This window comes from Pedobacter sp. SG908 (genome assembly GCF_011759615.1).
GTDB classification, from domain to species: domain Bacteria; phylum Bacteroidota; class Bacteroidia; order Sphingobacteriales; family Sphingobacteriaceae; genus Pedobacter; species Pedobacter riviphilus.
Map to the genome: position 1 here is coordinate 807400 of NZ_JAAOYY010000001.1, position 735658 is coordinate 1543057.

The 735658-nt window shown below is 38.7% G+C and carries 595 protein-coding genes, 11 tRNA genes, 2 pseudogenes and 2 riboswitches (1 of these 610 cut by a window edge); of the genes and pseudogenes, 391 read left to right on the plus strand and 217 right to left on the minus strand.

The window, feature by feature from the left end; translation table 11 throughout:
* The 9 genes from FHT21_RS03300 to FHT21_RS03340 all read left to right on the plus strand — a co-directional run.
* On the plus strand, positions 1–140 hold the 3' end of the coding sequence (locus FHT21_RS03300; RefSeq protein WP_167293345.1) for a hypothetical protein. The gene continues 343 nt to the left of window position 1, outside the view; 140 of the gene's 483 nt are visible here — the last part of the coding sequence; its start codon lies beyond the left edge, outside the window; the stop codon is at positions 138–140.
* Positions 141–364: 224 nt separating this feature from the next.
* Positions 365–886 (plus strand): hypothetical protein, encoded by a 522-nt coding sequence (locus tag FHT21_RS03305; RefSeq protein ID WP_167293346.1) that lies wholly within the window; start codon positions 365–367, stop codon positions 884–886.
* Between the two features lie 184 nt (positions 887–1070).
* The gene (locus FHT21_RS03310; protein ID WP_167293347.1) at positions 1071–1727 is read left to right on the plus strand and encodes a porin family protein; all 657 of its coding nucleotides are present in this window, start codon (positions 1071–1073) and stop codon (positions 1725–1727) included.
* Between the two features lie 175 nt (positions 1728–1902).
* Positions 1903–2628: a gliding motility-associated ABC transporter permease subunit GldF gene (gene gldF, locus FHT21_RS03315; protein ID WP_167293348.1), complete on the plus strand. Its 726-nt coding sequence runs from the start codon at positions 1903–1905 to the stop codon at positions 2626–2628.
* Entirely contained in the window at positions 2628–4313 is a 1686-nt protein-coding gene (gene gldG, locus FHT21_RS03320; RefSeq protein WP_167293349.1) for a gliding motility-associated ABC transporter substrate-binding protein GldG, read from the plus strand. The genes gldF and gldG overlap by 1 nt, the downstream gene beginning before the upstream one ends.
* Before the next feature lie 33 nt (positions 4314–4346).
* The gene (dnaN, locus tag FHT21_RS03325) at positions 4347–5471 is read left to right on the plus strand and encodes a DNA polymerase III subunit beta (protein WP_086545224.1); all 1125 of its coding nucleotides are present in this window, start codon (positions 4347–4349) and stop codon (positions 5469–5471) included.
* An 81-nt stretch (positions 5472–5552) separates the two neighbouring features.
* The gene (locus FHT21_RS03330; protein ID WP_167293350.1) at positions 5553–6233 is read left to right on the plus strand and encodes a DUF4397 domain-containing protein; all 681 of its coding nucleotides are present in this window, start codon (positions 5553–5555) and stop codon (positions 6231–6233) included.
* Positions 6234–6292: 59 nt separating this feature from the next.
* The gene (locus FHT21_RS03335) at positions 6293–7009 is read left to right on the plus strand and encodes a DUF4397 domain-containing protein (RefSeq protein WP_167293351.1); all 717 of its coding nucleotides are present in this window, start codon (positions 6293–6295) and stop codon (positions 7007–7009) included.
* 64 nt (positions 7010–7073) lie between these two features.
* Positions 7074–7760, plus strand: a complete 687-nt coding sequence (locus tag FHT21_RS03340) for a DedA family protein (RefSeq protein WP_167293352.1) — start codon at positions 7074–7076, stop codon at positions 7758–7760.
* Here the strand turns inward: FHT21_RS03340 and FHT21_RS03345 are convergent, their stop codons facing one another.
* From FHT21_RS03345 to FHT21_RS03360, 4 genes are all read right to left on the minus strand, one after another.
* Positions 7761–8717, minus strand: coding sequence for a zinc dependent phospholipase C family protein (locus FHT21_RS03345; protein ID WP_167293353.1), 957 nt, complete (start codon positions 8715–8717; stop codon positions 7761–7763).
* Positions 8718–8770: 53 nt separating this feature from the next.
* On the minus strand, positions 8771–9196 hold the full coding sequence (locus FHT21_RS03350; protein WP_167293354.1) for a VOC family protein: 426 nt from the start codon (positions 9194–9196) through the stop codon (positions 8771–8773).
* A gap of 113 nt (positions 9197–9309) precedes the next feature.
* Positions 9310–9762, minus strand: a complete 453-nt coding sequence (locus tag FHT21_RS03355; RefSeq protein ID WP_167293355.1) for a DUF1569 domain-containing protein — start codon at positions 9760–9762, stop codon at positions 9310–9312.
* 90 nt (positions 9763–9852) lie between these two features.
* A complete protein-coding gene (locus tag FHT21_RS03360; protein ID WP_167293356.1) occupies positions 9853–10488 on the minus strand; it encodes a hypothetical protein in 636 nt (211 codons plus the stop codon).
* Positions 10489–10749: 261 nt separating this feature from the next.
* Between FHT21_RS03360 and FHT21_RS03365 the strand changes: the two genes are divergently transcribed.
* Positions 10750–11193, plus strand: coding sequence for a DUF4395 domain-containing protein (locus tag FHT21_RS03365; RefSeq protein ID WP_167293357.1), 444 nt, complete (start codon positions 10750–10752; stop codon positions 11191–11193).
* A 1-nt stretch (position 11194) separates the two neighbouring features.
* Here the strand turns inward: FHT21_RS03365 and FHT21_RS03370 are convergent, their stop codons facing one another.
* Both FHT21_RS03370 and dnaK read right to left on the minus strand, forming a co-directional pair.
* Positions 11195–12226 carry an Atu2307/SP_0267 family LLM class monooxygenase gene (locus FHT21_RS03370; RefSeq protein WP_167293358.1) on the minus strand — a complete coding sequence of 344 codons (1032 nt, stop codon included), beginning with the start codon at positions 12224–12226 and terminating at the stop codon, positions 11195–11197.
* A 423-nt stretch (positions 12227–12649) separates the two neighbouring features.
* Entirely contained in the window at positions 12650–14506 is a 1857-nt protein-coding gene (gene dnaK, locus FHT21_RS03375) for a molecular chaperone DnaK (RefSeq protein ID WP_167293359.1), read from the minus strand.
* A gap of 311 nt (positions 14507–14817) precedes the next feature.
* Here dnaK and FHT21_RS03380 point away from each other — a divergent pair, with 311 nt between their 5' ends.
* Positions 14818–17553 carry a TonB-dependent receptor gene (locus FHT21_RS03380; protein ID WP_167293360.1) on the plus strand — a complete coding sequence of 912 codons (2736 nt, stop codon included), beginning with the start codon at positions 14818–14820 and terminating at the stop codon, positions 17551–17553.
* A gap of 84 nt (positions 17554–17637) precedes the next feature.
* Here the strand turns inward: FHT21_RS03380 and FHT21_RS03385 are convergent, their stop codons facing one another.
* The gene (locus tag FHT21_RS03385; protein ID WP_167293361.1) at positions 17638–18873 is read right to left on the minus strand and encodes a glycosyltransferase; all 1236 of its coding nucleotides are present in this window, start codon (positions 18871–18873) and stop codon (positions 17638–17640) included.
* Positions 18874–19026: 153 nt separating this feature from the next.
* On the opposite strand from FHT21_RS03385, the gene FHT21_RS03390 reads away from it, so the two are divergent.
* The gene (locus tag FHT21_RS03390) at positions 19027–19608 is read left to right on the plus strand and encodes a tRNA-(ms[2]io[6]A)-hydroxylase (RefSeq protein ID WP_108200728.1); all 582 of its coding nucleotides are present in this window, start codon (positions 19027–19029) and stop codon (positions 19606–19608) included.
* A gap of 40 nt (positions 19609–19648) precedes the next feature.
* Here the strand turns inward: FHT21_RS03390 and FHT21_RS03395 are convergent, their stop codons facing one another.
* Genes FHT21_RS03395 through FHT21_RS03405 form a run of 3 tightly spaced genes read right to left on the minus strand, consistent with a single transcriptional unit; the run spans position 19649 to position 22486 of the window.
* The gene (locus tag FHT21_RS03395; protein ID WP_167293362.1) at positions 19649–20725 is read right to left on the minus strand and encodes a DUF3810 domain-containing protein; all 1077 of its coding nucleotides are present in this window, start codon (positions 20723–20725) and stop codon (positions 19649–19651) included.
* Between the two features lie 5 nt (positions 20726–20730).
* Positions 20731–21105 (minus strand): hypothetical protein, encoded by a 375-nt coding sequence (locus FHT21_RS03400; protein WP_167293363.1) that lies wholly within the window; start codon positions 21103–21105, stop codon positions 20731–20733.
* Between the two features lie 46 nt (positions 21106–21151).
* The gene (locus tag FHT21_RS03405; protein WP_167293364.1) at positions 21152–22486 is read right to left on the minus strand and encodes a dihydroorotase; all 1335 of its coding nucleotides are present in this window, start codon (positions 22484–22486) and stop codon (positions 21152–21154) included.
* Between the two features lie 292 nt (positions 22487–22778).
* Here FHT21_RS03405 and FHT21_RS03410 point away from each other — a divergent pair, with 292 nt between their 5' ends.
* From FHT21_RS03410 to FHT21_RS03425, 4 genes are all read left to right on the plus strand, one after another.
* Complete coding sequence (locus FHT21_RS03410; RefSeq protein WP_167293365.1) at positions 22779–24125, plus strand: DEAD/DEAH box helicase; 1347 nt, start codon at positions 22779–22781, stop codon at positions 24123–24125.
* On the plus strand, positions 24125–24397 hold the full coding sequence (locus FHT21_RS03415; protein WP_167293366.1) for a hypothetical protein: 273 nt from the start codon (positions 24125–24127) through the stop codon (positions 24395–24397). Before FHT21_RS03410 ends, FHT21_RS03415 begins: the two co-directional genes overlap by 1 nt.
* Positions 24398–24515: 118 nt before the next feature.
* Positions 24516–24851, plus strand: a complete 336-nt coding sequence (gene gldC / locus FHT21_RS03420) for a gliding motility protein GldC (protein ID WP_029275370.1) — start codon at positions 24516–24518, stop codon at positions 24849–24851.
* Positions 24852–25028: 177 nt separating this feature from the next.
* Positions 25029–25427, plus strand: coding sequence for a hypothetical protein (locus tag FHT21_RS03425; RefSeq protein ID WP_167293367.1), 399 nt, complete (start codon positions 25029–25031; stop codon positions 25425–25427).
* Positions 25428–25653: 226 nt separating this feature from the next.
* Here the strand turns inward: FHT21_RS03425 and FHT21_RS03430 are convergent, their stop codons facing one another.
* Genes FHT21_RS03430 through FHT21_RS03470 form a run of 9 tightly spaced genes read right to left on the minus strand, consistent with a single transcriptional unit; the run spans position 25654 to position 32886 of the window.
* On the minus strand, positions 25654–26718 hold the full coding sequence (locus FHT21_RS03430; protein WP_167293368.1) for a hypothetical protein: 1065 nt from the start codon (positions 26716–26718) through the stop codon (positions 25654–25656).
* Complete coding sequence (locus tag FHT21_RS03435) at positions 26705–28360, minus strand: FAD/NAD(P)-binding protein (RefSeq protein WP_167293369.1); 1656 nt, start codon at positions 28358–28360, stop codon at positions 26705–26707. The genes FHT21_RS03430 and FHT21_RS03435 overlap by 14 nt, the downstream gene beginning before the upstream one ends.
* A complete protein-coding gene (locus tag FHT21_RS03440) occupies positions 28338–29849 on the minus strand; it encodes a polyamine aminopropyltransferase (RefSeq protein ID WP_167293370.1) in 1512 nt (503 codons plus the stop codon). Before FHT21_RS03440 ends, FHT21_RS03435 begins: the two co-directional genes overlap by 23 nt.
* Position 29850: 1 nt before the next feature.
* Positions 29851–30075 carry a DUF350 domain-containing protein gene (locus tag FHT21_RS03445; RefSeq protein WP_108200717.1) on the minus strand — a complete coding sequence of 75 codons (225 nt, stop codon included), beginning with the start codon at positions 30073–30075 and terminating at the stop codon, positions 29851–29853.
* Positions 30076–30082: 7 nt separating this feature from the next.
* Entirely contained in the window at positions 30083–30256 is a 174-nt protein-coding gene (locus tag FHT21_RS03450) for a hypothetical protein (RefSeq protein WP_167293371.1), read from the minus strand.
* A complete protein-coding gene (locus FHT21_RS03455) occupies positions 30257–31570 on the minus strand; it encodes a DUF4178 domain-containing protein (RefSeq protein WP_167293372.1) in 1314 nt (437 codons plus the stop codon).
* Positions 31570–31944 carry an S-adenosylmethionine decarboxylase gene (locus FHT21_RS03460; RefSeq protein WP_243853846.1) on the minus strand — a complete coding sequence of 125 codons (375 nt, stop codon included), beginning with the start codon at positions 31942–31944 and terminating at the stop codon, positions 31570–31572. Before FHT21_RS03460 ends, FHT21_RS03455 begins: the two co-directional genes overlap by 1 nt.
* Before the next feature lie 44 nt (positions 31945–31988).
* Entirely contained in the window at positions 31989–32387 is a 399-nt protein-coding gene (locus tag FHT21_RS03465) for a hypothetical protein (RefSeq protein ID WP_167293373.1), read from the minus strand.
* A gap of 19 nt (positions 32388–32406) precedes the next feature.
* Positions 32407–32886, minus strand: coding sequence for a methylated-DNA--[protein]-cysteine S-methyltransferase (locus FHT21_RS03470; RefSeq protein WP_167293374.1), 480 nt, complete (start codon positions 32884–32886; stop codon positions 32407–32409).
* 124 nt (positions 32887–33010) lie between these two features.
* Between FHT21_RS03470 and FHT21_RS03475 the strand changes: the two genes are divergently transcribed.
* The 4 genes from FHT21_RS03475 to FHT21_RS03490 all read left to right on the plus strand — a co-directional run bounded on the left by FHT21_RS03475 (position 33011) and on the right by FHT21_RS03490 (position 36862).
* Positions 33011–33676, plus strand: a complete 666-nt coding sequence (locus tag FHT21_RS03475; protein ID WP_108200712.1) for a heme exporter protein CcmB — start codon at positions 33011–33013, stop codon at positions 33674–33676.
* A 142-nt stretch (positions 33677–33818) separates the two neighbouring features.
* Positions 33819–34568 (plus strand): cytochrome c biogenesis protein CcsA, encoded by a 750-nt coding sequence (gene ccsA, locus FHT21_RS03480; protein ID WP_243853848.1) that lies wholly within the window; start codon positions 33819–33821, stop codon positions 34566–34568.
* A 1-nt stretch (position 34569) separates the two neighbouring features.
* Positions 34570–34788 carry a CcmD family protein gene (locus FHT21_RS03485; RefSeq protein WP_029275364.1) on the plus strand — a complete coding sequence of 73 codons (219 nt, stop codon included), beginning with the start codon at positions 34570–34572 and terminating at the stop codon, positions 34786–34788.
* A gap of 652 nt (positions 34789–35440) precedes the next feature.
* Complete coding sequence (locus FHT21_RS03490; protein ID WP_167293375.1) at positions 35441–36862, plus strand: Glu/Leu/Phe/Val dehydrogenase; 1422 nt, start codon at positions 35441–35443, stop codon at positions 36860–36862.
* 341 nt (positions 36863–37203) lie between these two features.
* Here the strand turns inward: FHT21_RS03490 and FHT21_RS03495 are convergent, their stop codons facing one another.
* The 3 genes from FHT21_RS03495 to FHT21_RS03505 form a co-directional block, all read right to left on the minus strand.
* The gene (locus FHT21_RS03495) at positions 37204–38553 is read right to left on the minus strand and encodes a hypothetical protein (protein ID WP_167293376.1); all 1350 of its coding nucleotides are present in this window, start codon (positions 38551–38553) and stop codon (positions 37204–37206) included.
* 49 nt (positions 38554–38602) lie between these two features.
* Positions 38603–40624, minus strand: coding sequence for a hypothetical protein (locus FHT21_RS03500; protein WP_167293377.1), 2022 nt, complete (start codon positions 40622–40624; stop codon positions 38603–38605).
* 147 nt (positions 40625–40771) lie between these two features.
* Complete coding sequence (locus FHT21_RS03505) at positions 40772–41452, minus strand: hypothetical protein (protein ID WP_167293378.1); 681 nt, start codon at positions 41450–41452, stop codon at positions 40772–40774.
* Between the two features lie 256 nt (positions 41453–41708).
* On the opposite strand from FHT21_RS03505, the gene FHT21_RS03510 reads away from it, so the two are divergent.
* The 10 genes from FHT21_RS03510 (at position 41709) to FHT21_RS03555 (ending at position 49761) form a co-directional block, all read left to right on the plus strand.
* The gene (locus FHT21_RS03510) at positions 41709–42143 is read left to right on the plus strand and encodes a cytochrome c maturation protein CcmE (protein ID WP_167293379.1); all 435 of its coding nucleotides are present in this window, start codon (positions 41709–41711) and stop codon (positions 42141–42143) included.
* Between the two features lie 5 nt (positions 42144–42148).
* Positions 42149–44614 (plus strand): cytochrome c biogenesis protein CcsA, encoded by a 2466-nt coding sequence (ccsA, locus tag FHT21_RS03515; RefSeq protein ID WP_167293380.1) that lies wholly within the window; start codon positions 42149–42151, stop codon positions 44612–44614.
* Positions 44615–44618: 4 nt separating this feature from the next.
* Complete coding sequence (locus FHT21_RS03520; RefSeq protein ID WP_167293381.1) at positions 44619–45383, plus strand: Rossmann-like and DUF2520 domain-containing protein; 765 nt, start codon at positions 44619–44621, stop codon at positions 45381–45383.
* 40 nt (positions 45384–45423) lie between these two features.
* Complete coding sequence (locus FHT21_RS03525) at positions 45424–45756, plus strand: 2Fe-2S iron-sulfur cluster-binding protein (protein ID WP_029275355.1); 333 nt, start codon at positions 45424–45426, stop codon at positions 45754–45756.
* A 95-nt stretch (positions 45757–45851) separates the two neighbouring features.
* Complete coding sequence (iscX, locus tag FHT21_RS03530) at positions 45852–46094, plus strand: Fe-S cluster assembly protein IscX (protein ID WP_167293382.1); 243 nt, start codon at positions 45852–45854, stop codon at positions 46092–46094.
* 71 nt (positions 46095–46165) lie between these two features.
* Positions 46166–46693, plus strand: a complete 528-nt coding sequence (locus FHT21_RS03535) for an HAD hydrolase family protein (protein ID WP_167293383.1) — start codon at positions 46166–46168, stop codon at positions 46691–46693.
* A 379-nt stretch (positions 46694–47072) separates the two neighbouring features.
* The gene (locus FHT21_RS03540; RefSeq protein ID WP_167293384.1) at positions 47073–47903 is read left to right on the plus strand and encodes a universal stress protein; all 831 of its coding nucleotides are present in this window, start codon (positions 47073–47075) and stop codon (positions 47901–47903) included.
* Positions 47904–48006: 103 nt separating this feature from the next.
* Entirely contained in the window at positions 48007–48396 is a 390-nt protein-coding gene (locus tag FHT21_RS03545) for a Spy/CpxP family protein refolding chaperone (RefSeq protein WP_167293385.1), read from the plus strand.
* A gap of 69 nt (positions 48397–48465) precedes the next feature.
* Entirely contained in the window at positions 48466–49032 is a 567-nt protein-coding gene (locus FHT21_RS03550; RefSeq protein WP_167293386.1) for a Maf family protein, read from the plus strand.
* A 48-nt stretch (positions 49033–49080) separates the two neighbouring features.
* Entirely contained in the window at positions 49081–49761 is a 681-nt protein-coding gene (locus tag FHT21_RS03555; RefSeq protein ID WP_167293387.1) for a carboxypeptidase-like regulatory domain-containing protein, read from the plus strand.
* Positions 49762–49816: 55 nt separating this feature from the next.
* On the opposite strand, the gene FHT21_RS03560 is transcribed toward FHT21_RS03555, so the two are convergent.
* From FHT21_RS03560 to FHT21_RS03615, 12 genes are all read right to left on the minus strand, one after another.
* Complete coding sequence (locus tag FHT21_RS03560; RefSeq protein ID WP_167293388.1) at positions 49817–50731, minus strand: exopolyphosphatase; 915 nt, start codon at positions 50729–50731, stop codon at positions 49817–49819.
* Between the two features lie 240 nt (positions 50732–50971).
* Positions 50972–51688 (minus strand): DUF72 domain-containing protein, encoded by a 717-nt coding sequence (locus FHT21_RS03565; protein WP_167293389.1) that lies wholly within the window; start codon positions 51686–51688, stop codon positions 50972–50974.
* 219 nt (positions 51689–51907) lie between these two features.
* Entirely contained in the window at positions 51908–53065 is a 1158-nt protein-coding gene (gene dnaJ / locus FHT21_RS03570; protein ID WP_167293390.1) for a molecular chaperone DnaJ, read from the minus strand.
* Between the two features lie 89 nt (positions 53066–53154).
* On the minus strand, positions 53155–53736 hold the full coding sequence (locus FHT21_RS03575) for a nucleotide exchange factor GrpE (RefSeq protein WP_029278681.1): 582 nt from the start codon (positions 53734–53736) through the stop codon (positions 53155–53157).
* A gap of 128 nt (positions 53737–53864) precedes the next feature.
* Positions 53865–54548 (minus strand): ATP-binding cassette domain-containing protein, encoded by a 684-nt coding sequence (locus FHT21_RS03580; protein ID WP_167293391.1) that lies wholly within the window; start codon positions 54546–54548, stop codon positions 53865–53867.
* A 1-nt stretch (position 54549) separates the two neighbouring features.
* Positions 54550–54753 carry a fructose-6-phosphate aldolase gene (locus FHT21_RS03585; protein ID WP_167293392.1) on the minus strand — a complete coding sequence of 68 codons (204 nt, stop codon included), beginning with the start codon at positions 54751–54753 and terminating at the stop codon, positions 54550–54552.
* A gap of 51 nt (positions 54754–54804) precedes the next feature.
* Positions 54805–56751 (minus strand): gliding motility-associated C-terminal domain-containing protein, encoded by a 1947-nt coding sequence (locus FHT21_RS03590; protein ID WP_167293393.1) that lies wholly within the window; start codon positions 56749–56751, stop codon positions 54805–54807.
* A 78-nt stretch (positions 56752–56829) separates the two neighbouring features.
* A complete protein-coding gene (locus tag FHT21_RS03595) occupies positions 56830–57846 on the minus strand; it encodes an acyl-CoA reductase (RefSeq protein WP_167293394.1) in 1017 nt (338 codons plus the stop codon).
* A 133-nt stretch (positions 57847–57979) separates the two neighbouring features.
* Positions 57980–58393: a helix-turn-helix transcriptional regulator gene (locus tag FHT21_RS03600; RefSeq protein WP_167293395.1), complete on the minus strand. Its 414-nt coding sequence runs from the start codon at positions 58391–58393 to the stop codon at positions 57980–57982.
* Between the two features lie 71 nt (positions 58394–58464).
* On the minus strand, positions 58465–58884 hold the full coding sequence (locus FHT21_RS03605) for a hypothetical protein (RefSeq protein ID WP_167293396.1): 420 nt from the start codon (positions 58882–58884) through the stop codon (positions 58465–58467).
* A gap of 17 nt (positions 58885–58901) precedes the next feature.
* Positions 58902–59477, minus strand: a complete 576-nt coding sequence (locus FHT21_RS03610; RefSeq protein WP_167293397.1) for a DUF4468 domain-containing protein — start codon at positions 59475–59477, stop codon at positions 58902–58904.
* Between the two features lies 1 nt (position 59478).
* Positions 59479–60258, minus strand: a complete 780-nt coding sequence (locus tag FHT21_RS03615; protein ID WP_167293398.1) for a hypothetical protein — start codon at positions 60256–60258, stop codon at positions 59479–59481.
* Positions 60259–60391: 133 nt separating this feature from the next.
* Here FHT21_RS03615 and FHT21_RS03620 point away from each other — a divergent pair, with 133 nt between their 5' ends.
* The 20 genes and pseudogenes from FHT21_RS03620 (at position 60392) to FHT21_RS03715 (ending at position 77204) form a co-directional block, all read left to right on the plus strand.
* Positions 60392–60628, plus strand: coding sequence for a helix-turn-helix transcriptional regulator (locus FHT21_RS03620; protein WP_167293399.1), 237 nt, complete (start codon positions 60392–60394; stop codon positions 60626–60628).
* A 345-nt stretch (positions 60629–60973) separates the two neighbouring features.
* The gene (locus FHT21_RS03625; RefSeq protein WP_167293400.1) at positions 60974–61267 is read left to right on the plus strand and encodes a helix-turn-helix domain-containing protein; all 294 of its coding nucleotides are present in this window, start codon (positions 60974–60976) and stop codon (positions 61265–61267) included.
* A gap of 326 nt (positions 61268–61593) precedes the next feature.
* The gene (locus FHT21_RS03630; RefSeq protein WP_167293401.1) at positions 61594–62592 is read left to right on the plus strand and encodes an AAA family ATPase; all 999 of its coding nucleotides are present in this window, start codon (positions 61594–61596) and stop codon (positions 62590–62592) included.
* A 2-nt stretch (positions 62593–62594) separates the two neighbouring features.
* Positions 62595–63434 (plus strand): hypothetical protein, encoded by an 840-nt coding sequence (locus FHT21_RS03635; protein ID WP_167293402.1) that lies wholly within the window; start codon positions 62595–62597, stop codon positions 63432–63434.
* Positions 63435–63554: 120 nt separating this feature from the next.
* Positions 63555–63734, plus strand: a complete 180-nt coding sequence (locus FHT21_RS03640; protein ID WP_167293403.1) for a hypothetical protein — start codon at positions 63555–63557, stop codon at positions 63732–63734.
* 68 nt (positions 63735–63802) lie between these two features.
* Complete coding sequence (locus FHT21_RS03645) at positions 63803–64177, plus strand: DUF3127 domain-containing protein (RefSeq protein ID WP_167293404.1); 375 nt, start codon at positions 63803–63805, stop codon at positions 64175–64177.
* 72 nt (positions 64178–64249) lie between these two features.
* Positions 64250–65317 (plus strand): phosphoadenosine phosphosulfate reductase family protein, encoded by a 1068-nt coding sequence (locus FHT21_RS03650; protein WP_167293405.1) that lies wholly within the window; start codon positions 64250–64252, stop codon positions 65315–65317.
* Between the two features lie 85 nt (positions 65318–65402).
* The gene (locus FHT21_RS03655; RefSeq protein WP_167293406.1) at positions 65403–65777 is read left to right on the plus strand and encodes a PcfK-like family protein; all 375 of its coding nucleotides are present in this window, start codon (positions 65403–65405) and stop codon (positions 65775–65777) included.
* A 2-nt stretch (positions 65778–65779) separates the two neighbouring features.
* Entirely contained in the window at positions 65780–67117 is a 1338-nt protein-coding gene (locus FHT21_RS03660) for a PcfJ domain-containing protein (RefSeq protein ID WP_167293407.1), read from the plus strand.
* Positions 67114–67503 (plus strand): hypothetical protein, encoded by a 390-nt coding sequence (locus tag FHT21_RS03665; protein ID WP_167293408.1) that lies wholly within the window; start codon positions 67114–67116, stop codon positions 67501–67503. The genes FHT21_RS03660 and FHT21_RS03665 overlap by 4 nt, the downstream gene beginning before the upstream one ends.
* Before the next feature lie 12 nt (positions 67504–67515).
* Positions 67516–67794: pseudogene (locus FHT21_RS03670) on the plus strand (hypothetical protein); the annotation flags it as partial.
* Complete coding sequence (locus FHT21_RS03675; RefSeq protein ID WP_167293410.1) at positions 67781–68026, plus strand: hypothetical protein; 246 nt, start codon at positions 67781–67783, stop codon at positions 68024–68026. The pseudogene FHT21_RS03670 and the gene FHT21_RS03675, both read left to right, overlap by 14 nt.
* A gap of 545 nt (positions 68027–68571) precedes the next feature.
* Positions 68572–69747, plus strand: coding sequence for an AAA family ATPase (locus tag FHT21_RS03680; protein WP_167293411.1), 1176 nt, complete (start codon positions 68572–68574; stop codon positions 69745–69747).
* A 25-nt stretch (positions 69748–69772) separates the two neighbouring features.
* Entirely contained in the window at positions 69773–70105 is a 333-nt protein-coding gene (locus FHT21_RS03685; RefSeq protein ID WP_167293412.1) for a hypothetical protein, read from the plus strand.
* Between the two features lie 2 nt (positions 70106–70107).
* Entirely contained in the window at positions 70108–71601 is a 1494-nt protein-coding gene (locus FHT21_RS03690) for a DEAD/DEAH box helicase family protein (RefSeq protein WP_167293413.1), read from the plus strand.
* 2 nt (positions 71602–71603) lie between these two features.
* Positions 71604–73817: a VapE domain-containing protein gene (locus tag FHT21_RS03695; protein ID WP_167293414.1), complete on the plus strand. Its 2214-nt coding sequence runs from the start codon at positions 71604–71606 to the stop codon at positions 73815–73817.
* A 252-nt stretch (positions 73818–74069) separates the two neighbouring features.
* Entirely contained in the window at positions 74070–74417 is a 348-nt protein-coding gene (locus tag FHT21_RS03700) for a hypothetical protein (RefSeq protein WP_167293415.1), read from the plus strand.
* Positions 74418–74789: 372 nt separating this feature from the next.
* Positions 74790–75239: a hypothetical protein gene (locus FHT21_RS03705; protein WP_167293416.1), complete on the plus strand. Its 450-nt coding sequence runs from the start codon at positions 74790–74792 to the stop codon at positions 75237–75239.
* A 2-nt stretch (positions 75240–75241) separates the two neighbouring features.
* Positions 75242–75760 carry a terminase small subunit gene (locus FHT21_RS03710; RefSeq protein ID WP_167293417.1) on the plus strand — a complete coding sequence of 173 codons (519 nt, stop codon included), beginning with the start codon at positions 75242–75244 and terminating at the stop codon, positions 75758–75760.
* Positions 75750–77204, plus strand: a complete 1455-nt coding sequence (locus tag FHT21_RS03715) for a terminase family protein (protein ID WP_167293418.1) — start codon at positions 75750–75752, stop codon at positions 77202–77204. The genes FHT21_RS03710 and FHT21_RS03715 overlap by 11 nt, the downstream gene beginning before the upstream one ends.
* On the opposite strand, the gene FHT21_RS03720 is transcribed toward FHT21_RS03715, so the two are convergent.
* Positions 77201–77425, minus strand: a complete 225-nt coding sequence (locus FHT21_RS03720; protein WP_167293419.1) for a hypothetical protein — start codon at positions 77423–77425, stop codon at positions 77201–77203. The genes FHT21_RS03715 and FHT21_RS03720 overlap by 4 nt on opposite strands.
* A gap of 115 nt (positions 77426–77540) precedes the next feature.
* Here FHT21_RS03720 and FHT21_RS03725 point away from each other — a divergent pair, with 115 nt between their 5' ends.
* The 34 genes from FHT21_RS03725 (at position 77541) to FHT21_RS03890 (ending at position 94330) form a co-directional block, all read left to right on the plus strand.
* Positions 77541–77747, plus strand: a complete 207-nt coding sequence (locus FHT21_RS03725) for a hypothetical protein (protein WP_167293420.1) — start codon at positions 77541–77543, stop codon at positions 77745–77747.
* Between the two features lie 80 nt (positions 77748–77827).
* Positions 77828–77992 (plus strand): hypothetical protein, encoded by a 165-nt coding sequence (locus FHT21_RS03730; protein ID WP_167293421.1) that lies wholly within the window; start codon positions 77828–77830, stop codon positions 77990–77992.
* The gene (locus tag FHT21_RS03735) at positions 77982–78188 is read left to right on the plus strand and encodes a hypothetical protein (protein ID WP_167293422.1); all 207 of its coding nucleotides are present in this window, start codon (positions 77982–77984) and stop codon (positions 78186–78188) included. Before FHT21_RS03730 ends, FHT21_RS03735 begins: the two co-directional genes overlap by 11 nt.
* Positions 78189–78351: 163 nt before the next feature.
* On the plus strand, positions 78352–78531 hold the full coding sequence (locus FHT21_RS03740) for a hypothetical protein (protein WP_167293423.1): 180 nt from the start codon (positions 78352–78354) through the stop codon (positions 78529–78531).
* Positions 78532–79301: 770 nt separating this feature from the next.
* Positions 79302–79520, plus strand: coding sequence for a hypothetical protein (locus tag FHT21_RS03745; RefSeq protein ID WP_167293424.1), 219 nt, complete (start codon positions 79302–79304; stop codon positions 79518–79520).
* 4 nt (positions 79521–79524) lie between these two features.
* Positions 79525–80514, plus strand: a complete 990-nt coding sequence (locus FHT21_RS03750) for a site-specific DNA-methyltransferase (protein WP_167293425.1) — start codon at positions 79525–79527, stop codon at positions 80512–80514.
* Positions 80515–80906: 392 nt separating this feature from the next.
* Positions 80907–81149: a hypothetical protein gene (locus FHT21_RS03755; RefSeq protein WP_167293426.1), complete on the plus strand. Its 243-nt coding sequence runs from the start codon at positions 80907–80909 to the stop codon at positions 81147–81149.
* Positions 81149–81517 (plus strand): hypothetical protein, encoded by a 369-nt coding sequence (locus tag FHT21_RS03760; RefSeq protein ID WP_167293427.1) that lies wholly within the window; start codon positions 81149–81151, stop codon positions 81515–81517. The genes FHT21_RS03755 and FHT21_RS03760 overlap by 1 nt, the downstream gene beginning before the upstream one ends.
* Positions 81517–81717, plus strand: coding sequence for a hypothetical protein (locus FHT21_RS03765; RefSeq protein ID WP_167293428.1), 201 nt, complete (start codon positions 81517–81519; stop codon positions 81715–81717). Before FHT21_RS03760 ends, FHT21_RS03765 begins: the two co-directional genes overlap by 1 nt.
* Before the next feature lie 168 nt (positions 81718–81885).
* The gene (locus FHT21_RS03770; protein WP_167293429.1) at positions 81886–82053 is read left to right on the plus strand and encodes a hypothetical protein; all 168 of its coding nucleotides are present in this window, start codon (positions 81886–81888) and stop codon (positions 82051–82053) included.
* A 3-nt stretch (positions 82054–82056) separates the two neighbouring features.
* Entirely contained in the window at positions 82057–82374 is a 318-nt protein-coding gene (locus FHT21_RS03775) for a hypothetical protein (protein ID WP_167293430.1), read from the plus strand.
* A 92-nt stretch (positions 82375–82466) separates the two neighbouring features.
* Positions 82467–83912, plus strand: a complete 1446-nt coding sequence (locus FHT21_RS03780; protein WP_167293431.1) for a phage portal protein — start codon at positions 82467–82469, stop codon at positions 83910–83912.
* A gap of 200 nt (positions 83913–84112) precedes the next feature.
* Positions 84113–84403, plus strand: coding sequence for a hypothetical protein (locus FHT21_RS03785; protein ID WP_167293432.1), 291 nt, complete (start codon positions 84113–84115; stop codon positions 84401–84403).
* On the plus strand, positions 84397–84585 hold the full coding sequence (locus tag FHT21_RS03790; RefSeq protein WP_167293433.1) for a hypothetical protein: 189 nt from the start codon (positions 84397–84399) through the stop codon (positions 84583–84585). The genes FHT21_RS03785 and FHT21_RS03790 overlap by 7 nt, the downstream gene beginning before the upstream one ends.
* A 108-nt stretch (positions 84586–84693) precedes the next feature.
* Complete coding sequence (locus tag FHT21_RS03795; protein ID WP_167293434.1) at positions 84694–85482, plus strand: phosphoadenosine phosphosulfate reductase family protein; 789 nt, start codon at positions 84694–84696, stop codon at positions 85480–85482.
* A gap of 155 nt (positions 85483–85637) precedes the next feature.
* Positions 85638–86069 carry a hypothetical protein gene (locus tag FHT21_RS03800; protein WP_167293435.1) on the plus strand — a complete coding sequence of 144 codons (432 nt, stop codon included), beginning with the start codon at positions 85638–85640 and terminating at the stop codon, positions 86067–86069.
* A gap of 70 nt (positions 86070–86139) precedes the next feature.
* Positions 86140–86286, plus strand: coding sequence for a hypothetical protein (locus FHT21_RS03805; protein ID WP_167293436.1), 147 nt, complete (start codon positions 86140–86142; stop codon positions 86284–86286).
* Between the two features lie 17 nt (positions 86287–86303).
* Positions 86304–86564, plus strand: coding sequence for a hypothetical protein (locus tag FHT21_RS03810; protein ID WP_167293437.1), 261 nt, complete (start codon positions 86304–86306; stop codon positions 86562–86564).
* Between the two features lie 68 nt (positions 86565–86632).
* Positions 86633–86860 carry a hypothetical protein gene (locus tag FHT21_RS03815; RefSeq protein WP_167293438.1) on the plus strand — a complete coding sequence of 76 codons (228 nt, stop codon included), beginning with the start codon at positions 86633–86635 and terminating at the stop codon, positions 86858–86860.
* 145 nt (positions 86861–87005) lie between these two features.
* Positions 87006–87437 carry a hypothetical protein gene (locus FHT21_RS03820; protein ID WP_167293439.1) on the plus strand — a complete coding sequence of 144 codons (432 nt, stop codon included), beginning with the start codon at positions 87006–87008 and terminating at the stop codon, positions 87435–87437.
* 366 nt (positions 87438–87803) lie between these two features.
* Positions 87804–88145 (plus strand): hypothetical protein, encoded by a 342-nt coding sequence (locus FHT21_RS03825; protein ID WP_167293440.1) that lies wholly within the window; start codon positions 87804–87806, stop codon positions 88143–88145.
* Between the two features lie 39 nt (positions 88146–88184).
* Positions 88185–88391, plus strand: a complete 207-nt coding sequence (locus tag FHT21_RS03830) for a hypothetical protein (RefSeq protein ID WP_167293441.1) — start codon at positions 88185–88187, stop codon at positions 88389–88391.
* Between the two features lie 53 nt (positions 88392–88444).
* A complete protein-coding gene (locus FHT21_RS03835) occupies positions 88445–88597 on the plus strand; it encodes a hypothetical protein (RefSeq protein ID WP_167293442.1) in 153 nt (50 codons plus the stop codon).
* A gap of 48 nt (positions 88598–88645) precedes the next feature.
* Positions 88646–89335: a hypothetical protein gene (locus tag FHT21_RS03840; protein WP_167293443.1), complete on the plus strand. Its 690-nt coding sequence runs from the start codon at positions 88646–88648 to the stop codon at positions 89333–89335.
* Between the two features lie 5 nt (positions 89336–89340).
* Complete coding sequence (locus FHT21_RS03845; protein ID WP_167293444.1) at positions 89341–89751, plus strand: hypothetical protein; 411 nt, start codon at positions 89341–89343, stop codon at positions 89749–89751.
* Complete coding sequence (locus FHT21_RS03850) at positions 89751–90833, plus strand: major capsid protein (RefSeq protein WP_167293445.1); 1083 nt, start codon at positions 89751–89753, stop codon at positions 90831–90833. Before FHT21_RS03845 ends, FHT21_RS03850 begins: the two co-directional genes overlap by 1 nt.
* Positions 90833–91159, plus strand: coding sequence for a hypothetical protein (locus tag FHT21_RS03855; protein ID WP_167293446.1), 327 nt, complete (start codon positions 90833–90835; stop codon positions 91157–91159). Before FHT21_RS03850 ends, FHT21_RS03855 begins: the two co-directional genes overlap by 1 nt.
* A gap of 3 nt (positions 91160–91162) precedes the next feature.
* Positions 91163–91486 (plus strand): DUF6706 family protein, encoded by a 324-nt coding sequence (locus tag FHT21_RS03860; protein WP_169502014.1) that lies wholly within the window; start codon positions 91163–91165, stop codon positions 91484–91486.
* Entirely contained in the window at positions 91486–92097 is a 612-nt protein-coding gene (locus FHT21_RS03865) for a hypothetical protein (RefSeq protein WP_167293448.1), read from the plus strand. The genes FHT21_RS03860 and FHT21_RS03865 overlap by 1 nt, the downstream gene beginning before the upstream one ends.
* Complete coding sequence (locus tag FHT21_RS03870) at positions 92094–92525, plus strand: hypothetical protein (protein WP_167293449.1); 432 nt, start codon at positions 92094–92096, stop codon at positions 92523–92525. Before FHT21_RS03865 ends, FHT21_RS03870 begins: the two co-directional genes overlap by 4 nt.
* On the plus strand, positions 92525–92962 hold the full coding sequence (locus FHT21_RS03875) for a hypothetical protein (RefSeq protein ID WP_167293450.1): 438 nt from the start codon (positions 92525–92527) through the stop codon (positions 92960–92962). Before FHT21_RS03870 ends, FHT21_RS03875 begins: the two co-directional genes overlap by 1 nt.
* A 29-nt stretch (positions 92963–92991) precedes the next feature.
* Entirely contained in the window at positions 92992–93558 is a 567-nt protein-coding gene (locus tag FHT21_RS03880) for a hypothetical protein (RefSeq protein ID WP_167293451.1), read from the plus strand.
* A 2-nt stretch (positions 93559–93560) separates the two neighbouring features.
* Positions 93561–93740, plus strand: a complete 180-nt coding sequence (locus FHT21_RS03885; protein ID WP_167293452.1) for a hypothetical protein — start codon at positions 93561–93563, stop codon at positions 93738–93740.
* Between the two features lie 47 nt (positions 93741–93787).
* The gene (locus FHT21_RS03890; protein WP_167293453.1) at positions 93788–94330 is read left to right on the plus strand and encodes a hypothetical protein; all 543 of its coding nucleotides are present in this window, start codon (positions 93788–93790) and stop codon (positions 94328–94330) included.
* A 202-nt stretch (positions 94331–94532) separates the two neighbouring features.
* Here FHT21_RS03890 and FHT21_RS03895 read toward each other — a convergent pair whose 3' ends face one another.
* The gene (locus tag FHT21_RS03895) at positions 94533–94925 is read right to left on the minus strand and encodes an XRE family transcriptional regulator (RefSeq protein ID WP_167293454.1); all 393 of its coding nucleotides are present in this window, start codon (positions 94923–94925) and stop codon (positions 94533–94535) included.
* A 467-nt stretch (positions 94926–95392) separates the two neighbouring features.
* On the opposite strand from FHT21_RS03895, the gene FHT21_RS03905 reads away from it, so the two are divergent.
* The 14 genes from FHT21_RS03905 (at position 95393) to FHT21_RS03970 (ending at position 109436) form a co-directional block, all read left to right on the plus strand.
* Positions 95393–99691 carry a phage tail tape measure protein gene (locus FHT21_RS03905; protein WP_167293456.1) on the plus strand — a complete coding sequence of 1433 codons (4299 nt, stop codon included), beginning with the start codon at positions 95393–95395 and terminating at the stop codon, positions 99689–99691.
* Entirely contained in the window at positions 99691–100674 is a 984-nt protein-coding gene (locus tag FHT21_RS03910) for a hypothetical protein (RefSeq protein ID WP_167293457.1), read from the plus strand. Before FHT21_RS03905 ends, FHT21_RS03910 begins: the two co-directional genes overlap by 1 nt.
* Positions 100674–102890, plus strand: coding sequence for a hypothetical protein (locus FHT21_RS03915; RefSeq protein WP_167293458.1), 2217 nt, complete (start codon positions 100674–100676; stop codon positions 102888–102890). The genes FHT21_RS03910 and FHT21_RS03915 overlap by 1 nt, the downstream gene beginning before the upstream one ends.
* Position 102891: 1 nt before the next feature.
* Complete coding sequence (locus FHT21_RS03920) at positions 102892–104994, plus strand: hypothetical protein (RefSeq protein ID WP_167293459.1); 2103 nt, start codon at positions 102892–102894, stop codon at positions 104992–104994.
* A gap of 68 nt (positions 104995–105062) precedes the next feature.
* The gene (locus FHT21_RS03925; protein ID WP_167293460.1) at positions 105063–105350 is read left to right on the plus strand and encodes a hypothetical protein; all 288 of its coding nucleotides are present in this window, start codon (positions 105063–105065) and stop codon (positions 105348–105350) included.
* 66 nt (positions 105351–105416) lie between these two features.
* Positions 105417–105971 (plus strand): TIGR02594 family protein, encoded by a 555-nt coding sequence (locus FHT21_RS03930; RefSeq protein WP_167293461.1) that lies wholly within the window; start codon positions 105417–105419, stop codon positions 105969–105971.
* Positions 105972–106049: 78 nt separating this feature from the next.
* Positions 106050–106409, plus strand: coding sequence for a hypothetical protein (locus FHT21_RS03935; protein ID WP_167293462.1), 360 nt, complete (start codon positions 106050–106052; stop codon positions 106407–106409).
* A complete protein-coding gene (locus FHT21_RS03940) occupies positions 106406–106582 on the plus strand; it encodes a hypothetical protein (protein ID WP_167293463.1) in 177 nt (58 codons plus the stop codon). The genes FHT21_RS03935 and FHT21_RS03940 overlap by 4 nt, the downstream gene beginning before the upstream one ends.
* Positions 106579–107127 carry a hypothetical protein gene (locus FHT21_RS03945; protein WP_167293464.1) on the plus strand — a complete coding sequence of 183 codons (549 nt, stop codon included), beginning with the start codon at positions 106579–106581 and terminating at the stop codon, positions 107125–107127. The genes FHT21_RS03940 and FHT21_RS03945 overlap by 4 nt, the downstream gene beginning before the upstream one ends.
* Positions 107128–107280: 153 nt before the next feature.
* Positions 107281–107634 (plus strand): hypothetical protein, encoded by a 354-nt coding sequence (locus FHT21_RS03950; RefSeq protein WP_167293465.1) that lies wholly within the window; start codon positions 107281–107283, stop codon positions 107632–107634.
* Positions 107631–107960 carry a hypothetical protein gene (locus tag FHT21_RS03955; RefSeq protein WP_167293466.1) on the plus strand — a complete coding sequence of 110 codons (330 nt, stop codon included), beginning with the start codon at positions 107631–107633 and terminating at the stop codon, positions 107958–107960. Before FHT21_RS03950 ends, FHT21_RS03955 begins: the two co-directional genes overlap by 4 nt.
* A 62-nt stretch (positions 107961–108022) precedes the next feature.
* Positions 108023–108427, plus strand: coding sequence for a hypothetical protein (locus FHT21_RS03960; RefSeq protein WP_167293467.1), 405 nt, complete (start codon positions 108023–108025; stop codon positions 108425–108427).
* Between the two features lie 4 nt (positions 108428–108431).
* A complete protein-coding gene (locus FHT21_RS03965) occupies positions 108432–108716 on the plus strand; it encodes a hypothetical protein (RefSeq protein WP_167293468.1) in 285 nt (94 codons plus the stop codon).
* 3 nt (positions 108717–108719) lie between these two features.
* Entirely contained in the window at positions 108720–109436 is a 717-nt protein-coding gene (locus FHT21_RS03970) for an SOS response-associated peptidase (protein WP_167293469.1), read from the plus strand.
* Positions 109437–109648: 212 nt separating this feature from the next.
* On the opposite strand, the gene FHT21_RS03980 is transcribed toward FHT21_RS03970, so the two are convergent.
* Both FHT21_RS03980 and FHT21_RS03985 read right to left on the minus strand, forming a co-directional pair.
* On the minus strand, positions 109649–109858 hold the full coding sequence (locus FHT21_RS03980) for a hypothetical protein (protein ID WP_167293471.1): 210 nt from the start codon (positions 109856–109858) through the stop codon (positions 109649–109651).
* 3 nt (positions 109859–109861) lie between these two features.
* Positions 109862–110995, minus strand: a complete 1134-nt coding sequence (locus FHT21_RS03985; RefSeq protein ID WP_167293472.1) for a site-specific integrase — start codon at positions 110993–110995, stop codon at positions 109862–109864.
* 178 nt (positions 110996–111173) lie between these two features.
* Between FHT21_RS03985 and FHT21_RS03990 the strand changes: the two genes are divergently transcribed.
* A complete protein-coding gene (locus FHT21_RS03990) occupies positions 111174–111524 on the plus strand; it encodes a 4Fe-4S dicluster domain-containing protein (protein ID WP_025143125.1) in 351 nt (116 codons plus the stop codon).
* 3 nt (positions 111525–111527) lie between these two features.
* Here the strand turns inward: FHT21_RS03990 and FHT21_RS03995 are convergent, their stop codons facing one another.
* Together FHT21_RS03995 and FHT21_RS04000 are read right to left on the minus strand one after the other, a co-directional pair.
* Positions 111528–112118, minus strand: a complete 591-nt coding sequence (locus tag FHT21_RS03995) for an adenylate kinase (protein ID WP_167293473.1) — start codon at positions 112116–112118, stop codon at positions 111528–111530.
* Positions 112119–112141: 23 nt separating this feature from the next.
* On the minus strand, positions 112142–112591 hold the full coding sequence (locus FHT21_RS04000; protein ID WP_057932517.1) for a universal stress protein: 450 nt from the start codon (positions 112589–112591) through the stop codon (positions 112142–112144).
* A gap of 110 nt (positions 112592–112701) precedes the next feature.
* On the opposite strand from FHT21_RS04000, the gene FHT21_RS04005 reads away from it, so the two are divergent.
* Positions 112702–113487 (plus strand): C40 family peptidase, encoded by a 786-nt coding sequence (locus tag FHT21_RS04005; RefSeq protein WP_167293474.1) that lies wholly within the window; start codon positions 112702–112704, stop codon positions 113485–113487.
* Between the two features lie 38 nt (positions 113488–113525).
* A complete protein-coding gene (locus FHT21_RS04010; RefSeq protein WP_167293475.1) occupies positions 113526–114248 on the plus strand; it encodes a carboxypeptidase-like regulatory domain-containing protein in 723 nt (240 codons plus the stop codon).
* Between the two features lie 7 nt (positions 114249–114255).
* On the opposite strand, the gene FHT21_RS04015 is transcribed toward FHT21_RS04010, so the two are convergent.
* The 10 genes from FHT21_RS04015 to hisG all read right to left on the minus strand — a co-directional run bounded on the left by FHT21_RS04015 (position 114256) and on the right by hisG (position 123334).
* Positions 114256–115152, minus strand: a complete 897-nt coding sequence (locus FHT21_RS04015; protein WP_167293476.1) for a WD40 repeat domain-containing protein — start codon at positions 115150–115152, stop codon at positions 114256–114258.
* Positions 115153–115169: 17 nt separating this feature from the next.
* A complete protein-coding gene (locus FHT21_RS04020) occupies positions 115170–115532 on the minus strand; it encodes a hypothetical protein (protein ID WP_167293477.1) in 363 nt (120 codons plus the stop codon).
* Between the two features lie 13 nt (positions 115533–115545).
* Entirely contained in the window at positions 115546–116148 is a 603-nt protein-coding gene (gene hisIE, locus FHT21_RS04025) for a bifunctional phosphoribosyl-AMP cyclohydrolase/phosphoribosyl-ATP diphosphatase HisIE (protein WP_167293478.1), read from the minus strand.
* Between the two features lie 107 nt (positions 116149–116255).
* Entirely contained in the window at positions 116256–117011 is a 756-nt protein-coding gene (gene hisF, locus FHT21_RS04030) for an imidazole glycerol phosphate synthase subunit HisF (RefSeq protein WP_167293479.1), read from the minus strand.
* A 304-nt stretch (positions 117012–117315) separates the two neighbouring features.
* Positions 117316–118065 (minus strand): 1-(5-phosphoribosyl)-5-[(5-phosphoribosylamino)methylideneamino]imidazole-4-carboxamide isomerase, encoded by a 750-nt coding sequence (gene hisA, locus FHT21_RS04035; RefSeq protein ID WP_167293480.1) that lies wholly within the window; start codon positions 118063–118065, stop codon positions 117316–117318.
* A 1-nt stretch (position 118066) separates the two neighbouring features.
* On the minus strand, positions 118067–118660 hold the full coding sequence (hisH, locus tag FHT21_RS04040; RefSeq protein WP_167293481.1) for an imidazole glycerol phosphate synthase subunit HisH: 594 nt from the start codon (positions 118658–118660) through the stop codon (positions 118067–118069).
* Between the two features lie 199 nt (positions 118661–118859).
* Positions 118860–119993 (minus strand): bifunctional histidinol-phosphatase/imidazoleglycerol-phosphate dehydratase HisB, encoded by a 1134-nt coding sequence (hisB, locus tag FHT21_RS04045; protein WP_167293482.1) that lies wholly within the window; start codon positions 119991–119993, stop codon positions 118860–118862.
* A 1-nt stretch (position 119994) separates the two neighbouring features.
* Positions 119995–121035, minus strand: a complete 1041-nt coding sequence (gene hisC / locus FHT21_RS04050; protein WP_167293483.1) for a histidinol-phosphate transaminase — start codon at positions 121033–121035, stop codon at positions 119995–119997.
* Between the two features lie 117 nt (positions 121036–121152).
* Positions 121153–122433: a histidinol dehydrogenase gene (gene hisD, locus FHT21_RS04055; protein WP_167293484.1), complete on the minus strand. Its 1281-nt coding sequence runs from the start codon at positions 122431–122433 to the stop codon at positions 121153–121155.
* A 49-nt stretch (positions 122434–122482) separates the two neighbouring features.
* Complete coding sequence (gene hisG / locus FHT21_RS04060) at positions 122483–123334, minus strand: ATP phosphoribosyltransferase (RefSeq protein ID WP_167293485.1); 852 nt, start codon at positions 123332–123334, stop codon at positions 122483–122485.
* A gap of 275 nt (positions 123335–123609) precedes the next feature.
* On the opposite strand from hisG, the gene FHT21_RS04065 reads away from it, so the two are divergent.
* From FHT21_RS04065 to FHT21_RS04135, 15 genes are all read left to right on the plus strand, one after another.
* Positions 123610–125172, plus strand: a complete 1563-nt coding sequence (locus FHT21_RS04065; RefSeq protein ID WP_167293486.1) for a L,D-transpeptidase family protein — start codon at positions 123610–123612, stop codon at positions 125170–125172.
* Positions 125173–125192: 20 nt separating this feature from the next.
* Positions 125193–125597, plus strand: coding sequence for a hypothetical protein (locus FHT21_RS04070; protein WP_167293487.1), 405 nt, complete (start codon positions 125193–125195; stop codon positions 125595–125597).
* A 60-nt stretch (positions 125598–125657) separates the two neighbouring features.
* Positions 125658–127700, plus strand: coding sequence for a BatA domain-containing protein (locus FHT21_RS04075; RefSeq protein WP_167293488.1), 2043 nt, complete (start codon positions 125658–125660; stop codon positions 127698–127700).
* Positions 127697–128953 carry a dihydroorotase gene (locus FHT21_RS04080; protein ID WP_167293489.1) on the plus strand — a complete coding sequence of 419 codons (1257 nt, stop codon included), beginning with the start codon at positions 127697–127699 and terminating at the stop codon, positions 128951–128953. Before FHT21_RS04075 ends, FHT21_RS04080 begins: the two co-directional genes overlap by 4 nt.
* Positions 128954–129051: 98 nt before the next feature.
* The gene (locus FHT21_RS04085; protein WP_167293490.1) at positions 129052–129720 is read left to right on the plus strand and encodes a hypothetical protein; all 669 of its coding nucleotides are present in this window, start codon (positions 129052–129054) and stop codon (positions 129718–129720) included.
* 16 nt (positions 129721–129736) lie between these two features.
* Positions 129737–130306, plus strand: a complete 570-nt coding sequence (locus FHT21_RS04090) for a DUF4199 domain-containing protein (protein ID WP_167293491.1) — start codon at positions 129737–129739, stop codon at positions 130304–130306.
* 171 nt (positions 130307–130477) lie between these two features.
* Positions 130478–131428 (plus strand): glycosyltransferase family 2 protein, encoded by a 951-nt coding sequence (locus FHT21_RS04095; protein ID WP_167293492.1) that lies wholly within the window; start codon positions 130478–130480, stop codon positions 131426–131428.
* Positions 131429–131496: 68 nt separating this feature from the next.
* On the plus strand, positions 131497–132465 hold the full coding sequence (locus FHT21_RS04100) for a glycosyltransferase (RefSeq protein WP_167293493.1): 969 nt from the start codon (positions 131497–131499) through the stop codon (positions 132463–132465).
* The gene (locus FHT21_RS04105) at positions 132462–133250 is read left to right on the plus strand and encodes a hypothetical protein (protein ID WP_167293494.1); all 789 of its coding nucleotides are present in this window, start codon (positions 132462–132464) and stop codon (positions 133248–133250) included. The genes FHT21_RS04100 and FHT21_RS04105 overlap by 4 nt, the downstream gene beginning before the upstream one ends.
* A 45-nt stretch (positions 133251–133295) precedes the next feature.
* Positions 133296–134795, plus strand: a complete 1500-nt coding sequence (locus FHT21_RS04110; protein WP_167293495.1) for a GH3 auxin-responsive promoter family protein — start codon at positions 133296–133298, stop codon at positions 134793–134795.
* Positions 134796–134904: 109 nt separating this feature from the next.
* On the plus strand, positions 134905–136065 hold the full coding sequence (locus FHT21_RS04115; RefSeq protein ID WP_190328018.1) for a 1-deoxy-D-xylulose-5-phosphate reductoisomerase: 1161 nt from the start codon (positions 134905–134907) through the stop codon (positions 136063–136065).
* A gap of 29 nt (positions 136066–136094) precedes the next feature.
* The gene (rseP, locus tag FHT21_RS04120; protein WP_167293496.1) at positions 136095–137492 is read left to right on the plus strand and encodes an RIP metalloprotease RseP; all 1398 of its coding nucleotides are present in this window, start codon (positions 136095–136097) and stop codon (positions 137490–137492) included.
* 82 nt (positions 137493–137574) lie between these two features.
* Positions 137575–138114: a Fe-S protein assembly co-chaperone HscB gene (hscB, locus tag FHT21_RS04125; RefSeq protein ID WP_167293497.1), complete on the plus strand. Its 540-nt coding sequence runs from the start codon at positions 137575–137577 to the stop codon at positions 138112–138114.
* A 204-nt stretch (positions 138115–138318) separates the two neighbouring features.
* Positions 138319–138630, plus strand: a complete 312-nt coding sequence (locus FHT21_RS04130; RefSeq protein ID WP_167293498.1) for a DUF3817 domain-containing protein — start codon at positions 138319–138321, stop codon at positions 138628–138630.
* 79 nt (positions 138631–138709) lie between these two features.
* Positions 138710–138789 (plus strand) — tRNA-Leu (locus FHT21_RS04135).
* Positions 138790–139074: 285 nt separating this feature from the next.
* Here the strand turns inward: FHT21_RS04135 and FHT21_RS04140 are convergent.
* Together FHT21_RS04140 and FHT21_RS04145 are read right to left on the minus strand one after the other, a co-directional pair.
* Entirely contained in the window at positions 139075–139581 is a 507-nt protein-coding gene (locus FHT21_RS04140; protein WP_167293499.1) for a transposase, read from the minus strand.
* Position 139582: 1 nt separating this feature from the next.
* On the minus strand, positions 139583–140059 hold the full coding sequence (locus FHT21_RS04145) for a MarR family transcriptional regulator (RefSeq protein WP_167293500.1): 477 nt from the start codon (positions 140057–140059) through the stop codon (positions 139583–139585).
* A 271-nt stretch (positions 140060–140330) separates the two neighbouring features.
* Here FHT21_RS04145 and FHT21_RS04150 point away from each other — a divergent pair, with 271 nt between their 5' ends.
* Positions 140331–142304 carry a PAS domain S-box protein gene (locus FHT21_RS04150; RefSeq protein ID WP_167293501.1) on the plus strand — a complete coding sequence of 658 codons (1974 nt, stop codon included), beginning with the start codon at positions 140331–140333 and terminating at the stop codon, positions 142302–142304.
* Positions 142305–142416: 112 nt separating this feature from the next.
* Here FHT21_RS04150 and FHT21_RS04155 read toward each other — a convergent pair whose 3' ends face one another.
* The 3 genes from FHT21_RS04155 to FHT21_RS04165 all read right to left on the minus strand — a co-directional run bounded on the left by FHT21_RS04155 (position 142417) and on the right by FHT21_RS04165 (position 148453).
* The gene (locus FHT21_RS04155; RefSeq protein ID WP_167293502.1) at positions 142417–144012 is read right to left on the minus strand and encodes a RagB/SusD family nutrient uptake outer membrane protein; all 1596 of its coding nucleotides are present in this window, start codon (positions 144010–144012) and stop codon (positions 142417–142419) included.
* Between the two features lie 26 nt (positions 144013–144038).
* Positions 144039–147218 carry a TonB-dependent receptor gene (locus FHT21_RS04160; RefSeq protein ID WP_167293503.1) on the minus strand — a complete coding sequence of 1060 codons (3180 nt, stop codon included), beginning with the start codon at positions 147216–147218 and terminating at the stop codon, positions 144039–144041.
* A gap of 347 nt (positions 147219–147565) precedes the next feature.
* The gene (locus tag FHT21_RS04165) at positions 147566–148453 is read right to left on the minus strand and encodes an AraC family transcriptional regulator (protein WP_167293504.1); all 888 of its coding nucleotides are present in this window, start codon (positions 148451–148453) and stop codon (positions 147566–147568) included.
* Between the two features lie 218 nt (positions 148454–148671).
* On the opposite strand from FHT21_RS04165, the gene FHT21_RS04170 reads away from it, so the two are divergent.
* The 21 genes from FHT21_RS04170 (at position 148672) to FHT21_RS04275 (ending at position 190276) form a co-directional block, all read left to right on the plus strand.
* Positions 148672–150189, plus strand: a complete 1518-nt coding sequence (locus tag FHT21_RS04170; protein ID WP_167293505.1) for an alpha-L-fucosidase — start codon at positions 148672–148674, stop codon at positions 150187–150189.
* Between the two features lie 24 nt (positions 150190–150213).
* On the plus strand, positions 150214–151482 hold the full coding sequence (gene fucP, locus FHT21_RS04175; RefSeq protein WP_317169939.1) for an L-fucose:H+ symporter permease: 1269 nt from the start codon (positions 150214–150216) through the stop codon (positions 151480–151482).
* A gap of 6 nt (positions 151483–151488) precedes the next feature.
* On the plus strand, positions 151489–151824 hold the full coding sequence (locus FHT21_RS04180) for an L-rhamnose mutarotase (RefSeq protein ID WP_167293507.1): 336 nt from the start codon (positions 151489–151491) through the stop codon (positions 151822–151824).
* Positions 151817–152848: an aldo/keto reductase gene (locus FHT21_RS04185; RefSeq protein WP_167293508.1), complete on the plus strand. Its 1032-nt coding sequence runs from the start codon at positions 151817–151819 to the stop codon at positions 152846–152848. The genes FHT21_RS04180 and FHT21_RS04185 overlap by 8 nt, the downstream gene beginning before the upstream one ends.
* 2 nt (positions 152849–152850) lie before the next feature.
* Positions 152851–153870: a zinc-binding alcohol dehydrogenase family protein gene (locus tag FHT21_RS04190; protein WP_167293509.1), complete on the plus strand. Its 1020-nt coding sequence runs from the start codon at positions 152851–152853 to the stop codon at positions 153868–153870.
* Positions 153871–153928: 58 nt separating this feature from the next.
* Positions 153929–155866, plus strand: coding sequence for a glycoside hydrolase family 97 protein (locus FHT21_RS04195; RefSeq protein WP_167293510.1), 1938 nt, complete (start codon positions 153929–153931; stop codon positions 155864–155866).
* 982 nt (positions 155867–156848) lie between these two features.
* Positions 156849–160037 (plus strand): TonB-dependent receptor, encoded by a 3189-nt coding sequence (locus tag FHT21_RS04200; protein ID WP_167293511.1) that lies wholly within the window; start codon positions 156849–156851, stop codon positions 160035–160037.
* Positions 160038–160067: 30 nt separating this feature from the next.
* On the plus strand, positions 160068–161663 hold the full coding sequence (locus FHT21_RS04205) for a RagB/SusD family nutrient uptake outer membrane protein (protein ID WP_167293512.1): 1596 nt from the start codon (positions 160068–160070) through the stop codon (positions 161661–161663).
* Between the two features lie 23 nt (positions 161664–161686).
* Positions 161687–163135 (plus strand): glycan-binding surface protein, encoded by a 1449-nt coding sequence (locus FHT21_RS04210; protein ID WP_167293513.1) that lies wholly within the window; start codon positions 161687–161689, stop codon positions 163133–163135.
* A gap of 194 nt (positions 163136–163329) precedes the next feature.
* Complete coding sequence (locus tag FHT21_RS04215) at positions 163330–164847, plus strand: cellulase family glycosylhydrolase (protein WP_167293514.1); 1518 nt, start codon at positions 163330–163332, stop codon at positions 164845–164847.
* A 188-nt stretch (positions 164848–165035) separates the two neighbouring features.
* Positions 165036–166514 (plus strand): cellulase family glycosylhydrolase, encoded by a 1479-nt coding sequence (locus FHT21_RS04220; protein WP_243853850.1) that lies wholly within the window; start codon positions 165036–165038, stop codon positions 166512–166514.
* Between the two features lie 167 nt (positions 166515–166681).
* Positions 166682–168274: a glycoside hydrolase gene (locus FHT21_RS04225; protein WP_167293515.1), complete on the plus strand. Its 1593-nt coding sequence runs from the start codon at positions 166682–166684 to the stop codon at positions 168272–168274.
* Between the two features lie 41 nt (positions 168275–168315).
* Complete coding sequence (locus tag FHT21_RS04230) at positions 168316–170295, plus strand: sialate O-acetylesterase (RefSeq protein WP_208398859.1); 1980 nt, start codon at positions 168316–168318, stop codon at positions 170293–170295.
* A 64-nt stretch (positions 170296–170359) separates the two neighbouring features.
* On the plus strand, positions 170360–172816 hold the full coding sequence (locus FHT21_RS04235) for a glycoside hydrolase family 2 TIM barrel-domain containing protein (protein ID WP_243853852.1): 2457 nt from the start codon (positions 170360–170362) through the stop codon (positions 172814–172816).
* Positions 172817–172895: 79 nt separating this feature from the next.
* Entirely contained in the window at positions 172896–174881 is a 1986-nt protein-coding gene (locus tag FHT21_RS04240; protein WP_167293516.1) for a glycoside hydrolase family 97 protein, read from the plus strand.
* 180 nt (positions 174882–175061) lie between these two features.
* The gene (locus FHT21_RS04245; protein WP_167293517.1) at positions 175062–176630 is read left to right on the plus strand and encodes a glycoside hydrolase family 43 protein; all 1569 of its coding nucleotides are present in this window, start codon (positions 175062–175064) and stop codon (positions 176628–176630) included.
* A 111-nt stretch (positions 176631–176741) separates the two neighbouring features.
* Entirely contained in the window at positions 176742–178526 is a 1785-nt protein-coding gene (locus FHT21_RS24835; protein ID WP_208398860.1) for an alpha/beta hydrolase-fold protein, read from the plus strand.
* A 62-nt stretch (positions 178527–178588) separates the two neighbouring features.
* Positions 178589–180673, plus strand: coding sequence for a beta-galactosidase (locus FHT21_RS04260; RefSeq protein WP_208398861.1), 2085 nt, complete (start codon positions 178589–178591; stop codon positions 180671–180673).
* A 136-nt stretch (positions 180674–180809) separates the two neighbouring features.
* The gene (locus FHT21_RS04265) at positions 180810–184982 is read left to right on the plus strand and encodes a hybrid sensor histidine kinase/response regulator transcription factor (RefSeq protein ID WP_167293518.1); all 4173 of its coding nucleotides are present in this window, start codon (positions 180810–180812) and stop codon (positions 184980–184982) included.
* Between the two features lie 226 nt (positions 184983–185208).
* Positions 185209–188025, plus strand: coding sequence for a TIM-barrel domain-containing protein (locus FHT21_RS04270; RefSeq protein ID WP_167293519.1), 2817 nt, complete (start codon positions 185209–185211; stop codon positions 188023–188025).
* Positions 188026–188077: 52 nt separating this feature from the next.
* Positions 188078–190276, plus strand: a complete 2199-nt coding sequence (locus FHT21_RS04275) for a glycoside hydrolase family 3 C-terminal domain-containing protein (RefSeq protein WP_167293520.1) — start codon at positions 188078–188080, stop codon at positions 190274–190276.
* A gap of 328 nt (positions 190277–190604) precedes the next feature.
* Here FHT21_RS04275 and FHT21_RS04280 read toward each other — a convergent pair whose 3' ends face one another.
* Positions 190605–191498: a winged helix-turn-helix domain-containing protein gene (locus FHT21_RS04280; RefSeq protein WP_167293521.1), complete on the minus strand. Its 894-nt coding sequence runs from the start codon at positions 191496–191498 to the stop codon at positions 190605–190607.
* 180 nt (positions 191499–191678) lie between these two features.
* On the opposite strand from FHT21_RS04280, the gene FHT21_RS04285 reads away from it, so the two are divergent.
* Positions 191679–192218 carry a hypothetical protein gene (locus tag FHT21_RS04285; RefSeq protein WP_167293522.1) on the plus strand — a complete coding sequence of 180 codons (540 nt, stop codon included), beginning with the start codon at positions 191679–191681 and terminating at the stop codon, positions 192216–192218.
* A 157-nt stretch (positions 192219–192375) separates the two neighbouring features.
* Here the strand turns inward: FHT21_RS04285 and FHT21_RS04290 are convergent, their stop codons facing one another.
* Positions 192376–192999 (minus strand): TetR/AcrR family transcriptional regulator, encoded by a 624-nt coding sequence (locus FHT21_RS04290; protein WP_167293523.1) that lies wholly within the window; start codon positions 192997–192999, stop codon positions 192376–192378.
* Between the two features lie 336 nt (positions 193000–193335).
* Here FHT21_RS04290 and FHT21_RS04295 point away from each other — a divergent pair, with 336 nt between their 5' ends.
* The 4 genes from FHT21_RS04295 (at position 193336) to FHT21_RS04310 (ending at position 196514) form a co-directional block, all read left to right on the plus strand.
* Positions 193336–194178, plus strand: coding sequence for a helix-turn-helix transcriptional regulator (locus tag FHT21_RS04295; RefSeq protein ID WP_167293524.1), 843 nt, complete (start codon positions 193336–193338; stop codon positions 194176–194178).
* A gap of 134 nt (positions 194179–194312) precedes the next feature.
* Positions 194313–195638: an amidohydrolase gene (locus FHT21_RS04300; protein WP_167293525.1), complete on the plus strand. Its 1326-nt coding sequence runs from the start codon at positions 194313–194315 to the stop codon at positions 195636–195638.
* 43 nt (positions 195639–195681) lie between these two features.
* Positions 195682–196149, plus strand: a complete 468-nt coding sequence (locus FHT21_RS04305) for a ribosomal protein L7/L12 (RefSeq protein WP_167293526.1) — start codon at positions 195682–195684, stop codon at positions 196147–196149.
* An 89-nt stretch (positions 196150–196238) separates the two neighbouring features.
* Positions 196239–196514, plus strand: coding sequence for a hypothetical protein (locus FHT21_RS04310; RefSeq protein ID WP_167293527.1), 276 nt, complete (start codon positions 196239–196241; stop codon positions 196512–196514).
* Between the two features lie 147 nt (positions 196515–196661).
* On the opposite strand, the gene FHT21_RS04315 is transcribed toward FHT21_RS04310, so the two are convergent.
* From FHT21_RS04315 to FHT21_RS04325, 3 genes are all read right to left on the minus strand, one after another.
* Positions 196662–197243: a DUF4833 domain-containing protein gene (locus tag FHT21_RS04315; protein ID WP_167293528.1), complete on the minus strand. Its 582-nt coding sequence runs from the start codon at positions 197241–197243 to the stop codon at positions 196662–196664.
* 47 nt (positions 197244–197290) lie between these two features.
* Entirely contained in the window at positions 197291–197470 is a 180-nt protein-coding gene (locus tag FHT21_RS04320; RefSeq protein ID WP_167293529.1) for a hypothetical protein, read from the minus strand.
* A 78-nt stretch (positions 197471–197548) separates the two neighbouring features.
* Positions 197549–197648, minus strand: a riboswitch (SAM riboswitch).
* Between the two features lie 4 nt (positions 197649–197652).
* Positions 197653–197723, minus strand: a tRNA-Cys gene (locus FHT21_RS04325).
* Between the two features lie 910 nt (positions 197724–198633).
* Positions 198634–198731: riboswitch (SAM riboswitch) on the plus strand.
* 161 nt (positions 198732–198892) lie between these two features.
* Between FHT21_RS04325 and FHT21_RS04330 the strand changes: the two genes are divergently transcribed.
* From FHT21_RS04330 to FHT21_RS04355, 6 genes are all read left to right on the plus strand, one after another.
* Positions 198893–200194, plus strand: coding sequence for a TlpA disulfide reductase family protein (locus tag FHT21_RS04330; protein WP_208398862.1), 1302 nt, complete (start codon positions 198893–198895; stop codon positions 200192–200194).
* Between the two features lie 79 nt (positions 200195–200273).
* A complete protein-coding gene (locus FHT21_RS04335; protein WP_208398863.1) occupies positions 200274–201593 on the plus strand; it encodes a TlpA disulfide reductase family protein in 1320 nt (439 codons plus the stop codon).
* 32 nt (positions 201594–201625) lie between these two features.
* Positions 201626–202267, plus strand: coding sequence for a YceI family protein (locus FHT21_RS04340; protein ID WP_167293530.1), 642 nt, complete (start codon positions 201626–201628; stop codon positions 202265–202267).
* A 200-nt stretch (positions 202268–202467) separates the two neighbouring features.
* Positions 202468–203427 (plus strand): cytochrome c peroxidase, encoded by a 960-nt coding sequence (locus FHT21_RS04345; RefSeq protein ID WP_167293531.1) that lies wholly within the window; start codon positions 202468–202470, stop codon positions 203425–203427.
* A gap of 106 nt (positions 203428–203533) precedes the next feature.
* Positions 203534–206302: a TonB-dependent receptor gene (locus FHT21_RS04350; protein ID WP_167293532.1), complete on the plus strand. Its 2769-nt coding sequence runs from the start codon at positions 203534–203536 to the stop codon at positions 206300–206302.
* A gap of 10 nt (positions 206303–206312) precedes the next feature.
* Positions 206313–207176, plus strand: a complete 864-nt coding sequence (locus FHT21_RS04355; RefSeq protein ID WP_167293533.1) for a DUF4397 domain-containing protein — start codon at positions 206313–206315, stop codon at positions 207174–207176.
* Between the two features lie 240 nt (positions 207177–207416).
* On the opposite strand, the gene FHT21_RS04360 is transcribed toward FHT21_RS04355, so the two are convergent.
* The 8 genes from FHT21_RS04360 to FHT21_RS04395 all read right to left on the minus strand — a co-directional run bounded on the left by FHT21_RS04360 (position 207417) and on the right by FHT21_RS04395 (position 219649).
* The gene (locus FHT21_RS04360; protein WP_167293534.1) at positions 207417–209057 is read right to left on the minus strand and encodes a TldD/PmbA family protein; all 1641 of its coding nucleotides are present in this window, start codon (positions 209055–209057) and stop codon (positions 207417–207419) included.
* A 139-nt stretch (positions 209058–209196) separates the two neighbouring features.
* On the minus strand, positions 209197–210513 hold the full coding sequence (locus tag FHT21_RS04365; protein WP_167293535.1) for a TldD/PmbA family protein: 1317 nt from the start codon (positions 210511–210513) through the stop codon (positions 209197–209199).
* A 2-nt stretch (positions 210514–210515) separates the two neighbouring features.
* Positions 210516–212150, minus strand: coding sequence for a TldD/PmbA family protein (locus FHT21_RS04370; RefSeq protein ID WP_167293536.1), 1635 nt, complete (start codon positions 212148–212150; stop codon positions 210516–210518).
* Positions 212151–212441: 291 nt separating this feature from the next.
* Positions 212442–214220: a hypothetical protein gene (locus tag FHT21_RS04375; protein ID WP_167293537.1), complete on the minus strand. Its 1779-nt coding sequence runs from the start codon at positions 214218–214220 to the stop codon at positions 212442–212444.
* A 2-nt stretch (positions 214221–214222) separates the two neighbouring features.
* A complete protein-coding gene (locus tag FHT21_RS04380) occupies positions 214223–216355 on the minus strand; it encodes a DUF4175 family protein (RefSeq protein ID WP_167293538.1) in 2133 nt (710 codons plus the stop codon).
* Positions 216342–217712, minus strand: coding sequence for a BatA domain-containing protein (locus tag FHT21_RS04385; RefSeq protein ID WP_167293539.1), 1371 nt, complete (start codon positions 217710–217712; stop codon positions 216342–216344). Before FHT21_RS04385 ends, FHT21_RS04380 begins: the two co-directional genes overlap by 14 nt.
* A gap of 3 nt (positions 217713–217715) precedes the next feature.
* Complete coding sequence (locus tag FHT21_RS04390) at positions 217716–218603, minus strand: DUF58 domain-containing protein (protein WP_243853855.1); 888 nt, start codon at positions 218601–218603, stop codon at positions 217716–217718.
* Entirely contained in the window at positions 218603–219649 is a 1047-nt protein-coding gene (locus FHT21_RS04395; protein ID WP_167293540.1) for a MoxR family ATPase, read from the minus strand. The genes FHT21_RS04390 and FHT21_RS04395 overlap by 1 nt, the downstream gene beginning before the upstream one ends.
* 102 nt (positions 219650–219751) lie before the next feature.
* Between FHT21_RS04395 and FHT21_RS04400 the strand changes: the two genes are divergently transcribed.
* Positions 219752–220381, plus strand: coding sequence for a DUF4159 domain-containing protein (locus FHT21_RS04400; protein ID WP_167293541.1), 630 nt, complete (start codon positions 219752–219754; stop codon positions 220379–220381).
* Positions 220382–220442: 61 nt separating this feature from the next.
* Here FHT21_RS04400 and FHT21_RS04405 read toward each other — a convergent pair whose 3' ends face one another.
* Entirely contained in the window at positions 220443–220688 is a 246-nt protein-coding gene (locus tag FHT21_RS04405; protein ID WP_167293542.1) for a hypothetical protein, read from the minus strand.
* Positions 220689–220803: 115 nt separating this feature from the next.
* Here FHT21_RS04405 and FHT21_RS04410 point away from each other — a divergent pair, with 115 nt between their 5' ends.
* From FHT21_RS04410 to FHT21_RS04420, 3 genes are read left to right on the plus strand one after another with little or no spacing between them, the layout of a single operon-like run.
* Positions 220804–221349, plus strand: coding sequence for a TetR/AcrR family transcriptional regulator (locus FHT21_RS04410; protein ID WP_167293543.1), 546 nt, complete (start codon positions 220804–220806; stop codon positions 221347–221349).
* 2 nt (positions 221350–221351) lie between these two features.
* Positions 221352–221681 carry a multidrug efflux SMR transporter gene (locus FHT21_RS04415; RefSeq protein ID WP_057932835.1) on the plus strand — a complete coding sequence of 110 codons (330 nt, stop codon included), beginning with the start codon at positions 221352–221354 and terminating at the stop codon, positions 221679–221681.
* Between the two features lie 18 nt (positions 221682–221699).
* Complete coding sequence (locus FHT21_RS04420; RefSeq protein ID WP_167293544.1) at positions 221700–222287, plus strand: pentapeptide repeat-containing protein; 588 nt, start codon at positions 221700–221702, stop codon at positions 222285–222287.
* Positions 222288–222323: 36 nt separating this feature from the next.
* On the opposite strand, the gene FHT21_RS04425 is transcribed toward FHT21_RS04420, so the two are convergent.
* Complete coding sequence (locus FHT21_RS04425) at positions 222324–222791, minus strand: Lrp/AsnC family transcriptional regulator (RefSeq protein WP_167293545.1); 468 nt, start codon at positions 222789–222791, stop codon at positions 222324–222326.
* Positions 222792–223114: 323 nt separating this feature from the next.
* Here FHT21_RS04425 and serC point away from each other — a divergent pair, with 323 nt between their 5' ends.
* The 4 genes from serC to FHT21_RS04445 all read left to right on the plus strand — a co-directional run bounded on the left by serC (position 223115) and on the right by FHT21_RS04445 (position 226454).
* On the plus strand, positions 223115–224212 hold the full coding sequence (gene serC / locus FHT21_RS04430) for a 3-phosphoserine/phosphohydroxythreonine transaminase (protein ID WP_167293546.1): 1098 nt from the start codon (positions 223115–223117) through the stop codon (positions 224210–224212).
* Positions 224213–224223: 11 nt separating this feature from the next.
* On the plus strand, positions 224224–225345 hold the full coding sequence (locus tag FHT21_RS04435; RefSeq protein ID WP_167293547.1) for a DUF1015 family protein: 1122 nt from the start codon (positions 224224–224226) through the stop codon (positions 225343–225345).
* A gap of 25 nt (positions 225346–225370) precedes the next feature.
* The gene (locus FHT21_RS04440) at positions 225371–225517 is read left to right on the plus strand and encodes a hypothetical protein (protein ID WP_167293548.1); all 147 of its coding nucleotides are present in this window, start codon (positions 225371–225373) and stop codon (positions 225515–225517) included.
* A 145-nt stretch (positions 225518–225662) separates the two neighbouring features.
* On the plus strand, positions 225663–226454 hold the full coding sequence (locus tag FHT21_RS04445; protein ID WP_243853857.1) for a lacto-N-biose phosphorylase central domain-containing protein: 792 nt from the start codon (positions 225663–225665) through the stop codon (positions 226452–226454).
* On the opposite strand, the gene FHT21_RS04450 is transcribed toward FHT21_RS04445, so the two are convergent.
* Positions 226455–227018, minus strand: coding sequence for a DUF1543 domain-containing protein (locus tag FHT21_RS04450; RefSeq protein ID WP_167293549.1), 564 nt, complete (start codon positions 227016–227018; stop codon positions 226455–226457).
* 272 nt (positions 227019–227290) lie between these two features.
* Here FHT21_RS04450 and FHT21_RS04455 point away from each other — a divergent pair, with 272 nt between their 5' ends.
* From FHT21_RS04455 to FHT21_RS04530, 16 genes are all read left to right on the plus strand, one after another.
* On the plus strand, positions 227291–228994 hold the full coding sequence (locus tag FHT21_RS04455; RefSeq protein ID WP_167293550.1) for an FAD/NAD(P)-binding protein: 1704 nt from the start codon (positions 227291–227293) through the stop codon (positions 228992–228994).
* A 1016-nt stretch (positions 228995–230010) separates the two neighbouring features.
* Positions 230011–233013 carry a SusC/RagA family TonB-linked outer membrane protein gene (locus tag FHT21_RS04460; RefSeq protein WP_167293551.1) on the plus strand — a complete coding sequence of 1001 codons (3003 nt, stop codon included), beginning with the start codon at positions 230011–230013 and terminating at the stop codon, positions 233011–233013.
* 17 nt (positions 233014–233030) lie between these two features.
* Positions 233031–234629, plus strand: coding sequence for a RagB/SusD family nutrient uptake outer membrane protein (locus tag FHT21_RS04465; RefSeq protein WP_167293552.1), 1599 nt, complete (start codon positions 233031–233033; stop codon positions 234627–234629).
* Between the two features lie 14 nt (positions 234630–234643).
* Positions 234644–235318, plus strand: a complete 675-nt coding sequence (locus FHT21_RS04470; protein ID WP_167293553.1) for a hypothetical protein — start codon at positions 234644–234646, stop codon at positions 235316–235318.
* 10 nt (positions 235319–235328) lie between these two features.
* Positions 235329–236369: a DUF5007 domain-containing protein gene (locus tag FHT21_RS04475; protein WP_167293554.1), complete on the plus strand. Its 1041-nt coding sequence runs from the start codon at positions 235329–235331 to the stop codon at positions 236367–236369.
* Between the two features lie 35 nt (positions 236370–236404).
* Positions 236405–239560 carry a SusC/RagA family TonB-linked outer membrane protein gene (locus FHT21_RS04480; protein ID WP_167293555.1) on the plus strand — a complete coding sequence of 1052 codons (3156 nt, stop codon included), beginning with the start codon at positions 236405–236407 and terminating at the stop codon, positions 239558–239560.
* An 11-nt stretch (positions 239561–239571) separates the two neighbouring features.
* Positions 239572–241113 carry a RagB/SusD family nutrient uptake outer membrane protein gene (locus FHT21_RS04485; protein WP_167293556.1) on the plus strand — a complete coding sequence of 514 codons (1542 nt, stop codon included), beginning with the start codon at positions 239572–239574 and terminating at the stop codon, positions 241111–241113.
* Positions 241104–241868: a fasciclin domain-containing protein gene (locus FHT21_RS04490; RefSeq protein ID WP_223833581.1), complete on the plus strand. Its 765-nt coding sequence runs from the start codon at positions 241104–241106 to the stop codon at positions 241866–241868. Before FHT21_RS04485 ends, FHT21_RS04490 begins: the two co-directional genes overlap by 10 nt.
* Positions 241869–241898: 30 nt before the next feature.
* Positions 241899–243584 (plus strand): DUF5008 domain-containing protein, encoded by a 1686-nt coding sequence (locus tag FHT21_RS04495; RefSeq protein WP_167293557.1) that lies wholly within the window; start codon positions 241899–241901, stop codon positions 243582–243584.
* A 26-nt stretch (positions 243585–243610) separates the two neighbouring features.
* Positions 243611–245344: a LamG-like jellyroll fold domain-containing protein gene (locus FHT21_RS04500; protein ID WP_167293558.1), complete on the plus strand. Its 1734-nt coding sequence runs from the start codon at positions 243611–243613 to the stop codon at positions 245342–245344.
* A 17-nt stretch (positions 245345–245361) separates the two neighbouring features.
* Positions 245362–247320 (plus strand): M60 family metallopeptidase, encoded by a 1959-nt coding sequence (locus FHT21_RS04505; RefSeq protein ID WP_167293559.1) that lies wholly within the window; start codon positions 245362–245364, stop codon positions 247318–247320.
* Between the two features lie 11 nt (positions 247321–247331).
* Positions 247332–249035, plus strand: coding sequence for a DUF4983 domain-containing protein (locus FHT21_RS04510; RefSeq protein ID WP_167293560.1), 1704 nt, complete (start codon positions 247332–247334; stop codon positions 249033–249035).
* Positions 249036–249304: 269 nt separating this feature from the next.
* Entirely contained in the window at positions 249305–252469 is a 3165-nt protein-coding gene (locus FHT21_RS04515) for a glycoside hydrolase family 2 TIM barrel-domain containing protein (protein WP_167293561.1), read from the plus strand.
* Between the two features lie 142 nt (positions 252470–252611).
* Positions 252612–253814: a glycoside hydrolase family 27 protein gene (locus FHT21_RS04520; RefSeq protein ID WP_167293562.1), complete on the plus strand. Its 1203-nt coding sequence runs from the start codon at positions 252612–252614 to the stop codon at positions 253812–253814.
* A gap of 32 nt (positions 253815–253846) precedes the next feature.
* Positions 253847–255355: a M60 family metallopeptidase gene (locus tag FHT21_RS04525; RefSeq protein ID WP_167293563.1), complete on the plus strand. Its 1509-nt coding sequence runs from the start codon at positions 253847–253849 to the stop codon at positions 255353–255355.
* Positions 255356–255472: 117 nt separating this feature from the next.
* Positions 255473–255865: a hypothetical protein gene (locus FHT21_RS04530; RefSeq protein ID WP_167293564.1), complete on the plus strand. Its 393-nt coding sequence runs from the start codon at positions 255473–255475 to the stop codon at positions 255863–255865.
* A 118-nt stretch (positions 255866–255983) separates the two neighbouring features.
* On the opposite strand, the gene FHT21_RS04535 is transcribed toward FHT21_RS04530, so the two are convergent.
* The 5 genes from FHT21_RS04535 to FHT21_RS04555 all read right to left on the minus strand — a co-directional run bounded on the left by FHT21_RS04535 (position 255984) and on the right by FHT21_RS04555 (position 264062).
* Positions 255984–256610: a M23 family metallopeptidase gene (locus tag FHT21_RS04535; protein ID WP_167293565.1), complete on the minus strand. Its 627-nt coding sequence runs from the start codon at positions 256608–256610 to the stop codon at positions 255984–255986.
* Between the two features lie 217 nt (positions 256611–256827).
* Positions 256828–258639, minus strand: a complete 1812-nt coding sequence (locus FHT21_RS04540; protein ID WP_167293566.1) for an IucA/IucC family siderophore biosynthesis protein — start codon at positions 258637–258639, stop codon at positions 256828–256830.
* Between the two features lie 139 nt (positions 258640–258778).
* Entirely contained in the window at positions 258779–260116 is a 1338-nt protein-coding gene (locus FHT21_RS04545; RefSeq protein ID WP_167293567.1) for a SidA/IucD/PvdA family monooxygenase, read from the minus strand.
* Positions 260117–262576 (minus strand): GNAT family N-acetyltransferase, encoded by a 2460-nt coding sequence (locus FHT21_RS04550; RefSeq protein ID WP_167293568.1) that lies wholly within the window; start codon positions 262574–262576, stop codon positions 260117–260119.
* Positions 262521–264062 carry an aspartate aminotransferase family protein gene (locus FHT21_RS04555; RefSeq protein WP_167293569.1) on the minus strand — a complete coding sequence of 514 codons (1542 nt, stop codon included), beginning with the start codon at positions 264060–264062 and terminating at the stop codon, positions 262521–262523. The genes FHT21_RS04550 and FHT21_RS04555 overlap by 56 nt, the downstream gene beginning before the upstream one ends.
* A gap of 312 nt (positions 264063–264374) precedes the next feature.
* Here FHT21_RS04555 and FHT21_RS04560 point away from each other — a divergent pair, with 312 nt between their 5' ends.
* The gene (locus FHT21_RS04560) at positions 264375–266810 is read left to right on the plus strand and encodes a TonB-dependent receptor (protein WP_167293570.1); all 2436 of its coding nucleotides are present in this window, start codon (positions 264375–264377) and stop codon (positions 266808–266810) included.
* Between the two features lie 160 nt (positions 266811–266970).
* On the opposite strand, the gene FHT21_RS04565 is transcribed toward FHT21_RS04560, so the two are convergent.
* A complete protein-coding gene (locus FHT21_RS04565; protein ID WP_167293571.1) occupies positions 266971–268191 on the minus strand; it encodes a metallophosphoesterase in 1221 nt (406 codons plus the stop codon).
* A 213-nt stretch (positions 268192–268404) separates the two neighbouring features.
* Between FHT21_RS04565 and FHT21_RS04570 the strand changes: the two genes are divergently transcribed.
* From FHT21_RS04570 to FHT21_RS04630, 13 genes are all read left to right on the plus strand, one after another.
* Positions 268405–268851, plus strand: a complete 447-nt coding sequence (locus FHT21_RS04570) for an Rrf2 family transcriptional regulator (RefSeq protein WP_029275042.1) — start codon at positions 268405–268407, stop codon at positions 268849–268851.
* A gap of 733 nt (positions 268852–269584) precedes the next feature.
* On the plus strand, positions 269585–271675 hold the full coding sequence (locus FHT21_RS04575; RefSeq protein WP_167293572.1) for a HEPN domain-containing protein: 2091 nt from the start codon (positions 269585–269587) through the stop codon (positions 271673–271675).
* A gap of 100 nt (positions 271676–271775) precedes the next feature.
* Positions 271776–272546, plus strand: coding sequence for a uroporphyrinogen-III C-methyltransferase (gene cobA, locus FHT21_RS04580; RefSeq protein ID WP_167293573.1), 771 nt, complete (start codon positions 271776–271778; stop codon positions 272544–272546).
* Entirely contained in the window at positions 272530–274041 is a 1512-nt protein-coding gene (locus FHT21_RS04585; protein ID WP_167293574.1) for a TSUP family transporter, read from the plus strand. The genes cobA (FHT21_RS04580) and FHT21_RS04585 overlap by 17 nt, the downstream gene beginning before the upstream one ends.
* 2 nt (positions 274042–274043) lie before the next feature.
* Positions 274044–274742 (plus strand): phosphoadenylyl-sulfate reductase, encoded by a 699-nt coding sequence (locus FHT21_RS04590; protein WP_167293575.1) that lies wholly within the window; start codon positions 274044–274046, stop codon positions 274740–274742.
* Positions 274743–274935: 193 nt separating this feature from the next.
* Positions 274936–275841, plus strand: a complete 906-nt coding sequence (gene cysD / locus FHT21_RS04595) for a sulfate adenylyltransferase subunit CysD (protein ID WP_167293576.1) — start codon at positions 274936–274938, stop codon at positions 275839–275841.
* Positions 275842–275984: 143 nt separating this feature from the next.
* A complete protein-coding gene (locus tag FHT21_RS04600) occupies positions 275985–277235 on the plus strand; it encodes a GTP-binding protein (protein WP_167293577.1) in 1251 nt (416 codons plus the stop codon).
* 263 nt (positions 277236–277498) lie between these two features.
* Positions 277499–278509 carry a bestrophin family ion channel gene (locus tag FHT21_RS04605; RefSeq protein ID WP_167293578.1) on the plus strand — a complete coding sequence of 337 codons (1011 nt, stop codon included), beginning with the start codon at positions 277499–277501 and terminating at the stop codon, positions 278507–278509.
* A 75-nt stretch (positions 278510–278584) separates the two neighbouring features.
* Entirely contained in the window at positions 278585–279055 is a 471-nt protein-coding gene (locus FHT21_RS04610; protein ID WP_167293579.1) for a hypothetical protein, read from the plus strand.
* 585 nt (positions 279056–279640) lie between these two features.
* Positions 279641–280435 carry a uroporphyrinogen-III C-methyltransferase gene (gene cobA, locus FHT21_RS04615; RefSeq protein WP_167293580.1) on the plus strand — a complete coding sequence of 265 codons (795 nt, stop codon included), beginning with the start codon at positions 279641–279643 and terminating at the stop codon, positions 280433–280435.
* 356 nt (positions 280436–280791) lie between these two features.
* The gene (locus FHT21_RS04620) at positions 280792–282204 is read left to right on the plus strand and encodes a glycogen synthase (protein WP_167293581.1); all 1413 of its coding nucleotides are present in this window, start codon (positions 280792–280794) and stop codon (positions 282202–282204) included.
* 8 nt (positions 282205–282212) lie between these two features.
* Positions 282213–283481 (plus strand): glucose-1-phosphate adenylyltransferase, encoded by a 1269-nt coding sequence (locus FHT21_RS04625; protein WP_167293582.1) that lies wholly within the window; start codon positions 282213–282215, stop codon positions 283479–283481.
* A 274-nt stretch (positions 283482–283755) separates the two neighbouring features.
* A complete protein-coding gene (locus tag FHT21_RS04630; RefSeq protein WP_167293583.1) occupies positions 283756–285540 on the plus strand; it encodes a glycoside hydrolase family 15 protein in 1785 nt (594 codons plus the stop codon).
* A 190-nt stretch (positions 285541–285730) separates the two neighbouring features.
* Here FHT21_RS04630 and FHT21_RS04635 read toward each other — a convergent pair whose 3' ends face one another.
* The 3 genes from FHT21_RS04635 to FHT21_RS04645 form a co-directional block, all read right to left on the minus strand.
* Positions 285731–287920, minus strand: coding sequence for a bifunctional alpha,alpha-trehalose-phosphate synthase (UDP-forming)/trehalose-phosphatase (locus tag FHT21_RS04635; protein WP_167293584.1), 2190 nt, complete (start codon positions 287918–287920; stop codon positions 285731–285733).
* 84 nt (positions 287921–288004) lie between these two features.
* Positions 288005–289360: an ATP-binding protein gene (locus FHT21_RS04640; protein WP_167293585.1), complete on the minus strand. Its 1356-nt coding sequence runs from the start codon at positions 289358–289360 to the stop codon at positions 288005–288007.
* Positions 289361–289427: 67 nt separating this feature from the next.
* Positions 289428–290798: a sigma-54 dependent transcriptional regulator gene (locus tag FHT21_RS04645; RefSeq protein WP_167293586.1), complete on the minus strand. Its 1371-nt coding sequence runs from the start codon at positions 290796–290798 to the stop codon at positions 289428–289430.
* A 182-nt stretch (positions 290799–290980) separates the two neighbouring features.
* Here FHT21_RS04645 and FHT21_RS04650 point away from each other — a divergent pair, with 182 nt between their 5' ends.
* From FHT21_RS04650 to FHT21_RS04690, 9 genes are all read left to right on the plus strand, one after another.
* Entirely contained in the window at positions 290981–292225 is a 1245-nt protein-coding gene (locus FHT21_RS04650; RefSeq protein WP_167293587.1) for an HlyD family efflux transporter periplasmic adaptor subunit, read from the plus strand.
* A 128-nt stretch (positions 292226–292353) separates the two neighbouring features.
* Entirely contained in the window at positions 292354–293052 is a 699-nt protein-coding gene (locus FHT21_RS04655; protein ID WP_167293588.1) for an ABC transporter ATP-binding protein, read from the plus strand.
* 195 nt (positions 293053–293247) lie between these two features.
* The gene (locus FHT21_RS04660) at positions 293248–295617 is read left to right on the plus strand and encodes an ABC transporter permease (protein WP_167293589.1); all 2370 of its coding nucleotides are present in this window, start codon (positions 293248–293250) and stop codon (positions 295615–295617) included.
* A gap of 77 nt (positions 295618–295694) precedes the next feature.
* Positions 295695–298055: an ABC transporter permease gene (locus tag FHT21_RS04665; protein ID WP_167293590.1), complete on the plus strand. Its 2361-nt coding sequence runs from the start codon at positions 295695–295697 to the stop codon at positions 298053–298055.
* A 73-nt stretch (positions 298056–298128) separates the two neighbouring features.
* Positions 298129–300501, plus strand: a complete 2373-nt coding sequence (locus FHT21_RS04670; protein ID WP_167293591.1) for an ABC transporter permease — start codon at positions 298129–298131, stop codon at positions 300499–300501.
* 83 nt (positions 300502–300584) lie between these two features.
* The gene (locus FHT21_RS04675) at positions 300585–302966 is read left to right on the plus strand and encodes an ABC transporter permease (RefSeq protein ID WP_167293592.1); all 2382 of its coding nucleotides are present in this window, start codon (positions 300585–300587) and stop codon (positions 302964–302966) included.
* Positions 302967–303040: 74 nt separating this feature from the next.
* Positions 303041–305413, plus strand: coding sequence for an FtsX-like permease family protein (locus tag FHT21_RS04680; protein WP_167293593.1), 2373 nt, complete (start codon positions 303041–303043; stop codon positions 305411–305413).
* A gap of 75 nt (positions 305414–305488) precedes the next feature.
* The gene (locus FHT21_RS04685; protein WP_167293594.1) at positions 305489–307912 is read left to right on the plus strand and encodes an ABC transporter permease; all 2424 of its coding nucleotides are present in this window, start codon (positions 305489–305491) and stop codon (positions 307910–307912) included.
* Between the two features lie 79 nt (positions 307913–307991).
* Positions 307992–308672, plus strand: coding sequence for an ABC transporter ATP-binding protein (locus FHT21_RS04690; RefSeq protein WP_167293595.1), 681 nt, complete (start codon positions 307992–307994; stop codon positions 308670–308672).
* A 126-nt stretch (positions 308673–308798) separates the two neighbouring features.
* Here the strand turns inward: FHT21_RS04690 and FHT21_RS04695 are convergent, their stop codons facing one another.
* Genes FHT21_RS04695 through FHT21_RS04715 form a run of 5 tightly spaced genes read right to left on the minus strand, consistent with a single transcriptional unit; the run spans position 308799 to position 314254 of the window.
* Entirely contained in the window at positions 308799–309248 is a 450-nt protein-coding gene (locus FHT21_RS04695; RefSeq protein ID WP_243853859.1) for an L-rhamnose mutarotase, read from the minus strand.
* Positions 309249–309271: 23 nt separating this feature from the next.
* On the minus strand, positions 309272–310570 hold the full coding sequence (locus tag FHT21_RS04700; RefSeq protein WP_167293596.1) for an alpha-L-fucosidase: 1299 nt from the start codon (positions 310568–310570) through the stop codon (positions 309272–309274).
* Between the two features lie 13 nt (positions 310571–310583).
* Positions 310584–312236: a sodium:solute symporter gene (locus FHT21_RS04705; protein WP_167293597.1), complete on the minus strand. Its 1653-nt coding sequence runs from the start codon at positions 312234–312236 to the stop codon at positions 310584–310586.
* A gap of 18 nt (positions 312237–312254) precedes the next feature.
* A complete protein-coding gene (locus FHT21_RS04710; protein ID WP_167293598.1) occupies positions 312255–313475 on the minus strand; it encodes an enolase C-terminal domain-like protein in 1221 nt (406 codons plus the stop codon).
* Positions 313476–313489: 14 nt separating this feature from the next.
* Positions 313490–314254, minus strand: coding sequence for an SDR family oxidoreductase (locus tag FHT21_RS04715; RefSeq protein ID WP_167293599.1), 765 nt, complete (start codon positions 314252–314254; stop codon positions 313490–313492).
* 217 nt (positions 314255–314471) lie between these two features.
* Between FHT21_RS04715 and FHT21_RS04720 the strand changes: the two genes are divergently transcribed.
* The 10 genes from FHT21_RS04720 (at position 314472) to FHT21_RS04765 (ending at position 322181) form a co-directional block, all read left to right on the plus strand.
* Complete coding sequence (locus tag FHT21_RS04720) at positions 314472–315350, plus strand: AraC family transcriptional regulator (protein ID WP_167293600.1); 879 nt, start codon at positions 314472–314474, stop codon at positions 315348–315350.
* Between the two features lie 87 nt (positions 315351–315437).
* Positions 315438–316241 (plus strand): helical backbone metal receptor, encoded by an 804-nt coding sequence (locus FHT21_RS04725; RefSeq protein ID WP_167293601.1) that lies wholly within the window; start codon positions 315438–315440, stop codon positions 316239–316241.
* Positions 316242–316323: 82 nt separating this feature from the next.
* Complete coding sequence (locus FHT21_RS04730) at positions 316324–316626, plus strand: hypothetical protein (protein WP_167293602.1); 303 nt, start codon at positions 316324–316326, stop codon at positions 316624–316626.
* A 200-nt stretch (positions 316627–316826) separates the two neighbouring features.
* Positions 316827–316908, plus strand: a tRNA-Leu gene (locus tag FHT21_RS04735).
* Positions 316909–317122: 214 nt separating this feature from the next.
* Positions 317123–317204 (plus strand) — tRNA-Leu (locus tag FHT21_RS04740).
* A 174-nt stretch (positions 317205–317378) separates the two neighbouring features.
* A complete protein-coding gene (gene tig / locus FHT21_RS04745) occupies positions 317379–318734 on the plus strand; it encodes a trigger factor (protein ID WP_167293603.1) in 1356 nt (451 codons plus the stop codon).
* Between the two features lie 45 nt (positions 318735–318779).
* Positions 318780–319157 (plus strand): four helix bundle protein, encoded by a 378-nt coding sequence (locus FHT21_RS04750; protein WP_167293604.1) that lies wholly within the window; start codon positions 318780–318782, stop codon positions 319155–319157.
* A gap of 136 nt (positions 319158–319293) precedes the next feature.
* Positions 319294–320001, plus strand: a complete 708-nt coding sequence (clpP, locus tag FHT21_RS04755; RefSeq protein ID WP_057932889.1) for an ATP-dependent Clp endopeptidase proteolytic subunit ClpP — start codon at positions 319294–319296, stop codon at positions 319999–320001.
* The gene (clpX, locus tag FHT21_RS04760; protein ID WP_167293605.1) at positions 319985–321223 is read left to right on the plus strand and encodes an ATP-dependent Clp protease ATP-binding subunit ClpX; all 1239 of its coding nucleotides are present in this window, start codon (positions 319985–319987) and stop codon (positions 321221–321223) included. Before clpP ends, clpX begins: the two co-directional genes overlap by 17 nt.
* A 94-nt stretch (positions 321224–321317) precedes the next feature.
* Positions 321318–322181 carry an AMP nucleosidase gene (locus FHT21_RS04765; RefSeq protein WP_190328094.1) on the plus strand — a complete coding sequence of 288 codons (864 nt, stop codon included), beginning with the start codon at positions 321318–321320 and terminating at the stop codon, positions 322179–322181.
* A gap of 222 nt (positions 322182–322403) precedes the next feature.
* Here FHT21_RS04765 and FHT21_RS04770 read toward each other — a convergent pair whose 3' ends face one another.
* The gene (locus FHT21_RS04770) at positions 322404–323264 is read right to left on the minus strand and encodes an RNA polymerase sigma factor RpoD/SigA (RefSeq protein WP_010601359.1); all 861 of its coding nucleotides are present in this window, start codon (positions 323262–323264) and stop codon (positions 322404–322406) included.
* Positions 323265–323717: 453 nt separating this feature from the next.
* On the opposite strand from FHT21_RS04770, the gene FHT21_RS04775 reads away from it, so the two are divergent.
* The 3 genes from FHT21_RS04775 to FHT21_RS04785 are packed head-to-tail and all read left to right on the plus strand — an operon-like array spanning position 323718 to position 324980.
* The gene (locus FHT21_RS04775; RefSeq protein ID WP_167293606.1) at positions 323718–324275 is read left to right on the plus strand and encodes a DUF2975 domain-containing protein; all 558 of its coding nucleotides are present in this window, start codon (positions 323718–323720) and stop codon (positions 324273–324275) included.
* A 2-nt stretch (positions 324276–324277) separates the two neighbouring features.
* Positions 324278–324769: a DUF2975 domain-containing protein gene (locus FHT21_RS04780; RefSeq protein WP_167293607.1), complete on the plus strand. Its 492-nt coding sequence runs from the start codon at positions 324278–324280 to the stop codon at positions 324767–324769.
* 4 nt (positions 324770–324773) lie between these two features.
* Positions 324774–324980 (plus strand): helix-turn-helix transcriptional regulator, encoded by a 207-nt coding sequence (locus FHT21_RS04785; protein ID WP_167293608.1) that lies wholly within the window; start codon positions 324774–324776, stop codon positions 324978–324980.
* A 480-nt stretch (positions 324981–325460) separates the two neighbouring features.
* Here the strand turns inward: FHT21_RS04785 and sucC are convergent, their stop codons facing one another.
* From sucC to FHT21_RS04820, 7 genes are all read right to left on the minus strand, one after another.
* Positions 325461–326660, minus strand: a complete 1200-nt coding sequence (gene sucC / locus FHT21_RS04790) for an ADP-forming succinate--CoA ligase subunit beta (RefSeq protein WP_167293609.1) — start codon at positions 326658–326660, stop codon at positions 325461–325463.
* 437 nt (positions 326661–327097) lie between these two features.
* Positions 327098–327406, minus strand: a complete 309-nt coding sequence (locus tag FHT21_RS04795; RefSeq protein ID WP_167293610.1) for a hypothetical protein — start codon at positions 327404–327406, stop codon at positions 327098–327100.
* 118 nt (positions 327407–327524) lie between these two features.
* Positions 327525–328298: a ferritin-like domain-containing protein gene (locus FHT21_RS04800; protein WP_167293611.1), complete on the minus strand. Its 774-nt coding sequence runs from the start codon at positions 328296–328298 to the stop codon at positions 327525–327527.
* 141 nt (positions 328299–328439) lie between these two features.
* The gene (locus tag FHT21_RS04805) at positions 328440–329999 is read right to left on the minus strand and encodes a DUF4173 domain-containing protein (RefSeq protein ID WP_167293612.1); all 1560 of its coding nucleotides are present in this window, start codon (positions 329997–329999) and stop codon (positions 328440–328442) included.
* A gap of 25 nt (positions 330000–330024) precedes the next feature.
* Positions 330025–330318, minus strand: a complete 294-nt coding sequence (locus FHT21_RS04810) for a hypothetical protein (RefSeq protein ID WP_167293613.1) — start codon at positions 330316–330318, stop codon at positions 330025–330027.
* A gap of 47 nt (positions 330319–330365) precedes the next feature.
* Positions 330366–330662 carry a transcriptional regulator gene (locus tag FHT21_RS04815; RefSeq protein ID WP_167293614.1) on the minus strand — a complete coding sequence of 99 codons (297 nt, stop codon included), beginning with the start codon at positions 330660–330662 and terminating at the stop codon, positions 330366–330368.
* Between the two features lie 2 nt (positions 330663–330664).
* Positions 330665–331378: a hypothetical protein gene (locus tag FHT21_RS04820; protein ID WP_208398864.1), complete on the minus strand. Its 714-nt coding sequence runs from the start codon at positions 331376–331378 to the stop codon at positions 330665–330667.
* A 110-nt stretch (positions 331379–331488) separates the two neighbouring features.
* Between FHT21_RS04820 and FHT21_RS04825 the strand changes: the two genes are divergently transcribed.
* From FHT21_RS04825 to FHT21_RS04855, 7 genes are all read left to right on the plus strand, one after another.
* Positions 331489–332139, plus strand: coding sequence for an ABC transporter ATP-binding protein (locus FHT21_RS04825; protein ID WP_167293615.1), 651 nt, complete (start codon positions 331489–331491; stop codon positions 332137–332139).
* Positions 332140–332247: 108 nt separating this feature from the next.
* The gene (locus tag FHT21_RS04830) at positions 332248–332727 is read left to right on the plus strand and encodes a hypothetical protein (RefSeq protein WP_167293616.1); all 480 of its coding nucleotides are present in this window, start codon (positions 332248–332250) and stop codon (positions 332725–332727) included.
* A gap of 1 nt (position 332728) precedes the next feature.
* The gene (locus FHT21_RS04835) at positions 332729–333337 is read left to right on the plus strand and encodes an HAD hydrolase-like protein (RefSeq protein WP_167293617.1); all 609 of its coding nucleotides are present in this window, start codon (positions 332729–332731) and stop codon (positions 333335–333337) included.
* 2 nt (positions 333338–333339) lie between these two features.
* Entirely contained in the window at positions 333340–334848 is a 1509-nt protein-coding gene (locus tag FHT21_RS04840; RefSeq protein WP_167293618.1) for a S41 family peptidase, read from the plus strand.
* 147 nt (positions 334849–334995) lie between these two features.
* Entirely contained in the window at positions 334996–335262 is a 267-nt protein-coding gene (locus FHT21_RS04845; RefSeq protein WP_167293619.1) for a hypothetical protein, read from the plus strand.
* Positions 335263–335313: 51 nt separating this feature from the next.
* On the plus strand, positions 335314–336408 hold the full coding sequence (gene dprA / locus FHT21_RS04850) for a DNA-processing protein DprA (protein WP_167295471.1): 1095 nt from the start codon (positions 335314–335316) through the stop codon (positions 336406–336408).
* 157 nt (positions 336409–336565) lie between these two features.
* The gene (locus FHT21_RS04855) at positions 336566–337927 is read left to right on the plus strand and encodes a pyridoxal-phosphate dependent enzyme (RefSeq protein ID WP_167293620.1); all 1362 of its coding nucleotides are present in this window, start codon (positions 336566–336568) and stop codon (positions 337925–337927) included.
* A gap of 138 nt (positions 337928–338065) precedes the next feature.
* Here the strand turns inward: FHT21_RS04855 and murA are convergent, their stop codons facing one another.
* From murA to FHT21_RS04885, 6 genes are all read right to left on the minus strand, one after another.
* Positions 338066–339391 (minus strand): UDP-N-acetylglucosamine 1-carboxyvinyltransferase, encoded by a 1326-nt coding sequence (gene murA / locus FHT21_RS04860; RefSeq protein WP_167295472.1) that lies wholly within the window; start codon positions 339389–339391, stop codon positions 338066–338068.
* A 93-nt stretch (positions 339392–339484) separates the two neighbouring features.
* Positions 339485–340174 carry a DUF4290 domain-containing protein gene (locus FHT21_RS04865; protein ID WP_167293621.1) on the minus strand — a complete coding sequence of 230 codons (690 nt, stop codon included), beginning with the start codon at positions 340172–340174 and terminating at the stop codon, positions 339485–339487.
* A 425-nt stretch (positions 340175–340599) separates the two neighbouring features.
* Positions 340600–341097: a histidine phosphatase family protein gene (locus FHT21_RS04870; RefSeq protein WP_167293622.1), complete on the minus strand. Its 498-nt coding sequence runs from the start codon at positions 341095–341097 to the stop codon at positions 340600–340602.
* Positions 341090–342121 (minus strand): glycosyltransferase family 9 protein, encoded by a 1032-nt coding sequence (locus FHT21_RS04875; protein ID WP_167293623.1) that lies wholly within the window; start codon positions 342119–342121, stop codon positions 341090–341092. The genes FHT21_RS04870 and FHT21_RS04875 overlap by 8 nt, the downstream gene beginning before the upstream one ends.
* 108 nt (positions 342122–342229) lie before the next feature.
* Positions 342230–342832: a DUF4254 domain-containing protein gene (locus FHT21_RS04880; protein ID WP_167293624.1), complete on the minus strand. Its 603-nt coding sequence runs from the start codon at positions 342830–342832 to the stop codon at positions 342230–342232.
* A 121-nt stretch (positions 342833–342953) separates the two neighbouring features.
* Complete coding sequence (locus FHT21_RS04885) at positions 342954–344630, minus strand: DNA polymerase/3'-5' exonuclease PolX (RefSeq protein WP_167293625.1); 1677 nt, start codon at positions 344628–344630, stop codon at positions 342954–342956.
* A gap of 89 nt (positions 344631–344719) precedes the next feature.
* On the opposite strand from FHT21_RS04885, the gene FHT21_RS04890 reads away from it, so the two are divergent.
* Positions 344720–345349, plus strand: a complete 630-nt coding sequence (locus FHT21_RS04890) for a hypothetical protein (protein WP_167293626.1) — start codon at positions 344720–344722, stop codon at positions 345347–345349.
* Between the two features lie 79 nt (positions 345350–345428).
* On the opposite strand, the gene sppA is transcribed toward FHT21_RS04890, so the two are convergent.
* Positions 345429–347195 (minus strand): signal peptide peptidase SppA, encoded by a 1767-nt coding sequence (sppA, locus tag FHT21_RS04895; RefSeq protein ID WP_167293627.1) that lies wholly within the window; start codon positions 347193–347195, stop codon positions 345429–345431.
* Positions 347196–347235: 40 nt separating this feature from the next.
* On the opposite strand from sppA, the gene folK reads away from it, so the two are divergent.
* A complete protein-coding gene (gene folK / locus FHT21_RS04900) occupies positions 347236–347742 on the plus strand; it encodes a 2-amino-4-hydroxy-6-hydroxymethyldihydropteridine diphosphokinase (RefSeq protein ID WP_167293628.1) in 507 nt (168 codons plus the stop codon).
* Positions 347743–347980: 238 nt separating this feature from the next.
* On the opposite strand, the gene pssA is transcribed toward folK, so the two are convergent.
* Complete coding sequence (pssA, locus tag FHT21_RS04905) at positions 347981–348676, minus strand: CDP-diacylglycerol--serine O-phosphatidyltransferase (RefSeq protein WP_167293629.1); 696 nt, start codon at positions 348674–348676, stop codon at positions 347981–347983.
* 65 nt (positions 348677–348741) lie between these two features.
* Positions 348742–350472 (minus strand): transcription termination factor Rho, encoded by a 1731-nt coding sequence (gene rho / locus FHT21_RS04910; protein ID WP_167293630.1) that lies wholly within the window; start codon positions 350470–350472, stop codon positions 348742–348744.
* Positions 350473–350898: 426 nt separating this feature from the next.
* Here rho and pyrF point away from each other — a divergent pair, with 426 nt between their 5' ends.
* The 6 genes from pyrF (at position 350899) to FHT21_RS04940 (ending at position 354575) form a co-directional block, all read left to right on the plus strand.
* Positions 350899–351729, plus strand: a complete 831-nt coding sequence (pyrF, locus tag FHT21_RS04915) for an orotidine-5'-phosphate decarboxylase (protein ID WP_167293631.1) — start codon at positions 350899–350901, stop codon at positions 351727–351729.
* A 339-nt stretch (positions 351730–352068) separates the two neighbouring features.
* Positions 352069–352323 (plus strand): hypothetical protein, encoded by a 255-nt coding sequence (locus tag FHT21_RS04920; RefSeq protein ID WP_167293632.1) that lies wholly within the window; start codon positions 352069–352071, stop codon positions 352321–352323.
* Positions 352314–352637 carry a hypothetical protein gene (locus FHT21_RS04925; protein WP_167293633.1) on the plus strand — a complete coding sequence of 108 codons (324 nt, stop codon included), beginning with the start codon at positions 352314–352316 and terminating at the stop codon, positions 352635–352637. Before FHT21_RS04920 ends, FHT21_RS04925 begins: the two co-directional genes overlap by 10 nt.
* A 37-nt stretch (positions 352638–352674) precedes the next feature.
* Positions 352675–353958 (plus strand): DUF2851 family protein, encoded by a 1284-nt coding sequence (locus tag FHT21_RS04930; protein WP_167293634.1) that lies wholly within the window; start codon positions 352675–352677, stop codon positions 353956–353958.
* 52 nt (positions 353959–354010) lie between these two features.
* Positions 354011–354226, plus strand: a complete 216-nt coding sequence (locus FHT21_RS04935; RefSeq protein WP_167293635.1) for a hypothetical protein — start codon at positions 354011–354013, stop codon at positions 354224–354226.
* Between the two features lie 130 nt (positions 354227–354356).
* Positions 354357–354575: a PspC family transcriptional regulator gene (locus FHT21_RS04940; protein WP_167293636.1), complete on the plus strand. Its 219-nt coding sequence runs from the start codon at positions 354357–354359 to the stop codon at positions 354573–354575.
* 148 nt (positions 354576–354723) lie between these two features.
* Here FHT21_RS04940 and FHT21_RS04945 read toward each other — a convergent pair whose 3' ends face one another.
* Positions 354724–355380 carry an ankyrin repeat domain-containing protein gene (locus FHT21_RS04945; RefSeq protein WP_167293637.1) on the minus strand — a complete coding sequence of 219 codons (657 nt, stop codon included), beginning with the start codon at positions 355378–355380 and terminating at the stop codon, positions 354724–354726.
* A gap of 1227 nt (positions 355381–356607) precedes the next feature.
* Here FHT21_RS04945 and FHT21_RS04950 point away from each other — a divergent pair.
* From FHT21_RS04950 to FHT21_RS04970, 5 genes are all read left to right on the plus strand, one after another.
* Positions 356608–359202 carry a DNA translocase FtsK gene (locus tag FHT21_RS04950; RefSeq protein WP_167293638.1) on the plus strand — a complete coding sequence of 865 codons (2595 nt, stop codon included), beginning with the start codon at positions 356608–356610 and terminating at the stop codon, positions 359200–359202.
* 61 nt (positions 359203–359263) lie between these two features.
* Complete coding sequence (locus FHT21_RS04955; protein ID WP_167293639.1) at positions 359264–359914, plus strand: outer membrane lipoprotein carrier protein LolA; 651 nt, start codon at positions 359264–359266, stop codon at positions 359912–359914.
* Positions 359915–360154: 240 nt separating this feature from the next.
* Positions 360155–361057, plus strand: coding sequence for a right-handed parallel beta-helix repeat-containing protein (locus FHT21_RS04960; RefSeq protein ID WP_243853861.1), 903 nt, complete (start codon positions 360155–360157; stop codon positions 361055–361057).
* 766 nt (positions 361058–361823) lie between these two features.
* Entirely contained in the window at positions 361824–362096 is a 273-nt protein-coding gene (locus FHT21_RS04965; protein ID WP_167293640.1) for a hypothetical protein, read from the plus strand.
* Positions 362097–362145: 49 nt separating this feature from the next.
* Positions 362146–362910 (plus strand): MBL fold metallo-hydrolase, encoded by a 765-nt coding sequence (locus FHT21_RS04970; RefSeq protein WP_167293641.1) that lies wholly within the window; start codon positions 362146–362148, stop codon positions 362908–362910.
* Between the two features lie 34 nt (positions 362911–362944).
* Here FHT21_RS04970 and FHT21_RS04975 read toward each other — a convergent pair whose 3' ends face one another.
* Positions 362945–363571 (minus strand): DUF6266 family protein, encoded by a 627-nt coding sequence (locus FHT21_RS04975; RefSeq protein WP_167293642.1) that lies wholly within the window; start codon positions 363569–363571, stop codon positions 362945–362947.
* Positions 363572–363891: 320 nt separating this feature from the next.
* Between FHT21_RS04975 and FHT21_RS04980 the strand changes: the two genes are divergently transcribed.
* From FHT21_RS04980 to FHT21_RS04990, 3 genes are all read left to right on the plus strand, one after another.
* A tRNA-Leu gene (locus tag FHT21_RS04980) sits at positions 363892–363975 on the plus strand.
* Between the two features lie 348 nt (positions 363976–364323).
* Complete coding sequence (locus FHT21_RS04985; RefSeq protein WP_167293643.1) at positions 364324–367998, plus strand: T9SS type A sorting domain-containing protein; 3675 nt, start codon at positions 364324–364326, stop codon at positions 367996–367998.
* Positions 367999–368706 carry a hypothetical protein gene (locus FHT21_RS04990; RefSeq protein ID WP_167293644.1) on the plus strand — a complete coding sequence of 236 codons (708 nt, stop codon included), beginning with the start codon at positions 367999–368001 and terminating at the stop codon, positions 368704–368706. It begins immediately after the preceding gene.
* Positions 368707–369427: 721 nt separating this feature from the next.
* Here the strand turns inward: FHT21_RS04990 and FHT21_RS04995 are convergent.
* Both FHT21_RS04995 and FHT21_RS05000 read right to left on the minus strand, forming a co-directional pair.
* Positions 369428–370990 (minus strand): serine hydrolase, encoded by a 1563-nt coding sequence (locus FHT21_RS04995; protein WP_167293645.1) that lies wholly within the window; start codon positions 370988–370990, stop codon positions 369428–369430.
* Positions 370991–371106: 116 nt separating this feature from the next.
* Complete coding sequence (locus FHT21_RS05000) at positions 371107–371916, minus strand: helix-turn-helix domain-containing protein (RefSeq protein ID WP_167293646.1); 810 nt, start codon at positions 371914–371916, stop codon at positions 371107–371109.
* A 644-nt stretch (positions 371917–372560) separates the two neighbouring features.
* Between FHT21_RS05000 and FHT21_RS05005 the strand changes: the two genes are divergently transcribed.
* The 11 genes from FHT21_RS05005 to FHT21_RS05055 all read left to right on the plus strand — a co-directional run bounded on the left by FHT21_RS05005 (position 372561) and on the right by FHT21_RS05055 (position 387569).
* Positions 372561–373121, plus strand: coding sequence for an RNA polymerase sigma-70 factor (locus FHT21_RS05005; RefSeq protein WP_167293647.1), 561 nt, complete (start codon positions 372561–372563; stop codon positions 373119–373121).
* A gap of 67 nt (positions 373122–373188) precedes the next feature.
* Positions 373189–374352: a FecR family protein gene (locus tag FHT21_RS05010; RefSeq protein WP_167293648.1), complete on the plus strand. Its 1164-nt coding sequence runs from the start codon at positions 373189–373191 to the stop codon at positions 374350–374352.
* 165 nt (positions 374353–374517) lie between these two features.
* A complete protein-coding gene (locus FHT21_RS05015) occupies positions 374518–377955 on the plus strand; it encodes a TonB-dependent receptor (RefSeq protein ID WP_208398866.1) in 3438 nt (1145 codons plus the stop codon).
* Positions 377956–377969: 14 nt separating this feature from the next.
* A complete protein-coding gene (locus FHT21_RS05020; protein ID WP_243853863.1) occupies positions 377970–379847 on the plus strand; it encodes a RagB/SusD family nutrient uptake outer membrane protein in 1878 nt (625 codons plus the stop codon).
* A 139-nt stretch (positions 379848–379986) separates the two neighbouring features.
* Complete coding sequence (locus tag FHT21_RS05025) at positions 379987–381483, plus strand: alpha-L-fucosidase (protein WP_167293649.1); 1497 nt, start codon at positions 379987–379989, stop codon at positions 381481–381483.
* A 337-nt stretch (positions 381484–381820) separates the two neighbouring features.
* Positions 381821–382687, plus strand: a complete 867-nt coding sequence (locus tag FHT21_RS05030; protein WP_167293650.1) for a helix-turn-helix transcriptional regulator — start codon at positions 381821–381823, stop codon at positions 382685–382687.
* Between the two features lie 106 nt (positions 382688–382793).
* Complete coding sequence (locus FHT21_RS05035) at positions 382794–383813, plus strand: hypothetical protein (protein WP_208398867.1); 1020 nt, start codon at positions 382794–382796, stop codon at positions 383811–383813.
* 257 nt (positions 383814–384070) lie between these two features.
* A complete protein-coding gene (locus FHT21_RS05040; RefSeq protein ID WP_167293652.1) occupies positions 384071–385240 on the plus strand; it encodes a helix-turn-helix domain-containing protein in 1170 nt (389 codons plus the stop codon).
* Positions 385241–385703: 463 nt separating this feature from the next.
* The gene (locus tag FHT21_RS05045; RefSeq protein WP_167293653.1) at positions 385704–386192 is read left to right on the plus strand and encodes a hypothetical protein; all 489 of its coding nucleotides are present in this window, start codon (positions 385704–385706) and stop codon (positions 386190–386192) included.
* A gap of 244 nt (positions 386193–386436) precedes the next feature.
* A complete protein-coding gene (locus FHT21_RS05050) occupies positions 386437–387201 on the plus strand; it encodes a hypothetical protein (RefSeq protein ID WP_167293654.1) in 765 nt (254 codons plus the stop codon).
* Between the two features lie 62 nt (positions 387202–387263).
* Positions 387264–387569, plus strand: a complete 306-nt coding sequence (locus tag FHT21_RS05055) for a hypothetical protein (protein WP_167293655.1) — start codon at positions 387264–387266, stop codon at positions 387567–387569.
* A 27-nt stretch (positions 387570–387596) separates the two neighbouring features.
* Here FHT21_RS05055 and FHT21_RS05060 read toward each other — a convergent pair whose 3' ends face one another.
* From FHT21_RS05060 to FHT21_RS05075, 4 genes are all read right to left on the minus strand, one after another.
* A complete protein-coding gene (locus FHT21_RS05060) occupies positions 387597–388607 on the minus strand; it encodes an NAD-dependent epimerase/dehydratase family protein (protein ID WP_167293656.1) in 1011 nt (336 codons plus the stop codon).
* 64 nt (positions 388608–388671) lie between these two features.
* Positions 388672–389247 (minus strand): Crp/Fnr family transcriptional regulator, encoded by a 576-nt coding sequence (locus FHT21_RS05065; protein WP_167293657.1) that lies wholly within the window; start codon positions 389245–389247, stop codon positions 388672–388674.
* A gap of 140 nt (positions 389248–389387) precedes the next feature.
* Positions 389388–390290, minus strand: coding sequence for a DMT family transporter (locus FHT21_RS05070; RefSeq protein ID WP_167293658.1), 903 nt, complete (start codon positions 390288–390290; stop codon positions 389388–389390).
* Positions 390290–390835: a GNAT family N-acetyltransferase gene (locus FHT21_RS05075; RefSeq protein ID WP_167293659.1), complete on the minus strand. Its 546-nt coding sequence runs from the start codon at positions 390833–390835 to the stop codon at positions 390290–390292. Before FHT21_RS05075 ends, FHT21_RS05070 begins: the two co-directional genes overlap by 1 nt.
* Positions 390836–390907: 72 nt before the next feature.
* On the opposite strand from FHT21_RS05075, the gene FHT21_RS05080 reads away from it, so the two are divergent.
* Entirely contained in the window at positions 390908–391774 is an 867-nt protein-coding gene (locus tag FHT21_RS05080) for a LysR family transcriptional regulator (protein WP_167293660.1), read from the plus strand.
* Between the two features lie 148 nt (positions 391775–391922).
* On the opposite strand, the gene FHT21_RS05085 is transcribed toward FHT21_RS05080, so the two are convergent.
* The gene (locus FHT21_RS05085; protein WP_167293661.1) at positions 391923–392351 is read right to left on the minus strand and encodes a hypothetical protein; all 429 of its coding nucleotides are present in this window, start codon (positions 392349–392351) and stop codon (positions 391923–391925) included.
* 182 nt (positions 392352–392533) lie between these two features.
* On the opposite strand from FHT21_RS05085, the gene FHT21_RS05090 reads away from it, so the two are divergent.
* The 11 genes from FHT21_RS05090 (at position 392534) to FHT21_RS05140 (ending at position 402598) form a co-directional block, all read left to right on the plus strand.
* Positions 392534–393058, plus strand: coding sequence for a Crp/Fnr family transcriptional regulator (locus FHT21_RS05090; protein WP_167293662.1), 525 nt, complete (start codon positions 392534–392536; stop codon positions 393056–393058).
* 50 nt (positions 393059–393108) lie between these two features.
* Entirely contained in the window at positions 393109–393534 is a 426-nt protein-coding gene (locus tag FHT21_RS05095) for a DUF4345 domain-containing protein (protein ID WP_167293663.1), read from the plus strand.
* Positions 393535–393610: 76 nt separating this feature from the next.
* Positions 393611–394522 carry an AraC family transcriptional regulator gene (locus FHT21_RS05100; RefSeq protein ID WP_167293664.1) on the plus strand — a complete coding sequence of 304 codons (912 nt, stop codon included), beginning with the start codon at positions 393611–393613 and terminating at the stop codon, positions 394520–394522.
* A 73-nt stretch (positions 394523–394595) separates the two neighbouring features.
* Entirely contained in the window at positions 394596–395504 is a 909-nt protein-coding gene (locus tag FHT21_RS05105) for an alpha/beta hydrolase (protein ID WP_167293665.1), read from the plus strand.
* A gap of 209 nt (positions 395505–395713) precedes the next feature.
* Complete coding sequence (locus tag FHT21_RS05110) at positions 395714–396094, plus strand: transmembrane 220 family protein (RefSeq protein ID WP_167293666.1); 381 nt, start codon at positions 395714–395716, stop codon at positions 396092–396094.
* Positions 396095–396114: 20 nt separating this feature from the next.
* Positions 396115–396972: an EboA domain-containing protein gene (locus tag FHT21_RS05115; protein WP_167293667.1), complete on the plus strand. Its 858-nt coding sequence runs from the start codon at positions 396115–396117 to the stop codon at positions 396970–396972.
* Between the two features lie 26 nt (positions 396973–396998).
* The gene (locus FHT21_RS05120) at positions 396999–397985 is read left to right on the plus strand and encodes a TatD family hydrolase (RefSeq protein ID WP_167293668.1); all 987 of its coding nucleotides are present in this window, start codon (positions 396999–397001) and stop codon (positions 397983–397985) included.
* A gap of 5 nt (positions 397986–397990) precedes the next feature.
* Positions 397991–398878: a UbiA-like protein EboC gene (gene eboC, locus FHT21_RS05125; protein WP_243853865.1), complete on the plus strand. Its 888-nt coding sequence runs from the start codon at positions 397991–397993 to the stop codon at positions 398876–398878.
* 21 nt (positions 398879–398899) lie between these two features.
* Complete coding sequence (locus FHT21_RS05130) at positions 398900–400069, plus strand: 3-dehydroquinate synthase (RefSeq protein ID WP_317169956.1); 1170 nt, start codon at positions 398900–398902, stop codon at positions 400067–400069.
* Positions 400070–400072: 3 nt separating this feature from the next.
* Positions 400073–401245 carry a metabolite traffic protein EboE gene (gene eboE, locus FHT21_RS05135; protein ID WP_167293670.1) on the plus strand — a complete coding sequence of 391 codons (1173 nt, stop codon included), beginning with the start codon at positions 400073–400075 and terminating at the stop codon, positions 401243–401245.
* A 3-nt stretch (positions 401246–401248) separates the two neighbouring features.
* Positions 401249–402598: a nucleotide pyrophosphatase/phosphodiesterase family protein gene (locus FHT21_RS05140; protein WP_167293671.1), complete on the plus strand. Its 1350-nt coding sequence runs from the start codon at positions 401249–401251 to the stop codon at positions 402596–402598.
* 364 nt (positions 402599–402962) lie between these two features.
* On the opposite strand, the gene FHT21_RS05145 is transcribed toward FHT21_RS05140, so the two are convergent.
* The 12 genes and pseudogenes from FHT21_RS05145 to FHT21_RS25110 all read right to left on the minus strand — a co-directional run.
* Complete coding sequence (locus FHT21_RS05145; protein ID WP_167293672.1) at positions 402963–403361, minus strand: hypothetical protein; 399 nt, start codon at positions 403359–403361, stop codon at positions 402963–402965.
* Positions 403362–403422: 61 nt separating this feature from the next.
* Positions 403423–404346: a helix-turn-helix transcriptional regulator gene (locus FHT21_RS05150; RefSeq protein ID WP_167293673.1), complete on the minus strand. Its 924-nt coding sequence runs from the start codon at positions 404344–404346 to the stop codon at positions 403423–403425.
* A gap of 65 nt (positions 404347–404411) precedes the next feature.
* Positions 404412–405272 carry an SDR family NAD(P)-dependent oxidoreductase gene (locus tag FHT21_RS05155; protein WP_167293674.1) on the minus strand — a complete coding sequence of 287 codons (861 nt, stop codon included), beginning with the start codon at positions 405270–405272 and terminating at the stop codon, positions 404412–404414.
* A gap of 98 nt (positions 405273–405370) precedes the next feature.
* Positions 405371–408514 carry a CusA/CzcA family heavy metal efflux RND transporter gene (locus tag FHT21_RS05160; RefSeq protein WP_167293675.1) on the minus strand — a complete coding sequence of 1048 codons (3144 nt, stop codon included), beginning with the start codon at positions 408512–408514 and terminating at the stop codon, positions 405371–405373.
* 28 nt (positions 408515–408542) lie between these two features.
* The gene (locus FHT21_RS05165; RefSeq protein ID WP_167293676.1) at positions 408543–409631 is read right to left on the minus strand and encodes an efflux RND transporter periplasmic adaptor subunit; all 1089 of its coding nucleotides are present in this window, start codon (positions 409629–409631) and stop codon (positions 408543–408545) included.
* 5 nt (positions 409632–409636) lie between these two features.
* Positions 409637–410902 (minus strand): TolC family protein, encoded by a 1266-nt coding sequence (locus tag FHT21_RS05170; RefSeq protein WP_167293677.1) that lies wholly within the window; start codon positions 410900–410902, stop codon positions 409637–409639.
* Between the two features lie 204 nt (positions 410903–411106).
* Positions 411107–412459, minus strand: a complete 1353-nt coding sequence (locus FHT21_RS05175; RefSeq protein ID WP_167293678.1) for a HAMP domain-containing sensor histidine kinase — start codon at positions 412457–412459, stop codon at positions 411107–411109.
* Complete coding sequence (locus FHT21_RS05180) at positions 412460–413137, minus strand: response regulator transcription factor (protein ID WP_167293679.1); 678 nt, start codon at positions 413135–413137, stop codon at positions 412460–412462. It lies immediately after the preceding gene.
* A 311-nt stretch (positions 413138–413448) separates the two neighbouring features.
* Positions 413449–414231, minus strand: a complete 783-nt coding sequence (locus FHT21_RS05185) for an SDR family oxidoreductase (protein WP_167293680.1) — start codon at positions 414229–414231, stop codon at positions 413449–413451.
* Positions 414232–414333: 102 nt separating this feature from the next.
* A complete protein-coding gene (locus FHT21_RS05190) occupies positions 414334–415971 on the minus strand; it encodes an altronate dehydratase family protein (protein WP_167293681.1) in 1638 nt (545 codons plus the stop codon).
* Between the two features lie 7 nt (positions 415972–415978).
* Positions 415979–417289 (minus strand): L-fucose:H+ symporter permease, encoded by a 1311-nt coding sequence (gene fucP / locus FHT21_RS05195; RefSeq protein ID WP_167293682.1) that lies wholly within the window; start codon positions 417287–417289, stop codon positions 415979–415981.
* 21 nt (positions 417290–417310) lie between these two features.
* Positions 417311–417418: pseudogene (locus tag FHT21_RS25110) on the minus strand (lactate utilization protein B/C); the annotation flags it as partial.
* Between the two features lie 219 nt (positions 417419–417637).
* Between FHT21_RS25110 and FHT21_RS05200 the strand changes: the two are divergent.
* The gene (locus FHT21_RS05200; protein ID WP_167293683.1) at positions 417638–418507 is read left to right on the plus strand and encodes a helix-turn-helix domain-containing protein; all 870 of its coding nucleotides are present in this window, start codon (positions 417638–417640) and stop codon (positions 418505–418507) included.
* Between the two features lie 217 nt (positions 418508–418724).
* Here FHT21_RS05200 and FHT21_RS05205 read toward each other — a convergent pair whose 3' ends face one another.
* Positions 418725–419684, minus strand: a complete 960-nt coding sequence (locus FHT21_RS05205; RefSeq protein ID WP_167293684.1) for a helix-turn-helix domain-containing protein — start codon at positions 419682–419684, stop codon at positions 418725–418727.
* Positions 419685–419818: 134 nt separating this feature from the next.
* Here FHT21_RS05205 and FHT21_RS05210 point away from each other — a divergent pair, with 134 nt between their 5' ends.
* The 9 genes from FHT21_RS05210 to FHT21_RS05250 all read left to right on the plus strand — a co-directional run bounded on the left by FHT21_RS05210 (position 419819) and on the right by FHT21_RS05250 (position 425076).
* On the plus strand, positions 419819–420313 hold the full coding sequence (locus tag FHT21_RS05210; RefSeq protein ID WP_167293685.1) for a DinB family protein: 495 nt from the start codon (positions 419819–419821) through the stop codon (positions 420311–420313).
* Positions 420314–420316: 3 nt separating this feature from the next.
* The gene (locus FHT21_RS05215; RefSeq protein WP_167293686.1) at positions 420317–420823 is read left to right on the plus strand and encodes a DinB family protein; all 507 of its coding nucleotides are present in this window, start codon (positions 420317–420319) and stop codon (positions 420821–420823) included.
* A gap of 14 nt (positions 420824–420837) precedes the next feature.
* Positions 420838–421251 carry a hypothetical protein gene (locus tag FHT21_RS05220; protein WP_167293687.1) on the plus strand — a complete coding sequence of 138 codons (414 nt, stop codon included), beginning with the start codon at positions 420838–420840 and terminating at the stop codon, positions 421249–421251.
* A 132-nt stretch (positions 421252–421383) separates the two neighbouring features.
* The gene (locus FHT21_RS05225) at positions 421384–421806 is read left to right on the plus strand and encodes a VOC family protein (protein ID WP_167293688.1); all 423 of its coding nucleotides are present in this window, start codon (positions 421384–421386) and stop codon (positions 421804–421806) included.
* A 151-nt stretch (positions 421807–421957) separates the two neighbouring features.
* The gene (locus FHT21_RS05230; RefSeq protein WP_167293689.1) at positions 421958–422338 is read left to right on the plus strand and encodes a DoxX family membrane protein; all 381 of its coding nucleotides are present in this window, start codon (positions 421958–421960) and stop codon (positions 422336–422338) included.
* Positions 422339–422438: 100 nt separating this feature from the next.
* Positions 422439–422870 (plus strand): DUF2147 domain-containing protein, encoded by a 432-nt coding sequence (locus FHT21_RS05235; protein ID WP_167293690.1) that lies wholly within the window; start codon positions 422439–422441, stop codon positions 422868–422870.
* A gap of 8 nt (positions 422871–422878) precedes the next feature.
* Entirely contained in the window at positions 422879–423898 is a 1020-nt protein-coding gene (locus FHT21_RS05240) for a YCF48-related protein (RefSeq protein ID WP_167293691.1), read from the plus strand.
* A 151-nt stretch (positions 423899–424049) separates the two neighbouring features.
* On the plus strand, positions 424050–424865 hold the full coding sequence (locus FHT21_RS05245) for a DUF475 domain-containing protein (RefSeq protein WP_167293692.1): 816 nt from the start codon (positions 424050–424052) through the stop codon (positions 424863–424865).
* Positions 424837–425076, plus strand: coding sequence for a hypothetical protein (locus FHT21_RS05250; RefSeq protein WP_190328153.1), 240 nt, complete (start codon positions 424837–424839; stop codon positions 425074–425076). Before FHT21_RS05245 ends, FHT21_RS05250 begins: the two co-directional genes overlap by 29 nt.
* Before the next feature lie 558 nt (positions 425077–425634).
* On the opposite strand, the gene FHT21_RS05255 is transcribed toward FHT21_RS05250, so the two are convergent.
* From FHT21_RS05255 to FHT21_RS05265, 3 genes are all read right to left on the minus strand, one after another.
* The gene (locus FHT21_RS05255) at positions 425635–426498 is read right to left on the minus strand and encodes a dienelactone hydrolase family protein (RefSeq protein WP_167293693.1); all 864 of its coding nucleotides are present in this window, start codon (positions 426496–426498) and stop codon (positions 425635–425637) included.
* 62 nt (positions 426499–426560) lie between these two features.
* Entirely contained in the window at positions 426561–427562 is a 1002-nt protein-coding gene (locus FHT21_RS05260) for a phosphotransferase (RefSeq protein WP_167293694.1), read from the minus strand.
* Positions 427562–428314: a TlpA disulfide reductase family protein gene (locus FHT21_RS05265; protein WP_167293695.1), complete on the minus strand. Its 753-nt coding sequence runs from the start codon at positions 428312–428314 to the stop codon at positions 427562–427564. Before FHT21_RS05265 ends, FHT21_RS05260 begins: the two co-directional genes overlap by 1 nt.
* Positions 428315–428420: 106 nt before the next feature.
* Here FHT21_RS05265 and FHT21_RS05270 point away from each other — a divergent pair, with 106 nt between their 5' ends.
* Positions 428421–429014 (plus strand): 2OG-Fe(II) oxygenase, encoded by a 594-nt coding sequence (locus FHT21_RS05270; RefSeq protein ID WP_167293696.1) that lies wholly within the window; start codon positions 428421–428423, stop codon positions 429012–429014.
* 3 nt (positions 429015–429017) lie between these two features.
* Here FHT21_RS05270 and FHT21_RS05275 read toward each other — a convergent pair whose 3' ends face one another.
* Together FHT21_RS05275 and FHT21_RS05280 are read right to left on the minus strand one after the other, a co-directional pair.
* Positions 429018–429743 carry a LytTR family DNA-binding domain-containing protein gene (locus FHT21_RS05275; protein WP_167293697.1) on the minus strand — a complete coding sequence of 242 codons (726 nt, stop codon included), beginning with the start codon at positions 429741–429743 and terminating at the stop codon, positions 429018–429020.
* On the minus strand, positions 429740–431236 hold the full coding sequence (locus tag FHT21_RS05280; protein WP_167293698.1) for a histidine kinase: 1497 nt from the start codon (positions 431234–431236) through the stop codon (positions 429740–429742). Before FHT21_RS05280 ends, FHT21_RS05275 begins: the two co-directional genes overlap by 4 nt.
* A gap of 342 nt (positions 431237–431578) precedes the next feature.
* Here FHT21_RS05280 and FHT21_RS05285 point away from each other — a divergent pair, with 342 nt between their 5' ends.
* Positions 431579–432478, plus strand: a complete 900-nt coding sequence (locus tag FHT21_RS05285) for an ABC transporter ATP-binding protein (RefSeq protein ID WP_167293699.1) — start codon at positions 431579–431581, stop codon at positions 432476–432478.
* Positions 432475–435993 (plus strand): M1 family aminopeptidase, encoded by a 3519-nt coding sequence (locus FHT21_RS05290; protein WP_167293700.1) that lies wholly within the window; start codon positions 432475–432477, stop codon positions 435991–435993. The genes FHT21_RS05285 and FHT21_RS05290 overlap by 4 nt, the downstream gene beginning before the upstream one ends.
* Before the next feature lie 231 nt (positions 435994–436224).
* Here FHT21_RS05290 and FHT21_RS05295 read toward each other — a convergent pair whose 3' ends face one another.
* The 6 genes from FHT21_RS05295 to FHT21_RS05320 form a co-directional block, all read right to left on the minus strand.
* Positions 436225–437166, minus strand: a complete 942-nt coding sequence (locus FHT21_RS05295; RefSeq protein WP_167293701.1) for a helix-turn-helix transcriptional regulator — start codon at positions 437164–437166, stop codon at positions 436225–436227.
* Between the two features lie 23 nt (positions 437167–437189).
* Complete coding sequence (locus FHT21_RS05300; protein ID WP_167293702.1) at positions 437190–438290, minus strand: efflux RND transporter periplasmic adaptor subunit; 1101 nt, start codon at positions 438288–438290, stop codon at positions 437190–437192.
* Between the two features lie 13 nt (positions 438291–438303).
* Complete coding sequence (locus FHT21_RS05305; protein WP_167293703.1) at positions 438304–441588, minus strand: efflux RND transporter permease subunit; 3285 nt, start codon at positions 441586–441588, stop codon at positions 438304–438306.
* A 13-nt stretch (positions 441589–441601) separates the two neighbouring features.
* Positions 441602–442993, minus strand: coding sequence for a TolC family protein (locus FHT21_RS05310; RefSeq protein ID WP_167293704.1), 1392 nt, complete (start codon positions 442991–442993; stop codon positions 441602–441604).
* A 236-nt stretch (positions 442994–443229) separates the two neighbouring features.
* A complete protein-coding gene (locus tag FHT21_RS05315) occupies positions 443230–443649 on the minus strand; it encodes an SRPBCC family protein (protein WP_167293705.1) in 420 nt (139 codons plus the stop codon).
* A 232-nt stretch (positions 443650–443881) separates the two neighbouring features.
* A complete protein-coding gene (locus FHT21_RS05320) occupies positions 443882–444133 on the minus strand; it encodes a CPCC family cysteine-rich protein (protein ID WP_167293706.1) in 252 nt (83 codons plus the stop codon).
* Positions 444134–444693: 560 nt separating this feature from the next.
* On the opposite strand from FHT21_RS05320, the gene FHT21_RS05325 reads away from it, so the two are divergent.
* From FHT21_RS05325 to FHT21_RS05350, 6 genes are all read left to right on the plus strand, one after another.
* Positions 444694–445512: an alpha/beta hydrolase family protein gene (locus FHT21_RS05325; protein ID WP_167293707.1), complete on the plus strand. Its 819-nt coding sequence runs from the start codon at positions 444694–444696 to the stop codon at positions 445510–445512.
* Between the two features lie 247 nt (positions 445513–445759).
* Positions 445760–446014 (plus strand): hypothetical protein, encoded by a 255-nt coding sequence (locus FHT21_RS05330; protein WP_167293708.1) that lies wholly within the window; start codon positions 445760–445762, stop codon positions 446012–446014.
* Between the two features lie 729 nt (positions 446015–446743).
* Positions 446744–449956, plus strand: a complete 3213-nt coding sequence (locus FHT21_RS05335) for a TonB-dependent receptor (RefSeq protein WP_208398868.1) — start codon at positions 446744–446746, stop codon at positions 449954–449956.
* Between the two features lie 17 nt (positions 449957–449973).
* Positions 449974–451920: a RagB/SusD family nutrient uptake outer membrane protein gene (locus tag FHT21_RS05340; RefSeq protein WP_167293709.1), complete on the plus strand. Its 1947-nt coding sequence runs from the start codon at positions 449974–449976 to the stop codon at positions 451918–451920.
* 23 nt (positions 451921–451943) lie between these two features.
* Positions 451944–453146: a DUF4959 domain-containing protein gene (locus FHT21_RS05345; RefSeq protein ID WP_167293710.1), complete on the plus strand. Its 1203-nt coding sequence runs from the start codon at positions 451944–451946 to the stop codon at positions 453144–453146.
* A gap of 31 nt (positions 453147–453177) precedes the next feature.
* Positions 453178–454401, plus strand: a complete 1224-nt coding sequence (locus FHT21_RS05350) for a DUF4998 domain-containing protein (protein ID WP_167293711.1) — start codon at positions 453178–453180, stop codon at positions 454399–454401.
* A gap of 476 nt (positions 454402–454877) precedes the next feature.
* On the opposite strand, the gene FHT21_RS05355 is transcribed toward FHT21_RS05350, so the two are convergent.
* The 10 genes from FHT21_RS05355 to FHT21_RS05400 all read right to left on the minus strand — a co-directional run bounded on the left by FHT21_RS05355 (position 454878) and on the right by FHT21_RS05400 (position 466946).
* Entirely contained in the window at positions 454878–455783 is a 906-nt protein-coding gene (locus tag FHT21_RS05355) for a serine protease (RefSeq protein WP_167293712.1), read from the minus strand.
* A gap of 24 nt (positions 455784–455807) precedes the next feature.
* Entirely contained in the window at positions 455808–456914 is a 1107-nt protein-coding gene (locus tag FHT21_RS05360) for a thioredoxin family protein (RefSeq protein ID WP_167293713.1), read from the minus strand.
* Positions 456911–458281, minus strand: a complete 1371-nt coding sequence (locus FHT21_RS05365; RefSeq protein ID WP_167293714.1) for a TlpA disulfide reductase family protein — start codon at positions 458279–458281, stop codon at positions 456911–456913. Before FHT21_RS05365 ends, FHT21_RS05360 begins: the two co-directional genes overlap by 4 nt.
* 74 nt (positions 458282–458355) lie before the next feature.
* Entirely contained in the window at positions 458356–459270 is a 915-nt protein-coding gene (locus FHT21_RS05370) for a hypothetical protein (RefSeq protein WP_167293715.1), read from the minus strand.
* Between the two features lie 10 nt (positions 459271–459280).
* Positions 459281–460864, minus strand: coding sequence for a RagB/SusD family nutrient uptake outer membrane protein (locus tag FHT21_RS05375; protein ID WP_167293716.1), 1584 nt, complete (start codon positions 460862–460864; stop codon positions 459281–459283).
* A gap of 12 nt (positions 460865–460876) precedes the next feature.
* On the minus strand, positions 460877–464545 hold the full coding sequence (locus tag FHT21_RS05380; protein ID WP_167293717.1) for a SusC/RagA family TonB-linked outer membrane protein: 3669 nt from the start codon (positions 464543–464545) through the stop codon (positions 460877–460879).
* Between the two features lie 100 nt (positions 464546–464645).
* Complete coding sequence (locus FHT21_RS05385) at positions 464646–465800, minus strand: FecR family protein (RefSeq protein ID WP_167293718.1); 1155 nt, start codon at positions 465798–465800, stop codon at positions 464646–464648.
* A gap of 74 nt (positions 465801–465874) precedes the next feature.
* Positions 465875–466465: a sigma-70 family RNA polymerase sigma factor gene (locus FHT21_RS05390; RefSeq protein WP_167293719.1), complete on the minus strand. Its 591-nt coding sequence runs from the start codon at positions 466463–466465 to the stop codon at positions 465875–465877.
* A 254-nt stretch (positions 466466–466719) separates the two neighbouring features.
* A tRNA-Leu gene (locus tag FHT21_RS05395) sits at positions 466720–466803 on the minus strand.
* Between the two features lie 67 nt (positions 466804–466870).
* A tRNA-Gly gene (locus FHT21_RS05400) sits at positions 466871–466946 on the minus strand.
* Between the two features lie 429 nt (positions 466947–467375).
* Between FHT21_RS05400 and FHT21_RS05405 the strand changes: the two genes are divergently transcribed.
* Together FHT21_RS05405 and FHT21_RS05410 are read left to right on the plus strand one after the other, a co-directional pair.
* Positions 467376–468749, plus strand: coding sequence for an alpha-L-fucosidase (locus FHT21_RS05405; RefSeq protein WP_208398869.1), 1374 nt, complete (start codon positions 467376–467378; stop codon positions 468747–468749).
* 5 nt (positions 468750–468754) lie between these two features.
* Positions 468755–469780, plus strand: a complete 1026-nt coding sequence (locus FHT21_RS05410) for a glycoside hydrolase family 43 protein (RefSeq protein ID WP_167293720.1) — start codon at positions 468755–468757, stop codon at positions 469778–469780.
* A 153-nt stretch (positions 469781–469933) separates the two neighbouring features.
* Here the strand turns inward: FHT21_RS05410 and FHT21_RS05415 are convergent, their stop codons facing one another.
* Positions 469934–471316, minus strand: a complete 1383-nt coding sequence (locus FHT21_RS05415; protein ID WP_167293721.1) for a family 43 glycosylhydrolase — start codon at positions 471314–471316, stop codon at positions 469934–469936.
* A gap of 1077 nt (positions 471317–472393) precedes the next feature.
* Between FHT21_RS05415 and FHT21_RS05420 the strand changes: the two genes are divergently transcribed.
* Complete coding sequence (locus tag FHT21_RS05420) at positions 472394–474937, plus strand: heavy metal translocating P-type ATPase (protein ID WP_167293722.1); 2544 nt, start codon at positions 472394–472396, stop codon at positions 474935–474937.
* A 148-nt stretch (positions 474938–475085) separates the two neighbouring features.
* Here the strand turns inward: FHT21_RS05420 and FHT21_RS05425 are convergent.
* The 3 genes from FHT21_RS05425 to FHT21_RS05435 form a co-directional block, all read right to left on the minus strand.
* Positions 475086–475169, minus strand: a tRNA-Leu gene (locus FHT21_RS05425).
* Between the two features lie 75 nt (positions 475170–475244).
* Positions 475245–475317 (minus strand) — tRNA-Gly (locus FHT21_RS05430).
* A 94-nt stretch (positions 475318–475411) separates the two neighbouring features.
* Positions 475412–475900: a regulatory protein RecX gene (locus tag FHT21_RS05435; RefSeq protein ID WP_167293723.1), complete on the minus strand. Its 489-nt coding sequence runs from the start codon at positions 475898–475900 to the stop codon at positions 475412–475414.
* A 61-nt stretch (positions 475901–475961) separates the two neighbouring features.
* Here FHT21_RS05435 and FHT21_RS05440 point away from each other — a divergent pair, with 61 nt between their 5' ends.
* The 3 genes from FHT21_RS05440 to arsC all read left to right on the plus strand — a co-directional run bounded on the left by FHT21_RS05440 (position 475962) and on the right by arsC (position 479507).
* Positions 475962–478421 carry a bifunctional UDP-N-acetylmuramoyl-tripeptide:D-alanyl-D-alanine ligase/alanine racemase gene (locus tag FHT21_RS05440; RefSeq protein ID WP_167293724.1) on the plus strand — a complete coding sequence of 820 codons (2460 nt, stop codon included), beginning with the start codon at positions 475962–475964 and terminating at the stop codon, positions 478419–478421.
* Between the two features lie 140 nt (positions 478422–478561).
* Positions 478562–479152, plus strand: a complete 591-nt coding sequence (locus FHT21_RS05445; protein WP_190328173.1) for a DUF502 domain-containing protein — start codon at positions 478562–478564, stop codon at positions 479150–479152.
* Between the two features lie 10 nt (positions 479153–479162).
* Positions 479163–479507, plus strand: a complete 345-nt coding sequence (gene arsC, locus FHT21_RS05450; RefSeq protein ID WP_167293725.1) for an arsenate reductase (glutaredoxin) — start codon at positions 479163–479165, stop codon at positions 479505–479507.
* A 54-nt stretch (positions 479508–479561) separates the two neighbouring features.
* Here arsC and FHT21_RS05455 read toward each other — a convergent pair whose 3' ends face one another.
* The 4 genes from FHT21_RS05455 to FHT21_RS05470 form a co-directional block, all read right to left on the minus strand.
* On the minus strand, positions 479562–480056 hold the full coding sequence (locus FHT21_RS05455) for a hypothetical protein (protein ID WP_167293726.1): 495 nt from the start codon (positions 480054–480056) through the stop codon (positions 479562–479564).
* Positions 480057–480082: 26 nt separating this feature from the next.
* Positions 480083–480583, minus strand: coding sequence for a hypothetical protein (locus tag FHT21_RS05460; RefSeq protein ID WP_167293727.1), 501 nt, complete (start codon positions 480581–480583; stop codon positions 480083–480085).
* A gap of 167 nt (positions 480584–480750) precedes the next feature.
* Entirely contained in the window at positions 480751–481458 is a 708-nt protein-coding gene (locus FHT21_RS05465; protein ID WP_029278019.1) for a TIGR00730 family Rossman fold protein, read from the minus strand.
* Between the two features lie 17 nt (positions 481459–481475).
* Complete coding sequence (locus tag FHT21_RS05470) at positions 481476–482984, minus strand: sodium:solute symporter (RefSeq protein WP_167293728.1); 1509 nt, start codon at positions 482982–482984, stop codon at positions 481476–481478.
* A 279-nt stretch (positions 482985–483263) separates the two neighbouring features.
* Between FHT21_RS05470 and recR the strand changes: the two genes are divergently transcribed.
* A complete protein-coding gene (recR, locus tag FHT21_RS05475; protein ID WP_167293729.1) occupies positions 483264–483881 on the plus strand; it encodes a recombination mediator RecR in 618 nt (205 codons plus the stop codon).
* Between the two features lie 91 nt (positions 483882–483972).
* On the plus strand, positions 483973–484791 hold the full coding sequence (locus FHT21_RS05480) for an SDR family oxidoreductase (protein WP_167293730.1): 819 nt from the start codon (positions 483973–483975) through the stop codon (positions 484789–484791).
* Between the two features lie 844 nt (positions 484792–485635).
* Here the strand turns inward: FHT21_RS05480 and FHT21_RS05485 are convergent.
* Complete coding sequence (locus FHT21_RS05485; RefSeq protein ID WP_167293731.1) at positions 485636–486577, minus strand: ion channel; 942 nt, start codon at positions 486575–486577, stop codon at positions 485636–485638.
* Between the two features lie 303 nt (positions 486578–486880).
* Here FHT21_RS05485 and trpD point away from each other — a divergent pair, with 303 nt between their 5' ends.
* From trpD to FHT21_RS05510, 5 genes are all read left to right on the plus strand, one after another.
* Positions 486881–487870, plus strand: a complete 990-nt coding sequence (trpD, locus tag FHT21_RS05490) for an anthranilate phosphoribosyltransferase (RefSeq protein WP_167293732.1) — start codon at positions 486881–486883, stop codon at positions 487868–487870.
* Positions 487864–488496: a phosphoribosylanthranilate isomerase gene (locus tag FHT21_RS05495; RefSeq protein ID WP_243853867.1), complete on the plus strand. Its 633-nt coding sequence runs from the start codon at positions 487864–487866 to the stop codon at positions 488494–488496. Before trpD ends, FHT21_RS05495 begins: the two co-directional genes overlap by 7 nt.
* Before the next feature lie 79 nt (positions 488497–488575).
* On the plus strand, positions 488576–489757 hold the full coding sequence (gene trpB / locus FHT21_RS05500; RefSeq protein ID WP_190328181.1) for a tryptophan synthase subunit beta: 1182 nt from the start codon (positions 488576–488578) through the stop codon (positions 489755–489757).
* Between the two features lie 48 nt (positions 489758–489805).
* Positions 489806–490573 (plus strand): tryptophan synthase subunit alpha, encoded by a 768-nt coding sequence (gene trpA, locus FHT21_RS05505; RefSeq protein WP_167293733.1) that lies wholly within the window; start codon positions 489806–489808, stop codon positions 490571–490573.
* Positions 490574–491049: 476 nt separating this feature from the next.
* Positions 491050–491691, plus strand: a complete 642-nt coding sequence (locus FHT21_RS05510) for an NAD(P)H-binding protein (protein ID WP_167293734.1) — start codon at positions 491050–491052, stop codon at positions 491689–491691.
* Positions 491692–491804: 113 nt separating this feature from the next.
* Here FHT21_RS05510 and FHT21_RS05515 read toward each other — a convergent pair whose 3' ends face one another.
* Positions 491805–493274, minus strand: a complete 1470-nt coding sequence (locus FHT21_RS05515) for a rhomboid family intramembrane serine protease (protein WP_167293735.1) — start codon at positions 493272–493274, stop codon at positions 491805–491807.
* A 151-nt stretch (positions 493275–493425) separates the two neighbouring features.
* The gene (locus FHT21_RS05520; protein ID WP_167293736.1) at positions 493426–493902 is read right to left on the minus strand and encodes a GNAT family N-acetyltransferase; all 477 of its coding nucleotides are present in this window, start codon (positions 493900–493902) and stop codon (positions 493426–493428) included.
* 181 nt (positions 493903–494083) lie between these two features.
* Between FHT21_RS05520 and FHT21_RS05525 the strand changes: the two genes are divergently transcribed.
* From FHT21_RS05525 to FHT21_RS05545, 5 genes are all read left to right on the plus strand, one after another.
* Positions 494084–494689, plus strand: coding sequence for a TetR/AcrR family transcriptional regulator (locus tag FHT21_RS05525; RefSeq protein ID WP_167293737.1), 606 nt, complete (start codon positions 494084–494086; stop codon positions 494687–494689).
* Between the two features lie 69 nt (positions 494690–494758).
* Entirely contained in the window at positions 494759–495961 is a 1203-nt protein-coding gene (locus FHT21_RS05530; protein WP_167293738.1) for an efflux RND transporter periplasmic adaptor subunit, read from the plus strand.
* Between the two features lie 23 nt (positions 495962–495984).
* On the plus strand, positions 495985–499185 hold the full coding sequence (locus FHT21_RS05535) for an efflux RND transporter permease subunit (protein ID WP_167293739.1): 3201 nt from the start codon (positions 495985–495987) through the stop codon (positions 499183–499185).
* Positions 499172–500578, plus strand: coding sequence for a TolC family protein (locus FHT21_RS05540; protein ID WP_167293740.1), 1407 nt, complete (start codon positions 499172–499174; stop codon positions 500576–500578). Before FHT21_RS05535 ends, FHT21_RS05540 begins: the two co-directional genes overlap by 14 nt.
* 779 nt (positions 500579–501357) lie before the next feature.
* Positions 501358–501663, plus strand: a complete 306-nt coding sequence (locus tag FHT21_RS05545) for a hypothetical protein (protein ID WP_167293741.1) — start codon at positions 501358–501360, stop codon at positions 501661–501663.
* A 196-nt stretch (positions 501664–501859) separates the two neighbouring features.
* Here the strand turns inward: FHT21_RS05545 and FHT21_RS05550 are convergent, their stop codons facing one another.
* Positions 501860–502606 carry a hypothetical protein gene (locus FHT21_RS05550; RefSeq protein ID WP_167293742.1) on the minus strand — a complete coding sequence of 249 codons (747 nt, stop codon included), beginning with the start codon at positions 502604–502606 and terminating at the stop codon, positions 501860–501862.
* A 170-nt stretch (positions 502607–502776) separates the two neighbouring features.
* On the opposite strand from FHT21_RS05550, the gene FHT21_RS05555 reads away from it, so the two are divergent.
* From FHT21_RS05555 to FHT21_RS05565, 3 genes are all read left to right on the plus strand, one after another.
* Entirely contained in the window at positions 502777–503064 is a 288-nt protein-coding gene (locus FHT21_RS05555) for a DUF3892 domain-containing protein (RefSeq protein ID WP_167293743.1), read from the plus strand.
* Between the two features lie 119 nt (positions 503065–503183).
* On the plus strand, positions 503184–504767 hold the full coding sequence (locus tag FHT21_RS05560; protein WP_167293744.1) for a type I restriction-modification system subunit M: 1584 nt from the start codon (positions 503184–503186) through the stop codon (positions 504765–504767).
* A gap of 42 nt (positions 504768–504809) precedes the next feature.
* Complete coding sequence (locus FHT21_RS05565; RefSeq protein WP_167293745.1) at positions 504810–506015, plus strand: restriction endonuclease subunit S; 1206 nt, start codon at positions 504810–504812, stop codon at positions 506013–506015.
* On the opposite strand, the gene FHT21_RS05570 is transcribed toward FHT21_RS05565, so the two are convergent.
* Positions 506008–507210 carry a restriction endonuclease subunit S gene (locus FHT21_RS05570; RefSeq protein WP_167293746.1) on the minus strand — a complete coding sequence of 401 codons (1203 nt, stop codon included), beginning with the start codon at positions 507208–507210 and terminating at the stop codon, positions 506008–506010. The genes FHT21_RS05565 and FHT21_RS05570 overlap by 8 nt on opposite strands.
* Before the next feature lie 113 nt (positions 507211–507323).
* On the opposite strand from FHT21_RS05570, the gene FHT21_RS05575 reads away from it, so the two are divergent.
* The 4 genes from FHT21_RS05575 (at position 507324) to FHT21_RS05590 (ending at position 513143) form a co-directional block, all read left to right on the plus strand.
* A complete protein-coding gene (locus FHT21_RS05575) occupies positions 507324–508250 on the plus strand; it encodes a site-specific integrase (protein ID WP_167293747.1) in 927 nt (308 codons plus the stop codon).
* A gap of 409 nt (positions 508251–508659) precedes the next feature.
* The gene (locus FHT21_RS05580; protein WP_208398870.1) at positions 508660–509559 is read left to right on the plus strand and encodes an Abi family protein; all 900 of its coding nucleotides are present in this window, start codon (positions 508660–508662) and stop codon (positions 509557–509559) included.
* Entirely contained in the window at positions 509560–512445 is a 2886-nt protein-coding gene (locus tag FHT21_RS05585) for a type I restriction endonuclease subunit R (RefSeq protein WP_167293748.1), read from the plus strand.
* Between the two features lie 41 nt (positions 512446–512486).
* Positions 512487–513143: a tetratricopeptide repeat protein gene (locus FHT21_RS05590; protein ID WP_167293749.1), complete on the plus strand. Its 657-nt coding sequence runs from the start codon at positions 512487–512489 to the stop codon at positions 513141–513143.
* 245 nt (positions 513144–513388) lie between these two features.
* On the opposite strand, the gene FHT21_RS05595 is transcribed toward FHT21_RS05590, so the two are convergent.
* The gene (locus tag FHT21_RS05595; protein ID WP_167293750.1) at positions 513389–513670 is read right to left on the minus strand and encodes a helix-turn-helix transcriptional regulator; all 282 of its coding nucleotides are present in this window, start codon (positions 513668–513670) and stop codon (positions 513389–513391) included.
* A gap of 347 nt (positions 513671–514017) precedes the next feature.
* Between FHT21_RS05595 and FHT21_RS05600 the strand changes: the two genes are divergently transcribed.
* Both FHT21_RS05600 and FHT21_RS05605 read left to right on the plus strand, forming a co-directional pair.
* Positions 514018–515310 (plus strand): hypothetical protein, encoded by a 1293-nt coding sequence (locus FHT21_RS05600; protein WP_167293751.1) that lies wholly within the window; start codon positions 514018–514020, stop codon positions 515308–515310.
* Between the two features lie 1196 nt (positions 515311–516506).
* On the plus strand, positions 516507–517613 hold the full coding sequence (locus FHT21_RS05605) for a Gfo/Idh/MocA family oxidoreductase (protein WP_167293752.1): 1107 nt from the start codon (positions 516507–516509) through the stop codon (positions 517611–517613).
* 387 nt (positions 517614–518000) lie between these two features.
* Here the strand turns inward: FHT21_RS05605 and FHT21_RS05610 are convergent, their stop codons facing one another.
* A complete protein-coding gene (locus FHT21_RS05610) occupies positions 518001–518531 on the minus strand; it encodes an NAD(P)H-dependent oxidoreductase (protein WP_167293753.1) in 531 nt (176 codons plus the stop codon).
* A 99-nt stretch (positions 518532–518630) separates the two neighbouring features.
* On the opposite strand from FHT21_RS05610, the gene FHT21_RS05615 reads away from it, so the two are divergent.
* Positions 518631–518993, plus strand: a complete 363-nt coding sequence (locus tag FHT21_RS05615) for a helix-turn-helix domain-containing protein (RefSeq protein ID WP_167293754.1) — start codon at positions 518631–518633, stop codon at positions 518991–518993.
* A 676-nt stretch (positions 518994–519669) separates the two neighbouring features.
* On the opposite strand, the gene nhaA is transcribed toward FHT21_RS05615, so the two are convergent.
* The 4 genes from nhaA to FHT21_RS05635 all read right to left on the minus strand — a co-directional run bounded on the left by nhaA (position 519670) and on the right by FHT21_RS05635 (position 530937).
* A complete protein-coding gene (gene nhaA / locus FHT21_RS05620) occupies positions 519670–520824 on the minus strand; it encodes a Na+/H+ antiporter NhaA (protein WP_167293755.1) in 1155 nt (384 codons plus the stop codon).
* A 1163-nt stretch (positions 520825–521987) separates the two neighbouring features.
* Complete coding sequence (locus FHT21_RS05625; RefSeq protein WP_167293756.1) at positions 521988–522878, minus strand: type IX secretion system membrane protein PorP/SprF; 891 nt, start codon at positions 522876–522878, stop codon at positions 521988–521990.
* A 38-nt stretch (positions 522879–522916) separates the two neighbouring features.
* The gene (locus FHT21_RS05630) at positions 522917–528145 is read right to left on the minus strand and encodes a CehA/McbA family metallohydrolase (protein ID WP_167293757.1); all 5229 of its coding nucleotides are present in this window, start codon (positions 528143–528145) and stop codon (positions 522917–522919) included.
* A 2171-nt stretch (positions 528146–530316) separates the two neighbouring features.
* Positions 530317–530937 (minus strand): L-threonylcarbamoyladenylate synthase, encoded by a 621-nt coding sequence (locus FHT21_RS05635; RefSeq protein WP_167293758.1) that lies wholly within the window; start codon positions 530935–530937, stop codon positions 530317–530319.
* An 83-nt stretch (positions 530938–531020) separates the two neighbouring features.
* Between FHT21_RS05635 and FHT21_RS05640 the strand changes: the two genes are divergently transcribed.
* Both FHT21_RS05640 and FHT21_RS05645 read left to right on the plus strand, forming a co-directional pair.
* Entirely contained in the window at positions 531021–532682 is a 1662-nt protein-coding gene (locus FHT21_RS05640; protein ID WP_167293759.1) for an FMN-binding glutamate synthase family protein, read from the plus strand.
* 463 nt (positions 532683–533145) lie between these two features.
* Positions 533146–534132 (plus strand): BtrH N-terminal domain-containing protein, encoded by a 987-nt coding sequence (locus FHT21_RS05645; protein ID WP_167293760.1) that lies wholly within the window; start codon positions 533146–533148, stop codon positions 534130–534132.
* 147 nt (positions 534133–534279) lie between these two features.
* Here the strand turns inward: FHT21_RS05645 and asnS are convergent, their stop codons facing one another.
* From asnS to lpdA, 9 genes are all read right to left on the minus strand, one after another.
* On the minus strand, positions 534280–535728 hold the full coding sequence (gene asnS, locus FHT21_RS05650; RefSeq protein WP_167293761.1) for an asparagine--tRNA ligase: 1449 nt from the start codon (positions 535726–535728) through the stop codon (positions 534280–534282).
* A gap of 129 nt (positions 535729–535857) precedes the next feature.
* A complete protein-coding gene (locus FHT21_RS05655; protein ID WP_167293762.1) occupies positions 535858–536850 on the minus strand; it encodes a transglutaminase family protein in 993 nt (330 codons plus the stop codon).
* Positions 536851–536955: 105 nt separating this feature from the next.
* Positions 536956–537891 (minus strand): alpha-E domain-containing protein, encoded by a 936-nt coding sequence (locus tag FHT21_RS05660; RefSeq protein ID WP_167293763.1) that lies wholly within the window; start codon positions 537889–537891, stop codon positions 536956–536958.
* A gap of 10 nt (positions 537892–537901) precedes the next feature.
* Complete coding sequence (locus tag FHT21_RS05665; protein WP_167293764.1) at positions 537902–539350, minus strand: circularly permuted type 2 ATP-grasp protein; 1449 nt, start codon at positions 539348–539350, stop codon at positions 537902–537904.
* Positions 539351–539972: 622 nt separating this feature from the next.
* The gene (locus tag FHT21_RS05670) at positions 539973–540500 is read right to left on the minus strand and encodes a ferritin (RefSeq protein WP_167293765.1); all 528 of its coding nucleotides are present in this window, start codon (positions 540498–540500) and stop codon (positions 539973–539975) included.
* A 518-nt stretch (positions 540501–541018) separates the two neighbouring features.
* Complete coding sequence (locus FHT21_RS05675; RefSeq protein WP_167293766.1) at positions 541019–541378, minus strand: hypothetical protein; 360 nt, start codon at positions 541376–541378, stop codon at positions 541019–541021.
* Positions 541379–541491: 113 nt separating this feature from the next.
* Positions 541492–542052 carry a GNAT family N-acetyltransferase gene (locus FHT21_RS05680; RefSeq protein ID WP_167293767.1) on the minus strand — a complete coding sequence of 187 codons (561 nt, stop codon included), beginning with the start codon at positions 542050–542052 and terminating at the stop codon, positions 541492–541494.
* On the minus strand, positions 542053–542892 hold the full coding sequence (locus FHT21_RS05685; RefSeq protein ID WP_167293768.1) for an MBL fold metallo-hydrolase: 840 nt from the start codon (positions 542890–542892) through the stop codon (positions 542053–542055).
* Positions 542893–543037: 145 nt separating this feature from the next.
* The gene (lpdA, locus tag FHT21_RS05690) at positions 543038–544426 is read right to left on the minus strand and encodes a dihydrolipoyl dehydrogenase (RefSeq protein WP_167293769.1); all 1389 of its coding nucleotides are present in this window, start codon (positions 544424–544426) and stop codon (positions 543038–543040) included.
* A 615-nt stretch (positions 544427–545041) separates the two neighbouring features.
* Here lpdA and FHT21_RS05695 point away from each other — a divergent pair.
* The gene (locus FHT21_RS05695) at positions 545042–548434 is read left to right on the plus strand and encodes a TonB-dependent receptor (protein WP_167293770.1); all 3393 of its coding nucleotides are present in this window, start codon (positions 545042–545044) and stop codon (positions 548432–548434) included.
* Positions 548435–548535: 101 nt separating this feature from the next.
* Here FHT21_RS05695 and FHT21_RS05700 read toward each other — a convergent pair whose 3' ends face one another.
* The 3 genes from FHT21_RS05700 to FHT21_RS05710 form a co-directional block, all read right to left on the minus strand.
* A complete protein-coding gene (locus FHT21_RS05700; RefSeq protein ID WP_167293771.1) occupies positions 548536–549171 on the minus strand; it encodes an acetyltransferase in 636 nt (211 codons plus the stop codon).
* A gap of 161 nt (positions 549172–549332) precedes the next feature.
* A complete protein-coding gene (locus FHT21_RS05705; protein WP_167293772.1) occupies positions 549333–550514 on the minus strand; it encodes an AIR synthase-related protein in 1182 nt (393 codons plus the stop codon).
* Between the two features lie 1349 nt (positions 550515–551863).
* Positions 551864–554038, minus strand: a complete 2175-nt coding sequence (locus FHT21_RS05710; RefSeq protein WP_167293773.1) for a glutamine synthetase III — start codon at positions 554036–554038, stop codon at positions 551864–551866.
* A gap of 202 nt (positions 554039–554240) precedes the next feature.
* On the opposite strand from FHT21_RS05710, the gene FHT21_RS05715 reads away from it, so the two are divergent.
* Positions 554241–555089: an energy transducer TonB gene (locus FHT21_RS05715; RefSeq protein WP_167293774.1), complete on the plus strand. Its 849-nt coding sequence runs from the start codon at positions 554241–554243 to the stop codon at positions 555087–555089.
* Between the two features lie 10 nt (positions 555090–555099).
* Entirely contained in the window at positions 555100–555450 is a 351-nt protein-coding gene (locus FHT21_RS05720) for a hypothetical protein (protein WP_167293775.1), read from the plus strand.
* Between the two features lie 669 nt (positions 555451–556119).
* Here FHT21_RS05720 and FHT21_RS05725 read toward each other — a convergent pair.
* Together FHT21_RS05725 and purL are read right to left on the minus strand one after the other, a co-directional pair.
* Positions 556120–556737, minus strand: coding sequence for a hypothetical protein (locus tag FHT21_RS05725; protein WP_167293776.1), 618 nt, complete (start codon positions 556735–556737; stop codon positions 556120–556122).
* A gap of 102 nt (positions 556738–556839) precedes the next feature.
* Entirely contained in the window at positions 556840–560541 is a 3702-nt protein-coding gene (purL, locus tag FHT21_RS05730; RefSeq protein WP_347878498.1) for a phosphoribosylformylglycinamidine synthase, read from the minus strand.
* 193 nt (positions 560542–560734) lie between these two features.
* Between purL and FHT21_RS05735 the strand changes: the two genes are divergently transcribed.
* From FHT21_RS05735 to fbp, 5 genes are all read left to right on the plus strand, one after another.
* Positions 560735–561115: a VOC family protein gene (locus FHT21_RS05735; protein ID WP_167293778.1), complete on the plus strand. Its 381-nt coding sequence runs from the start codon at positions 560735–560737 to the stop codon at positions 561113–561115.
* Position 561116: 1 nt separating this feature from the next.
* Positions 561117–561818, plus strand: a complete 702-nt coding sequence (locus FHT21_RS05740; RefSeq protein ID WP_167293779.1) for a methyltransferase — start codon at positions 561117–561119, stop codon at positions 561816–561818.
* An 86-nt stretch (positions 561819–561904) separates the two neighbouring features.
* Complete coding sequence (locus tag FHT21_RS05745) at positions 561905–563716, plus strand: serine hydrolase (protein WP_167293780.1); 1812 nt, start codon at positions 561905–561907, stop codon at positions 563714–563716.
* Between the two features lie 247 nt (positions 563717–563963).
* Entirely contained in the window at positions 563964–564455 is a 492-nt protein-coding gene (locus FHT21_RS05750; protein WP_167293781.1) for a metallophosphoesterase family protein, read from the plus strand.
* Positions 564456–564474: 19 nt separating this feature from the next.
* Positions 564475–565554 (plus strand): class 1 fructose-bisphosphatase, encoded by a 1080-nt coding sequence (fbp, locus tag FHT21_RS05755; protein ID WP_167293782.1) that lies wholly within the window; start codon positions 564475–564477, stop codon positions 565552–565554.
* Here fbp and rnhA read toward each other — a convergent pair.
* Positions 565551–566018 (minus strand): ribonuclease HI, encoded by a 468-nt coding sequence (rnhA, locus tag FHT21_RS05760; protein ID WP_167293783.1) that lies wholly within the window; start codon positions 566016–566018, stop codon positions 565551–565553. The two genes, fbp and rnhA, sit on opposite strands and share 4 nt — an antisense overlap.
* A gap of 174 nt (positions 566019–566192) precedes the next feature.
* On the opposite strand from rnhA, the gene FHT21_RS05765 reads away from it, so the two are divergent.
* A tRNA-His gene (locus tag FHT21_RS05765) sits at positions 566193–566266 on the plus strand.
* A 737-nt stretch (positions 566267–567003) separates the two neighbouring features.
* On the opposite strand, the gene FHT21_RS05770 is transcribed toward FHT21_RS05765, so the two are convergent.
* From FHT21_RS05770 to FHT21_RS05825, 12 genes are all read right to left on the minus strand, one after another.
* Positions 567004–567417, minus strand: a complete 414-nt coding sequence (locus tag FHT21_RS05770; RefSeq protein ID WP_167293784.1) for a DUF6691 family protein — start codon at positions 567415–567417, stop codon at positions 567004–567006.
* An 11-nt stretch (positions 567418–567428) separates the two neighbouring features.
* Entirely contained in the window at positions 567429–567986 is a 558-nt protein-coding gene (locus FHT21_RS05775; protein WP_167293785.1) for a YeeE/YedE thiosulfate transporter family protein, read from the minus strand.
* Between the two features lie 132 nt (positions 567987–568118).
* Positions 568119–568748, minus strand: a complete 630-nt coding sequence (locus FHT21_RS05780) for a class I SAM-dependent methyltransferase (protein ID WP_167293786.1) — start codon at positions 568746–568748, stop codon at positions 568119–568121.
* A 7-nt stretch (positions 568749–568755) separates the two neighbouring features.
* The gene (locus FHT21_RS05785; protein ID WP_167293787.1) at positions 568756–570174 is read right to left on the minus strand and encodes an MBL fold metallo-hydrolase; all 1419 of its coding nucleotides are present in this window, start codon (positions 570172–570174) and stop codon (positions 568756–568758) included.
* Positions 570175–570249: 75 nt separating this feature from the next.
* On the minus strand, positions 570250–571044 hold the full coding sequence (locus FHT21_RS05790; protein WP_167293788.1) for a sulfite exporter TauE/SafE family protein: 795 nt from the start codon (positions 571042–571044) through the stop codon (positions 570250–570252).
* Positions 571045–571177: 133 nt separating this feature from the next.
* Positions 571178–571810, minus strand: a complete 633-nt coding sequence (locus FHT21_RS05795; protein WP_208398871.1) for a Crp/Fnr family transcriptional regulator — start codon at positions 571808–571810, stop codon at positions 571178–571180.
* Positions 571811–572589: 779 nt separating this feature from the next.
* The gene (locus FHT21_RS05800; RefSeq protein ID WP_167293789.1) at positions 572590–574098 is read right to left on the minus strand and encodes a RagB/SusD family nutrient uptake outer membrane protein; all 1509 of its coding nucleotides are present in this window, start codon (positions 574096–574098) and stop codon (positions 572590–572592) included.
* A 17-nt stretch (positions 574099–574115) separates the two neighbouring features.
* The gene (locus FHT21_RS05805; protein ID WP_243853872.1) at positions 574116–577160 is read right to left on the minus strand and encodes a SusC/RagA family TonB-linked outer membrane protein; all 3045 of its coding nucleotides are present in this window, start codon (positions 577158–577160) and stop codon (positions 574116–574118) included.
* Positions 577161–577288: 128 nt separating this feature from the next.
* A complete protein-coding gene (locus FHT21_RS05810; RefSeq protein ID WP_167293790.1) occupies positions 577289–578224 on the minus strand; it encodes a PfkB family carbohydrate kinase in 936 nt (311 codons plus the stop codon).
* A gap of 1 nt (position 578225) precedes the next feature.
* Positions 578226–579410 (minus strand): glycoside hydrolase 100 family protein, encoded by a 1185-nt coding sequence (locus tag FHT21_RS05815; RefSeq protein WP_167293791.1) that lies wholly within the window; start codon positions 579408–579410, stop codon positions 578226–578228.
* Positions 579411–579413: 3 nt separating this feature from the next.
* On the minus strand, positions 579414–580757 hold the full coding sequence (locus FHT21_RS05820; RefSeq protein ID WP_167293792.1) for an MFS transporter: 1344 nt from the start codon (positions 580755–580757) through the stop codon (positions 579414–579416).
* Between the two features lie 15 nt (positions 580758–580772).
* A complete protein-coding gene (locus tag FHT21_RS05825) occupies positions 580773–582512 on the minus strand; it encodes an alpha-glucosidase (protein WP_317169940.1) in 1740 nt (579 codons plus the stop codon).
* Positions 582513–582875: 363 nt separating this feature from the next.
* Between FHT21_RS05825 and FHT21_RS05830 the strand changes: the two genes are divergently transcribed.
* Complete coding sequence (locus FHT21_RS05830) at positions 582876–583874, plus strand: LacI family DNA-binding transcriptional regulator (RefSeq protein WP_167293794.1); 999 nt, start codon at positions 582876–582878, stop codon at positions 583872–583874.
* A gap of 341 nt (positions 583875–584215) precedes the next feature.
* On the opposite strand, the gene FHT21_RS05835 is transcribed toward FHT21_RS05830, so the two are convergent.
* Positions 584216–584872, minus strand: a complete 657-nt coding sequence (locus tag FHT21_RS05835; RefSeq protein WP_167293795.1) for a hypothetical protein — start codon at positions 584870–584872, stop codon at positions 584216–584218.
* A gap of 490 nt (positions 584873–585362) precedes the next feature.
* Between FHT21_RS05835 and FHT21_RS05840 the strand changes: the two genes are divergently transcribed.
* From FHT21_RS05840 to FHT21_RS05865, 6 genes are all read left to right on the plus strand, one after another.
* A complete protein-coding gene (locus tag FHT21_RS05840) occupies positions 585363–585917 on the plus strand; it encodes a sigma-70 family RNA polymerase sigma factor (RefSeq protein WP_167293796.1) in 555 nt (184 codons plus the stop codon).
* A 64-nt stretch (positions 585918–585981) separates the two neighbouring features.
* Positions 585982–587040, plus strand: coding sequence for a FecR family protein (locus tag FHT21_RS05845; RefSeq protein WP_167293797.1), 1059 nt, complete (start codon positions 585982–585984; stop codon positions 587038–587040).
* 65 nt (positions 587041–587105) lie between these two features.
* Positions 587106–590315, plus strand: a complete 3210-nt coding sequence (locus FHT21_RS05850; RefSeq protein ID WP_167293798.1) for a SusC/RagA family TonB-linked outer membrane protein — start codon at positions 587106–587108, stop codon at positions 590313–590315.
* 94 nt (positions 590316–590409) lie between these two features.
* Entirely contained in the window at positions 590410–592170 is a 1761-nt protein-coding gene (locus FHT21_RS05855; protein ID WP_167293799.1) for a RagB/SusD family nutrient uptake outer membrane protein, read from the plus strand.
* A gap of 5 nt (positions 592171–592175) precedes the next feature.
* Entirely contained in the window at positions 592176–593186 is a 1011-nt protein-coding gene (locus FHT21_RS05860; RefSeq protein WP_167293800.1) for a metallophosphoesterase, read from the plus strand.
* Positions 593187–593235: 49 nt separating this feature from the next.
* Positions 593236–594516, plus strand: a complete 1281-nt coding sequence (locus FHT21_RS05865) for an RICIN domain-containing protein (RefSeq protein WP_167293801.1) — start codon at positions 593236–593238, stop codon at positions 594514–594516.
* A gap of 565 nt (positions 594517–595081) precedes the next feature.
* On the opposite strand, the gene FHT21_RS05870 is transcribed toward FHT21_RS05865, so the two are convergent.
* From FHT21_RS05870 to FHT21_RS05885, 4 genes are all read right to left on the minus strand, one after another.
* Positions 595082–595642, minus strand: coding sequence for a dihydrofolate reductase family protein (locus FHT21_RS05870; RefSeq protein ID WP_167293802.1), 561 nt, complete (start codon positions 595640–595642; stop codon positions 595082–595084).
* 115 nt (positions 595643–595757) lie between these two features.
* A complete protein-coding gene (locus FHT21_RS05875) occupies positions 595758–596288 on the minus strand; it encodes a hypothetical protein (protein WP_167293803.1) in 531 nt (176 codons plus the stop codon).
* A gap of 41 nt (positions 596289–596329) precedes the next feature.
* The gene (locus FHT21_RS05880) at positions 596330–596758 is read right to left on the minus strand and encodes an ester cyclase (protein WP_167293804.1); all 429 of its coding nucleotides are present in this window, start codon (positions 596756–596758) and stop codon (positions 596330–596332) included.
* A gap of 219 nt (positions 596759–596977) precedes the next feature.
* Positions 596978–597667 carry an AraC family transcriptional regulator gene (locus tag FHT21_RS05885; RefSeq protein ID WP_167293805.1) on the minus strand — a complete coding sequence of 230 codons (690 nt, stop codon included), beginning with the start codon at positions 597665–597667 and terminating at the stop codon, positions 596978–596980.
* Positions 597668–597865: 198 nt separating this feature from the next.
* Here FHT21_RS05885 and FHT21_RS05890 point away from each other — a divergent pair, with 198 nt between their 5' ends.
* The 3 genes from FHT21_RS05890 (at position 597866) to FHT21_RS05900 (ending at position 600576) form a co-directional block, all read left to right on the plus strand.
* Positions 597866–598264 carry a hypothetical protein gene (locus FHT21_RS05890; RefSeq protein WP_167293806.1) on the plus strand — a complete coding sequence of 133 codons (399 nt, stop codon included), beginning with the start codon at positions 597866–597868 and terminating at the stop codon, positions 598262–598264.
* Between the two features lie 492 nt (positions 598265–598756).
* Complete coding sequence (locus FHT21_RS05895; protein WP_243853874.1) at positions 598757–600139, plus strand: MFS transporter; 1383 nt, start codon at positions 598757–598759, stop codon at positions 600137–600139.
* A 125-nt stretch (positions 600140–600264) separates the two neighbouring features.
* Positions 600265–600576, plus strand: a complete 312-nt coding sequence (locus FHT21_RS05900; RefSeq protein WP_167293808.1) for a hypothetical protein — start codon at positions 600265–600267, stop codon at positions 600574–600576.
* On the opposite strand, the gene FHT21_RS05905 is transcribed toward FHT21_RS05900, so the two are convergent.
* Positions 600569–601450: an alpha/beta hydrolase gene (locus tag FHT21_RS05905; RefSeq protein ID WP_167293809.1), complete on the minus strand. Its 882-nt coding sequence runs from the start codon at positions 601448–601450 to the stop codon at positions 600569–600571. The two genes, FHT21_RS05900 and FHT21_RS05905, sit on opposite strands and share 8 nt — an antisense overlap.
* Before the next feature lie 108 nt (positions 601451–601558).
* On the opposite strand from FHT21_RS05905, the gene FHT21_RS05910 reads away from it, so the two are divergent.
* Both FHT21_RS05910 and FHT21_RS05915 read left to right on the plus strand, forming a co-directional pair.
* The gene (locus FHT21_RS05910; RefSeq protein ID WP_167293810.1) at positions 601559–602008 is read left to right on the plus strand and encodes an Lrp/AsnC family transcriptional regulator; all 450 of its coding nucleotides are present in this window, start codon (positions 601559–601561) and stop codon (positions 602006–602008) included.
* A complete protein-coding gene (locus FHT21_RS05915; protein ID WP_167293811.1) occupies positions 601971–602273 on the plus strand; it encodes a hypothetical protein in 303 nt (100 codons plus the stop codon). Before FHT21_RS05910 ends, FHT21_RS05915 begins: the two co-directional genes overlap by 38 nt.
* A 132-nt stretch (positions 602274–602405) precedes the next feature.
* On the opposite strand, the gene FHT21_RS05920 is transcribed toward FHT21_RS05915, so the two are convergent.
* Genes FHT21_RS05920 through FHT21_RS05930 form a run of 3 tightly spaced genes read right to left on the minus strand, consistent with a single transcriptional unit; the run spans position 602406 to position 605003 of the window.
* A complete protein-coding gene (locus FHT21_RS05920) occupies positions 602406–603218 on the minus strand; it encodes an AraC family transcriptional regulator (RefSeq protein WP_167293812.1) in 813 nt (270 codons plus the stop codon).
* 34 nt (positions 603219–603252) lie between these two features.
* Positions 603253–603981: an SDR family oxidoreductase gene (locus tag FHT21_RS05925; protein WP_167293813.1), complete on the minus strand. Its 729-nt coding sequence runs from the start codon at positions 603979–603981 to the stop codon at positions 603253–603255.
* Positions 603978–605003, minus strand: a complete 1026-nt coding sequence (locus FHT21_RS05930; RefSeq protein WP_167293814.1) for an SDR family NAD(P)-dependent oxidoreductase — start codon at positions 605001–605003, stop codon at positions 603978–603980. The genes FHT21_RS05925 and FHT21_RS05930 overlap by 4 nt, the downstream gene beginning before the upstream one ends.
* A gap of 1064 nt (positions 605004–606067) precedes the next feature.
* On the opposite strand from FHT21_RS05930, the gene FHT21_RS05935 reads away from it, so the two are divergent.
* The 7 genes from FHT21_RS05935 to FHT21_RS05965 all read left to right on the plus strand — a co-directional run bounded on the left by FHT21_RS05935 (position 606068) and on the right by FHT21_RS05965 (position 616433).
* Positions 606068–606607 (plus strand): RNA polymerase sigma-70 factor, encoded by a 540-nt coding sequence (locus FHT21_RS05935; protein WP_223833606.1) that lies wholly within the window; start codon positions 606068–606070, stop codon positions 606605–606607.
* Positions 606608–606694: 87 nt separating this feature from the next.
* The gene (locus FHT21_RS05940) at positions 606695–607834 is read left to right on the plus strand and encodes a FecR family protein (protein ID WP_167293816.1); all 1140 of its coding nucleotides are present in this window, start codon (positions 606695–606697) and stop codon (positions 607832–607834) included.
* Positions 607835–608125: 291 nt separating this feature from the next.
* Entirely contained in the window at positions 608126–611473 is a 3348-nt protein-coding gene (locus FHT21_RS05945; protein ID WP_167293817.1) for a TonB-dependent receptor, read from the plus strand.
* A 10-nt stretch (positions 611474–611483) separates the two neighbouring features.
* The gene (locus FHT21_RS05950) at positions 611484–613259 is read left to right on the plus strand and encodes a RagB/SusD family nutrient uptake outer membrane protein (RefSeq protein WP_167293818.1); all 1776 of its coding nucleotides are present in this window, start codon (positions 611484–611486) and stop codon (positions 613257–613259) included.
* A 24-nt stretch (positions 613260–613283) separates the two neighbouring features.
* A complete protein-coding gene (locus FHT21_RS05955; protein WP_167293819.1) occupies positions 613284–613979 on the plus strand; it encodes a DUF3823 domain-containing protein in 696 nt (231 codons plus the stop codon).
* A gap of 394 nt (positions 613980–614373) precedes the next feature.
* Positions 614374–616008, plus strand: coding sequence for an ABC-F family ATP-binding cassette domain-containing protein (locus FHT21_RS05960; protein ID WP_167293820.1), 1635 nt, complete (start codon positions 614374–614376; stop codon positions 616006–616008).
* Between the two features lie 113 nt (positions 616009–616121).
* Entirely contained in the window at positions 616122–616433 is a 312-nt protein-coding gene (locus tag FHT21_RS05965) for a hypothetical protein (protein ID WP_167293821.1), read from the plus strand.
* 151 nt (positions 616434–616584) lie between these two features.
* Here the strand turns inward: FHT21_RS05965 and FHT21_RS05970 are convergent, their stop codons facing one another.
* Both FHT21_RS05970 and FHT21_RS05975 read right to left on the minus strand, forming a co-directional pair.
* Complete coding sequence (locus tag FHT21_RS05970; protein ID WP_167293822.1) at positions 616585–617193, minus strand: hypothetical protein; 609 nt, start codon at positions 617191–617193, stop codon at positions 616585–616587.
* Positions 617194–617329: 136 nt separating this feature from the next.
* Positions 617330–617938 carry a DUF2807 domain-containing protein gene (locus tag FHT21_RS05975; protein WP_167293823.1) on the minus strand — a complete coding sequence of 203 codons (609 nt, stop codon included), beginning with the start codon at positions 617936–617938 and terminating at the stop codon, positions 617330–617332.
* A gap of 345 nt (positions 617939–618283) precedes the next feature.
* Between FHT21_RS05975 and FHT21_RS05980 the strand changes: the two genes are divergently transcribed.
* From FHT21_RS05980 to FHT21_RS06015, 8 genes are all read left to right on the plus strand, one after another.
* On the plus strand, positions 618284–619324 hold the full coding sequence (locus FHT21_RS05980) for an adenylate/guanylate cyclase domain-containing protein (RefSeq protein WP_208398872.1): 1041 nt from the start codon (positions 618284–618286) through the stop codon (positions 619322–619324).
* 428 nt (positions 619325–619752) lie between these two features.
* Complete coding sequence (locus FHT21_RS05985; RefSeq protein ID WP_167293824.1) at positions 619753–621978, plus strand: fasciclin domain-containing protein; 2226 nt, start codon at positions 619753–619755, stop codon at positions 621976–621978.
* A gap of 6 nt (positions 621979–621984) precedes the next feature.
* Complete coding sequence (locus FHT21_RS05990; protein ID WP_167293825.1) at positions 621985–625260, plus strand: SusC/RagA family TonB-linked outer membrane protein; 3276 nt, start codon at positions 621985–621987, stop codon at positions 625258–625260.
* 10 nt (positions 625261–625270) lie between these two features.
* A complete protein-coding gene (locus tag FHT21_RS05995) occupies positions 625271–626734 on the plus strand; it encodes a RagB/SusD family nutrient uptake outer membrane protein (RefSeq protein WP_167293826.1) in 1464 nt (487 codons plus the stop codon).
* A gap of 10 nt (positions 626735–626744) precedes the next feature.
* On the plus strand, positions 626745–628559 hold the full coding sequence (locus tag FHT21_RS06000; protein WP_167293827.1) for a fasciclin domain-containing protein: 1815 nt from the start codon (positions 626745–626747) through the stop codon (positions 628557–628559).
* 32 nt (positions 628560–628591) lie between these two features.
* Entirely contained in the window at positions 628592–630025 is a 1434-nt protein-coding gene (locus FHT21_RS06005) for a fasciclin domain-containing protein (RefSeq protein WP_167293828.1), read from the plus strand.
* Positions 630026–630054: 29 nt separating this feature from the next.
* Positions 630055–633288, plus strand: a complete 3234-nt coding sequence (locus FHT21_RS06010; RefSeq protein ID WP_167293829.1) for a SusC/RagA family TonB-linked outer membrane protein — start codon at positions 630055–630057, stop codon at positions 633286–633288.
* A gap of 16 nt (positions 633289–633304) precedes the next feature.
* Positions 633305–635038, plus strand: coding sequence for a RagB/SusD family nutrient uptake outer membrane protein (locus FHT21_RS06015; protein WP_167293830.1), 1734 nt, complete (start codon positions 633305–633307; stop codon positions 635036–635038).
* A 48-nt stretch (positions 635039–635086) separates the two neighbouring features.
* On the opposite strand, the gene FHT21_RS06020 is transcribed toward FHT21_RS06015, so the two are convergent.
* On the minus strand, positions 635087–635842 hold the full coding sequence (locus FHT21_RS06020; protein WP_208398873.1) for an oxygenase MpaB family protein: 756 nt from the start codon (positions 635840–635842) through the stop codon (positions 635087–635089).
* A complete protein-coding gene (locus FHT21_RS06025) occupies positions 635830–636336 on the minus strand; it encodes a hypothetical protein (RefSeq protein WP_167293831.1) in 507 nt (168 codons plus the stop codon). The genes FHT21_RS06020 and FHT21_RS06025 overlap by 13 nt, the downstream gene beginning before the upstream one ends.
* 556 nt (positions 636337–636892) lie before the next feature.
* On the opposite strand from FHT21_RS06025, the gene FHT21_RS06030 reads away from it, so the two are divergent.
* From FHT21_RS06030 to FHT21_RS06040, 3 genes are all read left to right on the plus strand, one after another.
* Positions 636893–637363: an Lrp/AsnC family transcriptional regulator gene (locus tag FHT21_RS06030; protein ID WP_167293832.1), complete on the plus strand. Its 471-nt coding sequence runs from the start codon at positions 636893–636895 to the stop codon at positions 637361–637363.
* 373 nt (positions 637364–637736) lie between these two features.
* Positions 637737–639107 (plus strand): putative sulfate exporter family transporter, encoded by a 1371-nt coding sequence (locus tag FHT21_RS06035; protein ID WP_167293833.1) that lies wholly within the window; start codon positions 637737–637739, stop codon positions 639105–639107.
* A 248-nt stretch (positions 639108–639355) separates the two neighbouring features.
* Entirely contained in the window at positions 639356–640243 is an 888-nt protein-coding gene (locus tag FHT21_RS06040; RefSeq protein ID WP_167293834.1) for a sugar phosphate isomerase/epimerase family protein, read from the plus strand.
* Positions 640244–640278: 35 nt separating this feature from the next.
* Here the strand turns inward: FHT21_RS06040 and FHT21_RS06045 are convergent, their stop codons facing one another.
* Positions 640279–640905 carry a hypothetical protein gene (locus FHT21_RS06045; protein ID WP_167293835.1) on the minus strand — a complete coding sequence of 209 codons (627 nt, stop codon included), beginning with the start codon at positions 640903–640905 and terminating at the stop codon, positions 640279–640281.
* 317 nt (positions 640906–641222) lie between these two features.
* On the opposite strand from FHT21_RS06045, the gene FHT21_RS06050 reads away from it, so the two are divergent.
* Positions 641223–641666, plus strand: coding sequence for a hypothetical protein (locus FHT21_RS06050; protein WP_167293836.1), 444 nt, complete (start codon positions 641223–641225; stop codon positions 641664–641666).
* A gap of 249 nt (positions 641667–641915) precedes the next feature.
* Here FHT21_RS06050 and FHT21_RS06055 read toward each other — a convergent pair whose 3' ends face one another.
* The 3 genes from FHT21_RS06055 to FHT21_RS06065 form a co-directional block, all read right to left on the minus strand.
* The gene (locus FHT21_RS06055) at positions 641916–642128 is read right to left on the minus strand and encodes a hypothetical protein (protein ID WP_167293837.1); all 213 of its coding nucleotides are present in this window, start codon (positions 642126–642128) and stop codon (positions 641916–641918) included.
* A gap of 181 nt (positions 642129–642309) precedes the next feature.
* Positions 642310–643449 carry a histidine kinase gene (locus tag FHT21_RS06060; RefSeq protein ID WP_167293838.1) on the minus strand — a complete coding sequence of 380 codons (1140 nt, stop codon included), beginning with the start codon at positions 643447–643449 and terminating at the stop codon, positions 642310–642312.
* 235 nt (positions 643450–643684) lie between these two features.
* On the minus strand, positions 643685–644410 hold the full coding sequence (locus FHT21_RS06065; RefSeq protein ID WP_167293839.1) for a LytTR family DNA-binding domain-containing protein: 726 nt from the start codon (positions 644408–644410) through the stop codon (positions 643685–643687).
* A 452-nt stretch (positions 644411–644862) separates the two neighbouring features.
* On the opposite strand from FHT21_RS06065, the gene FHT21_RS06070 reads away from it, so the two are divergent.
* The 10 genes from FHT21_RS06070 to FHT21_RS06115 all read left to right on the plus strand — a co-directional run bounded on the left by FHT21_RS06070 (position 644863) and on the right by FHT21_RS06115 (position 660806).
* Entirely contained in the window at positions 644863–645867 is a 1005-nt protein-coding gene (locus FHT21_RS06070; protein WP_167293840.1) for an LLM class flavin-dependent oxidoreductase, read from the plus strand.
* Between the two features lie 313 nt (positions 645868–646180).
* Positions 646181–646744 carry an RNA polymerase sigma-70 factor gene (locus FHT21_RS06075; protein WP_167293841.1) on the plus strand — a complete coding sequence of 188 codons (564 nt, stop codon included), beginning with the start codon at positions 646181–646183 and terminating at the stop codon, positions 646742–646744.
* A 63-nt stretch (positions 646745–646807) separates the two neighbouring features.
* Positions 646808–647752 (plus strand): FecR domain-containing protein, encoded by a 945-nt coding sequence (locus FHT21_RS06080; RefSeq protein WP_167293842.1) that lies wholly within the window; start codon positions 646808–646810, stop codon positions 647750–647752.
* Between the two features lie 238 nt (positions 647753–647990).
* On the plus strand, positions 647991–651224 hold the full coding sequence (locus FHT21_RS06085) for a TonB-dependent receptor (protein WP_243853876.1): 3234 nt from the start codon (positions 647991–647993) through the stop codon (positions 651222–651224).
* 11 nt (positions 651225–651235) lie between these two features.
* Positions 651236–652759 carry a RagB/SusD family nutrient uptake outer membrane protein gene (locus tag FHT21_RS06090; protein WP_167293843.1) on the plus strand — a complete coding sequence of 508 codons (1524 nt, stop codon included), beginning with the start codon at positions 651236–651238 and terminating at the stop codon, positions 652757–652759.
* A complete protein-coding gene (locus FHT21_RS06095) occupies positions 652753–654615 on the plus strand; it encodes an alkaline phosphatase (RefSeq protein WP_243853878.1) in 1863 nt (620 codons plus the stop codon). The genes FHT21_RS06090 and FHT21_RS06095 overlap by 7 nt, the downstream gene beginning before the upstream one ends.
* 236 nt (positions 654616–654851) lie before the next feature.
* Positions 654852–655232 carry a response regulator gene (locus FHT21_RS06100; RefSeq protein ID WP_167293844.1) on the plus strand — a complete coding sequence of 127 codons (381 nt, stop codon included), beginning with the start codon at positions 654852–654854 and terminating at the stop codon, positions 655230–655232.
* Between the two features lie 9 nt (positions 655233–655241).
* A complete protein-coding gene (locus FHT21_RS06105) occupies positions 655242–655709 on the plus strand; it encodes a hypothetical protein (protein WP_167293845.1) in 468 nt (155 codons plus the stop codon).
* A 148-nt stretch (positions 655710–655857) separates the two neighbouring features.
* Complete coding sequence (locus FHT21_RS06110; RefSeq protein ID WP_167293846.1) at positions 655858–657633, plus strand: aminopeptidase P family protein; 1776 nt, start codon at positions 655858–655860, stop codon at positions 657631–657633.
* 407 nt (positions 657634–658040) lie between these two features.
* Positions 658041–660806 (plus strand): DUF5695 domain-containing protein, encoded by a 2766-nt coding sequence (locus FHT21_RS06115; RefSeq protein WP_167293847.1) that lies wholly within the window; start codon positions 658041–658043, stop codon positions 660804–660806.
* Between the two features lie 591 nt (positions 660807–661397).
* Here FHT21_RS06115 and FHT21_RS06120 read toward each other — a convergent pair.
* Entirely contained in the window at positions 661398–663764 is a 2367-nt protein-coding gene (locus FHT21_RS06120; RefSeq protein ID WP_167293848.1) for a glycoside hydrolase family 127 protein, read from the minus strand.
* Positions 663765–664012: 248 nt separating this feature from the next.
* Here FHT21_RS06120 and FHT21_RS06125 point away from each other — a divergent pair, with 248 nt between their 5' ends.
* The 11 genes from FHT21_RS06125 (at position 664013) to FHT21_RS06175 (ending at position 680703) form a co-directional block, all read left to right on the plus strand.
* The gene (locus FHT21_RS06125; protein ID WP_167293849.1) at positions 664013–665410 is read left to right on the plus strand and encodes an aminopeptidase P family protein; all 1398 of its coding nucleotides are present in this window, start codon (positions 664013–664015) and stop codon (positions 665408–665410) included.
* Positions 665411–666016: 606 nt separating this feature from the next.
* Positions 666017–667693 carry a M1 family metallopeptidase gene (locus tag FHT21_RS06130; protein ID WP_167293850.1) on the plus strand — a complete coding sequence of 559 codons (1677 nt, stop codon included), beginning with the start codon at positions 666017–666019 and terminating at the stop codon, positions 667691–667693.
* Positions 667694–668030: 337 nt separating this feature from the next.
* A complete protein-coding gene (locus FHT21_RS06135) occupies positions 668031–668948 on the plus strand; it encodes a dihydrodipicolinate synthase family protein (protein WP_167293851.1) in 918 nt (305 codons plus the stop codon).
* 14 nt (positions 668949–668962) lie between these two features.
* Positions 668963–670549, plus strand: coding sequence for an aldehyde dehydrogenase (NADP(+)) (locus FHT21_RS06140; protein WP_167293852.1), 1587 nt, complete (start codon positions 668963–668965; stop codon positions 670547–670549).
* On the plus strand, positions 670542–671543 hold the full coding sequence (locus tag FHT21_RS06145; RefSeq protein ID WP_167293853.1) for a 4-hydroxyproline epimerase: 1002 nt from the start codon (positions 670542–670544) through the stop codon (positions 671541–671543). Before FHT21_RS06140 ends, FHT21_RS06145 begins: the two co-directional genes overlap by 8 nt.
* 40 nt (positions 671544–671583) lie before the next feature.
* Positions 671584–672825: an FAD-dependent oxidoreductase gene (locus FHT21_RS06150; RefSeq protein ID WP_167293854.1), complete on the plus strand. Its 1242-nt coding sequence runs from the start codon at positions 671584–671586 to the stop codon at positions 672823–672825.
* 289 nt (positions 672826–673114) lie between these two features.
* A complete protein-coding gene (locus tag FHT21_RS06155; RefSeq protein ID WP_167293855.1) occupies positions 673115–674017 on the plus strand; it encodes an AraC family transcriptional regulator in 903 nt (300 codons plus the stop codon).
* An 85-nt stretch (positions 674018–674102) separates the two neighbouring features.
* Positions 674103–675881, plus strand: a complete 1779-nt coding sequence (locus FHT21_RS06160) for a DUF885 family protein (RefSeq protein ID WP_167293856.1) — start codon at positions 674103–674105, stop codon at positions 675879–675881.
* Positions 675882–675923: 42 nt separating this feature from the next.
* Positions 675924–677372, plus strand: coding sequence for an amino acid permease (locus FHT21_RS06165; protein WP_167293857.1), 1449 nt, complete (start codon positions 675924–675926; stop codon positions 677370–677372).
* Positions 677373–677448: 76 nt separating this feature from the next.
* On the plus strand, positions 677449–679743 hold the full coding sequence (locus FHT21_RS06170; protein WP_167293858.1) for a S9 family peptidase: 2295 nt from the start codon (positions 677449–677451) through the stop codon (positions 679741–679743).
* A gap of 99 nt (positions 679744–679842) precedes the next feature.
* Complete coding sequence (locus tag FHT21_RS06175; protein WP_243853880.1) at positions 679843–680703, plus strand: NIPSNAP family protein; 861 nt, start codon at positions 679843–679845, stop codon at positions 680701–680703.
* 186 nt (positions 680704–680889) lie between these two features.
* On the opposite strand, the gene FHT21_RS06180 is transcribed toward FHT21_RS06175, so the two are convergent.
* The gene (locus FHT21_RS06180) at positions 680890–681273 is read right to left on the minus strand and encodes a response regulator (protein ID WP_167293859.1); all 384 of its coding nucleotides are present in this window, start codon (positions 681271–681273) and stop codon (positions 680890–680892) included.
* Positions 681274–681814: 541 nt separating this feature from the next.
* Here FHT21_RS06180 and FHT21_RS06185 point away from each other — a divergent pair.
* The 8 genes from FHT21_RS06185 to FHT21_RS06220 all read left to right on the plus strand — a co-directional run bounded on the left by FHT21_RS06185 (position 681815) and on the right by FHT21_RS06220 (position 700617).
* Positions 681815–685624 carry a TIM-barrel domain-containing protein gene (locus FHT21_RS06185; RefSeq protein ID WP_208398876.1) on the plus strand — a complete coding sequence of 1270 codons (3810 nt, stop codon included), beginning with the start codon at positions 681815–681817 and terminating at the stop codon, positions 685622–685624.
* A 198-nt stretch (positions 685625–685822) separates the two neighbouring features.
* Positions 685823–689947: a two-component regulator propeller domain-containing protein gene (locus tag FHT21_RS06190; RefSeq protein WP_167293861.1), complete on the plus strand. Its 4125-nt coding sequence runs from the start codon at positions 685823–685825 to the stop codon at positions 689945–689947.
* A gap of 229 nt (positions 689948–690176) precedes the next feature.
* Complete coding sequence (locus tag FHT21_RS06195) at positions 690177–693362, plus strand: TonB-dependent receptor (RefSeq protein ID WP_167293862.1); 3186 nt, start codon at positions 690177–690179, stop codon at positions 693360–693362.
* A 5-nt stretch (positions 693363–693367) separates the two neighbouring features.
* Complete coding sequence (locus tag FHT21_RS06200; protein ID WP_167293863.1) at positions 693368–695071, plus strand: RagB/SusD family nutrient uptake outer membrane protein; 1704 nt, start codon at positions 693368–693370, stop codon at positions 695069–695071.
* A 22-nt stretch (positions 695072–695093) separates the two neighbouring features.
* Positions 695094–696617: a glycoside hydrolase gene (locus FHT21_RS06205; RefSeq protein WP_167293864.1), complete on the plus strand. Its 1524-nt coding sequence runs from the start codon at positions 695094–695096 to the stop codon at positions 696615–696617.
* Between the two features lie 131 nt (positions 696618–696748).
* The gene (locus FHT21_RS06210) at positions 696749–698590 is read left to right on the plus strand and encodes a beta-galactosidase family protein (RefSeq protein ID WP_243853882.1); all 1842 of its coding nucleotides are present in this window, start codon (positions 696749–696751) and stop codon (positions 698588–698590) included.
* A gap of 520 nt (positions 698591–699110) precedes the next feature.
* Positions 699111–699183: transfer RNA gene (locus FHT21_RS06215), tRNA-Lys, on the plus strand.
* A 357-nt stretch (positions 699184–699540) separates the two neighbouring features.
* Positions 699541–700617 carry a serine hydrolase domain-containing protein gene (locus FHT21_RS06220; protein ID WP_167293865.1) on the plus strand — a complete coding sequence of 359 codons (1077 nt, stop codon included), beginning with the start codon at positions 699541–699543 and terminating at the stop codon, positions 700615–700617.
* Positions 700618–700701: 84 nt separating this feature from the next.
* Here the strand turns inward: FHT21_RS06220 and FHT21_RS06225 are convergent, their stop codons facing one another.
* Both FHT21_RS06225 and FHT21_RS06230 read right to left on the minus strand, forming a co-directional pair.
* Positions 700702–701403 carry a LytTR family DNA-binding domain-containing protein gene (locus FHT21_RS06225; RefSeq protein ID WP_208398877.1) on the minus strand — a complete coding sequence of 234 codons (702 nt, stop codon included), beginning with the start codon at positions 701401–701403 and terminating at the stop codon, positions 700702–700704.
* Positions 701400–702023 carry a sensor histidine kinase gene (locus FHT21_RS06230; RefSeq protein ID WP_167293866.1) on the minus strand — a complete coding sequence of 208 codons (624 nt, stop codon included), beginning with the start codon at positions 702021–702023 and terminating at the stop codon, positions 701400–701402. Before FHT21_RS06230 ends, FHT21_RS06225 begins: the two co-directional genes overlap by 4 nt.
* Before the next feature lie 702 nt (positions 702024–702725).
* On the opposite strand from FHT21_RS06230, the gene FHT21_RS06235 reads away from it, so the two are divergent.
* Positions 702726–703517 (plus strand): type II CAAX endopeptidase family protein, encoded by a 792-nt coding sequence (locus FHT21_RS06235; RefSeq protein WP_167293867.1) that lies wholly within the window; start codon positions 702726–702728, stop codon positions 703515–703517.
* A 175-nt stretch (positions 703518–703692) separates the two neighbouring features.
* Here FHT21_RS06235 and FHT21_RS06240 read toward each other — a convergent pair whose 3' ends face one another.
* Complete coding sequence (locus FHT21_RS06240) at positions 703693–705630, minus strand: LTA synthase family protein (protein ID WP_167293868.1); 1938 nt, start codon at positions 705628–705630, stop codon at positions 703693–703695.
* A 170-nt stretch (positions 705631–705800) separates the two neighbouring features.
* Positions 705801–706508, minus strand: a complete 708-nt coding sequence (locus FHT21_RS06245) for a hypothetical protein (protein WP_167293869.1) — start codon at positions 706506–706508, stop codon at positions 705801–705803.
* 286 nt (positions 706509–706794) lie between these two features.
* Here FHT21_RS06245 and FHT21_RS06250 point away from each other — a divergent pair, with 286 nt between their 5' ends.
* The 17 genes from FHT21_RS06250 to FHT21_RS06330 all read left to right on the plus strand — a co-directional run bounded on the left by FHT21_RS06250 (position 706795) and on the right by FHT21_RS06330 (position 732528).
* On the plus strand, positions 706795–707388 hold the full coding sequence (locus tag FHT21_RS06250; RefSeq protein ID WP_167293870.1) for an HD domain-containing protein: 594 nt from the start codon (positions 706795–706797) through the stop codon (positions 707386–707388).
* 69 nt (positions 707389–707457) lie between these two features.
* Entirely contained in the window at positions 707458–708135 is a 678-nt protein-coding gene (locus FHT21_RS06255) for a response regulator transcription factor (protein ID WP_167293871.1), read from the plus strand.
* Positions 708132–709385, plus strand: a complete 1254-nt coding sequence (locus FHT21_RS06260) for a HAMP domain-containing sensor histidine kinase (protein ID WP_167293872.1) — start codon at positions 708132–708134, stop codon at positions 709383–709385. The genes FHT21_RS06255 and FHT21_RS06260 overlap by 4 nt, the downstream gene beginning before the upstream one ends.
* A gap of 180 nt (positions 709386–709565) precedes the next feature.
* The gene (locus FHT21_RS06265; protein WP_167293873.1) at positions 709566–709973 is read left to right on the plus strand and encodes a PepSY-like domain-containing protein; all 408 of its coding nucleotides are present in this window, start codon (positions 709566–709568) and stop codon (positions 709971–709973) included.
* 2 nt (positions 709974–709975) lie between these two features.
* Positions 709976–710767, plus strand: a complete 792-nt coding sequence (locus FHT21_RS06270; protein WP_167293874.1) for a phosphatase PAP2 family protein — start codon at positions 709976–709978, stop codon at positions 710765–710767.
* A gap of 12 nt (positions 710768–710779) precedes the next feature.
* Positions 710780–712027, plus strand: a complete 1248-nt coding sequence (locus FHT21_RS06275; protein ID WP_167293875.1) for a TolC family protein — start codon at positions 710780–710782, stop codon at positions 712025–712027.
* Between the two features lie 2 nt (positions 712028–712029).
* A complete protein-coding gene (locus FHT21_RS06280; RefSeq protein WP_167293876.1) occupies positions 712030–712956 on the plus strand; it encodes an HlyD family efflux transporter periplasmic adaptor subunit in 927 nt (308 codons plus the stop codon).
* Between the two features lie 2 nt (positions 712957–712958).
* A complete protein-coding gene (locus tag FHT21_RS06285; RefSeq protein WP_167293877.1) occupies positions 712959–716003 on the plus strand; it encodes an efflux RND transporter permease subunit in 3045 nt (1014 codons plus the stop codon).
* A gap of 53 nt (positions 716004–716056) precedes the next feature.
* The gene (locus FHT21_RS06290) at positions 716057–717064 is read left to right on the plus strand and encodes a YncE family protein (protein ID WP_167293878.1); all 1008 of its coding nucleotides are present in this window, start codon (positions 716057–716059) and stop codon (positions 717062–717064) included.
* A gap of 406 nt (positions 717065–717470) precedes the next feature.
* Positions 717471–718628 (plus strand): formylglycine-generating enzyme family protein, encoded by a 1158-nt coding sequence (locus FHT21_RS06295; RefSeq protein WP_167293879.1) that lies wholly within the window; start codon positions 717471–717473, stop codon positions 718626–718628.
* Positions 718629–718788: 160 nt separating this feature from the next.
* On the plus strand, positions 718789–721941 hold the full coding sequence (locus FHT21_RS06300) for a TonB-dependent receptor (RefSeq protein WP_208398878.1): 3153 nt from the start codon (positions 718789–718791) through the stop codon (positions 721939–721941).
* A gap of 15 nt (positions 721942–721956) precedes the next feature.
* Positions 721957–723432, plus strand: a complete 1476-nt coding sequence (locus FHT21_RS06305; protein WP_167293880.1) for a RagB/SusD family nutrient uptake outer membrane protein — start codon at positions 721957–721959, stop codon at positions 723430–723432.
* A gap of 25 nt (positions 723433–723457) precedes the next feature.
* Positions 723458–725113, plus strand: coding sequence for an arylsulfatase (locus FHT21_RS06310; RefSeq protein ID WP_167293881.1), 1656 nt, complete (start codon positions 723458–723460; stop codon positions 725111–725113).
* A 17-nt stretch (positions 725114–725130) separates the two neighbouring features.
* Positions 725131–726780 (plus strand): arylsulfatase, encoded by a 1650-nt coding sequence (locus FHT21_RS06315; RefSeq protein WP_167293882.1) that lies wholly within the window; start codon positions 725131–725133, stop codon positions 726778–726780.
* A gap of 734 nt (positions 726781–727514) precedes the next feature.
* Positions 727515–729842 (plus strand): beta-galactosidase, encoded by a 2328-nt coding sequence (locus FHT21_RS06320; RefSeq protein ID WP_167293883.1) that lies wholly within the window; start codon positions 727515–727517, stop codon positions 729840–729842.
* A 126-nt stretch (positions 729843–729968) separates the two neighbouring features.
* Positions 729969–731321 carry a Gfo/Idh/MocA family oxidoreductase gene (locus tag FHT21_RS06325; protein WP_167293884.1) on the plus strand — a complete coding sequence of 451 codons (1353 nt, stop codon included), beginning with the start codon at positions 729969–729971 and terminating at the stop codon, positions 731319–731321.
* A 115-nt stretch (positions 731322–731436) separates the two neighbouring features.
* Positions 731437–732528 (plus strand): aminoglycoside phosphotransferase family protein, encoded by a 1092-nt coding sequence (locus tag FHT21_RS06330; protein WP_167293885.1) that lies wholly within the window; start codon positions 731437–731439, stop codon positions 732526–732528.
* A gap of 194 nt (positions 732529–732722) precedes the next feature.
* Here the strand turns inward: FHT21_RS06330 and FHT21_RS06335 are convergent, their stop codons facing one another.
* The 3 genes from FHT21_RS06335 to FHT21_RS06345 all read right to left on the minus strand — a co-directional run bounded on the left by FHT21_RS06335 (position 732723) and on the right by FHT21_RS06345 (position 734843).
* Positions 732723–733193, minus strand: a complete 471-nt coding sequence (locus FHT21_RS06335; protein ID WP_167293886.1) for a GtrA family protein — start codon at positions 733191–733193, stop codon at positions 732723–732725.
* Complete coding sequence (locus tag FHT21_RS06340; protein ID WP_208398879.1) at positions 733190–733879, minus strand: CDP-alcohol phosphatidyltransferase family protein; 690 nt, start codon at positions 733877–733879, stop codon at positions 733190–733192. Before FHT21_RS06340 ends, FHT21_RS06335 begins: the two co-directional genes overlap by 4 nt.
* Positions 733880–734036: 157 nt before the next feature.
* The gene (locus FHT21_RS06345; RefSeq protein WP_167293887.1) at positions 734037–734843 is read right to left on the minus strand and encodes a phytanoyl-CoA dioxygenase family protein; all 807 of its coding nucleotides are present in this window, start codon (positions 734841–734843) and stop codon (positions 734037–734039) included.
* Positions 734844–735658: the final 815 nt, after the last annotated feature.

Here is a 735658-nt window from a genome sequence, read left to right on the forward strand (position 1 = left end):
TTAAGCTATCTGGCGAAAATAAACTCGATTTAGGGATAAGATATGAAGCATGGACGGGTAAAAATGAGTTTTCTGATTTAAATAAAGCAAATACCAAAGGTTTTGTTGGAATCAGGTTTGCCTATGTATTCGGGCTGTGAAACAATTATGAACAATAATTGTTTAATTTATTAGTCAAAAAAAATACAATAAGTCCAATTCTTACAACTTAATACAACGTTTTGGAATAAAATATTTTTAATTTAATGCTCAGTTAATCAGCTTTTTACTGTCCTTGTTTTCTGTTTTTCATTTTGTTTGTAACGTTTTGGCATCATGCTTGTCTAAAAAGACGAAATAATTAACGAACAATAATAAAAAAACAATGAAAAAAGTATTACTATCTTTATTAATGGTTGCTGGCTTAGGCTTTGCAGCTTCAGCTCAAACAGAAGGAGCAGTTAACAAAATTAGCGTAGGACCAGATTTCTTATTGCCAGTAGGTGATAATACGAATGGACTAAGCCTAGGTTATGGAGGTTCAGTAATGGGTGAATTTAATGTTGCCAAATCATTGAACTTAACTGCATCAGCAGGTTATATTTCTATAGCTCCTGAAAAAGCTTGGAAAGACCTTGGTGTCACTAATTCAGGAGTTATTCCTTTAAAAGCAGGCGCTAAATATTATTTTGGTGGTAACTTTTACGGAGCTGGTGAACTAGGTGCTGCAATTTTTACCGAAAATAACGGTGGTACAGCATTTTCTTATGCTCCAACTTTAGGCGCTTCATTTTCAGTGTCTGATAAATCAAGTATTGACTTAGGAATACGCTATGAAGGCTGGTCGAAAAATAGCACAACCTTATCATTTGTTGGTATCCGTGCTGCATTTGCATTCGGTTTGTAATATTAAACCCTAATTTATTCAAAAGCCTCCAAGAAATTGGGGGCTTTTTAGTTTACATAAATTTATTCCTTCAAATATTTTAACTATCAAATTAGTTTATCTATCATTGTGGCGCCTGTTTGTAAATCAAGCGGGTAAACGGAAAATTAAAAACAATTCTAACAAACAATCTCAAAAAAATCAGATGAAAAAATTAGTATTATCTTTATTAACAGTTGCAGCGCTGAGTACTGCGGCTTTAGCTCAAAGTAGTAAACCGGTTAAATTTGGCTTAAAAGCAGGCGTTGCTTTTCCAAATATGACTTTCTCAGCAGGTAATGCATCATTTAGTTATGACACAAAAACCTCTTATTATGTAGGTGGAACGGTAGAATTTGAATTATCTGATCTGGTTTCTATTCAACCTGGATTGACCTTTATCGATAAAGGAACAAAAATTAACAGCAGTGGCTTTGGTTTTGATAACGATGACTTTTTTACCGATGTTGATGCCACTTTAAATTTCAAATATCTTGAATTACCAGTTAATGCACTTGTAAATTTTAAAATGGCCAATGCAGGTAAATTATTTGTAGGCGCAGGCCCTTACTTTGCTTATGCCTTAAGTGCCAATGCTAAAATGGGCTCAGAAAAAGAGAAAATCGAATTCAAAGATTCGGGGCTTAACCGTAGCGATTACGGGTTAAATTTTTTAGCTGGCTTTCAGTTAAATAATGGCTTAAATATTCATGCTGGCTATGGCTTGGGCTTAGGCAATCTGGCAAACAATGAAGAAGCACAAGATTTTGATACTTCAATCAAAAACAAAGTGTTTACAGTTGGATTGGGCTTTTCTTTTTAACGAATCTAAAATAACCCTAAGCCTCCGATGAAAATCGGGGGCTTTTTTGTATACTGCTTTTAACAATCAGTCCATTAACTTTAAAACTATCAAGCACCAGCCATCTTCAATTTTACCGTTAACTGGGTAAAGCCAACGAAAAAATATTTCTTAACTTCGGCATTTAAATTTAACTATGTACGCAGTTTTTAAACGCGAGTTATTCAGTTTCTTAAGTTCGATGGTTGCCTATATTACCATTGGCATTTTTCTGTTGGTTTCTGGCCTGTTACTTTGGTTTTTTCCAGACACCTCGATACTTGATTATGGTTATGCCGAACTCGATGGTTTTTTCAGTTTGGTACCCTATCTTTTCATGTTTCTTATTCCAGCCATTACCATGCGTTCTTTTGCCGAAGAACGGAGAGAGGGGACCTATGAACTTTTAATTACCAGGCCCATCCAAATCTGGCAGATTATTGTGGCAAAATATTTAGCGAGTTTGGTTTTGGTATTATTTGCCTTAATTCCAACGTTGATTTATTACTATAGCATTTCAAAGCTGGGCTTCCCTGAAGGAAATATCGATTCAGGATCGGTTATTGGCTCTTATATCGGTTTATTTTTATTGGGTGCAGCCTTTACATCTATTGGTGTTTTCTCCTCTGCATTGACTAAAAATCAGGTAATTGCTTTTGTGATCAGTGCTGCTTTATGTGCATTTGCTTTTTTAGGCTTCGATTATAGTAGTCAGCTTGCTGCATTTCAAAGTATCGGGAATATCATTAGTAATTTAGGAATAAATCAACATTATATTTCGGTAAGCCGTGGTGTTTTAGATACCAGGGATCTGATTTACTTTATTACTTTTTTAGTGCTGTTTTTGTTTGTCACTAAGTTAATAATGGGAGGGAAACGGTAATGAAGCTGAAGAATAAATGGGTTAATTTCGCTGTCGTAATAATAACACTGGTTATTTTAAATATTTTGGGCCAGAATGTTTTTTATCGTTTTGATTTTACTGCCGATAAACGTTTTACACTGAGCGAAAAAACAAAAACCTTGCTGCAGAAAAATGAAAAGCCAGTAATCGTAACTGTATTCTTAGCTGGGGAATTACCACCTGCTTTTAAAAGGTTGCAGGCTGCGGTGTCGGATATTTTAGCTGATTATCAGGCCTATGCTAAAGCTGAAGTTAAAGTGGTTTTCGTTGATCCGATAGCTGGACTTAATCAGGCCGATCAAGATACAGTGATCAATAATTTATACGAAAGGGGTATAGAGGCAACCAATTTAAGTGTTAAAACGGAAAGTGGATTAACACAGAAACTCGTATTTCCGATGGCTATGATGGAAAGCGGGGGTAAAGAATTGCCTATTAAACTCTTTCAGAATTTAGATACCAGGGGGAATTACGAAGACAATATAAACCGCTCTATTGAAAGTTTGGAGTATATCTTTACATCGGGTTTAAAGAAAGTGCTTTCAGGTGATAATCCTCGGATTGGCTTTTCAGAATCAAATGGTGAACTTTCCGATTTACAATTGGCCGATGCCATTCATACACTATCGAACAGTTATTTGGTTGGCCGTATTGATTTGAATAGTATTGATAAAGCAGGGCTTGATAAATTGAAAATGTTGATTATCGCCAAGCCTAAGAAACCTTTTACAGAAACTGAGAAATACAAAATCAACTATTTTGTAATGAACGGGGGGAGAGTACTCTGGAGTATTGATCAGGTAAATGCAGAATTGGATAGTTTGCGGGGGAAAAGTGGGCAGATGGCTGTTAACAGTAATTTGAACCTGGATGACATGCTTTTTATGTACGGGGCAAGGGTTAATTATAATATTATTGCCGATCCGGCAAATAGTGCTGAAATTCCAGTTTCAACGGGAGTTGTAGGCGGGCAGAACCAAATGCAATTGGTGCCCTGGATTTATTATCCTATTTTATTACCTGATACGGCTGAAAGTGTGGTGAGAAAATTGGATGGTGTAAAATCTGAATTTCCAAGTACGGTAGATACTATTGGTGTTAAAGGCGTAAAGAAATCGTATATTTTAGCTACATCTCCCTATAATAAGGTTTATAATGTGCCGAAATTGTTTAGCTTGCAAATGTTAAGCGAGCAGTTAGATCCTCGGTCTTTCCAAAGTAAACCACAACATGCTGGTTTAATGTTAGAAGGTAATTTTCCATCGGTTTTTGCCGGGCGACCCTTACCTGCTACCATTGCACAGCCTTATACCTTGGAGAGCACAAGTAAACCTGCTAAAATGATTGTGATAGGAGATGGCGATATTTTTAAAAACCAGGTATCGGAGCAAAATGGAACTCCCTTTCCATTAGGTTTCGATCGTTATTCGCAGCGCACTTTTGGCAATAAGGCTTTATTGCTCAATATTGTTGATTATTTTACCGATAACGACAACATAATTGCGTTGCGGAATAAGGAAGTAAAAATTAGATTGTTGGATAAAGCCAAAATTAAACTCGAAAAAACTAAATGGCAATTTATAAATGTTGTAGCGCCCTTGCTATTGTTAATATTCTTTGCGATTTTTCAACATTATTACCGCAAATACAAGTACGCTAAATAATTTTTATATTTTTGAAGAAGACTAAATAATATCATGAGATTTATTGTATCCACATCAACTCTATTAAAACACTTACAAACCGTAAATGGTGCATCAAGCAGCAGTACGGTTTTGCCTATATTAGAAAATTTTCTCTTCGAAATTAAAGATGGAAACTTAACTATCTCTGCTACCGATCTGCAAACCAGTATGACAACTGCTCTGGCTGTAGAATCAAAGGAAGAAGGTAAAGTTGCCGTTCCGTCTAAAATTTTATTAGATACGCTTAAAACATTACCAGATCAACCGATTGCATTTAATATCGATGATAGTACTTTTGCGATCGAGATCAGTGCTGGAGATGGTAAATATAAATTGAGTGGTGAAAATGGCGATGATTTTCCGAAGATTCCGGTAGTAGAAAATGCGTCTTCTGTAAATTTGCCTGCCTCAGTTTTAACTGAAGCCATTACAAAAACTATTTTTGCTGTAAGTAACGATGAGTTGCGCCCGGCTATGACAGGTGTATTCTGTCAGTTATCTCCTCAGCACATCACCTTTGTAGCTACCGATGCACATAAATTGGTGAGATATCGCCGTATGGATAGTAAAGCAGATAAAGCAACATCTTTTATTCTTCCTAAAAAGGCTTTAACACTTTTAAAAGCTGCTTTACCTTCAACTGATATTAATGTATCGGTAGATTATAATGCAACAAGCGCTTTCTTTAAGTTCGAAAATATCAATTTAGTGTGTCGTTTAATAGACGAACGCTATCCAGATTATGAGGCGGTAATTCCAACCAATAATCCTAACAAACTAATTATCGACAGAAGTTTATTCTTAAATACACTTCGCAGGGTTGTAATTTTTGCCAATAAAACAACACATCAGGTAAGGTTGAAAATTAGCGGAAGCGAATTAAATATCTCTTCTGAGGATTTGGATTTTGCTAACGAAGCACATGAGCGGTTAAGCTGCCAATATGACGGCGAAGACCTCGAAATAGGCTTTAATGCACGCTTTTTGATCGAAATGTTAAGTAATTTAAGTGGTGATGAAGTGACTTTAGAACTTTCGACACCAAATAGAGCAGGGCTTTTAATTCCGCAAACCAATGACGAAAATGAAGACGTTTTAATGTTGGTGATGCCTGTGATGCTAAATAATAGTTATTAAAAAAAACTAATTTATTAGTTTTAACAAGAAAATGGCTTGGTTTTTGACCGAGCCATTTTTGTTTTAACCAACTAACAACCAATGAAAATCTATAACAATCTCTCGAAATCGATAATTTTGCTCACCTGCTTATGTAGTAGTATAGGCTTGTCATCCTGTAAAAAGGATAATCCAGATGAAGTAGTAAAAGGCCAGGCCAAGGTAAAAATGGTTAATGCATCGCAGGCCAACGAGAACCAGGATGTTTATCTCGATAACGAAAAACTAACCACTGTAGCTTTAGCTTTTGGCGAAACCAGCGATTACGTAAGAATACCTTCTGGTAATAGAAGCATTTCTTATACCGGCACAAATAACACCACTACTGATACTTCTTTTAACTTTACACCGTCTATTACCTACACAACTTTTCTGGTAACCAATAAAAAAGGAGAAATGGAAATAGTAAGTTATGAAGATAACTTAAGTAATACCGAAGTAGGTAAAGCTAAAATTAAACTGATTAACCTGACGCCTAATTTTGCTACCGGCATAAATGTGATGGTTGAAGGCGGTACCCAGTTTGTGAATGGACTGGCTTTTAAAGAAGCATCTAACTATTTTACTGTAGATACAGGGTTCAATTTAAGATATACAGTAGTAGGTTCTGGTAATGTTAAAACCATCCAAAGTACGGCTTTAGAAGCAGGGAAGATATATACCATTTGGTTTAGCGGTACTACTGCAGCAACGTTAGGAGCGCATATCATTACCGATAATTAATTTCAAAGTTTAATATGCTTTCTGCTATCTTTACGTTTTATTAGCATCAGCAATTAATTATGAAAAACAAAGTATTGTTTCTAAAAATATTTCTTCTTTTTGCACTTGCCGTTTTAATTAGCTCATGCATTAAAAACAATAATCTAATTGAAGGCGATGCTAAAGTTAGGTATTTCCAGTCTGCAGTAACGGATACGACGCAGAACTTTTTCTTAAATGGTATCCAATCAGGTGCTTCAACAACTTATGGATCAAATAGTAATTATGTTGTTGTTGCCGGAGACTCAACTTATACCATCACTTCTAAAAATATAAATACTGGGACAGATGTAGCAAGTACAAGCTCTAAGTTTGAAATTGGTGCTAATTATTCGGTTTTTTATACCCGTACAACAGCTACAAGCCCGCCGGTATTAAAGGTTTATAAAGATGATGTAAAACAGGATCTTAATGTAGTAACGTTGAATTTTTTAAACTTGGGCTATACTTTAGGATCAGATGTGATTATTAAGGATGATGGTGGTAGTTTTACTGAATTCGTTGCTAAATATGGCGAAAAATCGACTCATAAAGTTGTTTTAAGTAAAGCAACACATATTTCTTTTGCCCTTCAAACCCCAATTGCAACCCAACCGCTAGTTTTAACTTTAGATTCTCTTCCTCCTACTACTAGTCCAGCCACATCAGTAGCCATTTCAAAAGGATTGGTTTATTATGTGTTGTTGGACGGATCAAAAAAAGGAGAGCTTCAGATGCGCTTAGTTTCTTCCAACTAATTTTATTGCAATATACTAGCATTTAATCCCTTCACTATTCATACTTTTGCCCAAAATTAGATAAATGGAACTACTACAACAGCTTATAGATTTTATTCTTCATATAGACGTACATTTAGCTGAAATTGTTAACGAATATCGCACCTGGACATATCTCATTTTATTCCTGATCATTTTTGCCGAAACTGGTTTTGTGGTAACACCATTCCTTCCTGGCGATTCGTTGCTTTTTGCAATGGGTGCTTTAATTGCAGGCGAACATGAAACCGGTTTAAATATCTGGATCATGCTCATTATATTAATTGTAGCAGCAATTTTAGGAAATACAGTTAATTATAAACTGGGGAGTGTTTTAGGCGCGGGGGTATTTAAAGAAAAGAACAAAATTTTGAAGCTTAAATATTATCATCAATCTCACGAATTTTTTGAGAAACACGGTGGTAAGGCCATTATGTTAAGCAGGTTTCTTCCAATTTTCAGAACCATAGCGCCATTTGTAGCGGGAATAGCCAAAATGCCTTTTGGTCGTTTTACTTACTATAATATTATTGGTGGTGTAGCTTGGATATTTGCGTTGTTGATGGGAGGGTATCTGTTAGGACAAATCCCGGTAATTAAAAATAATTTTGAACTGGTTATTATTTTTATTGCTGTGGTAACTTTTGTCCCTGCCATCTGGGCAGCTATCAGAAGCCGTTTACAACCTAAAAAGATTGAAGCAATTATCGAAGCAGAGGATACCAAGTTATAATTAAAATTCCCTACCAATTAGGGGCCCATTTTTATAATTCTTTTCTACCGCTTCACTTTCTATTTTCTCATCAGCTAATAATGCTGTTTTAATCAGATTTTTAAGCACAGGCTGACCTGCATCAACCCAGGCAGAATACCAATATGAGCCTGTTTTTAATATGGCAGCACGCATTTGTTTTTCTACCATATTATTCATTTTAGTATGGTAGGCTTTTGAATAGGCTGTAGAATATTGTTTTAGCACAGTATTATTCCTTTCAGAAAAGCTATATTTTTTGTCGGAAGGAAATGATGCACTCAGTTCAGCTTCGAAAGTTAGCACGGTATCAACCAGACTGTGCGTATGTTTAATTATTTTCCATACTTCTTGTAATGGGTTTTCAATATAATCCGCATGGCCTACAACAAAATTGTAATGAGTTGAAAACAACTCGGGTAAACGGCTTTCCCAAAAGGCGTGGATACCAACCTGATTGGTGAGTTGCCCGTTATGGTTGGCGGTAGTGTGTAAAGGAACATGTGCATCGCCAATATAATGGCCCAGATCAGCAGAATATTTTAAGATTTTTACCGAATCACGCATTTTAAAGGCTTTAACTAAACCATAATAACTGCGTTGTATTTGCCAAGGGATAATGCCATCGGTGTTCAGTTTTTTTAGGCCATATTTTGCCAGGGCATCATCCCATTTTTCGGGAATACTATCAATATTTTTCTCATAGTTCTCCACATCGAGGTAATGCCGTGGTGCTTCGAGCGTATCAGCATACCTGCGTTTATCTGGATCAACAGCATGTTCGGTAATGTATTTGATATTCTTTTTATAGAAACCAATCATTTCAGCAGGCAAAGTGAACACAGCAAGGTTGTTTATTCTTTGATGTGCAAAGAAACCCCAAGAGGTGCAAAGAAATATAGGGATGATTAACGCGGTTAAAATCGTTAATCTTTTCATATACCCGAAGATAAAAAATTTTCTTTGTAAAACCAGGGGGTTAGAAGCAGAAATTATGCGTTTTCCATTTTTTTCATATCAAGCTTTTTCATCTGCATAACGGCATCCATTACTCTTTTTGCTCTTTCGGGCTCTGCCATTAGCTCACCAATGTTTGATGGGACAATTTGCCACGAAAGTCCGAATTTATCTTTTAACCATCCACAAACGCTCTCTGTACCACCGTCATTTATAAAAGTGTCCCAGTAATAGTCTATTTCATCCTGGTTATCGCAATTTACCATAAGAGAAATCGCTTCATCGAACTTAAATTGCGGACCTCCATTGAGTCCCATAAATTTATTTCCGTTTAATTCAAAAGTAACTACCATGGGCGTAACCTGGGTAATTTTAGAATCTTTAAATACGGTACAATAGTATTTTGCTGCAGCTTCGGCTTGTCCGTCAAACCAAAGGCATGTTACAAGTGGTTTTGCCATTTTATATCCTTTTTTGTTACCACAAGTTAGACAAGTTTTTTGGCCTGTGTAAGGTTTAAAAGTGACGATTTAAGGGGGTGATTTGGACAATAATTTGTTCTTACGCATCTAAACTAAACACCAAATTGTGCTAAATGATGATCCAGGTGTTTATAGAACATATTGTTCCATTCGGTTTTTGCTAATGGGCCAAATGAATGCGATTCTTTACCGTCGAAATAAGCTTCGCCAAGCTGCTGGGTTTGGTTAATATAGTCGATTAAACGGGTTTTCTCTTTTTCGAAATCCTTTTCATCTTTAATAATAAACTGTGGTGCCGTCTGATTGTTTTTAGGGTAAGGTTTCTCGTTTACTACTTTGCTTTTTACTAGTTTTTTCAAAATAAATTTCATAATCGGCCCTGGCTTTGGATGAATATCATCGTAAACCATTTCGTAAGTTACATTGCAATGTGCCAACATTTGTGCAACATTCATTTTGCCCCAAAGTTGAGTAGTAGTAGGGGTAAGCTTGTTAATTCTTTCAATAATTTCGCTAGTTACTGCGGGTTGGAAAATGTTCTTCATGGTTTGTTTATATCTGGAGTGTGTATTTATTTTACTAAATATAAGAACGAATACACAGGTTAAGAATCAATTTTTCGGAATTAAAACCAGCTAATTTTTTATTGGCTCTATTTTTCCCGTTTTCGGATTTGCGTACCAGGCTTTAATAATGCGCATCTTTCTGCTAACATCAACAACCTCAAAAGGATCTTTGCCTGCTTTTTTATGTTTTGCAATTGCGCTGTCAACATGTGCTTTGAACGAATCCTGACCTGTAGTTATCACTGCAATGATCGAGTTTTTTTCAATGCCTTTTGTCTCAATTCCAATTAACTCATCTTTATGCAAAACACCAACCGATGTACCTTTATCGGGTATATCTTTTGCAAAATCACTATAATTATAGAGTGTATCGAGTATTATATGTTTAATCCGATTGCCTTCATGAAAAACTTCGTTAAAAACAACAATATTATCGTCATTATCATATACATCAAGCAATTCGAAGTAACGGTGGTTTAAACTATCCAACGTTTTGGATTGAAATATTGAATATTTTGCCGCTGTCCATGCAGGATTATCTTCTTGCAAATCGTTGGTATAATAAAAGGTTTTGGGCGTAAACAAACTTAAATGTTGCTTTTTTAAATCTGTGGCATTTTTTTCTTCAAGATTGACTGCTTTTTGGTCGGTATTTGTACATCCGTAAAAAACTAGTAAACAGATTATTATAATGTATGCTTTCATTTTTCACTGGTATAGGTTTTGCCAAATTAATAAAATTGTTTTATAAGTAATTTAAAATGATTGGAAAAGTATTTTCCAGAACATTTATGGTACTTTTGCTGACTTTTCGTTATGTTTTTGTAAAAAACAGAAAGATGCTCCTGCATTGCAATTGAATTGTGGTGGAATGGCCGCTATTTTTCGCCTCTGGTGGCAAAACATTCAAGTACGGCGCTTTGCATGTTAACCAAAATTAAATAAATTTACATCAAAATCATGTCCATGGAATTATCTTGCCCGATATCAGCAGAAAGAATAAATGAAAATGTAGTTAGGATTATTGCCTTTATGGTTGCGGTGATTGCAATAGCTTGTGTTGTGTTTTCAAATTATTGGGCAATTGTTTTCTTGCTATTTGATTTTGCTTTAAGGGCATTTACAACAGGTAAATTTAGTGTGTTGAAATTTATCGCGATTAAAATATCTGACGGACTTTCTCTATCTCCGAAAATGAAAGATTTAGCACCAAAAAAGTTTGCGGCAACCTTGGGCTTTGCTTTCTGCCTTTTGATTACCGCGGTATTTCTATTTGATTTTTATAATGCAGCGCTGATTTTTACCTCCATCATGATCGTTTTCGCTTTGTTAGAGAGCTTATTCGCTATTTGTGTAGGTTGTTATATCTATTCTTTTTTGCAGATTTTCACAAAAAAGAGCGAGGCTTAGTCTATTTCTTTAAAGCTTCACGTACTTTAGGTGCAATTTTGCTTCCGAATAACTCTATTGATTTCATTAAAGCTGCATGAGATGGACCGCCTACATCCATGTGCGCGGAGAAGCGTGTTAAGCCAAAGATTTCTTCCATGGCTAAAATCTTCTCTACAGATTCGTTTACATCGCCAATAATTAAAGCACCACTGCTGCTTCGGCCAGCGTCGAACTGATTGCGTTGATAAGGTGGCCAACCACGTGATTTACCGATCCTGTTCATCTGAGCAGAATAAAGTGGGTAGTAATAATCTGCAACTTCGTTACTGTTTTCGCCAAATAAAGCGTGCATATGTACGCCTACTTCAAATTTACTCATATCGTGCCCATATGCTTCGTAAACTCTTTTATAGTAATCGAAAAGTGGCTTAAACTGTATGGGCTGACCGCCAATGATGGCAAACATTACTGGTAAACCTAATCTGCCAGCACGTTCTACTGATTCTGGTGTTCCACCAACAGCGACCCAAATTTTTAAATTGTCGTTTACAGCCCTTGGCAATACTTCCTGGTTATTTAACTCTGGTCTAAATTTACCTTTCCATGTAATTTTTGGCGCCGCATTTATTTTAAGGAGTAGTTCTAGCTTTTCTTCATAAAGTTCGTCGTAATCTTGTAGGTTATAACCAAACAGTGGAAACGATTCGATAAAACTTCCACGACCGGCCATTAATTCGGCCCTACCATTCGAAATTAAATCTATTGTGGCAAAATTTTGGTACAATTTAACGGGATCAGATGAACTTAAAACCGAAACTGCGCTGCTTAGTTTAATGTTTTTGGTCACTATAGCTGCTGCTGCCAATATAATTTCGGGGCTCGATACAGCATAATCAGGGCGGTGGTGTTCGCCAATCCCATAGAAATCTAAACCAACTTCGTCCATTAGTTTTATTTCTGCTATAATTTCCTGAAGTCTTTGCTGAGCGGGTTGAATTTCTCCTTTTGCATTAATCTGCAAATCGCCAAACATACCGATACCTAATTCCATAATGTTAAAATAATTTTAACAAAGTTAATGGATAAGGTGATAGCGGTTTTTGATGTATGATAAGAAAAATTAAACATTAGTCATGCACCCTGCAACCTGAGTTTTTTATACAGGACTAAGTTAGCTAAACCCGATTGGCGTGGATGCCGATTCTTCATCGGCAGAAGCAAAAGCGGGAGTATCGGCACCGATAAGCATTGCCTTTGCTTTCCAAAAAGGAAATAAACGTATAAGTCTTAATTGCTGGATAGATTCTGAAACAAGTTCAGAATGACGATCTCAGCCAAATTGAACCATATATAAGGTGATTCATACTAAATGGTTAAGGCAAGAAAGATTTTGAAAAAGTCCAGGATGACGCAACTAGTTTAAAATTGGCAACTATTAATTAAAAACTGAGAACTGCTAATTGCCAACTGAAAACTACTCTATCTTCTTACCTTTCATTGCAGTAGAAATCGCTGCATCCATCACGCGTTCTGCAAAAGGACGGGTAAATTCATTCAGCTCATCTGCTTTCTTCAAAATAGTATCTTTTTCTTGAGTAGCTAAAGCCGTTCTAAGCGCTTCGATATGTACCTTGGTTTCTGAAATTTCACCCTCTGTTAAATGCTCAGCATGTTTTTCGATAAAACGTTCGGCAGTGTAGAGCAATTGTTCACCCTCGCTTCTTGCTTCAATGAGCATACGTTGTTCCACATCACTTTTGGCGTGTTCTATACTGTCGAGGAGCATTTTCTCTACTGTATCATCACTTAAGCCATAACTTGGCGTAATTTCGATCTCTTGTTTAACGCCCGAACGTAACTCTATGGCCTGAACGGTTAAAATTCCATCTGCATTCAGTAAAAAATTGATGTCTACTTTTGGCAAACCAGCTGGCATTGCAGGAATTCCCTTTAAGTCGAACTCAGCCAATTTTCTGTTTTCTTTTACTAAATCGCGCTCACCCTGATAAACAGAAATTTTCATGTTTACCTGCCCATCTATCGAAGTGGTGTATTGGCGACCGGCTTTGGTAGGCACTTTGCTGTTGCGGGCAATAATTACATCCATTAAACCGCCCATAGTTTCGATACCTAATGAAAGTGGCGTTACATCCAGCAATAAAATATCAGAGCGGTTTCCTGCCAAAACATCAGCCTGAATGGCTGCACCAAGAGCTACTACTTCATCAGGATTGATATTATCCTGTGGTTTTTTACCGAAGAAATTTTCTACAGCCTGTTTTACATATGGTGTACGGGTAGAACCCCCTACTAAAATTACCTCGTCGATATCGGCGGCGGTTAAATCGGCATCTTTCAATGCATTCTTACAAGCAGTAATGGTTTCTTCGACCTTTGCTGAAATTAACTGCTCAAAAGTTTGTTTATCAAGTGTGCACCAGATCTCACCAACCTGTTCGTTATATAAATTTTGGCTAGATAGGGCTTTTTTAGCAGCCTCAGCTTGTAGACGTAAGGTTTGCATTAAAATATTATCCTGAGCAACAACTGCTACATCAAGGTTGTTTTTCTCTAACCAATAGTTTAAAATGGCACGGTCAAAATCATCACCACCTAAATAAGTATTGCCGTTTGTAGCCAATACCTCGAAAATTCCATTCTGGATCTGTAGAATAGAAACATCAAATGTTCCTCCTCCCAAGTCGTAAACCGCAATGGTTTTTTGTTGCGACGGGTCTAAACCGATTCCATAAGCTAAACTAGCTGCAGTAGGTTCGTTTACAATGCGCATTACATCTAAACCAGCCAACTTTCCGGCATCTCTGGTGGCCTGACGCTGACTATCGTTAAAATATGCCGGAACAGTGATCACAGCTCTGTTGACCGGAGTTTTTAAGGCGTGTTCTGCTCTTGCTTTAAGCTCTTTCAAAATTTCTCCCGATAATTCTATCGGTGTGTAGAAACGGTCGCCGGCATGGATTTTTACCAAAGCATCGCTATCATCGTCGATAATTTTGTAAGAGAAAATGTCTTTGTGTTCGGCTACATCTTTGTAAGAACGGCCTAGTAATCTTTTTACTGAAAAAATGGTGTTTGAAGGATCTGTAGTTAAATATTCTTTAGCCTCATTACCTACAACGGCTTCATTCTGGCCATTAAAGTATACCACCGATGGTACCAATATTCCTTTACCTGCATCGTTAATTACCTGCGGATTCTTATCTGGATTGATAAACGCCACCAAACTATTGGTTGTACCTAAATCTATTCCGACTATAATTTCTTCCTTTTGAAACGAACCTGTAGCAAGGTTAATTGATATTTTTGCCATAGGAGCAAAAATATGCTTTTTAAATAAAGGTTATGTCATTCATTTGTTAGCAAGAAAATATAAACCCGAACAATTTATAACTGAAAAGGGAGTATCGTTTATTTCTAACAGCGGATAAGAATAAGGGACTGTTTTTAAAATGTTTAAATTTTTCTTTAATATTTAATTGAATTTTATTGAAATCTATTTGTTAGTCTGATTTTTTTGTTGTATTTGCTTATATTTTTAAGTGTGCTTTGTGTTTTGTGGTGTTTGTGTGTGTGAAATACCTTTGTATTATTTATATTGCTCATACATTTATCAAAACAAATATGAAAAAACAGTTATTTTATGTATTAATTGGGTTTTATTTACTCCCAATAGCCTCTTTTGCGCAAAATATTGTAAAAGGTAAGGTTACAACACTGAAAGGAGAAGGGATTATAGCCGCTTCTGTTAAAGAGAAAGGGACGAGCAAGGGCACTGTTACCGATCAGAATGGAGATTTTCAGCTTTCTGTTTCTGGTAAAGGAACCATAATTGTTAGTGCTATTGGATATGAAACCAGAGAAGTAGTAGCAACAACCGGACCTTTAACAATTATTTTATCTGAAAGTGCACAAAATCTCGGCGATTTCGTGGTGGTTGGAACCCGTGGTAAAGGCCGCTCTTCTATTCTTACGCCTGTTCCCGTTGATGTGATCAAGATTAATCAGGTTAACATGCCTACTGCAAAAATGGATTTAACTTCCATTTTAAATGCTGCCTCACCGTCTTTTAACTTTAACAAACAAAGCGGATCAGATGGTGCCGATCAAATAGATTTGGCTACGCTTAGAGGTTTGGGCCCAGATCAAACATTGGTTTTGGTTAATGGTAAACGCCGGCATCAAACAGCCTTTGTTGCAGTATTCGGAACCAGGGGAAGGGGAAATTCAGGTACAGATTTAAATGCGATTCCAGAATCGTCGATAGACCGTGTTGAAATTTTACGCGATGGTGCGTCGGCACAATATGGATCGGACGCGATTGCAGGGGTAATTAACTTAATATTGAAAAAGGATATTGGTGTTTTAAGTGTTAATACTGGGTATTCAGGCTATTATGATCCACGAAACAATACTCACTATGGTAAAGAGCTGGGACAGTATCGGCAGGGTGGTGCAATTGATGGGAATGCATTTTCTTTAGGTGCTAATTATGGTGTTGGGCTAGGTAAACATAATGGTTTTATTAATTTCTCAGGAAACTTTTTTGCTAATGGTAAAACATTCAGGCAAAATCTGAATACAGATTTAAGTTCGAAAGATGGTTTACCAATTAATAAGGTTAGAAGATCTACGGGTGATGGATCGGTAACTTCTGGTGGTTTAATGTATAATATGGAACTGCCGATTGCAAATACAAAAACAGTAATTTATTCATTCGGCGGAGGTAATATAAAAGCTTCGGATGCTTATGCCTATACCAGAAATTTATCTGAGCGTCCAGAGCGTTTTCCGGATGGAGTTGCAGGGAATTCTATTTTACAAACCACGGCTGATGGGGAAACTTATTATGATCCGATCATCCAGACTAAAATCCAGGATTTATCTTTTGCAGCAGGTGTAAAAGGCATATGGGGCAAAGACTGGAACTGGGATTTAAGTAATACACTGGGCCGTAACAATTTTCATTTTTATGGTGATCAAACATTTAATGCTTCTCTTGGTGCCGGTAAAACCCATTTTGATGATGGGGGTTTTTCCTTTTTGCAAAATACAGTCAACTTTAATCTGAGTAAGGCAATTCCAACTGTTGCATCGGGATTGAATTTGGCTTTTGGTTTAGAGCATAGGTATGAAAACTATAAAATTTACGCAGGAGAAAAAGATTCATATTCAAACTATAACCCAAACAAGGCTACAGGTGCTCAAGGTTTTCCAGGTTATCAGCCAGGCGATGAAGTTAACGCGGGCCGATCTAACGTTGCAGCTTATATTGATGCAGAACTGGATGCTACCAATAAGTGGCTTATTGGTGTTGCCGTTAGGGCAGAAAATTATAATGATTTTGGCTTTACAAGTAATTACAAATTTGCGACCCGTTATAAACTAACAAACAATTTTAATGTTCGTGGATCGATAAGTACAGGTTTTCGTGCACCATCATTACAACAAATTAATTTCAGCAATACATTTACAAACGTGCAGGGAGGCAATGTTTTCGAAGTTAAAATCGCGCCGAACTACAGTCCAATTACAAGAGCAGCCGGAATTCCTGACCTGAAACAAGAAAAATCCATTAATGCAAGTTTAGGCCTTTCGTGGAAACCAGTTTCTGAAATTACAGTAACCTTAGATGGTTATCGCATTAATATTAAGGATAGGGTGGTATTATCGGGTCAATTTGATGAAAGTATACCCGCTTTAAAACCAATTTTGAATCAATTAAATGTTGCACAGGCACAGTTTTTTGCAAATGCAGTTAATACCACAAATTATGGTTTGGATTTAGTTGTCGATTATACTAAACGATTTGATAATAAAAGCATTAAAGTCTTGTTTACGGGAAACTTAAATCATCTAAATATTGATAAAATTAATATCCCGAATGCTTTAGATGGTTCTTATAAAAACCAGCAGGCATTTTTTAGCGACAGAGAGCAAGCATATATTAAAGCATCTGCTCCTCCTGTAAAACTGGGATTAAACTTAGATTATGGGTTTGGTAATTGGATGGTTGGCACGCATTTTCTATACTATGGCAAAATTTCGATTTTAGGCTATGGTTATGCAAACACTTATCCACCATTGGTTGCATTGGATGATGATCCAAACAAAACAGTTTTAGAGCAATTTAATTATTCAGGTAAAATGGTTACCGATATTTATGGCTCTTACAAAATTTCGAAAAAAGTGACTGTATTTTTTGGTGCTGATAATGTATTTAATATTCACCCTGATTATGGTTACGTACAAGGTGCAAAGCTTTCTGCCTATGATGGTGAAACAGGTGGTGCATGGGATGCCGTTCAAATGGGTTTTAATGGACGGAGGTTATTTACTAAACTTGCTTTTAATTTCTAAAATATTATACAAAAGAGGTTTTGATTTGTTCAATACCTCTTTTGTATTTTTAATACACTATATCTTCGGACTAAGGACTCTGAACTATTTCCTATTCTTCTCTTCAATCCACAAACTCATATATTTTGTACTCTGCGCGGTGTGGTGATTTAATATTTGTCCGAAAAAGTTATTTTGCCTGTGTGCAGTTAAATCTGAAATTAATCTCTCAAGTTCTAGTATGAATGAACCAGTAAAATATTTAGTAGAATATCTTTTGTTAATGATCTGTACGCCATTTTGTTGTGCCACTTGCCAGGCATTTTTATCCTGATAGAGTTTTACAGCTTCATCTATAAATAGCGCTAAATTATCTTCAATGCTACCGTTCCAATCTAAATTGCCTTTCATGGCCTCAGCACCAACTGATGTGGTAACAGATGGGGTACCTACATGCATGGCATCAATAAATTTGCCTTTTACACCCGCACCAAACTGAATAGGAGCAAGTAATATTCGGTGTTTAGCAATGGTTTCTTTAGCATCTACAGCTCTTCCTTTAATTAAGAACTTTTCGTTTTTGTTATCTAGTTGCAGCACCTTTTGCGATGCGTAAGACCCAAATATATTCAAACTTGCACCGGGAAGCCTTTTTCTGAGCACAGGCCAGACTTTGGTTTTTAAAAACTGCACGGTGTTCCAGTTGGGTTCGTGAAGGAAATTGCCAATGAAAACAAAATCAGCTCGTTCTTCATAAGAAATCCAGTTCGCAATATCTTTTTGGGTGATTTCTTTTTCTAAAAATGGTAAATAATAAATTAATGAAGCATCGATCTTAAACTGTGTTTTCAGCATATCCATTTCCACTTCAGAAATGATTAAAGATAAATCGCAGCGTAAAATTGAAGCAATTTCTCTTTTGGCCGTATCCGAAAATAAGTCTAAAACTTGTTTTTTCTTATCGCTTTGCTGCCGGGCACTTCTCAGGCAATGCAGATCTTCGGTATCTAAAACCTTAAGTGCATTAGGGCATTCCTGTTGAACGCGCCAGCCATATTGTTCTTCTACCATAAAACGGTCGAAAAGCACTAAATCTGGATTTAATTTTTTCAGAAATACGTTGAAACTTTCGTCGTTCAGTTTGATTTGCTGTTCAAAAACGTTCGTCTTACTAAAATCGTAACTGAAATCGCTTTTTGATGCTGCTGATGCAAAAACGATCTGATAACCTTTCGAAAGAAATAAATCAATCAACTGGATCATCCTTGTACCTGCTGCCGATGAAGTGGGTTCGGGCCAGACCAATCCAATTATCAATAATTTCTTTGTACTTGTATTCATTTGCCTGCAAAAATAAGTTCTTTTTTTTGGCTCCCGCAGATAAATGTGATTTTAGCGAGGTAAGGTGTAAGCTGCATAATCTTTTAAATCTGTGGGAGATATTAAACGTATCTTAAATATTCCTAATTTTGCAGCTCAATTACAAAGCACTACATGTTAGGATTAAAATTATTGACAGACCCACGTTGGGCAAATATTGCAGAATCGAATTTAGAAGAAATTTTATCTGACCATGCCTGGTGCGAACAAAAGGCTGCAACCAACGCGATTACATTAATCACTCAAAATTCTGAACATCAGGACTTGGTAGATGAATTAACAGCAATTGCCATCGAAGAAATGCAACATTTTCAGATGGTAATTGAAATTATAAAAAAACGGGGTTATACTTTAAGTCGTGAGCGGAAAGATGACTATGTTGGTCGTTTGGTGAAATTTAGTAAAAAAGACGGAAGCCGGAATATGGCTTTTATTGACAGGTTATTGTTTGCAGCAATGATTGAAGCCAGAAGCTGCGAACGTTTCAGGGTACTTTCGTTAAATATAAAAGATCAGGAGTTGGCAAAGTTTTATCATGAGTTAATGGTTTCGGAAGCAGGACATTATACCACATTTTTAAATTTTGCACGTAAATACAGTACCGATGTGGATGTAGATAAACGCTGGAAAGAATGGTTAGATTTTGAAGGAGAGCTGATTCAGAGTTTCGGGACCAAAGAAGCGATTCACGGTTAATTCAGTTTACAGTTTTTATTGTTACTGTTAATTGAAACTGCTAATTGGCAACTGACAACTGCTTTTTATGTATATTCCATAGCCAAATTACAATATCTTGGTAGCTATCGATTCCTTTTTTCTGGTTGTTCAATTTTAAGAAGCTATCGAATGCGGCATCCATATAACCGAACATATCGCCATTGTATTTTCGCCAGAATTCTTTTTCGGTTTTGAAATCGGCTAAAACCTGCGGTAGGAGCTTTGCGTGAAGTGTTTTATAATCGTCAGGTGATTTCATTCTGATCTCAAACAAAATATAGCGTAACATTTCATAATTGGCAGAATATTGGTAATTTACATCAGGGCTATTGCTTGCAGTTAAATAACCCAATAGGTTAGCTTCATCCTCATAAGCGACGCCCAATTGATGGCCTATTTCGTGGCAGCTTACATAGGGTTTTACAAAGTTGGGCAGATTCATATTCATGTTGGCTTCGCCAGAAAGCGGTGCATAATAGCCTTCGATGCCAATTTTACTGATCATCCATGAGTTTAAAACCGATTTTAAGCAAGGGTTTGGGTAATGGAACAACTGATTTTTTTGTGCCATCAACGCATAAGCTGCTGCTGATTTTATTTCTAGTTCTTTGACCGTGTAAGATGGGATTTTGCCTTGCTTCACTTTTAGTGCATTGGTTTTTTTGATGAAATAATCCCCAAGAACAACCAATTCTTTAACACTATATTTTTCATTCCCAATGCCCAATTCTTCGCTTATACTTGGTCGACTGTAGTTTAAACCCCAAACTATTTTGAAAATGATATAAAGAATTAAAAAGAAGTTTAAAATCTGTAAGGGTATAATAATTCTATCCTGCTTTTTTAGTGATTTACGACGGCTGTAGAATCTAACGATTTTATAAAGTACAAAACCAATAAGTAAAACGTAAATAACATCGCCAATAGCAAAAGGAAACAGAGCAGAAATAAACCTTAGCGTTGAGGAGATGTAAGGATAAAAACCTGTTGAATAATATTTTTGGACAAGGGTGGGGAAGAAACCAAAAAGGTAGATAAGTATAGCAATAAGTAAAATCGCAATAAATTTTGAGTAGATAGATTTATTTTTTTGCATTTATATTATAAGCTAAGAATAACGATTATCATAATCATCACCAATATGAATATTGGCCTTAGCCATTGTTGTTGGTCTGCTTTTCTAAGGTATCCATCTTTCCTTAATTCCCAGGAAACTATAACTTCTATAAAAGTACTTGGCTCAAAGATAAAGTCGAAAAAGGAATAAGATTCTTTCGCTCTTTTTAGATCTTCTAATCTAACCTTTTGTTTGGACTGGTGTTTTGCTTGTTTGATCTCTGATTCATCAACATTTCTTAAGGTTAACTCTAGTTGGGCCTGTTCTATAGCGGATTCATCCCATTCATTTGGAGAGCCTACAATTAATAGCAGTTGTTTTGTTGTTCTATCTTCTATAGGAGGATTGAATGTAAGCATTATTTACCGATGATATTAATTGGATACTTCGATAAATATAACAAATCTATCTTGCAAAAGTTAATCGCTTTCCGATCTGATCTGTCGTGAATTTGCCATTTTGGTAAGCCAAATTACCTGAAACAAAGGTATGTGTAATACTTGCCTGGAAAGTATCACCATCAAAAGGGCTCCACCCACATTTGTAGAAATTGTTAAGCTTGGTTACTTTCCAGGAATCTTTTAAGTCTACCAACACTAAGTCTGCCCAATACCCTTCACGAATGAAACCGCGTTTTTCGATATCAAAACAGATGGCCAGGTTATGCGCTGTTTTTTCTACGATTTTCTCTAAAGATATTTTGCCCTGTAAATGCATCTCTAACAAGGCCGGTAATGCATGCTGTACCAATGGACCACCAGATGGGGCTTGAGCGTAAGGCTGCTGCTTTTCTGCCAGCGTGTGTGGGGCGTGATCTGTTGCAATTACATCAATATAGTCTTCAAGAATGCCGTTAAGCACACCTTTTTGATCATCTTCCGTTTTTACTGCAGGATTCCATTTAATAAAATTTCCTTTTGAAGCGTAATCTTTATCATTAAACCAAAGGTGGTGTACACAAGCTTCGGCCGTAATTTTTTTATCCTTTAAAGGTGTAATATTATCAAACAGTGCGATTTCTTTTGCTGTTGATATATGTAGGATATGCAAACGGGTTTTGTAGGCTTTCGCCAGTTCCACGGCCAACGACGATGATTTATAACAAGCCTCGGCACTGCGGATCAAAGGATGCATATCTATAGTAAGCCCTTCGCCATATTTGGCTTTAAATTCGGCCAGGTTATGGCGGATGGTTGCTTCATCTTCGCAATGCGTAGCTACCAATATTGGCGCTTTGCTAAAAATATTTTCCAGGGTTTTTTCATTATCCACCAGCATATTTCCGGTAGATGAACCCATAAAAACCTTAATTCCGCAAACATTTTTCGGATCGGTTTTTAAAACCTCTTCAATATTATCATTACTGGCGCCCATGTAAAATGAGTAATTGGCCAATGAGGTTTGAGCAGCAATTTCGTATTTATCAGCTAATAAATCCTGTGTTAAAGTATTGGGTACGGTGTTGGGCATTTCCATAAAAGAGGTAATCCCTCCGGCTACGGCAGCCATACTTTCGGTAAAAATATCGGCCTTATGGGTTAAGCCTGGTTCGCGGAAATGGACCTGATCGTCAATCATCCCTGGTAAAAGGTATTGTCCTTCTGCGTTAATTTCTTGGGCATCAGGTGCAGATAGATTTTGGGCGATTTTGGCTATTAATCCATCTTTTATCAATACATCGGCAATAATTTTTTGTCCTTCGTTTACAATTGTGGCGGCTTTTATCAGGTAAGAATTCATGGTTTCAAAGGTAGTAATTTAGTGTTAAGTAGCTAGTATTAAGTATCAAGATTTTGATGCTGTGGATAGGGGGAATTGAGTTTTATGTTACTGTTTTTGGTTAAATAAACCTGATAGCATTGGACACGGAGTGTAACGAAGTAAAACGGATAGCAGGACTACAGGAACCGAAAAATTACTGAAATTGCTTTACTCCTAATTCTGATAAAAAGAAGCTTAGATTCTGCATTGGATTGAAACCTTCTGCCTTACACCTTCAAACCCTCAACCTTAATTACTATCTTTGTGCGCTATGGCAAAATCGTTCGAAGAATTTAAGTTAAACAGGCAAATTTTAAATGCAGTTGCCGATGCAGGTTACACCGTTGCCACGCCGATACAGGAAAAAGCAATTGCACCAGTATTATCTGGACAGGATATTTTTGGTATCGCCGAAACGGGCACAGGAAAAACCGCTGCTTTTGTTTTGCCAATTTTAATGCAATTGAAATACGCGCAAGGCGATAATCCAAGAGCGCTGATTTTATCTCCAACGCGTGAACTGGCCATGCAGATTGCTGAGCAGGTAAAGTTGTTTTCTACTTATACCGATTTACGTTCTTTAGTAATTTTCGGCGGAATTGGTCCGAAAACACAGAAAGAGCAGATCGCAAAAGGAGTTGATATCCTGATTGCCACCCCCGGAAGATTCCTGGATTTATATTTAGCAGGTGATATCAACACACAAAGCCTAAAGTTTTTGGTGCTTGATGAGGCTGATAAAATGATGGATATGGGGTTTATTGGCTCTATTCACCGGATTTTAGAAATAGTTCCACGTAAACGCCAGAATTTGTTATTCTCTGCAACGATGAGCGATTTGGTGCAGAAAATTGCGGGCGATTTCCTAAATAATCCGCTTGTAATTGAGGCATCTGCACAAGCAACCCCTGCAGCAAACGTAACACAGGCTTTATACTACGTTCCTAATTTTAAAACGAAAATTAATTTACTGCAGCATTTGCTGAAAAATGATGAGGCATTTAACCGCCTGATTATTTTCTGTAAAACAAAAACCGTTGCCGATAATATTTACAGTTTTATTGAACGCAGGTATGGTGCTGAGAATGTTCGTGTAATCCATGCCAATAAAGGGCAAAATACCAGGATTAACTCCATAAATAGTTTCAAAGAGGGTAATATCAGGGTTCTAGTGGCTACGGATGTAGCAAGTAGGGGTATTGATGTGAGTGATGTAAGTCATGTAATCAATTTCGATGTGCCGATTATTATTGAAGATTATGTACACCGTATTGGCCGTACCGGAAGGGCTTTTGCCAAAGGTGATGCGATTACCTTTGCAACGGATGCCGAAAAATATTATATCCGCAAGATCGAAAAATTAATCCGCCAATATATTCCAGTGGCTGAAATTCCGGAGGGTGTTTTCATTGATGAAACGCCTTACGAAGAGCGCCAACATATTGCGAAGGAAATCGATATGCAGAAACGCAAGGAAGATCCTGACTTTAAAGGGGCTTTCCATGAGAAAAAACATGCTGTGGCGATAGAGAAAAAGGTAAGAGAAAAAGCCAAAGCAAAAGCTGGTAAGCAAGTAAAGAGTTTTAAAAAAGGTAAAAAATTCGATAAGAAAAAGTAATGAAGCTTAGGATTACGCCTTTAAATATTGTAAGCGCCATTGGTTTGGGACTAGTGGCCATAAATTTAGTTTCAGAGAAAAGCACAGCACCACGTCATGTGGATATGAGCGGCTTTTATCTCCTGATTTTAGGTTGCCTTATCCTTGTAACCTTTATTACAGATATGATTTTCCGATTCACCTTAAAAGATATTAAAAGGATCTGGGTGGTAGAATTAATCTTTATCTTCATTGCCGCAATCTTGATGTTAATATTACAAAAAGTAGTGTAAGGCTACGATGAAGTAAAACTAATATTAAGCATCTTTGCATCCGGAAAAATAAACTGATATCCTAAGAATCCCTTTATCGGTGTAATCCTTTAATCGGTGTAATCATATTTAAAAAAAAATGAAAAAAGCAGAAATAAAAATAACCGTTGAGTTAGATGAAGGCAATAACCCAGATAATATACTTTGGGAAAGTACAGATTCTGGAAACGCTGATAAAGTGCCTGCAAAGGCTATGTTTTTATCGGTTTGGGACCACAATTATAAAAACACATTAAAGATAGATCTTTGGACAAAAGATATGCCTGTTGATGAGATGAAACGTTTCTTCTACGAAACTTTACAAACCATGGGCGATAGCTTTTTAAAAGCCACAAACGAAACTTTGATTGTTGAAGATTTACGCGATTACTGTGCCCATTTTGCTGATAAGATGGGGATTATTGAGGGGCAGTAGTTTTAGTCATTAGTCATTAGTCATTAGTCATTAGTCATTAGTCATTAGTCATTAGTCATTAGTCATTAGTCATTAGTCATTAAAAAATGCCAGACAAGTTAGCGATTAAACTATTAATCATCGACTTCTGTCATAAACTATTAACCAATTTATACCGTTAACCGATTAACCAAAAATATGTTAGTATTAAATAAATTCAGGGCTTGGTTAGGCATTTTGTTATGCGTTATTGCAGGTTTTTGCCCAATGTTAAAAGTGCCCATTAAAGGCAATTGGAACTTGTATCAATCAGATGCCCGTTTGTTTTTGATCACCTATGCCATTATCGCCATTTCGGTATTGTTTCTGTTTATCAGAAAAGTTGGTGCCTTTAAGTTTATGAGTTTCGTAATGGCTATCTGGTATGTCTTAGCGGTAGTTGCTGTTTATTTTACTGCAAATAATTATACTAAATATGGCTTCGCCAATAAACTTATCGGTAAAGTTGTTCATTTCCAGTGGGGCTGGATTGTACTTTTGGTAGGTGTTATATTTATGCTTTTCAGTGTTAAACGAGGCGAAAAAATTACAGTTTAAACTTTTTCGCACAACTGCGAGCTTAATTTACCTACCTCACACCCTTTAGCTTTATATTAGGCTACAATTTCATCATGAGTTTTCTTCAGCATAGCCTGATTACAGCTCATGATGAAGAAAAAGTTATCACCGAGATAACTTACCACAATTTAAGAATAATCGTCTGCAAGTTCGATAATCCAGCAGTCAACATTTATTCTACGAAACTGACAAACGGACAGATTCTTTAGAATTTATTTTTTGCTTTCCAGATAAAGCCGTCGAGTACATAATGCGTAGCCTGTGGTAAGGCTAAAAGCGGAACCAGCAGCGATAGTAACTCGCTATTGGTAACCTGTGGTAAGCTTGAAAATGGTTTGAACACCGATTGATGTTCTTTCCATACCAAACCATCCCAGAGGCCTTCCTCCAAGTAAGCAAATAATACCAGAATCAATAAGAAATAAAATATTCCAAATTTTCCAAAACAGAGATCCATGATTTTATTCTTAACGGGTTTATCTCCCATTTTTTTCTTTTCAAAGAACCAGATAAGCGCCATATACGGGATGCCGTGCGAAATTACATTTAAGGTAGTAAAGGCCATATCGCCGTTAAAATAAACGATGCCGGAATACCAGGATAAAAATGTTCCGATTACGATTAAGTTGCGCGGAATGTTAATCCATCGTTTTTTGATAACCAAGAAAATTTCTTTAACAATGTAAATGGCGATAATTAAGATGTACACGATGTTGGAATATCTTAATAGCATATCATTCTTAAAAGTGAAAAAATCACCTTCTACAAACCAATTGAAATTTCGGCCGCTGCTTAAATGCCAAAAAAGCAAAGGATATAAAGTTGCGGTATAAATGGCAATTTTATCAATTGTACTTAACAGTTTAATTGGATTTTCGTTACGGGAATACAGGCGCATAAAGCCATATTGCTGTCTGATAAAATGGTAAACTGCTAAATAAGCCAATATTCTCCAAAACCATAAACCATCGAACCGGTAAAGTATAACACTTATTACATAACAGGTCAATGGAATAGAAATGAGCAATGTATACTGCCTTTTGAAATTACCTGGACTAAAATAGGTTCGGTATAGTGTGCTATAAACATGCGCAACATCTATAAAAACAATTAAAAATACCCAATAAGCCAATGGAATACCTGATGAGTTTTGAAACTGGCCAGGGAAAAGTAAAACCAGTAATAAAGAGAAAAATGCAGGTGATATAATGAAAATAACATCACTCCATGCAGTATTAAGCCAGGGCTGGGTTTGTTTATGAGGTAACATTTAAAACCTGTTTTGCTGCGTTAATACCCTGGTGAAAAGCCTCCTCAAAAATAGATACCCCACTCAAATCACTGTGGGCAAAGAAAATCTGATTATCGATAGGAGCTTTCGCTTTTTCCAAATTTTCAGTCCAAATAAAATCTCTGGTAGGTGCTATCATTCCATGCCCCCAAACCCAGAAATCGATATTTTCAATAGCATCTGTAATTCCCGGATGTATCATTTCCAATTCAGGAACAACAATGTCAAGCCATTGTTCGTAACTTCTCGCATATGCTGCTAGCCGTGCAATTGCGGGTTCAAAATCGCACAGCGGCAGGTAATAAGTAATTACTTTTTTATCCTCCGAGAGTTTTAAATGTTGCTGCGCCGAATTTACATAACCAACAGAGGGCGTATTATAGGCCACATTGTCCCAGCAAAGATTTATCCCTTTCGATTCTGGTAATTCGTTGATGGTAATATTGGCAATCAGCCATGGCGAATAGTTAAAAGCTTTATAGTCAATATTTCGGTTAAAACTTTCGAGTAAGCGGTTGTTTACAAATTGTGGCGTACATAAAATAATCTTTTCGGCTGTTATTTCCTCCGTGATGTTGGTATGTGTATTGAATATGGAGGCCGTTATATCGCCATTTCCCATCGATTTTAATCCATAACATAGGATTGATGTTTTGATATGATCTTTTAGCTGCTTGGCAAGCTGCTTCATAATCCAGCCGTTACCTTCGGGCCAGGTTAGTATGGCATTCTGTTCTGCATTTGCCGCTTTTCCTCTGCGCGAAGCGAAATAATGTAAACCCGCCCAAGCGGATATTTTATCTGTCTTTTGCCCATAATCATCTTTACACGCATAATTTAAATACCACACTAGGTATTTAGAATCGTATCCTTTTTCTTCGAGGTATGAACGGAAAGAAATCTTATCCAGTTTTCTATAGCCAGGATCGCTCGACGATGAACTTATTGGAATATTGAACAAAAATTTTCCGTCGTTTCCTTTGGCATTTTTTAATCGATCTACGTCTTGTAAAAAGTGCTTGATCTGTTCTTTATCGGTTGTTGGTACGCCAAAATCGGGTATTAAACCTTCCTGCCATTCGCCATTGATCAATAATCTTTCCTCAGGATCAAAAGTGAGGTAATAATCGTTGTAATAGGGGAGTTCTTTTTCGAAATGGGTAATTACATTAATTTCCTGCAAAAAATCGATTAGCAGGTTATCATCATTGTTTGCAATGGTAATATAATGTGCACCTAATGGATATGAGGATACCTTATTAGCGCCAAAATAAGAGTTCCCTCCGGTGTGATTTTCCAGTTCCAGGATTTCAAAATCTGTCTCACCATTCTTTTTTAACCATCTGCCAGCCGATAAGCCTGAAATTCCGCTGCCGATAATCAGTGTTTTTACCTTTTTTGTTTTACTTGGGACCGGTAATTTTATCTTATCGCGCAAAATATGACCGGCTTTTGCATTTGGCCCCTGTAGAGTCCCTTTGATGTTGTATTTAGTTGATCTGATTTTTTTATAACAGCTGTTCAAAAAAATGCCGCCTGTTATCAATCCAATCCTCAAAAGAAAAGAACGCCGTTTTAAATATGCCGATAAATCATCTTTATAAAACGTTTGCCCACTCATCTTCGAAATATTTCACTAAAATCTGGTTGTTTAACTTATTTACATCAGTTTCTACCTTGGCCATATCTTTTGGGAAGAAAAGCATCAGATCTAAACTTTCTTTCGAAACGAACCTTAAACCAGGCAAATATTGCTGAGGTTTTTTGTAGATATTATTTGGAGCGGTTGCCATAATGTATCCCCACTCGCCAAAAGAAGGTACATAATTATGATATGGAATGGTTTTTAAACCCACACTTTCGAGGGTTTTGTTAACCGTCCAAAAAGATTTTGGTGCAACGTAAGGTGAAGTTGATTGGACAACCATTAAACCTTTTGGTGCAAGTATGCCCTTAACCAGGCTGTAAAAAGCATTGGTATAGAGTTTGCCTACAGCATAATTTGAGGGGTCTGGAAAATCGATGACAATGAAATCAAATTTTTTATGCTGCGCTTTGATCCAGCTAAAAGCATCGGCATTAATTACTTTTACCTTTGGCGATAAGAGTGCGTTTTTGTTTAAACCTAAAAGGATCTTATTCGATTGAAAAAGACTTGTCATTCCTTTATCTAAATCTACCAGTGTTACCGAATCGATATTCGGATATTTTAGAATTTCCCTTACAGCAAGACCATCTCCACCGCCCATTACGAGCACATGTTTAGCAAAAGGCAATGCCTGCAGGCCAGGATGTACCAGTGCTTCATGGTATCGATACTCATCATCAGAGCTAAATTGGAGGTTTCCGTTTAAAAAAAGCCGTAAAACTTTATTTTTTTTAGTCAGGATAATCCGTTGATAAGGTGTGCTTTTTGAATAAATAATGGTATCGCTATAGGTCTGACTTTCGGAGAAACTGGTGATTTTATCTGCGTAAACAAAACCTGCAAGCAATAAAATAATACTTATCATAGATGCGCTCTGCAGATATTTGGAAGCCCTAATTTCTTTTTTGAAATTCAGGCATACAATTAAAGCTACCGCAACGTTGAGCATGCCAAACATATAAGCTGTTTTTACCAATCCTAAATGCGGGATAAGCAATAGCGGGAAAATGAGTGAGGCCAGTAATGCGCCAATGTAATCGAATGTAAAAACCTTCGAAACCAGATCTTTAAATTCGTAGCGGTCTTTAAGGATGCGCATCAGCAACGGAATTTCTAAACCTACAAGAATACCCGTTAAGCTCACAAAACCATATAACACAATCCTGAATGAAGCAATACTTTCAAAAACGAGGAATAAAAACGTTGAACTAAAACCCCCAACTAAGCCGACTAAAATTTCGATCTGAATAAACCACGAAAGGATATTTTTTTCGAAATACTTAGATACCCAGGAGCCTATACCCATAGAAAAGAGATAAACGCCGATTATTGTAGAGAACTGGGTAACCGAATCGCCAAGTAAATAACTGGCAAGTGTTCCTGCAATCAACTCGTAAATAAGACCACAGGTGGCAACAACGAAAACAGAAATTAATAAAAGTGCCGGGAGCTTTTTGTTCATGCTAACTATGGATGGCTGAACTTATAATAATTGCTATTGCAATAATAAAAGCAGCAAAAACAATTGCTAAAGCCAGGTTTTGTTTTTCTAGTATCTCTTTCCAAAGGTTTTCAGGTGTCATTTTTTCAATAATCCAAAAAGCTATAAAGAGAACAATTATGCCCAATACGGAATAAACCAATGATGCAATAATGTACTTGATGTTAATTAATTCATTTAAGCTCATAATGTTTTTATTTATGGTAAAATCTATTTACATGACCAGAATGACTTTTATTGCCATTAAATTCTGTGTTTTTTTCTACTTTATCTGGAAAGTAAGTACGCCCTTTTAAACCACTGTAGCCATAAAAACCTATAAGGGCCAGCAATACAATAAGGTAATATTTTATTGGTTTCAGATTCATTTATTCTCCATTTACAAAAGGTGAAAAATCGCTGTTATTCCATCTTCTTTTTTCATAATCGCGCATTAAAAGCCAGCAGATGGCCGGAAAAATACAAAGTAATAATATAGTGGTTATCGTATTGCCCCACATGGTTACATTACTCACCGCTTTTATGTAAAGGTTATTTCTAAACATGTCTCCTGATGATGGATACACGTTCAAATGGTATTTTCCTTGAGGTATTTCAGATAGCATAATCGATTCTTTTGTAGAACCTTCCGACCAGCTTTCGCCATCTTCAGTACCATGATAATATTCAATTCCTTTACTTACTTCCCATGTCTTGTTATCGCTTTCGTTTACCAGTACAATTGTGGTTTCCAGCCAGTTATTGTCAACTGATGAAGCAATCTCAAATTCGATATTTGATGATGAATCATCAAGCGTAAAAGATGGCGTAATAAATGACTTGAAAGCATCAGGGGCGCCTTTAGTATCGTAAACAATTAAAAAATCATCGTTTATTAGCTCCTTTTCAGGTTTTATCGTATTGAACAGTATATGGAAAAGCAACACTAAGATAATGGCTACACCTGTTATCTTTAACGAGGCTGTCCATCTATCAAAAGCCTTTGATGGTTGGTTTGCACCAATCCCAATCTGCTGGGGTAAGTCGTTTTTATCAATGTTGAATGCATTGGCAATTACTTCAGCATCAAGGTATTCGCCAATATAATAGTTGGTTTGGTGACTGGCTTTATCAACCTCCTTCACAACCATAAAAGGTGGTGCAATGTATTCGGCAGCTTTAATCCTTTCGTTAACCACATCCCAATCTACTTCACCAAGCATAGCTGTAACTATTGGTGTATACCTGTTAAAAAGTTTGTATTCAACATCTTTATAACCAATGCTTAATCCGTAAGATATAGGCGCCTTATAATCAGGAAGAAAATCTTCACCGGCGATAAAATTCCAATGGCCATCGAATTCGGATAAGGTAACATAACCTTTATCGGGGCTGGTTAATATATATTCGCGCCAGGCATAGCTGGTGTTGGCTTCTTTTTTTTCGAGATAGGCAATTACCTTGAATTCAGTACCGTGAATATTTGCTGTTGAGCCCAGTTTTAATACCAAAACTTTTTCTGGTTGATCTAATTTCTTATTCAACCTGCATTCGGTGATGCTAATAACATGTAAATAGGAATAACATGAAGGGCAAACGGTGTATTTGCTTTTTGCTGCCTCGTATAGTACAATATTTTGCTTACATATTGAGCAGGCAATAGTTTCGGATAGTTTGAAAAATGATTTTGTAGGAACTTCCATTAGCGAACAACTTCAGTTTTCTGTATTTCTATACCTTCAAAAAAATGGAGTACAGCTTCATAAATATCTTTAACCTTTTGGGTATTGTTTTTTTTATAATTTGATAAAAAAATATCAAAAGTTGCCAATTTAAATTCAGGCCATGTATGGATAGACAGGTGAGATTCTGTTAAACAGATTACCGCCGTAAACCCCCCATTTGGAAAATCGTGATAAACCTCGCCAACTTTTTCCAGCCCATTTGTCTTAATTAAGCTGTTAAAAAGTGCTCTGCAATCGTGAAACGAAGAAAGTTGTTCAGTTTTTTCAGACGAGAACTCTGATAAAATATGTAAGCCAGGATTGTAGTTCATTGAGCGTTTGGTATCTTTCAAAAATATGAATTATTTTAAATGTAAGAAGACTTTAGGAGCAGAATTTAAAACGAAGTATCTGCCTTAAAATAATCATCTGTATCACCTTCCAAAGGAATATAGATTCTTTCCCATTCATTGCCTTCCATAACTTCCCAGGTGTGTCCTTCTCCAGCTGTATCATTGGCGATGAGTATAACCCCTGGCTCTATAATAAAAGTTTCGCCACTGCTTACTGTAAACTGAAGTTTACCCTTAAGCGTAATTACGTATTGACGTCTTGGGGCAGGGTGGGGGATTTTCTCTAAAGTGGATACATCGGTTTGTGCGAAAAAATAACTCGCATTAATATGCTGACGGATAGGGATTGTGCCCGTTTCAAAAGCACATTTGTTATCTTCAATATTAATTAAACGGATGGCTTTTATATCATTTTTAGCTGTTTCGGCTTGACCTGTGTTCATCTGCAAAAAAAGTATGGTTTTAAAATTTTAATTCGGTTTGTCCTTTTTGGGCAACTTCACGTTCGTGTTGCAGCAGCCATTGTTTGCGCCATAAGCCACCTGCGTAACCTACAAGCTTGCCGTTACTGCCAATTACCCTATGGCAAGGTACTACAATGGCAATATTATTTTTTCCATTTGCTGCGGCAATAGCCCGTATCGCTAATGGATTGTGTGCAGAAAATTTGGCATATGAGGTGGTTTCGCCAAAAGGTATGGTCAGTAAATTCTGCCAGACTTCCTGTTGAAATTCAGTCCCTTTTTGCTTTATAGGGAAATCGAAATCCTTTAAATCACCTTTAAAATAATCATTTAACTGATTGGATACCTTTACCGTAAGTGCATTTTCTGATAATCCTGTAATATCCTTTTCAGCAAAAGTAATTATATGTACAAATTCGTCATCGGCTAAGATGGTTACTGAGCCAACAGGCGATGTTATAACTGATGCGTAGTTCATATTTATTTTTCCGTGACTTCAGTGTTTCTGTGGCTAATTTCCTTTGCGCTTATTCTTGAACAAAATTACAACAATACAACAATTTAAACGTGCAATATTTATCAATAAAAGTATCTTTGCGGTTATGCAATTGGCCAAAGAGGTTAAATATTTAATTCACAAAGAAGTATTGTTAGAGTGGCGCTCCAAATATACCATTAACGGTGTATTGCTCTATGTGGTTTCTACCATTTTTACTTGTTATCTCTCTTTTGTTAGCCTCGGTGATAAATTAACATGGAATGCTTTGTTTTGGATCATCATGCTTTTTGCTTCAATAAATGGTGTATCTAAAAGTTTTTTGCAGGAAACCAAAGGTCAGCAGTTGTATAGTTATATTTTGGCAAGCCCAGCAGCGGTTTTAATCTCTAAAACGGTTTATAATACACTCCTCATGTTGGTGCTTACTACAATTGCTTTAGGTTTTTATACGCTGGTTTTCGATTCTTTTACCCCACCCGATTTAGTGATGTATTACGTAGCCGTGGTATTGGGTAGTATCAGTTTTTCTACTGTATTTACAATGGTTTCGGCAATCGCAAGTAAAGCGGGAAATGGTGGAATGCTGATGGCTATTTTAAGCTTTCCAATCATTATTCCGGTATTGATCTTGTTAATTAAACTGGCCAAAAATGCAGTTGACGGCTTGCCTTGGGAGAATAGTTACGATGAAATAGCAATGTTACTGGTGGTGAATGTACTGATGGTGGCAACGTCTTTATTGTTATTTCCTTACCTTTGGAGGGATTAAAAAATGATTGAATGAGAGAATGATTGAATTATAAAAATGAGAAATTCGAAAGTATTAAATCCTTGATGCCTTATTATTATTAAAGGCATAAGAAAAGAACATCCGCTCATTCATAATTCAACATTCAAAATTAAATATACGCATGAATAAAACTTGGTGGAAAATTTTAGGTTCGGTTTTGGTAATTTATACTGCAATAGCAGGCTTATTACTTGGTGTACCGCATCTGGCTATTTTGAACGAAACAATCCGTAATCTGTATTTCCATGTTCCGATGTGGTTTGCCATGATTGTGCTCTTTTCGATCTCTGTTTTTTACAGTATAAAATCATTGAGTACCAAGAGTGAAATTGATGATATTAAAGCGGTAGAAAGCGTAAACGCAGGGATAGTTTTTGGCGTTTTAGGTTTAGTAACAGGTGCCATTTGGGCTAAATATACCTGGGGACAGTTTTGGAGTTTCGATCCTAAACAGAATTTCGCTGCCATTTCAATCTTGCTCTATTTTGCCTACCTCATTCTTCGCAATGCGATAGACGAAGAACAGAAAAGAGCCAAGATTTCTGCCATTTACAATATTTTCGCCTTCCCAATGATGGTGGTATTACTTTTTGTTTTACCCCGTTTAAAAGATTCATTGCACCCGGGCAATGGCGGTAACCCTGGCTTTAACAGTTACGATTTGGATAGTCGCATGCGCATGGTATTTTACCCAGCGTGTTTGGGCTGGATATTAATCGGTTACTGGGTTTATACCATCCGTTTCAGAATACGTTCAATAGAAACCATCACGAATACACCTGATTACGGTGAAATGAAAGGTGTTCGTGATAGCTTCGTTACAGATGAAAATCAATCAACAACAAACGAAAACAAACAACAACATAACTAAGATGAAGAAGATATTTTTCTCCCTGATATTAATGATGGCCACTATGCAGTTATTTGCGCAGGATAATGGCGTAGAAATGGCCGATAGCCTTCGCAGCAATGGAAAGATATATGTTGTGGTAATATGTATCGTAATTATTCTTGTAGGTTTGCTGGCCTATCTGTTTTCGATCGATAAAAGATTAAAGAAAATAGAAAAAGAAAACCAAACTGATAAATAATAGCGCAAATACGAATCCTGGTTAAAACCATATTTTGCTTTAATAGCCTGTAAATAGGTGTATTTTAAGATTAAAATCATCAAATTTTTGTATTTATCTTGTTGTAAAAGAGGTTTTTGGTGATTTTAAAGCTCTAATTAAAAATACAGAGCAGTAACCAAATAAAATACCTACATCACAGTATTGTTTTTTGGTAATTTATTGATCAAGTTTGATTAGATATAAATTAAATCAACGGGACGATTTAGATTAAATTAAGAAGTGATCAACACAATTGGTCACTTTTTTTTATGTCCGGTTTTTTATAGGTATTTGCAATATTCGTAATATTGATCTGTTTTTTAGCTTCTATTTGTTGAGTGTTGCAACAAAAGGCTATTTTGAATATTTTTTTTATAATTTTTTTTAGATCAAATAACCTATGCTAAAACTTATAAAAATAATCGTTTTTATGGTGTGAGCTGACTAAGATATCTGCGTTTAAATGTGTTTGGGTATAGTTTTTAAACAGTTTTCTCCAACGGGTATAAAAGCTGTTGTTAGGCTAAAATAGAATGGTGTTTGCTTTACACTAAGTCTTTTTGCATTTGGATATGTGCGGTTTTTTTAGGCAATTTTGCATTGAAAACTTATTCAATATAAAAAATAAATAATGGCTAATCTAGCAGACGAGAACAAGTTCTTTGCAGATGTTTGTAAGAACTTTGACAGTGCGGCTCAATTCACCAATCATCCAGAAGGTTTATTGAACCAGATTAAAACATGTAATAGTGTGTATCGTTTCCAATTCCCAATCCGCCGCGGAAACGGTTTTGAAGTAATTGATGCTTGGCGTGTAGAGCACTCTCACCACATGAGCCCTACCAAAGGTGGTATCCGTTACAGTGAAATGGTAAACGAAGATGAGGTTATGGCACTCGCTGCCTTAATGACTTACAAGTGTGCCATTGTTAATGTTCCATTTGGTGGTGCAAAAGGTGGTATAAAAATTAACACTAAACAATACAGTGTTGCCGAGTTAGAAACCATTACCCGCCGTTATACTACAGAATTAATTAAGAAAAACTTTATTGGCCCTGGTATCGATGTTCCTGCTCCTGATTATGGATCTGGCGAGCGCGAAATGAGCTGGATTGCCGATACTTATATGACCATGAATCCTGGCCAGTTAGATGCGCTAGGTTGCGTAACTGGTAAACCAATTGCGTTACACGGTATCCGTGGCCGTAAGGAAGCTACAGGACGTGGTGTTGCTTATGCCGTACGTGAATGTGTAGAAGTGGCAGAAGATATGGCTAAATTAGGCTTTAAAGCTGGTTTAGGCGATAAAAGGGTAATTGTTCAGGGTTTAGGTAATGTGGGCTACCACTCGGCTAAATTCTTAGCAGAATTTGGTGCTACCATTGTAGGTTTATGCGAGTTTGAAGGCGCTATTTACAATCCTAATGGCTTAAATGTAGATGAGGTTTTTGCACACCGTAAAAACACAGGTTCAATTTTAGGTTTCCCTGGCGCTAAAGACTTTAAAAACTCAATGGAAGGTTTAGAGCAAGATTGCGATATCATTGTTCCGGCGGCTTTAGAAAACCAATTTACCGAGCTTAATATCCGCAATATCAAGGCAAAAATTATTGCTGAAGGTGCAAATGGTCCAACTACACCAGAGGCCGAAACAATATTTACAGAAATGGGTGGTATCATTATTCCTGATATGTATTGCAATGCAGGTGGTGTTACGGTTTCTTACTTCGAGTGGTTGAAAAATCTTTCTCACGTGGCTTTTGGTCGTATGGAGAACCGTTATGCTGCTAATTCAAATGCCAATCTGATCAATACTTTAGAAAATTTAACGGGTAAAACCATCCTTCCGGAACACCGTTTAATGATTGTTAAAGGCGCATCAGAAATGGAATTGGTAAACTCTGGTTTAGAAGATACCATGATCCATTCTTACCACGAAATCCGCGAAACATTAATGAACAAACCAGCAACTCAAACATTGAGAACAGCTGCTTTTGTAAATTCGATCGATAAAATTGCGGTTTCTTACATGAATTTGGGCGTTTGGCCATAATCAACTAATCGTCATTGCGAATCCCGATCCTTTATCGGGGTCTGGTAATCTTATTATGAAGCCTTGCAGGGTTAAAACTGCAGGGCTTTTTTGTGCCTAAGTTCGTTATCACAGATTCCGATTTGAATATTTAGCAGACTGTGTAAGCCATTTTTAGCTTTTTTTATTTTGGAAATGATAGGTCTGTGTTTCATGGGAGTGGGTTAGTCCTGCTGTACCTCCTGCCAATTGAAGGAATTGGCATCCGTCCCATCAGGTTTAGGTACAATGGACAGTTATCTGTGTAAATCACCTTGAATCTGCGACAAAAATATAACAGAACCTACCTCTATTACTTTTTGTTATAAACTTTTTAAAATCTGGTAAAGTGAATTAATATTTTCGTCTTTCAATTTAAGTTTACCATCGATCTTAACCCTTTTACCATCCAATAACTTTCCTTTAACTTCTAAATTTTTCAGCGCTTTAAAATAGCTGGTCATGAACGGAGCTTCTAATTGTTTACCCAGTTTGATCAGATCAACATTTAGATAAAGAAAATCTGTTGAAACAATATTTGAAGTTGAGGTATTCTGATTTTTAACTGTCGCGAAGTTTAAGTTTTCATTGCTGCTGTTCACAAATACTTTATAAAGCGGGAAAGCATTTTTATTTACCAAGTTGCTATCTAAATTAATCAACCCCTGATTTGCCAGGTAATTTTTTAGTCCGTTGCCTTTCGAGCCGACATTAATCGAAATGGAAGGGATATTGCGTTTTCGTAAACCAACTTTTTCAACCTTTTCAAAATCATCATTGTATTCATAGGTAATAATAGAATCAGTTTGTGTGATGGAATTTGTCCATTCGAAATTTAAATTGCCATTATAATATTTTAATAAGCTATCCTGCTCGAAACTAAAATTCTTAAACTTATAAATTTTGTCTTTGTCGGGTTTTATGCTAACATTTAACCAAAAGGAAGCCGTACTACTTGGGTTCAAATGATGATGTAAAGGTTTGTTTGAGGCTAAAATATCCCCAGACAGAAACAGATCGTTTAAATTAATCACGCCATTCTCAAAATCGATCGATCCCTGATGCTGCGCGGTTTCAAAGGCAATATGCGCCAGCGATTTTGTTGAATATTTAAATTTGCTATCGTTTATTTTTATAAAATTTTTCTGGTTTAATATATCCATTAAAGGATCATCCAAATTTTCTGCCTTAACAGATAATGAAACTGCAGCACTTTTACTGTTATAGTAAATAACCACATTGCCTAGTTTCGATCTGGCTATATTAGTGCCTTCTGTTCTTTTTATAATATCCAAGTGCATTAAGTGCCTCAAAGAATTTTCAAAATCGTTTATGTTTTCTATTTCAAAACGCGAAAAGTAAATCTGAGGTTTTCTTTCAATGGTATAAAAATAAATGCTTGCTGGTATTTTTAAACCGTTATTAAATTTATCGGGTGAATTTAAATTTGTAGTGTCATTTTTTAAATCAGATTTAAAATAATAACCCAGGTTACTTAGCATATTCGAAGCAAGCGTTCTACCTAACTCATCAACATTGATTTTGACAATCCCCGTAACATTTTTTGGAATCAATGTGCGTTCTGACTGATATCTCCGGTATTTTATAACACCGGCAAAAAAAATAAGCAGCAATAAAACTATTGCTGCTGTTATTTTTAAAAATTTCTTCATAGAATATGGTTAACTGTTTTAATCGGTTAACTGTAAACCGCCAACTAAACTACTTAGCTGCATTTTCAATTAAAGAAAAAAGATATTTCAAAGCGTTTTCATGTCCGTTCGGAATTTCTGCGCTAATATCTGCTGAAACCAATCTGCCCTTAATCGGGTTCGATTTCATATATACATTGCCCATTTTCTCTAAAGTACTGTTAAATTTCTTAGCAGTTTCTTCGCCACCAATTTCCGAATCTGGTACTTTGCCCACCAGGTTTTTGGCATTAAACAGAAAGCTGAAATTGTTTTTGGTCAATAGTTGTTTGTGCAGTTTACTTAACTTACTGTTGTTGTATTGATTGTTGCTAATACCTTGCATTTCTGCTAACGAATTGCCGAAAAATACAATACCATCTTTAATCATAAAGTAAATATCAATAGGACTTTTCTTTTCCAATATTTTATAAATGTTGTTCTCAACAGATACGTAGTTTTTGTTTACACCGTATTTAATCAATTTGTTGATCAACCTGGTGTCTTCAGAAGAAAACATGAAAAGGAAATCAGGCAAAGTTTCTTTTTTGGTTTTAATTACTTCTTTCTGCTTGTAATCATCATCATATTCGTAAGTGGTATAAGTAACATCTTTGGTGTTTAGTCCATTAATTACAAATAGGGCATCGCCCTTAATTACTTTGCTTACTGCTTCTTCATCTAATAAAAGAGAGAACAGTTCAGCACCTAGGTCTATTTCTTGATCCATTTTAGCACCCAAAAAAGAACCATAGGTCTGTTTTAATAATTTAGGGAATTCTTCCAGATAAGCTTTGGTATCAATAGAATAGCTCATAAAACCAAGCGCTTTTTCACTGTTTACATATTTCAAAAAGTTTTTGTTTAACTTTCTGTTCAAGATTTTTTTATAGGAATCGGCTTGTTCCTGAGACAATTCTAAACCTGTTGAGATGCGGAAACTCTTATTGTCCATAAAAAGCTTTGCATTTAAGCTGCCATAACCTTTCATTAATCCTGCTTTACCATAAGCACCGAATTCTGGAGAAATTGCATTGTAAACATCTTGAAGGCTCGATACCCAAAGTTCTGCAATGGCTTTATTATCCAAACTCGCCGTGTATGATTTATTGTTTTCGATAGACTCGTAACTGCCATTAAAAATCTGATCCGCCTGGGCAGTCATCCAGGTAAATGCCAATCTCTTTTTCTTGGCATCTTGTTCTGCACGTTCTTGTTGGTAAGCATCATATCGTTCATCAACAATGCCATGAACTGGAGTCATAGCGCTTGCAGTATCAACTGCGAATTCTCTTGGTTCTCGGGATTCATCAAAATCTGAATCTATTTTGGTGACTTTTTTAGATTTTTTAGCCGTTTTCTTTTTGCCAGTTTTTTTTATTCCAGTAGTTTTTTTAGCAGTCGATTTTTTCTGAACTTTTATTTTTACAACAGGCGGGGCGGGTACTTCTTCAACCATCGGTTCTTCAACTGCTACAGAATCTACAGCTACTGCAGCAGTACTATCAATAGCTATTGCATCATCATTTTGAAATCTGATGTCTTTAATTCCATAATGGGCAGATTTAGCAGAATCGGCAAAAAAAGAACTGCTAATGCTTCCGGTTACAAAGTACATCATGTTATTGTTCCACTTAATAATGCTTGTACTATCAGGCAAAATCATAGTTCGAACGTCGCCGTCCCTTTTAAATTTATTCTCTTTGTTGTTAATTAGGCTTTCGAACTTAGTCGCATCTTTAATCGGTATGAGAAAGCAATTATAAGTAATACTATCACTCAACTGATTGAAGTAATACATGTTTTTCTCTAGGTTAATGCCGAAATCTTCTATGCTGGTAAAGCTTTTATCAAGTGATTTTGAAGTTTCGGTTAGTAATTTCTTGCCCAGAAAAGATTCGTTAAAATCTTTTACAAACATTAACTTAAAAATATTATCACCTTTAATAGTGGCAACTGTAAAAGCATTTGCAGGTATTTTCTTAACCAGATCCTGAGCCTTGGCCAGGTTAAATGATAAGAAAAGAGAGATAGCAATTAGAATTTTTTTCATTGGATATAATTTGTTTTTTAGCGGTTATGAAGCTATCATGAGCATATTTATCTCGGTTTGTGAACGGTATGCTCCTGATGGTTTCATTGGATATAATTTGTTTTCAGTGGAGATGAAACTATTACGGATTAGGCGATGGTTTCATTTTTATTTAGATAGTTGTATAGAATTAGATACGTTAATTTTTCCGTTAATTAAATCTGTGATGCTGCTTTTTAACATCACGGCTTTTTTAGATTTCGATACATTTGATGCTGGATTGGTACTACTTGTTACAACAGATTCGAAACGGTAGATACTGGTGTAGGTTGCGCCGTTAAAAACTGCCTTGTCTTTTGCTTTTAATTTATTGAATTCTGTTTTAGCCGTACCTATTGCCTGATATTTTCGGCTAAAGGTTTTGGTGGCCTTGTTATAAGTATACGAGGAGGTGTTAGTGGCCTTAATTTTTTGCTGGGCGAGAATGTTTTTGGTGATGTTATTGATATTTGAAACATCTTTAAAAGAAAAACTAATGCTTGCGATGTAATTGTTAAAATCGCTTGTGCTTTTTACATTAGAAATCCCTTCCGATTTTTTTAAATAAGCCACTGCTTCATTTAATTCTTGTTGAATTTTTTGTTTACTGGGTACTTTGTAGCCTTGAACGCTATCCAAAAGCATTACCGAAGCTACTTTGGTTTTGCTCTGGCTAAGATTTATCGTGAGTACCACATCGCCCGTTCCATCGTTTTTCATGGCAATTTCTTCAATTACCTCAAAACAAGAGCTTAAAAAGGGCATTAAAACTATAAATAACAAAAGCTTATAAAACTGCTTTAATTTCATGTTAATCCGGTTTATGTTTTACTGTGGGATGTTAAAAAAGGAATGATTATCTGACAGGCCAAACTTAATAATTTCAGCCCGAACTTTTAAACGATTTAGGATATTACTTAAGATCGGTTATAAATAGTAGCTTTTGAAAAATATTTTTACTTCAAAAATCAGATAATTGTCAATATAAAGACAAGAAAAATGTAAAAGAATGCTGGCTAAGCCGATTTTTCTATCTTTGTTGCCAGCTTTTACAACAAGTATAACCATGAAGAAAAGTGCAATCATTGGATTGATTACCATCGCAATTTCCGTAGGGATTTTATTTAGCTTAAACGCAAATACCGACACCTACTCTAATTTCAAACAGGCAGCCCTTTCTGAGAAAGAAGAGCATGTGATGGGCTATTGGGTAAAATCTATGGGTACTTACTACGACGCCGTAAAAGATGCTAACCATTTTTCATTCCATATGAAAGATGAAAAGGGGGAAGTGAGAGAGGTAATTTACGCAGGTACCAAACCGCAGGATTTCGAAAAATCTGAAAAATTAGTGCTTATCGGTAAAATGGATAAGGACAAATTCTACGCATCGAAAATTTTAATGAAATGCCCATCTAAATATAACGACAACCTTGTTGAAATTAATAAAGACGGTAAGGTTGATACGGTAGGTAAGTACGGCGAGAAAAAATATAACTAATTTTAATGGATATTCAATTTGTAGGCGAAAACCTGCTACCGGGTAAAATCGGGCAGTTTTTTATTGTGCTGGCGTTTAGTGCATCATTACTTTCAACAATCGCATACTTTTATGCCAGTCGCGATAAAAATTTAGAAGATAAATCTTGGCGGAACTTAGGTCGGATTGGATTCTTGGTTAATTTTGCCTGTATAATTGGTATTGGAGCAATCTTATTCTATCTGGTACTGGGGCATTACAATGAATACAGTTACATTTATTGGCACTCCTCAAAACAGCTTCCAATTTATTATATTATTTCGGCTTTTTGGGAAGGACAGGAAGGTAGTTTCTTACTTTGGGCTTTCTGGCAATCGTTTCTAGGTACATTATTAATCTGGAAAGCTAAAACCTGGGAGCGTCCTGTAATGACAGTTGTAGCCTTCTCCCAAGTATTTTTAACCTCAATGCTTTTGGGTGTAGAGATTTTTGGTGAGCGCATTGGAAGTTCTCCGTTTATTCTATTAAGAGATTCTCTTGATTTAAAATCAATGGCTCCTGTCGTTTTCGCAAATCCTGAAAACTACGCTAATTATTTAAAATTTATTACCGATGGTAGAGGATTAAATCCATTGTTGCAAAACTATTGGATGGTCATCCACCCGCCAACCTTGTTTTTAGGTTTTGCCAGTATGATTGTGCCTTTTGCTTATGGAATTGCGGCTTTATGGCAAAAAAGATATAAAGAATGGATTAAACCGGCTATGCCCTGGGCGCTTTTTGCGGTAATGGTTCTAGGTACAGGTATTATTATGGGCTCTTTCTGGGCTTACGAAGCGCTAAACTTTGGCGGTTTCTGGGCTTGGGATCCTGTAGAAAATGCCTCTTTAATTCCGTGGTTAACCTTAATTGGTGCTGTACACGTAATGATAGCGTATAAAAATACTGGGCATGCTTATTTTACCGCAATTGCTTTAGTGTTTTTGAGTTTCTTATTGGTACTTTATGCCTCTTTTTTAACCCGAAGCGGGATTTTAGGCGATACATCGGTTCACTCTTTTACCGATATGGGGATGTTTGGCCACTTGATCTTATACAATGTTGTATTCGCTGTTTTAGCAATTGTGCTCATTGTTGTAAGATGGAAAGAATTGCCAATTACCACCAAGGACGAAGAGACCTATTCGCGCGAATTCTGGATGTTTATTGGGGCTTTAGTCGTAACTATTGCTTGTATCCAGGTTATATTCTCCACTTCAGTTCCTGTATTTAATAAAGCATTCGGTACCAAATTTACGCCACCAATTGATGCTGTAAAATATTACAATCAATGGCAGGCGCCATTTGCAGTATTAATTACCTTAATTTCGGGATTTTCTCAATACTTAAAATACAAACGAACAGATCCTCGGAAATTTTATAGCAGTTTAATCTCTGCGATTTTGTTTTCTATTGTATTAACGGCAGGTTTGGTATATGTGGCCGAGATTTATACCAATACCATGTACATCCTGATTACTTTCAGCTGTTTATTTGCTGTACTTTCCAATGCGACAATATTGTATCAGGCTTTTGGTGGTAAGGCAAAATTAGCAGGTTCTGCAATTGCACACATTGGTTTTGCACTCTTAGTTTTAGGTGCATTAATTTCTGCGGCTACCAACAGGCCTTTATCAATTAATACTACTAAATTCATTCCGGTAAAAGATTTCGAAAAAGTAGAAAAACCGGGTGAGAACATTATGTTATACAAAAACGAACCCAAGAAAATGGGTAAGTATACCGTAACCTATGTTGCCGATACCACTGTAGCACCGAATACCATTTATACCCTTAATTTTAAGGTTTTAGATAAAGAAGGTAAGGTTAAAGAAGATTTTAACTTACATCCACACGTACAGGAGAACGAAAAAATGGGCTTAATTGCCTCTCCGGATACTAAACATTACCTTACATACGATGTGTATACACACATTACCAGTGCAGCAGTTAAACAATCATCTCATGAGGATCATGAAGGGCATTCGGATGATGAAAATTATAAGGCGCCACGTATTGTAAAGGTTTCGGTAGGAGATACCATACATACCTCAAGCGGTGTGGTTACGGTTAAAGATTTAAACAGAAAACCTACCGCAAAAGATTTAGTTTTAGGCCAGGGCGATTATGCTGTTGGTTTACCATTAGAGGTTAATGCTGCTGGCAAAATTTATAACACGGAGCCTATTTTTTTAATCAAAGGAAATAACACTTTCGATTTCGCGCGTAAGGTAGATGAATTGGATCTAAAATTCCGTTTTTCAAGAGTATTGCCAGATGAGAAAAAAGTTGAGCTTCAGATTTTTGAGAAACCGCAACAGGCTAAAGATTGGGTAGTTTTCAAAGCAATTGATTTTCCTTTTATCAATTTGTATTGGGCCGGTACCATTGTAATGGTTGTTGGTTTCTTACTATCAATTTTTAGAAGAAGAAAAGAGGCCAAAGCCGTATAAAATCATGAAGATCGTTTTATTGGGTTCAGGAAATGTTGCCACACACTTGGCTAAAGCTTTAAAGGCTAAAGGCGAAGATCTGGTACAGGTATACAGCCCAAACTTAAGTCATGCAGAATCTTTGGCTGTTGCAATTGGAGCTGAAGGGCTAAACGATCTTACGGAAATTGAACAAAACGCTGATTTATACATTATCTCAATAAAAGACGATGCCATTGAAAGCGTTGCCAAATCATTAAAAAATGTAACTGGCTTGGTGGTACACACCTCCGGAACTACAGATATTAATATTTTATCTTCACAGGTAAAAAAAGCAGGTGTTTTTTATCCTTTGCAAACTTTTTCGAAAGGTAAAGAGCTTTCATTTGAAAATATACCGCTGTGTATCGAAGCGAACGACGAAAGTCAATTGGTGATTTTAAGCAATCTGGCAGCTAAAATTAGCCGTCAGGTGTACGAGTTGGGTGGCGAGAAAAGAAAAGTATTACATCTTGCAGCGGTTTTTGCCTGTAATTTTCCGAATCACCTGTACGCTTTGGCCAATAAAATTTTAAGCCAGAACGGTTTGGATTTCGAAATCATTAGGCCGTTAATTGCCGAAACAGCCGATAAGGTAATGAGTAATCTACCTGAAAATGTGCAGACTGGGCCAGCAGTACGAGCAGATGAAAACACTTTAAATAAGCATTTGAGCATGTTAACTGATATGCCCGAATTGCAGAACATTTATCAAACATTGAGCGATAGCATAAAATTAACGCTGAAATAGCATAATTACGGCTTTTGCTTCTTACTTTTGCAAAATAATTATGAGCATTTTTAAACTAAAAATAAATTTTGAAGAAGCAGATCACGAATCTATTGAATTACCAATAGCAGCGGGAGAATCTGTTTTAGATGTTTGTCTGGATAATGGAATCGAATTACAGCACAACTGTGGTGGTGTTTGTGGTTGCAGTACCTGCCATGTGTACGTAACTAAGGGCATGGATAATATCGAAGAGATTTCTGACAAAGAAGAAGACTTTATTGATAGGGCTGTTCGTCCGAAAATTACTTCCCGCCTGGGCTGCCAGTGTGTGGTGATTAATGGTGATATCGAAGTGACCATTCCAGATCAATCAGATTTTATGGGACACTAGTTAGTCCGAAGTCTTCAGTCGGGAGTCGATTAACCCTATATAACAGTTAACCGATTAACCAATTCAAACAATTAACCGAAACAACAACGAACAACATGAATAACGATAAATTTGCTTTACCTTTTTACTGGAACGACTATGAAGATATTGCAATGTCTTTATATGAGAAATTTGGTGATGATTTTACAGAAGCCAAAATCTACCGCATCCGCTTTACCGAGCTTTTAGACTGGGTTTTATCATTACCCAACTTTAAAGGAACCCGTGAAGAAAGCAATGAAGGCCATTTAGAGCAAATCCAATCTGCTTGGGTTTACGAGTGGAGAGATAATCAATAATTAGTCCTGAGTTCGGAGTCCTCAGCCCAGAGTCAGCACCGAGCGCTTAACCCTAAACGCCAAACGCGCGAATGTTTCTGCAAAAACTAAAAGAGATCACCACTTTCATTTTTGATGTAGATGGTGTGCTTACCGATGGAACTGTTCAGGTTACTGATAATGGCCAGTCGTTGCGCACTTTTAACATTAAAGATGGTTACGCTATGCAATTGGCCGTTAAAAGAGGGTATAACATCTGTATTATATCTGGTGGAGATGGTATTGCCATGGGAAAGCGTTTTTTCAATCTGGGGGTAACCGATGTTTTCCTCGGAACAGGAGATAAGGTGGCCATTTTTAATCAATACCTTCAGGATAAAAAGATTGCTGCCGGAGAAGTGCTTTATATGGGAGATGATATCCCTGATTTAAAAGTAATGAAACTCGTAGGGCTTCCAACCTGCCCAGCTGATGCCGTTGAAGAAATAAAGGCGATATCTACATTTATTTCTCCTTACAATGGAGGCAAAACCGCTGTCCGCGATATTATCGAAAAAGTAATGAAAGTACAGGGCAGATGGCATGATGAAAATCCAAATGCTGCCGATTCGGGTATATAAATTGGTGCAATTGTCATTGGTAATTGCAAACTGCCAACTGGAATCTGCTTATTGTAAATTGAATATTGGTCATTGCTGTTTCTCACAATTATCCTCCCTCTCGATTGTCATCCTGAGCGGAGTCGAAGGATCTTTTGCGATCCGTCACCCTGAACTTGTTTCAGGGGCTTTATCAACCAGATAATTTAGGCCCTCCTAAAACAATATTATTCTGCATGTAAGATTCTGAAACAAGTTCACAATGATGGTAAGGCCTAATAAGATTATAAATCTCAGACATTAAAATTTGCAATAAATCAGATTATATGCGAAATTTACACTTACAAGTTAATCAATCGATTGATTAACTTGTAAGTGTAAAAACATTAATTTTAATTATATGAGTACATACCTTGTACCGGTCGATTTTTCTAAAACAGCTGATCACGCTGCGAAATATGCGGCCAGGTTGAGTTTCGCAATGACGGACTCAAAAATTATACTGCTTAACGCATACTATGTTTCAGAATATGAAAGCATCTTGCCAACTCCCGATTTGATTGTTACTACGGATGTTCATATCGCTGATGAAATTACGCGAAGGATGGAAGCACTAGAAAAACTGAAGTCAAAAATGTTGGAGATTAACCCCGAGGCTGACATAGAGGTTTCTTTAACAAGGGAAACTTTATTAAGATCTATCATCGATCGGGTAAATAGAGAAGAGATCGGACTTATTATTATTGGCAGCAACGGTAAAAGAGCGAAAGACGAAAGTGATATCGGTTCTAATGCGATCAAAATTTCTAAATCAAGCCCGGTTCCGGTTTTGGTTGTTCCGCCTAAAGCCGATTATCAATCGATCCGTAAAGCCATTTTAGCTTGCGATTTTAAAAAGGTTAAAGAGGTGATTCCCATGCATGCGCTTAAAAATATTTTAAGCAAACATGCCTTAGAACTTTTGGTGCTTAATATCAATTCTGGTCATCCTGTTAATATGCAAGAAGAACACATTTTGCACGAAATGCTTAAAGATTTTTCTCCAGCTTATCACTATGCCGATCATCCTGATATGATTAAAGGAATCGTAAAATTTGCTAAAAGTGAAGAAGCCCAGCTGATTATTGCATTGCCCAAAAAATATAGTTTTTTCGAAAGTCTGCTTCACGAAAGTGTATCCCAAAAACTGACTATTAAATCACATGTACCTGTACTATTGTTAAAAGATTAACTGTGTTTTAATCTGCAACAGCTAAGTTACATTTACAGATTAAACTTTCATCTTTTTGCACACTCCAACATGCTCAATTTTCAACCAAAACAACAAAAACGACATGAAAAAATTAATGATGATTTGCGGATTGATGCTAGGAATAGCTGGTTTCGCTAACGCGCAGCAAGGTGGTGGACAAGGCAGAATGATGATGAAGCCTGAAGAACGTGTAAAACAGTTAGACGAAAAATTAAAATTATCTGATGATCAGAAAACAAAGTTAACTGCTGTTTTTACTGAGCAGGCAGAAACCATGAAAAAAATGCGCGAAGAAATGCAAGGCGGTGGCGATAGAGATGCAATGAGAGAGAAAATGCAAAAAATGCGTGCCGAAAACGATGCAAAAGTTACTGCTGTATTAACCGACGATCAGAAAAAAACATACGAAGCTTGGCAAAAAGAGCAACGTGCAGAAATGCAGAAACGTATGCAAGGTGGTGGAAATAATTAAATCCAGTTAAAATATTAAATAAGAAAGCGGCTTTATGTCGCTTTTCTTATTTTAGCAGAAAAATAAAATATGCCTGTCAATTTTCCTCCTATAATTTTAGCCTCTAAATCGCCACGTAGACAAGAACTTTTAACACTTATGGGCTTAAACTTTAAAGTCGAACTAAAAGATGTAGATGAAAGCTACCCATCGGGTTTAAGTCCTGCAGAAATTGCCGTTTACATTTCAGAACAGAAGGCTAAGGCCTTTACTGCTAATGGTGAAATAGTAATTACAGCTGATACCATTGTGGCCTTAAACGGAGAAATTTTAGGCAAACCTGAAGATAGGACACATGCACAAGAAATGTTAAAAAAACTATCTGGAAGCAGGCATGAAGTTTTTACGGGAGTAACGCTTGTTAAAGGCGATAAAATCCATTCGTTTTACGATAGGACAGAAGTTTACTGTAAATCTGTTACAGCTGATGAAATTGATTTCTACATTGATAATTATAAACCCTTTGATAAGGCTGGGAGTTACGGTGTGCAAGATTGGTGGGGTATTGTTGTAGTAGAACGTATAGAAGGCTCTTATACAAACGTAATGGGCTTGCCAACGGAAAAGCTATATAATGAACTGTTGAAGTTTATTTAAAACCTCTTGTGGAATCCGCCTGAAAGTTTCATCATCTATAAAATTAGCATGATGAAAACGAGAATTAACGAAGTTACCATAGCCGAGCCATGTTTACAGAACTGGGATGAAATGGATAAAGGAGAAGGCTTTAATTTCTGTAAAGCCTGTAGCAAAAATGTAATTGATTTTTCGAGCTATACCAATGCCGAAATCATTAGCGTATTGGCCGGAGCCAGTTCTTCTGTATGCGGCCGCTTAAGCCAAAGCCAATTAAACCAGCTTAACCTTCACCTGTCAATTGTGCCAACTATCAATAGAAACTGGATGAAGTACCTTGGTGTACTGGCTATTGGCATGAGTATTTTTATAATGGATGCCCGGGCAGAAAATTTGAAAACGCCGATCGAAATAACAAATGGCATAAATAACAAAATAGACGATAAAAAAACAGTTGTACCGAAAAGAATATATGGCTATGTTAATGGCGTAGATAATAAGCCTGTAGCTGGAATAAGGTTATCTATTCTCGATACCAAATACACAGCCTTGACCGATAAAAATGGTCGTTACGAGATTGTTTTAGATAATAATTTCGATGTAAAAAAGAACCAATTGACGGTAGAAAGTATCCAATACGCAGCTCTGCTAATACTTGATTTTTCTAAAGAAAAACAAAATAATCTCAGGCTTAAAAAAGCCGAATCCATGATTATGGGCAAGATAATGATTGCGCCAAAAAAGGAATAACCTAAATTAATATTCTCTAAACTCCCGATGATCCATAACTTGTATGGATCATTTTTTACATCAGGCCGGCCAAAACACCCATCTTTAAATCGTAGGTAGAAAGCATTAATCTATTTATTTTGCAACGCCCTAAAACATAGTTTGTGATTAAAGCAGCGATCACAATCATATCTATCCTTAAAGGGATCATTCCGGGCATTTCTGCTCTTTCGTTATGCGTAGCATTCAATAGTTTAATAGAAGTTTCGATGTAGTTGTCAAAATTGAACGCGAAGGTTTTGGCAGTTTTAATATCAGCTTTCAAGTTGTTTTTTCTAATAATAAGCTCAGCAAATGTTTCAAACGCTCCGGCAGATCCGATCAAAATTTCAGGATGGTATTTTTCACAGATTTCGAAAAGATCAGCCAATTGATTTTGAATGTGAAATAAAATGGCGTTTTTCTCCTCGTCGGCTATGGGATCTGATTTGAAGAACTGTTGCATTAAACGCGCTGCCCCAATGTTATAACTTTTTTTCCAGATCAGTTCTTCGGGATCACACAGGATAAATTCTACACTGCCGCCGCCGATATCCATAATCAAAGATACCTCAGTAATTGCTCCGCTCAGTTTTACACCTTGATAAATTAATTCAGCTTCTTCATCGCCGCTAATCGTTTCGATGCTTATTCCGGTTCTTTCCTTTACTGCATGTACAAAATCTTGTCCGTTTTCTGCGCTTCTAACCGCCGAAGTTGCCGTAGCCCTCACCTCATTAACCTGGTATTCGGCAATTGTATGGTTAAAAGCTTCAAGGCAGTTCACACCTCTTTCAAAGGCTTCCGGAATAATAATATTGTCGTTAATTCTTCCTTCGCCCAATTTAACAGGTACATTGGTTTTGTATAAAATTTCCGGCTGATTTCCTGTTATTTCAGCAATAAGTAAGTGGAAAGTATTGGTTCCAAGGTCAATAACGGCGACGCGCATATTTTTTGTTTTATTTTTTTGGAAAGCAGAAGCAGTACTTTATCGGGAGCTGCAGTCCTGCTATCTATTAAATTTCGTTAATGTTGGTGCTAAATTAAAGCTAGTTCGTCGAAATATCATTGCTATCAGGTTTATTTTTTCACGTTAGTAGCTTTTGGCAAAATAGCGAACGGCCAAAAAACTGTGGTGTTAGATGTTAGCATCTAACTGCACTTATACAGTTGGTTGCACTAAATGAGCCTATTTCGTTAAATTTTGCAATTGTTTCGCGTTATGTAATGCTCCAACGCCCCAGGTATTATTAAAATATACAAAAATTTCATTAACATCATCTTTAATCTGATTTTTGAAGCCCTTAATCGCATTTATATCATATTCTGATTTATACAATACGGGCTTTCCGTGAAAACGGTAATACACAGCCTCTGTATTCTGAATTGCATTATCAGGTAGCGAAGAAGGATAGCTTTGTCCGCTAAAAATGATGTTGTTTTTAGCCAGTTTTTTATAGATTTCTTCATCAAACCAACTGATATGACGAAACTCTACTACATTTTTAAAATCAGGTCTTAAATTTTCGGTCAATAGGTTTAACCGTTCCGCACTATAATCGAACTTTGGTGGAAACTGAAACAGTACACATCCCAATTTCTCTTTTAGTCCGATCTGAATAGCCTCGTAAAAATCGTTGATAAGTTGCCCGCATTCATTGAGCTGTTTATAATGTGTAATCAGCCGAGGTGCCTTAATCGTAAACAAAAAATCATCTGGACTTTCATCATACCATTTATCGAACGATTTTTGAGCTGGCATTTTATAAAAAGTAGAATTAATCTCTATCGTATTAAAATGTTCGCAATAATACTTGAACCAGTCTTTTTGTGCTAAACCTTTAGGATAGAAAACCAATTTCCATTCGCGATAATAGAAACCTGAACAACCAATTCTCCATTTCATGTATAGAAAACAGGTTATAAAGAGAAAGGTTTAAAAGTTGCATTGTTATTTAGATATCAAATAGAAAGTTCGTCATGCTGTAAAGATTGCCTGAATGCTGCAGGCGGGTTTCCTCGGCTGAAAAACCTTTTCGCAAGACGACACTTAGAAGAGATTTATCTATTTTAAACAAGAAAACCGATGCTTGCGACATCGGTTTTTCAATTTATATTTAATTAATTACTCGAAGTATTCTTTCATTCTTTCGAAGAAACTCTTATCGTTTTTACCCGGTTGTGGCTTAAAGTTTGGCGATTCACGTAATTTTTCTAAAGCATTACGTTCGTCGCTACTTAAAGCTTTTGGGGTCCAGATGTTGATGTGGATAATCTCATCACCTCTATGGTAAGAATTCACTTCTGGCAAACCTTTACCTTTTAAGCGCAATAATTTTCCGCTTTGGGTACCTGGTTCAATTTTTATTTTTGCTTTACCATCAATAGTTGGTACTTCTATACTCATCCCTAAAGCAGCATCAACAAAACTTAAATGTAAATCGTATACAATATTGTTGCCTTCACGTTTAAGCGTTTCGTGTGGCGTTTCTTCAATTAAGATAATTAAATCGCCAGGGATGCCACCATTAGGTGCTGCATTTCCTTTTCCACTCATGCTTAATTGCATACCTTCACTTACACCTGCAGGAATATTGATGGTAATGGTTTCTTCGCCACGTACAACACCGTCTCCATGACAAACTGAACACTTAGCCGTAATTTGCTGACCGCTACCATTACAGGTAGGGCAGGTAGATGCTGTTTGCATCTGGCCTAAAATGGTATTGGTTACTCTACGCACCTGGCCGCTACCACCGCAGGTACCACAGGTGCTTACCGATGATTTATCCTTTGCACCAGAGCCGTCGCAGGTTTTACAAACAATTAGTTTATTAACCTTGATTTTCTTTTCTGCACCATGTGCAATTTCCTCTAGTGTTAATTTAACTTTTATACGTAGGTTAGAGCCTTTTGCTACACGACGACCGCCACGTTGCTGGCCGCCACCACCACCAAAAAAGCTTTCGAAAGGATTGTGACCCCCAAATACATCGCCGAAATTGCTAAAAATATCGTCCATGTTCATGCCGCCACCGTAACCACCGCCACTTGCGCCTCCAACACCTGCATGACCGTATTGGTCATAACGTTGTTTTTTATCCGGACTGCTTAAAACTTCGTAAGCTTCGGCAGCTTCCTTAAATTTATCTTCAGCAGCTTTATCTCCTGGATTTTTATCTGGATGATATTTAATCGCCATCTTGCGATAAGCTTTCTTTATCTCATCAGTGGCTGCGCCCCTAGTTACGCCTAATACGTCGTAATAATCTCTTTTACTCATCTTCTTTATAAAATGATTAAATGATTGAGTGATGGAATGAGAGAATGTTAATTCAGTCATTCAAAATTCAATCATTCAATAATTATTTCTTACGCTCCAACTACAACTTTAGCAAAGCGGATTACATTATCATTTAAGGTATAACCTTTTTCAACTTCGTCAATCACTTTCCCTTTAAGATCATCGCTAGGAGCAGGGATATTGGTAATTGCTTCGTGGAAATCGGTATTGAAAGGTTGACTGATGCTTTCTACATCTTTCAATCCTTTTTGTGCTAAGGTGTTTTTTAGCTTTGTGCTTACCAATAAAATGCCTTCTTTAACCGGGGCAACGTCAGCAGCAGTTTCCATTGCTTTTAATGCACGGTCGAAATCATCTAAAACAGGTAAAAGTGAAACAATTACATCTTTACCAGCCGTTTGCAATAATTCTACGCGTTCTTTTTGTGTACGACGTTTATAATTATCGAACTCAGCGTATAAACGTAAATATTTGTCGTTAAGTTGTTGAACTTCCGCTTGCAATTTTTCTTCTGCAGATAATTCGGGTGCCTGCTCAGTTTCAGCGATAGGAGCATCAGTATTCTCTACATTCTCAGCAGTATTTTCTGATGTATTTTCAGGATTCATTATATTTTCTTCTTTATCGTTATTTTTCTTCTTATTAAACATAATACTGGGCTGAATTTTTTTGTGTTAATCTCAACTATTTTGCCATAAACGGAAATCAGCCAAGCTGTCAGATTTATTTGTATTTATCTGAACAGATTGGCTGATTAGCTGACGGATGTCAGAATTTTTTATACAATTTGTGCATCTTCGTGCACAATTCCATTCTCACATTTAATAATGCGCGAAGGGAAAGTGCGGATGATATGGTAATCGTGTGTGGCCATTAATACAGCAGTTCCGGCCTGGCTAATCTGTTTTAAAAGGGTTACAATTTCTTCTGATGTTTCCGGATCTAAATTCCCGGTTGGCTCATCAGCTAAGATTATCTCTGGATCATTTAATAAAGCCCTGGCAATAACAATACGCTGCTGCTCACCACCAGAAATTTCGTGTGGCATTTTTTTGATTTTAGAACGCAAACCAACTTTGTCTAAAACATCTTTAATGCGTTCGTTAATTAGTTTTTCATCTTTCCAGCCTGTTGCTTTAAGCACAAATTCGAGATTTTTTTCAATAGTTCTATCGGTAAGCAATTGAAAATCCTGAAAAACTACACCCAGTTTACGGCGTAAAAACGGCACCTGATTTTCTTTTAGGTTTTTAAGGTCGAAACCAGCAATATTGCCTTCGCCATTGCCAATGTGTAAGTCGCCATATAATATCTTAAGCAAACTGCTCTTACCTGAACCTGTTTGCCCGATAAGGAATACAAATTCATCTTTTTCGATATGTAAATTTACGTTTGAGAGGACTAGATGTTTCTGCTGAAAAACATCAACATTGCTTAAATGAATTACTGAATTGCCTGCCATTTTATATTTCTAATTTTGCAATCTGCCCGAAAGGCAAATCTTTAACCATTTCCATAATGTATTCTTGCCTGTCTCCAAGTCCGAGTTTTTCCAGCGATTTATCAGGCCTATCAACCCTAAAATAAGCTAAAAGTGTAAACTTGTCATCTCTTAACTGTACGTAATCTGGAATTTTGGCTATGCCTTTAACTTTAACGATATACATTGTGTCCAAAAATAGCATTTCCAAATGATAAGCGAAAGAATGAAGTCCTTTTTATCTCATCAGCATTACCCAGCCGGTATAGCTTTTAAAATCTTTGTTTAAATAAATGCTATAATAATATATTGCTGGGGGAAGATCTTTCCCATTCATTTTTCCATCCCAGGCTTTAAAAGTTCCGATGCTCTGGTAAACGAGCTGGCCATATCGGTTGGTTACTTTCACAATTGAATTAGGGAAAGATGTAATAGCTGGAATGTTCCAGGTATCGTTTACATTATCACCATTTGGCGTAAAGGTATTGGGGATTACCACTTTTGGATAAACCTTGATGAAAACTTCATCACTGCTGCTGTTACAGCCTAAATTTGAGCTGGCATGTAAAGTATAGGTAATGTCTTCAGTTGGTGTAGCAATTGGATTGAGTTTGGTAGGATCGTCGAGATAATCTGATGGTGTCCAGAAATAGGTAAAATCATCTCCACTCACTTTACCGTTTAAAATGGTTGATTGTCCGGTAACGATCGTTTGATCCGCACCTGCATCGGCCATTACATTTTTATTCACATTGACGGTGATTTCTGCATCTGCTGAACATCTTCCATTAGAAACCTGGACAGTATATGTCGTGGTTTCAGTTGGTGAGGCGATTGGGTTAGCGATTTGAGGATCTGACAGACCTTTTGATGGGCGCCAAAGATAGGTAGAGCCACCCGATGCTTCTAATTGAACCGATTTACCTTCACAAATGGTTGCGCTTTGGATATTGGTTATCGGAATTATTGGATCTAAAATCTCAATTGTTGTTGTTGCAGGGAATGTACATCCATTTGCAGTCACCTGAACGGTATAAGTACCTTCCATCGCTTTGGTAGCATTGGGGATAGATGGACTTTTATCTGTTGAACTAAATTGATTCGGGCCCGTCCAGTTGTAACTTGTTCCGCCAGATGCATTTAACTGAATGTTATTACCAATACAAACTGGTCCAGAATTTTCTGCCGAAGCTGTTGGCAATGGATTTACAGTAACCTTTATTGGCTCCGATACTGCCCTGCAGTAAGTTCTATCGATATTGCCATTCATAGCCGTAATTAACCGATATTGATAAGTGCCAGCTACGCGATTTGAAAAATCTATAGCAGCTTGTTTCGTTGTTTTGCCGGCAATGTCAGTCCAGCCGCTACCTGTATTTTCCTGCCATTGGTAAACTGCGTTTGTATAGCCTGCAGTAATATTTGCATCTAAAACGAAATTGCTGGTATTACCCTCACACATGTTTAATAAAGGCGCATTCGTGTTGAAAAACGGAGCAATAGCTGGTCCGCAGGCTTGTACGGTAATATCATCTAAAGCAAAATCATTACCACTATTTGTTGGTGTGTTATTAACCAATTGTAAGATTACCGTTGAGCTATTGCTATTACTAAATTCAACGGAATATTGATGCCATGTTCCATCTGCGGGTACATTTTCGGTTGGTTTTTCGCCTAATATATTATTATTAGGATCAGTGATGCGCAAGATCATGTTTGGGGTTTGGGCATTGGCAGCAGGCGAATTTGCATTTAATACCCAAATGGATAAACGTAAAATGGTATTTGGGCATAGATTATCCATTCGCTGCTCAAAAAATACAGTTCGAGTTGCTATACCATCAATTAAAAGCATCAAACCATTAGGATCTCCAGTATGATCAGTGTGTGGTTGCCAGTAAATGGGAAGGGGATTGCCTGGTGTAGCTGGCGTTTTAACCAAACCCGATTGATTAGCCGTTAAATTACGTGGGCTTACTCCCGGAGGACCAACAAAAGTTGTATAAGTAGAGGCGCCTGGTGCATACTGCGCCAATGGGCCATACCAATTATCTGTACTATTTCCCTGTCCAAAGGTTTGACTAATGAGTGGTTGTCCGAAAGTTCCACTACAAAGTTGTGCTTTTGCTAAATTTGCAAACAAGAAGATAGAAAGAAAAAATAACGCTTTTAATAGAGAGTGCATTTACTGGCTCAGGTTTATGCAATATTAAATAAATTTAGAATCTAAATTGCTATGAATGAGCAAAGTTACTGGCCAATATTAGTTTAACCCATTCAAAAACTCTACAGTATTTACATTATCTGCATAATCCCAAAGTTTGGGATGCTGGCTTTGGCCAAAGCTGAAAGTGTTGAAACTTAAAGGCGATTTGGTAATGATACACTGAATGTTTTCTGAATTTTCCCTTAATTTATCTTCTACTTCTTGGAGCTTATTATATTCTTCGTAAAAGAGGACAGCCAAAGGCGATGTAAAGCTTTCATCCTCCTTTAGTAACAAAAAGCCGTTGTCGAAATGTTTGGCCGCATTAACCAGATAGATAGATTTATTGTAATCGTAATTGTTATTGTATTTAAAGTGGTTGATAATAGGCTGAAAACTTTCTATACCTTCATAAAAATTCGCAATATCATATCCTTTTGGGAAATATATTTTAGATACATTTCTACAGCCTAAGCCAAAATAATCAAAAATATCGTTACCCAGGTTTTGAATATCCTCGAAACTTTCCGAACCATCTAAAACTGCTACACTATTTCTGTTTTTCCTGATAATGTTGGGTACCTTGCTAAAATAGTAGTCAAAATAGCGTGATGAATTGTTGCTTCCTGTTGCAATAACGGCGTCAAAATCTTTTAAACGCTCAACATACTCTATTTTATCATCAAAAGCAGGTTCTATTTTAATCAGTTCGGCAATTACGGCTTTAATTAATTTATCATCAGCCGAAGAAAGTTTGATTAAAGCAATATTACCGGTGGCCAATACACATAAAACATCATGTAAACCCACCAGTGGTATGTTTCCTGCCAGGATTAAACCAACCTTTTTAGGTGATGTACTAAACTTAACCGATTCGAACCAAATGGCCAAATCAGCCTCATTTAACATTTCAGCAAAAGATAAAATAGATTTTTTTATGTTTTCTGCAGTAAACCATGCATTAGCACTTTCGGCACTATAAAATGCATTTCCTAGTATGTCAGTAGGGTTTGTAAGCAATTTACCTAGTTTGTTGAACGCGATTATTGCTTTTTCTTGAGTTAATGCTGACATATTTAGAATTATTATTAAGTGATTATATATTATATTTGCAGCGCAAATATTTATAATTTTATATAAAGTGTTATAAGTTAATTGTTTATAATGTATTTAATTATGTATGGTGTAAGCATGGTGTAAGTGACCGTTAAATTCCAGCCTTATCCAATCGTTTCTCCAGTGCATCCAGGAGGTTGAATGTTTTGATTTGATTTATCTCAAATACTTTAATCTTTTTCTCTAAAACGCTAATTTCGGCACGTAGTTCAGTGATCGTATCAATGGTATTTCTTTTCTTTGGGTCCTTCAATACCTCGGGTCCTGTCCCGTTCCTGAACCATTCCGAGTTCATGTTATATTTTGTGTAAATTTTCTCTAAAAGAGATAGGCTGATCTGCCTTTCGCCATTCTCTACATAAGACAAGGTTGATTGAGGTGTGTCCAATAGTTTCGCTGCCTTGTTCTGGCTAGGAGAAATGTACTTGGTTCTGAAATGTATCAATCTCTTAATTCTTTGCTGCTCCGCCGGATCTGATGCTATTTTATTTTTAATTCCTGACATTTTTTATAAATTATATTACAAAGGTAATTTGCTGGCGCTGTTCGCGCAATACCAAATAACTACTAGCTGATTTATTGGATGGTGTACTTATAATCCAGGTAACCGCATAGCTCATCGCCATTTCTAATTAACCAAAGGTCATTCTCTTGCTCAGGGTATTCCATGGTAAAGTGAATATTATCGTAAACCGCATCACCAAATATTAAAAGCATTTGATTGGTTTGATCTACTATTCGCTGTTCGCTGGTATTCCAGTTGTTAAACCTTACCTTATACATAGCCGGTTCAGCCTGTGCAATAATGTAAATGTTTATCGTGTCGTATTTATAAATGCCATTCTCATCAAGATCTGGCCAAGCACCAGCCTTAAATCCATTAACTGGCCAAAGGTCTGTTCCATAAATATGGCTTTCCTCCAGGATATGCATCACTGCAGAAAATACCCGGTTGATAATTCCCAATCTAATAGCCGACTGCTCCTTTTTGGTCATTATTAGAATTTATTGTTTTACCAATCATTCTTTTTTAACTCTCTATCCAAATTAAATACAAATGAATTAATCCAATTATCTATTGAATTTTTAATAGATTTTTTATAAAGGAAATATCCTTTGCGGCCCTCATTTTTGATAAAAATTGCATCTATTTCTACTGGCTTAGGCGAGTCACTTGATTTCAAGTAAATTTGATTCACTGTTTTTATAGTGTTATCCTCAGTTAACCGTTTTATATATGGTTCTATTTTTACTCTTCCATCTTTAAATTGTATAACTATATTATAGTCGATTTGATAAATATACCAAGTTAGTTTGTCGTCTTTTATCGAAGATACGTCTATTGCGTTAATAATAATAGATTCACCATCTATTTTAGTCAAAACTTTATCTGGATTATTATAAATAGACGATAGGTAAATCAACGCTTTTTTATACAAAGTTTCTTTTTTGGCATTGCTATAGGTATACACATTATATTTTAGTGTTGTATCCGAGCCTACAAACCCATTTTCTGTCAGATTGAATTGAGATTGACCAAAGCTTAGAAAAGGAATAAATGTTAGTAATGTTAAAATAGATTTTTTCATTTTATCTTGGTATTGAAACGTTTACGATATTGAATATTTGCTTTACATCATCAAGTTGAATATTAAAATCTGGATAAGTGTCTTTATCTGGATTAAGCGAGTGACATGTAATGAATCCGCTTTCAACATCATGTTTTATGATACGTTTATTTAATATTCCTTCAGTTTTATGTACAATTATATAATCTTTAAATCTGTGAGTATGAAATGGACTCCTCCAAAGATGTCTTTGTATCTCCCTACCGGTAGCAATACTCCCGTCTGGTATGCTTTCCTTAGATCCGTCATCCATTGAGTCTCCAACTATCTCAAAAGCTCTATAGTTGCCCCTATGCTGCTTTGTTACTATTATAGTATGTTTAGATAGTTCTTCAATATACTCAGGGTCAGCGTAGCCAGATAAATACCCTGCGTACGCATATTCATTAACTAAAGGCATTACCATTAAATATTGTCCATCTCCAAGCTCAATAAATGGGGTTTCTCCTTGTTCAATTGGGTAATTTAATTCTCCAATTAATCTTCCATTTGAAATGTCGACAGGGAGTATCATTTCTCCTTCGTTATTCTCAAACCATCGCCTAGAAACTCTTAGGTTATCTTCTAGCTTTTGGCCCATAGTCTTAGGTATTTTTCTTGAAGATTTAATTTCTGAAAAGTAAGATTTTGAAGTTTTGATCGCTTTTGCGAACTCCGAATCGTTCTTAAAATCGAAATGCTCTCGAATTTGGTTTAATTTTACGAACTTTTGTGCAAAATTATCTAGCTTTAAATCAGTCATTTACATATTTATGTTCGTTTTTACGAATTAATTATTTGTATAGTTCGTAAACACGAACTATATTTGTATCACATAACAATAACACAAAGGTAATTATAAACATTTAAAACGCATATCGCAAATAACTACTACTATGAACTCACTAGCTAATAATTGGGGTATTAACCTGGAAGTTGAGGTTGGCATATTGACGAAGCGGGAGATAGAGATTGTTCAGGGCTCGATTCTGCCGGATAAGGAATTGGCTTATAATCTAAATATGAGCTACTTCACATTGCTTTCGCATTTGAAAAACATTAGAAACAAGACTGGATTACAGGGTGGAAAAGAGCTTGTTTACTTCGGAATGAAAAAAGGACTAATTAATTAACTACAGGCCATGTATTATAAAAATCCAAACAGGTTTTATCCCTTAATTAAGGGTCAGATTTCTGACAGAGATTATAAATCAATATTGAAAAACACAATTACTGGAATCACCTATTGTAATGTGGTTTACGAAAAAATACCATTAAAATAATAATAATATGGAATTAGCACAAACAACTCCGGCAATTGGGGTTATGACAATCCTTAAGTCGCTCCCAGAAGGGAAGGAAGCTCCGTTCTTAATCAGTCGTGAAGGCTATATACGCAATCAGGCAAGTTTGGCTAACGAGCGTTTCCCAGACCGTGAATATAGTGTTAACCGAAAAGGCAAAACAGTAGTTGCGAGTTGGAAAAGGAGAGAACCATGCAAGGAGTAACATTAGTCGAAACTGAAGAATGGATTGGGCTAAAGCAGGATATCACAGATTTAAAAGCGCTGGTTGTTCAGCTTGCTAATAACGTCTTGAAAAAAGATCCATTATATGATCTTAACCAGGCAGCAGAAATACTGGGTAAAAGTTACCCATGGATATTTCAGAATAAACATAAGATAGGTTGCAGCAAGGTTGGAGGGGAATGGAAAATAAAGCAATCAACAATTGACAGTTATCTAAATCAATCATTTCATAAAGACCAATAAAAAATGACAGCTTTCGACCGACTATTACAAGAGTATCAGCGCCGTGTGGACATGGCATCTGCTGCTGAAATGATTACCCTTACAAATGAAATGCTAAACATCATCAACTATGGTAGGTAATCCAACAAAAGTGCAGGCAGTCTACGATAAGATTGCGCACCAGCACGCCCAATACAGGGAAGCCAAAAAAGCAGCAGTTAGAAGAGCAGCTAAAGCAACTTGGAAACACATGAGCGCTGATACGGCCTTTATAGTGTCGGTAGTAGCTTTTGTCATAGCAATAGTTTATACAGTAGTAACAATATTCACACATTAATATAATAGTCATGGAATTAAAAAAGGCATCCAGAAAACAGGTTAAGTTAAGGCTTAACATTTCTGCACCATCAGGAGCTGGTAAAACTTATTCGGCTTTAAGAATGGCAAAAGGTCTGGTAGGGGATTGGAACAAAATCGCAGTTATTGATACTGAAAATGGATCGGCGTCACTTTATTCGCATTTGGGCGAATTTAACACTATCGATATTAGCGCACCATTTACTCCAGAAAAATACATAGAAGCTATTGATGTATGCCTAGCCGCCGGAATGGAGGTAATCATTATGGATAGCACCACACATGAATGGACTACTCTGTTGGAAGAAAACGAAACATTGGCGCAAGCAAAGTTTCGTGGCAATACTTGGAGTGCATGGTCGCAAACAACGCCTCGTCACGATCGATTTGTAAATAAAGTGCTTCAATGTCCTGCACACGTAATTACCTGTACCCGTTCTAAAACTGAAACGGTAATGGGTGAAGATAAAAAGGTTAAAAAGGTTGGCATGAAAGATCAGCAACGTGAAGGGTGGGAATATGAATTAACTGTTTCATTAAACATTGATCGCGATACTCACCTTGCTATACCATCCAAAGATAGAACCAATTTATTTGAAGGTAAAAACCCATTCTTAATCACAGAGGAAATTGGTGAGCAAATTAAAGAATGGTGTGAAAGTGGTGTTGCAGAAAAACCTGCATCTGACAAACTACGTGAAGCAACTACTTTGGCAGAATTAGCTAACGTTTATAAATCTTTACCTCGTCATGAGCAAGAAGCTAATATTTGCTTGAAAGACCAACTCAAAGCTAAACTAACTCCCTCTACAACTCCAGAGCCTAAAGTACCAGTATTAATGCCTGATGCAGAATATAAGGCATTTATTGCCAAGCTTAAAAAGAAAGGTGAACCAGAATTAGTTGCTAAACGCGAATTCTTCGACTTCACCCCTGAGCAGGAAACAGAGATTGCAAACATTTTGGCATCATTAACAAATGCAGCTTAATTATGAACCTGCCATTATTTAAAATAAGAGCAAGTGCCGCCAGCGAAATTTTAGGCGGCACTATGGGATTAACTGACGTTCAGAACGCTAAGTTACTTGAACTAATTACAAGAAAAGAGCAGTCGGCTTTGGGTAGCGCTAAACCCTTAACTGAAAAGATGGAAGTTGAACTAGCTAACCTCATTTACAAGTTCGAAAATCCTGAATTACCGGAAGGCGCAAAAACATATTGCCAAAAATGGGTTAAAGAGCAGCTTTACAACAGGCGCAAGCACTTTAGCAATCTTTATCTTGAAAAGGGAATTCGGTGTGAAGATGGTGCCATTGAATTTGCATCAGAATACCACGGATGGGAAGGTGCTAAGAAGAACGATGAATGGTTTGAAGATGATTTCATGCAGGGAACCCCTGATATAATTTTGGAAGATCAAAGTCATGTAATTGATATTAAAAATTCTTATGACGCATTCAGCTTTCCGCTTTTTGAAACTGAGATTCCTACCAAAGGTTACGAAACTCAATTACAGGTTTATCTGCATTTAACGGGCCATCAATATGCAACTCTTTGCTATTGCCTAATGGATGCACCTTTGGACATCATGAAAGAGGAAATGCGAAGAATGAGCTGGAAAGAAGGTAGCATGGGGGCTATAAGTCACGAGTTGTATAATAAGGTTAAGGCTGAAATGACCTACTCAAACCTAATCCCTGAGTTACGTTTAAAAACTTTCACAGTCACCAAAGATCAATCGGTTATAGATGAATTGATATTCCGTGTCGAAAAGTGCCGAGAATACATCGAACAATTAATGAATTCAAAATTTCTAATCCAATCCGCTTAATCAACACATCACATATCTGCCCAATTTCGATGCTGATATCTTTGAAGATACTACTGGAGTAAGGGTGTAAATATATTTTTTGCTTAAAAACTATCACAATTTGATATTAAAAGTATTGATATGAAAAAGAAAATCGATCTTTCATCATTACCCATGCATATTATCAAAAAGAATGCAAAGTGGTTCCAAAATTCTAAAACAGGCGAGTGGATCTCTGCTGAAAAGATAAGCGATCACCTCCCAATGTCAGCTCCAAAAGCTGAGGCAATACTAGCTAAAAGATGGGATTTAAATTATTAATTAACCGCCAATGTTGGCAAAGCCGGCCAGGTGTATGGCGAATAAGTAAACAATTTAATACGTAAACAATGCAATTAACAGGACAATTAATCCAAACGACAGGTGTTGAGCAGATCTCGGAAACCTTCAAAAAAACAAATGTCATCATCCGAACGGAGTTTGACAGCCAGTACCCGCAGGAAATCAGCGTGGAGTGCCACAACGACAACATTGCGAAGCTAAAAGATTGCGGAGCTGCTGCAGGTGATGTAGTAACGCTTGACTGCAATCTACGAGGCAAGAAGTACACCAAGGATGGGGTAGACCGATGGTTTAACAGTATCGTTATGTGGAAGATCAGTAAGGTTGGATCAGCAGCGCCATCGCAACAAACAGCGCCATCGACTGCCACTACAACGGCAGCAAGCGCTACGCCTGATCCGGATGATGATTTCCCGTTCTAGGTAGCAAAAGCCCGCCTATCGCCCTGCCTGGTTCGCCATGCGGGGCTTTGGGGGTACAAAACCTTACGTTTTATGAAAGTCACACCACAGGAATTAGCAATAAGATTAGCATGGCCATTGGAACTGAAAAGAAAATGGGCAGTTAACCGGATTGCTGAGTTTGTCATTGAAATGGATGGGGAGGTTTATAATACTTTCTCCGGCGGGAAAGACTCCAGAACAGTTAAGGATTTGATTGATGGAATTTGGGACGGAAGATTTAAAGATGACTTACCGATACATATTTGGAGAAAGGTTGTCAGCTACGCTAAGCCATGCGATTCGTTTTGCAATACCGGATTAGAATTTCCCGAGATTGTTGAGTACGTAAAAACATTTGACAATGTTACTGAACTTAAGCCAAAAATGGGGTTTACTAGGGTTATCAAGGAAATTGGTGTAGCTGTTGGTAGTAAAAAAATAGCCATGATGATTAGGAGATTAAAAGGATATATTTCAAATCCCTCACCCACGAATGCGGCAACAAAAAATCTCTATCTACATGGAATTAAAAGTGATGGTTCAATATCAAAAGGATCTATGCTGCCAAAAATGTGGCGCAAGCTATTAGATGCTCCATTTAAAGTTTCAGATAAATGTTGTGATATTTTCAAAAAACAGCCATTTAAGTTATTTGAAGTAAAAACAGGTCTTAAACCTATAATAGGAACAACTGTAAATGAATCGGCCCAGAGAAAAGTGTCTTACTACATAACCGGATGCAACTCATTTGAAGAGGGCCACGAAAAATGCCGACCAATAAGTATTTGGACTGAAAAGGATATATGGGAATATAGTGAATTGTACGGAATACGCCATTGTGAGATTTACTATGATAGATGGCGTTGGGTTGAGCAGTTAGATGGTACTAAGGTTTGGACTTTTCTAACTGGTGAGAAATCTACCGGGTGCACATTCTGTTTATTTGGACTCCATTTAGATGATAAAACAAAAAATAACAGAATTCAACGCCTTGCTGTAACTCATCCTAAATACTGGCACATAGTCGTAATAAAATGTGGCTTAGGAGAAGTCCTTAAGTTTTGCGGTATTCCATTTATGCCGATGGCCGAAGTAGGAAAACAAACAGAATTATTATAAACCGGCAATATTGCCACCCAATCCCCCTCAACTTTTAAAACGGACTTAGTCTACCCGTGAGTTGAGGTATTAAACTTAAACGACCATGTCAAAAGGAACTGAAGCATTTAAAAAAATCATCAATGATCATTTACAGCACCGAGCTGTTAATGATCCACTATTTGCCGCGACTTTGGCAAAAGAAAATAAATCACTAGATGAATGTATCAATTACATATTTAGTGAAGTTAAAAAATCAGGGTGTGCTGGCTTTGCAGATGAAGAAGTATTTAATATGGCTGTACATTACTTTGATGAGGATAGCATTAAAGATGTGAAAAGTATTAATGGGAATGTAGTTGTTAATCATTCTATGCCTTCAAATAGCAAAGTAGATAAATCTGCAATACCGATGGCTAATCCATCACTGCCTATCAAGAAAGCTAAACCAGTTATATCTAATCAATCTTCACTATTCTGATTATGAAGCCAAGAACTAAACTCGATCATGAGATATATGCTTTAAGTCAAAAGCTGCCTGATATCAACCAAGCGCAGGAAAAATGGGGATATAAGAATTGCCTTAGACATGTTGCCTATCGTACAAAAAGTAAAGTTTTCTGTTTGGACTGTGGTAATATTTGGGATGGGCCAAGGACAGGGGAAAAATGCAAATGCCCGACTTGCGGCACTACATTAACTATTGAGGATACCAAAAAGAAAAAATTTAGTCAAACGAGTCAAAAGCTAGCGATTGTTGATGTATTGGGTGGATTTCAAGTTTTACGACACTTTGAGATCTGGTCGCATCACAGGGTGGGCGAAAAACCGACACAATACACTTTCGAGATCGTCCAACAGTGGTTTAAACCAGAAACTGATGTTACCATTATAGGCAGAGTTCAGTTTATGGGCAATCAATCTTATAGTGGCGATATGGAAATAAGAGGTGGTGGCCGAAGTTACAGGGGTGCTGATTATTATCCTTGGTCTACAGCCGTATATCCGAAATTCAACTGTCTGCCGATCTATAAACGTAACGGTTTTACTTCAAAGGTGAGGGATATCGGGTTGTTTGATCTATTCAAGAACTTACTTCATGATAGCATATCTGAAACTTTGATCAAAGCTAAACAGTACGATTTATTGTCATGCCGGATTGGTAATAGATCTCATGAGGTTCGGGAAGTATGGTCATCCATTAAAATTGCTATTCGCAATAACTTTAAGATTGATGACGGCATCACCTGGTTAGATTATTTGAAGTTGCTTAAAAAAGATGGTAAAGATCTGCAAAGTCCAAAATATGTGTGCGCTAAAAATTATAAGCAGATCCATAATAAGTATGTTCAAAAGCAACAGGAAATTAGGAGAATACAGGATGAAATCAGAAATGCTGAAGATGCTGAAAAGCAACGGATCAAAGCCGAAATGGATAGTTCGACATACATCAAAGATAAAGGCATTTTCTTTGGGATAAGGTTGAGCTATGGCAGCTTATCTATCAAGGTTTTAGAAAGTGTCAAGGAGTTTTTTGAAGAAGGCAAGGCACATGGCCATTGCGTTTTCACAAACAACTATTTTTCAAAAACCGATTCCCTCGTTTTATCAGCAAAAGTCGATGGGGTGCCAACTGAAACTGTTGAAGTTTCATTAAAATATTTTCGCATACTCCAGTCGCGTGGACTTGATAATAAGCCAACTAAACATCATCAATCTATAGTGGACTTGGTTAATAAAAATATGTATCGAATAAAACGCGCAATGAAGCCTATGAAAGCCAGAAAAGTTGTGCAGGATAAAGTAGGGGCGGTGGCATGAGAAAATTTACCCCAGAAGAGGATAAGTATCTAAGAGATAACTACCTCAGCATTCCTGCAAAGAGAATGTCTAAAAACTTGGGCAGATCTGAGAGTAGTGCCAGACAAAGGATGGCGCTGTTGGGAATCGTTGTGCCTGTTCATATCACCGAAAAGTTCAAACTTGAAAGCCGCATTAAACCTGGAAATATTCCACCAAACAAAGGTAAAAAACAAACTGATTATATGAGCGCTGAAGCTATTGAACGCACAAAAGCAACGCGGTTTAATAAAGGTAATGAACCTCACAATACTAAACATGATGGTTACGAGCGCATATCTAAAGATGGATATGTTCAGATCAGGGTAACTAAAGGTAAGTTCAGGTTGAAACACCGGGTAGAATAGGAAAAAGTTAATGGATACATTCCGCAAGGACATATATTGGTATCACTTACTGATGATATTACTAATTGCGATCCTTCAAATTGGGAACTAATCACAATGCAAGAAAACATGCTTCGCAATAATGATTTAGATAACCCAAGTGATAATAAGATAGCATCTTATTTGGCTACCAAATCAAAAAAGATGCATAAGGAACTAAAACTGGAATATTTAAAACATCCTGAATTAATACAAGCGAAGAAAACACAATTTTTAATTAATAGAAAAATCAAAAAACATGGCCAGAAATAAAATAGCAGATCTTAATGATCATTTATTTGCTCAACTCGAAAGATTAAATGACGAAGATTTAAGTAAAGAAGATCTTGATAAAGAGATCGATCGAGCCAAGGCAATGAGCGGTATTGCTAACCAAATCATAAATGCTAATAAATTAACACTTGAAGCTGTAAAGCTTGTGTCTCGTGGTGAAATAGGTAAGACTGAAATACCGGATAATTTTGGAGTAAAGGCAATTGGGTAAGCTATCCACTTAAATCTAGTAGTATATTATTATGACCCATCAAGAAAAAAAGGCCTTCATATCTAAAAACTGGCATCACATGGATGATAAGCAACTGGGTAATCTTACTAACCTCAGTGAGCGATCCGTGCAGCGATACAGAATGGAGCTAAATCTGCAAAAGTCACGATTCAGTATAAAGGATAAGGCAGGTATCGCTCTGGTCATTGAACTGTTCGCAAACGGAAGTACAGTTGCCCAGATTGCCAGGTTAACGGGATGTTACGGTCAGCTGATCTCAAATCTGATCGAAAGACACTGGCTTTTTAAGAAGCGAGAGTTAACGACAATAACATTAGTATTAGAAAGCAAGATTAATTTTTTTTGTGACTAAAAGTTATCACAATTTGATATTAAAAAGATTAATTTGTATATTTGTTATGCGGCCGTCACCGAACCTTAAGACATTAACAAATTCCACCCCTGTACATACTCCAATAGCCATATTGGAATGCTTGACGGCCATTTTTGTATAGGGGTGGGGTTTAAATAAAACGAAACTAATAATGAGTTTATCGACCAAACAATCCGATTTCTTGGGCGCTGTTCTCGCGGGCCAAAATGTATTTCTTACCGGTAAAGCTGGGACAGGAAAAACCTTTGTGGTAAAAAAGGCCATTGAAGAATTGCGCATACTAGGAAAAAAGGTTGTGGCGCTTGCTCCTACAGGAATAGCGGCAAACAATGTTGGTGGTCAAACGATTCATTCGATGTTTAATCTAAATCCATTCGGTGTAACATCATTCGAAAACTGCAATTTTCTTAAAGGTGAAAAACGCAGGATGTTGGATGCTATTGATGTTCTTCTGATTGATGAGATATCAATGCTTCGACCTGATATTTTGGATGGGATAAACTGGACATTATTAAAAAATGGATGTGCACCGCTTTCTACTAAACAGGTTATTTTTATTGGAGATCTAAAGCAGTTGCCTTCTCCACTCGATGACAATACGAGATCCGTTCTATATCAAACTTATGATGGTGAAGAATTTTTCAATGCTAAGATTTATCCAAAACTAAATGTTACCAATATTGAACTTGATGAGGTTCTACGCCAAAGCAATCCAGATTTTATTGAAGCGTTAAATATTATTCGTGAAGGTGGTAAAGCCGAATATTTCAGAAAGTTCGTAGGCACCGAGCCAAAAGGAGTAATACTGGCCCCTCATAATGCTACCGTTCAAAAGTATAATAAACTTGGCATTGATGCTGTCAACGGAGATTTGTTCGAATACCATGCTGAAATAACCGGAAATTTAAAAGCCGACGATTTCAACCTAGAAACAGTTGTTCGGGTTAAAAATGGCTGCAAGATTATGTATTTGGTTAATAGCAAAAACAATGACTTGGTTAATGGTACCATAGGCACATTCGTATCCCATGCCGGTTGCCAATACATTCGAGTTGGAGAGGTGGATCACGCATTGAATGAGGTTGAGTTTACTAAAAAAGAATATGTTCTTAATGATGCAAAGGATGCACTTGAATTAAAAGTAATCGGCACCATAAAGCAGTATCCAATCAAACTGGCATACGCTCTTTCTATTCATAAATCACAGGGCCTAACCTTTAGCGAAGTTACTGTGGATCTAACTAGACCTTGTTTCCAACGCGGCCAAATGTATGTAGCACTATCCAGAGTTACAACACCAGAAGGATTAAGAATTATAACAAATTAATTCACGATTACATAATATTTAGTATATGAGCAATAATATAAGTGATTTGGCTAACGTCATTATTGAAACAAAAAGATTCATAGAAAATCTTTCATCCATAGAAGATTCCGGATCTTGTAATTTGGATACTGTAATTGTTGATTTTACAGGGTGGAAGCAAAAAGAAGTTGATTTAGTAGCTTCAGAATGTGGTTTGCAAATTGGGGAGAAGATGAATGGTTGGCATAAAGGATATCGATTCATCTTCTTCAAAACAAATTATCAGGCATCAGGAAGAACGAAGTTGGTAGAATCAGCAGCATTAAAACTGAAGGATCTAGGAGTATCATCTGCTAGTGTATGGTATAAAACTGATTGATTATGCAGCTAAGAACATACCAATCAGAAAGCATATTTCATCTTAGGGAAGGATTTGCGAATAAACATCAAAGACAGGTATTGACGCTCCCAACCGGCGCAGGCAAAACTGTCGTTTTTTGTGAAATGGCAAGGATGGCGCATAGCAAAGGTACCGTAACATTAATACTTACTGACAGAACAGAGTTATTTAAACAAACCATAAAGTCACTAAATAGAGTTGGCATTACTGTTGAAGAAATTTCACCAAATAAAAAACACATTTACGAAGGAGCAACTGTATACCTAGGTATGGTAGAAACGCTTAAGAGAAGGAAAAACCTTTCCATTGAGCCTAATCTGATAATCATAGACGAAAGTCATAAAGGAAACTTCACCAGCATACTCGAAAAATATCCGAACGCAAAAGTAATTGGTGCTACAGCAACCCCGGTTGGTAATCACTTTTTCAAATACTACCAAAACATAGTGCAAGTTATTGATGTTCCTGAGCTCGTATCTAGAGGATATCTAGTTAAATGTAAAGCTTATCAAATGCAGGATGATTTTTCGGATTTGGAAACAAAATCTGGAGAATATACTGATTATTCATTGCTTTCTCATTTCGATAAAGCTGTTCTTTACGATGGAGTAATTGATTGGTGGAAGAAGTATGCGATGGGATTAAAAACAATTTGTTTTAATGTCAACATTGAACATACTATCAAAACTCACCAAGCTTTTGTTGCTGCTGGAATTTCAAGTGAATACGTTACAAGTAAAACTACTAAGGAAGAAAGAGATCGTATTCTGGCAGCGTTCACTGCAGGTCATTTTCAAGTTTTGAATAATTGTGGAATACTTACGACTGGATATGATGAACCAACTATAAGTTGTGTTATAATGAACCGTGCAACTAAATCATTGCCCTTGTTCTTGCAGTGTGTTGGCCGAGGTTCTAGAGCATTGCCAGGAGTCTTAGATGGACTATCCACTGATGAAGAACGTTTGGCAGCAATTGCATCATCTGCTAAACCACATTTCATTTTACTTGATTTCGGTATGAACCATGATAGACATGGAATGTGGAATGAACCAAGACTTTGGAAGTTGAAAGAGCCAAAGGAAAAGCAGGAAACATCTGCACCAGTTAAAAAATGTGGAAATGAAGAATGCGAATGTTTGGTCCCGATATCTGCAAGGGAATGTAACTTCTGTGGATATGTTTTCCATATCGCTGAAGCAGCAACGAAAGAGGGAGTGATGGTAGAGGTTACACCGAAAGTTCCGTCTGGGTTGATTGGTAGACGAATAAGTGATTTAACTATTGATCAATTGATTGAATTAGAAAAAAGCAAATCATATAAATCTACATTCATTTGGCGGGTTGTTAGGTCAATGGGTAAAGATACGATACTATACTATGCCAACATCAAAGGCTACAAAAAAGGGTGGATCGAAAGGCAGATGGATGGAATGGATGATTGTGAATATACGGATTATAAATTGATAGGTTAATTATGGGGAAAATTTCATTTTTTAAATCATTTCCAAGGAAGGGACAGCCCCATGTATCGGATGAGATTACAACTGTAATTGATTTCCTTAATCAAGTTAAATATGGTAAATGGAAAGATCAGGTTGAAAAAATTCGAATTGAACAGGAAAAAACAATCCGTGATAGGCTCAAAACCGGATTGCCATCAGTTACTATTTCAGGCACTTTCGTAGAAAGGAAAGAGGAAAATATAATAGAGCATAGTGGATTCATTTGTATAGACATCGACTATTTTACCGATAAGTCAGCCCTATTGGATGACCCATACACTTTTGCTTTATTTAAATCTGCTAGTGGTGGTGGTCTTGCCGTTTTCGTCCGTATCAATCCAGAGAAACATAAAGAGTCATATAATTGGTTGAGAAACTATTATTTTCAATCATTCGGTATAGTTGTTGATAGAGCTCCTAGTAATCCCGCATCTTTGCGTTTTGCATCTTATGACCCAGAATTGTTCCTGAATGAAAAATCCAGAATAGGAAAATTTGTTACTGCTAAGCCGAAGAAAATTCATTCACTTCCAATTGTTATTCCAGGAGATACTGTTGGCGAAATGATAACAGAATGCGTTAACCTTGGTCATAATATTGCCCCTGATTATGACTCATATTATAAGCTTGCCTTTGCTTTAGCAGATGGATTTGGAGACAACGGCAGGCAATGGTTCCATTCGTTGTGCTCAGTGTCCGAGAAATATGATAGCAGGCATGCTGAGAAGCAGTATGATATTGCATTAAAAGGAAATAAGCAAGGAATAACTGTTGGGACACTGTATTGGATGTTGAAGCAGGTTGGTATTCACGCACCAGTTACCGATAACAAACCTCTGCAAATAGCCGCAATGGCTAAAAAATCGGGTAGGAATAAAGAAGCGGTAAAGCAGCAGTTGACCGAAATAAATGGCCTTGATCCTGTTCAGGCTGAAAACTTGGTTGATGAAGTATTCAAACGTGATGATATATCGATAAAGTCTGCTTCTGGAGATACGGATGAACTTATTCAGGCTTTTTTTGAGTGGATGCAGCAAAATCATCCAATGAGAGTAAATAGCATCACCAGGGTAATTGATGAAGCTGGAAAGGAGGTTAAAAGGGAAAGAATAAATAGCATTTATCTTCGTGCGAGAATGTTTTTTAATACAAAAGATATCACAAAGGACCTTTGTGAGAGTTATATTTTCTCCGACTTTATAAGTGAATTTAACCCAATTACCGAATATATTGAAAAAAACATACATCGTAGATCTGTAGGAAATATTGCATCCCTTGCCAAATGTATCCGTTCCGAAACTAAAATGAAAGAAATTTTTGTTAGAAAATGGTTCATTTCACTGATAGCGGCATACAATGGTCATCCAGTTCGGTCTGTACTTGCTCTTTGTGGAGGACAAAACACTGGTAAAACAGAATGGTTCCGCAGGCTATTGCCTCGGGGATTGCAGAAGTATTATGCTGAATCTAAGTTAGATGCAGGTAAGGATGATGACATGTTAATGTGTCAGAAACTTATAGTAATGGATGACGAGATGGGAGGCAAGAGTAAGCAGGATGAAAAAAGATTCAAAGAACTAACGAGTAAATCCATATTCTCGCTCCGCGCACCGTACGGACGAAACAACGAAGATTTTAAGAGGCTTGCTGTGCTTTGTGGAACCAGTAACGATCATGAAGTTATAAATGATCCTACAGGTAACACAAGGATATTGCCAATAAATGTTATTTCACTTGATCATGAGCTGTATAATTCAATTGATAAAGATGAGCTTTTTATGGAAGCATATAGGGCTTATGAGGATGGAGAAATGTGGCAGCTAACAACAGAGGAATTGGCGGAGCTGAATGCAATGTCTAAAGATTTTGAGGGGGTACCATTCGAGCGCGAATTACTTATGGAGTTTTTTTCGCCGCCTACTCCAGGTAAATATTCAGAATGGCTAACTAACTCTCAAATTAAGGATATAATAGAAACTAATACAAAGCAAAAAATTACCAATATTAAAAAATTTGGAATGGAGTGCCGAAGGCTTTTTGGTGATCCAAAATCAAAAAAGATAAATGGATCTGACCTGAAAAGATACGAATTAGTTCGATTTTCTAATAAGGTAGTTACCGGAGGTAACGAAAATGAATTATTTACACCTTCGCAAGGTGCTGATGATGAGGTAATTCCATTTTAGGCGGTAAGAAGGTATGGATAAATTATTTTATTAGATGATTTGATTCTATATCGTGTTTGAAAAATTGACAGTATTGCTAATAATGTTCTGAACAATACTAACATTAATATATACTTACCTCCTTACCTTTTTATAATAATAAGAACAATAAACAACCTCAAAATATATTTAAAAGCAATTTTTGGGGCGGTAAGTAGAAAAATAGATTACTTACCGATTAATTACCTCCTTACCTTTTTAAATATTAAGAATATGGAATTTAGAGATCAATCAGAAGTAGCAATTCAAAGCAAGGCTTATGTTAATCTATGGAACAATCGGCCAGACCTTCGCGGAAGGGTCTTCGCGATAAACAACAACAGTCAGAACTCAATAAAAGGAGCATTAAACAAATCAATGGGAGTTTTACCAGGTGTAGCGGACATGGCATTCATACTAAATAACGGAGGAATACTATGGATAGAATGGAAAACACCAACTGGATCGCAAAGTAAACAGCAGATAGAATGGGAGAAAACCATCACACAGCTGGGGCATACTTACGTTATCGTTCATTCAGAACAAGAGTTTTTATTAGTAATCGACCAATACAATGCCTAAATCAAACGAAATACGGGAATTAAAACCATACGACTGGTATAAGGATGCGAAAGGAAGAGTGTGGTGTGTAGTGCGTATTTGGCCTACTGGAAAACCAGAAGAATGCACCATAGATATTCTTGAGCTAGGCAAACAAAATCCAATTAATCAACCAGAATCATTATTAATCAATCTCATAAGAAATGGACACTTCCAAAAATACAGCAGATAAATCAAAAGAATGCCAATGCGATAAGCCTTTTTCGACATGCCCATTCGCAACTGAAACACCACATGGAGATAAGTGGTATTGCGAAAAAAAATTGAACAGCCGGGATAATAAAAAAAATTTTCGTTAATCTTATAACAATTTGATATAAAAAATATAACTTTGTGAAACAACACGAGATTATGCCACAGGAGGGATTGATTATTAGCAGGGTATTGGCACATCGCAACTATGCGCTTTATGCAGCCCTACAAGAAGAGGTAACGCCAATGCTTACCGATTTGCACTACATCAAGGAAGTGCAGGAGGTAGTCAACAGCATGTTCCCTGACCTGGATGCTAGGGATAAGCAGATTTACTTTGCATCTTGTGTTTATTACTTCTATTGCCCTGCATCATTTGTGGGTACCAAAGTTCAAAAGCTACCAATCGGAATCCGTGATGAAGCCGCAAAAGTTCTTGGATACACCAATCCAGAAAACATTAACGCCCTTCGTACCATCGGAGAAGTATACATGAAAAACCCAACCAAACGCGCCAGGATTGAACAAGTGAAAGAATATTTTAAGAAGTATTCTGTAAGGGATATGGATTGGGAACTTAATCTTGTGTAGTTATGGCGGCACCAAAAGGAAATGCTTTCTGGAAACAACGTAGCAAACATGGCAGGGATAAATTATTTGAATCCTCAACAAAGCTATGGAACGCTGCATGCGAATATTTTGCCTGGTGTGATGAAAACCCTTGGATGAAAGTTGAACAGCTTAAAAAGCCTGTAGTAGTTGAGGATAACGAAGGAAATGAAGTAGTTGAATCTTTAGCCCATCTGCCAACAGCAAGACCATACTCACTCGGAGCACTTTGTTTATACCTTAACTGCAATACTGCATTCTTTAGGCAATTTAAAAAGTCTCTTAAAAAGACTGACAAAGATTTTTCTACGGTCATTTCGCGTATAGAAGATATCATATCAACACAACAGTGGGAGGGTGCAACAGTTGGCGCTTACAATTCAAATATAATTTCCAGAACACTTGGCTTAGCTGACAATCAAAACATCAAACATGATGGTATTCCTGAAACACCTGCAGCTAAACAGGTAATGATTTTTAACGGACAAAAAATTGAGTTTTAGTTTTGAATCGGATGAGGATATTCTTCCTGAGGAAATAACGCTTTTTGAATCGTTTCCAAAACAGGGTGAGTTCTTTACTGCTGTTACGGGTGGTGAATTTTCTTTTGTTCTTTATGGCGGTGCAATCCGTGGTGGTAAAACGTTTGTGCTTCTTGCTATCTTCTGTTTGTTATGTAAAGTATTCCCTGGATCCAGATGGGCTGTAGTTCGTAAGAATTTACCGACAATTAAGAAAAACCTTTATCCATCATGGAATAAAATAAAACCGGATACATTCATTGAGAAGATGAACAATGAAACCCATACGGTGACATTTAAAAACGGTAGCCAGATTATATTTTTCCCTGAAAACTATAACCAGGATAAGGAGCTGGATAGATGGAAAGGTTTAGAGGTTAATGGCTTTGGCTTTGAGGAAATAAACGAGTGTCAGCAGATGAGTTTGTTTAAAGCTTTTGAGCGGGCCGGATCCTACATTATACCAAAGCTTACTATCCAGCCTAAGCCAATTGTAATGGCGACATGCAATCCAACTCAAGGGTGGGTAAAAGAATTGATTTATACACCGTGGAAGAAAGGAACACTTAAACCAACATGGCATTACATTCAGTCTCGAATCCATGATAATTTACCTCTTTTAGCTGCACAGCCGCATTATCTTCCTTCGCTAAGGGAAAACCTTAACCATTACGAATATGAGGTTTATGTTGAGGGGAATTGGGATGTTCAATTAAAAACAGGTGGAGAGTTCCTGCGTAAGTTTGAATTAAGTGATCACGTTCGGCCATTGGATTGGGATATATCCAACATGATGCATGTATCCATTGACAATAACGTTTACCCTTACATCGCCGTTTCTATTTGGCAGCTGGTTAAGACGGGTAACGGATGGATCATTCGCCAGGTGCATGAGCTTCCGGCTGAGGATCCAATCAATACAGCGACAAAAGCCGGTAAAAATGTTGGGCAATGGCTGAAGGATATCGGCTATGTTGGCCGGGTGATGATTTATGGTGATAAGTCAACCAAGTCTCGGAATACCATATCTGATGATAAAAAAAGTTTCTTCCAGCTGTTTACAGAGGGAATGAGTAATGAGGGCTTTAAGTTTGATGATAAGATGCTTAATAATGCGCCAGTAGTGTCAACTATTGCCGATTTTGTTAACGCAATATTTGCCGGGGAAATACCGGGTTTATCGTTTGAAATAGCAGAGCATTGCCGTAAATCAATCAATGATTATATTGAGACCAAGACTGATAAAGATGGATCTATGTTAAAGGTTAGAACTAAGCATGCCAGTATCGAGGGACTTACCTATGAAAAAAACGGCCACTTAACCGACACATTAAAGGATTTTATAGTGAGTGCTTTCCATACCGAATATTTATCATTCATCAACAAGAAAAAAGGATTGGGTGTGCGTGCGCTTAGCGGGGTTTAGAGCCTGTCTGTTATTGCTTTGGCCAAGTCTTGTAGGATGGCTGATGCCTTGGCAAGATCATCATCTGTTAATCGCTGATGTCCGTTACCAGACTTTCTATTTGCGACCTTATCATTTAGCCTAGACCTGGACGTCGGCTTATCGCCATATAGTTTTTTAGCAATACCAGTAGCATTGATTTCCGGCATAGCCAGTATCTCTTTTAAATTATCCTCAGTCATAATGCAAAGATAGGCTAAAAAAACAAAGTAAAGAACATTTGTACTATATGACAATTCGATGACAAATAGAATAAATAAGTAATGTACATTTGTTCTATACAAAAACGAAAAGATTATGTTACTAACCGAAAAACACAAACAAGCTTTAATAAAGGAGCTTGAAGAAGCTAATGAATGCCTACAAGAGGCTCAAAAAGACATTGACACAAAAAACTGGACTAGCGAAGATTCAAAAGCCTCATTAGAGGTTTGGAGAGAAGTGATCTGGCAAAGAGTAAAGTTTATCAGAGAAAATCTAGAAAGACTTGACGTTTACGGATAAACAAAAACACACCCCGCCCTGAAAGAAAGGCGGGGATTTGGCAGTAAACAGCAATAGGGTTGTTTGTTAAATTGCAGATTATGAAAAAAGGAGACTATGTATATGGCTATCATTATGAAATTGGTACCATCCCTGGCAAAGTAGTACGTGTGAATAATAAAACTATAACATTTAATGACGGTTTTAAAAATTACACCCTAAGTAAATCAAATGTTAAACTTCAATCTGAACATTATGGCAATTAGTCCTAAACAAATAGAGGTTGGGGAATGGCTTTATTATGGGTGTTTTATTCAAAAACAAGTCAATATAATTTTACCGCCTTTTGTAGTTTTCAAGAATAATAAAGCACAAACACATATTGGTACTTGCTACACTTTTACAGAAGCTAAAAAGCTATGTATTTTAAACGAGGTTAAAGAACAGTATTTAGAGTTTTAATATTAGAAAATTATTAATAAAAAAATAAGCCACCCTTACTGCAATTGCGGTAATTCGCCCGCCACGCCTCCTTAGTTGGTTGCTGGGATTTTGGGTGCCAAGCAATACATACGGCAAACCGTAAACTATCAACATCAAAACATCACATATTAACCAAAGTAAAATGAAAACAAGAAAAATTGAGTTTACGGAATCAGAGCTTAACGATTTATTCCATGTATTGAGAACTGAGGTACAGCGCATCGATAATACTGATTGGTCAAAAGAATATCCTGCAAGGATGCAAAGGGAAAAATCTAATGCAGATAAGTATGAAAAGTTAATGGAGAAAGTTAGGCCGTAGAAGGGTAAAATCTTTTTTTTAATTATTTTCTATAACAATTTGTTATTAAAAAGATAAGTAGTATATTTGAATAAGCAAACGGGAAACCAAGCGAGCCGCGATCTGAAACAAGTCGTGGCTTTGGCATCACTAGCACTTGCTAATGCATTAACACATAAACATGAATGATTATGTAATCACAAATAAGGACTAGCCTCCCAGATCGATGACGATTGATCAACGGCTCTTGAGATAGATGAAACCCACCGACTGTATTTATTTACGGGGTGGGTCTTTTAGGTGAGAGCGTTACGTGTCGGGCAATTTAGTCCGGCGCGTTTGCTTAAAGATATTGGCCGCACACGCGACCTGATACCTTAACAATCTCCGCAAGGAGTGATGTAATCAAAAACAAAGAAGGGCAGTTAAATCCTACTGCATGGGCGCCAAAACATCGTCCTGTTTACCCTGGGTTGTTAAGGTTTATATATAATATACAGCTTGGTGTTTGGTGTTCGGAACACCTAAACTGATAGACGTATCAGTGACATAAGAATTGGGTTCGAATCCCAGCCCGGCGCATGGACTGGACGAGTACATTTATAAACGTGAGATCACGGGAAATGGTTAATCGGGTGCCAATAGTCCGCACCATTAAAGTCCTGCACCAATGGGTATCCAGTCGGTAGCAGGCAACACATTCGCCCAGTTGGGCATGGTTAGGTTTGGTTTAGTAGCAGGGTGGTTCCTGCTACTTTTTTTAGACACAAATTGCCAAAAGGCGTAAGAATATGAGCAACAAAATTAAGTTCGGTGAAATAAATAAAGTCAAAATTGATCACACCAAAATAAAAACTATTGATGATGTGGCTTTAATATTTAAATACATGAAAGTTGAATTAGTATGCGTAAGTGAGAACGGAGCTTACCAGGAGCTAAAGCACCTATTGTGTAATGATGTGACCCATATGTCGGATCAAGAAGTTGATGCAATGAGGGATAAAATATAGGGTTATGGAGCTTAACAGGATACATCATTTAAATTTCTTAGAGAACACATTACCTGATAAATGTGTTCAGCTTATTATTGCTGATCCTCCTTATTTTGAAGTGAAGGGAAAATTCGACTTTATATGGAAATCATTCGATGATTACTTAAAAGATGTTGAAAAATGGGCTATTGAATGCAAAAGGTTACTTGCAGATAATGGTACGTTACTATGGTACGGACACGCCAAGAAAATTGCTTATGCTCAAGTAATAATTGACAGGTATTTTAATCTTGAAAATAATTTAGTTTGGAATAAAACCGACTGTCAAACAATAAAGGGAATAAAAGACTACCATTGCTTTGCTCCAGTTACTGAAAGAATATTAATGTACTCTAACGAGATTGATATGAGATACATTAATAAAATGTATTATACACCTTCTCTTTTCAAAAGTGTGATTGATAAATTAAATAAAAACATAACTGACAGGCAACAAGCTTTTGATCTTTTAAGAAAAGATGGAAGATATTCGTCTGAACAATCGTTGAAAACGCAAACAAAATACAAGTTTGGATGGGGTTCTAGGTTTGATATGATGGATGAAAAAATTTACAATTTATGTAAGCAAGAATTAAAGTTCGAGTTTTCTTATGAGGAAATAAAAAATGAATTTGATTTAATAGTGAGAAATCACTTGAGTAAAGGCAGATTTTTTAAAAACACATTATATACTGATGTTTTATGTTTTTCTCAAGAAGCCCATATAACAAGAAAATATAATCATGATACAGTAAAGCCAGAAACTCTATCTAGGGTACTGATAAAAACCTGTAGTCGACCAAATGATTTAATACTAGTTCCGTTTGCGGGATCAGGTACCGAATGTGCTATGTCTATAAAAGAAGGTAGAAATTTCATTGGTTTTGATATTGAAAAAAAATATGTTGACATGGGAAACAAAAGGGTGAAAAGCGTTACTGAGCAACCATCAATGTTTCAAATTGCAAGCTAATGATCCAATCCAACACCACCCTAACAAACACAAAGCATATCCTTTGGTGGGTGTGCATGGCAGCGATAAGCGCATACACTTATTTCACTAACAATTAACAATATGAGAATTTTTAAAAAAGTATTAGCGATTTCGCTATTGGTTTTATTGGGTCTATTTGTCTCAACATGTTTGGGCATCAGAATGACAGGACAATTAAACTGGATGACTCTGGCATACGGAATTCCTGTTTTTCTTTTGCTTGGAATAATTGCTTACGCCATTACATGGGCTATAAGTGTACTGTCATGACCATCAAACAAACAACCTGGCTCGCGATCATAGTGATCAGCGCATGCATTTGGACAGCCATAGTTTTGGCGATTTACACAGTAATTAGATAAACAAACAATATGAAATTCGGATTTAGAAATCTTATGGCCGCCATGATGGGGGTGGCATTAATGGGGCAGGCAGGACAATCTGCGGCCAAATCAACACAGGAATTGGAGAAATCATTGAGATTGGCGACGCCCTCATCAGATTATACATGGAAGCACCCTCGAAGTAAACGCCCGACCACGAAACGCGTTAAAAAGCAGAACAAACTTCGCCTTTCCCACAACGCAAAATTAAAGAGAAGGAGGACGAAGTAATGCAGCAACTAACAAAACTACAATTATGGACAGAAAACGTTGGTGTATTGCAGAACCATATCTATCAACAAAACGTTGAAGCTGGTTGGCATTCAAAACCTCGTGAAGTTGGTACATGCCTTATGCTTATCGTCAGCGAGGTAGCCGAAGCTATGGAAGGCGACAGGAAAGGTTTAATGGACGATCATTTGCCCGACAGACCAATGCTTGAAGTTGAATTGGCTGATGCAATCATCCGCATCCTTGATCTGGGTGGTCGCGAAGGTTTAGATATCGCAGGTGCCATTCACGATAAATTAATTTATAATCAAAACCGAGCTGATCATAAGCTTGAAAATCGGAACAAAGAAGGAGGAAAGAAATACTAATGACACAAACAGCAATTTTAGAGAGAGAGAATAAGCGCTTGCGTGGTTTGCTCCACGAGGGCGCAGAAATAGCAAAAGCATTTCAAAAGGAAACGGGTATGGTCTGGGGTGAGCGCATCGGTTTGTTTCTGAAAGATGTTGAAGGCACGCCCTTTAGCGTTAAAGATTACCATTACGAAAAGCCAACTGGAGAGCAGTAGGATGAAAAGAAAATACAAAATTTCGCTTGATAGTATCGGTTATTATAACGTTTATTATCGTTATTGGTGGCTTCCTATATGGCTTAAATCAAATAGCTGGATTCATAGCTTTAGAACTATTTCGGAGGCAAAAGAATATATCAATAAAAAAGAAAATCCTGTTTACTTATGAAACTATACAAAGCAACATCGTCCCGTGATACATTTATGGGGCCAGTAATCGACATAACTTACATTATAGCCGATAATATTGCCGAGGCAGCAGATCAAGCACCAGAGTCAAGCAAGATTGAATTTATATCAGATAAATTGATTGTAAAACAAAAGGAGAAATAAACCATGTGCAACTGTATAAACATTGAAGCTGGAAGTTATGGGAACCAGGTTTCCCTATCCCGCCCTAATCATATGATTGGGCAAACACAAGGATCTGCAGGCGATACGATTTGTGTCGATGCCTGCCTATCTGCCGAAATACAATCGCTTTGGGATTTAGGTATATCAACTACAGGATGTTGTTGTGGGCATAATTACCTGCCGCCATTTATTGGAGTAATCGATGAAGATATTCCAAAAATGAAAGGGTTAGGCTATGTGGTTGCACCAAATGAAACCGACCTATCCAGGGAAGATGGTTTTAAGCCTAAGTCATGTTAATCCTTACCAACCCGCGCAAATAAAACCACCACCAAAATACCCTGCTTTATGTGGGGTATTTTTGCTTTTAGGCAAAGCCTACGATAAGAGATATGGAGAAAGAGGAATTAGAGGCGTTATTGGATGATCCTAAGAAACTGGTGGATGCGGTTACCGATTTGGCGCCTGAGATACCGGATGATGCGGAGAATTTCGAGCCTGAGCAGCACCGTGTTGTAACAGATAAGCAGTACAGGCCGGATAGGCAAGTTGATGTTGCTACAGGACAAAAGGACCCTGCAGGTAACGAAATCTACCGCAAGGAAACTAAAGCCGTTCACCGTATTCCATCTGCTACCCAAAAGCTTATTATCGATTGGAGTGTAGACCTCGCATTGTCGGCAGGCATAGGCATTGATTGTACGCCAAGAGAAGGTAATGCAACAGATGAAATTATGCTTGCCATGGTTAAGAAAACTTTGGAAGATAATAAGTTTGACTACCTGGCAATGGAAATCGAACGGATTAAGCAGCGATTTCTTACAGTACTTTTGGTTTGGTATAGCGTACCTGCAGAGCCAGGTTATTGGGATGATATTATCCCAGGTGGCAGCAGTCGATTTAAAATGCGATGTACCATAATGAGCCCAGAAGATGGTGATGTTATTATCCCGCTTCGTGATCAGTATAAAGATATGATAGGAGCAGCTCGGAAATACATTGTAAAGATTGATGGGCAGAAGGTAAATAAGATGGATCTATTCCTATCTGATAAATACATGACTTTTATCGAATCAGAAACCGGTTGGGCATTGGAAAAATCAACGCCAATCCCCTACGGAAAGGCCAATTTCATTTTAGATGAGCAGAAGCGTACAGAGTGGGCCGATGTAGCTGCAAAGATCGAACGTATTGAAAAGATAGATTCAGATAGCGCAGATGAAAACGAGATTAGCGCATTCCCTATACTTGTTGCTACAGGTGAAATAGTGGCCGCTTCGGGTGGTGGCGCTTCAAACACCCGTAAAACATTTCAGATGGCAGGAGAAAAGGCTGACCTGAAGTATGTAGAGTCTAAAGGAGGGCAAGAATCAGCAAGTAACGAACGCAAGAACATCAGAACCGATATTTTTACCGAAACAGCAACTCCTGACCTTAAATTTGAAGATATATCAGGTGATTTACCCGGCGTAACCATTGAAATGATGCTTTTACCATCAACAAACAAGGCCAAACGCAAGCATAAAGGCTCTATAGGTATGTTTCATCAGCGAAATTTCAATTTCTTGAAGTCTGCTATGTCAATAATCAATGTAAATGTTAAGCCGTCACTTAGCCTGGTGATTAAGCCTAAGTTTTCAATAGATCTACCTAAAAATAGAACTGAAGATTTTGACAATGCAGTAAAATTATACGAAGCTAGACTTATTTCCATGAAAACAGCTATAAATATGCTTGGCACAGTAACTGATATTGATGCTGAGATAAAAGCCATAGAAGAAGAAGTGGCTAAAAGAGCAGCATTGGCACCGAAGCCGGTAGCGCCAGTAGCCCAATAAAATAAATTTTCATTTTTTTCTTATAACAATTTGATATTAAAAAGATAATAATTATCTTTACATCGTAGTTCAGCGGAAGGCCTTTGTGATGTTGTTATGGACTGACTGATTAGGTGTAGAATGAATAGAAATATGATTACTCGTTATGGGTGATCATATTTTTTTGGCTTTTAGTTATCACAATTTGATATTAAAAAGATATGAAAAAATACCTCAAACCATCACTGATTGAGCTTAACGGAACTAAGGTTGAGTTCACCACAAACCGAGGCATGATCGCTATTCCTGTTAGGGCGCTTACTGTGCAGGCTCCAACAGTTTCAGATCACGTTGGCAATCGTCCTTTCGGCTCTTTATCTCCATTCGATACAGATTATATTGAATATCATGATGCAGATCTGCTTGCCTGGCTACTGGATTGCCCGGAAGAAGAATTTCAGGCAGCAATGATAGGTTTCTGGAAAACCAGAAAGGAGGCATTCGTATGCTAAGTAATCAAGAACGTAATGAACAGGCTTATTTGTCGATCTGTAGCACTCTTGCCATGTATACAGGCAGCGAAAACCCAGCAAGTTATCAATCAGGTGTAGAAATGGGTTTAAAAATAGCCAAAGCCGCTATGGAAAGCTTGGGATGTATAGCGCCAAAGGAAAAGGAGGCTGCAGATGTGTAATTGGGTATTAGCCGACAGGGTGGTATATGTCGTGATGTTTGCTGTTGGGGTATTAGGAGCAATAATTATTTAACCGACAGCTACCAACTGTCTTAAACAACCAAGAGAATGAATTTACATGATTACGATAGGATCGTTTTAAATAGCAGCGCTGGAAAGGATTCGCTTATTGCAATCTATGAAGTATGTCGTCTGGCTAATGAGCAAAATTACCCAAAGAAAAATATAATTGTTAGCCATCAAGATTTAGGCGAAATGGAATGGAAAGGCACAAAAGAGTTAGTTAAAACACAAGCTGATCACTTTGGGTTAAAAACATTTTACTCTAAGCGTCGTGATAAGAATGGTTACGAAGAAACTTTGTTGGAATATGTTGAACGTCGTGGTAAATGGCCTGATAATGTTAATAGATATTGCACCAGTGATTTTAAACGCGGTCCTGGGGGTAGAATAGTTACTCAAATAACCAGAGGATTAGGTCAGTGTAAAGTGCTGCATGTTTTTGGATTTAGAAAAGATGAAAGCCCGGCCAGAGCAAAAAAGGAAGTTTTAAAAATTAACAAGCCTCTAACTACAAAAACCAGAACTGTTATTGACTGGCTACCAGTTCATGACTGGAGCTTAGATAAGGTTTGGTCAACTATCAGAGAAAATGATCTTCCATATCATCCAGCTTACGATCTAGGCATGCCGCGTTTATCCTGCTGCTTCTGCATTTTCAGCCCATTTGATGCGCTTGTAATTGCTGGGCAACATAATCCTGATTTACTCGAAAGATATGTGAATGCCGAGCGTAAAATAGGCCACACTTTTAGAAATGGTTTCGCTATTGAATCGGTTAAAACAGCAATAGAAAATAATTATCAACCGACCAGTGTAAATGACTGGGTAATGTAACAAAACATGAACTACAACGATACAGATGGTAAACTCATCAATAACACAAAGAATTGGATAGAAACAATATTCAATAGAAATACTGGAATAGCTTTAATCATTTTGGCTGCTTCTGGTTACGTTCACTTAATTATTTACATAATAGATAACTGGTAATGGAAACACTAACACTTGCGCATTTAGCGCCTTATATGCCTTATGAACTACAGGTGCATTCCGCAAACACCCGACTATATTCAAGTAGTAATATTTGGACATTAGAAGGGATTGTAAGAGGTAATGTTTACCTGTCAGAACTTACTTATCCTGCTGATATTTTCGCTGTTAAGCCAATACTTAGGCCAATGTTTACTATTTCTGATCATCCATTAGCTGATGAATTAGTAACCGATAATGAATGGTTAACGGGGGTTACTAAGGAATCTGAGATCGATCAATTAGCAGGCGTAAACCTTGATGGATTTTTAGATTTTAACTTTTCTTACCATGCCTGGCAAAAATTATTCGAACACCACTTCGACGTTTTCGGCCTAATAGAAAAAGGCTTGGCAATATCTATTCACGATGTAAAGCAGGTAAAGCCATGAATAACGAACAAGCAAAGCAGGAAGCGATTAGAAACTTAACACAGCGGGATTGATATTATAAACAAAAAATATGGCATGGTATAAAATTGAAGTTTACAACTACGATAAATATTTAGGTAGTTTTTACACAGATACATTAAATGAATATAAATTATCAAAAGAAATTGATGCCGAGTATGGGTCAGGTAAATGGAGCAGATACAATTTAGGAAATTAACAATTTTATAAAGTTATATGAAAATCGGAAAAAGAATAATTCAAAACAGAAATATAAACGTTAATACAAAACACACTTTTGATGCGAATTATAAGGGATTACATATTTATGTTAGTGACGATCATGGACATGGGTTAGCTAAAGAAAAAGGATTAATCAGATACTGGATGGAAGTGTGGAATTGGGGAAACGGAATTTGTGATTGTCAAACATGGGAAGATTGCAAAGATATAAACCACGCGATTTACAAAGCTTTTGAGGGAGCTTGTTTACTTTAACCAATTTATAAAGATAGGGTTTAATGAGGCGACAAACCAATTAAACAAGAATTAAAACCGATATACTGATGAAAACAGCAGAGGAGATATTATCGAATAACGGCCTTGCTTGTGAATATGGATATAATGTTAAAGTTGTTCCATTGGAAGATGCTATAAAGGCCATGAAGCTTTACGCAAACCAAAAGCTAGATGAAGCGGCTGAGAAAGTAACTCATTATGACGGATTCAGTGAAGATAACATGGATCACTGGATTGATGAAAAATCAATCCTTTCACTTAAAGATAAGGTGTAATGCAACCAGCACTAAAAACCATTAACGATTAAATTATGAATGAATCAATGAGAGGGTACGCAAAAATTAGATATAAGCGCAATCAACCAACCGGAACGGTTAGACCAATGACTGAGGAAGAAATTAAACAGAAAGGGTGGGTAAAATGCAAGTAGAACATAAAACAGAAAAGGGAGAAATCTTATTTGTAGATGTACCGGATGGTGTGAATTTTTATGAATTTAATGGAAAATTCTATTTCTTAGAATCGGGACAAGAAGTAAAGATTCCTCAAGGCTTTGAACTAATCGGCCTTACAAGCGAGGTTACAGAGGTGGATGTGAAAAAGATTTTAACATATCAAGAGGTAATATCATGGTGTAATCTTGGGGTTTCTATTGACTGTTTAGGTAACGAAATTCATGATAACACTTATGTTAATTACCTATACGCTTTCAAATCCCTAATGCAGCATTTAAAGCTGTATGAGGTTAATCCTTATAAACAGAAACCGTGTGAAGGCTGCGATGACTATGAGGTATTTACAGAAGCCCAGGCAAGAACCTCCAAACGAGTAGTATTATTTAAACCAAACTAACCCATGAGCCGATTAGCTTATTTATTCGGCTCAATCATTCGGGTCTCATACATTGCAGAAACACAAGATGGGCAGGTTTTGATTATCAGATCGGCATCTCTCTTACTTAAGCGTTTTGGATTATTTGGTAATATAAGATTTGCTATGCTAACGAATATGTACACGAATATCTGTACAGCAATAATTATAATAACAACTTGCTTAAACGTAAACATAAATGCAATATAGTAAAACAAAGAAGATTTACAGTTACTTAGCCAGGATAAAGTGAACGAAATAGCACAAACCCTTGAAATAATGGCCGAGTTTATCGTGTTTGAAGTAGTAGGCAGCGCGGAGTTGGTAACAATTTAATATATTTGGGATATGGGACCACTTGGACAAATACCTCGCCTAAGCGATAGTGATCGATCTAGGGTTGATGAAATGATAAATTATAAGCAATCCCCTGAAGATAAAACCCGAATGGACAATTTGATGGCGTCATTGTATGATGATACCAAGAAAGTTCTTGATATACATTATGCCAATGTAGATAGAATGGTAATTGAAGTTGTCAAACACCGCAATTGCAGACGAAAGAAAATTAGAGGTAAGATCAAGAAAGGAAAACTCGAAAAAATGGGATATAAGTTAATTATTCAAGAATCAGTTGGCACTTACGTTACATATAAAGGAAAAATTATTTCCAGGATAGTAAATTATTGATCAAAGTATATTTTATTGAGTATTTAATATATTTTAAATATGAATAAATCATTTGCAGACCAGTTAGAAGATAATGCCAGGCTTGACTTCAAGTTGTTCGAAGCAGAAAAGAATTTACAAGATATGATCGCGAAAGTTGAAGCTTATGATGTATCTGACGAAGTTAGGCAAAAACTATTTAATTGGATAAATGAAGTAAGACCTAATCTGATGAATGCAATAGCATTTAAAGAAATACACAAGTAATCACCGGTTAGTTAAAGGAAAGAAGGCCACCCATAGTGGAGGCAAACGCGTGAATGAAAGGTAGCGCACTGGGTAAAGCCATACAGAAATGTGTGGCTTTTTTTGTGGGCAATTTCGGACTGCTTTACCAACCCATGCAAGTAAGCCCGTTTACTTTATCACCCCATGCCTTACAGGTAATTTTGGGTTCAATCAGCAAGGTGTAGAACGAGTAATTAACGGATGCAACTTAGCTAAAACCCAAAACACATTTTATGACACTTAAAGAAAGAATCACAGCACGACTGAAAGCGAAAGCAGCAGGCGAAAAAGCAAATCTATCGCAGAAAAGATTGGATGCCATTGTGCTCCGTGCAGAGAAGGGATTAACGGACGAATCGGACGACACCGCTATCGATGCAAACATTGACGCCATCAACGAACTAACTCCTTTCAAAGAGATAGCCGCAATGGATGATCATCAACGGGCAAAAGAAGCAAAAGAAAAAGCTGAGAAGGAAAAAACTGAAAAAGAAGCTGCTGAAAAGGCTGCAAAAGAAGGAAAGGTTGAATTGCCTGATGATGCACCAGCATGGATGAAAACATTCATGGAAGCTCAAGCAGCCCAAACAAAAGCATTAACCGATCAGATTGCGGCATTTAGTGGCGAAAAAGTGGCAACAACCCGCAGGGAACAATACGCTAAAACATTGGAAGGTACTTCTGAGGCTTACAAAACTGAAGCGCTGAAAGACTTTGACAGATTATCATTTAAAGATGATGCAGATTATCAAGAATGGGCAACTGGTAAAGCCGAAAGTGTGAAAGCTTTTATCCAGGATGAAGCAAACAATGGTCTAGGTATAGACAGGCCAGCGGGCGGTGCAGGTGGCAGTAATGCCAGCACAAAAAAAGAAGCAACAGAGGCGGAAGTCGATGCTGCATTTGCAAACATTAGAATCTAAAGAAAATGGCAGTACAAGTCAATTTAGTAGATGAAACTGTAAACATCGATAATTCAAAGGACAGCATTGTCATTATCGAAAATCAGTTTTCAATCCCAGGCGGCAAGTCATTAGATACAACCGGCTATACGCTTGATGTTATCAATGCTGGTCATATCATCATTAAAGAAACAGCAACAGGTAATTATAAACCAATGCCATTAACAACAGGCAATACAGTTTATGATGCTTTACCGGCTGGCCACACTTATGTAGGCGTAAACGTTGCAACAATCTTGACCAAAAGACCTTTCGCAGGTGTAATGATCGAGGGTTATGTTAACGAAAATGCTTCTCCATTCTCCGTGGTATCAATTAAAGCAGCCTTTATGACTGCAACGTTAAACGAAATTAAATTTAGAGGAGACCTTTCATAATGGCAGAACAATCACAATTTGTAAAGTACATTCAAAAATACTTTACCGGTTTTGTGGCAAAGGTCACTAAAACCTTAAATGGAGAAGATAAAGCCCCGCTTTATTTGCACAAGTCAATGCTAACTCCAAAACAATCCATGGATGGGAAATGGACTTCTATCACGGCAGACAATCAGAATGTAGTTGCCGATGTTGTAGCAATGGATAGTCCATTACCATTGAAATTACGTCCTGCAATTTCAACTGCTTCAGGAGATATTCCTAAGCTTGGTATGGAAATGAAGATGAACGAAAATCAGTTAGACCAATTGGATACAATGGTCGCCAAAAACGCTGATATTTCCGAAATCGTAGTAGAATTATTTGATGATGCAAAACGTGCCTTAGTTGGTATCGAAGAGCAAAAAGAATATTTATTTTTACGCGGTTTGTCTTCAGGGGTAGCTCTAACTGATAGCGATAACGTTGGTTCTGGCATTAGGGTTGATTATGGTTATTTAACCTCAAACAAGGCAGGTGTACCTGTAGTTTGGACCAGCGCTTCAACAGCAACTCCGATTACGGATATGCAAGAAATGATTTCTACTGCTAATGCTGCAGGGAAGACTATTTCTTATATCATGTTGGATAAGGTTACCTATAATTTAGCCCGCAAGACGACTGAAGCAGCCAATCTTTATGCAACAAGCATCGGTAATTTTGGAACTACCAAGCCAATACCAAGCTACGCAGCTTTTCAAGAGTATTTAGAGACAGAGTTAGGCGTTCAAATAATCATTATCGATCGCTCTGTTAAGTTCGAAAAGGACGGCGTTAAGAAAACTGTTAAAGCTTGGGATGAAGGTAAAGTAATTCTATTGACTGACAATAACGTTGGCAACCTGGTTTGGAAAAAAGTAGTTGAAGATAGTCACCGTTCAAAAGCAATCGAATATCGTAATGGTGAATTCGGAACGCTATTGAGTAAGTACGTTACACACAAGCCATTTGGCGAATGGACTGACGTACAGGCTCGTCAACTGCCCGTAATTACTGGTGTTGATCAAATATACCAGTTAGACACAAAAGTAGTTCAAGCGTAATGGAAAATTTCAATAAAAACTCACTAAAAGCGGCCGTTGCAAAATACGGCTCGCTTCATTCAGACGGTAAGACCGAAGCTGAAGTGAAAGCTGAAGTGGCTAAAGATGAAAAAGGTTATTCTGCTGATCAGGTGGATGCTATTTATGATGCTATCATTTTCGTGCCGGAAGAAACTGAACCAGCTACATATAAAGTAGTTGAGGGTAAGTCTTTCCGTGATAAAGATGATTTCTCGAAAGAGTACGATCACGAAAGCGATATCAGCCATTTATCTCAGGATAGAATTGATCATTTATTAAGCATTGGATACATTGAAGAGGCATAAGTCATGACCATAAAAGAGGCCCTAATATCTACAGTCAATTTCGCTATACCTGATAACAGGGTGGAGAAGGCGCTTATTGATGCATCGTTGAATGGTAATGCCATTTATGCGAAAGATGCGGAGAAAGCAATTGATTTGTGTATGGCGGGGCTTCTTCTTACGTTGATGACTACGGCTGATGTGACAGAGGATGATGTTTCGATTAAGATACCAGACCGGGCGCAACTATTGAAGGTGTATAAGGCGTTGCTAGGCAAATGGGGAGAAGTTGATCCAACAATTACACCAGAGGTTAAACCAACGGTAACTCAGCGTTTGTTATGGTAATGACTAAGCCCGCACTGGATGTGCAATACACGACAGCTCAGCTTAATGGAAGCACAGATATTACTGATCCCACCACCGTACTGGCGATTGCTTTTTTGCTTAGTAAAACAGACGACTTCACTACCACAACAAGGATTAACATTCCATTCGATTACGGTAATGTAAGTAAGTTGGTGCTTGGTCTGGAAGACAACCAGGTTTACTTTTTTGAGTTGCAGGTTATCTATATAGGCGGAGAGGTTGAAAAGGGCGGAGTTTTATCATTCCAAACATTAGTAATCAGCACTGGAGGCCTTGAAACTAGACCGCATGTAATGACATTCGTTATTCCCGGCGCACCTGGTGGCCAGGATCCCGATACAGGCTATCCTTTACCAGATGATCCAGGACAATCCATTGAGGTGCCGTGTAGGTTTCATTTAGCCTCAAATGGCGCTATGAAAACCTTTAAAAACGAGGATAGCACGATAATTAATCAGGTAGGCACAATCAGGGTGGATGCGGGACAAACAATTCCAGAAGTAAATATGATAGTAAACGTTGAGGGGCATTTTAAAGGGCCTGTTCGTGCGATCTACAGAGGGCAACTTTCGCATAGAATTGAAGTATGATAAGTATTACTGCAGATTTTAATTTTAATGACCTTGATAAGGTAATCGAGTATGAAACTCAGAAATGGTTTGATGCCTTAGTTGATGACTACAGGCAGACAGGTATTCGGTTCGTTGAAAGAGCAGTTGCAAAAGCCTCATTCAATAATATCACATGGAATTTACGATCGTCAATCGGATACCTGATCATTTGGAATGGAGAGGTGCTAGAAAGCTACTTTAAGGATTTAAAAGATGGTACCGAAGGACAGGAGGTTGGCCGAGATTACGCCCTATTCGTAGCTAAGTTAATTGACGAGGGGGAAGGATTGGCAATGGCATTGGTAGCCGGTGAGGAATATGCAGCCTTTGTAGAAAGCAAGGGCAAAGATGTAATTAGTGGCTCATCTGCATACTTTGAAACCGAAATTAAAGCATTATTAAAATAATGAGCGATTACAAAGATGTCTTCGATATGGTTACGGATGTCAGGAAGCTGATAAATATTCCCGCTATAGTTACCCTTTTGGGAGCAGGTGCAAAGGTTGAACCTAGTATTAAGTCAACCGAACCATCAGTTAAAGGTATTGTAGTGAACGGAATTTCCATCAGTAATACATCTGATCAGATTGGATTCGGCAATGTGAATTGCTATGCGCCAGCCATTATATCAACCGCGAATGGTAAGGCCGTTTCGTTGCCCGACCAAGCGACCTTAAGTAATTTAGCGAAAGCAGTTAAGCCTCTGATTGATGGAGTTTTTAAGCCAACATTCAGGGTTTGGGTAGAAAGCCTACCAACTATTATCCAGGATACAGACGGTAGCTATTTTGCTAACATGACTTTTAGGTACCAGAGTATTCAAAACAATTATAATAATATTTAAACCGCCCTGTGGGGCATAAACAATTTAGTATGGCAACGAATATAGTAGGTGGTGTGGAGATGATTGAAGTTGCTCCAGCAGTTACCACAGAGGCTGGCATCACAGGCGCTACGTTTGTGAGGCTTGAAAACATTGCTCCGGATAGTGTTATCTACACTAAAAACAGCGATACAGAAACAGATCTTATTCCAGAGGATAAGGATGTGGCATTATTAACCTTTTATACGCCAGGTGAAGCAGATACCATTGCTATTGGTGTTCTGGAACAAAAACCAGAGGTTTTGGCATTATTGTTCAATCAGGAGTATACCGAGGCAACAACACGTATTGTTACTTTGGCGAAAAGAAAAGTGGCCAACCTCATGATCAGAATCACAACCAGGTCAATGAAGGATGACCGTAAACAAGTTATAGTGCTCCCTAATGTTGCGGTAACAACTACCTATACAAATAACCTGAATAAAACATCAGTTCAGCAATTATTACTTACAGGTAAAGTTGGATCATTCAAAACAACAACTAGTAACAAAGATGCTATCTCTGTTAAGACTTGGGTAACTGATGCTGGCGCTCCAATCGACTCTACCACTCCATAACCATGAAGTGGGTAAAGTTTAAAAGTGATTTACTCGTGGAAGCCACTGGTAAGCTCTATAAGAAAGGAGAAGTTTCTGAGGAAAATGAAGAATTCGCAAAACGACACGGTAAGGACGGCACAGGTATAGTTGAAGAAACGACTAAACCTAAAGTACAAGACAAAGAACTGGTTGAACAATAAAGAAAATCCCCTTGCAAAATGTAGGGGGATTTTTTATGCCAAATGAAATGGAAGAAAAAGACATACTACAAAATATAACCGATACATTGATTGAGAAATCAGTATATACGTTAAAAGTGCCAATAAAACATCCTATGCCTGTACCTAAACGGGCCATCATTGATAAGATATTGCGTAAGCCAATTGTAGTACCGGAAACGGTACGAGAGTTTAATATAACTCCTTGCATAGTTGGCAATATGTACCGGATTGCTGGTCGAGCTGTAAAGTTACCAGGTGAGATTTTGGAAGGATCGATGGCCGGTTCTTTATTGCCAATCATTAACGAACATCTTTCAGATTTGGTTTACATTGTCGCTGCCGGTATTCAGAATACAAAGTTCGAGCCTGAACCAGATTTGATCGAGTTTATTGAAGACAACTTTGAGGCAGAAGATTTATATCAGGCGTTGTTACCTATATTAGAAAACTTGGGTATGCAGTCTTTTTTGAATTCTATTGCCTTGGCGAAAGGGACAGTGAAGATTCTGAAGCCAAACGTAAGTCCGATCGACGGGAGCGAGTTGATAGCCTCCCACACTCTGGAATAGGTAGCGCATTGCGGTACTTCAAAGGTGCATATACTGCAAATAGCCTTCTTTGGGAAACCAGCTGGAAAAATTATATGCTTTATCTCGGCGCTATTCAATCTGAGGAAGATGAAAAGCCAAAAGAAAAAATAGAGGTAAAGGATTCCGACGATATATTCTAAATAAAAAGCCCCTACAATCGTAAGGGCTTTTATCATGATAATTAAGAAATGGATAAATTTAGCGTGGATAATTCATGTCCTAGTTGCCTAATGCCGGACAGTATGCGATCAACTTGTTTTGGCCCGGGTTTTTTGTGGCCATTGGCATATTGTGAGATCAAAGTTTTATCCATGCCTATTTTAGCACCCAGGGCACTTGCATTGATGATCTTGTAATAATCGAAGAACTGTTTTACATCCAGGGTGATTAATACATCATCAATAGTGACTTGATCAAGATCCTTAATTTCTGCATACGAGTTGTATGCATCTAAAATATTGGTTTTTAATTCGGTTACATCGTCTCCAGAAGTCCCAATTGGAAGGGATTCATCCGATGCATATGCAGAGAAACCAGTATTGGTTTTTTCTACAATAAATTCAATTTTTGACATTTCGTACAGTGGTGTTTAGTGGTATTAACTGCATTCACATATCGCTGTGTAACGCTCCAATTTAAGGCGTTGGAGTACCATATAAAGCAGGGCTATTTTAACCCTGCTTGTTTTAGTAACTTGTTTGCTAGACCTGTACCGACTTCTTTCGAATTGTGGCTAGTGAGAATCATTTCACTATTTGGTCTCTCGGGGTGGTGCCAAACCTCGTGGCTACCTTTCGCTTCTCTTAAGAACTCGAACCCCTCTTTTTTCAATTTTCGTTTAAGTTCGCTCCATTTCATTTCCTTTAATTATCATACGATAAAGGTAAACAATAGTTTACTTATTTGCAAATAAAAAGTAAACTTTTTTATACTTGGTTACAATATTTTATAACTAGATCTTGATCCATGTTGCGAATTTACCAACCTCTGTAAGTAACTCCATTGCCTAAATACCCCCAATAGTACAGGGTATTTTTGCGTATGGGTATAGATGTGAGTGGGAATAGGGGGTTGAATTTTACTGCAACCCTGAGCATTACAGAGGCTAAAAGAAACGCGCAAGAACTTAAGCGGGTATTGGCGGATTTGGGGATAAATACCGTCACTCAAAGCCAGAAAATTTTTAATCAATCTCAGATTGAATTTCAAAATCAGCTACGTAAAGCTAGAATTGAGCTGCTTGCTTTAAAAAAGGAAGAACAAGAACTTAAGAATACAAACCTTCAAACTGGTGCTGCTACCGCTGAATTAACGAATAAGATAGCAGCCAATCGATTAGCACAGCAGGAATTAACCAAAGCAGCTAAAGCAGCCAAGGAAGCGCAGAAGGCCACCGCTGGCTCATATAAAGAGGCAACAGAACGGTTAAAAGTCCTTGGCGCTGAAATACGAAATACTACTGGTGGATTCAACAAGATGACGCCGGAGTTAAAGGCGAAGGTTCGTGAATACAATGAACTCAATAGCAGATTAAAGGCCTTTGATGAAACGATGGGTATTCATACCCGTAAGGTTGGTAATTATAAGTCGGCATTGGATGGGCTTAAAGGGGTTCTTTCGACTTACATCAGCGTTACAGCAGTTTTAAGCGGAATTAAGGCAGTAGTTAACAATAACGCTGAACTCTCGGATAGCCTTTCAGATGTTAGGCGTACCGCTGGCTTAACGTCCATAGAAGCTGATAATCTTGCGGAACAATTAAAAAAGATCGATACCAGGACTTCTCTAAAAGGTTTGTTGGATATCGCTATTATCGGGGGTCAGCTCGGTATTGCTAAAGATCAATTGGCTGGGTTTACTACGGCAGTTGATCAACTGGCCGTTTCCCTTGGCGGTGAGCTACAAGGCGGCGCCCAAGGTATTGCTAAATCGCTTGGGGTATTAGATAATGTATTTGGGATAACCAAATCAAATGCAGGAGACGTTGAGAAATCATTCAACCAAATTGGGTCAGCTATTTTGGGCCTTGGCCAATCAGGGTTGGCTACTGGTGATTTCTTGGCGGATTTTGGAGAACGGGTTGGAGGACTTGCTAAACAGGCGGGATTATCATTACCTGTCATACTTTCTTATGGAGCTGTACTCCAAGAAAACGGTGTAAGCGCTGAGGTTGCAGGGTCGGCATTCAAAAGATTGCTGTCAGCTCTTACCGTTAATCGATCTAAGTTTTTTGCGGTAGCCCAGTTGGCCGATGCGAATCTAACGTTAAATGATTTTACCAATATCATAAATACTGATGCTAAAAAAGCATTGGACTTATTCTTTGCTGGACTTGCAAAAGGAGGAACAACAACAAGTTCATTTAATGATATTTTAAAATCTCTAAAGTTAACCGGGGCAGGTGTATCTCAGGCAGTTGCTGCCTTGGCGAATGGACAGGACGCGCTTAATGGTCACATTAAAGATGCTACCAATGATTTTAACGAAGCAACCTTGTCTGCTGAGCAATATGCGATTAAAAACGATAATCTAGCAGGAAGTATTCAGAAGCTAGGAAACACATTTGATAAAATTACAACTTCTGGATCTATATCAAGATTTTTCAAGGCAATTGTTGACGGCTCTAACTATGCCCTGCAAGCGGTTGATGATTTGTTTAACAAAATTACACAGAATGGACGGACTAATGCGCTTAAGAATTATAATAGAACTGGAAAAACAGGAAGTATTTTCTTCAGCGAGGAAGATGCAAAATTCCTTCAGCAAGAAGCAAAGGCAGCGGCTCAAAAAGGATATGTTGAAGGTTTAAATGATCAGGGTAGGGCTTTTGCAAAAACACTGGCTGAAAGGGCAAATGGTGAGAAGGAGTTGAATAATACCATTACCGCACAAACAGCAAAATTGAATAGTTTGGAGCGAGAACGGAACAAACTACTTAAAAATAGAGCTGATTTTAATGGTATTCTAGCTGTTCAGGAAAAGCAATTGTTAAATCAAACTTCAGCAAATTATGGACGCCAAAAAGCTGTTGTTCAGGAACTGTTAAAAACAAGAGACAAGCTTTATCCCGGAGCTAAACCTGAGTCTCCTAATGTGGTTATAGACAACAAATCACAATTAGCAGAAGCCAGAAAACTAGAGAACGCATTAAAAGCCCAACGTGCACTGCAGGCTGAAATTGATGCCTTAACAAAAAAAGGAAGCGATAAGCGCCAGGATGATGATGCTAGGGAATTGGCAGAGGTAGATGCTAAATACAAAAAGCTGCGTGAAAAAGCCATTGCCTTTAATAATGATTCTAGGAATAAGGCTAAAGGCCTGCGTGTGGACTCAAGTGGATTACTGCGCGCCCAGTCGGATGAAGAAGATGCGCTTCGGGATAAGCAAAATGCATCCAATTTAAAAACAACCATAGATAAAGAGAAAAAATACTATGAAGATTTTGAAAAGTTTAAATCAGATTTCGGTTTAGAAAAGGCAAGGGAGAGGTATGGTAAGCTTATCAACGTCGATCAGACCTACCTAGAAAACTTAAAAGCAAAGCAAGCAGCATTATTAGGCGATGATAAAGCTAAGGGCGGAGATGCCGGTGGTGGTGAATTTGTAGCCAAACAACAAAAGGTTTTGGAGGATGCCACTGCAGAGGCATTACAGGAAGAACAAAAACGTACTGATGCTTTGCTTAAAGAGTTCATGAGCTATGCTGATAAGCGTAAAAACCTAACCGAGCAGTATAATGCTGACATCAAGGCCCTGGAAGCTAATCCCGGCGCTCAGGCTGAACGTAAAAAACGCTATGAAAAAGATATTAAAGAGCTTGATGCAGCCAATGCCACTCAACTAGAATCCTATGAAAAACTTTTTGAAGGAATTGAAAAACTATCTGTAAAGTCCGCTTTGCAACTGGTTAAAACAGCTAGAAAGCAATTAGCTGATCAGATAAAATCAGGAACCATTGTAGACCCTGAGCAAATAAAATTGATCAATAAGCTTTTTGATACGACTGAGCAGACGATACGTGAAAAAAACGGACAAGCATTAAAAGACCTTGCAGGAGAAGTAAACAACGTTGCCTCGGAGGTAGGTGCATTGAATGCAGAATTTGGGAAGGTGCTTGGAACCGTAGGAAGTGTGATAGGTAAAATAGGAGAGATTAAAGGATTCAAAGAAATTCTTAAAAAGGACAGCAGCTCAGACGCACAAAGACAAATTGCAGGTCTCGGTATTTTAGGGGCTGGGTTTTCTATTTTTCAAAGTGTAATTGGTTTTTTCACCAAGTCTGAACAAAGAGAGCAACAGGCTTCATATGCCCGTGATCTTCAAAACAAACAGACCGAAGCGCTAAATAAGGCACTTGAAAGACAAGTCGCATTACTGAATGATGTTTATGGAACCGATAGAATTAAAGATTATTCATCTGCCATAAACCAAGCAAGAGAGAATCAGGCTAAGTACGCTAGCGAACTTGTTGGCAGGTATCAGTTAACCGGGGATTCTCAACTGGATGAATTTATCACTAAGCTCAACAATGGTGAAAAAATCGATCCAACTTATAATGGGATGGTGGCCAAGGCGAAAAAAGCCTCGTCCTTATTACCTTCCGACATCAACACCCTGCAACGGTTACTTGATGAGGGTAAGCTTGACGCAAATACTGCAACTATCGTTACCAACTTGATCAAGGCCAAAGAAACCGCTGAACAATTGGTTAATAATCTCCGTGCAGAGACAGTTGGTACAACCCTAGACCAGATAGCAGATGACTTTATTACAACGCTTACTGACGGTACGCAGGATTTTGGAAAGACTTTCGAGCAGACTATTCAGAAGTCGATTCTTAATGGATTCAAGGGTGAGCTGATTCGTAAGCAATTGCAAACATTCTATACTCAGTTTGCTGCGCTAAGTGAAGGTGGACTAACCTCTGATGAGATAGAAACTTTGCGCAAGGCCTACATAGAAGCTAGTGCCAAAGCTAAAAAGGATATTGAAGATTTGAGTAAGGCTACAGGTATTGATTTAACCAGTAAAGGAGGTTCAGACAATAGCAGTGTTGGCGTCATACAAAAAAACGTCACCGAGTCAACTGCAACCGAATGGATAGGATTAATAAGGGCCCAATATGATAATCAAAAGAGGCAATTGGATGTACTAACGCCTGTTGGTAAAACCATTGGCGATATGTACCAGATAGCAAAGAGTAATTTTGATGTGCAGGTTAAAATTGAGGCCAATACGTACAGAACAGCCAATAATACGGATTTACTCAACACTAAGTTGGACAACATTGAACGGGCTATAAAGGGCAGCGGAAGCACCAGCTATGATAGAGGTAAATAATGGGAAACTATAAGTTAAATAATGTATCGATTGAAAGTTATGGGATTATTCCCATACAATCTGGTGATACAAATTTGGCGATTACCGGGGCTTGGGATATGCCAGCGCGTATAGGTAAGACTTTCCATGATTGGGGCAATGATCAGGATGGAATTGAGCCTTATGTATTAGCTAGTGAAATTAGATTTGGGGGAATAGATATTTCCTTGGATTGCGTGGTTCGTGGACTAAGCAAGAATGATGCCTTACGTAAATGCTACGCCTTGTTTACTGCGATCGATGCATATAATGGGCTGGTTGTCCTGCAATGTGATTGGGGCACATGGAATGTATTAGTGAATGGGGAAATTAAAGGAGAGTATTTACAGGACGGTATAACCATGCTAACTATACCATTCAGATGCCCGATAGTACCTATGCCAACAGCATTGCCAATAAACGCTTTGCAATACAATCCGCTTACAGATCAGGACGGCATAATCATACTGGTCAACAATGAACCTATATATGGGGGCAGCATTAAATATGATGGATATGGAATTGATGGGGTAATGTTTGCGGCACTAGGCCTGATAATAACATCCATTACTGATCGGTTCAGCAGACCCGTGCCAAAGTCAGGTCAGGTTACCTCATATAGAAATGAAGGCTACCGAAATACAACCACTAAGGAGAGGGAGATAACTATCAATGCCGCCATTGTTCAGCCATCATACGCCGATTTTGTTGGCGTTGTTGATAGACTCAAAGCATTATTCAGTAAACCAGGTTTACGGTACCTGACTAGAGAGCAGGATGCTTTGCGCGATTTTTTTGTAAAGGATGGGTTTAAAATTACTGGATTGCGCGTGAATGATGGGCAAGTAGTTGCGTTCATCGCAATCAAACTAACCGAGGTGTCTGCACATTTGGATTGGAACATCCTCACAACACCATCAGGCAATATAATTGAAACAGAAATAGGAAATATAATTATAACATAATGGCTACTACAGAACAAAGGTTATCGGCTCTTGAAGCCATATTTAGTAATCAGACTCCACAAAGGTTTTGGCAGGGAATGAGCAAGGCAACAGCTTTGGATTTGCTGGATAAGATTATGGTTGGCAAGAACAATGATGGGTCTGCAAAGTATGCAGATATAAATCAGATTGTTAATCTTGCAAGTATTATAGGCGGATCAGGATTCAAAGCTAATGTAACTCCGGCTTCGTCACCAATAGTCTCAGCCACACCCGTATATTATATTGGTACTCCAGGCGCATACCCTAATTTTGGTGGCGTTGAAATTACCGGAGCTGCTGGTATTATTGGGCAGATTGGAACTGATTTTACGGTTACTAATATTAATGTTGATTTAAGTGGCTATGCCGAAAAGCAGGAATTACTCCCTGATTATTTATCTGATAAAATGGAGTTATATTCAAGCCAGGAACTTCAGATTATTGGTGCTATAAAAAAACTATCAATTCAACCTATTGCTGATGAAGTCGATGATGAATGGATAATTCTTTTGGTTACAACTATGCCAACCACGGCAGATCTTATTGGCGATTATAATTACAGTATTGTGATAAGGAATAAATCCGCAGGGGCCAATTGGGATATTGTAAAGCATACATCTAATCTAACTGATATAGCAGGAGTGAAATATTATAGCGGAGAGATTTACTATCCTTACGCAAACGGCGTATTAAAGTACAGCGCGGCTGTTGATTGGAATAAATTACCTTCTGTTTTCGAATTTAACTCAAATTCCTCAAAAATAGCTATTAAACCCGGTGTCCAAGATGATTATGCAGATTTATTGAATGTTTTATCACTAGATAAAGTTCCATCATATATAAAAGATAAAAGCTTTCCTTATTATTCTGCTGATGCTCTTAAAGTTATAGACGCAATAAGTGTATTTGATATAAAAGTCCCTAATGATCAAAAAGGTCATGACTGGAGAATATCATTGGTAGCGACTGGTATCGTGCCGCCGCTTGACAGCACCTATAATTTTACTATTCAAGTTAGGAATATCACCACCAGTGATATTTATAACGTAGTTCAGTACATACAACCTGCTATTGTTTATGGCAACATTCAAGGTAAAAGTGGTTATCAAAATAGGAAATGGACGGCAGATGGTTTAAAATTTATTGATTTTAATATAATAATAGACTGGACTAAATTGGGTGCTATTTTTCAGTACTATCCTACCACATCAGAGTTAAAAATAAATGTTGGAAATTCAGATGTGAATTCGGCTTTTGTTGCTGGGTCTTATGATAACGACATTAGGTTTCCAGGATCAAAACTTAACAAGAAGGATATAGTTTTTTTTGGTAATTCTATTCTTAGCCTAAGTTATGATCTTCCCGCTGCAATATTGAAAAATGGAGGCTTCTATAAAAAGGAAGCAATATCTAGTAGTTGTGCAAGATCAGGGACGTCAAAGATATCCTTGACTAATAAAATTCCATGGCCAGTTATGCTGAGGGCTATGGGAGATGCTGTTGCAGATAAAGTTTATATTCTAGAGCATTGGGATGACACATTTAGGCAATATTGTACTCTTGACCCACCAATGAGATCTTATTTTGACGGGCAACATGAAGTTGAAGCTATTCAAATGGGTATTACTGATGCAGAGTTTTATATATTATGCAGTTATGAAAATGTTTTGGTTCCCTATCTTAATGGAACCAAAACAATGCCAAGCCTGTTTATTTTTAATCATGCTTATAATGATGCCAAGCCGTGGGAAACTTATGAAACTGTAGAAGAATTTACAACACAGCCAGTTATAAGAAATGATAAATCTACATATTTGGGGGCAATGAACTTCTATATAGATTTAATATTAAAGGCAAATCCCTATTCAAGGATAGCAATATTAGGGCATTATGAGAATCAATTAAGACCCAGAATTTCTTTGTCACAGGAAGAACTATCTAGGTATTGGCAATTACCAATCCTAAAAACATGGGAAAAAACAGGATGGAGCCAAAACAGAATTCCAGATACTCAGCATCTTTGGGTTGATGATGCCGGTCGGGCGGCTTACGCAGGATCAGATGGTACTGACCCAACAAAAGACTTTACAGTTCTTAATTGGTGGCTGCCAGATAATATTCATCCAGCAACATCATCGCAAGCTCAAAATCTTCTTTTGGATATTTATGCCCAATGGCTAAGTACTTTATATTAACATGCCTCAATTCCAACTAGAAATAAAACGCGTAGGTGTAACCAAAGCCACCGTTGAGATCGACGAAAGTACGATCTACAACGGTGAGTTTATGGGTATGGATAAGATTACTACCTCATTCATCACAACAGCACCTATCCCTATCCAATTGGATGACTACATCGAGTATGATGCCGGTAAAGGATTGATGCCATATAAGATCAAATCGGCCATTGGTTTGGAGGAAATCGATAGCAAAACTTATAAATACGATATCACATTCTTTTCGCCAACGTACGATATGTACGATGAGATAATGATCCATTTGGGCCGTACCAAATTTTCATACACTGGAACACCATTGGAATTGCTGGGATTGATTGTTGATTGCATGAATATCGATAATCCTGGATGGAGTATTGGAGATTGCTCATTGATATCAGAACCAATCGCATTTGCCTTTGATGAACAATCGCCCCGTATAGCATTAACTCAGGTTGCAGAGGCTTTCAAGCTGGAATATAAGATTGTTGGTAAAGAAATCAGTTTGATTGAAAAGGTTGGTACGTTGCAGAACATTACATTGAGGTATGGACGTGGTCAAGGCCTAACAAATTCAGCAAGGCAATCAGTAGATGAAAGCTTTGCTACCGTATGGCGCGGATATGGTGGCACTCAGAATATATTGCCTAGCTATAGGGATGGAATGGATAGACTTGCTCTTGATGCTCCCTTTGAAATAAATGTAGATAAGTATGGCCGTAAAAAGGGTAGTGTTACTTTTGAGGACATTTATCCACGTAGGACCAGCACGCTTACAAGTGTTGCAGGTTTGTTGGAATTTAGCGATGACACCATAGATTTTGATCTGAATGCCCAAACCAAAACAGATGGCGGTGCGAAAATTGTATTTAAGTCCGGAGAATTGGCTGGAGGTGAATATGTAATATCTTCATACAATGCAATTACAAAAACCATGCGCATCCGGGCCAATAAGGATGATGCTGGAAATCCAATACCTAACGCAACCTTTTCTCCAGCTGTCGGTGATAAATATACATTGATTGGGATTACCATGCCTGAAAGTTATTTTGTATCTGCTCATGCCGAATTGCAAGCGGCTTTGGAGAACCATGCTAAAAGCCATTCATTCCCTCCGGTAGCTTTTCCATTAAATATTGATGAGAAATATATTAGGGAAATGGGGTTGACCCGAAAATTAGTGCCTGGTGATAGCTTAACCGTGGTCAGTGAAAGCCTTGGAGTGAACACACCGTTACGTTTACAATCTGTTTCATGGCCGCTGGTTAACCCTGATCTGATTACAGGAGTCATAAGCGATGTAATTCAATATAGCACCCAGGAGCGATTGATAAATGATGTAAAGGATGGGAAAAAAGAAATTGCCAAATCGGTAGCTGTTGCGCTGAATACCCGCCAAATTGCCGATGAAATATCCAACAATGCCATATTGGATCAGTTCCGTAAAACATATGTCGGTGATCGTGTTGTAATGACAGGTGCATTTGTTGCCGGAAACCCTGAAATCGGAGAAGTTGCCGGAATAAACGGTGCTGATGATGATTTGAATGCTATCAGGTTTTGGGCTGGATCTTCTTATGCCGACAAGGAAACGGCACCTTTTAGGGTTAATCAGCGTGGCGACATGGTTTCCACGTCCGGTAAAATTGCTGGATTCGATATAAACGAAGAGGGGCTTACGAATGAGCAAAGCAATGCGTTTATTGCGCTTAAAAAGATTATTGGTACCATGCAGATCGGCGGCGCATTTGGTATTGGAGTGCCATCTGATTTTTTTGGTAGCGATACTGTAAGCGCTAAATCAGTGCTTAAAATTGTCAATACTATTGATGAAATACCAGGTGAAGATAATCCAAACATTGGTATTCAGTTAGACGTTGCCAATGGCAATACAAATTTAGCTATTGATATTATACGGGGTTTATTCTCATTAAGAAAGGGATCTAATATAATAGTACAAAAAGACGATGATTCATTAGCTCTTGGTATTGGCGACTTTGAAGCAGATGTAAGGGTAGGTGGTTCTGGTTTCGTTAAAATGAGGTGGGTCAAAGGTATACTTATATCAGCAGTCCCGGTATAGTAAATATTTACTATATGGAATGCCAATTAATCGACGTAAATTTGAATTATAATTAATCGCCAACTCGCATGAAGAAAATTTTACTTATAATAATTATAACCTTTTCACTTGCATCCTGCAAAAAAGATAATAAGCCTACTTTATTGGGAACCTGGTTATCTTCTGATAAAGGTACGCAATTTACTATTGACAACCTTGAAGGTAAAGGTAAAGAAAGCTTTATTTTAAAAGGTGATACTCTTATCTGGACTACAGATTTTATGGGCGAAACGAAATATAAGGTTGTCTACATTCATGAACAAACCATTACTTTAAGCGAAAAAGGAAACGACATTCAGTTTATCCGAATAAGATAACTTACGCACCTACGGTAATAAATACGATTACCCAATCCGCAATAGCAGGTTGGGTAATTTTGTTTTATGGGAAAGCCACTTACAGGTATTGATGCTTGGCTAAATAATGAGCCTAATTTACCGAAAGAATTACAGGAAGCTTTGAGGCATAATGGCCTAATGGAGATTAAGGGCAAAGAGAACAATGTCGATATCATGCGGTGGGCGAAAGAACTTGGTGTATCTGGCTGGTACCCTAATGATGAAGTGCCTTGGTGTGGATTGGGAAAGGGGATATGCGCCTATCGTGCTGGCTGGCTAAAACTTCCGGCGCCTAATATTTTATCAGCTGCTTGGTGGAGAAATTGGGGGAATAAAGTTGAAGTCAAAGATGCAATGGTTGGAGACACGGCTATTAAGAATAGAGTAGGTGGTGCGCACGTGACATACATCGTGGGAGAAAACGATAAATATTTTAGATGCTATGGGGCAAACCAATCAAACAGTTGGTGCTGCACCTGGATACCAAAATCTGAAATAACCGATGTGCGTAGGGCTCCATTCACTGTGCAACCACTCGGTGTAAAAAAACACTACTACAAAAATCTTGATGGAACACCGGCAAAAGCAAGTGAAGCTTAATTAATTGCTAATGGTAAGATTGTCATGCCAACAATAACAACAAAATAATCATTATAAATATAACATCCAGAATAAAAAATGTCAGAAAATGAAGATGTGATTGATAGAAAAGGAGCATGGATTGAAAGGATGTTTGATAGATTGTATTCGGCTGTCACTCAAAACCCCTGGGCTACACTATTGGTCCTTTCAGTTGGATTAAACTTTATGTTAATTTCTATGAATAGCGACTTGCAGCAAGCAAGGCTTGACGATGAGAAGAAATCCAATCAGGAAATGATTGATGAGGTAAGAAGGAGCGTTCAAAGGGAAACTACAAAGCAGATTGCACCAATTAAGGCTCAACAGGATAGTATTGTTAAAAATGTTGATACCTCATTGATAAATATTAATGGCACGGTAGAATCAGTAAAGAAATATTTTAATAAGAAAAAATGAAAAAGATCTTAATTATTCCAGTGTTTCTGGTCTGTCTGACTGGGGCATCATCAAGAAGGGTAGATCCCGTGAAGCCATCAACAAATAAAATAAATGCTGTTCCGATTAATAAAAAGGTAGACAGTTTGGATATCAAGCTGCAGGAGCTTGAAAGTTTATTAAGGAAATCATGAGGCGGCTGTTATTTTTATGCATGATAATGTGTCTGTCAAGTTGTAGCTTATTTAAAAAGAACACGAAGAATAAACTTGTTGATAATACGGAAACAACCATTAGTAGTCATTCAAAAACCGCTGAGATCATCGCCGATAAAAGCAAAATCACCATAACTGAAAAAGCTGATACTTCAGCTTATACAAAGCCACAGCAGACAACTGGCACTAATAAGATTGGTCTTCATATTGACAGCTTGGTTAATGGACTAACCGCTATCAGCAATGATTTGCTTGATGTTAAGATGGTATTGGATAGTAACGGAGTATTGACAACAACTGCTTTCATTAAGCCTCAAATAGTAGCACTTAAATTCGACAGGAATACTCAAATCGATAAAGACGTGACTGGAAGTAAATACGCACATGTAGATCAGCAAGTCACAGAAAAGAAAGATGTTAAGGTTGTAGATTCAGCCAGTGAGCCATCTGGACTTGGGATGATGGGATGGATATGTGTTGTTGGCATAGTTTGTTTTTTTTTATGGATAGGATTCAAGAGATAGCATTGCTGATACTCGCCGTCCTCATCCTCGCATTTGGCCTTTACAAATTATATTTTGGTGATTGAAGCCTTTCAGAAGTGAGAGGCTTTTTTTATGTTGTAAGATTTATTTTGAATTACTAAAAATATTAGCAAACTTTGTACAGTTATAGTTATGGAATTAAATTTTGGAAGATATAAACCCGCGCTTGAACGCCAGATACAAAGCTGGTTCTGGCTTAACGACTATATGAGGCCATGGATATTGAGTTTAGATAAATTGGTTGAGGTTCAAGGAGCTGATATTGTAATAGATTTAGTTGGATTTAACGAATTATATACGGATAGGTATTTCAAAGGAAAGGTAAAAGATATGGCACCCAAGTTAATCGAACAAATTTTGATTCCTAACCTTGGAATTTTTTTAAAAAAAATTGGATACAGAGGATATTCTTTTGGAATAGTAGTAAGAGGTAGGGGCGAATTATATAAAAATACTTTTAACGTTAAAAATCCAGACTGGGAATGAGTTCATGGGGACCACAGCCAGATCCTGGCCGCGATTATCGGGCACATCTGGCACTAAAAGCAAAAGCAAATAATCAATGGATATATAGCAAAACAACAAAAAAGTGGTATACTCCAGAAGAATTTGCATTTTCAGACGAAGATATAAAAGTTCACAGAAATCAAGCTTCTGCCCCTCAGCTGATATTAATGGACCCAAGGCAAGGACTTGATATAGCAAATGAAACTATTTTACGGGCATCCAAATTTATTCAACAACACACGAAAAAGATGTGGGAATATTATGACTTAAAACTAAAGCCAAGTAAGAATGTTAACTTTAAATAACCAAAATATAAACTATGCACACTAGCACTTTCACATACACACCCAATAAAGTTGGGGAACCAATGTTGATCCGAATTGATCAGGATGATGAAATTTATAATGTTACTATCGGTGATACCTATCTAGGAACCATGGTTAAAGATGACAACGCTGAATACGGATGGCAAACTGAAGATCAAATGTTAAAGGATGAGCTTCCAGATCTTTCATTGGCACTTAAAGAACAGGAAGCGATTTATAATCTGCCTTTTGCTTTAAAGGATCTATACACTGAAAATATTGTTGATTGGGATTGGAGCGAAGACGATAGCCTTAATATTATTGTACACCCAGATGTAGATTTACAGGAGTTTGCAAACACTATCCGCGACCAGGTATATGATGTTGTTTTGTTCGATAAAGACCTGATTATCCATCTTCACCAGGAAGGAAACAATGAAGTTGAAGAAATACATATAAACTGTTAATAAAATGGAAAATTTAAGCGTAAAAGAAGCTGAGGCATTAATCAGCTATTTCAAAGAAAACGTTATTTCTCAGGAATTTAACGATGATGACACAATTTTAAATGCTATTATAAAAAATGATGCTGATTTTGATAAAGCGTTAAAAGGCTTAGAAATATCCTGGTATGATTTTGGAGAATATCCCGAGCCGTTTACAGGAGTGGTAACAACAGAAGATGGAAGCAAAAGCGGTTCATTTGAGTATAAGCCAGGTAGTAGGTATTATTTTGATCAATTTTCTTTAAATTAGATCATGTGTTATAGAGCCACCCAAACTTCAAAAACATACGAGTATGCAGATTACTATGCTGCTCCAGTATTAAACGAAAAGGATTTAGAGGATCAGATTTATTATCACGCAAATGGTTTTGCTCATCCTAACCTGGTAGCAATATCTGCTAAGGATGGTGCACGGCAAACTGAGCGTATGCAATGGGGACTAATGCCTAATTGGAAAAAGCCTTTGCCTGACATGATAAAGCTGAGCAACAACACCCTAAATGCCAAGTCTGAGACGATATTCGATTTAGCATCGTTTAAAGGCTCAATCATGACAAAGCGGTGCATTGTGCCGGTTAATGGTTTTTTTGAGTACAAGGAGGTTGAAAAGGATAAATTACCATACTTTATCCACCCTAAAGAACATCCGTTTTTTAATCTGGCTTGTATTTATGCTTTCTATCAGAATCCAGACAATCAGGAATGGATTAAATCATTTAGCATTGTTACCGGGCCGGCTAATGAATTGATGGCCGATATCCATAACGTTAAGAAAAGACAGCCGATAATTATTTCAAACGATCAGATTAATGCCTGGTTAGACCCAACCACAAGTAAAGAAGAGGTAATTCATTTAATGAACCCATGCGATGATTCAAATATGGCAGCATACCGAGTGGATAGGGAATTGATTAAAATCGGGAATAAACCAGAGGCTTTGGACGAAGTTCCGGAAACAACTTTATTTTGATATGGCAACCGATGAAGAACTTTTAAAACGGATTACGATCATACCTGGTCTAATGGGTGGCAAGCCAACTATAAGGGGTATTAGGTTCATGGTCATGGACATAATCGAAATGATTGAATCCGGCATGACTCATAAACAAATATTAAAAGAGCATCGGATATTAGAGCCTGACGATATACCTGCAGCAATTCTTTATCACGAATTGAATAACACTACAGATTAGATTCTATTAGCAATTTTAAAGCTTTCAGTCGATGCCAAACCGGAACGTTAGCCTTACTGTCAGGATTTGCTTTTAAAGCCGCGAAATGAACCTCTAAGAACTTATCTAAGTCAGATATTACTGTGCCAGGAAAAAGCATTATAGGAGCCTTTGGTAATTCAACACTTTTAAACCAATCTTCTAACTCTTGTACGTTCATTCTTTAATTTATATTTATAATTTTATCAATTACCTGATTTGCATAAGAATCCATTACAATGTCGTCTGAAATATCACTAATATATCCCTCGTGAATAGCCAGGCTTTGGTGACCAATAAGATCTTTAGTGATGCTTGTATTCTTAATAACCTCGTTTGCAAACTTCGAAAATGTATGCCTTGCAGTATGAGGAGAAATGTTTTTTTGTATATCAACGCTTTTTGCTATCTGCTTAATATACCCACCAAGTTTAGCAATTGCATTTCGCATACCTGCTTTAAAAAGAAACTTGTCATTTCCATTCTGCACCTGAAGAAAGCTAAAAATATAACCTAATTTGTTTTTACCAGACCATCTTTTAAATATTTCACTTAGTTCTGCGCTAAGGCCTACATTATGTTGTGCTCCTGTTTTTAATTCCTTGTAATGAACCCTTCCGTCAATTATATCAGAATCTTTTAAATGTAGTAAGTCACCTATTCTTATTCCTCTTAAGTAAATACAAGCCATAAAAATATCCCGGGCTTCTTCATGCTTGCCAGTGAGTTTGGCGTCAAGCAGTTTTTTTATTTCAAGTGTTGTTAATTTACTTTTTACTGTTTTGGCTTTTGCAAATTGGAGATCTTCAAATGGATTATCAATAATCAGTTTTTGCTTTTTTGCCAGTCTCATAATTGCACCAAATACATTCATCTTCTCTTTGATGGTATTTGGATTGTTCCCTATATCTTCTGAGAGATATGCAGCAAATTTATAAATAAACCTTTCTGTAATATCTTCAAAATCAACATTCGGATAAAAAGTTAACAACTGTGCCAGGACCGTTTGATTTACATCATGCCTGGATGCCTGTTGCCTTGTTTTATAATTTTCAATCTGACTCTCAAAAAGGCTTTTTAGCGTAAAAGATTTAGATAATCCATAATTTCTTAAAGCTACTTCTATATCATTATTTATCCTTGGCGCCTCAATATTCCTTGTAGAAACCCTGTTTTTTGATGTAAGCCAATCTTTTTCACTACATTTGCCTATCACTTTTCTAATCGCTTTTCCATTTTTTATCACTTGTAAAATGATTGGATGTTGATTATCGCTGTATTTTTTGTGTTTGTAAAGAATAATTTTAGGTGTAGGCATGGTGTAAGTATAGTGTAAGTGGCAAGTATAAAAACATATAAATGCTAACAAATTTAGCAAAATGAATTAATAAAACAATCATATATTACACCTATAATATTTATAAACTTTTATTATCGTTTATATTTATTAATTTTGCAGCGCAAAGGTAAACTAAGCAAAAGAATTAGACGAAAACATGGCGATTAAAATAACAGATGAGTGTATAAATTGTGGGGCTTGCGAACCAGAATGTCCTAATAACGCAATTTACGATGCCGGTACTGCATGGCGTTTTTCTGATGGTACAAATTTAAATGGTATCATTGATTTTGGTAATCAACAAATTGAAGCTGATGCGGCTCAAGAAGCGGTTTCGGATGAAGTTTATTATATTGTATCCGATAAGTGTACAGAGTGTAAGGGTTTTCATGACGAACCACAGTGCGCAGCAGTGTGTCCGGTAGATTGTTGTGTGGATGACGAAGATATTCGCGAAACCGAAGAAGAATTATTAGCTAAGAAAGCTTGGTTACATCAGGAAGGATAAGCTTTATGAAATATTTACAGTATTAAAGGCACCATTGGTGCCTTTTTTCGTTTCTAGATAGTCTGTAATTTTTTTTATTCTTTCTTCAACAGTAAAATCACCTCTAATCTGTAAAATTTCTTTGTTTAAATTTTTAATCCAGTCCTCATGTACTTTTAACGATCTGCCTGTAAAGCCAGATTTAATCGGATCAATATCATAATTAGTTGCCCATTCTATAAAATCCTGATACTTTTTTATTCTTTCAGGGGCCTGATAAATTACAGATCCATAACGTTCAAATTCTCTTTTTTTTAATCTGTTCAACCTCACTTCTGGTGGAAGCCAAAGAAATACAATCAAATCAAATTCTGGAAAAATACCATCGCCCCAACTCACACTTGAGCCACCAAAAACCCAATGATCACTTTCTGTTAAAGCCATTTTGATGAGGTCATTTCTTTCCTTAGGATTTCGTTTTGTTGTAAATGGTGGATCAGTGGGTATCCAGAAATATTGATCACTGTCAAAATAAGGGATGTTTAATTTTTTTGCCAAGGCTTTGCCCAACGTGGTTACACCTGAACCAGAAGCTCCGAATATGTGAATTTTCATTTGGGATGAACCGAAATTTTAGCTCAAACATCGCATTTATTAGGGATAATTAAAACAGGACATGCCGACTTCCTTGCTACGTGTTCGGCAACGCTGCCCATTAAAAAGTGGTATAATCCTGTGCGGCCGTAAGTACCTATTACAATTAAATCAGATCCCCACTCGTCCGATTGTTGGATAATACCATGGGCAGCGGTATCAACAACACTTAAATAAGTGGTTTTTGCACCTTTGCTATATTTCGTCTCCATTTCTTTGAGCAAAATGTGGCTGTTCTCTTCGCTGTTATCGTAAGTTTCTAGAAATACGGGTGCCAATGTTAAATCGGGATTTACATTGGCTGGGATAGGCTCGATAATATTAACCAATGCTACTTCTGCTCCAAATTTTTCAGCCATGTCGTAACCGGCTTTTGCCGCTTTTTCTGAGCAGGTACTATTATCAACGGCAATTAATATCTTTTTAAAATTCATGGCGAGCTTATTTAAAAGGTAATCATCATAAAAATAACAAATTTGTAGGCAAAATGTTAGGCAATGGATGTATTTTATTAGTTTTACAATAGTTTCACGAGCACATTTAAATGGAAAATCAATACGGTATTTGTAGGGTTGCTGTAGCACCCTTAAGAGCAGATGCATCAGATAGAGCAGAAATTGTTTCGCAACTTTTATTCGGCGATCATGTTGAAGTTATTCAGAAGGAAGACCGCTGGTGGCTCATTCAAAATGGATATGATGGGTATGAAGGTTGGATGGATTTCAGGCAGTTGGCCCCGATTACTCAAAACCAGTTTGCAGAAATGCACGATTGTAAATTGCTTGCTCCATTAAGCTTCAATAATGTACTAACAGCAGCCGATGGAAGTTTATATCATTTAAGTCCGGCGAGTAACCTTCCTTTTTTAAAAGATGGTTTTTGTTACGCAGGTGAAGAAAAGTTTAAGTTAAATTTCGAAGCATACGATAATAGTACTGTAGATTTTACCGATAAAGTTACTGAAACTGCAAAATTTTTTCAAAATATCCCGTACCTATGGGGTGGAAGGCATTTATTTGGCTTCGATTGCTCTGGTTTTGTACAAACCGTATTTAAAATGTTAGGCATTAAGTTAAATCGTGATGCTTCACAACAGGCCGAACAAGGTGAACTGGTTGGTTTTTTAGCTGAATGTAGGGCTGGTGACGTTGCTTTTTTTGATAACGATGAAGGCAAAATTACCCATGTAGGCATTATGTTGAGCCCTAATGAAATTATCCATTCATCAGCCAAAGTAAAAATTGACCCGATTGATGATCAGGGAATTTTTAATAAAGAATTGGGGAAATATTCGCACAAGCTGAGAATTATCAAACGTTTTGTGGAATAATAGCTGAAAATGTATCCTATATAAAAGATACATTTTTTATGCCATCTAAATTTAAAATTCAAATCTCAAATCCTTGCCATGAGGAGTGGGCGGGAATGCAAGCTGATCCTAACGGGAAATTTTGCAGTTCCTGCCGGAAATCTGTAATAGACTTTACGAGCTTTACTGATACTGAACTGAAACGTTGGTTTAACCAAAATCAAGGGGCTAGTTGTGGAAGATTTAAGCCTGATCAGCTTGATCGATTAATCAGTGCGAAAGAGAATTATACCCTAAGTAGATTTAAACCAAACCTGATTGCCGCTTCTTTATTAGCTTTTTTGAGCTTTCCAAAATTGGCTAATGCAAATATTTCTTCCTCGTATCCAACCTTTCAGACAGATAATAAAAAATCTTTAAAGGAGACTGTTTTAGAAGGAAATTCTGAAGATGAATTTGTTACAGTACAGGGCAAGGTTATTGATGGAGATGGTAAACTCCCAATTATTGGTGCAACTATAATGATTAAAGGCTCGAAAATTAGAACAGTTACAGATCGAAATGGAAAATTCGAGTTTAGGCTTAACAGAAAGGAATTTAAGAATAAGGTTTTTCTAGATTTAAGGTATATTGGATACGAGACCAAATATGTAAAAGTAAAGCTAGGGAGAGATGACGTTATTTTTATAAAAATGAAGATGGATAGTTATGTTTTAGGAGGATTGGCTATTATTAAGCAACCTACATTTTTAGAGCGAATGAGTCAGTTGCTAAATGGCTAGGTTAAACCTATTCCATTTCCCAGACCATCACCTGCCTGTCATCTCCTGTAGAAATGAGGTATTTACCATCAAGGCTCCATGTAATCTTATTGATGGAGTGGGTATGGCCGGTACCTGCTTTTTCTAAACTTAAGATTTTATATAATTTGAAGTTCTCCGCATCCCAGAGTTTGATACTTTTATCCTGACTGCTTGTAGCGAAATAAGGAAGGCTAGGGTGAAAGGCTATATCGTAAACGGTAAACATATGTGCCGGAACGGTTTCCCTAAGTTCATAGTTTGGCAGATCCCATATTTTTAGCTGCGCATCCCTGCTGCCCGAAATGAGGTATTTGCCTGTGGGATGATATGCCAAAGAGGTAACAGGTAATGAATGTCCTTCGAGAGATTGTTTGAGGCCATAATCAGCAAGGTTATAAATCCTGATTAAGTGATCTTTACAACCAAAGGCCACTTCACTTTCGTTAGGCGCAATTGCAATGGCCCTAACCGTATCGTAAGCTACCTGAAAACGATAAATCTCTGTAAAATCTACTAACGACCAAACCGCAACCGTTCCATCTTCGCCAGTGGTTAGAAGTTCATTTTTACCCTTTACGGTTTGTATATTGAAAATGGGTTTAGTATGGGCATTGATCCTTGTAATTACTTTCTGATCATTAAAATCGTAAACGCTAAACGCACCACTGCGTTCACCGATAAATAGTTGTTTATTGTAATAGTGTAAACAATATACCGAGCTCTGTACCGGCATTTTAACCTTTACAAAAGCCATCGTATGTAACGACCATTCTACAACGCCTTTATCGTTTCCTGCGCTAAAAAATATACCATCCTCATCCGAATTGGATAATGCATATATAGGGTTTTGGTGACCAGGAAGGGTTTGTAGGTGTTTGAGCATAAACTAAAAATAGTTTTTTATGGCCATCTTTCAATAATAAAATCAGCAATTTGATGCCTTAATAAATAACAAAATGAAATAATTACGGCCGTTAATACATAGGATTTTGCTTGTTGTAGATTTGATTTATACCAATTTATTGAAAATAAAGCCAGACAAGAAAATAATACTAAAATCAAAGCTAACCATTCTCCTAGGAACACGTTAAATGGCAAGCTGGCAATTCTGTCCGATTCTGCACTTTCTCCTAAAACCATCCAAAAAATTATTGGAATTGCAAGTAAATAGAGAAAAGAACAGCTTAAAAATGTAGCTATAAATACAATCAAAAAGTGCCATATTGAAATTTTAGCTTTTGTGATTTCCGAGAATCTAGACATGATTTTCAATGTCTTATTTATGTCTAGTTTCTAAATTCTTCGCAATATCCTGAATCGATAAACCTTTTTCTTTCAGTAAAAACAATAGGTGGAAAACAAGATCAGAAGCTTCTCCAATGAGCTCCTCTTCCGATTCGGCAAGTGCTGCGATTACGGTTTCTACACCTTCTTCACCAACTTTTTGGGCTATTTTGTTTAAACCTTTGCCACGCATTTTGTTGATGTAAGAGCCCTCAACCGGGTTTTCATACCGATCATTAATGATATTTTCCAGCTCGAAAATGAAATTCTGATTGAAGTCTGTTTTAAAACAGCTACGACTACCGGTATGGCAGGTTGGACCAACGGCATCCGCTTTGATTAGAATGGTGTCGTTATCACAGTCTACAAAAAGTTCTTTAACAAACAAAAAGTTATTGCTGGTTTCACCTTTTGTCCAAAGACGGTTTTTAGAACGCGAAAAGAAAGTTACTTTGCCTTCGGCCTGCGTTTTCTCGAGTGCTTCAGCATTCATATAACCTAGCATTAAAACCTCTAAAGTTTTGTAATCCTGAATAATTACAGGGAGTAAGCCTGCTGTTTTATCCCAATCAAGGGTTGATATATCGATATTCATTTTTTATCATGTTTTCGTCATTGCGAGGCACGAAGCAATCTTATTGTGCAGGCTTTCGAACCCATAGCTTTAGGATTGCTTCGTGCCTCGCAATGACGAGTGTATTATTATATCCTAACAGGAATATTGTTTCTTTTCAATTCCTGTTTTAAATCTGGTATCAAAATTTCACCGTAATGAAATACCGAAGCTGCAAGTGCGGCATCAACATTGGCTTTTTGAAAAACCTCAGTAAAATGCGCCATACTACCTGCTCCACCTGATGCTATAATTGGAATATTGATCATTTGGTTTACTTTACTGAGCAACCCACAATCAAAACCTGCTTTGGTGCCATCGTGGTCCATCGAAGTTAACAAAATCTCTCCTGCGCCTAAATCTTCTGCCTGTTTAATCCAGTTTTCGGTTTCCAATTCGGTAATCAACCTGCCGCCATTTAGGTGGACCATGTTTTTACCATTTACATGTTTAGTATCGACAGCTAAAACCACAAATTGTACCCCAAAGGTTTCAGCCAGATCTTCTATTAATTTAGGGTTCCGAACTGCTGCCGAATTGATGCTGATTTTATCCGCACCTGCGTTTAATAACGCTTCGGCATCGGCAATTTCAGTTATTCCACCACCAATGGTAAAAGGGATATTTAATTGACGAGCAACCGATTTAACCATTTCAATCATCGTTTTACGACGCTCGTGTGTAGCTGTAATATCCAGGAAAACCAATTCGTCGGCACCTTGCTGCGCATATTGTGCCGCTAATTCAACAGGATCACCAGCATCACGTAAGTCAACAAAGTTTACGCCCTTTACCGTGCGGCCGTCTTTTACATCTAAACAAGGAATTATTCTTTTTGAAAGCATTTGTTTGTCTGAGTTTCGCCATTGCACGAAGCAATCCTACAATGATACTAAAGCATTAAGATTGTTTCGTAGCTCGTAATGACGGGTATTATTTTTATCTTTTTACTAATCCAATTATTGTGAGAACTATTCCAATTAAGAAAACAGGAATGCAAAATAGAAACGAATATTCTCCAGTTATGGACATTAATTCCGTAACATCACCTCTATAAGTGAACATATGCACGCCCCACAGCAACATTCCTATTCCTAGTAAAGTTATAACTACTCCCGCAATAAATGTTTTCTTTGATTCCAACTGATTTTAAATTGAACTCAATGCCTTCAAATTCCACTCTTTAATTTCTTCGATGGTAATGCGGTCTTCGTAAATCGCTTTTCCAACCACCACACTTCTAATTGGATATTTAGCTAGGTCATAAATATCCTGCATCGAACTTACACCACCTGAAGCAATCAGTTTGATCATAGGAGAGTGTTCAAGCAGTTTTTGGTATAAATCTATTGCTGCACCACCTAATTTTCCATCTTTGCTGATATCGGTACATAAGAAGCGGAAAAAGCCTAACGAAAGACATTTGTCAACGTAATCCATCAGTTTAATCGGTGAACTTTCCATCCAGCCAGAATATTTAATTACTTCATCCAAAACATCGATTGCAATTACAATGCGGTTAGCGTAATCGTCTTTTTTAGCGAAAGCTTCGCTTAATTGAGGTAAGAAATCAGGATTGGTAATGGCCTGTGTACCTACAATTACGCGGTGGATGCCGGCATCAAGCAAATTGGTAACCTGCTCAATGGTTCTGATACCCCCACCGTACTGCACTTTCATTTCGGTTTTTTTAATAATCTCAAAAAGTGCTTTTTGATTACTAAAATCACCTTTGGCTCCGTTTAAATCAATAATATGAATGAAATCTGTACCATTTGAACGGTATTTTTCTATCATTTCGGGGATTGAAACGTCATATTCCGTTTTTTGGTTGTAATCGCCTTCACGAAGACGGACAACTTTTCCGTCCAAAATATCAATAGCAGGTATTATGTACATTTTATAAGCTTAAGTTTGAAAAATTTTTTAATACTAGTTCGCCGGCTTTTCCCGATTTTTCGGGGTGGAACTGAACGCCGTAAAAATTATCTTTTTGTACCGCTGCCGAAAACTTTAAACCATAATCAGCAGATGCGATGTCAAAAGTAGGGTTATATTCAATAAAGTACGAATGCACAAAGTAAAATTGTGTATTATCTTCAACACCTTCAAATAGCGAATTGTTTTTCGGGTTCACTGCATTCCATCCCATGTGTGGTATTTTGATATTCAGAGACTTATCGAATTTTTTGGTTTTAACCGGAACGATATTTAAAAGCGCTGCATCGCCCTCTTCCGAATGTTCGGTAATGAGCTGCATGCCCACACAGATGCCAAGAACGGGTTTTGTTAGTTTTTTAATGGCTTCAACTAACCCTGTTCCTTTTAGTTTTTCCATGGCGGCACCTGCATGGCCAACACCAGGAATGATGATGTGGCTATATTTTTCGAGGTCATTTTCGGAGTTTACCATGCCGTAGGTTACGTTTAAGCGGTCTAATGCTGCGGTAAGGGAGAAAATATTGCCTGCTCCGTAATTTACTATTCCAATCATAATTAATAACGCTGATTCTTTTATTTAATAAGGGTTTGAAAATGAATGCCAGTTTTTCAAAGGTGCTGTAGTCCCGCTATCGCTTATAGTCCTCTCCCGATGAAGAATCGGGATGCGGGCTATTCCGCTCTATCGGGTTTATTAACAGCGGATGGACGTTAAAACCCTCCGCCTTAAACCTTTCAGCCTTCCAATTTTCTTACAATAGCCCCTTTGTGCTTGGCAAAACCATTTTCTCGGCATCGCGTTTGATTGCCATTTTAATTGCTTTTGCAAATGCTTTAAAAATAGCTTCAATTTTATGGTGTTCGTTATCACCTTCTGCTTTTACGTTCAAATTGCATTTTGCGGCATCACTGAACGATTTAAAGAAGTGGTAAAACATTTCTGTAGGCATATCACCAACTTTTTCACGTTTAAATTCAGCATCCCAAACAATCCAGTTTCTTCCTCCAAAATCGATAGCAACCTGTGCCAAACAATCATCCATTGGTAAGCAAAAACCATACCTTTCAATGCCTAGTTTATTGCCTAATCCTTTGGCAAAGGCTTCGCCTAAGGCAATACCGGTATCTTCTATCGTGTGGTGCTCGTCTATATGTAAGTCGCCTTTTGCAATTACCTCTAAATCTACACTTCCATGTCTGGCAATCTGATCAAGCATATGATCAAAGAAGTTTAATCCTGTTTCGATTTTGGCTTTTCCGGTTCCATCCAGATCAAGGTTAATGGTAATGTCGGTTTCGTTGGTTTTGCGTTCGTGGTGGATTTTTCTGCTTCCTGCTTTAAGCAAGTTATAGATATCTTCCCATTTCTTGGTTTCCAGAATAATCACATCCAACAAAGTTTCGTGTTTATCCAATGCTTCGGTCGAACCCAAGGCATCATTCTGACGAAGAAAAATTGCTTTGGCACCTAAATTTTTAGCCAAAACCACATCGTTTAAACGATCGCCGATTACGAAAGAGTTTTTCAGGTCATAATCCTTGCTGAAGTACTTTGTTAATAAAGCAGTGCCGGGTTTACGGGTAGGGGCATTGTCTTTTGCAAAAGTTCTATCAATTACAATTTCACTAAAATGAACACCTTCGCCTTCAAAAGTATCCAGCATAAAATTGTGGATCGGCCAGAAATTTTCTTCAGGATTTGAAGGTGTCCCCAAGCCGTCCTGATTGGTAACCATTACCAGTTCGTAATCCAGTTCAGCTGCAATTTTCGATAAATAATATAATGAGCGTGGATAAAATTTAAGCTTTGCAAAACTATCTACCTGTTCATCATCCGGCTCGATATTTAACGTTCCATCGCGGTCTATAAACAATACTTTTTTCATCTTAAAAATTTTCTAGAACAGTTAATAGTTTGTCGTTTTCTTCTTTTGTGCCCACTGTAATCCTTAAACATCCTTCGCACAAAGTTACTTTAGAACGGTCGCGGACAATGATGCCCTGATCAACCAAAGTATCGTAAATTTTCAAAGCATCGGTAACTTCTGTCAGGATAAAATTAGCATCAGAGGGATACACTTTTTTAACAATATTTAATGCAGTTAAAGCCTTGCTTAAACGGTCTCTTTCTGCAACAGATTCTTTAATCCAATCGTTAACCTGCGCGATATTTTTTAAGGCTTCAAATGCTAAATCCTGAGTCGCCTGATTGATGTTGTAAGGTGGCTTAATTTTGTTCAAAACATCGATCACTTTTGTTGAAGAAAATGCCATGCCCAATCGTAAAGCGGCAAGCCCCCAGGCCTTCGAAAAAGTTTGCAAAACCACCAGGTTTCCGTACTCGGTTAGCTCCTGAATAAAGGTCTTCTGGCGGGCGTAATTAATATAGGCTTCATCCACTACAACGATGCCATTAAAGTTGGCTAAAATGGTTTCAATATCTTCACGGTTTATTGAATTTCCGGTCGGATTATTTGGCGAACAGATGAAGATTAATTTCGTGTTTTTATCAATCGTTTCTGCGATCTTTTCCATATCCAATTGGAAGTTCGGAAGCAGGTTAACTTTGCGTATTTCTACATCATTTATATTCGCCGAAACTTCATACATGCCATAGGTTGGTGGCAGCACAATTACGTTGTCTTTTCCAGGATTACAGAATGCGCGAAATAATAAATCAATCGCTTCATCGCTACCGTTTCCTAAAAAAGTATTCTCAATCGGTACACCTTTTATTTTACTGATTGCATCTTTTAAATCGAGTTGCAATGGATCAGGATAACGGTTATAATTTGCCGGCAATGGCGAGCCATAACTGTTCTCATTTGCATCCAAAAAAACAGATGCCTGACCTTTAAATTCGTCCCTTGCAGTAGAGTAGGGGCGAAGGTTTTTTATATTTTCTCTTACTAAATCGTTAATGTCCATTTTAATATTTTTATTCGTCACCCTGATCCGATAGCTATCGGATCAGGGTCTTTTTTTATTATGTAGATGCTGAAATGAATTCAGCATGACAGATCTCATTATAGATGTTATCTAAATTTAATTCTTCAATCTAATGCTTACCGCATTCTTATGCGCTTCCAGGCCTTCTGCTTCAGCAAGGATCTCAACTGTTGCACCAATGTTATTTAATCCTTCGCGGGATAAATGCTGAAAAGTGATTTTTTTCAAAAAAGCATCAGTTGATACGCCTGAATAAGCTTTTGCGAAGCCACTGGTTGGTAAAGTATGGTTGGTTCCAGAGGCATAATCGCCAACACTTTCTGGTGTAAGGTTGCCTAAAAACACTGATCCAGCATTGATAATCAATGGAATAAGGCTTTTAGTATGCTCAGTAGCCAATATGAGGTGCTCAGGCGCATATTCGTTTGAAAATTGCATGGCCTCATTCAGGTTTTCAGCTAAAACTGCATAAGAATTGGCTATTGCTTTAGCCGCAATCTCCTTGCGTGGCAGGATAGAAAGCTGATTTTCAATTTCTTTTAACGTATCAGCAATGATCTGATTTGAAGTAGCCACTAAAATAGCCTGACTATCAGTACCATGTTCTGCCTGTGCAAGTAGGTCTGCAGCAATAAATGACGGATTGGCAGTCTCATCAGCGATGACCAATACCTCTGATGGGCCTGCGGGCATATCAATCGAAACGTTGTTCTGAACCATTGTTTTTGCTGTAGTTACATAACGGTTGCCAGGGCCAAAGATCTTATACACCTGTGGTACACTTTCCGTTCCGAAAGCCATTGCAGCAACAGCTTGTGCGCCTCCAATCAAGAATATTTTTTCGATACCCAGCAGTACTGCACAGTAAGCTAAATAACAATTGGTTTTACCATCACTTTGTGGAGGTGAACATACCACAATTTCTTTACAGCCGGCAATCATTGCAGGAGTGGCAAGCATTAAAAAAGTGCTTGGTAAGACGGCAGTTCCGCCGGGGATATAAAGCCCTACTTTTTCAATTGCCCTCGATTCCCGCCAGCAAACAACACCTGGCATCGTTTCGATTTTATCTTCAGTTTTTAACTGCGACTGGTGAAAAGTCTTGATGTTTTGGTAAGCCGTATCAATCGCTTTTTTTGCTTCGGCAGGGATGGTTGATGCAATTGCTTTTAATTCTTCTGCATCTAAAAACAGCTTCTCCAAATCAACTTTATCAAATGTTTTTGCGAAGTTGAAAAGAGCCTGATCGCCATCTTTTTTTACGGTGCTGATGATGCCGGTTACCCGTTCTTCAACCAGTTTATCGTCTTCAATTTGCCTCGAACAAAGTTCTTCAATTTTTGATTTAGATAAATCTGTATAATTGTAGATTTTCAATGTTTTATAATTTTAAATTAACTAATAGTTAATATGAATTTAAACGATTTTACTTGATTATTTTCTCGATTGGCATTACCAAAATGTCTTCGGCGCCTGCTGCTTTTAAACTGTTTATTTTATCCCAGAAATCTTCCTCGGCAATTACAGAGTGAACAGCCACCCAGTCCGGTTCGAAGAGCGGAACCACGGTTGGACTTTTTACTCCTGGAAGTAAATCGACTACTTTTTGAAGGTTATCTTTTGATACATTTAGTACCACGTATTTGTTAGATTTTGCGCTGAGTACTGAGCGGATGCGTTGAAGCAATTCTGCAACTTCTGGATTATCAGCTATCGATTTGTTTCCGATTAAAACAGCTTCAGATTGCATTACATCAGCGAATGGTTTTAGTCCATTGCTCTTTAATGTTCCACCTGTTGATACGATATCAAAAATGGCATCACTTAAACCTAAACCCGGACCAATTTCTACCGATCCGGAAATGGTTCTGATATCAGATTTTATACCTTTTTCCTGTAAGAATTTTTCGAGGATTACCGGGTAAGAAGTAGCAATCGCTTTGCCATTTAACTCTTCCAGTTTTTGGATATTACTGGTAGCCTGAACAGCGATTTTTAAGGTGCATTTCCCGAAGCCTAATTTTTGAAGATAATCTACCTCGGCCTTGGTTTCTACAATTACGTTTTCTCCAACAATACCCAAATCGGCAATGCCATCCTGCACATATTCAGGAATATCATCATCCCGAAGGAAAAGAATTTCTAAAGGAAAATTGGTAACGGTTGAGATGAGAGAGCTTTTGTAGTTTTCGAATGATAAACCACAGTTTTTAAGTATTTCTACAGATTTTTCGTTTAACCTACCCGATTTCTGGATAGCGATTTTAAGTGTTTTCAAAGTATTGAATATAGAGTGAACAAGAAATTATTTTACGGAAAAAAGTTTTGAAGTACAAAACAAACATATCATATCGCCTATCGGCGATGGTGTAAATGTAAGTGATGGTTCAAAGTTAAATTCATAAATTATTTCTGCCAGTATCAATGCTTTAGCTGATAAGCGCTGGCAAATATAGTGTTTGAAATGGGAAAACAAAAAATAATGGCACTTAATTTGCCATTAAGCTGTTTTTATTGCCAATAACCCTTATTTTGTATTAAAATTTTATTCTTTTGAAAAAGTTTCGCTTTCTAATTCTGCCCTTTATTTTGTTCATTTCTGCCTGTGGATGGTTTAAAAGCCCACCGGAGATCGGAAAAGTATTGTCTGAACATTTCAAGAACAAAATCTACAAAGATTTCGACACTGTAGCTTATGATAGCGTTTTTGTGAAAACAATGGACAGTCTTTCGGGCAAGTTCGTTAATCCTAAAACCATAAAAGCTTTTTATTTAAATCATTCTGCTGAACCTAAATTAGTTACGCAGTTTTATATTAATGGGGAATTAGACTCGCTGGTGAGCTATTTAGAGCAAAGTAAGGTGCATGGCTTCAATCCAAAGATTTTTAAAGGCGATGAGATCAAAAGCTTGTTAGCAGAATTAACGGACAATAAGTTTAAAAAGGTGGAGGAAAGCTATCCTTTAATTGCCAAATTGGAGCTGTTATCTGCAAATGCTTATCTGAATTATAATAATTACCTCAAATATGGGGTGGTAAATCCACGCACTATTTTTTCGCGTTATTACATTAAAGTCAAACGCCCTGATAGCTCGGGGATGATCAATCTTTTAAATAGTAAAAGTCTGGTTGATACATTAAGATCTGTTCAGCCGAAATCGGCACAATACAAGGCTTTACAAACCGCGTATTTAAATACAGATGCAGAAGATGAAAAGCGGATTTTGCTGTTAAACATGGAGCGCTTCCGTTGGAAAATGCCAGAGACAGGAGACAACTATGTGCAGGTAAATATTCCTGATTTTAAGTTAACCTGGTTTGATAAATCTGATACTGTAATTACGATGAAAGTTTGTGTTGGTGGGAAGCGTGAAAACGGTTACGAAGAGAAGTTAAAAGCCTTTGCAAAATCGGGCAATCTGGATGATAAACCAAAGAACCACGAGACGCCTTTATTGTTCAGTAAAATCAATTCCATTCAGGCCAATCCAATCTGGAATATTCCGGTAAGTATTGCACAAAGTGAGATCTATTGGATGGCCAGAAAAGATCCATATTATTTATCGAACAGTAACATCAAAGTTTACTATAAAGACAAACTAATTGGTGAGCCCGATACCATCAATTGGAACAAGTATTCGAGGGATAAATTGCCTTTTAAATTTAAACAAGGATCTGGCGGAGGAAACGCTTTAGGGAAATTCAAATTCATCTTCGATAATAGCTCGAGTATTTACCTGCATGATACCAATAACAAGAACGGATTTAACCTAACTAATAGGGCGATTAGTCATGGTTGTGTACGTATCGAAAAACCTCTTCAATTTGCCGAACTTTTAGTGAACGATTCTTACACTTATGACAAATTAAGGGCAGAAGTAGATTTACCACCGATAGACAGTACGCACGTGAAATGGTATAAAAAACGCATGGCGCAAAAGGCAGATACCACCAAAGCATTCCAATTAAAACCAGCTTGGTTTGGGCCAAAGAAATCTGTTCCCTTAATTATTACCTACATTACGGCCTGGTCGCAAAACGATAAGATTGAATACAGGCCTGATGTTTATGGCATGGATGAAAAACTTTGGGCTGCGATGAAGAAGTTTAGGTAACTTAGTGCTAAGTTTGCAAAATGCAGAACACCCCCACATTTAACCATCAGGCTGATATCGTAAATGGTGCCATTAGATTTATAAACGCATGGTTTAAACAATCGAAGGCTATTACCGATGAACTGAATGATTTTTTTATTCTCCCAGGTAATAAAGTTATTGGTAAGGATGTTATTATTGGTCGGTTAAAAGGTATTTTCGGTCGGTCTGATGAATATGTAGGTGGCAGATACGATATTATAGATGTTAATTTTGAATTAATGAACGAGGGTAAGGGCATGGGCTTTGTTGAAGGGGTTGCAGGTTATAGAGATGTTATTCAAAAACAATCGAAAATAGTAAGCGGGCCTTTTAAACTGTACTTTGCATTGCACAATGATGGCTGGAAAATTGTAAATATCGAATTTCCGGGCTTTAGTTATTAAAACGACTTTATTACAATAGTAGTTCGCCACTTTCCATAATTTTTCTATCTTTGGTTTTTAATGAATTTCCTTTATCCGGGCTTTCTTTTTGCACTAATATCGGTTGCTATCCCGGTTATCATTCATTTATTTAATTTCAGGAAGTTTAAAAAGGTTTATTTCTCTAATGTTCAGCTTTTAAAAGAAGTAGAACAACAAAATTCTTCTAAAGAAAAACTTAAAAACCTGCTTATTCTGTTGTCGCGGATTTTGGCGATCATTTTTTTGGTGCTGGCATTTGCTCAACCCTACATTCCTGCTAACAACCAAAAAAGTACTGCTTTAAAAAATGTAGTCAGCATTTATATCGATAATTCTTACAGTATGGTAGCCATTAATAAAGATGGCAACCTACTCGATGAAGCCAAGCGGAGGGCAAAAGAACTGGTTAAAGGTTTTGGTATCAACGACCGTTTTCAGCTTTTAACTAACGATTTCGAAGGCAAACATCAACGTTTGTTAAACGAAGAAGCGTTTTTGAAAGCATTAGAAGATGTTAAAATCTCGGCTTCAAACCGAAACCTTCAACAGGTATTAAACAGGCAAGGCAATGTTTTAACAGGTTCCGGAAATAATAAATATAGCTTTTTGATCTCAGATTTTCAAAAAAATAGCTCGTCCACAAAAAAACTCGAAACCAAAGCCGATATTCAGTATTCATTTTTGAAATTGAATGCCAATACTTTGCCCAATGTGGCCGTTGATAGCGTTTGGATGCTTTCTCCAAATCATCAGCCCGGTGCTAATGAACGTTTAGTGGTACAACTAAAAAATTATTCAGAAGAAGAAGCAAAGAATATTCCGTTAAAATTAAGCATCAACAACCAGCAAAAAGGATTGGGAGCTGTAACCATCCCTGCAGGTAAAACAGTTAAGGATACCCTGAATTTCTCAGGACTTAATGCAGGTTGGCAAAAAGGTATTGTGAGCATTAAAGATTTTCCGGTAACATTTGATGATACACTGTCGTTCAGTTTTAAAGTTGATGAAAGTTTTCCGGTTTTAAGTATTAATGGTGCTAATGCAGGGAATTACATTAAAGCGTTGTTTGCTGCCGATAGCTACTACAAGCTTGCAGAAAATGCAGAAAGCAATGTGAACTACAGTAATTTTGCCAATTACGGTTTAATCGTATTGAATGGATTGAAAAATCCTTCAACAGGATTGGCACAACAGTTAAAAAACTATCTGAATGCAGGTGGTACAGTGGTACTTTTTCCTGATTTGGATGCCAATATTCAAACTTATAATTCATTTTTAAGCGGATTGTCGCTTCCTATCGTTCAAGCTTTAAATACAACAGCAAATAAAGTTGACCAGATTGATTTGCAAAACCCCATTTTCAGGACAGTTTTTGAGGAAATCCCCAAAAATCTGGATTTGCCAACTGTTTCCCGTTATTATTCTTTTGTAGAGAAAAATAGCTCCAACAAAGAAGATATTATGTTGCTGCCTGGTAGAAAGCCCTTTTTCTCCAAATATGGGGTTGGGAACGGCCAGGTTTATTTATCAGCTTCTGGATTAAATACCAGTGATGGAAATCTGGCACGTCATCCGGTTTTTGTGCCGTTAATTTATCGCTTGGCCCTGAGTGGGGGAAATGAAGTGCCTTTATATTATAATATTGGCAATGACAATATATTGGCCAGTAAAAAAATCAGCTTGGGTAAAAACCAGAGCTTAAAAATCACAGCCGATCATTTTGAAGCGATTCCTGAAATACGCCAATCAGATGGGAAAACGCTGATTTACATTGCCGATCAGATAAAAAATGCAGGCTTTTATAACCTAAAACTTGCAGATTCGCTGCTCGCTGTTTATAGTTTTAACAATGGCAGAACAGAATCTGATATGCACTATCTAAGCAAAACAGAACTTGAACAATTAGCAGATAAAAGTAATCTTAAGATATTTGATACTGATAAAGATGCCGTTAAATTAATTGCCGGCGGCAATAAAATCGGGCAAACTTTATGGAAACTTTGCCTAATTTTGTCGCTGATTTTTATCGCAGCAGAAATTTTGCTCATCCGATTTTTTAACAACACAAAAAAAACAATATGAATCTCCTGGTTAAAAATGTAACCATTACCGATCCGCAAAGTAAATTTAACAATCAACAATGTGATATCAGGGTAGAAAATGGTAAAATTAAAAACATAGGTAAATTAACTGCCGATAAAAGCGAAACCATTTTTGATGCTCAGGGTGCTTTTTTAACGCCGGGCTTTTTCGATTTAAACTGCGCTGCCGGCGACCCCGGTTTCGAAACTAAGGAAGATATTCAAACATTAACCGCAACCGCAAAAGCTGGTGGTTTTACCGGATTAGCTTTATTGCCGCAAACCAATCCGGTTGTACAGTCAAAATCCCAGGTAGAATACATTATCAATAAGGCCAAAAACAATTTGGTTGATGTTTTGCCAGTTGGTTCTATTAGCCAGAATCGCGAAGCAAAAGAACTTGCCGAACTGTTCGATATGCAACAGGCCGGGGCAATAGCTTTTTCTGATGGAGATAGGGCCTTGCAGGATGATGGTTTTATGAGCCGTGCGTTACAATATGCAAAAGGCTTCGATGCACTATTAATGGTTTATCCCGAAAATAAATCTATCGCAGGTAAATCTCAGATCAACGAGAGCAAAAACTCTGTGCTTTTGGGTATGAAAGGCTTACCTGCATTGGCCGAAGAAATGCACATTGCCCGCGATATCTTTCTGGCTTCTTACAATGAAACCAAAATCCACATCAGCAATATTTCAACTGCAGGGGCTGTCGCTTTAATCCGTAAGGCGAAGAAAGATGGTGTTCAGGTTTCATGTGATGTAACGGCACATCACCTGGTGTTTACAGAAGAACTTTTAAGCGATTTTGATAGTAATTATAAGGTTAAGCCACCATTGCGCGGAAAAGCTGATGTAAAAGCGCTAATTGCTGGTTTAAAAGATGGAACCATCGATGCCATTACTTCTCAGCATCGCCCAGAGGAAATTGAATTTAAAAATGTAGAGTTCGAGATTGCCCACTACGGCATTATTGCTTTGCAAACTGTATTGCCATTGTTACTAAAAGCCGGGTTGGATATTGCTTTAATTGCAGAGAAGTTGGCTATTAATCCACGTAAATTGTTAAATTTAACTGTTCCGGTAATGGAAGAAGGCGCCGAAGCCAACTTTACGGTATTAAATACAACAGAAAAATGGATATATAATGCAGCTAGTAACCATTCAAGATCGGCAAACAGTCCGTTATTGGGTACTGAACTTACCGGCAAAGTAAAACTGGTTTATAATAATAATCAGTACTGGGAGAGTTAGTTAAAAATAACTTATGACATATAGATGCTGAAATAAATTCAGCATGACGGATCGATGTAATGATCTTAAAATCCTATAATCTTAAAAATCTTAATCCTATGGATAATAGAGTAAAAAAAGCGCTAAGTGCCACCATCAATAAATATGCAGAGGTTTCGGCTATTAATGTCGAAGGTTTCGAAACAGAATTACTGGCTGCTTTTGAGCTTGATGTTAACTTTTTAGATAAAGCTGAGGCTTTTGATGCCGTTTTCGATAGTCATCCGAAATTTGAAGAACTGCGTGAAATATTTTTCGATTTATTAATGGTGAATTTCTTTAGCAGTGATGTGCAGAAATTGGAAGACGATTATTTGGAAAGTGAAGAATGGGCAAATATTGAAGAAGAAACTATTGATAGGGGAACCGAACTCTTAAATCTTTTGCTTTACATTAAAGAGTGTAAGGATGAAGATTTAGACCCTGAATTGGGTGATTTCCTGAAAGAATTTTTGTTGGTAGAAGACGATGAGTTCCAGGATGAGTTTGAAATTTATGAAGAGCTGATCAGCAATCAGCAGCTGGCTGAAAGCAGCGTAGAGGATATCTGCAAAGCAGCAGGTAAGTTAAACATCAGCGAAGAGATGCAGGAACTGTTTGTACCATTTATGGTTTTCTTCCTGGATGTAGAAGGAAGTAAAGAAACTGAAAAAGAATTAATTCAGTTTAGCAGTAACAAAGCTTTCGATGCGGCATCTTATACATTGATCACAACAATCAATAACTAACTAAAATTTAAAAAAAATGGACAAGAGTGCTCTTATTTCCAAACTGGCTTTAAAAAATGGATTAATGCTGGCTGCAGTTTCAATCATTTTATCATTAACGCTACATTTTATTGATCCTGTATTAATTTACACCAGCTTTGTGGCGCAGATAGCGATATTTGTTTTGTTTATTGCTTTATTGGTAGTGGTAGGGATTAACATTCGTAAAGAAATTGGTGGTTTTTGGACATTTGGAGAAGCTTTTAAAGCTTTTTTAATTGTTTCATTAATCCTGGCACTAACTGCGACACTTTACAACGTTGTACTGATGAAAATTATCGATCCTGATCTTCCGGCCAAAGCTGCAGCTGCCATCGAAACAGCACAAAGGGCGATGATGGAGAAATTCGGAATGGCTAGCGAACAAATTGATGAAGCTATGGCAAAAGCAGGTAATATGCGGGAAAAACTTGAGCCAACTTTTAAAAATATATTTACCAGTTTTGGTGTTTCACTTGCATTGTATGGAGTGCTTTCGCTAATATTGGCTGCCATTTTAAAAAGAAAAGAACCAGTTACATTTAACTCTTTTCCGAAAGAAGACTAATTTCCTTTATAAAATTTTGAACGTGCAGGTTTTATCATTTAATTTGATGAAATTTGCACGTTTTTAATAATGCGTCATTGCGAACGAAGCATAGGAAATGCGTAGGGGGTGTGGCAATCTTATAATAGATTGCTCCGTCGTTCCTTCACGCAATGACGATAATACTCAAAAATGGATATATCAGTTGTAGTACCCTTATTTAATGAAGATGAATCTTTGCCAGAATTAACGGCATGGATTGATAAAGTGATGATTGCCAATAATTTCAGCTATGAAATTATTTTGGTTGATGATGGTAGTACCGATAGATCCTGGGAGGTGATTGAAGAATTAAGATCTCAAAACCCTGCCATAAAAGGGATCAAATTCAGAAGGAACTATGGTAAATCTGCAGCCTTGAACGTTGGTTTCGAAGCCACGCAAGGCCATGTAGTGATTACGATGGATGCCGATTTACAGGATAGTCCGGATGAAATCCCTGAATTGTACCGACGCATTCAGGAAGAAAAGCTTGATATTATTTCGGGCTGGAAAAAGAAGCGTTACGATCCTATTACAAAAACGATACCTACTAAACTTTTTAATGCCGCCACCCGCAAAATGAGCGGTATAGAACTGAACGATTTTAACTGTGGCTTAAAAGCTTACCGTAGCGATGTGATTAAAACCATAGAGGTTTACGGCGAGATGCACCGTTACATCCCCGTAATTGCCAAATGGGCCGGATTTAGTAAAATAGCTGAGCAAGTGGTAGAACATCGTGCGCGCAAATATGGCACCACAAAATTTGGTTTCAGCAGGTTTATAAATGGTTTTTTAGACTTACTCTCCATTTTCTTTGTTGGTAAATTTGGCAAACGCCCGATGCACTTTTTTGGTTCGTTAGGGGTTTTAAGTTTCTTTTTAGGAATTGTAATGTCGCTTTATGTACTCATAGAAAAACAAATCCTAATCTGGAAAGGTTTGGCTTACCGAGATGTAACCGATCAACCATTGTTTTATTTATCACTGGTTGCTATTATAGTGGGGTCGCAAATGTTTTTAGCAGGCTTTATTGCCGAACTTTTATCGCGTAATGCACCTGAAAGAAATCAATATTTAATCGAAAAAGAACTTAAATAAGCCGAAAGACTAAAGCTTAAAGCAAAAAGAGCTTTGGTCTTTAGTCTTTCCGCTTTCAGCTTCAAGACATGTTTTTCTCCATCATCATTCCACTTTATAATCGTCCTCAAGAAATTGACGAACTTTTAAATACCTTGACCAAGCAGACTTATTTACAGTTTGAGGTTTTGGTTATTGAAGATGGTTCGAAAAACGATGCAAAGGCAATTGTTGCCTCTTATGCAGATAAACTGGATATCAAATATTACTTCAAGGAAAATGCGGGACAAGGTTTTGCCCGTAATTTTGGTTTTGAAAGGGCTAAGGGAGATTATTTTATCATTTTTGATTCAGATATTCTCGTTCCGGCCGATTATCTTGAAATTGTTAAAAACTATCTATATGAACATCATTTAGATGCTTATGGAGGTCCGGATGCGGCACACGATAGTTTTACGCCCGTACAAAAAGCAATCAGCTATGCCATGACTTCGCCTTTTACTACCGGTGGGATCCGCGGGAACAAACAACATGTTGGGCAATTTCACCCGCGCAGTTTTAATATGGGCGTTTCACGTCAGGCCTGGGAGAAGGTAGGTGGCTTTATTTTAACCCGGTTGGGAGAGGATATAGAATACAGTATCCGTATTCATGAAAACGGTTTTAAGATCGGCTTAATTCCAGAGGCTAAGGTTTACCATAAACGCCGTACAAGCTTCAGCCAGTTTTACAAACAGTTGCACTTTTTTGGAAGGGCCAGGATCAATATTTACAAACATTTCCCAAAAGAATTAAAACCTGTGCACTTTTTTCCTGCTTTGTTCACATTGGGTTTTGGCTTTACTATTTTATGTAACTTTATATATCCTCCATTGGCATATGTTTGTAACTTCTTCTTATTGATTTACTTTATGTTGATATTTTTTCATTCATGGTCTGTAAATAAATCGTTAAAAGTTGCATTTTTGAGCATTATATCTTCATTTATCCAATTAACCGCCTACGGTTTAGGATTTATGCAGGATTTATTTAAACGTGTGGTATTCAAACAACAATGATAAATTATCTAAAAGAAAGTACGTTCGCCGTTAACGATGTAATGCAAAAAGCATGGGGCATTACCAAAAAGCACTATTTCTCGATTGCTACATTATGTTTTTTAATGTTTATCACCGCTAGTGCATCAAGCTTAATGGCCTTTTTTATTAAAGATGTGAGCAAAGCTTTAAGCGTTATCATGGTGATTATTTTTGTTTTGCTTTATTTTACCATTAATCTTTCGCTGTTTAAATATATTTTCCATTTAATGGACGATGAAGAAAGTGATGTGAAAATTGTTGATACGCTTCCAACCAGGCAACAGATTATTAGGTTCCTGATAGCTACCCTTTATTTTGTAGGTTGTATCCTTGGTGTTTATTTAGTTGTAATCTTGGTTGCTTTTCCTTTTATCTATACCGGAATTAATGTCAAAATTGTAAAAAACGTAGCCATCTCTGTGGGCATTATTGCCATTTTTATCACCTGGTTAAGGATCTCATTTTTTCCATTTTTTATTATTGATAAAGGTGCAACGCCATTCGATTCGATCAAATTGAGTTTGGCCACTACTAAAGGAAATTTTACTAAGATTTTGTTGTTATTGGTTGTTTTAGGAGGAGGATATTTAATTTATCTGCTTTTAAACTACCTACAATGGCCGTTAATTGCTTTTATTGTAAATATTTTAAGTTCATTTATCATTGTTCCGCTTTCCAGCGTAGCTTTAACCGTTGCATACCGCAAAATTTCGAGCGAATATAAAGGAGACGAGCATCCGGATATTTTACATAATATCGTTTAAGCCTCGATATTTGCCATTAAGTTATTCCAAATTCAATCATTAAACATGGGATTAAAAGCAGCATTAAGTAAACCCTTTGCAGCATTTGCAGTTTGGCAGATTAACAAATGGAAAAATAATGCTGTAAATGCTCAGCATAATATCTTGAAAAAGCTAATTGACGAGGCTAAAAATACTGCTTTTGGGAAAGACCATCATTTTGCCGACATTAAAACTTATGCTGATTTTAAAAAACATGTTCCAGTTCAGGATTACGAAGGCTTAAAGCCCTATGTAGATCGTGTTGTAGCGGGCGAAGCCGACGTACTTTGGAAGGGTAAGCCTCTTTATTTTGCTAAGACATCAGGCACCACTTCGGGCGTAAAATATATTCCACTTTCTAAAGAATCGATGCCCGAGCACATAAAAGCTGCCCGAAACGCCATTTTAACATATATTAATGAGACAGGTAAGGCCGGTTTTGTAAATGGAAAGATGATCTTTCTGCAAGGGAGTCCGGTTTTGAGTGTAAAACATGGGATCAATGTGGGGCGTTTATCGGGTATTGTGGCTCACCACGTTCCAGCTTATCTGCAAAAGAACCGATTGCCTTCTTACGAAACCAATATCATCGAAGATTGGGAACAAAAAGTTGATGCCATTGTTGAGGAGACCATCAATGAAAACATGACCTTGATTTCAGGTATTCCACCTTGGGTACAAATGTATTTCGATAAACTTTCAGAGCAATCAGGTGGGAAGAAAATCGCTGAAATATTCAAGAATTTTAGCCTGTTTATTTATGGTGGTGTAAATTTCGAGCCTTATAGAGCAAAAATTGAGCAAAGCATCGGGAAAAAAATTGACGCCATTGAAACTTATCCAGCTTCAGAAGGATTTATTGCTTATCAGGATTCGCAAAAAGATAAAGGTTTATTGTTATTGGCTGATGCTGGTATTTTCTACGAATTTGTTCCGGCCGATGAATATTATAATGATAATCCAACGAGATTATCACTTGGCGAGGTTGAACTAGATACCAACTATGCATTGATTTTGAATACCAATGCCGGTTTATGGGGATACAGTATTGGCGATACCGTTAAGTTTGTTTCGAAAAACCCTTACAAAATCGTGGTAACGGGACGAATAAAACATTTCATTTCTGCCTTCGGCGAACACGTAATAGGAGAAGAGGTAGAACAGGCAATTTTGAGTGTGGCCAATGAAGAACAAGTAGAAATTACAGAATTTACAGTAGCACCTCAGGTTAATCCGGAGGCTGGCCAATTGCCTTACCACGAATGGTTTGTAGAATTTTCGTCTGCTCCGAAAGATATGGCTGCGTTTAGTAAAAAGGTTGATAAGGCTTTGCAAAAGAAAAATATTTATTACTTTGACCTGATTGAAGGAAATATCCTTCAGCCATTGATTATACGTACTTTGCAAAAAGATGCTTTTGTAAATTATATGAAAAGTGAAGGGAAACTGGGCGGGCAGAACAAAGTGCCACGTTTAAGCAATGATAGGAAACTGGCTGATGGATTGGAGAGGTATATTGTTTAATAAGATTGCTTCAGCTCGCTCAGGCCCAGCTTCGCAATGACGGAGCTATAATTAGGAGTGAACAAAAAATGCTTAATTAAATTTTAAGCATCACGATATTAAAAACGATTTGAAAAGAATAACCATATTAGGTTCTACAGGAAGTATAGGTACACAAGCGCTAGAGGTTGTCAGGGATCATCCTGAAATATTCAAAGTGGCTGTATTATCTGCATTAAAGAACTCAGAGTTGCTTATCCAGCAGGCGAGAGAGTTTAAACCTGATGCAGTAGTAATCTGTGATGAAAGCAAGTACAACGAAGTTAAGGATGCTTTGTTTGGACTTGATATTAGCGTTTTAGCCGGAGAGGCTGCTTTATCAGAAGTTGCTGCTTATAACGATAGCGATGTGGTATTAACGGCATTAATGGGCTCCGTAGGATTAAGACCTACCATTGCTGCCATAAAAGCAGGGAAAAATATTGCTCTAGCCAACAAAGAAACTTTGGTGGTTGCAGGCGAATTGATTACACAATTGGCAACTGAACACCAGGTTAAAATTTTACCGGTTGATTCGGAGCATTCGGCCATATTTCAATGTTTGGTTGGTGAGGAGCAAAATGAGATTGAGAAAATTTATTTAACGGCATCCGGCGGACCATTCTTAGGCAAAACAAAAGATTTCTTATCAACAGTAAAAAAAGAGCAGGCTTTAAAACACCCCAATTGGGTAATGGGCGCAAAAATCACCATCGATTCTGCATCTCTGATGAATAAAGGTTTAGAGGTAATTGAAGCGAAGTGGTTGTTTAACCTCAATGTAGATCAGATTGATGTCATCGTGCATCCACAATCTATTATTCACTCCATCGTTCAGTTTACCGATGGATCTATGAAAGCACAGATGGGTGTTCCGGATATGAAACTGCCTATTCAGTATGCCTTAAATTATCCCGATAGGCTAAAAAACAATTTTAAGCGTTTTAACTTCTTGGAATATCCAAACTTTAACTTCTTGAAAGCAGATATGGAAACCTTCAGGAATTTGGATCTGGCATTTACTTCATTGCGAAAAGGAGGCAATATGCCCTGTATTTTAAATGCGGCGAATGAAATTGTTGTAGCGGCATTTTTGAAAGATAAAATTGGTTTCCTGCAAATGAGCGAAGTAATTGAGCAATGTATGGAGGAGGTTCGCTTTGTTGAAAAGCCACAATTGAGTGATTATTTAGAAACTGACAAACATAGCCGTATCTTAGCCGGCGAATTAGTAACAAAAAGTATAGTTTAACATCTAATATAAAAATTTTATAAGCGAATATGAATGGATTGATTATGGCGGGGCAGCTGCTGCTCGGATTGTCTTTATTGGTAATATTACACGAATTAGGGCATTTCTTGGCAGCCAGAGCATTTGGTATTAAAGTAGAAAAGTTTTATTTATTTTTTGATGCATGGGGGTTCAAACTTTTTAGCTTCAAAAAAGGCGATGTTGAATATGGAGTGGGCTGGTTGCCACTTGGCGGTTATGTAAAAATTGCCGGAATGATTGATGAGAGTATGGATACTGAGCAAATGGCTCAGCCTGCACAACCTTGGGAATTCCGTTCTAAACCGGCCTGGCAGCGTTTAATCGTAATGCTAGGCGGCATTATCGTAAATGTAATTGTAGGTATTATCATTTTTTGGATGCTTACATTCACATACGGACAAAATTACACCGTTAACGACAAATTAACCGATGGTATTGCTGTGGGAAATATCGGTAAAGAAATCGGGCTGAAGAACGGTGATCGGATTTTAGCAGTGAATGGTAGTAAGCTGATCAAATTCGAAGATGTTATCTCTAGCAAGGTATTATTTGATGGCGCTCAATTAACCATTTTAAGGAATAATAAAACCTTATATATTTCGGTTCCAGATACCATTTTGAATAAAATATCGAAAAACGATAAAGAGAATTTTATTGCGCCCCGTGTTAAGATGGCCAGCATTAAAATGGTAATTGCTCCGGATAAAAACGGGGATAAGCCATCATTTTTTGATCGTATTGCAGGTTTATTTGGGAAAAAATGGGAAAAGCCTGTTTATCCTGCTTATGTGGCTGGAATTAAGCCTGGCGACAGTGTTTTAACCGTAAATAATAAAGCAATTACTTTTTACGACGAATTTGTTAGTGAGGTTTCAGGTAATAAAAATAAAACAATTACTATTTCTGCACTTAGGAATGGTAAGCCGATCACTTTTACGCCAAAAGTTGCAGATAATGGCACAATCGGTGTAGCTGCTAATTCTAAAGAACTTCCAAGCGCGCACGTAGATTTTGGCTTTATACAATCACTTCCAGTTGGAGCAACCATGGCGTGGAGCACTTTTGTAGATAATGCAAAAGGTATTGGGAAGATGATAACCGGGAAGTTAAGTGCGCGTAATATCAGCAGTCCGATTGGAATTGCCAAGGTATATGGAAGCACTTTCGATTGGGTTAAATTCTGGACTTTAACGGGGTTAATTTCGATGGCATTGGCATTTATGAATTTATTGCCTATTCCAGGCTTAGATGGAGGCCATGTGGTGTTTCTTTTAATTGAGATGGTACAACGTAAGCCTGTAAGTGAAAAAGTGCTTGAGAAGGCACAAATTGTTGGCTTTGTAATCTTGATCTGTTTAATGGTGTTTGCTTTTGGTAATGATATTCTAAAATCTTTCGGTAAGTAAAACCAAATTTATATAATTGCCGCAGATGCGCAGATTTGACGAGTCAATCTGAACATCCGCGGCTTTTTAATTTTTATACATCATGAGCGAAGCGAAACCAGCGACCAATTATTTCGATTTTTACGGGTTACCGATCCAGTTTAATCCAGATCAAAATGTGGTTAAAACAAAATTTTATGCATTTAGTAAGCAGTTTCATCCCGATTTTTATGCCAATGAAAGCGAAGAGAAGCAACAAGAAGTGCTCGATCTGTCGACATTGAACAACAAGGCCTATCAAACATTAAGCAATGCTAAAAAACGCTTAAAATACGTGCTCGAATTAAAAGGGATTGTAGAAACTGATGAAGCCTACCAACTGCCACAATCTTTTTTGATGGAAATGATGGATGTAAATGAGGCCTTAATGGATTTGGAATTTGAGCCAGATATTGAAAAATTACTTCAAGTAAATAGTGATGTAGATTCGATTGAAAAACAATTGAATGATGAGTTAAGCGAACTGGTTAAAAAATTTGATGAAAATCCATCAGAATCTGATCAAACATTACCTTTGATTAAAGATATTTTTTATAGGCAAAAATACATTAGCAGAATAAGAGAGCGTTTACCCAAGCAATAAGAAATAGGAAATGAAAAATGAATGGTGAAATAAGTTCTTTGCACTAACGTATAACATTCCATTCCGATCATCATCCTGAATTTATTTCAGATCTTGCATTGCATTTTTCTGTGACAAAAAATATGAACACCCAATTGTAAAATCATTTTTTAGTTTTTGATAGGCAGAAGCTTTATTCTACTTTCGGAAAAAACAATCGCATCAATGAATAGTTCTCTTTCAATTTTTCGCAAAGTGGCTGTGGCAGAAGGTATATCCTATCTGCTTTTATTATTTGTAGCTATGCCGTTAAAATATTTTGCCAACATGCCGCTATATGTAAAGTATACCGGCTGGGCACATGGTTTGTTATTTGTACTCTATGCCGCTACTTTAGTGCTGGCCTGGCAGGAACAAAAATGGAAATTTGGCAAAACAGTCCTTATTTTTGTGGCTTCTCTACTACCTTTTGCCCCTTTTATTGTAGATAGGAAGCTGAAAGATGAACGGCCTGAAAATGCAAGCAACAAACTATAAGCCAGTTGCAGGTTATTTTAAAATATTTTTTGCATTTCAAGTTTCATTATCTACATTTGCAACCCCGTCCAACAAGAATGCCCGGATGGCGGAATTGGTAGACGCGCTGGTCTCAAACACCTGTGGGAAACCGTGCCGGTTCGACTCCGGCTCCGGGTACTTAAGGAAACAACTCTAATCGGTTGTTTCCTTTTTTTTTTATGTTCTAAATCGCTGTTTATCAGATAAAAAAATCGGTGTTTTAAGGGGATTTTGATTGAAGATGAGCCGGAGATGGCTTTAGGTGCAAATTTCAGTGGTTCGATTTTTCCTTAGGGATATGTTGTTTTTGATTTGCTCTGATATGCCTAATCACAAAAAAACTGAAAAAACTATCTTAATATCTTTATATAAAAATAACGATTTTTCTTTGTATGATCTTGTATTGCGATCCGCGAAAAAGACTTATCCCTTTTGCATATTGAACAGTTTTATGAACAATGGGATAAGACCTAGCGAGACCATCATAAATATTGCTACCCTAAGGTAGTTGAGGGTTTGCCATAGCGAAACCCTTTTAGTTAGGTCTTTTGCTAAGCCAGGCGCATTCGCTATTTTTTGAAAGTCGATGATATTAGGAGCGAAGTATGAAAGTGTCCAAACGCGGACCATAAAATGGATGGCGAACAAAACAAGGAGCCAATTTCTTACCGGATCAATTTTCCAGCAAAAGATAATCGCAAGAATAAATGTAAGCTCATGCAATGAATGAAAAACTATCCAGAACACTTTTAGACTTGTTCCTTGGCCATCAGACAGCAACTTAAAATTATCTGGAGGGGAGGAAACCCATTTGGGAACAAAAACCAATGTTTCAAAAATCTGTGCCCCATTCATTAAAAAGTAGATCAATGTAGTAACACAAACCCATATCTCAGCACGATGCAGGTAACCTGTTGTTATATTTTCCATTTTAGTCATTTTTTTCATTATTTAATTTATCAGCCGTTTCCTTCATTATAGACGAAGCCTCCGTAAAGTAGCGCTGGATAGTTTGTATTTCTTCACTGGTGAAAGTAGAGATCAGCTTTTCTGTCTTCTGTTGTAGTTCTGTGAAAAAAGGCTGTAACAATTTCAGACTATTTTCTACATGAGGAATGATCAGGACCTTTCGCCTGTCCAGCTTGGTAGACTGTCTTTTTAACAATTTCTTTTTTTCCAATCGGTCTATCAGGCCTGTAACTGCCCCTGTGGTTAACCCCGTTAGTTTTGAAAGTTCCCCAGCTGTAAGCTCCTTATACTGAAGGATAATACCTAAGTATTTATGGTCTGCACCTGAGAGCCCTGCTTTTCTGGCAATAGCTTCATGCATAAATATAGATCTATCTGAGTATTCCCTGCTTGCCCTTCTGAAGAGCTGCAACGTATCGTTATCAATTTTTAATCTCATTATCTAAATATCTTAGTTACAAAGATAAATTAATAAACAGAAAAAGCAATAGCGTACTTTGGGAAAAAACTTCAGATCAAGTGTATGGCTTGAAGACAGTAAGCGTTGGACAATCATCTAGTAGCTGTTTTTTGGATGTGTGCAGGGGCTGGAGCGGAAATATAATGATATGGAGTACCGAGACATGGAAAAAACATTTAGGATGGATGGTTGTTTAAATTAAAAAAGTAAATTGGATGGGTCTTTTCTATGGATATAATTCTCAACAATTATGATAAAATCAACTCATCTTCCTGACTTCTTCACCCTGCAATCCATTTTCGAAGGCATTCAAGATGCGATATATTGTCATGACCTTGAATTCAGAATAACCAATTGGAGTCCTGCCGCAGAACGCATGTTCGGCTATACTGTACCAGAGGTATTGGGCCAATCTGTTTTTCTACTGATTCCAGAAGACAAGTATTCGGAGAAGGAAAAGATCATGAAGGAGGTTTTAAACAATAAGCGTATCAGCCAGTACAAAACCATTCGTCTCACCCGCTCAGGCAAGCAGATCCCTGTTGCCTTATCCATTTCGCCAATCAAAAACGAAGACGGACAAATTATTGGCACGTCGCAAATTGTCCATGATGTTTCCTTTGAGCAATTGGCCGAGGAAAAACAATCTAGGCTTGCTGCTATTATAGAAAGTTCTGAAGACGCCATTATCAGTAAGACTCTTGATGGAATTATTACGACATGGAATAAAGGAGCAGAGCATATTTTTGGCTATACGGAAGAAGAGGCTGTCGGCCGCCCGATTACCATACTGCTCCCTGCTGATCGTTTGGGTGAAGAAGAAACCATAATTGCAAGCTTGCGGCGAGGAGAAAAGGTAGACCACATACAGACCATTAGAAAAACAAAAGATGGACGCCTGGTAAATATTTCACTAACCGTATCGCCTATTAAAAACCGTGATGGAGTTGTTATTGGGGCATCCAAGGTTGCCCGTAATATTACCGCTCAAAAGGAGTCCGAAATGTTAATCGCCAAGCACATGGAACGCCTGGAACTGTTGAATGCTGTGGGCAGGAGCATTAACGAATCTTTGGACCTTCAGCAGATATTACAGCAGGTAACTGATGCGACTACAAAGCTTACCGATGCAGAATTTGGGGCGTTCTTTTATAATCAAGTCAACCAGGAAGGGGAGTCTTATTGGTTGTATACCATATCAGGCGCTCCAAGGGAGGCTTTTGCCAACTTCCCAATGCCACGTAATACCGATGTATTTCACCCAACTTTCAGCGGAGAAGGGGTGGTACGCTCGGATGATATCACCCAGGATTCTCGCTATGGTAAAAATGCGCCATATTATGGAAAACCTTCGGGACATTTACCTGTGATCAGCTATCTGGCAGTTCCAGTTAAAACTAAATCAGGTGAGGTGATAGGCGGGCTGTTTTTCGGCCATCAGGATAAGGCAATTTTTAAAGAAGAGCATGAGGAACTTGTCCTTACAGTAGCCTCCCAAGCCGCTATTGCTATAGAAAATTCCAGGCTTTTTAAAGAGGTGCAGGAACTAAGTGCTAAAAAAGACGAATTCATTGCAATGGCTTCTCATGAACTAAAAACACCGATGACTTCTCTTTTCGGTTTTTTGCAATTGGCCCATCGTAGCGCAGGTGAAAGTGCTGCAAAAAACCTCCTCGAAAAGGCGATCAGACAATTAGAGAAAATGACCGTTCTGGTTAGTGATCTTTTTGATATCTCAAAAATCCAGTCGGGGAAACTACAACTCAATATAGAATACCTTAACCTGGCCATACTGATCAGGGAAATGAAAGAATCTTTTTTGCAAGCTCATCCAGACCATATTTTAACTATTGAAATGCCGGAACAAAGTTTCGTTAACGCTGATCGGATGCGCCTTGAACAGGTAATGACGAATTTACTGAACAATGCTGTTAAATACGCACCTGCTGCAAAGACAATCGAATTAAAGGTTCAACATCAGGATAAAGAGATACTTACTTCAATTAAGGATTTTGGCCCCGGTATTAGCGAAGAAAACCAGCGCCATATATTCAGCCAGTTTTACCAGGCGAAGGAAAGTAAGGATGGTTCGGCAGGATTAGGCTTGGGTCTTTTTATATCGAAAGATATCATTGAGCGCCATGGTGGCCGGATTTGGGTTGAAAGTGAGCCCGGTAACGGTGCTACCTTTAAATTTTCTTTACCATTGGCACAAAAACATTAGCGCTTAAAATAAATAGGGTGTCCTTTTGCGACACCCTATTTAGAAATTAAACCGGAATAACAGAAGCAAGTGTTATTTTACAATGTTAGTTATGCAAATCAATATGTACTGTCTAATTCCAATCATTATTGATATCCTTGCCAACATTTGGATTTGCGTTCTTTTCAGATAAGGGAATAGGCAATAACACATTTTTTTCTAAAAAAGGTTGCGTGCCATCTTCAACCTGTCTTTGCGAATTAATCGTCTGCCTTGCGATGCCCCAGCGGATCAGATCAAAATAACGGGATTGTTCTCCGGTTAGTTCTAATTGTCTTTCGCGCATAAGTATGGCCATTGCCTGAGACTGGCTTCCTAAACTGATATATAGCGGCGCATTAACACTTGGCCTGCTACGCACTTGGTTAATCAGTGCCAATGGCTGCGAGCCGGTATTACCCTGTTGTATATAAGCCTCGGCAAGCATAAGTAACACATCAGCATAACGGATTACCTGCCCGTTAATGCCACTTTGTGGACCACCATAACTTGCTACCTTATTATAGTACTCATACTTTAAGTATTTGTAACCTGCTGTTGCATAAGGAAATGCTACTGGCCCAGTTGAGCATTGCTGGCAATATTGAGTTTGTCCCCCGCTTGCTGCGTCTCCATAAAAAGTATAAGCCGCGCGTGGATCAACATAAACACCATTAGTTTGTGGGTTAGTGTAGGTAAAAGCTTTAACAGCCGTAGTGGTAATAAACACATTATTCCAATCGTTAAAACCATATTCCTGAGCACGGGCAGAGTGGCTTGCTTTCCCACCCCATGTTTCTTGGCCGCCAAATGGGGCATACTGGTTACCGATACCCCAATCGGTCCAGGCCTGGTTCATTACCTGGAAAATGGTCTCCGGATTGCTGGCGGAATTATTCTGATTGGGATCATCAAACAGGTTATTGTATACAGGAGCCAGTGCATAGTTATAGGGAGCCTGGGTCAGTTTGCTCAATTCAGTAACAGCTTCTCCCCATTTTTTTTCGTAAAGGTATGATTTACCAAGCAATGCAACCGCAGCACCCCGGGTAGTACGCCCAAAATTGGCTGCCGCATATGAAATAGGAAGATCAGTCTGTGCGTCTTTTAAATCCTGTTCAATAAAAGCCCATATATCTGCTACAGCGGCACGGGGCAGGTTAATTTCTTCTGGTGTTGGCAGCGGGATATATGCTTTGCGCAAAGGTACACGTCCGTACAGGTTAACCAGGTTAAAGTAGGCATAAGCTCTCAAAAATTTAGCCTCGGCAATATATTGCTTTTGATTAGCCTGTTCGGTTGCATTGGCAGGCGCCCATGCCTGGGCACGGTTAATTACAACGTTCGATCGCATAATTAACCGGTATAGTGAAGACCACATGGACTCTAGCTGTGGTTGGTTCGGAGCAAAATTATACTGTGCCAGGGCCAATAGGTCACCCTGGAGTGGTTGGGCATTTTTTGCATCATAGCCCAGCAAGTCAAAAATATAATACCATTCGCGGGCCCACAAGCCTGAATGCAATAAAGTAGCGTAGCTGGCTATCACAGCCTGATTTATAGCTGCATCACTTGTAAAATAGGTATCGTAAGTGTATGCGCTTTTATTTTGTAAGTCCAAACTTTTCTTACATCCTCCGGTTGCAATTATTAAAACTACAAGAATCAGGTATTTTATATATTTTTTCATAACGATCTCTTTAATATTATTTATCCTTAAAATCCAACTTGTACACCTGCCAAAAATGTACGTGGCTGTGGTATCTGCCCATCATCAATTCCGCGATTAAATATATAATCGGCAGCTCCTCCATTTGCTCCACCATTGGTTTGTGTACTAATTTCTGGATCGTAGCCCTTGTAGCCGGTAATGGTGAATAAATTTTGTGCAGCTACATACACCCGAAGATTGCTTAATACATTACCTGAGAAGGCTTTCAAAGCCTTTTTGGTGAAGGTGTAACCTAAGGTCACGTTACGTGCACGTAAATAGGCTCCATTCTCAACAAAAAAGTCTGACGGCCTCAAATTGCCTGTTGCCGTTACATTCTGCCCAGCTCTTGGCAAAGCAGCAATATCTCCAGGATTTCTCCACCTGTTTAAGATTGCTGTAGATGCATTATGCCCGGTTGAAGCATTTTCGGTACTGAATTTAAGCGAGTTAACCAGTTGAACACCCTGAACACCAGAGATAACAATATTGAGATCAAAGTTTTTGTAAGAGGCACCGGCATTAAAACCATATATAAACTTAGGAATGGCGCTGCCAAGCATCTTTTGATCTTTATCATCAACAATACCATCGTTGTTCAAATCCTTGAATATAAAGTCACCCGGTAACAATCCAGCCTGATAAACTGCGTTAGGATTGCCTGTTTTTTGACGTGCAGCGGCATTTAACGCGTCTATCTGTCCCTGGGTAGAAGCTACATGATCTACATTATAACCGTAAAATGCACCAATGGGCATTCCTGGCTGTGTTAAAGTGATTCCATTTAAACTGTTAAAATATCCTCCTATTATCGGCGTTTGCGATTGGGCACCCAGTGATAATGTTTTATTTTGGTTATAAGCACCATTAACACTTATATTATAGCTAAAGTCAGTACCTTTACGTTGATAGCCAACCTGAAATTCGAAACCTTTATTTTGAGCATCTGCAGCATTAGTAATTAAGGTACTGTTATATCCGCTCAAACCGCCAACGCCTACGCTGGTTGGTATTGGAATAGCCACCAGCAAGCCACTGCTTTTTCGGTTATAATAATCGAGGGCTACAGTAAGCTGATTGTTCAAGAAACCAAGGTCAAGCCCAATATCAGTTTGATCTGTTTGTTCCCACCTCAACTGTGGGTTTGCAATAGAAATTACCGTTGTTCCGTTTACAAATCCTTTATTCTCACCAAGCGAATAAATCAGATTACCAGTTGGTGAACCTCCAAAAGTAAATACTTGTGTTGTGGTTAAACCAAACTTGTTATTGCCTGTACGACCCCAGCCTATGCGAAATTTTGCGTCGCTGATAAACGGAAGCGCTGATTTTACAAAACTTTCTTCACTGATCCGCCATGCAAAACCAACTCCTGGAAAATTACCATAACGGCTTTGAGGACCAAAGTTTGAGGAACCATCTCGGCGGATACTTCCTGATAAAGTATAACGGTCATTAAACGTATATACCAAGCGGCCATAATAAGAAATTGCCCGGCCAAACTGGGTATAATAACCAGATGTGTTAGCCTGACTGGTTATTGTTGGCGCTACACCAATATCTTTCACATTATCGTTTAACATTCCTGTACCCAGTACACTTAGGTATTTGCTCGATCCGGCATCAATGTAACTGGTACCGGCAGTTGCCGATATATTATGTTTACCAAACGCACGGTTAAAAGAAAGGTAGTTTTCGAAAGTATAATTAGAATAACTGTTAAATGCGCGGCCTGCCTGGCGGGTAAAAGCCAGGTTATTTGAGGTAACATAGGGTATCTGATACGAATCATCCGTAGAATTACCATATACACCAGCAAGTTGCGACCTTAATGTAAGGCCTTTAATAATGTTTACTTCGCCAAAAATTTGCGGATATAACACTAAATCTTTACTTGAAAGAGTTTTAACACCCAATGCCTGTAGTGGATTTATGGCATTACTGTTATCATCAACATTGGTTAGAATGGAGTAGCCGCCCAAAATAGCTGGATCATATATTGGCTGGTATGGTGCATAAGTAATCGCGTTGCCTATACTTGCAGTTTGCCCTGTTGTATTGGTATAACGGATATTAAGGCTTTGGCCGAAATGAAAACGCCCTAGCTTTTCATCAAGTGAAAAACGGCTGTTTAATCTTTTTAGGTTATAATCTTTAACAATTGCTTGCTGGGTTAAATAACCTAAAGACAGGTTATAGGTTACCTTTTCGCTGCCACCGCTTATAGTTGCATTATTTTGAGTAGATAGGGCTGTTCTAAATATCTCTTTTTGCCAATCGGTACGATCAACAGATACATAAGGGGTATTGAGTTTAGCAGGAACTGCGATATTAGTGCTGGCCGCAATGTCTTTCAGCAGATTAACATAATCGCTTGCATTGAGCAGATCAAGTTGTTTCCGCACCGTAGAGACACCAACCTGCGAGTCAAACAATACCTGTGGCGAACCGCTTTTACCTTTTTTAGTGGTGACGATAACCACACCATTGGCAGCAGCAACACCATAAATGGCTGTAGAGGCTGCATCCTTTAAAATAGTAATGTTATCAATATCCTGCGGATTGATGGTATTAAAAAGATTAGCATCGCTCTGTATGCCATCAACTACATACAATGGCTCCACATTGGTAAATGAGCCTGTACCGCGTACAATAATCTGGGCGTTTGAACCAGGAGTTCCGTTTGAATTTGTTACCTGTACGCCAGGCGCCTTACCAATAAGGAGCTGCGCTGCACTGGTATTGGTGTTAGCACCTGCATCCTTGGCTGCTATAACGTTTACCGAGCCTATCAGATCCTTTTTTCGGGCCGTTCCATAACCTATAACCACAACCTCGTTGAGGGCGCTAATGTCACTCTGGAGTTTTACATTCAAAACCGTTTTGCCGTTTACTTGTATCTCCGTCTTTGCAAATCCTATAGAAGAAAATATTAGCGTGGCATTTGTAGCAGCATTAAGGCTATAAGAACCATCGGCGCCAGTAACTACACCGTTTTGCTTTCCTTTCTCCATTACTGTTACTCCAGGGAGTGGATAGTTGCCATCTGCAGCTGTTACAGTTCCTTTGATGTTAACCGTTTGCGCCATCACTGGGAAGACACTGGAAGAAACAAACAAGAATAGTAGGAGCCTTATTTTGGCTGCTATTGAAAGCCGCGTTAAATTGGTAATTTTCGTGCTCATAATTGTGATTTATTAATGGTTAGTTTAATTTTTATTATAAAATTGGGGTATTAGCAACTTTTTGGAATAGCCAATCGGTTGCAGCGAGGCTGCTCATAAGGGGATGACTTTAGTTATAGGTGTAAGAATGATTATGGATTTGTATGATTAGTGTTTCTCATAGTCAAAAATATCCATTAGTGATCTCCTAGGGGGGGACATATGTTAACAGATAGCGGTACAAATGTTAACAGTTGCAAAGAAAGCTTTAAGTAGATTCCACTGATTGGCCCGAAAACCTCTCGCTATTGTTTAATTAAGCAGGTAGATTTGGGAGGATAAGCCTTACGTTACTCGGGATGATGTGTTTATAATGTGAAACCTACCATGTAAACCTGTTTTTTATAGGCACTGGGAGACATGCCTGTAAGTTTTTTAAAGGATTTTGAAAAGTAGGAGAGATTGTCAAATCCGGTTTGTGTTGCAATATCTGAATAGGCAAGCCGACTGGTGGCCAATAAATACTGTGCCCGCTCAATCCGTTTTTCAAGAATATAGGTTACTGGGCGTTGGCCGGTAAAAGTTTTAAATAAACGAGAGAAATAATCGGGGTGCTGATTAACACGGGAGGCAAGACTGCTTACAGACAATTCCTGCTGCAAATTTACAAGGATATAACCAACCGTTTCAATTATTTTGGCTGGGGCATGCCGATCCTCATGTTTACGATATAAATGGGGTTGGAGCAAACGTCCCATCAACTGGAGCAGTATGCCCTGGGTTTCAAGGTAACTGGATAAACCCTGCATATTGTTCAACTCCTGATATTCTTTGTAGAAAATATTTTTCTCATAAATTTTTGGGTCATCAGACCGATTAATGCCACGGCCGGGGTTTATCTCGAGCAGTCGCTTAAAAAGGTCAATGTCCATCTGTGTAGCCTTAATTTTTGAAACATTGCGGTTTCTCGCAAATAGAGAAGTCCCGTCTACAGATTCTTCAAAAAACTGCACAAAATACTGGCTTAAATATCCATTACAATGTAGATTACAAAGCGTAAAGCTGGGAATAATATATAAATATCCAGGCTCAAGCTTTAAAGACCCCGATTGATCTGATACCTCACCACTTCCATCGTCTATATAGTAAATCCGGAAATAAGGACTGATCACATTTAGGTAATTCCATTTTGCCGTTAATTTCACATAATCTACATTGAGTAGTGAAAAGGTATTTTGCAGTACTCTTTTAATCATTTCCTAAATGTCGGATTTTTACAATAAAAAGTCTAATTTATTCAAAATTAGATCGGATAACATGTTTAATTTTGATCATAACCAATTATAAAACCGTATGGGAAGGCAGGTTCTTGCAACCGACTACACTTTTGGTCGTTGCTACTGAATATTCCGCCCCCGGTTCTTAACTCATTACATATTGAAACTGGAATAGTAGCGTTTAAATTATCACACAAATGAAAAAAAGAATATTCGTAAGCATTATTGCAATTTCCACGTTGTTAAATGCACAAGCGCAGCAAAACACAGCTAATCATGAGCAGGGTAAATTCAGCCCCACCGATGAATCCTTAAAACAGTATAAATATCCCGATTGGTTCCGTGATGCCAAATTTGGTATCTGGTCGCATTGGGGACCACAGGCTGTTCCAAGACAAGGCGATTGGTACGCCCGGAATATGTATATCCAGGGCAGTGACCAGAACAAGTATCATGTAGCACATTATGGAACGCCTTCTAAGTTTGGTTATAAAGATATCATCCCGTTATGGAAGGCAGAAAAATGGAACCCTGAGCAATTGATGGCCCTTTACAAAAAAGCTGGTGCAAAGTATTTTGTGAGTATGGGTTCACATCACGATATGTTCTTTTTGTGGAATTCTAAAATCCACAGGTGGAATTCAGTAAACATGGGCCCCCATAAAGATGTGGTAGGATTGTGGCAAAAGGCGGCTAAAAAAGAAGGGCTCCGTTTTGGCGTTTCGGAACACCTTGCAGCCAGTTTCAACTGGTTTCAACCCAGCCATGGGGCAGATAAAACCGGCGAATTTGCAGGTATCCCTTACGATGGGCATGACCCTCAATATTCAGACCTATATCATTTGCCTGCTGATTCGAGCAACATTAAAGAATGGATTACCAACAATCCGGGCTGGCAAAAAAAATGGCTGGAAAATGTAACGGAACTCATTGATAATTATCATCCTGATTTACTTTATTCTGATAGTAAACTTCCTTTTGAAGAAATTGGCCGCACTATGGTCGCACATTACTATAATCAGGATATGGCTAAAAATAAAGGTAAGCTCGAAGCCGTTTATACTCCTAAAGAGCCATCAGAAGGCAAATGGGCACAGGATGTTGAGCGTGGGGTGCTTGATTCGATCAGCCCTTTCCCATGGCAAACCGATACCTCAATAGGCGATTGGTATTACAGAACCGGACAGAGATACAAAAGTGCAAATGAAATTGCACAGCTTTTAGTAGATATTGTGAGCAAAAACGGCAATTTATTAATTAATGTTGTACAAACTCCTGAAGGTGATCTGGAGCCTGATGTGGTTAAAATTGTAACAGAAATAGGCGAATGGACCAAGATTTATGGAGAAGGAATTTATGCCACCAGACCTTGGAAAGTATATGGAGAAGGTCCTTCTACCATTAAGTCGAACCAAACGAAAGGCCATTTTGGTGGCTTAACCGATACACGGGAATACCAATCTGCAGATATCCGATACACCACCAAAGGGAAAGACCTGTTTGCATTTTGTTTAAATGTTCCACAAGCGGATATAAAAATGGAATTATTGGGAAAAAATTCTAAATATCTCGATAAACCGATTAGCTCCGTTACCCTCTTGGGCACTAAAGAAAAGCTAAACTGGACGCAAACTGATGGTTCACTGGTGATCAAAAAGCCAAAAAATTACCCTACCTGGTTGGTAACAGGATTTAAAATAGAATTTAAAAAATAACAGCATAATATTTAATCCTCTTTGATGGAAACGAAGCGCTCCACACTGGCGGTAATATTGATTACCTCACTGTTCTTTTTATGGGGATTTGCCCATAACCTTGATCCAATATTGATTCCGCATTTAAAACGGTCATTTACCCTTACTACTGTGCAGGCAACACTTGTAGATTCGGCTGTTTTTATTGCTTATTTCATTATGGCCCTGCCTGCAGGTATCATCATGAAAAAATATGGCTATAAAAGCGGAATCATTATCGGCCTTTTGATATTTTCGGTCGGGTGTTACCTATTTTTACCTGCCGCTCAGGTACAGTCTTACAATTTTTTTCTGGCTGCACTTTTTATTATTGCATGTGGACTAACCATTCTGGAAACGGCGGCGAACCCCTATATTACACTAGTTGGAAAACCAGAAACCTCTACTTTCAGATTAAACCTTGCCCAGTCTTTTAACGGCCTTGCAGCTTCACTGGCACCCATCATTGGAGGTAAATTGATATTGGTAGAGGGCGTGTCTGATGGTGCACTTGCAAAGATGGATCTGGCCGCAAGAAAATCAGTACTGGCATCAGAAGCAGCTTCCGTACAGGGACCCTATTTTGTACTCGGAAGCATATTAGTCATACTGGCTGTTATATTCTATTTTATCAAATTGCCAGATATCCGAACAAATAATGAAGGGCGCACTAAACGAAGTTTTTGGGGTGTTTTCAAGCATAAACAATTGTCGTGGGCAATAGCTGCACAGTTTTTTTACGTCGGGGCGCAAGTATCTGTATTTAGTCTGTTTATTCTTTATGCAACCAAATCGGCAGGTATTACCGAAAAAGAGGCAACATATTATTTAGGTGTATGCGGTTTTGCGTTTCTGATAGGGCGTTTTTTTACCACTTTTCTAATGCGCTTTTTTAAGGCCCACCATTTACTGGTTACCTATGCTTTTATCAGCATACTACTCTGCTTTGTTGCCATAATGGCTTCTGGCATCACAACGGTGTATGCTGTTATCGGCATCTGCTTTTTTATGTCAGTTATGTTTCCCACCATCTTCTCTTTGGGTATAAAAGACCTTAAAGAGGATACTGAACTGGGCAGTAGTTTAATTATCATGTCAATTGTGGGCGGTGCAATACTCCCACGTTTTTTTGGATATTTAAGTGATGGAACAGGCAATATCCAAAATGGATATTATATACCGCTTGCTTGTTTTGCTGTGATTATGCTATTTGGTTTAAAAGGGCAAAAAATTACAAGAAACGATATAATTAATCAACCTAACGAAATTTTATAATTACAAATGAAAAGATACTGTTTGGCCCTTGATCTGGTTGATGATGAGAAACTTATCGCAGAATATGAAGCTTACCATGTTAATGGATGGCCTGAAATTAAGCGTAGCATAACCGATTCGGGCATACTGGACATGGAAATCTACCGCATTTCCAACCGCTTGTTTATGGTGATGGAAACATGCGACGATTTCAGTTTCGAAAAAAAGGCGCTTATGGATGCTTCCAATCCGCGGGTAGAGGAGTGGGAAACGCTGATGTGGAAATACCAGCAGGCACTGCCCTTTGCAAAACCAGGAGAAAAGTGGGTGTTAATGAAAAATATATTCCAGTTAAATGGTTAACGATAATAAAAACCAACAGCCAACCCAAAGCCTGCCTCCGGTTATTTTCGGAACCAGTAGTTTGGGGAATCTTTATCAGGCGGTAGACTATAGTGTTAAACTAGAGGTTGTAAAGGCATGTGTGGCCTCATCAAAACCCGTTGTATTTTTTGATTCTGCCGGAAAATACGGGGCAGGCCTCGCGCTAGAGTCGCTGGCGAAATGTTTAGCAGATTTAAAGGTAGATCCTCAGCAAGTCGTGATCAGTAATAAACTGGGCTGGTACAGAACACCGCTTTTAACCCCCGAACCTACATTTGAAGCAGGTATTTGGAAGGATATTGAACATGATGCTGTGCAGATGATTAGCTACGATGGGATATTAAAGTGTTTTGAACAAGGTAACAAGCTGCTGGGCAATTATCAGGCGCAAATGGTTTCGGTGCATGATCCAGACGAATACCTTTCTGCAAGCGATAGCCAGGAAGATTATAAAGAACGTTATCAGCAAATTCTTGATGCCTACATGGCATTGAACGAATTAAAATCTGCTGGTTTAGTCTCATCCATTGGGGTAGGCGCAAAAGATTGGAAAATTATCCAGGCAATAACGGAAGATGTTGAGCTTGATTGGGTGATGATTGCGAATAGTTTGACTATCAAATCGCATCCTGCAGAATTGATTGCATTTATAAAGAAACTTAACCAAAAAAATATTAAAGTAATTAACTCGGCCATATTTAACGGCGGGTTTTTAACAGGCGGAGATTTTTACAATTACCAGCCGGTTGAAGCAGGCAGTTTAACCGGGAAAGCGCTTTTGGATTGGAGGGATAAATTTTTCCAGATCTGTGATCAGTTTAATGTACTCCCGGCAGAGGCCTGTTTCAGTTTTTCTGCAAATTTTTCCGGTGTAAAAAGTATCGCATTAAATACTACACGGCCAGAGAAAGTGGCTATTAATGCTGCACTGGCCCAAAAAGAAATTCCTGCTGGGTTTTGGCAGGAAATGCAAGCGCAAGGATTGATTGAATTATTAAAATAACTATGAAAGCATTAGTATGTAATACGCCAGGAGAATTTGGCTATATCAATAAGGAAATACCTTTTGTTGAAGAAGGCATGGTGTTACTCAGGATGAAAAGACTGGGGATTTGTGGTACCGATTATCATGCATTTGAAGGAACACAGCCATTTTTTGAATACCCAAGAATCCTTGGTCACGAAATTGCGGCTGAAGTAGTAAATGCCGGTACAAGCTCGGACTTTAAACCTGGAGATCTGGTTACTGTTAGTCCATATTTTTCTTGCGGAACCTGCATTGCATGCCGCAGTGGCAGAACCAATTGTTGCGTAAATATAAAGGTTTTCGGTGTTCATATTGATGGGGCCATGCAGGAGTATATCACTGTTCCGGCATCAGCAATTGTTAGTGGGGAAGGATTAACTGTAGATGAACTGGCATTGGTAGAACCATTGGCCATTGGCGCGCATGGCGTTAGCCTGGCACAGCTGAATAAAGGAGATACCGTGGTTATACTTGGAGCGGGGCCAATTGGCCTTGGCACTATCGCTTTTGCCAAAATAAGCGGTGCTAAGGTTATTGTTATAGATGTTAATGATAACAGATTGTCTTTTTGCCGTGAACGTTTTGGTATTGCACATACCATAAACCCATTAAAAGAAGACCCATTGGAGCAATTATCACTTATTACCAATGGTGAGTTTGCAAAAGTGGTGATTGATTGCACAGGAAACTTAACAGCCATTAACAACGCCTTTAGGTTTTTGGCACATACAGGTAAATTTATCATGATAGGTCTTCAGAAAGGGACTATTGAGGTGGTACATCCGGAGTTTCACAAGCGTGAAGCGGTACTGATGAGCAGTAGAAATGCCCTGCCGCACGATTTTGCTTATGTGATTGATTGCATCAGAAAGGGGCTGATTAAACCTTTGGATTTTGTTACCCATACTGTCTCATTTATGCAGGTAAAAGAACAGTTTAATCAGTTGCTCACTGCAAATGAGTCCCTGATAAAAGCATTAATCCTTTTCGACGAATAAAACACAAATAAATCTAGTCCTGAACGTGGGCTTTAAGCATCTCATAAAAATGAATAAAATGAAAGGCATTGTAATTACAATTGTCACACTGATTTTGGTTAGTAATTTTCTGTACGCTCAGGAATATAAAATACAATCGCCAAACAAAAAGATCGAATTGTCTTTGGCTTCAAAAACTGATGATGCTTCAAAGAAGTGGTATCTTAAGGTAGACTATCTCCAGGGAGATACTTATCAGAATGTGATTCCATGTATTGAATTGGGGCTTAAGGCCGGGGCGGTTGATTTTGCTTCCAGCATTAAATTCGACCGGGCAGATAAAGCGAAATTAATTAAAGAAACATATACTGCGGTACACGGTAAACGTAAATATTGTGCTAACGACGCAACAGAACGCAGTTTCTATTTTAAAGGCGAACAGGGAAAAGGACTTAGTATTACCTTGAGGGCATATAATGATGGGATAGCTTTCCGTTATGGCCTGACCGGAAAAAATGGTGAAATTATAGAATTGACCGATGAGCTAACCAGCTATAAAATGCCGGTAAGTGCTGAAAGATGGTTGCAGCCTTTTAAAACGAGTTACGAGAGCTATTATCCGGTTCAAAGCGGTTCTGTAGCAAAAGGAGAGTGGGGGTATCCTGCATTATTTAAAAAATCACTTGGAAAGGCTGATTGCTGGATGCTAATAACCGAAGCCGATGTGAATGGATCATATTGCGCTACCAAACTTGGTAATAAGAACGATCAGGACAATTATAAATTGTTATTTCCTGCAGCTTCTGATGGAAATAAGGTGGGTAAGGTAAATCCAACAGTAAGTCTTCCATTTACATCCCCATGGAGAACGGTTATAATCGGAGAACTGGGGCAGCTGGTCGAATCTACGCTGGTTGACGATGTTAGTACTCCTACTAAGATCAAGGATGTATCATGGGTACAACCAGGGGCAAGTTCGTGGATTTACTGGGCATATAACCATGGTACGAAAGATTTTAAAAAGGTGTGCGATTATATCGATCTGGCCGCCCGGATGAACTGGCCTTACACGCTCTTCGACTGGGAATGGGATGCTATGGGCAATGGTGGAAAATTGGAGGATGCCGTGCGTTACGCCAACAGCAAAGGCATAAAACCCATGATGTGGTATAACTCTGGTGGTCCGCATAACGGAATATCAGCTACGCCACGTGATAGAATGTTGACCCATGAGAACAGGATAAAGGAGTTCCGCTGGTTAAATGAACTTGGCGTATATGGGATTAAAGTAGATTTTTTTGAGAGTGACAAACAAGATATGATGAAGTATTATATCGATATCCTGGAAGATGCAGCAAAATTTAAATTGATGGTAAACTTTCATGGCGCAACTATTCCCAGAGGCTGGAGCAGAACCTACCCGAATTTAATGAGTATGGAGGCCGTACTTGGTGCAGAGTGGTATAATAACGGGGCCGAGCTAACAGGAAAAGCCGCTGAGCACAATGCAACCCTGCCTTTTACGCGTAACATCATTGGCCCGATGGATTATACCCCGGTAACCTTTACCAATTCGCAACATCCTCATATCACAACTTTTGCGCATGAACTCGCCCTGTCTGTGATATTTGAATCTGGTATCCAGCACATGGCCGACAGGCCAGAAGGATTTGATAATCTTCCCGATGCGCCTAAGGCATTTTTACGAGAAGTACCGGTGGCCTGGGATGATAGCCGGTTTATATCAGGATATCCCGGGAAAAATATGATTATGGCCAGGCGTAAGGGAAATGACTGGTATCTGGCTGGCATAAATGGCCTGAATAAACAAGAACAATTTCAGATTCCGCTCGAATTTTTGAAGACGGGAAAGCGATACAAAGCAGTGCTGATTGCAGATGGCGATTACGATTCGGCATTTAACACCACTTACCTTAGCGTTGCTAAAGAAGACCATATTAAGCTGAAGTGGCTTCCGAGAGGCGGCTTTACCTGTGTGCTTAAGGAAATACAATAAATTTAAAGAGCAGGGCTAAATTTCATCTACCTATTTAGCAGCCTGCTCTTACCTTTTGATTTTGCTCACATTTGAGTGCGGGATTAATCCAGATGATTTAACCTAAATACATGAGGCATTGATCCTGGTCGCATTCAATTGATCACATGATAGTGCTTGTGCCACTAATTTTTGAGAAAACTGTTGTTGCTGCCTTGCTGCCTTGCTGCCTTGCTGCCAATTTTCAATCATTTCCTTGCTTTATCCAGGTATTTGTGAACCGTATTTTCAATTGGGCAGCTGTTCCGCCTTTATCTTTAGATAGAAATTCAGTTTCCGAAATATGCTGCTTTCTTTGAGTATACCCCAAAACATGCCTTTAGGTAACCATTTTTCCATTTGCATTGTTTACCACATATGTTGGCGTCTGATATCTTTTTTAAGCGCAATGGTATCTTTTTCTCCAGCAGCAAAGTCTAGTGTTTTTCCAGTCTCTTATTTTTTATCCGCCTCACTTACGGCCTTGTGTTTAACCGTAAATGAGGTTATCGCAACAAGAACAATCGGCAATAGGTATATGTCTTTTCCGTAAGTTTAAAGATGATGCCGTTTCACAAGCAATTTTATGATTCAGATCATCAATAATTTTTTAAAACAAAGATTTTATCTTATTATTTCTAAATATCAACCAATATTTATGCGTTTGCCTATACGCCATAAGGTGATTTTTTTTTGTTTTGTAATATTCTGTTTGTTAGTGTTTTGTGTATTTTTTTTGTGATTTTAAGTTTGATAATTTGCTATCTGAAGCAATATAGTTAACAAAATTTCTCTTCTCTTTATCATTTGAAGCATCCCCAGGTTTCATCTGAAACTATATTTGATATTCATAAAGCCAGTAATTAATGGTATACCACGGACTTATTAATGTAATAAGATAAGTGTATGGTAGCTAATAAGTAAATATCATTTTACCGGTCAAACAAACCAAAATAAACCAAATATGAACCAAACAATTTTTATCAGAAAATTGCCAGCTTTTATGCTCTTGGTAATTTTCTTAATGCTCCTGCATTTAAAAGGTTATGCCCAGGATCGATTAATTACCGGAAAGGTAGTGGCTAACGAAGATTCCTCTCCTTTATCGGGAGCAACTGTACTACTAAAAGGAAAGAATAAATCAACAGTTACAAATGAGCAAGGACTATTTTCCATACTTGCAAAAAAAGGAGATGTTCTCATTTTTAGAGTAGTCGGCTTTAAACAGCAGGAGCTAACGGTAGGTGATGTCAATATCATGAATGTGACCCTAAAGGGTGAACGTACCAATTTGGATGACGTTGTTGTTATCGGTTATGCTAAGATAGCAAGAAAAGATGCGACGGGTTCAATAGGTTCGATATCTGGAGATGAGTTACGTCAAACACAGCCAACTACTTTTGATCAGGCCCTGCAAGGTAAAGTTGCCGGGGTTGTGGTTCAACAGGTATCGGGTCAGCCTGGTGGTGGTGTATCTATCCAGATCAGGGGCGTGTCGTCAATAAGCGGTTCTAATTCACCATTGTTCGTTATAGACGGTGTTATTATCCCGCCCGTAAACGATCCTGGTAATGGGTCGAATCCTTTAAATGCCATCAACCCTGCCGAAATAGAATCAATAGATGTATTAAAAGATGCTTCGGCTACTGCTATTTACGGTTCGCAGGCAACTAATGGCGTGGTGGTAATTACCACGAAAAGAGGTAAGGTAGGGGCACCAAGCATAAGTTATGATGTTTATGGAGGTTACCAGGAAATACCTGGGCGATTACCTACAATAGACCTGCAACAGCTTGCAACATTTATTAACGCCAGGGCTGCAGTTTGGGGTTTCGACGTAAGACCAGAATTTGCCAATCCACAATATTTAGGTAAAGGTACCGACTGGCAAAAGGAATTGTTCCGTAGAGCACCGATGCAGAATCATACCATTACTTTAAAAGGAGGTGATACAAGAACGCAATATTTACTGTCAACCTCTTATTTCGACCAGGAAGGTATAGCCCTTGGATCTGATTTTAAAAGGTATTCGGTAAGGTTGAATTTAGATAATAAAACTACAAACTGGCTAAAAATAGGAACCAGTCTTCAATTGGCCCACGTAGATGAAAACGTAGCGGCAACGGGTAGCAGTGTAATTCTTACCGCGCTAAACAATACACCTGATATACCGGTAACCAACTCTGATGGTACCTGGGGTGCGGTTACAAACAACAGTGGCTGGGTACAGCCTTCAGCGAATCCGGTTGCACTGGCTACCATTATTAAAAACCTGAGAAAGCGAAATCAGATTTTTGGAAATGTGTATGCCGAAATACAAATAGCTAAGGGATTATCATTGAGAAATGAGCTATCGGGTAATTTTGATTTTACCACCGAAGATTATTTCTCTCCGAGTTATACTTTTGGTAAAGGTACGCCAAGTCAGAATAGTGGTTCTACATCAGCCGGCCAAAATTTCTATACCGTAATACGTAATTTTCTGAATTACAACCATACTTTCGGGAAAATCAGATTGGATGCCTTGGCTGGGCATGAGTCGCAGGAAAGCACATTTCATAATGTTAGTGCCGGCCGTATCAATTTCCCTTCAAACAATGTACAGGCCATTAATGCCGGCGATCCAACCACAGCTACTAACGGAGGCGATAATTCATTATCAAACCCGAAAGGTGGTAGTGCGCAGGAATCATATTTCGGCCGTATCAATCTTTCATGGGATGATAAATACCTGTTAACCGGTAATATACGGAGAGATGGTTCTTCTAATTTTCCTGCTTACAACCGTTGGGTAACTACCTATTCGGGTGGATTTGCCTGGAAAATTAAAAATGAGAAATTTTTGAAAGATGTTGAAAGTATTAACGACCTGAAACTGAGGTTAGGATATGGACTGACCAACAACCAGGGTATACAGGGAAATACTTTTATCACTCAGCTTACCTCAGTGCCCAATGGCCTGTCGGGTACGGCACAATTCCAGAGCAATTTGGCCAACCCGAATGTAACCTGGGAAAAAACAGATTATTACAGTGCAGGAATCGACGCTTCATTTTTTAATGGCAGGTTAAGTTTTGTATTGGATGTTTATAACCGCCAAACTGACGGACTTTTATTAAAGGTGCCACTTCCTTTATATAGTGGAACTTCGGCAGGTTATTCGCCTGGAAGTATGGCGGCTCCTTATGTGAATGTTGGTAAGGTGAGCAATAAAGGAGTCGATTTCCAGATCAGTTCTACCAACATCAGTACTGAAAAATTCAATTGGAAAACTAATTTTACCATCTCCAGAAATGTCAACAAAATAATCTACTTAGGCTCTGGTGGTGATCAGGCCAACTTAAGTACATCATTTAATAACGATATCATTCAAACAACAGTGGTAGGTCAGCCTATAGGCCAGTTTTATGGTTACCTGTTTGATGGGGTTTTTGCAACACCACACGATCTTCAAACTCATGCCAGGCCAGTTAACTCAACCGGTAATCCTTATCCGGTATCTGCAGCGGGCGGAGGAATCTGGTATGGCGACCGTATGTTTAAAGATTTGAACGGCGACGGTATTATAGACGCTAAAGACAAAACTTTTCTGGGTTCTCCATTGCCAAAATTCCAGTTTGGTTTCAATAATACATTTACCTACAAAAATTTTGATCTGAATGTTTTCTTCAGCGGAAGCTATGGCAACAAAATATTCAATCAGTTAAAGGTATCTCAAACCGATCCGCAAAACAATTCAAGCTATTTTTCGGCAATATTAGATTATTCGAGGCTGGCTTTAGTAGATCCAAACGGCTCTGCAACAGATGTTAATAACGTGTATGTTACCAACCCAAATACCACTATTGTAAGTTTGAGAAACGATAACACCAATGGTAATAACCGTCCAAACAGTTTGTTCATTGAGGATGGTTCATTCATAAAATGTAAAAACATTACATTGGGTTACCGCTTGTCTGAAAAACTCTTGTCAAAAATACACATCCGTTCGGTGCGGGTATACGGTACAGTGACCAATGCATTTATCATTACGAAATATTCGGGTATGGATCCTGAAATAGGTTCGTGGAATCCCCTTGCGGCAGGATGGGATAATGGTTACTATGCTCAGCCAAGAGTGTTCACTCTGGGAGCTAATATAACCTTAAATTAATAAAACGATTACCGATTTAAAAATAGGTTCATGAAATCAATTAACAAAACGATTATAACCATCCTGTTATTTGCAGTAGCAATTGCTGGGTGTAAAAAGAGTTTCTTAGACCGTCCGTCTAACTCGCAGATCAGTTCTAATAACTTTTATAAATCAACTTCCGACTTACGGCTTGCCACTGCGAGCTTATATGCTGGTGCGCAATGGTCGAGGTGGAACAGAAGTGGGATGTTGCCGTTTGGCGATGTGCTGGCAGGTACCGGTAGTTTTGCATATAGCCAGGATTTGGTTCAGCTTTTTACGCGTACCATTACTGCTCAGAACAGCTACGTTTCAGAAGCCTGGATTAGTTTATACAATGTTATAGGACAATCCAATACGGTTATTAATGCCATAAAGGAGCAGGCTGATGCGTCAATCCCACAAGCGGATAAAAATGCGGCTATAGCCGAGGCAAAATTTATCCGTGCCATGGCTTATTATTATTTGGCTATTTATTACGGTGCTGTGCCTATTATTGAAGATAACAGGAAATTGATCGACAACCCACTGCTTAACCGCAATATTATGTCGGATGTTTACAAATTTGCAACCAACGACCTGACTTATGCGGCACAATACCTGCCTAAAACAGATCAAAAAGGCAGGCTAACAACCTGGTCGGCACAGGGTATGCTGGGTAAAGTATATCTGACGATGGCAGGCGTAGGCAAAAGTGGTGGTGTACGCAACCAATCTTTGTTAGACAGTGCTAAAAAATATGCAGGCAATGTATGTAAAAACAGTGGATTGACATTGTTTCCAAGCTACTATGATCTGTTTAAGGCGCAAAATAACGATAGCCCGGAATCACTGTTTGCGCTTCAATGGACTGCAGGGGTTGGCTATGCTACGGGTAACGACTTGCAAACATGGTATGCACCAACCGGCGAAGTACTTCCTCAAAAAACAGGTGGATGGCAATCTTTAGCGCCAACTTACGATTTATACCGGATGTATTCGCCTAAAGATACGGTAAGACGAAAAGCGACCATTATGCTCAACGGAGATTTTTATCCTGAATTGAATCAAGCCGCTGGTGGTTATAAGGCCACTGGTACAGGCATGAAAAAACACATTATTGGTAACGAAAAAGACAACAACGCACCAACTATGGGATCATGGTCTTCTATAGAGCACAACTCGCTACTGAGGTTGGCCGATGTATACCTGGTTTATGCCGAAGCTATTTTGGGTAATAATACCAGCACAAGTGATGCAGATGCGTTATTGTATTTTAATAAAGTGCGTACAAGGGCCGGTGTAGATCCGGTAACTTCGATAACCCCAAATATGCTGCGGATTGAGCGGAGAGTTGAGCTGGCTTACGAGGGCCAATATTGGATAGATCTTGTGAGGTTTTCTTATTATGATCCAACCAATGCGGTGAAATGGCTTAATGATCAGGATGCTACTCACGGACGGATTGGGTTTACGTATGATCCTGTAACGAAAATAGCGACAAGGGATACTACTGCACTACCGTCTACACTTCCGGCCACTATAAGTTCATTTACGTTGCCAATCCCGGCATCAGAGATGACCAGTTCGCCGAAACTTGCAGAGCCACCCGTACCATATTATTAATTAGAACATTAAAAATAAATATTATGAAAAAGATAATATACCAAATCTTTTCTTTGTTGGCGCTTTGTCTTATAGTTACGGCTTTACTGCCGGCCTGTAAAAAAGATGCAAAAGACAAAGGAGCTCCTGTTATTACGAATATCAGGAGCTACGTAGCCTCACCTAATGATACGGTTTTGAAGAGCGCAGTGGCAAATGGCCAATACGTGGTTATAACCGGCGAAAATCTCAGGTACGCTACCCGGATTAGCTTTAACGGGGTTGATGCCACCTTTAATACTGCGCTATTTGCATCTAACAGTGCAGTAGTGCAGATACCTGCCATGGAATATTCAAAAATTGATACCGCTAAACTCTATACTGTAGATTATGTAACAACAAGTGGTTCTACCACGTTTTCGTTTAAACTAGGGCCTGCAGCACCTAAAGTTACAGGGGTATCTAACTTGTATGCTAATCCGGGCGATTCAGTATATGTTTTTGGTACGGACTTCTTTTTTGTGAAGCGCTTTTCGTATAGGGGCACAACTATTCAATCGTTTAAATTGAATCCTCTCGGAACTTCCATTGGTTTTATTATGCCGGCTACAACAAGCAATGATATCATATCTGTAAGTACTAAAAGTGGCGACGTAAATTTCAAAATAGTGGCAACACCAATTATCGCCAGTGTTTCGAATGAAAATGCCAACCCGGGCGATTCGGTATATGTTTATGGTACTTATCTTAAAAATATCCAAACGCTAAACTATGCTGGTACCGCAATTACTTCTTTTAAATCAGCTGCTAACGGAAGTTCGGTAGGATTTATTTTACCTACGCTTACGCATAGTGGACCGGTATCCATTACCACCTCGTTTGGTTCAACCAGTACCATATACAATGTAAACGATACAGAAACCGGCTCTATTTCAAATTGGGACAGTAATTTCAACTGGCAATATTGGGGAGCCGGAAAACAGACTCAGGGAGACCCGCATTTCCCTGGAAATTCAAGTACCTATATGGCTATGGATATTAGCGGGCTATCTCAGGGTGATGGCATGCCATGGACAACCAATATACCAATGAACGGCGCACAATGGGTGCCGGCAGCGAATATTGCCGATTCGGTTAGTCACTGGGCATTTAAGTTTGAAACCAATATCCCACGAGCATGGAATGGCACTACAGTGAATATTGTAACCGGAGTGGGTGGCTTTATAGCCCGGTGGGAGCCATGGCAAAAAACGGCTACTACCACCGCGCCTTATACCACTAAGGGTTGGGTAACGGTAACTATTCCGTTAACATCATTCCGTAAATCAGATCCAACGCTTGGTGAGGGTAAAGGCGATTCCATCGCTAAAATCGCCGATTTAACAGGACCATCAGGAAATACCTCATGCATCTTGTATGTACATAACTATGGAACTGCTGCAGGGAGTTTTTACGGGGCCTTCGATAATTTGAGGGTGGTAAGGATTAAATAAATTAATGAAGCTGTATCATAAGTATGAATTGTCATCCTTGAACTTCCCGAAGTTTCGGGACAAGTAATCGAAGGGCCTCTTTTAAATATCTTAAGGCATTTCGACAGGCTCAATGTGACAAATTTGGTGGGAAACTACAACTTATGATACAGCCTCTTGTAAGCAATAATGGTGTACTTGTTTAAACATAACATATGAAAATAATAAAGACGCAGAATATATACAAGGTTTTAGGAATATTTCTCGGGATTTTACTGGTAACATCCTGTAAGAAATCGCAAACAGAATCTGCACAATTAACACTTTCTAATATAACACAGGCGATCTCAGAAGAAGGCGGTACGGTGGGGTTGAGCTTTACAAGTGACGCCGAATGGAGTGCTACAAAAGAAGGTGCTGAATGGTTAAGTTTAAGTCAAACTTCGGGCGGTAGCGGAGCAGGTACCATTAATTTAACCGCTTCATCAAACTCAACAGGGGCTAGCCGTTCAGTAGTGCTAATCATAAATTCAACCAATGGGCAAAGACGACGGATTACAGTAACACAAAATGCCCAAATTTATCCATCATATAATATATCCCCTAAAGCGGCAGATGCAGCTGGTATGAATAGTACAGCGATGGAATTGTGTAATAAAATGACTATGGGATGGAATATTTATAACACTTTGGATGCGCCAGGATGGGAAACCGGGTGGGGACAGCCGCCGGTTACCCAGCAACTGATTGATCTTGTAAAATCAACCGGCATGAATGCAATAAGGATTCCTGTTACTTGGAGTAATCACATCATAAATAAACAGACTCAGGAAATAGACCCGCTTTGGCTCGCCCGGGTAAAAGAAGTAGTTCAATATTGTTTTAATGCTAAGATGTATGTGATACTTAATACCCATCACGATGGTTATATAGATTGCAAAGTTACAGGAGCTAAACAGGATACTGTTAATGCCAAGCATAAGGCGATCTGGCAGCAGATAGCCACAACTATGCGCGATTTTGACGAGCATTTGATATTTGCCAGCGCAAATGAGCCTGAAGCAACAACTGACCAGGAAACCGCTACTTTAATGCGTTATCATCAGTCATTTATTAATGCTGTACGTTCTACCGGTGGTAAAAATGCCTATCGTGCATTAGTGCTTCAGGCGCCTAATACATCACTTACGTTGATGAACGAACAACTTAACCCGGCTAATGTATATAAAAGAGCAACATTGCCTAGCGATGCTGTTCCTCAAAAAATGATATTGGAATTCCACTATTACAGTCCGCCAAATTTTTGCATTATATCTGAGGATGCAAGTTGGGGAAAAGCATGGTATTTCTGGGGATCCGGTTTTCATACTAAAAATCCGCTCTTCCTGGATCGTAACTCTTCGCCTGCATCAGAAGAAGCTTCTGTTGACGCTGCAATGCGCTCTGTGAAAACAAATTTTACGGATAGGGGTATCCCAGTTATTATGGGCGAATATGATGTATCGTACCACGCTGATAAATTAAAAGGATACCCGGCTGATTCATTATTGGCATTAAAATCGGGTTGGCATTTTTATGCTTATGTTACAAAACAAGCCAAAGTGAATGGTATAGTGCCATTTTTATGGGCCAGCGGTATCTTCCAACGTCCATTTAAAAATGGTGTAGCCGCACCAGCTTATATAGGAGACCAGGTAGCATTAGATTCGCTGAAAAAGGGCGCAGGATTTTAGTAGAAACGTGATAAATTACCTCTCAACTACCCAGGTTCGGTTTTATCGTGCAAAGAAGCGAAAGCTTAAGTGCGATAAAAACTGCACTTGGTTTATATCTCGAACCTATTGACACGATCCTATCGTGCCACCGCAATTTTTTGTTGATGTGCCGATCCTATAATTTAAAAACAATAAAAGACAGACCTATGAATCATTTAAAAAAAATAAATATTAAAGGACCTCAGCCCATTTTAGTATTTATGATTTTATTTAACTTTTTTACTGCATCCTGCAAAAAGAAGGAAAACGTTGAACCACAGCTCAGCATTTCTTCATCCGAAATTGCTTTTCAGCCAGAAGGCAGTGTCTCAAACGTAACAGTTGCCAGCAATGGTAAATGGAGCACTAAAAATCCTGCCGACTCCTGGTTACAGTTAAACCAGGTGGCTGGAAATGAAGGAAATACAGAACTGAAATTAACTGCGGTACCTAATACCACTGGTTCTTCCCGTTCCGTTATACTGACGGTTACTTCAGACAATGGCCAGGCCAGAAGGCTTACACTCTCGCAGGCCAGCGTTTTGTATCCTTCGTACAACACATCGCCTAAAGCGCCAGACCAAACAGGTATGAGCAGTAATGCTGTGCAATTGGCAGCTAAAATGAAATTGGGATGGAATATCGGCAATACAATGGAATCACCCGGAGGCGAAAGTGGTTGGGGTAACCCGCAGATTACTGAATCGTATGTTAAATTTTTAAAGCAGACTGGTTTTAATGCGGTAAGGCTTCCATGTTCGTGGGATTGGTACCACTTAAGCGATCGGTCAAAGGCTACAATAGATCCTGCCTGGCTTAACCGCGTTAAGGAAGTGGTTAAATACTGTGTTGATAATGATATGTATGTATTGCTTAACATCCACTGGGATGGTGGCTGGTTGGATCATAATATCAATGCGGCTAAAAAAGACTCGGTTAATGCTAAACAGAAAGCATATTGGGAGCAGATTGCCACTACGATGAGAGATTTTGATGAGCATTTAATGTTTGCAAGCGCAAACGAGCCGCCTGCTGAGAATGCTGAACAGATGGCGATACTCAACAGTTATCACCAAACCTTTATCAATGCAGTTCGTTCTACCGGTGGCAGAAACAGTTATCGTGTGCTGGTTGTTCAGGGGCCTGGTACTGACCCCGATAAAACCAACAATTTAATGAATAGCCTGCCTACCGATCAGGTTGCTAACCGCTTAATGGTAGAAGTGCATAATTATACGCCTTCACAATTCACAATTCTGGATAGTGATGCAAGCTGGGGTAAAATGTTTTATTACTGGGGAACAGGTCATCATTCTACTATTCAGCCCGACCGTAACGCCACCTGGGGCGAAGAGAGCGAACATATCCGGATATTCGGTCTGATGAAATCTAAATTCATTGATAAAGGAATTCCGGTCATATTGGGTGAGTACGGTGCTTATAAAAGGGGAGGTAGTAGAAACGTTCCTTTAGACCTGGCTGCACATAATGCTTCGGTAGATTATTGGAATAACTATGTAACCAAACAAGCTATTCAGTTTGGCCTTAAGCCTTTCTTTTGGGATACCGGTGGTGCATTAGACCGCAGAAACAATACAGTACTCGATCAAGGTACAATAAATGCCCTTGTAACAGCAGGTAAATAGTAATATTATACTGTAAATGTAAGGCTCAAATAAAAGATCCGGTGCCTGATCACTCGCAGTTTAATAAAAAAACAAATTTTCTGGAGATACGGAAGCTCAACTACTGATGAAAATCAGCACGTAGAGCTTCCGCCTTTACGCAAATAACAATACATACAAACACACAAATGCAAAAAAATCTTTGGTTATTGGTCGTATTACTTTTTTCATTCTCAGGTAGAATAATCGCCCAGAATTCTAAAAAAAACAGGCCAATTATTCAGGAACGGATAATAAATGCCGATTTCAGCCAGGCTGCCGGCAAATTGAACACCATGTTTAATGAGTGCGTGGGAGCAGGACGCGCAAATGAAGGCCTTCGGGCCGATTGGCAGCAACAGCTTGCCTATGTTAAAAAAGAGTGCGGTTTTAGATACATCCGCATGCATGGGCTGTTAACAGACGATATGGCGGTATACACCGAAGATAATAAGGGTAATACACAATACAATTATATGTATGTAGATGTTTTATTCGATTTTCTACATAGTATAGGCATCAAACCTTTTGTTGAACTTGGCTTTATGCCCGGAAGGCTTGCCAGTGGAAATGCAACCATTTTCTGGTGGAGAGGAAATGTAACCCCACCAAAAGATTATGATAAATGGGCTGCTTTGGTGAAAAATCTTACAGAACATTTTACAGAACGTTATGGTGCAGATGAAGTGAAAACCTGGTATTTTGAGGTGTGGAACGAACCCAACCTCTCTCCCGGATTCTGGACAGGAACACAAGAAGATTATTTTAAATTATACAAATATTCTGCACAGGCAGTTAAAAGTGTAAACAAAGCATATCGCGTTGGCGGCCCGGGAACTGCGGGAGCAGCCTGGGAACCTGAAATGATCGAATATTGCCACAAAAATAATGTGCCTATAGATTTCATAAGCACCCATGCGTATGGCGTGGGACAAGGCTTTCTGGATGAATACGGACAGGGGGGCACTGTACTTGATAAAAATCCGATGAGCGTGAGCAAAGAAGTACTTCAATCCAGAAAGGAGATAAAAGAATCGGTAATGCCAAATTTGGAGTTGCATTATACAGAATGGAGTTCATCATACACACCAGCCGATGCCATTCATGATAGCTACCACAGCGCGGCATATGTACTTCAAAAACTGAAGCAGGTGGGAAATGCTGCCAATTCCATGTCTTATTGGGTTTTTACTGATATTTTTGAAGAGCCGGGTCCGCGTTACACCCCATTTCATGGTGGTTTCGGAATGTTAAATACGCAGGGAATTAACAAACCGGTATTTTATTCCTACCAGTTTTTAAACCGTTTGGGGAATATCGAACTGGTAAATAAAGATCTGGCTTCATGGATCTGCAAAGATTCGTCAGGAAACATACAGGGGCTTGTATGGGACTATACCTATACGCTTCCCGATTCAACCAATAATCAACAATATTATAACCGCGATCTCCCATCAAAACCGAAAGGGAAACTGAAGATCAATATTGCGAATGTGCCTGATGGTAATTATGCGCTGGAAGTTTATAAGGTAGGTTACCGTGATAACGATGCCTATTCAACCTATCTTTCCATTGGAAAACCATCGCAACTTTCAAAACAGCAGGTAGAACAAATAAAGAGACAGAATGATGGTTCACCATTTTCTAAAGAAATCATCACCATAAAAAATGGGCATGCTTTTTCGAAAGCCTTGGATCTTCGTGAAAATGATGTTTTCTTCTTCAATATGATCAAGCTTTAAACCGGATATTTTTTTGACAGAATTATCTTACTAATCAATACATGAAAAAAATAATGAGAACAGGGATACTAAGATTTTTTACATTTTTTGTACTACTCTTCTCCGTTCAGGTTCAAGGTTATGCTCACATTACATTGCCAAAAATGTTTGGCAATAACATGGTATTACAAAGAGGGATTAAAATTCCCATCTGGGGAAAATCGGCGCCAGGAGCAAATGTAAATGCAATACTTGGAGAAATCAGGGTGAAGGCCACTGCAAACGGACAAGGAGAATGGAAAGTATTTTTTCCTGCCTTTAAAGCCGGCGGACCATATAAACTCAGCATTTCTGAATCGGGAAGGCCAGGATCAGGGGTCGAATTACAGGGAATCCTTATTGGCGATGTATGGCTGGCTTCCGGGCAATCTAATATGGAGTGGTCTGTACAGCAGGCACAAAATGCAGTTAATGAAATTGCCAAAGCAGATTTTCCAAAAATACGGTTATTTCAAGTCGAACATGTTAAGAAATTAAGCCCTCAACAGGATGTAGCAGGAGGAAAATGGAAAATTTGTAATCCAGAAAATGTGGCTCAGTTCTCGGCTGTTGCCTATTATTTTGCAAAAAAAATACACCTAGACCAGGGCGTTCCGATTGGTATTATACAAAGTACCTGGGGCGGGACCCCGGTTGAATCGTGGACGAGCCGCGAAAAATTGCTTTCTTCTCCAATTACCAAAGCAAAAACATTGGCAAATGATACCCTGACTGAGCGGCATTTTGTAAAGGATAGCCTCGATCAGGTGCGTTCATGGGATATTCTTTATCACCCATATCAAAATGCTGATAAAATAATTCCGCAACCAGGTTACAATGATTCTGGATGGCCGGTAATCGAAATGCCTAAGCTGTTAAAAGATTTTGGGATCGGGCATTATGAAGGAATGATTTGGATGCGCAAAAAAATCATTTTGCCAGAAACTTTTTTAAAGTCCGACGTAACACTTTACATCGGACGGCCAGATGTGAATTATTCGCTTTACGTAAATGGTACCGAAATTTGTAAGACGGTATGGAACACTAATCCCGGGCAACACTATACTATTCCTGCCAAAATCTTGAAAAAAGGTGAGAATACAGCTACGCTAAGGTTGGCCATGTTATGGGGAATTGGTGGATTAAACCCACCAGCAGAAGAAATGTATATCACAAATGGCAAGGCAAGAATATCATTGTCCGGTAGCTGGAAATATCAAAAAGATTTAGAGCCAGCTATGGCCAAAAACCGTAATTACCAATATTATCCTTCATTACTTTTCAATTCAATGATCAACCCGCTTGTCCCATACGGAATTAAAGGGTTTCTATGGTACCAGGGTGAAGCGAATGATACCGCGGCCTACAATTACCGTAAGTTATTTCCAATGCTGATCAAAGATTGGCGCGAACGTTGGAAACAGGGGAACTTACCATTCCTGTATGTCCAGCTGCCAAATTTTAAACAAATACAACCTCTTCCTTCGGAAAGTGAATGGGCTGAGCTTAGAGAAGCCCAGGCGCTGACTTTATCGCTACCCAATACCGCTATGGCCTGTACCATCGATATCGGGGAGGCTGACAATATTCACCCGGGCAATAAACAGGAAGTTGCACGCAGGCTTGCCCTTGCTGCCAATAAACTCGTGTATAAACAGGATAATATAGCTTCAGGACCATTATTAAAAAGTTTTTCGAAAGAAGGTAGTCGTATGCGTATCCGTTTTACAAATGCCGGTAATGGACTCATATCAAAAGATGCCAAAGCATTAACCGGTTTTGCCGTTGCGGGAGAAGACAGGCGCTTTCACTGGGCCGAGGCCAAAATAGAAGGGAATGAAGTGGTGGTTTACAGTGAGAAAGTGTCCCATCCTGTAGCTGTACGCTACGCCTGGGCAGATCATCCATCATGTAACCTGGTTAATTCGGATGGGCTACCCGCTAATCCATTTAGAACAGACAACTGGAAAGGAATTACCCAGAAGCAGATGCCTGGATTTTAAATGAAATTAGCTAACGATTTTAAGACTGGAAACTACTTTGGTAAAATAGAAGTAAAGGATTTAAATGATTAATAAACAAATATTTATTGAAATAATGATCACCGTTGGAAAAAAAATTTTGATATCCTTTGTGCTTTTAACGTACTGTACGCTTACGCATGCGCAAAATATATCCTGTACTGAGCGTAAACAATTGTTTGATTATAACTGGAAATTTAACCAAGCGGATAATACCACAGCCCAATTGCGCGATTTTGACGACAAGGCTTGGCGTAGTTTAGATCTGCCGCATGATTGGAGCATTGAAGGAAAAATAAACCCTAAAAACCCAACCGGAGGTGGCGGTGGATATTTTCCTGCCGGAATTGGCTGGTATCGGAAAACTTTTAAAGCCCCTGCAGATTGGAAAGGCAAAAAAATTTCCATCTATTTTGAAGGGGTTTATATGAATACCGAGGTTTTTATTAATGGAAAATCACTTGGAACATATCCTTATGGCTATTCTTCATTTAGCTATGATCTTTCGCCTTATTTAGACCTTAATCACGAAAATGTGATCGCAGTGCGCGTAGATAATTCGCAGCAAATGAACAGTAGGTGGTACAGCGGTTCTGGTATTTATCGCCATGTTTGGATGACGGTTACTGATGCAGTGCACATCGCCAACTGGGGAGTCGCCATTACAAGCCCTGAGGTATCTTCAAAAAAGGCAACCGTTTTGGTGAAAACGTTGGTGAAAAACGAAACAGGCCAGGCGCAAAGCATTGTTGTTAATACAAGGTTACTGGGTGCAAACCCTAAAAGTGCAGGAAATGGTCAAATCAAGATTAATCTGGCGGCCAATACTGAGAAAGAAATTGCACAAACGATAATTGTTGCTAATCCTTTGTTATGGACACCCGAAACACCTCATTTATACAAGGCCGAAATAGAGATTATTCGGAATAAGAATGTTGTGGATAAAACGGCAACAGGTTTTGGTATCCGTTCTATAAAATTTACCCCCGAAAATGGGTTTCAGCTTAATGGGAAAACAGTAAAATTAAATGGCGGATGTGTGCACCACGATAACGGTTGCCTGGGCGCTGCCGCTTTTGACAGGGCCGAGGAGCGTAAGGTTGAGCTGCTCAAAAAAGCCGGATTTAATGCAGTAAGAACTTCTCATAATCCACCTTCCGAAGCTTTTTTAGCCGCATGCGACAGGTTAGGCCTCTTGGTGGTTGATGAATCATTTGATTGTTGGAAAGTTGGAAAAAACAAACAGGATTATGCAAAATATTTTAACGAATGGTGGCAACGCGATTTAGACGCAATGGTTTTGCGCGATCGCAATCACCCTTCAATTATCATGTGGAGTATTGGTAATGAAATAGTAGAAAGAGGTACCCCTGGGGCAGTAGAAATAGCAAAAATGCTTTCTGATGCCATCAAAAAAATAGATACTACCCGTCCGGTTACATCTGCCATTGTAGATAATGGAAAAGATTGGACAGTGATGGATTCATTGATGGCCGCGCATGATGTGACCGGTTATAACTATCATTTGTCGAGTGCGCCAACCGATCACAAACGGGTGCCGTCACGGATAATATTCCAATCAGAGTCGTATCCCAAAGATGCTTTCGCAAATTGGCAGCTGGTTAAAAACAATCCGTTTGTGATTGGTGATTTTGTTTGGACCGCCATAGATTATCTGGGAGAATCGGGGATAGGCCGCTGGTATTATTCGGGTGATGTACCAGGCGAACACTGGGAACATGATTTTTTTCCATGGCATGGCGCCTATTGTGGGGATATTGATCTTTTGGGCTGGAGGAAGCCGATTTCGCACTACCGAAACCTGTTATATAACAACACCGAAAAACTTTATATGGCTGTTCGCGAACCTAATCCCGAACCACTCGAAATCAAAACAACATGGTGGGCTGTATGGCCAACCTGGGAAAGCTGGAACTGGTCCGGCTATGAAGGCAGGAATATCGACGTGGAAGTATATTCAAAATACAAAAAGGTAAGGCTCTACCTGGAGAATAAACTGCTTGGAGAAAAACCTACCGGACTTGAACAAGAGTTTAAGGCTACCTTTTCGGTTCCATATGCACCGGGAACACTTAAAGCAGTTGGTGTAGAAAATGATAAGGAAGTAGAATCGTCCGTTCTGCAAACTTCCGGAAATGCTGAACAGCTTAAATTAACGGCCGATCGTAAAGAAATATTATCAAACGGACAGGATTTAGCCTACATAACCATCGAAGTAACAGATAGAAATGGGATAATTCAACCAAATGCTGCAAATCGTTTGAATTTCAAAATTGAAGGTCAGGGTGTTATAGCCGGAATAGATAACGGTGATATTAAGGATGTTGATCAATATACCGGTAACTCACGTAAGGCATGGCATGGGCGGGCATTGGTAGTGATCAAAAGTACACATAACACAGGCGAAATTAAGCTTACGGTTACATCAAATAACCTGGAACAGAAAAGCATAATCATTAAATCAATACAAAGTAATTTATAACTGTTTAATTGCTCATTTCTGAAAAACTGAAATAGCTGTCAAAACACTCAGATAATAATTTTAACAACCAATATCACTAATGAATAAATTCTTTTTTCGTGTAATCATTTTTACGGTTTTATTGCCAGCTCTTGGAAATGCCCAAACATTGCACCTTAAATCTCCTAACGGAAAAATTGAAATGGCTTTGGAAAACGGAGCGAAAATATTATGGTCTGTAAAACATGAAAATACAGAAGTTATTGCCCCTTCAGTTATTTCACTAATACTGGGTAATGGGCTGGTTTTAGGAGATAATGCAAAAGTTATAGGTACTAAAAAATCAAGTGTTAATACCGTTTTTGATACACCTGTTTATAAAAAGAAAAGGGTGACTGATGAGTACAACCAGCTAACAATAAACTTTAAGGGCGATTTTGGTTTGATTTTAAGGGCCTATAACGATGGTGTGGCTTATCGTTTTTTTATCAGGAAAAAAGGAGAGATTATTGTTGAGGGCGAAGAAGCCAATTTTAACTTCAGCAAGGATCATAAAGCTTTTATTCCCTACGTACGCGATTTAAGGGAGAATAATCAATACATATCTGCTTTTGAATCTACATACGATGAAATCCCACTTTCGAAAGTTGTGAAAGATTCGCTGGTCATTTCTCCGCTTCTTGTCGATTTGGAAAATGGAAAAAAAGCAGCTATAGTAGAAGGCGAACTGGTTGATTATCCTGGTATGTTCCTAACCAGGAACAACCAGGGAGAGCACAGTTTACACGGAACTTTTGCCCATTACCCTAAAACAGAACGTTTAGGCGGATTTAATAAAATGAATTATATGGTGACAGAAAGGGAAGCTTACCTTGCCAAAACCATTGGTAACCGCAATTTTCCCTGGAGGGCCGTTATCATAAGTGAGAATGACAGAGACCTTTTAAACAATGATATGGTGCAAAAGCTCTCCGCGCCTTCGCAAATCGCCGATATAAGCTGGATAAAGCCTGGCAAAGTAGCCTGGGACTGGTGGAATGACTGGAATATATCAGGAGTTGATTTTAAGGCCGGAATTAATACAGAAACCTATAAATATTATATAGATTTTGCCGCTAAAAACCACATTGAGTATGTGGTGTTAGACGAAGGATGGAGTGAAGAAACCGACCTGTTGAAAATTTCTCCCCATATAAACGTCAAAGAACTGATCAGTTACGGAAAGCAGAAAAATGTGGGCATTATACTTTGGGCATCGTGGTATGCCATAAATAAGGTTTTAGATGATGCTTTTACCCAATATTCGAAGATGGGAATTAAAGGTTTCAAAATAGATTTTATGGATCGCGACGATCAGAAAATGGTAAATTCTATTTATAACATCGCCAAAAAAGCCGCAGATTATAAACTGCTCATTGACTATCATGGTATGTATAAACCCACAGGGATACAGCGTACCTATCCTAATGTTATCAATTTTGAAGGGGTAAAAGGATTGGAAAATGCCAAATGGACACCAAATGATGATATGCCCCATTATGAAACCACAATCCCTTTCATCAGGATGCTGGCCGGCCCCATGGATTATACTCCGGGAGCAATGCGTAACGCCACAAAAGCAGATTTTCGTCCAAGTAATTCTATGCCGATGAGCCAGGGTACAAGGTCACACCAGTTAGCCATGTATGTGGTGTATGAAGCACCACTACAAATGATGGCTGATAGCCCAACAGCATATATGAAAGAGCAGGAGAGTACCAGTTTTATTTCAAAAATACCGACCACCTTTGATGAAACAATTGCCTTGGATGGAAAAGTGGGCCAATATGTCACTATAGCCAGGAAAAAGGAAAATAACTGGTATATAGGTGGATTGACAAACTGGTCTGCGAGAGTAATAACCATCGATTTATCATTTTTGGGCAAGGGTAAATTTTCAGCAGAAATTTTTAAGGATGGAATGAATGCAGATAAGGATGCTACTGACTATAAACGCGAAATAGTTAAAGTTACCAGTGCTGATAAGCTTACCATTAATATGGCAAATGGAGGGGGCTTTGCAATCATCATTAATCCAGAAAAATAGTTAGTACCGAACTCAATTAATAAAATGCCTTTAAAGATCTTCAGATAATATTTTAAATCCCTGTCGTCGCCCTGAACCGAGCATTAGCGAGCTCACCGAAGGTAATTTATTTCAGGGGCTATCTGGCAAGAATGATGCTGACTAATATTAGCCATTAGGCCTTTAAAAAAATAGAAAAATATGAAAAGAATAATTATCCTTTTAATCATTGTTTTGGCTTGCTATCACAGCGCAGATGCCCAGGGATATAAAAACCCGGTGATTTCCGGTTTTCATCCCGACCCGAGTGTATGCAGGGTTGGCGACGATTATTATTTAGTTACCAGCAGTTTTGAGTACTTTCCTGGGGTTCCGGTTTTTCACAGTAAAGACTTAATTAACTGGACAAAAATCGGCCATTGCCTTACCCGTCCTTCGCAGCTTAAATTAGCCAAATGCGCTCCTTCGGCAGGTATTTATGCCCCTACAATCCGTTATCACGAAGGGCGCTTTTATATGGTCACCACGAATGTATCCGGCGGCGGAAATTTTTATGTACATACCGATAATCCAGCGGGCGAGTGGTCTGAACCTGTTTTTGTAGAACAGGGTGGTATTGACCCTACTTTGTATTTTGAAGAGGGCAAAAGCTACTTTATATCAAACGGTAAAGGTATTACAATCAGTGAAATAGATATTAAAACGGGGAAAAAACTTACCGAAGGCAAAATTGTATGGAATGGTACTGGTGGGCGGTATCCGGAATCACCGCATCTTTATAAGAAAGATGGTTGGTACTATCTGCTTATTTCAGAAGGAGGTACCGAATATGGACATAAAATGACCATCGCCCGTAGCAGATCTATCTATGGTCCTTATGATCCAAACCCTTCTAACCCTATTTTAACTCACATTAATGAAAATGCACAAAGTAATCCCATCCAGGGCACAGGACATGGCGATTTTGTTCAGGCACACGATGGTTCATGGTGGGTAGTATTCCTGGGCTTTCGCCCTCAAAGTTTACTGCATCATGTATTAGGGCGTGAAACTTTTTTAGCTCCTGTAAGATGGGATGTAAATGCCTGGCCAGTAATAAATGGTAATGGCACGGTAGATATCGATATGAATGTGCCTACCTTACCTTTAAAACCCGTTAGGCAGCCAGATTATTCGACCAATTTTGATGAAAACAAATTAGGTGTTAATTGGAACTACCTGCGAAACCCATTTATGGAGAATTATTCTCTTACCGAGAAAAAAGGCTCATTGAGGTTAAAAGTAAGCCGGGTTTCTTTAGATGAGCATGATTCACCCACTTTTGTTGGACGCAGGCAGGAGCATATTAATTTTTCGGCTACTACTTTACTTTCGTTAAATGAGGCAAAAGAAGATGACCAGGCCGGAATGACGGCTTACTATTCACCTCAGGCACATTATGATATTTTTTTAAAAAAATCGAATAATGGTAAATATAAGGTGTCTTTAAATTATAAAATGGGCGTACTGAACCATGTTGCACAAGAAGTCGAAATTCCTGGCGATCGTGTTTATTTACAAGTAAAAGGAGATAAAGACTTTTACTCGTTTTACTATTCTGTAGATGGTAAAGAATTTAAATTTTTAGATAAGATAAACGTATGGTACCTGAGTTCTGAAACGAATGGAGGTTTCACTGGCGTTTTAATTGGGTTATATGCCCAATCTAAAAATAAAAATACGAAAGCCTATGGCGATTTTGATGAATTTATATACAAACCGGCGCTTTAAACCAATGCAGGGTATGCTATTTTACCTGTGCAATATAACAGAAAAGGCTTATTATCTGAAAAGGCGAAAGAAAAAAGCTTGGTTTATTATGGAACAATATTATAAAAGAAAATGAAAGCTATAAGTTTAAGACAAGTCGTACTGACTTTGGGCTGTTTGATGGCCACCCTTAATGTTTTTGGTCAAACTAAGTCAATCTACCTTTGGGATGGAGAAGCTCCCGGTGCAATTGTTGATGCCAACTACAAGCTGCAGGTAGATTCGGCCAATAGCTGGATGAGTTTTGTCTCAAAACCCTTGCTTGACGTTTATCCTGCTCCGCGCGAAACAGCTAACGGAACGGCAGTAATTATATGTCCGGGAGGCAGCTATGCAGGACTGGCCATTGCCCATGAGGGAAAGGAAGTGGCTAAATGGCTAAACAGCTTCGGAATAACGGCTTTCGTATTAAAATACCGGTTGCCAAACAATGCGATTATGACTGATAAAGCAATCGGCCCTTTAATGGATGGACAACAAGCGGTGCGCCTGGTGAGGCTTAACGCTAAAGAGTGGGGAATCAATCCCGCGAGAATCGGGATAATGGGATTTTCAGCAGGTGGGCATCTCGCCGCTTCGATATCTACTCATTTTAAGGACAAGGTATCATCTGCTAATGATACCACCAGCGTAAAGCCAAACTTCTCGATATTGATTTATCCGGTAATATCCATGCAGGAAAATATTACCCATAAAGGTTCAAAAGTAAATTTATTGGGCGAAAATCCAGCTGCAGAAAGGGTGACCTATTTTTCAAATGAACTGCAGGTAAATGGCGAAACACCACCTGCGTTTTTGGTTCACTCTATAGATGATAAGGCGGTTCCGGTACAGAACAGTGTGGCGTATGCACTCGCTATGGAGAAAAACAATGTTCCTTGCGAACTGCATATCTATCAGACAGGCGGGCATGGTTATGGACTTGCTCATTCTAAAAATACCGAATCATTATGGCCTGAAGCTTGCCGGAAATGGATGGAGGTGAGGGGATATATTAAGGGGCAGGAAGCAGAAAAAGCCGTTTTTGATAGGACTATAAAACTAGCTCCGGATGATAAACCTGCATTTAACGATCCACCAGTAGGTTTTAGAAATAAACGCGACAACATACCACATGGCAACGTCAGTCCTGTTCAATATACTTCCAAAGCACTGGGGCAATTGCGCGAAATGTTGGTTTATACTCCTCCTGGCTACTCGCGCGCTAAGCGTTACCCGGTAATTTACCTGTTGCACGGACTTAATTCAGGTAATGGCCAATGGCCATACTGGATTAATGCCAATACAATTATCGATAACCTGATAAGTGAGGGTAAAATTAAGCCCATGATAATTGTTTTTCCAAACTGCAATACCAACGTAACGGTAAATAACCCAAAACCAGATGAGCAAGAGGAACGAAAAGGTGGTTACAAAGGCTACGGGTTATCTTTCCAGAATGATTTGCTCCAAGAAATCATTCCTTTTGTTGAATCTCATTATTCGGTTTATACTGACCGTGGGCATCGTGCACTTGCAGGCCTGTCAATGGGCGGTGGTCAATCACTCAACATAGGGCTCTCACACATCAATACTTTTGCCTATGTGGGTGGTTTCTCTTCTGCACCCAATACCAATCAGTTCGGCGGTCTTTCTGATGCTAAACTCTTACCCGATCCATTGGCTGCAAAGCACAAGCTAAAAGTTTTATGGCTGGCCTGTGGCACCAAAGATGGCCTGTTTAATGTTAGCCAGCGTGTACACCAATACTTAAAACAACAAGGGGTACCGCATGTATGGCATGTAGATTCGAATGCACACGATGATATAGAGTGGGCCAACAACCTGTATCTTTTTGCCCAGCATCTCTTTAAATAAGGGTACTGAAGAATGTAGAGAGAACAAACACATTAACAATTAAGTAGATATTGGAATAAATTATGAAAAAGTATTTAATAGCGCTCTTGTTATCAACGCTCTGTGGAATCACAGTAAAATCGCAGACTGCAGGGACCTATTTTCCTGAAAAAGATTTAATTACCACAGGAATATATTATTACCCGGAACATTGGAAAGAAAATCAGTGGGAACGCGATATTAAAAAGATTGCAGATATGGGGTATGAGTTTGTCCACCTTGCCGAGTTTGCCTGGTTTAAAATGGAGCCAGAAGAAGGGCATTTTGATTTTGCCTGGTTGGATAAGGTGGTTGATCTCTGCACAAAATACAAGCTTAAAGTGGTCATGTGCACCCCATCAGCAACTACACCGGCCTGGATGCGCGTAAATTACCCCGAAACTTTTATCATGGATAGGCATTATATCCGCGCAGAACATGGTACGCGGGGCCTGGCATCAATTGTTAACCAGAAATACCGCTTGTTTGTCGAAAAAATAGTGCGTGAAATGGGAAAACGTTACGGGAAAAATAGTCAGATAACCGGATGGCAGCTTGATAATGAGCCTGATGCCAAACCCGATTATAGTCCATCTTCTCAGGAAGCTTTCAGGCAATGGCTAAAAACCAGGTACAAAACCATTGATGCCTTAAATGATGCCTGGGGTACAGCTTTCTGGAGCCAGTGGTATAACAGTTTTGATCAGATTATAATCCACAATACCAACCTGGTTGGATGGTGGGGAAATAACCCACATGCATTGCTCGATTTTAAACGCTACTGTGCTGATGCACAGGCCGATTTTCTTGATTTTCAGGCAGGCCTGCTAAGAAATCATATTTCGAAAGCACAATATATTACTACGAATTACACAGCTGTTTCTACCGGAGCTGATCCTGGCAGAACAAAGAAAGTCGATTTTGCAGCCTACACGGCCTATCCTAATGGCGGCAGCGATAATATCGGTGAACTTGGCTTCAGACTAGGCGATAGCAGGACATTATTATTTGCATCTTCATATTATCAGCAACTGGGAGGATTATCTGGTGTGATGGAGATTCAACCCGGTCCGGTAAATTGGGGGAGTTATAATCCGCTGCTTTTACCCGGAACGGTACGCATGTGGTTATACCATTCATTTGCAGCAGGTGGAAAACTGGCTTGTTCTTACCGTTTCAGGCAGATATTGTATGGTGCAGAACAATATCATTCCGGGGTGATAAAAACCGATGGTACAACACCTTCGCCAGGAGGAGAGGAGTATATTCAGTTTAATAAAGAAATAAAACAATTGCGAAAATTGTACAAACCAGGCAAAGCAATGCCCAAAAAACTAGCTGCACGATCTACAGCTATTCTTTGGAACCTGGAAAATTACTGGACAATAGACAGGCAAAGGCAGACCAACCAATGGGATACCTGGGGATATCCTGTTAAATTTATGGAGATTGCAAAATCGCTTGGCGCACCTGTAGATATCATTAATGAAACAACAGATTTTTCGAAATATAGCGTTGTCATCGTACCTGCTTACGAAATGGCTGATGCTGCACTAATTAAAAAATGGGAGAAATATGTTGCTGATGGAGGACACTTAATAATCACCTGCCGCACTGCAACCAAGAATAGGATGGGGCATTTCTGGGAAGGCAAAACTGCTGCGCCGATATCAGGCCTGATAGGAGCTGAAATCCTGGCTACAGACATGCTTTCAGGGCGTACCAGGGGCGATGTTCAGATTGGTTCAAAGCATTATGGCTGGAATAGTTGGGCAGATTTGCTTGAGGCCGGACAAAATTCGGAGGTTACCGGCGTTTATCAGGATCAGTTTTACAAAGGCAAGTCGGCTGTAGTGAAACATAAAATTGGTAAAGGAGAGGTAACTTATATTGGCGTAGCCACAGCTGACTTTGAATTGGAAAAGGATATTTTAGCCAATACCTATACCAGTGCAGGTGCTACAACCGAAAACTACCCTAAAGGAATTTACGTATATTGGAGAGATGGCTTTTACATGGCTGTAAACTATTCTTCAACCGATTATACATTTAATCTTCCTAAAACTGCGCAGCTTGTTATCGGAACGAAAACCCTGAGCCCTGCTGGTGTACTGGTTTGGACCGAATAAACATGCCACAGAGCTGAGTATATCCCGGATTTTATTGTAAATTAGCAATATTAACGTTAACTAAACGATTATAAATTTGTGCTTTAGTAGAAAGGTATTTCGTCTAAACAGACATGCCTGGTTTTAATAAAAAAATATGTTTCGGTTTTTAGCCCTGATCTGTGCGCTGGTCTGGTGTAATTTGCTTTATGCCCAGGATGATCGCTATCGGTTTTCCCGTATTGATATCACCAATGGTTTATCGGATAACCAAACAAATGCAATATATAAAGACCATAAGGGATTTATGTGGTTTGGAACCATGTCTGGACTGAGTAGGTTTGACGGGCATGATTTTAAGATTTTCAGGCACAATTCAAAAGACAGTTCTAGTCTGCCAAATGGTTATGTGATTGGCATTTTTGAAGGGCCTGAGCAGGAGTTGTGGGTTAAATCAAACGAAGGTTTCAGTATTTATGATCATACCACAGAAAAGTTTGAACGCTTTCAGCAGAAACATGCTAAAAAATATAAAATTCCTAACGGATACCTCAAAGATGTAAAAACAGATGGCCGGGGAAAGTTATATTTTAACATTCAAAACCAGGGTATTTATTGTTACGATTTGAAAACTCGCTCAACTAAAGCTTTTATCCTAAAGGGGGAGCTGATAGGCGAACTTAAGAATGCTCCGATAAGCGATTTTATTGACGACTTAAAGGGTAATTTATGGGTTATTTATGCTAATGGTGTACTTGATAAATTTAACTTAAAACAATATCGGGTAACTCATCGGTTTAATGCCGTAAATGAGCATTTTTCTGGTCAAACAAATGCTTACAACCTCAGCTGCGATTCAGCAGGCGATATCTATATTTTTAGTGGACCCAATCCTTTTGGTCTGGTTTATCTTAATACAGCAAACGGGGAGCTTCATTATTTTGGGAAAAAGCAAGACCATACAGGTTTAAGCTCGAAAAATGTAAGCCGTGTAATTGAAGGAGACGATGGAAATATCTGGATTGGTACCGATCATGGCGGAATTAATATCCTGGATAAAAAGACCAACCGGTTAACCTATATTTTAAATAAGGAGAACGATCCACGGAGCTTAAGCGATAACAGTATTTCTGCATTGTACAAGGATAACAATAATATTATATGGATTGGCACCTTTAAAAAAGGAATCTGTTTTTACCATAACAGCGTTTATAAGTTTCCCGCCAATCGTTATCTGGCCGGGAAAAGTACAATAAAGAAAGATATTAATTGTTTTGCAGAAGATAACAATGGCAATTTATGGATTGGTACCAATGGGGAGGGCTTATTGCGTTTAAATAAAACAACTGGCGAGATTACCACATACCGCAATAACCCTGAAAATAATAACTCTTTAAGTAGTGATATTGTAGTGAATCTTGAAATAGACTATGAAGGAGTATTGTGGATTGGCACTTATTTGGGGGGGCTTGATGCTTTTGATGGGAAATCTTTCAGGCATTTTAAGCCCGGCCACGATCCTGCAAGTTTGTCTGATAATCGCATTTATGCCTTGTTGGAAGATTCATACAATAGGCTTTGGGTAGGTACTTTAAATGGCGGACTCGATTTGTTGGATCGCAAGACCGGAACATTTAAACATTTTAATCCGAATATTAAAAATACACTGAATTCTTTTGTTGTTTCTTGTTTATACGAAGACAGGAATAAAAATATCTGGATTGGCACCACAGGGGGTGTTAATATTTTTGATCACAAAAGCGCTACCTTCAAATACCTGAAAAACAACCCTGCAGATAGCAACAGTTTGATCCAGAATGATGTAAACTCCATTTTGCAGGATGCACGTGGATGGATGTGGATCGGTACAAAAGAAGGAATCAGTATATACGATCCGGTTAAGGGTACATTTAAAAACCTGAATGAAGCTGTAGGACTGCCTGAAGATATGGTATTCGAACTCTTGGAGGATGAGTATCACCACATCTGGTATAGCTCACGAAAAGGTCTTTTCAAGATTTCGGTAAGCCACAACGGAAAAAATTACCATTTCAGATATAGTAAATACAACCAGTTAGATGGGCTTGAAAGTACCCAGTTTAACATCAATGCTGCGGGTAAAACCAAAGCGGGTGAGCTGATTTTTGGAGGACCAAGCGGATTTAATATATTCAGGGCCAGCGAAATCAAAAACAGCAGTGTCTCTGCTGCCTTGGTGATGACCGACCTCGAAGTGTTTTATCATAAAGTTCGTGTAGGTGAGCGGATAAACGGACATGTTGTTTTACCCGAAACGATAACCTCGCTCAGCAATTTAAATCTCACCTACAAGGAAAATATCTTTTCAATCCAATTCGCGTTGCTCAATTATTTAAATCCGGATAAGATCACCTATAAATATAATCTCGAAGGTTTTGATAAACGCTGGCTTACCGTTTCATCCGAACTGCGTAAGGCTACCTTTACCAACCTCGACCCGGGAAATTATACCCTTCATGTGAGGGCTTTTAACGAAAACGATGCCGTTCCCATAGCAGAGTCGCACCTAAATATTACCGTTTCACCTCCTTTTTGGAGAACTACCTGGGCATATGTCCTGTACCTTGCAGTGATAGGATTTGCGCTACTGTATATACGCAGGAGGGGCATTAATAAACTTAGGCGGGAATTTGCTTTGGCACAGGAAAGGGCAGAAGCGCGGCAGCTGCGGGAGCAAGACCGTAAAGAAGCAGAAAGATTGCGGGAACTTGATTTATTAAAAATCAAATTTTTAACCAATCTAAGTCATGAATTCAGGACACCAATTTCCTTAATTCTTGCCCCGGTTGATAAACTATTAATTGCCGCGAAAGAAAACGAGCGTTACGGGCAGTTGGCGATGATTAAAAGAAACGCAAGGCGTTTATTAAACCTGGTAAATCAGTTGCTCGATTTCCGTAAAATGGAGGAACAAGAACTGCGGTTAAACAATACCGAAGGCGAAGTGGTGTCTTTTATTAAGGATGCCACAGATTCTTTTTATGATCTGGCAGAACGTAAGCAGATAAAACTGACTTTTGCCAGTCCAATCGAAAGCCTATATGCTTATTTCGATCAGGATAAAGTAGAACGTATAGTATTTAATTTGCTTTCCAATGCATTTAAGTTTACTCCGGCCGGCGGAAAAGTAGAGGTTATGCTGCATAAGCGGTTAAATAAAACGGAAGATGGTAAAATTCTACTGGAATTAAAGATACAGGATTCTGGAATAGGTATTCCGGCAGAAAAACAAGCACAAATTTTTGATCGCTTTTTTCAACATGAAACCTCTGCATCCATTCTTAACCAGGGGTCTGGAATTGGCCTTTCCATTACCAAAGAATTTGTGAAAATGCAGGGCGGTGAAATAACTGTAGAAAGTGAGCCTGGTCAGGGTACCTGTTTTACGTTACAGCTCCTGTTATCGCCTGTCGTAGAAGAACAGTCGGTTCACAGCAATGCTGAAGATTTATCCCTTCAATATGATACGGATGAAAAGGAAAAAACGGAGAAAGAGCCTGCAGATAAACGTGTGCTAACAAAAAATACCCCGGTGATTTTGTTGGTAGAAGATAATGAAGATTTTAGATTTTACCTTAAAGATAACCTGAGTACCTATTACAAAATAGTAGAGGCCTCAAATGGGAGGGAAGGCTGGCAAAAAGCATTGGCATTGCATCCGCATTTGATTGTTTCGGATATCAGTATGCCAGAAATGAGCGGTACAGAACTTTGTGCGAAATTAAAATCAGACGAGCGGACAAAACACATCCCGATTATCCTGTTAACGGCTTTAACAGCTGAAGAAGAACAATTGAAAGGATTGGAAACTGGGGCAAACGATTATATGACCAAGCCTTTCAATTTCGAAATTCTGCATTCAAAAATCAAGAATCTCCTTACGCTGCATCAAACCTTTAAAAAAACCTATTCCAGACAGGTTAGCATGTCGTCACCAGAAATGGAAATCGAATCAGACGATGTAAAATTCCTAAATACTGCATTGTTATACATTGAAGAGAACCTCCATAATTCCCAGTTATCTGTTGAAGATCTGAGTAGCCATATGGCGATGAGCAGGGTTTCGCTCTACAAAAAATGCCTGAGGGTTACCGGTAAAACCCCTGTTGACTATATCAGGTCCGTTAAACTCGAAAAAGCGGCAATTCTACTGGAAAAAAGTACTAAAACCATATCCGAAATATGTTACATGGTTGGTTTTAGTACGCCAAATTATTTTGCAAAAGCATTTAAGGCAAAATACAATGTACTCCCTTCAGAATATATAGCAGAAAAAAGGAATTTGAGTTAAAAACAAATTCCTTTTTTTAATATATTCTTTTATCACAAAACAATAAATAAAGTGAATTACGCTTCCAACACGATTTAAAGGGCTAAAATGGCTTAAGGTTGCATGGTGTTAACATTTCTACTTACATATTTAACATTACTGCTCTGTGTCCAAAATGTGGTATTGTAGTTTTGAAACATAAAAATCAAACAACATTATTCTAACCATTTAACACACTATCCCTTTTATGAGACGATTCTCTTTTTTTATACTATTGTTGCTTGTTACAACAAAGCTACTTGCAGTAGATACTGTTGAAACACTACAGGATGGTATAAAAGTTCATCCAAAGACAGGAGCAGCTAAGACAATTGAAATAAATGTTGTGAACAGCCAGATTATACGGGTGCAGGCTTCACCCGAAAATACTATTCCCCAGGTTACCAGCCTGTGCGTGGTGCCAGGGCTTAAACCAACAGTTCCCTTCAAGGTAACAAAAACTACATCATTTGCACAACTGTCCACTAAAGATATTACTGTAAAAATTTCTCTGATTTCGGGTAAGATCTCTTTCACTGATAAGTCTGGAAAAGTATTGCTTCAAGAGGCTAAAAGAACCTTCAGCCCTTTAACTGTAGAAAACGATAAAGGCTATACTTTTCAGCAAGTTTTTTCGGGTACATCTGGCGAGGCAATTTATGGTCTTGGACAGCATCAGTCTGATGATTTTAATTATAAACATAAAAGCGAAGATCTTTTTCAGTACAATACCAAAGTTTCGGTGCCTTTCATAATGTCTACAAAAAATTACGGCATCCTATGGGACAATTATTCGCAGAGTAAATACGGGGATCCCAGAGATTACAAAGACCTAAACCAGTTTAGCCTTTTCGATAAAGACGGCAAGGAAGGTGCGCTAACGGCAACCTATACCAACAAAGGGAGCGCAACTATTGTTCGTCAGGAGTCAGCTATTGATTATGAAAATCTGACAACAGTAAAGAAATTTCCAGTAGATTTTAATTTTAATAACGGGTCTGTGGTTTGGGAAGGATCGATCCTTTCCAATAATACAGATATTTATAAATTCAGCCTCTATTATGCTGGCTATACCAAAGTATGGCTTGATGGAAAATTGGTGGTACCAGAGCGTTGGAGAACTTCCTGGAACCCGAACACTTTCAGGTTTTCTTTTCCGCTAACAAAGGGAAAACGCACCAAAATAAGATTGGAGTGGAAACCCGATGGAGGTGTTTCTTATGTTGGCCTTAAAGCACTTTCTTCCTCTCCGATAGAGAAAAATGGTAATATATCTTTTTGGTCAGAAATGGGCGATAAGATGGACTATTATTTCGTATCTGGTAAAAACATGGATGAGGTAATAAGTGGTTATCGAACGCTGACAGGCAAGGCGAGCATTATGCCAAAATGGGCCATGGGCTTTTGGCAAAGCCGTGAGCGTTACAAAACTCAGGATGAGCTATTAAATGTGGTAAGTGAATACCGGAAGCGTAGGATTCCGCTTGATAATATTGTACTGGATTGGAGTTATTGGCCCGAAAATGCTTGGGGAAGCCATCAATTTGACCTGAAAAGGTTTCCAGATGCCAAAGGAATGGTAGATTCGGTACATAAAGAAAATACGAATATCATGATATCGGTATGGCCTAAATTCTATACCACAACAGCACATTTTAAACAGTTTAATGATAAAGGATGGATGTACATGCAGGCCGTGAAAGATAGCATACGTGATTGGATTGGCTCTGGATATGTAGGATCTTTTTATGATGCCTATAACCCCGATGCACAAAAACTCTTTTGGAAACAGATGAAAGATAACCTATACGTGAAGGGTTTCGATGCCTGGTGGATGGATGCTTCTGAACCCAACATTCGCGATTGTACCGATATGGAGTACCGCAAAAAACTGTGTGGCCCTACTGCACTGGGCTCTTCCACAAAATACTTTAATGCCTATGCCCTGATGAATGCCAATGCTATTTATAACGGGCAGCGTGAAGCAGATAATAACAAGCGGGTATTTCTGTTAACTCGATCTGGTTTTGCCGGTTTACAAAGGTATTCTACCGCTACATGGAGTGGCGATATTGCATCAAGGTGGGAAGACCTTAAAGCACAGATCCCTGCAGGATTAAATTTTGCTATGTCTGGTATTCCTTTCTGGACGATGGACATTGGTGGCTTTTGCGTAGAAAAAAGGTATGGTGATAGCCAGCTTCTTTTTGATAAAACAGGAAAAGAGAACGAAGACCTTAAAGAATGGCGCGAACTGAACCTGCGTTGGTTTCAGTTTGGAGCATTCTGCCCGCTATTCCGCAGTCACGGCCAGTTCCCTTACCGCGAAATTTACAACCTGGCCCCAGAAGGTCATCCGGTTTACAAAAGTTTGGTTTATTACGATGAACTACGCTACCGCCTGATGCCTTACATTTATTCGCTAGCAGGAATGGCCTACCATAAAGATTATACTTTAATGCGATCGCTTGCAATGGATTATACCGCTGATCAGCAGACCTATGGCATAAGCGACCAATTTCTTTTTGGTTCCGGGCTAATGGTTTGTCCCGTTTATAGCTACAAAGCGCGTAGCCGCGAAGTTTATTTCCCTGCAGGAAACCGTTGGTATGATTTCTACAGCGAAAAACAGATTGAAGGTGGGCAGAAGCTGAATATTGAAGCCCCACTTGAACGCATCCCGTTATTTGTTCCTGCTGGTACTATTTTGCCTGTTGGAGAGGTAATGCAGTATAGCTCGGAAAAGAAACCTGATAACATTGAGATTCGCGTTTATAAAGGCAAGGATGGAAAGTTTAGTTTATACGAAGATGAAGGCAATAACTATAATTACGAAAAAGGTGCTTTTTCTACCATCGATTTCGAATATTCAAACAATAAAGACATCCTTGTAATCAATAAACGTAAAGGTAATTTCCAAGGCATGTTAAGCAACAGGACTTTCCGAGTAGTTGTTATTGGCAAAACAAATGCAGCGCCGAAGATCGTTCGCTATGATGGTACCAAAACAATAGTAAGGCTTTAATAGATTTTGTCGCAAACACACACATATATATACATATATACACACACAATTAATGAAATCAATATTATTAACGATAACAGTAATATGCACTTCTTTATTGACGCACGCACAGCAAAAACAGCCAGTTTATCTTGACTTGAGCCAGCCGATTGAGAGGCGCGTTGAAAATGCACTTTCGCTAATGACTACCGAAGAGAAAGTGTCTCTCTGTTATGCGCAATCAAAATTCAGTTCGAAAGGTGTACCCCGCTTGGGTATACCTGAAGTATGGACCGACGATGGACCTCATGGAATCCGTGAGGAAGTTTTATGGGATGAATGGGGAGGAGCAGGCTGGACGAATGATTCTTGTACCGCATTTCCGGCACTTACCTGTCTGGCGGCTTCCTTTAACCCTAAATTATCTTTGCTTTATGGCCAATCTATCGGAGCGGAAGCCCGTTATCGGAATAAAACGGTACTGTTAGGGCCTGGTGTAAATATTTACCGTACCCCGTTAAACGGACGTAATTTTGAGTATATGGGAGAAGATCCCTATCTCAGTTCCCGAATGGTGGTTCCTTACATTCAGGGCGTACAGTCTAACGGAGTGGCTGCCTGTGTAAAACATTTTGCACTAAACAATCAAGAAGAGTGGCGTGGTCATATCAATGTTGATTTAAGCGACCGTGCACTAAACGAAATTTATCTGCCAGCTTTCAAGGCCGCTGTACAGGAAGCCAAGGCATGGTCTATAATGGGTTCGTATAACCAGTTTAGAGGTCAGCATTGTTGCCATAACGATTTACTTTTAAACAAGATTTTAAAGAAAGATTGGGCATTTGATGGGGTTGTAATTAGCGATTGGGGTGGCGTTCATAGCACGGACGAGGCTGTTAACAATGGGCTCGACCTGGAAATGGGTACCTATACCGATGGTTTAACTACCAAAGGGAAGTTTCCTTACTCATCATATTATCTGGCTAATCCCTTCCTTAAAGGGATTAAAGAAGGGAAATATGATATCGCTTTGCTCGACGATAAAGCACGCCGTATACTTAGATTGATCTTTCGTACCACAATGAGCCAAAATAGGCCTTTTGGTCGTTTCGTTTCTCCAGAACATAGTGAGGCAGCCCGCAAAATCGCTCAGGAAGGAATTGTACTTTTAAAGAATGAAAATAAGTTTTTCCCTGTTCCAAACGGAAAATTCAAAAAAATTGCAGTCATTGGAGAAAATGCTGACCGGAGCCTGGTAATCGGTGGAGGGTCATCGTCACTCAAGGTGGCTTATGAAAAATCACCTTTGGCAGGATTGATCGATAAATATGGCAAAGATCATATTGTTTACAGCCTTGGTTATGCTTCCGGGCCATCGCTTTATGGGCGCGAGGAACCATCCAAGCTAAATGCCGATTCTTTGGCGTCTGCTGCAATTGAGGTGGCGAAACAAGCAGATATAGTATTTTTTATCGGTGGACTTAATAAAAATCATTTTCAGGATTGTGAAGGTGGCGACCGTCGTTCGTTAAGCCTTCCTTTTGGACAGGATAAACTAATTGATGCTTTGCTGAAAGTTAATAAAAATACGGCTGTAGTGCTGCTCAGCGGTAATGCAGTTTCAATGCCATGGATAAACAATGTACCCGCTATTATTCAAGGATGGTATCTCGGCTCTGAAGCTGGAAAAGCATTGGCAGATGTGATTTCGGGCGAGGTAAATCCTTCTGGCAAACTGCCGTTCTCTTTTCCTAAAAAATTAGAAGATAATGCAGCACATTTTTATGGTAAAATTTCCTATCCTGGTGATAGTATCAACCAGTTCTATAAAGAGGATATTCTGGTAGGATACCGCTGGTTTGATACCAAAAAAATATCACCTCAATTTTCATTTGGTTATGGTCTTTCCTATACCAGTTTCGATTTAGGGCCGTTATCATCAGATAAAAAAAATTACAGCAAAAGTGATACCGTACGGATTTCATTTACCGTAAAAAATACCGGTGCAAAATATGGTGCCGAGGTTGCTCAATTGTATGTACATGATCCTGTATGTACCGTAACGCGGCCTGTAAAGGAACTTAAAGCTTTTGAAAAAGTTTTCTTGAAGCCTGGAGAGACTAAAACAGTTGAACTTCGGTTAAAAATAGCAGACTTGGCCTTCTACGATGAAACTAAAAAGAACTGGAACGTGGAAGCTGGTGATTTTATACTGCAGTTAGGCAACTCATCAAATCATATTTCTCAAAAATTGAAAATTACGGTTAAGTAGTGTTTATAAGGTGATTGAAAATTGATGATGTTAAAGGTTCTCCTTTAAATCAAAAGAGACTGTACCATAAATATATAATTGTCAACCTGAGAGGTTAGCTTTTAACTGAAGAACATTGAAGTGATAAATTAAGATAAATCGTCATTTCCTTTGCTTAGCCAAAGGAAATGATGCCCGATTTTTGGCATCTTTTCCGTGGTCGGTGCCCTCACAGACCATCATTGTCATCATCAAATTTCTGCCTGTTGTAGATATGGACCTATATTGAGATTTCTTAAAGATGCCAAATCGAATCCAATAAGCTTAATTCAGAGAGAGAAGATTTTTCTTAAGTGTTAATTTCGAGTCTATATCCTTTAGCCCGTATAACAACAATGTTGATGTTGGGATCGAGCTCCAGTTTTTTTCTAAGTTTTGAGATGAACATATCCAAACTACGCCCTACAATAACACCTTCGTCTTCCCATATCTCTTTTTGCAGTCGGCTTCTCTCTATCGTTTCATTGGGAGAAAGTGCGAAGATGAGCAATAAACGTGTTTCAGTACCGGTTAGGTCTATCACCTTTTCATTTTTGGTGAGCTTACGATTTTTCGCATCAAACAGAACTGAACCCAAAGCAATTATGTCTGCATGCTGATCATCACGAGGTAAGGCTCTTCGCGGCTTAATAGATCTAAAAAAAATAAAACCAACTAAGGCTAAAAAAGGCAGGCTGCCCAAAAGATATCCGTTCTTTGCTGTATTTATGCCGGTCTCTTTCAATTTAATGTTGATCATGTAACGTGCCCTCGGTTGTTTTCTTCCTATGCATGTTATAATCTCATCTTTTTTATTTTTGGATATAGCATATCCATAGACTACACTGGAGTTGTCAGAGTTCAGAACTTTAACAACGTAATCACCTGCCATCGGGTCTTTGGCCAACAAATGCCTCGTTGTATTCACCAGTAAGTTGGGTTGAAAAGTAAACTCATTCTCAAATTCGATCTGGTACTCATTTTCAGCAATCTTTTTTATCGGGAGTACCCTCGATGTACTGTCGCCCGACTGTAGGAGTAGTTCATGTCCGATCCGACGGAGCAAAACTTCTCTTCGGTCGAAATCAAAATCCTCACTGCCGTTCATGCCGAATGCCACGCAAATTACAGAGATAAACAAAACTAGCATGAATCCAAAAAGGTATTTACCTTTTCCAGAGAAATGATTTCGACTATTAAGCATAGTGTCAAGTTTTTATTTACAAAGTTTACATTTTTATTTACAATTCTGGTTCTTCATACGGAAAGATATCAAAGTATTTTTGTTGCACCAACTTTAAAAAGATATGAAAAATAAAAAAAATGTCTTAAATGTATCTGATTTATCAGCAGATAGATCAACGTTAATTAAACCTGCAGAAATATGAAAAAAGTTATTTATGTGCTGATCTTACCGCTGGTTGTGGTAAGCGGACTAGTATTTGCCAATCGTGAAATTAAAAATGAAACATCTAAAAGACCAAGCCCAAAAAACCTGTCTGCTGCCGAAAGGGAAGCCGAACTGAAAAAATGGGAGGCCAGCCCTGATGGTGTAAGGTTCAAAAAATGGGAAGCGTCTCCCTCGGGTAAAAAAGTGCATGCCGGTGCTGCTAAAATAAGGGAGCATGTAAGTGCTTTTACCGATATGGAAGCCGTTATAACCTCTCTTTCTCTTCCGCCAGGATCAAGGCTAGGTTTTGGCGTAATGGCTAGGATTAATGGTGCCGATTACATTGTAAAATTTGAGCCGGAAAAGTCTCAGCTCGAGCAATTGTATAACCTGAAAGTTAACGACAAAATAATTATAAGAAGCCATGTCGTATCATCTGCGCCAAAGTATTCATACCCAATAGTATCTGCCGAGTATGTAGAACGATATGGTAAAGTAATTTTTAAACGTATTCCTCGCAAAGGCGGTTGCTGAACAAATAAATTATAAAATACGTTGTATGCTTTTGCTTTGTGCCTATATCTTATCGTTTTTGTAGAAGGCAAAACAAGACACGTTTGCTAAAAGAAAATACCAGGCACGTATTTGTATATCGGGAAGAATGTTGCCAAAAACTTTCTTCCCGATTTTCTTACTCATAAGTCTTATCAATCAGAAAACTCAGCGCATCTTCAATTTCCGATCTTCCCGCTGTGCTTGTTAGGTCTAGTCCGCAGAAAGTGCAGTCGTTTGTTGTGGCGTATATGTCCAAATAATAAATTCCCGATATCAGCAATGCGATAATGGCCCTGTATCTTTTGGCGTTTTCTTTGAAATGAGGGTCGGTAATACTTTCAAATAAGCGTGCGCCGCTTTCTTCACGATCGTTTGCGAGTTTTTTTAGCGATTTACGGTTTTCTATTAAGCCCCAGAGCAAAATTTTCTGTAAATCCTTATTTTTGAAAACATAATCAAATTGGGAGAGGAGCATTGTTTTACAGAATGTTTTCCCTCCATCATTAATTACAGGGCCTCCCGACTCATCTTTTACATTGCTCCAAAAATCCTGGGAGCGGATATATTCGTCAATGAGTTCGTCCTTTCCACCGAAATAGTTATAGATCAATTTTTTGTCCAGGCCTGCAGTACGTGCGATATCGTTAATCTTAAGGCCTGAGAAACCTTTAGTATGGAGTATTTTCTCTACTGCATTTAAAAATTTCTGTTTGCTTTTTTCTTTGTTTCTTAACGATTTAATCCCTGTTTTCTGCTCCATGTGATGAAAAATAATCGTGTGGGAAAAATACACAATCAATTTTAATTATTTTTATCACCAATTGGTGATATATTGTATATTTGTTCTGTGGAAGAAATATATAAATTGATTGTATACATCTTCACTATAATCAAACTGTATTAACTTATTTTAGTTTTGTGACGCTCATCCTGCTCATTCTGAGGGTATCAGGTCTCATTGCGCCGTATATACACGGCAACATGTCTGGTCTGATACTTCAGGGAAGCAGAATAGCAGAATAATGAGGAATTCCTTTCATTCGCTTTCCATCTTCTTTTTTTCGTAACTTCTATACAAAAATGGTATTTTTCATCGATGGATGTGATTGCAAATTTTCCTACGCTTGATATTAGTGAGTTTTGGCCTGATCAAGATTCGGGAAATAATTTGCTTTATCATGAAATAATTGGGAAAAGATCCATTGAAAAACCACACAAGCACGATTTTTTTCTTTTTATGCTTTTTGAGCAAGGTAGTGGTATACACACCATCGATTTTATAGATCATCAGGTTACTGGAGGTCAGTTGCATTTATTGTTTCCTGAACAGATCCATAAATGGGAGCTAGGCGAAGAAACCCATGCCCATCAACTTATGATTAGCAGGAGCATATTCGAAACCCTGGCTAACTCTTTGCGCTTTTCATTAATCTTATATCAAAACTATCCCGTTATTAATCTGAGTGTTGACGCTTACGAGAAAATTTTGTACGAATTTCGGAGTATCAGATCTGAACTCGCAAAACCTGCCATACTTTGGGAAATTATCAATGCCAGGATCAGGCTTATTGCGCTAATGGTTAGTGAAGAGGCACAAACATTGTTCGATAACCAAACGGTTTACCAAACCAAACCGGTGTTGTTTAAATACCGTTCGCTGATTGATATGCATTATAAGAAGGAAAAACTTGTTGCATTTTATGCCGATCAGTTAAATATTTCGGCAAATTACCTGAATATGCTATGCAAAAGGCATTTTCATGTGTCAGCCACAGCACTGATCCACGAACGTTTAATTCTCGAAGCAAAGCGGGTTTTACTGACAACCGAAAGGCCTATTAAAGCAATTGCTTTCGACCTCGGTTTTTATGATGTGGCTTATTTTTCTAAATTCTTTAAAAATCAAACCCGGATTACCCCACGTGCATTTCGAGGTTAGTAGTGAATTGCACAAAATTTAGTGCTTAAATTTGATAAATAATTATGGGTAGTTATAAATGATACAATTTTTAATATAAATCCTACTATTCATAAACATAACAGAATATTATTTTTGTGATAAAGAATCCTGTTATGATAAACCCAAATTCGATTTCGAGAAAAGATTTTATTAAAAGCTCATCCATTTTGCTTGCGAGTACCTGTTTACTATCAGCAGAACAGGCCATTGCAGATGAAAATGTAGACCGTTTCTCAGGAAAAACTTTAACATTAAAAAATGTTAGGCTCGAAACGGGATTCGAATATGATCAGGATGAGGTAATTAAAACAAAAACCGAACTTTTCATTATTGCGATTGAAGATGGTAAGTTGAAGCAGGTGCTACCTAATAACCCAAATGCAAAAGCTATCGACGCAAAGGGACTGTTGATGCTTCCGGCTTTCAGGGATATGCACATCCACTTGGATAAAACCTATTATGGATTACCATGGCAGGCACATTTGAAAAAGAACAGATCTGTAAAAGATATGATCGCTTTTGAGCAACAGGTAATCCCAGAGCTTTTAAAAACTTCTATACCACGTTCAGAAAAATTGATTGAATTGCTTCAGTCATACGGAACCAGTTACGCAAGGTCGCATGTGAATATCGATCCTACTTCTGGATTAGATTCATTGAAGCATTTAGAAACCGCATTGTTGCATAAAAAGAAATCTTTTCAGGCAGAGTTAGTAGCTTTCCCTCAGCACGGCATATTTTATACCAAATCTGCAGAACTGTTAAAAGAAGCAGCCAAAATGGATATAGACTTTATTGGTGGCCTTGATCCAACTTCTATTGATGGCGGTATTGAGAAACACATGGATTTTGTAGTACAGTTAGCTTTAGATAATGGAAAAGGGATTGACATTCATCTTCATGAGCCTGGTGAATCTGGCCTAAGAACAATCGAATACCTGATTGATAAAGTAATGGAAAACCCAGTATTAAAAGGAAAAACCTATGTGAGTCATGCTTTTGCACTAAGGTATCTCGATAAAACTAAAACGGAAGAAATAGCTGAAAAACTTGGTGCTGCAAAAATGGGAATTGCTTCAACCATTCCACTTTCTGGTAATCCGATGCCTGTTCCTGTACTGTACAAACATGGTGTAGAAGTAGTAGCAGGTAATGATTGTATTGTTGACCATTGGAATACTTTTGGTACAGGAAGCATTTTGCAAAAGGCCAATATTGCTGCTCAAATTTACGGCTATCGTACAGAATTTGAACTTTCTAGAATATTGAAACTGGCAACGGGTAATATTCTTCCTTTAGATGACCAGGGAAAAAGGCAGTGGCCAAAAGCAGGAGATAAAGCTAATCTGGTACTGGTTGATGCCAGTTGTTCTGCAGAGGCTGTATCACGTGTATCTCCTGTTAAATCATTGATCCATGAAGGGAATCTGGTTTTCTGATTTATGTACACGTAATTGGTTCATATTTTGCTAGCTTAAAGTTATGATTAATGTTAGTCCCGAAGCAAAGCAAAAAGCATTGTTATTTCTCTCACGAAACCAGAAAGTAGCAGCTGTTAAGGTAGTTAAAGATCACAGTGGCTGCGGTTTAAAAGAAGCCAAAGATTATGTAGATGCCTTAGAAGAAGGAGTAAATCAGCCTGTAACTAATCTGGCAGATCTGGATGCAGAGCTATTGGTTATTTTAAGTCAGGGCAATAAGTTGAATGCCATTAAACACTATAAGGATGTTACGGGCTTAGGGCTGGCAGAAAGTAAAGATTATATTGAAAAACTGATGCAGTTTAAGGTTAGCGGCAATATGATGCAACAAAGCAGGGATACCGATGTTAAAAATATCGTCTCTGCGAATGTTACAAATAACCAAAATCCACCCAAAAACTTTTTGATTAAACTGTTGATCATTATTTTGATTGCAGCAGCTTTAGCCTATTTTATGTTTAAAATTTAGCGACAAACATATTGCAATATTTCTGATAGAATTAGAATGTAGGGAGTAGAATTCTTAACTTGATTTTACACACAAAAAATCTTAAGAATATGAAAATTACATTAGACGCAAAATCCCTTTTGTTGGGATTTTTAGGCGCTGGATTGATGTTCACCGCCATCAGTTTTAAAAACGGACAAGACCAAACCGGCAGAAGGTATCACACGGAAGTAAATGCCAACAACATGGTGGTAATCCTTGATAGCGAAACCGGAAATTACATTGTTGCACCATCTATACCTTTGAACGGAAAAGTACAGTGGATAAAAGGTGAATTTAATAAGACTTTTAATACTGCAATTGATAATAGAAAAGAGCCGAAATAATCAATTGTGTCATAAACGAGGTGAATCAATGGTCTGTGTCTCACAGACCATCTTTGTTTTTACCATAAGAAAAGTCTCAAGAGGTTGTCATCCTGAGCAGGGTAGAAGGACCTTATTACAAGATAACTAAATATAATGAAGAATAGTTTACTTTACACTTATCCGCTCAACTATTGGTTTACCCGTTGCTTCATCAATACCTTCAACCTCTGCATACTTCACATTTGGGAGCCAGAAACTGCCACCCTGTATCCTGATAAATAATCGGGCAACCCTAATGGTTCGGTTGTTTATGGTCACCGAGACGTGATAGCTTTTATCGCTATACTTTTGCAGGTAAAATGGTAATTTTTTGTGTGATACAAACCTAAATTCATATTTATCGGCTCCAAGGGCCTTCGTGTCGATACCGTAGGCAAACTTGCGTTGGATATAACCGAGATCCTTTTTCTGTCCTTTTTCACCATACCGGATCCAATAAACCTGAATAGGAGCATCGGTATTGATAGTCCCGTTTTCTTTGAGATTTAATGCATAAATTAAAGTGTTCGTATTCGGATCACGCTGGAGGTAAAACAGCATATGATCTATATTTTTAGGTGTAGGAAAACTAAGTGGGGATGGATCTTTCGATTGTGCCCATGTTTGGGGTGAAAAGAGGAAAAAGGTTAAAACTATAATGAACGAGGTTTTAAGTAGAATGAGTAGTCTAGGTGGTGTTAAATACATTTTAGGCTTGTTTATTTAAGAGAGCTTTTAAAAGATTTGAATAATTTTTAGGTGTCGGTTTTGGGTTGATCATGTAGAATTTCTTCATCGATCTCATTAAGCTGTTCATTATAAAGCCGGTCTGATTCTGCCTTACAATGTTCATAATCATCTAATTTTTCGCAGGAAGTGTTTCCGTGGATCTCGAAAAAATCCCTGATGGATGGATAATCAAAATAAACTGACATATTATTAAGTTTAGGTTACCAATTTGGAAGGGATGGCCATTGATTGTTCGCCGAAAACAGTTAAGAAATCTGCTTTCAAACTCATCTTTTCTGCCATTGCAGAAGGAATTAGCACCTTGTTACGCAACAGGTTGCTAAGACATCAAAGGGCCATTCCCTACGTCTTTCTTGATAAGTATTAGACGTCATGGACGGAATCGAACCGCCGTACTAGGTTTTGCAGACCTTTACCTAACCACTCGGCCACATGACTATATGGTCTTTTCAAGTAGCTTTAGATTCACTTTTTGAAGAAGACTCAGCAAAAGTAAAAATTAATTACTATAATTTCTATAGAAATAGTAGTTTTTTTGTGAGATTTCTGATTGTTGAGCTTGTTTTATGGTATAATTTATTGGTTTTTAGTTGTTTGTGTATTTAAAATAAATTGCAGGTAGATCCTGAAACAAGGTGAGGATGACGATTACTCGCATACAACTCGCCATCGTGATCCGATAGTTATCGGATGCAACTAGATTTACAAGATGACTTTAGTATTCAATAAATTAAGGTTAAAGATTCTTGACTGCGTTAACAAAGACTGATTTAGAAAATCGGTCGTCATTTCCTTTGCTTAGCGAAAGGAAATGACGATTCGCGTATACCTATCATCACTACTCTTTTGCTTTCTTGTTAAGATACCTGCCTCTCCGAACGGCCTAATGCTATGCCCTTGCATAATTCCCTCAGTCCAATTTCTTCTTTAATTGTAAATTATATTTCTGTAAATCAATTGTTTACTAATAAAGTCTATAAAATCTATAGGAATACTTGTTTAAATTAAACGAAGTTTATACATTTACAAAAAAAAATAATAGTTCACTAGCAAATTTACGTTCAAGATGAAACTCCGCAGACAACCTCAGCCATATCCCCTGATCAATTATTCAGATCAGTATAACTGCTGTTGCCGCTAATATAAGCTAAGATACAGATCACCTGTTAAAGGTTTTCATTCAGATATTCTTATTTAAAAATCCTGGTACCCCGGGGCCTTTTGATAGAATATTATGGTGGTCATGTATTTAAGTCAATAAGTTGCCGGGGTATCAGGAACAGCCCAAACTAATCACCACCACTAGTTTAGGTTATTACTCTAATTAATTCACCACCATTAATTAGTTGATTTATACAGAAGAAGGGAGAGTCAGTACTCGTTGAACTTCTAGCAACTTTCCATAGGAAAAAGTGCTCAAACTGATCTAGCAATAGATTATAAATTAACCAATAACAAGTAAACTCACGTTTCCTGTTAGGGATTTCATTAAAAGCATAACAGTTGTTTAAACAGCCTGTATCTGTGCTATATGGTTTTCTGTGGGAGAAATTGTGCCTTGTTATTAAAAACTCTAAAACGATAGTGTTTAACTAATAATGATGATTATGAAAATGAAAATTTCCTCAAGAATTGCATGCCTAACCACCTCAGTCCTGTTACTGGGAGGCATTGCATCAGCCAGGGTGGCAAAACCATTCCCAAAAGAAGGGATTTGGAGGGGTGAGTTTAATGTAAGCGAATCAAAAGTGCCGTTTAATTTCGAATTAAAAGGTAAAAACCCTCAAACAGCAATTTTAACCTTAATTAATGGCTCCAGACGTGATGATTTTCATGTTGAACGACGTGGCGATGATTCCATCTATGTAAAAATGAATACTTACGATGCTGCTTTGGTGGCAAAAATAGAAACTGATGGCACTTTATCAGGCGAATACCGCAGTCTGGTACCTGGTTTCAGGGGCAATTCACTTCCCTTTGTAGCAGAGCATGGTAAAAATTACCGCTTTGTAGAACCTGGAAAAGATATCGCACCAAAACACAATATCTCTGGCAAGTGGGAAATAAAAACCTATACCAAAGAAGCTGTACCAGCATCTATTGCTTTATTAAAGCAGAATGGAAATAAACTTACCGGAGTAATCATGACTGTTGTGGGCGATACACGGGAGCTTGAAGGTACTGTACAGGGTGATGAATTTGAGTTGTCTGGCTTTACCGGACCAAGCCCTTTTATTGTAAAAGGAAAAATTAACGACGATAACAGCATTACTGGCGAACAGGGTTTCGGAATTTATAAAAACCTGAAATTTGATGGCCAGCGCAACGAAAATGCCGAGCTTCCTGATCCTTACAAGCTTACTTTTCTTAAAGAAGGTTATAAAAAACTTGATTTTACCTTTCCAGATCTAACAGGGAAAAATGTTTCCTTGAGCGACGATAAATACAAAGGTAAGGTCGTAATTATTGAAACGATTGGTACCTGGTGCCCAAATTGTACCGATCAAACGGTTTTTCTTTCGCCATGGTTTAAAAAGAACCAAAAACGAGGCGTGGAAGCCATTGCGATTGGTTTCGAACAAAAAGATGATCTCGAATATGCCAAGTACACGTTGGGTAAATTGAAAGAGAAATATGGTATCACTTACGATATCCTGTTTGGTGGCATTGCCGATAAAAAAGTAGTGGCTGAAAAACTGCCTGCGCTAAATAAATTCATTGCTTTTCCAACAACCATCATTATCGATAGAAAAGGAAATGTAAGAGAAATTTATACCGGCTATACAGGCACCGTAACCGGAAAATACTTTAACGATTACGAAACCAAATTTAACAAAGTGCTCGACGAGCTGATTGCTGAACCAGTACCCGAAAAACTGGCTTCAGCAGAAACACTAAAAAGTAAATAACCTAAACTAAGTATAAACAAAATATTAGGCTGTATTTCATTGCAGCCTATATTTTAACCTACACTTAAAACTATACAAGATGAAAACTTACTTTGCTAAAATGCAGGTGCTGGCACTGGCATCGCTCATTTCTACAACAGCCTTTGCTGTAAATAAGGTGCATGAAGAACCGAAAACAGCCAAAAAATTTATAAAAGAAGGAATTTGGCGCGGTGTTTTTAAGGTAGCTGAAACAGAAGTGCCTTTTAATTTCGAATTGAAAGGAAAAGATGCAGCGCATGCCACGTTTACGCTGTTAAACGGTACGCGGAGAGACGATTTCCACATCAAATACCTGGGACAGGATTCACTATTTATCAAAATGAATACTTACGATGCAGCTTTGGTGGCCAAAATTGAAAGTGATGGCCGGATCTCTGGCGAATATAGAAGCCTGGTGCCGGGTTTGCAGGGCAATGCTTTGCCTTTTACTGCAGAGCAAGGTAAATCTTACCGTTTTGTTGAGCCGGGAAAAGACGTTGCACCTGTTGCCAATTTAACTGGTAAATGGGAGTTTAAAGGTTTTTCTAAAGAAGCTGTTCCAAACAAAGTTGCCATATTAAAACAAGAAGGAAATAAACTTACTGGTGTAATTATGCAGGTAACCGGCGATAGCCGTGAGCTTGAAGGTACCGTACAGGGAAACCAATTTGTACTTTCTGGTTTTAGTGGACCAAGCCCTAAAATTTATAAGGGTACCATTAACGAAGACGGTACACTTTCGGGTGAAATTAGCCAGGGCATTTACGATAACTTAAAGTTTACCGGCGTAAAAGACAGTAAGGCAGAATTGCCAGATCCTTATAAACTAACACATTTAAAGGAAGGTGTTAAAAAACTTGCTTTTACTTTTCCCGATCTGAATGGCAAACCTGTTTCGTTAACTGATGATAAATATAAAGGCAAGGTTGTGATTGTAGAACTGGTGGGTACCTGGTGCCCCAACTGTACCGACCAAACCGTATTCCTTTCTCCTTGGTTCAATAAAAATTCGAAAAGAGGGGTAGAAGCCATCGCCATTGGTTTCGAGCAGAAAGATGATCTTGAGTATGGAAAATATACACTTGGAAAGCTTCGCGATAAATACAACATTAAATACGATATCCTATTTGGCGGATTGGCCGATAAAAGATTGGTTGCCGATAAACTTCCGGCATTAAACAAATTCATTGCTTATCCAACCACCATTATTATCGATAGAAAAGGAGAAGTACGCGAAATATACACGGGTTACACTGGTACCGTTACAGGTAAATATTACGATGATTACGAGAAAAAATTCAATAAAGTTCTGGATGAATTAATCGCAGAACCAGTACCATCAGCAGCCTATTTTGAGGCACAAGCAAATGGAAAATAACTAAACCACCAAAACTAAATACCATATATAACATGTTACAGTATAAAACGATTGCACTTATTGCTACCACAGTTGTAGCTTCATCTTTCATAGCTTTAAACGGGCCTAAACCTAAACTAAAGGTAGCTACCGAAGCCACATCAAGGAAATTGGTAAACTATAAAGTAAGCCCTGAACAAAGTAAATTAACATGGTTAGCTAAAAAGGTAACTGGAGAACATTCAGGCACCATCAATGTAACTTCTGGATCGCTGACTTTAGATAATAAAGTGCTAAAAGGCGGTAGTTTCGAACTCGATACAAAAACCATTGCGGTTACCGATTTAACGGATAAAGAAACCAATGCAAAACTATTGGGGCACTTAAAAAGTGCTGATTTTTTTGCTGTTGATAAGTTTGATAAAGCTACATTCAATATCACTTCTGCCAAAAGTACAGGTGCAGGAACTTATGATGTTAAGGGAAAGCTCACCATTAAAGGCATTACGAATGAAATCAGTTTTCCAGCAACAGTTAAACAAGAAGGTAATAAAGTAATTGCCAATGCAAAAATTACGGTCGATAGAACCAAGTACGATATCAAATTCAGGTCGAAAAGCTTTTTTGAAAACCTGGGCGACAAAGCCATTTATGACGATTTTGAACTGAATGTACAGCTTGTTGCTAATAATTAAAGAATCTCTTGTTAAGGTTAGGGGTGATGGGAGGATGTGTGGTTCTCCCTGCCGCTAGCTATATATCTGGTTGTCATTCTAAACGCCAGTGAAGAATCCTTAAAGTCGTCATCCTGAATTCATTTCAGGGTCTATCATGCGGAAAATATGCTGAACTAAATTCAGCATTGACGACAAATTGATCCGAACCGAATAAAACAATGAAAAGAAGCAAACTCATAATTCCCCTAAGCCTTATCGTGTTAGTGATCCTAATGGCGGGCTTCGGTGCAGACGATCCAGCTGTAATTAACAGCAAAGAACGTTTGGGCGAAAAACTGTTTTTTGATCCGATCCTTTCTAAAGATAAAAGCATTAGTTGCGCCTCTTGCCATAAACCAGAGTTTGCTTTTGCAGACACCAGCGCCGTGAGTTTAGGCGTAGGGGGAGCCAAAGGAACGCGTAATTCGCCGTCGGTAACTAATCTTTCAGGCAGGCCAAACTTATTTTGGGATGGCAGAGCTGCTTCTTTGGAAGATCAGGCTTTGCAGCCCATCATCAATCCGGTAGAAATGAACCTGCCCATTGCCGATGCCATTGATCGCTTGCAAAAAGATAAGGATTATACAGTGTTATTCCAGAAGATTTTCAATTCTCCGCCTACACAAAAGAATTTGCTACTGGCCATTGCCTCTTTCGAAAGAACATTAGAAACCGCAAACAGCCCTTACGATCGGTATATTAATGGTGATGACAAAGCTATATCTGAAAATGCAAAGCGAGGCAGAATGTTGTTCATCGGAAAAGCCAATTGTAACAATTGCCATTCGGGCGAAGATTTTACCGCCGACCGTTTTAAAGGAATTGGGTTATTTAATGAATTAGAGCTAAAAGACCAGGGCAGATTTGAGGTAACACACAACCCTGAGCATAAAGGGCATTTTAAAATACCTGGTTTAAGAAACGTTGGCATTACGGCACCATACATGCACAATGGAATGTTTAAAACACTAAAAGAAGTAATCCAATATTACAATAACCCAGATGCGGTAATCAAAAATGGGAAAAACAGGGATCTTTCTTTAAATAAACCGTTAGGCTTGAGCGAAACTGAAATAAACGATATAGAGGCTTTTTTACTTTCGCTAACCGATGATAGATTCAAAAACAAAAATGATTAAATAGGCATAGCCAGATCAAAAACCTTTAAAACTTAATTTTTAACACATTTTTTCCACTCAAAATAAGGTGGATGGCCATTGGTATGTCTATTCCAAAATAAATAAAATGAAGATAAAACTACTTTTAATATTGCTGTTAACTACAGTCGCTTACTCCAAATTAGCTGCCCAGCAAAGAATCATCACGGGGCTGGTTGTTTCTGCAGAAGATAAAACGCCATTACCAGGAGTATCTGTAAAGATCAAAGGGCTCGATGGTTCTACCGTTACCGATAAGGATGGAGTATTTAAAATTTCTACCAAAAACGGGCGATTTATCGAGGTTTCTTATATCGGTTATAAAACCGCTACCATCGAAATTGGATCATCTACGAAATTGAACGTTTCGCTCGAACAGGCCGACAACACTTTAACCGAATTGCAGATTGTAGGTTCAAGGAATGCCAATCGTACCAAACTCAATTCGCCTGTTCCAGTTGATGTGATCGATTTAAAAACATTACAACAGACCTCCCCACAGGCCAGCGTAACGCAATTACTCCAGTATGTTTCGCCATCTTTTCACTCTTCGGTTTCGGGTGGTGGCGATGCCGCATCGGCAACTTCTACCGTGCAGTTAAAAGGACTGGGGGTAGACCAGGTGTTGGTTTTGGTAAATGGCAAAAGAAGACATAAAAGCTCCAACATCAGTTGGGGTGGTTTGGGCAATGGCGCTACAGGATACGACCTGAATGCCATCCCGGTGGGATCGATAGATCGTATCGAAATTTTACGCGATGGTGCTGCGGCCCAATACGGATCGGATGCCATCGCCGGGGTAATCAACGTGGTATTGAAAAATACTGCCGATGAAATTACCGCAAGTACCATTGAAAGTATCCGGCGTAGAGGTGATGGATTAACCACCAGGACCAATGCCAATATCGGACTTAAATTAGGTGCAAAAGGTTTTCTCAACATCACCGGCGAATATGCCACACAGGCAGTATCGCTTCCTTCTGGCAATTACTCAGATGGAATATACATTGGTCCGGCTTATGGTGGAGGAGCAAACACGCGGGGCTTCGATCAGATTTACACCAAAGAAATTGATGATGCCATTATTGCCAGCCGAGGCATTGATCGCCACTATTTTGATCAGCGTGGCTCGACGAATAAATCAAAAGATGGTTTGTTATCGTTCAATGCCGGAATTCCCTTGAAAGATGGTTTTGAAGTGTACTCATTTGGTGGGATCAGCCACCGCAATTCGCAGTTTACAGCTGTTTACCGTTTGCCAGGATGGACAGAAAGGAACAATACTTTTGTTTATCCAGATGGATTTTTGCCGGCTATGGATAACATCATTACTGATCAATATTTGGCAATAGGTGTAAAGGGCAAGATAAGCGGATGGAATTTTGATGTCTCGAATGTGTACGGTAGAAATGCTTTTGATAATATTATCAGCAATACGCTGAATGCCAGTTTAGGTCAAAAAACACCGCGTACTTTTAATGCAGGTAGCTATAACGCTTCACAGAATAGCGGAAGTTTAGATTTTTCGAGGAAATTTGATAAAGTGCTTAACGGATTAAACGTTGCCTTTGGTGGTCAGTACCGTGTAGAAACCTACCAGATTATTGCAGGTGAAGAAGGTTCTTATTCGAAAGCAGATTTAAGCCCCATTTATTCTATTGGTTATACTACAGGCGGAATACCATATTTTGTAGCTGCCGGAAGTACTCCATTAAATGGGCTTTCACCAGGTTCGCAGATCCATGCTGGTTTCAGGCCTTCCAATGAAGTAAATGTAAAACGTTCTATTTCTGCGGCTTATGCAGATCTCGAACTGAATGTAACCGATAAATGGCTTTTATCAGGCGCAATAAGGGTAGAAAATTATTCTGATTTTGGTAGTGTAACTACCTATAAAGCAGCAAGCCGATATGGTTTTGCAAAATGGTTAGCCGTTCGAGGCGGTTTTAATACCGGTTTCAGGGCTCCCGATCTGGCACAGTTTTATTATACCGAAACTTCTACTACCTTTCAGAATGGTGTAGCAATTGATCAGGTTACGGCAAACAATGTTAATCCTGCAACAAAGGCTTTGGGCATTCCGTCGCTTCAACCCGAAAAATCGAAAGGTTATTCTGCTGGATTAACTTCACAGCCAATCCAAAATGTTGAATTGACGGTTGATGCTTATCAGATTGATATTAAAGACCGTGTAGGGAATACCGGACGTTTTTCTGCAACGGATGTTAACTTACCTGCCGATGTAAGGGCATTGTTTGTACAGACGGGTACTGTACAGGCCAAGTTCTTTTATAATTCTTTTAGCACCAGAACGAGGGGAATTGAATTTACAGGAAGCTACCGCTTTTTGCTCCCTAATGGAGGTAATGTAGCTTTTTTAGCTGGGGCAAACCTGCAGAAAACTACTTTAACAAAAGTAAACACACCGAAGGGGCTTGAAGCTTATCGCTATATCATTTTTGACGAAAGTGAAGAGGTTCGGGTAACGCGCAGTATTCCAAAAACCAAGATCACCCTTCAGGGAACATATAATATTAATAAGTTTAACTTTTTATTACGCAGCGTATATTTTGGTTTTGTATCGGCAGTGAGCCAATTGAATGCCAGTTTTCCTAAACCTGATTATTATTATCAAACCTATAGCCCGATCTGGATCACCGATATTTCTGCAGGTTATAGGATTACCCCGGTATTGCAGGCCACGGTTGGGGTAAATAATCTGTTCAATGTGCTTGGCGATTATTCTATTCCTGCTCCTGGAAGCAATATTACCAGAACAAATTCACCGAGTGCTGCACAATCGGGTACTAGCACAGGTTTACAACCATTTATCAGGCTTTCGGCCACTTTTAAATAAAATGAAGCATATGAGAATTTATAAATTTCCAATATTATTTTTTGCACTAGCCACTACTTTGTTTGCTTCCTGCAAAAAAACAGATTACCTCGATATAAATGCTGGCGACAGACCCGCTTTAAGTGCTAAGGTGAAGTTTATCAATGCAAGGCAATCAACCGTAGCTGTTAATTTTTGGGACTTTACCCGAAAAGTTACCGCAACCGCACTTCAACGGAATACGGCTTCTGGTTATCTCGATACCCAGTTTGGAAAGGTACAATTCAACTTAACCGAAGGAACGGAAGCTTCGTACAAGGCTTCTTATATTTTCGGAGGCAGTACAAATTTTATACAAGAAACAAATTCGGCATCATTTGCTGGTCCAAATGGACCTATTGCCAATTTTGCGCACAGTTTGTTCACGGTTAAAAAAAGATTAACCAGTACCTTAAATCCAGGTAATATTGATAGTTTGATCCTCGTTTACGATGATCTTACGCTTCCTGCATCGGGAAAAGCCAAAATTAGGTTTGCCAATTTTTCGCCGGATGCACCAAAAGTTGACCTTACTTATGCCGCAGGTACAGAAATATTTACTGCTGTGGCTTATGGCAATTTTGGTAACCAAACCATAATTCCTTACACCTCTGGAAAAGCACCTGCTGTGATTGAAGGTTTAACGTGGAAAACACTAGGGCCTTTTAAAGAAATCGACGCAGGTACAAACCTTAGCCTATTAATAAAGGATAATATTACTAAGGTTACCATTCCACTAACTAACAATACGCTGAATGCCGCTACTTTCGAGGCCGGGAAAATTTATACGGTTTATATTAATGGTACAGTAGGGGGAGTACCTGGTATTACAGCTACTATTATTACGCACAATTAATAGCATATGCAAATTTAGGTCGGTGAGACACCGACCGATAGAAAAAGATGGATAAAGAAACTCCTGGCTCTTAACAGGTTTATATTTGGTTAGAAAAAGGGGCATGTCTGGATAGAATGCCCCTTTGTTTCTTAATCGTGGTCGTCATTTCGAGCGTAGTCGAGAAATCTATGAATTGAATATGGCTTATAGATCTCTCCATTCCGTCGCACTTCAGTTGAGATGACGTTTCTTTAGAAGTTACCCCAATTTCCTTCCGGTATTAATCACATTAACCCCATTAAAACGGGTAGTGGCACTTCCGTGTGAAACGGCACTTGCTTGTCCTGGCTGACCTTTTCCATCTGAAAATGTTCCGCCCAACCTGTAATCGCTTTTATCGCAGCGTTGCACGCACGAGTTCCAGAATTCTTGTGTATTGGCTTGGTAAGCAGCATCTTTAAACATGCCTACAATTTTACCTTCCTTAATTTCGTAGGCCAGCTGTGCGCTGAACTGGAAATTATAACGTTGCTGATCGATAGAATAAGAATTTCGGCCGAACATGTAGATCCCTTTCTCTACATTTTTAACCATGTCGGCAGCACTTAGGGCTACATTTCCGGGGGCTAATGAAACATTTGGCATCCTTTGAAACTGAATACTGTCCCAGCTATCTGCATAGCAACAACCCTGTGATTCTTTTAAACCTAAAATATGTGCCTGATCGCGGATGGTCTGGTAATTTACCAAAATCCCATCTTTAATAATATCCCATTGGCCACATTTTACGCCTTCATCATCATAACCCACGGCGCCTAATGAACCTGTTTCTAGTTTATCACCAATGATGTTTACCTCTTTACTGCCGAAGTTGAATTTTTTGCTTTCCCATTTATCCAGCGTTAAGAAACTGGTTCCTGCATAATTCGCCTCATAACCTAAAACGCGGTCTAACTCTGTCGGGTGACCAACAGATTCGTGAATGGTTAGGAATAGGTGAGAAGGATCTAAAACCAGATCGTATTTGCCAGGGGCAACAGGTTTGGCTTTTAGTTTTTCATCAACATGTACAGCTGCTTCGCGTACATCCTCCAAAATATCGTAACGCTTTTTGTACATTGTAACCGGGCCACCTTTAATTTTTTCTTCTTCTTTTGGTTTCAGGTATTCAAAACCCATGCCCATTGGTGCACTTAAGGCATTTCTGGTTTCGAACTTACCGCTGGCCGCATCAGTTTTGGTTAGGGTAAAGGTTGGCCATATTCTGTGGATATCCTGATCGATATAAGAACCATCGGTAGAAGCAAAATATTTTTGCTCATTGATCATAAAGAGATTGGAGCTGATGTACTTTGCACCACCTTTCATGGCCTCACTGTTTACTTTTAAGAGGAGATCAACTTTATCGGCAATGGGTACTTCAAAGGCATTAATTTCAACTGGTGTTTTCCAGCTAACTTCGCCATACCCCTTTTGTGCAGCCAATTGCACAGGCTCTTCCATCAGCTTTGAGTTTCCTTTGGCAATGGCTACGGCAGTCTCGGCAGCTTTTGCAATACTGGCATTATCCAGGTTGTTGGTTGCTGCGAAACCCCAGCTTCCATTGGCGATAACGCGCACGCCTAAACCATACGATTCGGAATTAGAGATGTTTTCGACCCTGGTTTCTCTTGTGGCCACAACCTGGTTTAAATATCGTCCTATACGCACATCGGCATACGTTGCACCCTTGCTTTTTGCAGCGTTTAGTGCAACATCGGCCATTTTCTTCTTTAAGGCAACATCAACCGGCGTTAAAGCTTCTTCAACAGAAATAATTTTGCCAAAGGCAGGGATGTTGGGCATCATGCTGGCACCAATACCAACGCCTGTCATGTATAGAAAATCTCTTCTTCTCAATTTTTAGTAGTTTTAAATTCTTAAGTTGGTCGTCATTCCCAACTTGATTGGGAATCGTAATGCAATAGCTTTAAGATTCCCGCCTGCGCGGGAATGACGAATCGCCTATGTCTGTACTTCGGTTGAGATGACGATTCAATTAAATCGCATCCGATAGTGAAGTAAACGTAAAATCGCGGATTTTCATCGGCGGAATTAATCCACTTCCCGTTCTCACCGGTTTACCTAAAGCTTCCACATTGTTCAGCATAATCACCGGACTCTCATTAAACCTGAAATTCTTGATCGGGAATTTAATTTCGCCGTTTTCGATGTAAAAAGTACCATCACGTGTTAAACCAGTCAGTAATAACGTTTGAGGATCTACAGAACGGATGTACCAGAAACGGGTAACCAATATGCCCTTTTCGGTGCTTTTGATCAGATCTTCCAAAGATTGTGTTCCACCTTCGATGATCATGCTGCGGCTAAAAGGAAGCGGTTGAACATTTTTCTGTGCAGCCCAATATCTTGAATAAGACAGGTTTTTAACTACCCCTTTTTCAACCCATTGTGTTCTTTTTACTGGTAAACCTTCGCCAGTAAATGTCGAAGATGGGATTTCAGTATTCATTGGATCAGAGTAGATATTTACATTTTCTGAGAACAATTGTTCTCCTAAACGGGTGCCACCACCTTTTTTGCTCATAAAGCTCCGTCCTTCGTCAGCACTTCTGGCATCAAAACCCCTAAACATGTTGCCGATAATATCGCTGGCTGCAAGTGGTTCTAAAATAACAGTATATTTCCCTGGTTCGATGGCTTTTGCACCTGCAGAACCATTTGCTTTGCTTGCTGCAATTTTACTAAGCGCCAGCGTATCCATTTTATCGAGGTCATTAAAACCTTGCTCAACATAGCCTGATCCTGTTCCTTGCTTGTTTCTAACGGTTACCGAAAAAGAAACATCGGTACCTTTATTATAGGCGAACAAACCTTTAGAATTCATGATCGCGTTAAAACGGGTTGAGTTTTCCAAGAAACCAGCTGCATCTAAACCTGCTGCTTTGGATACACTTAAACTTTTTCCTACCATTTCTGCTCTAGTATCAGGTGTCATAGCGGCAGTTTTAGCATTGTACGTATTCGATTCTGCAAAAGTCTGCGGGCCTAATGGAGGCATAAACTCAGGATTTTCTGGTGCAAGCATAGCCAGTTCTTCTGCTCTTTTTACTACTTTTTGCAAAGAGGCATCATCAAATTCGTTAATGGTAGCTGTACCTGTTTTTTTACCAAAAGTGGAGCTTACCCCTAAACTCATGGTGCTGATCTGACCTGCGGTGGAAACAGCGTTACGGGCATAACGGATATTTCCGCCATCAGAACCGTTTAAACCTACTTCGCAGAAATCGGCTTTAGAAAAACCGATTACTTTTTTTAATATCGCTTGGGCTTCTTCTTTACTTAATATGGCCATAATTATATTTTTCTTGCTGTATTGATAACATTAACTCCATTAAACCGGGTAGTGGCACTGCCATGCGAAACGGCACTGCTTTGAGAAGGCTGACCTTTTCCATCATTAAAAGAGCCACCTAAACGGTAATCGCTTTCATCGCAAATGGCGTTACAGGAGTTCCAGAACTCTTGTGTGTTAGCCTGATAAGCCACATCGTTAAGCATGCCTACAATTTTACCTTCTTTAATTTCGTAGAAAATCTGTCCACCGAACTGGAAATTGTAACGTTGTTGATCGATAGAAAAACTTCCATCACCGATGATGTAAATGCCTTTTTCTACATTTTTGATCATATCATCAACACTTAGTTTTTCTTTACCTGGTTGTAACGAAACATTTGGCATGCGCTGGAACTGAACATCATCCCAACCCTGCGAATAACAGCAGCCATTAGATTCCGTTAAACCGATAATGTGTGCCTGATCACGGATGGCCTGATAACTTACCAAAACACCGTCTTTGATCAGATCCCATTTCTTGCATTTTACACCTTCATCATCATAACCCACAGCACCTAAAGAACCTACCTGGGTTTTATCGGCTACAATATTTACTTTATCGCTGCCAAACTTGAATTTTTTCGATTCCCATTTATCTAAAGTAAGGAAACTGGTACCTGCGTAATTAGCTTCGTAGCCTAAAACACGGTCTAATTCTGTCGGGTGACCAACAGATTCGTGGATGGTTAACCAAAGGTGAGAAGGATCTAAAACCAGATCGTATTTACCTGGCTCAACCGATTTTGCCTTTACTTTTTCTGTTGCTACACGGGCTGCTTCTTTTACATCTTCCAGCATATCATAACGGCCTTTATAACGGGTTACAATACCGGTAACCTTATCTTCAGGACGGGCATGCATATATTCGTAGCCTTTGCCAGAGGGAGCGCTTAATGCATTACGTGTTTTAAATTTACCTGATTCGCGGTCAACTTTGGTTACATTAAAAGTTGGGTAAATGCGGTGAACGTCCTGATCAATGTAAGAACCATCGGTAGAAGCGAAGTATTTCTGCTCGTTAACGGCAAAAATAACGGAGTTTATAAAGTTGGCCCCATTCTGCATAGCTACATCGTTCACGTTTAAAAGCAGGTCTACTTTTTCTTTTACCGGAACTTCGAAGGCGTTAATTTCGATAGGTGTTTTCCAGCTTACTTCGCCATAACCTTTTTGAGGAGCCAGTTGAATTGGTTCGCCCTGTATTTTCGCATTTGCTTTTGCAACGGCAACCGCTTGTTCTGCTGCTTTGGCAATAGCATCTTTAGTTACATGGTTTGTAGCTGCAAAGCCCCAACAGCCGTTGGCTAAAACACGGATACCTACGCCATACGATTCGGTATTGGCAACACCTTGAACACGTTTTTCGCGGGTGGCAACAAATTGGTTTAAATAACGCCCGATGCGGATGTCGGCATAAGTTGCACCTTTCGATTTTGCTGCATTTAAAGCAACATCAGCCAGTTCCTTTTTAATTTTTACATCTACTCCATCTAAGGCCTGTAAAGGGTCTATGGGAGTTCCGAATGCAGAAAGGTCGGGCAGGAGTAGGGCACCCATACCCATTCCGGATAAGTAGAGGAAATCTTTTCTTTTCAATTGGTTGAATTTAGTTAGTTTACGATTTCAATATAGCCAAATTATGTGGCGAAAAGTGAAAATCGATTATAACATTTTAGTTTCAAAGCTGAAAAAGGAGATGTTTTTTCTGTTGAGGCGTTTTTAACCATGGAAGAGCACAGATTTTAGTTGTTTTTTAGATGTTTACTGTCATTTTGAATGCAGTGAAGAATCTTTTAGTCGTACTAACTTATTCAAAGGCTTTATCTGAGTTCTGTATTTCATTGGAGATAGATCCTTCACTACGCTTAGAACAGCAACTCGTCTCCTTTAAACTGCCAAAACCCTCGCTTCGTACCATAAAAAGGCAGCTGCGATTAAAAATGCGGTAAAAAACCACCAGATCGAAACCTCTTCTTCTATAACGGTGTCTGTTAATTTGTTTTTGGCTTCAGTAGTATTCAGGTTTTTAATAAACTGATGTGTTCCATCCAGTTTTTGTTGATTTTTGAGTGCTTCCCAATTTGTTTTTTTATAGATGTATATTGGCGCGATGGTTTGATTCAACGCTAAATTAGCCCAGCCTGATTTTTGCGGCCAATAGAAAGCATCCCATTGAAAGGGAAGTTCCATGTTTTGCCTTGGACTGAGTGAAATACTGTCGATTTTTAATATTGGTATCCGGTTTGATTCAGCCAAATCGGCAATAATCCTCATTTTTTGGCCAATAGCAGGGAATTGAGGAATGATGTTTACAGCCTGAATGTCGTTTCTTTTTCTTGCAGCATTGGCCAAAAGTTTAGACCAATAAGTTGCATAATCTATTTTTTGTCCTGAAAGTAACCAATTGAATGTAGAGGAAAGCGTAGAAACCAATACTTTGCCATATCCGTTAATGCTGCTGTTTACTACTGTTTTTCCATAGGCATCAACAATAAGGGGTTGATCACTTTGGTTGGACTTTAAAAATAACGTCTGTTCAATCGGCAAGGGACTAAACTTGAAATAATCTTCCTTTAGGCTCAACGGTTTGCCTTTTAAAACTGGAGATTCAAAACGGCTAAATTTACCACTGAGTGTGGTTGAGGCTTTTACATTCGAAACCCTGATCAACAATCCCATTCCATTATTAACCGCAAAATCTATTGATGACCTTTCGCTGGGGCTAATAGCTGCAAATTCTTCTTCATCAATAATCAGGATATCGAATTTTTTTAAAGATAATGTATTAATCTGGTTAAGGTTTGTACTATCTGTGTTGAGGAAATCGAAAGCATATTTATTTTTGCTAATCTGACTTCTGAAAGCCAATGGATATTGATTTTCGTACAGCCAGTTTTTTAAAAATTTATACTCGAAATCTGGAAAAGAAGCCAGAATTAAAACTTTCATCGGCGCTTGGTCGTCAACTTGCACAGGAACTGGTTCTTTTGCCAGCGTATCCTTTTTTTGTAAAGTAATTAATTCATAAACAGCTTTCCCTGTTTGTTTTGGCGTAGTTTTAAAAGAGAAGGCTTTACTCAATTTTGCTTCAACAACAATAGAATCTACTGTTTTACCTAAACCTTTAAGCAAAAGTTTTACCGATTCATTGCCCGAATTTTGATAAGTCCCCTGAACTTGTAATAATTCGGTAGTTTTTGATTTGGCCGGCCAATTGGCAGCGATTATACCTGTGGGACGTGCAGAAGGGTGGAAAGTGATTTGGTATCCTTTTAGCTGTTCCAATTCAGCTGTGTTTAATCCGTATCCGTAAACATTCAGCTTCCGGATGTTGGGATTCGATTTTAAGAAATAAGAAAGATCAGGAATATGTATGGTCTTTGTATTTTTTAAATCTAGAGATGAAAGTGCATATTTCTTTCCTTTTAAGCTGGCAATTGAATCAAGGTTGGTGCCTTCGGTGAGTAAAATAATCTCATCTGTGTTTTGTGGTTTATGTGTTTCAAACTTAATCGGTACAATTAAAAGCACAAAGCAACTCACTGCGATAATATTGGCGAAAATACGCCAGATTAACCTTGCTTTATTTGCCCTGCGGATTTCTTTATAGAGTAAAAAGGTCAATAAAATTAACCCAACTAGAATAGCAATGTATTTAAACTCCATATCTATTTACCAGCTTTGTTGAGGTTATTAAAATAGTTTTGGTACAATGCCGCGGCTGGGTTAGTACTTTGCATTTGTGGTTTGGCCTGTTCGGTACTGATCATTTTTTGTATGGCTCGTTGAACCAGATCGATATCGTTAATCATCAGTTTATTGGTTGTAGTTAACTTTCTTAAACTACTTAGGGCACTTAAATAAGTGGAAGGATGATCTGCTGCTGAACCAATCATATATTTCTCTGTTTCGCTGAGTAAGGATTGATCTTGTTTGCTGAACTTTTTGCCTGTTTTTCTGCTTTCTAACAAGGCGAGTGCTGCTTTTAAAGAAGCTGTCCTTTTTTCTTTTTGCTCAAACGACATTTTCTGTACTGGTTGTGTAATCTTGTCCAGTTCTCCGCTTAAACGTTTTTCAGGTTTTAGTGCAGCCGTTTTTACGGTAGTTTTAGCCACATAAGCCCGCGATTTTTGCTGCAGGTCTTTGAGCAGCCTCAGCGCTTTATATTCGTAAGGTAGTGCTTCCTGGGGTTTATAGGTTCTTAAGCGAAGTTCGGCATTCCACATTTCAGTTAAAACCGCCTTTAACTGTGCCTTCATTTCTGGTTCGAAGAAGGTAGCGTCTTCTGCAATATCATGTTTATGGGCGTATTTGTCCATAATGGTGCTCACATCACCAAACTTCTCCCCTTCACTTTTGTGCTCAGTGTGTTCGTCGTGGTCATCATGATCGCCACCAATTTCAGTTTCGTTTTCTTCACCTAAAAACTGTCCGTAACGTAACCTTAATAACTTTTGGTCAATACCTAAGTCATTACTTCTGTTTTTAAATGTCTGAGCAGGTAATGATGATTGTTCTTTCAATAACTTCTCGGTATCAATAATAATCTGCCTTTCGCTTCTAAAATACTCCGGAACCAGGTTAACGCCATTGGTCATTCCGGCTAAACTCATTAATTCGGCAGTATCTACAATGGAAACAAAATAAACATCAGAGCGGCTAGATTGTCCATGGTTATCCATTGCTTTGATGAAAAAGTAAAGCTCATCGCCCGGCTTCATGCCGAGGCTTTTTAAATCGATCAATTTGGTAAGTGCAATGCTTTTTTTGTTGTCGAAATTGGTGTTGAAAGAAAGCTTTTTTTCGGTAAAACTCACACCTTCACCTTTGCCGCTGGCCATTGTTGCCGATATAAAAGCATCATTAATGCCGTAGTCATCGGTAAGTGATACATTCAGGTTAATTTTTTGCGGCTGACCAATATCAATAGTGGTGTGCTGTTTAGGCTGCGTAATTTTAATCGTAACGGGTAAATCAGGAATGATCTCGATCTGGTAGAGATCTGATTTTTTACCATCCAGATCTAATTGGTAAAAACCAGATTTGGTGACGGTTTTACTGTAGCTCCATTGCGTATGTGATGCGTTTAAGGCTTTTAGCAAAACAATTTCGTTATCATTAAAAATGATTTTCAGTTTTTTAATGCCAATGTTCGTTTCTATTATCCAATTTATTTTAGCACCTGTTTCTGCAGTAATAGTAAATTGCTTTTGTTTACGCTCGGTTTTTTGAGTATAGGCAGGCGGAATGATGGTTGCGCTGAAATTGGAAATTTCTGCTGGAATATTTTCTTTAATTGCCGGAATTTGGCTTGCCTTTTCATGAAAATTTAAAGGTTCACTTTTATGCAAAGAAATTTGGTTAATACCAATGCTGATGAGCAATCCTACAAGAAGGATAACCAAACCGGAATATAATTTTTTTGCCGGTTCTTTTGGCTGTGGGAGGTTAGGAATTATATTTTCGATTTTGCTACGCTGTAATTGTTGTAACATCGATAATTCAATCTCATTCTTAAGTAGCAGATCTGCACTTTCTTCCAATTCAGGGTACTGGTTGTTTACAAATCTCGAAACATCATGGTCGGTGGTTTTCCAAATGGGTTTACTGAATAAAAGAATAACCAAAACGACAGGAAAAGCCAGCGTAAAAAGCCATGGCGAAAAATGCAATAAATACACTGCAACGGCCGATAAAACCAAGGCTATGGCTAAAGCAATTGCTACGGTGCTAATCAGGTAAAAGCTAATCCACTTTTTCCTGAGGTTACTGATCCAATTTTGTCCTTCAGCTTTTAACATAATTCGGTTTTTTTCTGAATGATAAAATACGTTCGGTAACAAAAATCAATAAGGCCGCTATCCAAAATAAAGTTCCAAGCGCTTTATTTTGAGTGGTTCTTACAGTCGATTCGGCGTTGTTGGACTGAAAGGCATTTTTTTGCCTGGCCGATAAATGTCGTTGATCGGCAGCGTTGTCTTCGAAACCAAAGTCTGTCGAATTTTCAACTCTGATTACAATGGGCATCATTGCTTTAACAAATACACCATCCCAAACCAATTCGTTCCACTGCGGGTTAAATCGGCTATAAAAATGGAATATATTTAGATTATTTACCTTTTCGCTGGCTAAGATTGCATTTCCAAAACCGTCAGTCCATATTTTTTCAGCCTGACTGGTCGATGTAATTCTTTTACTGAATTTAATATGATGGCCATCAATATTGATAAATGAGGGTTCGACAATTACTTTCCCGTTTTCATATTGAAATAGGGCTCCACGCGGTGCAATTGAAGATTTGAAGTTTGTAGCTACTGCATCACCTGATAACCAAAAACCAATATCAGCTTTCCCCGAAGTAGGGTTAATGACGATTTTTCGATTTGTAAAACTGCTGATGGCTTTTAAAGCAGCAATGAGGTATTTTCCATCTGCAGTTCCGGAAGTTTGATGTATGGCGATGTTTATCGGTGCTTCATCTCCCAAATTTAAAGCTTGGTATGTGGTATTGGATGGGCTTGATTTTGCTTCATATTTCTTTCCTGCATATTCGGCGATCCAGCTGCTTAAAGTATCAGTTTGGTTTAATGGTATCCAATTCAACTTGTAGTTAAGGGTTGGCAATTCATTACCAAAACGGCTTAAGCGGTGATCTGCAAAAAGATAAACGTTCGCACCTGCCGGAACAAAATGATTAGCAGCACTTAGTAAAGCTGTATAACTTAGGCTATTGGTCTGTTTTGCGTGATTATCGGCAGTATCTTTTAGGGTTAATAGCGCAAAACCAAGATTAAAATCATGGATTTCGTAACCTTTTTTTAGTAATGAATCGATCGTTTTTTTATTCGAATTAAAAACCTGTTGAAAAGTGGCTTTATCAGCTAAAATCCATCCATTTTTACTATTAGCCGGAATAATTTTTTTTAGGTAAGGTTGCGCCAGAAGAAATGCCAATAATGCCAAAAGCAAACAGCGTAGTAACAATAATAGCCAATCGTTAATTTTAAAGCTTTTTGAGCTTGCCCTCGAGCTTTCGCCAAGTAGTGCAATGCTGCCAACCTTAATTGTTTTGCCCAGTTTAACATTCCACAAGTGGATAATGAGCGGAACAATTAATCCTGCAAGCGCCAATAAACCTATGGGATATAAAAAATGCACCGTTTAAATTCTAAGTTTACTTCTTTGTTTTAAAAAATCTCTTAAAGCCTGGTCTAAAGGCTCATCAGTACAGATGGTTCGGTAGAAAATTCTTCTGTCGAGCATTTTAACTCTTGTTTCCTCTAAATAAGTAGCGAGTTTACTTTTATAGTCCTGTCTGGCTTTTTCCTGGTCAATCTGAATGGTTTCGCCTGTTTCTAAGTCTTCAAAGGTGCTATAACCTTTAAAATCAAGATCGAGTTCATTTCTTGATACCACATGAAAAACAACAATTTCGTGCCGAAGTGTATTTAAAGTATCCAGCAACTTAATAATCTCTTCATCGCTTTGATAAAGGTCGGTCACAAAAATGAGCAGTTCACGTTTTTGAGTGCCAGCAAATAATTCTTTATAATGGATGGGTTTGGTAAAATTTCCTCCAGGATTAATTTGCTCCAACTGATAAAATAACCTGGCCAAGTGCTGATAGTCCTGTTTGGCCGCCATAGAAAATATGCCAGAATTTTTCAGTACATATAAACCAATGGCATCGCCCTGTAAATTTGCGAGATAGGCCAGTGAGGCACCAAGATAGCGTGCATAATCTATTTTGGTAAAATCGCCATCGTTATGGTTCATTGAGGCACTGGCATCTATTAATATTCGAATGGCAATATTGGTTTCCACTTCCGATTCACGGATATAGTAGCGGTCTGAGCGGGCAAACATTTTCCAATCGAGCGTACGTAGATCATCACCAGGCTGGTAACTTCTGTATTGGCTAAATTCCAACCCCGGGCCTTTTACCGTACTTTTATTAATGCCGTTCATAAACCCGTCAACCGTCATTTTAGCTGATAAGGAGAGGTCTTTAATGGCCATCAATATTTTCGGATCCAGCAGTTTTTGCATTAAATATTCGCTTTTGGTTTCGAAATGGCTTTAATCAGTTCATCAGTTACTTTATCTGACGAAACATTTTCTGCTTCGGCTTTAAAATTCATTAATACCCGGTGGCGCAATACCGGATAAGCCATGGCCTGTAAATCTTCCATAATTACAGCATACCTTCCTTTAAATAATGCTCTCGCTTTTGCAGTCAAAATCAGAGCTTGTCCGGCCCGCGGGCCTGCACCCCAACGGACCCATTCTTTCACGAAACTTACAGCTGTGGTATCTGGGCGGGTAGCGCGGATGATTTCGCTTACATAAGTAATCAAATCATCGCTGATGCTTACTTCGCGGGTGATGGCCTGTAATTCTTTAATTTCTTCGGCACCAATAATGGGATTGATTACTGCTTTTTTACTGCCCGTTGTACTGCTTAAAATCTGTGTTTCTTCAGCTGCGGTAGGGTAACCAATTTTGATATATAACAAGAAACGGTCTAACTGTGCTTCGGGTAGCGGGTAGGTTCCTGCCTGTTCAATAGGGTTTTGGGTAGCCAGGATAAAAAATGGCCGATCTAAAGGATAAGTTTGCCCGCCATAAGTTACTTCAAATTCCTGCATGGCCTCTAACAAAGCGGATTGGGTTTTTGGAGGCGTTCTGTTCACCTCGTCGGCCAGAATAATATTGGCAAATAATGGCCCTTTGTTAAATTTAAAGAAACGTTTTCCGGTTACATGGTCTTCTTCCAGTATTTCAGTACCAACAATATCAGTAGGCATTAAATCGGGCGTAAACTGGATTCTTCTGAAAGAAAGATCCAAAGCCTGCGACATGGTTCTCACCATTAAAGTTTTTGCTAAACCTGGTACACCTTCCAGTAAACAATGTCCGCCGGCCATTAATGCAATCAGCATTTCTTCGATGATCACATCTTGACCCACAATTACTTTCTGTATTTCGCTTTTTAACAGGGAGATCTTATCGATCAATATTTTTAGGTTGCTTTCTGAACGCTCCAAAACGGTTGATTTTTTAGTATAACGATATTGTGCTTCAATATAGCGCATATTGGCAGATAGTTTTTAGCCCAACGGAAAGAATATCAAAAAATTTACAAGATTTTTTGGATAAAAAACCTAAATAATAAAAAATGAAGGTAATTTTAGGCTGTGCGAAGAGCTAAATTTACATTTGCGAGGTTAAAATATAATTCGGGCGACTGGGATACCGATCAGCGTATGCCTTCTAATCTGTTAAATTCTTTGTTGGAGTATACCACTATTCCGTTAGATGAAGAAGAGAAAATTGTAGAATTGAGCAGTCGAGATTTATTTAAATACCCTTTTTGTTATTTAAGTGGACACAAACTGGTTCAATTTACGCAGCAAGAAGCCATAAATTTTAAAACCTACGTGCACAACGGGGGCTTTGTTTTTGTAGATGATTGCAACCACGATATTGATGGTTTATTTGCCCGCTCGTTCGAAACGCAGATGAGCAATTTATTTGGTCCACAGGCTTTGAAAAAAATACCTAATAACCATGGTATTTATAGTTCTTTCTTTAAGTTTGAGAAGGGACCGCCAACTACTTCTTTCGAGTTAAACGGTTGGGGTGATGATCTGGTCCACGATTACCTGAAAGCAATTACCGTTAACAATAGAATAGGGGTGTTGTATAGCAATAAAGATTACGGTTGCGAGTGGGATTACGATTTCAGAAACAAGCGTTTTTTAGCTGAAGACAATACCAAATTCGGGGTAAATATTATCCTTTACGCCATGGGGATAAATAGTTAGCAATTTCTAGTTGGCTGTTTTTTTGTGCTGTCAGATGTTACCATCTGACAGGTTTAGCGCACTACATCAGGTGATATTTTTCATCAAAAACCTCCATCACTGATGCTTTTATCCCAAAAAGCGCCAATTTTTCGCAAAACTCCTTGCTGATATCCTTAGCCGAAACAATGCGGATTACTTTGTCGCAATCTTCTAAATCGATAGACCATTCTGAAATATCCTGCAACCCTGCAACGGCCAAAGCAATTAAACTGGTATCGCTGCCCGATTCGATAATGGTAGAGATGATGGTGATGTATCTAGACATATTTTAGGAATAATTAATGGATTTTCAAGATCAATCCATAGCTGAAACTGATCTTTTGTCAATGCAAATATAAGAATAATTTGCAAACAAACCAAACGTTCGGTATCTTTGGAGTATGGAAAATCCCTATAAAAGAAAAAAAGAGCCTGAGGTAAGCAAACAACTTATTTTGGCAGCCGCTGCAGAAATCGGCGCATCAGATTGGCATCGTGTTACGTTTCAGGCTATTGCCGATAAAACGGGTTTGAGCAAGGGGGGCATTATTCACCATTTTCGTAACAAAGAAGATCTGTTAAAAGAATTGATGAACCAAAGTTTGGCTGAGCTTACCGAGTGGATTGTAGAAGAAAAAAAGTCGTCGGGTAAGGAGGTGGGAAGTTTGGCTTTCCTGCGCTTTATTATTGGTAAAAGTAACGACCTGTTTTATAGAAGAACGATGAAAATTATTACTCAGGTTATTCTCATCAATCCAGAGTACCGTAAAGGTTGGGGTGAATGGTTTATTACTCATATTGGTCATGGCGATGATAGCGAGCAGGGTATAAAACACCTGATTGTGATGCTTGTTGCCGATGGATTATGGTATTCGGATAACCTGGGGGTTTATGATATTAGTGACAAGAAAAAACAACAGATTTTAGAAACACTCATTAAACTTTAAGTATGAAATATCTTTTTCTGGCGCTGGCCATTATCTCAGAGGTAGTTGGTTCGAGCTTTTTAAATGCGAGCAATCAGTTTACCAAACTCATTCCATCGGCTATAACAGTTGTAGCCTATTTGCTTTGTTTTTATTTTTTATCCATTGCCTTAAAATCGATTCCACTCGGTACAGCTTATGCCATTTGGGGCGGTCTAGGTATTGTATTAACCGCAATAATATCGGTTGTTGTTTTTAAAAATAAGTTAGATATCGGCGCCATTATAGGTATTAGTCTTATTGTTGCAGGGGTAGTGGTGCTCAATGTTTTTTCCAAATCAACTTCCCATTAAAATTTAACCCTAATTTTTATGCAGGAACCTGCTGAAACTACCGTTCATCAAAATAAAACTTTTACCGATATCAATTACGCGGGTAAGCAGCTGCAAAAGCGAGAGTTTATCAAGTGTGAATTTATAAGGTGCGATTTTTCTAAAAGTGAACTGAGCCATAACGATTTTGTTGACTGTGAATTTAGCCACTGTAATTTCTCGCTCACTCAGGTAACAGGTACAGGTTTTAGTAACATTACATTCACAGATTGTAAAATACTGGGTATTGATTTTTCTACCTGCAATAAATTTATGTTCTCCTTTTCTTTTAAGGGGTGCATTTTTGATTATTCTGTTTTTTATGGTACCAAGCTCAGGAAAACAAATTTTATTAACTGCTCACTAAAGGAAGTCGATTTCGAATCGGCAGATTTATCTTCAGCTGTTTTTAATAATTGCGACCTCACGGTTACGTCTTTTAACCGGACAATTCTGGAGAAAACTGATTTCCGCACCGCGAGGAATTTTTCTTTCGATCCTGCGCTGAACAACATGAAAAAAGCCAGGTTTTCGTCGAATAACCTTTCGGGTTTATTGGACCACTTCAAGCTGGATATTGAGGATTAGGTAGCTAATCTGGAATCGATTACCCGGCTAGCCAATCTACAAAGCATACGCCGTTTCGGCCTTTGATTGATTCAGTACCAAAAAACTCTGTATATTTCCAACATAAGCGAGGGCACCTATATTGTCTCTCAGGAAATTATTATAAGAAACCATATCGGGCATGGCAACCTTAAGCATAAAATCGAAATGACCAGTAAGGTGATAACACTCCATCACCTCGGGGTATTTCTCCATTTCTGCCTTGAATGCACTTACAATATCTTCTGAATGCATGGTAAGCTGAATATGAGGAAAGGCTATAAAATGCGACCTCAATTTATCAATGTCTACAATGGCAACTGTTGATTTGATGTAGCCATTTGCCCGCAGTTTTTTAATACGCTCTACAATATGGGTCATGCTCTTCCTAAGCTTTCCAGAAACTTCTTTATAGGTTAATAATCCGTCATGTTGTAAAAGATTTAGGATTTCGATATCTGTCTGATCAACTTTTTGAGGTTGCATGTAAATACTTAGTGTATAATTGTTTCTATTTTGTTCGCTTTTGTAAAGCCTAAAAATAATTAAAATAAGGTATATTTATCTAATTTATTCTTGTTAATTAAAAAAGTACTTAGTGTATATATTACAATAATAGTGAGAATTATGAAGTGAAAATAAAAATTATATTCTGTCAGCTTATTTTCTTGATGTACCAAACCAAATTTTTAGGATGTTTAGGGTTTGCTAAAAAATAATTTTTACCAAAAAAACAGGTTGTTGCGGTATAATTTGCTTAACTACTGATCTTTACACTGTAATTTATTTAACCAAATATTATTTTTCTCATGCATAAAAAACACAATTTTGGTGCCGGCCCATGCATATTGCCGTCATCTGTAATGGAACAAGCTGCGCAGGCTGTAATCAATTGGGGCGGAATGGGTTTATCTATTTTAGAAGTTTCACACCGATCGCCAGAGTTTGAAGATGTGGTACTTAAAACCCAGCTTTTGGTTCGCGAGTTATTGTCCGTTCCTGATCACTATTCTGTGCTTTTTTTGCAGGGCGGGGCCAGTACACAATTTGCTATGGTTCCAATGAATTTTTTAAATGCAGGGAAAAAAGCGGCTTATCTTGATACCGGGTACTTTGCACAGAAAGCCATTAAAGAAGCCAGGTTATTTGGTGAGGTAGAAATTGTAGCTTCATCGAAAGATAAAGATTATGCTTATATCCCGGTTGAGTTTAATAACGATAAGCAAGCTGCATACCTCCATTGCACTTCAAATAATACGATTGAGGGGACAGAAATATTTGATTTTTCTACTGCAGGTGCCCCGTTGATATGCGATATGTCGTCAGATATTTTTTCCAGAAAGATTGATGTTAACGATTTTGATCTTATTTACGCGGGTGCACAAAAGAATATGGGGCCGGCTGGGATGACGCTTGTTATTGCTAAAAATGAATTTCTAAACCAGGCAAAAAAAGAAATTCCATCAATGATGGACTACCGGGTATTCCGCGATAATATGAGCATGTACAATACGCCGCCGGTTTTTTCTATCTATGTAGCCATGCTCAATTTATTGTGGCTTAAAGATCAAGGTGGGGTAAGCGGGATAGAGGAAAGAAATATAGAGAAAGCAAGATTATTATATGCTGAGATAGACCGGAATTCTCTTTTTTACGGTACTGCCGACGTTGCACACCGCTCTCGGATGAATGTTACTTTTTTAGCTGTTAATAAAGATGTAGAGGCCGAATTCTTAAAATTTGCAGCAGATCAGGGAATTGTAGGCATAAAAGGCTACAGAACAGTCGGCGGATTTAGGGCTTCACTTTACAATGCGCTCCCATTATCGAGTGTTGAAGTATTGGTTAATGCCATGGCCAGTTTTGAAAAAGCATACAGTGATAAAGTTGTTCTTGAACTCGAATAATCCGTTAAACAATGATAAAGATCTCACCATTAAAGGCATTACAGCCAGGCAAAGACATATTTGATCTGATGATTTCTGATCAGGTAAACGGTAAGGTGCATAAAAATGAGCAGCTTTCGTTTGATGACCTGGTCCATTTATTTGGATGTCCTATAGATGATCGGCCTGCTATTTATGTTTATGAGTTCCGTGGCGAGTTTGGTAAAATGAGAGGAATCTGGGCGGCTATTGATCTTTCTCAAACACCCGTAAATGCAATTAAAAGGCACGAAGAAACCGTATTGTCGAAAGTAGAATCGCTTAAAATAGACCGAAAAAGTAAGGCAATGCAAAAATCCCCAATTTTATTGGTACATAAAAAAGATAAAGCTTTAGATGCTCTTATTGATTTTGTAGTGCGTACACGAAAACCTTTGACAAGCGAATGGTCGCAGATGGAGCATTTTCTTTATCAGGTAGTGGAAGAAGATGTGATTGAAAAATTTGTTGAAGAATTTATGAAGCTCCAGGCGGTTTATCTTGCCGATGGTCATCATCGTTTGGAAGCAGCCTGTTCGCTACAGAAAAGTATTCCCCAGCAGATCAGTTCGCTATTTGTTTCTGCCGATGTAATTTCTATAGGTGCCTTTCATAGGGTGGTTTTGGGTGTAGATATTTCCTACTCCTTGTTGATGGAAAAACTGAAACAGTATTATTATATCTCAAAAATCCCCAATAACAAAGCTTATAAACCAGATCGGAAGAATAGGGTAGGACTTTGTTTTAAAGGCGAATGGTACCAACTGGATTTAAATGAAGCTTCTAGTGCATTGTTGGATGTACCAGACACGGTGATTTTACAAGATAAAATCCTTTCAGCTGTGCTAGGCATCAATAAACCGAAGGAAGACGACAGGCTTATCTGCTATCCGGATTGCAAATGGTCTGAATTTCTTGCTGAGCTGGATCACGATGAAACTTCGATTGGCTTTTCTCTTTTTCCAATGACAGCTGAGGCTTTTATTAAAGCTGCGGAAAAGGCTGAGTTTTTGCCGCCCAAATCTACATGGATAGCGCCAAAGGTTCCTCAGGGGTTTATGGCGAGTAGTCCGGTGGCTATTATGGCAAAGGGTGAAAGGGTACAGGTAAATTAATGGTTAAACCTATAAAACAAACGATATGTTTGATTTCGATTTAGAAAGTATAGCACAGATTGGGGCTACTTTTCTGATAATTGCTTTCTTTTTAGTGGCCTTATACAAAAAGCGACTTAAGGTAAGCAAGAAAAAAAATGATGAGGAACAGGATGATTTACATTGGCTCTAAAACTGTTAAATTGGATTTGGATTGTAGGCTTTTTGTTAAAGTAAACGAATTTAATTTGATAGGTAGGTTGATTATAGCAATTTGAATATAGTTAAATTTTATACTTTTGGGTTATTGATATTTACAATTTAACCCGATGTGTTTTATGAGAATGCTTTTTAGAGTCTGTATACTTTCTGTTTTAATCTGTTCATCTATACTGGCGAGTGCCCAAACCGTTACCTTAGATTATTTTTTTAATCGCGAAACCCGAAAAGATAAACAGGGTAAAGAAGTCCGGTTTCATTATCTGTGGAGTGAGCAGGCAATGAGTGGTTTTTCTATTTTTGGCAATGTATTTAAAAAAGAAGGATTTAAATTAGATTCGCTCGAAATAGCACCAACATTGGCCAATTTAAAAGGAAGTGATGTTTACTTAATTGTAGATCCCGATCGTCCGAAAGAAAACCCTAAACCAAATTACATAGAGGCTAACCACATTGCCGCAATTTCTGCATGGGTAAAGCAGGGTGGCGTATTGGTAATGTTTGCCAATGATAGTGCGAATGTAGAATTACCACATTTTAATAAACTTGCCAATGTATTCGGTATGCATTTTACCAACGAAATGCAGAACCATGTAATTGACGATGCACATTTTGAAGATGGCGGCATTTCGATCAAAAACAATCCGGTGTTTAAAACGGCAAAAAAAATATTCATGAAAGATATATGCTCAATCGATACCAAAAACGGTGCAAAACCAGTATTGAAAAACGCAGCCGGTGCAACGGTTATTGCCACTACCAAATTTGGCAAAGGAAATGTAATTGCCATTGCCGACCCATGGTTGTACAATGAATATGTAAACGGCCGTTTGCCAAAAGAAATGGGCTTTGAAAACGATAAAGCTGCTGTAGATCTGGTAAAGTGGTTAAAAAGCCTTACCCGGAAATAGTTAAAGATTATCCAGCTTAAAATAGCCTAAATGAATTTCATCTTCAGGTAAATCGCCTGAAGATGTTTTTATTTCGATAAGGTATTTTCGTTTCGATTCTTCGCTTAAAATATCTTCAATCTTATAAATATCGTCTACATCAATACCGTACTTTTCATCGATGTGGGCATTGGCGCCTTTTATCGAATTGGTTTTAAAGAATACCGTTTTCTTTGCTTCTTGTACGGCCTTTGCCCTTTCATCATGTACAGATAAAACAATATAATGTTGTTCGTATAGCTGGTTCGATTGATAGCCCCCAAGATTAATAAAAAATAGTTTCTTGGTACAAGGAGTAGTATTGCCATCTCTTAATTTAATATTGATTTCATAATTGTCAATCTTATTCACTTCCCGCCAGCCATCTATGTGGATACTGGCTCCTGCCTCTGGCCAAAATGCTTTAATTTCGGGCACGAGATCTTTCAGCGAATGGGCAATGCCGAAGAAATAATCGTGCTGCTCTACGTTTCGTTTTGGGGCTTTTGAGCCCAGTAAAAGCATATATAGGTTTAAATCGCTCATTATTAAGGTTATCGGTTAATTGTTTGAATCGGTTAATTGCCTCGAACTGATTAATGCCAGCCATTAAACTGGTCCATAGTCATGGATTATTGGTCATTGGTTCGCTCGATTATTCAAAAGGCAGTCACTAATCTTTTAACAACAGTAATTGCAATTGGTTCTCAGGATTTGTGATTTAACTACATTTTCAATCAATTTAAAACAATTTCGACTTTTTAAGATTATATGACCTAACGGGTTATAACATGCTAAATAAAACGCATCAAGAATAGATGAATTTAACTACTGCAAAAAAAAGAATTGCCATTATCGGTGGAGGACCAAGTGGCCTTTTCATGTATAAAAGATTAATTGAATCTAAAGCCACCAACTTCGAAATAGAGATATTCGAACGTAAAGATTATTTAGGAGCGGGAATGCCTTATAGTAATGAAGGTGCAAATGTAGAACATATCACTAATGTATCGGATAATGAAATTCCGATCATATTCAACTCTATTGAAGATTGGGTGAAAATTGCACCAAAAGAAATTTTAAAAAGATTTGATATCAACGAAGAAAAATTTAATGAATATAAGGTATTGCCGCGATTGTTTTTTGGCGAATATCTTTCCGCACAATTTAAGTTATTAAAAGAAGCTGCAGAAAATAAAGAGATTAAGACCAATGTACAATTAAATTGCGTAGTAGAAGATATCATCGATTTTCCTGATGATAATCAGGTAGCGGTATGTGTAAAGGGGCTACCTAAAGCCTATTTCGACCAAGTTGTTATTTGTATCGGCCACAATTGGCCAAAGAAGTACGAAGGTAGTATTCCCAACTATTTCGATTCGCCTTACCCTCCAAAAAAGCTTTTACTGAAACTTCATCATCCGGTAGGGGTTATGGGCTCATCGTTAACAGCTATTGATGCATTAAGAACGTTGGCCCGGCAAAACGGAAAGTTTGAGGAAAAAGAGGATGGAACTTATCGTTATCATTTAGCGTGCGAAGGATTTAAAGTTGTAATGCATTCGCGTAATGGCTTGTTGCCTGCTATCCGCTTCCACCTGGAAGATTCGCATTTAGGAAAGGAAGAAACGCTGAGTAAAGCCGAAATTAAAGAGAGTATGGCCAAGAACGGAGGTTTTTTATCATTAGACTTTGTGTTTGAAAAGAATTTTAAGGAAATATTTATTAAAAAGGATCCAGCTTTTTACGAGCAGATCAAAAATATGAACCTGGAAGAATTTGTTCTGGCCATGATGACTTTCAGGGAAAAATTAGAACCTTTCGATCTTTTTAAAAAGGAATATAAAGAGGCCGAAAAATCTATAGAAACGCGGAAATCTATTTATTGGAAAGAGGCCTTGGCTGTTTTAAGTTTTGCGATGAATTATCCTGCCAAATACCTTTCTGCCGAAGACATGGAACGGCTACAAAAGATATTAATGCCCCTAATTTCTATCGTCATTGCATTTGTACCCCAAAGCTCGTGCAGAGAATTACTGGCATTACACGATGCGGGTGTGTTAAGTATTGTGGCCGTTGGGGATGAGGCAGAGGTTAAGCCATTAGAAACCGGCGGCGCAGATTATCATTACAGGGTAGGTGATAAGAAGGTAGTTGTTCACTTCGATACCTTTATCGATTGCACTGGCCAACCACATCTTTCTTTCGACGATTTTCCTTTCAAAAGCTTAATTAACAATGGAACGCTTAGTCCGGCCAGATTAAAATTTCAGTCGCCTGAGCGCGGAAAGGAAGAAATGAAACATCATGATTTAGTGACAAAGAAAGGGAATAATTACTTTTTAACTGTGCCAGGCATTACCATCAACGATCATTTTCAGGTGGTTAATGAAGCGGGCCAGGCAAACAAAAGAATCTATATCATGGCGGTTCCGTACATTGGGGGGTATAATCCCGATTACTCTGGTATCGACTTCTGCGAAGCCGCATCGGAAGCAGTGTTGAGTAGTATTTTGAGTTAAAGAGGTATTACAAAGTGATGTCCTAAAACTAGTTATTGCTATAATCGCTTAAGAACTTAAACCAGATTGTTGAACCTACAAAAAACTGATACTTACTTGTTTTAAATGGGCAGTTTTGAATTTAGTGAACAATTGGTTCCTGTCAATTTTAATTTTCTACAAGAAATGAAGCATAGTAAAACGGTTTATGAGCTATTGAATTTCGAGACGATAAGCAGCCGTTTTTTTGAGAAATAATTTATGCGGTGAGTGTTGATTTTTTTTGTTGATTTATGCTGAAATTACTCAAAAATAGTATAATAGAATAAAATCTTTCCAATAAAAAAGTGCCTTCGGACAGATTAAATGCGGTTTTTAGAAAAAAAACAAACGTTTGCGCTTAATTTCTGTTATGTCTTTTTTTGATTACAAATTTGCTAAGAATGGTAAAGCATTTCACAAGCGTAAGTGAGGATAAATATAACGCTAGCGCATTAATTTTTTTGATGAATTAAACCATCATATACACTATTCTACTTAATCCTTATTCGTTATTAGAATATCGTTGATAAAAATTATAAAAATTAGCTGATTAATGCCGCCGTTCAGGCATTATAGCCTTTTCTGGCTTAGTACATTACGCTGTTTTTAAGCAAACGTTTGCGTTAAGAAAAATAAAAATCCAGTATTCTTAATATATAACTTGCATTACCAAGTATTAACGAGCCGATATTTTATTTTAGTATTACGAGCAAAAAAACTGTTATAAACTAACAGCAAAATAATTAATAATAAAATAATAAGCCCCTAACCAGGGTATAACTAACAAACAAACAAAAACTAATCATTCTGGGCAATATATTTTGCTTTAAGAATTAATATTAATCAACTCTAAACCATATTCCATGATCAAAAAATTTACTTTTTGTCTAGTGGCATTGCTATGCCCAAAATCTCAAATAGAGACATTTTCTTAATTACATTTTAACAATCGAGTTTCTTCTTTAAACACTTAAACTTTTAATTAAACTAATAAAATGGTTAAAATTTATACAAGCGTTTGTATTGCCTTGTTTTTATCTGTTTTTGGATCACAATCTTTGTATGCCCACCGGGTATGGCTTAAAACGGCTAATGGTAGCTATTTTGTTTTTCAGCATGATACTACTAAAGCTAATAAAGCTAAAAAAGATTCGTCCGCTTATTCCATTAAAACCGATACAATTGGCCAAATGGTTAGAGCGCTACAGAAATTTAAAACGGTACGTGATACAATTAACATCCGTTCTTCAACACCTGTTCCCAATTTATCATTACAGCAAATCATTAAAGGTAATTTGGCTGGCGTTTACGTACAGGAACCAAACGGCGAACCTGGAACTGAGCAAAGCATGATTATACAAGGTACGTCTGGTTTACTATTTAATAAGAAAGACATTTATGCTTTACAGCCTGCTGTTTATTTAAATGGTGTGCCCCTGGTAGCGGATAATCCTTTTGCATTTGACGTACAGAAATATGATTATAACAGGATTGGGCCTGCAACCAATTTACTTTCACAAATAGATATTAATAATATACAGTCGATTACTGTTATTAAAGATCCTTTTGAACTGGCCAAACTTGGTCCAAATGCAGCAAACGGGGCTATATATATTACCACTAAAAATGCCAAGGCCGGACTTAGAGATATTAGTTTAAATACTTATTTTGGTTATGTAACTGCCCCTCAAGTAAATACGGTTAACGGGGTTTACGAAAATAATTTCAGAAGTCAGTTTTACAAAAAATATAATCCAGCTGGTAGCCCTGCTTCTTATTTGCGCGATTCTACCAACGTAGCTTATTTTGGCCCTTCAAACTGGACTGACTTATACTATCAAAATACGCCAACTTTTTCTGCCGATCTAGGTATAACCGGGGGTACAGAAAGAGCAAACTTCAGGTTTTTTGGTTCGGGCACCAAAAATGCAGGAAATGCAGATAATACAGGTATTAACCGCTATAATTTGTTTTTTGGTATCAATATGGCACCATTTAAATGGCTTACAGTATCGAGTACAGTTAATACTGCCCGTTTAGATCGTACCAGAAACAAAAGTTTACGCGATCGTTTTGCAGAAACACGCTATATACCCGATTTAAGTAGCCCACTTTCTCCAAATGCCGATTCTTATGCCAACTATTTAACTGAAAACGACAGAAATGTAGATAACAATCGTTCCACAGTATTAAACGGAAACCTGACCTTAAGTGCAAAGGTGAATAAATTTGTAATCTCTACTACTGGTTTGTTCAATTACAACGAAGGGATCAGGGATTACTTTATCCCATCAACCTTGCTGGCAGGTATCAGTTATATTTCTAATTATTTTGGTTACAGCCAAAGGGTATCACTCAATAACAGCATTAGCTACAAATATGATATCAATAAAAACCATGTTATTGATTTTGAAATTGGACAGAGCTTACAGGGCGATACCTACAAGTATAATTATGCAAGAGCCTACAATGGCCCGAATGATTATGTAAAACTGACTTTTGTTGATGGTAACCCAACCAGAGATGGAGCTGATAACCCGGATTACCTTAACGTGCTATCCGAGGGTAATTTTTATGTATTCAGGTATATAGATAAGGAGCGTAATAATTTAATGTCTTTTTATGGATCGGCAAAATACGCTTATAAAAGCCTGTTTACCTTTAATGCCTTATTGAGAAGAGATGGTACATCTAATGGACAGCCAGATAGCCGTTGGGTTACTACTCCGGCATTTAATGTCAACTGGAATTTAAAAGAACAGTTTTTAAAAGGCAATAGCGTAATTGATGCATTACATCTAAGCGCAGGCTGGGGCAGAACTTTAAGGGTTTTCCAAGATGACCGTTTTGCTGCAGGACCACAGTACCGTTCGGAAAACGGATGGGAAGAAGAACCAACTATTCCAGGTTATGGTGGTTTGCTAGGCATTAACCGTCCATATAATAGTGGATTTATTGGTTACAACATTAGCCTTCCTTTTGCCGATCGTACGAGTGTAACTTTAGACGCATCGTTTTTAAACAGTCGCATTAATACTGCAGTTACGGTATATAACCGTGAAGATAAAAACAGTGTGATAGGATTGCCTGTAGCCGTTGAAACAGGTTATTCTACCCAATATAAATCGGGGATGGATATCAATAATAAAGGGGTAGAATTTTTGGTTAATGGTGCAGTGTTACAACAACGTAATGGCTTAACCTGGAATACTGGACTAAACTTAAGCTATAACAAAAATAAACTTTCGGCATTGCCAGAGGGCTTAAACGAATTAATTTATCAGAACGACAATAAATTGCAGGTAGGTAAATCGGTAGGCAGTTATTGGTTATACACCAACCAAGGTATTTACAATAGCGATGCTGAAGTACCTGCTGGCAGAACTTTTAACGGGATTCCACTAAAAGCCGGCGATCCGAAATGGGTTGATTACAATAACGATAACCGCATCGACAGTAAAGACAAAGTATTAACAGGAGATAGATTACCAAAATTTGTGGGTGGCTGGAACAATACCATTGCCTACAAAAACTTCGATTTAAACTTCAATTTCATTTTTGCTGCCGGCCAAAAAGCTATAAACCAATACGAGGCAACCCGTTACGGTTTTGTAAACCGCGAAGCAGGAAATGATATCAACTCAGTTAAAGAAGTTTCTTCATGGCAATCATTCGATAACGAGAAAAACTATCCAATATACAATCCGTGGAGCCCTGTAGATGCTTACCGTACCGATCAGGACCTGTTTTTAGAAAGTGCCTCTTATGTGAAGTTAAGATCGGTTACCTTGGGTTACGATTTTAGTAAAACAGGTTTATTCAAAAAAGCCGGTGGAAAAATCAGAAGAGCCTATTTATATGCTACAGCCTTAAACGTATTTACCCTAACCGATTTTTCAGGTGTTGATCCAGAACTGATCAATTACAATGGGGTATACGACGGTGCAAATATCACCATCCCACGAACATTTGTTTTAGGCTTCAAACTCGATTTATAAAATATACCATTATTGATATGAAATATTCTAATTATAAAATTAGTATCTACAGGTCGGTTACCCTAGTGCTAGCACTAACCATTGTTGGTATGGGCAATTTCTCCTGTAAGAAAATTGATGATGTACAATCAACAAGATTAGCTACCGAAGAAAGTAATTGGAAAACGTTGGAAGACGCCCGTGCAAACTTACTTTCGGTATATGGACTGATGCGTTCGGCTACCGTTTCCGATAACACCCATTGGTTAATGGGCGATTTACGCCAGGGCGATTTTCAGATCACCAACAGGGCAGATCTTAAATCTATCGTTGCGGGGCAGTTAAATGCACAGAACCCTGTAATTAACAGGATTACCAACTGGCGTAGGTTTTATGCCGTAGTTAATGCTGCGAGTTTATTTATCGAGCGCTCTAAGCAGATAATACCATTAGATTCGCGTTATACTCAGATAAACAATAATGTAGATGTTGCACAGGCCAGAATATTAAGGGCATTTGCTTATTTCTATATGGTAAGGATCTGGGGTGATGTGCCTTTGTTAACCTCATCGCACGACGGCGATTTTGTACAATTGCCAAGAACCGCTAAAGAGAAAGTTTTACAGTTTGCTACAACCGAACTATTGGCTGCAGCACAGGTAGTACCTTTTAAGTACGGTGGCGATGATCCAATTCTACCAGGGCTTTATTATGGCGCAGGCTGGGCAAGCTGGAACGGAAATATTTTTACCCGCTTATCGGCCTATATTATCTTAGCCCACATTGCGGCTTGGCAAGGCAATTACCTGGATGCAGCCACTTACTCAAAATTTGTGTTGGATAATTATACCAAATCTAACGGAAGTGGTTCGAATGGGATTGTTTATTTGGATATGGACGCCCTTACTGAGAATGTAAACTACTATAGTCCATTTGCGTTTAAACGCGCAACTGTACTGGTTGGTTTTCCATTTGAGGCAGGTAATGGTTTATCAACTGCTAACGGCCATATTGAGCAGTTAACCTTGGCATCGCCATTTATTCCTAAAACGCAACCTGAAATGTTTGTGCCAAAGGATAGTATCCTTAAAATATTTACCGATCCTGGAGATTTAAGGTTTAGCATTAACCCTGTTACAGGCTTATACCGAACAAATTATTTTTACAACTTCACTTCAGAACAACCCATTTTTAACAAGATCAAAGTAATTTATACGGCTCAAACCTCTGGTAACTTAACCCTGTTCAGTTCTACCATGCTGTTTAGCCGTATTGAAGAAATCACCTTGCTTAGAGCCGAGGCCTGTGCCGTATTGGGACAGCGTGATGAAGCCATTTCTGCACTGAACAAAGCCGCAAACTTGAGAGGAACAGCTACTTATAATGCTGCATCGGGCAAAGATTTGGTTGATGCCATTTTTGAAGAACGCAGAAGGGAGTTAATGGGGGAAGGTTGGAGATGGTACGACATTGTACGTTACAACAGGCTTAAAAATGCTACCGGTACCTTCATCAAGAAAAATGGTGTGTCACTTACATTCACGCAGTTTGAGCGTGCAGGAGGTATTTACTGGCCGGTATCTCAAGATGTAATCAATGCAAATCCATCGGTTACCCAAAACCCATACTGGCAATAATCAATCAGAAGATCATGAAAAAGAAATTATATAAACATAGCCTATTGTTGCTAATAGCTGTAATGGGTATTTATTTAAGTGCCTGCAAAAAAAACGATTCTCCTTATTACGACTATACCAATACGGTGCAAACCTATAAAGGAACTGCAGTGGATTATTTAAAATCGAAACCGAACACTTTTGATTCGCTGCTTTTGGTGTTGGACCGTTTTCCTTTTTTGAAGGATTCTTTAACCAATCAGAAAGTAACCTTGTTTGCACCTGTAAATGAAAATTTCGCGGCATCGGTTAAATATTTAAACCAAACCAGAAAAGCAGAAGGGAAAGGGCCTATTTATTTAAGCACCGCAGATCCGTTGGAACTGGCATTTATGCTTTCAAAATATATTATAAGGGGAAACTTAACATCTGCTACTTATGCCAGTACGATTGATGGTATTTCGGTAACAACAGTAGCCTCTAACTACCCCATGCATGTTAAAGCACTACAGGCTAATGCATCAGGCTTTATAGGTGGAGGTGCCACTACACTCGAATATAGCGATATGTACGGCTCAACCATTAGGCTCAACTGGGTAACCACCAATACCAATGCCATTAACATCAAAACCAATAATGCTACCATAAACATTTTAACCCCGCTGCACAATTTTGGGTTTGATGAATTTACATACAGATTAGACCAATAGCCTTATGAAGATGAAAACTAAAAAATACTTTCTTAGTGTAGCGATAATGCTAACAGGCATGATGCTCGTATTGGTATCGTGTAAGAAAAATTTACCAGATAATAGGTTGTCTATAGCCAATGATAGCCAGTACACACAGTTTCTATATCAGCCTACTTTAGGTAGAAACACCTTATTTACCAATAATTTTACATACGGCAATTCGAGCAGGCCTCTGGATTTTAAAATTGTAAACATGCGTACTTTTGGTGGCGAGCCTGCTCCTGAACTAACCAAACTTTATCCGGTTAAAGTATGGAAAACAGCCTATGATGGTACCGAAAAATCGCTGGCCGAAATTGAAGCAAAACGCGTAATAGAAAACCATCCACTTTTCGAAGTACGCCCACATTCAGGCGAATTTTTAATGTGGGCCGAAGCCAACTCTAATATGATTAAGGCACAACCAGATTCGGGTTATGTTTTTGACGTAGAAATGTCGAATACCGGTGGAAGGAAATATTTTCAGAATTTCCGTCTTAGCCCATTGCGCGAACGCCCTTATGAGCCATCGCCATTAGATCCGATAACAGGACAGGGAACATCAACCTCTGTGAGTCCTGCAGGTTTATTTATTACCGGAACAAGAACCAATCAGTTCTTATCATCGAGTGATGTAGCCGTGGTGTTTAATAAATTGCCAAAAGGGCTGCCAGGCTATTCCGGACATAGCATCAGTTTTAAATTTATAGATACGCTGGCTCAGGTTATCGATCCAAATAAGTTTGCTTTAACCGATTGGGGCAATTTGGTACATGGTTTTAATATGATAAAAGATGCCACCAAAATAAAATTTGATGTGGCTTATCCGATTCCTTTAACCGCATATCCTACAAAATATACCACAACAGATGGTGGTGCGGCAAGGGTGGTTTTCAGGTTCGACAGGCAGGCATTTGGTGCAGTTTTGCTCCACTGTTATCTCGCCTTAAATTTCAAGATCTACGAAGAGGGGGATTGGGAAATTATCTTTCAGTTTAAGAACGACAAACCAAAATTTGATAACGACTGATGAAACAAACTAAATCCAAACAAAACATATTTCCGATGAAGTATTTTTACAGCATAGTAATTTTATTGATTTTTGGTTTGCACGATCTCGCCCTGGCACAGCAACAAATTGCGGTTACAGGTACGGTTTATGATGGCGAATCAAAAAAGAAAGAAACCATGCCCGGCGTAAGTATTTTAAGCGCTGGCAGGGTTTTGGGTCAAACCGATGGTGATGGCCACTACAGGGTTACCGTAGCATCAAATGCAGAAATTACCTTTAAATATTTAAGTTATATAACCCAAACCATAAAGGTAAATGGAAGAACCACCATTAACCTCACTTTACAGGGCGATAACGCTACCCTTAAAGAAGTTACCGTAACTGCAGGTTATCAGACAAAAACCAGAACTTTATCTACAGGTTCTACTGTAAGCATTTCGGGTAAGGATATTCAAGGACAGCCCGCGAGTGATGTAATGTCGCTCTTACAGGGTAAAGTTGCCGGACTTAACATTCAGAACAATACCGGTGCACCGGGTTTCAGGGGCTCTATTACTTTAAGGGGTATTTCAAATATCAACGTATCAGGTTCTGGAAGCTCAAGTTTCTTAACCCCAACTTCGCCATTGTTTGTAATTGATGGCGTACCTGTTGACGACAATACCAATTATTCTTATGGTTTTCAACAAGCAGGTCCAGGTGTATCACCTATTTCTCAGATCCCACCAGAAGATATTGAAGACATCACTACTTTAAAAGATGCTGCTGCTACTTCGTTATATGGATCGAGAGGAGCTTATGGTGTTATTTTAGTAACCACCAAACGTGGTAATTCTAAAATACCGATAGTTCGTTATACAGGTGCATCCTTCTTTTCAATGGTTCCTCAATTGCGCAGCGTTATTGGCGGGAAAGGCGAACGGTTGTTGCGGATCAATCAGATTTTGCAGAATGATACCAGTTATAATCATGCAGTAGATATGGTCAACTATAATCCTATTTTAGCAGATAGCTTAAATGCTTACTTTAATAACTCAACCGATTGGCAATCCTATTTTTACAGAAATACTTTCAATCAATCCCATAACGTAAGCATTTCAGGTGGTGATGTAGCATTTAACTATAAAGTAGGTTTAGGTGCTTATGATGAAACTGGAATTCAAGAGAATACGGGGTATTCGAGGTATAACCTGAACATGAATATGCAATATAATCCTACACCTAAATTTAAATTATATGGTCAGTTGCAAAATTCAATCCAAAAACAACAGGTCGGCAGCGGCAACGGTTTCTTAAATAGTGGTTTAGCCACCACGGGCCAGGCCTCAAGCTTGTTGCCTTCACCGTCACTATTTTCATCGCAGAGCGGGGTATTGGCGCAGCTGCAAACCGATAACGACAATAAATCATTACAAACTTTTGCAACCATTAACGCAGAATATGAGCTTTTTAAGAATTTTAGGATAGCTACTTTCTTAAATTATACCAATAGCACCGGTACTAAAGATAATTTTTCACCAGCGGCATTAAACGGAAATCAATCTAAATATTATACTTATAACGATCGTGCCACCAAGTTGTACAACCGTAATCAGTTCTCTTATGTGTATGGTTTAAAAGATGCAGCCGGAGAAGATTCACATACCTTCAATTTATTTGCTTTTACTGAGATCAACTCGAGCTTTTTTAAAGCCGATGCCATTTTGAACGAAAAAGGAGTTAACGATCAATTAAGGGGACCTTTAACCAATATGACCGATTACCTGACCTCACTGGGAGGAACTATTGATTATAACGATGCCAGAAGCGTAGCTTTTGCAGGTGCGTTTTCTTATAACTACAAACAAAAATATGTATTCGATTTTAACTATCGTTTAGATGCCAATTCGGCCAATGGCGAAAATGCCCGCTATGTTGCCAATCCATCCGTTGCATTAAAGTGGAACTTTAACAAAGAAAAGTTTATGCAGAATGTAAAATGGATTGATTATGCTGATATCCGTTTAAGTTATGGTTCTAACATACAACCAGTAGGTGGAGTTTTTGATGCCTATGGTAAATATGTAGGAGGAAACCGTTATAATAATTCTAATTCTATCATATTAGACCTAAAAAGGTTGCCAAATTTAAATTTACAACCTACAAGAGCAACCACTTATAATGCAGGAGTTGATTTTAGTTTGTTCCAAAACCGTTTTTCATTCGTTTTTGATACCTATTATAAACAAAATGATAATATTTTCAGATACAAGGATATTTCAAATGCCAATTCATTCGAAACAGTTGCATCTAACGAAATCAGTAACGTAAATTACGGATGGGAATTTCAAACAACCGCCCGCCCATTAAACCCTACAAGCCCATTTAAGTGGACAATATCAGGAAACTTAGCGATCAACAGAGAGATTTTAGCACAATTGCCTGATAATTTGAGAGATTTTATTTATTATGATAAAGCCTTACAACAAGACACTTATTACCGCTTAGGAACCAACTCACTATCTAACTACCTATACAACACAAAAGGTGTTTACTCTACTAATGCCCAAGTGCCGGTTGATCCGAATACAGGTTTGCCTTACCGCGTAGGAGGTACTGGCCGTTTGAATTATTTTAGGGCAGGTGATCCTATTTTTACCGATCTGGATGGAAATTATGTACTTGATGGTAATGATAGGGTGATTGCTGGTAATTCTCAGCCACAGATAACAGGAGGCTTTTATTCCTATCTGCAATGGAAAAACTGGAGTATAGAGGTGAACACTTCCTTTACCCTGGTTCGCGATATTATTAATAACCCATTAGGTAAGCAATTACAGAACTATAGTAATTTTCAGATGGCGAGTTTGGTACCGCTGGATCAGCTGAACTACTGGAGTGCGCCTGGGCAGAATGCAACTTATGCCAATCCTTTAGATTTTGTGCGTGCACGTATTATCGATCCTTTTAGGTTAAACCAAACCGCATTTCAGGAAGATGGATCTTACTTCAAGTTAAACTCGATTAAAGTGTATTACATCTTTGATAAGAAATTTACCAGCAGATTCGGAATGAACAGGGTAAGTATCAATGCTACTGCGGCAAACCTTGGCTTTATCACACGTTACTCTGGGCCAAATCCTGAAAATGTGACCAGTTTGGGTAGAGATGACTCAGGAGGTTATCCTTCACCAAAGCAGTTCACATTAGGTTTAAACATTGAGTTTTAAAAATTAGACAGATGAAAAATACAAAATACATAATTCTGATTGCTGCACTGGTTTTTAGTGCTCTTGGCTGCAAGAAATTTCTAAATGTAACACCAATTGAAGCGCAGAGTGGGAACAACTTTTGGAAAACCCGTGAAGATGTAGAAGGATTTACAAACGGCATTTACTCACGGTTAAAATCGAAAGTGGCAGGTACACCAACCTTCTTTAACAATGATGACCGCGCATTTTTTCCTGCATTAGAAATGAGAGGCAATAAGGTTGCCATAGGGAGCTTAAGTAACGATGGCGCAAATACTTTTCTTGCACTTACTAGTAACAATATGAAATTTCTTGTTGCTAGTTCCGGAAGATTTAATGGTATGATGAAAAACATCATGAGCTGGAAAGAATGGTACGATGTAGTTGCTGCAGCCAACATCTTATACTTCGAAGTTGATAAAGTGCCTTCATCAAGTTTGCCCGATGCCGATAAGAAACGTTATAAAGCAGAGGCCGTATTTTTGCGCAACCTCAGCTACATGTTTATCTGTAAATTATTTGGCGATGCTATTTATTATACAGATGCTTATCACAGTACTCCCCAGGGCAGAACGCCACAAGTAACCGTATTGAACAAGTGTATCGAAGATATGACTGCTGCAAAAAATGATCTGCCTACTTTCTACAACGATGCCACATCCAACGGTTTCAGGCCTACAAGAGCATCGGCAGTGGCGCTGTTAATGCATTTAAACATGTGGGCTGCAGCATGGGATACCGGAGTTAAAACCAAATATTACGATGCGGTAAAAACATTGGCTACCGAATTGGATACTTATAGTAATTATAAGATACTGCCCATTACCCCAGCCAATACCCTTAAAATTTTTAAAGGAAGAAGTTCTGAAAATCTGTTCGGTATTTTACAGGATTTTAACTACGGAGAAGGATTTTCTTTGCCTGCAAGTTTGTCGTATTACTTGTCGCATTATCCATATCAGGGCAGTGTAACTAAAACGCAAAGTTCTATAGCCTATTCAACCGATTACATTCGCAAACTTTATCCTCCGGGTTCTCCCGACGCCAGGATAAGCACCTGGTTTGAGAATTATGATGCTCAAGGCGGAGCGTTCCAGTTTAAAAAATTTGCAAATATTTATTCAACCGGCTCAGGCAGTGCAATATCCATTACCAGCGATGATAGTGCCATCATTTTCAGGTTACCTGATTGCTATTTATTAACTGCCGAAGCGCTTGCAGAACTTGGCGACGAAGGTGGAGCAAGAGATTTTGCAAATAGGGTAACTGTAGCTGCCAATGCACCAATGATAACGCAAAGCGGACAGGATCTAAAAGACGAAATATATAAAGAAAGATGTAGGGAGCTAATTGGCGAAGGACAGTTCTTTTTCGATTTGGTAAGAACAAAGAGGGTATTGAATTCTGATTTCACCAATGCACCTATATCGGTAGCTAACCTAAATGCAGGTGCCTGGACATGGCCGCTTACCATTACTACTGCCGAGCGTAGTGCAAACCCGGGTTTAATTGGCAATAATTTTTGGAACTAATAGATATGATGATGAAAAAGAATTATAAAACACTGCTGTTTTTAATAATTTGCGTATTATCAGTTTTAACCAGCTGTAAAAAATACTATATAGAAACGGGTGTACATGAAGCAAAATATAACGGCAATATTATGCAGTACATGGAAGAGAAGAAGCCGTTTTTTGATTCAACCCTAACGGTGATTAAACTGGCTGGTTTGGCAGATGTGATCAGCAAAGAGAATATCACATTTTTTGCACCGCCAAGCGGTTCGATCTTTAAATCCGTTAAGGGCTTAAATGTAAGGTTGAGATCAACTGGTAAAGATACCGTTTCTCAATTATCGCAAATAAAACCTGAAGTATGGAAGAATATATTATCACAATATATATTTAAAGGTAGCAACCGTTTAAAAGATTATCCTCAGCGTGATACTTTATCTTACCTCGCTTTTCCTGGTCAGGGCTATACGTCTTATAGCGGCAGGATTATGAATATTGGGGTAATTTTTAATGATGCGGTGGTGTATAGCGATAAAGGCGAAGAACTTTCAAGGGTGGCTTATGCCGGTTACCGCCAATTGTATCTTGCCTATATTCCTGATCTGTCTAATCCTCAGGTAGCATTAGTCAATATTCCAATTGCTACATCAGATATTCAGCCTACCAATGGCGTTTTGCATGTGCTAACAAAGATCAGGCATAATTTCGGCTTTAATACCAATGTTTTTATCGAGCAGGCCATATCTGCGGGTATTAATCCACCAACAAAATAGCTCCATTATCTCATCCATAAATTGAATAAAATGTTAACTAACATAAAATATAAATTTAAGCTGTTTTTGTTCGGGACAATATGCTTAACAACAGCGTTTGTTTCTTGCAAGAAGGAAAAGGGCATTGGCGAAGATCCTTACGCTGGAGGTAAGAAACCATTGGATCTTACTTTCGTTTCCAAAACAATCGAACCAGATGTTGTAAATGCAGGAGATGTTTTAACGGTAAGGGTAAAAGGCCTGAGTAAATACATCAACGATTTTAAAGTATATGTAAATGAAATAGAAGCTGAGGTGGTTACTGCGTCTACCAACGATAGTACCTTAACTTTCAAAGTTCCACTAACGGCCAGTACTGGTAGTATGTGGATTACCTCACAGGGGCAAAGCTTTTTCGGACCGATTGTTAAAGTTGGTGGTAAAGTGAGTGTTGACGCCAGCTGGAAAGTAATTAACGGCGCAACAAATAACAGCAACAATGGCTTTAGCCTTAGTACCATATACGATATTGAGGCTTTACCCGGTGGCAACTATTTTCTGGGTGGTGCTTTTAACGACTTTGAGTTAAATGGAACAGAAAAATTACCCATTGGTGGCATTGCACAGATTTTAGGCAATGGAGCTTACTCCACCAGTGGCGTTAATTTTGGAAAAGGAGCTGGCGGTGCCGATAAATCAATCTATTCTATTACCCGCATCCCAACCGGATCACAAGCCGGTAAATACATCATTGGTGGTAGTTTTACCAGCTTTAACTCTACACGCATCAACCGCCAGACTTTAAATAATGTGGCCCGCTTAAATAGCAATGGAACATTAGATAGTCTGATCCTCAGGAATGTAATTAATCCTAAACCTCAGGAAACCTATAAAAATGGCGATACCGTTTCAGCCTTTAATGCAGGTGTTGATGGCTTTATTAGAAAAACCTTTGTATTTAACGAACAGGTTTACCTTGTGGGTAACTTCAATAATTATAAGCGTATGTATTTGCCAAACTCCAGTTATGATGAAAAAGTGTACGATTATACACGTATGCGCCAGGTAGTAAGGGTAAATATGGATGGTTCGATGGATTCTACTTTCCATTATAACAAATCGACCCGTCAAAGTGCGATAGGTGCTAATGGCGTAATTTTAGATGCCATGATGCAGAATGATGGAAAACTGATCCTGGTGGGTACATTTAGTACTTTTAATGGTGTACAGGCCAATAGAATTGTAAGGTTAAACCTTGATGGCAGCGTAGATAACAGTTTTAATGTAGGTTCTGGTGCCAATAGCGATATTATTTCAATTAGGTATAATGCTAACACGAATAAAATTGTGGTAGGAGGTACTTTCACCAGCTTTAACGGTAAAGCGGCATCTGGTATTAATCTGTTAAATGCTGATGGCTCTAATGTAACAACCTTTACCGGTCAGCCTATTACAGGGGGGATTACCAATTTTGTGGGTCAGCTTAACAATGGGAAAATTATTGTAAGTGGTTCCTTTAATAAATATGGCGACTACCTGCGCCAGGGCTTTATGGTTTTAGAAGCCAACGGGCAGCTAGCAGTAGGGTACAACAATACCGGTGGTTTTCAGGGAGCAATTTACGATATGATAGAAACTTCAGTTGCTACAGGTTCACAGGTTATTTTAGTAGGCGATATCCTTCGTTTTAATGGCGTCTTACCACACAATATCATACGCCTAAATTTTGCTAATTGATCAATATAGTTTCAAATATAAAAGAGATGAAAAAAGGATTTACATTAACAGCAACCTTTAAATACTTTGGCCTTTGCCTGGTATTTGGAATATTCCTTATGGCCACTGGGTGTAATAAGGATTTTGAAAATACATTACCACAAAATTTCAGAAACGATACGCTAGGTTTGGGGGCTGGTAAAAAGGTACTTTATATCGTTTTGGATGGTGTAACCGGTGCAGCAATAAAAGCGCTAGCGCCCACTAACCTGGCTCAGATTAATGCCAAAGCCACTTACACTTACGAAGGTTTGGCTGATAATAAATATAACGTAATTACAAATGCATCAGCCTGGACAACCATGTTAACCGGTTACGATTATACAAAGCACAATGTAACCAGTGAAGATTTTTCTGGTTTAAACCTGCAAACTACTCCTACAGTTTTCACGAGGATTAAAAGTTCGCTCAATAATGCAAGAACGGTTTCAATTGCCTCAACAACGATTTTTAACGATAAACTGGCGGGTGATGCAACAATCAAACAAAATGTAGCAGATGATGCTGCAGTAAAAACCGGCGTGGTTACCGAGTTAACCAGTAACAATCCATCAATGGTAGTGGCACAGTTTCATAGTGCTGAAACTGCGGGATTGGCTAATGGTTATACCGCTGCTACACCTGCTTATGCAGCCGCTATAAAAAGTATAGATGGTTACATTGGCGAAATATTAACAGCGCTAAAAGCCAGAAAGGGATATGCTGGAGAAAACTGGTTGGTGGTAATTGCTTCAAATAAAGGTGGCGGTCCATCTGGCGGTACGCCGGGATCAAATATTTTTAATGATGTCTCACGAAATGCTTATATCGCTTTTTATAATCCCCGCTTTTCGTCGGTATTGATTTCACAGCCAGATCCCAATAGCTATCCATTTGTTGGTACGGGTCCGCGTTTTATCGCAACAACCAATTCTAATGTTACCGCTATTCAAAATAATACCGCGATTGGTAATTTTGGTACCACAGGCGATTTTACCTTTATGTTCAAATTTAGGGACGATTACGGACAGGCAAATTATTACCCAATGTTTTTGGCAAAAAGAAATGCTTTTAACTCCGTTTCATCTACCGGATGGGGCTTTCTGTTTGGTGCTAACTCTGCACAGTTAGATTGGGGAGGTTCTCCACGTCCGGGTTTTGGTATCGATATCCGTGATGGACGCTGGCACACTGTAGCCTTTACCATTGGCCTGTTAAACGGTGTAAGAACACTTACGCTATATGTTGATGGACTAACCAGGTATTCAGGATCTATAAATGGAAGAAATATTGATAACAACATTCCCCTTAGGTTGGGTGGTGACGTAGGGACCAATGGCGATACGCAAACCAATCTTTTAATTAGGGATGTAGCCTTGTTTAACGTAGCCATGTCTGCAACTGATGTAGCGGCAATTATGAGAACACAGATTAAACCGAGTACGCCGTTTTACAACAATTTGTTAGGTTTCTGGCCAGGAAATGAAACAAGCGGTACCGCAATGTTAGATCAATCGGGCAAAGGGAACAATTTTACTTACAGCAGTAACGTAACATTTGCAGGTTTTGAAGAAATTTCGCCAAACATCTCGCCCGATATTTCTCCTGCAGCATACCTTTCGGTGCCTAATGGTGTCGATATTCCACTACTTATTTACAATTGGTTAAATATTGCTGTTTCACCTCAATGGGGTTTAACCGGCAGGTTATATATCCCAACTGTATCATTACCGACTAATTAACTTTAAATATTGATAAAATGAAATTTAATCAATTAACTAAAATATTTGGCCTATCTCTTTTAGTAGTATTTACTGCTTGTAAAAAGTATGGCTATGAAGTTCCGGATGGATATCCTGATGATTCGCAGAACGTAGCTGAAGGAACCATTGATACCAACATGAAACTGATCGATAAATCGATGTACGCCAAGGCAAGGGTATTTCCCGGTTTGGTAGATCAATCAGAGCCAAGGGTAAAAGATGCTCAGTTTACATTGGATTTGAATTTTACCGATCAAACTGCACAAAATTTAAGAATTTCTGTTGCTCCATCACCACAATACAGCACAGGCTATTATGCTGCTCCAGGTGAGTTGATCAAACTTGTGGTCCCGGCAGGGGTTGATGGTTTAACCGTACAGATTGGTGCGCATACCGATAACCTGGCTGGTAAATCTCCATTGCTACGCGATCCGGTGATATATAACAGAAAAAAACTGGTTGCCGGGGTAAATTATATCCGTAACCTTTACGGTGGTCATATTTACATTTTGGCTACTTTTGCTTATGCTAACCCAGTTACTTTTACCATTACGGGTGCTGTGGTATCGCCCGATTTTATTTTGGGCCAAACCAGCGATGCCGATTGGGTGGCTAAAGTAAAAGCTTCGCAAGTACCCTGGTTAGAGCTAAGAGCTAAAAGTGTTATTTTTACCATTCCTAGAGATAAGGTATTGGCGACTTTTAATTCTAGCGAGCCTTTTACCAATCCAATAGCTGTTTTTACTAAATGGAACGATGTTTTCGCTTTAGATTACAATGCCTGGATGGGTTTATCAGATAATGCCCCTGATATTAGAGACCGTAGCCCTCAAAGTCAGTGGCGTGGGGTACTCGATATTCAGCTTAGTTTGGGTTATGGCCACAATGGTTTCCCTTTTGTGGGTTTAAATGACTCTTACTGGTTTGCCAGCTTTACCAGTTTAAATTCAATTACAACCAGTTCTGGCCAATGGGGTACTTACCATGAATTTGGACATAACTGTCAACAACCAAACGTATGGAGCTGGAGCACTTTGGGCGAAACCACCAACAACCTGTTCAGCTTTAAAGTGGCCAATAGGATTGGGGCCAACTACAATATTCTACATCCTGCAGTATCCAGTGGTTTTCCTAAAGCGATTGCTTATGCAAGTGGTACAGGAACCAAAAATTTCGATACAGATGCAGCTATGAATACAGTAGATGAAGCGCCATTTATGAAAATGACCCCTTTTGTACAAATTTTCGAAAAATATGGCTACGGTGCAATGACTTATTTATATACAGAGGCACGCCACGCAGACCGCTTAAATACTAACGATGTTACCAAACATAATTTTGTGTACGAAAAACTCTCTGATTATACCAAAACCGACTTATCACCTTTTTTCGGTGCATGGGGAATTTTAATCAGTGACGCAGTGGTAGCAAAAGTAAATGCCAAGTATCCTTTGTTAAAAACTGCTTTATGGACTTACAATCCATTAAACAAAACAGGTGGTACGGGACCAATTACTTACAATACCACTGTGGTATCGGTTAGTTCAGTTCAATCTGGTGATGGTACAACCGCTGCCCTGGTTGATGGTGTTGTTTCTGCAGCATCTTACTGGCATTCAAACTATGGAACAGCAACCCCTACAAACACATTGGGCTACCCCATCAATATTGTACTAGGTACCGGATCACCTACTCCTATAGCAGTTAAAGGTGTAACTTTTGCCCAAAGGCAAAATAATAGTGGTGGTTATGTAAAAGATGTAGAAATATTTGCCAGTACCGATAATGTGAATTACGTGAGTGTGGGTACCACAACTTTACCACAAAATACCTCCGTTTATAATTTTAACTTCCCTGGAGGTAACGTGAGTGCCAAGTTTATAAAAGTGGTGATTAAAAGCGGTGTAAGTTCCGTTTATGCCAACTTATCGGAGTGTAACCTTATTAAACCTTAACTCTCACTATTATGAAAATAAACCATAAAATATACAATATACTGCTTTGTGTTTGTGCAACAAGCCTATTAACATATTCTGGCTGTAAAAAATATGCTAATCCACCAGCAATTTACGAAGACCTAAAGCCACTCTCTGCAGGGCAACGTAAAATCTTGGTCATCAGCATCGATGGACTAACAGGTTCCGAATTGCAGACTGTTGCGCCAGCCAACATTACAAGCCTGCAAAAGAATGCCAAATATTCTTATAATACTTTGAAAACAGCTTCAGATGCAGCAGGATGGGTATCGATGTTAACTGGTACCAGTTTTGTAAAACACCAGATCAGCACTGATAATTTCGAGCGTGCAGCGGGTTCAGGTGTTGATGAACATGCCCCTATTGTATCTTACCGTAATGTATTTGATTATATTACGCAGTATAAATCGGTAAAAACGGCTTTAGTTACTCCATGGGCTAATTTGCGGAATTACATGAAAAATGCAGATTTTGCCCCGGTTGTAGCCACTGATATAGCCGTTAAAGACAGTACAGTGAGCATTCTAAATAATCAAACTGGTTTGGGTACCATATTTGTAAACTTTAGAGAAGTTGAAGCCGCTGGCGCTAATGGAGGTTATGTAGCTACAAATGATAACTATAAAAATGCCATAGTAAAAGCCGATGAATATGTGGGTAATATCATAACCGCTTTAAAAGCTAGGAAAAATTATGCGAACGAAGATTGGCTGGTAATATTAACCAGTAATCATGGTGGTAGCAGTGCAAACCCAACTAATGGTTTTACCTTGGTGTACAACCCAGCATTTAAACCATTTGAATTAAAAAAATCTGGTTTCAATCCTGTGCTTTTTAGCAACACTACATCAAAAGCTGAAGCACCTAATGACAATAATCTTTATGATGTCGGGGATACCAAGAGTATTACTGTTCAAATGGATGTTAAATTTAACAGTACCAACGTTAATTACCCAACCTTCTTTAGTAAGAGCACAAATTTGAGCGGTTCAGTCATCACAGGTTGGCAATGGGGCCATTACGGCGACAAATGGTTGGTCACCGTAGGAGGGTCAGCAAATGGAGGATCGGGAAAACAGGAAATAGTTGCAACCACGTCACCAGGCACAGATTGGCATACGCTAACAATGAGTATTAATACTACAGTTAATGGATCAGGGGTAGCAACAGCAAGATCGCTTAAAGTGTATACTGATGGGAAGTTGGAAGCAACTGCTGATATTTTAGCCAAAAAAAGCTTAAGCACTTCCGAATTACTTAGAGTTGGCCATAGAAAAGGTGATACAGATAATCCTACACCTTTTTATGGAGCAAATCTATCATTTTTTAACGTGGCTTTAAGTGATGCCGTAATTAAAGCAAATGTTGGTCTCAAAGATATTACGCAACATCCAAACTATGCTAATTTAATTGGCTTTTGGCCTATGGATGAAGGTACTGAAGGTACGTTTTTCAATAAAGCACCTGTTGGTTATAATATGTCGCTTTCCGGTGTATACAATTGGGCTAATTTGGGCAGTGCCTATCCTCCGGGAACAACCCCAGAGCAGATAACATCATCATTGTCTATCCCATCAACAGTGAGTGATGTATCTGCTTTAGCATTATATTGGATGAAGATTAATATCCTTCCTGATTTTGGTTTTGACGGTAAACCTTACCTTAAAAACTTCGAATTGGAATTTTTAAAATAATAGTTAGTTTTAGTTAATGAAAGCCTTGCCGCCAGTTGGTGGCAATGGCTTTTCTGTTTATTGATGGTAATATATGCCTTGCAATAATGTCTATTTTAATGCCCCGTCAAAAACTTAGTGTTCTTAATTCCTTAATGGTTAAACGTTAAAACCACTATCCAACCAATCGTAACATCTTTAAAACTCAAACGTTTGCGCTAAAACATTTTCATCATTATCAGCCAATCATCAGTAATTTGGATCAACAAACCAAAAATTATACACACACAATGAATAGAAAATTAACCATTTTATTTACACTATTATTTATTGCTGGGCAAATCAGTGCGCAAGATCTGCCTTCCGAACTACAAACCCCCGAAGTGGTTTCGGTAAACCGTTTGCCTATGCGGGCATCAGCCTTTGCTTTCGAAAACCAGGAGCTTGCTGCCAAAAGGGCAAAAGAAAAATCAGCATATTTTTTATCGTTGAATGGTACCTGGAAGTTTAACTGGGTAAAAGATCCACGTAAAAGGCCTACAGATTTTTATAAAATAGATTTTGACGATAAAAATTGGGATAATTTTAAAGTACCCGCCAACTGGGAAGTGAATGGTTACGGGCTTCCAATTTATGTAAACCAACCATACGAATTTGCTGGCCGACAATTAACCGGAGCCAGAATGAACCCACCATTCGATATTCCTGCTGATAACAATCCGGTAGGTTCTTACCGAAAAAAAATCAATATTCCGGCCAATTGGGGCAATAAACAAGTGTTTATCAGTTTGGGAGCGGTTAAATCGGCATTTTACATTTGGGTAAACGGCAAAAAAGTAGGTTATAGTGAAGATAGTAAGCTGGCTGCGGAGTTCGATATCACCAAATATGTTAAACCAGGCGAAAATACCATTGCACTTCAGGTATACCGGTGGAGTGATGGAAGTTATTTAGAATGTCAGGACATGTGGCGTATTTCGGGTATCGAACGCGAGGTGTATTTGTATGCCACCCCAAAACTCGATATCCACGATTTTAAAGTGACAGGAACGCTTGATGCAACTTACACCAATGGACTTTTAAACGTGGATTTAGCCGTTCAGAATTATAAAATAGACCAACGCACCAACCATAGCCGCCCCGATAGTTTTTATGTAGCGCTTGATCTGGTAGATGCCAAGGGCAACAATGTCTGGAAAGAGGCTACCAAACTGCAAAAGGTATTGGGCAATTACAAAACTGATCTTTCTTTTAAAACGAAGGTTAATAATGTTAAAAACTGGTCGGCAGAAGTACCTTACCTTTATACCCTGTACATCACTTTAAAAGATAAAAATGATAAAATAATTGAAGTGATTCCGCAACGCGTGGGTTTCCGTTCGGTAGAAATTAAAGGGAGCGATTTATTGGTTAATGGTAAACGTGTATTTTTAAAAGGAGTAAACAGACACGAACACAATGCTACTCAAGGCCATACTTTAACCCATGCTGATATGGAAAAAGATATGGAAATGATGAAAAAGCTGAATGTAAATGCAGTGCGCCATTCTCATTATCCGCCAGATCCTTATTGGATGGAACTTTGTGATGAATATGGTTTGTACGTAATAGACGAAGCCAATATCGAATCACATGGTCGTTATTATAGTTTGGAAACTACTTTTGCCAACGATAAACAATGGCGTATTCCTCATCTTGAGCGCATTACACGTATGTATGAACGTGATAAAAACCATGCTTCGGTAATCACCTGGTCGTTAGGTAACGAAGCCGGTAACGGGGTTAACTTTTATGAAGCTTACGAGTGGTTAAAAGGGAAAGATTTCCGCCCGGTACAGTATGAAAGGGCTGAGAGCGACTTCAACACTGATATGATTGTGCCGCAATACCCTTCACCAAATTATCTGCCACGTTATTCGAAGCAGGAAAAAGAAACCCGTCCGTTTATCATGAGCGAGTACGCGCACATTATGGGCAACAGTTTGGGTAATTTTAAAGAGTATTGGGATGCCATCGAAAACAACCCTAAACTACAGGGTGGTTTTGTGTGGGAATGGATTGATCAGGCGATTGATACTGTTAAAAACGGTAAGCGCATTATGGCTTATGGTGGCGATTTCCCGTTAAGCGGCCCGGTTGATGAAAACTTTAGCGACAATGACTTTTGTGTTAAAGGTGTAGTAACGGCATATCGTGGAATGACACCTATAGCCGTTGAGCTTAAAAAAGTGCATCAGTATATTAAAACTACCTTTAATGGTACCAACCAGATTAATGTAAACAACAGTTATTTCTTTAAAGATATCAGTAATGTACAGTTAAACTGGGAGCTGGTTGAGGATGGAAAAGTGGTACAAACCGGAGTGGTAAATAATCTAAATGTTGGACCACGTCAGACCGAAACCCTAACCATTCCTTTTAACACTAAATTTGCTGCTGGTAAAGAGTATTTCTTAAATGTTCGGTACCGCTTAAAAAATGCTGAGCCATTTTTAGAGAAAGGTTATGAAATTGCTTATGAGCAGATTGCTTTAGCTGGTGCGCCTAAGGCCAACACTTACGCTGCTGGTAAAAAAGCTTTAAAGGTTGAGCAAACTGCCGATCGTGCAATAGTTAAAGGCAGTGATTTTACCGTCACTTTCGATCTGAAAAAAGGTACTTTAATCAGTTATCAGTCTAAAGGTCGCGAATTATTGGCTGCTGGGCCACAACCAGGCTTTTACAGGGCACCAACCGATAATGACATTGGTGCAGGTTTGAATACCAGATTAAGGATGTGGCGTAATGTGTATCAGAATAATGATGCAGCCAATATCAAATCGACTGTAAATTCGACGGCTGAAGGCTTTACCTTAACCGTTAAATCATCGCTTTTAAAAGGTGATGCCGAAACCACTCAACAATTTACGGTTTTGGCCGATGGTACTGTTAAAGTTGACAATCAATTTAAAGCAGTTACCGGCAACTACAAAAGTTTAATGCGCATCGGTAACGATTTGCAGTTGAAAAACGAATACAGCAATATCCAGTGGTATGGCCGTGGTCCGGGCGAAAACTATGTAGACAGAAAAACAGCATCATTAATTGGTACCTACAAATCAACCGTTGCCGATCAGTATTTCCCTTATGCCCGTCCGCAGGAAAGTGGCAATAAAACCGAAGTGCGCTGGGTAAATTTTACCGATAAAACGGGCAAAGGTTTACGTTTCGAATTTGCAGATCAGCTATTGAGTTTTAATGCTTTGCCTTACGCTGTGGAGGATTTAGATCCGGAGGCAGAGAAAAAACAATATCACTCTGGCGAACTGGTAAAACGCAACCAGATTTATGTACACATGGATTTGCAGCAACTAGGTGTTCAGGGGATCGATAGTTGGGGCTCTATGCCATTAATCCAATACCAGATCCCATTTAAAGATTACCAGTACAGCTATTATATCAAACCGATTAAATAACATAGATAGTTCGTCATCCCCAACTTGATTGGGGATCTTAATGCTTTAGCTAGGTTTATATATTGCATTAAGATTCTTGCCTTCGCGGGGAATGACGAGCGCTATTTTTTTATCAAACGAATATTACCTAACCAAAAGTAAAATGAAATTTATCAAAATCTGCTTTAGCGTGTTGCTGTTTTCACAGATTGGCTTTGCTCAGGAAACTAAACTAGCCGCCACGCCGCCAATGGGCTGGATGAGCTGGAACATCATGTCAGAAAATCCGAACGAAAAGGATATCAAAGAAATGGCCGACGCCATGATTAGCAGTGGCATGGTAAAAGCAGGTTATCAATATATTTTTTTAGATGATTGCTGGCAGGGCGGTCGCGATAATAAAAATAACATCATTGCCGATCCTAAGAAATTCCCATCAGGTATTAAAGCCCTGGCTGATTATCTGCACAGCAAGGGCATGAAATTGGGTATTTATTCAGATGCTGCTCCTTTAACCTGTGGCGGTTATACCGCAAGTTTAAACTTCGAAGATCAGGATGCCAAAACCTTTGCAACCTGGGGAATAGATTACCTTAAATACGATTATTGCAATGCACCGGAGGATGTAGAAACGGCGAAAAAAAGATATGGAAAAATAGCTCAGGCCTTACGCAAATCGGGTAGGGATATAGTACTGGGTATTTGCGAATGGGGACCACGTGAGCCCTGGAACTGGGGTGCACAGGTTGGTGGACAAAGCTGGCGTACCACTTACGATATCAGGGATAAGTGGCTGGATGTAGAAGGTAAAGGCGGTGTTGGCATTTATAACGTGGTTGATAAAATGGCCGGATTGGCCAGCTTTTCAGGGCCAGGTAAATGGAACGATGGCGATATGTTGGTGGCTGGTTTACACGGTACAAAGGGTCCGTCATCTGCATTTAAAGGAATAGGTTGTACAAAAGCCGAATACCAGAGCCAGGTGAGTTTGTACAGCATGCTCAACTCGCCACTATATGCCAGTTGCGATATTTGTAAAATGGACGATGAAACAAAGACCATTTTTACAAACAAAGAAGTAATCGCATTAAACCAAGATGCTTTGGGGAAACAGGCCGAACGAAAAATTAAAACCGATACCTGGGATGTTTTTGTTCGTCCTTTAGCCAATGGAGATTTCGCAATAGCGATTTTAAATAAATCGGCGTCTGCCCAAAATGCAAAAATAAACTTTGCCAACTTAGGCCTGACTGGTAAATATGAGATCAGGGATTTATGGCAACATAAAGTAACCGGCAAAAATAATAAGTGGAACGGTGAGGTAACTGCTCACGAAACTAAGGTTTTCCGCCTAAAAAAAGTATAACACCTAATTAAATAACAACAAACCAAACACAAATGAAATCACTATTATCTCTTGCATTAGTAGCAACTGGCTTAACCACCTTTGCTCAAGATGCAGTAAAAAATCCGGCAACAATTGTCATTACACCACAACATACTCTTTCAAAAAACGATACGGCATTTAGAAAAGCCATTGCCAAATGGAGTGACGAAATTTTAAAAAGCACCGATTATAAGAATATTAAAGCACAACCATCAGCTGATGTTTTTCCTGGTACAGTAAAAGCGGGTTTTCAGTTTATAAATAAAACAGTAAGTATAGAGCATAAAAAAATGGCCGATAGTTTAGTGTCTATTGTGTCAACTCTAGGTTATTCTGGTTATGATAATGCCACCATGTACAGCACGGGTTTATATGCAAAAGCGGGTGAGTATATAGAAATTGACGTGCCCAAAAACACCAATGTAAACGAACTTGAAGTTCAGATTGGTGCGCATAGCGATCGCCTGAACTATTGGGTAGCAGGCAAGGAAGATTGGCGCAGGATGCCAATTATAACCAAAAAACAGCAATTGGTAATTGGAAAAAATAGATTGGCCTCACCTTTCGGTGGCCTGATTTATATCGATATTAAACCTAAGGCCGAAAGTAGAAAAATTGATTTCAAAATCAGCCATGCGGTAGCAGCCCCTCTCTTTGTATTGGGCAAGAGCACACAAAGCGACTGGGAAAACCAATTAAAAAGCAATAAAGCACCTTGGGGTGAAATGGCCACCGAAAATGTGATTTTAACCTTGCCTGATAGTGTTTTGCAAACCATCAAAAATCCTGAAGAGGTATTAAAACTATGGGATTTAGTTGTGCTTGGAGAACTGGATCTGGCCAATATGCCTGCACCATTTTACAGGGCGCAACGGATGGTACCCGATGAGCACATTGGAGGAGGGTATATGCACAGTGGTTATCCAATCATGATTCATCATTCGCCATCAAGGCATATGCTCTCGAACGAAATTATGGCCAACCCTGAATTATTGATGAAACCAAGTAAAGGTGGCGCAAACTGGGGCTTTTTCCACGAGATAGGGCATAACATGCAAAACCTGAATTGGGTTTTTGGCGGTACTACCGAGGTGAGCAATAACTTCTTTTCGTTATACATGTTCGATAGGCTGATGGGCGGAAGAGACGATTCGCACACAGGCGTATCAAGTGCCAACACGCAAAAAATGATGAAAAAATATTTTGCAGAAGGCCCCAGTTACGAAAAATGGAAAAACGATCCTTTCTTGGGCTTGATCATGTTCCGCCAAATGCAGGAAGGTTTTGGATGGGAAAGTTTTAAGGCATTTTTTAAAGAATACCAAAAAATAGGACCAAGTATTGGCAGGTTAAACGATCAGCAAAAGCGCGATTTATGGGTGAAAACATACTCTAATGTGGTAAAAAGAAACTTAGCGCCATTTTTTAATACCTGGGGTGTAGACATAAGTGAAGAAACACAAAAAGAATTAAGCAGCCTTCGTGCCTGGAAACCTTATAATTTTCCACCGATAAACTAGCCGCAAAACATCTAAATCTATGAGGTTTTTAATGAGCACATTGCTCAAAAACCTCATAGGTCTTTTTTTGTAGCGTTTTTATTTTAATTCCCGTTTTAGGATAAAAGTAAACAAACAATGAAACGGACGCTATTTATTTTAACTTCAGTTGTACTGATTATGAGTTTGATGTTGGCTTGTAAAGACCGCAATGAGCCCATACTCAATGCTGATCAGTCAGAACTCGATAGACTTTATAAAGATATTGAAAAATCAGCTCAGCAGTTTACCTGTGAAAATGCCGGCGAATGGAAATTTACCGCCATTGGATCTAAAGCTTGTGGAGGCGCCTCGAGTTATATTGCTTATTCCGTAAAAATAGATGAAAGCACTTTTCTAAAAAAGGTTGAACAATTTACGAAACTACAAGCTGATTACAATCAAAAATACGGTGTGTATTCTGATTGTGCATTGGTTATACAGCCAAAAGGGGTAACCTGCGATAACGGCAAACCTAAATTTACGTATTAAGATTTAAATGCTATATCAGATATTTCTGTTCTCATTAACAATATTTATAACCACTTATTTTAATTGTCTTGTAGCGCATTTTCGAAGTACTCGGAAATGCGCGTTTTTTATTTTACAACTATTTGATATGTTCTTTTATAAATACCTGAGGGTTATAAAACCGCTCGTTCAGTTGTTTATTATTAAAAGTTAGCCAGCTTGCACAGCCATAATCATCAAATTTTTTTCTGATCTCCAAATGAAGATGATGATAATCACCTCCATATTTTTTACTTTCCTGCGGCGTAAATAACCTGGCCAGTTTGGTATTTTGATCAACATTCTGGCCGTTGCTTACATAAACCTCTTTAAGGTGTTTATAAGTGGTGAACATGGTTAATCCGCTTGGTAACTTATGTTTTACCACAACTGTGCGCTGATTTTCACCCAAATGAACAGAGCAGACTATTCCATTGGCCATGGCATAAACATTAACCAATTTTGTTTTAGGTTGTGCGGGGTTAATATCTATGGCAGTATGGATATGCCCTTTAACATAACTATCTCTATGATCGCCAAAAATACTGATGATTTTGATAGTGCTTATTTTTTTACGGTTGGCCACATCAAAAGGGAGGAACCATTGATCGGCTGTTTTAGCAGGAGCAGTATCAGTATAATAAGGTTTCCAGCGCTCGCGATCTTTTTCAATGGTAGGCGTTTCGAATAAAAGTGTAGATAAAAAGATAAATACTAATGTTTTCATGCTTTGAGTAATTTAAAGCAAGATAACATTATTTAAAGAAATTAACTATTTTTATAGTTTGTGTAATAAAGTCGTCATTGCGACAGGCATCAATAGAAAATTCGTCATTGCGAGGAGGAACGACGAAGCAATCTTTGCTGTTAGCGATTATTGCAAAAAAGATTGCTTCGTCGGCTGAAAAAGCCTTCTCGCAATGACGATAATAGTGCTAATTCAGCTACGCTAAAACATTCTCTTTCAGCGCCTCCGCAGCAGGATTAACCAAAGTGCCAATCAACTCAGGAACCGGAACATCGGTACTTTCGCTATAACCATGGGTTAACAACCTTACCCGATTAATGCAAACCCTAATAAATTCAGGCACAAAAAGATCGAATTTTTCGAATTTGGAAGATAATTCAGGGTTTTCCTGCTGAAATTCCAAAATTACATCAGCAACCTGACGCCAGAATTGTTTTTCATCCAATCCAACATAACTGTGGAAAATATTGCCCAGGTACCTGAAAACCGCATCAAATATGCCCGAGAGGATAAATAGTGGTGCCAGTTCGTCATTAATTTCCCTTAAAACATCAACCAGGTCAGTTGGTAATTTAGTTTTCGATTCTTCCGTTAATACAATTTCTTCAACAAAATCTTTAATGATAATCCTTTCCGGAACACCGTTTTTCATTACAAGGATCGTATTTTCACCATGTGGACTAAAGAAAAAGGCATGTTTATAGAAAATCCTCAATATCGGTTTCAGGTAAGCAGCTAAATAAGCATTAAGCCACTTTGAAGCATCTAATCCCGATTTTTCAATCAGCGCCTGTACCATACTCTTGCCGTTGTCATCTACATAAAGTAAACTGGCCATGGTCATGATGTTTTCACCTTCTAACAAGTAGTTCTCTGCACTTTCACGCCAGATTGCACCCAAAAACTCCTGGTATTGATACGGTGAGCCCGGAATTTCACTGTATTGTGGGTGGGTATAGGCCACTGTAGCTACTTCGCCCAAAAGCACCACACGAGTCTGTTTTAAATACTCATCGCCCTGAAGCATGTCTTTTGCCCATTGGGTTACTTTTGGTGCAATAGCGAGTTTTTTGGGCGAAAGCCCCCTGAAAATGGAGGTGTTTAATATAGAAATGGCCGTTTTTACGTAATGCTTTTTAGGCTCACTCACATTAAAGAAGGTACGGATGCTGTTTTGACACATATATTCATCATTCCCAACGCCAACGGGAACAATCAATCGGTGGGCAATATCATGAGCCAGTTGTAATACGATTTTATTGTTCCATTGCCATTCGTGAACAGGGATAAAGAAATAATCTTCAGGATTTAATTCCTGTTGAATCAATACCTGGTTAAAATCATGAACCTGCTTTAAACTGAGTTCTTCATTATAAAAAGAAAACGGCGAAATACTTTCGATACTTTTAAATTCTGCTCTTGATTGATGTATAGCTAGCCATGCCAATTGTGTTTTTTGCGCTGCTTCCGGAGCATATTTGCCTTGATCGCCATGGTTAAAACCTATACGTCCTTTGTTGATAGTGGCCCAGGGATGCCCGTCCATCTGGTGTTCGATGGTTTGGTAATCGGCGTTGGCTAACTCATCAGCCGTTAACCGGCCCTTTTCGTGGATGTAAGCGTCAGCGTATAGGGTATTTAATGTTTCTTCAACAAAATGCGCTAAGGTAAATGGTTTAATACCAAAAGTTTGTTGCAGTTCGGTATAAAATGCAGGGGCATTGTTTACCGCTACACTTTTGCCATTTACAAACTTTTTGATACTCTGCTTATCGATATGAAGATAATCTAAAGCACGTTGCTGACCTGAAAAGGTATAATAAATGTCTTCAGCATCTGTAGCGAGGAGGAAACTAGTGTTTCCTTGATCATCAATATTGGTTGAAGTTGGCTCCACTAATTTTTCGTGAATCAATTCTACTATTGATTTTGCGATATAGTTGAGGTTTACCTTATCCCAAATTTCTTTTTTTAAAGGTTTTATGTGGTTGAAGTTGTTGTAATTCATGGTGTTTAATTTTTTACTTGTGTTAGTTCAGAGTTGATTGTGTTCTCTGTGAGATGCTGTCATGTTGAGCCTGTCGAAGGACCAGATTAAATGCTCTATAAGCGTTTCGACAGGCTCAATGTAACAGACTTGAATTAATTTAACCTTCAGATAATTGTAGTACTGCGGTAGATAATTCATTTTCCTGTATCTCATCTGTTATGCTAAACTGCTGGAAGGCAATCCGTTTTTCTACCTTGTAGATTTCGAAACCTAAAATGGCATTGATAATGGATGCATTGCGATAGGCGCCCATTCCCAGATCAGGTGTCACAAATCCGTGCGTATGCAGTTCTGCATTCTGAACAAAGATTTCGTTTCCGTTTATATCAATAGCATAGTTTCGGTGTACTTGAAAAAGTCCATCGGCATTGCGGGCAATACGTTCTTTAATGGAGGTTAAAAACATGGGTTCGTTGTATTTGTAACCGGTAGCCAATACCACAAAATCCGTATCTATACTAAAATCTTTTTCGCTCTCTGTATGGTAAAAATCAAGCTGATAGGAACCCTTATTTTCGGTTAAATTGTTCAGTTGGCAGTTTGGCATCAGCTCGGCATTTACCTTTTCGCCATCAACACTCAATTCGTACAGTTTATCAAAAATCTGGTTAATCAGTTCGAAGTTTATGCCTTTAAACAGCGAATTTTGTTTTCCTAAAAGCTGTTTGCGTTTGGCATCACTCAAATTGTAAAAGTGGTCTACATACTCTGGAGATGTAAGTTCCAGTGTTAATTTCGAATATTCCATGGGGAAAAAGCGATCAGGTCGGGTAAACCATTTCAATTTTAACCCGTTTTCGGTTTCAGGCAATAAATCGTAAAAAATCTCGGCAGCACTTTGACCTGAACCTACTATGCTAACCGTTTTTTGTTTTAAAATACTTTCCTTGAATCTCAGATATTCCGAAGAGTGTATTGCATTTTTATGTAGAGCTGGTTTAACAAAATCGGGCACTTTCGGTCCAGTGCCTGTTCCGAGTACGATTTTTTTAGTCAAAATGATTGCTGTGGCTCCAGTTACCTGATCAACTTTTTCTACCTGGTAAATTCCATCAATGTAATTTATACTGATTACTTTCTGTCCGAAATGGCAGTTTTGCAGATGATTAATCGCCCATTTACAATAAGCATTATATTCCTTTCGTAATACAAAAAAATCTTCTCTGATGTAAAATTTATACAAGCGATCTGTTTGTTTAAGGTAGTTTAAGAAGCTGTAAGCGCTGGTTGGATCGGCCATGGTAACCAGATCAGCCATAAAGGGGACCTGTAAGGTGGCATCGCTTAACATCATGCCGGGGTGCCAGTTAAATTCGTTCGCCTGATCTAAAAATAAGGTTGATAAGCTATTTATTGGGGCACATAGGGCCGCCAAACCCAGATTAAACGGGCCAATACCGATCCCTACAATGTCGTATATTTTTTGATTCTGCATCTAAATTTCCTCCGTTTCAAACTGTGCTAACTTAATCATGGCATGTGCTTTGGCCTCAGGAAACTTTTCCCAGTACCAATCGCGATAACAAAAGGTAAGGTTGGCCATTTTATAAGGCATCTGGATCACTTTTTCCAATTTGAAACCTAGTCGGGTTACAAAAATGTGCATCGCACGGCTTTCAACAGCTGCTTCACCAATACATTTTCCTACTTCAGGTTGTTCGAAGATGAAATCCATTAAAGCCTGACCCGTTTCGAAACTAAATTTCTTGTCTTTATCCGTAGGTGCAATTAGCAGGTGCGCACCATAATCGGTCGTTAAAGCTTCGTAGCAGGCACCCACACCATCGCGCATAGGCCAGTAGGGTTCTATGGTAAAGGTGGGTTCGCCATTTATTTCACCAATAAAACTGTGCGATGAATCGTTTGGCAATAATGTTCTGTAGAATAGCTCTAAACCCCTAATCGGTCCATCCATCTTCCAAATGGGTTTGGCATGTTCCTGGTTAAACCAATCGTGAACCATTTCCAGATCGCGGTCTATATCAAATGGACGGATGTTGATCGTTACATTTTCTTTAGGGAAAAACCGGCTGTACAGCACCTCTTTTGTTTGCGGCTTGATCAGGTTTTCGGAGAAGAAATATTTAGATAAAGGATTCGGAAACTCACGGTAAATAGCCGGATTATCGATAGGCGCACTGGCTTCATCAATATTGCAGAGGTTGGTAAGCAGGTTGCCTTTTACTTCCCAGCTGCGGCGGTTGATGATATAATTTACTAATCCCGTGGTATCGCTTTTTTCGAATTGCTTAAACTCCAGATAAACGAGATCGAGCAAGACTTTCTCATCGGCGAGATTGTTGCTTGCAATGGCATTTACCACGCCTAAAATATTGTTAATGAGTAGATAATAGGTGAGCTTAGGGATAATATATTCGTTTGGTACTATCGAACCACTTTCTTCAGCAATGCCAGGATAAACCGCTTTTAATGCCTCTACCTTGTTATCGCTAAAGAAATAACCCTGGTTATCCCTAAAATAAAATTTGGCAGGATAATAATCTTTATCCAGTTCTACCATCACATTTTGCTGATGGAATTCAAAAGCCATTCCAAAATTGTTATACAGGCCAATAATTGGCGCTACACAAAGGTGTAGATACTGTTTAAACCAGTTTACAGCAGTATGAGCAATTGTTTTGTTTTTGCTGATTGCAGCTTCTTCGATCAGATTTACAATTCTTGGTTTCTGGCCTAATAGCGCATCCTGGCAAAGTGCGGCTAACAAGGTCACGTTTTTTTCGGTTCCTTCTCCTTTAAACGGATTATGTCTGATGCTGATGTTAAAGCCATCAATGGTTTTACCCTTATAATTTACGGTAATAAAAGCCGGATCGGTAATAAATTCAATTTCTGGGAATTCGGCTTTGGCCGCTTTGCCGTATTCGGTTTTTAAAAGTTTACTTACATCATAGCCGCGGTGAAGCTCTCTAACGAGGTTAACCCTTAGCGAGTTGGTTATTTTTACGTGTAACGAAAATTTAAGCATCCAATCGCTCGATGCATTGTAAATCGTTCTTACCGAAGATGTTGGTGTATAGAATTCTCCAAAATGCCCCAAAAAGAAAAGCAGCTTTTCTTCCTGCATCGCTTTTACAGTTGGCAGGGTAAGCAGGTATTCGGCCTCCCACGGGTGCATGGGCACCACTTTATAATCTGGATGTTGATCGAGCAAATGAATGACTTCGGTATTATTGTTATCTAACAATTCGATTCTGAAAAGATCGGTTATGTCGAAACCTTCTGCATTTTTCTCCACAATATTTTCAGCTGAGATCAGAAAATAGGCCAATTGGAATTGTCCCTGAGTTTCGGGTGAGAATTTGAAAAGTTCTTCTTTATTATTAAAACCAGATCTGCCTTTTGGTAGGGGATGGGCATTGTGGCCTAAAAATAAAGATTGCTCGGCCTCAATAAAGCTCATTTTTGCAAAATTTGCAGGTTTACCATTTTGTTTAAAGAAGGATAAAAATGTTTCGAAGTTTTCTACGCTGTTAACCAAACGTTGCCTTACCAGATCGGCATCAACATCAGTGAATTCTTCAGCACTGAATTGGATAGCCAGTTCCATAAACCTGTAAATCGTGATCTGACTGATGGCATCAGTATCAATGTTCCTTTCAATTATAGGGAAATTAAACAGGTGCCTACCACTATCGGCATAAAATTTTAAAGGTGCATATACTTCGAAACCAATAGCTGTAAAGTCGAACCTGATATGCAAACGATTACTTGTTGTAACCAGGTAATTGGCTAAAGATTCATCATATTTAGGAATGCCTATGTAACGGCTCCAGTTGGTAAATTCTCTACAATAACTGTTTAGGAGCGCATTAAAATTAGTTTCTTCTGAAATCTGCTGAAGCTTGATTGAGTCTAACATATTCGTTTCCATGTTTTTTAATGATTTTAATAATGTTTTCAATATCGCTAGTGGTAGTTAGCGGGTTAAGTAGGGTAAATTTGAGGTAGAAATGATGATTGATTTTGGTGCCTGCCACTAGGGCTTTTCCTTCGTTGAACATAGATTTTTTAATGTATTGGTTCATTGCACAAACATCTAATTGTACATTTTTTGGACGGTATCGGAACACCAATGCACTGATGTCTGATTCGTTCATCAGTTCAAAATCGCAGTCGAAATTTAAGCGATCAGCAATTTGTGCAGCAGTTTCTATAATCGTATCGAAATAGCCACCCAGTTTGTTTCTGCCCATCATCCTGAGCGTAAACCAAAGTTTTAAGGCATCAAATCTGCGGGTAGTCTGTATCGATTTGTTTACCTGATTGGGTAAACCATCTTCATCATGGTCTTTCGGATTTAAATAATCGGCATGATGGGTAATCAGGTTAAGATATTTTTTATCATTAACTAAAAAACCACTACTGCTTACCGGTTGGAAGAAAGATTTATGGTAATCGACAGTAACCGAATGGGCCAGCTCAATACCGTTCAACAAACTGCGGTACTTATCGGTTAGCAGTAAGCCACAACCATAAGCCGCATCAATGTGGAACCAGGCGTTATATTTTTTGCTGATAGCGGCAAGTTCTTTCAGCGGATCAACATTTCCGAAATCGGTTGTGCCTGCTGTGCCCACCACGGCAATAGGGAGATTTCCTTGGGCAATTTCGCGCTTAATCGCGTCTTCCAGTAAAATGGTATTCATCCTAAAGCTGCGGTCAGTTTTAATCTTGATCACCGATTTTTCGCCTAAACCTAAAAGGGATGCATTTTTCTGAATACTAAAGTGTGCTTTTTCGGAAACAAATATTCTGAACCTCGAAGCTTCCTGGGGCAATCCCTCTACTTTAATGTTGTGATTTAGTGCCGTAATTGAATAATGATCGCGGGCCAGTAAAAGCCCCATTAAATTGCTCTGGGTACCTCCACTGGTAAAAATGCCATCTGCTTTTTTGCTATAACCGATCTGATCACAGGTCCATTCGATCAGCTTTTGCTCAATTAATGTGCCGCCAGCACTTTGGTCCCAGGTATCGATTGAAGAATTGATGGCCGAAATCATCACCTCGGCAGCTACAGCCGGAATTACAATAGGGCAGTTTAAATGAGCAATATAAGCAGGGTGATGGAAGGCAACCGCATGGCTGGTGTAAAGCTGTTCCACTTCTTTAAGCAAAGCGTCATAGTTATCATGTGTTTTTTCAAATTCGATCGAATCAAACAATGGTTTTAACTTCGACGGCGATATACCACTGAAGGGTTGTTGATTGTTGTTAAGGAATTTTTTTACTGCTTGGGTAACTTTTCCTACCGCATGCAGGTATTCTGCTTCATTTTCTGGGTGAAAGATTTCCTTGGTCGGACTTTCCGTAAGGAAATCGATTAATTCATGTTTTTCGAGGTCTGATGTAAACATTAGTTTTTCAATTTTCAAAAGGTTAAGGTTTATAGGCAATAAAATATCATGTCTTTTAAGCCAATATTTTCATTAATAAATCTGGCTAGGTGAGCGGTTAAGCGCGGGCTTTTTTATTCATAATCCCGGCTACTAAGGTATATTTTTATTTAGATTGATTAAAAATAATATTTTAAATATTTTTAACATATTGTTGGTAAGTTGTTTATATGCTTGTTTTTGAGTGGTTTACCGCTAATACAAATAAAAATCAATATATTTTATTTGTATTTAATCTAAATAAATGATTGTTTTGTGCAAAAAATAATTAGAATGAAGAATCTATACTTAATGGCAATCCTTGTCTGTGGATTTATTTTAACAGGCAAAGCTCAAACCGTTATCGGAAAGGTAATTGGAGAAACCGCACCACTTGCGGGGGCAAATATTAAAGTTGAAGGCAAAAATACTTCAGCTACAACAGCTGCCGATGGTAGCTTTGAATTAAAGTTAACCGAAGGTTCTTACAAATTACAGGTGAGTTATGTAGGGTATACTACCATACTGCAAAAAGTGAGCTTGGCTAAAGATCAGAACGTTAATTTAACCATTAGCCTGAGTCCAACTTCCAACATGCAGGAAGTTGTGGTGGTTTCATCACGTAAACCGACCAAAATTAGTGAAATACCAGGTACAGTTTGGGTAGTCGATGGTGCAAAAATACAAGAGCAGGCCAGGGCAGGAATCCCACTTAAACAAACCTTAGCACAATTAATCCCGAGTTTAGATGCCGGGCCGGAAGGACGTACCAACTACGGACAGAACCAGCGTGGCCGGGATGCATTGGTAATGATTGATGGTGTATCGTTAAACAGTACCCGTGGTGTGAGCCGTCAGTTCGAATCGATAGATCCTTTCAACATCGAACGTATCGAGGTTTTATCTGGTGCAAGTGCGGTTTATGGCGGTGGCGCAACAGGTGGTATCATCAATATCATTACTAAAAAAGGACAGGATAGTCAACCAAGTTTCACTACACAGGTTGGTGTGCGCAGCGGTTTAAAGGAAAAAAGTGACCATGATGTACGCGTGGCACAGGCTATTTCTGGTGGGAGCAAAGATTGGAACGGACGCATCGGCATGGCTTTTCAAAAAAACAATGCAGCTTATGGCGCAGATGGAAAACAGATCTTTACCGATATTACACAAACCGATTTACAGTATAACCAATCATTCGATTTTTTCGGAAGTACTGAATTTAAATTGACTGATTATCAAAAGCTATCGGTGAATGCCCAATATTATAACTCAGGTTATCGTGGAGATAAAGATCTGTTCTTAGGTACAAATTATGGGGGATTATTATCAAATCCAGCGCTTTTAGAAATGAGAAATGGCTACTCATCGGATGTTGATCCCAAAACAAGCAGGGCCAATATCAATGCCAACTATCAGGCAAGTGAGATTTTAGGCGGACAAACACTTTATGTACAGGCCGCAGCAAGGAGCGAACAATTTAGCTTTCACCCCTTTCCTGGTACAGCGGCAATACCTGGTGTACTTTACAGTGGATCGTCAATCCAAAATACAAATTATAGTGCCTTAAAACTGGTTTTGAATAAAGATTGGAACAGATTAAATCTTACCTATGGTATTGATGCCGATAACGAAAATTTTAATGCACAACAAGCCTTGTTTGATAGGACAAAAGCTGCAACATCTGGCGGTTTAAACAATACTACAGTAGCTACTATTACCCGTTATCCCAACTTTAGGGTAAATGGTCTATCAGGTTTTTTACAGGCTCAGGTTAAAATAGCCAATTTTCTAACTTTATCAGGAGGTGTACGTCAACAGCGCATGTTTGTTAAAGTTGGCGATTTTGTAGGCACTACCGCTGCCGTGCCTTTGGCTTATGGCGTGGGTAAAACCGCTACTGCTATTGCAGGTGGAGAAAACCATTACGATGTAAATTTATTAAATGGTGGTTTAGTATTTAAAATCAACACAGCTCAACAAGCTTGGGTTAATTTTTCGCAAGGGTTTAACTTGGCAGATCCGGCAAAATATTACGGACAAGGTGCTTATACATTGGCGGGCACCAACTGGAATTTGGGTAACTCTATCAATGTTGCAAGTTCTCCTTTAACAGGTATCAAAACAGAACAGTACGAAGCTGGTTACCGTTACCGCACCGGTGTATTTAACGCACAGGTAGCTGGTTTCTATGCCCTATCAGATAAAAACGTAAAAACCAACAGCACATTTAATATTGAAGTTTTTGATGAAAAAGTTAGAAATATTGGTGTTGAAGGTTCATTATCGTTGAACCTGAAAAATGGCTTCGAAGCCGGAGCAAACGGTTTATACATTAAAACACAGAAACAAAATGCTGATGGTACATGGTCATTACAGGATGTAACTGTTGCAAGTCCATCAAAAATTGCGGGTTATTTAGGGTATAACGGAAAAGTTTTCGGAATAAAAGCACAGGCTTTCCACTCATTTGATTCGAAAGGTTATGCTACAATCGGAAATGCGGTTGTACAAAACGAGTTAAAGGGTTTCACTACCGTTGATTTATTAGGTTCAGTGAAATTATTTACCGGAAGTTTATCATTTGGTGTACAAAATCTGTTGAACAAAAACTACCAGACGATCTGGAGTCAACGTTCACAGTTTTTATACCAATCGTTAGCTAAAAAGGAGACCTTTTATTATGCAGGTCGCGGCCGTACGTATAATTTAACGTATACGCTTAATTACTAGTTTTTAAGCTAAATCGTCATTGCGAGGAGGAACGACGAAGCAATCTTACAACTATCGCTATTAGCGAGCGCATTAAGATTGCTTCGTCGGCTGAAAAAGCCTTCTCGCAATGACGATACTACTATAAACAACAAATGCCTCAATTCGGGGCATTTGTTGTTTACTTCCGCTTCAACTCAATCACCGTAATCTCCGGCCAGATACCAATCCGGCCCGAAAAGCCAAGGAAACCAAAGCCTCTATTTACATTCAGATATCTTCCATTTTCGGTTTTAATACCCGCCCAATGTTTGTAACGGTATTTTACCGGACTCCATTTAATTCCAAAAGCTTCGATGCCAAACTGCATACCGTGTGTATGTCCAGCCAATGAAAGTTGAATTTTTGAAGGATAATTTTTTACCTGTGCATCCCAGTGCGAAGGATCGTGCGATAACAGGATTTTAAAATCATCAACATTAGTGTTTTGCAAGGCTTTGTTTAAGTCTCCACGTTCTCCAAAACCAATTCCCCAGTTTTCTATTCCGGCCAGTATGATTTTCTCGCCATTTTTATGCAATTCAACATGTTCATCCAATAAAAGCTTAAAGCCAAGTTCTTTATGGTAAGCTTTTAACTGATTTAAATTCTGGATTTTATCTGCTTCTGTAGGCCATTTGATGTAATCGCCATAATCGTGGTTGCCCAAAACCGAAAATTGTCCAAACGGTGCTTTAATCTGTGAAAAATGGCCAATGTAGGGCACAATTTCTGAGGAAGCATTATTTACCAGGTCTCCTGTAAAAACAAACAGATCGCTTTTTTGCGCGTTAATCAGGTCAATTCCTTTTTGTACTGCTTTAGGGTTGGTAAAACTTCCAGCGTGTACATCCGATATCTGTGTCAAGGTAAAACCATCAAAACTGGCAGGCAGATCATCAAAATATAAAGTGTGTTTAATTACACGGTAGGCATATTTCCCTTGCGTAATGCCATAAGCGAATAAAGCGATGGTTAAACAGAACATTACAAATGCAAAATCAACCCAATAATTGCTACGACCTAAAATGTGAAAACCTTCCGGCTGAAAATTAGTAGACAAGCCTATTAACAAGCGGTAAATATCGCCGAGAAGGAGGAAAAAAGCGAATACGAGCTCTGCACTAAAAACAATTAAAAAAGCATGACTGATGATCTGGAAAAACCTGTTCATTCCCTGGATTCGCATTTGCTGTACGGCGTAGAGTAAGGCAAAAGTTAGCCCTACAATAAAAACCCAGAAAATAGGACTGAGCCAGGTAGATTGATTGATGGTGCCCAGTCCAGACAAAACGTAAGCGTTAAGGGCAAAAAATATAATTGCAACTATGATGAGCGGCAATAGATTGAGTTTTCTTTTCATATTGAAATCTGTAATTCAGATTATGGGTAAAAATAGATTTTAAACGCTGATAAATGTTCTTCTGTTTTGTGTTGTGGTTATTTTTACGCTGCTTTGATTAAAGCATTATCGTTATTATGCATTATATTTATAAATATCATACTGTGTTGAATTAAAATCAACTTCCTGTTGCGTATTTTATAATTTACTTTCTTTTATTAGCTTTGTGAGAATATGCTGTCCAAAAAAACAAAGTATGCCATAAAAGCGCTTGTTGCGCTTGGTAAAAATTTAGATAAACCACCAATGCAAATTTCTAAAATTGCAGAGGAGGAGCATATCCCTAAAAAATTCTTGGAACAAATTCTGCTAGATCTGCGTAACGCTGGCTTTTTATACAGTAAAAAAGGTGCAGGGGGTGGCTACAGCCTAAACAAGAAGCCTGAAGAGATTTTATTGGTACACGTAATGCGTGTAACGGATGGGCCTATTGCCATGGTTCCCTGTGCAAGTTTAAATTTCTATCACAAATGTGATGAGTGTGTAGATGAGAAAACCTGTGGAATAAGAAGCGCCTTTATCGATGTTCGAGATGCTACGCTTAAGGTTTTAACCGAAACCAGCATTGCTGATGTAATTGGTAGAGAGGATAATCTGAAAATCGGTATCGTTAATTTATAATATTCATTTTCACGTGGCCCAATCCGTCATGCTGAACTTGTTATTAGATATGTTCTGATGACTTAGCTTCTCAATTTTATTTGAAAAGCAGGGTTCTGTACGTTTCGGCTACCACAGTCCTGCTACCGCTGCAAGTCCTCGCTCGTGCCTCGCTGTGGGCTTTCCGCTATATCAGGTTTATTTAACAATCAGGCTGTGGTTCTTGGGCTTGCTAACTATACGGATGAAAAAAGCGATAATTTTGCGTTAAGGATTGTAAGGGTTTAGTACCGATCCTTCATCGGTACCGGAGCGAAGCGCAGCCCTGCAAAGCCTGACCCTTGCGCAGCTTGGGGAACGCCCAAATCAGTTTTCTGTTAGCAGTTTTCGGTCTTCAGCTGCCAGTTATCAATTAGCGGTTTTTAGTCCCGTTGATTAAATGATTTAACTTTGTAGATTTAGCTTCGCTGAGCACTTCATGGTTCTCGACTGCGTTACACTCTGCTCGAAATGACGATCTTGAGTTGTTTTAACAGGATATCGTAAAATTTTTCACAATAAATTACGACTATTCCTATATACTTTATATATTTGGCGTATGAATTTCAATTTTATACCTAACAAGTTAATCGCTATGCAAATAATGTGTTGTTGTAAAACGCAGTAATAGGAGCCTACAGATAATTTTAAGTATAAAATATGGAATGCTTCTCGGTAATAGGGAAGCATTTTTTGAATAAAGCTAACAACACATATGCAAAGTTTCAGAACAGAACTCGAAAATCCGATTGTCGAGCAGGACATTATCGATTTGGAGAATAAGATTAAAGCTTTTAGAGATGGAACCATCCACGACGAAAAGTTTAGAAGCCTCCGTTTAGCGCGGGGTGTTTACGGTCAAAGACAGCCTGGAGTACAAATGGTGCGTATTAAACTGCCATTTGGTAAGGTAACTTTTAAACAGTTATTGCGTATTGCCGATATTGCTGATGAGTATGGAAGCGGCAATTTACACTTAACTACCCGTCAGGATATTCAGATTCACTATGTGAGTTTAGACCGCACGCCTGAACTTTGGGCTAAATTGGAGCAGGATGATATTACGCTTCGCGAGGCTTGTGGAAATACGGTACGTAACGTAACAGCTTCTCCAAATTCTGGAATCGATGCAGAAGAACCTTTTGATGTTTCGCCTTATGCGCAGGCGGTATTTGCTTACTTTTTGCGTAACCCAATCTGTCAGGAAATGGGAAGGAAGATTAAAATCTCCTTTTCTTCGAGTGATAGAGATACTGCGTTTAGCTACATTCACGATTTAGGTTTTATTCCTAAAATTAACGAAAATGGCGAGCGCGGATTTAAAGTTTTGTTTGCAGGTGGTTTAGGTGCACAGCCTTTCCTTGCAAATGCCGTTCACGAATTTTTGCCTGAAGATCAGTTAATTCCTTTTACCGAATCTGTTCTTCGTGTGTTCGACCGTTATGGCGAACGTACTAATCGTAACAAAGCACGTTTAAAATATCTGGTTCAAAAATTAGGTTTAGAAGAAGTTTTACGTTTGGTTGCCGAAGAGCGTATTGCCAACAAAGTAAAAACCTTTAAAATAGATCTCAATACTGTACCTCAGCCACTCTTGCCGCTAGAACAAGAATATCCTGCGGTAGAAATATTAAACGAAGCCCATTACAAACATTGGTTGGCCACTAACGTAATTGAGCAAAAACAGGCCGGATTTTACGGCGTTTATGTAAAAGTTCAGGTAGGCGATATCAAAACAGATAAAGCAAGAGCTTTTGTTGATGCCATCAGGTTATATGTGGCTGATGAAATCAGAATTACGCAAAACCAAGGCTTGCTGCTCAAGTTTGTGCGTAAGGAAGCATTACCTTCATTATATGCAGCCCTAAATAAAATCGGTTTTACTACGGCAGGTTTTGATAGTTTAGCCGATATTACCACTTGTCCTGGTACCGATACCTGTAATTTGGGTATTTCGAATTCCATGACTTTAGCTGAGGTTTTAGAAGAGGTAATTTATACCGATTTCCCTGAGTTTATCTATGAGAAAAACATCAAAATCAAAATCAGTGGATGTATGAACTCTTGCGGTCAGCATGGCTTAGCCGAAATTGGTTTCCACGGAAGTTCTGTAAAGGCTGAAGGAAAAGTTGTTCCGGCAGTTCAGGTAATGTTGGGCGGCGGAACCGTAGGTAATGGTGTGGGTAGAGTTGCAGAACGTGTAATTAAAGTGCCTTCTAAAAGAGCAACGAGTGTTTTACATTTTATTTTAAATGATTTTAAAGCCAATAACCTGGAGGATGAGAACTTTCACCAGTATTATGATAGAAAAGGTAAAGATCATTTTTATCAGTTGTTAAAACCATTGGCCGATTTAACCAATCTTAAAACAGAAGAATTTGTAGATTGGGGACATGTAGAAGAGTTTGTTACCGCAATTGGCGTTGGCGAGTGTGCCGGTGTAGTAATTGATCTGGTAGCCACCTTGTTGCTAGAGGCTGATGAAAAATTCGATTGGGCAAAGCAAAACTTGGATAAAGGTGCTTATGCAGATGCCATTTATCATACTTACAGCACTTTTGTAAGCGCTGCAAAATCATTATTGTTAGATAAAGGCGTAAATAGTAGCACACAGATTGGTGTGATCCGCGAATTTGATAACCATTACGTAGAAACTGGAGAATTTAATTTATCGACCAATTTCTCTGACCTGGTTTTACAGATTAACCAAAACGAACCAACGGCCGAATTCGCACAGAAGTATTTTGAAGAAGCAAATCAATTTTTAAATCAGATTAAGGAAAAAAGAGGCGTATTAGCGAAATAAGATTTGAGACAATAGATTGGAGATTTGAGACAACAGACACTAAACGCCATGCGTCAAATAATCTTCATCCAGACTTCAAAATTCAATAATTTTAAAAAACATGGTTAATCAACATAAAGAATCAAAAATTACCCTATTAGGCGCTGGTCCTGGAGATCCTGATTTATTAACCCTAAAGGGGGTAAAAGCGTTGCAAACTGCTGATGTGGTTTTGTACGATGCTTTAACCAACGAAGCTTTATTGGAGCATGCCCCGGCAGAAGCCATTAAAGTTTATGTAGGAAAACGTTCGGGCGAGCATTCTTACCCTCAGGATACCATCAATAAATTAATGATCGATTATGCCTTAAACTATGGTCACGTAGTGCGTTTAAAAGGTGGAGATCCATTTGTTTTTGGCAGGGGTTACGAAGAACTGGATTATGCCGCATCATATAGCATTCCGGTAAGCGTAATTCCAGGTATTTCGAGTTCTATCGGTGTGCCAGGATTGCAACAGATTCCTGTTACACACCGTGGCATGAGCGAAAGTTTTTGGGTAATTACAGGTACTACAACTTCTGGAGAAGTATCTGCCGATATTTACCAGGCCGCACAATCCAATGCAACAGTGGTTGTGCTTATGGGCCTAAAAAAACTACCAAAAATTGTGGAGATTTTTAAAGCCGCAGGAAAACACAATTTACCAACTGCAGTGGTGCAGAACGGATCGGCAGAGGATGAAAGATTGGTAGTAGGTGTGGTTGAAACTATAGAAGGTTTAGTGCAACAAGAAAATATTAAAGCACCTGCTTTATTAATTTTTGGAGAAGTTGTATCATTACATCCATCATTTAAGAAATTAATTAAACAATATGCAAGTATTGCCTAACCAACCTAATAATGAAGCGTCTTTTTCTGAAGAAGAAAAAGGTAACCAGCTTTTTCCGGTTTTTGTAAAGCTGAACAAGCTGCGTACATTATTAATTGGGGCAGGAAATATTGGACTCGAAAAATTAACTGCGATTGTAAATAACAGCCAGCAGGCTACTATCACAATAGTTGCAGAGCTAATATCGCCTGAAGTTTATACACTTATTGCAAATTATCCGCAGATAAAAATTAAGCAGAAAAGTTTCGATGTTGATGATCTGAACGATATTGATATCGTTTTTGCCGCTACCAATAACAATATTTTAAATGAAGAGATCAGAAAGGTTACGCACGAGCGTGGCCTGTTGATTAATGTGGCAGATAAACCAGAACTGTGTGATTTCTATTTGGGGTCAATCGTTCAAAAAGGAGATTTAAAGATTGCCATTTCTACGAATGGAAAATCGCCCACTATAGCCAAACGTTTAAAACAGATTTTAAATGAAGGCCTGCCCGCTGAGCTTGATGAAACGTTACAGAATATGAGCGCTTTACGTCAAACTTTAAATGGTGATTTTTCGGCAAAGGTTAAAAAACTGAATAAGGTTACCCAAAGTTTAATTAATCCTAAAAAAAGCTTCGCCGAGAAGAATATTAAGTGGTTAATCTGGTTGGTAGCTGTCTTATTTATCGGTACGGTTGGCTTAACGCTTTGGAATACCGAACCAGAATTTCAAACATTCTTAATTAATATTGATCCATTATTCTATTGGTTTTTAGGTGCTGGATTTGTGTTCGCATTAATAGATGGCGCAATTGGAATGTCGTATGGCGTTACATCTGCATCATTTTCTTTGGCCATGGGCTTACCGCCTGCATCGGCTAGCATGGGCATTCATATTTCAGAGGTAATGAGCAATGGTATTGCGGGTTGGATGCATTACAAAATGGGGAATGTAAATTGGAAGCTTTTCAAAATATTAATTATCCCAGCAATAGCAGGAGCAATTTTAGGCGCCTTTATTTTATCTTCTTTAGAGCATTATAGCTCTTATGTGAAACCTATTGTTGCAGTTTATACACTTTTTTTAGGAGGTGTAATTTTGATGAAAGCATTTAATGTTAAGAGAAAAAAGGCAGAACAGAAAATTAAAAGAATCGGTTTACTAGGTTTTGTTGGTGGTTTTATCGATGCTGCCTTTGGTGGTGGTTGGGGTTCAATCGTTTTATCAAGCTTAATTGCTGGTGGCAGGCATCCATTGTTTTCTTTGGGTACAGTAAAAATTAGTCGTTTCTTTATTGCCACTTTAAGCTCCTTAACATTTTTTTACATGCTAGGAGGAAAACACTGGGAAGCTGTTGTGGGTTTAATTATTGGTAGTGCAATCGCATCGCCAATCGCTGCAAAGGTATCGAACAAAATTTCAGCAAAAACCATTATGGTTGCCGTGGGCATTATTGTGATGATTGTAAGCTTACGCAGTGTAATTATGTTTATTTTAAAATTAATTTAGTGATGGAGAACCTAGAGGAGATAAAAGGAGAATTGGCAGGTTTAAATACAATTGATAAACTGAAGTTTTTGGCAGATAAATATGCCGGCCGTATTGTATTTTCAACCAGTTTTGGTTGGGAAGACCAGGCAATTACACATTTAATTTTTTCCAATAATATTCCGATCAAGGTTTTTACTTTAGAAACCGGACGTTTGTTCCCAGAAACCTATTATGTTTGGAACCGTACACTGGAAATCTATAACAAACCCATTCATGCCTATTATCCGCAGAACGAACTGCTGCAGGATATGGTAAATACAAAAGGCCCGAGCAGCTTTTACGAATCGGTAGAAAATAGAAAAGAATGCTGTTACATCCGTAAAATTGAACCTTTAAAAAGAGCATTAAAAGGAAACGAAATCTGGGTGACAGGAATTAGGGCCGATCAAAGCGCAAACCGTGAAGATATGCACGATTTAGAATGGGACGAAGGAAACCAATTGATTAAATTTCATCCTATTTTTGATTGGACTTTAGATGATGTGAAAGCATACATTAAAGAAAACAATATTGTTTACAATACCCTGCACGATAAAGGTTTCCCGAGTATCGGTTGTGCCCCATGTACAAGAGCAGTACAGCCAGGCGAAGATTTTAGAGCAGGAAGATGGTGGTGGGAAGACCAGAGCAAAAAAGAATGCGGTTTGCATGCTACTTAAGGTATAAGGCGGAAGGTTAGAGGCAAAAGATTTATATTTCTTGCCCAACAAAATGTTGGAATATCCCAATATTGAAAGCTTCCAACAATTTTTAACAACAACACAACAACAGCAATATAAGCAGTTGAAAAAGGAACAGCGCTGGCAGGCAATCTTCCAATATTTCAACGATCAAACATTTCAACACTTTATAATGAGTACATATAATTTTGATTATTTAGATGAACTAGAGGCTGAGGCCATTCACATTTTACGTGAAGTAGCAGGTCAGTTTGAAAAGCCAGCCCTATTATTTTCGGGTGGAAAGGATTCAATTACTTTAGTTCGTTTGGCAGAAAAAGCTTTTCGTCCGGGAAAATTTCCATTTCCTTTAGTACATATTGATACAGGTCATAATTTTGAAGAAACCATTACTTATCGCGATCAGATGATAGAGCGGATTGGCGAAAGATTAATCGTCGGTTCTGTGCAAGAGTCAATAGATCAGGGTAAAGTTGTAGAGCAAACAGGTAAAAATGCAAGTAGAAATGCTTTGCAAACGGTAACCTTGCTTGATACCATTGCAAAATACCAGTTTGATGCCTGCATTGGCGGTGCGCGTAGAGATGAAGAAAAAGCAAGAGCAAAAGAACGTATTTTCTCCGTTCGTGATGAATTTGGCCAATGGGATCCAAAACGTCAACGTCCCGAACTTTGGAATATTTACAATGGTAAAATCCATAAAGGAGAAAATATCCGTGTATTCCCGATTAGTAACTGGACAGAATTAGATGTTTGGAATTATATCCGTAGAGAGAAAATCGAATTACCAAGTATTTATTTCTCACACGAACGTGATGTAATTACCAGAAACGGACAACTAATGGCTGCTTCGCCGTTTTTAAATATGGATGATGAAGATATTGTATTCCGCAAACAAGTACGTTTCCGCACAGTAGGCGATATGTCTTGTACTGCTGCGGTAGAATCGGATGCAACTTTGATCGATGATATTATTTCTGAAATCAGCGCTTCTAAAATTTCAGAGCGTGGTGCCCGTATGGATGATAAAGTTTCTGAAGCCGCAATGGAAGACAGAAAAAAGGGGGGATATTTTTAAGGAGTATCAAGTCTTTAGTATCAAGCATCAAGACTGATTTGCGAACTAAAATTAAATCTCCTAATTAAACTAAGTATGAGTATGAAAGTGATAGACCGAAATTTGTCTTGATACTTGATACTTTTATCTTAATACTTTAAAACATGAACATATTAAAATTTTTCACAGCGGGCAGTGTAGATGATGGTAAAAGTACCCTAATTGGCCGTTTGTTATATGATACAGATTCTATTTTGGCCGATCAATTAGAAGCTTTACAGAGCTCTAACCGCAAAAATGATGACGGAACAATAGATTTAGCCATTTTAACCGATGGTTTAAGGGCAGAGCGCGAGCAAGGTATTACTATTGATGTAGCTTATAAGTACTTTCAGACCGAAAAGCGGAAATTTATTATTGCCGATACACCCGGGCACATTCAATATACAAGAAACATGGTTACAGGCGCTTCTACAGCTAACCTCGCCATTATCTTAATCGATGCGCGTAACGGTGTGGTAGAACAGACCATCCGGCACTCGTATATTGTTTCCTTACTGGGCATTAAGCACGTGGTTGTTTGTATTAACAAAATGGATATGGTTGACTATAGCGAAACCGTTTATAGCGCAATTATAGAAAAATACAAAGTTCTGGCCCAGCAATTAAAGCTTGCCGATGTAACCTATATTCCGGTTAGTGCCTTAAAAGGCGATAACATTGTACAAAACTCGGGCAATATGGATTGGTATGGAGGAGAGAGCTTATTACATTTCTTAGAGCAGGTTGATACCGACAACCTGGATAAATCGCAATTGGCGCGTATGCCTGTACAGTGGGTTGTACGCCCGCAAACAGAAGAATTGCATGATTACCGCGGTTATGCCGGTAGGGTATTGAGTGGAACCTTTAACTTAAATGATAAAGTTACGGTTTTGCCTAGTGGTGCGAGTTCTACTGTTGAGAAGATCGAATTTTTTGACCAGACACCTGATGCAGCGCATGCTGGTCAGTCGGTTATTATTCACTTAAAAGACGACGTAGATATCAGCAGGGGCGATACTATTGTAAATGCATCGGCTTTGCCACAGGAAACAAAATTGATTGAGGCTGATCTTTGCTGGATGGATACTCGTGCGTTAGATACCTCGATCATGTACAACATTCAGCACAATAGCAAAATTACGAAATGTAAAATCAGCGAAATTCTGCACAAAGTGGATATCAATACACTAGAGAAACATGCCGCAGAAGAATTTAAACTGAATGATATTGGCCGCGTGATTGTGAAAACAGCTGATACCTTAGCCTTTGATTTATATGATGATAACCGTGCAAATGGTTCAGCCATTTTAGTTGATACCCGCACCAATTTAACTGTGGGTGCTTTAATGTTCAGGGCAGCAGTAGAATAGAATAAGTTGGATGATGGAAATAGATCATTAATTAATGACCAATTTTCAATGATCAACGGCATAGTCAGCGAGAACCACAACCAAATATAATAATGAGAACTTTAGGTTTTTTTAATCTAAAGTGAAAGCAATTTCAGCGGGGCGCCAGATAAGGCAGCCCCGTTTTTCGTTGACGATTTTTTAAACATTTTAAGTGTCGGCACTTTAAATTTTTTATATCTTAGTTTAAATCCCCAGATAATTTTCCGAATAAACCATAAACTATGCACGCTGGAAAGAAATATACCTTTTTCGAATTTATTGTATGGACCCGACGAGATATTTACCGTTTAACTATTCTCGCCATTATTCCTACTGTACTTTATCATTTTTGCAAGTTCACGTTTCTCTCCATTTCCTGGGTTCCGGTAGCACTTTTAGGTACGGCCGTTTCTTTTATCATTAGTTTTAAAAACAATGCCAGCTATTCGCGCCTTTGGGAAGCAAGGCAGATTTACGGCGGGATTATAAATGTGAGCCGCGCTTTTGGAGTAATGGTGCGCGACTATCTTGCATCACAAGATAAAAGGACAGAGGTCCAGATTATTTTTTACCGTCATTTCGCCTGGTTAACTGCACTTCGGTTTCAGTTAAGAGAGCCAAGGGCTTGGGAAAATTCGAACGATCCCCGTAATATCGAATATGCCAGGCTGTATCATGTTTCCGAAAAAACAGATAAGTTAGAAGATATCTTGTCAAAATATCTTTCGGTAGATGAACTGAAATACGTGCTAACCAAAAAAAATAAGGCTACTCAGTTAATGGCTTTACAATCAAGTCATATCAATAAACTGTTTGCTGAGGGGTATTTATCCGACTTGCAATTACAATCGTTGCAAAGCTCGATTACCAGTTTTTACGATAACCAGGGTAAAGCCGAAAGAATTAAAAACTTTCCTTACCCACGCCATTTTTCGTCAATAGCTACCATTATGTTAAATTTATTTGTGTTTTTAGTACCATATGGTTTATTAAACGAATTTAACAAATTGGGCAATGGTACTTTGATTGAGGGTTATTCTATTTGGTTAAACGTTCCATTTGCCATTTTACTTACCTGGGTTTTTAACTCTTTGGATATTGTTGGCGAAAGCTCTACAAATCCTTTTGAAGGAAGTGCCAATGATGTACCAATTACCAATATCTCGCGGACAATAGAAATCGACATGAGGGATATGCTTGATGAATCTGATCTGCCTACTGTACTAACACCCGAAAATAGTATATTGATGTAAATTTTCATTATGGAAATGATAGAAAATAATCATCGTATTTGTATATTGAATTAGAAAACAATAAATCAACATACCATGAAAAGAAATATCCTTTACCTCGCTTTGGCTACAATCCCTTTTGCCTATTCCTGTACCCAAAATAATAAAACAGGCACCAGCGCTAAAACTAAAACCGATTCTTTGGTTAATCAAAGCTGTTATGCCGCGGTCTTTGAAAAAGACAGTGCGGCCATGATTGTTAAAACTTTGGCTTCTGGTAAGGTAACCGGTTCATTATTGGTTAAATACGCTAATAAGCCCGAAAATAACGGCAAAATAAGTGGCAAGTTCAATGGCGATACTTTACTGGTTGATTATCGGTTTAACACTGGTAAAGATACCACAAAAGTATTTACCAATCCATTGGCCTTTTTAAAGAAAGATGGCAAACTCATTATGGGTGTTGGGCAGATTGAAACCACCTTGGGCAGATCGTATTTTGTTAAAGGAAAGCCCATTAATTACGAAGCTGGTAAATTTACTTTTGCAGAAGTGGGCTGTAAATAAAAACTAATTTGTGAGCAAAATGAAATCCTTAAGCGTAAAAATTTTTATAAGTATCATAATTGTTTTAATCTTTATTAAAGTTATCTATTCCTTTAATATTGAATATAAACGAGGATTAAATTTTGACCATACCATAGGGAATATCGTAATAACGGTTTTGGCCATATTTGTTTTTTTAGGACTATATAAATGGTTTAAAAAGTAAACTTCATAACTCAATTCCTGGTTTGGTAGTACTACAAACTAGGAATTGAACATGTAAATAATTTCTGCTGCCTAAGTATAGAAAGTACAAATGCACCAATCAGTTGGTCATCCTGTCCAAAGGTCTCCTGTGGAGAGCGGAGACGAAGAATTTTAATATAGACATTATGTTTCTTATAAAAATTTCTTCATAGCGTTCGGAATGACAATCAACGCGCACATTATCAATAAGATAGATCTTATATTAATGCCCCCAAATCCCTAAATCAATATCTACTGAAAAGCTAAGGAAAAATTATTTTAAAATAAATTACTACAATTCCCATAGACTTTATATATTTGTATTATTAACAAACGTATAACGAGCTTAAATTATCTGTTATGATTTTGAATAAAGTAGAAAAAGCGAACATTGAACCAAGAATTACTTTAATAGGTGCAGGTCCTGGCGATCCGGATTTATTTAGTTTAAAAGGTGTTAAAGCATTAAAAACAGCTGATGTTGTTTTATATGATGCAAATGTGAACGAAGCTTTATTATGTCATGCGCCAGATGGTATTCCAAAAGTTTATGTAGGTAAGCGTAGCGATAATGAGTCATTTTCTCAGGATTCAGTAAACAAACTGATTGTTGATTATGCATTAAACTACGGGCACGTGGTACGTTTAAAAAGTGGCGATCCGTTTTTCTTTGCTAAAGGATACGAAGAAATAGATGCTGCAGAATCATATAGTATTCCTACTGAAATTATTCCGGGTATTTCGAGTGCAACTGGTGCACCAAGTTTACAGAAGATCCCGATGATTTACAAAGATTTGAGCGAAAGTTTTTGGGCAGTAACCGGAACAAACTCAAAAGGCGAAATTTCAGAAGATTTATACATTGCCGCAAAAACTAAAGCAACTATTGTTGTTTTAAACGGAATTGAAAAAGTAAAAGAAATTGCTGCCATATTTCAGGCAGAAAATAAAAACCTTTTACCGGTAGCTGTAATTCAAAATGGTTCTACACCAGAAGAAAAAATTGCGGTGGGCGTTGTTGATACCATTGCTGAGATTGTTGAAGATAAAAGAATAACTGCTCCGGCTTTGTTGGTTTTTGGAGATGTAGTATCGTTACACCCACAATTTCAGCCGATCCGCGATTTCTACGAGATTATCGCCGAAGAATATTAAGATATTTTTAAACCAAAAATATATTTGTTTTGTTGTTAAAAACCGCTTATGGATTTAGGCGGTTTTTTGTGTTTTGATAGGAACCAACTTTGTTTGTAAACCTGATTGCAGCGGTAAGCCCGGAACGTAGTGAGGACTTATAGCGTAAAGCAGGACTGCAGATTGCCACAGAAAACTGAACATTCACTTTCTAATAAAAAACCAATTAAATTAAGAATTAAGTCTCTCTATTCCGCGTTACTCCAGTCAAGAAAACGGTTTTTCCATTAAAAAAACCAACTAAAAATATAATTTTCATTATTTGCAAAACTCAAAACAATTAGTAACTTACTTAGGTTATCTACACCAAATATTTGATGGAAATTATACATATAAGTGCCGAGTGTTACCCTGTTGCAAAAGTTGGTGGTTTAGCCGATGTAGTAGGGGCTTTACCAAAGTATCAAAATAAATTAGGCCACATTGCCAAAGTGGTTGTTCCTGCATACGATACAAAATTTATCCGCGAAAGTGAATTTGAAGTTACTTACGATGCCTGGGCAAACTATGGTAATCACCACTTTCAGTACCGCATTTTAAAAGAAAGAACCAATAAATTGGGCTTTGATTTATACGTAATCCATATTCAGGGCTTAACCGATCGCCCGAATGTATATGGTTATAATGACGATACGGAAAGATTTGTGGCTTTCCAGATTGCTACACTTGATTGGATTGTACAATGGGAGCATCGCCCGGATGTACTTCATTGCCACGATCACCATACCGGTTTAATTCCGTTTATGGTTTCAAATTGCATAAAATATAAAGCAATTAGTAGTGTCCCGACGGTTTTAACTATTCATAATGCACAATACCAAGGTCAGTTTGGATGGGATAAATTATACTATATACCAGCATTCGATTTATGGAAAGGTGGTTTACTGGGCTGGGATGATGCCATTAACCCCTTAGCATCAGCCATTAAATGTGCATGGAAAGTAACCACGGTATCGCCAAGTTACCTGGATGAGATGATGAACAATGCCCGTGGATTAGAAAGTTTATTGAGGCAGGAACGTTGGAAATCGGTTGGGATATTAAATGGAATTGATAGCGAGGTTTGGAATCCAGAAACAGATCCGATGCTGAGCAAAGGTTATAATTTAAAAACGGTTGAAGCTGGCAAACTGGCAAACAAAACAGCGCTCTGTGATGTTTTTCAATTAGATCCGTCTAAACCACTGTTTACTTTTATCGGTAGATTGGTTGATGAAAAAGGAGCCGATTTATTGCCCGATATTTTTTATACCGCTTTACAACAACATGGCGATAACATCAATATCCTGGTTTTAGGATCAGGCGATAACTGGGTGGAAGGTCGGTTAAATCAGCTGAAAGACATTTTTGCGGGTAGATATAATGCCTATATTGGTTACAATGAACAGGTTTCGCACGAGATGTATGCTGGTGCAGATTTCCTGATCATGCCATCGAGAGTGGAACCTTGTGGCTTAAATCAGCTTTATGCGTTAAGGTATGGAACTGTACCGATTGTGCGCCGAATTGGTGGATTAAAAGATACGGTAATTGATATTGGCGACAATGGTTTTGGGATTTGTCACGATCAAACAAGTATTTGGGATGTTACCCACGCTATTAACCGTGCTGTTGAATTATATAATGACAAAAAAGCTTTTAAAGCAGTAAGAAAAACAATGATGAAGATAGACCATTCGTGGGATAAGGCAGCATTAAATTATATAGAATTATACCAAATATTAAAATAAGCTTAAACATGACTGACAAAGTTTTAGGCGTTATCCTTGGCGGTGGCCAGGGCTCTAGATTATCGCCACTAACACAAACACGTTCTAAACCGGCAGTTCCGATTGCTGGTAAATACCGATTGGTAGATATCCCCATTTCAAATTGCCTAAATTCTGGTATTCATCGAATGTTTGTGCTAACCCAGTTTAATTCAGCATCGCTAAACAAACACATTAAAAATACTTATCACTTTAGTCATTTTAGTACGGCCTTTGTTGATATTTTGGCGGCTGAACAAACTGTACAAAACTCAGGTTGGTTTCAGGGTACGGCAGATGCCGTGCGTCAGTGTATGCATCACATTGTTTCGCACGAATTCGATTACATCTTAATCTTGTCTGGAGATCAATTGTACCAGATGGACTTTAAAAATATGATCGAAAAACATATCGAAGCTAATGCTGAAATTACCATTGCCACTATTCCGGTAACCGCAAAAGATGCAACAGATTTTGGTATTTTAAAAGCCGACGATGAAAATATGATTACCTCTTTTATCGAAAAACCTAAAACGGGTTTAGAGGATTGGGTATCGGATACCGGCGAAGAAATGCAAGCCGAAGGGCGTAACTTTCTGGCATCGATGGGGATCTATGTTTTTAACCGCGAGTACCTGATCAATATCTTAAATGAGAATGAGGAGGAAAAGGATTTCGGTAAAGAGATTTTACCAAGGGCTATTACGCAGAGCAGGGTTTTAAGTTATCAATATGAAGGTTATTGGACTGATATTGGTAATATTTCATCTTTCTTTGAAGCCAATTTAGGACTAACAGATGAAATACCTAAATTTAATATGTTCGATAGTAACCATGCTATTTTCACAAGAGCAAGGATGTTACCGCCATCGAAAATTTCGGGTACTACTTTAGATAAAACCATTATTGCTGAAGGTTGCATTATTCAGGCCAGCAGGGTAGAACATGCCGTTTTGGGGATTAGGTCGAGGATTGGAAAAGATACCGTAATTACCAATGCCTATATTATGGGCAGCGACAGGTACCAAACGCTTGAAGAGATACAGGATGAAACTGGTAAAGGAAATTCATTGATCGGAATTGGAGACCGTTGTTTTATCAATAATGCCATCATCGATAAAAACTGCCGTATTGGTAATGATGTTAAAATTAATGGTGGCGACCATTTAGAAGATGGCGACTTTGAACTTTACGCTGTTAAAGATGGTATAGTTGTAATTAAAAAGGGAGCAGTAGTACCAAGCGGTACAGTGATTTAAAATAATCATTATTCATTAACTAGAAGCCAGTCGCGATTTTCGTGACTGGCTTTTTATTTGGTGACGAACCCTTGCTTCTAAACCTGATAAAGCGGAAAGCCCGGAGCGAGGAACGAGTGAGGACTTGAAGCGATAGCAGGGCTACAGGCAGCCATTAACTAGGATCTTTAATTTTCAGAAAAACAAATTCATAATTGCTTAAATGGGTTTTTAAAATTTTCTCCCTAACATTTTTCCGATCGGCTTGTTACTAAAATAAACAAAATTATAGTCTATGGCCGAAAAGCATCTTTATCAAACCGGAATTATAGGAAATTGCGCTTTCATTGCACACGTAAATAAAAACACCGATATATCCTGGCTTTGCTGGCCCCGCTTCGATAGCCCTTTTGTATTTGGCAGTTTATTGGATGAGAAAAAAGGGGGCGAATTTTCAATCTTGCCACAAGGTAAATTCACTTCTCATCAATATTATATCGAGAACACCAATGTGTTAAGAACAGAGATTACTGCCGAAGATGGAAAATACCGGATTACAGATTTTGCACCACGTTTTCATCTATACGATCGCTATTTTAAACCGCTAATGTTTATTAGAAAGATCGAACCTTTAGCTGGTAATCCACGCATTACCATTAAATGTGAGCCAGTTTGCGATTACGGAAAAGGTAAAATGAAATCGAGCAGGGGGAGTAATCATATCGATTATCAGGGCTGCGATGAAAATATCCGCTTAAGCACCAATGTGTCGCTTACCTATATTTTTGACGAAAAGGCGTTTGTACTGAATGAGGCCAAATACCTCATTATGACCTATGGGCAGAATCTGGAGGCACCTGTAGTAAGTACCGCTGAAAATTTTTTACGGGAAACGATTGCATACTGGCGATTATGGATTAAACATTCATCTATTGCCGGTTTTTACCAACCTTTTGTAATCCGCTCGGCCTTGGTGCTCAAAATCCATCAATATGAAGATACAGGTGCAATTATAGCGGCCAGTACCACTAGTTTACCAGAATCGCCCGGCAGTACCCGAAACTGGGATTATAGATATTGCTGGTTAAGAGATTCGCACTATGTATTAACCTCACTTAACCATATCGGCCATTTTGAAGAAATGGAGAAGTATTTTAATTACCTCTCTGATATTTCGCATGCCGAAGATACACGCTATCAACCCCTGTATGGTATTGCAGGTGAAAGGGAAATTACCGAACATACGTTAAGTCATCTGACAGGTTATAAAGGAGAACAGCCCATTAGGATAGGAAACCAGGCCTACGAACACATTCAAAATGATATTTACGGTCAGGTTTTAATTTCTATGCTACCACTTTATACCGACCACCGATTTGTTTTTTCTGAACGCAGCGATTCGGTAAGATGGATTGAAAGTGTACTATCTAAAATTGAACGTACCATTGACGAAAAAGATGCCGGCATTTGGGAATTCAGGAATATTGCCAATGTACATTGTTATAGTAACCTGTTTCAATGGGCAGGAGCACAGGCTGCTTTAAAAATGGCCAAAACCATTGGAAACCAGGATTTCGAAAAGCGCGCGGAGATTTTAATCGATAAGGCTGCTGCACATATAGAAGCCTGCTACGATCCGGAAAGAAAAGTGTACACCAACGCCATAGGAAGCCCGCATTTAGATGCCAGCACGCTACAATTGATCATGATGAATTATCTCGATCCAGCTTCAGATCGGGCAAAAGATCATTTAATAGCTTTAGAAAAAGAATTGAAAACGGAAGACGGGCTATTTTACCGTTACTTACATGCTGATGATTTTGGTAAACCAAAAACCACATTTTTAATCTGTGCTTTTTGGTATGTAGAGGCTTTGGCCTGTGTCGGCCGGACCGATGAAGCGATTAAAGAATTCGAAAACATTATTAAATATTGTAACCACCTTTTGTTATTCAGTGAGGATGTTGATGCTAAAACAGGTAGCCAATGGGGTAATTTCCCTCAAGCTTATAGTCATGTGGGCCTAATGAATGCGGCTTATCGCATTGCAATTAAACTGGATAGACCGATATTTTTGTAAGGAAAGTGGATTGCAAATCCCGACCAACAAAAAAGCTTTGACAACTTTTATGTGAACACTGTATGTTAAAGTTGTCAAAGCTAAAGGTGATCTATTCCAATAGATTTAGCTTGGCTGAGCACTACGTGGTTCTCGACTATGTTGCACTTCACTCGAAATGACGATTTATTTAGCAAAATGTTGGTTAATATTAACTGCGCCCTACAAATTCTTCTTTTACTAAGCTCCAAAGTAGTTTTCGAACTTCACTAAAATCATTTAGGTAATATTTTGCTTCCGAAATGTTGTTGCCAACTTTAATGGTAAAAGCGTCATCTGGTAATGCCCTGAAAATATCTTCATCGGTATGATCATCGCCAAGGGCCAAAATAAAATCTGGTTTTTTATCGTACAACCAGTTTAGGGCAGCCTTGCCTTTGTTAACCTCCATATTTTTAAACTCAATTACCTTATTACCTGGCATGAGTTGCAGGCCTTTATCTGCTGCTAAAATTTTCATATGACTGATAATTTCATTGGCTCTTAAATCGCCAAGTCCTTCTTCTGCTTTACGGTAATGCCAAACCAATGAGTAGCTTTTTTCTTCAATAAACGATCCCGGAGTACGGTCTGTATAAGTTTCTAATAGTGTTTTTATTTCTTGTTTCCACTGGTCGGTTAAAAGTGGCAGGCTATTCCATTTATCTCCGTACGATTTTTGCCAGGCACCATGTTCTGCAATCAGATCTACCTTTAGGTGTCCAAACCACTTTTCAAGGGTTTCATTTCGTCTGCCACTAATAATTACAACCTTATTTGCTTTATCAAGTGTTAGGTTCTCAATTAAGTCGTACAATTCGGCATCCGGCGAAGCGTCGTCAATGTTCCCGGTAAAATCTACCAGTGTGCCATCATAATCTAAAAATAGCACCCGATCTTGTGTTTGCGTATATTTAGTTACTATCACTTCATTAATAGCATTTACTGCATGTTTTGTTAATAAGGATTTTTGAGAATCTTTCACTTCGTTTAATCTTAAAATAAAATTATTAACCCAATGTTTAACGTTGAATTTTTCTACTATTGCACGCATGGCTTTCATGCGCAGTTTTTGTTCTGCCAATGGCATTTTAAGCGCAGTTACAATAGCCTCCATAATGTCGCCCAGATTATTTGGATTAACAATAATTGCATCAGTTAATTCCTTGGAAGCTCCGGCCATTTCGCTTAAAATCAATACACCATCGTTATTGTTCCGGCTAGCCACATATTCTTTACTTACCAAATTCATTCCATCGCGCATAGGTGTTACCAGGCAAATATCAGCTGTAGCATAAAGCGCTGACAAAACTTCAATAGGGAAGGAACGATAAAAATAATTTACAGGAATCCAGTTCATTGAACGGTATCTCGCATTTAGATTTCCAACAAACTGATCAATCTGATCTCTTAACTCACTATATTTTGGTACGGTATCCCTTGAAGGAACAACAATCATGAAAAGTTCGATTTTGCCGATATATTCGGGATAGTGCTGTAGTAGTAATTCTAAGGCTTTTAACCTCTCCAGTATGCCTTTGCTGTAGTCGAGCCGATCGATAGATAAAATTACTTTCATATCTTCTTTGCCTGCTCTGAAATAGTTAATTTCTTTTTGAACCTGTTCAGTTGCGGTTAAACCTGAAAATTTATCATAATCGATTCCCATCGGAAAAGCTTCCACAACAATTTGCCTTTCGTTGCTGTTAAGTACATTTGATGATGAATTTACCGGAAGCAAACGTGTGGCTGTACTAATAAAGTGGCGAACATCGTCAAAAGTATGGAATCCGATTAAATCAGCACCTATAAGTCCATTTAATAGCTCTTCACGCCATGGAATCAATCTGAATATTTCGTATGATGGAAAGGGGATATGCTGGAAAAAACCGATGGTGGCATTTGGGAGTTTTTCTCTTAAAATACCTGGTAAAAGGAGTAGTTGATAATCTTGAATCCAGATTTTATCCTTTCTGTCTAATACATGCATGGCACTTTTTGCAAATTTATCATTAACAGATTGGTAACAGTCCCAATAACTTTGTTCGTAATGCGCGTATGTAACCAGATAATGAAATACTGGCCATAATACTTCATTTGAAAAGCCTTCGTAATATAAATTGATTTCGTTTTGAGTGAGGTAAACCGGGTAAAGGTTTAATGCAGCAAGTTTTTGGGTAACTTCTTCCTGACGTTCATCTGGTACTTCTATGCCGGGCCAGCCGATCCAGATAGAATTGCCTGATTTATAAACGTCTCCTAATCCTGTGGCAAGGCCGCCCTCACTCGGAATAAGGGTGTATTCGTTGTTTTCTTCGATGATTTTAACGGGTAGTCTGTTCGATATTATAACTGTCTTCATGCTTGTATTTGATGTATCCACATCATTAAAAGCATATCAAATGGGTTTTGTTTGATTTTTTAGGTCAAAAAAACATTCAAATGATTAAATGTAATTAAATACCAAAGAAAAAGTAGTGCCATTATCAGGCATTGAAACAACTTCTATGCTGCCCCTGTGCATTTTCATAATGTTGCGGCTAATGGTTAATCCTATTCCTGACCCATTTTTCCTGGTGGTGTAAAATGGAACGAATATTTTTTCAAGATCATTGGCATCTATGCCTTTTCCGTTATCGGTAACATCAATATATAGTTTGGTGTTTTCTAACCGGTAATTTACGTTGATGTGTGGGTGTTCTCTGTTCTCTACAGCGTAAATACTATTGGTAATGAGGTTGATCAGCACTTGTTCAACTAATTTTAGGTCGAGCTGAATGGTGATTTTTGAGGAAGTTTGTTCTACATCCAATACCACATTTTTAACTTTGGCAAATGGCTGCATCAATACCTTAATGTGTTTCAGTATTTCACCAATGGTATGCGATTCGAGGTTTGGTGTAGGCAGCTCGGCAATTAAGCGATAGTCTTTCACGAAATCCAATAAACCTGATGATCGTCTTTGTATGGTTTGCAAAGCTGTTTTTAAATCGTCCATTTCATCCTCAGTGAGCATTTTTTTGTTAGTTACCATTTTGTTTATGGTATCTGATAATGAACTGATTGGCGTGATCGAATTTAAGATCTCATGAGAAATTACACCAATTAATCTATTCCATGCTTCCGTCTCTTTTTGCTCAATCTCATCTTTAATGTTTTGGAAACTGATAATAGTATAATTGTTTCCGTAAAGATTTAATGGAATAACTTCTGTTGATAACTGAATCAGTTTATCCTGGATCTTCAATTCCAGAAATCTTTTTCCCCCGGCTAAAATCTGCTCTATTTCTGTTGCAAAGGCAGGGAGGTGCTGCTTTAACCTGTGCCAATACTTATACGCCGGAACACCTAGCAGATTTGAAGCGGCCTGATTAAAAAAAGCAACTTCTTCATTCTCTTTCTGATTGGTATTGTTTACCACGATTACACCAACGGGAACCTGCTCCAAAATAGTTTTAATCAACTGAAACATGGCTTCTTGTTCCAATCTGATCTGTTTGTGGACCTGTAAAATATCGCTAAAGGATTCGTATAATTCAGGGAAACTGCCTTTAGTTACTTTATTTTTAAAGTTTAGGGTATGATCTCTTGTTTTAACGGCTAAAATGAAACGGTTGATATCTGATCGGATCTGATTGATATAGTAATAAAGGGAAATAATTGTACCCAATAAAACTAAAGCTACGCCAATGATGGTAAACCAGAGCTGGGTATTTTTAATCAGGTAAAATAGGAGATAGCCCAGCAGATTGATAATCAGCAGGCGAAATATTAAGCGGAAAGTAAAACGTTGGTAAAACATGTTTTTAAAGCTTAAAGCTTAAAGGCGAAAGACTAAAGCTTTAAGCTCTGGTCTTTCAGCTTCCAGCTTAGATTCCAAATTTCTCGATTCTTCTATATAGTGCAGCCCGTGTTAAACCAAGTTCTGCTGCAGCTTTTGATATATTTCCTTTGTGCTTATCAATTGCTTTCTGCACCATCATTTTTTCCATATCCTCCAGCGCCATTTCATCTGGTATGGCGTTGTTCTGTGCGTAGCGCTGTGGACTTAACTGCAAATCTTCTTCTGCAATATCAGCACCATCACTCATAATAACGGCTCTTTCTAAAACGTGCTGTAACTCGCGCACATTTCCAGGCCATTTATACTGTAAAAGTGCTTCTTGGGCCTTATTACTCAGTTTTCGTATGTCTTTATGGTATTTTGAGCTAAAAACCTGCATAAAATGATTGGCCAAAAGTAAAATATCTGTTCCGCGTTTGCGTAAAGCGGGTAATAAAAGCTCAACGGTGTTAATGCGGAACAGTAAATCCTGTCTAAATGTATTTTTAGCTACCATTTCATTTAAAGGCATATTGGTGGCTGTTATTAAGCGAACATTCACCTTGCGTTCTTTACTTTCTCCTAAACGGGTAACCGTACGGTTTTGCAAAACGCTTAATAGTTTTGCTTGAAGCGGTAAAGTTAGATTTCCTATCTCGTCTAAAAATATTGTTCCGCCATCAGCCAGTTCAAAGCGGCCGGGTTTATCTTCTTTGGCATCGGTGAAAGCACCTTTAGCATAACCAAATAATTCGCTTTCGAATAAATTTTCGTTTAATGAGCCTAAATCAACATGCATAAACACCTGGTTTTTCCTTTGCGAATTACCATGGATTTCATAAGCGAAAACTTGTTTCCCCGTCCCGTTTTCGCCCAGAATAAGCACATTGGCATCAGTAGGGGCTACTTTCAAGAGCGTATTCTGTAATTGCTTTATTTCATCTGCCTGCCCAACAATATTCTCGAAACCACGGGTAAGGTCTTTTTGGAGCGATGAATGTATTTTTTCTAGTTTCTTTACCTTTTTGGTCGATTCGCGGAGTTTAGATGCCGAAGAAATAGTGGCAAACAGCTTTTCATTTTCCCAGGGTTTAAGAATAAAATCGGTAGCTCCTTTTTTAATCGCCTTTACTGCCAGTTCAACATTACCAAAAGCAGTCATTAATATTACTACATAATCTTTATCAATCGATAAAATATGTTCTAGCCAATAAAGGCCTTCGCGGCCATCACTGGCCCCTTTTTGGTAGTTCATATCCAGCAAGATGATATCGATTTCATTTTTGCTCAATAAAACATTGATCTCTTTAGGCGATTTACAGGTAATTACCTGTTTTACCTGCTGCTTTAAAAACAAACGGGCACTAAGCAGGATATCGTCGTCATCATCGATAATTAAAACTGTAGCGTCAAGCATAACTTTGAAATTTTGATGTGCTAAAGTAATAAAACTGTCCGCTCTCGCACATCAACTGTCCGATAATGAACATGTAAAAAATAAGATAGCTATTAATTTATTGATTATTAGCTATTTAAATGTGTTTTGTGCTTTTGGCACAAGCTTGGCTATTAGTGAAACCAAACAGTACAACCGAACACATGGATAAGAAAATCGAGAAAAAAAGATTTAGCACTAAAACCCTGTTAATTATAGGTGGAGCAATTGCCTTTGTGGTAGTTGTAATTTATGGCTATACTTTATCCCTCAAAAAAGTTTATAGCGCAGATGCCGATAAATTAACCATCAGTAAAGTAGAATATGGCGATTTTGAAGATGTAGTGTTATTAAATGCCAGTGTAGTCCCCTTAACTTCAGTAATTGTAAGTTCGTCGGAAGGTGGAACGGTTGCCGAAATTTTTACTGAAAATGGTGCTTCTGTTGTAAAAGGAACTCCACTATTAAGAATCTCTAACTCAAATGCCATGTTGAGTTATACCTCAAGCCAAACAGCAGCAACGGAGCAGATTAACCAGTTGCGGAAATCGCGGTTGGATTTAGAGCAAAATCAAAGGGTTTTAAATCAGGATTTATTAGATGTTGAAAATAATTTGCGAACAGCCGCCAGGCAATATCGTTTGGATAGCGCATTGTTCAACAAAAAGGTAATTACCTTACAGGAATTTAATAAATCAAGTCAGGATTACGAATATTATCAGGGTAAACGCAAAATCGTAAGGCAGGCTATTGCCCAGGAAAACCAAAGTAGAAAGATGCAGTTGGCTCAGATCGATCAATCGATGGGGCAAATGAACGAAAGTTTGGAAATGATCCGTAAGAACATCGAAAATATGACGATCAAAGCTCCGGTATCCGGTAAACTATCCTCTTACGATCCGGTTATCGGTAAATCGTATAACTCTAATGAAATGATCGGAAAAATTGATGTGCTGCAAGGTTATAAACTTCAGGCAGGCGTTGATGAATATTATATCAACCGGGTAAAAGAAGGGCAAACCGCTAACTGTGAGTTTAATGGTAAAACTTATAACTTAACAGTGAGTAAAGTGATACCTGAGGTTACAGCAGGTCAGTTTCAGGTAGAAATGGTTTTTAAGGGAGCAGCACCTGAAGGTTTACGCCGTGGATTATCGTTACAAACAAAATTAACCTTGTCTGACAATAGCAAATCGCTGCTTCTTGCGCAGGGACAGTTCTTCCAGAGCACAGGCGGCTCTTGGGTATTTGTGGTAAACAATGGTAAAGCCACCAAGAAAAATGTTAAAATCGGACGAAAAAATTATCTGTACTACGAAATACTGGATGGTTTGCAGAAAGGTGATGAAGTAATTACCTCGTCTTACGATCAGTTTAACCAGTACGACCAGGTAGAGATTAATAAATAGGTTAGCGTTTAGAGGTAGGTGTTTAGCGCCAATTTAACTGATAATAGATAATTAATATAACCAAGTCTTGATACTTGATACTAAAGACTTGATACTAAATACTTGATACTAGAATAACACTTGATACTATGATTAAAATAGAAAATCTGGAAAAAGTTTACAAGACCGAAGAAGTAGAAACTACGGCACTTAACGGCATTAATCTCCATGTTGAAGCAGGAGAATTTGTTTCTATCATGGGACCTTCGGGCTGCGGGAAATCTACTTTGTTAAATGTAATGGGCCTGTTGGATAAGCCTGAAAGCGGAAGTTACAAATTTATAGATACGGAGCTTTTAACGCTTAACGATAGAGAACGTTCAAATTTCCGTAAAAGAAATATGGGATTCGTTTTTCAGAATTTTAACCTGATCGACGAATTAACTGTTTTCGAAAACATTGAACTGCCCTTAATTTATAATAAGATTCCTGCCGGAGAACGTAAGAAATTGGTAAATGAAATTATCGAAAGAATGAATATCGTAAACCGTAGCGGGCATTTCCCTCAACAATTATCGGGTGGACAGCAGCAACGGGTAGCAGTAGCCAGGGCTTTGGTAACGAAACCTAAACTGGTTCTGGCTGATGAGCCTACGGGAAACCTTGATAGCTCCCATGGTAATGAAGTAATGGAACTACTTTGCGAACTGAATGAAACCGGAACGACCATTGTAATGGTTACACACTCTAGTCATGATGCTAGTTTCTCTAACCGGATCATCAACCTAAAAGATGGACATGTGATATCTGAGAAGATCAATAAAAGTAGAAATGAAGAGTTGATATAAAGGCCCAAGGTTAATCTACCTAATGCTTGGTCCTAAACCTTAAACTCGTATAAAAAAAGATTTTAGTTTAGTTAATAATAGGCCTCCCCAAAATCTTCCTGGATAGGAAGATTGGGTGCAGGCATAAGAAAGATAAAGGTTCAAAGCTATGGCGTATGGTTTATGCGCCAACCTACACCCTACACCTCAAAAAATATGTTTAAGTTAAATTTAAAAATCGCTTTGCGAAACCTTTGGAAAAACAAGGGATTCTCACTGATTAATATCGGGGGATTGGCCATTGGCTTAGCCAGTTGTATGGTTTTGTTACTTTATGTTACTTACGAGTGGAGCTACGATAAACAATTCTCCAATAACGATAAAACTTATGTAGTTTATCAAAACATGGAGGCAAGTGGTAAAACTTTTAGCTGGGCATGGACACCAAATGTGATGGCTAAAGAAGTGCAAGAAAAAATCCCTGGCGTTAAATATGCTACTCACACTACTTATCCGAGGAAACAACTAATTACTGTTGGTGATAATAAAATAAATAGCAACGCAATATTTGCCGACCAAAATTTTATTAAAATATTGGATTATAAATTTCTTGAAGGTAATTCGGCCACAGTTTTAAAAGATGTAAATACCATCATCCTCACCAAATCTTTTGCAACAAAGTTATTTGGAAATGAAGATCCTATTAATAAAACAGTAAAGCTCGAAAACGAGGAAGTATTAAAAGTGGAAGCTGTAATAGAAGATGCTCCCGCAAATAGCAGCTTAACTTTTGAGTGCATTATGCCTTGGGCATTGTTCGAAAAGCGTCAACCTTGGGTAAAGGAAGGCAATTGGGGGAATAACATGTGTTTAACACTTGTTCAGTTAAAGGATAATAACTTTTTCACCAATGCAAATGATCTGATGTATGGTATTTACAAACGCAATCAAAAAGATAATACAGCAGTAGCTTTATTGCATCCATTAACCAAATGGCATTTGTACGATGATTTTCAAAACGGTAAATCAGTAGGTGGTAAAATAGATCAACTTAAAATATTTTTATTGCTGGCCTTTTGCATTTTGCTAATTGCCTGTGTAAATTTTATGAATTTATCTACAGCACGATCAGAGCGTAGGGCAAAAGAAGTTGGCGTTCGTAAAGCAATTGGATCAACACGTAAATCGTTAATTAACCAGTTTTTTTTAGAATCGATGCTCATCACATTTATTGCCACAGTTTTAGCTTTTATCTTAATTGAGGTGAGTTTGCCATATTTTAATAGTTTGTTGGATATTAAATTAACAATAGATTATCATAACGGCCTATTTTGGTTAACACTTGTGGGGCTAATGGTTTTAACTGGATTTGTAGCAGGTAGTTATCCGGCATTGTATCTATCTTCTTTCGAGCCGATTAAAGTGTTAAAAGGTTTCACCCTTAAAACAGATTCATCAGCTTTGGTAAGGAAAGTATTGGTAGTAGGGCAATTTGTTTTTGCTGCTGGTTTAATTGTTTGTACTGCAGTAATTTATCAGCAACTTAATTATGTTAAAAACAAGCCTATTGGTTACGATCAATCCAATTTAATTCAAATAGCAGTAGTTGGCAGAATGAACGATGCTGCTAAGCTAGAATTGCTAAAAACGCAGCTAATAGCAGCTGGTGCAACAACGAATATTACTTTTTTTAGTACTGATTTTACTGAAGGAGGTGATAATACAACTGGTGTACAATGGGAAGGTAAAAATCCGAATGAGAAAATTTCTTTTAACCATAGAACAATAGGATATGATTTTGTTGAAACTATTGGCACTAAAATGATTAATGGTAGGGAGTTTTCTGCGAAATTTCCTAATGATACAGCTAGCGTATTGTTAAATGAGGCGGCTGTGAGAATGATGCAATTAAAAAATCCGATTGGCAAAGTAATTACTTTCTGGGATAAAAAGTTAACTATAGTTGGTATTGTAAAAGATTTTGTGGTAGAAAATGTTTATCAAAGAGTGGCCCCGATGATTTTTAGGGCAAGTGGAAAGTACGATGCGAGAGTTATCATTGCGCGTTTAAATCCAAATCAAAACATCAGTTCATCACTGGCCAAAATTGATGATTTAGTAAAGCAAATGGAACCTAATTATCCTGTTAACCGCAAATTTGTGAACGAATCTTTTGAAGTGAAATTTAAAAATGAACAAATTCTAGGTTCACTTTCAAACTGGTTTGGTGGTTTCGCCATTTTTATTTCTTGTTTAGGATTATTAGGCCTGGCACTTTTCATAGCAGAGCAACGCAAAAAAGAAATCAGTATCCGTAAGGTTTTAGGTGCCAGCACTGGCAACATCCTCGTGTTGCTAAATAAAGATTTTATAAAATTAGTGGCCATTGCCAATCTTATAGCGTTCCCATTAGCATATATCATTGTAAATAAATGGCTTTCAGCTTTCGAGTATCGCGTCTCTATATCTGCATTGCCGTTTATAGCCGCAATTAGTCTTTCCGTAATCATTGCCATACTCACTGTAAGTATTCAATCGGTTAAAGTAGCGAAGGCAAACCCTATTGATGCATTAAAATATGAATAAGGTGTAGGGTTAAAAGGTTGAGGGCGTAAGGTTAAAACGCTCAGACCTTAAACCTTATACCTCAAACCTTACACCTTATGTTTAAACTTAACTTAAAAATCGCTTTGCGAAACCTTTGGAGAAATAAAGGATTTACCCTGATTAATTTAGGCGGATTGGCCATTGGCCTGGCCAGCTGTATGGTTTTATTGCTTTATGTTGCTTACGAGTACGGTTACGACAAACAATTTACAGATTATGACAAAACCTACCTGGTTTATAATAATCAGAAAACGGCAAAAGAAACTTTCAGCTTTCTTGCGGTACCAGGTTTAATGGAAAACGAAGTGCGCTCTAAAGTTCCAGGTGTTTCAAAAGTTGGCAGATTATCTTATCCGGAATATAAAATGCTTTCTTACCATCAGAATAACTTTAAGAAAAGTGCTGTGTTTGCTGATCCGGACTTTTTAAAAATGTTTGATTACAAGATTTTGAAGGGTAATCCAAATACTTTTCTCAAAAATCCCGATGGCGTAATTTTAAGCGAAACCTTAGCGAAAAACCTTTTTGGTAATGAAGATCCTTTAAATAAGGTTGTAAAACTCGAAAATAATCTAAGTTTAAAAGTAGAGGGTGTAATTGAAGACAGGCCGAAAAACAGTAGTCTGGAAATAGATTACCTAATGTCGTGGAAATTATACGAAACATTAAACCCTTGGACAAAAACCAGTGGCTGGACTTCTAATTATTGCGTGTTGTTTGTTCAGTTGCAAGATAATTCTTTTTTCGAGCAAGCTAATAATCAAATGCATGGCATGATTAAAGCTAATGACAAGAATTCGAATGGAGAACCTTTTCTGCATCCACTATCTAAATGGCATTTATATGAAAAATTCGAAAATGGCAAAAATGTAGGCGGTAGGATAGACCAGTTAAAGATATTTTTTCTTTTAGCTTTCTGTATTTTATTGATTGCCTGCGTTAATTTCATGAACCTTTCCACTGCAAAATCAGAAAAAAGAGCCCGTGAAGTTGGCGTTCGAAAAGCCATTGGTTCGTCGAGGAGTAATCTGGTTAGCCAGTTTATGTTCGAATCGATTTTACTTACCATGCTAAGCATGCTGGTTGCTTTTGTGTTAATAGAAGTAAGCTTGCCCTATTTCAATAACCTATTGGGAATCTCTTTGGAAATAGATTATTCTGATTGGAAATTCTGGGCCGTATTTTTAGGATTAACATTATTAACCGGTATTATCGCAGGTAGTTATCCAGCTTTTTACCTTTCATCATTCGATCCGGTTAAGGTATTAAAAGGATTTAAACTGTCTGGAGGTTCATCATTATCTATTCGTAAGTATTTAGTTGTATTTCAATTTGTATTTGCCGCATGTTTGATTGTTTGTACGGCTGTTATTTATCAGCAACTAAATTTTATCAAGAATAAACCGATTGGTTATAACATTGGTAATCTTGTTCAAATTCCTGCAGAGGGCGAATTTGCCAATCCAGGTAAACGCAATATATTGAAAGATGAACTTCTAAAATCTGGTGCCGTAACTGCCGTTACAGAATACAGTCAATCGTTAACTGCTGGTGGTAATAATACCTATGCAGTAAGCTGGCCAGGTAAAGATGAGAATGAGAAAGTATTGGTAAACTATAGATTTACGACTGTTGATTTGACTAAAGCCACAGGGATGGAAATTCTTGCTGGGCGCGATTTTTCGAAAGACCGGGTAGATACAGCAAATGTTTTAGTTAATGAGGCATTGGTTAAAGTAATGGGGATGAAAAACCCTGTTGGTAAAGTGATCAGTTGGGATCAACCTTTAACCATTGTTGGTGTAGTGAAGGATTATGTAATGGAATCGCCTTATCAGAGTCCGAAACCATTAATTATTGCACAAAATAAGCAGGCGGCAAACACCATAATTATGAGATTAAATGAGCACAGCAATGTGAGCTCATCCATCAATGCAATAAACGAAATTATAAAAAAATTAAACCCTGCTTTTCCAACTGAAGTTAAATTTGTGAATGAAAATTTCGAGTCAAAGTTCAAAAATGAAAAGCTTTTAGGTACACTATCAAACTGGTTCGGAGGTTTTGCCATTTTTATTTCCTGCCTGGGTTTACTTGGTTTAGCCTTGTTTATGGCCGAGCAACGTAAAAAAGAAATCAGTATCCGTAAGGTTTTGGGTGCCAGTACAGCCAACATTCTTACGCTATTGAACAAGGATTTTATCAAACTGGTCGCTATAGCCAATGTAATTGCATTCCCATTGGCTTACGTTATCATTACCAAATGGCTTTCAGGATACGAATACCGCATTGCTGTTTCTGCTTTACCATTTATAGCCGCAATTAGCCTTTCGGTAATCATTGCCATACTTACTGTGAGCATTCAATCGGTTAAAGTGGCAAAAGCAAATCCGGTGGATGCATTAAAATATGAATAATACCAGTGTAAAGCGGATGGCGATAAGCGTATAAACGCTCGCCGGAATACGCTCAACGCCAAACGATAAAACTATGTTTAGACTTAACTTAAAAATTGCACTGCGTAACCTTTGGCGAAACAAGGTGAGCTCGTTTATTAACGTAATTGGAATGGCCATTGGTTTGGCTGCCTGTTTAATGTTGCTCTTGTATGTTACCTACGAATGGAACTTTGATAAGCAGGCTAAAGAATCGGCTAACGTTTTTACCACGATGACCAATATTCCGGGTGATAACGGTAAGATTTCTGGGACATTTGAAGGCTCTACCACTGCTTTTGGCCCGGTAATTAAACAAAGCTTGCCCGAACTGAGGTACATGGCTAGGATGGACTATGGGGGCAAGAATTTAATTGCTAACGGACAAAATGCATTTAAGCGTCAATCTAAATTCGCAGAGCCTGATATCTTAAAAATGTACGATTATGAATTTATTTATGGCAACGCCAGTACCGCTTTAAGTAATCCAAATTCTGTTATTTTAACGGAATCTACCGCTAAAGTATTGTTCGGTACAACTGATGTATTGAATAAAAGTGTACGTTTTAAAGATCGTTTAGATTTGAATATAACCGGCGTAATTAAAGATCAACCTGATAATAGCTCCAATAAATTTGATTATTTAATGCCTTGGTCCTTATACGAAACGATTGATCGGAGCGCCAAAGATTTAAACTGGAGCAATTATAGTTTTGTAACACTGGTGATGTTAAAAAATGGCGCAAATTTAGATTTGGTTAATCAAAAAATCAATCAGATAGAGAAAAAGAATAATACAAATAATCAGCAATCGCAGGTATTGTTCCCATTGGCTAAGCTACATTTATATGGCAAGTTCGAAGATGGCAAAAGTATCGGTGGTGCAATAGAACAGATTTATTTGTTCGTTGGCTTAGCTTTTGGAATTCTCTTAATTGCCTGTATTAATTTTATGAACATGGCTACAGCCAAATCGGAAAAACGTGCAAAAGAAGTAGGCATAAAAAAAACCATTGGTGCCAATCGTAGTTCGCTGATTATACAGTTCTTAACAGAATCGATGATGCTAACTTTTATTGCGGTGATCTTTTCGATTGCCATCCTCGAGATCTTTTTGCCCACCTTTAACAACCTGTTGAATATTAAATTGAATATCTCTTATTTCAACAACATCAGTTGGATGGGTATTCTGGGGATTGTTTTAGCTACAGGCTTAATCGCAGGCAGTTATCCTGCATTTTACCTCTCGTCTTTTAACCCGATACAAACCTTAAAGCGAAAAATTAAATCTGGTGGTTTCTTTTCGGTTAGTTTAAGGCAAGTATTAGTTGTTGGACAATTCTGTTTTGCCATTATCCTCATCATTTCCACTTTGGTTATCTATAAGCAAATCCAGTACATTAAAAACAGGCCAGTAGGTTTTGATGTGAACGCTTTAGTAGAAATGCCACAGGATGGCGAACTGAAAACAAAATATGAACTGCTCCGTAGTGAACTGCTAAAATCTGGAGCGATTACCTCAATGTTCCAATCGTCGGTGAGTTTATCACATCATGGTCGAAATTTTGCAGGTATCGAATGGGAAGGGATGTTGAAAGCTACAAACAACCAATTGTTTAACCAGGTAATTACGACCTACGATTTTATTAAAACCAATGGCATTAAATTGACCAGTGGAAGAGATTTTTCGGAAAATTTCGCATCAGATACCAGCGCTGTGATGGTGAGCAAATCGGCTGTTAAGGTTTTTGGTTATAAAAATCCGGTAGGCAAAACAATTACCATTTTTGGGGATAAATTTAATATCATAGGCGTTTTCGATGACTATGTTTGGGATTCTCCTTACAAATCGAACAATCCAATGGTGGTATTCTTCGATAAGAACCAAACGGGAAATATCACCATGCGTTTGAATGAAAATAACAGCCTTCAAAGTAATATCGAAAATATCGGCAGGATCACAAAGGCTTTAAATCCAGCTTATCCATTGGAGATTAACTTTTTAAATAATGTTTACGCTGAAAAATATAATTCCGAAAAAACTTTAGGCATCCTTTCAAATCTTTTTGGCGGACTTGCCATATTCGTTTCCTGTTTGGGGCTCTTTGGTCTGGTAGCTTATAGCGCCGAGCAGCGGACAAAAGAATTTGGTGTACGCAAGGTACTGGGCGCCTCTTTATTTAATTTAATGCAATTACTGTCGTTCTCTTTTGTGAAAATGATTGTGGTTGCTATCGTAATCGCTATTCCTTTCAGTTATTATTTAATGAATAAATGGCTGATGAAGTTCGAATTCCATACCGAAATTTCATGGTGGATTATGCCGATAGCCGGATTGGGGACTTTGCTAATGGCGTTGATTACCGTGAGTTTTCAGGCCTATAAAACAGCCAATGCTAACCCTGTTGATGCACTAAAATATGAGTAAGACCTTCGTTGGGCGTTTGGCGATCAGCGTTTATTCTTCGTCAATCGCTAACCGCTTTACACTAACCCTTAAACCTACACCCTATGTTCAGATTAAACTTTAAAATAGCACTACGTAACCTTTGGAAAAATAAAGGCTTTACATTGATCAATGTAGGTGGCCTAGCTATCGGAATGGCCTGTTGCTTAATGTTACTTTTGTACGTTAACTACGAATGGAGTTTCGATAAGCAATATAAAAATGCCGATAAAGTATATTTAGCGGCTTTAAATTTAAAGTTTAACGGTAAACTGGCTACTACAATGGCCGTTCCGAATAAACTGGCTAAAGCTGGGGTTTCAGAATTGCCAGGCATTAAAAGTGCAGCCCGTATTTCGATGAACAATGGCCAGAAATTATATAGCCATAATCAGCATAATTTTAAGTTGGCTGGCATGAGTGTAGATCCAGATTTTTTAAAGATTCTCGATCATAAATTCATCTATGGAGATCCAAATACAGCGCTAAATGAGCCAGATAATGTGCTCATTAGCCAATCTACATCAAAAAAGTTATTTGGTGATGAGAATCCTGTCGGGCAGCTCATTAAGTACGATAACCGGGTTAATTTAAAAGTAAGTGCCGTAATAGAAGATCTTCCTAAAAATCAGAGCATACAGTATGATCTGTTACAGCCATGGGCTTTTTTAGAACAGGAAAATCCATCGGAAAAAGAAAATGGATGGGGAGCAATTACTTGTTTAACCTTATTTCAACTTAAAGATAATGCTTCTCTAGATGCCACAAATTCGGCTTTAAAACACTTTATAGTGAATAAAGAACCTGATTTAAAAGAAATGACCTACGAACCTTTTCTTTTTCCTTTAAGTAAACTTCATTTATATGACGATTTTGAAGGCGGAAAAGCGGTTGGAGGTAAAATTGATCAGTTGAGGCTGTTTGTTTTTCTGGCCATTTGCGTGCTGTTTATTGCCTGTATCAATTACATGAATCTTTCAACGGCTAAATCAGAGAAACGTGCCCGCGAGGTAGGGGTTAGAAAGGCTTTGGGTTCTACCAGAAATACAATAATGGGACAATTTATGATAGAATCGCTACTGTTGTCGTTTTTAGCAATGTTAATTGCCTTTACACTGCTCGAAGTCTCTTTACCTTATTTTAACAATCTGCTCAATATCTCGATCAAAATTGATTATAATGCTTATCAATTTTGGAGTGTATTACTGGCTATGGTACTGGTAACTGGTTTGCTTGCCGGCAGTTATCCTGCATTTTATCTTTCATCTTTTATTCCTGTAAAGGTATTAAAAGGGTTTAAGGGTTCAACTGGCTCCTTATCTATCCGCAAAACACTTGTAGTGGTGCAGTTTAGCCTTTCTATCTGCATGATTATTTCGGCAATTGTAATTTACAGTCAAATTCAGCACCTTAAAAATAAGCCTTTAGGTTTTGATGAGACGGCATTGGCACAGATCGACCTGGAAGGGGAATGGACAAAACCCGAAAAACTCAAAACCTTTAAAAACGAAATGGAAAGGGAAGGAGCCATTGTTGCTGCAACGGAATATGCCAACTCTTTTACCAGTAGCGGTTCAATTACCAGTGACATTCAATGGCCAGACAAGCCCAAAAATGATGTCTCGATTATTAATTATAGAAGTACAGGTTTCGATTTTGCCAAAACAACTGGTGTAAAGATTCTTGCAGGGAGAGATTTTGATCCTAAATTTCCAGCTGATACCGCTACATCTCTGCTCCTCAATCAAACTGCTGTTAAAATAATGGGCTTAAAAAATCCTGTGGGTACCGTTATCCATTGGGGCGATAATCCGCCGCTTAAAGTGGTAGGCGTTGTGCAAGATTATTCTAACGAATCACTTGCTTCTAAAATACAGCCTACAGTTTATTATTACAATGTTAAAACGAGTCGGGTTTTGCTGCTTAAACTCAATCCCAAGCAATCGCTTTCTAATTCAATCGAAGCGATAAAATCGGTAAGTCAACGTTTAAACCCTGCTTATCCAATTGAAGTAAAACTGGTTAGTCAGGGCATGGCCGAAAAACTCCGGAGCGAAAGGTTGCTCAGCGTACTTTCTAATATTTTTGGAGGATTTGCCATTTTTATTTCCTGCTTAGGTTTATTGGGTTTAGCGCTATATACCGCTGAACAGCGCAGTAAAGAAATCAGTATCCGTAAAGTATTGGGTGCTAACCTTTCTGATATCTTGGTCCTTTTGAACAAAGATTTTATGAAACTGGTAATCATATCCAATGTAATCGCTATTCCGGTAGCCTATATTCTTGTTGCCAAATGGCTGGAAAAATATGATTATAAGATTACGATTAATCCATGGCCTTTTTTGCTTGCCCTTTTAACCTCGGTAATTATTGCAATTTTAACGGTAAGCCTGCAAACCTTTAAAGTGGCCAAAGCAAACGCAGTTGATGCACTTAAATATGAATAAGAGCTGCATGAAGTGTTTGGTGCTAAGCATTTAAACGCTACACGCCAAACACTTTACGCCAAACCCTACGCCTTATGTTCAGATTAAACTTAAAAATTGCACTTCGCAACCTTTGGAGAAACAAGGTAATTACCTCCATAAATATAGGTGGATTGGCTATTGCCTTGGCTGCTTTTATTTTGGTTACGATGTATTTTACTTATGAAACCAGCTTTGATAAAACCAATCCCAATTATAAGAGCGTGTACGTAGTTGGAATAACCTATCCAGAATTTAAAACCAATTACACTGCGGCTCCATTTGCAAAAGCCATCAAGCAAAATTTTCCTGAAGTTGAATCAGCTGGTCTTATAAAAGACAGTTCTTTTGAACTAACCATTAAAAATGGCGAAAACACACTTTTTACTAAACGGATTTTGACTGTCGATTATAATGCGGCCAAGATACTCAATATAAAACCCGAAAGTGGCCTTGTAAAACCAGCGGGAGATACGGAAAGGCTTAATTACCTAAGTACCGAAAGTTTGAAAACGCTTTTCCCGAATAAAAAGGATAACAAGCCTGAAATGGTTGGCTATGGAGCCAGCAATTCAGGGATCATGGGAATTATAGCTGGTTCTATTAAGAACAATTTGCATTCAAACTTCACTTTCGATGGTGTTTCTATCGCTAACGAGTTAGGCACGGGGGATAATTATGATATGAATGATTATACCATTTACCTACAGGTAAAACCTGGGACGGATGTGGCGAATCTTGAGCAAAAAATTACTAGTTTATATCGAGCCGAATTATTAAAAGATAAAACCAATAAAAAAACAACCAACGAACTAAAAGGTATTTCTACATTTTTAGACCCACTATCAAATCAGCATTTAAGGCCAAAGGCAGGTAATGATGTGCCATACAAAATATTAATCGCCCTTTCTGTGCTTGGAATTTTGATTCTTGTTATTGCTTGCATCAACTTTACCAATTTAAGTATTGCACAGGCTGCAAAACGAGCTAAGGAAGTTGGGATTAAAAAAGTGATGGGTGCCTTTCGTTCGCAACTTACTGTTCAGTTTCTAACAGAAATATTTATACAATGTTTTATTGCTACAATATTTGGGTTAATTTTAGCCGAGTTGGCGCTCCCGGGTTTTAACAATCTCTTTCAAGTTAATTTATTAATCTGGCATATCGATAATGGTTTGTTTTGGCAATTGCCATCGATATTATGCCTGATTACAATTATTGCTGGTATCTATCCTGCATTGGTATTATCTGGTTTTAAACCGGCATTGGTGCTTAAAGGGAATTTTTCTACCAGCAAACAAAGCTCATGGTTACGAAATGGGCTATTGGTTTTCCAATTCAGCATTGCAGTGATTTTCATTATTGGTCTGTTTATTATCAACGCGCAGTTAAAATACATGCATAATCAGGATTTAGGTTTTACCGCCAATCAGGTGGTTTACATTAAAAACATTACCATTTTTAACAAGCCGGATAAATTTGAGCCTGTTAGAGATAAAATTCTGAAAATACCGGGGATTAAATCAGCTACTGTGGCAACTTTTATACCGGGTGGTACAAACGGAGTGAATAGTTACGCTGCTAAGGGCTTAAAGGCAAATATTGATTTCGTGGATGTAGACTTCGATTATTTGAAAACTTTAGACTTAAAATTAAAAGAAGGACGTTTTTTCTCGAATGAATTTAAAACGGATACTGTAAATGCTGCGGTCATAAATGAAAGTGCTGTAGCTAAATATGGCATTAAACACCCCATTGGAGAAACCATCCGAGGTTGCGATATTGATTATAAAATAATTGGTGTAATTAAAGATTTTAAAACGCAAGGATTTGAAAGCCCTATTCAGCCAACAATTTATGCGATTAAAAATCCTTGCGGGGGGTACAAGTTGCAAATTATGCTCAAAATTTCCGAAAACAAAATGGCAGATGCATTGGCTGCTTTGAAAGCACAATGGCCACAAATAAATCCTCAGGATGGCGAAGATTTTAGATACGAATTCCTGGATGAGCTTTATGGTAAACTGTTCAAAAAACAAGAGCAACTGCAATCTGTATTTTTTGCTGCTGCTATACTCACCATTTTTATTGCCATACTAGGCCTGTTTGCCTTTGCAAAATACATTACTACCGGCAGGATTAAAGAAATTGCAGTAAGGAAAATTCTTGGTGCAAGTCATTTACAGATTTTCAAACTCATTAATAGTTCATTTTTTGTTATGGTGCTTATTGCCAATATTATTTCCTGGCCATTGGCTTACATTTTAACCAAAAAATGGCTCGAAACCTTTGCATACCGGATTGATCTGCCACTTTTTCCCTTTTTAATCAGTGCCGGCTTAACCATTTTATTAACCATTATAACCGTAAGTATCCAGGCAAACAGTGCCGTAAAGGCAAACCCTGTTGATGCACTTAAATATGAATAATGGTGTAGAGTTTAAGGTTTATGGGGAAGTTAATGCGCCCAGACCTTAAACCCTACACGATAACCCTTACACTGTATGTTTAAACTGAACTTAAAAATCGCACTACGAAGCCTATTTAAAAACAAGGTTTATGCAGCCATTAATATTGGCGGTTTGGCCATTGGCTTAACAGCTTTTGTACTGATGCTCTTATACATTAACCACGAAGAAAGCTACGATACCTGGTCGCCTGAGCTCAAATCTGTTTATCAAATTAGGGAACGTCATAGTTTTTTTACCCCTGATAATAAAGAACATCTACAGGAATCTAATGATAGCAGGGTAGCCAATTTGATCCGTGAAAAAGTTCCACAGGCGATTGCAGTTACAAAAGTAGATCCTGATTGGGATTTCAGAACCGGAAATTCTGTTAAAGTCGGCAATGCCGATCCCATTATAGTTAACAGGATGAAAGATTCCGATAGCAGTTTCTTCCATGTTTTTAAGTATAAGTTTTTACAGGGCAGCGAAAATGATGCGTTAAAGGCACCAAAATCGGTTGTGCTGAAGCAGAGCCTGGCCAAAAAAATATTTGGCGAAGGGAATGTTCTGGGTAAAGTTATCAAGGTAGTTGCCTGGCAAGGAGATGAAGGTACAGATTTAACCGTAACCGGAGTGGTAGAAGACCCTCAAACGCCCGAAACAGCAGGCTTTACTGCTATTATGCGCACAGGAAACAAGGATAAAGACCCCGTTAATCCAACAAATAGCAATTATTGTCAGGTTTATGCGAGGGTAAATGAAGGAGTCGATCCTGAACTTTTAAACCAGACCCTTAAAAAGGTTTATGTTGATTATCAAAAGTCAACAGCGCCACTTAAAAAAATTGAATACAAAAGTTATTTCGCCGATGGTAAATACCTTCAGTTAAAAGCAATTCCATTAACTGAAGTTCATGGTAACCGCCCGTTTGAGATAAGCTGGCTTGAAAAATTAAAGCCTGTAATCGCTATCTGTGTATTTCTCCTGTTGGTGTCGATTATTAACTTTGTTAATCTGGCAACTGCCCAGTCTGTGCAACGTGCTAAAGAGGTTGGGGTTAAAAAGGTAATGGGTGCTTATAAACAGCAACTGATCGGTCAGTTTTTACTGGAGTGCACATTACAGAGTGTAGTTGCCCTGTTCCTGTCGGTAATATTGATTGAGGTATTATTGCCCTCGTTCAACACTCAGTTTCATGTTGAGCTTAGTTTTTGGCATAACCCAAATCTTTTCAATATGCTTTTACAGCTATTCGGTCTTTTTACGCTGGTCACTTTATTGGCCGGTTTTTATCCTGCCTGGATCTTATCCAATTACAATCCTGCAGCAGTATTAAAAGGCAATTACAGCGGCAGTTTAAAGGGCATAATTTTACGAAATTTGCTCGTGGTTTTTCAGTTTATCATTTCGGTAACCTTTATTATTGCCATAATTGTGATGCAGCTACAGACAAATTATCTCAATAATAAGGATTTAGGATTCGAACGGAGCAATCTCATCAACATCAGAGCAGGTTATGATCAAAATCTTGTCGATAAGATAAAACGTATTCCCGGGGTGCAGTATGTGGCTACCACAACCCAGATAATGGGAAATGCCTTTAATGTTCCGGAGCAAATAGAATATAATGGCAATAAAATTTCATTCAATACGGTAACAATAAGCATGGATGCACTTTCCGCACTGGGCGTAAAACTTTTAAAAGGACGTATTTTTTCAAAAGAATATAAGCAGGATACCATTAATACCGTTGTCCTTAACGAAGCTGCGGCAAAGCTGATCGATAAAAATCCGATTGGTAAAAGTTATAAAATCGCTGACGAGGATAAAATGCTTAATTTTCAGATTATTGGAGTAATTAAAGACTATCATAACGAAGGTTTTGACAAGCAGGTACTGCCAACACTTTATAAAGTAACCACTTTAGGTGGCACATCCTCTACCAATAACCTGATTGTAAGGTTGAACAGCGATAAGAATGCTGCCATTATCGAAAAAATAAAGGTCGAATGGAAACATATCTATCCCGATTTCCTGATGGAGTACACCACTTTGGATAGTGCTTTTGATAAAGTGCTCGAAAATAATAAACGTTTTATGAGTATGATAGTGCTGTTCAGCATTGTTTCTGTTTCACTTTCACTGCTCGGTCTGTTTGCCCTATCTACTTTTGTAGCAAAACGCCGTACAAAAGAAATTGCCACTAGAAAAATTTTAGGAGCATCCAACATACAGATTGTTGGTCTTTTAAATAAAACATTCCTGGTTCTGGTAATCATTGCCAATCTCATCAGTTGGCCAGTCGCCTATATTGTGGTGAAAAAATGGCTCAATGGTTTTGCATACCGTATAGATTTGCCATTATACCCATTCTTTCTGGCTACTGTGGTTTCAATCATCATTGCTGTTTTAACCGTAAGTATCCAGGCAAGAAGGGCCGCTTTAGCAAACCCGGTAAAAGCACTTAAATACGAATAACGACCTGCAGATAGTATTTGGTATTCAGCGTAGATTTTTTCGCTGACTGCCAATCGCTTTCCGCTAAACTTTAAAAAATATGATACAACTTACCAATATCGAAAAGTATTACGCCAGTAAAGGTGTTAAAAATTATGTGTTGCGTTTGGTAACCACTACGATTAATCAGGGCGAGTTCGTTTCCATTATGGGCCCATCGGGCGCCGGGAAATCGACCTTGCTAAACATTATAGGCATGTTAGAAGAACCCACTTACGGTACTTATAACTTCCTGGGTGAAGATGTAACCAGTTTAAACGAACGTAAACGCATTGAACTTTACCGCAATCACATCGGTTTTGTTTTTCAGGCATACCACTTAATTGATGAAATGACCGTTTACGAAAATATTGAAGCCCCATTGCTGTACAAAAAAGTAGGTAGCGCCGAACGGGCAAGTAGAATTGCCGACCTATTAGACCGCTTTAATATTGTGGCCAAAAAAGATTTATTCCCTAACCAACTTTCTGGTGGCCAGCAGCAACTGGTTGGTATAGCAAGGGCATTGGCTGCACAACCATCTATAATTCTGGCCGATGAGCCAACGGGTAACTTGCAATCGGCACAGGCAGAAGAAATTATGGCGCTGTTTAAAAAGCTAAATCAGGAAGATGGTATTACCATTATCCAGGTTACGCACTCCGAAAAAAATGCGCAATACGGAAATAGGATTTTGCACATTGCCGATGGTGTAGTAAAGGAGGATGTGGCGGTAGGTTAAACCGAATTTTATTAAGTTGAGCTTTTGCTTGGAGAGATAAACACAGCCTTTAATATTTCAGCTGTGTTTATCTAAATAACTCATTATTTTAGTTGATGAAATGCTCACTGTTCGTATGTCGTATTACTAATCTTCGTGAAAAACTTCTTCCATATTGCTCCAGGTTTCGCCTTTAGCAGCGGCATCGGGTAGTGGGATCTGAGTCGGTGCGGTTTCTTTCCACCAATGTTGCGTAGTGGCATCAGCAGCCATCTTTTTCATATCAGCAGCAAAATCGTTTCCGGTATACTCGAAATAGCTAAAAAGATACTGTTTGCCCTCAATTTCTTTTAAATAAATGGAATAATTATGGATGTTACATTCTGTTATTTTTTTTAATACCCCTGGCCACACTTCAGCATGTAACTTTTTGTAATAAGCCATCTTTTCGGGCCTCAAACCTGTAATACTGCCATAACGTAACACTTTGTTTACTGCATTTGGTAATTTGGCTTCTGTTTTTGCAGGTGGGTTACAGGCGGAGACCATTAGCACGAAAGCTAAGGCCAAAAAATACATTGTTTTTAAATTTTTCATAAATACCTTTTTTAGGGATCTGTTTATTTAATAACTGGAATGTTTTCAGCGTTTCCGTTTAACTCTAGCACAACAATATAATCAGGCTGGTTGGCCTGATTGACCGGAAGTTGCAGAGAAATATCATCCTTTTGCGTTATATTAATGGTTTGGTTATTTAGCAGGTATGCTTTTTTAACTTTTAAACCTGGGATAGCCTTTAAACTCAGTTTGGCCAGATTGGTGTTTAATATATGCACATAGATTTTATTCCCTTTTCTGGTAGTGGCATAATCACTATTGGGCTGATAAGGGCCACCTAATGTGCCATAAATGGCCTCACCATTGGTTTTTAACCAATCGCCAATTTCTTTTAAACGTTCTATTTGGCGGGCTTCAATTCTACCATCTGGCATAGGGCCTACATTTAATAAAAGATTGCCATTACCACCTGCAGTTTTCGAAATAATTTCGAGGCACTGTTTTAGCGGTTTCATTTTATCGTTTGGTTTCCAGGCCCATTGGTTACAAATAGTAAAACAGCTTTCCCAGGGCGTAAACATATTTAATTTGCCTACTACTTGTTCGGGTGTGTCGTAATCGCCTATCATTTTAGAAGCATCAATGTTTTTATTTTCCATTGCCGCAAATTCTTTTCCCAAGCGGTTATTGGTAATGATATCGGGTTTTAGGTGTTTTAGATATGCATATAAATCTTTACCCATCTCGTCTGTCCAGGGTTTTTCCCATTGTCCATCAAACCAGAGCATGTAAGGATCATATTTGGTAATAAGTTCTTTTAACTGATTTTTCATATAAAGTATATATCGGCTCATGTCTGATTTTGGATCAATTGTTTGGTTTTTTGGAGAGTGGATCGGGTAATCTGGATGATGCCAGTCTAATACCGAGTAATAAATACAGAATTTAATTCCCTGTTTTTTACAGGCTTCGTTTAATGCACCAACAATATCTTTTTTATAAGGTGTATTGGTAATATTGAAATCAGTAAATGCAGTTGGCCATAAGCAGAACCCATCATGATGACGTGCCGTAATGGTCAGATATCTCATTCCGGCATCTTTTGCTGTTTTTACAATGGCGGCGGCATCAAATAGAACTGGGTTGAATTCTTTATAGAGATTGTCATAATCTTCCGTTGGAACCTGATCGCCACGGCTCCAGCCAATCTCGGTACCGCGTAAACTCACTGGCCCCCAATGAATAAACATACCAAATCGTTTATCCATAAAATCGTTCATTACTGAAGCATTTGTTTTAGTTTGCGCGTTAACACTGAAAAAAGTAATTAGTGCAACGAAGAACAAGAGAAATCTTTTCATATTCATGTTAATTTTATTTAAAGTAGATATATAAAACACTCATTATCACCAATAAAAGCACTGATAGAAATTTGTAGTTGCCTATTCCGCTCCAGCCTTTACTTTTAAGGGGTTCCCAAATAGAACTCCAGTACAAAACTTCGCTTTGGGGGGTGTGTTTTACTGGATAGATGTAAGAAAATATAACCTGTATAAATACACAGATACAGAACAGGTAAAAGGCCATCATCATGAAGGGGATTTTACCAATTATAGTTTCTGCACCATATAATTTGTTTACCACAAAAACACTCGCCCCAATAATAGAGCCGAGCAGCAAAGTATATTGTGCCCCTTTTGCCGATGCTTTTTTCCAAAATACCCCCAATAAGAACACACAGGTAATAGGAGGAGCAATATGCGCTATTACATCATTTATGCCTTCGAAAAGGCTTTGATAGCTATTTAATAATGGCAAGAGGGCTATTGAAACGGCTAATGCAATGCCTGCCGACCAGCGACCTACACTAACCAATTTTTTATCGCTGGTTTCGGGTTTAAATCTTTTGTATAAATCATAACTGCTTAATGTAGCGATAGAATTTAATGCACCCGCAATTTGACTCATTAATCCTGATAATAATGCGGCTACCAAAATACCCACCAGTCCTTTGGGCAAAAGCTGGGTAATCATTAATGTATAAATGCCCTTGGTGTTTAACACCGTTTTGCCATTGGCGCCAACAGTTTGCAAACTGGATAAATCCATAGTCCCCGATTTATACAAGATATATGCAAACAAACCCGGTAATACGAAAATAAACACAGGCAAAATTTTGATAAAACCGCAAAATAACGAGCCTACGCGGGCATGGTTTTCATCTTTTGCGCCTAAAACACGTTGTACTATGGTTTGGTCGGCACACCAGTACCAAATACCCAAAACCGGATACCCTAAAAATACGGCTATCCAGCTCATTCCACTCTTATCGCCAATCGGACGTACCATACTGAGTTTATCCATGGCGTTTTCTTTTTGCAGTATAGCCGTCATATGATCCCAGCCACCAACTTTATTCCACGCAAAAACTGTAATGATAATGGCACCGGTAATCAACACTAAACTCTGTATCGTTTCGGTAACTACAACTGCCCTTAAGCCGCCAATAATGGTGTATAATCCGGTTAGCGAGGCAATTACAACTATACTTACATACATATCTATACCGAATAGGGTTTCGAGTACAATACCACCCGCTAAAAAAGAAAAAGCAATGTGGATAATGATGGCCGATAGAATAGAGATGAATGCCAACCAGTCTCTACAGGCGCGGTTATACCTTCGCTCTAAAAAATCGGGTAAAGTAGAAATACCCGACCGGATATAAAAAGGAATAAATAATAAGGCCAAAAGAATAAGGGTAAATGCCGCCATCCATTCAAAATTGCCATTTAAAAGCCCGCTGTCAAATCCGCTCTGTGCCAAACTTACCAAATGGAGACACGAAATGTTTGTTGCAAACAGCGCCAGGCCAATCATTGGCCATTTAAGCGATTTGCCCGCCAAAAAGTATTCTCCACTGGTGATTTCTTCGTTTTTCTTTTTTCTCGTTCCGGTCCATAAACCTATGGTTACAATAAAAAGTATATAAGCAATGGTAATTACGATATCGGTTGTACTAATCATATTTGGTTAGATTTTGGGTTATTTTAAATCACAGCTGCTTCCCGCTTCTTGTGGAGTGATGTAAACTCCGTTTTCAATTTTAATCGGATTTTTAAAGTGTTGTTTTAAATGGGGGATATGTTCCAGAAATAAAGCTTCATGGCCCATAGCAATATGATTAAACAGTACCAGATGCTGATGTAACTGCCCCATGTCGCCAACGTGTGGCACAACGGGCACGCCAAATTTTTTGCACAATAAACTAATCGTGATGAATTCGCTAACGCCGCCAACGCGTACTGCATCCACCTGCGCAAAACCCGTACAACCAGTTTGTAGGTAATTCTTAAAAATAATACGGTTGGGTACATGTTCTCCCAAAGCCAATTTAATAGGTGCAATTTCTTTGGCTAAAGTCTGGTGTGCCAATACATCATCCGGGTGGGTAGGTTCTTCCACCCAGAAAGGATTCATATTTTTAAGCTCATTACATATTGAAACGGCTTGTGGTAGCGTCCATTGCTGATTGGCATCTAACATTACTTTTGAGGTTTCTCCGGCAACTTCACGTACAATGTTTGCCCTTCTGATATCACGCTTAGGATCGGCAGATCCTACTTTAAGTTTCATTGCGGTAAAACCATTGGCAATAGCCTTTTTACAGTTTTCGCGTACCTTTTCATCGTCGTAATTAAACCAGCCTACAGAAGTATCGTATCCTGGATAACCGATATCAAGAATAGCTTCTCTCGATTTTTTGAAATCGGTTTGGCTTTGCAGCATGGCAATTGCCTCTTCTTTGGTGAGTACATCCTCCAGGTAGGAGAGATCGAGTGTATTCACAATTTCTTCGGGACTTAAATCGATCAATAGTTTCCAAAGTGGTACGCCGCGTTTTTTTGCCCATAAATCGTAACAGGCATTGGTTACAGAAGCTAATCCTAAATGTACAACACCTTTATGTGGTCCTAACCACCTAAATTGCTGTTCGTTTGATAACGTGCGAAAAGTCTGTCCAAAATCGCTCATCAGTTCTTCAATATCTTTTCCCTTTAAGGTATTGGCATAAAATTGAGCGGCATTGCAGACCAAATCGTTACCAGCGCCAAGTGTAAAGGCTAGCCCTGTTCCTGTTATGCCGTTTTCGTTGGTTAAATTGGTAACCGCATAAGAGTATTGAGGATCTTTATGTATAGCATCGCTGCCTGCACCGGTTGATAGTTCAAATCGTTTGTCGCTAATTTCTATTTTGTTTATCATGTTAACAATCTGGATTATATGATGGTTCTGTATCCTAGTTCTGCTCCACCACTTACGGGTAAAATAGTTCCAGTTATAAATCTTGCAGCATCGCTGAGTAAGAATAAGCAAGCATCTGCAATTACATCGCCAGCTGGCATGCTTCCCAAAGGTTGGAGTTTATCCAAGTAATGTTGTATTTCTTCTTTATTGGGCTGTTCTTTGCTCCATGATTGCAGGGTTGGGGTATTAATCGCTGCGGGCGAAACCGCATTAACGCGTATTCTGTATGGTGCATAATCTAAAGCCATGGCTTTCGTTAATGCATTAATTGCACCCTTTGTAGCTACATAAACGGCATGATTGTTTTGCCCAATGCTGCCTACCATCGAGCTGGTATTTAAAATACAGCCCTTTGTTTTTTTAAGATGCCCGATGCCATGGCGGGTGGTATATAAAATGCTTTTTAAGTTAACATTCATCAATAAATCCCACTCAGCATCTGTTGTTTGATCGAGCATTTTTGAAGGATGCGCAATCCCTGCATTGTTATGTATGGCATCTATAGCACCAAATTTTTCGATGATGGTTTTAAAAGCATCTGCTACTTCATTTTCATTAACTAGATTGCAGACTATGGCTATTTTTTGCGCTGTTTCGAGTTCATTGAGTTTGTTTTCGGCTATTGGGTTTTTATCAAGGATACAAACAGTAGCACCAGCTTTGGAATAGGCCTTTGCACATTCCCAGCCAATGCCATCGGCACCTCCTGTTAGTACAATAATTTTATGATGAAGCATGTTGTTTAATTTGGTTAGTATTTGTAATAGCTAATTTATTAAGGAAAAAAGAGATTAACCGAGGTATAATTCGCTAATAATGATGTTATATTAGCCGTTTTATTGAAGTTATTTGTATTAATTGGTAATTTATGATGTAAATGGTAAATTACTTTTTCATAACCAAATAGCCATCATAAGTAATAAAACTGACGGTAAAGAAAATAGTCTGTATCAAATGAAACCGATTTTTGCCAAAATACTCGATGGAAAAGTAAATGATGTTTACGGCACAAAGATTGTAAATGCGCCTTACTTTTCTACCGAATTCCATTTTCACGAAGAATGCCAGCTTACCTATAACGTTGAGAGTGAAGGGCGGCGCATGATCGGTGATAGTATTGAAGATTTTAATAACGAAGACATGATTTTTGTAGGCGCTAATTTGCCTCATGTATGGCACAATAGTCAGCAGTATTTTAGCGATTCGACACCAAATATCCATGCACATTCGATTTCGCTTTTTCTCCATCCCGAAAAAATACTGGATATTTTTCATGAGCCAGAGAATATACAGAAGCTTAAAAATTTTTTTCAACTGGCTAAACGCGGAATGAAATTTAACTTTTCGGCCAGAAAGGAAATAAAACCTTTGTTGTTAAAAATTGCTCAGGCAACAGAAGAAATAACGCGTTTAATAGGGGTGCTGGAAATTTTAAACCTGCTTTGTCAAAATAAAGATTATGTGTTACTGGCGAGCCCGGGCTATACCAATAATTATCAGTTAAAAGATAATGATAGAATGGATAAAATTTTGAAATATGTTTTCGATAATTTTAATAAAGAGATATTGTTGGGAGATGCTGCCGAGATGACCAATATGAATAAACAGGCTTTTTGCAGATACTTTAAAAACCGCACACAGAAAACTTTTGTAACTTTTGTTAATGAAGTAAGAATTGGCCATGCCTGCAAATTAATTGCCGAAAGTGATCACCAGATCAGTGAAATGGCTTATATATGTGGTTTTAATAGTCTTTCCAATTTTAACAAATTTTTCAAGCTGGCCAAAGGCGTTACCCCAAAAGAATATAAGAAAATGTTAATTGCAGATTGATCCGGTTAAAACTTGCTGAATGAAGATTAGCCTTTGAAAAGACCTCTTTTGAACACACTAATCTTTACTAAATCCTATATTTGCTTCATGCAAAAAACGTTTACCGATCAGATGGGGCGGGAGGTTACTATCAATTTCCCACCCAAACGGATTATTTCTATAGTACCCTCCCAAACAGAATTGTTATTTGATTTAGGATTGGATCAGGAAATTATCGGATTGACCAAATTTTGCATCCATCCGATAGAAAAATTTGCAGAAAGAACCAAGGTTGGTGGAACAAAAAAACTCAACATCGATTTAATCAAAGATTTAAAACCCGACTTGATTATTGGGAATAAAGAAGAAAATACGCAAAGCGACATAGAAGAACTTGCAGCAGACTTTCCGGTTTGGATGAGCGACATTTTCACTTTAGATGATGCCATGAAGACGATTGGCCAGATAGGGGAGCTTGTAGATCGCGAACCAGAAGCCAGTTACCTTAATCATCTTATTTCAGCAGGATTTAACGATCTGAAGACACTTGCACTTCAACATCACATAGATAAAAAGGTAGTGTACCTCATCTGGCGCAAGCCCTATATGGTTGCTGGAAAAAATACCTTTATAAATGATATTCTATTAATCAATGGTATGACAAATGTGGTTAGGCAAGAACGTTATCCATCGATTACACTCGCAGAACTGAAAGCTTTAAATTGCGAACTGATCCTGCTTTCGTCAGAACCCTATCCTTTTGGCGAAAAACATATTGAAGAAATACAAGCGGCTATTCCCGAGGTAAAAATTATACTGGTAGATGGAGAAATGTTCAGCTGGTATGGAAGTAGATTGGTTAAAGCCGTTCAATACTTTTTTGAGTTTCAGAAGCAAATTATTAGCTTTTAAAGGCAAATTTTTATAATTTGTAGCATATGGTTAAATTATCCCGTTATCATAGCATCACCGATAAAAAACAAATCATAATCAGATGAGAAAAATATTAATACTATCCTTGTTCGTAGCCGTAATTTCCAGTTGCAGTTCAATGAAAAACGGAGGAAACTCCAGTACGGTTACCGCAAGTGGAACAATTGAAAAATTAGGCATGACTACCTTTCAATACGGCACACATTTATTAAAAGCAGAAAATAAAACTTATGCCTTAAAAAGTGCAAGCATCAATCTTGATACCTATTTAGATAAGAAGGTTACCATAAAAGGGAAAAAGGTTTCTGGCTATCCATTAGAAGGCGGACCTGAATTTATCGATGTAACGCTAGTAAAATTTTGATACCTACCTGGTTAAGATAATGGCGTCATTCCCGTGAAAATGGGAATCCTAAAGCTTCACCCATGGTTCATTAACTTTCTAATGCATTAAGATTGCCAGTCACAACCTTTGAGATTAAATTTTGTTTCTTCACAAAGCATTCCAAAGATTTGATTATTCAATTTAGTTTCTATCTTTGCAATCCTTAAAACATCCTATCTGCGGAAGTGGCGTAATTGGTAGCCGCACCAGACTTAGGATCTGGCGCTTCACGGCGTGGGGGTTCGAGTCCCTTCTTCCGCACAACAAGATCAACCGTTCCGATTTAAACATCAGAACGGTTTTTTTATGGCACATATCTCCACAAACCATCACGAAATTCTCCATTGTTAAAATTTTTCTCCTTAAAAATTAAAGAGTTAACAGTTTTTGGTCGAAATAATCAATAAAATATTGCCCATGCCTTTTGATTATTCAATCTTGTTTCTATCTTTGCAGTCCTTACAACATCCTAACTGCGGAAGTGGCGTAATTGGTAGCCGCACCAGACTTAGGATCTGGCGCTTCACGGCGTGGGGGTTCGAGTCCCTTCTTCCGCACAACAAGATAAAGGCCGTTCCGATTTAAAAATCGGAACGGTTTTGTTTTTAAAAACATTGATTAATAAAAATTGATGTGCTGTTTTAATTGAAGCGATATGTGCTGTTTGTCTCAAATCTCATATCTCGATCTCAAGTCTAATTGTACATCTCAATACTCATATCTCAGAAAAAATGAATATTACACAGGAAAAAACCGGCAACTTAAATGCTGTTGTAAAAATCAAAATCGCACCTGCTGATTACACTGGAAAAGTAGAGAAAGCCATTAAAGATCAAGCTAAAAAAGCACAATTACCTGGTTTCCGTAAAGGAATGGTTCCTGCTGCCCACATTAAAAAAATGTATGGCAAAAGTATCTTGGTAGAAGAGGTTAACAACTTATTGAACGATACCTTATCTAACTATATCGCTGAACAAAAATTAGAAATTTTAGGTCAACCACTTCCTAAAATGGACGATGAACGCGAATTTAAATGGGACAATACAGATGATTTCGAATTTGATTATGAGTTAGGTTTAGCGCCAGCTTTTGATGTAAATCTTTCATCTAAAGATAAATTTACAGAATATGTAATTAAAGCTGATAAAGAAACTTTAGAAAGCCGTATCAAAAATATCCGTCGTAGCTATGGTAAAATGACTAATCCTGAAGTTTCGGCTGATGACGATGTGCTTTATGCCGAATTAACCCAGGTGGCTGCAGATGGCACAGCTGTTGAAGGTGGTATTACCAGTACGGCAAGTGTTCGTTTAGATCAGATTAAAGATAAAAAGATCCTTAAATCGTTAATTGGTTTAAAGAAAGACGATGAAGTAACGATCGACATCCAAAAAGCATTTGAAGATGCCGCTGTAATTGCAAAAGCTTTAAATATTTCAGAAGAAGAGGCTGCTGCTTTAAAAGCAAACTTTAAGCTTCACGTTAAAAACGTTAACCGTTTAGAAGAGTCTGACTTAAACCAAGAGTTTTTTGATAAATTATTTGGTGAAGGTACAGTAACCGACGAAGCTGGTTTCAGAGCGAAAATTACTGAAGAAGTAGAAAGTATGTTTAAGCAAGATGCTGAACGTAAGTTATCGAACGATATTTATGAAGCACTTTTAACTAAGCACAATTTCGAATTGCCAGATGAGTTTTTACGTCGTTGGTTAAAAGCTACAAATGAGAAACTAACTGACGAGGAATTGGCAGAAGGTTATGATGATTTCGCTAAAAACCTTAAATGGACTTTAATCGAAAACAAAATCATTAAAGATAACAGCATCGAAATTAAATATGAAGATGTAGTTCAGGCGGCTAAAGCTAAATTAGATGCACAGTTCAGAATGTATAGCCCAAGCCCACTTCCAGAAGATCAATTGGCTCAATATGCTGTTCAGTTTTTGCAGGAAAAAGAAAATGCAAACCGCGTTTTTGAAGAAGTAAAAGCATTAAAAACTTTCGAGCAAATCAAATCTGTTGTTACTTTAGAGCAAAAAGATATTGATTATGATAAGTTTGTAGCGCTAGTGGAGAAAAAAGCATAGAGCTAGGAGCTTTTAAAATCACAATATAAAATCCTATTTTGCCGAGTGGCAAAATTTAAATTTCGAGACTTGTTAATTTGGCAGAGCGCTATAATTGTAGGTGATAAATTGATCGATATTTCTGAGAAATCAGAAGAAATAAAAAAGTTTAGATTCGCAGAGCAGCTTCGAGGAGCTGCTCTTAGTGTATCCAATAATATCGCAGAAGGGTCTGGTTCTAATTCTGCTGCCGATTTCAAACGTTTTTTAAACTATGCACATCGGTCCATCTTCGAAAATGCCAATATTCTTTTGGTGTTAAATTTAAGATTACTAGTTTCTGACAAGGATTTGGCAGATTTATTGGAAGATTTAGATATTTTAGCAAGGATGATTTCCAGCTTTTCTAAAAGTTTGAAGAAGCGGAGTGCTATATTGTCATAGATTTCGATATGGTATACTCTTTGTCTAAACCAACATAATTAAAATATTATTTATATTTTGGTTTTTTATTATTCACGAAACGATGGGGAACAGGAACTCGAAACTCTATGCCCTCTGCTAAAAAAAAACTCATACTATGAACATAGATTCACAAGAATTCAGAAAATTTGCCGTTAAACATCAGGGAATTGGCGGTTTACATGTAGATAAATTTATTGCTCAGGCTAATCTGAACCCTAAGAGCATGACGCCATATATCATTGAAGAACGCCAGTTGAATGTAGCGCAAATGGACGTTTTTTCAAGATTAATGATGGATCGTATTATCTTTTTAGGTGATGCGATTTACGATCAGAATGCGAATATCATTCAGGCACAGTTGTTGTTTTTGCAATCAACAGATGCTGATAGGGATATTCAGATCTACATTAACTCGCCAGGTGGCTCGGTTTATGCTGGTTTAGGTATTTACGATACCATGCAATATATACAGCCAGATGTAGCTACAATTTGTACTGGTATGGCCGCATCGATGGGTGCAGTTTTATTGGTAGCAGGTGCAAAAGGAAAACGTGCTGCATTGCCTCACTCAAGGGTAATGATCCACCAACCATCTGGCGGTGCACAAGGTGTGGCATCCGATATGGAGATCAACTTGAGAGAGATGTTGAAATTGAAAAAAGAATTATACGATATTATTTCAGAGCACTCTGGCCAAACATACGATTGGGTAGAGAAAGCTTCAGATCGCGATTACTGGATGACAGCTGACGAGGCAAAAGGATTTGGTATGGTTGATGAGGTGTTATCGAGAAACGCAAAAAAAGATGGCGAAACAAAATAAAGAATCCCGTTGTTCATTCTGCCATTCTGGCAAGCATGAAACGTTAATGTTGATTGAAGGTATGGATGCATTTATCTGCGATAAATGTGTAACCCAGGCCAATCAATTGCTTGCGCAAGAATTAGGGACCAAAGGGACGAAAAATATTCAAGAGGCGATAAACTTATTAAAGCCTCTTGAAATTAAACAACATCTTGATCAGTATGTTATTGGTCAGGATGATGCAAAAAAGGTATTATCTGTTGCCGTTTATAATCACTACAAACGTTTAAATCAAAAAGTTGATAAAGACGAGATTGAGATTGAAAAATCAAATATCATGTTGGTGGGCGAAACGGGTACCGGTAAAACACTTTTGGCTAAAACCATTGCGAAAATTTTGCATGTACCATTCTGTATCTGCGATGCTACGGTTTTAACAGAAGCAGGTTATGTAGGTGAAGATGTTGAAAGCATTTTAACACGATTGCTTCAGGCTGCAGATTATGATGTAACAGCTGCCGAACGTGGTATTGTATATATTGATGAGGTAGATAAGGTAGCACGTAAAAGCGATAACCCATCCATTACACGTGATGTATCAGGAGAAGGTGTTCAGCAGGCTTTATTGAAAATTTTAGAAGGTACGGTTGTAAACGTTCCACCTCAGGGCGGGCGTAAACATCCAGATCAGAAAATGATCCCGGTAAACACTAATAACATTCTGTTTATCTGTGGTGGAGCATTTGATGGTATAGAACGTAAAATTGCAAATCGTTTACGCACACAGGCTGTTGGTTATAAAGTAAAGAAAGATGAAACAGTTTTAGATCTTAAAAATCTTTATAAGTATATTACACCTCAGGATTTGAAATCTTTTGGATTGATTCCAGAATTAATTGGTCGTATACCGGTTCTTTCTCACTTAAATCCATTAGATAAAGAATCGTTGAGAAATATTTTAACCGCGCCCAAAAATTCATTAATCAAGCAATATGTGAAGCTTTTTGCTTACGAAGACGTAAAGCTTGTTTTTGATGAAGATGTTTTAGACTTTATTGTAGATAAAGCAATGGAGTATAAACTAGGTGCCCGTGGTTTAAGATCAATCTGTGAAGCGATTATGTTGGATGCGATGTTTGATACGCCAACGCAGACGGACGTCAAGGAGCTGCATATCAATCTCGATTACGCGATAGAGAAATTTGAAAAGGCCGACTTTAAAAAGTTGCAGGCCGCTTAAAAATCAAATCCTTCCCGTAATTCGGGAGGGATTTTTTTTAATACAATATTTGTTAACGCTAGGCGCCAAACGCTATGCTCAAAACGAAAAGAATATGAACGAAGAAAAAGACGTAAAAAAAGACGAGGAAATTGTAGAGAAATCGAAAAAAGTAAGAGAAGTAGAAAGTCCTGTTAAATCGGGATTGAAATCGAAAGACGAAATTGTTAAAAACTGGTTGCCACGCTATACTGGCCGTCCATTGGATCAATTTGGCGATTATATCCTGTTAACCAATTTTAGTAAGTATGTAAGCATGTTTTCGGAATGGAACGATAATGCACCGATTATGGGTTTAGATAAGCCTATGCAAAGTGTTACAGCCAACGGAATTACAATTATCAACTTTGGTATGGGAAGCCCTTTGGCTGCAACCATGATGGATTTATTAACAGCCATTAAACCTAAAGCAGTTTTGTTTTTAGGTAAATGCGGTGGTTTAAAAAAGAAAAACCAATTAGGCGATTTAATTTTGCCTATTGCTGCAATTAGGGGAGAAGGAACCTCAAATGATTACCTGCCTGCAGAAGTACCCGCATTGCCAGCATTCGCCTTGCAGAAAGCGATTTCTACAACCATACGCGATCATGGTAGGGATTATTGGACCGGGACCTGTTATACCACCAACCGCAGGGTTTGGGAGCACGATAAAGAATTTAAAAAATATTTGAAAACATTACGTGCAATGGCGGTAGATATGGAAACGGCAACAATTTTTACCACGGCCTTTGCAAATAAAATTCCAGCTGGTGCATTGCTTTTGGTGTCCGATCAGCCGATGATACCTGAAGGTGTTAAAACTGCCGAAAGCGATAGCAGCGTAACTGAAAAGTATGTAGAAACACATTTAAGAATTGGTATTGATTCGTTGAAACAGTTAATCAATAACGGATTAACCGTTAAACATTTGTTGTTTTAATCTGCGATAACGTCATCCTGAACTTGTTTCAGGATCTTTTCGGCTTGAATTATTAGCAAGTTAGGTGCTGAACTAAATTCAGCATGACCTATCAAGTATAATCATCATCCTATCACGATTTTACTTCAGCTTCGGGCTCTTTTGCCTGCGAAAAGGAAAACTATTTAAACAAAAAAAGATCGGCATCTGCCGATCTTTTAATATCTGTTAGAATTAAAAATCCTATCCCAAATAAGATTTTAAGATTTTACTTCTTGAAGTATGACGTAAGCGTTGTAACGCTTTATCTTTAATCTGACGAACACGCTCGCGTGTTAAGTTAAATTTCTCACCAATTTCCTCTAAAGAAAGTGGATGGTTAGAACCTAAGCCGAAGAATAAAACGATAATTTCTCTTTCTCTTTCCGTTAAGGTAGATAAAGAACGTTTAATTTCTTCCGATAGAGATTCGTTGATCAATGAGCTATCGGTATTTGGTTCGTGGTTTTCCAATACATCTAACAATGTATTTTCTTCACCTTGAACAAACGGTGCATCCATTGATACATGGCGGCCAGAGTTACTTAAAGTGTCTGAAATTTTATCCACCGTAGTTTCCAAAATATCAGCAAGTTCTTCCGGAGACGGCTCACGTTCGTATTCTTGCTCTAATTTAGAGAAAGCTTTACTGATTTTGCTTAATGAACCTACCTGGTTTAAAGGTAAACGTACAATACGGCTTTGCTCGGCAATTGCCTGCAAAATAGATTGACGAATCCACCAAACGGCATAAGAGATGAATTTGAAACCTTTGGTCTCATCAAAACGTTTTGCCGCTTTAATTAAACCCAGGTTACCTTCGTTAATTAAGTCTCCTAAAGTTAAACCCTGATTTTGATATTGTTTTGCAACAGATACAACGAAACGCAAGTTCGTTTTAGTCAACCGCTCTAATGCAGCCTGATCGCCCTCACGAATCTTCCTTGCTAAAATTACTTCCTCTTCTGCTGTTATTAAATCTACTTTGCCAATTTCGTGTAGGTATTTATCTAATGACTGACTTTCACGGTTGGTAATGGATTGCGTTATCTTGAGTTGTCTCATTTATACGAATTGTGTGCTCTTTAATTATTGAGTGTGCAAAGTTACGAAATTGTATAGCAATCCGAAAGGATAAAATACTGAAAATGTTGCTGTTTGCACAAGTTTTTTACAGTTTTACTTGTAGCAAAAATCATTCCAAATAAAATTATGACAGTAAATGTGTTATTGTTGGCGTTATAATTGATTTTCGGATATTATTTATTGTAAATCAATAAATATATTTTGAATTGTAATAATTTATTATTTATGTTTGTATCGTAAATAATTAAATAAACATGACGTTTCTTAAATTTTCAATAATTTAAAGCAAATATCAAAAGCCATTATTGTGGGGCGGTTTTGTGTATATAATTTTTGTCAGATTATAGGTGCAAAAAATAAATCAAGAAACCGGCTTCATTATTAAGTAGTAAATTAAATCGAAGACGTTACATTTTAAACTGGCATGTAATTATGGAAATTAAAATAACAACCAATCAGATTTTGAAAGTATTACAGATACTTTCGTGGATAATTTTTATCGGCCTATGTGTAGAAGCAGGTGGGGTACTTGTTAATACAATTATTACATCATTTATAAATCCGCAGGGCGTGAAGAACTTTTGGGATGGAGCAGATTACTTGTCAAGTGTTTACAAATTTGATCAGAGTTATTTCCTGGTTATTACACTCGTTATGATTATTGTTGCTGTGCTAAAAGCAATCATGTTCTATCTAATTGTAAAATTGTTTATCGATAAAAGACTCCGCATTTCTCAGCCTTTCAGTATAGAATTGAAGCATTTTATTCTGATACAGGTCTTTTTAGTCCTTGGTATAGGTTTTTTTGCCCATTTAGGTTATAAATATACGGTTTGGCTCACACACCAAGGGGTTATGGTTGCTGATCTTAAAACGTTAAATATGGATGGGGCTGATGTGTGGTTCTTTATGGCTGTTGTGCTTTTTATAATTGTACAGGTTGTGAACAGAGGAATAGAAATTCAACAAGAAAACGATTTAACGATATAATTATGAAAACGCAGAATCAAATTAGGTTAATTAAAATGGGTTATGTGGTAACACTTTCAGTCGTAATACTGTTTTCGCTTAAAGATGCATCAAAGGGTTTTGAAGAAGGGTATACAGATACTGGAAAAGGCGGGCTATTAGATTTGGTACAGGGTTTATTTATATTGATAATTGTGTTCTTTAGCTCAAGGGTATTGGTTTATCTCTATCGTTTTATTAATTCGATAGAAATAGGCAATGTTTTTAGTATTGAAAATACAGGAAGGCTTACACGTATGGGGTGGTATTGTACTATGATTCCATTTCTGTTGTTCACTTATAACGCTATGGTTTATGCAAATCAATCAAATAATCGACAGGATATAGTATTTAAGATAATTGAAAATGTTGATTTCCAGATCTGGCTGTTAATTTTTGGCTTAACACTTTTAACAATAGCATTTGTGTTTAGAAAAGGGATTGAACTGCAACAAGAAAATGATTTAACGATATAAGCTCATGCCGATAATTGTAAACTTAGATGTAATGTTGGCCAGGCGTAAAATGTCGTTAACCGAATTAAGCGAGCGGGTAGGGATAACCATGTCTAATTTATCTATCCTTAAAACAGGTAAGGCGAAGGCGGTTCGTTTGGAAACTTTAGAGGCAATTTGTAAGGCTTTAGATTGCCAGCCGGGCGATATCCTGGAATTCCGAACAGAGTAAACCTCGCATGTTTTTAAAACCTGCCAGGTTTGATAGCGCCCAAGAACCACCTAAGTTGTTAAATAAACCTGATAGAACGGAAAGCCCGGAGCGAAGTATGAGTGAGGACTTGGAGGGATAGCAGGAGAGGAGGCTGCCATACTAACAGAACCACTCATTTTCAAAAAAATAGTAAGCGAACCTATTCAGTATATAAATCTGAGTTTTATAATTAACATGCTTCTAAGGAGTCTCCTGAAATTGTTTTTAGTCATGTCTTCATCCAGAATTTAACCCCTAGCAGGAAAGATGCTGAAACAAGTTCAGCATGACGATCGCGTTAGTTAAATATGCTAAAAATTAATTAGTAAGAATAAACATTTGTAGAACTTAGGTTTTTTTTGGAAAAGAGAGGGAATAAAAAAACCTTCCAGTTTGCACTGAAAGGTTTTCAATATGATATACGCTTTTTGCTTTTGTCTTTCGACTTTTAGCTTAAGCTTATGCTTGTTCAGCCAACACTTTGGTTACTAAATCAGCTGCTTCTTTTAAAGCAATTGCAGAGTAAACTTTAAGTCCAGACTCATCGATTAATTTTTTAGCTTCTTCAGCATTTGTGCCTTGCAAACGGCAGATAATTGGCACCGGAATGTTACCGATTTCTTTATAAGCATCGATTACACCCTGAGCAACACGGTCGCAACGAACAATACCGCCGAAAATGTTGATCAAAATTGCTTTAACGTTAGGATCTTTCAAAATGATATTGAAAGCCGCTTTAACCGTTTGTGCATTAGCAGTTCCACCAACGTCTAAGAAGTTAGCAGGCTCACCACCAGCCAGTTTAATGATATCCATGGTTGCCATAGCTAAACCAGCACCGTTAACCATACAGCCTACGTTACCATCAAGGTTAACGAAGTTTAGGTTAGAGGCACTTGCTTCAACTTCCATTGGATCTTCTTCCGTAACATCGCGCATGGCTGCATAATCAGGGTGACGGAATAAACCGTTTTCATCCAGGTTAACTTTGGCATCTACCGCAATTACTTTATCATCAGAAGTTTTTAATACCGGGTTAATTTCGAACATCGAAGAATCGGTTGCTTCGTAAGCTTTGTATAAAGCAGTAACGAATTTTACCATTTCTTTGAAAGCGTTACCGCTCACACCTAAGTTGAAAGCAATTTTACGTGCTTGGAAGCCTTGTAAGCCAACTTTAGGATCAATCTCTTCTTTAAAAATTAAGTGCGGCGTATGCTCTGCAACTTCTTCGATATCCATACCGCCTTCGGTACTGTACATGATGATATTGCGACCTTTCGCACGGTCTAACAGTACCGAGATGTAGAATTCTTTAGTTTCAGAAGCGCCTGGATAATAAACATCCTGGGCTACTAAAATCTTGTTCACTTTTTTACCTTCTGGTCCGGTTTGAGGAGTTACCAGTTGCATGCCGATAATATCGGTAGCACGTTGTTTAACTTCTTCCAGGTTTTTGGCTAATTTAACACCACCACCTTTACCGCGACCACCAGCGTGGATTTGCGCTTTAATTACAACCCAGTCAGAATTATAATCAGTTTTCAGTTGCTTAGCAGCCTCAACAGCTTGCTCAGGAGTATCGGCAACTATTCCTTCTTGAACGTTAACACCGAAACTTTTTAATATTTGTTTACCCTGGTATTCGTGAATATTCATCTGTTTATATTTTTGTCTTTATCTGTCAGATGGAGCCTTTTACTATTAAAATAATTATTTTAACAGTATCGGGTTCATTTGCTACAAAATTTGCCCAAAGCTACAATTTCAAACCCTTTAAACAAATAGCAATCGCCGATTTTTTCAGAAAATGAACGTTTTATGTTAATCGGGAAATTAGTGCCTGTAATGTGCACTAGTTTATGGTGTTCCGCTGATTTCGCTAATATGCACAGAGATTTTTTATTTGAAAGTGAGAGGGTGGTTCTTCGTGGCGGCTGGTGGCCCTGCTTTCCGCTATAAGTCCTCACTACGCTCCGGGCTTATCACTGTAATCAGGCTTAAAAACAATTTGGTTCCTAACAAATGCAAAAAAATATATTTCCTCTGCACTAATTATCTTAAATCTGCGGGAACAAAAGGGTTAATAGTGTTCTTTAACTTCCAGCAAAAGGTGTCCCGAATATACCAACAGCCAGTTCTGCCCAGATCAGGAATAAGGCTAGTAAAATAACAACGAGTATTAATGTTCTTAAAGTGCCTGTTTTTAAGTTTCTAATTACAAGTTCTATAGCTAAACCCGTGCTGAGTAGTAATGTTCCCGCGATTATAAAATCGGATAGTGTCCAGTCCACCTCATTAGTAAATTGCATGGCTATTAAAGGAATAGCTAATATGGAAACTATTGCACTTAAAATAATGATGATTCTTAATTTGTTTGAATTAAATGATGTTTGATTTTTCATGATTTTTATAATTATAATATATGATTTAAATCGTTAATAATTAAACCTTTGCTTCCCGGTGCGAAATTGCACCGGGAAAACTAAATCCAACAAAAGTTTAGCAAAGGCGAGAGGTTAATTATAAAAGATTTTGATTTAATTCTTTAAATGAAAGTGCCAGTTGCTCTTCTTTTTTATAAAGGATAGATTTATCCGCAACCTTACCTAATTTATATTTCATCTTGTTGAAATAACGATAAAAGTTAAGCTTACCTGCTTTAAATAATGTTTTATGTGCCAGCCAAACCACTAAACTTGTACAGAGGAAGAAGCACGAATAGGCATGGTAAGCCATCCATTTCGAGAAAGCACACTTTTGATTAAAAATGATATACAAACGTTCTCTTTGGAAAGTAATATGAGCGGCCTCATCAATTAGGATATCGATACAGATTTGTTTGAGCAATGTGCAGTTTGTGGCATCTTTTAGCGCCTGGTAAAATATTTGTGCGGCGCTTTCTACGGTAATTACAGCGATTGTCCAAAGCTCCATGTTGGTGTTGAAGTATCTTATTTTCCGGAATAACGTATCGCCCCAATTTTTTTTAATTCTTTGTTCTCCAATTAAGTCCAGGTATTTACCTAAGTTGTTACCATGTTTTTGCTCTTCTTTAATGAAAAGTTTAACAGCCTCCAGATATTCTTTATCATTTATATTTTTTGCATATTTTTTGGAAGCATTGATTAAATGCTTTCCTTCTGATGTTTCGCCAAGTTGCCAGGCCTGTAGCGACTTTAGAATATTTTGTTTTTCTGAATCTGAAATTTCTGGTTTAAGCATCCAATCGATCCTATTAATTTTGCTGTTATTTGAGAAGTGATCGGTCCAATATGCTGAGGTTTGTGTTTTCATAATATTGCTGATTAATTTATCCTTCAGTCGATGTGTAGTAGGTTGAAAATTTTGTGAACAGTTCGGTCCAAAACAAACCACGCTAATGCAATTAATGCCGAAGCCATTGCTATTATTTTATATCGTTTACTCATTTTGCTTTTATTTATTCAAGCCAAAATATTCTGCCGTATTCCAATCCTGTAAGTTCCACGATAACCAGCCCGATTTCTCGTAACGTTCTTTGAAATAACCAATTCGCTCATCTAATTTTCTCATCAATGCTTCTTCGGGGTGGTCTATTTTTGCAATTTCCGAATCGTTATGGGTTGAAGGATGGATTTTAGACCTGTTTTGATCTAAGAATGGGAGGGTTTTTTCTGATAAGGAGGTTAAATAATAAGGGTCTATAGAAACGGCATCGACATGGTTGAGGTTGTATTTTACAATTAAAACATCCCAGTTGATGATGCTGGAAGTTAATAAAAGAGCAAACCAGATATTTCCGTTCACCTTAAAAAGATAAAATATGGTTTTCTGTTTGGCTACTTTGAAATAAACTGTTGCCAAACCGATAATGCAAAGGGTGGCAAATATCAATACACCGATCCTTTTATGCGTTAAACCATGGAATTCGATATAATAACCATCGCGGATAAATACCGAGATGATCAGGATAAAATTCTGAACCATCCAGGTATAGGCCAATACCCTTAACGTTTTACTTTTGTGGTAAAAGTTTAAGTTCCCTCTAAAATAATAAAGGATTACTGCCATGGCCATTACAATGCTAAAGATCAATGAATTTGTACCCTGGTGCAGTTCTCCCGAAAAATTGCCCGAAGGTTTATAGCCAAACCAAAGTGTGGTAATATCAATGGCATTTAACATGAGCAGTAAAAGATTAAGTGCGGCGAACGAAATGATCCCCACAATGTACTCTGTTTTTAGTGCCATTTTCCGTGTCAACAGGTTGCCGGTAAATGTTTGTACAATATTGTACCATATTGTTTTCTGACCTAAGCTTCTTCTGATCCGGACCAATTGCTCCTTACATTTCAGCTCGGCCTTTTCGAGGCTTTTATCAAAAAATGCAAGTATTAATCCTCCTGTTAAGGCCAATCCAAAACAAAAATGTAAGATGCGCTCAAAACTCAAGTCTTTAAAAAAGAAGTGCAGTACCTGATCTAAAAAGTTGCCAATGTTGGTTAAGATTGCCCCAGCATAATGCGCAAAAACATTACTTGCAGCTGCGTACAGGCATGAGAATAAGATTACAATTATGATGGGTATGAAAATGTACTTAATCAAAGTAAAAAAGGGCTTAAGGCTCACATTTCCAATACTGATCTGGCTTAGGTGTTTTATAGTGTTAAAAGGAACTGTAATTATTTGTAGAATACTGGCAAGGAAAGCTGTAAAAATTGTTCTGATCTGCTGGTTATGACTAAAACCGATAAACAACAGTAAACTGATATAATAGGTGGCGATTGATAAATCTGAGTTGTTAACCACTACCAGCACCGCTGCTAAAAGATGTGCTAAACAATAAATTTTTAGTTTGGTACTTTTAACTACATCTGCATTAATAAAGGTAATAGCAAGTAAATAAATGCTGTAAATAAGCAGATTTAGTGCTAATCTTTCCTGCCAAAAGAGAAAAGTAAAGAGGAGGCCACCCAGCAGAACAGAGAGTGATAAGAGGTTTGATCTATTTTTCATAATGATATGATAATGGTTTATATTTTTAATTGATTACGATGAAAAAATATAAGATGCTTATTGGGATGTTAAGCAGCATGAAGGTTACAGTGGTAAGAATCTTCTTCCGGTGTTCCTTATAATACATAAATTGGATAAGTAAGGTAAGTAAAATTAACATGTTGAATACTGAAGCAGCCAGCACATAGTATAATCCAACTGCTACCAATGGAGTGTATTTACTTAAGAGAAAGATTAATAAAATCATTGTCCCAAAAACGAAGGAATATACTGCTGTTTTTTGACCGACGCTGATGGTTTTAGGTGCTGTGCTTTTCATCTTTAAAAGTGCTTTGTATTTCAAAGTATATAGTTAAAAAAAATAGCTTATAGCTTTTTGATCATTTTTTCAAGTGCATCTAAATGTGCTTTAAAAGCCTGTTTGCCTAAAGCCGTGATAGAGTAGGTGGTACTGGTTTTTCTGCCGATAAAACCTTTGTACACCTTAATAAATTCGGCCTGTTCTAACGTATTTAAATGTGAAGCCAAATTGCCATCGGTTAATTCGAGCATCTGTTTCAGGTCGTTAAAGCCAATTTCATCGTTTACCACCAGGATAGACATAACGCCCAACCTGATCCGGCTATCGAATATTTTATTTAAATCTGCTATCGGGTTTTTCATCCTTACTGACCTCTCTCATATTTAAAATACATTAAAAGACCATAAACAATGTGCAGTATACCAAAGCCGAAAGCCCAAAAAATTAACCCGTAACCAACGTAAAACATGCAGATCAACCCAAGTATTACTTCGCAAAGCCCCAGGTAGCGAATATCACTGTAAGTATATTTACTGGCATTAATAAGTGCTAAGCCATAAAAAATTAAGCAGCTCGGGGCAATAATGCTATAAGTATTTGGATGGTTAATTAATAAAGCAATAATAAATAATCCACCGGCAAACAAAGGAACAAATAAATTGATTAAGAGTGATTTAGAGGTTTTATCCCAGATAGGAAGATTGTTTTTTTGACTCTTTCTATAGGTAAATAAAACGCCACCGGCTAAAGCAATCACTAGAACAAAAACACCAAGTTTTATCAAGTTAAACTCCAGATCCATTTCTCCATCTACACCATAACCGTAACCTCGTTTATTGATGAATTTGTTAATTTCATCATTAGCAAAGTAAGCGCCAATTAAAGCAATAACGCCAGCAAAAACACCAGATAAACCACTCAAAGAAATAAATCTCGAAGACCTGTCCATCATATGTCTGATATCTTTTAAGGCATTTAATTGTTCTTCTTGAGTGTTCATTTTAAAAGTGCTTTGTTTTTCAAAGTTAAATAGAAAATTGATATCTGCAAATCTTTTTTTGTTTTTTTCTTTCGGCATGATTACACGGATAAATAGATTACACAGATTTTAAAGATCTAATTTTTGCTAAGCCTTCAGTCTTTGTGCTTTGGTCTTTAGTCTTTCCGCTTTTTTACTAAATTTGAACCATGCTAAAAGCCACTGGAATAAGAAAATCGTACGGAAATCTGCAAATTTTAAAAGGCGTAAATTTTGAAGTGCAAAAAGGAGAGATTGTAAGCATTATTGGCCCATCTGGTGCAGGTAAAAGTACTTTGTTGCATATTTTAGGGACATTGGATAAACCTGATGAGGGATCTGTTGAATTAAAAGGTACGATCATAAATAAATTGAATGGCGATTTGTTGAGTACTTTCCGAAACCAGAATATAGGTTTTGTATTTCAGTTTCATCATTTGTTGCCGGAATTTAGTGCAATTGAAAATATTTGTATCCCGGCATTTATAGCCAAAACCAATAAAAAACAGGCTGAAAACAGGGCGTTTGAACTTTTAGATCTGTTCGGACTAAAAGATAGAGCCCAGCATAAGCCTAATCAGCTCTCAGGCGGTGAGCAGCAACGCGTGGCCATTGCAAGAGCGCTGATCAATAATCCTTCAATTATATTGGCCGATGAGCCTTCAGGGAATTTGGATTCTGAAAATGCGGCAGGATTACATCAGTTATTTGTTAGTTTGCGCGATAATTTCCATCAAACGTTTGTAATTGTTACGCACAATGAACACCTTGCAAAAACCAGCGATCGCGTGGTGAGCATGAAAGATGGTTTAATTGTATAAAAGCGAGGATTTAAGGATTATATGATTTTAGGAAGAATACGGACATCCAATCATGCTCTCATTCAAAACCCTCTCATTCACTAATTTTATTCATTCAATAATTAAATTTTGAAAATACTCATTACCGGCGGAAATAATGCGAAAGCTTTAAAGCTGATGAAAGCATTCCCAAGTCATTTTGTACTACTGGCCGATTATGGCGATGTACCCGGCATCATTACAGAAAAATATGCTTTTTCTTCCTTAGGCTTGTTAAATAAAGATAGCATAGCTCACATTTTGCTCAACTTTTGCATTACCGAAGGGATAGATTGCATCATCCCTTTACACGATTATGAAGTTGAGCCATTGGTTAAGTCTGCAGTGCTTTTTGGGGAGTATGGAATTCAGGTGCTTTTGCCTAATGCTGATGTAATTGCAGATTATTTACCCCAGGAAAAGCAATCTTTTCAAAATTTTGCGGTATATATCCACGGCGATTGTATTTATTCGAGCGGGGAAAATACTGTATCCCAGAAACTTTCATCATCATTTAATGGGGTATTCGGCTTTAACAATGTTAATGACTTAAAACTTTTTACAATTTAATATGGATGCCTATCAATACGTTCAGGATAAACAACTTGTTATTTTTGAGTTAGACAATGTGCTTTTTCCTGAAAAGGACTATCTGTTGCAGGTGTATTACCTGTTTGCACAGTTTATAGAATATACCGAGCAAAAAAATGCGCAGGCCATCATCAGCTTTATGCAGGCTGAATATGAAAATAACGGAACAGATGGGCTTTTCGAAAAAACGGCTGAACAATTTGGGATTGATGAAAAATATAAATACAATTTCGATCTCCTGCATTTAAATGCCCGTTTGCCGCTTAAGCTCTTGCTTTTTAAAAATATGCTCGAGTTTATGCAGGAGCTTGTTGTAAACCGGAAGCAGATTTTTATTGTAACGGACGGTAATCCGGAACAACAACTCAATAAAATTAAGCAAACGGAGTGGAACGGACTAGAGCAATACCTTACGGTATATTTTGTTGAGGAATTGGGCCAATCTAAAGCAGAAATTTTTCAGAACATACTAAGCAGCAACAATTTATTGCCTAACCAAGCGTTAGTTGTTGGTGCAAATAAATTTGATGAGCAACAATCTAAATTAATTAATTTGCAGTATATTGTATCACTAGAAATTTACAAATAAATATGCTTAGAAAATTTATTTCACAAAACACATTTTGGTGTGCTTTGATCATTTTGGTTGCATTTACAACATCGTGTAAAAAATCAAATAATAATAACCCTGATGCAAATATTGGTGGTGAATCAAACCTGTTGCAAACACCAACCAATGACCGGGCATTGCTGACTAAAGATTCGATTTTTTTATATGCCAAACAGACCTATTTCTGGAATGCAGGTATGCCTAATTACGATACATTTAACCCGAGACAATACAACTCTAACAATGCCATCATTGCAGCACTTAAGGCTTTACCCAGCACCGGGGGGAAAGATAAATATTCTTTTATTGATGATGGAACTGTAGCTGGCGAATTAGGTGGCGTAGCTGGAGATTTTGGCTTTTCGGTATTCTTTGCCAGTACGAATGATTTAAGGATCAAATATGTATATGCTGGATCTCCTGCCGGTGTTCAAGGCTTAAAGAGAGGTTATCAGATTACAAAAATTAATGGTAGTACAGATATCAATACTACAGATGCAAGGATAGATTATATCGTGAATGCTATTTTTGGCACAAACCCAACGGTTACCATGACAGTTTTAAAACCAGATGGGACTAGTCAGGATGTAACGATAACCAAGGCGAGTTATAATATCAACCCGATACTTTTTACCAAAACATATACTATTGGTGTAAAAAAGGTGGGTTATATTGTATTCAATAGCTTTACCACTAATTCTGTTGCGCTATTGGATGCTGCATTTGCTCAGTTTGCAACGGATGGCGTTAACGAGTTGGTTGTTGATTTAAGGTACAACGGTGGTGGTTCGGTAGCCACATCAGAAGCTTTTACAAATTTAATTGCCCCTGCTTCTCAAAACGGAAAAGTAATGAATACCACATACTGGACTAAAACCATGCAGGATGGAGCCGCAACTATTTTACAAAATCAGAAATTTTATCAAACTGGTTCCGATGGCGTTAAACGAATGTTTTCAATGTTTGATTTAGATTATAAACCAACCCGGGCTGCATTTAATCAAGAAGTCTTTGCAAAACGTGGCTCATTAAATGGCTTAACCAGGGTTTATTTTATTGTAACCAGCGGCACCGCATCAGCAAGTGAGCTATTAATTAATAATTTAAAGCCTGTAATAGATGTTAAACTGATCGGCAAGAAAACTTATGGTAAACCTGTAGGCTTTTTCTCTATCCGTATTGATAAAAATGATTTATACATTCCACAGTTTGAAACCAAAAATCAATTAGATCAAGGGGGCTACTTTGATGGAATGGCAGTTGATAAAGATATTTTTGATGATGTAACCAAAGATTTCGGAGATCCAACAGAAAAATTATTGGCACAAGCCTTATACTATTCGGCGAATGGAAGTTTCTCTTCTTTAATTAAGGATAATACCATTAGCAGTACCTCACCACTATCTAAAACCCAGGTTGGAGATCTTTCTGGTAAGTTGGACCACGAATTTAAAGGAATGGTTGAGACCAGAAAGCTGAATTTTAAATAATTAGCTGTAAACTTTATCGAAAAGGCCAGATTTGAACCACAAATCTGGCCTTTTTTTTATAATTATTACACAAATCGAATAAATAAGAGTTGCATTTTTTCTAAAAAATTGATAAGCTTGTTTAACATTAATCGTTAAAGAGACACCATGCCAATAGAAATTGTAGAAAAGGAACATATCAGTTATTTAAATATCATCAATGCAAAGGAAGATCATTCCAATGAACTACAAACCAAACTTGAAGAAGCGCAAAGGCTAGGTAATGAATTTAAATCAAAAGCCGTCATTACTTTTAATACTACCATTGGTCCTAAACGTGTTGATACTACAGTTTGGGCAGTAACAGAGAAATATATACAGCTAAAAAACAATATTCATATTCCGTTAAAAAGTTTAATCGACATTGATTTTTAAGCTTGCTTTAAGGAAATAAATCATCCCGCATTTATTTAACCTTATCAGATTATCAGCATGCTCCATAAAATTGCCTTAACTTTTATTAAATCTATTGGTCCGGTAACGGCCAAAAACCTTCTTGCCTATTGCGGAAGTGCCGAAAATGTATTTTCTGCAAGCAAAAAACAACTTTTAAAAATCCCAGGTGTCGGAGAGAAAACAATTGAAGCCATTCGTAGTACTGATGCTTTGGTTAGGGCCAGACAAGAATTAGATTTTATCGAAAAACATGGGATAGAGGTATTGTTTTTTTCAGACGAGAAATATCCTAAAAGATTAAAGAACTGCATCGATTCGCCTATACTGCTTTATGCCAAAGGGACTGTTGATTTCAATCAGCAGCGCATCATCAGTATTGTTGGTACCCGTAATGCAACAAACTATGGAAAAAATCTCTGTAAGGAATTATGTGAAGTTTTAGCGCCTTATAACGTTTTGATCGTTAGTGGCTTGGCTTATGGTATTGATGTAGCCACCCATAAAGAATGTCTGGCAAATCATATTCCAACAGTTGGGGTACTTGGTCATGGCTTAGACCGGATGTATCCAAAAATTCATAAAGCGGTTGCTCAAAAAATGGTTTTGAATGGAGGCCTGCTTACCGAGTTTCCAATTATGACCAATCCCGATCGGCCTAATTTTCCGCAAAGAAACCGGATTATTGCAGGTATTGCAGATGCCACTGTTGTAGTTGAAGCATCAATAAAAGGTGGCGCCTTAATTACTGCAGAAATTGCTAATTCTTACAATAAAGATGTATATGCCTTTCCGGGTAGAACAAATGATGTTTTTTCAGAAGGATGTAATTTCCTGATCAAGACCAACAGAGCTGGATTAATCACTAATGCTAACGATTTGATTTATTATTTGGGCTGGGATGATGAAATAAAGGTTAAGCATAATACTAAACAAACTACGCTGCAGTTAACGCTTACTCCTAACGAGCAGCGGGTTGTTGATGCCTTACAAAATGGTCAACTTTCTATTGATGAGCTTTGCACTCAATTGAATATTCAGCAAAGTAAGCTGGCAATTGTAATCCTTACATTAGAGATGCAGGGCGTTATTGTTTCTTTGCCGGGGAAAATATATAAACTCCTCTAAGGAAATTGAAATTGCATTTTACCCAATAATCAATCTATAATGCCTATCATAATTATAGATTATGTAATTAAATTCTTTTAAACTTTAATTTTCGAAATTATGTTTCAAATAAAATATAGTTTGTAAAATAGTTAATGCCTTTGCTTAATTTTGCGATATGTGGTACAATAATATTTTAGAAACTATTGGCAATACGCCATTGGTTAAATTAAATACAATAACAAAAGGAGTTCCGGGAACAATTCTGGCGAAAATAGAGACTACGAATCCGGGTAATTCAATTAAAGACCGTATGGCGGTTAAAATGATTGAAGATGCCGAGAAAAGCGGTAAGCTAAAACCAGGCGGAACAATTATAGAAGGAACATCTGGAAACACAGGTATGGGCCTGGCTATGGCCGCCATTATTAAAGGTTACAAATGTATTTTTACCACAACTGATAAACAATCGAAAGAAAAGGTAGATGCTTTACGTGCCTTTGGTGCCGAGGTAATCGTTTGTCCTACAAACGTTGAGCCAGAAGATCCCCGATCTTATTATTCTGTTTCTTCGCGTTTAGAACGCGAGGTTCCCAATTCATGGAAACCGAACCAGTATGATAATTTAGCCAACTCACAAGCGCATTATGAGCAAACTGGCCCTGAGATATGGGCGCAAACTGAAGGTAAAATTACACACTTGGTAGTTGGCGTAGGTACTGGTGGAACCATTTCCGGAACCGGTAAATATTTAAAAGAGAAGAATCCAAATATTAAAGTCTGGGGAATCGATACCTATGGTTCGGTTTTCAAGAAATATAAAGAAACAGGCATATTTGATAAGGATGAGATTTATCCATACATCACAGAAGGTATTGGCGAAGATTTCCTTCCGGCAAACGTAAATTTCGATGTGATCGATCTGTTCGAAAAAGTGACGGATAAAGACGCCGCTTTAATGACACGCGATATTGCACGTAAAGAGGGTATTTTTGTAGGTAACTCTGCCGGTGCTGCCATTGGCGGATTAATTCAGCTAAAAGATAAATTAAAGCCAGAAGATGTTGTTGTCGTTATTTTTCACGATCACGGCAGCCGATACATGGGTAAAATGTATAATGAAGATTGGTTGCGTGAACGCGGATTTTTACAGGACGAAAAATTAACTGCTAAATCTATACTGGCTAAAAAAGAAAGCACAGAGATTGTAACACTTGATGCACAAAAATCAGTGCTCGAGGCCATCAATACCATTAAATCGATGAATATTTCTCAAATTCCGGTAACACAGCAGGGAATGATTGTAGGCAAAATTGCCGAAAGCGATATTTTATCAGCATTGCTTGAAAATCCAGGCTTAAAATCGGCGCCGATTTCAGAAATTATGACGGCTACTTTCCCATTTGTTGATTTGAACACCTCAATTGATAAAATTTCTTCATTGATTAATAAAGAAAACTCAGCAGTGTTAGTAGAAGATGAAACCGGTAAGATTGAGATTATTACCCAGTATGATATTATTAATGCGATATCAGGGTAGGGTGTTTAATTCCTGCGATCGTCCTCCTGAACTTGTTTCAGGATCTTTATCAAATAAAAAACGCCCGGGTAAAATTTTACTCGGGCGTTTTTGTGTTATGTTATTTTCACTTTAAGCTTTAGTCTTTCAACTTCTAGCTTAGTGGCTCGGTGCATCAGCATTTACACGCTTAATCTGCGCGCCTAAGGCACGTAAACGGGTGTCGATATCCTGATAGCCACGTTCAATCTGTTCGATATTGTAAATGGTCGATTTGCCTTCAGCAGATAAAGCCGCAATTAATAATGAAACTCCAGCCCTAATGTCAGGAGAAGTCATGCTAATCCCACGAAGTTTGTATTTTTTATCGATACCGTTAACCGTTGCGCGGTGTGGGTCGCATAGGATAATCTGAGCGCCCATATCGATCAATTTATCCACGAAGAATAAACGGCTTTCGAACATTTTTTGGTGGATTAAAACGTTTCCTTTTGCCTGTGTGGCCACAACCAGAACAATACTCAATAAATCAGGCGTAAAACCTGGCCAGGGAGCATCAGCAATGGTTAAAATCGAACCATCAATAAAAGTATCGATTTCGTAATGTTTTTGAGCAGGAACATAAATATCATCGCCTCGACGCTCTAATTTAATGCCCAGTTTTCTGAAAACCTCTGGTATTACACCCAGTTCATCATAACAAACATCTTTAATGGTAATTTCAGATTCTGTCATGGCAGCCATACCAATAAAAGAGCCAATTTCGATCATATCCGGCAACATTCTGTGCTCGGTTCCGCCTAATACTTTAACACCTTCAATGGTAAGCAGGTTAGAGCCAATGCCCGAAATTTTTGCACCCATGCGGTTAAGCATTTTGCAAAGCTGCTGCAAATACGGCTCGCAGGCAGCGTTGTAAATGGTGGTAGTACCTTTGGCTAAAACAGCAGCCATTACAATGTTTGCCGTTCCGGTTACCGATGCCTCATCTAACAAAATGTAAGCACCCTGTAAATTGGTGGCATCTACATTAAAGAAAGCTTTTTTACTGTCGTAAACGAATTTTGCACCTAATTTTTCGAAACCGATAAAGTGTGTATCCAATCTTCTACGGCCGATTTTATCACCGCCCGGTTTCGGGATAGCTGCTTTACCAAAACGTGCCAACAATGGCCCAACAATCATAATCGAACCACGTAAACCACCACCTTTCGATTTAAAAGTATCAGATTCAAAGAAATTCAAATCAATATTTTTAGCTTCAAAGGTATAGGTGTCTTTATTGATACGCTCAACGGTAACACCTAAATCGCCAAGTAATTCAATCAGTTTGTTAACATCCTTAATGTCGGGGATATTACTGATGGTTACTTTCTTTTCGGTAAGCAATACAGCTGATAAAATCTGTAAAGCCTCATTTTTGGCTCCCTGAGGGGTAATTTCGCCTTTTAATTTAATTCCGCCTGTTATTTCAAATGCGTTCATATTTTTTTCTTTTGCTAACCCGTTCGTCATGCCGAATTTATTTCAGCATCTATTTTAGTGATTCTGAATCAAGTTCAGAATGACGTATGGTTATTAATATTTAGATTTATTGTTGTTGTTGCGTTGACGGTTATTATTGTTGTTGTTATTCTGACGGTTTTTTCCGTTGTTGTTATTATTGCTTCTACCCCGGTTATTGTTATTATTATTGTTTTGACGAGGATTTTGCGCCCTAAATTCTACTTTGGCGAGGTTAACACCTTCATCAAGTGATAACAATCCACCAGAAAGGTACTTTAAGTCCTTAATAATCGTATCGTCACTTACATTATCCTTATTCCAGGTAACATAAGCCATTTTCATAAAATTTGCGATGCTCTGAACCATTGCCTTCTTAATTTCGGCATTTTCTTCACGCATGGCTTTTTCGATCAGATTTTCAACTGTTTTACCATAATGTTTGTAGGTAATACGTTGTTGCGGATAGGCCAGAGGCTCTGGTTTAATATAAGCATTTTCGATTAATGGCTTTGGGTACGGACTATCAACATCAATCTGGTAGCCAGAAATAATGTGCAGGTGATCCCAAAGTTTATGCTTAAAATCGGCAACATCACGTAAATGCGGTTGCAAAAAACCCATCAGGTCGATAACCGCCTGGGCATATTTATTACGTTCTTCAATGGTGGGCAATTCGCAGATATACTTCACCATGTTTTGTACGTTGCGGCCATATTCAGATAAAATTAAATGGCTACGCGTAGTATTATAGTCAAAACTCATGTTCAGATAAATTAATGGATAAATTTTCTGGCGATACGAATTATGAAATAACCAGAAGAGTATAGGTTATGAATTCACCGAAATGTCTATTGCCAGATTTTCGTTTTATATACTCAAAGGTAGTAAAAATATTTTATTTCAGGTATCCATACTTGATTTGAGATATTTTATGTTGATGCGATATTTTTTTGGAAATGTTCGTCAGTAGTTCTTGGCTTAATCAGTCCCGCTGTCCCTACTGCCGAAGAAAATCGGCATTCGTTCCCATCGGGTTTATTTAACTGTGGATTAGTGCTTGTCGGGAAAAACCTTTCCAGCACCAAAGAATATAACTAAGCCGTTTTAAGTATTTATGCAGTTGGCCGAAGCCAATCTGTAATGAATTTAGGCCTTAATGTTCTTAACGCCTTAATGATAAAATAAATCTAAACTTCATCACTATTTTTCGGGTAATCAAAAAACACCAGTTCTCCTGTTCCTTTACTTACCATTTGCCACGAATCAAAAGGAAAAGAAATTAACACCATGCCTGCAGTTGGAATGTTATAAATATCGGCATTGCATAACTCGTTCGCAAAATCTGTAAAACCAGGGTTATGACCAAATAGCACAACTTTATCTGCATCATCATCAAGACTATTAACCACTTTAAGCAGGGCTGTGGTATTGGCCTCGTAAATAGATTCTTCAAATTGAATGTGGTCTATATTATAGGCTTCTGCAAAATATTTGGCCGTAGATTTGGCTCTTTTCGCAGGGCTACTTACGATCCGATCTATTTTAAAACCTTTGTTGACTAGTCTTTCGGCCATTTCTGGTGCATTTTCTTTACCACGTTTATTTAACGGACGGTCGAAATCTTTTAAATCTATATTTCCCCAATCTGATTTGCCATGGCGGACCAGGAGTAGTTGCTTAGCCATTTAGTTTCTCTTTAATTTTGTTTACAATTGTTTCGGGCTTAATTAAATCTATACAGTTTTCAACACCGCAGAGACACGGTTTGTTTCCATAAATTGAATTTGGCCTTGAAGGGTGCTCAACCTGAATGCAGTCGCTTTCCAATTGTCCGTAACCCAAAAAGCCAGCGTAAGGATGTGTTGGCCCCCAAACAGATACTACAGGTACACCAACCAGCGATGCCATATGCATGCCAGATGAGTCCATGCTTAACATTAGATCTAAGTTCGATATGATGGCAAGCTCTTCAGTTAAGTTAAAACTGCCGATTACATTATGAGCGTTTTTGTACGCTTTTGTCCAGTTTTCGGCAACTGCTTGTTCTGTTTTACCGCCACCGAATATGAAAAGTTCGTAACCCAGTTCGTTTAATGAGGCAATTACCTCTTCCATTTTTTCTAAAGCATATACTTTATAAACATGCTGTGCGAAAGGAGATATGCCTATTTTTTTAGTGGCTTTGTTAGCAAATAAATTTTGAGCATTTGCGGGAATTTCCTGTGGAGATTTTTCTATTTTATGACTTAACTTAACGCTAAATCCCAATTCGCGGAAAACATCGGCATAACGCTCGACGGTTTTTCTCAGTGGTTTAAAAATCTTGTTATTGGTACGTGTTAATGCTTTTTTTTCCGCCCTTCCTTTATCTATCCGTCTAATTTTTGTTCCGGTTAAACGAAAAAAAGTAGAAATTGCCCTGCTCCTCAAATTATCGTGCAGGTCGGCTATTGCGTTTGGTTTATAACTGCGGAGTTCCTGATAGAGTTTGTATAATCCATCAATTCCTTTGTGAGCGGCTTTAGGCTGGATAGGGTGGAAGATGAGGCTGGGGATATGATCGAAAAAGGGTTTAAAAGCAGGCCGGCTTACCATGATCAGCTCAACTGCTGGATTTTGCTCAGAAAATTCTTGTAAAACGGAAGCTACCATGGCCACATCGCCCATTGCTGAAAAGCGTAAAACAATAATTTTTTGGGTTGATGACATGTTTTCCAAGTAGTTCGTCATTGCGAGGTACGAAGCAATCTTAAAGCTATGGGTTTGAATAGCGAATTAGTAGGATTGCTTCGTGCCTCGCAATGACGATTTGAACTGTTATGCTTTATTATACAATACCGGATTTAAACTCGGATCATTGTACATTTTCATTTGTTTGTACACTTTCATGTATTTTTTGCCTGCTTCAATATCAGCCAATAACTCGTCGATACTGGTTGATAAATCTTCGCGCTGCGATAACAATACATTAAGCTTGGTTTGGCATTGTGCACGATGTTCGGCTGATGCACTTTCGCGTTCGGCCTCTTCCTGCATATGGTAAATTTTCAGTGCAAGGATAGAAAGCCTATCTATTGCCCATGCAGGACTTTCTGTATTGATTTTTGCATCTGGCAAAGCCGAAATTCCCTGATAAAGATTTAAGAAATAACCATCAATAAACTCAACCATATCGGTACGCACCTGGTTTTGTGCATCAATACGTCTTTTCCAGCTCAAACCTTCAACAGGATCAATCTGAGGGTTACGAACTACATCTTCCATATGCCACTGGGCCGTATCGATCCAGTTTTTAATATAAAAAAGATGCTCTAAACTTTCGGCATCATATGGGTTTTCAACCGGATGGTCAATATCATCAAACTTGTGGTAGTCTGTAATTACCTGATTAAATATGCGGTTGGCAATTTCACTTATCATGGGGCAAAGATATTAAATAGATTGATTTTTTCCTGCCGGGTTGATTACACAGATTTTAAGATTACACCGATTTATTTGTGAGATTTAAAACAAGACAGCTTAGGGCCTGTTTCCCTAAACCCTAAACCTTTCTACTATTAAAATACGCTGTTATTTCTTCCAAAGAAAAAGCATTCAGGCATTTATCAGCACTTAAACCTCCTTTACGTGCTACCAGAATACCATAATGCATGTCGTGGAAACCTTCGGTACGGTGTGCATCAGGGTTTACCGACAATAAAACGCCTTTTTCGAGTGCATAACGGTGCCAACGCCAGTCTAAATCTAAACGAAGCGGGTTGGCATTGATTTCGATCACGACTTTATTTGCTGCGCATGCATCAATAATTTTTTTATAATCTATCGGGTATCCGGCCCTGCTTAATAATAAACGACCCGTTGGGTGCCCTAAAATGGTAGTATATGGATTTTCAATAGCTTTTAACAAACGTGCGGTTGCTTTTGCCTCGTCCATGCGTAAATTGCTGTGCACCGAGGCCACTACAAAATCAAATGTTTTTAAAATATCATCCGAATAATCCAATGAGCCATCACTTAAAATATCGCTCTCAATACCTTTGAAGATTTTAAAGGGAGCGAGTTTTTTATTTAGTTCATCAATTTCCTGGTGCTGTGCAAAAACACGCTGTTCGTTTAAACCTTTTGCATAAACAGCGGTTTTGGAGTGATCGCAGATCCCCAAATACTGAAGATTTAAGTTTTCTTTACAATATACAGCCATTTGCTCCAGGGTATGTACGCCATCACTCCAGGTAGAGTGATTGTGCAAACTGCCCTTTAAATCTTTGTATTGGATTAAGGTAGGGAGTTTACCTACTTTTGCCAATTCAATTTCATCAAAATCTTCACGAAGCTCCGGTTCGATAAAAGATAAGCCTGCTTTGCTATATATTTCTTCTTCATTTACAAAAGGACCTTCACCCGCCAACGCTAAAACCTTTTCTACATGCGCTGTATTTCCAGTTAACCTGAACCATTGTAAATAAAAATCAGCTTTTTCTACCACATCGATTTTTATTCTAAAACCTGCTTCAGTAGTACAGATAAAAGCATTTTCGGCTTCAATAAGCGAAAGTGGTTCGAAAGCAGGTAAGTTTTGTTTAATGGCATCGATTTGTGCTGTACCAATTACGATTTCCAGCTCATCAATAATCTCACAGGCGCGGCGGTACTGACCAGCGAAACCTAAAAGTGCATTGCCGTCAATTTTTGCAGTCCAATCAGAAAGTTGGGTAAATAATGTTTTAGCAAAACCTTCAACCTGAGCATATAAAAACCGCCCGTTGGCTGCGAGTTTAAATTCGATGGCATTTTTGATTTCTTCCTGGGTTTTTAACCCGAAACCCTTGGCTTCAATCAGGCGGTTTTCATTACAGGCATAATACAATTCACCTATACTTTCAATTCCTAAGGTACGCCAGATAATGAATATTTTTTTTGGTCCAATGCCCTTTATAGCCAGCATTTCTACTACACCCTCTGGTGTTTTTTCGAGAATTTCGTTAAGTTCTTTTAATTCTCCTGTTTGGAGAAGTTCTATGATTTTGGAAGCCAGTCCTTTACCAATACCCTCAATTTTATCCAGCTCATCCAGAGGTTTGTCTTTTAAGGCAAAAGGCAGTTTATCTACTTTAAAATAGGCATTTGCAACTGATTTAATCTTGAAGGGATTTTCTTCATGCAGTTCCATAAGCTGCGATAACAGGCGTAAGGTGCGGGCGATGGTCTTGTTTTCCATAAGGGGTAAAATTAGGAAATAATGCCTCAAATTTTGACCAAGCTTATTAATTTCTAAACACAATTTTATTAAAGTGTTGTTTTACACTGATGAAATCTATAAAATTTGCCCTCCTGGGATTAGGTATGAGTGTGGCTGCATGTCAATCTGCCCACAAAACAGATCAGCACAAAAAAGATTCAATAAGTAATTTAGCATCTGCTACAGTGCAACCTGTTGATGAAAGGTTTTTGATTGTGGCTGGTCGTTCAGTAGGCGAAATCACACTTGGTGAAGACATGGGGCAGGTTGGGATAAAACTAGGGAGGCCAAATGCAGGTGATGCTGCAATGGGGAAAGCCTGGGGGATTTGGTATAGCGATGATTCGACAGGGAAACACCCAAACGAAATTGCCATTTATTCTTCTTATCGTGATACCAGTATGCTTGTAAAAGATGTAAAACAGATTCGGATTACCTCTAATAAATTTAAAACGCAAGATGGTTTGTCAACAGGTCGCACTTTGGAAGATACGAAATTGAAATTTTCAACTATCGAAAAACTCTCGGCTTACTTAAACGAAGAGAAAGATACCGTACTGGTTTATGACGATAAAAAAGATGGAATTGGTTTTGAATTTTTAAAGGGGAAAAGCATTTCTTTAACCGTTCATCCGGCAAATATTCCGGTTAATGCAACTTATTTAACGCTGCACCCCGAGTGGAAACTAATCAAGTAGGGAAGGTGTAAGATAGGAAATGGATGATGTAGTGTGAGGATACCCCCGTTTTCCATCATCCATTGTATATCTTATATCATTATTTTATTACTGCTTCAAATGGCATTCTGGCCTGAATGCCCGAACTTGCAATTACCTTTTTCATTTGTTGGTAAAGCATATAGTTCTCCCCAAGTTCTTGTTTGGTGTAATAGGTTTTAATTCTGTCGGTACCTTCATCCATTAACGATTTCCATGGGTCTATTACATCCGGATATTCTACCACCTTATAATTCTTTAATTTAGCTTTTTTAGCAGCCGCTTTAATCGCATCGTTAAAACTTCCGATTCTATCGGCCAGGCCGATTTGAACAGCATCTGTTCCAATCCAAACGTGACCGCCGCCAATACTATCGATATAAGCTTTGCTTTTCTTTCTGCCATCGGCCACACGGCTTACAAAGCCGCTGTAAATTCTGTTTAATTCATTCTGGATGATGAATTTTTCTCCTGCAGTCATAGGACGGTTAGTAGCCATTATATCAGCATATTTACCGGTTTTAATACCATCAAACGTAATACCCAGTTTATTGGTCATTAAATTTTGGAAATTCGGGATAATACCAAATACACCGATAGAACCGGTAATGGTATTCGGCTGCACAAAAATACTATCGGCAGCACAACCAATATAATAACCGCCTGATGCAGCCACATCGCCAAAGGATGCAATAACGGGTTTCTCTTTTTTGGTCAATACTATTTCTCTCCAGATTACGTCTGAAGCAAGTGCACTACCTCCAGGAGAGTTTACACGGAGTACAACCGCTTTAATATCGTCATCTAAGCGGGCCTTTCTGATCGCTCTGGAAATCCGTTCCGATCCAATCTGCTTATCAGAACCTTCGCCTCCGCTAATTTCTCCGTTGGCATAAATTATAGCAACTTTATCTTTTCCTTCGCCTGTATCGCTATTGTTTTTGGCATAGTCGTTAATGGAAACAGAACGGACATTCTCTCCTCTGGTTCTACCAGATAATCCTTTTAATTCCTCTAAAATCTGATCTTTGTACTTTAAAGCATCGATCATTTTAAAGTTTACGGCATCTTGCGGCTGCTGCACTTTGTAATTATCAGCAATATTATAAAGACTATCTTTTTGGATATTTCTGCTCTGCGCAATATCAGTTAAGAAAGTATTGTACAAACCGCCAACATAAGCGGTAACCTGTTTGCGATTGTAATCACTCATTTTATCTAAAATAAATGGCTCAACGGCACTTTTGTAGTTTCCTACCCTGATGACCTGCATTTCTACACCAACTTTTTCTAATGTTCCTTTAAAGAAAGTTAATTCAGAGCTAAATCCTTTAAATTCTAATGCACCTTCCGGATTTAAATATACTTTATCGGCTACAGAAGCTAAATAGTAAGCCCCTTGTGTATATACTTCGCTGTATGCAATAATTTTTTTATGAGATTTTTTAAAATCGATCAACGCATTCCTAACCTCGCGTAAGGTTGCAAAACCTGCATTCGGACTGCTCACACTCAGGTAAATACATTTAATATTATCATCTGTTTTGGCTTTTTGAACTGCTTTTAAGAAGTCGTTTAAGCCAATGCCATCTTTTTCTTCGCCCCCAACAATTGGCAGGTTTCCGAATGGATTTTTTGGTGTACGTTCTGTAATGGCCTGGTCTAAATTTAGAAATAATACCGAATTATTAGACACAACAACCGTTTTGTCGCTATCAACAGAAGATATTAAACCCACCACAATTACGAAGCAGATCACAAATACAATGACTATTGATAAGAAAAAGCCCAGCATAGAGGCAAATAAATACTTAAAGAATTCTCTCATTTAAATGTTTTAATTTTGTGTTGTAAAGATATAAAAATACATGATGCTTAATCAAGCTTTAGAGTACTGCACGGCTTATTTGTTACTGGGCGGAAATTTAGGTAATAGGGAGGCGAATTTGAAAAAAGCCATCGAGCTACTGAACAATAAAATTGGTAAGGTGATAGCCATCTCATCTCTTTACGAAACCGCTGCCTGGGGTAAAACCGATCAACCTGCATTTTTAAACCAGGCCGTGGCCCTGCAAACTAATTTAAGCGCTTTGGAAGTTTTAAATCTGGCATTAAGTATTGAGCAGGAACTGGGTAGGGTGAGGAAAGATAAATGGGGAGAACGCTTAATTGATATCGACCTTATCCTTTTTGGAGATCAAATCATCAATATTCCAGATAAGCTTCAGGTACCTCACCCGTATATGCAGAACAGAAAATTTGTGATGGAACCCCTGGCCGAGATTGCCCCTGAAGTTTTACACCCTGTACTGGGACAAACGATTTTGTCCATCTGTCGCAATATTGATGATCCACTTGAGGTTAAAAAGCTTTAATGTATCAAGTTTCTAATGTATGCGGAGGCGACCAAGGTCATGTGAACTTTTCTTGCTTATCAATGCTATTAAAGTTAAGTAATTATCATTGATTCAAATATAAGGTCGTCATTCCCGCGCAGGCGGGAATCTTAAAGCCTATTGCATTACGATTCCCAATCAAGTTGTTCCAAAGGAACTCCTTTGGAGGGAATGACGATTCCACGCAATATATTAATTCATTAAAATTCCTTGTCATTCATATTGATTTATTTGGGGTTGCTCCCTTAAAATGCAGAAAAGACAAAGCAATATACAGCACCAAAACAAAAGGGATTGCCGCAAATTTTAGAAAAGCAATTAGTATTGCCGATAGGATAAGGAAAATAAATTTGATTTTATTTTTTGCCCAGCTTAAATCGCTGAATTTTAAAGAGAATATTTTGATTTCGCTCACCAGTAAGAAGCTTGTAATTGCTGTAATGGCAATCAGCAAAATGCTGGAAGCAATAATCTGCGGATAATCGTTGGCAATAAAGGGCAACGAACAGATAAACAAGGTATTCATTGGTGTATTTAAGCCAATAAAATCTTCTGTCTGCCTTTCGTCATTGTTAAATTTGGCTAACCGCAAGGCGGAAAAAATAGTGATTAAAAAACCAAAATATGGCAGGTAATCTGATGAATAATCACTTCCTTTTAAAAGATGGAACATCATTACACCTGGTAAGAACCCAAAACTTACCATATCAGCCAAAGAATCCAGGTCTTTTCCTATTGCAGATTTAACATTTAATAAGCGGGCAACCATGCCATCAAAAAAATCGAAAATTCCGGATAAAATAACGAAATAAGCTGCGGTTTCTAAATTGCCTTTAAATGCAAAAACGATTCCGATACAACCAGATAAAAGGTTTGCACAGGTAATCGCATTAGGGATGTTTTTTTTTAGCATGGGGTTAGGCGCTAAACGCATGGGGTTTGAAACGCATTACTCCAAACCCCAAACGCTAAACTTATTTAGCTGTTCATCGAAATTAAGAACTCTTCGTTACTTTTTGTCCCTTTTATTTGAGATTGAACAAATTCCATCGCTTCCTGGCTATTCATATCAGCAAGGTGGTTACGTAATATCCATACGCGCTGTAATGTATCTCTGTCGTGCAATAAATCATCGCGACGGGTGCTTGATGCCGTAATATCGATAGCTGGGAAGATACGTTTGTTCGATAATTTACGATCCAACTGAAGCTCCATGTTACCGGTTCCTTTAAATTCTTCAAAGATCACCTCATCCATTTTAGAACCTGTATCGGTTAATGCAGTAGCCAAAATGGTTAATGAACCACCGTTTTCGATGTTGCGGGCCGCACCGAAGAAACGTTTTGGTTTGTGTAAAGCGTTGGCATCAACACCACCTGATAATATTTTACCTGATGCAGGTGCTGTAGTGTTATACGCTCTCGCCAAGCGTGTAATCGAATCTAAAAGGATTACTACATCATGTCCGCTTTCTACCAGGCGTTTCGATTTTTCTAAAACAATGTTGGCAATTTTAACATGACGTTCAGCTGGCTCATCGAAAGTTGAGGCAATTACCTCAGCTCTTACACTTCGGGCCATATCGGTAACCTCTTCAGGGCGCTCATCAATTAATAAGATAATTAAATAAACTTCAGGGTGGTTTTTAGCAATTGCATTAGCCACTTCTTTTAATAAATTGGTTTTACCAGTTTTAGGCTGTGCAACAATTAAACCACGCTGTCCTTTACCAATCGGTGTAAATAAATCCATAATACGGGTAGAATAATTGTTTGTATCCGTAAATAGGTTTAATCTTTCGGTTGGGAAAAGTGGCGTTAAATAATCAAAAGGAACACGGTCGCGAACCTCAGCAGGGATTCTGCCGTTAATGGTTTCTACCCGAACCAAGGGAAAATATTTTTCACCCTCTTTTGGCGGGCGGATGCTCCCTTTTACCGTATCGCCGGTTTTTAATCCAAAAAGTTTTATTTGAGACTGAGATACATAAATATCATCAGGAGAAGTTAAGTAGTTGTAATCTGCCGAACGCAAGAAACCATAACCATCAGGCATAATTTCTAAAACACCCTCATTTGTAATTACGTTATCGAAATCCAGGTTGGAGTAACTGTTTTCGTTTTTGTGATGATTGCCTCCGCCTGGTTGTTTTTGCTGGCGATTTTCGTCGCGCTGCGGTTTTTCCTGCTTTTCTTTAGGCTCTTGTTTTTGTTTTGGCGCTACCGGAAGTACTTCTGCACTTTCTTCTATTAAAGCTGAGATTGGTTTTACACTTTCTTCAGCTTCAACAATTCTGTCGGGTTGTCTTTCTGGCTGTTGTTGGTGCTGAGGTTCGTCAAATAATGTTACAGCATCTCTTCTCTTTTCAATTGCTGTTACAGGCTCCGCTTTTGTTAACCTCGCTCTTTTTTTAACAGGCTTATCAGCTGTAGTTGCATCGGGCTTATCGGCTACTACTGCAGATGCTGCTGCCGTAACTTTTGGGGCTTTTGCAGCTTTAGTTTTAGGCGCAGGAGTAGCTGCTATAGGTTCAATTTCGCTATAAGGATCTGCACCAGCTTTAGCGGCATTTATAATTTCTTGTTGGTGTAAAAGGACTTCAACAAGGTCGATTTTTCTTAGGGAGTCGGCACCTTCAATGCCATAGCTTTTTGCTAGCTCACGTAATTCTGTTGTGAGCTTATCATTTAATTCTGTTTTACTAAACATTCTAAATATATATGTTTCAAGAAATTTTTCATTTGTTTATAACGGATGTTTTCTGTTATAAATCTTGCACAGGCTTAAAAAATATTTGTGTTAGTGTAAGCCCGGCTTTTCATTACGTATAAATTCTTAAGGCTATAAAACATTAAATGAGTTCATTAGGGATAATGCTCAAATTGTTTCATAATTGTTTACAAGCTGAATAAAAAGCAATATCTGCTTTTAAAAAATGGTAACAAAAAACAAGTCTTGATAAATTTTTCTGGGATATTCAGATAAACGGTTGAGAAATTATGGTGCAATTGTATGTATTTGAAACGTAATCTGCAAGCAAAAGTTTAAAATGTTTATAAAAATAATTAATGTGCACATTATTTTATCGCTCAGAAAACTTAAAAATCTTCATATTTGCAGCAAATAAGCCCATATATGACCAAGCAGCAACTTTTCGAGCAGATACAAAAAAAACGTTCATTTTTATGTGTCGGATTAGATTCTTCGTTAGATAAGATACCAAAACATTTGTTAAAGTATGAAAATCCAATTCTGGAATTCAATAAACAGATTATCGATGCCACGAAAGATTTGTGTGTAGCTTATAAACCCAATACTGCTTTTTATGAGTGTTACGGCAAAAAAGGTTGGGAAACCTTAACCGAAACCTGGAAATATATTCCAGAAGATATTTTTTCTATTGCGGATGCTAAACGTGGCGACATTGGAAATACCTCTGCCATGTATGCCGAAACATTTTTTAATGCAGCATCGTCTGAGATGAGTTTCGATTCGGTTACCGTTGCACCTTATATGGGTAGCGATTCGGTAACACCATTTTTAACTTTTAAAGATAAATGGGTAATTCTATTGGCTTTAACCTCAAATATGGGGCATGCCGATTTTCAATTGCAGGAAGTTGGGGAAGACAGACTTTTCGAAAAAGTGATTAAAACCTCGCAAGCCTGGGCAACTGATGAGCAGATGATGTATGTGGTAGGTGCAACACGTGGCGCGGCATTTGGCGATGTACGTAAACTGGCACCAGATCACTTTCTTTTGGTACCAGGAGTTGGTGCACAAGGTGGAGATTTAGGTGAAGTGTGTAAATATGGATTAAATTCGCAATGTGGATTATTGATCAACTCTTCAAGAGGAATTATTTACGCTGGCCAGGGCGAAGACTTTGCCGAAAGGGCCAGGGAAGAGGCGTTAAAACTACAACAGGAAATGGAGCAGATTTTGGTTAAGGCAGAACTTGTGTAATTAATTTTATATTTTATTAGGCTAGCGAGCTCACCAGGGGTAATTTATTTCAGGGTGTTGTTAGCGATAGGATGCTGAGCCTGAAGATTCGGGACAGCATGATCATCGCCTTGGGAATATGTGTCCACACAGTAGGATAACTATCGGGATGTTAGACCTGATTTTAGTTGAGACAGAGATACAATGCTTTGGCCTTACTAAATGGCAATGCAAATGGCCTAAGTTGCATAATGAATAGGTTAATTGTAATTATCGAAATGCATGATGTACTAATATTTGATTAGGTTAATTGCTTTTTTTGCGTAAAAATCCTTATATTTAATTGTTTAGACCTGGCCTATGACGAACCCTTTTGATAATATGGACTTTAAGTCATTACTTGAGCATGTAAAAAAACTTTCAGCTGCCGAAAAAAAAGAACTGATGCAAGTATTAAATCAGGGCCAGCTTCCGGTGGTTAATGAAGAGCAGGTAGCTTATGTAAAGACACCCGCAACGTATACATCTTTTGATGCGAAGTGGAAGGAAAGTTTATCGGCTTCTGAATTTAAAGCAGCAGCCATTCAGCATATTAATACCTTGCCTTGGAAATAGTACGTTTCAGTCCCCTGGTTCTGATTTATCTTAACGAACTGGTTGATGTGCTTTTTTACGAAAACTATTTCAGTATCCGCGAAAGTGCTATAGATTACGTTATCAGATTGATTGATATTGCTGAAAGCAAAATCGTGAAGAAGCAATATTACATTGCTCCGAAAGCTATTTCTCATCATGGCAGATGGCTAATTCATTTTAATATTAGTCAAAAAACAACCTGGTACTTTGTATTCGAAAAAAGTGAAGATCGTAATTTGGTTACCTATGTTTTTAACAACTACTCCAAAGAAGCTCAAAATTTAAACTTATAAATTAGTTATAGCCAAATAAAATTCATTATCTTCAAGAATGAATTTTCCGGAAGATTTTCTTCATTATGTATGGCAGTTCAGGTCGTTCGATTTTAACGATCTGCAAACCACGCGTGGCGAAAACCTGAAAATCATAAACCCAGGCTTGCTCAACAAAAATGCTGGTCCCGATTTTTTTCATGCAAAAATGGAAATTGGCCATACTACCTGGGCGGGAAATGTAGAAATTCACTTAAAATCGTCTGATTGGTTAAAACACAACCACCAGGTTAACCCAGGATATGAAAATGTAATCTTGCATGTAGTTTATGAGCATGATGCTGAAATAACCAGGATGGATGGATCGGTTTTACCAGTTTTAGAATTGAAGAGCCGCATTTCTAATGATCTGATCAGAAAGTACGAAAATCTCTTTCTCACCTTAACCGATTTTCCTTGCATCGCTCAAATAGGAAGGGTAGATGGGTTAATTGTTGATTCTTTTTTATCAAGAACCTTGCTTGAACGTTTTGAGCAGAAAACAAATGCTGTTACAGAAACTTTAAACGAATTAAAGGGGAATTGGGATGAGACTTTCTACCGTTTTATAGCACGTAATTTCGGATTCAAAATAAATGCTCTGCCTTTTGAGCTGTTTGCCAAAGCAGTTCCGCAGCATATTTATGCCAGGCATAAAAACAATCCATATCAGATAGAAGCATTGGTTTTTGGTGCTGCAGGATTTTTAAATGATTATTTTGAAGAAGAATATCCCCAAAAGTTAAAAGCCGAATTTCAGTTTCTCCAAAAGAAATACAATATTACGCCCGTTGACGTTTCATTGTGGAAATTTATGCGCATGCGTCCTCAAAACTTTCCAACCATCCGTTTGGCACAATTTGCAGCATTAATTATAAAAGCCAATCATCTTTTTTCTAAAATTATGGAAATAAAGAATGTGGCTGAGCTGCGTGCGTTATTTGAAAATCTGCCAGTAAATGATTATTGGAGAACACATTATCATTTTAAAAAAGTAACCTCCTCGGTAAATATCCAGATCGGGAAAACATCTGTAGATAATGTGCTGTTAAATACCGTAGCCCTGTTTTTATTCGCTTATGGGAAACATACAGCAACACAATATTTTATCAGTAGGGCAATAAAACTGTTAGAAAGTTTGCCTCCTGAACAAAATGCAATTACTGATAAATTTACAGAAGCTGGGGTGAGGGTAGCGAACGCATTTGCCTCTCAGGGAATTTTACAGCTAAAAAAGCAATATTGCGATGAAAAAAAATGCCTATCTTGTGGTATTGGAATTAAAATTTTAAAACAGAACTAACCAGATACTGATTTCCAGTAAAACTTTCTACCCTATAATTCGTTTTTATATTATGGAATTTCCACACGAGCTAAAAGAACTATATCCTAATCAGATTATTGAGGTTAGGGGGAATGCCGATGCCTTAACTGTTATTTTAAATAAAGATGTAGATATCCATAAATTTAAGGTAGAACTGATCAAAAAATTTTCGGGACTGGAAGAACAACAAACACTTTTTATTAAACACGAAGATAAACAGGATTTCGAAAAATTGGTTTTAGAATAAATGAGTATGATTTGCGATTAAAATTTAACCAATTAAATTTGCTAAATTAGATGCTGAAATCAAATGACGGTTTTGGGTTTGGATAATTTTGTTTCGTGCTTGCGATTAAGATTTTTAAAATAAGCTTAAAATGTTACAGAAGATTATAACTTATTTTGAACAGCAGAGTTTTGGAGTTTCTACCTATTTGGCCAATAAGCTGAATATGAGTACCGCTAAAGTGCGCCTGTTTTTTATTTATTCGTCGTTTTTGGCGGTAGGTTTTCCAATATTATTTTATTTTTTGGCAGCTGTTGTGCTCGATATCAGGACGTATATGAAAAGAATGCGGTTACGGATATGGGAATAGTTCAGTTTTCAATTAGCAATATTCAGTTAACAGCTAAATCAACTGAAAATTGCAAACTACAAACTGAAAACTGTTTAGTAGGCAGTTAACAGTATCCGGTTTGCGGTTGATTAAACTGAGAACTGTGAACTACGGACTGATAACTGAATTAATCATCATCTCTTAAAATTTCTGCAATTTCGTTAAAGCCTTTTTCTGCGGCTAAGTCTGCTGGCAGTTTTCCGCCTTCCATGCGTAAAGAAACCTCTGCGCCATGTTCTAACAGTAAAATAATCAATTCGATATTTCCCAATTGTGCAGCAGTATGTAATGGGGCTAAACCTGCTTTCTGACAAACATTCGGGTATGCACCTGCATCTAACAGCATTTTAGTGATATTGAAATTATTAGCTGCCACTGCCGAGTGGATTGGAAATACATTAAAGCCATTTTTTGATGCCAGGTTAACATCGGCACCTTTTAAAACCAGAAAACGGGCTAATTCTTCATGTCCGAAATAACAGGCTAAACCAAGTGGTGTAAAGCCATCTTCAGAAAAATCGTTTATACTTTCGGGGTTTTGAAAAATCAATAAGGTAGCCGCATCGAATTTACCAACAGCACAGGCTTCAAATAAGGTTAAATTATCTACAAACTCAGCTATTAAGTCGGCTATTTCTTGCTTTTTGTAGTAACAAGCCAATAATAACGGCGAAATGTGATGAGAAGTATCCAGATTTGCCAATTTTGGATTTTCTACCAAAATTTCTTTTACTGCTTGTAAATTTCCAGCCTCAATTTGCTCTTCGAGTTGCGCTATGCCCATAATATTGTTTCAAAAATCGCTTTAAATTAACAAAAATTAAGAAATTGTAAACTTTAAAGCCTAAATATATTTAGTGTAAGGCAATCTACCAAGAACCTCAGAGGTCAAAAAACATGATGTCAAAAAAAATGAGCAACCGGTCGAAAATTGCCAACTGAAAGCTGTTAACTCATTTGGGCGTTACCCAATCCCGTGAAAAACGGGAAAGGGGCGGGCTTTGCAGGGCTGCGCTTCGCTCCGGTACCGATGAAAGATCGGTACTGAACCCTTACAATCCCTAACGCAAAGCCACTGTCTTCACAACCATTAGATTTAAGCCCTAAGAACTACATGCTCAGGTTAAATAAACCTGATAGAACGAAAAGCCCGGAACGAACCGCTCTGTCCGTAGCGTTAAGCATAGCGTCTCTATGGATATAAGAATAAAATTGAGTTTATAAACTCGATTAAAACGAGTCACAGACTCTTTTCTATTATTAATCCGTAGAGCCCTTCGGAACTCTACGGACAGACACGTTAAGCCCTAAGAACTACAGCCTCAGGTTAAATAAACCTGATAGAACGAAAAGCCCGGAACGAAGAATGAGTGAGGACTTGAAGTGATAGCGGGACGGTTATAACCGAAGTGCACAGAACCCTGCTTTTCAAAATAATAGGAGCTGAATCACCTAGTATTTTCCTGCTCTGTCCGTAGCGTTAAGCATAGCATCTCTATGGATATAAGAATAAAATTGAGTTTATAACTCGATTAAAACGAGTCACAGACTCTTTTCTATTATTAATCCGTAGAGCCCTTCGGAACTCTACGGACAGATATGGCTAAAAATGGTCGCTATGAATAGAAATTAATCAGGCTGAGGTTATGAGGTCTATAAACAAAAAAATCCCGTTTAACCTCTCCAGGCAAAACGGGATAAAACCTAAAACAAAATCCGTTTCATTTGACAAAACGTAACAACTTGTGTGTTGTTAAAATAATAGACAATAATTTCTGTTTAAGGTTTAATGCCTGATGAATATTTTTATTTAATTTAAGGCACATTAAAAAAATAAGATATAACGATATATTTCCTCGGGTTTAGTGCATTGTTTTGAAAAGAGGAGGCATAGTAGAAAGCATATAACAGCTGTGGTTACAATTTGTGATTATTTTTTTTGTAAGGCTTTCGTTAATGCTGCGCAGTTTTATCTAAGTTTGTTCAATATTAAATTATTATAGGATAGAAAATGTCGGTAAGGGGTAACCAGTTTAAAACCAATACATTCAGAGATAAAGGTGCAGAAAGTGCGCCCGGCAGGTCATCATCAGGCAGGCAGCCGAAAGAAAAAAGAGATTTTTTGCCAAGTTTCGACTTGGCAGATGGCCGTGCAGTTAAAATTGTAGGCCTGTTTTTTGTGATATTGTCATTATATTTTTTAATTGCTTTTACCTCGTATTTATTTACCTGGCAAGATGATCAGAGTTATGTAATCGATGCGAACGGCGGTTGGGGCAATCTTTTTAAAACAGCAGAAGAACTAAAAGAAGCAGGTGTTTCCATACCGGTAGTTCAAAACTGGTTAGGTAAGTTTGGTGCTTTGTTATCGCACCAGTTTATTTACGAATGGTTTGGCATTGCATCTTTTTTGTTCGTTTTGGCCTTTTTTATTATCGGCTACCGTTTATTGTTTAAAGTTAAAATCCTTTCTATCTCTAAAACATTAGGTTATAGCTTTTTCTTTTTACTGTTTATTTCGTTAACCTTAGGTTTTGCACATAGCTTTTGGTCAGAATCGCCACATTATTTAGAAGGTGAGTTTGGTTATTGGAGCAATAAATTATTAAGTGCCCAAATTGGCGCAGCTGGTGTTGCAGGATTAATTGCTTTTGCCGGATTAACCATTCTAATCATTGCCTATAATATCGATTTTAAATTTCCGGAACGTAAAGCGAAAGAAGTTTACCTCGATAACGAAACGCCAGATTACGTAAACGATATTAGAGCGCAGGCAGTAAAAAACAAAACTTTCGAAGAAGAACCATCAGCACCTATTGAATTTCCGGTGCACGATAAGCCTGTAGGTAACGAACGTAAACAACAAAACGTCGTATTGCAGCCAAGTCGTTATGAAGAAAAAGAAGAGGAAGAAACTGTAGCACCTGTGGTATTATCCCCATTGGCTGCTAATTTGCCACTGGCTACTGCTGCAGCTTCATCACTGCCTTTAGTAGTAGAACCGCCAATTGAAACCGAAAAGGAACCTGCTTTTACAATAGAAAAAACGGAAGAAGATAAAAAATCGGATGATCTGGTTGAACAGTTTGGTAATTATGATGAAAAACTAGATTTATCTGGTTATAAGTACCCAACAATAGACTTGCTCGAAAATTATGGCACCAATAAAATTTCGGTAAATGCCGAAGAATTGGAAGCCAATAAAAATAAAATTGTAGAAACGCTTAATCATTACAATATTGAAATTGATAAGATTAAGGCAACCATTGGCCCAACAGTTACCCTTTACGAAATTATTCCTGCTCCTGGCGTTAGGATTTCGAAAATTAAAAACCTGGAGGATGATATTGCACTTTCTTTAGCGGCCTTAGGTATCCGTATTATTGCACCAATGCCAGGTAAAGGTACAATTGGTATCGAGGTACCGAACCAACACCCTGAAATGGTGCCCATGCGGAGCATTCTAAATACCGAAAAATGGAGCCAAACCACTATGGATTTACCTATTGCATTAGGTAAAACCATTAGTAACGAAGTGTTTATTGCCGATTTGGCTAAAATGCCTCACTTATTGGTAGCAGGGGCAACCGGTCAGGGTAAATCGGTGGGTATTAATGCCATTCTGGTTTCGCTGTTGTTTAAAAAACACCCTGCACAACTGAAATTTGTACTGGTCGATCCGAAAAAAGTAGAGTTAACCTTATTCAATAGAATTGAAAGGCACTTTTTAGCTAAACTTCCGGGCGAGGCCGATGCCATTATTACCGATACCAAAAAAGTTGTAAATACGCTAAACTCACTTTGTATCGAAATGGATCAGCGTTACGATTTGTTGAAAGATGCGCAGGTTAGGAATTTAAAAGAATACAACGATAAATTTGTTAAACGCAAGCTTAATCCAAATAACGGGCACCGCTTTTTACCATTCATTGTTTTAGTGGTTGATGAGTTTGCCGATTTAATGATGACAGCAGGTAAAGAGGTAGAAGCACCAATTGCACGTTTGGCACAGTTAGCCCGGGCTATTGGTATTCACTTGGTTCTGGCCACACAGCGTCCATCTGTAAATATTATTACAGGTACCATTAAAGCCAACTTCCCGGCCAGGTTAGCCTTTAGGGTATTGTCGAAAATCGACTCAAGAACCATTTTGGATAGTGGTGGTGCCGATCAGTTAATTGGCCGCGGTGATATGCTTTTATCTACAGGTAGCGACTTAATCAGGCTACAGTGTGCTTTCGTTGATACACCTGAGGTAGACCGCATTTCTGAATACATTGGTAACCAACGCGGTTATGCTGATGCTTACCAACTGCCTGAATATATAGATGAAGCAGGAGAGGGCAGTAAGGCTGATTTTGACCCTAATGAACGCGATAAGTTCTTTGAAGATGCAGCCAGACTGATTGTGATGCATCAGCAGGGTTCTACATCCTTAATACAACGCAAACTAAAATTAGGCTACAACAGGGCTGGCCGCATTATCGATCAACTAGAGGCTGCGGGTATTGTTGGTCCGTTTGAAGGAAGTAAGGCGCGCGAAGTTTTGTACCCGGATGAATATTCTTTGGAACAGTTCTTGAATAGTATGGATGACAAGGACTAGATTAAACCATTTAACAATAATCTACTCTAACGTTTCAAAGGAAAAATTTAAAAAAGAAAAGATGAAGAAATTAATTTCGGCATTAATGGTTGTAGTTGCTTTTACAACTTCAACTTATGCTCAAACTGATGCGAAAGCTAAAGCCATTTTAGCGGAGGTGAGTAAAAAATACAAATCGTATAATGTAGTTAAAACAGATTTTACCTTCACTTTGGATAACCCAAAGGCAAAAGTAAAAGAAACCCAGCAAGGTACTTTGTATGTTAAAGCGAACTCTAATAAGTATAAAGTAGCCATGACTAACCAGGAATTGTTTAGTGATGGTAAAAGCCAATGGACTTATTTGAAAAAAGACAAAGAGGTGCAGGTAAGTAATGTAGATAACAGTGGCGATGCCATTAACCCTGCTAAAATTTTCACTGTTTATGAGAAAGGATTTAAATACGTTTATACCGGCGATGAAAAAGTAGCGGGTAAAACTTATCAAATGATCGATTTAACCCCTGTAGATGCTAAAAAATCGATTTTTAAAGTACGTTTAAGTATCGATAAAACAGCTAAACAAATTGCAAACGTGGTGTTGTTCGATAAAAATGGAAACAAATACACTTACAATGTGAAAACTTTTTCGCCAAATGTAAATGTACCGGAAACTACCTTTGCTTTCGATGCCAAAAAATATCCTGGTGTAGAAGTGGTAGATTTAAGATAATTGTTATTACCGCCAAGGCGGGATGAAACCTGAAAGGTTCAGTTGGAAACAGCTGAACCTTTTTTTGTGTGCAAAAAAAAATCAGCGGATCATTATATGAGTAATACTTGTGTTTTGACTGTTTGTGTTTACAAATGTTTTCCGGGAACGTTTGCACACAAAAACATGTTTTTAATGGCTATTGTGTCTTTTTGTGATTAATTTCATGTCAATATCATAACCAAATATAAAATCTAAAACATGAAAAAGAACTCAAGTATCCTTGTGCTAGGGATGGCCATTGCGCTTCTAAATAGCAAAAATGAAATCGAATTCAGTTCAGAAAGCAGTAACGGTCTATCAACGGTTTCTGCAAACACATCAGCAGCCTCTGTAGCAAGGGTTAGTACTACGGTAAGTACCGAGGCTGCACTAAAAGCAGCCATAGCCAATGCACAGGCTGGAGACATTATCACGATTAGTGGGACAATTAATCTAACCAGTACACTTCAACTGTTAAAAAGTGGGACAGCCAGCTCAAAAATTAACTTTACAGGTGGTGTTTTAAACTGCTCGGGCATTCCGGCCGGAAACTGGGGTGTAAAAGTGAATGGCAGTTATTGGAACATTACCAATATGACCATTAAAAATGCACCCGATTGTGGTATTGTGTTCCAAACTGGAGGTTATAATTATGTTTATAATGTAACTACCTCTGGTAATCAAGATTCAGGTTTGCAGATTTACAACGGATCGCACCACAACAACATCAGTTATTGTACCTCATTTGATAATTATGATGTAGCCAATGGGGGCGAAAATGCAGATGGTTTTGCCTGTAAACTTTCGGCAGGGGTAAGCAATCAGTTTGACCATTGCAACGCATATCATAACTCAGATGACGGATGGGATCTTTACGGGCAACCCTATACTGTTACGATTACCAATTGCACTGCCACCAATAACGGGTATGGAGCCAATGGCGATGGTAATGGATTTAAGTTGGGTAGTGCAGGGCAAAATGTACCGCATACAGTTACTAACTGTACTTCAAGTAATAATAAAGGGAGCGGTTATGATGGTAACGGAAATACCGGTCACATTACCACTACAGGCAGTGGCGGAACAGGTAATGTTAATGCTCTTTTTTACAGGATTTACTAGTACAGGATTTTTAATTTAAACAAGTAATAGAGGTACTAATACAAAAGGTTCAGTTGGAAACAGCTGAACCTTTTTTTTGTTTGATAACAATCTTAGCTATTTATCAACTAAGATGTGCTAAGGTAACTTAGGTGGTGAAAAGCTAGGATGGATAAAATGCCTTAATCACCTAAGTTTTACTGTGTATAGTCCTAAGGCGGTCGTCATGCTGTTCCGAAAATTCGGGATCAGCATCTTTCCAGCTATTAATTGGTCCTGATTACTTAAAAAGCAGTACTCTGCGTACAAATATTATTTTTTTGCTCCTATGCCGCAGGGCATCAAACTTTTGAGGCATCAAAAGTATGCAAAAATGCTTTGTCAATCCAACAATGAGCCCTTTTGCACATTCCCATGCACATCAAAAAAACAGCGACACTTCATTTTGTGTTCAATTCTCTTCAAAGCTTTAATTCATTGCTTATGAACACAAAATCACTGCGCTTCAGGTTTGCTAGTGCAAATTTGCCCGGACTGCACCTGTTTTTTTGATTTCCCGGCTCTTGGGATTGACGACGTTCTTTTGTAAAACCTGTGGTTTATTAACGTAAGCTAGCAAAGCGTCTAACCCAGGTGCAATAAATAGGAGCGAACATGATTCCCGAAACCGATAGGATTGCTAACAGCACTCTGATTTTCTACATGTTTTAGAAATGAACATAGTGGTTGATAAATTTTTCATCATGTGTTTATGAATGCTGCGCAGATTTATCTAAGTTTGTTTCCAATGTCATTGCCACTAACAAACCATACTTTAGAGAAATTAGAAGCCCTGCTTTTTGCTATGGGTTATAAGGTTCGTTACGAGAAAGGGAACTTTAAAACAGGTTCTTGCCTGCTCGAGCACAATAAAGTTGTTGTAGTCAATAAATTTTCAAATCTGGAAGGAAAAATTGCTGCATTGGTAACTTTGGTTAAGCAAACCAATACAGATGAAAACCTGTTAGAAGAAAAACAGCGCCAATTCTACCTATCCTTACAGCAAACCGAATTATTTTAATGAAGATACAACTCCAGTATTACAATTATAGAAAGGAAAGTTTAAGCAGATGAAGGTTACTTTTTTAGGTACTGGTACATCACAAGGCGTTCCTGTAATTGCTTGTAATTGCGAAGTTTGTTTATCTGCTGATAAAAGAGATAACCGCTTACGGACATCAATATTAATTGAAACAGCTGATAAAACTATCGTGGTAGATAGCGGGCCTGATTTCCGTTACCAGCTTTTACGCGAAAAGGTAAAAGACCTGGATGCGGTGTTGTTTACACACGAACACAAAGACCACATTGCAGGCTTAGATGATATCAGGCCGTTTAATTACCTGCTGCATAAGGTAATTGACGTTTATGCAACAGACAGGGTTCAAACGGCATTGAAAAGAGAATTTTATTACATTTTTGCTGAAACCAAATACCATGGTTTGCCACAGATTAATCTGCACACCGTAACCAATGGCGAAGATTTTAAAATTGGTGAAAGTACCATTATTCCGTTTGAAGTGATGCACCATTTATTGCCTATCACAGGGTACAGGATTGGCGATTTTACTTATATTACCGATGCCAAAACGATATCAGAACAAAGTTTCGAAAAAATAATGGGAACAAAAATACTGGTAATTAATGCTTTGCAGAAAGAACCACATATTTCTCATTTTACTTTAAGCGAGGCCATTGCCTTTGCGCAAAAGGTTGGAGCAGAAACCACTTATCTTACACACATCAGCCATAATCTGGGTAAACATGCCGATGTAGAAAGAGATTTACCATCGAACATCAGGTTGGCTTACGATGGGCTTAGTTTAGAATGTTAGCGTTATTTAACGTCAAAGTTTCATTTGTTTGTGATCAAAAAACAAAACTGCCGCAATATGTACTCGCAGATATTCCCATTCTGTCGTCTGCAATGAAAGCTATCCAGGTGTGAAATGTTCTTCCTTTATAAAAGGAAGGAATTTCCAGGCTTTCCCTTTCTTTAAACCGCCTGGCACCACCTGTTTCATAGATAGCCGTTTTGTTGTCCACATCATAAACCATTAACATTACCTGGTCATGTTTCCTGTTGTAATCGCCGTTAGCATTATCCGTCCAGCTGAAATGTACACCCGCATCGTCGTGTTCCAGCTTAACCCCCTCCGCACCGGTGAGGTTTCCAAAGCTTAAACGCACAGCCGCATAGTCGATTTCGCCTGTGGCATTTTGGGCATTCAGCATGTTATAGGATTTTGCGACATTATGGGCAGTCATCATGCGTTTTTTCGACTCCAGGTTAAAACCAATCCGGATAAAACCAACAATAGGGCTTAAGAAGGTCTGCATCATGGTAAAACGGGATCTACAGGTCTTCTGATCAGCACTCCCTATTTTGTTTTTTATCGATTTTCTGCGCTTGCTCCTGATCACCAGGTAATAACCGGTCACGGCACCCACCGTCCCGGTGAAACCGCCGTTAATTCCATTTTCTATTTTTCCCATGATTGCATTAGTTGATGTAATACAATATAGTAAATTGCTGATTAATAAACCAATAAGTTGTATTTTATTCTGATTTACGTCGGCTTTTATTCGGATTTAATTGTCATAAATCCGACGAAACCCCGTCTTAAGTGCGACAAAAGTCCGTCTAAATGATTACACTGTTATGTCAGTATTCAATATTGGAATAAGTTTACAATTTGCCCGATACTGGAAAAGATTTACCATGTTAAGATTTGCTTTCCGGAATATTAGTTCAAAAAAATATTTTATGAATGTTGCAGCGCACTAGGGTTAATTTATATATTTGCAAACTTCAAACCCAGGTGGCGGAATTGGTAGACGCACCAGCTTGAGGGGCTGGCGCCCGTATGGGTGTGGGAGTTCGAATCTCCTCTTGGGTACAAAGAGTTTGGTTTTTACCAAACTCTTTTGTTTTTTATAACTATGGCAACCATGTGGGGATTCGTCCCAATAGCCTTCTCTTTGAATAACCCAAAGTTGAACTATTTCAATATTGAGTTATTACTCTTGCTGATTTCAATACTAAATAGTTAATCATATTTTATTTGCGTGACGTGAGTAGCTAAAATATAACAACTTCACTAAAACAAGGGAAAAACAACCATTGCCAGAATCCCGAAACCAGCGCATGCAAGTTATTCTTTATTTATGCAGTCAGTCATTTCATTAATTTCTTTGCGTATCTCAGGATAATCTCTATTTTTATGCACATTTCAAACGCCACTCAAATGAAATTTTCGCTCCTTCTACTGCTAGGCATGTTATTGTTTTGCCACGGCTATTCCCAAACAGGGTCTTTTGATACTGCTTTTGGTGATGCTGGTACAGTTAAACTAAAACTTGGGTACCCCAATTTTTCCGTAGGGGCAGTCGCAGTTCAGTCTGATGGAAAAGTACTTGTTGCCGGTGGGGCTTTTAACGCTACTGACGATTTCTATGTGACGAGGTTCTTGGCAAATGGTACGGTGGATAAAAATTTTGGTGAAAGTGGAGTAGTCTATGCGGATATGCCTGGATCAGATAAGGCAGTAAAAATCATTGTACTTGCGGATGACCGTTTTTTAGTAGCTGGCCAATCCTACCAAACCGGCATCAGCCGTTCTTATGTAATAAGATACACAAACGAAGGAAAGCGGGATAACACTTATGGCCAAAATGGCACTGTTTACATCGATGCAGAGTTTAAAGATATGGTGCTTTTGCCCGACGGAAAGCTAATCGTCGCCCATGGAGGCAGCCAAAATCTGATGTGTTTTTCGGCTGATGGGATCAGGGACAATAAATATACTACTGCTATTAATCCATCGGATGCTTCCTTCCGCACTAGCGCACTATCGCTAAGCAGCAAAGGCAATATTCTGGCCACAGGTTATTATGGATGGTCTTTAGATCAGCAATTTTTGGCTTGCTTAAACCCTGATGGAACGCTGGATAAAAGCTTCGGGGAAAAGGGCGTAACACTATTTTCAGGGCTTGGTACCTCAAAATTTATGAAAGTAAACCTGGTCCAAAGCAAGGATGGTAACATAGGGATACTCTTCGACGATGGAAGCAATCAACAGCGCAGTTATTTTAAGTTCAGTGCCAGTGGAAAAATTTATAATATAGGGATCAATGGCTTGCTAAAAGTACCTATAGACAAGACCAGGTTTTACGGCTTTAGATGTGTTTTTGATCAAGATGGAGCAATTTATATTGCCGGAACGGCAAGAAATGAACAGCAGGTTAATCAGTTCGCTGTCCTCAAATTTGATAGCGACGGTAAACCTGTTCCAACATTCGGGGATGCCGGACAAAGTACTACTTTGTTCAGTGCTTCGCGGCACGAAGCAGAAATACCTTTTGTGCGGCCAGACGGAAGTATAGTGGTGGCAGGGTTTGACTATGCCGAAGGAAGGTATCAAGCCGCAGTCGGCCTGTTTTCGACCGATGGACAGCAGGTAGCAAATTTTGCTGCAGGTACCAATTCCTCTATTGCCGTTGGTACGGGTAAATCCAGAAATGGTTTGGGAAAAGGAATTATCGTTGCTCCCGACGGATCGATGCATGTTGCGGGCCTGGTGAGAAACGGGGAGGGGATCAGCCTTGTAGTCGCCAAATTAAAAGCGGATGGCAAGCTTGACGAGAGTTTTGGTGAGGGAGGTCGTGTACATGGTTCCCTAGAGCAAAACCATGAAACGCTATACGATTTTTACTTATCTATCGACGGTACCCAGCTTCAAATGGCCAAAGACGGATCAGGTAATATCTACGTGATTACCACGGAACTGGATTATTTCCGGGGTAAGATTGGCCCAACACTTTTTAAGTTTACATCCGATGGTAAAGTTGACATGGCTTTTGGCGGTCGTGGAAAACTGCATATTCCTTTGAGTGACAATTCCCGGGAGGGCTTTCCCCTTGGTTTAGCTTTTCAAAAGAGTGGCCAGCTGATTATTGGACTTTCAGAACGCGTAGGTGATATCGGTAACCATTTGCTTCAGTTAAGAAGGGTTAACACCAATGGCACATTTGACAAGAGTTTTGGCTCCGATGGTGTTTTGATCGACCCCCAGTTCCATGGGCGGGAAGGTGAGCGTAGTAAGGCCTGCAGGCTCGTGATCGATAAACAAGACAGGATTGTTATGGCAGGAAGTTATGGCCTCTATGGATTTAATAACTTTGCCATCGTACGGTATACTGCTGGTGGCGAGCTGGACAAAAGTTTTAATGGCGGGATGGTAACACCCCAATGGCCAGGTACTTCCGTTATCGGACATGCGATTGCTATCCAGGAGGATGGTAAGATCGTGGCAGCAGGCTCCAACTCCCCCAATTCACCGATCAAATTGGTCAGATATCTGCCCACAGGTGCATTAGATCTCGACTTTGGTGAGGATGGACTGGTCAATAATGTAACTGTTGCAGGGGATGTAAGCAGATTAGCGTTACAAAGTGATGGTAAAATCCTGTATCATACTGGCAGATATAGCGACGATATTGCACTGGATCACGGATATATGCAGGTTGGAAGGTTAAATCCAGATGGATCGATTGATCAAACCTTTGGCAACAAGGGGAGTGTTTCGGTTTCACGGGCTACAGTTATGCAGGATAAAAATGGCGATATGGGCATTGCGGCGGATGGACGAATATTTCTGGTTGGTTCAACTGAACTCCAGCCAGATTATGGTATACACCAGGATATGGTTGTTTACGGCCTGCAAAACAAGATGGAGGTGTTTAAACCAGAACTGCTTAGCTTCGATCCGCTCATTGCAGGAAACGGTGCCAGCATAACTGTTGATGGTGTCGGATTGAAAGGAGTGACCAAAGTATCAGTTGGCGGTACCCCTGTAAAATCATTTGTTGTCAAATCCAGCAGTCGGATGGTGCTTACACTAGGGGATGGTGCAACGGGTGATATCACAGCAGAAATAGGTACACAGAAAATCAGTATCCCGGGTTTTACCTATGTTCCTAGGCCTGTAATTACACCGGATGTTTCGCTCGGCCTGATCAAAGGTAACAGCGTTCTACTACAGACTCCGTCATATCCAGGTTTTACTTACACCTGGTATAGGTATATAGATGTTGTCCAATCAGGAAGTTCACCTACTTACAGAACCTCCCAGCCTGGCTCCTATACGGTAAGGATCACCAAAGATGGTTTCACGGATACCTCACTTCCCGCATTTGTAACTGTGGAGTTCGCGCTACCCGCAGATAATTTCACCATAAGCGCAACATCTGCCAGTTGCAGGGGAATCAATGATGGTTCTATCTCATTGACTGCAAAAAACAGCATGAATTATACCGCGATACTTACCCTGGCGGGCATAAAAACCGAAAAAGTCTTTACCGATAAGGTATCCTTTGACCAGCTGGCTGCAGGCACATATGAACTCTGCCTGCAGGTTTCTGGAGAGAAAGACTTTAAGCAATGCTTTACGCTGGTGGTCACTGAGCCGGAAAAGCTATCTGTATTTAGTATGTTAAGCGAAAACACGGGCAAACTACACCTTCAGCTTACCGGTGCAGACAGATATTATATCGAACTCAATGGAAAACTTTTTACCACAAACGCAAACGAGTTTGAACTTCAAATGGAAAGTGGGGCCAATAAGGTTATAGTCAGTTCTGATAAAAACTGTCAGGGTATCTGGGAGCGTGAAATTATTAACTCAAATACCCTTATGGCCTATCCAAACCCAGTTGAGGATATACTTTACTTAAACCTGGGAAATACGGGCACGGAGAAAAAAATCTTTATTTACAATACCATGGGACAATGCATCTATCAGGATAAAGTTACCCAAACCGTAACCAGCCAAATCAATATGAGGGATATCGTGCCTGGGATATATCTGCTTAGGATCAAAACCGAAAAGGACGAAAAAACATTTAAGATCGTAAAAAAATAAATGGGAAAAATAGCTAATTCAATCTTAACCAGTCTGTTGGTCTGCGGGCTATGGTGCGGTTGCAAAAAGAAGACTGAAGATCCGCCAAAGGAAACTTTTGGTAAGCCTGTTTTGGTATTCCCGAAGCAAGACGAGGTTTGCACAACGGGACAAGTTATTTCACTAACACAATCCACAGTAAGTTTCGGGTGGAACGTGGTACCAAAAGCGGAAATTTACACCCTTTACTGGAAAGATCTGCTCCAGGGAACTACACAGGAAAAAAACGTATCAGTAAACCAAACCACTATATCGCTGGGGCGTGGAATTCCTTACTCCTGGTGGGTTGTTGCCAAAACAAACGCCGGTGCAGAAACCACTCAAAGTGAAACCTGGAAATTTTATAATTCAGGCCCCGGTTTTAAATCCTATGCGCCGTTTCCGGCAGATGCAATTGCCCCGATTTATGGAAAGGTATTTGTCCAGGATACTAAATCAGTGAACCTTTCATGGAAGGGTGCTGACGTTGATGACACAGACTTAAAATACGACCTTTATTTTGGAACAACAACTTCACCTGCCATTCTTCGCTCAGGGATAAAAGAAACAGCGGTTGCAGACATACCAACTCCGGTTAATGGAACCTACTACTGGCGGGTAGTTACCAAAGATAATGCAGGTAACAGCTCTACATCAACCTTGTTCTATTTTAAAATAGGTATATATTAAAGGCAATGCAGACAATCATTTCAAGTATCGTTAATTATATCGAATTTAGTTAGCAGCATAGTAAAACTAGAGAGACTGTGCTGTTAAACAATTCAAGCAAAATGAAAATTATGCTTAAAAGCTCAATCCTGTCTATTTGGTAATGTTGCATTAATATTTGGTAAGCATCCTATTCGCAGTCTGTTATAGAATGTTGTGTCTCAATTGAAGTAATCAATAGTTCGATGAAATTTGTTTCTGATTTTAAAAATCACTGGAGAAATAATAAATATGGGCTACTTTTTTCATGTCCTCTTTAAAAACCTTCGTTAACGATATATTTTGGAGTACGCTAAAAGCTTCGGTATTACCTAAGCTTTTTTTGTTTGTTTTATGGCATCAGTTTACATCCTTTTTTCTGAAAAATTAAATCGTTTTTACACCGGTAGTTGTCTGGATTTGCACAGCGATTACAATCGCATAAGGATAAAAGTTTTACGGATAGTTTCACATCTAAGACAGAAGATTGGGAACTATTTTTCATTATAAATGACCTTGATTACAAACAGTCTCGATTGATCGAATTACATATCAAAAAAATGAAATTGTAATTTATATTAAAAACTTAAAGCAATATCCTGAGCTGGTAGCTGGTATCGAAGATTATTTGATTATGTCGATTCCGGTTAAATAATAAATGTCAAACTACTTTTCTTGAATATGACAGGTTAGTAATCTGATGTTATTTTACTCTAATTAAATTGAGATCGCCAAAATCAAAGCTAAAGTCAATGCCTGGTGAAATGCCTTTCATTGTAAAAGATTGTGCTTTCCCTTTTTCTTTAAAGGAAAATGCAGCAAATGCATCGCAATTCATGTCCTGGTATTCCCATTTAATAGCAAAGGTATTTGTGTTATAGAAATACATTGGGCCATTTAATTTTGGTGAACGTAAACTTTTAATCCAAAGCTGCCTGCCCTTCATAAAAACCTCCATCTTTCCAAACCATTTATCTTCATACATACCCGTATAATCCTCGTTTTTAATTTTGGTAAGCTTCAGAGAATCTACTTTTTCCCAAACTTTCTTCGTTACTTCATCAATATTATTGGTATTAGACTTAAGATTTCTTGCCCTGTTATCAATCCATTTGGCATCATCTAAGCCAAAGTAGCTATCCGTTATTGCTCTCGTAACGGCAAAAGCAAGACTTCCACCACCACTTTCAGTATTCGTTAGCACGACTATGCCTAAATTTAAATCTGGTACCAGGGTTACCTGCGATAACATACCTGGCAAACCGCCGGTGTGCATAGCCACCAGATTTCCTTTTACATCATTTAAAAGCCAACCTAAACCATATCCATTAAAATGGGTATTGTATCTTTCGGATACATAGTTTGGTAAAACCGTTTGTATCGTCCACATTTTAGCACTGTTAGCTGTAGAGAACAAAGAAGACTTCTTGTCATTTCCATATTTCCCCCTGTTTAACTGCATGATCATCCACTTAGACATATCATTCACATTGGAATATATGCCTCCGGCGGGGCTAATCATTCCGATATTGAAACGATTAATAGTTTTTAAAGCTCCTGTTGCTGTAGAATGTGGTGTTGAAAGATCTTTCATATCATTAATTAGCGCATCACCAATAAACGAGTTACTCATTTGTAAGGGTTGGAAGATGCGTTTTTGAATAAAATCTTCAAAACTCATTTTACTTACTCTTTTAATGACTTCACCAGCAATGATATAGAGTAGGTTATCGTAATTATATGTTGTTCTAAATGCAGAAACTGGTTTAAAATTCTGGAAAATAGTGGTGATGTCTTTTACCGTGAAATCTGCTCCATCGGGAAAAAATGTTAAATCACCAGCCCCAAGCGCAAGGCCGCTCCTATGAGTTAACAAATCAACAATATTAAAATTATCAGTTACATACTCATTGTACATTTTAAATTCCGGAATGTAATCCTTCACCTTATCGTCCCATTTTATTTTCCCCTCATCAACCAATATGGATAACGCAGCTGTTGTAAATGCCTTACTGTTGGAAGCTATTTGAAAGTTCGTAAATTCTGTAGTTAATTGTTTTGTATCAATCGAATTAACTCCATAACCTTTTAGATGGATTACCTTCCCATCTTTTACAACAGCTATTGCAGCCCCGGCTACTTTTAATTTGTGTATTGCTTCTTGCATCAGCGAATCAATCTTAGAAGAAGATAGCTGTGCAAAACTTTGCAGAGAAGTAAAAAGAATAGCGGAGGTAACTATTATTTTAACAATTATTTTTTTCATGACAATTGGCTTTAAATTTAAGATGTCGTTAGTTTATTGCCGGTATTTATCTTAAGCAATAAGTTGCTACAAAGTGACTGAGAAAAAAATCATCGAAATTGTAAAATTGTTACCAACTATGTAAAAAGCCAAACATTTTTATTTGCCGTGTTCACATTTTTAAAGAAAAGATTGGGATTGATTTCTGTAAGGGATTTGAAATCTTTGATAAGATGAGATTGATCAAAAAAAAGGTTCTCGTACGACAGTTCGGTTAGGCTTTTTAAACCTTGATATTTGTTAATTACGTTTCTGAACCGGAATATTTTCCTGTATTCAATTAGAGACTTGCCTAAGTTCTTCTGAACTAAATTGTTTAAATGTTTTCTAGAAATATGATGTTTTTTAGCAATGTCTTCGATTTTGATGTTAGACTCAGTGTCTAATAAGATAGTTTTCATAAATGCCAGGTCTTTCGTCATCAATTTTGACAACCAATAATCTTCAAGGGCATCTATTTGCAATGGTCTTTTGGCAATGTGAAAAATTTTACCCATTTCATCTTTAAAGTCTAAAAATTGCGGAATAAATTCTGTCATTTTTTTTTGAGAGAACATTGTTTCCAGATTATTTACAAAATAATTAATGCCGAGCGGTTTGAAGTAAATGGTAATCTCTTGGAAGGGTCCTGTATAATGCACTTCTATTGGATTTCTGTATCGATACGCGAAACTCGCATATATATTATTATCACAAGAGGGCTCAATAGAAATTTTATTAATGTCTAGTTTTACTTTAGAATTAAGATTTACGGTAACAATGCCGTAATTGTTTGGAAATGTCGTGTAGGCTTTAATAGCTCCAGGTCCATGATCGTTTAAAAAATAATAACCTTCAATATATTGTTTTAAGATGTCGTTTTCTGGCGTATAAAAATGTAATTCCAAGGTGTTTTTTTTTAAATCTATTTATAGTAAATAGACACGCAAAAAATCTTAAAGTGACAGAATGTATTGATTTAATTTTATTTAGGAAATGTTGAAGGAGAAATGCAAAACTACTTCTTTTTACATATGCCATTTTTTTGTTCTATTATAATCTGGTCAAGGCGATTTAATTGAAAATCACCTTGACTTTAACACCTGACGAACCAAAACAGATTTAATCTTCTATGATTTTTTAAAGCAATTAGAGAATCTATCAGATTAAAAAGATGGGAAAATTTGAGCGGGTAAATGGCTTTTAATCTCTTGAAGGAATAAATATGAACCTGTTGAAGAAAATAAACACGAGGGGGTATTATAAAAGAGGTATCCGAACTAGCAGGCTTGGAAACTTATACAATGTGCTCATAATAATTTTGATGGAAGCTCTTGGATATTAAGCTTAAGCATTTATTAGCTGATTGAGCCACCGCTGGATTTAGTGCGGCCCTTTTTACTATCCTATTTGATTTTGATTCTAGCTTAATTCTTATAAATTTGCTGTGGCCAAATGCACTAACTTAATACCATACCGGCGGAAATCCCTTTTTCTTACATCCCATTCCAATTTGCATTAACCAGTTTAACTATCCCATAATAAAATAAGCATGTCTAATAAAAACGGTGAAGATGTTGTTGATGTTTTACAACCAGAGCAGCTTTTCAAAAAGCTTTACCGGCGTTTATACGATTTTGCATATTACCTTTTAAAGGATAAAGAATTGGCTGAAGATGTGGCACAGGATGCTTTCGTGGTTTATCTGGAGCAACAGAAAAGTATCGCTACCAATTTCAACGTGGTAAAATCATTTTTATACACCACTGTAAAAAATGCCTGTTTAAATAAAATCAGGCACAATAATGTGGTTAATGTTTATCATAAAAACAATCCGCCGGATATTTATTCCGATCCGCAAATCTTGGAAGGCATTATCCATACCGAGATTGTTGCCGAGATTTATGATCAGATCAATGCGCTTCCACCGGGATGCGCTATGGTAATCAGGTATGGTTATTTAGAAGGACTAAGCAATAGCGAAATTGCCAAACTGATGAATATTAGCATCAATACGGTTAAAAGCCAGAAAAAGCGTGCATTATCTTTAATGAAAGTACATCTCGGAAAGGCTGCAATGGCACTTTTCGCTGCGATGTATCTCCATCATTAATTTTTTAAAATTATTTTCCACCCTTTTTTACCCTTCGGGTTTCTTAGTTGTATAGCCATACAACACGATGAAAGAAGAAGCCTTTGAATTGTCTGCATTAATTTCCGGATACCTGCTTTGTACCTTAACCACGGAAGAGGAGGAACGATTAAAGTTGCTTTTGGCAGCAGATGAAGAAAGGTATAAACTATTGGAAGCTTACCGTGCTGCTGGCCCTACTGCAGCGCGCCTGGCCAACATGGATAGTGTGAATATAGACGAGGCCTGGCGCAGGGTTAATAACCGTTTTCAGGGAGCTAAGATTGTTCCGCGTAAAAATCGGTATGCATGGCTTAAATATGCGGCTATTTTCGTCGCAATTATCGGCGTTTCCATTTTCTATTTCAATTTAAATAAAACTGATCCGGGAATTGTTCCCGATATTACCAAAACCTACCGCAATGATGTTTTGCCAGCCACCCAAATCGCTAAACTGATTCTTTCTGATGGAACCCAAATCGCATTAGATAAAGAAAAGAAGGTAATCGGCGGTGAAAAAGGAACAACTATTGTGAGTAATCAGGGTGAGATCAGTTATGGGCAATCGGCAACTAATTTACTTGCAGCTGCAAACTACAATACACTCATTGTACCTAAGGCAGGGACTTATAAGATAACCTTACCTGATGGCTCAAAAGTCATGTTGAACGCCATGTCGGAATTGAAATTCCCGGTTAGTTTTGCGGGTAATGAGCGATCGGTAAGTTTAAAGGGCGAAGCCTATTTCGAAGTAGCCAAGGATGCTGCCCGTCCCTTTAAAGTTAAACTTAACGAATCGGAAGTTGAAGTTTTAGGTACCCATTTTAACGTATCGGCCTATAACCAAACCGCAAAAACCACTCTTTTAGAAGGATCGGTTAAGGTGAGTAATGGAAAAAGCAGCCATATCCTTATTCCCGGTAAACAGGCATTATCCGATCAGCAAAATATCGCAGTTGCAAAGGGCGATGTAGACAAAGCTGTGGCCTGGTGTAAAGACGATTTCTATTTCAGCAATGATGCACTCGAGCCAGTTATGACTGAAATAAGCAGATGGTATGATTTAAAGCTCGTTTACAAAAAGAAAATACCGGAAATCCATATTACCGGACATGTAAGCAGAAAGGTTAAATTAAGTGAAGTACTGGATATGCTTAAAGATGTAAGTAACCTCTCTTTCGGTATAGAAGGCCGGAACCTGATTATCAATTAACCAAATATAAACTAAACCGAAAAAATATGATGTAAAAATAGACAGAACCACCTATGTCTGAAGAAATGAATACCGGAAGTGTACCACCACCTCCGGTAAATAATTCAGGCACGAAAAAATAGTATAAAACCGAACTTATTTCTCTAACCTAAATCAAACGAAAGTATGAATTTCTTTTGTCGTAGACAAAATATTGCCCATCGGGAAGCAATTTCCGGTATACCTATAGTGATCAGAATTATGAAACTTGTTAGCCTTTTAATCTTTATACTTCAAATTGGAGTATTCGCCAACGGAAGGGCACAGCAGGTTAATATTTCGGTAAAAAATGCGGAGCTAAAAACCGTTTTTGCCGAATTGAATAAACAAACCCGTTACCGGTTTCTTTATAACGAAGAAACCATCCAAAAAGCTTTGCCGGTTACCTTTAAAGTAAGCAATTCCGATATCAATACCGCTTTAAGTAAAGCCTTGCAAGGCTCAGGTTTAGGGTTCAGGATTCATGGCGAAACCATCACCATTTTAGAAACGGATAAAATGAAGCCGGTAGCACCAATGGCATTAACCATTACCGGAACAGTAAAAGACACCTCAGGGCTTGCACTGCCTGGTGTAACGGTACAGGTTAAAAATAAACCTACTATCGGTACCGCTACCGATGGGAACGGGGCCTTTGTGTTAAAAGGAGTGCCCGAAGAAGCGGTATTGGTTTTTAGCTTGCTAAGCTACAAGAGCCAGGAATTGCCCCTAAACGGCCGTAAGGTGCTAAATGTGGTGCTTAGAAACGATGAAGCCAACCTGAATGATGTAGTGGTAGTTGGATTTGGTAAGCAAAAAAAGAGTAGCCTGGTAAGTTCAGTTGCTTCGGTAAAAGGCGATGCGCTACGCATACCTACACGTAGCCTAACCAACGCCATTGCCGGCCAGGTACCGGGTATTATCGCTATTCAACGGTCTGGAGAGCCAGGTTATGATAACGCCGAATTCTGGATCAGGGGGGTAAGTTCTTTTGCCGGCGGAACCAATCCGCTTGTACTGGTTGACGGGATACCCCGCTCCATGACCGATATCGAACCAGATGAAATTGAAACCTTTAACGTATTAAAAGATGCAGCAGCCACTGCAGTATATGGGGCAGAGGGAGCCAATGGTGTAATTTTAATTACTTCTAAGCGTGGTGCAGTACAAAAGACAAAAATTACCTACCGCGGCGAGTATACACAGAATAAACCAACCAGGCTTCCGGAGTTTATGGATTCGTACGATTACCTTTTTGCTTATAATGAAGCATTGCGCAATGAAGATAGTCCGGTATTTAAAACAGATGAGCAGCTGGCCTTGTATAAAAACGGATCAGATCCTGATCTATATCCGAATACCAAATTTCTGGATGTTATGCTTAGGGATAATACCTTTAATACCCGCCATACTTTAAATTTCAGGGGTGGCGGCGATATTGCTAAGTTTTTTGTTTCCGGGGCCTATTATCAGGAAAACGGGGTTTTTAAATCTAACCCTAACAATATTTATGATAATAATCTGGGACTTAAACGTTATAATCTGCGTAGTAATATTGATTTAAACGTTACCAAAACAACCGTGTTGGGGGTAGATTTGAGTGGACAGTACCTTTTAACCAACTATCCTGGTACCGGAACTGCAACCATATTTTCGCGGATGATGGGTGTGCCGGGTTATCTTTTTCCGGCCGTTTATTCTGATGGTACGATAGCTGGTCACCCTGGTATTCCAAGCTCCAACAGGGTAAATCCATATAACTTATTAATGGAGTCTGGTTACGCAAAAGAATGGCGAACAAGTCTGCAATCCAAATTATCTTTAGATCAGAAGCTGGATTTTATAACTAAAGGACTGAGCTTTAAGGGGATTGTTAGCTTTGATGCCACCATGAATTATTACATGAACAGGCTAAAATCTCCCAAACAGTTCAATGCAACCTCAAGAGATGCTAATGGTAAATTGATCTTTACTCAGGTTGGAAATCCTGAGACAACTTTAGGCGAGCCGGTAGAATCAAGCAATGGCCAGAAAAACATCTATTTAGAGAGTTCATTAAATTATAACCGGATTTTCGCAAACGACCATACCGTTGGTGCAATGCTGTTAACCTACCAGAAAGAAGCCCAGCAACAAGGTGAAGCCCTGGCCTTTAAAAAGCAAGCCTATGTAGGCCGGGTAACTTACAATTATGCCAACCGTTATTCTATAGAAGGGAATTTTGGTATTACAGGTAGTGAAGCTTTTTCACCTGAAAACCGGTTTGGATTTTTCCCTGCGGTAGGTGGTGCCTGGTTTGCCAGCAATGAGCCTTTTTACCCTGAAGCTTTACGTAAAGTAGTATCATCGTTAAAATTCAGGGCATCTGTTGGTAAAACAGGTAACGATAATACTGGCGGGGCAAGGTTCCTTTACCGCGGTACCTATACCACTGGTACTACCGGCTACTCGATTGGAATTGGTGGCACTGGCTCCCTTAATGGTTTAAATGGTATTGTAGAGGGACGTTTTGAGGCACCCGATTTAACCTGGGAGATAGAAAACAAACGGAATTACGGGATAGATATCGAATTTTTTAAAGGCGCTGTCGATTTTTCTGTCGATTATTTCAATAACCTGCGTTCCAGTATTTTACTACAACGCCGTACTGTTTCAGGTGTTACCGGATTCAGACAGTCGCCATGGCAAAACTTTGGTTCAGTGTCTAACAAGGGGATGGACGGATCAGTTAACATTAAACAAAATATTGGCGAGCTGAAATTAACGGCAAGGGGCAACTTAACTATTGCCAAAAATAAAATACTTGAGATTGATGAGCTGCCACAGCCTTATCCCTGGATGAACCAAACCGGCACAAGTATAGGGGAGTGGAACCTGTATACAGCGGACGGTTTATATACCGATAACGATTTTACCATGACTACCGATGCCGTAGGGAAACGCATTTATACTTTAAAACCAGGATTGCCGGTAAGCACCCTTGGAGGAGTAGTTAGACCCGGCGATATTAAATACAAGGATTTAAACGGCGATGGGAAGATCGATAATTTTGACCGCAGTTATTATACAGGTAGCAACCCTGCAAACCCGGGCATAGTATATGGATTTGGCCTAAACGCCGAATATAAAGGCTTTTACGGAAGTATCTTTTTTCAGGGCGTAGCCAAAACTTCAACCGTATTTGGCCAAAATGCCGCAGGTAACTTTTTCCCATTTACGTTTGGTGTCGAAGAATCAAATTTAAGGGCTGAAGTGGCAGACAGGTGGACAGAAGCTAATCCCAGCCAAAATGTAATGTTCCCAAGGTTACATTCTATCAGTTTTTCAAACAACCAGGTAGCGAGCACCTGGTGGCTGCGCGATGCCAGTTTTATACGTTTAAAAAATATCGAACTGGGTTATCGTTTCCCTAAAAAAATGCTGCGGAAAATTGGTTTCGAAACCGGCAGGATATACTTAATGGGGAATAATATCGCTGTTTGGGATAACATCAAAATGTGGGATCCTGAAATCGGCAACGCTAATGAGGGGCTAAATTACCCCATTCCGCGTTCGTACACCATCGGCATTGAGTTTAATTTATAATATCCAAAGAAGAAATGATGAAATCAAAAATATATAAAGCCCTGTTGCTGTGCTGCATAATCATAAGCATGGGTTCGTGCAGTAAAAATTATTTAAATGTATCTGATGAACTTGCCGGTCAGCTTACACTCGACCAGATTTTTTCTACCCCAGCTAATGCACGTGCTTTCCACCGCAATATTTTTGCAGGTATTGGCACTTCATCGGCAATGGTATTTAATACAAGCACCGGAGCCGTTAGGGGAGTAGACAACCCATGGCCAGCTTTTACCGATGAGAACAGAAACCAGCAAGGTGCTTTCAGGGTAGAGCCACCTGCGGGGTTCAATGCTTCAAATGCGCCTTTTAGTCGATGGGATTTATACCTGTATATCCGGCAGGCCAATGTTTTTATGGCCAACGCTAAGATTATACCCCGTGTTGGTGGTACCTCATCGGGTGGTACCGTTGCCGATGCTATTGAAGAGCCGGAATACAAAAAACTAATGGCACAAGCCAGGTTCTTAAGGGCTTATTATCACTATTTGTTGTTCGAACTGTATGGGCCAGTTCCGATTATGGACAAGACTGTTAACCCTAATGATGCCGATCTGGATTTTGAACGCAACAGTGTGGATGAAGTGGTTAATTTTGTGACTAAGGAGATGGATGCTGTAGCCCCAGAGCTGGATGAATATATTCCCCTAACCGATATCAATAACCTTGCATTGCCAACTAAAGGTGTTGCACTCGCTGTAAAGGCCAAAATACTGGTTATGGCTGCCAGCCCATTGTACAACGGTGGTTTTGCTGAAGCTATGGCCTTAACCAATAAGAGTGGTAAGAGGTTGTTTCCGGCAAAAGATGATAACAAATGGCTAAAGGCAGTTAGCGCGCTTCAGGATTTCATTAATTTCTCGGTTGGCAAATATGATTTGTACCGAGAATTTACTGCGGGTGTTTTAGATCCCGATAAATCTATTTATCAGCTGTTTCAGGCCATGAACAGTGAAGTAATCTGGGCAAGTGGCAATGAAGCTTACGGTAGTATTTCTTCGGGAGATGGTTTGGTACGCCGGGCAACCCCGCGTAGCCAGGGCGGTTACGGAAATGTGGGCCCTACACAGGAATTGGTAGATGCTTTTTTTATGAAAAACGGTAAATCTATTAACGATCCGGGATCGGGGTACAGCGAGGTAGGTTTTTCTACTGTAACCGAGGTGCCTGCAGGAAGATCGGAGGCCGGAACTTTTAACATGTACGTAAACCGCGAACCCCGTTTTTATGCTTCTATTGTTTATCATGGAAAAAGATGGCCCGTAACCAATGCGCTCATTAAGTTTACCAAGGGAAATGGTAATGATATTGCTTCTAACTATTCGATTACTGGATACAACATGTACAAACGTTTAAATAGAACCGTAAGCCAGTCGGTAACCACTGCACCAAAAAGTTTTTACCGCCCTTCTTTTATCTTTCGTTTAGCAGAATTCTACCTTTTATATGCCGAGGCATTAAATGAAGTTAATCCTGCAGATCCTAAAATTGCCCAGTATGTAGATTTGGTACGTGAACGCGCGGGTATTCCGAAATGGAGTGTAAGTAATCCTGCTATTATTGGCAACCAGGCTTTGCAACGCGAAGCAATAAGAAAGGAAAGCCGCGTAGAGCTTTGCTTTGAAGGGCAGCGGTATTTTGATGTGCGCAGGTGGATGATCGCCGAAAGTGCTTCAGGACAGGGTGCACAGGGAGGCCCTTTTTATGGTATGAACGTAGGGGCAGAAACTGATGCCGATTTTCTTAAACGCACGCAGTACGAAACCAGGGTATTTACCCGTGCCTATTATTTATGGCCTATTCCATTGGCCGAAATTCAGAAAAGTACCAAGCTGATTCAGAATCCTGGATGGTAAAACGGCCAGGTTTAGAATTCGGCTATTAAAACAGTTTTAAAAATATGCGTTATTTAAAGGCAGCAGCTTAATTGCTGTTGCTTTTATGCATAAATTTACGGCCTAAAATTGAGTTTATCTCCTACAACCAGCCACACAAATGAAAAAGATTATTTTTTTAATTTCCCTGCTTTGCACACAGGCCTATGCACAGAAAAGCATCGTTAGCATTTCGCCTGGTGATAATGAAAGTACCATTATTAACAAGGCTGCGCATGTAACCCCCTCGCCACGGCAGTTGCGCTGGCAAATGCTTGAGTTAACGGCTTTTTTTCACTTTGGCATCAATACCTTTACAGATAGGGAATGGGGTGATGGTAAGGAAGATATCAGTATTTTTAATCCCGCGCAATTAGATGCAGAACAATGGGTAAAAGCCATAAAAAAGGCTGGTTTTAAACAAGCTATTATTACCGCAAAGCACCATGACGGTTTTTGCTTATGGCCAAGTAAATTTACAGCGCACAGCATCAAAAATACACCATATAAACAAGGTAAAGGCGATATTGTAAAAGAAGTAGCCGATGCCTGCAGAAAATATAACATTGGTTTTGGTGTCTATTTATCGCCCTGGGACCGCAATAATGCTTCGTACGGGACTGATGCTTACAATACTTATTTTGTAAACCAGTTAACCGAACTGCTCACCCAATACGGTAAGGTAGATGAAGTTTGGTTTGATGGTGCAAATGGCGAAGGACCCAATGGTAAAAAGCAGGTTTACGATTTTAACAGCTGGTATACCTTAATCAGAAAGCTACAACCCCAGGCGGTTATTGCCGTGCAGGGCCCCGATGTACGCTGGGTAGGTACCGAAACCGGCGTTGGGCGCGAAACCGAATGGAGTGTATTGCCTATGGGAGAGCAGAGCCAGGAAAAAATAGCCGCTTTATCTCAAAAAGATGTTAACGTTATCCCAACCTTAACGGGTTCTTACAAAGATCAGGACCGTGGCAGCCGCAGTAAACTGGTTAATGCAACAGGTTTGGTGTGGTATCCGGCCGAAACAGATGTGAGTATCCGTCCGGGATGGTTTTACCACAGCCATGAGGATGCTAAAGTAAAAACACCGGAGAAATTGATGGATATCTATTTCACCTCGGTAGGCAGAAACGGTGTTTTACTCTTAAATATTCCGCCAGATAAAAAAGGCCTTATTGCAGAAAGTGATGTTAAAAACCTGGCTGCTTTTGGCCAGAAAATGAAAAATACATTTAGCCATAATATTGCTCAGGAAGCAACTATCACCTCCACGTCAGACAAAGGTTTAAAAGCCATGTTTGATGGTAAATTAAATACGTATTTTACTACAAAAGGACAAGACAGTACAGCTACAATCGAATTAAACTGGGCAAAAAACAGAATCTTTAACGTGCTCTCCCTGCAGGAAAACATTGCCGTAGGGCAGCGTATTGAAAAGTTCGAAGCCGAATATTTTGATGGTAAGGAATGGAAGAATTTTGCATTGGGCACTACAGTCGGTTACAAACGATTATTAAAATTTAAGCCTGTTAGCACTAAACAGGTTAGATTTAAAATATTGGCTTCGCGGTTAAACCCAACCTTAGCCGAATTTGGCCTTTATTTTTTAAAGTAAAAAGATTAGGGTTAGATTAATATCAACACAGCCCAGGGAGGACAATTGTTTTGGCGGGCTAAACATACTCTTCTGTGTATGCGGAAACAAAAGTGTGGGATGAAAAAAACATAACTTCATGGTTTGCCGGCAGCGTAAACTGTACATCAACTGCTGTACTACCAAAGCGATTTAAATGTTCAAAGTATTCCGGCTACCTACTTGGTAATTTGTGTATTTGAGTCCAGTCAGCATCTGCTCCTTTAACTTGCCAGTACTTGTTTGCAGATTTCCCGGCGGTCTAGGTTTTCTACCCCGTCTGTCTTAACTTTAGCACGAGAAGAAATTGTAAAAAGAAATGGCTGCAGCCCCAAAAATTAATACTTATCATTTTCTCCCATATAAATATGGTTCGGAACTGTTATTGGATATTGGACGTATTGAAACATTGAATCATTATGTATTAGATCGTACGTTACACCAACTTAGTTTTTACGAAATTATTTTCATCGAAAAGGGAGCGGGTACTTTTACATTAGACGAAAATAAGACATCAATAACACCACGAACTGTCATTTTCACGAGCCCCGGACAGGTGCGTTGTTGGGAAATTGAGCAAGATGTAAGTGGCTATGTATTGTTTTTTGAGAAAGACTTTCTCCATCTTTTTTTTTCGGACGAACTATTTCTATATCGGTTTCAATATTTCCATCAATATTCACGTCCAAACGACATGCATCTATCAGAGATGCCATTTGTAAAATGTTTGGAGCTTTTATATGGAATAGAAGGGGAGTTCGGACAGCTTCAGAATGATAGCAATCATTTGATCAGGTCACTTTTGTATCAATTGCTTGTACTGCTCAATCGATATTATGCGGGTGTTTACAACATTCAGAGAGACACTTATGTTCATCCAGATTTTTATAGGTTTCGATCTTTGCTGGAAAAGAAAATTGCGAATGACCAGCGTGTTGAGGCCTATACAAAAATGCTTAATGTCAGCTCCCGATTCCTTAATAAAATTTGCAAGCAATTTAGCGGATTATCAGCTCAACAAATGATCCATTACAAGCTGATTTCAGAAATAAAGAAACAACTTTATCAAAACAAATCCGCAAAAGAGATTTCCTACGAATTTGGTTTTTCAGATCCGTCTAATTTTAACCGTTTCTTTAAAAAAATTACAGGTACTACACCTCAGCAATACCGAAAGAAGATTTAAATGACCATTTTAAGGATAAAATGACCATTTTAATAGGATAAGCATGTTCTAATTTTACAAAAAAAAGAACATGATAAAATATACATTTAATCTTCTCTTATTCATAATGAGCGTACTGGTTGCACAGGCAGAACAATTATATGTTAACCCTCAGACTGGTAATGACACAAACTCAGGAATAAAAACACGGCCGTTAAAAACAATTATTGAGGCAGCTAAACGCGTAAACTTAAACAAAGCGCAGGGAGCAACCACCATCTTCCTATCAGCAGGTGTACACTTGCTAACCGAAACCGTTTTATTCACCAATGACAAGTATACCTTTAAAAATCGCCTTGTCATTTGTGCGGATGTTATGCCTGACGATGCAGGCTGGACCCCTCAAAAAATGCCTGTTGTGGTAACAGCAGTACCGCTTGCACCAGGTATTGGCGGAGAAGAAGCAAAAGGTATACAACCGGAGGTGAGTCATGTAACCATTGAAGGCCTGAGATTTACCGGCAGTCCCGATTACTCTTATATAGATGGAAATAATTTACGTCGTTCCTATCCAATATGGCGTGATGGAAAAAAATTGGACGATCTACTTGTAACACAATGCCTGTTTGCCGGAGATGTTGATGTATTGCCGTTGCATGTGGGGGTTATAGCCAATGGTTATGGCCTGGTTATTGATCATTGTGTTTTCTTCAACTGTAAAATTCCAGTTGTTTTTTGGAAAAACGATGGCTGGGCTGGCAGTCGTAGTGCAATGCGTTATTCGCTAGTATATGGGGGCTATTTCTGTGGCGTTTGGACCACGCTGGGCACCAATGGAGACGATTTCGACTTTCACCATAACATCATAGCAAACACCGCTACCATATGGATCAGAGAAAAAGGAAGTAAAATCGGATATAAAGTTTCTGATTGCATTTTTACCAATTATACCAAACTGGCAGGATACGGAAGCGGCCCGTTAAGCGACAGTAATGCAACTCCAACGGATTTTCTGGAAATGAAAAACGTACAAACTACCGGAACTGTAAAAATTGAAAAAGACCAGAGTAAACGCAATTACCTGCAATTAGCGGAAGGTTCGATCGGTTCGGACATACAGGCAGGCCTTTTTAAAAAGAACCTATAGTTGAAATTAATCGTGAATACACATGGACAAATTAATTTGATTGACCGGGTTTCGCCAATTTTGAAATATCTCAAAATCGATTGATTATCAGAAGGTAATCGGCAAATTGTTTTTTAGCGAAGAGGGGCAATAGTTTGTAGTTTTTCCTGCAGAAACTGATTTTAAGCTACTGTTTGCAGCCAATGGTCAAGAACTTGAATATATTTCATATTTTTGAATTGACCAATAACATCTAGCCAGCTATACAAAATAACAGCATGTTATACTTCACCAGCATTGCAATTTCTTTATACCTGTTCGTACTATTAGCAGTTAAGCCTAACAAAATAACTGCAGATAAGCTGCTCATGAGTTGGCAGCTAATAGCAACGCTTCACTTAGCCGGTTTATATTTGCAGGTTTCAGGAAATTATCGCCAATTTCCCAATTTAATAGGCTGGGGAGATTTATTGGCACTTGTGCATGGCCCTTTTTTGTATCTATATATCTTTCATCTAACCACACCAGTAAAATTTAGCAAGAAAAAGCTACTTCATTTTTTACCTGTTGCTTTTGCCTATCTTTTATGGATGTCTTTTTTGCTACAAAACCCAGCGCAAAAGCTATTGCTTTATGACCAGGGCTTTTCCTCGCCTTACTATAAAACCATTGGAATCATCACCAATATTTGCATCATCATTTCGGGAATTATTTATGTATTAGCCGCAATTGTTTTACTGCATCGATATAAGAAAAAAATAAGCGAAGAATTTTCAACTACAGATAAAATCAGCTTGAATTGGCTACGTTACCTAATTGTAGGCATCGCTGGAATTTGGGTCTTTGTTATTTTTTATCCCAAAGAAGAGAGTATCTATTTCAGTGCCTCGTTGTACATCTGCTTCATCGGTTTTTTAGGTGTACGCCAACAGCAAATATTCAAAACCACCAATACCTCATCCCGCTCTGCTACTCAGAATCCCAACTTTTTTACTCAAAAAGAAAACCTTTCAGAAGCGCCCGCTAACCTGGCATTAATGCCCAATAAAGTAAAATACGACTGGTCTTCACTTACGGATGCCGAAGCTGAACGTATTTTTCAGCAACTTAACAGGATAATGGCACAAGAAAAACTATATAAAAATGAGGAACTTACACTAAGCAAGTTAGCTGAATCCTTAAAGCTAAAAGATGCTGTGCTATCGCAAGTGATCAATTCTAAATTTAACAAGAGTTTTTACGACTATATCAATTCGCTTAGGGTAGATGAATGTGTAAAAATGATTGCTGATGAAAAAAACCAAAACTATACGCTGCTATCGATAGCTTTTGATTGCGGCTTCAATTCTAAATCTTCATTCAATCGCAATTTTCGCAAATTCACGGGTAAATCTCCCTCAGATTTTTTCAGAAAACCAACCGATCTAACCTACTACAAGGCGTTGTAGGTCCTCCATTTTCTTATTATTACTCCGTTATTTCTTCGCTAATAGGTTTGTTTGAAGGCGATTTATATTATTTATGGTTAAGTATTTTACCACTTTAAATAACGCATTATTCTAAATCAATAAGAGGTGCCACGAAGCCTCGTGGGGCGATTGACATTTATCAGTGTTTCATTTTTGCATTCAAAACAATGGAGTTTTAACTGGTTTACCTTTTGTTAAAGGATGTAAAAAGGCACTCATTTTTCTTTCACTGTTTTGGTTAGCCTATTCTATCTCTTGATAACAATCTTGGTTGATGGGCCTTTGGGCGAATTTGGTTCGCAATGGCTGGTCATAGCGTCTACTTTAGGCATTTTGGCTTTAGTATTATTGCAGTTTTACAGAGGCTTTAGAGAATAGGTTAACATACTGCTATTACAAATGAAAAACAATTAAATAATAACAATTTTAAAAGAAAATAATTATGAAATCAATCTCGAAAAGACCTTTATCAACAGTTATGGTCATATCACTAGGAATTTTGTTTTTAGCATCGTGCAAGAAACCTAACGATAACCCAGATAACGGGAATAAAATTTCAATGAAAATAACGGTTACAGTAACTGGAGCTGATCAGAACGATCAGGTAGATTTTCAGGTAAGTGCCGCAAATCATGATGCCAGCCAGTACGGAGCGCCTGTTTGGAAAATGAATGGCATATCTCAAGGTAATCAAAACAGTATAATAATAGACGAAAAAAGTTTTATAGGCACCACAAAAACTTATGTGTTCGAAACCGTAAAACCATTTGATTTCGGGGAACTGAGCATTACTGTTGTTAATTTAGAGGGTGGCCCGATAGCGGCCAGCTATAAAACTGAAGTTAATGGTAGGGTGGAGACGAATGAAAATGTGGCGGTTGCTGCAGATCAATCTCACAATAAAATGTTCACATATGGATCAAATAAATAAGTCTAACGGATGAATCCAGCTCATCGATTAAAAGGGCTTGTCGCATAAATCATGATCAGGCGCCTTTTTGCCTTTGTTTCTGCTTGATTTTTAACCTTATAAGTTTGTGTGTATTTCAGTAAAGTGAAGGAGAATTACTTTTTAATGGATTTGAGGCGTACTATACAGCAGAATATCGCCTGGAATTGAAAAACAATTCTTATCATAATCGTTTTAAACAAGAATTTTTAAAATCAAATTTCTCATGAAGATACTCATGTTCGTTACCGCATTTCTTTTCTCTTGTATCTGCGTTTCTGCCGTTGAAACAAAAATAGTAATTAGAGCAAAAGCAAGAGATGCAAAGTTCATCGGTAGCTCCCTTGGCGGTGCTTATGTAATTATCAGGAACAAGGTCAATCAGCAGATTTTAGCTGAAGGTAAAACAACTGGCAGCACGGGTAATACAGATCTGATCATGAAAGGTCTCAAAATGAGAAGAAGTTCCATTGTGGATGCCCAAACAGCGGGTTTCCTGGCAAATATTGATATTGACGAACCCACATTCATTAGCATTGAAGTGGTCTCCCCAATTAATCATAAACAAGCTCAGGCGAAAGTAAGCACAGAGTTATGGTTAATTCCGGGACGGGATATTTTAGGGGAAGGAATTATTTTAGAAATACCGGGGTTCATCATCGACATATTGAAACCGCGGACCCACCAATATATAGCCCTGAATAGCATTAAAGACAAGTTATTCCAAATTCAGGCTAATATTGTAATGATGTGTGGATGTGTTATTGATAAGGGTGGAGTTTGGAACGCTGATGAAATCGAAGTGAAAGGCATCCTTAAAAAAAACGGAAAATATATTAAGGAAATTAAAATGTCATTAATCTCGACAAATCTATTTGAGGGCAGTTATCTAATTAACGCTGCCGGAAACTACGAACTGATCTTGTATGCTTATCATGAAAAGACAGGTAATACAGGTGTTGATAAGGTAAACTATGTGATTTATGAGTAACTAAAGGTTATTCAGCCCGGTTAAAAATCTAATTGGTCTTGTTAGGATGTTTGTTTAATGGGGTGAAAAGCGGGTTCAGAACACTAAACATCCGCCCATCAGGTGAGGTAAGGGTTAACCTGAATGATAAGTTTGAACTCAATCAATCATATACTTTTACCCATTACCACAGCAATTATGAAAGCACTGAATTTAATAACCAGACACTAAATTATCATGATGCGTGTAGCGAGGTGATATATCGCTTTGGGCAGCATTGGGTTTGGGAAACACAGTTAGATTATCGTTATAACCCTAACGCTGTACCTGGACTGCTGCAAAGCTATTATAAGTGGAACGCTGCAGCCAGTCAAATTAGTTATCACTGATTTGACTGGCTGATTACCTGTTAAATTTTATAAAAGCTCCTTGTGTTCCATCAGGTAGGCCATTGCTTCTTTTACTGCCTGTTCTGGTTTTATTGGATTAAATCCTAATTCATTCCTTGATTTGGAAATATCAAAATCCTGTTGAAGCCCCGAAAACATAGCAATATCTTTTGTGGTAATAATAGGTTGTACCCCTTTTATTTTGGCTGAAAATTCCATCAAACCTGCTATTACATATAATAGAAATTTAGGAACTGCACCAGGTACTTTGAGTTTCAATTCCGGATAAAGTGTTTGAGCTAACTTGGTGGTATCTGTTATGGTCATACATTTTTCATTGGCAAGGATATAACGTTCACCTGAACGACCTTTTTGTGCCGCCAGATAACAACCTTCGGCAACATCTTTCACATCTACCCAATTGAGTGTAATTTTGGTGTCTATTGGAATTTGCTTATTCAAAATCAGTTTTAATATGCCATAAGAAACATTCAGCGGAAAAAATGCTTCACCACCTATCATTGCGCTAGGCATTACTGAAATTAGTTCAACACCTAATTCTTGAGCTAGTTGAAAAGCAAGCTTTTCACCGTCATTTTTAGAATTGTAATACATATCCCTGCGGTTAGGATTATAGCCATTACTTTCTTTTGTAGGGAGATGGGTATAATCCAGCGCTGCAATAGAACTCACATAAACAATCTTTTTTACCCCAGCTTCTGCTGCGGCTTCAATGGTGTTGCGCGTTCCCTGCATATTTACATCGTAAATTTCTTTTTTCGGGTCTTTGGCCCACAATTTGAAAGCTGCGCCTACTGCATAAAATATATCAACTCCTTCTAAGGCTTTTACAAATGAAGCTTTGTCGGTAATATCTGCCTGTACGACTTCGCAATCCAGACCTTTAAAGCAGTCCTTGTTTTTGATATTGCGAACAGAAGCGCGAACCCTAAATCCCTTTTTTATTAGTAATCTTACCAGATTGTTACCCAAGTGTCCGTTGGCACCAGACACGAGTACTAAATTTTTATTTATCATATCCATTGATTTTAAATGATGATGCAAAATTCAATTTTGCCCATTTAAAATCACTTCACAAATGTTACTTAATGATTTGTTTTCGGATACGGCTTAAACTTTTTGCGTTCATTCCCAGAAAAGAAGCGATATACTGCATCGGCACATTTTGTAGCACTTCGGGGTGTTCATTCATCAGTTTTAAATACCGTTGTTCTGCACTAAGGGTGGCCAGTTCCTTGGCACGATTTTCATTGTAAGACAAAGATTGCTGAAATACAAAAAAACTAAATTCCTTAAACGCAGGACTTTGTTGTACAAGCCAATCAAGATCAATTTTGCTAATACGTAAAAGCTCACACGCTGTAATGCATTCCATGTTTTCGTCGGATTTATATTGGTTTGCAAAATTAGAATATGAGGTAATGAATCCCGGAGGGCAATTAATATGTGTTGTTACCTCATCGCCCTTATCATTGTAATGAAATAAACGTACAAAACCCGACACAACAAAATAGAGATAAGCCGGGATTTTTCCTTCCTCTTCAACTATTCTGCTTTTCGGATATAACACAGGTTCGAAGTATTGAATGCATAGGTCTTTTTCCGAATCAGAAATTTTTACATTTTGTGCAATAAGTTGAATAAGGTGGTTATGCATGCTACAAACTTAAAAAAATATAGTCCTGGAATATCATAACTGTTTTATTAAACATATTTATTCAAACACTTTCAGTTTGAGTGATAGGTTAATTTTTCATTTGGAAAAGAATGTGCTAACTGAAAGGAGTTAAGCTAGACCTAATATTTTTTCTCTTTTAATATCTTAAGCATTGCAAATTGGTTTGGCATTCTCCATTTAAGTTCAGAAATAAGGGTTGCCAAAAATATCATTCCACCACCAATCAATAACCTTGATGTAATTTCTTCTCCCAAAATAAAATGTGCAGCGAATGCTCCGAATATGGGTTCGAAAAGATAGATGATAGATACCCTTTCGGCGCTAATGTACTTTTGAGAAATATTTGATATTGTGTACATGTAGGCCGTTGAAAACAACGCACAAAAAATAATGCCAATCCAAAACGTTTCTTGTTGAGGTATCCAGGTAGGATTTCCCTGAATAAACGTTAAGAGGAAAGTTAATATGGCACAAGTGGCAAACATCGGTACAATCGTAGGAATAATATTGCCCGCTGTTGATTCCTTTTCAACCTGGATTAAATATATTGCGAAACAAAAAGCACCGATAATGGTGTATAAATCGCCGGTTCCAATGCTGAGTTTATCGGTAACCGATATTACAAAAAGCCCAATTAATGCCGTAAATGCGGCAATCCATGTTTTTAGTGCTGCGGTTTTTCGGTAAATGATAAGTTTAATGATTGGAATCATTACAACTGTTATTCCTGCCACAAACGAACACTGCGATGCGGAGGTATGTGTAATACCCAGTGTTTGTAAATAAATGCCCAATACCAATGGAATAGCCAAACCCGCACCTGTTTTAATTGTTGCTGAATCTAGTTTCTTTACATGTTTCCAGAAGATAACGGATAAAACCATTGTGGCGAGCAAAAAACGATAGCATAAAAACAGAACTGGCTGGTGCTGGCCAATAGCTAGTTTGGTAACTGAAAAGGAAATGCCCCAGAAAGCGGTACCCAATATCAATAAAATTAAAAAGAGGTTTCTTTTTTCCATTAGGATACTTTTAATTCGTTTTTGTTAACCAACACTTTTTTCATCATCAAATCTGTTTGTTCATCATCTCCAAGCCAAAACTTATGCTTATTGAAAGCTATAAAACCATTTTTTTCATAAAATCTTAAAGCCCTGTGGTTTTCTTCCCATACGCCCAGCCATACATAACTGGCCCGTATTTCGTGCGCAATATCAATGGCTTTTTGATAAAGTAGCTGGCCAACTTTTTGTCCGTAAAATGCTTTCAAAATATAAATCCGTTCAATTTCAAGTGCATCAAGATTTAATTTTTCGGTTTGCGCTTGTCCGGTGTTGATCTTTAAATAGCCAATAACTTTTCCATCAAGCAGCGCAAAATAAAACTGAGAATCCTGATTGCTCAGTTCCCCTGTCAGTTTTTCTTCAGAAAAGCCTTTTTCAAGGTACTCTTTCATATTCTCCTCAGTGTTTGCCGCTGCAAAAGCTTCAGAAAATGTTGTTCTCCCGATCTCCTGTAATTTTTTGATATCAGCTAGTGTTGCCCTTTCGATAATGATCTGCTCCATGGTACGAATGTAACAACTCTTTAAATGTAATAAAATGCTATTTTTTCATTTATTAATGCGTATTTTGCATTAATGGATCTTCAGCGAATCAAGTATTTTTTGGCCCTGGCAGAGCAGCTTCATTATTGGAAAACGGCAGAAAAGGTAAATATTACGCAGTCAGCCCTCACCCGCCAAATTCAGTCGCTCGAAAATGAATTGGGCCTGCAGCTTTTCGAGCGTAATAAACGTAACGTAAAGCTCACCCCAGCAGGTAAATTCTTAAGAGAGAAATGGGAAGTCGAATTAAATGAACTCGAATATATCCATCAGTTTGCCAAACAGATCCATTTAGGGGAGCGCGGAACCATTACCATTGCACATCCTGATTCTATATCGGCTTCTATCATGCCCGATATTTTGGCTAAGATTACGCAGGCATTTCCACAGCTTCAAATTAAATTGGTACAGGTTTTATATGAAAATCAACTGGATTTTCTAAAGAACTATAAGATAGACCTGGCCATTACGAGGGATATTACCAGTGAACATGGTATTAAATCAAAAAAAATATATTCCGATCACCTGGCTCTGGTGGTTCCCTTAGCACATGCTTTTAAAAGATTTGAAGATTTATCTACGGAGCGCCTTAAAGTGCAGAAGTTTATTCTGCCTACCAAGGATGAGGGTAGTAGTTATAGCGAGATTATTCAGGCACTTTTTAAATCTTATGATTTTGTTCCTGATGTGTTTCTACATTCTGAATTTGGATCAACTATTATTGCGCTCGTACGGAAAGGACTGGGAATAGCCATTTTGCCAGATTCTTATATGCACCATCAAAGTCCCGGTGTACGGTTTATCTCTTTACCTTTTAAAACCGATATATTGATTAATTGGCGTGCCGATGATCATAATCCTGTGCTTGCGAATATTCTAAAACTTGTTTTTGATCATTAGAGATAATGCCAATAATGCCGTGCTTTTATCGTTAACACATTATTTTTCCAATAATACCATCTCCATTTTACGGCCTCCTATGATTATTTCCTGTTTATAAAGCTGTCTGGTTATTTGAAAGCCATAGATAGACTTTAAATATCGTTTTTTACTGTTTTGTGCCTCTGAAATTAAACGAAATGTCGCCCGATGCGGTTGGTAGGGTAACAATAACGATATTTTTTGCTGCGTGGCCGTATACCAATGTTCCTTCTGGAGCCCCAATCGCCTCCGCATCATTTGAACCCTGTATTGCTTTTATGGTGAAAATTTTTGATGTTACATTGGAATAAGGCTCACCAGGTTTTGCTGTAACCTTTACTTTGTTGCCATTCTCTTTTGTAACCTGGATAATTGCATTAAAATATTCGGTTGAAGTAATATCCACTGTTCCCTTATAGGTGCCAGCAACTCTAGCTGCGGCAGCTTCATCCGAATTATTTGACGGAACATCTTTATCTTTGCCCTTGCAGGAAAATAGGAGGGTTAATGCTAATGTAAAGAACAATAATGATAAATTTTTACTAATTGATTTCATGGATTGATTTTTTAATATTTCTGTTTTAAACTGATCAAAATTATCATGTGTATTTTTCTAAGTATGTGCAGAAATGCTCAATTATAGCATTCACCTAGTAGGATTGCCAGCATAATACAAACGATTTTTAAATTGCCGGTAAAAAATAATCATGCTGTTAAATAGCATGCATACAAAATAAAATGAAAGAATTTGTTGAACTTTCGGTGAAAACCATTACCATTAATAGAAATGAATTTTTAAGCGTAAAAGGAAGTATCGATACAAATGTGTATTATATCGAAAGTGGCAGTTTACGATTATTTGTTTTGGATAATGATGAAGAGCAAGTGATCAGATTTGGTTACCAGGATAATTTAATTGTTTCGATGGATTCTTTTTTAACCGGTAAACCCTCAAATTATTTCATCCAGGCCATTAAAAAAACTGTAATAAGGGTTATAACGAGGCAACAGATTGATAATTTTTTGAAAATTGAAAAGAATCAGCTCCTTTGGATAAAAATTTTAGAAAATCTTGTTGTTCAGCAGCTTGGACGTGAAATCGATATTTTAACAAGCTCGCCAATAGAGCGATACAACCGGGTTTTAAGCAGGAGCCCACAGCTTTTTCAGCAGATTCCACTTAAACACATTGCAAATTATTTAAGAATGAGCGCCGAAACACTATCGCGTTTAAAAAAAACCTTGACTTCGGTCAAGATTTAATTATAAAAAACCAAACATCTTTGCATCATTACCGATAAAAAATATTGATTATGAATGCACAAAAAATTATTAAAACCAGTAGCCAGGTTTACATCGTTTTTTCTATCCTGAGTTTATCTTATGTTAGTATTTCATCCATTTGGAATCCGCAAGCAACGATGGATTTAGTATCTATCCAATTGCCCAATACAGATGCTATAAGCTCTATAAGGGGAATATATGGAGGAGTTGGTTTGCTGATTACCTTTTTGCTGATTTACCTTTTGTTGAATGATATCTGGAAGGCTCTTTTTTTTCTTTTGCTTTTTTGGACTGCCTATTCCATTTCCAGGTTGATCACAATTTGGGTTGATGGACCTTTGGGTAGTTTCGGTTCGCAATGGTTAATCATTGAATCAATTTTTGGTATTTTAGCTTTGGTACTGCTGCTTTTACATGCCAGAATCAAGAAAGAAACAAGTGTTTCACAGCAATAACTTGCTCAAAAATGATCGTTTTAATGCAACAGTTATTATCTTGTGTTAATCTTAATCGAAAAAATATTATCAGTAGATGTATTTAACTTCATTGCCAGATCATTCCAACCCTGATTTTGATCAGGATCTTCATTTTAGACGGTTTAAAATGCAAAACGTTGTTTTTAATACTGTTAGCAGTTATAGTTTTTGCGATGATCATGTAGGTTGCCTTTCTTTCAAAACAATATTAAAGGGAGAGGAGTGGTACGGGGTAAATAACCGCCGGTTAGCCATCAGGCCGGGGCAGTTCCTGATCTTAAATGATGAACAGAATTATTCCTGTAAGATCGATAGCCACGATAAGGTAAGGGGGCTATCGGTTTTTTTTCAGAAAGATTTTGCCGCGCAGGTATTTCGGGATACTTTAAAAAGTGAAGTGGATTTATTGGATAATCCATTTTATAGGAATAATGAACAACCGGAGTTTTTTCAGACATTGAATGATGTCGGTCCGGAATTACAGTTGCAACTGGCAATGCTTGTTTCAGGCCTCGAAAATAATGGCTATGATGATGGCGCTGAAGAACAACTGTTTTTTTTACTTAGGTACCTGATTAGTACCCTCAAATCTGATACGGAAAAAATATCAGGGGTTGCGGCCATAAAGCCAAGTTCAAAAATCGAAATTTACAAGCGTTTATGTATTGCGAAGGATTTTCTTCATTCAACTTTTATGGAGAAGCCCGATTTAAAATTACTGGGTAGTATTGCTTGTTTATCAGTTCCCCAGCTCATCAGGCAGTTTAAATCTGTATTTAAGGTTACGCCACATCAATACCTGATTCAGTTAAAACTTAAACAAGCTGTAGATTTACTTAAAAACACAGATAAACCCATCCATGAAATAACCTGGGGCAGTGGATTTGAAAATGAGAGTGCTTTTTGCAGGGCCTTTAAATCTGCATATGGTCTGCAACCTTTAATGTACAGAAAAATGCATCGATAAATAGCGCATTTTTGCACATGTTTCCTGTTAAATAGAGCGTAATTTTAAGCAGTTAAAAATTCAAGCCCTTTACATGAACCGCGCCTTTATTTTTTTCTTTTATATTTTATCCTCCTCATTTTGTTATGCCCAGGATCTTACTATTCCACTTTACCAGGGCCAGGTGCCAAATGCAAAGAAAACTCCTGCAGATTACATAGAGGAAACTGACAGCAGTGGGCTAATTAAAAATGTAAGCATGCCCACCATGCAGGCCTATCTCCCGAATAAAAACAAAGCCAATGGAACAGCCGTAATCATTTTTGCTGGTGGTGGTTATTTTGTGCTTGCTCCAAAAAAATGCATTGAAATTGCTAAGGCATTTAATACACTGGGGGTAGCTGCCTTTGTTGTGAAATACCGGTTGCCCAGCGATAAAATTATGAATGACAAAACGATTGGTCCGTTGCAAGATGCCCAAACGGCGATTAAAATGGTGCGTATGAGAGCGGGAGAATGGAATATAAACCCAAACAAGATAGGGATGATGGGACTATCGGCAGGAGGGCATTTGGTCTCAACAGAGGGTACCCAGTTGAACAGGGTAGTGATCGATAATAAAGAAAATACATCGCTCAGGCCCGATTTTATGATTTTGCTTTATCCTGTTATCATTTATGATCCGGATATACCCCGCACCAGGGAAAATTTAATAGGAAAAAAGCCTACTCCTCAAACTTTGGGATTATACAGTACCAATAAGTCTGTAAGTCAGGCTACACCGCCAACGTTTTTGGTCCACGCGGCTGATGATGATGTAATCCCGGTGAAAAATAGCCTGCAGTTTTTCGATGCACTGCAAAAAGCAAAGGTTAAAAGTGAAATGCATATACTGCAAACAGGTGGCCATGGTTTTGGTATTTATGATGAAGAAAATAAAGATAGCTGGTTTGTAAGCTGCTACAAATGGATGATAAAAAACGGTTTCGTACCTGCCGATTGATAAACAAAGAGGTTCGAAAAGTGAGATTCCATCATTCAAAATCAGCTGTGTTTTGAATTTTATACCAGCCACTTTTAATCAAAAAAAACTTTTATAGCAGTATATAATTTACATTTTTTAGGCAAAAAAAGCATTCAGTTTAAATAACTTTGTTTTTCAATGAAAAAATCGAGAAATCGATTTATCTTTTTTAAACCAAATAATTTAAAATGCTTTTAATTATTCTCAACATTATTTTTTGCATCTCGTTTTTAGGCTTTGCTTATGTAAATTTAAATGATAACGATGCTTTCCTTTGGGTGTCTATCTACCTCAGTGCTGCAATATGCTGTGGATTGGCTGCAGCAGGTAAATTTTACCCTTTTGCTTATCTGTTTTTAACCGCTTTTTATTTAATTTATGCTGTAATCCTATTCTTCGCAAAAGATGGCGTACGAGATTGGATTACCAAATACAGGCGCGAGAGCCTTGTGCAAAGCATGCAGGCCACTAAACCTTATATTGAGCAAACACGAGAATTTTTTGGTCTATTGATTATTGCAGGTGCATTATTGATTAATTATTTTGTCTCTGCAGGTATTACCGCTTAAGTGCCATTAGACAATTTATTATGAGAGATGATCATATGAAGGCGGTAAAGGAAATAATAGCGTCTACTGTTAAAAACAATATCAGTGTAGAGGCTGAAAAGTGGCTGGAAGATTTTATACAATCTACGGATAAATCGGCACAGTTAGCCAAAGTATTTGTAATGCTGCCACGTAAAACGGGCAAATTACCGGTTGCAATTAACAATGATCAGCAAGAAGTACTCCATGCAGCAGGCTTTGGGTATATCTGTAACTGGACCATAGACAGGCTTAGTCGCGTGTGGTTATTGGCAGGTTTTGATTTGGGAGATAAAGAACGATTATTTTCAACCATTAATCCTTTATTCCTCTCAGCAGAGGTAAACGAAGCTGTAGCCCTGTATTCGGCATTGCCATTTTTAGCTCATCCTGAAATTTGGGTAAAGCGTTGTGCTGAAGGAATCAGGAGTAATATTGGATCGGTTTTGGAGGCGATTATGGAAAACAACCCTTATCCTTCAGAAAATCTGGATGAAGCCGCCTGGAATCAACTGGTGCTGAAAGCTTTTTTTACGGAGAAAAATATCAACCTCATTATTGGTTTAGATAAAAGAGCAAATCTTGATCTTGCATTAACATTGATAGATTATGCAAAAGAACGCTGGGCTGCAGGGCGAAAAGTAAATCCACAGCTCTGGCGTCTGGTTGGTAAATTTATCAATGCCGAGATTTTTGACAACCTTAAAGTTGGTTTACAGCGTTACGATCAAATTGAACAACGCGCCATTGCGCTTGCTGTTTCTCAGTCTGATTATCAACCGGCAAAAGATTATATTAACACTTTTCCTGAACTTAAGTCGGCCCTTTCAGAAGGGAACTTAAACTGGGATTCATTTTAACCATTAGAAATTCAAAACAGAAATATATGTGTTGCAGTAGTTCAATTGAAAGAGATAAAGCATTGATGGGAGCACCTGAAGCGTTCGATATTAGTGCTGTAAAGGGGATGAAATTCTTCGACCCACATGTTCACATGACTTCGAGAACAACAGACGATTACCAGGCGATGGCCGATGCAGGAGTTGTTGCTTTGATAGAACCTGCATTTTGGTTGGGGCAGCCGCGTACTGGCTTGGATAGTTTTAGAGATTACTATAGTAGCCTGATCGGCTGGGAGCGTTTCCGTTCTTCTCAATTTGGCATTAAACATTATTGTACCATCGGACTTAACTCAAGAGAGGCCAATAATGAAAGCCTGGCAGAGCAGGTAATGGAAATACTGCCCTTGTTTATCTATAAAGAAGGTGTAGTTGGCGTGGGCGAAATCGGCTTCGACGATCAAACTGCGGCTGAAGAAAAATATTACAGATTACAACTTCAGCTTGCTAAAGAAGCAGGTTTACCCGTACAGGTGCACACGCCACACCGCGATAAGAAAAAAGGTACCCAGCGCAGTATGGATATTGCTTTGGAGCATGGCCTCGATCCTTATAGCGTAATTATCGACCATAATAATGAAGAGACGGTAAAAGAGGTATTAGATAGAGGCTTTTGGGCTGCTTTTACCATTTATCCGTTTACTAAAATGGGTAACGAGCGCATGGTAGAAATTGTAAAACAATACGGCGCAGAACGTATTATGGTTAATTCAGCTGCCGATTGGGGCATCAGCGATCCTTTGGCAGTACCAAAAACTGCTGCTTTAATGAAAATGCGTGGTTTAAGCGATCAGGATATTGAACTGGTTACTTACCGTAATGCGATTACTGCATTTGCACAGAGCGGACAGCTAGATGAAGCCGATTTCGACGCACAAAAAAATGTAGACTTTACCGAAAAATTTGAAGGTAACACCATTTTACGGGGCGGACAGCAGCCAAGAACAGATAAATCGTCTATCATCATCAGCTAAAAGTATTGAAAAAAGTAATTGTTTATCTGCGCATGATGCGCCCTGCCAATATTGTAACGTCAGTAGCCGATATTTTGGCAGGAATTGCCATTTCTGGAATTTTAAGCAATGGATTTTCTATTCCATGGTTGCCCATTGTATTTTTAGCCGCATCAACAGCCTGTTTATATGGAGGAGGAATCGTTTTTAACGATGTTTTTGATGCTGATCTGGATAAAATAGAGCGCCCGGAGCGGGCTATTCCGAGTGGCGCAATCAGTTTACAGCGTGCAACTACTTTGGGAAGTTTGTTGCTCTTTGCCGGAATTGCTTTGGCTGCATTAAATAGTTTAACATCGGGGTTATTGGCACTTCTGGTGGCCGTTTTCGCTTTGCTTTATAATAAATTTGGCAAACATCATTCTTTTTTCGGACCGTTGAATATGGGCTTATGCCGTGGATTTAACCTGCTGCTGGGCTTGAGTATTGTGCCAGAAATGCTATACAACAGTCATTATTATTTAGCCCTTATTCCTGTAATTTATATCTTCTCCATTACGATGACCAGCCGTGGCGAAGTTCATGGAGGCCATGCTAAAAACTTATATCTGGCTGCCTTTCTATATGCAATTGTGATCTGCGCTATTGCTTATTTTGCTTTTGTAAACGACAGGTTGCTGTGGTCGCTGCTGTTTCTGATTCCTTTTACTTTTATGATTTTCAGGCCACTTTTAAAAGCCATAAAAGAGCCTATTGGTAAAAATATCGGCGGGGCGGTAAAAGCCGGCGTCATTTCACTTATTTTAATGGATGCAGCCTGGGCTGTAACTTTCGATGCCCTGATTTTGGCTTTTATCATTGCAGCTTTATTGCCGTTATCCATTTGGCTCTCTAAATTATTCGCCGTTACTTAACCATCAAACACACATTCTCAAATTGATATGGAACATTTACATCAATCCTTTACCGTACAATATAATTATAATGTTTTCTTTACTTCATCGCTTTTTTTGCCTGAAAACGAACTGTTAAACAGTTTTTTAGTTAACCTAAATCCGGCTGTTGCAGTAAAGAAGATTTTGTTTGTAATAGATGAAGGTGTAGCAAATGCACACAAAGAGCTTAATAACCAGATTAAAACCTATTTTGCAAAATACCCTCAAACGCAGCTTGTTCAGGATATCTTAGTTATTCCTGGGGGAGAACAGGTGAAAAACGACACTAAATATTTTGATCAGGTATTGGAAGCCATCCATATTCATGGTATCGACAGGCATTCGTTTGTTGCTGCAATAGGTGGTGGTGCAGTACTCGATATGGTAGGTTATGCAGCAACGGTGGCACATCGCGGTATTAAACACATCAGAATTCCAAGTACTGTGCTTTCACAGAACGATTCAGGTGTTGGGGTAAAAAACGGAATCAATTATTTTAATAAAAAGAACTTTTTGGGCACTTTTTTGCCACCTGTTGCTGTTTTTAATGATGAAATCTTTTTAAGTACTTTATCTGATCGTGATTGGCGATCAGGTATCGCCGAAGCAATTAAAGTGGCGCTGATTAAGGACCGCGAATTTTTTGAGTGGCTGGAAGTGAATGCCATTGCGCTTGCAAATCGGGATACCACAGCCATGAACTACCAGATTTGGAAATGCGCAAAACTCCATATGGAGCATATCCGCAGTACCGATCCTTTTGAAAATGGTTCGGCCCGACCGTTGGATTTTGGCCATTGGAGTGCACATAAACTAGAATACTTAACCAATTTCGAAGTGAGGCATGGCGAAGCTGTTGCCATGGGTATTGCCTTAGATACCGTATATTCCAATTTATCGGGCAGGATCAGTGCAGAAGATGCTCAAAGGGTAATCAACCTGATTCAGCAACTTGGCTTCGAGTTAACACATCCATTGTTACAGGTTACCGAAGGCAATAGCCCAATTTTGCAGGGACTGGAAGAATTTAGGGAACATCTTGGCGGCGAGCTAACCATCACTTTACTTACGGGCCTGGGCAGTGGCGAGGAAGTGCATGAAATTGATGCCAATATTTTAAAACAAGCAGCAGAAAATTTAAATAACCAAACCGCTATTATTCAACATTAAGCTATGAAATTAACTTCTGGCCATTTAACCTTCTGTACCAATATTTATGCAGGCGAAAACTGGATGGCACATTTTGCTGTGCTGAAGGCTAGTTTTCCGATATTGAAAGCGCAACTGTCGCCTAATGCACCGATGGGCATCGGTTTACGTCTTTCCAATCTCGCCAGTATCGAATTGTTGGAAGATCATCATCTGGAATCGTTTAAGCAATGGCTGGAGCAGGAAGGTGGATATGTTTTCACCATGAATGGATTTCCATATGGCGGTTTTCATCATACCAGGGTTAAAGATCAGGTACATGCACCCGATTGGACAACGGAAGATCGCGTTGAATATACACTCCGCTTGGCCGAAATCCTTTCACAATTGCTTCCTGACGATATGGATGGGGGCATTTCAACCTCGCCATTAAGTTATAAGCCCTGGTTTACAAATGCCGAGGCAAGAAAAAATGCCACTACCAGAGCAACTGCCAATATGATGAAGGTTGCCGAGGGGTTAAATCACATACTGCGCCAAAGCGGCAAGGTGATCCATTTGGATATTGAACCCGAACCTGATGGTTTTCTTGAATCTGGTGCAGAATTTATTGATTGGTACGAAAATGTACTTTTACCTGTCGGGAATGATGAAAACCTGATCAAAAATCACATCCGTTTGTGTTATGATGTTTGTCATTTCGCAATCGGTTACGAACCGCATACAGCCATTATTAACGAATTGCAGGAGAAAGGCATTAAAATTGGGAAAATCCAGATCAGTGCTGCGCTAAAAGCTAAATTGCCAGCATCTGTTTCGGAAAGAGCCGCTGTATTGGATCAGCTCGGCCGCTTTGATGAACCTACTTATCTTCATCAGGTAATAGCAAGAAAAGATGATGGATCGCTATTGCGTTATCCCGATCTTGAAGATGCAATGGCAGAAGGCGAAAATCTGGCGGTACAGGAGTGGCGCGCACATTTCCATGTACCTATTTTTGTTGAAGATATGGGCTTAATCCAATCTACACAGTCAGACATTATCGAGGTATTAAACTTGCAAAAAAATAGCCCTTTTACTACTCATTTGGAAGTAGAAACTTATACCTGGCAGGTTTTACCAACAGCTTTGAAAGCGCCTTTAAACGATTCCATCATCAGGGAACTGGCCTGGGTAAAAACATTATTAGAACAGTAGATTATGCATAAAACCGTTGTTATTGACATAGTAGGCCTATCTTCATCCGTAATAGGAGCGCATACGCCTTTTATCCAAAAATATATTTCTGAAAACCACTTTAGCACCATCGAACCCTTGTTGCCGGCGGTTACCACTTCGGTACAGTCGAGTTATCTCACAGGTAAATATCCATCAGAAAACGGTATTGTAGGGAATGGATGGTACGATCATGCCGATGCTGAAATTAAATTCTGGAAGCAATCTAACAAACTGGTAAATGCCGAAAAAATATGGGACCTGGCCAAAAAAGAAGATCCAAACTTTACCTGTGCCAATATGTTCTGGTGGTACAACATGTACTCTACGGTTGATTATTCGGTAACACCACGCCCGAATTACCTGGCCGATGGGCGTAAATTACCCGATTGTTATTCGCAGCCGGCCGAACTGCGCGACCATTTACAGGCTAAACTGGGACAGTTTCCTTTGTTTCAGTTCTGGGGGCCTGGTGCAAATATTAAATCAACGAGATGGATTGCAGATGCCTCAATGGAAACTGAAAAGTTGTACAATCCTACGCTAACCTTAATTTATTTGCCTCATTTAGATTATTGCCTGCAAAAGTTTGGTCCTGAGCTAGATAAAATCAGTACGGAGCTAAAAGAAATTGATCAGGTGGTAGAAGAATTGGTGCGTTTTTATGAAGGCAGGGGTGCACGCATTATTTTACTTTCTGAATATGGCATTGCGCCTGTAAACAAGCCAATTCACCTTAACCGTTTGTTCAGGGAAAACGGATTAATCCAGATCCGTGAAGAAAGAGGCTTAGAGCTGCTCGATCCGGGTGCTTCAAAGGCGTTTGTAGTGGCCGACCACCAGGTAGCACATGTTTATATCAATGATAAAAGTGTAACCGAGCAGGTAAAAGCCTTATTGAAAAGTGTACCTGATATTGAGTTCGTTCTCGATAAAACGGAACAGGAGAAATATCACATTAATCATGACCGTTCGGGCGATTTGGTACTGGTTGCCAAAGAAAACAGCTGGTTTACCTATTATTTTTGGCTGGATGATGCTAAAGCGCCAGATTATGCGCGGGTAGTTGATATTCATAAAAAACCGGGTTACGATCCTGTAGAAATGTTCATGACCTCTAAATTGAGGGCAGGGTATAAACTTTTAAGGAAAAAAGCCGGTTTCCGTTATGTAATGGATGTAATTCCGCTTGATGCCACTTTGGTTAAAGGATCGCACGGTAGCATTAAAGTAGCTGATCAGTTTAAACCTGTTCTGGTTACTTCAAAAGCAGTTGATAAAACCTTAAAGGCACCAGATGTTTATCAGGTGATTTGGGATAGTTTAACTGTTTAAAAAATAGCCGTTCTACTGATCTGATGGTTATCGGATCAGCAGGATGATCGCATTTAAGAAGTATCTTGTTGAGTTCAAGTTCAAATAAATTAAGCTTTTTAAGCGTTTTATCTACAGACTTCAGTTCGATTAATTTATTCATACTGACTAATTTTAAGCTCGTGAAACTAGCGCGATCGTCATGCTGAATTTATTTTATTAGCAGTTTTTATCGTTTCAAAGGCCTAATAGCTACTTCGTGGTCAGCATCTTTACTGCTAAATAGACCCTGAAATAAATTCAGGGTGACGGTTATGAACGAAAAATGTCTCCAGTATACCTTTAAAAGAATATTAATAATCGAAATGAGGTTACAAGATTATTATTACTCCCGTACAAACCTATAGCCGCAACCTTCAATACAGGGCGGATTAAGCAGCAGCGATTTTGCCGAAACTTTGTAATAATAAGTCAATGGCATTTTATAAGTATTGCTGTAAACCTCCATTCTTATGCTATCCAAAATCTTGAATGCATATAAATCCGGGATGGCATCACCTTCAAATTTACCGGCTTTGTCTGCCGATTTGTTTAGAATAAGGTATTTGGCCTCGCCGGTTACCTTTTTATATCTGCCACTTCCATCACCGGGATCCTGCATCGTTTCGATGAGTTTCCATTTACCATAAACTTCACCAGGTCCATCAATACCTTTATCGGTTTTCTTGCATGATATATACAAAAGACCTGCTGTAGCCAGGATGAGTAATACTATCTTTTTCATAAAGCTTTAATTTACAGCTTATACGGTGCAGAGAATCCAAACGCTACATTAGAATTGTCTTTTAATTAAACATTTTTCTAAATGCCAATGGCGATACCTTCGTTTTTGCTTTGAATAATTTATTAAATGATTGCGAATGTTCAAAGCCCAGTTCATATGCCACTTCGCTCACTGATAAATTGGTGCCTGATAATTTTTCTTTTGCTTTTTCGATCAGTTTCTGGTGGATATGCTGTTGTGCATTCTGTCCGGTTAGCGAACGGAGTAGATCGCTTAAATAACTTGGGGAAACATTTAAATGATCGGAAAGGTACTGCACCGTTGGTAAGCCTTTAAGCATGGTTACTTTATTGTTAAAATATTCCTCTAACAATTCTTCGAGTTTTTGCAAAAGGCCATTATTTAATACTTTACGCGTAATAAACTGCCGTTTGTAAAAGCGGTTGCTGTAATTTAACAACAGTTCTATTTGTGCAATGATCACATCCTGGCTAAAATCGTCGATCCTGCTGTTCAGTTCTTCCTCAATATTCTTAAAAATAGCAATAATAGTGGTTTTTTCTTTTTCCGATAGGTGCAATGCCTCGTTGGCTGCGTATGAAAAGAAACCATAACTTTTGATTTTTTTTGCTATTGGATAAGACAGTAAAAAATCGGGATGGATCAATAAAGTAAATAAGGAGCAAACACTTGAGCTTAAATCCTCTTCATGACCAATAATCTGGTTGGGCGCAGCAAATAATAAACCACCTTCATCAAAATCATAATAACTCTGACCATATTTTAGCCTGCCACTTAATTTTGGTTTATACGAAATCTTATAAAAATTTAGGATATGCGAATTAGGCTGCCCGTTCATTTCAACCGGATGATCTTCATTGTTGATCAAGCTGATTAAGGGGTGTTTAGGCTGGGGCAGGCCCAACATCCGGTGTGCTTCTGTTAACGAGCTGAATTTATAGGGACTATTCTCTACCTTTTTCATATTGATGTGTACAAATATAACCGATTAGCCTGTGTTAATCGGTTATATGGTTGATTTCTGATTAATTAACCCTGCGCTGCATTCGATATGGTTTCCCATTCCTCCCAGGTCGCCATTCGCTCTGCGTATGCTGTACGTATCCATGGCAGGTTATGGCTACCAAGGAAAAAGCGTAAAGGCGGGTGCTCTGCATCAACAATTTTGAAAACGGCCTCCGGTGTTGCCTCCGGATTGCCTCTCTCCAATTGCTGTAAACCTTCAAAAAACTTTGCTTTAAAATCGGCATATACATCTAATCCGTCTGCAAACTTTAAAGAAGCCTGACTTCCGAATTCGGTGGCATAAGCGCCTGGTTCGATAATGGTTACTTTGATCCCAAACGATTTTACCTCTGCAGCCAGGCTTTCGTGAATGGCCTCAAATGCCCATTTGGATGAACTATAATACCCAATAACCGGTAAAACTACATGACCAAGGTTGCTGGATGTACCTAAAATGTGGCCATACCCCTGCTTGCGTAATATCGGCAGTGCAGCTTGTATAACAGCCACGGCTCCAAAAATGTTGGTATTGTACATGGCCTTAACCTGGTTAATGGTAGCTTCTTCAATAGTACCTACAAGCGAATAACCCGCATTATTTAAAACAACGTCCAATCGCCCGAAATGTTCGTGCGCCTGTTGAACGGTTTTTTCTACCTGATCGTAATTGGTTACATCAAGTTCCAGGGTCAATACATTTTCTTTGTACTTTTCCTGAAGATCGGCAATGCTCGAGAGGTTTCTTGCCGTTGCTGCCACCTTATCGCCACGTTCTAAAGCTGCTGTTGCCCATACACGCCCAAATCCGCGAGATGCACCTGTAATAAACCAGACCTTATTAACTGTTTGGGTATTTTTACCCTGATTTTCCTGTTGATATTCCATAATTTTTATCTGAATAAATGATAGATCAAAGGTGGGCAAGGTATGATGCTGATTTGTAGCCTAATTGAGGGCTTTTGTAGCCAAAATGAGAAAATACATTAATGGACTAAAGTAGTACCTCTTTCCGGCATCATTTTCTGCACTTTTTTACGGTTCGACCAGTAAAACACAATCGGATAAACGAAAAGGTTAAAAAGTGTATCGGTAATCAATCCGCCTATTACCACTATAGCCAATGGTTTTGATGCTTCCGAACCTATTCCGGTTGATAATGCAGCAGGCATTAAGCCAATGGCAGCCATTAGGGCTGTCATTAATACGGGTCTAAACCTACTGGTCACCGCGGCACGCATGGCATCGGTAAAGGTCCAGCTGGGGTGATGTTTCATTTCGGCGATGTTGGTTTTAAAACGGGTAATGAGCAGCACCCCATTTTGTACACAGATTCCAAAAAGTGCGATAAAACCAATTCCTGCTGAAATGTTAAAGTTTACACCTGCAACCAAAAGCGCCAATATGCCACCAATCATGGCAAAAGGAACGTTGTTTAGTACCAATAAAGCATCTTTGATGTTTCCGAAAAGTACAAATAAGATGAAAAATATGAGTAATAAACTCACCGGAACTGCCTGCATAAGCCTGGTAATTGCCCTTTGTTGATTTTCAAAATCTCCGGCCCATTCAAGTGTATATCCCGGTTGCAGATTGATCTTTGCATTTACTTTTTCCTGTGCCTCGGCAATTACGCTTCCCATATCACGGCCCCTGACCGAAAATTTAATCGCCCCGTAGCGTTTGTGCCTATCGCGGTAAATCATACTAGGCCCTGTAATTTTGCGGATGCTCGAAATTTCGCCCAATTGAACATTGGTGCCAGATATGGTCGGAACCCGTAATTTACTGATCGAATGCTCATCGTTTCTAAAATCTTCGGGATAACGGATAATCAGGTCAAATTTTCGTTCGCCTTCATAAATCTGCGTAGCAGCTTTTCCGCCAATGGCCATTTCGATTACAGCATTGGCATCTGCTGTGCTTACCCCATATAAAGCCATTTTTTTCTGATCGAGGTTAATCTGCAATTCTGGCTGACCAAGATTTCTTAGAATTCCCAAATCTTCAATACCATCAACCGTTTTTAGGATGCTTTCTATCTTTTCCTCTTCTTTTTCAATGTAATCGAAGTTTTCGCCAAATAGCTTCACTACAATTGAGCCTTTTACACCCGATACGGCTTCTTCTACATTATCGGAAATGGGCTGCGAAAAATTAAGATTGATGCCAGGGAAGCTTTTTAGTTTTTCCTGCATCCGCTGGATCAGTTGTTCTTTAGTTTGCTTGCGTTTCCATTCTTTACGGGGGTAAATATCAACGTGAAACTCCATGTTGTAAAAGCCTGTAGCATCTGTTCCATCATTGGGTCTGCCAGTTTGCGACATTACCTGTTTAACTTCTTCAAAGCTTAAAAATATTTTTCTCATCTCATTCGAAAGCTTTTTAGTTTCATTTAAAGAAATACTCAATGGACCAGTAGCGCGGACATAAATCGAGCCTTCATCTAAACTGGGCAGAAATTCTGTTCCCAAAAACTTGAAGCTAAAAACACCTAAAAGCAATACAATAATAGAGATACTAAAAACGAGCTTCTTTTTTTTAAAGCAGAGGTCGTAAAATTTAAGGGTCGTTTTGGTAATCCATTCCAAAAAGATATTATGTTTCTCTTTTACATCTTTTTTTAAGAGTACGCTGGCCATAGCAGGTACAAGTGTAAAGGTTAAGATTAAGGCGCCTAATAAGGCAAAACTTAATGTCCATGCCAGGGGAGAGAACATTTTACCTTCTACCTTTTCGAAAGTGAAAATAGGCAGCAAACCTGTGATGATAATGAGCTTTGCAAATAAAATTCCCTTTCCGTTTTCTACGCAAGCCTTTTTAATGAAGCCAAGTTTACTCATTTTGTTAAACCTATCCATTCCCAGTTTTTTTGCCCTTAAATCTAAGGTTACAAAAATCCCTTCAACCATTACTACAGCACCATCTATAATGATTCCGAAATCGATAGCCCCCATAGATAGCAGATTGGCAGACATGCCTTTTAATTTAAGGCAGATAAATGCAAAGAGCAGGGCCAATGGAATAACAACCGAAACAATTAAGGTGGTACGCCAATCGGCCATAAATAGGAACACGATTAAGGTTACAAACAATATCCCTTCAAGCATATTGCCCATTACGGTATGTACAGAATAGTTTACCAGGTCTTCGCGATCGTAGAAAGGCTTTATTTTTACATCTTTTGGTAATATGCTGTTATTGATCGTATTTATCTTTTCTTTCAATCTGGTAATTACCTCACTCGGATTGCCACCCTTTCTCATCACGATAATGCCTTCTATTACATCAGGATCCCGATCACGACCAACTTGCCCCAGCCTTGGTAAAGCCGATTCTGCTACTTCAGCAATGGTTTTAACATATATGGGAGTACCATTAACATTATCTACCACCACATTCCTGATTTCATCGATATTGTTGAGCACACCGATACCACGTACTACATAGGCCTGGCCGCTTTGCACAATCACATCGCCACCCACATTGATATTGCTTTTAGATACCGCCTCGAAAAGCTCGGTTGCACTTACGCCATACTGGATAGCCTTTTGTGGATCGACGGTAATTTGATAGGTTTTTACCTCACCACCAAAACTTACTACATCGGCAATGCCAGAAACAGATAAAAGCTCCCTTTGTATTACCCAATCCTGAAGCGTTTTTAATTCGCGGACAGATTTTGTATCACTTGTAAGTGTGTAACGGAATATCTCACCTGTAGGGCCATAAGGTGGTTGTACCTCTGGCTTGATCCCTTCGGGCAAATTAGCCTCATCAAGGTGATTATTTACCTGTACCCGGGCTTCAGCATAATTTACATCATCCTCGAAATTTACTTTTACGATAGAAAGTCCAAATAACGACGAAGAGCGGATACTGGTGCGTTTTTCGGTTGGGTTCATGGCAATTTCGAGCGGTCTGCTCACAAACTTTTCTACCTCTTCGGCACTCCGGCCCGGCCATTGGGTAATAATGGTGATGTTGGTATTGGTTACATCAGGAAATGCATCAATGGCAGTGTGTTTAAAGCTTAAATAACCTGACAGGATTAAAATAAAAGTAGCAAAAAAGATAAAATACTTATTCTTCAGCGCAAAGCCGATGACGCCTTTAATGAATTTATTCATGATGTATAATCTAAGGGATGAGAAGAATTTATTGCGTTTTTAGGCTTTCGAATAAGAAAACCTGTTTAGATGCGATAACTTGATCGCCGGCATTTACGCCTTTGCTGATGTAGGCTTTATCGGCAGTTTTACGGCCAATTTCGATTTCCTGAATTCTTATTTTATGATCTTGACCAAGAACGAGTACGTAATTTTTGTTTTCATCGAAAATTATGGCCCTTGAGTTTAAAGTGGGGAGATTTACGGCCGAATTTGCCGAAACCTTTACCGTTCCAAGCATACCTGGTTTTAATAAAAAACCTGGATTTTGGATAACCACACGTGCATTTATTACCTTACTGTCTTGATCTACCTGATTGTAAAGTTTCTCTATTTTACCGCTAAAAATTTTATCGGGATAGGAGAGGGTTGATAGACTGACTTCATCGCCGGCATTTACACGTGAAATATCTGATTCGTAAATATTAATCATTGCCCAAACATTAGCGAGATCGGCAATGGTGAAAAGGCTTTTGTCGTTATCGCCACGCAAATGCATGTTCTGGGTAACATTTTTTTCGATCACAAAACCATTGATAGGAGATTTAATAGCATATAATCCTGCACTGCTGCCTCCATTAAGTTTTAATACAGAGCTGGCCCTTTTTGCTTCTGCTTTTTTGACCTGGTAATCGTTTTTGGCTTCTTCCAATTCTTTTGCAGATGATAAACCGCTCTGAAAAAGTTGCTCAGCCTGTTTTACAGATCGCTCTGCATTTTTAAGCTCTGCATTGGCTGCAATAACTTCCTTATCAAAACCAGCCATTTCAGAACTGTTAAGGGTTGCCAATGTCTGTCCGCTCGAAACCTGGTCACCCAATCGGACCTTAACACTGTTTACCGTTCCGCTTACCATTGGGAAAAGTTCAGAACGGCGCTCTTCATTTGCGGCAATTTTGGCCGAAAACATGAGCTCGGTCTTGCTGTTAGCCTGTTGCACCGTATCGATCAGCAAGCGGCTGATCAGTGAATCGGTGATGGCAAATTTATCATGAGGTGCAACTGTTTTGTGTTCGGTACAAGCAAAGAACAAACTGATTGACACAATAATTAAAGTGTTTTTATAGAGATTTTGCATAAGATTTATTTAAAAATATTAGAACCGGTTACATAATTGAGTTCAGCACGGGTACTCATTCTTTCGAACTGGAGTTTGTTCAGTTGCAGCGTGTTTTCTTTGTAGGCATCGTAGAGGTCTAAAAATTCGATCAGACTGATGTTTCTTGCCTTGAAATTTTTGATTAGACTTGAAATGAGTGTGTTAAAATCGGTACTAAAGACCGGATCAATCTCTGCGTATAATTTTTCGTTGCGTAAAGCGGTTTTGTAACTGTTAAATACTTCATTCTCGAGCAAGGCTTCCTGTTTTTTGATATTTAGATCAGCTGCTGCAATACCGATATGAGCTTTTTTTATTTCACCCTGGTTTCTGGAGAAGAGGGGAATGGGAATCTTTAGACCTAAACCGGTATATTTTTCAGGATAATTGCCCTTGAGATCATAACTCAGTCCAATTTCTATATCGGGGATGGCCATTGCTTTTTGCAGCTTTAAATTACTTTCGTTATAAAGCAGGTCGGTTTTGGCCAGCTTAAGGTCAGCACGGTTGGCTCTGGCCGAATCAAGCAGCATGCTGTAAGGAATTTTATCAGGCGATAATGGAGTTGCCTGATCTAATTCCAATGATATGGAAGTTCCTGCATTAATACCGCAGAGCAATTTTAAGTCTTTATAGTTGTCTTCCAGCTCATTCAATAGTCCGGCCTGCTCGGCTTTGAGGTTGATCAATAATGATTTGATCCTGATCACATCCTTTGTGGCAACATTGCCCATTTTTAACTGGAGATCGTAAGCTTTTAATAACTGATCGGTAGAATGGATCTGTTCCTGGTAAACTTTAACCGATTGCGCCGCGAAATAGGTTTTGTAAAAGGTATTAGCTAGCTCGAATTTCAGTGTCCTTAGCAGATCAAGATATTCGTATTCTGCTAGTTTAACCCCGGTTTGGGCCAGTTTGATGTTTTTATTACGCTTGCCTGCCAGTTTAAACAGCTGCGAAATTGATCCGGCATATTGGCCATGGGCATAAGAGGTTTGCAGGAACTTTTTTGTTTCGTGGTTGTAAAAAAGGTTTTCGTACTCAAGGGTAGGGTTCTCAAACAATTTGGCGGTGATAATTTCGGCCTTTGCCCGATCGATCTCATAATTACTTGCCAGGAGGTCGAAATTATTTTTTAAGAAGAGGCTTTCTGCCTGACTCAAGTTTAAACTTAGGGTATCGGTTTGTGCTAAAGCTGCTCTGGTTGTTAAGGTTAAAGTGAAAATGATCAGCGCATATATTTTTTTCATCTGGCAAAACTATCTCGACCGAATTAAAAGCGGATTAAATGGGGCTTAAAAGGGGATTAAAGTTGCAGATAGAATTGTTATTTCCATGCTTGCGCTCGTTTCCAAACGAGCGCATAAATAGTTACACGATTTCATCGTTGTAAACGATATTCTATTACGCTCGTTAGAAACGAGCGTTAACAGGGGAGGCGGACGGATTATTTGCTAAAGCTTTGATAACTTCACCGTAAAAGTGCAACCGCCTTGTTTAGGGTTGGTTGTGGTTATTTCTCCTTTAAGCAAACCGATAATTTTTTGTGCCATATAAAGCCCCATTCCTTCACCTTTATGTCCATGCGTTTTTGCCCGGGTATAAAAGGGTTTGAAAATATTTTCCTGTTCCTCAGTGGCGATACCCATTCCATTGTCGGTAATGTGAATGAGTAAATCATTTTCAGTTGCTTCAATAACAACGCTTACCTGTTGGTTATCTGAAAATTTAAAAGCGTTCGAAATGATATTATCCAAAGCAATCTGTAATAAAATGGCATTGGCCAATATTTCAGGTTTTGGATCAATAGGATTTTGATAAGTAATTTTAAGATTGAGGTTTTTCTGCGATTTCCATTCGGTTTGAATTTTGGAAAGCAGATCATCAAGTTTAATCGGAACAAGTTGCGAATTGATCAGGTCGAGATCCATTTTTGCCAGGGCCACTAATCCGGTAATAATGTGTTCCATTTTTTCTGCATCCTCGAGCATCGAAGCAATCACCTTTTGATAAGCAGTCTGATCCCTTTCTTTTGACAGGGCAAGTTCGGCGGTCATCATGATCCGTGTTACAGGAGTACGAAGTTCGTGCGATGCATTGGCTACAAAGGTTTTTTGCAGAATAAAAGCCTGTTCGAGCTCTTCCATTAAATGGTTAAAACTTTGGGCAATAAGGTTGATTTCATCTTTGTTATTATTTTCCTCCACCCTAAATTCCATGTTTTGAGCGCTGGCCTGTTTCACTTCGAGCATAAACTTTTGCAGCGGTTTTAGCATTTTCTGCGCAATCCACCTGCTTAGTAACAATACGATAAGCGAAATAAGGATAAACACAAAAATCATGATCTTCAGTAGTTTATCCAGCCTATTGTGAGAGCCCTGGTCGTCGGCTGAAGCCAGGATTACAAAATCGCCCTGGTTATCTTTATAATAAATACCCACAACCTGCCGCTGACCGTCGGTATATTTTAATCGCCCTTTTTTGCGCACTGCATCAATGGTAGCTGAGGTCCAGTATTGCGCAGTATCGCCGATGAAAGTTGCCCTATCCTTTTTGTCGTAAACACGAATTACTTCGCTATTTAACTTTTGAAGGTATTTATGGCGCACGGTGTTTAACGCATCCCGACTAATTTCATCAGCTTCGAGGTACAGTTTTGCGGTAACCATAGTACGGTCGGTTAGGCGTTCGAAGAAATCGGCCTCCAAAAATTTCATAAAGGTAAAATACACCGTACAGAGCACGGCGAAGAGCATCGAAGTGCTGATCAGCGTAAAATACAGTGCTATGCGATCCTTTATTTTCATTTACTTCAGGATATATCCCATATTGATTTTGGTGTGAATGAGTTTCCGTTCAAAACCCTTTTCAATCTTTTTCCGCAGGAAATTAATATACACATCAATTACATTGGTTCCGGTTTCGAAGCTGATATCCCAGGCTTGCTCAGCTATAAATTGCCGAGAGAGTAACCGATTGGGGTTATGCATAAACAGTTCGAGCAGGATAAATTCTTTTGCGCTTAATTCGATGGTTTTTCCTCCACGGCTTACTTCTTTACTGTAAGTATCAAGCACAAGATCTTCGAAATATAATTTGCTATCGGTTTGGGTAGTAACAGTAGGTTGCCTCCGTAAAAGTGCTGCAACTCTTGCCAAGAGCTCTTTCAGGTGGAAAGGTTTTACCAGATAATCATCTGCCCCAGCCTCTAGGCCCGTAACTTTGTCATCTATGGTACCCATGGCGGTAAGCATCAATATTGGCGTTTGTACGGTATTTTTCCTGATGTGCTTACAAAGCTGTATGCCATTAAGGCCGGGCATCATCACATCAATAATGAAAAGATTAAAGTTTTGTCCCAAGAAAAGCTCCAGCGCATCAGTTCCGTTGGCAACGGTAAGTACCTGATAATCGTTTTCTTCGAGTGCCGACTTTAAAAGTTCGGAAATTTTAGGGTCGTCTTCAGCTATTCCAATCTTTGGCATCCTACAAAAGTAACCATCCCATCTTAAAATGGGATTAAAATGGATGGCCTTTCTGTTATTTTGGACGATTTTTTGGGCTTAATTTCGTTATTGCGAACTGACGAAAGGGCGCGTAGGAGTGAAGCACCTGCGGAGCAGGCTTGGATACCTTTAAAACAATAAGTTACAAATGAAAAATAATTGATACTAAATGTAGAACTCAGGTAATTATAGATTGTTTCGGCTTTTTCATATCCCGCCTCACCATTCTGAATACGGAGGCAATTTCGTTTCGGTCTGTGGGGCCACAGACCGATGGACAAGGCCATGTTTTACAACAAAGCCCTATCCAAGTGTACATAACCGCCATCTACATGAATCAGTTGGCCAGTAGTATGACTAGATTTATCTGATAATAAGAATACGGCCGTATTGGCAATTTCATCCACACTGGTCATTCTGTTTTCAAAAGGGATTTTATCTGTAATGTTTTTGAGTTTTGCATCACGGTCTTCAAAAGAGTTAATCCATTTTTCGTAGAGCGGTGTCCAGGCTTCGGCCACAATAATGGCATTTACGCGGATGCTATAAGGTAGTAACTCTACAGCCCATTCTCGGGTTAAGGCATTTCTGGCGCCGTTCGATGCCGCGTAGCCAGATGTTCCGCCTTGCCCGGTTTCTGCAGTCTTGCTACCGATATTTAAAATAGAACCCTTACTTTGTTTAAGCGAAGGCAGGGCATGTTTGGCTAAAAGATAATAATGCACTACATTTTTATGTAGCGATTCCATAAAACCTTCGTAAGTGCCACTCTCGAGGCCTACACCATCGTTAACCCCGGCATTATTCACTAAACCATCAATTCTGCCGTACTTGGTCAGTATGGCATCAATAATGGCTTTACAGTGATCAGGAACAGTAAGCTCTGCTGTAAAATAATCAGCTTTTAAGCCTAAATCTGTTATTTCCTGAAGCATTTTCAGGTTATCGCTTTCATTACGGCCAATAATGATAGGGAAAGCATTTTCAATGGCCAGGGCTTTAACAATTGCCGCGCCAATGCCTTTTGCGCCACCACTCACCAAGATTATTTTGCCGTCTAAATTTAAATTCATATTTGGTTAATATTTTTGTTTTATTATTTGAACCACAGAGAACGCATCGTTTTCACAGAGAACACGCAGTATAAGTACATCTTCTATCCGCTATGTATGCAATTACAGGCTAACCCCTCTTTTCCATGGAATAAAGTCATCCTGGTTAAGTTGTACAGCTTTGGGGATTTCTTCGCCGCTGGCTACTTTAATACAGTATTCCAATATATCCTCACCCATTTCGTTAATTGTTTTTTCGCCATTAATTACCGCTCCTGTATCGATATCGATAATATCACTCATTCGTTGTGCCAGAATTGAATTGGTGGCCACTTTAATGGTGGGGCAAACCGGGTTTCCGGTTGGCGTGCCTAAACCGGTAGTAAATAAAATTAAGGTTGCGCCGGCAGCAGCTTTGCCTGTGGTTGCTTCTACATCGTTCCCTGGTGTACATACCAAGCTTAAGCCTGGTTTAGTAGCAGGTTCGGTATAATCTAAAACATCTACAACAGGAGAGGAGCCTGCTTTACGTGCAGCACCGGCAGATTTTATAGCATCGGTAATTAAACCATCCTTAATGTTGCCCGGAGAAGGATTCATATAAAAGCCAGAGCCAACTTTGTGCGCCAGATCATCATATTCAGTCATTAAGCGGATAAACTTTTCGGCAGTTGATTGATCAACAGATCTATCAATCATTTCTTGCTCTACACCACAAAGTTCGGGGAACTCTGCCAACAAAACCTTGGCACCTAATGCTACCAATAAATCAGCACAATAACCAACCGCAGGATTTGCTGAAATGCCACTAAAACCATCGCTTCCGCCACATTTTACACCCACACACATTTGGCTTAGCGGTGCTGCTTTACGCTCTTGTTTATTAATGAACATCAATCCTTCAAAAGTACTGCGGATTGAATTTTGGATCAATTGCTCTTCGCTTTGGGCTTTTTGCTGCTCGAAAATTAAAAGTGGTTTATCAAAATCAGGATCAAGTGCAAATAGATCACGTTTAAAATCTGCTACCTGCAAATGCTGACAGCCCAAACTTAATACCGTTATACCGGCCACATTGGGGTGGTGGGCATAGGCTGCCAATAATTTGCTCAGCGTATCTGCATCCTGGCGAGTTCCGCCACAACCGCCATTATGCGTAAGGAATTTAATCCCATCCACATTTTTAAAGGTACGGCTGGCTTTATCTACTTTAGGTTCAAAGCTAATATTATTAATGTCTTCACCCTTTTCAAAGGCCTGAACCAGTTTGTGGGTGTAAGATTTATATTTAGCATCTACCGCATAACCCAACTCACTATAAAGCGATTCTTTAATGATATCCAGATTTCTGTTTTCGCAAAATACAGTCGGGATAAACAACCAATAGTTTGCGGTACCTACTGCACCATTTTTACGGTGATAGCCATTAAAACTGCGGTTGGCATATTTACTTACATCTGGTGCTTCCCATTTGTAATTAACATTGCGATAAGCAAATGGCTCTGCGGCATGTTTGGTATTATCTACGTTCATCCGCATGCCTGCTTTTACATCAAACTGCACCTTTCCCACCAAAACGCCATACATCACTACTTCATCGCCTGCTTTCATGTCCCGCATAAAAAATTTATGCTTAGCTGGGATTTCATCAACAGTAACGTAAGTATTTCCCTCGTGCAGTATTGGAGTGCCTGCTGGCAAATCTTGTAACGCAACTAAAACGTTATCAGCATTGTTAATCTTGATGACTAATTTTTTCATTGTCAATTTATACTTCTAAACTTATTTCTTTTTCAATATGATTGGGTTTCCACCCTTTCCACCCAAAGTAAAATACCACTAAAAAGCATGCAAATGGTACCAAATATCCGTATTGTATATTGTGTGTTGCATCTGATATTAAACCTAAAACCGGTGGTAAAAAAGCACCACCAACAATAGACATTACAATTAATGATGAGCCCAGTTTTGTATCCTTACCCAAACCTGCTATACCCAATGAGAATATGGTTGGGAACATGATCGACATAAAAAAGGCGACACCGATTAAAGCGTAAACGGTAATCATGCCACTTGCAAAAATAGATATGAGGGTAAGTACAGCACTGATTAATGCATAAAGCATCAACAATTTATGTGGAGCTATAAACCTCATGAACACTGTACCGATAAATCTTCCACCCATAAAAGCCAAACCTGCCGCACCAGCGTACCATTTTGCTTCATCCTGACTAATACTTGCCGATGAGGTAACGAAACTGATAAATAAACTCAATACGCAAACCTGTGCACCTACATAAAAAAACTGACCGATAATGGCCCAGCGTAAATGGCTATGGCCTAATACATGACCAAAACTGCTTTTTTCTTGGGCATTTTCTTCTTCCTTAATATCGGGCAGTTTGGTGAAAATAAACAGGATGGCTACCACAATAATCAGTATACCCAAAATTAAATAAGGCGCTTTTACGGTTGAGGCTTCTTCGAGCATGTAAGCCTGTTTTTCTAAAGGCAACATTTTCGCCAATTGAGTATCGGTATATTTTACTTCGGTAAAAATAAATTTACCACCGATTACCGGGGCTAAGAAAGCAGCGAAACCATTAAATGATTGAGAGAAATTTAAACGCTGCGTGGCTGTTTCTGGAGGTCCTAGTACGGTAACATAAGGATTAGCCGCGGTTTCCAGGAAGGTTAAACCACAGGCAATAATAAAAAGAGCGCCTAAAAAGAATATATACTGTGCGGTATTGGCTGCCGGTATAAATAATAAACAGCCTGCGGCGAATAAAACAAGGCCCAATATGATACCGCTTTTATAACCGTACTTGCGCATAATGTAGCCTGCAGGTAGTGCCAATAAAAAATAGGCGATAAAAACAGACGAATCGACCAAGGTAGATTCGAAAACATTTAGTTGAAAAGCTTTGCGCAAATGCGGAATCAATATAGGATCGAGATTATGGACAAAGCCCCAGAAGAAAAATAAGCTGGTGACTAAAATTAACGGGAATAGATATCCTTTGCCATTTTTTGGTGGATCGGATACTTTAAAGCTCGGAGGTGTAATTTGGCTCATGTTTGTTTGGTTATAAATGGTTTATGTAGGTTCTGCTAAAATAAAAATAGTTAAACATCTGGCACCTTGGGCACCGATTACCAATAATAGTTCGATATCGGCTGTTTTAGATGGTCCGGTGATGAATGCTCCATATCCCTGGCTGTATTTTTAATACTAGTAATCATCTAACATGGATGGCAAATAATCCAACTTTCATAAAATGTTTTTGGCTAGTTGTTGCGTTACAAATTAAACCGTTAAGCGTTAATAAAAATTTAGCTTTATTACCTAATTATTAAATGATATTGGCTCAATTTTTTTCATTGCAAAATAATTTTGCATATTAGATTGATTTTTTGAGATTTTATGAAACCGCATTTACTTAATGTATCTACCAATTCGGTAGATTCTTTTAGCGCTCGAAGAGATATTATGCCCGATATAAACAACCGCTGGCATTACCACTCTGCATTAGAATTAATCTACGTTAAAAAAGGTAGAGGAACGCAGTTTATTGGCGATAGTATTAAGGATTTTAAGGATGGCGATGTTGTTTTACTGGGAAGCAATTTGCCTCATTACTGGCGCTTCGACCCTGAATTTTTTGATGAAAAAGCAGGTGAACCGGTTGATGTTTATGTGATTCATTTTAAAGAGGATTTTTTGGGTACAGGATTTTTCGATCTTCCTGAAAATCAGGAGATCAAAAAAGTGTTGCTGCAATCGCAGCAGGGAATTCAGCTACAAGGAATCTCGAAAGAGAAAATAGCCAGTTTGATGCCGCAGATTATTGAGGCAACTGGTACGATGAGGATTATAAAAATACTTGAAGTATTAACAGAAATAGCCAATTGCGAAGAAAAAAACATATTGGTTTCGTTAGGGTTTAAACCAAATTTTTTAGAGAACGAAAAAGATAGAATCCAATCTATTTATAATTATACCATCAATAACTACAAAAATAAAATAGAACTAAAAGAAATTGCGGCGGTTGCTAAAATTAGTCCTAATTCGTTTTGTAAATTCTTTAAAACTAAAAGTAGAAAAACATATACGCAGTTTCTGAACGAGATTAGGGTAGGGCAAGCCTGTAAATTATTGATCGAAAATGATCTAACCGTAAAAGAAATCTGCTACGACTGCGGATTTTATAACTTTACCAGTTTCCATAAATATTTTAGGGAGATAACAGGCAAAACCCCATTGAAATATCAACAGGCTTTCTCAAAGCAGTAGGATTTTTGATTGTTGGGGCTGATAACGAGCATTTATAGCCCCGATTGCACGGAAAGCCCGGAGCGAAGCATGAGTAAGGACTTGGAGTAAAAGCGGGACAGCATTTGACCAAGAACCACTAGCTTTGCGCTTCAAAAAAATAAGGAGGATATCCTGAAATTTTTTACGTCTTTAAATTAGCAGGATGTGACAGATTTATAGGTGCTCGATTTTAAATTTACCTTGCCTGAAATTTGTCTCTATACTGAGTCGGCGTCATCCCAACTGATTTTCTGAATACTTTCCTAAATGCTTTTGGATCATTGTAGCCAGAGTTATAAATGACCTCTGTCATTTGCTGGGCCGTTTGCTCTAATAACTTTTTAGCGGCTTCGATACGGGTTTGTTGAAGATACTCGATAGGGGTAATACCAATCACCTGTTTAAATCGCCGCACAATATTTCTTCTACTGGAAGGAATATCTTTGATCATCTCTTCAATGGTGGCCACATCCTGATAATTATTTTCAATTTTTTCTTGCGCAGAGGCAACAATATCATCATTGTGATGACGGATAGGCTGGAAAGTACTAAAGTATAACTGGTTTACGCGGTCCATATCTATTGCAAAAATTTTAGCCACTTTAACGGCCATATCTTTCCCGCAATGAAGCTGTAAAAGGTGCAACAATAAATGAAAGGTAGAGGTTGCACCACCACTTGTAAATAACTTGCCATCCTGAGTTACCGTTTTATCTGCCTTTAAATGAACCAAGGGGAATGCAGAAGAAAAGGCAGAACAGGCATCAACATGTGTGGTGGCAGCTTTACCATCCAACAGTCCTGATGCTGCAAGTAAAAAAGCCCCTGTACAAAAAGTAGCAATTTCGGCTCCTGCTGCATGCTGTTTGCTTAACCATGGGATGTAGCCGCTGTTGGCTCCGATGCAGTCTTTAATATCGTTAGTTGCAAATGAAGGAACTAAAATAAGTTCAAACTGCCCGGCTTTTTGCAAAGGAACACAGGGATGGGGACTAAAATTATAATTTTTATCGTCGAGGGTAATTAAACTAATGTTAAATGGCATTTCAAGCCCATCTTTTCTGTAAAAACCATTAACAGTATCAAATACATCTAAAATAGCGGCTATGCTTAATAATCTGAAATTTTGGGGCAATAAAACACCTACTTGTATCATTTGGTTAAAATTAAGGTATCGTAAATATATAAAAATTGTCTGAAATGCCCCTTAAGATTGACTTTTACGGCAAGGGTGTTCATTTGAATTAACAACTAACTTTATTCAAGTTAAATTACCTAATTGATAACGATATGAAAACCACACCAACAAGTAGCAGGATGTATGGCTTTATAGTACTATACGAAATGCAGACAGATTTTTTGTTAAGGGCTTTAGCTGGCATAGACCAAAAGGACGCCCAAAAAAGATTAGATACTAAAGCAAACCATATTGCATGGATTACAGGTAGTGTTGTACATGGCCGCTATTTTTTAGCTAAATCATTCGGCATCGACCTCCCATCTGTAACCGACGAACTTTTTGCCAGCAACAAAGGTATTATTGATGATGCCACTTACCCGTCTCTTGAAGATTTCATTAAAGATTGGAAAGAAATTTCTCCAAAACTACAGGAAGCTTTGACCCAGGCTCCCGACGAGAAACTGGAAGAGAAGCTCAGTATTCCCGGAATGGAAATCACACTGTTTGAAATGATCAGCTTTAGTAGTTACCGGGAAGCCAATTGCATTGGGCAAATTGCCTTGTGGCGCAGATTATTAAACTATCCTGGAATGAATTATATGTAAGCCATGGAGAAAATAATTAGAGAAGCCGATGAGACCTTGTCGGCATTGGAACATGAGTTTTCAAGATTTAATGCCCCACAGATTAATGAGGTGCCTTTTGAAGGGAGCTGGACTGCAGGACAATTGGTTAAGCACTTGGTTTTGTCGAATTCGGGCTTCCTGGAAGTAATTAATGGGCCGGTAACCGAAACGGATAAACCTGCAGATTTAATGGTAAAAGAAATTAGAAAAGATTTTTTGAATTTCGATGTGAAGTATAATTCTCCTAAAGAGATTTACCCTGAAGATGGGGCATATAGCCAGCCTGAATTATTAAAAAAATTAAAGCAGATCAGAGCGGGGATATCAGAAGCGGCAAGGGGCTTAGATTTAACTAAAACATGTACCGCTTATGAGTTACCTGGATATGGCTTTTTAACCCGACTGGAGGCAATTTATTTCGTGATTTACCATACGCAAAGGCATGTACATCAATTGAAAAATATTTACAGCGAACTAGATATCAATTGATTTTAACTAAATTTATGAGAAACAACAGGCTTAATTTATTAAATCCTTATATCGGTAAATGGAAAACAGAAGGTTTAACAAAATCTGGTGATGTAATTACCGGGACTGATACCTACACGTGGGTGGATGGTGGGTTTTTCTTAACACACCAGGTAGATGTTGTGTTCCGCGATAAAGTGGTCAGATCGTTAGAAATTACACATTATGATGATATGGAAGATGTTTTTAGGTCGCAATCTTTCGATAATGAAGGTAATATTTCAATATCTACCCTTAAAATTTATGATGATATCATTTTAATATTTGCCGATAGGGAAAGATTTAAAGGTAATTTTAAAGCCAATACCATTGAAGGAACATGGGAACAATTTGACGGCAAAAACTGGGTACCATGGATGGATATAAAGTTGACGAAAATGCCTTTGTAACCTCTTGCTGAACCTGTTTCAGCATCTTAGCAGAATAGATCCTAAAACAAGTTCAGGGTGACGACCGTACATAACAAGAACATAAAAACAAATAATAATAAACAGCCCTAAAGGGATAAAAACAACAAAACAATGGCAACACTTAACACTTATTTAAATTTTAACGGTAATACCGAAGAAGCATTTAACTTTTATAAATCTGTTTTTGGGGGCGATTTTGCCGTATTACAACGTTTTAAAGACTCACCTGGGTGTGAAGGTATGGCAGTAGGCGACCAGGAGAAAATTATGCACGTGGCCTTGCCAATCGGTGGCAATGTACTCATGGGTACAGATATTACCGATCCAATGCCTGCATCTACGTTCGGTACCGGAATCTCACTATCGGTTGATGCGGGAAGCGAAGAAGAGGCAAACACACTTTTTAATAATCTTTCTGCTGGTGGAAAAGTAACCATGGCTTTAGAAAAAATGTTCTGGGGCGCACTTTTTGGTATGGCTACCGATAAATTCGGCATCCAGTGGATGGTGAATTACGATTATAATAAGAAATAGTTTGGAGTCTGAAGTTCAGCGCCCAAAAGCATGAGTCTTTAGTCAATAGCTCATTGTTTGATGCATTGTTGCGGGATAGAGATGCTATTGCACTAATGACTAATTAAAAACTTTTATTATTTTTAAATATAGAAACTAAAACCAATCTAATATGAAAATTGCAGTTATTATTGTGCGCGTGCTTCTAGCCGCCATGTACCTTTTTGCTTCTGTAAGTTATTTTCTTAATATGATGCCAAAGGCACCGGAAATGACAGCCGCACAAACGAGTTTTATGACAGGTATAATGGCCTCAGTGTATCTCTTTCCCTTAATCAAGATCACTGAATTGATATGTGGTGTGATGTTATTGATCGGTAGAACAGCACCCCTGGCATCAATCATTATTTTCCCTGTTACCTTAAATATTTTTCTATACGGTGTATTTTTGGGGCAGCCAAAAGATATACCAATGGGAGCAGTAATGTTGTTGGTTAATTTGTTTTTACTTTATGCTTACCGTGCAAAGTATCTGCCTATCGTTTCAAAGTAAATTTTGTAATTTTTAAAAAATCTCATACTTTTTGTCTTTATTTAGTGTTTCGATATAAGGTGTAATGATTATCTTTAAAAACTAACTAGAAATAAAAAATATGAGAAAGCTACCATTTTTAATGCTGCTCTTTATAGCGGTATCATTTTCTGCATTTGCACAGAACAAAGATGCTATTGTAGGCAAATGGCTTAATCCATCTGGTGAAGGCCAGATAGAAATTTATAAAAAAGGCGATAAATATTATGGTAAATTAGCGTGGATGAAGGAACCAAACCTAAATGGTAAGCCTAAATTAGATGCTAAAAACCCCGATGCCAATCTACAGAAACGTGCTTTGTTAAATCTCGAAATATTAAAAGATTTTGTTTATGATGATGGCAAGTGGACTGATGGAACGATTTACGATCCCAAAAGTGGTAAAACCTATAGCTGTAACATGACTTTAAAAAGCGCCGATGTGTTAAATGTTCGTGGTTATGTAGGTATTTCACTATTAGGACGATCAGAAACTTTTAGACGGGTAAAATAATCAATTAGATGAAGAAAATTTTATGGTGCCTTTTATTGGCACCTTTTTTTTGCGCTGCGCAATCGTATTCCTTTAAGCCCTTAAATGAGAATACCAAAACCAGTTTACGCGGATTAAGCGTAGTATCAGATCAGGTGAGCTGGGTAAGTGGTAGTAATGGATTGGTAGGTAAAACTACTGATGGTGGTGTAACCTGGAAATGGTTAAAACCAAAAGGGTACGAAAAAATTGACTTCAGGGATATTGAAGCGTTCGACGACAAACAGGCTATTATTGTGGGTATTGCCTCGCCGGCCTATATCCTGAAAACCATTGATGGGGGCGAAACCTGGACAGAAAACTATAAAAATGTAGATTCAGCTATATTTTTAGATGGGCTAAGCTTTTGGGATAAAAATAAAGGACTCATTTTCGGCGATCCCATAAATGATAAAATGCAGTTGCTTAAAACGGTTGATGCAGGTAAAAGCTGGCAGGATATTTCTGCAAACCTCAAAACTAAATTAACCAAAGGCGAAGCTAGTTTTGCGGCCAGTGGTACAACCATTAAAACATTACCTGGTGGCAAAACCTGGATTGCATCAGGCGGAACAGTATCTAACATTTACTTTTCTCCGGATTATGGGCAAACCTGGCAGGTATTTAAATGCCCGATTTTGCAAGGCGAGGGGAGTACTGGTCCTTTCTCTATCGATTTTTTGAATGAAAAAAATGGTGTAACTGTTGGCGGAAACTATGTAAAGGATAAAGAAAATACCAATAATATTCTTTTAACCTATGATGGCGGCAAAACCTGGCAAAAGCCAGCTACCCCAGTTTTAGGCTTCCGATCGGGCGTAACCTATATTAATGATAAAACCTTAATTGCCACGGGTACTTCAGGCACGGATATTTCTACTGATGGCGGACAAAACTGGAAACATATTTCCGATAAAAGTTTTAATGCTGTTCAAAAAGCCAAAAAAGGTAAACAGATTATTCTGGCAGGAGAAAAAGGCAATATTTATCAATTGGAGATCAACAAATAAAATTTCAATCCTATTACGTAGTAGTTTTATTGATTAAGCATCTAATCAATAAAACGATTCAATAAATAAAAAAGATTGAAGTATCAAGATTGATAAAATTTTGTTTCTTTGCTATCAACTAAAACTTTAATTTAACACACATACTCGCTCGATGGATTTTTTGCACACGATTTTAGGTGACGATATACAGGCCGGATTATTAATTATTTTAAATTTAATTGTGATCGAAAGTTTGCTTTCGGTAGACAATGCTGCTGTTTTGGCAACTATGGTAATGGATCTGCCAAAATCGCAAAGAGAAAAAGCCTTAAAATATGGTATTATTGGTGCCTATATATTTAGAGGGATCTGTTTGTTCCTGGCAGCATGGTTGGTTAAAATCTGGTGGCTAAAACCACTTGGCGGCTTGTATCTGTTATACCTGGCTTTCGATTATTTTAGAAAAAAGAACAGTAAAAAGAACGAGGAAGAAGAGGAAGTAGATAAAAGCAAAAGTTGGATTTACAAATCTACCGTTGGTTTGATAGGTACTTTTTGGGCTACAGTTGCTTTGGTAGAGGTAATGGATTTAGCTTTCTCTATTGATAATGTTTTTGCTGCGGTAGCTTTTACCGATCATATCTGGTTAATCTATATCGGTGTTTTTATCGGGATTTTGGCTATGCGTTTTGTGGCACAGGCCTTTGTAAAACTGATGGAAAAATTTACCTTTTTAGAAACGGTAGCATTCATCGTAATAGGTGTTTTAGGTATTAAACTTACCTCATCGTTAGTCACGCATTTCTATCCTGAATCGCCAATTTCGCATGCTATTGAAGGCGAAAAAACAGATCTCTTTGTTTCAATTTTTACGGTTGCCATTTTCATCATACCAGTATTAACGTCCTTATTGTTTAACTATCCCAAAAAACACAAAAGCGATATCATCATTTCGGACGATGCCGAAAAGGTATTGGATAAATCTTAAACGGGAGCGGATTGTACAGGAATTGCAATATAAAAACGATAAATTAAAGAGTAACGCTGCGGTTTTAAAAACAGCCATTCCGAATGAAGTTGTTAATTTATTGGAAGATAGTTACGGTAAAATATCAGATATCAATTTCCTGAACCACCTCAATAATTTCGATGTACAATCGAATATTTTGAAGACCATGTTGAAGACGGATTTGTTTTAGGTTGGTTTTTTACCACCTAAGACACCTGAGCGCAGCTAAGAAGTATCGTGCCGATTAATTATCACTGTCGCAAGAAATCGTCATTGCGATGAGGAAAGACGAAGCAATCTTGCAGCTAAGGGTTTATGCAAGGTTAGTTAAGTTTTTTGGAAATCAGTTCCGGTACTTTTTGGTATCGGCAGTCCCGCTTTTTATTCCAAGTCCTTGCTCATGCCTCGCTGTGGGCTTTACATTGCAATCGGGTTTAAGGGGCAGAGTTAGTGGTACTATTAAGAGATTCCAATTCTACCTGCCAACATTGTTAAATAAACCCGACAGAGCGGAATAGCCCGCAACGCAGTGAGGACTATAAGCGATGGCGGGGCTGCAGCACCTGTGAAACACCGGACGCAGGTTTTCCAAAACAGAGAAATCGTATTGCGTAGAGGATGATAGCCTACCCCCGACTTTTCGGGAAAACAATCTTACAACGTTCGTTAACCAGCTTTTCGCATTAAGATTGCTTCGTCGGCTGAAAAAGCCTTCTCGCAATGACGATCTTATAATTGGAAATTATCATTACCTCGTTAACACCGCCAGTTTCTGTTTAAACAGATCAATTGTTCTGCTCCAGGCCAGTTTTGCTGCGGCTTCGTTATACCTGGTAGGAGACGTGTTGTTGTTAAACGCATGGTTTACGCCATCGTAGATATAAATTTTGTAATCAATTTTATTGTCTTTTAAAGCTTGCTCATAAGCTGGAATCCCGGCATTAATGCGTTCGTCCAAGCCCCCGTAATGTAGCATTAAACTTGCTTTAATTTTAGGAACATCGGCCGCATTGGCCTGTGCGCCATAATAAGCCACAGCAGCCTGCAGTTTAGGATCGTTAACCGCTAATTTATTGGCCATTCCACCGCCCCAGCAAAAACCAACACAACCTACTTTACCATTTCCGTCTTTTCTTTTGCGTAAATAATCCAGGCCCTTCAAGTAGTTCTGTAAGTTTTTTTCAGGATCTAATTTGCCAATTAATTCACGCCCTTTATCTTCATCCGCTGGCGTTCCACCAAGTGGCGAAAGGGCATCAACACCCAGAGCCAGGAAACCTTCAGCAGCGATACGTTTGGTTACATCAATAATATGTGGATTTAATCCTCTGTTTTCATGAATAACCAATACACAGCCCAAATTCTTTTTACCTTTTGGTTTGGCCAGTACAGCTTTCATTTCAGCATCAACACCAGCGTAGGTAATATTTTCAACTTCGATACCATCAGTGTTAAAATCTGCTGCAGCGGCATAATTATTCTCCAGCATTGGCAGAATAGTCATGGCCAATGCTGTGCTGCCCGCCAGGATAGCCAGCTTTCGCATAAAATTTTTTCTACTTACCTGGCTGTGGGTATACTCATCGTACAGGTTGATTATTTTCTGATCCATCTTATTGATTTTGAATTACCTTACAAGATAAACAAGGATGTTGAGATTTGAGCTAGCATTGCCTAAAAGTTACAATACGTTTCTTCCCATTTTTTAATCAGCGTTACACGGTGTTTTGTATATCGTGGGGTTAAAAAATTATTAGACCAATCATCGTAATTATCATAAAAGAATTTCAGGAAGAAGATGTGAAAGGTGATACCCAGATATGGAATGGCTTTTAATTCATCGTCAGTTAATGTCCTAACTTGCTGATATGCATTTAAAAAGGTGTCGAAATCCTTTTCTGCCTGCTCTTTGGAAATTAGGTTATTCAATTGATGGAAGAAATAATGGTTAAGGAACGACATTAAATCGTTTATCAGGTAACCTTCTCCTGCAAAATCGAAATCAAAGAAGGTAATTTTTCCTTGCTCATCAAAATGGAAATTTTTAGGGAAGAAATCATAGTGGTAATAACCATAACTAAATTTTGATGTGTCGAATTCTTTAAACTTTTTAACTACTTTTTCTGAAATGTTGCTCAAATATTCATATTCTTCTTTCATTTCCGAAAAATGAGGTTCGAGATCTTTTAAGGGCTCAAATAAAGTGGTTTCAAAATCGAATATCGGTCTAGGGTTATTCAGTTTTATTGATGAAGTGGTTTGATGCAATTTAGCTATATCGTATCCTAACTGGATAAGGTGCTGATGCTCGAGATCTAAAATCACTTTCCCTTCAGCAAAAGAAAGCAATACACCATTCCGTAAGCCCTCAATGGCATTAAACTGTTGAATCTGTTTCCCTTCTTTATCAGTTATTGGATAAGAAACCGAATTTTCATTTGCTTTTAAAATGTTAAGTAATTCTACTTCAGCTTCAATTTCGTTGCGTTTACGGTGGGCATCGCGGTAGATTTTGAAGATATATTTCTGACTCGGATTCTCCAGAATATAAGTATCACTAACGTTCCTGATTAATAAACGGCATGTTGTAGATAAGTCTAAATGATAGGTTTCAATTAAATAATCTTTTAAAGCAGCAGCTGATAAAGTGGAGTATTGTGCGGGGAAAATGTTCATTATTGTTGTAAAACAGCTTTTATAGCATTTTTTAATCCAGGAATGGTGATTTGTGAACTACCTGCAATGGCATATCTGATTACATGGTTTTTATCGGTGACAATATATGACGGATAGCTTTTTATTTGATAAGCATTGGCAATAGCACGGCCCGAGCTAATTAATTCTGCATATAGCAAAGGTTTTTCTTTTAATTTAGCTGTAGCAGCTGTCTGATCGTCAGTTGTAATTGCCAGGACTAATAAATCTTTTGTGTTATCTACCTGCTTTAGAAAGGTGCTAATATCTGCAAAGGCTTCTGTGCAAGGAGGACAGTTTGCATACCAGAATATCAAAACAATGGCCTTGTTTTCAATCTTTTCTTTTTCATAAAATGCAGTTAGCGTAGAAATGTCTAATGTTTTGCCTTCAGCGATAGAAGAATTATTAATTTTCATCAACTCTTTTATCATTTCATACCTTTTGAATTGTTCTTCTTGAGATATTTTCTTTAAAAAGGCTTTAGTTGTTGGTAGAGATGGATTTCCGTCATAGTTAATTGAATATTCTCCGGTATTCATCACCTTGCTATACTGATAATAGCGGAGTGCTTTCCCCGTTTCATCATATACAATTCTGTTAGTGTCGAGTTTAGTACGCGACATTGATGTGGATACCCTGACTACTTTTTTTTGAACAGATTTTGACGTGTCTTGGGCAAAAATAATGGAACAAGAAAACATTGATAGTAAGAGCGTAAATAGATATTTCATGAGATTTGAGTTTTGTATGCAATTTAACAATTAGTTTTAAGATTAGCCATTAAATAAGATTACCTTACAGCCCTTAGGCGAGCTGTTTTAAGATTAAATAAATCTGTTGGAAAAAATATTTGATTGCCTTATCGATAGTTTTATCGAGAATAAAGTGGGTATTGCTGAAAATTTTTTAAGTGTTTCTTTGGCGGCGCACCTTAAAGATAACCTGATCGGGTTATTTGAAAATAAAAAACTTTTAAATGCCGGTGTGGGTAACGATACGGTTGTTAATCAAAATAAGTTGATTAGAAGTGACGTGATTTACTGGTTAGACAGAAAGCATAATAACCAGTACGAAAATGATTTCTTCAATCTGATGGACGAATTTGTAGTTTATTTAAATCGCACCTGTTATACGGGTATCACTGGATACGAATTTCATTATACACTTTATGAATCGGGTACGTTTTACAAAAAACATATCGATCAGTTTCAGAACAATGGAAGCAGGCAATATTCGATGGTTATGTATTTAAATGCCGATTGGAAAATGGAAGATGGGGGAGAGCTGCGCATTTATCATGTTGATGGGGAACAGAATATCGCTCCAAATAACGGTAAAAGTGTGTTCTTTAGAAGTTCAGATCTGGCGCACGAGGTATTGCTTACCAATAAACAAAGGATGAGCATTACAGGATGGCTTAAAATTGGTTAAACGCTAATCTTCAATATTGAGCAACTGTTTAATTATCCCCTTATAATTTTTACCGATAGGGACCTCCCGGCCGTTCTTGAGTACAATGGTGTTGCCTTCTAGATAATCGACATATTTTTTATTGAGGATATAAGACTTATGAATTCGGATGAAATCTGTTGATAACTGAGCTTCAAAACTACCCAATGTTCGCGGGGTAAGTAAAAAATCGTGGTCTTTCCAAACTTTAACATAATTACCCAGGCTTTCCAGGTATTGTATTTCGTCTGTTTTTATCAGAATATGTTTTTTGTCTGCCTTAATAGAGATTTGTCCATTGTTCCCAGGCACTGTTTTTTCAATTTCTGTGGGTGCAGCAGTTTGCTTTTTAAGGTTGTACAATTCCAGTGCGCGGTTAACCGCTTTTACAAAACGATCGAGCCTGAAGGGTTTTAACAGGTAATCGCAAACCGCCAGATCAAAACTCTCTAAAGCGTATTCTTCGTATGCCGAGGTAATAATTACAAGCGGTTTATGCGGTAAGGTTCTCAAAAAATCCAGGCCATTTAGCTTTGGCATCCTGATATCTAAGAAAATTAAATCTACCTGTTGTTTGCTCAAAAAATCAAGGGCTTCTGTAGCACGGTAGCAGTGGCCGACGACCGAAATAAAAGGAATATCTTTTGCATACTCGGTAATTACGCCGTGTGCAAGCGGTTCATCATCTACGATTAGGCAACGTAAGCTCATGTTAGCTGGAGTTTGAGTTCTGCCTTAAAGATATTAGCAATGGAGGTAATATCCAACGTATAACGGTTGGGATAGAGTAATTCGAGCCTCTTTTTCAAATTATCAATCCCAATTCCCTTACAATTGGTGTTTTCTTCTGGATCGAAGGAGTTCTCACAGCAGAAAACAACTTCAGTATCGTTAGCAGTTAGAGATAGTTTTAAAAAAGCTTCGTCTTCGGCACGTTCAATACCATGTTTAAATGCATTCTCTACAAATACAATTAGCAGGAGGGGAGGAATATCAATCTGATCATTTTTAACTTGCTTATCAAATTCAAAATGTAAGGTTTTTTGCAAACGGATTTGCTGTAATTGAATATAATCATTGATATAATCGAGTTCTTGTGAAAGTTTAACTGTTTTTTCCTGCCCTTTGTAAATCGTATAACGCATCAGTTCCGATAATTGCAAAATACTTTCGGGCGTTTTCTCAGATTTTTGCAAACTTAATGCATAAAGGTTGTTAAGCGTATTAAAGAAAAAATGAGGATTAAGCTGTTGTTTTAGCAGGTCGAGTTCATTTTGGGATTTTTCTTTCTCTAACGAGAGGATCTTGTTGTTCTGTTTTCCCCATTGTAGCGCCAAAACTATAGGTAAACTGATCAGCATAATGGCAAAGGCCCCAAATGCATTTTCAAGCTCGAAAGGGTTAGTTACGAATATGCTCCGACCAAAAACCGTGTTAATGGGAAGCGAAATTAATATTTGGGCCAATAGGGGGTAAAGAACTGCGATGGTGGCAGAAAGCGTTAAAAGGTAAATGAGTAGTCCTTTCTCTTTGAGTATTTTAGATACCAGTAAACGGCTATTGATCAGGAAAAGCAGGTATCCGCATAAATACATGATCAAAAATTGTGAAAAGAAGCTTAAAAATGTTCCAAAATTAAACACTAGCATTTTAAAGTTGAATTCGAAACCAACCAAGCGGAAGCCCTTTCTTTGGTAAATAGGGTTCTCTAAGCTCGAAACGGCCATTATGGAGATGGTTGCAGCAAGTAAAATGATGGTAATGAGTACGGCATTCTCCAGACCAATTTTTTTGATCCATTTAATATGCTGCACTTTTTTCTGGTAATACTGATTAGCAATCAACATGATTTCGAGGGCGACTGCTGCCAAAGCTGTTAAAATAAAAACAGTATTGTCAAGCTTCGCAATTTGCAGGTAAAATGCAATGCCAGTAAAAAGCGGAAGCAGGATGAAGAAGCAAGTGCACCAGTAAGCAACATATCGATTTCGACTGAGGGCGTTTTTTAATCTGGTTTTAAGAAAAGAAAAAATAAGTACAGGGAGCAAACAAAAAACCAAAGCCAAAATGCAGCTGGCATAGCTAAGCCAGATATTGGTGGTTAAGTTGTAAGTATTAAATATGGCTATCCACAACAAAAGGCCAACATTTATGAAAAAATCCTGGTATTTATAGTTGTAGCTGAATTTTTTTATACTGAGCATTTTTTTTAATAGGATAATATGAATTAAAAAAGATGTTGCCCTGTCCAAAGGACTCCTGTGGAGAACGTAGTCGAAGGGCAATCTTTTTTTGAATGATCTGATTATAAAAGGCTCCGACTCCGCTCAGCCCGACAATATCAGGATGATCATCTTGGAAGCCATCTCTAAAGTTATTAAAGTTTAAAGTTTGCAAAAAATTTAGATGATGAAAGGTATGTTTTCGATGATGAAAGGAACATCACTGTTATTATTTCCTTTCATCATCATTTCGGCTTCCTTCGTCACTTAAATTTAACAGATCGGTTTAATCGGTCTAATTTGTACCCATCTTAATTATTTAATATGGTACGGCTTAAAATACAGCAACTTACAAAATCTTATCAAAATGGTGTAAAGGCTCTTGATGATGTTACCCTCAATATCACAAATGGCATGTTTGGTTTATTGGGGCCTAATGGAGCAGGCAAATCTTCGCTTATGCGTACACTTGCTACCTTACAGCTACCAGACGCCGGTCAGGTTCATTTTGATGGAAACGATGTGTTACAAAATCCTCAGGAAATGCGCAACAAGTTGGGTTATTTACCACAGGATTTTGGCGTATATCCTAAAGTATCAGCTATAGATTTACTTAATCATCTTGCGGTTTTAAAAGGATTACAAAATAAGAATGAACGGAAGGAACAGGTGACTTCGCTTCTGCAACAGACCAATTTATTTGAAGTGAGAAAAAGATCTGTCAGCACTTTTTCTGGTGGTATGCGGCAGCGTTTCGGTATTGCACAGGCTTTATTGGGTAATCCGCAGTTAATTATTGTAGATGAGCCCACCGCAGGGCTTGATCCACAGGAAAGAAACCGGTTTCATGATCTGTTGAGTGAAATTGGTGCCAATCGGGTGGTTATCTTGTCTACCCATATTGTAGAAGATGTGAATGACCTTTGTACTGAAATGGCAGTGATGGCAAATGGAAAATTGATTTTACAGGGTAAACCCTCAAGACTGATCGAAAAATTAGATGGAAAAATCTGGAGAAAGGCAATCGATAAGGTAGACCTGGCTCAATACTCATCCATTTTTAATGTAATTTCTACCAAAATTATTTCGGGTAAATGTTATGTATTCGTCTTAGCAGATGAATGCCCGGCACACATTTTCGAACCTGTTTACCCAGGTTTAGAAGAGGTTTATTTTTCTTCCTTATTTGGCGCTGCCAATCAAAATCTGGAGGCTAAGCTATGATTATAGATTTACTAAAATTTGAGCTGAAATATCATTTCGGGCAAATATCGTTCAAAGTGGCAGCGCTTTTGTTTTTTATTCTAGGGTATTTCTGCGTGGCACAGGGTGGATTTGGTTCTGACGACGTACATAAAAATTCGCCATATGTTATTACCAACATCATTGCCCTGCTTTCGCTTTTCTCTATCTTTTCGGGTACATTATTTAGTGCTAATGTGGTGCTTAGGGATAGTATGTATAAAATGGAAGCAGTTGTTTTTACTACTTCGATCAAAAAACTCCCTTATTTTGTCATAAGGTTTTTAGGCCTTATCATTTCTGTTTTTAGTTTACTCGTGCTGGTGGCCTTGGGTATTTACGTTGGCACTTTCTTTCTCGATGCCGATCGGTTAGGCAGTTTTCATATTATCTATTTTCTACAGCCACTTTCAGTTTTTGCCCTTCCAAATGTACTGTTCTCTGCCGGTATTTTATTCTGTACCGCCGTATTAACCAAAAATGTAAGGATAATTTATGTGGTAGGTGTGTTGATTTACATTTTATATATGCTCGCTTCGATATTTGGCAATTCGCCATTGTTGGCCACATCGACAATGAAAGCAGGTAGTCCCGATATTTTACCCCTACTTTTAGATCCTTTTGCACTTGCCTCGTTTTTTGGCGAAACCAGAACATGGACTAGTCTAGAGCGCAATCAACAGTTATTTCCATTCGACGGTACCTTTTTATTCAACAGGTTACTTTGGCTTGGTTTTACAGCCTTGGTGGTGCTAATTACCTATCGCTTATTCAATTTTCGTTTGCAGCAGCAACAACAGGCAAAAATTAAAGCAGCTAAAGCGGAAGAGGTTGAGTTGGTTCCTTATCGTGCTTTTGCAGTTTTTTCAAATGGCTTTCGTTACCATCTGGATACGTTCTTCGCACAGTTTAAACTCGAAATGATATTCTTGTTTAAAAACATCCCCATTATGGTCATGCTATTGTTATGGGTTTTTCTTTTCGGGGTAGAGTTAAAAGACCAGTTGTTCAGTGGTGTTTATGGTATTCATAGCTATCCGGCAACAGGTATTATCATCGAAGAAATACGTTCGATGAAATTCGGTCTGGTCCTGATTATTTTTTACGCGGCAGAAACCATTAGTAGAGAAAAATCAGTAAATATTCATTCCTTAATTTACAGTACACCTGTTCAGAATTCAGTTTTATGGATGGCAAAAACCCTGAGTCTTTTTGCGCTGGTTTTCATTCTCGTCACGCTAAATATTGGGATCGGTATTGTTCTTCAGCTTACACATGGCTATTTCCATATTGAGTTGCCCATGTATTTATCGTTGTACTATTATAGCGCATTCCCTTTATTACTTTTTGTAGTACTCATTGTTTTTATCCAGAATTTAAGTACGAACAAGTATCTCGGTATGTTACTGAGCATGATCGTTATTTTTCTGGTTTCGTATGCGGAAAGGTTTGGCTTAGCCCACTATCTTTTCCGATTTGCAACAGTACCTGATTTATTACATTCTTATTTTAACGGTTTTGGATATTATGCCAACGCATTTAACTGGTATATGCTGTATTGGTCGGCTTTTGTAATTGTTATTGCCGTTTTAACCATTGGAATGTGGCAGCGTTTAGTTGAAATTAAGGTTAAAACAAGATTCAGATCGATAGGTTTAATATTGAAGCAACATAAATGGACTACTGTTTTAGCATTGCTGACCTGGATTTCTTGTGCTGCATTTATTTATCATCAAACCAATACCATCGGAAAATATAAAAATAAACAGGAGCAATTAAACTGGAGTTTGGCTTATGAGCAGAAATATAAAAAGCTGGCAAGCCTGCCCCAACCAGTAATTAAAGCCGTTAAAATGAGTGTAGATTTATATCCTAGTGAAGGAAAGTACAGCATTAAAGGTACCTATAACCTAAAAAATGAAACAACTTTGCCCATCACAAAAATATGGATCTATGTTGATCCTGATATAAATTCTTTTTCTGTGAATGTTGCCGGAAGTAAAAAAAGCGAAAAGGATGAACGGTTTAGCCAGCAGTTTATGACCTTAAAAACACCTTTGCAGCCTAATAAAGAGGTTGTGATGCGTTTTTCTATCGAAGTAATTAAATCGGGATTTACTCCTTTTAATAGTGAAAACTCTATTGTGAAAAATGGAACTTACATTGAAATAGAGAAATTTGTACCTCATTTGGGCTATTGCTATAATTTTGAGTGCGAAGATAAACACGAACGGAAAAAAGCAGGTTTACCCGAAGTTGCAGACAAACCGAATCTTAACAAAATTTATGAGTTGATAAACTTAGAAACAACCATTTCTACAGCTATTGATCAGCAGGTGATCACCGTTGGAACATTGCAGACGAGTTGGTTAGCCAATAACCGGCAATATTTTAAGTATAAAACCGCTATGCCGATTAATTTCATGTTTGCACTGAGCAGTGCACAATACACACTGAAAAAAGAACGCTACAAGGGGATAGATTTAAGTATTTATTATCAGCCTGGGGAGGAATATAATTTGAAAAGTATGTTTAAGGCTGTTAGAGATGCCTTGGATTACGGTAATGCGCATTTTGCAAAATACCCCCTTAAACAGTTAACCATCGCCGAAATCCCTCAATATAAAGGTGCTGCAACAGCCTATCCGGGAGTGGTTTTTAGTGAAGAGAACATTAATTTTCTAGGGAATTATAGTCAGAAAGGCACTATTGATCAGAGTTATGCCATCGCCGCACACGAAACTGCGCACCAATGGTGGGCAAATATATTGGCTCCGGCAGATGGTGCAGGTTATGCCATGCTCACCGAATCGTTGGCTAAATACACCGAAAATGTACTGATTGAAAAGACTTTTGGCAAAATGTATTTAAGAAAATATTTGGCTTACGATAATAACCTATACTTTTTAAACCGGAATAATAATGAAGAGGAGCTACCCTTGGCCAAAACCTTAGATCAGCCTTATGTACATTACCAAAAAGGAGGATTAACGATGTATGCGGTGAAAGAATTGATTGGAGAGCAGAAATTCAATACAATATTGAGTCAGCTTATTATCGATCATGAACATCCGAAGCCTAAAGCTACAGCGGCCGATTTGGTAAATGCGATTTTAAAGGAAGCTTTGCCTAAACATAAAAAGTTTATCAACGATTGTTTTAACGGGGTAGTTACTTATGATTTGGGTATTAAATTGATCAATTGTAAAAAACTCACTAACGGGAAATTTAAAATTGACCTAGAAATTGATGCAGAAAGGTTAAGTAATGGCGATAAAAAATTACCGGATCTTGAAGTAGATCTTGCCTGTTTTGACCAATTGGAAATGGATTGGGAACCTGATACTAAACCTATATATGATCAAAAGCTTCAAATAAACCAGCATAAAACCAAACTTTCCATTATTGTTGCGCATAAACCCAAAACGGTGGTTATTGATTCTTATGGATATGTATTAGATGCTGATAAAAGCGATCATTTAGCTGTGGTGGATTAAAAAAAGAATTACTAATACAGGAGATTCTGAATCAAAGGTGCGTCCTGCTGAACTTGTTTCAGCATCTATTTTTGAAAATCGTTATTGATAAGACCCTCTCCTTAGATTCCAGGTTTCGTTGCACTTAGTTCGAAATGACGGATGACTACATGATGAAATAAAAAAGCGCCTTTTCCTCATTTCAGGATTGGCGCTTCACTTGTTAAACGACTAGGTTTAATACTATTCTTATCAATTTGCCCTAAAACCTTTTGGTGTACATTGCATCTGACGTTTAAAAAATATGTTAAAATTAGCGGGGTATTCAAAACCCAAACAATAAGCAATTTGTGCGATATTCCATTCAGTATGTTTCAGCAAGGCCACTGCTTCGGTTGCTATCCTTCTCGAAATGTGCTCAGAAGTAGTTTTTCCAGTTACTTCCTTTACCGCATGGTTTAAGTGATTTACATGCACCAGTAAACGGAAAGCAAAATCGTGGGCTGTTTTTAACTCTAAAATATGCTCGGTAGAACCGATTGGGAACTGTCTTTCCAACAATTCGAGAAACAACGCGGTTAAACGTGCCGATGCATTGTTCTGTTTAAATAAAATATCCTGTGGTTTTACCTTTAATGCTTCGTGAACAATAAGTTGCACATAATTCCTTAACAGATCGTATTTATGGATGTAGTCGCCATCCATTTCTTTCATCATTTTACAGAAAATATCCCTTAACGTTACTTCCTCTTCTTCATCAATATGAATTACCGGACTATCATTTATGCGCCACAATAACGAATCGCGAAGGGTTTCGTTGCGGTTATGGATAAAATTCTCGGTAAAGAGGCAGAAAAAACCTGCAGGTTTGGGCGAGGTACTTTCCCAGGAATATGGAATATTCGGGTTGGTAAACAGTAGCGCCCGACCTTTAATTTCTATGTCAGCATCCGCATAATGCAAAATGCCATTGCCAATAATCAACGAAATTTTATAAAAATCCCTGCGGCTAAAAGCAGAGGGGATGTTGGTGCAAACCACACTTCTATTAAAAACATTAAAGTGTCCGATATCATTAATCATCCCCAAGCTTGGCGTAGGGATCTCTGGCCGGGTAATTTTCAGCCTATTATAAAAATCCTCTAAAGTTTCCTTTTTTTGAAGCGTAGAAAGCTCTTGATTTTTTGATAACATAATTAATCCTTAGTCACGTAAAGTTATGGTTTAATCACCATTCCTTCATGCATTTCCTCTGTAGGTTCTGCCACTAATTTGTCACCTTCTGCCAGCTCACCAAAAACTTCGACTTTATCTTCAGTTTCCCTGCCTTTTTTTACAGCCACTTTAACCGCTTTGTTATCCGCTACTTTTAATACAAATAAGCCTTCGCTGGTATCTAATAATGCCTTTTTAGCGATGACGAAAGTGCTGGCATTGGCCGGAAGCGGGATATTCAGCTCAGCTACCATACCAGGCAATAAAACTTTTGAAGCATTTGGAACATCCATCTCCACACGCTCTGAACGTAAACGGACATCTAAAGCACCGGATAAACGTTTCACTTTAGCTTTAAAGGTCTGATTAGGCAAAGATTTTACAGTGAAACTAATTTCATCGCCCGCTTTTAAATAGCCCGTATAAACCTCCGGAATGGAAACGGCCAAACGCAGGTTTTTCTGATCCTGCAAAGTAAACAAAGGCAGATCAGAGCCCTTACCCGTAGGACCAACATAAGCACCTAAATTCACATTTCTGGCCGAGATAATGCCGCTAAAAGGTGCCCTGATGGTTAAATAATCCTGAACTGAACTTACTTCTTTGTAGGCCGCTTTTGCTGCTTCGAGCTGTGCTAAATCCGAGTTCTTTTTTGCCATCGCCTGGTCCAGGTCGTTTGTAGAAATCGTTCCAGGCGTTTTGCTGGTTTCGTACAAACGGTTGTAATTCGCTTTGCTCGCCGTATAAATTGCTTCTTGTGCTTTTATCCGCGATTGTGTTGCGGCCAGTTGCGAACTCATTTCGGGTGCTTCCAACGTCATCAATAACTGCCCTTTGCTTACTTCTGAGCCGATATCAACTTTTAAGGTTTTTACAAAACTGCTTACTTTAGCATATAAATCAACTTGTTGCAAAGCAATTAATTCGCCCGGTAAACTCAGTTTGGTTGATAATTTCTCTTTTTTAAGGTCGAATGTAGCTATCGTTGCTTCTTTTTCTTTCTTGGGTGTTACTTTCGATTCGGAGTGCCCACAGCCATATATAGCCGTTAGTACTAAAAATCCTGTACTCCATAATCCTGTTGAAAATATCTTTGTATTCATTTGTAATGATGATTTATTCGTTTTCTTGTAAACCTTTAATGTAATGGATGCTTTCTTCATCTTCCGGATCAAGCGATATGGAATCGGTAGTCTGTTTGCCCTGAACCCATGCAAATACCAATGGCAATATAATGAGTACGGCAAATGTTGAGGCCAATAAACCACCAATAACCGCTCTGCCCAATGGTGAAACAGCGCCACCGCCTTCACCATGACCAATGGCCATTGGCAACATACCCGCAATCATTGCAATACTCGTCATAATAATTGGACGTAAACGTAATGCAGCAGCTTCGCGTGCCGATTCGAGTGCATTGCCATTGTGCTTTCTTAATTGCTCTGCATTGGTAATGAGTAATACAGCATTGGCAATAGAAACTCCAACTGACATGATAATCCCCATATACGATTGCAGGTTTAAGGTTGATCCGGTGATGGTTAATAATAGTAATGAGCCTAAAATAACCGCTGGTACAGTGGCTAAAATAACCAATGGTACTTTAAAAGATTGGAAATTGGCCGCCAGCATTAAGAAAATTACCACAATGGCCACAAATAAGCCCGATTGTAAGCTGTCTAAAGTATCAGTTAGCACCTTACTTAGGCCTATAGCGGTAACATTTAATCCGCGCGGCAGTTCGCCAACGTTTTTAATGGCTTTTTCTACGTCTTTAGATGCAGTCCCCAAATCGGTATGGTAAAGGTTTGCTGTTACCGATAGGAAGGGCATGGCACCAATGTTATCGTTTTCTCCAGCCGTGGTATCGGGAGTAATTTTTGCAACATCGCTCAATACTGGTCGTGCCGAGTTTTTCAATAAAGGAATTTCTCCAATATCATCTTTACTGGTCATTTGGTTCAGTGGTACCTGAACCTGAACACTGTAAGGCAAAGCCGCTTTTTCATCTAACCAGATATTTTTATCTGTATAACGTGATGATGAAGTTGAAGCAATTAATGACCTTGAAATATCGGCCATATCTACCCCAATCTGCGCTGCACGTGTTCTGTCGATATCGATATTTAATGATGGATATTTAATGGGCTGTGCCAGCTGAACATCTCTCATGTACGGGATTTCCTTCAATTCTGCGAGGATTTTATTGGCATATTTTTCATTCAATTTTTTGCTTTTGCCTGCAATACGTACTTCGATGGGGGTAGGAGAGCCTTGGCTCAATACCTTATCTGTTAGTTCTATCGGCTCGAATGAAAGTTTAACATCAGGCAATACTTTTTTGATTCGTTCCCTGAACTGATCTTTAAAATCGTCCATATCTTCTTCAAAATCTTTTAAGCTTACCTGAAAAACAGCTTCATGCGGACCAGCCATAAACTGGTAGATTGGGTTTACTGAAAACTGAGCAGGGTGCTGACCAACATACACGGAGGAAATGCCCACGTGTTCTTCGCCAACCATTTTTTTCAGCTCAGCCAAAACCACATTTGCTTTTTCTTCGGTCCGTTCCAAGCGTGTCCCATCAGGTGCACGTAAACGCAATTGAAACTGACTCGAATTCACCCGTGGTAAAACATCGCGACCGATATTAGCCAATAGCAACGCTGCCAGGCCGATAATTACCACCAGATAAATCAAAACAACAGACTTTCGATAAGGCAGTATCCGATCAAGGAAACGCATAAAACGGTTTCTGAACCTATCGAAAAAACCAATTTTACCATTGCCACTAAAATCTTCGCGTTCAACCAGCACCCTTTTTTGGTTCAGGGTGTCTTTTTCCGATTCGAGTGTAATGCCGGTGGCAGCAAAATCGGCCTCGTCTTGTGTAATGCCTGGGTGATGATTACTGCCTTTTTTAGGATGTGCAATCATCAGCCAGTTGGCCATAATCGGTACGAAAGTTTGCGATAACAAGAATGAAACCACCATCGAAAAGCCAATTGCCAATGCCAGCGGTAGGAATAGTGCTCCAGGGATACCGGTCATGGTAAAGGCTGGTGCAAATACAGCAAGGATACAAAACAGGATTAGCAGTTTAGGAAAAGCGATTTCCTTACAGGCATCCCAAATAGCCAGGGCCTTGGGTTTACCCATATCAAAATGCTGGTGGATGTTTTCTATCGTTACAGTTGATTCATCTACCAGAATACCAATGGCTAGTGCCAATCCGCTCAGTGTCATGATGTTGATTGTTTGCCCAAACAACTTTAGGAACAGCACCCCGGCAATAATAGAGGTGGGAATGGTCAGGATTACAATCAATGCAGCTCGTTTATCGCCAAGAAAAAGCAATACCATCAAACCTGTTAATATTGCACCAATGGCACCTTCGCTGATCAGACTTTTTACGGCGTTGATTACATAAACCGATTGGTCGAACTCATAAGAGAGCTTAACATCTTCTGGTAAGGTATTTTGGATGTTAGGCAGGTTTTTCTTTAAGTTTTTAACCACTTCCCAGGTAGAGGCATCTCCAGATTTGGCTATACTTAAATATACAGAGCGTTTACCATTAATTAAGGCATAACCAGCTACTAAATCGGCTCCATCTTTAACCGTTGCCACATCGCGGAGCTGTAAATTTTGCACACTACCTTTAAATAGGGGAATGTTTTCAAAATCTTTTACCTTTTTAATGGTATAATTGGTTGGTGTGATATAGTTTTTATCGCCTATCCTCACATTTCCCGAAGGTGCGGTTTGGTTATTTAGCCTAATGGCTTCAACCACTTGGTCTACCGTTAGGTTATGGGAACGCAGAAGTGACGGGTTTACGTTAATTTCTATTGTTCTAGGGCTACCACCAAAAGGGGCGGGAGAAAGCAAGCCAGGTATAGCCGAAAAACTAGGGCGTACATAAGTATTGGCCAAATCTTGCAATTCGTTGTTGGTACGGATAGGGCTGCTCAGTACCAGTTGCCCTACAGGAAGCGACGAAGCGTCGAAACGGATAACGAATGGCGGTTGCGAACCTGGCGGGAAAATGGCTTGCGCCCTTGTAGACAATGCACTTAACTCTGCTGCCGCCTGGGCCATATTGGTGCCTTCGTAATAGGTAAGCTTCATGAGCATTAAACCCTGCGTATTTTTGGTTTCGATGCTTTTAATGCCGTTTGCAAAAAGCAGGATGTTAACATATTGTTTACCAAAATAAGCCTCCATTTGGTCGGGTGTGTAACCACCAAAGGGGTGCGCAATATAAATTACCGGAAGGTTCATCTGCGGAAGGATATCAACCTTGATCTGGTTGATGGCCCCTATACCGAAAAAGAACAAGCCAGCCACTAAAACGATGATGGATATGGGTTTGCGGAGTGCGAAACGTATTAAATTCATTTATATAGCCAGATTAAAATTCGTTGATAAATATGTCGTAATTGCCCAATGCAGCCGATTTGAGCAATAAGGCCTGCCAAACATTGGTAAAGGCAATATCCCGGTCGGTTTCTGCACGGTTTAAGGTAAAAAGCGCCTGCGTAAGATCTACCAATGTAGTGAGTCCGTTTCTGTACAGTGTGCTTTTTTGTAGATAAGCATCCGATGCTGCCTTTACCTGGATAGGCGCTTCCCTGTAATTGGCCAAAGCGTTGGCTAATTTAGTTTCTGCAAGTGTTAATTGTGCTTTAAGTTGCTGATCAACAAGGTTGTATTCTTCCTTTAAGCCTTGGCTAATGTATTCCTGTGCACGTACTTGCGGACGGTTTTTTAGCAATGTAGATAGATTCCAGGTCATTCCTATGCCAATCAAATAGTTTCCGCGCGTGGGGTTTATTCCATCGGCATAACTGGTAGAATAAGCAGTTTGATCTAAGGCATAACCAGAACTAAAACCCGAACCTTTACCCTGCATTACCCCAAAAAAGGTAAACGTTGGGTAATATAATTTTTTGAAATAATTAACCTGTTGCTGGCTAACATCAACACGGTTTTGATAAAACTTTAACAGTGGATGTGAGCTTTTGATTGTTGTGTCTTCGAGCAGATTGCCAGGGATACGGGTAATTGAGGTGGTATCTAGCTCGTAAGAGGTTGCGGTTAATCCCATTAAAACGCTCAAACGGTTGGCTTGTTCCTGTTCCAGATCTTTGGCTTTTGTTAGTGCGATTTTAGCATTAGAAACTTCGGCTTTTGCTAATGAAGAATCTACCCCGGCAATTAATCCGTTTTTGGCCCTGATGACGGCCGTATTTTTAAAAGTAACAGCGCGATCGAGATTTTTCTGTTGCGATTTGCTTAACCTTTGTGCAGCCAGCAAATTTAAATATGCTGCAGAAACACGGATTTCCTGCTGGAATTTTTCCTGTTCCAGGTCGTTTTTATCTCTTTGGTAAGTAGCATCAGCAATTTTAATGCGCTCTTTGATTTTTCCAAAAGTGAAGAAATCCCAGTTTACATTAGCCAGATAGAGTCCACCAAAGGCGGCATTCCAATTTTGTTTGCCTAAAGCAGGACCAGAGGAAGCCGTTCCCAAACCACCAAGTCCATATTGTGGTCCGTTTTGGCCGTTAATGGTACCATAATCTTGTTGGGCACTTAAACTGAAGTTCGGTAGATACTCTCTTTTAGCCTGTTGGATAGATAATTTTGATGCATTGGCGTAATCATCTTTGGCCTTAATAGTGCCATAATTGTTTAATGCAGTATTAACAGCTTGCTTAAGGCTAAGCGTTTGTGCACTTACGCCGATAGATAGACTGATAAATAATAGTAACGAAAAATAAAATAAAGATATACGAGACATAGTGTATAATTTACACGGCAAATGTAAATTATGGTAGCAATATCAAAGTATTCAGTTCAAATCAAAAATTATGCGAATCAAATAATAATCGAATTGTTACTTAAGGCATAAAAGAGGGCACTTCCTGCTACTAAAAAATAATAAAGGCTGTATCACAAAAATGAAATTGTCATCCTGGGCCTGTCGAAGGACGGATGGAATTACAAATATGATGCAACCTGTTATTAACAAGGTGTTTATGATTCCTCTGTATAACTTTTAAAATTATCCAGAATGGCCTGCCATCCGCCACGTTGCATTTCGATTGGGTTGGTAGATTCTGCATCGAAAGTTTCAGTTATCCTCGTTTGTTCGCTCAGTGCATCAAAAATAATGCTTACTGTTCTGCCATCGTCCATGGTATATTCGATTTTTTTATGCTGATCAACCGTGGTATAGGTTCCGCCTAAATCAAAACTCATACTGCCATCTTTTGCAGCCATGGTGCTTTTAAATTTACCACCAACTTTTAAGTCGTTTTCTGAATAAGGGGTATGCCAATCTGGTGAGGCAAATGCCCATTTTGTAATATGGTCTGGATTATTCCAAAATTCCCAAACCTTTTCTACGGGTGCATTTACTGTCGTTTCTACGGTGATTGATGTTTTATTTTCCATGTTTTAAGGTATTTAATTTTTTAATAAAGTTATAGGAACTTTAACAACTCAGAAAGAGTAAATACGACAAAATAGGGGGTAGAATACCCTTAATTGATTGTAGGAACGCAATTTTAGCATGTAGTTTGTTTTTTTTTTATATGAAGAGGTTGTCAGGTTTTCAGTGTAGTCATTTAAGAAATATAGGTTTAGTGATGAAATAAGATCAATCCCTTTTCTTTTTTAAGTCACTCTATTCTCCAATCTCATCTTTTTCAGGTGGTCTTACAAAATCTAAAACCCTGCTCTCTTTAGCCCCAAAAGACTTAAAATTCACTTTTGATTCTCGCAAAGAGACTGAATTCGGTCCCCCATCATCATCAATACGCGCCTCTTGATAAAAATCTTTTTGCCAAAAACAAACCGGGCAGATCATTGAAATCGCATCCTTCTCAATTGTATAAAAATCGCAACAAGCACATTTAATTTTATTTTCTGCATTCATTATTATTATCTAAGCCTGCTCAAAGTAGGAAGATAGTAAATTTAGATCAATTAACCTGTCGTTAGTTTTTCTCTATGTGAAGCGCAATTCGGTACTACTATTAAGGTTTTCTCCCCGCTTTCCGTTTTACTTCGTGCTCACTGCAATCGGGGCTGGGTGGCGCGGCCTGTAATAGGATTATAGGCTGGAGGCTTAAGCATGATTGAGAAGAGGGTTAGAGTTTTTGCAGCAACCTTTGTTCAATAAACCCGGTAGTAGCGGTTCCGATCCTTCATCGGAATTAGCGAATAACGGGGCTGCTGTTACCGAAGAGCTGATGAACGATCGTTTTCAAAAAAAAAGAACCAGCTTTTGCTTACTTCTTAACCTTTTCCTTTTACATGAAGATTACAAGCTGGATGCTGTAAAAAACTGAATGATTGTTTTAAAGTTGTTTAGCTGTTTAATGAATAGATGAACAGGGTGTCATTATTTTTGGTTTCAATTCACAGAAATGGCAAACAATATCCAGTTATTTTATAAATTTAGCACCGTATTATAATAATAATTAAAAACTGCTCATGAAAAATAGCTTTTTAATAACCGCCTGTTTGTTTTTGTTTAACCATGTTTTAAGCGCTGCTGAAGTAGATACCGCTTTAACCTATAGTAAATCGATGAACAAAAATATTAAAGCAGTGGTAATTAAGCCGGATAGCTATAAAACAGGAAAAACTTTTCCGGTGGTTTACCTGCTCCACGGCGCAGGAGGTAACTATGCAGAATGGGCCAAAAAAGTACCAGCGATTAAAAACCTTGTCGATCAATATCAATTTATTGTGGTATGCCCTGATGGTAATGTAACCAGTTGGTATTTCGATAGTCCGGTAGATGCTAAATGGAAATATGAAACCTATGTGGCTAAAGAGTTGGTGAGCTATATTGATGAACATTATAAAACGATTGCCGAAAAAAGGGGGAGAGGTATTACAGGTTTGAGTATGGGCGGCCATGGTGCATTATACCTGGCTATTAAACACCAAGATGTATATGGGGCTGTAGGCAGCATGAGTGGCGGTGTAGATATTAAACCTTTTCCGAACGGCTGGGATATCTCAAAAAGATTAGGTACACAGGACGAATTTCCGGAGCGCTGGAAACAGAACAGTGTAATTGATATGATTTACCTGATTAAACCCGGATCGCTGGCCATTGCTTTTGAATGTGGTGTAGACGACTTTTTCTATAAAATGAATGTACGCCTGCATGATGAGCTGTTGTATAACAATATTCCGCACGATTTTACCACCAGACCCGGTGTACACAACTGGGATTATTGGGCGAATGCCATTAAGTTTCAAAGCGTTTTTTTTGATAATTATTTTAACCGTAAACCTTAGAATTGGGTATTGGCTACTGGTTTAAGTAGTTATTCTCTTTTTCTTGTTGATAAACAGTGATTTATAAAACTGACTAAAAATTGAAATGTTGATCTGTGGTTGAAATCATACATTTTGAATTAAAATTGATACGCGATTTACCCTAAAAATTAACTTTTAGATTACATACAAAATAAAGACTTACCATATTTTTGGCCGTTCTCGAAATCTTATTTATAAAACAGGAAACGAAGATTTAAAACCAAAAATGAAATACTTAGTCAAAGAAATCAGTGACGGAAACTGCGATATCACGTTATTGCCAGAAAACCTGAATGATAGGAATCTTTTAGCCGAAACAACGAAAAACCTTCAGCACGATTACCAAGAAACGATCCAATCGCATTACGAACATGCATTGAAAAATGAAGTTCATGGTAATGCGGCATTTGTTTCCTTAAATAAAGAAGAAAGCAATTATCCGAAAAGAGTAAATGTAAATTACCAGATTATGCTAAGTTAAGTAGATCATTTTCTGGCCAAAAAACCGTCTAAAGGGAAAAATAAGCCTGAGCACTGGCTTTAAGAAAAATTTATCCACCAGGTTACTCAAATAAAAGGGACTATTCGATTTTTTTCGGGCAGTCTCTTTTTTATTTTACGGCTATTTAGTTTACAAATGATTTGCGTGCGCCGCAAGGTAATCTGAAAGGTACTTAAAGCATTTAAGTAAAAATTTTAAACCTACCATGATTTTACACATTTTGGGTTAAAATACGGTGATCTTGTGTTAAAATACGAGTGCTTTAATCTAGAGATAGTATATATTTTTAATAAGCGTTGTTTATACGTTTATCAGATGCTTATTGACGCTTAGGTGAGAATAAATATCACTACCATTAACCAAATAAAACTAATATGAGTAACAGTCGAATCCTCTATAGGCAAACACCTATTTAAAAGTTAGCACTATCATTTTTCAGATAAGGGATATGTTTAAACAGAAATGGTTTAAGATTTCATCTTATCCCATATTTCTTTGCTTATTTTAATAAACGTTGTTTTGACGTTTATGATTAATCTTGAAAAGGAAAGGGAATGTTATGCCCATTTAAAACCATCTAAAAACTATTAAACCAAATATATTATGAGCAACAAACAAGGGTTAAATCCAAAAATTCGTAATCTGCCTGATTTACTGACCGGGTCTCTCAAAATAATGATATCATCAGTTATGAACAGACAGCAAAAAATGAAGAAAATTAAATCCGGTTTTAACAGTAGGGGATTAGCAAAATACATGATGCTTTTTCTCACCTTTTTAAGTATTAATGCCATGGCCCAGAATTCAATAACGGTTAAGGGTATTGTTAGAGATACGACAAGCGGACTCCCCGGTGCCGTGATCAAAATTGTGGGGGCTGCGAATCAAGGAATCGCTACAGACAATTTTGGCCGATTCGAAATTAGGGCTGCGAAGTCGGCTACGCTCGCCATTACCTGTATAGGATTCAAGCCAAGGCAAATTTCACTTGCTTCAAAATCAGTCGATGCAGGCAATGTGATTACTTTGGACATCAAGCTTGAAAGTGCTACCACTGAGTTACAGGAAGTTGCAGTAACCGGATTTGGTAATACCCAAAAAAAAGCGAGTATGGTTAGTTCAATCACAACGGTAAATGTGAAGGACTTAAAAACCCCTTCATCAAACTTGACTAATGCTCTTGCCGGGCGTATTGCCGGAATTATTGCTTTCCAGAATAGTGGCGAACCAGGAATGGGCACTGATAACTCTACCTTCTATATCCGGGGTTTATCTACGTTTGGGTCAGGTAAAAGAGATCCGCTCATCTTAATTGATGGGGTGGAATCCTCGGCTACCGATATGGCACGCCTACAGCCAGATGATATCTCGGATTTCTCAGTACTGAAAGATGCTGCGGCCTCTTCGGTTTATGGTGCAAGGGGAGCAAATGGGGTTGTTCTTATTAATACCAAAATGGGAATGAACGCAAAGCCCCTGTTTAATTTCAGGGTAGAGAATAGAATATCGAGGAATACCAGGGATTATGAGTTTGCAGATAATATCACCTATATGAGAATGGCGAATGAAGCTTCAATAACACGTACGCCAAACGGAATTGAACCCTATTCCCAAAATAAAATCAACAGTACGGCAGCTGGTGAAGATCCATATCTGTACCCGAATAATAACTGGTTAGACCAGCTTATTAAAAAGCAAACAATTAACCAGGGCTACAACCTGAATATAGCAGGAGGTTCCAATCGTGCCAGGTACTACATAGCAGGTACCTTAAACCAGGATAACGGTAATTTAAAAATAAATCCGATTAATAATTTTAATAATAATATCCGCCTGACCAACTATTCTATCCGGTCAAACATAGATTTCGATCTCACCAAATCAACTGTATTGATTATCCGTATGTATGGTCAGTTTGATGACTACCAGGGGCCAATAGGTGGCGGTGAGCAAACTTTTAGGAATGCGTTAAACGCAAATCCGGTCATGTTCCCGGCTGTGTATCCATCAGGCAAATTGCCCTTCATTGAGCATCCGCTTTTTGGTTCTGCCCAGACGCGCAATACCGACTTGAGCCTAAGTTCTACCTTGTACACCAATCCTTATGCAGAGATGGTAAAAGGGTATCAGGTTTATAAAACCTCGAATCTACAGCCCCAGTTAGAATTAAAACAAGACCTGGCTAGTCTAACAAAAGGCTTAAGTGCGCGGGCAATGGGATATTTGCGAAGGACTTCTTATTATAGGGTAAATAGAAATTACGATCCATTTTTTTATTCTGCGATGGTTAATGCTCAGGATCAGTCATATAACCTTACAGCATTAAATGATGGTGGACAGAATTCGATAGGTACCGTTGGAACAGAAGTGCTAAACTTTAGGAGGGATGCAAAGGATATTGATTCGAGGATGTGGTTGGAAGGTTCAGTGAATTATAGCAGGACTTTTAAGGATAAACACGCAGTTGGAGGTATGCTTGTTTCTTATCTTTCAGATTATGAAAACGCAAATGTTGACGAGCTGGTTCAGTCTTTACCTTCGAGAAATGCAGGTATTTCAGGGAGGTTCTCTTATGGGTACGATGACAGATATCTTGCGGAATTTAACTTCGGTTATAATGGATCTGAGCGTTTTGATACGCGTAATCGGTGGGGTTTCTTTCCCTCGGTCGGTGTTGGCTACAGGATTTCGAACGAAAAGTTTTTCGCACCGCTGAGGGGTGTGATCTCTAATCTTAAATTTAGGGCTACATATGGTGTTGCAGGAAATGATGCCATTGGAAATGTAAACGACCGTTTCTTTTATATGTCGCGGGTAAGTTTAAACGACAATGGTTATGGTGCCTCTTTTGGCAGAAACGACGGAGCCCCATTATATAGCCGTCCTGGTGTTTCCATCTCCAGATATGCGAATGCTGATATTTCCTGGGAGAGATCGACGCAGTTGAATATTGGAATGGATTTGACCGTAGGAAAAGGAATTGATGTAGTTGTGGATGTTTTTAAACAAAAACGAACTAACATTTTGCAGCCTGTTGCAAATATTGATAATGCAGCAGGCCTAATGGCAACAACATTTTCAAATTTCGGAGATGGTACATCAAAAGGTGTAGATATGTCTGGAAGCTATAGGGCAAATATTTCCCGTGATTTTTCGATCAATGCCAGGGGTACTTTTACTTATGCTACAACTAAGATCGGTAAGATTGATGAACTTCCTTACCCCGCATCACTATCTTATTTATCCAGAAAAGGAGCCGCATTTAATCAAGCCTATGGATATATTGCTGAACGGCTGTTTATTGACGATGAAGAAGTCGCTAATTCACCCGTTCAGTTTGGCGATCGTGGTCTCAGGGCAGGTGATATTAAATATAGGGATATAAATGGCGATGGGGTTATCAATACTGATGATCAGGTTGCACTTGGTTACCCTACAGAACCAGAAATTACTTATGGTTTCGGATCAAGTTTTAGGTATAAGAAATTTGATTTTAGTTTTTATTTCCAGGGATCGGCTCGCTTTTCGTTTTTCATAAACTCGAACCAAGTTCAGCCATTTTATCAAAATGGTGGTTATCAGACAGGTTTGCTAAAGGCAGTTGCGGATAATTATTGGACGGAGACAAATCCTAATCTTTATGCCTTTTGGCCAAGATTAAGTACCTGGAGAGTGCCGAGCAATAACGTCACATCAACCTGGTGGATGAGGAATGGCAATTTCCTTAGGTTAAAAAATGTGGAATTTGGATATACTTCGGAGATTAAAAAACTGAATGTGAGAAGTATCCGCTTTTATTTGTCGGGAACCAACCTTTTCATATTAAGCAAGTTCAAAATGTGGGATGCAGAAATGCGTGGTAATGGAATGAATTATCCGCTCCAATCGCTTTATAACCTAGGCTTACAGGTGAGTTTATAATATAATATCTAATGGAAATGAATAAGAAAAAAATACTTGCACTAGCTGTCGTTTTCACAGTCTTGTGTAGCATAACATCCTGCAAAAAGTATCTGGACATTGTTCCAGACAACGTTGCTGTGATCGAAAATGCATTCAAACTTCGTATCGAAGCTGAAAAATATCTCTTTACCTGTTATTCTTACTTACCCAAAAATGGAGATGGCTGGTTCAATGCCGGAATGATGTCTGGTGATGAAATCTGGTTGCCTCAAGCAGACCGCGCACATTGGCATCCAGCCTTTCAGATAGCCCAAGGAGAGCAAAATAGAAGCAGGCCCTTATTTAATGAATGGGGTGGAGACTTAAAAGGAGGGGATGGAAGATATAATTACCTCATGATGTTCAGGGCCATTCGCCATTGCAACATCTTTCTTCAAAACATCAAAGACCCAACAAAAGCGCCTGATCTGGGAATAGCTGAACGGGAAAGATGGATAGGAGAAGTAGAGTTTTTGAAAGCCTATTATCACTATTACCTAATGAGGATGTATGGCCCTATACCGCTTATTGATGTAAATGCACCAGAATCTTCAGATCCTGAAGGGCTTTATTATAAACGCGCCCCAATAGATGAGACTGTAAATTATCTATCTGCACTTTTAGATGCGGCAACTGAAAAGCTACCACAACGAATTTCTGATGAGAATAAAGAGCTGGGTAGAATAACCAAACCCATTGCTCTTGCTGTTAAGGCAAAACTCCTTTTGATGGCAGCAAGTCCGCTATTTAATGGGAATTCGGATTATGCAGGCTTTAAGGATAAAGATAATACGACATTTTTCAATCCGGTATTCGATCTTAAAAAATGGGAAAAGGCAAGGGATGCAGCCAAAGCAGCAATAGCGTCTGCGGAGCTAAATGGCAGTGCCCTTTATACTTATACTAATGATTCATATGGCTTAAGCCCAGAAACAAAAACTCAATTGAACATTCGCAATTCGGTAACCACCAGATGGAGTGCTGAGCACGTTTGGGCACTTTCAAACAGTTATTTTGTGAATGAGGCTCTTTGTATGCCGCCAATGGCAGGCATCGCAAATGTAGATAGGTTCCAGTTACAAGGTGTTTGGGGAGCTCCGTTGAAAATTGCGAAAATGTTCTACAGCAAAAACGGTGTACCTATTGATGAAGATAAAACGCTGGATTTTGCTAATTATATGCAAACCAGAGTAGCAACTACCGCTGAACGTTTTACAATTGAACCTGGATTTGCAACCGCAAGACTTAATTATGACCGTGAACCAAGGTTTTATGCTGATCTGGGCTTCGATGGAAGCAAATGGTACATGAAGGATGCCACCAGCACAAGTAGCGACATAAACTCGGTATACGTCCAATCAAAAAATGCAGAACGATCTGGATTTGGTCATTTTACCAATTGGAATGAGACGGGTTATTTTATTAAAAAACTCGTTCATTGGGAGTCAACTACGAATACCAACAATGCCCCAAGTTGGAAGACCTATCCTTGGCCGGAAATAAGACTGGCTGATCTCTATTTGATGTACGCTGAGACTTTGAATGAAGTGGAACCCGGTTCAGCTACTGCAATCAGCTATGTGGACCGCGTGAGAACCAGGGCAGGATTAAAAGGTGTCGTAGAATCATGGACAAATTATTCCAAGAGCCCATCTAAGTATACCAGCCAGGCTGGGCTTCGAGAAATTATCCGTAGAGAACGCCTGATCGAACTGGCCTTCGAAGGTCAGCGGTTTTGGGATCTCCGTAGATGGAAACTATCTGGCGAGGAGCTCAATAAAGATATCACCGGACTAAGTGTTTTGGGTAAGACAGCTGAGAGTTATAACATCGAACGGACTATTTTCAGCCAAACATTTATAGCACCCAGGGATTATTTTTGGCCGATTGGAGACAATGAAATCAGAAAGAACCCAAAACTGGTAGAGAACCCTGGATGGTAGTATTTATTTTAAAGATAAAAATCATGAAATCAAAGAAAATAATAAATTACTTATTGCTGTTTACATTGGTATCCGCACTGTTTTCCTGTAAAGAGGAAGAACTTGGTGGGCCCACAACGCATGACGGAGCTGTTCCGCAAATGGTAAGCAACATTCAGGTTGAAAATCTGAGTGGTAAAGCGAGAATTACCTATAAACTGCCAAATGACAAGAATTTATTATATGTCAAAGCAGTTTTTAAGTTAGCCAACGGAACTAATTTTGAAGCCAAATCATCCTTTTATAAAGATACCGTTGTAGTTGAAGGATTTGCTGATACCCTGGAGCATCAGGTCTCACTGTATTCTGTGAGTAGGAGCGAGGTACTTTCGCAACCAACTATCGTAAAAGTAAAACCTCTTGAAGCCCCATTCCGGAAAGTATTTAAGAGCATCCAGGTTATCAATGCCTTTGGTGGATATAATCTGGCGGCTACAAATCCAACACGTGATAATATTTCGATAATGGTAATGAAGAAGAATGTTTTTAAGCAGTTTGAAGTGGACAATTTCAGGAGCATATTTACCCGTACCGACGTAATTTTATCTAAAATTAGAGGGCTTGATACCGCAAGGCAGGAATTGGCAATTTTTGTTAAAGACAAATGGGGGAACAGTTCTGATACACTTTACAAAACAATAAATCCGATATTTGAAGCTAAACTTAATCCTTCACTTTTCCGGGCTTTGGTATTACCTGGCGATGCTCCTCAGGTTACTAATGGCGCTGCATTGGTTTATGCCTGGGATGGTAGGCTCGGATGGCCTTATACAAGTTTTACCCATCAGATTAATGGCGGTAACGGGCCACATATGGTCAGCTTTGATACTGGTGTTTCGGCAAAATTAAGCCGTGTCTGGATTCGCCCCTTCCCTGAAGGAACAAGGTATTACTACCTCTCTACAATGAAAAGGTTCGAAATATACGGTTCCAGTAATCCAAATCTAAACGGAGCTTTAGACTCAAGCTGGATTCTTTTGGGTAGCTACGAAGTGAAAAAACCTTCTGGACTGCCTTATGGAAATGATAATGCAGAAGATCAGGCCACTGCAGCGGCTGGTTTTAGTTGGGATATTGATCTGACTGCGCCTAAAGTGCGCTATCTGAGGGTCAGATGTCTGGAGAACTGGGCAGGCGGAACCGCACAAAGTATCAATGAAATAGAGGTTTATGGTGCAGTACAATAAACAATTTGATTCATTAATTAGAATTAAGGAGATGAAAAATAAAATAAAGAAAACCATCCTCATGTCTTTCGTAGCAGCACTACTGTTTGGGTGCTCTAAGTCAGACGATTATAAAAAATATCTGGAAGGAGGGGATATCCTTTACTCGGGTAAGTTGGATTCTGTTAAAATTAACCCGGGCAACAATCGTGTACAGTTAACCGGTCTTTTAAAAGCCGATCCAAAAATCAATAGGATTAAAATCTTTTGGAATGATAAAAAAGATTCAATTGAGTATCCCGTAAATATGAATACAGATCCCAGGAGATTCACCAAAATATTTAATGTGGAAGAAGGGATACGAAGTTTTTTAGTGTATACTTTCGATGTTGATGGAAATAGATCCATTGCTGTTAATGCAGTAGGGAGGGTTTATGGCCCACGTTATGCTGCATCTTTGAACAATCGGGTAATTGGCAGCGCAACCCAAGTTAATGGCGAAACTGTTATCGATTGGCTAACCATTGATCTCTCGGCTGGGCCTTTCGCTACCGAAATCCAGTATATTTCTACAACCGGATTAAAAACGCTAAGAGTGCCAATAGCCACAGAACGCACCAAATTGAACGACCTTGCAAGCACAGCATCTACAATTAGTACCAGGACCCTTTATCTGCCTACTAAATCAAGTATAGACACTTTTTACACGGAGTTTGCTCAGGTTGGTGTTTTAAAGGATGTTACTGCTCAGTACATGTCAAACACCAACATACCCTTTACAACCAGCGTGAAGGGAGACAGATGGGGGATTCCAGCTGGTTGGACAACCAATGATGCTGTGCGAAATTTCAGGCAGGCAGCTGGTGTATTTTACGGTGGGGTAGATGCTTGGTTTGGCGGCCCTCAACTGGCCATGGAAGCAGGATGGTCAGCAGATAATATGGCTACAATTACTGATGGCAAAATTTATCAAAGTCCTATTTTACCTGCTGGGCTATATACCCTCGAAATAGATATCCCTGATTGTACCGCAGGGGGAGACTTCTATACTGTGGCGGCCGAAGGAGATGGCATACCCAATACGGGCAACATCGCATCTTCATTGGCGTATGCCAAGACGAATGCAAAAGGTACACATAAGATTACCTTTACATTGACTACCGAAAAGAAGGTGTCGCTAGGTTTTGTTGGCAATGTTCAAAATAAAGGAGCTGGAGATGGTACATTCTGGAGAATTAGCCAGGTACGACTGAAATATTTGCCCAAAACCAATTAATCTGGTTTTTAATTGAGCGCCAGAATGTGTCTGGCGCTCTTTTTTAGCTTCTTTGATTTTTTTGATTTATTGGCTCCGTTCAGAAGATGTAAACTAATTCTGATATTGATAACTCAAAAGCAATTAGTCTTCCGGGAACATTGAACACACAAAATGTAACCAGATACTGTTAACGGTTATATTTCTTTCCTTATCAATCTGTTTGGTTGCAATAAATTCTATTAACGTCGGACACCTAGATCTGGTTTTAAGTGTTTGCATTCAGGTTTTTATATACAAAAAAAGAAACAGAACATTTGATTCATTTCCTTTAGTAAAGTGAACAAGGAATAACCAGAAAATACTTTTCTGGCTTCTTAAGCTTAAATGCTAAACAGGCGATTGTTTTTTAGAAATTAAAAAGATACGAATGCCCGCGGTTCTTAATCGCGGGCATTTGAATTGCTGCTAAGGCTAAACAGCTTGGTTCGTAAATTTTACTGATTTGATCCTGAACGAACCAGTTTCCACAGTGCTTCTACAGGTACCGTATTCTTCACTACCATCTGTACGCTGGGGTTCATTTCGCTATGGGTAAACATTTTAGTATTGGAAACTGTACCAATTACATTCCCGTAACTATCCATTACCGGGCCACCGCTTGATCCTGTCGCATAATCTGCCGAAATAGCCATCATTTCTCGGAAAAATTTCTTGTCATGTTCTCCTGCTTCTTCCATGTATTTATTGGTTACCATACCTTCGCTAAAAAAATAATGCATGCCTTTGGGCTGCCCTAATACATACACTTGATCGCCTACCATGCCAGCTTGCGCTAATGGCAAAGCAGGAATTTTCTCCCCGTCGGTTGCTAATTCAAGTACCGCTAAGTCGTGGCTTTTTGAACAAGCAAGTATACTTTTTATGGCGTAAACTTTTCCGCTGGCCATCCTAACTGTTAGCCCTAGCGGCTTATTCCCGTCGCTTATATTCGCATACATTGCGGCTACGTGATAATTTGTTACCACAATACCTTTCGGATCTATTACATATCCTGAAGATTCGCTGATATGAGAATTACTACATCTTGGGCAGAGGTAGGCAATACCAACTGTTACTGTTGCAGGCTTTGCATATTCATAAATTTCGTTTCCAGTTTTTACCTTTTTATTAGTTTTCACTAGATTTAGGGAAATAACGCCCGTATTTTCTGCCAATTGAGTTTGTGCATCGGTAGAGGTAATGGTTTTCACTTTAAGAAACAAAGAGTCTAATGACTTTTGGTAGGCTGTTAAAATCTTTGCATCGTCGGTAAAGGCCTGGGCATATGTAGCACCAACAGCAAGTAAAAATATACCCGTTGCGATACCTATGCCTTTTTTAAGTGTTTTTGTTGCTAACATCTTCTTACAATTTTAAGCCTTTGTTTATTTACCTGCTGTTTTCATCAAGCTTTCAGCTTTATTCCGATAACCTTGAGCCTCCTTTTCGTAAATCTTTGCTACTCCACTGAAATATGCTCTGATTGCAGTTTTTTGCGCTTCATTGGCTTTATCCATTTTCTTCATTAAAATGCCATCCAAAATCCCCTTAAATACATCAGTATTTGGAATGAGCGCAATATTGCGCTTGTAATAGGCAATTAAGCCATCCAGATCCTGATTAATTACATACAGGGCAATCCGGCACATATGCGATTCAGGCTTGTCTGGCCTTAACTTCAGCAACGCTACGGTGTAGGCAATCTCCTCCACTTCCTTTGGGGTATAGAAGATGTTATACCTGGCGCCAGTTTCACTGGCAATCTGGTACATATCTTTACGTACTTTGTCGAATATGATCCTATTCGTTACTTCCGTACCCCAGAATGCATCTATATTCGATTTCTCTAACATCAGTTTTCTGAAGAAAGGACTACCGAACTTAGTGATGCCAAAAGCCAATTCAAGATAATCTTTGCTGAACCGTTCAAAATCCTGTGCGTTGTTGAATAGTTCTTCCAATACGGGTGAAGGATCTTTTGAATTTTGATAAAGTGCCAAGGCGTAAGGAAATCCCGTTTGCATATTTTTGCTCTCCTCATAAGCGGCTTTTAAACCAGCCAAAGAATTTTTAGGATCCAATGCGCTTTTTACCTTCTCTATAAATTCCTCTGCGGTTGCTTTACCAACAACCCTGTTGATTTCCTGACCTTGAGCATTTAAAATTAGAAAGGTAGGGTAGGCCGTAACATTGTATTTTTTACCAATCTCCTTGCCTTCTCCCTTTTCCATATCAAACTTGACAGAAACGAATTTGGGATTAAAATAGTCGCCAGCAACTTTTTTAGGAAATTCTTGTTGCGACATTTCCAGGCATGGAATACACCAGGTCGTATAGCAGTCTACAAGGATCAACTTTGGTTCAGCCGGATTTCCTGCTTTTCCCATAGCCGCGGCAAGGCTAGTCGTTTCGAAATTTATTCCCTGGGCGAATCCAGACTTCCAGCTTAATGCAGTAAAGCAGATTAAAGCTATAATAACTAATTTTCTCATTTCGTCTTTAAGTTTTCTCCTTTAAGGGCAGATTCAATAAGTGTTTTTAATTTAGCTTCAGATGGTCTAGGGGCATTAATGTTTACCGTTTTACCATTTTTATCAAACAAAATAAATCTTGGGATTTCTGTTACTTCATAGTCACTAACAATTGGCCCCTGGTTGTTAGAGAACAAATGTAAACCTGATAATTTTTTCTCTTCTACCATTTTCTGCCATTTGGCTTTATCTGTATCAATAGAAAGACTGATGAAAACAACATCTTTGCCCTCAAAAGACTTTTCAAGTTCCTCCAAAGCAGGTTGTTCTTTTAGGCAAGGTGCACACCAAGTTGCCCAAACATCAATCAACACAACTTTGCCCAGGTTTTCTGACAATTTGTGCATCTTACCGGTTGCATCAGGATAAGAAAAGTCAATCCAGTCTCCACCAGGTTGTTGCATACGAGCTCTTTTCAACATTGCTTTCATTTTGTCCCGCTGTTGATTGGTTTGCATATACTGTTCATTTCGCTCCAGGTATTGAACAAAGTTCATGTTTGCACCTCTTTCTGCCTGTGCCACAATAAATTTAGCTTTTAGCTCTTTATTAGAAATTTCCGGTATTAACATATCTGCAGCCATTCCTTGTTTCGAATTATAGATGATATGTTTCACAAAAGCGAAGTAAAGCATGTAATGATAGCCCATAGGCAGATTCCAGATATTGGCATCTGTCCATTTTTCATCATTATAAAATTTAACCAGACTCTCAGGATATTCATCTTTCTTTCCGATGTTCAAACCAGAAGCGGTAGGGATAATCACATCATATTTATAACTATAAGTTAAAAAATATTTAGCCTGTTTATCGAAGGCTGTATTTCCGGTATTGATATTTTTGATAAACTGCTCTACCGGGGCTTTAAGCGAATCGATGATTTTCAGATAACCGGCAGAAGGTAACCGATAACCATCTTTGGTATAACCATAAGTTCTTAATGGCTTTATCATTTTATACCAATCGGCAAATACCTGGTTTTCTTTATTTACGCTGCCCGAATAAACAATTTGCCCGTCACCTGCATCTACATTCAGTTCCTCGCCAGCTTTCAGGTAAACAGCATACTGTTCATCAAATACCCCTACGTAACGGATGGTATTTAGATCTTCCTTCTTCACTTCGCCATGGAAAATTTGATCTTGTCTGCTTTTTACCATTGGGAGAATAACCTGAATTTCACCATCTTCAGGTTTAGAAAAGAAAACCTCTTGGGTTTCCCTGCCATTTGGCAAAAGCTTGTGGAATTTTCCTTTAATGACAGCGGTTTGTGCCCATGATGATGCAGATACAGCCAGCATCATAGAAAAAATTAGTGTTTTTTTCATTATAAGTTAGTAATTGTTTAAAAGTTGGCAAGTTTAAATGGCTTGCCAACGGTTGATTGTATGTTGTGTTTGAATTATTGTATTCCCATATCAGTTAAAATCTGACGGATGTAGCCGTACTTTAAAAGAATATTAGGATATGCAGCGTATTTCTGCTTGAATTGTGCATCAGTATTCACCATGGCAGATTCTATATACATACTCACATCCAACCAGGTAGATATTGGTGATGATGAGGTGATTCTGGTGTCTGGCCCAAGAAAACCTAATGCCTGAAAGGTGAAAGGGGCTGATAAGCCCACAATATAAGTGCTTGTTAAGTAGAAAGAATTTAACCCATAAGCATCCCGACCGGTTACATATTTTCTGGAAACAGCATAAAACTTATCCAGGATACTTGCATATTTATTATCCAAGACTGAATTGGTAAGCATTGACCTTAATATGGCAGCTTTGTAATCAGCTTTGGTCGCTACACTCATGGTTGGGATTTTTGAAACCTGTGCCACTACCACAGTATTAAATCCTTTATAGGCGTAGCTCCCGAAAGCATTGGTATTCATGTTGTCAACCAAAAGAATACTTGGAACATGGATATTGCCCTTTATTACAGGCATAATCTCATTTCTTAAGAACGTTAGTGCATTAGGTACATCCGTTTTATTACAATAAGTGAATGATTGCACGATAGGTGACGGACCACTTTGTATGCCACCTAGCGAATAGCTTAATGATAAAACTTCGTAATAAGTATAGGTTTTCCCAAAAACATCTACGCGTTTTTGTGAACCTATGGTATCATTAACGAATACCGGGATGCCTGTTTCCTTGTAAAACTGAAAGTTAGCATGAATCGTTGGGTCGTTTGGATTATCTTCCATCGCCAGCCAGTTTTTATCATAATCCGGAAACTGGGTGAATGGTTCTTTTCTGCAGGAAACCAGTGTAAACGTGCAGCATGCTGCTATCACAAATAAAATATTTTTCATCTTGTTCAGGTTAAGGTTGAATATTACGGACACTGCGAATCGGGTTGCTTAATGAACCCCTGTTAAATTCTATAGCATAATTGGGGATAGGCACTTGCCAGCTTGCGGCATCCTGGCCAATAGATTTTAATACATAATATCCGGCAGGGTTATAGCTATTACTTTGAGCATCATAACTATAGGTTGGATGTTTGATTGTAAAATCTGCACCTAACGGATATTTGGAGTTCACCTCATACCGCCTTAAATCGAACCAACGATGTCCCTCAAAGCAAAATTCCCGCCTACGTTCATCCCGAATAAAATTAACTAATGCCTGGTTAGATGCCGGTTGCTGGCTACCTCCGTTATTGTTAAAGCGCATCGCCTGCAGTTTCTGAATTTCACTCCAGGCTTCACCATCAGCACCAAGCATGGCTTGCGCTTCTGCACGGTTAAGCAACATTTCTGGCAAACGGAAAGAAAAGATGCAAGATACCTGCTCAGGATCGTTATAGGTTGACCAGGTACGCCATTTAGCGGGAAGAAATGCTTTGCTTTTTGCCGACAACATAAAGCAGGCATTCAAGCGCAGGTCATTACTATTAAAGCGCTGTATCAGATTATCAGAAGCCTTGAAACTAGATGCAAGACGATTCGCAGGGGCATAAGAAGTTAAAGAATCGTTAGGGAAAACGGCAGGAATAGAATTTGTTCCCATAGTAAATATGGTTTCTGTAGAACTGCGGGAGGTAAAGTTACTCTTTGCCACATAACGCTTTAAATCAATTATACTATAACCCATATTTTCATAGCCATTAGTTACTTGCAGTACTTTATCATATTGCTCTGTAAACAGATATACCCGGCTTTGTAAACATTTAACAGCGGCAATACCTACCCTAATTTTTGTTGTAGGATTATAGCCTTGAAGGAAATCTGCTGCCTGATTAAGATCTGATACGATCTGGTTATATACCGTTTCATTATTGGTTCTTTTAAAATAGGCATCTTCTACCTTTTCTGAGATCTTCAGTGGCACACCCTCATCCGTTGCAGCAGTAGCCTTACGATACGGAGATCCGTAGATATTTTGAAGCAAAAAGTAGTAATAAGCACGAAGGAAATAAGCTTCACCACGTAAATGTTGCAGGTTTGCATCTGCCGGATATTTTGCAGCAATTTCTGAACCTTGATAAATTAGCGCATTGATGGCACCAATGCGTTTGTAAACTTTTTTCCACATAACATCAGTCCAGGCCGTACCTATAATGTTGACTGCTGGATTCTGCGCCCAGTTGTGAAAACCAGAAAGCATGTATAGCGGAGTAGCCTGATCTCTATCAGCAGCTCCAAGCACAAATGCTTCCGTATCATCATCCATCACATGCAGCCATGGAGCGGAAAGGTCAGTGTCTAACGTGATATTTCCCATTGTTGCCGGACTATAAAAAGATAAACTATAGACATTATTCATGAAAGCTTCACCAATCATCACCCTGTTCACATCCTCTGTGGTTTCCAGGTATTTCTGATCCGTAGAATATTCTTCCAAAAACTTGCTGCAAGAACTAAGCAGCAGCAGGCAAGTTAAAAGGGTTAAAAGATATTTCATGGTTTGTTTGTTTTAAAATGAAACATTAAGACTTGCGGTATAAGTAGGTCTGATTGATAGATTGATGTTTGGTGTAGAACCCGATTGAGTTGGATCTTGCCCCTTTAACATTTTGCTGCTCAGGGTGAATAAATTGGTACCGGTAAGGCTAACATAGGCCGAACTCAATTTCAATTTACGCATCATAGCTTCAGAGAAATTGTATCGGAAAGAGGCAGATTGCAGTTTTAGGTAATCTCCACTCACCAATCTTACATCAGAATTATCATACATATCATAAGCACTACCACCCAGTTGAAGGCTGCTTACAGGGTAGTTTGACCACCATGGATTAATTACATTAGCAGATACCTGAAGGCCTGGGATGTTGGTATAAACTTCATCGCCTGGTCTGCGCCAACGATCTACAAATTCTTTACGCAAGTTTTGCTGTGGATAGGCACTGGTAGTAGCATAACCGGAAGCAATTTTCATCAATCGGATTTTGTTCCCTAAAGAATAGGTGAGGTTAAAGGATAATCCAAAATTTCTATATCCAAAGTAATTGGATAAGCCACCCTGAATATAAGGCTCGCGACGACCTGATTCACTCATGATTTCCAGGTAAACGTCTTGTCGATCCATAGCCAAATAGCGTTTTTGATATTCCGCCGACTTTTCAGCTTCTAACCCATAGAAAATAGGCGAACCATCAACTGGGCTCAAGCCTTTAAACTTGTAAGAATAAAAGGTATTGATAGGTTTACCAGCCAGCTGAATATTACCGCTCAGGTAATTGGCGTAACTGATATTATCGATAAGGACGTTATTTCTGTTGTTAATGGCCTGGTTGATAATTTTATTCAACACCTGACCCAATTGCGGATCAAAACGCCAAACAAAACCGCGTTTAGTCTTATCCATCCCCACGTTATTAATGGCTGTAACGCTTAAAGCTACTTCCACCCCTTTATTTTCTATTGTTCCGCTGTTGATGACGTAAGATTGAACACCATTGATTTCTGATACTGTTTTATTCAAAAAGGCATCCTGCGTTCTTTTATAGAAATAACCCACAGATCCGGTTACTTTGTTGCCAAATAAGGCGAAATCTAGCGCAACGTTGGATGAAGACGTTCTTTCCCATCTGAGGTCAGGATTTGGATAATTAGAAATAGTGGCAGATGAAGAATTATAATAAGGATCAGTAGATGGGTTTTGTTTAATGATCATATATGGCGACTGACCAGGAAGCATATTTCCTTGCCAGCCCCAAGAGGCTTTTAAGGCCAGATCACTTATCCATGAAGTATTTCTGGCTACATCTTCTCTCATGTTCCACCTGCCAGAAAAAGCGTAAATAGGTAGCAATTTATTATTTGAACGTGTTCCAAAAAGGTTAGACTGCTCACCCCTTATATGAAAATTAAAAATATATTTATCACGGTAAGAATACCCCGTGGTACCATACCAGGCAAACTCATTAGTAAGCTGACGGCTGAACGACCCTAAAGCCGTCTTGGTCGACATCCATTGATTATAATAGCCTGTATAGGTAGTAGGTACAATATCAAAGTAACCACCCATTTCCGGATAATATCCTCTCCTTGTAATGTCAAAGCCATTATATTCATTTGATTTTATTTCCGTACCACCTGAAATAGTAAGGGAGTGTCTTTTTTCTGCACCAAATGTGGTTGCATAGTTTGCTTGTAAACGGCCTGTATAGTTGTTATTACGGACTTCACTTTTTGTCCACTCACCGCCCACCGGGGCCAAATCACTTCTTAAGCTAAAGTCAGCACGAAGTTTATTGATGTAGTAAGAATCTTTTGTGTAATATAATTGCCTGTCGTTGTTGCTAATGGCATAAGCAAAGGTACCTTCCAAATTAAACTTAGGGGTAATTTTAAGTCTTATTAAGGCTTTCAGGTTGCTTGCAAGCAAATCGGTATGATCAGCGCTGTATTCTTTGTCTTTCAGGATATTGTAATTAAAGATTTGACCGGCAGGGTTGGTAACCGGATAATAAAAATAGCTACCATCTGGATTGTAAGCAGGCAAAGTTCTACTGGTGTTATAGGCATAGTTCATGATACCTAAATCGGCCGGCGAATAATTTCTCGAAGAATAGTTACCTGTAAAACTTACCTGAGCCAGAAAATTATCATAGTCAGCGGTTACGTTTACCACTGATGAATAGCGCTTATTATATTCTCCTCTAATTGTTCCGTTCTCATTCAAATAACCTAAGGAAGAATAAAACTTAATTCGGTTAGAACCTCCTGATAGGGTTAAGGTATGATTTTGAGAATAGGAATCTTGAGTGATCAAACCTAACCAATCTGTATTCACATGAGCATAGTAATCTTTCTGGCGCTTAAATTCATCATAATTAATGGTTCCTTTATAATATTGCTGAAGGGCATCTTCATAGCCAGAAAACTGCGTGATATTGTTGTATTGCATTCTGCGTTCTACCATTTCCTGCGAAACATCCATGCGCTCTTCAGAGTTCATCATATTCATGTTCCGGTCTGAATAACGTGGTCGTCTGTTGAAAGTGGTATTGGCAGAGTAAGAAATGGTTGGTTTACCAGGTTTGCCTTTTTTTGTAGTAATTACAATTACACCGTTACCTGCTTTGGCGCCGTATAAAGCTGTCGCAGACGCATCCTTAAGCACATCAATCTGATCAATGTCCTCGGGGTTTAATCCTGCAATGGCGTTACCTAATAAGTTTACAAAATCTAAATCATTAATAGATTGAGGATCGATGTTTACAGGATCTTGAAGTACAATTCCATCTAGCACCCACAGCGGTTCGCGGTTACCCAGAATAGTGGATGTTCCACGGATCCTAAGCTTTGGCGCGGCGCCAACCTGTCCGGAGTTTTGCATAAAAACCAGTCCAGGTATCCTTCCTTCCAATAACTTATCAATGGTATTCACGCCGGGTGTAAGGAGATCTTCCATCTTTTTGCTAACAACGGAACTGGTTAGCTGACGTCTGTCGATTTGCTCATAACCGGTATTTACCACAATATCTTCCAGATCAGATGCAGAGATTTTAAGTGAAACAACCCGTGCCCGTTGTGCGGGAATCTCCAAATGATAATACCCTAAATGATTAATTTCAAGCATGCTGGTTGAATATTGGGCAGGTATGGTAAAATGACCGCTTTTATCGGTTTGAGTAGAGAACTTTGTGCCCTTAACCCTTACGGTAACACCCTCCATCGGTTTACCATATTCATTGGTTACAGTTCCATTTACCGGACCATTCAAAGTATTATCATCATTAGCTACGCTAGCTTTCTTTTCAGTAATAATGATAATCCGGTCTTTGATTTCAAAATCAAGATCCTGACCTGAAAACAGCTTTTTCAAAGCGCTGTTCAGCGGTTCTTTAACGAGTTTTATGGTAACTGGTTTTGCTTTCTTTAATATGAGATCGTTATAGGTGAAATCATACTTGGTTTGCTTCCTGATTTCTGTTGTTGCCTTAATAATAGTTGCGTTCTTCAGATCAAGCGTTACGGTCTGTGCATGCGATTCATTCGAAAATGAAAGCGCGAATGCAAAAAATAAGATGAAAATCCACCGAAAAGATAATAGTGAATTGTTATTATTGGCTTCGCCAATAATTTTATGACCGGACATACACCCGCTATACTCCTTAAAAAAAAGGAAATCGTTCATATTGTGATTAGTTTGTTGGTTATTGGTTGTTGATTGGTTGTAGAGAGCAGGCTATGGTAGGGGTTAGTTCTGTCCTTACCATGTTTGCCTTAGTGGTAAATTATTTCATCAGTTTCACCCTCCTTCCTTCAACATCAAATTTTAAATTGGTAATTTTTTCAAGGGCTGAAAGTACCGCAGATAAAGGCTTATCGCGTTGTATGGAGGCGTGAATTTGGATGTTTTCAGGTATGCCAGTATAATCTATGTCCAGGTTGTACCAGCGTTCAATTTGGCGAAGCGCTGCTGTAAGTGCTGTAGCGGTAAAAATAAATTCTCCATCTTTCCATGCAGTATTTAAACTTACATCTACAGGTCTAATTTGAAAAGCATATTGGTTTAATACAGATTGTTCTCCAGGGTTCAAATATGCAGGTTTCGAAATACCAGCACCGCTAAGCTGCACCCGGCCGTGAACCAGCGTGGTAACAGTTACGCCCTCATTTTCATAAGAATTCACGTTGAAAGCAGTTCCTAAAACCTTTATATCCTGTTTGTCAGTACTCACAATAAAAGGTTTTTGAGCATTATGAGCGACCTCAAAGTATGCCTCACCATGAACTACAACCCGCCTTTCTTTTCCTGCAAATGCACTTGGATAAGATATAGAAGAGGCAGCATTTAACCATACCTTAGTTCCATCGGCCAAAGTAATGCGGTATTGCCCACCTTTTGGTGTAGTTAAAGTAAAGTTTTGAACATGCGCTTCCGTGTCCAGCAAGGCACCATCCTTATAGCGAATCGCTTTTTCGCCAGCAATAATTTCTTCTTTGCTGCCGGCTAACTGGTATATTTTTCCATTAGCGGCCTGTAATGTTGCCCGATGGGTTCCGGGCTGAATATCATGAGCAATAGCTTTTCCTAAACGGTTTTGAGTATGATTTGATTGATAGATATAAAGTGTGGTAAATAACACAATCACGATTGCAGCGGCTGTAGCCACAAACTTAAACGTTGAAAACAACCTTAGCTTTTTAGGTGGCTGCTGATCTGCTATGTGCTGGGCAATTTCCTGCCAGGCTAAATCTCCAACTTCTTTAGAATTTACATGAGCTGCATGGGATGTTGAATCAAAATAATGGCTAACTACCTCATCAAATTGTGCCTGATGCTCATCATCCTGAAGATGTTGGTATAACTCTGCCAGTTCATCCTCAGTGATGGTATTTTGGAGGTACTGATCAAATAAAAGTTTGATTCTGGTTGGCTTGCTCATGTTAAACTAAAGGAAATTTTGCCCTTTTAGGATAGAATACACATGAACAAGAAAAAATAGCACCCCTCGTTAAATTATTTTTTTAACAGGCTGGGTAAAAGGAGGATAAATATCTCAAATGACCTGGATTTTAGAAAAATCTTTAATTGTTTGTTGGCTTTTTGAATGTGATGGTTAATAGCAGAAAGACTGATATTCAGCTTTTCGCTGATTTCCTGATAGCTGAGCCCTTCCAGCTTATGTAAAGTGTAAACTTCCCGCTGTCTGTCTGTGAGTTGATCCATAGCCTGATCAAGAATAACCCTGGCCTGCTCAGTGTTATCACCTTCTTCCATCGGGTGATAAACTTCTTCCTGACCAATTTTATGGCGCATGAGCTGATCATAAACGTTTTTCCGGATCACATTTTTAGACAGGTTTGTAGCTATCTTATAGAGGAATGCACCAAAACTAAGCTCAATATCGATCATTTCGCGGTTGATCCAGATCTTTAGAAACACATCTTGTAAGATATCTTGTGCTAAGTCTTCCGATTTTAGCAAATAAATTAATTTACTGGCGAGTCTACCGGAATAAATCTGATATAACTGCTTAAAGGCGACTTTATCCCCGCCCTTCAATGCAATTAATAATTCCTTTTCGGCAGTAATGGGTATAGACTTCACTTAACCATAGTCGTTTAGTTTTACTAATTTATGCAAAAATTGAATTATAGTAATGTTTTTTTGAATAAAGTAATCAATTAGCCTATAAATCAGTAAAAATTTAGTTGAATTTTCTTAATCGGCTTGGATTTTTGTGAGTCGTGGGGCGACTTAAATAGAACAAAATGAAAAATGATTATGGGAGGGCTGTTCAAGAGCACCAAACATAAAAAAAGCCATCAGAAATGATGGCTTTTTTATCGATTTTTTGTGTGTACTCGGGGCGGGAATCGAACCCGCACGCCTTTGAAAGCACAGGATTTTAAGTCCTGCGTGTCTACCAGTTCCACCACCCGAGCATTAGCCTGTTCCGAAATCCTTCGGTAGGTTAACTTTAAAATAAATGCCTTCTGGTAGGAAGGCATTTGGAGCGAAAGACGAGATTCGAACTCGCGACCCCGACCTTGGCAAGGTCGTGCTCTACCAACTGAGCTACTTTCGCAAATTAATACATGGTGTTGTATTCCTTTGGGGTTGCAAATATAGAAATATAAATATCACTATCAAAAATAATTTTATTTTTTTTGCTTTAAAAAGTGTGTTAATGGGCCTTTTGCGCTGAATAACAAGGAGTAATCAGTATGTTTTTTATGATTGTAATTTAAAAATTGTAACATATTTTTAAATCTGGCCTGCATGGAGATAAACCATTAAGCATATTTCGCCATTCATATTTATTTAAAAGTGCTGCCATAGAAAGTCGGATTTGTACAAAATAAAGTCTGATGGAGACAATCCTAAGGCTATAAATTTATCTATTTTCGAATAATTATGGCCAAAACAGCCTGTGCTGTGGGCCACTGCCGAAAACCTTTTTAACCAAATATAACAGTGGTTGTCATTGTATAACCTGCTAAGTTTCTAAAATCAGATGATGTTCAAACAAAAAATAAAAATTACTGCAACAGGGCTTGTATTAATGTTCATGAGTTATTCTTTAGCTGTAAAGAGCCAGGTGATGGGCGATGCAGAAAGAAAATCGATGGAAAAAGGAGCAATCTACCCATCATTAAAGGGCGGAGGAGAAGGCGTATCGGGGCCAGGTTCCAATCTTTCACCCGAAAAGATGAAATGGTGGGAAGATCAGAAATTTGGAATGTTCATCCATTGGGGTTTATATGCAATCCCGGCAAGTGGGGAATGGACCATGTTTAACGAAAAGATACCGGCTGAGGAATATGCTAAACTGGCTACTCAGTTTAATCCGAAGCATTTTAGCGGCGCAACGTGGGCAAAGGTAGCGAAAGAAGCCGGAATGAAATATATGGTTATGGTTGCCAGGCACCATGATGGTTTCGCACTTTGGAATAGCCCCTCAAGTTATAAACACTTTAATAGTTGGGAAACTGCAGCCCATCGCGATTTTGTAAAAGAGTATACCGATGCATGCCGTAAAGCAGGTCTTTATGTAGGCCTTTATTACTCACCACTGGATTGGCGCTTTCCGGGTTATTTTGATCCTAAAGGACTTCCTGAAAATGCGGCGCTGCTCAAGAAACAGACTTATGGGCAGGTAGAAGAGCTAATGAAAAACTACGGCAAAATAGATATTCTGTGGTACGATGGAGGCTGGCTGGCCCATAAGGGTAGCGATGCTGACGCCGCTTGGTTTTGGGAACCGTTAAAACTTAATGCCATGGTACGTAGTTATAACCCCGATGTAGTAATCAATCCCAGATCTGGAATGCTTGGAGATTTCCAGACCGACGAAGGTGGAGGAGATGTTAAAGGACCTATTATTCCTTTCCCATGGGAAAAAAACCTAAACCTTAACGAAACAAGCTGGGGATACAACAAAGCGCAGAATCTGATGCCTTTGAAACGGGTTATAGATATGCTGGTGAATACAGTAGACCGTGGCGGAAATATGTTGTTAAATGTTGGGCCAGATCCTGATGGTGTTATTCCACCTACCCACGTACAGCGCTTGAAAGAAGTGGGGGAATGGTTAGCTAAAAATGGTGAAGGAATATATGGAACGCGTCCTGGGCCTTTTCAACCTGTTGATGGCTTTTATGGTGCTACATACAAAGGCAATAATATATATATCCACCTCCTGAAAGCTCCGGTAGGCACTACTAAGATTAAATTACCAGTAATTAAGCAGACCATTACCACATGTACCATAATACATGGTAAAAATATTAAATTTCAGCAGGATGCAGCAGGTATCACGCTTGATCTGGCTGGGGTACAGTTAGATCCAGTAGTAACGACCTTGGTGTTAAAAACAAAAAACAAGTAGCTGCTATGAATATTTCGAATGGTCGAATTAAAATTCTGCTTATTGCTTTATTGATAGGCTGTTACAATTTATCGTTTTCAAATGGCGTACATCCATTAACTGATACGTTATTTAATGGCAAAAGATTAATTGATACTGATGGAAAGCCAGTTAATGCCCATGGTGCAGGTGTATTGTACCACAAAGGTGTTTATTACCTTTTTGGTGAGGTAAAGAAAGGTAAAACATGGCTTGTTCCAAAGCAGAACTGGGAAGATTTCCGGGTTCCGGCCGGAGGCGTTTCATGTTATTCTTCTACAGATCTTAAACACTGGAAAAACAGGGGGGTGGTTTTAAAGCCTACCACAAGCAACCCTGGTTACGACCTCGATACAGGAAGGGTTATTGAAAGACCCAAGGTGATTTATAACGAACGCACTAAGAAATTTGTGATGTGGATGCACATCGATAAGAATGACTATAGTTATTCCAGGGGAGGGGTTGCGATAAGCGATAACCCTTTTGGTCCTTATAAATACCTGGGGAGTGTTGCGCCTAACAATCAGATGTTAAGAGATATGACTTTGTATAAAGATGATGATGGGAAAGCTTATCTTATTTATTCGTCTGAAAATAACAACACCATGCATATTTGTTTGCTAAGCGATGATTATTTGACACCAACAAAAACTTATACGCGGATATTGGAAGACAAAGGAAGGGAAAGCCCGGCTATTTTTAAAAACAAGGGCAAATATTTTTTAATTACCTCTGGTTGTACCGGTTGGTCGCCTAATGCGGCTTCTTATGCTGTTGCAGATCATATCATGGGGCCATGGGTAGAACGTGAAAATCCATGCAAAGGATTAAACGCCAATGTGTCGTTTTTTTCGCAGGGCGCATTTGTACTGCCTGTAGCTAACAAACCAGGGGAATTTATTTTCATGGCCGATAGGTGGAATAAAACAGACCTGGAGAAATCAACATATTTATGGCTTCCGATTCGTGTCAATAATGATGAAATAGAAATTTATAATCATGATAAGCGATAATGAAAGATCGTTTTTTAGTTAGCAACACCTATTACTGCTTTGGTCTATCAATGTAATTTCATTTAATAAACATAGCGCTTTATTTAGCGGATATCGGAAACACATAAGTGTTTCCGATATTGATGCTATTCTTTTGTAACCTTTATTGCTGTATCAATACAAATTCCACTCCCAGATACCAGCCACTCCATTCAAAATTTTTATCCTAACATAACGGCATTTGATATGTAACTGATCTACATGTGGCGATTGAACTTTAATTTCGCTGTGGCCTCCGCTTTTTTGCCACGATTTTCCGTCTAACGATGTTTCAAGCAGGTAGGCATGGCCTGCCGTTGGGCGAACAAAATAAACTTTGCTTAAACTTACAGACTTTATTTTTCCTAAATCTGCCACTATCCAGCCTGCTGAATCTTTCTCTTTTGCCATCCAGCGCGAACCATTGGAGCCATCAAAGGCAAATTTAGGATCGAAAAACTCTTCTCGTTTAAATGATGGGTCTTTAATAGGTTTAATTTTTATCGAATCTGCTATGCTTGAGGCATAAGCATTACTGACTTTCAATTGCTTTGGCTGTCTGCTTTTCGCGAGCTCGCCAACGCCGTCGAGGTTTACATCTACAGGATTAATGGTTCCGTCGCTGGCAAATGTTAATGGACTAACATAAGTCTGCCGGTTGGTGCTACCCCTCCCAAACTCTAAAAATGCAATATAGTATTTGTCCGTTCCTTCTAAATTAAAAACAGAACCGTGCCCTGGGCCAAACAGCCCTTTTTCATAATTGGATGTCGTAATGATATCATTTTTTGGAAAGGTATAGGGGCCTAAAGGCGATACTTTACTCATGATATAAGCGTACTGGTATTTCTCATCTCCGCCTATAGTATATAAATAGTAATAAATGCCTTTCCTTTTAAAGAAGATCGGCCCTTCAGAATACTGCGTTCTGGGAGTCGAAATTACCTGTACCGCCGAGTCTACAGTAATCATATCAGGCATCAATTTCGCTGCATGCCTGGTATTCCAGAACACATAGGCCTGTTTATCATCGTCAACAAATATTTCTGCATCAATGCCATTTGGCTTTTTGGTCTGCAATAATGTCGAAGGCGTATAAGGTTTAGACCATTCATCCTTGCCCCGGGCGAGTTTAAAAGGCCCTTCCGGTTTGTAGGCAACTGCAGGGTACATGTAACCATTAACAGTAGGGTAGATATAGAATTTACCATTTGCCTGAACAACTTTGCTAGGTGCCCAATATAATTCTTTAACAGCTGATGGAAAGTATGTACCTTCAAAGCTCCAATTAACGAAATCGGTTGATTTCCAGAGCACAGGAGGACCTGAAGATTTCAGTCCTCTGCCATAGCCATCTGTAGTGGCATAACAATAAAATATGCCATTGATCTGTTGAATACTTGCGTCTGCAATCATATCGGGAACCAGCGGTTTGCCAAATGGATTTCTATTCTGGGCCTTTATTGAGGCGGATATACTCAATATCAAAAATATGGATAAGAGTGTTTTGTTAATCATGGTATTTATCTAAATATTGTATTATATATGAACAACTGGATTTGCTTCTCGCATTACGTTAAAATCTGTTTTAACTTAATTTAAGATCAATCTGTACTCAAGCTGACACAATTTTAATAGACATATACTCTTTATACTATTAATTTGGCGGATAATACCAAATTATATAACAAGTTCATAAAATTATATAAAGTTCTTACCACAGAAAAACGTTATTTGCGATTATGAAAGTCATTGCCTTTTTTATGGTTATCTGTATGGGCCTGGTTTCAGTTGTCACTGGAACAGTACAGGCTATACAATACGATAAAGAGCCAAAATGCTGTATGCTATCAGGTATGGCTAAGCCATGCAAGTCGCATAAAAGCAATAAGGTAACGGGCATGTGTTTGACCAAACTATGCTGCAATGTATCAGGATTCATAATAAACAAAGTGGTTCAAATAGTACAAACGGCTCCGGTAGAAGTTAAAAACAGCTCAGTTAATCCAATGTGTGAAAACACAATTGATTTTTCATTTTCATTCTGGCACCCGCCGAAGGTAGTGTTGATATAAATAAACTAAAATTAACGCTGGTTTTTTTATCACAACAATAAAAATATTCAAATGAAAAAGTTCCTTATCATCACATCAATGGTGTTGATCAGCCTATCTACATATACATTTGCAGGTAACACGCCATGCTGCAATCGTAAAATGAACAATTGTACCAAATGCTCAAAATCCTGTACAAAAGGTGTATGTGAAGACTATTGCAATAAACAATGCAAAGATACTGGTGGATGCAAGAAATGTAAATAAAAATAAGGCCGGGAACTTGTCCCGGCTTTGCGGTTTGTAACAGCTTGTAGCCAAGTGATATGATCGAATCATTTAGATATGGTAATGCATCTTTCTGGCGAGTTAGTAGTCGCACGTAGGACTTATCTGCTGCAGAATAAATCGGTGGTTAAGAATGGAGGATCAAATCTTTGAAAATATCTTATTAAGCATTAAGTTGTTAACCCACTTATTATTGTGATTTACGTTAGGTAAATAACTAAATTTAAGCACTAGCAGATAAAAAAACAGACACATGGAACATACTTATAAAATAACCGGAATGAGCTGTCAGGGCTGCCAGAGCAAAGTTGAAAATGCACTGAATGCCATTGACGGCGTTTCTGCAAAGGTATCATTGGAGTCTGCTGAAGCCGTCATAACAATGGAAAAACATGTTCCAATGGAAAAACTGCAGGAGGCTCTGTCTACCGCTGGACATTACAGCATTGAAATGCCTCCCCATGAAAAACATGTTATAAAAGCGACTGAAAATACAGATCATAACCGTCATGAATTATCCCAAGGACAAAATCCAAGCGCTCGAAAGCTTGGTGATAATGAAGCTGGAGGATTATTTTATTGTCCGATGCACTGCGAAGGTGAGCGGACTTATGATAAGCCAGGTCATTGCCCTGTGTGCGGAATGGACCTGATAAAACAGCCTGTACTTAAGCATACGGCAAAATTTACCTGTCCTATGCATCCTGAGATCATCAGCGACAAACCGGGCGCATGCCCAATCTGCGGCATGGATCTGATCTCTACCGGAACGAATCTGGAAGAGGAAGATAAAACTTATGAAACCCTGCTCAAAAAATTCCAGGTAGCTACAATTTTTACTGTTCCCATTTTTGTTATTGCTATGACAGAAATGCTTCCGAATAATCCCTTGTTTGATCTAATGGAACTTAAATACTGGAACTGGGTTCAGTTTGTGCTTTCTATTCCGGTGGTTTTTTATGCCGCTTGGATGTTTTTTCAGCGGGCATGGCAATCTATAATGACCTGGAAGCTGAATATGTTTACCCTGATAGGAATTGGTGCAGGCGCAGCCTGGATCTTTAGTCTTGTTGCTCTTATTTTTCCTGGTGTTTTTCCAGACCAGTTTAAAACACATCATGGCACCATCTTCGTTTATTTTGAGGCAGCAACAGTTATACTTACATTGGTGCTGCTTGGTCAGCTTTTGGAAGCCCGTGCCCATGGTAAAACCAACAGTGCCATTAAGGAACTACTGAAGCTGGCCCCGAATACAGCAACAAAAGTGGTTGGGGATAGGGAAACAACAGTATCTATTGATGACATCCATAAAGGAGACTTGTTGAGGGTAAAGCCTGGTGAAAAAATCCCGGTAGACGGTAGTATTAAAACAGGGGAAGCATTAATTGATGAATCTATGATTTCCGGTGAACCCATTCCTGTGGAAAAAAACACCGGAGACAAGGTGAGTTCGGGCACGATCAATGGAAATAAAACATTTGTTATGCTTGCGGAGAAGGTAGGCTCAGAAACACTTTTGTCACAGATTATCGAAATGGTGAATTCGGCAAGCCGCTCGAAAGCGCCCATCCAAAAAATGGCGGATAAAATCTCGGGTTATTTCGTGCCTGTTGTAGTACTGATTTCCATTGCAACGTTTGTGGTATGGGCAATATATGGCCCCGATCCAGCCTACGTTTATGCTTTTGTAAATGCAATCGCAGTATTGATTATCGCATGTCCATGTGCGCTGGGCCTTGCTACCCCAATGTCGGTAATGGTAGGAGTGGGTAAGGGCGCCCAGTCTGGTATACTGATCAAGAATGCCGAATCTCTTGAAAAAATGAATGCAATTGATATCGTGGTTATCGACAAAACTGGTACGGTAACCGAAGGTAAACCTTCGGTAGAAAAAGTGGTCAGTGTAAATCCTGATTTTACAGAGAAGGATATGCTTGAAAAAATTATGGCTTTGAATAGCAGCAGCGAACATCCATTGGCCCATGCAACTTTGCGTTATGGAGAAGAAAACAAAATAGATATTAAACCCATATCAAACTTTGAGGCGATTACAGGAAAGGGAGTAATGGGTAGTTTGGGGGCGGAAAAACTGGCTTTTGGGAACCAAAAGTTAATGGAACATGTTAAAGCGACAATTGATCCTAAATTAGATGAACAGGTTAGTGCGGCTCAAAAGCAGGGTAAAACAGTTTCTTATCTAGCTGTAGGAAATAAAGCAATTGGATTTGTTGTTATTTCTGATAAGATCAAGCCTTCCAGCGCGGCGGCAATCCGAAAACTCCAAAATAAGGGGATCAAGGTAGTCATGTTTACGGGCGACAATAAGGATACAGCAAGAGCGGTAAGCGAAACCTTAGGTTTGGACGGCTTTAAGGCTCAGATGCTGCCAGAGGATAAGCTCAATGAAATAAAAAAACTACAGGGGGAAGGCAAAAAGGTAGCCATGGCAGGTGATGGCATCAATGATGCACCTGCACTTTCCCAGGCTGATATCGGTATAGCAATGGGCACGGGAACAGATGTAGCGATCCAGAGCGCCGCGATCACACTGGTAAAGGGAGATTTAAATGGGATCGCAAAAGCAAGTTTGTTGAGTCGAAAGGTCATGGCCAATATAAATGGAAACCTGTTTTTTGCCCTTGGATACAATATATTAGGCATTCCGATAGCGGCAGGTATTTTATATCCGTTTTTTGGGATTTTGTTATCTCCAATGATCGCTGCACTCGCGATGAGCTTTAGTTCCGTTTCTGTTATCTTGAATTCCCTGAGATTGAGAAATGCAAAAATTGACTAATATTTTTTAAAATCCTTTAAGGAAAAATTATTCCAGTACCCCAACTTTTCCGCTTGATCCTTGATCGCTACCTTCACACAAATAAAATGAATTCTATAAACAAAAAAACCTTTCATTTCTGAAAGGTTTTTGTTCGATTTTTTGTGTGTACTCGGGGCGGGAATCGAACCCGCACGCCTTTGAAAGCACAGGATTTTAAGTCCTGCGTGTCTACCAGTTCCACCACCCGAGCATTAGCCGCTGCCGATCTCCACCGGCTTGGTTAACTTTAAAATAAATGCCTTCTGGTAGGAAGGCATTTATTTAGAGCGAAAGACGAGATTCGAACTCGCGACCCCGACCTTGGCAAGGTCGTGCTCTACCAACTGAGCTACTTTCGCATTTACAAAACTGATGTTGTTGTTTCGTTTTGGTGATGCAAATATAGGCAGATTTATATTTCTGTCAAGAGATTTCTTGTTAAAAATTTAATATTTAATTTAAATTGCTGGCTTTCAGTACAAGTAAAATTAAATCAGTTTCAAAACCTTTTGCCTGAAGGTAGCTCATCAACTTATTTTTTCTTTTAAACGGATCATTTTCGTTTAAACCTTCTGCTTTTTTTAAAGCTAATTTTTCGATGGTTTGTATATAATCATCATCATCGATGCTATAAATTGCCTTTTGCAAAATTTTATCGGGTACCCCCTTTAATTTTAAACCTTGTTTAATTTTAACACGCCCCCAGTGTTTGATGTTAAATTTACCTGATGCATAACTTTTAGCAAATCTTTCTTCATTTAAAAAATTATTCAAAATCAGTTCGCTTATAATTTCTTCCAGTTCATCGCCACGCATTCCCCATTCTACCAGTTTATACCGCACTTCCTTTTGCGAACGCTCCTGGTAAACACAAAAACTTTCGGCTTTTACCAATGCTTGTTTTTTATCTAATAATACTGCTTCTTGTTTACCGCTTTTCATAATTAATTACTGAAATTCGTAAAAATAAAAGCGATTACCGTATTTTTCTGAATATAATAACATGCAAAATCCAATATACACCATCACCAAAATAGCCGAAATTTTAAATGCCGATGCCAAATTAATTGATGGACAGGTAATTATTCAATATTTGGTGGTTGATAGCCGTTCGGTGCTGGTCCCTGAAAACGCTGTGTTTTTTGCCCTATCTTCGCACCGCAATGGGCATGAGTTTATTAAAGATGCTTACACAAAGGAAATCAGGAATTTTGTAATTACCGAACCTAAATACATTAACGAATATCCTGATTGCAATTTTTTACTGGTTGATGATACTTTGGCGGCGCTACAAAAGCTTGCCATTGAACACCGGAATCAATTTGACCTGAAAACAATCGGCATTACTGGGAGTAATGGAAAAACAATCGTTAAAGAATGGCTTTACCAGCTTTTGGCTGCCGATTTTAATATTGTTAAAAGCCCGAAAAGTTATAATTCACAAATAGGTGTGCCGCTTTCGGTATGGCAGATTGAGGCCGATCATACGCTCGGCATTTTTGAAGCGGGCATCTCTGCAGTTAATGAGATGCAGCACTTAGCAGAAATTATCCGTCCTGAAATCGGAATCTTAACCAATATCGGTGAGGCACATGCAGAAGGATTTGCTTCTAAAAAGGAAAAACTGACCGAGAAACTGAAGCTTTTTGCCACTTCCGAACTATTTATTTATTCGCCTGAATATGTAACCGAAATTACAGCAAAAGAACTTCCTGGTAAAAAACAGTTTAGTTGGAGCAGTAAACAAACAGCAGATCTTCAGGTTATTGCCATTGAACCCATTGAAGGAAACTGTTATTTACGTGCTATTTATCAAAATAGAGAAATTGAATGCATTTTGCCTTTTAAAGATAAAGCTTCGATAGAAAATGGAATGATCTGCTGGGCAACCTTATTGGCTTTAGGTTATACACCAGAGCAAGCCGATTTACGTTTAGAAAAGCTGAGTCATGTGAGTATGCGTTTAGAGCTGAAAAATGGGATTAACCAATGTTCCATTATCGACGATTCTTACAGTGCCGATATTTCTTCATTGGCCATTGCCCTTGATTTTTTAAATCAACAGAATCAGCACGAAAAGAAAACGGTTATCCTTTCCGAATTATTTGAAACGGGCAGAGATGATTTAGATTTATACACAGAAATAGCCGAATTGCTTTTGCAGAAGAAAGTAAACCGACTAATTGGAATCGGGACTCACATTTCGAAGTATGCCAGTCTTTTTAAGTTTGAGACGCAGTTTTTCGACGATACGAATGCTTTTATCGATGCTTTTCCTGGTTTACAGTTTAACCACGAAACCATATTGGTAAAAGGAGCCAGGCGGTTCGAATTTGGCCGGATTAGTAAACTTCTTACCCAGAAAATACACGATACGGTTTTAGAAATCGACCTGAATGCCATGGTGAATAACCTGCAGTTTTACCGCTCTAAAATTAAGCCTGGTGTTAAAATAATGGCCATGGTTAAGGCCTTTTCATATGGAAGCGGAAGTTTCGAAATTGCCAATTTACTACAGTTCCATAAAGTGGATTATCTGGCGGTAGCTTATGCCGATGAAGGCATTGCTTTACGTAAAGCAGGTATTACTTTGCCCATTATGGTGATGAGCCCTGAAGAATCTGCTTTCGATGCCCTTATTAAACACAAGCTCGAGCCTGAAATTTACAGCATAGAAGTTCTGAATAGTTTTTTAAACGCATTGTCTGATTATGATTTCGATTACCCGATCCACATTAAAATAGATAGTGGCATGCACCGTTTGGGTTTTGATCAGCCAGAAATTGATGCATTGTGTAATGTGCTGAGAGATTCGGCGAGGGTAAAAGTTCAAAGTATTTTTTCTCACCTGGTGGCAAGTGATGCTGCAGAACACGATGGCTTTACCCAACAACAAATCGAAAGATTTAAAATCATCGCCAATCAGTTGGTCGATGTTTTAGGCTATAAACCACTACTGCATATTTCTAATACTTCTGGCATTTCGCGCTGGCCCGAAGGGCAAATGGATATGGTACGTTTGGGCATAGGTTTGTATGGTTTTGATTCTGCTTTAACCAATAACCGGGGTTTGCAGACTGTAATGGTACTAAAAACTACGGTTACCCAAGTGAAAACTCTAGCTCCAGGCGAAACTGTTGGATATAGCAGGAAAGGCGTAATGCCAAATGGCGGAAAAATTGCCACTGTAAAAATTGGCTATGCTGATGGATACACCAGGTATTTTGGTAATGGTGTTGGTAAAATGCTCATTAATGGCCATTTGGTGCCTACAATTGGCTCGATTTGTATGGATATGACCATGTTGGATATTACAGGAATTGATGTGAAACCTGGCGACGAAGCTATTGTTTTTAATAAAGAACATACCATTATGCAGTTAGCAGAAGATATTGGTACTATTCCCTATGAAATTCTGACCAATATCTCGCAAAGGGTTAAAAGGGTTTATTTCTATGAGTAAGGGAATTGTTGGGTTGTTTTATTGTGGACAAAAGGGGTAAAAGACTATCATCGGAAAAGAAAAACGGCCTATTGTTAGCCGGATCATCAAACAATATAACAATCCTAACCATTTAACCATATTTTTCCTAAGTTTGCATCATGAACAAAGTCGGGAAAGCTATTTTAAACTATTTAATTAAAGGTTTATTAATTGTTGTACCCATTGCCGTGAGTATTTTTATTGTAGTTTGGGCGGTTACAACTGTTGATAGCTGGTTAAATGTAAACAATATTTTAGGGGTAAACCCCAATACAGGAGAAAGCCGGAACATCCCCGGCTTAGGTTTATTGACGGTTTTAGCTATTATTTTGCTTGCTGGCATTTTTGTAACCAATCTGGTAACCGAACCTATGTACAATTGGTTCCAGCGGATCATGCAGCGTTTACCTTTACTTAATTTTATCTATTCATCTATAAAAGATTTAACAGAGGCTTTTGTTGGCGATGAGAAGAAATTTAACCACCCCGTGCTGGTAGAGGTAGAGGGAGGCCTAAAAAAGATTGGCTTTTTAACTCAAAACGATCTGCATAAACTCAATCTTCCGGATGAAGTTGCAGTATACTTTCCACTTTCTTACTCTTTTGCAGGCCAGCTTTGCATTGTAAGAAGAGATAAGGTAACCGATTTGCATATGACAGCAGCCGATGCCATGAAACTGGTAGTTAGCGGCGGCGTAAGTGGACTATAACCATTTCTATATGATTACGATTTATCACAATAACCGCTGTACCAAAAGCCGTTGTGCTTTAGAGGAACTTGAAAAAAGCGGAAAAGATTTCGAAGTGGTTTATTATTTGGAAACCCCGCCCAATAAAAGTGAACTCGAAGAAATTATTCGAAAACTGGGTATTAAACCATTGGAATTGATCCGTAAAGGGGAAAAGGTTTTCATTGAAAATTATAAAGGAAAAACCTTAACCGATGAAGAATGGGTTGAAGCTATGATTACGCATCCAATTTTAATTGAAAGACCGATTATTGTTTCAGGAGATCAGGCAGTTATCGCCAGACCAACCGAAAAAATAAAAGAGATTTTGGGATAAATTCAGCATGACGATCGCGTTTGGAAATGTACTTCGAAGTACAATCTGCAGAATCTAAAAAATATTCTTGAAACTAAACAAAATGCAGATGACAATGATAAAACCAACAAGCAGCCTCGAATAGTACTCTCGGATAAAAAGCCCGCATAAAATCAGCATATCGTCGTCCACATTGCTATGTAACATGCCATTTCCACTTGAAGCATTGAACAAGATCTGTTTATCCTGATGGTTGTTTAACGACCACCGGCTTAACCAGCTGTTTTGAAAGCTCCAATCAAAAGTATCGCCAGAGGCAAATACAATTTTGGCCTTAAAACGAAGCCAGTCGTAAGTAATTATAGCTAAGATCTCATTCTGATTATTCAGTAATTTAGTTTCAGGTTTAGAATATCCTTCACTTTTTAACAGGTAAATACCAGCCTGGGTAGTGGCTATAGCTGAATTTTTCCACGAACTAAAATTCAGCGAAAATTTTAATAGCCCGTTCTTAAATACCTGATAATTGCTATCAAATAAACCTTTTCTCCAATTTAATACCTGTTCCATCTCACAAAAGGATTTAACTTTTTTTACTAATGACGGTTAATTGATACCGTTATAATTGGTATAATGCAGGCAACAAGTACAATAGCGCGTTTGTTGTAAATTTGTTTAATAAATAAACCTGCAATAATCAATAATTCATTGTCTGTATCAGAAGAGATAGCACCACAGTTACTGCTTGCGCTATATGCAATATGCGCATCTTTATAGTTGCTTAGTGTCCACTTCGCTTGCCATACTCCTGTTGATTTCCATTCGTACTGTTCGCCGGATTTTAAGCTGATCAGTGCTTTTGATTTCCAGCTGTCGTAAGTGATAACTGCGACCACGCCACCTGTTTTTCTGTCAATTACCTTTGTGCTCGATTGCCAGAAACCTTCGTTTACAAATTGATAGTTTTTATCTTCAAGCATACTTTCTGCATTACTCTTCCAGGTTTCGAATGTGATCATCCCTTTCTGAACACCATCTGCAAAGAGTTGAAAGTTGCCACTAAGCCAATTGCTTTTCCAGTTGATAAATTTCGACATTTTAGATGCTTTTTATTTTAGATACCAGTTAGTTAAAGTTGTTACAATAAAAAAAGTGCTTATTGTTTGTAAGCACTTTTTCAGTTAGCAGTTTGCAATTTTCAGTTAACAGTTTTCAATTAGCTACAGGCAAGTACCAATGACTAATGAACCATTGAACCAATCTACTAGAAATTCGGTTTAAGTACATATTTATCGTAGAAACGGAAAATGTGCTCTGCAGCTTCTTCGGCGGTATCTACCAACCGGAAAAGATTTAAATCTTCTTCGTGGATATTGTGTTCCTTCTGCAACATCGTTCCTTTAATCCAATCAATTAATCCTCCCCAATAATCAACACCCACCAATACGATTGGGAAACGGGCAATTTTTCCGGTTTGGATTAAGGTTAAAGCTTCAAATAGCTCATCCATAGTGCCAAATCCGCCAGGTAACACTACAAAACCCTGGCTATATTTCATGAACATGACTTTGCGCACAAAGAAATAATCAAACTCCAGTAATTTATTATGATCGATATATTTATTGTGGAACTGCTCAAAAGGCAACTCGATGTTTAAACCTACCGATTTACCCCCATTGGTATGGGCACCTTTGTTACCAGCCTCCATAATACCAGGGCCACCGCCAGTAATTACGCCATAACCTCTATCGGTTAATAATTTACCGCACTGCTCTGCCAACTGGTAATATCGGTGTGTTTGGGCAGTACGTGCCGAACCATAAATGGTAACGCACGGACCAATTTTAGCTAGTTTTTCAAAGCCGTCTACAAATTCGGCCATGATTTTAAAAATTTGCCAAGAGTCGGTTACTTTGATTTCTTGCCAGTCTTTGTTTTCGAAAGCACTTCTAATTTTTTCTTCACTCGTCATATACTGTTATTCTAATATTAAAATTTGGTTTGTGCATCCGTTTTTTTGCTGATGAACAACAAACCTATAAATGTGATTAAACCGTTAATTAAAATCAGTTCAACACTAAATACATATCCACCCAATATTGCGGCCGAATTGCTTGCCAGCAAGTAACATAAAAAAGGTGATAATAAGCAAACTATCGGCACTAATTTATCATGAAGTCCGCGTTTTTTTACAAATAATCCAAAACTATATAAACCTAAGAGTGGTCCGTAGGTGTAAGAGGCAATGGTAAAAATCAAACTGACTACTGATGAACTGTTCAGCGCATTGATAACGATGATAACAAGGAACATCAAAATAGAAAATGCTACGTGTACGGTATGGCGCTTTTTTACGGCGTCTTTAGCATTTACATTTTCTGTTTTAGCCATGCCTAAAAAGTCTACACAGAACGATGTGGTTAAGGCTGTAAGTGCCGAGTCGGTTGTGGCAAATGTTGCCGCTGTTAAACCCAGCATAAATATAATTGCGGGTACTGCACCCAGATTATTTAAAGCAATTTCGGGGAATAATAAATCTGTTCGCGGTTTTGCAGTAATATGATCTAAAGGAATATCGATACCGTTTTTTGCCGCAAAAATGTATAACAAGGCACCCACACTCAAAAAGAAAACATTTAAAATTACAAATACGCCTGTAAAAGTGAACATGTTTTTCTGTGCCTCTTTGATGGTGCCCATGCTCAGGTTTTTCTGCATCAAATCCTGATCTAAGCCTGTCATTGCGATGGTAACGAAAATACCACCGATAAACTGTTTACTGAAGTAGAATTTATTGGTCAGGAAATCATTTAGAAAGAATATTTTCGAGTAACTGCTGGATTTTATGGTTTCGAATGCCTGTGGAATACTGAAATCGAGACTGTTGCAAATAAAATAAATCGTCAAGAAAACCGAAAGTACCAGGAAAAAAGTTTGCAGTGTATCGGTAATGATGATGGTTTTTAATCCACCCTTAAACGTGTACGACCAGATTAGTGCCAAAGAAATTAAAACCGTTAACCAGAACGGAACGCCATAATTATCGAATATAAAACGCTGTAAAACAATCACTACGAGGTATAATCTGGTAGCTGATCCCAGAGTGCGGCTTAATAAAAATATCGATGCTGCTGTTTTATAGCTATAATGGCCTAATCTTTTTTCGATATAACTGTAAATAGATGTTAAGTTCATCCGGTAGTATAGTGGAAGCAAAACTGTAGCGATGATGATAAAGCCAACTGCATTACCCAATACAAATTGAAAATATTGAAACTGGTTTCCACCGGGTGCGCCAACTTCTCCGGGTACCGAAATAAAAGTAACGCCCGAAAGTGCGGTTCCGATCATTCCAAAGGCAACTAAATACCATTTAGAATTCCGGTTGGCAACAAAGAAAGTAGAATTATCGGATGAATTTTTTGAGGTTACAAATGAGATAATGATCAGCAATAAAAAGTAACCGATCAGGAAACACAGTAGGATGGTTGGAGACATAGTTTCGTATTAAGCTGATAAATGTAAAGAAAAGTATCAAATCAAGCAATATTGTTGGGTCGGAAGTCGAAAGTCCAGTGGGGCATAAAGTAGGAAGTATTCTAATAACCGATTGCAAAGATGTACTCCTTGTACAAATGAACCATTATCAGTTTGTGGTTGACAATTGACAGTTACCAATGACGAATGAACTATTGAACTAATATTCAGTTGGCAATTGACAGTTACCAATGAACAAATGCCTAATGAACTATTGAACTAATTACTTATTTTTGCATTATGAATTTTTCATCCAAACTGCTCGAAGATGCGGTAAACGAATTCTCAAAACTTCCTGGTGTAGGGCAAAAAACGGCTTTACGTTTGGTATTACATCTTTTAAACAAAGAGCAGGAGGAGGTAAACCAGTTTGGCAATACTTTTATAAAACTTAAACAGCAGATTAAACATTGTAGCACTTGCCATAACATTTCCGATTATGCAGTATGTGAGATCTGTACTTCGCCAAAACGTGATAAAGAAACCATTTGTGTGGTAGAAGATACCCGCGATGTGATGGCCATTGAAAATACCGGTCAATATTTTGGAGTTTACCATGTTCTGGGCGGCTTAATTTCTCCAATGGATGGCGTTGGTCCTTCCGATCTGTTTATTGATGGATTAGTGGTCAGAATGGCCGTGGGAGGGGTTAAAGAAGTAATTTTAGCATTGAGTCCGAATATGGAGGGCGATACCACATTGTTTTACCTGTATAAAAGATTAAAGGAGTTTAATGTTCCGGTAACGACCATTGCACGGGGTATTGCTTTTGGCGGCGAGCTGGAATATACAGATGAAATTACACTCGGCAGATCGATTGTAACCCGTGTACCTTACGAAACTGCAATGATGAAATAGTCATAATACAACCCACAACAAACTACTTCAAAAAATATAATAAAGCAGTATTCAGTCTTGATACTTGATACTCAAATCTTGATACTACACAATGAACCTAAAAAATAAAGTCATCATCATCACCGGGGCATCGAGCGGAATTGGAAAAGCTTGTGCCGAAGAATTTGCAAAACGTGGTGCCAATCTGGTTTTAGCCGCACGTCAATATGTAACCCTTTGCGAAATTACTGCCGATCTGGAAAAAAAATATAATATTAGAGCGGTGGCTGTTCAGGCCGATGTAAGTAAAGAGGCAGATTGCGAACTGATTATCAAACAGGCTTTAGTATCCTTTCAAAAGATTGATATCCTGGTAAATAATGCCGGATTATCCATGCGTGCCCTGTTTAACGATCTGGATTTATCGGTACTTAAAAACCTGATGGATGTAAACTTCTGGGGAACCGTTTATTGTACCAAATATGCTTTGCCCGAGATTTTGAAAACCAAAGGAACCATTGTTGGCGTTTCGTCAATTGCTGGTTTCCGCGGTCTGCCGGGTAGAACGGGGTATTCGGCCTCTAAATTTGCGATGAATGGCTTTATGGAATCATTACGTACCGAACTGTTAAAAACAGGGGTGAATGTGCTTTTGGCCTGTCCTGGTTTTACGGCGTCGAATATCCGTGTTACAGCTTTATCAAAGGATGGTGCCGCACATGGAGAAACGAGTATGGATGAAGGTAAAATGATGTCTTCAGAAGAAGTAGCAAGCATTATTGCTGATGGTATCGAAAAACGAAAACGAACTTTAATCATGACTGGACAGGGGAAATTAGCCGTTTGGATGAATAAACTCTTCCCGGCTTTTGTAGATAAAAAGGTTTTTGATCTGTTTGCGAAGGAAAAAAATCCGTTGATTAAGGGGTAGGGTTTAAGGTTTAGGCGGTTAGGGTTTAGCGTTTAGGTTGCAAGGTTAAGTTAGTGGTTTAAGCTAATTAATTGTCAGTTTGAGCGGAGTCGGACATCCCTCTGAAAGAGGGGAATGCAAATCGCATAGAGACGATGAGGGGCTGAAAGGCGGGGTAGTCATATTTAGCACAGACCTGACTGCCATAAACCCGGTAATAGCGAGCATCCCGATCCTTCCATCGGGATAAAGCGGATAACGGGACTACCGCAACCGATGAACACCGAAACCTGCTTTTCAAAAAACAAAACAATTTTATAAAAGAGGAAAAAAGATCCTTACACCGTTCGCGTAATCTTTTGATGAGCGTGGGTGATGAGGAGCTACATTTTCGGATCTGATAGCTATCGGATGACAAAGCGCTTTGGGTACTTTGGCCCTCCAAAATGCGCCAGCATTCTTGAGCACAAATAAAAATAACATGATCTGCGAAAAACTACCATGCCCCGCGGCAAAGAGCGAAAACAACAACATTTATCTCTAAACTAGCATTTTTAAGCTATCAAAGCTTGTTATTAGCAGGAAAGATGCTGAAATAAATTCAGCATGACGATCGCCTTAGGAATATGTGCTAAAACAAATAGAGGCTCATGTAGGTGTGTTCACGCAGTAGCTTCTCCGGTGGGATGCCTGAAAGGTGGGGTAGTCATATTTAGCACAGACCTGACTGCCATAAACCCGGTAGTAGCGAGCATCCCGATCCTTCTATCGGGATAAAGCGGATAACGGGACTACCGCAACCGATGAGCACCGAAACCTGCTTTCCAAAAAACAAAACAATTTTATAAAAGAGGGAAAAAGATCCTTACACCGTTCGCGTAACCTTATCCAATTTACTATAATCCATTACCATTTTACCTGCATCGTTATGGTAGTACATTTTCTCAAACCTAGCATCCATTTCTATTTCTTCATCCTGATAACTGGTTCTGGTATGAATGGTTTGCGAAAAAGTATCATCAAAGGCTTTAAGCATTACAAAAATTTCAACCTCTGCCTGTTGTAACTCCGTTAACGATTTTTCGTAAAACGGACTTTCCTCGGTAATAGGGTGTACCAAAGTCCAGTTTAAAGACAGGATACCGATTTTATCGCGTTCCAGTGCCAAAGGGTAGAATCTTCTTACATGTTTGCCATCAACCGTTTCGTTGTACGACATTACCATCTGTACTTCCACTTCGATAAGTTGGTTACGGCGGAGGTTAACTAAACGGCACATTAAACCGTGGCCTTTCTCGTAGGGGGCAATCACCATTTTTTTGCTGAAACTTACTTTAGAGGTAGGTCGACTGAAGCGGCCATATAATAAACCCGTAGCCAATGCAAAAGCCAACAGGCCCAGCATACTTTCGAAAGCAGCTAAAATGCTGGTAATAAAACCCTGCGGTGAAATATGACCATAACCCACAGTAGAAATGGTTTGGGCAGAAAAGAAAAAAGCATCAAAAAACTGGTCGCGGAGTGTTAAACCTTTGGCACCTTCTAAGTTTTCGATCCCAACAACGTTGTATAAAACAGCGAATATGGTATTAACAATGAGGTAGGCTACAAGGATAACAAAGAAAAACCGCGGCCAGCTCATGGTAACCAAACGGGTATAGGTATCATCAAACTTAAACCAGGGCAGGCCAGTACGTTCGATATTTGCCGAACCATCGGGGTTGAGCATGCGCTGGTTTTTGGTAACGGGATTGGATCCGAAACCGAAATCATCATTAAACTGTACTTTTCTTTTAAAGAAAACCATATATTTTTAGAAAGATTTTGGAATATTAAAAAACTATGTCAATATTTGCTTTATACAAACATGATAATTAAAAACTTAAATAACAATTGGTGGTGGCATAACGAAATTCGTTAGGCAAATTCTATTGTTATATATTTTAAAATATTTTAAACACAACGAAGAGGATTGCCCAAAAAGCAATCCTTTTTTTATGCAATTTTTTGGAGGATCGTCATGCTGATCCGATAGCGATCGGATTTAGTTCAGCATCTAAGTGAAAGATGCTGAATCAAGTTCAGAATGACGATAAGAGGTACACAAAACATGAAAAAAATATTAAACCATTTATTCGAGAACAAGAGTTTTAGCAGGGAAGAAGCAAAGAACATTTTAATTTCCATTTCAGAAGGAGCTTTCAATTCTTCGCAGATTGCCGCTTTTATTACCGCTTATGCCATGCGTAATATTACTGTACAGGAGTTACAGGGCTTTCGTGATGCGATGCTTGATATGTGTGTTAAAGTAAATTTATCGGGTTACGACCTGATTGATCTTTGCGGTACCGGAGGTGATGGTAAAGATACTTTCAATATTTCTACCTTATCCTCATTTGTAGTGGCAGGTGCTGGTCATCATGTGGCCAAACATGGTAACTATGGCGTTTCTTCGGGCTGCGGTTCTTCTAACGTAATGGAATATTTAGGTTATACTTTTACCAATGATGAAAACACTTTAAAACGCAACCTGGATAAAGCAGGGATCTGTTTCCTGCATGCCCCTCTGTTTAATCCGGCGATGAAAATTGTAGCACCAATCCGTAAGGAACTGGGCGTGAAAACTTTTTTCAATATGCTGGGGCCAATGGTTAACCCCGGACAGCCGAAATACCAGATGGTAGGCGTTTTTAGTTTGGAACTGGCCCGTTTATATGCTTATTTATACCAGGACACCGATAAAAATTATACCATTGTGCATGCACTGGAAGGTTATGATGAGGTTTCATTAACCTGTGATGTGAAAACCTTTTCGAACAAAGGCGAACAGATTTTAACGCTTGCTGATATGGGCTTCGAAAAAGTGGATGTAAATGCGATTAAAGGTGGTGATACCGTAGAATCATCGGCCAAAATATTTATGGATGTATTAAATGGCGAAGCCACAGATGTACAGAACAACGTGGTTTTGTGCAATTCGGCACTGGCCATTAAAACCATAAAACCCCAACTATCTTTTGCTGATTGTTTTTACGAAGCAGAAGAATCGTTAATGAGCAAAAAAGCACTTAACAGTTTCAAACAACTATTGGCATGTTAAAGTTAAAAGTTTGCGGTATGCGTTTGGCAGCGAATATTGTTGCGGTTGCTGAACTGCAGCCAGATTACCTGGGTTTTATCTTTTATGAAAAATCGCCAAGGTTGATCAGTGATGTTTCTGCTGAATTGATCAAATACATTCCCTCGGAGATTAAAACTGTAGGGGTGTTTGTAAATGAAGGGCTGGAAAAAGTAAAAGATAAAGTAAACACCTTGAAGCTAAAGGCTGTTCAGTTACATGGAAGCGAATCGACTGAATACTGTGCAGCATTAAAATCAAGCTTTCCTGCTTTAGAAGTGATTAAAGCTTTCGGAATAGATGAAGATTTTGATTTTTCAGGTCTCGAAGCTTATTTAAATGTGGTGGATTATTTCCTGTTCGATACCAAAACCAAAACACATGGCGGATCGGGAAAAACATTCGATTGGTCTGTTTTAGACCGATATACTTACACTAAACCCTACTTTTTAAGTGGTGGCATTGATTTAGAACATGCACCGGCAATAAAAGAAATAAATGATGAGCGCTTATATGCCCTGGATATCAATAGCAGATTTGAAATTGAGCCAGGTTTGAAAGATGCAGAAAAGATTAAAGAATTTATTAAAGAAATGAATACGAAATAATGTCATCCTGCGCCTGTCGAAGGAATTTAGTATCGCATTTCGACAAGCTCAATGTGACAGATTAGTTGATAAAAATATTATGAAATACAAAGTAAACGAAAAAGGATATTATGGAGATTTTGGTGGTGCGTACATCCCCGAAATGCTTTATCCAAACGTAGAAGAATTGCGTCAAAACTATTTAAAGATTATTGATGATGCCGATTTTCAAAAGGAATTTCATCAATTATTGAAAGATTATGTTGGCCGTCCTTCGCCTTTATATCTTGCCAAAAGATATTCTGAAAGATATGGTGCCAATATTTTTCTAAAAAGAGAAGATTTAAACCATACTGGTGCCCATAAGATCAACAATACCATCGGGCAAATTTTATTGGCCGAAAAACTGGGTAAAAAAAGGATTATCGCCGAAACTGGCGCTGGTCAGCATGGTGTAGCTACAGCAACCGTATGCGCGCTACGTAACCTGGAGTGTGTAATTTACATGGGCGAAGTTGATATCGAGCGCCAGGCACCGAATGTGGCCAGGATGAAAATGTTGGGCGCAAAGGTTGTTCCGGCAAGCTCCGGAAGTAAAACCCTAAAAGATGCCACTAATGAGGCCATGCGCGATTGGATTAATAATCCGGTAGATACGCACTATATCATTGGTTCAGTGGTTGGTCCACACCCTTATCCTGATATGGTGGCCATTTTCCAATCGATTATCTCTGAGGAAACCAAAAAACAGTTATTGGAGCAGACTGGAAGCGATCAACCTGATTACGTTTTGGCCTGTGTAGGTGGTGGCAGTAACGCCATGGGTATGTTCTACCATTTTATGGATGATGAAAATGTTAAACTGATCGCTGTTGAAGCAGCCGGAAAAGGGGTGTCGAGCGGGTTTTCTGCAGCAACCACTTATTTGGGCAAAGAAGGCGTTTTACATGGTAGCAGAAGTATTTTAATGCAAACTGAAGATGGGCAGGTGGTAGAACCACATTCGGTTTCGGCAGGATTGGATTACCCTGGCATTGGACCACAGCATGCACATTTGTTTAAAACAGGCCGTGGCCAATATGTTTCCATTACCGATGAAGAAAGTTTAGAAGCGGGTTTGCTTTGCACCCAATTAGAAGGGATTATCCCGGCGATTGAAAGTGCACATGCATTGGCTTACTTGGAAAAAATGGAATTTAAAGGTGGCGAAAACGTAGTGGTTTGTTTATCTGGTCGTGGCGACAAGGATCTGGACACTTATATTAAATATTTTAATCTTTAGAAGAATCGTCATTGCGAGGCAAGAAGCAATAACGGAAAAAGAAAAAACATGAACAGAATCAAAAAACTCTTCCAAGAGAAGAAAAATATATTATCAATTTATTATACCGCCGGTTATCCAAATACTGGCGATACTATTCAAATTGCCGAAGCACTGGAGAAATCGGGGGCAGATATGCTCGAAATCGGTTTCCCTTATTCCGATCCAGTTGCAGATGGACCAGTTATCCAGGCCAGTAGCAAACAATCGCTCGATCAGGGTATGACACTTAAGCTGCTTTTCGAACAGTTGAAAGACTTGCGCAAGAAAGTTACCATTCCTGTTTTGTTAATGGGCTACGTGAACCCGGTTTTGCAGTTTGGAGTAGAAAAATTCTGCGAAGCCTGTGCTGAAGTAGGGGTAGATGGCTGTATTGTTCCCGATCTGCCAATGGTAGAGTATGAGGAATTTTATAAAGATTGCTTCGAAAAACATAACCTGAGCAATGTATTTTTAATTACGCCTCAAACGGCAGAGGAACGCATCCATAAAATTGATGGTTTAACTAATGGGTTTATTTATTTGTTGTCCTCATCAGCTACAACGGGTAAAAACCTCGAAGTTGGCGATACCACGGAAGCTTATTTCAGTAGAATTAAAAACCTGAATCTGAAAAACCCAACGATGATCGGTTTCGGGATTAGCGATAAACAGACTTTTGATAAAGCCTGTTCTTATGCCAACGGAGCTATTATTGGTACTGCTTTCGTTAAAGCCATCGCTGATGGAAATTTAGAAGAAAGTGTGCGCAATTTTATGAAAAAGTTTAAAGCTTAGCGGTTAGTGCTTTTTTATCAATGAATCGTCATTGCGAGAAGGCTTTTTCAGCCGACGAAGCAATCTTTAAAACGAGGATTCACTAGCATGAAAGATTGCTTCATCGTTCCTCTTCGCAATGACGATTACTCTTGTGGTTCGTCACCCTGAACTTGTTTCAGGGTCTTAGTTGTTAAAACCTATAATAGTTTGCCATATAGGGCATGTAAGAACATATAGGCTATGGCGCTTATAGGCACTTTATATCTTATAGGATTCTGTTTTGGTCATTATTTCTCTCAATCCGTTACCCTGAACTTGTTTCAGGGCCTTTTATTTAAGATTAAATTTTCCCCGATTCAGTTTTTTTGTACATTAGTATTATTAAAATCTCTTTATAAAATATTCTCCCAACAGAGCGCTGTTCTGAAATTCTCTTATCCATACGATAAAAGGGATTAAGCCATTATTTTCTAAAATTTTATAAAGAGAACATTATGCAAGATTTAAAAATTGCTTTAGTCGGTGCTACAGGTAAAGCTGGTACTTATATTTTAAAAGCGCTATTGGCGCAAAAATTCAGGGTAAAAGCCTTGGTTAGAAATCCAGAAAAACTTCAGGTCCATCATGCCTCTCTTGAAGTTACAACAGGCGATGTTAGCAATGCCCAAGCAGTATATCATTTTATAAAAGGTTGCGATATCGTTGTGAGTGCCTTGGGGATGGGGCAACCAGCCAGCGAAAAAACAATCTTTACGCAATCTACAGGTAACATCCTAACGGCGATGAAAGGCCTTGGTTTGCAACGTTATATCGTGATTACAGGTATCAACGTAGATACACCTTTTGATGATAAAAATGCAAAAACCAGATTTGCAACCCAATGGATGTATGAGAATTATCCGGTTTCTACAGCTGATAGGCAAAAGGAATACGATATCCTGGCGGAAAGTGATCTGGACTGGACCTTGCTCCGTTTGCCTTTGATTATCCAAACCGACGAAAAAACGGACATAGGAACAAGCTTGATTAATTGCATTGGTGATCAGATTAATGCAGCTAATATCGCCCAGTTTATAATTGATCATTTAGAGGGCGGTAAGTTTGTAAAACAGGCACCTTTTATCTGGAATAGTTAGATTGTTTTGCCACGAAGGCACCAAGACACCAAGAAATAAACTTCGTGTTCTTTGTGTCTTCGTGGTTAGTAATGCTCAAAGCGCTACAATTAATGACAGCTGAGTTTAAACGATTATTCAAAAGATTTAAGCATGGATTCTATTTGCTTGTTGATTTTTGCAATGTCAGCATCATATTTATGCGAATTTTCGTCTACAGCTTTATACATCAGTTCGTAAGCCTTAATCCGTAAATTGCAATATTCTTTTAAAGTCTTATCGCGCTCCCTAACAAATGGTGGAAGGTTCAATTGCTCTAAACTGTCCAGTAAACTGATGTTTTCATTCCAGTAATAAATTCCGCGGTCGCGGATTTCGTATAATACGTCTTCCTTTTTTGCATCTGCTTTAAGCGTATAAACGTCAAGGGCCATTGTTTCCAAAGTCCTGAAACGCTCAAATCTTTTGTCGTATGTAGTTAAACTTTCTGTATTCGGGATCGATTTAATCACACCAAAAGATGAAAAAAGCATTAATATACATAATGCAGCAATAGATACAATCCCTAATGATGGCTTTTCAGGGTTCCTTAAGCTGGGAGTTAAAGCATAGCCGATTACTAGGCCTGAAACCAATCCGCCGATATGGGCCGCGTTATCAATGCCTCCTTTCATACCATAAGCGAGGTTATAAACCACAAAAATGCCGATACTCGTTAACAATTCTTTTCTCGTTTCTTTTTCGATCAGATCAGTGGTAAGTAAAGCAAGAAAAACGCCATACAAGCCAAAAATTGCACCAGAAGCACCTGCACTGATCGTTTGTTCGTGCCACCAGGTACTTGCCAGGCTGGCTCCTATACCCGTTAATAAGTAAGCAGCAATAAACTTGCTTTTTCCAAGCATAGGTTCCAACAGTACACCAACGTAAAGTAATGCGTACATGTTAAAAAGAAGATGTAATATACCGATATGTAAAAAGCAATTGGTGATTAACCGCCAATATTGCCCTATGGAAATTAGTGGACGGAAATTGGCGCCCCAGTTAATGAGGATTTCAGAACTTGGCGAAAAAATGTCTGCGCCACCGATAGCCATCAGAATAAAGATCAGAATATTTAGGTTGACCAGTATTGGTGTGAAGAAAAAATCCCTTTTAGGAATAAACAGCGAAAAGAAATTTTTAACCTTTTGTGTTGCAGATTCTGCCGGAACTTTTAATAGATCAGCAGCAGATAAATCAAGCGAATTGTGTAATTCCTGTGATTTAACCGAAAGTTCATCAGGTGAAATTTCTGCCTGCACAGTATCAAAAGCAGCTAGAAAAGCTTGAACGTTCTTTTTGTTCTTATTAAAATCAATCATTTCGCCTCCAGTCGATTCACTCGAAATGGTGGCCGTTTGTTCTTCAATAATCAGTTTGATTTCGCTGCTTGAGTTAATGGCGGAAGTGCTGCTTTTTGCAATAAAGCCGCTTGCACTTTGATAGTGAATGCTCCAGTTGAGCCGTGCTACTGCCTCGGTGGCTATTGTTAAAAATTCTTGTGCTGTTAGTGCATGAAGTGGAATTTCTTCCTGGTACTTAGGTGTAATGCCTATGGCCATATAAAGAGAGTTAATGTTTCAAGTTCACAAATATAAACGATTGATTTATATTATATAAGTTTTAAGCCGGCCTGGCCACTATTTAAACAATAGACTTAAACTAATCTCTATTGGCACTAAGAGAATTTATTACCTAGGGATTAAGAAACGATCAGCTTTGTGCTTTAGCGCCTTTGTGGCCAATATTTAGGTGATGGTTTCTCCAATCCTCGTAACTCATTTCAAATTTCACTTCTCCTTTATTTACCATGCCCACTTTTTTCCAGCCTTGCCGGGTATAAAATTCTTCAGCACGGGTATTGGGCGATGTACCCAGCCAAATGGGCTCACGCGTTTGATCGAAATACCAGTCCATCATCAAGCGGTGCAGTTCTTTGCCAATGCCTTTGCCTTCAAATTCTGGTCGCAGGAATAAGGCCCAGATGTTATGCTCCTTTAAATCTACGATGGAGAACCCAACTATTGCTCCGTCTATTTCGCAGACCCAGCCTTTACCGCGTTGCGTAATAAATTCTTCGCAATCTTTGTCAGTAACCAGCGCCGGATCTGACAAAATGTTCTCTTTTACCGTATGTCTGACAATTTGTATGGCAGTTATGTCAGTTGTTTTTGCAGGGCGGAAAATCATGGCCTATTATTTTATTGAAATTAACTTAAGTAAAAATGTTCGTTTAAACACTTTAAACATTAATTGTAAGGCATAAAACTAGGCAATAAAATGTTTATGACAAATGAATGATTGTCAATTCTGCAATTGGTTCTACATTTGCTTAACGGTGTTAGATTATTTACACCTTATATTCTGAGTGATGGGAAGTAAAGAGAGAATTCTACGTTTAAAAGATGAAACCAGAACAAAAATTCTGGATGCTGCCTTGAATATTGTTCAAACAGAAGGCTGGCAGGCATTGAGTATGCGTAAAATTGCTGACCAGATTGAATATACTGCACCAATTATTTACGAGTACTTTTCTAACAAAGATGGCATCTTACTGGAACTTACCAGAAGGGGATATTTAATGTTGGCGAAAGATATCCGCGAAGCCAGGGATAAACACGAATCTCCGGAAGATAAAATGGAAGCCATGTGGATTGCCTACTGGAACTTCGCCTTTGCCCACAAAGAATTTTATCAATTGATGTACGGGGTAGATATGGTTTGTTGCAGCGTTAAAAAGTCGATGCCCGAAGCCGAAAACGTGGGGGCGATGTTAGGCGATGTAATCGAATCTTTATTCGAGAAAAAACCAGTATCTGAAGATGATATCTGCATGAAGTATTATACTTACTGGTCCATCATCCACGGTTTAATTTCCATCAACCTGGTTCGCCCAAATGGCAGAACTACCGACGAGTTAAACCAGCAAATTTTAAAAGATGCCATCAAGGGCATTACATTATCTATTAATAGTTAATTTTTTTTTACACGATAATTTAACAGTGTTAAATTATTATACACCATAAGTCCAATTAAATTTAATCATATGAAATCTCTACATCGCTTGTACCCTTTACTTAACACTGTTAAACAGTTTAATAGTATTAAGTTATTGTTAACAATTTCTCTACTATCTATAATTCTGGTGAGTTGTAAATCGTCTCCTGACCAGGCTGCAGCTGCACCACCACCGCCAGCCTTACCTGTAAGCGCAATTAATGCCAGCACCGAAACTACGTATATTGAATATCCGGCTTCTATTCAGGGGGCTGTTGATATCGATGTCCGTCCGCAGGTAAGTGGTTACTTACAAAGTGTTTTGGTTAACGAAGGCGCTTATGTAACTGCCGGGCAAACCCTGTTTAAAATTAATGAAAACCCTTATCGCGAGGCTTTAAACAATGCTAAAGCGAGTTTACATGCAGCAGAAGCCGCTATCTTAAACGCTCAGTTAGAGGTTGATAAGTTAACACCACTTGTTCAGAATAAAGTTGTTTCCGATATTCAGTTAAAAACGGCAAAAACAGCTTATAAAATTGCGCAGGCAAATGCCGAACAAGCTAAAGCTAGTGTTGCTGCAGCACAGATTAACTTAGGTTATACTAATGTTAAGGCTACTGTTAGCGGTTACATCGGCCGTATTCCTAAGAAACAGGGAAGTTTAGTTTCTCCGACTGATCAGGTTGCTTTAACACAGTTATCCGATATCCACGAAGTGCACGTTTATTTCTCCCTTGCAGAAAACGACTTCAACAGTTTCAACGCAAACTACCCTGGTAAAACACCTGCCGACAGGATTAAACACTTACCAGCAGTAGAACTTTTATTGGCCGACAATTCTGCTTATCCAATTAAAGGCAAAATCGATATGATTGATGGTCAGTTTGATAAAAATACAGGTGCCATTACTTTAAGGGCAAGTTTCCCTAATGCCAGTGGCGTTCTTCGCTCGGGTAATACCGGTAAGATCCGTTTAGGTTTGCAACACGACAACGCTATTCTGGTGCCTCAGTCATCAACGGTAGAAATGCAGGATAAAGTATTTGTATTTACCGTAGGCGACAGCAGTAAGGTGAAAAAACAATCCATTACCATTGTGGGTAAAGCCGGCGAAAATTACCTGGTTAAAGATGGGGTAAAAGTTGGCGACCAGATTGTGTTAAGCGGCGTTGATAAATTACAGGAGGGCATGGTGATCCAGCCTCAAAAAGCAGCAGATAAAGTAGCTGTTGCAAAAACAAAAAATTAATAAGACCTAAAATCTAAAAAGTCATGTTTCAGAAATTTATAGACAGGCCTGTACTTTCGACTGTTATTTCCATCTTGCTGGTAATAGTTGGTATACTTGGCTTAACAAAGTTGCCCTTAGAGCGCTTTCCAAATATCGCACCTCCGTCGGTATTGGTAACAGCGGTGTATCCTGGGGCCAATGCCGAAACGATTTTACGTTCGGTTACTCCATCATTGGAGGAAGCAATTAATGGTGTGGAGAACATGACCTACATGACCTCCAGCGCCAGTAACGACGGTACCTTGGCCATTACGGTTTACTTTCAACAGGGTACCAATCCCGATCAGGCAGCTGTTAATGTGCAAAACCGGGTTTCGCAGGCCACCAGCCAGTTACCTGCAGAGGTGGTACAATATGGTATAACCACTACCAAACAGCAAAATAGCTTTATTGGCGCTATCGGTGTGTACTCAGAAGATCCAAAAAAATACGATGCCGTTTTTGTAAACAACTATGCACAGATCAATATCATTCCCGAACTTAAACGTATCCCGGGTGTAGGTTCGGCCAGTGTATTTGGTGGTATTAAAGATTATTCAATGCGTATTTGGTTAAACCCAAGTCAATTGGCCACTTACAAAATTACACCTAACGAAGTGATCACCGCCATTCAGGACAAAAACCTGGAAGCAGCACCTGGTCGGTTTGGGGAAAGAAGCAACGAAGCCTTTGAATATATCATTAAATATAAAGGTAAACTGACCAAACCAGAGGAATACCAGAATATAGCGATCCGTTCTAATGCTGATGGTTCTATATTACGTTTAAAAGATGTAGCCCGTGTAGAATTGGGTGCTTATAGTTATGGTAGTGTAAACCGTTTAAACGGACATGATGGTATTACCATTGGTATAATCCAGTTATCAGGTTCGAATGCCAACGAAATCCAGATTGCCATTGATAAACTGATGGCAAAACTATCGAAAGATTTTCCTGCAGGTATTAAGTTCAATCAGTTTTACCGTACCAAAACCGATCTTGATGAATCCATCAACCAGGTGGAGCACACTTTGATAGAAGCCTTTTTACTGGTATTTATCGTTGTATTTATCTTCCTTCAGGATTTCAGGTCTACTTTAATTCCGGCTATAGCGGTTCCGGTGGCAATTATCGGTACTTTCTTTTTCATGCAGCTATTTGGCTTCTCTGTTAACCTTTTAACCCTGTTCGCGCTCGTACTGGCCATTGGTATTGTGGTAGATGATGCGATTGTGGTGGTGGAAGCCGTGCATGCCAAAATGGAAGAAAACCCTTCGCTTAGCCCCAAGGCGGCAACTACCGAGGCAATGAACGAAATTACAGGAGCCATTATATCCATTACCCTGGTGATGGCGGCGGTATTTTTACCGGTTGGTTTTATGACCGGCTCTACAGGTATTTTCTACAAACAGTTCGCCTTAACCATGGCCATCGCCATCATTATCTCGGCTGTTAACGCCTTAACTTTAAGTCCTGCGCTTGCGGCCTTGTTTTTAAAGAACAAACATGCCGAAGGTGGTCATCACGCACCTAAAAAAGGTTTTGTAGAAAAGTTTTATGCAGGCTTTAACGGTGGTTTCAATTATATGACCAACCGTTATATTGGCGGCTTAAAAGTGCTTATCCGTAACAAATGGATCAGTATGGGCGGCCTTGCCTTAATCGTTCTGGTTACTATTTTTCTGGTAGGCAGAACAAAAACAGGTTTTATTCCTACAGAGGATCAGGGTTTTGTGGCTATCGCGGTTGCCAGTCCATCGGGAACATCATTGGCCAATACCAATAAAATATTAAAACAGGCCGAAGCAGAGTTGAGAGCGATGCCATCAGCAAGATTTGTGATGTCGTTGGCGGGTTATAACTTTTTAACCGCATCTAACAGTCCTTCAGCCGGCCAGATTTTCTTATTGTTAAAACCAAACGAGGAAAGAGGGGCAGTAAAAAATATCGATGAGATCCAAAATATCGTAAGGGCTAAAATGGCAGCTATATCTGCCGGTACCTTCTTTGTATTCAGTTTCCCTACAGTTCCGGGCTTTAGTAACGTTGAGGCCATGAACGTGATGTTACAGGATAAAACGAACGGCAGGCTGGATAAGTTTAGTGGCGTAGCGAATAACTTTATTGGAAAGTTAATGGCGAAACCGGCTATTGCCTATGCGTTTACTTCTTATAAAGCAGATTATCCGCAGTTACAATTGGATGTTAACGATGAAAAAGCCGATCAGTTGGGCGTAAGCAAAAAAGATATCCTACAAACCATGCAGACTTATTTTGGTACTGCGCAGGCATCAGATTTTAACCGCTTTGGTAAATATTACCGTGTAGTGGTTCAGGCTGATGTGGCCGACAGAACCGACCCGGCAAGTATCGACCGTGTGTTTGTTAAAAACAAAAACGGAGAAAGTGTGCCGATTAGTACCCTGGTTAAATTAACCCGTGTATATGGTTCTGAAACGGCTTCGCGTTATAACCTGTTTAACTCGATCGAGGTAAATGCCATCCCTAAACCAGGCTTTAGTTCTGGTGATGCGATTAAAGCAATCGAAGAAACTGCCAGAGAACAATTGCCAACGGGTTATGCCTATGAATTCTCCGGACAAACACGTGAGGAAATTTCTTCAGGCGGACAGTCTACTATAATCTTCCTACTTTGTTTAGTGTTTGTTTACTTTTTATTATCAGCACAGTATGAGAGTTACATCTTGCCATTGGCAGTAATCTTATCTATCCCTACAGGTGTATTCGGTGTATTTGTGGTATTGGGCTTAACTGGTATCGAAAATAACATTTATGTACAGGTAGCGCTGATTATGTTGATCGGGTTGCTGGCTAAAAACGCCATCCTGATTGTGGAGTTTGCCGTGCAGCGACGAAAGGCGGGACTCAGTTTGGTTGATTCGGCTATAGAAGCAGCGCGATTGAGGATCAGACCGATCATAATGACATCACTTGCCTTTGTGTTTGGTTTATTCCCGATGAGTATTGCAACAGGTCCATCTGCACAAGGTAACCACTCCATCAGTATCGGTGCTGCAGGTGGTATGGTATCGGGTGTAATTTTAGGTTTGTTCATCATCCCGGTACTGTTCGTCATCTTCCAGGCCTTACAGGAAAAAATATCAAAAAAATCAAGAAATGAGGTTGTTCACCACAATGGAGAACCTGTAAATAATAATCATGTAGTTTATGAAACGGTTTAATCTAATTACCATCCTGCTCCTTGCTTTAATCTGGAGCGGATGTTCGGTTTCGAAAGATACAGCCTTACCCAATATTGCGCCAGGCTTATTTAGAAACAGTTCACCACAAGACTCTTCGAGCATAGGCACAATGCCCTTAAAGAGTTTTATCAACGACCTTACTGTTCAGAATTTAATTGATACAGCTTTGGTTAAAAATTATGATATGCAGATTGCATTGAAAAATATCGATGCAGCTGAAGTATTGTTTAAACAATCGAAATTGGGTTATCTGCCTGAACTGAAACTGCAGGTGTCGGCAAATTCAAGCCGTCCGAGCGATAACAGTTTAAACGGATTAAGTCTGAACCAGTTTACAGGCTCTACACACATTGAAGATTACAATGCAAACCTGGGTTTGGTTTGGGAGGCTGATATCTGGGGTAAAATCCGCAATCAAAAAGCTGGCGCTTTAGCCAGTTTTTTGCAGACAGAAGAGGCACGTAAAGCAGTTCAGACACGTTTGGTGGCCAATGTTGCACAAGGTTATTACAATTTGTTAATGCTTGATGCACAATTGGAAATCGCTAAAAAGAACTTAAAACTTAACGATAGCACGCTGAGAATTATCAATTTACAGTTTGATGCCGGACAGGTAACTTCGCTGGCCATACAGCAAGCCCAGGCACAACAGCTGGTTGCCGCGCAGCTAATTCCCCGTTTAGAGCAGGGTGTAACCTTACAGGAGAATGCTTTAAGCGTACTGATTGGTACTTTGCCTAAAGCCATTAACCGCGAGAGCCGTTTAGATAAAATGAATATCCCACAGAACCTAAACGCAGGTTTTCCTTCATCTATGTTAAGCCGCAGGCCTGATATTAAAAGTGCAGAACTGGCACTTACCATTGCCAATGCAAAGGTTGGTGTAGCGAAAGCCAGTTTATATCCATCGTTGGTGATTACCGCAAGCGGAGGTATCAACTCTTTTAAAGCAAGCAACTGGTTTAATGTGCCTGCATCTTTATTCGGATTGGTTGGGGCAGGAATTACACAGCCGATTTTTCAAAGAGGTCAGTTAAAAAGCAATTTAGAGCTGGCTAAAATCGATCGTGAGAAATCGGTGATCCAGTTCCGTCAGTCGGTATTAAATGCTGTTGGCGAAGTGTCTGACGAGTTAACGAAAGTAGAGAAGTTAAAAACACAATACAGCATAGCTGAAAAAAGGACACAAACTTTGCAACAGGCCTCGCGCAATGCCAATTTGTTGTTTAAAAGCGGTATGGCCAACTACCTGGAGGTAATTACGGCACAAGGCAATTTATTGCAGAGCGAACTGGAGTTAACCACCATTAAAACAGAGCAGTTAAATGCTGTTGTTGGTTTGTACCGTTCGTTAGGGGGTGGGTGGAATTAATTGAAATATCTAAACCTATAAGGTCTTTAAGACCTTATAGGTTTGTGTATAAATTTAGGCACTAAGGGCGCGATGTTCTTGGTGCTTTTTTGTTAATAAATGTTTCTATGGCGCTTTGCTATATCATCCGATCGTCATTCCCGCGCAGGCGGGAACCTTAAAGCGGTCGCTATGTTGCTGCCCCCTGCTCGGGCTTGCCTCGGCTCACCGCCGCCGAAGGGCTCTTTCTTTATCCTTGATGATAAAGAAACAAACAATCAAGGCTTGGATCTGATGTCGGATAAATTCGTCAAAGCTTTTTTGGTCGTCAGCACAAGCCCCCGATGAAAAATCGGGGAGGGCGTGCTGCCTCGGGGTAGTGGTAGGTTCGAAAGGGAGTGCAAAAGCTTTAACATTTTCTCCTTCCATCATTTCCTAGGCCGGATAGCGGGGTGCAGATCGCATGATATATAGATATAGTTCTGATACGGTAGATTGTTCCGCCAATAAATCCGTCATTGCGAGAAGGCTTTTCCAGCCGACGAAGCAATCTTTTTAGCAGGATTACTTAGCATGAAAGATTGCTTCCCCGAAAAGTCGGGGCAGGCTGTCGTTCCTCCTCAGCAATGACGACCCTTTCTATTGGAATTTGTCAATCCTGAACACAGTGAAGGATCTTTAAATTACCGTCACTGGTATCAATCTTCCTGGTGATTTAGTATTGTGTTACCACAAGTAACAAAAATACTAAGAGAACCTTGTAAACTTTGTGCGCTTGGTGTACTTGTAGTTATATATTATTGCCTAGCTGGATAGAAGTTAACAGTTTTATCAGCGCAGTTAACAACATTATACTTGCAGTTGATAGGTTTATGCTTGCCGATGGCAGAATTGTTAGCGCAGTTAATAGTTTTGAACTTGCAGTTAGCAGTTATATCAGCGCAGCTAACAACATTATACTTGCAGCTGATAGGTTTATCCTTGCAGTTAAAAGTTCTATCGGAGCAGCTAATAACTTTATACTTGCAGTTGGTAGATTTATGCTTGCAGTTGATGGTTTTACCAACGCAGTTAACAACTTTATTGGAGAGGTAGGTTACTTTTAGTTGGCAGTTAATAGTTTTTAGTTTGCAGTTAATAACATTATAAATGCAGTTAATAGTTTTTAGTTTGCAGTTAAGCACATTATAAATGCAGTTAACAGTTTGCAGGATGTTTTTTAAATAAAAACAGCAACCGATTTTATTTCTGCTGCTGTTTTGAGATGTATACAAGGGGAGGGATGATTTTTTTCATGATAGGCTAAATTTTTACCGTTTTAAACGGGATGCCTGAAATTTGTTTGTACTGCGGGGTACTTACGCCAAACAACGATTTGCTGTAATTTTTGGCACTCAAAGCCTGTGCAACCATCCCCGTTTTGGCATCGTACAAAATAGTATTGCGGTTTAGGCGAAGGGTACTCAGCTCTGATGTTTTAGCTACCACATCGCGGTTTTTCTGCAATAAATCGTTGTAAAGGGTGGTAAGGGAGGCCTGCTGCAGCTCTACCTCGTTGGGTGCATAGCTGGGGATGGTGGCTAACAGCTTGATCTGTTTATCGAAGGTATCGAGCTGGCTATCGAAACTTTGTTGCGAGGCCGATACCTGGTTAACAATGGTACCGTTTGCTGCCAGTTGCTGTTTTTCTTCTTCTGTTAACTTTACCGATGCCCTTTGGCCCTGAATTTTGCGGTTGTGGGTAACGGCGTTATCAATTACCTGCTGTGCTACATCGCTGGCTTTTATCGCATTTACTATGCGGGTACTCAGCTTTTTTAAAGGCTGAAAGGCCAGATCGCGGATGGCAATGGCGTTGCTGTTTTTGGCGGCCAGATCGTGTACCTGCTCGCTAATGGTTCGGGCTGCGGCCACTTTCTCATTTAAACTGCTTAACTGGATGTTAACGTTGCTAGGATTGTAAACGACGCCATAACCGGTTAAATAAGCAATAAGGGTTTCGAAATTGGCTACGTTTTTGGCGTGCCCTGTCTCATTTGTTTTAGACATAATTTGTAGTTTAAAAATGTAAATAATATTGATTAATTAGTGTCAATATAGTATTATTTATTTTACAACTAAAAAAATAGGTTAATTTTTTTTGAGCAGGTACGGGAAACCGTAGGGAATGGTAAGCTGAATTGTAGAAGTTTGGGAATGTATAATTAAAAAATAAAACTATGGCAATTAAAATTACTTGCATTAACAAAGACAACGGGAATCATGAAAACCCAAATTTGGCTATCACCCACCTTGGATGGATAAATGAGGCCGACAACTCAAAGGGAAAAAGTACAAGACTGGAGATTTACAACTGGATAAAAAATGATGGTGGTTATGCCTATGTAGAGAAAAATGGCAACAAAGTAAAGGTAATTACTGCTGAAACGGCTTCAGGGACAAAGTATTTAAAAACTGAAGCTGACAGCACTACTGTTAATAATTTGCTTTCTCTGCCCGAGTGCTAATATTAATGATTTTTCGGAAGGGATGTCCGGAAAATCATTAATTATAAATCTCAAATTCATTACATTGAGGAATAAAAACTTTTGATAGTTTTACATCCACTAACTCTCAACGAAGAATAATGTCTGAAGATCAAAAAAAGCAGCTAGAACAACAACTTTGGAATATTGCGAACACGCTTCGTGGTAAAATGAATGCAGATGAGTTTCGAGATTATATTTTAGGATTTATTTTCTATAAATACTTGAGCGAGAAAATGGAGATATTTGCGAATGATATTTTAGCGCAAGATAAAATTACATTTGGCGAAATTAAGGGCGATACAGCAAAGACCGATGAAATTCTGGAAGCTGTGAAGGAAGCATCTCTGGAAAAACTAGGTTACTTTTTAAAGCCCGAAGAATTGTTTTCAGCCGTAGCTCAGCGCGGTAATAGTAGGGATGATAAAGCAACTGGAGATGAAACCAGCACCAATTTTATTCTTGGCGATTTACAAAAAATCCTGACCAATATTCAGTTAAGTACCATGGGTACTGAAAGTGAAGAAGATTTTGATAATCTTTTTGAGGATATGGATTTGAACAGTACCAAGCTAGGTAAAACGCCGGAAGCCAGAAACGATATTATTGCTAAAGTTTTAGCGCATTTAGATAAGATAGATTTTAAGCTTAAAAATACCGAATTGGATGTTTTAGGGGATGCGTACGAGTATTTAATTGGCCAATTTGCGAGTGGTGCAGGGAAGAAGGCAGGCGAATTTTATACCCCGCAAGAGGTATCTAAGATATTAGCCAAATTGGTGACTACAGGTAAGCATAAATTAAGATCAGTATACGATCCAACTTGCGGCTCAGGCTCTTTATTGTTGCGTGTAGCCAGAGAGGTAAAAGATGTGGGTGATTTTTATGGACAGGAAATGAATCGTACTACTTACAACTTGGCCCGTATGAATATGATTTTGCATGGTATCCATTACCGCAAATTTGATATTAAACAGGAAGATACCTTAGAACGCCCTCAACACATAGGGCAGACTTTTGAAGCTATTGTAGCTAACCCACCGTTTTCTGCACAATGGAGTGCCAATCCTTTACATTTAAGCGACGACCGTTTTAGCCAATATGGTAAGCTGGCACCTGGTAGTAAAGCAGATTTTGCTTTTGTACAACACATGATTTATCATTTGTCTGAAAATGGGATCATGGCTATTGTTTTACCTCATGGGGTTTTGTTTAGAGGCGGAGCGGAGCTACATATTCGTAAATATTTAATTGAACAAAAAAACTATTTGGATGCCGTAATTGGTTTGCCTGCCAATATATTTTACGGCACCAGTATACCAACTTGTATTTTGGTGTTTAAAAAATGTAAGGAAAACCCAGAAGATGTATTATTTATTGATGCCAGTAAAGGTTTTGAAAAAGTAAAAACACAAAATATTTTACGAGAAGAGCATATAGATCAAATCGTAGAAACCTACCGAAATAGAACGATAACCGAAAAATACAGTTACCGGGCACCATTACAAGAAATTGCCGAAAATGATTATAACCTGAATATACCTCGCTATGTAGACACTTTTGAAGAAGAAGAGGAAATAGATATTAAGACCGTGATGCAGGAGATTAAAGAATTGGAAGCAAAAAGAGCCCAACTCGATAAGGAAATAGAAGTTTATTTTAAAGAACTAGGTCTAGTTTTTTAAATCCTTAATGTTAATAGTACTTACAAAAAAGTAATCGAGAAAATGGCTAAAAAAAAAGAAATGGGCAATGTTCCTAATTTGAGATTTAAAGGGTTTGAAGGAGAATGGAAACAGCGTACACTGGCCGATTTAGGAGATTTTATTGGAGGAGGAACTCCTTCATCATCTAATTCCAATTTTTGGAATGGAGATATCCCATGGGTATCATCTTCAGATTTAGAAGAAGACAGTATTCATTCTATTAATGTCTCTAGGTATATAACAAACGAAGCAATTAACAAATCATCTACAAAGTTCTGTAAAGCTCCAGTAATATTGATTGTTTCAAGGGTTGGGGTCGGGAAAGTCGCGTATTCTAATAAGAATATTTGTACAAGCCAAGATTTTACTAACATTGTGAACTTTAAATGTAACGGTTTATTTCTAACCTATTTTCTTTCAATAGAAATGAAAAATTCTGCATCCAGTATGCAAGGAACATCTATAAAGGGAATTTCATCTACGGAAATAAAATCAAAGAAGCTATTTATCCCTCTTAATAATGAACAACAAAAAATAGCTTCTTTTCTGTCACTAATAGACGAACGCATCTTAACCCAAAGCAAAATAATTGACAATCTTCAATCCCAAATCAAAGAGTTGGCTAAAAAGATGTTTTCACAACAAATGAACTTAAAAGATGATAATGGGATTAATTTTCCAGAATGGGAAAGTAGATTTGGAAATGAAATATTTAACAATATATCTAACAAAAACCATAACTCCGACTTACCAATTTTGGCTATTACCCAAGAACATGGTGCAATCCCAAGAAATTTGATAGAATATCAAATTTCAGTAACAGATAAAAGCATTGATAGTTATAAAGTAGTTGAAGTTGGGGATTTCATTATCAGTCTTAGAAGTTTTCAAGGCGGTATCGAATATTCAAGTTACAAAGGCATTTGTAGTCCAGCATATATCATTTTAAGGGCAAAAACTGATATTGATAATCGTTTTTATAAGTATTATCTAAAAACTGAAAAATACATCAAATCGCTGAATGAAAAATTAGAAGGAATAAGAGATGGCAAAATGATAAGTTATAAATACTTTTCCGACATTAGTTTACCATACCCGTCATTAACAGAACAAAATAAAATTTCAGATATCTTTTCATTGTTTGAAAAGAAAATTGAATTAGAAAAACAATTACTTCTTAAATATGAAAGTCAAAAAAAGCACCTTCTACAAAATCTATTTATATAAAAAGGTTTGATATTAAATATTGTTTTTGTTCCTTTAATTTATCAATAATGGCAATTTCTAAATTATTTTTTTTATCGATTGAATCAAGTAAATGAGCTATTTTCTTTTGCTCCAGTAGACTTGGTAAATCGAAAGTAATTCTAGAGAAATTTTCATAAAAGAGATAACTCCTAACACCACCTTCCATATTTTCTAAGACTTGTTTATTAAACATATCTGTTTTTAAATACTGTAAAAGGAAATTATCATCGACTTCTTCTTTCGTTTTAAAACAGACATACAGAGAACTAATTATAATTTTGTCTAACTCACCACTGTAACCAATAGATCCAACGTTTATCCTAGCAGGATTATAGGCAAATGTTGCTTTGTCAATTATCTTGTAAATTTTTATATCATAGCCTCTGGCATTACTATCTACTCCGTCGAATTGATCTCCTTGCGGTGTAAACCCTATTTTATTATTAATAGAATAGACCGGTAATTTCTCATTTCTTTTGTTTCGATTATTTACTAGAGAGGTAACTTCTCCAAGACTTAAACATTTCCAATCTGCAAAGTCGCTGCCATTATCATTTTTAAACTTCAGTTTATGAGAAAATATTTTTTTAATCAAAATATCTTTCGATAATTTAAATTCCTCAATTATTTTGCTTTGGGTTTGGATACGTTCATCCAATAAGCTCAAAAAAGCAGTAATTTTTTCTTGTTCTTGTACAATAGGAAACGATAAATCAATTTTTGAAATTCGACCAACATTGATGCTTAAAACTTTTGACCCTTGTGATTCTTTTTGAATTTGAGTTCTAACTTGATTGGATTTGAATAAATAGCCATTAAAGCCCAAATGAAATATATTTGCTGCTGGCCTTGCTAATAAAGTATGTAATCCTGATAATAATTTTTCACCATTGACATTTATAATTTCTATACTTTTCCCCACATCATTTAAATCTTCAGAAGCATCTGCAAAAATAACATCACCTTCTTTGCAATAGAAATCTTCCGAAATTCGTCCTATTGATATCTCTTCATTTATATATGGAACTTTTTCTTTTGTAATATCAAATAACGTTTGAAATTGAGTATGAATATCTCCGTAATGGATATTTTTCACCTTACCAGTTTCATAATTTAAGTTATCTCTAGAAAATGAATTGGTTACTTTAAAATCTACTAGCTCTCCAAGCTTCATTTTCTCCCACTCCCCCTCGAACCCTTTAAATCTCAAATTAGGAACCTTAATATTTAAGTATCCTTAATCCTATATTACTTTTCTTTGCGATTATAAAATCTTAGATCAACATTATGAACGAACAAAAAACATTAGCAGAAGTAGTAACACTATGGAAAACCGACAAGAAACAATATGTCAAAAAATCGAGTTTCTCGGCCTACGTACTGCTTATCGAAAACCATTTATTGCCCAGCTTTGGAGAACAAAACTTAATTGAAGAGGCAAAAGTACAAGCCTTTGTATTGCAAAAGCTGGCACAAGGCTTGAGTCAGAAAACGATTAAAGACATTTTAATTGTGTTAAAAATGGTGCTCAAATTTGGTGCTAAGCATCAGTGGTTAACACATTTACCTTTTGATATTCAATTCCCTACGGATCGGGAGAAATATAATATAGAAGTATTAAGCCGGGCCAATCAGAAAAAGATGATGGGCTACATACAAGAGCATTTTACTTTTAGAAATTTAGGGGTTTATATCTGCCTAAGTTCAGGTATACGTATCGGCGAAGTTTGTGCGCTAACCTGGGAGGACATTGATACCGATAATGGTGTGATTAATGTGAGCAAAACCATTCAGCGTATTTACCTGGTAGAAGATGGTATACGTAAAACAGAGCTCATATTAGATACGCCCAAAACCAAAAACTCCATTAGAGAAATACCAATGAGCAGAGATTTATTGAAGATGCTTAAGCCTTTTAAAAAGATTGTAAATTCTTCATTTTTTGTACTTACTAACGATGCTAAACCTACCGAGCCTCGTACCTATAGAGCCTATTATAAAAACTTGATGAAATCGTTAAATATGCCAGAGCTTAAGTTTCATGGTTTACGCCACAGTTTTGCTACGAGATGTATAGAAAGCAACTGCGATTATAAAACAGTAAGTGTATTGTTAGGGCACTCAAATATTACCACAACTTTAAACTTATATGTGCATCCTAATTTAGAACAAAAGAAAAAAGCAATAGACCAAATGTTTAAGGGATTGAGGTAATTAGATGTAGGTTGGCTTATGGATTGTAGAAATTAGCATTTCTGCAATCCGTATCTCCTTGTTTTGAGATTTTACGGTTTTCCCTAATTTTTATTTGTATAAATACATTATATTCGTTCAATCGAAAAAAAATGCTCAATTTTACCAATCAAATAGTAATAAGTAATATAGTGGTTAAACTAATTAAGCCAGTGTTTACTTTGCTTAAAAATATTAAAGAATTATTTTTAATACCAAAAAAAGGCATTACATTTGTATCAACAGTACTCGCCACGCTACCCATCAGAACAGCGTCCCAGGGCGGGTCTTTTGCTTTTATAGACTTTTCAATAATTGATTATGTGCCTTCAAAACCGTTATTTCTGACGTTTTTAGAAGGTTTTTCTTTTTGTCGTAAAATTATGCTCTAATGATTTATAACAAAAATGCATTTTCCATTGATGAGCACATTGCGCAACTTCAGGCTAGGGGATTAGCTATTGTAGATCATGCATTAGCCGCCCATTACCTTTCGCATGTGAGCTATTATCGTTTAGCAGGCTATTGGTGGCCTATGCAGGTAGATAGAGAACAACATCTGTTTAAACCCAATAGTAAATTTGAAGATGTTATTCATCTTTATAATTTTGATAGAGAATTACGAATATTAATTTTTGATGCGATTGAAAAGATTGAGATTAGTTTACGAACTAAATTAATTTATCACCTCTCTCATGAATTTGATCCATGGTGGTTTCAGAATATAACTATATTTCAGGATAGCGGTGCGCTTATAGAAACGCTTGCCAATTTGAAAGAGGAGATCGAACGCTCAAAAGATATTTTTATTAAAGAACATAAAAAAAGGTATAAAGAAGATCTTAGGTTTCCGCCAGCTTGGAAATCTTTAGAGATGACAAGTTTTGGTTCACTTTCTAAACTTTATGGCAATCTTAAAAATACCATCAAATCAAAAGATACTATTGCCGAAGAATTGGGAGCCGTAAATCATACTTATTTACCTAGCTGGTTACAGTCTATCGCGCAAATAAGAAACTATTGTGCGCACCATAGCAGGCTATGGAATAAAAATCTTCCGGGAACTCCGAAAATTTTGTCTAGACCGCCTCATAGATGGCTGGATGATGTTCCTACAGATACTCAAAAGCTCTATCTTCACTTATGTATCATTAGGTATATGCTAAATATTATAGCGCCAGAGAACTCATTTGCATTAAAGATGAAAGAATTATTAACTAGATATCCATCCGTAGACCCCAATGCTTTAGGTTTTAAAGTAAACTGGGAAAACGAAGCACTTTGGAATTAAATGGCTAAGCAATCCGAACAAATATTAGAAGAACAATTAATCATCAACTTGCAAAAGTTAGGTTACGATTATATCACTATAATTAATGAAGACGCACTCGTTCGCAATTTGAAGTTGCAGTTAGAGAAACACAATAAGGTGAATTTTTCTGAAGCGGAATTTGATAAGGTGCTTAACATTTTGAATAAGGGTACAGTTTTCGAAAAAGGTAAAACCTTACGCCAAAAGCAACATATAGTTCGGGATAATGGTGATAACTTATATTTTGAGTTTTTAAACACAGAGCATTGGTGTCAGAACGAATATCAGGTAACCAATCAGGTTACACAAGAAGGTAAATATGTAAACCGCTACGATATTACTTTGCTGATTAACGGTATGCCCTTAGTTCAGGTAGAACTAAAGCGCCGTGGTTTGGAAATGAAAGAAGCTTTTAATCAACTTAACCGTTACCAAAAGCATTCTTTTAATGCGAGTTATGCTTTATATCAGTATGTGCAGGTATTCGTAATTAGCAATGGTGTGAATACAAAATATTTCGCCAATAATCGCTACCAGGATTTTAAACAAACTTTCTATTGGACCGATATACAAAATAAGCGAGTTACCAATTTGCTGGAAGGTTTTACTGATGCCTTTTTAGAGCCTTGTCATATCAGTAAAATGATATGCAAGTATATTGTTTTAAATGAAGCCAATAAAATACCTATGATATTGCGACCTTATCAATATTATGCTGTTGAGGCTTTAATTGAAAGGGTGAAAAATACAACTAAGAATGGTTACATCTGGCATACGACAGGCTCTGGAAAAACCTTAACCTCCTTTAAGGCCAGTCAGATTTTAATGAAGTTGCCACAAATTCATAAGGTAGTATTTGTGGTAGACCGTAAAGATTTGGATTACCAAACTACTAAAGAGTTCAATAGTTTTCAAGAGGGAAGTATAGATGGGGCAGATAATACCAGTAACCTTGTTAAGCAGTTTACCGACAATTATATTGATAAAAAAGGCGAACATAAAAACTCAAAGTTAATTGTAACCACCATCCAAAAACTAAATACCGCTATTAGTAAATTGAAATATGAAGGCAAAATGACCGATTTAAAAGATAAACGCATTGTGTTTATCTTTGATGAATGCCATCGTAGCCAATTTGGCGATACCCATCAACGTATCAAATCATTTTTTAATAGTAGTCAGCTCTTTGGCTTTACTGGTACACCAATTTTTGCAGATAATGCCAATAAAAATGATTTAGGCAAACGCACTACTAAAGACTTGTTTGAAGATTGCTTGCATAAATATGTGATTACTGATGCCATTCGTGATGAAAACGTATTGAAGTTTTCGGTAGAATACGTAGGTAGATATAAACACAAAGACGGTAGGGAAACAGCAATAGATATTGAGGTAGAAGATATTGATACCACGGAGTTGATGGAAGACTCTAATCGCCTCACCAAAATAGTTGATTACATTATTGCTCATCACGACCGTAAAACACAAAGCAAACGCTTCACTGCTATGTTTTGTGTGGATAGTGTTAAAACTTTGATCAAGTATTACGAAATTTTTAAACGTAGAAGACTAGAGGGCACTCATGATTTAAAAATTGCCACCATTTTTAGTTATGCTAGTAACGAAGATGATGCAGAAGCGAATGGTTTTATACCGGAAGAGGTTTCTATAGTTGAAGAGCCAAGAGCATTGTACGGTTTGCAAGCACATAGCAGAGAAAAGCTAGATGAATTTATTACCGATTACAATGGCATGTTTAATAGTGCTTACAGCACTAAAGACAGCGAGAGTTTTTACAACTACTATAACGATATCTCTAAGAATGTTAAAGACGGTAAAATTGATGTTTTGCTAGTGGTAAATATGTTTTTAACAGGTTTTGATAGCAAAACCTTAAACACACTTTATGTAGACAAAAACCTTAAATACCATGGTTTAATACAAGCTTATTCACGTACCAATAGAATATTGAATGAGCAAAAATCGCAAGGTAATATTGTTTCGTTCCGTAATTTAAAAAACAGGACTGACGAAGCAATAACCCTGTTCAGTAATAAGGATGCAATTGAAGTCATCATTATGCAACCTTATGAAGATTATACCCAAGAGTTTGAAAAAGCTTATGAAAAGTTAGTATCTATTGCAAGGTTTCCAGATGATGTAAGTGAGTTAGTGACAGAAGAAGATGAACTTGAATTTGTAAGGGCATTTAGGAATGTTATGCGTATCAAAAACATTATAACTTCGTTCGCTGATTTTAATTGGGACGACTTACAAATGGGCGAACAAGAGTTCGAAGATTTCAAAAGCAAATATCTCGACTTGTACGATAAGGTAAAGCAGGAACATGCCATAGAAAAGGTATCCATTCTAGATGATGTAGATTTTGAACTGGAACTCATCCATCGTGATGAAATTAATGTCACCTACATTATCCAACTGCTGATTAAACTTAAAGCTGCTAATAAAGGTGATGACGAAAAGACCAAACAAGAGATTGCAAATTTGTTGTCAACCGAAACTACTTTACGTAGTAAACGTGAATTGATCGAACGCTTTATTGAAGAAAATTTACCCTTAATTAAAGATACAGATGAGGTTACAGGAGAGTTTGATAAATTCTGGGACAAAGAACAAAAACAGGCCTTTGAGAAATTAATTGATGAGGAAAAGCTATCTAAAGAAAAAACAGAAAAGCTAATAGAAGATTATCTGTTTGCCGAGAGAGAACCGTTGACGGATGATTTACTAGACTTGATTGAAGGAGAGAAACCAGGTATTCTTCAACGTAAAAAGCGACGTGATGGAATTTTGTTGCGCATCAAGGATTTTGTGGAGACTTTTATTAATGGAATGGTGGGGTAACAACTGATTTAATTTAACACATATTTTAACTGTACTCATTAATGAAGAAAAAATTAATTGCTGTAGTATTTTTTGTTGTAGCATTTTTTCTTGGTAAGAATCTTTACCGAGGTACAGAAAATACAACCATTGCAAAGGTAAATGAGTTTTACTATGCAGGCGAATATGAAAAAGCAAAAGGTACGTTGAAGAGTTATTTGAAGGATCATCCCGATTCTCCTAAATGTTGGTCTTACTTAGGTTTGGTTAATGTGGAACTCAGTGATACACTTGGAGCCGAACAAGCTTATAAAAAAGCGCTTGCACTGGATAATGAAAGCGAACGTTCAATTGTAGGTTTAGGTGTTATTGAAAGAATGAAAGGGAATTATGCAAGGGCCATAGTGTATTATGAAAGAGCACTACAGCTAAATCCTGATGATTCAAATGTGTATACCAACCTATCCGTTGTAGAAATTAAAAACCGAAATTTTGCAAAAGCTATTAAATTGGGGGAGATCGCAAAAGAAAAGGACGATTTAGGTAAAAATCCTGTAATCCTATCGAATTTAGTAATCGCCTACCATTTAAATCATCAGAATAAAGAGCGAGATCAAACACTAATTGCCCTTGAAAAAACCAATTATCAAAATATGGAACAGGTAAAGATGCTGATTAGTGGAAAAATTAATGACGAGGATGTATTAAATTCGTTATAATCTAACGGATTACTTTGATCGGATTTTTATTTTTAGAGTTGATGTCTATTTTACTCTTCAACATCTCCACTTTCTCTCTTTCGCTTGCCAATAATCTCTCGTACAAGTCTACAATTTTTTCAATTGTATTAAATGTAGCCGGATAGTTTAACGAGCTGGCAATTAATGTTGAATTGTCGCTACTGGTAATAGTGGCACTTTTCGCTTATTTACCCAAAGCAGGGATCGTTCTTCTCTGGATAGAGCTATCTTTTTTGTTTCCTACTTTTAGCTGCTAATGCCTCTTGCTCTGCAATAGTGTTTAGCTTAACTCCTTTATAAATCGTCTTGGCCATATCGCCAGGCTCAACATCTAGTGCAAGCGCTATCAAGTATAATTCTTCTCCTGAAAGCTTAGTGCTCGCGTCATTACTTAGTAGGCTTAAGCGAGACTCAGTAATACTCGTCTTCCTATAAATTTCTGCTTTGTTAGCAGATTTTAAAATTAAGTATTTACCAAGTTCTGTAAGCTCCGACTTCTTTTTCACGCTAATCGTTTTTTGATAAACATACCAAGTGAAAGTTTTACTTTATAATATTTATATTTTTCATTAGATTATTTAAAGAATACTTTAGAATATCTAAACTTTTATTATTATATTTGTGTATAAATTAGGTGTTAATAAAGAGTCTCGGCTACCAAATTCTCACAATAAACAGCCAACGAGACAATAGATTAATGCCTATGGTGATATTTTGCGTAATTTAGTGCGCACTATAGCATCATGGGCTCTATTGTAATTCCGTTGGCAAGGCCGTGAGAAGCCCGGTAGATGGTATTTAGAGCCCGCTATAGTGTTTCTTTATACCACAAGACTCGTAAAACCATACGAGTATGATGACTAAACCCATTACCATTGCAGGGAAACCGCTTTCGCGGTTTTATCAGTTGCCTTTAGAAAAGGGGAGCAGGGTGTTAAGTTTAGCGGTGCTGGATCAGACAGCTGGCGGGTTGCATAACACCTTTGGCGTAGGTAAAAAGCCTGATCTGCCTGTGATACAATCGCTTTCTTTTGATCAGGGTTTGTTAACGGTTCATGTTAAATTGGAAGGGGAAGAAGCGAGGGTTTATATTGCGGTAGAATACGATTGCCTGCTGGTGAGCTGTAGTGTTGATACTGATGAAACCTACCTTGGGCATTATGCTTACCTTATTCTGCGTGCCATGATGCGGAGCGGTTACTGCGATTTTCAGGAGTATTACTGGCCAGCATGTTTTGCTTTGGGCAACAAGCGATCGAGATATGTAGATGTGGTTAAAAAACCTGGCGGTTTTACCATTACATTGAAGAAAAAATTTAGCGGTTTGTTTAGGCCTGGTGATGATTTGCCGGATGTTACGGAACGTGTGGTGGTACCGCGTGAAAGGCTGTTGGATAAGCATGCTATGGCACGGTTGGCCCCGGTTAGCATTGGTTATTGTTTCGCCAATACCGATCTGCTGAATTTCCACAGCAACCATTATCCTTTTTTAATTCCTTATGTTTTTGCGGCCACGGCTTACCTTAAAACGGTAAAATCTTTTAAACGTTTCGTGTTTAATCCGCACGATGTGGATGGTGTAAGCCTATCGCCTCAGCAGGAGGAGCTGAACAGCATTTGCTTCGCCATGAAAGAGCTAGCGGCCATACGCTTTAGCGCCAATGGCCACCTGCCAGAAACTAATGCGATTAATGATGCCAACCAGCTCGTCCTTTTTAAGTTATGGAACAAGGCTTTGCCGCTATTGATGCAACAACGCTTTACACATTATTGCTATACTTATGGCCTGCGCAATGTAACAGGCAAACCTGTAATGCGGGATATGAAACTGGTTGAATTTGCGATGGAAATACCTGTTTTAAGCTTTGTGTTAAAAGATGAGGGCGATTATTACGAACTGGAACTGAAGCTTAAGGTAAAAGGTAAACTGCTGGATTTTAATACCGATAAGTCTAGCTTGTTTTTGGTTTGCGATAGGGCTAAACCGTATTTATGGTATTTGCTTGAGGCGGAAATGGATTATAAACTGGTTTGGTTTTTTAGCAGGGTAAATTTTAGGGTGCAGGTACTGAAAGGGTATTATAAGGAATTTTTTGAGGGGTATGTGGAGGGGGTGGAGAGGTGGTATGAGGTGAAGAGGGGGTAAGGGGGGGTGTTTACAGTATCACTAGTACGGTCGTCATTCCCGCGCAGGCGGGAACCTTAAAGCGCTTTTAATTTTAGAACTATGGGTGGGAACTCCCCTCCTTCAGGAGGGGTTGGGGGAGGTTTTGCCCTTCGCTCGGGCTTGCCTCGGCTCACCGCCGCCGAGGGGGCTCTTACCTTTTTCTTGATAAAAAGGTAACCAACCTGAGCGCAGCGAAAGCATGCCTACCAATGAAAACAACAAACAATAAGGCATAACTGAAAGGCTTGCATCCGTTTTTTATGCGATCATATTGTTTTTTATAGGTATAAAAGATTGCTGCACCTTTCTTGTAAAAACCTACGGAAATCTTAATTGCGGCAGTATCGAGGCTCTTACCCTGGCTTATCCCATCGCACCCGCTTTGATCCTGCCTTGGGTTGTGGGGTTATGAGGGGAAGTGCAAAGATTTTCGTGCTTTTTCCGGCGAAAATCTGCCAGGCCGGATAGCATGATGCAGATCGCATGGAGTATATTGCAGGATGCGGTAATTTGTTTTTTTAGCCCTTTCCCTTTCAGGGGAAAGGTGCCGATAAGCGGATAGGGGGTAAGGCGCTCGCTATAATAAGGTCGTCATTCCCGCGCAGGTGGGAATCTTAAAGCGCTCGCTATTCTGCTGCCCTTTTTTCTATTTTGCCTTAGGCACAGTCTTGCCTCGGCTCACCGCCGCCGAAGGGCTCTTTCTTTATCCTTGATGATAAAGAAACAAACAATCAAGGCTTGGATCTGATGTCGGATAAATTCGTCAAAGCTTTTTTGGTCGTCAGCACAAGCCCCCGATGAAAAATCGGGGAGGGCGTGCTGCCTCTGGGTAGTGGTAGGTTGAAAGGAGGTGCTAAAGCTTTAACGTTTTCTCCTTCCATCATTTCCTAGGCCGGATAGCAGGGTGCAGATAGCATGAGGCATATTGCAGGGTGCGGTAGTTTATTTTTAGCCCTTTCCTTTTCAGTAGAAAGGACCCGATAGGCGGATAGTGGGTTAAGGTGCAAAAAAGTAACGCTTGTTCTTCGCGTGCTTTGCGCCAACCCTCTGTAACCTTTGCGGTTAAACCTGCCGTTAATACAGTTAAATTTGTAATATTTTTATGTGCCAGTAGCTTCTTTTGAATTAATTTTTACCTTGGCCTACTTTAATCATACCTTTTAAAATGTTTAGCGATGAGCCATAAACCGATCTGGAAATTTGCATTTGCACTGTTTGCCACATTTACCATTTGTTTTGAATCCACGGCGCAGCATGCAAAACTGAATGTTGCCGTGGCGGGACTGAATCATGATCACATTTACCTGATTATGAACAGTTATCAGAAAGGAGAGGTGAACATCATCGGCATTGCAGAAAGTAATTCCGATTTAATACAGCGTTTTAAGCAGCGTTATCAACTGGCCGATAGCTTATTTTACCCCAACCTGCCTGCTTTATTGCAAAAACGCAAACCTGATGCCGTGCTGGCTTATAATGCCATCAGCGATCATTTGGGCGTGGTGGAGGCGGCTGCGCCCCTGGGCATTGCTGTAATGGTGGAGAAGCCCCTGGCAACCACGGTTAAAGATGCGGAGAAAATGGTTCAGCTGGCGAAAAAGCATCACATCCATTTGCTTACGAATTATGAAACCACCTGGTACCCGAGTAACCAGGAAGCTTACCTGAATATCAAACAACAAAATTTAATCGGCGAGGTGCGGAAGATGATCGTGCATGACGGGCACCAAGGACCCAAGGAAATTGGGGTGAGCAAAGAGTTTTTGAGCTGGCTAACCGATCCGGCTAAAAACGGGGCAGGTGCACTGACCGATTTTGGCTGTTATGGCGCTAATTTGATGACCTGGCTGATGAATGGCAGGGCGCCAATTTCCGTGTCGGCCATTACCCATCAGATTAAACCTGCTATTTACCCGAAAGTGGATGACGATGCCACAATTTTGCTGGAGTACCCGGATGCAACAGGAATCATTGAAGCTTCGTGGAACTGGCCTTTCAGTATTAAGGATCTGGAGGTATTCGGGAAAACAGGATATATACAGGCGGTTAATGAACACCAGTTGCGTTTAAAAGAAAATGGAAAGAGCGATTATAAGGTGTATCAGGCAAAAGCACTTGCACCGGCTTATGCCAGTAGTTTGGGTTACCTGGCTGCGGTATTGAGAAAAGAAATCAGCCCTGAAAATGACCTATCTTCTTTAGAAAACAATTTAATTGTGGTTAAGATTTTAGAAGCAGCTAAAACTGCTGCAAAAACCGGTAAAAAGGTGATGATCAAGTAAGGCTTGATTTGATTATGGCGTGATGATGTTTTAGGTAGCTTGTAAAAAAGGTGTTTTGCAGTGCTATAGCCATCGCCAGGTCGGATAGCAGGGTGTAGAGACAGGCGTACGTAGATTGATTCCTCTGGAGATTTGAGGGGGCGTTGTATCGTCATTGCTGAGGATCGACGAAGCGATCTATCATGCTAGTGATCCTTGCTATAAAGATTGCTTCGTCGGCTAAAAAAGCCTTCTCGCAATGACGAATTTTTTATACGAGACTTCTTATCGGTATTAATTTTGTTCTGAACGACACTAAAATGAATTCGTGATAGATTTCAGTCATTTTCACTTCGCGTTCTTTGCGCAAAACTTTGCGTTCTTTGCGGTTAAATATTAGCTTAATCTTTATAACGAATCTAAAAAATCTAAATACAAAGGAACGCTTTCTTCTACCCATTTTTTCGATGTGTTATGCTCCATTCCGTAGTAAGCAAATAGGGGTTGGTAATCGGCTTTTACATATTCAAAAGAAAGTTCGAACGGACGGGTTAATTCTGCTAATGGATATTTATATTTTTCTGATGGACGCAGTTCGTGTTCTTCAACGCCCAAAGAAATGGCAAGGGCAATTTTTTTGCCAGCTAATTTATAACCGCTTTTGCTGCCGTAGGCCCATCCATGAGTGAGCACTTCATCCATCCATTTTTTTAAAAGTGGGGGGCAATTGAACCAATAATAGGGAAACTGGAATACAATTTTATCATGTTGTTCAATCAACTTTTGTTCTGCAAGTACATCAATCTTTTCGTCAGGATAGACCTCATACAGTTGGTGGACCAGATATTTCTCGGGGTATTTATTTAATTCTTCAATCCACCGCTTGTTGATTAGGGAACTTTTAATATCGGGGTGTGTTACGACGATTAGTGTCTTCATTTTTACAAATTTTGATGATTATAAAGAACAAAAATAGAGGCATAACCGCTTATTTTGTACATTAGCGACCAATTGTAAGGTACTATAAAAAATGTAAGCATGTCTAAAATCAAGGAAACCTCTACCAACTACGCTAACAAACAAGCTTTAGCTGATGAGTGTTTAGAAGTTTATGCGGCCAACATTATTGGCGGGCAATGGGCTTTAGTAATCTGTTCGTGGTTAATGAACGGTAAACTCAGATTCGGAGAGTTAAAACAACGTTTGCCCAATATTACCGAGCGCATGTTAACCTTACAGCTACGTAAATTAGAAGCAGATAAAATTGTTAAGCGGACCATTTACGCCGAAGTTCCGCCACGGGTAGAATATGAGCTAACCGAAATTGGGCTCGAATTGAGACCGATTATTAATGAACTCGAAAGGTGGGGCGTAAAGCATAAAAATCTGTTAGGGGAATAGTTCGCCTGGTTTATTTAAGCGCAGCATCTAAAACGCAATGCTGATCTCTTATTCGAAGAGAATACCTCGAGGGGTAAAGTGAAAGGGTTGAAAATGATAGGTAGATAGGAGTTTAAGGCGCTCGCTATAATACGGTCGTCATCCGATAGCTATCGGATCCCGCGCAGGCGGGAACCACGAAGTGCTCAGCGAAGCTAATCTTAAAGCGCTTTTAATTTTAAAACTATGGGTGGGAACTCCCCTCCTTCAGGAGGGGTTGGGGGAGGTTTTGCCCTCTGCTCGGGCTTGCCTCGGCTCGCCGCCGCCGAGGGGGCTCTTTCTTTTCTCTTGATAGAAAAGAAACAAAAGATCAAGGCTTAGAACTGATGTCGGATAAATTCGTCAAAGCTTTTTGGGTCGCCAGCACAAGCCCCGATGAAGAATCGGGGAGAGTGTGCTGCCTCGGGGTAGTGGTAGGTTGAAAGGAGGTGCTAAAGCTTTAACGCTTTCTCCTTCCATCATTTCCTAGGCCGGATAGCAGGGTGCACACTACGGGGTGCGGTAATTTGTTTTTCAGTCCTTTCCCTTTCAGGGGAAAGGTGCCGATAGGCGGATAGGGGGTAAGGCACTAAAAAGTAACGCTTACACTTCGCGTTCTTTGCGAAAAACTTTGCGTTCTTTGCGGTTAAATATTCGCTTAATCCCTCTTCACCGATTTCAGAAACACAAAACCCACCACACCGGATAAGATCGAAGCGGTTAGAATCGCAAACTTCGCTTCCGAAACATGCAGCACCTCGCTAAAAGAGAGCAAGGCAATAAAAATCGACATGGTAAAACCGATTCCGGCCAGCATGCCCAACCCTAAAATGTGTTTCCAGCCTGCTCCGGTGGGTAAATCAGCCCACTTTAATTTCACGGCTAACCAGCTAAAAAAGGTTACACCTATGGTTTTACCCACGAATAAACCTACGATAATGCCGAGGCCGAGAGGGGAAACCAGTCCGACGAGCATTTCTTTTTGGAAAGTGATGCTGGTATTCGCCAATGCAAAAATGGGCATAATGATGTAGTTTACCGGAGTGGTTAAAAAATGCTCGAGTTTTTCTAAAGGCGATTCTTCGTCCGTTTCATTGGTGGGGATAGTAAAAGCAAGCAGTACCCCTGCAATGGTGGCATGGATGCCCGAGTGGTGGATGAAATACCAAAGGAATATGCCTGGGATGAGGTAAAACACGAGTTTCTTTACGCCGAAATAATTCATCAGGCTTAAAAGAACAAGGATACCCCCAGCCATGGCCAGGTATTCGAAATGAATCTGGTGGGTATAAAAAATCGCGATGACGAGGATGGCACCGAGATCGTCGACAATGGCTAAAGCAGCCAGGAATATTTTTAAACTGGTGGGTACGCTTTTACCAAGCATGGCAATAATGGCGAGGGCAAAGGCAATGTCGGTTGCCATGGGGATGCCCCAGCCGCCTGCAGTTTCTGTGCCTTTGTTAAACAGGCTATAAATTAAAGCGGGTACGAGCATGCCGCCCAGCGCTGCAATTACAGGTAAGGCGGCACTTTTAACAGAAGATAATTCGCCTTCTACGAGTTCGCGTTTGATTTCGAGCCCTACGAGCAGGAAAAATATAGCCATTAAGGCGTCGTTAATCCAGGCCAGGATGCTATAGTTTACCGGACCAAAACCCAGTTTAATTTCGAGGAAATTGATAAAAGTATCTTTAGCAGATGAATTGGCAATAATTAGGGAAATGGCAACGCAGATTAATAATATAAATCCGCCGATCTGTTCTGAGCGGAAAAATCTTTTAAAAACGTCCAGGTTGATGAGTTTTGCCATGAAGGTAAAAGTAGTGAAATAAGGGGGAAAGGGGGTGGTTTTTGTGAGGAAATCTGTTATTTAATGATGCGGTTTTAGGTTGCTATTGGGAGTTAACTAATACGGTCGTCATCCGATAGCTATCGGATCCCGCGCAGGCGGGAACCTTAAAGCGCTTTTAATTTTAAAACTATGGGTGGGAACTCCCCTCCTTCAGGAGGGGTTGGGGGAGGTTTTGCCCTTCGCGCAGTCTTGCCCCAGCTCGCCGCCGTTGGAGGGCTCTTTCTTTATCCTTGATGATAAAGAAACAAACAATCAAGGCTAGGAACTGATGTCGGATAAATTCGTCAAAGCTTTTTTGTTCGCCAGCACAAGCCCCCGATGAAGGATCGGGGAGGGCGTGCTGCCTCTGGGTAGTGGTAGGTTGAAAGGAGGTGCAAAAGCTTTAACGTTTTCTCCTTCCATCATTTCCTAGGCCGATAGCAGGGTGCACACTGCAGGGTGCGGTAATTTGTCTTTTAGCCTTTCCCTTTCAGGGGAAAGATGCCGATAGGGGGTTAGGGCGCTCGCTATAATACGGTCGTCATTCCCGCGCAGGCGGGAACCTTAAAGCGCTTTTAATTTTAAAACTATGGGTGGGAACTCCCCTCCTTCAGGAGGGGTTGGGGGAGGTTTTGCCCTTCGCGCAGTCTTGCCTCGGCTCGCCGCCGCCGAAGGGCTTTTACTTTTTCCTTGATGAAAAAGTAACCAACCTGAGCGCAGCGAAAGCATGCCTGCCGTTGAAAACAACAAACACCAAGGCATAACTGAAAGGCTTGGAACTGATGTCGGATAAATTCGTCAAAGCTTTTTTAGTCGTCAGCACAAGCCCCCGATGAAGGATCGGGGAGGGCGTGCTGCCTCTGCGCAGTGGTAGGTTGAAAGGGGGTGCAAAAGCTTTAACGTTTTCTCCTTCCATCATTTCCTAGGCCGATAGCAGGGTGCAGATCGCATGGTGTACATTGCAGGGGGCGGTAATTTGTCTTTTAGCCCTTTCCCTTTCAGGGGAAAGGTGCCGATAGGCGGATAGGGGGCAGGCGGATCGGTGGGAATGCGATCAATAAAAAAAGCCGCAGATTTTTACATCTGCGGCTTTTCTTGCATTAAGATCCCCGCATGCGTGAGGATGACGACAGTCGCTTAAATTAAGGCTTCTTGCCAATATTTACCCTGATATTTATTTCGAAATCGCCATCGGTATAACCACTGATTGCTGAAGTGGCGGTGTTGTAATAAGCCATAAAATATAGGGTCGATTTGTAATTCATGCCAAAACCGAAGGTAGCATTCTGGGTATTGTGGTACATGGCCATGGCGTACAGTTTATCGTTGGCAAAATTGGCATTCAAGCCGGCATCCCATAAATTTTTGTAATTTTTTATGCCCCTGAATACACCTTTTGGCTCCAGGCTGATTCCGTTTATACCCGATCCCAGCATGAACTTATAACTCACCGCCGAATAAAACGTGGGTTTGTCGGCAAAGTTTAAATCGTCTTTTCTGAAAACGGAACGCATGTTCGGCACGGCACCTTCAACGGTTAATCCTTTTGAGGTATAAGAGATACCGAAATCGCCATCTAAATAATATCCCCTGTCGTTAAAACGGGCAATGGATGGATCATTGATATCGCTGTTTCTTACACTGCTTAAATCCAGTTTATCCTGACTGGCGCCAAAAGAGATCCCGAAGTTCAGTTTCTGGTCGTCGTTGTTTAAGGGCAGGTGGTAAGCAAAGGTTCCGACAGCTTTTGTACGTTGGATACCGCCTGATTTCTCATTGTAGATGTTTACACCCCAGCCTACTTTGTTCACCTGCTGATCTAAAGTTACACTTTGTGTAATGGGCGCACCCGGAATGTTCGACCATTGTTTACGGAAACTGCCGTTAATGTTAAAACCTTCGTTAATACCGGCCATTGATGGATTAACCAGGTAACGGTTCTGGAAATATTGTGCATTGAGTGGAAGGATCTGTGCTTTAACAGATCCGAAAAATAATGTGCCTGCAGCAAATAGAAACGTTACGCGACGCATTTGCTTTATGTTTTTTGTAATTGCTCTCATGTCTGTAATTAGTCTCTAATGATGTTGATAAAACCTTTGAATGTACCGATGCCGCTACCTAAATCGATGATGTAATAATAGGTTCCTTCGCTCAGCGGACTACCGTTTATGGTTCCGTCCCAATCGTTGGCATAGGTATGTTTGGTATATAAAATCCGCCCGGCCTTATCGAATATCTTTAAGGTATTGTTCGGATAATAATCGATGTTTTTCACGATAAATTTATCGTTATACCCATCACCATTAGGCGTAACTACAGTACTGGCTTCGAGTTTATAATCGTCTATTACGGTAATGGCAATGCTTTGATCGCTCACACAACCGCTGGCATTGCTTACGGTAACACGGTAAGTACCGCTCTGTTTCGGTCGGATGGTTAAGGCAGGCGTGTTTTGTCCGCTAATGATATCCGAGCCTGTCCAGCTGTATTGCGTACCACCGGTAGCCGTTAAAACGATGGCATCACCTTTAGAAATCGACAAACCTTTGTTGCTGCTGATGGAAACCACCGGCAGGGCATTTACCGTTACGGTTGCTGTTCCGGTTTGTAATTGATTGGCATAAGCATCGGCCACACTTACTAAAGTGTACGTAAATGTACCTGCGGCATTGGTTGGTACACTAACTGTAGCGGTAGTAGCATTGGTGCTTACGGTACGGTTGCTGCCTCCGTTTACGGTATAAGTAAAGGTGTAAGGTGCTGTGCCAACCGAACCTGTGAAGGTAATGTTTGGTGATGAACCGAAGTTACACACCGCGGTATTACCTGCAATGGTAGCCACTGGTAAAGGACGAACCGTTATCGTGGTTGAAACATTTTGCGCTTGTGCACTAAAAGCATCGGCAATGTTGGTGATGGTGTAAACGAATGTGCCCACCACATTGGTTGGTGCCGTTACTGTTGCGGTATTGCTTGTTGCTCTCAATGTTTGGCTGCTGCCTCCATTGATGTTATAAGTAAATGTAAACGGTGCTGTACCCGCAGTTGCCCTAAAGGTAATTACTGGAGCAGTGGCGTTTTGTGGAACAGCAACACTGGCACTTATTGCGGCAACCGGTTTGGCATTAATATGAAGATTGGCAGCATTGTAGTTGATACTATAATTGCTACTCAAGGCCAGCGTTCCCTGCTGAATGGCGTAATCGCCTGCCGTTTCTCCTGCCACACGGCTTAATGCTCCTGTAAAAGCATCGGTACCAATCAGTGTAGGTGTGGAAACATAGGTAAATGCCGGATCAGCTGTTCCTTCTACCTTGGTTTTGGCATCTGCGGTTACCGTAATGGCTTTAGGGGCAATGGTTAATACCTGTTGTTTGGCAACTGCGGGGTTAAAGAAAGTATCGCCCGGTTGATTGGCCGTAATGGTTACCGTACCTGCTTTTACAATGTGGATATCGTTATTGCTGATGGTGGCAATATTGGTATCGCTGCTGGTATATTCGATGTTAATGGCCGTATTGTCGCTCGTAGCCCCTGCAACTAAATCAGGATCGCCGTAAGTAGCCGTTCTGGTGGCGGCAAAGGTAATGTTCTGGTCTTTCTTAACCGTCGCATCATCCCTGGTATACCAGATGGGAGAGGTAATGATCCGGCTTCCGTCTGCTTCTACAATATCGGCATAATAATAACCTGTGGCCAGGTTGGCCAAAGCATTATCGGTATAGGTTAAACTTGCAGTTGGGCTGGTGGTTAATTCTACCGGATTAATGCCGTTTCCAGGTGTACCATATAAAATTTTAATGCTGGTTACAGGGCTGGTGGTTATTGAACTTACGGAGATCTGCGGCGCACCAGCGGTTTTAAATACACTGCCTACAGGTTGCTTGTTAATGGTGAAAACGACTTTCGCTGCCGAATCTTGCGATGCGTAGAAACGCATCTTTTTAATGGCATCCAATAAATCGTTCTCGGTAAGGGCAGGAGCCATTACCACCAATCTGGAGCGGGTGTGTTTACCAAAAGTCATGTTGTGGTTATCATGATCAATGGTTGCACCAAGGTGGTAGCCCTTAGCCAGCATGCGGTTATAATAACTTAAATAACTCATCGAGCTGGCGGGATCGGAATAGGTAACATTGGTCGAAAATGCAGGACCACTTTCTAAGGCTGCACCTACAATGGCGCTATCGGCACTTAAATCGTAAGTGGCCGAGATGTTGTTAAAATCGGTCGTATTAGGGTGAGCCAAAGTAGCTATGGCATTTAAACCATGGCGGTTAATGATCCTGAATAAACCCGCAGGACCCGTATAAGTGCTTTTAGGTACATAAATCTGGTTTTCGCCCGGCTCCCAGCCAATCAGTGAATCGATACCATACACAATTACGTGTCCGCCGCCACTAATTACGCCCCATTCCATACCGTGCAAAGCAACGAAAGTAGAAGTGGTTGCATTTTTGGCTGCAATGATACCCGGTTGCCAGTTGGCTAAAGACATACCGGCCTGTGTGTGGTTATGCTCCGATATCCCAAGGAAATCGAGTTTCATTGCCGTTTTGGCAAAAGCATAATCGTCTTCTGGTTTTTTGGTTAAATCGTCTTTATTTCCGTCAGAATAACTGCTGTGGCTATGTAAGTTACCATAATAGAAATTGAGTTTGTTTACATCAAGGATACCGGTTTTAAAGTTTCCTAAAAGCGGCTGTGTGGTTAAATATAAAGGGCCACCGCTACAGGCACTGTTTACCGCATAGGTGAAAAAGTAATAATTGGTGTTCTGGGTTAAACCATTTCTGACAAATGAAGTGCCTGTTCCCCTTTTTACCACAATACCACCACCTAAAGCATCGCCAACATTATAAACCGTTTGGTTTACCGGTGCTGCGGTTAAGGTATTGCTGGTACTCATCACCACCAGGTATTCATCAGCTGCGCTGGCGGCGGTGAAAGAAGCCTGGATAAAGTTATAGTTGGAAGAAGTAATGGTAAAACCTGTAGGCTGTGCGGTTGGCGTGGCACAGGGCAATAAGGTTTTAGTGCTTTGTGCTGCGGTTAAAATATTGGTGGTTAAATATTTCGGTCCGCCGGTACAAGAAAGGTTGTTCAATGGAACAATAAAATAGTTGTACGTAGTAGAACTGTTTAAACCGTTATCGGTAAAGGTATTGCTTACAATTTTATTGATTACCGTGCCCCCACCTAAAGCAGAACCAATGGCATAAGCGGTACCATCAACAGGAAGTGCACTCAAGGTGGCATTTAAACTTCTGATGATCAGGTATTCGTTGGCATCGGCCGATTTGGTAAAAGTTGCGGTGATGCTGCCTGTGGTAACAGCGCTAAAAGCCAAAGCAGTTGCAGGGCTGCTTGGTGCCGCGCAGGCAGGTAAGTTAGGTGGGAAATGTACCCCCAACCTATTGGCATCGTCATCATCAATGGCATTTTGAACGGTAGCCAGAGGTGTTCTGGTCCAATCGTTGTCTATATAGGTAGGACTAGGTGCGGTTACATTTAAACTTCTTACATAAGAAACATCTTTGGCGTTAACGCCCTGCCCAAAAGCATCGATAATGTTGTTATTGGCATCTAAAAGGGCCACACCATCGTTACCGTTAAAGTTGATTACAGTGTTGCTGTTTAAAATGGCACTGGCAGGAGTTAAATAAGGAACTTCGGTACCATTACCCGTATTGCCCAAAAGTACGGAGCCGTGAGCCGGGATGGTAAAGTTTAAATTTACGGTTTGTGATGGTGCACCGGTGATGTTGATGTTACCCGCATCGCCAGAAATATTATATAAAGCTAATTTTAACTGTGGTGATGCAGTATTAATTGGTGCATTGCTCAAATTGGTTAACTCGATCCATTTGTTTACCGAGGTGCCTTCGTAATATTGACTGATGATTACGGGTGCACTCACCAAAGGAGGGTTGGCCGTGGTAGCATCAACCGTTGCCACTGTGGTTTGTAAATTGCCAGCAGCATCTTGTGCCACTACATATAAGGTGTAACCAGTGCCAATTGTTAAACCGGTGATGGATGCGCTGGCATCGGTATTGGCCGTATTGGCAAATGAGCCCGATTTTAAAGCGGCAGCCCCGGTTCCATCCTGTGCAGCTTTTACCTGTGCGGGTGTTGGGGCAGTACCTCCTGAAAGGGCTAACACATAATAGGTGGTACCAGCCTCGTTAATGTTGTTTACAAAATCGACTGAGGTAGTGGTAACCGTTGTGGTTTTGGGGTAAGTTGCTGTGGTTAAGGGTGGGGTAACGTCGCCTGCTACACCTGTACCGCTTAAGGCAACACTTACAGCTGTTGCACCAGTGCTGGTAATTTGAACATTGCTTGCCGATGGACCAGTAACCGTTGGACTATAACGTACATAAACCGTTGGTGAAGCTGAAACTTCGGCCACGCTATAGGCAATAGCCGTAGTAAAAGTGTTATTATCTTTCGATACTGTAAAAGGTAAAGTTGTGGTAATATTGGTATTTGCTGTGGTATTGCTACCGCTTAGGGTGAAACTCTGCGCAGTAGAATTTGTTGCTATCGTTTGGCTTCCAAATGCCAAACTGGTAGGCGATGCAACTAGTGCCGGCGTAGATGGCCCTCCACCAGAAGTAAAGGATAGACTAAAATTATCTATAGCCGTTGAGGGTCTGTTGCCGGATCCTGTAGTGGCGCCTATGGCTACAATCCTGATCCAAACCGGACCAACATTGTTGTCTAAAGCTGTACCGAAATCGGCATTTATGGTGTTTATCCCACTAGTAGATCCTCCTGTAGTTAAAACACCAGTAGTTGTTGCAGCAGTAAAAACCGTTGGAGAAGCCCCAAACCCATAATCAACCCGCCATGTGGTTGTTCTTGGCGAACTCGCATCAAGCGATTGCAGATCAAAAGATAATTTGAAACCTGTTTTTCCTGTAGTATTGCTCACCTGAAAGGCAAAACCCACACCATTGTCTGATGCCGCTACCTGCCTGATTCCGAGTGCTCTATTGGTTGCTGCTGTTTGTACTGCTGTTGCTGCAGTTAAGCCAATGGAGCCAGAAGCGAAATTTTTGAATGTACCCCCAGTAGAATTCCACGTTGTGGTACTGCCCGGTGTATTGATGTAGGTTGCAACAACACCTAAACTGGTTGTGGTGGCAGTAGTCCGAAGTGTAAAGCCATCGGGTAATGCAGCTCCAATGCCATCGAAATTTTCTACGTAAGGAGAAGTAGTGAGCGTTACCTGCGCCAGTAGCCTACTTGTTATGAGAAATAATAAGGATAATAGTAAAAGTTTTTTCATATAATTTTTTTAGGGATATGAAATGATGATTAATCTTTTTGAATAAGTTAGCGAAGCAGCTTATTAAGCTTAATTGCTTTATTTTTCGGGAACGGTCCCGCGAGGATTCGAATGATTAGGAGTAAAGTTTTGCCATACAGAATAATAAGGATTGTAATTAAAAGATTTTTGATCATTCAGCGCAAACCATCATCACTACAGGGTAAATCTGTAGCAATTGTGCGAAAATCATTTGCCCGACAACGATTTTTTTAGCCGAAAAGCTTTATTGGAGTAATTGTAGCGCCATATAGAATGATTAGGTTACGAAAATATGCGTTGAATATTAATTCAGTATTAGAACGAAGTTAATTTTAGTTGTTTGTTTTGTTAAAAGCTTGTGGAGTATGGTATTAAAAATATAAATTTATATATTTCTTTGGTATTTAGGTTGGATGTTGATAAATTTTAGGCGAGGCCCGAAGGATTTTTTAGCGAGATTTTTCACTACGTTCAAAATGGCAATTGTAGGTTTTGCTCAGGCTCGGGCTTGCCTCGGCTCGCCGTCGCTGGAGGGCTCTTTCTTTTGGCTTGGCCCAAAAGAAACAAACCTGAGCGTAGCGAAAGCATGCCTGCCTTTAAAAACAACAAAGACCAAGGCATAACTGAAAGGCTTGGAACTGATGTCGGATAAATTCGTCAAAGCTTTTTGGGTCGCCAGCACAAGCCCCCGATGAAGGATCGGGGAGGGTGTGCTGCCTCGGGGCAGTGGTAGGTTGAAAGGAGGTGCAAAAGCTTTAACGTTTTCTCCTTCCATCATTTCCTAGGCCGTATAGCATGGTGCAGATAGCATGATATATAGGATAATTTCTAATACGGTCGTCATTCTCGTGCAGGCGGGAACCTTAAAGCGGTCGCTATTCTTGATCTTCACGCAATCTTGCCTCGGCTCGCCGCCGCCGAGGGGCTCTTTCTTTATCCTTGATGATAAAGAAACAAACAATCAAGGCTTGCATCCTTCCTTGTAAAAACCTACGGAAATCTTAATTGCGGCAGTATCGAGGCTCTTACCCTGGCTTATCCCAGCACGCCCGCTTGATCCTGCCTTGGGCTGTGGGGTATTGAGGGGGGCTGCACAGATTTCCGTGCTTTTTCCTACGAAAATCTGCTAGGCCGGATAGCAGGATGCAGGTAGCATGAAGCATATTGCAGGTAGCAGATAACATGGCGCATATTGCAGTGTGCGTTAATTTGTTTTTTAGCCTTTCCCTTTCAGGGGAAAGGTGCCGATAGGCGGATAGGGGGTTAAAGCGCTCGCTATAATACGGTCGTCATCCGATAGCTATCGGATCCCTCGCAGGCGGGAACCTTAAAGCGGTCGCTATTTTCTTGCCCTTCGCGCAGTCTTGCCTCGGCTCGCCGCCGCCGAGGGGCTCTTACCTTTTTCTTGATAAAAAGGTAACCAAAAATCAAGGCTTGGAACTGATGTCGGATAAGCTAGTCTAAACTTTATTCGCAACAGCGGCTAGGAACGAAGAAAAATCGTTCTTGCCTCTGTTTTGGTTCTTTGGGTTAGGTAAAGATTGTACACAAGTTTCAACTGCTTCTCCTTCCATCATTTCCTAGGCCGATAGCAGGGAGCAGATCGCATGGGACATATTGCAGTGTGCGTTAATTTGTTTTTTAGCCTTTCCCTTTCAGGGGAAAGGTGCCAATAGGCAGATAGGGGGAAGGCGCTCGCTATAATACGGTCGTCATCCGATAGCTATCGGATCCCTCGCAGGCGGGAACCTTAAAGCGGTCGCTATTCTTGCCCCTTGCGTAGTCTTGCCTCGGCTACCGATGAAAAATCGGTACAGGTCCATCGCCGCCGAGGGGGCTCTTTCTTTTTTCAGTTTTGTATATGTTTTTATAGGCCTTCAAGCTTGCTTCGCAGGTTGGCTTGATAGAAATTGAAATTACAAATATGATACAACCTGCTTTAAGTGCTAAATGTTATTCACCTTCGGAGCGCCCACTTTGTTACTAAGCCTGATTGAAACGGAAAGCCCGCATCCCGATTTTAATCGGGGAGGACTTGAAGTGTAAAGCAGGGCTGGAGGCCGCCACCGGGAACTGAAACCGTCACTTCCAAAAAAAAGTAATCTAACAGGCCTGATAAAATAGGCGATCTGGCTTACACGATAATAAGCTTACAAATACTCTTCAATATTTCCTTTACCCTCACGGATCACTTCGAACTCTCCTGTTGTACAGTCGATTACGGTAGAGGCTTCGTTATCGCCAAAACCACCGTCGATGACCAGGTCGACTAAATCTTCATATTTTTCATGAATCAATTCCGGGTCGGTAGAATATTCGATTACATCATCATCATCCTTTATGGAAGTAGATAGGATAGGGTTGCCCAATTCTTTAACAATACAACGGGCAATGTTATTATCGGGCACACGGATACCCACCGTTTTTTTGTTTGAACTCAATAATTTGGGTACATTGTTGTTCGCGTTAAAGATAAAGGTAAACGGCCCGGGTAAAGCTTTCTTTAAGACCCTGAACGTGGTATTGTCAATCGGTTTAATGTAATCGGATATATGCTTTAAATCGTGACAGATAAAAGAGAAATTAGCTTTTTCGGGTTTAATACCACGTATTCTGCATATTTTTTCGATGGCTTTCGGATTGGTAATATCGCAGCCTAAACCATAAATGGTATCGGTAGGGTAGATGATTAAACCACCTTTCTTCAATACTTCAACAACTTGTTCAATGGCTCTTTCGTTGGGGTTTTCTGGATAGATCTTAATAAGCATAGCGTAAAAATAACAAATTAATGGTGTCAGTTGTTTAATAATCCTAATCTTTGTACTAACAAAACATACGCTAATCTATTATTATGAGAAAAGCTTTCGTCGCAATTGCCGCATTTTTAGTTGCCCTGACCATTATGCTGGGCCTTTACCATCCCTTTTTATGGTGGACATTCATTTTTACAGGTCCTTTTGTCATTCTTGGTGTATACGATTTATACCAGCCCAAACACAGTATTGTAAGGAACTACCCGGTTTTTGGGCGTTTAAGATACTTTATGGAAGAATTGAGACCGAAAGTGTATCAATATTTCGTAGAAAGTGATACCAATGGTACACCTTACAGCAGGTTAAACCGCTCTTTAATTTATCAACGCGCTAAAAAAGATAACGATACCATTCCATTCGGAACGCAGTTAAATGTTTATGATAATGGCTACGAATGGTTAAGCCATAGTATTGCGGCTATTTCTCACCATGAATTAAATTTAGATCCGCGAGTTATTGTTGGCGGACCAGATTGCAAAAAACCTTATTCTGCCAGTATTTATAATATATCGGCCATGAGCTTTGGCTCATTAAGTCAGAACGCTATTCTCGCTTTAAACGGTGGTGCTAAAATGGGCAACTTTGCACACAATACCGGCGAAGGTGGAATAAGCGATTATCACCGTCAGCCAGGTGGCGATTTAATCTGGCAGATTGGTACCGGTTATTTTGGTTGCCGTAATGCCGATGGTACCTTTAATTACGATGCTTATGCCGAAAGGGCACAAACCGACCAGGTAAAAATGATCGAGATTAAACTTTCTCAGGGGGCTAAACCCGGACATGGTGGGATGCTGCCGGCCAGTAAGGTAACACCAGAAGTGGCCAGGATTCGTTTAGTGCCCGAAGGTAAAGATGTATTGTCGCCACCGGCTCACTCGGCATTTAACACGCCGATTGGTTTGTTGGAGTTTGTGAAGAAACTTCGCGATTTATCGGGCGGTAAACCCGTAGGATTTAAATTGTGTATCGGTCGTAAAAGCGAGTTTTATGCCATTTGTAAAGCCATGGTAGAAACCGGCATTTATCCTGATTTTATTACCGTTGATGGTGGCGAAGGCGGAACAGGTGCTGCACCACAGGAATTTTCGAATTCGGTAGGCATGCCTTTGCGCGAAGGTGTTGCTTTTGTATACGATGTTTTAAATGGTTTTGATCTGAAAAAACACATTAAAATTATTGCCTCGGGTAAAGTGGCAACAGGTTTCGATCTGGTTAAAAATATAGCCCTTGGGGCCGATATGTGTAATGCGGCCCGCGGAATGATGTTCGCTTTAGGCTGTATCCAGGCTTTAGAATGTAACAGCAATACCTGCCCAACAGGAGTAGCTACGCAAGATCAGAGCTTAATGAAAGGCCTTGTGGTAGAAGATAAAACCGTTCGTGTTAAAAACTTCCATAACTTAACTGTGGCCAGTGCCGTTGAATTATTAGGCGCTGCGGGTTTAAGAGAAACACATCAGTTAAGCAGGGCGTACATCAATAGGCGGGTGAGTCCGAGTGTAATGCAGAGTTATTTAGAGAGTTTTCCATATATACCCGCAGGGAGCTTGTTAAAAACGCCTTATCCAACACGTTACGAGCTGGGTATGGCGCTGAGCACTTCGGCCAGTTTTGCACCAACCGATTATAAGGTTTCGGCGGTAGATTATGCACATGCCAACCCGTACGGTGATACGATGCATGATGATGGACGTTAACAGCTAGGGATGACTTACGAAGTTTAAAAGATCATGAGTACAGGCATGACTTTGGAAGTCTGGGGTATGGGCAACTCATTGGTTTTTTGGAAAGCAGGGGCAGCAGCGCTTGGGTTTGTTTAGCCCTGCTTTTTGCTACAAGTCCTCACTCGTTCCTCGCTCCGGGCTTTTCGCGTCAATCAGGTTTAGGTGGCCAGAAATGAAGGGGTATTAATGGATTAATCAGCAAATGTCTGTACAGAATGATTTCTGATTTTTAAACCATTTCTAATCCCCTTGGATAATGTCGTATCATTAATTAAACTTAGATATTGTCAGTCTGAGCTTGTCGAAGACCTTTACCTGTTTCAACCCTAATAGTAATTTTGCTAACCATATAATTGTTATTTTAAATCATTTACCGTTGCGTTTGGGCACCGGGCAGATAAAAAAATAATATATTGTTTTTGATTAATCAGGTAAAATGAAAATTGAGCATTTAAAGCCTTTTGACGGACAACACTGCGAAACCACTGCAACGGGAACCTTATTGCTGCAACTCGGGATTGAACTCTCTGAGCCCATGCTTTTTGGACTTGGTGAAGGGCTTGGTTTTATCTATTGGAATATGAAAACAATGGATTTTCCATTTATAGGAGGAAGAATAAAAACCGATCTGCTGACACAAAACATCGCTAAAAATTTAAATCTCGAATTAACTGTTAAGGAAACTTCTTCAAAACAAAAAGCCTGGGATAATGTAAAGCAGCTTCTTGATAAAGGGCAGGTTGTAGGACTGAAATTAGATTGCTACTATTTGGAATATTTTTCGAACCCTTTTCATTTCGCCGGCCACTATGCCGCAATTTATGGCTATGACGATGAAAATGCTTTTTTAGTGGATACAAGACAGCAAGGTGGGGAGGTAAAAACTTCTTTAGAAAGTTTAACATTGGCGAGGGCTGAAAAAGGACCTATGGCTTCGAAAAATCTGTATTATACACTCAAACAGGCTAAGAAAAGGAATAATCCAGATCTGAAAGAAATCATACCAATAGCGATTAAAAATAACGCCATCGAATACCTGAACCCACCCATTACGAATATTGCCTATAAAGGGATTTTGAAAACAAGTACTGAAATTGTGAAATGGTTTAATGCGAGTAAAAACATTGTGCATGAATTTAAACTATCTGCCATGATTATGGAAAAAGCGGGAACAGGTGGCGCATTGTTCAGGAATTTGTATCGTGATTTTTTAAAAGAAAGTTACGAATTGCTGAAGCTTGATAAGCTAAAAACAGGATGGGAGGCATTTGCAGAAATTGCAGCACTCTGGACAACTGTATCACAGCTATTCGAAAAGGTAAGTGAAACAAAAGATTTTAAATACATTGAACAAGCATCCAATATCCTAAAGATTATTTCGGAAAAAGAGAAAAAGACAATGGAGATGTTGGCCACCATATAGTTATCTAGTTGGCAGCAGATTAGATATGCCAAAACAACAAATCTCAAACTTTAATGCAGAAATTTTTAGGCAAAAAAAGGAGTCGAGTTTTTAAAACTCGACTCCTTTGAGAATGGGTTATTTATTTTGCCTAAACCCTAAACCTTCCTAAAACTCTGCGTTTTTCGGGAACCTTGGGAACGCAATTACATCACGGATGTTGGTCATTCCGGTTACGAACAATACCAAACGTTCGAAACCTAAACCAAAACCCGAGTGCGGAGCTGATCCAAAGCGGCGGGTATCTAAATACCACCACAGTTCCTCTTGCGGAATGTTTAAAGCTTCCATGCGTTGTGTTAAACGGTCTAAACGTTCCTCACGTTGCGATCCGCCAATCATTTCGCCAATACCCGGGAATAAGATATCCATTGCCGCCACCGTCTGTCTGCCTTCAGCATCTGGTTCATTCTGGCGCATATAGAACGATTTAATATCAGCAGGATAATCTGTTAAGATTACCGGTTTTTTAAAGTGTTTTTCTACCAGGTAACGTTCGTGCTCACTTTGTAAATCGGCACCCCATTCATCAATCAGGTATTTAAACTGTTTCTTCTGGTTTGGTTTAGAAGATTTTAAAATCCTGATCGCCTCCGTATAGGTTAAACGTTCAAACTCATTGGCTAAACAAAAATCCAATTTCTCCAACAAGCTAAATTCGCTGCGCTCGTTCTGCGGTTTTTGTTTATCCTCTTCAGCTAAACGGGTATTTAAGAATTCTAATTCATCTTTGCAGTTGTCTAAAGCATATTTTATGACATACTTCATCATATCTTCTGCAAGCTGCATGTTATCTTCTAAATCGGCAAAGGCAACTTCAGGCTCAATCATCCAGAATTCGGCCAGGTGGCGCGTTGTATTCGAGTTTTCTGCTCTAAACGTCGGGCCGAAAGTATAAATCTTTCCGAAGGCCATTGCCGCTAACTCACCTTCCAACTGACCGGATACGGTTAAGTTGGTTGCACGGGCGAAGAAATCCTGTGAGAAATCTACTTTACCATCTTCGGTGCGTGGTGTATTGTCGAAATCTAAAGTGGTTACTTTAAACATCTCACCGGCACCCTCTGCATCACTAGCGGTAATTACAGGCGTGTGCATATACACAAAACCGCGTTCGTTGTAGAATTGATGGATAGCGAAAGCCAAAGCGTGGCGTACCTTAAAAACGGCATTAAAAGTATTGGTACGGAAACGCAGGTGTGCAATTTCGCGTAAAAACTCTAAACTGTGTTTTTTGGGCTGTAATGGGAATTTTTCAGGATCACTATCACCCAAAATTTCTACACTGGTAGCCTTAATCTCTACGGTTTGACCTTTACCAAGCGATTCGACTAATTTACCTGTGGCAGAAATGGCCGCGCCGGTTGTTATTCTTTTCAACAGCTCATCAGGCAAATTATTAAAATCGATTACAACCTGGATATTGCTCATGCAAGACCCGTCATTTAATGCAATAAACTGATTATTACGGAAAGTTCTAACCCATCCCATAACCGTTACTTCTGTGTCAAATGCTGTCGACTTTAATAAATCTTTAATTTGCTGTCTCTTAATCATATTGTTATTTGTAAAAGGCGCAAATTTAGAAAAAAAATGTATCAGTTAGCAGTTTTCGGTATACTGTTTTCAGTTTTTTAGCTTGGGTAGCTGTCAACTGCGAACTGCCAACTGTTAATTGCAAACTGCCTACTGTTGTTGCTGCTGTTGTTGCTGTATTGCTTCCATATATTGCTGATAGCTATTTTTCGTTCTGGCTGTGCTTATAGTTTCCGAAGCTTTGGTATAGTTTACCTCTTTTGGCTGGAAGTAAGTTTCATTATCATTGAAATCTTCATCGTTATAACCTACTGATACATTCACTTCCATAATATGTTCGAAACCACCTTTGTAAACGCCTTTTACGGGTGAGCAATCGGCGAAATTCCGGCCTACTGCCAGGCGGACATGGTTTTCGTTAGCAATACAATTATTGGTAGGATCTAGGCCCAGCCAGCCATATTCTGGTAAATAGGCCTCGGCCCAGGCATGGGTAGCACCTTCGCCTCGCATACCATCCCTGTTGGGGCAGATATAGCCGCTCACATACCTTGCCGGGATACCCGTTAAACGCAGCATGGCTGTTAATACATGGGCAAAATCCTGGCAAACTCCTGCTTTAAGATTTAAAATTTCATCAATGGTGGTATCAACCGCTGTTACACCTTTAATGTATTCGAAGTTGTTGAAAACGTGCGCACAGTACCTGATAGCGGTTTGGTAGGGGGTATCTTCGGTGCCTTTAATTTCTAAGGCTGTTTCCCTTAACTGGGTGATACCATCAAAACTTTCCTGCCGTAAATAATCAATATAGGGTACTTCAAATTTTAAGGCGCTTAAACTGTTCCATTGCTCGCTACTAAACATATCATCTTGTGGTAATGGCTTCGGAAAGGTTTCTACAGTTACCTTCGAAAAGATTTTAAGTTGGGTATGGGGTTCGTTTTGGGTAAAAGTGCCTACTTCGTTGCCGTAATAATCGATAAAAATTTCAATTTCAGGGCCTCCGGATATATTCAGGTCGTGTTTAACCACTTTTTGAAAATCATCTTTAATCGGAAAAAGGATAATCTGGTTAGCGCTATCGCGCACCGGCGATTCGTATTTGTAATTGGTGATATGTTTGATTTTGAAAATTGGCATATAGGTTTTTGTTATTTATATGTTACCGCAGGTTAATGGTGTAAAAATAGGTGTAACCCTTAAAAAATAGTACCTGTGTTAATCTATGGTTAAAAATTTAGTTGTTTATGAATTTGCGAAATAATATTCATTTAACAGGTTTCCGATACCGAAAAGCTCGGCCCTAATCTCGGTAAGGTAATGATGCAATTGCTCTTCGTTCATGGTATTTACCGAGCTATAGGTAATCATACTTTTTAAACGCCCTATTTTAAAAGACAGGTTGTTGTAATGTTCGATATTACTTTCGCTCTTTAGCCGGTTAAAATATCTTTCAATATTATTCATGGCGTATAATGCCGACCGTGGAAAATCATTGTTGAGCATAGCCAGCTCAATGATGTTTTTTGCATCGAAACCTTGTCTGTAGGTTTTAAGATAAAGTTCATAACCGCCCAACGAAAGTAGTAAATGTTTCCAGTAGGATATATCGGTCAATAGATCAGGGTTGCTGCTTATCGAACTGAATTTAATATCCAGAATATCAATCGATTGGATGCTTCTTTCCAGATGTTTGCCAATATTCATAAAACTTCTGCTTTCTCCGCGCTCCATTGCGCTATCGGCCGTTCCGTTATACAGCATTACCTGTTTAATCAAGATATCTAATGCGGTAACAGGATCGTCTTTTTGTACATACCACAATAGTTTTTCATCTTTAACGGTGTGGTAGTATTCGTTCAGGCATTGCCATAAATCTTTTGGGATATGTTCCTGAACGCTCCGCGCATTTTCCCGTGCCAGGGTAACGATGTTTAAAATCGAATTTGGGTTTTCGCGGTTTAGCAGGAGGTATTCTATCACCGCCCGGCTATCGTGCTGTATGTTCAATAGTTCATTTTCATCATCTGACGAAAAAATCCTGATTACGGGCTTCCAGGTAAATTCCTGTATCGTGTCTTGTGAGGAAGCGTAATTTATTTTTAACATGCGCAGCATACCGTCGCTTCGCTCAACATATCTGCTTAACCAATATAAGCTTGATGCAACTCTACTTAACATATTCTGTATTCTAAGAAGTTAAAACCCATGTATCTTTACTGCCACCGCCCTGCGAGCTGTTTACCACCAGCGAACCTTCTTTTAAGGCTACCCTGGTTAGTCCGCCGGGAACAATTGAAATGCCATCTGGTCCGTTTAAAGCAAACGGACGGAGGTCTATTCTGCGCGGAGCCAGTTTTCCGTTAATAAAACACGGCGCAGAAGATAGGCTGATGGTAGGTTGGGCAATAAAGTTGCGTGGGTCTTTCAGTATTTCAATTTTGTATTCTTCAGTTTCCTGCTCACTGGCGGCATGTCCCATTAACATGCCATATCCACCGCTTCCATTGGTTTTTTTAATGACCATTGTATTGATGTTTGCGAAAACATAATCAAGCTCATCTTTATTGCTGAGCTGGTAGGTGGGCACATTCTTTAATATGGGCTCTTCGTTCAGGTAATACCTGATCATATCTGGCACATAGGTGTAAACAGCTTTGTCGTCGGCTACGCCATTGCCTACTGCATTAATAATGGCCACATTACCTTTGCGATAAGCGCCCATCAGGCCTGCCACGCCCAGCACGCTATTCGGATTAAAAACCAGCGGATCGAGATAGTCATCATCTACACGACGATAAATTACATCCACCTGCTGCAGGCCTGTAGTGGTTTTCATAAATACCTTTTGGTTTTTAACCACCAAATCGCGCCCTTCTACCAATTCTACTCCCATTAAACGGGCCAGGGTAGTATGTTCGTAATAGGCAGAATTATACATGCCCGGACTTAGCAGCACAATTGTTGGGTTCGAAACTGCCCTGGGAGAGAGGCTCATTAAATTTTTATATAATATAGCAGGATATTCGGTTACGCTCCTAACGCCACATTGCGGAATAAGATCGGGGAATAGCCTTTTGGTAATTTCCCTGTTTTCGAGCATATAACTCACCCCTGAAGGTGTCCGAAGATTATCTTCGAGTACATAAAATGTTCCATCGTGATCTCTGATCAGGTCTATTCCGGCAATATGGATATAGATATCGTGTAATACATTTACATTGTGCATCTCTCTTAAAAAATGCGGACAAGAATAAATTACATTTATAGGTACAATCTGGTCTTTTAAGATAAATTGATTGCTATAAATGTCTTTTAAGAAAAGATTTAGCGCCTTTAACCTTTGTTTTATTCCTTTTTCTATGAAAGACCACTCTGTTGAAGTGATAATTCTCGGGATAATATCAAAAGGAAAGATTTTTTCGATGCCTTCGCCACTATCATAAACGGTAAAGGTAATACCCTGGCTCATAAATAGCTTTTTAGCGAGTTCTTCCTTTTTGTTTAGGTTCTCGAGCGACTCTTTAGAGAAATTGCTGATGAAGTTTGAATAGTGATCTCGGTAATGATCGCCATTTAGAAACATTTCATCGTAAGTTTTGGGATGATTTAAGTAATTTTTTATAAAATCTTCTATCATTTTGCTTAAATATTTCCTTAAATTATGGTTTTGTAAGAATAAAACTATTTTTTTTGTGATAAAATTTAATATTAATGTGTTTTATGTTTATTTGTTTTGGTTTTTGTGTCTGAATTTTAGTGTTTTATGTGTTTTTTATTAAAAATTTTAATTTTTTTGATAAAAATACTTGCTAATATGAATAAAGTTTGTACTTTTGTAATGCTCGTTAATTATTATTATATATTTGGTTTAAAAAAAGCGCTGGTAACGGCGCTTTTTTTATAAAACTTTCAAGACTTATTCATAATCAACATAAACCAAACAATTTAAACCAAGAAAGCTCCAGTTTACTGGAGCTTTTCTTTTTTATTATCGGTCATGGTCTCGATCCGATAGCAATCGGATGAAGTGTAGCGAAATGGAGCGTTCTCAAAGAAAAGTCGTCATTGCGAGAAGGCTTTTTCAGCCGGCGAAGCAATCTTACAGCTATGGATTGTAGCGATCGTAGTAAGATTGCTTCGTCGTTCCTCCTCGCAATGACGACTCCTCGCGGCTTGAAGTACCGGAAATGAAAATCATTGCATAAAAAAAGCTATCCTGATTTTAATCGGGATAGCTTCCAGTATATGTTTTGTTGTTGTTATTCTTCTGAATAGGTAATTTTATTTACGTGTTTATCAATTTCCCATCTTCCAGTGCCTTCTTCGCCAATCACTTCGAATAATTCTAGCGCTCTGCGTGCTTTGTATTCTTCTTCGCGCTGCTCTTTCAAGAACCAGTTTAAGAATTCCATGGTTACAAAATCCTGTTCTTTATGGCATTTAGCAGCCAGGTTTTTAAAACTTTGGGTAATGGCGATTTCTGCTTCTAAAGCATCCTCGAAAACTTCTCTAAATCCGGCAAAATCAGTTTTAATGCCTGAAACTTCCGGAGATATTGCATTTCCACCCATATCCAAAACATATTTGAACAATTTTAATTGGTGTACTCTTTCTTCTTCAGATTGCTTTAAGAAATAATCTGCTGAGAAATCGAACCCATTTTGGTCGCACCAAGATGACATTGCTAAATATAGTGATGAAGAGTGGGCTTCTTTTTTGATCTGCTGATTTAATAATGTTTCTATATCCTGTGATATTAAACATTTAATGCGCATTAAGTCTTTCATAATTTTCTTTGCTTAACTAATGATACAAATGTAACATCAAATTAACCAAATGGTGTGATTTATTTGCTATATGAAATTAGTCTAAATTGCTGATAATTAGTTATTTGTAATCAGTTTAAATAAGACGGCTAAGATGGAAAATGCAGGAATAACGCGAAACGGATTGTGGTTGAGGATCAGAAGGATAGTGGGCAGTTTTAAGTTTTTAGTTGGTAGTTTTCAGTTGGCAGTTTTCCCCTCAATCGTCATCCTGAGTTTATCTTAGGATCTTTTCGGTATGAGATAGATACTGAAGCAGTCCGATAGCTCGGGTTCAGTATGACGCTTCGATTGGAATTGAGCGAAAAATGGATGTAATTAATACAGTACAGTTTTCAGTTGGCAATTAACAGTTGACAGTTTCATGTAAGCAGTTAACCAGTTTAGACAATTAACCGATTAACCAATTTATGCAGTTAAGCTATTAGCCAATTTTAACTAACCAATGAACTAATGACTAATGAACCACTGACTAACGACTAATAAACCAATCTATACAGGCAGTCACTAATGATATGGTTAAGCTTAAACATGGTAAAGGTACCTTGCAGTAAATCTTTTAAAGCAATGATTTCTAAAGCACTTAATAAATAGATGTGTTCGCAGCCATTAAAGGTAACCAATTCGAAATCGGCTTTGTGTGTATTTAGCAGGAGTGCTTCAATATCAATCTGTTCTACAACAGCTTTTAATTTTTGAAGAGACAGGCAGTTAAAGCGTGCAAACTTGCCGCCAAAATCTACATAAAAGCAGTTTAACTTATCTGATTGATAAATAGAACCATGTGTATTTGAGAATACGTTAACCAGTTCGTTAATATCGATACATGCTTTTTCCATCGGTTACAAAAATTGGCATTATTTAGATTAAATACAAATAAAAACGAAAATAAATTTGAAGAGCACTGAGTGTGGAGCGTTTAGCGGTACAAAAGCTGTATGGGGGTAGGGTGTTATTTGAGCTTAAAGACCATGTGATGGTATAGTCCACCCATAAATTCTTTTTCATTCTGCACCGAAAAGCCCATTTTTTCGTAAAGCTTTAATGCGTTTTCGTTATTCTGTTCTACCAATAAACCAATGGTGTGGTGGCCAAGTTGTTTAGACCAATCAATTCCTGCTTTAATGAGCTGTTTCCCTATTCCCTTTCCCTGGGCCAGTGGATTAACACTGATGGTATCGAGGTAAAATTCCCCGCTTTGTGTCTCGGTACCTGGGTTGTTGTTATTTGTCTGGTAATGTTCAGCCAGGTACGCTAAAAAGGGCTGGCGAAGCTTTAGCAGTTTTTCGCCATCATAGGCATTTAAAGAGCCTAGAATTTTGCCCCCATCTTCAAAAACCAGGGTATTCTCGTAACTGTATTGGTTGTTCTTTTGTTGGAAAAAATGCTTAAAGATCCGATTAATTATTTCATCATCTTCTACATTGGTTAATTTCTTCGCCAGCTTGCCCATCGCCTGGATAATCAGCGGTACAACTTCTTCTGTATCTGCGGGCTTGGCTGGTCTGATCATCTAAATATTACTTAGGTTAAAGGCTTCTGCCACGCGTATGCCTTTTTCTGTGCGCTGTAGGGTACAGCATTCGTTAATGGGATCGTGTTCTAAGTATAATATATAATTGTTGTTAACAGCTTCTTCTAAAAAGGCCTGCTTTTCGGTTAAGGTTTTTAAAGGAAACATATCATAAGCCATTACATAGGGCAGGGGCAGGTGACCAACAGAAGGTAAAAGATCGGCCATATATACAATGGTTCTGCCTTTGTAGCTGATTTTAGGTAACATCATGGCGTCGGTATGGCCGTATGCAAAACTGATATTGATGTCTTTTTTCCATTCGATATTTTCTTTTTCGGCTACAAATTTAAGCTGTCCGCTTTCCTGGATTGGAAGGATGTTCTCCTTTAAAAAAGAAGCTTTTTCCCTTGCATTCGGCTCTACAGCCCATTGCCAATGTTTTTCGTTGCTCCAATATGTGGCGTTTTTAAAGGCTGGTATCAGTTTCTCGTTTTCTCTTACAATGGCCCCACCCACATGATCGAAATGGAGGTGTGTGAGGAATACATCAGTAATATCGGCTGTACTGAAGCCTAATTGTGCCAGCGATTTTTCCATCGAGTCGTCCCCATGCAGGTAGTAATGACTGAAAAACTTTTCGTCCTGTTTGTTTCCTATCCCGGTATCCACTAAAATTAATTGATTGCCTTCTTCGATCAATAAACAGCGCATGGCCCAGGTACAGAGGTTATTGGCATCGGCCGGATTGGTTTTTTGCCAGATTACTTTGGGCACTACGCCAAACATGGCACCGCCATCGAGTTTAAAAAAGCCTGTGTTTATGGTATGGAGTTTCATTTTTGTAGTATCAAGTAATTAGTATCTAGTATCAAGTAGTATCAAGACTGGAATTGGCTAAAAATACAAAAACCCTTCAGCTTTAACTAAAGGGTTTTTGTTATTTGGATCATGGACTATAGACTTTTGACTACAGACTCAAGACTTATAAGTGTATTACTTCTCCGTATGCATCAGCAGCAGCTTCCATAATGGCTTCGCTCATAGTAGGGTGAGGGTGAACAGATTTAATCATTTCGTGTCCGGTTGTTTCTAATTTACGGGCCACTACAATTTCGGCAATCATTTCGGTCACGTTGGCACCAATCATGTGTGCACCTAATAATTCGCCGTATTTGGCATCGAAAATTAATTTTACAAAACCATCTTTTGCACCGGCAGCACTTGCTTTTCCTGAAGCTGAGAACGGGAATTTACCTATTTTCAATTCGTAACCTGCTGCTTTTGCTGCTTTTTCGGTATAACCTACTGAAGCAATTTCTGGTGTGCAATAGGTACATCCCGGGATATTGTTGTAATCTAAAGGCTCTACATGCTGACCCGCAATTTTCTCCACACAAATAATGCCCTCTGCAGAAGCCACGTGCGCTAAGGCTTGTCCGCCAACTACATCGCCGATTGCATAATAACCTTTAACTGAAGTGTTGTAGAATTCGTCGGTAACGATTTTACCTTTTTCGATTTTTATGCCGGTTTCTTCTAAACCAATGTTTTCGATGTTGGCTACAATGCCTGCGGCTGAAAGTACGATATCGGCCTCGATAGTCTGCATACCTGAAGCTGTTTTAACCGAAACTTTGCAGCCTGCACCGCTGGTATCAACAGATTCAACACTGGCTGATGTCATGACATCGATACCGGTTTTTTTCAGGCTGCGTAATAATTGTTTAGACACATCTTCATCTTCTACCGGAACAACGTTATCCATAAACTCTACGATGGTTACTTTTGTGCCCATGGTAGCATAGAAATAAGCAAACTCTACACCAATAGCGCCAGAGCCTACTACTACCATGCTTTTTGGTAATTCGGGAAGTACCATGGCCTGACGATAACCGATAATTTTTTTGCCATCTTGTTTCAGGTTAGGTAATTCTCTTGAACGGGCACCTGTAGCAATGATGATATTTTTAGCACTTAGTTCCTGCTGAGAACCATCGGCACCTTTAACTTCTAATTTGTTTCCTGGTTTTACTTTACCAGTTCCCATAATGACGTCAATTTTATTTTTTTTCATTAAAAATTGAACGCCTTTACTCATGCCATCGGCTACACCGCGGCTGCGTTTTACCACGGCAGCAAAATCTGCGGTTGCACCAGCAGTAGTAATTCCGTAATCAGCAGCATGATTAATATATTCGAAAACCTGAGCACTTTTTAAAAGTGCTTTAGTAGGGATACAGCCCCAGTTTAAACAAATACCACCTAATGATTCACGCTCAACAATTGCAACTTTTAGTCCCAATTGAGAAGCTCTGATTGCAGCTACGTAACCACCTGGGCCGCTGCCTAAAACAATAACGTCGTAATTCATCTGTTTTTTAATCTATTTTAAAGAGATTTGTTTTTAATTGTTTTGTATTATCTGTAATCGTCTGGCTTCATCCCTTAATAGCGGTTACCTATATTCGGATTACAAAAAGTTAAAAGATCTTCATCCTGCAACAATCGCTCAAAACTAAAAAAAAAATGTCAATTGGCTAGCTCAATGTTGAGGTAACCGCTAAAAATTACAATGGATGAATATTGTTTTGACCCCAATGTTTAAAAATGACGGCTACAATTAGGTGGGTTTGCAGAATAATATATGGATAAGCTGACGAAAACTTGGATAATAGCTATGTTTATGATTAAAAAAATGTTGTGGATATGTATTATTTGAAAAATACCAATGTTAATATAAATTTCATGCTTAAATTATAAGCAACTGTTGGTTTTATTATTAAAAATTTAGTTTTATAAACAATGTATTGATAAACTGAAAGTTATAATTCATGTAATATGTGTTAAATGTTGAAAAGTTTTGCCTGACTTAATAATTATTTAACATTGGATGTTAAAATGTGTTAAATTTTATTAAGACATTTGCAGCAATAAAATCCCCTTTTAGATTATTATTCAACAACAAAAAACATTTAAAAAACGAAGTATGAAGAAATCTTTACTTTTAAGATTAGTACTGGTTATTGTTGCATTTGTAGGTATTACTTTGGGTGTTAACGCACAGGTAACCACATCATCAATGACAGGAACTATTAAGGACGCCAAAGGCGCCTTGCCTGGTGCAAGTGTTAAAGCAACACATACACCAACTGGGACTGTTTATTCGGTATCTACAAACAACGATGGTCGTTTTACCATCGGTGGTATGCGTGTTGGTGGTCCTTATACCATTGAAGTAAGTTTTGTTGGTTACAGGCCAGAGAAACAAACTGAAGTTTATTTGAAAATTGGTGAACCTTATTTGTTAAATTTAGTATTAACTGATAATAGTTCAACATTAGCCGAAGTTAAAGTTGTTGGTCAAAGTGCTAACAGTATTTTAAATTCAAATAAAAATGGGACTTCAACTGTAATTGCTAGGCAACAAATTCAATCCTTGCCAACAATTACTCGTAGTGTTAACGATTTAACCCGCTTAACACCACAGGCTAATAGTACATCAATTGGTGGCGGTAATTACCGTTCAAACAACTTTACTGTAGATGGTGCTAACTTTAATAACCAATTTGGTATTGGTCAGAATATCCCCGCCGGCGGTTCGCCCATTTCAATTGATGCATTAGAGCAGATTTCAATCAACGTAACACCTTATGATGTTCGTCAGACTGGTTTTACTGGAGGTTCTATAAGTGCTGTAACCCGTTCTGGTACGAATACCTTCCAGGGTAGTGCTTTTTATACCATGCGTGGTGAAGAACAACAAGGTAAAAGAATCGGAGAAACTTATCGTATTCCAGATGCAGCAATTCAGAAATTAGATGAAAAAAACTTTGGTTTTAGTCTTGGTGGTCCAATTATAAAGGATAAGTTATTCTTTTTTGCTAATTATGAAAAGAAACACACTATCCAGCCAGGAACAACAAGAATTGCATCTTCTCCTTCATTGCCTTATGGAGCTCCAGGTACCCCTAATACTGTTGTGCCAGCTAGTCAATCGCTTTTGAACGAAATTTCTTCATATTTAGATGCTAAATATGGTTATAAAACAGGACCATATCAAGGATATTCAAATGTAAGTGATAACGAAAAAATGTTTGCCCGTTTAGACTGGAACATTACTAAAAATCATCGTTTTAGTGTTAGATATAATCAGGTAGAAAGTCAAAGCCCTTCTCCAGCTAGTACATCTGTAACCAACTCAGGAGTTACTGGCGCGTTGAGTTATAACAATAATAGGTCGGGTACTGCAAATAATGCTGGATTACCTTTTTATAATTCTAACTATTACCAGGCGGCAAACCTATATTCTGCAGTTGCAGAGTTAACGTCGAACTTTGGTAGCAAACTAACAAATGTTGCACGTGCTACTTACTCGCACCAAAACGATCCAAGAAATTCAGATAGTTCTCCATTTCCTTTAGTTGATATCTTGGATGGAACCCAAAATGCTTCAAATGCAGGAAATGTTTTGACCACTTTTGGGTATGAACCATTCACTTACGGGAATTTAAGAGATGTTAAAGGATATACTTATTCTGATGACTTGAGCTTAGCTTTAGGAAAGCATAATATTACCTTAGGTTTGCAAGCTGAATTCAGTACTACCAAAAATGGATTTCAGCGTTTTGGTACTGGTTTCTACACTTTCAAATCATGGGATGACTTCAAAAATGGAGCTAAGCCGCTGCAATATTCTGTAACTTATCCATTAACTGCTGATGGTTCTCAAGCTTTCCCTAGCTTTAAGTTCGCTCAATATTCAGCCTATTTACAAGATGAATTTACCGTTTCTGACCGTTTAAAATTAACAGCCGGCTTGCGTATTGAACAAGCAACTTATCCGGATGCTCCAGAAATTAAAACGCACCCTCTTGTAGCTGCTCAAACTTTCCATGATGGAAGAAAAGTAGATACAGGTGTTTTACCAGAAAATAGATTATCATATTCTCCACGTTTTGGTTTTAACTGGGATGTGATGGGAGATCGTTCATTCCAAGTTCGTGGAGGTACAGGTATTTTTACCGGTCGTGTTCCATTTGTATGGATTGTATCACAATCAAGTGATGCAGGTTTGTTACAGTATTTACAAACTTACTCTAGTCTTAATGGTGGGGCTGTTCCTTCATTTAATCCAAGTATTGCTCCAAATTTACTTACAGCAACTAAGCCGGCAGCAGGGACAAGTATCCCAGGAACCATTAGTATTATGTCGCCGGATTTAAAATTCCCTCAGACTTGGAAATCAAGTTTAGCATTTGATGTTAAATTGCCTTGGGGAATAGTAGGAACATTAGAAGGTATTTATGGTAAAGATTTAAATGTCGCTGTTGCTAAAAACATCAATCTGGTGAATCCAACTGCAACCAATATTGCTGGTTATCCTGATAATAGACCATTATATCCAAACTCTGTTGCCGGAAGACAAGAAGTAGATATTAATGCAGCTGGTATCCCTACTGCTAATGGAACATCTTCATTAAATGTTACCGAGATGACAAATGCAAAAGGTGGTTATAACTGGATGATTACTGGTCAGTTAACTAAGCAGTTTAACAGCGGAATATCAGCAATGATTGCTTATACACGTTCAGATCAACGTAATTACGGTGATGGTGGTGGGGATCAGCTAGGTAACTTATGGTCAATTCCTGCTACATCTACTAATCCAAATATTCCAACATTAAGTTATTCTCAAAACTTAAATCCAGATCGTATCATTGCAAGTGTTTCATATAGAAAAGAGTATCTTAAAAACTTAGCTACTTCATTCTCATTGTTTTATGAAGGATCTCAACAAGGAAGATATTCATATGTATATGGTGCTGATTATAATAGAGATGGTGTTTCTGGAAATGACTTGATTTATATTCCTAAAGATGCATCTGAAATAAATTTTGTTGCTGTACCGGCAAACTTAGTAAGTACCTCTACTGTAACTAGAGCATATCCTAGATCATATACTGCAGCAGAACAAAGTGCTATTTTTGAAACTTATATAGCGCAAGATCCATATTTAAGTAAACATAGAGGAGAATATGCACAGCGTAATGCTGCAACTTCTCCATGGAGAAATCAATTCGATTTAAGAATTACTCAACAAATCTTCAAGAATTACGGTAAGTCAAAAAATACTTTTGAATTTACAGCAGACATTTTTAATGTTGGTAATTTGTTAAACCGTAAGTGGGGTAATGTAAATTTTGTTAATAATGCTAGTATTTTGGTTCCTCAAAATGCATCAGCGATTAATGATACTACTAAACCAACATTTATTCTTGCTGCTGCCCAAGGTGATATAGTTAGAAATACTTTTGGTACTTCTCAAACTATTTCTTCTACTTATTATATGCAATTTGGTGTTCGTTACATTTTTAACTAACACTCAAAATGATAAATGTCAAAGCCCCGATCATTCGATCGGGGCTTTTTGTTATAAAGCTGAATACTAATGGGATTTATGGAATCAAACTATTCAGATTACTATCCTACCTCTTTTTTAACCTTTGCAGGCACACCCGCAACCATCACATGTGGCGGAACATCTTTTGTAACACAAGCGCCAGCGGCTACATAGGCTCCCTTTCCAATGGTTACGCCTGGGATTACCGTTGCACCTGCACCTATAAAAACGCCTTCGTTAATGTTTACGTTTCCGGCAATGGTTACGCCGGGAGAAATGGTCACGTAGTTTTCTAGTATGCAATCGTGGCTGATGTTGCAGTTGGAATTAACAATACAGTGGTTACCGATACGCACATTTGCATTGATTACACAGCCTGGCGCAATACAGTTGCCATAACCAATTTTAATAGAGGGACTGATATAATTGTGCTGATGGATGATATTGATGAATTTGTAGCCTTTGTTTTCTAATGGTTCAATGATCGATTTTCTTTCATAAGTGCCTATTGCACCAATTAATACAATATTTAAAGCAGCAGGATGTTTTTCTAAAAAGGATGGTAAAAAAATAACTGGCTTGGCTATATTTGGATGATTAACAGCATTATCCAGGTTTATTACATATCCTGCTAATTGATATTCGTTATTGCCGTTTAAATATTCGCTAAGCTCTGTAGCATGTTTGCCTGCACCAAGAAGATATACATTGATCATAACATTATTCCTGTTTGGAGTAATTTGTTTAAATCCAATATACATTTATATCAGCAAAATTAAATGATGTATCGATAAAGATATAATAGGGTTTCGGGAAAATATTGCAATAAAAAAACTGTGAAGAGAATCTCAACACAGCTTTTGTCATTTTTTATTCCTTAATGATAAACGAAAGTTCCTTTTTCGCTTTCGATAGTTACCTGTTTCTGATCGCCTTTTTCTACGCGGCCGATAATCTGCGCATCGATATTAAAGCTTTTTGATATCTCTATAATGCTTTCGGCGATTTCTTGTGGTACGTAAAGTTCCATTCTGTGCCCCATATTAAACACTTTGTACATTTCTTTCCAATCGGTACCCGATTGTTCTTGTATCAGTTTAAATAGTGGTGGAACAGGGAATAAATTGTCTTTTATAACGTGAATATCATCATTGATGAAATGAAGCACCTTGGTTTGTGCGCCACCACTGCAGTGCACAATACCATTGATCTGGTTACGGTAGCTTTCTAAAATCTTTTTGATTACCGGTGCATAGGTACGGGTAGGAGAGAGTACCAGTTTACCAACGGTTATTTTACCAAAACCATCGATTTCAATTTCGTCGGTTAGTTTTTTACCGCCCGAAAAAACCAGGTCGAAAGGCACTGCCGGATCAAAACTTTCAGGATAGTTATTGGCAATAGATTTCTCAAAAACATCATGACGGGCAGAGGTTAAGCCATTTGAGCCCATACCGCCATTATATTCTGTTTCGTAAGTGGCTTGTCCGGAAGAAGCCAGTGCCACAATTACGTCACCAGGTTTAATATTATCGTTACTGATGATCTCTTCGCGTTTTAAGCGGCAGGTCACTGTAGAATCGACAATAATGGTCCTCACTAAATCGCCAACATCGGCAGTTTCGCCGCCGGTAGAATAAATCGAGATGCCTTGCTCGCGCAGATCGGCTAAAATTTCTTCTGTTCCGTTAATTACAGCAGCAATTACTTCACCTGGAATCAGGTTTTTATTGCGGCCAATGGTTGATGACAGGAGGATATTATCGGTAGCACCAACGCAGATTAAATCGTCGATATTCATGATAATGGCATCTTGAGCAATCCCTTTCCATACGGAGATATCGCCGGTTTCTTTCCAGTATACGTAAGCTAATGATGATTTGGTGCCTGCGCCATCGGCATGCATGATGTTACAGTAAGATGCATCACCACCTAAAATATCAGGAATGATTTTGCAGAATGCTTTTGGGAAAATTCCTTTATCGATGTTTTTGATGGCATTGTGCACATCTTCTTTTGAGGCAGAAACGCCACGTTGATTGTACCTGTTATCACTCATGTTGGCGCAAAGATAAGGTTTTAAGGGGAAAGACTAAAGCTAAATACGTAAGGTTTTTTGTGGCTAAATGGCAAGGCTTTTTTGCGCCTTAGGCACCAGGGTTTGTTTACCATGAAGGCACAAAGATTTAAAGTTGTAAAAGGGATGGTTTCATTTTTTTTGAAAGTGAATGTCCGTTTTTCATGGCGGTTTTCAGTCCCGCTTTTCCTCCTGCCGTTTTAAATTTCTTAGATTAAAAAAACTGTCGATTAAAACGGCATCCGTACAATCGGGCTTAGGGTACTGAGGATTGTTCGTGATGGCGGTTTTTTTTCTTGTACGGGCCTATGTTAAATAAACCTGATTGCATGGATGCTGTGAGAGATAGATTAAAGAGCTGAAGAGAAGTTTACAGCAGGAAGGAAAGCAGGACTGGATTAACCGATGAGCACTGGTATTGCTTTCAAAAAAATAGATTACCAAAGTACTGACTACACAAGGGTTTATGATGAAGATAATATCATTGAGCGGTTTTTGGAAGTGAGCGTTAGTCTTTCATGGCGGTTTTCAGCCCCGCTTTTCCTCCTGCCGTTTTAAATTTCTTAGATTAAAAAAATTGTCGATTAAAACGGCATCCGTACAATCGGGCTTAGGGTACTGAGGATTGCGCGTGATGGCGGTTTTTTTCCTTGCAAGGGCCTATGTTAAATAAACCTGATTGCATGGATGCTGTAAGAGATGGATTAAAGAACTGAAGAGAAGTTTACAGCAGGAAGGAAAGCAGGACTGGATTAACCAATGGGCACTGGTATTGCTTTCAAAAAAATAGATTACCAAAGTACTGACTACACAAGGGTTTATGATGAAGATAATATCATTGAGCGGTTTTTGGAAGTGAGCGTTAGTTTTTCATGGCGGCCTGCAGCCCCGCTTTTCCTCCTGCCGTTTTAAATTTCTTAGATTAAAAAAACTGTCGATTAAAACGGCATCCGTTCAATCGGGCTTAGGGTACTGAGAATTGCGCGTGATGGCGGTTTTTTCCCTTGCATGGGCCTGTTTTAAATAAACCTGATTGCATGGATGCTGTGAGAGATAGATTAAAGAGCTGAAGAGAAGTTTACAGCAGGAAGGAAAGCAGAACTGGGTTAACCGATGTGCACTGGTATTGCTTTCCATAAAAAAGAAGCTATCAGATCCACTGTGAATAGATCCTGAAACAAGTTCAGGATGACGGTATGTAGGAATTTCAATTAAACGATTAACCAGTTTGCAATTTTCAGTTGTTAAGATGGCCGGAACAATTGAACCAACAAAAAAGGGCGTAAAGTTTAAACCTTACGCCCTATACCTTAAACCTTACGGCTTAAAATCTATTTCATGAATAATAATTCTCTGAATTTTGGTAAAGGCCAAACGCTGTCGTCAACAATTTGCTCTAATTTATCAGCGTGGTAACGGATGGTATCGAAGTAAGATTTAACTTTCTCATCGTAGGCAATCGCTTTTTCGCGGGTATCTTCGATTTTGTTGGTTAATTTACGTTCTTCTAACATCGCATCGATATTGGTTTTCACAATTTCTAAATGCTCTGATAATTTTTTCACGATATCAAGAGAAACTTTGCTGTCTACACCGATTGCTTTTAATCCTTGTACGTTTTCGATCAAAGCATTTTGGTAAGCAATTGCAGCTGGGATAATGGCGGTGTTAGCCACTTCGCCCATTACGCGTGCTTCGATCTGTAATTTTTTATAGAAGTTTTCTAACATGATTTCATGACGGGCATGAATTTCACGTGGGCTGTAAATACCTGTTGTTGCAAATAACTCAGCTGATTTTTCAGTTAAGTAAGCATCTAACGCTTTTGGTGTAGTTTTGATGTTTGATAAACCGCGTGCGGCAGCTTCATCTTCCCACTCCTGGCTATAACCATTACCTTCGAAACGGATATTTTTAGATTCCTTGATGTATTTTTTGATCACGGTTAATAAAGCAATGTCTTTTTTATCACCTTTTTTGATCAATTTATCCACTTCAGTTTTAAATTTAACCAATTGTTCGGCCATGATCGCATTTAAGATCGTCATTGGAGCAGAAGAGTTTGCTGAAGATCCAACAGCTCTAAGCTCAAATTTGTTACCTGTAAATGCGAAAGGAGAAGTACGGTTACGGTCGGTATTATCTAATAAAATCTGAGGGATTTTAGGGATACCTAACCAAAGTGCGTTATCTTCTTTGATTTTTTTGCTGATACGTGAGTGTTCAATCTCATCTAATACATCATTCAATTGAGAACCTAAGAAGATAGAGATAATTGCTGGTGGAGCTTCGTTAGCACCTAAACGGTGATCGTTGCTTACTGATGCAATACTTGCACGTAATAAATCGGCATGCTCGCTAACTGCTTTAATGGTATTTACAAAGAAAGCAAGGAACATTAAGTTATTTTTAGGTGTTTTACCTGGTGCCAATAAGTTTTTACCGGTATCGGTAATTAGCGACCAGTTGTTGTGTTTACCTGATCCGTTGATACCTGCATATGGTTTTTCGTGTAATAAAACACGGAAGTGGTGACGGCGGGCAACTTTCTCCATCAAATCCATCAACAATTGGTTGTGATCGATAGCTAAGTTGATTTCTTCATAAATTGGTGCACACTCAAATTGAGAAGGGGCAACCTCATTGTGACGGGTTTTTAATGGAATACCTAATTTTAAGGCTTCATTTTCGAAATCTACCATGTAGCTGAATACGCGCTCAGGGATAGAACCGAAATAATGATCTTCTAATTGTTGGCCTTTAGCAGACATGTGTCCGAATAAAGCACGGCCTGTTAACAATAAATCGGGACGAGCATTAAACAATGACTCATCAACCAAGAAATATTCTTGTTCGATACCTAAAGAAGCATTTACTTTAGTAATGCTTTTATCGAAATACTGGCAAACATCAACAGCAGCTTTATCAAGCGCAGCTAATGCTTTTAATAAAGGTGCTTTATAATCCAAGGCTTCTCCGGTATATGATACGAATACTGTAGGGATACATAGTGTTTTACCTGCTTTGCTTTCCATGATGAAAGCTGGAGAAGAAGGATCCCAAGCAGTATAACCACGAGCTTCGAAAGTATTACGGATACCACCGTTAGGGAAACTAGAAGCATCTGGCTCTTGTTGAACTAATGCGCTACCTGCAAATTTTTCGATAGCACCATCGCCGCTTGGCTCAAAAAACGAATCATGTTTTTCGGCAGTTGTGCCAGTTAATGGCTGGAACCAGTGCGTGTAGTGCGTTGCGCCAGCGCTCATTGCCCAAGCTTTCATAGCTGTAGCAATTTGGTTAGCATCGTCAGAATTGATTAACTCACCCTGGTTGATAGATGAAATTAATTTTTCATACACGTCCTTAGATAAGAAATCTCTCATTTTTTTCTTATCAAATACATTCGAGCCGTAAAAATCAGAAATTTTCGCTGAAGGAGATTTAACTTCAGGTGAAATTCTGTTTTGAGCCTCTTTTAATGCGATGGTTCTTAAGCTTTTCATTAATTTGTTATGTTTTTTGTCAAAAATAGTATATTTTATTAATTTCAGTAAAAGAATCGTATTATTTTTATCAATTTTATTGAAAATGAAATAAAAAAATGTTTTTCGGATGAAAAATTTCATTTTTTGTAAAGAAAATAGATTTTTCGAATGTTTTATGGAATTGAGGATTTAGCTGCATCATGCTATAAAAATAAAAGCTATGTTCAACTCCTCAATTAACGTATACAAAACCGAGTGGCTCGATCTTGTATTTGCAAACCGCAACAAAAACTATGGCGCTTATGATTTAAGATCGAAATCTTCATCGATTATGACGAGAGCGCTTTTCGTATCTGGAAGCCTTTTTGTACTCTTGTGTTTCTCTCCCTTAATCTATGCAAAGCTCTTTCCTAAGGAAATTATCGTAGAGGCTCCGCCAAAGGTTGTCAATTTAACTGATGTGATCCATCAGATGAAACCAAAAACTCCCGAACCAGAGAAAAAAGTGGAGCCTGCAAAAGCTGATCCCGTTAAAGTTAAAACGGTTGCCCTATCTAATAATATAGTTGTCGTAAATAAAGTAGATCTTCCTGATCCACCTACAATTAAAGAAATTCAAAATGCAGTGATCAGCGATAAAACGCAAGATGGGGTTGTGGCTCCTGCTGCAGTAGTAACCGACAATACAGCTAAAGGTAGTGGCGATGGCTCAGGAACAGCTAAAGAAGGTACAGGAACACCCGAAGATAAAGAGATTTATTTAGGTGCTGATGAATACCCTGAATTTAACGGTGGTGCCAAAGCCTGGTCTAAATATATGGAACGTAATTTAAGGTATCCCTACCAGGCGCAAGATGAAAATGTTCAGGGGAAGGTATTTGTGAGCTTTGTAGTAGAGAAAGATGGTTCTGTTACAGATGTTAAAGTACTAAGGGGACTTGGGTTTGGATGCGATGAAGAAGCGATTAAAGTGATTAAAAAATCACCACTGTGGAAACCAGGGAAAAATAAAGGGGTTCCGGTGCGTGTAAGGTATAATATGGCAATTAACTTTCAGATTTCTAATTAAACCACTCCGCATGAAAAAGCCCGTTTTAATATTGATATTTATTTGCTTCGCAGCACTTCATTTAAGTGCTAAAGTTGTAAGGCATGTAGATACTTCAAAAATATATAGTGTTAAACTGGCGAATACCGATTTGAAAAATGGAAAGATTAAATTTCTAATCCGTGGTGGTATAGCATCTACATATATTAAAGGACAGGAACTATTTGAAAAGAAATATGGTGTAGATTATTATGATTTTGGATGTGTAATGCCTTCGGGCCTTTCTATAGAGGATTATAATAAAGTTGTGGCTTCTTTTATGGACAGGAAATATGGAAAGGTTTGGCGCAAAGAAGTGAGGAAGGATATTCAGGGGATTTAGGGAGATAAATTCGTCACCCTGAACCCGTCTCAAGGTCTATCAAGGAAAGATGCTGAATCAAGTTCAGCACGACGACTAAATAAATTTTCTATTAATGCGCTCTTAGAAAAAATGTGAGGTTGGGTAAATTGAAACGGTTTAGGCAAAAGCTTAGACCGTTTTTTTCTTGCAGTTGTCACACCGCCCAGATTTTTCCGCTATAACAGAAAGGAAATATATCCATAAAACCGCTTCGGTTTTGACGTTAATGTATGTGAATATGTATTGTGGCTTTTTTGGAAAGCAAATACAGTGCTTTTTGGTTCCGGTAGTCCCGCCCTTTGTTTCAAATCCTCGCCCTCGTGCCTCGGGCTGCGGGTTTTCCACTTCGGTCGGGTTTAGGTGGCAGGGCGGGTATTTCTATTTAGGTTTTACCCAATCCTAATTCTGTGGTTTGTATCTGCTCTGACCGCAATTTTTTAACTTGTTTTTGTGCATAGTTTTATCGGTAAAGTAGACGCTGTTTAATATTGTAGTTGGTTACACCAAAAAAATGTCGTGTTAAGTTGGAACAGGCGGACTTCAATAAAGGTTATATTAGATTAAGGAAACTTTTATAAGAAAAAAGTAATTTCGAATGCGAAATTACTTTTTTAATTTTTCAATGATACAGCACAGCTGATTGTAAATTTACTCTACTGCACTAACAATGTATTTTATGTTGGTAACACTAACGTGCGTTGGTGATTGGGTATCTAATACAAAAGTTCCATTTACAGTTATTATACCATCAGAAGATCCACCATATTGAACAGCGAAAGTACTATACTGTGGAAATGAAGTCAAATCTCCCGTGCCATTAATGTAATTGTTAAAAGCACTATTATATGCATTTATAGCATCGTAGGTATTGGTAGTCAAACCCCCAACAACTGTTCCTAAGAGCATGGTGAAATGAGGCCCGTTTTGAGTAAATGAAAGCATATTTGAAGGACTATACCCTCCACTATAATAAGGGGTGTAAGGCGTTCCATTTTGATAGCTTTGAATACTTAATGGATAAGTAAAAGTGTTTCCAAAATTAATCCCTCCTCCGTAACTAGTTACATAATCGCCGTTGGCATTCAAAACAACAAAACTGCCCAAACCACCATTAGGATTTGGAGTCTCTGGTGTTACTGCAATTTTCTTGCTAAGTTTGATTTCTTGATCTGTATTGTTAGTTGCAATATCTTTTTTGCAAGAAGTTGCAGTTAGAACAAACAAGAAACAAATGATAAGAGGGTTCGATTTAAATTTTTTTTTCATGTCTTTAGGTTTAATGTTAATTAATTTTATAAAAAACTTAAACACAAGATAACCATTTTTATAATAAATTGAATCGAAACACTTTAATTTTAAAATTGCATTTTATTCACCACACTTTTCAATCCATTTTCTGGCATTTACAAAAGCTTCCATCCATGGCGAAACTTCATCTTTGCGGCCTTGCGGGTAATTTGCCCAGTGCCATTGGAACAATGAACGCTCAATGTGCGGCATCATGACCAGGTGGCGACCACTTTCATCGCATAACATTGCGGTGTTGTAATCTGAACCATTCGGACTAGCGGGATAAGTTTCGTAAGCATATTTGGCTACGATTTTATATTGATCTTCTGCATATGGTAGTGAGAATCTGCCTTCGCCATGTGATACCCAAACGCCTAAAGTGCTTCCTGCCAATGTAGATAACATAACCGAATTATTTTCCTGTAAGGTTAAAGAAGTGAAAATACTTTCGTGTTTGCCACTTTTGTTATGCAACATTTTAGGTTTATCGGCGTGGTCTTTATTAATTAAGCCCAGCTCAACAAATAACTGACAGCCATTACAGATACCTACAGATAAAGTATCGGGACGGGCAAAGAATTTTTCTAAAGCAATTCTCGCTTTTTCGTTGTATAAAAATGCACCTGCCCAGCCTTTAGCCGATCCAAGAACATCAGAGTTAGAGAAGCCACCTACTGCACCAATAAACTGAATATCTTCTAAAGTTTCTCTTCCGGTGATTAAATCGGTCATGTGTACATCTTTCACGTCAAAACCTGCTAAATACATGGCATTGGCCAATTCGCGCTCTGAGTTACTTCCTTTTTCACGGATAATAGCCGCTTTTGGACGTGGTTTGCTGGCGTCGATTACCGGCTTCTTACCATCAAATTGCGTTGGGAAAGTATAATTTAAAACCTGGTTTTTATAATTATCGTAACGCTCTTTCGCTAAGCCATTACCAGTTTGTTTGCTATCTAATAAATATGAAGTTTTGAACCAAACATCGCGTAAATGATCAATATCAAAACTGAAGCTGTCTGCACCATTTTTAACTTCCAATTTAGCTGATGTATTTACTTCGCCAATTTTGTGGAAAGCAACACCTGCCTGTGCGAAAGTTTCTTCAACCGAAGCATCAGCCTGGAAAACGATACCAATGTTCTCTGCAAATAATACTTTAATGCTATCGGTTTCTGCCAGTGAAGATAAATCGAGTGATGCACCTAAATTGCGGTCGGCAAAACACATTTCCAATAGGGTAGTAATTAAACCTCCACTACCAATATCGTGACCGGCCTGTATTTTATCAGCCTTAATTAATTGCTGTAGTGTATTGAAAGCTGTTTTAAATTGATCAGCTTGTTTTACATCGGGGGTTTCAGTGCCGATTTTGTTTAAAATCTGGGCAAAAGATGAACCACCTAATTTATAAGTATCATTTGAAAGATTGATGTAATAAACCGATCCGCCATTTTTTTGTAGCACCGGTTCAACCACTTTGGTAATGTCGCTACAATTTGCTCCGGCAGAAATAATTACAGTACCAGGTGCAATTACATCACCGTTTTTGTATTTCTGTTTCATTGATAAGGAATCTTTTCCGGTTGGGATATTGATTCCTAAATCGATGGCAAAATCAGAACAGGCCTTTACTGCGGCATATAAACGGGCATCTTCACCTTCGTTTTTACAGGCCCACATCCAGTTGGCAGAAAGTGAAACACTTTTTAAACCATCTTTTAAAGGGGCCCAAACAATGTTCGATAGTGATTCGGCAATGGCATTGCGGCTACCAGCTGCCGGATCGATCAAAGCCGAAAGTGGCGCATGACCAACCGAAGTGGCAATACCTTCTTTACCCTGAAAGTCTAAAGCCATTACACCACAGTTGTTTAGCGGCAATTGTAATGGTCCTGCACATTGCTGTTTGGCTACACGGCCACCCACACAACGATCTACTTTATTGGTTAACCAATCTTTAGCTGCAACCGCTTCTAATTGAAGCACCTGTTCTAAATAGGTGTTTAATTCAGTTTTATTATATTCAACAGCTTTGTATTTACGATCAATGGTTTGATCGTCCATTACAATTTTTGGAGAACTTCCAAACATGGCAGCCAACTCTAAATCCATTGGTTTTAAGCCTGTTGTTGCCGATTTAAAGGTGAAACGATGATCGCCGGTTACTTTACCTACGGTATACATTGGTGAACGTTCGCGGGCGGCTATTTTTTGTAGGGTTTCGATATGGTCGTTACCGATTACCAATCCCATTCTTTCCTGCGATTCGTTACCGATAATTTCCTTAGCCGAAAGGGTAGGATCGCCAACTGGCAATTTATCAAGGTCTATTAATCCACCGGTTTCTTCAACCAGTTCTGATAAACAGTTTAAGTGCCCGCCCGCACCATGATCGTGGATCGAAATAATTGGATTATGATCGCTTTCTACCAAACCACGTACTGCGTTTGCGGCACGTTTTTGCATCTCGGGGTTCGATCGCTGGATGGCATTTAATTCAATACCGCTTCCGTGCTCGCCAGTATCTGCAGATGAAACTGCTGCACCACCCATCCCGATTCTATAATTTTCTCCACCTAAGATCACGATATTATCGCCTTCTTTGGGTTTAAGTTTTTGTGCCTGGCTGGCTTTGCCGTAACCAATACCGCCGGCAAGCATAATTACCTTATCAAAACCCAGTGTACGGTTATCTTCTTCGTGTTCGAAAGTTAAAACCGAACCTGTAATTAGCGGCTGACCGAATTTATTTCCAAAATCAGTAGCACCATTTGATGCTTTGATCAGGATATCCATTGGTGTTTGGTATAACCATTGTCTTTCTTCAACACCTTTTTCCCATGGGCGGTTATCTTCCAAACGAGAAAGTGCAGTCATATAAACTGCAGTTCCTGCCAAAGGCAAAGAGCCTTGTCCACCTGCCAAACGGTCTCTGATTTCACCTCCAGAACCTGTTGCAGCGCCGTTAAAAGGCTCTACAGTAGTAGGGAAATTGTGTGTTTCTGCTTTTAGGGAGATGACAGATTCGAAATCGCTTGTGGTATAATAGTCAGGCTCATCGGCACGTTTAGGTGCAAATTGCTGTACTTTAGGACCTTTAATAAAAGCTACGTTATCTTTATAAGCAGAAACAATATCATTAGGGTTTTCTTCTGATGTTTTGCGAATCAACTTAAATAAAGAAGTAGGCTGCTCTACGCCATCGATTACAAATTTGCCATTAAAAATTTTATGGCGGCAGTGTTCCGAATTTACCTGAGAGAAACCAAAAACTTCAGAATCGGTTAATGGTCTTTCTAATTTTTGTGCTAACGTATTTAAATATTCAACTTCTTCATCACTTAAAGAAAGTCCTTCTTGTTTATTATAAGCTGCAATATCGATGATTTCTAAAATCGGCTCAGGTTTGATGTTGATGGTATAAACCTCCTGATCGAGCTTGTTGTATTTTTGAGAAAGCATCGGATCATAATCAGCAAAACTTTCGTCAACCTGCTTAAATTCTTCAATTCTGATGATTCCCTGCATGTCCATGTTTTGGGTAATCTCTACTGCATTGGTACTCCATGGAGTAATCATTGCTGCCCGTGGCCCAACGAAAAAGCCCGCTAAAGCTGTTTCTTGCGAGATTTTGGCACCGCCAAATAACCATTCGAGTTTAGTAATATCAGTGGTAGAAAGCGTTTTGTCTGTTTGTAAAACAAAAATCGCCTGCGATTGACTAAGGAAGAAATGAATCATGCTTTTTTTTTGAAGTTGCAAAAATAGCGTTTTTATATCAAAAAACTGGTGTACTATGGTGATTGAATGAGAGAATTTTGAAGATAAAATGATTAAAGGTGAATTATTGAATGATGGAGTTTTGGGTGGGTGGTACCTTAATGAAAAGATTTTGATTAACTGATGGGTATATTTTGCAACTTTGCTGGTAATTCAATCATACACTCATTAATTCAATCAATCGTTATTTATGCTACGTATCCATCATATTGCCATTATTTGTGCTGATTACGAGAAATCGAAAGATTTTTATGTGAATAAGCTGGGTTTTACTGTTTTGGCAGAGGTTTACCGGGCTGAAAGGAAATCGTATAAGTTAGATCTTGCCGTAAATGGTGTATACCAGATCGAGCTTTTTTCTTTTGAAAACCCTCCTGCAAGGCCATCGCGACCAGAAGCGCAGGGTTTGCGCCATTTGGCTTTTGAGGTAGCGGATATTGAAAAAGAGATTTCGCGCTTAAATGATCAGGGAATTGTTACCGAACCAATTCGTATTGATGAATTTACGGATAAGCGTTTTACTTTTTTTGCTGATCCGGATGGTTTGCCTTTAGAATTGTACGAAATTTAGGATGAGTATTTTCAAGTTCAAACAGTTTGAAGTTGACCAAAGAGGCTGCGCCATGAGGATTAACACCGATGGCGTATTGCTTGGTGCAACAGTTAAGCATGCTTCGCCTACAGCTATATTGGATATTGGAACAGGTACCGGTGTGATTGCCCTGATGTTGGCACAGCGTTTTCCTGAAGCAAACATACATGCTGTAGAAATCGACCAGCAAGCTGCAGAAACTGCTGAAAAAAACTTTCAATTTTCAGCTTTCAGTGAGCGGTTAACCATTAAGCACACATCAATTGAACAATATGAGTATGCTCAGCAATTCGATTTGATTGTTTCTAACCCACCTTTTTTTGTGAACGATTTAAAAAGTGAGGAACTTAGAAAAGGAATAGCCCGGCATGCAAATGAAGACTTTTTTGGCATGCTCATTAAAAAATCGAGTGGGTTATTGGCAGATGAAGGTATGATTTGGTTGATCCTTCCAGTAAAACAAGCCGATGAGGTTATTGGTATTGCTGCACATTATAATTTATCGCTCGCAGAGCGGATCCATATCCATTCTGATCAAAGCAAACCAACCTTTAGACAGATGATCTGTTTGAAAAAAGGTGAAGCGGTTTTGAAGGAAAATCATTTTTATATTTATGAATCTTTAAAACAGCATACACAGGAATATAAGCTTTTGCTCAGAGATTTTTTCATGGCTTACTAAGAAAATAGTTGAATTTAATCATTTTCTGATGTAATCCTCATGATCATTTGTAATTTAGGTGTATAAATTATCTCACCTAAATTAAAATGAAACGTAGCCTAAATCTGTTCTTATTGTGCTTAATGGCACTATCTGCTCTTGCTCAATCGAAAAAACAAAAAACAGTAGATCCTTTAAAAGGGATTGATACATTATTAAACAGGATATTGAAAGATCAGCAGGTGGCTGGTTTTGCGGTAGCTGTGGTAAAGGGTGATCAGGTAATCTACAGTAAGGGTTTCGGTTATCGTGATGTGGAAAATAAAAAACCGGTAACCCCAAATACGCTTTTTGCCATTGGTTCGAGTACAAAAGCCTTTACGTCAGGTCTTGTTGGTTTGTTGCAAAAAGAGGGAAAGCTTTCTTATGATGGTATTGCAACCTCTTATTTGCCTCAGTTAAAGTTTTATAATGATAATATGAACAACCAGATTACTGTGCGTGATATGATGTGCCACCGCACAGGTTTATCGCGTTATGATCTGTCGTGGTTTATATTTAATACTTCCAACCGCGATAGTATTATACAAAGGGTGCGATATATGGAACCGACTGCTGCTGTGCGCGAAAAATGGCAGTATAATAATTTTATGTTTTTGGCGCAGGGCATGATTGTTGAAAAACTGACCGGAAAAACATGGGAGCAGAATATTAAAGAAAAGTTTTTTGATCCTTTAGAGATGAACCATTCCAATACCAATATTTTTGAGTTTGAAAAAGATAGCGAAGCTTCGTTGCCCTACACGATAAACAATAAAGGCGCTATCGAAAAGATTGATTATTTCAATATTGACGGAATGGGGCCTGCCGGAAGTATAAACAGCAGTGTAAACGATATGACGCACTGGCTAAAAGTGTGGATCAGCGGCGGATCTTATAAGGGGAAAGAGATTCTGCCTACTTCTTATGTAAGAGAGGCTGCAAGTTCTCAAATGGTAATGGGGAGTGCTTTACCCGAAAAGGATAAGGATATTTACCTGTCTACCTATGGTTTTGGCTGGATGATCAGTTCGTACCGTGGGCACTATATGGTAGAGCATGGCGGTAATATCAATGGTTTTTCGGCAAGTGTATCCTTTTTTCCGACCGACAATTTGGGTATTGTGGTGTTAACCAATCAAAATACCTCAAGTGTTCCGGAAATCGTATACAGTAGTATTGCAGACAGGATGTTAGGGCTGAAAAATATCGATTGGAACGGTAGGACCAACAAAGAAAAAGCTGCGGCGAAAGAAAGGGAGAAGGCTGTGAAAAAAACGGTTGAAAATGCAAAAGTTTTAAATACCAAACCTTCACATCCCTTAAAAGATTATGATGGTTTGTTTGATAATCCTGCTTATGGTGTAATTAATGTAACGTTCAAAAATGATTCACTTATTGCCCTGATGGGTAAAGAGAAACTTTTGCTTAGGCACTATCATTACGATGTGTTTAGCATTAGTGGTATAGATAAAAACGGTAAAATTGATACAGCAGAAAGTGATCTGCGTTTTAACTTTATTAGCGGGCAGGATGGCAAGATAGAGGGGATTAGTATTCCGCTCGAACGGGGAATGAAACCTACTGTGTTTGCGTACAGGGCAAGGGCAGTTGAATTAAGCGCAACAAGTTTAGCTGGTTACATTGGCAACTATGGGGAGAATGGAATGAGTAAAGTTTATTTAAAAGGTAAAGTTTTATTTGTTTCGGTGCCTGGCCAGCCAGAGTATGAAACCATTTCTGTAGGAAACGATACTTTTAACTTTAAAAATCTGAAAGGATTTAGCCTAAAGTTTGAAAAGAAAGAAGGAACAGAAAAGGTTATATCTGTTTCATTTATCCAACCTAATGGAACATTTAAACAAGTAAGAAAAGATTAAATAAAATAGCCTGATTTGATAAGTAACCGCGCTCAAATGTTTATGTGTTTTTTTAGCTGGCGTAAAAGTAATTAGCTAAATTTTTATTGTTACGGATGGTAATATCCTATAACTTATGAATGATGATTTCTTTGGTTTTGTTTATTACTTATGTTGAAAAAAAGCTTTTTTCTGATTTTTTTATGCTTGCTAAAAATATTTTTGAGGTTAGTAAATGTGTAAAGATGGAGGGTATTAACTTTACAAAATGAAAAAAATAGGATTAATTTCTGATACCCATGGTTTTTTGGATGAAGCGGTTTTTAAACACTTCGATGGCGTGGATGAGATTTGGCATGCTGGCGATTTTGGACCCGATGTTGCCGAACCTTTGGCAGCATTTAAACCTTTGCGCGGGGTATTCGGAAATATAGATGATGCAGCGATCAGATCTGAATTCCCCGAACAAAATCGATTTAGCTGCGAAAGGGTTGATGTTTGGATGACGCATATAGGTGGATATCCAGGAAGATATTCATCTTATGTGAAGCCAGAAATATACACTAACCCTCCGAAATTATTTATTACCGGGCACTCGCATATTTTGAAAGTGATGTATGACGATAAAATAAAATGTTTGCATATAAACCCTGGTGCAGCGGGAAAACATGGCTGGCACAAGGTGAGAACCCTGGTTAGATTTTGCATTACTAATGAAAATATTCATACCTTAGAGGTCATAGAATTATCAGGTAGATAATGTAAAATATACACTAAGTATGGTTTGTGGCGTAAAAACACTAGGACAATTTATTATAGAAAAACAAGCAGATTTCCCTTATGCTAAAGGAGAACTTTCGAGGTTATTGAGGGACATTGGTATTGCTGCAAAAATTGTAAACCGGGAAATTAATAAAGCTGGCCTGGTTGATATTTTAGGTGATATGGGAACCACCAATATTCAGGGTGAAGAACAAAAGAAGTTAGATGTTTATGCCGATGAACAGTTTATTGCAGCTTTAACCAGTGGTGGCGAATGCTGCATTGTGGCAACTGAAGAGGAAGACGAAATTATCCATATCGAATCGCCGGTATCTCAAAATGCAAAATACATTGTCTGCATCGATCCTTTAGACGGTTCATCCAATACCGATGTGAATGTTGCGGTAGGAACTATTTTTTCTATTTATAGGCGAAAATCAGTAGAAGGCCGGGCCAGCTTGGCTGATGTGCTGCAAAAAGGCACAGAACAGGTTGCGGCTGGCTATATCATTTATGGTTCATCTACTATGCTTGTTTACACTACAGGCAAGGGAGTGAACGGTTTTACGCTCGATCCATCAATCGGTGAGTTCTGTCTTTCGCACCCGCAGATGAAAATTCCTGAAACGGGTTATATGTACTCTGTAAACGAAGGGAATTATGTGCATTTTCCGGATGGGGTAAAAAAATACATTAAATATTGCCAGGTAGAGGATGAGGCTACCAAACGCCCATATACCTCGCGTTACATTGGCTCAATGGTGGGCGATATTCACCGCAATTTAATTAAAGGTGGTATTTATATTTATCCAACAACTGCGCGCTCACCAAATGGAAAACTACGTTTGTTATATGAATGTAACCCAATGGCCTTTATTATAGAGCAGGCAGGGGGGAAGGCCAGTACGGGGTTCGATCGTATACTGGATATTCAGCCAACCGAATTGCACCAAAGGGTGCCGGTATTTATCGGGTCGAAAAATATGGTAGAAAAAGCTGAAGAAATGATGCTTTTATATACGGCCAAATCAATTTCGCTCGAAGCTAAAGCAGAAAATACGCTGCAGGATTTGGGTGTAGTTGGTGGAGTTGATTAAACTCCTTTAGCTCTTTCTACTTCAAATACGGTATCTATAGCAAGATTCTGTTTGTCTTGCGAGGCAAAAACCGCTAAACGGTCGCAACGCTCATTCTCCGGATGGTCGTTGTGGCCTTTAATCCAAACGAATTTCACTTTGTGAAGTTTGTACAGTTCAAGGAATCTCAGCCAAAGGTCTTTGTTTTTTTTATCTTTAAAATTTTTGGTTACCCAGCCGAAAACCCATTTCTTCTCTACTGCATCTACTACATATTTCGAATCGGAATAAACGGTTACCTGTTGGTTTAAGCTTTTTAATGCTTCTAATCCTTTTATTACAGCCAATAGTTCCATACGGTTATTAGTGGTCATTCTAAAGCCACCGCTTAATTCCTTGTAATGTTGTCCTGCCCTTAAAATTGTACCCCAACCGCCTGGTCCGGGGTTTCCGCTAGCTGCTCCGTCTGTATAAATTTCGATCATAAACGCTGTAAAGTTATGTTTTTAGGTTTAAAATTGCTTGTTTTATCTACATCTCGAATTTTGTTTCAATTTCAAATAATTGAATGTTAAGGAATTAAAAATTTGTTGTAAAAACTTTGAAAAAAATATTTGCAGGAAATATTAAAAGTCGTACTTTTGTGACATCAAAAAACGGTGGCTGTAGCTCAGTTGGTTAGAGTATTGGTTTGTGGTGCCGAGGGTCGTGGGTTCGAGCCCCATCAGCCACCCAAAATCCCTTTAAGATTATCTTAAGGGGATTTTTTATTTTTAAGGGTTTTTCAAATCGTTGTTTCTACTTTTCTTGATTTTTTTAATAAGCTGTTTCCATTCGAGGCGATTAAAGTCCTTTGCGGAATAATCCTCCCGGAAAATAGCGGTTACATGTAAATTGTTGATTTCACAATCTTGTAGAAGTTGCTCTTCTTGTTCGATAAGAGAGTATCTTTGGCGAAAGGAACTTAAATAGGGATCATTCCGGTAATTAAATTTTTGGCCAGTTTAGCCTGTAACAGGGAGGCACTTTAAGGTTCCCCTTTTGGTGAAACATAGTGTATTGCCCTGCTTAGAGCCCCTCTCATACTCCACACAGTATGTATACCTGTTATCATGATGAGTGCCCATGAAGATATTCACACGATGAAGACAATGTGTGCGCTATTGATCAAGTATTATTAAAGTATATATTTTATAAAATTAACTGTAGGTTAATGTAAAGGTAACAGCTAAATTAAAACTTAATCATCATTCATCAATGATTAGTAAGATTTTTTATAGTTTGGCCCAAATGGATGTCTGGGCCATTCTTTTTCTAATTGTTTGCGTTGTTCTTAAGTAGATTAACAGGTAATGAGGATATTCTGGAATTGCTCTTTGCTTTTTCTTATTTGAAGCGTTCAGCAGTATTATGTCTGAAACCTTGATGGCCTCGCCAACATCAGGCATTTTTGTGGTCAATCTTTTTATATTAATGGGGCAGCTTGCTTTTTACCAATCCGTACAAATACGTTCCCAGGAGCGCACCCGGGATGACCAGCGCCATACCGGCATATCCACTTCCAAGGTTAACAAACATGGGGCCCGGACAGGCGCGGGTGAGTGCCCAGCCCAGGCCGAAAATAGTTCCCCCGATCAGGTATTTGCGGTACGCTTTATCCTTATCGTGAAAGAGGATGAGGTTTCCGCCAATATCCCTGACCCTGAATTTTTTAATCAGGTATACCGCGGTTATACCCAATAAAACTGCAGTACCAATAATTCCATACATGTGGAAAGACTGGAAACGGAACATTTCCTGTATCCTGTACCAGGAAACTGCTTCAGATTTAGTCATAATGATGCCGAAAAGTGTACCGGCAAGAATAAATTTGATGAATTTCATTTTTTATGGATTTAGAAGATGATTGGCATAATCAGGAAGGTCATGACAAGGCCTCCTATAAAAAAACCGATTACGGCAACTAATGATGGTACCTGTAAATTTGAAAGCCCTGATATGGCGTGGCCTGAGGTACAGCCACCTGCATAGCGGGAGCCAAAGCCTACTAGTAGCCCTCCCGAAAGCAGAACGGCCAGCGTCTTAAAATCTTTCATTGCCTCAAGCGAGAACAGGCCGGATGGGTTCAGGCCGCCATCAAAGCTGACGCCGAGTTGTTGGAGGTCTGCTATCGTGGCTGCAGAAAGCTGCAGTGGAGTCGGCTCGCTCAGGTAATTGGTAGCGATGAAGCCGCCCAGGACAGAGCCGACAAGGAACATCAGGTTCCAGATCTGGTCTTTCCAGTTGAAATCGAAGAATTTTACTTTCTTTCCCGCTCCGATCATGCTGCACATGGTGCGCAGGTTGGACGAAAAGCCAAAAGACTTGCCAAAAAAAAGTAAGAGAAGCATGATGAGTACGATCATTGTACCCGAAAAATACCAGGGCCAGGGTTGTTTAATGAAATCAATCATAATGTCTTAAATGAAATGTTAATAAGGGTGTTTCTGTTCTTGTTAAATTGGTTTTTGAAGTTGTAGCTGTTGAGGTCATACGGACCTTTTGAAAAGAAACAGCTCAGCATCTGAGATAATTTATTCATTTTTTTATTCTGATCTAATTGATTTTTTTTTTGTAAAACTACAGAACAGAAAATCCTGTCTGCTGTGCATTGGGGTAAGGTGTTCATGCTGTCTGGATTCTATTTTGGTAAATCCGTTTTTGAATACCTCCTGCAGCCCCTTCTCATCATATCTGGATACAGGTAGGCCGCTGCACTTTTCAGGGCCGACGGGCGAAAAGGTAGCCATGATCAGGTAGTCATCGGTAAACTGCTCTGCCATGGCTACATAGCGTTCAATTTCCGCTGGCAAATCAAGGAAGTGAAAAGTGGCACGGTCATGCCAGATTGCATAAGTTCGCTGCGGCTCAAATTCCATAATGTCTGCAACTATCCAATCAATTTGACCAGCCAAATCTCCAAGCCTTTGCTTTGCTTTTTGCAAAGCCCGGGCAGATATATCAACTACTGTAATATCGGTGTAGCCTTCCTGAAGCAGAAAATCTACAAGCAGGCTGTCTCCTCCTCCGATATCGATTATCGGAGTTGATTTGTCCAGATTGAAGCCCTTTATCATTTCCATTGAAACTGTCGGATAGCTTTGCGTCCAGCTGACCTGATCAGGACTTTTTTCAGTATAGACCTTTTCCCAATGCAATTTTTTTGTATTGTCCATCTTCGGATTATTTTAAGGTACTCGGGCATACAAAGGCTGTAATGGGAATATTTCCATTTTCTTTGATTGCTTTAAAACCGCCAGCTACATCTATCAGTTTGTTGTATCCGCGCGAACGCATAATGGAGTTGAATATTACAGAACGATAACCACCGGCACAGTGAACGAAGTAGGTTTTGTTCTTATCAATGTTGTTAAAATGCTCGTTAATATAATCCAGTGGAAGATTAATGGCTTCTTCTACATGTTCGCTCAGAAACTCATTTGCTTTTCTAACATCCAGGATGGTTATCTGTGCTGTTCCCATCATTTCGGCCATTTTTTCTGCAGAAACGGACTTTATCTCGTCGGTTTCTTTACCTGCGTTTTTCCAGCTGGCAAAACCGCCTTCGAGAAAACCTACTGCGCCATCAAATCCTACTCTGGATAATCTGGTGAGCACTTCTTCATTTCTGCCCTCATCAGTTATGAGTAAAATAGGCTGTTTGATATCCGGGATCAATGTTCCTACCCATGGCGCAAAGTTTCCATCTATACCGATATTGATCGAATTTGGGATAAAGCCCTTTACAAAAACCTGAGGATCTCTGGTATCGAGAATTACTGCCCTGGTTTCATTTGCGAGGTGCTCAAAAGCATCTGGATTTAGGGCATGCATACCTCTTTCCATCACCTTGTCCAAACTATCATAGCCATGAATGTTCATCATGACGTTTTTCGGGAAATAAGCAGGAGGAGGGAGCAGGCCATCGGTTACCTCTTTGATAAATTCATCTTTGGACATATCTGCACGTAAAGCATAATTGTTCTTTTTTTGATTTCCTAAAAGATCTGTGGTTTCCTTACTCATGTTCTTTCCGCATGCGCTCCCCGCTCCATGTGCAGGATAAACAATAATATCATCGTTTAAAGGCATGATTTTATCGCGCAAAGAATCGAACAGATATCCTGCAAGCATTTCACTCGTTAATTCGCTGGCGAGTTTCTGTGCCAAATCGGGCCTTCCCACATCACCTATAAAAAGCGTATCGCCAGAGAATAGTGCAATTTCTTTTCCCTCCTCATCGCTGAGCAAGAAACATGTGCTTTCCATGGTGTGCCCTGGGGTGTGCAGTACTTTGATCTTTGCCCCGCCAAGCTGTAAAACTTCTCCATCTTTTGCAGCGTAAAAATCAAAATCAGGCTTTGCATTTGGCCCGTAGACAATCTTTGCACCACTTTCTTTGGCAAGGTCAAGATGCCCGGATACAAAATCAGCATGGAAATGTGTTTCGAGCACATATCTGATTTTTGCACCGCTTTTTTCGGCACGTTTTAAGTATGGACTTACCTCGCGGAGCGGATCTATGATTGCAGCCTCTCCGTTGCTTTCGATGTAATAGGCACCCTGTGCCAAACATCCCGTATAAATCTGTTCGATAGTCATTTTTGTAAGATTAATATTTTAAAATTAGTGCTTTATGTTTACCCCTTTTGTGACTTTTGTCACAGTGCTTGGTTTTTATTTGAGAACGACTTCTTTTAGTATGATGTAGCAGCCCATCACCAGTACAAACCATCCAAAACCTTTTTTGAGCCTTTCCCCATCGATTCTCTTGCTGATCATTCCCCCAACAACGATACCGGCTATGGCTATCGCGGTGATCTTTGCCAGAAAAATCCAGTCGATAGAGAAATGCCCAAGGTCTCCGGTAAATCCGATAAGCGAATTGAGGGCAATAATAAAAAGGGAAGTCCCAACGGCCTCTTTCATAGGTAGTCCTACCAGTATAACGAGGGTTGGGATGAGTAGAAAACCGCCCCCTGCACCTAAAAAACCTGTTGCAAGTCCGATGGAAATGCCATAAAGTAATAGTTTTCCAACATTTAGCTTTGGTCTTTTTCTCTCATAATTTTCTTCCTTGGTACCTCTGATCATCGCCACTGCGGCTGCTACCATAAGGACAGCAAAGAGGACCATCATGAGCATGTTCTCACTAAGATCAAAGTTTCCAATCCTTAATATGGTTTTAGGGATAAATGGGATAACAAGTTTTCGGGTGAGAAAAACGGTAGAGATGGATGCACTTCCAAATAATAGCGCCGTTTTGATGTTTACCAGGCCTCTTTTAAAATTGCCGACCGTTCCGGCAAGGCTGGTAGACCCAACAATAAAAAGTGAGTAGGAGGTTGCCAGTAGCGGGTTAACACCGAAAAGGTAAACCAATACTGGCATCGTTAATATAGATCCACCACCGCCGATCAGACCAAGGGAGATGCCGATCAGGGCAGCGGCAACATTGGCAAGGATTTCCATTTTTTGTTGTTTTTTTTGACAAAATTCGGATTCTCATGCGTTGATGTCGGTGACTTTTGTCACACGGTATATTAAAAAAAAAAACATACAGCGGATTGCTGTTATGCGGGTTGAAGCAGTGAATAAAGGTTTTTTAAGACAGATATTCAATATAATTCCGGTGCATTTTGATTGCCCCGGCCTGCTCCATTTTTTTGAGCAGCCTGGAGATAACCTCCCTTGAGGTATTTAGATCAGAGGCAATCTGGCTATGGGTAAGTTGCAGCGCTTTTGTATTCAGATCGACGGATTGTTTTTTTAGGTAAAAGGCAAGCCGTTCATCCATTGCCTTAAAGGCAATGTTGTCGATGACAAAAAGGAGTTCCTCAAAGCGCATGCGGTAGGTTTCGATAACGAAGTAATACCAGGTCCGGTAGTCGCGCATCAATGTATCCATCAGGGAAATGGGGATCATGAGTACCTTGGTCTCTTCGATCGCTTTGGCCATCACCTGGCTCGTTTCCTGTTTAGTTGCGCAGATCATCGAAAGCGCACAGGCATTTCCCGGCTGAAGATAGTACATGAAAAATTCCTGTCCGTCTTCTCCCTCCCTGTAGAGTTTCACCATGCCCTCTACAATAAGCACTGTGGAGCGCATGTTCTGCCCGGTCTGCATCAGCATGTCTCCCGCCTGAAAATCCCTGAGCATGGCATTCTCAATAAGGATTGCCCTTAACGCAGGCTCAAATTGTGGAAAAAGCCTTTCGATGTATTCCGCGATGATCATATCTTTTATTTTAACTGTTGGGTTTTAAATATAGTTATACTAATGTCTCGCACCAAAATTTTTAAAGCACTGACCGAGGTGCATTTCTTTTCTTCTCCTGAAATGGACGCTTCGCAAAACAGCTTTATTAAAGATGTGGAAAGATCTTCGTATATAATTTAAAGTCGCTGAGAATCAAATATACTTACATATTGATCGAGTACATTATTTCAACAGTTTGTTTCAGGTGGATCACAAAGAATAATGTTTGTTTAAGGTCATATGACAATTTTTAGATACTGTTAACATTTTGCAGTATCGACTAAAACTGACTCGTCCCGGATTTACTTATTAGTCATCCAAAATATTAATCATCCACTTTTTAAGTAATACTTTTCTAGATTTTCTTTTAGCTCTAATTTTCTTCTTTTTGTCGATAACTTTTGGGATTAACGCTTCTTTTTCTTTTCTCAATTTTATTAATCTTCCGAGTTAATCATACTCTGTCATCTTAGTGTCTAGTTCTGCGATTCGCTTTAAATCAGCAATAAATTTATTGCTTATCTGAACTTTTGCCGACCCGTAAAAGGGCAAAGATTTTTTTGAAAGTTTTTGCCTCTTTTTCCGTCTTTAACTATTTGTTTTTCAGGCAGAGATACTGGGTGGTTTCGTTGGCTAAAAGTGTTCGATATCAGTCTCCATCGTATTCCATTTTTTCAGGAAAAAGGCAGTTAACTAGGTATCGCAGATTACAAAGCGGATAAGCCTGAAATCGATCAGGCTTATCCGCAAAAAAAAAATTAATAGCCCGGGTTTTGAATCAGGTTCGGATTTCCGAGTTGGTTATCAGGAATGGGAAATACCAGATATTTTGCCTCACTTACCGGTTTTTCCTGCCAGGCGGTCAGGAATTTCCCGAAACGGATCAAATCCTGCCTTCTAAAACTTTCCCAGTAAAGTTCCCTTCCTCTTTCATCAAGCAGGTTGTCTAAAGTAAGGCTGGTAAATGCAGAGGCTCCCCTGGTGGTTCTGATCAGGTTAACGATGGTGAGTGCCTGAGCTGTTTGCGAGGTGCGAAGCATAGCTTCCGCTTTCATTAACAATACATCGGCATAGCGATAATAAACCCAATCATTATCAGGTTTCTTAGAGCCTGTATTGGCATAATCGATTGGATATTTGATTACCCTTATCCCCGCAACTTCCAGGTGGTTCGGATCACGTTCGATGATACTCACCTCAGGAGTGAAAGCTAATGGATTGCCTTTCCTATCTTTCAGCGCTACCCCGTTCTGATCTACCTGCTGGCCGACTAAAAAACCTACCCTGATGCCTGATACATTGGTTTGCCCGGCATAAGTGCCACCTCTTCTGGTATCGCTTGCTTCGAATTTATTGTAGAAGTTGGATAGGGTAGAAAAACCGTTATAGCCGTTCGGATTTTGGTTGTAATGGAGGGTACATTTCCACATACCGTCTAAATCACTTCCTGTTATATTAGCAAGGTTTTGAGAAGTAAAAATGTTTTCTTTGGAAATTATATTATTTGTAGGGGCGAAATTATCGAAATAATTGGGAGTAAGTGTATATCCCCCAGTTGCAATTTCATTTGCCAGCGAAATTACCTTAGCCATATCCGCTGGATCGAAAGTTGGTGTTGCGCGGTTTAAAAATGCCCCTTTATTGAGGTAAATCTTCATTAGCAGTGTTCGGGCTGCATTTTTATTCGCTTGGCTTGCTGGCCCATCTGGTAATAGGGGAATGATGGCAGTTAGCTCATTAATTAAATAAGCAATTTCATCGGCTGCATTTCTAACTCTTGAAGGTTTGGTTACGCCTTCTCCTGGATCACGATAAGGTACCTGACCCCATCCATCTAAAACCGAAAATTCGGAGAAGGATCTGATGAAACGGGCAACTGCGGCCTGAGCAGGAGTGGGATTAAAAGCTAGTACATCCGTACTTACATAACTTATGCTATTTAAATCTCTGAACACGTCCGAAATTCTTGCGTCGTCTGCTGCCCATTTATGCAAATGAAGGGCACGCCAAGCACCGTTATCATCCCAATCGCCGGCACGCGTGGGTACAATTACTTCATCAGAAGTTACTTCCTGTAGCGCAGACCAGTTCCAGGGAGCCTGATAAGGTCCTCTCATTGCGGTATAACTTGCCGTGATTAATCCAGGTACATCATTCGAACCCAATGAACCTGAACTCACTTGACCATTCAAGTTTTCGTCTAATTTAGTACAGCCCGATAGTGCAAGTGTTGCGGCTACGAAGCTGATTATATATTTATTTTTCATGTGATTATAATTGAAAATTAAAGTGAAAAATTGACACCGAAATTGAATGTCCTGGCAGTAGGGTAGGCTGTATAATCTATGCCTGCTGATGGTACACCATTGATGCTTTTGTTTACATTTACTTCCGGATCAAAACCTGTATAATTGGTGATTACAAAAAGATTCTGACCGTTTAAATAAATATTGAGTGATTTAATTGATTTACCAATGTTGCCAATGTTGTAATTGATGGTGGCATTGGCTAATTTTACATAATCTCCCTTTTCAATATATCGTGATGAAGCAGCAATAGGGTTTGCTAATGATTCCTGTATGTCTGAATTTATGAGTGCTGATGATATATTTCTATTGCCCAGATTTGAAATGGCTAAAACCGAATTTGCCGTGTTGTTGTAAATACTCTGACCAAATGAACCATTTAGGTTGGCGGTGAATGAGAATTTTTTATACCTCAGGTTAGTGCTTATACCCATAATTGCTTTAGGATTTGGGTTTCCAAGGTAATATTTGGTGAAACCATCATCTGTATAATTCGAAAATCCACTTGGTAATAAACCATTATACTGTCTGGTTACCATAGCAAATAAGGGTAGCCCACTCTGTACAACCTCTACATTTACTCCACTTAATCCCTGTCCGTTTAATGAACCTGTTCTAATTAAGCCGGTAAGGTTTTTTACCTCGTTTTTAATAAAAGTTACATTACCGCCTAAGGACCAGGAAAATTTATCATTGTCTATGATGTTAGCATTTAGGCTAATTTCTAATCCTTTATTCTGAATTTCTCCATCTAAATTATACCAGGTAATTACACCATTTGGAGCAGCTGGTGATAATGCATTTTGTGGAAATAAAAGATCCGTGGTTACTTTATTAAAGAAATCTATTGATCCTGTTAATTTATTATTTAAGAAGCCAAAATCAGCGCCTATATTGGTTTGTTTGTCTTCCTGCCATTTTAAATCTGGATTGGCATTATTTATGCCGACTGAACCATCAATACCTTTATTTACGAAACGCCGTTGAGAAGACCCAGATGGGAAATCCTGATTACCGGTTTTTCCATAGCCCAGTCTTAATTTTAATTGATTGAGCCATTGCGCATCACTTAAAAAACTTTCTTTTTTAATGTCCCATGCAGCAGCGAATGATGGGAAATATCCATATTTATTGTTGGTTCCAAATTTCGTTGAACCATCAGCTCTGAAGGTGGCTGTTAAAATATATTTACTATCGTAATTAAAAATGGCCCTTGCGAAGTAAGATTGTAATTCCGTTGTTGGATCATTACTGGTTACAAAAGTACGGTTAGCTGGTAAGGTGGCTTCAAATGCATCGGTATAATCTGAAGCAATGTCCCCAAAACCTGTAGCTGTATTAATTGCACTTTTGCGAATGAAATTAGAATACTCGTAACCTAAAACGGCATTTAAATTCAGCTTGCTCACAATTTCTTTATTGAAGTTTAAGGTATTGGTAAATTGTTGTGTAACCAGTTCGGTGTTGGCATAACTGGCAAAACCACCTTTAAACGTTCCATCTGGTTGAATACCCTGAAGGTTTAAGGTGCTTCTGGTAGAAGCCCTTCTGATACCTGTACTATAATTAACGCTGGCCAGCATTCTGTACTCCAACCATGGTGTAATTTTGTAGTAAGGCGATATACTTCCCAAAATGGTAGAAACCTTTGCTTTATCGCTGTTTGCAGCCAAAGCTGCTAATGGATTGATGGTGGTAGAACCGTAATCGATAAATAAACTGCCATCAGGATTATAAAAAGACTGGGTTGGGTTCCAAGATAGTGCCTGACTGATTAAACTGCCTGTAAAACCAGCATCGGTGGTAATTGGTGCAATATTTTCTAAATATTGGTTACTGATCATATTTACGTCTAAACCCAGTTTTTTGCTCTCTAAAAATTTGAAGTTGCCATTAAAGCCTGCGCTGTATTTTTTAAAGTCAGATGCTTTAATAATTCCCTGTTGATTTTGGTAAGCTAGTGAGGCCCTGAAAGTATTGCCGTTTGAGCCTCCACTAATTCCAACAGAATAGTTTTGGTTGTAAGCCGTACGCAATACTTCGTCCAATGCATTAACACTAGAGCCAAAATCGCCAGCGGTGAGGTTGTATTTTTTCAATGCTGCCCGGTATTCATCCCCGCTTAAAACATCTACCTTTCTGGCGATACTGCCAACGCCGGCGGATGCGCTGATATCAATTTTCGTTTCTCCCGATTTTCCTCTTTTAGTGGTAATCAGCACCACACCGTAAGCTGCGCGTGAACCATAAATGGCAGTTGCCGATGCATCTTTAAGGATTTCCATTGATTCGATATCGGCCGGGTTGATAAAGTTTAAAGGGTTGCCATCGGGTGTGGTACCGGTACCCGCACTGGCAGTTAAACCGCCAACGCCGGCATTGGTTGATGGCCTGGCCGATCTTCCGTCCAAAGCAACACCATCTACCACATACAGCGGCTGTCCGGTACCGGTTATAGCAGAGTTTCCTCTGATACGGACAGTTGATGCACCACCTGGCTGGCCACTATTGTTGATCATCTGTACACCGGCAACTTTACCCTGAATCAGCTGATCAGGTGCATTTAGCGGCCCTTTATTAAAATCTTTTACCGAGACAGTTGTGGCAGCCCCGGTCAAATCATTTTTCCTTACTGAGGCATAACCCACAACTACAACTGCCTCCAGGTTATTTAAGGACGCCATGGTGATATTGATCACGGTTTGGTTATTAATGCTTACTGTTTGGGTTTCCATCCCTACAAAGCTGAAAACAAGCTGTGAAGAGCCCGCTGGGACAGTGATGGAATATTTTCCCTCAGTATCTGTCTGCGCCTTTGCAGTGCCTGGTTTTACCTGTATGGTTACACCGGCCATAGGTAATTTATCACTGTCGAGGACGGTGCCTCTGATTACACTTTGTGCAAAAGCCGATGCGCTGAGCAGCAGCATGCAGCAACTTATCACAATAAGTTGCTGCAAAAAATACAATTTGGGTTTGTTGGATAGAACGGCCCAATTGCTTTTTGGTAAAGTAGTGTTCATAGTTGATTTATGATTTTGGTTAGAAAAATTAACTGATCTTATTAAGGCGGTCAGTTAAACTTAAGGTGATTTGTTTTTTCTGCTCTTGTTCATGATGTTTAGTTTTAGTTAGTTAATATTGTGTTTGCCTAGATTTTAGCAATGTGCTCGGTTTTGTAAAGTGTTCCAGCGCTTTCTATTTTTTTTCTGGCAATTGAAAGCGCATGATCTATGCACTTTTCAATGGGTTTTTCCTGGATGAAATGAGATAAAAAACCTGCCCAAAATGCATCTCCTGCTCCTGTAACATTTACTACCGATGGTACGGTGAGCGCCGGTTTGTGGGTCCACGGGCCATTTTTCGTCTTATACCAAACGCCATCTTTTCCACAGGTAAGGCAGATTACCAGAGCATTTAATCCATTAAGTGCGTTGATTGATTCTTGTACAGTTAAATTCCTGCCCAAAAATCTTTCCATATCATCCATACTGATCTTTAACAGTGGTTTAAAACCGCATATCTGATCAAACACTTCCCTTCCGTTATCGTCATTCCATATAGCGGGCGAATAGTTCCAATCTATTGAGACATACTTACCAGAACGGTACGCCTTTGCAAAGGCTTCCAGTATATGGCTTTTAGCGGGTTCCTTGCTCAGTGCAAAGGCCGTTGTATGGAGTAGTGCTGAGGATTCGATCAGTTGATCATCAATCCGGCCAATATGCATGTCGGCATGGCGATAAGCAATAAAATCAGGCGTTCCGGTGCTTTTTCCAACCAGTACAATACTGGTCTGGTGTTTGGGTATGCGTTGTAAATATTTAGGAGATAGCCCCGCCATTTCCATTTCATTGATGAGGTAATCACCCAATCCATCTTCACCCACGCAGCTAACCAGCTCGGTATGGTTTCCGAGCCATTTTAGGTTAGCACTTAAATTGGCCGGGCTCCCACCTTGGTTGATTATAAAATTGGAAGCGAAAGCCAGCGATTCGATGTTGTTTTCTGAAATAAGGTCTGCAAGCAGCTCCCCAATCACCAGGATCGTTTTTGCAGGCGTATTGTTTATGAGGGCATCTTTCATGTTAGTCGGCAAATAAGGTTTTAAATAATTCACTTGTTGCTGCCTGTTCGGCAATAATTGCCCCTGCAGCACTCCAGGTGCAGTTGGGTACCCCACAAGGTTTTTGGCTTACCCCATGCAAGCATTCGTTAAATAAGCTGTCTTTAGCATTAGCAGCATGGATATTCAATGTGATTGCTTTAGCAAATTCAGTTTCACCATGTTTTGCCAATGCTGCTGCCAACCAGCCATTCCAAACGGGCCATAAGCCCCCGTTATGAAAATAATCAGGGTGATTTCTAAAGCTGTAGGCATAGTTGTTTTTAAGCTCGTTCATATCTGCATCCGTATCCTTAATAGCCGGATAAAATGATGGTAGAAGCAGGTTTTTTTTCTGGTAAAGCGCTTTAAAATAATGGAGTACATATTCGTTTTGCTTGGCGTTCCCCAAATTCAGTAACAGGGCGAAAACGTTCGCCTGTAAATCGAAATAGGTATAAATTCTGGATGGGTTAAAACCCATTAACCAAAAATGGTCTGGACCATCTTTCATCTGGTGATTTAAATTTACCGTGTAACTGGCCTGTTGATCGTTATGTTTCCAATAATTCTGTCTGATGGTTTTAATAATATGTACGCTTTTATCGGCCCATTTTTTGTTTCCGCTGATGGACGAAGCCAGTTTCAGTGCCCATACCCTTAAAAGCTGGTCAAAGAGAATATAACCGTGTTGGATATACTCATCTGCCCAGTCTCCACTTTGTGGCACATACATTAAATGTTTACCGTTAAATTCCCAGGCCTCCATTACCTGAAAACATTTATCGATTTCATTTTGATATTGCTCATAAAGTGCTTTTTCACCAGTACAGATGGTATAGGCACAAATACCGATTACTGCCCATGCTGGGTTATCCGCACGGCCTGTTGTACCACCAAAACTCACCGATCCGTTAGCAGGGGAGACATTGGATGGTATAAAACCGTTGGTGTGCTGATTGCTGAAGAGCGTTTTAATAGTTAATTCCGCTGTTTCAATTAATTTTTTCTCGCCCGTAAGCATTGCTGCAACGGCCGTAATTACACCATCCCTGGTCCACACGCGTTTGTAGTTATCATGTTCTTGCACGGCAGCAACAAAGCCAAAAGGTGTTGACGCCTGGTGCAAAAGGTTTATGGCTCTATGGTATGCAATTTGATCAACCATTATTTAAAGTTTACTTTCTGTTTTTTTTATCGATAAAACCATTACGCCGCCAATGGCAATAAGCGCCCCGGCAAATAAAATGGCATTTCCAGGGTTGTATTGCAGCAGGTAACGGTAGATGTATTTGAAACTAATGGTTTCCAGCAGCATCGGTAAAACAATAAACATGTTCAGTATCCCCATAAAAATGCCCGTTTTTTCTTTTGGGATACTTCCGGCCAACATGGCATAGGGTGTGCCCATCATACTTGCCCAAGCAATCCCCAGGCCTATGATCGGTATAAATAATAGCCCCGGATTACTGACCGTAGGCAAGGCCATTAAGGAGAGGCCTCCCAGGACAAGGCTTAAAAAGTGGACTTTCCGTGAAGTAATTTTTCTGGCAAAAAAGGCCAATGGGAAAGCCACCAGGAAAGTAACCACATTATAACCTCCATTTACCGTTCCGGTGAGCAGTTGGGCAGACGCAAATCCATCTGATGCCGGATCTGTGGTCTTATAAATTGTTTTAGCCAGGCAGAGCGTAATAAATTGCCAGTAAACAAACATGCCGTACCAATTGAAGAGATAAACTATACCAAGTTTCCGCATGGTGATGGGCATCACTTTAAATGCAGCAATAATATCTTTGAAAATACTGGCCACCCCGTTTGGAAGTTGTTTGATTCTTTGAATTTCTGCATCAGGGAGCGGTGCTTCCTTAGTTGTTAAACAGCTAAACATAATCGAGCCGATTGAAACAATGCCGCCGATAAAAAAAGCAGCATAAGTAGTATAGGGAATATGGTTTGAACTTCTATCGTTTATGCCCAAAATGCCAAGGGTTATTAAAATGCCCGGGGTAAGGTTGGCCAGGGTTATGCCCAATCCGGTAAAGAAACTTTGAGTTAAAAAACCAAGCGCATGCTGCTCTGGTGGAAGTTTGTCGCTCACAAATGCGCGATAAGGTTCCATGGTGATGTTATTGCCGGCATCTAAAATCCATAAAATACTGGCCGCCATCCATACCGAACTGCTGTAAGGCATGGCAAACAGACAGATACTGCAGATTATTGCACCGATAAGGAAATATGGTCTTCTGCGGCCAAACCTGCTGGTGGTTTTATCACTCATGGCGCCGATTATCGGTTGAACAAGCAGACCGGTCATCGGTCCGGCTAAATTTAATAGCGGAATCTGGTCAGCATTGGCACCGAGGTAAGAATAGATCGGCGTCATATTGGTCTGCTGTAGGCCAAAACTGTACTGGATCCCAAAAAAACCGAAATTCATGGCGATAATGGCACCAAAATTTAGTTTGATTCCTGATGAAATACTTTTTGCCTTTTTTTCTGTAGCTACAATCATGGGTTTTTCTAAATGTTAATTGATTTTATACACTACAGATTGCCACGGTAACAGATCGATTTTGTGACCCTTTATTTCGGCGGTTTTATAGTTGCTGAGTACCAATTTGGATAAACTCGTATTGATGCCCTTATCAATCGGATAATTCACATTATGGTTGGAGAAATTTAAAACAACCAATATCTTTTCGTTCCCTTGGCTCCGGAGATAACAGTAAACCTGCGGATGATCGATATCATAGACCTTATACGATCCATAAATGAGGGCAGGAGAGGATTTACGGAGCGCAACTACCTTTTTGAAATACGCCAGCACACTGTTCGGGTCTCTTTCTTCGCGCTGTGCATTAACTTCTTTATAGTTTGGATTCACCTTAATCCACGGTTGTCCTGTGGTAAAGCCTGCATTTTCACTGGCATCCCACTGAAAAGGAGTGCGTGTATTATCCCTTGAAATAAACTTTTCTTTATTCATAAATGCTTTCAGGTCTTCTCCTTTGGCAAGCACATTCTTATAGGCATTTAAAGTTGCAATATCTCTGTAGTCTTCAATTTTATCGAACCTGATATTCGACATGCCCAATTCATCACCATTAAAATAAAAAGGGGTACCGCGCATGGTCATAATCAAAGTGCTCAATAGTTTAGAAGAAGTTTCCCTAAACGCCGGGCTATCATTTCCGTATTTACTTACCATTCTTGGCACATCATGGTTTGCAAGAAAAATGGCAAGCCAGCCTTTATCGGCAAAAGAACTGTCCCATTTAGTGAAAACTTTCTTTAGGTCAGGTAAGCTGTAGCCTTTGGGATCGTTCCCGATATCCATTACTTCAAAATGGTATGCCATATTCAACTCTTTTCTGTCTTCATCTACAAGTGAGTGTGCATCTGCCAGGGTACTTCCTGCGCCTTCAGCAACGGTCATTACGTTATATTTGCCAGTTACTGAATCGTTCATCTCACGAAGATAGCTGTGAAGGTTAGGGCCCATACCATAGTATTTGATGATGTCTTTTTCATAACCATCAGGGTATTTTTTCCATAGGGTATCCTTCGAAACATATTGAAATGCATCCATACGAAGACCGTCAATTCCCTTGTCCAGCCAGAACTTCATCATGTCGTAAATTTCATTTCTGAGTTTGTGGTTCTCCCAGTTTAAATCTGGCTGCTTTTCAGAAAAATAATGAAGATAATAGGAGTCCGTTATCTGATCATATTTCCAGGCATTGCTGTTTACATCAAAGAAACTGTATCTGGGGGTTGGTTTGCCTTTTTCTGCAGGCCACCAATGGTAGTAATCCCGATAAGGGCTGGTTCTTGAAGATCTTGACTGTTTAAACCAATCATGCTCGTCGCTGCTATGGTTAAGCACCATATCCAGCACCAGTTTAATATTTCTCTGGTGTAAGCCCTTTAAAAGTCTGTCGAAATCGTCCATTGTGCCGAACTCTTTCATGATGTTTCGGTAATCACTGATGTCGTACCCATTGTCATCATTGGGAGAAGAGAAAATAGGATTTAACCATACCACATCTATTCCCAAGCTCTTAATGTAGTCTAGCTTAGAAATAATTCCGTTCAAGTCACCGATTCCATCGCCGTTGCTATCCTTAAAACTCCTTGGATAAATCTGATAAACTATAGCCTCTTTCCACCATGTACGGTTTTTGATTGCTGTAAATGGCGATTCTTTCCTTTGGTTTGGTACACCAGCTTTTGGTATTTGCCCAAAAAGAGTTATTGAAACTGCCACAAATGAAAAAATTAAAAAGGATTTTATATATCTCATAACTTATTTCTTGAATACAGTTTTTGTTAAATTACTAAAAATGTAGTACATGTAAGTATGTATTGTATTTATTAATTTAACTTGTCTGTAACTTTTGCTTTGTCTATTTTAAAGCATAATAAATAGTATTGTTACTTGGTTAGTAAATCGGGTTGATTCAGCTTAATTGCTGCTGTATAAACATTTCCACGATCTTATAACGAAGGTAGTGCAGATCAATAGTTTTAAACCTGGATTTAGGGGTAAGTCGACTGCAAACGTTTGCGGAAACATTTGCGGAAATGTTTGTTGTTGAAAACTTATATTTGGGTAAAAAAATATATGACGATGAGGCTGAACCCTACGCTTAAAAAAATTGCCGAAAAATTAAACGTGAGTATATCAACGGTTTCAAGGGCACTTAAAGATCATCCAGATATTTCCCCGGAAACAAAAAGGAAAGTGAATGAACTGGCAAAGCTGATCGAATATGATCCCAATCCATATGCAGTTAACCTCCGTACGCATAGCAGCAAGGAATTTGCTATTGTTGTGCCGAGTCTCTCCAATTATTTTTATCATTCATTTATTAGCTCAATAGAAGAAGATGCACGGATTTATGGCTATTCAGTTATTATTTACCGCTCTTCCAATGATCCGGCAATAGAACTCGAAATATTAAAAAGCTGTAGGCATAAAAGGGTATCAGGGATATTTATAGCCATAACTGCTCAGACAAAGGATATGGAACCTTTTCTCAAACTTGATGTACAGGGAATCCCTGTTATTTTTTTTGATAAAGTGCCAAATTACGAATCCTGTAATAAGATATGTGTAGGTGATGCCCATGCTGCTGAACTGGCTGCGGGTGAAATTTTAAAAAAAGGTAAAAAAAACATCATGGCAATTTTTGGCGATCGGAATATGTCGATCACCAAAACGCGTTTGGAACGGTTTACCGCCTGCATATATGATCGAGATCCCGATATTTCTTTAGAGATTATTCATGCCTCGAGTTCAGAAGAAACTGAAAAAAAAGTATTGAAAGCGCTTTCCACAGGTATAAAAAAAGAGTTTGTGGTTTTCTGCATGAGTGATGAGATACTGGCTGGAGCAATGAAGGCGATCCAAAGAATAGGGGTTAAAGCGCCCGAAGATTTAGGGGTTATTGCCATAAGTGATGGAATGATCCCGCAAATTTTTTATCCCGAAATCACTTATGCCGAAACCAGCGGATTTAAGCTTGGTAAGCTGGCTTTTAGTAGAATGATGAAATGCATTGCCGGTAGTTCATTCGTGCAAACCATAATTGATGAATCAATTTTGGTGCCAGGAGGCTCACTCTAATTTGTATTCTGCAATGCAACAAGCTTTGCTAGCTGGATACCTACTGTCCTTTGTACCGTTCTGCTTTTTTACCCATAAGTGACTTTTGGCGAAATCATAAGGTATTTTTCGTCAATTTCAACACTCTTAACACTGTTTTCGAAAGGAAAAAATATTTCAGATAAAGACCAACTCAGTATCTTGCAGACAAAATGTTAAGCTATAATGAATGTATTTCTCTTTTTATAATGTGCATTCATCTGTTGGTATAGGCTTATGTTTTGTTTGGTGCCGCTCGTCGGTATAAATGAGGTGCTCGCGAGTAGAGAACTGGCGACCCTCTTTATGAAATACGGACTTGTTCAATTCTCAAGCAAGGTTTTGAAGCGATTGGTGAGCTTATAGCTTTCCGGATGGTCGTCGTTTTCATCTTCAAGCTGCTGCCTTTTATAGCTTCTTTTCGCTTCTAGTAACAATAAATACAAATATATCTTGATTGCCTTTTCCCTTCCTACTTTTTCACCCTGTAGTTCATCATTTATTTTCATCAGCAGTTCAAGCATTACATCCAGTTCTTCAGCTGCGACCTGAAAAACAGGTTTGCCAAAAGAATGGTAAAATGGAAACTCATCGGCTATTTTAATGGCAGGAATTATATCGTTCAGAAAATCGGAATTAAAAAGTATATAATAACCGAACGCGTCCGATGCAATATTTTTTTTTGAAAAAATCTGGTTGGGAAACGTGAACGCTAAGGTTAGGGGTTGATGGCGAAAATTCTCTAAACCAATCTTCATATCCAGGGAACCTTTGACGGTAATGCTTACACGATAAAAATCTGATTTTAATGGCCCTATAGAATTTACAAGACCTTCACTGGAATACATTTCAAAGCCACGTACAATTTTAGAATCCTGAATATGGTTGTAACCAAAAGGAGAAGTTTTTTCTTTTTCCCTGTGAACAGTTTTAAAATTCTTTAGGTCATACTTAGGAATATCTTTGATAAAGTTTTTCATGACTCATTTTTATTCGTTTTTCGTTTATCAAAAATACCATTATTTTATTCGACCTTTTACGGCTATTTAATGAACTGTCTTGTTCTAGATTTACTGGACGAATAATTTTGGTTCTTCTAGGTAATTGCCAGGCAATCAAATTCGCGTACAGTTTAGTTCGAAACGGACTGATTACTTTTGTTGAAATACACACCCAAAAATACCAGTTGAAAAATGAACAAACGTTTGCGTATTTCATTATCAAAGCAATGTGTTAATTTGTTTGCGGTTTTACAAGCCACTAGGATAATTTAGGATCTAACTTTTTGTTATTGTTGCAGATACACGTGAGTAGCTGCAGGGGAGTAATCTCTCTGGCAATCTTTGCCCCAACTTAATTGGCAGATACGAAGTTTGTCACGGATCAATTTATTAACAAAAATTTAATGTTCCGGTTTAATCCTCTAAACCTAGTAAAGCCGTAATTTCCCACTTTAGTTACTTAAAAAAAATGGAAAAAATCAATGCCCTGAAAACCGGATCTGATGTTGCTTTCAAAGCAGTATTCGAAAGCTCATGGGAAAAGGTCTATCGTTATTTAGTAAACAAAACAAGGGATGCTGACCAGGCAAAAGATCTGACACAGCTGGTTTTTATCAAGCTATGGACCTACCGGCTCAGTTTGTCAGATGAAATTCCATTAGATACCCAAATATTCCGCAAAACAAAACAGGTACTGATCGATTGGCTAAGGGCAGAAATGCGAAAAAGGGAATATATTTTCTCAAATTCCCCTGAGGCTACAGATAGTAGCTGGGACCAGATCAATCATCAGACCGATATCACAAACCATCTTTATTGGGCAATAGACAAACTACCGCCAAAGAGAAAAGAAATATTTGAGCTAAGGCATATACAAGGTTATTCCTATAAGGAAATAGCAGAAAAGCTCGGTATTTCAACAAAGACCATAGACAGCCAGCTGGTTAAAGCCAATATCCAGCTGCGCAAGATTCTGCAACTCTCTATCTGGGCAGCCATCACAGGTTCTGGATTTCTAAATTAATTTTTTTTAATCCCCGGTAGGGAGATCGTCAAAGTCCAGCGTACATGTATCTAAAAAGCTTCACATGGACCAAATAGAGCTGATCAAAAAATTCTTAAGAAATGAATGCAGCAGAGAGGAAGAGATTCTTATTGACCGCATCCTCATGGAAAATCCCGATTTAGTTGACGAACAGCTAAACGCCAAAGAATGGGATAAAGCCGAAGTCCTTTCCGGCAAATCCGATCAGCTAAAAGATGAAATATGGGCTGGCGTTTACGCAGCTACTCGTCCAAGAAAGAAAATAATACAGTTATGGAAACCGCTAAGCCTTGCGGCAAGTCTCGTACTGGTTTTGGGCTTAATTTATTTTCGCTTACCCTCAGGCGATAAAAACCACGGCGATATTACCAATAGCCAGTTAGCGCTAAAGACAGCGAGCAATAAAACAACTGGATACCTGAAGTTTAGCATGCCTGATGGTAGCATAATCACCTTGTCCCCAGGTGCAGCTATTTCATATCCGGAAAACTTTGGTAGCAATAGAAAAATATTTTTAAAAACAGGAAAAGCAGCCTTTGAGATTGCAAAAGATAAGGTGCATCCATTCACTGTATGGGCAAAAAATATTGCCACCACAGCCCTGGGTACGAAATTTACAGTTGCCGAGTTAAAAAGCGGCGTTGATGTTAAACTCTATGAGGGGAAAGTGGTAGTAGATGCCTTTGATCAAAAGAGCAAGAAACGTTCAGACTTTTTAAAGCCCGGCCAGCGCTACACCACTAGTTTAGATAAGAAAACCCAGAGGTTATCAACCTTTAGCGGAGATTTCGATGGTGCTATAGACAAACGCCTGGGGGTGATCAGTAATCTTGTTCCCGGGGCTTTGGCTAAGGGTATGAGGATCGTAAATACCCCGCTAAGCGAGGTGTTTAAACAGATGGAACTCGCCTATCAAATCAAAATAGATTTCCAACAAAGCGAGGTCGAGAATAAATACTTCACAGGAAGTTTTAGTGGAAAGGAAACCCCAATGGAAATTTTAAAAATCATTGCTTCCATAAACGAAATCACCGTTCAACGCGATGGATTAGGATATCAGATCCGTGGCCAAATAGAAAAGGCTAGTAAACCTGAACGTTAGCAGCTCGGAATCATAAGCCGAGATAGCAGCCAAACCAGAAACCAAAAAAACTATAAATAAGACTAATGAAAACCCGAAGAAAAACGAGGTGGAAGCAGATCAATTGTCTGCTATTGCTCATGCTATGCCATCTTTGCCTATATGCACAGAAAAATCCAAAAATTACAGGTAAGGTTCTTGATGATAAATCGCTGCCCATACCTTTCGTCACAGTTAAAATCATAAAGGATACTGATACTACCAAGCAGACGAAGGTATTAACAGATTCTCTGGGTGTCTTTTCATTTTCCAACCTGCAGCCCAATGCCAGCTATTCCTTAATTTTTTCCAGTATTGGATTTGAAAACCAGCAGCTCAAAAACCTGAAAGTATCAGCGCAGGGAAACAGCTCAATAGTTATACGGCTGGAAACAGCAGAAACTACCAAACTTAGCGAGGTAGTAGTGGTCGGCTATGGGACACAGAAAAAAGTAAACCTGACGGGCGCAGTAAGTGTAGTTGATGGAAAAGCGCTACAAAACAGACCGGTAAATAATGTCAGCCAGGCACTCTACGGCAATACACCCGGGCTTACCATAGGCTATGGCAATAACGGATTTGAACCAGGTGCTGCCCCGTCGGTTCAGATCCGCGGACAGGGCTCCCCTTATGTGCTTATAGATGGTACCGTTGGAGATATCAATGCCCTAGACCCAAATACCGTAGAGAGTATCTCGATATTAAAAGATGCAGCTGCATCAGCCATATATGGGGCCCGCGCGCCATACGGCGTCCTGCTGATTACCACAAAATCAGGAAAAGCCAACCAGGCTCCACAGATTGATTTCTCCATCAATGGCGGACCAACTACTATTATTAATAAACCCCGTATGGTTGACTCTTATACCTTTGCCAGAGCTATTAATGAAATGCATGATAACCAGGGCGTGGCCAGGCTATTTACAGGATCCACAATAGATAGGATTATCGCTTATATCAATGACCCTACACTTCCCGAGACAGTCCCCGATGCCTCAAACCCGACCAAGTGGTCAACTTACCAGCTGTCAAATGGCAATAACGACTGGATAAATATTCATTTTGGTTCAGGCTATAGGACACAGGAAAACCTTTCAGTCAGAGGCGGCTCAAAATCCATGGCCTATTACCTGTCTGCAGGGCACGCCAGCGAAAAAGGACCGTTAAAAATGGTCGATGATAAATATGGCCGTTATAACCTTACGGCAAAACTTGACGCCGATATCACCCCATGGTGGAAAATTAGCTCCAATACCCGCCTGACGAACGAAAACCGAGACAGGCCTATTTACAATGGCGAGGGAGGATATGGTATGATCATCCACCAGATATTCCGCACACATCCAGAGGTTTTCCTCAAATCACCAAACGGATATTACTCACAACTATCCCGCATACCTCAAATGCAGGCCGGATACGAACGCTTTACAGATAACGAGCTCATGCAGCGCCTTGCAACTGAAATCCGACCAGCTAAAAATTGGTCTATAAACGCAGATTATTCCATCAATTATAACGTTAATAACTTCGAAGGCGCAAACTTGGTTGCCTATGAAGACCAGGTAGACGGTAGCTTACTACCCATATCGCTCACAGTGCCGTCCTCTATCTCGAAAGATAAAGCAAATACCACATATAAAGCGCTAAATATCTTCTCGTCCTATAAATTTAATATTGGTCCAAAGAACCGCTTTGAGCTAATGGGAGGATATCAACAGGAATCTAATAAATATGATTACCTAAGCGGATTAAAAAGAGAGCTGATAACAAAAGAGGTTATCTCTATCACTACCGCCACCGGCGAGATGCAGGTATCAGATGCCATATCACATTGGGCAACCCAAGGCTTTTTTGGACGGCTAAACTATAATTTCAATGATAAATACCTGCTTGAATCAAACCTTAGGTATGATGGAACCTCAAGGTTTGCCGATAGCAAAAGATGGGGCTTTTTCCCTTCGCTGTCAGCAGGATGGGTAGTATCCAATGAAAAGTTCTGGTCAGCTCTTAGCGGTAAAATTCAATACCTGAAATTGCGTGGATCATGGGGAATGCTCGGCAACCAAAATGTAGCCTCATATCAGGATCTTGCCCTAATAGGGGTTAGGACAAACCTGGACTGGATCCTCAATGGCAAAAGATCTGCCTACACGCTAGCCCCAAACCTTATCAATCCATACCTTACCTGGGAATCATCCAGAACTACAGACTTGGGAATTGAATTCTCAGTTCTCAACAACAGGTTAAAAGTAGAGTTTGATTACTATCGCCGCTTAACATTAGATCGATTAGGTCCTGCCAAAGCATTGCCCGCAGTGCTGGGAGCAGCTGTCCCACGAGAAAATAATTCAGAGCTACAAACAAAAGGCTGGGATTTGAGCATCACATGGAAAGGAAAAGCCGGCAGCGACTTCAACTATTCGGTTACCGCAAATGTATTCGATAACATCAATACGGTGAGCAAATACCCAAATCCTACGGGAATTTTAACCACCGATTACACCGGAAAAAAAGTAGGGGAGATCTGGGGATACCAAACAGTGGGCTTAATCCAGAGCCAGGCACAGGCCGATAGGATAAACAGCAGCAAATCGCAGAACTTTATTAACGGCCAGCTATGGAGAACAGGCGATGTCGAATACCAGGATTTAAATGGCGACGGCATTGTCAATAACGGAAAGAATACGACGGGCGATCATGGAGATCTAACGGTAATTGGCAACAATACGGCCAGATACCAGTTTGGATTAAACCTCTCGGCAAGCTATAAAAACTTCGATCTAGGTGTTTTCTTTCAGGGGGTAGCTAAAAGAGACTTATGGTTAAGCGGCAATATCTTTTGGGGATTCAACCAGTGGAACCAATCCTCGTTGTTTCCAAACCATTTGGATTATTACCGCGATAGCGAGGCATCCAAATACTCTGGACTCGGAGTAAACACCGATGCCTACTTTCCACGTCCTTATAGTAATGCAGCCCAGTATGCGAAAAACCAGCAGATACAGACACGTTATCTCCAAAATGGCGCATACATACGCTTAAAAAACTTGCAGTTAGGTTATACCATGCCTGAAAGCCTAATGCGTTGGGCAAAGCTAAAAAGAGCCCGGATATACTTCTCGGGAGAAAATATTTACACCATTTCAAAGCTGCCCATAGGTTTTGATCCAGAGACGGCAGCCCTGGGTGATCTTGGCAATGGAAAGAGCATGTTTTCTCAGGCCATCTGGGCTTTCGGACTGAATGTTTCATTTTAAGGATCGGCTAAAACAAACAGCTAAAAAACAAGCGACAAACAAAACTGACCAAGACGGCTATTCATTAGGCAATGAAAAATAAAAAAGTTATAAGATGAAAAATAAAACGCTAATCATACTCAATGTAGCGATGCTGCTGCTAGCCGCATCTTGCAGGAAAGACTATTTAGATAGGCCACCGCTCACCCAGATAGAAAACGAGGCATATTGGAAGACAGCCAGTGACCTGGAGAAATATACGCTACAATTCTACAATACCTTTCCAGGCTATGGAACGGTAGGGAGTTATATGGGCTATATCGGCTGGGACGGAACAAGAGGATCTGACACCCAGATTTCAGCATCACCGAGCACGCTTTGGAATGGAACGAACCAACCGGTGACTGCTACTGGAAACTGGAGCTGGGAGAACATCAGAAGCGTAAATATATTTTTTAAAAACTACCGCCGCGCTCAGGAGCCATTCGAAAAGATCAAACACTTTGTAGGCGAGGCCCATTTTTTTAAAGCCTGGTTTTATTTTGAAAAAGTCCGCCAGTATGGCGATGTACCCTGGTTTACGGAGGCACTGGATATGGAGTCTGAAGGTTTATATAAAGCAAGAGACCCAAGAACATTAGTAATTGATTCAATTTTAGCTAACCTGGATAAAGCCATCGAATACCTCAAGCCCATCTCGCAGGCGGATGGCGGAAACAACAGACTTTCGAAAGAAGCCGCCTTACTTTTCAAATCCCGGGTAGGCTTATATGAGGGTACATGGCAAAAATATCATAAAGGCACCGCCTTTGGAACAACAAATGCGGACCCAAATAAGTACTTAAGGGCTGCAGTAAATGCCTCAGAAGAGTTAATGGTTGCCAAATACGGCAGAGCGCTTTATTCCAACAATAATCCAGACAACGACTATTGTAAACTGTTCTCATTAATCAACCAATCAAACAATAAGGAAGTTATTCTATGGAAAGCCTATTCAGCGAACCTCCAGTCATCGCATTCCTTTCAGATCTATGTATCTGACCGTACCGCAGGGATCAGCATTACCTTACAGCAGGTCTATCAATACCTTGGTAAAGATGGCAATCCTTATGATTATTTCACAATCGGAAAAACCACTAAGGGAAGCGGCTTTTTATCTAAGATAGCAAGCGAATGCGACCCCCGCTTGAAGCAGACCATTTGGACCCCGGGGGAGACCATGTGGGACAATAGCTTCGGAAAAGGTATTTTTGATAAACCCTTTTTAGATAAATCAGGCGAAACGCTAAACAACACAGGTTTCCAGATCCGAAAAGGAAACGACCCCAAAGACCCGCAGGCAGGCAGCGGCGTTTCATGGAACACCAGTTGTGAAACAGGAGCAATTCTTTTCCGCTATGCCGAGGCCCTGCTTAATTACGCCGAAGCCAAAGCCGAACTATCAGAGGTCGTAGATTATTCAAAATCCATCAACCTGCTAAGATCCAGGGCAGGCATGCCCAATTTCAAGGTACAGGCCGATCCCAATAGATCCCGTTATGCCGATTATGGATATACCATAACAGACGAACTACAGGAAATACGCAGGGAACGCACTGTAGAGCTAGGTGCTGAAGGCTTCCGATTTGACGATATCAGGCGATGGGCTGCCCATAACCTGCTAAAAGGCAAACGCCCAAAGGGCTACCCTTACCAAGCCAGTGAGTGGACTGGAAAAAACATCAGCTATAAAGCAGACGCTGATGGATTTCTGGATCCTTTCGTTTCGCAAATGACCAACGGTTATGGCTTCAATCCATCCAGAGATTATCTGGAATGCATTCCACTAAACGAAATTACCTTGAATCCAAAACTTAAACAAAATCCGGGATGGTAAGCACTATGAAAAGAAAAGAAACAATAAAAAACAAAGAAACTCATCAGGCAGGTCAGGTCAGGCAAAGCGCACAAATGGGCAAAACCAAACAAATAAATGAAATGCCCTGCAAACAGAATCCCTTAAGAGTATTACTGCTAATGCTCTTTTGTATCTGTTTGCTCGTTCCAGGCGCCAGTGCACAGAGCGAAAAGCCAGACTTAAGCTTCGGGATCATCGCCGATATTCAATACGCCCAGGCAGCTAGCCGCGGAACAAGATTTTATAAAAATTCACTATCAAAACTCTCCACTGCGATAGGGGAACTCAATAAAGAGAAGCTTGCTTTTCTCGTTAATTTGGGCGACGTGACGGATAGAAACCCAGAAGACCTTAAGCCGGTACTAAACGAGCTTGATAAGTTCTATAACAAAGTCTACAACCTGGTTGGAAACCATGATTATGCCGGGATAGAGAATAACCAAAGTCTTTACAAGGCATTAAACATGCCAGGGGAATACTACGTCGTTAAAAAAGAGGGATGGCGTCTGCTGATGTTAAACACCAACGAGCTTTCCAGTTATGCCAATATAAAAGGCACTTGGAAAGAAGCCGAATTCGATTCGCTCTCAGTAAACGCAAGAAAAGCAGGTAGTAAAAATCTGGAGTCTTACAATGGAGCATTAAGCAGCAGACAAAAGTTATGGTTGGAAAACAATCTGCAGCAAGCGGTATCAAAAAATGAGAAAGTAATCATTTTTTCACACCACCCTTTTAGCTGCGCGGATGGCCTGGAAGTCATCAATGGAAAAGAACTAATCACTTTGGTTTCCAGATACCCCTGTGTAAAAGCACTCATTGCTGGCCATCACCATACCGGTGGATATTGTGAAGAATCCGGCATTCCTTCTGTCATTGTCGAAGGGATGGTAGAAACAGAACAGGAGAATGCATGGGGCGTAGTAGAGCTATATAAAGATAAGATAATGATAAAGGGAAAAGGCAGAGTGACTTCTAGAACCATTGAATTTAAATAATAACCATAATAACCAATAAACAAGAACCAAAATCAAAAATCAAAAAACAATGTTAAACAAAAACCTATTTAAAATCTACAGTGTAGTTTTTGCACTAACACTTCTTTTTACAGCCTGTAAAAAGAATGTATCCGAAAGTCAAAACGAGCTATCAGGGCCTGGAAAACTATCAGCCAAGCAAAGTTCGCAAACGCTAACCGCAGGCCCGGCAATAGTAAGTGCCCACCGCGTAAACGACTTAATCAAGGTCGATGAGATTAAAAACGCCGGAATTAACAGTCTGGAAGTCGATATTTTTGTCGGCACTAAAAATGGTCAGCCAACTTGTTTGATCGGCCATGAGGCAGCAACAGCCACTGGCCAAACTTTGCTGGAATATTTTGCAAACCTCAATCAAAAGATGAGCGGTTTTGAATTCGTGTGGTTAGATTGCAAAGACCTTAATAGTACAGCCAATGAACAGCTTTTCAAAACCACGCTTGAGCAACTGGATAACCTCTACGGAATCAAAAATAGAGTCCTGGTTGAAAGCCGTTACATCTCTTATTTGGTTAATCTAAAACAGGACGGCTGGAAGGTAAGCTATTATTGCAATTGGGAAGATGTGTATGGAAAACCAGCCGCACAGCAACAAACCGCAATGGCCGGGATGTACAGCCAGCTTACTACCTATGGTATAGATGGCATTAGCTACGATGCAGCGGCCGACGATCCTATGAAAAACTATTTTTCATCTAAAACCATAGGGGGCGTACCCGTTAAAATGTATGCATGGGCGCTCTCAAGATATTACGGCGAGACAGACCTTACAACAAAATTAGCTGGCTACAGCCATTTGAGCGTATTATTAATTGCATTTTACCCTCAGCAGATTACATTAGTTAATGGCGCAAATTATAAGCTTGTATCTGCTTTGACTAATGAACCTAGCAAAGTGGTCGACGTTAATGACAGCCCACCTGTTAACGGATCAGATGTATCGCTCTGGACAAACAATTATCCTACATCAAACAACCAGGTATTTAAGCTTAGATCATTAGGCGGAGGATATTACGCCCTGAAAAGCCTTGCAGATACCACAAAAGCCCTCAATGTACTTGGTGGAGGATCAGCCAATAGTACGGCAGTACAGGTGTATGATTTTACCAATACCACAGCCCAGCGTTGGCAGATCAATTATGCCGGCAGCGGATATTATAACCTTACTCCAGCCTGTGCCTCAGGGAAAAACCTCGATGTAAACGGAGGAAGTACAGCCAATGATACCCCAATCCAGATCTACAGCGCACATACTTACAATTCACAGAAATTTAGATTAGTAAGGCAATAACGGCAATTTACATCTAAAACGCCTCCACAAAACGAGTCTCTACCGGGTCAGCAAAACTCGGTAGAGAATTTTTGAAAATTTCATGGAAAGATAGCTAGTAGAGAAGATTCACCAAATTCCAAAAGCTTCGCCCAAAGGTTTATCAAGCGTCTTACGCTGTACCATACTGAATTTACATACTTTCGCCGAAATAAACAGCTACCTTTCTTCATCAAAATATCTAATAGTGATAAAATAATATACCTTGTCCTTTTTCAGGTTAGCGGGAACTAAGACTTAAGTTGTACTTATTATGCTACGGGTAAAAAACTGATTAAAATAAGTGGGGTAAGTGCAGGGTCGATTAAACGGGGTATCATAGTGTTCCAGCATAACTGGACGGTTTGATAATCGCCATGGATTAATACGATGGGTTTGCCCTGTCCGTAAATTTCGTAGTACAGCTTAAGCCCATTAACAGGAGCATAACCAGAAGTATCCGGTTATTGCGCGTGAGCTTTTGTATCATGGAGTTTACATTAATTAAGTTCATTAGTGCTAACATGATTATTTTAATTTTCTGGTTTTATTTGATGGGTTTATATTGCATCCACACAATGTCACAGGTAAATGCTCTTGATTGCAACATTTCCAGGTTTACTCTATCTATAAATGGGGTTAAACCTTTGCCAATCGCTGTGGGATGAAAGTACAGGTTATATTCGTCAATCAGGTTTTCCTGAATGAGGCTTGAAACAAAATAGTTACCGCCGTACACGATTATATCGCCTTTGTTTTGCCTTTTTAATGCCTTAATTTCTTTAGCAATATTATTCCTGGTTATTCTGGTGTTTTTCCAATCATTTCGTTGAAGTGTCTTTGAAAAAACAATTTTCAAACAATCGTTCATCTTAGCCACAAACCCGGGGTCTTCTCCTAAGGGGTCAGTTTTTCTGGCATCCCAGGCCGGAATAAATTCTTCTGCCAACTTTCGCCCCAGTAAAATGCAGTCAACTTGGGCGGTTTGTTGGTTTAGATGTTTTTTTAACTGATCATCAAAATTCCAGGTCATCCAATCCATTTCGCCATTAGGTCCTGCACAATATCCGTCAAGAGATAGTTGCATTTGTAGTTTCAGTTTACGCATAACGCATTAATTAAATAGTAATCATGTTAAATTAAGCCAAGATCATGTGATGGTACATGCAAAAGCAATAGCAAGCTATAGGTGTAAAGTACGCAATAAAGAACTGTGCTACAGTTTAGACTTTATTTATTAGCAAGCTTACTTTTTTAGATAGAATAACCCCCACACCAACTGAGGTTAACAATATGATGGTACAGTATACAGGATCTGGCTTTACCGTCATTAAGAAAACAATGCCAAACAGGATGCTTGTTCTTAACCAGATGGACAGCCGTAGTTTATTGGTGTTTCCGAAAAAACCGATCAGATTCCCGTCAGCATTTTTGATTATTTTCTTGGCACTTTTCATCCTTTTTTCAGTAAACGACCCGCTTGTTAACGCTATAAGAAAGAAGCCAATCAGACCCGATATTACCCAGCTGGTACCCTCCCAAACAGTGGCAGCCATGTATATGCCTGACAGCAGTGTCATTGCTGCACCTATACCAGCTATGGATAATTTTGTGTAAATAGTAACCGCTTCTTTTATTTGCTCGTTTGTAGCGGCGTTACTAAGTTTAAGGATACAAATCCATTCTACACCGAGGCCAGCAAAAAGGAGCAGCACCCCGGATATATGGATAAACAGAACGATATTGTAAATCATGATTCGTTTTTTTTAATTGTGAAAAATCTTAAAGCAATTACTTATAGCTCCGCGCTGTCGACTTGTTGAAGCAAGAGCTGTAAATCGGTAAACACCCAGCGTTCCTGCACTTTATCGTCGGCTATCCTGTAAATGGCTATGCCGTTTAAAGTGATGGGTTTACCTGTGGCAGCGATACCTTCAAAATCACCTTCCTGTGTGCCCTGCAACCGCCACCGAACTGCTACCTTATCATTTTCGGCAATTATGTCTTCTGTATGGTAGCTGGCATCGGGCAAGGTTACTTTAATTTTTGAATAGAATGCCTTAAAAGACTGGGGCCCGGCAGGTGTACCTTTCGGCCAATCGTGGGAAATAAAGTTTTCTGCAACTAATTCATTTACCATGGGCATATTCCAGTCTACCAAAACATCTTTGTAGAGTTTTAGGATGATCGCCTTGTTTTTCTCTGTGATATTGTTTGTTTTCATAAAAAAAAATGATTTGTGCTAACTTTTAATTTATCCAACCGGTTTACTCATTAAGCAGGCTACAGTATACAGTTTAGGTAGCATTACAACAGTCAGCTTTATATGAATACTGGGGCGTCTGCATGCTTAACTGATACAGATAGTCACTCCCGGTTTTTCAGATAATTATTAATATCACAAAATTAGAAGGGGGGAAGGGGAGAAAATTGTATAATCCTGCTAACTTTTCATTGCAAATGACGGGCGAACCCCAAACATTTTTTTAAAGGTTTTGATGAAGTGTGATGAGTCTGTAAAACCGGCATGGTGTGCACTTTCTGTGAGGGAACAACCGGTTCGGGATTTTATTGCCGCTATTTCTATCTTTTTCCACAGGATGTATTGGCGAATGGATATATTCATATCTTGTTTGAAGATATGAGCCAACCTGCTTTCTGAAACAAACACCTGGCGGGCAAGCTGGTCAATGCTCCAATCTTCTTCGGCTATGTGCTCATGTATCAGCTTTATACATTTGCTGGTGTAATCGCTTATCTTTTTATCGCTTTTTTTATCGAAACCAGGTAGTGAAAATTGTCCATCGCTTTTATAGTGGCCAATTTCTTTCGCGTCGAAAACAACAATAGGCCTGTTTCCTAAATTATACAGGTTGATCAGGTGTTCTCCAACTGTAGTGGTTGGGTCAATAAAATAAATATACGATTCACCATGCGAGCAGTCAAACACATGCGGCGTGTTGGGTGATATAATGGCAGCCTGGATGTTTTTAAAATCCTGGTCCCTGGTGGATATATTCAGGGAACCCGAGTTGGCAAAAGCCAGTTCCAGTGCATAATGCGAATGCATTGCTGCGCTGTAGTTTTTTTTAGAGAAGGAAACAATCCCGTCGTCTATGAAAGTAATTGCCATACAGGGTAAGGAAATTTTAATACATGAAGGTACTCTTTATGCCGCGTATTTTTTAGGAAATAAGATGGCATATTTCTTTCCTGAACAATCTGGATATTAGGGAGAAGTAATGTTGAAAATTGACAGGATTGTACAATTTTCCCGCTTATAAACTGCCGTATTTTGCAAAATAGTCTTTTGTTAAAAAAAAATCGTGATATGAAAAAAATAATTATTGCTGTATTGATGGGGTGTTTGTTCCAGGTAATTAAGGCCCAGGAACCCGGCCAGAGTTTGGTTGGGATTTATAAGTCAACAACAAGTCGGGCCTGTATTGTGCTCTATATGTCCGATACACGGCTCCGCGCCAAAGCCTATGAAGATTTGGCTATCATAAAAAGAAATGTTTACACCAAGGAATACCTATCGGGATTGCTGGCCGACAAAAATTGTCCTGATTTTATAGTCAGCTACAACGAATCCGTTTTTGAAAATTTACTTAGCTGGAATGACCCGATAGAATTTACAATTCCTCAAAACAATGCGATTAACAATGCGATATTAATTTTTTTTACCCATGCCGGTACGAAGTTTAAGCCATTAAAAATAAGATTGTGACGGTTCAAGGTTTTAAGTTTATCAATGTCGGACTGATATCGGGAAATTCAGGTCGGAAGATTTATCATGTGAATATTTGTAAAGCTCAATTAAAAATCCTTAAAATTAAATGCTTTAGGAAATCATTACGGGTCCAGATAATAAGTTTCCTTTGCTGAAATCAAGAAGGCCAGGAGGTTTAAATCTAAATTGGAATCCACTGCGGGGTTTGATATTTTTTTTATCGATTTTTGTTAGTTGCACCTCCGTTCTGACAATGTAGCCTTCCCATTCTTTCTTAAATCAGATGCTGCATCATTGGAGAGCACAAGAATAGTTTCTACTTTTGATAAAAATTCAAGTTTTGACAGGCGGCTATTGCTTATATTTATCTATTGAACACCATTTAATGTATAGCCGTGTATATGATGAATTTGGAAAGCAAAAGACAAGAAGGTTAGTTCTATTTTATCAGCACAGCCCAAAAAATTAGCTATGTCCCAAAATTTACCATTGAAAAATATAGAAGCTATAAGACGTGTATTGCCAATGATATTGGCTACAGCCATTTTTATGCAGATGCTCGATTCGACCATACTCAATACATCTCTGCCTGCCATTGCAAAGGATCTCCATCAATCTCCATTGAATATGCAAAATGCCATTATTGGCTATGTATTAACCCTAGCTGTTTTTATGCCAGTGAGTGGTTTCTTATCTGATAAATTTGGTACAAAGAAAGTGTTTATTCTGGCCTTAGTACTTTTCAGTGCGGGATCACTTTTTTGTTCGCTCTCTGGAAATCTAACTCAACTGGTAATTTCAAGAATAATACAGGGCGTGGGGGGAAGTCTGATGACACCGGTTGGAAAATTAGCGCTGGTTAAGAGCTTTCCAAAGAAAGATTTATTGAAAGCAATGAATTTTGCAATTATACCCGCACTTATCGGACCTGTTTTAGGCCCACTTGTTGGGGGATACATGGTAGATTATCTATCCTGGCACTGGATATTTTTGATTAATATACCGATGGGAGTTTTGGGTATTGTGCTCAGCTTGCGATACATGCCTGATTACAGATCTGCTGTGATTGATTTTGACTTGCGGGGCTTTTTAATTTTTGCTGCTGCATCATTATTGCTCTCCATTTCTCTCGAACTCCTTGGGGATGTTGTTTATACTACGCCTGCCTTGGCAATTTTGTCACTTGGTGTGTTAATGCTTTATTTTTATTATCGGCATGCTGTAACAGATAATAATCCTATTTTTCCATTGAACTTATTTAAGGTAAGAACTTTTAGGGTAGGCATACTTGGTAATCTTGCTACTCGATTAGGTATCAGTGCAATACCTTTATTGTTACCCATGATGATTCAGATAGCTTATGGTCGGTCTGCAGTAGTTTCAGGCTGGATTATAGCACCAATGGCACTAACTGCTATTATTGCAAAATCGCAGGTAATAAAAATTTTAAATAGGTTTGGTTACAGAGCAACATTGATGGCCAATACTTTTATAATCGGGAGCCTGATCTGTGCGATGGCTATACCTGCCATCAGTTCGTCCATTTATTATTATGTACCAATCATTGTGATCATGGGTTTTTTTAACTCTATTCAATTTACAGCCATGAACACCATTTCAATTGCTGATCTGCGTGAGTATCATACCAGTAGTGGTAATTCTTTAATCTCCGTCAATCAGCAACTTGCAATCGGGTTTGGCGTTGCCTTCGGACTAATTATCTTGAAGTTATTTCGCGGGGACGTAAAGCTTATACATGATGATATCCATAATGCATTCAGGTATACCTTTCTTGTAGTAGGTATTTTGACCATACTATCGGGCCTTGTATTTAGAAGGTTACATTTTAAGGATGGTGAGAATTTAAAATAATTGCAGTAAGGTTATTTGGCCCGACTTTTCCTTTTTAAAGTTAACTTTGGGCGAATTAAATATTTTGTTTCTTTTGTAGTTTATAAGAACTTCAAATTCCCTTTAATCAAGCCTGCTACGAGCCCATGTCGCAAATTTTCCGCCAGCATTTAGAAAAATTCATCAAGGTCTCAGACGATCAGTTCAATGAAATCATGGGATATTTCGAAACCAGGATAGTTGTTAAAAAAGAAAATGTACTAGTAAAAGGAAAAATCTGCAAGCATCATTTCTTTGTGCTGGAGGGACTTTTGCGAAAATTCTACATTAACGAAAAAGAAGCCGAACAGACTGTAGAATTTGCCATCGAAACCTGGTGGATTACAGATAACATAGCCTACGAACGGCGGGCAAAGACACAGGCTAACGATCAATATAGGTTAATTGGTGTTATTTGAGGAATTCTAAAAATTCAGAAAGAAATATTTCAGGGCTTTCTTCAACTACCCAATGTGCAGTATTGGGGATGCGCACAGCAGTAACATTTGTTGCTACCTCCTTCATCATTTCCTCCATTATAGCGCCGCTTGTACTTATTGCACCGCCAACTGCTAATACAGGTATCGAAAGTTTTCCATTTTTAGCCAAATATGCACGGTTGTCTGTAACATCCTGATCAAAGGCTCTATATACTTCCAATCCAGCTCTGATTGCCCCTGGTGCAGCGTAAGCAGTGGTAAATATATTAATATCGTTATTGTTAATAGCGTCGGTATTGTATATTCTGTAGTTGAAAAAAGATTGCAGGTATTGTTTTTCACGCCCTGATATTAGCATTTCGGGCAAATCGGGTACATTGTGAAACGCGAAGTGCCATACCCTGTGATCTGTTCGTATCACATCAAAAGCCTTTGTGCCTGGCAAGGGAGCATCTATAACTACGAGGTGCGATGTATGTTCCCTGTATTCCTGTGCATAAGCGTAAGCAACCATCAATCCAATGTCGTGTCCCACCAGGATAGCCGGGCCTTCTATTTTAAGATGTTCTTTTAAAAGATAGTGAATGTCGCCGGCCATTGTCCGTTTATCATAACCAGAAGCAGGCCGCCATGAATCGCCCGCACCGCGATAGTCAACCGCTATTACCCTAAAGCCAGCTTCTGCCAATTTGGGGATAATGAAACGCCATTCCCACCATGTTTGCGGAAAACCATGAATGAGAATAATTACACTTTCTCCATTTCCAGCTTCAACATAATGGATGCGCAATGTATTATCAATCACTGCCATTCCGTGCCTTACCGCTAAATTATTCGAATCTTTTTCTGTCATTACGGATTAATTTATAACAAAGGTCGCAGATCAATTGTCTAAATTTGCTTTACTTTCTAAGGAATAACTACGCTAAACTTTTGAATCGAAGGTTTTTAATTTTTAAATATGCAGGCAGACGAATTACACCATGCGATACTAAATGAATTGCAACTTGATGCAAGAATGAGCAATGCCGAAATTGGCAGGAGGGTTGGTCTTTCGGCTCCGGCAGTGGCAGAAAGAATAAAGCGGATGCAGGACGAAGGGATAATAAAAGGGTTTTTTACAAGCATTGAGTTTTCAAAACTGAACTATTTGCAAAAAGTGCTGATTGCTGTAAAATTACCGCCTGTTCAAGTGAACGTTTTTTTAAAGGAAGCAAAAAAAATTGAAGGAATAACCAACGTAGTTCATACCACTGGAGAATATTGTTTTTTTGTGAGTATGACCCTCAAATCTACAGAAGCGCTAAACACTGCGTTAGACCGGTTAGGGAAACTTGGGGCAACCATCACGTTTTCAGTTTTATCAACCCCGATTGAACATAAATCAATTAATTTACCAACAAAAAAATAGGTTTGTACCTGATTATTATCCTCAGGTAATTAAGGAACTGCGCGAACAGGGAATGATCGGCCAGGCCATTGTGAATGTAAAGGGAAGTACGACACTATTCCAGATAGAACAGGAGGTAGGTAGGATTGAGGAATACATTACCATCATGCCAGTAGTGGATATGAAAAGAGCTGATGCTTCAGCAATTATTGTAAGTTATAACCCCCATCAAAAAACATTATTTAAGCTAACTTCAACACGGATACCTGAAACGAGTTTAAGGTGACAACATTGCGTTAAAATTATCTGCCGAAGACTTTTAAGGCATATTATTAATCGAGTTCGGGTTAATAGGCTATAGACTGCGGTTTGCTATTGCTAAGGAAAAGTAAAAGAATATTTTAAACCCAATCCGTTATCACCTATTAAGTGAAAGTTGATTCGGAGAGACTCCGTATTTCTTTTTGAATATATATGAAAAATGGGAAAGGTCTTCAAAACCGACTTCGAGGTAAATCTCAGTCGGTTTTTTCTTTTTCTCGGCCAAATGATAGTAGGCCAGTTCCAACCTTTTATCTGTTAGCCATTTTTGAGGTGTGGTATCAAACAGCTTTTTAAAATCCCTGTTGAATGTTGATAAACTTCGGCCGGTTAAGTAGCCTAGTTTTTCTAAAGGCATATTGAACATAAAATTGCGCTGCATAAAATCGACCAGGTCGATCTTACCTGGAGCATCAAAATTGGCAAGGATACCGTCTACGCTGGGATCGATCAACCGCAGGATATTAATGGCCTCTTCAATTTTAATGGTAGCCAGACTTTCTGGAAATTCATCCTCCATATCAAAATAAGGAATCAGCGAATTCAGGCAGCTTTCCAGTAGTGGATGGTTGTTAAAACGGTATATTTTCTGCTGTGGTTGTATACTCTTTTTATACTCGGTTTTTTCATAGAACTTCTTCAGTCGCTCGGTCGACAGATGCATCACCACAGTTTTATGTGGTAGGCCATTTTTCGGATAGTTGATAATCGTGGCCAGTTCGTTTCTTGGAATCAGGAAAGTATCACCCGTTTTAAAAATGAAAGTCGATTCCGCCTGAATGATTTTGGTTTCTCCGGAAATGAACCATACCAGCATATGGTCGTCAAACATCAGGTCGGATTTAAACAGCTTATCTTCATAGCTGGAAAGTTTGATTTCCTTGGTCAGGTATTTGGATATATGTTCCATTGTGATAAAGTTATTGGTTTTTGCGCTATTTCCATCATATGCACTGGCCGCCATCGATCAGATACTCCGAACCCGTAATGAAGGAAGCTTCATCACTTGCAAGGAAAGCTATCAGTTTGGCCACTTCTTCTGCCTTCCCAAACCTGGCTAGGGGAATAGTGCCGATCATATGGTCTTCCATAGACTGGGTCAACTCAATCTTATCCATGATCTCTGTTGCTACTGGTCCTGGACTAACCGCATTTATCCTGATCTTACGGGCAGAAAGTTCCAATGCTGCTATTTTCATGACCGCATTTAAGGCTGCTTTACTTGCTGCATAAACAGAAGCCTGGGGAGGGGAGATGTGCGCCGAGGTGGAGGAAAGCAAGATTACAGATGCATTTTCGTTTAAAATTGGGATGAACTTGCTTAAGGTAAAATAGGCACCTTTGAAATTAACGTTCATTACCTCGTCGAAAATAGCTTCTGGCATGTGCTCAATCGGCGAAAATTTGGTGACACCTGCATTTACCACCAAGATATCGATCTTGCTGAATCTTCCGCCAACTGCTGCGGCCAGCGCTTCGATATCCGTTAAACTTGATTGATTTGCAATAAAGCCTGTTACCCTAAGGTCTGATGCTGCCTTTTCTACTGCATCTTTTCTTCTTCCGGTAATGATCACCTGTGCACCGTTTTCTTTCAGCTGTTTGGCTGCAGCATAACCAATACCACTGTTGCCACCTGTAATCAGGGCGACTTTTCCTGTTAAGTTTTTCATGATCTGGTTAATTTAAATTCAATGCCTGTCATTTTTTCTGTTAATTCCCATAGTCTTTTGGCGCTACTTTCATCCAGCGAATAGTCCATTACACCACTTTGATGCAATTTAGCGTTGGTTTGAATGGAAGTATCGTCTGATAACAATTCAGCGATATCAGCATCTTCACAGTAAACGCCGCCAATGTGATTAAGCAATGGGCTGGTGGCTACCCATACCGAAGTTGCAGCACCCTGTGGAATAGTTTTAAGGCTGGCCAATATTTCTGGACGGATGTTCCCGTTTTCATCCAAAAAGCCCATCTGTTTAAATAATTCTATGTCGGCATCTCTGGCCAATTCAGTTCCGGCAATCGATCCCGGATGCAGCGAGTAGGCCCTTACCTGATGTGCTTTTGCACGGTTATCCAATTCCAGAGCAAACAGGTTACTGGCTGTTTTTGACTGGCCATACCCAAGCAGTGTTTGGTACTCCCTTTGTTCGAAATTGGGATCATCGAAATTAAAAGCTGCCATATGATGTCCCAGTGAGGAAACATTAACTACGCGAGCGCCTTTAGCGTTCTTAAGTGCCGGCCATAGTTTTGCTACCAGTTGAAACTGTCCAAAGTAATTTGTTGAAAGTTGAGATTCAAATCCGCGGCTATCCCGCTGTAAGGGCACCCACATGATTCCAGCATTGTTGATTAAAATATGGAGCGGTCTGCCTGTTGCCAAGAATTTTTCAGCAAATGCATGAATAGTTTCGGGCTTTGCAAGATTCATTGCCTCAATTTCTACGTTTGGAATACCTTCCAGGTTTTTCTTTGCTTTTTCAATATCTCTGGCTGGTACAATCACAGTTGCTCCTGCTGTTGCCAGTACTTTTGTAGTTTCCAGACCGATACCGGCGTTACCGCCGGTTACAATGGCAATTTTTCCTTTAAGATCAATGCCTTTGATGACTTCTGTTGCTGTAGATGTTGCGCTAAAACCTGAACCCAGTGGGTGTTGTAATGCACCTTGATAATTGTTTGTTTCCATTATTAATTTAATTAAATGTATAGGACAAATTTAGGCGGCTATCCTTAGGCAGATTTTGTTTAGCGTGTCAATTTACTTTGTTTAGAAGGTCAATTTTTTTGTTTAGCGTGTCAGATATAGGATGATTTATGACCAGGCTACTTTTCTGCTTTCAAGATTCGAAAAACTGTCTTTTTCAATCAATTCACCTGCAAAGTGGTTTTAATTACGCAGAACAAAACGCTCGGATTACCCTTGATAGGGGAGGTAAATTTTAGTATTCCAGCTGTGTAGCACATTTTGACTCTGTTTTAGGGTGAAGTGTAATAGCTAAAATAACATGAGTTCAGGATAAAGAAATAGTTAAAAAACAAGAGTAAAAGGTGTTGTTTTTGTTTTTTTTAATATTTGAAAATCAATTTATTAACAATTAAAATTTAGCTTAGGTAAGCACAAAAGGACTTTTCGAAACTGCGTTATAAAATTGAAAACGGGACCAGATAGATGGAGGTTCAATGATTAAAATCTTCCGCTTACAGTTGGTTCAGCCTTGAATAAAAGTGAGCTATGAGTGGATAAAACACCCAGTGTGGGCCCTTCATAGGGCAAAGAATATCCAAAGATCTTTTGTCCTTTTTTATTGTCCCAAATTTTCAGCTTGATCCTAAATTGGTTTTACAGGCTATAGGAGCTTTAACTGCAGGTGCTACTACTAACAAGGTTAGCTTAAGCAGTTTAAAGGATTTTGTATTTGCCCAAAAAGCAGGTGCGAAACATCAAACGATCAACTTCCATTTTAATTCAAAATTGTATTAATCACTAAATCTGGCGGGAGTCGTTTCTATAAAACCAATACTGCTTTCTAATAATGGATAAATTTACACAATCGTTTGCGCAAAAAAAATACAAATATATTGTTGTAAATTTAGCTTACTATAGATTTTTAAAGAGTTTGATTGTAAAACTTATGGAGCTTTATGAGTATCAATATGATCATAGTTCAGACGTGAAACGTTTGATTAATTAGTATTATTACAGTGTCTATGCCCAATAGAAGTTCTTTAAGCGACAATGAGTTAATTGAGTTGATAAAAATTGGCGATCAAGCAGCATTTGCTGAAGTTTATGAAAGATATTGGACAATGTTATTTTTGCATGCCCGCAACCTTTTAAGGCAAAATGAGGAGGCTGCAGATATTGTACAGGAGTTGTTTACAGGTTTATGGTTAAAGTGTAGATCGTTGGAACTGAATACTTCTCTTTCTTTTTATTTATATAAGGCGGTTAGAAATAAGGTTTTCGATCACCTTAAGCATAAAAAGGTGATGAATGATTATCTAAAATCTATAAATGATTTTATGCTTGAAGAACATTTTACTTCTGATCATTTATTAAGAGAAAGGGAATTGGGTATTATTATTGAAAATGAAATTAATGCACTTCCTTCAAAAATGCGTGATGTATTTGTACTGAGTCGCAAGCAACACCTTTCCTATCAACAAATTGCAATTGAATTAAAAATTAGTGAGCATACCGTTAAAAGTCAAATAAGCAATGCTTTGCGGATTTTACGAAAAAAAGTTGGTGCATCTTCATTCTTAATCTTCTATCTAATACATCGTTAGATTATTTTTTAATCTTTTTTTAACATTCATCTCATACTCGGGTAAAAGTAAATCGTCTTAACATGAAATTAAGCGAGAAACTTTCTGATGAACCAAATAGAACTACAATCTTTACTCGAAAAATATTTAAAAGGAAACTGTACTCCTAACGAAATTGTATTGCTAGAAAGTTGGTATCTCGCTAAATCCAAACAAGATAAATTACCAATAGAGGAGAAAGAACTCCTTTTATATAAGGAGCTGATCTGGCAAAATATTCAGCCGAATATAGATGTTATAGAAAAGCCGGCAACAAACCATTATCGCTTTTGGATAGGAATATCTGTGGCCGCCTCTATTACTTTTGCATTATTTATTGGAGGTTATTATTTAATTAGATATCAATCAAAAGAACGCACCAGCGCGCAATTAAAGCAAGATATTTTACCGGGAACAAATAAAGCAATACTGGTTCTTTCAAATGGCAAGCAAATTAGCTTAGCCAGTGTACAAGCTGGAGTTATTGCACAGGAAGGAAGCATTACTGTTAAAAAACAGGGCACAAATATTTTAAGTTATAAACAACTTTCCAGTGGTAATATTGGTAAGTCGCTTGCTTACAATACAATAAGTACTCCTAATGGTGGCCAGTGGCCTGTAATTGAACTGCCAGATGGAACAAGGGCCTTTCTCGATGCCGCATCATCCATTTCTTTTCCAGTGTCTTTTAGCAAGGAGCGCAAAGTTGCCATTACCGGGCAGGTCTATTTTGAGGTAGTTCATGATTCGAAAAAACCTTTCCGCGTAACCGTTAAAGGTATAACTATTGAAGATTTAGGTACATCTTTTAATATAAATGCATATGATAACGAATCTGCGATTAAAACAACCTTAATAGAAGGGAGTGTAAGCGTTGCGAAAAGAAATCAAACATTAATAATAAAACCTGGAGAGCAGGCGCTAGCATCCGCCGGAAATGAAAACATTCTAGCTAAGCAAGTAGACGTTGATGAAATAATTGCCTGGAAGAATGGATTATTTCAGTTTAACCATACGAATATTGATGTGGTTATGCGACAGATTGCAAGATGGTATGATGTAGAAATTGTTTATAAAGAAGATGTTTCTGACATCTCTTTTACAGGTAGCCTCTCCCGCAACTTAAAATTATCCAAATCGTTGCAAATACTCAGTATTACTGGCCTTCACTTTAAAATAGAAGGCGAAAAAATTATAATAACAGCCTAACTTAAAAACAACTAAACTAACCAAAATAAGAACTATGGAAAAATAAATACCAAACAAGTAAAGGTTAAAGAAAAATACCGGAAAGTGGTGGAACACTCCCCGGCAAAAGATCTGAGTTAACCTTCCTGTTTTTGTTTGAGCTAGAACAGGTAAAATTATAGAGCAATATCCCTAAACATTAACCCAAACCGAACAAAAGTAATGAAAATTTTCTCATTCAATTTGGTCATAGTACGCCTATGGCTACCACCCAAGCTATTAATGGTTATGAAATTAACCCTTATAATATTAATGATAGTGCTTACACAGGTAAGTGCGAAAGTATTTAGTCAGCAGATTTCGCTAAATGAAAAAAATGTGCCTTTAAGTAAGGTTTTGGAATCTATTAAAAAACAAAGTGGATTTTTAGTGCTTTACCAGGATCGTGTAATGCAAAAGGCTAATCTGGTAACCGTTCGTAAAAAGAATATTTCATTAAAGGAGGCACTTGACCATTGCTTTTCGAACCAGTCTTTAACTTATGAAATTTTAGAGAATACGATTATTGTTAAGTATAAACCTGCAGTAGAAAAAAGTAAGAATCAAGAGCCTGTTAACGCCAGGTTAAATGTAAAAGGAAAAATAGTTGATGAAAGTAATAATCCTTTACCGGGTGCAAGTATTAAAGTAAAAGGTACAACCATCTCAACAGCTTCAAGTTTAAATGGAGAATTTGCGCTGAATAACCTGTCAGAAGATGCAGTTCTTGTGATTTCTTTTTTAGGTTATAACACCAAAGAAGTTCCTGCCAAAGCAAATCTTGGTACTATACAACTTGTTCCATCTCACTCTAGTTTAAATGATGTTGTGGTGGTTGGTTATGGTACTCAAAAAAGACTAAATGTTACCGGATCTATTGCCCAGGTTAAGGGGACTGAACTGGCAAAAGCACCTGTAGCTAATATTAGCAATTCGCTTGTTGGGCGTTTACCGGGTTTAAGAGCCATTCAAAACAGTGGAGAACCAGGGAATGATGGCAGCACAATAGATATACGGGGTTTTGGAGCCGCGCTTATCATAGTAGATGGTGTGCCAGCAGATTTTTCTCAGATAGATGCAAATGAAATAGAAAGCTTTTCAATTTTAAAGGATGCATCAGCCGCGGTTTATGGTGTAAGGGCTGCTAATGGTGTAATATTGGTTACAACCAAAAAAGGAGAAATGGGAAAACCACGCATAAACTACACAACCTATTATGGGTTGCAAAATAATGCTACAAAATACCCTGAGCTGGCCGATGCAGGTACTTTTGCCGAGCTTAGTAATGAAGGTGCCGTAAATGCATGGGTAAAATTAAATAATCCTTCGGCCGCTTTATCATTGCCTTTTACAAAAGAGCAGGTAAGTCAATATAAAAACGGCACTTTACCATCTGCAGATTGGTTTAATTCTACTATTCGCAAAAATGCACCTCAATACTATCAAAATTTAAATGTAGATGGAGGAACGGAAGATGTTAAATACTTTTTTAACGTTGGCTACCTAAATCAGGACGCTATATGGAAAAGCAATTCTACCCAGTTTAAACGGTACAATATTCGCAGCAACATAAGTGCTAAGATTAATAAACGCCTTACCGCCGAACTTAATCTTAGTGCCCGATTAGAAGACCTTAAAACACCTGGTGTATCTTCTGGCTCAATTATGGCTACACTTAAAAGAGAAAGTCCTGTTTTTCCTATTTATGCTAATGATAATACCGATTATTTGGCCCCCTCTAATGTACAGCAAAACTCTCTCGCTCAGTCTGATAACAAAATATCAGGTTATGGCACAGATCGTACAAAGTTTTTTTCGGGCATTGCCAGGTTAACATACGATTTACCATGGGTTGATGGATTAAATGCAAAGGTTACTTATTCTTATCAAAATTCGGATGAGGCTTATAAAAGCTATATAAAGAAGTATAATTTATATAAATACAATACCGTTACTAAGACTTACGATGTTGATTATACAGCTAATGATCCAAGTAATTTAACTGTAACTGATAATCATAATGATAACCAGGCCTTACAGCTATCTTTAAACTATGTCAAAAAATTCAATAATAAACATAATGTTTCGGGTTTGCTGTTATTTGAAAGAACGCAAACAAACAGTTCTTTTCTTTCAGCATACAAAGAATTTCTGTTAGATAATTTAGATGAGTTATTTGCAGGTGTATCTAATAATCAGAGCAATGATGGAAGCTCTGCACAAATTGCACGTGAAGGTTACGTAGGAAAGTTTAATTATGATTACTCAGGGAAATATTTGATTGAACTGGGGTTTAGATATGATGGAACTTATAAAGTAGCACCAGATCATCGATTTGGTTTTTTTCCAAATGTTTCTGTCGGATGGAGAATCAATGAAGAAAACTTTCTTAAAGACAATAAAACTATTGATAATTTAAAGCTTAGGGCTTCTTTCGGAAAAGTGGGAGATGATGGTGGAGATAACGCAGGGGCAGCTAATTACATTATACCATTTCGCTATATCCCGGGATATAATTATCCAAATAACAATTATATTTTCGGCACTCAGCTTATTCCTGGTTTAACAACCAGCGGTTTAACCAATCCATTACTTACCTGGTATACTTCTTATACGAGCAATTTAGGAGTTGATGTTTCTTTATGGAAAGGAATGTTAAGCGCTTCTGTTGATGTTTTTTACCGTAAAAGAGCAGGGTTGCTGGCTACACGGGTTTTAAGTTTGCCTAATACATTTGGTGCAAGCTTACCACAAGAAAATCTTAATGGCGATAATACAAGAGGTTTTGAAATTGAGGTTACACACAAAAATAAAGTTGGAGATTGGAACTATAGCATTTCGCCAAACTTAACATTTACGCGTAGTAAAAATGGTTATTTAGAGCAGAGTCCACAAACCAGTTCCCTTGGTAATTATCAAGGAAATATGACGGATAGATGGATTAATATACTAAGGGGTTACCAGGCCATCGGACAGTTTCAATCTCAGCAAGAAATTAATACTGCACCTGTACAGGACACTCAAGGCAATAAAACCCTTTTGCCGGGAGATATTAGATACAAAGATTTAAATGGCGACGGTGTTATAGATAGTAGAGATCAAACTGTAATTGGCAGAGGCGCAACGCCCGAGATATTTTTCGGACTTAATCTTAACGTTAATTATAAAGGTTTTGATCTTTCGGTATTGTTACAGGGTGCATCAAATTTTAACAGGTATTACAGTGAAGAGTTGCAAAATCCGTTTTTTAACAATGCCAATACCTTATCTATGTTTAGTGATCGCTGGCATAGGCAAGATCTTTACGATCCAAATAGTGCCTGGGTTCCTGGAAAGTATCCTTCAACAATGATTTCGGGATCGCCAAATAATCAGCTTTTTTCTACTTTCTGGTTGCAGGATGCTACTTATTTAAGAATAAAGAATGTGGATTTTGGTTATACTTTTCCTAAAGAATTAATTGGAAAAATTGGCATGCGCAAGGCAAGGATATATGTGTCAGGTCAAAATGTATTAACCTTTAGCAAGGTTAAGTTTATTGACCCTGAGCAGCCTAGCGGAAGAGGTAATTTTTATCCTCAGCAAAAGTTATGGTCGTTAGGTTTAAATGTTGGTTTTTAATCAGAAAATTATGAAAAAAATTAAAATATATAGCCTGTTTTTGATATTGCTAACAGGTATAATATCTTGTAAAAAAGACTTTTTAGATAGAGAACCGAAAAATTTGGTTTCAGAAAATGTTGCTTATGGAAGTATAAGCGGTGTTACTGCGTTAACCGTAACACTGTACGATGGCTTGCCAACAGAAGATTTTGATTACACTGTGAGCGATGAAGCTGGTTTTCCATCAACAACTACCGATGAGGCTGTACGATCTTATGTTTGGGGCAGTATTAACAATGCTGTTATGGGAAACTGGTATGGCAATTGGAATTATTCGAGAATAAGAAGAGTAAATGATTTTATAGAAAAAATACCAAATGCAGCTATAGATAATGATTCGAAAAAGCGCTTTTTGGCAGAAGCAAGGTTTATCCGTGCTTTTGAATACTTTTCTTTAGTAAAACGTTATGGAGGTGTTCCGCTGGTTACCAAAGTACAGGAATATAAAACCGGAGATGATGTAGCGGGTTTAATTGTTCAACGAAGTAAAGAACAGGATATTTATGATTTCATCTCAACCGAATTAGATGCTGTTGTTAACGATTTACCTGAAGATTATGGCAATGACCCGGCTAATGCTTTCCGCGTAAATAAATATGCTGCACTTGCTTTAAAATCAAGGGCGATGCTTTATGCCGCATCAAGTGCTAAATACGGAACAGTTCAGCTTAACGGATTGGTAGGAATTACACCAGGTTTAGCCAACGCTTACTGGCAGAAAGCTATGGATGCAGCCGATTTAATTATTAAATCAGGTAAATATGAATTATATGATGTTAATGCAGATAAAGCGGCCAATTTCCAGCAGTTATTTCTAACATTGGGTAATTCTGAAGCTATTTTTACAAAGGTTTATCAATCGCCGGATAAAGCCCATAGCTTCGATTTTTATAATGCTCCGCAAAGTTTCAGGGTAGATTATGGAAATGCAACTAACCCAACCCTCGAAATGGTTGAGGAATTTGAATATAAGGATGGCTCTCCTGGTATATTGAAAGTAAATGATGCTGCAGGAAATCCGATTGTTTATAACAAACCTGCCGATTTATTTAAAGATAAGGATCCAAGGATGTTTGCTACAATTTTAACACCTTTTGATTCGTGGCAGGGTGGAGTGGTCGAAATCAGAAGAGGAGTAATTGATAATGGAGTAAAGAAAACATCCGAAAGTCTGTCAGCAGTTTATCCGGCTGGAGGTACTTTTAACATTGTTGGTAAAGATGGCCCTTTAACCACCAATGACCCTACTAAAACAGGGTTTTATATTAAAAAGTTTATGGATCCTGTAAACCGTGTTCCTTATGGAAGGTCTACCACGCCGTGGATGATTTTTCGCTATGCTGAAGTGCTGTTAAATTATGCGGAGGCTGCTTACGAACTGGGAAACAGTTCTGCAGCCATAGATGCTGTGAATCAGATCCGTAAAAGAGCTGGAATAGCTACAGTAGGTTCCATTACGATAGATAAAATCAGGCATGAACGGAAAGTAGAACTTGCGTTTGAAAATCATCGTTTCTGGGACATTCGCCGATGGCATAATGCAACCACAATCTTGACTAATACACAATTTCATGCCCTTTACCCGTGGATTATGTGGCAAAATGGAGTTGATCCGGGCAATATGAAATATACTTTCGAAAAAGCAATAGCTCCAAAACTTACACGTACTTTTCCTGAAAAATTATATCTGGAGCCAGTGCCACAGCAAAACCCGCCATATATTCAAAATCCAGGTTATCAATAAGATGAAAATATTAAAAGATATAAAATGAAAAAATTATTTATATGCTTCTCTTTTTTATTGGTCGTGTTTTTAAATGCGTGTAAAAAAGACAACTACAAATCGCCAGATGCAGAACTTTATGGAAATATTGTTGATGCAACCACAGGTAAAAATGTACCGCAACAAACAAATGTAAGTGGCGGTTATCTACAACTTTTCCAAACAGATTATCCTAAACCAACCGCAATACAAACGGCGTTACATGTTGATGGGAGTTATACCCGCGGATTTATGTTTAGCGGTCATTACAAAGTAGTACCAACAGGGCCTTTTTTCTATCGGGATACACTAAATGTGAATGTAAATGGATCAACTAGGCTGGATATAAAAGTGATTCCATACCTTACCGTTACAAGTGAATTACTTAGTAAAACGGCTAAAAGTATTACCATTAGGGTGAAAGTTACCCAGCCTGCACAAAACACTCAAAAAATAGCCAGAATACTGGCTGTTGCGGCAACATTTAATACAGTTGATGTTAATAACTACAATAGCAACAGGGGGCTAACCAATACGGAAGCCATTGATAATGCAGTGGTTGTAAATACGAGTTACGATTATACCATTACAGATTTAAAACCTGGTACCCTTTATTATGTTCGCGGTGGGGCCAGAACAATAAACACCGGAAGTTATTATAATTACGCACCTATGTTAATGGTCACAACTAATTCCCAATAAATTAGCAGCTCAAATGTAATGAGCTTCGTAAAAAGAGCTCATTACTTTAATTTTTAGGCTTCATTGGGCATTCTGTTTACGATGGATTAATAATTCTTCAGTCTTCGTGGAGAATGGGCTTAATTCTTGCTGCTTTAAAATGGATGTTTTTATTATACTGAGTAAATTGCCTGCACATAAATATGACCAGTTATGCTTTGCTCACTTAACGTTCGGGACCCATATGAATATGAATGATTAGCATTCAGAACTTAACTATTGAATGCGTATCTGATAAAATACCTGAAGTTGTATTTTTTTGATACCATTCGCTGTCTCTCCAATTAAATAGATCTTCTAGCTAAAATTTAACTGCATTCCCTTATCTTTGCCGCTAATTTAATATTCCCTTTTTGTGATTAATGTAAATAATATCTCCGTTTCATTCGGTGGAACTACCCTTTTTAGCGATGTAACCTTTTCGATAAACGAGAACGATAAAATCGCTCTTATGGGTAAAAATGGTGCAGGCAAGTCGACCATACTAAAAATAATTGCTGAAGTAGCTAAACCTACTTCTGGTAGTGTAACAGGTCCGAAAGAAGCTGTGATTGCCTATTTGCCGCAACATTTGCTCACTCATGATCATGTTACTGTTTTTGAGGAAACCATGAAAGCTTTTGCAGAGGTAAACCAGATGCAAAAAGAGCTTGATGAGCTGAATGAGCAGCTTACTATCCGTACCGATTACGAAAGCGACGATTATATGAAGCTTATCGAGCGTGTGTCGGAGCTAAGCGAGAAATTTTATTCTATTGAAGAAACCAATTATGATGCGGAAGTAGAGAAAGTATTAAAAGGTTTGGGTTTTGAACGCAAAGACTTTACCCGCCAAACATCTGAGTTTTCGGGCGGGTGGCGAATGCGTATTGAGTTGGCTAAGATTTTATTAAAGAAACCTGATCTCATCTTATTGGATGAGCCTACCAACCATATGGATATCGAAAGTATTCAATGGTTGGAAGATTTCCTGATCAATTCGGCAAAAGCCGTAATGGTCATCTCACACGATCGTACATTTGTAGATAATATTACCAATCGTACCATCGAGGTAACCATGGGCAGGATATACGATTATAAAGCCAAATATACCCATTATCTTCAACTGCGTGCCGAGCGCCGTATACACCAATTAAAGGCTTACGAAGAACAGCAGCGTTTTATTGCCGATAATCAGGAATTTATCGATCGCTTTAGAGGAACATATTCTAAAACCTTACAGGTGCAATCGCGCGTAAAAATGCTCGAGAAACTCGAAGTAATCGAAATTGATGAAGTGGATACATCAGCATTAAGATTAAAGTTTCCGCCATCACCGCGTTCAGGCCAATATCCGGTAATGGTAGATGAACTGACCAAAACTTATGGCGATCATGTGGTTTTCGAAAAAGCATCTATGGTGATCGAACGGGGAGAAAAAGTGGCTTTCGTTGGTAAAAACGGCGAAGGTAAATCGACCATGATTAAAGCCATTATGGGTGAGATTGATTTTGAAGGTAGTTTAAAGGTTGGGCATAATGCTAAAATCGGGTACTTTGCACAAAATCAGGCTGCTTTACTTGATGAGAACCTTACGGTATTCGAAACCATTGATCAGATTCCATTAAGCGATGGCACGATAAAAATCAAAGACCTTTTAGGTGCCTTTATGTTCAGCGGCGATGATACCACTAAAAAGGTTAAAGTACTTTCTGGCGGCGAGAAAACCCGTTTGGCCATGATTAAATTGTTGTTAGAGCCTGTAAATGTATTAATTCTGGATGAGCCAACTAACCACTTGGATATGAAAACCAAAGATATTATTAAAGACGCGTTGAAAGATTTTGATGGTACTTTGATTTTGGTATCGCATGACCGGGATTTCTTAGATGGATTGGTACAAAAAGTATTTGAATTTGGGAATAAACGTGTGCGTGAACACTTTGAAGATATTAAAGGGTTCTTAGCTTATAAAAAAATGAATAGCTTGAAGGAAATTGAGCAAAGTTAAATAGGGTTTCAAACACTGTATTTTAAAAGCAGTTCTGAAAAGAGCTGCTTTTTGTTTTCAGGCAGGGGCTAGCCTCATAAAAATAAAACTTAACAAAATAACTAGCTACACTTATGGAAAACCGGATTGATGAAATGCTAAAAAAATATAACTTGAACAAAGCAAACAGTATTTTATCTTTTTTAGATGATTTTAGAGATGAGGCTGAGGTTAGGGGATATTGTATGAGGGTTTTACAGGCTTATTCTGATTTGAAAAAAGAAGACTGGATAATCGGAATAGAAGGAGGAGACTACATTTACAGTTTTGATGGCCATTTGATTTTTATCACAGATGATATCTGGAGCTTTAATTTAGTGGCAACGCAACCCGTATTGGAATTGTTGGCGGGAAAAATGCGAATGCTGAAGCAATCGGGGCTTTGAAATGGGTAGCATAAGCTAAAGGAAAAAGACTCGTCTTAAAAATTTTTCCCTTTTTTATCATTTTTAAGCAAATGGCACATTTGGAATCAATAACTTCTTCATGCGTATTTTTAATTAAAACACTTCAACATCTTATTCAGAAATAAGGTTACTATTTAGCGCTAATCGAAGCTTTTAATGGGATTTCTAAATTTTTTATAGCACCAATTGGTGCAATCTTAATTGATCTGTTTCCTTTGGCTAGGTAGAAATAATAAATACTATTTGTGCTAATCAAATAAATGTCTTCAGATTCGCCGTTCGAATAATTCAGTTTGCGGTCGTATTTGAGTTCGTTTTTGCTAATGTGTTTCGATAAGTTTTTCCCTTGGCCAAGTCCAATTCCCAAAAACAGTGATAGTAGCCCAATGGCAAAAACAATAGTGAAAAGTTTCGAAAAATGATTTCCTACTTCCTCTTCACTAAGTGTTTCAGGATTTTTTAGACCAGAAAGATTTTGTGCCCACTTTTTATCCCTTCGCTTTGCCAGATAGGTTGGGTAAGCATAAGCGAGGATAATAAAACCTGTCGTAACGATTAATACCACCGGATGAGACGTTAATGTTGCCACCGGACTGATTAATACATCCATAATTGTGGTGTACTTTAAAATGTTTATACCAATCTGATAGTAAAAAATGCTTTCTTTTAATATACCCATCACCACAAGGAACAGGTAACCATATGGTAATAGCTTTTGTAAGTTTTCTGAGAGTTTCATTTGCTAATGATGTTATTTAGTCTAGAGGCAAACTTTATTTTGAATGCAAAATAGAAAAAATAACTGTTCCATTGGTTGTTTTGTGTGACAAGCAAAATTATGGGTCAAGATGATTTACTTTTAAAGCCGCTATCATTTATTGAACTGAGGATGGAACAAGCGCAACAATTTCTTCTTTTGTAACTCCCACCTGCTTAACGTCTGTTTGGACGGCAGAAAAACGATCTATGGTTAAATTTGTTGCTTTGTCCATAACCAATGTATGACGATTGGTACTCCCTTTGAGTTTTAATGTACTATTGTCGAGGATTTCGGTATATAAGCCCTCACTGCTGGTGTCGATGTCGGCAAAGGCATTTTCCTTAAGAATGATCTGGAGAAATTTGGTGCTGAGTTTAACTCCTGTTTTCACTACGGCATTTTGATCAGCCTCAATGCGATAGATATCGTTTACATAAACAACAAGTTTACATTTTTCATTATGGAGGTTGGTAATACGTAATACTTCGCCCTGCTGGATAACTTTCACATTTCCAATGTTATCATCTGCATAAGATATTCCGATGGCGGGCTGCTGCACCAACATCACTTCTACATTTCCTTTTATCACTATCTTTCTAAAGTTTTGAATCTTGTAAAGGATCGTTCTGTTTTTTTCTGTAGCTCTTAAGTTGTTTGGAAAGATAGCCGTTAAGGTTATCACGGCAGATACCATGGTGATTAGCGTTTTAATTGAGGTTTTCATTGTGTTTTTAATTAAATGTTAAATTTGTTATGCTCATGGTGGTGTGCTAATGCAAATCAGTTTGCACCAATATGATTCAGTTTCGTGGTTAACCAAGCTGATGCCAAAAAGCGAATATCTCCTTAATCGCTCTCTAACAGTTGTTTTTACTTATTCATGCTTAAGCTGTGTTCATTTCCGAACAGTTGATGTGCGACAGCGAACACCGCAAAACCCTTTATTCACTGTGTTAAGTCAATCTGGAATTACTATTTCAGTTGTTAAGCACAGTACATATAGGATTATATTCATTATTTTAGTGAAATTTAGGGTATATTGAGTCAGTTGTTTTGAGTAAAAATTACGATGTCGGTAAAAATTAATCGCCAAACACAGCAGAAATTTCAACAATTGCTGGTTATTATTCTTTCCTGGATGATGACTGGAGTTGTAATTGCTATTTTTGAGGATCTTGTACTACATACCCGAAATTCTTTAGGACCAGTACCTGGTTATACATTAATTTCTTCAATTGCACTAAATGCAGTTATTGGCCTGTTTGGAGCACTGTTAGGGGGGAGTTTACTCGTATTCTTTGTAAATGTAAAATACAACGATAAGCCTTATGGTTATACCCTTTTAATTGTGGCCGGATCGTTTTTAGGTGTTATTTTAATCGTAAACGAAATACTGAGCCTCTATGAATTAGGTGATTCAAAAAGATTTTTGAAAAATGGATTGGTATGGGCCATTGTGGTTTCCATTACACAGCTGCTGCTTCAGATAAACAGTAAGTTTGGACAAGGGATTTTCTGGGATATTATTAGCGGAAAATACAATACACCTAAAGAAGAATCACGGATTTTTATGTTTCTCGACTTAAACTCATCAACCGCAATTGCCGAAAGTCTTGGAGATAAAAAATACCATGAATTGCTAAAAGATATATTTATAGATATTACCAATCCTATTTTAGAAAATAGGGGAGAAATATACCAATACGTAGGTGATGAAGTAGTAATTGCGTGGCGCTACGATGAAGGGTTAAGGAACAATAAATGCATCAATTGTTTTTTCGATATTAAAGCGCATCTGTCTTTTCTGAGAGATAAATACATTGGAAAGTATGGTTTAATACCTGCTTTTAAAGCAGGTATTCATTGCGGAAAAATTATAGCAGGCGAAGTGGGGATTATAAAACGGGATATTACCTACTCTGGTGATGTACTGAACACCACCTCAAGAATCCAGAATATGTGTAAGGAGTTTAATCAAGAGATGCTGGTATCAATAGCACTGATTGAAGAACTTCAGTTAACAGATCATTATACCACCCAAATGTTAGGTTCAATTAAACTCCGCGGAAAGGAAAAAGAAATGCAGCTGGTAGCAGTAAAGCCTGTTTAATACACCCAATTGGCAACTACAAATTGCAGGATAGCTTTAATATTTTGTCTTATTTCTTGTACTGTTAACATTTTTTTTGATTGGAAATGTCGGTATTATTTTTTTTTAAAAATGTATTTATACGTTATTAAAACGATTTATGTGTGTTGTAGGCGTATATTATTTTTTTATGATAATATTTTATAGTAAGAAGACAGGATAGTACAGGATGGGAATTTTGTTCCACCTTTATATATTTATGAAATAATTTACTAACCAAATAACTTTTTAACCAACTATTTAATTAACGAACGTTAATACATTTTATGCAATAAAAATCTACTCAGCCCTTTAAGTCAGTTTGCGCATTTTTTTAATTTCTAATTGATTTAGATCCATAGCTTTTTATTGCCCAGTATTTTAATGGCCGTTTATCCAATGAAATTGCTATGAGTAAAATTTTACAGAAATTTTTAATCGTTAATTTGACGATTATATTCATTCTCAGCGCTTGCCGGAAAAAAGAATTTGATGAGTTCTATGGCCGTCCTGAAACGTTAGCCGATCCAATTTATCAGCAACTTCAGGCCAAAGGGAATTTTACCAGATTTTTAGATTGTATCGATAAATCGGGTTATAAAGAAACCTTAAGCAAAGCTGGTTCGTGGACGGTTTTTGCACCAACAGATGCAGCTTTTGCCACCTACATGTCTGAAAATAACTTAACAGAGATAAATGCAACACTGGCTTCGGCAATCGTGCGTTATTCAATGACTTATGATGGGGAGAAAGTAGAGCGTTTAAGCGATAATTTAACGGCAAAAGGGTTTGTTAAAAATGTTGGTTTTAGGCGACGTACCGTTTATTACGATTTTGTTTACGATGGGATAGACAATGATGGTAAAGCAATAAAGGTAATTGCGGGTAACCGTAATGGAAGTTATTTGCCAACTGATTTTAACAATAAAAACCTGCCCTTTTTCCTTACACCCTTCGTCACTTTTGCAGGAATAAGTGCTTTAGATTATAACTATTTTTACCCAAATACAGAGTTTACCGGAAAAAATGTGGGTCCTGGAAAAATTATTGAGCAGGATATTGTAGCCGAAAATGGTGTAATCCATATTGTAGATAAGGTGCTTACCCCACCTCAAAGCATCGATCAATATATCAGCACTAAAGCACAGTATGGTGCCTTCAAATCCCTTTTAGACAAATATGTAAGCTATAATTTAAATACTGATATTACCCATCGTTACCAGGTATTAACAGGTAAAAGCGATAACGTTTATGCGAAAAACTATAGTTCATTGCTTGGTTTTTCGCCCAATAACGAGAATTACCTAAAAGAAGATGCCAACGATGCACAGATTGGGATGTACACTATTTTTGCACCAACTGATGATGCGGTAGAGGCTTATGCAAAGGTGCTGTTAAAATATTATGCTAAAAACAGGTTACAGCCCGGAAACTACAAGGCACAGCTGAACGAACTTTTTTCTTTAAGGTCTGATATCATCAGGGATTTTATCAACTCCCATTTATATAGAACTACGGTATGGCCAAGCAAGTTTAATGCGGTTAACAGCTTTTTGGGCGAAGCGACCAAACTTACGCCTGCCAACGTGGTAGATAAACAATTTTTAAGTAATGGATTGTTTTATGGTGTAAATGCTGCCCAAAATGCCAATGTATTTTCAACAGTTTATGGTAAGGTAAATTTAGATCCTACCTATTACATTATGAAACAGGCGCTTGATGTATTGGGCTATGCCATTCCAATTAAAACAGCCTCTTTAAAGTATATTGTTATTCCCATTCCCGATGCCACTTTGGTAAGTTTAGGATTTTCATACGACCCCTTTTATCCTTCAGCACCTATTAGGGGCGATCTCAATATTTTAAGGAGATTGCTGCAAACGCATATTATCCCTCTGGGCGATCGTGCTGTGCCAAATTTCGCTACATCATCTGGTATCTTAGAAACTTCTGGTGGCGAATACATTAAGTATAATAACGGGTTTTTCTCTTCAGCAGGTACAGAAGATTTACCAGCCGCTGCCGATAAAAGCATTAAGATCGATTCGGTTGCCACCGCTGTTAATGGCGCTGATGCCTATGCTGCCAAAGTACTCATGTATACCGTACTTCCGGTAAGTAAACACATCGAAAAATATGGCACGCTAACTACCGATCCTTATTATTCTTTCTTTCAATATCTTAAAAATAATGTAACCCTTTATACGGCTGCTACAGGTGCAATCCAGGGGGTTACTGATGGAACTCCTTACACCGTTTTTATCCCAACAAATGCGGCTGTACAAGCTGCGGTAACCGCTGGACTATTACCAAAATTAGCCAATGGAACACCTAACTATGTACCAACAGATCCTGTAGAGATTAGTAAGGTATCGAAATTTATCCAATACCACATTATTAAGAATACAGTAGCTAGCGATGGACAGAAGACAGGCTCTTTTGAGAGTTTGCTTAAAAACGATTCGGGAGATGCAGTCAAGGTTACTGTATCAACCAATACCACAAACACACTCACGCTAAGAGATGTAACCAATACTTCTGTGAATGTTTTACTGGGCACAACCGATAGAAGCAACGTGTTATCTAACAGAACGGTGATCCACCAAATCAATTCTTATTTAAAATATCAATTCTAAACCGAGATGACTAAAAGATATAATTATAGTTTTTTTATTTTACTATGCTGTTTGTTGGTATCGTCGTTAACCTATGCACAACAAATTAACTATGTAAAAGGTAAGGTTATTGATAAAAAAGATAAACAGCCCATTATTGGTGCATCTGTTGTAATTGTTGATAAAGATAAAAGGGTAATTAAAGGTGTTTCGACAGATATTGATGGAAATTACTCTTTACCGGTAGCCGATAAGACCTATAGGATATCGGTTTCCTATATCGGTTATAGGTCTTCAGCACCTATTAGTATTGATAAGGCAGTAATCAATTTCCAGCTTGAACCTTCTGAAAATCAGATGGATGAGGTTCAGATTGTTTCGAGGGCAAAAACGAACAACGGAAGTGGAATGGCCATCGATAAACGTGATCAGACTTCGGCTACGGTTACCATAGATGCCAAAGAACTCGAAGACCTCCAGTCGGCATCAATCGATCAGGCCCTGCAAGGCCGCATGGCAGGGGTTGATATAACAGCCAGTACAGGTGATCCTGGTGCGCCGATGCAGATCCGTATCCGCGGTACATCTTCTATTAATGGTGCTACCGATCCATTAATTGTATTGGACGGTATGCCTTACGATATTACCATTCCTTCTGATTTTAATTTTGCCACCTCTGATGAAAATAATTATGGTCAGTTATTAAATATTGCCCCATCTGATATTAAAGAAATTAGTGTGCTCAAAGATGCTGCGGCTACAGCTGTTTGGGGATCGAGGGCAGCAAATGGTGTATTAATTATTACCACAAAAAGAGGTTCAATTGGTCCGCCAGCTATTTCCTATAACTTTAAAGGTTCATATTCTAAACAGCCAAGTCCGATCCCGATGTTGGATGGTAACCAGTATTCATCACTCGTTTTAGAAGAATATTATAATGCAGGTCGTCAGTTCTCCACTTCAGAATTTGCAAAGCAATTTCAATATGATCCGAACGACCCTTATAATTATTATAACTACAGCAACAATACCGATTGGTTGTCGGCCATTACCAGGGTAGGTTATCTGCAAGATCATAACCTGTCTATTTCCGGTGGTGGTGAAAAAGCCAGGTACCGTGCTTCGGTAAATTATTTTAACCAAACAGGTACTACCATTGGCACCGATTTAAACCGTGTTTCGGCTAGGGTGAACTTAGATTATATGGTGTCGAACAGAATCAGATTCAGTTCTGATATTTCATACACGCACATCGATCAGAATGGGCTTTTTACGCAGAATGTAAGGGATGTAGCTTATACTAAAATGCCTAACCAGAGCATTTATGAGTACGATGAGTATGGAAATTTAACTTCAAACTTTTTCAGTCCTGCGGCAACAGCACAAGGTTCATTCTTCTATAATTTTGATAATAAAAAGGTAACTGGAACTTTTAACCCTTTGGCCATGGCTACTGCGGGCAGTAACCATCAACTAGGTGAGCGTATTACACCAAAATTTAGTTTACAATACGAAATTTTGCCAAGTGTGCTACGTCTGAACGGAAGTTTTATGGTAAATATCAATAATACCAAGGTAAAAACTTTCCTTCCACAGATTGCAACAGGTCGTCCTTATACCGAATCGGTAGTTAATACGGCCTCAGATGCTGATGGCGATTCATTTACCATGAACACCAGTATGACATTGGCCTATACGCCGAAATTGAACGATAAACACGATATCATAGGTTTTTTACGCTTTGATAGTGAAGATAGCCGTCGCACAGGTCAGTACCTGTTTTCAACAAATACGGCCTCATCGTATTTATCCGATCCTTCTGTTGATAGTCGTACCAATTATACAGGTTCTGCAACCTCGTCTTTAGGTCAAACCAGGTCGGTTGGTTTATTGGCTAACGTTCAATACAAATTTTTAGACCGTTATATTATTAATGGTAGTATCAGGGGTGATGGTAACTCCAGGTTCGGTGCAGCTAACCGTTATGGTATTTTCCCTTCGGTTTCTGGCCGTTGGCGCATATCGGGCGAACCTTTTATGAAAAAGGCCAATAAATATGTAGACGATTTTAGTTTAAGAGCCAGTTACGGTAAAAGTGGTAATGTTCCTCGTAATGATTATTCTTACTTTAATATTTATCAGAATTACGGTTTTAGCTATCTGGATAATGCTGGCGTATATTCTACCAATATGGAATTAACCGATTTAAGATGGGAAACCGTTACCCAATCCAATCTTGGTGTTACCTTAAATCTATTTAAAAATTTAAATATCGATTTCGATTTATACCGTAAACGTACTACCGATCTGTTTTATCCAGGTTTACAGGTAGCGAGTTATAATGGTTATGGTGGTGTTGATATGAATGTGGGTACCATGGATAACCAGGGTTGGGAAGTAAACCTGAATGCTACTGTTATCAAAAAGAAAAAAATAAGATTAGATCTCTCTTTCAATATTGCACATAACGAAAACGTAATTCGTGAGGTTTCGCCTTTATACCCAAGAGAAAACAAGGCTAAGGTAACCAGCAACAACGTTTACAAAGTATTTGTACAGGAAAATAATCCTTTCGGCTCGTTTTACGGTTTCAAGTTTAAAGGTGTATATCCTGATAAAAATTCAACAGTTGCATTGGATGAGAACGGAAACCAGATTGTTGGGCCGAACGGCGATAAAATTTATATGCGTTTTGCTTATCCATCTATCGATTATGTTTTCCAGCCAGGCGATGCTATGTATGAAGACATTAACCATGACGGGAACATCGATTATAAAGATATTGTATACCTGGGTAATGGTAATCCCAAATTAACCGGGGGATTTGGATCTAACCTCACCATCAACGGAAACCTTCGTTTAGGCTTTAACTTCACTTTTCGTACAGGTTATGATATTATTAATGGTACTAAAATTAACACCACTAATATGTACGGCTTTAACAACCAAAGTACAGCGGTGCTACGCAGATGGAAAAAAGAAGGAGATATTACCGATATGCCCAGGGCCATGTACGGTGCGGGGTATAACTTTTTAGGTTCCGACCGCTACATCGAAGACGGCTCGTTTTTAAGATTGAGCTCTGTGGTGTTAAGGTACGATTTTGCCAAAAACTTTATGAAGCGCTTGGGAATGAAATCGCTTACTACAAACCTTACCGTTCAGAATATTTTAACATTTACCAAATATACTGGTCAAGACCCTGAGGTGCCAATTAAGTTAAATGGGTCGAACACGGTGATAGATAATTCTACCACGCCACCAATTAAAACAATCACTTTCGGTTTAACTGCTAATTTTTAATTCAAAACTGATGAAAAATATTTTATATAGCACTTGTTTAGTAATGATGCTGGTGATGAGCAGCTCTTGCAACAAATGGCTCGATCTTCAACCCAGAGATGGGATTACCAGACAGGAATTCTGGAAAACAAAAGAAGACGTTTTAGCGGCAGTTTCTGGTTGTTACACCTCTTTACTGGCACCTCCTCCGGGTGTTGGTGATAAATCTTTGTTGGAATACATGTTTATGTACGGTGAGCTTAGGGCCGATATGATTGCTGGTGGGCCTAGTATTACAACGGAAGAAACGGATATTATTAATGTAAATATTACCCAGGATAATACAACAGCAAGATGGGCAGCATTTTACCGTACCATTAACTATTGTAATACGGTACTCGATTTTGCACCTGGCGTTAAAGCTACCGATCCTACTTTTACCGATCAGGCATTGAACGGTTACGTGGCAGAGGCCCTTACGTTAAGAAGCCTCATGTATTTTTACCTGTTGCGTACTTTTAGAGATGTACCACTAAAATTAACCGCCACCGTAAAAGATACCGATTTACAGGATCTCCCGAAAACCAAACAGGCTGATATTTTAAAACAGATTGTAGCCGACTTAAAAAAAGCAGAACAGGGAGCGGTTACCACTTATGGTAGCACCAGGTTTGATAAGGCTAGGGTAACCAAATTTACCGTAAATGCTTTGTTAGCTGATGTGTACCTGTGGATGGAAGATTACCCGAACTGTATTGCTGAGTGCAATAAAATCATCAGTTCGCAAAGATTTGCCCTGGTTGGTGCTGCTGGCTGGTACAATAATGTGTTTTTTAAAGGTTCATCCATCGAAACTATATTTGAATTTGACCAATCGATAGAAAACCCGTTTTATAATTTATTGGTAAATACCAGGCGACGTTTTATCGGCTCTCCATTTTTGAGTACCGAAATCTTTATTCCAGATGATGTTGATCCGGATAATAATTATGATATCAGACCGGGCTCTTATTATAATTCGGCTTTTACCATTCAAAAATATGGTTTAGAAAATCCTTCTTACGTAAAATGGCAGGCATACCGTTATTCCGATATCATGATGATGAAAGCCGAAGCTTTGGCCTTAACCGGAGGCGGTGTAGAAGCTTTGGCATTGGTTGATGAACTGCGATCAAGACGTAATGCTGTAAATGCTACGAAAGTTACTGTAGACCCTTCAGAAACTGAAGCTTTGTGCGATTATATTTTGGCCGAGCGTGCCAGAGAATTTGCTTTTGAAGGCAAAAGATGGTTCGATCTTTTACGCCATGCCAAGCGCAATAACTATAGCCGCATTGATATTTTGTTAGATCTTGCTGCCAAAACAGTTTCACCTACACTTCAACAGTCGGCCATTACAAAATTTAGAGATCCCAATAGCCATTACTTGCCGATTTATCAGAGTGAGTTGTTTACAGATCCTAATCTGGTACAAAATCCATTTTACACTAAATAGAATAAGTGATATGAAAGTGAAATTAGACATCCGAAACATTACCTATTTGGTTATACTCAGCGCATTTATAATTTTTGTGCTTAATGCCTGTAAAAGAGAAAGTTTAACATTAAGTACTACTGATGATGTTAACATTACTGGATTTTTGGAGAAAAATCCCGATAAATTTTCCTTGTTTACCCAAATCTTAGAAAGATCGGGTACAAAAGGCTATTTGGCAGCTTATGGTAAATACACCATATTTACGCCTGATAATAATGCCGTTAACGATTGGTTGAAAAGTTTAAATAAAACAGCAATCGATCAATTATCAGCTACAGAACTGAAAGACGTTGTTCGTTTCCACGTTTTGCCTGATACCGTTGCTACGGGCAAATTTACCGACGGCAAGTTAACCCAGATCACCCTCTATGGTCAGTATCTGCAAACAGGTGTTACGTTTAAAGATGGTGTAAGTAGTTTTATCATCAATAAACAGGCATTGATTACACAATCTAATGTTCGCGTAGGCAATGGAATTATCCATGTTATCGATCATGTATTAATCCCTTCAACTAAAACACTGGCTTCCACCATCGAAAGCAATAACAGATATGGTATTTTTACCCAGGCTTTAAAAGAAACAGGTTTTTACGACTCGTTAAACTATGTACAATCGGCAATTCCTGATACTACACGTCGTTTTCAGACAGTAATTCTCGAATCCGATTCGGCATTACAAGCCGCAGGTTTTAACAATTATGCTGCTTTAAAAGCCAAACTTTCAAAAACAGGCAATCCGAAAAGCCATACCGATAGTTTGTGGATGTATGTAGCTTACCATATTTCAACCGGAGCAAGTTATACACCTGATATTGTTTCTTCACCGTCATTGACAACGTTGGTGCCAAGCGAAATTATAACCACCAAATTAGTGGGAACGAAAATCTTATTAAATGATGATGAATTTAATGGGGTGATAGAACCAGGTGTAGAAGTAAACAGAACTTTTAGCAATGTTACTACTTCGAATGGGGTTTTACATGAATCGAAAGGTTTTTACAAAATTAAACCGAGGGTTCCTACTGGTGTTTTCTTCGATATAGGCGATCAGCCAGAGTTGAAATTATTAGCTGCCTGGCGGGCACCCGGACAAAGCATTCCGCTTTTACAAAATGGAAAGTTAATTACTGCAGGTATTAGACTTGATGCTTACCGGTCAAACACAATCGGTCCTGTTTATGCTGTTTCTTCAACACCAATCGGTGCATCTGATGGTAGGAGTTATGCCAACAGAGATGTAATTCAATTTAACCCAACCACCAGTAATACCGCACGTTCTATCTGGATGGAAATCAGAACCCCTATGCTGGTAAAAGGTAAATACAAAGTTTGGATCTGTTATACTTACAATGGCTCCGGACCGCTTACACAGGTTGGGGTAGATGTGGGAACAACACAAGAACAATTATTGCCAAACTTAGTCGATTTCGCCCAAACATTAGTCAGTTCTGGTGTACCTACTGCCAATGCTGCTTTGGCCTCTGCAGATGGATTAATGTTAACCAACGGTTTTAAACGCTATATGGCTACAACGGCTGATGTAAGTAACGGTGTAAATGGTTTACAGCCCATTTCACAGAATAATTTATGGTCGGTTATGGTTGGTAAATTGGCCGGTGTAGTAGATATTAAAACAACAGATAAACATTGGGTTAGGTTTACTACACTGCGTGGTAATGGAACCGGAGTTATGAATATGGATATGATTCACTTTATTCCGATTGATGATGATCAGAACTATCCAAGATTTAGTCCGTCAGGCCTTATTTATAAACGTCCATAACTAATTGAGCCATTGAACTAATAATAAAAATAATGACTAGAAAATATATAATATATGTTGCCCTGCTCAGTATCTGCACAGTTTTGTATTCCTGTAAAGATAACCTGGAATTGCATAACGAGCTTACCAATGTAGATAACAGTTTAGATCTTGCTCAAAAGCTCGATGCTCAGGCTAACCTAAGTGTTTTTAACGGTTATGTTAAAACTACGGGTTATGATAAGGTGCTTGCAAGTGCACAAAATTATACGGTTTGGGCACCAACCAACCAGGCTTTAGCCAATTTAGATGTGGCAATTATTTCTGATCCTGCAAAATTGAAAGATTTTGTAGCCAACCATATTGCGCTATCTACTTATCCGCTAAACAAAGAAGGCGATACCACAAGGTTAAAACTGCTTAACAATAAGTTTGGTGTTTTTACCAGCACAAAATTTGAAGAAGGCACTGTTTCGGGCGCTGGCCAGTTTGTAAAAAATGGGGTGTTATATGCCGTAGATCAAGCTGTTCCAACCAAACAGAATATTTGGGATTATATGCTAACCAGTACCGATGGTACTTTGCAAAAAAACTATATCAATAATCTATCGGTTACCGTTATCGATACTGCAAACGCCACTATTATTGGTTATAACAATTTAGGTAATCCCATTTTTGCACCTAACCCGCCAATGATATCCAGAAACACTTATTGGGTAAATGTAGCCGATCTAAGAGATGAAAGTCAACAATATACTTATTTTATACTACAGGATGCCGCCTTTACAGCCGAATCATCAAAACTTTCAACCTATTATCCAAGTATAAATCCGAATTTAAATGCTTCGTTCTTTCTGGTTAAAGATTTAACCATAAAAGGAGTTTATCCGATTGAAAAGTTGCCAGATACACTTATCTCTTTAAAAGGGGTAAAAGTGCCAATCAATAAAGCCAATATTATCCGTTCCTACCGTGCCAGTAACGGGATGGTGCATGTGGTAAATGCATTGCCTTTCCGTTTAAAAGATAAAGTGCCAGAATTTAAAATCGAAGGTGAAAAACCACAGTCTTTCAATGCTGCTCGAACGGTTTTATACCGTACCAAACTTGATAATTTAGGGAAAACCTTTAACGATATTGAGGTTTACGACCATAAGTATGCCGAATTTGGTGTGTTTTATTATAAAGCCAATCTACCGGTTGTAAAATACAAAGTATATGCAAGAGCCATTTCTGGTTTACCCGGCGACCCACAGGTAACGGCATTTACGCAGCGTTACTTCTTTTATAACCCTGCCACATTAAGTTATACTTTGTTTTATACCCATTTGGTCAACCCCTTAACCTATAACGAAGCCTACTTAGGCGAATATACGCCTTCAGACTTTGGCAATTTTCAAGTGAGGTTAACCGCTGCAAACAGTACAAGTGTAAATGTAAGTACACTCATATTGGATTATCTCCGCTTCGAACCAGTTTTACCTTAATTATGAATCTTGCTTTCAAAAAAAATACTATGTATAATTTTACAACGATAAAAAAAGTTTGGGGCATATTGATTTGCTTACTGGTGTTTAGCTTAGCCGCACAGGCACAGGAAGTAGATTCGATGAAAACCGAAACGGATACCACTACTATAAAAGTAAAGGCCCGCGCAGTTAAGGGTGAAAAAATAAGGGGAATTGTACTCGATGGAAATACCAATAAGCCTTTAGTGGGCATTAACATTACAGTTACAGGATTTAATGCTGCCATTACCGACGAAAAAGGAAGATTTACAGTAGTGGTACCCGATTACAAGGCCAGTATTATTATTTCGGGCAACGGTTTCCAAACTAAGGTACTACCCGTTTACAAAGACAAAGAAATCAGAACTAAACTTTACCCGCTATCATTTACCTCGGTTTATAACGAGGTGGTTACGCCTATAGGTAATGTTTCCCAGGCACGGGCAATACCAGCCGTAAGTAATGTAAGTGTTCAGGGCAATTGGGCAAGTAACTCTGAAAGTGTAACGAGTTACATCCAAGGCAGGGCCGCAGGGGTTAAAGTTACCAGACGCTCCGGAACACCTGGTGTTGGTGCCGATGTACTCATCAGAGGATTTAACTCTTTGTACGCTACAAATCAACCTTTATATGTGGTTGATGGGATGATTTTCGATGCCAATAATTACGGTACTTCGCTCATTAAAGGTCATGTTAACAACCCGCTTCAATTTATCGATGTTCGGGATATTGAAAACATCAGTATCATTAAAGATGCAGCTTCGGCAGCAACTTATGGGGTAAAAGCGGCAAATGGAGTGGTATTAATTACCACCAATCGGGCGCACGATCTGGCCACCAATATCGATTTTTCTGGTTACGTAGGTTTCAATTTCAAACCTAAAAACTTACCGGTAATGTTGGCATCTGATTACAGGTTATATCTTTCTGATATTTTAAAAAGTCAGGGATTAAGCAATAGCGCTATTGCTGCAAAACCTTATATGAACGATAGTCCAACCAACCCCGATTATTTTAAATACCACAACGAAACCAATTGGCAGAATGAAGTATTAAAAAGCAGTTTCGATCAGAATTATTTTTTAAAGGTAACCGGTGGTGATAATATTGCGAAGTACGCACTTTCTGCCGCTTATGCCAGAGATAGGGGCGTAATTGATAGCACCGATAATTTAAAATACAGCACACGCTTTAACAGTGACTTAAACCTGACCAAAAAACTGCAGGGAAGCACCAGTTTATCGTTTACCTATACCGAGCAGCGCTTAAAAGATCAGGGAATTGCACCCGTAACCAATCCGCTGTTCTTAGCTTTGGTTAAATCGCCTTTTATGGCCAGGAATGAAATAAACTCAGCTGGGGCCGTTTCGCCAAATTTAGCCGATTATGATACCTTACAGGTGAGTAATCCAAGAGCTTTAATTGAGAAGGGGCAAAATTTGAAAAAGGCTTATCGGTTTTATGGTAACATCAACTTCGATTTTACTTTCAACAAAAACTTTAAACTATCTAACCTCAGCGGTGTAACTTACGATAAAACACAGGAAACACTTTTTATTCCAAGAAAAGGAGTAACCAACGATACGCTTTCCAATTATGTAGGTGATAGCCGTTTAGGTACACAGGTAGGAAGATTTTTCAATGTGTTTAACGATCTGCGCTTAACTTACGATCAATCTTTTGGTTTATACAGCAAACTGCATGCAATTGTAGGTACACGTTATTCGCAGAGCGAAAGCGAGCAGGACTATGCTTTGGGTTTTAACTCTGCAACAGATGAGTTGATCAGTATTGGGAACAGTAATGCGGCTTTTAGAACATTTGGTGGCGATATAGGGAAATGGCGTACGCTAAATAATTACCTGTCTGCCAATTATAGTTATGCCGACAAGTACCTTGCTAACTTCTCCATGGCTGTTGATGGCTCCTCGCGCTTTGGTGCAAAGACCGGTCAGGGTTTCTTAAACTTCGACAATGGTTTGAGAATCAATGGAAGCCGTTATGCCGTTTTACCTGCTGTTGGTGCTGCCTGGATAATCTCTTCAGAGAAATTTATGCGCAATTTACACCGTGTCGACCTGTTGAAATTAAGAATGAGTTATGGTTTAGTTGGAAATGATGATGTAGGGAATTATACGGCAAGAAAATATTATACCACTCAAAATGTATTGGGTATTAGGGGTATAGTAACAGGTAATTTTGCCAATCCCAATCTGCAATGGGAAACCGTACGCAAGTTTAATACTGGTATTGATGGTTCCTTTTTTAGCGAACGCCTAAGCATCAGTTTAGATTATTGGAGAAACAGCACCAAAAATATGTTAAGCTATCAATTGCTAAGCGTTGTTACGGGTACTGCTTCTTTTATCAACAATAATGGTGGCATGCAGACAAATGGTTTAGATTTAGCCTTAAATGGCCGGATTCTAAATAAAAAAATAAAATGGGATGCAGGTTTAACCATCGGTACATCAACCAATAAAATTACCAGTTTACCTGATGGAAATTCAGTGATAACCAGTTATGCAGGCGGTGCTTATATCAGCCAGGTTGGTCAGTCGGCCAATCAGTTTTACGGTTATAAAACCAATGGTGTTTTTGCTACCAATGCAGAGGCCGCTGCCTCAGGTTTATCTAGCCGCAACAGTTCTGGAGCGCTGGTACCATTTACAGGAGGTGATGTTAGATTTATCGATAATAACGGCGATAAAATTATTGATGATGCCGACCGTACCGTTATTGGCAATCCTAACCCTAATTTATTTGGAAGTCTTAACAATACCTTCACTTACAAAAACTGGAGTTTAGATGCTTTAATCACTTTTGTTAGCGGTAACGATGTTTACAATTATACCAGGTCACAGCTTGAATCTGGAAGTACTTATTATAACCAAACACCAAATATTAGCAACAGGTGGAAAGGTGATGGACAAATTACATCAGTACCAAAGGCTGCTTATGGAGACCCGGTGGGGAATGCCCGTTTTTCTGACCGCTGGATAGAAGATGGTTCTTATTTACGTTTGAGAACCGTTAATGTAACCTATAACGTACCCTTAAAACTGAAGGCCATTAAGTACGCGAAAATTTATGCTACGGCTAATAACCTATTTACCGTAACCAATTATTTAGGCTATGATCCAGAATTTAGCAACTCCGGAAGTTTATTTAGCCAGGGTGTAGATACCACACTTGAACCGCAGTTCAGGTCATTTCAACTAGGCGTTAGAGTTGGATTATAATTAAGAAAGATATATCATGAAAATGAACATAAATAAAAAAATTGCATCCCTTTTACTGTTGGGTATTTTATCGGCAGGTTCGTGGTCTTGCAAAAAAATGCTCGACGTACCAACCGAAGATAAATTGGATAGTGTAAATGCTTTTAAAACAGTATCCGACGCAGATGCTGCGGTTATTGGTATTTACGGTCAATTTTTGGGCTTGGAAAAACTCTACATCCTGCAGAACGAATTGCGTGGCGATTTAATGGATGTTACCTCCAAATCAAGTACCGATTTGCAGGAACTATCATCACATACCGAAACAAAAAACAATCAATATGTAGATCCAAGGCCATATTATCAGGTGATTGTGAATTGTAACGATGTGCTCAAAAACTTTAAAATGATGGTCGATGATCGCCGGATGAGTGTTGATGATTACAACAAACGCTACTCAGATATTGCCACATTAAGGAGCTGGATTTACCTGCATTTAGGTATTCAATATGGCAGCATACCTTATATTACCGATGCGATTGAAACAGTAGATGACTTAAAAAACCTGTCTAATTATCCGAAAACACCATTTGACCAGCTCTTGGATAAATTAATTGCCTTTAACGAGAGCCTGCCATATAAGGAAGCTTATGCATATCCAGCAGGAACATCCTTGCTGGTTACCATTGATGCTAACAGTACCCAAAAATTGTTTGCTTCTAAAGCCTTTCTGTTGGGCGATCTTTATTTGTGGAAGGGAAATTACATTAAAGCGGCAGAAAATTATGCCAAACTGATGAATGCCGAAAACAATAACGGGAATGATAACTTTAGGTTTAATTTTTATAAAATCAATAACTCCGGAGATCCTGCCTATGCGAATTTAGCCATCTTATTTAGCAGAAGCGGACAAGATCCTACCAGTTTAATCAACAGTGTAGATGCTGGCTGGAGGGCTATCTTTGGTTTGCCAACAACTTCAAGCGCGTGGAGTTCGGAATGGTTTTGGGCTATGCCTTACAATACCGCATTTAAACCTGTAAATCCTATGATTGATTTATGTTCGCCGTTAAAAAGTTATCAGATTAAACCCTCGCAAGCTGTAAAAGATCTCTGGAACAGCCAAATTACCTATGGAGGTGTTCCATTCGATCCAAGAAGCAAATTATCATTCAATACTTCTGCAATGGGTGATGAAATAACCAAACTAACCGATAATGGCGGTAAATGGGGGATTTATAGAGCACCTTTATTACACCTTCGTTTTTCTGAAGCAGCTAATAGAGACGGACAGACCAAACTGGGCTGGGCATTGTTAAACACGGGGATTAGGAATACCTATTACGTAGGTACCATTACAGCCGGAGCCCAGGCACCTGTTTCGGTAGCGGAGTTAAATACTATGATTACACCTTATCCGCAAACTTCACCTTATTATTTCGATGCGAGAAAAAATAACGATGTTTCGGGTACCTGGTACCGTAACTGTGGCATTAGAGGTAGGGCAGTAGTAAATGCTATCGATGTAAGTTACCAAACGGATATGGTTGGATTAGAAGGCAAGTTAATTGATGAAGCTGCATTAGAGCTTGCTTTTGAAGGTAACCGCTGGCCAGATTTGGTACGAATTGCTCGCAGGCAGAATAACCCGGCCTTTCTTGCAGATCGCATTTATCAAAAATTGTTAAAAGCAGGCAATCCTAATGCCAGCCTTACCAGACAAAAATTAATGGATCCGGCTAATTGGTATTTGCCATTTGATTGGAAATAGAAAAATATAATAAGCAGATAATCTGACTAGATCGTCTGCTTATTATGTTTAAAAAGTTTCGAGACTCAAAATCTGTGCCTTGTACGTTGCCGGGAGAATCAAGTTTCTTAAAGGTTTGTTCATGTTCAGTTTCCTACTTAATTTGTATAAAGTAAGTATTGGTTTAATCGGTTTTCCTTCCCCCAGTTTAAGTAATTCATTTACTTTGAATGGAACGATGAGTGCCTGAATTTTTCGCATTAAAGAATATCGCAGAGAACCCAGGTGTTTTTTATACTGATCATAAAGATCATGAGAAAAGCAGCTATAAATTAAGTTTTCCTGCAGCTGTTGCTCATGCATCATTTGCCATGCCGCAAAATCGATTGGGAGCCCGTTTATTTCCATGCGATGCCCAACTCGATAGAAAGTAGCAAATATTTCCTCTTTTTCTGTTAGCGTGAGTTTTCTTTCCAGCACTTCGAAGGCTCGGATAGAATAGTCAATCAGCATAAATAATACATCTCTATAGGCCCAATCTGGAATTTTAGCGCTTCTTCCAGCTTCAACATGCTGATGGATCATGGTAATCTGATCTATCGCTGCATTGGCTTCAGCTAAAGTGGAAAATACGATTTTTTGCGCATAGGCAACAGTAGAAAACAATCTTCCCAGCGGATCTTTTGGCAGTTTGCCTGTAAAATACAACCAATCAACAGCTTTATTCAGGCTAAATTCTGCTGCGGCGCCGGCAAAAATAAAAAGCACAACATCTGTGTTACCCCATATTTTCCTTACGATAGAATGTTTATCTACAAAGTCCATAATCCATAATGCTCTTCTAATATTTCAATTTTTTTGATGTTGATGCGGCATAGTATCAGCGGGATAATGCCAATAATACCAAAAGAACAGTCTATCATTTGCCAAAATATTGGAATGTGGCGGATGTTTCCCGCAATTAAGGCCAATGGAATAATCGCGATGCAACAAATGATACCAAATTCGATTACCCATTTGTTTTTGATAGGATCTTTTAATGGGCCGATAAAAAGTACGGCCAGCATGATGTGTGCAAAAGCTAACCAATCAGTGCCATAACTTAAAAATGGATAGTGCAGGTTTGTATTTTTAAGAGCTTGATAAACCGCTCCAAGCCAGATTTGAAGACTACGTGGTAAAATTGCACCGTATTTAATTAGATAAGCAATTTCTGTCTCTAATGGGAAAGCGGTTAATCCGCTTATGGCCAGCCCTATAATGATCGTATAGACATATATTTTTGAACGTACTCTTAATTTTAATTCTTCGGCGCCCATGTGTCTGTTAGTAAGGGAGTGGAATAGATGTATTTTTGTTTTGTAAAGTACTTTGTATTTCAAAGTAAAAGCTAAAAATTGAATATTCCAAAAAAAGTTAAAGATTTTCGACACAATGAATTTTTTATCTTCTGTATCCAGTCGGAAATAGAAGCTCAGTTCAGCTTAGATCTTGTAGAGTAGGGAGGCGATTTATTGCAAGTTTATACTATAATGATATGCTTTTTAAAAAGCAAAAGCGCCAGCATCGCGCTGGAGCTCTTGTTATCATTAACTAAACTAAATTAACGCATTGCTTCTCGCAATTGTTTCATTCGTTAAACAAATATCTGTCACATTGACAATTAAAACGAAGATGGCTGGTAAATACGGAAAATGTCCTGTTGGATAAGTTTTTGCGGAATTTAATTCTGCTGGTAGTTTTAATTATACTTACGATCGAAATTTTGTTCTTTTTTTGTGCGCTGCTTAAGGGTTTAATGGGGCGTATTTTATATATTTGGATATTCATTATAAACTAAGCCTAGAAAAAAAAATAAATAGACTAACCACTATAATGGAATTATACACCCCTGACCAAACTGACAGAGATATTTTAACACTATTACAAAAAGATGCAAGGCTAACCTATAAGGAATTGGCTGCTATGCTGCATTTGTCAAAATCGCCCATTCAGGAACGTGTAAAACGCTTAGAACGTTTAGGATTTATTTCTTCGGTAGTGGCGTTAATTGATCCCAATAAATTCGAGAACTGTATGATCTGCTATTTGCAGGTTCAGCTTACCAACCATTCTGTTAATACCTTCAGGTTATTTCAGCAGGAGGTAAGCAAACTCGATGAAGTACTGGAATGTTACCATACCACAGGAGGCTTTGATTTTATGTTAAAAGTTGTTGCAAGAAATATGATTGCTTACAACGATTTTCTGATTAACAAATTCGGTCGTTTGGATAATATTGGTACTCTTAATAGTTCACTTGTAATTACGCAGGCTAAACGCGAAACCGCTTTGCCTGTATTATAAATTCATTATCGTTTAATCATTGCTGTTAAGGATAATGGTGCATGCAACAAGTGTTTTAGCTACTAAGACAGGGGGTAGAGGTTGCACCATAAGTGGAATAAATTGCAAAAAGAGGTCATCCTGAGCGAAGTCGAAGAGCATTTATTTGCGATTTATCAATCTCAGGAAGTCTTCGACTAGGCTAAGGGTGATGACCGCGGTGTTTCACTTAATGACTACATTGATGATGTCCCGTCAGATATTTGTTACGGATAAAATCCTTCTGAATATTTACTTTAGTTCGGATATTCGGTAAGAATTTATCATATAAGTGATCATATTCATCAATATTTTTAGAATTGAAATCAAATTAACACCATAAATTAATCAACTAATGTCGAATCGAAACAACGTAGCCGATACTACTGGAGCCTTAACAGATGCCGGGATAAGCCAGGATAAGAAAACATTTTTACAATCGCTCACCGAAGATTGGTGGGCAGTTATACTGGGGGCAATTATTATTGCCGCTGTACTTTATTTAACCAACAGCGGCACTGTAATTAGTTTACCTGCATTTAAATGGGCAAATAGTGAAGATCTTTTGGGTAAGGTATTATCAGCAGCTAACTTATTGTTGATTGTTGAAATGGGTGCAGTTTTTCTGACCTTAGCTTCAATAGCCATAGGTTTATCAGGAGGTAATGTTGCAAGGTTTGCTGGCGGTTTTGCTGTGATCTATTTTTTTGCTATCCTTTCCTTTATTATAGGGGGCAATAAAAGTGTATCCTATTTTGGGTTAGAATATGTGGTATTTGCATTACTTATTGGTATTGTATTGGGTAATTTAATCAGGTTGCCAGATTGGCTAAAAGAAGCGGTGCGGTCTGAGTTTTATATTAAAACAGGTTTAGTCATATTGGGTACCACTATTTTATCGGCCGATTTAATTAAGGCTGGTTTACCTGGTATAATACAGGCGGTTATTGTAGTTACCGTAGTTTGGTTTTTTTCGATGTGGTTAAGCCGCAAGTTAAAAGTTGATGATGAATTTGGCGTAATATTGGCCTCAGCAGTATCTATTTGTGGCGTTTCTGCGGCTATTGTAGCTGCTGGAGCCATTAATGGCGATAAACGTAAATTATCTTACGTAACTACCTTAGTATTAATCATGGCTATCCCGATGATGATTATTTTGCCTTGGGCAGTGAAGTATTTTAATATACCAGAGGTGATTGGTGGAGCATGGCTAGGTGGTACTTTAGATACAACGGCAACAGTAACTGCTGCAGGCGATTTGGTTGGACCAATTGCCGTTAAAGCAGGGGTTATTGCCAAGTTTTCGCAAAATGTTTTTATTGGTGTTGCTGCTTTTTTTATTGCAATATGGTGGGCCTATAAAAAACCTAAAGGAGAAGATGGGGTACCCTTCAAAGCAGAGCGCCCGGGATTGAAAATTGTGTGGGAGCGATTCCCGAAATTTGTATTGGGCTTTGTTGCAGCATCTTTGGTTTTTTCTTTTCTGTTATCGGCCACAACTGCTAAAAGTGTTGGGCCAACCTTAAACGGCTTACGCACAGTATGGTTCGCAATCGCATTTATTTCGATTGGTATGGAAGCTAAATTTTCATCGCTGATAAAACTTCAAGGCGGAAAACCTGCATTTACATTTGTTACTGCACAAATATTCAACATATTCTGGACACTCTTGTGGTCGTATATTTTATTTGGCGGGTATCTACTCCCTGTGCCTGATTTTAAATAGGCGAGGAGCTAAATTGTCAACGAACTGGATTTAAAAACTGCACCATGGTCTAAGTTATTTTGGTATTCGATTGTGATATGCGCTTCTGTTTATTCAATTTCCTCCAATCGCTTATTCTGTTAAAACAAAATTTAATGGTCAGATTATATTATCTTTAATAAAAATTCTCAAATGCTCATCAGTTAGTTATCCGGTTAGTTAGGAGAATCCTGAGATCTAATTTTTTTTAACCAAATCATTTTAATAATATGAGAACTACGAAACTTAGCTATTCAGCTTTTTTTATTTGCCTGATTTATATTGGTTTTTGTGGTTTTATTTCTGATAAACAAGAATATCCGCGTTTAGGTATTGTATCTGGTTTAACACAGGACAGTTTAGCGTATGCCGCAGGTTTTAAAATGATAGGCGAATCGGTTCCGAAGATACTGTCACCTGCATTAACCGATGATCAGTTTAATGCCAATTTGAAAAAGATTAAAGCCGCAAAATGTAAAGTGTTAACCTGTAATCTTTTTTATCCGGCGAGCATAAAAATAGCTGGACCTGAGGTAGATGAGGCAAAGGTTTTAACTTATACCGAAACTGTTCTTTCAAGAGCCGAACAGGCAGGAGTTAAGTTTATTGTGTTGGGCAGCTCGGGTGCGAGGAGCATTCCTACAGATTATGATATCGTTAAGGCAAAAACTGATTTTGTTAGTTTATGCAAAAAACTAGCACAAATTGCCGGGAAATATAAGGTTACAATTTTGTTAGAAAACCTCGAAACTACCGAAACAAACTTTATTACTTCGCTAAAGTCGGCAGCAGATATTGTAAGGAAGGTTGATCATCTAAATTTCAGACTTAATGCCGATATATTTCATATGATGCGTGAAGGAGAATCTCCAAGTGAAATTATTGCAGCTGGTACATTGATTGGATTTTCGGAGGTTGCTGAAAAACAAAACAGGTCATTACCAGGCGTTATGGGCGATGATTTTAAACCTTATTTAAAAGCTTTGCACAAAATAAATTATAGGGGTTTCATCTTTATAGAAGGAAGCATCAAAAATGCGGCTACCGAGATGCCATTGGCTTTCAAATATCTTTCGGCTCAGATTGCAGAAGTGTATTCAGAAAAAAAAGTGGATTGATTCAGTGCCAACCTCTTCTGAAATAAAAAAAGCTGTTATTTAGCTAATGATACCAATGATTGGGTGCTTGACTTTTCTGCAGCTTTATCCACATTTGGTAAACGCATTTTTGCAACATTGGTCTCAACAGTTAAAGATGGGTTTTCATTTTTAGCCAGTGCAGCTATATCTCTCACCGTACTCGATAACATTTTGAGCGTAAGCATAAACTGACGGTCGATATTCCTGATTTTTTGAAAATCAGCGTTTGGACTAACGTATTCTATATTTGAACGCTCACTTTGGTTGAATTGGATACTATCTAAAAGAACCAGTTTATCTGTAATTTGGTTTAATACTTTATCCGAAAGATTTAACCCCTGAATGCCCATCACCCTGTTGTTTTTTACATAATAATCTAAGCCATTAAAACTAATAAGGGTTAAGTTATTTCTATTGATGATGTACTCTGCCTTTGGAAGGTTATCTTTTAAATGGGTTTTATTAAATGCATTGCGCTGAGCGGCTAGTCGCTCAATCATATCGTTTCCGTTCAGTTTGTCTATATTCTCGAAAATATCAGCTTGTTTTGTTTGCTTGTTTTGAGCAAAAACACAAATAGATAAGCAAGAAAATGAGGTGATTAAAAGAAATACTAAGACGATTGATTTGGCACTTTTCATGTGACAAAGATACAGCTGTTTTTGTTGAAATTAAATTTTTTGTAGGTTTAATATTACGTTTTTTAAGTGTTTTTGTAATTTACTTGATGATAAAAATCAATTTTTTCTTTAACAGTTATTTAATGTTTAAAAAATATACAAATTGTGTCGCTTCATATTTTGAAATTTTATGGAGCTAAACATGTAATTAAGCTTTTAACTTTGAGTTTTTTGTGCTTTGGAAATAGTTCAATACTTTTGATTCTGCGATATCTGGTATCGCCCCATTAGTGATGATCGAGCTCGACTTTTTCTTTAATCTGCCTAATCGCGATATCATGCATTTTCAGCTTATCCAGCTTTCGAGAGAGGAGCCGTGGACCGTGTTCTACTGTGACCATGTACTGGCAGGGATAATAAAAGAAGGGAAGGAATGGAAGCAATTATCAGGCGAGGTTTTACCTGAAGAACTATTACAAAATATAGGATTGTTTATTGATCGGCAGCAGTATCGAAAATTGCCGGATGAACTTAAGTGGAGATGGCCAAAGCTCATAGAAGAAATTATTGTGAATTCAGATTCTGAATATATGGTGATCTGCAAACCTTTTGTAAATTTCAGATCATTTGAAAAAATGTTTGAAAAATTTGTACCAGCCATGATAAAAGATGAGTGGGCAATCAATTTTAAAGTGTATAGTCATGATTTTGAAGAGGACTTTATAAAGCAACTTAACCGCAAGGATGAAAAATCCGGTTATCAACCTATTCAGAAATGGTAATCTTTATCAGGATTAAAGATTTTATCTCGTGTTAAATGTCGGGTATTTAACGTAATCTTAATATTGGGTTTATATGATGTCTATACTTTTGCGGTGTAAATATTTGGTTAGTATTATACACGTTTAGTTAGTTGATAAGGAGAGGCCCCAATGGATATTGTGGCCTTTTTGATTTTAATACTTCGCTATCTGAATCGTACACGAGTACTAAATGTTATTGCTATAGTTATTGAGTTTTAATTTGGGGTGCTATTGTGGCGTTAATTCTATCGTGCTTACAACATGTATTTTTGTTGTGGCGAGTCCCTTTGCCGTAAGCTCAATTTCAAATGAAATTTTATCATTGAGCCTAATTTCTTCCTGATGATCCATTAAAAAGAATTGAATTTTCTGCTCATTTTCATCTTTAATAATACCATGTACACCATTTTGATCTACATAACATATTGTACCCTTTCTCATTTCTAATCTGTTTAGTAAAGATTTACACTTAATTCATAAACGAATTATCTAAATGCTAGAACGTCAATTAGACGATTTAATATAGTAGTAATTTTGTTACATTAAGTTAAAGAAAGTGATAATATTCTTCCTGGATGCGAAAATGCCTTATGGGAAGTTTTTACGTAGAAAAATTTAATTGCTAGACAGCGATAGTTTGTTCAGTTTTTTTATCTTCAGATTCTATTGTTAGCGCATTTAAAGAAATACTTATGTTTAAAGTATAGAAGCCTTCTTCGTCAATTCCTGCAGTCATTTCGGCATTTTGATGGTAAGCATATTTTAGTCGGTTACTAATATTGTCCATTCCGGAGCCAAAGCCTACTTTGCTTTTTACTAATCTGGGTAAATTACGGCTTTCGATACGCAGTTTGCCATCAAAGGTATAAACATCTATAGTGGCCTTATTTTCTATATCATTAAGGTTTCCGTGTTTAAACATGTTTTCCAATATAGTAAGCAAAACAAGTGGAATTAATTTAATCTCACCAAGATCAGGGCCGCTGGCAAGCTCAATATAAATTGCGCCTTGCGTAATGCGGTGCAAGCCAATCAGGTTTTCGCATTGTGCAATTTCTTCGCTTAAATATACATAGCCTTCATTGTGTTGAGTATTAGCAGCAAAACGCATCATATCGGATAGATAAAGCATTACTTTGGCATCTTCTGGAGAGTAGGTGCTTAGTTTCTGATGTACAAACTCAAACGTGTTAAAAAGCAGATGTGGATTGATCTGTGCTTTCATGAAAGCATTCTTAGACATGGCAAGCTCCTTATCCATTTTTTCCTTATCAATAAGCATTTGAAAACGCTGTTTCTCGATCCGTGATTTTTCGGTTTTTTCTTTAATGAACCGCTTTAAGAAATAATATCCTGTAGAAAAAATAAGGAAAAATGAGCCTCTATAAAGCACCTTGGCTATTCTGATTCTAAGACTTGGTAGTTCTCCAGGTAAAATATTGGTATAGGTATTTAGCAAAATGTCTACACCAGTAACCAGACCTAAATAAATCAAGATAGTTGATATCACAACCAAAGGAACTTTCCATAGTGCTCCGTTATGAAATGCTGTTGCTTTTTCCAGTAGTAAAGTATAGGTATAAAAGAAGGTGATATTAATGGTGTAATGAATAGCATAGTTACCAAATGTACCGGGCATACCTACCCAGTAAATAACCACAACGGTTTCCCAAAATATAAATATAGACCATGCAATTACGTGTATCCGGTAAGTATACAGCCAGTTTCGTAACATTCTTGTGCTCCGTTTTAATCTATTCATAATGACTTATTTACTATCTGTGTAACAACTAAAGTTATAGGACGCTATCGCTGCTAGTTTTCTAAAAAAAACAATTATGAAGACTCAAAAACTAGCTAAAAGAACACTATTTGTATTTAAAAAAAAACTGAGTAAAGAGATCAGTAACCCGACAACGGTGTCTGATCCAACTACAATAACAGTTTCTACGAGTACAGGTGTCATTTTATAATTGAATGTTTTTTATCAGTAGCCGTTATTTTTTGCGGCTACTGATAATTAGCCTTTCAGAAATAAAATTTTTAAATTCATTATAATAAATATCTCCAACGGTAAAGCTAATGTGGTTGTTCATGGTAATCCTGTTGCCATCCACATATAAAATCTTATCAATAGCAATAATATATCCACGGTGTAACTGTATAAAACCATTCTTAATGCTAAGCTGTTCACGAACATCTTTTAAACTTAAATAAGCAATAATTACTTTTCCTACAGTATGTATTTTAATGTAATTATGAAAACTTTCAAAAGCGATAATATCCTCATATTTAACCATTACCGCACGGTGATCCTCTTCTTTGTTTTTAACTAGAAAGTAATCTTCGTTTGTGCCACCTGTCATTTCCTGTCCAAAAAGCCTGGTAATGGTAGTGGCAAATTTGGCATAACTATATGGTTTAAGCAAATAAGCATCTCCTGCAGCTTCAAAAGCATCAAAAGCATACTCCTGGTGGGAGGTGGTGAAAATAAGCTTTCTGGTTCTGGAGCGGATGGCCTTAGCCAATTCCAGACCGGAAATCTGAGGCATTTCCACATCCATAAAAATTACATCAACCGTTTCTGAGCCGGCTAGCTCCCTTAAAGCAGTAATTGGATCGGTATACTGCTGCACGAGTCGCATGTTTGGCGTATCCTCAATATATTTTTGTAGCCCCGCTAAGGAACTGAACTGGTCGTCTATGGCTATGCACTTAATCATCTTCAAAAAATCTGTTTCTCTTATAACGAAATTACGCCTTTTCGTACCGAAAAGGGTGCTATCTGTACGGATTAATTTTAAATCTTTTCCTTATTTACTAATTTAACACAAAAATGTGTCAATTAAGTTTACAAGATGCTGGCAGTAGCTACAATCCATAAAATATTCTAGAATACCTATAAAAAAATATACCTCCACCTTGAATGGACTTGTTAATCGAATTATAAGCTTTAATCAAGCTAAGATCACGGGCCAATCTGTTTTGTTACAAGAATATATATACTCCTACACCTCTGTAGTCGGAGCTGTCTAAGTTGGTGCTTTCGTTTTTGTATGGCTACCTTGGTACTCGCCATATCGATTATGTTGGCTAAACGTCATATATATTCATTTAAACAAGACTTAGTTTTATTAAGGATATTTTTGCAACATAAATCTGATCCTTTTAATTTATGGCTGATCACTTATTGAAAGATGTACTTTATTCCGTTCTCGATCTTGCAACTGTTTTAGATGGCTTTACTGCTGCAGATAGTTTTAAAGCAAGCCTTGATTTAGCTAAACAGTCTGAGACTTTAGGTTATACACGGTATTGGTTTGCCGAACACCATAATATGGCAAGTGTTGCCAGTTCGGCCACGGCCGTGCTTATTGGTTACATTGCTGGCGGTACCAATAGCATTCGCGTCGGTTCTGGAGGTATTATGCTACCCAACCATGCACCATTAATTGTAGCCGAACAATTTGGTACATTGGCTTCGCTTTATCCCAACCGTATTGATTTGGGGTTGGGCAGGGCACCAGGAACCGATCAGGTTACAGCAATGGCTATCCGTGGCGAAAACTTTAATGCAGTTCATAGTTTTCCCAGAGATATTGAGAAGTTACAACAGTTTTTCTCTGCCGGTAATAGCCGGGCAAGTGTAAGGGCCTTTCCGGGAGAAGGGTTGGATATCCCGATCTGGATTTTAGGTTCGAGCATTGACAGTGCACGCTTGGCAGCAGAAAAAGGACTTCCTTATGCTTTTGCAAGTCACTTTGCACCGACCTATTTCGAGCAGGCGATTTCCATTTATAGAAATAACTTTAAACCATCTGAATTTTTACAGGAACCTTATGTAATGGCCTGTGTAAATGTGGTTGCTGCCGATACTGATGCGGAAGCAGAACGTTTATCAAGCTCTATAAAACGTATGTTTTTAGGCGCTATAACGGGTAAAAGAGGATTGCTGAAGCCTGCCGTTGACGATATGGATGTTTATTGGGACCAGTTGGAAAAAGAAGCGGTAGAACAGATGTTATACTATTCATTTATTGGCAGTGCAGAAACCATTAAAGAAAATTTAGCTGCTTTTGTTGCCAAACACGGTGTAAACGAGATAATGAGTACCTCGCATATTTACGATCATCAGGCAAAATTGCATTCGAATAAAATTTTTGCGGGGTTGTTTGGATAAAATATAATTAACCCTGTCCAACTTTGTGTTCAACTCTGTCCGTAGTGTGAAGCGCAGCGTCGCTATGGCTTGATAATATTGCATTTAATGCTTAATATTGATAATGAGTCAGAGACTCTTTTTTATTAATAATCCCTAGCACCTTTCAGAACTCTACAGACAGATGTAATGCATGTAGCATTTTGTCCGTTTTCCATGTTATATTTTCCATTATCAGAATACATTTCACCCCTCCATCACTTTCTCTTTAAGATTTATTAATACTAAGGGAATATTGGACTACTAGCTTTGCTGCGAAAAAAAGCAGCATCCCTTGAGCAAAACTTTACTTTCATCTTTACAGTGTGGAAGCCATCGGGCCATGGAAGAAATCTACCAGGTTTATTGGGAAGATATATTTGATGCTGCGCTAAAAAAAACGGGTGATGAAGCCCTTGCACAAGATATTACCCAGGAGATTTTTATTTCGCTTTGGGAAAATCATAAAACGATTAATCTGTCTGGGAGCCTTGGTGCTTATCTACACGGAGCTGTAAAATATAAAGTGATTAATTATTTCAGGTCGGGCAGTATTAAAGAACAGCACCAAACTGCACTCACAGCCCTAATGGATGAGCAGCATATCGCCGCCGCCGATGATAAACTAATTTTAAAAGAGCTCCATCTAGAGGTAGATGCAGCCATTGCACTTTTACCAGAAAAAATGCAATTGGTATTCTCAATGAGCCGAAAACAGGAAAAATCCATCAAAGAAATCGCTGCTGAACTTGATGTTTCTGTACAGACGGTAAAAAATCAGATCTCTGCAGCATTAAAGCTTCTTAAAAAAAGCCTTTCCTATATCCTGTTAATTGCTGTATTGATCGGCTTAACATAAAGTTAATTTATAGATAACATTTTTGGTTAGTACCGATCTGCTTTTCAACTGACATGTATTTAAATGACAGAAGAACAGGCAAAAGAACTGCTGCAGAAATACATCGATCAGCAGGCAAGTCCGCAAGAGCAAAAAACAGTTGAAGAGTGGTACGCCACACTTCATGCAAAAGACGTGGTGTTACCGGCCGATAGGAAAGTAGCTATAGGGGAGCAAATGTTTATTCACCTTCAGGCTGCTATGCATCAGAAGCCAAAATATGGCAAAGTATTCAAACTCCAATCTTTTATCAGAATTGCTGCTGCCGTAATCATTACCATTACATTGGGAATAAGCGTTTGGAAACTCAATACCCAAGTGGCCTCCGAAAATCAGATTACTGTAGTTACCGGAAGTACACAAAAGAAACGCATTACTTTATCAGATGGTTCAGTGGTTTTGTTAGGTCCATCTGCCAAACTCTGTTATCCTAAAGCATTTGCTTCAAACAACCGCCAGATCTCATTAAAAGAAGGTGAAGCTTTTTTTGAGATTACCCACCAGGAAAAAAGACCATTTACGGTACACACCACATCTGGAGTCGATATCCGGGTGCTGGGTACTTCTTTCAAGGTTAAGTCGTATCGGGGCAGTAAACACATCGAAGTTGCCGTAGTTACCGGAAAAGTTGCTGTAAGCGACAGAAAAGGAAATCTCGGTACATTGATTAAAGATGAATATTTAACCTATGATAAAAGTGTCGGTCAGGCTGCTATTGGCAAAACCAAAGCTGTCGCCTTTGTCGAACTCGCTTTTGATGGTGCAAGTCTCGATCAGGTCATCAATAAACTCCAATATGTTTACAGCATTAAAATTTTGCTGAACGATAGCACTTTGGGTAAACTTAAAACTACTGCTTCTTTCAGTAGCAAACAATCTACTGAAGAGATTTTGGATATTATCTGCAGTCTGCATCACCTCAAGTTCAATGCATCAAAAAATCATAAAACATTTAATATATGCAGATGAGATAGGGATATGATATAGAAATTATCTACGGTACCGATCAGATCGGTTGCCGTAATCTTTCTTCCTGGCAACAAAAGCCAGTATAATTAAAGCTTTACAGAAATAAAATCAAACAAATTAAGCAATGAAAACAACCTCCGCTAAGAGGACACAAGCTCTACATAAGATCATGAAATACTCATGTTTAACATTTACAATCCTTTGCATTTTTTGCAGCTCTATCCTTGCTTCGTCAGGAATGGCGCAAAAATTAGAGAAAACCACGGTTAACATTACCATAAATAAAGGCCGTAAAATGACCGAGATCATCAAAGAAATCGAATCACGTACCGGGCTTAGTTTTGTGTACAACCCAGACCAGTTACAACAAAAAAACATGCTTGTAAGCGGCGATTTCACTACAGAGCCGGTAAGGTCGCTTTTAGACAGGCTGGGCTTACAGGTATTGGAAAAAGGCGAATACGTAATTTTAAATAACGCCGTGCTAAACAAGCCAGACCGGATCATCACCGGAGTAGTAAGAGATACTGCAGGTTTGGCGCTTCCAGGTGTTTCGGTAAAAGTGCTAGGCACTCAAAGTGGCACCATTACCGACGGAAATGGTGCCTACCGCATTGAAGTTGGTGCCGATGCCGTGCTTTCGTTCTCCATGATTGGTTACCGTACTAAAGAGGCGAAAATTGGCGATAGTCAAGTAATCAACATGGTTTTGAGTGAAGAACGTTCTACGCTTGCAGATGTAGTGGTGGTGGGTTATGGAACCCAGAAAAAAGAAACACTTACAGGTGCAATCAGTATTGCATCATTGGATAAACTTTCTTCTAGGTCGCTTAATAGCGTGGGCGAAGTTCTGGCAGGAAAAACGCCAGGTGTAATTGTAACCAACGAAGGTGGCGATCCGACTTCTACACCACGTATCAACATCAGGGGGTCGGGTGGTCTTAATGGCGAAAGTGTACTTTATGTAATAGACGGTTCTATCTTTTTGGGAGTACCTCAGCTTAATCCTAACGATATCGAATCTATTTCTGTATTAAAAGATGGATCTGCAGCTATTTATGGTGCAAGAGCATCGGGCGGAGTGGTATTAATTACCACTAAGAAAGGTAAAAACGGCAAAATGCAGATCAGTTTTGATGCTAAATTAGGGCAGCAGAGCGCCTGGAGAAAACTACAGCCATTAAATGCTCAACAACGTGCACAGGTTGCGGCAACGGCAGCTAAAAATGGTGGTAATACCGTATTACCTGCTTTTGACCCATCTAAATATCCTGACGGACAGATTACCCGTACCAATTGGATGGACGAAGTGTTTAGAGATGGTTTATTGCAGGATTACAACGCCGCTATTAATGGAGGATCTGAGAAGTCGAATTATTATTTAAGTTTCAATTACCGCAATGCTGAAGGGATTGTGTTAAATACCAATACCAAACGTTACAACTTCCGCATCAACACTGAGCATGAGGTAAGCAATTGGCTAAAAGTTGGCGAAAACTTTTCGTATAGCAGCACAAACGGAAATGGTGCCAACACCAGCAGCGATTATACAGGAGCTTTACTTTCTGCAATTTACTATCCTACAAACGGAACACCTTACAACCCTGACGGAAGTTTTGCCGGTTTGCCTGGTGGGCAATTCGCTGGTGATTATGGCGATATTATTAACCCAGTGGCCGAATTGATGCGCATAGATATTAATAATCCTTCAAACATTATGGTAATCAACCCATATGTAACCTTAAAACTGGCTAAAGGCTTAACCTTTAAATCTAATTTAAGCATTACAAAAAAAGATACGCAGTTTAAGGGGTTCACGCCAAAAAGGCCTGAAGTTGGGAAACCGGTATTAAGCAATAGCTTACAACAAAACAGTTTCCAAACAAACGATTTTCTTGCTGAACAGATATTAAGCTACAAACAATCGTTTGGTAACCATAACTTAGATATTACTGGCGGTTATACTTTCCAGAAAACAAAGAATTATAGCTTATATACATCTGGTGCTGGATTTGATGATGAATCTCCACAATACAGGTATCTTACTAATGCCACTATTGTACAGCCATCAACTAGTTATTTCAGTGCAAATGCCCTATCGTCATTACTTTTTAGAGCCAATTATAACTACAAAGAGAAATATCTGGTGTCGTTAATCGGACGCAGAGATGGTACATCGATATTGATGAAAGACAACAGGACAAGGGATTATTTTTCTGCATCTGCAGGCTGGCTGTTAACCAAAGAAGATTTTCTTAAAGATATTACCTGGTTAAATGAATTGAAATTGAGAGGAAGTTATGGTGTTTTAGGTAACCTGGCCAGTTTGAGACAAGAAGACGTAAACCCGCTTTTAGTAGCAACACAAAGTTATTTTGGTCAAACACCAACTTTACAAACAGGTTATGCTTCAACAGTATTGCCTAATCCAAATATCAGATGGGCCAAAAGTAAGCAAACGAATATAGGTTTAGATGTAACGGTATTGGGCAGTTTGAGCTTAAATGCAGATTATTTCATTAAAGATATCAACGATATGATCTTAACCCGTCCACTTCCTGGTACGGCGGGCCTAAATTCGCAAACGATTAATGCCGGTAAAGTTAGAGACAAGGGAGTAGAGTTGGGTTTAACTTATAGCAGCAATAAAAACGCAGAATTTACCTATTCGGTTAATGCAACGCTTACAAAAGTAAACAACATGGTACTAAGCTTGGGCGAAGGATTGGAAAACATGCCATTATCAACCAATTTCCGTAACGAGCTTGCTCCATTAGTAAATAGGGTTGGTCAACCTTTGTACAGTTACTACGTGTTGAAAACAGACGGTATTTTTCAGAGCCAGGCAGAAGCCGACAACTATAAAAATGCTAAGGGAACCAAGATTCAGCGGAACGCAAAAGCAGGTGATTTTAAATTTGTAGATATCAATGGCGACGGATCTATTGATAGCAAAGACCGTTATTTTGCAGGCAGTGCTTATCCTGATTTCTCATATGGATTAAGTTTTAATGCAAGCTATAAAAATTTCGACTTTAATATTTTTGCACAAGGCGTACAGGGCAATAAATTATTCAATGCCGTAAAACGTACAACTTATAGTGCAAGTGGTCCTTCTTACAATAAACTGGTAGGCATTCTTGATGCCTGGTCGCCAGAGAATCCAGGTGGCAAAGTGCCGATTATTTCAACCAGCGATGCCAACGGAAATTTTGCAGCTTCTGATTTTTATGTAGAAAACGGTTCTTACCTGCGTATCCGTAATGTAACCTTAGGTTATAGCTTGCCAAATAAATTAACCAATAAGTTAAAAACAGGTGCAGTTAGGATTTATGCTTCTGCTAATAATTTATTTACCATCACTAAATACTCAGGCTTTGATCCGGAAATAGGAATGGATAACTATGGATTGGACGTTGGTCGTTACCCACAAGCCAGAAGCTTTATCCTTGGTTTAAGTGTAAATTTATAATCACAACAACAATGAAAACGAATTTTAAATATATGGCATTTGCCGCCCTTGCTGTTTTTTCATCATGTACCAAACAGCTTGATATTACGCCCGAAGGCTCTCCATCGGCACAAAATTTCTGGAAAACAAAAGAAGATGCCATCAAGGCTGAAGCAGGAATGTATGAAAACTATAATGCTGAAGACTTTTATGGGCGTGGAATGTTCTGGTTTATCAATGCCAGTGATGATATGGTTACCGGCCGCAACAAGCCCGAGGCCGATAACATTAAAAACTTTAACCGTACTTATGTAGGCGGTGGTTATACCGAATCGCAGTGGAGTATGCGTTATGCCATTATCAAACGTGCCAACGATATCATCAACAATGTGCCTAAAATTACTATGGATGAAAGTTTAAAAAAACAGATTATTGGTGATGCTTATTTCAATGCAGGTTTGGTTTATTTTCAGCTGGCTGCAAATTATGGCAACGATAAAGCTGGTGTGCCGATTGTAACACCCGATGCCAATCCTGCCATTGCCGTTCCACGTGCTAAAAACGTAAACGAAAATTACGACTACATTATTTCGCTTCTGTTAAAGGCTGCTGATAACCTTCCGTTCTTTTCGGCAATGAAGCCTACTGATTATGGTAAAGCACATAAAACTGCTGCATGGGCCTATCTCTCAAAAGTTTATCTTTATAAAAAAGATTATGCAAATGCTGCTAAATATGCTGATATGGTCATCACTTCAGGTCAGCATGATTTAATCAATACGGGGTTTGCCGATGTATTTAAAGCAGCTAATAACTGGTCTAAAGAATATATCTGGTCTGTAGTTTGTACACCAAGCGGTGGCGGAACAGGCTGGGGCAGCAAGCTTCCGGGTGTAATGTTAACTAACAAAGCATGGGGGATTTACAATGGATGGGGTTATTACCTGCCAACCAAAGAACTTTATGATTCTTACGAGGCTGGCGATCAACGCAGGGAAGCTACTATTTTAAAACCTGGCGATAAATTTATGTTCTTTGGTGCCGAGCGTAGTTTTACCAAAGATGGAGGAGCGACTTCAAATTACCAGTTTAAAAAATATATGGAGCCTTTTTCTTATGCCAACCCAATTCCAACACACGTTAACCCTAATGGTGATAATGGAACAACAGATCTAAATGTACCCTTAATGCGCTACGCAGAAGTATTGCTGATCAAAGCAGAAGCTGCAATTAATCTTAGCGGTGCAGGGGCAGGTGATACCGAGCTGAACAAAATCAGACTACGTGCAGGTTTAGGTGCCAAAACAGGAATGACTATCGATGACCTTAAGCGCGAACGCCGCAACGAACTTGCGGGAGAATGGGCTGATCGTCACCGAGATTTGGTGAGATGGGGCGATGCACAGGCCGCTTATGCAAAACCTTTACACGATTTTGATGGCACTGTAATCTGGCCGGCAAGAAACTTCAATCCACAAGTGCATGATGTATGGGCGGTGCCACAAAGAGAAATTGATAACAGTGGGGGTGTAATTAAACAGAACATAGGATGGTAAAATCGAATAAACTGATCCTCCTTTTATTATTGGGTTTAGGCGTACATTCAGTTTCTGCTCAGCAGAAACTGAATGCCAGTAATGGGCACAGCCATAATGATTATAAGCAGCAGATACCTTTATTGGAGGCCTATTATGCCGGTATGGGATCAATCGAGGCAGATGTGTTTTACCGTAATGGAGAGTTGTTTGTTGCCCACGAAAGTAGCGAAATCGCCCCGGGCAAAACATTGAAAAAATTATATATTGATCCACTGGTGGCATTTTTTAAAGATCATGCCAGCCATCCTTATCCCGATCCGAAACAAAAACTTCAACTGGTAATTGATATAAAGGAGGATTATGAACACGTGATCCCGAAATTGCTGGCCGATTTAAAAGGTAACGAACCTGTTTTCGATCAACAGATCAATCCTTCGGCCATTAAAATTGTAATGAGCGGGGCTGTTCCGCCTGCCGAAAAGTTTAAGGATTATCCATCACTCATCAGTTTTGATGGCCGGCCCGCAAATCAGTACACGAGTGATCAGTTAAAACGCATTGGGATGATCAGCGATGATATTTCTCATTATTCGGTATGGAACGGAAAAGGTACACCAACGCCAACCGATTTAGAAAAAATGAAAGCGGTGATTGCAAAAGTACATGCATTAGGCAAACCCTTTCGTTTTTGGGCAACCAAAGATAGTCCGAACAGTTGGAAAGAATTGGAGCATATGGGGGTTGATTGGATCGGAACCGACCATCCGGTGGTGTTAAAAGATTTTTATCAGAACAGGACTAAACTAGAGTATAGCAATCCGAAAGCATATAAGCCTTACCAGCCAACTTACAAAAGCGATGGATTAAAAACCAAAGCCAAAAATGTTATTCTTCTAATAGGAGATGGAATGGGGCTGGCACAAATTCAGGCAGGGTTGAGCGCTAATTTTGGTCAATCCAACATCATCACGATAAAACATCTGGGCCTTTCACGTACAGAAGCTTCGAATTCAGATTTTACCGATTCTGCAGCGGGTGCAACGGCCATGGCTACTGGGCATAAAACCAATAACCGCTATATCAGCATCGATTCTACAGGTAAAGCACTTCAATCTATTCCTGATATTTTGGCTCCCTATGGTCTTACAAGCGGAATCATCAGTAGTGGTGATATTACTGACGCCACACCTGCAGCATTTTATGCTCATCAGCTTGAACGATCTATGACAAAGGAAATTGCAGCCGATTTTCAGAACAGTCATGTTGATATTCTGGTTGGCTCAAAACGCAAAAGTTTTACCGAAAACCCAGACCAAAAACTGATGGATAACATCTTGGCCAAGGGTTATATACTGCAGAAAGACCTAAAAAGTTTTGTTGCCTCAAATGCGAATAAGCAAGTGGTACTTTTAGACGATTCTGCCACGCGGAAAATATTGGAAGGCCGTGGAGAAATGCTGAAGACTTCGTTCTTAAAAACGGTTGAATTGCTCTCAAAAAATAAAAAAGGATTTTTCATCATGGCAGAAGGGGCACAGATTGATCATGGCGGGCATGCAAACGATTTGCCTTTTGCGGTAACCGAACAACAAGATTTCGATCGCCTGGTGGGTGAAGCCTTAAAGTTTGCTGATCAGGATGGCGAAACTTTGGTAATCGTAACTGCCGATCATGAAACCGGAGGACTGTCGCTACTGGATGCCTCTTATCGAAAAGGAACCATTCGTGGCAATTTCAGTACAGACGATCATACCAATATCATGGTGCCGGTATTTGCTTACGGCCCCGGCTCGGAAGCCTTTATGGGGATATATCCTAACCATCAGATTTTTTATAAAATCATCGAGGCTTATCGTTTAAAGAAAACGCAATAAAAAATGGGATAAGTGCTGTATTGATCAGCGGGAAACATTGAGCAATTGGTTTCCCGTTGATTTAATATGGTAGCCAAAGTTGTTGTATTACGGTTTTATTACGAAAGAGGCACAAGATGTGATATAATGTCTCATTAGTACGCTCAATTACTACCGTACTTTTACCCTTTTTCTATCTGCCTATAGGAATTAAGGTTAACATTGTTAAGCTTTGTGCAGCCTATCTTAATTTGCCTATGTATTACAGCTGTGCAATTGTTGATGATGAACAGCATGCGATTGATTTACTTCATGATTATATTGAAGATACCTGTTTTTTAAAACTGTTTAGCACCTTTAATAATCCCATTGATGCATTAAAAACAATTAGTGGTGGCGATAGAATCGATTTTCTTTTTTTAGATATAGATATGAATGGAATGAAGGGGACTGAATTGTCTCAGCATCTTCGTTCCAAAGCCAGGTTTGTGATTTACGCATCTTCCCACCTTGAAAATGAGGTGAGAGAAATAGATTCTCACTTTGAATGTTATCTTGGCAAACCGATATCAATGAAACGTTTTGCCGGCACTATTCATAAACTGATGCGGCTTAATAATCTGCCGATAAACAATTGAAAATAGCTTATGATCGAACTTACGTACGTTTTTGAACAGGAACTTTTAGAAGATGTACCCTACCAGTTAATGAGGGCCAGTATGGAAGATCCATGGTTGGTGCTGTCTGGGTGTAAAGTGCTGGGTATTATTGATGAAGTTGAGGGCAACTGGACCCAGATAGTTGGTGAAGATATTCCTCCGATGGCAATTGAAGGGATGGGAGATTTGATTAATATGCAGCAGTTTAGCTGGTTGCCAAATTTGATTAAAAAACAATGGCCTAAGTATGTGCTTGATGTTGTTGTAGAAAATGTAGGCTGTTACGAAATAATTTGCCATAAAGAGGCTTGTCTTAAACGTTTCCAAGAGCGCTTTACACTAGGTATTCATGCGCTGGCTCAAAGAGAATCTGCTCTTGTTTTTAAAGTACGGTGCTTTCAGAAATCGGCTAGTTATGAGGTGATTAAAGCTCCTGCAATCGATCGGTACGTTTAGTGTTTATTCTACCTTTTTTAAAGGTAAACACAGATTCTGGCGAAATCAGAATCTGTTGTGTCTTCAAATTTTACATTAATTCTGTTTGTTCTAAACACTAATGCCAATGTAATATTTAAATTTGGCCCAACAAAAACTCTTCTTCAACATGACCTTTGTAGAAAAATTGCAGGCCCTGCGCCAATTAATGGCTGCTCAAAAAATAGATGCTTATGTTATTACAGCTGCAGATCCACACATCAGTGAGTATTTACCTGCGCATTATAAAGCCATTCCTTTTGCTTGCGGCTTTACAGGGTCAGCTGGCACGCTAGTCATTACTCAGGGTTTTGCAGGGCTCTGGACTGATTCGAGATATTTTACGCAGGCAGAAACACAATTAAGTGGTTCTGGTTACGAATTGGTAAAGTTGAAAGTGCCGCATACCCCCGAATATATCGATTGGTTGCTCCAGGCTTTGCCAAAGGGGGCAAAAGTAGGCTTTAACCACCAGCTGATTACGGTAGGTTTAGCTCTCGAGATGCAGAATAGTTTAATACAACGGGAAATAGCGATAATTGATGTTGATTTTATCAGCACTATCTGGCTGGATAGGGTAGGGCTACCTAAAGAAAATGCCTTTTTAATTAGCGAAGAAGCTGCAGGACTTACCATTTCGGCTAAAATAAAAGAGGTAAGAGCTGCTTTAAAAATAAATGGGGCAGATTATCATTTCATTTCATCGCTTGATGACATTGCCTGGCTATTTAATTTAAGGGGAAATGATGTAGATTATAATCCTGTAGTTTTAAGTTTTGCTTTAATAACACCTGTAGAGGTAAAACTCTTTATGGATAAACAAAAGTTGACGCAAACTGATATTGAAACTTTAAATCAGCAAGGTGTAACTTTACGTCCCTATGCTGAAGTGGCCGAAGCACTAAAAAATTTACCAAAAGCTACACAGATTTTTATCGATCCAAAACGTACCTGTTTCGGTTTGTATGAATGTTTACCAAGTGGTTCCAAAATAATTTCAGGTATTAATCCAAGTACGCATTTAAAAAGCTTAAAAAACAGTACTGAAATTAATCATATCCGCAGGGCGATGTTAAACGATGGGGTAGCTTTAACTAGGTTTTTTAAATGGATGGAAGATCATTTTGGAAAAGAAAAGATTACAGAATGGTCTGCAGCAGAGAAATTAGCTGCGTTTAGGGCAGAACAAACATCTTTCGTGGGTTTGAGTTTCAATACCATAGCTGGTTATAATGCAAATGGTGCATTGCCACATTATAGCATAACGGCAGAAAGCAATCAGGAAATTTTAGGTGATGGTTTGTTTCTTGTCGATTCCGGAGGCCAGTATTTGTATGGCACAACCGATATTACCAGGGTAATGCCTATTGGTAATAGCTCATCAACCCAGGCCGATGATTATACCTTGGTGTTAAAAGGACTGATTGAGGGTTCTAAACTTATCTTTCCGGAGGGGACCAAAGGTTATCAAATCGATTCTATCTGTAGAAAACCACTGTGGGAACAGGCTATAAATTTTGGACATGGAACTGGGCATGGTATTGGTTTTTTCCTGAATGTACATGAAGGACCTCAGAATATTAGTCCAGCCAATGTAGATGTTGTCTTTAAGCCAGGGATGGTAACTTCCATAGAACCTGGAATTTATCGACCAGGAAAACATGGTGTTCGTATCGAAAACCTGGTTTTATGTATTCCTAAGGGAAGTAGTGAATTTGGCGATTTTCTCACTTTTGAAACCTTAACTTTATGTTTTATCGATACCGCTATCATCAATAAAACACTTTTAGCAGCAGATCAAATCGCCTGGTTAAATCAATATAATCAGCAAGTGTTTGATCAACTTGAGCCGCATCTTTCAATAGCAGAAGCAAGGTGGTTAAAAGAGAAATGTAGATCGATTTAATCATTGTCTTGAGGTATCGTCATTGCTGAAGCCGATTTTTCATTAGATGAAGCAATCTTAATGCATCCGCTAGCGGTAGGGACTTCAATATAATGGTTATCAGTCTGAACTTGTCGAATACCCTTATCGCTATTTTTTATAACATAAGAGCTTAAATGATCTTATGGTTAATAACGTTTATGCAGCCAATGTAGTACCAATGGGCTAAGTTTCCCCTCATGTGGTATTAATCTGCCTGCTTTGCGTAATCTGGGAGATCACAGAACTGATCATCATATCTCACGCTAAACTTCCCGTAAATGCACCAATTCTTTACCGATTTTGCGCTATTTTCAACTTAGATACCCGCTTTACTTTTTAAATTTTATTTTTGATTTTAACTACATTCCTAAATCTCATTTATCATCATGATTGTTAAATCACAAAAGAAGCGCGCTTTATCTATAATAACTTTTAAAGCAATATTTTGCTGTATTTTATCTTTTCTAAATATTGAGGTAATTCAGGCCCAATCGCCGTGGATTGCTTTAGGTAAAAAGCCGTCTACTTTAGGTTTGGAAAATGGTTTTTCAATCTACAATGCTGGGGCATTTAATCTAAAGCTTGTTAAATCATCACAAACTGTGGCGGGTCTTCAGCCTAAAATGGTTAAGGATTTCGATTTTGTACCCAGCGATAGTTTAAAAGTGCGTAGTTCTGATGGTTTATATCATTTGGGTGATATCAATTTAAGATTACGTTATATTGGCGAAGAAACCTGGAAAGGCTACAGCACTGCGGCAAAACGGAGCCCTGTGAAAAACATTTCTATAGGTAAAAATGTACTTGCTGCTGCCGATCTTGCTGCAACACTTCCGGCCGATATTCCATTGCAGGTTAAACGGATCTGGGAAATGTTGAACGGAAAACTGGTACTGCGCTTCGAGCTGAAAAACAAGACTGATAAAAACGTAGAAATTGGTGCGCTTGGCATCCCGATGATTTTCGATAATATTTTAGAAGGCCGAACATTAGAGCAAACGCATGCCAAAAATGTATTTTATGATCCCTACATCGGAAAAGACGCTGGCTATTTGCAAGTTACCCGGTTAAGTGGCCATGCACCTTCTTTGCTTGTTGCACCATTGGGGCATACACCATTTGAGGCTTATAACCCACTTAATGATGACCGGACACCTAGGGGGATTGCTTTTGAAGGTTTTTACGAATGGATGGTGTACAGTAAAGCCTATGCCGAAAACGAATGGAAAAATGCCGAGCAATGGAATATGCCAACTTCGACTATTTTAAAGCCTGGCGAAAGCCGGAGTTATGCCCTCCAGTTTATCCTTTCAGGAGCAGCAAAAGACATTGAAAACAAACTGATCGAAAACAAGAGACCAGTAGCCATATCTGTTCCAGGTTATGTACTGCCTAAAGATGTGGAAGGGAAATTGTTTATTAACTACGCTAAAAAGATTAAAACTATTCAGATCCAACCTGAAAATGCCCTAAAAGTAAGTGCTTTAAGTTCAACCAAAAATGGTTGGAAAAGTTATTCTGTAAAGGGGAATACCTGGGGAAGGGCAAGATTGTCTATTACCTATGAAGATGGTTTGGAGCAAAGTATAAATTATAAAGTAATTGAAGCCGAAAGTGATGTAATTGCGAGTTATGGTAATTTTTTAACAACGAAACAATGGTTTAACCAGGCTGATCCTATTTTTAAAAGAAACCCTTCTGTTATTACTTACGACAATGAAAAACAACAGCAGGTAACACAGGATAACAGGGCCTGGATTTCGGGTTTGAGCGATGAAGGCGGTGCAGGCTCGTGGTTGGGGGCAATAATGAAACAATTGGTACAGCCGAAAAAAGAAGAAGTCGATAAGCTAAAGCAGTTTGTAGATAGCGTAATGTTCGGGCGGATACAACTAAAAAATGGCCCTCAGAAATATGGCGTAAAAAAGAGTTTGTTTTATTACGCACCCGATTCACTTCCTAAAGATACTTATGCCGAAAATATCAATTTTAAAACGTGGTCTGCATGGCCAAAAAAAGAAGCTGATAACCTGGGCAGATCTTATAACTATCCTCATGTTGCAGCGGCCCATTGGGTAATGTATCGGTTGGCACGTAATTATACTGGTCTCGTAGCCGAGCAAAGCTGGAAACAACACCTTATCGATGCGGCAGAAACAGGCATGGCGATGGTTAATATCGCTCCTTATTATGCACAGTTCGGCCAGATGGAAGGTACGGTCTTCTATCTCATTTTAAACGACCTTAAACATGAGGGATTAACAGCAGAAGCAACCAGGTTAGAAAATGAAATGAAAAAGCGGGCCAACCACTGGCGTTCTTTACAATATCCCTTTGGTAGTGAAATGCCTTGGGACTCTACAGGTCAAGAAGAAGTTTATGTATGGTCAAGCTATTTTGGCTACCAGGATAAGGCAGATGTAACGCTTGAAGCTATATTGGCCTACATGCCTGTGCTGCCGCATTGGGCCTATAACGGTAATGCCCGTCGGTACTGGGATTTTCTTTACGGGGGTAAACTTTCGCGTATAGAACGGATGATCCATCATTATGGTTCTGCGCTCAATGCCATTCCAGTATTAATGGATTACCGTAAAAATCCCAACGATTTTTATCTTTTACGTGCCGGCTACGGTGGGTTATTGGGCGCAATTTCCAATATCACACAAGAAGGTTTTGCGCCTGCAGCATTTCATGCTTATCCATCAACCTTAAAAAATGATGGTATTACTGGCGATTATGGATCTGGTTTTTTTGGCTATGCTGTTAATACTTCATCTTACATTTTACAGCATCCTGAATTTGGTTGGTTAGCTTTCGGCGGAAATGTGAATAAAATGGGTAATATCATCAATGTTAAATTAACAACGGCGGCAAAATCTGCAGTTTACATCGCTCCTGTGGGCCTTTGGATTAGTCTTGATGCCGGAACCATTGATGACGTAAATTACAATACCATAAATGGAGAAATTCGCTTAAAACTAAGTAAAGCAAATGAATATTCACCTAATGCCCTGTTGAGGTTGTCGCAGCCAGCAAAGGTTAATGGGATTGGTGTTTATTCAATAAAAGGTAATGGTTTTAAGAAGAGGGGAGGATACGAGTTTCCGCTTGCAAAAGCACATACCACCGAAGTCGTTCTTCAAAGATAATATTAATTCATCTCTGTCTGGGCCCCGTGAAATAAAAAATACGGGGCTTTTTTTGTGGTAACTTTATTCTGATATTCAGTAGTATATATTGCTTATTTATATACTTTATTAAAGTATTTTATTTTAATTATCTGTAATTGATTTGATTAAGATTTTAGATGTTGTTTTTTCTAACTTATCAATAAGAATTAATATGATCAAAATGAGCTTTATAATAGCTATATTTTTACTTTAAATAAGATATTTTAATTTATTGTTTAAGAAATTATTATGATCTATTATAGTAATATTGTCCATTTAATTTAAGAAAGTTCTTCATTGCGGGAAGAATGATAGATTTCTTTGGAAATATCGTTGCTGCTTCATCGCCTGAAGAGGTCTTCTTACAACAACGATATTTTTTGCAGATTGTCATCTTTCGAAAAAGTTTTTCCAATCGTCTTCGTTGCAAACGAGGATGAATGAGAATTTCATCGCCCGTATAGCAACTGTTATTGCCACATTACAAATGTGGATTTTAATAATCCGCGTTACAAACGCGGACTATACCTATCTCTGTGTCTTCTGTGTTTTCGTGGCTAAAAAAAATATTTATAAACTTTCCTTAATCACCCTTAACTTATAAATGGGACCTGCGCTGTTTTTTGCTTTAGGGAATAGTTTTATGGTTACTTTATTTTTGCCTTTAGTTAATTCGACAGGGATTTTATAAGAGATATCATAAAAACGGCTTTCTTTATATCTGTTCAGATCTTCGGTAGCAATGTTTACGCCATCAACCAGCACATCAAAATTCCGACCGCGGTTATCCATGCCCCAATAAGAAGCAATTATGGTGTTCTGCAAAGCTGGATCTACTTTTACCTCAAATTGTAAGAAGCCATTTTCACCTGCAATACGCCATTTACTGCCATGGTCTTCGCCCATATATTCTTTGGCTGCGGTAAAGTTATGGTCGCGCTCTGGCTGCATTTCGCCAAACCTGAATACATCAGTAGTTTTATCTTCTAATTCTTTCTGTTTACGTTTCTGCTCATCGTATATTTTTTGTTGTACCGTCCATTTTTCTGGGGTAAATACATCCCAGTAAACACTATAATACTGGTTTTTGGTTTGATAAAATGGAATAAGTGTAACATCTTGAGGTTGAGCAATATTCTTGGTTTTAAATTGAAGTTCTTGTTTATTTACTACACCTAGCCAATCTTTAGGATCGTTGTTGGCACTTACAAATACAGGAACACCTTTAATAGGGTCGGGTTCTGTTACGCCTAAAATACCAGCCAATAACACCGGACCATAAAAAACAGCCCTACGGTCAGCATTATCCGGCATGGCTTCTGTATAAAGTTTTTCTGGAGTTACATAAGTGATTTTATCATTGTTTTTCCAGCTACGGGTAATTACGTAATAGCCGGTTTCATCCGGAGTAATTTTTTGTAGTTGTCCATTCACCGCGATTGTTGTTTCGGTAGACCACTTTGGTTTTCTCACTCGTATAGAAAATCTTGAAGTTTTGGCTACACTAATAGTTAAACTCGTTTGGTCGCCTTGCGGTAAAGCTGTTTGTTGCATAATTTTTATTCCTTTTTCCTTCCAATCTAAAACCGACGGAATAAAAAGATTCACATATAAACTCCCATCACTTCCTCTCGAATAAATGCTTTCATTGTATTTAACATGATTTTCCATGCCGGTACCTACGCAACAGGTAAAAGTGTTAAATTTATCGCTGTATTCTTTTTTTCCGCCCATGCGTAGTGGTACAAAATAACAGGTCATACCATCGTCGTGGTTTTGCGAAGCCAGTATATGATTATACAGCGCTTTTTCATAATAATCGAATAGTTCGGCCGATGGATTTTCTGCAAACAGGTGCCCGGTAAGTTTGAGCATGTTGTAAGTATTGCAGGTTTCGGTGGTGTTTTCTGTGAGCTTATCATTCAATTTATCCGGCTCACTCAGGTATTCGTAATTACTGTTTCCGCCAGTTACATAAGAGTGGTGGTAAACAATGGTTTTCCAAAAGAAATCGGCAATGGTTTTATCTCTTTGGTCGCCTATAATTTCGTAGCGTCTGGCACTGGCAATAATTTTAGGGATCTGTGTATTAGAATGTTTTCCCGGAAGAATATCTGTTTGCTGTGCCAATGGATCAAGTATACGCTTGTCGTAGAATTTGTAAGATAAATCGAGGTATTTTTTTTCTCCGGTAATAGAATAGAGATTAACTAAAGTCTCTGCCATACCACCATATTCACAGAACAACATTTTTTGTAAAAGTTCGTCATTTAAGCCGCCAATGGTAGTGCCTGTCCAATCGGCCAATGCCACGCATGAGCTCAAAGCTTTTTTATTGTTGGTGTACAGATAGGCATCTAGTAAACCTGCCATAATTTTATGTACAGTGTACCATGGTGCCCAGCCGCCATTCAGGTCGAATCCCCCGGTTTTAACATTGCCTTTTGCCAGTTCACCCCAAATTTTGTCTTCATTGGTGAAGGCACCTAAATAGCCGTTTTTTCTGGCTTTCTGGCACTCAGCCAGTTCATCTACAATATAATTTGCTTTTTTTAGAAATGCAGGATTTCTGCTCGAAGCATATTGCATAGATATTGCCGAAAGGTAATGCCCCAGCGAATGCCCGGCCAAACCATCTCCTTCCCATCCGCCATAAATTTTAGCCTTTGGTGTTAAACCTGCGTTCTTTCTAAAGCCTGAAAGTAAACGGTCAGCATCAATAACCGATAAGTAAGCTTCATCGGCTTTCATAGCCTTTTTAAAAGTGCTTTCCAAGAGGCTTACCTGCGAAAGATCGAAGGCATAGGCTTTAATTGGCGTAGTGTTTTTAACCTTTACGCGGCTATCGTTAAAATGAGGGACATAGTTTTGAGCATTAGCACTAAGCGCGAAAAAGAGCGCACAGCTGAACAGGCTTTTGCCAAGGTGATAATTCATAATTGTTAGGTTGTTTTTGTAATGTTTTTACTGCTTAAAATTATGCAATTGCCAACAAGATAAAGGCCCTATAATTTGCCGTTATTGTGCAGATTTTACCTTTCTTTTTCGTTAAGACGAAATTTATTGTGATTTTTATGCCATATCCATAGCTTATAATTTGCAGATACTCCTCATATTTTAGCCATTACATTTAATTGTTATTGAATAAAATTAGCTTTGAGGATATTTGCCTAACAATTAAAAATATGTTCGAAAAGAAAGTTTACATCCAGAGAAGAGCAGCATTAAAATCAAAGATAAATTCGGGAATATTACTCTTTTTGGGTAATGAAGAGAGCCCGATGAACTATAAAGACAATGCCTACCATTTTAGGCAGGATAGCACCTTTTTATATTATTTTGGGATCAGTGAGCCATCATTGGGCGCTATTATCGACCTGGATGAAGATCAGGTAATACTTTTCGGCGATGAAATGGGAATTGATGATATCGTATGGATGGGCAGGCAGAAAACTCTTGAAGAAAAAAGTTTGGATGTTGGCTTGACCAAAGTTCTGCCTTTAGCGCAACTGGATGCTTATCTTAAGCAATACCAGAACAAAAAGCGCCAGGTTCATTTCTTACCTCCTTACCGCTCAGAGAATAAAATAAAATTGGCCAATTGGCTTAATTTGCCTATCCATCTGCTTAAAGAAAAAGCATCGCTTAGCTTTATTAAAGCTGTTGTAGCACAACGATCAATTAAATCTGTCGAAGAGATTGAAGAACTGGATCGTGCAGCATCAATATCGGCCGATATTCATTTAATGGTAATGCAACAGGCAAAACCTGGTATGTATGAACGCGAACTTGCAGCTAAAATTCAAGGAGCTGCATTGGCTTCTGGCGGTAATCTGGCCTATCCGGTTATTCTGACTGTTCGTGGCGAAATTTTGCATAACCATTACCATGGTAATCAGCTTAAAGACGGACAGCTGGTTTTAAACGACTCAGGTGTAGAAACCGCTTTAGGCTATGCTGGCGATCTTACGCGCACTTTTCCTGTAGGCAAGAAATTTAGTGCCGAGCAAAAAGATATTTATGATATTGTATTGAATGCTTATACGCATGGCAAAAACCTGCTGGCACCTGGTGTAAGGTATTTAGATGTGCATTTGGCTTCGTGTAAAATGCTGGCACAAGGTTTAAAGGATATTGGCCTGATGAAAGGTAATATAGACGATGCTGTGCAGGCTGGTGCGCATGCCATGTTCTTTCAATGTGGAACAGGGCATATGATGGGGCTGGATGTGCACGATATGGAAGATTTGGGCGAACAATATGTAGGTTATACCGATGAGCTGATTAAAAATACCACGCAGTTCGGGTTGAAATCGTTAAGGCTGGGCAAAGCGCTCGAAGCAGGATATGTGTTAACGGTAGAGCCAGGTGTTTATATCATACCTGAACTAATAGACCGTTGGAAAGCCGCTAACCAGTTTGCCGAATTTATTAACTACAATAAACTGGAGCAGTTCAGAAACTTTAGCGGCATCAGGGTAGAAGACGATTTTTTGGTTACTGAAAACGGAAGCCGGATGTTAGGGAAGCATTTAGCTTTAACTACAGATGAAATTGAATCCATTAGGAGCGAAGCTTATTAGTAACGTTGGTTATTTGAAATAGCTGTTGCTTTTTGTTTTGGAGCGCAGGTTCATTCGATTTTTTTAAAGAATGTTCCTGCCATCCGCTTTATTCCGATGAAGGATCGGAATGCCCGCTGCTGTCAGGGCTAGAGACCTCGGCAGAAGCACAGAACCAGGGTTAAATAAACCTGATAGAACGGATGCTCCCGATTTTTCATCGGAGCAGGAGGGATAGCAGGACTGCCGTAACCTATGAAAAACAGCATTTGCTTTTCAAATTAATATTTTGCTATTATAACAACATAAGAATTAATAAAGAGCCATTAAAGGGAGCATAGATCTTTTAAAATAACCGATGTTTTTTTGGAGCGCAGGGTCTATCGCTTTTTTTTTGTGAAGTTCCTGCCATCCGCTTTACCCCGATGAAGGATCGGAATGCCCGCTGCTGTCAGGGCTAGAGGCCTCGGCAGAAGTACAGAACCAGGGTTAAATAAACCTGATAGAACGGATGCTCCCGATTTTTCATCGGAGCAGGAGGGATAGCAGGACTGCCGTAACCGATGAAAAACAGCAGCTGCTTTTCAAATCAATAATACACTATTTCAATATGATAATTGTCAAAAGATGAGAAAATTAATACCTATAACCTTAATAATTAATTTAATATTATTTAGTACAATACTTTTTGCACAAAGCCCCAAAAAGGTTTACACTTTGGCCGATACTTTAAGGGGAAGCTTAAATGCCGAACGGACCTGGTGGGATGTACAGCGTTACGAACTTTCGGTTAAGCCCGATTATAATGATAAGAGTATTACAGGCTCAAATAAAATCGTATACAAGGTAATGCGGAGTAATAATGGTAATACCCGTATGCAGATCGATTTGCAGGAACCATTAATTATTGATAGTGTTGTATATAACGGAGGTAACAAGTTAAAATTTGAACATGTTGGCAGTGTTTGGTATGTGCATGTCCCGGCACAAAAAATATCGGCACTGAATAACGTTCATATTTTTTACCATGGAAAGGTACATCAGGCCAAAAGAGCACCTTGGGATGGCGGTTTTATCTTTACTACCGATTCGCTTTCACGTCCTTGGATGACGGTGGCCTGCCAGGGCCTTGGCGCTTCGGTCTGGTATCCAAATAAAGATCATCAAAGCGACGAACCTGACCTGGGCGCTTCCTTAACGATGACAGTTCCTGATACATTGGTAGCGGTGGGTAATGGCCGCATGGTATTTAAAAAAGATAACCATGATGGCACCACAACCTACCAGTACAATGTTAAAAATCCGATCAGTAATTATTGCATTATCCCTTACATAGGCAAGTACGTTAATTTTAAGGAGAAATATGCAGGCGAAAAAGGTGCATTAGATGTGAATTATTGGGTACTCGATTATAATTATCCAAAGGCGAAGACTTACATGCCCGATCAGGTGCATAAAATGATGAAAAGCATGGAATATTGGTTTGGTCCTTATCCTTTTTACGAAGATGGATACCAGTTGATAGATGCTTCGCATACCGGAATGGAGCATCAATCGGCAGTGTCTTATGGCAATGGTTATAAGTTTGGCTATAGAGGTAGAGATATGTCTGGCAATGGTTGGGGTTTAAAGTGGGATTTTATCATTATTCACGAAAGCGGGCACGAATGGTTTGGTAATAACATTACCACTAACGATTTGGCCGATATGTGGGTGCACGAAGGATTTACCAATTATAGCGAAACACTTTTTGTAGATTATATTTTTGGCAATAAAGCGGGTAACGAGTATAATTTTGGAATTAGAAAAGGCATCAAAAATGATAGCCCTATTATTCCGCCTTATGGTGTAAATGCACAAGGTAGTGGCGATATGTATCCAAAAGGAGGGAATATGTTACACGCCATCAGGCATAGCTTAAATAACGACGTACTTTTTAGAACGATATTGCGCGGGCTTAACCAAACCTTTTACCATAAAACGGTAAGCACAGCTCAGATCGAAAACTATATTTCTAAAAAAGCAGGGTACAATTTTTCAAAGGTTTTTGATCAATATTTGCGTACGGTGCAGGTTCCAATATTTGAATATTACCTAAAAGATGGTAAGGCTTTTTATCGTTATAGCAATTGTGTTAAAGGTTTCAATTTGCCTTTAACTCTTAAAAAAGTAGGCATTAAAACGCTTAAGATTATTCCTTCCTTAAACTGGCAGCAGGTTGCGTTGGGCAAAGGGCAGGATGCTCTTTTTACAACATCGGATATCGAATTTATGTACTACCTACAGGTGAAAAATACGAAATAATAGTAAAATAGATAGCGCAGGAGAAGTTATTTATCCGGCTGATTTTATTAAGGTATTCTTTTTCGGAAGGATGCCTTTTTTTGTTATATCTCATTTCCTTTACAAATACTCCTGGCTTTTCTTAATCAATTATGTCTGATTCAAATGGCATATTTATGGCCAATATCGGTTAAAATCAAATAATATTACTGCTTAGCAATCATCTAACTTTGAATATCGTTTATATGACTTTATCGCCGATAATTTGATTAAATGATGCTTGCCAATTACACCCGGTTTTGGATTAAAGGCCCGGATTAATTTTTTGAATCATAATTATTAAAAACATAACATTACAATGAGTATCAAATGGACTGGGGTTTTCCCTGCTGTAACTACAAAATTTACAGCAAATGATGAGTTAGATTTTCCGGCTTTCGATTTAAATATTGAAGCACAATTAGAAGCAGGTGCTGAAGGGATAATTTTAGGTGGATCGCTTGGCGAAGCCAGCGTGCTAAGCGATGAAGAAAAGTTTGGTCTGTTATCGCACACTTTAACCTTGGTAAATGGCCGTGTACCGGTTTTATTGAACATTGCAGAGTCAACTACAAAAAAAGCAATTGAAGTAGCTCAAAAAGCCGAATCGCTTGGTGCACAAGGTTTAATGTTGTTGCCGCCAATGCGTTATAACGCAGCTCCAGACGAAACTTTGGCTTTTTTTGGTGCCATTGCTGAAAGCACAAGCCTCCCGATCATGATTTATAACAACCCTGTTGATTATAAAATCGAAGTAACTTTAGATATGTTTGAGGTATTGACCAAATACGACAATATCCAGGCAATCAAAGAATCAACCAGGGATGTATCAAATGTAACCCGGTTGATTAACCGTTTTGGCGACCGTTTCAAAATCTTTACCGGAGTAGATCCATTAGCAATGGAAAGTATTGTGATGGGTGCACATGGATGGGTTGCGGGTTTGGTTGATGCTTTTCCAAGAGAAACCGTTGCCATTTTCAGATTGATTAAAGAAAACCGCATTGCTGAGGCACTAACCATCTACCGTTGGTTTTTACCTGTACTTGAGTTAGATATTCATGCAAAATTGGTACAGTACATTAAACTGGCAGAGGTAGCAACCGGATTAGGAACCGAAGCTGTTCGTGCACCGCGCTTACCAATAAGTGGCGCAGAAAGAGATAAAGTGTTGAAAATTATTAATGATGCATTAGCTGTTCGCCCGGTATTACCTGCAGGTAGCTGGGGGAAATAGTTTAAAAACCAAATATGAACGGGAAAAATATTGTAGCAAACACTTATGTAGAAGTTAGTGAAAGAAGCCTTAAAGCTGTTAATCCCGCAACGGGATTAACGCTTGACGGCGAATTTTTTAAAGCGAACGAGAACCTTGTTAATGATGCTTTAATATCAGCAACATCGGCTTTTCAAAGCTATAGAAATCTGAACAAAGATCTTAAAGCGGCTTTTTTAAACGCCATTGCCGATGAAATCGCTAATCTTGGCGAGGAACTGGTAAGCAGGGCTTCGGCAGAAAGTGGTTTACCTTTAGCTCGTTTACAGGGCGAATTGGGCAGAACTACTGGTCAGTTAAGGTTATTTGCCAATTTGGTTGCAGAAGGATCTTGGGTTGATGCGATTATTGATACGGCATTACCTGAAAGACAGCCTTTACCACGGCCAGATATTAGGCGAATGCTGATCCCAATCGGTCCAGTAGTCGTTTTCGGTGCCAGTAATTTTCCGCTTGCCTTTTCAGTAGCCGGTGGCGATACCGCATCAGCATTAGCTTCTGGTTGTCCGGTGGTTGTTAAAGCACATCCTGCACATTACGGAACCAGTGCTTTGGTAGGCGGAGCCATTGTTAAAGCCGCCGAAAAAACGGGAATGCCTAAAGGTGTGTTCTCTTTGTTGTATGATGATGGTTATACTATTGGAGCTGGCTTGGTTCAGCATCCGTTAACTAAAGCTGTAACTTTTACAGGTTCGTTTAAAGGCGGAATGGCCTTAATTAACCTTGCACAACAGCGTGAGCAACCTATCCCGGTTTTTGCCGAAATGGGAAGCATTAATCCGGTAATCTTTCTTCCAAAAGCGATAGAAAATCAGTCAGAAGAACTGGCTAAAAAATATGCTGCATCAATTACTTTGGGTGCCGGTCAGTTTTGTACCAACCCGGGTTTATTATTAGCGGTTCAATCGCCGGCACTAGAAAATTTTAAGACCTTTTTAAGTGGGGCAATTGCAGCTGTTCCTTCAGCAACCATGCTTACCGAAGGCATTGCCAATAATTATGGTAAACTTTCTGCTGAGGTAGTAAATGAAAATGGGGTTGCACTTTTATCGGCGTCAACAGTAAAAAATACTGAGCTACAAAACCAATCGGAAGCAAAAATTGCTCAGGTAAGTGCAGCAGATTTTATTAAAAATCCAAAACTTCGTGAAGAAATTTTCGGTCCGTACTCGTTGTTGGTTGTTGCTCAGGATATTGCTGAACTCGAAAAGGCCGTTGATGTGTTGGAAGGACAACTTACTGTAACCTTAATGAGCGAAAAACAGGAACTTCAGCATTACCAGGCTTTGGTAAATAAGTTGACTGATAAAACCGGAAGGATTATTTTAAACGGTGTGCCTACGGGCGTAGAGGTTTGTGCAGCTATGCAACATGGCGGGCCATTTCCTGCTACTAACGATAGCCGTTTTACTTCTGTTGGCTCTACTGCAATCAATCGTTTTGTAAGACCATTGGCTTATCAGGATTGGGAGCAGGAATTGTTGCCAGATGAATTGAAAGATGGAAATCCTTTGGGTATTTTCAGAACAGTAAATCAAAAATTAACGAAATCTCATGAGTAAAACTTTTTTTTGTGTAGATGCACATACTTGCGGAAATCCGGTTAGGTTAGTTGCGGGTGGCGGCCCTCAGCTTATTGGCTCAAATATGAGCGAAAAACGTCAGCATTTTTTGAAAGAATTCGATTGGATCAGAACAGGTTTAATGTTCGAACCACGCGGGCATGATATGATGTCGGGCAGTATTCTTTATCCGCCTCATGATCCCGCTAATGATGTAGCGGTGCTTTTTATCGAAACCAGTGGCTGCCTCCCAATGTGTGGCCATGGTACTATAGGTACTATCACCATCGCTATAGAGGAAGGATTGATTCAACCCAAAGTACCAGGTGTGATCAGAATGGAGGCCCCAGCCGGATTAGTATTAATTGAATACAAGCAGGAAGGTAAAAAGGTTAAATCGGTTAAGTTGAAAAATGTAGCTTCTTACCTGGCTGCAGAAAATTTAGAAGTAGAATGCCCGGATTTAGGTACGCTTACTTTTGATGTAGCTTATGGTGGTAACTTTTATGCCATTGTAGACCCGCAGGAAAATTTTCCGGGGCTGGAAAACTATACCGCTTCGCAACTGATTACCTGGAGCCAGACCATTAGAAAACGCATTAACGAACAATACACTTTTGTACATCCGTTAGATCCGACGATAAATGGCTGCAGCCACGTATTGTGGACCGGAAAAACAATCGATCCTACATCAACCGCTAGGAACGCGGTTTTTTACGGCGATAAAGCCATTGATAGGTCGCCATGTGGAACAGGTACCTCAGCACGTTTGGCACAGTGGTTTGCAAAAGGAAAACTAAAACAGGGAGAAGACTTTATCCATGAAAGTTTTATTGGCAGCAAGTTTATTGGAAGAGTAGAAGAAGTTGTAGACCTGAATGGAATTAAAGCCATTATACCAAGTGTAGAAGGTTGGGCAAAAATTTATGGCTATAATACCATTAAAATAGATGCCGAAGATGATCCGTATGCATTCGGATTTCAGGTGATTTAGTGAGTTTTTAAAAAGAATATCAGCAGTATAAATTAAAAGAATGTCGAAAGTATTAATTATAGGTGGTGGAATAGTAGGTTTAACTTCAGCATATTATTTGCAGAAAAAAGGCTACGAAGTAACAGTTTTGGATAAAGGAGATATTACCGACAACTGCTCATTTGGTAATGCGGGGATGATTGTACCAAGCCATTTTGTACCCTTGGCTGCACCGGGTATGATAAAACAAGGTATCCGTTGGATGTTTGATAGCAAAAGCCCTTTCTATGTTCGTCCGTCTTTAAATGGAAACCTCATTAACTGGGGCTTGAAATTTATGAAACATGCCACGGCAAAACATGTAAATCAATCGGCAGCACCATTACGCGATTTATCGTTACTGAGCAAAAAACTATATGAAAGCCTGGCAAAGGAGCCAGATTTCGAATTTGAATTAACCAATAATGGTATTCTGGCATTTTATAAAACAGAAAAAGCAGGAGAAGAAGAGGCGCATTTAGCTACAAGGGCAATTGAGTTAGGCTTAGATATGGCTGTGTTAACTGCCGACGAATGCCGTGCGCTACAGCCTGATTTAAAGCTAGATGTTTTAGGAGCGGTACATTATCGTTGTGATGCACACCTTTATCCAACAAAGTTGATGAATGCTTTGCTTAAGTATTTACTAAATAATGGTGTAAAGATAGAACGTGGCAGAGCGGTTGATAAAATTGAGGTGGCTGGCAATCGTATTACGAAAGTTTTTACGGGTAATACCGCCTGGGAAGCCGATCAATATGTTTTGGCAACTGGTTCATGGTCGCCTGCGGTGGCTAAAATGGCCGATGTTAAAATATCTTTAATGCCAGGTAAGGGTTATTCTTTTATGGAACCAGAACCTCAGCAGCGTTTAACTATTCCTGCACTGTTATGCGAAGCCAGGGTGGCTATAACACCAATGAACGGTCAGATTAGATATGGCGGTACAATGGAGTTGGATAAAATTAACACCCGTATTAATATGCAAAGGGTTAAAGGGATCGTAGAATCGGTGCCAGCGTATTTTCCAGATTTAAAACCTGCACTTCCTTCAGAAAAAGATATCTGGTATGGTTTCCGTCCTTCATCACCTGATGGTTTGCCCTACATAGGCAGAAGCAAAAAAAGAGAAAATCTAATCATCGCTACAGGCCATGGTATGATGGGTTTAAGTTTAGGCCCGGCAACAGGGTTGTTGGTTAGCCAGATTGTTTCGGGCATGACTACTGATCTAAAAATAGAGCCTTTTGCAGTGGTTCGATAATACACAATACATTGGTCCGGATTATAAATCCAGACCAACTTATCGGGCTGTTTAACCTAAAACCTCCATATTTGGCTTAATACAAATTCAATTAATCGATTTAGATGTTGTTATACAGTGGTTTAACTAAATATATAGTGATATAGGAACTACCGAATTCTTGCTAAAATCCGTCGTATATTATCAAAATATAGCAGGATTTTAACCTTATTTAAGTTTTATTGGTTTATTTGAGTTAATATTCATACATTCAATTCATAATCAGCAACCAAACCAAACTAACTTAACCATGAAAGTATTACCATTTACCATGCTTGTTCCCGATGATAAAAGTGTGATATCGGAACATATTGAATTGCCTTATTTTTACCAATATCTGCACCGCCATGATGAATGGCAGGTTACTTACATAGAAAAAGGGGAGGGGACGTTAATTGCAGGGAATGATATGCATGCTTTCCGGTCGGGCGATATTTTTGTAATCGGGGCAAAACTTCCGCATCTATTTAAAAGCAACCCCGAATATTTCTCGGCTGACAGCAACAAAACCATTAAAGCATGTTCTATTTATTTTAATCCGAACGGTATTTTAGCTGCTTTGTTTAATCTTCCCGAAATGAAGATGGCCAGCGCTTTTTTAGCTAAAAACAAACATGGGTTCAAAATTCCTGCTGCTTTTACTAAGAATATAGTAACCAAAATTTTCAATGTTCACCAGGCATCGGGAGTTGATGTATTGTTTAACTTTCTGAAATTGGTTAACAGTCTTCAGGATTTAAATGAGAATGTAGAATCTTTATGTTCGGATATGTATTCTTCTAACGTAACCGAAAACGAAGGTATGCGGTTAAGTAAGATCATTAACTTCATTACCGAAAACTACAATAATCAAATTTCGTTAGAAGACGTAGCCAATGCTGCGTTTATGACTCCACAGGCGTTCTGCAGGTATTTTAAGAAACATACCGGACATACTTTCGTATCATTTTTAAATGAAGTGAGAATTAACGATGCCTGTAAAAGTCTTATATCAGGAGAAAAAGCCGATTGTATTTCAGGGGTGGCCTATAAAGCTGGTTTCAATAGTATTACCAACTTTAACAGGGTATTTAAAAGTATTATCGGTCAATCGCCAAGGGCATATATCGATACCTATAATAGTGTAAGCAGGGTGAGCTATATAGGCGCTTAAGCTAGAAACATTTTTTTATATTAAATAAGTTAACCATTTTTTCAAATGGGGGTAAATGTTATTTGCCTGTTTTAACCAATTCCAAATGCAAACCAAATTAAACTTTTTTGCCATTTTGTTAATGGTAAGCCTGTTATCAGGCACTTTTGTATTGGCTCAAACACCAAATGAAAGCCTGTACGAACAGACCAGCGAAATGGGTACGCTGATTGTAGGTTACCAAAGGGATGTTGATGCCATTAACGATTTTTACTATCCTTATTCGGCAGGAGGCACTTATTCTTTTCCGATGACTACTTTTAAAAGTCCGGAGCAAAGAAAACGACTCCAGGATATTAATAACGATTACTTAAGCAAGTTAAAATCTGCCAAGTTTGAAGGCTTTAGTATTTATGGTAAGGTAGATTATATCCTCCTTAAGAAGCAGATAGAATCTTCGATATGGCTCTTAGGTAAAGAAGAAACAGATTATAATGCCCTATCGAAGTATTTTACCTTTGCTGATGCAATTTATACCCTTGAAAGGCTAAGAAGAAGGGGTACCTATAAAGAAGGGGCTTTATTGGCTGCCCAGATAGATGAAATTGCCAAGCAGGTTGATATTCTTAATCTAAATTTTAAGAAAGGAATATTAAAACCCGACCAGCTTAAAACGGCAACGGCCATAACCTTAAGTTTAAAACACCGTTTAAAGGGTTTTTATCAATTCTATATGGATTATGAGCCTGGTTTTACCTGGTGGGTACCTAAACCTTACGAAAGGTTAGACCTCGCTTTAACCAATTATGCTAAGCTTTTTAACGATAAAGAAGATACCGCTCTTTCTATAAAATCAAATAAACCGGAAATTAAGGGGAATCCCATTGGGAGGGAAGAGCTGATCAGGCAATTGAATGCAGAGCTTATTCCGTACACACCAGAAGAACTGATTAAGCTTGCCGAAAAAGAATTTAAGTTTTGCGATGAAGAACTTTTAAAAGCATCAGCAGCAATGGGTTTCGGAAATGACTGGAAAAAGGCCCAGGAAAAAATCAAGAATAGTTATGTGCCTTTAGGTAAACAGCCAGAGTTGATTGTAAAACTACAGGATGACGCTTTAAATTTTATAAAAGCCAACGATCTGATCAATATTCCACCGCTTGCAGAAGAAACCTGGGGTATGGTAATGATGTCGGCCGAACGCCAGTTGGTAAATCCATTTTTTACCGGTGGCCGCGAAATTAGTATTTCCTACCCAACAAATTCGATGGAGGAAGATGATAAGTTAATGAGTATGCGTGGCAATAACCCTTATTTTTCAAGAGGAACGGTACAGCACGAACTCTTACCAGGCCATCATTATCAGTATTTTATCAATAACCGTTATAAAAGCTATCGCGATCCTTTTAAAACGCCCTTTAGCGTAGAAGGCTGGCCATTATATTGGGAGCTTTTACTCTACGATAAAGGTTTTGCCAAAACTCCTGAAGAAAAAATGGGCATGCTTTTCTGGCGGATGCACCGTTGCGCCAGGATTCTTTTTTCGCTGAACTTTCACCTGGGTAAATGGACACCTCAGCAGTGTGTCGATTTCTTGGTCGATCGTGTAGGACACGAACGTGCCAATGCCGAGGGCGAAGTACGTAGATCTTTCAAGGGCGATTATAGTCCTTTATACCAGGTCGCTTATCTTACCGGTGGTCTTCAGCTTTTTGCACTGAAAAAAGAACTGGTTGATAGTGGTAAAATGAGCTTTAAAGCTTTTCATGATGCCGTAATTAAAGAAAACTTAATTCCTGTAGAAATGATCAGGGCTACTTTAACCAATCAGCTCTTAACACGCGATTTCACCACCTCGTGGCATTTTTACGACCAGCTTAAATAAATAAACCAACCAAACCATTAGAACCACCAAGCAACAGAACACATGATTGAAAAAGAAACCACACAATTTAAGCCCTCACTTAAACTGATGGATGCAACAATGCTTGTAGCCGGAAGTATGATCGGCTCGGGTATTTTTATTGTAAGTGCCGATATTACCCGAAATGTAGGCAGCGCTGGCTGGCTCCTAGTGGTTTGGCTAATTACAGGCTTCATGACACTTACTGCTGCATTGAGTTATGGCGAATTAAGTGCGATGTTCCCTAAAGCTGGCGGACAGTATATTTATTTAAAGGAAGCATACAACCCGCTGATTAGTTTTTTATATGGCTGGAGTTTTTTTACGGTAATTCAAACTGCAACTATTGCCGCAGTAGGTGTGGCATTTGCTAAGTTTACCGCGTACCTTGTGCCTGCACTAAGTGAAGATTTAGTTGCCTTCGATCTGGGTTTTTTTACGATCTCACCAGCGCAACTATTGGCCATTGGGGTAATTATATTGCTTACCTATATTAACAATAGAGGGGTAAATGGTGGTAAAGTGATCCAAACTACCTTTACGGTGGCCAAATTGTTAAGTTTGTTTGGCCTCATTGCTTTTGGACTTTTCTTTTTAGATAAAGGTATCTGGAAAACCAATTGGGGAAATATGTGGACTTTAGGACCACTATCTGCCGATGGAAATATTGGTTCTTATACCACTTTTGCTGCCTTCGGAGCTATTGCTGCCGCGATGGTAGGTTCGATATTCAGTAGCGATTCCTGGCACAACGTTACCTTTATTGCTGGCGAAATTAAAAACCCCGCACGCAATATTGGTTTGAGTTTAGCTTTAGGAACCATTATCGTAACAGTACTCTATATCCTAACCAATGTGATGTACACAGGTGTACTTTCATTACACGATATTGCCTATGCCGATAAGGACCGGGTAGCGGTTTCTGCTGCGAACCATATTTTCGGTACAGCAGGCACTGTCATTATCGCATTAATGATTATGGTTTCAACTTTCGGTTGTAATAACGGTTTAATTATGGCTGGTGCCAGGGTATATTACTCAATGGCCAAAGATGGGCTTTTCTTTAAGAAAGTAGGTACACTCAACAAAAATGCAGTTCCTGGGGTTGGATTGTGGATACAGTGCATTTTTGCGTGTTTATGGTGTATTAGTGGAAAATATGGCGATCTGCTGGATATGATCTCTTTTGTGGTGGTGATGTTTTACATGCTCACCATTTTCGGAATTTTTATCCTTCGTAAAAAACGACCTGATGCCGAAAGACCTTATAAAGCCTTTGGTTATCCGGTATTACCCATTATTTACATTGTAATGGGACTGGCTTTCTGCATCCTCTTGATCATATTTAAACCTAAATTTACATGGCCAGGATTAATCATCACTTTAATTGGCATCCCGGTTTATTACCTGATTAAAGGGAGTATAGCCCGTTATGATTTGAAGGCAAAAGATGCAGCTGATGCGAACGGTTAAAATATTGATGTTATTCATCAAAATCTAGAGGAAGTCTGCAAAGCTGTAGCACTATATTTACCACAAAAAATCTGTAATGAGTATTTACGCAACCGCAAAAAAATCAGTAGCCTTCATCTTATTAAGCTTTGTTTCCGCTCAATTGCTGGCACAGCAGGCCAGATTGCAGCCATATGCACCGAGTGCTGCTGAAATGGCAGATGCTTATCAATTATCCGTAAAAATGGATACCGCATTGCGTAATATTCCAACCAATAATGATATTATTCCTTTCTGGAAAAAAGATGGCACCGCATTTTGGTATAAAAAGAATCTTCCAGGTAGAACATGGGAATATTATTATGTAGATGCTGCATCAGGCAAACGTAAAGCTGCATTTGACAACGATAAACTGGCCGAAAATATAGAAAAGATAACGGGTAAAAAGCAGAATCCATTAAAACTTCAGTTTGCTGAATTGTGTTTCGCTGATAAAGGGAATACGGCAAAACTAAAAATACAGGAGAACTGGTATCTGTTAAACCTGAACGATTATAGTTTAACCAATACAAACGATACCAGTATTTACCGCTACAATGCCAAGAAGCCTTTACAGCAACGGAGATCGCGCTGGCAAGGAAACCGCGAATCAAGAAAATCGCCAGATGGCAAAAGTGAAATCTTAATTCGGGGTGGTAACCTGTTTGTAATTGATTTAACAACAAAGGCAGAAACCCAATTGAGCACCGATGGTAATACCGATAAACCTTATGGTGAATTTGCATGGTCTCCTGATGGAAAAAATATTGTAGCTTATAAAATCGATCCGAAAGAAATTAAAAAAGTACATTATGTATTAAGCGCTGTTCCTGGTACTACACGCGGTGAATTAAAATCGAGAGAATATATGCAGCCTGGTGATGACTTTACCGCTTATCAGCCCTATGTTTTTAATATTGCGGCAAAAACTGCCATTAAAGTAGATGCCGATCCGATTGATTTCTTTGGTGCACCAGAACTGCATTGGCGGGGCAATAACAGCAGGTATTATACTTACGAGAAAGTAGACCGCGGCCATCAGCGTTTCAGGGTGATTGAAGTGGATGTTTTAACAGGAAAAACTAAAAATATTATTGATGAGAAAACCAAAACCTTCATTTACGAAAATCGCATTTATACAAGATATTTACCGAAAACAAACGAAATATTATGGACGAGCGAGCAAGATGGCTGGCGACATCTTTATCTGGTGAATGCTTTAACTGGAAAGCAGCAGTTAATTACAAAAGGAAATTATGTAGTTCGGGATATTGATAGCGTAGATATCGTAAAACGCCAGGTTTGGTTCAGGGCGAATGGAATGTATGCCGATGAAGATCCTTACTTTATCCATTATTACAGGATAGGGTTTGATGGAAAAGAGCTGGTAAACCTCACACCGAAAAAAGGCAACCATAACCTTAGCTTTTCGCCTGACCGTAAATACTATATTGATACCTACTCTCAGGTAAATGTACCACCCGTTACCGAGTTAAGGCTTACTGCGAACACTAAAAAAATAAGCGAAATAGAACATGGAAAAACAGATGCTTATCTGGCTACAGGTGTTAAACTGCCCGAGGTGTTTGTAGCCAAAGGAAGAGATGGTATAACTGATATTTGGGGCATTGTTTGTTTCCCTTCAAAAATGGATCCGAACAAAACTTATCCTGTTATCGAAAATATTTATGCAGGTCCTCATGATAGTTTTGTACCTAAAAGTTTCTTACCGGCAAGTGAAATGCAGAGCATTGCCGAATTAGGCTTTATTGTGGTACAGATTGATGGAATGGGAACTGCCAACCGATCTAAAGCTTTTCATGATGTATGTTGGAAAAACATAGCAGATGCCGGGTTTCCTGACAGGATATTGTGGATGAAGGCTATGGCGGTTAAATACCCCAATGCTGATATTTCTAAAGTAGGTATTTATGGCACTTCGGCAGGTGGGCAAAGCTCAACAGGTGCGCTGTTATTTTACCCAGAGTTTTATAAGGCCGCGGTTTCTGCCTGTGGTTGCCACGATAACCGTATCGATAAACAGTGGTGGAATGAGCAATGGATGGGCTATCCGGTAGGACCGCATTATGGAGAACAGTCTAACATTACAAATGCAGGTAAATTGCAGGGTAATCTATTTTTAATTGTTGGCGAAGCAGATGAAAATGTGCCACCAGAATCGACCTATCGACTTGCCGATGCATTGATCAAAGCAAATAAAAATTTCGATATTTTAAGCATTCCAGGTATGGGACACAGTGATGGAGGTATTTACGGACGTAGGCGTAAACGCGATTTCTTTGTGAAACATTTACTAAATGCCGAACCACCTAAGCCGAACCTTTCTAAATAGATTGATTGGTTATTGGTCATTAGTTTACCAGTCATTGGTTCATTAATAAATTGTAAACTGTTTACTGGAAACTGCCAATTACAAATTGTCAACTGGTTCATGAGTATATTCAAAATTCAATCATTAAAAAATAAATTGTTACTTTGGTACATTGCACTAAATCATCCTTTAACCATGTTACCAAAAATTAAAATATTCTGTCTGTTTTTACTTGTATTATTATCTAGCACATTTGCTGCTCATGCATCTATAGATTTCTACCAGATTAAAATTTACCACTTAAAAACCGATGCTCAAGAAAAAACAGTAGATGATTATTTGCAGAAGGCATATTTACCTGCGTTACACCGCAGTGGAATTGCGAAAGTAGGCGTGTTTAAACCGGTTGTAACTGATCAGGCTTTAGTTACAGAAAAACTGATTTATGTATTTATTCCAATAAAATCATTTAACGGAATTTTGGAACTGGATAAAAAGTTAGCAAAAGACAAACAATATGCGGCTGATGGTAAAATTTATCTGGATGCAGTTTATACAGATGTTCCTTTCGAACGGTTAGAAACCATTGTGTTAAAAGCCTTTGAAGATGCACCCCATTTTATGCTGCCTAATCTAAAATCGCCGATGAAAGAGCGGGTGTACGAATTAAGAAGCTATGAAGCCCCCACAGAGAAATATTTTCAGAATAAAGTTCAAATGTTTAATAAAGGCAACGAAATCGGTTTATTTAAAAGGTTAAATTTTAATGCCGTATTTTATGGCGAAGTAATCGCTGGTAGTCGCATGCCTAATCTCATGTATTTAACCACTTTCGAGAATAAAATAGATAGAGATGCGCACTGGAAGGCATTCTCAGCAGATGATTATTGGAAGAAATTATCTGCAATGCCAGAATATCAGCATAATGTTTCTAAAAACGATACTAAATTTGTTTACCCGACAGACTATTCTGATTTTTAAGAGTATAAAAGCTTAAAGTAAAAAGGCAAATAAATTCCGTGCAAGCCGGCGCTTCTCTAGCAGAAACTAGCAAATAGATTCTGAAATAAATTCAGAATAACACATCTACTTCGACTTTGGGTAAAACCTTAATATTCTTAATTTCTAAATGGTAGAAAGGTAAAGCAGCTATCATTAGTGAGCCACTCATAAAAGCATTTCTTTGTTTTTATGTTCAGCCAGGATCAACTCATTTACCATGTCTTCAAACTTTTTAAAATCGAAGGGTTTAAATAGAAAATAGTTGTCTTTATCAAAGGCATCTATAGCCTTATTATCATGGGCACTTATAAAAACAACAAATTTTACACTGTTTCGAAGCATTCTGGCTAAATCAATCCCTGATATTTCCATTTGGACATTTAAAAAAAGAAAATCAATTTTTTTGTAAGTCCAAAAGGCAGCCATGGCGTCTATTGTATCCGTAAAACTTCCTTTAAGTTGGAGCTTGTCTATTTTGGAAATAAAGTGTTCAAGTGTTTTTATACTCGTTTGGCTGTCATCTATAATTACACAGCTATAAGGTTGCAATGTTGGGGAATTCATTTAATCGGCAATTTTACAAACACTTACAAAATGCTTGCCATTCGATCCTTTTTTAACGTTGGTAATGTAAAAATGCTTTGTTTAAAATATAACTAATCAATGTTTTATGGTCAAGTAGTACTAAAAATAAACTATTTGTGCACTTTGTATTTTTTTTGATAGTATAGGCCAAGCCGTTCTATATAAAGCTATGGCTAAAATACTTCAATGCTTTTGTTTGTTAGTTATTGGTTCTTAATAATTAGATATTGATCCTTCTAAACCTTAATGCCTTTAACTCCTTAATCTCAGAAAAACATCACTCCATCTCCGGTAAAAAATTAGATAGGCAAACGATTGCGCGGTTTTTGTCTGCAAAAACGCACTGGTTACTTTAATGTGTTTGTTAACTTTATCCCACAGCAAACTACTGTTTAGCTAGTTCAACATATAAACACATAACCAAATCAAACTTTTAATGACCCCGCATTATTTTTTTAAAAACTTTAAAATAGTCAGTGCTAAAAATCAAGCTAAAAGCGTTGTGTTGGCATTTGCATTTTTTTTAATTGCCACTCCGTTTTTTGTTTCTGCTCAGAAAGCCGATCAGGTAGCACAAAAGATTACCAAAGTGCTTAGCGCAACAAAGATTAATACCACTACAATAGAATTATTGCTTTCTGATAACCAACGTTTAACCTTAGATTTTTATGGCGATCATATTTTCCGCCTTTTCGAGGATCCTACGGGAGGCTTCATCCGCGATCCGGAAGCAAAACCAGAAGCTAAAATTTTAGTAGAAAATCCACGTAAACCTGTTTCAAAATTAGATATTAAAGATGAACATAATCAACTATTCATATCTACAGGTAAAATCACCGTTCTTATCGATAAAAATACTTCGCTGATCAAAATCATCAACCTTGCTACACAGGCGGTGGTTTTAGAAGAATTAGCGCCGATTCAATTCGAGAAAGGAAAAGTAACCCTTAGTTTAAAAGAAAATCCACAAGAATATTTTTACGGTGGTGGGGTACAGAATGGCCGTTTCTCACACAAGGGAAGAAATATTTCCATCGAAAATCAAAACTCCTGGACAGATGGGGGAGTAGCCTCGCCCACACCTTTTTATTGGTCTACTAATGGTTATGCCGTAATGTGGTATACCTTCAGCAAAGGAAATTACAATTTTGGTGCTAAAGAAAAAGGATTAGTAAAACTGACACACGAAACCGATTATCTGGACGCCTTTTTTATGGTTAATGATGGGGCAGCACCTTTATTGAACGATTTTTACCAATTAACCGGAAATCCGATTTTATTGCCAAAATTTGGTTTCTATCAAGGACATTTAAACGCCTATAACCGCGATTTTTGGAAAGAAGACGAAAAAGGAACCTTGTTTGAAGATGGTAAACGTTACAAAGAAAGTCAGAAAGATAATGGCGGAATAAAAGAATCGCTTAACGGTGAAAAAAACAATTATCAATTTTCAGCGCGTGCCGTGATTGATCGTTATAAAAAACACGATATGCCTTTGGGCTGGGTACTTCCAAATGATGGTTATGGTGCAGGTTATGGCCAAACCGAAACATTAGATGGCAACATTCAAAATCTAAAGAGTTTTGGCGATTATGCTCGTAAAAATGGGGTAGAAATTGGCTTGTGGACACAGTCTGATCTTCATCCGAAACCAGAAGTAAGCCCGTTATTACAGCGCGACATTATTAAGGAAGCCCGGGATGCAGGTGTTAGGGTATTAAAAACCGATGTAGCATGGGTTGGTGCCGGTTATTCGTTTGGGTTAAATGGCGTTGCAGATGTGGCGCAGATTATGCCTTATTATGGCAATAACAGTCGTCCGTTCATCATATCATTAGATGGCTGGGCTGGTACACAGCGTTATGCCGGTATTTGGTCAGGTGATCAAACCGGTGGCGTTTGGGAATATATCCGTTTCCACATTCCTACTTATTTAGGCGCTGGTTTATCAGGCCAACCCAATATTACTTCCGATATGGATGGTATTTTTGGCGGTAAAAACCTAACCGTTAATACCCGCGATTTTCAATGGAAAACCTTTACACCAATGGAATTAAATATGGACGGTTGGGGAGCTAACGAAAAATATCCACACGCACTGGGCGAACCTGTAGCTTCGATTAACCGCAATTATTTAAAACTGAAATCGGAGTTGATTCCATATACTTATAGCATAGCCAGAGAAGCAGTTACCGGATTGCCCATTATCAGGGCGATGTTTCTGGAATATCCAAATGCCTATACCAAAGGTACTTCTACACAATACCAATACCTTTACGGACCTTCTTTCTTAGTGGCGCCAATTTATCAGGTAACTAAATCAGACGAAAAAGGTAACGATATCCGTAATGGTATTTATTTGCCGGAGGGAACATGGATTGATTATTTCACCGGAGAAAAATATACTGGAAACAGCATTCTGAATAGTTTTGACTCGCCATTATGGAAACTGCCAGTTTTTGTGAAAAATGGTGCGATTATCCCAATGACGAATCCAAATAACAATGTTGCTGAAATCAATAAAGCAAACCGTATCTATGAATTATATCCTTTTGGAAAAACCTCATTTACTGAATATGATGATGACGGCACAACAGAGGCTTATAAATTAGGAAAGGGCGCTTCTACTTTAATCGAATCAGAACTAGATCAAAAAAATAATGCCGTTATTACCATTCAACCGGCAAAGGGCGATTTTGATGGTTTTGTGAAAGAAAAAACAACTGAATTTGTAATCAACCTTAGCGAAAAACCAAAAAGGTTAACAGCAAAAGTTGGCAGTAATAAAGTGAAATTGACAGAAGTAAGCTCAAAAGACGAGTTTTTAAAACAGTCTGACGTTTATTTCTACGATGCCGCACCAAATTTAAACCGTTTTGCTACAAAAGGAAGCGAGTTTGAAAAAGTGGCAATGGTTAAAAACCCTCAATTGTTGGTTAAACTTCAATCTACCGATATTACCGTCAATCCAATTATACTTAGTATAAACGGATTTAAATTCGAGCCTGTAGATAAACAACGCTTGTTAACAGGGAAATTATCGGCGCCAGTGAATGCTCAGGTAAATGATAAAAACAGAGAAGCTTATACGCTTACTCCAAGCTGGAGTAAAGTGAGCAATGCAGATTTTTATGAGATAGATTTTAACGATATGCATTATACCACCATCCGCGATACTGCTTTATTATTTGATGGCTTATTGGCTGAAACAGCTTACACATTTAAATTGCGTGCTGTAAACAAAGATGGTTTCTCAGATTGGACCGAGATTAAAGCAACAACCAAATCTAATCCGCTTGAATTTGCCATTCAGGGTATAACAGCCGAAACTACTGCCGAAAACCAGGGTGGCTCTGGTATTGCCAATCTATTCGATTTTGATGAAGGCAATATGTGGCACACCAAATGGGGTGCTAAAGCAATTCCGTTTGATATGGTTATAGACCTTAAAACCATTAACCAGCTTGATAAATTCCATTACCTGCCGCGCAATGGAAGGGGAAATGGCAACTTGCTTAAAGGAACTGTATTTTACAGTAACAACAAAGAAAGCTGGACTACAGCAGGCACCTTCGAATGGGCTAACAGTGGTGATGTTAAAATATTCAATTTCAATGGTCACCCGAGTGCCCGTTACATCAAAATTGCTGTCGCCGATGGTGTAGGAGGTTTTGGATCAGGTAGAGAGCTATACGTATTTAAGGTGCCTGGAACCGAAAGTTATCTTCCGGGCGATATTAATAATGACCGTTTAATTGATAAGAACGATTTAACCTCATACATCAATTATACTGGTTTAAGAAAGGGTGATGCCGATTTTGAAGGTTATATCAGCAATGGTGATATCAATAAAAATGACCTGATTGATGCTTACGATGTTTCTGTTGTAGCTACACAGCTTGAAGGAGGTGTAAGTAGCGCTAAAACTGATAAAGTTGCGGGTAAACTAGAAATCAGTACGGCTAAACAAACTTACAACAAAGACGAAATTGTAGAAATTAAAGTAAGAGGAATAAACCTGAAAGCTGTAAATGCTTTAAGTTTTGCGCTGCCATATAATGCACAGGATTATGATTTTGTAAGCGTTCTGCCTTTAAATACGAAGCAGATGGATAATTTGACCAACGATCGCCTGCACACCAATGGCGCTAAGGTTTTGTATCCAACCTTTGTAAACGTAGGTAACAAAGATGCTTTAAACGAAACTACGGATCTGTTTATCCTGAAATTAAAAGCAAAACGTAAAGTACAATTTGGACTTAAGGTTAGTGAAGGCCTGTTGGTAGATAAAAATCTTAATTCTGTTAGATTTTAAACAAGTTAATATGAACAATGCGAATGCGGGGCTGATTTTTTATCAGTCTCGCATTTTTTGTTTCTGATGTATATCTTTTTCGAATAAGAGGCATTGTGGATTGATATGTTTGGATAAAACAATAGTTTAACAAATTGTATATTTACACCCGCTAAACTAATTTTTTATTCGGCTATCCCCATCGGCTTGCCCCTTATTATGCGATTTATTAAAGCATTTGGTTTTATTGTGCAATTCTGGCTGTTCTTTAACAGCGTTAATGCGCAAGTTGTAGGTAAAACCGCTATTCCAGAACATTATGTGCTTAAAACATATGGCATTAACGATGGCCTTCCATCTAAAAATACAACCGTTGCTTTAAAAGATAAAAGAGGTTTTGTATGGATAGGTACAGAAAATGGGCTTTGTAAGTACGATGGATATTCCTTTAAAGTTTATGTAAATATTGCTGGAGATAGCACCTCTTTAACCAATAATTACATTAATGCTATGGCAGAAGATAGCGATGGGACCTTTTGGGTGGGTACCATGAATGGTTTAAACAGGTTCGACCCGGTTACTGAAAAATTTGAACGTTTTTACCATAAAGAAAACGACAGAACTTCGCTAAGCAATAACAAAGTATGGTCTATACTGATCGATAAAACAAATAAATTGTGGGTAGGTACCGATGATGGATTTAACCTTTTTAACAAAAAATCGAAAACTTTTAAGGTTTATCAACCCGATGCAAAAAATCAGTATGCCATTAAAGGAAAATCGGTTAATGCTATTGCAGAGGATGCATCAGGTAATTTGTGGTTGGGTAATTGGAGTAAGGGACTGAATAAATTCGATCAAAAAACAAAGCGTTTTACCAATTACGTACAAAAGGAAATTGCCAATCAAAAAAATCCAAACGATATCTGGACCCTATGCATTGATCGCGATGGCATGATATGGATTGGATGCTATTGGAAAGGTGATCTGTTCCGCTTTGATCCGAAAAGTGAAATGTTTACTACCTACGCAAGCGGAGGGACAGGTAACGCTTCTGTATTTAATGTTTTAAGCTTAGGTGCCGAAAAACTATTGGTAGGTGGCAGCGCTGGAATATTCTGGGTAAACACAAAGCTAAATAAATGGCAAAAAATAGATGAACTCGAATTTTTTGCCAACGGAGGTTTATACCGCGATAAGACCGGAATGATATGGCTCTGTGGTAAAAATGGCCTCAGCAAAATTGATTTTAACCAATATAAATTTAATTTTATTTCACTTCCATTCGGACAGACGGAAATCAAATCGATGATTAGTGATGGTGACAATTTTTGGCTAGGAACCAACAAGGGACTTTATAAGTATAATACGAATAATCGCTCTATTACCAGACTTTCGCACTCCAATAACTCAAACAGTTTATCCAGTAACGACATTATTAACTTATCTGCTGATTTAAAAGGCCGATTATGGGTAATGAGTGAGAATGGATTTGACTGGTACAACGAAAAGGAGAATAAGTTTATACATCATCACCACCGTTCGGCGCTTGGTAGTTTTTTTAACGAAGATGTTTTTAGAGACCTGATAGAGGTAAACGATGGCGAATATTATTTAGCTACAGATGCAGGCTTAAAAATCTATAACGATAAAACCAAGACTTATACGCATTACTATAATGATCCTAAAAATTTGGGTTCACTAAGTAATAACCATTTATATTGCCTTTTGAAAGATGCGCAAGGCAATATCTGGATAGGAACATACGGTAGCGGCCTAAGCCGTTTTAATCCTAAAACCAAAAAGTTCAGCAATTACATGATCAATAATTCTAAAACGGGTGGCATTAGCAATAACATTGTTAACAGTCTTTACTTGGATTCGCATCAAAATGTTTGGATCTGCACCCGCGATGGATTGAATAAATACGTAGCTAAAACAAATACTTTCGAAATATATTCAAAACAAAATGGTTTTGCGAGCAATGTTTTTACCGATCTGGTAGAAGATAATAGCGGCAAGCTATGGGTAACTACCGAGCAAGGTATTTCACTTTTCGATCCTGTAACCAAAACTGTAAGAAATTATGACGAAAAGGATGGTGTTTATGCCAATGCTGCCATCTGTAAAAATAAAAAAGGAGAAATTTATCTGGCAGGCAATAAAGGCCTGGTTTACTTTAATCCACAACAACTTAAATACAATAAAGAAGCCCCTGCAGTTTACTTTTCTGATTTTTCGGTTTTTAATAAGCTGATCCTTCCTGGCAAAGATTCTCCTTTAAAATTGCCTATTTATATGACGAAAAGTATCACCTTGCCTTACGATCAGAGTGTGCTTTCTTTTGGTTTTGTTGCCCTGAATTATACACTTTCAGAAAAAAACCAGTATGCTTATTTCCTCGAAGGTTTCGATAAAAAATGGAATTATAGCGGCAGCGAACATAAAGTTACCTATACCAATTTAAACCCTGGTAAATACACCTTAAGGGTAAGGGCATCAAACAACGATGGCGTTTGGAATATGAAAGGAAATTCGCTGCAAATCATAATTACGCCACCTTGGTACCGCACCTGGTGGGCTTTTTGTTTTTATGGTTTGGCTTTCTTTGGTGTTGTGTACGCCTATCTTAAATATCGTGAGCACCAGTCTAACTTAAAATTTCAGATTAAGCTGGCTCATATAGAAAGTGAAAAAGAAAAAGAGCTTAGTGAGAAGAAACTATCGTTTTTTACCAACGTATCGCACGAGTTCCGTACACCACTTACCTTAATTATCAATCCGGTTAAAGAGCTTTTGTATAAGAATGATAATAATGTTGATACTACTGATTTAAATATTGTATACAGGAATGCCAAGCGGCTTTTAAGTTTGGTAGATCAGTTGTTGTTGTTTAGAAAAGCAGATACTTATGGCGAAAAGTTAAAAGTGGCACCGATAAATCTGGTGAGTTTGTGCAAAGAGGTATTCCTTTGCTTTATACACCAGGCCCGGTCAAAAAATATAACGCTCGAATTTAGCTGTACCGATGAGGTGATTGCTTTTTATGCCGATCGGGAAAAAATTGAAATCGTATTTTTTAACCTGCTTTCTAATGCCATAAAATTTACGCCAGAAGGTGGTCGTGTTAAGATGCTTGTAGATAACAGCAAGGAAAATGTAATCATTAGTATTGAAGATTCAGGCTGTGGTATCACCGATATGGCAGGAGAAAAATTGTACGAGAAATTTTATCAAGACCCTGGTAACAAATCAGCTAAGGGCGGTTTTGGAATTGGGTTATACCTCGCTAAAAATTTTATCGAAATGCATGGAGGAACGATTAACTATACCAGTATAGAAAATAAGGGTACTACCTTTAATATTGCTTTGTTAAGAGGCGTAAGTCATTTTAAAGAGGCCATCATATTGCAGGAAGAATTAATCGATACCGACTCTTCATTGTTTAAAGAATTGATAGAAGATGAGATAAGCGCTAATAAAATTGTAGAGGCTGCTGAAGGGCAAATAGTAGATAACCAGCTCGCCATAGAATTAAAAAGCATGCTTATTATTGATGATAATATCGAAATAAGGGAATATCTTAAACAGGTTTTTAGAATGGATTATCACCTTTACGAAGCCAGCAACGGCGAAAAGGGCTATGAAATGACAAAAGAGCTACTTCCCGATATCGTAATCTGCGATGTGATGATGGACGGCATAACGGGTATAGAGCTATGCAGTAAAATAAAAGAAGATGTTTCCATCTCTCATATTCCGATTATTTTGCTTACTGCTATTTCTGCACCAGAGGTTAAGCTTAAAGGAATAGAAGGTGGCGCCGACGATTACATTAGTAAACCTTTTGATAAGGATTTTTTAAAGGCAAGGGTTGCCAGTATATTAAAGAGTAAAAATGCACTGCAAAGGTACTTTTACAATGAAATTACACTTAACTCAAACAACACCAAAATCTCGGCAGAATACAAAGAGTTTTTAGATAACTGTATCCGTATTGTAGAAGAACATCTTATCGACCCTGATTTTAATATCGATACCCTGTCAACCGCCCTGGGCATGTCGAGATCTAATTTATACCGCAAAATAAAATCCATTTCAGGCCAGTCTGCCAATGGGTTTATCCGTTTCATCAGGTTAAGGAAAGCGGCCGAAATTTTTATCAATACAGATAAAACCATTCAAGAAACTTCTTATATGGTAGCCATTACCGATCCTAAATATTTTAGAGAGCAGTTTTATAAACTATTTAACATGAATCCATCACAGTATATTAAAAAATTCAGGAAGCCCTTTTCTAATCATATCCAATTAAATTCAACTGGCAAAAAAGATAAATCATAACTCTATTTATCTGCGCGTTTTTCTTTAATATGCCTTAAAACCTCATTTAGGCCCTAATTAGGTCTGTTTACCCCTCAAATTTGGATTGTTTGTACCCTTTTAATATTGTTTGTTGGCGCTAATTTAGACCTCTACAAAGCAGTTCTATAACTATAAAATCTAATGGCGAACTTTTGCTATCTCAGATATAGATCTGACCTGCTAACCAAATATTAATGTGCAAACCAAAATGAGAAAAAAAAATCTGAAGGAATTTTCGCCTTTAAAATTCTTTAAAATTAAAGCATTGGCTTTTCTATTTATCCTATCCATTAGTTTACCGGTAACCGCTTCTTCTTTTTCCGCATTGACGGGAAAAATAAAACTGGCGCGCGAGATTGTGGTAACAGGTACCGTAACAAACGAAACCGGAGCTACATTTCCGGGGGTAGCGGTTAAGATTAAGGGAACTGAAAAAGCAGTCCAAACCGATGCAAAAGGTAAATTTAGTATCAGTGTAGCAGCCACAACAGACGTACTTGTTTTTTCTTACGTAGGCTATACCATCCAGGAGCAAACGGTTGGAGATAGAACAACCATTAATGTTCAGCTTTCGGCTGATACCAAAACATTAAACGAACTGGTGGTGGTTGGTTACGGAACACAGAAGAAAGCAACACTTACCGGATCAATATCGCAGGTAAAGGGAGCTGACTTGGTGAAGAGTCCGCAACCGAACTTATCCAATTCGTTGGCTGGCCGGTTTTCTGGGGTAGTAATTAACAATAGGAGTGGCGAGCCTGGTTACGATGGTTCGAACATTACCATCAGGGGTTTGGCTACTACCGGTAGCAATAATGTATTAATCGTTGTAGATGGAATTCCCGGGCAGATCGGCGGACTAGAGCGTTTAGATCCCAATGATATTGAAAGCATTTCGGTATTAAAAGATGCCTCTGCAGCTATTTACGGTAACAGAGCAGCCAATGGGGTAATTTTGGTGACGACTAAAAAAGGAAAAACGGGTAAACCAACTATCAATTATAGTTTTAACCAAGGTTTTAGCTCGCCAACAAGATTGCCTAAAATGGCTGATGCGGCAACTTATGCACAGATTATGAACGAAATTAGTTTCGATTCTAATCCTGCAGGAGGTCTTAATCAATCTTATACGGCAGATCAGATTGAAAAATTCCGTAATGGTTCCGATCCATTGTTGTATCCTAATACCGATTGGACCGACCAAACTTTAGAGAAAACAGCTTTACAAAGCCAACATAGCCTTTCGATTAATGGTGGCGGACAAGATGTGAAATATTACATGTCGTTAGGAACTGTTTCTCAGGATGGCTTGTACAAAAATGGAGCAACTAAATATAATCAATACAATTTCCGCACGAATGTAGACGCTAATGTTTCCAAATATCTTAAAGTTGGCTTATCGGTATCCGGCAGACAGGAAAATCGTTTGTTCCCTCAGGTTGCAGCCGGCGATATTTTTAGATCTATTTATAGGGCAAAACCTATTGTATCTGCTTATTATCCAAATGGTTTGCCTACAACAGGTATAGAAAATGCCAACCCTGCGGTGCAGGTTACCGATATAGGTGGAACCAGTAAATCTCCAACTCAGGTTTTAAACGGTATTTTAAGAGCTACTTTTATTATTCCTGGCGTAGAAGGCCTTTCTGTTGATGGTTTCTTTTCTGCTGATAAATCTAATGTATTTACCAAAAGCTTCAACAAACCATATCTGCTGTACCAGTACGATCCAACATCTAAAACCTATAATAGCGTGATTACAGGTGGTAACAATCAAAAAGCGACATTAATCGAAAAACACCAAAACGAATCGTTACTTACTTCGAATATCAAACTAAATTATGCACGTCGTTTTAATTTACATGATATAAACGCTTTTGTAGGGTACGAACAAAGTGAAAATCATTTAGAATATTTCGATGCACAACGCTTTAATTTCTTATCTACCAATTTGCCCGAACTTTCACAGGGAGGTGCGGCGGCTACCGATTATCTGAACTCGGGCTATAGCTCAAACTATAACCGTAAAAGTGTAATCAGCCGTTTGGCTTACAGTTATGATGATAAATATTTATTTGAAGGACAGTTACGTATCGATGGTTCATCTATATTTCCGGAGGGTAAGCGATTTGGCTATTTTCCTTCTGCATCTGCAGGATGGGTGATGTCAAAAGAAAAATGGTTTAGCGATAATGTTAAATTTGTTGATAATCTAAAAATCAGAGCCTCATACGGAGCATTAGGTAACGATAACGTAAAAGGGTTCCAGTATTTTGATAACTATGTACTGGTTGGGAACGGGTTTGTGGCCCAAAGTCCGGGAGCTGCATCATCATCCATACAACCAGGCGTAAACCTGGTAAAGCTTGCAAATCCAAACATCACTTGGGAAGTGGCAAAAAAGCTTGATATTGGTATCAATGCCACTTTGTTTAAAAACTTTAGCATTGAGGCCATTTATTTTCAGCAAAAAAGATCTGATATCTTAACCACCCGTAATGCCTCATTGCCTGGTTCTTCAGGTATTGTAAATCCATTTGATGATAAGAGTGTGAACTATACGCCGTTAGTACCTTCAGAGAATATTGGAAAGGTGAACAGTAATGGTTTCGAAGCTACTTTAGGTTATAACCACAACGGCGAAAACTTTAAATGGAATGCATCGGGAAACTTTACTTATGCTAAAAGTAAAGTGATATTTATCGATGAAGCTAGCGGTACGCCAGATTATCAACGCAAAACAGGCAGACCATTAAATGTTGATCTGCTTTACAATGCCATTGGCATATTTAGAACACAACAGGAGTTAGATGCTTACCCACATGTTAGTGGTGCTAAAGTTGGCGATCTTAAATATCTTGATTACAATAATGATGGCAAAATAACTGCCGATGACCAAACCAGAACGCCGTATAGTAACATCCCTCAAATTACTTATGGATTTACACTTGGTGCTTCTTATAAAAACTTTGATTTATCAATGGTATTAGCCGGACAAACCCAGGTAAGCCAATATGTTCTGCCAGAATCAGGAAGCATTGGTAACTTTTACAGCAGCTGGGCCGATAACAGGTTTAGTGCTGCAAACCCGAACGGAACTTACCCAAGGGTAACCGATCGGGCTTCAAATGCCATTAGTGGTGGGCAGTTTAATAATACTTTCTGGTTAAATGATGCCTCATTTTTAAGACTTAAAAATGTAGAACTTGCCTATAACATTAAGGCCAGTTTCTTAGAACGCATAAATGTATCGGGATTAAGGATTTATGCCAGTGCCTTTAACTTATTTACGATTTCTAAAGTAAAGGATTACGATCCTGAAGGAACCAGCGGTAGCGGACAGTTTTATCCGCAGCAACGCATTATTAACTTGGGCGCCAATATTAAATTTTAAACGTCATGAAAATCAAATCAATATATAAAATATCATTCTTGTACCTATTTTTGGTTGCAATATGCATTACAGGCTGTAAAAAAGACATTCTAAATGTAGAACCAACCGATATTCTTTCGCCTGCTACTATAGAAACCGATACAACCGCATTAGAGGCTTATATAACCAACCGCTATCTTGGTACACGTTTGCAGGATAAAGAAGCTGATGGATCTGCCCCAGGTTTTGGTAGAGGTTTTGAATATAGCATGTGGAGCTCTTTTACAGATGAATCTATTTATAATAATGATGATGCAACCTGGTTGATCCAAAGAGGACAGCTGGCTCCAGAAAACCTGGGTAGCGCCGGTGTATATTGGGGCAGGAGTTATCGGGGGATTAGAGAGTGTAATTACGCACTGGGCGTGCTGTCTAAGATTGCAATGAGCGAGTCGCATAAAAAGAAGTTAATAGCAGAACTTAAATTTATAAGGGCTTTCCGTTATCAGGATTTGATCAGAAACTATGGTGGCATCGTTTTGATGGGCGATAAGATAACCGAACTTTCAGATAACCTGCAGGATCCGGCACTGTTTCAACGTGCCTCGATTAAAGAATCTATAGATTATGTAGCAGCACAGCTAGACCAGGCTGCGGCAGATTTACCTTTAGATAATAGTAATAACTGGCTAATTGGTAGGGCAACTAAGGGTGCGGCACTGGCACTTAAATCGCGCTTATTGTTATATGCAGCAAGTCCATTGTATAATGCTGGTACCTGGCAGGCGGCTGTTACTGCAGCTCAGGCCGTTATTTCTTTAAATAAATATGGAATATATACTGGTGGATATGCAAACTTGTTTTTAACTGACCAAAGCAATGAAGTTATTTTTGCAAGATTGTTTACCAAAAATGCCAACCATACCCATTTAGAAATTGCAAACGGACCAAACGGTTATGGCGGTTGGGGCGGCAATTTGCCAATGCAGAACCTGGTAGATGATTACGAAATGGCCAATGGGAAACCGATTACAGATCCTACTTCTGGTTATGACAGTAATGAACCTTACAAAGGCCGTGATCCGCGTTTTGCAGCGACCATTTTATACAATGGAGCAGCATACCGCGAGCGTAATGTAGAAACCTTTATTCCCGGAGGAAAAGACAGTAAAGACGGAAGTGACAATTGGAACACCACAAAAACCGGATATTACCTTAAAAAATTCATGAATGATGCTTATCCATTGCAAAACCCTTGGGGCAACGCAGGTTTTCAGCCATGGATCTATTTTAGATATGCAGAAATTTTGCTTAACTATGCTGAAGCTGCGAATGAAGCTTATGGGCCTGACGCTGTTCCTGCCGGATCGACAATGTCGGCCAGACAAGCCATAAATATGGTAAGGGCAAGGCCAGGTGTTAATATGCCTGAATTGGCTGTTGGGCTTACACAGGCACAAATGCGCGATGCAGTCCGTTATGAACGTAGGGTAGAACTTGCTTTCGAAGAGCATCGTTTTTATGATGTAAGAAGATGGAAAATTGCCGATGTAACGGAAAACAAACCTGCTGGTGGAATGATTATTACCAAAACAGGCACTGGGTTTACCTACACGCCTAAAGTTGCTTTAGATGGGCGAAAATTTGAAACCAAACACTATTGGTTACCTATACCTAGAGCCGAAATTTTAGCATCAGGTGGTAAATTGCAGCAAAACCCTGGTTATTAATAAATAAAAATTAAGTTTTTGCATGATAAAGCCATATCAACATCTTGACCGTTTTTTTATTTGCCTGGCCATGTTTTTCTATGGCCAAACAGCCCTTGCACAAGAGGCTGTTGTAAAGATAGAGATCGATCCGGCAATCACATTCCAAACGATAGAAGGCTTTGGTGCCTCTGATGCATGGACTTGTCAATTTGCCGGATTATGGCCTGCAGAGAAAAAGGAGAAGATGGCTGATTTGCTTTTTAGTACCCAAACTACAAAAACGGGTCAGCCCCTAGGTATTGGCCTTAACATGTGGCGTTTCAGTATTGGTGGCGGCAGTGCCGCCCAAGGTAAGGCAAGCGATATTGGCGACGAATGGCGTCGTCAATACGCTTTTCTGCAACCAGATGGTCGTTATGATTGGAGTGCGATGCCCGGGCAGACCTGGTTTTTAAAGGCTGCTAAAACCCGCGGCGTAAAACAGTTTATCGGCTTTGTAAACAGCCCGCATGTGCTTTTTACCAAAAATGGAAAAGCCTATTCCACAGATGGTAACTGCAACCTGAATTTTGATAAACTGCCCCAATTTACTGAATACCTTGTTACTACCATAAAAGGAATAGAAAAAACAACCGGAATAGAACTAAATTACCTTAGCCCTGCAAACGAGCCACAGTGGAAATGGAATGAACACAACCAGGAAGGTTGCCCATATAACAATACCGAACTTGCTCAACTTTATAGGGGTGTTAATGAGGCTTTTGTTAAAAATCAGGTTAAAACCAAAATACAAGTAGGAGAGGCTGGTCAACTCGATTATTTATATGATAATGGAAATGCCACAAAGGGAAATCAGGTATATCAATTCTTTAATGCTTCATCTCCGAATTATGTTGGCAACCTTTCTAATATAGATCAGTCTATTTCTGGTCATAGCTATTTTACAACAAGTCCTGAACAAAAATTTATTAATACTCGTAAAAAAACAGCGGAAGCAGTAGCCCAGATACAAGGTTTAAGGTATTGGATGTCTGAATATTGTGTACTTGGAGATGATGTGCTTAAAGGCGAAAAACGTGATTTGGGTATGGTAACCGCCCTTTTTATTGCAAAGTTGATCCACCACGATCTCGTTTTATCAAATGCTACATCATGGCAGTGGTGGTTAGCCGTATCGGCAGGCGATTATAAAGATGGGCTAGTTTATATTGATAAAAACAAAACAGATGGGCAGGTGTATGATAGTAAATTGTTATGGGCTTTAGGTAATTATAGCCGTTTTATTGGTGCTGGCAGTAAACGGCTTCAGGTTAAAACAATTGAAGAAAAAGTGCCACAGGTGTATGTGTCATCTTACTTGCAAAATAAAAAACTCGTAACGGTAGCCGTTAATCCTACAGAAAACGATCTCGATCTGGATATTGATGTAAAAGGGAATAAGCAAAGTTTTGTACAAACCTATGTTACTTCAGCCGAATACAGTTTGTCGCCCTACAAACAATATCAGGATACGAAACGTGTTCGTGTTCCTGCTAAATCTATAACCACCATACTCAGTAATTAATTTTCTTAGTCAGGAATTATAAAGCGCCCTATTTTTTTATACCAATCATTTTGTTTTGTGCTGAAAAGCATTTTACAAATCGATATGGCAAAACTATGCTTTCGATTTTTTAAATACTTAATACATCTTAAATGAAATCTACCCTTAAACACGTAATGATTAAAGTAATTTTAATTACTTGTTTTGCCAGCTTTGGTGCGTTTGCACAGGTTAAGCATACTTTTAAACTCGCAGACTCCGTTTTTCTGCTCGATAATAAACCCTTTCAGATCATTTCAGGAGAAATGCATTACCCCCGTATACCAAGAGAAGCCTGGCGCGATAGAATGAAAATGGCTAAAGCCATGGGCTTGAATACCATTGGTACCTATGTGTTTTGGAATGTGCACGAACCGCAGAAAGATCAGTTTGATTTTTCTGGTAATAATGATATTGCCGAATTTGTACGTATTGCAAAAGAAGAAGGCTTATGGGTATTGCTTCGCCCTAGTCCGTACGTATGTGCCGAATGGGAATTTGGTGGTTATCCATTTTGGTTACAGAATATTAAAGGCTTACAGGTGAGGAGTAAAGAAGCACAATATTTAAAAGAATATAAAGAATACCTTACAGAGATTGGTAAACGTTTAGCGCCATTACAAATTAACCATGGTGGTAACATCTTAATGGTACAGGTAGAAAACGAGTATGGTTCTTACGGAAATGATAAGGAATATTTGAAGATCAATGCCCAGCTCTTTAAAGATGCCGGTTTTGATGGTGTACTTTCTACCTGCGATCCGGTTCCGGCATTAGCGGGTGGACATTTAGCGGGCTTGCTTCCTGGAGTTAACGGTATTGATAATCCTGCTCAGATCAGAACACTGATCAATAAATATAACAATGGTACCGGACCTTATTTTGTGCCAGAATGGTATCCGGCCTGGTTCGATTGGTGGGGTACAAAACACCATGAGGTAGATCCAAAAACGTACGCCAATAAACTAGATACTGTACTCAAAGGAGGGGTTTCTATTAACATGTATATGTTTCATGGCGGTACAACAAGAGGTTTCATGAATGGGGCAAATTATAACGATTCTACAGCCTACGAACCACAGATTAGTAGTTATGATTATGACGCGCCCTTAAATGAAGCGGGTAATGCAACGGCAAAATTTATGCTTTTCCGCGAAGCGATTAAAAAGAATTTGCCTGCAAACCAGACACTTCCGGAAGTACCGGCTGCCAAACCTGCTGCGGCATTGCCTGTAATCACCTTTACCAAATCAACCGATATTTTTAACTTGGTTGGCAAGCCAAAATTAAGTGAAAAACCATTAACCTTCGAAGCCCTTAACCAACCTTATGGTTTTGTACGCTATAGCAGTACCATAAAAGGAGGACGTAAAGGTGTAATTAAAATCAATGAGCTGCGCGATTACGGATTGGTGTATATCAATAAAAAACTTGCAGGTGTTTTAGATAGAAGACTTTATCAGGATAGTTTAATGGTCAATCTTCCTGCAGGCAACGTACAATTGGATATTTTGGTAGAAAACATGGGGAGGATCAATTTTGGGCCTTACCTGCTTAAAAATAACAAAGGGATTACTAAAAATGTAACTTTTAATGGTAAGGAGATTAAATCGTGGAAAATGTACCCTTTGCCATTTGATAAAATAGATACCCAAAAAATACCTGCTAAAGTAACAAGTCAATCGGCAGCAGTGCTAAAATCGGCCTCATTTAATTTAACAAAAGTTGCCGATACTTACTTAGATATGCGCCAATGGGGGAAAGGACTGGTTTGGGTTAACGGACATAATTTAGGTAAATACTGGGGTATTGGACCACAACAGACCATTTATTTGCCAGCAGAATGGCTTAAAAAGGGAAAGAATGAAATTGTAGTTTTCGAACTGCTTAAACCTAAGCAGAATATATTAACCAGTTTAGATAAAACCATTTTAAATGAGTTGAAAGGTAAATAATATCTTGATTTTCTTCTGGTCAATGCATCAGCAATATTAATTACAGGGCTTGAAAAAATAAAATTTCAATCTAACAATAGCCATTATGTGAACCAGGTGCATAATGGCTATTGCTGCGCTATCTTCAACTGTTGACCACTTATTTGAGCAGTGAAAAATTAAGGGGTTGTTCTGATTAATAATTTTTACTTAACTAGAAACTACTATAAAAATAGATTTTTTAGTAGACATTGGTTTTAAATAGGGGAACAAACATTTGTTGCAAGATATCATTTATAATGGCCAGAAATAATATCGTAATGACCACAAGAAGGCTTTTTATCTTATTTATCCATTTTCGCAACGAAGCAGCCGAAGAGAAAGAAAAAAGGTGTTTTTTTTATGGTGCTTAACCATATGAATTATAAATATTTAACTGTTTTTTATTTCGTTAATGTTAAGTTTTTATTAAATAGATTGCCTTTATTCTTTGCAAGAATGAATTTAATTCCTAACTTCGCAGCCTCGAAAGGGAGAAAATGATTCCGTAGCTCAGCTGGTAGAGCATTACACTTTTAATGTAGTGGTCCTGGGTTCGAATCCCAGCGGGATCACAGAAAACCTCACAGAAATGTGAGGTTTTCTTGTTTTATGCCCGCTGGGGTTCGAACAGAAGGGGAGGCCGGGTTCGATTCTGGAAGGCTCAAGCAATGCGTTCGGGCCTAAAGCGACTGAGCCAATCCCAGCGGGATCACACCAAAGACTATCAAAATGTATAAAACCCTGCAATCACACGATTAGCAAGGTTTTTGCTTTTAGGGAATTGCCAAAAATTACACCTGGCTAATCCTTTTCAGAAGATCCACCTAGAAACAAAAATATCAAGCTTTTTAAAAAGTCCAGCCTATAAAACCTATACATAAATCAAATAATTTTGTATATACGAAATATTTCGTATATTGAGGTGTGTTATGAAAAATATAGCCTTATTGATCTGTTTTCTATTAATAAGTGTTTGTTGTTTTGCACAAAGCAGCGACAATCCAATGAGATCGCCAATCGACTCTGCGGTGGCTAAACTAATGGCCGCATACATGAAGGAGGGGAAGCGGGTAGGCATTTCGATCGGGGTAAATTATAATGGAAAATCCTATACCTACAATTATGGCGAAACGGCGCCGGGATCTAAAAAACTCCCCAGCAGCAACTCCATCTATGAGATCGGTTCGATCACCAAGACCTTTACAGGATTACTTATCGCTCATGCGATTACGGAAGGGAAAATGTCTCTAAATGATGATATCCGTAAATTCCTACCAGGCAATTTTCCAAATCTCCAGTATAAAAACGGCGGTTCGGTAAAAATTGGCTATCTATTGGCGCATACTGCCCAGTTTCCCAACAGTTTTGGTAATGTATCCGGTAAGCCAATAGAAACACCTACTTTTCTGGATTCTCTTCATCAGGTAAAGCTCGATTCCTTAAAATCTTTCCGTTACGCTTATTCAAATGTGGGCTACCAGCTGCTTGGCCTCATTTTGGAAAATATTTATCAAAAGACCTATTATCAGCTCATCAGCCAGTATATTACTTCTCCCTTGGGCATGGTACGAACTGCTCTTAACTACAGTGTAAAGTATGCTAACGGGCAACTTAGCGGCTACGGTGCAGATAGAGAAGCGGTTGGAAATATGCCAGGTACTCTCCCAGGAGCAGGAAGCCTTCACTCTTCGGTAAGCGATATGCTCAAATACCTTAAGTACCAGAACGTAGAGAACAATCCTGCGCTCAAACTAAGCCACCGGATCATTTCGGGAGACATCGATAACGGTGCGCATGCCTTCCAATGGGAGATCGGAAAGACTTGGAACTGGGACCAGTACCTTAGAGTTGATGGGGGAACAAATGGCTTTCGCAGTTTCTGCCTCATCTATCCGCTAAGCCAAATCGAAATTGTTATTCTTTCAAACCAAAAGGACGACTCGGCCGGAGTCGGACTTTATAGAGTGGCAAGCGGTATATATAAAGTCGTTAAAGAAATCAAATAGATACAAGAGATTAAGCCCCAAAACCACGCCCATCAAAGCATTAAAAAGTTATGCGGGAAAAGGAATAGATTCGTCAACCCAATATTATAGTCTTAGTTTTTCCATCAATAGCTGTCTATAGTTTGCACCTATCGGGATTTCTTCTGTGCCTAATGTTAAAGTATTTCCTTTTAATGTTTTGATTTTGGAAAGGTTAACCAAATAGGAGCGGTGAACACGCAGGAATTTGTTAAGTGGCAATATTTCTTCAAACATCTTCAGGTGCTTGGAAACAAAGTATTTAGTACCACCCGAGCAGAAAATCCAGCAGAAATCTTTTTCTGCATGGATAAATTCAATATCAATATGGTTAATACGTACCAACTTCGAATCCTGTTTAACAAAAATGTAATCAGGAGTATCTGGTATCGGTTGGGAATGAAGTGGTGTTTTTCGATCTATTGCTTTCTGTACAGCCTGGTAAAACCGCTCAAATGTAATGGGCTTCAACAGATAGTCTACAGAGTTCAGTTCAAAGCCTTCTACTGCAAAATTGGCAAAAGCGGTGGTAAAAATAACAAGGGGTGCCCGGCGCAATGACCTTAAAAATTCTGTTCCTGTAATGGTTGGCATTGCAATATCCAAGAAAATGAGATCAATGGGCGTTTCATGCAAAGCTTCATAGGCTTCGGTTGCGTTCTTGCATTTTTTGATAAGCGATACCTCTGGGATTCTCTCTATATACCCCTCCAGCAATTTTCTTGCAATGGGCTCATCATCCACAATAAGACAATTTAGTTTGATCATAGCTGGATAGTTAAATTTACAGCGTAAACCCCATCTAAAACTGAAGTTTCATACCAATGATTATTCTTGTAATAAAGTTCCAATCTCTTTTTCAGGTTGTTAATGCCTATACCACCAACTGTACGCCCTTTTTGTCCTTCGCCTATACCGTTCTCAATGGTAAATCTGAACCGTCCTTGTAGTACATCCAAAAAAATGTCAATATACGAACCCTCTTCATCATTATTATATTTAAAAGCATTATCAATTAACGGCATTAACAATAAAGGGGCGATGTGATAATCATTATGGTCCAGTTGCCATTTAAAATTCACCTTGGTGTCATTCAGTCTTACCTTCTCCAGCTCGATATAATCGCTTATCAGTTTCAGTTCTTTTTCTATTGGCATCAAGTCTTCGTTGGAATCATACAGGGTATAACGCAACAACTCAGAAAGCCTCGATACCAATCCTGCCGATTTCTCTTTATCACCGCTAAGAATGAGCCCATAGATATTGTTCATGGCATTGAACAGAAAATGTGGATTTAACTGTGCCTTTAAGAAGTTGAACTCAAGTTGCAGATTTTCTTTGGCCAGTTCCAAGGTCCGAATGTGGCTTCTAAAGGACTGAATAGCCATTTTGATACTGAATGGAATGCATAGTGCAAACAAGAGTAAGATGGGGGTACCCAAGCCTAAAAGTCTGGTCAGTATTATATTGATAAGCCCCCTTTCCAAATAAGCTGCATAGGCTGCATTCTCGTGGTTCAGTATCCCTTTGCATCCCTCACACGTGTTTATTATTAATATTTCAAGGTAAGAATCCAGTACCGTATAGCAAACCAATGCAACAAGCAGATAAGTAATCCCGATTGCATAACGCCTTTTGTGTAATATCGGCAATATTCCGTATACCGCGACGTAATAAAATGTAGCTAGAACAATGGTGCTAATTAAGGTTAGAAGTAGATATGCCGCTAATGGGAAGGATTTATATACATTGAATGAAACATTTGTAAGATAGAGTTTTATCACAAAAAGCACAGCCCAAAAGAGAAGGTGTAAGCTTATCCTGATGGTTGGCCTAGCATATATTTTTTCAATGAGCTTAAAGGTCTGCATGTGTTAAATATCTGTTATTCTTTACACTAGCGCAAATATTAACGACCAACGGGCCAAATTCACCAACTAAACCCTGTCATTGCCCAATGAGTGATTTTTCTTTAGGCAATCCTTACTTTATTGCTTAAAAACAGACTTTAATATTGATTTTTTCCTATTCTGTCGATTAAAGTTGCAGGGGAAAATTAAAATTAGGCTATTTATATAAAAATCACAATTATGAAAATGATTGCAAATCTGCCACCATGGCTTAAAGTAGTATGTTATTTCCTATTCATGTTTCTAGCAACAGTTATTGCAGGAGCTGTTCCAGTGCTCAACGATTTCATTTTCTTTTTTATTATTGCACTAATAATGAGCTGGATATTGCTTAAGTTAGAAAACAAGTCCCTATCTACCTTAGGTTTCTGGCCACGAGATAAGCGAACAACAGCTGATTTTTTTAAGGGGCTTGGTATTGGGGTCGTAATGCTGATCGTTACTTTTATTTTAACCGTCTTACTCACGAAAGACAACTGGAAACTGAACAGTCATATCGATCCAATTTTGTTGATGGTTACTTTTCTGATGTGCCTGTGGTCGGCATTTGTTCAGGAATTTGTTTTCAGAGGCTATCCGTTCCAAGAGCTTTTATCAAAATATCGCCCGTGGCTTGCACAATTACTAATCGCTATCCCATTTGGATTAATGCACATTAATAAGGGGATGGCGACGGATGATATTATCCTGGTTATGTTGTCTACCGGGGCCGGCTCGGTGCTCTTTGGTTTGGCCTATATCAAAACTAAAAATTTGATGTTCCCCATCGGAATCCATTTGGGATGGAACTACGCACAGGAGCTTATTCCACGAACTGCAGGAGGGAAAAGCTCTGCTTTGGTCACCTTCAACAACAGCCATGCCACCTATAATATGTTCAATGTATCTTTCCCTTATTTCCTAGTGATAGTGATAACCATTATTGTCATTTGGAAAATCAAAAAGCCCCTAGGACAAAACAGAGCTTATTGATGACGGCAAATTAACCATATAACATTTCATAATTTATATTGGTATCTATCAAGGCCGATACTCAGCAGTATTTGCTAACACTTATTTGCTCGGCAAGTTGATCTATACTCATCGATTTTGCTTTTATCTCTTTTCAAATCAGCAACCCCAATATTTATGCTCATGGGTAAATTTATTAGGGTTTCTTTTTAGAGTCAAAACCGTACAAACCATTTTGGTAGAGGTACGAAGCCATTTGGTAATTTGATATAGCTTCATTAATCAATTTCTGGTCTGCGGGTATGGCTACAGCACTTCCGGTAGTAAAATCGGGCTTGTATGTGGTCGCTTTTTTATTTGGATCGAGAATAACCAGCTTGTTATTTTTAATGTAGCCTAAACTCTGGTATGTGCTTATAAATGCCCTTTCTTCACTATCTTTCATCTTAAACACATCCTGACCAAAAAACTTACTATTGTAACTAAAATTCAGATAACCCAAAATGGTGGGGCCGATATCAATCTGTGCAGTGAGCTTCTCGAATTTGCCGGGTACAATGTGTCCCGGGCTATAAAAAATCATCGGGATATGGTATTTATCAACCGGTAACTCAACTTTACCTGCACTAGAAGCGCAATGATCAGCTACAATTACGAATAACGTATTAGCAAACCAAGGCTTCTGCTTTGCTTCGCGTATAAATTTGCCAATAGCGTAATCGGTGTATTTAACTGCACCCTCTCTACCTGTGTGCGAGGGAATATCAATTCTACCTTCAGGATAAGTATAAGGACGGTGGTTCGAAACTGTCATAATCTGTGCGAAAAAAGGTTTCTTGTCTTTATAATCTTTATCCAGTTCGCGTAACGAAAGTGTAAATAGATCTTCATCGGCAACGCCCCAGATGTTTGAATAATGGATTTCTGAATCCTGAAGTGCACTTCTATCTGTTACCTGGTAACCGTTGTTAGAAAAGAACTCGTTCATATTATCGAAATAGCCGTAGCCACCATAAATAAACCGGCTGTTGTATCCTTTGGAGCGAAATATGCTACCTAAGGTGAACAGGTTTTTATTATCAGGACGTTTAACGATCGATTGTCCGGGGGTAGGCGGGATGCAAAGCGAAAGTGCTTCAAGGCCCCTTACGGTACGCGTTCCGGAAGCGTATAAATTATTAAAGAGCAAACCTTTTTTTGCCAGCGAATCGAGTTGTGGGGTAATGTGTTGTGTATTGCCAAAAGTACCTAGAAACTCAGCGCTTAAGCTTTCTACACTAATCAATACTACATTCATCTTGTTTTCAGCTCCGGGATTATTGATCATTCTGGAGGTACTGATATCGGTTCTCGCAATAGGATCTGCCGGGAGTAGGTGCTGAATAATATTGGCAGCGTTTTTAATTGGCAGCGTTTTGTAAAAGGCATCATAATCGAGCTGATTATGCCAAAAAGCATAGCCAAACTCGTACATGCCATTGCCCGAAAGTTCGTTTACATATTGGTTGCTGCTGTTGTTTTTCCACTTGTGGCTTACACAGAAATAAGTAAATACGGGCAGACACAGCAAAATGAGTGCAATTTTGGTTCTTCTGCCAAATCGTGTCTGCTGGTACGTAGATACTGTAATTAAGTTTCTTAAGAGATAAACAACACCCGCGGTTAAAATAACCAGGACAGCTAAAATGGTATTAATGGGATACGATTGGCGGATATTTCCGATCACTTCGGTTGTGTATACCAGATAATCGACAGCAATAAAGTTATAACGTACAGAGAATTCTTCCCAAAAGAACCATTCGGAAACGGCATTGAAAATGAGCGTTAAAATAACAACGAAAAAATAGATAAACAGTAATACCCTGCTTGTTTTGCCTGTATAACCTTTGGCTGGGAATAGCCACAGGTAAATAACCAGCGGTATAATAGCAAAAGAGGCCGCAGCCAGATCGTAAAACAGACCGATGAGCAAAACTTTTAAGAGGTTTAAAATAGACCAATCGAAAGAAGCCGCACTATAAATCAATAGTGTAATGCGGGTTAATAACGAAATGCTACATAATAACAACGTAGCCAGAAAAACAGGACCGAACCTGTTTTCTAATAGTTTACTTGTTTTTTCTTTAATGCTCATAATAGGGGACTATTCCAACAGTTGAAAATTATCTGCAAGACCTTAGTTTTTTGCAAAGAGCAAATGTAAGTTTTCAATTCTGAAGGAATTCTGAATATTGGTTGGCAAAATGAAATTAGTATTAATGCGTTAAATTAGCAATTCATTAATATTTGGCTAACCCTGTATTGTTATTGCTTCGAAAAATCAACACTCAATGTTGAAGTAAAGCGGGCAACCAATTTTTCATATAATGCCTTATTAATGGTACTCGAAACAATAATCATGTTATTTGTTCCGGTTCGTGTGGTTTGTCCGAAATCGCTCGCGGTTAGGCCAGTTACCAGGGCATTAAGTTGTACCTTAACTTTAGCCACGTAAGTTCCGGCAGTAACTTCCACTCGCTTCGCTTCAAGTTTAACCACTTGCGCCTGGTTCATTTCGAACCTTACCGGAATTTTTGTTCCCGAAGCTTCAATATATGTTCCGGTTAATAACAAAGGCGGGTTGGTTAATGAACTGGCCAAGGTTAGATTAAATTGGTTGTTCTCGTACACACCCGAAGCTATATTAACGGTGCCAGATAAAGAATCGGGTTTTAAGGCATTAACCAGGTAAAGGTTTTTAGTTTCGAGATTGATTGCCCCACTACCTGATTTGGTTGCACTAAATTCGATTTTGGCAACATTAACACTTGCGGTAGCCCAGTTTATGCTTCCGTTTGTACCAGCAGCTACCACAGCACCACTAGCACTTGCATTGCTACTTAACGAAGCATTTAAATTGCTAGCGCTAAAACTGTAGCTCAATTTGGTATCGGTAGCTACTTCTTTTTTTGTGCAGCCGATAAAAAGCACTAGCATGAATAGTGCGCTTGTAGTTTGGTAAAGTTTAGTCATTTTGTTTGATTTTAAGGATATCAGATTTGGTTAGTGATTGATCTTAAATATAAGCTTCAATTCTGTAGCAATTCTGAAGTTGATCGAAAGCCGTGGTTCATGCCGCCACGAACCGCTTATAAACTGGTTTACCGCTGTCAAACTGATTTGGATTTGTCTTAAAATTTATAGTTGCAACCTAATCTGAACACTTGATAGAAAAAGAGAAAATTTCGAACAGGAAAAAAAGATGCTACAGTTTTTCTTCAGATTTGACCTATAATATTGTTGTATCTATTTTTTGTAAGTGGAAGAGGAAATATTGATCAGTCGGGTATCAGATTATGTTCAGGAGCTTTTAGAAAATGAGCTTCCTGGGCACATGTATTTTCATAATTTCGAACATACCTTGCTGGTAGTAGAAGGGGTGAAAATAATTGGGGTGCACAGTGCTGTAAGCGAACACGAAATGTTGGTACTTACTTTGGCTGCCTATTTACATGATATTGGTTACACCCGGCAATATATAGGCCATGAAGCTATCAGTGCCGAAATGGCCGGCACTTTCTTAAACACGAATGGTTTAAGTAGTTTGGATGTAGAACAGGTTAAAAACTGTATTTTAGCTACTAAATATCCTCAATTGCCCCACAATAATTTAGAAAAAATAATATGCGATGCTGATTTCTATCATTTTGCATTGCCAGCTTATACCGATTTTGCTGTAAGGTTGAAACGGGAGTGGGAAGAAAATATTAATTTGGCTTACAGCCATAGGGAATGGGATGCTATTAATATCAAAATGCTTATAGGCCACCAATATTTTACCGATTATGGCAAGCAGTTTCTGCAAAAGAAAAAAGACCGGAATATAGAAAAGCTTATCCAGCGTTTTACCTGATTTAATTAAAACCAGATGTTTAACTTTCGGGTTTTAATGGTTACTTTAAAAGCATAAAAAAGATACAAAATGAAAATTCTGGTCATTGAAGATGAACCCGCTTTACTGGAAAGTATTTTGGCCTATTTTACAGGCGAAGGAAATATATGTGAGCATGCTTCAGATTTTGCATTGGCCAGCGAAAAGATAGCAGTTTACAGTTACGATTGCATTCTTTTGGATTTGGGGCTGCCAGGTGGGGAGGGGCTGGAATTGCTGACGAAACTCAAACAGCTAAAAAAAAGAGATGGGGTACTGATTATTTCTGCCAGGCACTCGTTAGATGATAAGTTGGCAGGGCTTGATCTGGGTGCCGATGATTACCTGGTGAAACCTTTTCATTTATCGGAACTTAAGGCGCGTGTAAGTGCTATTGTACGGCGTAAAAACTTTGATGGCGATAATGTAATTCATTTTAATGAAATGGCTGTTGATGTTTCGGCGATGAAAGTAACGGTTAAAGGCAATCCGGTCATTTTAACCAAAAAGGAGTTCGATCTGTTGGTTTATTTCCTTTCTAACCGCAATAAAGTGGTAACCAAAAATGCCATGGCCGAGCACCTTTGGGGCGATGAAATGGATTTGTCTGATGATTTCGATTTTATTTATACCCATGTTAAAAATCTCCGGAAAAAACTACTTGAAGCCGGGGCTGCCGATTATCTCAGGTCAGTTTACGGAATAGGCTATAAATTTGGTGATATATGAAACTGGCAAACCGGTATAACAGGGTAAATATTTTAACCTCTATAGTGGTTTTTGCCATTACCGGCTTAATTTATTATGTGGTTATCCATTTTATTTTAACAGAAAAACTGGATCGGGATCTGGTGGTTGAAGAAAATGAAATCCGTCAGTATGTAGATACCTACCACAAGCTCCCATTGCCAGCGAGTTACCTTGATCAAAAAATTGCTTATAAAAACCTTTCTGGCCATGTGCCAGAGCGGGAGTTTTTGTATACCCGCTACTACAATCCCAAAGAGCAGGAAAATGAACCCGGCAGAAGTTTAATCACCGTAGTGTATCTAAATGGGAAAGCCGTTGAAGTAACCATAACCAAATCAAGGGTAGAGTCGGAAGATTTGGTGAGGATTATCCTTTTGTTTACCATTGGCATTACATTGATTTTGCTTTTATCGCTGTTGTTAATTAACAGGTTTGTGTTGAACAGACTCTGGCGGCCGTTTTATGCTATTTTAAATGGGATGAAATCGTTTGAGGTTGCCCATATGGATGCCATTGCACACGAAGATACCCGGATTGATGAATTTAACGAGCTCCATCAATCTGTAAATGCCATGGCTGAAAGGGTAAGGCGCGATTATAAAGAACTTAAAAGTTTTACCGACAATGCTTCGCACGAAATGATGACACCTTTGGCGGTAATCAATTCCAAACTCGATTCTTTGCTTCAAACGGAATCATTTACGGCGCAACAGGGCGAGCTGTTGGCCGATGTTTACCATGCTACAGGCCGCTTATCCCGCCTGCACCAATCGTTGCTATTGCTGGCCAAAATTGAAAATAACCTGATTCCCGATTTTCAGGAGATTGATCTTAAAGAAATGGTGGAAGTAAAAGGCCGTCAGTTTCAGGAACTGTTTGAAAAAGATGGGCTAAACCTTACTACAGATTTACAGGTTGTTGAAATAAAAATGAGTCGCTATTTGGCCGATATTTTACTGAATAACCTGTTTAGCAATGCAGTAAGGCACAATATTACAGGCGGATATATTCGTGTTGAACTCAGTTCAGCTGCATTGATTATGGCAAACTCTGGAAAACCTGGTAATATCCAAAGCAAAATTTTCGATCGCTTTTCAAAATCTGCCGATTCAGAAGGAATGGGTTTAGGTTTGGCCATTACTAAACAAATCTGTAATCTTTATGGCTTCCGGATTAGTTATCAGGAAGAAAATGGCGAACATATTTTTGCTGTTTATTTTGGTGGCTGATGTGATTGTCGCACAAATAATTATTGCCCACGTTTATAAGGGGGATAATTGATTAATGCGATTGTATCGCATTAATTAAAATCCACCAAGGCTCGTGTCGCCACCAACCTTACGTCCTGAAAATAAACTACAGAATTTCTTCATAATTCACTTTTAGTTTTGATTTAAAATTTAAAAGCGATGAAAAGAATTTTTATAATTTTATTACTTGTCGGTACCATGTTTACATCGGTTAGCGCACAAAAAATTAGTGCCGTTAAAGTACCGGTTGAAGTAAAGGGCGCATTCGCAAAACTTTATCCTGGAGTAAAAGCAAATTGGGAAATAGAAAAACAAGACTATGAAGCTGGATTTACGCTAAACGGCAAAGCAACTTCGGTCGTTTATACAGCAAAAGGTGTGCTGCTGGAAACTGAAGCAGCAATTAAGCCCAACGAATTGCCAGCAGTTATACTTGCCAAACTGAAAGGTAATAAAATAGCAGAGGCTGCTAAAATTACAAAAGCCGACGGATCTATCCGTTATGAGGCCGAAGTGAATGGAAAAGACCTGTTATTTGATCTGAGCGGAAATCCTGTAAAATCCTAATCATGCGAAACATATTGATATGTGCTTTGTTTTTCGTCGTTTTTACTACATCGTGTGCTGCACAAAGTATCGATTCGGTTAAAAATGCCAATACCGATTCATTAGGGAGGTGGTATAGTGGAACTCCTATTCCAAAACAAAAATTTAAAGCTACGGCATTTATTGCACCCGTGGTATTAATGGGTTATGGCTTTGCAGCAGTTTACGATCATGGTGCTTTAAAACAACTGGATGAAAGCACCAGGGCAGAATTACAGGAAGATCATCCTTTATTTGCAGCCCATGTTGATGACTATCTTCAATTTGCTCCGGCAGCTGCAGTATACGCACTTAATTTATCGGGTATAAAAGGTAAACATAATTTGTTTGATGCCTCTATGTTATATGTTACCTCTGCTGCAATTATGGGCGTTTCTACCCATTTTGTGAAACGGGGCATTGGTAGAGAACGGCCTGATGGGTCGGGATTCAATTCCTTTCCTTCAGGACATACAGCCTCAGCTTTTATGGCTGCAGAATTTCTGCACCAGGAATATAAAGATGTGAACCCCTGGATTGGTTATGCAGGTTATTTCGTAGCTACCGCCACCGGAACGCTAAGGATGTACAACAACAAACACTGGTTTAGCGATGTAGTAGCCGGGGCAGGGTTTGGAATTGCCTCGACTAAAATATCCTATCTGGTTTATCCTTACATTAAGAGCCTTTTTACCAATAAAAAGGGGGGCAATTTTACATTTATGCCTTTCCACCAACAGGGAAGTACAGGCTTAATGCTTTCGGGTAGGTTTTAATGTCAGCGGACCATGAATAATAAAATGAAATGCCTGATTTTATGCATCATTGCTTTTTCTGTAACAGGAGCAAGGGCACAGGTGGTAGCTAAAAATCTCGATTATTATTTAAAACAGGCCGAATTAACTAGCCCTGTGCTTAAAGATCTGCATAATCAGCAGCGTGCTGCCGGGATTGATAGTTTAATTATTCGTGCTACAGGCGGGGCTCAGGTTACCGCCAGTTCTGCCGGAATGTATGCACCTGTTATCCATGGTTACGGTTATGATGAAGTATTAACCAACGGGCAGGCACTAGAAGCTTTGCTGAATGTGAATTACGATTTGTTGAACAGGAAACGTATCAACAATCAGCTGGAAGGTGTTAAAATTCAAAGCGATTCTATTCAATATGCTGGCCAGCTTTCCCTGTTTGATTTACAAAGGTCTATTGCTGATCAGTATATTTTAGCCTACGCCAGTCAGCAGCAAGTTGGTTTTAACCGTGACGTGGTTACTTTACTTGAACAGGAAGAAGTATTACTCAAAAAACTTACCCGCAGCAATATTTATAAACAAGCAGAATATTTGACATTCCTGGTTACATTGCAGCAGCAACAACTTGCGCTGCAACAGGCAGAACTGCAGTTTAAAAACGATTATGCTACTTTAAATTACCTGGCTGGCATTGCCGATACTGCCCAGGTTAAACTGGCAGATCCAAAATTGCAGACCGATAATTTAGTCACTACGCCTCACTTTTTTAATAAACGTTTCGATATTGATAGCTTAAAGAACAGCAACCAGAAAAACGCTGTAGATCTTAATTATAAACCTAAACTGGGGATATATGCCAATGGTGGCTATAATTCTTCGTTTATTTTGCAACCTTATAAAAATTTTGGCACTAGTGTAGGCTTCACTTTCTCTGTACCTATTTACGACGGGCACCAGAAAAAAATGCAATACAATAAACTTAGTCTCGCTGCTAAAACCATTGTTAATTACCGCGATTTTTTTAGCAGACAACAGCAACAACAGTTAAACCTGATTAAGCAACAGCTTGAGCAAACCGATGCGCTTTTTCCGAAAATAAATGAGCAAATCCGCTTTAGTAAAGGTTTAATTGAAGTAGACCGGAAACTGATGCATACCGGCGATTTAAAAGTGGCCGATTTCGTAATTGCGATTAATAATTACCTGGCAGCCCAAAACCTATTACGACAAACTCAAATTAACCGTTTAAAACTGATTAATCAATTTAACTACTGGAACCGATAACCATGAAGAACTATCTAAAATTAATGTGTGGTGTTTTCGCCATGCTGTTTGTTTTTTCGGGATGCAATCATTCGGCCCCGGCAGAAAATGTATCTGAACCCTCGCCAGTTACTCCTGTTCAGGTAACTACCGTGCGCGACAGTTCCCTCTCTGAGTTTATAGCGTTTTCGGCAGTTTCGGCCTATTTGGAGAAGAGTTATGTAAAAGCAAATATTAATGGTTATATACAAAATGCCCAGGCCATAGTAGGCAAGCAGGTGGGGAGCCATCAGCTGCTGTTTAGTTTAATTACCAAAGAAGCTAAATCAATAGGGAATAGCGTAAATAAGCTCGATGCAGGTTTTAAGTTTTCTGGAATTTCCGATATCAGGGCCGATCAGGCAGGTACAATTATCCAGGTAAACCATCAGAAAGGAGATTATGTACAAGATGGGGAGGCACTCGCCGTCATCAGTAACCGCAATAGCTTGGTTTTTTTACTCGATCTGCCTTATGAATATAATCAGCTGATCAATCAGAACAGAAGCCTGGAGGTACTGTTACCAGATGGGAGCAAAATGACAGGTACAGTTTCGGGAACAATGCCGTCGGTAGATTCTTTGGCACAAACCCAGCGTTATGTACTTAAAGTGGCCGCGAGTAAAGATATTCCTGAAGGTTTAATTGCTAAAGTAAAGTTAACAAAAGTTAACCATGAACAGGCTCAGGTACTCCCCAAATCGGCAGTATTGGCCAACGAAACCGAAGATGAGTTTTGGGTAATGAAACTCATCAATGATTCTACTGCAGTAAAGATAAATGTGAAAAAAGGCATCGAAAACGAGCATACAATTGAAGTGCTTGAACCGAAATTTTCGAAAACAGACCGGATTATTACAGCCGGAAATTATGGAATAGCAGATACGGCCAAAGTTAAAATCCAGAAATAGCCATGAACAAGTTTTTTATTTCCCATAAAAACCCTATCCTGGCAGTGCTGCTCATTATTTTAGTGGGTGGGATATATTCTTTCAGTCAGTTAAAAACGGGGCTTTTCCCTGAAATTACCTTTCCAAAGATCAAGATTATTGCCGATGCAGAACTACAGCCGGTTGATAAGATGGTGGTTACCGTAACAAGGCCTTTAGAAAATGCAGTAAAACAGGTGCCCGATCTTCAATTGGTTAGGAGTAAAACCAGTAGAGGCAGTTGCGAACTTTCTGCATTTATGAACCCTGGTGCCGATATTGATCTTAGCCAACAGCGCATAGAAGCACAAATTGCCAAAATAAGTGCTTCATTACCCGTCGGTGTTAATATTTCGGTCGAGAAAATGAATCCATCAATCCTTCCGGTAAGTGGATACAGCCTAGAAAGCCATAATTATTCATCTGCCGAACTGAAAAAAATCGCAACTTATACGGTAAAACCCTTTCTTTCACAGGTTGATGGCGTTTCCGAAATCCGTGTAATTGGTGGTAAAAGTAAAGAATATTGGCTGGAACTTGACGCACAGAAAATGCAGACGCTTGGTATAACTCCAGATCAGATCAGCAATGCACTTAGCCAAACCAATTTTATTAAATCTAACGGCTACCTGGCCGATCACAATTATCTGTACCTATCTGTAACAGATGCTACTGTAAAAAACAAAACCGATCTGGAAAACCTGGTATTAAGCAGAAAGGGCAACCTGATTGTTAAAGTGATGGATATTGCTAAGGTAAATATCCAACAGAGTGTAGAGTACACGCGCATTAATGCCAATGGTAAAGACGGGATTCTGATTGCTGTAATCAAACAGCCAAATGCCAATCTGATTGATCTTTCGAACGAGATGTTTACCAAAGTAGAACAGTTGAAACATATTTTGCCTGCCGGAGTAAGCATTAAACCTTATTATGTACAAGCAGATTTTGTAAATGAATCGGTAAAAAGCGTACGCGATAGTTTATTGATCGGTTTAGCGTTAGCCATTATTGTTGCTTTTATTTTTCTAAGATCATTCAAAGCAAGTGTAACACTTTTAATTACTATTCCTGTTACGCTTTGTTTAACCGTAATTGTTATTTATTTTATTGGTTATTCGCTCAATATTATGACACTTGGGGCCATTGCAGCTGCCATAGGTTTAATTATAGATGATGCCATTGTGGTGGTGGAGCAAATTCACCGTTCACATGAAGAACATCCGGAAGAGCTTACCATGAGGTTGTTGAGCAAGGCTGTTGGATATCTTTTTCCGGCCATGTTGGGCTCTTCAATCAGTACCATTGTTATATTCATCCCCTTTGTATTGATGACAGGAGTGGCCGGATCTTATTTTCAGGTGATGACCAATACCATGATTATTACTTTGGCCTGTTCCTTCTTTGTTACCTGGATAGGTTTACCGGTGATATATCTTTTGTTAACCCGTAAAGGGGGGAGTCATGCAGCTTCTGGCAAAACCGTAGTAGTACACGAGGTTAAATCGCAAAGCTGGGTCCGTTATTTTATAAAGCGGCCTTATATCTCCATTGTGTTTACACTGGTGCTGATCACGTCGATTGTACTCATTTTTCCCCGGTTAGAGACTGGATTCCTCCCCGAAATGGATGAAGGCAGCATTGTTATGGACTATGCTTCGCCACCGGGCACCTCGCTAGAAGAAACCGACCGGATGCTAAGGGAAGTGGAGAAGGAGATTGTTAAAATCCCTGAGGTGCAGGCTTACTCCAGAAGAACCGGAACCCAGATGGGCTTTTTTATTACAGAACCCAATACTGGCGATTATCTAATTCAGCTAAAACATAACAGGAAAAAAAGCACCGATGAGGTCATTTCGGAGATACGCTCACATATCGAAAATACACAACCAGCGCTTGTGGTAGACTTTGGGCAGGTAATTGGCGACATGTTAGGCGATTTAATGAGCTCGACACAGCCCATCGAGGTGAAAATTTTTGGTAATGATCAGGAAAAACTCCAGTCCTTATCAAAAAAAGTGGCCAATATTGTTTCGCACGTGGGGGGCACAGCTGATGTGTTTGATGGCATTGTCCTTTCAGGACCAGCGGTTAGTATTCAGCCTAATTTTGCTTTGCTGGCTCAGTACGGCATTAGTCCCTTGTCTTTCCAATCGCAGCTTCAAACAGCTATGCAGGGGACTTTAATTGGCGATTTATATGATAAACAACAGCTTTCGCCCATTCGTATGGTTTACCCTGGCAGCCGGACTTTTAGTGTTGCCGATATTAACAAGCTTAAAATTTTCTTGCCAAATGGCAAAGCGGTCCCTATCAATCAAATGGCAGAGGTAGTGCTTAAATCAGGCAACGCCGAAGTAGAAAGAGAAAATTTACAAACCATTGGCGTGGTTACGGCGAGGCTCGATAACCGGGATCTGGGCAGTGTAATGAAAGATCTTCAGGAAACTATAAACAACAAAGTAAACCTTCCTTCTGGTTATCATATCGAATATGGCGGTGCATATAAAGAGCAACAGCAATCGTTTTCCGAATTGCTAACCATCCTCATTGCCTCGAGTTTGCTGGTGTTTAGTGTAATTTTGTTCCTGTTTAAAGATTTTAAAATTGCCTTTCTCATTTTATTAATCTCGGTGCTGGGCATTTCAGGGAGTTATTTAGCTTTGTTTTTAACCCATACACCACTCAATGTAGGCAGTTACACCGGGTTGATTATGATTGTAGGCATTATTGGCGAGAATGCCATTTTTACCTTTCTGCAATTTAAAGAATCATTAATTAATCAAAGCGTTGATGATGCAATAACATTTGCCATCTCCACCCGGCTACGACCAAAATTAATGACTGCATTGGGTGCCATTATCGCTTTAATGCCCTTAGCCATGGGTATAGGTGCTGGAGCACAACTACATCAACCACTGGCCATTGCTGTTATTGGCGGCTTTATTGTAGCCTTGCCTTTATTGCTGGTGGCCTTGCCCAGCCTGATCAGAAAATTATACCAATCGGCTAAAGTTGAAGGAGATTAAGCCTAAGTGTAACAGATTTAATCCATAGCCTAAAAATATTTAAAACTAAATAAATGAAAAGGAAATTATTAAGTATTGTGGTTCTTTTTGCAATGTCAATGGTTGCAAATGCCCAACAAAAAAGTGGCCTGCGTGTATTGGCTGTTCATAAAATACAAAGCGATGGAGGTTGGGATTATGTAAGTATCGATCAACAGCACAACAATCTTTATGTGTCACATGGCAACCAGGTAAATATATTAAATAAGAACAATGGCGACTCGGTAGGCGTGATTCGCAATACACTCGGTGTACACGGAATTGCAATTGCAGGTCCGTTCGGGAAAGGATACACCACCAATGGCAAAGCAGGTACTTGTACGGTTTTTGATCTGAACAATTTTATCGTAACTGCACAAATTAAAGTAGGACAGAATCCTGATGCCACTTTCTTTGATGATTATAGCAAAAAAGTAATCGTATTTAACGGCAAAAGTAACGATGCCAGTATTATCAATCCACAAACTGATCAGGTTATCGCAACGATTCCGTTAGGTGGCAAACCCGAAGCAGGCGTGTCTGACGGGAAGGGAAAAGTGTATGTAAATATCGAAGATATCGGAGAAATTGTTTGTTTTGATTTGAATACCAATAAAGTTTTATCAAGGTATAAACTAAAAGGAGGGGAAGAGCCTTCTGGATTAGCTATAGATCGTGTAACATCAAGACTATTTACTGTTTGTGCTAACAAAGTGATGCTTATTCTGGATGCCAAAACTGGCAAACAGATCACTTCTATAGCGATAGGTAATAATTGCGATGGTGTAGTTTTCGATCCGACCACTAAATTAGCTTATAGTGCCAATGGTGAAGGTAATATTACAGTGGTAAAAGAAGTTTCAGCCAATCAGTTTATTGTACAGGAAACGATAAAAACTGAAGTAGGCGCAAGAACCATTGCCATTGATTTCGCCAGTCATCATCTTTTTCTACCAACAGCGGCTTTCGAAAAAAGTACAGATGCCAACCAACGCCCACATCGTGTTCCCGGAAGTTTTAAAATTCTGGAAGTGGGTAAATAGGTAAGTAGCGCTATTTTAATTTTTATTGGATTGTCGAGGATACATTCGTGTTTTCTCGATTTTTTTTGTTTAATCTTAATTATTAAAAGGTATTTATTTAATGATTTTTCATGTTAAAGTGTTTATAAAGAATGAAGTATAATAAATAAAATTATATTAAACTATAAATTCTATAGGATTTATAGAATTTAATATTATATTTGCTGACCACCTGCAAATAACGATATGAATAAATTTTACTTTCTTTCATTTTCTACCTACGCTATCCACTGTTCCAATCATAACAGATCAATGCGAATGTGTTGTTGTTGCGCATAAACTTATCATCACTATGGCTTTCTAAATGGCCGGGCGCTCAACAATAATGCTTTGACTTAACTAGTCAGATACCCAATACATCCTTATTATGAACTTTGCCTTATTTTACAGGATCTCCCTTGTAATCATTGCTTTGTCTGGGCTTTTAGTACCAGATCCCACTTTGACTGCAAAAGGTCCCCATCCTAAAACCCCCATTTATCCGCGAGTTGCAGTTTGTTGTGCAGCTAAATTGCCTAATCGTTTTGGCACTTCCAATGCTTTGCCAAAATTGGTAAATGATCTAAGCAAAGCCCCATCAGTTAAGCATCATGCAGGAATGGTATGGATAAGCCCAGGAACTTATCGCATGGGCGGTGACAATGCACAGGCATCGGCCGATGAATTTCCAAAACATAAAGTAAGTGTTAAAGGCTTTTATATTGATGTTACAGAAGTAACAAATGCACAATTTAAGCAATTTGTAAAGGCAACTGGTTATGTTACCACAGCAGAGCAAAAGCCAGATTGGAATATACTTAAAAAACAATTGCCTCCGGGAACGCCTAAACCTGCTGCAGATGTATTGGTAGCAGCTTCGTTGGTTTTTGTGCCTGCAAAAGGCCCTGTAGATATTAATAATTATGCACAATGGTGGGCCTGGAGTAAGGGCGCTGACTGGAAACATCCTCACGGACCAAAAAGTAATATTTTAGGTAAAGATAATTTTCCGGTAGTACACGTTTCTTATTTCGATGCCCTTGCTTATTGCAAATGGGCCGGAAAAAGATTGCCAACTGAAGCCGAATGGGAGTGGGCAGCCAGAGGTGGATTGAAAGATAATGTTTACCCATGGGGAAACGAATCTGTAAATATTGGTAAAGCAAAAGCGAATATTTGGGAAGGCGATTTCCCTTATAAAAATGTACAAAAAGATAAATTTTATTACGCAGCACCTGTTAAATCTTTTGCTCCGAATGCTTATGGCCTTTATGATATGGCCGGAAATGTTTGGGAATGGTGCTCAGATTTTTATGATAACCGCTATTATGCAAGTGTAAATAAACCAGAAGGAATCAGCAACCCCCAGGGGCCAGCTAAATCTCACGATCCAGACGAGCCTTATGCCATTAAACATACCGTTAGGGGAGGATCTTTTCTCTGTAACGATAGCTATTGTTCTGGTTATCGGGTAGCAAGAAGAATGAAAACATCAGAAGATAGCGGTATGGAACACCTTGGTTTTAGGTGTGTAAGCGATAAATAACAAAGCAATTAAACAAGAGGAGGGCAGCAAATAAAAACTTTACAAACTATATAAGAATCGGGGAAACACAAATGTATCTCCCCTAGATTAAATCATCGAAACAGGTCTTCAATTGGCGTTGGCACCTGAATCAATTTACCACTTAACCTTTAACAAAAGTATGCAAAAATTTGAAGAAGTCAGGTGGCCCTATGGGTCGGCTTCGCAAGTCTCATTACCAGTTTTCGGACAGGAAAAGTCCGTTCGACACAGATCGTCAGTCCGTTTCTTACGCTTGTTGCGTCATTTAGGAATGTTAATTATCGCCCAATTTATTTTTTCAATTGCGGTTAAAGCGCAAACAGTACCACTCATTAACTCAACCCTTACTGGTTTGGTTACCGATTCCAAAACCAAAGAGCCCATCCCAGGTGTGGTAGTCCGCATTAATGGAACCACTCACTCTGCAGCAACTGATAATGAGGGTAAATTTAGGTTCGTAACCGGGCAAAAGTTTCCTTATACCTTAACAGTGAGTTATATCGGTTATAAAACCATCGAAATTATTGCAAATGGAAGCCCGATTGAAATTAAACTAGAAGAAGCAGCTAACCAGCTCGATAATGTGGTGGTAGTGGGTTATGGTACGCAGAAGAGAAGCGACATTACAGGTTCCGTTTCTTCCATTTCTAAATCGGCATTGAAACAACCCTTAAGTTCAGTAGATCAATTGTTAAAGGGCGCTGCTGCCGGTGTGCAGGTTACCCAAACATCGGGTCAACCGGGTGGTGGCGTAAGCATCCGTGTAAGGGGAGGAAGTTCGGTACAAGGTGGAAATGAACCTTTATATGTGCTTGATGGATTCCCTTTGTACAACAGTTCGGCTTCGGCAGGTACACTCAGCGGTACACCACTTAACCCATTGGCCAGTATCAATCCTTCTGATATTGAAACGGTTGATATTTTAAAAGATGCTTCTGCAACTGCGATTTATGGTTCGAGAGGAGCCAACGGTGTAGTGATCATCACGACCAAAAAAGGGAAAGCAGACCGTAGTGCGATTACCTATGAAGGAAGTTATGGTACACAATCGTTAAGAAAGAAGTTAGACCTCTTAAATGCACATGATTTTGCATTGCTCCGAAATGATGCATTATACGATACCGATCCAAGCAAAGGCCATTTCCAGTATTTGAGCCAGGCAAAGATTGATCAGTTGGGTGCGGGCACAGATTGGCAGAGTGAAGCATTCGAACGTGCGCCAACACAGAACCATCAACTCACCATAAGTGGCGGGAATCCGAAAACAAGATACCTTATTTCAGGGAATTATTTTGATCAGGATGGTATTTTAAAGAATACCGATTATTCGAGGATCAGCATCAGGGCCAATGTAGATGCCCAACCTTTCGAAAAATTTAAGGTAAGCGCAAGTATTACTGGAAGTAAGGCTGATGCCAATGTATCTCCTTCGGGCATTATTAACGGCCTGTTAATTATGCCTGCTACTGCTTCTATTTACGATGCTTCTGGTGCTTACACACTTCGTAATCCATTTGAAAATATATTTGCCAATCCAATTGCTTCATTAAAAGAGCAGATCAACAAATCAACCACCAATAAGTTTTTGGGAACAGCATTTGGTGAATACACGATTATTGAAGGGCTAAATCTTAAAGTACTGCTTGGTGCCGATGTAAACAGCGTAAACGAAAAGAACTATATCCCATCAACAATTTATGAAGGAAGTACTATTGGGGGCGCTGCCGGAAAAGGCACTTATAATTCTTATTCCTGGTTAAATGAGAATACCCTTTCGTACAATAAAGCTTTTGGTAAGCATGCTTTAGATGCTGTAATCGGTTTTACACAACAGGAATTTTCGAGCGAAACAACAAGGGCAAATGCCCAAAAGTTTGTAACCGACGATTTAACCTTTAACAGCCTGCAGAGTGGGGCAACTTTGGTAGCACCTTACTCTGATGCCTCAAGATGGGTATTACATTCTTACCTGGCCAGGGTAAATTACAGTTTCGATAACCGTTATTTCTTAACCTCCAGCATTCGTACCGATGGATCATCACGCTTTGGGAAAGGAAACAAATGGGGATATTTCCCTTCGGCGGCTGCTTCATGGAAAATCAGTAACGAGAAATTTTTTGAGTCGTTGCAAAAAACAATCAGCGAGCTTAAAGTACGTGCCAGTTTCGGTACAACAGGAAACCTCGAGATTGGCCAATACCAGTCTTTGGCAACTTTATACAGTCTCAATTATGTATTTGGTGGTGCTACTGCAACTGGTTTTGCACCTAACCGCATTGCAAATGATAAACTGGGCTGGGAAACTACCCATCAATACGATGCCGGCTTAGATATCGGCTTTTTCAACAACAGAATCCAATTAACGTTAGATGGCTACTACAAGAAAACCAAAGACCTATTGTTAAATGTAGAAATCCCCTGGACAACAGGTTATGGTACATCGCTCCAGAATTATGGATCAGTATTAAACAAAGGATTTGAAATTGGCCTGAATACCCGTAACCTTATCGGAACATTTATCTGGAATACCAATTTAAACTTTTCTGTTAACCGGAATAAAGTGTTAAGTATTGGCAATGGTGCACAATCGTACATCAGCGGAAATTACATTGTAAAAGTTGGCGAACCATTGGGTAGCTTTTATGGCAATGTAACCGATGGAATCCTACAAACAGGGCAGGAAGCCGCTAAAGGTAAATATACGGGTAATGCCGTGCCAAAACCTGGCGATAGATTGTACAAAGATATTAATGGCGATGGCCAGTTTACCACTGCTGCAGATAAAGCCATTATTGGCAATGCACAACCCGATTTCATTTTTGGCGTAACCAATAATTTCGAGTACAAAGGTTTCGATCTGTTAATATTTGTACAAGGATCATATGGTAACAGTATTTTGAACTCGAATATGCAAACCCTGGAGCTGTTTACCGGGCAACAAAATGCCTCGGCTACCGCTTTAAACCGATGGACACCAAGCAATCCAAGCCAAACCATTCCAAGAGCAAAATTGGATCCTGCACCTGTATTTTCTGATCGCTTTATCGAAAGTGGTTCTTTCTTAAGGTTAAAAGATATATCACTGGGTTATACCTTGCCAAAAAAGATCTCTGCTAAGGCAAAGTTATCAAATGTATATTTCTATATAGCCGGGCAGAACCTCCTTACCTGGACAAATTATTCAGGCTTCGATCCCGAAATTACCTCTGGAAGTAATGTATCGCCAGGAACCGATGCCGGGATTTATCCTATCTCCAGATCGGTTAGGGCTGGTTTAAGGTTAACATTTTAATCAATCGATATTTCAATGAAAAAGATAAACTTATTATACCTTTCTATTTTAGCTGTAGCACTTTCGGCCTGCTCTAAGTTAGAAGAAGAGCCAGAATCGGTACTGGTTACGGAACAGTTCTACCAAAATGAAAGCCAGGCGGTTTCTGCCGTTACGGCCAATTATCGCAAACTTTATGAAAGTGGTCAGTCGCTCTATAATAGCCTAATACAGATTGGGGTAGAAATGGCTACCGACGATTATGAGGCTGGTCCAAGAGCCAGAAATGCGCATGTTAGGGCCATATCAGGTTTAACACACGATTCATCAAATGACAGGATGGAGCAGTTATGGAAACAAAGTTACGATGCCATTAATGCTTCGAACATTGCCATCGATAAAATTGCTTTAATTGACGAGGCCAAAATTAGTTCGACCATTAGAAAACGTTTAATTAACGAATCGAAGTTTTTAAGGGCACTACACTATTTTAATCTGGTACGCTGGTTTGGCGATGTACCCATTGTATTGCATGAAAATACTTCCTTAGCCCCCGAAGATCTATATGTCTCAAATGCACCTGAAGCTGCGGTTTATGCGCAGATTATTCAGGATTTAAAAGATGCAGAATCGTTACCTGCACCAGCAGAATATAGCAGCAAAGATTTAGGGAGGGCAACTTCGGGTGCAGCCAAAAGTTTGTTGGCAAAAGTATATCTTACCCATAAAGAGTGGGCAAATGCAGCGCAAAAAAGTAAAGAGGTAATCGATAGTAAATACTATTCACTGTTTGCAAATTTTGCAGATGTGTTTAATGTAGCCACTAAAAACGGTAAAGAACATATCTTTTCTGCACAGTTTGTGGGCAATGCCGGCTACCAGGGTAACAGTTTGGCCAGTCGTTCGGCACCTGCAGACGTACCCGGTATTAATGGCGATTATGCTGATGCTCTGCATACTGCGGGCGGTTTATATAACAGCTTTGCTGATAACGATACCCGAAAGGCAATTACCTTTGTTACCCAGATGGTGAGCCCTACAAATGGCCAGTTATATACCTTTTCGCCACAGTTTAATAAGTATTACGATCCGGCTGTGGTGGGTAATCAATCTCAGTCTTCAAAAAATCTGCCAATTATCCGCTATGCAGAGGTGCTTTTAATTTATGCTGAAGCCTTAAATGAAGTAAACAATGGGCCAAATGCAGCCGCATATACTGCCATAGATGAAGTGCGCCAGCGTGCAGGTATTGCCAAACTAGCGGATATTGCTCCGACATTAACTGTAGATCAGTTTAGGGATGCTGTTTTTCAGGAGCGGAGAAAGGAACTGGTTTTCGAATATCAGCGCTGGTTCGACCTGGCCAGGCGTGGAGCCGATTATTATGTGGCGACACTTAAAGCAGCCGGAAAAACCCTGGCAGCGAAGCGTCATATTCATTTTCCCATACCACAACGCGAACTTAACCTCAACCCTAAATTAAAACAGAACCCAGATTGGGTAAATTATTAACCGTTTTATACTAAAATTTAATCACATGGATTTTAAACAAAGATATTCCCGTTTGCCCATCCTGAAAATATGCCTGTTGGCTGCTGGTTTACTGACTGTACAGGTTACTTTGGCGCAGAAAAAGCAAAAACCAAATATCGTGCTGGTACTGGTTGATGATCTTGGCTTTTCAGATATTGGCCCTTTTGGTGCAACAGAGATAGAAACACCTAATTTAGATAAACTGGCAGCTGGTGGCCTAAAGCTGAAAGAATTTTACAACAATTCGATCTGTGCACCTACCAGGGCATCGTTGCTTACCGGGCAATATCAGCACAAGGCGGGTGTTGGCTTTTTTAATAATAACCTTGGGCTGGCTGCTTACCAGGGTTTTTTAAACCGCGAATCGCTTACCTTGGCCGAGGTGCTTAAATCTGGTGGTTACACCACGCTCATGGCCGGTAAATGGCATGTGGGTGACGATCGGAACCAATGGCCAAACCAACGCGGTTTCGATCATTTTTTTGGTTTTATTGGTGGCGCCAGCAACTATTACGAAATCGGGGAAAAAGGCAACGAAACAGTACCCTTGATTAAAGATAACGAACCTTATTTTCTGGAGCCAGGGAAATATTTAACTGAAGAGATTACCAATAATGCATTGGGATTTTTGGATGATCAACAAAAAGCTAAAAAACCTTTCTTTTTATACCTGGCCTACAATGCTCCACATTGGCCACTTCAGGCACTCCCGGCCGATATTGCTAAATACAAAGGTAAATATAAACTAGGCTGGGATTCTTTGCGCGTACAACGTTACCGCAATGCCATTAAAAAAGGACTTACTAGTGCCGATCAGAAAATTGCCGCTCACGATGACCAGGTAAAACCCTGGAACAAGTTAACGTATGATGAGCAGGAGTACTGGCAAACCCGTCAGGAAGTTTATGCAGCCATGATTGATCATGTAGATCAAGGTGTTGGCCGTTTGCTTGCTAAATTAAAAGAGTTGAAACAAGATGAAAATACCCTCATCATTTTTATTTCAGATAATGGTGCTCAGGGTGGCAATGGTACAAGACCCTATACCCAACGTACCACCGGGCCAGTTGGCACTGCCGGATCTTACGAAACACAGAACAGTAATTGGTCGCAAACTGGCAATTCGCCACTGCGCAATTATAAAGGGGCACCATACGAAGGTGGCATCAGTGCACCTTTTATTGCCTGGTTTCCGAATAAAATTAAAGCCGGAACAATTGCCAAAGGCACTGGTCATTTAATCGATCTTGCACCAACTTTTTACGAGCTGGCTGGCATTAACTATCCAAAACAGTTAAACGGAATAAGTAGCTACGCCCTCCCTGGTAAAAGTTTATTGCCGCTACTTAGTGGGTTAACAGATACCGTACAGCGTTCGGTGCCTTTATTTTGGGAGCGTGGTGGTAACAAAGCTGTACGTTGGGGTAAATGGAAACTCGTTTCTCCTGCAGGTTTAACTGAAAAATTTGAGCTTTTCGATATCGAAAAAGATAGGGCCGAAAATGCCAATGTAGCTGCTCAACATCCCGAAATAGTGGCACAGTTAAAAGCCGCATATGTAAAGTGGGCAGCAGAAAATGGGGTAGTAGATTACGAATTGCTTAAAACTGCGCCCGCCCGGCCTGCACAGGGAAACAACAGAGGTAATCAGAATTTTTAGATTAAATAAAGAAAAAGATGAACAAAGTAATATTAACATGTTTAGGTGCATTACTGACCATTCAGGGTTTTGCGCAAAATGCCAAGCCTGCAAAGCCCAATATTATTCTTATCCTGGCCGACGATCTGGGCTATTCAGATCTTGGTGCCTATGGCTCAGAAATTAAAACACCCAATTTAGACCGTCTCGCCAACGAGGGCCTTCGGTTAAAAGAATTTTATAACAACTCTATTTGTGCGCCAACGCGGGCTTCCTTATTAACTGGGCAGTACCAGCATAAGGCTGGGGTGGGATATTTCGCGAACGATCTGGGGCTTCCGGCCTATCAGGGTTATCTCAATAAAGAATCGCTTACCCTGGCCGAAGTATTAAAAACACAAGGTTATAGTACTTTAATGTCTGGTAAATGGCATGTGGCAGGTAAAGAGGTAAGTTTCCCCTGGCAGCGTGGTTTCGATCATGTTATGATGTCGGAAAATGGAAGTTATTTCGATCAGGGCGATTACGAAGGAGGTAAAAAACGTGCCTATACCATCGATGGGAAACCTTATCCTTTAGAAGCTGGCAAATTTTATCAAACCGATGTAATTACCGAAAATGCGGTAAAGTTTTTGGATCAAAATCCTGAAGACAAGCCTTTCTTTCTGTATTTAGCCTATACCGCGCCGCATTGGCCGCTGCATGCATTGCCAGAAGATATTGCCAAATACAAAGGTCGTTACGATAAAGGTTGGGATGTGCTCCGTGCCGAAAGAATTAAAAAACAAAAGGAACTGGGCATTATTGATGAGAAATCGAGCATTTCTGAAAAGGATGCCGATATCTATAACTGGAACAAACTATCTTTCGATCAGTGTAGCCAGTGGGCCAAAAGGATGGAGATTTTTGCCGCCATGGTCGATCGTTTAGATCAGGGCATTGGCCAGGTTTTAAATAAGTTAAAAGCAACCGGAGCCGATAAAAATACCATCATTTTGTTTATTTCTGATAATGGTGCCCCTGCAGAAGATCTGGTGAAGTGGTATAAAGGTGCCGTACGCAATTCGGGCGCTGTTGGTACCATTGGTTCGTATGAGTCGCAAAGCAAAAACTGGTCTTATGCATCAAATTCGCCATTAAAAGCCTTTAAAGATTATATGTATGAGGGTGGCATAAGCTCGCCATTTATTGCCTGGTATCCGGCTAAAATTAAACCGGGCAGCGTTAAAAAAGGCACGGGCCATATTATCGATATTGCTCCAACATTTTACGATCTGGCCGGTGCTACTTACCCTAAAAACTATCAGGGCATTATACCGAATACACTGGCTGGCAAAAGTTTATTACCGGTGCTGTTTGGTAACGATAACGAACTGAAACGTGATGAACCACTATTTTGGGAACGTGCAGGCAACCGCGCCGTGCGTGCTGGCAAATGGAAACTGGTATCTACCTGGCCAGGCTACAATTGGGAACTGTACAATTTAGAAACCGACCGCGGCGAAACCACCAATGTAGCTAGGCAAAACCACGATGTGGTAAGCAGGCTATCGGTAGCTTATTTCGACTGGGCCAAAAGAACAGGTGTGGTAGATTTTGCCACGCTTGAGGCCAAAGAACCACAATCAATGAAAGAGTTTAGAAAAAGTAAGGTACAGGAAGTTGTATCAGAAGGTTTTGGTTTTTAATGTTTTATCATAACATCAACTCCCCTCCTAATTTAGGAGGGGCTGGAGGTGGTCTGTAATGAGTTTATACATTTTCATTCGAAAACGAGCATTCATACCGCTGTGGGTACTGCAGCCCCGTTATTCACTCCAATCTTTTTATTGCAAATTTTACGCAACCAGCAGCAAGAATAGGACAGATGGCTCTTATGCAATAAAAAGGATTTCCGTTGCTACCGGGTTTAGGAACTAAGGGTTGTGGTTCTTGGTCATATAACCCGCCCTGTTAATAAAATTATCATTTATCATAGTAAATTATTTCTCAACTCGAAGTTGCTTGAGCATGATTGAACTTAAAAGCAACTATTTTTAGCTGCAATGGGCCAGGTTTTGCTTATAAATTTCTGTTTTTTTACATATGTGCTCTAAGGGTGTATTCTACTATTTATCGGCACTGCACAATTAGGTTTAATTAAAAGCTTAAAAGAATAAACTCATTAACATGCATATGGATTTATTCTCGTTAATAGTTTCTCTATTCAAGGTTTGTGCCTGTAGGCGGTGCCTCTTCCCGTAGTTTTGCAATAATCCCGTTCATTTATAGCTGCGTTTCACTAGGCGTTAATGTGAAATAAAATTTAAGCAGTTTATTAAAATTAGTCAATCGTTTGCGCTGATATTTATGTTGTAATGCTCATTTGCTTGTTCTACTTTTAAAAATACAAATCAACAAAACCAAAAAAGAACCAGCACAAATGCATACCCGTTTGCTTAAAAAAATACTTTTTTTAGGGCTATTAATTGCTTTATCTATTAATAGCTGGGCTCAAAAAGAAAATACCTTTGCAATAGGTACCGAATCTTTCGAGCTTAATGGCAAGCCATATATAATACGCTGTGGTGAAATGCACTTTGCCCGTATACCAAAAGCCGAGTGGAAACAACGTTTGCAAATGGCCAAAGCAATGGGGTTAAATACGGTATGTGCCTATTTATTTTGGAATATACACGAAAAACAACCCGATCAGTTTACCTGGACAGCGCAGAGCGATGCTGCCGAATTTTGTAAACTGGCAAAAGAGGTTGGTTTGTATGTAATATTAAGGCCAGGACCATATTCTTGTGCCGAATGGGAGTTTGGCGGTTTCCCCTGGTGGCTGCTTAAAGATAAAAGCATCCGTTTGCGCACGCAACATCCATATTTTTTAGAAAGAGCCAAAAAGTACCTTTTAGCCGTAGGCAAACAGCTTGCCCCATTGCAGATTAGCAAAGGTGGCAACATTATTATGGTGCAGGTAGAAAACGAGTACGGCAGTTATGGTAACGATAAAGATTATATGAACATCATTAAAGCCAATCTGCAAGAAGCTGGCTTTACTGTTCCTTTATTTCATTGCGATGGACCCTCGCAGTTAAAAAACGACCATCCTGAAGGTTTGTTCGCGGTGGTAAACTTTGGCAGCGGACCAGAAGCTAATTTTAAAGCCTTAAGGGCCATACAGCCTACAGGACCATTAATGTGCGGCGAATATTACCCGGGCTGGTTCGATAGCTGGGGCAGGCCACACCATAAAGGCGATACCCAACGCATTGTAGGCGAGTTAAAATACATGCTTGACAATAAAGCATCGTTTAGTATTTACATGGCGCATGGTGGAACAAGTTTTGGTACTTATAGCGGTGCCAATGCTCCACCTTATCTGCCACAAACCAGCAGCTACGATTACGATGCACCTATTGATGAGGCTGGTAATGCAACAGAGAAATTTTATGCCATCCGTAAGTTATTTGCCAATTACCTGCAAGATGGAGAGGTTCTACCAGATGTGCCTGCTGCAAACAAGATCCAGAAATTACAAGCGGTTACGTTCTCATCAATAGCAGTACTATCTAAAAACCTACCTAAGCCTGTTTTAGCTGATACCGCAATGCTAATGGAAGATTTAGATCAGGATTTTGGCTGTGTAGTGTACGAAACCAATTTAACAGCAGGCCAAAAATCGAGTTTGGTGTTTAAAGACGTTCACGATTATGCATTGGTATATATTGATGGTAAAAAGATTGGCGAACTGGATAGAAGAAAAAACAAATTCAGTATTGAAATTCCCGCCAGAACGCGCAAAAGTGTGCTGCGGGTTTTGGTAGAAGCCACAGGCAGGGTAAACTACGGCTACCAGATGCATGATCGGAAAGGAATTCATGGGGAGGTATATTTATCTGAAAATGGAAAACAGACCGCTTTAAGGAGCTGGAAAAACTATCCGGTAAGGCTTGGAGAAGTAAATATTCCGCTTCGTTATGAAGCACTTAGCAATCAACCTGCTACAGCTGCTTTTTATAAGGGAAGTTTTAGTGCCGATAAATTAGAAGATACTTACCTCGATATGGGTAAATGGAATAAAGGTTTAGTTTGGTTAAATGGAATGTGTTTGGGTAGATATTGGAATATCGGCCCAACGCAAACCATGCTTATACCAGGCAGTTGGCTTAAAAAAGGCAAAAATGAAGTGGTGGTATTCGACCTCTTCGGAACTGAAAAGCCGGAATTAAGCTTTTTAGATAAACCAATTTTAGATGTGGTGAACGAAAAACAGCTCGAACTGCACAAAAAAGATAACCAAAAATGGGTTGCAGATGCAGAACAAGCTTATGTTGAAGGTAGTTTTGCAAATGATAACAAATGGCAACAGGTTGTTTTTAAGCCTGTAAGCGCCCGTTATTTTTGTTTGGAAGCGCTATCTGAACAGAAAGGACAGCCTTATACCACGGTTGCAGAAATTGTGCTGCTTGATGATAAGGGGAATGAAATTCCGCGTAGTGATTGGAAAATAGTTTATGCAGATAGTGAAGAACTGGGCGGTGATGATGGAAATGCCGCTAATGTTTTCGATTTGCAGTTTACTAGTATCTGGCATACACAATGGGAGTCTAAATCGCCAAAACCACCACACCAGATTGTAATAGACCTTGGTAAAAACTACACCATCAAGGGATTAAAGCTATTACCCCGACAGGATAATGCCAATGGAAGAATTAAAGATTACAAATTATATTTTAGCCAAACGCTCTTTAAAAATCTTTAGCCTATTAAGGTGCTGCAGATGAGTGGGTTTTAGTGTGTTAAAGTGCAAAAGAATACCTAGTAAAACGTTTGTTCAGTATTAACCGGATCAATTAAAAAACTAAACAATAAATATTAAAAAACACAAATGGAACGTAGAGAATTTATCAAAAATGGTGCATTCACGGCTGCTGGTTTAACCGTCCTGCCAACCGGAAGTTTATTTGCGTCATCAGACAGCGGAAAAGTAAGATTAGGTTATATCGGTGTTGGTGCACGCGGTATGAGCCATATCTCTGAAGGTGCTTTAAGAGATGATGTAGAAATTGTGGCTATTTGCGATACCCAGGAAAGCTCACTTAAAATCTGTCGCAATTTTATAGCCAAAAAAGGTAGACCTGCAGCAACAGAATATACCGGGGGCTTAGATGCTTACAAAAAACTTTTAGACCGTAAAGATATTGATGCTGTAATTATAGCAACACCATGGCAGTTTCACCGCGATCAGGCAGTGGATGCCATGAAGGCTGGTAAATATGTAGGCTGCGAGGTAATTGCAGGTTTAAGTGTTCAAGATCATTGGGATATTGTAAACACTTCTGAAAAAACAGGAATGCCTTACATGACATTAGAAAACGTTTGTTACCGTAGAGACGTAATGGCGGCTTTAAATATGGTTAGGCAGGGTCTTTTCGGCGAATTGGTACACCTTGAAGGTGGTTACCAGCACAACTTAAGAAATGTGCTTTTTAACAACGGCAAAGATTATTATGGGGGTGGGGTAGAGTTTGGACCAAAAGCACTAAGCGAGGCACAATGGCGTACGCAGTTTAATATCGATCAGGATGGCGATTTATACCCAACCCACGGCGTAGGTCCGTTGATGCAATATGCAAACATTAACAGGGGAAACAGCTTTACCAGTTTGGTTTCGTTCAGCTCTAAGGCCAAAGGTTTGGCAGCTTATGTAGAAGAAATGTCGCCAGGCCACCCTAATGCCAAAATCAATTATAAAAATGGTGATGTTACCACTACATTGATTAACTGTGCAAACGGCGAAACCGTATTGTTAAGTCACGATACCCACCTGCCTCGTCCATATTCTATCGGTTTTAGGGTTCAGGGCACAAAAGGACTTTGGATGGATGTAAACAAATCGGTTTATATCGACCACAAATCGAAAAAAGACGATGTATGGGATCCGGCTCAGGAATGGTTTGCTAAATATGATCACCCCCTTTGGAAAAAATACGAAGCAGATGCTGTAGGCGCAGGTCACGGTGGTATGGATTGGTTTGTATTTAATGGCTTTATCCAGGCGGTAAAACAGAAAAAACAAACACCAATTGACGTATATGATTCAGTTACTATGAGTGTAATTACACCACTTTCTACCAAATCGTTAAAAGAAGGAAATATGCCACAAAAATTCCCTGATTTTACCAAAGGAAAATGGAAAGATCGTAAAAATACTTTCGCTTTAGACGATAGCGGTTTTTAGTCTCGATTGCGGGTATTGCTTATGGCTTGCCCGCATATTTTAATACGCAACTTTATTCAGGTTGATCAAATGGTTTGCCTGGAACAATTTTTATTCAAATATATATTAACATCTTATGTTTAAAGCAGTTTTAGGTGCTTATGGACTTAACGCAGAAAAAATTAAAATTGAACCTTTTGGCTCGGGTTTAATTAACCATACCTGGAAAGTTTACGGTGAAGGATTAGCCTATATCTTGCAAGAGGTAAACACAGAGGTTTTTCGCCAGCCTCAAAATATTGCTCAAAATATTGAGACAATAAAAAAATATCTCGATCAAACTGCCCCTAAATATCTATTTGTTGCCCCAATTGCGGCATCAAACGGAGATGATTTTGTGGTTATTGACAATCATTTTTACAGGGTTTTCCCATTTGTGGAAAATTCTTGCTCTATTGATTTTGTACATCAGCCTGAGCAGGCTTATCATGCTGCCAAGCAGTTTGGTAAATTTACCAGGATGCTTTGTGCCTTCAATGTGCAAAAATTAAAGCCCACTATCGAAGATTTCCATAACCTGCCTTTGCGCGTAGAGCAGTTTAAAAAAGCATTGGAACAAGCTAGCGACGAAAGAATTTTTGAGGCAAAGTTTGCTGTTGAAGAGATTATCAGGCATTACGATATAGAAGAACAATATGTGCATATGGTAGATAGTGGTGCGCTTAACTTACGTGTTGTACACCACGATACTAAAATTAGCAATGTATTACTACAGGCCGAAACCGGCGTGGGTTTATGCGTAATCGATTTAGATACGGTGATGCCCGGATACTTTATCAGCGATGTAGGTGATATGATGCGTACCTATCTCTCAGAGGCTAATGAAGAAGAAAAGGACTTTAGTAAAATAGCCATAAGAGAAGACGTTTTTGCCGCAATACATAAAGGTTATATGGAAGAAATGGATCAGGTTCTGACCTTTACCGAAAAGCAGTTCTTTATTTATTCGGGTAAATTTATGATCTACATGCAGGCGGTAAGGTTTATAGCCGATTTCTTAAACGGCGATATCTACTATAAAACTAATTATCCTGATCACAACTTGGTGAGGGGCTTAAATCAGATCGATTTACTGAATAAGTACATAGCCAAAGAATCGGAATTTGAAGGAATTATTAAGCAGATTAATGAAAATAGAGTGAGCGACTCTAAAACAATATTAAACTAATAAGGTAAAGGCAAGGTGTTCAGTTTTTATGCTTCATCGTTTAGGCTGGACATTCCTCTTACCTTTTTTATAGTTGCTTCGTATTCCGTTATCTCTTAACGGATTAGGTTTAGGTTGAATAACGCGCAAACGTTTGATAAAGGCAAATATCAGCATTATTTGCTTTTATACTATTTGGTGTAAGATTTACCCGTTTAAATTATTTGTTTCTCGCTAAGGTCGAAGCAATCGCTTGGCCTTTCAGGGCAGGCAGCCTCCAAGCTATTAATTTTAAATACCCAATACTTCATTAGCGGATAGTTAAAACCATAGGAAATTACACTATCAATTAAAAGTCTACCGAGTTTATAATCTACGTGTAAGCTTTGCTGCAATAAATAGGTACCTGCTGATTTCAACGAAATACTTCCCAAAACCACGGTAAAAAAACGGACAAGCTGCCCACCGGTAGAGCTGTGGTAGCCGTCGTTACTTTTAAAAGCCCAGAAACGGTTAATACAGAAGTTAACCAATCCGCCAAGGGAACCTGAAATTAAAATAGAAATGGTAAAGTGGATGTGCAGCCATTCGGTTAGTAGTATCATTAATCCATAATCGGTAATTCCGCCCGAAAAAGCCGATACCTGAGCTTTCAGAAAAAGCTTAACAGATGCCCAACTGATCATTCTTTTTCCTCCTGGTCTTTAGTGTCGCCTGCTTTTAAAAGTTTTAGTGTATCGATAATATTGATTAGCAATAACAATATGGTTACGGCAATGGCAAAATAGGTGATACTGCCTACAAACAGCGTTTCAGTAATAAGAATAAGTGAAATAATTACGCGTAACTCCGTTGGTCCTAAACGGCCTGAATCGATTTGATAAAAACCTGTTATTTTATAGCGTAGTTGACTAATGATCATCGACCAGCCATAAAGCACCACGAATAAAAATGCAAAAACCTGTGTTGTTTGGCTTGCGTAAAAGTAGTAGCCTAAGCCGATAAGAATAATGCTGAGCCAATCCATCACAATATCCAATGCAAATCCATACCATTTTCGGGCTATCTTGCGGTAATAAGCCAATCTGCCATCAAGTGAATCGCCAAGCCAATTGATGATAAGGCCTAAAATACCTACCAATAAATAATTTCTCGAATGAAATCTGCCTAAAATAAAAGCCGAAAAAACGATTAACGATCCGAACATGCCAATACCTGTCATGATATTTGGCGTAATCCAGCCTGGAACTTTTTTAAGTAAAAATAAGATCAGCCTTTGTTCGCCCTTAAGTAGAATATTGGTTCGCTCGCGGTCTGAAAATACCCTTTTGTTATCTGCATTACCCTCTTTCTCTTTAATAATATCCTCCAATTTAATATCCCATTAATACAAAGCCGAATAACATAGCGGTTTCTGGTCGGTAAAATTTTAAACTGATTTTCTTCGGAACACCCTTAGCTAAAATACCTAGCCGTTTTAGTTTCCCTGATCTGACCAGGTAACTGAATAATAGAACAAATAACATAAATTATTTTACAATGCCCGCAAAACGTTGATAAAATACGGTCGGACTATTTTCATTTTTTGGCGCATATTTACCGGCAATAATTGGAATATAGATTACACGTCTTCTGCTTTCTTCACCTCGAATGGCCGATTCTGCAACTCTGTGCCACAATCGTCCATCATGGATGGTTAAATCTCCCGCTTCTGGCAATATCGATACTTCCTCAGCATCAGGTTTATTATCCAGGAAGTATTTTTTGCGAAAGAGCATTTGGTATATACTTTGTTTATGGGTACCAGGGATAATTTTTAATCCGCCATTTTCAGGTTTTAAGGTACTGAGGTGAATCCCCACATTCAACATTGGGTTTAGTTTGGTACCGTAGAAAATATCCCTTAAACCATCCGTATGCCAGCCCATTTTGCTAAACTTACTTTCTGGACCGTTAATATAGTGGTTAAACACCATGCCATCTTTTTCTTCAGTGCCTAAACGTGCACCTTCACCTGCCAGTTGAAGCAAGGCGTTAAACCTTGGGTCTAATAACAGACCACTTAAGGTTTGGTGCTGTTGGTTTATAAAGGCAAAGCGCTGCACAATTGCCGAGCCATCAAGATCTTTTCCGTATTTAATCGGAACCCCATTTATTTTTTTGATATCTTGTTCGATCCATTTTTGTTCAACCTGTTTAGAGGCATCAATAATGGAATTAACTGTTTCTGGTTTGATGAAATTCTTAAAATGGATAAACCCATGTGTGTTAAAAAAATCAAGCTGTTCTTGTGTTAATTGTTCAGATAAGGTAAAGGTTGGATACGATGTGGCCATGTGTAAAAATTTAAAAGATTTAGGAAAAAGAAAATTGGAACTAGAATTAGAATTATGCGCAGCAACAGCACATTCGCATTCGCGAGTGGTTTGGTACTGAAGGAAAATAAAACACGTTTGTTTTATTCGACATAATCTATAGAATTAGTAGTATTTAATACAAACGTAACATATTTTTAATATTCTAAAGAATTTTATTAGAAATATTTTAAAATATTTTTTTGGGAAGAGGAGTTCTAATCGTAGAAATCTAATAATAAGTGCAAATAGGGCAGGTTTCGGTCAATTGGTTAGCTTGTTATCACCTTGCTCCTCATACTTATCCGTGGTGTTGGATGTTCCCATCCGACACTCAGCTTTATTTTAAATGAAATAGGTTTTTTTTATTATTGGAGCGCAATTGCAGTAATCATAGGTTACTTTGTTCCCGTGTTTCGCTTTACGCTTCGCTTCGTCGTACCTCCTTGCTGCAGGGTAACGCTGCACCCGGGGCTAGATGGCCTAAACAGTATTTCATTTTTAGGGTTGTATAGTGTACCCACCTTTGTTTCTAAACCCGAATGTAATGAAAAGCCCGTAAACGAAGAATGAGTGCGGACTTGAAATGAAAAGCGGGACTGCACACCGCCAAGAACAACTGAATGTTCATTTCCTAATACCTGCCGCATTTGCTGTTATCGCCTGGCAGCTCATACTTAAACTTATTTCATTTTTGAAGTTGCGAGGTGCAGAATCCGCTGTTCTTAAACCCGATTGCAATGTAAAGCCCGGATCCCGATTTTTTCAATCGGGAGAGGACTTGAAATGAAAAGCAG

What these genes read in the sequence shown, in the direction of transcription:
- FHT21_RS04525 (WP_167293563.1), top strand. Translation starts at nt 253,847, where the DNA reads ATGAAATCACTATTATCTCTTGCATTAGTAGCAACTGGCTTAACCACC.
- FHT21_RS04460 (WP_167293551.1), top strand. Translation starts at nt 230,011, where the DNA reads ATGGTTAAAATTTATACAAGCGTTTGTATTGCCTTGTTTTTATCTGTT.
- FHT21_RS03550 (WP_167293386.1), top strand. Translation starts at nt 48,466, where the DNA reads ATGCCTGTCAATTTTCCTCCTATAATTTTAGCCTCTAAATCGCCACGT.
- FHT21_RS03415 (WP_167293366.1), top strand. Translation starts at nt 24,125, where the DNA reads ATGAAGCTTAGGATTACGCCTTTAAATATTGTAAGCGCCATTGGTTTG.
- FHT21_RS06190 (WP_167293861.1), top strand. Translation starts at nt 685,823, where the DNA reads ATGCGATTTATTAAAGCATTTGGTTTTATTGTGCAATTCTGGCTGTTC.
- FHT21_RS03755 (WP_167293426.1), top strand. Translation starts at nt 80,907, where the DNA reads ATGAAATTCGGATTTAGAAATCTTATGGCCGCCATGATGGGGGTGGCA.
- FHT21_RS04590 (WP_167293575.1), top strand. Translation starts at nt 274,044, where the DNA reads ATGGAGAACCTAGAGGAGATAAAAGGAGAATTGGCAGGTTTAAATACA.
- FHT21_RS06275 (WP_167293875.1), top strand. Translation starts at nt 710,780, where the DNA reads ATGAATAATAAAATGAAATGCCTGATTTTATGCATCATTGCTTTTTCT.
- FHT21_RS04565 (WP_167293571.1), bottom strand. Translation starts at nt 268,191, where the DNA reads ATGAAAAGAAAACTCAATCTATTGCCGCTCATCATAGTTGCAATTATA.
- FHT21_RS03630 (WP_167293401.1), top strand. Translation starts at nt 61,594, where the DNA reads ATGGAATTAAAAAAGGCATCCAGAAAACAGGTTAAGTTAAGGCTTAAC.
- FHT21_RS05535 (WP_167293739.1), top strand. Translation starts at nt 495,985, where the DNA reads ATGTTTCAGAAATTTATAGACAGGCCTGTACTTTCGACTGTTATTTCC.
- FHT21_RS04475 (WP_167293554.1), top strand. Translation starts at nt 235,329, where the DNA reads ATGAAAACTAAAAAATACTTTCTTAGTGTAGCGATAATGCTAACAGGC.
- FHT21_RS05255 (WP_167293693.1), bottom strand. Translation starts at nt 426,498, where the DNA reads ATGGATCAGAAAATAATCAACCTGTACGATGAGTATACCCACAGCCAG.
- FHT21_RS06065 (WP_167293839.1), bottom strand. Translation starts at nt 644,410, where the DNA reads ATGATTAAGTGCATAGCCATAGACGACCAGTTCAGTTCCTTAGCGGGG.
- FHT21_RS03510 (WP_167293379.1), top strand. Translation starts at nt 41,709, where the DNA reads ATGAAGAAAAGTGCAATCATTGGATTGATTACCATCGCAATTTCCGTA.
- FHT21_RS05945 (WP_167293817.1), top strand. Translation starts at nt 608,126, where the DNA reads ATGATAGTGCTTACACAGGTAAGTGCGAAAGTATTTAGTCAGCAGATT.
- FHT21_RS05495 (WP_243853867.1), top strand. Translation starts at nt 487,864, where the DNA reads ATGTTAAAGTTAAAAGTTTGCGGTATGCGTTTGGCAGCGAATATTGTT.
- FHT21_RS06130 (WP_167293850.1), top strand. Translation starts at nt 666,017, where the DNA reads ATGAGAAAATTAATACCTATAACCTTAATAATTAATTTAATATTATTT.
- FHT21_RS04190 (WP_167293509.1), top strand. Translation starts at nt 152,851, where the DNA reads ATGAAAGCATTAGTATGTAATACGCCAGGAGAATTTGGCTATATCAAT.
- FHT21_RS05380 (WP_167293717.1), bottom strand. Translation starts at nt 464,545, where the DNA reads ATGAACGATTTCCTTTTTTTTAAGGAGTATAGCGGGTGTATGTCCGGT.
- iscX (WP_167293382.1), top strand. Translation starts at nt 45,852, where the DNA reads ATGAATAACGATAAATTTGCTTTACCTTTTTACTGGAACGACTATGAA.
- FHT21_RS06005 (WP_167293828.1), top strand. Translation starts at nt 628,592, where the DNA reads ATGACTAGAAAATATATAATATATGTTGCCCTGCTCAGTATCTGCACA.
- hisA (WP_167293480.1), bottom strand. Translation starts at nt 118,065, where the DNA reads ATGTACATAATACCTGCTATTGATATTTTGGACGGAAAAGTTGTCCGT.
- FHT21_RS04375 (WP_167293537.1), bottom strand. Translation starts at nt 214,220, where the DNA reads ATGGAGTTTAAATACATTGCTATTCTAGTTGGGTTAATTTTATTGACC.
- FHT21_RS05230 (WP_167293689.1), top strand. Translation starts at nt 421,958, where the DNA reads ATGAAAATTGCAGTTATTATTGTGCGCGTGCTTCTAGCCGCCATGTAC.
- FHT21_RS05170 (WP_167293677.1), bottom strand. Translation starts at nt 410,902, where the DNA reads ATGAAAAAAATATATGCGCTGATCATTTTCACTTTAACCTTAACAACC.
- FHT21_RS05630 (WP_167293757.1), bottom strand. Translation starts at nt 528,145, where the DNA reads ATGAAAAAACTTTTACTATTATCCTTATTATTTCTCATAACAAGTAGG.
- FHT21_RS05585 (WP_167293748.1), top strand. Translation starts at nt 509,560, where the DNA reads ATGGCTAAGCAATCCGAACAAATATTAGAAGAACAATTAATCATCAAC.
- FHT21_RS05020 (WP_243853863.1), top strand. Translation starts at nt 377,970, where the DNA reads ATGATGAAATCAAAAATATATAAAGCCCTGTTGCTGTGCTGCATAATC.
- FHT21_RS05670 (WP_167293765.1), bottom strand. Translation starts at nt 540,500, where the DNA reads ATGAAAGACTTAATGCGCATTAAATGTTTAATATCACAGGATATAGAA.
- FHT21_RS04195 (WP_167293510.1), top strand. Translation starts at nt 153,929, where the DNA reads ATGAAAGGCATTGTAATTACAATTGTCACACTGATTTTGGTTAGTAAT.
- FHT21_RS05315 (WP_167293705.1), bottom strand. Translation starts at nt 443,649, where the DNA reads ATGGAAAATAAAACATCAATCACCGTAGAAACGACAGTAAATGCACCC.
- FHT21_RS06025 (WP_167293831.1), bottom strand. Translation starts at nt 636,336, where the DNA reads ATGGGCGCCGAAGAATTAAAATTAAGAGTACGTTCAAAAATATATGTC.
- FHT21_RS04555 (WP_167293569.1), bottom strand. Translation starts at nt 264,062, where the DNA reads ATGTTTACATCAGACCTCGAAAAACATGAATTAATCGATTTCCTTACG.
- FHT21_RS05225 (WP_167293688.1), top strand. Translation starts at nt 421,384, where the DNA reads ATGGCAACACTTAACACTTATTTAAATTTTAACGGTAATACCGAAGAA.
- FHT21_RS03490 (WP_167293375.1), top strand. Translation starts at nt 35,441, where the DNA reads ATGGCTAATCTAGCAGACGAGAACAAGTTCTTTGCAGATGTTTGTAAG.
- FHT21_RS03880 (WP_167293451.1), top strand. Translation starts at nt 92,992, where the DNA reads ATGGCAACGAATATAGTAGGTGGTGTGGAGATGATTGAAGTTGCTCCA.
- FHT21_RS06145 (WP_167293853.1), top strand. Translation starts at nt 670,542, where the DNA reads ATGAGTAAAACTTTTTTTTGTGTAGATGCACATACTTGCGGAAATCCG.
- hscB (WP_167293497.1), top strand. Translation starts at nt 137,575, where the DNA reads ATGAGCGAAGCGAAACCAGCGACCAATTATTTCGATTTTTACGGGTTA.
- FHT21_RS03695 (WP_167293414.1), top strand. Translation starts at nt 71,604, where the DNA reads ATGGGGAAAATTTCATTTTTTAAATCATTTCCAAGGAAGGGACAGCCC.
- FHT21_RS05775 (WP_167293785.1), bottom strand. Translation starts at nt 567,986, where the DNA reads ATGATTGATTTCATTAAACAACCCTGGCCCTGGTATTTTTCGGGTACA.
- FHT21_RS05835 (WP_167293795.1), bottom strand. Translation starts at nt 584,872, where the DNA reads ATGAAAAACTTTATCAAAGATATTCCTAAGTATGACCTAAAGAATTTT.
- FHT21_RS03405 (WP_167293364.1), bottom strand. Translation starts at nt 22,486, where the DNA reads ATGAATTCTTACCTGATAAAAGCCGCCACAATTGTAAACGAAGGACAA.
- trpA (WP_167293733.1), top strand. Translation starts at nt 489,806, where the DNA reads ATGAACAGAATCAAAAAACTCTTCCAAGAGAAGAAAAATATATTATCA.
- FHT21_RS03970 (WP_167293469.1), top strand. Translation starts at nt 108,720, where the DNA reads ATGTGTTATAGAGCCACCCAAACTTCAAAAACATACGAGTATGCAGAT.
- FHT21_RS04820 (WP_208398864.1), bottom strand. Translation starts at nt 331,378, where the DNA reads ATGCCGAAAGAAAAAAACAAAAAAAGATTTGCAGATATCAATTTTCTA.
- FHT21_RS06020 (WP_208398873.1), bottom strand. Translation starts at nt 635,842, where the DNA reads ATGGACTTTGTAGATAAACATTCTATCGTAAGGAAAATATGGGGTAAC.
- FHT21_RS06290 (WP_167293878.1), top strand. Translation starts at nt 716,057, where the DNA reads ATGAAAAGGAAATTATTAAGTATTGTGGTTCTTTTTGCAATGTCAATG.
- FHT21_RS04405 (WP_167293542.1), bottom strand. Translation starts at nt 220,688, where the DNA reads ATGTCTAGATACATCACCATCATCTCTACCATTATCGAATCGGGCAGC.
- FHT21_RS06080 (WP_167293842.1), top strand. Translation starts at nt 646,808, where the DNA reads ATGACAGAAGAACAGGCAAAAGAACTGCTGCAGAAATACATCGATCAG.
- FHT21_RS05410 (WP_167293720.1), top strand. Translation starts at nt 468,755, where the DNA reads ATGAATATTTCGAATGGTCGAATTAAAATTCTGCTTATTGCTTTATTG.
- FHT21_RS04355 (WP_167293533.1), top strand. Translation starts at nt 206,313, where the DNA reads ATGAGAATTTATAAATTTCCAATATTATTTTTTGCACTAGCCACTACT.
- FHT21_RS05335 (WP_208398868.1), top strand. Translation starts at nt 446,744, where the DNA reads ATGAAGAAAATTAAATCCGGTTTTAACAGTAGGGGATTAGCAAAATAC.
- FHT21_RS05705 (WP_167293772.1), bottom strand. Translation starts at nt 550,514, where the DNA reads ATGAGTGATAACAGGTACAATCAACGTGGCGTTTCTGCCTCAAAAGAA.
- FHT21_RS05645 (WP_167293760.1), top strand. Translation starts at nt 533,146, where the DNA reads ATGAAAATTGAGCATTTAAAGCCTTTTGACGGACAACACTGCGAAACC.
- FHT21_RS03360 (WP_167293356.1), bottom strand. Translation starts at nt 10,488, where the DNA reads ATGAAAGCATACATTATAATAATCTGTTTACTAGTTTTTTACGGATGT.
- FHT21_RS03925 (WP_167293460.1), top strand. Translation starts at nt 105,063, where the DNA reads ATGAAGAAAATTTTACTTATAATAATTATAACCTTTTCACTTGCATCC.
- eboE (WP_167293670.1), top strand. Translation starts at nt 400,073, where the DNA reads ATGAAATTAACTTCTGGCCATTTAACCTTCTGTACCAATATTTATGCA.
- FHT21_RS04940 (WP_167293636.1), top strand. Translation starts at nt 354,357, where the DNA reads ATGTTACAGAAGATTATAACTTATTTTGAACAGCAGAGTTTTGGAGTT.
- FHT21_RS05600 (WP_167293751.1), top strand. Translation starts at nt 514,018, where the DNA reads ATGATGACTAAACCCATTACCATTGCAGGGAAACCGCTTTCGCGGTTT.
- FHT21_RS04685 (WP_167293594.1), top strand. Translation starts at nt 305,489, where the DNA reads ATGTTTAAACTGAACTTAAAAATCGCACTACGAAGCCTATTTAAAAAC.
- FHT21_RS03380 (WP_167293360.1), top strand. Translation starts at nt 14,818, where the DNA reads ATGAAAAAACAGTTATTTTATGTATTAATTGGGTTTTATTTACTCCCA.
- FHT21_RS03595 (WP_167293394.1), bottom strand. Translation starts at nt 57,846, where the DNA reads ATGTCAGCATTAACTCAAGAAAAAGCAATAATCGCGTTCAACAAACTA.
- FHT21_RS06265 (WP_167293873.1), top strand. Translation starts at nt 709,566, where the DNA reads ATGAAAAGAATTTTTATAATTTTATTACTTGTCGGTACCATGTTTACA.
- FHT21_RS06050 (WP_167293836.1), top strand. Translation starts at nt 641,223, where the DNA reads ATGCATTTTCAGCTTATCCAGCTTTCGAGAGAGGAGCCGTGGACCGTG.
- FHT21_RS04630 (WP_167293583.1), top strand. Translation starts at nt 283,756, where the DNA reads ATGGCCGAAAAGCATCTTTATCAAACCGGAATTATAGGAAATTGCGCT.
- FHT21_RS05330 (WP_167293708.1), top strand. Translation starts at nt 445,760, where the DNA reads ATGAAATACTTAGTCAAAGAAATCAGTGACGGAAACTGCGATATCACG.
- FHT21_RS05555 (WP_167293743.1), top strand. Translation starts at nt 502,777, where the DNA reads ATGGCAATTAAAATTACTTGCATTAACAAAGACAACGGGAATCATGAA.
- FHT21_RS04145 (WP_167293500.1), bottom strand. Translation starts at nt 140,059, where the DNA reads ATGAGATTAAAAATTGATAACGATACGTTGCAGCTCTTCAGAAGGGCA.
- FHT21_RS05035 (WP_208398867.1), top strand. Translation starts at nt 382,794, where the DNA reads ATGAGCGTACTGGTTGCACAGGCAGAACAATTATATGTTAACCCTCAG.
- FHT21_RS06225 (WP_208398877.1), bottom strand. Translation starts at nt 701,403, where the DNA reads ATGATCAAACTAAATTGTCTTATTGTGGATGATGAGCCCATTGCAAGA.
- FHT21_RS04965 (WP_167293640.1), top strand. Translation starts at nt 361,824, where the DNA reads ATGTCATTGCCACTAACAAACCATACTTTAGAGAAATTAGAAGCCCTG.
- FHT21_RS04380 (WP_167293538.1), bottom strand. Translation starts at nt 216,355, where the DNA reads ATGTTAAAAGCTGAAGGACAAAATTGGATCAGTAACCTCAGGAAAAAG.
- FHT21_RS04340 (WP_167293530.1), top strand. Translation starts at nt 201,626, where the DNA reads ATGTTACAGTATAAAACGATTGCACTTATTGCTACCACAGTTGTAGCT.
- FHT21_RS05515 (WP_167293735.1), bottom strand. Translation starts at nt 493,274, where the DNA reads ATGGCCATAGGCATTACACCTAAGTACCAGGAAGAAATTCCACTTCAT.
- FHT21_RS03385 (WP_167293361.1), bottom strand. Translation starts at nt 18,873, where the DNA reads ATGAATACAAGTACAAAGAAATTATTGATAATTGGATTGGTCTGGCCC.
- FHT21_RS05815 (WP_167293791.1), bottom strand. Translation starts at nt 579,410, where the DNA reads ATGGTTGATCAAATTGCATACCATAGAGCCATAAACCTTTTGCACCAG.
- FHT21_RS04285 (WP_167293522.1), top strand. Translation starts at nt 191,679, where the DNA reads ATGAAAAAAGTTATTTATGTGCTGATCTTACCGCTGGTTGTGGTAAGC.
- FHT21_RS04945 (WP_167293637.1), bottom strand. Translation starts at nt 355,380, where the DNA reads ATGGGCATAGCGCAACTCGAAGAGCAAATTGAGGCTGGAAATTTACAA.
- FHT21_RS04720 (WP_167293600.1), top strand. Translation starts at nt 314,472, where the DNA reads ATGAAACCGATTTTTGCCAAAATACTCGATGGAAAAGTAAATGATGTT.
- FHT21_RS03680 (WP_167293411.1), top strand. Translation starts at nt 68,572, where the DNA reads ATGAGTTTATCGACCAAACAATCCGATTTCTTGGGCGCTGTTCTCGCG.
- FHT21_RS05810 (WP_167293790.1), bottom strand. Translation starts at nt 578,224, where the DNA reads ATGAAAGATGCCCTCATAAACAATACGCCTGCAAAAACGATCCTGGTG.
- FHT21_RS04570 (WP_029275042.1), top strand. Translation starts at nt 268,405, where the DNA reads ATGCTGTCCAAAAAAACAAAGTATGCCATAAAAGCGCTTGTTGCGCTT.
- FHT21_RS03885 (WP_167293452.1), top strand. Translation starts at nt 93,561, where the DNA reads ATGAAGTGGGTAAAGTTTAAAAGTGATTTACTCGTGGAAGCCACTGGT.
- FHT21_RS05150 (WP_167293673.1), bottom strand. Translation starts at nt 404,346, where the DNA reads ATGAAAAAGGTAGAGAATAGTCCCTATAAATTCAGCTCGTTAACAGAA.
- FHT21_RS05440 (WP_167293724.1), top strand. Translation starts at nt 475,962, where the DNA reads ATGCAAAATCCAATATACACCATCACCAAAATAGCCGAAATTTTAAAT.
- FHT21_RS04470 (WP_167293553.1), top strand. Translation starts at nt 234,644, where the DNA reads ATGAAAAAGAAATTATATAAACATAGCCTATTGTTGCTAATAGCTGTA.
- gldC (WP_029275370.1), top strand. Translation starts at nt 24,516, where the DNA reads ATGAAAAAAGCAGAAATAAAAATAACCGTTGAGTTAGATGAAGGCAAT.
- FHT21_RS05795 (WP_208398871.1), bottom strand. Translation starts at nt 571,810, where the DNA reads ATGATCATCGCGGAATACATCGAAAGGCTTTTTCCACAATTTGAGCCT.
- FHT21_RS04815 (WP_167293614.1), bottom strand. Translation starts at nt 330,662, where the DNA reads ATGAAAAACCCGATAGCAGATTTAAATAAAATATTCGATAGCCGGATC.
- FHT21_RS05445 (WP_190328173.1), top strand. Translation starts at nt 478,562, where the DNA reads ATGAACAAAGTCGGGAAAGCTATTTTAAACTATTTAATTAAAGGTTTA.
- FHT21_RS04205 (WP_167293512.1), top strand. Translation starts at nt 160,068, where the DNA reads ATGAAATCAATTAACAAAACGATTATAACCATCCTGTTATTTGCAGTA.
- FHT21_RS06295 (WP_167293879.1), top strand. Translation starts at nt 717,471, where the DNA reads ATGAACTTTGCCTTATTTTACAGGATCTCCCTTGTAATCATTGCTTTG.
- FHT21_RS05200 (WP_167293683.1), top strand. Translation starts at nt 417,638, where the DNA reads ATGAAACCGCATTTACTTAATGTATCTACCAATTCGGTAGATTCTTTT.
- FHT21_RS05065 (WP_167293657.1), bottom strand. Translation starts at nt 389,247, where the DNA reads ATGCATAACCACCTTATTCAACTTATTGCACAAAATGTAAAAATTTCT.
- FHT21_RS04875 (WP_167293623.1), bottom strand. Translation starts at nt 342,121, where the DNA reads ATGTCATCAACCCAAAAAATTATTGTTTTACGCTTTTCAGCAATGGGC.
- FHT21_RS03730 (WP_167293421.1), top strand. Translation starts at nt 77,828, where the DNA reads ATGAAAAAAGGAGACTATGTATATGGCTATCATTATGAAATTGGTACC.
- FHT21_RS04690 (WP_167293595.1), top strand. Translation starts at nt 307,992, where the DNA reads ATGATACAACTTACCAATATCGAAAAGTATTACGCCAGTAAAGGTGTT.
- FHT21_RS05540 (WP_167293740.1), top strand. Translation starts at nt 499,172, where the DNA reads ATGAAACGGTTTAATCTAATTACCATCCTGCTCCTTGCTTTAATCTGG.
- FHT21_RS05845 (WP_167293797.1), top strand. Translation starts at nt 585,982, where the DNA reads ATGGACCAAATAGAGCTGATCAAAAAATTCTTAAGAAATGAATGCAGC.
- FHT21_RS04510 (WP_167293560.1), top strand. Translation starts at nt 247,332, where the DNA reads ATGAAAATAAACCATAAAATATACAATATACTGCTTTGTGTTTGTGCA.
- FHT21_RS04855 (WP_167293620.1), top strand. Translation starts at nt 336,566, where the DNA reads ATGTGGTACAATAATATTTTAGAAACTATTGGCAATACGCCATTGGTT.
- FHT21_RS06035 (WP_167293833.1), top strand. Translation starts at nt 637,737, where the DNA reads ATGTCGAATCGAAACAACGTAGCCGATACTACTGGAGCCTTAACAGAT.
- FHT21_RS04345 (WP_167293531.1), top strand. Translation starts at nt 202,468, where the DNA reads ATGAAAAGAAGCAAACTCATAATTCCCCTAAGCCTTATCGTGTTAGTG.
- FHT21_RS03740 (WP_167293423.1), top strand. Translation starts at nt 78,352, where the DNA reads ATGAAAACAAGAAAAATTGAGTTTACGGAATCAGAGCTTAACGATTTA.
- FHT21_RS06105 (WP_167293845.1), top strand. Translation starts at nt 655,242, where the DNA reads ATGATCGAACTTACGTACGTTTTTGAACAGGAACTTTTAGAAGATGTA.
- FHT21_RS04230 (WP_208398859.1), top strand. Translation starts at nt 168,316, where the DNA reads ATGAAAAAAATAATGAGAACAGGGATACTAAGATTTTTTACATTTTTT.
- FHT21_RS05565 (WP_167293745.1), top strand. Translation starts at nt 504,810, where the DNA reads ATGGCTAAAAAAAAAGAAATGGGCAATGTTCCTAATTTGAGATTTAAA.
- FHT21_RS04415 (WP_057932835.1), top strand. Translation starts at nt 221,352, where the DNA reads ATGAAATATCTTTTTCTGGCGCTGGCCATTATCTCAGAGGTAGTTGGT.
- FHT21_RS03805 (WP_167293436.1), top strand. Translation starts at nt 86,140, where the DNA reads ATGGCATGGTATAAAATTGAAGTTTACAACTACGATAAATATTTAGGT.
- FHT21_RS05625 (WP_167293756.1), bottom strand. Translation starts at nt 522,878, where the DNA reads ATGCGTCGCGTAACGTTTCTATTTGCTGCAGGCACATTATTTTTCGGA.
- FHT21_RS03520 (WP_167293381.1), top strand. Translation starts at nt 44,619, where the DNA reads ATGAAGATCGTTTTATTGGGTTCAGGAAATGTTGCCACACACTTGGCT.
- FHT21_RS04655 (WP_167293588.1), top strand. Translation starts at nt 292,354, where the DNA reads ATGATTAAAATAGAAAATCTGGAAAAAGTTTACAAGACCGAAGAAGTA.
- FHT21_RS04880 (WP_167293624.1), bottom strand. Translation starts at nt 342,832, where the DNA reads ATGATAAGTGAAATTGCCAACCGCATATTTAATCAGGTAATTACAGAC.
- FHT21_RS06150 (WP_167293854.1), top strand. Translation starts at nt 671,584, where the DNA reads ATGTCGAAAGTATTAATTATAGGTGGTGGAATAGTAGGTTTAACTTCA.
- FHT21_RS03565 (WP_167293389.1), bottom strand. Translation starts at nt 51,688, where the DNA reads ATGAAATGGAGAATTGGTTGTTCAGGTTTCTATTATCGCGAATGGAAA.
- FHT21_RS04730 (WP_167293602.1), top strand. Translation starts at nt 316,324, where the DNA reads ATGAGAAAAATATTAATACTATCCTTGTTCGTAGCCGTAATTTCCAGT.
- FHT21_RS05520 (WP_167293736.1), bottom strand. Translation starts at nt 493,902, where the DNA reads ATGATTTTCCGCCCTGCAAAAACAACTGACATAACTGCCATACAAATT.
- FHT21_RS04485 (WP_167293556.1), top strand. Translation starts at nt 239,572, where the DNA reads ATGAAAAATACAAAATACATAATTCTGATTGCTGCACTGGTTTTTAGT.
- FHT21_RS05800 (WP_167293789.1), bottom strand. Translation starts at nt 574,098, where the DNA reads ATGAAAAATAAATATATAATCAGCTTCGTAGCCGCAACACTTGCACTA.
- FHT21_RS03750 (WP_167293425.1), top strand. Translation starts at nt 79,525, where the DNA reads ATGGAGCTTAACAGGATACATCATTTAAATTTCTTAGAGAACACATTA.
- FHT21_RS03500 (WP_167293377.1), bottom strand. Translation starts at nt 40,624, where the DNA reads ATGAAAAAAATTCTAATTGCTATCTCTCTTTTCTTATCATTTAACCTG.
- FHT21_RS05820 (WP_167293792.1), bottom strand. Translation starts at nt 580,757, where the DNA reads ATGATTGTAGCTACAGAAAAAAAGGCAAAAAGTATTTCATCAGGAATC.
- FHT21_RS04765 (WP_190328094.1), top strand. Translation starts at nt 321,318, where the DNA reads ATGAACGAAGAAAAAGACGTAAAAAAAGACGAGGAAATTGTAGAGAAA.
- cysD (WP_167293576.1), top strand. Translation starts at nt 274,936, where the DNA reads ATGAGTACATATAATTTTGATTATTTAGATGAACTAGAGGCTGAGGCC.
- FHT21_RS03800 (WP_167293435.1), top strand. Translation starts at nt 85,638, where the DNA reads ATGGAAACACTAACACTTGCGCATTTAGCGCCTTATATGCCTTATGAA.
- FHT21_RS04640 (WP_167293585.1), bottom strand. Translation starts at nt 289,360, where the DNA reads ATGTTTTACCAACGTTTTACTTTCCGCTTAATATTTCGCCTGCTGATT.
- FHT21_RS04770 (WP_010601359.1), bottom strand. Translation starts at nt 323,264, where the DNA reads ATGAGACAACTCAAGATAACGCAATCCATTACCAACCGTGAAAGTCAG.
- FHT21_RS05045 (WP_167293653.1), top strand. Translation starts at nt 385,704, where the DNA reads ATGAAATCAATCTCGAAAAGACCTTTATCAACAGTTATGGTCATATCA.
- asnS (WP_167293761.1), bottom strand. Translation starts at nt 535,728, where the DNA reads ATGATTAAGAGACAGCAAATTAAAGATTTATTAAAGTCGACAGCATTT.
- FHT21_RS04010 (WP_167293475.1), top strand. Translation starts at nt 113,526, where the DNA reads ATGCCATCTAAATTTAAAATTCAAATCTCAAATCCTTGCCATGAGGAG.
- rho (WP_167293630.1), bottom strand. Translation starts at nt 350,472, where the DNA reads ATGTTTAGTAAAACAGAATTAAATGATAAGCTCACAACAGAATTACGT.
- FHT21_RS04410 (WP_167293543.1), top strand. Translation starts at nt 220,804, where the DNA reads ATGGAAAATCCCTATAAAAGAAAAAAAGAGCCTGAGGTAAGCAAACAA.
- FHT21_RS04665 (WP_167293590.1), top strand. Translation starts at nt 295,695, where the DNA reads ATGTTTAAACTTAACTTAAAAATCGCTTTGCGAAACCTTTGGAGAAAT.
- FHT21_RS03910 (WP_167293457.1), top strand. Translation starts at nt 99,691, where the DNA reads ATGGGAAACTATAAGTTAAATAATGTATCGATTGAAAGTTATGGGATT.
- FHT21_RS05290 (WP_167293700.1), top strand. Translation starts at nt 432,475, where the DNA reads ATGATTATAGATTTACTAAAATTTGAGCTGAAATATCATTTCGGGCAA.
- FHT21_RS04505 (WP_167293559.1), top strand. Translation starts at nt 245,362, where the DNA reads ATGAAATTTAATCAATTAACTAAAATATTTGGCCTATCTCTTTTAGTA.
- FHT21_RS05510 (WP_167293734.1), top strand. Translation starts at nt 491,050, where the DNA reads ATGCAAGATTTAAAAATTGCTTTAGTCGGTGCTACAGGTAAAGCTGGT.
- FHT21_RS04225 (WP_167293515.1), top strand. Translation starts at nt 166,682, where the DNA reads ATGCAAAAAAATCTTTGGTTATTGGTCGTATTACTTTTTTCATTCTCA.
- FHT21_RS06085 (WP_243853876.1), top strand. Translation starts at nt 647,991, where the DNA reads ATGGCGCAAAAATTAGAGAAAACCACGGTTAACATTACCATAAATAAA.
- FHT21_RS03935 (WP_167293462.1), top strand. Translation starts at nt 106,050, where the DNA reads ATGTCAGAAAATGAAGATGTGATTGATAGAAAAGGAGCATGGATTGAA.
- FHT21_RS04495 (WP_167293557.1), top strand. Translation starts at nt 241,899, where the DNA reads ATGTTAACTAACATAAAATATAAATTTAAGCTGTTTTTGTTCGGGACA.
- FHT21_RS04465 (WP_167293552.1), top strand. Translation starts at nt 233,031, where the DNA reads ATGAAATATTCTAATTATAAAATTAGTATCTACAGGTCGGTTACCCTA.
- FHT21_RS03560 (WP_167293388.1), bottom strand. Translation starts at nt 50,731, where the DNA reads ATGCGCGTCGCCGTTATTGACCTTGGAACCAATACTTTCCACTTACTT.
- FHT21_RS04235 (WP_243853852.1), top strand. Translation starts at nt 170,360, where the DNA reads ATGATTAATAAACAAATATTTATTGAAATAATGATCACCGTTGGAAAA.
- FHT21_RS05295 (WP_167293701.1), bottom strand. Translation starts at nt 437,166, where the DNA reads ATGTTATCAAAAAATCAAGAGCTTTCTACGCTTCAAAAAAAGGAAACT.
- FHT21_RS03635 (WP_167293402.1), top strand. Translation starts at nt 62,595, where the DNA reads ATGAACCTGCCATTATTTAAAATAAGAGCAAGTGCCGCCAGCGAAATT.
- FHT21_RS04620 (WP_167293581.1), top strand. Translation starts at nt 280,792, where the DNA reads ATGGAAATTATACATATAAGTGCCGAGTGTTACCCTGTTGCAAAAGTT.
- cobA (WP_167293580.1), top strand. Translation starts at nt 279,641, where the DNA reads ATGATTTTGAATAAAGTAGAAAAAGCGAACATTGAACCAAGAATTACT.
- FHT21_RS05460 (WP_167293727.1), bottom strand. Translation starts at nt 480,583, where the DNA reads ATGTCGAAATTTATCAACTGGAAAAGCAATTGGCTTAGTGGCAACTTT.
- FHT21_RS06140 (WP_167293852.1), top strand. Translation starts at nt 668,963, where the DNA reads ATGAACGGGAAAAATATTGTAGCAAACACTTATGTAGAAGTTAGTGAA.
- FHT21_RS05415 (WP_167293721.1), bottom strand. Translation starts at nt 471,316, where the DNA reads ATGATTAACAAAACACTCTTATCCATATTTTTGATATTGAGTATATCC.
- sppA (WP_167293627.1), bottom strand. Translation starts at nt 347,195, where the DNA reads ATGAGAGAATTCTTTAAGTATTTATTTGCCTCTATGCTGGGCTTTTTC.
- FHT21_RS04515 (WP_167293561.1), top strand. Translation starts at nt 249,305, where the DNA reads ATGAATAGAAAATTAACCATTTTATTTACACTATTATTTATTGCTGGG.
- FHT21_RS04625 (WP_167293582.1), top strand. Translation starts at nt 282,213, where the DNA reads ATGACTGACAAAGTTTTAGGCGTTATCCTTGGCGGTGGCCAGGGCTCT.
- FHT21_RS04155 (WP_167293502.1), bottom strand. Translation starts at nt 144,012, where the DNA reads ATGAAAAAATATATAAAATACCTGATTCTTGTAGTTTTAATAATTGCA.
- FHT21_RS03545 (WP_167293385.1), top strand. Translation starts at nt 48,007, where the DNA reads ATGAAAAAATTAATGATGATTTGCGGATTGATGCTAGGAATAGCTGGT.
- FHT21_RS03340 (WP_167293352.1), top strand. Translation starts at nt 7,074, where the DNA reads ATGGAACTACTACAACAGCTTATAGATTTTATTCTTCATATAGACGTA.
- FHT21_RS06165 (WP_167293857.1), top strand. Translation starts at nt 675,924, where the DNA reads ATGATTGAAAAAGAAACCACACAATTTAAGCCCTCACTTAAACTGATG.
- FHT21_RS05950 (WP_167293818.1), top strand. Translation starts at nt 611,484, where the DNA reads ATGAAAAAAATTAAAATATATAGCCTGTTTTTGATATTGCTAACAGGT.
- FHT21_RS04160 (WP_167293503.1), bottom strand. Translation starts at nt 147,218, where the DNA reads ATGAGCACGAAAATTACCAATTTAACGCGGCTTTCAATAGCAGCCAAA.
- FHT21_RS04935 (WP_167293635.1), top strand. Translation starts at nt 354,011, where the DNA reads ATGGAATTTCCACACGAGCTAAAAGAACTATATCCTAATCAGATTATT.
- FHT21_RS03685 (WP_167293412.1), top strand. Translation starts at nt 69,773, where the DNA reads ATGAGCAATAATATAAGTGATTTGGCTAACGTCATTATTGAAACAAAA.
- FHT21_RS06115 (WP_167293847.1), top strand. Translation starts at nt 658,041, where the DNA reads ATGATTGTTAAATCACAAAAGAAGCGCGCTTTATCTATAATAACTTTT.
- FHT21_RS05930 (WP_167293814.1), bottom strand. Translation starts at nt 605,003, where the DNA reads ATGGAAACAAACAATTATCAAGGTGCATTACAACACCCACTGGGTTCA.
- FHT21_RS06260 (WP_167293872.1), top strand. Translation starts at nt 708,132, where the DNA reads ATGAAACTGGCAAACCGGTATAACAGGGTAAATATTTTAACCTCTATA.
- FHT21_RS05790 (WP_167293788.1), bottom strand. Translation starts at nt 571,044, where the DNA reads ATGGAAATCCTTGCCAATGTTGCCGCTGCCCTGATCGGCATCTCCCTT.
- FHT21_RS05275 (WP_167293697.1), bottom strand. Translation starts at nt 429,743, where the DNA reads ATGAGCTTACGTTGCCTAATCGTAGATGATGAACCGCTTGCACACGGC.
- FHT21_RS04995 (WP_167293645.1), bottom strand. Translation starts at nt 370,990, where the DNA reads ATGAAAAAAATAATTGTTAAAATAATAGTTACCTCCGCTATTCTTTTT.
- FHT21_RS05310 (WP_167293704.1), bottom strand. Translation starts at nt 442,993, where the DNA reads ATGTCTCGTATATCTTTATTTTATTTTTCGTTACTATTATTTATCAGT.
- FHT21_RS05920 (WP_167293812.1), bottom strand. Translation starts at nt 603,218, where the DNA reads ATGGAACATATATCCAAATACCTGACCAAGGAAATCAAACTTTCCAGC.
- FHT21_RS04070 (WP_167293487.1), top strand. Translation starts at nt 125,193, where the DNA reads ATGCAGAACACCCCCACATTTAACCATCAGGCTGATATCGTAAATGGT.
- FHT21_RS03790 (WP_167293433.1), top strand. Translation starts at nt 84,397, where the DNA reads ATGCTAAGTAATCAAGAACGTAATGAACAGGCTTATTTGTCGATCTGT.
- FHT21_RS03600 (WP_167293395.1), bottom strand. Translation starts at nt 58,393, where the DNA reads ATGTCAGGAATTAAAAATAAAATAGCATCAGATCCGGCGGAGCAGCAA.
- FHT21_RS03445 (WP_108200717.1), bottom strand. Translation starts at nt 30,075, where the DNA reads ATGAGCTTAAATGAATTAATTAACATCAAGTACATTATTGCATCATTG.
- rseP (WP_167293496.1), top strand. Translation starts at nt 136,095, where the DNA reads ATGAATGGATTGATTATGGCGGGGCAGCTGCTGCTCGGATTGTCTTTA.
- FHT21_RS05975 (WP_167293823.1), bottom strand. Translation starts at nt 617,938, where the DNA reads ATGAAAACCTCAATTAAAACGCTAATCACCATGGTATCTGCCGTGATA.
- FHT21_RS06135 (WP_167293851.1), top strand. Translation starts at nt 668,031, where the DNA reads ATGAGTATCAAATGGACTGGGGTTTTCCCTGCTGTAACTACAAAATTT.
- FHT21_RS03810 (WP_167293437.1), top strand. Translation starts at nt 86,304, where the DNA reads ATGAAAATCGGAAAAAGAATAATTCAAAACAGAAATATAAACGTTAAT.
- FHT21_RS03765 (WP_167293428.1), top strand. Translation starts at nt 81,517, where the DNA reads ATGACACAAACAGCAATTTTAGAGAGAGAGAATAAGCGCTTGCGTGGT.
- FHT21_RS05110 (WP_167293666.1), top strand. Translation starts at nt 395,714, where the DNA reads ATGCTTTTAATTATTCTCAACATTATTTTTTGCATCTCGTTTTTAGGC.
- FHT21_RS04560 (WP_167293570.1), top strand. Translation starts at nt 264,375, where the DNA reads ATGAAGAATCTATACTTAATGGCAATCCTTGTCTGTGGATTTATTTTA.
- FHT21_RS03525 (WP_029275355.1), top strand. Translation starts at nt 45,424, where the DNA reads ATGAGCATTTTTAAACTAAAAATAAATTTTGAAGAAGCAGATCACGAA.
- FHT21_RS03620 (WP_167293399.1), top strand. Translation starts at nt 60,392, where the DNA reads ATGAACTCACTAGCTAATAATTGGGGTATTAACCTGGAAGTTGAGGTT.
- FHT21_RS03775 (WP_167293430.1), top strand. Translation starts at nt 82,057, where the DNA reads ATGTGCAACTGTATAAACATTGAAGCTGGAAGTTATGGGAACCAGGTT.
- FHT21_RS05590 (WP_167293749.1), top strand. Translation starts at nt 512,487, where the DNA reads ATGAAGAAAAAATTAATTGCTGTAGTATTTTTTGTTGTAGCATTTTTT.
- FHT21_RS03785 (WP_167293432.1), top strand. Translation starts at nt 84,113, where the DNA reads ATGAAAAAATACCTCAAACCATCACTGATTGAGCTTAACGGAACTAAG.
- FHT21_RS03995 (WP_167293473.1), bottom strand. Translation starts at nt 112,118, where the DNA reads ATGAAAATTCACATATTCGGAGCTTCTGGTTCAGGTGTAACCACGTTG.
- FHT21_RS05955 (WP_167293819.1), top strand. Translation starts at nt 613,284, where the DNA reads ATGAAAAAATTATTTATATGCTTCTCTTTTTTATTGGTCGTGTTTTTA.
- FHT21_RS03930 (WP_167293461.1), top strand. Translation starts at nt 105,417, where the DNA reads ATGGGAAAGCCACTTACAGGTATTGATGCTTGGCTAAATAATGAGCCT.
- FHT21_RS24835 (WP_208398860.1), top strand. Translation starts at nt 176,742, where the DNA reads ATGAAAGCTATAAGTTTAAGACAAGTCGTACTGACTTTGGGCTGTTTG.
- dnaK (WP_167293359.1), bottom strand. Translation starts at nt 14,506, where the DNA reads ATGGCAAAAATATCAATTAACCTTGCTACAGGTTCGTTTCAAAAGGAA.
- FHT21_RS04890 (WP_167293626.1), top strand. Translation starts at nt 344,720, where the DNA reads ATGAAATCTATAAAATTTGCCCTCCTGGGATTAGGTATGAGTGTGGCT.
- FHT21_RS05320 (WP_167293706.1), bottom strand. Translation starts at nt 444,133, where the DNA reads ATGAATGCAGAAAATAAAATTAAATGTGCTTGTTGCGATTTTTATACA.
- FHT21_RS03505 (WP_167293378.1), bottom strand. Translation starts at nt 41,452, where the DNA reads ATGAAATTAAAGCAGTTTTATAAGCTTTTGTTATTTATAGTTTTAATG.
- FHT21_RS03370 (WP_167293358.1), bottom strand. Translation starts at nt 12,226, where the DNA reads ATGGAATTAGGTATCGGTATGTTTGGCGATTTGCAGATTAATGCAAAA.
- ccsA (WP_243853848.1), top strand. Translation starts at nt 33,819, where the DNA reads ATGAATAAAACTTGGTGGAAAATTTTAGGTTCGGTTTTGGTAATTTAT.
- FHT21_RS04090 (WP_167293491.1), top strand. Translation starts at nt 129,737, where the DNA reads ATGGACAAGAGTGCTCTTATTTCCAAACTGGCTTTAAAAAATGGATTA.
- FHT21_RS05060 (WP_167293656.1), bottom strand. Translation starts at nt 388,607, where the DNA reads ATGATAAATAAAAATTTAGTACTCGTGTCTGGTGCCAACGGACACTTG.
- FHT21_RS04725 (WP_167293601.1), top strand. Translation starts at nt 315,438, where the DNA reads ATGCAAAAAACGTTTACCGATCAGATGGGGCGGGAGGTTACTATCAAT.
- FHT21_RS04985 (WP_167293643.1), top strand. Translation starts at nt 364,324, where the DNA reads ATGAAATTTTCGCTCCTTCTACTGCTAGGCATGTTATTGTTTTGCCAC.
- FHT21_RS03865 (WP_167293448.1), top strand. Translation starts at nt 91,486, where the DNA reads ATGACTAAGCCCGCACTGGATGTGCAATACACGACAGCTCAGCTTAAT.
- FHT21_RS05115 (WP_167293667.1), top strand. Translation starts at nt 396,115, where the DNA reads ATGAGAGATGATCATATGAAGGCGGTAAAGGAAATAATAGCGTCTACT.
- FHT21_RS06300 (WP_208398878.1), top strand. Translation starts at nt 718,789, where the DNA reads ATGCAAAAATTTGAAGAAGTCAGGTGGCCCTATGGGTCGGCTTCGCAA.
- FHT21_RS04500 (WP_167293558.1), top strand. Translation starts at nt 243,611, where the DNA reads ATGAAAAAAGGATTTACATTAACAGCAACCTTTAAATACTTTGGCCTT.
- FHT21_RS05260 (WP_167293694.1), bottom strand. Translation starts at nt 427,562, where the DNA reads ATGAACATTTTCCCCGCACAATACTCCACTTTATCAGCTGCTGCTTTA.
- FHT21_RS04210 (WP_167293513.1), top strand. Translation starts at nt 161,687, where the DNA reads ATGAAAAAGATAATATACCAAATCTTTTCTTTGTTGGCGCTTTGTCTT.
- FHT21_RS06270 (WP_167293874.1), top strand. Translation starts at nt 709,976, where the DNA reads ATGCGAAACATATTGATATGTGCTTTGTTTTTCGTCGTTTTTACTACA.
- FHT21_RS04610 (WP_167293579.1), top strand. Translation starts at nt 278,585, where the DNA reads ATGAAAAGAAATATCCTTTACCTCGCTTTGGCTACAATCCCTTTTGCC.
- FHT21_RS04220 (WP_243853850.1), top strand. Translation starts at nt 165,036, where the DNA reads ATGAATCATTTAAAAAAAATAAATATTAAAGGACCTCAGCCCATTTTA.
- FHT21_RS05990 (WP_167293825.1), top strand. Translation starts at nt 621,985, where the DNA reads ATGACTAAAAGATATAATTATAGTTTTTTTATTTTACTATGCTGTTTG.
- FHT21_RS05345 (WP_167293710.1), top strand. Translation starts at nt 451,944, where the DNA reads ATGAAATCAAAGAAAATAATAAATTACTTATTGCTGTTTACATTGGTA.
- FHT21_RS05695 (WP_167293770.1), top strand. Translation starts at nt 545,042, where the DNA reads ATGAAGAAATCTTTACTTTTAAGATTAGTACTGGTTATTGTTGCATTT.
- FHT21_RS04130 (WP_167293498.1), top strand. Translation starts at nt 138,319, where the DNA reads ATGAATAGTTCTCTTTCAATTTTTCGCAAAGTGGCTGTGGCAGAAGGT.
- FHT21_RS05185 (WP_167293680.1), bottom strand. Translation starts at nt 414,231, where the DNA reads ATGAATTTAAATTTAGACGGCAAAATAATCTTGGTGAGTGGTGGCGCA.
- FHT21_RS04970 (WP_167293641.1), top strand. Translation starts at nt 362,146, where the DNA reads ATGAAGGTTACTTTTTTAGGTACTGGTACATCACAAGGCGTTCCTGTA.
- serC (WP_167293546.1), top strand. Translation starts at nt 223,115, where the DNA reads ATGCATAAAAAACACAATTTTGGTGCCGGCCCATGCATATTGCCGTCA.
- tig (WP_167293603.1), top strand. Translation starts at nt 317,379, where the DNA reads ATGAATATTACACAGGAAAAAACCGGCAACTTAAATGCTGTTGTAAAA.
- FHT21_RS05905 (WP_167293809.1), bottom strand. Translation starts at nt 601,450, where the DNA reads ATGACAGAAAAAGATTCGAATAATTTAGCGGTAAGGCACGGAATGGCA.
- FHT21_RS05240 (WP_167293691.1), top strand. Translation starts at nt 422,879, where the DNA reads ATGAAGAAAATTTTATGGTGCCTTTTATTGGCACCTTTTTTTTGCGCT.
- FHT21_RS05735 (WP_167293778.1), top strand. Translation starts at nt 560,735, where the DNA reads ATGCTACGTATCCATCATATTGCCATTATTTGTGCTGATTACGAGAAA.
- FHT21_RS04170 (WP_167293505.1), top strand. Translation starts at nt 148,672, where the DNA reads ATGAAAAAAAGAATATTCGTAAGCATTATTGCAATTTCCACGTTGTTA.
- FHT21_RS05435 (WP_167293723.1), bottom strand. Translation starts at nt 475,900, where the DNA reads ATGAAAAGCGGTAAACAAGAAGCAGTATTATTAGATAAAAAACAAGCA.
- FHT21_RS06160 (WP_167293856.1), top strand. Translation starts at nt 674,103, where the DNA reads ATGCAAACCAAATTAAACTTTTTTGCCATTTTGTTAATGGTAAGCCTG.
- FHT21_RS04005 (WP_167293474.1), top strand. Translation starts at nt 112,702, where the DNA reads ATGGAAAATCAATACGGTATTTGTAGGGTTGCTGTAGCACCCTTAAGA.
- FHT21_RS06210 (WP_243853882.1), top strand. Translation starts at nt 696,749, where the DNA reads ATGAAATCTACCCTTAAACACGTAATGATTAAAGTAATTTTAATTACT.
- FHT21_RS04930 (WP_167293634.1), top strand. Translation starts at nt 352,675, where the DNA reads ATGAATTTTCCGGAAGATTTTCTTCATTATGTATGGCAGTTCAGGTCG.
- FHT21_RS06110 (WP_167293846.1), top strand. Translation starts at nt 655,858, where the DNA reads ATGACCTTTGTAGAAAAATTGCAGGCCCTGCGCCAATTAATGGCTGCT.
- FHT21_RS04240 (WP_167293516.1), top strand. Translation starts at nt 172,896, where the DNA reads ATGAATAAATTCTTTTTTCGTGTAATCATTTTTACGGTTTTATTGCCA.
- FHT21_RS05995 (WP_167293826.1), top strand. Translation starts at nt 625,271, where the DNA reads ATGAAAAATATTTTATATAGCACTTGTTTAGTAATGATGCTGGTGATG.
- FHT21_RS03555 (WP_167293387.1), top strand. Translation starts at nt 49,081, where the DNA reads ATGATGAAAACGAGAATTAACGAAGTTACCATAGCCGAGCCATGTTTA.
- FHT21_RS06195 (WP_167293862.1), top strand. Translation starts at nt 690,177, where the DNA reads ATGAGAAAAAAAAATCTGAAGGAATTTTCGCCTTTAAAATTCTTTAAA.
- FHT21_RS03475 (WP_108200712.1), top strand. Translation starts at nt 33,011, where the DNA reads ATGCAATTGGCCAAAGAGGTTAAATATTTAATTCACAAAGAAGTATTG.
- FHT21_RS05080 (WP_167293660.1), top strand. Translation starts at nt 390,908, where the DNA reads ATGGATCTTCAGCGAATCAAGTATTTTTTGGCCCTGGCAGAGCAGCTT.
- FHT21_RS03770 (WP_167293429.1), top strand. Translation starts at nt 81,886, where the DNA reads ATGAAACTATACAAAGCAACATCGTCCCGTGATACATTTATGGGGCCA.
- FHT21_RS03305 (WP_167293346.1), top strand. Translation starts at nt 365, where the DNA reads ATGAAAAAAGTATTACTATCTTTATTAATGGTTGCTGGCTTAGGCTTT.
- FHT21_RS05575 (WP_167293747.1), top strand. Translation starts at nt 507,324, where the DNA reads ATGAACGAACAAAAAACATTAGCAGAAGTAGTAACACTATGGAAAACC.
- FHT21_RS04575 (WP_167293572.1), top strand. Translation starts at nt 269,585, where the DNA reads ATGCAAAGTTTCAGAACAGAACTCGAAAATCCGATTGTCGAGCAGGAC.
- FHT21_RS05005 (WP_167293647.1), top strand. Translation starts at nt 372,561, where the DNA reads ATGTCTAATAAAAACGGTGAAGATGTTGTTGATGTTTTACAACCAGAG.
- FHT21_RS05740 (WP_167293779.1), top strand. Translation starts at nt 561,117, where the DNA reads ATGAGTATTTTCAAGTTCAAACAGTTTGAAGTTGACCAAAGAGGCTGC.
- FHT21_RS06125 (WP_167293849.1), top strand. Translation starts at nt 664,013, where the DNA reads ATGTTCGAAAAGAAAGTTTACATCCAGAGAAGAGCAGCATTAAAATCA.
- FHT21_RS05870 (WP_167293802.1), bottom strand. Translation starts at nt 595,642, where the DNA reads ATGCGTAAACTGAAACTACAAATGCAACTATCTCTTGACGGATATTGT.
- FHT21_RS03840 (WP_167293443.1), top strand. Translation starts at nt 88,646, where the DNA reads ATGACACTTAAAGAAAGAATCACAGCACGACTGAAAGCGAAAGCAGCA.
- FHT21_RS05615 (WP_167293754.1), top strand. Translation starts at nt 518,631, where the DNA reads ATGTCTAAAATCAAGGAAACCTCTACCAACTACGCTAACAAACAAGCT.
- clpP (WP_057932889.1), top strand. Translation starts at nt 319,294, where the DNA reads ATGAACATAGATTCACAAGAATTCAGAAAATTTGCCGTTAAACATCAG.
- FHT21_RS04140 (WP_167293499.1), bottom strand. Translation starts at nt 139,581, where the DNA reads ATGGAAAATATAACAACAGGTTACCTGCATCGTGCTGAGATATGGGTT.
- FHT21_RS03605 (WP_167293396.1), bottom strand. Translation starts at nt 58,884, where the DNA reads ATGACCAAAAAGGAGCAGTCGGCTATTAGATTGGGAATTATCAACCGG.
- FHT21_RS05770 (WP_167293784.1), bottom strand. Translation starts at nt 567,417, where the DNA reads ATGAAATTCATCAAATTTATTCTTGCCGGTACACTTTTCGGCATCATT.
- FHT21_RS06070 (WP_167293840.1), top strand. Translation starts at nt 644,863, where the DNA reads ATGGCTGATCACTTATTGAAAGATGTACTTTATTCCGTTCTCGATCTT.
- pssA (WP_167293629.1), bottom strand. Translation starts at nt 348,676, where the DNA reads ATGCTAAAAAAAAACATCCCTAATGCGATTACCTGTGCAAACCTTTTA.
- dnaN (WP_086545224.1), top strand. Translation starts at nt 4,347, where the DNA reads ATGAGATTTATTGTATCCACATCAACTCTATTAAAACACTTACAAACC.
- FHT21_RS03875 (WP_167293450.1), top strand. Translation starts at nt 92,525, where the DNA reads ATGAGCGATTACAAAGATGTCTTCGATATGGTTACGGATGTCAGGAAG.
- FHT21_RS04840 (WP_167293618.1), top strand. Translation starts at nt 333,340, where the DNA reads ATGCTTAGAAAATTTATTTCACAAAACACATTTTGGTGTGCTTTGATC.
- FHT21_RS05300 (WP_167293702.1), bottom strand. Translation starts at nt 438,290, where the DNA reads ATGAATACAAAGATATTTTCAACAGGATTATGGAGTACAGGATTTTTA.
- FHT21_RS05570 (WP_167293746.1), bottom strand. Translation starts at nt 507,210, where the DNA reads ATGAAGCTTGGAGAGCTAGTAGATTTTAAAGTAACCAATTCATTTTCT.
- FHT21_RS04395 (WP_167293540.1), bottom strand. Translation starts at nt 219,649, where the DNA reads ATGCGCTATATTGAAGCACAATATCGTTATACTAAAAAATCAACCGTT.
- FHT21_RS03440 (WP_167293370.1), bottom strand. Translation starts at nt 29,849, where the DNA reads ATGAACAAAAAGCTCCCGGCACTTTTATTAATTTCTGTTTTCGTTGTT.
- FHT21_RS05285 (WP_167293699.1), top strand. Translation starts at nt 431,579, where the DNA reads ATGGTACGGCTTAAAATACAGCAACTTACAAAATCTTATCAAAATGGT.
- FHT21_RS04180 (WP_167293507.1), top strand. Translation starts at nt 151,489, where the DNA reads ATGAAAAGATACTGTTTGGCCCTTGATCTGGTTGATGATGAGAAACTT.
- FHT21_RS06040 (WP_167293834.1), top strand. Translation starts at nt 639,356, where the DNA reads ATGAGAACTACGAAACTTAGCTATTCAGCTTTTTTTATTTGCCTGATT.
- FHT21_RS03745 (WP_167293424.1), top strand. Translation starts at nt 79,302, where the DNA reads ATGAGCAACAAAATTAAGTTCGGTGAAATAAATAAAGTCAAAATTGAT.
- FHT21_RS05245 (WP_167293692.1), top strand. Translation starts at nt 424,050, where the DNA reads ATGGATTTTTTGCACACGATTTTAGGTGACGATATACAGGCCGGATTA.
- FHT21_RS04545 (WP_167293567.1), bottom strand. Translation starts at nt 260,116, where the DNA reads ATGCAGAATCAAAAAATATACGACATTGTAGGGATCGGTATTGGCCCG.
- FHT21_RS06060 (WP_167293838.1), bottom strand. Translation starts at nt 643,449, where the DNA reads ATGAATAGATTAAAACGGAGCACAAGAATGTTACGAAACTGGCTGTAT.
- FHT21_RS05050 (WP_167293654.1), top strand. Translation starts at nt 386,437, where the DNA reads ATGAAGATACTCATGTTCGTTACCGCATTTCTTTTCTCTTGTATCTGC.
- FHT21_RS05095 (WP_167293663.1), top strand. Translation starts at nt 393,109, where the DNA reads ATGAATGCACAAAAAATTATTAAAACCAGTAGCCAGGTTTACATCGTT.
- FHT21_RS04710 (WP_167293598.1), bottom strand. Translation starts at nt 313,475, where the DNA reads ATGATAAACAAAATAGAAATTAGCGACAAACGATTTGAACTATCAACC.
- FHT21_RS06015 (WP_167293830.1), top strand. Translation starts at nt 633,305, where the DNA reads ATGAAAATGAACATAAATAAAAAAATTGCATCCCTTTTACTGTTGGGT.
- FHT21_RS05340 (WP_167293709.1), top strand. Translation starts at nt 449,974, where the DNA reads ATGAATAAGAAAAAAATACTTGCACTAGCTGTCGTTTTCACAGTCTTG.
- FHT21_RS06090 (WP_167293843.1), top strand. Translation starts at nt 651,236, where the DNA reads ATGAAAACGAATTTTAAATATATGGCATTTGCCGCCCTTGCTGTTTTT.
- FHT21_RS04100 (WP_167293493.1), top strand. Translation starts at nt 131,497, where the DNA reads ATGTTTTTCTCCATCATCATTCCACTTTATAATCGTCCTCAAGAAATT.
- FHT21_RS05580 (WP_208398870.1), top strand. Translation starts at nt 508,660, where the DNA reads ATGATTTATAACAAAAATGCATTTTCCATTGATGAGCACATTGCGCAA.
- fbp (WP_167293782.1), top strand. Translation starts at nt 564,475, where the DNA reads ATGGTTTGTGGCGTAAAAACACTAGGACAATTTATTATAGAAAAACAA.
- arsC (WP_167293725.1), top strand. Translation starts at nt 479,163, where the DNA reads ATGATTACGATTTATCACAATAACCGCTGTACCAAAAGCCGTTGTGCT.
- FHT21_RS04290 (WP_167293523.1), bottom strand. Translation starts at nt 192,999, where the DNA reads ATGGAGCAGAAAACAGGGATTAAATCGTTAAGAAACAAAGAAAAAAGC.
- FHT21_RS03410 (WP_167293365.1), top strand. Translation starts at nt 22,779, where the DNA reads ATGGCAAAATCGTTCGAAGAATTTAAGTTAAACAGGCAAATTTTAAAT.
- FHT21_RS05780 (WP_167293786.1), bottom strand. Translation starts at nt 568,748, where the DNA reads ATGGACAATACAAAAAAATTGCATTGGGAAAAGGTCTATACTGAAAAA.
- FHT21_RS04300 (WP_167293525.1), top strand. Translation starts at nt 194,313, where the DNA reads ATGATAAACCCAAATTCGATTTCGAGAAAAGATTTTATTAAAAGCTCA.
- FHT21_RS04960 (WP_243853861.1), top strand. Translation starts at nt 360,155, where the DNA reads ATGAAAAAGAACTCAAGTATCCTTGTGCTAGGGATGGCCATTGCGCTT.
- FHT21_RS04320 (WP_167293529.1), bottom strand. Translation starts at nt 197,470, where the DNA reads ATGTCAGTTTATTTTGATTATCCATCCATCAGGGATTTTTTCGAGATC.
- FHT21_RS03495 (WP_167293376.1), bottom strand. Translation starts at nt 38,553, where the DNA reads ATGAAGAAATTTTTAAAAATAACAGCAGCAATAGTTTTATTGCTGCTT.
- FHT21_RS04865 (WP_167293621.1), bottom strand. Translation starts at nt 340,174, where the DNA reads ATGAGTTTTGACTATAATACTACGCGTAGCCATTTAATTTTATCTGAA.
- FHT21_RS05885 (WP_167293805.1), bottom strand. Translation starts at nt 597,667, where the DNA reads ATGGCAATTACTTTCATAGACGACGGGATTGTTTCCTTCTCTAAAAAA.
- dnaJ (WP_167293390.1), bottom strand. Translation starts at nt 53,065, where the DNA reads ATGAGTAAAAGAGATTATTACGACGTATTAGGCGTAACTAGGGGCGCA.
- FHT21_RS04845 (WP_167293619.1), top strand. Translation starts at nt 334,996, where the DNA reads ATGCCAATAGAAATTGTAGAAAAGGAACATATCAGTTATTTAAATATC.
- FHT21_RS03645 (WP_167293404.1), top strand. Translation starts at nt 63,803, where the DNA reads ATGCAATTAACAGGACAATTAATCCAAACGACAGGTGTTGAGCAGATC.
- FHT21_RS04695 (WP_243853859.1), bottom strand. Translation starts at nt 309,248, where the DNA reads ATGAAAAATTTAAAAACAATGTATTTTTTGGCCTTAGCTTTCGTGCTA.
- FHT21_RS04700 (WP_167293596.1), bottom strand. Translation starts at nt 310,570, where the DNA reads ATGAAAAGATTTCTCTTGTTCTTCGTTGCACTAATTACTTTTTTCAGT.
- FHT21_RS05025 (WP_167293649.1), top strand. Translation starts at nt 379,987, where the DNA reads ATGAAAAAGATTATTTTTTTAATTTCCCTGCTTTGCACACAGGCCTAT.
- FHT21_RS03535 (WP_167293383.1), top strand. Translation starts at nt 46,166, where the DNA reads ATGTTTCTGCAAAAACTAAAAGAGATCACCACTTTCATTTTTGATGTA.
- FHT21_RS06235 (WP_167293867.1), top strand. Translation starts at nt 702,726, where the DNA reads ATGAAAATGATTGCAAATCTGCCACCATGGCTTAAAGTAGTATGTTAT.
- FHT21_RS04870 (WP_167293622.1), bottom strand. Translation starts at nt 341,097, where the DNA reads ATGGCTAAGCAACTACTCCTGGTCCGCCATGGCAAATCAGATTGGGGA.
- FHT21_RS05210 (WP_167293685.1), top strand. Translation starts at nt 419,819, where the DNA reads ATGAAAACCACACCAACAAGTAGCAGGATGTATGGCTTTATAGTACTA.
- fucP (WP_317169939.1), top strand. Translation starts at nt 150,214, where the DNA reads ATGGAAACGAAGCGCTCCACACTGGCGGTAATATTGATTACCTCACTG.
- FHT21_RS05680 (WP_167293767.1), bottom strand. Translation starts at nt 542,052, where the DNA reads ATGATCAGACCAGCCAAGCCCGCAGATACAGAAGAAGTTGTACCGCTG.
- FHT21_RS06245 (WP_167293869.1), bottom strand. Translation starts at nt 706,508, where the DNA reads ATGACTAAACTTTACCAAACTACAAGCGCACTATTCATGCTAGTGCTT.
- rnhA (WP_167293783.1), bottom strand. Translation starts at nt 566,018, where the DNA reads ATGATCGAAATTTATACAGACGGAGCAGCTAGCGGAAACCCCGGACCA.
- FHT21_RS03920 (WP_167293459.1), top strand. Translation starts at nt 102,892, where the DNA reads ATGCCTCAATTCCAACTAGAAATAAAACGCGTAGGTGTAACCAAAGCC.
- FHT21_RS04260 (WP_208398861.1), top strand. Translation starts at nt 178,589, where the DNA reads ATGAAAAAGTATTTAATAGCGCTCTTGTTATCAACGCTCTGTGGAATC.
- FHT21_RS03435 (WP_167293369.1), bottom strand. Translation starts at nt 28,360, where the DNA reads ATGAGTGGGCAAACGTTTTATAAAGATGATTTATCGGCATATTTAAAA.
- FHT21_RS04650 (WP_167293587.1), top strand. Translation starts at nt 290,981, where the DNA reads ATGGATAAGAAAATCGAGAAAAAAAGATTTAGCACTAAAACCCTGTTA.
- FHT21_RS03425 (WP_167293367.1), top strand. Translation starts at nt 25,029, where the DNA reads ATGTTAGTATTAAATAAATTCAGGGCTTGGTTAGGCATTTTGTTATGC.
- FHT21_RS06310 (WP_167293881.1), top strand. Translation starts at nt 723,458, where the DNA reads ATGGATTTTAAACAAAGATATTCCCGTTTGCCCATCCTGAAAATATGC.
- FHT21_RS05635 (WP_167293758.1), bottom strand. Translation starts at nt 530,937, where the DNA reads ATGCTTATTAAGATCTATCCAGAAAACCCCAACGAAAGAGCCATTGAA.
- FHT21_RS03450 (WP_167293371.1), bottom strand. Translation starts at nt 30,256, where the DNA reads ATGAATCTGAAACCAATAAAATATTACCTTATTGTATTGCTGGCCCTT.
- FHT21_RS04920 (WP_167293632.1), top strand. Translation starts at nt 352,069, where the DNA reads ATGACGAACCCTTTTGATAATATGGACTTTAAGTCATTACTTGAGCAT.
- FHT21_RS05385 (WP_167293718.1), bottom strand. Translation starts at nt 465,800, where the DNA reads ATGAGCAAGCCAACCAGAATCAAACTTTTATTTGATCAGTACCTCCAA.
- FHT21_RS06000 (WP_167293827.1), top strand. Translation starts at nt 626,745, where the DNA reads ATGAAAGTGAAATTAGACATCCGAAACATTACCTATTTGGTTATACTC.
- FHT21_RS04335 (WP_208398863.1), top strand. Translation starts at nt 200,274, where the DNA reads ATGAAAACTTACTTTGCTAAAATGCAGGTGCTGGCACTGGCATCGCTC.
- FHT21_RS03980 (WP_167293471.1), bottom strand. Translation starts at nt 109,858, where the DNA reads ATGAACGTACAAGAGTTAGAAGATTGGTTTAAAAGTGTTGAATTACCA.
- FHT21_RS05970 (WP_167293822.1), bottom strand. Translation starts at nt 617,193, where the DNA reads ATGAAACTCTCAGAAAACTTACAAAAGCTATTACCATATGGTTACCTG.
- FHT21_RS04330 (WP_208398862.1), top strand. Translation starts at nt 198,893, where the DNA reads ATGAAAATGAAAATTTCCTCAAGAATTGCATGCCTAACCACCTCAGTC.
- FHT21_RS06200 (WP_167293863.1), top strand. Translation starts at nt 693,368, where the DNA reads ATGAAAATCAAATCAATATATAAAATATCATTCTTGTACCTATTTTTG.
- FHT21_RS05465 (WP_029278019.1), bottom strand. Translation starts at nt 481,458, where the DNA reads ATGACGAGTGAAGAAAAAATTAGAAGTGCTTTCGAAAACAAAGACTGG.
- FHT21_RS03985 (WP_167293472.1), bottom strand. Translation starts at nt 110,995, where the DNA reads ATGCCTACACCTAAAATTATTCTTTACAAACACAAAAAATACAGCGAT.
- FHT21_RS03655 (WP_167293406.1), top strand. Translation starts at nt 65,403, where the DNA reads ATGTCAAAAGGAACTGAAGCATTTAAAAAAATCATCAATGATCATTTA.
- FHT21_RS06175 (WP_243853880.1), top strand. Translation starts at nt 679,843, where the DNA reads ATGAGTATATTCAAAATTCAATCATTAAAAAATAAATTGTTACTTTGG.
- FHT21_RS04020 (WP_167293477.1), bottom strand. Translation starts at nt 115,532, where the DNA reads ATGTCTAGATTCTCGGAAATCACAAAAGCTAAAATTTCAATATGGCAC.
- FHT21_RS04245 (WP_167293517.1), top strand. Translation starts at nt 175,062, where the DNA reads ATGAAAAGAATAATTATCCTTTTAATCATTGTTTTGGCTTGCTATCAC.
- FHT21_RS06325 (WP_167293884.1), top strand. Translation starts at nt 729,969, where the DNA reads ATGGAACGTAGAGAATTTATCAAAAATGGTGCATTCACGGCTGCTGGT.
- FHT21_RS03760 (WP_167293427.1), top strand. Translation starts at nt 81,149, where the DNA reads ATGCAGCAACTAACAAAACTACAATTATGGACAGAAAACGTTGGTGTA.
- FHT21_RS03850 (WP_167293445.1), top strand. Translation starts at nt 89,751, where the DNA reads ATGGCAGAACAATCACAATTTGTAAAGTACATTCAAAAATACTTTACC.
- FHT21_RS05085 (WP_167293661.1), bottom strand. Translation starts at nt 392,351, where the DNA reads ATGAAATCAATTAGTAAAAATTTATCATTATTGTTCTTTACATTAGCA.
- FHT21_RS05155 (WP_167293674.1), bottom strand. Translation starts at nt 405,272, where the DNA reads ATGGAATATCAACAGGAAAATCAGGGTAAAAATACCCAAACAGTTAAT.
- FHT21_RS05040 (WP_167293652.1), top strand. Translation starts at nt 384,071, where the DNA reads ATGTTATACTTCACCAGCATTGCAATTTCTTTATACCTGTTCGTACTA.
- FHT21_RS06285 (WP_167293877.1), top strand. Translation starts at nt 712,959, where the DNA reads ATGAACAAGTTTTTTATTTCCCATAAAAACCCTATCCTGGCAGTGCTG.
- FHT21_RS06100 (WP_167293844.1), top strand. Translation starts at nt 654,852, where the DNA reads ATGTATTACAGCTGTGCAATTGTTGATGATGAACAGCATGCGATTGAT.
- FHT21_RS04075 (WP_167293488.1), top strand. Translation starts at nt 125,658, where the DNA reads ATGAATTTCCTTTATCCGGGCTTTCTTTTTGCACTAATATCGGTTGCT.
- FHT21_RS04800 (WP_167293611.1), bottom strand. Translation starts at nt 328,298, where the DNA reads ATGAAAACACAAACCTCAGCATATTGGACCGATCACTTCTCAAATAAC.
- FHT21_RS05530 (WP_167293738.1), top strand. Translation starts at nt 494,759, where the DNA reads ATGAAATCTCTACATCGCTTGTACCCTTTACTTAACACTGTTAAACAG.
- FHT21_RS04110 (WP_167293495.1), top strand. Translation starts at nt 133,296, where the DNA reads ATGGGATTAAAAGCAGCATTAAGTAAACCCTTTGCAGCATTTGCAGTT.
- clpX (WP_167293605.1), top strand. Translation starts at nt 319,985, where the DNA reads ATGGCGAAACAAAATAAAGAATCCCGTTGTTCATTCTGCCATTCTGGC.
- FHT21_RS03575 (WP_029278681.1), bottom strand. Translation starts at nt 53,736, where the DNA reads ATGTTTAATAAGAAGAAAAATAACGATAAAGAAGAAAATATAATGAAT.
- FHT21_RS04425 (WP_167293545.1), bottom strand. Translation starts at nt 222,791, where the DNA reads ATGCAACCTCAAAAAGTTGATCAGACAGATATCGAAATCCTAAATCTT.
- FHT21_RS05985 (WP_167293824.1), top strand. Translation starts at nt 619,753, where the DNA reads ATGAGTAAAATTTTACAGAAATTTTTAATCGTTAATTTGACGATTATA.
- ccsA (WP_167293380.1), top strand. Translation starts at nt 42,149, where the DNA reads ATGGATATTCAATTTGTAGGCGAAAACCTGCTACCGGGTAAAATCGGG.
- FHT21_RS04785 (WP_167293608.1), top strand. Translation starts at nt 324,774, where the DNA reads ATGCCGATAATTGTAAACTTAGATGTAATGTTGGCCAGGCGTAAAATG.
- FHT21_RS04645 (WP_167293586.1), bottom strand. Translation starts at nt 290,798, where the DNA reads ATGCTTGACGCTACAGTTTTAATTATCGATGATGACGACGATATCCTG.
- FHT21_RS05890 (WP_167293806.1), top strand. Translation starts at nt 597,866, where the DNA reads ATGAAAAAAATAATTATTGCTGTATTGATGGGGTGTTTGTTCCAGGTA.
- FHT21_RS05850 (WP_167293798.1), top strand. Translation starts at nt 587,106, where the DNA reads ATGAAAACCCGAAGAAAAACGAGGTGGAAGCAGATCAATTGTCTGCTA.
- FHT21_RS04660 (WP_167293589.1), top strand. Translation starts at nt 293,248, where the DNA reads ATGTTTAAGTTAAATTTAAAAATCGCTTTGCGAAACCTTTGGAAAAAC.
- FHT21_RS03700 (WP_167293415.1), top strand. Translation starts at nt 74,070, where the DNA reads ATGGAATTTAGAGATCAATCAGAAGTAGCAATTCAAAGCAAGGCTTAT.
- FHT21_RS05715 (WP_167293774.1), top strand. Translation starts at nt 554,241, where the DNA reads ATGTTCAACTCCTCAATTAACGTATACAAAACCGAGTGGCTCGATCTT.
- FHT21_RS03955 (WP_167293466.1), top strand. Translation starts at nt 107,631, where the DNA reads ATGAGTTCATGGGGACCACAGCCAGATCCTGGCCGCGATTATCGGGCA.
- FHT21_RS03735 (WP_167293422.1), top strand. Translation starts at nt 77,982, where the DNA reads ATGGCAATTAGTCCTAAACAAATAGAGGTTGGGGAATGGCTTTATTAT.
- FHT21_RS05265 (WP_167293695.1), bottom strand. Translation starts at nt 428,314, where the DNA reads ATGAAATATCTATTTACGCTCTTACTATCAATGTTTTCTTGTTCCATT.
- FHT21_RS04365 (WP_167293535.1), bottom strand. Translation starts at nt 210,513, where the DNA reads ATGGCCATATTAAGTAAAGAAGAAGCCCAAGCGATATTAAAAAAAGTA.
- FHT21_RS05030 (WP_167293650.1), top strand. Translation starts at nt 381,821, where the DNA reads ATGGCTGCAGCCCCAAAAATTAATACTTATCATTTTCTCCCATATAAA.
- fucP (WP_167293682.1), bottom strand. Translation starts at nt 417,289, where the DNA reads ATGAGCCAAATTACACCTCCGAGCTTTAAAGTATCCGATCCACCAAAA.
- FHT21_RS05605 (WP_167293752.1), top strand. Translation starts at nt 516,507, where the DNA reads ATGAGCCATAAACCGATCTGGAAATTTGCATTTGCACTGTTTGCCACA.
- FHT21_RS04705 (WP_167293597.1), bottom strand. Translation starts at nt 312,236, where the DNA reads ATGATTAGTACAACCGATATCGTAATTACCATTGCTTATATACTTTTT.
- FHT21_RS04950 (WP_167293638.1), top strand. Translation starts at nt 356,608, where the DNA reads ATGTCGGTAAGGGGTAACCAGTTTAAAACCAATACATTCAGAGATAAA.
- FHT21_RS03465 (WP_167293373.1), bottom strand. Translation starts at nt 32,387, where the DNA reads ATGAACACAGGTCAAGCCGAAACAGCTAAAAATGATATAAAAGCCATC.
- FHT21_RS04315 (WP_167293528.1), bottom strand. Translation starts at nt 197,243, where the DNA reads ATGTATTTAACACCACCTAGACTACTCATTCTACTTAAAACCTCGTTC.
- FHT21_RS04825 (WP_167293615.1), top strand. Translation starts at nt 331,489, where the DNA reads ATGCTAAAAGCCACTGGAATAAGAAAATCGTACGGAAATCTGCAAATT.
- hisC (WP_167293483.1), bottom strand. Translation starts at nt 121,035, where the DNA reads ATGGACATTAACGATTTAGTAAGAGAAAATATAAAAAACCTTCGCCCC.
- FHT21_RS06155 (WP_167293855.1), top strand. Translation starts at nt 673,115, where the DNA reads ATGAAAGTATTACCATTTACCATGCTTGTTCCCGATGATAAAAGTGTG.
- FHT21_RS06280 (WP_167293876.1), top strand. Translation starts at nt 712,030, where the DNA reads ATGAAGAACTATCTAAAATTAATGTGTGGTGTTTTCGCCATGCTGTTT.
- FHT21_RS06220 (WP_167293865.1), top strand. Translation starts at nt 699,541, where the DNA reads ATGAAAAATATAGCCTTATTGATCTGTTTTCTATTAATAAGTGTTTGT.
- FHT21_RS05355 (WP_167293712.1), bottom strand. Translation starts at nt 455,783, where the DNA reads ATGTTAGCAACAAAAACACTTAAAAAAGGCATAGGTATCGCAACGGGT.
- FHT21_RS05160 (WP_167293675.1), bottom strand. Translation starts at nt 408,514, where the DNA reads ATGAATAAATTCATTAAAGGCGTCATCGGCTTTGCGCTGAAGAATAAG.
- FHT21_RS06095 (WP_243853878.1), top strand. Translation starts at nt 652,753, where the DNA reads ATGGTAAAATCGAATAAACTGATCCTCCTTTTATTATTGGGTTTAGGC.
- sucC (WP_167293609.1), bottom strand. Translation starts at nt 326,660, where the DNA reads ATGAATATTCACGAATACCAGGGTAAACAAATATTAAAAAGTTTCGGT.
- FHT21_RS05365 (WP_167293714.1), bottom strand. Translation starts at nt 458,281, where the DNA reads ATGAAAAAAACACTAATTTTTTCTATGATGCTGGCTGTATCTGCATCA.
- FHT21_RS03660 (WP_167293407.1), top strand. Translation starts at nt 65,780, where the DNA reads ATGAAGCCAAGAACTAAACTCGATCATGAGATATATGCTTTAAGTCAA.
- FHT21_RS04530 (WP_167293564.1), top strand. Translation starts at nt 255,473, where the DNA reads ATGAAACGGACGCTATTTATTTTAACTTCAGTTGTACTGATTATGAGT.
- FHT21_RS03890 (WP_167293453.1), top strand. Translation starts at nt 93,788, where the DNA reads ATGGAAGAAAAAGACATACTACAAAATATAACCGATACATTGATTGAG.
- FHT21_RS03310 (WP_167293347.1), top strand. Translation starts at nt 1,071, where the DNA reads ATGAAAAAATTAGTATTATCTTTATTAACAGTTGCAGCGCTGAGTACT.
- FHT21_RS05145 (WP_167293672.1), bottom strand. Translation starts at nt 403,361, where the DNA reads ATGAAAAAGATAGTATTACTCATCCTGGCTACAGCAGGTCTTTTGTAT.
- FHT21_RS03390 (WP_108200728.1), top strand. Translation starts at nt 19,027, where the DNA reads ATGTTAGGATTAAAATTATTGACAGACCCACGTTGGGCAAATATTGCA.
- murA (WP_167295472.1), bottom strand. Translation starts at nt 339,391, where the DNA reads ATGAACGCATTTGAAATAACAGGCGGAATTAAATTAAAAGGCGAAATT.
- FHT21_RS05830 (WP_167293794.1), top strand. Translation starts at nt 582,876, where the DNA reads ATGAGGCTGAACCCTACGCTTAAAAAAATTGCCGAAAAATTAAACGTG.
- FHT21_RS03830 (WP_167293441.1), top strand. Translation starts at nt 88,185, where the DNA reads ATGAATAAATCATTTGCAGACCAGTTAGAAGATAATGCCAGGCTTGAC.
- FHT21_RS05965 (WP_167293821.1), top strand. Translation starts at nt 616,122, where the DNA reads ATGGAAAACCGGATTGATGAAATGCTAAAAAAATATAACTTGAACAAA.
- FHT21_RS04775 (WP_167293606.1), top strand. Translation starts at nt 323,718, where the DNA reads ATGGAAATTAAAATAACAACCAATCAGATTTTGAAAGTATTACAGATA.
- FHT21_RS05350 (WP_167293711.1), top strand. Translation starts at nt 453,178, where the DNA reads ATGAAAAATAAAATAAAGAAAACCATCCTCATGTCTTTCGTAGCAGCA.
- FHT21_RS05470 (WP_167293728.1), bottom strand. Translation starts at nt 482,984, where the DNA reads ATGTCTCCAACCATCCTACTGTGTTTCCTGATCGGTTACTTTTTATTG.
- FHT21_RS04535 (WP_167293565.1), bottom strand. Translation starts at nt 256,610, where the DNA reads ATGAAAACATTAGTATTTATCTTTTTATCTACACTTTTATTCGAAACG.
- FHT21_RS03710 (WP_167293417.1), top strand. Translation starts at nt 75,242, where the DNA reads ATGGCGGCACCAAAAGGAAATGCTTTCTGGAAACAACGTAGCAAACAT.
- FHT21_RS03945 (WP_167293464.1), top strand. Translation starts at nt 106,579, where the DNA reads ATGAGGCGGCTGTTATTTTTATGCATGATAATGTGTCTGTCAAGTTGT.
- FHT21_RS03780 (WP_167293431.1), top strand. Translation starts at nt 82,467, where the DNA reads ATGGAGAAAGAGGAATTAGAGGCGTTATTGGATGATCCTAAGAAACTG.
- FHT21_RS03855 (WP_167293446.1), top strand. Translation starts at nt 90,833, where the DNA reads ATGGAAAATTTCAATAAAAACTCACTAAAAGCGGCCGTTGCAAAATAC.
- FHT21_RS05655 (WP_167293762.1), bottom strand. Translation starts at nt 536,850, where the DNA reads ATGCCAATTTTCAAAATCAAACATATCACCAATTACAAATACGAATCG.
- FHT21_RS04105 (WP_167293494.1), top strand. Translation starts at nt 132,462, where the DNA reads ATGATAAATTATCTAAAAGAAAGTACGTTCGCCGTTAACGATGTAATG.
- FHT21_RS05675 (WP_167293766.1), bottom strand. Translation starts at nt 541,378, where the DNA reads ATGGAAAAAGCATGTATCGATATTAACGAACTGGTTAACGTATTCTCA.
- FHT21_RS06055 (WP_167293837.1), bottom strand. Translation starts at nt 642,128, where the DNA reads ATGAGAAAGGGTACAATATGTTATGTAGATCAAAATGGTGTACATGGT.
- FHT21_RS04095 (WP_167293492.1), top strand. Translation starts at nt 130,478, where the DNA reads ATGGATATATCAGTTGTAGTACCCTTATTTAATGAAGATGAATCTTTG.
- FHT21_RS04540 (WP_167293566.1), bottom strand. Translation starts at nt 258,639, where the DNA reads ATGAATTACAACAACTTCAACCACATAAAACCTTTAAAAAAAGAAATT.
- FHT21_RS04805 (WP_167293612.1), bottom strand. Translation starts at nt 329,999, where the DNA reads ATGAAAAATAGATCAAACCTCTTATCACTCTCTGTTCTGCTGGGTGGC.
- FHT21_RS05015 (WP_208398866.1), top strand. Translation starts at nt 374,518, where the DNA reads ATGAATTTCTTTTGTCGTAGACAAAATATTGCCCATCGGGAAGCAATT.
- FHT21_RS04975 (WP_167293642.1), bottom strand. Translation starts at nt 363,571, where the DNA reads ATGGGAAAAATAGAAAATGGAATTAACGGCGGTTTCACCGGGACGGTG.
- FHT21_RS04835 (WP_167293617.1), top strand. Translation starts at nt 332,729, where the DNA reads ATGGATGCCTATCAATACGTTCAGGATAAACAACTTGTTATTTTTGAG.
- FHT21_RS03870 (WP_167293449.1), top strand. Translation starts at nt 92,094, where the DNA reads ATGATAAGTATTACTGCAGATTTTAATTTTAATGACCTTGATAAGGTA.
- FHT21_RS03990 (WP_025143125.1), top strand. Translation starts at nt 111,174, where the DNA reads ATGGCGATTAAAATAACAGATGAGTGTATAAATTGTGGGGCTTGCGAA.
- FHT21_RS05215 (WP_167293686.1), top strand. Translation starts at nt 420,317, where the DNA reads ATGGAGAAAATAATTAGAGAAGCCGATGAGACCTTGTCGGCATTGGAA.
- FHT21_RS03725 (WP_167293420.1), top strand. Translation starts at nt 77,541, where the DNA reads ATGTTACTAACCGAAAAACACAAACAAGCTTTAATAAAGGAGCTTGAA.
- trpD (WP_167293732.1), top strand. Translation starts at nt 486,881, where the DNA reads ATGAAAAAAATATTAAACCATTTATTCGAGAACAAGAGTTTTAGCAGG.
- FHT21_RS05175 (WP_167293678.1), bottom strand. Translation starts at nt 412,459, where the DNA reads ATGAAAATAAAGGATCGCATAGCACTGTATTTTACGCTGATCAGCACT.
- FHT21_RS05250 (WP_190328153.1), top strand. Translation starts at nt 424,837, where the DNA reads ATGCCGAAAAGGTATTGGATAAATCTTAAACGGGAGCGGATTGTACAG.
- FHT21_RS04585 (WP_167293574.1), top strand. Translation starts at nt 272,530, where the DNA reads ATGCAAGTATTGCCTAACCAACCTAATAATGAAGCGTCTTTTTCTGAA.
- FHT21_RS03795 (WP_167293434.1), top strand. Translation starts at nt 84,694, where the DNA reads ATGAATTTACATGATTACGATAGGATCGTTTTAAATAGCAGCGCTGGA.
- FHT21_RS04265 (WP_167293518.1), top strand. Translation starts at nt 180,810, where the DNA reads ATGTTTCGGTTTTTAGCCCTGATCTGTGCGCTGGTCTGGTGTAATTTG.
- FHT21_RS05710 (WP_167293773.1), bottom strand. Translation starts at nt 554,038, where the DNA reads ATGAAAAGCTTAAGAACCATCGCATTAAAAGAGGCTCAAAACAGAATT.
- FHT21_RS04305 (WP_167293526.1), top strand. Translation starts at nt 195,682, where the DNA reads ATGATTAATGTTAGTCCCGAAGCAAAGCAAAAAGCATTGTTATTTCTC.
- FHT21_RS04015 (WP_167293476.1), bottom strand. Translation starts at nt 115,152, where the DNA reads ATGCTCAAACACCTACAAACCCTTCCTGGTCACCAAAACCCTATATAT.
- FHT21_RS05070 (WP_167293658.1), bottom strand. Translation starts at nt 390,290, where the DNA reads ATGGAAAAAAGAAACCTCTTTTTAATTTTATTGATATTGGGTACCGCT.
- FHT21_RS05700 (WP_167293771.1), bottom strand. Translation starts at nt 549,171, where the DNA reads ATGATCAATGTATATCTTCTTGGTGCAGGCAAACATGCTACAGAGCTT.
- FHT21_RS03690 (WP_167293413.1), top strand. Translation starts at nt 70,108, where the DNA reads ATGCAGCTAAGAACATACCAATCAGAAAGCATATTTCATCTTAGGGAA.
- FHT21_RS04480 (WP_167293555.1), top strand. Translation starts at nt 236,405, where the DNA reads ATGAAGTATTTTTACAGCATAGTAATTTTATTGATTTTTGGTTTGCAC.
- FHT21_RS05375 (WP_167293716.1), bottom strand. Translation starts at nt 460,864, where the DNA reads ATGAAATATCTTTTAACCCTTTTAACTTGCCTGCTGCTGCTTAGTTCT.
- FHT21_RS04000 (WP_057932517.1), bottom strand. Translation starts at nt 112,591, where the DNA reads ATGAATTTTAAAAAGATATTAATTGCCGTTGATAATAGTACCTGCTCA.
- FHT21_RS03350 (WP_167293354.1), bottom strand. Translation starts at nt 9,196, where the DNA reads ATGGCAAAACCACTTGTAACATGCCTTTGGTTTGACGGACAAGCCGAA.
- FHT21_RS04350 (WP_167293532.1), top strand. Translation starts at nt 203,534, where the DNA reads ATGAAGATAAAACTACTTTTAATATTGCTGTTAACTACAGTCGCTTAC.
- FHT21_RS06010 (WP_167293829.1), top strand. Translation starts at nt 630,055, where the DNA reads ATGTATAATTTTACAACGATAAAAAAAGTTTGGGGCATATTGATTTGC.
- hisH (WP_167293481.1), bottom strand. Translation starts at nt 118,660, where the DNA reads ATGATTGGAATAGTAAATTACGGAGCAGGCAATATTTTCTCCCTTACC.
- FHT21_RS05750 (WP_167293781.1), top strand. Translation starts at nt 563,964, where the DNA reads ATGAAAAAAATAGGATTAATTTCTGATACCCATGGTTTTTTGGATGAA.
- FHT21_RS05840 (WP_167293796.1), top strand. Translation starts at nt 585,363, where the DNA reads ATGGAAAAAATCAATGCCCTGAAAACCGGATCTGATGTTGCTTTCAAA.
- FHT21_RS04670 (WP_167293591.1), top strand. Translation starts at nt 298,129, where the DNA reads ATGTTTAGACTTAACTTAAAAATTGCACTGCGTAACCTTTGGCGAAAC.
- FHT21_RS06240 (WP_167293868.1), bottom strand. Translation starts at nt 705,630, where the DNA reads ATGAGCATTAAAGAAAAAACAAGTAAACTATTAGAAAACAGGTTCGGT.
- FHT21_RS04150 (WP_167293501.1), top strand. Translation starts at nt 140,331, where the DNA reads ATGATAAAATCAACTCATCTTCCTGACTTCTTCACCCTGCAATCCATT.
- FHT21_RS03720 (WP_167293419.1), bottom strand. Translation starts at nt 77,425, where the DNA reads ATGACTGAGGATAATTTAAAAGAGATACTGGCTATGCCGGAAATCAAT.
- FHT21_RS06345 (WP_167293887.1), bottom strand. Translation starts at nt 734,843, where the DNA reads ATGGCCACATCGTATCCAACCTTTACCTTATCTGAACAATTAACACAA.
- FHT21_RS05140 (WP_167293671.1), top strand. Translation starts at nt 401,249, where the DNA reads ATGCATAAAACCGTTGTTATTGACATAGTAGGCCTATCTTCATCCGTA.
- FHT21_RS05220 (WP_167293687.1), top strand. Translation starts at nt 420,838, where the DNA reads ATGAGAAACAACAGGCTTAATTTATTAAATCCTTATATCGGTAAATGG.
- FHT21_RS03540 (WP_167293384.1), top strand. Translation starts at nt 47,073, where the DNA reads ATGAGTACATACCTTGTACCGGTCGATTTTTCTAAAACAGCTGATCAC.
- FHT21_RS03950 (WP_167293465.1), top strand. Translation starts at nt 107,281, where the DNA reads ATGGAATTAAATTTTGGAAGATATAAACCCGCGCTTGAACGCCAGATA.
- FHT21_RS05725 (WP_167293776.1), bottom strand. Translation starts at nt 556,737, where the DNA reads ATGAAAAAAAAATTTAAATCGAACCCTCTTATCATTTGTTTCTTGTTT.
- FHT21_RS05875 (WP_167293803.1), bottom strand. Translation starts at nt 596,288, where the DNA reads ATGATTTACAATATCGTTCTGTTTATCCATATATCCGGGGTGCTGCTC.
- FHT21_RS04990 (WP_167293644.1), top strand. Translation starts at nt 367,999, where the DNA reads ATGGGAAAAATAGCTAATTCAATCTTAACCAGTCTGTTGGTCTGCGGG.
- FHT21_RS04795 (WP_167293610.1), bottom strand. Translation starts at nt 327,406, where the DNA reads ATGAAAAATCAAACATCATTTAATTCAAACAAATTAAGAATCATCATT.
- FHT21_RS05940 (WP_167293816.1), top strand. Translation starts at nt 606,695, where the DNA reads ATGAACCAAATAGAACTACAATCTTTACTCGAAAAATATTTAAAAGGA.
- FHT21_RS05100 (WP_167293664.1), top strand. Translation starts at nt 393,611, where the DNA reads ATGTATTTAACTTCATTGCCAGATCATTCCAACCCTGATTTTGATCAG.
- FHT21_RS05010 (WP_167293648.1), top strand. Translation starts at nt 373,189, where the DNA reads ATGAAAGAAGAAGCCTTTGAATTGTCTGCATTAATTTCCGGATACCTG.
- FHT21_RS05660 (WP_167293763.1), bottom strand. Translation starts at nt 537,891, where the DNA reads ATGTTAAGTAGAGTTGCATCAAGCTTATATTGGTTAAGCAGATATGTT.
- FHT21_RS04715 (WP_167293599.1), bottom strand. Translation starts at nt 314,254, where the DNA reads ATGCTTCATCATAAAATTATTGTACTAACAGGAGGTGCCGATGGCATT.
- FHT21_RS04635 (WP_167293584.1), bottom strand. Translation starts at nt 287,920, where the DNA reads ATGAAGACAGTTATAATATCGAACAGACTACCCGTTAAAATCATCGAA.
- FHT21_RS04675 (WP_167293592.1), top strand. Translation starts at nt 300,585, where the DNA reads ATGTTCAGATTAAACTTTAAAATAGCACTACGTAACCTTTGGAAAAAT.
- FHT21_RS03895 (WP_167293454.1), bottom strand. Translation starts at nt 94,925, where the DNA reads ATGTCAAAAATTGAATTTATTGTAGAAAAAACCAATACTGGTTTCTCT.
- FHT21_RS03430 (WP_167293368.1), bottom strand. Translation starts at nt 26,718, where the DNA reads ATGTTACCTCATAAACAAACCCAGCCCTGGCTTAATACTGCATGGAGT.
- hisIE (WP_167293478.1), bottom strand. Translation starts at nt 116,148, where the DNA reads ATGAATATCGATATATCAACCCTTGATTGGGATAAAACAGCAGGCTTA.
- FHT21_RS03485 (WP_029275364.1), top strand. Translation starts at nt 34,570, where the DNA reads ATGAAGAAGATATTTTTCTCCCTGATATTAATGATGGCCACTATGCAG.
- FHT21_RS05925 (WP_167293813.1), bottom strand. Translation starts at nt 603,981, where the DNA reads ATGAAAAACTTAACAGGAAAAGTCGCCCTGATTACAGGTGGCAACAGT.
- FHT21_RS05745 (WP_167293780.1), top strand. Translation starts at nt 561,905, where the DNA reads ATGAAACGTAGCCTAAATCTGTTCTTATTGTGCTTAATGGCACTATCT.
- FHT21_RS04600 (WP_167293577.1), top strand. Translation starts at nt 275,985, where the DNA reads ATGAACATATTAAAATTTTTCACAGCGGGCAGTGTAGATGATGGTAAA.
- FHT21_RS05165 (WP_167293676.1), bottom strand. Translation starts at nt 409,631, where the DNA reads ATGCAAAATCTCTATAAAAACACTTTAATTATTGTGTCAATCAGTTTG.
- nhaA (WP_167293755.1), bottom strand. Translation starts at nt 520,824, where the DNA reads ATGGCAAAACTCATCAACCTGGACGTTTTTAAAAGATTTTTCCGCTCA.
- FHT21_RS05805 (WP_243853872.1), bottom strand. Translation starts at nt 577,160, where the DNA reads ATGAACACTACTTTACCAAAAAGCAATTGGGCCGTTCTATCCAACAAA.
- FHT21_RS03965 (WP_167293468.1), top strand. Translation starts at nt 108,432, where the DNA reads ATGGAAAATTTAAGCGTAAAAGAAGCTGAGGCATTAATCAGCTATTTC.
- FHT21_RS05560 (WP_167293744.1), top strand. Translation starts at nt 503,184, where the DNA reads ATGTCTGAAGATCAAAAAAAGCAGCTAGAACAACAACTTTGGAATATT.
- FHT21_RS05360 (WP_167293713.1), bottom strand. Translation starts at nt 456,914, where the DNA reads ATGAGAAAATTAGTTATTATAGCTTTAATCTGCTTTACTGCATTAAGC.
- FHT21_RS04390 (WP_243853855.1), bottom strand. Translation starts at nt 218,603, where the DNA reads ATGCAAAAACTGCTGGATCCGAAAATATTGATGGCCATTAAAGACCTC.
- FHT21_RS05665 (WP_167293764.1), bottom strand. Translation starts at nt 539,350, where the DNA reads ATGATAGAAGATTTTATAAAAAATTACTTAAATCATCCCAAAACTTAC.
- lpdA (WP_167293769.1), bottom strand. Translation starts at nt 544,426, where the DNA reads ATGAATTACGACGTTATTGTTTTAGGCAGCGGCCCAGGTGGTTACGTA.
- hisF (WP_167293479.1), bottom strand. Translation starts at nt 117,011, where the DNA reads ATGCTTTCAAAAAGAATAATTCCTTGTTTAGATGTAAAAGACGGCCGC.
- FHT21_RS03835 (WP_167293442.1), top strand. Translation starts at nt 88,445, where the DNA reads ATGAAAGGTAGCGCACTGGGTAAAGCCATACAGAAATGTGTGGCTTTT.
- FHT21_RS05325 (WP_167293707.1), top strand. Translation starts at nt 444,694, where the DNA reads ATGAAAAATAGCTTTTTAATAACCGCCTGTTTGTTTTTGTTTAACCAT.
- FHT21_RS05485 (WP_167293731.1), bottom strand. Translation starts at nt 486,577, where the DNA reads ATGGTTTTCTTTAAAAGAAAAGTACAGTTTAATGATGATTTCGGTTTC.
- FHT21_RS05420 (WP_167293722.1), top strand. Translation starts at nt 472,394, where the DNA reads ATGGAACATACTTATAAAATAACCGGAATGAGCTGTCAGGGCTGCCAG.
- FHT21_RS04280 (WP_167293521.1), bottom strand. Translation starts at nt 191,498, where the DNA reads ATGCTTAATAGTCGAAATCATTTCTCTGGAAAAGGTAAATACCTTTTT.
- FHT21_RS03860 (WP_169502014.1), top strand. Translation starts at nt 91,163, where the DNA reads ATGACCATAAAAGAGGCCCTAATATCTACAGTCAATTTCGCTATACCT.
- FHT21_RS04680 (WP_167293593.1), top strand. Translation starts at nt 303,041, where the DNA reads ATGTTCAGATTAAACTTAAAAATTGCACTTCGCAACCTTTGGAGAAAC.
- FHT21_RS05900 (WP_167293808.1), top strand. Translation starts at nt 600,265, where the DNA reads ATGTCGCAAATTTTCCGCCAGCATTTAGAAAAATTCATCAAGGTCTCA.
- FHT21_RS06120 (WP_167293848.1), bottom strand. Translation starts at nt 663,764, where the DNA reads ATGAATTATCACCTTGGCAAAAGCCTGTTCAGCTGTGCGCTCTTTTTC.
- FHT21_RS03905 (WP_167293456.1), top strand. Translation starts at nt 95,393, where the DNA reads ATGGGTATAGATGTGAGTGGGAATAGGGGGTTGAATTTTACTGCAACC.
- FHT21_RS05860 (WP_167293800.1), top strand. Translation starts at nt 592,176, where the DNA reads ATGAAAAGAAAAGAAACAATAAAAAACAAAGAAACTCATCAGGCAGGT.
- FHT21_RS03640 (WP_167293403.1), top strand. Translation starts at nt 63,555, where the DNA reads ATGAAAAAGAAAATCGATCTTTCATCATTACCCATGCATATTATCAAA.
- FHT21_RS06335 (WP_167293886.1), bottom strand. Translation starts at nt 733,193, where the DNA reads ATGATCAGTTGGGCATCTGTTAAGCTTTTTCTGAAAGCTCAGGTATCG.
- FHT21_RS03820 (WP_167293439.1), top strand. Translation starts at nt 87,006, where the DNA reads ATGCAAGTAGAACATAAAACAGAAAAGGGAGAAATCTTATTTGTAGAT.
- FHT21_RS03585 (WP_167293392.1), bottom strand. Translation starts at nt 54,753, where the DNA reads ATGTATATCGTTAAAGTTAAAGGCATAGCCAAAATTCCAGATTACGTA.
- FHT21_RS05180 (WP_167293679.1), bottom strand. Translation starts at nt 413,137, where the DNA reads ATGCCAAAGATTGGAATAGCTGAAGACGACCCTAAAATTTCCGAACTT.
- FHT21_RS05980 (WP_208398872.1), top strand. Translation starts at nt 618,284, where the DNA reads ATGTCGGTAAAAATTAATCGCCAAACACAGCAGAAATTTCAACAATTG.
- FHT21_RS03665 (WP_167293408.1), top strand. Translation starts at nt 67,114, where the DNA reads ATGAGAAAATTTACCCCAGAAGAGGATAAGTATCTAAGAGATAACTAC.
- FHT21_RS05405 (WP_208398869.1), top strand. Translation starts at nt 467,376, where the DNA reads ATGATGTTCAAACAAAAAATAAAAATTACTGCAACAGGGCTTGTATTA.
- FHT21_RS04275 (WP_167293520.1), top strand. Translation starts at nt 188,078, where the DNA reads ATGAAATCAATATTATTAACGATAACAGTAATATGCACTTCTTTATTG.
- FHT21_RS03815 (WP_167293438.1), top strand. Translation starts at nt 86,633, where the DNA reads ATGAAAACAGCAGAGGAGATATTATCGAATAACGGCCTTGCTTGTGAA.
- FHT21_RS03845 (WP_167293444.1), top strand. Translation starts at nt 89,341, where the DNA reads ATGGCAGTACAAGTCAATTTAGTAGATGAAACTGTAAACATCGATAAT.
- FHT21_RS04085 (WP_167293490.1), top strand. Translation starts at nt 129,052, where the DNA reads ATGGATAATAGAGTAAAAAAAGCGCTAAGTGCCACCATCAATAAATAT.
- FHT21_RS05105 (WP_167293665.1), top strand. Translation starts at nt 394,596, where the DNA reads ATGAACCGCGCCTTTATTTTTTTCTTTTATATTTTATCCTCCTCATTT.
- FHT21_RS04780 (WP_167293607.1), top strand. Translation starts at nt 324,278, where the DNA reads ATGAAAACGCAGAATCAAATTAGGTTAATTAAAATGGGTTATGTGGTA.
- FHT21_RS05455 (WP_167293726.1), bottom strand. Translation starts at nt 480,056, where the DNA reads ATGGAACAGGTATTAAATTGGAGAAAAGGTTTATTTGATAGCAATTAT.
- FHT21_RS04215 (WP_167293514.1), top strand. Translation starts at nt 163,330, where the DNA reads ATGAAAATAATAAAGACGCAGAATATATACAAGGTTTTAGGAATATTT.
- pyrF (WP_167293631.1), top strand. Translation starts at nt 350,899, where the DNA reads ATGACCAAGCAGCAACTTTTCGAGCAGATACAAAAAAAACGTTCATTT.
- FHT21_RS06205 (WP_167293864.1), top strand. Translation starts at nt 695,094, where the DNA reads ATGATAAAGCCATATCAACATCTTGACCGTTTTTTTATTTGCCTGGCC.
- FHT21_RS04440 (WP_167293548.1), top strand. Translation starts at nt 225,371, where the DNA reads ATGTTTGATTTCGATTTAGAAAGTATAGCACAGATTGGGGCTACTTTT.
- FHT21_RS03335 (WP_167293351.1), top strand. Translation starts at nt 6,293, where the DNA reads ATGAAAAACAAAGTATTGTTTCTAAAAATATTTCTTCTTTTTGCACTT.
- FHT21_RS03610 (WP_167293397.1), bottom strand. Translation starts at nt 59,477, where the DNA reads ATGAAAAAATCTATTTTAACATTACTAACATTTATTCCTTTTCTAAGC.
- FHT21_RS06315 (WP_167293882.1), top strand. Translation starts at nt 725,131, where the DNA reads ATGAACAAAGTAATATTAACATGTTTAGGTGCATTACTGACCATTCAG.
- FHT21_RS05855 (WP_167293799.1), top strand. Translation starts at nt 590,410, where the DNA reads ATGAAAAATAAAACGCTAATCATACTCAATGTAGCGATGCTGCTGCTA.
- FHT21_RS03825 (WP_167293440.1), top strand. Translation starts at nt 87,804, where the DNA reads ATGGGACCACTTGGACAAATACCTCGCCTAAGCGATAGTGATCGATCT.
- FHT21_RS04605 (WP_167293578.1), top strand. Translation starts at nt 277,499, where the DNA reads ATGCACGCTGGAAAGAAATATACCTTTTTCGAATTTATTGTATGGACC.
- FHT21_RS04310 (WP_167293527.1), top strand. Translation starts at nt 196,239, where the DNA reads ATGAAAATTACATTAGACGCAAAATCCCTTTTGTTGGGATTTTTAGGC.
- FHT21_RS06255 (WP_167293871.1), top strand. Translation starts at nt 707,458, where the DNA reads ATGAAAATTCTGGTCATTGAAGATGAACCCGCTTTACTGGAAAGTATT.
- folK (WP_167293628.1), top strand. Translation starts at nt 347,236, where the DNA reads ATGATGCTTAATCAAGCTTTAGAGTACTGCACGGCTTATTTGTTACTG.
- FHT21_RS03960 (WP_167293467.1), top strand. Translation starts at nt 108,023, where the DNA reads ATGTTGATCCGAATTGATCAGGATGATGAAATTTATAATGTTACTATC.
- FHT21_RS05075 (WP_167293659.1), bottom strand. Translation starts at nt 390,835, where the DNA reads ATGGAGCAGATCATTATCGAAAGGGCAACACTAGCTGATATCAAAAAA.
- FHT21_RS04550 (WP_167293568.1), bottom strand. Translation starts at nt 262,576, where the DNA reads ATGGAAACGAATATGTTAGACTCAATCAAGCTTCAGCAGATTTCAGAA.
- FHT21_RS05280 (WP_167293698.1), bottom strand. Translation starts at nt 431,236, where the DNA reads ATGCTCAGTATAAAAAAATTCAGCTACAACTATAAATACCAGGATTTT.
- FHT21_RS03940 (WP_167293463.1), top strand. Translation starts at nt 106,406, where the DNA reads ATGAAAAAGATCTTAATTATTCCAGTGTTTCTGGTCTGTCTGACTGGG.
- FHT21_RS05090 (WP_167293662.1), top strand. Translation starts at nt 392,534, where the DNA reads ATGAAAGAATTTGTTGAACTTTCGGTGAAAACCATTACCATTAATAGA.
- FHT21_RS04885 (WP_167293625.1), bottom strand. Translation starts at nt 344,630, where the DNA reads ATGGAAAACAAGACCATCGCCCGCACCTTACGCCTGTTATCGCAGCTT.
- FHT21_RS03330 (WP_167293350.1), top strand. Translation starts at nt 5,553, where the DNA reads ATGAAAATCTATAACAATCTCTCGAAATCGATAATTTTGCTCACCTGC.
- FHT21_RS05865 (WP_167293801.1), top strand. Translation starts at nt 593,236, where the DNA reads ATGTTAAACAAAAACCTATTTAAAATCTACAGTGTAGTTTTTGCACTA.
- FHT21_RS04295 (WP_167293524.1), top strand. Translation starts at nt 193,336, where the DNA reads ATGGATGTGATTGCAAATTTTCCTACGCTTGATATTAGTGAGTTTTGG.
- FHT21_RS05910 (WP_167293810.1), top strand. Translation starts at nt 601,559, where the DNA reads ATGCAGGCAGACGAATTACACCATGCGATACTAAATGAATTGCAACTT.
- FHT21_RS05235 (WP_167293690.1), top strand. Translation starts at nt 422,439, where the DNA reads ATGAGAAAGCTACCATTTTTAATGCTGCTCTTTATAGCGGTATCATTT.
- recR (WP_167293729.1), top strand. Translation starts at nt 483,264, where the DNA reads ATGAATTTTTCATCCAAACTGCTCGAAGATGCGGTAAACGAATTCTCA.
- FHT21_RS04185 (WP_167293508.1), top strand. Translation starts at nt 151,817, where the DNA reads ATGGTTAACGATAATAAAAACCAACAGCCAACCCAAAGCCTGCCTCCG.
- FHT21_RS05610 (WP_167293753.1), bottom strand. Translation starts at nt 518,531, where the DNA reads ATGAAGACACTAATCGTCGTAACACACCCCGATATTAAAAGTTCCCTA.
- FHT21_RS03400 (WP_167293363.1), bottom strand. Translation starts at nt 21,105, where the DNA reads ATGCTTACATTCAATCCTCCTATAGAAGATAGAACAACAAAACAACTG.
- FHT21_RS03675 (WP_167293410.1), top strand. Translation starts at nt 67,781, where the DNA reads ATGGCCAGAAATAAAATAGCAGATCTTAATGATCATTTATTTGCTCAA.
- FHT21_RS05720 (WP_167293775.1), top strand. Translation starts at nt 555,100, where the DNA reads ATGAAAAAGCCCGTTTTAATATTGATATTTATTTGCTTCGCAGCACTT.
- FHT21_RS03590 (WP_167293393.1), bottom strand. Translation starts at nt 56,751, where the DNA reads ATGCACTCTCTATTAAAAGCGTTATTTTTTCTTTCTATCTTCTTGTTT.
- FHT21_RS04955 (WP_167293639.1), top strand. Translation starts at nt 359,264, where the DNA reads ATGAAGAAATTAATTTCGGCATTAATGGTTGTAGTTGCTTTTACAACT.
- FHT21_RS05190 (WP_167293681.1), bottom strand. Translation starts at nt 415,971, where the DNA reads ATGAAAAAATTAGTCATCAAGATTAACAATGCTGATAACGTTTTAGTT.
- gldG (WP_167293349.1), top strand. Translation starts at nt 2,628, where the DNA reads ATGAAGCTGAAGAATAAATGGGTTAATTTCGCTGTCGTAATAATAACA.
- FHT21_RS03915 (WP_167293458.1), top strand. Translation starts at nt 100,674, where the DNA reads ATGGCTACTACAGAACAAAGGTTATCGGCTCTTGAAGCCATATTTAGT.
- FHT21_RS04080 (WP_167293489.1), top strand. Translation starts at nt 127,697, where the DNA reads ATGAATCTCCTGGTTAAAAATGTAACCATTACCGATCCGCAAAGTAAA.
- FHT21_RS04455 (WP_167293550.1), top strand. Translation starts at nt 227,291, where the DNA reads ATGAATTTAACTACTGCAAAAAAAAGAATTGCCATTATCGGTGGAGGA.
- FHT21_RS05480 (WP_167293730.1), top strand. Translation starts at nt 483,973, where the DNA reads ATGAACCTAAAAAATAAAGTCATCATCATCACCGGGGCATCGAGCGGA.
- FHT21_RS05550 (WP_167293742.1), bottom strand. Translation starts at nt 502,606, where the DNA reads ATGTCTAAAACAAATGAGACAGGGCACGCCAAAAACGTAGCCAATTTC.
- FHT21_RS03470 (WP_167293374.1), bottom strand. Translation starts at nt 32,886, where the DNA reads ATGAACTACGCATCAGTTATAACATCGCCTGTTGGCTCAGTAACCATC.
- FHT21_RS05785 (WP_167293787.1), bottom strand. Translation starts at nt 570,174, where the DNA reads ATGACTATCGAACAGATTTATACGGGATGTTTGGCACAGGGTGCCTAT.
- FHT21_RS05305 (WP_167293703.1), bottom strand. Translation starts at nt 441,588, where the DNA reads ATGAATTTAATACGTTTCGCACTCCGCAAACCCATATCCATCATCGTT.
- cobA (WP_167293573.1), top strand. Translation starts at nt 271,776, where the DNA reads ATGGTTAATCAACATAAAGAATCAAAAATTACCCTATTAGGCGCTGGT.
- FHT21_RS06045 (WP_167293835.1), bottom strand. Translation starts at nt 640,905, where the DNA reads ATGAAAAGTGCCAAATCAATCGTCTTAGTATTTCTTTTAATCACCTCA.
- FHT21_RS06320 (WP_167293883.1), top strand. Translation starts at nt 727,515, where the DNA reads ATGCATACCCGTTTGCTTAAAAAAATACTTTTTTTAGGGCTATTAATT.
- FHT21_RS03615 (WP_167293398.1), bottom strand. Translation starts at nt 60,258, where the DNA reads ATGACTGATTTAAAGCTAGATAATTTTGCACAAAAGTTCGTAAAATTA.
- FHT21_RS04520 (WP_167293562.1), top strand. Translation starts at nt 252,612, where the DNA reads ATGAAATTTATCAAAATCTGCTTTAGCGTGTTGCTGTTTTCACAGATT.
- trpB (WP_190328181.1), top strand. Translation starts at nt 488,576, where the DNA reads ATGAAATACAAAGTAAACGAAAAAGGATATTATGGAGATTTTGGTGGT.
- gldF (WP_167293348.1), top strand. Translation starts at nt 1,903, where the DNA reads ATGTACGCAGTTTTTAAACGCGAGTTATTCAGTTTCTTAAGTTCGATG.
- FHT21_RS04445 (WP_243853857.1), top strand. Translation starts at nt 225,663, where the DNA reads ATGAGAATGCTTTTTAGAGTCTGTATACTTTCTGTTTTAATCTGTTCA.
- FHT21_RS04810 (WP_167293613.1), bottom strand. Translation starts at nt 330,318, where the DNA reads ATGAAAAGCACAGCACCTAAAACCATCAGCGTCGGTCAAAAAACAGCA.
- hisB (WP_167293482.1), bottom strand. Translation starts at nt 119,993, where the DNA reads ATGAAAAAAGTATTGTTTATAGACCGCGATGGAACGTTAAATATCGAG.
- FHT21_RS04200 (WP_167293511.1), top strand. Translation starts at nt 156,849, where the DNA reads ATGAACCAAACAATTTTTATCAGAAAATTGCCAGCTTTTATGCTCTTG.
- FHT21_RS03365 (WP_167293357.1), top strand. Translation starts at nt 10,750, where the DNA reads ATGGAATTATCTTGCCCGATATCAGCAGAAAGAATAAATGAAAATGTA.
- FHT21_RS03455 (WP_167293372.1), bottom strand. Translation starts at nt 31,570, where the DNA reads ATGGAAGTTCCTACAAAATCATTTTTCAAACTATCCGAAACTATTGCC.
- FHT21_RS05205 (WP_167293684.1), bottom strand. Translation starts at nt 419,684, where the DNA reads ATGATACAAGTAGGTGTTTTATTGCCCCAAAATTTCAGATTATTAAGC.
- FHT21_RS05640 (WP_167293759.1), top strand. Translation starts at nt 531,021, where the DNA reads ATGAGAAAAGCTTTCGTCGCAATTGCCGCATTTTTAGTTGCCCTGACC.
- FHT21_RS06330 (WP_167293885.1), top strand. Translation starts at nt 731,437, where the DNA reads ATGTTTAAAGCAGTTTTAGGTGCTTATGGACTTAACGCAGAAAAAATT.
- FHT21_RS06230 (WP_167293866.1), bottom strand. Translation starts at nt 702,023, where the DNA reads ATGGCTATTCAGTCCTTTAGAAGCCACATTCGGACCTTGGAACTGGCC.
- FHT21_RS05120 (WP_167293668.1), top strand. Translation starts at nt 396,999, where the DNA reads ATGTGTTGCAGTAGTTCAATTGAAAGAGATAAAGCATTGATGGGAGCA.
- FHT21_RS04420 (WP_167293544.1), top strand. Translation starts at nt 221,700, where the DNA reads ATGCAGGAACCTGCTGAAACTACCGTTCATCAAAATAAAACTTTTACC.
- FHT21_RS05370 (WP_167293715.1), bottom strand. Translation starts at nt 459,270, where the DNA reads ATGAAAAATATTTTATTTGTGATAGCAGCATGCTGCACGTTTACACTG.
- FHT21_RS04435 (WP_167293547.1), top strand. Translation starts at nt 224,224, where the DNA reads ATGATAAAGATCTCACCATTAAAGGCATTACAGCCAGGCAAAGACATA.
- FHT21_RS06170 (WP_167293858.1), top strand. Translation starts at nt 677,449, where the DNA reads ATGAGTATTTACGCAACCGCAAAAAAATCAGTAGCCTTCATCTTATTA.
- FHT21_RS03355 (WP_167293355.1), bottom strand. Translation starts at nt 9,762, where the DNA reads ATGAAGAACATTTTCCAACCCGCAGTAACTAGCGAAATTATTGAAAGA.
- FHT21_RS06030 (WP_167293832.1), top strand. Translation starts at nt 636,893, where the DNA reads ATGGAATTATACACCCCTGACCAAACTGACAGAGATATTTTAACACTA.
- FHT21_RS05685 (WP_167293768.1), bottom strand. Translation starts at nt 542,892, where the DNA reads ATGAAACTCCATACCATAAACACAGGCTTTTTTAAACTCGATGGCGGT.
- FHT21_RS06305 (WP_167293880.1), top strand. Translation starts at nt 721,957, where the DNA reads ATGAAAAAGATAAACTTATTATACCTTTCTATTTTAGCTGTAGCACTT.
- FHT21_RS05880 (WP_167293804.1), bottom strand. Translation starts at nt 596,758, where the DNA reads ATGAAAACAAACAATATCACAGAGAAAAACAAGGCGATCATCCTAAAA.
- FHT21_RS03395 (WP_167293362.1), bottom strand. Translation starts at nt 20,725, where the DNA reads ATGCAAAAAAATAAATCTATCTACTCAAAATTTATTGCGATTTTACTT.
- FHT21_RS03650 (WP_167293405.1), top strand. Translation starts at nt 64,250, where the DNA reads ATGAAAGTCACACCACAGGAATTAGCAATAAGATTAGCATGGCCATTG.
- FHT21_RS05525 (WP_167293737.1), top strand. Translation starts at nt 494,084, where the DNA reads ATGGGAAGTAAAGAGAGAATTCTACGTTTAAAAGATGAAACCAGAACA.
- FHT21_RS04450 (WP_167293549.1), bottom strand. Translation starts at nt 227,018, where the DNA reads ATGAGCGATTTAAACCTATATATGCTTTTACTGGGCTCAAAAGCCCCA.
- FHT21_RS03345 (WP_167293353.1), bottom strand. Translation starts at nt 8,717, where the DNA reads ATGAAAAGATTAACGATTTTAACCGCGTTAATCATCCCTATATTTCTT.
- FHT21_RS04270 (WP_167293519.1), top strand. Translation starts at nt 185,209, where the DNA reads ATGAGACGATTCTCTTTTTTTATACTATTGTTGCTTGTTACAACAAAG.
- FHT21_RS04165 (WP_167293504.1), bottom strand. Translation starts at nt 148,453, where the DNA reads ATGATTAAAAGAGTACTGCAAAATACCTTTTCACTACTCAATGTAGAT.
- FHT21_RS03580 (WP_167293391.1), bottom strand. Translation starts at nt 54,548, where the DNA reads ATGGCAGGCAATTCAGTAATTCATTTAAGCAATGTTGATGTTTTTCAG.